Raw genomic sequence first — 911,065 nt, 5'->3', positions numbered from 1 at the left:
CGGCACGTCATTCGCGGACAACCGTGTGAGGATCCGCGGCCCGTCACCGCGGCTTGACAGCGAGTACGCCATCCGTGAGGTGGCGTAGATCTGGGCGTTATACGCGGACAGCAGTGCAACTACAACAACGAATTCCATGAAACCCGCGACGCCGGGTATGTTCGCGAGGCTGAGCACGGAAACGAAGGGACTTTGCGCGAGGCTTTCCGAGTTCCACGGCAACAGGAACACCATGACCGCGACAGAGCCTATGTAGAAGACGCTGATCCGCCAGATCACGCTGCGCACCGCGATTCCGATGCTGCGCTCCGGGTCGCGGGATTCGGCTGCCGCGATCGTCACGATCTCGATCCCGCCGAATGCGAAAGCGACGATGAGCAGGCCGGCAGCAATGCCTGCGATGCCGTTGGGCAGGAAACCGTCATGGCCGAGCACGTTCGTCAAGCCAACGGGATCGGTGCCGGGCATAAGGCCGAAGATCAGCAGCACTCCGAGAATGAGGAAGCCGATAATAACTGCGACCTTGATGAGCGCGAACCAGAACTCGAACTCGCCGAAGTTCGCGACACGGGCGAGGTTCACCGCGGCGAAGAAACCGACGATGACCAGCGCGATGACCCACTGGGGGACTGCAGGAAGCCAGCTGTGCATGATCGCGGATGCGCCGGTGATCTCCGCGCCGATGACCATGATGAGCAGCGCCCAGTACAGCCAGCCCATGACGAAACCCGCCCAAGGGCCAATTCCGATCCGCGCGTAGTGCGAGAACGATCCGCTGGCGGGGATTGCTGAGCCCATCTCGCCCAGCATGCGCATCACGAGGACAACAACTATCCCTGCGATGCAGTAAGAAATGAGGATTGCGGGGCCCGCGGTGGCGATTCCCGCTCCGGTGCCAAGAAATAGCCCGGCACCGATAGCTGATCCAAGTCCCATCATGGTGAGATGGCGGACCCTGAGGCCATGCCCGAGGTGTGCGGGCCGTGGCGTCTGAGTAGATGTTGTTGTCAATTTCTCTCTTTGTCAGTCGTTCGCGTGCAGTGCGGCGTTGAGTTCGATTCCGGTGCCTTCCCGTGAAACGACTTCCACAGCGCCGGTCTGTGAATTGCGCCGGAATAGGAGGCCGCTGGCGCCGCTGAGTTCACGCGCTTTGACCGTCTGAGTCTCGTCCGGCATGATGACCGTTACCTTGGTTCCTGCGGTGACGTACAGTCCGGCTTCAACAACACAGTCGTCGCCCAGAGATATTCCCACGCCGGCGTTGGCGCCGAGAAGACAGCGCTTGCCGACCGAAATCACTTCTCTGCCGCCACCAGAGAGCGTGCCCATGATCGATGCGCCGCCACCAACGTCTGAACCGTCATCGATGACGACGCCGGCCGAGATCCGGCCCTCCACCATCGACGCGCCAAGCGTCCCTGCGTTGAAGTTCACGAAACCCTCATGCATGACGGTGGTTCCAGAAGCAAGATGAGCGCCGAGTCGTACCCGGTCGGCGTCGGCGATGCGAACGCCGGACGGAATGACGTAGTCGACCAGGCGTGGGAACTTGTCGATGCTGTAAACGGTCACAGGGCCATGCCTGCGCAGCAGGGCGCGCACCTTCTCGAAGCCCTCGACAGCGCACGGACCGTAGTTGGTCCACACCACGTTGGACAGTTTGCCGAAGACACCGTCAAGGTTGAGTCCGTGCGGCTGAACCAGGCGGTGCGAGACCAGATGCAGACGCAAGTATGCGTCGTGAGCATCGACAGGAGGCTCATCGAGGGACGAGATGGTCGTTCTGACGGCGACTTTCTGGACGCCGCGCTCATCGTCATTCCCGATCAGACTGATCAGGTCTGAGGGCGTGTCCGCCATGTTCAGTGTTTCTGTTCCGGCCGCCCCGAACGTTCCGAGTTCCGGTTCCGGATACCACGTGTCGAGGACGATGCCGTCGGTCGTGATGTTGGCGATGCCGATCGCTTGTGCGCCCGTTGCGGCAGTACTGTTTGTGCTCACGGGCAGACAGGTTACCGCCCCGGCCTGACACGTGGGGAAATCTGCCGCAAGGAGTGAGCGCGGCAACCCTGTGGCCCCAGTGGACCGCGGCGGCGGATAGCCTGGGATCTGTGACTCTTGACCTTCGTGCAGACCCCATCGCGCTCACCGCGGCGCTCGTCGACATCCCGAGCGTCTCTCACGATGAGGCGTTGATCGCTGGCGAAGTTGAAGCAGCGTTGCGCGCGCAGACCACCGGATACGAGATCGTCCGCAACGGAAACGCCGTGCTCGCGCGGACGAACGGGGGAATGTCGAGGCGGGTGATACTCGCTGGACATCTGGACACAGTGCCGATCGCGGACAATGTTCCGTCGAGGCGTGACGGCGACATCCTTCACGGTTGTGGCACGGTGGACATGAAGTCAGGGGACGCGGTTTTCCTCCACCTCGCCGCCACTCTGGAGAATCCGCGCTTCGACGTCACGTTGATCTTCTACGACTGTGAGGAAATCGCGGCTGTTCACAACGGTCTGGGCCGCATTGAACGTGAATTGCCGGAGTGGCTTGACGCCGACGTTGCCATTCTCGGGGAACCCACGGCCGGCGTGATCGAGGCGGGCTGTCAGGGCACGCTCCGCGCCCGGCTGAGCGCGAACGGCGTACGGTCCCACTCTGCGCGATCATGGATGGGCGAGAACGCAATCCATAAGCTCGGTCCGGCGTTACGTCGTCTCGCTGAGTACACCCCACGCTCAGTAGACATTGATGGGTGTGTCTATCGGGAAGGCCTGTCCGCAGTGAATATTCGCGGAGGAGTTGCGGGCAACGTCGTCCCCGATGACGCATCGGTAGATGTCAACTTCCGGTTCGCTCCCGATCGGTCCGTGGATGAGGCGGTGGCGCACGTTACCGGTATCTTTGATGGCCTCAGCCTGAACTTCGAGATCACAGACAGCTCGCCCGGCGCTCTGCCAGGCTTGTCCAATCCGGCAGCTGCCGAGCTGGTCACCGCAGCCGGAGCGGTGCGCGCGAAATACGGCTGGACCGACGTGTCGCGTTTCGCTGCCCGCGGCGTCCCGGCGGTGAACCTGGGACCAGGTGATCCGAATCTGGCTCACCGCCGTGACGAGCACCTACCTGTTGAGCAGATCACCTCGGTGACGGCACTGCTGCGGTCTTATCTGGCGAACTGACGGCTTCTCTCGAGAGGCTTCCTGGCCACCAGATCATCGGTCCCGCTTCACGTACCACTGCGGGGACGATGAGCGAACGCATGATGAGGGCGTCGAGTAACACGCCGAAGGCGACGATAAACGCGATCTGCACCATGAAGATCAGCGGTATCACCGAGAGTGCAGCGAAGGTCGCCGCGAGGACGATCCCCGCCGACGTGATCACACCGCCAGTGACGACCAAGGAGCGCAGAACCCCGTCTCGCGTGCCAATCTGGAGCGCCTCCTCTCTCGCTCGTGTCATCAGGAAGATGTTGTAGTCGATGCCGAGCGCAACCAGGAACACGAAAGCGAACAGTGGAATCACCGGATCAGCGCCGGGGAACCCCAGGGCGTAATTGAACACAAGTGCGCTCACGCCCAGAGTTGCGGCGAAGGATATGACCACGGTGCCAATCAGGAAAAGCGGTGCCACCAGGGCGCGAAGGAGAACAGCGAGAATTGCGAAGACGACTAGCAGCACCAGTGGCATGATGAGCGCGCGGTCGCGCTTGGAGGTGTCGTTGGTGTCGATCTGGACGGCCGTAGGGCCGCCCACTTTGGCCTCTGCGCCCTCAACTCCGGCCACGGCGCTGCGCAGTTCTCGCAGAACATCTTCGGCTTCAGCCGAATCGGCTGGCGCTGCGAAGGTGGCTTCGATCTGTACCAGACCGTCCCTAACGAGCGGTTCGCCACTCGCGCCGTCCCGTAGGAGTACCGCGTCGGCAACCCCTTCGATCTGCGCAGCAGCGAGGACCTCATCGCCGGCGGTCTCGTTGGCGATGATGATGGCCGGCGATCCGGCGCCCGCGTCGAAATGCCGTTCGAGAGCTTGCTGGCCCTCCTGCGACTCAACTTGGAGCAGGAATATTTCGGATTGTGCGACACCGTCGGCACGCAGCAATGGCAGGCACGCAGCGAACGCAAGAACCACAATGAGTGGCACGGTCCAGTATCTGCGCGGATGCGCCTCGATTCGCTTGGCCAGCGCCGCCCAGAAGCGGTAGTTTCGGAAGGTTTCGCTGTCCGCATTCGGTGAGAAGCGCGGGCGTGAGGGCCAGTAGGCGCTGCGCCCGAGCAGGGTGAGGATCGCTGCCAGAAAAGTCATGGTCGCGATGAATGACGCGGTGATGCCGATGGCCGCGATAGGCCCGAGACTCCGGTTGGAGTTCAGGTCGGAGAGAAGGAGGCATAGCACGCCCGCAACGACCGTCCCGGCGGAAGCGGCGATAGGAGGCAGAGCGGCACGCCATGCGCGCAGCATTGCACTGAACCGGTCAGTGGAGGTCCGTAGCTCTTCCCTGAACCGTGCGACCAGCAACAGTGCATAGTCGGTTGCTGCCCCGAAGACGAGGATGAAGAGAATGCCCTGGCTTTGGCCGTTGAGAGTTACCGTCCCCGCATCCGCGAGCAGGTAGACAACGAGGCTGGCCAGTGCGAGGGCGAGGATAGCGCTCAGAACGACGATGAAGGGCAGCAGTGGGCTGCGATAGACGATGACCAGGATGACGATCACGACCACTGCGGCAACGATCAGGAGCAGACCATCGATACCGGCGAAAGCCGCTCCAAGGTCGGCGCTTGACCCGGCTGGGCCCGTCACGAACACGTTGAGACCGTCGGGGGCGCCGACGAATCCGTCGCGCAGTTCATCGACGGCATCGGCGACGGACCCGTTGGCGTCGACAGGCACGATGATCTGGATGGCTTGACCGTCGCTGGACGGTATCGGCGGCGAGGGGGGTCCTGCGAATCGCTCGCCCTGCACGGCGTCTTCGACCGTGTCGGCGAGGAAGGCAAAGTCAGCATCCTCGGTGCCGCCCTCCCGCTCGGCGATTACGATCGCAGGGATGGCGGTGGTGTCTGAGAACAGGCGTTGCAAATCCTGTACCTCAGTCGACTCAGCCGATTGAGGCAAGAAAGCGGCAGCGTCGTTGACCTGTACTTCGCCCAGCTTGCCGGCGAAGGGTCCAGCAACTCCTCCGAGCACGAGCCACGCGACGAGGAGCAGTGCGGGCAGGAGCCAGCGAATGTTTCGGGTACCGGTGTTCATGATGCAGCCAATTATTCAGCAAGCTGAACATTTTGCAACTGGGTGGGGTAAATGAGCAGAGAAATCAGCGATGAACTCTCAGCCTGGCCGACTGGCCGGCTCCTGTCAGCCGCGGCACGAAAACTCGAGCACGCGTGGGAGCGGATTCTGCACGAACGTGGGCTGACCCACGCGGGGCTGGTTGCCCTGCATTGCGTCGCCCGAGGTGCTCGGTACCAGCGGGAGATCGCCAAGCAGTGCCGAGTGACGGACCAGACGATGAGCCGGACCGTCGAGCGGCTGTGTCAGCTCGGATACATCACCAAGTCCCGCGACGGTCGTGATGCGCGCCGGAGCACGATCAAGATCACCGAGAGCGGGTACCGGATCTACCGGGAACTGCACGCCCTCGAACGCGACGACCCACGGCTGGTGGCGGGCCTACCGGAACACGGTGAGCTGCGCAGGCTCCTTCTCCAACTGCTCGCACATCTAGACAATCTCGCTACCGGGGAGGCTGGGGCGGCGCAGATTCGATAGTCTTCGCCGCATGGCGTCAGAGAAGATCCCATCGCAGAGTCCCGATGATTCGATGGGTAAATGGTGGGATCAATATTGTGGTCCGGTTGTCCAACGGCGGGACGGCACATCAGCTGTGACGACGATGGATCAGCAACTGCTTGATGGCCGCGGGCCGAGTGACTGGGTACATACGGACCCGTGGCGCGTCCTGCGGATCCAGGCAGAGTTCGTGGAAGGCTTCGGCGCGCTCGCTGAGGTACCCCGGGCGGTGTCCGTATTCGGGTCCGCCCGCCTGAAACCAGGGAGCGAGGATTACGAAGCTGCGCGAAACATCGGCGCAGCACTTGTGCGCGCAGGGTACGCCGTCATCACTGGCGGAGGCCCAGGGGCCATGGAGGCTGCCAATCGAGGGGCTCGCGAGTCCGGAGGCTACTCCATCGGGCTCGGTATCGAACTGCCGTTCGAGCAGGGACTCAACGAGTGGGTGGACCTCGGTGTCAATTTTCGGTACTTCTTCGTTCGCAAGACCATGTTCGTGAAGTATGCCCAGGCTTTCGTGTGTGTCCCAGGAGGGTTCGGCACCCTGGACGAACTCTTCGAAGCGCTGACCCTGGTTCAGACGAACAAGATCACGAGGTTTCCCATAATCCTCTTCGGCTCGTCTTTCTGGGGCGGCCTGGTGGACTGGATCCGCGAGCAACTCGCCGGGACTGAGAAGATCGGCGTAACCGACGTTGGGCTCATCCACGTCACAGACAGCGTGGACGAAGTGGTCGAACTCATCGACGCCGCCCAACAGTTGCTCCACCAGCAAGTTCCGGCAGATAGGCAGTGACTGCAATGAAACGGCGAGGCCAGCTCATGGTGGCCGTGTACTGTGCCTCTGGGCCTGTCCCAGCGGAATACCTCGAACTCGCAGCCGAAGTGGGCGAGGCAATCGGTGATCGGGGGTGGGGCCTCGTATCGGGCGGCGGCAACATCTCGATGATGGGTGCGGTTGCCACTGCAGCGCGCTCAGCCGGCGCCTGGACTGTCGGTGTGATCCCCAAGGCGCTCGTACACCGTGAGGTCGCCGATACCGACTCGGACGAACTGATCGTCACCGACACCATGCGTCAGCGGAAGAAGCACATGGAGGAACGCGCGGACGCGTTCCTGACGTTGCCTGGCGGGATCGGAACGCTGGAGGAGTTTACCGAGGCGTGGACCGCCGGGTACATCGGTATGCATCGAAAACCGCTGGTCGTACTCGACCCGATGGACCATTTCGCCGGATTCTTCGACTGGATCAAGTCGCTCGTGCCGAGTGGGTTTGTGAGTCAGCATTCGCTCGACCGGATCCAGATAGCGACGTCAGTCGGGGCGGCGCTTGACCTGTGCGCCACGGACTCTGGTGCAGGAGCCGCCTAATCCAGTCGCCGCTGGATAAGGTCAAGGGATGGATTGGGCGATTACTGCAGTCGGTGCTCTGCTGGTAAGCACGGTGCTTTGGGACATATTCCACACCTTGTGGCACACGAGCGGCCAGGGCCGGATTGCACACGTGGTGCTGCTCGCGGTCTGGAAGGCCACCGCGGCGCTGGGCGGTCGAGGGCGCAGGCTGAGCGGACCGCTGGCCATGTTCGGTGTCATCGGTACCTGGGGCGCGCTAGTGGTGCTCGGCTGGGCGCTTATCTACTACCCGCATATGCCGGACAGCTTCAGCTATGAGGTGGGACTGGATCCAGACCGTCCCGCTCAGGTTCTCGACGCCTTGTACATGTCTCTCGTGACTCTCGCGACACTCGGATATGGCGACATCGTTCCGACCGCGGAATGGCTGCGCATAGTAACCCCGATCCAGGCACTTGTAGGCTTCGCGCTGCTTACCGCGGCTGTCTCGTGGGTGCTGCAGGTTTACCCCGCACTCTCGCGGCGGCGTGTGCTTGCGCTGCGGTTGGAGATGCTTGCTGCGGGAGGTCTCGCGGACAGTCTCAATGAGATGCATGCCTGTACGGCAGCGCGGGTGCTCGATGAGATCGCGGGCGGTCTCGCACAGGTCCGGATTGATCTCGATCAGTATGCCGAGACGTACTACTTCCGCGATGGCGGCGCACAATCGACCCTTGCCACGAAGCTCGACTTCGTCGCGTCACTCGCGCGTGAGGCGCAACGGGCGGAACTGGCTGACGTGCGCATCTCGGGCCGTGTCCTCGAAGACGCGCTAGACAGGCTGGCTGATCTCATTGATCACCGATTCGTCCAGTCCGGGGCTGACACTGCCGCGGTCCTCGACATCTACGCAGCGCAGCAGCGGGTCTGACGTCACCGCCGTGACACGATGGGAGTATGCGCTCCCGATGCCCCGCATTCTCGCCAACACTGTGTGGCAAACCTGTGCCCGTGAATCGGGCACTCGTGATGGCCATTGTCAACCGCACTCCGGACTCGTTTTATGACCGCGGCTCTACGTTCAGGGACGACGCAGCCATGGAAGCGGTCCGTCGGTCGGTCAATGAGGGAGCCGATGTCATCGACATTGGCGGAGTGAAGGCAGGTCCCGGACAGGACGTCGACGAAGCGGAGGAAATGCGGCGCGTAGTGCCGTTCGTCGCTGCGGTCAGGAACACCTTCCCAGACGTCATCATCAGCATCGATACCTGGCGCGCGAACGTAGCCCGCAGGGCATGCGCGGAGGGCGCGGATCTGATTAACGACACGTGGGCGGGTGCTGATCCCGAACTTGCGGTCGTTGCTGCTGAGCTTGGTGCGGGAATAGTGTGCTCGCACACGGGAGGCGCCGAACCGCGCACGAGACCCCACCGCGTGCGCTATGCCGACATTGCCGCGGAAGTAGCTGACGAAGTGACCCGCGCTGCCGATCGAGCGCTATCAGCTGGCGTCCGTGAAGACGGTATCCTGATCGATCCGACACACGATTTCGGCAAAAACACTTTCCACGGCCTCGATTTGTTGCGGCGATTGGACGTTCTTGTGAATTCCGGATGGCCAGTCTTGATGGCGCTGAGCAATAAGGATTTCATCGGGGAGACTCTAGATGTGGGTCTGACCGAAAGATTGGAGGGCACCTTGGCAGCAACAGCTGTAGCAGCCTGGTCTGGTGCGCGAATGTTCCGGGTGCATGAGGTGGCCCAAACTCGGCGTGTTCTCGACATGGTGGCTGCAATAGCAGGAACACGTCCACCCGCCCGAACAGTGAGGGGTCTCGCATGACAATCACACCGCTGCGCCATGATTGGATGCAGACCAACAGCTGGACTGAGCCGGAGTGGACAGTAGCGGAACTTGTCGCCGCGAAACGCGGCCGGACGGTTTCTGTGGTGCTGCCTGCCCTCAATGAGGAGGACTCAGTCGCAGGTGTGCTCGATACCATCCGCCCGCTGACCGACGGTCTCGTCGACGAACTCATCGTCCTTGATTCTGGGTCGACCGATGACACGGCGGAAGTAGCCCGCGCCGCAGGTGCCACCGTGTTCTCACGGGAGGAGGCGTTGCCCGATCTTGATCCGCTTCCGGGCAAAGGTGAAGCGCTGTGGCGCGGTGTGGCTGCAAGCACCGGTGACATCATCGTGTTCATCGACTCTGACCTCATCGACCCGGACCCGATGTTCGTACCGCGACTGTTAGGACCGCTGCTGACGACTCGCGGAATACACCTTGTGAAAGGCTTCTACCGGCGGCCACTGCTCGATGGCGATGCAGAGCATTTTCACGGTGGCGGCCGCGTTACCGAGCTTGTTGCACGACCGATGCTCACCGCGCTGCGCCCGGAGCTTTCGGCGGTATTCCAGCCTCTAGGCGGTGAGTACGCCGGTACACGCGAACTGCTCGAGTCGGTGCCCTTCGCCCCCGGTTACGGTGTGGAAATTGGGCTCCTGCTTGACACCTATCATCAATGGGGAATCGATGCGATAGCTCAGGTGAACCTAGGTGTCCGGAAGCATCGCAATCGGCCGCTAACCGATCTGGGCTTTATGAGCCGCCAGATACTGGCGACGATGCTCGAGCGGGTTGGTGTCACGGATTCAGGAGTTGGGCTCACCCAGTACCTGCCGGCCGGAGAGTCATTCTCTTCAGTGACCTCGACTGTGGACCTCGAGGACAGGCCCCCTCTCGTACGCCTTGCGCATGAACTCCATGATCGGGGCAAGATGAGAGCGTGACAACCGCTCTGCTTTATGTCCTGATCCTCGCCGGTGTGGCGGGTGTGTTCTTCTTGCTCGCCGCGCTCGTCTTCGGGCGCGGCGAAGCGCTGCCACCGCTACCACCGGGCACTACACCTACAGCGCTCCCGTTGACCGAAATTCACGGAGATGACGTCCGCGAGCTGACGTTTCAGCAAGTACTACGCGGCTACAAGGCATCGGAGGTGGACTGGGCGCTCGACCGTCTGGCGGCGGAGATCGATAACCTGCGCGCCGAGCTCGACGAGGCGCGGGGGTCGCGATGTCGCTGAACGGCGGGCAGATCCCCATGCAGCGTTGCTCTTGGGCCCAAGGAGATCCGCTCTATGAGCAGTACCACGATGAGGAATGGGGCAGGCCGCTGCATGGGCGGGACGCGCTCTTCGAGCGGCTTTGCCTCGAAGCGTTCCAGTCGGGACTGTCCTGGATCACCATCCTCCGAAAACGTGAGGCCTTTCGCGTGGCATTCGCTCAGTTTCATGTCGAGACAGTTGCGCAATTCGGACCGAATGACATCGAACGCTTGCTCGATGACTCCGGCATTGTCAGGAACAAACGAAAAATTGCCGCTTGCGTAAATAATGCTTCCCGTGTTCTTGACCTGGATTGCGATCTAGACGAGTTGCTGTGGTCATTTGCGCCACCACCGCGGCCGCGCCGTTTACGTGAAATCGCGGAAATTCCCGCTGTAACGGCTGAATCGACGGCAATGGCAAAAACTCTCAAGAGCCGTGGCTTCACATTCATTGGGCCGACTACTGCCTACGCACTTATGCAAGCTACCGGAATGGTCGACGACCACCTGGAAACCTGCCCGGTACGACTGAATAGCCCTCCCTGAGTGATGCAGATCGGCCGGATGTGCGGTGTCGTGCTGCGCGGAACTAAGCTGTTCAGGGGAGAATGAGGAGCGTACAGCGCCAGCGCCAGGGCGGGACAGGTTCCCGGGCTCGGCGGCGGCACGATTAGACTAAGTGTCTGACTCGGCTATTCCGCCGTCAGCGGAATGTGCACAGATTTTGGAGGGAGCAGAGATGGCGGCGATGAAGCCCCGGACTGGTGACGGTCCTCTCGAGGCAACCAAGGAGGGGCGCGGGATCGTAATGCGTGTGCCGCTTGAGGGTGGTGGGCGACTAGTCGTCGAGCTAACGCCAGACGAAGCCGCTAATCTGGGAGAGGCGCTGAAGACTGTGACCAGCTGAATTGCTGATCGCCAGCCCCGATCATCTGGGCCCTGTGTTCCGCTGGTTCACCCAATGGTTCACGGGGCCCTGGCATGCGAGGTGAAATGACCGAAGGACCCGCAATTCCGACTCCGCTCGCTACGGTGACGTGGATATCGGCGGCCGAATCCAAGGAAAGTGCACCGGCGGAAATAGTCGTCGAGTTCGTGGCGCCCGCTTCGAATCGCCCTGACGTCGAGATCCCAGGGGACCCGCGTGGCCGCTGGCAGTTGTGTGTCGACCGGCACGCCGGAGACGCCCGCTCTGGTGACGGCATCGCGGACCCAGGCAAGCCGTGGCGTGCTGCGGGCGCCACGCTGATACACGCCCTGGTTGAGCACGCCGCTCGGCGCTCCGCAGACGGAGTTGACATCGTGCTCCCGGCTGACGTGGACGACCCGTCCGCTGAGGCGCTGGTGATTGGGCTTGTTGCGGGTTCACATGAGTTGCGCCTCAGCGGGAGTGCTGAGGAAAGGCACCTTCCTCACGTGCGGCTCGTCAGTGAACGTGATGTCAGCAGCGCTGTGCGTCGCGGCAACGTATTGGGCCGCGCCACAGCGTTCGCGCGCGACCTCGCGAACCTTCCCTCAAATCTGAAGAGCCCCCGCGGACTTGCCGAATACGCGCGCAGCGCCCTCACATCCGTGAGCCTCGACATTCGCGTCAGGGATGAAGGCTGGCTGTCAGACCGCGGCTTCGGTGGAGTGCTCGCGGTGGGGGGCGGCTCATGTGAGCCGCCGAGACTCATCGAGATCTCCTGGGCACCGCCGGAATCGGAGAGCGAACAGCTCCCGCATGTCGTTCTTGTGGGCAAAGGGATCACATTCGACACCGGCGGAATATCGGTGAAACCGGCCGCGAACATGCACCTGATGAAGACCGACATGGCCGGGGGCGCGGCGGTTCTCGCCGCAGTTAGCGCGATAGCTGACCTCGCACCGCGCGTACGTGTTACCGCGCTGGTCCCCAGCGCGGAGAACATGCTCTCCGGGAGTGCGTACCGGCCGGGAGATGTGGTGACGCATTACGGCGGACTGACGACTGAGGTGTCAAACACCGACGCGGAGGGCCGCATGGTGCTCGCCGACGCGCTCGCCTACGCGGTAGAGGAACTGGCCCCTGACGTCCTGATCGATATCGCAACACTGACCGGGGCCATGAAAGTTGCACTCGGCATGCGGACGGGTGCCGTCTTCACAGCCGACACCGCACTCGACTCGGCGATTCGCAACAGCGGCAGCGCAGTTGGTGAGCGGTGGTGGCGACTACCACTCTCGGAAGAGCATGCCGACGCCGTGCAGTCGACGATCGCCGACCTCCGTCAGGCGCCAGGCGGTCCGGGGGCGATCACCGCTGCGCTGTTCCTGAAGGAGTTCGCTGGCGACTCGCGCTGGGTACACCTCGACATCGCCGGTCCAGCGCGGGCTGAGGACGCGTACGACGAAGTGAATCCAGTTGCGAGCGGATTCGGGGCACGAACCCTCACAACTTTCGTAGAGTGGTGTGCGCAAAACGTAAAACCTTCGCGAATGTTGCCTAGTCAGCCGTGAGACACCGTGCTTGATACTGCGGTCAAATGCCTGATGTGCCCGCACTGCGGCGGACCGTTGCAGAAGTCTGAACGCCAGCTGAAGTGCCCCGTCGGCCATTCGTTCGATATCGCGCGCCAGGGTTATGTCACGCTGCTCAAGGAGCCGCTGCACGGCATAGCTGGTGATACCAGTGAGATGCTCGCGGCTCGACATGAGTTTCTGAGCGGGGGTTATTACCAGCCAATACAGGATCACGTTGCCCACGTGGTCACAGCCCGACACTGTCAAGGTTCATCCTCACCACTCACAGGGTCGCCAACTGTGGTGGACGTCGGTGCCGGTGCAGGAGATTATCTTTCGGCCGTCCTTGCCGCCTGTCCCGGCGCCCAGGGGATAGGGCTCGACGTCTCGAAGTTCGCCGCACGCCGTCTCGCACGCCACCACGTGAGAAGCTGCGGGATCGTTGCGGACACATGGCGACAGATCCCGCTGCGTGATGGAACTGCCAGCGTCGTCTTGTCAATTTTCGCGCCGCGCAACGTGTCGGAGATCGCGCGGGTCTTGCAGGAATCGGGCACCTGGATCGTTGTCACACCAACGCCACAACATCTGCGCGAACTGACTGCCGTCCCTGGAGTCGTGAGCGTGCACGAAGACAAGGCCGGCAAGCTCGTCAGCGTGGTCGCGCCGAGATTTGCGCTGGAAGTGCGGCGCCGCATCGAATTCCAGTGCCCGCTTACGACCGCTGCGGCTGAACTGCTGCTCGCAATGGGTCCGACAGCACACCATCTCAACGTCGACGAGCGGCACCGCGTCATTATGGCGGCAGCCGAGACGGCGAACGGGGATCAGGACGCGGATGCGGTGTTCTCCGTGACAGTTTCGGTTGACGTGTCCGTATTCACGCAGACGTGACCTAGCCTTGCCGTGGCGAAGGTTGGCAAGCTCAGCACGCGACGATAGGTTGAGAAGCGTGAGGAGTCAGCCGCACGTTCTCGGGATCGTTCTCGCTGGCGGTGAAGGCAAGCGCCTCTATCCGCTTACCGCAGACAGGGCCAAACCTGCCGTACCTTTCGGCGGTGCGTACAGGCTCATCGATTTTGTGCTTAGCAACCTCGTCAACGCTGGCTATCTGAAGATCTGCGTCCTTACGCAGTACAAGTCCCACTCACTCGATCGCCACATTTCGCAGAACTGGCGCCTGTCAGGGCTGGCGGGCGAATACATCACTCCCGTCCCTGCCCAGCAGCGGCTCGGTCCCCGCTGGTACACGGGAAGTGCGGATGCGATCTTTCAGTCGATGAACCTCGTCGTCGATGAAGACCCGGAGTACATCGTGGTGTTCGGCGCGGACCACGTGTACCGCATGGACCCGGAACAGATGGTGGCGCAGCACATCGAATCTGGCGCCGGAGTCACCGTCGCGGGCATTCGCGTGCCGCGAGCCGAAGCGCGGGCTTTCGGCTGTATCGAGGCGGACAGTGCAGGCCAGATCACCCAGTTTCTCGAGAAGCCGGCTGACCCGCCAGGTACACCGGATGACCCCAGCGTCACCTTCGCCTCAATGGGCAATTACGTCTTCAGTACGAAGGCGCTCGTCGACGCGCTGCGTAGCGACGCGGAAGATTCGGACTCCGACCATGACATGGGGGGCGACATCATCCCGATGCTCGTGTCACGGGGCGAAGCCGCGGTTTACGACTTCAATGACAACCACGTGCCAGGTGCGACAGAACGCGACCGTGGGTACTGGCGAGACGTCGGCACCATCGATGCCTTTTATGACGCTCATATGGATCTGGTATCGCCGCAGCCAGTATTCAACCTTTACAACCGTCGCTGGCCCATTCGCGGCGCAGCCGAGAACCTCGCTCCCGCTAAGTTCGTGGAGGGCGGGATCGCCCAGGAGTCCGTTGTTGGCGCGGGAAGCGTGATTTCCGCATCGGTGGTGCGTCAATCAGTGGTGAGCTCCAATGTCATCGTTGACGCGGGAGCAACCGTCGAAGGCAGCGTGCTCATGCCGGGTGTGAGAATCGGTCGTGGCGCGATCGTGCGCCACGCGATACTCGACAAGAACGTTGTGGTGGGCGAGGGCGCAATCATTGGAGTGGACCAAGACAAGGACCGCGAACGGTTTGCCGTCAGCCAAGGTGGCGTCGTCGCAGTTGGAAAAGGTGTCTGGGTCTAACGCCTGAGACGCCGTTTCGTTGATCGCGCGGGCCCAATTACTTCCGTGCCGCGCAGAGCAACCCCTCGCCGAGCGGGATGAGGACACTGGTCAGCGTCTCATCGTCCGCGATCAACTGTGCGGCCTCCCGGGCGCTGAGTGCCGCCGCGTCCTGCTGGCTGGGATCTCCCACACGTCCACCGAGCATGGAGGCGTTGACGACGAGCGCCCCGCCCGGCCGGAGCAGCCTCGTGCTTGCCGCAACATACTGAGGCTGGTCGACGACATTTGCGTCGATGAAGACAAGATCGTACGACGCGTCCGCGAGCCGTGGGAGCACGTCGAGTGCCCGGCCGTTGATCAGACGCGTCCGCGTGGACGCAATGCCCGCTTCCTGGAAAGCGCGCCGGGCCGCCCGGAGATGCTCCGTGTCCGTGTCGATCGTGGTCAGAATGCCGTCGGCGCGCATGCCGCGCATCAGGCACAGGCCACTCACGCCGGCGCCGGTGCCGATTTCGACGACAGCACGAGCATCTGACAGTCGCGCAAGAAGGGCAAGCGTCGCACCGATCGCCGGCGTGACCGCGCGTGCACCGAGATCGTCGGCTCGCTCGCGTACCGCGCGGAGGATGTCGTCCTCGATCGTTGACGATTCGGCGTGGGAGAGCATGAGGTCGGCATTTGCAAGCACGGCTTCGAGGTTATCGCCAGATCTGCAGCTAATTGTGGCAGGCGCGCGGAAAAAGGTTTCTCAGGCTGTACTCAGGGCACTCATAGTAGGTGCACATTCGGGCCGGCGAGAGTGACAGATCAAAGTAGTACCGGTGCGACTGCACAACGCGATGCGCAGACGTTCAGGCGACTGGACGTTTCCGGCATCGTCCGAGCGGGAATAATCTCGGCGAAGCTGGAGGTTGACACTGACAATGATGTCGCGTGACAGTGGTCTTGACGGGGAGGCGGCACAAAGCTTGATGCGCGTACTGGGCTCGGGAGCGAGCAAAAAGAGAGCCTCATCGACGGGTGAGGAAGCCGAAGTTCACAACAGTGACATAGATCCGGACCTATCAGGCACCGGTGCATTCGACGCGTCCGACGGGCAGGTCCCCTTGCCGAGTTGGGATGAACTCGTCCGTGAACATGCCGACCGCGTGTATCGGCTCGCCTACCGGCTTTCCGGAAATGCTCACGACGCTGAAGACTTGACCCAAGAGACTTTCATTCGGGTTTTCCGGTCATTGTCGAGTTATCAGCCGGGCACATTTGAAGGCTGGCTGCATCGAATCACCACTAACTTGTTCCTCGATATGGTGCGCAGGCGAACCCGGATCCGGATGGAAGCGTTGCCCGAAGACTACGAACGCGTGCCCTCGGGCGGTCCTGATCCCGAGCAGATCTACCACGACTCGCGACTCGACCCGCATCTGCAGCGCGCGCTTGACGGGCTCGCTCCGGACTACCGTGCCGCAGTGGTTCTGTGCGACATCGAAGGGCTGTCCTATGAGGAGATCGCCGCAACGCTGGGTGTGAAGCTCGGAACTGTCCGTAGCCGGATTCACCGCGGACGCCAGGCGTTGCGTGAAAACCTCAGGCAGATGGGTGTCTTGGGCACTCAGGGGCTCGCACCCACGTCTGTGTGACCGGATGGTCGGCGCGACTTTCGGTACTGTGGAGAGGCGCGCGAGCAAGTATTCTGGCGTACCTTGGATAGAGCAGAAGCGATCGAGGAGGTGTGATGGTGTCACCAGGCGGCGTGCCGCGCCGGATGTTTGGCTGGAGGCTTCCGTCCTTCTCCGTTTGGAGTGCAGGTTCGGCATTTCCGGTGACTATGTCTCCGATTTCCCCAGCATCGATGCAGCGAGCTCCACGTCAGCGTGCGTTCCGGGCTACCGAGCACCTTGCTCACGAAGCGATCGCCGCGTACGTCGACGGGGAACTTCCGATGTCTGCCTATCTCAGAGCGGGCGCGCACCTGTCGATGTGTGACGAGTGCCGCGATCAGGTGAGCGCGCAGATACAAGCCCGGTCCGCGTTGCGGCAGTCCGGGCCCGTGGGTGTCCCCGAATCTTTGCTGAGTGCCCTCTCGCAGATCCCTGCCAGTGCTGCACTGAGGCGCGAATTCCCCGTGGCGTCACCCACCGACTCTGCGCAAGCTCGGCGGAAGCGCCGATAAGGGTGCTAGCGCCAGTGAGAGTGGCAGCACTCGCGGTTGCTTGCCACGCCAAATGTGCTGCAGCGCCGTCAGTGGGTCGTGGCGAAAGACCGAGAAGACTGGGTGGCTAGTGGACGACGGTGATATCGGGCGGTCCCGCGATCGCAGCGATCGCCCCCGGCTTGAGTCCCGCCCGATCTCGAGTCCGGAGGTAGACCCCCAAACGCAGCGGGTGTTCCGCAGGCCGGACGGGGTGTCTGGTTCGTTCACTCCTGCGAACGCTCGCGACCGTGAGTCACCTGAGATTCAGATTCAACCGGCGGATCCGGTGCTCGCCGAAGCTTTCGGCCGCCCGCCTGACACTTCTGAGCAGTTGCAGCGCCCACCGGACCAATACGCATGGTCACACGAGGAGCCGACTCAGGAAGATCCCTGGCGGGATCCAGAGTCCGCGATGCAACTGGGGTCGCCGGCACGCGAGACGGTGGAGACGGATCCAGCTGATCAGCCTCCAGCGCCACGGCTCACCGCCCGTGATGTTCTCTTCGGTCGCCGGGTATCAGTGCGCGGACTCGCTCTCCTCGGCGCGATCGCCTTGGTGATCGGCCTGTCCGGCGGGTTGCTCGGCCGGTTAACGGCTGAAGTCTACGAAGCGCGGACGAGTTCCCGCGTGACGATATCGCAGCAATCCCCCGACGGGGACAATCCGCTGGGGCCGATCTCTGCGGTTGCACGGGCTGTCACGCCAGCGGTGGTCTCTATCCGTGTTCGGGCGGGCAATCAGTCAGCCACAGGCTCGGGTGTCGTGATTGACGGCGACGGGTACATCGTCACGAACAACCACGTGATTTCGATGGCTGCGCGCGGTGGTGACACCGAAATCGAAGTCCTCTTCTTCGATGGCAGCAGGGCACCGGCGGACATCGTTGGCCGTGACACTCGCACAGATCTTGCGGTGATCCGGACCTCGGCGGACAACCTCACTGTCGCTGACTTTGGCACGTCCGAGTCCGTGCAGGTGGGGGAAGAGGTTCTCGCGATAGGTGCACCGCTCGGGCTTGATCGCACAGTGACCAGGGGAATTGTCAGCGCACTCAACCGCCCAGTTCCGCTTATTGGGGAGGGGACCGACACGGACGGGGTTATCGACGCCATTCAGACGGACGCCTCGATCAACCCCGGCAACTCTGGCGGGCCGCTCGTCGACCTGGATGGGCGAGTGATCGGAATCAACACTGCCATCCGATCCGCGACTGGCGGTTCGATTGGTTTGGGCTTCGCGATTCCGTCTGACATCGTGGTCGCCGTGAGTGAGCAGCTCATCCGCGACGGTCGGGCAGAACACCCGAGCATTGGCGTTACCGCTCGAACTGTGGCAAATGAGGCAGCGACGGGAGCCGAGATCGCCAATGTCAACAGCAACAGCCCCGCCGAACGCGCCGGTATCCGGGAAGGCGATGTCATTGTCCGGGTCGGGGACCGCGAAGTATTCAGCGCCGACGAGCTTTCAGTTGCAGTGAACAGTCTCGCGATTGGTGAAACTGTCACAGTGCAGCTGATCAGAACCGGCAGGCTGATCGATGTGGAGATCACACCCGAGGCTTTGCCGTGAGGAGTGGGCAAGCTCCCGCTTGGCGTTCGTTCTTCTTGCGAAGCAAGTAAGCTAGCAACGTGTTCAGCAACATCGGTTGGGGCGAGATCTTCATTCTCATGGTCGCCGCCCTTGTCATCCTGGGACCTGAGCGGCTCCCTGGCGCCATGACTTGGACCGCTCGCGCGTTGCGTCAGGCACGCGACTATGTCGCCGGTGCAAGCAAACAGATCCGTGACGAGATGGGTACCGATTTCGACGATTTCCGTGAGCCTCTCAACGAGTTGCGGAACCTTCGCAACATGTCGCCGCGGGCAGCAGTAACGAAGCATTTGCTCGACGGTGATGACTCGATTTTCACCGGAAACTTCGACTCCCCAAGTCAGGCACCCTCTGGTTCGTCGGGCGGGAAACCGGGCGGCAGCAAGCCTGAGATGAATCCAGAGAAATCACCTCTCAGCATGAATGAAAAACCACCCATCGACACGGATGCGACGTGATATGCAGAACAACCGGTTGCTTATGGTGTGGGCTGTGCTCGTGTCACTCGTGGTAGTGCTGTCTGTCCTATCGTTCCTGGTGAACAATTGACCTGACAAAGGCTGCGGTTTCGTCGACCGCGTGCTGAGCCTCGGGCACCAAGTACACCATGGCTGGAAAAGCATGGAGCTGCTGAATCCATGCATGAACCTCGACGCGCACCCCGCGGCGGTGCAGTTCACGGCCGAACTCGTAGATGTCCGTGGCAAGGAGTTCATTGTGCGCGGCGGTGAGGAACACCGGCGAGGTGATGAGGTCTGAAGCGTGCAGCGGGGACAGGACGCCCTCGACGGGCACATCTCCGGACAGCCAATGCCGCCGGACGCGTACGACCCGCCTGGCTGGAAGGTACGCGTCCTTCGCTGGCCGGGCCACGTGGTAGCGCTCGGGGAACATCGACAGCAGCGGAGAAAACCCGATGAGCCCGTCCGGAACGTGCAGGTTCCGCCGAGCGGCGAGTTCCCCTACCTTCATCGTGAGGTAGCCGCCCGCGGAGTCGCCCGCCACAAAGATCTTGCGCGTCGGCCGCGCCGTCTGGTTGAGCTCCTCGTACGCTTTGATGGCGTCGGCGACCGATGTGCCCACACCGCCGTCCGGCAGTTGCCGGTACGCGACTGACACCACATCGGCATCAACCGCCAGAGCCAGCGCGGTGCAGATCGGGCGGTGCGTCCCCAGGCCGCCGAAATAGAACCCGCCGCCGTGCAGGTACAGGATGACCGGACGGTTCGCTGTGAGTCGCGAGTTCCGGGGTGACACCCATTCCGCAGGGCAGCCGCCCAGTTCAGCTGGCGTGTATGTGCACCGTGATGATTTACCGCGCGCGGTCAAACGACGGTCAACGCGTCCCGACAGCGCGACGATCAGCGAGAAGCCGAGCACCCCTAGCGGCCACAGCAGGAAGAGGGGCCTCACAAACAACCACGTACACCACCAGATCAGCCGCGAGCGCGCACTCGGTGGACCATGGTGCACGGTGAAAGCGCGGCCCTCCGCATCCGCAGCAGGCGCAGCCTCCGAAGGATCGTCATAGGGGATTCTTTCGGCCTGCACCGTGACCCTCCCTTCCTGGCTGCCCCGCGGTGTTTGGTCAGCGCAGATGTCGCGTGGTGTCGATGCCCAGTGACATCCCTGCGAGCCCGCGCTCGCGTACGGCGAGTTTCTCGGCGATGGCGAGTAGAGCCTCACCGGCCGCAGAGTCGGGATGGCTCAGCACGATCGGCATTCCGGCGTCGCCGCCTTCCCGGATCGCGGGATCGAGGGGCACCTGGCCGAGTAGCGGCACGTTCGCACCGATGGATTGCGTCAGCCGGTCCGCCACTACTTGGCCGCCGCCGGAACCGAACACATCCATACGCGTGCCGTCAGCTAGTTCGAGCCACGACATGTTCTCGATGACACCAGCGACGCGTTGCCGCGTCTGCAAAGCGATGGCGCCCGCGCGTTCCGCCACTTCTGCAGCTGCCTGCTGCGGGGTAGTGACAACGAGGATTTCAGCGCCAGGGATCAGTTGTGCGACAGAAATCGCAATGTCCCCGGTGCCGGGCGGCAAGTCGAGCAAGAGGACGTCCAGATCACCCCAGAATACGTCGGCAAGAAACTGCTGCAATGCACGATGCAGCATTGGCCCCCGCCACACCACTGGAACGTTGCCAGTGGTGAACTGAGCGATCGAGATGAGCTTCACCTCATGCGAGATGGGCGGCAGGATCATCCGCTCAACTTGTGTTGGTTTCGCGTCAGTCCCAAGCATGCGCGGGATCGAATGTCCGTAAATATCGGCGTCTAGCACGCCCACTGACAGTCCCCGTGCCGCCAGCGCTGCGGCGAGGTTGACGGTGACGCTGGACTTTCCGACGCCACCCTTTCCGGAGGCGACCGCGTACACGCGCGTAAGTGAGTTCGGCTGAGCGAAAGGAATGACCGGCTCCGCGGAGTCACCGCGGAGCTTCTTTCGCAGCTCGCTGCGCTGCTCGTCGTCCATGACGTCGAGCGTGACGCTCACATCGCGCACTCCCGGAACATCCGCTGCAGCCGATGACACGCGGTTCTCGATTTCAGAACGCATCGGGCACCCGGACACCGTGAGGTATATGCCAATCGCGACATCACCCTCATCGGTGATGTCGATGCTTTTCACCATGCCAAGTTCAGTTATGGGCTTGCGGATCTCGGGGTCTTGCACCCGGGCAAGCGCTGACCGGATGGCCGATTCAGTAAGTTGGGACATCACCATCGATCATAGGCGCCGCCCCCAGCATGCGACGACTTGCGTGTCAGCTGGGGGCGGATTCCTATCACGGGAACGGGAGCCGGAGGTCCGGGAGACCGGGAATCTCAGGCAGCGAGGGTGGCGGTGGAGGCGGTGCACCCTCGTCGCCCTGATCCGGCCCGGGCTGCGGCGCGCAGAAGATCACGCATGGGACCTGAGGCGGCGGCGGAAGCATCTCGGCCAGCTCGTCGAGTGGGTTTCGTGGGCGGTCCTCATCGCGGGCCTCGTCCTCGTCCCTGTCGTCGAGCTCGCCATCCTCACCGCGTCGCAACTCGTCGATCAGCGAGGACATCGGGTCTGCAGCTGCCTCCGCTGAAGGATCTGGCAACTCCCAGGGGAGCGCCCCGGCTGGCGGCAGGTCGGTCGGGGTGGGAAGTACACCCGTCGCGTAGGCGGTTGCCCAGTTCCGCACGTTATTCAGGTAGCTGCGCGATGCGTTGTAACGCAGGATGGCTCGCTCCTGGTTGCCGGCCACGGTGAGATCCCCGCCGGCGTCGCACAGGTACTTCGCTGCCGCGACTGTCGCGTCGTAGACATTGTGAGGATCTGCCTGGCCGTCACCGTTGCCGTCGGTGGCGTACATCCGCCACGTGCTCGGTATGAACTGCATCGGTCCCACAGCGCGGTCGAACTGGCTGTCGCCGTCCAGTTCGCCGCCGTCGGTATCACGGATCACGGCAGTGTTCGGTGTGGTCCCATCCAGCCGCGGACCCAGGATCGGACGCAGTGTCCGCCCGTTTACGTCAACCGCGCCCCCAGATGCGTGCCCCGACTCAACGTGGCCGATACCTGCAAGGAGGGTCCAGGAGATGCCGCACGATGGGCGCAGCGCCTCCATCTGAGCCGCAGCCTTCTTGTAGGCCTCGAGCATCACGGCGGGAATCGCGAACGCCCCGAGATTGACGGTCACATTGTTCAGCGCCTCACCCACGGCGAGATTGAGGCCCTCAAGAAGTTCCTCCCCTGCCTGCTGGGCAATCGCGTCCGCTGCGACCGTCTGTTGGCTGCGCAACACTGTCGGGTTTCGCAGCACGGGCGTCACCATGCCAACAGTCGAGTCGTTGTAGGCAGCTGCTGCCGCGTGGCTGATCTCGACCTCATGTACAGCCTGGGCGGCCGAATCGGACGATTCTAGGTCGGATGCTGCTGCAACCCCGAACAGCCCGGCTGGGAGCAGTCCGGCCATCGCGAGAACGCTGCTGCGGCGGTTGCGTGACGTGTCGCGGCGCTTCTTCGTCGGCACTGGCGAATTCCTCACCTTCGTTGTCAAAACGTGACTAACTTTACATACACGTTGCCGAGTTGTGCGCACCGATTGACCAAGTTGATCCGCGGAGCGATCAACTCTCAGGAACTACCCCGTACCATTGGTCTTGATCTGACGGTTTTGCGCCGAAGATCCGGATGTCACGCGTGGGATTAGAGTCACAGTTGAGCACTGTCCGGCACTTACCGCGTGCGCTGTGCGTTATAGGGAAGAAGCAACTATTCGGGACGGCAGGCCGTGCTGTGCAGGCAGGCCGAAAACCTCATCACCCTCGAGGAGAGTGACGATGACGAGTCCGCTGAGCGGGGCGAAGAAGTTTGGGTTGCCCACCCCGCCAACTGGATGGCCAATCGGGGCGTACCCGACCTACGCTGAGGCCCAACGTGCGGTTGACTATCTGTCTGACCAGCAGTTCCCAGTGCAGGACGTCACCATTGTCGGAGTCGACCTCATGCAGGTCGAGCGGGTCACCGGTCGGCTGAACTGGCCCCGCGTGATCGGTGGTGCCGTGGTCACCGGCGCCTGGATCGGTGTTTTTATTGGTTTGCTCATCGGAATATTCACCGGGCAGTTGCTTGAGCCGCTCGTCACCGGAATATTCTTCGGCGTTCTCTTTTGGGTCGTCATGCAGGCAGTCCAATATGCCGCCTCGCGGGGGCAGCGCGATTTTCAGTCGACGATGCAACTCGTAGCCGGCCGCTACGACGTGTTGTGCAATCCGGCGAATGCGGAGCGCGGGCGTGACTTGCTCGCGCGGCTCGCGGAGGGCCACTGAGCCATGTCCGCGCGTGATCTGCCAGCCCGAGTGCGGGCTCACATCACAACTGAACTCGCGATCGGCGAACCCGCGGGCGCGTCGGTGACGTTCCTGGGCGTAGAACCAATCGAAGTGTTGCGCTTCGGTCCCGCGCCAAGCGGTCTCGTTTACTACGCGACGTGTGGCTGCAGCCAGCAACCTATGGGCGATCCTGCGGACCTTATGGCGGACCCGGTGCGTGGCCCTCGCGCGGAGGTTGTCATGCGGCTGCGCGGCGGGGCCGACCAGGTCCTTCGCCCGCTCGCCGTGATTGCCGCTTCGCCCGGCGTGGAAGGACTGATCCTCGCGGAAGATTCGCTCATCGACCTGGGTGAGCCGTTGTGGCCCGGTTCCGCGTTCACCGCAGTGGTCCTGGGACGCAGTGAGGTGCAACCGCTCACGCTGTCGGAGCCCATGTCACCTATCGAGTTCTTCGATGCGGTTCCGATTACTCCGACGGAGGCGGCGTGGCTGCGCCTGCGCGGCGTGTCGGCGCTGCGGGAAGCCTGGGCAGAGGCATCGATCGACACGACTGACCCCGCTCGATCTGCAGTTCGGATGACGTGACGGTGCGGAATGGGATGATGCGGAGATGACGCGCATCGATCTGCACACCCATACGACAGCGTCGGATGGCACAGACTCCCCGTCGCAGCTAATCGAGAATGCTGCTGCTGCCGGAATCGACGTGCTCGCACTGACTGACCACGACACGACGTCTGGCTGGGAAGAGGCTGTCGCAGCCTTGCCAGTTGGAATGGTACTGATCAGGGGCATGGAGATGTCGTGCGTCGGCAGGGGAGAAGACGGATATCCCGTATCTGTCCATTTGCTGGCATATCTATTCGACCCGGACCATCCTTCGCTTGCTGCCGAGCGGAAGCGGCTCCGCGAAGCGCGGCGTGCACGTATCGCAACGATGGCGGAACGGATGCAGGCGGACGGACTCCCCATCGACGCCGAACGGATTCTCTCGGAAGCGGGACCAGCGATTGGGCGGCCACACCTGGCCAGGGCACTCACCGAAGCGGGCGTCGTCTCATCGGTGCAGGAGTCCTTTCAGCACTTGCTTTCCCCCCGCGGTCCTTACTACGTGCCGATGCGGAACACCGATCTCGGCTCTGCGGTCGCCATGGTGCGAGAAGCTGGTGGAGTACCCGTCCTCGCCCACGCCCGCGCAAGTGCGCGGGGCCGACTGGTCGACCTTGAGCACATCGAAAAGCTCGCGGCGAGCGGCGCGCTCGCCGGGCTCGAGATCGATCACCCAGATCACTCGGCGCCTGATCGCGAGCTTCTGCTAAACATCGCGCACCGCTACTCGCTGATCACGACCGGCTCGTCCGACTATCACGGTGCGAACAAGCACGTTAGGCTAGGCGCCTTCATGACGGCTCCCGCTCAACTCGATGCCATTGTCTCCGCGGGCACCGGCGTAGAGGTCGTAGTGGGAGAGTGAAAGTTCGTGTACGAGAACACGCAGAATTTGCACAGGTACGACCATCCGGGTGCGGTCGCCGCGCGCGACGGGATGGTCGTCCGCGCGCTCCGTGGCCTGTCCGGGGCTCTTGCCGCGGGGCTCGCGGTACTAACGATAGTGGTGGTCGTAGTGAGCCATTATGCGCCTGAGCGCGGCCTCGCCGGACCGGGATCAGCGTCGGTCTTCTGGCACGTTACTGGCGGGGTGGTTGCTGTGGCCGCGCAAATTGTCGCTGACCGGAGCCGCGGTCTGCTCGCTTTCCTCTGGAGCGTGATCGTTATCACTACAGTGGGTGTCGTTCTCTTCGCGCAGTGGTGGAGCTGACAGCGTTCCCCTGTTCAGCGCATGCTCACCGGTGACGGGGTGTGGCTGTGAGGCGCGCAACGTGCCGCACCGGCGAAGTTGCCAGGTTGATCCGGTGGCGGCGGCGGTGGCAGACTATGAATGCTTGCGCCACAGCTACCGCCGTGGTGAAGCGGCAGACACGTAGAGTGGCGGCCCGGGGTTGATCCCTCATCTGGCACGTCGTCGCTCGCCGAGGCCGGTCCTTATTTGTCCTGTGCCGCGACTCGTCTAGGCCTCGCTAGGGCCGGCGAAGACTCAGTGAAGAGGCAGCGAGAACAGCCATCGGGCAGGCCAGTGCACACCCGTGAAGTAACGCGGGTAGTGTCAAATGATCGCAATATGCCGTAAACCGGTCTGCCGGTTTGGGTTGGAGAGACCACTAACCGCTGCGGTTGTGCTGGTCGTAATTGTGCAGGAGTAGCTGACGTGTCCACCGTTTCGGAAGCGGACCGCCCCCGCGGTGGTGATGCGGGTAACCAGGGAGCAACTGGCCCGGGCCCGATCACCGAACAGGAGATCTTTTCGAGCCACGAGGGGGGCAAGCTTTCAGTAGAAATCACAGCGCCTCTCGATAGCCAGCGTGCGCTGTCTATCGCATACACGCCCGGCGTGGCACAGGTTTCCCGCGCAATCGCCGCCGACGAGACTCTGGCTGCTCGGTACACGTGGACCAGTCGGCTCGTCGTGGTTGTCAGCGATGGCAGCGCTGTGCTTGGTCTCGGCGACATCGGGCCCAAAGCGTCTTTGCCGGTCATGGAAGGCAAAGCGGCGCTATTCAAGTCATTTGCAGGACTCAACTCGATTCCGCTTGTTCTCGACACGAAGGATCCCGACGAAATCGTCGAAACGCTGGTCCGTTTGCGCCCCTCGTTCGGCGCGGTCAACCTCGAGGACATCTCAGCGCCACGATGCTTCGAGATCGAGCAGCGGGTGATCGAGGCGCTCGATTGCCCGGTCATGCACGATGACCAGCATGGAACCGCCATTGTCGTGCTTGCCGCGCTGACGGGCGCGGCGCGAGCACTCGGCCGTGAACTTGCACCCATGCGGATCGTCATCGCGGGCGCGGGAGCAGCCGGCGTCGCATGCGCGAACATCCTGCTCGCAGCCGGAATCACCGACGTTATCGTGGTGGACTCAAAAGGCATCGTCGAGCCGGGGCGTTCAGACCTCAACGGGGTGAAACAGGATCTCGCGGCGCGGACGAATCCAACTGGCCGCCGCGGCGGAGTCGCAGAAGCACTTGATGGTGCAGATGTGTTCCTCGGTGTGTCAGCCGGAAAGGTTCCAGAGGCGATTATCGCGACTATGGCACCGAATTCCATTGTCTTCGCGCTGTCGAACCCCGATCCGGAGATTCACCCCGAAACCGCTCGAAAGTACGCGGCCGTTGTTGCAACTGGACGCAGCGACTACCCGAACCAGATCAACAACGTGCTCGCATTCCCGGGCGTGTTCAAGGGTGCACTCGACGCAGGTGCGCGGCGAATCACCGAAAAGATGAAAATCGCTGCGGCAGAGGCGATTCTGTCAGTTCTCGGTGATGAACTCTCGGCGGAGAAGATCGTGCCGAGCCCACTTGATCCCCGTGTGGCTCCAGCGGTAGCAGAGGCTGTCGCGCGTGTGGCCAAAGAAGAGGGCGTCGCTTAGCAGACGAAAGAATCGTGGAGCTTTTTCCCTCGTACTGAGGGAAAAAGCTCCACGATTTGTTTGTGCTGACCGTCAGACTGTGGACTGTCCGGCCTTCTTCATTACGCGGCCAGCCGTTGCGGCGAAGATCCGCTGGTAGCCCGAGCCGGTAGCCCGCTGGAAAAGATCCAGTGCGCGTGCATCAAGCCCGATGAGGCAGCGTGCACGATTGCGGCGAACGTCGGTGAGGATTCGCTGGGCCGCCGCTTCCGGACTAGTGCGGGCGAGGTGCTTGTCGAAGAACTCGCCGAGAGATGAGGCGTCCGTACCTTCCGCAGCCGTCGCGGTACGTGCGATTGCGGTCTTGATGCCGCCGGGGTGGACGCACGTCACCCTGACGGGATGACCGTTGGTGATCATTTCCATCCGCAGCGCTTCAGTGAAACCACGCACCGCGAACTTCGCGGCGTTGTACGCCGACTGCGACGGAATGGCCACTAGGCCAAACAAACTCGAGATGTTCACGACATGGCCGTCGCCCGACGCGATCAGGTGGGGGAGGAAGGCCTTCGTGCCATTCACCACGCCCCAGAAGTCGACGTCCATGATGCGCTCGATGTCTTTGAACTCGCTGACTTCCACGTCGCCGGTGAACGCAATACCCGCATTGTTGAAGATCAGATTGACCTTGCCGAAATGCGCAGCTACTTCGTCCGCGTATGCGAGGACCGCTTCGCGCTCAGCTACGTTGAGGGCCGCGGTGTGCACGTCGGCACCGAGCGTGCGCGCAGCTTGTGCAGTCTCGTCGAGGCCGATCGTGTTGACGTCGGAGAGTGCGAGCTTTGCGCCCTCCTTGGCAAGCTGCAGCGCGAGCGCGCGTCCGATACCTGATCCGGCGCCTGTGATGACGGCGACCTTTCCTTGGAACTTGGTCATCGGCGGGCCTTCTTTCCGGTAGAGGTGGCTTCGACAGGCTCGCTGTCAGCAGGGGCGGCGGTGGGGTCGGGATTTTCAGCCATGACTGTGATGCCGTAGTTTTCCGCATCAAACTTCTTCAGCATGTTGCGGAATGAGAACGTGAAACCTGGCCAGAGCGTGGTGTTGTTCCCGTGCTTGTCGAGGTACCAGCTCGCGCAACCGCCGGTCATCCACACAGTGGGCGCCAGCTGCGCCTGCAACTCATCATTGAATGCGGCTTGAGCTTCCTCGCGGACCTCGAATGTCGCGATGTTGTCGCGTTCGATTGTCTTGAGTGCGTCGACAACGTAGTTGAGCTGCGATTCGATCATGAACACCATGGAGGTGTGACCGAGGCCCGTGTTCGGCCCGACTAGGAAGAAAAGGTTCGGGAAGCCCGATACGGTAGTGCCCTTGTATCCCTGCATGCCGGACTCGTCAAAGACCTCGGCAAGGGAGCGGCCCTCACGGCCGTAAATGCCTTTGAAGGTTGGTGAGTCGGTGACGTGGAAACCAGTGGCGATGATCAGCGCATCGATTTCCCGCTCGGTTCCATCTGCGGTCACGATGGAGTTCTCACGGACCTCTGTGATCCCGTCGGTGACCAGATCAACGTTGTCCCGGTCGAGAGCAGGGTAGTAGGCGTTCGAGATCAGCATCCGCTTGCAGCCGATGCGGAAGTCGGGCGTGACCTTCTTGCGTAGCTCAGGGTCACGGATCTGCGCGAAGATCATGCCTTGCGCGAGAGCCTGGAGCCCGGCCATCAGCTTCGGCGCCTTTGCGAGACCCACAACCTGGGTTTCGCGCGCAGCGTAGACACCGGCGCGGGCGAGGCGCTGCAGTCCTGGAATATTGCGGAATGCCCACCGCTCGATCCCGAAATATGGCCGGTCGAAACGGGGCAGCACCCAGGGCGCTGTCCGCTGATAGACATCGAGCTGCGCGACCTCGGGCGCGATGGAAGGCACGATCTGGATTGAGGAAGCGCCGGTGCCGATGATTGCAACGCGCTTGCCCTTGAGATCAGCCGAATGATCCCAGCGCGCAGAGTGGAACATCTGCCCTGCGAAGGATCCAATACCCGGGATGGCAGGAAGGGCCGGTTCACACAAGGCTCCAACGCCGGAAACCAAGAACCGCGCGGTGACGCGCCCCGCTGAGGTTTCGATAACCCACTGGCCAGATGCGGTGTCCCAGCGTGCCTCTTGTACCTCACAGCCGAACAGGTGGTTCTCGACGACGCCAGCGTCCTCGGCAACCTTGCGGAGGTATGCCTGGATCTCGGGCTGACGGGAGAACGAGCGGGACCAGTCGCCCAGCGCGAATGAGTAGGAGTACAGCTGCGAGGGGACGTCGCATGCGGCGCCAGGGTAGGTGTTGTCACGCCACGTGCCGCCGACTTCGTGGCCGCGTTCCAGAACGATAAAGGAGTGGGTGCCGAGCTCCTTCAGTTTGATTGCTGCGCCAAGGCCGGAGAAGCCGCTGCCGATCACGGCAACGTCGACATGGCGCGCAGCGGTTTTTGTACCCGAATCTTCAGACCTCACTGTCATGCCAATGACCATAGCCCGCTACTGAGTGCGAGTCAATAGGCTTGCTGAATTCCAGTCAATAACTACAATGGGACTATGGCAGGTTCAAAACGCACACGACTATCGCCTGAGCAACGGCGCGCACAGCTCATTGAGCTGGGCATGGACCTGCTGGCACGTAAGCCGATCGAGGAGATTTCGGTCGAAGACATAGCCGACGAGGCGGGTGTGTCCAAGGGGTTGCTCTTCCACTACTTCGGATCGAAGCTCGAGTTCCAGGCTGCACTTGTCCGAAACGCCGGAGAACAGCTCGTTGCCGCGACCGCGCCGGACCTCTCACTAGCTCCCGTTGATGCTCTGCGCGGTTCGCTGAACCGGTACATCGACTTTGTCGAGCAAGCTCCCAACCTCTATGTCTCAATGTTGCGTGGTGCGTTGAGCGACGTCCCGGGAATGTCAGGGGCAGTCGAAAAGTCCCGCGGCCAGATTGCGGGCCGGATACTCACCATCATGCCCGCGCTGGGGGTTGAGCACAGCCCGCTGCTCGACTTCGCGGTCCGCGGCTGGATCGCGCTCGTCGAGGAAACGGTCATCCGATGGTTGCACGAGCGCACCGTCAACCGTGAAGAGATTCTGGAGCTGCTCACTGGCGCACTCCCTGGCGTCGTACTTGCGCCGATGCTGGGCAGCCACGATGTGCTGGAACAGTTCTTCCCGGGGTTCTCCGGCACGATAGAGCCACCAGTTCCGGACGCTGCCGCCGGATAACCCACCGCGCCACTGCTACGTCAAGGCCGGGCGATCACATCGCCCGGCCTTCACGTTCTGCCGACTACTCGAACGCAGTATCGATCAGGTGCTGCTGCTCCACTGCGTGAACCTTGCTCGAACCCGATGACGGCGCAGACATCGAGCGACGCGAGACCCTTCTGAGCTTCGGGAAAACATCGGGAAGAACCTCGGGCAGATTGAGACCAAAGAATGGCCACGCGCCCTGGTTCGCCGGTTCTTCCTGGACCCACCGGAACTCTTTCACGTTGGGGTAATTGGCGATCGCCTCACGCAAACGGTGCCGCGGAACCGGGTAGAGCTGCTCGATCCGGATCACCGCGACATCCTCACGGTTTTCCTTCTTCTGATGGGCGGCAAGCTCGTAGTACAGCTTTCCGCTGCACAGCAGGATCTTGGATACCTTCGATCGCCGCTCTTCTGACTCACCGGCCAGTGTGGGATCGTCGATCACACTGCGGAACTTCCCTGTCGTGAAGTCCTCGACGGGGCTCACAACAGCCTTGTTGCGCAACATCGACTTCGGTGTGAACACCACGAGCGGACGATGTACGCCAGCCTTAGCGTGGCGACGCAACAGGTGGAAGTAGTTCGCTGGGGTAGAGGGCACCGAAACCGTCATCGAGCCTTCGGCGCACAACTGCAAGAATCGCTCGATTCGGCCGGAAGTGTGGTCCGGTCCCTGACCTTCGTGGCCATGCGGCAGGAGTAGAACGACGTTTGAGAGCTGCCCCCACTTTGCTTCACCAGACGAAATGAACTCATCGATGATCGTCTGCGCGCCATTGACGAAGTCGCCGAACTGGCCTTCCCACAGGACAAGTGCCTGTGGGTTTCCGACGGAGTAGCCGTACTCGAAGCCGAGACCCGCGAACTCGGTTAGCGCCGAGTCATACACCATAAACTTGCCCTCACCGTCATCGGCGAGCGTTGTAATTGGGCAATACTCAGCTTCGGTCTTGCGGTCGATGATCACGGAGTGGCGCTGAGTGAACGTTCCGCGCCGAGTGTCCTGTCCCGTCAGGCGCACAGTCCGCCCTTCGGCGACGAGCGATCCGAACGCGATCAGCTCGCCGAACGCCCAGTCGATGTTGCCCTTTCGGGTCATCTCGTGGCGTCGCTCGTACACGGGCTTGACGCGAGGGTGCGGTGTGAACCCCTCAGGCATGTTCAGGTGAGCATCGCCGATCCGCTCGACGACCTCCTCGTCAACGGAGGTCTGCACGTTCGTGGGCAGCACCTGGTCCTCTTCGACCGAGGGACTGGGTGCCGGCGGGTATTTCTCGAGCTCTCGAACCTCATTGAAGACGCGTTCAAGTTGGCCCTGGTAGTCGCGCAGCGCATCCTCGGCCTCTTTGAGCGAGATGTCGCCACGTCCGATGAGAGCCTCTGTGTACGTTTTGCGCACACTGCGCTTCGTGTCGATGAGGTCGTACATTCTCGGCTGCGTCATTGACGGGTCATCGCCCTCGTTGTGACCGCGACGGCGGTAGCAGATGAGATCGATAACGACGTCCTTGTTGAACTTCTGGCGGAAGTCCACTGCGAGCTGTGCCACCCACACGCATGCCTCAGGATCATCGCCGTTGACATGGAAGATCGGCGCACCGATCATCTTCGCCACGTCGGTGCAGTATTCGCTGGATCGCGAGTGCTCGGGCCTTGTGGTGAAGCCAACCTGGTTGTTGACGACAATGTGGACGGTTCCGCCGGTACGGTAGCCCCGCAGCATCGCAAGGTTGAGCGTCTCCGCAACGACGCCCTGACCAGCGAAGGCAGCATCGCCGTGCAGCAGGAGCGGCACGACGGAGAAGCCTTCCTCGCCCTTGTCGATCAGATCCTGCTTTGCCCGGACGAGGCCCTCAAGGACCGGGTTGACGGCTTCGAGGTGAGAAGGATTCGCCGTTAGCGACACGGTGATGTCGTTGTCGCCAAACATCTGGATGTAGGTGCCACTCGCGCCGAGGTGGTACTTGACGTCTCCTGAACCGTGCGCCTGCGACGGATTCATGTTGCCTTCGAACTCGGTGAAGATCTTCGAGTACGGCTTTCCGACGATGTTCGCCAGCACGTTGAGGCGACCGCGGTGTGGCATGCCGACGACGACTTCGTCGAGCGCATAGTCAGCGGAGCGATCGATGACTGCGTCCATCATCGGGATGACCGACTCAGCGCCCTCCAGTGAGAATCGCTTCTGGCCTACATATTTGGTCTGCAGGAATGTTTCGAACGCTTCGGCCGCGTTGAGCTTTGACAGAATGTACTTCTGTTCGGCGACTGGTGGCTTCTGGTGCTTCACCTCGACGCGCTCCTGCAGCCACTGGAGCTGCTCGGGCTCGAGGATGTGCATGTACTCGACGCCGATCTTGCGGCAGTACGAATCGCGCAGCACACCAAGCACATCCCGCAGCTTCATCCGCTCGCGGCCCGCGAACCCGCCCACTGTGAACTCTCGGTCGAGGTCCCACAGGGTCAGTCCGTGCGTCTTGACGTTCAGGTCTGGGTGGCTCGCTAGCGACTCGACGTTGTAGCGCAGGGGATCGGTGTCCGCCATCAGGTGGCCGCGGTGCCTATATGCAGCAATGAGCTGAAGAACGCGGGTGTTCTTGTCAATCGCACCAGGCGGGATATCCCGGCTCCAGCGGATCGGCTCGTAGGGAATCCCAAGCGCTGTGAAGATCTCGTCGTAAAACTCGTCCGACAGGATCAGTGTATGAATCTTGCGCAGGAACTCGCCGGATTCAGCACCCTGGATGATGCGGTGATCGTAGGTCGATGTCAGTGTCATCAGCTTGCCGACACCAAACTCAGCGATCTTTTCCTCGCTAGCGCCCTGGAATTCGGCGGGATACTCCATCGCGCCCGCGCCAACGATCGTTCCCTGGCCCTGCATGAGCCGCGGCACAGAGTGAACGGTGCCGATCGTGCCGGGGTTCGTGAGGGAGATCGTCACTCCCTGGAAGTCCTCAGCAGTGAGCTTGCCATCGCGTGCGCGACGGACGAGATCCTCGTATGCGTGCCAGAACTGCAGGAAGTTCATGGACTCGCACTTCTTGATGGCCGCGACCACAAGCGTGCGACTCCCGTCCTTGCCGGGCAGATCGATCGCTAGACCGAGGTTAGTGTGTGGCGGGGTGACAAGATTCGGTTTCCCGTCGACCTCTGCGTAGTGGCGGTTGAGGCTCGGGTAGTTCTTGATCGCTTGAACGATCGCGTACCCGAGGAGATGGGTGAACGAGATCTTGCCGCCGCGGGTGCGGGCGAGATGGTTGTTGATTACCAGGCGGTTGTCGATCATTGCCTTGGCAGGTACAGCACGCACACTCGTGGCGGTGGGGACGGTGAGCGACGTATTCATGTTTCGCGCAACCGTCGCGGCAACGCCGCGCAGCACCTTGGACTCTTCGGTCTTCGGTTCTGGGGACGAAGTTTGAGAACCCGACTTGGACGCAGGCTTTGAGGCAGCAGGCTTTGAGTCGGCGGGCTTTGAGTCGGCGGACTTGCTTGACTTGCCTTTTCCGTCGTCAGGCTTGCTGGCGGGCTTGGCGGGGGCGGTTTTCGTTGCTGCTTTGCTTGTGGCGGCAGCTGATTGTGAACTCGACGAAGTCGTCGTCTTCTTTGATTGCGAGCTATTCTCTCCGGGCTTGTAGTCCTTGAGGATGTCGTGCCATGCGGGATCCACGGACGAGGGGTCGTCCTTGTATCGCTGGTACATCTCTTCGACCAACCACTCGTTCTGTCCGAACTGTGAAAGTGAACTGCTGGTCACGGCCGTTCTCGCCTCGTTTCCCTCTCGATCACCGACTTGGCGCCTCCCATGTAGAGGCTAGTCCCTCGCCGGAGTGTGTACCTGTTTGGCACGCTAGTCCCTCAGTGCTACGGGATGGTTACCGACTCCCCGATCGCATTGTCGTCTGACGGTGAGGCCTCCGGGGCGCGATTGAGCGGATTCCCACAGATTGGCATAGGTTCCTCCGCACCTCCGCAGTTCCTCATGTGTGCCAGCTTCGACGATTGCGCCGTGGTCAACTACAAGTATGCGGTCTGCACGCGCGGCGGTTTCGAGCCGGTGCGCAACAACGACCGATGTCCGGGTTGACAAAAGCCGTTCGCTTGCCCGCAATACAAGATTCTCTGTCGCAGGATCGAGTGAAGCGGTGGCTTCATCGAGGAGCATGAGATCGGGTGCGGCGAGCGCCGCCCGCGCGAGCGCGATGAGTTGGCGCTCGCCGGAGGAGAGCCCACGGCCGCCTTCGCCAATAGGTTCATGCATGCCATACGGCAATCGCGAAATCATCTCGATCGCACCCACCTCTGCGGCTGCGTGCTCGATGGCACCTGGGGGTGCGTCGGGCCGGGCGAATGCAATATTGCTTGCGACATCACCAGTAAAAAGGTGTGGCTCCTGCGGAACAATTCCAATCTTGCCCCGATATTCGCTAAGAGCGAACTCTCGGATGTCCTGTCCGTCGGCCCGGACCGCGCCAGCAGTTGGGTCGTAAAACCGGGCAAGCAGCTTTACCAGCGTGGATTTCCCCGCCCCAGTAGGGCCAACCAGTGCGGTCGTAGATCCTGCGGGGAGATTGACGCTGACGCCACGCAGGACAGGTTCGCCTGCGCCGCCGTAGGTAAACGCAACGTCTTCGAAAGAGAAGTCGCCCTGCGTGCTTGTTCCGATGGCGCGACCACGCCCGACTGGTGCGGCGCTGACCGACTCCTGCGTCCGGAGTAGGTCCGAGATGCGACGTAAACCTACTCGGGCCTGCTGGTATCCATCAAAGACCTGGGAGAGCTGCTGAATAGGGGAGAATAAAAGCCCCAGGTAGAGCACGAACGCAACCAGAACTCCCGGTGATGTCGTGCCCTCGGCGATCCGGTAAGCCCCCACGAACAGCACCACAGCTAGGGCGAGATCGCTGAGGAGCGCGATGCCGGGAAAGTACACCGCAATTGCGCGTTGCGCCCGCATACGGCTGCGGCGGTACCGTTCGGCCCGGTGCGAGAAGCGCTGCGCAGCGTGTTCCTCGCGGTTGTACGCCTGAGAGGTGCGCAGCCCCGCGATGTTTTCCTGGAAGTCCGCATTCACAACGGAGATCCGCTCGCGAGCCTGGGTGTATGCGGCGCTAGAGATTCGCCGGAAGACAACAGTGGCGGCAATGAGCAGCGGAAGCATAACGAGCGCGATGCCAGCAAGTGTGAGATCTGTCACAAGCAGGGCTGTTGTGACACCGAACAGCATGAGCACGCTGACAACCGCTGTGGCGAGGCCTGTTTGCAAAAAGGACGACAATGCATCGATATCTGTCGTCATGCGCGTCATGATGCGGCCAGACTGCTCGCGCTCGTAATAGTCCATGCCGAGCCGCTGCAAGTGCGAATAGGTACGCACTCGAAGGTTGTACAGCACTCGTTCGCCGGCGCGGGCAGTGACAAGAATCATAATGCTCGCAGCGATCCAGCCCGTCGCGACGAGTGCGACTCCGGCGCCGACCGACCACCAGATCATTTCCGGACGGTCGTTCAGCACGCCGTTGTCGATCGCGATGCGGGCGGCCGTGGGAAGGAGCATCGTCGTTGCGGCGTCGACGGCGAGGAGCCCCACCGCGAGCGCGAGTAAGGCCCGCACCGGACGCAGAGTGCGCGTGAGACGAAATTCGCGGTCTGGCTCGGTTCCTTCTCGTTCATCGGGGGGCGGCGCATCACACACGTCGGGCAGCCCCGCGAGCGCGTCCACGAGTTCAGGTCTGGATGCAGGGGTATTGAGGTACACCGACTCGGGTTTGCGCGTCCACAGAGACGCAGGCTGAGGCACTTGAGCAGGTGTATCTGTCGGCTGGAGTGCGGGGCGTGCAGCGATGCTCTCTTTCTCGGAGAGCTCGGTGTCCATCAGAGTCCGGAAGAGCTCGCACCGGGCGATCAACTCATCCTCTGTGCCAACATCGACAATACGACCTGCATCGAGCACCGCAATCCGGTCCGCGACGCGCAACGAGGACTTTCGATGTGCCACGGTAATCGTGGTCCGAGGCTCTACTCCATTCCGGAGCCTCTCGAGAATCTTTGATTCAGTGACTGAATCGACTGCGCTCGTTGCGTCATCGAGTACGAGTAGCCGGGGCCGGGCATACAGCGCCCGAGCGAGAGCGATGCGCTGCCTCTGACCACCGGACAGGGTGAGCCCCCGCTCGCCCACATGCGTGTCATATCCATCAGGCAGCGTGTCGATGAACTCACTTGCCTGCGCATGTTCGGCGGCCTCGCGGATGGATTCGACCGTAGCGTCAGGCTCGCTCAGCGCGATATTCGACGCGATCGTGTCAGAGAAGAGGAACGGCTCGTCAAACGCCAGGGCGACGTGCTGGCGCAATTCAGCTGTTCGGACGTCCTCCACGCTCACACGGCCTGAGTCGTTGTAGAGCTCGATCGAACCGCTCTCAGGTGCGTAGAAACGCGGAATGAGCTGAGCCAAGGCGGATTTGCCCGAGCCCGGGCGTCCTACGATGGCTAGACACTCGCCAGGCTGAACGCGCAGCGACAACCCGGACAACACGCGGGCCTCAGGGCTGAACCCGAAGTTCACGTCCCGGAACTCGATCCCGAGTGCACCCGCCGGGACCTCACGGGGGTGGTGCGGGTCGGCGAGGTGAGGCTCAGTGTCGATCAAGTCGAAGACTCGCTCAACTGCTGCGCGCGACAGCTGCGCGGTGACGATCAGTCCGGACAACAGGCGGGCAATCCCGGTCATTGCGGTGAGGTAGGCGGCGAAGGCGAGGAACGTGCCGATCGTGATGGTGCCGCGGAAAGCCAGGACACCGCCGGCGGCGATGACACATACCAGACCAAGTTGAGGGATGGTGGACATCGTGGGGGTGAAGCGAGCATTGATTCGTGCCGCGCGCATGCGTTCCCCATACAGCTTCCGGCCGAGGGTGCGCAGTACCTGAACCATGCGCTGTTCTTGACCGAAACCTTTGACGATCCGGACCCCGGTGACGGTTTCCTCAACGTGCTGGGCGACGTCGGCGCCGCTCTGCTGCGCCGCCCATGTCGCTGCGTACAGCCGCTGGCGGTAGTGCCGCACAGTCAGCCAGATTGCCGGTGCCACTGCGACGACTGCCAGGGTGAGCGGAATCGACAAATAGGCCATCGCGCCGAGAGAAAGCAGGAACTGCAAAACGGCGCCCGCGGACAACGGTGCCATCGCCAGCAGCCCCTGGAGCTGCTGGAGATCGCTGATAGATCGGGAAACAACCTGACCGGTGCTGAGCTCATCTTGTTTCTTGCCATCCAGCCGCTGCAGCGTTGCAAGCAGTTCGAGTCGCAAATCGTGCTGGACGTCGAGCGATAACTTCCCTGCAAGCATCCGTCGCAGGAACTGTCCACCGAATCGAACGACGGCCATGGCAGCGAGTGCCGCTGCCGCGATGCCGACAACTGCTGTGTTTCCGGCCATCGCCTCATCGACAACCAGTTTCGTGATGAGTGGGACCGCAACTTCGATAGCCGTGGCGATGAACGTAGCCCCGAGCGCACCTGCGACCAGCCGGGGATGCCGCAAGCACTGAGCGATGAGACGCCGCAGCCACCCCGTCGGTGCTGGTGGACTCGATAGTTCGTGCATTGTCGTTCGACGCTACTCGGCGCTACTGACAAAAACGCAATCGTCAGGTGACTGCAGGCGGTGTCTCATCCGGGCGGACCGGAGGTGGAGCGGTGCCATCGCCGAAGGGTCTGCCACCGAGTTCCTCTCGGTGGTGGGCGGTGGACAATGAGTGCAGTGCCGGGCCCTGAGGCACGATTTTCGTGGGATTGATGTCTGTGTGAACGATGTAGTAGTGGTCCTTGATTTGGCCGAAGTCGATGGTGTCACCGAAACCGGGCGTCTGGTAAAGGTCTCGGGTATACGCCCAGAGCGCCGGATACTCGGTGAGCTTCTTTTCGTTGCATTTGAAGTGACCGTGATACACCGCGTCGAAGCGAATGAGGGTGGTGAACAGCCGTACGTCTGCCTCTGTGATGGTCTCGCCGACCAGAAAGCGCTGGCCAGCCAGTCGGGACTCGAGCCAGTCCAGACGGTCGAACAACCGGGCGTATGCCTTGTCGTACGACTCTTGACTTCCGGCGAAGCCACACCGGTACACACCGTTATTGACGTCCCGGAAGACAAGTTCCATCACCTCATCGATCTCGTCACGGTGAGACTCGGGGTAGAGGTCAGGGGCACCAGGGCGGTGATGTGCCCGCCATTCACTCGAGAAGTCAATCGTCATCTGAGGGAAATCATTCGTGACGACTTGGCCCGTTGGTACGTCCACAACCGCGGGAACCGTGATCCCGCGGTCGTACTCAGGAAACCTGGCGAAGTAAGCGTCCTGCAGACGCGGGATGCCGAGGACAGGGTCGACGCCACCAGGATCGAGGTCGAACGTCCAGCTCCGCGCATCATGTACGGGCCCGCAAAGGCCCAGCGAGATGGCGTCTTCTAGCCCAAGAAGGCGCCGCACGATAACCGCGCGGTTTGCCCACGGGCACGCACGAGCAGCCACGAGGCGGTAGCGGTCAGGCTCCACGGGGAAGCCGTCACGACCGTCCTCGGTAATGCGCGTGGCGATATAGCGCATGTCACGGGTGAATTCCTTGCCGGTCTCGACGTAACTTCCGAGGCGGTCGTTCTCGCTCATCCCATCCCTCAATTGTTGACGACTAAACCACTTACACTGTACTCGCGCGGTTCGTGCTGCCCCCGAACACCGCGCGAATTCGGCTATGGATTCCAGGTTCGTTCAACGCGGTGACGAATTGGTGGCCGGACTCCGGGGGCACCGCCCGTCGTCCCCAGAGCGCGGGTCTTGGCTGCGAAGTGACATACGGGACGCCGACAGCACTTCTCCGTATAACTGAAGGCTCCGCGAGGATCGCTGCCGCGACGCCATCATGAGCGGTGAATATCGGTTCCCTGCTGCCGTAGTACTCGCTGCAGTACCGGACGTACTTTCCGTGGATCGCGCGGAGTAGCTCAGGTACCGGCTCCGGGGTCCCATCCGCGGATCCGCGGGAGAAGAACTCCGAGGCAGAAAACCGAAACAGCCCGGTGACGTTCATTCCTGCCCAAACGAAGACGCCGGGCGCGGCAGCCACCCGAGCTGCGGCCTGGGGGGCGATGAACGTGTTGGTGTCTCCTTTGTCGACGAATTGCGGGTAACGGACTCTGACGGCGGCAACCTCGTCGTCAAGTCCCATCCCACCGGAAACGACGACGCTGCGGAAGTTGCGCAGTGCATTGCGGTCGAGTTCCAGAGCGCCCGCCAGGTTACTCAGCGGTCCGAGCGCGAGTAGTGAGACTTCGCCTGGCCGGCTTGCGCCAATTCGAGCGATGAACGCACCAGCGTCACCGTCGCCACCGTGAGAAACAAGGGAAGCGCTGGAGGCTGACGGCATTCTGGATCGCAGGTCGCCAAACCCATCTCGACCGTGCGGGGAGGGGGGAAGGTCATGCGGCCCCTGCCGTCCGACCGCGATGGGAATGTCGCGGACCCCCGCGCATTCAAGGACCCGCCCGACATTCATTGCGGCCTGCTCCGCTGAGCAGTTTCCCTGCGTTGTACTTATGCCGACAATCTCAATCTGCGGATCAGAAAGCAACAACGCCAGTGCTACCGCGTCGTCTACCCCGGCGTCAGTGTCGACGAGCACAGCGCGGCGTTCCACAGGCGGGGTGTGGCGTCAGCCGAACGACACAGTCGCAAGCACGCCGATCCGATGGAAACCCAACGCTTCCGCTAGGTGCCAGGCGCTGGTGTTGGTGCGATGTGCCCTCCATTGCGGCACGAGGCCCTCGTCTAGTGCGACGTTTGTGGCGATGAGAGCGACCGTCTTCGCGTAGCCCTGCCTACGGGCATCCGCAACGGTGAGCGCAGTCATGTTGGCCACAAATCCCTGCCATTCCCGGTAGGCCGCACAGGCAACGGGGTCCATAGTTTCTTCCAGGAGTGTGAACCAGTGGGTCTGTTCATCGAGATCGGCGGCGGCGACATCGTCAGGCGGGCATAGGCGTTCGAGCCGCTCAGCCATTTCACGCTCACGTGAGATAAGCGGAGCTTGACTTGGGTGCATCGACGGTGGGGGCAGGTAATCGGGTGTGAAGAGAATTGTCTCCGCACGCGCCCGGTGAGCAGCTCGGTCTTTCGCGACTTCGAGTAGCCCGCGCTCGCTGCCCAGTGCCTCGTTCGACAACTTTGCGGCCCTCTCCACCGCCCACTCCGGGCCAAGAAACACGCTCGCTCCGAAGAGATTGAGAAAAGTCATTTCCCGCGTGATTTCAGGTATCAAGACGTGCGTTCGTTCTGCCGCGATGTCGCGGTCACCTATTCCAAGCGAGCGAGCCCAGGCGACCTTGAGGATCGAGGCGGCGTGTTCTGTAGCGGCGTCCATCACGAGTTGTCCTTATAGCCCTAGGTCGCGGCCGATGAGTTCCTTCATTATCTCGTCGGTTCCCGCCCAGATCCGCGTCACCCGTGCGTCCATCCACGCGCGCGCAACGCGATACTCCCGCATGAAGCCGTATCCGCCGTAGAGCTGTACACAATGATCGAGGACTTCATTTTGTATCGCGGCCGACCACCACTTTGCTTTCGCAGCGTCAACAGGAGTGAGTTCGCGTCGCGTGTGGGCGTCTACACATTGATCGATGTACGCTTGCGTCACTTCGAGCTTCGTGAGAATCTCCGCAAGCAGGAATTTGTTGTGCTGGAACTTGCCAATCGGCTGTCCGAACGCCTTTCGTTCCTTGGTGTATTCGAGCGTCTCCTCGTAGATCGCGACGGCGTGCGCGGTGCTCGCTACACTCGCGCTGAGGCGTTCCTGGGGGAGCATCTGCATCATGTGGATGAAGCCATTATCGGTCTCGCCGATGATGTTCGCCTGTGGCACCCGAACAGCGTCAAAGAACAGTTCGGCAGTGTCCGACTCGGGCTGGCCAACCTTGTCGAGTTTCCGCCCCCGTTCGAAGCCAGCCATTCCCGATTCCACGCCGAAAAGCGTGATTCCGCGAGCTTTCTTCGCAGGATCTGTACGCGCCGCAACGATCACTAGGTCGGCACTGTACCCGTTGGTGATGAACGTCTTCGAGCCGTTGAGGATCCAGTCTGATCCGTCCCGAACTGCTGTGGTCTTGAGCGCGGCGAGGTCAGAACCTCCCGACGGCTCAGTCATACCGATCGCAGTGACAATTTCACCCGAACAGAAGCCTGGCAGCCACCGCTGCTTCTGCTCGTCCGTAGTCAATTCGACGAGATAAGGCGCGCAGATATCGGTGTGAATGCCGAAACACGATGCCAGCGCGGCGCTGTGGCGAGCGAGTTCCTCTGCAAAGACCGCATTGAACCGAAAGTCTCCAGCTTCACTGCCTCCGTAGGCCTCAGGTATCTCGAGACCTAGGAGGCCAGATTCCCCCGCAGCAAGCCAGATATCGCGCGGAAGAGCCTTGTCCTCGATGAGTTCTTCACTGCGCGGCGCTACGTACCTGTGCACGAACTCCCGGGCAGATTCACGAAAGGCCTGGTGGTCGGGGCCGAAGAGGGTGCGGTTCATCATTCCTCCGTGCACAGGGCTGCTGCCTATTTGCTACCGAGTAGGACGCTACCGTGATCGTGATCTTCGCGGGGCCACACTGGCACGACTCAGACAATCTTGCCGTAAACACGGCGGTCCTGTCGCCTGTCGGCTCGCCAGAATGCCCCGTGCGTGGCAGTCTGCTTCTGTGGGAGATGACAGTCGCGGCATAGACGGCAAAGAGAGCGTCGTTGTTCATTTGACCTCAGAGTTCACTGCTAGCGGTGCGCGATTCGCCGTAGTCACCATCGACAATCCGCCGCTGAACTTGTTCAGCCGGCCGGTGTTCGCGCAGATGATCGAGCACCTTGAGTCCTTGCGGGCGGATCCACCTCGCGCTGTACTCATCGAGGCTGCCGGAAAGGTCGTCTCGGGCGGGGTTGACGTGCAAGTGTTTGAGGGACTTGACGCGACTGCCGGATCGGAGCTTTGGGAAGAACTGTTTGGCAGAATCATTCATCCCATCGAGGAGCTTCCCTGCCCGGTTGTTTTCGCAGCTCACGGTCTTACCTTGACGGCCGCCTTCGAGATCGCTCTTGCTTGCGACCTCATCGTCGCGTCGCCCGGCGCGAAGTTCGGTCTAGTTGAGACGGTGGTAGGACTCACGCCGTCGATGGGCGGTCCCCAGCGACTCGCGGAGCGTGCCGGATCGGGCCGGGCGCGTGAACTCGTCATGACGGCCGACTTGTACCCCGCGGATACGTTGCTGGCCTGGGGAGTTGTCAACAAGGTCGAAGACGACGTGGCCACTGCGGCGCGCACACTCGCTGAAAAACTCGCTGACGGTCCAACGCGCGCTCACCGCGCGACCAAACGGATCGTGGCGGCGTGGCGCTCTGGCGGTGTTCAGCATGCCGACGCGCTAACACCAGATATCTCGGGTGAGCTGTTTGAGACTGAGGACCTCCGGGCTGCGGTTCAGAGTTTTCTGACCCAGGGACCAGGTAAGGCATCATTCTCCGGGCGGTAGCTCCAGCGGGCCTTCGCTCCCGGACGTGTCGTGGATCACCGTTAGCCAGCGTCGTGGGGGCAGCCCGAAAGCGCGATGGGCATTGATGACCATGGCCTTGCCCAGCGTGCGGTTGCTCGCGGCCCCGATAGCCGCGCCGACTCCGAACGGAACGATGCGGCCAAGTGTCATGAAGCCCCGAGTTTGGGCCATGCGGATCAGCATCCGTCTGGCGAGCGCCGCGTTCAGCTTTCCCAAAGAGGGCGCGGGCAGATAGTTCGCGACCGAATCAGCCAGGCTCTTTCCTCTTCTGAGGGCCGTCTTTTCAGCGAGGAGAGAGCCAGAGCCTCCAAGTGCGATGCTCATCACGAGCGCCCGGCGCCGCTCAATGTCATCGAGTGGCAGTCCGTAGACCTCAGCCAGCGCAAGCGTGTAGAAAGCGCTAGTCGCAACGAAGACGGCGGTCTCGCCGCCCGCCGCGGCAAGTGCTGCGACGGTACCGACTCCAGGAACTGCTGCGGTCGCGCCAACGGCAGCCCCGCTCGCGGTGACTGTGTTGAGAAAGAAGCTGTCGATGCGGCCGACGATCTGAGCGGGGGTTTCGTCAGGGTGCTTCGTTCGTAGGTTCTGCACGAAGCTAGCGATAACCGGTCCGGGGATGTGTACGCCCCGGTCGAGCATTCGCATCACGATGCGTCCCGCGAACCCCGGATTATCGTCGGGGACCGCGAGCTCGGTCTTTTCAGACGGAAACTCTTCGCCGTCACGGCCTCTGCGGAGCTGCACGGTTTCTTTCTACCGCACCTTGCTGCTTAAATCCGGGTTGTGGCTGGCTTCCTCATCGGCTGACCGCCGAAGGATCAACTCGTTGATGTCGTCCATGACGGCTTCGGTAGCGTCTCGACCAGCCTGAATGAGCGCGGGGACGCCGCTCGCAGACCAGCGGGAATGTTTGGTTGTATCCGGGGTGATCAAGATGTCAGGCGTCTCATCATCGAACCCGCCCATGGCCTGCCGTAACAGCGCCATTGGGCGCATCGTGCGCTCTGGAGTCAGCCGGACTGTGATGACGCGGTCGGCGCCGAGGAGTCGGGCACCCCAAGTGGGAACGTTCGAGCTGAACGCACCATCGATCAGCAACGCGTCACCGATGCGGACAGGGGGGAACAGTCCCGGAACCGCGATCGTCGCCAGCAGTGCGGTGGGCACCGGGCCAGAATCGAGCAAGGTGGGTGCGAGCGTGCGAAGGTCTGTCGCGACCGCTGCGAAACGGCGTGGTAGAGCTTCGATTTCGCGCTCCCCAACGAACCGTTCTATAGTGCCAGCCAGCGCAGCCGGATCGAGCACGCCAAGTTTGCGCGGAACTGTCAAACGTCCGAAGTCGCGCCACTCGGCGCTTCTGATGATCTTGTCGAGCAGCCGGACCGACATTCCAGAGGCATAGCCGGCACCGATAAGGGCGCCTGCGCTGGTTCCCACCACAACACCGATCTTGACGCCAGCGTCCTCAAGCGCCGACAAGACTCCCACATGAGCCGCGCCCAGAGCCGCGCCACCGCCGAGGGCAAGCCCGACGACGAGGTCGCTGCTATCCCGTACTGCGGGCACCGGTGCATGTCGCCGTTGTGCCCGGCCGGCTGCGCCGAACGGCCCTGGCCAGGCGTCGAATTGATCACTCATTGTGCCTGCTGTCAGTGTATTCACGGTGTTACTTACGCTACCCGAAGCGCGGGGTGGATCAGGCCCGGTTAGCGGTGAGCACGGAGAATCTCTATCACCTCTGCATCCGGCACCTGGTGGAAGTCCTGAAACCACAATCCCACCGCGCCAAGGTCGGGGGTTATGAGGGGGCACACGACAGCGTCACAATGATCGTGCAGACGCTCTATGGCCTGGCTGGCGGCCACTGGAGCAGCGAGCACAACCTTTCGCGCATTGTGGGCCCGGGCGACGTCACACGCCGCGGCGGCTGTCGCGCCCGTCGCGATGCCATCATCCACGATGATCGCGATTCTTCCTTGCAGCGGAATTGGGGGAGATCCTTCCCGGAACTCCTCGGCCCGCCTGGAGAGTTCTTTGAGTTCGCGGTTCTCCGTGATTGAGATGTCGCGCGGATTTACGCGGGCGGAAGAGATCACGTCATCGTTGAGTATCTCCACCCCGCCTTCGCCGATCGCGCCCATCGCAAGCTCGCGATGATGTGGCACGCCTAGTTTGCGCACCACGATGATGTCCAGATCGGCGTGCAACGCGTCTGCGATCGCGGCCGCAACGGGCACACCACCGCGCGGCAGCCCCAGGACGACGGGTGAGTCGTCAATAAACTGGCGCAGTTCGCTGGCGAGAACCGCGCCTGCTTGCTGTCGGTTCGTGTACGTCATGGCACTCACCGGTCCTTCGCAGCCATTATCTCAGGCCTGCTGCTTCTGGCGCACAAGGGTTGGGAGCGAGGTTTCGAGTTCCCGCAGGGGAAGGCAAGGTGACTACACCGCAGTGGTGCGCAGCGGCTGTTCGGGAATGGTTGCCGTGTCTGACAAATACCATCTTAGAATCGTAAATCGAAGCGTACCGACCGGTACCCCTAACGCCTCGGCGGTATTCGTCACGCTATCGAACGCAGATGTCGCTGCGGATGGGCTTGCTGTGAGCTCAAGCAATGCCATTACAGCGCTGGCCTCGAGAGCCGGATCGATTGGGCCAGTCAGGGCCAGCAGATGTCGCCACGAGCGGTCGCCTGGATCGCCTAGGCCATTTCTCCACCCTTGCTCTATCACGGCTCGGCGGCTTCTGTCCGCCAGCGCTTTTGTGAGGTCGAGTGCAGAGTTCACGCCAGCGCGGTAGAAGGCGTCAGCAACGTGAAAGATCCCGGCCGCGCAGACGGCTGGGCCGTCACCCGTGTAACGCCGCCTGAAATTCCCGACTTTGCCCGCCCAGATCGCTGGCCCACCTACGTCATCGAAAGTCTCGAGCAGATCCCGCAGTCCGTCCTTATTGCCGAGATACCCGCGGGTGGCGCGATAGGCCTGGTAGCGATCGATCACATTGCTCACGGCGATGAAGTCTGAGCATGTTGCCTGGGCGGCTTCGATCGTGCACAGAGCGAGGCTTTGAGCGAGCGCGCTGCGGGCAAGCCAGCCAGAACGGGGACCGAGGGCGTTCTGGCAGATTGCCGCGACGCCTGCAACGTAGTTTGGAGCACTTGGAGCGAGGGCGCCGTTCAGCGACGTTTCTGAGGCGTTGTGCGGCTGCCTGCTTTCGGTACGTCGCGCCGACGACGTTGCTAAAGCACTCACGATCCCTCCCGGTGCTCCGCGCTGGTCCGGCTGGTTAGCCAAAGACCTTCCTGGGTGATGTATCGCACGCTCTAGCCTGAGTGTTGCACCTATCACGAAAGAATCACGGAACCGACGCGCCGGTGGTTTTTCTCAATGGGGGACACGCGGTAATAATGCTGCTCACGAGGCAGTAGACTGAGTAGCTAATGAGTAACAGTGAACCCGACCAGGCTTCGTTCGCCGGTCTTGGAATCGACGATCGAGTGCTACGGGCACTGGGAGACGTCGGCTATGAAACCCCGTCGCCCATTCAGTTGGCGACCATCCCGCACCTCGTCGCGGGTCGTGACGTCGTTGGTCTTGCCCAAACGGGAACCGGAAAGACTGCGGCGTTCGCAACCCCGATCCTGACGAGAATTGACGAAGAGCACGCACGGCCTCAGGCACTGGTCCTCACGCCTACTCGTGAGCTCGCCATTCAGGTCGCGGAAGCGTTCGGCCGGTACTCGGTGCACCTGCCCGGCATCCGTGTGCTCCCTATCTATGGTGGTCAGAGCTACGGTGTCCAGTTGTCCGGCCTGCGCCGCGGCGCCCACATCATTGTTGGCACTCCTGGCCGGGTCATCGACCATCTGACACGCGGCACCCTCGACATCTCGCAGCTGAGATTCTTGGTCTTGGATGAAGCCGACGAAATGTTGAAGATGGGTTTCCAGGAGGATGTCGAGCGCATCCTCGCGATGGCCCCCGAGGGGCGTCAGTCCGCGCTGTTCTCGGCCACGATGCCGCGCGCGATCCGCGAGATCTCCCGCACGTACTTGCGTGATCCCGCAGAAGTCACGATCAAGTCCACAACGAAGACCTCAGACACGATCAATCAGCGCTGGGTTCTGGTTTCGCACGCACGTAAACTCGACGCCCTCACCAGGTTCCTCGAGGTCGAGCCGTTCGATGCGATGCTCATCTTCGTGCGGACAAAGCAGGCTACTGACGAGCTTGCGGAGAAACTGCGAGCACGCGGGTTCGCGTCGACGTCCTTGAACGGTGACATTCCGCAGCCTGTGCGAGAACGAATTGTCGGGGAACTCCGCGCGGGGAAGATCGACATTCTGGTGGCCACAGATGTGGTGGCGCGCGGACTTGATGTCGAACGCATCTCCCACGTTGTCAACTTTGATATTCCTACCGACAACGACTCCTACGTTCACCGCATCGGTCGAACCGGACGTGCCGGCCGCAGCGGAGAAGCGTTGCTGTTCGTCACACCCCGTGAGCGGCGATTGTTGCGTTCCATCGAGCGCTCAACCGGCCAGCCATTGGAAGAGATTCAGGTTCCCACCGTCGAGGACGTGAACGCGCAGCGCGTGTCGCGATTCGAGGACGCGATTACGGAAAACCTATCGAATCCGGACCTCGCGCTCTTCCGTCGCCTGATCGAAGGATACGAGCGTGAGCATGACGTTTGCATGGCGGATATCGCCGCCGCGCTCGCAGTGCAGTCAACAGACGGCGATACCTTCTTCCTGAAGCCAGACCCCCCGGAGCGTCCGCGCAGCGAGCGTCCTGGGCGGGAAGGCCGCGAAAAATCCGGTAGCAAGTTCTCAGATAAGCCGGCCGGTGGTCGCCGCAGGGTAGCTGGCGATCGCCGAATGGCGACGTACCGAATCAACGTCGGGAAGAAGAACAAGGTCGCTCCGGGTGCGATCGTTGGTGCTCTCGCGAATGAAGGCGGACTGAATCGCGACGACTTCGGATACATCGATATCCGGTCGGACTACAGCCTCGTGGAGCTTCCCGCAGAGTTGCCTGGCGAGGTCTTCGACGCGTTGCGTGCGACCCGGATCGGCGGGGTGCGTATCGGCCTGCGCAAGGACGACGGTGCTCCCCGCGGGAACGACCGCAGCGCTGACAGGAATCGTCCCGCGAAATCTGATGAACGGCCGCGAAAGTCATTTCGGGACCGAAGCTAGCAGGGGCAAGCCAGCAGTTCGGGTGAGAGCGTCGAGCATTCCGGCTGCGGACGCTCCCCAGCCGAACTGTTCGGCACGCTCGCGAGCCGCAGCGCGGACAGCATCGCGCGGTTGCTGCACGATATGCATAACAGCGTCGGCGAACGCGCCATCCGTGTCGGCGGCTACCGCTCCGCAACCCGGCCTGATGATCTCGTGCAACGCGGACGAGTGAGAGGCCACGACCGGCGTCCCTGATGCCAGTGACTCGAGCGCTGAAAGACAAAAGGTCTCGTGTGGTCCCGGCGCAAGGGAGACATCTGCTGTCGCGAGCAGTCTGGCCAGCTGCTGCTGATCGTCGATGAATCCAGCGAATGTCACTGGAAGTCCGCGGGCTCTCCGTTCGAGTCGATCGCGCCGGGGCCCGTCGCCAGCGATGACCAAATGAACGCAATACCCGGCGTCGCGCAGCGCCCGGGTGGCATCAATGCTGCGCTCAACGTGCTTTTCCACCGAAAGTCTGCCGCTGTGAACGAGGAGGACGCCCCCGTTCGGCATCAGGCTGAGATGCATTTCCTCGCTTCGCTGGGCCGGATGGTAGCGGTGCATGTCAACGCCCAGTGGCACCCGGCGAACGTTGGTGGCATCGATCGACCGAAATTCTGCCGCAGCGAACTCTGTCGTACACACCACGGTGTCGTAGTCCCGTGCCATGTGTGCGTTGGCGATGTTTGCGAGTCGCTGTGCTGCCGGCACTGGCATGATCTGGCCGAGCAGCCTGTCCAAACGCTCATGCGAAACGACGACGCTCGGAATCCCCCGCTGGCGTGCCCAGCGGCCGAAACCACGCAGGGTCAACCTGTCAGAGACCTCTATCGCGTCTGGGCCGACTCCACGCAGCACGTCGGCGACCCGCCGGGGATCTGCCACTCGGTACCCGCCTGTACGCGGCAGCAGCAGGGAAGCGAGGACTATCCGGCGTACGCCAGAGGGGAGCACCTCTTCTCGATCTCGGGGGCCTGGCACGACAACGGTGACCTCATGGCCGACCGCTGCGTAGGCAGCCCCCCAGTTGTTCAGCGCAGTGCGCAGGCCGCCGGAGCGGGGTCCGTAGAAGTTAGCCAACTGCACGATCCGCATCAGTGGATGATCGGCGCGCGACACCTACGCCGGGTTGTACCGGGATGGTCGATGCGTGAATACGCGATGAACAGCAACTTCGGTATCGCGGCTGCACGCCAGATCCCGGACTAATATTGAATCCCTATGAAAAGCGAAGATCGCGCACCGTCGGCGAAACGTCGGTCGGCGGCGGACGCTGAGCCGCATTACACGCGGCTCAGTCGCAATATGACCGATCTACTCAGCGAACTGCGCGTGGCTCAAGCGTCGGTTCAGATTCTGTTCGGCTTTCTTCTGGCAGTCGCATTTACTGAGCGCTTCCGTGAGGCTTCGACCTTCGAAAAGAGTCTGCACCTCATCGCGGTTCTCCTCACTGCCCTCTCAACGGCATGCCTTGTTGGACCGGTGGTCTGGCACCGAATGCTGTTCGGAGAGGGTCTACGCAGGGAAGTGGTGACGGCAGGAAATCGTGCTGCTCTAATCGGCACCACAGCGCTTTTTGGGGCGATCGCCGTGGTCATAGCCCTCATCGTCAAGGTGACATTTGGACCCGTCCCCACAGCAATCGTGGCGCTCGGGATTGTCGCGATGTTCATATCAATGTGGTTCGTATTGCCACTGCGTATCAGGGCGGTTGCGCGTAAGAGGGACGCTAATTGACCGCGATCGGATCTTCCAGTTCGGTGAAAGCGGTATTTGCGAGCGTCGGCTCGAGCAAGACGCGGTGAGAGGCGTTCCATCTGCGGATCGACACGACCAGGTCAACATTGGCGACGTCTAGTCGCTGGGCGACCGCATGCACAACGGAGCCCAATTCCTCGGCATCGCCAGTCACGCTGGGGAGGTCGAGCACCGTGCGCATGAATGGTAAGCAGCTTTCCATAGACCACGTGGACTCAACGGGAATGACGCCCGCGATTGTCAGCAAATAGTCCCAGTTCGCAGCGAAGCCATGGCTCACAACTGAGCGCCAGGCCCGCACTAGAAGGGCTCGCGTTTCGGGATGTCTCTGAAGAGCAGCGAGGTCAGCGGTCGAGTCCACACGCAGACCGTAGAACGCGTCGGCTGCTTTACCGATCGATCGGGCCTTTACTCGTTGTGCTGGGCTGGAGTCCCGGCGCTTGTAAGTAGCGACTTTACCGGCCCAGGCATGAGCCGAGCCGGATTCCTCGAATGTTCGCAGCAACGCACGGATCCCATCGTCGTGTTCGAGGACCCCTTGAGCGGACCTGTATGCGCAGTAACGACTTGCGACTGACAGTGCGGTGGGATAGTGACCCGCTGTCGCCTGGATCGCGTCGATCACGCAGAGACCGAGACTCCGGCGGTACCACTCTGCTGCTGGCCACACCTCAGGCGAGCCCAGGTAGCGGCGACACCCAGCAGCGACACGATCGAGCACATGCGCTGACAAATCCACGCCAGGCCTCCGTCCGTTGAGCTCCTAGCAGCCTTTAATCCAGAGTACGAGAACTTTCCGGGACTAGGTGGTGAGCCGCGAGCCTCCTAACTGGTTCTCAGGTTTTCCAAGAGTGCCCGTGGTTCTGCAAACGAAACTTGTCATACCCCGTCCGTAGTGTGCGGCCATGATCATCGTGAGCACCGCAGTAGCGAGTTCCGCGGCAGAGGACGCAGGTCCTGAAGGTCCACGGTTTGTGTGGTCCTGGGTGGACCATACGGGCGCCAGTGGAACGGGGGACTCGTACGGAAGTGCAGATAATGCGCAGTTACGTGCGGTACTTGATTCGATCAAGCGTCACCCAGGTACCGAACCCTTAATGGTCGAGTCGGGTTCGGCAGCTCTGGCTGAGCAATGGAACGTGGGGCGTGAATCCGGCCGTTTGGCTGCGAAGATCGCCGGCCTCGATGACTGCCTCCTGGCTGAGCTGGACGACTTGGTTGCCAACCGGAGGGGGCCGGTGAAGGTCCGATGGGCGCGTGGTGACGTTCTCAGTCATTACCAGGCAAAAGCGGCACAGCTAGCCGCGTGTTCGACCACGGTTCGGCGAGGAATCCGGGGTACCTTGGCAGCGTGCTGATGCCGAAGTAGGGGGAGTTCTTGTGCGTGGTCGGGTAAAGGGGCTAGTAGTTGCCGCAGTATGTGTCGTGGGCGTCTCTCTGTCCCCAGGGTGCGCCATTCCAGGCCGGGCCGGGGATAATGCCCCAGCGCAAGTGAACGAGCACGTCCCGAAGGAAACTGACTCCGAAACGGGTCAGCCGGTCCCGGAGGTAGTGGGCGATGGTGACGGCGGTATCGCGCTTTCTGCCTCGCAGCAGTTCTTCGGCAGGGCTCCGTTCGTCGTCCTCGCGCCTGAGGACGACCACGATGCGATAGTGCGAGGTGCGTCGCTCGCGGTGGCGACATCCGTGCCGCTTCTCGTTGTCGGCCCCGCCGATGAAGCGTCGATCGCGCAGGAGCTCGGTCGCCTCAATGCGGACACTGCCGTGGCAGTTGGTAGTGTTCCGGCGATTGATGGTGCAGACATTCTTGCCATCGATGGGAGCCCAGAGCAGCTCAGCGAACTCACCGGACTCACCTTCAGGCCAGAGGAACTCTCGGACATCTCCGAAGCGGGGGCTGCGCTTGCTGCACTCGACTCGAGCGAGCACGTACTGCTGACCATTCCGTCGGCCGTGGTGGAGCCGAGCGAGAACACCGGTGACGGCTCCGTGGCGGCCACCGATGCCACCCTGCCCAGCTTCGGGCGCGGCAGTCAGGACACGCAGGTGGTCGTTTTCACCTCACCGAACGGTGTTCCCGAGCCTGGTGAGCGGGCAGACCACGTCGCGGCGACTGCTGTGGCCAAAGCAGCGGGAGCGCAGGTCGTGGTACTGCCCGTGCCAGATCCGCGGGTCAACCGGGAGTCCGTCGATGCGGTGAGAGAAAACGCGGACGCGACCATTCTCGCACTGGGAAGCCATTTCGGAACTTCTGCGCAGATACGGGAGCGAATCGACAGCGCACTTAATGTGGCGGAGCTTCCCGGCGGGGGCCAGCTGATTTACCCCGGCAGGCGAATGATTGCCCTGTACGGGCACCCAGGTGTGCCGGCAATGGGCGTCCTCGGTGAGCAGGGGCCGGAGGATGCGATCGCCCGCGCACGTGAGCTGGCAGGGCTCTATGAGGATTATTCAGGTGAAGCGGTGATACCGGCTCTCGAGGTCATCGTGACGGTCGCGTCGGTGTCTCCGGGGGCGGACAACCAGTACTCGAACGTCTCGCGGGTCGAGGATATCCGCCCGTGGGTCGATGCCGCGCGTGATGAGGGCACGTACATTGTTCTCGATCTGCAGCCCGGCCGCACAGATTTCTTGACGCAGGCCAAACTATTCGAGGAGCTCCTCGCGGAACCGCACGTTGGTCTCGCGCTAGACCCGGAGTGGCGCCTTCGCCCAGACCAGGTTCATCTCCGACAGGTCGGGCAGGTTGATGCGAGCGAGGTCAACGAGGTCATCGAGTGGCTAGCCGATCTGACCGCGGAGCACAACCTCCCTCAGAAGCTTCTGGTCCTGCACCAGTTCCAGACAAGGATGATCACCAACCGGGACCAGCTCGATACGAGCCGGGAGGAAGTCTCCCTCCTGATCCATGCCGATGGGCACGGGGTACCGGCTCAGAAGATGGACACGTGGAACGTCCTGAAACAGGACCTGTCCGACGACATTTGGCTTGGCTGGAAGAACTTCTACGACGAGGACTCGCCCACGTTCACACCAGCCGAAACCATGTACGTTGAGCCAGCGCCGTGGTTTGTCTCGTACCAGTGACCTGCGACCATTCCGGTTGTTGGCTCCTCAGCCAGTCACGATTGTGAGGACCTCGCTGTCGCGCAGGGTGCGAAAATCGACGCCCTCGCGCGTGTAGCTATGGACGAGTTCGTCAACACGTTCAGGGTGTTCGTGGCCTTCCGACTGATAATGCGGAACGATCTGGAAAGTCACGATGCCCAGACCCTCCCAAATCGGGGTGGCCGCGCACACAAGGGGCACCTCCGCGGGGTCGTCGAACAGTTCTAGGCCGCGGAGAGACGGTGACAGGATGCAGGCTCCGGCGCTGTACCCGCCGTACGCGACCGCGCCCGTGCCAACGAGTTCCTGCAATGCGGCGTCCGCGCCGCTTTGTGCCATGCGGGCCCGAAGGACAAAGGTGTTGCCACCGCGAACCCATATCAGCGGATACGTTCGAAGGTGTTCCACCGTCTCGTTCGGTGCGCCAATGAAAGCACGCAGGTCGATCTCTTCGGGCTCGTACCCGAGCGGTCGCAGCATTGTGAATTCGCTCGTGACGGCCCAGTCACGTGCCGCAGACGGCCAGCCGTCTGCGGCATTCGCGATGACACCCACTCTGCAGGGCGGGGCGCAGAGACGAGTCAGTGCACCCGAGTCTGTACCCAGCCGGTACGAGGCAAGAAAGAGGCGCATCCGCCAGACTGACTAGTCCGCCACATCGATGACTACACGCGTCGGGTTCTGCAATGTGCTGACCCGATACGGCTTGTCGTTGTCGCGAACTCCGACGAAGATCTGTGCTACTCCCTCGTAGAAGCTGCCGAGCTGGACTTGAGCGACAGAACCTGAGGCGGGCCCACCCATGGTGCGAGGCCCAGCATATGGATCAACGCCGGTGTCGAACGGGTAGCCCCATCCACTGATGTTCACCTGCAGAATGGTGGCTCCTGCTACCGGAAGGAGATTGCCCGAACCCGCTTCGTATGCTGCGTCGACGTAGCGTGCGTCGTAGCCAGGCTGGTTCCCCTGCCCATCCATGTCGATCACTATTCGGGTATACCCATCGTGCTGACCGGTGCGTACCCCTGTGACACTGAGGAACGTCCCGTCGCCCTGGGCTTGCGACTGTGGCCCTGCGTGCCCGTCGAAATTGGTTACCGCAGGGGGCGCTGGCGCCGCCTGAGCGGGCGGTGCGGCCGGCGCGGGAGGCTGCTCTTCTGGGGCGTCAGCGTGAGTTGGCGATGGTTCCGGCGTGAGATCCGTCCCGGTCGCCGCATCTTGTGGCGAATGGGTTGGCGTTACCGTCGTGTCGGGTGCCGCAGGCGTATCAGTGTCTGGTGACGAGCAGCCACCCGCGACGATAACCGCTGCAATAGCAGCCAGGGTGACTGTCCGACGCGCAAAGCGCTGATTCAAGGCCCGATGCTTCATGGCTCGATCGTATGAAACTCGCCGCTGAGTGGGTCGCGTTGCGATAACAGTTTGGCGAGGATCTAGCGGCGGCGCGCAACTAACCTCACCGCAAGATAGATGATGCCCCCTCCGAGGAGGAAGAACCCGAGCCATGGAAGTGAAAGTCCGGCACCGATTATCGCTGCGCGGACTGCCGAAAGTAACGCTTCCCACCCCTGTTGGACTCCGCCCCAGAACCCAGCGGCAGGATTCTGTTCGGCTGCGGGACGCTGCTCGAGCGAGAGGGTGATCGTCGAAAGCGAGACCTGGTCGGCTAGATAGGTGCGGCGCGCCTGGAGGCTCTCCAACTCGGCCTGCCGCTGAGAGAGTGCGTTCTCGCCGGCGATGAGATCCTCAGCTGACGTCGCGTCGGAAATTATCTCCTGGAGCCGCTCTATTGAACGCGTCAGAGAGTCGATTCGCGCGTCGATATCGATTACTTCGGTTGTGACGTCGCGCGCGGAGACGGTGACTTCCTCAACAGTGCCCAATTCGCGGAATTCATCTATGACGCTGTCGAGTTCGCTCGCAGGCACTCGGATGGTGAGCCGTGCTGACCCCGTGGAGTGCGCTGTTTCGGGGCGCTCAGTCCGATCGTCAACTCGCCCCTCGACAGACTCTGCGATTCGTGTAGCTTCGGCCGCACTCGCGGCAGCATCGTCTACGCGGATCATCATGTGCGCGGTCTGGATAATCTGACGCCGCATTGCATCCACGTCATCGGGGGCTGCCGGACTCGACTCAGGAAAAGCGCCATCGCCGCGAAAATCCTCGGACATGCCCGGGAGATCCCGGGCGGGGGCGCTGTAAGAATCATCGCCGTCGCTACAACCTGCAACCATGAACAGGAACGCAGCGAGAATGAGAGCTGCGGTGCGCGTGACACGGGATGTGAGGCGCCGCGGCTGACCAGCCTTCGTGTGAGCCATATCTTGAAGGTACGCGCCGACGCTGACGACTGTGGGCACACTCTTTCTGTCGGTGTGCCCGACTAGGATTGGGCCGATCACGAAGCCGGGCCATACGTGGCGCGGGTGAGGCCAAGGCGCTGGATGAGCAGAGGAGGTGGGCGTTGTCGCGCAAGTCCATCCCGGTGCTGGTGATAGCGGGATTTCTAGGGTCAGGAAAGACGACCCTGCTGAACTACTTGCTCAGGCACAATCGCGACACACGCATCGGTGTCATGGTCAATGATTTCGGTGCGATCAATATTGACGCGCTGCTGGTCGCCGGCCAGGTCGACGCTATGGTTTCACTCAGCAATGGCTGCATTTGTTGTGAAGTCGACACCGAAGACATCACGGACATGCTCGGGAAGCTCGCGAGTGCCAAGCCGAGCGTGGACGTAATTGCGGTGGAAGCGAGTGGCGTTGCAGAACCGGGCGCACTGGCAAGGCTGGTGCTTTCCGCAGATGATCCTCGCTTTCATTTCGCGGGGCTCGTCCTTGTCGTCGATGCCGAAGCGTCCGTGCACGCGCAGCACCCGGAGCTCGCTCAGCACGTTCGTGTAGCGGACCTGGTGCTGCTGAACAAATCTGATCGCATCGCCGTCGATCAGCTTGCTGAGCTGCGTAAGCAGGTGGCGCTGCCGAATCCGAAGGCGCCCGTTGTCGCCACGGCGTTCTGTCGCGTCGATCCCGAGCTTCTGTTCGACCCCGTGTCGCGTCCGCGGCGCTCGCGCCACGCTGAGCAACTCTCTTTTGATCAGCTGCTCGAGCACGATGATCATGACCACCACCACCATCATCCGTCGTATCAGTCTGTCGCGTGGTCGTCAGAACGCCCTCTACACCCGCGCAGATTCGTGTCCTTTCTCGAAGAACGCCCGCCCGGCCTATACCGGGCGAAGGGGGTGCTCGACCTCGGTGATTACGGTGACGGGTCGCGGCTTGTCTTGCAGCTTGTCGGCAGATCGCTCCGAGTCGAACGGGGGACGTGGGGGACTGCGGAGCGCCCGTGTACCCGCCTTGTATTCATCGGGCTGGACATCGATGAGGCCACACTTGCTGCAGGCCTTGACGCGTGCGTTGTCACTGATGACGACTGCCCTGACGAGTACGCGGCGCTCTCTGTTTTGCGGTACGTGCAGAGCGACGACATATTTCACGACGAAGTAATGTTCCAGTGAGGGCAGATTTCGGTGGCCGGGTACCCACACACGTCCTGTCGGCCGCTGAGATCCGGAACGACGTGGTCGTGACAATCCCGGACATCGCACCGTTTATGGAGTTTGGCGGCGGCGAATGCGTTACCCATCTGTACCTCCGGCGGGGAACACTAGCGAGCTTTGCCCCGGGAGACATCGTCGGTGTTGTCACCAGCCACGCTGGCGCTGAAATTCTTCGCGTAGACCGCGACGAATTAACTCGTCCTCGCGCTGACCTGCGTACCCGGGTACGCCGCTTCGTGAGGGATCGGGAAGGAGCTCCGGCCGGGCTCCACTCACTGGTGGCCTACCTCTGCCGCGATGATCCGGAGTTCTGCCGCGCGCCGTCGCTGCCCCTCAGTGAACTTTTAGCACGCTATCGCGTTTCGTGGGACGGCGACCGTGTGGGCCTGGACCAGTTCGACTTCGAGAAGTACCGCAACGACGAGCGGATCGAGTTCCTTGTGGCGGCGCACGGTATGGATGTGGACGAAGCAGCTGCCGTCGCCACTATGCACAATCGGGTACGTGGTGCCCTCGGCGGCCTTGGCACTGCCGACCTGCACAGCGATGTCATTCGATGTGCCGCCAAGGTCGAGAGTGCAGGCGCTGCGTACGGCATGATCGCCCCCTGGCTGCATGACGAGGCGCAACGGTCGCGGATTCTCGATCTGCTGACTGTCAGCGTCGCTCAGGCGCCGCACGGTCAGGCCGCAGGCGTCCTTGCCTGGGTCTGCGGCGCGATAGCAGCGGCCGAGGGAATGACGGCTGACGTCATCGCGTTCGCGCAACGATGCATTCGTGAGTTGCCTGAGTGGGGTCCTGGCGTTGAGTTCGCCGCCGAAGTCGCGGTTGATCGTGGGGAGTTCGACGAGGCCCAACGAATACTCACTGGACTGCCACGACGCAAGCGGAAGGACTGCTTGCCGCACTCCGTACTCGGGGCTCTGATGCGTGAATTGGAGCTCGCGCCGCCTATATCGGAGATCGACACAGCGAAGGGGCTATACAGCAAGCTTCTCCGATTCACCAGATCCGACCCGAGCGCCCGGATGGCGCTGATCGAGGTCGCACAGGCGCTGCGGCAGGACTCGGATCAAGTTCCCCTACCCGATGACAGCGAGTTGTCAGGCCTTATTGCTGACCCTTTGGTCGTCTCATGTGTCGTGGTCGAGGGCGGAATGTTGCATCATTTCTTGCGAACGCGGGGCGGTCTCCTGCCCAGCAATGAACGCGCATTGCTCGAGCGATGGGCGGGAGTGCGTCGTCGCATCTTCGTCGTCGATGCGGTGGGCACTAGCGACAACCTGCTGGCGCTTACCAGCCTGGATGGTGACGTGACGCGGTGCTACGTGGCCGCTGAACTACGCGGGAAAGTCGTTCAAGGCGGAAGCGTCCTCGCATGGTCTGTGCCGCTGCTGCGCGGCGCCAGTGCCGTATTCTCGCTCTGCGCTGTTCCCGCGCCGGCTGCGGCGGTATTTGACGAACTGGCTCGTTCCTCGCCGACTCCACGCGAGCTTCTCGCTGCGCTGCAACTGGCTCAGGGCGAGGCTGGAGTGCTCGTGCACGACTCTGTCGCAATATCTGTTCCGTGAACGCCGCGCAGAATCAGTACGGGCGTTTCACAATCATAGATTCCTCAGAAATCCGTGATGTTTGTGTAGGTGTCCTGTGACCCAATTGTTTCCAGTAGTCACACGTGTCGCAACGATCCCAAAGTGGGCAGCTAAGGAGTCATCCGTCTGACTGACAGGTGAAAGTGGACGGTCATTCGCCAGCAGTGCCTGTCAGACCCCGAAGGGCCGACTGCTCCAAGGGGGTGAATCTGCAGCTCAGGACGCTAAAGCGGGGAGGTCTCCGCTCCTGACCTAGTACTCGAGATCGCTCTGACTTGTGCAATATTTGTGCAAACCTTAAAGATTCTCTGCGGCCGTTATCCTCCTGTGATAAGGGTTTCAGTCATGTTATCTGTGCGTTTTGTAAACATCACCAAACGGTGGTGTTCAATGGGCTTAAGTGCGGCTACCATAAAAATTGTCCAGGCCGGTGAAAGCGCTGGCCTCATGGGCTGTCTACCCGATTAGCTCCTGTCTGCCTGGCTGGAGCGGAACCAAGAGGGAGGTCGCGGAGGCGACTGCGCAATCTGAGCCCATCCGAGGTCGGGGTCGGTCGGGCTTGGTGGAGAGTTGGAGAGATGATGACGGTGACCTCTGGTACCCGCGAGCTCGTTCGCGCGATCCTCGCATACGAGTGCGCTGATGGCCTTGCTGATCGCCAGTCCATTGAAGCGATACGCAACGGCGATATCGAATATTGGATGAGCGCCATAGAGTCCTCTGCGTTGTTTGCGCCTGGCGAACTTCGCCGGATGAGGTTTGTTTTTGAATCAGATCCGGAACAGTTGATAGCGGTCATGCTTGAGGGCGCAGATGAGTTGCGCGAGCGGCGTTCGAGCTCTCATCAGCGAAGCTCGCCTTGGGTTTCGGAAATTGCGTCTCGCTCACACTCGCCAGGTTCGAGAGCGACGGGCTAGCGGCAGGAGGCGACAGGCTGCCGTGAGATATCTAGTCCTGCGTCCCCGCGGCCTCATTGATCGCCGCGCGCAATAGTGCCGCTGTCTCGGGCAGTGCTGACGCGCGCCGGGTAAGTAGGCCCCCCGCGAGCCGCATTTTGTCGCCGTGGCGCCGCGGAATCACGTGGATATGCGTGTGCGGGACGGTTTGGAAGGCTGCTTCGCCGTCGTTGATCACGATATTGGCGCCCTCGGCCCCAATTCTCTCGTCGCGGACGGCCCGCGCGATAATCTGTGCGGCCGAGAATACTTGCGCACCTAATTGTTGTGGCAGTTCGCTCAGGTCCTGTGCGTGAGTTCGAGGGATGACCAGGGTGTGGCCGCGCTTGATCGGTCGAATGTCAAGAAAAGCGACAACATTCTCATCTTCGTACACGACGTGGGCGGGGCCGGACCCCGCCACGATGCTGCAGAAGATGCACTCTTGCTGATCCATCACACAAGTGTGACGGATTACACCGCGTCTACACCGGGTACTCCCAGATGTCCGCCTTGCCTCGCGGCTTCCTCGCGCCCCGCAACGAGGACACTCTATTTCCACGCTTCAGGAGCGGCGGACACGAGTAGAGAATTGAAGGCGCTGTAGCGGATCCCGAGTCCGCACCATAGGCTCTGCCACGATGGGCAGGTTCATTCGCCGCCGAAGGTCGGCGCCAGCGTCAGGTAGCCACCAGCACACCATGCGGCAGATATGGGTGCTGGTCGCCGCTGCATTTGTCATTGCGCTCGGCTTCGGCCTCATAGCTCCAGTGCTTCCCGAGTTCGCGAGAAGCTTCAACGTGGGAATCACGGCGGCTTCCGCGATCGTGAGTGTGTTCGCGCTGACGCGCCTGATATTCGCGCCTGCGAGCGGGCAGTTGGTACAAAAACTCGGGGAACGTCCGGTGTACCTCGGGGGACTTGCCATAGTCGCCGTGTCCACCGCGGCGTGTGCCGCCGCCCAGAACTACTGGCAGCTCATGATTTTTCGCGGGCTAGGTGGCGTCGGTTCCACGATGTTCACGATTTCAGCGATGGCGCTTCTGATCCGGCTGGCGCCCCCGGATATGCGCGGTCGCGTCAACAGCTTGTACAGTTCGGCGTTCCTGCTTGGCTCGATCGGGGGGCCGCTGATCGGCGGATTGCTCGGCGGCCTAGGGCTACGTGTTCCGTTCATCGTCTATGCCGCGGCCTTGGTTGTGGCAATCATTGTGGTCCAGACCCAGTTGAGTCACACCGGACCAGGGGAGAGCGGAGCGCAATCGAGGCGCGAGGAGTTCCTCGTTCGGGACGCGATAAGGGACCCTTCGTACCGGGCGGCCTTGCTCACCAACCTGGCCCACGGCTGGGCGACGTTCGGTGTCCGCGTAGCTGTTATTCCGCTATTCGCCGTAGCAGCGCTGACGGCCGGTCCTCGTCTGGCAGGCATGGCCCTCGCTGCCTTTTCCGCAGGAATGGCACTTGTTTTGATTACCGGTGGGCGGCTGTCTGATCGTTATGGGCGAAAGCCGCCAACGGTCCTTGGGTTGCTAGTCGCCGGTGGCGCGACGATTGCACTGGGTTTGTCTGACGTCACGTGGGTGTTCATTGTGCTGTGCGTGATCGGTGGCATGGGGACCGGCTTGTTCGTTCCAGGGCAGCAGGCGGCCGTGGCCGACATTATCGGATCAGACCGCAACGGCGGCCGGGCGCTTGCAACCTTCCAGATGACGTCCGACTTCGGTGCCATCGTCGGACCGATCCTCGCTGGTCTGATTGCGGAGCAAGTGTCGTTCGGAGCTGCATTCGCACTAACGGGCGCGATGCTGATCGCCGCGGCGATCTACTGGCTTTTCGCACCCGAGACGATCGTCCGCGCCGCGCGTGAGGCGCGCACCGAATCATCGGATCACGACCGTGTTGATCCCAGGAAGCGGCCCGACGAAGGGTGACACTGAACGCTATGACCCGTCACCGTGTGATCGCTTTGTTGGTTGCGCTAGCAGTTCCGCTTGCCGGGGGCTGCACAATTGGCGACGTCAGCGACCCTGCGGACGACGCGGAGCAACCAACTGCCTTTCCCGCGACAGTCGAGAGCTGTGGCGAAGAGGTCACCGTGCGCGCAGTTCCCCAGCGCGTGGTCGTCAACGATCCGGCGGTCTTTGAGCTTCTGCTCGAACTGGGGCTCCACGACCATCTGGCGGGGTATGCGGGCGCGGGTGATCAGCGGAACATCCCCGAACAGTACGCGGAACAGTATGCGAACATCCCCGAGCTCAGTTCGGCCGACTTCACGCTTGAGGACATCCTCGAAGCCGAAGCGGACCTTGTGATCGCGGGATGGATGCAGGGATTCTCGCAGCAGACGGGATTAACTCCCGAAGCGCTGCGGGAAGCGGGGATCCCGAGCTACGCACTTTCTGAAACCTGCCGTCGCGTGATCGATAACTTGCCGCCCGCTTCAGTCGACGAGTACTTCGACGATGTTCGGAATATCGGTGTGCTTTTCGGTGTCAGCGATCGGGCAGAGCAATTGGTAACCGAGTGGCAGCGGAAGATTCTCGACGTTCAAGCGTGCGTCAGCGACAGCCCGCGGCCCCCAGCCCGAACCGTGACAATCAGCGGGGGCGACGCTGAGATCGCGGAAACCGCACCGGGGCTGACCTTTGCTAGCTTCCTCGATCGTCTCGCTGGTGGCGAGAACATCTTTAGCGACGTGCCCCGGTTGTGGGGGGCGATGTCGTGGTCAGCCGTTGCTGAGCGTGATCCTGAGGTCATTGTCGTAGTGGACAACGCAACAGGACCTTCACCCGAGGAGACCTTATCCCTGATCCGGTCGAGGCCTGAACTGAATACCGTCGACGCGATTGTCAGCGACCGTGTGCTGGTGCTGCGCCGCAGCGAAGTCTATGCGGGCCCATTGCTTGGCGAGGGCGTTGCAGCGCGCGCATCGGTGATGCACCCCGACACGTGCGGTTAGGGACCGGCACGCTAGGTGGTTCCGGGTTGTCCTGAGATTTACCGGCGCGACCTGAAATATCCATTGAAATGTCCAATCTGACGGTTTTCCGTTGATCAGATGGACGCCGCAGCAGCCAGAATGGTTCCGGTCGGATTCTTTAAGTGCCCTCGGCAGGACACACAAGACATGGGCAGCCGGAAAACGCCTGGTCATCGCGGATTCCTATCCGATCTAGCGATGCCGGTGCGCTGGTACCGAACCATCTAGGTCCCGTTGGGGATCATGGCCCGCTCGGGGCTCATCCGTCGAGGAAACGCAGCAGTTCCGAGGTGATGACTGAGGGTTCTCCTCGATGAGCCAGTGTCCTGCGTTCGGCACGTCCACTGCCTGCACGATATTGGTCCTCCGTGGGGCCGCGGTCGCCCGGTCCGGGTCGAGCTGGCCCTGGGCGGCCATCAGCAGCGTGGGCACTTGTGTGGGTGCTGTTGCCACGGCAATGCGGTGATCATGTGTTCCTGTCCCGGGGGGTCAGCGCCCGGTGGCGCCGTCGATCAATTCGCGGAGGATGTCGGCGTGGCCTGCGTGGCGGCCGGTCTCCTCGATCCGCCTAGAGAGCTCATCCCAGCAATCGAAAAACACACACCGGCCCCCGTCGGCCGGGGCGTAACACAACACGCGCGGCGGATCACTTCAGGCTCCGGGATTACCTCGGGCCGGACCCCTCGGCTTGCAAGCCATTCTTGCCTTGCACAGCGACGAAGGTCACTCGTCCAGTAGGAACTCGCAGGGTTAGTGCCGACCACCACGCTGCCCTGGCTCAGCGGTCCAGCTCTGCGGGCAGTTCGTCCAGCAGCCCCCTGTTGTCGGTCGCGACGGTGTCCTTGGTTCAGCCTTGCAGCAGTGAGGCCGCGTCGCGCCGGGCGGTCCGCACCTTCGCTGTCAGCGGGCAGTCCACGCTCGCCACCTAGGCGACGACCGGCGTGTTATTGGCCGGGCCGAAGGCATCGGCCTGGCGCTGCAGTAGAGTAATTCGCCTCTACGGCTGCCCGGGCGCGTGTGGGTCATAGTTCGATGAGTTTGGCGAAATTCCAGCTGGTGAGCTTGTCCGGGGTGATCCGCAGCCAGGCGTGCTTGTAGTCGGCGGGGATCTGGTCGGTGTCGAAGTACTTGCGCGCGAACAATGATTCCGGCTCGCTCAGGATCGGGTCGGGGGTGTCAGTGCGCGGTACCTCGCCGACCACAACTGCTCGACCGAGGATTTCGACGCCGCGCAGTTCGAAGTAGTCTTTGCCGGCGTCGATGACGATCGCGATGTCCGGGTTACGGGTGAGGTCGGTCCACCGCTGGCTTTTCACGATCGAGTACAGCCACAGGCTTTCGCCGTCCCACACGAACCAGAGTGGCGCGACGTGAGGGTGTCCGGATGCGGTGAGGGTGGCGACGCGGCAGGTGCGCTCCTCGGCGAGGAAGGCGTCGATTTCATCGGGGGTCATGGCGATCTTGCGGCCGCGTCGTTGCTGTTTCATCGATGCTTCTTTCGGTCTGTGGTCAGTTCGGCAGGGCTGAGCAGTTGCCGGTCGTCGGAACGTCGGCGAACCGAGCCAGCAGCCAGTCGGTCATCGCCGACAAATACGGGAGCATGCCGATCCCATGTCCGACCCCGAGGCCGTTGAACCACGGGGGAATTCGATCGAACTTGTTCAGTTCCACGGTCGTGCCCTCGCGCGAGCTCCGGAACATGTTGCGCAGCAACAGATCCGGCACGCACGAGGTGGCGACCTCTCGTTTTCCGCTGTCGTTGGTGATGCGGTCGCGCCCACAAAGCTGCCGCGCAGGTCGAGTTCGGGTGCGAAGCCGGGCTGCATCTCCGCGGCCGAGGCTGCCGCACCACCACCTTGGGAGTAGCCCGCGATCGCGAGCGGTGAGGCCGCGCCCAGGGAGGTGCCGGGTAGTTTCCGAGCCGCCCTGGCCGCGGCCAGCACGGCGTGACCTTGGGACTCACGGTTCATCCAGTCGTGCACCGCGGGGGTGCCGAGTCCGGCGTACTCGGTCATGACGTCGAACGGGAAGTTGTAGTTGAGCAGTTTTCCGAACAGCTTCGACGGTGCGCAGTCGTCGCCTTGGCCCTGGGTGCCCGCCGCCATGGTGACCAGCGGTCGATCGCCGGGCCCGGTCCAGGGTTGGCTGGGCTCGAAGTAGGTGCCCGTCACCGCGATCGGCTCGTCGTGGGCGTCGTTGCTGCGGTACATGATCCGTTGCGCGGTCGCCGGGATCGTGACGTCGTTCAGCCGGAGCGACAACGGGAGCGGGAACGGTTGGGTGCGAATGACGTCACCGGCTGCCGATCCGGGGAGCGGGTCGGGAGGAAGGTAAAAGGCATCGACGGCGGCATCGCTCGAGCCCGTGGGCGGCGCTGCTGCGGGGACCCCGCCGAGCGCGAGCGCCATCACCGTGACGACGGTCAGACACCGCATTGTGTCCGCGAATTTCATGAGTGTCCTGGGTTCTATAGCGGGCGAGGCGCGATGAGGAATTCGCGCAGCAGCGCGGCGACCTCGTCGGGGGTCTCCACATTGGGGGTGTGGCCGGCGTTTTCGATGACTCGCACGGTCGCACCCGCGGCGCGGTAGCGCGTGATGCTTGCCTCGCAGTCGAAGAACTGGTCGTGACGGCCGTGGATCGCGAGCACGGGTTTGTCGATGCCGTAGACCCGGGCATCGAGCGGTTCCGCCCGCAACTCGAGATCGCGAGTTTGCGCCACGGCGCGGTACATACCGCGCGACATCACCGCGCGGTCGTGCAGCGGCTGGCGCGGATCATCGAAACCGGATCCGATGTCGAAGCCGGGCCGGAATCCGCCGCGTAACACCCGCCACACCACCCAATCCGGTGTCAGATGGTGCACCAGTTGCGGCACCATCGGCAAACCGACCAGCGAATGGCCGCGAGGCAACTTGGCGAGGCTGTAGTCCGGCGATTGGCTCATGATCACGATCTCACTGACACGAGCCGAGATCGCTCCGACGCCCAAGGCCGTATCGGTGCCATAGGAATGCCCGACCACCATCGCGTCGGTGAGGTCGAGCTCATCGAGAACCGCTGCCAGGGAATGGGTCTGGTCCTGCGGATCGAGGCCCTGATCGCCACCGGTAAGCCCGTGGCCGTTGAGATCAACTCGAATGACCCGGTAGTCGTCGGCCAGTCGCGGCACGACGCGGTCGTACCAGTGCAACGAGCAGGCGAACCCGTGCACGAGCACGATCGGTTTGCCCTGTGGGTTGCCGTCTTCGCGGAAGTACATCTGGGTCACCGTCCCGTCCAGCCCGGGGCGCGCTTGTCCGCGAACGCGAGGATCCCCTCGCGGCAGTCTTCGGAGGCGAGCACGGTCTCGATCGCCCTTTGTGTGACGGCCCAACCGGTTTCGTCGGAGGCAGCGTGGTAGCTATCGAGCGCGCGCAGGGTTTCCCGGATGGATACCGGCCCGTTGACACGCAGCCGACCGGCCAGCTCGAGCGCCGACTCGACAGCCTTGCCCGGCTCGGTCAACACATTGACCAGCCCGAGCGCGTGCGCGCGTTCAGCAGCGAGGGGCTCACCGGTGAGCAGCAGTTCGGTGGCGATATTGCGCGGCAACGCCCGGGCGGTACGGAACAGCGCCCCGCACGCCGCGATTACCCCGCGCCGCACTTCGGGCAGGCTGAACGACGCGGCCGTGGAGGCCACCACCAGATCACACGCCAGCACCAGTTCGAACCCGCCGCCCAGGGCGGGGCCGTCGACCGCCGCGATGAGCGGTTTGACGCGGTGACGGCGCACCAGGCCGTATTCCCCACCGCGTGCGGTCGGTGCGCCCGAGCCGCGCTTGAGATCGGTGCCCGCGCTGAATACCGCACCCGCGCCGGTCAACACACCGGCGCGCAGCTCGGGATTGTCGTCCAGCTCGTTCAGCGCCGCGTCCAGAGCCGCGGTCAGCTCGGCGTCGATCGCGTTGCGCTGGCGCTCGCGCTGCATGGTGAGCACCAGGGTGTCGTCGACGCGAGTGCATTCCAGAATGTCCGCGGTGCTGGTCACCACTACGACACCTGCCTTTCCGATTCGTTCCAAAACTGTTTGCGCAGTGCGCGTTTGAGGATCTTTCCCGCTCCCGACAGCGGCAGGGACTCGGTGATCTCGATGCTGCGCGGCACCTTGTACCCGGCGATGAGCGCCTTGGTGTGCTCGCGGATCTCCTCGAAGGTGACCGTTCGACCGGCACGGCAGACGATCACCGCGTGTACCCGCTCACCCCACGTCGGATCGGGTATACCGATGACCGCGCACAACGCGACCGCCGGATGGGCGGAGATCGCGTTCTCCACTTCGGCGGAGTACACGTTCTCCCCGCCGGTGATGATCATGTCCTTGAGCCGGTCGACCACATGGACGTAGCCGGCGTCGTCCATGAATCCGCCGTCGCCGGTGTGCATCCAGCCGTCTCGCAGGACCGCCGCGGTCTCCTCCGGCTTGTTCAGATAGCCGAGCATGACATGGCCGCCGCACACCACGATCTCGCCGACCGTGCCGCGCGGCACCTCGAGGTCCTCGGCATCGACGATGCGCACCTCGCTGTGCGGCAACGCGCGCCCGGCCGTACCCAGCAGGGTGTCGGTGTGATCGCCGGGGGTGAGCATGGTGGCGATGGCGGCGACCTCGGTCATCCCGTACGCCTGCACGAACCGCGCGTGCGGGAAGGCCGCGACCGCCCGGTCCAGCACGGCCCGCGAGATCGGCGCGCCGCCATAGAACAGGTGCCGCATCGACGAGAGATCATGCTCGGCCGCCGCCGGATGATCGGCCAGCAACTGAATCATGATGGGGATCAGAACGGTTTCGGTGACCCGATGCTCCTGGATCGCCGCCAGCACCGCCGGCGGATCGAAGGCCGGGACGATCACGTGCGTACCACCCAGGCTTACCCCGCACGCCCACAGAAAATGATCGGCGAGGTGAAACATAGGGGTGGCGTGCAGGATTCGGGAGTCTTTGTCGAAGAGCCCGGTGGCCAGCCCGCCCAGTATCGAAGTCTGCAGATTCGCGTGGCTGAGCAGTACCCCCTTCGGGAATCCCGTGGTGCCGCCGGTGTAGAACACTCCCGCGACCGCGTGACCGCCGCGGCGGGCGTCGGGAATCGGGTCGGAGGCCGCGACAAGTTCCTCGTAGTCGAGCATGCTCTCCGGCACGAGGCCCTCGCCGCAGTACACCACGGTGCGTAAACACTCGCTCTGCTCCCGGATGGCCGCCACCATCGGCGCGAAAGCCTCGTCGACGAACAGCACCCGACTGTCGGAATCGGTGAGTGAGTAAGCGATTTCGGCGGGACTCCACCGGATATTGACCGGATTGATCACCGCGTTCGCCCACGGCACCGCCAGCAGGAACTCGCTGTAGCGATCCGAATTCAGCGACAGGATCGCCACCGGCTCGTCGTCGCCGACGCCCAACCCACGCAGCGCTCCCGCCAATGCGGCAATGCGCTGGGCCGCTTCGGCATACGTCCGCCGACGGTCCCGATAGATCGTCATCACCCGCTCGGGGTGCTGTTGCACCGCGCGATGCAACCCCTGTGTCAGATACATCCCTTGCCCTTGTCGTCGAGTACGGCAGTCCGCCCGTGTCGAGTATTCGGGCAGCGGCGTAGGTCACACCATGGATCCGATGCCAACGCGATCACGACGATTTTGTTGCTCATTCCAATGGGTCGCCATACTCTCGACAACACCATGGGAGCCACCGCCGAACCACCACAGGCCGCGCAGCTACGACGCCTCCTGACTCAGCTCATGGAACAAAAAGAGCAGCTCATCGATGCCATGACACATCGATCGCAGGCCGCCGCGGCTGGCTACTCCGCGATCTCGGCAGCGACCGTCGCCCGCACGTCGCCGGTGTTGTTCGATCGCATGATCGACGCCCTGGGCCGACAGAGTCCGTTGAACGAAGACGACCTGCAAGTCTTCCGCGATTACGGGAAAATACGCGCTCAGCAAGGGGTTTCACTGCCAGACATCCAGCACAGCTGGCGGGTGACCATTCAGGACGTATTGTTCGCGATAACAAAAGCGGGTCGCGACCTTGAGATTCCCGACGCGCTGCTCCTCGACACCACCCATCAGTTGCTCGCACTGGTCGACCAGGCAACCACTGCCTACGCGGCAGCCCACCGCGAAGTCGAGCTGGAACTGTCCCGACGCGACCTGCATATGCGAGCCGATTTCACCCGTGCGCTGCTGCTCGGTACGCTCGGCGCCGCCGCCGTACGGCAACAAGCCGATCGATACGGCCTCGATCCGGACGTCGAATACCGCGCATTCCGAACCCGGCTCACCGACCCCGACACCACCGACGCATCGCCCTGGTCGATGCGCGCCGCGGCCTCGTACGGGTTGACGACCGTCGTCGACGGCGACCTTGCCGGTGTGCTCGAATCGGCCAGAACCCTCTACACCACATCCACCATCGGCATCGGCCCGCCCGTCCCACTTGCCGATCTGCCACGATCCTTCGGCCTGGCGGGCCGAGCGCTGGCCACCGCCGAAACCTTCGGCCGACCGGGGCCGAACACCCTGGAATCCCTGGGTGTACTACCCGCCGTCATCGCCGACCACGACCTCGGGGCCGAACTCCTCCGCCGGCTCCTCCTTCCCCTCGGCACCGACGCACAGGCACAGCTCCTCATCGACACCGTCGACCGCTACATCGACACCGGTATGCGCGCCGACCTCACCGCAGCACAACTCGTCGTACACCCCAACACCGTCCGCTACCGCATCGCCAGATTCGAAGGCCTCACCGGCACCGACCTCCGCAAACCCCATGCCACCCTGCAAGTCTGGTGGGCCATCCGATACCGGGAAACCACCCGCCGGGGCATATGATCCGGGCCCGACCGCAGCCAACGAAGTGACGACCGCACCGCCGACTGTCGCGACCCGAACAGCGGCTCCGCGTGGGTGTGACTACCTGGTACTCGCGCAGGTCATGCGCGGCATTGAGCATTCCGAATACGGGACGACCTTGATGTCCAGCGATCCTACGCCGGACCTCCGACGTCGACTCTGTCTTGATCACTGGACCTGACGGGGTCAGCGCGCCGAGCGAGTACTCCGGGTCCGTCCGCTCTTCAAGGGGACCGAGGAGTGTCAGTTTTTCGTGCCCGAACGCCCGGAATTGGCAACGGATTGGCAACCGGGCACGGCGAAATACGGTGGGCCGGGTGGCATGAGGCGGGACAGGACGGACGAGCGAAACCCCGTTGACCAGAACAGAACGAATCCGCCGAATGTGGAGGGACGGCCTGGGATGGGTCCTCGTTGGCTCATAACCCAGCGATCGCAGCTCAACGTGCCACCTCGGCTGTCGGACAGAGTCCCGGATGTACCGGCGGATGGTCGACAGGGCGGAACCGGTGGGATGTGGTGGGAATCGCAGTGCCATTTTGAGTGCCAGTTTTGCGGCCGAAATGGTGGGAATCCAGGGGGTTCGGTAGGAAGTGATGGGATGTGTTGAGGCAAGGAAATGCCAGTTCAGAATAGGTAATAATCCCAAGACCGCCCGGTCGGTGAACGGTTCTTGGGGTTCTGACGACGATGGAGATGACCATCCTGCTGTTGCTGGCCGAAGGACTCACCAACACCCAGATCGCGAATCGGATGTTCTTCACCGACAACACCGTCCGCGCGCTATGTCGCTCGGCTCATGCGCAACTCGGCATCGACAGCCCCGACCAAGCCAGCGACTACGCCGCGTACCTGCGGGATGTGTGAGCATGCCGGTGGCGAGAACACAGACAAACAGTGAATCATGTTTTCGCCCTGCGCTGTACAGCGTCAGCAAGGATGTTGGGCGACATCGCTTGCTGTCGTATCCACGACCTCCAGCGCCACGGACTGTAGGCAAGTACTGCCTGTTCCACGCCAGAACCGTGGATCCCGCCGGGATTGCATCAAACGCACTATCGCCCTGGTGTGCCCGGCCGGGCGGCCGCGCAGGCAAAGAGCTAGGAAGTCGCCACCCTGGACCTGTCCGGCGTGCCGTGCCTGTCGCTCGACCTTGTGGTGCAGGCGGCGCTGCCCGGGTACGACCAGGCGGGCGCACAGCCGGATGGCCATCTTGACGACCCGAGCGTCCTTCGATAATGTCGATTATTGAATAATGACCATTATCTAGATCGGGAGGCAAACGTCATGGGCGGTTTCGATCTGGTGATCCGAGGCGGATACTTCTTCGACGGAACCGGTGCTCAACCCGCGATGCGTGATGTAGGAATACGTGCGGGACGGGTGACGGCGATCAGCGCTGAACCCTTGGTGACCGAGGGAGCGGAGGTCGTCGACGCTGACGGCCTGTGGGTGATGCCGGGCCTTATCGATGTCCACACGCACTACGACGCTGAGGTGTTGGTTGCCCCCGGGCTCTCGGAATCGGTGCGCCACGGCGTTACGACCGTGGTCTTCGGGAACTGCTCCCTTTCCACTGTGTACGCCTCCCCCGACGACTGCGCGGACCTGTTCTCGCGCGTCGAAGCCCTGCCGTGGGAGGCCGTGCACTCAGCGGTCAAGGAACACCAGACCTGGGCAAATCCACACCGCTACGTGGAGGCACTCGAGTCTCGCCCGCTGGGACCTAACGTCGCGGCGTTCATCGGCCACTCCGACATCCGCGCGGCGGTCATGGGCTTGGACCGGGCCACCGATCCAGGCGAGCGCCCGACTCCCGCGGAGTTGGGCCGGATGCGCGCGATGTTAGGCGATGCGCTAGACGCCGGGTTCGTGGGACTGTCGACCATCAGAAGTTCATTCTCGAAGCTGGACGGCGTGCGCTACCCGGCGCGTCAACTTCCCTCCACCTACGCGACCTGGCGAGAGTACCGCGCACTGAACCGCGTGCTCCGCGACCGCGGGCGCGTGCACCAGTGCACACCCAACGCTGCCCGTAAGGCCGAGGTCGGCAAGTTCTTCGCCCAGAGCGCTGGTCGAGGCAGAGCGCCCTTGAAGACCACGATGCTCACGGCGGCAGATCTCAAGGCAGACCCGAAGCTGATCTGGTTGCTGACCAAGGCGACGGCGTTGCTGAACCGGGTGGCCGCCTCGGACTTGCGCTGGCAGCACCTGCCGGTGCCGTTCGAGGTGTACGCCGATGGAATCGACCTGGTCGTCTTCGAGGAGTTCGGCTCGGGTGCCGCGGCATTGAACGTGCGCGACGTGCTCAAGCGCGGCAAGCTCGTGGACACCGAGGCTTACCGCCGCCAGTTCCGCAAGGACTTGGAGCGCCGGTTCGGTCCACAGCTATGGCACCGCGACCTGTTCGACGCCGACATCGTCAGCTGCCCTGACGCCGAGGTGATCGGCAAGTCGTTCGGCCGCGTCGCCCAAGAGCGGGGCATTCACCCCGCTGATGCCTTCCTTGACCTGGTGGTCGCCCATGGCGCCGCCTTGCGCTGGCGTACGACAATCGCTAACCACCGGCCCGACGTGCTCGACAAGATCGCGGACAACCCTCAGATCCAGATGGGTTTCGCCGACTCCGGCGCCCACCTGCGCAACATGGCGTTCTACAACGCCGGCCTTCGCCTACTGAGACGAGTCAAGGAGGCTGCCGAGGACGGCCACGAGTTCCTCAGCCTCGAACGCGCTGTACACCGGCTCACCGGCGAACTCGGCGACTGGTACGGCCTGGACGCCGGCACCCTCCGCCTGGGGGACCGCGCCGACATCGCCGTCATCGACCCCGCCGGGCTCTCGGAGGCCTCGGCCGACTACGCCGAAGCCACCCTCGACGGACTCGGGGGCGTCTCCCGAATGGTCAACCGCAACGACAATGCCGTGGCCGCAACCATCGTCGGCGGTCAGGTCGTCTACCGCTACGGCACCTTCGCCGACGGATTCGGCACGACGCGACGCTCGGGGACTTTCCTGCGGGCAGGGAAGGCACAGTAATGAACTTTGTCCCAGTCCCGATCAACCGCCGGACACCCCGCGCCGAGGTCCGCGACCGGCTCCTGCAAGCGGCCTCCACTGTGTTCGCCGAACGCGGCTTCGCCGGAGCCACCATGCAACAGGTCGCGGCCACCGCCGGGTTCACCACCGGTGCGCTCTACTCCAACTTCACGAACAAGGACGACCTGTTCTTCGAGCTCTTCGACCGGGAGGTGACAGGCCGCATCGCGGCAGTACGGGCAATCCTCGGCCAGGCCGATCTCACCGTCATCAACGAAGCGACCGCACTCGCAGCCGGTCAGCAGCTGACCGCCGCGATGCAGCAGAGCCGCGAATGGCAGCTGCTGTTCACCGAGTTCTGGCTTCGTGCCGTCCGCGACGACCAGCTACGCGAGCGATGGGTCGAGAAGCGCCGCGACTACCACCAGCAACTGACCGAGTTAGCCGACGAAGCGCTCACCGGCTGGGGCGCAGGCGCAGCCGTCTCCGCGCGCACGCTCATGTTCACCATCCTGGCATTGAACAACGGCCTCGCCATCGAAGAGCTCGCCGATCCGGGCAGCGTTCCAACCGACACGATCGGGACCGTCCTGGTCCGCCTGCTGGGTCTCAGGAGAAGTGCATGACCACCAAGAACATATCGTCACCCGGGCGTTGGCGTGTCGGCAGCTTGACCGGTCGCACCAGCGCCGAGCCGGCGACAGGCGGTGCAGGAAGGGTTATGTCGGTCGATGGCGTCGGCCTGCACGTCCGAGCGGACGGCCCGGTCGACGGACCCGCACTCCTGATGCTGCACGGCTTCGGTGCGTCCATGGCATGGTTCGACCAGGTCGTTGCCCGCCTGCCGGAATGCCGGATCATCCGGGTCGACCTCCTCGGGCACGGCGGTTCTGCACGACCGACGTCCGGCTATGACCCCGACAGCCAAGGTCGGCTCTATGCGCGTCTGCTCTCCGATTTGGACCTGAACGACGTCACGGTTGTCGGCCACTCGATGGGCAGCCTCTTCGGCGTGGCTACCGCCGAGCACACCACCCGCATCACCCGGCTTGTGCTGATGGGCGAAGGGCCCGACACGAGCACCGGAACGCTGCCATCCGGCGAGTGGATGATTCACATCCCATGGATCGGCCCGATATTGCAGCACCATGGTCCCGCGTTCGTCACCAAACGCGTGGTGCGCCGAGCATTCGCGAAGGGCTTCGACATGGCCACAGCATTCGGTAACCCCGCTCAGGGGCTCGAGGACGCCCGCAGCCTGAACCACCCCGCCTTCACCGAATCCATTAGGCGGCGGCAGGCGTGGACCGGACGGCTTGGCCTGGACGCACGGCTGGACAAACTCGCATTGCCGGCGCTCGTCATCTTCGGCCGAGAGGACCGCTTCTACAACGTGGATGCCTCGCTGGCACGCTACCGGGCAGTGCGAACAATCATGATCGCAGTGCTCGAGCATGTGGGGCACACACCGATGATCGAGGCGCCCGACCGCGTCGCTGAGCTGATCCGCGAGTTCCTCTCTTCTGGCGAGAAGCCGGAAACTCCATTGGAATCCGCCGACCCGAGAATGAAGCAGCCATGACCGACGAACTCCAGGAGGCCTGGCTTCCTCACCGGCGCCACCGGTGGCCGCGGCCACGCGACCGCCCGGCCCTCGCGCACCAGGTGCCGAGGTGGTCCGCACCGGACGATGCGTTGTCGTGCTCGCTCCATGGGCCGAAGAGCTGGGGCCACCACCAGCCCACCGGCTGTGCCAGCTACCGGACCCAGCAGCCTTGACCAACTGTCGCTCAGACAGATAAGCCCCTCGCCTGGTCGTGTGCGGGAGATTCAGCCGCCACCCACGAGATCCGGGCCGACCCGCCGTGCCCGCTGCCGACACTGTGTGCGCGCCAGATCCAGACCGCCATCGACGCGGCCAACGCCAAGCTGGCTCGCGTCGAGCAGATCAAGTGCTTCGGAATCGTTCCCGGCTTCCGGCTGCCCGGAGGCGACGAACTGACTCCGACCATGCGGCGCGAACGCAGGCCCATCGCCACCAGGTATTCCGCTCCGATCGACGCCCTCTACCAAGCTCAGCGCTGACGAAGGACCAACATGTCTATCCTCTCCCGCTTCCTGACCTGCGCAATGCTCGTGGCGCTGGTCGTGTTCGGCTTCGTCCCCGTGGCAGCCGGCGATCCGGTGTACACGCACCCCGACACGCCGGGCCCGGCCCTGTCCCCCTCCCCGGAGGAGCTAGCTGCTGCGGTCACCTGCTCGGGCAACTTCGCGAACGGTAAGCAGGCAGTGCTGCTCGTTCCCGGGACCGCGCAGACAAGTGCCTCACATTTCTCGTGGAACTGGAAACCAGCTCTGACCCGTGCGGACATCCCGTGGTGCGCGGTCAGTCCGCCGTCCAACTCACTGGGCGACATGGCGATCGCCGGGGAGTACGACGTGTACGCGATCCGCAAGACATTCGCCCTCAGCGGGCGCAAGATCGCTGTGGTCGGGCACAGTCAGGGCGCGATGCGCCCGCGCTGGGCGTTGCGCTTCTTCCCCGACACCCGCGCGATGGTGGCCGACTTCGTCGGCATCGCACCGCCCAATCGCGGATTGAGCCTGCACCTTCCCGCCGAGCCTTTGATCACCACCGCGTGCGACCTGGCTGCCTGTCCGGCCGCTGCCTGGCAGCTACGCGTGGGGTCCCAGTACATGCAGGCACTCAACTCCGGCCAAGAGACGTTCCCGGGCATCGACTACAGCGTGATCTACAGTCGCTTTGACGGCGGCGTCGCCCCCATCGACACCCCGCTCGACCCGGCGCCCGGGATCGTCTACCGACATGTCGCTATCCAGGACAAGTGCCCGCTGCGGATCGCCGATCACATCAGCAACGGAACGGTCGACGCTGCCGCCTGGGCCATGATCATCGACGCGATCACCCACCCGGGCCCCGTAGATCTGTCCCGCATCGATCCCAGTGTCTGCGGCCAGCCCTACATCCCCGGCCTGGACCCGCTGACCGCCGTCCAGGGTGGCATCACCGCACTCGGGCACATCACCAACGCGGCCGCTACCATGCCGCGAGTTCTATCCGAACCCGGACTGCCCTGCTACGTGTTCGCCAGCGGATGCAACTGACCACTCCATTCGAGGTTGTCCAGGCTGCCGTGGGTGTCGCTGCGGCATGCCGCGACATCGCGACGAACTATGGCTGGCATCGACCTGCTGTGGTGTACCCGCTGTGGCGATCGTCGTCGCATACCGGCGACCGGTAGGGCACGGAGGATGAGTAATCGGAAGGCGACTGGTCGTCGGGGATTTCTATGTGGTCTGAAGCTCTTGGACAAGTCGTCCGACGGCTGTGTGCCCAGCGCGGCGATCTCTTCGGCGCGGCCCTGGCCGACATCGACTCCACGGTGTGCGAGGCGAATTCGCGCATCTGTGGTTCGCCGAATGCGCTCGCGCAATCCGGGGCGTGAGATGTCGAGACGGCGATCACGGTCGGCCCGCGGAGATGGGGAGAACATCGAATGACCGGTCGACGCCGGTTCCCTATGCTGGGCTGATGACGCGATCGACGGTCCCCCCGGCGCCTCGCCGCACGCAGGAGCAGCGCAGCCAGGAAATGCGCACCCGGCTCCAGGACGCCACGATCGACTGCCTGGTCGAATTCGGCTACGCCGGTGCCACGACACCGCGGATCGCCGAGCGCCCGGCGTAACCCGTAGTGCGCAGGTTCACCACTTCGGCTCCAAGGCTGAGTTGATGACTGCGGCCATCAGCCGTCTCGCGCAACGGCGCATCGAGGCGGCCATGCAGGAGCTCGGCCGGATGGAGGTTCCGGGGGACCCTGTCACCGCGGTGCTGGACTTCTTGTGGGAGCTGCATGTTGTTGATCGAACGTACGGTCCTGTCTGCGGGTGCGGTGACGCGGTGCGGGAATTGATCCGGTGCGCGTGCCGGGCTATCTGGCTCTAGTCAGCCAGTTTCGCCAGTGCCCTGGTGGCTTGCTTGCGCGTGTAGGGGTCGGGGTCATCGAGATAGGACTCGATGACGGTTCGGGCGCCGGGCGCTTTCATCTGTCCGAGGGCCTCGATCGTGAAGTCCTCGCGCGTGGGCCGTCCGATTCTCACGGCACCGATCTCAACGGTGTCCTGCGCCGCGGCGATACCCCGACTCCCAAACAGCAACGCCAGATCAACGACCTCAACAACGAGCTGGCGAAGCTGCCCAACCACGAGGGCCCGGTGGTCCGGCATGTCAACATGACCCCGGGAAGAACTCGCCGGTCTCGAACCGGGCAAGACGTGGGCCGAACCCGGGTTCATGTCCACCTCGAACAAGCCCGATGGTGTCTCCGATGTCTTCGCGAACAATCGGAACGTGGAGATGCAGATCGTCCGCGTTCGAGGAAATGCGCGCTGGTGTCCGTCGGCGGGCGCTGGATCCCACCGCCTTCCGCAATGTCACGCACATCAAGGACGACAGCTGGTCCGGCACCGATCGGGAGAATTGGACGGTTCACCCGATGGGCACGAATGGCGCGACGAGAACGGCGCGCTGGTCTACCTCCGCGGCGGTGAAGGCTTCTGGCTCGCCCCCGACGGGCGCCGCGTGTTCGACCCCGTCGGCAACCCGATCGAGTAGTCGGCATCCTGGACCTGGAAGATTGGCGAGATTCGTGACCGGGTGGACGTGGCGTCGAAGCCGGGTGGTCAGCCGCGAGCGACTGATGCACGATTCGCTCGACGGACTGTCGGTGGGCGATGCGCTGGGCGCGCAGTTCTTCATCATGGGCCGTTCGCTGCCCGGTCTGCGTGCGGGCAATCCGCCACCGGGACCTTGGGACTGGACCGATGACACCGAGATGGCGTGCAGCGTGGTCGCCGAACTCCGCCGCCACCAGCGCATCGAGACCGCCGCGACCGCATTCGACGGCCAGGGGTCCTGTGGCAACGGCGCGGCCATGCGGGTCGCGCCGTTGGGCGCCGAACCCGGAACCCGCCCACCCCGACCGAGTTCCTCACCGTCGTCGCGGACCCGCTGGAACCCGGCCGGACGACATTCGGTGTCCAACGTGCTCGTGACATGCTCGGTGCAACCCTTGCCGAGGCCGTCCATGAGCTGGGTAATGGATCCAGGGTGACCGCTCAGGACACGGTGCCGTTCGCGTTGTGGGCCGCGGCGACGCATTTCGATGACTATCCGGCCGCGATCGCCGCCTGTATCGAGGCAGACGGTGACATCGACACGACCAGCGCGATCGTAGGGGGAGCGGCTCACACCGGGACCGCGTCAAGGACCGGGGTACCCGAAGCTTGGCTTACCGCCCGCGAACCGCTACCGCACTGGCTCAGCTGACCGTGCTCTCAACGAGCTGCAACCGGCAACCATGCCGGTTGCAGCTGTGGGTCGCAGGTTCGTGCCCTCGGCAGGATTCGAACCTGCGACACCTGCCTCCGGAGGGCAGTGCTCTATCCCCTGAGCTACGAGGGCCTGCAGCTGTCCGTGAGGTCATCACGGCGGCTGCTAGCGTAGCGCATTCCATTAGGAATTGCTGAATCGCCAGTTTGCGGCGTGTTAGCCAATTCAGTTCATCGGCAGCGGTTCGGCACCCCGCTGATCCAGCATCGCTGTGATCAGTCCGATCTCTTTGGTTTGACCCTCCAGCATGGAACTCGCGATGTTACGGACCACCGGCACATCTGCATGCTCTATCGCGTACTCCATCATGGGGATTCCACCGTCATGATGGCGCAACATCAACTGCAGGAAGAGCACATCTCGTTCTGTCCCTTGTGCGGCCCGGAGTTCTGCCATTTCGGCGGGGGATGCCATACCTGGCATCTGGGCCATTGGTCCGCTGTGCTCCATGTGGCCGGCGTGGTCCCCCGCCTCCATCCAGCCCATGAAACCGTTGAGGGGCAGCAACGGCTCATCCCAGATCTGAAGCCAGCCGTGCATCTGACCAATCTGGTTCTCTTGGCCGGTGAGGATGTCGAAAGCGAGGTTTCGCACCTCGGCGTCCTCAGTGGTGGTCAGTATCGCGGCGGACATTTCGATCGCCTGGTGATGGTGCACGGACATGTCCTGCAAGAAGCCAGTATCAACTGCGCTCGGTGCCGTTTGGGAGTCGGCAGTCCCGCCGACGCGCTCGGAGACCACTCCGAGCGCGAAACCGACGGCTACAAGAAGGGCGCCAGCGATAACCGCCACCAGTCGACCCATGGCACGGCGAGGCCCATTTGCGTTCCCCGCAGAACTCACTGGTTGCCGTCCTCGCCAGCATCAGGGTCTTCAGGTACGACGTCATCGATCTCTCCCTCGGGAACGTCGAGATCAAGGTCGGAGAAGAGGTCTTCCATCGTGTCGGCATCGTCTGCGGCGCCAGATCCGTCCATTCGAACAGCATCCGGTCCGGGCGGATCAGCTTCGAAGGGGCGCGGATTCTCAGGGTCGAAGCTGCCTGGGATAGTCGCGCAGCTAGCGCCGACCTCGGGGCTCGTGTACGGGTTGAGCCGCAGCGCGCCTATGAAGTGTGTGATGCGCTCATCCTCGGCGTTGTCGAGCTGAAGCTGCCTGCCCCACGATTGCAGCGAGATGGGGGAATCCTGGCCAGGATAGGGCGACATGAAGAGATAGCTCTGGCCTTCGACCCGGCTGCGCAGCCGGTCAACGTCGTCGGCATCGGCGAGTTCAGGTTCGTAGGTGATCCATACTGCGCCGTGCTCGAGTGAGTGAACTGCATTTTCGTTGCGTATCGCTTCGTCATAGACGATGCCATTACAGGTTGCCCAGGCCGCGTCATGAGGCCCACCGATTGGTGGCGCTTGATCATATGCGACGCGCTGGTCCGGGTTCACGTGCACGTTACTGAGTTCTTCCACCGTGACCACGCCTTCGATGTCCTGTGCAGGATCGGGGTTCTCAGCGGTAGGGGCCCACCGTTCGGCCTCCATCGTTTCCATATACCTAGGCCAGAGATTCCAGGCAATGACTGCAACAAGAGCGATGACGCTGAGCACCGCGCCCACAGTCATCCACGGGATGTTGATGCCGGAACTCGCGATCCCCGAGCGCGAGGACTTCCCGCCCGCCTTCTTCCGGGCAGCCTTGATCGCCTTGGCGGACTTCGCCGCGTCTTTACTGCTATCGCCGCTTGCCATCCTCTGTACTTTCCTCACTGACGTGTATTCGACCGCAGTCAATATTTTTGCGGCTTCCAGGCCGGCTTGTCTCGACCAAGTCGATCGTGCCACGCCGGCATCGTGTAGCTGCCCAGATAGGGGCGCCACCACTCTACGTTTCGTTTCGCTGGCATGCAGTTGCCGGCGTACCGGATGGCGCATTTAGCAGTTGTCAGGGTGTCGCCATAGGATGGTTCCCTGTGACTCCCGCTGATCTCGCCGAGCTTCTCCGCAGTACCGCCGCCCGTGTAATCACCGACCGCGGGCTCGACGTGCATGTGCTGCCTGAGCGTCTCACGCTGGAACGCCCGCGCAACCCTGAGCATGGGGATTACGCGACCAATGTGGCGATGCAGGTAGCGAAGCGGATCGGTACTTCGCCGAGAGAGCTGGCCGGCTGGATCGCGGAGGCGCTGTCTGATTCCGCCGATATCAGTACCGTGGAGGTCGCCGGACCGGGATTCCTCAACATTCGCCTCGAGCCAAACGCGCAGGGCAAGATAGTCGCAGCGATTCTCCAGGCAGGCAGCCACTACGGCTCCGGGAATGAGTACAGCGACCGAACGGTGAACCTCGAATTCGTTTCAGCTAACCCGACGGGCCCGATTCACCTCGGGGGAACCCGATGGGCAGCTGCAGGTGATTCGCTGGGCAGGCTGCTGGAGGCGCAAGGCGCGAAGGTGACGCGCGAGTACTACTTCAACGACCACGGCGCGCAGATCGACCGCTTCGCGCGTTCGCTCGAGGCGGCGGCGGTCGGCGCCCCGACGCCGGACGACGGTTACGCCGGTGAGTACATCATGGAAATCGCCGGGTCGATACTGGCAGAGCGGCCGGAAGTGCTGGAGCTGCCCGCGGAGGAACGTCACGAGATATTCCGCTCCTTCGGTGTGGGGATGATGTTTGAGCACATCAAACGCACGCTGCACGAGTTCGGTACTGACTTCGACGTCTACTTCCACGAGAACTCACTGTTCGCGTCGGGCGCTGTTGAGCGTGCGGTCGCTGATCTCAAAGAGAACGGCAACCTGTACGAGAATGAGGGCGCGTGGTGGCTGCGCAGCACCGCATATGGCGATGACAAGGACCGTGTGGTCATCAAATCCGATGGCAATGCAGCCTACATCGCCGGGGACATCGCATATTTGCGCGACAAACATGAGCGTGGTTTCGGACTGTGCATCTATATGCTCGGCGCTGACCACCATGGGTATATCGCGCGTCTCAAGGCAGCCGCAGCGGCTCTCGGGTATGACCCCGATTCAGTAGAGGTGCTCATCGGGCAGATGGTCAACCTTGTACGCGACGGAAAGCCCATCCGAATGAGCAAGCGGGCCGGCACGGTCATCACCCTTGACGACTTGGTTGAGGCGATTGGCGTTGACGCAGCGAGGTACGCGCTCACGCGCACTTCGTTTGACAGCGGCCTAGACATAGATCTTGAACTGTGGGCGAGCGCCTCGAATGAGAACCCCGTCTACTATGTCCAATACGCCCATGCTCGGCTCTGCTCCATCGCGCGCAATGCGGCTGACCTGGGTGTTGTGGCTGCTTCGCCAGAGTTCGGCTTGCTCACGCACGATCGTGAGGGCGACCTGATCCGGACACTCGGTGAGTTCCCGGCAGTCGTGAAGAGTGCCGCGCTGCTGCGGGAGCCACACCGCGTGGCCCGCTATCTCGAGGACCTCGCGGGCGCGTACCACCGGTTCTATGACAAGTGCCGGGTGCTGCCGCAGGGTGACGAGTCGCCCGCTGGAATTCACAGCGCGCGCCTCGCGTTGTGCCACGCGACCCGGCAAGTTCTGTCCAATGGCCTGGCATTGCTGGGCGTTTCTGCACCGGAGCGAATGTGAGCGCACACCCAGCGGGCCCAAAGCATGCCGAATTTGCGCATGCCCCGGGCATCTCAGAGCGGCCAGACACCCCCGAAGCGCTATCGGCGCTCCCCGGGATCGTCTGGCCACGTAATGCGGTCCGGGATGAATCCGGCGTTGTCGCGATCGCGGGCGTACGCATAACAGACCTGGCAAAGCAGTACGGGACACCGCTCTTCGTCGTCGACGAAGACGATTTTCGCTCGCGGTGCCGCGAAATCGCCAGCGCGTTTGGCGCTCCGGAGCGTGTGCACTACGCGTCTAAAGCATTCCTCAGCAGCCATGTCGCACGATGGGTCGCTGAGGAAGGATTGTCCATTGACGTGTGCTCTGGCGGCGAACTTGCTGTCGCGCTTCACGGCGGATTCCCGCCGGAGCGAATCGCTTTGCATGGGAACAATAAATCAGTTGCGGAACTCGAATATGCAGTGCGCTCAGGCGTCGGTCACGTCGTCCTCGACTCCGCTATCGAGATCGACCGGCTCGATCGAATCGCCGCTGGAGAGGGTGTTGTTCAGGATGTGCTAATCCGCATCACGGTCGGTGTCGAGGCACACACACACGAATTCATCGCTACCGCGCACGAAGACCAGAAGTTTGGCTTTTCGCTCGCCGGTGGGGCTGCGCTTGACGCGGTGCGCAGGGTGTTCGCGACCGACAACCTCCGCCTTGTTGGTCTGCACAGTCACATCGGCTCGCAGATTTTCGATGTCGATGGTTTCGAACTCGCTGCCCACCGAGTGATCGGTCTGCTGCGGGAAGTTGTATCCGAGTTTGGGGTTGAGAAGACACAACAGATCAGCATGATCGATCTCGGGGGTGGTCTGGGCATCGCCTATTTGCCGAGTGACGATCCACCCCCAGTCGATGAGCTTGCCGCGAGCCTGTTGAGAATCGTGGAATCTGAAAGCGAGCGCGTGGGGCTCTCCGCTCCGGTGCTGACCGTCGAACCTGGGCGCGCGATTGCGGGGCCGGGCACCGTCACAGTTTATGAAGTCGGGACAGTGAAAGACGTAAAACTCGGCGCTCACGCCCAGCGTCGTTACCTCAGCGTTGACGGCGGAATGAGCGACAACATCCGTACGTCACTTTATGGAGCCGAATACGATGTACGTTTGGTGTCGCGGCGCAGCGAAGCCCATCCTGTAGTGGCACGTATTGTGGGTAAGCATTGTGAAACGGGGGACATCGTCATCCGGGACACGTGGATGCCCGACGACGTGGGGCCAGGGGATTTGCTGGCGGTGGCTGCCACTGGCGCGTACTGCTATTCAATGTCGAGTCGCTACAACATGCTCGGTCGTCCTGCGGTAGTGGCGGTACGTGATGGAAAAGCCCGGCTCATGCTGCGCCGGGAGAGTGTAGATGATCTGCTCAGCTTGGAGGTCGAATGAGTAGCGAACAGGCCAGCGGCTTGGTACCAGAGCGGACGCTGGGTATCGCCGTCCTCGGCCTCGGGAACGTCGGGAGTGAAGTGGTGCGCCTACTCACCGCGCACGCTGACGAATTGCAGGCACGGGTCGGCGCCCGGCTCGAGATCAAGGGCATAGCAGTGCGGAACGTCAGTCCTGACCGGGGCGTGCCCGTCGAACTGCTGACTGACGACCCCGCTGCCCTCGTTTCCCGCGACGATGTCGATATTGTCGTCGAGGTTTTCGGAGGGATCGAACCGGTTCGCACTCTGATTCTCAATGCTCTGAACAGCGGCAAGTCTGTCGTGACGGCAAATAAGGCGTTGCTCGCTGACTACACCGGTGAACTCGCAGCCGTAGCGGACGCAGCTGACCTCGACCTGTATTTCGAAGCCGCAGTCGCAGGTGCGATCCCGGTGGTGCGTCCTCTTATGCAGTCTCTGGCCGGGGACCGTGTGAAGCGCGTTGTCGGAATCGTGAACGGCACAACGAACTTCATCCTGTCCGCGATGGGGGAGACTGGTGCGGACTACGCCGAGACGCTCGCTGAGGCAAGCCGCCTCGGCTATGCGGAGGCTGACCCGACAGCGGATGTCGAAGGATTTGATGCGGCGGCCAAGGCGGCGATTCTTGCCTCGATCGCATTCCATACCCGGGTGACCGCCTCGGATGTTTATCGGGAAGGCATCTCGGAGATATCGGCTGAGGATCTCGCATCCGCAGCCGACCTCGATTGCACAATTAAACTCCTCGCAATCTGTGAGCGGGTCACGGATGACACTGGTCGCGAACGGGTTTCGGCACGTGTCTATCCGGCGCTGCTCCCGAATGTTCACCCGTTGTCCGCAGTCAACGGTGCTTTCAACGCCGTGGTGGTCGAAGCCGAGGCTGCTGGCCGACTGATGTTCTACGGGCAGGGCGCGGGCGGTGCGCCAACCGCTTCCGCTGTACTCGGCGACCTTGTGAGTGCGGCTCGCAACAAGGTGCACGGTGGTAAGGGACCCGACGAGTCCACATACGCGAAGCTTCCGGTGATGTCGATCGGTGACACACCCACCCGCTATTACGTCCGCATGGAGGTGGCAGATCGTACCGGCGTGCTCGCGGCTGTGGCTCAAGAATTCGCGAATCACGGCGTAAGTATCTCCACCGTCAGACAGTCCGGACTCGCTGACGCCGCAACGCTGGTGGTCGTCACTCATCGAGCGCCTGACGATGCGCTGTCGAAGACTGTCGCAGCCCTCACTAGCAGGGATTTCGTTAATACGGTGACAAGCGTGATCCGACTGGAAGGTACCTCGGAGGAATGACAGGATCGACTGCGATGCCCCGCCAGAACCCAGTGCACCGCGCGTGGCCAGGGCTCATCGAGGCTTACCGGGACCGGCTCGCTGTCGGCGGGGACTGGACCCCGGTTACCTTGCAGGAGGGGGCAACCCCCCTGATACCGGCCGAGTATCTCTCAGAGCTGACTGGCTGTGAGGTGTACTTGAAGGTCGAGGGGCTGAATCCGACCGGCTCATTCAAGGACCGGGGCATGACGATGGCGGTAACGGACGCGGTCGCGCGCGGTCAGCGCGCGGTGCTCTGCGCCTCGACCGGGAACACCTCTGCTTCGGCAGCGGCATACGCCGCAAAGGCGGGGATTACCTGCGCTGTATTGATTCCGGCGGGGAAAATAGCGATGGGGAAGCTCGCCCAGTCAGTGATCTACGGGGCAAAAATCATTCAGGTCAACGGCAACTTCGACGATTGCCTGGAACTCGCGCGAAAAGCGACGGCTGAGTTTCCGCAGATCGCTCTGGTCAACTCAGTCAATCCTGCCCGCATTGAAGGTCAGAAGACGGCCGCGTTCGAGGTGTGCGACGTCCTGGGACGAGCGCCCGATGTGCATGCGCTGCCGGTGGGCAACGCGGGCAACATCACTGCTTACTGGCGTGGGTACTCTGAGTACTTTTCCGACGGCATCACCGCCTCCAAGCCCAGGATGCTGGGTGTGCAGGCAGCTGGAGCCGCCCCGCTCGTCAAGGGTGAACCGGTTAAGAATCCCGAAACTATTGCAACAGCCATCCGCATCGGTGCGCCAGCCTCATGGGAAGGGGCTATGACCGCCCGGAACGAATCCGGTGGGCAGTTCCGGGCCGCAACAGATGACGAGATTCTGGACGCATACCGGCTGCTGGCCTCTCGCGAAGGAGTTTTCGTTGAGCCAGCCTCCGCTGCGAGCGTGGCAGGTTTGCTGGCGGCGCACGCCGAAGGCTGGGTTGAAGCGGGATCGACTGTGGTCTGCACTGTCACGGGAAATGGTCTGAAAGACCCCGACACGGCTTTGCACGGGATTCCGGAGGTTGAAGCGATCCCAGTTGATCCAGTATCAGTAGCGCGCGCTCTCGGTCTGGCAGAATGACTGATCTCATGTCTCACGAGGAGATGGCGACCGTCCTGCCGGACGGGCTGACGGCGACCGCTGAGGTTCCCGCGTCCAGCGCGAATCTCGGGCCGGGATTCGACTCTCTCGGTATCGCGCTTGGCCTGAACGACACGATCGGCGTCACCACTGCCCCAGCGGGACTCGAGATAAGCGTCGAGGGTGCCGGTGCGGGCGAGGTGCCGCTCGACGATTCGCATCTCGTCGCCAAAGCTGTTTTTCGTGGTCTGGGGGCAGCGGGAGTTACGCCAAAGGGGCTTCGCATCACCTGTAAGAACACAATTCCGCATTCGCGCGGTCTTGGTTCCTCTGCGTCTGCAGCGGTAGGTGGCCTGGTTGCGGCGAACGGTCTTGTGGCTCAGTTCGCCCCAGATCGCGTGCTCACTGATGACCAGCTGGTTCAGCTGGCTTCAGAGTTCGAGGGGCATCCCGACAACGCCTCCGCGAGCGTGCTTGGCGGGGCTGTGGTCTCGTGGACGCAGGCGGCAGATGACTCGAGTCCTATAGCGGGCTGCACTGCCGAGTGCTCCTATTTCGCGACCCGCCTCGAGGTTCACCCAGATATCCGGGCGGTCGTTCTCGTCCCGGAAACGCGTTCGTCCACGTCACAGACGCGCGGAATTCTGCCGACTCACGTGACACACCGTGATGCGGTGTTCAACGTCAGTCGGGCCGCCCTTGCTGTGGTTGCTTTGACGACACGCCCGGAGTTGCTGTTAGCTGCGACCGAAGACCGGCTCCACCAAGCGCAGCGCGCCCCGGCAATTCCGCTCACAACTAGGTGGGTGTCGCTTCTGCGGGGAGCAGGTATTCCGGCGACTGTGTCCGGCGCTGGCCCCGCGGTTCTCGCGCTGACGGTGCGCGATATTCCAGCAGCGCTGGTGCGGCGAGCGGGTGCTGAGGGACTCGCGGTGCATGAACTCACCATCGCCGATGGTGCTCGCTTGATATGAAATAAATGAGAGAGGTTTCGGCCTGCGTGTCAAACCTGATATTCTTGGCAGCGGATTCAGCCACAATTACGCTGTCTCACAGTCCGCACGTTGTGCTCCTCGCATTAAGACTCTCAACTTGAGCTGTCAATCCAGGGGATGCTTAGGACGTTCGAGTGAACTTCAGTTTGCTGGGTGCACGGACGGCGCTCGATTAAGTCAACCAAAAAGGCACCTCTCGATGTTCGAGCATGAGGCGGACCGCTTAACCGCGGGAAAGCGCACATGGTAGACGTGCGGCAACTCGGAGCCCAGATCAGACGCTGGGCTGCGAGACAATCCCCCAATTCGGCGATACGCGAATCGGGGAAGGAAAGGATCTCCGTGACGGAAACGGATGTGATGACGAGTCCAGACGCTGAGGCTGCTGTTGCTGCTGCCACGAAGCGTGCACAAGCCCGAAAGAGTGCCGGCCTCGCAGGCATGGTGCTTACAGAATTGCGTGCTCTCGCAGGAAGCCTCGGGATTCGCGGCACGTCAGGCATGCGTAAGAGCGAACTGATCGCGGCGATTCAGGAACGCCAGCGCGCTGCTAGCTCAGAAAGCGCTGACAAGCCTGAACCAAAGCCAGCGGACGCAACCGAAAAACCTGCTGAGGACGCTGAAGCGAGCGCTCCGGCTCCTGCACGGGGTCGTCGGCGCGCCTCCAGGCAGGCCACTGACACTGGCGCGGACGGGGCGAACAAGGCCGCGGAGCCAGCAGCACAGGCACAGGCACCAGCAGCGAAACAGCCGACCGAATCGACAGCGGCCGCCGCTCCAAGCGCGCCCGCTGACCAGCCGGCTCCAGACGCTGACTCAGAAGCCGAAGGCCCGCGCCGACGTCAGCGACGAGGTGGCACTCGCAAAGCCGCTGGTGAGACGGAAGCGGCACAGGCGCCAAAAGAGGACGACGCACCTCGCGAAACGCGTGAACGCGGACGCCCAGCCCCCGCGCGAGAGGCACAGGGCTCGAAGGACGTCGGCGAATCCGGCGAACGCGGTGACGATCGGCGCAGGTCGCAGGAAACCGAGCAGGAGACGCGTTCGGGCGGCGACGGGCAGCGGTCTGGGCCACGCGATCAGTCGGATGATGACGAGTCGGGCCGAGGGCGTCGCGGCCGCAGGTTCCGGGAGCGTCGGCGCAACCGTGATCGCGGTGGCAGCGATACCACGGACACCGACGTCCGTGAGGATGATGTTTTGCAGCCTGTTGCGGGCATCCTCGATGTCCTCGACAACTACGCTTTCGTTCGGACCTCCGGATATCTCGCCGGTCCGAACGATGTTTACGTGTCGATGAACATGGTCCGCAAGAATGGTTTACGTCGCGGCGACGCAATTACTGGTGCGGTGCGTGTGCCGAAAGAAGGCGAGCAGACCAATCAGCGACAGAAGTTCAACCCGCTGGTTCGTCTCGACACAATTAACGGTATGGCGCCCGAGCAGGCGCGCAAACGACCGGACTTCGGGAAGCTCACACCGCTCTATCCGAATGAGCGGTTGCGTCTGGAGACCACTCCGAATGTGCTCACCACGCGGGTGATCGACCTGATCATGCCGATCGGTAAGGGGCAGCGCGCTCTGATCGTCAGTCCGCCCAAGGCCGGTAAGACGACGATTCTGCAGGATGTTTCCAACGCAATTGCAGTGAACAATCCCGAGTGCTACCTGATGGTGGTTCTTGTTGACGAGCGACCTGAAGAAGTCACGGACATGCAGCGATCCGTCCGTGGCGAGGTCATCTCGTCGACGTTTGACCGTCCGCCATCAGACCACACATCGGTCGCTGAGCTTGCGATTGAACGCGCAAAGCGACTCGTCGAGATTGGCAAGGACGTCGTTGTACTCCTTGACTCGATCACTCGCCTAGGCCGCGCGTACAACAACTCTTCCCCGGCATCCGGGCGCATCCTGTCCGGCGGTGTCGATTCGACGGCGCTTTATCCGCCCAAGAGGTTCCTTGGCGCTGCCCGGAACATCGAGGAAGGCGGGTCTCTGACAATCATCGCCACGGCGATGGTGGAAACGGGCTCACAGGGCGATACGGTCATCTTCGAAGAATTCAAGGGCACCGGCAACGCTGAGCTCAAACTCGATCGGCGGATTGCTGAGCGGCGCGTCTTCCCCGCGGTCGACGTCATTCCGTCGGGTACCCGACGAGATGATCTGCTGTTGAACCCCGATGAGTTCGCTGTGCTGCACAAACTGCGGCGGGTGCTCTCCGGGCTCGACTCCCACCAGGCGATTGATCTGCTCATCGACCGGTTGAAGAAGTCGAAGAACAACCTCGAATTCCTGATGCAGGTCGCAAAGACGGCGCCGGGCGCAATGGGCGAGGACTAAGAGCGGTGACCTACGCTGCCCCGGGAATAGCGCGGGGCAGCGTGGAGTTGCGGTAAAGCATGCTGCTTCTGGCATACTTGAGCGGCTACCGAGGTACCGGTTCACGTCCATCGTGGGATGGGCGACCCGGCGACCAGCAAAGGAAGAGGACATGAAGAAGGACATTCACCCCGATTACGTCGCTACGACAGTGGTCTGCGGCTGCGGCAATTCGTTTGAAACGCGCAGCGCTGCGGCGAACGGTCGCATCAGCGTCGAGGTTTGCTCGCAGTGCCACCCGTTCTATACGGGCAAGCAGAAGATTCTCGACACCGGTGGCCGCGTAGCACGGTTCGAGGCCCGGTATGGCAAGCGTCAGCGCAAGGGTGCTGCCGCGCAGTAGCTTGAGAGTGAACGCCCGTTCTGTACGTCAGGTGCAGGCCGGGCGTTTTCTTTATTCACATTGTCGAGGGAGAAGACCACCATGGACAGTCCGTCCGCAATTGACGATCTACTTGCGGAGTACTCGGGCTTAGAGCAGCAACTCGCGGATCCCGAACTGCATGCGGATCCCGCGGCTGCGCGCAAAGCCGGTAAACGGTTCGCGCAGCTTTCCCCGATAATGGCGACGTACCGGAAGCTGAAGACCGCGCGCGAAGACCTTGTGGTCGCCAAAGAGCTTGCGGAAGATGATGCCTCGTTCGCCGGCGACGTTGCCGCGCTGGAGACCGAGGTATCGGAGCTGAACCTTACCCTGACGGACCTCCTGGCCCCACGCGATCCGCACGACGGCGACGACGTGGTCCTCGAGGTTAAGTCTGGTGAGGGTGGCGAAGAGTCCGCACTATTCGCCGCTGATCTGGCGCGCATGTACCTGCGGTACGCGGAACGCCGTGGCTGGAAGGCGGAGGTACTGGATTCTGTGATCTCCGACCTGGGCGGTTACAAGGACGCGACGATCTCGCTCAAATCGCGTGAAGATGGCCCTGACGGCGTGTGGGCCCGCCTGAAGTTCGAAGGGGGAGTGCATCGCGTGCAGCGCGTCCCAGTGACCGAATCGCAGGGCCGCATCCATACTTCGGCTGCTGGCGTTTACGTCTTCCCCGAATCCGAGGAAGCTGAAGAAGTTCAGATCGACGACAACGATTTGAGAATTGACGTGTTTCGGTCCTCAGGAAAAGGTGGTCAAGGGGTTAACACCACCGACTCTGCGGTGCGGATTACGCACTTGCCGACCGGGATCGTCGTGAGCTGTCAGAACGAGCGTTCGCAATTGCAGAACAAGGCGCGCGCGATGCAGGTCCTCGCTGCCAGACTGCAGGCAATCGCTGAGGACGAAGCGGAAGCGGAAGCGTCGGCGGGCCGGAGAAGTCAGGTCAGAACGGTGGACCGGTCGGAGCGGATCAGAACGTACAACTTCCCAGAGAACCGGATTGCTGATCACAGGATCGGTTTCAAAGCGCATAACCTCGATGCCGTTCTCGGCGGCGAGCTTGACGCAATGCTCGACGCGCTCGCCGAAGCTGATCGGCAAGCGCGTCTGGAAGCAGAATGAAGTCTCCGGAACAACGCTTGGCTTTCGCATTGTCCTGGTGTGGTTGACCCGCATGCGTGGCACGTTGTAGATGTGCCGTGTGGCCGGACCGCGATGACCCGCGCTCCTGCTTGATCTGCTTTATAGATGATCAGGGTGTGGATTTGTGTCCAGCCCTGAGCGAGGATCGACCGGTTAAGCCCGGCCTTGTGCTTGACGTTCACACCGGGTTCTTCGACGGTGCCTTTCGCTGAACGTGTCATGTTCGCTACCCGCAGGTCTTCGATCATCACTGCCGCGACACCGGTATTGGCCAGGGCGGTCGTGGTTTGGTGGGCGAAGTCGTACCGGCGTCGCGCTTGCCGTGCTTTCAGCCCGCCGATGTGGGCATAGGTGCGTTGGAGTCGCCGGCTCGGCTTGTGCCCGCGCGGCTTATTGCTGCGTTGCCGGACAGCTGTGCATTCGAGTCGGTACAAGCGCTTCGCCTCACCGGCGGCACTATCCACCGAAGGTGGCGCTCCCGAAACTGGTGAACAGTCTCAACGGCGTCACCGCACGTCGCCTCCGGCAGGAATACGCACCCCACGTGCGCAAACACCTGTGGGGCGGGCATTTCTGGTCCGGGTCCTACTTCGCCGGGTCCTGCGGCGGAGCACCCCTGACCGTGGTCAAGCAGTACATCGAGAACCAGCAAGGCCCGTCTAACCGACCAGCGGCCCCGCTACGCGAGCCCAAAGGACGGGATACGCTTCACCCCCGGCATGAACACCGGAACACTGCGCAAGACTAGAAGTAGAGCTGAGATTTCTGGGGTCAGAGTGAGGGCCGAGAGGCTCCCCGCAGCAGTTATGGCGCCGTTTGGGCGGCAGGTGCCGAGGGAACCTGGTCCGTTGTGACGCCCGGGAGCAGCAGGCATAGCTCACCGCGCGCGTTCTCGTAGAGACCGTACATAGCGGATACAACTGTCCCCGCCCCCGTCTCTACCAGTGTGATGGGGCGCACGAAATCTTCGTCGAGTTCTGTAGGCTCGAGATTCTCGGTGCCGAACAGCAGATTTCCTGTCTCCAGCTGGCTGAGATTCAGCCAGGAAACCATAGCTCCTGGGCCGCCCCGCTCGTTGATGACGTACGCGATGAGTTCCGGCGGCAAGTTGTTGTCGTCAGCTTGTACGTAGCTGTGTGGCGCGGCGATTCCGCCGGAGCAGAACACCGGGTTTGGCGGTGTGTCGAAAGGCTTTGCCTGCGCCGCTATGGGGGCGGCTACGGCGAGTGCCCCTGCAGCCGCGATGGCGATTGCTGGGCGTACCGCTGGTCTGCGGATAGTGGTGCGTTTCATGGTGATTCCTCCAGGGAGTGCGACAGATTCAGGCTAGTCGAAGCGGACATTTGCGGGCAGAGTCACGCAGTTCCGTTATCGACCCGATTCTCATGGGAACCTATTGGGGTGACTCGACAGTCTTTGCGCGCATCGCTGCATGATGCGACTCAGGTTCTGAAAGATGCGGCTGTACCGAGCCCGGCTGTGGATGCCGAGCTCATCGCCGCGCATGTGCTCGGTGTTCAGAGAACGAGACTTGGGCTAACCCCCTTCTTCTCAGATGGCCAGGCCGAGGATTTCGATACCTTGATCGCACGCAGGGCTAAACGTGAGCCGCTCCAATACATCACCGGAGTCGCCGCGATGGGGGAGATCGACGTGGCCGTGGGCCCTGGTGTCTTCATTCCGCGGCCCGAGACCGAACTTCTGCTGGGCTGGGCTCTTGCATCACTCGAGGCGTGTGGGGCCCATCCGCCCCTGGTAATGGACCTCTGCAGCGGCACGGGTGCGCTCGCTCTCGCGATAGCTCACGCAAGGCCAGACGCTGACGTCCACGCAATCGAGATTGACCCGGCAGCGCTGGAGTGGCTGCAACGCAATCGGCAGTTACGGGAAGCCGCGGGTGACAGCACCATTACCGTTTATAGAGGTGATGTCACTGATCTGTCGCTTTTAAGCGAGTTCACGGGTGCTATCGATGTGATCGTGGCGAATCCGCCGTACGTGCCGTCTGCGGCGAATGTAACCGCTGAGGTTGCGGATTTCGAGCCGCCAGCTGCGGTTTTTGCAGGGCAGGACGGATTGGACGTGATCAGGCCTATGGTCGCCAATGTTGCCCGGCTGTTGCGGAGTGGGGGAGCAGTCGGTATCGAACACGACGATTCGAATGGTGCGGGCGTATGCGCGATCCTCGAAGGGCACGGCGGCTTCTCGGACGTTGTCGAGCACTGCGACCTCGCTGGGAAGCCGCGTTTCGTGACCGCCAATCGGATATGAGCGCAGGCGAAGTTCTGGCCAGGTACCTGACACGACCCGGGGCGCGCGAACGACTGACGCTTAGCGATGACAGGATTGAAGCGTGAGCACAGTTTATGACTGCACTAGCAGTGAATCGAGGGAAACTGGTATCGCTGCCGCCGTTCAGGCTGTCAGAGCAGGAAGGCTGGTCGTGCTCCCCACGGACACTGTGTACGGCATCGGTTGCGACGCGTTCGATTCGCACGCCGTTGGTGCACTTCTGGCCGCGAAGGGCCGAGGCCGCGAGATGCCGGTACCTGTCCTGGTGGGATCCTGGACGACCATCGACGGGCTCGTGCTCTCTGTACCGACGCGAACCCGTGCGTTGGTGGAGGCCTTCTGGCCCGGGGGGCTTAGCATCGTCGTTGAGCACGCGCCATCGCTGTCCTGGGATCTCGGGTATACCCGAGGAACTGTGATGCTCCGAATGCCGCTCCATCCAATCGCGCTGGAGGTTCTGCGTGAAGTTGGACCCATGGGCGTTTCGAGCGCGAACAAATCGGGACACCGGCCCGCGACTAGCGCGGCGGACGCCGAAGGTCAGCTCGGCGATTCTGTTGCGGTTTATCTTGACGGCGGTGAAAGCCAGTTTGGAGTCGCTTCCACCATCGTCGACTTGACGGGCGAAACGCCGCGAGTGCTCCGGGAAGGAGCCGTTCAGCTGGGCGCGATAGCCGAGGTCCTCGGCATGCAACCAGACGAACTGCTCCCGCCTGCCTCCTGAGCGATGAAAGGAACGTGGCTGTGAATACACCCTTCTGGGGCCCGGACTGGGAGTCGCTGGAGCAAGCCGACCCTGCGATAGCTGACATCCTTCTCGGAGAACTCGGCCGCTTGCGCGATGGCCTGCAATTGATCGCGAGTGAGAACTTCACAAGCCCGGCAGTCCTGGCTGCCCTGGGCTCAACCTTGGCGAACAAGTACGCGGAGGGTTATCCCGGGCGGCGTTTCTACCCGGGCTGCGAATTTGTGGACCAGGCGGAGAATCTCGCAGCCGAGAGGGCAAAAGATCTTTTCGGCGCCGAGCATGTCAACGTTCAGTCGCATTCTGGCAGCAGCGCTAATCTTGCGACATACGCAGCGTTCGCACAGCCCGATGACCCGGTGATGGCGCTCAGTTTGTCGCACGGGGGGCACCTGACACACGGGTCTCGCGTGAACTTTTCCGGGAGGTGGTTCACTCCGATTCCGTACCGCGTGCGCAGGGACACAGAACTCATCGACTACGACGAAGTCCGAGACCTAGCACGCCTGCACAGGCCCCGGATCATTCTGTGTGGTGGCACAGCATACTCGAGACTGATCGACTACCGGATCTTCCGTGAGATCGCGGACGAGATCGACGCGATTCTCTGGGTTGACGCGGCACACTTCATGGGGCTGGTAGCAGGCCAGGCGATTCCCTCTCCGCTCCCGTATGCGGACGTGGTGACGGCGACTACCCACAAGACGCTCCGAGGTCCTCGTGGCGGGATGATTCTGTGCAGGGATGAGCACGCTAAAGCAATCGATCGCGCCGTGTTCCCTTTCAGCCAGGGCGGCCCGATGATGCATTCGATTGCTGCCAAAGCAGTGGCTTTCAAAGAGGCCGCTTCAGAGGAGTTTGCGGAGTACGCCCGGCGAACCGTCAGTAATGCGGGAGCGCTGGCCAAGGCTCTGGAAGAGACCGGTATGCGTGCGGTGACGGGTGGCACCGATACCCACGTGGCCGTGCTGGATCTGACTCCGACCGGCGTCAACGGCGCCGATGCCGAGCGTCGCTGCGCTGCCGCCCGGATACTGCTTACCAAAAACGCGATCCCGTTCGACACGATGCCGCCGCGGACTCCATCCGGAATTCGAGTCGGAACTGCGGCGATCGCCACCCAAGGCTTCGGCCCTGGTGAGATGGACCGCATCGGCAGGCTCATCGCGCGTGCTGTAACAGCGGAACGCGGCACGAAACGCGGAAACGCCGTCCTTGCCGATATTGCCGATGAGGTGGGGGAGGTTGTCGCAGCCAAGCCCGCTTACGCCCGTGGCGAGGCATGGTCTCCTGACGCTTCACGGTAGCGTCAGTGAACGTGAGCGCCACTGATCCCGTGATTGACATCCTTGCGCAGCCCGGTGGTGGCGCTGGCGTGCCCATCCGCGAGCTCATGCTGATCTGCTTGACCGCCGCGATCGTGACCTTCCTGGGTACGGGTCTCGTGCGGGTGCTCGCCACGCGAGGTGGAGCGGTCGCTTACCCTCGGGATCGTGACGTGCATGTCGCACCTACGCCGCGTATGGGCGGGGTGGGCATGTTTCTCGGCATCGTCGCGGCGATGTACCTCGCCCAGCAATTGCCGGCTTTGACGCGCGGCTTCGAATACACCACCGACATTCAGGCGGCCGTAATCGCTGGTGGGGTGATCGTGGTTGTCGGGATGATCGATGACCGCTGGGGCCTCGATGCTCTAACGAAATTCATGGGCCAAGTCACCGCGGGTGGTGTTCTCGTCATCTTTGGCGTTTCCTGGTACGTGCTGTATTTGCCGTTCGGAGATGGTACGACCGTCATTCTGGACCAGCTCCAAGCTGCTGGCCTCACTGTTTTCCTTACAGTACTGATGGTCAACGCAATGAACTTCGTGGACGGTTTGGACGGACTCGCGGCGGGGCTCGGGCTGATCGCAGCCCTCGCGATATGCGCCTTCTCTGTTGGGATGCTGTTCGATCAGGGCGGCGATGTCAGTGTGTACCCGCCCGCGATGCTCGCGGCGGCGTTAGCGGGTGCTTGTCTGGGTTTTTTGCCGCACAATTTTCAGCCGGCACGGATCTTCATGGGCGATTCGGGATCGATGCTGATCGGGCTTATGCTCGCGGCGGTATCGACCAGCGCATCCGGCAAGATCAGCCTCGATCTTTATGGTCCGCGCGATTTGCTTGGGCTGCTAGCCCCCATACTCGTAGTAGTGGCGGTCATGTTCATTCCGCTGCTTGATCTTTTGCTCGCGGTGATACGCCGGACTCGTGCCGGGCGAAGCCCTTTCAGTCCGGACAAGATGCACCTGCACCACCGTCTGCTCGAGATCGGACATTCCCATAGGCGAGTCGTACTGGTGATCTATGGGTGGGTAGCGCTACTCGCTTTCGGAGCCGTCGGAGGCTCGCTCATCGATCGCCGCATCGTACTGCCGGTGTTCATTGCCGGCGCCGTCTTTGCTTTGATCATCACCATGGTCCCGCGTTTCAGCCGGTCAGGGCGACGGTTCTGAATTTGTCGGTGTTGCCCGTTAGGCTGGTTCACCGTGAGCACCCCGACAAACGGTTCAGGCAATTCCACCTTCTCGGAACCAGAAGAGGCGAGCGGGATGAAGGATGACGCTCCTGCACGATTGCGGCTGGCCCCGCCAGATGATCCTGTAGCGCCCCTGCGGGCCGCAGTGCGTTACGGCGTAATCGGCCTGATCACGCTGGCGATCGTCGGTTCCGTGGTCTCGTACCTCCTCGCCGGCCTTCCAGGGCTCTGGGGAGCACTCATCGGCTCCGCGGTGGGGGGTGGCTTCATTCTGTTCACGGCGCTGAGCGTGCTCTTCTCGGCGCGCTTCAACGCGATGACGGCGGGCGCTGTCATTCTCGGTGGGTGGGCGCTGAAGATGCTGCTCGCGCTGATAGTTTTCGCCTCGCTGGCGAATATGACGTTTTATAGCCAGCCAGCGCTTGCTGTTGTTGTCATCGCTGCGCTGCTGCTGGTGCTTGGAGCAGAGACGTACGGGGTCCTCAAGCAGCGCGTTCCTTACGTTAGCCCGGTCCCGGAAGATGTGACTTCACCCACAAATAACGACGAGAAGTAGTACTACAACCTGTAGTTTATCGATACAGACTTCCCCCTGCCTACACAATGTCGTAGAGAAGTTGATATCGTCACCGACTAGCAAGACCGGCTACACGGCGGAAACAGACATGCCGCCCGATCGCCGTGTCCTGCAGGCGTCGAGCACGACGGTTGGCCCACAGGCCTACTTCGTGTGAGACGCCGGGCCCAGTGGTGTGCTGAGTAGATGCACCCCGGGGCTTGCGAGATCGTTCGTGCCCGATCATGCCGCGGGTTTTCTGCGGCCGAACAACGGAAGAGACCGCTGAGCGTCATGAATCTGGCTGCCGGTACTTTCAGCCCACCGTCGCTGAAAGACTTCTTTCCGCCCGCCCTGCTTTTCGAGGGCACACCTTTCGAACTCGACCGTTTGATGCTGATCCGGATCGTTGTGGCGACGCTCCTCGCGCTGTTCTTCGCGATGGCGCTGCGCAACCCTCAGGTTGTTCCCCGCGGTGTCCAGAACGTAGCGGAGGTCTTCCTCGATTTCGTGCGCATCCATATCGCGGAAGAGATCCTCGGCAAGACGCAGGGACGGCGATTTTTCCCGCTGATTGCCACAATCTTCTTCCTCGTCCTGGGACTGAACCTGACGGGTGTTATTCCGTTCCTTAACATCTCGTCGAACGCCCGCATCGGTATGCCGATCGTCTTGGCGGCCCTTGCCTACATCGTTTTCAACTACGTAGGAATCTCGAAATACGGGTTCTTCCGTTACGTCAAGGCCAGCATCGTTGTCCCAGGCGTTCCGAAGGCACTCCACATTCTTCTGATTCCGATCGAGTTCGTCTCGACGTTCGTTCTGCGGCCTTTCACGCTCACCGTCCGTTTGATGGTCGCGATGCTCGCAGGCCACATCATGCTGGTGCTCTTCTTCAGTGCGACATGGTGGTTCTTCACCGCAACGGGCCCCGGAGCTCCTGAGCTCTGGTTGCGTCCGTTCGGACTAGCATCCCTAATCGGGGGCGTCGCCTTCACGTTCTTTGAACTGCTCGTCATGTTCCTCCAGGCGTACATCTTCGCGATGCTGACATGCGTTTACATCGACTTGGCGCTGCACGCGGAGGAGCACTAGCTCTGCAGGCGAAACACGGCGACTTGACCCACTGAAACAACACGAACTACCACCACCCATCTGATACACAAAGACCTGACCCGGCCGATTACCCGGAACGGGCCAACAGAAAGGGAACGAAACACATGAGCAGCATCGCGATCCTGGCGCAGGAAGCGCAAGAGGTCACCGGCTCCGGCTATGGTGCGATCGGCTACGGTCTTGCGGCTATCGGCCCAGGCATCGGCGTGGGCATCGTCGTCGGCAAGGCAATTGAGGGCATCGCTCGTCAGCCCGAGATGGCCGGCCAGCTGCGCACGCTGATGTTCCTCGGTATCGCCTTTACTGAGGCCCTGGCGCTCATCGGTCTCGTCGCCGGCTTCATCTTCTGATCATGGACGCATCGATCGCCATTCTCGCCGCAGAGGAACAGAATCCTCTCGTTCCTGCGGTGTACGACATTGTCTGGTCGATTGTTGCGCTGTCGATCGTCGGCCTTGTCTTCTGGAAGTTCGTAATCCCGAAGTTCAGGGACGTCCTTGAACGGCGCACAGAAGAGATCGAGGGCGGTATCAAGCGGGCGGAGGAGCTGCAAGCTGAAGCCAAGCACGCGCTTGAGCAGTACCGCGCGCAGCTCGCGGAATCTCGTGCTGAAGCCGCAAAGATCCGCGAGGAAGCTCGCAACCAGGGCCAGCAGATCATCGACGAGATGAAGGTTCAGGCTCAAACTGAATCGGAACGGATCGTCGCTAATGGTCAGACGCAGCTGGAGGCGCACCGGCAGCACATCGTTGCTGATCTTCGGACGGACCTGGGGCGCACAGCGGTGGACCTCGCCGAGAAGATCATCGGTGACTCTGTTGCCGATGACGCTAAGCGCGCCGCGACAGTGGACCGTTTCCTCAGCGAACTCGACGCAATCGGCGCAGACTCAGCAACAGGAAAGTGAGCACCATGTACGCAGCGAGTCGTGAGGCGCTCGCAAAGACTCAGGCGGAGCTAGTCGACGCACTGAGCCAAGCGGGCTCGGCTGATGCAGCGGCCGAGGCGGGGGCAGATTTGTTCTCCGTGGTGAATCTGCTCGATGAGAACCGCACCGTTCGGATGGCCTTCGCGGATGCCTCCGCGTCCGGATCGAGGCGTTCCGCGCTCGCTGATGAACTCTTCTCCGGCAAAGTCTCTGCGCCAGCACTCGCCACACTGAAGACTGCGGTCGCGCAAAACTGGTCCGCTCCTTCCGATCTGGTGAACTCCTTGGTTCACGTCGGCCGTATCGCGTACCTGCGTGCGGCGGCCGACCAGGATCAGCTGGAGATGGTGGAGGACGAGACTTTCCGGCTGAGCCGGATCACAGCGGCTAGCCCAGAACTCGAGCAGGCACTGTCGGACCGTTCACGGCCCGCGTCAGCCACCGCCGAGCTTTTGAAGAAGCTGCTTTATGGGAAGGCTACGGCGATCACTGAGGCCCTCGCGGTTCAAGCGGTTGCCCGCGCACGTCGTGCACCTGCCGATGAGTTCGCCGCGGTAGCTTCGCTGGCTGCGGAACAGCGCGAGCGTGCTGTCGCCTATGTGCGCAGTGCAGTTGCTCTCTCGGATAGTCAGAAGGAGCGGCTCGCCACGGCGCTGGACCGGATCTACGGGAAATCAATCGCTGTGCATGTGGAGGTCGATCCTGAATTGCTGAGCGGTCTCGTGGTACGCGTAGGTGACGAAGTGATTGACGGTAGTGCATCCGGCCGTTTGGCGGAACTACGCAAGGCCCTCAAGTAGCAGCAGACAATGCCGAGATAGCGCCGGGACAGCTTGGCGCAGCTGAAGAACCTAGTGAACAACGGTTACCGTGGTCGGTAACCCACAGACTACCGAGAGCAGGAAGAACATGGCGGAGCTGACGATCTCCTCCGACGAGATCCGTAGCGCGATCGAGAATTACACCGCGAGCTATACACCGGAGTCCTCTCGCGAGGAGGTTGGACTTGTCGTTGACGCGAGCGACGGCATTGCTCACGTCTCCGGACTTCCGTCGGCGATGTCAAACGAGCTCCTGGAGTTTGCGGGCGGCGTCCTGGGTGTGGCCCTTAACCTTGAAGACCGTGAAATCGGTGCGGTGATTCTCGGTGACTTCGAGAAAATCCAGGAGGGCCAGGAAGTCAAGCGGACCGGAGACGTTCTCTCGGTTCCCGTTGGTGACGGCTTCCTCGGACGCGTGGTTGACCCCCTCGGTGCGCCGATTGATGGCCTAGGTGACATCGAATCATCAGAGACTCGCGCGCTTGAGCTGCAGGCCGCTTCGGTACTGGAGCGTCAGCCTGTCCATGAGCCGCTCCAGACAGGTCTCAAGGCTGTCGACGCGATGACCCCTATCGGTCGTGGACAGCGTCAGCTCATCATTGGTGACCGTAAAACGGGCAAGACCGCGGTCTGCGTTGACGCCATCCTGAACCAGAAGGCCAACTGGGAGTCAGGCGACGAGACCAAGCAGGTGCGCTGCATCTATGTCGCGATTGGTCAGAAGGGATCGACTATCGCGGGCATCAAAACCGCCCTCGACGAGCACGGCGCGATGGAATACACCACGATCGTCGCCGCACCTGCGTCCGACTCCGCTGGTTACAAATGGCTCGCGCCGTACACCGGTTCCGCCATCGGGCAGCACTGGATGTATGAAGGCAAGCACGTTCTGATCGTATTCGACGATCTCACTAAGCAGGCTGAGGCCTATCGCGCCATCTCGCTTCTCCTCCGTCGCCCGCCGGGTCGCGAAGCCTACCCAGGCGACGTGTTCTACCTGCACTCGCGCCTTCTCGAGCGCTGCGCCAAACTCTCGGATGAACTGGGCGCTGGTTCGATGACGGGCCTGCCAATCATCGAAACCAAGGCGAACGATGTGTCGGCGTACATCCCGACCAACGTCATCTCGATTACTGACGGCCAGGTGTTCCTCGAGTCAGACTTGTTCAACAAGGGCATCCGCCCGGCTATCAACGTGGGTATCTCGGTGTCCCGAGTTGGTGGTGCCGCGCAGACCAAGGGCATGAAGAAAGTCTCCGGTACATTGCGGCTCGAACTCGCTCAGTACCGCGAGCTTGAGTCGTTCGCCGCATTCGCCTCCGATCTCGATGCGGCGTCCCGATCCCAGCTCGAGCGCGGCCAGCGCCTCGTGGAGCTGTTGAAGCAGGATCAATTCGCTCCTGTCTCCGTTGAAGATCAGATCGTCACGATCTACCTCGCTGGACAGGGCGTGTACGACAGCGTGCCCGTTGGCGACATTCGCCGATTCGACTCGGAAATGCTCGAGGATCTGCACCGCAACGCCAAGAGCGCATTCGAGTCAATCGAGGGCGGCACGGCTCTATCCGATGAGGCATCGGAGACCCTTCTCGAGGCAGTCGAGAAGTTCAAGCAGGGGTTCATCGCGTCCGACGGTAGCCGTGTAGTCAACGAGCCTGAGGCTGAAGCACTCGAAGAAAGCGAAGTTGACCAGGAGCAGCTCAAGGTCAAGCGCAAGGTTCGCCGGTGAGTGTCGTTATCGGCGTAATTGAGAGCTACGAAGGGGCGTGACTGACCAATGGGAAGCTTGAGGGAACTGCGCTCGCGCATCAAGACCGTCAACTCGACTAAGAAGATCACCAAAGCGCAGGAGCTGATTGCGACTTCACGGATTGTGAAGGCTCAGGCTCGAGTTGAACAGCACACGCCCTATGCTGAGGAAATCACCAAGGTAATCGGTGAGCTCACCACGGCCTCTCGCTCATTGGATCACCCGCTCCTGAGTGAGCGGGAGGATCCAAAGCGCGCCGGTGTACTTGTGGTCACGAGCGATCGTGGAATGTGCGGCGCGTACAACTCCAACGTTCTCCGCGAGGCAGAAGAGCTGATTCAGCTTCTCCACAGTAAGAAGCGTGATGTAGTGCTCTATGTCTTGGGAAACAAGGGATTGATCTACTACACATTCCGGGGGCGCGACGTTGCGGGCTCCTGGACGGGCTTTTCGCAGCAGCCGAGCTATTCGGATGCGTCACCGGCGAGCAAGCATCTGGTCGATCTCTTCATGGCCGGGTCGGGCAACCATGTCGACGCACCAAACGGTGAAGGCACGGTCGAGGGTGTCGACGAGTTGCACATCGTATTCACCAAGTTCCAGTCGATGCTGAGCCAGAAGCCGCTAGTCCGCCGGATGGCGCCGATTGAAATCGACATCGAGGAAGAGGAACTCAAACTCGGTGAGGACATGCTCAGCAGCGCTCCGGATGCAGATGCGCCGCTAGCTGCGTGGAGCTTCGAGCCGGATGCAGACTCACTTCTTGCTGAGATCCTGCCGAAGTATGTCAGCACGCGCATTTATGCGGCCCTTCTCGAGGCTGCTGCGTCAGAGTCCGCAGCCCGCCGCACCGCGATGAAGTCGGCCACGGATAACGCGAACGAACTCGCGAACTCTTTGACCCGGCAAATGAACCAGGCCCGACAGGCCATGATTACCCAGGAAATCAGCGAAATCGTCGGCGGCGCGAACGCGTTGGCCTCGAGTGCAGGAAGTGACTGATCCAGATGACCGCCGCAGTAACTGAAACCTCACAGAATGGTTCGTCGACCAGTAATGGCCGCGTCGTTCGCGTCATCGGCCCCGTTGTCGACGTTGAATTCCCACGTGGATCGGTTCCCGAGCTCTTTAACGCGCTCCACGCCGAAATCACGCTGAAAGCAGTAGCGAAGACCCTGACCCTTGAGGTTGCGCAGCACCTCGGTGACAACCTTGTGCGCACCATCTCGATGCAACCCACCGACGGTCTCGTCCGTGGCACGCCAGTCGAGGACACGGGCAAACCCATTTCCGTTCCCGTCGGTGACGTCGTGAAGGGTCACGTCTTCAACGCACTTGGTGACTGCCTCGACGCGCCGGGTACGGGACGTGACGGGGAGCAGTGGGGCATCCACCGCAAGGCGCCCGCTTTCGACACTCTTGAAGGTAAGACCGAGATCCTAGAAACCGGTATCAAGGTCATCGACCTTCTGACGCCGTACGTGAAGGGTGGAAAGATCGGTCTGTTCGGTGGTGCCGGTGTCGGCAAAACCGTGCTCATCCAGGAGATGATCACCCGTATCGCGCGGGAGTTCTCGGGCACCTCTGTGTTCGCAGGGGTTGGGGAGCGCACCCGTGAGGGAACCGACCTTCACCTCGAGATGGAGGAAATGGGCGTTCTGCAGGACACCGCGCTTGTGTTCGGTCAGATGGACGAGCCGCCCGGAACGCGTATGCGTGTCGCGCTGTCCGCGCTGACGATGGCTGAGTACTTCCGTGATGTTCAGAAGCAGGACGTGCTCCTCTTCATCGACAACATCTTCCGCTTCACTCAGGCTGGCTCGGAGGTGTCCACACTTCTCGGACGTATGCCTTCCGCGGTGGGTTACCAGCCGACGCTCGCCGACGAGATGGGTGAGCTTCAGGAACGTATTACGTCGACTCGTGGGCGATCGATCACATCGATGCAGGCAATTTACGTGCCCGCTGACGACTACACCGACCCTGCACCTGCGACTACATTCGCGCACCTCGATGCGACGACCGAGCTTTCGCGACCAATCTCGCAGATGGGTATTTACCCAGCTGTGGATCCGCTGACCTCGACCTCTCGTATCCTCGAGCCGACGATCGTCGGAGCCGAGCACTTCCGTGTTGCGAACGAAGTCAAGCAGATCCTTCAGAAGTACAAGGAACTGCAGGACATCATCGCCATCCTCGGCATGGACGAACTCTCAGAAGAAGACAAGATCGTCGTCGGGCGTGCACGCCGCCTGCAGAAGTTCCTCGGCCAGAACTTCATCGTTGCTGAGAAGTTCACCGGCGAGCCCGGATCTGTTGTGCCTCTCTCTGACACCATCGAGGCGTTCGACCGCGTCTGCAAGGGCGAATTCGACCACCTTCCCGAGCAGGCGTTCAGCAGCTGCGGTGGCCTCGATGACGTCGAGAAGGCAGCGAACAAGCTAGCTGGGAAGTGATCTGCTGTGGCTGAGATGGCAGTTGAACTCGTTGCTGTCGAAGAGCGACTATGGTCCGGCACCGCCACAATGGTGGTCGCGCAGACAACTGAAGGTGAGATCGGCGTCATGCCTGGCCACGAGCCTGTGCTTGGTCAGCTCATCGAAGGCGGTGTCGTAGCGATCACGACGTCGGATGGCGAGCGTATGGTCGCGGCAGTTGATGGAGGGTTCATCTCTATCACCGCACGCTCAGTAACCGTCCTGGCTGAGTCAGCCGAGTGGGCAAAGGATATCGATGTCGATGCCGCTAGGCGGACACTCGATGAAGCAGGAGATGACGAGGAGGCTGCAGCACGTGCACGTGGCCGCCTCCGAGCTGTCGAGCGCCAGTAGCGTATAGATGGGCCGCTCGAGATAACCAAGTAAAACCGCGAGTGAGGATGTTCGTCTAGTGGACGGTGGAATGATTCTCCTGATCATTCTGCTTGTCCTGCTAGCCGCCTTCACCGCGGTTTTCCTTATCCGCATCGTTGAATTGCGAAGCGGAGGAACATCCGCGGTCGTCCGGGTCCTCCCTTCACCGAAGTCGGAGGGCTGGCGGCACGGAGTAATCCGTTACCGCGATGAGTCACTCGACTTCTACCGGCTTTCGCGGTTGATCCCTGGCCCTAGCGTGCGCCTGAACCGTCAGACGGCGGAGATCGAATCGCGGCGCCGACCGGACGGCGGAGAGTTGGACCTGATGGACTCCTCCGTAACGATTGTCGGGGTCCAGGCGGGCGGGACTCACTATGAGTTCGGTTTCGAGCGGGGAGCGCTTACTGCGTTTCTCGCCTGGATTGAATCCCGACCACCACGCCGCGCTCGGCGGCGCAGTCGCTGGAATTTATGATTCAGAGTCGCTTTTCTCCGTAGACTCAGTCGATCGGTCACCGGCCGGGCGCCAGAGCACGTCGCCGCTTGTGTTTGTGACGCGGCTGAGAATAAAGAGCAGGTCTGAGAGCCGATTCAGGTATTTCGCTGGTAGCGGCGCTACGGCTTCACCCTCCGACTCAATCAGCAACCATGAGGAACGCTCCGCTCGACGGGCAACGGTTCGCGCTACATGCAGGAGCGCTGATAACGGTGAGCCTCCCGGCAGAACGAACGACGTCAGCGGAGACAGCGACTCGTTGAAACGATCACACCATCCCTCAAGCCGGGTCACGTACTCCGCAGTTATCCGCAACGGCGGATACTTCGGATTCTCTGACTTCGGAGTCGAGAGATCTGCACCCAGATCGAAAAGATCGTTCTGAATGACCTCAAGGACCTCACGAATCTCCTGAGGCGGGTTGCCCAGTGCGATGGCGACTCCAATTGCGGCATTTGTTTCATCCGTATCCGCATATGCTGTTATGCGCGGCGCGGTTTTTGGAACGCGGCTGAAGTCACTTAGGCCGGTAGTTCCGTCATCCCCGGTTCGCGTATAGATTCGCGTTAGATGTACTCCCATATCTGCACCGTACCGGCGCAACAGCTGCCGGACCGATAAGCTAGGTGACCGTGAGTGATCGATTTCTCGTGACCGGCGGTGGCCGCCTCGCGGGCGAGGTAGTTGTTGGCGGCGCGAAGAACAGTGTTCTGAAGCTGATGGCGGCCGCGCTACTCGCTGAGGGCACCACGACAATTACCAATTGTCCTGACATCTTGGATGTTCCTCTCATGGCGGAGGTGCTCCGAGGGCTCGGTTGCGAAGTCACGATTGAGGGCGACGTAGTCAGGATCATGACTCCACCAGAGCCGAAGTATCAGGCTGACTTTCCTGCGGTACGTCAGTTCCGCGCCTCAGTGTGTGTGCTTGGTCCCCTCGTCGCTCGTTGCCACCGGGCGGTCGTCGCTCTGCCCGGCGGGGATGCGATCGGGTCACGGCCGCTCGATATGCACCAGGCTGGGCTGCGACTGTTGGGGGCAACAAGCACAATCGAGCATGGGTGTGTTGTCGCTGAGGCTCAAGAGTTGCGCGGCGCGGACATCCGACTCGCATTCCCGTCTGTCGGAGCGACAGAGAACATCCTCATGGCGGCGGTCCTCTCTAAGGGCCAGACGACACTGGACAACGCGGCACGCGAACCCGAAATCGTTGACCTCTGCATGATGCTGAACCAGATGGGAGCCCAGGTCTCGGGAGCGGGCACGAGCACGCTGACGATCAGGGGTGTCGACAGACTGAAGCCAGTGACTCACCGCGTCATCGGGGACCGGATTGTGGCGGCAACCTGGGGGGTAGCAGCCGCAATGACACGCGGAGACGTCACCGTCCGTGGTTCCGCGCCCAGTCACATGCAGCTGGTGCTGAACAAGTTGAGTGAGGCGGGGGCCGAGATCACCCACGGTCCGCGCTGGTTCCGTGTGGTCCAGCGGGACCGTCCCAAGGCCGTCAACTTCGCGACACTGCCGTATCCAGGCTTTCCGACCGACCTTCAGCCGATGGCTATCGGCCTGGCGGCAGTGGCTGACGGAACTTCCATGATCACGGAGAACGTGTTCGAAGCGCGCTTCAGGTTCGTCGAGGAGATGGTCCGGCTCGGAGCCGACGCACGTACGGACGGTCACCACGCAGTCATCCGTGGCGTCGAGCAGCTGTCTAGTGCGCCCGTCTGGTCTTCCGACATTCGTGCCGGTGCTGGCTTGGTCCTTGCGGGACTTGTTGCAGATGGGGAGACAGAGGTCCACGACGTCTATCACATAGACCGTGGCTATCCGCGGTTTATCGAGGACATGCAGCAGCTCGGGGGCGATGTCCGACGCGCGTCACCGTGATCGTGCTGCTCGCTCAACTGGCAGTTTGCGTTCGGTGCAATGGGTGTGTAACTTAGCTGTTCGTCGCCAGCGAGCGCCAGGGCCCGACGAGGGCCACGAGCTCGCGAAACTCCTTAAGTCGCAAGCAGGAATCCGGTTTGACCTCCTGCGTTAACCGAGTTAAGATTGGTGGCTGTGCCCTGAGGGGGTCTGGACTGTTTTGGTTTGGGTCTTGGGGTGTGTTGTTTGAGAACTCAACAGTGTTTTGGTTTTTGTTTGATGGTGCCGGGATTGATGACAGTCCTTTGGTGCTGTTGTTTGGATGCCTGATTCAGATCCCTAGTCGGGGTTGGGTGTCTGTTTTTTGTTTTTTTTTGCCAGTTTTTGGCTCTGTTTTTCTGATCGTGCTCTGGTGCCTTTTGGGGTGTTGGGGTGTGTTTGGTTTTTAACGGAGAGTTTGATCCTGGCTCAGGACGAACGCTGGCGGCGTGCTTAACACATGCAAGTCGAACGGTAAGGCCTTTCGGGGTACACGAGTGGCGAACGGGTGAGTAACACGTGGGTGATCTGTCTTGCACTCTGGGATAAGCCCGGGAAACTGGGTCTAATACCGGATAGGACCTGCTCCTGCATGGGGGTGGGTGGAAAGCGCTATGTAGCGGTGTGAGGTGGGCCCGCGGCCTATCAGCTTGTTGGTGGGGTAATGGCCTACCAAGGCGGTGACGGGTAGCCGGCCTGAGAGGGCGACCGGCCACACTGGGACTGAGACACGGCCCAGACTCCTACGGGAGGCAGCAGTGGGGAATATTGCACAATGGGCGCAAGCCTGATGCAGCGACGCCGCGTGGGGGATGACGGCCTTCGGGTTGTAAACCTCTTTCAGCGCCGACGAAGCGAGAGTGACGGTAGGCGCAGAAGAAGCACCGGCCAACTACGTGCCAGCAGCCGCGGTAATACGTAGGGTGCGAGCGTTGTCCGGAATTACTGGGCGTAAAGAGCTCGTAGGTGGTTTGTCGCGTTGTCTGTGAAAACCTACTGCTTAACAGTGGGCGTGCAGGCGATACGGGCAGGCTGGAGTACTGCAGGGGAGACTGGAATTCCTGGTGTAGCGGTGAAATGCGCAGATATCAGGAGGAACACCGGTGGCGAAGGCGGGTCTCTGGGCAGTAACTGACGCTGAGGAGCGAAAGCGTGGGGAGCGAACAGGATTAGATACCCTGGTAGTCCACGCCGTAAACGGTGGGTACTAGGTGTGGGTTCCTTCCACGGGATCCGTGCCGTAGCTAACGCATTAAGTACCCCGCCTGGGGAGTACGGCCGCAAGGCTAAAACTCAAAGGAATTGACGGGGGCCCGCACAAGCGGCGGAGCATGTGGATTAATTCGATGCAACGCGAAGAACCTTACCTGGGTTTGACATGCACTAGACGCGTCCAGAGATGGGCGTTCCCTTGTGGCTGGTGTGCAGGTGGTGCATGGCTGTCGTCAGCTCGTGTCGTGAGATGTTGGGTTAAGTCCCGCAACGAGCGCAACCCTTGTCTCATGTTGCCAGCACGTAATGGTGGGGACTCGTGAGAGACTGCCGGGGTCAACTCGGAGGAAGGTGGGGATGACGTCAAGTCATCATGCCCCTTATGTCCAGGGCTTCACACATGCTACAATGGCTGGTACAGAGGGCTGCGATGCCGTGAGGTGGAGCGAATCCCTTAAAGCCGGTCTCAGTTCGGATCGGGGTCTGCAACTCGGCCCCGTGAAGTCGGAGTCGCTAGTAATCGCAGATCAGCAACGCTGCGGTGAATACGTTCCCGGGCCTTGTACACACCGCCCGTCACGTCATGAAAGTCGGTAACACCCGAAGCCCATGGCCCAACCCCCTTTGTGGGGAGGGAGTGGTCGAAGGTGGGATCGGCGATTGGGACGAAGTCGTAACAAGGTAGCCGTACCGGAAGGTGCGGCTGGATCACCTCCTTTCTAAGGAGCTTTGCTCTTAGAGATAATTATGGCGGCCTGGCTGGCGTGACCGTTCGTGTCACGGGCTGTGGGCCGTGCCGGGTGGACATCATCAAACAATTTCTCCGCTGTGTGCGGGGTGCTGGAACACTGTTGGGGTTCTGAGGCAGCATGCCTGGTCTCTCCTGTTGGGGGGATCGTGGGGTGTGGTGTTTTCAGGGGCATGGCTGATGTGTCCTGGCTGGGTGCTGGGGGTGTTGGTTGTGTGTGTTGTTTGAGAGCTGGATAGTGGTGTGACGAGTGTTTATTGCTTGTGATTGATTTTTTGTGTTGTAAGTGTTTAAGGGCGCATGGTGGATGCCTTGGCATCAGGAGCCGATGAAGGACGTGGGAGGCCGCGATAGGCCTCGGGGAGCTGTCAGCCGAGCTGTGATCCGAGGGTGTCCGAATGGGGAAACCCAGCACGAGTGATGTCGTGTTACCTGCCGTTGAATGTATAGACGGTGTGGAGGGAACGCGGGGAAGTGAAACATCTCAGTACCTGCAGGAAGAGAAAACAATTGAGTGATTCCGTGAGTAGTGGCGAGCGAAAGCGGATGGTGGCTAAACCTTGTGCGTGTGATACCCGGCGGGGGTTGCGTATGAGGGGTTGTGGGGCAGTGTTGTTCTGTTACCGCCGTGACAGTCAGATCCAGTGTGTGTGTTAGCGGAAGCCGCTTGGGATGGTGTGCCGGAGAGGGTGAGAGTCCCGTACGCGAAAATGTATGCCTGGTCTGTGACGTTGTACCCGAGTAGCAGCGGGCCCGTGAAATCTGCTGTGAATCTGCCGGGACCACCCGGTAAGCCTGAATACTCCCTGATGACCGATAGTGGATAAGTACCGTGAGGGAATGGTGAAAAGTACCCCGGGAGGGGAGTGAAATAGTACCTGAAACCATGCGCTTACAATCCGTCAGAGCCTTCCCTTCGGGGTGGGGTGATGGCGTGCCTTTTGAAGAATGAGCCTGCGAGTTAGTGGCATGTCGCGAGGTTAACCCGTGAGGGGCAGCCGTAGCGAAAGCGAGTCTGAATAGGGCGTCGCAGTGGCATGTTCTAGGCCCGAAGCGGAGTGATCTACCCATGGCCAGGGTGAAGCGTCGGTAAGACGTCGTGGAGGCCCGAACCCACTTAGGTTGAAAACTGAGGGGATGAGTTGTGGGTAGGGGTGAAAGGCCAATCAAACTCCGTGATAGCTGGTTCTCCCCGAAATGCATTTAGGTGCAGCGTCACGTGTTTCTTGCCGGAGGTAGAGCTACTGGATGGCCGATGGGCCTCACCAGGTTACTGACGTCAGCCAAACTCCGAATGCCGGTAAGTGAGAGCGTGGCAGTGAGACTGCGGGCGATAAGGTTCGCTGGTCGAGAGGGAAACAGCCCAGATCGCCGGCTAAGGCCCCTAAGCGTGTGCTAAGTGGAAAAGGATGTGGGACCGCTCAGACAGCCAGGAGGTTGGCTTAGAAGCAGCCACCCTTGAAAGAGTGCGTAATAGCTCACTGGTCTAGTGGTCCTGCGCCGATAATGTAGCGGGGCTCAAGCACACCGCCGAAGCCGCGGCACTCCAGCATGTCATCCGCACACCCCTTTTTGGGGTGTGTGCAGTGGCTGGGGTGGGTAGGGGAGCGTCCTGCATCCAGGGAAGCAGCCGTGTGAACGAGTTGTGGAGGGTGTGGGAGTGAGAATGCAGGCATGAGTAGCGAAAGCAGAGTGAGAAACTCTGCCGCCGGATGACCAAGGGTTCCTGGGGCAGGTTAATCCGCCCAGGGTGAGTCGGGACCTAAGGCGAGGCCGACAGGCGTAGTCGATGGATAACGGGTTGATATTCCCGTACCCGTGTGGGCGCGTCCGTGGTGAATCGGTGATACTAACCACCCAGAAGCCCTCTGTCCCGCTTCGGCGGGTGTGAGGGTGGATGCGTGGGACCTGATCCGGTAGTAGCCAAGCGATGGGGTGACGCAGGAAGGTAGTGGGGCCAGTCAGTGGTAATACTGGTGTAAACCTGTAGCCCGGTGGATAGGTAAATCCGTCTGCCATTGAAGGGTGAGAGGTGATGCGACCCCGTTGAGGGGGATTCCATGATCCTATGCTGCCGAGAAAAGCCTCTAGCGAGTTCCCGCATGGCCCGTACCCCAAACCGACACAGGTGGTCAGGTAGAGAATACTAAGGCGCTCGAGTTAACTGTGGTTAAGGAACTCGGCAAAATGCCCCCGTAACTTCGGGAGAAGGGGGACCACGCCCGGTGAGCCACCATTGCGTGGGGAGCTGGGGGTGGTCGCAGAGACCAGAGAGAAGCGACTGTTTACTAAAAACACAGGTCCGTGCGAAGCCGCAAGGCGAGGTATACGGACTGACGCCTGCCCGGTGCTGGAAGGTTAAGAGGACCGGTTAGCCCGTAAGGGCGAAGCTGAGAATTTAAGCCCCAGTAAACGGCGGTGGTAACTATAACCATCCTAAGGTAGCGAAATTCCTTGTCGGGTAAGTTCCGACCTGCACGAATGGCGTAACGACTTCTCTGCTGTCTCAACCACAGGCTCGGTGAAATTGCATTACGAGTAAAGATGCTCGTTACGCGCGGCAGGACGAAAAGACCCCGGGACCTTTACTGCAGCTTGGTATTGGTGTCTGGTTCGGTTTGTGTAGGATAGGTGGGAGACTGTGAAACCCTCACGCCAGTGGGGGCGGAGTCGTTGTTGAAATACCACTCTGACCGGATTGGGCATCTAACCTCGGACCCTGAACGGGTTCAGGGACAGTGCCTGGTGGGTAGTTTAACTGGGGCGGTTGCCTCCTAAAAAGTAACGGAGGCGCCCAAAGGTTCCCTCAGCCTGGTTGGCAATCAGGTGTTGAGTGCAAGTGCACAAGGGAGCTTGACTGTGAGACGTACATGTCGAGCAGGGACGAAAGTCGGGACTAGTGATCCGGCACCCCCGAGTGGAAGGGGTGTCGCTCAACGGATAAAAGGTACCCCGGGGATAACAGGCTGATCTTCCCCAAGAGTCCATATCGACGGGATGGTTTGGCACCTCGATGTCGGCTCGTCGCATCCTGGGGCTGGAGTAGGTCCCAAGGGTTGGGCTGTTCGCCCATTAAAGCGGCACGCGAGCTGGGTTTAGAACGTCGTGAGACAGTTCGGTCTCTATCCGCCGCGCGCGTTAAGAAACTTGAGGAAACCTGTCCCTAGTACGAGAGGACCGGGACGGACGGACCTCTGGTATGCCAGTTGTCCCACCAGGGGCACGGCTGGTTAGCCACGTCCGGAAGGGATAACCGCTGAAAGCATCTAAGCGGGAAGCCCGTTCCAAGATGAGGTTTCTCACCAACACGATTGGGTAAGGCCCCCCGACCAGACCATGGGGTTGATAGGCCAGAACTGGAAGCACGGCAACGTGTGCAGGTGACTGGTACTAACCGGCCGAGGACTTACACACAAACCCAACACAACACAAACACGCGCACACCACTACCCAGCATCTGAAACAACACACCACCCCAGCCACAACAACAACAAAAGACTTGTCACGGCGGCCATAGCGGAGCGGGAAACGCCCGGACCCATCCCGAACCCGGAAGCTAAGCCCTCCAGCGCCGATGGTACTGCACACGCGAGAGTGCGGGAGAGTAGGACACCGCCGGACATTATCCCGAAAAGACGGGGCGAGTAATCTCGCCCCGTCTTTTCAATTTGTGCTCACCCGCGGTGAGCCAGCCATCAGACTGTTCGGACTATTCACAGTCGTGGTGTCATCGTTCGCAGTGGACTTCTTTGCGTACCCGCTCAGATCGGTCAACGGCGCACCTGATAACGCAGGTGAAGCACCCGGTTGCCCTGAATCACCACGTCAGGATCCTCCAACAGGTGCTGCGCGTGGACCGACCCGAAGTAGCGCTTGCCGGACCCGAACACGACGGGCACGACGTCCATTCGCACCTCGTCGATCAGGCCTGCGGCAAGCACCTGGCCACCGACGTCGCCAGCAGCGATCTCGACTATGCGGTCACCACCCGCAAGCTCCTGCGCCTTGGCCACGGCCGCGTCGACGCCGTCGACGAAGTGGAACGGCGCCTCGGGGTCCCAGCCCTCGGGCTTCGGTCGGTGCGTCACGACGACCACGTGGTCGACCCCGCCCGGAGGCTTCCCCTCCCAGCCGTCCGTCATGTCGAAGACGTGGCGGCCGACGACAGTCGCCCCGATCTGGTCCCAGTACGGCCGGGTGTAGTCGTAGGACGTTTGCGACACCTTCAACGCGCCGCTCTCGTCCAATGGCACGTCACCGCTGAGCAACCAGTCGAACAGGGGTCCGGGCTGGTCGTTTTCGTCCGCGATGAAGCCGTCTACAGACACCGTGCTGTACATGACTACTTTGCCCATGGGCGCTCCTCTGCTTGGGATGTCCCGTACCGGGTCGGCATGAGCCTGGTGAAGGCGCGGAACTCGTGACCGAAATGGGCCTGGTCGAAGTAGCCTGCGCGACCGGCGAGGTCGCCCCAGTCGATCGGTTCGGCGGGGTTGATCGCGAGCACGGTGGCGGCGATGCGGTAGGTGCGGCTTTCTGAAGAGCCACTATTCGGCCTAACTCGATGGTGCGGTTGCTTTGCTTTTGAGGAATGCCTGGGGAACCACTAATTCAGTTTCACGGTTTCTGCCGCGCAGTGTGACCCGGTCATAAGATGCCCACTTTTTCGCTTCGGACTTCTTCGCGGCATCAATTGTTTCGCGTGACGCTACGGTGCAGCCGGGGACCTTCTTCGAAAGGTCGGATAGTCGCGCCGCCTCATTAACAGGATCACCTATAACGGTGTATTCGAAACGTTCGTGGGCCCCCACATTTCCCGCAACAGCACGCCCATAAGCAATTCCGATTCCCGCCTCGCAATCAGGGACCTCACGCTTCAGTCGGTTCATAATCTGACGTGCAGCTGCGAGGGCTGAACCGGCCGGATCGTCAAGTTCAGTAGGGGCCCCGAATATTGCGAGGGCTGCGTCGCCTTCGAACTTGTTGATGAACCCACCATGGGAGTCGACCTCCTCGACGATCACAGCGAAGAATCTGTTCAAAAGAGCGACAACTTCTTTCGGTGGATTGTTTGCGGCGAGCGTCGTAGAACCGATGACATCAATAAAGAAAACAGCCACGCTACGTTCTTCGCCGCCCAGTTCAGCGCGATCGGTAAGTGCCTTTTCCGCCACAGCGCGCCCCACGTGGCGCCCGAAGATGTCCCGCATGCGTTCGCGTTCCCGGAGCCCGTCGGCCATACGGTTGAATCCGACCTGGAGGTCTCCCAGTTCGGTTCCGTCGAAAACGACAACCTTCGCGTCTAGGTCACCCTCTTCTACGCGGTGCATGGCTGCCCGCACGAGCCGGATCGGTGCGACCGTACGTAGTGCTGTCAGGATTTCCATGAGCAGCCCAAAGCAGAGCACAATCGCTCCGAGCGCCAGGATCGCAATGATGAGTTGCGTGATGGCGACATCGTCCCGAATTGCTGCTGCGATCGCAATGATCATCAGCCCTGCTACGGGGACTCCGGTCCCGAGGCACCAGCCCGCCAGCGAGCGCCCGACCGTTCCGACTCTACGGCGGGGTCTGTCACCGGCGGCGAGTGCTTCCGCTGCGATAGGCCGCAGCGCGAATTCGCTGAGAAGGTAAGAAATCGCGCACACCACGATTCCAGCGGCAGCGACGGTGAACGCGATCTTGGCAATGGCGTCCGGTTCGATCACTCCGTAGAGAATGGTGAACAACACGGTCGCGAATCCCCACAACACGAATTGAATCACCGTAAGTCGCCACGGTGTTGCGAGGGCGGTGCGTTGTTGTTTCGGGGTCGGTGCCTGACCTTCGCGTGACCAGCGCAGGTCCTTGAGTGCGCGTTTGGTGCCCCACAGAATGCCGATCAGCAGCGCTAGTCCGACGTAGGTGGGGACAACGACGAAGTTGGGGATGAGGAACTGACTGTCGCCGAGGACGTCAGGTCCCGGTACGACGAAGGCAACCAGCGCTAAGAGGATCGTAATGCCGATGACGTTTGCGCTCACGATAAATACCGTGAGCAGCACCTGGATCCGGACGCGCCGCTTGAACCTGCCCTCGCGCTCGCCGCCGAGTATCCACGAGCCCATAGGGGAGTCCAACGAGGGTAGTAGGCGCATAGTCTGAGACTAGGCGAGTGGCCGCGATGATTTGCGGCATTGCCGAGTGGTGGATACGCGTTGGCGTTCGGCGAGGCCGTTATGCCGAGCATGTCGTGCGCCCGTATGGTGAACGGGTGCGTTTAGTGATCGCTCATTGCCAAGTTGACTACGTAGGCCGATTGACGGCGCATCTGCCGATGGCGAAGCGCCTGCTCATGGTGAAGTCGGACGGCTCAGTCCTCGTGCATTCGGATGGCGGTTCGTATAAGCCACTGAACTGGATGTCACCTCCTTGCTGGCTGGCAGAAGAGCCGGACAAGTGGGTGGTGCGCAATAAAGCTGGGGAAGAGTTAATCATCTCGATTACCGAAGTCCTGCACGATTCTAGCCACGAACTGGGCGTAGACCCCGGTTTGGTGAAGGACGGTGTCGAAGCGCACCTGCAGAAGCTGTTGGCCGAACATGTGACGACTCTGGGTGACGGCTGGACTTTGGTGCGCCGCGAGTTCCCGACAGCGATCGGTCCCGTGGACCTAATGTGCCGGGATGCTTCCGGCGCGTCTGTGGCCGTTGAAATCAAACGCCGCGGCGAAATCGACGGTGTCGAGCAGCTCACCCGGTACATCGAACTACTCAACCGAGACCCGCTCCTTGCTCCTGTTCGTGGGGTGTACGCGGCTCAGCAGATCAAGCCGCAAGCACGCACCCTCGCTGAGGATCGCGGTATCCGGTGCGTTGTGCTCGACTACGACGCTCTGCGCGGCGCCGAGTCAGCTGACTTACGGCTCTTCTAGAGGAAGCGGTGCGCGCTAGCGCCGTAGATATTCGGATTTCTCGCCCAGATTTATGCCGGTACCGGTGACGTTGTCCCTACGCTAGGGGTGCGGGTGTGCTCAAGCGAAGACTGGGGAGTGATCGTGGTCGCAACAGAATCTGCAGAAGCGCTCGACGAGTTATGCGTGAACACCATCCGGACATTGTCCATTGACGCAGTTCAGGCCGCCAATTCTGGACACCCAGGTACACCGATGGCGATGGCGCCAGTGGCGTACACCCTGTGGCAGCAATTCCTGAGGTACGACCCTGCCGCGCCGATTTGGCCGGACCGGGACCGATTCGTGCTGTCCGTCGGTCACGCATCGGCTCTGCTCTACTCGATGCTTCATTTGTCTGGTGTTCGCTCCGTCAACCCCGACTATGAGACTCTCGGCGAGCCGGCGGTCAGCATCGATGATCTTCGCAACTTCAGGCAGCTGGATTCCAAATGCCCGGGACACCCCGAATACCGCTGGACGGCAGGTGTCGAAGCGACCACCGGCCCACTCGGAACGGGACTTGCCACCAGTGTCGGCATGGCTATCGCGGCCAGATGGCTCGCAGCGTATTTCAATCGGCCCGGATTTGAGCTATTCACCTACAACACCTACGCCCTGTGCGGTGATGGTGACCTGATGGAAGGGGTCGCCGCGGAGGCAGCATCGCTTGCGGGACACCTTGAATTATCGAACCTGTGCTGGATCTACGACAGCAACGAGATCAGTATCGAAGGCAGCACGGAACTTGCGTTCACCGAAGATGTGGCCACCCGCTTCATCGGTCACCGCTGGCGTGTGTTGCGTGTGCGCGATGCCAATGACGCGAAAACCCTGGCTGCGGCGGTGAGTGATTTCCAGGGTGAGACCGAACGGCCCACTCTGATCATTGTTGACAGCCAGATCGGATACGGAGCGCCAACGAAACAGGGAACGGCATCGGCGCACGGTGAACCGTTGGGGGAGTCCGAGGCTGCGGCGGCAAAGCGCTTCTATGGCTGGCCGGAAGATGAGCAATTCCTTGTCCCCGACGGTGTGTATGAGCATTTCGCCGACGGCATCGGTGCCCGTGGACAGCAATTGCGGAACGAGTGGGAGATTCTCTTTGACCGGTACCGCACTGAGTACCCGGAACTTGCTGGCCATCTGGACGCGATGCTGCGCAGGCAACTGCCCGACGGCTGGGACGCGGAGATACCCGAGTACGCAGCCGACGTGAAGGGCATTGCCACACGCAGTTCCTCGGGCGAGGTGCTCAATGCGGTAGCGACAAAGTTGCCATGGCTGCTGGGTGGCTCCGCCGACCTGGCACCGTCGACGAAGACCCGCCTTACGTTCGACGGCGCCGGCGATTTCAGTTCCGGCGACCTCGGGGGCCGGAATCTCCATTTTGGGGTGCGGGAGTTCGCGTCGGCGGCGGTGGCGAACGGGCTTGCGCTCGCGAAAATCCGCGCGTATTGGTCGACGTTCCTCATTTTTTCTGATTTTGCACGGGGTGCGATACGGCTATCCGCGCTGATGGAACTGCCCGTCATCCACATCTTTACGCATGACTCGATCGGGGTAGGTGAAGACGGCCCGACCCATCAGCCTGTGGAGCACCTTGCCTCGCTGCGTGCGATCCCCGGGCTCGATGTGTTCCGGCCGTGCGACGCCAATGAGGTGGCTGAAACATGGCGCACGGTGATGCCGCTGCAGCATGAGCCGGCTGCCATTGTGCTCACCAGGCAGAACCTCCCCACCCTGGACCGTCAGCGATACGGGGCTGCCGCTGGCGTCGCGCGCGGCGCCTACATACTCGCGGACCCTCCAGGTGGCGAAGCCCCTGACGTCATTGTCATCGCGACGGGCAGCGAAGTGCATATCGCTGTCGCTGCGTACGAGCAGCTCACAACCGAAGGAGCGCGAGTCCGAGTGGTGAGCATGCCTTGCCAGGAACTTTTCGATCGGCAGCCCGCTGAATACCGGCGAATGGTCCTTCCGCCTCATATCACCGCGCGTGTCGCGATTGAGAAGGCATCGACGTTCGGCTGGGACCGCTACACAGGATTTGAGGGAACGATAGTCGGCATGCATACCTTCGGGGCCTCTGCTCCCTTGAAGGAGCTGCAGACGAGGTTCGGCTTCACCCCCGATAACCTCACAGAAAGGATTCGCGGATACCTCGAGCCGACGGTGTGACCGTCCCTCCCGCTACCATCGTTGTCGTGCCACGCCGGAACCAATCACGTCGGCGGGAGCGCGGCGGATCGTCTGCGCGCCCGCCATTGTCGTATACCGGTGTCTTCAGCACCAGGATCGAACGCGGCGATGGCTTTGATCCCGGAGCTGAATACTCAGTTCGTGACGTGCCTGGAGCGGCAGCGACAAAAATCTACCGCTGCCCGGGGTGTGACCAGACAATTCCTGCGGGCCTGCCGCACGTCGTCGCCTGGCGCACTATGCCTGGCGGCGAGGAGGACCGTCGGCACTGGCATAAGGGGTGCTGGAACGCCAGACGGACCCGGACCGTCACTCGTCGATGGTCCTAGGGTCCGTCTGCCGTGCGGGGCGCAGTCCTGTCAGGAGTGCTGCGACTCCGAGCTAGACCGCGGGGCCTGCTCGGGGTTCTTTCGCCCGTTGTTCTGCAGAGAAGCGATCTCACGCTTGTTCGCGGAGGTCGTACGCGCCGAATCATCCAGCAGGTCGCGCTCCTCATCAGTCTGGTTCAGAAGACTGGGGAAGCTATCGAACTGCTCGCGCACCTTGATGATTTGCGACAGCAGGTGGTCACGCGCGGCGCCGAGATCCTCTGCGAGCTTCGATGCGTAGGAAATCCGGTCGTTCGCCTGCTGGCTGGCGGTACGGACCCGATTATCTGCATCGGCCTGTGCTTCCTTGACAATTCGTTCAGCGTCCTTGCGTGCCCGGTCGCGAAGTTCCTCGATCTCGCGCAGCGCGTTCGTCCGCTTTTCCGCCATCGTCGTGTTGAAGTCGTCCTGTTCCTGACGCTGCTGAGCGGCTGTCTCCGCCTCGATCTGGCGACGTTTGGCTTCCGCACCCTCAACGATGCGTTCTGCCTCCGTCCGCGCCCGCGCGAGTGTTTCCTTCTGCTCAGCCTCTAGGCGCGCACGGCGCTGGGTCCACTCCTCGTACTCGCGGTTCTGGCGAGTCTCGAGTTCGTTGGCGTTCTGCTCGGCCACCGAGACAATTTCGGCCGCTTCCGCCTGTGCATCAGCGCGTGTCTCGGCGGCTTCATCAGCTGCGAGCCGCAGCATTCTGGCGATACGGTCGCTGACGTCGGCGGCGGACGTTGGCGTGGTGACAAGCTGGTCCACCTCCTCGCGTAGCGCCTGTATGTCAGCGCGTGCCTCATCGAGTTGGTCGGCTAGGTCGTTTGCCTGCGCGGCGATCGCGTCGCGGTCAGCTGCAGTGACGCGGATTTCCGCGTCAAGCCTGCTGAGCTGCTCGTGAACTTCGGCGCGGTCGTAACCGCGCATTGCGATGCTGAACATCGTGCTTTGTGGTGTCACGTCGGTCAATCGCGCCATCTGAATCAGCCTTATCGTGCGGGTGAGCTGGGTGTTGAGCTGGGGCGGTCCGATGACCACTCGGCTCTGATGGGACCAGTGTGCACTTAGTCACCATGATTAATGGTTCGGCGCGCCGTGCGCGGGTTCGACTAGTTCGACCAGAACTCCGCCAGCGTCCTTGGGATGCAGGAAATTGATACGTGAGTCAGCTGTACCGCGGCGCGGCTCGTCGTAAAGCAGCCGGATGCCCTTCGCCCGGAAATGTTCGGCAGCGGCATCCAGGTCGGTGACGCGGTAGGCGAGCTGCTGCATACCTGGGCCGTTGCGATCGAGGAAGCGTCTGATGGTGGATTCGTCGGTTAGCGGGGAGAGAAGCTGAAGGGCTGTCGAGGTGGCTGCGCCTTGCGCCGAGTTCGCTGGCACGAGCATCGCTTCCTCAACGCCCTGGGATTCATTGGTTTCCCGGTGTGAAACAACCAGGCCGAACGAAGCCCCGTACCAGTCGATGGCTGCATCGAGGTCGGCAACAGCGATGCCGACGTGGTCGATCTGCGTGATGAGCTCAGAGATTTCAGCGGTGGACATAGAAGCAAAGGTATCGCCCGGCGGTGCACGGGCGCACGGCAGGAGGACGCTCGGGCGGTCAGAGCGGCTAGTAGCCTGGTCGTGATGCGCTCAGTGTGCAGGATCTGGGTGCCGGAAGTCCCGTCCTTATGGAGGTTCACATGACGTCGTCGGTCATCGTATCGGGTGCGCGTACACCAATTGGCCGTCTGCTTGGTTCGCTCAAGGGGCTCTCTGCAGCGGAACTCGGCGGTGTCGCGATCAAAGGCGCGCTGGAAAAGTCGGGTGTGACACCGGAGTCCGTGCAGTACGTGATTCTCGGTCACGTACTGCAGGCAGGTGCGGGACAGCTTCCGGCACGGCAGGCAGCTGCGGCGGCAGGAATCCCGATGACAATCCCCTCCGTCAACGTGAACAAGGTGTGCCTGTCAGGTCTCAACGCCATCGCGGTCGCCGACCAGATGATCCGCGCTGGCGAGGCTGACATCATCGTCGCGGGTGGCATGGAGTCGATGAGCAATGCGCCCCACCTGCTTCTGAACAGCAGGGAGGGCACCAAATACGGGGATTCCGCACTCATCGACCACATGGCCTTCGACGGACTGCGCGACGTATTTACCAAGGAAGCAATGGGTGCGCTGACCGAGAAGCGCAACGACAGCGACGCGGTCAGTCGCGAGGAGCAGGACGAGTTTGCCGCGACTTCGCATCAGCGTGCGGCGCGGGCGTGGAAAGACGGCCTGTACGACAATGAGGTCGTGCCCGTTCCGGTCCCGCAGCGCAAGGGCGACCCTGTCGAGTTCCGGGCTGATGAGGGCGTGCGTGGCGACACGACTGCGGAATCACTCGGAAGGCTGCGCCCCGCGTTCCGCAAGGACGGCACAGTGACCGCGGGGAACGCCTCGCAAATCTCTGACGGCGCTGCTGCGGTGGTGGCCATGAGCCGGGCGAAGGCCGAGTCGCTGGGACTTGAGTGGCTCGCGGAGATCGGCCCGCACGGGATGTCTGCTGGGCCTGACTCCACGCTGCAGTCGCAGCCTTCGATGTCGATCCGGAACGCCTGTGAGAAGGCGGGTCTTACCGCATCAGAGCTGGATCTGATCGAGATCAACGAAGCCTTCGCGGCGGTCGGAATCGTCTCTGGGCGCGAACTGGGTGTCACATCCGAACGGATCAACGTCAACGGCGGTGCGATTTCGCTGGGCCATCCGCTGGGCATGTCGGGTACGAGGATTGTCCTGCACCTAGCGCTCGAACTGCAGCGCCGAGGTGGGGGTGTGGGTGCCGCCGGTCTCTGCGGCGGCGGCGGCCAGGGCGACGCGCTCATCGTCCGCGTCCCCAAGCGTTAATACGACGGCATGTAGTACTTGTCCGCGGTGATGAGGCAGAATGTCAGTCATGCGTGAATTCTTCAACCTCAGCACCTCCGCCAAGCGTTTCCGATTCATCGCCGTTACTGAGGCGCTGACCTGGGTAGGCTTGCTTGTCGGCATGTTCTTCAAGCACGTCAGCCAGACGACCGAGATCGGCGTCAAGATCTTCGGCCCGATTCACGGGCTTGCGTTCGCGCTCTTCGTAGTGATCGCGCTGGCGACCGCACGCGAGCTGCGTTGGTCATGGCAAGTGACTGGGCTGGCTCTGCTCTCGAGCATTCCGCCCGTAGGGACTGTCGTTTTCGAATGGTGGGCGGTCCGTAAGGGGCATCTCGCGGAACTGTCTGAGCGCTACCTGGGGTCGAAAACCCAGACGGAGAGTGTGCCCGTTCCGTAGCGCGGCCCCGAGAGCTAAGGAGGACGGTTCATGCTGCTCGCATTTAGTGTCAGCCCCGCGGCGGGGGACGACTCCGGCAGTGTGAGTGCGGCAGTGGCTGCGGCTATCCGCGTCGTACGTGAAAGCGGCCTGCCGCATGAGACCACCGCCATGTTCACCACGATCGAAGGAGAATGGGACGAGGTAATGGCGGTGGTGAAGCGTGCTTGCGATGCCGTCGGCCAGTATTCGTCCCGCACTAGCCTGGTGCTCAAAGCCGATATCCGCCCGGGCTTTACTGGTCAACTGCAGGCAAAAGTTGAGCGCGTGGAGTCCCTCCTCTCAGATTCGCCTGACCAGTAGCGGACCGCCTTCGTGACGTAACAGTCACGGAGCCGCTTCGTGGCTGAGCGCGATTTCATGCCACACTGGTTGCGTGACTCGACCTGGACCTCAGTCGGCGTCGGCCGCGAGCCGCGCTGGATCCTTCCCAAGTTCACTCGCCGGGGCCGTAGATCTTGCCGCCCTGAAGGAGCGCGCTGCTCAGAAGGCTTCGCCGACACAGCAGAATTCCGCCCGCCCGGCGCCCGGTGACGGCCCCTCGCTGATTACCGACGTCACCGAGCAGACGTTCGAATCCGAAGTGATCGAGCGCTCAAACCGGGTACTCGTCGTCGTCGACTTGTGGGCCACGTGGGCTGAACCGTGCAAAGAGCTTTCACCAATCCTGGAGCAGCTCGCGAGCGAGGCCAACGGCAAGTGGGTGCTCGCGCGGATTGACGTTGATGCGAACCCGCGCATAGCTCAGGCATTCGGTGTGCAGTCGGTACCGACCGTGGTTGCGATCGCTGGCGGGCAGCCGGTGCACGCGTTCGCAGGAATGCAGTCGGAGCCGCAGATCAGGCAGTGGCTCGGTGAGTTGCTGAAGGCAGTCGAAGGCAAGCTGCCAGGGGAGGCGCGGCAAGACGCCGATGCTGTCGCTGAGCCTCCGCGTGACCCGCGGATCGAAGCCGCGGAAGATGCGCTTCAGAATGGTGACTTCGCGGCAGCTGAAGCTGCCTACGCGCAGATCCTGAATGATGAGCCGCGAAACACCGAGGCCAAGGCCGGCGCGAACCATGCACGTTTCCTCGCAAGGGTGCAGAATCTTTCGCCCGAGGCCGCCAAGATCGCGGATACGAATCCGGACGACATCGACGCTCAGCTCGACGCTGCCGATTTTGAGGTAGTCAACCGCGAGCCAGAAGCGGCATTTGGACGGCTGATCGGCCTCATCAGGTCCACAGCTGGTGATGACCGGTCACGCGTGCGGGAACGTCTGATCTCGCTGCTTGATCTGTTCGATCCCGCTGATCCGCTGGTTCTCGCTGCGCGGCGAGACCTCGCTGCCGCCCTCTACTGACTCGAGCACGAGTCCGGTCCATCCATGATGCCGCTGCGGAAGGCTTCCACACGGGCGAACCCACTGGCCGTCGCTGAGCCCTCCACATCGCTGGCGATGAGGTCGTGTGTCAGCAGTTCACTGAGCGCTTCGTCGAGATCGCCGGGGGAGAGATAGATCCGCCCCACGGAAGCGTGGGCGGCCTGCCCAGCCCAGGCCCCAGTCATACATGCGGCTGCGAGCGCGGCGCTCGGGCCCTGGATTGGCAGGCCACGCTCGTGCAGGCTGGCGACCGCCAGCCGGGAGGCAACGATGCTGAACGCAGTGAAATCGCCGCGGATAGCGGTGGGGAACGGGCCAGGCGCCAACGCCGGCTGGCCCCGTGCGCTGAGGGCGTCCAGATCGATTTCGACACTACGGTGTGCAGGGCAGTAGTTGACGGGATAGGTCCCTTCGGAGCATCCGCGAGTCTCCTGATCAAACGTGAGCGCGGGCGGCGCGTCAGCGGGGAAAAGTTCGAGAAACGAATCAGCGACGAGCCGGACAGTGCCCTCTGTTACCGGCAGATCTCCCGTGTCGTGTGGGCCAGCGAATTCGTGCGGCAGCATTGTCCGCCGCTGCTCGAGTTCATCCGCACCGATGAGATTGCACCGCTCAGCCCCCTCGGTGAAACCGAGCTGAAGTGCGGTAACCCGATCGAAACCGGACCCGTGCCCAGTATCCGGTGCGGTGAGGTCGTGGTCCCGGATCGCGACCATCGCTGCGAGCACCGTGCTCAGCCCCTCTCCAGTGTTGAGCGTGAACCAGCGGGAGGTCCCGTCCGTCACATGGCGAAGGTAAACCCCTGCATAGCAATCAGCTTGCTGTTCCCATACGAGCAGCGGGTAGCCGCGTAGTTCCCGGTTGTCGTCGAGAAAGCCCGTCTGTGCCGAAATCGCGTGGCCGAACTCATGAGCCATGATGGTGGCGACCCCGAGCTGACCGAAATGCTGCTCAACATAAGGCAGCAGGACCCCGCGGTCCCAGCCGATTGAATTGTCGATTGGACAGTACGCGGCATTCTCGAGGCCAGAGGTGGTGATTTCGCAGAAGATCCCACTGTCTGGCATCGCAGCGGCAGCGTCCCACGACAGGAAGAGCGTCAACGGTGTGAAGGGACGCGGGGAGACCGATCTGAATTCTCCGGTCCAGAATTCGTTCAGGTCACTCAGTGCGCTCATCGCGATCAGGTCAGTGTCAGTCTGTGCGCCACCGAAAGCTCTGACGGAGGGTGGCGGAGCTCCATCCCGAAGCCCGTTCGGTCCGTCGGTGCTGCCGCCCGCGCCGACATCAGCTCGCTGGGAGCATGCTGCGACTAGTGCGAGCACAACGACGAGGAACGCGAGTGTCCCCGACGCATGTTTTCGGTGGGTTCTCACAGCGGCCTGAACCACATGGCAGTCAGTGGCGGCAGCGACAGCACAACGGAGGCTTGCCGCCCATTCCAGGGCTCAGGTTCTGCCGTGACGTAACCGGGGTTCACGTGTCCTGAGCCCCCGAACTGTTCAGCGTCGGTGTTCAGGATTTCTCGCCACCTTCCGGCAGCAGGGAGCCCAACACGGTAGCCGCTTCTCATCTGCGGGGAGAAATTGACGATGCAGGCGATGACACGGCCGCCCGAGGCGTGCCGGAGATAGGACACCACACTGTTGCTGTTGTCGCTCGAGTCGATCCAGGAGAATCCGTCAGCCGTTCCGTCACGTTCCCACAGTGCGGGGTGAGTCCGGTACAGCCGGTTGAGTTCGCGGACGAGTTCGGCGATGCCAGTGTGCGGGCCAACGGCGGTGCGGTCATCACGGCTTTCGAACCAGTCAAGCCCGCGCGCTTCGCTCCATTCCGCCGACTGACCGAACTCCTGTCCCATGAAAAGAAGCTTCTTACCCGGATGCGCCCACATGTGACCGAGGAGCGCGCGCACGCCCGCCGCTTTAGCCGTGTCCTTTCCGGGCATACGTGACCACAACGTTCCCTTGCCGTGAACGACCTCGTCGTGGCTGAGCGGCAGAACGTAGTTCTCCGACCAGGCGTACATCAGCGCGGAAGTGACGTCGCTGTGGTGCGGCGGCCGGTCGGCGTATGGCCTTGCGACGAAGTGCAGAATGTCATTCATCCAGCGCATATTCCATTTGAACGTGAAACCTAGCCCGCCCAGCGCCACCTGCCGCGTCACCTTGGGCCAGGTAGTCGAGTCCTCGGCGATCATGATCGCACCCGGCGCATGCTGCTCGACCGCACAGTTAAGTTGCTGCAGGAAACTGACCGCCTCGAGGTTTTCGCGGCCACCAATTTCGTTGGGTTCCCAAGCGCCGGGAGGCCGCGAGTAGTCGAGATACAGCATTGAGGCAACAGCGTCGACACGAAGGCCATCCACGTGGAACTCGGTCAGCCAGTACAGCGCGTTGGCGATCAGGAAACTGCGAACCTCGGGTTTGCCCCAGTCGAAGATGTAGGTGCCCCATTCCGGGTGCTCACCGCGCAGCGGATTGGCGTGCTCGTAGAGGGCGGTTGAGTCGAAACGAGCCAGCGCCCAGTCATCGCGCGGGAAGTGCGCGGGAACCCAGTCAAAGATGACGCCGATTCCGGCACGGTGGAGCTGGTCGATCAGGAATCTCAGGTCGTCGGGAGTGCCATGACGCGCGGTGGGAGCGTAGTAGGAACTCACCTGGTATCCCCAGGACCCGCCGAAGGGGTGTTCGGTCAACGGCAGAAACTCAACGTGGGTGAAACCCGCATCGCTGACATAAGGAATCAGCTCCGCGGCAATCTCGCGGTAGGTGAGGCAACTGCCGTCACTGTGTTTGCGCCAGGACCCAGCGTGCAGTTCGTACACGCTGAGTGGCCGTTGCGGTGCGGTTGACTGTCCCGCCTGTTCTTTGCGTGCCCGCATCCAGATCGAGTCGGCCCAGAGATAGCGGGAGGCGGTGATGCGTGACGCGTTGGCCGGCGGGATCTCCGTGGCGAACGCCATCGGGTCGGCTTTTTCGATGACGCGGCCGTCGGGAGTGTGGACGCGGAACTTGTACAGTTGCCCGATCTCTGCTCCTGGAACGAGGACTTCCCAGACCCCGGCGTCAAGCAGCCGCATCGGGAATGTGCGGCCGGACCAGCGGTCGAAATCACCGGTGACCGTGACGCCTTCCGCGTGCGGTGCCCACACTGAAAATCGCACTCCGGCGGGAGATCCGGAATCCGTACCGTCCACAGGCTGCGCGCCCAATAGGCGCCACAGCTGATAGTGGATCCCTTCAGCGAACGCTGCGAGGTCCGCGTGATTGAGGGTGGGCGCACGGCGGTAGCCGTCGCGGCCGCGGTGGCGTTCGCGCGCATACGTGGCGGTAAGCCAATATTCGCCGATCTCGTCTACGGGGAGCAGCGCGCCGAAGAGCCCGTCTCCTAAAGCGTCGAGCCGGGTTTGATCCCAGGGGTCTCCGGGAGCTTCGAGAGTCACACCCGATGCGTATGGCCTCAGTGCGCGGATGAGGAGCCCGCGTGCGGTGCGGTGTACACCGAGCAGTGAGTGCGGATCACTATGTCGGCCAGCCATGAGCCGTTCGAGTTCCTCAGGCGGCGGCGCGGCGGGATGCTCTGAACCGCTCACCTCGCTGTCGCACATAGCTGAATCCTGCCACCTCGTTGCGGGCTCGACGGGGCAGGGGCTCGTTGCGACGCGCCGTGTTCGTGATTGTGGTGCAGGGACATTACCGACACACGTGCCCCTCGGCGCGACGCGCGACGGTTCGTAAGCCAAGATGGAGGGCGTGCAAGAACCTGATCCGGATCTGCTAATCGAATTTGACAATGTTGCGCTGCGACGTGGCCGAAACACCCTAGTTGGCCCGCTGAGCTGGCACGTAGGGCCTGGAGAGCGCTGGGTCATCCTCGGCCCGAACGGGGCGGGGAAGACCTCCTTGCTGCGGATCGCGGCGGCGGAGTTGCACCCCACCTCAGGGAGTGCTCATATTCTCGGCGAGACACTGGGCCGTACCGATGTGAGTGAGCTGCGCCCGCGCATCGGTCTCTCGTCGGCGGCTATCGCGCAGCGTGTTCCCAGCGGGGAACGTGTGGCGGATCTCGTGGTGTCTGCGGGGTACGCCGTTCTGGGACGCTGGCGCGAGCAGTACGACGACATTGACCACGACCGTGCACGTGAGATGCTCGCCGCGATTGGTGCCGATCACCTTGTCGACCGGCAGTACGGAACTTTGTCGGAAGGCGAGCGCAAACGCGTCCTGATCGCGCGGTCGCTGATGACTGACCCAGAACTGCTCCTGCTCGACGAGCCAGCTGCAGGTCTTGATCTCGGTGGCCGGGAAGATCTGGTGGCTCGCCTCGCGGACCTCGCGGGAGACGACATGGCTCCGGGAATCGTGCTCATCACCCATCACGTGGAGGAAGTTCCACAGGGCTTCACACACGTACTGATGCTGCGCGACGGGACGGATGTCGCTCAGGGCCCTCTCAGTGAGGTCATGACAGCCGAGAATCTCTCGGAAACCTTCGCGCAGCCCATCGTCCTCTCTGCCGAGGACGGGCGTTACTTCGCACGTCGGGACCGGCGGTAGAGTCGGCGTCTTCGTTTCTGTCAGCGGAACCGGGTAGCCTGCCTTGCATGGCTGAATTTGTCACCCTTGACGTGTCCGATGGCATCGGGACGATCCGCTTGAACCGGCCGCCGATGAATGCGCTGAACCGGCAGGTTCAAAGCGAACTGCTCGATGTGTCGCGTGAGGCCACGCGCAGGGCGGATGTCAAAGCCGTCATTGTTTTCGGCGGTGAGAAGGTGTTCGCCGCTGGCGCGGATGTAAAAGAAATGGCCGACATGTCGTTTCAGGAGATGTCGGAGGCCATCGCGGGGCTTCAAGCTGGGCTGAGCGCGATTGCGTCGATTCCGAAGCCCACCGTCGCGGCGATCACCGGTTACGCGCTCGGTGGCGGGCTTGAGGTCGCGCTCGGCGCGGACCGTCGTATCGCTGGTGACAACGCGAAGCTGGGGGTTCCGGAGATCCTGCTCGGCGTGATCCCAGGAGGCGGTGGAACGCAGCGTCTCGCGCGCCTGGTCGGTCCCTCACGCGCGAAAGACATGGTTTATACCGGTCGTTTCGTCAAGGCCGACGAAGCGCTGTCGATCGGCCTCGTGGACGAGGTCGTGGCCCCGGACGAGGTTTACAACGCAGCTCGCGCTTGGGCTTCTCAGTTCTCAGGGGGTGCGTCCCGGGCGCTCGCCGCTGCGAAAGCAGCGATTGATCAAGGTCTCGATACGGACCTCGACACGGGCCTCGCGATCGAGCGCCATTTGTTCGCAGGTTTGTTCGCGACTGACGATCGTTCCATCGGCATGAAATCATTTATCGAAAATGGCCCCGGCAAGGCCGAGTTCACCGGCCAGTAGGCCCGTGCTCACTCTGATCCACGACGTACTGACAGGACCAGCAGACTACTATGACGACGATGTCTAGCGACGCAGACCCGACCACAGCAGCACAGGGGCCCACAAACAATGGCCACCCACCGGTGGACCCCGCTCCGCGACCCCGCGCGACCGCCGAGGAAGTGGCCGCAGCATTTGAGGACACCAAGCTGGCTCAGGTGCTTTACCACGACTGGGAAGCGGAAACATACGACGAGAAGTGGTCGATTTCGTACGACGAACGCTGCATCGACTATGCCAAGGGCCGGTTTGAAGCGATCGCGGGTGACGAGCCGCTGCCGTATGGGCGGGCGCTCGAACTCGGTTGCGGAACGGGCTTCTTCCTGTTGAACCTCATGCAAGCCGGTGTTGCCGAAACAGGTTCGGTGACGGACCTCTCGCCTGGCATGGTCAAAGTTGCGCTGCGCAATGCGGAGCATCTCGGCCTCACCGTGGACGGACGAGTGGCGGACGCGGAGGGAATCCCCTACGACGATGCCACGTTCGATCTTGTGGTGGGCCACGCTGTTCTGCATCACATTCCCGACGTCGAGAAGGCACTTACTGAGGTGCTCCGCGTCTTGAAGCCGGGCGGCCGCTTCCTTTTTGCGGGCGAACCGACGACCGTCGGGAACCTGTACGCCCGCAAGCTTGGCCAGGCAACGTGGTACGCGACGACCAACATTACGAAGCTGCCAATGCTCCGCACCTGGCGGCGTCCGCAGCAGGAACTCGATGAATCATCGCGGGCGGCGGCTCTGGAAGCGGTCGTCGACCTGCACACCTTCGACCCTGCGGAACTCGAGAGGATCGCAGCGTCGGCAGGCGCTGACGACGTCCGTGTACGCACAGAAGAGTTTGCGGCTGCGCTACTTGGCTGGCCGATCCGGACGTTCGAGGCGGCTGTTCCGGAAGAGAAGCTGACCGTCACTTGGCGACTGTTCGCTTACCACGCGTGGAAAAAGCTCAGCTGGCTCGACGAGACGGTGCTCCGCCACATCGTGCCGAGGGGTTACTTCTACAATGCGATGATCACTGGCGTGAAGCCTTCTCGCTAGCAGAGTCGCGCGACTACGGTGGGATACCGTTTCAGCCTCGCCGACATCAGGTTTCTTCGCTCAGATCAGGGTGTGGAAGCTCTCGCGTCGGCGGCTGAACTGGAACTGAGCGAACGCAGCCTCATCGCGGATGCAGGCCAGCTACGGCGGCGGTGGCCGGAGTATGCGGCTGCGCTCGCTGAGACAGTGCGATTGCGCCGCAAAGCCCGAACCAAGCTGCGCGATGCGGAGGATTGGCTCTTTACCCAGGACGCGCTCCAGCAGGCAACACCCACCGCTGTGGCCCGGCACCGCGCTGTCCGGCTCGCTGGCAGGGCGGTGCACGATGTGACCTGTTCGATCGGTGCGGATCTGCGAGAGTTGTGTCGCGAATCGCGTGTGGTGATCGGCAGTGACGTCGATTCCGTCAGGTTGGCGATGGCGACGGTAAACGTGCCAGATGCGCTGCTGGTCCGGGCTGATGCCCTGAAACCCTGCTCGCGGGACGCTGTGATCGTCGCGGACCCGGCACGCAGAACCGGTGCGGGCCGCACGTTTGACCCGTCAGCACTGCAACCGCCGCTGCCAGCTTTGATGGACGCCTGCGCGGACCGTGACGTCGTCGTCAAATGTGCCCCCGGTCTCGACTACCTGAAGCTGGAGTGGAGCGGCGAGGTGGAGATCGTTTCCCTCGACGGCGCGGTCCGCGAATGCGCGCTCTGGTCTCCTGGGCTGACTGAACGCCCAAATCAGACTCGCGCGACGCTGCTGTCCAGCACCGGTGCATCCTTCACGCTGACCGGCGGTGAGCCGGATGATGTTCCCGCTCGCGCGCCGGGAGAGTGGATCGTGGATCCGGACGGTGCGGTTGTGCGTGCGGGGCTGGTGCGCCAGTACGCGGCACGGTTTGGGCTCTGGCAGCTGGATCCGCGCATCGCGTACCTCACCGGAGACATTGTGCCCCCGGGTGCGCGCGGCCATCGTGTCCTGACCAGCGTGCCACTGAGGGAAAAACAGGTGCGCCGCGAGCTATCCGCCCGCGATTGTGGCAGCCTCGAGATCCTCGTCAGAGGCGTTGATGTTGATCCCGATGCGCTGCGCAAGCGGCTGAAACCACGTGGCTCGCGCGCACTGAGCCTCGTGATCACGCGCGTCGGCAGCCGGGCGGAGGTCTTCATCTGCGAACCTGTGGCGGCACATCAATCCACGAGCTAGGCCATCCACCTGAATCTTTGACTCAAGTAGCGTGCAAGGCGCGCGTCGGCGTGCAACGCTCGGAACTGGAGACGAAGGGAGGCCTGGATGCGAATTGGAGTCCCTCGGGAAACCAAAAGTGGAGAGAATCGCGTGGCGCTGACGCCCGCGGCGGTGCTTGACCTTTGCGCGGCAGGTCATGACGTATTTGTCGAGGCGGGGGCAGGAGCGGGATCCTCTTTCGCGGATTCGGACTTCGGTTCCGCTGGCGCGCAGATCGTCGGTACAGAGGATGCCTGGGCGGGCTGTGAACTTGTGGTCAAAGTCAAGGAACCGCAGCCGGATGAATACAGGCACCTGCGACCAGATCTCACGCTCTTCACATACCTGCATCTGGCGGCATCGAAAGAGTGCACGGAAGCGCTCGTTTCGAGCGGTGTCACGGCGCTGGGATACGAGACGGTAGAACTCGCCGATGGTTCATTGCCGTTGCTGACGCCTATGAGTGAAATCGCCGGCCGGCTCGCGACCCAGGTAGGCGCGTGGGCGCTGCAATCAGCGAGTGGAGGGCGGGGCGTCTTGCTCGGCGGGATCGCCGGTGTCGCGCCGGCGAGCATCGTCGTCATAGGTGCGGGTAGTGCTGGTACGCAGGCGATCGACGTCGCGGCTGGGATGGGCGCCGATGTTACCGCCTTCGATAAGAACCCTGCGCGGCTGCGCAACTTGATGGAGCGGTACGGCAACCGGGTCCGGACGCTCATGGCGACGTCGTCGATGGTGGAGGACGCAGTTCTCCAGGCGGACCTGATTGTTGGTGCCGTGCTCGTTCCGGGGGCACGCGCACCAAAGCTGGTCACGAACGAGCAGGTCAGCCGGATGAAGCGGGGAAGCGTACTGGTGGACATCGCGATCGATCAGGGTGGTTGCTTCGAGGATTCCAGACCGACGACGCATGCGGAACCCACCTATCAGGTTCACGGCTCCTCGTTCTACGCCGTGACGAACATGCCTGCCGCGGTTCCGCACACCTCGACGTCGGCGCTTGTTCACGCGACACTGCCTTACATTCAGCACCTTGCCCGGGATGGGTGGAAAGCAGCTATTCGTGCTGATAAGGCGCTGGCTCTGGGAGTGAATGTCGCGGCGGGATCGATCACGGAGGAGCCTGTCGCAGTAGCTCACGGGCTTCCGTATACGCCACTCGACGAGACAATCTCGTAGGCTAACTCCCCATGACGAGTATGTGGGGTTCGCCGTACCGCTCGCGGTGGCGTGCGCGGAAGCAGAACGACGGCCAGGCGCGGTTTCTTTCGGTGTCATCGCTTCGCTGGGTGATCCGGAATAAGGCGTATACGCCGTGGTATCTGATCCGCTACTACCGGCTTCTGAAGTTCCGCATCTCGAATCCGCACGTCATCCTCCGTGGAATGGTGTTCCTCGGCAAGAACGTCGAGATTCACGCCACGCCCGGTCTCGGCCGACTTGAAATCGGGCGCTGGGTACACATCGGTGACGGGAACGCCATCCGCTGCCACGAGGGATCGCTGCGGATAGGCGACAAGGTTGTGTTCGGTCGGCAGAACGTGGTCAACACCTACCTCGATATCGAGTTCGGCGATGCGGCGCTGATCGCTGACTGGTGCTACATCTGTGATTTCGACCATGTCATCGAAGACATCACCATGCCGATCAAGGATCAAGGCATCGTCAAGGGGCCGACGCGGATCGGAGCCGATACCTGGATTGCCACTAAAGTGACGGTGCTGCGTAACACCGCGGTGGGCCGTGGCTGCGTCCTCGGAGCCCATGCCGTGGTGAAAGGGGTGATTCCGGACTTCAGCATCGCGGTAGGCGCGCCCGCGAAGGTTGTCAAGAACCGAAAAGACACGTGGGAGAAGTCAGCGGAGGAGCGGCGCAAGCACGCAGAAGCACTGGCAGACATCGAGCGAAAGAAACTGGGTGACGTGCGCGATGCCGGTTAAGCCCACCCAGCCCGCCTAAGACGGAAGGTTTAGTGCGCGCGCCCTGGTGATTTCCAGAGCGCGCGCACTAAGCCGAATGCTCGGCAGGGAGCCTATTTACTCGGCACTTTCTTTCGATTCGCGGCCCTTGAATTCCTCCATGCTGTGATAAACACCGAGGACACGTCCAGCCAGGAAATCCCATGCCTTCGTAGGCAGCACGCCCTTGAGGCCCTTCGACAGCAGGACCGTCTTCGGCAGGAAGATCAGCGGAGTGCCGTTCTTCATGCCTTCCCAGCTCTTATCAACGACTTCCTGTGGCTTCAGGATGGGAGCCAGCAGTGGGCCCTTCGCACCTTCGAACATGCCGGTGTCGATGTAGCTCGGGCACACGGTGGTCACCTTGACGTGCTTGTGGCCCTCCTGCTCGAGTTCGAGACGAACGGAGTCGCTCCAGCCCAGCGCAGCCCACTTCGAGCCGGCGTATACCGACATCTTCGGGTTCGCAACGGTGCCAGCCGCGCTGGCGAGGTTGATGATGCGTGACTCGTCCTTACGCTCGAGCATCCCGTTGATGAATGCGCGCGTGATGTACATCGGTGCGAGCACGTTGATGTCGATCGTGAACTTGGTGTCACGGAGGTTGTCGTGGTCCCAGAAGTGCTTGCCGCGAACGACTCCTGCGTTGTTGATCAGTACGTGCGGCGCACCGTACTGCTCGTTGACTTCCTGAGCGGCCTTCTCGATCTGGTCGAGATCGGCGACATCGACCACCTGAGCGTGGACTTTGCCGCCGGCTTCTTCGAGAGCTGCGGCTGTCTTCTCAAGCTCCGGTGCGTTGATGTCCCAGATAATGACGTAATCGGCGCCGTCTTTGATTGCCTTCTCGGCAAACAGACGCCCCATTCCCATGGCCGCACCCGTGACTAGCACGGTCTTACCCTTCACTGAAAAACCCATAACGGTCAGCCTATCCCTTGTGATCGAAGTATGGTGAACCGCTCCGCAGGGTGGGGGAGCCGCTCAGCGTCCTGGCAATGGGCGCTCGACGATAGTGGGGCGCGCCAGGGTCCGGTGTGGACGTTTGCTCGTCGTCTTGTATACCTCAGATGTAGCAAATGAAACCGAGGACCAGTCGAATTCCCGGGTGAGACGTCTGCGCGCGGCCTCGGCCATATGCTGAGTTAGTTCGGGCTCATCGAGTGCATTCCGGATGCAGCTTGTCAGCGCTGCTGTATCGCCCGGAGCGAACGTCCGGCCGGTCACCCCGTCGATCACCGCCTCTCCGAGGCCGCCAGCGGTCGAGGTGATGAGCGGTGCCCCGGTGGCTGCCGCCTCCAGAGCGACAATGCCGAACGGCTCGTAACGGCTGGGCAGCAGGATCGCATCGGCTGTGTAGAGCCAGTCCAGAAGCCCGTCATGATCAAGAGGTCCGGCGAATTTGACGGCTCGGGCCACGCGCGCCTCGCGGGCGCATTGCATGAGCCACTCGAGTTGCGTCCCGGAGCCCGCGATCGTCAGGGTCGTGCCGGGGTGAGTTTTCCGGACCTCCCGCAAGGCCTTGATCGCGTCCTGAACGCCTTTCTCGTATTCCAGCCTGCCTGCATAAAACAAGCGAGCGGGGCCGCCGTGCGGTACCCGCGGCTGATAAGCCCATGTAGCCGTGTCTATGCCGTTGTGGATGACGGTCACGGGCGAGAGAGCGGGCCCGAACAGCGCACACACTTCGTCTCGCATCGACGTCGAGCACGTGATAAGCGCATCTGCAGCGTTCGCCAGCCACCACTCGACCGAATGGACTTGCCTGTTGATTCGGCCCGACACCCAGCCGCTGTGCCGTCCTGCCTCTGTTGCGTGGATCGTCGCGACGAGTGGAACGTCGAGGTGTTCACTCAGCGCGACCGACGCGTGTGCGACGAGCCAGTCGTGCGCGTGGATCACGTCGGGTTGCCAATCTTCGCTCAGCTGCAGGCCCGCACGGACCATCGCGTGCCCCATGGCGAGGGTCCAGGCGATCATGTCTTCGCCAAAGACCAGATGGGGCGGGTCTTCGGCGACCGCGACGACCCGGACACCTTCGGTGCTCGTGTCGGAAGTGGGGTGCGTTGACGCGTCAGTTCCGGAAGGCTGGCGCGACAGCACGACGACGTCATGACCGGCTTCGGCAAGGTGAACCGCCAGGTTATGGACATGCCGTCCGAGGCCGCCCACGACGACGGGCGGATACTCCCAGGAGATGATGAGGATTTTCATCGAGCTACCCCACTTCCTGCCGTGAGCACCCGGCTATCGAGTGCCGGGAAGAGGCCGTCAGCATGCTGCCACCCAGCGGCGAGTGCGCGGGCGCGGGCCTCGTCGCCACTCAGCGCGGCGGCCGCGATCTCCCGCGCGGCGTGTGCGTGTTTGTGCGCGCGGTCGCGTGCATAGTCCACCGCTGAGTCCTTGGTGACCATAAAGGCCCAGTCACTAGCGAGGCAGAGCAGTGCCTCCCGGATGATTTGATCCGAAACGGTGTCCCGGGTGCTTCGGGGCAGATGTTCGGCCCGCTTCTTTACCGCCGTAAGCGCGAGTTCCGCGACCTCAGCGTTGAGCTGAACGAGGTCCTGGACGTCGTCACCGGCCCACACCCGCCAGTCCTTGCCGGACCCCCAAGATGAGTCCGGAAGCTGCACTGGGGCGCCAACGTAACCGCCGTCCATCGCGTCCTGCAAGGTCCCAACCTGGATACCCGCCTCGGGCAGCCGCCGCAGCACAAGCTCAAGCCATTCGGGTCCTTCATGCCACCAGTGGCCGAAGAGTTCGGTGTCGAAGGCGGCAACGACGAGCGCCGGTCGCCCGATGCGCGCCGACTCGTCAGCGAGCCGCCGCCGGACTGTTTCGACGAAGTCATCGGCGTGCTCGTCGAGCGCGGTGGCAGCGCGGTGCGGATCGTAGGGAGCCTTGCGCTCGGCAGGCGTGTTCTTGCTCGTCACGCGCGCCGGTTTGAGTCCAGTGGGGTGGTGATAACTGTGGAAGTCCCGGTAGTCACGGTGCCCCGGGTACCCGGACTTCGGCGACCATACGCGGTAGCTGACATGCAGATCGCGGCCGAAAGCGACTACTCCAGATGTTCCCACGGGACGTCCGAGACTGGTGTCACCGCGCAGGCTCGGTCCGTCAACGAGGAAGTGTGACACTCCGCTGCGCTGGTACAGCGATTCCAGACCCTGCGTGTATGCGCACTCCGGAGCCCAAATACCCGTGGGTTGGGTGCCGAAGCGCTGTCGAGCGTCTCGAAGCCCCTGCTGAAGGGCGAACGACCTGAGTTCTGGGTCCAATAGCGGCTGGAACGGGTGCGTGAGGGGCCCGCCGAGCAGCTCAATAGCACCTGCGTCGGTAAGAGAGCGGATGAGGCCTGCTCCGCCGTGGCGCCAGTTCTGTTCGAAGTCTTCGACGGCTGCGGCCGAGGCGCGATGCTCGCGCCCGCCTAGCCGCCGCAGAGACGCCGGTGATACGGCGCCGCTACCGCATTCGCGGGCAGTGGCGAGTGCTGCTTCGTGGCTGCGCAGCTGCCAGTTGCCGAGCCAGTCGTACATGCCTGCGAGGGTGTACGGGTCGTCGAGCTGGGCGGCGAGCACAGGGGTGACGCCGAGGCTGACCAGCCGGGAGCGGCCTTCGTCTGCGAGGCGACGGAGAACGCGGAAGACCGGCTGATATGTCGCCGCCCACGATTGATAGAGCCATTCTTCGCCCACGGGCCAGCGGCCGTGGTGCGCGAGCCATGGCAAATGGCTATGCAGAACCAGGCAGAACATGCCTGGCACGCTGCCCCCGCTGTGATTCTTCGCGGTACTCGGGTGCACGGTTGCGGATGTCACCCTTTCACCGCGATAGCGACGAGATCGAGGCTGGCGTCAATGTCGGCTTCCGAGAGCACGAAATCGTCGGCGGTCACCCCCGCTACGTCCGCGCTCAGTGCTTCCGGCCACGGCGTTCCAGCGAGGGCGTACCTGAGTTGCTCGTCGATGAGGGAACCGCCGTAACGGGCGTCGAGTTCTTTGAGGCGGCCGCCATGGTGAACGCCGGTCATTGTCTTGATCCCGAAACCCCCGTCGGACAGCAGTTCCGTTAGCTCGGACGCGGACAATTCGCGTGTGTGGAACGGGTTGAGCGGGGTTTCGCGACCGGGGGAGAAGGTGATGCGGTTTGGTGTTGAAATAAGAAGCTCACCGCCTGGGCGAAGGACCCGGTGGCATTCCTTGATGAACTGCAGCTGATCCCAAAGATGTTCGATCACTTGAAAATTCACGACGACGTCGACGGAATCATCCGCGAGCGGGAGCGCCGCGAGGTTCGAGCGCACGGGGGTGATCGCTGGGTATCGTCGGCCCGCGTGCTCCGCGGCCTGCTGGTCGTAGTCGAGGCCGATTACGCGGTCCGCGGCGTCAGCGAGCAGAGCCGCGCCATATCCTTCGCCGAAACCCGCGTCGACCACGACCCTGCCGGCACACCGAGCTAGAAGGTCGAGGTAGACGATCTCGTGACGCCTGAACCAGTAGTTTTCTTCAGCGATACCGGGCACGGTCCGCTCACCGGTGAGGGGGAGGTGCCCGGGGGGTGCGGGATCGCGTGCGGGGAGATCAGTAGTTGCGCCGGTGAAATCAGTCACCCACGCAGACTACGACCACTGCGGTGTATCTCTCGAATCTCTCCGGCACCCGCTACTGCCATTCTCACGATCAATAGAGTATGTTCACGTTGGTACTTGCACATAAGTTACTCGCCGGTAACATAGGTGTGGGTAGTGGTCATCGCAAGACGCGACGACTGAAGAGTTACCGGAGCCTGAATTTTCCACCACTCGCAGGAGGTCAAGTAAGACCCATGACAAATGTAGTCGTCTTGATCAAGCAGGTCCCCGACACATGGTCTGAGCGCAAACTGAGGGAAGATGATTACACCCTCGACCGTGACGCTGCTGACCCTGTGCTCGACGAGATCAATGAGCGTGCAGTTGAAGAAGCGCTCCTCATCAAGGAAAAGCATGGCGGCGAGGTGACTGTGCTTTGCGCCGGACCTGATCGTGCAACCGACGCCATCCGCAAGGCCCTGTCAATGGGCGCGGACAAGGCGATCCACGTCAACGATGAGTCACTCCACGGAAGCGACGCAATCCAGACGGCGTACGTTCTCGCCGCGGCTCTCGGCACCGTTGAAGGCACCGAGATTGTCATCACGGGTAACGAGGCCACAGATGGCCGGGTCGGTTCGATTCCCGCGATGATTTCCTACTACCTCGGCATTCCGCAGCTTACGCACCTGCGCAAGCTGGATATCGAGGGTGACAAGGCCACCGGCGAGCGCGAGACTGACGAAGGTGTGTTCACCCTCGAAGCGTCACTCCCTGCGATCGTGAGCGTCAACGAGAAGATCAACGAGCCGCGCTTCCCGTCCTTCAAAGGCATCATGGCTGCGAAGAAGAAGCCGATCGAGACCCTGTCGCTGGCAGACCTGGGTGTTGAGGCTGATGTCGCGGGCGTCGCGAATGCAGCGACGACGGTGACGGGTGCGACACCGAAGCCACCGCGTGCTGCAGGTGAGAAGGTCGCCGACGAGGGTGACGGCGGCAACGCAGTCGCGAAGTACCTCATCGGCCAGAAGATCATCTGATCCTCGCCCCTCAAACACCAGACAGCGCAAACAAGGAGTCGTATCAATGGCAGAAGTACTTGTGCTCGTTGAGCACTTTGAGGGTGCTCTGAAAAAGGTCACCAGCGAACTGATCACCGCTGCCCGCAACATCGGTGAGCCGTCGGCGGTCGTCGCTGGCGCGCCAGGGACCGCAGCCGCACTCGCGGATGACCTCAAAGCCGCCGGTGCGGAGAAGATCTACGTCGCCGAATCTGACGAGGTCGAAACCGTCCTCATCACGCCGAAGGTTGACGTGCTCGCCGCGCTCGTCGAGCAGGTGACCCCAGCTGCAGTGATCACCGCAGCCACCATCGAAGGCAAGGAAGTTTCCGGGCGTCTCGCCGCGGCGATCGACGGCGCGCTTCTCGTCGACGTCACCGAGGTCCGCTCCGATGGTTCGGCGAACCACTCCATCTTCGGTGGCGCGTGGAACGTCGACGCCAAGGCATCAGGTGACCGTATCCCGGTCATCAGCGTGCGCCCCGGCGCAGTGGAAGCCGAGCCGCAGGCAGGCGCGGGTGAACAGGTCACCGTCGAGGTGCCCGCCCAGGAAGAAGGCATCACCCGTATCACCAAGCGCGACCCTGTCGTTGCTGGTGATCGTCCAGAGCTCACTGAAGCCACCATCGTTGTTTCCGGTGGACGCGGTGTGGGCAGCGCCGAGAAGTTCTCAGTTGTCGAGGAACTCGCCGACGCTCTCGGCGCAGCAGTCGGTGCTTCCCGCGCCGCTGTCGACTCGGGTTACTACCCAGGCCAGTTCCAGGTCGGCCAGACCGGTAAGACGGTTTCGCCGAACCTGTACGTCGCGCTGGGAATCTCGGGTGCCATCCAGCACCGTGCGGGTATGCAGACGTCCAAGACCATTATCGCGGTCAACAAGGACGAGGAAGCCCCGATCTTCGAGATCGCGGACTACGGCATCATCGGCGACCTCTTCAATGTGGCTCCGCAGCTCACCGAAGCAGTGAAGAAGCACAAAGGCTGAGATCGTCAGACAGTCAGTCAGAGCCCCGGCCTAGGCCGGGGCTCTCGCTGTCTCGGGACCAATTTCTGTTGAGTTCACGTGCTCTTTTCGCTCCGGTCGCACACTGCTCCACAGTGCGTCATCTCGGACGAAACGTTCACCGGCACGGCGCGACACTGTCACCTTCGCGTCGCCCCTGCGCCCAACTGCCTCGGTAGACACCGAGGCATGACCACTTCCTCGGTGCTGATACCGGCCCCGGCCGTGCGACGCGACTGCGCGCCGCACGGGCACAAGGGGCCGCGCTACTCACTGGTGCTCTCCACGGATCGCGCCGATGTTCGCGCAGTGCAGGCGTTGCGCTACGAGATATTCCGGTCAGAACCGGGATTCAGCGATTCGATAGGTGAGGACGGTCGCGATGCCGATCGCTTCGACGAGTTCTGCGACCACCTCCTCGTGCGGGACGAGGCGAACGGCGAAATCATCGGCTGCTACCGGATGCTGCCGCCAGAGGCCGCGAATGCTGCTGGCGGCTACTACACCTCGACCGAATTCAGACTTACTGGTTTCGACGGCATCATGTCGTCGACAGTCGAAATGGGCCGCGCATGCGTCCACCCCGACCACCGGAACGGAGCTGTCCTCAGCCTGATGTGGGCGGGGATCCTGCAGTACCTGACCCTGACTCGAAACGAATGGGTCCTCGGCTGTGTCTCGGTGCCAGTACAGTTCAGCCCCGGTGATGTACCCGGCGCGAACGTACGTGCGGTACGTGACGCCCTTCATACGCGGCACCGTTGTCCACCACCAATGGACGCGCACCCTTTCCGGCCGGTGGTGCTCGACGGGCGGGGACTGGACGACATCGCTGCTCCGGAGCGGGTGCGAATGCCCCCACTGCTGCGTGGGTACCTGCGACTTGGAGCCCGTATCTGCGGGGAGCCGGCTTACGATCCCGACTTTGGTGTGGCTGATTTCGTCACTGTGCTCGGGGTGCGGCAGGCAAACCAGCGCTATCTCGAACGCCTTCGCTCCGCAGCCACGAGTTCGTCAGCACCAGAGGAAAACCGATGAGCCTTCCGCAAGGTTTTCACGTCACCACCACGCACGCGTGGATGCCAGTGAGCCCGTGCGGGGCGGGATGCATCCCGCCCGATCGACCGGGTGCTGGTCGCTGGATTGCGGCAACGCGACTCGTCCGCACCGCTGGGGTGCTCGCGGCGGCGCCTGCGCTCTTCACGGTCCAGCCGCTGATTCCTGTAGCTCCACGAGTGCGTCTGCAGTGCGCGTTCTCACGGCTGCTGCTCGCAAGTCTTGGGCTGCGCATTGTCGTGGTGGACAAGACCGGTGGTGTGCACCCACAGCAACGGGGCGTGCTGATCGTCGCCAACCACATTTCGTGGCTTGATCCCGTGGTGATATCAGCGATCGCGCCGAGTTCCTTCGTGGCACGTTCGGACATGCTCACCTGGCCGGTGATCGGCCACCTAGCGCGATGCGCCAGGACGATCCCGATTGCGCGTGAGAACCTGCGGGCACTGCCCGGAACGCTGCACGAGGTGACGCGGAGGCTGCGGGCCGGGCATCGTGTTGCCGTCTTCCCTGAGGGCACTACCTGGTGCGGCAGGTCGTGGGGCACGTTTCGTCCGGCGTTCTTCCAGGCGGCTTTCGATTCGGCAGTGAGTGTCGCTCCCGTCCATATTCGCTACACCGACGCGGCCGGTAAGTTGAGGACGGAGCCGTGCTTCGTCGGCGACGATGGATTTGTCCAGGCATTTCTGCGTATCCTCCGACTCCGCGACACCACGGTGGAGATCACACTTCTGCAGCACGAACCGCCTATCGGGGACAGGAAGACGCTTGCGGCACGGTGCGAGGCGCACCTCCGGCAGGCCGACTTCGCACAGTTGACCTTTGACGGAACTTTCTCGCCGGATCCCATCGTGGCCTGATTCGGGGCCTGAGAGACCGAGCGAGAGTGTGCTCTCCCGCGGTATTCGTTTCTCGAGGGGGTCCGGGACTATCCTGGCTATCGCCATGACTTCGCCAGGACATTCGGTATACCTCGATCACGCCGCTGCGACACCACTGCTGCCTGAGGCGCTCGAGGCGATGACCGCTGCCTATCGCCACGCCGGAAATGCAGCCTCCCTGCATGGCTCCGGGCGCGCCGCGCGCCGGCTCGTGGAGGAATCTCGTGAGTCGATCGCGGAATCGCTCGGCGCGCGCCCCTCCGAAGTGGTCTTCACCTCCGGTGGAACGGAAAGCGACAACCTCGGGATCAAGGGCATCTTCTGGGCGCAGCGTGCTGCGGATCCTCGCCGCAAGCGCATCATCGCGAGCTGTGTCGAGCATCATGCGGTCCTTGACGCCGTCGAATGGCTGGCGACCGACCAGGGCGCCGAGGTTACGTGGCTGCCCGTTACCCATGAGGGCGCGGTGGAGCCTGCAGCCCTGAGTGCTGCGCTCGCGCAGGAACCCGAAAACGCTGCACTGGTGACGGTCATGTGGGCCAACAACGAGGTCGGAACAGTCAATCCGGTTACTGACCTCGCCCGAATTGCCCGTGCCGCAGGTGTGCCGATGCACAGCGATGCGGTACAGGCCGCAGGGCCGCTGCCAGCGCGCTTCTCGGAGAGTGGACTGTCAGCGATGAGCATCGCCGCCCACAAGTTCGGTGGGCCGCACGGTATCGGCGCCCTGCTGCTTGGCCGCGACGTGGCTTGCGCGCCGCTGTTGCACGGGGGCGGCCATGAGCGTGATGTCCGTTCGGGAACGCCGGATGCGCCAGCGGCGGCAGGTATGGCAGCTGCCCTCCGTGTCGCTGCTGAACGCCGCGAACGTGCGACTGCTCACTCGGAGCGGCTCCGTGACCGGCTCATCGACGGAATTATGGCGATCGCGCCCGACGCGCACATCAACGGTACGACGTCACGCGCCCGGCTGCCCGGTCTCGTCAACGTGACCTTCCCCGGGTGTGAGGGTGACTCCCTTCTGATGCTTCTCGACGCGCAGGGGATTGAGTGTTCCACCGGCTCGGCCTGCACGGCTGGCGTCGCACGAGCGAGCCATGTTCTGATCGCGATGGGTCTCGATCCGGTTGTGGCGCGGGGGTCACTACGTTTCTCGTTCGGGCATACCTCCGTCGACAGCGACGTTGATCGTGTACTGGCGGCATTGCCGCATGTGCTTGACCGGGCCCGTGCTGCGGGGTTTGCCAGCGCTGGTGCCAGTAGCACCTCGGAGAGGGGGTTGTAATGCGTGTTTTAGCTGCAATGAGTGGCGGTGTTGATTCCGCGGTGGCCGCCGCACGCGCCGTGGCTGCAGGTCACGATGTTGTAGGGGTCCATCTCGCGCTCTCCACCGCGCCCGGCGCACTGCGAACGGGGTCACGTGGGTGCTGTTCGCGCGAAGATGCCGGAGATGCGCGGCGAGCGGCCGACATCCTCGGTATCCCGTTTTATGTCTGGGACTTTGCTGACAAGTTCAAGGAGGATGTGATTGATGACTTCGTTGCGTCCTACGCGGCCGGCGAAACCCCTAACCCCTGCTTGCGCTGCAACGAGAAGATCAAATTCTCGGCTTTAGCCGAACGTGCGTACGCGCTGGGCTTCGACGCGGTGGTGACGGGGCACTACGCCCAGTTGCGGGACGGTGTGCTGCGCCGCGCGGTCGATGCCGAGAAGGACCAGTCGTATGTGCTGGCGGTTCTCACAGCCGAGCAGCTGGCGCGCGCGATGTTCCCGGTGGGTGATACTCCGAAGCCCGAGATCAGAAACGAAGCGGCACGGCTGGGACTTTCCGTCGCGAACAAACCAGACAGCCATGACATTTGCTTCATTCCGACAGGTAACACACAGGCTTTCCTTGGTGCACGGATCGGTGTGCGGCCTGGCAAGGTCGTGGACAGCGAGTCCGGTGCAGTCCTGGCTGAGCATGAGGGCGTCCACGGTTTCACCGTCGGGCAGCGTAAGGGACTGGGTTTGCCGGGGCCAGCCGCGGACGGTAAGCCCCGGTATGTGACGGGAATTGATCCAGAGACCTCGACGGTGACGGTGGGGTCCGCCGCTGATCTGGAGGTGTGGACGATCACCGCCCGGGACGTGATCTGGACGTCCGGCGCGGCACCTGAGGGTGCTGTTGACTGTGTCGTCCAAGTTCGTGCGCACGGCGGAACTGCTGCCGCAACAGCGGAACCTGAAGGAAGTGGCATGCGGATTACGCTTGCCAGCCCGCTTACCGGCGTGGCACGGGGCCAGGCCGCGGTGCTGTACCGCGAGGATCCTGCTGGGGACATCGTGCTGGGCAGCGGCACTATCGCAGGCACGAGCGCGCAACGCTCTGGACGTGTCGCGGCCCACGCAGGCAGCACTGAATCTCAGTGAACGTATTCGCAACCGCCACCGGCGCGGGGTCATGGCCGGGCACCGAGCCCCATGAGGCTGCACGAGTCATTCTCGGCGAACTGTCCGGCGCGGGATCGCTGCCGTATCTGCCTGAACTTCCAGCGCGCGGCGTCGGTGCGGACATGATCGGACGTGCGGCGGGATTGTTGATTGATGTCCCCGTTGACGCCTCGCCATCGGGGTACCGGCTGAGCGCAAAGCCTGGGGCACTGTGGCGGCGTGCGCGCGAGTTTCTGCTGCGCGATGTTGATGCGTTCGAAGAGCAATGGGAACGGGGAGCGCACGGAAGCGATGTGGGTGCGGTCAAGATCCAGGTGTCGGGGCCAGTCACGCTCGCAGCGAACCTGGAACTACGCAACGGCCATCCGGCGCTCGACGATGCGGGTGCCACCCGGGACATTGCGGAATCGCTGGCCGAAGGAGTGGCACAGCACGCGGCGGATGTGGGTCGCAGGCTCGGAGTACCAATCGTGTACCAGATCGACGAGCCGCAGCTCGCGGATGCGCTGGAAGGACGAATCCGTGGAGTGAGCGTGCTCCAGCCGGTGCGCTCCCTCAGTAGTTCTGAGGCGGAAGCATTGCTGCAGAAAGTCATTCGTGTTCCGGAGGCGACTATGGTGCACACGTGTTCGTCGTCGGTGCCGTGGGGCGTGCTGTCGCGACTGAAAATCGCCGCGGCGGGACTTCCTGTGGACGCGGAAAGCTCACACCTGTCGGGGGCTGAGATCGACAGTGTTGGTGCTTTCCTCGACAGCGGCCGGACTCTCGTGTTCGGCGTAGTGCCCACCGGTTCGGGGGCAGCCCGGTCAGCGGAGGAACTTGCGCAGCGTGTCATGAGTCTGGGGTCCGCTGCGGGCTTCGCGCAGAAAGTTCTGGTGCGGCAGGCTGGAGTGTCTCCGCAATGTGGCCTCGCTGGCGTGTCCGCAGCGGCCGCGAAACGCGCGACCGGTCTCGCGCGCGACGTCATGAAGCAACTCGCTGCCAGCTGATGGCTCGCCTCCGCCGTCCCGGTTTCGAGACCCGCTATATCGTGGCAACTGTTACCGGATCGCGCAGCGGACGACCGGTCCCGCCGAGGATGTCGGCGTCGATGTCAGTGCCCTGCGTTAATCTGCCGTGGTGGCTGATGTGACAGCGAATCAAGGTCCAGCGCCCGATGAGGCGCGCGAAGAATGGCAGCGGCTTGCGGAGGACGTACGCGGGCACCAGTTCCGCTACTACGTGAAAGACGCGCCGATCATCAGCGACGGCGAGTTCGATGAGTTGCTGAAGCGGCTCCAGGTGCTTGAGGACAAGTACTCGGATCTGCGGACTCCGGATTCGCCCACGCAACTCATTGGCGGCGGCTTTGCGACAGAGTTCGCGCCGATCGACCACCTCGAGCGGATGCTCAGCCTCGACAACGTCTTCAGTGAAGACGAGCTTCGTGAGTGGACGCACCGTGTGGAGGCTGAGGCCGGCACAGGCCTGCATTACTTGTGCGAGCTCAAGATCGACGGTGTCGCGCTGAGTCTGGTGTATGAAAAAGGCAGGCTAGTTCGGGCAGCGACCAGGGGGGATGGCCGGACGGGTGAGGAAGTTACGCTCAACGCCCGCACGATCGACGATGTGCCCGAGAGGCTGAGTACAACCACCGATTTCCCGATCCCTGATCTGCTCGAAGTGCGTGGGGAGGTGTTCTTCAGACTCGAGGACTTCGCTGCGCTGAACGCGGCCCTGACAGGGGAGGGAAAACCACCGTTCGCGAACCCGCGCAATTCAGCAGCAGGTTCACTGCGGCAGAAGAACCCGGCCGTCACGGCGCGACGGAAGCTGAGGATGATCTGCCATGGAATCGGTAAGCGCGAAGGATTCACACCCCAATCGCAGTACGAGGCCTATCAGGCGCTGAAAGCCTGGGGGCTGCCTGTTTCAGAGCACACCGTGCGGGTTCGCGGTGCGGATGAGATCGTCGCTCAGGTTCAGCTGTGGGAGGAACGGCGCCACGAGATCGAGCACGAGGTGGATGGGCTCGTCGTGAAGGTCGACGAGGTGACGTTGCAGCGGCGCCTCGGTTCGACGTCCCGCGCGCCGCGATGGGCGACTGCGTACAAGTACCCACCCGAGGAGGCAACGACCAAGCTGCTCGATATCCGGGTCAACGTCGGGCGCACCGGCCGGGTCACGCCGTTCGCGTACATGGAGCCGGTGACGGTCGCGGGTTCAACCGTGTCGCTCGCCACGCTGCACAACGGCGATGAGGTGAAACGCAAAGGTGTGCTCATTGGCGACACTGTCGTCATTCGTAAGGCAGGAGAAGTGATCCCGGAGGTTCTTGGGCCTGTGGTTGACCTCCGCGACGGTACAGAGCGCGAATTTGCGATGCCGTCGGTATGTCCGGAATGCGGTGCCGTGCTTGCGCCGTCCAAGGAGGGTGACGTCGATATTCGCTGCCCAAATCAGCGAACATGCCCGGCGCAACTGCGGGAACGCGTCTTCTACATTGGCAGCCGTGGCGCGCTGGACATTGAGGGTCTGGGTTATGAAGCGGCCACCGCACTGCTGGCGCACCAGGTGATCACCGATGAAGGCGACTTGTTCACGCTCACCAGTGACGATCTTCTGAAAACAGAACTGTTCCGCACCAAGGCGGGCGCGTTGTCCGCAAACGGCAAACGCTTACTCGAGCACCTCGAGAAAACGAAGTCACAACCGCTCTGGCGGGTCATCGTGAGTCTGTCCATACGGCACGTCGGCCCCACAGCCGCGCGCGCCTTGGCTACCGAGTTCGGCAGCCTCGACGCGGTCGCGGCGGCATCCCTGGAAGAACTCGCCGCGGTCGATGGCGTCGGGCCCACAATTGCGCAGGCCGTCACTGAGTGGTTCGACGTGGATTGGCACCGCGATATCGTGCGGAAGTGGGCTGACGCGGGGGTGCGGATGGCCGACGAACGCGACGCCTCGATCGCCCGGACGCTCGAGGGGCTCTCCATCGTCGTGACTGGGTCACTTGACGGGTTCTCGCGAGACGAGGCGAAAGAAGCAATCCTGACACGAGGCGGAAAAGCAGCAGGCTCAGTGTCAAAGAAGACCGCGTTCGTCGTGGTGGGTGACGCGCCCGGCTCGAAGTACGACAAGGCGGTTGACCTCGGCGTCCCTGTCCTCGACGAAGACGGATTCCGGAAGCTGCTTGCGGACGGCCCCGATGCCGTGAGCCCATTGGGCCCCCCGTGATGGCCTCGCCGCCGCACTTGGTCATCAGATCGATAGAGGCGCGCGACTTCGCCGCGGTGTCGCTCATTACCGTCGAGTCTTACCGACCCTTCATCCGCCCGGATGACGACTATTTCGCGTTACTCGCGGATACTGAACGGCGCGCGAGTGCCTCGGAAATCGTCGTAGCTGAAGTATTAGGGCAGGTTGTGGGCTCGCTGACCATGGTCGAATGTGGGAGTCCGTATGCCGATGTCGCGCAACAGGATGAGCTCGAATTCCGCATGATCGCAGTGAATCCTCGGGCGCGCGGTCACGGGGTGGGAACGGCCCTCGTCGAACACGGTATGCGCGTCGCGCGGGCACGCGGACGAAGCCGGGTGGTGCTTTCCACCATGGACGTGATGGTCGAAGCACGGAGGATCTACGATCGCCTCGGCTTCGCCGAAGCACCCGACCGGCGTTGGCACCCTGCGATCAGCGTGCTGACGTTCCCACTCCACCGAGGGGAAACCGGATAGCGGTCACAGCAGAATAGTGCCGATGATCCCCGCGAGGTAACCGAGTCGGGCGACCTCTGACGGTCTGAAGTCCGGTCCGCCGGGGCGGCCGAGGACCAGCGCCATCTCCTTTTGCCCAAGTGGCGCGGCCACCAGTGACGTCGCCATGTCTTTCCACGGCCCGGGAACCCACTCGGCCTCCTGATCGAGCATGAGCGGTTTCTTCAGGGGCATCCAGGGCAGTTCTTTCGGCCGGGTTTCCGGCGCGCCGGAACTGGTTGCAACCAGATAGGTGCCGTGTGGTCCCTCAGCGACCACTGCCGCCCAGCCGACCCTGAGCACACTTGGTGCGCCGTCGACCAGGACCTGGATCCGGTCGCTGCTTGCCATCGCGACCTGATCGATCAGCTCGAGCTCGCGGTGCGTGTCCAGCATGTCCGCATAGGGGCGGATCGAATCGACGCTTACGCCCTCGAGCCGCTCAGCAGCGGTGATGAGCGTGTCCGGCAGCGAGCCGGGAGCCATCTCGACGACAAGATCGTCCACTGCGTAGTCCGAATACCGTTCGACCACGTCGAGGGAAATAATGTCGGCTCCGACGGAACCGAGCGCGAGCGCCAGCGCTCCCAGGCTGCCCGGACGATCCGGCAGCTGGACCCGCAGCAGATACGACATTGGTGACGCCCCTCTCAAGCTTGCTGTGTAGCTCTAGTCATCGTCGCACCTTTGCGTCCCAATGTCCGACTCCACACTCGGGTTGGAAACCTCCCCGACCTTATTGACGAAACTTGTGATGCCGTGTTCACGCAGGGCTAACCAGCGGACACCTCAAGCACACTCCTGGCGCCCCCTAAGGTGGGTGCGGCACCGCGAGCCGGGGTGGCTCAAACGGATACTTCCCGGGTGAACGGCATTAGACGAACAGGTAGTCCGTCTTTCGGGTAAGGGAGTGAAGTGTACGAGAGAGGGGCGCGGTAGTTCGGATCGATGTGCCAGCGTCGCGTGCGCAGCAGGTGTGTCATGAGCGAGAGCACTTCGGCCTTGGCGAAAAACATGCCCAGACACTTGTGCACGCCACCGCCGAACGGGTCCCATGCGTGTCGGTGGTGGGTGTCTTCCCGGCGAGGTTCAGCGAATCGGTCGGGGTCGAATTTTGATGGCTCCGTCCACAGCTCAGTCTGGTGGTGGTTGAGGTGGAGCGCGACCACCACGAACCGGCCCGCGGGCACACGGACACCCAGAACCTGGGTGTCCTTCACCGTGTATCGCGCGACAACCGGAACCGGTGGCACGAGTCGCAGCGCTTCTCTCATAGCGAGGTCGAGATCGATGGCTGTGTCGAGGTCGTCGAGGGTCGGGTTATCGGGCAGCCGGAGTGCCTCTGCCCGGCAACGTTCTTGCCAGTCCGGGTGCTGGCCGAGGAGCTGGATCATGGTCGTTGCGGTGCTCGTCGAGGTGTCGTGTGCTGCCATCAGCAGGAAAATCATGTGATTCACGACATCTGTGTCGCTGAAAGCTTCGCCATCATCGTCACGTAGATGGCAGAGCACCGAGAACAGATCGTCGCCTTCGACCGCGCGGCGTCGTGCGACGTGGCGGCGCAGAAAATCTTCTAACAGGCGACGGCCCTTGAGCGCTCGACGCCATTTGGTGCCGGGGATGTCGCGGCGAACGAGCGCTGTCGCGGCCTGAACACAGTCGGTGAAGGCGTTGTTGACGCGAGCCAGCTCGGCTGGGCCCGCCAGATCCGCACCGCCCATGAACACCTGGGTTGCGATGTCCAGCGTCGCGGATTTGATGGCCGGATAAATTTCGAACCGTTCCGCTTGAGGCCACGCTTCCACGGTACGGCGGATCGGCCCTTGTAAGGCCCCGGTGTAGCCGCGCAAGCGGTCGCGTGTGAAGGCCCCCTGCATGATTCGGCGATGCTGGTGGTGCTCGGCGAAGTCGAGAAGCATGAGACCACGGTCGAAGAAGGGGCCGACGAGTTCACCCCATCCGGGACCGTTCGCGAATGCCTTGTCAGCGTTGCGGAACGCAACCTCGCAGGCCTGCGGGCCGATCAGCGCTGTCCAGCGCTTGCCCAGGAACGTCATCTCGCTGACCGGTCCATGCCGCTTCAGCGTGCGCTGCATGAAGTCCAATGGGTCACGCGTATAGGCGAGTGTCTGGCCGATCCAGGGAAGACCGGATTGATACGAAGCGGATGTGCCTCTGTCCGAAGAAAACGTCGATGTATTCCTGGTCACATCCCAATGCTTATTTGAGAAGGCCGTCCTGTCAATATGTTCTGACAGATAGATCTGTCAGAATGTAGCCATGGCGGTGAAGAACGGCACCTATCGCGGACGCAGCGCCGAGGAACGCCGAGCGGAGCGCCGGGCCAGACTCCTCGATGCGGGGCTAGAAGTGTGGTCGAACGACCCGTCGGTAACCATGACGAAGATCTGCGTACACGCCGGACTATCGGAGCGATACTTCTACGAGCACTTCGCCAACCTCGATGACGCGCTGATGGCGGTGATCGATTCTGTCGCAATAGAAATTGCGGTAGCGGCGACGACGGCCCTCGAGACGACAGGCGGAACAGCTGACGAGAGAATCCGGGCCGCGCTGATGGCGTTTGCTCAAGTTCTCATCGATGACCCCCGTAAGGGCCGTGTGGCGATGATCGAGTCGTACGCTGTCGCCTCTACCCGCCACCGCCGGAGCCAGCTGATCCAGCAGTTCGTCACCCTCGTTGAGCACGAGTCGCAGGCGATCCTCGTGCGGCCCGACCCGCCCGAGGCCGAGACCCGCATTGCGGCTACCGCATTCGTTGGCGGATTGAGCCAGCTAGTCACCGATTGGCTCGGCGGCGAGCTGGACATCGAACCTGATGCCCTGGTGGATACGGCCGTCGTTCTGTGGCGAGCAATGATGGGCACGGTGGATAAACAGGAGGCTGAGCCTCCAGCTTCAGACGAGTGTTGTTACGGCTAGGCTAGGCGGGTCCACCTTCGCGATTTCTCCGGAAAGGGGCCACAGCAGTGCCTGCCATCTCCCGCGACGAGGTTGCACACCTCGCCCGGTTGTCCCGGCTTGCGCTGACCGACGCGGAACTCGACGAGTTCGCTGGCCAGCTCGACTCGATTCTCAACCACGTCAAGGCTGTCTCCGAGGTAGCTGCTGACGATGTTCCCGCGACAGCGCATCCCGCAGCGACCGCCAACGTCTGGCGTGACGACGTCATCCAGCCAGGTTTGACGCAGGAGCAGGCGCTATCCGGCGCTCCCGAGGTCGACGAAAGTCGCTTTGCTGTGCCTCAGATCCTGGGGGAAGAACAGTGACGGACGATCTGACACGGCTCTCGGCGGCGGAACTCGCGGACAAGATCCATTCCCGCGAGGTGTCTGCCGTGGAGGCCACGCAAGCCCACCTGGACCGTATTCGTGCGGTCGACGGGCAGTACAACGCCTTCCTGCACATTGCGGATGACGAAGCGCTCTCGGCGGCCCAGGCTGTGGATGAGGCGCTAGCACGTGGCGATGAAATGCTCTCCCCGCTCGCTGGTGTGCCGCTCGCGCTCAAAGACGTTTTCACGACCTCCGACATGCCCACGACGTGCGCATCGAAGATTCTCGAGGGGTGGGTGCCTCCCTATGACGCCACTCTGACGACGCGACTGCGGCAGGCCGGAATCCCCATCCTCGGTAAAACGAACATGGACGAATTCGCGATGGGGTCATCCACCGAAAACTCGGCGTATGGGCCCACCCTCAACCCCTGGGGTGAGAACCGCATTCCGGGCGGTTCAGGAGGCGGCTCAGCCGCAGCGCTCGCCGCGTTCGAAGCGCCATTGGCGATCGGAACTGACACCGGCGGCTCGATCCGCCAGCCCGCCGCGATGACGTCCACCGTGGGCGTGAAACCCACTTACGGAACTGTCTCGCGCTTCGGGCTGGTCGCCTGCGCGTCGTCTCTGGATCAGGGTGGGCCGTGTGCACGCACTGTCCTCGACACTGCGCTGCTGCACGAGGTGATTGCCGGGCACGACCCGCGTGACTCCACGTCGATCGACACGCCCGTCCGCCCTGTCGTCCAGGCCGCGAAGGAAGGTGCGGAGGGCAGCCTCAGCGGCGTCCGCGTCGGTGTGGTCAAGGAACTGCACTCGGACTCGTACCAGCCCGGTGTCATCAGCACCTTCGACAAGGCTGTGGAGGCGCTGCGAGGTCTCGGCGCCGAAGTCGTCGAAGTGTCGTGCCCACATTTCACCTATGCACTTGCTGCCTACTATCTGATCCTGCCGAGCGAAGTGTCCTCGAACCTCGCACGGTTTGATGCGATGCGGTACGGACTACGGGTGGGCAATGACGGGACCAGAAGCGCTGAGCAAGTGATGGCGGAGACTCGTTCCGCGGGATTTGGCAAAGAGGTCAAGCGACGGATCATGATCGGTACCTACGCGCTCTCCGCGGGGTATTACGACGCGTATTACGGCCAGGCGCTCAAGGTGCGGACCTTGATCGCACGGGACTTCGATGCAGCGTACGAGCAGGTCGACGTCCTTGTCGCGCCTACCAGCCCCTTCACCGCGTGGCAGCTCGGCGAGAAGGTTGACGATCCGATCGCGATGTACCTCTCCGACCTCTGCACCCTGCCCACAAACCTTGCTGGTCATTGCGCAATGTCAGTTCCAGCTGGTTTGTCCCCCGACGACGGACTGCCTGTAGGGCTGCAGATCATGGCGCCTGCACTCGCGGACGAGCGCCTATACCGGATAGGTGCGGCATATGAAGCTGCGCGGGGGCCGCTTCCTGCGGCTGTGTGAGTTCGGTCAGCGGCGGCGCCACCGGAAGATCATTTCCGGGCGCCCCTGGCTGCCGTAGCGGGGAGCGCGATCAGCGACACCCTGCTCGACGAGGTGTTCAAGATAGCGGCGGGTGGTCACGCGCGCCATGCCAAGTTCGTCGGCGAGGTCACTCGCCGAGATGCCTGTCTCGGGATGCATTCGCAGAGCGTCGACTACAGCCGTCAAGGTCGTCTCGCTCATCCCCTTGGGGGGTGGTGCACTGTGTCCACCGCGCAGCGCGCCAAGTGCTCGGTCAACATCTTGCTGGGCGGTATCGGTGCCGGACTGGGTGAGCTGATCCCGGAACTCGCGGTAGCTCTCGAGCTTCGCCTTGAAGGCCGCGAAGGTAAACGGTTTCAGCAGGTAGTGAACGACGCCGTAGGCGACGACCGAGCGGACGATCTGCACATCGCGAGCCGACGTGATTGCGATGATGTCCACGAGGTGACCGCGGGCCCGGATCCCGCGGCATACATCGAGGCCCGTCATGTCGGGCAGATAGAAATCGAGCAGGATGAGGTCGACGTCGTGCGCCCCGAGGAACTCCCATGCCCGGGCCCCGCTGCTCACAACGCCTGCGACGGTGAACCCGCTCACACGCCCGACGTATTGAGCATGCGCGTCGGCGATACGCGCGTCATCTTCGACTATGAGCGTCTTGATCAACGGTCACCCCTACTGGCAGGGAGACGAACAGTGAACACGGTTCCCCCATTAACTTCCACATCAATGGTGCCGCTGTACTTGGCGAGTATCTGCTTGACGAGGGCTAACCCGAGCCCGCGCCCATGCGGCGCTTCCGCGGTTTTCGTGGACCAGCCGCGTGTGAAGATGTCGTCGATATGCTGAGAATCGACGCCTCGGCCGGTGTCCGTGACAGTCAGCACGAAGGCGTCTTCACCGGTAATCGCTGATACAGACACCCGGCGTGGCGGTGGGGCGGCGACAGCGGCATCGATAGCGTTATCGACGAGGTTGCCCACGATCGTGACCAGGTCTCTAGGGGAGACGTCCTGGACGGTGACGGCTGTGTCTTCCGAGATGACGAGTTCGACACCCTTTTCGTGCGCCTGCGCTGCCTTGCTGAGAAGCAGTGCGGCCAATGCTGGTTCGTCCACCGCCCCGAGGACGCGATCTGTCAGTTGCTGAGCAGCCTGAAGTTCAACGGTCGCGAACTCGACGGCCTTCTCCGGCTGACCCAGCTCGATCATGGTCACAACGGTGTGCAGGCGGTTCGCAGATTCGTGAGCCTGTGCGCGCAGCGCCTCGGCGAAGCCGCGGGCCGAGTCGAGCTCACCGGTGAGAGTCTCGAGTTCAGTATGGTCACGCAGGGTCGTGACGGTGCCGAGCGTCCGTGAGTCTTTCCGCGCAATTTCTGTGTTGACTACTAGTACGCGATCGTGGAAGACGATGAGCCGGTCAGAGACAGGCTCTCCACTGGTCAGCAGCAGTGTCATCGGTTCATCGAGCCCGAGCTCGCTAACCGGGCGGTTTTCCGCCGAGCCGGGCAGTCCGAGAAGACGCTGCGCCTCGTCATTGGCGAGAATGAGCCGGCCCCGGATATCGACGATGAGAAGCCCTTCGCGGACGGCGTGCAACACAGCGTCATGCTGTTCGTACATCCGCGTGATCTCGGCTGGGCCTAGTCCGAGTGTCTGGCGGCTGAGCCGCCGACTGATGAGTAATGTGCCGCCAGCGGCGATGAGGAGTGCTCCGCCCGCAGTGCCGAGTAGTACGGGAACTCGCTCTCGGACCTCTCGTCCGAGCTGCTGCTGAAGTATGCCGATCGACACAAGCGCAGTGATCTCGGCGCTGCCTTCAGTGGCGGGGCGGATGGGAACGACTGCGCGGACTGACGGGCCGAGTGTGCCCTCGTACTTTTCGGTGACGACCCCGCCCGCCAGTGCAGCGTCGATAGAACCGATGTATGGCTGCCCGATGAGTGCCTCGTCGGGGTGCGAAAAGCGAGTGCGGTCCGGCGCCATGAACACGATGAAGTCGCTCCCGGTTGCTGCTACGAGGGTTGATGCGAGTGGCTGAAGCTGGGCTGCCGGGTCGTCGCTTGCTAGCGCGTCGCGTACTTCCGCAAGTTCGGCGAGGGCCGACGCGAGCACGAGAACGCGCCGCTCGGCAGCAGCTTCGCTGATCCGTTTGGAGTCGAAGTACGCGAGAAGTGACCCGGCGATCACGAGAAGAGCGATGACCGCCAGCTGCAGAGCAAAGAGTTGCTGTGCCAGGCTGAGCGGTCGTCGCATCGTCCAAGTGTTCCAGATCTCGGCTGAACCCGGGGTGGGCTCAGAGGCTGATACCCATTCCCCAACTGCCCAGGAGGAGGACTGCGCCGGTGATCAGGAAGACGCCGATTATGTTCAGCCACACACCGGCGCGGATCATCTGGCCCATGGTGACGTATCCGGAGCCGAATACGATCGCGTTCGGCGGGGTGCCGACGGGGAGCATGAAGCTGCATGTCGCGGCGAATGCCGCAGGAACGAGGAGCAGCATCGGGTCGATCCCGAGACCGAGCGCGACTCCGCCGAGGACGGGCAGGAAGGTCGCCGCGGTGGCTGTGTTACTCGTCAGTTCAGTGAGGCCGAGGATCAGTAAGCACACGGCCGCGATCATCAGGACCGTAGGCAGCACGCCGAAGCCATCGACTTTGGTTCCGATGTAGGTGCTGAGACCCGTTTCCTGGACAGCCTTCGCGAGGCTCAGACCACCTCCGAAGAGCAGCAGCACACCCCAGGGGATGCCGGCCTGCGCGGTTTTCCAGTCCATCGCCATTGCGGCCCGGCCATTCTTGACAGCGGCGGGGATCATGAACAGGGCGATCGCCGCGGCGATACCGATGGTGGCGTCATCGAGGTTGGTGATGAACGGCAGCCGCGAGGTCAGTGCGTCCCACTCCGTCAGCGGAGTGCGGAAAACCCAGAGTGACGCTGTGGTCGCGAAGACCAGCAGAACCACCCATTCACCGCGTGACATCGGACCGAGTTTGTCGAGTTCGCGCTGGATGATTTCTTTCCCGCCAACGACGTTGGTCAGCTTCGTCGGGTAGATGACGCGGGTGAGCAGCAGCCAGGCGATCAAGAGGAAGACCACGGCCAGAGGTACACCGACCTTCATCCAGTCGGCGAAGGTGATAGTGATGTCTGAGTAGGTTTCCTCGATGAAGCCCGCGAGGATCAGGTTCGGGGGGCTGCCGATCAGAGTGGCAAGGCCACCGATGGTCGCGGCGAACGCGATCGCCAGCATGAGACTCGTGGCGAAGTTCTTTGTGTCTTTGTCAGCGAAGATATCGGATACTGGCCCGTTGCCTTCGGCCGCCGAATCGATGCCCTTCTTCGCGGCGACAAGAGCCAGGACACTGATGCCGATAGGGAGCATCATGAGGGTTGTCGCTGTGTTGCTCACCCACATCGACAGGAACGCGGTGGCAATCATGACACCGAGGATGAGTTGTCGCGGTTTCGTTCCCACAGCGCGCATCACAAGAAGTGCGATCCGTTTGTGCAGATTCCACTTTTGCATCGCGAGCGCGATGATGAAGCCACCCATGAACAAGAAGACCGTTGGTGAGGCGTAAGGAGCGGTGGCCTCGGAGAGTTCGAGCACCCCGAGGGTGGGGAACGCCACGATTGGCACAAGCGATGTCACGGACAGCGGCAGCGCTTCGGTCATCCACCACACTGCGATGACGATCGCCACGGCCGCAGTGATACGTGCGGCGCTCGAAAGCGCGTCGTCGGCAGGGATGAGCAAGTAGGCAGCGAGGCCAAGCGCAGGCCCGAGCAGTCGGCCGAACCAGAGTCTTCCTTGCGGAAGCAGGGCCTCGTCTGCCCCCGGGCGAGGACCGGCAGAGCCTCTGGCCCGTTCCTCCGCATCCTCTAGTGTTGTGGTGGTCATAGGTGACACCTCCGAAACGTGACTTCGCTTACGTTGTGAACTGAATGTGTCAGCTCTCACCACGGCTGTCGCTGTTGTGGTCTTAATGGTCGCGAACAGCGATTCGTCCGATTCACGTCACGGCCCGGGTTCGACAGCGTCACTGTCCCGTCCGGATTCCCGTAAGGTCAGTACCTGATTGTCCGACTGATTGCTTGCTTGCGTGATAACCGGAGGGTGGCATGCGGATAGGGATTCTCACAGGTGGCGGCGATTGCCCTGGGCTGAACGCAGTCATCCGGGCGATTGTCCGCACGAGCGAGAACCGTTATGGCAGTTCTGTCGTCGGGTTTCGGGATGGGTGGCGCGGCCTGCTCGAGGACCGGAAAGAGCGGCTTCGATTCGACGACCGAGTTGACTCGATACTCGCGCGCGGTGGCACCATTCTCGGTACCGCCCGGGTGAACCCAGAAATCCTTCGTTCGGGGCTGGACCGCATCCAGCAAACACTCGACGACAACGGGATTGATGTGCTCATCCCGATCGGCGGAGAAGGCACACTGACGGCGGCGCACTGGCTATCCGAATCGGGTGTCCCGGTCGTCGGAGTGCCGAAAACGATCGATAACGACATCGCGTGCACCGACTACACGTTCGGTTTCAACACCGCGCTCGCGATCGCGACGGAAGCGATCGACCGGCTGCACACCACGGCGGAGTCGCATCAGCGCGTCATGCTGGTCGAAGTGATGGGACGCCACGCTGGCTGGATCGCACTGCACTCCGGGCTCGCCGCCGGTGCGCACCTCACCCTCATTCCAGAGCAGCCTTTCGATGTCGAAGAGGTGTGCGCGATGGTCAAACGCCGGTTCCAGCGCGGCGACAGCCATTTCATCTGTGTGGTCGCCGAGGGCGCTGAACCGAAACCTGACTCAATGACGCTGCGTGAGGGCGGTGTCGACGAATTCGGCCATAAGCGGTTCACGGGGGTGGCGCAGCAACTCGGCGCGGAGATTGAGCGGCGCATCGGCAAGGAAGTTCGCACCACGGTGCTCGGTCACGTCCAGCGTGGCGGTACACCCACAGCGTACGACCGGGTTCTCGCGACGCGGTTCGGTATCAACGCGACTGACGCGGCGCACGCGGGAGAACACGGCAAGATGGTCGCGCTCCGGGGAAGCGAGATCGAGCTCGTTTCACTCGGTGAAGCCGTCGATCACCTGAAGGTGGTCCCGCAGAATAGCTACGACGAGGCCGCGGCATTCTTCGGCTGAAACTCGAATAGACTGCTCAGTCATGACTGCGAGCCCCCGGATCGACGCTCCCCGAAACGGACAGACTGTGGAACCGCTTGAATACGACGAGGTCCTCGAAATCTACGAGCCTGTGCTCGGTATGGAGGTCCATGTTGAGCTGCACACCGCTACCAAGATGTTCTGTCCGTGCCCGACCACTTTCGGTGCCGAACCGAACACCCAGGTGTGCCCTGTGTGCCTGGGGCTCCCTGGTGCACTCCCAGTTGTCAACAAAGCCGCAGTCGAATCGGCGATCCGGATCGGTCTCGCGCTGAACTGCTCGATCGCGCCATGGAGCCAGTTCGCGCGCAAGAACTATTTCTACCCAGATCAGCCCAAGAACTATCAGATCTCGCAGTACGAAGAACCGATTGCCTCCGACGGCTACCTCGATGTGGTGCTTGATGACGGCGAGACGTTCCGCGTCGGCGTTGAACGCGCCCACATGGAAGAAGACACCGGCAAGCTGCTTCACGTGGGGGGTGCGACCGGCCGGATCGAAGGCGCGACCCATTCACTGCTCGACTACAACCGTGCCGGTGTGCCGCTGATCGAAATCGTCAGCAAGCCAATAGAGGGAGCCGGGGCGCGGGCGCCGGAGGTGGCGCGTGCCTATGTGGGTGCGCTGCGAGACCTGCTGAAAGCGCTCGACGTGTCCGACGTTCGAATGGACCAGGGCTCGCTGCGCTGTGACGCGAACGTGTCGCTCAAGCCAATCGGGGCGAAAGAGTTCGGTACCCGCACCGAGACGAAAAACGTTAACTCGCTGAAGAGTGTTGAAGTAGCGGTGCGTTACGAAATGCGCCGTCAAGCAGCGGTTCTGCAGGCGGGCGGCGAGATCATTCTGGAGACGCGGCACTTCCAGGAAGCCGGCGGGACCACCAGCGCGGGACGACCGAAAGAAACCGCCGACGACTACAGGTACTTCCCAGACCCCGATCTGCAGCCTGTCGAGCCTGCTGCTGAATGGATCGAGGAACTACGCGGTACCCTCCCGGAGCTCCCCTGGATCCGCCGTGCGCGGATTCAGGCAGACTGGGGCGTGTCCGCCGAGGTGATGCGCGACATCATTAATGCCGGCGCCCTTGACCTGATCATTGCAACCGTGGATGCGGGCGCACCTGCCGAGGCCGCGCGCTCCTGGTGGGTCTCGTATTTGACACAGAAAGCCAACGTCGAAGGGGTTGGATTAGAAGAACTGCCGATCACCCCCGCGCACGTCGCTGCCGTCGCCGAGCTTGTCAGCAGCGGCAAGCTGACCAACAAACTCGCGCGTGAGGTTGTAGACGGTGTTCTCGCTGGTGAGGGTGACCCGGAGACTGTGATGAAGTCGCGCGGCCTCGAGATCGTGCGTGACGACTCGGTGCTGCAGAAAGCTGTCGACGATGCGATCGCCGCCAACCCGGGAATCGTCGAGAAGATTCGCAGCGGCAAGGTGCAGGCGGCAGGCGCGATTGTCGGTGCTGTCATGAAGGCAACCAAGGGTCAGGCCGACCCCGCACGAGTCAAGGAACTCGTCATCGAAGCGTGTGGGCAGTCCTGAGTAGCTTTTAGTCGGGGCTGATTCCGCCGCCCCCGTCCGGCGGAATAATGAATACCCGGTCATCGCTGTCGACGGGGTCCCCAGAGGCCTTGTTCACCGTCCCAGCCCACACTTCGCCCTCAGGCCCCCGGGCGGCACCGTAAACCTGACCGTATCGGCCTTCCACCGCGAAGACTGGGTCGCCGGTGACAATGCCTGTCTCATCGCTGATTTCGACGAAACTCACGGCTTCGCCGCCAACGAGCGCCACGGCGATCTCGTTATCCAGTGCCGCGCACTGCGAGGTTCCGGGTGAGTCGCTCCACACCCACAGGGGTTCGAGCGAGCCGGCGTCGCCCACGCGGACGAGGCGATCACCGCCGGGCGTGCGGTCGGTCGCGTATAGCGTGCCGGTGACGGGGTCTGTGCACGCGCCGCCCGTACCGGTGAGGCCGATCGCGACGATCTGAGGGTCGCCCGGGTTTGCAGGGGACGGCGACGCGAGCCGCAGTATCTTCCCCGCGAGTGATCCAGGATTTGCCGCCGCGGCGGGATCTCCCGCATCGCCGGTGCGGATGACCAGGCCGCCGGCAGCGTCGAACGAGATAGACCCACCATTGCCGGTACTGCCCTTGGGGATGCCGGTAAGGACGGGACGGGGAGTGTCGCCCGGAGCGACACGCACGACCCGGTTATCGGAAGGCGTCGAGATATAGGCGAAAAGCAGCCGATCCTCAAAGAACGTAGGGGACAGGGCGACATCGAGGAGCCCGCCATCCCCGCTGCCGTCGACGTCGATCTGAGTGAACTCGTCCGGTTCGGTTTCCGGCGCGACAGTGAGGACCCTTCCCGTCGTCCGCTCGGATACGAGGGCGGCACCGCCCCCCGGCAGCACCGTGAGGCCTGCCGTCGGTTCAAGGCAGGTGGCTACCACGGCCGGGTCGGGATCAACGCAGGGACCTTCTTCTTCCGGAGCCTCGTCTTCAGTGGTCGGCGTCTGGTTGGGGTCGGGCGGAACGAGTTCCGCGAAACCGCCGGCGGTGGGTTCGGGTTCAAATGGCGATGCGAGCGAGTCGTCAAACCTCGCGCACCCGCTGAGTGCAACGAAACCGAGCAGGCCTGCTGTGACCGCCATGGTCGCCGCCGGACGTGCCCGATGCGCATGTGACATGCCACCAACGTAACCGAAAACACGCCGTCCTTCCGTGGCACGCCACATGCCTACCGGACTCAGCCCCCCTTTCGGACCTACGCTGGTGACCATGACCGACAAGCGTGATGACGCCAGCGATCCGCAGCCGTATGACGCCCCAGCGACCGCCCCTAGTCCCTTCGATCAGAACACCGAGGAGATTCCGGCGAAGGGTGCTGCTGACGCGGATTCTGGGCCGGCGACGGAAGCGATACCCAGCGTCCAGCCTGATGACCAGAGTGGGGGTTTTGGCCGTGCCGCAGGCGACAGTGACACGGCACCTGGCTTTGCCTGGTCGCGTCCAGGGACAGATACGGGGGCGGCAACCGCACCCGTGGCCACGCCGGGCCAATACAGCGCTCAGGTGACGCGCGGGCGCCCGCCACGCCCTTCAGCCACGGCTGGCTACACTCCGCTGGTTGATGACGATGACCTTGGTCTTCGCGAGTCTGAAGCGACTGAGCAAATCCCAGTTCAGGACCCGGCCCCGCCGCAGGCATACAGCAGCGCTCACACCGAGATCCTAGAGAGGCCTGAAGAGATGTCGTATGTTCCGGGCGGTCCGGGTGCTGCGACCGGCCCGTTCGCGCCCCAGCAGCCCTATGGAGAGCAGGATCTGTGGGGGGCCGGGGCGGCTGGGGCGCAGGCTGCCTATAGCCCCACGCAGGACGACATGCAGCGAGAACCAGTCGCGGTCCCGCCAGCTCAGGTAGTCCCAGAGGGGCGCGGCACCCTCGAATTCGGTTTGTTCATTTTGCGCCTGCTGGTAGGCGGTGCGCTGATTGCTGATGGTGTAAGGCACCTGCTCGGGCAGTCTGGTGGACTCGGCATGGGTGGCCTTGAAACGTTGTTCACCGACGCGGGTTATCAGTCCGCGAGCATCGTCGCGATCGCGGTGATGAGCGCCCAGATAGGCGGCGGCTTGCTCCTGCTCCTCGGACTGGCGACACCAGTGGGTGCAGCGGTGTCGGTCGCAGCCCTGATGAACGTGTGGCTGGCTCACCAAACTGCAGAGCCGGGCCTGCAGGGCATCGGCACACCCGAACTAGAAGTGGCGCTCGTGCTCGCCGTCGCCGCAGGCGCGCTCGCCCTCACCGGTCCCGGACGCATCAGCATGGAACGCAGCGCAGGATGGTCGACACGGCCACGCTGGGGGTCGAGTGTTCTCCTGTTCCTCGGCATTGTCGGCGGCGCGTGCGCGTGGATCTTCCTCAGCGGACAAGTCTGAGCCATCCGCTGAGAATCGGGAAGGATTTTCCCTCGCCACGAGGGTAAATCCTTCCCGATTGTGTTTCCAGGTCAGCGGACCTCGCGCACCGCACCCCGGTCGGCCGAGGTGGCCAGCGCGGCATAGGCGCGCAGCGCCGTGGTAACCGGACGCTGCCGCTCGCGCGGATGCCAAGGACGTTCTGCGGCCTCCATTTTGGCGCGCCGCTCCGCGAGCACATCCTCGTTGATGAGCAGCGCGAGTGTGCGGCTGCGGATATCGATCAGGATCTGGTCTCCATCCTCGACGAGGCCGATTGCGCCACCTGCGGCCGCTTCTGGCGACATGTGTCCGACCGAAATGCCTGAGGTCCCGCCAGAGAAGCGTCCGTCGGTGATGAGCGCACATTTCGCGCCCAGCCCGGCACCCTTGAGGAATGCCGTGGGGTGCAGCATTTCCTGCATTCCCGGCCCGCCTGCGGGGCCCTCGTACCGGACGACGAGGATGTCCCCGGGCTGGATCTCGCGCCGGAGGATGACGCTGACTGCTTCTTCCTGGCTCTCGACCACGCGCGCGGGCCCCTGGAAACGCCACAGCGCCTCGTCGATCCCGGCTGTTTTGATCACGGCGCCATTCGGTGCGAGGTTCCCGCGGAGCACAGCAAGCCCGCCGTCCTTCGTGTACGCGTGTTCCACGTCCCGAATACATCCGCCTTCTGCGTCGATATCGGGGGAGGCCCAGACGTTCGACGTGGAGAAGGGTTCGGTGGTTCGGACTCCGCCAGGTGCGGCAAGAAATAGTGCCCGTGCTTCCTCGCTCGCGTGCGGTGAGCGGATGTCCCAAGCGTCGAGCCATTCACCCATCGACGGGGTGTGCACGGTGCTGAGAGAGTCGTCGAGCAGACCGCCGCGCCGCAGCTCACCCAGAATGGCGGGGATCCCGCCAGCGCGATGCACATCCTCCATGTGGTAGTCGGAGTTCGGTGAGACCTTCGCGAGGCAGGGCACCTTGCGGCTGATCGCATCGATGTCTTCGAGGGTGAAATCGATCTCGCCTTCTTCAGCGGCGGCGAGGATGTGCAGAACAGTATTCGTGGACCCGCCCATTGCCACGTCGAGCGCCATCGCGTTACCGAAAGCGGCCTTGGTTGCGATGTTGCGCGGAAGGACTGACTCGTCGTCGTCACGGTAGTACCGGGTTGCTGCGTCGACGATGACTTTTCCGGCGCGGGTGAATAGCTCGCGACGGTATGCATGCGTCGCGAGCGTCGAGCCGTTGCCGGGCAACGCGAGGCCAAGCGCCTCAGTGAGGCAATTCATGGAGTTGGCGGTGAACATCCCGGAACAGGAGCCGCAGGTCGGGCAGGCGGACCGCTCGACTTCATCGAGCCCAGCATCGTCTACCGCGGGGTTGGCACTCGCGGAGATCGCCGTCACGAGGTCCGTGGGCGCGTGTGCCACGCCGTCGACGACGACTGCTTTGCCTGCTTCCATCGGCCCGCCGGAGACGAAAACGGTGGGTATGTTGAGGCGCATCGCTGCGTTGAGCATTCCCGGTGTGATCTTGTCGCAGTTCGAGATGCACACCAGCGCATCGGCGGTGTGTGCGTTGACCATGTACTCGACTGAGTCGGCGATGATTTCCCGGCTCGGCAGTGAATAGAGCATGCCGCCGTGGCCCATGGCAATGCCGTCGTCGACGGCGATGGTGTGGAACTCGCGCGCGACTCCGCCCGCTTCGCGGATCGCCTCAGCAACGATCTCGCCGAGATTCTTGAGGTGCACATGGCCTGGTACGAACTGGGTGTACGAGTTGGCGATGGCTACGATCGGCTTCCCGAAATCGGTGTCGGTCATACCGGTCGCGCGCCATAGAGCGCGGGCGCCGGCTGCGTTTCGGCCGACGGTTGTTGTGCGGGATCTCAAGGGCGGCATGGTGCTGAGTACCTCGTTGTCGGAAAAGTGGGGGAACCGATCACTCTAGGCAGTGTCAGTTCCGGACTCGATTTATTTTTGGGCGGACGCGTGCAGGTCGGGGATCCGGCCACCGCTCAGCGGCGTGATCTTCGGCAGATCATTGAACGTCACAGCAGGCAGCGGGACTGAACTTCCGTCGTGGAGGACTGCGCGGGCTGACTTGTACTTGGGGAAGGTGAGCCCTTTGATGTCGCTCCAGGAAATGTGACGTGTGCCGCGCAAGGTTCGTATATCAATGGCGCTCTCAGATACCCTTGTACGGACTCGCAAAATCCAGATTGCGAGAACAATCGGGATTGCGCCGAGCCATCCGAACAGGACGGGCTGGGCACTCGCCGGGACAGCTACACACACAGCGAGGAGGAGGACTCCCAGCAACGTCAGTCGCGAGATGCGGATGGTTTCCACTTGCCGTTCTCGCTGCGGCAGCGGGACTTGTGGTTCTGCTGGCTTTACTGAGTCTGCGTCGGGCACCCCTCCATACTTGCATCCCGGTCCAAACACCCCCGTCCAGGCATCCCAAAATGTGGGATGCAGGGATGAACCAGATTGACGCCAGGAGCAGGTCTTCATTAGCGTCGGTCGCGTGAACATAACTGCGGTACTCGTAATCGGCTTGCGCGTCGTCGCCTGAGTCGTTTTCGAACGTATCCGCCAGCACGACGCGCACCCTCGTTCCGCAGAGACCTGCGAGCGGGGGTTTTTTCGTGCCCGCAGTAGCATGTGGAGTGATCCAGATCACGGCACGAACCGAGGATTGCCGGAACCAACAAGAGGAACTTGCAGTGAGTGCACCGACAGCACGGCCAACGCCAGGCCCGCAGCCAGGACATTCCGCCGCGGGACACGCTTCCGCGCGGCAGAGTGACGCCAGCGGTGCCCAGAGTGGGCAGCGCACCGACACAGGAGTGGGGGCGACGCCGGCTAGTTTGCCGACGACCCGTCCCGGAGCGCCTGAACGAATGACGGGAGCCCACGCGGTCGTACGATCGCTTGAAGAGCTCCACGCGGACATCGTGTTCGGTATTCCCGGCGGCGCGATCCTCCCGGTATACGACCCGATGCTCGATTCCAAGAAGGTGCGCCATGTGCTTGTGAGGCATGAGCAGGGTGCCGGTCACGCCGCGACTGGCTACGCCCAGGCCACCGGCAAGGTCGGTGTGTGTATGGCGACGTCAGGGCCCGGCGCCACCAACCTCGTCACACCACTCGCGGACGCCTACATGGACTCGGTGCCGATGGTGGCAATCACAGGCCAGGTCGGCCGCCCGCTTATCGGTACGGACGGCTTCCAGGAAGCCGACATCGCCGGTATCACAATGCCGGTGACGAAACACAACTTCCTCGTCACGGAAGGCGACGACATCCCGCGGGTGATCGCAGAAGCCTTCTACCTTGCGTCAAGCGGACGTCCCGGACCGGTTCTCGTCGACATTCCCAAGGACGTGTTGCAGGGCGACATGAACTTCGTCTGGCCGCCAGAGATGCGCCTGCCCGGGTACCGCCCGGTGACCAAACCGCATGGCAAGCAGGTGCGTGAGGCGTCCCGCCTGATCGCTGCGGCGAAGAAGCCGGTGCTGTACGTCGGCGGCGGTGTTATGAAGGCAGAAGCCTCGGAACAGCTGCTGAAGCTCGCGGAACTGAGCGGCATCCCCGTCGTCACCACGCTGATGGCACGCGGCGCCTTCCCTGACAGCCACGACCTGAACCTCGGCATGCCCGGCATGCACGGCACCGTCGCGGCGGTTGCGGCGCTGCAGCGGAGTGACCTCCTGATCACGCTCGGTGCGCGGTTCGACGACCGTGTCACAGGTAAGCTGTCGACCTTTGCGCCAGATGCGAAGATCATCCACGCTGACATCGACCCGGCCGAAATCGGGAAGAACCGCCACGCGGATGTGCCCATCGTGGGTGACTGCAAGGAAGTTATCGTCGAGCTCACCGACGCGATCGCGTCGGACCGCCAAACCGGCCGTGTCCCAGACATTTCCGAGTGGTGGGCGTACCTGAGCGGTGTGCGGGAAACGTACCCGCTGAGCTACGGCCCGCAGAGTGATGGTTCGCTGTCACCGGAGTACGTCATTGAGCAGCTCGGGAAGCTCGCCGGTCCGGAGGCCGTATACGTGGCCGGAGTGGGCCAGCATCAGATGTGGGCAGCGCAGTTCATCCGGTACGAGAAGCCGCGCACGTGGCTGAACTCGGGTGGTCTCGGGACGATGGGGTACGCCGTTCCTGCTGCGATGGGCGCCAAAATGGGCGTGCCGGACACTGAAGTGTGGGCGATCGACGGTGATGGCTGCTTCCAGATGACCAACCAGGAGCTCGCCACCTGCGCGATTGAAGGTGTGCCGATCAAGGTTGCGCTCATCAACAACGGCAACCTCGGCATGGTGCGCCAGTGGCAGAACCTCTTCTACGAGGAGCGCTACTCCAGCACCGATCTCTCAACCCACTCCCTGCGCATCCCGGATTTCGTCAAGCTGGCCGAGGCCCTCGGCTGCGTGGGCATTCGTGTCGACAAGGAAGAAGACGTCATCCCCGCCATCAAGAAGGCGCAAGAGATCAACGACCGACCCGTCGTTATCGACTTCATTGTCGGTGCTGACGCTCAGGTGTGGCCGATGGTCGCAGCGGGCACCAGCAATACGGAAATCATGGCTGCCCGCGGCATCCGGCCGCTGTTCGACGAAGATGAGTCCGCCGGAGAGTCGCCGGCAAAGCTCCACAGCGTCATTCAGACTGAAGACCAGGCTGTCGCATACCGGGAGCAGCAGCGCAAACAAAGTGCAGAAGGGGACGACACCAAGTGAGAACTACGCACACGCTCAGCGTTCTCGTCGAGGACAAACCAGGCGTGCTAGCACGAGTGGCGTCCCTGTTCTCCCGCCGGGGGTTCAACATCGAGTCCCTCGCGGTGGGGCCGACCGAAATCAAGGGAATGTCACGGATGACCATTGTCGTCATCGTCGATGAACAACCCCTTGAGCAGGTCACCAAGCAGTTGAACAAGCTCATCAACGTCCTGAAGATTGTCGAACAGGACTCCGAGAACTCGGTGGCTCGTGAGCTGGTTCTGATCAAGGTCCGGGCGGACACCGCTTCACGCGCGCAGGTGATCGAGGCTGCACAGCTCTTCCGGGCGAAAATCGTCGACGTCTCGCCAGAATCGCTCACCATCGAAGCTACTGGCACCCCGGTGAAGCTCGAAGCACTCCTCAAGGTGCTCGAACCTTTCGGAATCCGGGAGCTCGTCCAGTCAGGCGTCGTCGCTTTGGGGCGCGGTCCCAAGTCCATCAGCGCGACCCGCTAGCCTCATCCGGGGTGTCGCCTCACGATAATCGGTACTCAAGGCGGCGCTCCGGATACATCGTTTAACCGTGTGCGGCGCGATCGCCCGTACCTCACTAATGTAGAAGGGAATCCACACGTGGCCGTCGAGATTTTCTATGACGACGATGCCGACCTGTCGATCATCCAGGGTCGCAAGGTGGCCGTTATTGGATACGGTAGCCAGGGACACGCGCACTCGCTGAGCCTTCGGGACTCAGGTGTCGATGTGCGCGTCGGCCTCAAGGAAGGTTCGAAGTCCCGGGCAAAGGCGGAGGAGCAGGGTCTGCAGGTCCTCACCCCGGCAGAAGCTGCCGAGTGGGCTGACGTGATCATGATCCTGGCGCCGGACACCGCCCAGGCTTCGATCTACACGAACGACATCGAGCCGAACCTCAAGGACGGTGACGCGCTCTTCTTCGGTCACGGTCTGAACATCCGCTTCGGGCTGATCAAACCGCCCGCTGAGGTCACTGTTGCGATGGTCGCGCCGAAGGGCCCGGGCCACCTCGTTCGCCGTCAGTTCGAAGACGGCAAGGGTGTTCCCGCGCTCGTTGCAATTGAGCAGGATCCCAAGGGCGAGGGTCTCGCACTAGGCCTGTCGTATGCGAAGGGTATCGGCGGAACCCGTGCGGGTGTCATCAAGACCACGTTCGCTGAGGAGACCGAAACCGACCTGTTCGGTGAGCAGGCTGTGCTCTGCGGTGGCACGGAAAGGCTGGTTCAGACCGGCTTCGAGGTGCTGATCGAAGCTGGCTATGCGCCTGAAATCGCCTACTTCGAGTGCCTTCATGAGCTCAAGCTCATCGTTGACCTCATGTACGAGGGCGGAATCGGACGGATGAACTACTCCGTTTCTGACACAGCTGAGTTTGGCGGGTACCTCTCCGGGCCCCGGGTCATCGATGCGGACACCAAGTCACGCATGCAGGACATCTTGGCTGACATCACGTCAGGCAAGTTCGTTGAGCGTCTCGTGGCGAACGTCGAAAACGGCAACAAGGAACTCGAGCAGCTGCGCAAAGAGAATGCGGAGCATCCGATCGAGGTCGTGGGCGCAAAGCTTCGTGGTCTGATGAGCTGGGTTGACCGGCCGATCACCGAAACCGCCTGATCAAGCACGACACAAGCAACGGGGCGTCACTCGCTGAGAGTGACGCCCCGTTTGTCGTGTCAGCATGGACGGACTAGATCGGGCGGAAGCCCGCTCCCGGTCCACCTGCGACAAATGCATCCGCAAGAACGGCTTCCATGTTGATGCTGATCTTCGGTCCGACGCACGGGACCAGGAAGTAGGCGCTGACTAGACCGATCAGCTGCGTGCCTCGAGTGACTGGGCCGCCGGAGTCTCCCTCAGACACGCACACCAGCCCCCAGGTCTCGTTGTAGACAGGATCAACGAACACTGAGATCCCGCAGGTGTGGCCAGTCGAGCGGCCTTGCTTGCAGACCAATTCCGGGAAGTGTGCAGGCCCGCCGGTACCCGTGATTGTGGTGGGCCCAACCGTGCGGACGGGGTTCACACGGGCTGGGTCGAACACGATCACCGCGTAGTCGAGGACGCCGTTGGTGCGGGCAATGTTGCCCACAACACCGGCCCCTGGTGTCGCTTCCGCGGTGACAGGGGCGCCCGGTCCGCCGCAGTGGCCCGCGGTGAAGCCAACAAGCCGGCCGCCGTTGTCGTAACCGATGGTGGTCAGGGTGCACAGGAAGTCGCCTCCGACGACAATCCCGGAGCCGCCGCCGAGGGTGGCTCGTGCCTGCTGCGCCTGGGCAGCGGGGAGGCTTACGAAAAGCGCCGCGAAGACGGCGATACTCACGATGAGGAACCGTTTCATCCAGCCACCCCTTGTCTCATGCCTGGCCGCAGCGAATATTTGTCCGCTTTCAAGCGACGTGTCAACTATCACAGGCTGAGAGTACGTGACCGGATCGATATGCAGTTGTAATTGGTTGGCCTAAGTACTTGGTACGGATCCGTCCGGCCCCGCACGCTTCCGCTATGTGAGATCGGGGGCTGCGGTGTGGAATGTGGTAGGGCCGCAGACTAGGCTATCTGCGGTCAGCGTGAACGCCGAGTGCACCTTACCTAGTGCGGGGCAGCCCGGCGCACGCAATTAACGAGTCTTTTGAGCACTGAATGAGGAGAGTTCGCACGTGACACCATCTGGCCGTCCGGTAGTTCTGATCGCGGACAAGCTCGCACCGTCCACCGTCGACGCGCTTGGTGGTGATGTAGAGGTCCGTTGGGTTGATGGTCCGAACAAGCCGGCCCTGCTCGAAGCCGTTGCCGACGCTGACGCGCTGCTCGTGCGGTCCGCGACGACGGTGGATGAGGCAGTTCTCGCCGCAGCGCCCAAGCTGAAGATCGTGGCACGCGCCGGTGTCGGTCTCGACAACGTCGACGTTCCCGCAGCCACCGCACGCGGTGTCATGGTGGTGAATGCTCCAACGTCGAACATCCACAGCGCTGCCGAGCATGCATTCGCGTTGCTGATGGCCACTGCGCGCCAAATCCCCGCCGCCGACCTCACGCTGCGTGGCCGTGAGTGGAAGCGCAGCAGCTTCAACGGAACCGAAATCTTCGGAAAGACCGTGGGTGTGGTCGGTCTTGGGCGTATCGGTCAGCTCTTTGCACAGCGGGTCGCTGCGTTCGAAACGAACGTCATCGCCTATGACCCGTACGTTTCCCCTGCTCGCGCCGGTCAGCTAGGCATTGAACTCGTCACTCTCGCCGAGCTTCTCGAGCGCGCCGACATGATCTCGATCCACCTTCCTAAGACGCCGGAAACCAAGGGCCTGATCGGCGCGGCGGAACTTGCGCGCACTAAGAAGGGCGTCATCATCGTCAACGCCGCGCGCGGTGGGCTGATTGATGAGACCGCGCTGGCCGACGCCGTCAAGAGCGGCCAGGTGAAAGCCGCCGGCATCGACGTGTTCGCCACCGAACCGTGCACGGATAGCCCGCTGTATGACCTGCCCCAGGTTGTCGTGACGCCCCACCTTGGAGCCTCGACGTCCGAGGCCCAGGATCGTGCGGGAACAGATGTGGCAAAAAGCGTTCAGCTCGCACTAGCGGGTGAGTTCGTGCCGGACGCGGTGAACGTCGCGGGCGGGCCGGTAGCCGAGGAAGTTGCGCCGTGGCTCGAGATTGTGCGGAAGCTCGGGGTGCTCGCCGGGGTGCTGTCACCTGAGCGGCCGGCGAGCGTTCTGGTGGATGTGCGGGGCGAGTTGGCGAGCGAAGATGTCGACATTCTGAAGCTGTCGGTTCTGCGTGGCCTGTTCTCCGCGGTCATCGATGATTCGGTGACGTTCGTGAACGCTCCCGCGATCGCCGAGGAGCGCGGTGTCAAAGCTGAGGTCACTACGACAGCGGAGAGCCCCAATCACCGCAGCGTGGTGGATGTGAAGCTCGTGCTCAGTGACGGTGACATCATCAACGTCGCAGGCACCCTGACCGGACCTGCCCGTGTCGAGAAAATCGTCAACATCAACGGCCGCAACTTTGACATGCGCGCGGAGGGCATCAACCTCCTCATCCACTATGACGACCAGCCTGGTGCTCTCGGCAAGATCGGCACCCGCCTGGGCGAGGCCGGTATCAATGTTCTCGCCGCTCAGCTCAGCCAGGACACGGACGGTCCTCGCGCCACGATCCTGCTTCGTATCGACCGTGACGTTCCGCAGGAGGTCCGGGATTCGATCGCTGCTGGAGTCGCTGCGTCGAGCATCGACGTCATCGTGCTGGACTGATCGGGGACCACGAAATGAAACTCGCAGTCATCCCCGGCGACGGAATCGGGCAGGAAGTCATCGCCGAAGCTCTCAAGGTGCTCAAAGTCGTTGCTCCTGATGCGGAAACAGCGGAGTTCGACCTCGGGGCGCGCCTCTACAACCGGACCGGTGAGATTCTGCCGGAGTCGGTCCTTGAGGAAGTCCGCGAACACGACGCCATCCTGCTCGGCGCGATCGGTGACCCTTCGGTCCCGCCAGGAGTGCTCGAGCGCGGCTTACTGCTGAAGCTCCGCTTCGCGCTCGACCACCATGTGAATCTCCGTCCGTCGAAGCTTTACAGCGGGGTGGTCGGGCCGCTCGCCGGTAACAAGCCTGTCGACGTGGTTGTCGTGCGCGAGGGCACTGAAGGCCCTTACATCGGAAACGGTGGCGCCCTGCGGCCCGGTACGCCCAACGAGGTCGCGACCGAAGTCAGTGTCAACACTCGTTTCGGGATCGAGCGGGTCGTCCGGTACGCGTTTGATCTCGCGATGACGCGGCGCAAGCACCTCACCCTCGTACATAAGACGAACGTGCTGTCCTTTGCCGGGGCATTGTGGTCGCGGACGGTTGACGCGGTCGCGAAGGAATACCCCGAGGTAGAAGTGGGGTACCAGCACATCGATGCAGCGACGATCCACCTCGTGACCGACCCTGGCCGATTCGACGTGATCGTCACCGACAACTTGTTCGGCGATATCATCACCGATCTTGCCGCAGCGGTGACGGGAGGCATCGGTCTGGCAGCGAGCGGCAACATCGATGCGAGCCGGGCGAACCCAAGCATGTTCGAGCCGGTCCATGGCAGCGCGCCTGACATTGCAGGCCAGCAGAAAGCGGATCCCACGGCCGCGATTCTGTCGGTAGGCCTGCTGATGTCGCATCTGGGTGACTCCACCGCAGCGGAGCGCATCGATGCTGCGGTCGCGGCGGATCTGGCGGCACGTGAATCCGGAACAGGTGGTGCGTCGACGAGCGAGATCGGCGACCGGATCGCGGCGGCCATCTAGTTAGACAGAATCACGAAAAACGGGACATACTCACACGAAACAACCTGCGAGTATGTCCCGTTTTTCCTGAGACTGTGGATGTTTACGTTCGGGCTCCAATTGCGGACGGCACCACGGGCGCGGCGAGCAGCGCGAAGACGGCCGCGAGCGCGAATGTGGCGGGAAAACCTACAGCGGTGATGGTCGCACCGAACGCGGGCGGCACAGCGGCAGCGACGGCGTTTTGTGCCGTGTTGTGAATGCTGAGTACTCGACCGCCCCAGAATGGACCTGCGATCTCTGCTGCCGCAGTGAACGCGACACCGTTGTCGGCGACGGTGATGACGCCAGCGGCCACGAGGAGCACGATGGCGATCGACATGCCACGCAGATCGGTGAATGCGAGCGCACCCATGGTGACGGCGGCGGTGACAGCGATGATCCGGATTGGTGTGGTGCGGCTGCCGATGCGATCAGACCAGGCGCCGGCCGCGACGCGGCCACCAGCGCCAGCGAGCTGGATGGCGCCCACAAGCAACCCTGCGGTGAACGCGGACCATTCGCGTTCCGTCATCAGCCAGACGAGCGCGAAGCTCCAGATCGTGAACTGCGGAATCACCAGCAGCACAGCACTGGCATGAATGCGGAGCAGGCCGGTATGCCGTGCATACGGATGTTTGCGCAGCTCACTGAAATTGGGTGACGTGCGGGACGGCCGCTGTGGATCTGTCACCCAGAGCGCTGTGGCTGCAGCGGCGAGAAGCGATAGCAGAGCGGGAATCGCTAGCGCCACGGCGACACCGTGGAGCGCTGCGACGGTCGGTATGGACACTGCCGCGGTGGCGACACCGAGGGGCTGCGCCATCTGGCGGATACCCATCGCTGTGCCACGCCGGTGTACTGGGAACCATCCGATGACGAGGCGCCCGCTTGCCGCGTTCGCGCTGCCCGCCGCCATGCCGCCGGCCAGCAGGATGCCAGCGAGTGCCACTGGGCCGGATGCCTCGATACCTTCGCCCCGAACCACTTGGTGCAGTAAGGGTGCGGACATTGCGGCTGCGCCCGCGCTCAGCCCGATCATCAGAGTTACGCGTTCACCGGCCCGGTCGACCAGAAGGCCCCACAACACGAGGGTGAGCATGAGTCCCGCTGTCGTCATTGCGGCGACAGTTCCCGCTGCTGCGAGCGTCAGTTGATATCCGCCGTTGGGGTCGTTAAGGGCCGGGATGAGAAATGCGCCACTGGCGATGATCACTGATGACGCTGATTGGGCGGCCGTGCTGATCGCGAGGATGATCCAGGCTCGCCCGTTTCGCATACCTGTTTCGCTCATCGCACACCTCAAATCCCGAATAATGGGACACATTTCCCGAAATATGGATGGTGCCAACTGTACCTGAAGTGCAGGGACGGACGGCTGCACGGCACCCGCTAGGCTCGTCACCATGCGTCTTGGTCGAATTGCGAGCCCTGATGGCGTTGCCTTTGTCGCGGTTGACGGCGACGAAGCTGATGCCACCGTCCGTGAGATTGCCGAGCACCCATTCGGCACCCCAACCTTCACAGGGAGAGTCTGGAAGCTAGCAGACGTGCGGTTGCTTGCCCCGATCCTGTCGAGCAAGGTTGTCTGCATAGGAAAGAACTACGCCGCCCACGCTGCCGAAATGGGTGGCGAGGCCCCGGAACAACCGGTGATCTTCATGAAACCGTCGACGTCGATCACCGGACCCGGTGCGCCCATTCAATTGCCATCCTCGTCTGAGGAAGTGCACTACGAGGGGGAACTGGCCGTTGTCATCGGTCGCCCGTGCAAAGACGTGCCGGCGGCCCGCGCGCGGGACGTCATTCTCGGCTACACCATTGCCAATGACGTCACGGCGCGCGATTTGCAGCGTAAGGACGGCCAATGGACACGGGCGAAGGGTTTCGACACCTTCTGTCCGCTCGGCCCCTGGATTGAGACTCAGATCGATCCGGGCGATCTCCGCATCACCACCGAACTTGACGGTACGACCGTGCAAGACAGCCGGACATCCTTGCAGATCCACAAGATCCCGGAACTGGTCGAATGGATCTCGCGTGTCATGACGCTGCTGCCGGGTGACGTCATCCTCACCGGCACGCCGGAAGGCGTCGGACAGGTGCGTGCCGGTCAGACCGTTTCCGTGACAGTCGAGGGAATCGGTACGCTTTCCAACCCGGCGGTTCTTCGCGAATCCTGATTGGCACTCCCGAACACGAAGTGAGCTATGACTACAGCTGAAACCCCTGTCCGCGTCCGTTTCTGCCCCTCACCTACGGGTGCACCGCACGTCGGTTTGATCCGCACCGCTCTCTTCAACTGGGCGTTCGCACGGCACCACGGCGGAACCTTTGTTTTCCGCATCGAGGACACTGATGCTGAGCGCGACAGCGAAGAGTCGTATAACGCGCTCCTAGACGCGCTCCGATGGCTTGGTCTCACGTGGGACGAGGGGCCGGAGGTGGGTGGACCTTTCGCGCCCTACCGCCAGTCCCAGCGTCGCGATCTGCACCTTGAGGTAGTGGAGAAGCTTCTTGCGGCAGGGGAGGCGTACGAGTCGTTTTCCACGCCCGAGGAGGTTGAGGCCAGGCATCGTGCGGCCGGGCGAGATCCTAAGCTCGGGTACGACAACTTCGATCGTGACCTCACCGAGAGCCAGCGAGCAGCATTTAAGGCAGAGGGACGCCGACCGGTGGTGCGGCTGCGTATGCCGGATCACGACCTCACGTGGCACGATCTCGTGCGCGGCGAGATCACTTTCAAGTCGGGTACGGTGCCGGATTTCGCGCTGACACGCGGTAGCGGAGATCCGCTGTACACACTCGTGAATCCGGTCGATGATGCCACGATGAAAATCACTCACGTGCTGCGTGGTGAAGATCTGCTGTCATCAACGCCGCGTCAGATCGCGCTGTATGAGGCGCTAGAAAGGGTCGGTGTCGCGGACCAGGTGCCCCGCTTCGGTCACCTGCCGTACGTGATGGGGGACGGCAACAAGAAGCTGTCCAAACGCGATCCTCAGGCGAATCTGTTCTTGCATCGCCAGCGCGGCTTTATCCCGGAAGGTCTTCTGAATTACCTTGCGCTTCTCGGGTGGGGGATCTCCGGGGACCGGGACATTTTCGCGCTGCCGGAAATGGTCGAGTCTTTCGAGATCGGTGACGTCTCGGCCAACCCGGCCCGCTTCGACCAGAAGAAGGCCGATGCGATCAACGCTGAGCACATCCGCCTGCTTGCGCCTGCTGATTTCGCGGCGCGGCTCCGGGCATACCTGGCGCAGCACCACGACCTGCCTGCAGGCATCGACGAAGCTGATTTCGCTGCCGCCGCTGACTTGGTGCAGACGCGAATCGTGGTTCTCGGTGACGCCTGGGCGCTGATGAAGTTCCTGTATGTGTCCGAGACCGACTTTTCCGTTGACCCAGCAGCAGCGGCGAAGAACCTCAAGCCGGAGTCCGCGGTGGTGCTCGATGCGGCGATTTCTGCGTTGAGTGAGCTTGAGGAGTGGTCAGCCTCACAGATTGAGGCGACACTGAAATCGGCGCTCATCGACAGTCTCGAACTCAAGCCGCGGCTGGCTTTCGGGCCGGTCCGGGTCGCCGTGACCGGCTCCCACATCAGTCCGCCGCTATTCGAGTCTCTCGAACTGCTGGGGCGGGACAAGTCGCTCTCCAGGCTCCAGCTGGCCCGAAAAACTCTGACTTAAGCTGCACGTTTGGAAATTCGGGGACTGGGTTTGCTAACCTGTTCTCCGGCCTGGGGCGGTAATGCTTCGCTTGCGATGAGAAACCGCTCCAGGGCATTGGGGTATGGTGTAATTGGCAACACAGCTGATTCTGGTTCAGCCATTCTAGGTTCGAGTCCTGGTACCCCAGCAGCAGGGTGACAAGCGATTTTGCAGGCGCGCCCTGGCCAGTTATGCTGGCTGAGCCTTCTGGCTCTTGGGTGAAGTTGTGATGACTTCCTCTGTCCTGGCCCCGTCGTCTAGCGGCCTAGGACGCCGCCCTCTCAAGGCGGTAGCGCGGGTTCAAATCCCGTCGGGGCTACAAGAAGACCCTCACCTCGGTTCTCGAGGTGAGGGTCTTTGCTTTTTCTGAGGGCTTTATGGTTATAGGCGTTTTTGTATCGCATCGGCGGCCGCGAGCAAATCTGCAGCCCACCGAGCACCGGGCTTCCGGCCCATCCGGTCGATGGGTCCGGATACAGAAATCGCCGCTATGACGGTGCCCGTCGCGTCTCTAATTGGGGCGGCCACGCTCGCAACGCCCGACTCCCGTTCGGCGATGCTCTGTGCCCACCCGCGGCGGCGTACCTCAATCAGAACACGCTCGGTGAACTGCGCCTCAGGCAGGACTGCTCGCTGTGTGGTGATATCCGCCCAGGCGAGGAGGACTTTCGCGCCCGATCCGGCAGTCATAGGCAGCCGGGCCCCGACAAGTACCGTGTCCCGCAGTCCGGTCGGCGGCTCCATCGCGGCGACGCACACCCGTTCTATACCTTCACGGCGATAGATCTGAACGCTTTCACCAGTGATTTCCCGTAACCTGGGCAGTACGAAGGATGCGGCGTCGATCAACGTGTCACCTGCCGTGGCCGCAAGTTCGGCAAGCGCCGCGCCCGGAACCCATTGGCCCTTCGTGTCGCGGGCAAGTAGCCGGTGCACCTCGAGGCCGACTGCGAGTCGATGTGCCGTGGCTCGGGGCAGTCCAGTCCGCTCGCACAGAGTGCTGAGGGAACAGGGCTCCTCCGCGACTGCGTGGAGTACGGCCACCGCTTTGTCCAAAACGCCAATACCGCTATGCTGTCTCACAAGACGATATTAACGTTCCGAATGCTGAGATTCTAGTGGTGGCGGAGAAGTTCCCCACCCGGGACAATGAGATCGGTGGATCCGCGGACCGGCCAGCCCATGAATTCCGGTCCATCGGGGTCCTCTGGGATGAGGGTGAGAAATGGTAAGCGAATCTCCCGTGGGCGGTGTAGCAGCGGAGCGCCGCCCCCGCACCATGGCTGAAAAGGTTTGGGAAGAGCACGTCGTCGTCCGAGGCTCTGGTGAAGGCGAGTCCCGCGAACCAGACCTGATCTACATCGACCTTCACCTCGTGCACGAGGTGACTAGCCCACAGGCATTTGACGGCCTCCGTCTCGCTGACCGTCCAGTTCGCCGCCCTGACCTCACGATTGCGACGGAGGATCACAACGTACCGACTGTGGGCATCGACAAGCCCATTGCGGACCTCGTCTCGCGTACGCAGGTGGAAACCCTGCGCAAGAACTGCGAAGAGTTCGGCGTCCGCCTGCACCCGATGGGTGATATCGAGCAGGGCATCGTCCATGTAGTCGGGCCGCAGCTAGGGCTGACACAACCGGGCATGACTATCGTCTGCGGTGACAGCCACACCTCGACACATGGCGCTTTCGGCTCCATCGCCATGGGTATCGGCACGTCTGAGGTCGAGCATGTGCTCGCGACACAAACGCTGCCGCTGCGCCCGTTCAAGACGATGGCGATCAACGTCGATGGGCAGTTGCCTCCTGGTGTCACGAGCAAGGACATCATTCTTGCGGTGATCGCCAAGATCGGAACGGGCGGGGGACAGGGGTACGTCCTCGAGTACCGAGGCGACGCAATCCGCTCGCTCTCGATGGAAGCCCGGATGACGATCTGCAACATGTCCATCGAAGCTGGCGCTCGCGCGGGCCTTATCGCTCCCGATCAGATCACATACGACTTCATCAAGGGACGTCCGCACGCCCCGCAGGGCGCCGACTGGGATACCGCGGTCGCCGCGTGGGAGCAGTTGACGACCGATGAGGGCGCGCAGTTCGACCAAGAGGTATACATCGACGCGACGGCACTGACTCCATTCGTGACGTGGGGCACCAATCCCGGCCAGGGAGTGCCGCTCGGGGAGTCAGTGCCCGATCCGGAGTTGTATGGCGACGAGGGTGCCAAGCAATCCGCGTACAAGGCCCTCGAATACATGGACCTGACCCCGGGTACCCCTATCCGTGACATCGCTGTGGACGCCGTGTTCATCGGTTCGTGCACGAATGGCCGGATCGAGGATCTTCGCGCGGCAGCGGACGTCCTGAAAGGTCGCACGATAGCTCCGGGTGTTCGGATGCTCGTCGTGCCCGGCTCAATGCGCGTGCGCGCGCAGGCCGAAGCTGAGGGGCTTGGCGCGATTTTCGAAGCAGCGGGCGCCGAGTGGCGCAGCGCAGGCTGCTCGATGTGTCTCGGTATGAACCCAGATCAGCTCGCACCTGGTGAGCGATGTGCGTCGACCTCGAACCGAAATTTCGAGGGACGACAGGGCAAAGGCGGTCGCACGCATCTCGTTTCCCCGCTCGTCGCCGCTGCAACCGCCGTCAAGGGCACGTTCGCTGCGCCTACAGACCTGGACTGACTTCTTCTCGAACCTGAGGACAACTGATGGAAGCTTTTTCGACCCACACAGGGATCGGCGTGCCGTTGCGCCGCTCAAATGTCGACACCGACCAAATCATTCCTGCGGTCTATCTCAAGCGGGTAACACGAACAGGGTTCGAGGATGGTTTGTTCGCCGCATGGCGAAATGACCCGTCGTTCATTCTGAACGTGCCCCCATATCAGCAGGGCTCAGTGCTCGTGGCCGGACCGGATTTCGGAACCGGCTCGTCCCGGGAACACGCGGTCTGGGCGCTGTCAGATTTTGGGTTCCGGGTCGTGATCTCCTCGAGATTCGCCGACATTTTCCGCGGCAACTCCGGCAAGCAGGGGTTGCTTGCGGCTCAAGTCGAGCAATCTGACGTAGAGCTCCTGTGGAAGGCCCTCGAGGAACAGCCTGGTCTAGAGGTGACCGTGGACCTCGAGTCAAAGACGGTCAGTGCGGGAACTCTCGTGGTGCCCTTTGATATTGACGACTACACGCGGTGGCGGTTGCTCGAAGGGCTCGACGATATTGGCCTTACGCTGCGTCATGCTGATGCGATCGCCGATTTCGAGAGTCAGCGTCCAGCGTGGAAACCAAAAACCCTTCCGGCGCGCGCGGAAAATTAATTCGCGCATTAGGGACTAATTTCTGCCAACTCCGCACACGAGATTTGCCGTGGCACATAGACTCTTGAGGAACACGGGTAAACCGTGAGACTTTGGCCGGTCCGAATGGGGCCACATTGTGCGGAGGCTATCCATGAACAAAGCGGATCTCGTCGATGCCCTCACCCAAAAACTGGGGACAGATCGGCGCAGCGCATCGCAGGCGGTTGAGACGTTCGTCGACTTGATCGTGCGAGCAGTACATGCGGGAAAAAGCGTGACAATCACCGGATTTGGTGTGTTCGAACAGCGGAAGCGTGCCGCCCGTGTGGCACGAAATCCGCGAACCGGAGACACTGTCCGTGTTGAACCGACGAGTGTGCCGTCCTTCCGGCCGGGTGCTCAGTTCAAGGCGCTGGTGTCCGGTACCGCGGAATTGCCAGCCGAGGGGCCGGCGGTAAAGCGGGGAGCGGGAGCGTCGGCGGACGAGGGAAAGGCGCCGCTGCCGCGGGCCGCCCGGAGCACCGTCGCGAAGGCGCCGCGTCGTGCGGCGTCGGCAAAGGCGGTGAGCGCCAAGGCTGAATCGTCAGGCGCAGCGGCAAAGGCTCCCGCGAAGAAGGCTGCAGCCAAGAAGACCACCGCCGCGAAGTCGACGGCGGCGAAGTCGACTGCAGCGAAGTCAACGGCGGCGAAGTCGACCACGGCGGCGAAGAAGACTACGGCAGCGAAGTCGACCACGCCCGCGAAGTCCACGGCAGCGAAGTCGACGGCGGCGAAGAAGACTACTGCTGCGAAGTCGACGGCGGCGAAGAAGACTACTGCTGCGAAGTCGACGGCGGCGAAGAAGACTACTGCTGCGAAGTCGACCACGCCCGCGAAGTCCACGGCAGCGAAGTCGACGGCGGCGAAGAAGACTACTGCTGCGAAGTCGACCACGCCCGCGAAGTCCACTGCAGCCAAGTCGGCTGCGGCGAAGAAAACGACGCCGGCCAAGAAGACCACCGCCAAGAAAACGACAGCGGCCAAGAAATCGACCGCAGCTAAGTCGACGCGCGCCCGCAAGAGTTCAGCGCCGAGTGAAGGCGCCGGTTCGGAGACGTAGTCGTCGACCGGGTTTGCAGGGCCAGGCCAGAGCGAGCACGGGTTACGGGTGGCGCGCTACGTCAGCGCGTCATCCCGCGGCCCGTGCTTTTTCGCGTGTACTGGTAGCTGGCACCACTCAACCGGAAGCTATGCCCCGAGTGGAGAGTCCAGGTAGTCGGCGCTCAGCAACCGTCCATCGAGCATGGTGAGCGCCCAGAGGCTCCCTTTGCGGTTCTTCGCGGGCGGCAGGGTTATGGAACTCCGCTTGGCAAGCCAATCGAGTAGCCCGGGAATGACTCCACCCTGACTGCACACCGCGTGTACGCCTGGGAGACGTGAGATCTCGAGCAGCCGCTCATTGCTGGCCTTCGGTTTACGAACGTATTCCTCTTCCGACATGGTTGGCTCGACGACAACCGCGTTGCCAAGCTCATCTGCGGTAGGAGCCACAGTCTGGATGCAGCGCGTTCGGTCTGCAGAATGAACGTCAGTGACACCGTAGGCCAGAAGATGAGGCACGAGAGCTTCAGCTTGTGCCCGGCCGGTGGCGTCGAGAGGACGGAGGTTGTCATCCTCGGGAAAGTCACCGCGACGACCTGCCTTGCCGTGACGGATCACGAGCAGGGTAGTGACGTCAGCGGACAACTCAGCGAACTTCTTGAGAACCCGCCGGTCCAGGTTGTACGTCACGGTTGCGGGAGCCTTCGCCAAGGGCACCCAGATGAGTTCGTCAACCTCCCCGTTGGGAGTGAATTCACCCGAGAGCGCCTCGGCCGACCAGTAATCAACCTCTTTGCGGCGCGCATCCGTCAGCGGATACGACACTCGGATGAGGTGTCTGCCAAGCCTCGGGATGAAGCCTGTTTCCTCCGCGATTTCGCGCGCCGCGGCGACAACCGGCGTTTCGCCGGCATCGAGTTTTCCTTTTGGCAGCGACCAATCGTCGTATCTCGGCCGGTGGATTACCGCGACTTCAACGCCCCCGCGCGCCTTGGGATTGCGCCGCCACAGGACGGCCCCAGCGGCGAGGACACTCGACTTGCTGCGCTTCGTGGACACTACGCTCATCGGGGGACGCGACCTCACTGCGCCTTATGGCGACGAATGAGTTCGTCTTGATGGTCCCGGACTTGTTCACCGTCAGCAGGCGCCGCGATCCAGTTGCTGTCCGCCTGCAGAATCCAGCAGCGTGTTGTGGGATCGAGGGCGGATTCGAACAGCTCGTCAAGTTGCGTAGTGCTCTTAGGGTCGCGAACCCGCACGAGCACTTCTACCCGCCGGTCAAGGTTGCGGTGCATCATGTCAGCGCTGCCAATCCAGAATTCGTCGCAACCCTGGAAATGCATGATGCGCGAGTGCTCGAGGAAACGCCCAATTATCGAACGCACGTGGATGGTTTCGCTTAAGCCAGGTACACCAGGTTTAAGCGCACAGATGCCGCGGACCACGATCTCTACCGGCACACCAGCCTGAGACGCCTTATAGAGGCCGTCGATGATTTGTTCATCAACGAGAGCGTTCGCTTTGAGCCGGATCCGTGCTGGACGCCCGGCGCGGTGGTGCGCGATCTCATCATCGATCCGCTGAAGAATGCCAGATCGGACGCCTGTCGGCGCGACCAGCAAGTTGCGGTACTGCTCAACCCGGGAATACCCGGTGAGTGAGTTGAACAGATCGGTCAGGTCGGCGCCGATGTCAGGCGCTGCCGTCAACAGGCCCACGTCCTCGTAGAGACGAGCAGTCTTGGGGTTGTAGTTGCCTGTGCCAATGTGGCAGTAGCGGCGGATTGTCGAGCCTTCACGACGGACCACGAGGCACGTCTTGCAGTGCGTCTTCAGGCCCACCAGTCCGTAGACGACGTGCACGCCTGCCTGCTCTAGTTTGCGTGCCCACTTGATGTTCGCCTGCTCGTCGAATCGTGCTTTGATCTCGACGAGCGCGACGACCTGTTTGCCCGCTTCCGCGGCATCGATAAGCGCGTTGATGATCGGGGAGTCGCCCGATGTGCGGTATAGCGTCTGCTTGATCGCGAGAACGTTGGGATCCGCAGCAGCCTGCTCGACAAAACGCTGAACGCTGGTAGAAAACGAGTCATACGGGTGATGAACGAGAACGTCGCCCTCCCGCAGCGTGGAGAACACACTTTTCGGAGTTTCGCGTTCGCCGAACGCGGGGTGAGTGGCGGGCACGAACGGCTTGTCTTTCAGGCTCGCCCGGTCCACGCCATACACCTGCCACAGACTTGACAGGTCGAGTAGGCCTGGGACATGGACGACGTCCGCGGGATCCACGTCGAGTTCGCGGAGGAGGAGGTCCAGCATGTGCTCGGTCATGTCGTCGGAGACCTCGAGGCGCACTGGCGACCCGAAACGGCGCCGGGCAAGTTCCCGTTCGAGTGCCTGCAGCAGGTCTTCGTCGCGATCCTCTTCGACTTCGAAATCAGCGTTACGTGTGATGCGGAACGCGTGATGTTCGACGACCTCCATGCCGTGGAACAACACGTCAAGGTGCGCGGCGATCAGTTCCTCGAGAGGGAGGAACGCGACCCCCTCACGATCCTCGAGGCTCACTTTCACGAAACGGGCGACGTTATCGGGCACCTTCACGCGCGCGAAGTGTGTGCCAGCTGCGCTGTCCCGCACCGTGACGGCCAGGTTCAGGCTGAGGCCGCTGATGTAAGGGAAGGGATGTGCCGGGTCGACAGCGAGTGGGGTCAGGACCGGAAAGACATGCTCGTGAAAGTACTTTGAGAGATGGTCGCGGTCGCGTTCTCCGAGGTCTGACCACGCGATGATGGAGATCCCGTTGTCGGCGAGCACGGGACGGACCTGATCGAGAAAGACGCGGGCGTGCTTCTCTGCGAGTTCTTGCGTGCGCTTGGCTACGAGCGAAAGTTGCTCACGGGGAGAGAGCCCGTCAGCGGACCGTACCGACAGCCCTGTCTCATCGCGACGCTTCAGTCCCGCGACTCGGACCATGTAGAACTCGTCGAGGTTAGATGCAAAGATCGCGAGGAACTTCGCCCGCTCGAGTAGCGGAATGGAACTGTCCTCAGCGAGGCTGAGGACGCGCGAGTTGAAGTCTAGCCAGCTCAACTCACGGTTGAGGTACCTGTCGGCTGGCAGAGCTTCCGCGGCGGCCTCATCGGACGTCGCAGCAGGGGGAGCTGAAGGGATGACGTGGACGGGCTCTCCGGCGCCTCCGGTGCCATTGCCCGTAACCTCAACAGCCTCTGAGGCGAACGAACCCGCGGACGCGGAATCGGGTTCCTGGGACGTATTTGTCACTGCCACGGAGCCGCTTTTCGGCTCGGCGGTTCGTTCGCTATGGTTCACTCTTCGATCATTCCAAATTGTGGCAGGACAGCAAGCCGGAGCGGAAACTCCGTCCTAAACTTTTCGTGTCTCGCAGGTAAAGGTTCCGGTGCACAGCGCGCGTGTTACTGCCGCGCGTGTCCACTTTCCAGCGCCAGCCTCGAGCGCTGCTTCGAGGTCCTCTGGGGTGTCAACGTCGCAGCGCAGCCCGGTTAGTTCGCCGGCTGCAGCGACAGCCCCCGCCTGCAAGTGGCGCAATGCGGAACTCTCTCCGAACTGTGGGGCGAAAATCACACCCTGTGGCATAAAGAGTCCCGTGGTGCCGTAGCCGTGTCGGTCCGCAACGAAGATCGGAGACGGAGACCGACGCATGTCGCCGATGACTGCCGTGATATCGGCGGCAGCGAGCGCGGGCAGATCCGCGTGCAGCACGCCGATCGCGTGATTCGCTGCTTTCTTGCGAATGGTGTCGGCGGCGCCGGCGATGACCGCGTTGAGCCGGGGATCGGCGAAGGTGCCAGTGCGGATCCGCATTGGTGCGCTGCCCAGGAGCTCCGCGTCATCGAGCACTGAGACGCCGTATTCGCGAGCGATTTCGGCTATTCCGGACCGGTGGCCGATGAGCGTCACTCCGTTGACGTCGGGGCATGACCGCACCGCCGACAGGGTGTCACGCAACATCGCCTCAGCGATGCGGCTGCGGTCTTCCGGGCCGACGGCAGAACTGAGGCGCGACTTGGCATGGGCGAAGGGCTTCACCGGGATGAGGATCCATGTGGCGCTCACAGCACCACCTTAAGCGCTAGCCCGCAGCACCGGTGTCTGACTTACCCCGCGATGCGGGCGGTCGACTGGCAGAATGCGTGAGCAGAAGTGAAACAACCCCAGAGTGACATGCCGCGGGCAGCCACGAACATCGGAGGTAGATCACGTGACTAAAGCAGCAGTGATGGGTTCGGGCTCATGGGGGACCGCGTATGCGAAGGTCCTCGCTGATGCAGGTACCGATGTCATGATGTGGGCCCGTCGCGCGGAACTCGCCCAATGCATCGAGGAACGCAACGAGAATCGTGACTACCTCCGCGGGATCATCCTGCCGGAACGTCTGCACGCCACCGCTGACCCTGCTGCTGCTCTAGAAGACGCCGACATCGTCGTGCTCGCCGTGCCATCCCAGACGCTGCGCACCAATCTCGGGGCCTGGAAGGAAATGCTCCCGCCGGACGCGACGCTGATGAGCCTCGCGAAAGGTATCGAGATGGACACTCTGCTGCGGATGAGCCAGGTCATCACGCAGGTCACCAAAGCTGATCAGTCACGGGTCGCGGTGCTTTCCGGCCCCAACCTTGCCCGTGAGATTGCCGAAAGCCAGCCGGCCGCGACCGTGATCGCCTGCCCCGATTCGTCACGGGCAATCTCGCTGCAGAAGGCCTGCCACACAATGTATTTCCGGCCGTACACGAACGCGGATGTCATCGGATGCGAAATTGGTGGGGCATGCAAGAACGTGATTGCCCTCGCATGCGGCATGGCAGCGGGTGTGGGCCTCGGCGTGAACACGATCGCATCGATCATCACCAGGGGCCTCGCGGAGATAACGCGGCTCGGTGTCGCGCTCGGCGCCAATCCGGCGACGCTGGCGGGCCTCGCGGGTGTCGGCGATCTGGTCGCCACCTGTACATCATCGCTTTCCCGCAACCGGAGTTTCGGGGAGGCGCTCGGCCGCGGCGGATCGATGGCGGAGGCGCAGGCTGCGACGCATGGACAGGTAGCTGAGGGCGTGAAATCGTGCACCTCGGTGCAGGCGCTGGCGAACAGTTACGGCGTCGAAATGCCATTGACGAATGCGGTGCACCAGGTGTGCCACGAGGAACAAGCGGTGCTCGATGCGGTCCAGCAACTCCTTGGGCGCAGAATGAAGCCTGAGTAACACCTTGCCGGTGCGCGCACGCAGTAAAGGCAGTCCCAGGTAGCGTCTCAAGAGTGACGAGTGAACGAATCCGCGTAGCCGTAGTGTTCGGTGGCCGCAGCAGTGAGCATTCCGTTTCTTGTGTATCAGCGGGAAGTGTTTTGCGCCATATCGATCGGGATCGTTTCGATGTTGTTCCAATCGGAATCACTCCGGACGGCGCCTGGGTGAACGGCGGCACCGACCCTGACGAACTCGTCATCACAGCGGGCTCGCTGCCCGAGGTTTCCGCGGATGGCGGCGAGCTTGCGTTGTCGGCGTCGCCGGCCCGGCGCGGAGCGGTCATCTCGCTCGACGGAGACCAGGCTGGTGGTGAGTTCGCTGCGGTTGACGTGGTTTTCCCGGTCCTGCACGGTCCTTACGGCGAGGACGGCACTATTCAGGGTTTGCTGGAGCTAGCGGGCGTCCCCTACGTGGGGGCGGGCGTTCTCGCGAGCGCGGGCGGGATGGACAAGGAATTCACCAAGAAGCTCCTTGCTGCCGAAGGCCTTCCGGTAGGGCGCCAGGTCGTATTGCGACCAGGGGTCAAGACGCTCACCGATGAACAGCGTGGCTACTTGGGCCTGCCAGCTTTCGTCAAGCCCGCGCGCGGTGGTTCGTCCATCGGCATCTCGCGAATCACGACGTGGGACGATCTCGACGCTGCCGTAGATGAGGCGCGCCGCTACGACCCCAAGGTGATCATCGAGGCGGGCGTCGTCGGGCGAGAAGTCGAATGTGGAGTGCTCGAGTTCCCGGATGGCAGGGTCGAAGCAAGCGTCGTCGCGGAGATCAGACTGCCCGACACCCACGGTGGTGACGCTGCTGGCGGGGCGTTCTATGACTTCGAAACGAAGTACATCAACGACGTCACCGAATTCGACGTTCCAGCGAATCTCGACGACGCGATGACCAGGGAGATCCAGCGCCTCAGCGTTGCTGCATTCACCGCTCTTGACTGTCAGGGCATTGCGCGTGTCGATTTCTTCATCACCGATGACGGTCCGCTCATCAACGAAGTCAACACGATGCCCGGGTTTACGTCGATCTCGCTTTACCCGCGTGTCTGGGCAGTATCAGGTATCGAGTACCAGGAGCTGATTTCAACCCTGATCGACACCGCGATTGCCCGGGGTATTGGTCTGCGATAGCAGTCAGCCGATCGGTGCGGGGTCGAGTTCCTGCTGGGGGAGATGCTCGCTGATGACCTCTGAAATGATCTGAACAGGCGTCGGGCCAGTACCGGTCGGCAGCGTCAGAGCGACGTACTCGCCCCGGTCGACGGCGTACCAGGTGCTTGAATCGAGCCCCATTTCCGCACCGGACACCTCGAACCACTGCACTTCATTCACGAGCTGCAGCGCCGCGGCCTGGTCAAACTCCAAGGGACGCTCAAGGCCACAGCGCAGGACAACAGGGTCGTCGAGCAAGCCTGGCTCCCGCCAGGCCGCCGTAGCGGCCGGTGCTGGATCGACGATCTCCGCGCGCTCCAGACTTCCGAGTTCATCTGGCAGCTGATCGAGCAGCGTGACGCACTCGTCCGAATCGGCACCAGGCGCGGGGAACTCGGCGAGGATTGCCGGCTCCGCTTCAAGGTCGCGCTGCATCACAACTGCAGCGACGATGAGTCCGGTGATCAAAGCTAGCGGCAGGGCAATCGCGGTCGCGATAAGAGCAGGGGAACGGCGTTCCGGCTTGGTCTCGCTCACAACACCTCATCACGGGGTCAGCACGTCAGTTCGGCTGTCACCGTACTCTAGTCGGGTGATTGCTGAGTCGCGTGAGGATCTCCCTGCTCCGCCAGACGGCGCTCGAGCCGAAGACGCAACTGTCCGTGACACCGGGGAGTTCGGCGTCATCCGGCGCATCACCGCAGGCAGGGAACAGCCAGCGGCCACACTTATCGGCCCCGGCGATGATGCCGCCGTGGTGTCTCTCACACACGGCACTGTGGTCGCATCAGTGGACATGCTCGTTGAAGGGCGGCATTTCCGGACCGACTGGTCCTCGCCCCATGACATTGGACGCAAATCAATAGCGCAAAACGCCGCCGACATGGCCGCGATGGGTGCGCGCCCTCTCACGTTCCTCGTTGGTCTTGGTTGTCCCGCGGACACCCCGCTGGCAGTGACCGACGCGCTGAACGAAGGGCTGTGGGAGGAGGCGTCCGCGGCGGGCGCGGGAATCGGCGGGGGAGATCTCGTTCAATCGCCGCACATCACAGTATCCGTGACTGCCCTCGGTGATCTGGACGGCCGCAGGGCGGTTCTGCGCAGTGGCGCGCGTCCCGGCGATCTCATTGCCATGGCTGGGGAGACTGGCTATTCGGCTGCTGGCCTTGAACTCCTGACTCGCGGGATCGCCCCCGCCGATGCGGCGACACGCGAGTGCGTCGCGATCCACCGAGTACCGCGGCCGCCCTACCGCGAGGGCGTCTCTGCCGCCGAGGCAGGTGCTCACGCAATGATCGATACCTCAGACGGCCTACTGTCAGATCTGGGCCATATCGCGCGGGCTTCGGGTGTGCGGATCAATATTGACACTGCGGCGCTGGGATGTCCGGAACCGGTGCGTGCCGTCGCCGCAATATGCGGAACTGACGCGATGTCCTGGGTACTGGACGGTGGCGAAGATCATGCTCTCGTCGCAGCCTTCGCACCGGAAAGTGCGGTACCCAAGAATTGGCGCCTCATTGGGTCGGTATCCGAGGGGAAAGGTGTCACAGTGGACCACACCTCGCGTTCAGCCGGCGGTTGGACGAGTTGGTAGGGGGTTACCGTTCCCTTCCGCCGACGTGTCCGACGCAGTGGCGCCGAGATGCGAGTAAAGTTACGGAGAGGGGCACGAGAGCGGTAGCTGACGGCTCTTCGCCCTCGCATCGCACTGGCGCTTTGCGGAAATTTTGATGCAGCTGCCAGGGCTGCGTTGCGAAGGGATGTTATGGCTATCAAAGAACTCGCTGAGTATTCACATCTCAGCGACGCGGATATCGAGTCGCTCGGCCGCGAACTCGACATCATCCGCCGCGACATCGAGGAATCGCTCGGTTCCCGTGACGCGCGCTATATTCTCCGGACTATCGCTGCGCAGCGGATACTCGATGCTGCGGGCCGGTACATGATTTTCGCGAGTCGCGGCAAAGCTGGCTGGCTCGCGGGGACAGCAGCCCTCGCGGTGGCGAAGGTCATCGAAAATATGGAGATCAGCCACAACGTGCTGCACGGACAGTGGGACTGGATGAACGATCCAGAAATCCACTCCACCACCTGGGAATGGGACATGCCAGGGCCGTCAGTCCAGTGGAAATACGCGCATAACGTCGTTCACCACAAGTACACGAACATCGTCGGCATGGACGAGGACGTGGGATTCGGCATCATCCGGGTCACCCGTGATCAGGAGTGGAAACCGATCCACCTTCTCCAGCCGTTCCAGAATTTCCTTCTGGCTGCGGGGTTCGAGTGGGGCATTGCCTTGCACGATCTGCAGTTTGACGGTCGGAAACCGTCGCCCGAAGACATCGCTACCTTCCGCCGGAAAATAGTGCGCCAAGTGGGAAAGGATTATGTGTTCTTCCCAGCGCTGAGTGGCCGTCGCTGGAAGCACACTCTCGCCGCCAACGCGACCGCGAACCTCGCCCGGAATGTCTGGGCGCACCTAGTGATCTCCTGCGGCCATTTCCCTGACGGAGCGGAAAAATTCGTCCTCTCGGATCTAGAGAACGAGACGCAGGCGGAGTGGTATCTCCGGCAGATGCTAGGAAGCGCGAACTTCGACGCTGGTCCCGCGATGGCGTTCATGAGCGGGAACCTCTGTTATCAGATCGAGCACCACCTTTTTCCTGATCTTCCTAGTAACAGGGCGGCAGAGATCGCCGTACGAGTGCGGCAGCTGTGTGAAAAATACGACCTGCCTTACACGACAGGCTCGCTGATGAAGCAGGCGCTGCTGGTTCAGCGGACCGTCTTCAAACTCGCGCTCCCCGACAGCCTGCTGCGCGCCACGTCCGACGATGCGCCAGAGACCGCGTCGGAACTGAGGTTCAAGGCAATTCAGGCTCTCGAATGGGTTGCGACAGACCCAGCGACAGGCCGCCGCCGGGGGCTGCGCACCGCGATCGCGGAGTTGAAAGAGCAGCGTAAACGCATGATGGCGGAACTCAAAGCGCAGCGTGCGCGCATCAAGCGAGAAAGGCGTCAGCGGAAAGCGGGAACTCCCGTCACCGCCTGACCGATCGCTCTCCTTCCCTCAAATCCAGCTGCGGAGGTCAACGGAAACGTGCAAAAACGCGCGGTTCTGTTGACCTCCGCAGCTGGATTCAGGAGGGGACATCAGCGCAGAAGCGACCGGGCCATGACGACGCGCTGGATCTGATTGGTGCCCTCGTAGATCTGGGTGATCTTGGCGTCGCGCATCATGCGTTCCACCGGGAAGTCACGGGTGTAGCCCGCACCACCGAAGAGCTGCACTGCATCGGTAGTGACCTCCATGGCGACGTCGGAGGCAAAGCATTTCGCCGCGCTGGCAATGAATGCGAGACCCTTCTCGCCGCGTTCGGCGCGTGCAGCCGAGTGATACACCATCAAACGCGCGGCCTCTATTTTCATGGCCATCTCGGCGAGCATAAATTGCACACCCTGGAACTGGCTGACCGATTTACCAAACTGTTTGCGGTCCTTGGTGTAGTCGATTGCCGCGTCCAGGGCACCCTGTGCGATGCCCACCGCCTGTGCGCCGATCGTGGGGCGGGTGTGGTCGAGCGTTTCCAGAGCGGTCTTGAAACCCGTGCCTGGTTCCCCGATGATGCGGTCGCCAGGAATCCTGCAGCTCTCGAAGTACAGTTCCGCAGTTGGTGAGCCCTTGATGCCGAGCTTCTTCTCCGTCGGGCCGACGGTGAAGCCCTCGTCATCCTTGTGCACCATAAACGCAGAAGTGCCGTTCGCGCCCTTATCCGCGTCGGTGACGGCCATGACCGTGTACCAGGTCGACTGGCCACCGTTGGTGATCCAGCATTTCGAACCGTTCAGAATCCAGTCCTCGCCATCTGCCTTGGCCCGCGTGCGCATCGATGCTGGATCAGATCCAGCCTCACGCTCGGACAGTGCGTATGACGCCATCGCCTCACCTGAAGCGATGGCCGGCAGAACCTGCTTCTTCAGTTCCTCGCTTCCGTTCAGGATCAGCCCCATCGTGCCAAGTTTGTTCACGCCGGGGATCAACGATGAAGAGGCGCAAACGCGAGCCACTTCCTCGACGACAATGCACGCCGCCACCGAATCGGCTCCCTGGCCGTCGTATTCGTCCGGAACATGAACTGCGTTGAAGCCAGATCCAGTCAAGGCCTTCAGTGCCTCTGCCGGATAGCGCTCGTGCTCATCGACATCCGCTGCGTACGGAGCGATTTCTTTCTCGCACAGGGACCGGATCGCGGCGCGGAGTTCATTGTGTTCGTCGGCGAGCTGGAACAGGTCGAAGTCAGGGTTACTCGTCATCGTGGGTGTCTTTCTGAGTGAGGAATTGTTCGATGCGACCACCGATGTCGTCGCTTCGCAGGAGGGGATCGATGTGGCCACCAGGAAAGACGGACAGCTGAGCGTGGGGAATCAGCCGTTGCATTGCCTTCGCGTTGACCAGAGGGATAATCGGATCGTTGTCGCCCGCGAGGATGAGGACGGGCTGCCGGATACCGGGCAGGAACGGCAGACTCGCCCACAATGACCCCGCGAGGAGTTGATAGACGTAGCCGCGCCGGCTTGCGGTGGTTTCGACTTTGCCAAACACCGCCCTGACTCCCTCGGGATCGGTCCGCGCCGCGCCGCCGTAGATGGTGGGAGCGACCTGAGCCGCGTATGCGGGATCGCGGTAGCGCCGTGGCGTTGCCATGTGCCACAACACCTGGGGCTTTGCTGGCACCATCATCACGCCTGTCCCTGTACACATCAGGACCACTCGACGGCACCGGCGCGGGAACTGAAACGCTAGCTGCTGCGCTAACGCACCACCCCACGAAAACCCGAGCACGTCAAAGCGGAGATGGCCCAGCTGAGTGAGCATTCTGGTGACAGCGGCGGCGAGTAGGGCGAAGCTGTACGGCATGCGTGGTGCCGGTGAAAGCCCGGCGCCTGGAACATCGAAACTGATGACGGTACGTTCGGGGTCGAGTCCTTCAACGAGGGAGTCGAACGTTTCGAGGCTCGCGCCGATTCCGTTGCACAGCACTAAGGGCACGTCTTGTTCGTCACCGCGTCCCTGCCGGACGTCTACCCGGATCCGATAGCCGCACACGCGAATCCACGTGCCACGCACGAGGCTAAGTCCTGCGCTCATGACTCGAACACGTACTGGCCGGGTGCACGAACACCTGCTGGGTACTGCTCGGAACCGAGTTCGCGCGGTGCGGGCACATTTCCCTCGTTGCGGTCCGCGAGCCACTGCGCGTAGTCCGGCCACCAGGAGCCGTGGACCTTCTTGCTGCCGCCGAGCCAATCCTCGGCGTTCGCGCGCATTTCCGGATTCACACGGAAGGACGCCTTGGGGTTGCTGGGCGGATTGACCATACACGCGATGTGCCCACTCGTTGACAGTACGAAGCGGGTGTCACCACCGAGTAGGAGCGCGCTGCGGTACGACGCCTGCCATGGACTGATGTGGTCTGCCACGCCAGCGACCACATACGAGTCGGCTTTCACGCCCGACAGGTCGATTGCCGTACCAAGCAGAGTGGCTGTGCCAGCCTTGGCGAGCTTGTTGTCCAGGAACAGTTCGATGAAGTCGCGGTGCAGAGCAGCGGTCATCCGGGTGGTGTCTGCGTTCCAGAACAGTACGTCGAACGGCGCTGGATCTTTGCCCTGAAGGTAGTTGTTGACCCAATAGCTCCACACGAGATCGTTGGGCCGCATCCACGCGAACATCTCCGCTAGAGCTCCACCGTCGAGGTAGCCCTTCGACGCGGAGTACTTGATGGCGGCCTTCGCGGACTTCTTGCCCGCAAGCGCTGCCTGCAAACCGGCCTGCGACTGGTCGAGAACGTTGACGCCAAGGCTCACGCTTGCGATACGGTCACCTTGCCCAATCGCCGACAGGTGCGCGGCCACCATCGACATCAGGGCACCGCCGGAGCAGAGGCTCAGGGTGTGCGCCCGCTCAGTACCCGCGATCTCTTGGACGGCGTCGAAGGCTCGTATCACTGCTTTCGCGTATTCGTCGACCCCCCAGTCTCGTTGCTCTGCTGTTGGGTTGCGCCACGAGAGGGTGAAGACCTGCTGTCCTTGCGAGATGAGATATTCGACGAGGCTGCGGCCCGGCGCAAGGTCGACCACGTAGTACTTGTTGATGAGCGGTGGAACGATCAGCAAGGGCAACTTGCCGACCGCTTCGGTGACCGGATGGTAGTGGATCAGCTCAAAGCTGGGTGTGCTCAGCACGACCGCGCCATCTGTAGCAGCGATGTTGACACCGACTGTGAAGCCTGACGTGTCAACCATCGCCGGAACCCGGGGGGCTTTCGCGAAGTCGCGCAACAAGTTTCGTACTCCACGGACTGCGCTGAACCCGCCTGTGTCGATGAGTGCCTTAAGCGAGAGTGGGTTGATGCCAGGGATGTTGCTGGGCGAAACAGCGTCCAGTATGTTCTCGAGAGCGAACTCGACGCGCTCCCGGTCACGCCAGTCGAGTTCGAGTTCCCCGATGACGCTGCGCGCGGATTGGTCGATCGCTAAGTAGCCCTGCAAGATGGCACGGAGCCACGGGTTCGAGAGCCATGCGGCGTCATTGAACCTGCGGTCGCGTTTGTTCGGGGTGATCTCTGAATTGCCGGTGCCGACACGGGCGAGTTCGCGGACCAGGCCGACTACTTCGTCTGCAACGACGCTCGGCCGATCCGCGATCGCTGCGCCGAGCTTCAGCGTGGAGGCGCCGGGGAGGAAGCGCCGCCATTGTCCGCGTGCCGCGTTCGTCAGCAGCATGTCAATGGGTGCTGACGCTTCCGCGAGGGTGTCGTCGAGTCTTTGAGTGCTGATGGTGACCATGACGCGAGATTCCTTAGTTGTTTCGAGTGGTTTCAGCGTGCGTTAACGGGTGGCTGGACCTCGCGGCGCAGGATCTTGCCGGTAGGTCCTTTGGGAAGTTCGTCGACTGCCCACACCTGGCGCGGGTACTTGTACGCGGCGAGCCTGGCTTTCACGTATGCGCTGATATCAGCGGGGTCGAGGGTTGTACCTTGACGTACCGTGATAGCTGCTCCGACTTCTTCGCCGAGGGTTGGATGCGGGATCCCGATCACTGCCGCCTCGACGATGTCTGGGTGCTCGTACAGCACCTCCTCGACTTCGCGCGGATAGACGTTGTAGCCACCGCGGATGATGAGCGACTTCTTGCGGTCGACGATGTAGAAGTAGCCGTCATCGTCGGTTTTGCCGATGTCACCGGTGCGGAACCAGCCGTCGATGAATGCCTCGGCGGTGGCTGAGGGGCGGCCGAGGTAGCCCTTCATGACATTCTCACCGCGGACGCATATCTCGCCTAGTTCGCCGGGTGGCAGCGTCTCGCCGTCGTCAGTGATGACGCGCATCTCCACACCTTCGAGGGGAAGTCCGACGGACCCGATTTTCCGCCTTCCCTCCGGCGGGTTGAAGCAGCACACGGGGGACGTTTCGGAGAGTCCGTACCCTTCGATGATCACCGCGTGGAACTTGTCCTCAAATGACGTGAGCGTGTCGAGAGGCAGGGCCGCGCCGCCTGAACAGCACAACCGCAGGGTTGACGCGTCGGCGGTGTCGCTGCCTGGCGCCTCGATCATCGCCGAGTACATGGTGGGAACGCCCGCGAATATCGTGACTTTCTCCTTCTCGATCGCCTCGAGTGCGAGATCGCCGGTGAAGCGGGTGAGCAGAACTAGCGTCGCGCCGCTGAACAACGTGCAGTTCATCGACACGGTCTGCCCGAACGTGTGGAACAGCGGCAGGCACCCCAGGACGACGTCATCTGCGGTCAGCTTCAGCCAGTCCTGCGCGAAGCGATCAGCATTGTTGCGCAGGTTGAAGTGCGTGAGTTCCGCGCCCTTGGGGTGCCCGGTGGTGCCGGAGGTATACAGGATGACGGCGGTGTCATCGTCGGCGCGGTCGATGACGCCTGCAAGTGGCAATGCCGAGATGCTCCCCAAGAACGACTCGTCGACCTCCACGACGCTGGAGTGGGCTTCCAGGGCCCCAGCCACTGCTTCCTGAGCAACCGAATGCCAGACGAACACGAGTTTCGCGCCGGAATCGCCGAGGTAGTATGCGACTTCCCGGTTCTTGAGCAGTGGGTTCATTGGAACGGCGACACCGCCCGCGAGGAGGATTCCGTAGTAAAGAGCCGGAAACGCCGCAACATTGGGAAGCATGATTGCAACGGTGTCGCCAGGCTTGATGCCGCGCTGAATCAGGAGGCTCGCGACGCGACGTGCCGCGGTGTGAAGTTCGGAGTAGGTCTGTTTCTGATCGTCAGACTGCACCGCAGTGGCGGTGGGTGTGGCGTTCGCCGTGCTGACGAACCCGGTTGCGACGTTAGTCATGGAGCAGGCCCCTCGAGGTGGTGGGCTGTGATGGGGACATGAATGTGCGGCGAATCATGTGTGCGCCTCCCTGGCGTTCTGATGCTCGGGCGGTTCAGCATCATCGGGTGGCGGATTGTTTCTGCGTAGCAACGAGGTCCGCTCCACCAGAATGTGCAGGACGATGCCTGCGACGATGCCCCAGGCTGCACCCTGGGTGGCCAGCACGACGCCGGTGACGCCCGCGACGGCGTACTGCTCGGTGTTGCTCACTTGCTGCATGCCGACGACCATGCACAGGTAGCCGGTCACAAGGAGGGTGAGCGACAGCGCGATCGGTAGAACGGGCTGGAAAAGCGTGACCAGTGGCATCGCGAACAGGGCGAAGAATGCGATGAGGTAAAAGGTGCCCACCCCGCTGTACACGGATTCCATTGCGCGTCGACCGAACTCGTACCGGGTCGCGATGCTCGCTGTCAGTGCGGTGAAGATAGGCCCGCCCTGGCCCGGTTGCGGAATGAAGAGTGCGTGCAGCGCATTCCGGATTCCGGTGATGACGTGCAGGCGATCGTTGTCTACCTCGATAACCTCGTCCGGCCGGGCTTTGTCGGCTCGTGCAATGACTGAGTCGCCGACCACGATGTCTCCGTACGCGATGACGTAGGAGATGATCGCAACGGGGATCGCGGTCAGGAACATCTCGAGTGTGGGCCAGCCGATGGTGAAGGGCAGTAGCTGCCACAGTTCGTTGATCGCGAGGGACGTGATTCCCCATTCGATTTGTGGCAGTGGGTATTCGCCGACGGCCCAGCCCACCCCGATCGCGAGGAGAAGCCCGGGGACGAGGCCATAATTGGCGATCATCACGCCGAGCTTGCTGCGGTTGCAGAGCAGCCTGAACGAGGCGGAGAACAGGGTGAATGCGATGACGAGCGCGCCGACGCCGATCGAGAGCGGTGTGGCCAGGAAGCGTCCGCCTTCACCGATTTCACCCATCAGTGCCGCGATTCCGGCGCCCAGCAGGATGCCGCCTTTGACGGAGACCGGGATGCTGGAGATGAGCTTGCTCGCGACTTTCGTGACGCCGAGAACGAGGAAGATTATTGCGACGACGATGTGGAGGGCCACCATAGCTTTGATCGCCTCAGTGCCGGGTTCGTAAGCGCTGAGATACACCACCACAAGTGGAACGGCGGGTGTGATGAAGCCAGGAGCCAGCGGAGCACCAAGCAGTGCAGGCAGCAACAGAGTCGCCATGAAGAGGATCGTGACTGTGAGCGCGACCTCGAACGACATGCCGAGATAGGTCTGAAGCAGAGGGATCGTTGCCATGCCCACCACGAACATGATCGCGGCCTGCACGGCCTCCGCGAGTTCAAGCGGATAGTGGATGAAGGGCAAACGGATCTTGAACATACCCAGGCGCCAGTACGGCTGCTCCTGGCCATATTCTCGTTTCAGGAGGTAGCGCGATCGCATGCGAAGCCTTTCTAGAGGCAGGGGAAGGTGGACTTCCACGAGGTGTGTGATCCCGCACTAGAGTGCAGCGCGATCTGCGTCACCCTGTAGGGGCGAGGTGACAGCGTTTTTGTGGTCCAGTGATAAATCGGCGCAGTAGTCTTTGATCCGGTACCAGCAGGACTCCGTCCAGTGAAGGGATCACGTGAATGCCCTCTGAAGGTGAGTTTTCCGGGGAAGCGGAGCGACGCCGCCTCGCGGAATTGATCGGACGCGAACTCCCGAGGATCGCGAATGCGGCAACAGATCAGATTCTCAGTGACGTGGCGGGTTACCGGGAGAGCGCCGTTCCCAACCTGCGCAGGGAAGTCTTGACCCACGTCCTGGACGTTTTTGACATCTTTGTTCGAGCTCTTAAGGAAGGGCTCGAACCGCGGGCCGACCGGTTTCGCGTCACGGCGGATCAAGCGATGCGGCGCGTGACGCAGGGCATCTCAATGCCTGACTTTCTGCGGGCCTTCCGTGTTGCGCAGATCACCTTGTGGGAGTCGATCAGACAACTCACGGCGGAACAGCCAGACCTGCGTTTCGCTGCGTCGGAAGCCGTGAGCGCGATTATGGAGGTGATTGAGGTCGGGACAACCGCAGCTGCTGAGGCATACCTCGAAGCTGAGCGGTTTCTGGTCGCGGATGCCACGAGTGCTGCACGTGATCTCATCGATGATTTGCTCGCTGGCCAGCAGCCCGTGACCGGGCCTCGCCAGGCAGCGTTGCGCACCGCGGGACTCAGCGCAGGAAGCGTGATCGTGGTTGTCGCGGGACGCGTCGTCGGGTACAGCGGTGAGCGGAACACGCTGGTGCGTGTGCTCGGGAAAGCTGCCACAACCTATCCGCACGGACTGCTTGCTATGCGACGCAACGAGATCGTCGGTGTCTTGCCGGCCCCAATACAGCGGGGTATAGGTGGGGTTCTGCGTGACCTTCGCCGCGTCGCGGATAAGGCGCGCGCAGGCGGCGTCGAACTTGCCCTGGGCGTAAGCACGCCGCTGACTGGCCTGGACGCAGCACCTCCCGGCTACTGTGAGGCAAAGTTCGCGCTGGGGGCACTGCACGGGAGGCCGGGGATTCAGGCGCTCGGCGAACTCACCACCTTCGACTATCTTGTCTCCCGCGATGACCCGATCGCACGTCGGCTTATTTCACCGCAGGTCCGGGGATTCGTCGAGAAGGATCTAGCCGGCGACCGCATGTACATCGATACGCTGCTGGCGTACGTCGAGGCGAACCTGAACGCGAAAGCAGCTGCGGACGCGCTCTACGTTCACAGCAACACCGCCTACTACCGCCTCGAACGCATCGCGGAACGAACCGGCAAGGACTTGCGCGCCTTTAGCGAGGTACTCGACCTTCTCGTCGCGATCAAACTTCTCGCCCCGGCCTAGTGAACCAATCACAGCAAGAGTGTCACCGCTCCTCTAACACAATCGCGCGTTCTGGGCGCACCGTAGTGGTGTCCAATCCGCCGATCCCGGAGAAGCCATGTACCTCACGACGCCCGCAGCCCTGAAGGACCACATCGGAGCCAGCCTCGGCACAAGCAGCTGGACCACAGTCACCCAGGACCAGATTGATCAATTCGCCGAGGCTACCGGTGACACCCAATGGATCCACACCGATCCTGAGCGAGCCAAGTCAGGTCCGTTCGGCACGACGATCGCGCATGGATACCTGACGCTGTCGCTGATCCCCGGGGTTCTGTACGAAGTACTGGAATTCGAGGAGCTTGGTGCTGCCCTGAACTACGGGCTCAACCGGGTACGCTTCCCGGCCCCTGTTCCGGTGGGCAGCGAGATCAGGTCCGACGTCTCGGTCGTCGGAGTGAAAACTCGGGGAGGAATGATCGAGGCGGTGCTTGCGATCATAATGAAACGGCGGGGACACGACACCCCCGTGTGCGTCGCTGAAGCAGTGGTTCTGTATTCCTGAAAGGTAGGGGCCATGAGCGCCACCAGCCTTAGACACTTCCATGAGGTGCAGCGGTTTCCCCTGTGGATCACCTCGATTCCGCTGCTCACCGTGGCTGGTCTGGGCGCTTTGATCGTGGCGTTCGTTGCCGTAGGGGAGTTCGCGGGTGCGCTCTTCTGCGGCGTTCTGCTCGCGGCGGTATTTCTCCCATTGGCGGTGCTGCACCTCCGGATGAGACTGGTTACCTCGGTTGACTCAACCGGGCTTCACTTGCGGATCCACCCCGCCCGGTTCAGTTTGCTCCCGCGCCGGATGACGTACAAGGATGTTTCGCTCGGTGAGATCTCCCGCTGCGAGGTGAGCGTCTACAACTCTCTCATGAGTCGAGAGTTCTGGGGATGGCATATATGGGGACTGAGCGCAGCCAAGGGTGGGCGCTACCTGTACGTGATGCGGCCAGGCTTAGTGCGGGCGCAGGGCGTGCGAGTGGAACTTACTCGTGGTGAAACTTTGTTCATCGGTTCCGCCAATCCCGCGAAGTTGGCCGCTGCGATCGCCCGCGCGATTGAGAAGCGCGGGTCTGCTTGAGCGTTGCTACGCGTGACGGAGCGTAGTATCGGAACGCACTCAACTGCCGGAACGAGGAGTTTCACAGCCCAATGGCGCCACGACCGTTGCACGAAGTAGTGGAAGCAGGGTGGGCTGACGCACTCGCCCCGGTCACGCAGAATATTGCCGACATCGGGGAGTTCTTACGCGCCGAGAACGCTGCTGGCCGCGGATATCTTCCGAGCGGACAGAATGTGCTGCGCGCGTTCCAGCAGCCGTTCGCAGAGGTGAGGGTGCTGATCGTGGGGCAGGATCCATATCCGACCCCCGGCCATGCAATCGGGTTGAGCTTCTCTGTGGCGCCGGAAGTGCGCCCGCTTCCAAAAAGCCTCACAAACATTTACAAGGAGTATTGCGCCGACCTGGGTTACCCTCCACCCACCTCAGGCGATCTCACCCCCTGGTCGAAAAGTGGCGTGCTGCTGTTGAACAGAGTGCTGACGGTCCGTCCGGGCGATCCTGCTTCACATCGGGGAAAAGGCTGGGAAGCGGTGACTGAGCAAGCGATCCGTGCACTCGTTGACCGCCATGAGCCCATGGTGGCTATCTTGTGGGGCCGCGATGCGATGAGCCTGAAGCCGATGCTCGAGGATGTGCCCACTATCGAATCGGCGCATCCGTCCCCGCTGTCCGCCTCACGGGGGTTCTTCGGCTCGAAGCCCTTCAGCCGCGCGAACGAGGAACTTCTCGATCTAGGCGCGGAGCCAATCGACTGGCGTTTGCCGTAGCCACACCAGCAACCGGACATCCGCACGGGACACGACTGGTGCGGATGTCCCGTTGCTGGTGTGGGCTGAAGTACTCATTCAAAACGCAAAAATCCCCGAAAGGTCATGTGACATTCCGGGGATTTGTGGTCTAGAAAGTGCGTATTAGGCGCGAACGACCTTACCTGCCTTGATGCACGAGGTGCAGGCGTTGATCCGCTTCCGGTTGCCGGGGGCAACTTCGGCGCGAACGGTCTGGATGTTCGGGTCCCAGCGACGGCTGGTACGCACGTGCGAGTGTGAGACTGACTTACCGAAGCCAGGTCCCTTGCCACAGACATCGCAAACGGCAGCCATGGTCGTCGAACTCCTCGTTAGTGGTGACACGTGTCTTTTTGCCAAGCCGGCTGAGCACACAAATCAGCACCGCCCTGCTTAGGCAACCGTGCAAGCGTACCGGGTTTATCGCGTATTGACCAAACCGGCGCGAAACGGCGTTACCTGCTGTCGTCCACTCGTCAGGATAGTCTCTCAGCAGGCGTGCCAACGAATCTGTGAAGGGGAGGGCGGGACGCGGTGGCAGATGAGCTCACAACACTCGATGCGCACGCGTTGCTGCGCTGGGCGGCGGCGTGTGTGAGTGGACTGGAACGTCGCCGGGATGAGATCAACGTGCTCAATGTCTTCCCGATCGCCGATTCAGATACCGGCACAAATCTGCATTTCACCATGGCCGCGGCGCTGCGCGCTGCGGAGCAGGCCAACGGGGGCGCTGAACCGACAGTCCAGGATCTCGCTACCGCCCTGGCGCGGGGCGCTGTGGCCGGCGCGCGCGGGAACTCGGGAGTGATTCTTTCCCAAGTCCTGAGGGGTGTAGCTGAGGCCTCCTCGGAACGCTCCATCGACGGCAACGTCTTGAAGGATGCATTGGAGGCAGCTCTCGATCTCGTGAGCAAGTCGCTGTTCAACGTGGTGGAGGGGACTGTCGTTACGGTGCTGCGGGGTGCCGCGCAGGCGGCACGTGCGAGTGACGAGTGCGCACTCGCTGACGTCACGCGGGCGGCAGCGGATGGTGCGGCATCCGCGCTGGAACAGACTCCAGGCCAGCTGTCGGTCCTCAGTCAGGCCGGTGTAGTTGACGCAGGCGGACTCGGACTGGTGGTCATCCTCGATGCGCTCGTCGGAGTCGTGACAGGCGACGAACCGCAGCGGCCTCGTTTCACTGTTCGGGCGACGGTCGGGGACACCACACCCTCCGCATCCGCGATCGCTCCTGCGACTGACGCACGACCGGTCGAGCACATCCACGAGTACGCCACTGGAGACGCGGAGTACGAGGTCATGTACCTGCTCGACGGAAGTTCGGACCCCGCCGCCGATGCGTTGCGTGAGAAATTGTCAGACCTAGGTGATTCAGTAGTCGTCGTGGGTGACGGGTCCGGTGTCTGGTCGGTACATGTGCATAGCGCTGATCCGGGCGCAGCGATAGAGGTGGGGCTCGCTGCGGGAAAGCCGCGCGACATCCGGATCACCGCGTTCGCGCCCGATCAGCAAGTGTCGTTTGCTGCGACACCTACTAGGCCGCTGGTCCGCATGGTCCTGGCGCTGGTGACGGGAGGTGACGCCGCGGAACTTTTCGAAAGCGAGGGCGCCACCGTCTTGCGCACCGGAGGGATGGCATCGCCACAGGAACTGCTCGATGCGATCCTCGCTCTGCGTGCCGATGAGGTCTTTGTGCTGCCGAACGGTCTGATCAAGGCCGAGGAACTCGTGGCGGTAAGTACGCAGGCACGTCAGTTAGGCCACCCAGCAGTGCTGCTTCCGACCTCCAGCATGGTGCAGGGCCTCGCCGCGCTCGCGGTACACGACCCCTCGCGGGTGGCTTCCGATGATTCTTATGCCATGGCTGCCGCTGCAGCAGCAACGCGGTGGGGCTCGGTGCGCAGAGCGGACACTCGCGCACTGACGATGGCCGGCGTCTGCGAACCAGGAGATTGTCTCGGTCTCGTAGGTCACGAAGTGCTGGTCATCAACGAAGATCTGGCCGTCGCGACCGCACAACTCGCAGATCTCATGCTTGCGGCGGGCGGCGAGCTTGTCACCGTGCTTGCGGGCCAGGATGGGGCTAGAACATACCTTGCAGATTCGCTGGAGAAGCACATCAAAAAAGTGCACCCCGGTATCGACCTCATGGTTTATCCCGGCGGCCAAGATGATGACATCCTGCAGATCGGTGTGGAGTAGCTGATCGTGGAGGCAGCAGTATCTCTCACGGACCGGCTGGACGGGCTGCTCGGACGCGGGGTATCGGCCAAACTCGAGAACGAGTTCGGGATCACTAGCGTTGCCCACCTTCTCCAGCACTATCCGCGCCGCTACGCGCGCGGCGGCATGCCCCTCGGCGAAGACGAAGCACAAGCGGGCGACCACATCACGGTGGTCGCGACGATCGCTCGCGTGGACGAGATCCGCATGAAACCTCCCAAGAAGGGCAGCTTCTTGAAGGTGACGCTGCACGCTGACACACAGCAACTCGAAGCGACGTTCTTCAACCCCAAGGTTCTCAGGCACGTCATGAAGCCCGGGAAGAAGATGATGTTCTCCGGCACCGTCGGCTTCTTTCGCAAAAACATGCAGCTCACCCATCCGAGTTACCTCGAGCTGCGAGAGACCGCAGACGCTGAGAGCGTGCGCGGTAGCGGCCAGCTTGCTGAGCTGGCCAGGGCAGCACAGAAAGCGGACAGCGACATCGAATCCGATCTGTTGCGGGACATAATCCCCATCTACCCCTCGACGAAGAACATTCAGAGCTGGGAGATCTGGAGCTGCGTCCGAATCGTGCTGGACCAGCTTGCGCCCCTTCCCGAAATGCTCCCCGAAGGGGTTGTCACTCAGAATCAGCTGCTTTCGTACGACCAGGCGATCCGGCTGATCCACCTCCCTGACTCGGAAGCGGACTTCCGAAATGCGCAGGACCGCCTGCGTTTCGACGAAGCATTGCTGATGCAGCTGATTCTGGCCCAGCAGCGGGTCACGGAATCCCGGCGATCCGCGCCTCCGATGACCGCAAAAGCGGAGGGAATCGCCGCGCGTTTCGACACGAACCTCCCCTTCACGCTTACCGGAGGGCAGCGGGCGGCGGGTGAAACCATCGCGGAGAGAATCGCGCAGCCCGCACCGATGAACGTGCTGCTGCAGGGTGAGGTGGGTTCAGGTAAGACGATCGTCGCGTTGCGTGCGATGCTCCAGGCGATTGATGCTGGCTATCAGTGTGCGCTCTTGGCGCCCACCGAAGTGCTTGCCACCCAGCATTATCGCTCGTTACGGTCGATGCTTGGCGCGCTTGGGCAGGGCGGGGAACTAGGCGCGGATGACTACGCGACGGGTGTCGTCCTGCTGACCGGGTCCATGACCGTTTCGCAGCGTAAGACCGCGCTGCTGAAGATCGTCACGGGCGACGCGGGCCTCGTCATCGGCACCCACGCTCTCATTCAGGACACTGTCGAGTTCTTCAACCTGGGGCTGGTGGTGATTGATGAACAGCACCGGTTCGGCGTGGAGCAGCGGGACCATCTGCGCGGGAAAGCCCAGGCCGGGAAGACACCGCACATGCTGGTGATGACGGCAACGCCTATTCCGCGGACGATCGCGATGACAGTGTTCGGAGCACTGGAGGTCATCACCTTGCGTGAGCTTCCCCGCGGCCGCAGCCCAATCAGTACCAAGGTGCTGGCGTTGTCAGCGTCACGCAAATGGCTCCCGCGAGTGTGGGAGCGGATTGTGGAAGAAGCCGCGCAAGGCAGACAAGCCTATGTGGTGTGTTCCCGCATTGGTGACGACGAGAGCGGGTCTGCGGGAAACGGCAGCGAGGCCCCGTCGACCACAGCTGTTGTCGACATGTTCGGCTATCTGCGTTCGGGTCCGCTCGCGGAGTTGCGTGTCGGGCTTCTGCATGGGCGTCTGCCCGCAGATGAAAAGGACCGCGTGATGCGTGATTTCTCAGCAGGTGAGATCGATGTCCTAGTGTGTACAACGGTGATCGAGGTGGGGGTGGATGTGCCGAACGCCACAGTCATGGCTATTGTGGACGCAGACCGGTTCGGCGTCAGTCAGCTGCACCAGCTGCGTGGCAGGGTTGGCCGTGGTGCGCACGCGGGATTGTGCATTCTGATGAGTGAGGCGGCGGAGGGATCCTCTGCTTTGCATCGATTGAGTGCCGTGGCGGCTACTACCGACGGCTTCCGGCTCGCGGAACTGGACCTTCAGCAGCGACGCGAAGGTGATGTTCTGGGGTCTGCTCAGTCCGGTACGCGGAGCAGCCTCAAACTGCTTTCTCTTCTCGACCACGGGGCTGTGATCGAGAAGGCTCGCGACATCGCAGATGCAATGGTCACGGACGACCCCGAGCTTGCTCGAGCACCGCAGCTCGCCGCGATGGTCAACGCGATAGGCGACGGTGCTGGAATCGACTATCTCGACATGACCTGAGGCCCGGCGCCGTGCCCATCCTTGAATATCAGACGGAATAGCGCCTTACGGTGGTGCGGTTGCGGCCTAGTATCGTGCCGGAGTCCACAATTGAAAAAGTGCAGTGAGTCAGCGGGCGCCAGAGTCACCTCCCGCAACGGAAAGAGGCGAAAGAATGTTTTCGAAAGTGCTCGTCGCTAACCGGGGCGAGATCGCAATCAGGGCCTTCAGGGCTTCCTACGAACTCGGCGCAGGCACCGTCGCCGTCTTTCCGTATGAGGACCGCAACTCTGTGCACCGGCTCAAGGCGGACGAAAGTTACCAGATCGGTGAGCCAGGCCATCCGGTGCGGGCCTACCTTTCAGTCGACGAAATCATCCAGGCCGCGAAGCACGCTGGTGCCGACGCGATCTACCCCGGTTATGGCTTCCTCTCAGAGAATCCTGACCTTGCGACTGCGTGTGCTGAAGAAGGCATCAAGTTTGTCGGCCCGCCGGTTGAGGTGCTTGAACTTGCCGGGAACAAAGCGCGCGCGATCGCAGCTGCCCGAGCTGCTGGTCTACCGGTGCTGGCATCCTCGGAACCCGGAAGTGATATCGACACCCTGCTTGCCGCGGCAGACGACATGGAGTTTCCAATCTTCGTGAAAGCTGTGGCGGGTGGTGGCGGACGTGGCATGCGGCGGGTTGACTCCCGGCCGCAGCTCAGGGAAGCCATCGAACAGGCGCAGCGTGAAGCTGAGTCGGCTTTCGGTGACGCTACGGTCTTCCTCGAGCAGGCTGTAGTCAATCCCCGCCACATCGAGGTTCAGATCCTCGCGGACGAGGCGGGGAACGTCATCCACCTGTTCGAGCGTGACTGTTCGGTACAGCGCCGCCATCAGAAGGTCGTCGAACTGGCCCCGGCACCGAACCTGCCTGCTGAACTTCGGGACCAGATCTGCGCGGACGCGGTGGCGTTCGCGAAGGAGATTGGCTACTCCTGCGCGGGCACTGTTGAGTTCCTGCTGGACGAGCGCGGCAAGCACGTTTTCATCGAGATGAACCCGCGCATCCAGGTCGAGCACACTGTGACTGAAGAAGTGACCGACGTCGATCTGGTGCAGTCGCAGCTGCGCATCGCGAGCGGCGAGACCCTCGCGGACCTGGGCCTCTCCCAGGATTCGGTGGTGCTGCGCGGCGCGGCCATGCAATGCCGGATCACGACCGAGGACCCAGCGAATGGTTTCCGGCCCGATACTGGCCGCGTCACGGGATACCGGACCCCAGGCGGTGCCGGTGTCCGCCTTGATGGGGGAACGATGCTCGGCGCCGAGGTTGGCGCCTACTTCGACTCGATGCTCGTCAAGCTCACCTGCCGGGGACGTGATTTTGGGACTGCTGTACGCCGCGCGCGACGTGCGCTAGCGGAGTTCCGCATCCGTGGTGTCGCCACGAACATCCCGTTCCTTCAGGGACTGCTCGACGACCCAGACTTCCGGGCGGGCAATGTGACCACCTCGTTCATCGAGGAACGTCCGCACCTGTTGACTCTTCACACCCCCGCCGACCGCGGTACGCGAATGCTGCGCTATCTCGCCGACGTAACGGTGAACAAGCCACACGGTGAACGCCCGGTCCGGATCGACCCGCGCACCAAACTGCCGGAGCTCGACAGAGAAACCGCGATCCCGGATGGATCCCGGCAGCGGCTTCTGCACCTCGGTCCAGAGGGTTTCGCGACCGCGCTGCGCGAGCAGAAAGCGCTCGCGGTTACGGAGACAACATTCCGCGACGCACATCAGTCGTTGCTCGCCACCCGTATCCGGACGCGTGACCTGCTTGGGGTCGCTGACCACGTCGCGCGGCTGACACCTGAGCTGTTCAGCATCGAGGCGTGGGGCGGAGCCACATACGACGTCGCGCTGCGCTTCCTGCACGAAGATCCGTGGGAACGGCTGGCGAAGCTACGGGAGGCGATTCCGAACATCTGCATCCAGATGCTGCTGCGTGGGCGCAACACGGTCGGTTACACGCCGTATCCCGAGTCAGTGACACGCTCATTCGTCGACGAGGCGACGCGAACAGGGATCGACATCTTCCGAATCTTCGACGCGCTCAACAACGTTGACCAGATGCGTCCCGCGATCGACGCGGTGCGTGAAACAGGCACGGCGATCGCGGAAGTCGCGCTCAGCTACACCGGGGACCTTGCTGACCCGGGCGAGAATCTCTACACGCTCGACTACTACCTGCGTCTTGCGGAAGAGGCGGTAGAAGCAGGGGCCCACATCATCGCGATCAAAGACATGGCCGGTCTGCTTCGAGCTCCTGCTGCGGAGAAGCTCGTTTCGGCATTGCGGTCAAACTTCGATCTGCCCGTTCACGTTCACACCCATGACACTCCCGGCGGCCAGCTCGCTACCTATCTGGCTGCGTGGCAGGCCGGTGCGGACGCTGTCGACGGGGCCGCTGCGTCCCTCGCGGGCACCACCAGTCAGCCGGCTCTCTCCGCGATCGTCGCGGCGGCGCGCAACACCGAGCGTGACACGGGTATCGATCTGGATGCTGTCTGCGATCTCGAACCGTACTGGGAGGCCGTCCGCAAGGTCTACAAGCCCTTCGAGTCTGGCCTCCCGTCACCGACGGGCCGCGTGTATAAGCACGAGATTCCCGGTGGTCAGCTGTCGAACTTGCGGCAGCAGGCAATCGCACTGGGCCTCGGTGACCGGTTCGAACAGATCGAGGAGGCGTACGCGGCGGCTGACCGGCTCCTAGGCCGCCTCGTCAAGGTGACTCCATCGTCGAAAGTCGTTGGAGACCTGGCGCTGCACCTCGTGGGCGCGGATGTATCGATCGACCAGTTCAAGAATGATCCCGGCTCCTTCGACGTCCCCGACTCGGTTATCGGGTTCCTGAGGGGTGAGCTGGGCGATCCGCCCGGCGGGTGGCCCGAGCCGTTCCGTACGAAGGCGCTGGAAGGGCGATCTCCCGCGAAGCCCGCGCCTGAGCTGTCGTCCGAGGATGAAGCGCTGCTGCATGGCGATGACGCCAAGGCTCGTCGCGCCACGCTGAACCGGCTGCTCTTCCCAGTGCCAGCACGCGAGTTCCGTGAGCATCGCGACGAATACGGCGACACCTCCTTGCTGTCGAGTGGGCAGTTCTTCTATGGCCTGCGTCATGGCGAGGAAAACCAGGTCAGCCTCGAGCCCGGTGTCACACTGCTTTTCGGGCTCGAAGCGATCTCCGAACCTGATGAGCGCGGCATGCGCACGGTGATGTGCACCATCAACGGACAGTTGCGTCCAGTCAAGGTGCGCGACCTGTCGGTAGCGAGTGAAGTGCCGTCATCGGAGAAAGCTGACAAGAACAACCCTGATCACCTTCCCGCCCCGTTCGCCGGCGTCGTCACTGTGTCGGTATCCGAAGGGGAGTCGGTAAAGGCGGGCCACACCATCGCGACCATCGAGGCGATGAAGATGGAAGCTTCGATCACCGCGCAGAAGTCGGGCACCGTCAAGCGTGTGGCGATTAGTCCTGTTCAGCAAGTGGAAGGTGGAGATCTGATCGCGGTCATTGAGTCCGCAAAGTCAGAGTGACACGAATTATCGCGGGCGGAGCCGGTGGTATCCGGCTCCGCGTGCCGCCGAAAGGAACGCGGCCAACGACCGATCGGGTGCGCGAGGCGCTGTTCAGCGCACTTTCCTCACGCATCGATTTTGGCGGCCTCCGCGTCCTGGACCTGTATGCGGGCTCAGGCGCGCTCGGTCTCGAATCACTGTCCCGCGGCGCTGCTGTCGCGGTATTCGTGGAATCCGGCGCACGTGCCGTAGGCGTGATCAAGGACAATATCCAGACGGTACGGCTGCCCGGCGCTGAAGTGATCAAGGGGGACGTCACTGCGACCCTAGGCAGAGAGCCAGCGCACCGCTTCTCGCTAGTATTTGCCGATCCGCCCTACACGGTCGACGACGGCGCAGTAGCGCACATGTTGACGCTTCTGGTACGGAAACAGTGGCTTGCGCCGGACGCTCTGGTCGTCATAGAACGGTCATCACGCTCACCGCTGACGACGTGGCCGGAGGACTTCGAGGCGATCACGTCGCGAAAATACGGCGAAACCCGCATCGACATCGCGCAGTACCAGTAAGTCGGCCATTCCGGGCGAGCACAGGACCCGGGCGCCTGTTAACGTCAGCACCATGAGCGGAGCGATCTGCCCGGGCTCGTTCGACCCGGTCACCAATGGTCACCTTGACGTGATTGAGCGCGCCTCAGCCCACTTTGACCGGGTTGTCGTGGCAGTCCTCGTCAATCCAAACAAGCGGGGGATGTTCACGGTGGAGGAGCGGCTGGATCTGCTCCGAGAGGTGACATCTCACCTGCCCAACGTCACGGTGGACTCGTGGCAGGGCCTGTTGGTCGACTATGCGAAGAACAATGACCTGAACGCAATCGTCAAGGGCCTGCGGGCTGTCAGCGACTTCGAGTACGAGCTGCAGATGGCACAAATGAACAAAGAGCTCTCCGGGGTGGACACGTTCTTCACAGCCACCAATCCGCTGTACAGCTTCTTGTCGAGTTCGCTGGCGAAGGAAGTCGCCACCTACGGTGGCGACGTGTCCCATTTGCTCCCTCCAGTCGTCTATCGACGACTGACGGAGCGGATTGCCGAACGGAAAAGGGAGAGCGGAAATCCCTGACCTCGATGTCCGGCAAGGATGTGCCTCCAGGTATGTCATGGGCGAGGCGCGCGGCGACACACCGTGCGAGTAGATGCGGTAGACGGGATAGCCAGGCAAACTGGCTGCGGAACACATTTTGAGGATATGGGGTAGCGGTGTATCGGGTATTCGGCGCTCTTGATGAGCTAGTAGCGATCGTCGAAGAGGCGCGCGGCGTGCCGATGACCGCTGGCTGTATTGTGCCGCGCGGCGACGTTCTTGACCTCCTGGACGACATCCGCGAGGCGATACCGAGTGAACTCGATGACGCCCAGGATGTGCTGGACCACCGCGACAAGCTGATCAACGACGCGCGGGACAGCGCGGAGCACACTGTCGGTGCAGCGTCCTCCGAGGCGGAAACCACCATCACCAATGCTCGCGAAGATGCTGACCGGATGCTTCGCGACGCGAAGGCGCAGGCGGACAGGATGGTCGCGGAAGCCAAAGCGCACGCGGAACAGGTGGTCACTGAAGCGCAGGCTGAGGCAGATCGCACGATCACCGGCGGCCAGCGGGAGTTCGAGGCCATGACGGCGCGTGCTCGCACCGAAGCCAACCGGTTGATCGAATCCGGGAATGCCGCGTACGAGCGAGCAGTCAGTGAGGGCGTGGCCGAGCAGCAGCGGCTCGTGTCGGAGTCTGAGGTTGTGCATGCGTCGCAGGCTGAAGCGAATCGGGTGGTTGATGCCGCACACGCAGAGTCGGAACGGCTTCGCGGCGAATGCGACCAGTATGTCGACGCGAAACTAGCTGAGTTCGAGGAGTTCCTCAACGGGACTATCCGCTCCGTTCACCGCGGTCGCCAGCGTCTGCGCGATGCTGGTCCGCCGCCGCAGTTCGCCCCTGAGGAGCGCCCCGCGAGGCGTCGCTGAGCTCTGGTCGCAGCAAGGGTGGCCTCCAACAGCCCTGGTGATTGGCACTCCACATTGGCGGTAGACTGATAGGTCGTTTAACCCGCAGCATCAATCGGAGTGTGATCACGTGAAGACTTCCCGGCATGGTTCGGCGCGCCCAATGCGGGATTCGCCGTTTGTGCTGGATGTCCGGACGCTCGGCCGGAGTCCTGGCACGATGCGTGAGGAACACCGCAGCGTCGCATTGAAGACCCGCGTGGGGCTCGAGATGATCGGCATCCCGGCAGGTGAGCTCCTTGAGATGGATCTTCGTCTCGAGGCCGTCTCGGAAGGTGTGCTCGTTTCCGGGACCATCGACGGGACTGCTACGGGCGAGTGTGTGCGGTGCCTCGAAGATTTCGAAGAACCGGTAGAGGTTTCGATCACGGAACTGTTCGCTTACCCGGGCAGCGCCACCTCGGAGACCACGGATGAGGATGAGATCTACCGGATCGAAGATGAACTCATCGACCTTGAACCCGTCGTCACGGATACGATCGGATTGTCTCTTCCGTTGCAGCCAGTGTGCGACGAAGACTGCCCCGGGCTGTGCTCGGAATGCGGCGTTCCCCTCGCGATTGCGGATTCTGGGCACAGTCATGCGATACTAGATCCTCGCTGGGCTGCTTTGGCGGACAAGTTTCCTGCCGCCGAGCGTCCAGAAGCATAGTTCCGCCAGGCAGCTGGGGAGCACCACTGCTTCTACCAGCATGTATGCAGCTACCGATCGATTGCCAAGGAGAGTTAGTCGTGGCCGTTCCCAAGCGCCGGATGTCGCGATCCAACACGAGGTCGCGCCGCAGCCAGTGGAAAGCCACTGCGCCTGCGCTCATCACCTGCCCGAACCGCGCGTGCGGGCAGAAGACACTGCCTCACACCGCATGCCCGTCGTGCGGCACGTACCGGGGACGTCAGGTTACGGCTGCTTCGGTTTGATCGTGGCTGACGGTGCTGCACTGACTAGCGAGCAGAGCCGCGAGTCTCTGCTCGCTGCGCTCGGTGTCAGACTGGGCGAGGATTTGCTTACGCTCGCTCTCACTCACCGTTCCTACGCCTACGAGAACGGTGGCCTGCCCACCAACGAGCGGCTCGAGTTCCTCGGGGATTCTGTCCTGGGTCTCACGATCACCGAACACCTGTACCGGACTCACCCCGATAAGCCGGAGGGTGAGCTCGCGAAGATTCGGTCAAGCGTGGTGAATATGCATGCCCTCGCTGAGGTCGCACGTGGCTTAGGGCACGGTGGGCTCGGCGAGTATTTCTTGCTTGGTAAGGGCGAGGAAATGACGGGCGGCCGGGACAAAGCGAGCATCCTCGCTGACGGTATGGAGTCGCTGCTCGGGGCTGTGTATCTCGAGCACGGACTCGATGTCGCGCGCGGCGTTGTGCTCACTTTGTTCAAAGGTCTCCTCGAACGTGGTCCCCGTCTGGGGGCCGGGCTGGACTGGAAGACGAGCCTGCAGGAACTCACGGCCGAGCGTGGCCTGGGTGTCCCCGCGTACGAGGTTGCCGCCAAGGGCCCCGATCATGACAAAGAGTTCACGGCGACTGTGATAGTCGCGGGTGAGGACCTGGGCTCCGGTACTGGGCGCACCAAAAAGGAAGCGGAACAGAAGGCTGCGGGCGCGGCCTGGCGTCACCTTTCCTCTGACTCTTGATCGCGGACGCTGACTCCGATGCCTGAACTCCCCGAAGTCGAGGTCGTTCGCCGCGGACTGGAATCGCACGCGCTCAGGCAGCAGATCGAATCCGTTGAGGTCCGCCATCCACGGGCGGTCCGCCGTCACGCTGCGGGGCCTGCGGATTTAGCGGGCCGCTTGGCGGGACGCGCCTTCAGTGGAGCGTTCCGGCGCGGCAAGTATCTGTGGCTCACGCTTGCTGAAAAAAATCCGGACGAAGCTGCTGATTCAGTACTGGTGCACCTCGGTATGAGTGGTCAGATGCTGGTACAGGCTGCGGACGCGCCGATGGAGCCGCACGCGCGAATTGTCGTCACTCTTGATGGCGGAACCCATCTGCGCTTCGTCGACCAGCGAACATTCGGGGGGTGGCTGGTCGCTCCTCTGGTGCCAGCAGTACCTGATTCCGCCGGGGAATTGCTGCCTCAACCGATCGTCCACATCGCGCGGGATCCGCTGGACCCGCTGTTCGATGAGCGGGCGGTAATAGAGGTAATCCGGCGCAAGCCGAGTGAAATCAAGCGGATTCTGCTCGACCAGTCGGTGATTTCCGGGGTGGGCAATATTTACGCCGATGAGGCCCTCTGGCGTGCGGGTATCCACGGCAACCGGTCAGCTCGTTCGCTCTCACGCGCGAAAATCAGAACGATTCTGTTCGCCGCGCGAGAGGTCATGATCGAGGCGCTCGCACAAGGGGGGACGTCGTTTGACGCGTTGTACGTCAACGTCAATGGTCAGTCGGGATTTTTTGACCGGAGTCTGAGAGTCTATGGGCTTGAGGGCCATCCGTGTGAGCGCTGCGGCACCCCGATCGTACGGGAAAAGTTCACGAACCGCTCAAGCCATTTTTGCCCGATCTGCCAGCGAAAACGCTAGTGGTAGGCGGTGCCCGTGGAGACTGAGAAAGGCAATCAGGCTGAGCTCCCGGAGGTGCTGCTTCGACCCGCTGTACGTCTATGCGTACCCGGTGGCGGGGTGTCCCGGATGCCGCTGCCGTCGGCTGACCGCAGCGGCCTCCCGCACGGGTTCGGCTACCTGCCGCCGGCCAGCTGAGGATAGACGGCCTCGAGCGGTGCCGAGAGCCCGGCCTTGGCCTGGACGGACGTGTCGTCGGCGAGGACCTCGTGCTCGCCGGCCTCGATCGCATCGAACACCTTGCTGACGAGGACGGCGGGGTCGAGCTTCGGGTCGGTGGTGCCGGCGGCCATCGGTGTGTCGACCCAGCCGACATGCACGCCGACGACCTGCACGCCTGCCGGCTGGAGTTCGAGTCGCAGGGAGTTCGTCGCGGACCACAGCGCCGCCTTGGTGGCCGAGTAGATCCCCGCGACCGCGTACCAGGAGAGGGCCGAGTGGATGTCGATGATCGCCGTGTTCCCGCCCTTGGCCGACAGGATCGGCGCATAGGCGCGGCCGAGGAACAACGGGCCGAGGAAGTTAGTCTCGACGTTGCGGCGGATCTCCTCGTCGGTGTGGGCGAGGATGCCCGAGCTGGACACGGACGCGCCGGCGTTGTTGATCAGCACCGTCACGTCCGGGGCGGCGTCGACCGCCGCCTGGATGGAGGCGGCGTCGGTGACGTCGAGAGTGAGTGGCACGATGCGCTCGTCGTCCCAGTCGCGAGGATTGCGTGCGGTGGCGTACACCTTCGCGGCACCGCGGGCGACGGCTTCGCGGACGAAGTGGGTGCCGATGCCTCCGTTCGCACCAGTGACGAGGACGACGGCTCCGCTGAATGAGGTCATGTGTATGTTCCTTCTTCTGGATCTGTGGCCGCGCTCCGTCGTGGGAGTATGAGCCGAGGCGAATCCGAACCCACGCGACAGTGACTATACTCAGAACTGAGACTAGTCATAGTTTATTCCAGAAGGAGACCGATGTCAGTGGCGTCACAGCCGCTCGGGCGGCGCGAGAGGAACAAGCAGGCCAAGCTCGAGCGCATCACCGCGGCCGCGAGCGAGCTGTTCGCACAGCACGGGGTGGACGAGGTCACGACGCAGCAGATCGCCGACGCGGCAGACATTGGCACCGGCACCCTGTTCCTGTATGCGAAGACCAAGGGTGAGCTGCTGCTCCTGGTGCAGAACACTCACTACACCGCCGCGCTCGAGCGCGGCCAGGCGGCGGCAGTTGATGCGACGACCGCGCTGGACGGGGTGATGGTGCTGGTCGAGCAGATCACGCAGTGCAACCGCGTGCAGGTCGACAACGGTCGCACCTATCTCCGCGAGATAGTCTTCGGAGACCCGAGCGAGCCGCACCACGCCGAGGCGCTGTCGATCGTCGGGCGGACCGAGGAGGTCGTCGCTGGCATCCTGGCCGACAAGGCGCATCTCTCCGCCGTCGAGGCCTCCACGCTGGCGGGGGTGGTCGTGGCGATCATGTTCCTGGTCCTGGCTGCCAGTGTGAATGCGGAATTGAGCATCCCCGAGCTTCTCGCGAGCATTCGCGCCCAGGTTGCGGCGATCCTTCCCCGCTGACCCCGCCCCGGCGCTCTCAGGGGGATACGGTCGCGGCGTTCATTCGGACGAAGGCTACGTCTCTCTGAGACAGTTTCGCCGTGGGGGTCGACAGGACTGGCGCGAACACGCTCGCCGGTGTCGACGGTGAGGGGCCGTACGCGAGGACACTGAGTCTGGGGGACGTGTGCTTCGCTCCACTGCTGCATGGCGATCATGACGACCTTCAGCTCCTCGCCGGCCGCGGTGAGCTCACCTCGTCCTCGAATGCCAGCGCGGTCTATGCGCGGCCGGCCGGCGTTGTTCTCGGCGAGGTGGATCTGGCGGCACTCGAACAGGCCCCGGGGTCGCGGAGATGATGCCCGAGTACGGTCCCTTCCACCAGTGCATGCCCGCCTACCGGGGCTTGTCAGTGCTGGTCGAACGTGTTCACTTGACGGGTCTGCGCGATGGCGTCGACGATGCGCGGGTCCCAGTTGTCCACCGTCGCGGCCAGGTGCACGAAGAAGACCACGGGGATCCCGCCCTGGGGGCCGAGCTCGCGGTAGGCGTACGAGACGCCTCCCGCGGTGAGGGTCTTCGTGGGGGCTTTCGCGTACGAGGTGGTGACGGGTTCGTCGATAGTGCTTTAGTTGGTGGTTCCTTCGGTCGTTCGTCGAAATGGCTGAGGTGGAGTCAGGGGCCGGTGATGACGGCCTTGCCGCGGAGACCTCCCTTGGCCAGGGCGTCGAGCGCCTGCGGGGTCTGGTCGAACGAGAACGTCTTTCCGACCACCGGGCGAAGGATGCCGTTGTCGACGAGGGCGGCGATCTGCCGCAGCTGGTCGCCGCTGGCGGTCATGAAGAGGAACTCGTAGCCCACGCCGAGCTTCTTCGCTCGTCGGCGGATCTTCGCGCTCATCGCGGTGACCGCCAGGCGCAGTACCGGGTTCAGGCCCGCCGCCTTCGCGAAGGCCGGGTCGGGCGGGCCGGAGATCCCGATCGCCTTGCCGCCCGGGCGCAGGACGCGCAGGGATTTGGCGAGGTTCTCGCCTCCGAGGCTGTCCAGGACCAGGTCGTATCCGGAGAGCTCGGTCTCGAAGTCGTGGGTGCGGTAGTCGATCACGACGTCCGCCCCGAGGTCGCGGACGAAGTCGGCGTTCTTCCCCGAGGCCGTGGTCGCCACCTGAGCGCCGAGGTGCTTGGCGAGCTGGATCGTGATCGACCCGACGCCGCCGGCCCCGGCGTGGATGAGGACCTTCTGGCCGGGCTGCACGTCGCCCTTGACGACGAGCGCCTGCCAGGCGGTCAACGCCACCAGCGGCAGGGATGCCGCCTCGACGGGGCTGATCGTGGCGGGGGCGAGGGCGAGGTCGGCTTCATCGATCGCGATGCGTTCGGCGATCGTCCCGATCCGGCCGTCCCGGGGCCGGGCGAACACCTGGTCGCCTGGCTTGAACTCGGTGACGCTCGCACCGGTGCGGATGACGGTGCCGGCGACGTCATGCCCGAGGACGAGGGGGGTCTTGTAGGGCAGGATTGCCTTGAACTCTCCGTCTCGGATCTTCTCGTCCAGTGGGTTCACTCCCGCAGCCGCGACGCGCACGAGCACGTCGCGGTCGCCCACGGTAGGTTCGGGCACCTCCGTCTCGCGGAGTGGATGCTTGTACTTGTCGAACACGAACGCTTGCATGATTGCTCTGTCTCCTATGGATCTGTCTATGGAGGCGATTGCGAAACCGGCTGCTTCACATCTTTTTGATGAGTATACTCACAAATGAGGAAACTCAGAAATCGCGTCAAGACAGGACGTATGGAGGCGCACCCCGGCGCGATGGGTCAGCGAGAGCGCGGCGTGGCCTGCGGTGCGATGGTGATCGAGTCCTACTCTGGGCAGCTGGAGAGAACTGGAGCACGCATGATGCCCGAAGATGAGTGGATCGACGGCGCCGCGGCGGAACGTCACCGCTGCAGTACCCAGACGGTTTGACGGCGAATCCGGCAGGGAAGGTGAACCGTGTTTGAGATGCGGCGCACCGATTCGCCGTGAGTCGTTCATGAACAGGTCGTCGTACTCATGTCCTCGGTGCCAGCCGCGTCCACGGGCGTTCCGCCGCCCACACCTCTAATCAAGTGAGACACTGTGTCTCGGGTGCGCAGCCGCTGCGCGAACGGGACACAGGAGGATCGGTATGTCGGACCCCGAAGAGTTTCGGGTGGTAGTGGTCGGTGCGGGGCTCGCCGGTATCGCGGCGGCGATCAAACTGGAAAGAGCGGGAATCGACGACGTTGTCGTTCTCGAGAAAGCCGACCGGGTCGGTGGAACGTGGCGTGACAACACGTATCCCGGCTGTGGGTGTGACATCCCATCGAACGTGTACTCCTTTACGTTCAATCCGAACCCGCGCTGGACTTCAACATTTGCGCTGCAACCCGACATTCTGGATTACATCGAAGAGACAGCGGAGAAGTTCGGTGTCTACCGCAAGATCCGGTTCAGTACGGAAATGAAGGAAGCGGTATGGCATGCGGACCGGCGGCGCTGGGTGTTCAACACGTCGAACGGACAGTTCGTTTCCCAGTTCGCGGTCTTCGCGGCAGGACCGATCACCGAGCCGAAACTCCCGACTGTGCCCGGTTTATCTGACTTCGCTGGCGAGGTGTTTCATTCGGCACGCTGGAATCACGACCTTGATCTTGCGGGCAAGCGCGTTGCCGTTATCGGGACAGGGGCCTCGGCGGTCCAATTCGTGCCGGAGATCCAGCCAGACGTAGCCCAGCTGCACCTCTTTCAGCGCACGGCATCATGGGTGGTTCCACGACTTGACATGCCCGTTCCCGCCGCTTTGAAGGCCCTCTTCGGCAAAGTGCCGAAAACCCAGCAGGGACTGCGCACAGGACTGGACGGCGTTCTCCGGTTGCTCACGCTCGCGATGCGGCACGAGTCCGCTGCACGGCGGCTGAACGTAATCGGGAGAGCGATGCTCCGCGCACAAGTGAAGGACCCAGAGCTGCGGCGGGTACTCACACCTGACTTCACGCTGGGCTGCAAGCGACTTCTGCTTTCGAACGAGTTCTATCCCGCGCTGGAAAAGCCGAATGTTGAAGTTATCCCGCACGCCCTCAGCGAGGTGGGGCCGAGTACGGTCACCGGCGCGGATGGGACGAAGCGTGAAGTTGACGTCATCATTTTCGGGACCGGTTTTGACGTCAGCCACCCTCCGATCGCGCGGCGCGTACGTGGCTCCGATGGCCACATGCTGTCCGAGTTCTGGAACGCGAGCCCCGAAGCGTATCTCGGCACAACGACGCGGAACGTACCAAATGGATTCGTACTGCTAGGCCCGAACTTGCTCGTTTACAACTCTTTCCTGGGTATCGCCGAAGACCAAATGAACTACGTCGTCGACGCGATCAAGAAAGCGGACAGCAATGGAGTCGAGGTGCTGAGCCTCAAGGAGTCGACGTTGCGGCAGTTCAACGACGAAATCCAGGAGGCGCTGCAGCATACGGTTTTCAATCACGGTGGATGCGCGAGTTATTACCTCGACGAAAATGGCAAGAACTTCGCCGCGTGGCCATGGTCAACAACCCTCATGCGTAAGCGTCTCAGCCGGTTCGACATGGAGAACTACGACACCATCCCCTACGCGAACTAGGAATACAGCGGCCGTCGGTGGGATTATTACGGCTATGACGTTCGAGCAGACGGCTCACCCCTTTGACGAGGCAGCCCTTCACGAGACAGAGAAGACGAACCCGAACCCTGGTGACACGCGCCTGTGGGTGGAACGCACCGGCGTCCGCCGCTACACCGGCCGTAGTTCGCGTGGAGCGCAAGTGCAGGTCGGCTCCGTTTCTGACGAGGGCGCTTTTACCCCCGGGGAGCTGCTGAAGATCGCGCTAGCCGCGTGTTCGGGCCTCGCGTCAGACCAGCCGCTGTCACGCCGTCTTGGCGAAACCTACGATGCGAAGTTCTACGTTTCAGGGGCGCCTGACCGGGAAAACGAGGTGTATCCAGTTCTCGACGAGGTCCTCGAGCTCGACTTGAGTGAACTCGACGCTAATGCACAGGAGCGGCTCATGCTTGTGGTGGAGCGTGCGATCGATCGCACCTGCACGGTGGGCCGCACGCTTAAAGCTGGAACACAGGTGCGGCTTGTTATCGAGGGAGAGTCGTGATGGGAGCAGGCAAGCTCGGTCGGGATTCTCAGCGGAGGTCCCGGAAGCCCAGTTCCCGGCGGACGGATGCCTTCCGTCCCCGGGAGTTACGCACGTCAATCGGTGAGCTGGGCAACCGGAGCGCGGCGCGGATTCGCGGGGCGGGGCAGCGGGCTGCGAGCCAGCCAGCTTTCACCAAGCGTGTGACGACGAAACGGGTGACGGCACGACATTTCACGACCCCTGAGGTTCGAACCCCTGCCGTGGACTTCACCGGTGTGCGAATCCCGGGCGTGAGCGTGCCGCCCATCAAGACCGAGCCAGTGCGCGTGTCAGGGTTCCGCATTCCCTCCGTTCGCATCTCGCCGATTCGCATCTCGACGGTGCGGTTCGAGGAGTTGAACTTTCCGTCCTTTACCATCCCGGAGTCGCGAATCGGGAAGGTGCGTCTGCCTGAGGTGCGCGTTCCCAGCGTGACGATCAAAGCTGGCGGTTTGACGCCGCTGCGCCTCCCGCGAATTATCGTCGACAAGGATGAGTAGTTCTGCAGATCCAGGCGTAGCTCGCGAGCTCGATGAGGTCCGGGTGTCACGGCTGCGGGTCTGTGCCATCTTCGCGGTGAATGGTCTGTTCATCGGTGTGTGGGCAGGCCTGTTGCCGTCACTTCGCGATCATTTCCGCACCGATGCGCGCGGGATTGCCGTGCTGCTGATGGTTGCGGGCATCTGCGCGGTGATCGCGATGCAGATCGCTGGCCGCTGGGCGGACCGTCGGGGTGCTAAGAAGATCACTCTTGCGGCCGTCCCCGTGATGGCGATCGGGATGTGTGCGGTGGCGGCCGCGCCGTCATACGGTGTTCTGGTTGCGGCCGCAGCCGTTTTCGGCGTCGGCAACGGGATGATGGACGTCGCCATGAACGCAGTCGGCGTGCATGTGGAGGCACGGCACAAGCGCCCTACGATGAGCCTTTTTCACGCGTTCTTCTCGATCGGGGCGCTGGCTGGAGCGGGCATCGTCCTTGCCTCTGCGGTGCTCACCGGCGGCCTGCGAGCGGTCATCGTTGTTTCGAGCCTCGCCAGCGTCGTCATCGCGGTTGCAGGAACGATGGCTGTCGCGAAACGTCTTCCACAGTCTCAGGTGACCACCGCATCGATGAGCGGCCCACGGCGGATCCCGGCGGCTGCCTGGCTGCTCGGCATCATTGCCCTGTGTTTTGGGATGACCGAGGGGACCGCGATGGACTGGTCCTCGATACACGTCACCGACGTCACCAACGTGTCACCAGGTATCGGCGCACTCGGAGTTGTGTGCGTAAGTGGAGCGATGATCATAGTCCGGCTGTCCGGTGACCCCCTGTGCGCGCGATTCGGCCGCACGGCCATTGTGCGGGGCGGCGCGATAGTCGCAGCTGCAGGTTTCACCGTGACGGTCATCAGTGACGACCTGCCTGTGGTGCTGGCCGCCTGGCTGGTTGTCGGCCTGGGTGTCGGCATCATCAACCCGCAGATCTATGCGGTGGCTGGGCACCTCGGTGGCGGTCGCACCCTCGCTGTGGTCGTAGGGTTTGGCTACACGGCTTTCCTCATCGGACCTGCGATCATCGGGTCGCTCATCGCGGTAGTTGGCATTCAGAACGCGATGCTGCTGCCCGTCGGTCTCGCTGTGGTCGTGGTCATTCTCGCGCTGTGGATGCCCACCGCAGGTCCCGCAAAGGGGGGCCAACGGAAGCGAGACGTACACGGCCGCGAGCAACACGCCCCAATATCTCGCTGAATTCCCGGTGAACCGCGTGATACTGAAGGCGTGGTTCGACTGACAGCGTGGGTGCACGGCACGGTGCAGGGCGTGGGTTTCCGATGGTGGACCCGGTCCCGCGCACTGGAACTAGGCCTTTCGGGGCACGCCACGAATCATCGTGATGGACGGGTGCATGTTGTCGCAGAGGGGCCGCGAGACCAATGCGAGAAACTGCTTGCACTGCTGAACTCTGGTGAGACGCCCGGCAAGGTGACGCTCGTGGTGGAAAGCTGGGAAGACGCGCGCGGTGAACTTTCAGGGTTCGAGGAGCGGTAGCGCGGGTGCACCTCAAATCGCTCACACTCAAGGGGTTCAAGTCATTCGCTTCCGCCACAACGCTGAAGTTCGAGCCGGGCATTACATGCGTCGTCGGACCCAACGGCTCTGGGAAGTCTAATGTGGTCGATGCCCTCGCATGGGTGATGGGTGAGCAGGGCGCGAAAGCACTGCGCGGCGGCAAGATGGACGACGTCATCTTCGCGGGCACAGTCGGACGGCAGGCGCTCGGCCGCGCGGAAGTCACGCTCACGATCGACAACACGGATGGCGCACTGCCAATCGACTACACGGAAGTCTCCGTCACCCGCCGTGTCTTCCGGGATGGCGCAAGCGAGTACGAGATCAACGGGTCGAGCTGCCGCCTGATGGATATTCAGGAGTTGCTGAGCGACTCCGGCATCGGGCGCGAAATGCACGTCATTGTGGGCCAGGGTCAGCTCGCGCAAATCCTCGAATCGCGTCCCGACGATCTCCGCGCCTACGTGGAAGAGGCAGCGGGGGTGCTGAAGCACCGGCGCCGCAAGGAGAAGGCGCTCCGTAAGCTCGACGCGATGCAGGCAAACCTCGCGCGCCTCAGCGACCTCACGACTGAACTGCGCCGACAGCTCAAGCCACTTGCCCGCCAGGCCGATGTCGCCCGCCGCGCCCAGGTGATCCAGGCGGAGTTACGCGACGCGAAGCTGCGCCTCGCTGCCAACGATCTCGTCCAGCGGCGATCTGAGCTGCATGATCAGCAACTCAATGAACAACGTGCGCGTGAGCAGGCCGAGAGGGTGCGTGCAGAACTCGATGCGGTCCGGCGGGAAGAACGCTCACTAACCGCAGGCGCGGAAACTCTCGGACCGCAAGCCGACGAGGCATCTCAGGTGTGGTTCCGGCTGTCGGCGACCGCGGAACGCGTCAGCGCGACGACACAGGTCGCGCGCGAACGTGCGCGTCACCTCGAAACAGCGGCAGTCGAGCATCGCGGTCAGGATCCCGATGCGCTTGAGTCGCAAGCCGAGAGGATCGCGGCGCAGGAGGCGGAACTGGCCGAGGCTGTGGAGATGGCTGCAGCCGCCCTCGAAACCGTGCGCGACGAACTCGCTCACTGCGAAAGTGAGGCGACGGACGCGGAACGCGAGCATCTCGCCGCCGTTCGTGCCGTCGCAGACCGGCGGGAAGGTCTGGCTCGTCTCGCAGGCAAGGTCGAGAATCTCCGGACGCGTGCGGAATCCTTCGACAGCGAGATTGCGCGACTCGACGACCGGATCGCGTCTGCGGTCGAGCGTCAGCAGGAAGTAGAAGCTGCGCACGAGGCGGCTCAGAGCAAACTGGCTGACCTCGAGCAGACAGAGGCGAAACTCGACCAGCAGTATGAGCGCGCTGCTGCGGCGCTCGACAAAGCGAATCGGCGCGTGACCGAACTGCGGGAGGCTGAACGCGCCGCCGGCCACGATGTCGTATCACTCCAGGCGCGTATCGATACGCTCTCGGCTGGGCTGAACCGCAGTGACGGGGCGGAGTTCCTACTGCAGCAACCCGGAATCAGCGGGCGCATCAGCGATCTCATCCGGCCCGCCGAGGGCTGCGAAGCTGCGATCGCCGCAGCGCTGGGGCTTGCCGCTGACGGTGTGATCAGCGACTCCGGTGAGGCGGCGGAATCCGCCATCGAGGCGCTCCGTCAGGAGGGCGGCGCACGCACGGTCGTCGCGGTCGCAGGACCGGATGAAGCTGACAACACCGGCGCGGCGGACATTGAGCGTCCAGTTCTGCCCGCAGGCGTGGTCTGGGCCGAAGACCGTCTCGAGGCAGATGCACGGATCCGTACCGCGGTCCGCAGTCGGCTTCGGGGCGTGGCGATCGCCACTGACCTCAGCGTCGCTACCGCCGCGGCGACGGCCATGCCCTCGGTTCGGTTCGTGACCATCGACGGTGAGCTGGTCGGAGCAGGGTGGATCGAGGGCGGTACTGGGCGTGGCCCCTCAGCTCTTGAAGTGCAGGCCGAGATCGAAACACTGACGTCCCGTCTGATCGCGTCTCGGCATACCGCCGAGGAACTCGGTGCCGCTCTCGCTGGTGCCGTCGACGAGCATGATGCCCGTCGGACCGCGGCGACGGAGACGTTTTCGTCGCTCACCACCTCCGACGCCGAGATAGCGCAGGTCCAGGAAGAGCTGGCGCGCTACGGCCACGAGGTGCGAGTGATGGCCGCCAAGCATGAGAATCTGACACAGCAGCGTGTGCGGACGGAATCAGAACACGCGGAGCTGCTGGCCGCGCTGACTGACCATGAGTCGCGGTTGCGGCGCGCGCAAAGCGAGGGGGACGAGCAGCCGACCGAGGATGGAACGAGTGAGCGGCGCGAGGGCGCAGCACGTTCGCTCGCTGCGGCCCGTTCAGCTGAGGTTGAGGCACGGCTTGCGGTACGTACGGCGGAGGAGAGAGCTGGCGCAGTTCGCGGTAAAGCGGACAGTTTGCGCCGCGCCGCTAAGGCTGAACGTGACGCGCGGGCCCGCGCGGAGTCCGCCCAGCGCGCGCGCCGCGCGGCGGCCCAAGTCGCTGCAGCGGTCGCGGAGTCGGGTGAGCTCGTTGCGGCCCGCCTGACCAGCGCGGTGGCGCAGGCGGCAGCGAAGCGTGACATGCTCGCGCGCGCCCGGGACGAACACGTCGCCGCCCTGCACTCAGTTCGTGGCCGCGTACAGAACTTGTCGTCCGAACTGGCGCGGCTGACAGATGCCGTACACCGCGACGAAGTGGCACGCGCGGAAGCAGCACTGCGGATGGAACAACTTGAAGAGGCGGCGCTCGAGCAGTTCGGCGTCGCTGCGGAAAACCTGATCGATGAGTATGGCCCGCACGTCGCGCTCCCGCCGTCCCCGCTCGAAATGCAGGAGTACGAACAAGCGAGAGACCGCGGAGAGCAGGTCAGCGCGCCACAGCCGATGCCCTTTGATCGTGCCGCTCAGCAGCGGCGTCTCAAGGCAGCGGAACGGGATCTCGCAACTCTCGGTAAGGTCAATCCGCTCGCGCTTGAGGAATTCGCCGCGCTCGAAGAGCGGTACAACTTTCTTTCCACCCAGCTCGAGGATGTGCGGTCGGCGCGCAGGGACTTACTTGGAGTTGTCGCAGACGTCGACAATCGCATTTTGCAGCTCTTCACCGAGGCGTATGAGGACGTGGAGCGCGAGTTCCGCACCGTGTTCGCAACACTCTTCCCTGGCGGTGACGGGCGTCTGGTCCTGACAGCTCCCGAGGACATGCTGACCACCGGTATCGAAGTTGAAGCGCGCCCGCCCGGCAAGAAGGTGAAGCGGCTGTCACTCCTCTCAGGGGGTGAAAAGTCACTAACCGCGGTCGCGATGCTCGTCGCGATTTTCCGGGCCCGCCCGTCGCCGTTCTATGTGATGGACGAAGTCGAAGCTGCCCTGGACGACACCAACCTGCGGCGTCTGATCAAGCTCTTCGAAGAGTTGCGCGCGACGTCACAGCTGATCGTCATCACACACCAGAAACCAACGATGGAAGTCGCCGACGCTCTCTACGGAGTGAGCATGCGCGGCGACGGTATCACTGCGGTGATCTCGCAACGATTGCGTGGACAGAATCTCGGGGGCAGCCAGAACCTCGACGCCGTTCCGGCCGCAGCTGCTGGGTAGACCATGCGCGGTCACGACACAATTCGGCGGCGGCCCTGCCCTACGGATGATATCTGTGGCAAGGTATGCCAGAGTTGCGTGCATGAGGACGCCGGAATCAGGTTCTCGTCCGCCGTCTCCTGACGGTGACGAGAGCGAACGACCGCCTGAGGGCAGCGATCGGTTCGCCGAATGGCGCACCCGCAGCCTCGCTCGGGCACGGGAGATGGACAAATTCGCAGCTGAACCGCCGGTCAACACCGACCGGTTCTTGACAGTTCCGAATATGCTCAGCCTGCTGCGACTCGCGGCGGTCCCGTTGTTCCTGGTTCTTCTGCTCGTGTATGAGGCGGATGGCTGGGCGCTCATCGTGCTCGTCGTCAGCGGTATTAGTGACTGGCTTGATGGGAAGCTCGCTCGGCTGCTCAACCAGGTGTCCCGGTACGGAGCCCTGCTCGACCCGATCGCGGACCGGTTGTTCATGGTCGTTATCCCGATAGCTTTCGCGATGCGTGACTTCATCCCATGGTGGGTTGTGCTGCTCCTTGTCGGCCGCGACCTCGTCCTCACCGTGATGGTGCCAGTCGTCCGGTCCCGAGGTGTGGAGGCGTTGCCCGTCACCTATCTCGGCAAAGCGGCGACTTTTGCCCTCATGTACGCCTTTCCAGTAATCCTTGCGGCGCAGGGTGACTGGACGCTCGCGCAGATCATGGAACCGACCGGCATCGCTATGCTCATCTGGGGAATGTTCCTGTACATGTGGACAATGGTGCTCTACCTGATCCAGGTGGGTCTCGTCGTCCGGAACCTGCCGAAGGTCTGAGGGCAGCGCACACAGATCGCGCACACAAACGGGAGCCAGGGTGACACAGCCAGGGAGCCGCGACCGGGTTCCGTCGCTTCTACGGTCGCTGCTTTACGACCATCTTGACCCCGGCTACGCGGCTGCTGCTCGCAAGCGCGTCGATGCCGGCACACCCTCCCCACGCGCACGCAGGATCGCCGTGGTGTGGCTGGTCGTCGGCACACTGCTGGTCGGCATGTCATTGGGTCTTGCTCGTGGTTTCGCTGAAGAACGCGCGCCGGACGCGGACCAAGTACGCGCAAGCTTGCAGGCAGAAATCCGGTCAGCGCAGGCGAGGTCACGCGAGCTTGCACTTCAGCGCGACGCGCTCGCAGCAGAGTCTGCCGCTGCTCGATCTCAGGCACTCGATCTCGATGCACCGGGACAAGAACTTTTGTCGACGCTGCACCGCGCGGAGCACGCCGCGGGCGCGGTGCCCGTCAGCGGACCCGGGCTGGTGGTGATGATCACGGAGCCGCCGGGTCAGCGCGACCTGTCCGGCGCGTCCAGGCCAACGGGGCAGCGGAACACCATTCTCGACCGCGATCTGCAGATCGTCGTGAATGCTCTATGGCAGGCAGGGGCGGAAGCGGTCGCAGTAGGTGATGTGCGCGTCGGGCCCGGGGTGGCGATCCGTCAGGCGGGCAGCGCCATCCTGGTTGACAACCGAGTCGCGGCCGATTCGTCCGGCACCTACGTCATCTCTGCGGTCGGCGATCGGCGCGCGATGCAATCGAGGTTCATCGCGAGTGGCGCGTACATCCGGATGTCGGGGATCAGCCAGCTTTACGGCGCGGCTTTCACTGTCCGGGAGGAACCCGAAATTACGTTGCCTGCAGCGCCGGCACGAGAAGTCCGGTCCGCCGTGCGACTGGGTACCGAGGGCAGTGGTACTGACGAAGAGGGGGAACCGTGATCGGTATTGTTGCCTTGCTCGCTGGAGTGGTGCTCGGCGTGTATTTGAGCCCCGACATTCCGGTGTATTTGCAGCCGTATCTGCCAATCGCTGTGGTCGCGGCGCTCGATGCGCTTTTCGGTGGTTTGCGCGCATATTTCGAGGGTATTTTCGACTCGAAGGTGTTCGTCGTGTCGTTCATCTTCAATGTCACTGTCGCGTCATTGCTCGTTTTCCTCGGCGATCTGCTCGGGGTGGGAACGCAGTTGTCCACTGCTGTGCTTGTGGTTCTCGGCATTCGCATCTTTGGCAACGCTGCCGCGATCAGGCGGGGGGTGTTCGGTGCCTGACAAACCGCAGCGGGCGGACGCGCCGCGGCACGGTGCCCGAGCCTTGATCTTTACCGTGCTTGTCGCGGCGCTGTGCGGTCTTCTCGGGCTGGCAATCGCGACCCAAGTCCGGACGACGACCTCTGACGATGTCCTCGGTGGGCTGCGGTCACCTGAACTGCTCGCACTACTCGAACAGCTGAACGCCAGGGAAGCGGCGATGCGGAATGAGGTCGAGACGCTTGAGGACACGCTAGCGGGGATTCTCGCGTCAGGAACTGACAATCAGGCAGCGATCGCTGAGGCACAGGCCCAGCTCGACGTCCTCGCGATCCAGATCGGATCCGTGGCCGCACGTGGGCCAGGTGTGGTACTCACGGTGCGGGATCCGAACCGCGCAATAGGTCCCGAAGTGCTGCTCGACCAGGTGCAGGAGCTTCGCTCCGCCGGCGCTGAAGCTATACAGGTCGGAGGAAGCGGGGAGTCTTCGGGCGGGCCCATCCGGATCGGTGTAGATTCCTGGTTCGGTGGAACCGGTGGTGCAATTGTCGCCGACGGCGAAACTCTGGCAGGGCCGTATGTGATTACAGCTATTGGTGATCCGCCAACTTTGGAGGCTGCGCTGAACATTCCCGGCGGAGCAATTGATACCGTTGCCCGAAGTGGTGGACGTTTGACCATCCAGAAGTTCGACGAAGTAGAAGTGACTGCCTTGCGGGAGTTGCGTGACCCTCAATACGCTCAGCCGGGTGGTTAGCTCTCCGCGACGAAACGCAGAGACACAATGAAGACGATACGAACGTTGTGGTTGTGGACGGAAGGAAAACTCAGTGAGTGAGGCGGCTATCCCTGACGATCTGCGCTATACCCGGGAACACGAATGGGTGCAGCGGACAGGGGACACCCGAGTGCGGATCGGGATCACTGACTACGCGCAGAAGCAGCTTGACGACGTTGTCTTTGTCCAGCTGCCTGAGTCGGGCGCGGCGGTCACGGCTGGCGAGCCACTCGGCGAGGTCGAGTCGACGAAAAGCGTTTCGGATATCTTCTCGCCGATCAGTGGTCGAGTCATTGCGGTGAACGAGCAGCTCAGCAACCGTCCAGAGCTGGTAAATGCGTCGCCTTACCGTGAGGGATGGCTGGTCGAGCTGGAGGTGGCCGATAGCGCTCACCTCGAATCCGCTCTTGGCGAAACGCTCGACGCGGCCGGATACCGCGAGATCATCACGGACTAGCCGTCAGCCCCAGTATTGTTGGAGTTGGGTTGCTGCCCGGACGGTGAAAGATCAGCCAAGAGACCCGACACGCTGTGCCTGAGAGGGTACGGTCGGTTGTAGCGTTGGCGGGTCACTGAATCGGGACATCAATACCGGCTTGGACGGGTCAGCTAACGGTCGGGGAAAGATTGCGACTGTGTCGGCGGAATTGATATCCGCTGCCACAGAGCAGATAGAAAGAGGAGATACGGTGAGCGAGAACCAGGACAATCCGGCGTTCGAAGGAGCGTCGGCGGAAACCACATCGGTGTTCCGCGCGGATTTTCTGCGCGAGCTCGATGCGGCGAGCCAGGCACCTGAGCCTCAGGTTTCGGGGATCGAAAGCCTGCCTGCAGGTTCCGCGCTGCTCGTCGTCAAGCGTGGGCCCAATGCTGGCTCGCGTTTCCTCCTAGACGAGGCTACGACGTCGGCCGGCCGTCATCCTGATAGTGACATTTTTCTTGATGATGTGACCGTGAGTCGTCGGCACGCCGAGTTCCGGCGCGAGAACGGCGTCTTCCAGGTCGTCGATGTCGGGAGTCTCAACGGCACGTACGTCAACCGTGAGCCAGTTGACTCAGCGGTGCTGGCCAATGGTGACGAGGTGCAGATCGGCAAGTTCCGGCTCGTTTTCCTCGCGGGGCCGAAGTCTGTTGGGCAGGACGAGCACGCGGCAGGTGCAGGTAGCCAGTGACAGCAGCAGGGCACCCGCTGTCGGGGGGGAGCATGTCGATCGGGTCTGTACTCGATCAGCTTCGCCCCGATTTCCCTGATGTGACGATCTCCAAGATCCGTTTTCTCGAAGCTGAGGGCCTGATCAGTCCGCAGCGGACACCGTCGGGGTATCGCCGGTTCTCGTCAGCTGACTGCGATCGGTTGCGGTTCGTGCTGACGGCACAGCGTGATCACTACTTGCCGCTGAAGGTTATTCGTGAACAGTTGGATGCCATAGACCATGGCTCAACGCACGAGGGCCCGGTCGTCAAGCTGCCGAGGACCTTCGCCTCGACGAGCGATGCCTTCGCGAACGACAACTCGACGGGGCGGATAAGCCGGGAAGCGCTCTGTGAGCGGAGCGGTGTCGACGATCAGTTCGTCGGTGATCTTGTCTCCGCGGGCTTCGTGGTTCCCGGTAATGCCGGTTATTTCGATGTTGACGCGGTGCTGCTTGTGAAGACTGCGTGGGCGCTGTCGGAGTTCGGTTTAGATGTCCGGCACCTTCGGTCACTCCGCATGGCAGCGGACCGCCAGGCGGCGCTGCTGGCCCAGATTGCGGGGCCCGTCGCTAAAGGGCGAGAAGCCGGCGCCCGGGACCGCGCCGAGGAACTAGTGCGTGAGCTCGGTTCCCTCATCGTTACAGCGCATGGTGCGTTGCTGAAAGCCTCGGTACGTGAAGAGCTCAAAACATAGGCTGGCTATGGCAGGCCGGTGTGTGGGACGTGCAGAGATCGATATGTCGGACAAGCGGTGTTCTCAGTGATTCCCATAGACTGGAAGTGCACACTCCGTTCCTTTCAGCGGTCGCAGTCGAGAGGCGGTCACCATGGGTGAGGTTCGTGTGGTCGGGATACGTGTGGAACAACCGCAGAACCAGCCAGTACTCCTTCTCCGGGAGGTGGATGGCGACCGGTACCTGCCGATCTGGATCGGCCAGGCAGAGGCCACCTCAATCGCACTGGAGCAGCAAGGTGTGGTACCCGCCCGTCCGCTCACACACGACCTGTTTCGCGATGTACTTGCCGCGCTAGGGCATGCGCTGAAGGAAGTCCGGATTGTGGATCTCCAAGAAGGTACGTTCTACGCTGAGATGCTCTTCGACGGTGAGATCCGTGTTTCTGCCCGTCCTTCTGATTCGGTTGCGATCGCTTTACGTATTGGTGTGCCGATTTACGCTGAAGAATCAGTTCTGGAGGAGGCCGGGCTGGTCATTCCCGATGAGAAAGAAGACGAGGTCGAGAAGTTCAAGGAGTTCCTGGACTCAGTTTCGCCAGACGATTTCAAGTCCACGGAGGGCTGACCTCCCGTCCTTGTGCACCAATTCGTCACGAAACAATCTCAACCTTGGGTCGAGAGTTATAAATTTCGGAGTGTTATGTGACGAAATTGTGGGCGGACTCATAGCGTTCGGATTGGCGAGGCGCGAACGTGGGCCGCGCCTCAGGGCGGTATCCTGAACAGGACCACCCTGATGGAGCCCAAACGGGTTTCACGGTTTCCGCTCCGTGGTCGCTGCGAACAGTAGCGATCTGTGGTGTGGAACGGGCGAAAGGGAGATTTCCGTGGCCGAAGAACAGCAGGGGCAGGGGAGCAGCGACGCTTCCTCAGCAGGCGGTCCCGTGGCGGTTGAAGTGTCGCCGGGCGTCATCCAGCCGGGTCTTTTCCCGGACGATTCCGTGCCTGACGACCTCGAAGGCTATCGAGTGCCTATCGCATGTCAGGTGGCCGGTATCACCTACCGTCAACTCGACTACTGGGCGCGCACCGGGCTGGTGCAGCCGACGATAAGGAATGCGGCCGGTTCGGGCAGTCAGCGACTGTACTCATTCAAGGACATTCTTGTTCTGAAGATCGTGAAACGACTTCTCGATACGGGGATTTCGCTGCAGAACATTCGGGTAGCGGTTGATCACCTCCGCAAGCGTGGCGTGGAGGACCTTGCGAACATCACCCTGTTCTCAGACGGCGCAACGGTTTACGAGTGCACGTCAGCTGAGGAAGTCGTTGATTTACTGCAGGGCGGGCAAGGTGTTTTCGGTATCGCGGTGAGCGGTGCAATGCGTGAACTCACTGGCAAGATCGCCGAGTTCCCTGCGGAACGCGCCGATGAGGCCGAGGCGGTGCCGTTGCACGACGAACTTGCTACCCGGCGCCGCAACCGGACCCGGAAGATCGGCTAGTACTGCTAGCTCCAGTTCGCACGGCAGCAGGGACCGGGCTAGACTCGTGATGCGCCGATGCCGTGCGGGAGAGTCCCATCATCAACTGATGGGCGCCGAAGGAGCAACACCTCTCCGACAATCTCTCAGGCACAAGGACCGTACGTGCTGCGGCGCCTCTGGAAAGTGGTGGTGAGCCACCCGCCCACGGGGAAAAGCCCAGCGAGACATCCAGTCGTCGCCGCCGAATCTCTCAGGCGCCCATTGTGGCAGCGACAGAGGGGGAGGACCGACAGCGGATGCGCGCTTGAGATTTGAGCGTCCACCGCCCGGCCTGAGGGGTGCTCCATGATCGACTCCACTGATCGAGGTTTCGCTGACCGCCACATCGGCATCGACGATGAGGCGCTGAACCACATCTTGCATGTCATCGGTGTTTCTTCCCTCGACGAACTCGCGGCGCGCGCAGTGCCCGAGGCGATCCTCGACTCGGCCGTAGACGCCAACGGCGAAATTTTTCGCGGAGCAAGCGAATACGAGGTGCATAGCGAACTCCGCACGCTGGCCGCGCAGAACACGCTCACGACGTCGATGATCGGGCTCGGTTACTACAGCACACTCACGCCGCCGGTTCTAGTGCGCAATATCTTAGAGAATCCTGCCTGGTACACCGCGTACACGCCCTACCAGCCCGAAATCAGCCAGGGGCGTCTCGAGGCTCTGCTGAACTTCCAGACCATGGTCGCTGACCTCACCGGGATGGACATTGCCAACGCGTCCCTCCTCGACGAAGCGACCGCGGCAGCCGAAGCGATGACCATGTTGCGCCGGGCCTCGAAGTCGAAATCTCCGCGGTTCGTTGTGGACAGTGATGTGTTCCCGCAGACAATGGCAATCCTGCATACACGTGCCGAGCCGCTGGGTATCCAACTGCTCACCCATGACCTGTCCGGCGGACTTCCCGAAGGAGACTTCTACGGCGTCCTGGTACAGCAGCCGGGCGCGAGTGGACGAATCGCAGACTGGACCGGTTTGTTTGCCGACGCACACGACCGCGGCGCGCTGGTCGCGGCTGGCACTGATCTGCTCGCCGCGACACTGGTTACCCCTCCAGGCGAGATGGGGGCCGACGTGGTTTTCGGTACCTCCCAGCGTTTCGGTGTGCCCATGGGCTTCGGGGGGCCCCATGCCGGTTTCCTCGCCGCCCGTGCAGCTTTCGCGCGCCAGCTTCCCGGACGGCTAGTCGGGGTGTCCAAGGACGCGGACGGCAACATCGCCTACCGGCTCGCGCTGCAAACCCGTGAACAGCACATCCGTCGTGAAAGAGCCACATCTAACATTTGCACCGCTCAGGTTCTGCTCGCTGTGATGGCCGCGATGTACGCGTCGTACCACGGCCCGGAAGGTTTGAAGCGGATCGCATCTCGGGTTGCCGGGCACGCGCAGGCGCTGGCCACGGAGCTCGGCAATGTCGGGATAGACGTGGTCCACGGCGCGTTCTTCGACACCGTTCTTGTTCGCGTGCCGGGCCGCGCGCACGAGATCTGGGAGAACGCCCGGTCCCGGGGCCTCACACTGTGGGTGGCCGACGCCGACCATGTCAGCATCGCGTGTGACGAAGCGACCACCACCGATCACATAGCCCGTGTACTCGCTGCCTTTGGCGTGTCGGTGCCTGCGGGACGTGGGAGGCCCCGTTCCGCGATCCCGGGCGAATTACAGCGCACCAGCAGCTATCTCAGCCATCCCGCGTTTCACCGATATCGCACCGAAACCGCGATGCTCCGTTACCTGCGTGCACTTGCAGACAAAGATATCGCGCTTGACCGCAGCATGATTCCGCTGGGCTCGTGCACGATGAAGCTCAACGCTACCGCCGAGATGGAGCCGATCACCTGGCCTGAGTTCTCTGGCCTGCACCCCTTCGCGCCGAACGACGATTCCGTGGGAAGCCGAAAGCTGATCAGCGACCTCGAACAGTGGCTCGCCGACATGACAGGTTACGACCGCGTCAGCTTGCAGCCCAACGCGGGGAGCCAGGGAGAACTCGCCGGTCTCCTCGCCATTCGCGGCTATCACCGCAGCCGCGGTGATAGTCAGCGCGACGTCTGCCTCATCCCGTCGAGCGCGCACGGCACGAACGCGGCCTCTGCGGTGATGGCCGGGATGCGCGTTGTCGTCGTGACATGCCGCGACAACGGGGACGTCGACCTTGACGATTTGCGCGCCAAGGTCAGTGAGCATGCTGAGCGGCTCGCGGCCATCATGATCACGTACCCCTCGACGCACGGGGTGTACGAACACGACATTGTCGAGCTCTGCGATGCGGTGCACGAGGCAGGAGGCCAGGTTTACGTCGACGGCGCAAACCTCAACGCGCTTGTCGGTGTCGCTCGGCCAGGCAGCTTCGGTGGCGACGTCAGTCACCTCAACTTGCACAAGACCTTCTGCATTCCGCATGGCGGCGGGGGACCAGGTGTGGGCCCGGTGGCGGTGCGCGCACACCTCGCGGAATTTCTCCCCGGGCATCCGCTCGCACCTGAACTCGGGGATGGCCCGGTGATTTCCGCGGCCCCGTATGGCTCCGCCTCGATCCTGCCGATTACGTGGGCGTACATCAGGATGATGGGGACGCGGGGACTGCGCCGGGCGACGCTGACGGCGATCGCCTCGGCGAACTACCTCGCTCGACGCCTCGACGAGTACTTCCCGGTCCTCTACACCGGCGAGAACGGCATGGTCGCACACGAATGCATCATCGATGTCCGTCAGCTCACCAAGACCACCGGCGTGACAATTGACGACGTGGCGAAGCGTCTCGCTGACTACGGCTTCCACGCGCCCACGATGAGCTTCCCCGTGCCGGGCACTCTGATGGTGGAACCCACCGAAAGTGAAAGCATCGAAGAACTGGATGCGTTCTGTGCCGCGATGATCGCGATCCGCAGGGAGATTGATCGTGTAGGTGCTGGTGAGTGGCCAGTGGAGGACAATCCGCTGCGCGGCGCCCCGCACACCGCCGAATGTCTGGTCGGCGAGTGGCCTCATCCGTATTCGCGCGAGATCGCCGTCTACCCGGCCGGTATCGGCGCTCGGCACAAAGTGTGGCCTGCGGTGCGGCGCATCGACGGTGCGTACGGTGACCGGAACCTCGTCTGCTCGTGCCCGCCCCTTGAGGCCTACAGCTGAGCTGGCCTCGATTTGGTAAGCAAAGACGCGCCAGACGCGGTTTTGGTTACCAAATCGGTCGCCAGTGTCAGGGGGTCCGCCGCAACTCCAGTATCGGAATCTCTGGTGGGGCGCCCACGCGAACTGGCGGTCCCCACGCTCCCGCCCCGCTCGTCGTGTAAACGGTGGTCACCCCGACCCGGTCGAGGCCCACGAGCGCAGTGTCGTGCACAGCCTGCACGGCGTAGTGAAATGGCCAGATCTGGCCGCCATGCGTATGTCCGGAAATCTGGAAGTTGACTCCGCGGTCGGCGGCCTCGCCAGAGTGCAGCGGCTGGTGTGCCACCAGCATCACGAAACCAGTAGGATCGCGACCCTCCAGGGCCGCCGCCATGTCCGCGGAGTGTGGCTCGGGAGCGTCGTAGTCGTGCACCCCCGCGACGTCGATTTCCTCGTCACCAAGCGAAATCGTCGCATGTTCGTTGCGCAGGACGGTAAGTCCCAGGGACTCCCAGTAGTCCAGCCACGCGTTAACGTCGTCCGAGTAGTACTCGTGATTTCCGCTCACCGCGAAGATGCCAAGCGGAGCCTCGAGTTCCGCTAGCGAAGCAATATCGGCACCTACTTTGTCGACCGTCCCATCAATGAGGTCACCGGTCATGACAATAAGGTCGGGGTCCTGTTCGTTGATCAGGTCGACGACTTTCTGCGTGAACCCTGCACCGAGCGAAGGTCCAACGTGAAGGTCAGCGACGACAGCGACGCGGATGCCATCGAACTCGGCGGGCAACCCTTCGAGATCGACGACAGTTGTGGTGACACGAGGATTCAGAGCAGCGACAGCACCATAGGTGGTGGCCGCGACCGCTCCTACGACCATCACGATCCCGGTGACCCGCACGAAGTTGCGCCGCCGCACGTCGCCGGGGCTGGCAGCTTGAATCCGAAAGATGCGGCCGGTGAGCAGCACGACGGCGACGAGAACAGTTCCGAGCACGAGATAGAAAACGACAGCAAGCCACGTCATGCCGACGTAGCCGAGCGGGCGCGCCCAGGACGTCGCGAAGTATGTGCCACTGCCGAAACCAATAACTGCGAGAAGCCAGCCCGCCGTCAGGACGACCCCCGCCAGCGTGGCGCCGCGGGGCCCAGTCTCACTTGCCCTGACCAGCCGCCGGTAAAGCCAGAAGTGCACAAGACCGAGGAACACGCCAACCACACTGACGAAGATCAGCAAAGCACACTCCTAAGGAACACGGTCGACGCGAAAGGGTGGGCGCGGAGGACCGCACCCACCCTTTCACAGCCTCAGCCTCGGTCAGGCGAGCCTATCGGCACGAACTATTTGTTCGCAGCCTTGAACTCGCGGCGGCGGCGGTGCAGGATCGGCTCGGTGTAGCCGCTGGGCTGCTTTCCGCCTTCGATGATCAGCTCAGTGGCTGCTTCGAAGGCGATGTTGCCCTCGAAGTTCGGTGCCATTGGCGTGTACGCCGGATCGCCTGCATTCTGGCGGTCCACGACCTCAGCCATGCGCTTAAGCGACTCCATTACCTGGTCCTTGGTGATGATGTCGTGGCGCAGCCAGTTCGCCAGCGTCTGGCTTGCGATGCGCAGGGTCGCCCGGTCCTCCATGAGCGCAACATCGTTGATGTCAGGCACCTTGGAGCAGCCGACACCGTGGTCGATCCAGCGAACCACGTAACCGAGGATTGACTGGCAGTTGTTGTCCACTTCACGCTGCACTGTCTGCGGTTCCCAGGACGCCGCATCCGCAGCGACAGGGATGGTCAGCAGATCATCGATGCTGGCTGGGGTGCGCTCCTTGAGCTCAGCCTGACGCGCGAAGACATCCACCTGGTGGTAGTGCATCGCATGCAGTGTCGCTGCGGTGGGCGAGGGCACCCACGCGGTGCTCGCACCGGCCTTCGGCTGACCGATCTTTTGCTCGACCATGGCTGCCATCAGCTCAGTCATCGCCCACATGCCCTTACCGATCTGGGCGTGGCCGGGTAAACCAGTGGCCAGACCCACGTCGACGTTCGCATCCTCGTAGGCGTTGAACCATTTTTGCGACTTCTGATCAGCCTTAGGCACGAACGGACCCGCCTCCATCGAGGTGTGGATCTCGTCGCCGGTGCGGTCGAGGAAGCCGGTGTTAATGAACACCACACGTTCCTGAGCAGCCTCGATGCATGCCTTGAGGTTCACCGTGGTCCGGCGTTCCTCGTCCATGATGCCGACCTTCAGCGTGTTCTCCGGCAGGTCGAGGATCTGCTCGACGCGGCGGAAGAGTTCGACGGTGAACGCGACCTCTTCGGGGCCGTGCATCTTGGGCTTCACGATGTACAGGGAGCCCGTCCGGCTGTTCTTGAGCGGGTAGGCGCCGCGGAGGCTGTGCAGGCCGACCAGCGACGTGATGAGAGCGTCAAGGATCCCCTCAGGCACCTCGTTGCCGTCAGCATCGAGGATTGCGTCGGACGTCATCAGGTGACCGACGTTACGCACGAACAGCAGGGAGCGCCCGGGCAGCGTCAGGGTGCGGCCATCGGGGGTGGTGTACTCGCGGTCCGGATTCATCGTCCGGGTGAAGGTCTTACCGCCCTTGCTGACCTCCTCCGAGAGGTCGCCCTTCATCAAGCCCAGCCAGTTCGTGTACCCGATGACCTTGTCGTCAGCATCGACGGCGGCGACAGAGTCTTCGAAGTCCATGATCGTGGTGATTGCGGATTCGAGGACAACGTCTTTCACTCCGGCCGGATCGGTCTTGCCGACCGGGCTTTCGGGGTCGATTTGAATCTCGGCGTGCAGACCATGATGCTTGACCAGAATCGCCGACGGCGCGTCGACGTCCCCCTGGTAGCCCGACAGCGTCGCACCCGCAGCCAGCCCGGTCGTGGAGCCATCAGCGAGCGTGACCTGCAGGTGGTTGTTGGCGATCGCATACTTTGTGCTGCCCGTGTGGGAACCCTGGGCGAGAGGTGCCGCGTCGTCGAGAACGTTGCGCGCGTACGCGATCACCTTGTCGCCGCGCACCTTGTTGTAGCTGGTGCCCTTCTCGGCGCCGCCATCCTCGGGGATGACGTCGGTGCCATACAGCGCGTCGTAGAGCGAGCCCCAGCGAGCGTTCGCGGCGTTGATCGCGAAGCGCGCGTTCAGAACCGGCACGACGAGCTGCGGGCCGGCCATCTCCGCGATCTCCTCGTCAACCCCAGAAGTAGTGGCGTGGAAATCGGCAGGCTCGGGCTGCAGGTATCCGATATCAGACAGGAACGACTTGTAGGCGGCTAGATCGAAGTCGCCGCCGTTCTCGCCGTGCCATGCATCGATCTTTCCCTGAAGCTCGTCACGCTTGGCGAGGAGTTCCTTGTTCGTGGGGATGAGATCGGTGAATACGGATTCTGCTCCGGCCCAGAACGCTTCGGCATCAACGCCGGTGCCGGGTATGGCCTCGTTCACCACGAAGTCGTACAGAACCTTGGCAACCTGCAGGTTGCCGACGGTCACGCGCTCAGTCATTCATCGCCTCACTTCTATGAAATTCGTTCCACGCACACCAACGGCACTGCGAGTGCCGTGGCGCGCAGGGCTGCCCGAAGCACCACCAAGGGTACCTGCAGGGGTTCCTGCGTCACTGATCAGCCTTGGGGGTGGTCTCGAGGTCAGATAGTACGTTCCGGCAGCGCTGAAGCAGCCGCGTCCGGAGTGGTTGTGCTGCCTTACTTAGCGCTATTTGCCCCCGCACATATTCCGCGCGGCCGGCTGGGGTCTCAATCTGTACGGGAGGGTACCCGAACTCAGTCAAATCATAAGGGCTTGCGCGCATGTCTAGCGCACGCGCTGTCAAGGCGAGTTCAAAACAATCCATCAGCAGTTCAGAATCAGTGATAGGCAGCAGCTTGTAGCACCACTTATAGAGGTCCATAGTGGCGTGGACGCAGCCAGGCTGTTCTCGCTCGATCTGATCATCGCGCGTAAGCGGCAGCACGTTCTTCGGTGCTGCCGCGGGAGTGAAGAAGCGGAACGCGTCGTAGTGGGTGCACTTGAGTTGCTGCGCTTCGACGACCTCGTTCGTGCCGACGTGGCCGAGCCGCAGCGGCACTCCCGCATGCCGGATGTCCTCCGGTGTGCTCCGGTACACCATCGCCCATTCGTGCAGCCCGAAACACCCGAGCGCGGGCTCCTTGCTCTCAGTGTTCGCCATGAGGCGTGCGACAAAGGTCAGGGTGCTCACCCGGCGCGCCACGTGTTCCGGGGAAACCAACGCGCCCTCAGACGTGCGGTGGTAGCCGCGCAGCGCAGCGTATTCCGCCGCGTCGCGCAGCGCGACGCCGTGTCCTGGATGCCAGCGCCGGAGTTGCGCGGGCCGCAGGCTGTAATACGTGAACAGGAAGTCCATGACCGGATGCCGCTCGCCTCGCGCCTGCCGCTCGATGTGCGGTGTGAGAAGTGCGTCCGCGCGTGCGTGATGCGCTGCCTGGCGCGGTCGCCACTGCTGCGGTGTCAGACTCGTCATTATCTCCGGTGGGTGCTGTCGCGGACACGGCCAACGAATTCCTCGAGAAGGTCCTCAAGCGCGACGATACCGACCGTGCGGCCGGTTGACGTCACCACCTTGCCGAGGTGACTGCTGTCGAGGCGGAGCACGGCGAGCGCCTCATCGAGTGGTGTGTTGCCCGGCATCGCTGGCAGCGGCCGGATCAGGTCCCGCGGGATCACCGTCGCCGGTCCGGCTGATTCGTCGATCACCGCGTCGAGAGCGTCTTTCAGATGCAGATACCCGACATACTCGCCCGCCTCATCGGCGATCGGGTACCGCGAGAACCCTGTATCTGCGACTGCCTTCTCGATCGCACCGAGTGTCGTTCCACCGTCCTGCAGAGGGAGGCCGCGGACACGGCTCACCGGGATGAGGACATCCGCGACAGTGCGGCCAGCGGTCCGCAGCGTCCGGGCGAGTCTGCGGTGCTCGTCTTCATCCAGCAAACCCTCTGACCGCGACTCGCGGATCATGTCGGCGAGTTCACGGACGGAAACCGCGGAGTCGAGTTCATCGCGAGGCTCCACGCCGAAGAGCCGCAGCGTCGCGTTGGCGAGGTAGTTATACAGCGTGATGAGAGGGCTCATCAGTCGTGTGGCGAACACATGCGCCGGAACCAGCAGCATTGCGGTCCGTTCCGGCCCGGCGATGGCGATGTTCTTCGGCACCATTTCACCCACGAGGATATGCAGGACCACCACTATGGCCAGGGCAATCGTGAAAGCGATGGGGTGCAACAGGGCGCCAGGCACGCCGACCGCCTCGAGCGGTGTCTCGATGAGATGCGCTATCGCCGGCTCAGCGACCCGGCCCAAGAGGATGGAGCAGATCGTGATGCCGAGTTGTGCGCCTGCGAGCATCCGGGACAATTGCTCACCGGCACGGATGACAGTCTGAGCACGTTTGTGGCCCTGTTCGTCGAGAGCTTCGAGCCGGTCGCGGCGTGCGGAAATCAGAGCGAACTCAGCTCCGACGAAAAACCCGTTGCCAAGCAGCAGGAGAACCATCAGGCCGATGGCGAGCAGATCACCCATGGCTCATCTCCCCACTGTTCGCGGAGTGGTGTGATTGCGGGATGCGGCTGATGGTGACACGGTCGATCCGGCGGCCCTCCATCCGGAGAACGATCGCTTCCCACAGCTCCGGGGCATCGTCGAAACCGTCGCTGGAGCGACCCCGGTCTGACGCGGGAAGGATGACGTGGTCGCCTTCGTCCGGGATCCGGCCGAGAGCGGTCAGCACGAGACCACCGAGTGTTTCGTAGTCACCATCGGGTGCGTTGTAGCCGGTAGCGGCTTCGACCTCATCGACCCGGAGCAGCCCGGAAAGATCCCATCCTGCGCTTGTCTCCGCGATTTCGGCTTCAGTGTCATCGTGCTCGTCGCGTACGTCACCGAAGATTTCCTCGATCAGGTCTTCCATGGTGACCACACCGGCGGTGCCGCCGTACTCGTCGACGACGAGAGCGATCTGCAGCCCATGCGAGCGGATTCTGTCCATGAGCGCGTCCCCGTCGAGAGACGAGGGCACCACCGGGACCTTCTGCAGAAGCCGCCACACCGGAGTTGCCGTCCGGTCCGCAGGAGCCACCGTGAACGCCTCCTTGACGTGGACGACTCCGATCGTGTCATCAAGGTCACCACCGGTCACCGGGAAACGGGAATGGCCAGTGCGCCGTGCAGCACTCAACAGATCCGCGACGGTGTCCGTTCGGGCAAGTGACTCGATTTTGACCCGCGGTGTCATCAGGTCTTCGGCGGTGAGTTCACCGAACTTGAGGGAACGGTCGACGAGTGTCGCGGTGGCCTCGTCGAGTGAGCCATGAACAGCTGAGTTCCGTACTAGTGCGATCAGCTCTTCGGGCGACCGTGCCGATCGAAGCTCATCTGCGGGCTCGATTCCCAGGCGGCGCACCATCGTGTTCGCCGCACCGTTCAGGCCGGTGATTGCGGCCTTAAACAGAAACGAGAAACCCGCCTGGAATCCGGCCGTCGCCCGGGCGGTGGGCAGCGGCCGAGAGATGGCGAGGTTCTTCGGAACCAGCTCACCGAACACCATCGACAGCGACGTCGCCAGAATGAGCGCGATGGCGAGCGAGAGCCCGCCGACGGCAGATTCGGGAACGCCGATGAGGTTGAGGACGGGCAGCACGAACTGCGCGAGTACAGGTTCTGCAAGATAGCCGGTGATGAGGGTGGTCAGCGTGATACCGAGTTGCGCGCCGGAAAGCTGGAACGAGAGTGTCCGGTGAGCATGCTGCACCTGGCGGGCGCGCAAGTCTCCCTCGCGAGCGTGCGCATCGACAACGGTGCGTTCAAGTGCGGTGAGCGAGAATTCGGCTGCGACGAACATCGCGGTACCCGCGGTCAGTGCCATGAACCCGAGCAGGCTGGCGACGGGAATCAGAACAGAAAGCAGAACGTCCACTACGCGGCGCCTGAAGTCGGAGCCGTTGTAAAGGGGAGGGGTACAGAAGTGCAGGCGGAATGGCGTGGGGATAGGCCGGGTTTGAGACCCGGCTTCCTAGAGGACCCCGGGCCGGGATCGTCTTGTGAGCCTTCGCCGCTATGTGCGGCGGTTTCGGCGCTCGCGAGCGGTTGAGCGGGTGCCTCGGGCACCGTCGTCCTTTCTGTCGGACACGCGCGTGCTCGGGAAGAGCCACCGTGCCATTTCCTGAAAATGGAGGTGCGATTACTTTACCGGCGAAACGGCTGAAATGGGGACTCTGGAGCGTGCCGCTGAGAGCGAACGCACACTACCGAGGCAGAGGGCAAAGGTGCCAGCGCGCCGCATTCCAGATCGGGAATACTTGCGCAGTGGTGGCTTCGGGATGGTCGCGCTGAGTGAAGTCGACCAGTTCATTGACGGTGTTGTCCGACGTTTGCGTCAGCACGCACGCCTTGAGAGCGATCTTTCCGGTCTCAGTGAAGCCGATATCATCCGCGAACGAGCCCATCCGCTGCTCCTCGGTGATGAAGCCGTCGAGGTCCGCGGCCCAGCGATTGAACCCGTCCTGGGTTTCGAAGTCGCAGGTCTCGCCGAAGAACTCGGCGCAATTTTGCTGGCGTCCATCGATGGCGTACGTGGGGTTCTCCTGGGGCCGATCCGTAGTTTCCGAACGATCGACGAAGATGAAGAAAAGTACAGCTCCAATAACAACAGCAACAATCGCCGCGACGACACCGGCCAGCAAACCCTTCATGCCCCTCACCTTAAACAGTCAAATAGGGTGACCGGACAGTTTTCGTGATCAAATACGTCACCATCCACCTGGGCGGGGACGGCCCTCCGCGAAGCCAGCAGGGGATTGCACTCCCAGCACCGCACGATCGGTGAACTCCTCGAGTGTGCGCGCGCCCGCGTAGGTGCACGCGCTGCGCAGACCGGAACAAATCTGGTCGATGAGGTCTTCCACGCCTGGCCGTTCCGGATCTACCCGCATCCGTGACGACGAAATGCCCTCTTCGAACAGTGCCTTTCGCGCACGGTCAAACGGCTCGTCCGCTGAGGTGCGTGCGGCGACGGCGCGCTTGGACGCCATCCCGAAACTCTCCTTGTAAGCGAAGCCACTCTCGTCCACCCGCAAGTCGCCGGGCGATTCGTAGGTGCCTGCGAACCATGAGCCAATCATGACGTTCGATGCGCCCGCCGCGAGTGCGAGCGCAACGTCGCGGGGATGGCGAACACCGCCATCGGCCCACACGTGGGCGCCGCGCGACCTGGCCGCCGTAGCGCACTCGGCAACCGCGGAGAATTGGGGGCGACCGACCCCCGTCATCATGCGAGTCGTGCACATGGCTCCGGGACCGACACCCACTTTGATGATGTCGGCGCCCGCCTCGATCAGGTCGAACGTCCCCTCAGCGGTGACGACGTTGCCCGCAACCAGTGGCACGCCCAACTCGCGATCCCGCACTGCCGATATGACTTCGAGCATCTTCTCCTGGTGTCCGTGTGCGGTGTCAACGACGATCAGGTCTGCGCCTGCATCGACGAGCGCAGCGGCTTTCGCGGCGACGTCGCCGTTGATGCCGACCGCTGCCGCGACGCGCAAGGCGCCCCGCGTATCGAGGTTGGGACGGTACAGGCCGGTGCGAAGTGCACCTGTCTTAGTGAGGACGCCTGCCAGTGAGCCATCACCGTGGGTGAGGACCGCGATAGGCTCGTGGTGTGCCTCGAGAAGGTCGAACACTTTCCGCGGGACGGTGTCGGCGTCGACGGTGACGAAGTCGGTGATCATCACGTCCTGCACCCGGGTGTACCGGTCAACGTCGGCACATGCGCGCGGCGTCAGCAGGCCGCGTGGCTGATCGTTCTCGACCACGACTGCCGCACCGTGCGCACGGCGGTTCATCAGCGTGAGGGCCTCATAGACCGCCCGGTCCGGTGTCAGGGTGACTGGCGTGTCCGCCACGAGATGACGGCTTTTGACGAAACCGATTGTGTCCGCCGCTGCCCCTGGAGGGAGGTCCTGGGGCAGAACGACAATCCCCCCGCGCCGCGCGACGGTTTCTGCCATGCGGCGCCCCGCGACTGCCGTCATGTTGGAGATCACCAACGGTATGGTTGCTCCTGATCCGTCCCGCGTTGCAAGGTCGACGTCGAACCGCGACGTCACACTCGTCCGGCGCGGGACAAGGAAGACGTCGTCATAGGTCAGTTCGAACTGTGACCCCTTCTGCGGCAGAGCTGAGTTCTCGAGGAAGCGCACGCTGGAGGCCCCTTTGTCAGTTGCTGATCTCGCTTCGGTCCCCGCTCCACTGTGTGTGGAAGTGGCCAGGCTTGTCGACCCGCTCGTAAGTGTGCGCGCCAAAGTAGTCCCGCAGACCCTGAATGAGGGCGGCCGGCAGACGTTTCGCGCGCACGCTGTCGTAGTACGCCAGCGCCGAGCTGAAGCCGGGCGCGGGGACACCGAGCTGGGCCGCGACGGTGACGACACGCCGCCAGCTCGCTGCCGCGGATTCGACGGCGTCGCGGAAGTAGGGGTCGAGCAGCAGGCTTGGCAGTTGTGGGTTGGCCGCGTAGGCGTCGCTGATCCGGCCGAGGAACTGGGCGCGGATGATGCAGCCGCCGCGCCAGATCCTGGCGAGGTCGCCCAGCTTCAGGTCCCACCCGTACTCCCGGCTCCCGGCGGCAAGCTGGTCGAAGCCCTGTGCGTAGGCGACCACTTTGGAAGCGTAAAGCGCGGAATGAATATCAGCGACGAACGATTCAACGTCGGTGCCGGGGAAGATTTCCGTGAGTGACGTTGCGAGCTCCGCACCGGCCAGACCTTGTGATGCGGCGCGAAGTTCACGGGAACCAGAGACTGCGCGCGCGAACACCGCTTCTGCGATGCCAGTCACCGGCACGCCGAGATCAAGCGCTGATTTCACGGTCCACCGGCCGGTACCTTTCTGCCCCGCCGCGTCGACAATGACGTCGACAAGTGGTTTACCCGTCTCAGCGTCGGTGTGCCCGAGAACTTCTGAGGTGATTTCGATCAGATAACTCTCGAGGACACCGCTGTTCCACTCCGCGAAGACCTCCGCCGCTTCATTGGCGGAGAGCCCCGCTGCGCTCGTCATAAGCTGATAGGCCTCGCCGATCAGCTGCATATCGGCATATTCGATCCCGTTGTGGACCATCTTCACGTAATGCCCAGAACCATCGGTGCCGATGTAGGTGCAGCACGGAGCGCCTTCGACCACCGCCGCGACGGACTCGAGCAGCGGTCCCACATACTCATACGATTCGGCGGATCCGCCCGGCATAATCGACGGCCCATTGAGTGCGCCCTCTTCGCCACCGGAGATCCCCGCACCGACGAAGTGGAGGCCGCGTTCGCGCAGCGCCTTCTCCCGCCGCTGAGTGTCCGTGTACAACGCATTGCCGCCGTCGATGATGATGTCGCCCGGCTCCATGGCGTCCGCGAGTTGCTCTATCACCGCGTCTGTTGCCGCACCTGCCTGAACCATGATGAGGGCACGGCGGGGGCGTTTCAGCGACGCGACGAACTCAGTGATGCTGGCCGAGGGGATGAAATTTCCCTCGCTTCCGTGCTTTGTCATGAGTTCGTCTACGCGGCTGGCGCTGCGATTGTGCAGCGCAACGGTGTGCCCGTGACGGGCGAGGTTGCGTGCGATATTTGCACCCATCACAGCCAGTCCGGTGACACCAATATCGGCAAGGGCGGATGTCGAATCAGATGAAGTCATATGCGATTTCCTAGCCGGCTAAGCATTCGCCCTGGCGGCCACCGGGGCGAGTTCAGGATATCGGCTATGGTCCGCGAGAAGGTGTCAGCGTGGCGCCAGGCCGAAAAGGCGGGACAATTCGACCAGCCAGGGGACCGCGACGGCGATCGTCGGACCCACCATGATCAGCGCCGCGACGGAATACGCGGCTACCGATATTCGGCCGTCATACGTTCCCTCGGCGAGCCGCCGGACGCGCACGACGGTGGAGGGGCCGCCTGCAGCCATCGCGCCTTCGGGAGTTTTGCTCGACGCACATGTCACCAGGGCGTGGGCGAGGGGCCGGGGACCTGTTGTACGCAGTGCGGCGTCGTCCGCGAGAAGTTCGATGAGCAATCGCACCGACCCGAGGGCTGTCTTGCTCCGGACGAACCGTGGGAACGCTTCATGTACCGCGGTGAACGCTTCGAGGACGAGGTCATGACGTGCCCGCAAGTGTGCGCGCTCGTGCGCGAGGATCGCGTCGAGTTCGTCGGGCTCGAGCTGATCGAGGGTGCCTTCACTCACCACGACCCGCTGCTTCAGCCCGGGGAGGCAGTACGCCATAGGTTCTTGATGTTGCAAGACCCGCAGGTCGGCTTTGCTCAGCCCGGTTAGCCGCGGATCGCGCTGATCGAGCAAGTCGACGAGCATGCGGTGGTGCGCCCGTCTGCGCCTTGTCTTGATGGCCACGCGGGCTGTGCTGTACAGCAACCGGGCACCGATCAGGACGGTGAGAGCGAATACTGAAACTGACAGCATCCACAGAGGCAGTCCGAGCGCCGAGATTTCGTCTGTCGGCGAGGTCGTGGGCCTGCCATCGGGCCCGGGTACGAGCAGCATGCTGGCGATGGCGAGACCGGAACTGAAGGCGGACAGCACGGCCGCGAGAGCGATGGACTGCCACAGGACGAGCGCGGCACGCGGTGCCCGAAGCGGCCATCGCGCACGACTGAGCAGCGCGGGAACGGGACCTGCGAGCAGCACAGCGAGCGCCGCGAATAGAGCAGCGGTCGTTCCTGTCATGATGCTCCCTCGTGCCTGGCACCGTCAGCGGTCTTTCGTCCGTTTCTAGTGTGCCTGTTGAGGGCGCGAATTAGCGAGTCCCGTTACAGCAATCACCCTCAGCGGTCGCGCCTACGGCCACGCGGAGCATCGTCACGAAGGTCGAGTGAGGCTAGCGCGTCGCGCAGGGCGGCAGCTTCACTGGGGTCAACCCGCTCGACGAAGTGCACCAGCGCGGCCGCGCGCCCGCCGGACTCTTCTGCCTGCTTGAGCGCGTCGACCATGAGTTCTGCGACGAGTTCTTCACGGGCGTTTACAGGCGTGTAGCGGTAGGCGCGTTCCCCACGTTCCTGGGCGACGAGCTTCTTTTTCGCGAGCCGCTGCAGCACCGTCATCACCGTGGTGTACGCGAGGGTGCGGTGCTCAGAAAGGGCCTCATGCACCTGGCGTACGGTCTGCGGTTCGGGCGCGGACCAGAGATGGTCCATCACTGCCCGCTCGAGTTCTCCTAGACCTGCCATTTCTCCTATTCTACGGAGTCTTCGACACATGTGCGTACTACGGGTAGTCGTAGCTACCCGTTCAGGGCGTGATATTTGTCACCGGAAGGAGGTTGGAGTGCACATGGCGTGTGCCGATGGGGACGACGAGAGGTGCGTCTGATGCGGGGTCGTCGATTACGGTGGCGCGCAGCCCGAACGCTTCTTCGAGGAGATCCGCGGTGATCACGTTGCGTGGTGTGCCCTGCGTGATGATCTTTCCGTTTTTCATCACGACCAGATGATCGCTGTAACGAATCGCGAGGTTGAGGTCGTGCAGGACCATGACGACCGTTCGCCCCATGCCGTCGTGCAACTGATCGATCAGGTCGAGTACGTCGACGGCATGAGAAAGGTCAAGGTAGGTCGTGGGCTCATCGAGCAGCAGAATGTCCGTGCCCTGGGCCAGCGCCATGGATATCCAGACACGCTGGCGCTGCCCGCCGGAAAGCTCGTTGATCGGCCGGTCCGCGAGGTCTGCGATACCGGTCAGTTCGAGCGCAGCTGACACCTCCTGCTCATCGTCTCCTGACCATTGGCGCAGCCATGACTGGTGTGGGTGCCTTCCACGAGAAACCAGATCGGCAACTGTCAGGCCTTCAGGAGCGATAGGGGCTTGGGGGAGCATGCCGAGGACACGCGCTACCTCTTTTGTCCGCATCGACGTGATGAGCTTCCCGTCGAGGATGACGGACCCTTCGCGGGGTTTCAGCAAACGGCCCAGTGCGCGCAGGAGTGTCGACTTGCCGCAGCCGTTGGGGCCAATGATCGTCGTGATACCGCCGGTCGGGATCGCGAGGTTCAAGTCCTCGATGACGATCCGGTCGCCGTAGCTCAGGGTGATCGATTCAGCGTGCAGCCGGGAACGGGGCTGCGACGCGGTGATCCCATTCGTCGGTGTCATGCCGATACCTTTCGGTTGGTGCGGATCAGCAGATACAGCAGAAACGGGCCGCCGAGCGCGGCCGTGACAATGCCCGCGGGGAGTTCAACAGGAAGCAAGGTGCGCGCCACGATGTCAGCGAGGAGAACCAGACAACCGCCGGTGAGCCCGGAAGCAATGATTGGTGGCCCCGCAGAGCGGACAAGCCGTAGCGCGACTTGCGGGGCCATGAGGCCGACGAAGCCGATGGGACCGGCCGCGGCAACGCTTGCGGCGGTGAGTCCAACAGCGCTGAGAAGCAACGTGGTCTGGGCCAGTTGGAGACGCGTGCCCAGCGCGCGCGCCGAGTCCTCACCGAGGCGGAGCGTGCCGAGCTGGAAAGCGGCGATGACCGCGATGGTCCCGCAGATCAGCACGACTGTGAGCATCGGATACACGTTGCGCCAGTCGCGTCCGTTCAGCGACCCGACCAGCCACGCTTGCGCGCGCGCGACGTCATGGATATCGGAAATGATGAGCATCCAGTACACGAGCGCCTGTCCGATCGCGGTGATGGCGATGCCGATGAGGATGATGCGAAATCCATCGACGCCGCCCTTCCACGACAGAAGAAAGAGAGCGACCGCAGCCGTGAGGCCGCCGAGCAGCGCTGCCAGCGGAAGTCCGAAGATCCCGAGGAAGCTCGCGATGGAACCGCCGGTGAGAACGATCAGGGCAACTGCCGCGACACTGGCCCCGATGCTGATGCCGAGGATGTCGGGACTGGCGAGTGGGTTGCGGGTGATGGATTGCGTGATCGCGCCAGCCACGCCAAGAGCCACACCGACGAGGACGCCTACCAGAGATCGCGGCAGCCGCAGGTCGGCGATGATGAAGCGCTCGGCGCTAGTTCCGCCACCGAGCAGAACCTCCATCACCTGGCTCAGTGCGATCGGGTAGTCGCCGCGGCCCACGTTGATACAGACGAGGAGGAACAGTAACCCTGCAAGTCCGGCTGTGATGGCTGTCATTCGTGGGCGCCACACGACGGATACCGGACCTAGGCGCACAGCGGGGCGTGTGGGGACTGTCCCGGGCGCGTCCGGCGCGTATGCGCGGATGGAGCCGGAGTTTGTGGCAGTCACAGGGTCACCAGCTTCCGGCGCCGCACGAGTGCGATGAAGAACGGCCCGCCGACGAGAGCCAGGACAATCCCAATCTGCAGCTCGCCGGGGCGGATGACGACGCGGCCGAGTACGTCAGCGGTTAGCAGCATGATGGCGCCGCACAGTCCCGCGAACGGGACGAGCCAGCGGTAATCAGGGCCCGTTATCGCCCGCGCGATGTGGGGGACGACGAGGCCAAGGAAGGCGATCATCCCGCACGCCGCGGTCGCCGCGCCGGTCAGCAGGGTGATCGCGAGGATGCCGAGCGTCCGGTTTAAAGCGATGTTTGTCCCGAGTGAGCGGGCGACGTCTTCACCGAGGCTGAGCAGGTTCAGCCCTGGAGTGCTGGCGAGCGCAAGCACGAGCCCGAGCGCGATGAAGGGCAGTACCTGGATGAGTACGTCGAGGCCGCGCCCGGCGACGGACCCCACATTCCAGAACCGGTACGCATCGAGCGATGCACGGTCGAGCAGCACTATCGCGTTTGTCATCGCCATGAGAAACGCTCCGACCGCGACACCGGCGAGAGGGAGCGTCAATGGACTCGCGCGTCCTCCGCCGACCGAGGCGAAAGCGAAAACCGCGACGCTGGCGAGAAATGCGCCGAGGAATGCGAACCAGATGAACTGAAGCGGCGACGACAGGCCCAGAAGGAAGACAGAAAGAACAACAGCGAAGGCTGCGCCCGCGCTGACGCCGAGAATCCCTGGATCGGCGAGTGGGTTGCGCGTGTGCCCCTGGATGAGTGCGCCAGCGACACCGATTGCGATGCCCACCACGATCGCGAGAAGGGTGCGTGGCACCCGGAGCGTGCGCACCACGATGTCGGTATCGATGCCGCTGGGAGTAATGAGGGCGTGGTAGATCTCGGCGAGAGTGAGTGGCCGCGCGCCAATGGCAACACTCGCGAGGGTGACGGCCACGAGGATCATCGAAAGGACTAGGAGGCCGAGCAGTCGCGAGCGGCGCAGGGCCCGGACGCTGATGTCACGCTCGTACGAGGTGAATCCGTCTGCGGTCGCAGTGGACAGGAGGACAGTTTCCGAGGCGCGGGTGAGCCCGGGAGTGAGAGCCGCCCTGAAGCCGACAGCCTGCCCCGTCCGCGAACTCCGCAGGACGAGGCCGGTCCACTTCTTCCCTAGGCTCTGGCCAGTGCGTCCGCCGAGATGGCCGATGTTCCAGCCAGTCACCGCCAAAGCGATTGTGACCGCGAAGGCCCCGAAAACGACGCGATCGGCTTGTCCGCCGCCGTACTGGTCGCTGAGGGCATTGACGATAAGAGCACCCACAGCTAGCGGTGCAGCGCAGAGGGCAGCGTCGATAACCCCGGCGCAAGCGCGCCGGGGCAGTGGCGCGGATCCGGCGGGAACCTGCTCGTACCCCCGGTGCTCCGGTAGTTTGTGCGCTCCCGCGTTATCGTCGCGCAGGTGTGTCATGGTCACAGCTGATTAGGTTACGCGAACCTAAGTATGACGCGAAACCCGAGATCACTTATGCGTCGTGCCTCTATTTTTGATGTGGTTCCATAGGCTATCCATAGTAAGTGTAGGCTTACCTCTACTTGACGACGGATAGGGTGGTGACAATGGGTGGCATAGCGCGTGCCAGCAGGGCAGTTGGGGATCGGGACACCGCACCCTTAGTGCTCAATCATCAGGATCCACAAGCGGACCTCTGCGTCCCGTTGCTTGCCAGCGCTGACCGGATGCGCGCGCTGGATCCTGAGTATCCACGCATCTACGCGGTTGCCTGGATGGCTCGTGAGCCTCGTCGGCGCTGGTGGCCGCTCGCTGCCGCGCTCTCCGAAGATCGCCTGGAACAGATGTACGCCCGGATGATGAGGGATCTCGGCAAACCTGACCTCGCTTCCGCCCAGGTCGCAAATGTCGTGATCCACGCGGTCGTGAGTCGCGTGCTGGCACTCATCGCCCTCGAAGGGCGCGCATGGGACCCCGGGATCGACAATCTGTGGCTCCACTACGACTCGGACGGCGGGGTCGACTGGGCCGGTGTGGTTGACCCAGCATTGCGTGTGCTGCACGGCGATCCGGTTGCGCGGACGAGGCGCGCGGTGGAGATGCCGTGCGAAGAAGCGCTGGTGGTGTGGGCGGCACACAGGTGCGAGACGACATTGGGTCCGTTGTTCGCGCGGATTTCCGAGTTCACCGGGGCCGATACGGAGCGCCTGTGGTCGATGGTCGGGGAGGCAGTGATAGGGACGGCAACATACGCCCCGCAGCTTGCCGGGTGCGACGATGCCGCATCGCTGCGGCGCGGACGCGGCTTCCTCGATGCACTCGCGCGGTCAGGATTGCCTGTGCGCACCCAAGCTTCACATGTCCGGTTGCGCTGGCGCGGAACGGATCCGGGTGCTGTGCTGCCGACTATTCCCGCTTCAGCATGAATGTGACAGCAATCACACCATGGAAACGAGGTCGCGGGTTGCTAATTAGGAAAGCCTCACCTAATGTTTTGGCAGAAGGTTCCGCTGGAGCCGACGACAGACCGATACAGGACCGAGCGGTGTACTGAGGGCTGCAGATACATCCGGTCCATGCCATGGTGGGCCCTGTGCGATATCACGCGCAGGGCCCACCTCTTTGTCTTCACCCGGTTTTCGTGTGGTCTGTGACAGGATGCGTCCTAGGGTGGTCCCGTGACCGGCACCCAGACACACGACGCCATCTCGACAAGGGAGGCCTGATGACCCCATCTGGCGAGGAAATAACGGAAACTGCCGTAACGGACCCGGAGTTCTACGAGCGCCTCGAGGAGGTACTCAGCCGCGGGATGGGCGAGTACCTTGGTCTCCGCTTCACAGAGATCACCCCCGACTCAGTGCGCGCGCACTGGCGGATCCGTCCTGATATGCATCAGCCCGCAGGTCTGGTCCACGGTGGCGTGTATTGCGCTGTAGTCGAAACCGTTGCGAGCCTCGCGGGTAGTGCATGGCTGGGCGACCGCGGTCACGTCGTCGGCGTCAACAACAACACCGACTTCCTTCGAGCCGTCCGTGAGGGCACTCTGCATGCACATGCGATTCCGATGCATCGCGGCCGCCTGCAGCAGTTGTGGCTCGTGAATATCACTGACGACCAGCACAAATTGATCGCACGCGGTCACGTCCGCCTGCAGAACGTCACCGACGCCGCGCGGCTCGGGGCGAGCTGAGAGCGCTGCCCTGGCCACAGGCAGTCCCGGGGCCAGGGGAGGCGGAACCCTCGGGGAGCGGTTAGCTCGCCGCGCGCTTGTCGGCCGCGGTCTTATCCTTGTCCGCCGACTTTTTTGCCTCGATCTCCTCAAGATGATCGATCGCAAGCCGGGCGGTCATCCACTGCTCGGTCACCGTGAGCTGCGCGCGTGAGTTCGTCAGGAACGTCACGGTCCACGAAAAGAGCGTCGCCGCACGGCTCTTGAAGCCGACGATGTAGACGAGGTGCACGGCGAGCCACATCAGCCACCCAAGGAAGCCGCTGATGTTGATTCTTCCGACCTGGGCGACCGCGCTGTACTTCGACACCGCAGCCATATTGCCCTTGTTGAAGTACTTGAACGGCTTCCGCTCCGGTGCTGGTTCGCCCTTCTTCTCCGCCTTCAGCTCCTGCTTGATGGTCTTAGCGGCATAACGGCCACCCTGAATCGCGACCTGCGCGACACCGGGAAGCTTGTCGAGCGACATCATGTCGCCCACGACGAAGATGTTCGGGTTCCCCTCGATGCTGAGGTCAGGTTTCACCATCACACGACCGGCGCGGTCGATCTCAGTACCCGTCTGATCGGAGAGGATCTTCCCCAGCGGGCTCGCCGCGACACCTGCGGCCCACAGTTTGCAGTACGCCGTTATGCGCTGTTGGTTGCCCTCGGCGTCCTTGATGACGATGCCGTTCTCGTCGACATCGGTGACAAAAGTGTTGAGCATGATCTCGACGCCGAGCTTCTCGAGCCGCCGGTGCGCCTTGGAACCGAGCTTTTCCCCGAACGGCGGCAGTACCTGCGGAGCTGCGTCGAGCAAGATGATCCGTGCCTCACCTGGATCAATGTGCCGGAAGGTTCCGACGAGCGTGTCGCGCGCCAGTTCGGCAATCTGTCCGGCCATCTCGACACCGGTCGGGCCTGCGCCGACGACGACGAATGTCAGTAGCTTCTCGTGCTCGGCGGGATCAGTCGAGAGTTCCGCAAGCTCGAACGCGCTGAGGATCTTGCCCCGCAACTCAAGCGCGTGATCGACCGTTTTCATGCCCGGTGCGAACTTCGCGAAGTGGTCATTCCCGAAATACGACTGCTCAGCACCAGCCGCGACGATCAAGCTGTCGAAGCCGGTCACAGTGGTGCGGCCGAACTGCTCTGAGGTGACCGTCTGGTTCTTCACATCGATGTCGATCACTTCGCCCATCAGGACCTGCGCATTACGCTGTTTGCGCAGAACGACGCGGGTGGGTGCGGCGATCTCACCGACGGACAGAATTCCGGTGGCCACTTGATAAAGCAGCGGCTGGAAAAGGTGATGCGTGGTGCGGGCAATAAGCGTCACTTCGACATCGGCCCGCTTCAGCTTCTGGGTCGCGAACAAGCCACCAAAGCCGGACCCGATGACGACGACGCGGTGCCGCTGAGTGGTGTCGGGCTGGTTACCCATTGCTGGCTCCTTCGTTCGCACTTCGGACCTACCAAGCGTAGTGAGGTCCGAACAGTGCAGCGAACCCGGACCCACATTTGGCAGCATCCCTCTCCCTCAAATTTCCCTCATTACTGAGGAAAGTTCCCTCGAATGTGTCGTGTTCCGGCGCGCGCTCCGAATGTGCTGACCGACACACTGCCCAAGCCGCAGCGGTTTCTGGCCCGAATGATGGGTATGACCGCAACCGTTCTCGTCCTCCCCGGCGGGAAGCCGAATAGTCTGCAGCGCGCACGACCCTGGCATCTGTCGTCCGTGCGGATGCGGCCTTTCACGTCCGCGATACGGGAAGCGGGAGCCGACTCAGGCATCCACGTCGTTCAGGTCCAGTACCAGGTACGCGGATGGAATCGCGGGGGTTCATCGGCGATCACGGACGTTCGCCGCGTGATGGCCGATGTACGCAGGGAAAGGCCCGGTGCGCCAATCGTCTTGGTCGGGCACTCGATGGGCGGGCGGGTTGCTGCTCACCTTGCGGCGGAGCCCGACGTCCTGGGTGTTGTCGCACTCGCACCATGGTGGCCCGGCGGTGAAGGCTACCTATTCCGGTCGGCGCAGCACCTCGCTGTCCTGCATGGGACAGCCGACAGGTGGACCAGTCCCGACGCATCCCGCAGGGAAGTTGTCGCAGCCTCGCGCCGTGGAGTGCGCGCCTCGTGGACCCCGGTCGAAAACGCCGGACATTTCATGCTGCGGCACCCAGCCCGATGGCACGCATGGGTGTGCGAGGAAGCACTGCGGATCGCCTCGCTCGCACCGTCGCAGTGATCACCGAGAACAGGACAGATCGCGATTGGCCCATCCGTTGTCGTGACTGCTCCGAATAACGCGGTAGAAGACGCGCCGAGGTTTGTCTCAGGAGGAAGTGCAGTGTCGGAACCAGTTGATCCACGCCGCCGCATCGCGGTTGTCGGGAGTGGCGTTGCGGGTCTGACAGCAGCGTGGGTGCTGCAGAAGAACGCCCGCGTGACGCTGTACGAAGTTGACGACCGTCTCGGCGGCCACGCCGACACACACGAGGTTGCCGCCGCGGGACGGACAATTCCGATTGACACCGGGTTCATCGTCCATAACGATCGCACTTACCCGACTCTGCTCCGCTTGTTCGGTGAACTGGGCATCACAACGCAACCCACCGACATGAGCATGTCCGTGCGATGCGACGGGTGCGGACTCGAGTATGCGGGCGGCAAGAAAGCCGGCGGCCTGTTCCCCGGGATGCGCATGGCAGCTCGTGGACGCTATTTGCGAATGCTGCTGGAGGTGAAGCGCTTCCACCGCGCTGCCCAGGAGGTGCTCGACAGCGCAGACGACGACACGCCTGACGTCACCCTCGGTGCTTTTCTCGAAACCGGACAGTTCTCCCCGTATTTCGTGAATCACTTCATGACGCCGCTGGTGTCAGCGGTGTGGTCATGTAACCCCGACACTGCTTTGCAGTACCCGGCACGCTACCTTTTCACCTTCCTTGACCACCACGGGATGCTCAGCGTCAGTGGCTCGCCCGCGTGGCGAACCGTCACGGGCGGCTCGCGCGAATACGTATCGAGAGTCGCCGCGGCGCTGAGCGAGGTCCGCACCGGCTGTGGCGTCCGCACGGTCCACGAGACTGAGGCCGGGGTAGAGATCCGCGATGACGCGGACGGCGCCGAGACGTATGACGCGGTCGTGATCGCCACCCACCCAGCCGATGCCCTCGCGATGCTGAAGGAACCTTCCGCGGCTCACGGTGAGGTTCTCGGCGCGATCTCGTACACGCCGAACCTTGCACGCCTGCACACTGATGAATCGGTGCTGCCGACGCTCCCACGGGCGCGTGCGTCCTGGAACTACCGCATCCCCACGTGCGACGCGCGTCCCGAGAATGTGCTCGTCAGCTACGACATGACGCGTTTGCAGCGGCTGGGCAGTCTCGACGGCAGACGCTACATGGTCACCCTCGGGGGTGAGGACCTCATTCGCGATGAGTCGGTCATCGACCAGATGGAGTACGAGCACCCCCAGTACACACCGCGTTCCCTCGCAGCACAGCAGCGGCTGCCGAAGCTGAATTCGGGTCGTGTGGCGTTCGCGGGTGCGTATCACGGTTGGGGTTTCCACGAGGATGGTGCCGCATCAGGTCTGCGAGCCGCCGAGCATCTTGGCGGTGTGTGGTGACGACTGCCCCCATCGAGACCCGCGCTGCACGCCCTGCGCGGCAGCGCAGCGGGCCACGCCGGTACCCCGGAGCCTTGTACCGCACGGAAATTCGCCACGTACGCTCGACGCCGCTAGCCAATGAGTTCATCTACCGAAGCTGCTGGTGGCTCGTGGATCTCGATCGGCTTCCCGCTCTTCCCTGGTGGCTGCGCCCGTTCGCGCGGTTCTCGTCAGCGGATCATTTCGGTGATCCAGCACGCACGCTCAGAGAGAACGTGAACAGTCTGCTACTCGACCGCGGAATCGACGTTCGCGGCGGCCAGGTGTGGATGCTCGCGAACGCCCGTGTGCTGGGCGTCAACTTCAATCCGCTGTCGGTTTTCTGGTGTTACGGGCGTGACGGTGAACTTCGGTGCGTGATCGCCGAAGTGCACAACACCTACGGCGGGCGGCACTGTTACGTCCTCGGGCCTGAAGCTGCAGGTCCGAGCGGTACCGTCGCGCCGAAAGAGTTCTACGTCTCCCCGTTCAACGACGTGTCGGGCCAGTACCGCTTGCGTCTGCCGTTCCCAGATCGTGAATTGTCCGCCCACATCGTGTTGCTCCGGTCCGGTGAAGCGCCCTTCGTCGCGTCAGTGCGTGGCACACGGGAAGACATCACACGCCGGTCGGTGCTTCGTGTGCAGCGGGAGCTGCCAGTGGCACCCCTTCGCGTCATTCTGCAGATCCGCTGGCAAGGCATCCGCCTCTGGGCCCGCGGCCTGCAAATTCAGCCCAGAAATGGCACCCCGTCCCCTCAGGAAGGTGTTTAAGTGAGCGTCGAATTTCAGGATGAGCGCTGCGCTCGCGCAGACAGCACCACTACCGTCATCGACCCGCACCGGTGGCCGGGTGTCGCGTCGGTTCCGCGACGGTGGGCACAGGGTGTGCGGTCAAGGGCGGCTCGCAGTCTGTTCACCCGGGCGGTGTCGCGCCTCCCGTTGCGTGTCGAATTCCCCGATGGCCGCATAGCGGGCCAGGGGAGCGGTACGGATTCACTGCCGCGAATGATCATTCATGATGCGGACGCGTTGTTCGCGCGGCTGGGCTCGGGCGGACTCATCGGGTTCGGTGAGTCGTACATGGCGGGCGAGTGGGACGCGTCCGACTTGGAGCGTGTCCTCGAGGTATTCGCCGCGAGCGTCGCGGACCTGGTCCCGAAATCTCTGCAATCGCTGCGCGCCGTGACGGTTCGGCGTCAGCCCCGGCGTGAACGCAACACCGCCGAGAACACTCGATCCAACATTTCGCGCCACTACGATTTGTCGAACGCGTTTTTCCGGTTGTTCCTCGATGAGACGATGACGTACTCGGCGGGGTTGTTCACCAATCCGGAAACCGCGTCGTGGGAGGAGCTAGCCGACGCTCAGCACCGCAAGATCGACCGGCTGCTGGACCAGGCCGGTGTGGGTGAAGGCACCAGAGTTCTCGAAATCGGTACCGGCTGGGGTGAACTTGCCATTCGCGCCGCCCAGCGCGGGGCGAATGTCCGTTCTGTCACGTTGTCAGTAGCGCAAAAAGAACTCGCAGACCAGCGCATCAAGTCTCTAGGGTTGAATAATCAAGTTCAAGTCCAGATCCTTGACTACCGAGCTGTTGAGGGTGAGTTCGACGCGATTCTCTCCGTCGAGATGATCGAAGCAGTTGGCTATCAATACTGGCCGACATACTTCCGCAAAATCGATGAACTGCTTGCGCCCGGCGGCACTGCTGCAATTCAGGCAATCACCATGCCGCACCACCGGATGCTGGCCACGCGGAACACGTACACCTGGATTCATAAGTACATTTTCCCGGGCGGGCTCATCCCGTCCGTAGAGGCGATCCGCCACACAACCGAGCGCGAGACGAACCTCCGGATCCGCGATCAGTTCTCGATGGGGCCGCATTATGCCCGCACGCTCCGCCTGTGGGAAGAGCGTTTCAGCGCACGCTTCGACGAGGCCCGTGCGCTCGGTTTCGATGAGGTTTTCCGCCGCATGTGGAAGTTCTACCTCTGCTACTCAGAGGCCGGTTTCGCGTCCGGCTACCTCGATGTGGAACAACTCGTGTTCAGCCGCCCCGGCGGCCCCGCAGTCCCCGCGCCAACGAAGGAGAACTGACAATGGCGGATCTCGCAGCTCCGGCAGCTCCGCTGCCAGCACGGCCGGCCGCTGAGATCATCGCAGGGGTCCTCGAACCGTTGACCGGCAGTCCATTGCCGGTGCGTATCGAAGCCTGGGATGGCAGCACCGCGGGTCCCAGCGGTGTCCCCGTAGTGGAACTCGCGTCCCCGGATGCGATCCTGCGGATGCTGTGGCATCCAGGGGAACTGGGCGCCGCCCAGGCGTACGTCACCGGTGAGCTCGACGTGCAAGGCGACCTTGGTGCCGCGCTGGACCATGTCTGGCGAGTGGTGCGTGAGCGCAACCTCCGCGCTGTCCGGCCGCACCCGCGCAACCTTGCTCGCATTGCCCGCGCAGCGCGGGAACTCGGAGTACTGCGCACAGCTCCCGAACCTCCCCGCTCGCAGGCCCGAATCCGCGGACGGCTCCACAGCCTCCGGCGTGACAAGAGGGCGATCAGCCACCACTACGACCTCTCCAACGACTTCTATTCGAAAATTCTCGACCCTCACATGGCGTACTCGTGCGGATACTGGATGTCCGGCGACCCGTCCTACACCGTGGAGGATGCGCAGCGCGACAAACTGGACCTCGTGTGCCGCAAGCTTGGGTTACGCGAAGGCATGCGCGTTCTTGATATCGGTTGCGGGTGGGGCAGTCTCAGCATCCACGCTGCCGACAAGTATGGAGTAGACGTAGTCGGGGTCACGCTGTCACGGGAACAGAAAGCGTTCGCGGACAAACGTATCGCCGAGATCGGACTCACGGACCGCGTCGATATCAGGCTCCAGGACTATCGTGAGATTCCGGATGGCCCCTTCGACGCGGTTGCGTCTTTGGAGATGGGGGAGCACGTTGGGCAGCGGAACTATCCGCGCTATGCCCAGGCTTTGTTCGAAAACGTGAAACCCACTGGCCGAGTGCTCATTCAGCAGATGTCGCGCCGCGGACGTCACCCGGGCGGCGGTCCGTTCATCGAATCCTTCATCGCTCCGGACATGCACATGCGACCTGTCGGGGAAACGATCGGCATGCTCGAAGAGGCAGGTCTTGAGCTGCGTGACGTCCACGCGCTCCGGGAACATTACGTGCGCACCGTCGACGCGTGGCATGAACAATTCGAGGCGAACTGGGATGAGCTCTGCGCCATGGTCGGTGAGGAGGTCGCCCGCGTGTGGCGGCTCTACCTCGTTGGCGGTGGTCGTGCATTCCGGGACGGGCGCATGGGAGTCGACCAGTTACTGCTGGTCCGCCCCGATAGCACTGGCGGCAGCCACATGCCCGCGGTGCGGGGACCCGCTCATGGGTGATTTCCTCGTAGTCAGCGCTGCCTCGCTCGCCGCGATCGCTGTCCTGATCGCAGTCACGGCGGTGGCAGGATTCCGGGTGGGACGTCACAACGTGGTCGACGTGTCGTGGGGGCTGGCGTTCGTGTCAGTCGCGGCGGCCGCGGCCGCCGCGGGGAGTGGCGAGCCAGCCCGCAGGCTCGTCGTCCTGGTCCTGGTCACAGTGTGGGGGGTGCGGCTGGCGTGGCACATGTTCATCCGTACCCGCGGGCACGGTGAAGATCCGCGCTATACAGAAATGCTGCAGCGCGGCAGCGGCAACCCCACGTGGCTGGCCATTCGCAAGATCTATCTAACGCAGGCGCTCGCGGCGTGGTTCGTCTCCCTGCCGATCCAGGTGGCCGCGGTCTCTGATGGTCCACTAGGGTGGATCGCCTTTGCGGGCATTTTGCTGTGGATCATGGGGCTGACGTTCGAGGCAGTTGGGGACTATCAGCTGCGGAAGTTCAAGGCCGATCCGGCGAACCGCGGCAAAGTGATGGACCGCGGACTCTGGTCCTGGACGCGGCATCCGAACTATTTCGGTGATGCGTGCGTCTGGTGGGGCATCTTCCTCATCGCCGCCGACGTGTGGCCCGGCGTCCTGACAATTCTGTCACCCGTTCTGATGACGTACTTCCTTGCCTTCGCCACCGGCGGAAAGCTACTGGAAAAACACATGTCCGAGCGTCCTGGTTACCGCGACTATCAGGCGCGGGTGAGCTTTTTCGTTCCGCTTCCGCCCAAGCGGAAGAATCGCGAACGGGCCTGACTTCAGTTTTTGGCGAGGATGACAACCGGGATCGGGCGGCTCGTCATTCTCTGATATGCCGTGTAGCGATTCTTATTAACTCGATTGACAGCTGCCCAGGCGTCGTCGTATTCGTTGTCGCCAGGACGCACGACTCGTGCGACGGCGGGGAAGACATCGCGGCCTACCTGCACCTTGACCTGCGGCTGGGCAGTGAGGTTATGCAGCCAGCCAGGGTTCTTGCTAGCGCCTCCGTTGGAGGCGACGACGGCGTAGCCGCCGGTAACGGGGGCGTAGGTCAGTGCGCTGACGCGTTCCTTGCCAGTTTTGCGTCCCTTCGTCGTCACGAGCAGCGTCGGCACACCGAGAAGCTTGTGGCCGATCCGTCCGCCACTCCGCTCGTAAAGTGCCTGGTGCGCCTTCAGCGTATTCACGAAGATGGTGCCGGCAATGCTCATTGATCCCCCTTGATCAGTCCGTTCGCCTTCAGGCTACCTGGGGAACGTCAAGGTTCTAGGCTTGAGTATAACGAGTAAAGCCTAGAACCTTGCCCGCGACGTGGGGCGACAATCCGGTTGGATTTGCCGCGCATACCGCGTGAAATCCAACCGGATCGTACCTCGGGAGCGCGTTAGGAAATGCGCGCGCCTTCTTGCGCGCCTTCCCAGCATTCGACCCCCGCAAGATCTGGCATGTCTCGCTTGGCGAAAGTTGGGTTGATGCCGCGGCGCCGTTGGTCGAGATAGTGATCGAGCAGGCGGAACGCGATCACCGATAGTGGCGCGATGACCAGAAGGTTGATCAGCACCATCACACCCATGGTGAGGTCAGCCACGTTCCACACCAGCGCGAGTGATCCGACGGACCCGAGGAACACGCATGTAATCACCGCGACCCGGAACGAATTGAGCGCGATGCGCGAATGGGTCAGGAACTGGACGTTGGCCTGGCCGATGTAGTAGTTGCCAAGGACCGAACTGAACGCGAGAAAGAAGATGACAACGGCGAGGTAGTGAATGGCCCAGTCGCCGAACTGAAGGGCGAGAGCATTCTGTGTCAGTCCGGCACCTTCCCGCTGCCCGAAATCGGGATCGGAAAGCAGGATGATGAATGCGGTCATTGAGCAGATGACCAACGTGTCGAAGTAAACGCCCAGCGATTGCACGAGGCCCTGTTTCACGGGGTGTGAAACGGCAGCAGTGGCACTGATATTCGGGACTGACCCCATCCCGGCTTCGTTTGAATAGAGGCCACGACGGATGCCGTGCATGATCGCGGCGCCGATCCCGCCGCCGACAATCTCCCGGAGTCCAAAAGCGTTCTCGAAGATCAGCACGAACATGCCGGGCACTGCATCGATGTTCATGGCAATGACCACAAGACCGAGGCCGATGTAGGACAACGCAAGGGCCGGCACTATGACCTGGCACACCCACGAAATTCGGCGGACACCGCCGAAGATCACCAGTGCCGTGAGCGCAGCGAGGGCTAACCCAAGCCCGAAAGTCACGAAAGTGGATGACGTGCCGGCAGAGTTGCTGACGACATCAGCGATCGTGTTGGCTTGCACACTGTTGAAAACGAGGGGGTAGGTGACGATGGTGACAACCGCGAATACGGCCGCAATGCGGTGCTTCCCGAGGCCACGGCTGATGTAATAGGCCGGTCCACCGCGATAGCTGTCATGGTCTTTGACCTTATAGAGCTGCCCGAGAGTTGATTCGACGAATGAAGTCGCCGCGCCGATCAGTGCCGTCACCCACATCCAGAAGACGGCACCTGGGCCTCCAACGGTAATCGCGATGGCGACACCGGCGACATTCCCGGTGCCCACCCTGGCGGCGGCCGAAATGGTGAACGACTGGAACGATGAAAGACCTTTCCGTCCGTTCTCCATGGTCAGCGATGGCTCAGAGATCAGCCGGACCATCTCGCGCCCAAGCCGGAACTGAGCGAACCTGGACCGGATCGTGTAGTAGATGCCCGAAGCCAGAAGAAGGGCGATAATCAGATACCAATAACGGTCATTGATGTCGGTAATGAAGCTGTTTAGCTGATCCACGGGACCACCTTTAGTGAAAAAGGAATAAGCTGCCCTTCGGGCATCGGAATTAAGGTACGTTACTTTCGGTGCAGCACGGCGTTGGAGCGTTTTGTTACCAGGATTTAAATGCGCTGCTGAACGGACCTTTCCGAGGATGGTGGTGTCCGGTGTATCCGTATTACGGTTTACGCATTATTCACAGGTAGCTCGCCGTCTTGAACAAGCGCGAGAAATTCGGCGTAGTCAGTCTCCACCTGGGCGGCGTAGGACGTGGCGTGGGCGGCGATGGCGCGGTCGAAGTGCTTCCCTCTCGCGAGGTACGCCCAGAGCGTGCGCGAGTCGATTGTCCGGCAGTGGGCGCGGGCAAGCAGCGCGCCGGTCAGGCGGCCGTAGTCGTCGAGATTCTTTGCGGTCAGGCGTGCCGGATCGATGTCCGCCTTGTGATTGCGGAATTGCCGCACCATGTAGTCACGGTCACCAATGTTCGTCCACCCAAGCCATGAGTCGCTGTCCGCTTGCATGATGCGGATGCCCTCGACGATGCGCTGCCCATTGTGGGTGGGCGCGGTCTCAGGAACATACGGCGCCAGCAGTGAGCGCTGCGCCTGTTTCAGTTGGAGGACGAGCGCCTCACTCCCATTCCCCTGAAGGAGAACAAGGTAACTCCGCAGCCCCACACTCCCCGTGCCCACGATCCGGTGAACGACGTCGTGAGCGCGATATCGTGCGCTGAGCGGACGTTTCGCAGGCGGCAACGTCGCGGTGTAGCGGCGCAGCGCATCGACGACGTCGGTCTCGTCTTCCGGTGAGATCCGCGTGCGAATCGGTGGGTCTTCAGTGAATGTCCATTGGCCGTCGTCGCGCGCGGTCCATCGGTCGGCGACGCGTTCGGAGGTGTTCCGCGCCGCTTTGCGCAGCGCGCGTGCGTAGTCGTCAGCTAGTGCGTCGGCCTTGGTGCGCGAGATCACTGATTCGTCGGCGAAATTGCGCCAAGCTTCGAGAAACGGTGTGGCGGAGACGCGACGAACGGCACGCCGGTACGCGCGCGCAGCGTGGCGGGCCGCGCGAGCGCATGTCCTGTCGTCGATGTCGTTCTGTCGGCCAGCGAGGATCAGGCTCGCGGCGAGGCGTTTGACGTCCCACTCCCAGGGGCCCCGGACGGTCTCATCGAAATCGTTGACGTCGATGACGATGGACCCGAGCCGTCCGCCAAAGAGCCCGAAGTTGGATGCGTGGGCATCGCCGCATAGTTGCGCGTGCAGACCCGTGACGGGTTCATGGGACAGGTCATACGCCATCAGTCCCGCGGTGCCGCGGAAGAAAGCGAAGGGGGACTGGCGCATCCGTTCAATCCGGATGGGCAGCAGGTGTTCGTCACGCCCCTCATTTGTGGCTTCCATGTAGTCCCTGACCGTCGGGCGATCGGTCTGGACCGTGAAGTAGGTATGCGCTTCGTGGGGAATGTAGTCGCGGAGATCCCGGCCCTTGTCGCGCGCCTCGGCCGCGTCGGTCCAGGAGTCGGCACCGTCTCCTGTGAACAGCGTTTTCTGGGTCCGCTCGTCCATAAGCACCACCTTGCCTCATCGGAGACTCGCGGCATCAAGTTGAGTGGAATACACTCAATTATGCGGGTGTTATGTCAAGCGAAGGTGGCTAACCGCCTCCGAGCAGACAACCAGACCAGATTGAAGGAGTGCGAAATGGCAGTACCAGCCCGCCGAGATCCTCGCCGATGGGATCCGTTCCGTGACTTCGAGGAACTGTATGACCGCCTCGGCCGATGGTTCGAAGAAGGAACGGGGGAAGCCAGCACGTGGGCGCCGTCCGTTGATATTGAGGAGACGGACCTGGCGTTCAAGGTCGACGCGGAACTCCCAGGTGTGCAGAAGGACGACATCACCGTGGAGTACCGCGACGGCATCCTGCAGATCGCAGGCGAATCCAAGGAGAAGGAACGCGTCGGCATCGTCCACCGGCGTACCCGCCGCACTGGGCGGTTCAGTTACCAGGTGACAGTGCCGACAGAAGTCGACGCCTCGAAAATCGACGCGAGTCTCTCGGATGGCGTCCTGACGGTCACACTTCCGAAGTCTGAGGCGGAGAAGTCCGTCCGAAAAATCGAAGTTCGCGGCTAGTCCACGACAGCGGCCCAGGGGTCTCCCGGGCCGCTGTCGTGCGATTCGCGCTACGGTTGTCGCGATGGATGCTGAACTTTCCGAGACACTGCCGCGCGGCGTCGTCGAGTCGATCGCGCGGCGACGGTCCTACTTGACGCTGACGAGTGATGCTCCGAGCGACTCTGACATCAGGGACCTCATCCAGGCGTGCACCTCGGTCGCCGACCACAAAGCGTTGCGGCCGTGGCGGATCATCACCCTGCGAGGTGCCGCGCGTGAACGGTTCGGGGCGGCCATAGTTGAGCACGAGTACGGCGATGCTTCGTTGCTGACAGACCCCGATAAGATCGCCGATGCGCGCAAACTCGCTGGTAAGCCATTGCGGGCGCCACTGCTGATCGCGATCGTGCACAGGTTTGTCGGCCACCCCAGTGTCCCCGAGTGGGAGCAGGTCGCCAGCGCTGCAGGCCTAGGGCACTTGCTTTCGCTCGCATTGTTCGACCAGGGCTGGGGCGTCGTATGGCGCACCGGGCCGTTCGTAAATATGCCGCGGGTAGCCGAAATGCACGGGCTGAAAGAGGGCGAGCGGCTGCTTGGATGGCTGTACGTTGGCGGGATCGACCCATCCGACGTCAAGCCGCGCAACCGCCGGATCGACGCCGCGCAACTGATCACCCGCCTGGAGTGAGCCGCTATGCGTAACTTCATCAAGCGACACGCGCAGCACCCAGATTTCTATCATGCCGAACACGCTGGTCTCGAATGGCTGCGCGCCGCTGGTCTGCCTGTAGTCGGGGTCATCGCGTTCGATGACGACTTCATCGAACTCGAGCGCCTCCAGTCCACGGCGCCCAGCCCTGTCGCGGCGCGAACCTTCGGTGAACGGCTCGCGAAGGCTCATGGAGTCGGGGCGCGTGGTTTCGGTGCACCGCCCGAGGGTTACGACGGCCAGATGTTCATCGGCACGCAGCCGATGCCGTCGGGTCCGGACGCAGTCCACACCTCATGGGGTGAGTTCTATGCGGCCGAGCGGGTCCTGCCATTCCTGCCTCGTGCACGCCAGCTCGGAATGATCACTGCGGCTGCGGTTTGGGTGGTTGAGAAGGCCTGCGACCTGGCCGCGTCAGGTGTGTTCGATAATGGAGCGGAACCGGCCCGCATACACGGCGATCTGTGGTCGGGCAACGTCATGTGGACCGTCGATGGTGCCATCGCGATCGATCCCGCCGCACACGGTGGGCACCGTGAAACCGACCTCGCGATGCTGGAGTTGTTCGGCTGCCCATTCCTCGACGAGATTATGGGCGGCTATCAGTCAGTCTGCGAACTGGAAGCGGGCTGGCAAGAGCGGATTCCGCTGCATCAGATGCATCCGCTGGCGGTCCATGCGGCGGGGCAGGGGGCCTATTATGGTCACGAACTGGAGCGCGCTGCGCGCGCCGTACTGAAGCTGGCGTGAATTCAGCGTGCGGCCGGCTAGCGTCCCGTCAGTGGCGGCACGGTAAGCCAGACGGGGCTGGCTTCACTGTGAGCCTCAAGCTCCGCGGACTGGCGTTCTGACCACGTTCGTAGCCCATCCACGTCGATCGTGAAGGGTTTCGTGGCCTCAAACGGCTCCAAATGCTCTGCTGCGCGAGTCAACAGTCGGGATGCGCCGCTGAGATTGCCGCGAGCCGCATGCGTAACGCCTACAGCAAGCTGCGCGAGACCTTTCCACAGTCCGCGCCACTGCTCGGGCGCGGACTTCCAGGCGTCTTCGAAGACTTCGTGAGCGTGAAACGGCAGTCGTTGATCGAGCAGTGCAGCCGCCTCGGCGAGGGTCTCTTCGGGCGTACGTACGCGCCCTTCTTCGAGGCGGGGAACTCCCGGAGAACCGTAGGGCAGCGGTCTGCCCAGCGCGTCTCGCGGGCGTGCATTGCGTGCGCGGCCTGACTCATCTCTATCCCGAGCCTCATCCATGCCTGTCAATTGAGTCTCCGGGTCCTCTTCTGATCCGCGTTGCATCACGACTCCATGGTTCCAGGCGCTGCCCATCCATTCGAGCCCCAAAGAGACCGCGTTAACCAGTTTTCGTCAGCCAGTCTTCAGTCGCGCAGGAACAGTCGGGCTGGAGCGCATCGCAATCAAGCACCCAGACATGCCGGTGCCGGGCAGGTGCGATGCACTCATCGCTGGTGCATTCGCGGGAACCCCCAGTGTGAATGATGAGCGTCCCGTGGCAGTGGTCTAGCTCTGCAGTGCAGTCAGCACAGTCCGTTGTCAGCCGCATGTCCTACTTCTATCAGGGCACACCGACAAAATTTGGCGCCGACACGGGTCTAGGTGTGACTGGGAGCACAGAGTGCCCTCGCCGGCATGCAATTGCACCCCGGGATGTCTACAGTGCTCTGGGTACGTGGTTGTGCTCCGCGCAGCGGGGCAGTGAGGAGTCAGCACCTCCGATGGGTGAACGAGTTGTCACGGTCATCGAGAACCACCCAAGCTGCCCGCTCGATCTGCTCGAACAATCTATGGCGATGGTCAGCCTCGAGGTCGTGCGCCCCTACTATGGCGACACCTTGCCTACCAGTGACGACGTCAGAGGCGGTCTGATCGTTCTCGGTGGCTATCAGAGCGCAATCTCCGACGACGATTGTCCATGGCTGCCCAAGGTTCGCGCCCTGCTTCGTGACTGTGTGGATGCATCGATTCCCACCCTGGGCATCTGCCTCGGCGCACAACTCCTCGCGCTCGCGTGCGGCGGATCGGTGAGCATCGATGCTGAAGCTGGTCTGGAAGGTGGGGTAGCTGAGATACGGTGGCTTCCCGAAGCGAACAGGGATGAGCTTTTCGGCCGGATCTCGGTGTGCTGCAACCCGATGCGGTCGCCCAGCATGCACTTTGATGTCGTGGAGACACTTCCCGCGGGCGCCACCCTGCTCGGATCATCCGCAATGTACCCCAACCAGATCTTCCGGATCGGACACCGAGCGTGGGGGCTGCAATGCCACCCTGAAGCGTCGTTCGGTACGTTCCGGGCGTGGGCAACCGACGCGGCAACTCAGGAGTCCATGAGTCCGAGCAGCTTCCTGCGGGCGTACCAGGATCGGGAACCGGAGATCGTCGCGACGGCCCAAATGGTCGGCAGGTCATTCGCCCGCATCGTTGCGGGTTCCCGCCACTGACGGGCAACTGCCCCTATTCGGGCTCCTTCTCCCAATCCTCTTCTTCCCAGTCGTCGTCCCACTCTTCACCGTCCGGTGGACGCCCCTTGCGGGCGGTGTAGATCAGGGCGGCGATGATCGCGAGCGGCCCGAGGAGCATGAGCGCTTCATCCCAGCCGCCCTGATGCATGAGGACGATCTCAACCTCAGACACTGGACACCAGCACGATTCCAATCACCGTATAACCCACCATGAGCGCGAGCGCGGGGTATTGTCCAGTTTTCTTGTAATCGGGCCGGATGATCTGCAGTGCGCGATCGTGGGCCGAGACGACGGCGACGATGTGCCCCACGATGATGGCGCCGACCTGCACGAGGGCAATCAGGCCCGTGGAGAGCACTGCGTAGTTGATGCCGGTTCCGGCCGTGCCAAACAGGTCCCATCCCTGCCCGAAGGGATCGGTAGCGAGCAGGAAACCGGCCTGGCCCTGAAAGATCGCGAAAGAAAAGTAATGCGCGATCGTATAGCCCAGCGCAAGCGGAATGAGGGAATGAGCGAAGGCGCCATACAGGTCGACGGGCGGCTCACCGCGGCGGGGCTTTCGCAGATACGGCCGTGTCAGCCACATCGCTCCCACATACATCGCGGAGAGGAAACCGACGGTCGCGGCAAGCGCAATAGTTCCGGCAACCGCTGTCCAGAACGGAGTCAAGGGATCCACGAAGTCCGGCCACATCGGGATGCGAGTGACGCCATCGAACGTCGTCGAGCCGAGAATCAGCAACAGGACCGGGGTGAGGCCGTGGGATGGCCCGTCAAGTAGTCCATTGAGGGGGCTGCGGACCACTATCCGGCCGTCGTTCCGCCGACCGAAGGGACTCAGCCGCGCAATAAGCGTGAAGTAGACCTCGAACCCGTCGCCACGTTCGAACCACTTCGGGCCGTAGTAGGCGCCAGCAACAGCCATCGTCAGTGCGTAGAGCGTGACGAAAACGGCGATCGCACGGGGAGAATCTGACGCGGGGTACACGAGTTCGAGCCAGAGAAATCCAGCGAGCCCAGCGATCGCTGGCCAGAAGGCGAGTTTATCGAGCGATGCCTCGCGCCCCGGCCGGTAGAGCAACGGCGCAAGCCCCCGAGCGAGGATCCGCAGCGGATTCGCGACCCGGTAGATTCGCCCGAAGACAAGCGATAACGCAATGACACCAAGCCAGAACCACACATAGAACCACGTGCTCGCCGGGTTGGTGAACGAGCTGTTCGTACCAGCCCAGGCTGCCGCGAGCAGCAGCACGAAGAACACTAACCCCGCCGCCTGGAGCCCGAAACGAAGTGCGCGGCTGTCGACGAAGCGCTCTACGAGCGCCGGTAGAGGGCGGCCAGCATCGGCTCCGGCGAGTCGCGGCTTGGTCCACATGAAGGCCAGCACCACGAACGACACCAGCACTGCTGCCGCGCCCGTGTAGAGCGCAAGCCAGAGCGGGACGGGCAGGTCGGAGCGACCGTGCAGCCCGTGCGCAAGGATCACCCGTCCACCCGCAGCTGCGTCAGCACAGCGTTCGCGTTGTGCAGTTCAACCTCGAAGATTCCGGGCAGGTCCGCGGTGAACTCGAGCCGTGCCGCCTCGCCGGACTGGATGTCGGCGTAAAGGTCGTAACCGTGGACGTGGAGCTCTTCGGCGGTGTTTGACGTGACCTCGATAACCACGGTGCGGCCAACTTCAGTAGTGATCCGGGCGTCACCGTCGACCCGGCGACCGTCTTCCGCCACGAAGCTGAATACGTCCGTGTCAGCCACGTCCTCCGCATCGTCAGTGGACTCGGCAGCGGTTGTGCCTTCACGAGCCCCGCCGTACGGTCCGGGTGCTGCGCTCTCGTCGCCGCACCCGGTGAGTGCTAGTGCGAGCGCGGCAGCGGTGGCGAAGCCCGCGAGCGGACGGCGCGACACTAGAGCCGAGGAAGACATCGTTGACTCCTAGGGTGTTCTGCGTTTGTCCAACTGTATCGAGCACATGATCTCATTTGCCGTCCGAAATGCGTGAAAAAACGTGGGGTGAAGCACTCGCCTGTCCGGAGTATGATCAGAACCGTCTTATTTCACACCGCTTGAAAAATACTCTCAGCAGGGGTGTAACAACTTCGGCTCGCCAGCGATGTATATGGCAGAGAGTCTGAGCGTGTGAGCCAGGGTGATGCCTGGATCCGCTCGGTGACGCGGGGAAGGACAACGCAGAACATGAACATCGACGAAATGGCACGCGGGCTGTTTGACTCAGTCGCAGCAGATGACGTTGTGCTGGCCGCATTCTCAGTGGAAGCAGCGGCGTTCCGTGCGCATAAGAGCGACTACATCGAGTCGCGTCCGCGACCCCTCAGCTAACGCGCCGCCGGCGCCGTCCGGTCGCCCGTACTATCACATGCAGTGATCAGTGATAGGAGTTCGGGAGGCAATCGGATGGAGCGGGTGAAGGTTGCTGAATATGCCGCCATGTTCTGGAAGGGCGGCGACCTTATCTGGGACGATTACCTTCATCATCGACAGTTTGCCCTCACCGCAGAAAGCGAAAGCATTTTGCGGTGGTTTTCGTCATGGCGGATTCTTTCGACTATCGGCGCGCCAGGCGAGATTCAGCGCGCGATCGCAGACCGGTTAATCGACGAGAAGGTGCTCATTCGGGAAGGGTCCGCGGAGCACTACGAGGAAACTCGTCTCCTCGACGAATGGGGCTCGTGGGGAGCCGGGACTCGGTACCACCATTTCGCGTCGCGGACCGATGAGACGGTGACGTACCTAGACCCCGCATCGGACCACATGGCATTCGCCGACAAAGCAAAAATCGAGCCACCACCGTCGCCAGTCAAAACCTTTCCCGAGCGGCCGATCACAGTGACCGCTCCGGAGGTTCACGACCTTTCGCGCTGGCCGCGCCCCGCACTGGTCGACGCGTTGTTTTCGCGGCGGTCGGTGCGTCACTACAGCCGGGCCGCGATTCCTCTCGACACACTCGGGACACTGGTCGATATCGCGGCCGGGCCGATCGACGTCATCGATAATGAGGAAACCGGTTCAGTCGTGCGCAAAACTAGTCCTTCCGCGGGGGCGCGGAGTCCCATTGAACTTTACGTCCACGTCAACCGTGTTCACGGGCTACAGCCCGCCGTCTACCACTACGCTTCAGCGCGTGGCGGCCTTGAACGCATCCGGCCCGCAGCACGGCCCGCGACCTTGCGCCGCGCAGTGGGAGACCAGCCGTGGCTTGCTGAGGCGCCGGTATTGCTGATCTACACGGCTGTCCTGCAACGGACACGGTGGCGTTTCGAGTCCCGGCGTGCTTACCGTGACATTCTGCTCGAGGCAGGCCACATCAGCCAGACCGTGCTGTTGACGGCGACTGCCATGGGACTGGGCTCTGTAACGGCCACGGCTCTCTGTGACTCTGTCATCGAACAGATACTCGGAGTCGACCCCATCAGCGAACCCCTGCTCGCCGTCACCGCACTCGGCTTTCCTGCCACCTAACGCCCAGTGAGCGGGCCAGAGGAGTTCCCTCGGACCCGCTCACTTCACGTTCAGTGTGCCGTTATGCGGTGGCTGGTTGTGGCTTTGACTTCGCGTCATCGGGACGCTTGTTCTTGCCATGCGCTGCTGTTGCATAGCACCAACCGTAGAACGCGATCAGTCCGTACCAGAAGATCTGGACGATGGCGTACGCGACCGTCCATAGCCAGGCTGGAACATCGTCGCTGACTTCGCGCTGCAAGAACTCGTGTTCGGTGATGAGTTCCTTGGTTTCGCCTGCTGCGGTGGTCACCTGGCGGCCCTTGTCGCTGAGGATCTCAGGGTCGTCCGGGGCGTACACCGGGTACGCGATGTGAACGGTCGGTGGCAGGTGGACTCGAATTAGCGTCTTCCATGAGCCGTACATAGGCAGTGGACGTTCCGACTGGAACTCACCAGGATTCCCTGTCTCCACCATCGGGACACGGACGACACCTTCAGCGCCCCCGGCCTGAGGGTCACGCGGGATGTTCGGAGCGCTACGGTCTTCACGGCCCTGCCAGCCGAGGGCATACAGCCAGATAGCGTCCTGAACATCGGCCGGATTGCTGAACTGCACCGTCATGATGGCTTCACAACGTCGTTCACCATCACACTCCGTGTCCCCTGTGTTCACAGGCAAAGGTTCGCCCTGCTCGTTGAAGTAGGTGACGTCGGTGAAGCTGGCGGTCGCTTCGACACCCTGGCGATCCGTCGGAGGTGCGTAAACCGCCATCAGACCGATGAACGTCAGAATGCCGACAAGTCCAGCTGTGTGAGCCTTCCAGAACGCCGGTGTACGTGGCGAGAGGCCGATGACCTTCTCCGCGTCCTCCCGTGTGAAGGAGCTGCGAGCTTCAACAAGATCGAGCTTCTGCGTATGCCACGCTGCAAGAAGACCGCCGCCGACACCGGCAATGGTTCCGACGGTCAGCATGAACGGCAGCGCGGACGCGGGCAGCGGCTGTGGCAGCGGCATGAAGAGGTGGCTCCAGCCCCATTCCGCGAACATTCCGAGCGAGCCCACGAGCAGGCCTGCAACCACGCCGAAGCGCACCTTGTTAGCCGGGTCGATGACGGCCGCCACCAGTTCGATGATCAGCGCAGCCGGGAGGAAGAGCAGGAATCCCGCGATGAGCACGCCCGGGAGTACCGCAACCGTGACCATCAGGAAAAGGTGCGCGACGATGTAGACGGCCCACGCGAAGATAGCGCCGCCGGGGCCGAACCGCATTCTGACTGCGGTGAACACCCAGCCAGTCAGGAAGGCCGCGATTATGAACTGTGTCGCCGCGGGGAACTGCGGCACGCCGAGGTCGAATTCCATAAGGAACGCGAAGGGGACGATGCAAAGGCTGAGGATGACAGCCTCGCGGAGCCTGCCGAAACTGGAATCAGCGCCCGGAGCGCCAATCTGCTTTGCCTCAGCATGCAGCAGGACGACACCCAGGATGCAGGTGACGGCACCGCCGATCATCATGATGTGAGTCGGTCCCCACTCGGTGACGTCCGGGCCGAACAGCCGGTGCCACAGGTCGTCCGCGGGGAAGCCAGTAAGGGCGATGAGCCCCGCCGCGGTCATGATGAGCGCGCCGAGGGGGCTGCGCCAGCCAGGTGCGATGCGGATAGTGCGGGCCGGAAGCTTGCTGCGGTGGCCGAGAATGATGCTCAGCACACCTGCGCTGAAGAAACCGAGGATGCCGAAGAAGATCGGCCAATGAGACGGATTCGACAACGCCCCGTCGTCGCGACCGTCCTGCATATGCAACGCCACATCCCACCACACACCGAAACCTGCAGCGAGGATGCTGACGATCGTGAGGTACGCAGGCAGACTGAACCAGCGAGGCATTCCGTCTCGCTCGGCCAGCCAGTCGGCGAATCGCCCGATTGTCGACGATTTTCCTGCGCGCTCGCGCAACATGAACCAGGCGACTGGCGCGGACACCACTGCTGTGATGATCAGCGCGATCACAATATCCCGGACGTCTGCACCGCCTACGGGGGCGACGTCAGGTGGCTGTGCGACAAACATTGTCGAATTGCCCTCTCACAGTATGCGGATGCACTGGTTGACAGTCGCATCGTTGCGACATCCAGACGAATCCGATTTCTGAGACAAAACGATACACACAGTATCGTCGCTGGTATAGAGCGTCTCGGGTTCTGTGAGAGACGCTCATACCAGGGATGAATTGTGATGTCCGTCGCTTTTCGTTTGCCCTGCTACAAAGTGCAGAGGGGCCTTATCTCCTCAAGTCCTCCGGCTGTAGGCGAGGTAAGGAAGAAGCAGGAATCCCAGCCGCGGGACTCGATTGTTGAGCGCACTAACTGCCATTGTTCGGTCGAAATGCTGGATGTCCTCGAGAGAACGAATCCCGACGTCCGAGCCGGATCGCCCACGATGGCCAACGAATAGTCGTCGTCGACATAGGTGACGACGTAATTGGGAATCTCTTCAGCGATTTCGAATGGCACCGTAGGGAAGCGGACCCGCAACGCGGCGTTGGTCACGGGATCGGTTACCCGTGCCGTCCCGTCGATCTGGGACTGCTCGCCGGTCCACGTCGTGCAGGTATTGCGGACGGAAATCTCACCAGGCCCGATAATTCCGTACTCTGCCCGAGTATCGCGAGCGCATTGCAGGCTGAAGGGCTGCGGTATCGCGGCTATTTGCTGCCACGTTCCTCCGTAGCGTTCGACGTCGAGCGACGGTACTGGCGGCAATGGCTCGGGGAGCATAGATCCCGGTGCCGCGGTCGCGGTGCTAGGCAGTGCCACGAGGGCGGCGGCGGCAAGGGCGGCTGGCAGGGCGCGATGTGTGAGACTCACGAAAACAGTCTGTCAGAAATGCGCCACGTTGGTGGCAGTTGTCACAAGAGTTTGAGTTCGGCGGGCGTGTGTGGTGAAGATATCCGCGTGAAAGAAGTGATCGACCGTTTGATAGGTGCCGCACCGTACGCTGGCGGCTCCCTGCTTGCTGTAATCGTTTTTCGCTTCTTTACCGGCAGTGACGCGGATGTAGCGATCCTCGATTCGCTCGGCGGAGGCGCGTTCGCTTGGGGCGCTATGGCGCTGCTCGGAGTGGGTCTGCATCCTAAGGCAGCACTGCGGCCCGCACCCCGTCCGGTGGCTGACGCTTAACGCACCGTCGGCAGCGGGGGTGTGAACTCCAGATTCACGTATGGCTGCGCGCCGCCGATGGCATCGGCCGGCCACTCCGCTGTCGCTTCATGTACTTCGTCGTCGAGTTGCAGCCGCACCTCGTAGCGGTGCGGTGGCTGACCGTCCTCCAGGGGGTCGGCGGTCTCTTCGGTGAAGAAGCGCAATGACCCTTCTGGGCATCCGGTCGGGGTCGCATCGGAGTCAATGGTCTGCGTCACGCCGTCAGCAGAGGTAATGGTGATTTCAACCGAAGCCTGCTGTGGGTCCGCACGCAGATCGGTAATCGTGAGGTCGGGGAAGGACATCGACAAGGGGGCGAATTCCGACGCAATCGCAAGCGCGGCCTGCGGTTCAGGCACTGCGCCGTCCTCTGGGGTATCCCAGCGGAACATGACTGCAGCGTCACCTTCCGGCGCTCGGGCGACGAGGAGGACGTCGTATTCACCAGCGAGTCCCACCGGTTCTAACGTGAACGTGCCGTCCGGATTCTCTTGAAGGTCAGTTTCGTAATTTCGGCCGCACTCATCGCTTCCAGCCTCGCGGAAATTCGCGACGAATTCCGCTGCCTCGCCGGCGAAATCGACGGTGACGCTGTCCGGGCTTCCGATGTTCAGTGGGTCTTCCGGCTCCTCGCCGTCCACGCACCGATCGATCCAGCAATATGTCCAGGGTTCAAGTTCGGAATCGACATCGCCTGCCCGGATCCGGATGGGCGGGGGCGCTTGCCCATCCGCTGCGGCTTCGGTAGTCGGATCTGCGGTGCCGGGAGCGGGAGGTTCATCGTCGGTGTCGGTGCCGCACGCGGCAATACCAGCTATCAGGACAGCGCAGCTGACCAAAGCGGCCGCGGATCGAGCCACGACAACACCCCGCTCTCAATCGCGATGGAATTCGTTTCCCGCGATGCTACCCGTACAGGTGCAGGGGGCAGTCCCGGCGGAGTACCCCCTGCGTCGACGGGGCAGGGGGTACTGCTCGATGGGTTACTGCTTGATGGCCTCGATCTCGAGAATGATGGTCACTTTGTCGCCGACAACCGCGCCACCGTTCTCCAGCGGAGCATCGAAGTTGACGCCGAAGTCCTTGCGGTTGATGACTGTCGTGGCTTCGAAGCCCGCAACCTCGCCCTGTCCCATGCCCGGGTTGACGCCGTTGAACTCGAGGCTCAGCGTCACCGGCTTGGTGACTCCACGGAGCGTGAACTCACCGTCGACGAACACTTCGCTGCCCTCTGAACGTACGCCGGTGGACCGGAAGGTGGCAGTGGGGTGGTTCGCCGCGTCGAAGAAGTCGGTGCTGTGCAGGTGCTCGTCGCGCTGCTTGTTTTTGGTCGTCACTGAACCGACGGCGATGTCAGCGGCTACTGATGCGGACCCGTCGTTCTCGATGGTGACCTGGCCTGAGAATTCGGTGAACTCGCCACGGACCTTGCTCACCATGAGATGGCGGACGCTGAAGGTGACTGCGGAGTGGACGGGGTCGATCGTCCAGGTGCCTGCGGTGAGGCCGGGAAGGGCGGTGATGACAGCAGCGGTCATGGTGAACTCCTTAGTGCCGATGTTCAGAAGTAATTGCTCAAGCAACTACATATAGTAGAACATTCAACCAGTTGGGTTCATTCCGATAGTGTCCAGCGTCACATCACTAGCGTGCGGGAACGAGTTCCGCGTCAACTTCGACAGCTACATCGTCAGCAAGCCGGAGGGCCCCAAAGAAGGCAGAAAAAGGGGTGATTCCCCAACGGCTCTGCGTCACAGTTGCGGAGGCACGCAGCCGTCCACTGGAACTCACGGTGCCACTGACAGTTAATGGCTGCGTGTTGCCAACCAGTGTCAATGCACCCGGGGCCGTCACAGCATCGCCCGTCTGGCCGGTAGAGTCAGCCACGAACGTGATCATCGGATACTTGCCAGGCTGCAGCACCTTGACCATGTTTTTCTCGGTCATTTTGCGATCTGACGATGTCATCGGTTTGAGGCCGCCCAGCGCGTCCCTAATCGTGAGCGACCCCGCATTCACCTCGACGTGCACACGGGCGGATCCGTCCGGTCCAACCACTGCAGTCCCAGTCCACTCGGCCGCTTCGATAACCAGGTCATGCCCAGCCCGGGCGCCGAGGCCGCTGCGGCTGGTTTTCACCAGCAAGTGCCCCGAATCTGGTCCGAGCCGAAACGTTCCTTCGCCCACCATGACCCAAGCGTAACTGCAGCGCATTCAACATCAGCCGCCTCCCGCCCGGCCACGCCGGCATGACAACTGTCACGTCAAACTCGTGACATCTGATCCGGGGCCGCGAGTTCCCCCGCGGCGAATGTGGAAGCATGACCAACCAATCACCCGCAATCGAAATACGCGGCCTGCACAAGAGTTTCCGGCAACGGAGCGGCACGCCGGTCAGGGCGGTTCAGGGTATCGACCTGACAATCCAGCGTGGTGAAGTCGTCGCGCTGCTCGGACCCAACGGTGCGGGCAAGACCACCACGCTCGACCTCGTGCTGGGGTTTGCCGCTGCAGACCAGGGCGAAGTCCGCGTCTTCGGGGGAACACCCCGCGCCGCAATCGAGGACGGGGCAGTGTCAGCGGTCCTGCAGACTGGCGGGCTGCTCGCCGACCTCACCGTTCAGGAAACGCTCAAGGTGGTGGCGTCCCTGATGCCCCGGCCACTCTCAATAGGTGAGGTCCTCGACCGTGCTGGGCTCACCACTGTTGCCCGGCACATGGTGGCGAAGTGTTCCGGTGGCCAGCAGCAGCGCCTGAAGTTCGGTCTGGCGCTGCTCGCGGACCCAGAATTGCTGATCCTTGACGAGCCCACAGCCGGGATGGACGTCCGTGCCCGCCGCGAGTTCTGGGACACCATGCACGCTGAAGCACGCCAGGGACGAACGATCGTGTTCGCGACGCACTACCTCGAAGAAGCGGATGCATTCGCCAACCGAGTCGTTTTGATGTCGCGCGGCAAGATAGTTGCCGACGGCTCCACCTCGGAAATTCGTGCCCGGGCAACGGGCCGCACCGTCAGCGCCCGAGTGTCGACCGAGACGGCGGAATCTGTGCGGGAGTCCGTTCTCGCGATCGACGGCGTCCAGGACGTCACCGTGCGCGGAGGGCGAATGTCGATCGCATGCCGTGACTCCGACTCGGTCGCCAAGTACCTGTTTGACCGCGCCCTCGGCTATGACCTCGAGATCACCTCCGCGAACCTCGAGGAAGCGTTCATCACCCTGACCGCCGACAGCCTCGATGACAGGAAAGGGGTGTCAGCATGAGCACCACCTACGTCACCACCGAGTTCCAGCGCACTGTCCGCAACTTCCCCAACATGTTCTTCATCGCGCTGCTGCCCGGTGCGTTCTATCTCGTGTTTGGTGCACTCATGGAGTTCGGGGCCGAACCCGCCGGCTCGGGCAACGTCGCCGCTGTGATTATGACGTCAATGGCCTGCTACGGCGCCGCGATGGCGACGCTGTCTATCGGCGGCTCCGTCGCTGTCGAACAATTTCAGGGATGGGGACGTCAACTCGCGCTCACACCGCTGACGTCGTCGGGGTTCGTCACCATCAAGGCCATTGTGGCTCTCGGCGTGGCCGCGATGCCCATCCTCGTGGTGTACTCACTCGGCTTCTTCTTCGGCGCACAAGCCCCACCGAACGTGTGGATCCTTTCCGCGCTACTGTGCTGGCTAGGCTCGGCAATCTTTGCGCTCTTCGGACTCGCCGTCGGATTCGCTTTCCGCACCGAAGCAGCATTGAGTGCAGCGGGAGGACTCCTCGTCATTCTCGCGTTCTTAGGCAACGTATTTATCCCCCTGACCGGGACAATGCTGACAATCGCGAAGTTCACACCGATGTACGGGATGGTGGCGCTCGCTCGCTACCCGCAAACGCAAGGCACCTACGCGGGAATGACGGGCGAATCGTTATGGATTCCTGTGGTAAACGTCATGGCATGGGCGATCATCTTCGGGGCAGCGGCGGCGATCATGTCGCGCCGGGCTCTGGCAAGGCGATGACCGAAGAGCAGGACCACAGCTGGCTATTCGGAGCGGTGTGGCTAGTCTTCCTCGTCTTTCCCGCGCGAGAACTCTTCACGTCGGATCAATCATTTGTCGGTCTGACGATCGGCGTGGCGCTACTAGTCGTCTTCGCCGCAGTCTTTGTATACGGCCTGGTTACCCTGCGCTGCATCGGCGACGACGACCTCCAGGCCAACCTGGTCGTCCTCGGCATGGTCGCGATCACATCGCTAATGGCAATCCTCATCGGATTAGGCGCGATGGGAATGACGGCGTTCATCATCAGCTATGTCTTCTTTGCCTGGCCCATACGTCGAGCAGTTGGCCTAGCCATTGCCACCATCGTGCTAGTTCTGGTGGGGCCCGGTCTCATTGGTACCGGCCAGTTCGGCGAATATTGGGTATTCCTCCTCTTCCTAGTACCAGTGAGTTTTGTATCCGCACTGTCACGCATCATGATCGAAAAGGAAGAATCTCGCCGCGAACTCCAAGACGAACTGTCCAAGGTCGCTGAGCGAGACCGTATCGCCAGGGACGTCCATGACATCCTCGGCCACGGACTCACCGTGATCTCGGTGAAGGCTGAACTGGCCGCGCGCCTCATCGACTCTGACCCAGCCCGCGCAAGGCGGGAACTCGCTGAACTGCACACACTCGCTCGCGGGGCACTCGCGGAGGTGCGGTCGGCGGTGACGAGAATGCGGTCCCGTAGCCTCGATGAGGAGCTGCGCACCGCCCGGACCGCGCTGACGGCCGCAGGGATTGAAGCTGCCCTGCCCGCGTCCGCACCGGAAGTACGGGACGGTGCCGAGGAGGTATTCGCCTGGGCGGTTCGTGAAGCTGTCACCAACATCATTCGGCACAGCGGAGCGAGTCGATGCGTGATCACACTGAAGGCTGACTCCGTCACGATTGCCGATGACGGGCGGCGAAACGGCCCGCTGCACGAAGGCCAGGGGTTGCGCGGATTGCGCGAACGGGCGGCCACGGCGGGTGCCCGGGTGGAAATTGGGGCCGTCCACGGGGGAGGAACGAGCGTGGAGGTGGCCGTGCCGTGATCAAGATCCTGCTCGCCGATGACCAGGCGCTGGTCAGGGGCGCGTTAGCTGCGTTGCTCGAGCTCGAACCAGATCTGTCTGTTGTAGCGGAAGTAGGCCGTGGAGATGCTGTCCTACCGGCAGTGCTGGACCTTCAGCCCGACATCTGCCTGCTCGACATCGAGATGCCCGGGTTAGACGGAATCGCCGCAACCGCCGCGGTGCGGGAGCGATTCCCGGCTACGCGCGTACTAATCGTCACAACGTTTGGCCGGGCGGGTTATTTGCGCCGCGCGATCGATGCGGGGGCGAGTGGCTTCATTGTCAAGGACACTCCGGCGCGCGAACTCGCGGATGCAGTGCGCCGTGTGCACGCTGGCCTGCGCGTCATTGACCCAGCCCTCGCCTCGGAAACCCTGGTCGATGGAATCAACCCGCTTACCGAACGGGAACGGCAGGTGCTGCTACACGCACTCACCGGCGCCACCGTCGCCGCTATCGCACGGCATGTGCATTTATCCCAGGGGACTGTTCGCAACTATTTGTCGTCCGCGATTGGTAAGACTGGCGCGGTCACGCGCGGTGAGGCTGCCCAGATCGCCCAATCACGCGGCTGGTTGTGACGTCAGGGCTGCCAGTGCGGACTACGCCCTGACAGCCCGATCGCGCGATCCAGTGCGGGAGCATCGCTGGGCACATCAATAACTGGTCCAAACAAGCCTTCACGCTCCGCTTCCTCACCGGGAGCCGCCGACATTTCAGTGAACGACAGGCAGGCCGCAGTGCTCGCGTCGTCGCAGTAGAACTCCTGGCCGGTCGCCCGGGCCAGGTCCCAGCCGTGGAGCACGAGCTCATCGAGCGCGACAAGTCCCGTGATTTCCGCGGGCATCGTGACGCCGCCGATGGTGGTTTCACCGTCCCAGGCAGATGGGTTGCGCCACGTCTCGGCGAGAGCGCGGAGGCGCGCGGGGATGGTGACTCGCCACTCAGCGGGAAGGTCGTCCGCCGAGGGCGCGGGCGGGCTTTTCAGTAGCGCCACGGCTTCAGGGCTTTTCGGCGTCACCGGCGCAGCCAGGTGGAACGCGTACGCAAGGCCGTCAATGTGCGCGAGCAATGTCGCGACGGAGTAGTCCTCGCAGGGTGTAGGGCGAGCAAGGTCGGCATCGGAGATAGCCGGCAGGAGCCGTTCAATCTCTTGAGCGGCAGCGGTGAGGTCATAGCGCATGTAAGTAGTGACCGGCGATGCTAGCGAAAATCATCGCGCGCAAAATAGTCGATCTTCATGACGTGCATGTTAGAAACTCACAGTCTGATAGCTGATCTGGTGACCTTCTTGAAACTCAGTGCCAACATCTCGGAAACGAGGCGTCCATAACGTGGTCGTTGCCTTGCAAGGGTGACATGTAGTTCCGGCAACAGAAATGAAAGGACTGCCAAACATGGGTCTGGTAGCTGGTCTTATCGCAATCGTTGGCGATCTGCTTCACCTTCTGCTCGGGGGGCTGTGAGTCACTGATCCGCTGAGTTAGCTGCAAACTGGCCCTGTCATCGCTGATGGCAGGGCCAGTTTCAGTTGTGGGCGCGGAATCTCAGGCCGTGGCCCGCGTCGGTGGTGACGGTGAGGATATCGGCGTCGATTGAGGCGGTCACGGTGGTCGACGACAGAGTGGCGAGTACAGCCCGTTCGATGTCATCCCGGTCAGGCAGGCACGCCATTCGTGTCGTCGCGAGCGGGCTGAAAGTGATCTGATCGCCGTCGATCTCGGCGGTGCCATGGAAATTGTTGCAGCCAGTTGTGCCCGTTGCCCGACCGTCTTGGTCGATCGTCAGGGTCGGCCGCGCTTCCTCTAGCGCTGCTGACGTGCTGATGGCCTCCTGTTCGATGATCGAGTCAACCACCCACTCCGTCCCGCTGAGCGGCAGGTCAGGTTCGGCCGCCTTTCGGTCGAGCAACCGTACTGTCCCAGTATCTGTGCGCAGCGTCAGTGTGGCGCCGTCTAGCGTCCATTCGGGTTCCGCGGCGAATAGTGCGCCCACCCAATCATCGGCTCCAGCGACGTCGGGCGGACAACCGATGAGCGTCATCGCGAGCTCACCGGTGATGATGCGTCCGCTTTCGAGGCGCGCGGTGCCCGCTGCAGTGTTGCACCCCGCGTTCGCGATGAGGCGGGAGTCTTCAGCGAACTCCAGGCGCAGAGGACCACCACCGGGGATCTGCGGTCCTTCCACCTCCGTATAGAGAAATGTCCGGCCGGACAGGTCATTCATGGCTGCCTCAACTTCATTTCCGCTGCAGGCGGCCGACATCGCGCCGCAACCCAGCGCGAGGAGCGCGATAAGCGTCTTCCGCATCAATGGCCTGCTTCCAGTGGTGGGGTTCGAGACCAAGTATTCCCCGTTCTGCGACTGTCGCAGCGGCCACATAGAGTCCTTTTATGACACACCGTCAGCGGCTGCTGCTCTGGGCGCGCACATTCCATCCGGTTGGGCTCGCCTTCGCGCTCGTCTTCTATGTATGGTCCATGTCTCCGTCACTGCTGCCCAGGCCTTGGTTCCTCCAGGCAGTAGCGACCGCGATCAGTTTGGCTATCGGGTACGGTCTCGGGTGCCTGGCGGCCTGGATTGTGCGCAAGTGCGGGCTCCAGCCACAGTGGTCTGATCGCGTCCGGCACATGGGGTGGGTGCTTCTGGGTGTCAGTGCCCTGATCCTCATCCCGGCCTTTGCGATTCTGGGTTCCTGGTGGCAGGAATCGATACGCGACATCGTTGGCGTGCCGAGAGAGGGGCGCCCGGTGTATACCGTGCTGCTCATTGCCGCGTTCGCGCTCGGGCTTCTGCTCGTTGTGTTCGGTCGGCTGATCGGCCGCGCCACACGTGCCATCGCGCACTTGCTCGGCCGCTTTGTGCCGGTACCGGTCGCGCGACTCGCGGCGGTTGTCGTCGTCGTTGTGGTTGGTGTGCTGGTTATCGATGGGACCGTGCAGCGGGGTGTTCTCGGAGTCGCGGAACGGTCTGCGGCCGTCGCGGACGAGTCCACCGCACCGCAAGTGGTGCAACCAGAGGAACCTGAGCGTTCTGGTTCGCCCAGCTCTCTGCAGCAATGGGACACCCTTGGCCGCGAGGGTAGAACTTTCGTTGCTGGCGGGCCTCGGGCGCAAGACATCACAGCCGTGACGGGACGCCCCGCGGTGACACCGATCCGCGTCTATGCGGGCCGTCTCTCCGCCGACGGGGTTGACGAAACCGCGAAGCTCGTTGTGGAAGAACTGGACCGTACAGGCGGTTTCGACCGTTCAGTGCTCGCCGTCGCGACCACCACGGGACGTGGCTGGGTCAACGCGAACGTCGCGTCGTCGCTGGAATATCTCAGCGACGGCGACAGTGCCATAGCGTCAATGCAATACTCATTCCTCCCAAGTGCGCTGTCGTTTGTCGCGGACAGGGAAACGCCGCAGCTCGCAGGCCGCGCGCTGTTCGAAGCCGTGTACGAACGGTGGCTGGGCCTCCCCGAGGACGACCGTCCGAAACTGGTCGTCTTCGGTGAAAGTCTCGGTTCGTTCGGCGGCCAGGCGGCGTTCTCCGGCGGGTACGACATGATGGCGCGCACCGACGGCGCATTGTGGGTGGGCACTCCTAACTTCTCCGAACAGTGGGCCGAGATCACTGCCAGCCGCGATGACGGATCACCCGAGGTACTACCGGTGATCGCGCAGGGCGAGCACATCCGCTTCGCGTCGGACCCTGCCGACCTGAACGGCGCACATCTCAGTTCCGAATGGGAAGCACCGCGCATCGTGTACTGGCAGCACGCCTCGGACCCAATTGTGTGGTGGAGCTTTGATCTGGTGCTCAATCGGCCCGACTGGCTGCGCGAGCCGCTGTCACCCCGACTTGAGCCAGGCGTGCGATGGATACCTTTCGTGACGTTTTGGCAGGTGACCCTGGATATGGTGTTCTCGGTCGATGTACCGTCCGGGCACGGGCATACGCACGGCTCGGAGGCAACTGACCTGTGGGCTGCCATATTGCGCGCGGCGCCCGACGGCACCCAATGGACACCTGAGGAGATCGCGGAGATCCGCGACGCTCTGGCAGCGTAGGAGAACCGAGTGAGCGAATTCCAGTACTGTCCGCAGTGTGCAACTCCGCTGCAAGACGCGCACATCGGCGGCGAAGCCCGGAAGTCATGCCCCGAGTCCGAATGCGGGTTCATCCACTGGGGCAACCCTGTGCCCGTTGTCGCCGCGATCGTGGAGCACGAGGGCCACATCATCCTCGCGCACAACAAAACGTGGCCGCCCACGTGGTTTGGCCTCATCACGGGTTTCCTCGAGCGTGGTGAAACCCCAGAATCAGGCGTCCAGCGCGAGGTGGAAGAAGAACTCGCCCTCACTCCGCACGAAGTGACATTCGTCGGCCATTACCCGTTCGAGCAGATGAACCAGATCATCATTGCCTACCACGTCGCAGCGACAGGCACCGTCGTGCTGAACGAGGAACTCGACGAGTTCAAACATGTCCCTCCCGACAAACTCACACCGTGGCCGTTCGGCACGGGGTATGCGGTCGCGGACTGGCTGCAACAGCGCAACGCGGCGGGAACGTAGCCGGAGCGCACAACAGCGTCATACGAAAGTTGACGGTGGCAGCCGGCCTAAGACGATTCCCGGGCAGGCGGCGCAACCCTACCGTGAGGCTATGAACATGAAGGCGTCCGCGCACGGACCGGAAACAGAACTCGGGTTGTCCTTCCCGATCCGGCTGCTGCTGTTCATCGGATCCCCGCTGGCCGGTGCGGCGGTCGGCTACAGTTTGCCGCGCGTCGCGGAGTGGGCGCTGAACCTGCCCTGGATTCCGATGCGTGGTCCGCTCGAACTCGTGTCCTCCTTCGATCAACGCTGGTCGATCCTGGCCTTTCTGGTTGCCGGCTTTCTGCTCGGTGTCGTGTTCGCCGTGATCGCAGTGGTCGGCTGTCTGACCATCACGGTGAACAACCACGACGTGACTCTGGCGAAAGATGGCGATTCTCGCACGATCAGCAGAAGTGACATCAGCGCCGCCTTTGTGGACGGCAGAAACCTCGTGCTGCTGGACCGCGAGTCACGGCAGGTGTGTCGCGATCCTCACGAGTCGACGGTGGCCGAACTCGCGGATGCGTTCCGCAAGCACGGATACCCTTGGTGCGACCAGGACCCGCACGCAGACCTGTACCGCCGGTGGATCCCCGCTGCACCTGAGTTACCTGCCGGGGTGAACGCGCTGCTGAAAGCGCGTGAGGAAGCGCTGCGCAAGAAGGTCGCAGAGGATGTCACCGAGTTGCGTGGCGAAGTCGAAAGACTCGGCTATACCGTTCGGGAAGAGGGCACCAAGCAGTACTGGCGCCCGCTGGTCGGCTCATGACGGAGAGCCGCCGATCCGCTCGGGACATCACCGCTGACGTCATCGTTGTCGGTGTTTCACTGTTCATTGTGCTGCTCGCCGCGCTGGACGCACATGCGTCCGGACTGGCGATCGATGCACGGTTCATTTTCGCAGTGGTGATATCGGTGCTCGGCTGTCTTGCGCTGTTATGGCGCAGGACGTGGCCGGTGCACATTGCGGTGGGTCTCATTCCGGTCGCGCTGGTCACGGACTTCGCGGGAATGGCTACGGTCTTCGCGGTCTTCGCGGTGGCAGCACGGCGTTCGATTCGCGCTACAGCATGGGTCACCGCAGTGCATGTAGCCGTCGTGGTGACCTACTACCTGCGTGCGGACATCGTGCAGGAAGAGCAGATCGCCTACATCGTTTTCAGTGTCATCGTCATCCTCCTCGTCGCCGGGTGGGGCCGGTGGGTGCACAACCGGCGGCGGCATCTCGCTGAGCTTCGCGAACAGGCCCGGCACACCACCGAGCTTGCTGCGAGTGAAGCGGAACGTGTCCGCAGTCTGGAACGCGAACGGATCGCGCGGGAAATGCATGATTCTCTCGCACACCGGATTTCAATGGTCGGACTGCATGCCGGTGCACTGGAGGTTCGTCCGGACGCGTCCCCCGAGGAGGTGACCAAAGCGGCAGCGATTATCAGAACAAGCGCGCGGCAGGCGCTTGATGATCTGCGTGAGATCCTGGGGGTTCTCCGGGACAACGGGGAGGACACACAGCGCCCACAGCCAGAAATTGCTGAGCTGACGCGGCTCGTCGACGATTCACGATCCGCCGGTCACCAGGTCCTCTATTCCGAGCGGATCGGCAACTCTGACGCGGTTCCAGAATCGCTGGGCCGGACGGTGTACCGCGTCGTACAAGAGGGGCTGACGAATGCTCGCAAACATGCGCCTCGCGAAACGGTCACTGTCACGCTCGAACGGGACGGGGATGACGTCCATGTCCACATTCACAATCCGCTCCCAGCCGGACCAGCCGCCGGTGCGGCGCCCGGAACCCGGCAAGGGCTGATCGGGATGGAAGAACGCGTCGGACTTGCGGGAGGCACCGTGCGCAGCGGGATCCGGCGCGGCGCCAGCGGAGATCCCGAGTTCCATCTGGAAGTGTGGATCCCGTGGCGGCAATGATCCGGGTCTTACTCGTCGACGATGACGCTCTCGTGCGATCAGGCCTCGCTCTGATGCTCGGTGCCGATCCGTCTATCGAGATCGCCGGTCAATCCCCAGACGGTGCGCATGCGGTGCAGGCTGTCGCTGAGTGCCGCCCCGACGTGGTGCTGATGGATATTCGTATGCCAGTCATGGATGGGCTCACCGCTATCGAACAGCTCCGGAAGAATGGTCCTGACCCGGCGATCATTGTGCTCACGACGTTCGATACGGACGCTCATGTGCTGCGTGCGCTGCGGCTGGGAGCGGACGGCTTTCTCCTCAAGGACACACCGCCGCGCGACATCCTCGATGCGATACGGCGCGCGGCGCAGGGCGAGCCGGTGCTGTCACCAGCGGTGACGCGACGGCTGGTCGACCACGTCACTCGTTCGGAGGAAATCCCCGAGTACGAGCGGCGCAGCCAGACCGCACGGCAGGCCCTCGACACTCTCACTGAAAGGGAGCGGGAAGTTGCGCTCGCGGTCGCTGCGGGCATGTCGAACTCCGAGGCCGGAAACGCGCTCCACTTGAGCATCCCCACCGTTAAAACGTATATGTCGCGGGTGCTGGCGAAGCTCCACTGTGAGAACCGCGTGCAGGTCGCGATCCTCGTTCATGACGCCGGGCTCGCGCCGTAAGCCACGCAGGTGAGCACACACACCGGTACTTCGGTTATGTTCGTCCGGTGAGCACGCCACAGGATCCCTGGAATCCTTGGAACAACGACGAGTCGTCCCGCCGGGACGACCCGCCGCCCTACGGGCAGCAGTATCCACCCGGACACGGCTGGGATCCGAGCATGCCGCCGCCCCCACTGCCGCCCAGTTACGGCAGCCCGCCGGGCTACCAGCAGCCAGGGTTGCCCCAGCAACCGCCGCCCCCGAGGACGAATGGGCTGGCAGTCGGGTCTCTCGTGGTGTCGCTGGTGTCGACTTTCGCGTGCTGCGGCGCCATCGGATTCGTGGGCGCCCTCATGGGGCATGTCGCGCGCGGCCAGATCCGGGCGACCGGTGAACAGGGTGACGGTCTCGCGCTGGCCGGGATCATCATCGGCTGGATCACGACACTGCTACTCGTGGCCGGTGTGCTGGTGTGGATCGGCTTAATTGGTGTCGCTGCGGCGGGTTACTGAATGAAAACTGACCCAGACGTAGCGGTCATCGGAGCGGGCCAGGCAGGCCTTTCCGGGGCCTATTATCTTCACAAGGCGGGCCTCGCCCCAGGCACGGACTTCGTCGTTCTCGACGGAGGCCCCAACCCTGGTGGTGCGTGGCAGTTCCGCTGGCCATCTTTGACACTGATGACGGTGAACGGGATCAGCGATCTTCCGGGCATGCGGTTCTCCGAAACGCTCGACGAAGGGACCGCGGAGGTGCGCGCCTCCGAGGCGGTTCCGCGCTATTACGCTGAATACGAGCGCCGCTTCGGACTCGCCGTGGAGCGTCCGGTACGAGTTCGGGTCGTGTGTGACCGCACTGATGACGGTCGGCTCAATGTGGAAACATCCGCGGGTACGCTCTCGGTTCGGGGACTGATCAACGCGACTGGAACGTGGGAGCGTCCCTTCATCCCGTTCTATCCCGGCGCGGACACATTCACGGGATGGCAGCTGCACACCAGGGATTATCAGACCGCAGCCGAGTTCGCGGGCAAGCACACGATCGTCGTGGGCGGCGGCATCTCGGCGGTTCAGCTGATCGACGAGGTCTCGCGCGTCACCACCACCACGTGGGTCACGCGGTCCGAGCCGGTATTCCGGGACGAGCCGTTCACCGCGGAGATCGGCCGCAGAGCTGTCGCGCTGGTGGAGGACCGCGTGCGCAGGGGTCTCCCACCGGGATCAGTGGTTTCGGTGACGGGCATTCCGGTCACGCCCGAAGTGCGCGACGCGCAACGGCGTGGAGTGCTGGACCGTCGTCCAATGTTCGAACGCATCGAATCGGATGGCGTGCGCTACGCCGACGGCACGTTCGAGCGTGCCGATATCATCTTCTGGTGCACCGGATTTCGTTCGTCACTTGACCATCTTGCGCCGCTCTCGCTGCGGGGCCCTGGTGGGGGAATAACGATGACTGGCCAGCTCGCCACGCGGGTCGCTCAGGATCCGCGCATCCACTTGATCGGATATGGACCCTCAGCATCCACTATCGGTGCGAACAGGGCAGGGCGCGCGGCCGTGCGAGAATTACTCGAAGCAATCAGGAGGTAATTTCCAGGTGACGATCACGGTCGATGCGGGTGTCGCACATGTTCTCGTAGCTATCCCGGAGAAGGGGCAGAGCCTCGACATCCCTGGCCTTGATGAGGCCGCAGCTCTTATCCGCTCTGATTCCTCCATCCGGGCGGTTCTCCTCACCGGGGGTGACGGCCCGAACTTCTGCAACGGGGGAGACGTCAAAGCCTTCGGCGCTGCAGCGAACCCGGGGCAGTATGTGCGAAGCATCGCGGAGCCGTTTCACCGGTGCGTGCAAGCCCTCATCGAGACGGACGTCCCGGTGGTCGCGGCCGTGCGCGGGTTCGCGGCAGGCGGCGGCATGAGTTTGTCGTGTGCGGCGGACATTGTGGTCGGCGGGCCTTCGACGACTTTCCTGCCGGCCTACCCGGGTATCGGTTATTCGACAGATGGCGGGCTGACGTGGAGCCTGCCGCGAATCGTGGGGCGACGCAGGGCCGCGGAGATCTTGTTCACGAACCGGCGGATCGGGAGTGCTGAGGCGTTTGAACTGGGCCTGATCACTCACATGGCCGACTCCGATGAGGCGGTTGTCGCGCAAGCGCAGGCCTTGGCGGCGAGCATCGCACGAGCGTCACGGAGCGCGCTAGGGTCGATCAAGCGGCTCCTCACCGAGTCTGGTGCGCGCTCGTTGGCCGACCAGCTGGCCGCCGAGACTGACGCAATCGAACGTGCCGCGGACTCGGCGGACGGCCGTGAGGGTGTCGCCGCGTTCCTGGAGAAGCGCAAACCTGCGTTCGGGATCTGACACAGCACGTTGTGTGCACGAACTCGCACCTTTGGGCTGCGCGGAGTGCGATTGTGTGCACACGACAGGGCGGGCTGGTGTTACCCGCGAAGCTGATCGAATGCGGCAGGCATCGTTTCTCCGCTGCATAGCTTGTTCAATATCTCGTGGAGATCGCCGCGCTGCCCGCCGGTGAGTTCAACGAGCAGTGTGTCGTTGAGTTCCGTGAGGGCGGAATCGGCCCTTCCGATGAGGTCACGCCCTTTGTCAGTGATCGAGACGAGCACGCGACGACGGTCACGGGGGTCGCGGTTGCGTTCCGCGCAGGAAAGCGATTCGAGGTCATCGACCACCGAGACCATGGTGGCCGGATCGATGCGCAGCTTGGTGCCGAGTGCGTGCTGACCGTCGGGCCCAGAAGCGGCGAGCGCTTTGAGAACGGTGTAGTGGCGGGTGCGGAGGCCGAAAGGGGCAAGTACGTCCTCTGTCAGCTTGTATGTGACCTGTCCGAGCCGGAGCAGCAGGCATGTCGTGTGGTCGGCGATTTCGGCCGGAACGAGTGCGTGTGCCACTGCAAGCTCCTTTACAGATTTGCGATTTGTGTCTAGAAAGTATGCGTATTGTCTGATACTGTAACAGTCATTCGCGTGCCGAATGATTAGCATCGCATACGTTTGATCGGAGTTTACGTGAGTGACGCTGTGAACACTTCAGAGCCGAAGCGCACACCGATACTCAGCGAACCGGAATCGCGCGCTGTCCGGCGCGGCGTGCCGGACCCTGGTATCGCCCTGCCGTACGTCTCGATCCCCACTCTCGCGTTGTGGGTCGCCTCGCTCGCACTGTGGGTGTTCGCGACCTGGCTCGTGCTCGGTGCTGGCGTAACGGCGTGGATCACGGTGCCATTGCATGCCGTGGTCACATTCACGATGTTCACGGTGCTGCACGAGACCACACACCATGCTGCGGGTCGCGAAACCTGGGTGAATGAGGTGCTTGGTCGTCTTTCAGTGCCATTTGTCGCGGCGTACGGGGCGTTCCCGCTGATCCGCTTCATCCACATCGAACATCACCGCAACACCAACGAGGAGATCACCAGCGATCCCGATGCCTGGACAAGCCACGGGCCCGCGGCGCAACTTCCGTTCCGGTGGGCGACTATCGACATCTGGTACATGGCGTTCTACCTGCGCAAATCGTTTGACTGGAAAGCCCTCGGCCGGTGGGCCCGCAGCGGGTTCCGTGAACGGGATGGGCAGATCGTGCACCGGCCGCGCCGGGAAGTCGTCGAGTCCGTCGCCGTCCTCACCGGAACACTCGCGGTGTTCGCGGGGCTCGTCGCGGCAGGCCTGGGCTGGTATTTGCTGGTCATCTATCTGATCCCGCAGCGCATCGGCCTGACGGTGCTCGCCTGGTGGTTTGACTGGCTTCCGCACCATGGCCTGGCCGCAACAGCAGCAGAGAACCGGTTTCACGCCACCCGCGTCCGTGTGGGCTGGGAGTGGCTACTCACCCCTCTCATGCTGTACCAGAACTACCATCTGGTGCATCACCTCCACCCAGCTATTCCCTTCTACCGGTACGTTTCCGCGTGGAGGAACAACGAACAGGCCTACCTCGAGCAAGACGTTCCGATCGCCAGCGCGTGGGGCCGGGAGCTCACCACCTCCGAGTACCGGGCGTGGCGCCGGCTTTCCGACTCGTTGCAGTCAGGCCGCAGCGGGGCAGGCAGCCAGGACTTCCATCAGCTCACTGTCAGCGAGGTACGGAAGCTGACACCGGATGCCGTCTCCATCGCGTTCGACGTCCCGGATGAACTGCGCGACACGTTCCGCTTCACCCCCGGTCAGCATCTGACGCTCGAGCTGACTGTGGACGGCACGCGTCATCGCCGCACCTATTCGATGTGCACGTCAGCGACGTCGGACCTCGTCCGGATTGCGGTGAAGCAGATCCCTGACGGTGTCGTCTCCAACTATCTGAACAACGAGCTGAAGCCGGGCACCGTCCTTGATGTCATGCCCCCATCGGGGCGTTTCACCCTCGACCACAAGCCCGGCACCCGGTCGCATTATGTGGGCATCGCCGCGGGTAGTGGAATCACACCCATCATTTCGATGCTCGCCACCGCGCTCACCGTCGACGAAGACGCGCGCTTCACCCTTCTCTACGGAAACCGGACCAGCGAGAGCACCATGTTCGCCGACGAACTCTCCATGCTCGCCCGCCAGTTCGAAGGACGTCTCCGGATCGTCCACTACCGCACCGGCGATGCCAACGAAACAGCAGGCAGCGCCTACGAGCGCATTGAGCGCGGCCGCATCGAAGCAGAGGCGCTGCAGGAGATTGCGCACGATGACGTCACCGCCTGGTACCTATGCGGGCCGCAGGAACTCATCGACGCGGTGCGCTCGGAGCTGAATGACGTTGGTGTGCCGGATGATCGAGTGCACCTCGAGCTGTTTTACGCAGAGGCGACGACCGGGCATGGCGTTGCGTCCTCCATCACCGCGCACATCGGGGGTAAGGCTTACTCGAACGTCAGCTCGGGGGAGGAAACCGTCCTCGAATCTCTGCTTCAGGTCGGCGCGAACGCCCCTTACGCGTGCATGGGCGGAGCCTGCGGGACGTGCCGGGCGAAACTCCTCACCGGACATGTTGAGATGGACACCAGCTATGCGCTCTCGAACGAGGAAAAGGAGGAGGGGTACGTTCTAACGTGTCAGGCACGCCCAACAACACATCAGGTGGACGTCGACTACGACGCTTGACGCGCTGACCAGAAAGGTTCACATCACGTGGCATCTCTCGAATCGAAGACGATCATCATGTCTGGTGGCTCGCGCGGGATCGGGCTAGCGATCGCGCTGCGCGCGGCGAAAGACGGCGCGAACGTCGCTATCGTCGCGAAGACCGATCAGCCGCACCCGAAGCTTCCGGGCACCATTCATACTGCTGCCGAGGAGATCGAAGCGGCAGGGGGCAAGGCACTGCCGATTCTCGGTGACGTGCGCTCAGATGAATCCGTCGCCGAAGCTGTCCAGAAAACCGTCGATGCGTTCGGTGGAATCGACATCGTCGTGAATAACGCCAGTGCGATCGACCTTTCCAACACGTCGGACCTCGCGATGAAGAAGTACGACCTGATGCAGGACATCAACTGCCGCGGGTCGTTCCTGCTGTCGAAAACGTGCTTGCCGCACCTCAGGGAGTCAGCGAAAGCGGGACGTAATCCGCACATTCTGACGCTGTCACCGCCGCTGAACCTCAACCCGAAGTGGGCCGGTGCGCACCTCGGCTACACGATCGCGAAGTATGGGATGTCGCTGACGACGCTTGGCCTCGCTGAGGAACTGAAGGACGATGGCATCGCCGTCAACTCGCTGTGGCCGCGCACCACCATTGCGACCGCCGCGGTGAAGAACATCCTCGGCGGTACCGAAATGGTCGACAATTCGCGCACACCCGAGATCGTGTCCGATTCGGCGCATCTCGTTCTCACCTCGACGGGTGCGTCCGGCAACTTCTACATCGACGACGAGGTCCTCGCTGACCACGGCATCACCGACCTCGACAAGTACCGCGTCACCCCAGGCGATGGCCCGCTGATGCAGGACATCTTCCTCGACTGAAACCCCGCCCTCCCGCAAATCGAGCCCTCCCGCAAATCCAGCGGCGGAGGTCCATGGAACTGGCCTTTTTCAGGCGTTTTCGGTGACCTCCGCCGCTGGATTCGGCTTAGCGTTTATCGACCCACCAACGGGGTGGCAGGATGATGCCCGACGGATGCTTGCTGGGCCAGTCGCTGGGCTCGGGGTCGACGGGGCCGAGTACGGGATCGTGCTTCCACCAGCGGATGGGTTCGTCACGGACCGGGTTAGCGTCGAGCATCTGCGCGAACCTAAGAGTGAGTTCGTCGAGGCGGCCAAACGCGATCTTCCAGCCGAATCGGCACAGGTCGAGCGTCAGCCTGCGCAGGACCCATTCTCTCTCTTGCTGATTCGCGATAACGTCTGCCGCGTCGGGCCGGTTGTTGTATTTGACCGCGCCGTCCGCCTCAAACCCCGCCCAGTGCCATGGCCACAGCCCGTCGAGCCGGAACATCGGCTTTCCGTTTCCCACCCAGGCATTGGGGATGGGAAGTGGCAAGTAGCCCGCGTAGGCGGCGAACCTGCCAACGGATTCCAGCGGTGATTCTGCAGACGGTGTCGCGTGTTCCGCCACCCATCTGGCCCGGGCAATCCCACTGCGTCCCCGCATGTCTCGGACCGCGTTTTTAAGGTTCGCTCCACGCCTTAAAGCGCGATCGCCGATAGCGAGCGCGATGGGCAGCGACGAGGCGAGCGCAATCGTGCTGGCGGTGTAGCCAACACCAGTCGCGGGGATCCCGCCATAATCGCGGAGATGTTGCCCGGGAATGCATTCACGGCGGGTGCGGCCGTACTGATTACGCTGGTTTCCCTCCGATTTCGGACCTGTGCGTGCCGCCTCGGGTAGCTGCGGCGGCTGGCCCAGCAACGGCAGCCCATTTTGCGTCGCTGCGGACCACCCGCGGAGATATGTGTCCTCCCCGCACGACCGCACGTAGGCGCGCGATGCTAGCGCGTACTGGTCCCAGTTGCTCAGGCCAGCCCAGAACACGGGGTCGGTGTACTGGCCATGCGCCAGTTTCATAAGCAAACCCTGCTTGTACAGGGTGTGAAGGTACTGGCGTGCTTTCGGTCTGTCTGCGCTGATCACTCCTTTCCCAACTGAGATCGCCGTTTGTATCGAGTGCGGGAGTTGCGTCCTTCTGGGTCGTGCCATGTGTGATCAGCTTCGCGGCACGCGCCTGGATTGCGAAACATTTCTCGGCGAGCCCTGTGGATAACGCCATCCTGTGGATAACCCCGCGCCCACCCCGTCGTCCGCCACTAGGCCTCCCGAATCCAGCAGCGGGTGTCGTCGAAAACGGCTGAATTTCGACTGTTTCCGTTGACGTGCGCCGATGGATTCGGAGGGGAGGACGGGGCGCGGTCTATGGTCAACCTATGTTCGACGTTGAATCCTCGGACGGCACCCGTCTCGCTGTCTGGCATGAAGGGAGTGGACCGCCGCTCGTCATGGTGCACGGGTCACTGTGCGACCACACGCGATTCGATCCACTGGTGGCTGTGCTGAAAGACCACCTCACGGTGTACGCGATGGACCGCCGGGGTTTCGGCGCGAGTGGTGACAGCCCGCAATATTCGATTGAACGGGAGTTCGAGGACGTCGCTGCCGTGGTCGACGCGGTTTCGGCCCGGCACGGGGAGCCCGTCACGCTGTGGGGGCATAGCTACGGGGCGAACTGCGCGATGGGCGGCGGCACCCTCACCAGAAATGTCACCGGCCTGATCTTGTACGAACCCAGTTTCGGGCTCGTGTACCCGCGCGGTTCCGTCGCAGCGGTCGAGACGGCGCTCGCCTCAGGTGACAGGGAGGCCGCAATCCGCTTGGTGGCTGTCGGGATTCTGGAGATGACCGACGCTGAGGTACGTGCGATGAGGGAGAGTCCATTGTGGCCAAAGCGACTCGCGGCCGCACCGACGGTCCCCCGGGAATGCCGTGCCGAGGAAGACTGGGTGTATCGGAGCCGCCAGTTCGCCGAACTCACCGCCAGAACTCTCATCCTCACCGGCACTGAAACTCCTGAGACGGTCCGGATAACAACGGCACGCGCGGCCGCTGCGCTCCCGAATGCGCATGTCCGCACGCTCGAAGGACACGGACATTTCGCTTTCCAGACGGATCCAGATCTGGTCGCGTCGATCATCATGGACTTCGCCGACGAAACGCCGAGCAGCTAGTCACCCTCTCGCGAATCCATCGCCGGAAGTCAACAAACCCAGGGATTTCCGGGGGTTATGTTGACATGCGCCGCTGGATTCCGGCGCCGAGGACTGGCATCGATATGAGCACGGCGGAAGAGGGTGATCGCGCTCTCACCCTGGGGTGGCTATCGATAATGCGCAGGTGGCAGCACGATCAGAACGCACCGTCCACCTATTGAGGAGTCACCATGGCATTTGAGGAACTGAAGAGGAAACAGAGCGTCATGTGGGGTACCGGCCCGTACGAGCGCCTTCCCGAGCATTACGCACCGCTGCTCGAACACCTCGCGACCGCCGCGGCGCCCCGCCCGGGCGAACATGTTCTGGATGTTGCGACGGGAACCGGTGCTCTCGCGACGCGGCTTGCACGGACAGGCGCGAAAGTCACCGGCATCGACCTTGCGCCGGCACTGATCGAGACGGCGAAACGTCTCGCCAAGGAAGACGGCCTGTCTATCGACTTCGAGGTCGGTGATGCGGAGAACCTTCCCTACGCCGACGGCACGTTCGACCTGGTGGTGTCGAATGTGGGAGCGATATTCGCGCCCGACCACAAGGCCGTCGCGAAGGAACTCGCACGGGTGACGCGCCCTGGCGGACGCCTGGGTCTCGGCAATTGGAGTCCGGAAAGCGGCGTCGTCGACATGTTCAAGGTGATGGCGAAGTACATGCCGCCTCCACCGGCCGGGGCCGGGTCCGCCTTCACCTGGGGCGATCGCGAGTACGTCGAGGAAATGCTGGGCGACGCGTTCGACCTGACTTTCGAAACGGGTGATGCGCCGCAGAAGGGTTCCTCAGGTGAGGAGGTCTGGGAGTTGTTCGCCACGGTGTACGGGCCGACGCGGACGCTCGCGGCGAACCTGGAGCCCGAACGCCGCGCGCAATTGCGCCAGGATTTTGCGGACTTCTTCGAGGGGTATCGCACCGCTGAGGGGATTCATCAGCCGCGGCCGTACCTCATCGTGCTCGGGACGAGGCGCTGACGCGAGGCCGCCCCTCCCGAATCCATCTGCGCAGGTCGCCTTAACGGCCCAGTTTTCCGGGGTTGTGTTGACCTGCGCCGCTGGATTCCGGGGGAGTAGGGGGCAGGGCATCGAGGATGAGGGACAGGCCGAATTCGAACTCGTCGTCGGTGTCGTACCCCTGCCCTGAAGCCCGGTCGGCGATGATCGCCGTGAGATGCGGGTACGTGTCGTCCGGCAGGTCGCGCAGAATGTCTCCGGCGACCTCGTCGAGTTCGGCGGCGCTCGTGAACGGCAGGCTGAGTTCCTGGAGGGCGAACCCGTAGATGTAACTGTCGATCACTGAGATGGCACGCCCGGCCATTTCGATGGCGAAACCGCCCCCGAGCAGTGCGCCGAGGACGGCGTCGTGGTGCCGCAACGTCTCCGGTCCGGGCTGGCTGCGCGAGTCCATCAGGCCAACGGCCCAGGGGTGACGGAGGAGCGCCGCGCGCGACGAATGGGCCCGCTCGCGCATGGCGGTTTTCCAGTCGCTCCCCGCCGCTGGCAGTTCGATCTCGCTGAATACCGCGTCGACCATTCCGTCGAGAAGGTTCTCCCGGCCTGTGACGTGGTTGTACAGCGACATCGCTTCGACACTGAGCCGCGCAGCGACGGCTCGCATGGTGACCCCTGTTTCGCCCTTTTCATCGGCCAGCGCAATTGCCGCGGTGACGATTCGCTCCCGGCTGAGCGGCGCTCGCTCCGCTTTCCCTAATCGACCCCTGCTGCGCTCGCTCAAAGCTCCTGCCCCTGATTCCCGTTGACCTACTTACACCGTAAGCGTAGCGTGACTTACAACGTAAGTTAAGCAATCGACACAGAAAGCAATGGGATATGAGCACCACCAAGAAGGTGTGCATCGTCGGCGCTTCGGGGAAACTCGGGCGATACATGGTTCAGCACGCGCTGGACCGCGGATACGAAGTCGTCGGCGTGTGCCGCGAACGCAGCGTCGGAAAGCTCGCCGATTTCGCAGACCGGATCACGATCGTTCCCGGGCCCACCAATGACCGAGACGTCATCCGGAAGGCGGTCACCGGGTGCGACGGTGTACTGACCGTCCTGGCGCCGTGGGGCGTCCAGCAGTATTCGTCGGGAACTGCACAGGCAGTGCTCGATTACGCCGAACCCGATGCACGGCTGATCTTTTCGTGCGGCTGGCACATCGCCCGCGATGGCAAGGACACGTACTCCTGGCGATTCCGGGCAACCGTAAAACTCATCACCTGGCTGGCGCGCGCCGTGCGCGCCGTCGAGATCGATGACCAGGTGGAGGCGTGCCGACGGATATTCGCCAGTGACCGGAAATGGACCGTTGTCCGCGGCAGCGACCTGGAGGAAGGCGAGAGCCAGGGATTGCCTGTGTGGAGTCGTCACGTCGGCGATCCAGTCCTCGAAAGCAATCTGACGCGACGCGTGGATTTCGCGCTGTTCATGGTGGAGGCGCTCACCGACGACACCCTCGTCCGGGAGGCTCCGGCGATCGTTGGTCGTCTCGCGCCCAGCGCCGTAAATCGTTAGACGCCGAAGAAGGCCACTTGTAACGTTAGCTCCAGGCTCAGCAATCCTAGGGAGGCGTGATGAGCCGTGACTCTCGCCGCATTGTCGGCTCCTTGCTGCTCTTGTCGATAGCCACGTCGCGGTACGTCGGTGACGTACCAGCCCGAATGCGCTGATCACGTGGCGACGAACTGAGCACTTTCGGACAAGCAAGGCCGAGACAACCTGTGAAATATTCGGTTTACTCGATGAGTTTTTCTCCATAGGACTGTCTGTACATCAAAGAACAAAGATCGAGCGCGCCACAGGGGCGGGCATGTAAAGGGGAGCGCGATGACAGAGTCAGAACTGTCACAACACGCGTCGGCGCCAGCGATTGAGACACGGGGGCTGGTCAAACGGTTCGGGCAGACAGTCGCCGTCAACGGCGTCGACCTCACCGTGCCGCGTGGCGGTGTCTACGGGGTTCTCGGGCCGAACGGCGCGGGCAAGACAACAGTGATCCGGATGCTTGCGACGTTGCTGCCGATCGACGGCGGCAGCGCGCGAGTGCTCGGGCACGACGTGATCGCGGAGGCGGAGGCGGTGCGGCAGAAAGTGTCGCTGACCGGGCAATTCGCGTCACTCGATGAAGACTTGACGGGCACTGAGAACCTGGTGCTGCTAGGCAGGCTGTACGGGTATTCACGGTCGGCGGCCCGGGATCGCGCCGCTCAGCTGCTAGACGCATTCGGGCTGACGGAAGCAGCGAAACGTCAGGTCAAGAACTACTCGGGCGGTATGCGGCGACGTCTCGATATCGCGGCCAGCATCATCGTGACACCCGAGTTGATTTTCCTTGACGAACCGACCACGGGCCTGGACCCGCGCAGCCGCAACCAGGTGTGGGAAATCGTCCGCGCGCTCGTCAAAGGCGGCACCACTGTGCTGCTGACGACGCAGTACCTCGACGAGGCAGATCAGCTCGCTGACCGCATCGCGGTGATCGACCACGGGAAGGTCATCGCGGAAGGAACAACCGGCGAGTTGAAAGCATCGGTCGGTTCGGGTGCGCTGCACGTGCGGGTCGCGGACCCGGCGCAGCGAGCGGACGCAGCGAGCGTGCTAGAGCGAGTATTGGGCGTCGACATCGTCCTCGAGTCGGATCCTTCGGCGATGACCGCGCGGGTGAACGACCCGACGACGGTGGGTGCGGCGCTACCAGCTCTGCATGACGCTGGCATCAACGTCACGACGTTTGCGCTCGGCCAGCCGAGCCTTGATGAAGTGTTCCTCGCGCTGACTGGCAAACCCGCTGAACCGGAGACGAATGGCAGCGGCACCAGCGAAGGATTCGAGAACATAGCGGCCCAGGAGGCACTCCGATGACAACAAGCGCAGAGCGTATTGATTACGCGGCGGCGACGCCGAAGGTCATCGCGGATGTCCTGAACGCTCCGGGACCGCGGCCTTCGCGGGCGAGTTCAGTGTCGACGTCACTGACGTTCGGGCATCGCGCACTGCTGAAGATCAAGCATGTGCCGGAACAACTGTTTGACGTGACGATGTTCCCGATCATGTTTATCCTCATGTTCACCTACCTGTTCGGTGGTGCACTCGCGGGTTCTCCACGTGAGTACGTGCAGTTCTTGCTGCCGGGCATTCTCGTGCAAACGGTCGTCATGATCACCATGTACACCGGGTTGACGATCAACAAGGACATCGAGAAGGGTGTGTTCGACCGGTTCCGGTCGCTGCCGATCTGGCGGCCCTCGCCGCTGGTGGGGGCGCTGCTCGGTGATGTGGTGCGCTACACGCTGGCATCGATCATCGTGATGCTCGTGGGCATGGCGATCGGGTTCCGGCCGAGCGGCGGCATTATTGGTGTCACGCTCTCGATTGTGCTATTGCTGGCGTTCTCGTTCAGTTTGTCGTGGATCTGGACGATGCTTGCGATGCTGCTGCGCACGGAGCAGGCAGTAATGGGCGTGTCGATGTTCATCCTGTTTCCGCTGACATTTGCGAGCAACATTTTCGTTGATCCAGCGACAATGCCGGGCTGGCTGCAGGCATTCGTCAATGCGAACCCGATCAGTCACCTTGTGACGGCGATCAGGGGCCTCATGGGTGGTTCACTCGAATTCGCTGACCTCGCTGCAGTGGGAATCTGGTGCGCAGTGTTCATCGCAATATTCGGGCCACTATCGATGCGGCTCTACAACCGGAAATCGTAGTCCGGACACAACAAATCCGGGGAGGCGGTTAGGGGACCTCCCCGGATTTGCAATTTGTGCAACGATATGAATACGAATCAGTGATTCGACTATCACATCGCTACGTTTTTTGGTTTGTAGCTATCTCAGCCACCGATCAGGTCGTTGAGGAATGCGAGCGGGTCATCGCCGCCGCCAGGGTTGCTGCCCGGGTTCCACGGAATGATCGGCTGGCTGTGAGTCTGGTCAACGTTGACCCAGTTCTCGCCATCCCATTCCTGGTAGACCTCGTGGCCGCCGGTCACGACATCGAGCACGGCGGCCTGGCCTGCGTTGTAATCTCCGATGCCCGAAAGGAGGTCCGCTAAGTGCGATAGATAGGGGCCATTTCCAATAAGCACGGTGAGGATTGCGCCGAGGATGCCGGGTTGTGGCGCCGAAAGTAGATCAGGGTCCATGGTTCCACTCCTTGTGGTGCGATTAGTAGGCGCGGGTGCATTCACGCCCCGGTAGTGATTTAACCGACCCTGAGAGCAAGCTATGAAGGCATCCTCACAGATTTGATCACGTCGTTACCAATTGGTGCTGATTCCGCTACAATTGCTATTTTCGCATGAAAAGCATCGGACCTCGAAGAATTCACGTTTTTGTTACTCCGGCGTTGCCCGAATATGTCCGCTTTAGGAAGTTTTGGCGTCAGAGTGGTAACAATACCCGCTAAAATCTGGGTCTATTCCGCGTGTAAAGCTAAAGGGGACCGCGTTATCGATTGAGCGTTCCAAACGCACAGTCGCTTCACGTGCGCCCTCCTGTTTCATTCGCCCGCCGTACTCAGAAACACCCTGTTACTCTCGTCACATTCTCAGACTTCCGCTTGGGGTTCTCCACGAGGCAGGTGCCGTCATGCAACCAACCCATACGACCGCGCACTCTTCAAAGCGTCCGTTGCGCCGCGCCGCTTTCGGCGTCGGCAGCGTCGGTGTCCTCACCTCCGCGGCGATCGCGTTTCCCGGTGCAGCGGCCGCGCAGCTGCCTGCTGAATGCACTCAGGCCGGTGATCAGGTGACGTGTGTGTACGACACTGCTGGCCAGCACGAGTTTGTCATTCCCGACGGTGTGGACACGCTGAATGTCACCGCGATCGGGGGGCGCGGCGGACGGACTATTAACACTTTCTCCAGCTTGGGTGGGACCGCGGAAAGCACTCTGAGCGGCCTCACCGGAACCTTGTACGTCCTTGTTGGTGGTGACGGCGCAACGGGCGGGGACGGCGGTGCGGGCGGCTTCAACGGCGGCGGTTCGGGCGGTTTTAACTCCGGAGGTGGTGGGGGCGGTGCGTCCGATGTGCGCACCGACCCAGATGACGTGTCCTCCCGCCTCGTCATCGCCGCTGGCGGTGGCGGAACGGGGGGAGGCGGTGGGGGCGGAAATGGCGGCAACGCCGGTCTGCCTGGTAGCGACGGCACAGTTGGCTCTGTCGGCGGCGGGGGCGGCGCGGGAACCGGCGCAGCAGGTGGCGCTGGGGGAGATCCTGGAGGAGGCAGTGCGGGAACCCTTGGAGCCGGTGGAGCGGGCGGTTTTGTAGTGGGCTTCGGCGGCGGCGGTGGAGGAGGCGGCCTCTACGGTGGCGGAGGCGGGGGTGGCAACCCGGAGACTGGCGGAAACGGCGGTGGCGGCGGAGGCGGTTCCTCGCTCGGCGACGTCACAGGCGTCGCGTCAGCCAGCGACATAGCGAGTGTCACCATCGTCTACACCGCGCTGGAAGAGCCTCCTGTCGACCCGGGCTGTACGGGCTCGTTGTGCATCGACTTCGGGAGCCTTTTCGCGTTGAGCTAATCTCGCCGCCAGCGGGCGACTAGTTCTCGATCACGACGTCGGTGCGGAGGTCCTCGGCGAGCAAGATGCGTTCGAGTTCGTCGAGGAACGCGATCATTTTGCCCCACGCGGCGCCGACGGTTGTGGCGCCGTCGATGACGTAGGCCTGCCCCGCTTTTGTCGCAGCGAGTTCGGCGAAGACAGGTGAGTTGTACAGCGGGTTGTCCGCCCGCTGCCCCTCATCGTCGGAGTAGTCGAACACGAGCACCACGTCGGCATCATGCTGGCCTAGGGTCTCGATGCTGTAATCCTCGAAGTCGCCGGGACCCTGCTGGGGGGCGGGTCGCAGCAGGTCGAGTGCTTGCATGACGGTTCCGGTTGCCTGGCCAATATCGACTCGGTTGAACTGGCCGGGCTCGTACTGGCTGATAAGTGAGATGGACAGTGTGTCCTTGCGGTCGCCGAGCTTGTCGAGGAAGTCGTCAACCCGGGCGCGGAAGTCGGCTTGCATCTCTTCAGCCCGGTCCGTCTCTCCGGCGAGATCGGCGAAGTCGAGTAGCGCATCGTCGAGAGGGCGATCGAAGACCTGAATGAGCACGGTGGGGGCGATCGCGGACAGGTCGTCATACATGTCGCTGTCGTACTCGTATCCAACGATCACATCGGGGTTGAGAGCGGCTATTTTCTCCAGGTTAGGAGCGCCGTAGGGGCCTACGGGCTCGACCGAGGTGGTGTCGTAACCGTCGGTGCGGCGGAAGCGGATCTGCCCGCCGTCGAGTTCGATCCCGGCGCTGCCAACTGGGGTGATCCCCAGTTCGAGCAGTGGCAGCAGAGCGTTCTGATCGGTTGTCGTGACGATCCGCTGCGGTTCGACGGGTATCTCGGTCACGCCCTGCGAATGGGTGAATGCACGGGTTTCGGCGTCCCCTGTGTCGTTGAACGAATTCCCGCATGATGCGGCGAGAAGGGCGACGAAGGGGAGAGCGGCAGCGGCTGTGAACTTTCTGGCAGGGCAGAAGGCAGGCCGAGTCGGCGGGATCATGGGGGCGCTCCTGGGCAGCGGGAAACAGTCGGCATGAAGCTACTGCACGAAAAGTCGGTGTGGTGAAGTACGTGCGCTGCCTTGGGTTTTCTACTACGCGGCCAACGGGATCGATTTTGTGAGGGGCGAAGAACGTCCTCGACGCAGCAGTTCGCCAGCCGTCCACCACGGAATCGAACTAGTGTTCGATTTTGTGTTATGCTCGGGCTGGCGGCCGGGCGGGGGAAGCGTCCGGCCGCCAGCCACAAACCAGGGGGTGTCAGATGTCTTGTGGCGGTTAATCGTGAAGGTTCGTGCTCATCGCCTGCGTCAGCGAAGCGATCGAGCTGATGCCCGGGGGGCGCGGGACCTGCCTTGAGGAGCACCCGCAGCGTCAGCCGTCTGTCCAGGAGCGGGCACCGACCCGTCTACGCAGTCCACGTCGTTCTGCACGCATTCGGAGACGCTGCGTCGGCTCCGGCTTGCGCCCAGAGCCGACGATCTGTCGCGCCCAATGACGGGGTCTCCTCGCCCCAGTCCTCGTCGAGACTGCTGTATGTCCTCGGCGGCCGTCTCAGACGATGGTCACTTGGCGACGTACGCGACCAGCGGCGGCTCGACGCCATGGCGCTGCATGACCTCGGCCATCTCTGCCGGTGGCGAGGCGAGGGAGGCGAGGAAGCCCTCGACGTCGTCGACGTCGGCACTGACGGCAACGGACTTGCTGCCGTCGACGGCCACGTGGTCAGCGACGTTGGTTCCACCGATCTCGGTGATCGCCTCGGCGCGCTCCGCCTTGAACGAAAGCCACGCGTCCACATCCGCGACGTTGTGGGTAATGATGAGTCTGGGCATGTCGGTTTCTCCTTGGTCAGGTGGTGAGTTTCTTGAGGTGGTTCTGGAGGCGTCCGAGCATGCGGATCAGCCGTTCGCGCTCGTCCTCGCTGAAGATGCCCATCAGTTCCTCATCGCTTCGGCAGATCACGGCGCTGGCATCGGAGACGACGTCACGGCCGCTCGGGGTGATCGACACCAGGACGCGCCGTCGATCGTTCGGATCGGGAGCGCGCTCGGCATAGCCGCGCCGCACCAGTGTGTTGACGAGACCGGTGATCGTGGCGCCGCGAGCGACGATTCGCTCACCGATCTGCGTCGGCGTGATGGGTCCCTCCGCTCCGGCCAGCACCATCAGCAGGTTGTAACCGCCCTTGCGCAACCCGAGCGGAGCCAACAGGGACTCCATGCGGCTCGAAGCGAGTTCGGAAACGGCCATGAAGTTGATCGATACCTCCACTGCCGATGCGTCGACGTCAGGGTTGTCGGCGATGAACTCGTTGCTGACCCGGAATCCGATCCGCAGGTCGCGCGTCGTCATGCAGCGCGGACCGCCAACGGCTGGAAGCCGATGAGGCCGAGGACACGATCGGCGACCGGGGCCGACTCAGGGACGGGCACGACCGGCCCGAAGGCACCGTGCTCGCGGAAGGCCTCGAGCGGCAGGGAGTTGTAGAAGTCCCACAGCAGCGCCGCCACTCCCGAGTCGATCGACGCGTCCTGCCCGGTGGACTTTGCGACGTCCCATGCGTGGACAGCGATCTCACCCACGTTGATCAACAGCGCCCTCGGGGCTGGGAACGAGCCGAACGGGTAGGTCCGATCGCCGTCGAACGCCCCGTCGATCTTCCACGCCGCGATGTTGGCGGCCGCGACCTCACGGCAGGCCAGCGCAGGATCGGTGCCGACAACGTCACCGGAGTCCTCCCCGAGTGCCTGGCCCTGGTTCACGAGCGTGAACATCCAGCCGACACCGAAGACGTGGTTCAGCAACGTCTTGACGTCCCACCCGTCGCATTGCGACGGTGCCGTCATCTGGGCGGGTCCCAGATCGGCCGTCGCGTTTCTCATCGACTCATACGCACGCTCGAGAGCGGTGACCGAATCCATCTTCTACCCCTCGCCTCTGGGGACCCACTAATTAGGAACCTTATAATTAGGATCCTAAGGGATGTGACCCCGCTGGTCAAGCACTTCGTCGTCGATGCCGTCGACGGCCACGTGGTCAGCGACGTTGGTTCCACCGATCTCGGTGATCGCCTCGGCGCGCTCCGCCTTGAACGAAGCCACGCGTCCACATCCGCGCTCAACACCTTCGCCGCATCCGAACTCAGGAAGAGATACCCACCACCGTCAGAGCCTGGGAATCGACATGGGAACGATTCATCCCGTTTTTGGGCTTCTCGGCCGCGGTCCGCAAGATCATTCACACCACGAATGCGATCGAATCGCTTAATTACTAGCTCCGAAAGGTCATCAAAACCCGCGGTCACTTTCCCAGCGATCAGGCTGCCGTCCAGCTGCTCTGGCTTGCAATATGCAACATCGAAGGCCTAACGCCTCACTGGTCTCGCTACCGCACCGACCGCTGCCAGCGCGACGGCCAGCAGTACTGCCGCGGTAATCGCCTGACCGCGACTCGCTCCTGCAGTGGTTGCTGCAGGGGGCGTCACAGTAGCGCTCGTCCCGATGAACGACGGTGCCGGCTCGGGCGCGGACGGGTCGGCGTCCGCCCAGTGATAGCTCGATCCGCCCTCACATCGTTGAGAGGTGGGGAACAGGAACACCTCTCCGGGTGCGCCCGTGATGTGCGCGGTGAGCACAAACTCGGCACGGTCACCGTCTGTGATTGGTGGGCCCGACCACGTGATGACGTCACCGTGGATGTGTGCATGCCAACCATCCGGTTCGTCGGTCGACCGCGGTTCGACGCCACCGGGCACGGTGAGTTCAAGCGCGACGGTCGGGTCACCCTCGCACCCGTGCTCGAAGGCAAAAACCACCGACGTCTCTCCGCCGCCAACGGGTTCTACCCGGTCGACCAGGACGTGTGCTGCAGCCGGCGCACCCGCGATCACCCCAGACAACACCACCGCTGCCGCCATTGTGACGCTGCGCCGAATCGAACTGGTCATTCCGCCACCTCCACGGTGACTGTCGCAACGGGATTATCGAACCGGGAAAGCCGGGCGCTGACCGTGATTTCCCATTCGCCAGGCAACGGTAAGTCGAGTACTGCCTCGTACTGTCCCAGCCCCGTCTGGGTCACGGAGGGGGAGAGCGGGCCGATACCAGGATCGGGCATGAACACCCGTAAATCGGGTTCGCTCACTGCATCGATGGCCTGTCCGTCCTCGTCCCGCATGGTGAACTCGAACGCGTTGATTCCCACCCGCAAGGGCGACACGTGTGCGTCAAGGGTCGCCTCGCCGAGCGAGACTGAGTACTGCCCCGTCTCGTCACGTGGCACCGTGGTTGGGCTTTGGGAGACGAGAAACGCGGTAACTGACGCAACGCCGAGGAGCAGCACCGCTTCAGCGCCCACGATCCGGCGGAGCCTGCGCAACGAATCCGGCCGGGAACCCACCGTCGGAACGAGCTTCCACCTGTTCCACGCCGCCAGAAGGACCACAACAGCTACAGCACCGGCCTTCACCATCAGAGTGACGCCGTACCGTGTACCGGTCAGAGCCTGCAGCGAGTCCAGAATTAGCCACGCCATCACAATCCCGGTGATCGCGGAAGCCGCCAGCACCGCCGCTGCGATGCTGGAGAAACGCACCACAGCCGCTGCGGCGCCGCGCTCACCCGTTCGGAGCACCAGGGCGAGACCGATGAGGCCGCCCAGCCACAGCGCAGCCGCCGTGACGTGCACCGCGTCGCTGGTCAGCAACACAACCGGCGGACCGAACGTTCGCGTATGCCCCGTCAGCACCAGTGAACCCAAAGCAAGCCCAGCGCCGCCGCACGCTATCGCCGCCAGAACTCGCCCTGGGCTGCGAGAGGCCACGCTCGTCGCAGTGACGGCACCGGCAAAACCGAGAATCCCCAGCATGGCCGCGATCGAGGCCGCTGAGAAGGATCCCGCAGTGTGGAAGCTGTCCCGAATCGCATCCCACGTAAAGACCGAAGTAAGCCCAAGGCCGTTCTGCCACACATACGCGGCGGGAACATAGGCGATCATTCCGCACGCGGCAGCGACAGCAGCCCATCGCATGGTCCGCATACCGCCGCGCGTCAGCGCGGTCACGAAGAAATGAAAGAACACGAGACCTGCAGCGGTGAGACCACCGAGATACATCACAGCCTGCGTGCCTACCGTGAGTGCTTCGGTGCCCGGTGCCGCAGCGGGTGGCGCCACGTCAGCGACAGTGTCACTCGGTGCACCGACACTGAACGTGAAAGCGCCACTGATGGGGTGACTGTCTGCCGAGATGACACGCCAGTTGACGATGTAGGTGCCATCGCTGAGGCCGCTTTCGAAAGTGACAGCAACCGATGCGTCAATCGAGATGGCGTTGCTTTGCACTGCGTCGCCAGTCGCGTCGAGGACGGTCACCCCATTTGGAGGTACGGCGACGTTCTCGTTGAACGTGAGTGTGACTGTGTCCGGCGGGGAGTCGAGAACCGCGCCGTCACCTGGGTCGGTTCCAAGCAGGACAGCGTGGGCCGCAGCCGGGAGCGCTGCGAAAATGAATGCTGCGAACGTGAGCAGCAGCGCCCCGGCTACGGCTTTCACTGCCCCGGACACGGTCCGCGAAGGGGACAGCATCACGGGCCTCACACTAGGTGCGGCGGGTGCGAACGAGTGCGGCGCCACCGAGAACGACTGCGACTGCCGAGAGCCCTAGCGCGGCGACGGAAAGCCCCGAAACGCCCGCCGAATCGGTGTCGGCAGCGGTGGTGTCTCCGTCATCGTCCGCCGACGCCGCAGTTAGCGTCACGGCTGGTGCGGGGTAGTCGAAGTCGCTTGCATCCTGACCTTCGGCGGCGATCTGTGTCCACGCTACCTCGCCCTCTTCACACTCCTGGATGGCAGGGAAGTACAGGGTCTCGCCGGGAGTCTCGGGCAGGCGGACCGACAGCTCGAACGTGTCCCGCAGGTCGTCGGGGAGTGGCGTGTTCGCCGTGTATACGACCTCGGCTACCCGCTCAGTGCGCTCGCCGCCGTGGCCGTCCTCCACGGGAGGATCGAGCCGCTCCATGACCTTCTCCACTTCCCAGTTGGGGTTCACGGTCGGTGTCACGTTCGTGAACACCTCAGGGATCTGAATCGCGACCGAGGTTGTCGATGCGCCATCGCACCCGTGCGGGATACCGACTGTAAGCACCGAATATTGACCGGCTTCGGTGGTGTTTGCGGAAACCGTGACGTGGGCTGCGGCAGTTGCCGGTGCCAGGAAAGCGAGAGCGACAGCAGCGGATCCGGCCGCGGCCGCGCGCGCAAGGATAGACGTATTCACAGGAGTTGCCTTTCAGAGGAGAGCGAACCCCTCGCACGTCGAAACCGCGCGCGAGGAGCGTCGAGTGACACCCGCAGCGAACTGCCACGGGCGTTAAGTCTGATTAGACGAACACGTGTGGAGGGCCACGGCGGGTCGCGCGGCTCGCTTGCGCGGCGAGCTGGCGCAGGTCCAGCGGGCTGTAAACGATGTCGGCTGCCGTCGGTGCCCAATACGGAGCGGGAACGACGAGGCTGAAGAGCCACAGGCCGACGAGCCATGACCACACTGACCGCAGGAGTCTGTCGCCATGCACCACGATGGCTGCGCAGATTGCTGTCGCGAGAACGTGGGCAGCGATCATTATTGGCGACAGGGTCGCGACCGCGGCGTGGCCGGTGTGCGACGGTCCATGACCAGACGTTGCGGTGAGGTCGAAGAAGCCGTGAAAGCCCGCTTGTGCGGTACCAAACAACAACACCGCACGGCCGAATGTCATCGGCGCGCGCGACAGCCGGTACGCACCGAGCGCGGTGAGAACGATGAGGATCGCCACTGCGAGAAGATCGGACGAATGCCCGCCAGCCGCGCTGTGCAGCACGAGTGACAGCACGACAGTGACCGACGCGAGCACAAATGCCCGCACCGCACACACAATTCTGTCAGTGGGCGCTGCCACGCGAGAAGGATACTTCAGTGACCGTCGGCAGTTACACGGGCTGCGGCAGAGGGCGTGATGCGTCGGCGCCGCGATGACCGGCGGTTCACCCTGGCTCAATCACCCCGGTATCCGTCACGGAACCAATCAACCGTTCGCGAACACTAGGTCGAGTGCCGTATTGATTTCCGCGATCGCGTGCTCCCGTGCTTCTTCACTGCGGTCGGTGACGGTCTGCAGCGTGGCGCCATCCGCGACGGCGAGGAGGGTGCGGGCGAGGGTTTCGGCAGGGAGGTGGGTGACGGCCATGCCGGAGTCCTGTGCGACCTGGACAAGGCGAGTGAGCACGGCGCGGAGCTGATCGAGGCCCTCGTGGTAGACGCGTGCCAGCTCTGGGGTGACGATCGAGCGCGCGGCGAACGCGATGAACATCCGGGTTTCGGTGCTGCGGGCGTCATCGAGCGGCAGTAGTTGGAAAAGTAGTCGACGGATAGTGTCGTGCGGGCTCCCGGACCGGTCCATCGATCGGATCCGGTCGGTGAGTGCATCGGCGTAGTGCCGGAACGCGGCGAGCAGCATCGCGTCTTTCGTGCGGAAATGGTGCTGCACTGCGCCGATGGAGAGGCCTGCGGCCGCGGCCACTTCACGAACGCTCACGTGATCGAGGCCCTGTTCGGCGGCGATACGCACGACGATGCCCGCGAGCTGTGCGCGCCTGTCGATCTGTCCCATCACGCCACCCATACAAATGTATTGCCGCCTCCGCCGTACGACTGTATGGTAGTACGAAACTGCCGCCAATACAGTCGTATGGTTAACCTGGGGAGGGGTCCTGGCAATGGAGGTAGCTGGAACTACCACCGCGTCACGCGAGGTGAGATCGACGCGGAACGCGCTGCTTGATGTCGCACGCGGGGTGGCGATCCTTGGCACGCTCGCCACCAACATCTGGATCTTTGCCAACCCCGCAGGAATTATCGGGTTGCTCGAACAGCCCGTCCTGCCTCTCGACGACGCCGCGTCGTGGGCCGAAGCGGTATTCCGGTCGCTCGCCAACGGAAAGTTTCTGGCGCTGCTCACGATCCTCTTCGGTGTGGGTATCGAAATACAGCGTCGCTCAGCGGAACGACGCGGCCAGCGCTGGCCCGGCCGCTACCTATGGCGGGCGGCGATACTCCTGCTCGACGGAATTCTGCACTACCTGCTCGTCGTCGAGTTCGACATTCTGATGGGGTACGCCGTCACCTCGATGATCGTCGCCTACCTCGTCCTGACGAGCGACACGGCGCAGCGCCGCTGGATGATCACCGCGGGCACCGTTCACGTCCTGCTCGTCAGCCTCGTGACGGTCGCGCTACTCGCTGATCCGCTGCCGACCGCCCCTGACCCGGCAGTGCTTGCCGAAGGTGTGCGCCTGTTTGCCGACGGAACTTGGTGGGAGCAGGTGCAGTTCAGGGTGGAGCATGCCGGCATGCTCCGCGCTGAAGCGATCTTCGTGATTCCCTACAGCGTCATGCTCTTCCTGGCTGGCGCGAAGCTTTACCGTGCGGGCGCATTCGACGCCAGCAGTCGCGGCAGGCAGCTGCGCACGCGGATGCTGATTATCGGCTCCGTTGCGCTTCCCGCCAACATGGCGGTCGGGCTCGCGGGCGGATCGTCGCTCCTCATGGTCGACCGCTACATACTGCCGCCACTTGTGGCCCTGTTCTACATCGCGCTCACCGCGATAGTCGTCGACCGTCTGCGGGCGGGATCACCGCTGATCGCCGGGGTATCGAACGTCGGACGTATGGCGCTGTCCTGCTACATCGGGCAGAACATTGTCGGCTCAATCCTCTTCTACGGCTGGGGATTCGGCCTCGCTGCCACACTGGAACCGCACGGCCCCTGGCCGGTATTCGCGATCTACCTCGCGCTGTGCGCGGCTCTGATCGTGTTCAGCACAGTCTGGCTGCGATTCTTTCAGCAGGGCCCGTTCGAAGCGGCGTGGCGGTACGTCTACGAGCTTCCGTGACAGAGGCGACATTCGTGACAATCGACTCGGGCGTCACAGCCCCTTAACTGTCTGCCCACCTCGCAGCGACAGCCCTGACAGTTGTCGCTTCGAGGTGGGCGGCCAGTGTCAGGTCTCGCGACCCCGGTGGGGTGGGAGGGAGGGTAATCTGCGACAGCGGTACGAAAGCAGGAAGGTGACGTGGACACTCCAGGCGGCAAGTACGGTGGTGAAACTGCGGCGCAGCGCAAAGCGCAACGGCGTGGCCGGCTCATCAGCGCGGCACTCGACATCGTCGCAGACGGGGGAGCGGGCAGGCTCACCGTGCGCGGCGTATGCGGCACGGCACGCCTCAACGACCGCTACTTCTACGAGAACTTCAGCGACTGTGACCAGCTTCTCCTCGAGGCGCTCGAACAGGAAATGGCCCAGGGTGTCGAACACCTGCTGGGCGCCGTCGGTGCCGCCCCAGCTGAGATCCGGGCGAAAGTCCGTGCGGCAGTGGAGGCAGCGTTCGACTTCGTCGTCGCCGACGAGAGGCGCGGGAAACTACTGATCGCGGCGCAAACCTCTGAAGCGCTGCGGCCACGGCGCGACGAACTGATCCGGTCGCTCGCTCAGATCATGTCCATCCAGTCGATGGAACTGCTAGATTCGCGCCACCTCTCCGAGTCTGACGCTGAACTAGCAGGGCTCAGTCTGGTCAGCGGAGGCCTCGAAGTCGCGACGATGTGGCTGCGCGGCGAATTGTCGGCAAGCAAGAAGCACCTGGTCAACTTCATCGTTGCGCTGATCCTGACTACAGCGGAAATGTCGACTGCGCTAGAACGGGAACTTACCGACTGAAGCCCGGTGCGCTCCACGGTGGTCACAGGCGCGAAGGTAGTCGTCGTAGTCTTTGCAGGCCGCCAACGGGGGAGTCCACGTCAGCAAATATCGGTGCACGAGTGTGCACTAACACTAAGGGCGGTATCCTTACTGAAATCGGAAAGTGTGACGTGAACATAGTGTTTCCATTGAAGTAAGTCTGGAAGTCGCGCAGCAACTCTCAGTGCACGTGTGTACTCTTGAGCCCATGCGGAGTTTCCGCAGGTTCGACAAGTAGTACTTGAGGTGCACGCATGGTGCAATTCACCCCCCAGGCGATAACCTCGTCACGATTCGCACGCAGCGTTCTCAGTTCGAAGGCGATGGCGGTGGCCACCACACCGCACGGGATTGACCGTTTCGTCGAACTCCTCGACCCGCTGTGGTCGTCGACCGACGTGCGTGCCGCCGTCACCGCCGTCGAGCACACGACCCCCGACAGCGTCACCCTCACGCTCCGCCCGAACACCAACTGGCGCGGGTTCACCGCGGGACAATTCGTCCGGCTGTCCGTCGTCGTCGACGGGGTGCGAAGGACCCGCTGCTACTCGCCCGCGAACTCGCAGTTCCGCGGTGACGGGCAGATCGAGCTCACCGTCAAGGTCGACCCGAACGGGCTCGTCTCCCAGCACCTGCGCGACAACGCCCGCCCGGGCACCGTCGTGCACCTCTCGCAGGCGCTGGGTGAATTCACGCTCCCGCTGCCGCACCCGCGCCGCATTCTGCTGATCAGCGGTGGCTCGGGCATCACCCCGGTGATGTCGATGTTGCGCACCCTGTGCGACAAGGCCTACAACGGCCGCATCACCTTCCTGCACTACGCCAACGCCGCCGACGACCTGATCTACCGCGCCGAGCTCGACGCGCTGCAGGCCACGTACCCCTCGGTGCGGATCGTCCGGGCGTTCACCGACAACCCCGAAAGCGGACAGCTCAGCGGGTTCTTCAGCCGACAGCACCTGCTCGCCGCCGACCCGCACTATGCGAGGCTGAGACCTTCGTCTGCGGCCCCCTGCCGTTGATGGACAGCGTCCGGGAACTGTGGGCGTCCGAAGGACTCGGCGGTGCACTGCACGTCGAGCAGTTCACCGCCCCTGTGCGGACAGTCGGCACGCAGGACGCCGAAGGCCGGGTCACCTTCACAGCGACGAACACTTCGGTGCCCAACAGTGGACGGACTCTGTTGGAGCAGGCCGAGGACGCCGGACTCGCTCCCGAGTACGGATGCCGTATGGGGATCTGTTTCTCCTGCACCCGCCGCAAAGACGCGGGCACCACGCGCAACATGCTGACCGGAGCGGCCTGCTCCGAGTCCGGCAAGACCATCCAGATCTGCGTCGCCACACCTGTCGGCGACGTCAGCATCGACCTCTAGGCAGTCAGTTAGGACCCATCATGTCCACCACGCTCAACACCGCCCCCAAGCTCACGCCAGACCAGATCGAGGCCTTCGGCCACGAGATGGACGGCATCCGCCAGCGCGTCGTCGCCGACCTCGGGCAACGCGACGCCGACTACATCCACAAGCTGATCGCCGTGCAGCGCGGGCTCGAAGTGGCCGGGCGCGGCCTGCTGTTCTTCGGGTTCCTCCCCCCGGCCTGGCTCGGGGGCGTCGCCGCGCTGTCGGTGGCAAAGATCCTCGACAACATGGAGATCGGCCACAACATCATGCACGGCCAGTACGACTGGATGCAGGAGCCAGCGCTGACCTCGAAGAACTTCGAGTGGGACAACACCATCGCCTCCGACAGCTGGCGCTACACCCACAACTACGTGCACCACACCTACACCAACGTCGTGGGCAAGGACCTCGACGTCAACGGGTTCGGTGTGATGCGCATGAACGAGCAGCAGCCGTGGCACCCCGTCTGGCTTGGCAACCCCCTCTACGCGGTGCTCGTTATGGTGCTCTTCGAGTGGGGTACCGCGTTCCAGGAACTCGAGATCGAACGTGTCGTCAAAAGCGAGAAGACCCTCAAGCAGGTGTACGCCCAGAGCGGGCGCGGAGTCCGCAAGGTGGGGCGGCAGGCGCTCAAGGACTACGTCGTGTTCCCGGCGCTATCGGGCCCCTTCGCGCCGTTGACCTTCGCCGGGAACCTCACCGCCAACGTGGCGCGCAACCTCTGGGCATCCTCGATCATCTTCTGCGGTCACTTCCCCGACGGGGTGGAGATCTTCTCCGAGGAAGAGACGGCCGACGAGACCCGGGGCGGCTGGTACTACCGGCAGGCCCTCGGCGCGGCCAATTTCACCGGCGGCAAGCTGCTGCACATCATGTCGGGCAACTTGAGCTTCCAGATCGAGCACCACCTGTTCCCCGACCTGCCCGCGCACCGCTACGCGGAGATCTCCATCGAGGTCCAGGAGCTGCTCGCGCGGTACGGGTTGCCGTACCACACGGGATCGCTCGCCAAGCAGATCGGCACCGTGTGGCGCAAGATCTTCACCCTGGCCCTGCCCAACCGCCGCAAGGACAGCGAGGGCCGCGGCGAAGTCGCCGCCGCCACGCCACGGAAAGAACTCGTCACGGTCGGCTGACCGCAGGCGTTAGGGGCGCATCGCGTACGCGCCGGACAGCCCTGTTATGGCCTCCCAAATGGGACTGTCATCGCCTGCAGCAGGCCGTCGGATCGCACTGATCATCCGCTTCTGCTGCTCATCCGTTGCGAGTGGCTTCGAATAAAGATCGAGCGCACCGGAGGAGAAATCGCGGACCAGGGTGCTGAAGATCTGGTTCACGACCACGTCGTCGATGCCCTTGATCTTCGCCTGCTCGAGGATGAGGTGCCCGTACACGAGGAAGGTGAACAGCTGACCGACGGCCAGCATGAAGTCCATGTCCCCGATCTGCTCTTTGGTGGGCGTCGATTCCGTCAGCATCGACGCGAACGTGTCGATCTGCTCCTGGAACACCGCGACGTTCGGGATGTGTGCGGCCGCCTTGTAGGTGGGACGCCAATCGTGGAAGCGGACCTTCCCGAGACCGCGTGCGGGTCCCTGGCGGAACAGGAAGTCGTCGTTTGCGGCTTCGAGTCGCGTCGGCACCTCGTCGAGATCAGCTGGTGAGAACAGGTACGCCGGCATGAACTTGTTGATCAATGCGAGGTTCACCGCAACCGTGCCCTCGAGCTTCGGCAGTCCGCGCACATCGTTGACGGCGATGGTGAAGTAGTTGTCCTTCTCGAACCCCTTCGCCGCGACGATGTCGGCGAGTCCGCCGATTACGGCCTCCGCCTCCGTGGTGACCTTCATCTTGGTAACCGCGTTGTACAACAGGTAGCGGCGATCGTCCGCGCTTGCGGTGCGGAAATAGTCGATCGCGCGGTCGGAGAAAAGGCGCATGCCCAGCAGCCGTGCGTATGAATCAATGAATTGCGTGCGGACGTGCGGCATCGTGGTCACCGCGCTGCCGTACAGCACACGGTTGCTGGCGTGCGTGATTGCTTCGTAAAACGCGTGCGTGCACAGCCCGACCCCACCGAAACACAGGTTGAACTTGCCGACATTGACTGTATTCATCGCGGCGGAGAAGGCATCATCACCGCGGTGCAAAATGTCGTCCTCGGTGACCGGGTAGTCGTTCAGCCGGAATTCGGCGACGTACATCTGCGACGGGACGACGTTCTTGATCAACTCGAAGGCAGGGTGCGTGGAGTCGGCACGGAAGAAAACGTATTCGTGGTCGTTCTCATGGTCGATGCGCCCGAAGACCGATACGGTGCGAGCGCAGTTGCCGTTACCGATGTAGTACTTGCCGCCGTTGGCGACGTAACCCTCATCGGTGGGGGTCAGGCGCATGCTCGTCGAGTACACGTCCGCGCCGTGTTCCTTCTCGGAGAGGCCGAACGCGGCGACTTCGCCTTCCGCCAGTGAGAGTGCGGTCGTCTTCCGCGCGGCCGGGTTGTCGCTCTGCCAGACAGGACCGAGACCGAGTACCGCGACCTGCCACGGATACCAGTAGTTCAGGCCGTAGAAACCAAGGATCTCCGATAGCGCCGCGACGCGGGCGGTATCCCAGCGCGCACCCTCGACCGCCCCAGGCTGTCCCTCCGGCGTGAGGAATTTAGCGAACAGCTGCTTCTCCGCGACGAAGTCAAGAAACTCCTGGTAGAAGACTTTTCTGTGAAAGTCTTCAGTGAGCCTCCTCAGGCCCCGCGTCTCGAACCATTCGATCGTCGACGCGAGTAGTTCGCGTGTCTCATCGTCGAAGTGACCGGGGTTGTAAGTGGTCGGGTTGAACAGGAGGGACGCGGAGTTCACGGGACAACCTGCCTCAGATAGGTGATATGGCATAACGCGGCTTGCGGGCTCGATGGTAGGCGCAACCACACAACTTCGCGGGATCTCTTAGAAATGCGCGTCTACGGCGCCGTAGGAAGCCGGATTCCTCACCGGAACGCCGTCGCGCGGTGCAGCAGAAGTCATGAGTCCGAAACATTCCTAAAAACTCCCGGCAGCTTCCGCAGGGGATCATCGGGACCATGAACAGTCAAGCAACCGGAGATGTGACCGTCAGTGGCAAGTCCACTGGGCAGTCCACAGCCGTCTGCTCATACTGTGGCGTGGGATGCGGAATCAAACTCGACACCGCGATCGACCCCTCGAATAAACAGCTAACGATCACCAAAGTGTCGGGTGACAAGAACCACCCGGCAAACGTCGGCCGCCTATGTACGAAAGGTTCCACGCACGCCGACATGATGGCCGCGCCGGGACGGATGACGTCGGCCTACCTGCGCCCGGGCCGGGGCGAGTCACTTGTCCCCACCGCACTCGATGCCGCGATCAATGAGGCTGCCACGCGGCTGCGCGAACTGATCGACACGCACGGTCCCGACGCGGTCGCGCTGTACGTCTCAGGGCAGATGTCCATCGAGGCGCAGTACCTGGCGAACAAGCTCGCCAAAGGATACTTGCGAACCGTGCAGATCGAGTCGAACTCGCGGCTCTGCATGGCCAGCGCCGGTACCGGGTACAAGCAGTCGCTCGGCGCGGATGGGCCGCCCGGTTCCTATGACGACTTCGACCACGCTGATCTGTTCTTTGCTATTGGCGCGAACATGGCGGACTGCCATCCGATTTTGTTCCTGCGCATGGCGGACCGACTCAAACGCGGGGCGAAACTGATCGTCGCGGACCCCCGCAGAACCGCTACCGCGCAGAAAGCGGACCTGTTCCTGCAGCTGAAGCCAGGTACTGACCTTGCGCTACTCAACGGGCTGCTGCATCTGCTCGTAGAGAACGGTGACATCGACGAAGAGTTCATCGCCGAGCACACCGACGGCTGGGACGCGATGCCCGAGTTTCTCGCCGACTACACGCCGGATACGGTGTCAGAGATCACCGGCCTCGACGAAGCCGACATCCGCACCGCCGCGACCTGGATCGGCGAAGCCAACAACTGGATGACGCTGTGGACCATGGGGCTGAACCAGTCCACGCACGGCACCTGGAACACCAACGCGATCTGCAATCTCCATCTCGCGACCGGCGCAATCTGCAAGCCCGGCAGCGGCCCCTTCAGCCTCACCGGCCAGCCCAACGCGATGGGCGGCCGCGAAATGGGGTACATGGGGCCCGGACTCCCCGGGCAGCGCGCGGTGTTCAGCGCGGACGACCGCACGTTCGTCGAAAAGCAGTGGGGGCTCGAGCCCGGCACCATCCGAGACGAAAGCGGAACCGGAACCATCGACATGTTCCGTCACATGGCAGACGGAACGATCAAAGCAGTGTGGATCATCTGCACCAACCCGGTCGCGTCGATCGCGAACCGCAAAACCGTCATCGCCGGTCTGGAGAAAGCCGAACTCGTCATCGCCCAGGATGTGTTCACCGAGAACGCGACCAACGCGTACGCCGACATTCTTCTGCCCGCCGCGCTCTGGGTGGAATCGGACGGGGTGATGGTGAACTCGGAACGCAACCTCACGCTCGTCCAGAAAGCTGTCGACGCGCCCGGCGACGCCCTGCCGGACTGGCAGCTGATCTGCCGCGTCGCACAGGCAATGGGCTTCACCGACGGGTTCCGCTACGCGTCTAGCGAAGACGTCTTCAACGAGATTCGGCAGTTCTCGAACCCGCAAACCGGCTACGACCTGCGCGGGGCCACCTATGAACGGTTGCGCAAAACCACGCTGCAATGGCCGTGCCCACCAGCGGATGGGCACGGGGAAGCGTCCCCCCGCAACCCGATCCGCTACCTCAACGACGGAGTGAGCCAGCACCTGCACACCACGAAGGATGGGCAGCAGCCTCGCCTCGCGTTTGCGACAGCCTCACGAAAAGCGAACTTTTTCCCGCGTCCGCACATGGATCCAGCCGAAATGCCTGACGACGATTTCCCCTGGATCCTCAATACGGGCCGCTTACAGCATCAATGGCACACCATGACGAAGACCGGCAAGGTCGCCAAGCTGAACAAACTTAACCCGTCACCGTTCATCGAAATTCACCCGGACGACGCCAAAGCCCACGGCATCGCCAGCGGTGACAAAGTGGAGGCTACGTCGCGTCGCGGACGCGTCGTTCTGCCCGCCGTCGTCACCGATCGTGTGCGCCCCGGCACTAGCTTCGCGCCGTTCCACTGGAACGATGAACACGGCGAATACGTGACCGTCAACGCGCTCACCAGCGACGCGGTCGATAGCGCGTCACTGCAGCCAGAGCTGAAGTTCTGTGCCGTGAACTTGCGCCGCGTCAGCGAGGCCGGGCAGGACGCGCCCGCGGCGGAAACGCAGGACGGCAGCGACAGCGGCCGCCCAGCCAGCAGCCTCGCTGATGCCGCGGGCATCGGATCCTTCAGTCCGCCGGCACTGAGCACGGCGGAGCAGACCTATCTCGCGGGGTTCTTCGCCGCGCTCAGCGCCGCGCCCGTCGAGTCCGCCACAGTTCCCGTCCTGCCATCCACCGCGCCAGTTTCGCCCACCGTCCGGTTGTGGATCGACGGATTGCTCGCGGGCACGTACTCACGTGTTCCCGGCGCAGCTGCGGGCGGTCACGTGCAGCCCACCGCTGAGGTTGCCGATGACGCCGTCACCATTTTGTGGGCCTCCCAGACCGGGAATGCCGAGGACTTCGCGGCGCAGTGTGCCGCTGAACTCGAAAAGAACGGCCACCATGCGCGGACGGTCAGCATGGACGACTTCAGCTCAGCTGACCTTGCGAACGTCAGCAAGCTCCTCGTCATCACCAGCACTTTCGGTGACGGCGAGCCCCCCGACAACGGCTCGGCCTTCTGGGAAGAACTCCAGTCCGATGACGCGCCAGCGCTTGAGGGGCTGCAGTACGCGGTTCTCGCCATGGGGGACTCGAACTACGACAACTTTTGCGGCCACGGCCGCAACATCGATGCCCGGCTGAACCAGCTTGGCGCGGCCCCGCTCGTGACGCGCGTGGACTGCGAGCCCGAGTACCACGAAACCGCACAGCAATGGCTACAGAACATCCTGGCATCGCTCAATGACGCTGCTGGACCGGACCTGGATGCGCCGGTGCAAGCACCGAAACAAGCCACGAATTCTGCTGTTGTGCGTGCCGAGCCGTTCACACGCGACAAGCCCACACCCGCGCCGCTCGTCACAAACACGCTGCTGAGCCGAACTGGATCAGAGAAGGAAGTCCGCCAGTTCGGGTTCAGCCTTGCCGACGCTGCCGTGACCTATCGAGCAGGCGACGCGCTCGGAGTCGTCAGCCGCAACAGCAATGCGCTCATCGGTGAGTGGCTCGAGGCAACCGGCCTGAAATCCGGTCACACCGTCACGATCGATGACAAGGAGATGCCTCTCCACGATGCGCTGCGCAAGCATCTCGACATCAGCCGCGTCACTCCGGCGTTGCTGAAGTTCCTGCACGAACGCAGTGGTGATAAGACCCTCGCCAAGGTGACGCGCCCCGGTAACCGGATCGAACTCGACCGGTTCCTCTGGGGCAAGCAGGCCGTCGACGTGATCCGGGAATTCCCGGTGAGCGCCGATGTCATCGAATGGCTCGATGTGCTGAAGCGGCTTCAGCCGCGGCTGTACTCGATTTCATCAAGCCCGAAGGTCAGCCCCGACGAGGTGCAGCTCACCGTGTCCGTCGTACGTTACGAGAACGAGTTCGGCCGTGAGCGTGGCGGCGTCTGCTCCACGTTCCTCGCGGACCGCTGCTCCGACACGACAGTGCCGCTGTACCTGCAGCGGTCCGCACATTTCCGGCCACCGAATGATCCAGACACGCCCATGATCATGATTGGTCCTGGAACCGGCATCGCGCCGTTCCGCGCCTTCCTGCAGGACCGTCGCGCTGACGGCCACAGCGGAAAAAACTGGCTGTTCTTCGGCGAGCAGAAGTCCGCGACCGACTTTTACTACCAGGACGAACTTGAAGACATGTTCCGCGACGGCTTTCTTACCAGGCTTGAACTGGCGTTCTCCCGAGACCAGCGGCAGAAGATTTACGTGCAGGACCGGATGCTCGAACACGGGGCGGAATTGTGGCGCTGGATCAACGAGGGCGCCCACATCTACGTGTGCGGTGACGCGTCGCGCATGGCGAAGGACGTGGATGACACCCTCACGACGATCGCGCGCAGCCACGGCAACCTGACTGAAGCGGACGCGTTAGCGTTCAAGAAGCGGCTGTCGACGGAGAAGCGGTACGTGCGCGACGTGTACTGATCAGGAGCCTTCTGCGTCCGCCTGTCCTACTGCCCCTCCCATCTGGGAAAGTGCCTGCCGCAGGGTCTCGGGCGAACATGCGAAATTCAGCCGTACATGTCCTGCACCGCCGGTCCCGAAGACGTGTCCAGAGCTGAGTGCGACCCGCCCTTTATCGAGGAACATTGCAGCCGGACCACCCACCTCGCTGAAAACCCGTGGCCCAGAGGAGGAGCGTTCGCTGGTGAATCCGAGGGGGCGACAGTCGAGCCACGCCAGGTAGGTGCCCTCTGGCTGCCGGTACCGGACCGTGGGGAGGTGCTCATGAAGCAGTTCGCCAAGGAGCATCCGGTTGGAGTTGAGCCCAGCGAGGAGATCGTCGAGCCATACCTCGCCGTGATTGAACGCGGCCGCGTGCGCGATGATGCCCACGTGGGACGGCCCGTGGCTCACCTCCTCAGGCATCCGCTGAAGATCCGGCACGGCGTCTTCTCCGGCGATCGCCAGTGCTGCCTTCAAGCCAGCAAGATTCCAGCCTTTCGACGCTGACATGAGTGAAAACGCATCGCCGGAACCGGGCACACTGAGGTAGGGCACGAACTGTGCGCCGTCGAGGATGAGCGGGGCGTGAATCTCATCCGCGATCACCCGGACGCCGTACCGGTGGGCGAGCTCAGCGACCTGCTCGAGTTCGGCTCTCGTATGCACTACCCCGGTTGGGTTGTGCGGATTGCAGAGCACGAACGCCGATCGTCTCGTGTGCATAGCGGCGCTCTGAAATGCACTCTCCAGATTTGTCATATCGATCCGGAGATCCGGGCCAAGGGGAGCTTCGAGCACGGAGCGGCCGCTGTGCTCGATAAATGCGTAAAACGGCGCGTAAACCGGACTGTTCACGACTACCGAGTCGCCCGGTTCCGTGACCAGGCGCAGTACCTCGACGATCCCCAGCATCACATCTGGCACGATGGCGCAGCGGTCGGCTGCGACGCCGTTCCATTGCCAGCGGCGGCGGGCGAAGCCATCGAGCGCTTCGCCGTATACATTGCCCGCCGGGTAACCAGTGTCGCCGATATCGACCGCATCGCGGATCGCCTGCGCTACAGGAGGCGCCAGCGGGGTATCCATTTCGGCGACCCACAGCGGCAGAACATCGGACGGGTGAGTGCGCCACTTGACGCTGGTGCGCGCACGCAGTTCATCAAGTGAGAGTTCTGTGAGCGGGGTCCTCTGGGGCACTGTCAGAGATCGAACTCGGCGCGTCGCTCTTCTGGCACCATCGCGACGTAGTCAGGGTTTTTGGCCAGGAATTTCTGCACTGCTGGGCAGTAGGGCAGAAGCCTCTGACCCTCATTACGCGTCGCATCGAGGGCTTCGCGGATCACCTGCATCGCGAATCCACGGCCACCGAACTTGTCCTGGATTTCGGTGTGGACGAAGGCGCGCAACTCAGGCCGCGGTCGGTATTCGGTGAACCCAGCCATCTCGTCGCCCACCCAGATTTCGAAGCGAGTCTGCTCGGCGTTGTGCTTGACCGTGACCTCTGCGGTCTCGTTGTCGCTGGCCATCGTTTTCCTTTCCGGCGCTCTCAGAAGTGCGCGTGCATCTCCCAGATGAGAATCTCAGAATCTTCCCGTGCTGTCAGGGTTTGTCCGCCTCCGTTGGTGATCCGGGCGGAATCACCATGGCTGAGGTCCCCAGCGCTATCCATGTGCACCTCGCCCTCGGCGACGAAGACGTGAACGAACGGCCCGGTCGGGGTCGTCACCGACTGACCGGCTGGGATGCGGGCCGCATACAGTGCCGCGTATTTGTTGCTGATGCCAATTCCTGGCTCGTCAGCGTGTTTCGCGAGGCCGGATGCAACGATGAACAGTTCACCAGAGTTGATTTGTGCGGTGAAGTCGGCCTGGTCATAGTGCGGCGTGAGCCCGTTCGTGTCCGGAGCAGCCCACATTTGCACCACGTGAACTTTTTCGCCGTTGCGGGCAACGCTCCGCTCAGCATGGCGGATGCCCGTACCTGCGGTCATGCGCTGTGCGGACCCTGCTGGAATCCGGATGGTGTTGCCGGTTGAATCTTCATGCACGACTTCACCGCTCATCACCCACGTGACGATCTCCATGTCCTTGTGCTGATGCATGTCGAAGCTTTCACCCGGGGACATGACGTCCTCGTTGTTGACGAGCAGCACGCCGTGACCGTTGCGGTGGAGATCGAAGTTCCCGGCGAACGGGAAAGTGTGTTTGCTGACGAGCCAGCCCAAGTTGAGGGTTGTGCGCTCGTCAGCGCGCTTGATCTGAACATCCATCGGGGTCACCGTCCGCGATACGGGCGCAGCCCATCTGTGGGGATCTGGCCGAAGGCACCGGACTGGAAATCCTGCATGGCTTCGATGATTTCCTGTTTGGTGTTCATGACGAACGGGCCGTACTGGAAGATGGGTTCGCGTAGTGGCTTCCCTCCGAGCAGCAGCACTTCCAGTGCAGGCCGGTGGCTTTCCTGTGCGCTCGCCGCCGCGACAGTAATGCGGTCTCCGCGGCCGAGAACAGCGAGTTGTCCCTGCTTGATGGGCCGGCCTTCAGCGCCTACCGTGCCACTGCCGGAAAGGACGTAGACCAGCGCGTTGAAGGCCGGGTTCCACGGCGTCGAAAGTTGCGCGCCAGGCTGAATCGTGGCGTGCGCGAACGTGATCGGCGTGAACGTTGCGCCGGGGCCTTCGTGGCCCGCGATGTCACCGGCGATCAGGCGTACCAGCGCGCCCCCGTCTGCCGAGGACAGCAGCTTCACTTGCGCGCCTTCGAGGTTCTGGTAGCGCGGGTTGAGGAATTTGTCTTTGCGGGGCAGGTTGACCCACAGTTGCACGCCGTGGAATGTGCCGCCGGATTCGACGAGTTCAGCCGGTGGCGTCTCGATGTGGAGAATTCCTGAACCGGCGGTCATCCACTGTGTCGCGCCGTTCTCGATGACCCCACCGCCACCATGCGAATCCTGGTGCTGAAAGCGGCCGTCGATCATGTAGGTGACGGTTTCAAAGCCGCGGTGCGGGTGCCAGTCGGTGCCGCGCGGCTCACCTGGTGCGTACTCGACTTCACCGAGTTGATCCATGTGGATGAACGGATCCAGGTCGGCGGCGGGAACGCCGGCGAACGCACGGGTGACGGGGAAGCCTTCGCCTTCGTAGCCGCGGGGGCCGGTGGTGACTGCTTTAACGGTACGTTCCGTCTCGGCAGCCTGTGGGCCCGCGATCCGGGGGAGGGTCAGCGTATCGGCGGTTACAGCAGGCATTGGATGCTCCTCTCGTGGCTTTCACCCTACCTCAACTGATTGAAAATTAAATCTATTCCAGATGTGTGGCCGCGCGCGCCAATCGTGAAGGATCTTCCCTCCTGGCGAGGGGAAATCCTTCACGATCCGCTCAGCTCAAGTCGAGATGTCGCGCCTCGACCAGGCTGACATCCCGGCCCCGGTGAGCACCACCACCGTCGCGCTCAGCACCAGAATCGGAGCGAGCGCGAACGGCTCAGCAGTAAGCAGCGGAACCCAGCCGAACGGCGATAGCCGTCCCGCCCAAGAGGGCAGGCCGAGGAGATCACCAAACGTGCTGACAATCCCCGCGTACGCCACCATCAGCCACACCAGCGTGCTCAGCCGCGGCAACGCGCCGATCAACGAGACTGCGAGCGCGGCGATAAGCCACACCGCAGGGGCATACACGAGACCCGCGACGACTAGCCGGGGAAACAAAGTGAGGTCCCCAGTCCCCAGTGCGGCGGTCAGCCCGAGTCCGCCCGCGGAGAGGACGAGCAGCGCAGCGCTGGCAGCCATCGTCACGAGGAGATGAGTTCCCAGCCAGCGGTTGCGCGATACACCCGTCGCAAGTATTTGCTCCAGCCCGCCCGAAGTCTCATCGGACCTGACCCGCCGGATCGACAGCACCGCAAACGCCGACACAATGATGGCGAGCATCATCACGATCACGGACAGGAATGAGTCGATCATCGCTTGCCCGCCCACCGCGCCGATCCAGTCCTCCAAGGTGGTGAGCCCTTCGATGAAGTCCTCCAGTTCCCCAGCCAGCGTCCCGTAGAAGAGACCGAACGCCGTCAAGCCGAACGCCCACCACAGGATGCTCGTCCGCTGCATCCGCCACACGAAACCCAGCGGTGTCGCCAGCAACTTCGACGCTGCGGGCCGGCCCTTCTTCGGCCGACGCAAACCAGCCGCTACGTCACGCCTGGTGCTGAGCCAGAACGCCGACACCAGCAAAAGCGCGGTTAGCGACGCTGACAGCAGCAGCGGCCACCAACGATCATCGACATACACGCGCGTCTGCTGCGCCCAGCCGATAGGAGAGAGCCACGAGAGAGCGTTACCGCCCACCTGGCTCATATCGCCGGCCGCGCGAACCAGATAGCTCGCCGCGAACACGGCCCCCGCGAGTCCGGAAGCAGCCCGCGCATTCTCTGACACCTGTGCCGTTACCGCCGCCACTGCCGCGAAGACAACACCGGTTGACGCCAGCGCGAACCCGAAGAGCAGCGAACCACTCCACGAGACACCATTGAGTCCCAGTGCTCCCAGACCCAGCGCGATGAGTAAACCGATCACCAGGTTTGCGCCGGCCGTGACCAGAAGCGCGGCGACGAGCGGCGCGTGACGGCCCATGACCGTTGCGCGAAGCAGTTCCGCGGTGCCGTTTTCTTCCTCGGCACGTGTGTGGCGCACCACCATGAGAATGCTCATGATGACGAGGAATATTGCCGTCCAGCTGAGGAATTCAAGAGCCAGCATCGCGCCGAACGTGTAGTTGTCGAGACCATATCCAGGTCCGGTCATCGCGCGTGTGCCGGGATTACCGATCAGCGATGCCCGGAGTTGCTGCTCCTCGAAGCCGGCGTACACACCCGGCAGCATTGCCGCGGTTCCCACCACAAATGTCACGAGTGAGGCGATCCAGATAGGAAGACGTACGCGATCCCGGCGCAACATGAAGCGTGCCAGGAGCAGCGTGCCTGTCAGCGGGCTCTGCTCCACAGAACTGTGCGGCGGGTGCAACGTCGCGGGCCTCTCTCCGGCCAGGGTGCTCATGCGGGGACTCCCTGGGGCTCGGAGCTGCCGTTGAGGGAATCGTCGTAGTGACGCAACAGAAGTTGCTCCAGAGTCGGCGGGTGGGCTTGTAGCGAACGCAACCCGAGGTCAGTCAGGTAGCGCACCGTGGGCTGCAGATACTCGCGCTCCACTTCGAACTGGATCCGGCCGTCGACGGCACGCACATCGAAAACCCCGGGCAACCCTGTGACGTCCGCCGCTGGTTTTTCCGTTCGAGCGAGCACCGTGGTGCGCGTGAGATGACGCATGTCGGTGAGCGTGCCCGTCTCGACGACGCGGCCCTGACGGATGATCGACATTCGGTCGGCCAGTACCTCCACCTGCGCAAGGATGTGACTTGAGAGCAAAATGGTCTTTCCTTCTGCGCGGAGTTCGCGTACGTAGTCCTGGAACACGGCTTCCATAAGTGGGTCTAAGCCGCTTGTCGGCTCGTCCAGGAGGAGTAGTTCGGCGTCGCTTGCGAGCGCGGAGACGAGTGCGACCTTCTGCCGGTTGCCTTTCGAGTACGCCCGCGCTTTTTTGGTGGGGTCCAGTCCGAATCGCTGACACAATTCATCCCGGCGCTTGCGGTCGGTGTCACCGCGGAACCGCGACAGCACGTCGATGATTTCGCCGCCAGTGAGGTTCGGCCACAGGGTGACGTCGCCAGGGACGTATGCGAGGCGCCGGTGCAGTTCGACTGCATCGCTCCACGGGTCGAGTCCAAGCACGTTCGCCGAACCGCTGTCCGCGCGCAGCAAGCCCAAGAGGATGCGTAGCGTGGTTGACTTGCCAGCGCCGTTGGGGCCGAGGAAGCCATGCACTTCACCCGCCCGGACCTCTAGGTCAAGGGCGTCGAGCGCGCGGACCTGTCCGAACGTCTTAGTGAGACCGGAAAGAAGGATTGCTGGGGCCATAGGAAGGAATCTACGATTTGGCACTACTTCCCTGTAGGGACCTAAGTCCCCGCGATGTCGCGCGGAATACCCCGATCTCCGGCTTCGGGTCTTTCGTTCCGGCATACGAGCACAAAGACTCTGTTCGCCGCCGACGGATACCGCCACGATGAGGCCATGGGAAGTCTTCACAACGGAAGCCTGCAGTGGCCAATTTCCGTGCAGCTCGACACAATCGCCGCGATGCTGAATTTCGAGATCCACAACCACCCCGTGTATCAAGGCATCGAAATCCAGTACTTTGACGACGCGAAACACGGCACAGGCGTCCTTGTGATGATGAGCCGCACCGCCGACAAAAAGGTTGACGTCTACCAGCAGGCCGGGCTGACGGTCGACCGAACCGGATACGGGATCGGTGCAGGCCTCGGCGAATGGACGGTTGCAGATATCGAACCGGCCGTGCTCGAAGTGTCGGATGCGGGAGTCCATGCGGACATCGCACTGCGGGACACGATGGGTAGGTTGGTCGAAATTTTCGTCGACGACCGTGACGGCACACCACGGCGCCCGGCGGAGTTCCTGGCTCCCGTTGGCGCAGGCGTTGAGCAACCGACGGCGTTGATGCTCGTATGGATGCGGAAGTTCGATCTCGTCCGCCGCACCACTGTCGACCCGGTCGTGCGTATCGCGGGCACAGCCGCCACGATCGGCCGGCTTCCCGGGGCCCGGCTGCACCACCGTCACTTGATCAAGTACGCGGCTGACCTGTGGATCGTCAATGTGAATCCGCCTGACGGTGACGGACGGCTTGCCGCGGGGAACCCAGATGATGCGCAGGCACACCTCCACTTATCGCCGGAGCCTCCCGGACCCGGGTTGCTAGTACCGGGGGAGATGCGTCAAGGAACGTGGTCCGTGTCGATAGGTGACCGTGCTGACGTCATCGCCGGTGAATGGACGTGCACGGGAGCCGAGGTCTCAACACTGACGTTCACGGTGACGCGAGGCTGGCGTCCGCGGCGGCTACCGCCGTTGATACGTGTGGTCACGACGCTGTTGCCGGTGTTCCGGCGCTGGCCGACGACCTACTTATGGGAAGCGCGGGCGGACCTTCGCGGCGTTCCAGCGGTACACGCAAAATGGCGGCGGACGACTAGCTCCGGCGACAGTCTCTACTCCAGAGTCACCAGCTAGCTCCGGAAACGTTGATCGACAAGTACGCTGGCGGCCATGCGCTCGCCGATTCCCGATTATTTGCAGGAAGTGCTCGACGATTGCCGCAACGCCGATGGCGGTGCTGTCGCGGATTACATTCCAGAACTTGCCAGTGCGGATCCCGATCGCATTGCGCTCGCCCTCACCACACCTGATGGCACGACTTACTGCTCTGGTGACGCGGACGTTGAGTTCTCAATTCAGTCGATCTCGAAGCCATTCGCGTATGGAATCGCGTTGCTCGACAGCGGGTTCGAGAATGTGCTGGCCAAGATCGGGGTTGAGCCGTCGGGGGAGGCGTTTAACGAGATCTCACTGGAGGAGAACTCTGGCCGCCCACGGAATCCGATGATCAATGCGGGCGCGATCGCGGCCCACTCGTTCATGGATGGTAAGAATGCGGACGAGCGTGCCGAACGGTTTCGCGAACGCATGAGCATGGCTGCTGGCCGGGAACTCAGTTATGACGAGTCCGTTTTCACCTCCGAACTCGATACCGCGTACCGGAATATCGCAATCGGTTACATGTTGCGCACGCACAACATCCTGGAGACCGACCCGGACGATGTGGTGCGCGGCTACATCCGGCAGTGTTCGCTCAGCGTCACCACCAGGGACCTGTCGATGATGGCTGCGACTCTCGCGAACGGTGGTGTGCAGCCGGTGACGGGCCGCAGGCTGTCCGGCGACCGGGCTGTTCGGCAGGTTCTCAGCGTGATGATGACCTGCGGCATGTACGACGCCGCGGGTGACTGGATGACCACGGTCGGTATTCCCGCAAAATCTGGAGTGGCAGGCGGCATTCTGGGCGTACTGCCCGGACAGGTGGGCATTGCGGTGTTCTCGCCAAGGCTCGATTCGCACGGCAACTCCACGCGTGGTGTCAAATTGTTTGAGCGTCTCACTGAGGACATGGGCTTGCACCTGATGGAAGTTCCTCCTGTCGGTCGTTCGGTGTTGCGCGGACACAGCCCTCATGGCGCGGCGCACGTTTTTGGTCTGCAGGGGTCGATCCGCTTCGCGGGTGCGGAGGCCGTGGTCCGGCAGGTCGCCGAAGCTGACCTGAGCGGCGATGACGTCATCTTCGACCTCTCGCGTGTCCACGGCGTCAGCGATGTCGCGCGACGCATGTTCCTGGAAGTGGTGCGCCGCCTGACTCTCGAAGATCGGAAGCGGGTGATCCTTCTCGATCCCGACGGCATCGTCGACGAGCCTGACGCGGGTGACGGCATACGCCCGGTAGTCATTTCGAGTCTCGATGACTACAGCCCTGCCCGCTAGTGTTCAGCCAGGCAGATCCCATTCTTTTCGATCACATTGTGGCATAATCTGCATCAGTAATGTGCAGCGCGTGGACCTGCACATTCTCGGCACCAGCGGGAGGGCTGCAGAATCGGGATAAGAGGCGTACTAAACCTATAGCGCGTCGTGTGGGCGCATTTCACCACACCTGTTTCGGCAGCGGGGTCATGCCGTCGCAATGCTTGCCACGGCCTTTGCGCCTCAGCACAGCGCTAGTGCCGGCCAGTAGCTAAGTACGGTATTGCGGGGCCCAACGTAGCTGGCGCCCAACATCGTTCTTGCTTGTTGACGCGCGATCAAAGGCAACGTCGCTTCGCGCCGTCAGGCATTCGCAAGGCTCAAAGAAACTAGCCGTAGTGGCTTTCCGAAAGGATCGGGAATTGGAAACCTTCTGGGATTTTTTCAGGCTCATCGTGGTGAGCTTTGTGTTCATCGCATACCTGATCATGCTCTTCTCGATAATTACAGACCTGATTCGCGATCGTGAAACCTCAGGGTGGGTTAAGGCGATCTGGGCGCTTTTCCTTATCTTCCTGCCATTCCTCACCGCGCTGGCGTACCTCATATTCCGAGGCGACGGCATGAACCGCCGTTCGCACGAGGTTGCCACGCGTCTGCAGGAGGCGCAGAACGCCTACATCCAAGGCGTCGCTGGCACGTCGCCCGCTCAGCAAATCGCTGACGCTAAGTCTCTGCTCGAATCCGGAACCATCACGGAAGACGAGTTCCGGCAGTTGAAGTCACGCGCACTCAGTTAAAGCGGTCGCCTCGCTCCCTTCGTGCGTAAGGCGAGCGGAGGGAGCAGTACTGCCAACGTTCAAAAGCCGATACCCCTATCTGGGGGTATCGGCTTTCGCGTTCGGGTTGGACGATGGGGGACTAGCTGACTGCCGACTCTTGACCTCAGAGGAGAGGACCGATCGCATGAGCTCCGAGAGCACCGCACGTACTGATCAGGCGACACGGGTACAGGCCTTGCTGGACCGCTACGACCTCCCTGATGCGTGTGCTGCGCAACTTTTGTGCGACGACCACCCGGCGGAGGCTGTCGCGTTCACAGTGATCGAGGCTGACCTCAGTTCGACGGACCTCACTTTCGGCGACCTGCGCGACCAGTCCACTCGTTTCGCGGCGGCCCTGGCTGATCTGGGTGTCGAGCCTGGCGATTACGTTGCCACGTTGATGGGCAAGTCCGCTGACCTGGTGGTAGCCCTCCTTGGGATCTGGCGACGCGGCGCCGTGCACGTACCGCTGTTTACTGCGTTCGCGCCTCCAGCTATTGGGTTCCGGCTTCAGGCAAGCGGAGCGAAGGTCGTGGTTGCTGACGCTGACCAGGTTGCCAAACTCGCTCCGGGCGAAGACATTCCGGCTGATGCGTCGTGGCAGGTTGTCGTCGCCGGCGGTGATACGGCAGCGGGGCTGAACTTCAACGAGTTGCTCACCGCGCACACCCCGGACGATCCGCGCGGTGACGCTGTCGCTGTCGGGGCGAATGGTGTTCTCGTGCAGCTCTTCACCTCGGGCACGACGGGCACGCCCAAAGGTGTGCCGGTGCCGGTGCGGGCTCTCGCGTCGTTCCACGCGTACCTCGAGTTCGGCCTGGACGTGCGTGACGACGACGTCTTCTGGAACGCTGCGGACCCAGGGTGGGCGTACGGGCTTTACTACGCGCTGTTAGCGCCAATGGCCGCTGGGGTGCGCAGTCTGCTACTCCACGCAGGGTTCTCCGCGCCACTCACGTGGCAGGTGATGGAGCAGTTCGGTGTCACCAATTTCGCGGCCGCGCCGACCGTGTACCGCAGCCTCCGTGCTGACACAACGCCGGTGCCGCAATCGATTTCGCTGCGCCGCGCTTCCTCCGCCGGTGAACCACTCACGCCGGACGTGGTGGCCTGGTCGGAGCAAACTCTCGGCGCCGTAGTTCGCGACCAGTATGGGCAAACTGAACACGGGATGTTCATCGTCAACGCGTGGGCGGATGGGCTGCGCGAGGACGTCCCGGCCGGGTCGATGGGCAAGCCGCTGCCTGGCTGGTCGTGCGCAGTGCTTTCCGAGGACTCGGACGTGCTCGCTGCGCCTGGCGTACCAGGCCGCGTAGCCATCGACACCCATGCCAGCCCGCTGATGTGGTTCACCGGCTATGTCGATGCCCCGGAGAAAACCGCTCAGCGATTCACGGAGGACGGCCGCTGGTACCTGACTGGCGACGCTGGCCAGGTTGACGAGGACGGGTTCTTCTTCTTTTCCGCCCGCGATGACGACGTAATCATCATGGCCGGTTACCGCATCGGCCCGTTCGACGTTGAAAGCGTCCTGGTCATGCATGACGATGTCGTCGAGGCCGCCGTTGTGGGGATGCCCGATGAGCTGCGGGGCGAAGTGCTTGAAGCCTTCGTTGTGCTGCGCGAAGGCGCCGAGGCCACGGACGGACTCGCGACCGAGCTGCAGCAGCTAGTCAAACGTAAGTTCGCTGCGCATGCGTACCCGCGTACGGTGCATTTCGTGCAACAACTGCCGAAAACACCTAGTGGCAAGGTTCAGCGGTACGTCCTGCGGCAGGGTTAGCACGTCACGCATACTTTGAGCATTCCGAGTGCGGTATAGGACCCGACCCGAGGAGTGTTGTGAAGTCGCATCACGTGCGCACCCGTGGCTCTGCCGAGGGGTTCCCTCGTGAGGAACACCTCGCGTGGAAGATCGCAGAAGTTGCCACCGATCCCGTCGAGGTTCCCGCCGAAACGGAAGAAATGGTGATCAACCGGATCATTGACAATGCGGCGGTCGCCGCGGCGTCACTGACACGACGGCCCGTAGCGAACGCCCGCGCTCAGGCACTCGCGCATCCCTATGATCCAGGCGCCGCAGTTTTCGGTGTGCGCGGCACATACTCGCCGGAATGGGCGGCGTGGGCAAACGGCGTCGCGGTGCGGGAACTCGACTTTCACGACACGTTCCTTGCCGCGGAGTACTCGCACCCCGGTGACAACATTCCGCCGATCCTCGCTGTCGCCCAGCACTCGCGACGCTCGGGCGCGGACCTGATCCGGGGCCTTGCAACGGGCTACGAAATCCAGATCGACTTGGTGCGCGGTATCTGTCTGCACGAACACAAGATTGACCACGTCGCGCACCTCGGGCCGTCCGCCGCCGCTGGCATCGGCACGCTGCTCAGCCTCGATACGGAGACGGTCTACCAGGCGGTCGGGCAGGCGCTGCACACCACGACCGCGACGAGGCAGTCCCGCAAGGGCGAGATCTCCAGCTGGAAGGCGTACGCGCCCGCCTTCGCGGGAAAGATGGCGGTCGAGGCCGTTGACCGGGCGATGCGCGGCGAAGGCGCGCCGTCACCGATCTGGGAGGGAGAGGACGGCGTGATCGCGTGGCTGCTCGGTGGCCCCAACGCGGAATACCAAGTGCCGCTGCCTAGCCCCGGTGAAGCGAAGCGTGCCATTCTCGACAGCTACACGAAGGAACATTCGGCCGAGTACCAGAGCCAGGCCGTCATCGACCTCGCGCGCAGTATGCGGACCAAGATCGACGACTTTTCGCAGATCGAAAGCATCGTCCTGCACACCAGCCACCACACGCATTACGTGATCGGCACAGGCTCGAACGATCCGCAGAAGTTCGATCCCAAAGCCAGCCGCGAAACCCTGGACCACTCAGTGATGTACATCTTCGCCGTAGCCCTTCAGGACGGTACGTGGCATCACGAGCACTCGTATGCGCCGGAGCGCGCGCAGCGGCCCGATACGGTCGAACTATGGCACACAATCAGCACTGCAGAAGATCCAGAGTGGACCCGCCGCTACCACGCGTCAGATCCGAGTAAAAAAGCCTTCGGTGCCCGAGCAGTCATTACGCTCGCGAACGGGGAGGTCATCGAAGACGAACTTGCCGTCGCGGACGCGCATCCGCTCGGTGCCCGTCCATTCGTGCGCGAGCAGTACATCAACAAGTTCCGCATGCTCGCCGAAGGCGTCATCGACAGCAAGGAGCAGGACCGTTTTCTCGACGCCGTGCAGCGCACGCGTGAGCTGTGTGGGGGTGAACTCGGCCAGTTGAACTTCACGGTGTCCGAAGATGTCCTTGGCCGCGCACCGAAGACCCCGAAGGGGCTCTTCTGACGAGTGTCAGCATTCGGGCACGTTTCCTCGGCAGTGCTTATCATCGGTACAGGTCTGCAGCGGACAAGAGACGGAGCGCGATTTGGATCGAAAGACAGAGAAATCGCCAAAAGTACCGCCACGCTGGTTCATTCGCAGCGCGTGGGTGGTGCACCGCGCACTCTATCGGTTCAGTCGGGGGAGGCTCGGGCTCCGGCGTCCGCGGCCGAACCGGTGGGGGATGATGCGCCTGACTACGACCGGCCGCCGAACGGGCAAAGAGCGTCACGTCATCCTCGCCTACTTCGAAGACGGTCCGAACCTCATCACGATGGCGATGAACGGGTGGGCAGACGGTGAGCCCGCATGGTGGCTCAATCTGCAGGCGCGTCCAGATGCCATAGCCAAACTGCCCGGGCGACGATGCGCCGTGAGTGCACGTGCGGCGAAAGGTGAGGAGCGCGAACGCCTTTGGGCGCGATGGCGGGAGGTCGGTGACGACGTCGACGGGTACGCGAAACTCCGGCCGAACGAGACGGCGGTTGTCGTCCTCGAACCGCGCCCAGAATTGTCCGGAAAGGACGTCATCTAGCCCTGCGGGACGCCTTGGCTCAAACCCGGGCGGAGGTCCGTGACCGGCAAGCCGTACACGCCGCGCAGCCGCTCAGCCACGAGCGAGCGGTGGCACGCCTCCGGATCGCGCTCGACGCAGAAAAGAGCGCTCGCAACGTCGCTCGGAAGCTCCGCTACGAGCGCGCCGAGGTCGAACTCGTCGAGGATCTCACGGGTGTAGCGCTCGGCGTACTCGGGTGCCAGTGCGACACGGTTGCGTTTGCCTACGCCCTGGCGGGCGTCCTCGCGGTACTGGACGTGGCGCAGCTCGGTTGTCGGAGCAAGCTGCTTCACGTGCCAGTAGCGAATGCTCGCCGCGGCAAGGGCGCGCTGGAGCCGGGCCGAGTTCGCCCAGGAGTAGTCGGGGCCCCGAACGCCGCGACGCTGGCGGAGGTCGAGCAGCAACCCCACGCCAGCATCGGTGAGCTTCTCGAGAAAGGCTCTGGCCGTGAAGCCGTAGACGCCAATCGTCGCTATGCGCCTGACTCGAAAGTTCTCCGCCGGGATATGGGTCCCGATCCGGCGGATCTTGGCGTCCACGTCGTCCATCATGGCGAGTCAGGGCCGGGCAGCGAGGGCCTCGACCTCGAACAGCACGTCGGGTGCAGCCAGGCTCGCGACACCGATGAGGGTTTGCGTGGGCGGTTTCGCCCCCCAGCCTTCCTGCACGGCTCCGGCGATCGGCCCAAGCTTGCTGACGTCGTGGTTCACCACGTACGTCCGCAGCTGAACGACGTGGCTGTGGTCGAGCCCATGGGCGGCAAGCGCGATGCTGATGTTGCGGAACGTCTGCTTCACTTGCTCGGCGAAGTCGGAAGAGACAACTGCGCCGTCCGGGCCCGATCCGTACTGCCCCGCGATTAAGACCAGTTCTGTAGCTGCGGGAACGGTGGCAGTGTGGCTGTAGCCGTATGGGACTGGGTCGTGCAAACCGTCTGGATTGACGATGGCGTGTGCCATATGGGTCACCTCTCGTGGGCGATGGGTGTTTGTCATGGCAAGCCTTCCAGGAATACACGACACCCTGTGTCATGTATTTCTGTAAAGTTTTCGCATGCGCGCTGACCGGTTGGTATCGCTGGTACTGCTGCTGCGCCAGCGCGGTCAGCTGTCCGCTGCCACGCTGGCCCGCGAGCTGGAGGTATCCACCCGCACTGTGCTGCGTGACATCGAGGCGCTATCCGCCGCGGGCGTCCCGGTCTACGCCGAACGCGGTCGGCACGGCGGGTTCGCCTTGCTGCCCGGTTTCCAGACGGAGCTCACCGGACTGAACCACGACGAGGCGCTCGCGCTGCTGGTCGCCGGATCACGGCGCGGGGCGCAGGCATTTGGTCTCGGCCCGGCGCTCGTCTCCGCCATGCACAAGGTGGTTGATGCACTACCTGAAAGCTATCGGGATATCGCGTCCGGCGCGGCCCAGCGATTGCTGATCGACCCAGAGACTGACCTCCTCTCGCGTCGGCTGGTCGCGGAGGAAGTGCCTGAGACCGTAGTGACCGAAGTCCGGCGCGCGGTGTTCGCCGGACGCAAGCTGCGTATCCATTACGCGGCTGTGGACGAGGCGCCGAAGTGGCGCACGGTGGACCCGATAGGCCTGGTGACAGTACGTGGCCAGGGCTACTTGCTGGCCACGAGGTCCGGTGCGGACCGCACCTACCGGTTGTCCCGGGTCTTGGCTGCCGAGGTACTCCCCGAACCTGCGCAGCGCCCAGACCAGGTCGATCTGGGCCGGGCCTGGAACGAACGCAGCACGCGGTTTCGGGCCGGTGGTGACCAAGTCAGTGTGCTCGTACGGGTGAGTCCCACGCGGCGGGACGAGCTGGTGGGCACCGCGCTGACGGTCGGCTCTGAAGAAGCCGACGCAGACGGCTGGCTGCGGCTGCAGGTGACCTTCCAAGATCCGAGACACGCCGAATGGGCCCTGTGGCAGCTCGCGACGAACGCGGAAGTTCTGGTCCCGGAGTGGTTGCGGACCTCCCTGCGGAACCGCGCCGCCGCGATCGCCACCCTCTACGCGGTGGGGTGAGCGGAGCGGTAGCGTGCTGCTTTGGCCTGGTTCCCGCAGGTCTTCATGCTGCACCATCGGCGCCGCCGGCTGCGGGACGTGTCGAGGTAGAACCAGCCGCAGCGGTCGCATGCGCGGACTGGCTGCGGCGGTGGGCTCAGAACCAGCCGGATTCCTTGCAGCGCAAGGACGGTGAGCCCACCGTGAACGGTAAACGGCGTCATGGCACCGTCTGGGCCGATGGCGACGTCACTGACGAGGCCACGGCACGCCTGATCGAAAAGACCGGCGAGCGCGTCCGTTGGCATGTCACGGCCGTCTATCTGCGCATCGAAGATCACCCAGAACAGCTGACGTAGGTGACGCGCCTCGGCCAGCGCGGCCGCAGAGTCATCGACGCTGCCTCGGCCCGCCTCCGGCGGCGGCAGCAGCTTTGCGTGATGCAGCCATGCAGTCAGAGAACCGGCGCTGTTGAGAAGGTCCGCACCGAGCTCGGGCGTGCGACGGTAGACGGTGTTCGCGAAGTCGAGCGCGGCGTCACCAGCGATGAAATGGTCATCGGTCCAGACGGTTTCGGCGCTCACGCGGGGAGACCTGCGCGGGTGAACACGTCGTCGACAAAGGTGACGAGCAGTTTCGCAACTTCGGAAGCGTGCGTCTCCAGCAAGAAATGGCCGGCGTCGTAAATGTGAGCGTCGAACGTGCTCATGTCCTGGTGGTAGGCCATGACCTCGGCGATGTCGTAGAACGGGTCGTGCCGGCCCCAGAGTACGAGGCACGGGGGCTGATGCTTCTGGTGGTAGGCGGCGATATCCGCGAAACGTGCGACGTGTTTGCGGTAGTCGTAGAAGAGCTGGAACTGGATGTCGATGTTGCCTGGCCGGGAAAGCCGCTCCCAGTCGAGACGCCACGACTCTCGCTGGTGCAGGTCCTGCAGTTCGGACCGCAGTCCGCCGAGGTATTGCTCGCGGGTTCCGGCGAAGTTCAGCCACTCTGGGATCGCCGACTTGTTCTCCTCAGTCGGCTCCGCCCAGTACTTGCGCGGCGCATCCCACGCCTCGTTCAGCCCTGCTTCGTGTGTGTTTCCGTTCTGCACGACCAGGCCGAGCACTCGCTGCGGTTGACGCATCGCCATGAAGTACCCGACGGGGGTTCCGAAATCCGTCACATAAAGCACGTATCGCTCCACCCCGAGGTCATCGATCAGGGCCTCGATCACGTGCGACAAGTGCTCGAAGGTGTACTCGTACTCGTCGAGTGGTGGTGCATCGGAGAAGCCGAAACCGGGTATGTCCGGAGCGATTACGTACACGTGCTCACCGAGAACGGGGAGAACGTCGCGGAACGAATACGACGAACTAGGAAAGCCGTGGAGAAGCAGGACAGCTGTGGAAGACGGCACCCCCGCCTCGCGGTAGTGCAGGGTTGTCCCAGCCAGTTCACGGGAGAGATGCCTCGTTTTGGCTACGCGTTTCATAGGAGACTCCCTTCACCGTCAAGCCTTCGAACTGAGTAACCGTTAAAAGCAATTATAACAGTTACGACCACCGTACCTCGTGCACGGCCTGAAGCCCAGGGCTCGCAGATAGATCGCCCCGTTTACGGTGCTAGCCAGTGGTGGATACGCAGGTCTATGCTTTGTTTGGCGGAGTATCCCGGGCCCTCGAGCATCTTCCCCGGACTCGTGATGCCGTCTCTTTAACACAGGCGGTCGGGGTTAACCGAGGAGGAACGGTGCCAATCAAGCGCTGGACAATTGCTGTGGCGGCAATATGTGCACTAGGTGCAGCGAGCTGCACGTCGGATGACACGACCACTGACGAGCCAGAACTCACCGAAGTCCAGGCAGATGCCTGTGAGGCACTCATCGAATTCGGGCTGTGGGAGCCGCCGGAAGGCGACCCCACGGAGGCGGATCTCGTGGAGTTCCGGTCCTTTTTTGAACGCATCCAAGCCGGCTCAGACGGGGAAGGTGCAGAGGCTGCCTCATCGGCGATTGAGCTGACCAATGAGGTGATCGAAACAGAGAACTTCGAGCTGCTTGAAGGGCCTGAAATCGGGCAGGCAATGGGCACCGTAGGTGTGGTCGGCCGTGACGTCTGCGGATACGAGGAGATCGACCTTGGCGTCGAGGAAACTCCTGAGGAAGAGGGATCACCTGCGACGCATGAGTTTGTCGGCGTACCAGATACTCTCACGCCGGGCCGATACAGCATTCAGCTCGACAATGACCAAGAGAACTTTCACCTGGTGATTGTCGCGAAAGTTCCCGACGACTACGAGGGCACTGTCGACGACTTCGCGCAACTGGACGAAGATGACGCCATTGCAACGGTCGAGTGGTACGCGGCGGGTGCGTTCGCGGAGCCGGAGCAGACCGCGTACCTCACCGCTGATCTCTCCGAACCCGGCCGGTACTTCATTCTGTGCCCAGTAACTAGCGAAGACGAAGAGATTCCGCACCACGCCCAGGGAATGATCAAGGAAGTGACAGTCAGCTAAACCTGCATGAGTGGCCCTGCGGAATCCTCCCGCCGACAATTCTTGCGAATGCTCGTCGGCGCCGCCTTCGCGGGACCATTCGTCGCAGGATGTTCGGTGACTGGTGGGGATCAGGGAATCCTTGGCCGGAAAGTGCCCGGACAAACCGGGTTGATGGTGCTCGGTGCGTCCGTCCCGGAATCTTTCACAGTGCCGCTCGCGCTACCGTCCATGCTGCGCCCCGTACGGACTGTGGGGAGCACTGATCATTACGAGCTCACTGTGCGCCCGGCGCTGCAAGAAATCGTTTCGGGCGTGGAGACCCCAATCTGGGGTTACAACGGAGAGTTTCCCGGCCCGCTGATTGAGTCCCAGCGCGGGCGGCGCGTCGTCGTCCACACACGCAACGAGCTTCCCGCGCCGGTGAGCACACACCTCCACGGTGGCCGTACGCCCGCGGCGGACGACGGCTACCCCACGGACCTGCTTTTGCCGGCTCGGGGCTGGGAACATGGGCATGAACATTCCGGTGCAATCAGCCACGGCGAGCGGGACTATACGTACCCACTCGATCAGCGGGCAGCGCTGCTCTGGTACCACGACCACCGCATGGACTTCACCGGACCGCAAGTGTGGCGCGGCTTAGCGGGCATGCACCTTCACCGTGATGATGAAGAAGCCGCGCTCGGCCTGCCCACCGGTGAGTACGAGCTTCCCTTGATGGTCACCGACAGGTCTTTCGGTCGCGACGGAAGATTCTTGTACCCGTCTCGCGATCCTGAACTGGTGTCACCGCCTGGGGTTCTGCCCGATTTCGCGAATGGCGTGCTGGGGGATGTGTTGCTGGTCAACGGCGTTCCTGCGCCGTTTCACCCGGTTTCGCGCGGCGTTTACCGACTGCGAATCGTGAATGCCAGTAATGCACGGCATTACAGATTCGAACTCGTTCCTGGTCCGCCGGGCCGTGAGCCATTTCTGCTAATCGGCTCAGACGGTGGACTGCTCGCCGCGCCAGTCGAGTTGCGGAGTTTCGCACTGGCTCCCTCTGAGCGGGCTGACGTGCTCGTCGATTTCTCGTCCTTCAGCCCGGGGGAGAACGTCGTCCTGCGGAACCGCTACGGTGACGAGCACTGCAGCGACGTCCTGCTGTTCCGTGTCGGTTCTGAGTGGGGGCCGTCCTACTCGGCGCCCGCTGTCCTGTCGCATGTTGAGCGTCTCGACGAGTCGCAGGCTGTACGTACGCGCACGTTTCACTTTGCGCGGCGCAACCAGCACGACGGTGCGCTGTGGCCGATAGGAGGGCATTTGTTCGACCCGGACCACATCGCGGCCGCACCAGCTCTCGGAGATACCGAAATCTGGCAGCTGAGCAGCGACCTGCGGCATCCTTTCCATATCCACCACGTCCCGTTCCAGGTTCTCGACAATCCTGGAGTTGATAAGTATGGCTGGAAAGATACCCTCGCCTTGGGTCTTCGAGGGAGTGCACGAGTGATCATCCGTTTCGACGGTTATCGCGGCAAATATACTTTTCACTGCCACACCTATGAACATGAAGACATGGGGATGATGGCGAACTACGCGATCACCTAACCTGTTGGTCCCAACGTAAGGCGCGCGGCTCCACGAACTCGCCGACCAGACGGCTGAACTGCCCAATTGCGCAGCGGAAAGGAGCCGGGCTCGGCGCGCAGCACCATTGATGCGCACTGAGCCCGGCTCCTCCTATCGCCGGGATTATCCGGCGAGCTTTCTGGCAGTCTCGACGACCCGCGTGGCGAGGTGTTCAAGCGCTGCTTCGGTATCGCTCGTGAGTTCGTCAGTGTTGTCTGGCCCCGTCACGTGGCTTACGCCGTAGGGATTGCCGTCACTGAACTTGAGTTCGCTGGTGTATCCGGGCGGCACAATGACGCCACCGAAATGCATCAGCGACGTGTAGAGGTTGATGAGAGTTGTCTCTTGGCCACCATGCGCAGACTTGCTGGATGTGAACCCTGCATACACCTTGTCTGCGAGCTTGCCCTCTGCCCATAGGCCGCCGAGTGAGTCGACGAAACTCTGGAACTGCGCGGACGTGGCGCCGAATCGGGTGGGGGAGCCGAAGATGATGGCGTCAGCCCAGACGATGTCGTCACCCGTGGCTTCAGGGAGGTCCTTGGTTGCCTCGTAATTCGCCTTCCAGGCGGGGTTGTCGGCGAACGTGGAGGGGTCGGCGGTCTCGGCAATGTGACGGACGCGCGCTTCTGCACCAACGTTTTCGGCTGCTTTTGCGATGCGGTGTGCCATGGTCGTTCCATGGCCGGTTGCGGAGTAGTAGATAACTGCGAGCTTCATGTGATCCTCCAGCACTATCGGGGGCGGATCGGTCTATGGGTCCTGGTTAAGGTTGAACCTTCAACTGGGTGGACTCTAAAGCGTTATGTTTGATGCGTCAACAACCTAGCGGGAGAAAGTTCATGGTTCGTCCATCGCTCGACAAGCATCACCCCGAAGTCTTCAAGTCCTACCTCGCCACGGCCCGCACGGTGCGGTCCGCAGCACATGACGCCGGGCTCGATCGGCGCCTCTTAGAACTGGTTAACCTGAGAGCGTCCCAAATAAACGCCTGCGCGTATTGTCTCGACGTCCACGCGAAGGCGGCGCTCGACAACGGGGAGACATATCGGCGGATCACTCTGCTGCCCGCGTGGAGGGAATCCAACCTGTTTGACGCACGCGAAAAGGCAGCGCTAGCACTGGCTGAGGCGGTCACGCTGATCACCGATGAGACCAGACGTGACGAGGCGTTCAACTGGGCTGCCAGCCATTTCACGAAAGATCAGATATCGGCACTCAACTGGACTGTGATCACAATCAACGCGTTCAACCGCGTGTCAGTTCTCAGCCAGCACAAGGTCCGGCACGACGATTAGCCGATGAGTAAACCAGCCCTTGTTCTCCTGCACGGCGTCACCATGTCGGGCCGGGTGTGGGACCGTGTTGTCCCGCTGCTGACCGATCAATACGACGTACGCACCCCAACTGCGCTGGGCCACAAAGGGGGTCCGCCTGCGCTGCAACGGCCGGCACTCATCAGGCACCTCGTTGACGCCGCCGAGCGGATGCTCGACGAGTCGGAACTCGAGCGTCCGCATCTTGCCGGCAACTCGCTGGGCGGCTGGATGGCGATTGAACTGGCCCGGCGCGGCCGTGCGGCGTCAGTGTGCGCACTCTCGCCAGCTGGGTTCTGGGACGCAGGCAGCCACAGTCAAGCAGACGGTGTGGCACGGCTGCGCCGGGAAGTAGCGCTGAGTCGCTTCACGCGGCCGGTAGCACCATTGTTTCTGAAGTCAGCCAAGGTCCGACGCCTCGCGATGCGCGACATCGCCGAGCGCGCAGACAGGTTGACTGCCGACGAGGCGCTTGCCGCGGTCGATGACCTGCTCGGGTGTGCAGTCACGACAGACCTGCTGGGCACCCGTGAATCAGTCGCCCCGCTCGATCCGCTGCCGTGCCCCGTCACACTCGCGTGGGCTGAGCATGATGCGATATTTCCCCCTGCGGTCAACGGTGCTATCGCCCGGGAACGACTGCCCGGCGCGACATTTCACGTCCTGCCAGTGGTAGGGCATGTGCCGATGATCGACGATCCCAAACTAGTAGCGAAGACCATCGCGGCGGCGACACGCAGTGCCTAACCGTCCACCTCTGCCCGAACGGCCGGAATGATGTCCTCGGCGAACCACCTCAGCGTCGCTTCGTCATCGGGCCCGCCGAGAATGAAGGTACCGATCCGTTGATCGCGAGCTAGCCCGCTGAGGAGATCGATCCACTCGTTGCGCTCGAACTCACCCCAGATGTTGTAGACGCGGCGGATTGCGGCCGGATCGCGATTCGCTGCCACCGCAGCATCATCGATGCGAGCCTGCATACCGGGGAGCTTCTCTGGAGGAACGAAACTCATTGACGGCACCCAGCCGTCCGCATGGGAGCCAAGAAGTGCGAGCGCGCGCGGCCCGGTCACGCCGAGCCAGATTTCGATTGCATGCGCTGGGGCAGGCCCGGGGTGAATTCCGTTGAGCTGGTAAATCTCCCCGCCGTAGGACACTGAGCGCTGATCCGACCACAGTAGGCGCATGACGTCGATTGCCTCACGCAAGGCTTGCAGTGCTTCGCTAGGCGAGCGGCGGGGGCCGCCCATGCCCTCGATAGCGTCCCAGAAAGCGCCTGCGCCGAGCCCGACCTCGACTCGGCCGCCACTCAGCACATCAAGCGAAGCAGCACTTTTCGCGAGAATGGCTGGTGGTCTCAGCGGCAGGCTAGCTACGTCCGGGAAGAACCGGATGTTTTGCGTGTGCGCTGCCAGGTAGCTGATCAACGTCCATGTGTCGAGGAACCGGCGCTGGTACGGGTGGTCCTGAATCCCCGCAAAGTCGTAACCAAGTTCGTCGAGCAGCCTGGCAGTAGAGACCAGGCTGCTCGCGTCACTCGCGTTGGGAGTCAGGAAGAAACCGAACTGAGGGTGCATTTCTTGCTAGCTGAGTTCCCCGAGTGAACCGATCGAACCGAAATCCAGGATGTCCAGCGGCAGATCAGGAAGCACGAACGGCACGGTGGGCAGTGGGCTCACTCCGCTGTTGAGGTAACGGTAACCGGGTTCGAGCATGCGGATTTTCTGTACATACGGCCGGGTTTCGGTCGTATAGGCCCCACCGGAGGGCATGCCCCCAGCGCGGGTGATAGCGCCTAAACCAGCGTTGTAGGCAGCGATCGCGAGATCGAGCGGGTCGCCGCGGAGTTGTCCGGATCGGACACCGCTAGTTGTTCGGTCGAGCAAGTGGCACATGAAACGCCCCTGCGACATCACAGCGTCGGGAATGCTGAAGGGATCTGCCCTTCCATCCCCATCGGCGTCCACGCCCCAAATAGCCCAGGTGCTAGGAATGAATTGTGCCGGTCCTTGCGCATTGGACCTGCTAACGGCATTCTTCCGGAAGTCGCTTTCTGCGTGAATCTGCGCGGCAAGAAGCGACGCGGTGATTCCGGAACATTGCGTTGCGGATTTCTGAAGCCACGGCACATACTCCGTGGGCGCGGTATTAGCCGACGCGGGCGCGGCAAGCGCGAGCGTCGACCCGAGCGCGACAATGAGGGAACCGAGAGCGGTCAGCATTCTTTTCATGGCAAAAAGAAGCTTCGCATGCAGACCGCGTTTATGAATCGGTTTTGACACGATTGGGTAACAGAGACTTTCTGATCGCGTGTTTGAGTTGTGTGCCGCCCACGGATCGTACTAGTAAGCGCTGGGTCTTGGGTGGGCTGAAAGTGGTTGCCCGGGTGAAGGGCTCGCCGGTAACACACTGTTAACTGCCACCGTGGGAATTACACGGTAAAACTGCACGTAAATACCCAAATTGCTACGTCGAAGAATGACTTTGAAGCCGCTAGATCGAGGCCCGAAAGCGTCCCGTTTGAACCTTGCACTAGTTGCACAAGCGGCCAGTGAAGATAGGGGCGTGCAAATTCGTGTCGTTGTCGCTAGCGTGCACAGGGGTGAGAGTCAACGCAGTTCCAGGCTGGCTACTGGTGCTTCTTGGCGCGGGCCTCTGGGGCACCGCGGGCACCGCCCAGGCGTTTCTGCCCAGCGAGGTGACTCCATCACAAACCGCCACCGTTCGTCTCGTCATTGGTGGCGTACTGCTCGGCTTTTTCGTCCTCCTCTTGCGCCCGAGAACGGTCGCGCCGTCCTCGGTCACGATGAAACGCGGGCTCATCGCGCTGCTGATCACCGCGTCCGCCGTCTCGATCGTCCTGTTTCAGGTGTGCTTCTTCTCCGGCGTCCGCGCCACAGGCGTTGCGGTCGGAACGCTGGTGGCCATCGGCTCTGGCCCCGTCTTCACTGGACTTCTCGGACTTCTGCTGCGTGAACGAATTACGTCCCGATGGATGACCGCGACGGGGATCGTTCTGACGGGCCTGGTGCTGCTGCTCGCGCCCTGGTCGGGCGACCCCGTCGATTGGCATGGCGTGCTTTTCGCGCTCGGCGCCGGTCTCGCCTACGCGTGCTACACGGTCCTCGCGCGCCTGCTCCTCCTCAACGGTGTGCCCGGCGAAACCATTGTCGCGTCGTTGTTCGTGATTGCCGCTGCGCTGCTGGTGCTCACTCAATTGGGGGAGGACTTCTCGTGGGTGTTCACCAGCGACGCACTCGTTGCGGCCTTATGGCTCGGAGTCGCGGCGACGGCGATTCCCTATTTTCTGTGGATCAAGGGACTCGCAAGCGTCACAGCGGCGTCTGCGGCGACAGTGACGCTCGCGGAACCACTTGTCGCAGCACTGCTCGCCGTGACCCTGCTTGCTGAGCCACTCACGGTGCTTGGCGCGGCGGGGGTGGCAGCCATCATCGCGGGCATGGTGCTCATCGCGCGATCGCCGGGTAAATGAACGCCCCTCATAACACCTGAAGCAAACTGTGCATACTGTAGGATGTTGACAATAGTAGGGGCTGACCGGTAGCAATACTGGCGCGGTGTCAGGCGCCGCGGTCCGGTTATTCAGGGGGAGTTGCACTGTGACGGGGATAAACGCGCCCACTCGGATCCCGCGGGCCACCTATGCGTCGTTGGTGGGGGAGCGGATCCGCTCCAGCATCATGGATGGCAGACTCCGGCCGGGCCAGCAACTCAACGAGTCGGAGTTGGCTGCGAGTTTCGGCGTCAGCAGAGGGCCAGTGCGGGAGGCGCTTCAGCGTTTGATTCAGGAGGGCTTGCTGCGTAGCGAGCCACACCGAGGAGTCTTCGTTCCAGTTCTCAGTTCTGCGGACGTCGACGACATTTACCTTGCTCGCGTCGCCCTAGAGACGGCCGCAGTGCGGAGGATCACTGAAACATCGCGGGCAGAGTTGGCGTACAAAGTTCTCGATCCGATCGTTCGCACGATGTGCGACGCGCGGGACACGGGTGACCGGACGGAAGTCGCCGACCGCGATCTCGACTTCCACACCACGCTTGTCGCCGCTGCGGGCAGTCCCAGGCTGGAACGCATGTTCACAACAGTGATCTCTGAGACCCGACTCTGCGTAAGTGTGTTAACAGCCGCGTACGGCGCCCGCGACGATCTTGTCGACGAGCATCGCACGATAAGTGAGATGATCCGCGACGAGAACGCCGAGGGTGCCGTGGCGGTGCTGACCAAGCACTTCGTCGAAGCGAGGGTCACGTTGAAACGGCAACTCGAGGTCGACAGCGACCGAGTGCGGGCTGGTTGAGCTCAGCGCAAACTCCACACTTTGCGGATCGTCTCCTTTACGTCCCACCGGCCCGACCAGCCCTTCGGCTGCACTATGACATCGCCGGCAGAGATCTCAAATGTGCGGCCGGAAGCACCGTCGGTGACTATGGCGCGCCCGCTCAGGATGTAGCAGGTTTCGGTGTCTGCGCGGCTCTCCACAGGCCAGCCGCCAGGCTCGCATTCCCAAACTCCGGCCCTGACAGCTTCCCGTGTCTGGAAGCGGAGAATGCCTAGCTGCGGATCTCCGGAGTCTGCTCCCGGACGCTGTCCGATTGATTCGAGCGGTCCCGTGATTGAGGCAGCGGGTACATGGACGAACGTGCTCATCTGGTGTCTCCATTCTGTGTGAGCGCTGGTTTGATGTCGCGAGAGTCGGCTCGCCGGCTGAAGGAGCAATCAGCCAGAGCGTTGTAAGACGGGACACCACCGCCGGGGTGGCCTTTGGTGGGTGCATTGCCGCTAGCGCTGCCTCCGTGTGGGTGACGGCTCGCGGAACAATGCCGATGGCGCCGTCCCAGGTGTGCTGCGGGGAGGGCGCGCCGTGGGCTTATCTGACGTTTGGTCTCTGCCCACCGTCCGAGTGCCAGTCCTTGCTCTCGCTTGTCAACAGTCTACAGTATGCGGCAATAACTACAAGGTTATCCGGCGATAGACCGTCGACTGCAGGTTGTTGACAATACCCAACGGCCATGGTTCGCTAGTAGTTTGGAAGACGAATCCGCATCTCGACGCCGTTTTTCGAGCCCGCGCTGGGAGCCAGCCTCCAGACACGGACAGGGTTGAGTGTCAGTGGAGAATAGACAGGTGCGCAGCGGGCGGACGAGTCGCACCAAGGCCGCGCCAGTGCCAAGGAAGTCGATAACGAGGGAGAAACTGAGTGAGTTCCGAACCCGTAAATTCGGTCCGCGTCCCCCGGGCGACTTTCGCCTCCATGGTGACCGAGCGTCTTCGGGACAGCATCATCAGTGGCACTTTGGTCCCCGGCTCACAGCTCAGTGAGGTCGAGCTCGCCACCACCTACGGCGTCAGCCGCGGCCCGGTGCGGGAGGCGCTCCAGCGGCTTATCCAAGAAGGCCTTCTGCGTAGCGAGCCGCACCGGGGTGTCACGGTTCCGGTACTCAGCGAGGAAGACGTGGTCGATATCTACCTTGCCCGGCAGGCGCTGGAGTCTGCAGCGGTGCAGCAAATCATCGCCGCGTCAAAGTCGGACCGGGCATATAAGGAGCTGGACCGGTGCGTCAGGGCGATGGAGGAGTATGAGGCGGCCGGAGACTGGGAGAGAGTCGGTGAATTCGACCTCGAGTTCCACAACGTCCTGGTTGCAGCGTCCGGGAGCCCCCGGCTCCAGCGCATGTTCAGCACGGTGATCTCCGAAACCCGATTGTGTCTCGGCGTGCTGACAGCGGCGGAGGCTCGTCGATGGGATCTGGTGGCGGAGCACCGCAAGATTTGCGAATTGGTCGGTGAAGGTGACACCACGAAGGCGCTCGCGGTGCTGAAAAAGCATTTCGATGACGCGATCATCACCCTGCGCCTCAGGCGCGAAGAAGAGGCCGAGTCCGCGGCGCCCTGAGAGCCGCGAAGAGCGTTGCATGAGGGCTAAAGTCCCGGTCCGGCCAGCGAGGATCAGGTGACGTCATGGGTTTGGAACACGGACAAACACCTGAGCGTGGCCATGGGCAGGTTGCCGAGACCGCTGCGGATGCAGCAGCCGATTCCCGCCAGCATTTGCTGAGTTCGGTGGATTTAGGCCCTAGAGAGCCTGAGGAACTCGCCGAGCGGGCCCGGATAGCCGGAAAAGCTGTGGTGTCCTGGAGCGCGGACGACACGTCCACGACGTGCGTTGTGGGCTGGCCTGGAAAGCGGCCCCGGCTCGTCGAAGTGTTGCCTCTCTTCGAGCACCTGGGGCTGGAGCTAGCCGATCACAGACCGGGCAGTGGCCGAGATCCGGTCGGAGATATCTTCACCTTCCAGGAGCTGGTGGCTCCCGACATCGCTGAAATCTTGCCGCTTCTAGGAGAGGCGTTTCTGCTCGCCTGGGAACGCAGCGTGGATCGGGACGACTTTTCGATGCTCGTGCGGACTGCCCGACTCCGTGCACGCCAGGTGCAGCTTCTGCGTGCGGTCTTTCAGTACCTTCGGCTCGCGCACATCGGCGCGAGCCGCGCCTATGTGCGCAACATTCTGGTCGCAAACCCGGCTTTCGTGCGGCACTGGATAGAGTTGTTCGAGGCACGATTCGATCCGTCCCGGCCAGAGGTCCCAGAGGACCAGCTCGGCAAGTATGTCGAGGCCGCCGTAACGCGTGATGAGTTCCGCGTTCTGCAGTGGTACGCGGGCGTTGCAGCGGCCATCGTTCGGACCAGCTATTTCCGTACCGACGGGCAGGGTCGTCCCAGCGAAACCATCGTGCTGAAGCTCGACCCGTCGCGGCTTCCCTTTCCCAGCGGCCCGGCTGTCAGGGTTGAAACCTTTGTGCACCACCCCGACGTAGGTGGTTTGCATATCCGCTGCGGTGCCGCCGCTCGTGGCGGCCTCCGCTGGTCGGATCGGATCGAGGATTACCGGGACGAAGTCATCGCACTCGCCGGTGCGCAACAAGTGAAGAACTCCCTGATCGTGCCTGCCGGAGCCAAGGGCGCGTTCGTTGTGAAAGTCCCGCTTGCTGGCCTGGAGGCTGCAGCCGCGACGATACAGGTGCAGCGGTGCTACAGGCTCTTCGTCCGCGGCTTGCTCGATATCACCGACAACCTTGTGGACGGCGCCGTGAACCATCCGCCCGACACCGTCGTCCTGGACGATTCTGATCCCTACTTGGTCGTCGCGGCCGACAAGGGCACTGCGCAGTTCTCTGACCTTGCAAATGCCGAGGCTCAGGAAACAGGTTTTTGGCTCGACGATGGTTTCGCGTCCGGTGGTTCCTCAGGCTTCGACCACAAAGGGCTTGGGGTCACCGCACGCGGTGCGTGGGTTGCAGTACGTCGGCATTTCGCTGAGCTGGGCATCGACCCAGCCCAGGATGAGTTCACCGTGGTGGGCATTGGGGACATGTCAGGGGACGTGTTCGGCAACGGCATGCTGCTATCGGACCGGATCCGCCTGGTGGCAGCATTCGACCACCGGCACATCTTCGTCGACCCGGACCCTGATCCGCGGCTCTCCTTCGCCGAGCGGGTCAGGCTGGCCGGGGTGCCGGCCTCATCCTGGGATGACTACAATGCGGACCTGATATCCCCTGGTGGCGGTGTGTTTGCGCGGTCGGCGCGGACAGTGCGGCTCTCGCCGCAGGCCAGGCAGCGTCTGGGAGTGGACGAGGGGGAGTTTTCACCCGACGAAGTAGTGCAGGCGATTCTGCGGGCACCCACTGATCTGTTGTGGAACGGCGGCGTTGGAACGTTTGTACGGGCTTCAAACGAGTCCGACTCCCAGGTTTCTGACCGCAGCAACAACCGTGTCAGGATCACTGCCTCAGAGCTGCGCTGCCGTGTGATCGGTGAGGGGGGCAATCTCGGGCTGACTCAGGCGGCCAGGGTCGAGTACGCCCTGCAAGGGGGCTGCATCAACGCCGACTTCATCGATAATGCGGCAGGCGTCAACACCTCCGATCGGGAGGTCAATCTCAAGATACTGCTGGGCTCGGCTGTCTCCGCCGGTCTTATCGATCGGGCTGAACGAGACCACCTGCTGCGAACCTGTGCCGCCCATGTGGTGGAGCAGGTGCTGCGGGACAACGAGGAGCAAACGTGGGCTATCAGCGTCGCCGAGGCGTATGGGCCCACGTTATTAGACCGGCACGAACAGGTCATGACTGATCTAGCTGAGTCAGGCCTCGACCCGATTCGCGAGCACCTCCCGGATACCGCTGAGATCGCGGCGCGGCGGGCGGCCGGCCGGGGCCTGACCCGTCCCGAGATCGCGGTCCTTCTGGCATACGCGAAGAACGCGGTACACGCGCTCCTGCTCAAGAGTTCGCTACCTGACGCCGATAGCGTCCACAACACTTTGGTGGAGTACTTCCCAGAGCCAGTCTCGGGCCGCTTTGCCGAGCAAATCCGCACCCATCGGCTTGCACGTGACATTGTGGCTACCCGGCTGAGCAGCGACGTGATCAATAGGGTGGGTCCAGGGTTCCTCTACCGAGTTGAGGACCAGACTGGGGCGCCAACTGAACAGGTCGTTCGCGCTTTTCTGATTATCCGAGATTTGTTTGGTCTCGAGGAACTCTGGAGGGGACTGCGCAACTACCCCGTAGCAGCAACCATCCCCGCGCTCCATGCGCTCGAACGCGTGCTTGAGTACAACGTGTGCTGGCTTACTCGGCGCCACAGCAAACTTGCTGACCCCGAACACGAATGTCGCCTTCTGGAGAGGGCGGTCCACCAACTTCGAGACACGGTACCGGTGCAGCACGGGGCGGAATCGGACTCTGTCCTCGAACGATGCCTTGCGGAACTTGCGGTTCTCGGAGCACCTGCGGAGCTGACTACCCGCTGCCGTGTTGTTTCCCAGCTGCAGCCCGCTCTGGCGCTCGCGGCCGCTGCCGACGAATATGGCTTCGATGTCACTGAGCTGGCCAACCATCATAAACTGGTCAGCGCCCAGTTGCGCCTGTCATGGCTCACTGAGTCGATGGCCTCACACCCGGCTGACACTCACTGGACGCAACTCGCTAAGGCCGCACTCTACGATCAGCTCATTTCTGTGTCGGTCACGATCGCCATCGATGTGCTCCGTAGTGGCGGGTTGTCGCAGTGGACTGCGCGCAACGCGGCGGCCCTCGAACGAGCTAGATCCTCCTACGCGGGCCTGGCGACCACCGCGAACGCCGACATCGCGATGCTCACGGTGGGTGTCCAGGCGCTTCGGGACCTCAGGCATGCGACCGGGGTGCTCAGGTAGCCGAAACTCCTTCTGTCACACCGTCTGTGGCGTTCTGCATCAGATCCTCGACGGCTCCATGCATGTGACGACTGATTGCACTCTGAAGCCCCTCAGCATCGCGCGCCTCCAGCAGGTTGAGCAGCTTTTGATGTTCCTGTACCAGCACGCCGAGCCGTGGGTAGGAACATTCGAGACTGAGCATGCACATTCTCGATTCAGCCACCAGCGTCTCGTAGATACGGCTCAATCGCGAATTCCCGGCCCCGGCGACGAAGAGGACGTGAAACTGCATATCCATTTTCGTACATGCGCGCCAGTCGGATGCGGCAACGTGCCTTCCCATTTCACTGATGGTTTCTTGCAGCGCCTGCCTGGTTTCCCGGAGTTGGTCCTCATCCTTAACAATAAGCGATTTTGCCGACGCTGATTCTACCGCTTCTCGAACTGAGTAAATCTCTTTTATGTCATCGAGGGAAAGCTCTGGCACGAAGACGCCACGGTTACGCATACTGACCAGAATGCCCTCCTGGGATAGCCGTTGCAGCGCCTCTCGCAGCGGCCCCCGTGACGTCCGAAGCCGCCCTGCTAGTACAGATTCGTTGAGTTGCTGCCCGGGGCGGAACACGCCTTCGACGATTTGTTCCCGCAGGTGGTCGGCGATCAGTTGCGCGGTGGGCCTTTCCTCAAATAGAAGCATTCCATCCGGCGCTGCCATCAGAATTTCCTCCCGGTGTCGTGGGAAAAGCAGGTCAAGTTGCAATCGCGGTGTATTTGTATTCGAGGAACTCATCGATACCCATCTTTCCGCCTTCGCGTCCGAGTCCGGATTGTTTGACGCCGCCGAACGGTGCTGCGGGATTCGAGACGAGGCCGGTATTGAGGCCGACCATTCCCACTTCCAGCGCGGAAGAGAACCGCATGGCCTTGTCGACATTTTCGGTGAATACATATCCGACAAGTCCCCATACGGTGTCGTTCGCCAGGCGCACAACTTCATCCTCGCTGTCGAACGGCGTGATCGCTGCCACTGGACCGAAGATCTCGGTTGACATCAGTTTCGCGTCCAGGGGGACGTCCGTGAGGACAGTGGGACTGTAAAAGTATCCGGGGCCTTCTGGGCGGAACCCGCCTGTGACAACGCGAGCCCCCCGGGCGACGGCGTCGGCTACCAGACCCTCGACCTTGTCTAGTCCGGCTTGCTCGATGAGGGGACCGACCTCGGTTCCCGCTATTGCACCGTTCCCGACCTTGAGTTCAGACATTCTCTTGGCGAGTTTCTCCTCGAATTCTGCGACGAGAGTTCGGTGCACGAAGAAGCGGTTCGCTGCAGTGCATGCTTCGCCCATGTTGCGCATCTTGGCCATCATGGCGCCCTCTACAGCCCGCTCTACGTCTGCGTCGGCCAGGACAATAAAGGGGGCGTTGCCGCCCAATTCCATCGAGGAGCGCATGACGTTCTCCGCAGCTTGGCTCAGCAGTATTTTGCCGACGCCGGTAGACCCGGTGAAGCTCACCTTCCGTGCGATGCCGCTGTTCATCCACGATCCCACCACATCGGCAGGCGCGGACGTGGTGACGACGTTGAGGACGCCGTCAGGCAGTCCCGCTTGCTGGAAGATGTCCACCAGCGCGAGCGCTGTCAGCGGAGTCAACTCCGCCGGCTTGAAAACCATCGTGCACCCGGCCGCTATCGCCGGGGCGATCTTTCGGGTGCCCATTGCCAGTGGGAAGTTCCATGGCGTTACGAGTACGCATGGCCCAACGGGTTCCTTGCTGATCAGAATGCGAGTGTTGCCGTCGGCGGACGTGGTGAGATCGCCGCCGATACGAAGAGCCTCCTCTGAAAACCAGCGAAGGAACTCAGCGCCATACGCCACTTCGCCCTTGGCTTCGGCGAGTGGCTTTCCCATCTCGGCGGTCATGATTGCCGCAAGCCGATCGGTGTTGGCGACGACGAGGTCGAAGGCGCGTCGCAGGATATCGGCGCGCGCGCGTGGAGTGGATGTGGCCCACTGCGCCTGTGCACGGCCAGCGGCGCGGATGGCGAGGAGGGCATCTCCGGGCCCGCCGTCGGCCACCTCGGCGATGACTTCCTGGGTCGCCGGGTTTTCCACGGTGAACGTGGCGGCCCCGGCGGCCTTCCGCCACACGCCATCGATGAACAGGTCCTTGCGAAGACTGTTGGGGTCGAACGAGGGATTCATGTGATTTCCTAGTCGAGGAGCGGGAATGGGCCGCTGGCTGAGAGTGTGCAGGTGCTAAGTGGTCGCCGTCTTGAGGGCCTGCCTGAACCTGGAAAGGCCGCTTTGGATTTCGTCGCTGGTGACATTGAGAGGCGGAATGATGCGAATCACGTTGCCGTAGGGGCCGCACGTGAGAAGCAGGAGTTCAGCACCGACTGCGGCCTGCTGAACGGCGAGCGCGGTGGCACTGTCAGGGGTGCCCGCCGCAGTGGTGAATTCGACGCCCTGCATCAGGCCGCGGCCGCGGACGTTTCCGATGACGGCGAAGTCGGGCTGGAGGTTCTCTAACCCTGCGCGCAGCTCTTTGCCCTTATCGCGCGCATTGGACACGAGGTTTTCACGGTCGATCACCTCCAGCGTTGCGACACCGGCGGCGGCGGCGACAGCATTTCCGCCGTACGTGCCACCCTGGGAGCCTGGCCATGCCTTGGCCATGAGTGCCGTAGGTGCCGCGATGGCGGAGATGGGGTACCCGCTGGCCAGTCCCTTCGCGGTGATGACGATGTCCGGCCGGACATCCGCCCAGTCGTGTCCCCAGAACTTGCCTGTGCGGCCCACGCCTGCCTGCACTTCGTCCACGATGAAGACGATCCCGTGCCGGTCGGCGCGTTCCCGCAACCCCTCCAGGAAGGCGGGAGGGGTGGGTATATATCCACCGTCTCCGAGGACGGGTTCGATGATGAACCCGGCCGTATCGGCGGGGGTGCTGATGGTCTGCAGGAGGTGATCGAGTTCCTTCAGGGCGAAGGCGACAGCGGTGTCTTCGTCCCAGCCGTACCGGTAGGCGTGCGGGAAGGGCGAGATATTCACTCCGCCCATGATTGGGGCGAATCCGGAGCGGAACTTGGTGCCGGCGGTTGTGAGCGAGGCGGCACCGACTGTTCTGCCGTGGAAGCCGCCGTGGAACGAGATGATGTTGGGCCGCCCGGTCGCCATTCGGGCTAGGCGGATCGAGGCTTCGACCGCTTCGGCACCGGTGGTGGCGTAAAAGACGCTGTCGAGCCCCGCGGGGAGGAACTCCCCGAGCTTCTCGGTGAGCTGGAGCAGCGGCTTGTGCATCACCGTCGTGTACTGGGCGTGAACGATCTTGCCGACCTGTTCGCGAGCCGCGGCGACGACGTCGGGGTGACAGTGCCCGGTGCTGGTGACGCCGATCCCGGTGGTGAAATCGAGGTACTTCTTACCGTCGGTCGCGTAGATCCAGCTGCCGGCCGCGCGGTCAACGACGACGGGCGTAGCCTGCTTGAGGATGGGGCTGAGGGTTGCCATGCGGTAGCTTTCCTTCAATGTAAAGTGTCGAATGTAGACAATGATGGTGTAGAAGTGTGGAAGATAAGCGCGGTTGTCATGCCAATGTGCGTGCCCCGGCAGATTCCCCGGCAGCAATGTCGGACGGTGGGCTACGCGCCGTGAGTCCTGCTGTGGGCCTCGCTGCCAGTGCGGGCACTAACGCTTGTGCGAACTGGCATGAACCGCTGGGGGCGCAGGAATTCAAGCCCTTCAAAAGCGTGAGCGCCGAGGGCCTCGCTCGCCGCGATCTCACCGATTCCGGAGGCGATTTTAAAGCCGGCGCCGGAGAATCCGGTGGCGCAGTAGATTCTGCTGTTTTCCCGCAGTTGGCCGAGAAGCGGGTGCTGGTCCGCGGTATAGAGGTCAGGAAAGGCATCGGAGCGGACGATGGTGGCGACGAGGCCGGGGAAGAACTCGGTGATGGTCTCAGTGGTTTCCGCGATCTCCGCTGCCGTGAGGTCCCGCGGTACTGTATCAGCATGGGGTGTGGGGGCTGAGCGGCCATCGAGGGTCGCCTTTACGGTCACCCCGTCGACTGTGGGGGCCCCATACAGGGAGCGTTCTCCGGAGATGCGGATGAAGATGGGGAATCGGTCCGGTGAGAACTCGGTAGCGTCCCGCGCGACGAACCACGTGAGGTAGATCCGCCTGGTTTCAGTGACGGCCTTGAGGTAGTCGGGCATGAGTTGCTGAGACCAGCTGCCGGACGAGACGATGACGTTTTCGAATGTCCAGGAGTTGTCGCCGGAGGTGATGACGACGCCGTGGCCGGTTTCCCGGATGCCGTCGATCGGAGTGTTGGTCAGTACCGTTGCCCCGTTCGACTGCGCGGCGGCAACTGCCGAAGTGATCGCGCGGTCGGTCCGCAGGACACCGCCGTGCGGGTCGTACACGGCTTGGTCATCCGGCCGCAGATTGTGTTGAGGGTACCGCTCGGCCATCGCCTCGCGGCTAAGTATCTCGTGGTCGGCGCCGTTCAACCGCGTTGTTTCGAGCAGGTGCGGGAGATAGGGGCCGTCCACCGTCCCGATCGAAAGCCCACCGCAGCGGGTCAGAATTTCCTGGCCCGTGTCGGCTTCGAGTTCGGCCCAGAGGCGCTGGGAGCGCTCGAGGATGGGGTAGTAGCTCGGTGTTCCCCGGTACAGCATGCGGAACAGGCGGGTGTCCCCGCCGGCGGCGCTGCGGCCGTGGCCCGGAGACTGCGCCTCGAAACCGGCCACCGAGCCCGACGAGCGGGAAGCCTGCCACAGTGCCATGCTTCCGACGCTGCCGAGGCCGATGATTGCAAGCTTTCCGTCCATTGTGTTCAGAGCACCCTTTCCAGGAAGGCCTGGGTCCGTCGTTCCTTCGGGTTGGCGAGGACCTCGCGGGCATCGCCGCGTTCGACGATGCAGCCTTCGTCCATGAAGAGCAGGGAATCGGCAACTTCCCGTGCGAAACCCATCTCGTGGGTAACGACAAGCATGGTCATGCCCTTCCGCGCTAGGTCCTTCATGACGGCGAGGACTTCGCCGACCTTTTCGGGGTCCAGGGCGCTGGTCGGCTCGTCGAAAAGCATGATGTCCGGGTCCATCGCGAGGGAGCGTGCGATGGCCACGCGCTGTTGCTGGCCTCCGGACAGCTGTGCGGGGTATTGGCCGCCGAAGCCGCTCAAACCGACACTCGCTAGTAGCTGCTGCGCCTTCTTGGCTGCTTCCTGCTTCTTGTGGCCCTTGACGAGAACGGGGCCCGCCATCACGTTTTCCTGGGCGGTCATGTTGGGAAACAGGTTGAACTGCTGAAAGACCATGCCGATCTTGGTGCGCTGTTCGGCGAGACGCTTGCGACTGACGGCTTGAAAAGCGTGGTCAGTCTCGTAGTACCCGAAGTGATCTCCGTTGACTTTGAGCACTCCTAGATCAATGGTCTCCAGACCATTGACGCACCGCAACAACGTTGATTTGCCCGAGCCGCTAGGGCCGATGACGCAGCAGACCTCACCGCTCGAGATATCGAGGTTGATGTTTGTCAGAACCGTCTTCGCACCGAATGATTTGCGGATCCCACGGCCATGGATCGTACCGTCACAATTCATCGTGCAACACCTTCCGTGTCCGTTAGTACAGCTGTCTTCGCTTTTCGAGGGATCCTGGAGCTTGCGTGTGCGTACCTTTGCTCGAGCTTGGATTGCGGGTAGCTCAGGAGCAGAGTCATCAGGAGGTACCACAGGCTGGCGACGATGAGGAGCGGGATGGTTTCGTAGGTGCGTGCGTAGATCAGTTGGGCGCTTTGGAGCAGTTCCGCGACGCCTAGCACGCTGACGAGGGACGTTCCCTTGAACATGCCGATCACCTGGTTTCCCGTTGCGGGGATGATCGAGGGCATGGCCTGAGGGATGATCACCTTGCGCATTTTGGTTGCGCCGCTCATACCCAGCGAATCGGCGGCCTCGATCTGGCCTTTGCCTACCGAGGAGAACCCACCGCGGATGATCTCCGCCATGTAGGCCGCTTCATTGAGCGTCAGACCGATGATCGCCGCGGCTATCGGAGTGATAATCGCGTTGACGTCAATCGCCGTGTTGACGTCAGTGAATGGGATTCCGATCGACATATTCGGGTAGAGCGCGGCGATGTTGAACCAGAAGATGAGCTGTACCAGCACGGGAGTGCCCCGGAAGAACGTGATGTACACGCCTGCGGTGGCCGCTACCGGCTTGATGCTAGAGGACCTCATGATCGCGAGGACAAGACCCAGCAGTGTCCCAACGACCATGCTCACCACAGTCAGCACGATCGTCAGCATCAGGCCGCGGAGGATCGATTCATGGGTGAAGTACCTGGCTACCACATCCCACCGGAAGTTGGGGTTGGTTGACACCGAAGTCAGGATGCCCACGGCGAGTAGGGTGCACAGCGCCCAGGCGGCGTACTCGAATACGCTGCGCCGCCGGAGCCTCGGCTTCAGAGCAGGGTCCATGCCATTCATCGGAGCGCTACTTTCTCGGGTAGTCAGTTGCACCATGATGTCGTCTCCCTAGTTGAGCTTCGCTTCGGCAATGCGGCCATCGGTGAGACCCCAGTACTCGAGGGACGACAGGTATTCCGGGCTGTCAAGGACCGATTGAACAGCCGCCTGCAGCGCGGGCGTGAGCGGTGACCCCTTTTTGAGGGCGACGGTGACGATGTGATCGGAGCGTGTGTCGACCTGAGGAGTGAGGATGGTAAATGTGTTGGGCTGCTGCTCATCTGCCCATACCAGAGCAGGGGTGTCGTAGAAGACGCCGTCAACCCTCTTGGCTGCCAGCTGTGTTAATGCGTCCTGGACGTTGGGGAGGACAACGCTCTTGATCGCGGGTTTGTCCTGCGACTCACATGTCCACTCGGACACGTTTGGCAAATGCCGCAGCTGGGCGTTCGAGCCCTTCGTCACAGCAATGTTTCTGCCGCATAGATCGTCATTGGCCATGTTGAGCGGATTCCCGGCCGCAACAGCCACGGACACACCGGCGTCGAAGTAGTCAATCATGTCCAGCACTTCGAGCCGCTCAGAAGTCGGTGACATCGAGGTAGCGGTGAAGTCGTATCGTCCACCCGCGATGCCGGGGATGATGGTGTCGAAGCTGGTGTTGACGAACTTCAGTTCCAATCCCAGCTTCTTGGCCACGAGCCGTGCGACGTCCGGGTTGAGGCCGATCGGGGTGGTGTTGTCCTCGGCGAGAAAGGTGGTCGGCGGGTAGAAGAGGTCCATCGCCACGGTGATTGAGCCCTTGTCCTTATACGAGTCGGGCAGCAGCGCGACCGCGGCCGGATCAGGCTGGACGCCTTCCGAAATATCGCTGGTCTTCGATGTCTTCGACGCGGAGCCGTCTGTCGATGCGCTCTCGCCAGCGCCGCACGCGCTTAAAGTCATGAGCAGTGCGACGCCGGCCGCTGCCGCCTGGACTTTGGTTGGTCTCTTCATGGGTTTCCTTCGAATGAATGTCAGCTGAGGCTGAACCGATGGGCTGAGGGAACGTACTTGCGTACTTAATCGATTCGCGTTTCTGTTACCGCAGGTCACAGGGCGCTTCGCTGGGTTCCTGTGTTTTCGAATAGTCACCATCAAACCACCTTCTGCACCGATTGTCGACAGTTTACAGCCAAAAAATTGGGACCAATTTCACAGTCGAACCTGTCGGGTGTACTGGGTCACATTACGCCTCCAGAAAACTGTTGACAATCGACAATCGCAGACCTTAGGGTCGTGTAAGCAGGCAGCGAAGTCCTGCTGGAGAGTTCGGAAACGCCTTCTCTCGGCAGTCCCGGCGAACGGCAGTGTCGTCCGCACAAGACGCTGCCCCCCACATCAAACGAACGGATGACCATGGCAAACACCAATTTCCGGCCGAAGTACGTCTCCTTCGACTGCTACGGCACGCTCATCAACTTCGACATCGATCCCACCACCCGCCGGCTGCTCGCGGGCCGTCTTCCTGAAGAGCAGTGGCCCGCGTTCAAGAAGGTATTCCGCGGGTACCGGTTCGACGAGGTCTGCGGCGACTACAAGCCCTACGAGCAGATCCTTCAGGATTCCTTTGACCGGGTGTGCAAGCGGTGGGGCATTGGGCCGACCGAAGGCGCCGGTGCAGAGTTCGCTGAGGCTGTACGCGGCTGGGTTGCCCACGAGGACGTTCCGGCTCCGCTCAAGCTCATGGGCGAGAACTACAAGATGGTGATTCTGTCCAACGCAGACGACAGCTTCCTGGACATCAGCGTTCCGAAGCTCGGTGCCGACTTCCACGCCGTCCACACAGCCGAGCAGGCCCAGGCCTACAAGCCGCGCTACCAGGCGTTCGAGTACATGCTGGACACCCTGAACGCCGAGCCGGAGGACTTCCTCCACGTCTCCTCGCACACCCGGTACGACATGATGCCAATGCACGACATGGGCTTCCGGAACCTGGTGCTGCTGGACCGTGGCTACGACCCCATCACCGCGGGCTACGACTACACCACCGTCAATTCTCTCGACGAGCTCAACAAACTCCTCGGTCTCTGAACCGCGCGCAGCCGAAAGGTAATTGGTCATCGTGAAACTCACCCCATACTGGCTGGATACTGCCGAACCCTCCGGCGACTACCGCCGTACCCCTGTGCCCGAGAAGGTCGACGTCGCCATCATCGGCGCCGGATTTACCGGACTTTCGGCTGCGCTCGAGTTCGCAAAGCAAGGCACCACCGTCGCTGTTCTCGACCGGCACACAGTGGGATGGGGAGCATCAGGCCGCAACGGGGGAATGGCGACAACCGGGCTGGCGATCAGCTTCAACACAGCGGTCAAACGGTACGGGGACGCTCGTGCCGTGGACATGTTCCGCGAGTACAACGACGCGATCGACACCATCGAGAAACTGGTGCGGGACAACGGCATCAACTGCGACTTCCAGCGCTTCGGGAAGCTCTCACTGGCCTTCCATCCCTCCCACTATGAAGGGATGCTCAAATCGCAAGAGCAGCTGGCTGACCTCGCGGACTACAAGGTCACCACCATCCCCAAATCTGAAATCCACAGCGAAATCGGCTCTGACTTCTATCAAGGAGCGATGCTCGATCCGCTCGGCGCCGGACTGCACGTGGGGAAATTCGTGCATGGCCTCGCCGGGGCAGCAGCTGATGCAGGAGCCATAATCTGCGAAAATGCGGCTGTAACCGAATTGCGCAAGGTTTCAGGCACTGCGCACGATGTGCACACCACTCGGGGCGTCATCCGGGCGAGTCAAGTGCTGGTGGCCACCAGTGGCTACACAGGCGCTGTCACACCGTGGCTGCAGCGGCGCGTAATCCCGGTGGGGAGTTTCATCATCGTGACTGAGCCGCTGCCAGAGGACGTTGTCAATCGCATCCTGCCAAACCGGCGGCAGGCATCGGACAGTAAGTTGCTCACCTACTACTTCCGCATCACTCCTGACAACAGGCTCTTGTTCGGTGGCCGCGCCCGGTTCGCGCTTTCCAGCCCGGACTCGGACGTCAAGAGCGGCAAGATCTTGCGTAAGGCCATGCTTGAGCTGTTCCCCTACCTTTCGAATGTCAAGGTGGACTACACGTGGGGTGGGCTAGTCGATATCTCTATGGACCAGATGGTCCATGCAGGCGTTCATGACGGAGTGTTCTATTCCCTCTGCTACAGCGGCCACGGCGTCCAGATGGCGGCCCACATGGGCAAAAACATGGTCCGCTACATGGGCGGTGACAAGTCCGCGAACGTCTGGGAAGACCTGAAGAACCCGCCCGTACCGGGACATTTTGGCCCACCTTGGTTCCTGCCGTTCATCGGTGGAGCCGCGAAGATCATCGATCGCATCAAATAGCTAGGAAGGGAAGGCAATCTCATGGTTCCATCAATCAGTTTCGTTGACACGCTCCCGGAAACAGTCGTCAGCCGGTCAGAGATTGCCGACCTCCCTGGAGGCGCCTTCTTCGAAGGCAAATGGCAATCCGCTGACATGACGCTGGAGGTGCGGGATCCCGAGGATGGTTTCCTGGTAGGGCGCGTATGCACCTCAACGCCTCAGGACGTTCGGCGCGCGATCACCCACATTCAGCGGCATCTGGAACTCGACCGTTGGCCGCTGCGCGCGCGCCGTCAGGCCCTGGAGAAGGCAACTCGGCTCCTCGCCGAACAGCATGTACGCTTCGCCAACATCATTGCGGCGGAAAGCAGCAAGACCATCACGGAAGCCGAGCGGGAGGTCTGTCGATGCATCGAAACGCTTCGACTCTCAGCTGCCGCCTCCAGCGAACTCACCGGTTCAACGCTGAATTTCGAAGACAGTCTGGCCACCGGGAACAAGATCGGCTGGTACAGCCGCAAGCCGGTGGGGATTGTCGCGGCCATCACCCCGTTCAACGATCCACTCAACCTGGTGGCGCACAAACTGGGCCCGGCCCTGATCGCAGGCAACGGCGTCATCTTGAAACCCTCAGTGCGGACGCCGCTGAGCGGTCTGGCCCTGGTTCAGCTGCTCGTCGAAGCTGGAGTTCCGTCGGGACGCATTGCTGCGATCGTCGGTGGCCCGGGCGTTGCTGAAGCCGTGGTGACCGATGACAACATCGACCTGATCTCATTCACAGGCGGTCCGCAGACCGCTGAGCGCATCGCTGCCGCCGCTGGCGCCAAGAAGATCCTCTCCGAACTCGGCGGGAACAATGCCACGATAGTCTGCGCCGACGCGGATGCGGCCCACGCAGCCGATGCGATCGTTGCTGGAGCTTTCGGCGTTGCTGGACAAAACTGCCTCTCGGTGCAGCGAGTGTATGTACACACCTCCCTCTACGAGAAGGTTGTGGATCGCGTTGTCCGTGGCACGCAGGCGCTCAAGGCAGGTCCGAAGTTCGACCGTAGCACCGATGTGGGGCCGCTCATTTCCGACGAGGAAGCCCGCCGTGTCGAGGAGTGGGTTGACGAGGCCGCCGCGGCTGGTGCCTCGATCCACACCGGTGGGCGCCGGCGAGGCTCCTTCTTCGAACCCACCGTTCTGACCGGCGTTCCAGCGAAGTGCCGAGTCATTCGTGATGAGGTTTTCGGTCCGGTTGTGAGCATCATTCCGTTCGTTGATATTTCCGATGCCGTTCGCGCAGCCAACAATTCCGAGTACGGGCTTCAGGCAGGCGTATTCACCCAATCCGTGGATCTCGCCCTGGGCATTGCCGACAAACTGCACGTGGGTGCGGTGGTGATCAACGAAACTAGCGACATTCGAATCGATTCCATGCCGTTCGGCGGGTTCAAGAAATCCGGTGTAGGCCGGGAAGGGGTGCGGTACGCCGTACACGAAATGACCGAACCCAAAAACACTATCGTCAACCTCGCAGAGTCGTCCTCACACTGGCCGTTCCTCGGCGATCTGTCGGATCGGGCAACATCATGACCACGCAGAGAATCGCAGTAATCGCCGGTGACGGCATCGGGAAAGAAGTGGTCCCCGCGGCGATCGCATGCTTGGAGCGAATCGCAGAACTTCATACTCTGGACTTGAGGTTCACGTATTTCGACTGGGGCTCCGAGTACTACCTTCAGCATGGCCGGATGATGCCCGTCGACGGGCTGGAGCAGCTCGCCGCACACCAGGCGATCTTTCTGGGGGCAGTTGGCTCACCAGAAGTGCCGGACGCAGAATCACTCTGGGGCTTGCTGATCCCCATCCGTCGGGAATTCCAGCAGTACATCAACCTTCGTCCCGTGAAAACTCTCGCTGGGGTCGCGTCGCCTCTTAAGGCTGCGCAGCCCATCGACCTCCTGATCGTCAGGGAGAACAACGAAGGGGAGTACTCGGAGGTCGGCGGTCGAATGTACCGTGGGCTGCCGCAGGAGACGGCAGTCCAAGAGACCATATTCACCCGACTCGGAGTCTCTCGGGTAGCGCGCTACGCTGCCTCTCTGGCGGCGTCCCGTTCGGGGCGGCTGACGTCAGCCACCAAGAGCAACGGAATTATCCACACCATGCCGTTCTGGGACGAGATCGTAGCCGAGACTGCCCGGCTGTATCCCGAGGTGAGTGTCACCAGTGAGCTCGTGGACGCCTTGGCGGCACATTTAGTCCTCAAACCCTGGACTTTCGATGTCATTGTTGCGTCTAATCTGCTGGGGGACATTCTTTCTGATCTTGGAAGCTCCGTCACCGGCTCCATCGGGTTGGCGCCCAGCGCCAACCTGAATCCGGAGGGCGAATTCCCGTCGCTGTTCGAGCCGGTGCACGGATCGGCTCCGGATATCGCGGGGAAGGGCCTGGCAAACCCGGTCGGACAGATCTGGTCAGGAGCGATGATGCTCGAACACCTCGGCCACATTGAGGCAGCGACCCACCTTCAGTCAGCGTTCGAGTCGGCCCTGCGAGACGGCCTCGGCACCCGTGACGTCGGAGGGCCATCGTCGACCGCGGAGTTCACGTCAGGTGTGCTGTCCGCCATCGATACCCTCGCCGCGAGCCAGGCGTACCCCACGCCATCACCGGTGTCATGACCACGGCAGCGGAACGCACCCGCCCGATCGTCGCCGTCCTCTACCGGGAGGCCCTGCCGCCCCGGCTGGCGGAGATCGAGGAGCTATCCGACGTTCGGCTGACCACAGCCGACGGCCTCGCCAAGGCCCTCGACGGCGCGGATGTGTTGTACCAATGGCACTCATTCTCGCCTGCCTTGCGGGAAAACTGGGATGCGGCCGCGTCCCTGCGCTGGGTTCATGTTTCGGCGGCGGGTGTCAGCCAACTCCTGTTCGACGAACTGATCCGCAGCGACATCGCCTACACCAACTCCCGGGGCGTCCTGAGTCGGGCCATCGCCGAATTCGCGCTCGGATTCGTCCTGGACATGGCCAAGGATGCGCAGACCTCGTTCCGGCTGCAGCAGCAACACCGCTGGCGGCACCGCACAACTCGGAAGCTTCAGGGGCAGTCCGCACTGGTGGTCGGCACCGGATCTATCGGCCGCGAAATCGCGCGCCTATTCGAGGCTGTGGGCATCGAGGTCAGCGGCGCCGGCCGGTCTAGCAGGAGTGGTGATGGCGATTTCCGTCAGATTCATAGCTCCAGAGATCTGGCCAGCGTTGTCCGCGACTATGACTACCTCGTGCTTGCAGCCCCGCTGACTCCCGAAACGCGTGGTTTAGTCAGCGCCCAAGTCCTAGCATCCATGAAACCGACCGCGAGCCTCATCAATGTAGGACGCGGAGAACTGGTGGATACGGATGCTCTGACGGGAGCATTGGCGTCCGCCGGGATCGCGGGGGCCGCCCTCGACGTCGTGCATCCCGAGCCATTACCCGAAGGACACGCGCTCTGGGGCATGGACAACGTCATCATCACCCCACATATGAGTGGGGACACCGACGACTACCTCGATGATCTCGGGCAGCTGTTTGTCGACAATTTGCGGCGGTATTGCAATGGCGCACCTCTGCAGAACGTCGTGGACAAGGCCCTCGGGTTTGTCTCCGCGTGAGTTCCCGTCCCACGACATCGCTTTACCCAATCATCACCCTCGCGAACTGAGAGCAATGGCAATGGCACACATGACCGCTTCGTCCCTCTTGGAAACCATCGGCGCCAGAACCGAAACCGACTTCATGGGTGCCCGGAAGATCCCAGCTGCCGCGTACTGGGGTATCCAGACACTCCGCGCGGTAGAAAACTTTTCGATCACTGGTACGACGATTTCCGTGTATCCGCTGCTCATTCGGGCGCTAGCGCAGATTAAACACGCGGCCGTCCTGGCGAACTTCGAGTTGGGCTTGATCGATCAAACGAAAAAGGATGCAATCCAGCAGGCCTGCGAAAACATCGAACAGGGCCAACTACTGGACCAATTCGTTGTGGACGTCATCCAGGGTGGCGCCGGAACCTCGACGAACATGAACGCTAACGAGGTCATCGCCAACCGCGCGCTGGAGATTCTCGGGCTCGATAGGGGCGAGTACTCCACGATTCACCCCAATGGGGACGTCAATATGGGTCAGTCGACGAATGACGTTTATCCCACCGCGATACGGATCGCTACCATCCAGGGCACCCAGAGTTTGCTGTCAGCAATGGCGCACCTCCGCCGCGCGCTGGAGCGCAAGGCCGCCGAGTTCGATGATGTAGTGAAGATGGGCAGAACCCAGCTGCAGGACGCGGTGCCAATGACCCTAGGTCAGGAGTTCAGCACCTACGCGGTGATGGTGGATGAGGACGAACGCCGGATCCGCGAAGGGCTGGTTCACCTGCACGAAATCAACCTTGGTGCGACCGCGATCGGCACGGGTATCAACACCCATCGTGAGTACGCAGCGAATGTCTGCGCCCACCTGCGGCGAATTACCGGTTTGCCCTTGGTGACGTCGAGCAATCTCGTCGAAGCAACCCAGGACTGCGGGGCTTTCGTGCTGTTCTCCGGAATGCTCAAGCGGGTCGCAGTCAAGCTCTCGAAAGTCTGCAACGATTTGCGCCTGTTGGCGTCCGGGCCCAGAGCCGGTTTCGCCGAAATCAATCTTCCCCCACGGCAGGCGGGATCGAGCATCATGCCCGGAAAGGTGAACCCGGTGATTCCGGAAGTAGTCAACCAGGTTGCCTTCGACGTTATCGGTAATGACCTCACTATTACGATGGCGGCCGAGGCAGGACAGTTGCAGCTGAACGCCTTTGAACCGATCATCGCGCGATCACTCTTCGCCAGTTTGACTTCACTCACTTCGGCATGCACCAGCCTGGCTGATCTCTGCATCGACGGAATCACCGCCAACAAGGAGTATCTGCGCACCCAGGTCGAAGCAAGCATCGGGGTCGTCACCGTCCTCAACCCGCTCATTGGTTACGACGCGGCCACCACAATTGCCCGGCAGGCTCTCGCCAGCGGCCGCAGCGTCACCTCACTGGTGCTCGAGAGTGGACTGCTGACCGCACACGAACTTGACGAAGTCTTGCGGCCCGAACGTCTGGCAAACCCGCAATCCGACTCTGGCGAGCGCGCTCTAGCGTAAAGCTCAGTCAAAATAACAGGGTGCAGGGAACTGGGTCAGCGGGGTACTCGTAGGCTCGGAGGGTGCTGCTTCCACTACTGAGAACGTACCTAGCAGCGCATCGGAGGGCACTCGCGGGAATTGTCGTGCTGCAGTTCGTCGGCGCCTTCGCTGCGCTGTTTCTGCCCCGGCTGAATGCAGACATCATCGACTTCGGAGTCACCCGCGGTGACATCCCGTACATCGTGCGGGTTGGTGGCGTGATGCTCGCCGTGGCTGCAGTGCAGATCGTCTGTCTGATTGGTGCGGTGTATCTGTCGGCGAAGACAGCGACCGCAGTCGGGGCTGCGGTGCGGCGGGATGTGTTCCGCCGCGTCAGCGGGTTCTCCGCCCGCGAGATGGGGCTCTTCGGGGCGCCGTCGCTCATCACCCGCAACACCAACGATGTCCTTCAGGTGCAGACCCTGATCATGATGGTGCTGACCATGCTCGTTCTGGCTCCAGTGATGTGTGTTGGCGGCATCATCATGGCTGTGCGGGAGGAAATCCGGCTGTCGTGGCTGATCGCCGTGAGCGTGCCCGCACTCGCGTTCACGATGGGTTTCATCATCGCGAAGATGATCCCGGCCTATCAGGTCATGCAGTCGCGAATCGACACCGTGAACCGGGTGCTGCGCGAACAGATCACCGGGGTGCGGGTCGTGCGTGCTTTCGTACGTGAACCCTGGGAGATGAAGCGGTTCGCCCACGCCAACAACGAACTCACCGACACTGCGCTCCGTGTGGGCCGCCTACTGGCGATCGCGTTTCCCGCCGTCATGCTGATATTGAACGTGACATTTGTCGGCGTGATCTGGTTCGGTGGCATCGAGATCAGTGCTGGACGAATGCAGGTCGGTTCACTGACAGCAATGATCAACTACTTGATGCTGATCCTGATGTCCATCATGTTCGTCACATTCATGGCGTCACAGGTACCGCGCGCGGCTGTCTGCGCGGACCGCATCATGGAAGTGCTGAGCACGCCCTCGTCAATTACCTACCCGGCTGACCCTGTCACGGCAATGCCGACTCCTGGCACGGTTGAATTCCGCGACACCACCTTCTGTTACCCCGGCGCGGAAAAGCCAGTCATCGAGAACATTTCGTTCACGGTCACGCCCGGCACGACGACGGCCCTCATCGGCGCGACCGGATCCGGGAAATCTACCGTAATGCACCTCATCCCGCGCCTGATAGACGCGACGAACGGTGCCGTGGTCGTCGGCGGGGTCGATGTCCGGGACCTCGACCCCTCGGTTCTACGATCATCGTTGGGATACATTCCGCAGCGGGCCTTCCTGTTCTCGGGCACTATCGCGTCGAACCTGCGCTACGGAAAGCCCGATGCCACAGACAGCGAACTCTGGGAAGCGCTGGAGATCGCGCAGGCGGCAGGCTTCGTTCAGGCGATGCCCGATGGCCTCGACACTGCCGTGGCGCAGGGTGGCACGACAGTGTCAGGCGGGCAGCGCCAGCGGCTCGCGATCGCCCGTGCGCTAGTCCGGAAACCCAGCGTCTACCTCTTCGACGACTCGTTCTCAGCGCTCGACGTCGCCACCGACGCGCGATTGCGCGCCGCGCTCGAACCGCACACGCGCAACTCTGCCGTCCTGATCGTCGGCCAGCGCATCGCCACCATCAAAAACGCCGACCAGATCCTCGTCCTCGAAGGCGGACGCATCGTCGGCCTCGGTACACATGACCAGCTTGTTCAAACCTGCGCCGAGTATCGGGAGACCGTCGAGTCACAGCTGGTGGTCCAATGATAGGAGCGCGATGACCAGGCCCATGGCGCCCGCCACCACACCGGGCAACCCGAACGACCGCGCCAGCCAGTTCGTGCCCACCGTGCGGCGCTTGTTTCGCCGGCTAGTGCCGCGCAAGATCGCCCTGATCGCTGTACTCGCCTGCACCGTCACGTCTGTCGCGCTGAACGCAATCGGCCCCCGCATCCTCGGCTGGGGCACCGACATCATCTTCAACGGTGTGATCGGACGCGATCTGCCCGCCGGGCTCACCCGTGACGAAGCGGTGGCGCAACTCCGCGCCGAGGGACGCGACACATTCGCGGACATGGTGTCCGGAATGACTCTTGTCCCCGGTGCAGGTGTCGACTTCAGCGCGCTGGCGCGGGTGCTGTACCTCGCGCTCGCGATCTACCTAGTGGCGTCGCTATGCGCCTGGGCATCCGGGTACATCCTGAACATCGTGGTGCAGAGCGTCATCCGCCAGTTGCGGACAGATGTGGAGGCGAAGGTGCATCGGCTGCCGCTGGTGTACTTTGACCGGCACCAGCGTGGCGACATGTTGAGCCGTGTCACCAACGACATCGACAATCTCTCACAGAGCTTGCAGCAGACGATCAGCCAGATGTTGAACTCGCTGCTCACAGTAGTCGCAGTGCTGGCGATGATGGTGTGGATATCACCCTTGCTCGCCGTGATCGCTCTATTAACGGTGCCAGCCGCGCTAGTAGTGACAGCAATCATCATGCGGCGGGCGCAGCCTCATTACGCGGGGCAGTGGCGTCACACCGGCAAACTCAACGGGCACGTTGAAGAGACGCATACGGGCCACGAACTCGTTCTCGCATACGGGCGGGAGGATGACGCACAGCAGGTGTTCGATGCGCGCAACGAGCAACTGCAGGCAGCGGCCTTCAAAGCGCAGTTCCTGTCCGGGCTTGTCATGCCGATGATCCAGTTCCTGGGAAACCTCAACTATGTTCTCGTCGCAGTGCTCGGCGGCATGCGTGTGGCCAGCGGGACGATGAGCCTCGGCGAGGTCCAGGCCTTCATCCAGTACTCACGGCAGTTCACGCAGCCGCTGTCGCAACTCGCGTCTATGGTGAGCGTCCTGCAGTCCGGCGTCGCCTCGGCTGAGCGGGTGTTCGAACTGCTCGACGCCGAAGAGGAAACCGCTGACCCGGTCGATGAGCAGATAGTCGCCGACCCGCGTGGACACGTCGAGTTCGACCGCGTGTCATTCCGGTACCTGCCCGGACAGCCGCTCATCGACGACCTGTCGCTGACAGTGGAGCCAGGGCAGATGGTCGCTATCGTCGGCCCTACCGGCGCGGGAAAGACGACGCTGGTGAACCTGTTGATGCGCTTCTACGACATCGATTCAGGATCGATCCGCATCGACGGTATCGACACCCGCCGAATGAGTCGCGCCGAATTGCGTTCCCGCATCGGAATGGTCCTGCAAGACACGTGGCTCCTCGGTGCGTCCATCAGAGACAACATCCGGTACGGAGCGGACATCATCGATGACGCTGCGGTGATCGCTGCGGCGAAAGACAGTTACGTTGACCGGTTCACACGCACACTGCCCGACGGGTACGACACGGTGCTCGATGAAGAGTCCGGAAACGTCAGCGTGGGGGAGCAGCAGCTCATCACGATCGCGCGGGCGTTCGTCTCAGAGCCGCAGATCCTGATCCTCGACGAGGCGACGTCGTCCGTGGATACCCGGACGGAACTGCTGATCCAGCAAGCGATGGCGCGGCTTCGCGCCGACCGCACAGCATTTGTGATCGCCCATCGGCTGTCCACCATTCGAGACGCTGACGTCATTCTCGTCATGGAGGACGGGCGCATCGTCGAACAAGGCTCCCACGACGACTTGATCGCAGCACGCGGCGCCTACCACCGGCTGTACATGAGTCAGTTCGCCGCGGCAGTCACGGAATAAACCACTTGCGTGCGGCCTGAACCGCAGGCACACTCGACGACATGAAGAGCTGACACCTGTCGTTCCCGCTGTGCGCATCACCTGCCCGGCGGGTTGTCCGTACCTACGGATGGGTGTCTATGCCTCACGAAATTCTGCGCGCAATTGATCTTGTCAAGATTTATGATGGACGCCGCGTCCTCGATGGACTGAGCCTCACTGCTTCGCCAGGTGAGCGCATCGGACTGGTCGGTGAGAACGGCGCGGGGAAGTCAACGCTCCTCAGGCTGCTCGCGGGGGTTGAAGAGCCTGACGGCGGCACCCTCGAGCGCCCGGTGGATTCGGGGTTTCTCGCTCAGGAACTGCCGTACTCGCCGGCGACGACCCTCCAGGAAGCAATCGACGACGCGCTGGCGCTCACGCTGCAGCTCTCTGCCGAACTTTCCCGCACATCAGCTGAACTCGCAGCGAAACCGGATGATCCCGTAGTGCTCGCGCGCTACGGTGACCTTCTCTCCCGCGCCGAAGCGGCCGGGTTGTGGGACGCTGAGAGCAGAGCTGAGAAGGTCCTCGATCGGCTCGGTCTCAGCGGGATCGCCCGGACGACGTCCCTTCAGGCTATCTCTGGCGGGCAACGGTCCCGACTCGCGCTCGCGGTGCTGCTGATCCGGCAGCCACGTGCGCTCCTGCTCGACGAGCCGACAAACCACCTGGACGATGCAGCCACCGTATTCGTCGAGGAGCATTTGCGCACGCTGCCCGGCACAGTAGTGCTCGCGTCCCACGACCGTGCCTTCCTCGATGCGGTGTGCACGACGGTGATTGACCTCGATCCGTCACGCGGCGGCGTGACCCGCTATGGCGGCAGCTATTCGCACTATCTGTCCGAGAAGCAGAAGGAACGCGTCAGGTGGGAGCAGCAGTATGCGGCCGAACAAGCGGAACTGCACGATCTGGAACACTCGGTCACCGTCACTGCGCGCGAGGTCAGTCACGGCCGCCCGATGCGCGACAACAACAAACTCGGCTACGACCGCCTAGGCGGGCGGGTCGAGAAACAAGTATCCCGACGGGTGCGCAATGCGCAGCGCCGTCGTGACGAACTGGAACGTGACCAGGTTGCGGCACCGTCGCAGCTCCTCACATTCCGCGCGTCCCTGACAAGCGCCACTGTCATCGAGGAGCCGGCGCTGACGGCGACCGATATTGTGGTGCCGCGAAGGCTGACGATCGAGTCGCTCGAGATCACCAGTTCGGAACGTCTGCTGGTGACCGGTCCGAACGGAGCGGGGAAGTCGACGCTGCTGAGTGTGCTCGCGGGCACCCTGCACCCCACGTCCGGATCAGTGGAGGTGGCTGACGGGGTGACCCGAAAAATGCTGCTTCAAGACGTCTCGTTCGCCCGGGCGCAGCGCAGCGCGTCAAGCGTCTATCGGGAGCACGCTGGAGACGACGTGCCGAGCCTCATGGAACTGGGCCTACTGAGCGAGACTCAAGCACGATCACCCGTGGCGCATTTGTCGGTTGGGCAACGGCGCAGACTCGCACTCGCGATCCTGCTCGCCAGCCCGCCCGACGTCTTGCTGCTCGACGAACCGAGCAATCACCTGTCCCTGCGGCTGGTGGAGGAACTCGAAGATGCTTTCGATGCCGCTCCCGGCGCGCTGATTGTCGCTACACACGACAGATGGCTGCGAAAACGGTGGGACGGCCGCGAGGTCCGCCTGCTGAACGGCGCCGCTAAGGAGTTCGTTCCGCTGTCTGCGTGATGTTCCTCGCCATGCCCTGGAAAATGATCCCGTGGAAGGGCAGGATCGAAAACCAATACAGGCGCCCAAAAAGGCCGCGCGGAAAGAACACTGCACGCTGCAGCAGCTCGGAGCCGTCGTCGCGTGGCTCTACTCGCATCTCCAGCCAGGCACCGCCGGGCACCTTCATTTCTGCTCGCAGTCGCAAAAGTGAACCGTGCTCGATTTCTTCGACCCGCCAGAAGTCGAGCGCCTCACCCTTGTAGAGCCGGTGGGGGTCGCGGCGCCCGCGGCGCAAACCCACGCCCCCGACGACCCGGTCCATCCAGCCGCGAATCGTCCAGGCCAACGGGAACGAATACCAGCCATTCTCACCGCCGATACCCTCGATCACCGCCCACAGCTTTTCAGGGGACGCCGAGGACGATTGGGTGCGGAGATCGGTGTAGGCGGTTTCGCCCGCCCAGTCGGGATCAGACGGCAGCAAATCCGACGGTGTGTCGGGCACTGCCGCGTTGGACCAGCGGGTCTCGACCTTGCCGTCCTCGATCCTTTGTAGCGCGAGGTAGACGGAGCGGCGGTACGGAGTGAGTCCGCCTTCCGGCTGCGGAACGTAGCCGTCAATGTCGTTCTCGTGCGCGACAGCTTCACATTGCAGTGACTCGATCAGGGGCATCGCGAGGGCTTTGGGCACCGGGGTCACCAAGTTGATCCAATGGCCCGCGAGCCGCGGCGTCAGCACTGGGACCACCAGCATGCGCCGTTTCGGGAGGCCTGCGACATCGCCGTACGTGCGCATCATCTCGCCGTACTCCATCACGTCCGGACCGCCGATATCGAAGGACCGATTTACTCCTTCGGCGACGGTGAGGTCCGCGAACGAAAGCAGGTAGTACAGCGCGTCACGAACAGCGATCGGCTGAATGCGATTCTTCACCCACTTGGGTGTCACCATGACGGGCAACCGGTCGGTGAGGTGACGGATCATCTCGAACGACGCGGAACCTGAACCGATAACGACGCCGGCTTGCAGCACCACCGTAGGGATCGACGAGGCGAGGAGGATGTCGCCGACTTCGGCACGCGAACGCAGATGCGGTGAGAGATCACCATCCGTGGGGTGCAGACCACCGAGATAGACGATTCTTTTGACGCCAGCCGCTTCAGCCGCGGCGACGAAGTTGCGCGCCGAGTCCCGTTCAAGGTCGGCGAACTTGCCGGCGCCACCCATTGAATGCACGAGGTAGTACACGACGTCGATGCCGTCACATGCGGCGCGCAAACTGTCAGCGTCAGTGAGGTCACCTTGCACGATCTCAGCGTCGGGAGACCAGGGCACGTCACGAAGCTTGTCGGGTGTGCGCGCGAGTACGCGCACCTTGTGACCAGCTTCGATCAAGCGCGGGGCGAGCCGGCCGCCGATGTAGCCCGTCGCGCCAGTAACAAGGCACGAACTCGTCGTTTCGGGGATGGGCACAGGATCAGGTAGCTGATCATCCGTCATGACGCCAAGCTACCAGCGCTAGACCCGGCGCGCTTCAGGGACGAAGCGGTCTGCCGTGTTCGTCGCGGCCACCATTGATGAGAATGAGGATGCCGTCAATCAAGCTCCAGATCCAGCCGATGCCGCACGTCACGATCGCAACAAGCAACTGAGCGATACCGAGACCGATCTGGCCGGCATACATTCGGCCAACTCCCGCGACCAGGATATTGAGCAGTCCCGCGCCCAGCCGGCTCTTCGGCGAGAACGGTACTCCGGTCGCGGGGTCGTAGCCGAATGGAGCGCCAGGCTGCGAGAAGTACGGTGGGTACTGCGGTGGCTCCCACGCACCAGAATCGGGCCCGGTCGCGCCGAACGGGGGTGGGGGCTGAGTAGCGTCCCACCCATTCTCTTGCTCGTCGCGTCTCGGTCCTTGATCTGTCACGAGTGACAAAGCTACGTCAGAAGTTTCTGACTGTGGACCCTAAGGTGACAAACCCCACCCGCATTTGCCTCGCTACCTTCGCGGGCGGATGTATCGATTCTCACTCGGAAACCAATACATCCGCCCGCGAAGTCTCCACACGCCCCGGAGATTTAGCGCGGGAGGGTCGCCATGAATTCCCGCACCTGCCGCGCCGAGGCGCGCAATTCCGGATCATGCTGCAGATAGTGTTTCGTTTCCCGCGCGATGAGCCCAGATAGCAGCAGCAGTCCGATCAGGTTGGGCAACGCCATGAGGCCATTGAGAATGTCCGCGATCGTCCAGACAATCGTCAGCTGCGAAACCGCGCCGACGAAAACCACGCAGGTGAAGAAGACGCGGTAGGGGGCCACCCCGCGCCGCCCCACAAGTCGCTCGACGCAGCGTTCGCCATAGTAAGACCAGCCGAGGATCGTGGAGAACGCGAAAAACATCACGCTGAACGACACGATGTAGTGGCCCCACTCACCGGGCAAGCCGATGGTGAACGCGTTGGCTGTCATCGTGCCTGACGCTGCACGGTCAACGTCCCAGACTCCGGTGGTGATGAGTACGAGACCGGTGAATGACACCACGATGATCGTGTCGATAAACGTCTGCGTCATCGACACCAGGCCCTGACGCACAGGATGAGTCGTTCTCGCGGCGGCCGCGGCAATTGCTGCCGACCCCATGCCGGACTCATTGGAGAAAATGCCGCGGGCGACACCCATCTGCAGCGCGTAGAGGAATGCAGAGCCGAGCAGGCCGCCTGCTGCCGACTGCCCGGTGAATGCCTCGGAAAAAATCAGTCCAAATGCACTCGGAATCGCCGCTGCATTCGCGATGAGGATGTAGGTGCCACCGAGCAGGTACACGGTGATCATGAATGGCACGAGCGCCGCGGTCACCCGCCCAATGGCTTTGATTCCGCCGATGAGCACCAGTCCGGTCAAGGTGAAAAGGATGAGGCCTGTGACGAACGGGCTGATCCCGAAAGTGTTCTCCATCTGTGCGGCGACCGCGTTGCTTTGCGTCATGTTGCCGATGCCGAAACTGGCGAGCACAGCGAAGACGGCGAACAGGATGCTGAGAAGGAGCCCCAGATTGTTCTGGATACCGCGATACAGGTAGTACTGCGGGCCGCCGGACTGCTCACCCTTCGCGTCGGTCACCCGGAAGCGCACGCCGAGGAAGGCTTCCGAGTATTTGCTGGCCATACCGACCAGCGCGGTGACCCACATCCAGAAAAGCGCACCCGGACCGCCAAGGCCAATTGCCGCTGCGACACCAACGATGTTGCCGACACCCACAGTGGCGGCCAATGCGGTGGTCAGCGCCTGGTATTGGGTGATGTCACCCGTACCGCCGTCGTCCCGCCGCTCGATGAGGGCAAGGCGCAGCGCGGGGACAAGTTTGCGGAACTGCAGGCCCCCAAGTCGAATGGTCAGATATAAGCCCGTTCCCAGCAACAGCGGGATAAGCAGCCACGGGCCCCAGACGAATGAACTGATGTCACCCAGAGTGTCTTCAACGTTCGGCATTGGAGAAATGTATATTGACGCCGCCGATCACGTGATTCGAGAATCGGACATTGAGCGAAACTGCCGCAGATGTCCGCTTTCCTTGAGCGAGCTGTCAGCCGGTGCAGGCACACTGGCATCATGACGTCGCATCCCTATCTCGCGTCGCCCGCACCCCGGGCGTTCGCTCACCGTGGCTGGCACTCAGGTGAGTTTCACGGCCTGGAGAACACGCTGGCTGCGTTGACCGAAGCTGCGCGCAGAGGATTTGAGTACCTCGAGATCGACGTCCGTGTCTCCTCCGACGGCGTGGTGGTGGTTCATCACGATGCGACGCTGGATCGGGTTTCCAATATGCAGGGACACATTGGTGATTTGCCGTGGTCAGCGCTGGCGGAGGCGCGAGTTGATGGTCGTGAACCGCTGAGCCGCCTCTCTGATGTGCTCGAAGCGCTTCCCGATACCAAGTTCAATATTGATGTGAAGTGCGATGCGGCGGTGAAGCCCTTCGTCGATCTCATACAGCGCACCGCCACCTTCGATCGGGTGGCGATGGCCGCTTTCTCGACCCGGCGCCTGAACTTGATGCGCAGGCTGTTCGGTGCAAGCGGTGGTGTCGTGCCGATCGCTGCGATGACGCCCGCGGCGGTGATGACTCTATGGTCGTCGAGTCGCGTTGGTGCGCTGGGCTCCCAGGGTGTGCTCCCGAAAGCGATCCTCCGCCGAGTGGCGTGGGGCGGGATGGCACAGGTTCCGAAGGCATATGCGGGGCGCACACTGGTGGACCCGAAGTTTATTCGGGCCGTCCATGCCCTGGGCGCAGAGGTGCACGTGTGGGTGGTGGATTCCGAAGCGGAAATGCATGAACTGCTCAGTCTTGGGGTGGATGGGCTCGTCACTGACCAGCCTGAGACGTTGCAGCGCGTGCTCAGCGAACGAAACGATTCGTGAGCTACTCGGGGTCACGGCCCACGGAGTCGAAGAGCAGGGTGAGACCGCTGATCAGCTCGGCTGGGCTCGGGGTGTTGTCGGCATCGATCAGCCATTGCATGGCGAACCCGTCACATACCGCGATCATGAAGCTCGCGATCGCCGTAGTGCGGGGATCTTCTGCGGAAAGCCCGTTGACAGCTTCAGCGACGTAACCCGCTACGCGGCCGCGGATCGCGCGGTACTGCTCGGCGAACTGGGTGCGCAGTTCGGGGGTTCTTTCCGCCTGTGCGAGCGCTTCGGCGAGGGCGACTAGCATCGGTTGCTGATCGCGGAAGCCGTCCAGCATCGCCGCCCACGTGATCACGGCTCGCTCGTGCGGTGAGTTGACCTGCGCTGTCATTGCGGTGTTCGCGAGGTAGGTCGTCCAGTCGCTGAACGCCTCGAAGATGGCCGCATTGAGCAGTGCCTCTTTGGAACCGAAGTGGTAGCCGATCGAAGCCAGGTTGGTGCCCGACTCCGCGACGAGGTCCCTGGCAGTGATGCGCGCGTAGCCCTTCTCGCTGATGAGCTTTCCCGCTGCAGCGAGGAGGTCTTCCCGATGGCCCATAGAGGAGAGTTTAAGACTTCGATCTATACGTTTGTTCTATACGTATGTGTAAATAAGGAGAAACAATGCGAGTGACCTCAACGGAGAGGGACGAAGATGACACAGACCATGCGCCTGGACGTCCCGCCAGGACCGCGCCTTCCACTTGCCATTCAGACGTGGCGCTTTGCGCGCTCCCGGCACGAATGGATTCCTGAGCTGCGCAAACGTTACGGAGACGTGTTCAGCCTGAGCGTGTACCCTCAGCGCCACCTCGTGCAGCTCGCACACCCGGATGACATCCGCGCGGTGTTCGGTGGGCCACCGGATCTCTTTCATGCCGGCGAGGGCAACATGATCCTCACGCCGATCGTGGGGGAGCAATCAGTGCTGACGACCGATGAAGACCAGCACCGGCGGCTTCGTGGCTTACTGATGCCACCGTTCCACGGACAGGCGCTTCGTGGCTATCGGAACATGGTTGCCGCACTCGCCATCGACGATGCTTCGAGATGGCCAGTCGGCAGGCCGTTCGCCACCCATTCGCGGATGCAGGCGCTCACTCTCGAGATCATCATGCGAGTGGTGTTCGGTGTCGCCGAGGGGCCCCGGCTCGACGCGTTGCGCGATCTGCTCGGCCGCCTCGTCTCCCTGAACTTGCTGTCTCTCTTCGGTGTCCACGATCCGCGGCTGCGCCGGTTCGGGCCCTGGCGGCGGACGGTGGGAATGCAGCGTGAGATCGACGCGCTTCTCGGCAGCGAGATCAGTGAGCGTCGCCGCGCTACCGACCTCGCTGACCGCCCCGACGTGCTCTCGCAGCTCATCGCTGGCTCGTCAGCCGCCGCCGGGACCGCGAGTGACGGGCTCACCGACGCTGAGCTGCGTGACCAGCTGATCACTCTGCTGCTCGCCGGTCACGAAACGACCGCAACCGCGCTCGCATGGGCGTTCCACGAGCTTGCCCGTGACCCCGAGCGGCAGCGCCTTGGCCGGGAAGCTGCGCTCAACGGGGATGACAAGTATCTGGAGGCGATTTTCAAGGAAGCACTGCGCCTGCGGCCAGTTATTTACGAAGTGGCGCGGACCCTCACCGAGGACATCGAGATCCGCGGCTTCCGTATCCCGGCGGGCTATACCGTGATGCCGATGATCGGTGTCGTCCAGTCTGACCCGGAACATCACGAAGACCCGGAGCTCTTCAGGCCGGAACGTTTCCTCAACGGCAGTCCAGCCCCGAACACCTGGATCCCATTCGGCGGCGGAGTCCGGCGCTGTCTCGGAGCGGGGTTCGCGCAAATGGAGGGCACCGAGGTGCTTCGCGCTGTTCTGAGCCGGTACACCTTCATGCCCGACAGGGTGGCACCCGAACGGGCTGTGCCCCGGAACATCACGCTCACACCCCGCCGGGGCGGGCGAATCGTCGCATGGCCGGTCTAATGTTGAGGTGTGAGAGATCGCGCAGACAACACGCAGCTCGCCGTTGAAAGGGTGTTCGTGGGGACGCCTACGGTGCTGGGGGATTTTGGCCGCGAGCGAGTTCTCAGCGCGATCGCAAAGCACGAGGTGCGCGGCACACACATCACGCTGCAGCCCACCAATCTCGACGGTGACCGGCAGGCTGACCTCGACAACCACGGCGGCATCGACAAGGCGATTTACCTGTATCCCGCAGAGCATTACAGCGCCTGGAACACCAGCCAGTACGCGCTCGCCGCAGGAGCGTTCGGGGAGAACGTATCTGTACGCGGCGCGCTCGAACCGGACGTGCGGGTCGGCGATGTGTGGCAGTGGGGGGATGCGCTCATCCAGGTCTCGCAACCAAGGCAACCCTGTTACAAACTAGGCATGCATGTGGGAAACAAGGCGATCATCGCGGACATGGTGCGGTCAGGGCGCTGCGGCTGGTACGCCCGTGTCCTTCAGGCCGGCGACGTACCCGTGCGTGGCGCGATGGTGCTGCAGGACCGTGACAGCGATAGCCCCACCGTGGCTGAAGCCTTCGCCCTGATCTTCGAATCGCCGCGCCGCGCCTAGCGGATAGTCAGCCGTTGCATTTGAGTGATCTTTAGTGATCATCGCTATGCAGCCTCACTTTTGGGTGAGGCGCTTCCATCGCTGGATTCAGGTTTCATAGCCACCAGCGCCGCCGAAGCGGTCGTCTTACGGTCGGCTCCACCATTATCGAAGCAGGCACTCTGCTCCGCCCGCGCATAGCGCGCGAGGTTGATAGCGGCGTTGAGGTCCCGGTCGATACCGGTGATGTTCAACCCGCAGTCTTCGTTGTCGCAGACGTGCAAGCGGTCTGACAAGCTCAGTTTGGCTTTCACTGAACCGCAACCAGAACACGTCTTCGAGCTGGGATACCACCGGTCCGCCTTGACTAGTGCCGAGCTGTACCAGGTGGTTTTGTAGTCGAGCTGGCGGGAGAACTCACCCAGACCCGCGTCAGCGATCGAACGATTCAAGCCTTTCTTGCGGGCACCACCGGCGGCCATCATGTTCTTCACCGCGAGCGTCTCGGTGCCGATCACGTCGAACGACTGCGCCAGCAGCGTGGTCAGTTTGTGGAGGCGGTCCTGGCGCAGGTTCGCCACCCGCACATGCTGGTCCGCGATCGCCTGCTGTGTGCGTTGCCAGGCGTTCGACGGCTCCCGCCTGGTTTCGGTTACCGCGTCCCACGGGCCTTGCTGGCGCGCTGCTTTACGTTGCAACGCCCGCAGTTTCCGGGACGCGTGTGTGAACTCTTTCGGAGCCTGCACACGTAGAACCTCCCGCCCGTCGGGGGTGGCCGCGACGATCAGGTCTTTCACACCAACATCGACCCCGACCACCGGTGCCAGGCGTTTGACGTGCCCTGGACGGCTGGCGGCACGCTCAACCACACAGGTGAAACTCACCAGCCACCTGCCACGTTCGAACCGAACCGTCGCTTTCAAGATCCGGGCTGTGCGGTGTTCGAGGCGGCGGGCGAGTTTACGGGTCGACTCGTGCACCCGCAGCGTCCCGAGCCTCGGCAGTGTTACGTGATGCCGGTCCGGTTCGACGCGGATCGTGCCGGTGGTGAACGCGAAAGCCCTGGTCGAACGCTTCGACTTGAAGGACGGGAACCCAACCCTCGGGCCTTTACGGGTGCCTTTGCGTGAGTCGCTCCAGTTCTTCAACGCCTCCGCGAGGTTCTTGCATGCGTTGGCGTACGCCTCTTTCGAGTTCTCTGCCCACCACGGTGTGCCGTCCTCGCGGACCGCTACCTGGTGTTTGCGTGTGTTGAAGTCGTTGCGCAGCGATTGGAACGACCAGACCATGCTCGGGGTCAGATCAGCGTCGGTGATCCCGTACGACTTCTCCGCCTCGCGTTGGGACAGGTTCGCTTTCACTGCTCGCAACATCGTGTTCCACGCAAACCTGGCCCCACCCGCGTGCGACTCCAACGCAACGGCCTGCGCATCGGTCGGGTCGAGCGCGTACTGATACGCCTGCAACACCCACCCGCCAGGAACCTCGAACTTCTCCGCCATCACGCCACCCGGCCGGAAGTGTCATCAGCAGTCGCCGCTACCGCTCGCTTGGCGCGGTGAACGGCAGCGCGTTTGCCATACAACCGCGCACACATCGACGTCAGAATTTCGGTCATATCCCGCACAAGGTCGTCGTCCACCTCGCACGAATCGACCACGACCAGCGCGCCGCCGTTCGCTGCGAGCGCGGCCTGGACGTACTCCGATCCGAACCGGCAGAACCGGTCACGGTGTTCGACCACGATCCGTGTGACAATCGGGTCTCGCAGCAAGGCGAGGAACTTTCCACGGTGCCCGTTCAGCGCTGATCCGACCTCAGTGACGACCTTGCCGACGCCGATCCGCTCACTCGCGGCCCACGCTGTAACTCGTGCGACCTGACGATCGAGGCCGGCCTTTTGATCCGCTGACGACACCCCCGCATACACCGCTGTCCGGCCATGCGATTGCGTGTTAGTGGTGGGATCGCCGACCAGGATCAGGCCGCCGGCCTTGCGGGCCGGGACCGGGAGCGAGCCAGAGCGAAACCAGCGATACGCGGTCACACGCGCAACGCCGTTGCGCTGTGCCCACGTCGCTAAGTTCATGTGTTCGGTTGTACCGCACACCACTGACAAGTTTGATCGCTCAAACGCGTTAAAGACCACTAACGACCACTCGACCCGCAACAGTTAGCAACCCTCGCCGAGATCGGCATCGTCAACGTTGAGGTCAAGTGCTTGGGCACAATACCGCCATAACCGGATGACGTCCTCTGCGGACTGATGCGTGCCGGGCAGTCGGTGCGCTGCGCGTGAACGCCGGTCATGCCAGAACCGTCCCGGCGGAGGCGGAGGCTGTGACGCAGCGAGCCACACAATGGTGTCCGCGGCCGACTCAGCGTCACGCAGCAACGGCTTCATGACCTTGTGGAACCCGGGCAGCGCGTCGACGACGCCCGGCGTGTCTGCCCAGCCGGGATGCATCGAATGAACGTCAGTACCCTCCGGGCCCCAGCGTTGCGCCAGCAGAGGAGTAAGCGCAACTTGCATGCGCTTGGTGCGAGCGTAGGCGGTGGCGCCTTTGTAAGTCCCTGACAGATACTCAGGATCCTCAACAGGCAGGCGCTGCGTATACATCCCGCCCGATGACACGAAGATGACCCGGCCTTTTCCGGACGCCCGGAGCGCGGGTCTGGCTACCTCGGTGAGCAGGATCGGACCCAGCACGTGCGTCGCGAGAGTGATTTCGTGGCCGTCTGCGCTTTCTTCACGGTGTGACGGCAGCACCCCAGCGTTGTGCACAACAACATCGAGGCGCGGTTCCTGGGAGATGATGTCCCGGCCGGCTTTGCGTACCGACGCGAGGTCGGACACGTCGCAGATAACGGTGGCTATGTTCGCGCCCGGCAGTTCAGCACGGATCGCTTGTTCCGCGGCGTCGCCCTTTTCCTGTGACCTGACGCAAAGCAGCACGCGCGCACCCAATTTGGCGAGCCCCAGCGCGGTCGCAGCACCGATACCGGATCCCGCTCCGGTAACGAGCGCTGTCCGGTCGCGCAGCGCGCCTGACTGGGGGTCGTCCGGCCACGCCGGAAGCAGCCTGCGGGCCGCGAAACCAATCCGCGAAAAACCGCCTACCACGCTGCCCTCTAACACCGCATCCGCGGTTCGGGCAAATAAACGCGCACTTCGGGGGCCAATCGACGCCGTCATACAGTCACCTGAATACCTCGTTGTAACTCAGCTTGCACGCTGGACCCAAGCGGGGATAACCCCGTTAGTGGCCTGGATAGTAAGGCTACTGAACACCGGCGGATGGCGCGGACAGTTCAGCTACGAGGGGACGAACCTGACTCGGCAACGTCCTCGGCCTCGCCAGGCCCTACATCATCTGGCCCTACATCGTCATCAGTACCTTGGAGGTGCCTAGTCTCGTCCGCGGTCTTCTCGTCGAGAACCTCACCGACGTAACGGACGGCCACTGCGACCATCGCGGCGACGGGGACTGCGAGGAACGCCCCGACGATGCCGAACAGCCGAGCGCCCGCGGTGACGGACAGGAGCACCACAACCGGATGCAAATTCATCGAGCGGCTCTGCAAAATTGGCTGCAGGATGTTGCTCTCGAGTTGCTGAACCGCGACGATGATGCCGAGCACGATGAGGGCGTTAACGAGTCCATTCGCGACAAGCGCGACCAGCACCGCCAGTGCACCAGCGACGAACGCACCAACAATAGGTACGAACCCCGCGATGAAGGTGATGATCGCGAGGGCGTTCGCGAGTGGAACCCCCATCACAATCAGGCCGATCCAGATGAAGAACGCATCGACGAAGCTGACGATCGCTTGAGCCCGAATGAAGCCGGCGAGTGTTTTCCACTGACGCCGGAGGACCTCAGCGACGTGGTGTGCGCCCGGCCCGCCGGTTGAACGCAGGAACCAGGGGAGAAAGCGCAGCCCATCCTTGAGGAAGAAGAAAGTCAGCACCAGGGAGAGCACAAGGGTGATGAGAATCGACGTGGCGGCCCCGAGACCGACGAAGACGCCGGAGGCGATGCGGTCTGAGCTTTCTTGCAGCACACCCGCGACGGCCTGCACGTATTCGTTGAGCTGCTCGGGCTCGATATTCAGCGGCGGACCTGAGATCCATTCCTGAATACTGAGGATGCCCTCTTCGGCTTGCTCAGCGAGCGCTGGCGCATCGTCGACGATCGACGGCACGATCGAGGCAATCAGGCCGCCAAAAACCCCGAACGCGACGAGCAGGCTGATCATCGACGCGAGCGCCGCGGGAACGTGGTGCCGGTACAGCCAGCCGGCGATCGGCCACAGCACAGTCGACACGATGACGGCCAGCGCAACCGGCAGCGCGATCACCCACATTCGTCCGACAACCCAGCCCACGATGTACGCGGCGGCAGCGAACAGGATCAGCCGTAAGCTCCAGGTTGCGACCCAGCGGCCGCCTTCGCCGATGAAGTCGCCGCGGTGGCGTGCCCGTCGTGGGGCGCTCGTCCGTTGCAGGTCGACCACGCCCGCAGCCTCGGCCACTTCCGGAACTGGTGAGGATCTCTGATCAGGCACAGGGAGCCCCGCTTCGTCGCTGGTGACGTGACATGGTGTGATCTTGGCATTCACGTTGCTGGTACACAACGTTTTCCGCATGTGAGTCCGGCATCGTTAACCCAGCGTTTCGGTCTGTGTCCGCAAAGTCCGGTAGGTCAGCTTCCCCCGTCCTCGCCCGACTATGCGAAGGTAGAAGGAGCATCCTGCTCATGATCGAAGGGCTTAGATGGACCTGCACGACTTCTCACTCATCGCAGCCGTGCTCGCTATTGCCGCGGTCGTCGCGCTTTTTGCTGTGCGCCTCAAGCAGCCCCTCATCGTCGCGTTCATCGGTGTCGGCATCCTGGTCGGGCCCGTCGGTCTCGGATGGGTGACTTCCGACGGGACGGTGGAACTGCTTGCGCATCTCGGTATCGCCATTCTGCTGTTTCTCGTCGGGCTGAAACTCGATCTGCACCTGATTAGGACTACCGGCCCAATCGCGCTTGCCACGGGGCTTGGGCAGGTCGCATTCACGTCGGTGGTCGGCTATTTCATCGCGATCGCGCTGGGCATGGACACCGTCACCGCGATCTATGTCGCTGTGGCTCTGACATTCTCGTCCACGATCATCATCGTCAAGCTGCTCTCGGACAAGCGGGAACTCGAGCAGCTCCATGGCCGCATCGCAGTCGGGTTCCTGATTGTGCAGGACATTGTTGTCGTCCTCGTCATGATCGGGTTGACAGCGTTCGGTCAGGAAGGCACCGACAATCTCGCGCTGGGTGTCGGCGAGGTCCTGGCGAAGGGGCTTGGTCTCCTCATCGGCATTGCTCTGCTGATGAAGTTCGTGATCCCCACGCTGATCAGAAGCATCGCCCAGTCACAGGAACTTCTCGTGCTGTTCGGTGTGGCGTACGCAGTGGCAGTTGCGGCGTTCAGCGACTGGCTCGGCTTCAGTTCAGAAGTGGGTGCATTCCTCGCCGGCGTATCTCTCGCGTCTACGCCATACCGTGACGCGCTTGGCGCGCGGCTCGTCAGCCTGCGCGATTTCCTGCTTCTGTTTTTCTTCCTCGCGCTGGGATCGCAGCTCGAGTTCACCGACGCGAGATCGCAGCTCACCGGAGCCGCCATTTTCTCGCTGTTCGTGCTGATCGGAAACCCACTGATAGTCATCATCATCATGTCGCTGATGAGATATCCCGTCAGGGTCGGCTTCCTCGCGGGACTCACCGTTGCCCAGATTTCCGAGTTCTCGCTTATTCTCGCCGCTTTAGGCCTCAGCCTTGGCCATATCTCTAACGCGACGGTCAGCCTCATCACCGTCGTCGGGCTCATCACGATCGGTGGCTCGACGTACTTGATCCTGTACTCCCATCAGATCTACGCCAAGATCGGTCCGTGGCTCGAGAAAGTGTTCGACCGGACTCAGGGGAGGACAGTGGCGCTCGCCGACCCGCCGTCGGACACGGACGTCATCCTGTACGGGCTCGGACGCTTCGGCGGGCACGTAGCGGACCGGCTCGGCCAATCCGGATGGCGGGTCCTCGCGGTCGACTTCGACCCGTACCGGGTCGAGAAGAACGAACGGCCGAACGTGACAGCCGTGTTCGGGAGTGCCGAAGACATACACTTCCTCGAGACCCTTCCATTGAGCCGGGCGAAATGTGTGGTCAGCAGTGTCCCGCTGCTGGACACCAACAAAGCGCTACTGCACGGACTGCGCCACCACGATTACCGCGGCTGTGTCGCACTGACCGCGCACACCATGCGCGACGCGATGGAGTTACAGCGCTCAGGCGCGGATATCGTGCTCGAGCCTTTCGACTTCGCGGCGACGACCACCGCGAACTCACTGGCAGAAATGATCGTGGAGCTCGAGCGGCGGCGAGACGATGAGGATGGTGCTGCGGGTCCCGTCACCCGATAGTCGTGCCGAAGCCAAGGCCGAGCAGGTAGGTGGCCCCGGCGGCGCCATATCCAATGGCGAGCTGCCGCAGTGCGCGCTTTACCGGGGGGCCGCCTGAGAGCAGCCCCACGATCACACCCGTCGTGAGTAGCGCGAGACCGACGAGGATGCACGCAGTGACGATCGCGGCGAGACCCTGCAGCCCAAGCAGGTACGGCAGCACGGGGATCACGGCACCTGACGCGAAGAAGCCGAAGCTCGCCGCGGCTGCCCGGATACCTGTACCCACGGCCTCATGAGTGTCGCTGGAACTGCGCGCGGCCGCGCTGTCATCGTAATTGTGGCTGCGCAGAACCTCTGCGGCCTGAGCTTCCGCGTCCTCCGCGGACATCCCACGCGCCCGGTACACCAATGCGAGCTCGTTCTCTTGGACGTCGAGCTTCGGCACAGCATCGCGGGTTTCTGTGCTGGGGGTCGACGCGTCGAGAAGCTCACGCTGCGAACGCACGGAAATGTATTCGCCGGCACCCATCGACAGTGCCCCGGCGAGCAAACCTGCGAGACCTGCGAGCAGGACGACCTCGTTGTCGACACCGCTGCCGGCAAAGCCGAGAATGAGCGCGAGGTTGCTGACGAGCCCGTCATTAGCACCGAACACAGCCGCACGGAAGGTCCCGGACAGCCGGTTCCGCCCGCGTGTGGCCAGCGCGCGGACTACCTCTTCGTGGATATGTTCGTCAGCCATCATCGCGTCGGTCGCGTCGATGTCCGACGCATAAGGTGACCGTTTCTCGGCGCGCTGCATGAGCGCGAGCACGAACACCGAGCCGAACCTTCGCGCGAACAGTCCGAGCATCCGGGTGCGGAGGTCGCCGCGCTTCGGCATACCGACGTGGTCACCAAGCAGGTTGCGCCAGTGTGCTTCGTGCCGTCCCTCGGCGTGTGCGAGGGCGAGCAGGATCTCGCGTTCCTCACCAGTGCGGCGGTCCGCTAAGTCGAGGTAGACCGCGGCCTCAGCGCGCTCGTTCGCGAGGTGGCGCCGCCAGCGCTGGATGTCTTTGGTGGTAGGGGGATTCGCTGCGTCACGGCGAACGACAGGATCAGGCGTGTCGCTCGGCATGCGGCCCCTCCTCCTCGATCAGATCTGTTCCCTAGGAGAGGTTACCGTGAGGGGCGTATTGCTTCGGTGCACGCCATAGCGGCACCCCAGGTGGCAGCGTGCCGTAGATGCCGCGCGCGGCATTGACCGTGCGGGTTTTCAGCACAGGGAGGCCGGTCAGATCGGCTATCGACGATAGGTCCCCCGCCGGTCTGGTGACAGCCCGGTCTACGTGCACGCGAACGGGAAGCATGGCGGACTTGTCGAGATTGCAGGCAGCGTCGACTAGGACGAGATTCGCGACTCCGTCGATCGGAACTTTCGACCAGGGGAGTACATGATCGATATGAACTTCGGCGGGGAGCATTCTGTCGCAGTAGAAGCAGCGCCCATCCTGAAGCTCCCGGAGCGGGTTACGCAGCGAAAGCAAGTGCGAGCGCTCGCTGCCGAAGAGGAACCCTGCGATGTCGTCGTGCTCGAGCGCCTGACGGTTGCACGCGACAACATCTCCGACCCAGACCATCTCGATCATCGGTTTGAGCAGGGGCGCGAAGTCGCGAAGAGCCTCTGCTACTCCCGGACGGAGCACGAGCGGGCCATGTTGCTCCAGTTCGCGCCGGGTGACGTTGTTGTGGAATGCACTCGCGTCGTAAATAAAATCGTTGCGCAAGTGCGCGAGCTGGCGGGTCGGGGTCTGCAGATGGGTCAACGGGTACTTAGCGAGGATGAGTTCCACGCTCCGAACCATTCTCAGGTAGTCGGGATCTTCCGCTTCCCGGGCCGCTTCGGGGGTGCGTACACCCCGGTCGAGCAGAAGCTCGCGCGCGTCACCCACTAACTTGAGGATCACTGGCGGTGCGCTTTTGCTTTGGCGGAGCGGACCGTACTCGGCGAACGGGCGTACTTGCGGCCAGTAATACGCGACAACGCGATGCGCGAGTTCCTGCACCGGGATGGCAAGCGTCCCGTCGGGGCGTGGCTGGTTCTCAACGCACACATCCATGATGGCCATCATGGTCGCGAGCTTGTAGGTGGACTGCCGTCGTCCCGTTTCCACCAGTGCGACGAGTCGTTGAGCGAACTCCATCGCTGATCCGCCGCTTGCCACAAGGACAGCCTAGCCGTCAGGTCACGAGGTCAGCGCCGATAGCAATCAGGGTCGCCACGCCCACCGCGACAATAGCGACGGTGATGATTGCGAGCGTGCGCGGGCCCGGCATCTCTTCCTCACCGCTTTCGAGGGCCTTCGCGACTTGCCGCCATCGCCGGAACCCTTCGGCAGCAGCCAGACAGGAGAGTGAAACCATCGCCAGGCCGATGACGGTGCGGACGGTCTGGGTGCTGAATGTCGGCACCACGTGGATAACCGCGATCCCTGCGACCATCAGTCCGAGCGACGTGCGCATCCAGGCGAGGAAGGTGCGTTCGCTGGCGAGCGTGAAACGTTCGTCAGGCCGGAGTGGTGCACTCATGAGGCGTCAGTATGCCACCAAAGCCGGCGTGGGCTTGCTCTTGCGTTCGCACTTGTACAGGCGAAGGATTGACGGTGCAGTGGCCGCGATCGTATGGCTGACCGGAGTTGCCCGGCAGTGGACTGCGACGGGACGGCCACCGCACGCACACGCGGCGGGCAAGGCACTCCCGCGTGAGGAGGGATCGATGTTTCTCCAGGTATTTCAGGGCAAAGTAGCTGATGAGGACGGTCTTCGCCGCTGCATGGATCGCTGGTCAGAGGAATTGCGTCCAGGTGCAGATGGCTATCTGGGCAGCACGTGCGGCCTCAGTGACGATGGCACGTTCTTGTGCATGGTCAGATTTGAATCCGAGGACGCCGCACGGCGCAACAGTTCCCGCCCGGAACAAGGTGAGTGGTGGGCGGAATGCGAGCGGTGCTTCGAGGGGCCCGTCACGTTCATGGACTGTCCCGACGTCACGATGTGGCTTGACGGCGGTTCCGACGATGCGGGATTTGTACAGGTCCTCGAGGGGCACACAACGGATGCACATCGAATGCGCGAACTACTCACCCAGAATGGATCTCGCCTACACGAAGTGAGGCCCGAGATCATCGGCGGGACTTTTGGCACGTACGGCGAGGACGGCTACATCGAGGCAGTTTACTTCCGGTCCGAGGCGGAAGCGCGCGAGCACGAAAAGATGGAGGTACCCGACGACCTGCGCGAACTGATGCAGGAAGAAGAACGGATCATGGGCAAGGTCACCTACTATGACCTGCACAATCCCATGATGATTTCGGCAGGAACCTCAGGGATGGGCGAATCCCGCTGACCACGTGGGCGCGCTCGATGCCGCAGTACGCGGGCATCGGGCGCGACTACGTTCGCGGTCAGCCCATCGTTTTCGAGCCGTCGAGGGACTCGCGAAGGATGTCGGCGTGCCCGGAATGATGTGCGGTTTCCGCAAGGATGTGCGCAAGGACGCGCCGAGCTGACCAGCGAACTCCGGGCGGGAACCACGGTGCGTCCGGAAGCGGATGTGACACATCAAGAGTGGGAAGTTCCGCCACAATCTGTGCTGTCCGCTGCGCGACCTCGTCGTACTCGGCGAGCACACCGTCGAGGGTTTCGTTCTCGAGCAACCGGAATTCATTCTCGCGGGCCTCGTAGTCGATATCCTCCATGTTGCCGAGGGCGGACGGGCCATTGAGCACGAAGTTCATCCAGCCCCGTTCCGATGCGGTGACGTGCTTGATGAGCCCGGCAAGGCAAAGCTCGCTGACCGTCGTGCGCTGCCGTGCCTGCTCGTCTGTCAGATGCTGGACCGTATAGCGGAGAAATCCGCGTTGCGTGGCGAGAGCTTCGAGCAATTCTGCACGCTCGCTTGAGAGGTCGGAGTTGACGGGGGCGGGCTGAGTCGCGGGCATGAGGCTCACCTTTCATCTGTGCTGGTGAGACCACTGTATGACTTATTGCGGCCACTTCCTGACCGCAATGAGTCGTACTGACGGACTTTTTTTACGGTGCGACCAGTTCGGCTTCGTGCTGCTGCTCGGTCAGGAACCTGTCGATATGCACCCATGTCGTGTCTTTGGCACCAGGGCCCGCGAGCACGCCGAGATGACTGCCGGGTTCCGTTTCGAACCTGACTAGAGGCGCACCTGTCAGCACCTGCAGCAAGTGACGTGCGGCTGGGACGGAGGTGATGGCATCGCCGACTCCCGCAACCGCGAGCACCGGAACCCTGAGGTTCTCAAACCGAATCTCCCGATCACCAAGCTTCAGTCCGCCTCGTGCGAGGTCATTCCCAAGCATGATCCGTTTCCAGAGCTGCACATACAGTCGGCCCGGATATCCCGGCATTTGTCCCATGAAACGCTCGATAGCCTCCATGCGTGCAAGGCTTTCGGTGTTCGCCAGGTTCTTAGCGATGAACACTGGTTTCTTCAGCTCGCGCTCGATCGCGGTCGCCCGGAAAGTGAGGCGGACAATCGGTGCGGGCATCCCGCCCATCAGCTTCGTCCCGAGCGTGGTGATGCGGCCTCCGGTAATACGCGCGAGCGCACGCAGCGGATACAGATTCGGAAGCTTGGAGTAGTCGATCGGTGTAGCAACCGTAGTGATCGACCGGATTGGCAGGTCGGGGTGCGCGGATGCAGTCAGCAGTGTGAGCGTGCCACCCAGGCACCAGCAAACCACGTCGATCGGCTTACCGCCGTGTTCTTCCGACACTCGCCGGATGGCGGTGGGAAGGATGTCATCGATCCACTCCTCGAACCCGAGGTCGCGGTCGGCGTAACTGATCGTCCCGTAGTCGATCACATAGGGCGTACGGCCAGTATCCACAAGGTGGCGCGCAAGGCTCTGGCCTGGCCGAAGGTCGAAGCAACTCGCCGAAACCGCGAGCGGCGGGACCAGGAGGACCGGCACATCGACGGCGGGTGTTTCTGTTCCAGTCGGGCGTTCAAAGCGACGCAGGGTTCGATGCGGCTCGTCGTATATCACCGTCGACGGGGCTGGCTGAGGCTGTTCGAGCCCGCCGCCAAAGGTCATTCCCCACGCGTTGCGTGCGGCCGTGGGGACGTTCTTGCGGACGCTCACCTTGTACTCCCTTGCTCAAGCTGTGAGTGGGATTGTCTCACATAAAAGATGCCACATGCTGTCAGTCGTGTGGGAGAACACAGCAGTTTCAGACAGCGCACACTCAGAGTCGTAGCGTTTCGACTCGGACTGTCTCGGCTATCTGCTGGGCCTGGCGGGCAAACGCACCCCAGTATCGGAGGTGGGCTGTGCTGACATCGACGACCACGACACCTGCAGGTGCGGGAAGCAGAAACTGGACGCCACGTGTCACGACTGACGTGGCATCCAGAGCACCGGGGCCAGAGTCCGGAAGTGAAAGCTCCGTTTCCCGGACGCTCCGTACGGCCGCGCCAACAGGGAGATTGATCACCTCGACTACCGCCCTCGGATGCCGGGCCCGGTGCATTTCGGCAAGAACGCTAGCGTCAGAGCCAGTTATTTTGGCGTGCTGCCATTGGCTGACGGTGAGGAACGCCGAGACCTCCGGCCCCGCCTCTACGGCTGTAAGAATGCCTGCGAGCGCGATCCCGGACGCGCGCAGATCGGCACCGAGCATCGCCAGTCCGTCCCTCGCGGCGTGACAAGTCCTGCCGCCTGAGTCGAGCACCTCCGCCGCGCAGGCGCGACGCTGCTCCGCGTCACCCTGCAGCGGAACAAGAACGCACCCTGGTGGGAGTGAGATCCTCAGCACAGCACCTCATTTCCCCGGCGCGAGTTCAGCTGCACGACGCATCGTGTACTCGGCTGGCTGGAAAAAGGCGAGCGCCGCTTCGTCTGCGTCCCGGGGGTTCCAGTGCCCTGCCCACAGATTTCCGTCCAGGGAGAGGAGGTAGTTCTGGCGGATATCCACCAGGCCGCCAGCCTGCTTGTGGAAGGTGTCAGGTGCGGTGGAGAAGCGAGCCAGTCCCTCGGCCGCCAGCCGTCCCGCGGGTATCGTGCCCAGCCCGTCGAGAGCAAGGGTCTTCCATGTCACGTTCTCTGCCCCCGCGCGCATCGCGACGGCATGGCCGGCGAATGCAGCGGCACTCAGCGCAACAGAGGTGACTCCCAGCGCCCCTGCTAATGGCTGTGTGCCGGGAATCAGAGCGAAGGCGCCCGACGCGATTCCGAGGGCGGTGCTCAGATCGGATGCGGTGTCCGAGATGAACGCGATTGTGTCAGCATTCTCCCGAATGAATTCCCATGCGAACTGCGGTGCCTTTAGCAGAGTGTCCAGTATCCGCCCGAATTCCGCTCCGACTCGTTCGAACAGGCCGGGTGCATCCGGAGCCAGCGCTGCGGCCCTATCTAGCTCCGTCGCCGCGACTGCGGCTTCACGGCTGTGCTCCACCTCAAGCTGGCGGGCTAGCCAGCGGAGGTGTTCGAGTTCATCGAGCGCGCTGCGCAACTCACGCTGCGCAAGTAGCGTGCGCAACTGGCTGTCGTTCTCCCCTGCAACGGGCACGAGAGGACTCAAGTAGGGGTTCGTCTGGGCGGCGCTGACCCGCTCCATCGCAGTGCGCGCGGCAGTCTCGAGCCACCCTGCGCGATGTTGCAGGTGGGCGAGCGCACGGGCCCACTTACGCAGCGTTTCAGCGGAGTCTGACATCGCGGTCGCGGCATCGCGAACAAGTGGGACCGTTGACGCGACACAGTCGGTGAACTGGTGAGCAGCATCACCGGCCCAGCTCTGATCGCCCTGCACAATCGAGGTCAAACTGTCTGCTGCCTCACCCAGCAGCCGCGCGGAGGCGCCGAATCGCGCTCCGTGTGCTTCGACGCCGGAAACGTCGCCGGGCGTGGGGTCGAAACCGAGGGCCACGAAATCGATGCGGCTCACCGGCCACCACCGAAGGACCTTGTGTTGAACTCCTCTGCAGCCGCGTAGAGGTCGGCTGCACTCGAGAGGCCGATACTCATCTGTTCTGTGGCATCGCCAAGTTTCCCGACGCCGAACTCCCACTGCGCGTGCAGATTGCGCGCCGATTCCGTCAGCCTGGGAGATCCGAGATGGGCCAGGTCAGCGTCGCGCAGTTCCTGTGTGGCGGCGCGCATTCCTTCCGCTACGCAGGCGAGCACGCCAGAGATGTGCCGCAGGCGCGCGGGTTCAACTCCTAGGTCCCTCAATGTTCCACTCGCCCTTCCGGCTGGATGTGTCGTTCTGCTGATGTCGAATATGGACGCACAGGCTGTGATCTCGGTTCCATCACGGATCGGAAAAGTATGGTGATCGATCTCAAACTCGGTGCTATTAGCTCGTGAGGAACTGTCGCTCTTCGGTTTAGGCGCAGAACTTTTCGGAATATGCTCCGCGTCGCGCGGATCTCCGTAAGATTGCGAATCAGTGACCGTATTACCCACCCATTTGTCGGTTGGATGAATGACGCCGGAAATGAGGTCCCGTGATTGGCGGATACCGAGCATCACGAACCGGGTTATATGGTGTGATCTGCCTGGCGTGGGGCTGGAAGGGGAACGGTGGAGGTGCGGGGTGGGTGAAACCCATCCCTGGGGTGTCTGTCTCCGAATGACCACAAGTACGACAGTGGTAACTATCAGGCTGTAACGGTCGAGGGGTGAAGATGGATGTACCTAGCGTGAACCGATTTGATGGAGACTCTGGACGGTCTGGCGTGCGTACTCCGCTGACGTCTGCTCAGGTCGCGATCTGGTTCTCGCAGCGTCTGCACCCAGAGGTTCCTGACAACCTGGTCCACTACGTCGACTTGAGCGGCGACGTCGACGAGGTCCGACTCGCGCACGCCATCCGTGGCGCCGCCCGCGAAACAGGCATTTCGACGGTGGGCTTCATCGAAAGCGACGGATGGCCATATCAAGTGGCCCGGCCGTCATCCGAGGTTGAAGTTCAGATCGTTGACCTGCGCAAGCTGCCGGACCCGTACGTCGCCGCCCAGCGCTGGATGAATGCAGACCGGACTCGGCTCGTGGATATCGTTCGCGACGATCTCGTCACTGCGGCGGTCCTGCGTATTGGGGACGATCGTGTTCTTTGGTATTCACGCGTTCATCACCTGGTCGCCGACCCATTTGTCGTCGCCGCGTTGCTGCGCCGCGCCTCAGAGATCTACTCAGCGGACAACCGCGACGAAGCTCCGATCCCGTCGGCGTGGTCGGCTGCACATAGCGCCGTAGACGCGGAATATGACTACTGCGGTTCAGCCGCCTACAAACGCGACTCCGAATACTGGACTGAGCAACTGCATGACGTGGCCGAGCCAGTCAGTCTGGCTGGGCGAAGCGCAGAGCCGAGCCTCGACACGGTCCGTATCCAGGGAGCGGTGCCTGCCTCGATTAATGCCCGAATCGCGTACCGTTCCGAGCAGCTCGGTACCACTATTGCGATTGTTGTCGCGGCCGCTTTCACCGCGTATCAGGTGCGTGCGACTACGAGTGACGACCCCCTCGTCTCCCTGCAGGTCGCCGCGCGGCCGACCATGCTGCTTCGTCGCTCGCCGGGTGTGCTGTCCAATGTCATTCCGCTGCGCAGCAGGATCACCGCCTCCACCCCTGTCCGAAGCGCGATCCGCGCCGTGGCGGAAGCCACTATTGGCGCGCTGAGTCATCAGCGATACCGCCGCGACGACATCATCCGCGAGCTGGGGATCGTGAGTGATTCAGCAGGAGACTTCGGTCCTGTGCTGAACTTTGCACTCAACGAATCTACAGTCGATGTCGGGGGCACTCGGTTCGATGTGCATGAACTCGCTGGCGGTCTGGTGAACGACCTCAAAGTCACACTGCGATCGGACGCCAACGACAATCTGATCATTGAATTCGAGGCGAACCCGCACTTGTATTCGGTTGCTGAGGTCGAGTCGCACCACGCGAGATTCTGCGCGTTCCTCGAGCAGTTCATTACAGCTGCAGATTTCACCCACATCGGTGCACTACGGGGATTCGGCCCGAACCTACAGCTCGTACGCTGACCGGCCCTCGGTCTGTGAGACACGACACAACTGAGAAATTGTTTCGCGCGGAACCAAGAGCTCCCCGAATACGTCAGACATTGACGGAGCGAGGGGAGAACCGATCGTGCACGCGAAATCATGGAATATGACAGGCCTTGAGCTGTCGCTCCTAATATTCAGTGCGGGACGCGACCGTTTGCCGTATCCGCTGCAGCACCCGCTGCCGGGTTCAGATAACGGTGCAACGCGCGAAGAACTCGCCACCGCGAAACGTCGCCTCGAACGACAATTGTCACACGACCTTGAGGAGGCCGCGCTTTGTCTCCTCGAACCCGAAAAGTACGCCCAATCGGTGAGCTTTGTCCGCGACGGCGCAACCACCAAGAAACATCGGGCGATCGTCGCGGCACGGGGTGGCCATGCAGGAGTCGCTGTTCAAGAACCAGGCGCATCAGAACGCCACGGCGGTGACGTAGTACTGCGCCTCGTGCCACGTGCGGCGGCCGCGCAGTACTTGGTGGCGTCGCTGCCAGACACCCCCGCGGGACTTTCGCGCAGTGTGACGGGCCGTATGTCTGTCGCGAAGGCTGCGGAGACGACGATGCCGAAGCGGCTTCCGACGCACCGCGACGGTGTCACCCCCGAAACGCTGTTTTCCCGCCGCCGCACGGCCGCAGGCGAAGTAGTCGTGGGTTCGGGACCCACGTACAGCACGCGTGTCAACGAGACCGACACCGCACTCAGTTGGATCGACATTGACGGCGATGGCCGCTACCTGGTGCGATCGTCAGGCAACCCTGACCGTCTTCGCGTTTTTCCTGCTGACGGCGCCCGTCTCACTCATGAGATCCGGAAGTTCGTCGCCTAGCACGGCACGTTCAGCGACCGCCACCGCCTCCGCCGCCACCCCCACCGCCGGAGAAGCCGCCACTGCTGGAGAACCCGCTACTGCCACTCGGACCGGCCGGTGAACTTACGAAACCGCTCATCGACTCGCTGAAGTGGGCAGTACTGAAAGGCTGAGTGCCGTAATACCAGAAGGGCACAATGTGGCGCTCCTCGTACTTCTCGGAAAGCTCGTTGACCCATTTCTTTTCGTGACCGAAGAGCACGGCGTACGGCAGTGTGCGTTCGTAAAGCTGAACCATCTGATCCGAGCTGAATGCACTTATCTGGATGGTCGGTGCGGTCCCGGGTCCCTGCATCGCGGCGATGCGGTCATTTTCATTCATGCCCACGTACTTTTTCAGCCCGTCCAGGTGATCCACGACCGCACGGCCGCGGGGGGTCAAGGGACGAATGTCGACCGCGGCGATAATCGCGATGAGTGCGGCGACAAAGGTTGCCGCTAGCAGTCCATATCGCCAGTCCGCGGGCTGGTTGCTCAGAATAATCGCTGCTATAGCACTGACGGCGATGGCAGCCCCAGCGATCACAAAGACCTTCCATCCCGCTTTCACCCGATTCCGGTAGCCGTGCTCGATGGCGTCCTTTCGTGCGGTCGACTGCAATTCCTGCAGTTTCTGTGCCACGTCGGTGTCTTTGTCGCCGAAGTTGTGCCGCGCGCCGGCTTCGCCGGAGGGGAAGAAGATTTCGATCAACTGACGCTCGTACGGATTTAGCCCATCGGTGTGCACGAGTTCTACCGCGTACTTGTTCGACGACGTGAACGCGCTCTTCTTCTCCACTTCAACGATGCGCACAAAGCCCCGGACGGCAAGGTCAAGGATCTGCGCCGGAATGGTATTCGCGACGCTGCCCTGGATGCCCGCAGCCTCGATAATCGAAAGCCCTTGAGGGGGAGCGTACTGCAGCGAGACGGGCCCATTGCGCGGCGCGCTCCGTCCGATCGTCGTGCGGATTCGAGTGACGAATCCCAGCACTCCGAGGGCCGCGAGCATGGCTCCGATCATCGAGTAGCGTGCTGCAGCCCCGATGGGTCCCTGATCGTACGGTGCGAAGGTGCCTGGCTCGAACATGGCGACCAGAGTGACGTTCTCGCCTGCGTCCAGCGGCCGGTTCGCTGTGAAAGTCAGCGTCTGGCCATCGCTTGTCGCATCACACTCTTCGGTTGCGCCGAACTCACCCGCGATACACCGGATCGCGCCCGTGAAGTTGTCCCTCACTGATTCGTCGAGATGCACGCGCGCAGTAAGCGCCTCGAAGGGCTGACGCCACCCGACGCCGTTCGTATTCCAGTAGAACTCTTGGTGTTCGCCATCGTCCAGGATGACGTCGCGCATCGTGTAGATGAACTCGTACACCTGGGTTCCGTTGACGTAATCATCGGTGCCGGTCTCGATGACAGTGTGCTCGCCACTCGAGTACTCGTCGTAGATCGGCTCCTCAGCGCCGTTGCGCGTCACAGATTCCACGGAGAGGCTGACTGTGTGCCCGTCGTAGTGGCGGGGGATCTCACGCACCAGACCCTTGTTCTGGTCGAAGTCCGGAAACTCCGCCGTCAGCGTCTCGACAACGCGCAGAGATGCTCGGCCCTCGTCATCGCGCGAGAGGTAATAGTCGGCGTCGAAACTGCTGAACGTGAAATCTTCAGTCGACTGCGCGATCGCGGCGGGTACAGGAACGAGAAGCGCGAATGCCGCGCACAGCAACAGCAGGGCCGGTCGTCTCATGCCAGGCACGCTAGCACCGGTAGCTGACATCGTCGCGCCAAAGCGTTCTGCACCCTCGGCTAAGCGCTGTAGACGACGCATAGGCCCACGTGAGACATATTTTCGCGATTTCTCCCAACCGCACACAAAAGGCGCGCAGAATTACCGTTACTACCTAGTTGCGGAGATTCGCGGTGAAGATTCGCACTGAAGAAGAGAGGGCGATTATGAGGTCACGCACACGGAGGCTCACCAGTGCTGCGGCCGCGACCGGACTTGCCTTGGCGCTGGTGACAGGCTGCGGTACTGACACCGATGACGAAGGCCTCGGTGACGCCACACCCGACGCGACGACACCGGAAGCGACGACAGAAGTAACCGAAGAGGAGATGGAACCGCCCGAGGGCATGTTCTTCGGGTCCGAAGTCGAAGTGGGAGAGGGATCTGCACGCACATTCGTGCTCCTTGACGACGACGGCGCACCGACTGAAGTGGGGATTAGGCTTTCTGAAGGAGCGCTTGAGGCACTGCCGGACGCGCCTGAGGGCCCGCCCGAATTCTGGGAGATGGAACTGCCCGATGAGGCTGAGGACACAGTATTCCAGTTCGTGTCACTCGACTGGGCCAGCCACGGTCACGAGCCCCCCGGCCTGTTCGACGTGCCGCATTTCGACATCCACTTCTACATGATCGAAGCTGATGAGGTCATGGCGATCGATCCGGAGGACCCAGAGTTCGCGGAGAAGGCCGAGAACGTGCCTGAGCCGCAGTACATGCCGCAGGACTTCATCACCCTCCCGGGTGCGCCAGTGGCAGAAACCGCCGTGCCTGCTATGGGCGTGCACTGGATCGACTCCGAAGGTGGCCTCGTCCCCGGCGAGTACGAATTCGAGGTGGTCTTCATCAACGGGTCGTGGGACGGCGAATACACGTTCATGGAGCCGATGGTCACGCTGGAATTCCTGCAGTCGCGCGAGTCGTTCGAGGCCGAGATTAAGCAGCCTGAGGCGTACCAGCGGAGCGGATACTATCCGACCATGTACAGCGTGACTTTCGACGAGGCAACGGGTGAGCACGTCATCACGCTCGGCGGAATGGAGATGCGCGAGGAGAGCTGAGATTTCCTCGAGGTTGCAGATTTCCTAGAGTAACTATGAATCTCCTCAAGATTTTTCTTGAGGAGATTCATAGTTTCCTGAGGCAATCCGGAGACTAGTCGGTAAGCGCCCGCAGTTGCTCGATCAGGCGCACGCGGGCGTCGGTTTCGAACGCCATCGGCGTGACGTTGAGGGTGGTGACACCCGCTTCGCGGAACGCCGCGATCCGTTCCTTCACGAACCCCGCAGGGCCAATCAGCGACGTGGCGCGCACCAGTTCGGTCGGCACGTGTTCCGCTGCCTCGTCTTTCTTGCCCTCGAGGTAGAGCTCTTGAATGCGGTCCGCCTCGGCACCATATCCGTACTGGGTGGCCAGACTGTGATAAAAATTCTTACCTTTCGCGCCCATACCGCCGATGTACAGCGCCATAAAGGGCTTGACGAGGTCGAGAAGTGGTTCGACGTCGTCGCCAATGGCAAGCGGCGGACCGGCGTAGATGTCGAGCTCACCCAATGCGGGGTCGCGCTTTTCGAAACCTTTCGCCAGTGCCTCGCCCCAGACATCCTTCGCCTTTTCCGGATGAAAGAATATCGGCTGCCAGCCCTCGGCTAGCTCGGCCGTCATCTGCACGTTCTTAGGTCCAAGCGCGGCCAGCAAGATCGGGATGCGTTCCCGAACAGGGTGGTTGATCAACTTCAGTGGCTTCCCGAGGCCGGTGCCCTGCCCTTCAGGGAGCGGCAACTGGTAGTAGCGGCCGTCGTATTCGAGTTTCTCCCGCCGCCATACTTTGCGGCAGATTTCGATGATCTCGCGCGTGCGCCCGATCGGCGCATCGTAGGGAACGCCGTGGAAGCCTTCGATAACCTGCGGCCCCGAGGCGCCGAGACCCAATACGAAGCGTCCGCCGGACACGTAGTCCAGGCCGGCTGCGGTCATTGCGGTTAACGTCGGTGTACGCGTGAATACCTGCAATATGCCCGAGGCCAGCTGAATACGCGACGTCTTCGCGGCGAGATAACCGAGCGCGCTTACCGCATCGAAGCTGTACGCTTCGGCGACGAACACGATGTCGAGTCCCGCTCGCTCGAGGTCAGCGATCTCAGCCGCCGCATCCGCGAACTCGCCTGAGTAGTTGATAGACAGCCCGATTCGCATCCGGATCCCCTTTCGTCGGCACGCTCGACCATACTCCGCGTTAACTTCCGGGCTCATACAGGTCACTCGCTCGCAGTGGTTAGAGTGCATGAATGACTGAATTGAAAGCATTCACCGTCGAGAAGCGTGATCACATTGCCGAGGTCACAATGATTGGCCCCGGCAAAGGCAACGCGATGGGCCCGGACTTCTTCGCGGAGCTTCCCCGGATTTTTGCTGACCTGGACGCCGATCCGGAGGTCAGGGCGGTGGTGCTGGCGGCCTCCGGCAAGCATTTCAGTTTCGGTCTGGACCTGCTTGCGATGGCACCCCTGTTTGGCCCGCTGATGGAGCCTGGCGCGCTTGCTGCACCGCGAACCGACTTCCACCGCGAGGTCCGCCGCCTGCAGGATGCCCTCACATCGGTTGCCGAGTGCCGCAAACCTGTGGTCGCGGCAGTGCAGGGATGGTGCATAGGAGGTGGAGTCGACCTGATCTCGGCTGTCGACATCCGGTACGCGAGCGCTGACGCGAAATTCAGTATCCGCGAAGCAAAGGTAGCGATCGTGGCGGACATCGGGTCGCTGCACCGGCTGCCGCCGATCATCGGAGAGGCGCACCTCCGCGAACTTGCCTTGACGGCGAAGGACATCGATGCGCAGCGCGCCGAGAAGATCGGCCTCGTCACCGATGTACTTGCCGATCCCGGCGCGGCTCTGGACGCAGCGCGCGCGACTGCGCGGGAGATCGCAGCGAATCCGCCGCTCGTCGTGCAGGGGGTAAAGGACGTGCTGGGCCGCGAGCGCGCCGCTGCGGTTGACGACGGACTGCGCTACGTCGCGGCCTGGAATGCGGCATTTCTTCCCTCGCACGATCTGACTGAAGCGATGAGCGCGGTCTTCGAAAAACGGACACCGGAGTTTAAAGGCAGATAATTAGCAGGGATGCAACGGTGCTGCAACGTTGCATTCTTAGTGTTTCAGCTCACAGCTATTCCTACTTTCGAAGGATGTCCCTGATGAGCTATCGGAGCAGTGGTCCTCTGTGGAAGCGGATAGAGGACCCGCATGTCTGACAAACGCGCGCCTGTGGCGCCGGTGACCCAGGCACACCACGACGGCGCTGAATTCCACACTGAGAGCCAGGACTACCTGGCGCGACGCTCACTCCGCGGCGGGACCGCCGGCTGGATACTCCTCGCCGGCCTCGGTGTGAGCTTCGTGATCTCGGGTGACTACGCGGGCTGGAATTACGGCCTCGGCGAAGGCGGATTCGGCGGCTTGCTCATCGCCGCGGTCATCGTCGCCGGAATGTACCTCGCGATGGTACTGGGCATGGCAGAACTTTCCTCCGCGCTGCCCGCTGCGGGAGGAGGCTACACGTTCGCGCGGCGCGCGATGGGACCCTGGGGTGGCTTCGCTACGGGGACAGCGATTCTCATCGAGTACGCCATCGCACCGGCCGCAATTGCTACGTTCATCGGTGCGTATGTCGAGTCGCTGAATCTGTTCGGCATCACTGACGGCTGGTGGGTGTACCTGGCGGTGTATGCCTTCTTCATTGGTATCCACCTCAGTGGCGCCGGCGAAGCACTGAAGACCATGTTCGTCATCACCGCGATCGCTCTAGTCGGCCTGATCGTGTTCGCGATCGCGGCGATCAGCCGTTTCGACGCGGCGAACCTCACGGACATTCCTGTTTCCGAAACCGCGGCGGGAGCATCGGAGTTCCTCCCATTCGGGGCGCTCGGCATCTGGGCCGCGATTCCTTTCGCCATCTGGTTCTTCCTCGCCATCGAAGGCGTACCGCTCGCGGCCGAAGAAGCGTCGCAGCCTGAGAAGAACGTGCCGCGCGGAATCATCGCGAGCATGCTCGTTCTGCTCGTCACCTGCGCGACCGTGTTGTTCCTCGCCACGGGCGCGATTGGTGCCGAATCGCTCGCGGACTCAGACAACCCGCTTGTGCATGCCCTCGGGGACGGCACGATCGCGAGGGTCGTCAACTACATCGGGCTGGCGGGCCTGATCGCGAGCTTCTTCGCGATCATCTACGCGTACTCGCGCCAGACGTTCGCGCTATCACGGGCCGGCTACCTGCCCACTAGTTTGTCGGTGACGAACAAGCGCAAAGCTCCCGTTCTGGCGCTCATCATTCCCGGTGTGATCGGGTTCGCGCTGTCGCTAACCGGCGAGGGTGCGACTTTGCTGAACGTCGCCGTCTTCGGTGCCGCCCTGAGCTACGTTCTGATGATGGTGAGCCACATCGTCCTGCGGGTCCGTGAACCGCAGATGCCCAGGCCCTACCGGACCCCGGGCGGCATCGCCACCACATCGTTCGCGCTGGTCATCGCGGTGTGCGCGGTGATTGCCACCTTCTTGGTCGACCCGCTCGCGGCCTTCCTGGCTCTACTCGTATTCGGCGGGTTCATGGCCTACTTCGGGTTGTACAGCCGCCACCGGCTCGTCGCGAATTCACCGGACGAAGAGTTCGCCGCGCTCGCAAACGCGGAGGCTGAACTGCGATGACGATCTACACCCAGCAGCTCGGTGGCACTGCCTACCAGTTCGGTGGACTGGTCGACCTGCTCGCTAAGGCCACGCCGCTGCGTTCGGGCGACGAACTGGCTGGGTGTGCGGCGCATTCTGATGAGGAACGTGCCGCTGCCCAGTGGGCGCTTTCTGATGTTCCGCTCTCGACGTTCCTGAACGACCTCGTCGTGCCGTACGAGACGGATGAGGTCACGCGCCTCATTGTTGACTCGCACGACCGCAGCGCGTTCGGTCCGGTTTCGCACCTGACAGTGGGGGGCCTGCGCGACTGGCTGCTCGAGACGATCACGAAAGATGACGCTGCGGCACAGTTGCGCTCTGTGTCACCAGGCTTGACCCCGGAGATGGTCGCGGCGGTCAGCAAACTGATGCGGAACCAGGACCTGATCGCCGTGTCGAAAGCGATTGAGGTCACTGCGGGTTTCCGGACAACCATTGGACTGTCGGGACGGCTCGCCACCCGCTTGCAGCCCAACCATCCCACTGACAATCCCCGGGGTATCGCCGCGGCGACTCTCGATGGGCTGCTCATGGGGTGCGGTGACGCAGTCATCGGCATCAACCCTGCGACGGACTCACCGCAAGCGACAGCCGATCTTCTGCACCTGCTCGATGATCTGCGTCAGAGATTCGGGATTCCGATGCAGTCCTGCGTACTGTCCCATGTCACCACGACGCTCGGCTTGATCGAGGCGGAAGCTCCGGTGGACCTTGTTTTCCAGTCGATAGCCGGAACGGAGGGCGCGAACAAAGGTTTCGGCGTGACGCTGAACCTGCTGGACGAAGCAAACAGCGCGGGCCGCTCGCTCGGTCGCGGAACGGTCGGCAACAACGTCATGTACCTCGAGACGGGGCAAGGTTCAGCGCTAAGTGCGGGCGCGCACATCGGCACCGGAAACCGGGCGGTTGACCAGCAGACACTCGAAACCCGCGCGTACGCAGTCGCCCGGCACCTCGAACCCCTACTGGTGAACACCGTGGTCGGCTTCATCGGGCCCGAGTACCTTTACGACGGCAAACAGATCATCCGGGCCGGGCTGGAGGACCACTTCTGCGGCAAACTGCTTGGCCTGCCGATGGGTGTGGACGTGTGCTACACGAATCACGCCGAAGCCGACCAGGACGACATGGATAACCTCCTCACGCTCCTCGGCGCGGCGGGAGTCGCGTTCGTGATCACCGTGCCCGGCGCGGACGACGTGATGCTCGGCTACCAGAGCCTGTCGTTTCACGATGCCCTGTTCATCCGCCGCGCTCTGGGATTGCGTGCGGCGCCCGAATTCGAGGAGTGGCTGACAGGTTTGGGAATGGCCGACGGTACGGGCCGGATTCTGCCGGTCGACCCCGCGAGGTCGCCGCTGCGTGCGCTTGCGGGGGGAGTGGCATGACTGATTTTTGGGCGCCTCTACGGACCTCGACGCAGGCCCGTATCGGTCTCGGCCGTGCGGGGGACGGGCTCCCGACGCGCAGTGTTCTCGAGTTCCGCGCCGCTCACGCCGCTGCGCGTGACGCGGTGCACCAGCCACTCGACGTGGAGGTGTTCGCCAAGGAGGTCGAGTCGCTCGGTCTTGGTGCACCGGCTGTGGTGCGCAGCCAGGTTGCGGATCGCGGCGAGTATTTGCGGCGCCCCGACTTGGGGCGAGTTCCCGCCAGCCTCGAGGATGTGGCGAAAGCTGACGCTGACGTGGGCGTAGTTCTCGCTGACGGTCTGTCACCGCGGGCGCTGCATGACCATGGTGCCGCTCTTCTCGGCGCCGTGGCCCAGGCCGTTAAGGGGGTGTACACAATCGCACCGCCAGTCATTGCGACGTCAGCGCGTGTCGCGTTGGGCGACCATATTGGCGCGGCCCTCGGCGCGGAAATTCTCATTGTCCTTATCGGGGAGCGGCCGGGACTGTCCGTCGCTGACAGTCTGGGCATCTACCTGACGTACCAGCCTCGGCCTGGCCGTGCCGATTCGGAACGGAACTGTATTTCCAACATTCACCCGCCGGACGGGCTCGGCTACACGGAAGCAGCGAGGATCGTGAAAGGCCTGATCGGTGGGGCCCGGGAACTCGGACGTTCCGGTGTCGACCTCAAAGACACGTCGCGCCTGGAGCTGACTGGGACTACCGCGGTGGAACGAGGTTAGCGAGCTGACTCACATGCTCCGGGTCGTGGCACGTGACCAGCAGCATCGTCACTCCGGAGTCCTCCCAGCGTTTGACGTCGTCGCGAACCTGCGCGGCGTCCCCGATGATCATCGTCTCGGTCACCATCTCATCGGGAATCGCCGCGGCGGCGGCATCCTTCTGCCCCGACCGGAAAAGAGCCGTCACCTCGTCCACAACGTCGCCGTAGCCCATCCGCCGGTACACCTGCGCATGAAAGTTCAGTTCGGGAGCACCCATACCTCCGACATACAGAGCAGTCACCGGTTTGAGCCGGGCGATTTCTCCCGCGCGGTCTTCGGTGACGACCACCTGGCATGTCGCCGCGACTTCGAAGTCGGCGCGGCTACGTCGAGCTCCCGCACGCGCGAACCCTTCATCGAGCCACTCGTTGTACATCGGTGCCAGGCGCGGCGAGTAATAGATCGCGAGCCAGCCGTCCGCGATTTCCGCAGTAAGTGCGATATTTTTGGGCCCTTCCGCGCCGAGCCAGACCGGGATGCCGGCGCGGAGCGGGTGGGTGATCGGCTTGAGGGGCTTGCCCAGCCCGGTCGCGTTGCCGCCCGCGTACGGGAGTGGATAGTGCGGGCCGTCGCTGGTCACAGGAGCCTGGCGGGCGAGAACCTGCCGCACGATCGACACGTACTCACGGGTGCGGGCGAGTGGCTTCGCGAACGGCTGGCCGTACCAGCCCTCGACTACTTGCGGCCCGGAAACGCCAAGCCCCAGGATGGTGCGGCCCCCGTTGAGATGGTCGAGTGTGAGGGCATGCATCGCACAGCTTGTCGGGGTGCGCGCCGAGATCTGCGCGACGGAGGTTCCGAGCCGGACTCGTTGCGTCGCCGACCCCCACCAGGCGAGCGGGGTGAACGCGTCTGACCCCCACGACTCCGCCGCAAAGACAGCGTCGAAGCCTTCTGCTTCTGCCGCGGCAATAAGTTCCCGCGCATTGGCTGGCGGCTGCGCGCCCCAGTATCCGAGCTGCAATCCGAGCTTCATTAGAACAGGTTATCGTGAAAGCTCCAGCAGTTTCCGCACCGTATTGATGTTCCGCGCGGTCCCCGGAACGCCAAGTGCGCGGCCGATGGAGGCGTCTTTCATTTCGGGCCGCCCTGCGCCATCGACATACCTGATGTGCATTTCACGACCGATGACGTCCCAGCAGTCCTTCCCAGTCTCATACGTCCGCGCTTTTTCCACGGCCGTAGCAGCTGGCTCACGCAGCAAGAACGTCACGTACGAGAACTTCGGATTCACGATTGCGAACGGATGGGCGTCGAGGGCAGCCTGCACTTCATCCGGGGAACGTGAGATCACCTCGCGAAAGAAGCCGAACTGGGCTTGGATCGCTTCTTCGAGGGCGCGGTCGAACGCATCAGGGTCTCCCGGAGGCTCACACAGGAGATTTCCGGACGCTATGTAGGTGCGCACGTCAGAAGCTCCCAGTGCTGCGGCGATGGCCCGTAGCTCTGCCATCGGCAGTTTCGCGCCGCCCACATTGATGGCGCGGACGAGATGGATGCGGGAACCCATTCGGTGCGCAGAGCTACTCGTCGACGAAGATCTCGTCGTCCTTCACCACGACGCGGCCCCGCCGGAGAGGCAAGGCTCGCGTGAGGGCTTTGAATGTGGGTCCAAGACCGGGGATCTTCGCGAAGATGCCCTGCGGGCCCAGGATCATGCGCCCAGTTTTCACGTCATACTTTGCGCCGTGCCACGGGCAGACTAGGCATCCATCGGCATCGATGCTCCCCTGGGCAAGGTTCGCACCGAAATGACGGCAGGTTCGCCCCACGGCGAAATACTCACCGTTGTTTCCGACAGCGAACTTGCCTGCCTGAGTAACCTTGCCCTTGGGTAAATCACTCTTGGAACCGACTCGGAACATGGTGGTATTCCTTTCCTCTGCTCCCGTCCTACCACGAAGCCGCAGCCACCGGGCGTGAATGCTGTGAGCTGGCAAACAGACGACAGTGCGCAAGGCTGCTAATGTCAGCGCACGCACGGGCGGGGATGACTCAGCGCGATCAATTCAGAGGAGAATGCAGTGGTCGGAACAGTGGAGACTGGCAAGGACACGGTCCAGCACCTGGTCGAGTCCGCGATCAACCACGTTGGTCAGATCTTCGTCATCACGACCGGCATGATCACTGACGTCATTCGGGAGATTGGCGACTTCATTGGTGAGACTCTTGACGTTCTCCAGAAACTCATTGAGTCAGCCGTCAGCCATGTTGGTCAGATCGCAGTGCTTATCACACGGGCAATCGCTGGAGTCATCCACGAAATCGGTGAGCTTATCTCCGAGGGTTTCGAAATGATCGAAGCATCGAAAGCCGCCTACAGCGATCGCGCGCTCTCCAGCCGGAACGAATACGTCGAGGCTGAGTTCGCTCTGTCCTGATCCAGTTCCCGCTAGCATATACAAACTGTCGATCAAATCCTCCTCAATTGCGCCGTTCTGGCAGGACGCGCGCGCGTGTGAAGACAGCCACACTGTATGTGGCGCATGAGTCTCACCACTAAGTTACTAACGACCTCCGCGCCGAATTTACGGATATCCCTCAAATTCAAGGAGTGTTGGATGAGTAGCAGCGGTGGGGCGGGCCTGGTTCGGGTCCTGGGGCGGTGGGATGTGCTCGCGGTCGCGTTCGGCGCGATGATCGGCTTCGGCTGGATCGTCCTGACTGGCGGGTTTCTCGAGGATGCGGGGACACTCGGTGCGGCGCTGGCATTCGTTATCGGCGGCGTCATCGTTTCGCTGGTGGGACTGACCTACGCCGAACTCGTGTCGGCGATGCCCGAGGCCGGCGGGGAGCACAACTATGTGCTCCGCGGTCTGGGGTCGTGGCCAGCGTTCCTTACGTCGTGGACACTCGTGCTGGGGTACATCGCGGTGTGCGCGTTCGAAGCGGTCGCGCTGCCGCACAGCCTGAAATATCTGGTGCCGCAACTCGATACGGGATACTTGTGGACGATCGCGGACAACGAGGTCTATGCCGTGTGGGCGGCCGTCGGTATCGGCGGCGGACTCGCGATGGCAATCCTGAACTATGTCGGCGTGCGCCCCGCCGCGATCTTCCAGACGATTGCGGTGGTCTTCCTGCTCGCGGTCGGTGCGACACTGCTTGTCGGTTCCTTCACCGGCGGCGAGACCGAGCACATGCAGCCACTATTCGCGACCGGGTTCTCCGGCATCCTGGTGGTACTGATCGCGGTACCGTTCCTCTTCGTCGGCTTCGACATCATCCCGCAGTCCGCCGGGGAGATCCGCCTGCCCTTCAAACTGATCGGTATCCTGCTGATCATCTCCGTGGCACTCGCCGCCGCCTGGTACATCCTGATCATCCTCACCGTCGGCTCCTCGATGCCCGCAGACGTCCTCGCGGACGCAGACCTCGCAGCGGCTGATGGCATGACCGCGCTGTGGAACAGCCAGACCATGGGCAACCTTCTGGTCCTCGGCGGTATCGCGGGCATCCTGACCAGCTGGAACGGGTTCCTCATCGGCGGCAGCCGCCTCATCTACGCCATGGCCGAATCCGGCATGCTGCCCCGCTGGTTCGCCAAAGTCCACCCGCGGTTCCACACACCGACCAACGCGATCATCTTCATCACCGCCCTGACAGTCATCGCACCGCTATTCGGGCGCCAGACCCTGATCTGGCTCGTCGGTGCCGGTGGTTTCGCGATCGTCGTCGCCTACATCATGGTGGCGATCACCTTCCTGGTGCTGCGCCGCCGCGAACCCGGCATGGAACGCCCGTTCCGCGTCGGCCCCGCCCGCACCGTGGGTGTCCTCGCCGTCGCACTCGCGATCGGACTGCTGGTGCTCTTCCTGCCCGGCATGCCAGGCGGACTCTCGGTACCGGAGTGGGTCATCCTCGCCATCTGGGGCGTCCTCGGACTCATACTGCTGACACGCGTCCCCCGCATCACACACGGCCCCGACGCCGAAGAACGCATCAGAGCCGCAACGAACCACGCATCCACCATCACGAGCTGAGCGCTGTACCACGGGGCGGGGTGCGGCGCGCCTACACGAGCGTCCGCCGCAGCCCGCTGGCCCTTTGTACCTGCCGGGCGACACCCGCCGCGACAGAGACGTCGGTACCGATGATCCGGACGTGGTGCCGTGCCCGAGTGATGGCGGTGTACAGGAGTTCGCGCGTCAGCAGCGCGGACGCGTCGTCAGGCAGAAGGACGCTGACAGTGTCGTACTGGCTGCCCTGACTGCGGTGAATTGTCATTGCGTACACCGTCTGTACCGCTGCAAGCTGGTTGGGGTGCAACAGAATCGGGTTCTCTCCGCGCTGGAACGCCGCCACCACCCCCTCGCCGTGCGCAACCACCACCCCGGTATCGCCGTTGTATACCTTCGCGTCATGATCGTTCTCCGTGACCAGCAGGGGCTGCCCTGGGTACCAGCGGAAGGGGTCGAGCCGTTCACCCGTGTCTGCACTGATCCAGTCCATGGCCTGCTGAGCCCATTGCCGGACACCGAACGGCCCATCACGGTGCGCACACAGCAGCCGATGCGATTCGAGTGTCTTCAATGCGCCGGGCACATCACCAGCCGTGGCGCGCGCGGTCAGCGCTGCGGAGGCGGCGACGATGTCATGACGGAGCGACGTGAGTTCACCAGGCGGGCAGAATGACACGTCGTCGAAGCTGGTGTGCAGAATTTCGAGAACGTCGTCAGCGCGGCCATCTCGCACCGCTGTTGCGAGTACGGAGATGTTGCCGCCAAACCTCCGGCCGCGGCTGAGCCGGATGACGCCCCGGTGCAAGCGCTGCTTCTCGAACGGGCTGAGAGCGGCTTCGTCAGGATCGTCGGTGGCGTCGAGGTCAGCGCGGATCAGCGGCTCGAGTTGCGGGCTGGGTGACGCGCCTGAGCTGGCTGGCCGGGCAACAAGGTCAGCAAGAACGGCCCCGGCTTCGACGGACGTCAACTGGTCGGGGTCGCCCACGAGCAGCAAGCGGGCGTCCGGCCGGACCGCTTCGAGGAGGCGGCACATCATCGTCAGCGACACCATCGACGTTTCGTCGAGCACCACCACGTCGTAAGGCAGCCGGTTGTACTCATCGTGCCGGAAGCGGTGCCGACTGCCGGGCCGCCAGCCGAGCAGCCGGTGCAAAGTCATCGCGGAGAGCCCTGCGGGGAGCCCGAGCGGAGCAGCCTGCTGATTGATCGATTCTTCAAGGCGCGCAGCAGCTTTGCCGGTCGGGGCGGCAAGTCCGACGCGCAGGCCTTCACCGTGCAGCGCATGCAGCACGGCGAGAATACGTGCGACGGTGTGGGTTTTACCCGTGCCGGGGCCTCCCGCTACGACGGTGGTCCAGTGTGTCGCCGCTAGTGCCGCGGCGATGCGCTGCCGGTCCGGCGGTGCAGTGGCGACGCCCTCCTCGGTGCGGAACAACCCGCCCAGGATGTTGGTGACCTGCGCGGCGTCAACCGTGGGATGGCTCAGCGCGCGCTGGTCAAGGATGCGGCGGATGGTTTGCTCTTGCTGGTAGTACCGCTCGAGATAGAGAAGTTCCCCTTCGGTTGTCGCGACGAGCCGCAGCGGCTGAAGTGGATACTCGGCGCTCCCGAGGAGGGGGCTTCGTTTCAGGGCTGCGCCAACGTCGGCGCTGTCCGGCCACGGCAGTCCGTCTAGATCAATTTCGGACTCGACAGTGACTTCCGAGAGCCGATTGAGGTCGACACACACGGAGCCGAGCCGCACCGCGCGCGTGGCGAGAGCTGCAGCGAGGAGCACGATCTCGGATGATTCGCCACCAAGCTTCTGCAGCCGCTGGGCGACGTGCACGTCCGCCGGAGCGAGGATGCCTGCCTCATTGAAGACGTGGAGTAAGCCCTGGGCGTTGAGAACGGTACTGACTGTCATGACCATGCCGCCGTGCCGGAGCGTTGTCGTGCCATTGCGAGCACCCGCGACGCGTGACCGGATGGTCCCCACGAATCTCGCGTATGTTCCAGTGCCTTGACACGCTGGGGCCTGTCCCAGGTGTGCTCGTCAAGGACAACAGCGGCCAGTTCCCGCACATCAGTGAGGGCGCGCACGCAGTGGAAATAGAGCATCCGCTCACGGTCAGCACCCGAGTCGGTCCCCGAGTCAGCCCCGGATTCGCCACGGTCCCGGTCATCTCGATCGGCCCAGTATCCCCGGTAAAACGACGCTTGCTGCTCCTCGGTGACGGGAGCGGAAGCGAGAACACCCCCGTGATCTATGAACATGAGGTCACGTTCTGGCGGCGTGAGTTCCGCGTCATCCCAGTCGAGGAGATACACCCCGTGCTCGTTCCAGACGATATTGCCCGCGTGAGCATCTGTGTGGCACAACACAGCCGGCGCCGCTCTGTCCTGCAGGCGGGCTCCGAGCATTTCTGAAATCGACGCTAGGTAGGCGATATCGCCGGCGTGTGTGGCCCATATAGCTGCGAGCGGTGTGACGAGCGAGTCCGTGACCGGACGCGCGAGGGCGGACCGCACGTCCGCGAGTTCGTCAAGGAGGCTGTGCGGTGTGAATGACACGGCGCGCAAACTCGCGCCGAGTTGTTCCGGTACGTGGGAGGAGTGGACGCGAGCGAGCAGACGACCGAACGCGCACCAGTGTTCCGTCGTCATCTCGGAGCCCGGTCGTCCCTCGATCCAGGGGATCACGCTCAACCGCTTACCCGACCGGATCGACCAGATTGACCCAGACCGCGTGAGGAGAGGGGCAGGTACGCCGTGGACGTTGTGCCGCGCAAGGTGTGCCTGGGCACTTAAGCCTGCCGTTGCGCCGCGACTCAGCTTGATGGCGTACCGTTCGCCGTCGTCGGCCGTGCCGCGCCAGGTCTGAGCGGTCGCGTCAGCACCTTCGGTGATGGCGGTGACTGCGTGCAGAGCCATGCCGAAGTCGTCCTCCACCCAGCTGCGGATAGTTGGCTCAGACATCCGTTTCAGCTCCTAAATCGCTCGCGGCCAGCATGTCTGAGAGTTGCACGACGAGCCTCGCAGGCGGCTTCCATTCGAAGACACCGTGGCCGGGTGGCGTGTCGGGTCCGATCATCCCGCGCACGAAGAGGTACTGAACAGTCCCTAGGTGAACTTCGGGTTCGTAGTGCGGCTGCCGCCAGCGCAGATAACGGTGCAGGGCAACGCAATACAGCAGGGCTTGGAGAGGATAGTGCGCGTGCAACATTTCCGCTGCCATGGCCTCGGGCGTGTAATGCCCGACTGTAAGGTCTCCTCTCCCAAGGCGGTTCGTTTTGTAATCCGCGACGATGTAGCGGGGCCCGGGGACGCGCAGGACCGCGTCAATACTGCCGGTGAGAAATCCCCGGAGCGGGGGAGCCTTCACAGTCGTCAGCACGCGGTGATACGAAGCGAGGGGATCGTCAGCAGGCACGTGGTTGTGCAGCAGGCGCGCGATCCGCTGCAGCGTGACCCGATCAGACACGGGTGTGTCCCCGCCGGCTAGCGGAAACTCGAAACTGAGTTCGGGAAGAAGGTCTCCCGGCCGGATGTCGGCGAGCGTTCCGTATCCGAGTGGTGTGGTCATCACCGCATGCAGCGCCGTCGCGAGAGCCGCAGGTTCGACCTCAGAATGCCGCCTGCGGATGGCGTCGCGACATCGATTGTGTAGTTCTGCGGGCAAGTCACCAGTAGACGTGTCGACCGTTTCGAGGATTTCGTGGACGAGGGTGCCGAATACTGCGCCCGACGGCAGGTCGTTCATCAGTGAGGGAGCACCACCACGGTCAGAAACCAGGTGCGGCTCTGCGTCAGGCTCATCGGAAATGACGGGTTCCTCTGGCTCGCTGCTCACCCCAGCTGGATCATGGGCTGTCGCAATCAAAGCCGAATACGAGGTGCGCCGCCATTTCGCGTCGAGCGACCGGTGAAACTCCGCCGCAGCGAGTTCCCGCACCGGCTCCGGTGCCGGCTCCCACGAGAGTGCAGGCCCGCCGCCCTTGCCTGCAGCTTCGACCGAAATATATTGCGCCGCAGCCCCGCCCCAATCCTCGAGGATCTGAGCGGCGATGTGATCTTCGGGCACTTTGGCTGGCAGTGCGGGCTCGGTACTATCTGAGCTCCGTCCCATCAGCAAGCGCTGTAGTGGCGCCGTCTCCGTTCCGTATGCTGGCGCCCACCAGAGCACGGCCTGGCACTGTGCGCGGGTCAGCGCGACATAGAGCAGGCGCAGTTCCTCGCCCGCATCTTCCCTGTTGCACCGTGTTCGGTGCCGAAAGAAGTCGGGGCTCTCCTTGCCGCCGATGTCGAGGATGCGGCGTCCGTCATCATCGTGCAGGAGAAGTGAAGACGGGTACGGGTCCTTCGCGCCGTCCCAGCCGTACGGCACGTAGACGATAGGAAACTGCAATCCTTTACTGCCGTGGATGGTGACGATCTGCACCGCGGCAGCCTCACTGTCGAGGCGCTGACTGCGGTCAGATCCGCCACCTGAGTTCGGGTCCTGAATGCGGCGAGTCAGCCATCGCGTCAGCGCTGACAGGCCGTACGAGTTTTCGAGCGCGGCCTCGTTCAGCAGTTGCGCGATGTGGCGGAGGTCGGTCAGATCACGCTCGCCTGATTCGTGGCTGAGCAGGCGGGCATCGAACCCCGTGTGAGCGGCGATCCGCTCGGAAACGGCGGCGAACCCGGCCGTGCTGAATAGTTCGGCCCACGCGCGGAGATGACCGCTCAGCCCCGCCATCGCTTCGTCGTCGAGTTGTTCCGGCCGGTAGCCCAGCAACGGGGTGAGCGCGGCTAGCCGCACGCGGCCGGGCCGGTGTGGCTGCTCCAGCGCATGCAGCAGCCACAGCCACTGCGTCGCGCTGGGTGTGGTGAACACGCTCGCTCCGCCAGCGAGAACGGAAGGGACCGCCAATCTGTCCAGCTCGTCGCGAATGTAGGGAATATGTGCCCATTTCCGGACGAGGATGGCGATGTCATTGGGAGCCACCGGCCGGTCTTCCGGCCCAAGCGACACTCGGCGGCCACTTCTGAGCAGACGCGCAACGTCCGCGGCGAGATCCCGCGCGACCCGGGCGCGTAGCCTGCCTATCGGTGGGAACCCGGTTCTGCCGAGCGGGCCAGACCCGGTCCTGGGCAGGTAGCGCAACCGCAGCGGAACGGTCTCCTCGATGCGGGACTTGGTGTGATGGGCAGTGACAGAACCGACGACGATATCCGCATGCCCGAGCGCGGCACGACCATAGAGGTGGTCGAGGGCGGCGATAAGTCCAGCATCGCTGCGCCAGTTCACACCGAGCTGCCGATGGTTGCTGGCCTGCCGTGCGGCGTCGAGGTAACTCAAGACTTCAGCGCCGCGGAAGGCGTAAATGGCCTGTTTAGGGTCACCCACGAGAATGAGCGTGGAGTGCCCGTGAAAAGCGCGCGAAAGAATCTCCCACTGGACGGGGTCGGTGTCCTGGAACTCATCGACGAGCACCAGCCGGTACTGTCGCCGGACGCGCTCGCAGGCAGTGTCACCGTGGACTTGGTCCGCCAACGTGTCGCGCAGCAGTATGAGCAGGTCATCGAAGGTCCGTATGCCCGCTATCCGCTTGCGGCGCTCGATCTCCCCCCGGGCGGCTTCGGCGAATGCAACGAGATGCCACGGCGCGCTTCCGTCGTCGGCGTTGAACGGTGCGAGGCGCGCCTGGCGGTCCCGTATCGCGGCGAGCGCGGCTGCGCGTGCGGCGGCAAGGGAAATCGGTGGGGCGGACTGACCTGCGTAGTGCTTCAGATAGAGGTCATCAATCACCTCGGCGGCGAGGTCATCGATGGATTCGGTGAACGTCACGTGCGGCTCATGCTCACCGGCAAGTCCGAGGCTGTCGAGCATGCGCTGGCAGAAGCTGTGTGTGGTGGCGATCGTCGCCGCGTCGAAGTCGGAGAGGGCGTGCGTCAGCCGGTCGCGGCGCTCACGAACATCCTCCAATGTCCCGGTGGCGAGATGCCGGATCAGTGGGTCGTCATGCGCTGCTGCCGCGTGCGCGTCAGCGAGCGCGTATGCGGTTTCGGTCAGACGTTCCCGTGTGCGTTCGCGGAGTTCCTGTGTGGCCGCGCGGCTGAATGTCACGAGGAGCAATTCGGAAAGGCTGGCGCGGCCCTCAGCGACATACCGGGCGGCGAGTCCGACAATGGCGTAGGTCTTCCCCGTGCCCGCGCTGGCCTCAAGAACCGTCGTGCCGTCTGGGAGTGGGCCTGTGAGGTCGAACATCAGGGCGCCACCTGTGATTCATGATCAAGCAGCGGGAACCACAAGCGGCAGGCCAGCACTCCGAATCGGGTGGGATCGTCAGACCACGGTGCCTCATCAGTTTCTGGCGCCGCACTAGCAAGTGAGGCAAGCTGCGCTCCCGGCCCGTAGACGAACGAGTAGTGCTCGTCGGTGCCGTCGCCGAACCTACCGTCGAAAGCTTTGCTTGCTGCTTCGAGTGCCTCGTCAGGTGAACGGCCTGAGTGCCGCCGGTTTGCGTATTCCGCCGACGCGTTCTGCGCGATGGGCAGCGGTGCAGTGAGTCCGCGTTCGCGGAGCTCAACGAGTTTGCGCATCACAGAAATGGGATCCTCAGGTGCGCAGATCACCGACCGCCATGCGGGGCGCTGCCCCTGGCCGCGGCCTGTCGTAACAGCACGCCAGTCGCCTCGCTGCATACACGACAGGGCGACGAGCTGTACCCATGCGTGCAGACGATGTTTGGGACCGAGCTTGGAATAAATTGTGCGCGCCAGGGTTTCGCCGTGTACGCCGGAGACACTGCCGGTGACACGGCGCCCCTGTCCAAGATCGATGTCGATGTCAAAGGTCTGTGGCTGGCCTGAATGAAAACTGTGGGACGCCGCCGAGAGGATGTCGACGGTTGTGCTGATGTCGTCAAGTATCTGGGTGCCTAGGGCGAATGGCGGCAGTGTGCCTCGACGTAGCTCCGCGTTCCGGAAGTCGTCAATCGAGTGCCCGGACAGCACTGCATTGAGCATTCTGTCACCAATATTCCACTTCACCAGGTTGTCGAGTTCCGCACTGAACGCGTCGTCGATCTCATCCTCCGCGGAGGGCAGAACGACGCCGAGGCGCTGACGAAGAAATGCTTGTACCGGATGCGCCATGAAGTTGACGAGGTCGGAGAGATCTGTGATCGCGGTGTTCTCCGCTGCGCGGGGCAGTGGGCTGTCAAGGAACGGGCGGGCAGGCTTTGGCGGTTGCTGGCTGGCGCGAGCACCGGCGAGCGCATTCACGTCATAGCTGTGCGGCTCGGCGGGATCAAAGTTGCGAACATCGAAGGGTTGCAGGGGATGAGTGGTGACCGGGTTACTTCCCGCTAGAGCGGTAACCGCGTCTACGACCTCGCCGAGGGGGACAGCGGGTGGCCGTCGGTTGCCGGTCACTGGGTCGCAACCAGTGAAGAACAAAAGCAGCCGTTCCTGCGCGGCCATGAGTGCGTCGAGAAGGAGTTGGCGATCCTCACTGCGCGCGTCACGCTCGCCGATGCACGGCTCCCGGCTCAAAACATCGTCGCCATCGATTCCTGCGCCACGCGGGAACATGTCGTCGTCTAGCCCGAGAAGGATCACGACCCGGTGCGGTACCGATCGCATTGGCACCATCGTGCACACGGTGAGCTCCCCGGTGCGGAAGTTCGCGCGGGTGGGCCGCCCCGCGAGCAGACGCTCCAGCAGTACCCGGACGTCGGGCAAACGAAGTTCGGCTGAGCCGCTGTGTTGCGTCGCATCGCCCAGCGCGCTGCGTGCTTCACCCAGCTGCCACGCTTCCCCGGCCGGTACCTCGGTCAGGATATCGAGCGCATCGACAAGATCATGTGTCCACTGCCGGGCAGATTTCAGGCCCTGTAGCGACCGCAGCACGGTGTCGAGCCGGTCAGTCAGTTCAGCGAACCTGCCAGCGAGATCGATGTCACCGCTACCGATATCGTCGAGCGGAAGCGCCTTGTCAATCCAGGCAAGGCCGGACTCGTCCGCAGCTACACCCAAGAGGATCCGGTCGAGCCCCGTCGCGAACGTGTTCTGCGGGAACCCGCCAAGACGGAACCGGGCGCGCTGCTGGTCACCGAGTCCCCACCGGGCGCCAGATGCCACCGTCCATTCGCGAAGACGCTCGATATCCTCGTCCTTGAAACCGAAGGCGCGACGGACCGGACCGTTTGCGGCGAAATCGAGCATTTCGGATGCGGTGACGCGGCTAGCAGCAAGTTCGAGAAGTGCGGCTACCACATTGAGAAGGGGGTTGGTCTGCCGGAGGTTCCGGTCCGCGAGCCGCACACGTAACTGCTGCCCAGGGTGGGTCGCGATATCTTGCCCGAAGACAGCTCGGATGTGCGGCGCGAAGGTCTCCACATCGGGGCACATGACGAGAACGTCCCGGGGTTCGAGATCGGGCATATCCGAGAACAGGTGCAGCAGACATTCACGCAGAACTTCGACTTGCCGCGCGACACCGTGGCAGGAGTGGATTTCGATTGACGGGTCCACGTGTGCGAGTGGAGCGGGCGGCTCATCATCCTGAATCCCGGCCTGCAGGCGGCGCAGCGTGGTGCCGGGTGCACCGCTGTCCTCGTAATGCGCAACCTCGTCGCATAAAGGTTCAATGCGAAGCTGCAATTCGCGCACATCTCGAGAAAGACTGGCGAGCAGTGGATTCCGTATGCCAAGCACGCTGGTGTCAGTGGCACGCCTGGCACGCTGGGGTGCACCTCGAAGATGTTTCCACAGCGCGGGGCTGGGATGCGGTATCCAGACGTGTACGGCTCGGCCAGCGGAAAGCGCTTTGATGATGCGCAACTGTTCAGTTGTTAGGCGGGTGGGACCGAAGAAGGACAACCGTTCGGGCAGTGGTACACATTCCGGCGTATCGCGGATGCGTGCACACACCTCCGCAAGCCGTTCCGCTGGGCTCGGGTGACCGATATGCTTCCGCAGCTCCTGCCAAAGTTGAGGCTGCCAGTCGAGGTCGGCGTCGATGGGGGAACCGGCGCCATCGGTGCGGCGACCGACTGCCCAGTCGACGATCATGTCCGGCCGTTCTGTGCTGTACCGCCGGAACAAACCGGTCAGATGTGCTGCGGTCGCGTACCTGCGGCCAACTCGGAAGTCGTGGCGGCCGTCGGGGTGGTGGCCGAAGTGTCGCGCCAGGACCGTGCACCAAGGCTGGCCGACTGACGCGTCGAGGACATCGAGCAGGTGCCACACGACTCGCTCGTTCGCCCAGGGGTCATCGTCCGCCATCACACCGCTCGCCGCGGCGATAGCCTCATCGACGACTCGTGCAGGTGCGGGAAATTCGATGTTCGCGGCGATGCCGTCTGCACGATCAGGACCCCCGCCCGCCCCGAGAACCGTGGAAAGCCGCTGGCATAGCCAGCGCTCAACACCTTTCGCGGGGACCGAGATCACCTCGGCAGCGAACGGATCTGCGAGTGGCCGCCCAAGATGGCGCGCGAGTTCGGTCGCCAGCTGGGCTGCAGACCCAGCACGGTGGAGCTTCAGCACAGCGCCGACACTCCTTTCCACTTATCCTGCAAGCACAACCGTAACCACTGTGCGCCGCATCGTGTGTGTAGTTACGCCGTGTCGGCCGCACCATCTCCCGTGAGGAGTTGCTGGAGGTATTCGAGGTTGTTCCGGGTCCAGATCTGCTCGTATAGCTTGAGGATGCGTTCCCCGGATTGGTCCAGGACGTACATCCGCATGCCGTTCTTATCGGTGTGCCTCCCCGCAGAGTGCCACGCTGTCAGTCCCTTCGCGCGGTAGTGGTGATATTGCACCGCGCCTACCGCCGCGCGTGGAAGCCACCGCGGTGTGCGCCCGAAGCGAGCCACACCGAAGAAGTGTTCCGTTACGACGATCCTGGAGGTGAGCGCGTATATCCAGCACAAGGGAATGACAGTGACGAAAAATAGCCCGAGCGCCAGCATGAGCCAGTGGAGCCAGGTCATACGCGCACCGGCGAGCAGCGGCGCTAGCGGGGAGAAGAAGAACGGAACCGCGAGGAACAGCACTGGTATCGCGGCCAGCGCGTACTGTCCGTGCGCGGCTTTAAGCTCGATGGTGCTTGCCGGTGTGACGGCGGAAGGGGGAGGGGGCTGCATGCATTCTCCTTGGGTGGGTTACTGGATTAGATGCGCCGCACGCCCCTCCGGTTCCATCAGCCTCGTGATTGCCCGACACATCCAATGCTGGCGACCGTCTATCTGAGAAGTCGATCAAGGGGTATTCTTGTGATCTAGATCACTTGCTAACGCCGAGGTCGCAGGGTCCCAGCCAAGATTCGGAGGTGGCGAATGGCGCCAGGACCAGTTGCAGCGCACGATGTCGTGATCGTGGGAGGCGGCGGTGCTGGCTTGCGCGCGGCCATAGCAATCGCGGAATCTGATCCCAGCCTGAGCATCGCGATCGTGTCGAAGGTGTACCCCATGCGGAGTCACACGGTGTCGGCGGAAGGCGGTGCCGCCGCGGTCGCAGGTGACGATGACACGTTCGACGAACACGCGTACGACACCGTCTCAGGCAGCGACTGGCTCTGTGACCAGGATGCAGTGGAAGCGTTCGTGGTCGAAGCACGGCGTGAAATGCTGCAACTCGAGCACTGGGGGTGTCCGTGGAGCCGTCGCGACGATGGCCGGATAGCGGTGCGCGCTTTCGGCGGCATGAAGAAGAAGCGCACCTGGTTTGCGGCCGATAAAACCGGATTCCATCTGCTGCACACACTGTTTCAGACAGCGCTGTCCTACTCAGAGCTTGTGCGGTACGACGAATGGTTCGCGACGAAACTCCTCGTCGATGACGGCAAGGTCCGGGGGGTCGTCGCGATCGAACTCGCCACCGGCCGTACCGAAACGATTCTCGCGAAATCCGTCATTGTGTGTACCGGCGGGTGTGGCAGGGTGTTCCCCTTTACGACGAACGCAGCCATCAAAACAGGGGACGGAATGGCGCTCGCCTATCGGGCCGGGGCAGCGCTGAAGGACATGGAGTTCGTGCAGTACCACCCGACTGGCCTGCCGTTCACCGGGATTCTCATCACCGAAGCGACCCGCGCGGAAGGTGGATGGCTACTGAACAAGGACGGCTACCGGTACCTCCAGGATTATGACTTGGGGAAACCGACGCAGGAGCCCGTACTTCGCAGCATGGAACTCGGGCCGCGGGACAGGCTTTCCCAGGCGTTCGTTCATGAATTGGAGAAAGGCCGGACGGTCGAGACGCCCTCCGGTCCGGTTGTGCACTTGGACCTGCGGCACCTTGGCGAAGATCTGATCAATCTCAAACTCCCGTTCGTGCGCGAGTTGTGCACCAATTATCAGAACATCGATCCGGTGCATGAACTCATCCCGGTGCGCCCTGTCGTGCACTACATGATGGGCGGCATCCATACCGACATCAATGGCTACACGGGAATGCCTGGCCTATATGCGGCGGGTGAAGTCGCATGCGTCAGCATCAACGGCGCCAACCGGCTCGGCTCGAACTCGCTGCCTGAACTGCTGGTGTTCGGCGCGCGCGCGGGGGCCGCCGCAGCGGAATATGTCCACACGCAGGGGAGCAGCGGACCGGGGAGCGCGACAGCGGCGGTAGAGGCCCAGGGGCGTGATGAGCAGCAGCGCCTTGAGCGTGAACTCGCTGCACGTCAGGAGCCGAGCAAGTACCGGATCGCGGATATCCGCGTTGCCATGCAGGACACGATGGAGGCGGGCGCAGGGATTTACCGCGACGAAGCATCGATGCGCACGGCGGCGGACAGACTGAAAGAACTGCGTGAGCAGTTCGGGCACGCGGGCATCGACGACCATAGCCGCACCTTCAACACGGACCTCATCGCCAGCCTCGAACTCGATGGGATGCTTGACGTCGCGGAGTGCATCGTTGCGTCGGCGCTGCGCAGGGAGGAGTCCCGCGGCGCTCATCAGCGAACGGACTATCCGAAGCGTGATGACGAGCGCTACCTCGCGCATTCGGTCGTCAATCTCGACAGTGACGGCCCACGTGTGTCTTACCAGCCGGTGACGATCACCCGTTGGCCACCAGCGGAACGGGTGTATGGGAGGTGATGAACCGTGGCGGACACCATCACGGTGGAGGTCTTCCGCTTTCGGCCTGAGCAGGAGCCTGCCCCGGTTTTTGACAGTTACGATGTGCCGCTGCGCAAAGAGTGGGCGGTGCTCGACGCACTGAATCACATCAAAGACCAGATCGACGGCACACTGTCCTACCGATGGTCGTGCCGGATGGGTATCTGCGGCAGTTGCGGTATGACCGTCAACGGTGAACCGAAACTGTCATGCTCCGCGTTTCTCGTGGACTATGCGCCCGGTCCGGTTCGTGTCGAACCCCTGCAGAACTTCCCGGTAATCCGGGACTTAGTGGTCAACATCGACGATTTCATGGAGAAACTTCCCACCGTCAAGCCGTGGCTGGTGCGGAAGGCCGGGGAGTCACCGGAGGAGATCGAGGACACTGAGTTTCTGCAGACCCCCGAACAACTCGAGGACTACAAGAAATACAGCATGTGCATTAACTGCATGCTCTGCTATTCAGCGTGCCCGGTCTACGCGCTGGAACCCGAGTTTCTCGGGCCCGCCGTGATCGCACTGGGGCAACGGTACAACCTCGACTCGCGTGACGAAGGAGCCGAGGACCGCCGGGATGTTCTCGCCTCGGCCCAGGGTGCGTGGGCGTGCACTCTGGTCGGCGAGTGCAGCGTCGCATGCCCCAAGGGGGTTGACCCGGCCGGTGCAATCCAGCGCTACAAACTGACGGCCGCCTCGCAGGCCGTAAAAGATCTGCTGATGCCGTGGGGGAAGAAATGACTGCCCCGCAGGCGAGCAGTCAGTACCGGCCGTCGCTGCCGCTGCTGTGGTGGACGAAACGACGGACGTATTTCGTTTTCGCGATGCGTGAGCTGTCGTGCGTGTTCGTCGCGTGGTTCGTGGCGTTCATGGTGATGCTCATCCATGCGGTGGGGCAGGGGCCCGCCAGGTACGAGGATTTCCTCGACCTGGCGGGACGCCCCTGGGTGGTGGTGATCAACATCCTCGCCCTGGCGTTCCTCATCGTGCACGCGGTCACGTGGTTTCAGCTGGCCCCGAAGGCGATGGTCGTGAAAGCGGGACGGCAACAGGTGCCGCCTGCGGCGATCATGGGCGCCCATTTCGCGGGCTGGCTGATCATTTCGCTCATCGTTATGTGGGTGGTCCTGCGATGACTCTGCCAGTAGAGAATCGGCGTGCACGGTGGGAACCCATAGCGTGGCTGTTGTTCAGCGCGGGGGGCATGTCGGCTGCCCTCTTTCTTCCGGTGCTGGTGCTTCTGTTTGGCGTGCTGGCACCGCTCGGTGTCGTCTCACCTAGTCATGAACACCTGTACTCGGTGCTGAGCAACCCGCTGACGATGCTGGTGCTCTTTGGCGTTCTCTCGCTTTCTGCGTTCCATTGGGCCCACCGGTTCCGGCACATCATGAGTGACGGTTTCCGGTTGCGTCCGTTGGCAGGTGTCATCAGCATTGCCTGTTATGGAGTCGCCGCACTCGGAACGGTCGTGATAGGTGCCGTAATTTTGCAAGTGTGATTCGCGGCGCGCAGCAGGGTGCCCGAGGCGGTGGTAGTGGTTTCTGTCGGCGTTTCGAGGGCAGCGGATGCTCAGTGGGCCCGCATCGGCAACCTGTCGAGCACCTCCAACTACTCGGCAGCGAAGGCAGGCCTGCAGGGCTTCACGAGGTCAGTGGTCGCAAATTCCAGTCGCACGCACCGGGGAGCCGGAAGATGTCGCCGGTGGTCCCACCAACTGAAATCAGGAGTAACGATGAAGGTTTTTAACGGCGTTGCCGAACTCGAAGCAGCGGTGGGCACGCACCTCGGCTACAGCGACTGGCACACGATTACGCAAGAGCAAATCAATCTGTTCGCCGATGCGACAGGTGATCATCAGTGGATCCACGTCGACGCTGAAAGAGCTGCGCAAGGGCCATTCGGGTCGACGATCGCGCACGGGTATCTCACGTTGTCTCTCATCCCGAAACTGGTGTGGCAGGTCTACACCGTCGAGGGTGTCAAGATGGGAATCAACTATGGCGCCAACAAGGTTCGATTTCCCTCGTCGGTACCGGTCAACAGTAGAGTGCGCGCGGGCGTTGAGCTTCTCGGACTCACGAAGACGAGTATTGGCGTCCAGGTCAGTGCACGGGTCACGATCGAGATCAGCGGCGCTGACAAGCCCGCGTGCGTTGCCGAAACCTTGTCGGTAGTAGTGCCATGACCTCGCAGCGAGAGCGACCCACGTAAAGGCACCTGGGGACCCGCGGCCACTCGCCGCCCGCGAACACGAGTGAAAGACAGGGAAACAATGACTGACGATGTGCGGGGCGAACTGTCCGCTCGTGTAGAGAAGCTGATCTCCGACGCACCCCCTGACACGGTGGGTGAGGTGGAACACCTACGAGCCCGTTTCGACGCCGGGCTCGCCTGGGTGCACTTTCCCGAAAATCTAGGTGGACTGGGGATCCCGCGCTCCCACCAGCAGTTTGTTGACGACCTGCTCCGTGATCATGGCGCGAGCAGCGACCCCTCCCGGAACCCGATCGGCCTCGGGATGGCGGCTCCCACAATCCTCGCCTACGGTACCGATGAGCAGAAGCAACGTTTTCTGCGTCCGTTGTGGACTGGCGAGGAAATCTGGTGTCAGCTGTTCAGCGAGCCAGGCGCGGGCTCTGACCTAGCAGGAGTCGCCACTCGTGCGGTACGTGACGGCGCCGATTGGGTTGTGAATGGGCAGAAAGTGTGGACATCGAGTGCGCACGTCGCCCAGTGGGCGATTCTCGTCGCGCGCACCGACCCCTCGGTACCGAAACATTCTGGACTGACCTACTTTCTGTGCGACATGACGGATCCGGGTGTCGAGGTGCGACCACTCCGCCAGATCACCGGTGAAGCAGAGTTCAACGAGGTTTTCCTCACGAACGTCCGGATCCCGGATGCACATCGTCTCGGAAACGTCGGCCAGGGCTGGGAAGTGGCGAACGCGACGCTGATGAACGAACGTGTCGCGATCGGCGGAAACGCGAGGCCGCGTGAGGGTGGCATGATCGGAATCGTCTCGGAGCTGTGGCGCGCTCGCCCTGAGCTGCGGACACCGGACACACATGAGCAGCTCCTGCGGCTCTGGGTCGACGCGGAAGTGGCACGGCTCGCAGGGAATCGTCTGCGGCAAAAGCTGATAGCTGGTCAGCCCGGGCCCGAAGGGTCCGCGATGAAACTCACCTTCGCCCGCCTCAACCAGCAACTCAGCGGGCTCGAGGTCGAACTCCTCGGCGAAGGAGGGCTGCGCTACGACGATTGGACGATGCGCCGCCCTACGCACGTGAGCATGACCGGGCGCGACGCCGGCTACCGGTACCTTCGCGCGAAAGGCAACTCGATCGAGGGCGGAACGTCAGAAGTGTTGCGCAACATCGTTGCCGAACGTGTCCTCAAGTTGCCTTCGGAGCCGCGCTCGGACAAGAACATCCCCTGGAAGGAGCTGCCGCGATGAGCGCGGAACTCGATCTGCTCTACTCCGACGTTGAGGAAGCGCTGCGCGCGAGTGTTCGCAGCGCGTTGACCAAGCGGTGCGCACCCGACCAAGTCGCCGCGATATATGACACGGGCAGCACCACAGACACCGTGCTCTGGCATGTCCTCGCGTCAGATTTGGGTCTCGCGGCGCTTCTCATCGATGAGAAACACGGCGGTGCGGGTGCGAGTGCTCGTGAAGCCGCGGTGGTACTCGAAGAACTCGGTCGAGCGGTCGCGCCGGTACCGTTCCTGACCAGTTCGGTTATCACAACCACCGTGCTCGGGACGCTCGGTGCGGCGGACCTTCTCGAGAAGCTTGCATATGGGGAGATGACTGCGGCGCTGGTGCTGCCGTTCACCGCGCGGCCGGGCCGAATCACGACACCTGTTACGGCGTCAGACGCGGGCGAGCTTTCCGGGACTGTCACTAGCGTTGCGGGTGCGCTTGCGGCTGACGTTCTGATCGTCCCTGCTGCGGGGCCGGCAGGTCTGGAACTCTTCGAAGTGCCTGCTGATGCCGCGCGCATTACCGCTGTGACATCGCTGGACATGACCCGGCAGATCGCCGATGTTGAACTGACCGGGGTGACCGGGACACGACTCGCGGGCGGCGCTGAAGCGTCAAATTCGGTGCACGCGGGGCTGGAAACCGGTGCGGCGCTGCTAGCGTCCGAGCAACTCGGTATCGCTCAATGGTGCCTGGACGCCACAGTCGAGTACTTGAAGGTGCGTAAGCAGTTCGGGCGGGTGGTCGGCGGATTCCAGGCGCTGAAGCACCGTCTGGCGGATCTATATGTCATGGTCGAATCTGCCCGCGCGGCAGCACGGTACGCGGCAGCGGCCGCGGCCGCTGGACACCCGGATCGCGCCGTGGCAGCGTCACTGGCGCAAGCCTACTGTTCGGACGTCGCGGTGTTCGCTGCGGAGGAGTGCGTCCAGCTCCACGGTGGTATCGGCATGACGTGGGAGCATCCCGCGCACCTGTACCTTAAACGGGCTAAGGCCAGCCAGATCGGTTTGGGCACTCCGGGGATGCATCGCCAGCGGCTCGCTGAGCTTGTCGATCTGCCTACGGTTTAGGGGGAGTGCCCGGCAGGGAACGATCAGAATCTGAGCGGACCTCCGCCGGGTTTCGCCCGCGGTACCCGAGCATCCGCAACGCCAGGTCCCGGTAATGTGCCGCGATATTTCCCGGCGGATCGCGGCGATTTCACTGAGGTGCTCAGGGCTCAATGCGGCGAGTTCATAGCGCCTCACATTGGGCGGCCTACTCCTCCAGATCCTGCTCCAGATCCTGTTGTACGCGGTATTTCGCGTGTTGCCTTTCCCGGATGGGTCGCCCGGTGACGACATGATCTTCCCTGAGGGCTTTCACAAGGTTGAACATCGTGAAAAAGCCGATCAGGAAGAACGGCAACCCGATTACAGTGATCACCTGTTGTAACGCTGTTAGCCCGTCGGTGCCCGCAGCTGCAGCGAGGAGCGTCGCCGCCACAAGACCTTCAACGGAGGCCCAAAACACTCGCTGCCGGGTCGGACCCATACCGACATCACCTGTGCAGAGCATGTCAACGACAAGCGACGCAGAGTCTGACGACGTCGTAAAGAAGATCACCACGATGATGACTGAGATCGCGGCCACGAAGGTTGTGGCGGGGAAGTTCTCGAGGAAACTGAACAACGCCCCGGGAATGTCACCTTCGTCGACCACCTCCTGAACGAGGTTGCCGTCGCGGTTGCGCTCGATGTCAAAGGAGGACAGGCCGAACACGCTGAACCAGATGATGGTGAACGCGGTGGGGAGGCCGAGCACGCCACCGACAAATTGGCGGATTGTGCGGCCCCGCGAGATGCGCGCAATGAAGATGCCGACGAATGGCGCCCACGTGATGGTCCAGGCCCAGTAGAAGACCGTCCAGCTTCCCTGCCAGCCAGGGTTGACGTCGGCGGCGTCAGTCCAGAACGCGAGCGGCACGATCCATTTGAGGTAGGTGCCGGTGGTTTCGATGATGCCTTTGAGGAGGTACAGCGTGGACCCGGCGAAGAGGATGAATACCAGCAGTCCGACTGCCATGGTGATGTTGATGTTCGATAGCCGTTTGATGCCCTTGTCGAGGCCAGCGACAACAGAAGCGATGGCGATCAACGTGATCACGGTGATCAAGATGACTTGAACGAGTTTGCTTTCCGGGATCCCGAAAAGCGAGTTCAGTCCGGCATTGATTTGCAGAGTTCCCAGACCGATGGATGTCGCGACACCAAACAAAGTTCCCAGTACAGCGAGAATGTCGATGCTCTTCCCGATGGGCCCGTGGATCTTGTCTCCGAGCATCGGGTGAAAGATCGAACTGACGCGCATCGGCAGCCCGCGTTTATACACGAAATAGGCGAAGGCGAGCGCCGGCAAACAGAAGATCGTCCACGTGTGCAGCCCGAAGTGGTACAGCGTGAACGCCATTGCCTCTTCTTCGGCTGCGAGCGATTCGGGAACAACGTCCGCACGCGGGGGGTTCGCGTAGTGGCTGATCGGTTCCGCGACGCCCCAGAACATGAGAATCGTGCCGATGCCGGCTGCGAACAGCATCGCGAACCATGTGGCCGTGTTGTATTCGGGTTGTTCCTCATCGCCGCCGAGCTTGACGTGCCCGTATCTGCTAATCGCGATCCAGATCAGAAACAGCAGAAAGGACGTCACACCAAGGATGTAGAACCAGCCGAGGTTGGCGAGGATCCAGTCCTTCACGTTCTCGAAAACAGTGTCGACGGTGCTGGTGAACAAGATGGCGACGAGAACGAAACCAACCGTGATGGCTCCGGACACAAAGAAGATGATCGGATCTGTTCGCAGACCGAAGAGGTCGTGAAACTTCTTTAACATGATGCTTCTCCTGCCGTGACGTTCGGGAAGCTATCTCCGTGATCTTGCCACTCCCGGACCAGGCACGCGCGCTGAATGGCAGGGATCCGCTATTTTTTACGTCCGGTTTTGTGCGTATAAGGTCAGCGAACAGTGCCGTGCACGGAATCTGAACCGGGTGCCCTCCGCGAGCGGATCGCCATCAAGCGCCAGCGGAACGTCATCACCAATGATCGTGACGTTGAGCCGCGCGACACGGTCGCGGCGGTGCACGGGACTTTTGCCCAGCGTCCCGGTCAGGACAGCGTAGAGCGCGCGAAGATAGGACAGGCGCAGATCCGCGCGTATCCGTCGGACGTCGAGTTTGCCTTCAGCCAGGCTGGTGCGCCCGACGGGGATCCGGTCCGCGGGAGCATAACCGCCGTTACCGACGAACAGCAGCCGCAGCGTCGTCTTTCTGCCGTTGACGGTTGCTCGTAGAGGCGGCGACGTGGCGATTTCGCGGACCATCGCGGCGACCAGCGGAATCCATTTCCCGGCAATACGCTGCCACTTCTTACGAGTCTGGAGGGCCGACGGATAACCACCGATGCTCGCCGTATTGACGAATGTGATGGGTGTTCCGCCATCGACGGAGACGTCGGCGGTGTCAATGCAGTACGCGGAGCCGTCCTCAACGGCCGCGGCGACGACGTCGACGTCGATTGCGCCGGTGTCGAGGGCAAAGTGGTTCAGCGTCCCGCCGGGAAACACCGCAAGAGGCAGTCCGGTTTCCAGCGCAGCCGCGGTCACGGTGCGCACTGTTCCGTCGCCGCCGCACACGCCGAGCGCTTTCGGATCAGCGGACTGGATCAGCGTAACGAGCTCCGCCTGCGTCTCGGGAAGTGAATCACGAAGAGGTATTTCGCTGAACTTGGCGTCCGGCAGACGTTCGCGCAAAATCTCGAGCAGAGGCGACGCTCCTCGCCCAGACTCTGGGTTGTACAGAACGATCAGCCCGTCGCCTCTGGGGAGCGCGGGTGCGGGCGCGGTCTCCGCGGGAAGTGCCGGGTCATCGCTGGCGCTCGCCCACCAGCGCCGGGTTGCGAGTGCCGTCGCGCTGCCGACCGCGACCCCTGCAAGGACGTCGGTGGGCCAGTGCACGCCGGTGTGCACCCTCGAGTACGCGACGGCGGCCGCGATCGGGGCTACGACTAAGCCCGCCGACTTTGACTCGAGGAGTACGCCCGTGGCGTACGCGGCGGCCAGCGCGGAATGGCCGGACGGAAAGGACGATGAGCGCGGCACGTCGAAGGTTCGTCGGGCAAGCGGAACCGCGTCCGCAGGCGGACGATGGCGCGGGAAAGTCCACTTCAAAGCGGCATTCGCGAGAAGGCTGCTGAGCGAGACGGACACGAGCCCACGCACCGCGGCACGCCGGTAAGCACCGCCCGCACCGTAGAGGATCACGGATGTGCCTACCCACAGCATTCCCCGGTTGGCGGACCGGCTCAGCCCCGCCATCACAACGTCGACTGAAGAGGGCCCCCAGCGCGCGGTGCGCTTGACGAGATAGCGGTCTGCCGCTGTGACATGGAAGGCGGGCTGCATCTTCATAGGGTAGGCGTGAATAGAAACTTTGGTCAGCGGGTAACCCCATAAGGGACTTACGGAGGCGCAATGAGTTTTGATCTATCCCTGACCGGTGCACAGCAAGACCTCGTGGAACGCACCCACGCGTTCGCGGAAGACGTCATCCGGCCCGTCGCGGCCAAATATGACAAGGAACAGGCGTTCCCTTGGCCGGTTCTGGAGAAGGCTGCGGAAGCGGGCTTTTACGGTCCTCTCTTCTACCGGGACCTAATCGGCGATCCAACTGGGCTTTCGCTGCCCTTGTTCATGGAGGAACTGTTCTGGGGGTGCGCGGGAATCGGACTCGCGGTCGTGATGCCTGCCCTCGCCCTCTCGTCGATCGGGCAGGCGGCGACCCCCGAGCAGATGCTGCGGTGGGCGCCGGAGTGTTTCGGCACCCCAGGTGACCTGAAGCTGGCGGCGCTGTGCGTCTCTGAGCCTGAAGGTGGCAGCGACGTTCGCAACCTGCGCACGACCGCGAAGCGGGATGGCGACCACTGGATTATCGACGGGCACAAGATGTGGATCGGCAACGGCGGGATCGCAAACGTGCATGTCGTGAATGCGACCGTCGACCCTGATCTGGGGCACCGCGGTCAGGCACTCTTCATCGTGCCGGGTGACACGCCTGGCATCGAACTCGTCCGTAAACTCGACAAACTCGGCTGCCGCGCATCGCATACTGCGGAGCTGCGCTTTCACGGCTGCCGCATCCCGGCGGATCACCTGCTCGGGGGCGACGAGAAGCTGAACAAGAAGCTCGAACGCGCGCGGGCGGATGCCGAATCGCAGTCCGGCAAGCGGAAGTCGTCGACCCTCGGCACGTTTGAGCAGACTCGTCCAATGGTCGCTGCGCAGGCGCTCGGCATCGCGCGGGCGGCGCTGGAATTCGCGACGGAGTACGCGAATCGGCGGGAAGCCTTTGGCGCGCCGATCATCGACAACCAAGGCGTCTCCTTCCCGCTCGCTGATATTGCGACGCAACTTGATGCTGCGCGATTGCTGACGTGGCGAGCATCGTGGATGGGCGCCAACGGTGTGCCGTTCCAGCATGCGGAGGGCTCGATGTCGAAGCTCGCCGCGAGCGAAATCGCTGTCCGTGCGACGGAACAGGCGATTCAGACGTGCGGTGGCTGGGGCTATATCACCGACAACCCGGTGGAGAAGTGGTACCGGGACGCGAAGCTGTACACCATTTTCGAGGGAACCAGCGAGATCCAGCGCATGGTGATCGGCAAGTCGTTAGGGGCGGCGGACGGCGCCCCGCCTTTGCACTTCGACCTGCCGGTCGACGGTGGACAGCTGAATCGGCAGTTCGGCCGTGGCACGCCGCTACGCACGCGACTGGGACAAGCAGCGCTGTCCGCTAAGGATCGCGTTCCCGCTCCTGCGCTGCGTGCCGCGATGAAGTTCCTAACCCCGCCCAACAGGTGACGGCTATAGTCCTGCCGCGTGCTCGAGCGCGGTGAGGGATTCGTCAAGATAGCGCAAGAGGTGCTGGAGGTGCGGCACCGATTGACGGCACCCAAGAATGCCGAAATCGAGGGTGTCTCCGTTGCTTGTTAGCGTGATGTTCAGGGCGAGCCCGTCCATGACGATTGAAGCTGGGTAGATCCCGTCGAGTCGGGCGCCGTTCCAGTACAGGGGTTTCTTGGGGCCGGGGACGTTCGAGATGATGACGTTGAAGGTCGGCGGGGTGATGCTTGACAGCCCCGAGACGCTGCTCAGCGCGAAAGGACCGGCGAGGGTGGCGCCCAGCGCGATCGCCTGAAGAGGGGAAAGCCCAGACACCATCTCCTTTGCCTGCCCCATCGACCGTCTGATTGCTTTCATTCGCGCCAGCGGATCATCTTCGTTGGTGCCCAGACTAGCCATCACAAGGGAGACGGCGTTGCCTCCATCCGAGTCGCCAGTAAGAGCATGAAGCGACACTGGTACGAACGCGATAAGTGGTTTGTCAGGGAGGGCGTTCTGAGCGATCAGGTACTCGCGTAGCGCGCCGCCGCACATTCCCAGAACCACGTCGTTCAGTGTGCACCCGAGCGAGGACGCCACACCTTTCAGTCGGGCGATGGGCCACGACTGCGCGGCAAAACGCCGGGCACCACCGATCGGCACGTTGAACATCGATCGGGGGGCACGCAGGGGCAGGGGGATATCGCGTTCACGCATGATCTGGCGCCCGATGCGGTACGCGGCGGGAACTGAACCTGCTACATCACCCGTCAGACCGAGTCCGGTTTTAGCGAGGGAGAGCGGGTTCATACTGCGGCCTGGCTTCGAGCGTTTGGATGTTCGCGGCGCAAAGGGTGCGGCGAGGTGCTCGTCAGAAGGATCGTCAGACAGGCTCTTCTGCAACAGCCGCAGCGCCGAGACGCCGTCAACCAGCGAGTGATGAATTTTGGTGTAAACCGCGAGACGCCCGTCCGAGAGACCCTCGACGATGTTCATCTCCCAGAGTGGGCGATGCCGGTCAAGAAGTGCGGAGTGCCACAGTGAGGTGGCTTCGAACAGTTCCCTGATACGGCCCGGCCGGGGGAGCGCGGAGAGGCGGACGTGGTACTCGAGATCTACGTCTGCGTCCTCGATCCATGTCAGGTTTCGCAGCGTATTGAGCGGAGTCCCGGGCCGGCGGCGGAACGTCGGCGCGATTTCGGGTGTGCTGATGAGCTCGGTGTGAATCTGACGCGCGAAGTCTTCCCCCGCACCGTCGGGGAGGGTGAACAGCTCGAGCCCTCCGACATGCATGGGATGTTCCCGGGATTCGAGCCCAAGGAAGATGAAGTCGTTCGGTGCCATGAGCCGCATGGTCAGAGTGTAAGCCGGATCACAGAGCCATCGTGGTTAAAGGCAGCCAACTCCATAAGTGCAACTAGATGGTTGCGCCTAATGCGATAGTGTGCAACCATCTAGTTGCAGCAACCAATCGCATCGGAGGAAAGATGAACACTGACCTTGACCGCATCGAACGTCAGATTGATATCGCGGCCCCGGCCAGCCGTGTCTGGACGCTGATTTCAGAACCCGGCTGGTTCATCAACGACGGCGTCATTGTCGAGCATCAAATCGACCAGAACGGCGACGTGAGCGTCGTCCACGACCCGGTTCATGGGGCATTCTCGTTTCAGACCGTAGAGCTTGTAGAGCCCAGATATGCCGCGTTCCGGTGGCTCGGCGGGGACGCTGGCTCGACGCTCGTCGAGTTCTGGATCGACGAGCGCAACGACGGAAGCGTGTCGCTTCGCGTGGCCGAAAGCGGCTTCTCCACACTCACGGTCTCTGAAGAGGAGCGTCGCAGGAAGATCGACGACAACACAGAAGGCTGGGAAACTGAACTCGCCGCTGCGCGTTCGTACCTGACTCCTTCGGTGCGGGAACCAGCAACCGCAGAACGAGCAGCCGGGCGGGGATGAGCGGATGCCGTCGTCAACCTTCGCACCGGCGTTCGCGGCGCTGGGCGATGAGACCAGGTGGAACATCCTGGTACGCCTCGGCGAGGCGCCAGCATCCGCATCCACGCTAGCCGGTGAGTTCCCCATCAGCCGCCAGGCGATCGTCAAGCATCTCGAAATTCTGCGCACGGCTGGGCTCGCCGAAGCCGAGAAGCGCGGGCGCGAGATGATATACAGCCCGTTGGGATCTCGGATCAGTACGCTGGGCCGGGATCTCCAGCGGATCGCCGACAGCTGGGATCAGCGACTCGCGCGGATCAAGTCGATCGCGGAATCCGGAGACCGCCCGGAGTGACGCATTGGTTCCACGGCACACCGTCTCTCCTGACCAGGTCCCCGATGCAGCGGGTGTGTGGTCGGGCGAACGGGTGTGTGGTGAGATGAGAGCCGTTGCCGTCTAGACTCATCGCGATGCTGTATTCGCTGGCCAGCGGTGACCGACCTCGCGTCGAGACTGAAATCAAGCGTTCCAGATTCATCGCCGAGTTACGCCGCGCGGACGATGTAGACGCCGCGATGCGCCTGGTGTCGGATGCGCGCGCTGAGCACTCCAGCGCGCGGCATCACTGCTTCGCCTGCATCATCGGCGATGACGGGGAGTATCGAGTCGAGCGATCCAGCGACGATGGGGAGCCGGGTGGCACGGCGGGTATCCCCATGTTGCAGGTTCTCAAAGCACGCGACCTGGTTAATGTCGCAGCCGTGGTGAGCAGGTATTTCGGTGGAGTGAAGCTGGGGGCGGGCGGACTGGTCCGGGCCTACTCTGGTGCCGTGGCCGCCGCAGTCGACGCCGCCAATCTCGTACCAAGGACTCGGTACGAGACGTTCTTGCTCGTCATCGAGCATGCCCAAGCCGGCCGGCTGGAAGCAGAGCTGCGTGGCCGCGGGATCGATGTGTCCCACGTCGACTACGCGGAACAAGCGACCCTCACTCTCACGTCCGACGAGCCGGAACAACTCGCGTCGATAGTCGCCGAGCTCACCGGGGGACGCGGCGAGCTGGCCCCTGCTGGACATATCTGGAAATAGGTTCACGCGTGGTTTGAGTATGGCGATTGCGCTGCGGCAGTGGCCCTCTCCTTCCACTAACCGCAGCGTTCTCGCCTCCCCTTGACGCCCTTACGTCCGGCGCCCACCTATAGATGACGCTGCTTACCGCCGATCGGTTCCAGTGAAATCAGGTCTTTTCGGATCTATTGCGCAGTAAGGACTTCCGAGCGTGCGGATCGCCTTTGCACCCGATAAGGTCCCCATAGCAACGACGAGTAATTAAATGGGGGTTGGATCGTGGGTGCGGTGCGGGCTGGAACTACGGCGGTTGCTACTGCGAGTCTGCTAGCGGGTACGGCGCTGTTGCTTCCCGGCCATGCGGTCGCGGAACCAGCCGACCTGGACTGGGGGCCGTGTCCTGAAGGAAGCTACGTCGAGACCGCGCAATGTGCAGAAGTCGAAGTGCCGCGCGACTACGCGAATCCAGACGGGCCAACGATTGAACTGACTGTGAGCAAGCTTCCCGCACAGGGCCCGAAACGAGGGGTCCTGTTCGGCAACCCCGGCGGACCCGGTGGCAGTGCGCTCCCGATGTTCGAAGACAACCAACTGTTTAGCTGGCCGCAAGAACTGCGCAATGAATGGGACCTGATCGGGGTGCAACCCCGGGGGCTTCCGTTCGCCACGGCCCTTGAATGCACTCCGCCGCTCGACATCACGACGGCCACGATCAATTATGGCGGTGCCACACGCGCGATGTGCGACGCGCAAGACCCCGGATACACAGCCACCATCACCACCGAAACAACCGCGCGTGACTGGGAAGAGGTGCGCCGCAAACTCGGCGACGAGCGGATCAGCATTTTCGGACTGTCGTACGGCACGTTCCTGGGTTCGACGTACGCCACGCTATTCCCGCAGCACGTCGACCGTCTGGTCCTCGATTCCGCGATGGACCCCGACTGGGCGTGGAACGAAGTTCTGTGGCAGCAGAACGACGGCTACAAGCAGCGCGTTTACGCGATGATGCAGTGGATCGCCGACAATGACGAGACCTACGGTCTGGGGGATACCCCGATGCAGGTGTACCAGCGCTGGTCAGAGGTCGTCGCCGCGGAAGCGGGTGCGTCACCCACGCTGGCACCGCCCGCCGCGCAGATCGGGGATGTACCGCCCGCGCTCACCGACTTCGCGGAGCAGTACATCGCGGGCATCAACCTCACCGAAGGTGCGCGAACCCAGTTCGAAGGCTGGCTGTCGAACATCATCACGCCGTCGCAGCTGATGTCGACGGTATACGGGCTGACTCGTGAGGCTGCACCCCAGCGCGACATGTGGCCACTCGTTGCGCAGTCGATCCGCAACGGTGGCGCGGACCCTGCGGCGTTCGAGATGGACGATGTCATCATCAACGAGCTTCTCCAGTTCCAGGCGATGCAGAACGTCATCATGTGTAACGAGAACCAGGTCGCCGCGCGCCCATGGGACTACCCGGCGTTCCTCGCACACAACTTCCTCAGCGGCGACATGTTCGAGCTCATCGGTTACACGTTCAGCTCCGGGGCGGCGTGCGCTGGTGCTCCTCCCGTCACTGTCCCGGTCGACGTCACAAACCAGGGCTTGGCCGTCCAGCCGCTGCAGCTGCAGTCGCGCCAGGATCCGCAAACTCCCTACACCGGCGGCCTGAGCATGTCGGAGCGGATGGGATCGCATTTGATCAGTGTCGATGGCGGTGATCATGGCGCGTTCGCCAAAGGTAATGCGGTCGTCGATGCGGCTGTCGTCGAATACCTTCGCACCGGCACCACCGACGTTGTTACGGCGCCTGAAGCTCCGATCCGCACGCCGCTGCTGTAAGGGGAGCCTGCATAGACGTGGCGATGTTGAGTAATCTCGTCCGATGACAGATGTTCACCGGCGAAGGGACGAGGTATGGAGTACACGTTCCTTGAAGGACGGTCGGTGGTCGTCGTTTACTTCGCGCTGCTCGGCATCGTTTTTCTGCGGGCTCAGGCCACCTACTGGATAGGCCGGGGACTCGGTGCGGGTGTTCACCGCTCCAGGCTGGGTGATCGGCTCGGCGACAAACTGGAGCGGGCTGAAGCGGCGATCAACCGGTACGGTCCGCCCGCAGTGACGGTTTCGTTCCTCACGATCGGTGTGCAAACGGCGATCAACCTGACCGCCGGGGCGATGCGCATGCGCTTTGTCCGCTACTTGATCGCAATGTTCGCGGGCTGCCTGATGTGGGCGGCGATCTACACTTTCGGGGGTCTCGCAGTGATGGCAGCCTGGGTGTCGGTGTTTACGCAGTCGCCGCTGCTTGCCGTCGGTGCGCTCGCCGCCATCGCGGGCCTGATCGGGATTATCGTCTGGCGCCGCAAGCAGCGTGCCGTAGCGCCTCACGAGGTGTAGGAGGAGCAAATGCTGCACTTGATGCCGCTGGCAGCGTGGCGTGCCCACTCCGGCGCCTGGATCCGCCCCGGCTCCCTCGCGACCGAGGGCTTCATACACTGCACCAGCGACGAAGCGACGCTTACTGCGGTAGCGAATCATTTCTATCGCGGTCACCCGGGTGACTTCGTGGTGCTTGTCATCGATCCGGAAGCGGTGTCAGCGGAGATCCGGTATGAGGCTGCCGCGCCCGCGCCGCCGCCAGGAGTCGCGAGCGACGTGTTGTTCCCGCACGTGTACGGCCCGATCGAGAACAGCGCGGTGGTTTCGGCGATGTATGCACGCCGGGATCTGACTGGCGAGTTTGTGGGATTCGAGGCGCGGCCGCCGCTCGATGAAACACACCACCTTGCGGATCGCGCCGCCGATTCTGAAATGGAGTGAGTGTTGGCCACTTTCTTGCTACTGACCGGCGCGGGTTCGGATTCGTGGTATTGGCACCGGGTTGCCCCCCTCCTTGAGGCGCGCGGCCACAGCATCGTAGCTCCTGACCTGCCCGTGGACGATGATTCTGCGGGGTTTCCGGAGTACACCGACGTTGCCGCGCGCGCCGTTGCTGATGCACCGGGACGGCCGCTCATCATTGTCGGCCAGTCGATGGGTGCGTTCACCGCTGTCATGACCGCGGAACGCGTGCCCACTTCGATGCTAGTTCTCGTTGGCGCCATGATCCCGGCGCCAGGTGAGACTGGTGGCGCGTGGTGGGGTAACACGGGGCAGGAAGCGGCACAGACGGCTTACGCAGTCGAGGAAGGCCGTGATCCCGACGCTGCCTTCGATCCGTTCGAGCTGTTTCTTCATGACGTGCCCGCCGAGGTCGTGAAAGCCAGTGCTGAGCACATGCGGAATCAGTCGGAAACGCCGTTCACGACCGCCTGGGTGGGGCCGGAGTGGCCGAGCATTCCCACCAAAGTCATTGCGGCGCGCTATGACCGGCTGTTCCCGCTCCCGTTCATGCAGAAGATCAGCCGGGACAGGCTGGGAATCGAGCCGGAGATAATCGACTCAGGCCACCTGTCAGCGCTGGCCAAGCCACACGATCTGGCTGCGAGGCTGCTGAGCTACGCGAGTGAACTCGACAGTCCGCCCCGCTGAATCCCGCGGCTGCGTCGCACACGTAACTCTGGAAACGTCAGCTAGGGGTAGGGCGCTGCCTGACCCCTGTACCAAACGTGCAACTCCCATCCCGTTTCGTACGTTCGGTACATGGTGGAAAAACGCAATACTGTCCGGCGAGTCTCATCACGGGAGTAGCGTTATCGCATGGCAGCCCCTGGGCGGGAGGATGCGCTGATCGCGCGGCTCGACCGCATTCCTGTCTGGCCTTATGGCAACCGGCTACTGATCGTGATCGGTGCTGGATACTTCTTCGCCTACTTCGACGTCGTAACGATCGGGCTCGCTCTGCCCGTCATCAGTGAGCAGTTCGGCGTCTCCAGCAGAGTTGCTGCCCTCGCAGTCACCAGCAGTCTCATTGGCTACATTCTCGGCGCTTTCATCGACAGCCGCATCGCGGACACCCGCGGTCGGCGCGCCAGCATGATGATCTCGGTGTGCCTATTCACGTTCGGCACGCTCGCTGCTGCCGCGAGTCCCGGGATCGCGTGGCTGATTGCTTTCCGATTCATCGCCGGTATGGGTATTGGGGCGGAGATCGCGGCCGTCACCACCTACGTGGGTGAGCTCGCCCCCGAGAAGCTGCGCGGACGCGTGACGTGCATCGTTGGCGTGATGGCGTTCGCGGGCTTCGCCCTGGTCCCAGTGATCGGACGATTCTTGATCCCCGCGTTCGACGCAGGCTGGCGGGTGCTTTTCGTCATCGGTGCGGCAGGGGGCCTGACGATCGCGGTGCTGCGCCGGGAGATGCCGGCGTCCGCGCGCTGGCTGCTGGTGCGCGGCCGCGTCGATGAAGCTGAGCAGGCCATCGCGCGGGCCGAGGAACGGGCCCGGGCTGTTACGGGGCGGGACCTGCCGGAACCGCTCCCGGCCACCGTAGTGAAAGAAGAGCGAGCAGGGTTGCTGCGCCCGCCCTACGTGTGGCTGATGGTTCTGTTCACGGTGATCTGGGCGGTGTACTACGTCGGCAATTATGGATGGCTCACCCTCGCGCCCACACTGCTAACCAACCACGGTTTCAGCCTGACGTCGAGTCTCACTTTCCTGATCGTCACCGGAACCGGTTTCGTGGCGGGGGCGCTGCTCGCGACTGGCCTCGCGGACCGGTTCGATCGGCGTATGACCACCGCTGTGGGCGCGGCGGCGTGGGCGGCCGCGCTGCTTGCTATCGGCCTCATCCACGGCGCCGCGTCGGTGATGTTCTTCGGGTTCGTCGCCTCTGCGACTATCGGCTTCCTGGTCCCACTCCTCTACACCTACACGGCCGAACAGTTCCCGCCTCAGTTCCGCGCTACCGGGGTGGCGGTGACTGATGGTGTGGGGCACCTGGGTGGTGCGGCGGCGCCATTGGTGGTGCTGACTGCCTCCGAACTATGGGGCTTCACGGGGGCCTTCATCGTCATGGCGGCCACGGGGGTTGTCACGGCGGTGTTGCTACTCGTGGTCTCGAGTTGGCGCCGGGAGCGGCAGATGGCCTACCGAGCGGGCCGTGGCTGAAGACAGTGACCTGATAGCGCTTCCTCCGGAAGATCGCCCGCACAGAGCAATTCGCCCCACATAATGGAGGTGGTGCCCGCGCCGATAAGGAGGTATTTGTGGACCTAGCTGCAGTGCGATGGTTCCCTCCTGTTCGAGTCGTGCGGGCTGTCGAGCTTGTCCGGAGTGCGCTGACAAAGCTCACCCAGCTCATCGCACCTTCGCCGGTAAATGTCCTTGAACTGGCGACCGGAAGTTGGGTCACGCAGGCGGTGTACACCGCTACCAAACTCGGTATCCCGGACGCACTTGCGGGCGGACCGCTCACCGCTGAAGAGATTGCGGAGAAGGTCGGCGCTGACTCCGATGGAACGCACCGACTGTTGCGCGCGCTTGCCGCGAAGTCGGTCTTCCGCGAGGGCGGCGACGGCCGTTTTGAACTGACCGCGATGGGACAGTCGCTGCGCTCCGATGCAGCGGATTCGGTTCGTCCGCTTGTTCTCATGATTGGGCATCCTGCGCACTGGGAACACTGGGGTGGCCTGTTGTATTCGGTGCAGACGGGAAAGTCGAGTCTCGAGCAGCTCAGAGGACTGAGCGCATTCGACTTCTTCGAGGAGAATGAGGAAGTCGCGCAGGTCTTCAACGACGCGATGACGGTCACGTCCGAAATGGTGATCGGACCTGTCCTCGCTGCCTACGACTTCACGAAATATCGCACGATCGTTGATGTGGGCGGAGGTCATGGACGTCTGCTTGCCGCGATTTTGCAGCAGTCGCCAGACTCGCGGGGGGTTCTCTTCGAGCTGCCACCGGTGCTGCCAGGCGCATGTGACTTGTTCGTCGACGCAGGTGTCGCCGACCGCACGGAGGCTGTCGGAGGCTCGTTCTTCGAGTCGGTTCCTGCTGACGGTGATGCGTACGTTCTGAAGAACATCGTGCATGACTGGCCGGAAGAACAGGCCATTGAGATCCTGCGCAATGTGCGCGCCGCGATGCCCGACGAGGGGCGGGTTCTGCTGATCGAAGCTGTCATTCCAGAAGGAAACGGTGAGCACGTCAGCAAGTGGCTGAACCTCGAAATGCTCATCCAGACAGGCGGACGAGAACGAACCGTCGGCCAGTATTCCGATCTGCTCGAACACGCCGGGCTCAAACTGAGCCGGGTAGTTCCCACGATCGGACCCGCGTCACTGATCGAGGCGATTGCGCGATGAGCTGAAAGTCAAGTAGAGACTTCCGGCGTGATAGCTGTCACACTGCAAAAGGCGGATCATAGACAGTGTGAGCCGTTATACAACTATGCGCGATCGCAGCCACAAGCACGCGATCGTCCAGACAAAATGGAGGCACTACAGTGACTCGAGGTGTGTTCGAACGCCAGACCGGTCATGAGCAGGTCATTTTCTGTAATGACGCGGAATCCGGTTTGAAGGCGATCATCGCGATTTACTCCACGGCGCTCGGTCCCGCGCTCGGCGGTACGCGGTTCTACCCGTACTCGTCTGAAGACGACGCGCTGACCGACGTACTGAATCTGTCGAAGGGCATGGCCTACAAGAACGCGCTCGCTGGGCTTCCGCTCGGCGGCGGCAAGGCTGTGATCATCGGCGACCCGCAGCGGCACAAAACTGAGACGTTGCTCCGTGCGTACGGGCGGTTCGTGGAATCACTTGGGGGACGGTACATCACCGCGTGTGATGTGGGCACCTACGTTCAGGATATGGACATCATCGGCGAGCAAACCCGTTTTGTGACGGGCCGCTCGCCTCAGCACGGTGGATCCGGGGATTCGTCGGTCATGACATCGTATGGCGTCTACCAGGGTATGCGCGCGAGCGCGGAATACCTGTGGGGTAACGCTTCGCTTGCTGGGCGCCGCGTCGGAGTGGCGGGCGTGGGCAAGGTCGGGCGTCTGCTCGTTGACTACCTCCTGCATGAGAAAGCGAAAGTCATCATCACCGACGTCAGTCCCGCGGCAATCGACCGCGTCAAGCAGGCGCACCCTGAGGTGTCTGTCGCCGACGACACCGCTGCCCTCATCACGTCCGGCCTGGATATTTATGCGCCGTGCGCGCTGGGTGGTGCGCTCAACGACGACACTGTGACCGTCTTGACCGCGAAGATCGTGTGTGGGGCCGCGAACAATCAGCTTGCGCATGCGGGGATTGAAGATGTACTCGCGGCACGGGGCATCCTCTATGCACCCGACTACCTCGTGAACGCGGGGGGTGTCGTGATGGTGGAAGATGAGCTGCACGGATTCGATTTCGACCGGGCAAAGCGCAAGGTAAGCACGATCTTCCACACTACGAAGGAAGTTTTCACCTTGGCCGCCGCAGAGGGTGTTCCGGCAGCGACGGCTGCGGACCAGATCGCTGAGCGACGGATGATGCACGCGGCAGGCGCTGGTTACTGGCCCCGGGCAGCGGAACTCGCCGCTCACTAGGCGACCGTACGATCGAGGCATGGCTGCCTCCGACGAACCGGACTGGCCGCGCCGTGCGGAAAGCGCGGGCACACTGCGCGCCGTCGACGACGTGGTCGTACGATGTCGCGCGTGCCCGCGGCTGGTGGAATGGCGCGAGAAGGTCGGCCGCGACAAGCGTAAGAGTTTCACGGACTGGACATACTGGTCGCGTGCGGTCCCCAGCTTCGGCGACTCGGAGGCCGCTGTGATCGTTGTCGGGCTCGCCCCGGCAGCGCACGGCGGCAACCGGACCGGGCGCATGTTCACCGGTGATCAGAGCGGCGATGTGCTTTACGCCGCTCTGCACCGGACCGGGTTCGCCAATCAGCCCTCGTCAACCCACTCGGGTGATGGGATGGTGCTGACAGGAGTGCGTCTCGTCGCGCCAGTCCACTGTGCGCCGCCGGAGAACAAACCCACACCAGAGGAGCGGAATCGCTGCGCTCCATTTCTCGCGCGGGAAGTGGACCTCCTGGCACCAACTCTGCGGGTCGCGGTGGTGCTGGGTGGTTTCGGGTGGCAGGCACTGCTCGCGAATCTGGCGGGAACGGGCTGGCAGATTCCCCGCCCGCGGCCCCGGTTCGGTCATGGCGCCGACGCGCAAGTTGCCCACCCAGATGGACGCCGACTCACTCTTGTTGGCTGCTACCACCCCAGCCAGCACAACACGTTCACTGGGCGTTTGACGCCGGACATGATTGACACCGTCCTGCGGCGCGCTAGGAGGCTGGCTGAAATCGATTAGCGGTGCCCAGAAGGCCCAGACAGGGGAGTCATCCCACGCTATCGTGGTTGTGAGCTAGATCACAAACTATCGACGTGGGGGTTCCCGATGCCGGTTCCTGGTCCTGGATACTCGATAACTGTTCGGCTTGAATCACCCCCATCGGTCAGTGCCGCAGGTGATCTCACCACAGTGGTCGGCGGAGCCGGCGGGGTGCTCACCGCGTTCGACATCGTCGATTCGACCGCTGACGCGATCGTCGTCGACATCACTGTGAACGTGTTGTCCTCAGACCATGCTGAAGATGTCACCGCGGCGCTGGATTCGCTGCCCGATGTCCAGGTGCGAAAAGTCTCCGACCGAACCTTCCTTGTGCACCTCGGCGGCAAACTCGAAGTCACACCGAAGGTCAGTCTGCGTAACCGTGACGATCTGTCCCGCGCCTACACGCCAGGTGTGGCGCGTGTCTGCCAGGCGATCGCGAAGAATCCTGAGGATGCACGGCGGCTCACCATCAAACGCAACACGGTCGCTGTCGTGACGGACGGTTCCGCGGTGCTCGGGCTAGGAAATATCGGTCCGGCCGCTGCGCTTCCAGTGATGGAAGGAAAAGCCGCGCTCTTCAAGAAGTTCGCGGGCGTAGATGCATGGCCAGTGTGCCTCGACACCCAAGACACGGAGGAGATCATCCGCGTTGTGCAGGTGCTGGCACCCGTCTATGCGGGAATTAACCTCGAAGACATCGCCGCTCCGCGCTGCTTCGAAATCGAATCGCGGCTGCGTCAGATGCTCGACATCCCGGTGTTCCACGACGACCAGCATGGCACCGCGATTTGTGTCACGGCGGCGCTCCGCAACGCCCTGCGGGTGGTCGACAAGAAGATGACGGATTGCAGGATTGTCGTCAGTGGTGCGGGCGCTGCAGGATCGGCCATCATGCGGTTGCTTCTGCTGCAAGAACCGGCTGACATCATCGCGGTGGATATCGACGGCATCGTTCACCCCGCCCGCGATAACAAGGACGACAATCTGCGCTGGCTCGCTGACAACACCAACAAACACCACATGACGGGAACCTTGCACGATGCGCTAGTCGGGGCGGACGTCTTCATCGGCGTCTCTGCGCCGAATCTGTTTGGTGCAGAACAGGTAGCGACCATGGCGGACAATGCGATCGTGTTCGCCCTCGCGAACCCCGACCCCGAAATCGATCCGGTAGATGCGCACCAGCACGCCGCTGTGGTGGCGACCGGACGCAGCGATTACCCGAACCAGATCAACAACGTCCTCGCCTTCCCGGGCGTCTTCCGCGGCCTCCTGGATGCGCACGCCACGGATATCGACGAACCCATGATGCTGGCCGCCGCTGAGGCCATCGCCGACGTCGTAGGCGACCGCCTTAACCCTTCCTACATCGTCCCCAGCGTTTTCGATACCGCTGTGGCACCGGCTGTGGCCGACGCGGTGAAAACGGCGGCCCAAAAACAGGGACAGTGAGGGGCTGCATGATTCCTCTCAGCGACGCGCTGCGCTCAGCAGCAGACGGCATTTGGCAAGCCCAGCACAATCACCCCTTTGTTCGAGGTCTCGGCGACGGCTCTTTGGACGCGGCTGCCTTTCGCCTCTGGATCCGTCAGGACTACTTGTTCCTCATCGAATATTCGCGTTTGTGCGCACTCGCAGCTGCACGGGCCCCTGATCTCGAGACGATGAGACGCTTCGCGGAATTGCTTCACGAGACCTTGAACGTCGAAATGGACCTGCACCGCTCCTACTGCACGGAACTCGGTATCACTGAGGCAGAACTGGAACGTGAGGAAAGGGCTCCAACTACACAGGGCTACACAGATTTCCTGCTTCGCAGCGCGGCCGTGGGTGATTTCGCTGAGCTTCTCGCTGCTCTGCTGCCGTGCATGTGGGGTTTCAGCGAAATCGGGACTCGGCTGGCGGAGACCGGTTTGCCGCAGAACCAAGGGTATGCGAAGTGGATCAGCATGTATTCGTCCCGCGAGTTCACCGACCTTGTGGCGTGGCTTCGTGAATTGACCAATGAGATTGGTGCAGAGCTTTCGGGCGCGGCGAGGGAACGGGTCAGAAATGCCTTCATGATCAGCAGTCGTTACGAACTGGCGTTCTGGGAAATGGCCTGGACCCGCCAGGAGTGGCCCGCCCACTAGGGGAAACGGGGTTTCAGGTGGTGAGCTCCGTTGGGACGGCAATCACGTCCACCATTGCGTCGCCACGCAGGACGGTAACGGGTAACGCGAGACCAATTGCCTCACCGAACAACTGTCGCTGAATGTCCTGCGCGCTGCTGACGGGCTCACGCGCGACTGTGAGCAGCAGGTCACCACGCTTCAGACCGGCGGTGTCCGCGGGGCCGCCGGACAGTACTTCGACGAGCCGCAGCGCTTTACTGCGGCCAATGCGTTCCGCGAGTGGCGAAGGGACGGGTGTCGGTGAGCCAATGATCCCGAGGTAGGCGCGACGCACCCTGCCCTCACCAAGAAGGGTGCTGATGATGCGCTGTGTCGTTGAATTGATCGGCACAGCCATACCAAGGCCGATGCCGGCGACAGCGGTATTGATGCCGACCACCTCACCCGCCGCGTTCGCTAGTGCACCTCCGGAGTTGCCAGGGTTGAGCGCGGCATCGGTCTGGATCACATCTTCGATAACGCGCGTAGCGCGCCCGTCGCGAGCGGGGAGGGACCGGCCGAGCGCGCTGACGACGCCTGCCGTGACGGAACCGGAGAGGCCGAGCGGACTGCCCACAGCGACGACCAGTTCACCGACAACCAGTGCGTCGGCATCTCCCAGCACCGCTGCGGGCGGGCCAGCGCCACGCGTCCGAATGACGGCCAGGTCGGAAAGTCTGTCAGCGCCGACGACGTCGAATTGCTGCTCTGTGCCATCCGCGGAGACTGCTTTGCCACGCGACTCCCGTCCGATGACGTGCGCATTGGTGAGCAGGAAACCGTCGTCAGTGAACGCGACCGCGGATCCTCCGCCGTGACGGAGACTAATGCTTGCGACATGGGGCGTGAGCGTGCGCGCGACGGCCACGACGATCTGCGAATACGCGTCCAGTGGGCGCTGGCTGGGCCCAGAACGCTGTGGGAGGGGATCGAATGGCATGACGACCTCGCGCGCTGCTGAATTCACATCTGATACCCAACAGTGCGCTCGGTCCGGCGATTTCGCCACAATAATCGCCATGGGCGAAACCAGTGTGCAGTGCTGAGCGCGCGGGTCGCATGCCCTCTACTACTTGACTTCTGATTCTTCGCTGACCGGCTCGTCACCGGCTGCTTGTGACTTCGTTGCGGGAGCCTCTGCGGGAGCGTCTTCTGCGACGACAGCGACCCCTAGCCGCTCCTCAACGGTGTCCGCAGCTTGATGGATTTTCTCGCTGTACTTGCCGCCAGTCGTCTTGTCGACTGTCTCCTCGACACGCTCGATGACCGTCCGGACCCTCTCTGGGTTCTTCTGAACGAGTCCCTTGGCTTTGTTGAACAAGTCTGTCAGTACCATTGCTACCTCCTCGAGGGGTGCAGTGCGCGCCGGAAATGGCTTCCGGACTGACCCGAAGCCCACGGTACTTACGGATTGTTGCTCGGGCTGAGCTCGGCCGTTACGGCAAAATTAGCAGTTGATGAAGTGGTTGCGCCCATTTGGTGACAGCGCGTATTTCGCCGTTAACCAACGGTTCCGCGGAGATTTCTAACAACATTTCGCATTTACATGACATTCAATTTTGTCAAGCGTAGATTGGTGTCAGCGTTAGACAGGCGTCTAAGTCTCAACGGGGAGGCCAGCGATGAGTACGCTCGTGAATCCGAAGAACATCAAACATGCTGTTGCCCGCCACAAGCCCACGATCGCGACGCTTCCAGGCACGCGCCTCATTGCGGACACGCTGGAACATCACCATCGGCGCGCCGAGCCATTCGCGACGCCACCCGCAGACAGCGGACTGAAACCCGTTCTCGGCGATGCAGGGCTTCCGGTGCTAGGGCACACGTTTGAACTCATGCGCCTCGGCCCTGAGTACCAAATGCGCCGATATAACCAGCTCGGTCCCGTTTCGTGGGCGAACGTCTTCGGACGCCGTGGGGTCGCCATCGCCGGCCCTGAAGCGACACAAGCGGTCCTGGTGAACCGCGACAACACCTACACGCAGGGTGGCTGGCGGTACCTGATCGACGCCTTCTTCCATAGAGGCTTGATGCTTCTCGACGCGGACGAGCACCGGTATCACCGCCGCATCATGCAAGCGGCGTTCACGAAGGAAAGGCTCGAAGGCTATGTTGCCGTCGCCGACGAGGTCGTCGACGCGCAGGTATGGAAATTCACGCGCGGCGGTGACGTCGAGCTCTATCCGACGCTCAAACAGCTCACACTCGAAGTGGCGACGCGCGTCTTCATGGACGCGGGAAAACAAAGTGACGACGTCGTCACGAAACTGAACGACGCATTCATCGCCTGTGTCAGGGGCGGCACCGCGATCGTGCGGTACCCCGTGCCAGGCGGACGCTGGGCACGCGGTCTGCGCGGGCGCCGCACACTCGAAAGCTACTTCCGCGAACACCTGCCCGCAAAACGGCGTGAGAACTCACGCGATTTATTCGCGGCGCTCTGCCACGCGACGTCGGAAGACGGCGAGACTTTCAGCGACGACGACATCGTCAACCACATGATCTTCCTGATGATGGCTGCGCATGACACCGCCACCATCACCGCCACAGCGACGGCTTACCACCTCGCGAAGCACCCGGAGTGGCAAGAGAAAGTCCGTGCGGAGGTGGCCGCCCACGATGGTCCAGTATCTCCGTCCTACCTCGACGGACTCATGACTCTCGACAACGTGATCTCCGAATCACTGCGGCTCGTGGCGCCAGTGCCAGCGTTCATGCGCGAAACCACAAAAGACACTGAAATACTCGGGTTCTACATCCCCAAGGGGACGTTCCTGCTCGTCGATCCGTGGGTGAATCATTTGCTTCCGGAATACTGGACGGAGCCAACGCGCTTCGACCCCGAGCGTTTTGCCCCGCATCGTCGTGAAGACAAGCAGCATCCCTTCTTGTTCGTGCCATTCGGTGGGGGAGCGCACCGTTGCATCGGCATGAAGTTCGGAATGCTCGAAGTGAAAACGATCCTGCACTACCTGTTGCGCACGTACCGGCTGGAATTGAAGCCAGGATACGACGTTCACTGGGACACAAGCTCATTGCCATTCCCGACAGACGGACTGCCGATCACTCTGACCAGGATCTAGCCGAGGCCGGTCACGGCCAGGGCAGGGGCTCGGCACCGCGGGCACGGAGGAGTTGCTCCATGACCGCGGTTTCCTGGCTCTGCTCTTTGATCATGCTGGTGGCCAGGCGCTGAACGACCGGGACCGAAGCATGCTGCGCGGCGTACCCAGCCATGTCGATGCCGCCCTGGTGGTGGCGAATCATCAACTGCAGGAACAGCACTTCCGCGTCCGCACCGCCGGACTGCCGCAACGCGTCGACTTCCAGCCAACTCGCCATACCCGGCATGGGAGGCTCCGCCGCGTCACGACTCCCGCCGTGGTCCGGATGCTCGTGCTCGCTGTCGTGGTGCATCCACGCCATCGGTTCGCTCGAAGCCAGTGGCTGATCGAGGAGTTCCAGCCAGCCGGTCATCATCCCGATTTCCTGCGTCTGGCTGGTCCGGATCTGCGTGCATAGTGAGACCAGCATCGGGTCGATATCGTCGCCGAGTGCGTTGCACAGTTCTACTGCCTGCAGGTGGTGAATCGCCATGTCCTGGGAGAACCCAACTTCCACGGGCCCGAACGCGTGCGGCACTGCACTGTCTGCGGCGGGTTCCGCCCCTGGTTCCATTCGGGGCCAGAAGAATCCCGCGGCGAAACCACCCGCAAGCAAGACGAGTGCCACGATGAGCACCAAAGCGCGTGACCTCATGAGATCGGATACACGCCGTTCTCGAACTGCAGCGCCATGAAGCCGTTGTCCATGCACGTCACCCACAGTTGATTCCCATGGAACGCTGGAGGTGACATGCACCAGTCTGCGGACATATCGATGCCCAGCAACCGCGCCCGTGGGCTCTCGATATCCTGCAGTTCAACGTCACCGTCAGCGATGGCACGCGCCACCGCGATAGACCCGATGAGCGGCAGGCCGACTATCGCGCCGAGCGTCGCGTGCGTGGAATTCACGAGCTGACCGGCTTTCCCCACCTGCGCTGGGGGGTTGAAATACGCGATCTCCTTGACGTTGTTCAGATCTCGGACGTCGAAGACGCGGATACCTGATTGAACCCACCCGCATGCGAGGGCCGTCGGGTCAACCTTCCGGTCTACCGTGCAGTAGTGCGCGTCGTATCCGAACGCACCATTACCTGCATTGTCGCGCGCCCACGATCCGAGATTCTCAGGAAGATTAACTTCCAGCTTGATTGTGTTGATGAGTTTCAGATTCTGGTCGTCACGCGAATCAATGATCTTCACCCCGCCCGATCCACCTTCGTCGACAGTGAAGAGGACTGGAGCGCCGTCCACTGTGACGGGGATTGTGTGCTGGGTGAGTTGCCCATCAGACCAGAACAGGCGGCCCACGTGGGGTACCACGGGGAACGGGTCGCGTCGCTGCACTGAGCTGACGTCGAGCACTGTAATACCCGCGAGCGTTGATATGTACATGCGGTTGCCGTCGGCTGTGATGCCGAAGCCGTGGTTCGAGATCCCTGTGATACCCGTCCAGATCACGCGTGGGTTGGCAGGGTCACTCACATCGATCGCGGACAGCTGCCCCCCGACAGTGCCTGCTGCCCAGTAGGTTTGACCGTCAGGGGAGAAAGCGCCCTCGTGGGTGGTGATCGGTAGTGGCATCGAAAGTTGGGTGCCGTCGCGATGGTTGAGAAGGCGTGGATTGGCGCAGTCCTCCGACACGTCGTAGATCGAGAAACCACCCGCCCCGACGAGGATTCCGACACCCGTGCCCGCGAGCAGGCCGCGGCCTTCGTGAACGTCGAGCGACTCCCACGTGCCCGCAAGCATGGGCGGCTCTTGCAGTGATCGCACATGCCGGGGATTGGCGGGATCAGAAGCGTCGATGACCTGCACGCCGGTGCCGGGGCTGCCCACCTCTTCGGGGATGGGGATGTTCGATCCCGTGTACGAGCAGTGATCGTATGTGACACTGACGATTCCCGCGCCCGGGCCCTGATGCTGGCCGACCAGGCTCAGATTGCAGTTATAGCCTTGCGCACTGCGGCCGCTATCGCGGTCCGGTCCGGGCACCTGGCCTTGCAAGCCTGGCTCCGGGTCTGACCCCGGCCCACAGTCCGCGCGTTCGACGGCGGTCCGGTGCAGCTCAAGGAAATCGTCAACCGGGTCGGCGCTGGCCGGAGCGCCGGCCACGATCAGTGCGAGAGCGCAGGCCGAGGCCCCAGCGCGCAGGACAGAGCGTGATTGTGACCGTGTTGGTTCCCCCATTCCCGAAAATTATCACGAGGGCGTAACGTCCGGCGGCCGTTTACGAACTTTCATTAACTTCTATATTGGTCACTGTGTTACGGATAAGAATCTAGGTGCGGTGACCGTCAACAGTGGAGTCGACAGCCCAAGCCTCATCGTTCATCTTGCTGTTGAGTCAGGTGGCGCCAAACGGTGCCACCTGACTCAACAGTCGAGGCCTCAGGTATTACTTTTCGGGCTGGTCAGTCTTGTTTTCGACGCCCTGCTGCGGCGCTGTGCCGGTGCCCGGCTCAGGTGACTTCTCCGCGTCCTTGGCTGCCTCGGCGATGCCGAGATTCTGCTCCACAGTGTCACCGCCCTTGCGGATCTGGTCCCCGTACTTCCCGCCGGTCTTGCTGTCGAGGGTGTCTTCCACGCGGTCGATAGCCTCACGCGCCTTGTCGGGGCTCTTCTGTGCGAGGTTCTTCGCCTTGTTGACGATGTCGCCGAATCCCATTCAGACCTCCTGAGTTGTTGAAATACGTTCGGTCTGTGGACACCCTACTGACCGCACGCGCCTCGCGCTCAATGTGCAGGCTGGGGCGTAATGTAGGGCGCACTATGGCTGAATTGAAAGCGAAACTGCGCGCAGATCTGACCGCGGCGATGAAGGCGAAGGATTCCGCGACCACCGCGACGCTGCGAATGCTGATTGCGGCGATCCGCACGGAAGAAGTATCGGGAACGGAGGCGAAAGAGCTCACCGACGCGGACATCATCAAAGTTCTCACAAAAGAGGCGAAAAAGCGGGCTGAGTCAGCCACGGTATTTTCGGACGCAGGCCGCGAAGAACTGGCGTCCAAGGAGCGCGCGGAAGGTGACATCATCGCGCGGTACCTGCCCAAGCAGCTCTCTGACGAAGAACTCGATGCCGTCGTGACGAAAGCGCTTGCCGCAGTGGAACAGGAGACCGGGGAACGCCCGGGGATGCGACAGATGGGTCAGGTCATGAAGGTCGCATCAGCGGAGGTGGCTGGACGGGCGGATGGCTCCCGCGTAGCCGCAATGGTGAAGCAGAAACTCGGTTAACTCAGGAGACGCTGGAAACTGCGTCGCCCCAACTGATGTTCTGGGCGATCTCTCTGCGCAGCTTCATGACTCGTCTGCGTTCGTTCAGGCCGAGAGCGCCGACGAGCCTGCTGTTCTGCCGGTAGAGGGCGAGGAAACAGTCTGAGTCGATGCTTCCGCTGGCAACATGAATTTCGTCGGCTTCGGGGATCCCGACGAACTGCAGGCGGTTGCCGTACCAGTCTGACCAGAAATACGGAACCGTCTGGAACGGCTTGGCGTTCTCCGGGTCGAGGGCGTTTACGGCGGCGGCCTTGCCCTGTTCTGTGGCGTTAGTCCAGTGCTCGAGGCGCATCACCTTTTCGAACACCGAGTTGGGCCAGCGGGCGACATCACCGGCGGCGTACACACCCGGCGCGCCTGCGAACAATGTCTCGTCGCAGATCACTCCGTTGTCGACCTTCACTTCTGATCCCTCGAGCCACTGTGTTGCCGGAGCCGCGCCGATCCCTGCGATAACCAGGTCGGCAGGCAGCGCCGAGCCGTCGGTGAGGCGGACCTGGCGCACCCGGTCGTCACCTTCGATGCCGCCGACGCCGACGCCGCAGCGCAATTCGGTGCCATTGCGCCTGTGCAAATGAGCGCATGCGATACCCATCTCCTCGCCGATAGCATGAGCGAGGGGGACTGGGGCGTGTTCGATGATGATTGGTTTCAGCCCGCGTCTGTGCATCGCGGAAGCTGCTTCGGAACCTATGAACCCCGCGCCGATGATCACAATGTCCTGCGCGCCGTTGTCAAGGTCGGCGCGGATGCGCCGCGCATCGTCGACAGTGCGCAGCGTGTAGACACCGGGCAACGGGTCCCCCCATGGTGTGGGTCGCGCAGCCGATCCAGTCGCGATGATCAGCGCTGTGTAGTCAAGTGCACCGTGATCGGTGTGCACCTGTTGTGCAGCGCAATTCAGCCCCGTAGCGCGCACACCGAGTTTCAGATCGGCGCCGAAATCGTCGTGCAGTGACTGCGCCGACCGCAGTTCCGGTGCGCCGCTCTCAGCATTCGGCGCGAGATACTCCTTCGACAAGGGTGGACGGTCGTAGGGTGCCTGCGACTCGGCTCCGATCATCGTTACTCCGCCCTTGTAACCAGACCGCCGGGCAGCCTCAACGGCCCGCAAGCCCGCAAGTGCAGCGCCCACTATGACGAGGTGCTCCGGCATGTCGCTGTGCCTCCCTAGACAAGATGCCGCGTGCTAGACGCCCGGCTGTGAAGTCGGTTAGTCGCCGAAGCTCAGGGCCTGGGTGGGACACTCGTCGATCGCGTCCTGAATGTCGGGCCGCAAATCGTCCGGTGGGTCCTCGTCGACGAGATGGACTACCTCGTCGTCGCCAACTTCGAAGACCGAGGGGGCGATGGTTTCACAAATCCCATGCCCCGTGCAGCGGGTGTAGTCGACACAGATCCGCATGAGAATCCTCCTTACAACGGAGCACGAGATGGGCTGAATGCTCGCGTCAATTGAGGGGCAGCGGCCTGGGCCGCCACCGGCCTGAAGCGCTGCGGTGCGCTAACCTTCCAGGCGCCGAAACGGCCGCCGAGAAACTCACTTTCCCATCTTGGCACAGCCATCAACTGCCTGGATATGGTTCCGACATCGCGGGCAAATTTGGCGCGGAACCGCAGTCCTGACATACATGCAAAAGCCGGAGGTTGTCGATCGAGTTCTGCATCATCTGGACCTGAAAACCGTCATCCTCGAGTAGTCACGTGATTGTTACCAACTCGGCGTGGGTTGCGGTCGCTGGGAGTAAGGTCACTCGTACCGTCTCATACGCCTAGCCATCGTGCGGGAGAGCGCTATGAAAGTCTTAGTCAGCGCCGTCAGAATGCCTTTTTCACTTGCTGTCATCCGGTGCGTCGGCGAAGCGGGGCATGAAGTCGTCGCAACCGATTCGATCCCCTATGCACCAGGAATGCACAGCCATTACGTCATTGCTGATGAGGTGACCGTCGCGCCCCGTGACGAGCCGCTGCGCTACATCGAGGAAATCAAGAAGATCTACGAGAAGCACAAGATCGACTTACACGTACCGACGTTCGAAGAAAGCTTCTACCTGTCACGGCACAAGGACGAACTCGAAAAGCAGGTTCCGGTCTTCGTCGCCGATTTCGAACCGTTGCGGACGCTACATTCGAAGCAGGCCTTCATCGAGTTGTGTGAGCGGATCGGTGTCAAGGCTCCGAAGACGATCATCGCGCGAGACCAGGATGAGCTACGTGAAGCTGCCGCGGAGATCTCCGAATACTGTGCGCGGCCCTCCTTCTCACGCGGCGCCCTGCAACTCCTCACCAACACCGGTCCGAGAGCGGGGAACCTGCTGATCGACGACTGCGAACCGACGGCAGAAAACCCGTGGCTCGTGCAGGAATACATTGAAGGTGAAGATCTCTGCTCCTATTCAGTGGCCAAGAACGGCAAGGTGGGAGCGCACCTGACGTACGAGATCCCGATCAAACTCGACCACGCCGAGGGCGTCCGGTTCATTACCGCAGAGGTACCTGAGACTTTGCGATCCGCACAAAAGATCGCTGCTGAACTCGGCTACTCAGGGCACCTGTCCTTCGACTGGAAACGGCTCGATGACGGGAGTCTGTGCGTCATCGAATGCAACCCGCGGGCAACTAACGGCGCCAGCATGATGGACGCAAACGCGATGGTCAGCACGATCGTCGACGGTGCTGGTGACGAACCGACGGTCATGCCGCCGGGCCGTATCGCCCAGTCTGACCTGGGCATCGTCGTCGAGATCCTCACCCATCAGATCAGCTGGGGGCGAGGATTAAAGGCACTGCTCAAGGTGCGCGACCTGTATGCGGAGCGCGGAGACCTCATCCCCGAGCTATATCAATTCCTCCAGTTCGGCCACAACGCGCGAATCGCACACGACAAGAAGGTCGGGATGATGGAGGCGATGCAAGGCGACACCTGCTGGGACGGCGTGCCGATCCCATGAGGCTGTTTCGGTACACATAGTGGCGCGCTGCTCGACGGTGCCGAACAGCGGGATGTTGCCTGGATTGGACAGGAGACTCGGTCATAGACGTACGTGAAATTGACGTTGCAGTGATCGGCGCGGGTGTGAGCGGCCTGTACGCTGCGTGGGGCTTGCGAACCCGCGGCGCCAGTTCAGCCCTGGGGCGTGAGCCGACCGTTGAGGTGTTTGAACAGTCCGGCAGACTTGGCGGGCGCTTGTACTCAGTCGTGCCGCCGCGCGCGCCTCATCTGCGTGCCGAGCTTGGCGGCATGCGGTACCTGCCGTCGCAGACTATCGTTTCCAGTCTGATTGACACGCTCGGGCTTGCGACCCGGCCGTTCCCGATTACGAGTGAGAAGAATCTGGTGCATCTGCGCGGGACAACGATGCGTGTATCAGAACTGTCCGATCCTGGTCGCAGCCTGCCGTACCAGCTACGCGAAGGGGAGCGGGGCGCTGGACCCACCGAGCTGATCGGACGTGCGATCATCGAGCACATTCCCGACTGCCTGGAGTTCTCCCGTTCGGACTGGCCTGCAGTCAAAGCGTCCAGGGAAGTGATGGGACGGCCCCTCACCGACCTGAGTTTGCGGTCGCTGCTTGACGACACACTCTCACCTGACGCGGTTCAGCTCGCCGCGATGGGGGAGGGTTATGAGACGTTCTTGCGCGACTACAACGCTGCGGACGCGATCCAGATCCTGCTATCGCTAGTGACCCAGGACTACCGGACCCCAGTCGACGGTTATCAGGCGTTGCCGCTCGCCCTCGCCGAGGCATTCACCAAGTCCGGCGGAACAGTCACTACAGGTACCCGGCTAATCACGCTCGAGCGGGCATCCGGACGCCGCACGCGCTGCATCCTCGACACTGGAGGAGAGATCTCGGCTGTCGATGCGCAAGCAGTGATCCTGGCTATTCCGCGGGCGGCGATCGAAGCGCTCGACCAGACTTCATTCCTTTTCGACTCGCGCGAAACGAGAGCCGACATCAGCGCCGTAGCGCCCGTACCTGCCAGCAAACTGTTCCTCGCGTTCGACGAGCCGTGGTGGGAAGAGATTGCCGGCGACCACGGCAACCTGGCGACCGATCTGCCGTTGCGTCAAGTGGTCTACTTCGGTCACGAAGGTGACGGCGGTCCTGGCTTGCTGTTGGCCTCGTACAACAACTCCTTCTCGACGTGGTACTGGGAAGCGGAGGCGGACCGGGGCGGGCCGTACTTCGCCGGGCCTGCGGCGCCGGATTCCGAGGCGCTCGCGCCCATTGAGATGGTCGCTGACGCGCGGAACAAGCTTCAACAGGCGTACGGGCGCCCGGTGCCGGAGCCGTATTGGGCTGCGTTCCGGGACTGGAATCGACCACCATACGGTGGAGGCTGGAGTCAGTGGCGGGTTGGTGCGCGCTCCTACGAGATCATGCCGCGGATCCGTGCGCCTCTGCCTGGACGCCGTGTGTACATCTGCGGTGATACATGGTCTGACATGCAGGGCTGGGTCGATGGTGCACTGTCGACGGCCGAGCGAGTGCTCCAGGATCATCTTGGTGTGCCCGCGCCAGAATGGCTGCCGACCGGTACCCAGCTGGGCCCGTAACTACGCGTCTTCCTTTTCTGCCACCGATCCGGGGATCGTGCGCCACGCATAGATCGCACAGATGACGATCAACGCGGAACCGATGGCGAGCGCCGTACCGATCCCTGAGGCGGCACTCTCGGTGATGAGCTGGATGACCTGGTTGCGATCATCTGCGGGAATTGATTCGAGGACGGCATCCTGATCGCCGACCACTTTCACCCCGGCGAGCGTTTCGGCTACTGACGGTGGCAGTCCCGCGTCCGCCACCGCGGAATGCAGCGATCGATCACCGAAGGTGACGACGAGAATGCCCATGACCGCCAAACCCAGTGTCCCCACCACTTCCCGGGAGGTCTTCATGATCGAGATCGCAAGACCAGCGCGAGCTTTCTCGACGGCGTCGAGCGCTAGGTTGGATAGCGGCGGGAACGCGAGACCCACACCGATACCGATCAGCAACTGCGCGATCGCCAGCCAGACGATCGCCGTCATCGGGGTGATACCGGCATACATCGCCAGCCCGGCCGCGGCAATGAGCAAGCCTGCCGAAACCACCGTTCGAGGCGCGACGTGCTTCAAGAGCGTGCCAGTGAACGGTGCCAGAACGACGATCATCACCGTCGTTGGCAGATACAGCAACCCGGTCTCGATCGCGGAGAGACCGCGCACGCTCTGGTAGTAGATCGAAATGAACAGGAAAACAGAGATCAGACCGAAGCTGAGGATCGCACCGACAACGATGGGGCTGCGAAATGCAGGGTTGCGGAACAATGCGAGATCCAGCAGTGGCTCAGATGACCGTAACTCGTGACGGAGAAAAGCGATCGCGCAGACTGTGCCGAGAACGAGTGAAGCGATGACCTCGGCGGCTTGCCAGCCCGCCTGACTTTGCTGGATCAGACCAAATATGATTCCGACCAGAGCCACCGTCAGCAACACGGTCCCGGTGAAGTCGTAGGATTCTCGCTGCTGTTTCTCGGTCTCGCCCACGAACATCAGGCCCAAACCTATTGCGATGATCCCGACCGGAACCGAGACCCAGAAGATCGCGCGCCACGTGAACAGTTCGATGAGCGCACCGCCGATCACGGGACCGACCGCGAGTCCGGCACTGGCGGCAGCGACGGTGATCCCGATAGCCGTCGGACGGCGGTCTACCGGGAACGCCGCGTTGACGACAGCGATTCCCGCTGGGGCCTGAGCTGCCGCCCCAATGCCGGACAGAACGCGCGCGACAATCAGCATCGGCACCGAGTCCGATGTTGCCGCGAGCACGGAGCCAAAAACGAACAGTGCAACACCGCCAATGAACAAGCGCCGGTGACCAATTGAATCGCCGAGGGTGCCGAACGTGACAAGCAGCGCAGCGAAGGCCAGCGAGTAACCGTTGACGATCCACAGGACTTCTGACAGATCAGCTGCAACATCGTGAGAGATTTGTGGTGCTGCCACGTTCAGCACCGTCCCGTCGAGGCCTGCCATCATCGCGGTGAGTGAGCACGCGAGGAGCACCATCGGCGCACTGGTTTTCGCAGCGGGATGGGGGAAACGCGTGAAAACGTGGTGAGCTCTGGCATGGCTCACCACGAGCACGTGGTGGATGCTCACGAGGAAGTCAAAGTGACCGGTACTCGCTGCGGACGGCAGATCATCATCGCATCGCGCATGGGCACCTCATCGAGGTCGAGGTCGGTAGCCATGGTCTCGAACTTCTGCGCGAGTTTGGTGAAGGTCACCTCGACCTCCATCCGTGACAGGACCCCGCCGGTGCAGAAATGAATACCGAAACCGGAGGCGAAGTTGTGTTTCCCGCGGCGCGTGAGGTCAAGCTGGTCTGGATTCTCGAACCAGGCCGGGTCGCGGTTCGCTGCGGCGAGCAACACGAGAACGAGGTCGCCTTCCGGCACCGAGTAATCACCGATTGCGGCGCCTGCCTTTGTCGCGCGATGCGTCAGCCGGACCGGGCCGTCGTACCGGAACAGCTCTTCGACGGCATGGCGGCCGAGCTGCAGATTGTCCCGCCAGAGCTGCCACTGATCTGGGTGTCGCAGAAAAGCCAGTGTTCCGTTTCCGATCATCCCGACGGTGGTCTCGTGCCCGGCGCCGAGCAACAGCACGCACGTCGCGATGAGTTCGTCTTCCGTCAGCTTGGCGCCTTCCTCTTCGGCGTGGACGAGGCCACTGAGCAAATCATCACCGGGGTTCTCGCGGCGGACCGCGAACGTCCGCTTCAGATAATCGGCGTACTCGAGCAGGACTTCGTCAGCTCGTCGGCGCTGCTCAAGGTCCGTGGCCGCGAGATTGTCGAGCTGATGCGAGAGCACATCAGCCCACACGTGCACCTTTGGCCGGTCAGCCTCGTCGATACCCATCAGCTCGCAGATCACTGTTACTGGGAGCGGGAGCGCAAGATCCTCGATCACCTCCATTGAGCCGCGGGCAGCCGCGGAATCAAGCAACTCGTCGACGAGTTTTTCCACGGCCGGGCGAATCTTGTTGATGGCACGCGGACCGAACGCCTGGTGGACGAGTGCGCGCAGCCTGTCATGCGCGGGCGGATCCGAAAATATCATCATGTGCTTTGAGTACTGTGAGATCGGATCCGGCGCCTCGTCGGTTGCCGTGGGAAAGACAGCCGTCGCGTTGCGGAGATCGCTGGAGAACGTGTTCGGCTGATTCAGCACAGCCTCCACGTAGTCAGCGGAGGACACGATCCAGATGTCCTCCATCGCGCGGGCGACGGGTGCGGCAGCGCGAAGCTCCGCGAAGGCGGGATACGGGTTCTGGCGAACCTCAGGTGAAGCGAGCTTTCCGATCAGGGACGGGTCAACGGGTGGCGCGTCAGACATCGGGCATCAGACTCCTCTCGGCAGCCTCCACGACGCCGACAGCTTCACGGAGACATTCGTCAAATGGGGCAAGGGCATGATCCGGTTGTGGGCTCCGGATCGTCGCGAAGAAGAGTCGGTCCTCTAGCGAGAGGACCCCGACTGCCAGAGAGTGGTGCGGTCCGAGTGGAATGACCGGGTAGAGCTCTGTCACCCTGGCGCCGCGCAAGTAGATGGGGAAGTTGGGGCCGCGGACGTTGGACAGTGTGAGATTCGCCGACGCCGGTGACTGCACGACACGCTGGGCAAGCCGGTAAAGCAGGTCAGAGTCGCGCCCCAGGGTGACCATCAGGTGGTCGAGATGTTCGGGGATGCCGCGTTCAACGTGATCGCTCGTTTGCGCCGCAACCTTGCGAACCCGCTCACTGAACTCCATCGTTCCGAGCGGGAGCACGACATTCATGAAGGCGACGTGCTCGCCAGCTGGAGCGGTACCCGTCTCATCTCCACGGGGTTCATAGGAGATCGGAATGAGCAACTTCAGATGCTTCGGCGGCCGCCGACCGACCTTCGCATAGAAGCGGTCGAGTGCTTCCGCTATAACGGCGACGGCGACGTCGTTGAGCTTGGCGCCGTAAGTGTGGGCGATCGACTTGAGAGTGCTCATCGACGTCCGGACCGTCTCGAGCGCGCGCTCGGCGCCCGGCTGGCGATTGAAGACCGTGCGGCTGCCAAACGGTGCAACCTCGTCACGGGCGGCCGTCGCGGTCAATTTCACACTATCCCAGGCCTGCTTCCAGGCCGCTGTCTCCCGGAAGTGGTGCTTCCTCTTCTCATCGGGGTTCAGTGCGCGGCGGGTCGTGTGGTCGACACCGCTGCGCAGCAACTGCCAGCGCGACGGCTCTGGCCGCGGCTGCCAGGGTTCTGGCGGGCCAGGGGTGGTCGGTTCCGCCGCCACGTCCCCGAACATCGCGACGAACGACAGCATGTTCGCGCCATCGAGCATGCAGTGATGGCCGCGGATGACAAAGCCTGTAGTCCCGTCGGCAAGCTGTGGCGCGAGGTGGCAATCCCAGGGCGAATGGGTCATGTCGATCGGCGCGCTGGCCAGGTACGCGCAAAAGTCGAGGAAGTCCTGCCGGGTGGCAGACTCGGGCAGCCCAGCATCGCGGACATGGTCCGCGATCGTAAAATCCGCGTCATCAACCCAGGCAGGTGGTGCGACACCAAGAGGAGTTGGGACGACCTTCTGCCGGAATCTGGGTGGAGCGAAATGGATCCGGGACGCGGCCAGGCGCCGGAGATCTTCAAGTTCAGGGTGCGGGCCGTCTGTCGGCGACGCTGCGAAACCACAGACGATCGAGTACCAACGCACACCCTTGGGAGTCATCTGCAGAAACAGCCACTCCTGGGGGTTCAGCCGCTCCACGTGCTCCATGGCTTGCTCCTATGACTCCACGGTCGGAGTGCAAAAATCATGAGCTGTGAGAATTCTCTAGTTCGATTTAACACCGTCGAGCATTCGCCGCGAAGTGATTCGACCAGATCGATCGAACGCCTAGAATCTGTCCATGCGAGAACCGGATGACGACATCTACGGCCTCGCAGACGACGGCGCGGACTTCGACCCTCACGCGGACGGAGTTCGGTACCCCCATCATCATGAGCATCCGGCTGCGTCCGATCCCGTCCTCCGGCTGAGGCGCCTCGAACGAACGCTGTTAGAGCACTCGAGGTCCGCTCCCGAGGCGGTATCCCCGCGGGACGTCCGCCGCCTCCGATACCTGCTTGGCTTCGCCCGGTTGCGCCGCTTCCAGCCTGGCGCTGCGTTTCGGGGAGCACGCCTCAAGCGTCGTAGGGAGGTAGACCTGTGGGACGAGATGGAAGGCTTCCGCACGCATGTGCTGGACGTTGCAGAGCGGGCGCTCGGGGTCCAGGATCCAGCTGAGGCACTCAGGGCGGGCCGCGCGATTCTCGACGAAGTTGCCCTGACTGCGACGCGTGAACGTCTTATCGAACACCACTCCAGTCAGCTCGCCCCAGACGAGCTCGATGCGGAGGCCGGACGGCGCAGCCTGGCGATCGTTGCCGGGGGCGGGGGCGGTTCCGGCTTCCCGTACATCGGCGCGTGGCAGTCGCTGGACGCACTGCGTCTCTACCCTCGATACCTGCTGGGCAACTCGATTGGCTCGATCCTCGGGGCGTTCCGGACACGCCTGCGTGAGCCCCAATGGGATCGCTACGAGGAAATCGGCCACAGTCTGCGGCGCGAGCAAATGATCCACCACACCGAAATTGCTCACAAGTTCGGCCTGCCGGGTCTGGTCTCGTTGCGTTTCACGGACCCGCTCGACCGGATCTTCCGCAACGAACAGGGCGAGCGGCTGGTGCTCGGTGACACCGAGATACCGTTCGAGGTGCTCGTCGGCGGGGTGCGCAAATCTGCGCAGCGGCACCTGCCCGCGCGGTTTCATGACCACGATGCTGCCCGGGAGCACCGTCGGCTGGGATTCTTGAACACCGCACATTGCTTCTGGGAGTTGCTGGCCTTCTTCGACCAGCGGATCGTGAAAGCGGTGCTGCTCGGGGCGGATGAGCTCAGTGCAGGATTCGAGGTACGCGACGCCGTCGGCTTCTCAGCCGCGGTACCCGGGATCCTCCACTACGACATCCATGACGACGCGCGCATGGATGAGCTTTGCTCGCGGATTTGCGCGGAGCGCGGGATCTTCGCGATGGTCGACGGCGGCGTCGTAGCAAACGTTCCCATCGAACTCGCATTTCGGCGCCTGAGGGACGGTGTGATCGGGACCCGCAATGCCCTGATCGTCGCGTTCGATTGCTTTCGCCCCACGTTTGATGCGGCGCATCTGTGGATGCAACCGCTGGCGCAAGCACTGCACCCGCAGGTCACACGTAATCGGCCGTTCGCGGATCTCGTAGTGCCCATGACTCCCGTGCCGTCACCGCTCAACCTTGTTCCCACTCCGGCGCATATGAGTGAGACTTTCGATTGGGGGCGCGCCTCGATCGGCCCGCACCTGGAACACATCATGAGTTCGCTCGAGCCGGTAGACCACCTTGGCCAGGTTGTCCGCAAACCGGCGGTGTCGGCTCGCTGAACTTCACAGCGGGGCGATGCGCGGCGACTTACGATCGGTGTGTGCAGCTACCTGTGATGCCGCCGGTGCGGCCCATGCTGGCCAAAGCCGCGGCCGAACTGCCACGCGCCGACGGTTTGTGCTACGAACCTAAATGGGATGGATTCCGGTGCATAGTCTTTCGCGACGGTGACGACATCGAACTGGGCTCACGCAACGACCGGCCGCTCACCCGCTACTTTCCGGAACTCGTTGATGTGCTGCGTCATGCGGTGCCGCAGCGATGCGTCATCGACGGGGAGATCGTGATCGTGACGGACCGCGGACTCGACTTCGATCTGCTGCAACTCCGGCTCCACCCCGCCGCGTCTCGGGTGACGAAGCTCGCGGGAGAGACGCCATCAAGCTTTGTTGCGTTCGACATGCTTGCGCTCGGTGACGACGACCTGACGACGCAGCCGTTCGATACGCGGCGCCGTCACCTCGCCGCCGCAGTCACGACCGGACCTCACATCCACCTGACGCCAATGACTTCAGACGTCGCAGTAGCGCAAGACTGGTTTACTCGGTTCGAAGGCGCAGGATTCGACGGTGTCATGGTGAAAAGTGCGTCGCTGCCGTATGAACAGAACAAGCGCACGATGATCAAGGTCAAGCATGAGCGTTCCGCTGACTGCGTGGTAGCAGGGTTCCGCTGGCACAAGGACGGCGAGGGAGTGGGGTCGCTTCTCCTCGGACTGTTTGATGATGCAGGGACGCTGCACCATGTCGGCGTCGCTAGTAGTTTCACCGCGGTGCGGCGACGCTCTCTCGTGGACGAGTTGGCGCCGCTGCGCGAAGGCGCCCTCGAAAACCATCCGTGGCGTGAGTGGGCCGACGCGCAAGCCGCCGCTACAGGACGCATGCCAGGTGGTCAGAGCAGGTGGAGTGCTGGGAAGGATCTTTCCTGGGAACCGTTGCGCACCGAACTCGTCGCGGAAGTGAGATACGAGCATGTACAAAGCGGCCGTTTCCGCCACGGCGGGCGTCTCGTCCGGTTCCGTTCAGATCGGACACCCGAGTCGTGCACCTACGCTCAGCTGGACGAAGTAGCGCCAGCCGAGCTCGCAGAGATTTTCGCTGTGCCGTCATGATCATCGACGCTGCCGGTGTCGAGGTCACGCTGTCGAATCCGGACAAGGTGTACTTCCCCAAGCACGGCTGGACCAAGCGGGACGTCGCGCTGTATTACGAAAGTGTCGCCGGACCGCTGCTCGTGGCACTGGGTGGCCGGCCGTTGCTGATGGAACGGTATCCGGACGGTGCGGGCGGTAAGTCGTTCTTTCAGAAGCGAGTTCCGAAGAACGCTCCGAGCTGGCTCGAGACCACTGTCGTCTCGACACCCAACGGGACGACGTCCGACGCGCTTGTCGCGAAAGACCTCGCTCACATCCTGTGGGGAGTCAATCTGGGCTGCATCGGGTTTCATGTCTGGCCGTATCAAGCCGATACTCCCGAGGTGACCGACGAGCTGCGCATCGACCTCGACCCTTCGCCGGGCGTGACGTTCGCGAACGTGCGAGAGGCAGCGGTCTGTACGCGTGAACTCCTGGCGGAGATGGGAATCCAGTCCTACATCAAGACGTCCGGCTCGCGTGGGTTACATATCTATGTGCACGTCGAGCCCCGATGGGACGGCTATCAGGTGCGTGCCGCTGCGGTCGCGCTTGCGCGGGAGCTTGAGCGGCGCCACGCCGATCTCATCACCGCACAGTGGTGGAAGGAAGAACGCGGCTCACGGGTGTTCGTCGACTTCAACCAGAATGCCCCGCACAAGACTGTTTTCGGTGCGTGGTGCGTGCGTCCCAGGGTTGGGGCGCAAGTGTCAACACCGATCAGCTGGGCAGAACTGGACGCTGTCGAACCGGATGTCTTGACGTTGGCTACTGTCCCTGAACTTGTTGCAGCACATGGTGACCCGTGGGTGGGCAAGCCGAATGCCCCGCAATCCCTTGAACCGCTGCTCGAAATGTCAGAACGAGACATGGCCGATGGCCTTATGGATGCGCCGTGGCCGCCGGTTTACCCGAAGATGCCGAATGAGCCGCCGCGGGTCGCGCCGAGCCGCGCTAAACGCGACCCCACCTGAGCCAAATCCAGCAGCGCAAGTCACGGAAACTGGGTGATTTTCGCGTGTTTAGATGACCTCCGCAGATGGATTCGGTTTGGGCGGTTGCTCTCTGGGTGGGCGGTAACCACCCCTGAGGTCACTGTCCGCCGGGCCCCACCACGCCCATTATTAGAGGACGAAAGAGAGCAACTGGCCACCGAAGAAACCTCAGGAGAACCCTGCTGATGCCTGCACCCACCATCAAACGCGCTACCGCTGCGAGTGTCGCCGCTGCCGCGAGCATCGCCATCCTCGCGGGCGGCACCGCAGCGAACGCCGACATAATTTCCGGCAACGCAGCCGCAACGGTAGATGGCCATTACATCACCATCTACTTCACCGACGTTGTCAGCGACTACCAATATGCAACCGAAATCACCTGCCAGGTATTCGTCAATCCCTCGAATGGCAGCCCGTTCAGCCAACTCGTCGACATCGACATCCCTAGCAAGAGCGGCAGCACCGTCATTCAAGGTCAGCCCGGTTACACCTACTACTTCACGGCCTCGTGCACAGACACGTATGACTTCCTCACGATCCCGGTATATCCGAATCCGGTGACCATTCCCGAGTACCACGAAGAGAATTACGACACGGACTATGAGGAATACCAGGAGGAGCACACCGAAGAAGAGAAGAAGCACCACAACCGCAGGAACTGGATGAGCAACCGCGAAGGCTCCTCCTACGCTCGCACTGTTCTCGACCGTATCTTCGGCTGACCCCCTACGCCAAATCCATCTGCGCACGTCAACGAAACCCCCGAAAATCACCCAGTTTTGTTGACCTGCGCTGATGGATTCTCGGTGGTGGCGGCGGCGGGGCGGGTGCGCAAATGGGCGCGCTCGCCTTGCTTGCCGAAGAGGCTGAGGATTTCAACCGGTTCTTTCCCGGCCGCGCCGAACCAGTGCGGCACTCGCGTGTCGAATTCTGCAGCCTCGCCGGGTGACATCACAACGTCATGCTCACCGAGCAGCACACGCAGCCGTCCGTTGAGCACGTACATCCACTCATAACCCTCATGGGTTTGCATTACGGGCTCCGCGCCCTCATCTGGAGGGATCACCAGCTTGTACGCCTGAATGCCGCCCGCTCGACGCGTCAGCGGAATCATCGTCTTGCCGTGATGGGTGATGGGGCGCATGTGGATTCGAGGGTCTCCTGTTGTGGGAGCGTCGACCAGTTCGTCCAGAGTGACGCCATATGCCCGCGCGAGCGGTAACAGCAGTTCCAGAGTCGGCCGCCGTGTCCCAGATTCGAGCCGGGACAGCGTGCTCACCGAGATTCCCGTTGCCTCCGACAGGTCGGCCAGCGTTGTCTCCCGCTGTTGTCGCAGCGAACGCAAGTGGGGCCCGACACGGTCGAGTGCGTTACCAAGATCCATGTCCCACAGTTTGCCATATCAGCAATTATCCTTGCCATTATCGTTACGCGCCCCGCAGAATTTCTACGTAACCAATTCGGGGAGGTAGTGATGGCTGATCAGTTGCTGGACCGCTACGACGCGGCAATCATCGGTGGTGGAGCTGCCGGACTTAACGGCGCGCTCATGCTCGCGCGGGCACGGCGTTCCGTTGTGGTTTTCGACGCGGGGGAGCCGCGTAATGCGCCAGCTGACGGCGTCCATGGACTGCTGGGGCGTGAAGGAATGCCGCCCGCTGACCTGCTGACGCGAGGCCGCGCGGAAGTGCAGCAGTATGGAGGTGCCGTCGTCACGGCCTCGGTTTCAAATGTTGCGCGCAACCAGGACGACTTCGTTGTCGAGCTATTAGACGGCAGGTCAGTCCGCGCCAGTCGCGTCCTCGTGACGACAGGGCTGATCGATGAACTTCCTGACGTCCCCGGATTGCGTGAGCGCTGGGGCCGGGACGTCATCCATTGCCCGTACTGCCACGGCTGGGAAGTGCGGGATCAAGCGATCGGTATTCTCGCGACAGGTCCGATGTCGATGCACCAGGCGCTGCTTTTCCGTCAACTGAGCGACGACGTAACCTTCTTCCTCAACGGTACGAAACTGCCCGACGACCAGGCCGAGCAGCTCGCCGCCCGCGGCATCGCGACGGTTCCAGAAAACGTCAGCGGACTCGAGATTATCGACGACACGCTAACGGGTGTACGTATCGAAGAGGGCACAGTCATCAAGCGTCAGGTCGTCGTGGTCGCGACGCGCATGGTGGCGCGGGCGGGCTTCCTCGACTCGCTGGGTCTGCGGCCGCAAGAACACCCGTCCGGCGTAGGCGAGTACATCCCGGCTGACGCGACAGGCCGCACTGAGGTGCCGGGGGTGTGGGTCGCTGGCAACGTCACTGACCTTGCGGCTCAGGTCGGTGCGGCTGCGGCTGCGGGGGCAGCGGCAGCCGCACAGATCAACGCCGACCTCGTTTACTCAGAGACGGAACAAGCGGTCGCCGAATACAGAAACCGCTAGAACCGCTTCGTCAGGCGCATCTTGAACGGACGGCCGTCTGGGTCCACCACATTGCGGTAGATCGGCGACGCCATCACGCGCTGCCAGCTAGGTGACGAGTCGACCGAGTGTGGCCGCAGCCTGCCCGGTGGGCGCGGCCCACGCTGGCCGCCCCTGTGCCAGTCCTCGAGCTTCTGGGCGCTCGTCTGGAAAGCTGTGAAAAATTCAGCGGGGTCAAACAGGTCAGCGACGTCAGCTTCGTCCCGGTCCAAGTGTTCCCGCGCTAGCGAAAGGCGCAGATTCCGGGCAAACATGCGGGCGCCGTCGCCGAGGCCAGCGGGATCAATCGGCGCACGATCGTCACGCTGAGTGTCGAGAATCGCCGCGGTCAGCTCCGAATCGTGCGTCCATGAGCGGCGATTGAAGTTGTCGCTGCCGACTGTCGCCCACACGTCATCAATGATGCACACCTTAGCGTGCACATAAACCGGTACAGCAGAGCGGTTTTCGATATTGTACACCGCAACGCGGTCGGGTCCGGCGGAGCGCAACTCCTCAAGCGCCTCGGCATGGCCGAGCAGCGCGGACGGGATCGTGAGCACACCTTCTTCGTCGAGGTATCGCGGCACAACCACCATCATGCGCAGCGTGGGATGCTCTCGGAGCGCGTGCGCGAAAACGCGCGCAACGTCGAGCGACCACAAGTACTGATCCTCGATGTAAATCAGCGAACGCGCGCGATGTAAAGCCTTCGCATACGCCCGTGCGACGCTGCGTTCCCCCTGCGGCGCGAACGGATACGCCGGCTTCCGTCGCGGATAGGTGCGCAGCAGCTGAACGTCACAGGTACCGCGGCGCGGCGAGGAATCCGGAAACGACGGGATCACGGACGGCTCGCGCGGTACTCGCGGCCGGACGATGTCCGGAATCGCCTGCCACGGCAGCCGGGACAGCGCGGCGGGATCGTCCCAGCGTTCCCGGAAGATCGTCTCAACGTCGACGACCGCTGGACCACGAAGCTCGACCTGCACGTCGTGCCACGGCGGGGTATCGCCGTATTCGGCGGGGAACGGGCGGGAGATAGGGTCCCCGTGGTGGTCGGCGTCGTCGCGGCGGCTGCGAGCAAGGTCAATCCCGCCAACGAACGCGACATCATCAAGTTCGGGCGAACAGTATCTGATCACCACGAATTTCTGGTGATGACTGCCGAACGCGAGCACACGCTGATCGAGGACCACTTCACCGCCTGCGGCGTTGACCTTCTCGACGAGTTCGCGGTTCTGCGGGCCGTGGAATCCCATGCTGTCCATGTGCGAGCGCCACATGAGACCGCGGACGATCGCTCCGCGATGTGCGGCGCCAACGAGCGCGTCGACGATGGTGAGGCCGTCGTCGGTAAGGAGTTGCTCGGGATCTCCGCGCCAGTCCGTGAAAAGCACAAGATCGCCGACACGGACAGCATCTAAAGCGTGCGCGAGACGTTCGAAATACGTGTGCCCGTGGGGCAGAGGGAGCACCGCGTTCCCGGATGTCCACGAAGTGAGGGTGGTCGCCGGGTTGTCGCGTTCTCGATCCGTCAGGAACCACGGGTGCGTGCTGTCGAATCCGCCGCGCGGTGACTCGAGGTTATCGAGGGACCGGCTCACGAGGTTGCGCACTGCTTGTGCAGCAGAGCGGAGAGCGTCTAGCAACGGTCGCTTCTTTCCCGAGTTGTTCTGCTAAGCCCGGCGGTCGTCGTCGCGACGGCGTTGTTCATCGTAGACAGCCCGGTAGATGCGTGCCTTGAGCCCTTCCGGGTCCGGAACGTGCCGCAACGTCATCTTGCCCTGTTCGGAAGCCGACTGAATGGTCAGCGTGCCGTACCGCATGATGCGCTCCCACAACGACGCTTTGAACGATACGTCGTTCACGCGAATTAGCGGAATGCTGCGGCCAGATTTGGTGAGAAATCCGCTGCGCTTGTAGATGCGTTTCGTATAGAGCACAGCGCCTCCGCGTATCAATGGCGGCAGTGCTGGATTCTCAGTACTGTGCTTCCGTCAGGTCTACAACGAACGGGGGACGGGGCGATGCAGAGTTCGCAGCACGTGCCGTGGTCGGTGGAGCACAACCGCAGAGCGCTGGTGCCCATCGCTGTCATCGTCATCATGGCGGTGGTCGCGGTCGGCCTTGTCGCAGTGTTTTCGCTGAGCACCGGGATCGCTATTGGACTTGTTGCGACGCTCCTCGCGTTTGCACCGGTGATTCCCATCGCGATGCTGTTCTTGTGGATCGACCGCTGGGAGCCAGAGCCCGGAAGGCTGCTGCTCGCCGCGTTCCTCTGGGGCGCGAGCATCGCGGTCGTCACCGCCTTAATCGGCAGTCTCGTCCTGAACATCACGTGGTCGCGGCTACTCGCCACGGAGAACACGCATGCGCTGGGGCTGGCTGTGACGGCACCGGTGGTGGAGGAAATCTGCAAAGGCCTGTTCCTGCTGTGGCTGTTCTGGTTCCGGAGGCGTGAGATAGACGGCGTAGTGGACGGGATTGTGTACGCCGGACTGGTGGGTCTGGGTTTTGCCTTCATGGAGAACATTTTCTATCTCGGCGCGGCACTCGAAGAAGGTGGCCTCGCCGGTGGGCTCTTCGTGTTCGTTCTGCGGTGCCTGATCAGCCCGTTTGCCCATCCGCTGTTCACGATCATGTTCGGCGTGGGACTGGGGCTCGCGGTGCAAAGCTCCAGGCCGCTGGTCAAAGCCCTCGCGCCGGCATGCGGCCTGGCGCTCGCGATAGCGATGCACGGCTTGTGGAACGGGTCCATCCTGGTGCTCGACGGTGCCGGATTCCTCATCGTGTACGCCCTCATCATGGTGCCCGTGTTTATCGGCGCGATCGTGATCGTGACCTGGCAGCGGAAGCGTCTGCAGCGCGTTGTTGCGCAACAACTGCCACGCATGGTGTCCACTGGGCTCATCCATCCCGGGGAAGTGGCTCCACTTGCCTGCCTGACCAGCCGGGGCCGCTGGCGCGCTGCGGTCCAGCAGCGTCAGGGCGCGGACGCTGCGAAAGGCGTGAAGGACTATCACGCCGTCATCACCGAACTGGCGATCCTCTACGACCGTCAGTCCCGCGGGGCGATCGGCGACGACTACGCCAAACTCGAACGAGAACTCGTCGCCGGTCTGTATGACGCCCGTGCTCGCGCGCACAGCCACCCAGCCGCGCTTACGGTCGCATCACAGGCTGTCGGGCAGCAGAACCCGTATTTGCGGGCTTGATCACTCGCCGGTTCCACGCGACCACCCCATACGCGGCGAAGAGCGTCACGGCGACTCCGGTGAGAGTAGCGCCGTAGAAAGCCTCTGAGGTGGAGAACGGAATCGCGTAAACAGCCCAGAGGATTCCGAATGCGGCCGGGCCGGCAGCGAGGCCAAGGTGGATCACCCGCCATTCTGCCGCGCCGAGGAGGTCGCCGTCGCGTAAAGCCTGCCGTCGCATTGCGGCGACGACTACCAGCGCGATGAGGTACGCGACGAGATGCGCAGCCAGGAGTCGATCGATTCCGCCGATGTAGACACTCACTGCCGCACCGAGTGAGATGAGCGCAACCGCTGAGGTCGCGTAGATGGTGCGGCTGACCCACGGAGGCACGACGATTGGCTGGTTGACAATTGACACTCGGCGCGTGTCGGCGGCCCGGATCGCGAAAACAGCGCCGAGGAAAAGGACAATCGGTACAACTTCGCCGCTCGCGACGTTGATGACGGAGTGCGTCATGTCTGGCCACGCGAGCCCGAAGAGCAAGTATCCAATACGCAGCAGCGGCGCCGACAGCAGGAGCGCGAAGTTGACAGCCATGAGCGCTTGATGTGTCCGCACATGCCCGCGAACGATCGCAACGACCGCGAGAATGGACGTCGCGAGCGTAGCAAGTGCCAAAGCCCATAGCTGCAGATAGAACGCTGGTCCGGAGAATGTACCTTCAGGCCCGGTCCGAACCAGATAGCCGATCGCACCGATCATAGAAATGATCACGATCGTCACCTGCGCTCGCCCGATTCTCCGGTGAATCCGCAGGTACCGCGTACGAAATCGTTGGGAGAACTGGGTGATGCCGAGCAGGATAGCGAGGCCGCCCAACACTGTGTGGACGAGTAACCAGCCAAGGCTGTTCTCGTAGGCAGCGTGCTGATCAGTGTGAATAGACCCCTCGCCGTAGACGATCCTATCGCCCACGACCGCCGCGAAAGTGCCGTCCCACAACGACGGCGCGCTCGGGAAGAAGAAGCGCATCATGTATTCGATCGCCATCGGGCCGTACACCACGCAGAGGACTGCAAGCCCGATCCACGCCGCTGTGCGGACCTGTTTGTTCTTCACGTATCGCTCCTGCCGACGCTGGCGTGCCCGTCCGGTCTCACGTTCGCGGGGGCATCCTGATGCCAATTTATAGGTAGATTCAAGAATGAATTTAGTTCATTCTTGCCGATCGTGGAAGGGCGGTGTGACCTATTACGCTGTTGTCTATGGCGAGACCGGCTGATACGGCGGACGAAGACGTGACTGCGCGTGAAGGTTCGCGCGTCAGTCGACGGCGCGCGCGCAACCGCGAGGCCATGCTGGATGTCGCAGAGCAGATGTTCACCGCAGACGGATACGACACGGTGCGGATCGAACAGATCGCGGAGGCCGCGGACGTCTCAGTGGGGTCTGTCTACACGCACTTCGGCAACAAGGACGGTCTGGTTCTCGCCACTGCGGAACGTGTATTCGACAGGATCCACGACTATCTCGAGGTGGCCTACTCGGCGAGCGACGTGCCGATTGAACAGGTAGTCGCGACAGGGAGCGCGTATCTGAATCTGCTGCTCGATTACCCGTTTCTTGTGCGCTTCATGACGTCAGGCTTCCCGATGCCGAGCCAGGATGACGTTGCGCTGCGGATGAAGCAGCGTATCGAAGAACTACTGAGCTACCTGGAGAACCGCATCGAGGCGGCAATCGATGCGGGGCAGGCCAAGCGTGTGGACAGTGCATACTTCGCACGGTTTCTGCTGGGATCCTGGAACGGAGTGGTGGCGCTGAGCCTTCTGGGCGATGCGTTTCGGCTCCCGCGTGACGAAGTCGCGGACTGCCTCTATCAGGCCCGGCAGATCATCATTGACGGACTGTGCACACCCGCGTATCTCGACCACGAAGGGCATGCCACTTTTGCGCTCCCACGTGTGCCGCGCCCGCCGTCAGAATCAGAGTGACAGCGGGGCGGGCAGCACCGATCAAGCGGGTGAGAAGCTGGGCTCGACTGGGGCGGGCGGAAGCTTCACAACCTGCCCGGCGTAACTCAGGCCAGCACCAAAGCCGAGCAGCAGCGCAATCTGCCCGCCCTGCGCCTTGCCGCTCACGAGCATTTCTTCGATCGCGAGCGGGATCGAAGCGGCCGACGTGTTGCCGGTGTTCTCGATATCGTTCGCGACCGGCACGTTCTCAGCGAGGCCCAGGTTCTTCTTCATCAGGTCGTTGATGCGTGAATTCGCCTGGTGCGGAATGAACACGTCGATGTCGTCGGTCGAGACACCCGACTGCTCGAGAACGCTCGACAGCGCCTTCGGCAACGTGATAGCAGCCCAGCGGAAAACACGCGGGCCCTCCATCCTGATTGCCAGGCGTCCGACCTGCTCTACCTCCGGATCGGTGCCCTGGAGAGAGTTCGCCCGATCCATATATTCAACGAGGTCGTACTGCTGTGCGATCGCGCTCGCGTTCTCGCCATCGCTGCCCCACACCGTCGGCGAGATACCGTTCTCCTCGCTCGGGCCCACGATGACGGCGCCAGCGCCGTCACCGAAGATGAACGCGGTGCCGCGGTCTGTGGGATCGAGTCCCAGTGACATCGTTTCCAGGCCGATCACGAGAACGTACTTCGCGGAACCTGCGCGAACCTGGTCCGCCGCTACCGAAAGTGCGTAGCCGAAGCCGGCGCAACCAGCACACACATCGAATGCCGCGACACCATTGATGCCTAGGTCGTACGCAACCGTCGGAGCGCCGTGCGGGGTGAGGGTTTTCCACGTCGATGTGGCGAGGATGACTGCGCCAATCTCGGCCCTGTCGATTCCGCTGCTCGTGATCGCGCGGTCGGCTGCTGCGACAGCCATAGAACGCGGCGTCTCATCGCCGCTGACGAAGCGACGGTTGCGAATGCCGCTGCGTTCGAAGATCCATTCGTCGGAGGAGTCGAGGACCTCACACACCTCGTCGTTACTGACGAGTCTCTGCGGACGGTACGCACCGATGCCGAGCATCGACACATTCTGGTAGCCCTTAGTGGAGGCAATGCTGACCATGGATCTCGGCTCCTTCGCCTTGCGTGCAGATATCCAACATATCTTGTGGATGGTGCTAGACAGTTGTTCTGGGGGTCTCTGGGAGAGAAATATACTGGTACTCGTGATCCCGGGTAATCCTGAGCTGGATCTCGTGGTGCGCGAGCCGCCATTGGCGTTGCGCGGACTCATAGATGGTTACCTCGGTTACCGGATGTCAGGATTCGCTCCGGCACTGCATCGTGGCCTGCCCTCGAGTCACATGACCTTCATTGTCAGCATTGGTTCGCCGATCGTTGTGGTGGAGCAGACCAGTCCCGTTCAGCGGCCGGACCGTTACCGGTGTGTCCTTAGCGGTTTGCAGGCTTCATCTGCGGTTATCTCGCATGACGGCCGCCAGGAGGGTGTGGCGATCGAACTGACGCCGCTCGGCTGCCGCGCGTTGTTCGGGATGCCCGCCCGGGAACTGTGGGATCTCTCATTCGAGTTCGGTGATGTCGTCGGCCGGCGCGGCGAAGAGCTGTGGGATCGGCTGCAGTACGCCCCAACCTGGAGTGACCGTTTTCACGTTTGCGATGACGTCCTTACCCGGATGATGACGGCTCGGCACGTCGCGCCGGAACTGGCGGCGTGCTGGCGCGGCATCGTCGGGTCCGCGGGGCAGGTGCGGGTCGCCGCGCTCGCTGAGCACACGGGGTATTCACGCCAGCACCTTACGAGGCTGTTTCGTTCGGAGTTCGGCCTGGGGCCGAAGCTCGCCAGCCGTGTTGTCCGATTCGATGCGGCACAACGCGAATTGCGGTCGCAGCCAGGAACACCTCTCGCCGACATCGCGCAACACGCTGGTTTTGCCGACCAGGCGCACTTCACCCGCGAATGTCTGGAACTCGCGGGGTGCACGCCGCGTGAGCCGAGGGCGGAGTCGGTTCCAAAGGTTCAAGAATCCGTCACCGCCAACGAGTGATCCTTAAGAAATGGACGACACATCAGAGCACGCTGAGTTTCACGACCTTCTCGACCGCTGGGCCGCAGCGATCGTTGCGAACGATGCCGACGCGATCGCGTCGTTCGCGGAACCTGACTGGGTGATTGTGGGCCCCGAAGGCGGACCGTCACGCCTCTCGGATTTTCTCGCGGTCGTGCGGTCCGGCGAACTGACCCATTCGGAGATGACATTCGAGATCCTCGACGTCCGACGGTTCGGCGACATCGCGCTCGTCCTTGCGCACGGCACGAACAAAGGCGAATGGCAGGGTGAACCCTTCAGCGCCGACGAATGGGTCAGCGAAGCCTTCGTTCGGCGTGCGGACGGGTGGCGCTGTGTACAGTCAGCGCTGACACCGAACTATGCCGCCGCAACTCCACCGACGGCTCGGTAACTTTCGGAGGCGTAGACACCGGGTGTGGCGATTCCGCGATCCTGGCATCAAAACCTGGACAATATCCGCAAACAGCGGGAAGTAGGTTGAATGCCACCTCAGATCAGAGCCATTAATGGCGCGGCTCATACACGAATACTTGGGCTGGGCGTGTACCGTCCGCAGCGCGTGGTGCCCAACGCTGACATCGTCGGCGCGATCGACTCGTCAGATGAATGGATCCAGACGCGGTCCGGGATCCGCAACCGCCGGTTCGCAGGCGAAGACGAAACAGTGATCTCCATGTCCGTCGCCGCCGCGGAGCAGGCGATCCGCTCGAGTGGGATCGAAGCGGGCGATGTCGACTGCGTTATCGTCGCGACCTCCACATACCTGTATCAGACACCGGCCGCGGCGCCACAGATCGCCTACCAGCTGGGGATGAGGGGGGCAGCGGGCTTCGATGTGTCGGCGGGCTGTGCCGGGTTCTGCCACGCCCTGTCCCTCGCGTCAGACATGGTGCGCGCGGGAAGCGCCGGGCATGTCCTCGTCGTCGGTGTGGAGAAACTCAGTGAAAACATGGACCCCACGGATAGATCTACGGCGTTCATTTTCGCTGACGGCGCGGGCGCGGTGATCGTAGGACCCTCGGAAACCACAGGCATCGGTCCCGTCGTGTGGGGCTCGGATGGATCGCAGTATCAGGCGATTCGGCAGGAGCCAAGCTGGGGTGAGTTCCGCGCAGACTCCTCGATACCGCGTCCTGTTGTGAAGATGGAGGGCACTGCCGTGTTCCGGTGGGCTCCGTTCACTATGGCCCCGGTTGCGCGGAAAGCGCTCGAAAAGGCGGGCGTCACGATTGACGACCTTGATGCGTTCATCCCGCACCAGGCGAACATGCGGATCACCGAAACGATGTCGCGGAGCCTGAAGATCCCTGAACATGTGGCGATTGCCCGCGACATCGTCGATTCCGGCAACACCTCCGCCGCGTCGGTGCCCCTCGCGATGGAAACTCTGCTGAAGGACGGCGAGGTCGGTGAGGGATCGCTCGCATTACTCATCGCGTTCGGGGCGGGGCTGTCCTTCGCGGCGCAAGTCGTGACAATGCCGGGACTCGCTGCTAACTGACGCCAGACGAGGGTTACTTCCCGCCCACCTCTGCGCGACAGTTCCGAAAGTTGTCGCGCCAAGGTGGGCGGTCAGAAATCGGCCCGCGAGGCCCGTGACCGGTTCACGTCGTAGAGTCAGGGAGATGCGATTCGAAGAGCTGGCGCACAAGCAAACGGCTATTGGTGAGGTCAGCCTGCGGCGGCGGTGGGACCCGGCCGTGCAGAAGGACGTCTATGAGGTGAAGCTCGACGACGACTATCTGATGTCCAGTTTGTTCACCGTCGCTGAGGAAGATCTCGCCCGGATCGCGCTCACACATCTGGACGGCGCGCACCTGCACGTCGCGGTCGGCGGGCTGGGGCTCGGCTACACCGCGCTCACAGTGCTCGACGACCCACGAGTCGACTCACTTATCGTGATTGATGCACTCGCGGAAGTGATTTCGTGGCACGAAGAAGGCTTGATCCCCGCAGGCCGCACACTGATGGCCGACTCGCGCTGCCGATTCGTGTGCGCCGACTTTTTCGAACTGAACGGAACCAGTTCGCTGGATCCGCAGCGGCCGGACCAGCGATTCGATGCGGTCATCGTTGATATCGACCATTCGCCGAAGCATGTGCTGCACCCGAAGAATGCCGCGTTCTATTCGGTGGACGGGCTGCGTCAGCTCGCCACCCACATACAGCCCGGCGGGGTCTTCGCCCTGTGGTCCAACGACGCCCCCGATGATCGGTTCATCACGCGCCTCAGCGCAGTGTTCGCAAGTGCTGACGCTCGTGTCGTCGAGTTCCCCAACCCACTTCAGGGCGGCCAGTCAGCAAACACCGTCTACCTCGCCATCACTGCGGACGCGAATAGCAGAACGCATACGTCCGGTACGGCAACGTGAAGGTCGCTCGGTCTCGAAGCGTCGCGTCGTCGGCGAGGAGCCGTTCCAGCGCTTCATCAACCCGGCGTCGCTCCGCCGGAGACGCGGTCAGATAGGGGCTGCGGCTGCGCGCCAGTTCGCGCAACGTCTCAGGTGTGAGCGGCCGTTCCCAATCCCACGTCTCAAGCCGGTCGAGCTGGAACGGGGCGGCGACCTCCGGTTCGGATGTGAGGATCAATTCTTCCGCCGGGCTGTGCCCGATGATCGCCGTCAGCTTGCGTACCCACTCGACGTCCTCGTTTCGGATATTCCAGATCAGAATCAGGAGGCCGTCTGGTGCGAGGACACGGTCCGCTTCTTGTGACGCGGCCACAGGGTCGACCCAGTGCCACGCCTGCCCGAATAACAGTGCGCGCGCGGCGGAATCGGGAAGAGGCATCGACTCACCGGTCCCCTGAAAAGCAGGGAGACCTGGAGATTCGGCCCGAAGTCGCTGCAGCATAAGAGCATCGGGATCGACAGCGGCGACATCGTGACCGAGTTCGATGAGAGCTCGTGTGAGCAACCCCGTCCCCGCGCCGCAGTCGATAACGCGGCCCCCGGTCGTGGGCAGCACCCGAGCGAGGAGTTCCAGCGGATAAGTAGGCCGTGCACGGTCGTATTCTGCTGCTGCCTGGCCGAAACTCGTCGCGCGGTCTGGCGAATTGGAGGTCATTCGATACTCCTAGCTGCGGATTCTCCACATGTTTTGCATGTCAACAACTATCATCCGCTTATGGAGACCGGCAGGCCGAGATGCCAAGCACCGTGCGGCGCGCGGCCTTGTAGCGTGGAGCCAACCCGGTGAGGCGCAGGAAGCCTGAGCCCGCACCCGACCCGCATGCGTTCGGGCGTGAGGCCGCAGCCCGCGCAATCGACAAGGCATTCGAACCGGTCCGCCGGGCTGCTGAGAACGCCGCAGCAGACGCAGTTTCCGCAACCGCGTCGAGCATCGCTGAAGAAGTCGCGAGCATGGTGATCGACAGCCCAGTCTTCTCTACCTCGGTGCGGGCATCGGCCATCACTGTCGCGAGTCCAGTGGGCCGCGCGGCCACGAAGGCGACCTACTTCGCGTCGGGGACGCCGATGGGCAGCTTGGTAAGAGACGTAGCTGGGCTTGCGGCAGCGAGTCCTGTCACGCGGCGCGTCGATAGGGCGGCGAAGGAAACAATAGGTGCCGCGCTCGTCAATGACGCAACCCACGCGGCCCTCAGTGTGGTTGTTGACGCCGCGCTCGACGCGGCTGTGGACGTGGCGATCCCAATGCTCGTCGAAGCGGGCGTGAATGCAGCGTTCGAGGTCGTGAAAGCCGGTGCGCTCCACGGTGCCACCACCGTGGGCGGAGGGCACGAGAGTATTACTGACGCAGTAACATTCGCTACCGGTAACCCGGTGACCACCGGCGCACAGCGCTTCTTCGTCAAAGCGGTTTCCCTGACGGCGAGGCGGGCCGCGGCAATCGTCGTCGCGCCAATCCTGGGGCGGGCCGCAGAGCAGGCTCGCGGCGAAATCGTCCGGACGGTCACAGGCGATGTCATTGTCGACATCCCCGTCGCGATGAGCAACTCCGTGGTGACCACCATCGGTGACATCATCGAAGCGAACGGCAAGTCCCGCGCCGAAATTGAGGAGCTTTTGAGCGAGGCGGCAGCGCATGCAGTTGCCGACGTGGTGCGCAGCGGTGTGCGTCCGGTCGCCGGGATGGTTGCGCGCGACGTCCTCACTGGCTCCGTCGTCGCGACGGCGGTCAAAGCTGCCGTGCGCGAGGCGGTCGAAGCGATCAAGTCGACCACGCACGCCGCGAGCGGGGCCCCAGGCCGGTTCCGTCAATGGTTGGCCAGACGGAACGACGACTGACCTCGCGTCGTGAGCACAAACTCGCGGGCCGCGTGGCAGATTTCGAGACTCGCTCACCGTTCAAGCCTGCCCGTCGCGCCGTCCCGATCTACGCCGCTGGCCGGAAGTACCGGCGATTGCTCGACGGCGTGTATGTCGACAGATCGGTGCTGGTGACTCCCGCAGTGAAAGCGCGCGCGGCCTGGGTGTGGTCGGACGGGAACTGCATCCTGTCGGGTATTTCGGCCGCAGCGATTTGGCGTGTCAAATGGCTTCCCGAGGCTAACGCGGTCATCTTGATGGATGCGCTTTACCAGGCCACTGGGCTTTCCCCAGATAGCCTGCGTGAATGGGCTGACATGCGGCCCGGTTACAAGGGGATCCGGAAGCTGCGACGTGTGATGGAGTTGTCAGATGCCGGTGCGGAGTCGCCGCGCGAGACTCTTTTGAGGCTGCTGGTTCTCGATGCTGGACTGCCCCGACCAGTCACACAGTATGTGGTCCGTGATCGTGGGGGCAGGTTCATTGGGCGTGCTGATCTGGCGTCGCCAGAGTGGAAAGTCGCCCTCGAATACGAGGGTGCACATCATTTCAATGATCCGGTGCAGGCACGGCGGGACGCGCTGCGCGCGAGCGCTTATATGCAGGCGGACTGGCGGACAATCCGTGTGCTCAGTGAGCTGAGCCGTGAGCCGGAAGCGTTGCTGAACCAGATCATCAGCACTCTGCGCGCGGCCGGTGCTCCAATCTGACTCAGTCGTGTGCACAAACTCGCGGTCCGCGCGACAGATTTCTGCGAGTTTGTGCACACGACGCGGTGACAGCTGATGGAACCACAGCGCGCTTCGCTGCGTCAGTTCTAGTTATGCGTTGGTGCGAGATAACTTGGCGGCGGCTTCGGAGGGTGAGCATCGGAGCCGGAGTATTCGTCGGCACCGCTCTTGGTGTGTGGCTTGTCGCGACGGGTGGCGAATGGCCCGGCTACAGCACCCCAGGGCTGCCGGGCGAGGGCAGTCCGAGTGAGGTGACTGTCATCGAGTCCTTTCGGGACGCGAGGTGAGTCAGCTCTCGACGAGGTCAGCGCCCTTGATGACGGGCCCAGTGCCGAGCAGTTCAGAGGGCGCTGCCATGAGTGGATTGAGCAGCTGTCCAACCACCGGCCCGATCCGCGGCAGCGCGGTTTTCGCGCTTTCTTCCTTATCCCACAGATTGACGGTGGCTTGTTTGCCGTCACCGAGATCAACGATGAGGCTGCCGATGAACCCGGGCTGCTCGGCGTGGATTCGGTCGAATTCCGCGACGTCGGTGGAGTGGGCGGTGAGTTTCTCGGTGTCGAAATGATTGAGTCGCACCACGGCATACATGTGACGGCCTCCTTCGAAAGTGGGGTGATCTCACGTTACTAACCACAGGCGGGCACGCAGCTAAACTTGCGGTGTGCAGACGATGCCAGGGGATCAGAATGAACATGCTGCACGTCGTCCGCGCCGAAACCGTGTCGCAATGCTCCTGGTGGCATCTCTCGTGTTCATCATCGGCCTGGTCTGGGTGGTTGCTGCCTACTTTGACCTGTGGCACATGGTGCGTCCCCGCACGTTCCCCGCTGTCGAGGTCACTGAACTCGACGAACGGCAGGCCGCGGTGATCGAGGTGCTTCGTACGGAGTTCGCAGAGAATCCGCCGGGGGAGAAGTACTCAGAAGGCGCGGACGAGGCCTGGTGCGCGAACTTCGTGAGCTGGGTGATGCGCGAAGCTGGGATGCCGCTGGCGAACCCGAACTCTGGGTGGTGGCGAATCCCTGGCGTGTACACGCTCGAGGAGTATTACCGGGCGGAAGGCCGCTTCGAGTCGCGCGAGTCAGGTTACGAGCCGAAAGCTGGTGATGTGGTCCTGTATGCCCCAGGGAGCAAGTTCACCCAGCACACCAGCATCGTCGTCCGCAACGACGATGGGGCTTTGACCACCGTCGGCGGCAACGAGTTCATTCACGGAGAGGTCGCCGCGCGTAATGTCAGCACGGGCCACTCGGGGATCATCGGCTACGGGGTGCTGTAACAGCTAAAGCCCCAGGAATGTGGCTCCGCCGAGGCCGAGCATCTCGATGAGCGCGTACATGATGCCGAAGATCGAGTCGAAGATTTCCTCGCGGGGCATACCGAGCTGGTCTTCGCCGAGCGTGGAAAAGTCGAGAACGGAGAACGGGGGCATGGTCTTGTCCTTTGCCGGGAGGGGATGTTCCTCAGGAGCGTACGTTGGCTGGAGCGGCTGCGTTGCGGCAGTGGCTGTTTCGTAACCTTCGGCTTCGTTTCCCCAGTTTCAGAGGGGCCGTTGTAGCGCGGCGCGCGCGAACTGGACGCCGCCGGGGGTGATGTGGTCCAGTTCCCAGCCTTCCCGCGATAAAGCGCCGACCAGGCACAGGTCGTGGTACAGCGGCTGCGTCAAGTCCAGCACGTCGATCGCATCGAGTGGCTCGTCATCCATGCGCCACCCGATTTCTGTCATCAATTCTGCTGTCGGGGTGAGTGCCGAATCGTCGGCGAAACCGGCGATCGTCAGCAGCAGCAGTACCAAGGCGTGCGACTCGCACGGGTCCGCCGCGATGACGGGGGCAGTTCTCGCGAGGTGGTGCCACAGTGCCAGTGGGTCGTGGGCCAGGCGACGACCGAGCTTAGTGAGGACGAGCGTCCCCTTCTTTGTTCGTAGTAAGCCCTTGTCTTGTGCTGACCTGCGCAGTCGGAGCAGCGGCCCAACGCTGACTTCCCGATTCACCTGGAAGATCGTGGGCTCCAGTTCGAGCGCCTGTATGCCTTCCTGAACCACGTTGGGCGGCAGGTATCCGGCCTGGGTGAGTCGGATACCGTCGCTATCGGCGCGCCGCAGCAGCCAGGCATAGCGGGACACCATGGAAGCCGCGTTCGCCTCCGTGATCACAGGGGCGGCAGTGAGGTTCGCGCCCGTAATCAGCCGTAGGACTGGGCGCGTGCAGGTACTTGGCAGCGAGTCAGTGAACTGTTGCACGAACGGTGGCATTTCCACGTCGGCGAACATCGCGTGGAGGGTTTCATTGATATCTCGGGCGCGGAATGGAATGAGCGGATGTTCGAGCTGTGAGCGCTGGGGGTCCTGAACGGCGAGCTCATATGCCCGCACGCCGCCGCAGTCTTCGGGCGGCCCCGGACGCCGCCCGCCCGTGCACCGGGCGGCCGGTTCTTCGCCACTGCGAGGCTGCACCTTTTCCAGCTTCACGGAGTGCATCCAGTTATCGCCGTAGTCGTAGACGTAGTGGAGGACATCTCCGGGTTCGGAAAGGACTTCGTCGAGCCGGACCTCTTCTTCGGGGACGCCTTCGTCTTCACCTGCATCCGCGTCGAAGGGGCAGAGGTAAAGTTCAGCGCCGCTGTCGAAGGGGCCACCGCCGCTCGAAAAGCGGTGCAAATGACGATCTTGCCAGCCGAAACTGACTTGCAGCACATCGTGGACCTCGTTGAGGAGCAGATCCGACGCTAGCTCGAGGCGTCGCCACAGCGGAGGTTCGGCTCCGTTGATATCGACTCGCACGACGAACGTGACGACATCTTCGCGCCGGGGGAGCCGGTTGTCGGGCCGTGCGGCGGCGTAGCGATCGGAGACTGCCGGCCCGGCTACGAGAATCGAACCGAGCGCCTCGTGAAGCTCGGACGGCGTCATCGTCTCGAGGCGCTGTTTGAACTGATCCAGCAGCTGTTGCTGATCCGCAGGCAGTTCGTCGGGAGCGTTCGAGGGAGCCACAAAGGAACTCTAATGGAATGGAGGGATCCGCGAAGCGCGGATTCCATTTGTTGGAATTCTCTGGCAGGCACGAAGAATGCATGAAATGTCCAAATATTAGCGCCATGTTAAGGGTATGAAGGACGTCTTTACGGGTATCCACATCACGTTAGGCGCGATGCACGGGCCGCTGTAGCGGCACCACCGTGCAACGCCACGCGAGGTGAGGAACCACAATGGACACCACAACGATCGTCACAATCGTCATCATCATCGTCGCAGTTCTCGTAGTCGCTGCGATCATCGCCATGGTTATGCGCGGCCGGACCGAACACCGGCGGCGCAAGGCGCAAGAAATACGTCGTAGTGCCGTGGCCCACCAGCATGAGGTCGCCGAGCAGGAAGCCGAGGCGGAAGCGGCTGCTGCGAGGGCGCGCGAGACGAAAGCGCGGGCGGAGGCCAAGGCCGCGGAGGCAGAACAAATGCGGTATCGCGCCGCTGAACAGCGCACCGAGGCGACCGGCGCGCGTGCGAAGGTGGACCAAGAATTCGAACGAGCCGCGAAGCTCGATCCGGACGCGCCAGGAACGGGTCCGGGGTCGACGAATTCGCCGCGTGGCGCAACCCACCGGGGCGACGTCCCTCCTGGTGAGGCACCTCCGCGGGGCAGCACACGGAGGCCGCGTCCCTGAACTCAGTGTTAGGGTGTGCCCATGACTGGCACGCAGCGGCGCAGGGCCGTCGTCACGGGGGCGAATTCGGGCATCGGTTATTTCACTGCGGCAGAACTCGCCCGCGCCGGCGATAGCGTCGTACTCGCATGCCGGAACGAGCAGAAGGCTGCCGCCGCTGCCGAAGAGATCCGGGCGGAGATCCCGAATGCGGACGTCGAATCCGCGAAACTGGATCTCGCGAGTCTCGATTCGGTGCGCGAATTCGCAGACAGCCAGTCAGGTTCCCTTGACCTCCTGATCAACAATGCAGGTGTCATGATGCCCCCGCGCCGTCTCGAAACCGCCGACGGTTTCGAATTGCAGTTCGGGACAAATCACCTCGGCCATTTCGCGCTGACGGCGCTACTGATGCCCCGGCTGCTCGAAGCCGCTGAGCCCCGCGTGGTGACGGTGTCGTCGCTCGCACACCGTCAGCGGCGGCAGCTGGATTTCGACGATCCGCAGGAGGACCGGAGTTACGATCCGCACCGCGCGTATGCACGCTCTAAGCTCGCCAACTTGATGTTCGCGCTGGAACTGGACCGGCGTGCGCGCGCGGCCGGTTCGCCACTTGTCAGTAATGCGGCTCACCCGGGTTTCTCAGCAACGGGCTTGTACGGCAGTGACGACGGACTTGGCAGCAACCCGGTTCTGCGCAAGCTCGCGCCGCTCGGTGCCCGGGTGGTCAGTCAGTCCGCAAAGGCTGGGGCACTTCCCACGCTGTACGCGGCGAACAATGGGGGCCCCGGTAGCTATACCGGACCGCGCGCGCTGATGGAGACGCGCGGCAAGCCGGGTGCGGCGAAAATCTCTCGAGTGGCGCAGAATCAAAAGCTCGCTGCGGAATTGTGGGACATGAGCGAAGAATTGACCGGAGTAACGTTCACGTTCAATTGAGCAGGACGCCCAGGACATGGCAGCGTCAGGAGTGCTCGGTGGTGAAGATCCGCATGACGGCGCTGACAAGGTCGCGCTGGGTGGTGAGCGTCTGTTCGGAATCCTTCATTTGCGAGAGCCAGATTGACGCATTGTTGATGATGCCGTGCAGGCATTGCAGAGCAACATCGATGTTCGCGCAATCGAGTTCGCCTGCCTCGAGTCCTGCGACGACGACCTGACGGAAGACCGCATCGTGTCTGCGGCGCATCGACTTCCGGGCCTCGTCATGCATGTCCGGCCAGGACGTCTGCCACGCGAAAATCGTGCCGACCTCCGGATACTCCTCCGTCATAATCCGGATCTGTTCGTTGACCAGAGCGCGCAGCCGGTCTCGGTGTGCATCGCCGGGAGCATCGTCGAGTACGGCGATCAGTCGGTTCAGGACATTGTTCGATAACGTCTCCAACGCCGCGGAAACCAGTTCGTCCTTGCTGGAAAAGTAGTGGTAGAGAGTGGGTTTCGCGATATCGGCGCCGTCGGCCACATCGTCTAGCCCCATCCCTTGGTAACCGCTGGTTGCCAGCAAGGAGATCGCGACACGCACGATTTCGGCCTTGCGGCGCTCACGGCGCCGGGAGAGCCGGGTCGGTGTTTCCCCAGTCTCCACGGTTTCCACGGCTGTGCTCCTCACTCGCGAACGGATCTGCGCAAAAATACCACAATTCAACCAATAGGGCGTTTAGTCGACTCTAGGGTTGAAAAACCACCTTCGCGGTCGTAACGTCGGTTGTGTGCGTGACGAACCTGACTGCTATTTCACCCGGATCGACGAGCATCGTTACCGGCCCACAGAGCGGACCGGCGGTGCATGGTCGCCGACGGAGCAGCACATCAGCCCAGTCGTCGGACTGATGATCCACGCGGTGGAACGGTTCATCGCCAAGCGTGAACCGGACAACCTGGCGATCACGCGAATCAGCGTCGACATTCTCGGCGTCCTGAGCATCGATGACTTCGACATTCGTGTCGACGTCATCCGGCCGGGAAAGACCATTGAACTGCTCGAGGCGACCGTCACTGCCGGTGGGCGCCACGCTGTCCGTGCGCGCGTGTGGCGACTATCAGTGGAGGACACCAGCGCGGTGGCCGGCGGCGTGCACGCACAGCTCGCGCCACCCGAGGCCATGGACTCATGGGACATGTCGCAACTGTGGCCCGGTGGCTACATCGCCTCCCTTGATGTGCGCACGGCTAACCCGCCGCAGCCGGGCCGCACCACCGCATGGGTGAGTACAGACGTCACGCTTGTGGGCAACGAGCCCGCGAGCGCCCTGGCTCACTTTGTCGGCCTCATCGACACCGCCAATGGAATTGCCGTACGACAGTCACCGAGTGAATGGATGTTCCCCAACCTCGATCTGACGATCCATCTCTTCCGTCAGCCACACGGAAGGTGGGTGGGCCTCGACACGACAGTCGTTTTCGGAACCGGGGGACAAGGGACCACGACTACGACCCTCCATGACAAGGATGGCCAGGTGGGGTACGCAAGTCAGATACTCACCGTACGCAGTATGGGCCGTGTGGCAGCCCGCGTGAGCGCATGAAATTTCGCGATCCAGTCCGGCGGTGATCGGAAACACTAGCCTTCCTGGGAACACCCCTCGCAGACAGATCGTTGCCTAAGTAAGTAGTTCACGAATCTGCCTGAAAGGAGGGTCTGTTATGTGCACGGTACTTTCTGCTGGTCCAGGGCGCTTAGACCCTCGCTCGGCGCCTCAGGGTAACTATGTGGCGCACCACCAAGGGCGCGAGATCCCGGTGTATGGTCCGCACAGCGTGTATCCCTCTGGCCTGCCCTACTTCACCGTGTTAGATGGCGCTGCCGGGAAGTACATTCTGGCCGGTGACCTGGACTGGGTGAAGAAGCCGTCCCTCCGCGACCGTCTCACACGATCCGCGATCCGTAAGAGCCCTGGCTGGGTGGCTGCGCAAGAACCCTGGGCGGCCTGAAGGCTAATGCACCTTCACAATCCTTAATTCGACGCCTGCGTCCCTGATGGCGCGCTGTTCTCCTAGCGGCAGCCCGTCATCTGAGATGACGAGGTCGAACTCATTGAGTGACGTGAGCGCGTACAGTCCTTCGCGGCGGAACTTGGTGTGATCGACCAGCAGAATCCGCCGTGATGATGCCTGGAGCATGCCCCTTTTGACCTGCACAGTTTCCTGCGATTGGTGATAGCACCGCCCGCGAGAGATCGCGGTTGTCGACATGAATAGAGTGTCAGCGCGAACCTTGGCGACACCTTCGGCCGTGTACAGGCCCAGGAATGCTTCGTAAGCCGGAAAATACTCGCCACCGAGCGCGATCAGTGTGATCCCCGGCGTGGCGGCGTGCATCGCGATGAGCGGCTGAAAGTTCGTGATCAGTGTCAGTGGCGTCCGGTCAGGCAGGTACTGCGCCAAGTGCAGGCACGTCGTGCTCTCGTCGATCATGATGGTCTGACCCGGTACGACGAGTTCCAGTGCAGCTTTCGCGAGCGCCTGCTTGATGTCGGACTTCGCTGCCATCCGCTCGTTCACGTTTCCGTGGAAGACCGCGGAAGGGACGGAGGTCGCGCCGCCGCGTACCTTCCGCAACCAGCCCTGAGCCTGCAGGACGTCAAGGTCACGGTGAATCGTCATGAGACTGACGCTGAACTCGTCGGCGAACTCCCGGGCTCGGGCGAAACCTTCGCTGGTGACGCGTTCCCGAATGCGGTTTCGCCGTTCCTCCTGGGTCGTGCTGGGTTCGATTCCGGTCATTTCAGCTCCTGTGTAGCCAGTGTTATCTTAACGCGAAAATCACATCTCTCATCGAGAACCGCAGCTGTGTGCCCTACATGGGAGCGACAACTTCACATGCGGGGAAGCAAACATCACGTTTGCTTCCCCAATCTTGTTGTCTGAGTCACAGTCGAAGCTGTCTCCTATCAGTAGCTCCTCCACCTCGGAAAACCCACCGAATGGAGGCAAGGAACGGAGAGAGACATGACGACTTCATTAGGTCTCCCGCAGCAGGGCATCGAGCCCAAGCGGTCGTGGGCAGACCGGTTCGGAATGCCACGAGCCCTGCTGTGGGGCTACGTTGGCCTCTTAATCTTCATGATCGGTGACGGCGTCGAGGCCGGCTATCTGTCGCCATTCATGATGGACCGCGGCCTGTCGGGCGAACAGATCGCGCTCATGTGGACGTTGTACGGAGTCACCGTCGGTATCGCCGCGTGGCTGTCTGGAGCACTCTCAGATCTATGGGGGCCTCGCAAGGTCATGTGGCTTGGGCTTGGGATCTGGGCTGCACTGCAAGTGCTGCTGCTCGCGATCGCGATCCCCTCGATGAACTTCACCCTCATCCTCATCGCGTTTGGTTTGCGCGGCTTTGGCTATCCGCTCTTCGCGTATGGCTTCCTTGTCTGGATCGCCGCAGCCACACCGCAGCGGCGCCTCGGTACCGCCGTTGGGTGGTTCTGGTTCGCATTCACCGGCGGACTGCCGACGCTGGGAGCGCTCGTCGCCGCCGGGATGATTCCCCTTATCGGAGAGTACGAGACGCTCTGGTTCGCGCTGATACTCATCATTCTTGGTGGTCTGCTCGCGCTCCTCGCTGTCAAAGAACGCACCGGTTATCATCGGCTCGCACCGGAAGGCGAGCATCCAGTCAAAACGCTGCTGGGCAGCGTGTCCATCCTGTGGCGAAACCCAAGGATCGGGGCTGGTGCCATCGTCCGGACCATCAACACCGCGCCGCAGTTCGGCTTCCTGGTGTTCATGCCGACGTTCTTCACGGAGACAATCGGATTCACGCTCAGCGAGTGGCTGCGTCTGCTTACTGTGATGTTCGCGGTCAACATCGTGTTCAATCTGATCTTTGGCGTCGTGGGTGACAAGGTCGGCTGGCGCACCACGGTCTGCTGGTTCGGTGGAATCGGTTCTGCGGTCAGCATCCTGCTGCTTTACTACGTGCCAGTCGCGGCCGGTGCCAACTATGCACTGGCACTGCTAGTCGCTGGGCTCTACGGCGCGACACTTGCTGGGTACGTGCCCCTATCTGCCCTGATGCCTTCGCTCGCACCGGAACACAAGGGGCAGGCGATGGCAGCGCTGAACCTTGGAGCGGGCGCCAGCGTGATGGTTGGTCCCGCGATCGCCGGGATCTTCCTCGGGCCGCTCGGAGTTCAGGGCGTGATGATCATCTTCGCGGGAATGTACGTCTTCAGTGCGGTTCTGGTGCTGTTCCTCAAGCTGCCCGGCGAGGCAGAAGCACGCCCTGAAGCCGAGGGAAGCGCCGTGGGCCATTTGGCAGCCATGGCTGGAGGCAGCGTACTTGGGCACCCGATCATGCTGCGCAAGCCCAGTCCGGAAGACCGTGTCGACGCGATCTTCTTCGACGTCGGCGGCACCATTTACGACGACGATTGCTTCGCACAGGCGCTCCTCAAAGCGGTGCACGAGCTGAACCCTGCCGTCACGGATCCCGAGTTCTGGGCCGTGTACGACGCGCACGGCAATATGCGAAAGGGTCGCTGCGCACGACCATCGCTGAGCGGTTCGCGGCTGGGCGCCGCGCTGAACTCGACGGACGTGCACGGGCCCACTGGGACTATCCGCAGTCCTCGCTGTATACCGATGTGCGACCGGTGCTTTCAGCACTCGCCCAGCAGTATCAGCTCGGCATCATCGCGAACTCGCGGGAGAACGTTCTTGACGCGCTGGAACGCGATGGGCTGCGGGACCTTTTCACCGTCACCACGCTCGCGGATCACGTGGGTGCCGTGAAACCGGACCGCAGGATCTTCCAGCACGCGCTGCGCGAGGCGGGTATCCGCGCTGACCGGACAGTCTATGTCGGCAACAGGCTGGATACGGACATCCGGCCGGCACAGTCGCTCGGCATGCGGGCAGTATGGATGCTGCGCGGAGAAGCCCCGCCAGCGCCGACCGAACGTCAGCTTTCGGAACCAGACGCGGTGATCAGCTCGCTCACAGGGTTGCCACTCGTACTCGAGCGTTTCGCAGGCAGGGAACCCACGCCACCCTCGGCAGTCCGGGTCCACTCAGCAGCGAAGGTCGAGGCGCCACGATGACTGCCCTTGCTGTAGACGTCGGCACGTCCATGATCAAGACGGTGCTGTTCAGCGACAACGGTGACGAAGTTACCGTGTCGCGGCAGGCCACCGAGGTTCAGCGCCCCCAGCCAGGGTGGGCCGAGCAAGACATGATGGCGGTGTGGAACGCGGTGCTGTTCACGATCCGCAGCGTCCTCCCTCAGGCGGCCACGCCTGTCCAGTTCCTTTCGATCACCGCGCAAGGCGACGGTTGCTGGCTTGTCGATGAGGATGGCGCACCTACAGGTCCCGCGATCCTCTGGTCCGACGGGCGCGCCGCTGACATAGTCGACACCTGGCGTGATGAAGGACTGCTCGAGAAGGCCTTCCGGTGCAACGGATCGCTGACGTTCCCCGGCCTCCCGAACGCGATCCTCACGTGGCTTGCCAGCCACGACCCGGGGCGTCTTGAACGCTCCGCGGTGTCACTTTATGCGGGAGGATGGCTGTACCTTCGCTTCACGGGCCGATGCGCCGTCGACGAGTCCGATGCGTCGGCTCCGTTCCTCGATCTGCGCTCACGAACCTACGCACCGGAGATCAGGTCGATGTTCGGAATGGAGTGGGCCGAACGATTGATGCCTGATGTCTGTTCAGATGATCAGCGTGCCGGCAAGCTCAGCCCGCAGGCAGCCGCGGAACTCGGCCTTCCAGAGGGGTTGCCCGTTGTCCTCGCTCCCTATGACATCGTATCGACCTCGATCGGTGCGGGCGCCACGTCACCCGGGCAGGCCTGCACGATTCTCGGGACAACGCTCTGCACTGAAGTGGTCCGCGATACGGTCGACACAGACGGAGAACCTGCCGGCCTCACTATCGCGCTTGACTCGCATGGAAAAGTGCTGCGTGCGTTCCCGACTCTCGCTGGGGCAGAAGTTCTGGTGTGGGCGGCGGAACTGCTCAGTGTCTCGCATCCGCGCGACCTGGTGACCCTCTCAGAGCAGTCAGTGCCCGGTGCGCGGGGACTGGTGTTCCTCCCGTATTTATCCCCAGCGGGGGAGCGCGCACCCTTTCTTGACACGCATGCGCGAGGGACGTTCTGGGGGCTCAGTCTTGAACACGGTCGCGCTGACATCGCCCGGGCCGTGCTCGAAGGCCTGACCCTGGTGATCCGGGATTGCCTCGAAGCGTCCGGCGCCCGCACAGAAGAACTGCGAGTTTGCGGTGGAGGTGCGGCAAACATGCTGTGGTGCAAGCTCATCGCCGATGTCGTGGGTGTGCGGGTGGTGCGGTCTGCCGACAGTGAGTCGGGAGCGAAAGGTGCGTTCCTGGCAGGACTCGTCGCAACGGGTGCGGCACCCGATCTGGAGGCCGCGGCGATCAGGTATGTGCGCACACACACGAGTTGTGACCCGGACCCAGACCGCGCCGCGTTCTACACCTCGCTTTACCGCGAGTTCCGCCAGTTGCGTGACGTGGCCCGGCGCGGCTGGGAAATTCAGGCCCAGCCGAAGGGCACGCCAGAGGGAGTAACTCATGTCTGACGAGGTCTGGCTTGGCATCGATGTTGGTACTCAGAGCGTGCGGTGCGTCGCGGTCACCGCAGATGGCCGGGTCGCGGGCTCCGGTGCACACCCGCTGACGAGTTACCGGAGCGGAGATCGGCATGAACAAAAACCTGAATCATGGTGGGAAGCGCTCGCAACCGCTAGCCGGGCAGCACTAGCACAGGCGGATGTCACCGTCCGTGGCGTCGCGCTCGACGCCACGTCGGGGACGATCGTGCTGACTGATCGCGCTGGCAGGCCGGTCACACCCGGCCTCATGTACGACGACGCACGTGCGGCGGGCGAGGCTGTCACGGTGCAAGAAGCGGGAGAGGATCTCTGGCGGTCACTGGGCTACAGGCCGCAAGCGTCCTGGGCACTGCCGAAACTGTTGTGGCTGTACCGGCACGCAGACCTTCCCGAGCACGCGGTGCTGCAGCACCAGGCTGACTACCTAACGAGCCTCCTCACGGGACACCCCACCGCGGCGGATTCGAGCCATGCTCTGAAAACCGGGTACGACCTCGAAAACGAGAAATGGCCTGTAGACGTGTTCGACGCAATCGGTGTTCCCGCATCGATGCTGCCCGACGTGGTCCGGCCGGGAACGGAACTCGGCGTGGTCGGTGCGGCCGCTGCCGACGCGACGGGCATCCCCGCGGGAACGCCCGTCAAAGCTGGTATGACAGATGGCTGCGCGGCACTGCTCGGCTCCGGAGCACTGGGGGTGGGTTCGTGGAACGCTGTTCTGGGCACAACGCTGGTGCTGAAAGGCGTGACGGACACGCGGCTGCGCGATCCGCTCGGTGTTGTCTACAGCCACCGCGCGCCTGACGGCAATTGGCTGCCGGGTGGTGCGTCCAGTGCAGGCGCAGGTGTGCTGTCCGCCGAGTTTCCTGGCGCGAACCTCGATGCGATGAATTCGAAAGCTGCGGAGCGAGGTGGCACTGCAATTACGTATCCCATTGTGTCGCAGGGGGAGCGGTTCCCGTTCGTGGCGCCCGAACTGCGGCGTTTCACCATCGGTGAAGTAGCCGACGACATCGACTATTACGCGTCATTGCTGCGCGGTGTCGCGTATGTGGAGCGGCTGTGTTTCGACTATCTCGACCTGCTCGGCGCGCCGACACATGGCACGCTCAGCGTCACCGGTGGCGGTGCGCGAAGCAGCTATTGGAATCAATTGCGAGCCGACGTTTTACAGCGGAGCATCGTCGTACCCGAACATGCCGACGCGGCAATGGGTATGGCGATTCTGGCTCGTGCGGGTACCGGCCCGCTGGCCGACGGCGCTCATGGATTCAGCCGTCGGGCAACGAAATTCGAACCCCGCAGTGACCAGACGACGATGCACGACGACAGCTATCTGACGCTGATCGATGAGCTACACAAGCGAGGCTGGCTGCCGGACTCGGTGGCCCGTCACGCGCGGAGGAGGAGAAACCGGTGACTGACCTGACTTTGGTGCGCCATGGAGAAACCGTCTGGCATGCGGATAATCGCTACACCGGAAGCACCGATATCGCACTGACAGAACGGGGTCGTCAACAAGCTGACCAGCTTGCGAGCTGGGCGGAACAAGCCCATTTGAACGCGATCTGGGTGTCACCGCTGGGGCGGGCACGTGACACGGCAGCCCCTTGCGAGCGTGCCACCGGCCTCACCGCATCCGTGGACAAGCGGCTCGCCGAACTTGACTTCGGCGCAGGCGAAGGACTGACCAGCGGGGAGATGCTCGCACAGTTCCCAGACGCGCGGCGCGCGTTCGAACGGGACCCCGTTGCGGGGCACTTGCCAGGCAGTGAAGATCCGCGCCGAGCAACGGACCGGGCGATCGACTGTCTGAAAGACATTGCCCACGAGCATCCGTCGGGCCGGGTTCTGGTAGTTGGCCACGGGACAGTGAAACGTCTGGTGCTCTGCCATCTGCTTGGTATCCCGCTGCGCCATTACCGAGACATGTTCCCGAATGTCCGTAACTGCGGCGTCACCACAATCCGTTGGGACGGAACGGGGCACGCCGCATTGATCGAATACAACACCCCCATCGACTTCCCCGCATACGACCCAGGAAAGGACATGACCCCATGACTGTCCGCATTCTCGCCGCAGGTGACCAGTTCGTCCGTCCCGGCCTGCTCGTGCACGCCCTGCACCAGGAACTCGGCAACACGGTCGACGTGTCGACGCTGGAACTGCCCTGGCCGGTCGAACCGTTCAGGCGAATCGCAGAAGTGGACGAAGCGTCGGGCAGTGAAGAACAGATGATAGAGGCGCTGCGAGGCGTGCGTATCTGTGTGACCCAGATGGCGCCGCTCACCGAACGGATTCTCCAGGCGTGCCCCAGTCTGGAACTGTTCGCGGTGGGCCGTGGCGGACCGGTAAACGCGAACGTCGATGCTGCCGCCCGTCATGGCGTAACAGTTACCTGCGCGCCGGGCCGGAACGCGGTCGCGACGTCTGAGCACACCGTCGCGATGATGATGGCAGCTGCCCGGCGCATCCCGCATACTCACGGCGAGCTGATGGGCGGTGTGTGGCGTGGCGACTACTACCAGTACGACCAGGTTGGTGTCGAACTCGAAGGCTCCTGCGTCGGGCTCGTCGGTTACGGAGCCATCGGCAAGCGCGTCGCCCGTATCCTCAAGGGCTTCGGTGCGACGGTGCTGGTGTACGACCCGTACATACGGTCCGATGCCGTGACTGATGTTGATGAGCTTGTTGGTCTCGATGAGCTGCTGAACCGGTCGCAGGTTGTCTCACTGCATGCCAGGCTCACCAAAGACAACGCGGGCATGATCGGGGCGAAAGAGATCGCCGCGATGCCGAACGGAAGCATCATCGTCAACTGTGCGCGCGGGGGGCTGCTCGACTACGACGCTGTATGTGACGCGCTGGAGAGCGGTCACCTTTTCGGGGCAGCGTTCGACGTGTTTCCCGAGGAGCCGATTCCCGTGGGTTCGCGACTGCTAGCCACACCCGGGATCGTCATGACACCGCACCTCGCGGGAGCCAGCAAACAGACCGCGCACAACGCGGCAAAGATAGTTGCTGCGGAAACCGGCCGGTTCCTGCGCGGTGAGGCGCTCGAGAACGCCGTCGCCCCGAACGTCAGACGCGCGGGGTGAGGTGGGGGAGCCCATCTCCGCTGAGGTGCGAAAGTGTGGCACGACGTCCGCCGAGCACCATCAGCAATGCGCTGATCGGGCCGTGCACGTCTGAGCCGCGTCCTGCACTCCAGGCGGTGTCGGTCGCGGTGAAGCGGACTCCGCGGTAGCGCCGTTTCGCCCACATCGGCCAGATCATCTCCCAGAGCCGGTCGGCGCTGTCGCGCGCGAGTTCGACTGGCATGTGATGATCGCGGCTGAGGGGGAGAGCGATGTCCTGAGCGTGGATGAGTGTGTCGGCGAGAATGTTTCGCTGATTGGTTATCGGCGGAAGTTTGCGTGACGCCGCATGCTTGCGAAGCGCCGCGACGATCTGGTCCACTGGGCGACTGCCATAGGCGATTCCGAGCGCCTGGTTCATTTTGTTGAAGCGGCCGTAGGTGCGTATGGCTTCTCGTGCGGCGGCGCGGAGCGGCGGGTTAGCGCCCAGCGCGACATGCGCCGCGACGTCGCGTACGCGCCATCCCTCGCACAGTGAGGGAGCATCCCATTCATGGGGGGTAAGTGACTCGAGCATGTCAGCGAGATGTAGCCGTTCCTGCTCGATTGCATACCACCTAGCTTCGTGATCCATGAGGTTGCTGTCACCCGATAGCCGACTGGGGGCTTGTCCCAACGGAAACACCATGTCGGTGCGCGATCTCAGCCATGACTGACATCGTTTCATCCATTGTGCGATCCCGGGGCAGTCGTGCGATGTCGGCAAAGAATGATCCCGCGCCGTCCCCGGTTGTGAACGCCAGTATGCGGGCACCTGGCGCGGCAGCGTTCCATGTATAGGGAGTGCCTGGCGTGATTGTGATGCTCGCGCCTCGCGTGAGCGTGTGCTGCACGGTTTCCGAGACGAAGGTGATCGTGCCTTCGAGCACGTAGGCCGTCGCTCCCCAGGGCGAGGTGTGAAGAGGAACGAGCGGTCCGGGCCGCACGTCGACCTCGAATAGTTCGTATGCGCCGCCAGTCGTCGCGGCGCTCGCCTTGACGACGTGAATGCCATCGAATGTGTCGAGAGCGATACCGTCGCCGGGTGCGCTGTAGTGGCTGTTCATGGTTGTCTCCACGATTTCCAAAAAGTTCGATACACTCACCAATGTAGTCAGATTAACTGACTAATTCAAGAGGTGTGAGGGAAATGGCGAACGACGAATTGCCCGTTGGGCTGCTGATGTTCATTTCGTTCCGGTACCTCGAAGGCCGCGTGCATGAGGCACTTGAGGCCGCAGGGTACGGAGACGTGAGCATCGCGCAAGGCCGAGTCGCAGCCAGGATTGCGCCGGGGGGCAGCCGCCTCACCGACCTCGCCGAGCAGGCGCAAATCACCAAACAAACAGCAGGCTTCCTCGTCGACCAGCTGGAGAAATCGGGCCTCGTGGAACGAGTGCCCGACCCGATGGATAAGCGGGCACGGCTCGTCCGGTTTACCGAACACGGGAAGAGGCTCTCGGCCGCCGCCAATGCCGCCGTCGCGGAAGTCGAGGCCGAATGGGAAGCGCATTTGGGGAAACGACATATGGATCAGTTGCGCCGCGCGCTGTTCGAACTGCGGGAAGTCACTGACCCGTACATGTGACGATCGGTACTGACCCCAGACAGGACGCAAGCGCCCAAACGGGGAATTGGGCGCTCACGTTCAAGAGTCAGGCTGGGGCAATTCGTCCTACCATGCTGGCCGGCATGGTCAACTTCTTGCCGAAGTCTCTAGCGGCTCTTCACTTTTGCGGGTGTCTTACGCATCCGTGTTTTCAACCGCGCCTTCCTGCGCATCCAGTCCCCCGGGGTCGCTGTTTTCCGGATCCAGCGGCCGGGCTGTATGGATATGTGAGTCCCTCTGCAGTAGAACTCACCGCATTCCAGTCGGTCCATCAATATTACGCCTCTGCGCTGCACGTCAGCAAGACGTTCGTTGCCCACGATGCTCGGGAGCATGGGACCATGACGGCAATGTACCCACACCGGCGTCGTCGAGGAAGATACTGAAACGCATGATGAACCACCGCGTCCTGGCCGATGCAGATAGCCGCGCCTACGGCTCGATGCGGGATCAGCCGGTATCGCGCGACGAACGGTACAAGGTGGGTCAGGAGTTGCGGCACAGTGTGCCCCGGTCATCTTTGGCCGAGTGGAAAAAACCGAATGACCGTGCCGATCCGGTCGAGCAAGTGAACGTATCGCATCAAGGGCGGCTGGACTGGCTGGTCCCGGTGCGGGTCGGACGCATGATCGCGTCACCCTACGGCTTTCTGCGTGGCACCGCGGGACTGATGGCTACTGATGTTGCGACGCTCCCCGCGACCGGAATCATGCCTGTGATCTGCGGAGACTCGCATATGGGTAACTTCGGTTTCTACGCGTCACCGGAACGTGAACTCGTTTTCGATCTGAACGACTTCGACGAAGCACATCCCGGGGGCTGGGAATGGGACCTGCGGCGGCTCGTTGCCAGCATCTGGGTAGCGGGACGGCAGAACGGTGCCTCCGAAGGTCAGTGCGGGGAAGCCACACATTCGTGCGTGGAGGCGTACCGAGGCCAGTTGCGCCGCCTCGCGGAGATGCCTCTGCTGCAGCGTCATTTCGAACGCCTTGACGTCGATAGGCTGCGCGCCACCGCCAACGACAGCAGCTTGCGCCACCAGATAGAGCGGTCCGCCAAACGGGCCCGCAAACGCACCAGTGACCGTGCACTGCCACGGTTCACCGAAGAGCGCGACGGGCAGCGCCGCATTGTCGAAGAACCACCGCTGATCACCAGCCTCGGCGAGAAGGAAGCCACCCGGCTAGCTGAGGCGCTCGATCAGTACCTCGAATCCGTGCCGTCGCAGTGGCGGCGCGTACTCGCCGGCTACACGGTGCGCGACGTCGCCCACAAGGTGGTTGGTGTGGGGAGCGTCGGTCTGCGCGCCTACGTGGTGCTATGTGAAGGCAGCAGTCCCGACGACGTCCTCTTCTTGCAGTTGAAGCAGGCCCGACGATCCGTCATTGCGCGGTTCGTCCACGGCGATGACGCGTGGCATGCGCACCAGGGTCAGCGCGTCGTCGAATATCAGCACGCACTGCAAACGGCGAGTGACCCACTGCTCGGCTGGACGTCCTTCGACGGCCGGCAGTTCTATGTCCGCCAGTTCCGGAACATGAAGGGCGCGATCGACATCGACGACATTGACACCGAGGCGCTCGCGGACTATGCCCGCATTTGCGGCCACCTCCTCGCGAAAGGACATGCGCGGACCAGTGGCGCGTCAATGATCGCTGGGTATCTGGGGAAAAGCGACAAGGTCGCGGAGTCGCTCAGCAAGTTCGCCAAGGCGTACGCCGACCAGACCGAGGAAGACCATCAGGCGCTGGTCGATGCGGTGAAGAACGGGAAGATACCGGCGGAATAGACGCGGGCGAAGTTTGAAGGGTTGGGAATCGCCGCATACTGTCGTGGCCGATCCCGAAGCACGATCCAGCGGGAGAGAGGGAGAGGACTGGAATGCGGACACTGATCAAACTTCTCATCGGTCTCGTGGTGGTCGTTGTGGCTGCCGCAGCTGTGGGAGAGGCGCTCGCGCGCTACTTTGTCGGCCGGGAAGTCAGTGAGCCGCTGAGTGACACGTGGCAGACCAGCGTTTCCACCTCGTTCGGGACTCAACCGCTGATACCTGGCCTCCTCAATGACCGGGTCGGTGAGATGACCATCGAATCTGACACCATCACGAGGGGCAGCCTGAGCGGTTCGTCGGTGCTCATCAAGCTGGACGGCACCGATATCAGTGACCGCGCCAACCCGGTTGCCGAGCAGGTGAACATCACGGCGCGTGTCACCACTCAGACGATCCTCGAGGCGATCGAGGCCCAAGGTGGGGGCGGCGTCCAGCTCCCACTAGGCGTTGTGGTGACGATCGATGACGTGGTGGCCCGTCCGGACCGTAACGCGATCGAAGTGGTTCTCGCTGAAGGTGCCGCGTCGGTGTTCGTCACACCGCTCGTCCAGAATGGCGAGATCGTCACCGAGACAGACGGTGGCTCGATTCTCGGCTTCCCGATCCCGGACCAAATCTTCTCCGCCATCCGGAGCGGTACACAGGAATCAGTCGCCGTGCTGCCCGACGGATTGGTGGCGGAACGCGTCGAGGTGACCGCGGACGGTGTCGACGTTTATCTCGCCGGGCAATCATTGGCACTGAGCGAGCTGAACAACGCGCAACCTTGACGTTCGGCGGGGCAGTGGGCGTGCCCCTCACATGTGCCGAGAAATGGTCGTGCCACGTCGCGTTTCGCGGTGCGTTATTCAGCACGTGTGGCCTCGCCGGGCGGTTCGCGAACTGTCGCGGCGAGGGCGTCGAGCATCGGCCGCTGTCCCGCGACGAGAAGTGGGCGGGCTTCCGCCACCGGAACCCAGCGGGCGTCGTCAATCTCGGGGAATGCCCGTCGGCGGCCCGAACGTGGCGGCCACTCGAGCTCGAACGTGTTGCTGCTGACCGCATCGACCTCAAATAGAGCCGCCTCGCCAGCGAAAACGTGCACTACCTTGCCCGATGCATAACGAAACGACCCGAGCTTGAAGTACGCAACATCGGGCGCTGCGGAGCCGATCTCTTCGGCGAACTCACGGTGAGCGGTCGCGAGCGCGTCCTCACCGGGCATGCACTCGCCCTTCGGGATCGTCCAGGCGCCCTCGGTCCTGCGCGCCCAGAAGGGACCGCCCATGTGTGCGAGGAACACTTCTAGCGAGCTGCTCATCCGGTACAGCAGAATGCCCGCGCTTTCAGCCACGCCCGCAGCATAGCTGGCCGTGGAATCCGGGAGTAAAATTCGATCCAGCGCCCGGCAGGAGGGCTGCTGAAGGGAGCGTCGGCCATGTCTGAGTTTCCGCCATTAGGTCACGTGGCTCTCACTGTGAAGAGCTGCGACGTCAGCCGCCCCTGGTACCAAGCTTTGTTCGGCACCCAGCCCGTCATCGACGAAGACACCGGCCCCTGGTATCACGTCGTGTGGGCATTGCCCGGCGGCGGCTTGCTCGGAATCCATGAACATCCAGGCACCCCGAAAGAAGACACATTCGATGAAGTTCGCATCGGGCTTGACCATGTGTCCTTCCACTGCGGGAGCCGCAGCGAGCTCGAAGCATGGAAGGTGAAACTGGATGAGTTGGGGGTCAAGAATGGAGGGATCAAGGACGCCCCGTATGGCTCCGGGCTCTCCTTCCGCGACCCCGACGGAAACGCGCTGGAGTTCTTCGCGGCGCCCGCAAACTAAATTCAGAGTGCGTGAGTCACATGTGTGGACGTGTCACCGATCTTTGGATCGTGCGGCGGGATCTGGGTGGGCGGGCGCAGCACTCGTCGCAGCATGCGCGGGCTGAAGAGCCGCGAGGGCGGCTCCATGAACGCCGATACCCTCAGGAACGTACGCGCGACGAAGGGATCGGTTTCGGCGGCGGCCTGAATCCGCGAGACGTACCGTTCCGCCAGGCGGGTGGCGAGTGTCCGCTCACCCTCAACTTCCGGCAGCGCCAGATCCCCGCCGATCGCGGTCTGCCACGCGACGCCGATTGGTTTGGCCGCGGCACGGAAATACCTGCGGGCGAGGGTGCGATGGTTCCCAGCCAGGCTCTTTCGCAGCGCCATCGCCTGAAGCGCAGCGACCGACATGCCCTGGGCGTACAGCGGATTGAAGCTGCACGCTGCGTCGCCGATCACGAGCAGCCCCGTGGGGAAGTCGGTGAGCTTCTCATAGTGGCGGCGCAGATTCGACGGGAATCCGTGACCGACCGGCGCGTCCAGCGCCTCCGCCTGCTGGATCGCGCGCAACACCTCAGGCGGCGCGACATGCGCAACGAATTCCCTATGCCGCAATGGATCGGCTGAGGGGCGGTGTGTTCCGTACCCGAAGACAAGCAGCTTCCAGTGATCGTTTTCTTGCCTGATCAGCACCATCCCTCTGGGGTTGCCCGGTACCGGGCCGTGTAAATAGAGCTGCAACTCGCCGAGGGCACCTTCCTGCAACCGTAGCGTCTGGCTCACGTACTTCAGGTCGACCCGAAGCTCGCTCTTCGCTGGAGGCGTGCACCCGAGTGCGCTGATCCACTCGGGTACCCGGCTGCGGCGTCCGGTTGCGTCGACAACGAGGTCCGCCGCACGTACCTCGGCCGCGCTGCCGGACCGCCGCTGCACGACGTTCACCCCGGTCACGCGAGGTATGCGTCCGTTCGGTGTGGTGTGCAATCCGACGACGTCGCAGCGATCGATCAGGGCCACGTTCGGTAGACGCTCTAGCCGGGCGCGGAGCTGACGCTCTAGCAGTGGCCGGGACGGCTGATAGGTCGGGTCCTCGATGACGCCTTCCTGACTCAACGTGTGGCCGCCAACGATGAATTTGATCTCGCGGCAGGTGCGGAGCACAGGGACATTCATCGCCTTGAGATCGGACAGGAAGCCAGGGAACAGTGACTCGATGACCTGAGCGCCACCCGGCAGCAGCAGATGAGCTTGCCGGCTTTGCGGAACCCCGAGACGCGGTTCCGCTGCGGTGGGCAGGGCGTCGCGTTCGAGAATCGTCACCCGTTCAAAGGTCTCCGACAGCACACGCGCAGCAAGCAGTCCTGCCATGCTGGCGCCGAGAACAATGGCGTGTTCGTGGCTGGTGGTGGACAGTGACATCGCTGCCTCCTCAAATCGGGATAGAGTGACGATACCGCCGGGAACTGTTCACTATCCAGGCCATTTATTGCTCGATCTGGCGCCTAACCGTAGAGCTCGCGGTGCCAGAGATCAGCGGCGATCCGCTCCACACCGCGCGTCAAGTGACGGCGATAGGTCGAGAACGGAAGGCCGAGCACTTCCGCGGCTTTCTCCTGCGTCACTGCCGGGTGGAGGTACGTGCGGTTGATCACGCGATAGAGCTTCTCGCTGCGCGGGTCTTCACCCAGGCTTTCGGCGGCCGCGGTGATCTGCCGCTGGAGCTCGGCAACCGGGTGTGCTGCTCCGCGGGTGAGGCGCGACGTTGCCAGCGGGTTGCGGGCAAGGCGCGCCGGATCGCGGAAATGTTTCAGCGCATCGCGCACTGCGTGCTCGAAGTCGGGCTGCGACAGGGCAACTTCCGGTACCGGAGCAGTGGGTGGCGTGATGTCCTCTCCAACCTCACGTCTGCCCATCATGTCTAGCCAGTCGCTGATGTTCTTGCGGCGCCAGTCGTGCGCAAACACGGAGTAATGGGCGCCGCCTACGTCGTACTCAGCGGCGGTTGCACGGTGGAAGTCCAGGTAGTCGAAGAGCGGCGCCCAGCGCTCGCCGTCGGCATAGGCACCGATGAGATCCCATGCTGGCGACGTCGCGCGGAGGAGTTCCTGGGTGTGTCGCACACTGATGAGGTTCTGCGACATTGATGGTTCCTGATTGTGGATGGCATCTATCAGGAACCTCGCCGCGTAGACGGTTTCACCGGGCAGCGGAGGCGCGGTCTGCACCACGTAGCGCCACATCGCGCGGGTGCCGGGGTCCGCATCACGTTCAGCTGGGTCCATTCCGTGCAGTTCGAGGCGGCAGGCGAAGCCGATAGGTCCGGGCTCGCCGGCGCGAAACACTATGAACGCGGAAGGCTGATGTTCGAGCCAGAACCGCACATAGTCAGCCTGTTCTGGCCCCTGATGCTGTTCGGTCATCGCGATGATGGCCGCGTGGTCGGAGGGGGACAGTTCGTCGGTGTACGCCTGGCCGAATGTCGCCCAATCCCAGAAGCCGCTTACTGCACGGTTGCGCCGGTGCAGGTATGCCAGCGCATGAACATGTCGCAGCTGGGTGCGGCCCGTGGTCGCGGCGATTGTTCGCAGGACGTGCTCACGAACTTTATCGTGCAGCTCGACGTATCTGTTTTCGTCACGCCAGCGAAGGTCCGCGTCGAGCGCGTCACGTGCTGCGTCGTGCGGGAAAACGCCCCACGGTCCTTCTTCGACGAACGACACCGCACGCAGCCAGGTGAACAGGTCGGGCACGTCATCACCGGGAAGGACATCGCGCAGCAAAGCCTCCGTCGTGTACTGCGCGAGGGAACACACTTCCACTGCGGACCTGTGAAGCAGGGAGGGCACCGCATCCACAAATCGGTGCAGCAGCGCGGCGACGATGTTCGGTGCTAGCGCGAGGTCACTGTCCGCTAAGTGCTCAGCCCGCAGCACCTCAGTCATCAGCGCGAGAGACAGTGGATGGCCATGGGTGAGCTGGAGTGCGACGTCATGGCGTGCCGCAGCAACACCTGCTGCAGCAAGGAACGTGCGTGTGTCTTCTGGCGCGAGATTGCGGAGCGACACCACGCGCAGAAGGTCCTGCCATCCAGGGTCAGCAAGCCACTCTGGGGAGGGTGGATTCCGGCCCGCTATCACCACGGTGACGTCGCTCGGCAGCGAGGGCAGGAACTCGCCGCGCAGCCACACATCCAAAGGTGCGAGCACCTCGTATGTGTCGAGCAGCAGGACGGCTGGCTCGGAGGGAAGTTCACCGCCAAGAGCATCAAGGAAGGCGGCCGGCGACGGATCGAGATTGCGGGCATCGAGAGCGATGACGCGGCGCCGGTACGACAGCGAGATTTCCTGGAATTGATCGAGCAGCGCCGATTTGCCGATACCGCCTGGGCCGTAGAGGTACAGGACCGCAAACGGCGGTGAATCGGAGTCGAGCGCTGCCCGGAACAATTCGAGCTCACCGCGCCGGCCGACGAATCGGGCGCGGCGCGCCGCTCGCAGCCGATCCGCGATGGTCGCGGCCTCAGAAGGGTGTGCGGTCACGCTGTCAATTGTGCGACGTTATCTCTTCCGAGGCGAGACTACGTAGCAGCGCTTGCCTTGCGCAGGCCGTCTGCGCTGTCCCAGATCGCGATCACAGCGACGACGAGAATGATGAGCCACGGGTTGACGGTGGGTACGGAGTCCCATTGCGCGCGTTCCGCGATCGTCGCCAGGAGGGTCGGGTTGATCAACTCGTCGGCGATAGCCAGCCACCCGACGACCGCGAGGAACGCCAGGTTCACCGCTGTGTTCGCGATGGCGATGGGGTAGTTCCAGTGGCCGCGAACGTATTTCGCTACCTCAATCGCGAGTGACAAGACGAGGATGGCAATGATGACCTGCATCCAGCCGTTCCACAGCTCGGGGTTGAGGAGGGGTACGCGCGCGTCGTCGAGCGTGGAAACGGGTGAGCGCAGATGCTGCCAGAACAGGAACCCGATAGCGATTACGACGAACACCATCCCGGTGACTGTTTCACCCTTGGATATCGTCGTTGCGCCGGTGCCTGCTGGCAGGGAATCAGGGTCCCATTCTTCGTGCGCTACGACGTCCTTCTGGTTTCCGGATCGTTCAATGATCGCGAAGACCAGCGTCACCCAGAACACGAGGTGGATCGCGACCTCGATGGTAACGCCGATCGCTGAACCCAGCGCACCGCCGATCGGTTCATCCTCGACCAGTTTGACCGCAAGTATCACGACGGCAATTACGGGTAGGACGATCGAGGTGAGCAGCTGGATCAGTCTTAGATAGTCAGGGAAGATCTCGGGCCCGATCAAGTACTGCGGCCGGTCACGGTATCTGCCGGCGAGGGCGCGTGGTTCGCCGAGTTCGATCAGCACCGCGCGCTCAGCGTCAGTACGCGGCTGGCCGGCGTCCGTGCGTGCGTCCACCATGTCAGTGATCGTCACGGTGAGTTCTGCGGCGATGTCTCCGCGCTGCTTTTCCGGAAGGCGCCGTGCGACGTCCCACACGTAGCGTTCGGTCAAGGTGGTCATTCTGTTCCTCCCCGTGAAAGTGATTCGATCGATGTGTTGAGGGTCCGCCACTCGTCGATCAGGTCGTTGAGGATGGCCGTGCCCAGTGCGCTGACGCGATAGAACTTGCGTGGCCGCGGCTCGTCGGTGTTCCACTCGCTTTCGAGCAGACCCTGCTTCTCGAGGCGTCGCAGCAGCGGGTAGAGAGTGTTGCCATCGACACTGAAGCCTGCTGAGCTCAGCGATTCGAGCAGTGCGTAGCCGTAGCGCGGCTCTGAAAGCGTTGCCAAGCAAGCTAGTACGACGGTGCCTCGGCGTAACTCTTGTATGTGCCCCGGTAGCACTTCGTCCCTCGTCATGCCTAACACAATACTGTGTGTCACACATTATTGTCTAGCATCATGTGTTCGGCACGTGCAGAGAAGCGCACGCCCGAATCGCCAGATCCTGTGATTTTCTCTGCACATGTGATCCGCACCGCCGTGCCGTGCGTCTGGTTAGGCGTGCACCCATTCACACCAGCGCAGCGTGGACTCACACGCGGCCAGTTGCGCGGATACCAGCGTGTTGTGCGAGGCGTCTACATCGAGCGCGCCGCCGAGTTGACGCCACTCGTGAAAGCGCGTGCAGCATGGGTGTGGGCGGCAGGGGAGTGTGTCCTTTCCGGTGTTTCCGCAGCTGCTGTGCACAACGTCAGATATCTGCCCGACCAGTCGGCTGAAATCGTCACCCGGAAGGCTGCGCAGGTCCGCGGCCTGGTCATCCACCGTGACCGGCTCGAGGAGCACGAGGTGATGAGCAAACATGGGATGCGGCTCACCACACCGGCGCGCACGGCATTCGATATCGCGCGGCGCCGCGAACCCGATCATGCTGTGGCGCTGATTGATGCGCTGTACCAGGCCACACCACTCACTCCTGGCATGCTCGCTGAGTACGCGGAACGCAAGCGCGGCAGCCGTGGAATCACTGCGCTGCGTGAAGTTCTGCTACTCGCGGATCCCGGTGCAGAGTCTCCCCGCGAGACACGCCTCCGCCTTCTGATCGTCCGGGCAGGCCTGCCACGGCCGGTAAGTCAGCACACTGTGCGTGACGCGGCGGGGCGGTTCATCGCGCGTGCTGACCTGGCCTGGCCGCAATGGAAGGTCGCTGTCGAATACGACGGGGCACATCACTTCGAGGACCCGAAACAGGCCCGCAAAGATGTCCTGCGCGCGAATGCCTACCTGCGCGCAGGGTGGCGTGTCATACGAGTTGTCAATGAGCACCTGCGAAGGCCAGAGCTGCTGATTCGCCACATCGAAGAGACGTTGCACGACGCGTCCCGCGTAGATGCCGCCTGAAATGTGCCTACTGGAATCGCCTGCCTTCGTCACGCTGATAGCCCCATACCGCTGCAACCGCGAGCACGGCCGTCCAGAAGGCGAGCATCGCCAGGGCCAGCGGGCTCGGTGAATAGTCTGTCAGCGCGCCGACAACAAGATCGGTCGCGCCACGCGTTGGGACATACGGCGCGATCGTCTCAACTAGCGCTGGAGTGTCGTTGGCGTCGAAGAACATTCCGCCCGCCACAGCGAGAGGGATGAAAATGATGCTGTTCGTGATCATCGTGGCCCGCGCGGACAGGTTGTAGCCGATCGCAATGCCCATGATCGTGAACGACACAATCACAGGCAGCAGTGCGAGGGTTGCGAGAAGAACGCGGCTCAACGGTGCCGTGGCCTCCGTGAAAAGGGCTGCCACGAGGACGATAGGAATGACCCCTGCGAGCACGACGGCGAGTCCGGTGAGAATGTTGCTCATGAACTGAGGGCCGAGTCCGCCCGGCAATGTGCGCATGTAGGCGCCCCACGGCGATTCGCGGAGTGCGGACACGGTGAACGAGAAGTGCCCGACGCAGCCGAGCAGCACAGCGAACACCACCATCGTCGCGGTCGCACCCGTCATGGCCGCGGGGTCGTCGGACAGAAACGGGACGATGAAGAACACCATCACAGCGATCGGTGTCAGCGTGATTGCGAGGAATGAGACGGGTGTCCGCGCGGTTTCGATGAGTTGGCGCTTGGTGTACAGGGCAGTGAGAGACATCTCGGGGCCTTCCGCGGTCAGGCGACGTGCTTGCTGGTGATCGAGAGGAACGCGTCTTCGAGTGACGCAGAACGAATCTCGAGTTCGGAGAACGACGCTCCGGAGGTGACAAGCTCGCGCACGAAGTGGTCCGCATCATTCGTCAGGACGGTGGTGTTGCCGCGGTCGTTGTGTTCGACGCGCGCGACACCAGGGATCGAGGGCAGCTCGGGACAGATCAGCGAAACCCGTTTCAGGCTGACAAGGCCCCGAACGTCGCGGACACTTCCGTCCGCGATGACACGACCGCGGTCGACCACGGCGACCCTTTGCGCGAGTGCCTCGACCTCTTCGAGGTAGTGGCTCGTGAGCAACACCGTTCCGCCTTCGTCGTGGAACGCGCGGATTCCGGTCCAGAGTTGCCGTCGCGCCTCGACATCAAGGCCTGTTGACGGTTCGTCGAGGAAAACTACTCGCGGGTTCCCCGCGAACGCCAGCGCCACCGCGACGCGACGCTGCTGGCCGCCCGACAACCCACCGATCTGGCGGGAACACAAGTCCTGCAGGTCGAAGCGTGCGAGCAGGTCATCGCGATTCGTCGGGTTCGGATAATGCGCGGCGATGAAGTCGATGAGTTCGCCGACGCGCCACGCCTCCGGAAGCGCTGTTTGTTGCGGGGTGACCCCGATGGCCTGGCGTGTTGCCTCATCGCGCGGGTTGCCGCCACACAACTCGACCGTGCCGGAGTCCGGGCGGCGTAACCCAACAAGAAGGTTGATCAGCGTCGTCTTGCCGGCCCCGTTCGGGCCGAGCAGTCCGACGAGTTCTCCCGGTGCGATGTCGAGGGACACGCCGTCCACTGCGACGACGTCGCCGTAACGGCGGGTCACGTCGCGCACGCGCATGATGGGGCTGGTCATGACATCACCTCGGTGTGGTTGGTCATCAACTCCGGCGGTTCCGGAAAGGCGAACGGAGCCGGAAGCTGATGGGGGAGAACAGGCCACGCCTGACCAGTGCTCTCGCTAGCGAGAATCGCGTGCTCTGTTGTGAAGCTCGATCATGTCTCCGGAACCTCCTCAGATGGGTGCTGGGCGCCGGTGGCGCGTTCGAACATGGTGATGATTTGCTGCTTGTACATCTCCAGGTCGAGCTGCGGATCGGAGAGGTGAGGTGACACCCCATCAATGACGTTCCGAAGCGCTTGTGCCATGAACCGCGGGTTGAAGTCGGCGAACTGCCCCAGCTGCTGTCCGCGCTCGAAGACCTCGACGACGGGTGCGAGCGACTGTTCTTCGCCTTCGCTCGCGTCGATGCCGGGGAGGTTCGCGAGTGCTCCGCTCGAGAAGATCTCGACGAGAGCGATGATTCCCTTGGGATGAACCGCCATGTAGTCGAGGTTGGACGCGATGTACTCGCGCAGCTGTCCGGCCGGTGTCGATTCGGTGCTGACACGGGCCCCCATGTATTCACCCGCGTCGGTGTAGACCTTGATCACCAGTTGCGCGATCAGTTCGTCCTTGTTCGCGAAGTGGTACGAAATCAAACCCCTGCTGATGCCAGCGGTTTTCGCGATCTGCGCCATCGAAGCGCTGGAATAGCCAGAATCCGCGATCGTCGTGATGGCGGCGTCGATGATCTGCGCACGGCGAGCTTGCTCGATGAAGGACCGCGCGCTTTGGCTATCTGCTTTAGAATCTGGCTGCACAGCCAAAAAATAGCACAGACGGCCAGTGGGTGTCGAGGGAGTAGTTTTCATGCTCTCGACGCGTGCAGAGAAACGCACGCGGATCAGCGAGCGGGACGGTGCGTTTCCCCGCACTAGTGGGACGTTCCCTGCGCGACCTAGCGTGGCTCGCTCGACTGGATGTCCTGAACCAGTCGAGGCGTGCGCCGCTGGCCAACTCTGGACAGCCAGGACCCGACTGGGTAGGACAGTCGCACGACGAAGTAATTGACGTACTCGACGACCCCGAATGCCCACACCGCGAGAACGAGGATCGCAGCGCCCATGGTGCTGGGCATCCAGACCAGGACGCCGACCAGTCCAGCGGCGAGGAGCGCGACGTTGAATACGCGAAACCCTCTGTAAACAGCGGCGATTCGGGCTGGCATCGGTCGGGAATGAACCCAGCTGCGTGCGGCGAGCCAGTAGAGGCCGGCCTGCACGAGGATTGCCAGCAACGGGACGAGCGCACACCACATCGCCGCGGTGTTCTCAGCGGAGGTCAGGCGCGGCAGGACGACAGCGAAGACCCCTGCAGCTACAAGTTCTCCCACGCCAAGACTCAGATACTTGCGCCGCAAAGCTTCTCGTCTGTCGTGGGGCACGCCGTCGATCGTAGCGGCGGCGCGGAACATGCTGAGCAACGCGGAGGTAACGAGCGCAACTCGACAAGATCACAAACGGCAATAAGACGTAACGGACTCTCTCCAGCCCTCGATTGACCGGAACGTACGCGTTCAATAATGGGAAGGCTATCTGTGAGTCACAAGAGTTGGGTTGCGGCCGCTGCCGTACTGCCGGTGTTTTTTCTGACGGCATGCGGTGCAGACACCGAAATCACGTCTGCCACAGCAACAGGGGCTACACCGGCAACTAGCGAAGCCGCGACAACGACCGTCCCGGTAAATGAGGCTGACAACGCGGGCGGGAATGCGCCCGTATCGCCAGCGGCTCAAGAACCCTCGAGTCCCACCGAGCCAGTAGATTCAGGCAGCGCAGAAGGTAACGACGCGACTGGTACCGGTACTTTCATCATCTCGGCGGCCACCGAATCGGGTGTGCCAATCCCTGGCGTATCCGTCACCGTGACCGGTTCAAACCACTGTGAATCCGTGGAACCCACAGACTTCCAGCTGCCAACGGCAGGTATGCCGACAACTGGCGGCGATGGCACAGCAATACTGAGCGACCTGCCCGCAGGGTGCTACGGGTTCGGGCTCGTCGAACTTCCCATCGAAGCCAACCCACTGCCGACAAGCTACCTGGGAACGCAATTGGTTGCCGGACAGGAGAAAACAGTCGACCTGCTATTCCTCGATGACAGTCCAGCGATCACCGGAACTTTCCGGCTCGTCGATTCAGAAACAGGTGACCCTGTCGCTGGCCGCGAGCTCACGGTGTCCCGCTGCACCGGCGGATCCGGTGTCTTCTACACCGGGGCGACCGCAGCCGACGGCAGCGTTGCGGTGACTTCATCGCTCGACTGCGTCCAGGTGGAAGGGATACGCGGGCGCACCTCGCCCTGCACGATTGACGAGTACGGCCAGCACAGGATGCTCCGGGACGGGTTCGACGAAACACTCCACGTCACTCAGGCGGGCGCCGCAGGGAGCTGCTGACGGCTTCAATCGAACCCACCTGAGGAGCTTCAGGTAACGCTCCTTGCGCGCGATTCGAATAGCCGCTGCCTACTCCGCTACTCGTGCTTCGGACGACGCGCAACCGCCTCCAACTCGGCGGCATCGACGAGTTTTACTCGAGGTCGCCCGGCTCGATGACCCGCGGATCGCTCGTGCTGATCGATCCGCGACCATCCGTCTGCGTCGATGAGGTGAGCGCCGCGGGTCTTGAGGAGATCCATGACGTCGCCGCGCGGGATCTCGGGTGAGCGAAGTTGACCGGAAGCGAGGTCGGCGAGGATTGTGCGGGCGGTTTCCCGGCCGCAGATTCGGTTCATCCCGATACCGCCGGTGGGGCCTCGTTTGATCCACCCCGCAACGTAATGTCCTCGGGTCTGCGATACTCGGCCTTCGTCATTTGGCACAACGCAACGTCCTGAGTCGAAGGGTAAACCCGGGATAGGGCTGCCGCGATAGCCGGCGGCGCGGATGACTAGACCAGTGTCGGTCGTGAAACGCAGGGAGGTCGCGGTGACTTTCGAGTCTTCGGCGTAGACGTTGTGGACGCACGAAATCCCAGCTACGGTGCTTTCTCCAATGATCGATTCGGGGGCGACAAGGTAGCGCATCACGATGCGCCGGTTGCCGGGCGTGATCGGCTGGGCGGAAAACCTTTGGGCGATACGGATTTTCGCGGCGAGCATCGAGTCGAGCGTGCCATCGGCGAGGGCCGCCGCCGTTGCTGCGGGGAGCCGCAGGTCATCGGGATCGATCACGATGTCGACTCCTCGTAGGTTGCCCAGCGCAGCGAACTCACCGATGGTGTGGGCGGCGTCAGCAATCCCTCGCCGACCCAGTACCACCACCTCGCGCACTTTCGAACGTCGCAGCGCCGCGAGGGCGTGATCAGCGATATCGGTGGGCGCCAGGGACTCCGGATCACTGACGAGGATCCGGGCCACGTCGAGGGCGACGTTGCCATTTCCGACGATAACCGCAGTCTCACCGGATAGATCGAACTGCTCGTGGGCGAAGTCGGGATGGCCGTTATACCAGGCGACGAATCGGGTCGCGGAGACTGAGCCGTGCAAATCCTCCCCGTCGATACCAAGCCGTCGATCATGTGCGGCACCGCTGGCGTGTAGCACAGCGTCGTAACGCGTGGTCAACTCGTCGAGAGTGATGTCACGCCCGACTTCGACGTTGAGGAAGTAGCGGAACAACCTCCTTGCAGCGGTGGCGGCGAACATCCGCGTGACCGCTTTCGTGGACTGGTGATCGGGCGCGACCCCAGCCCGCACCAGTCCATACGGGGTGGGCAGGCGCTCGAACATATCGACCGACACTCCAGGCTGTGAAAGCAGTTGCTCTGCAGCATAGAACGCCGACGGGCCGCTGCCGATGACAGCAATGTGCGCGCGCCGAGGCGGCGACGGCAGTGGCAGCGCGACTGGCTTACGCCGAATCGGCTGGTGGTCGGTGTAGTACGCGGCATTGAGGTCGATGAAGTGGCGATTGGTCTCGTCGAGTTTGTCGTCGGGTTTGATCGCTGAGACGGGGCATTCGTCGACGCACGCGCCGCAATCGATACAGCCGGCCGGATCGATGTAGAGCATCTCGGCGGTCGCGAAGCCGGGTTCGTCAGGGCTGGGATGAATGCAGTCGACGGGGCAGACCGACAGACAGCTGGCGTCGTTGCAGCAGGCCTGCGTAATGACGTGTGCCATCGAATTCCTTGTGTATCAGTTGAATCGGGCGGTGAACGAGGCGAAGCCCTGGAGGGTGTTGTTCAGTACAGGTACTGGATCGCTGACGGTGATCGTGTCGACCCGCGGGAGCATGGCGTGCAGGAGGGTCTGCATCTCGAGTTTCGACAGTTGCATGCCGACGCAGGTGTGGATGCCGTGACCCCAGCCGAGGTTGCTTCCGCGCCGGTTCAACGTGAATCTTTCGGGCTGGTCGAAGTGGCGTTCGTCCATGTTGCCCGCGGCGTAGAGCAGGACCACTCGCTCTCCCCGGTCGAGTCGGATGCCGTGCAGTTCGGTGTTCTGCGCGACCATTCGAGTGAACCCGCGAATTGGAGATGCCAGTCGAACGGCCTCCACGACCGCTGTCGGGACGAGGCTGGGATCTTCGCGCAACTGCCGCCAGACACCGGGCACTGTTCCCAAACTCCAGAGCAGCTGTGCTGTAGCAAGAATCGTGGTGTCCAGGCTGGGTGCCACGAAGTCGATGATCATGTTCTTGGCTTCGATCGTGGAGATTTCGCCGCGATCGGCTGCGTCGAAGATCGAGGACGCCCAGCTGCCAGGCTTCACGGCCGCACGGTTCAGACGCAGCGTGTACAGGTACAGAGCGAGCGAGCGATGAAAGGTTGACAGTGACCGCAGGTTAGCCGGACCGAGCCCGTCAAAAGTTGCCCCGGCCCATCGCAGCATATGGTGCGGAGTGACCTTGACGCCGACAAGTTCCGCGACCGCCTGCACAGGGAGCCGGGCGGAGAAGTCTGCGACGCCGTCGAAAGAGTCCTGCTCGAGTAACCGTTCGACCGTCTCCACGGCTTCAGCCGCGAACACGTCCGCGGACGGTGAAAGCGCCCGCGATGTCAGCGACCGCATCAGGATCATGCGGCGCGTCAGGTGGGTTGAACTGTCACTGGAGAGTGTGGTGTATCGCCCGAGCGCGTTGGCAATCGGGTTGGCCGCGACACCTTGTTTACTGAGGTAGGTCGTATCGTCGCGCAACGCTTCGCGCACATCGTCGAACCGGCCCATCGCCCACATTCGATGCCGGGGCAGCCACACGAGTGGACCAGTGTCGCGTATCTGCCGGTAGACGGGCTGCGGATTCTTCAGCGTGGCATTGCTGTACAGGTCGATGTCAACCGAAGGGACACTGAGACTCTTCATCGGACCAATCCATCGAGGCGTGCCTGCATCGCCTGCTCCACCCGGGCGGCGAAGTCTTCAGGCCTTTCACCCGCTTCGGGGTGCATCGCCGGAAGCACCGCTGTGGTGATCTTCACGGGCAGTGGCAGGTACGGGAGGATCGTGGTGATTCCGATCGTCAACCCCCAGGGAATCGACAGTGTCACCGGCAGCGTTTTCACGCGCAGGAGGCGGGGGAGGGAGAGTGCCTTCGCCAGTTTCTGCCCGTCGGACAGCACGAACAAGGAGTTGCCAGCACCGGCCGTGACCACGGGTACGACCGGGACCTCGTGTTTCATCGCGAGCCGCGCGTAGCCGCTTCGTCCACCGAACTTGATGCGATGGCGCTCCTGGTACGGTTTGGCCGCATCGACGTCACCGCCGGGAAAGACGGCGACATACTGTCGGGCAGCGAAGGCTTCGTCGGCCGACTCTTTGCTGGCCGGTCGGCATCCCAGTCGCTCGGCGATCCTGCCAAAGCCCAGTGTCCAGGCAATCTGGTGGGTCAGGAAGACGACGCTGTCGCTAACACCTAGTTCGTCGAGTGTGGCGCCGAGGGCGCAGACGTTGAGGTCGGTGATTCCCCCGTGTCCGTGGTTGCTCACCAGCAGTGCCGGTGCGGATGGCAACGGCGAGTCGACGTGCAACTCATGCTGGTTGTGGCGGCGAACGATCGCCAATCCGGCCCGGCGGACAAGGTTAGCCGCGGCGCTGTGTGTGGTCGTCATGCGCGTTTTCCTGAGTAGATGTCGTCGATGAGCGAGGCGTAGTTACGCATGACCACGGGACGCTTCACCTTCAGGCTCGGCGTCAGTTCACCGCTTTCGACAGTGAGTTCGCGGGGGAGGATGCGGTATTGCTTGACCGTCTCCCACTTGTTCAGTCCCGCGTTGACCTTCTTGAGTGCACCGGTGATCGTTGCCTCGGCGTCCGCGGCCTGGCCGATGGCGTCGGGGTCGAGGGTCAGCAGCACACTCGCGAAGTTGCGGCCGTCGGCGACGACTATTGCGTTCGAGATCATCGGGCATTCGGCCTTGATCGCAGATTCGATCGCCGTTGGCGCGATGTACTTGCCGCCGCTGGTTTTAAACAGGTCCTTCTTGCGGTCGGTGATCGCGAGGAAATTCTCATCATCGAGTTCGCCGATGTCACCGGTGGCGAACCAGCCGTCGCTGTCGATCACCTCGGCGGTCTTATCGGGGAGATTGTGGTAGCCGCGCATGACGCCCGGGCCGCGCAGCAGTATCTCGCCATCATCGGCGATACGTACTTCAGTACCCGGGAATGGTTGCCCGACTGTGCCGATCTTGACGTTGCCGGGCCGGTTGACGAAGGAAGCGCCTGTGGTTTCGGTGAGTCCGTAACCTTCCAGAATCGGCAGACCCGCGGCCGCGAACCACTCGGCGATCCGCGGCGGAAGAGCGGCGCTCCCCGAAACGAGGTATTCGAGGTTGCCGCCAAAGCGTGCGCGAATCTTGCTGAACACCAGGCGATCAGCGATGGCCAGTTGCGCGGCCCGCCACGGCGGGACGACTTTGCCCGCAGCCTTGCGACGCACCGCGTCGATGCCGACCTTGAACGCCCACGCGAAGATCTTGGCCTTGAGTCCGCCCTCGCTCTCGGTGGTGGAGACGACGCGGCTGTAGATCTTCTCGAAGACGCGCGGCGCAGCGGCCATGAAGGACGGCTGGATGAGTCCGATGTTGTCCACGATGCGGTCGATGCGGCCGTCGATGGCGGTGATGAAACCGACCTCATACTGCGCGGCGAGCAGTAGCTTGCCGAACACGTGGGACAGCGGCAGCCACAGGAACTGCACGTGATCGTGCCGGATGACGTTCTCCGAGGCGACCGCCGCCCCGAGGTAGAGCCAGTTGCGGTGCGTGAGTTCAACGCCTTTGGGACGTCCGGTGGTGCCGGAGGTGTAGACAATCGTCGCGAGGCTGTCGGGCGTGATCCCGGCGACTGCCTGGTCGACGAGGTCTGGGTGTTCGCTGAGGTGATCGCGGCCGAGTTCCGCGAGTTGGCCGAGCGACAGCACCCTGTCACCATCGCCGGCGCCGTCGAACAGCACGACGTGCGTGACGTCGCCGACGAACTTGCGGCCGCTGCGCAACTTCGCTAGCTGTGTCTCGTCTTCAGCGAACACAACGACGGCTCCGCAGTCACGGAGAATGTAGTCGACATCGTCGGCGTTGGTGCTCGGATAGACGGTGGTGGTTGCGGCGGCGGCCAGTGCCACCGCCACATCGGCCAGCACCCATTCGAGCCTGGTTGTCGCAGCGATCGCTGCCCGCTGCTCGCGCTGAACACCGAGAGCGAGGAGCCCAGCGGCGAGTTCCCGCGCCCGCAATTCTGTATCGGCCCATGTGAGCGAACGCCACTTGCCGTCTTCTGCGGGAGTGCGAAATGCCTCACGGTCGGCCGAACGGTGACACTGTTCGAGAAACAGTGCGGCGGTTGATGAGTGGGCCAGGGGCGGTGCTTGAGTCGTCATCGGAATTCCTTGACGGTCGTCGGGTTGATGCCGGCCGCGGCGAGCTGCCGCTGCCACGTTCGCAGGTCGGGGGAGCCAGCGGCGGCCGCGACGATGCGGTCCGGGCGAATCAGCACGGCATCGGCGCGGTAGAAGTCGAGTAGTGCCTGTGCTTCAGTGTCGTCAGCACCGACTCGAACAACTGACAGGCCCAGTGATTCGAAGAAACTACGGGTCTCGGCGTCGAAGGCGGCCGTGCGGTCCGCGCCGCGATAGATGATCGCCCAATTCAGTCCGATCAGTGCATCGAGGCGTTGACCGCCGATGACTGGCTGAGCGAAGACATCGCCGGTCCGTTTGCCTCGGCCGCCATGGTGAACGAGTGGGCCCTTGCCAAAGGTGGGCCACAGCGCGGCGACGAACTCGTCCTCGCCGCCGGTTAGCCGAGTGACCGCGCGGATCGCGCCGTTGCGTGCCGAGTTGAATTGCGCCGGACCGCCGGTCATCGCGGCGCCGACGACGATCGCCAGTTGTACAACGCGGCGGGCGTACGGTCGGCGTTCCGCCTCGTAGGTGCCGAGAATCCGATCGTCAGCCGTGCCGTCCAGTACGAGGGCGAGCTTCCAGACGAGGTTCGCAACGTCGCGTATACCGGCGCACAGGCCTTGACCGATAAAGGGCGGGGTCTGATGTGCCGCGTCTCCGAGCAAGAACACCCGGCCTCGCTGCCACTTGTCGGCGACGACACCGCGGAACGTGTAGCAGGTCTGGCGCAGGAAGGTGACCTTCTCCAAGTCGATGCCTTCGAGCCAATGCCGGGTCAGTTGTAGCACCCGATCATGGGTGAAATCCTCCGGGCGCTCGCCTGCCTTGAGTCGGAACTCCCAACGGTAGCGCTCGGGAGTTATCGGCATGAATGTTGCCGCGCGGTCACTGTCGCATACCTGCTGGACTCCGTCGTAGACATCGAGCGGTTCCGTGGTGGCAATGTCGACGACCAGCCATTGCTGCTGAAAGCGGAAGTTCTCCATCTTGGCGCCGACCACACCGCGAGTCAGGCTGTTTGCGCCATCGCAGCCGAGTACTGCATCGGTCCAGACCTCATGTTCGGTGTCGCCTTCGCGGTACCGAACGCGCACGGCCCCAGGGCCCCCGGGTGCTTGTACGACTGCGAAGACCTCAACGCCGCCGCGGAACTCGACCGAGGGGTACTTGTCGAGCGCTTTGCGCAGCACACCTTCGAGGTCGGGTTGATCGAACATGTTTGCTTGGGGGTAACCATGAATCTGACGCTCGCGGCGAAGATCGGTAAGAACGCGATGCCGGGCGTCCGTGAGGCGCATACCAGGCGCTGGCCGGGAGATCGCATTCACGTCATCTTCGAGGTCCATCGCGGCGAAGATCCGGAAGATCTCGTCGTCGAAGTGGACGGCGCGGGGGAGGGGGTAAACCTCCGGCCAGCGTTCGAGTACCAGTGTCTGAATGTTGCGCTGGCCGAGCATGATCGCGGCGCTAGCACCGGTGGGGCCGGCCCCAATCACCACGGCTGGGATGTACAGCATGTCGTTTACCGAACCGTGTTGTGCTGAGTTCCGAGGTCGAGCGCGCCATCGTCGGTGCGGATCGAAGTTACGACCCGGTCGCCGGGCTTGAGATACGCGCTGCGTTTGGCTTGTCCTTTGATGAAGATCTGCCATTTGGTGTCTTCAGGGAGCAGTCCACCGACCTTCTGCGCGATTGCTTTCGGCGGCTGCAGGGCGACACCACCCGGCGTGCCGGTGAGGATCAGGTCACCTATCTCGAAGTTCTCAAGCTGGGAGAATTCGGTGAGGGTTGCTGCGGGCTTGAACACCATGTCGTCGGCGAGCGCGTCCTGCCGCTTGGTGCCGTTGACTGACAGCGTGAGCCGCAGTTCCGCCCAGCGGGCGACCTCGTCAGCGTTCTCCGGTACACACAGGTAGGGTCCGACCGGGCAGAAGGTGCGGTAACTCTTGCCCTTGTACCACTGGCCTTGCGGCAACTGGATGTCCCTGGCGCTGACATCGTTCGCGACCACGAAGGCGCCGACGTATTCGGCTAGGTTCTGCGGCGTCACGGTTACCGGTTCCGTGATCGGCTTACCAACAACGATCCCGAGTTCGACTTCGTAGTCGAGCAATTGCACATGCGGCGGGCGGACGATGTCGTCTTCGGCGCCGCACATCGAGGCGGTTGATTTGGTGAACAGCATGTTGAACGCCCGGTTCGGATCCATGCCGGACTCAATCATGTGCGACCGGTAGTTCGCGCCCTGGCAATGCACCCGTGCGCCAGGCAGGGGATTCAACGGTGTGACGTCCGCGAGTGGAATTCCTTTGGCTTTAGGGTTGGCCAGCACCTCGCGGGCGGCCTTGACCCCCTCGCTGAGAACCTCTGCAGTGGTCTCGTAGGTGCTTGGCAGCGGGAGTATGTCGGTGCCGCGGACGACACCCCAGCCGTCGCTGTACCGGATCAGGTTGTTGCTCATTTCAGGGCTACTTTCGCAAGGCCCAGCAGGCGCCGGGCGGTGAATTCGTTGTCGCGGTCGGCGAGTGCCGACGCGATCTGCTTGATGAAGTGCGGAGACGGGTTGGCTTCGAGGAAGTCACGGGTGACGGCCGGACCCCACTGCGAGAGTCTGCTGGCTGACATCTCGGCCCAGCCCGGTTCGACGGTGTTGTCGAACATGTCGCCGTCAGTGAAGTGTTCGACGAGGAAGCCGTCCGGATCGCGCCAGTAGTCGAATAGTTGGCTGCCTTCGATGTGGCGCCCGATGCCCCACGAGTGCTTGTAGCGGTTTTCCTTCAAGTACTCACTGCCCGCGGCGAGTGCATCGAGATCGGCGACCTGGAACGCGGAGTGGATGTACTTGCGGCCGGGTCCGAGCGTCATCGCGAGGGTGTGGTGGTCGGCCGGGGTGCTGCCGCGGTCGCAGCGGATGAACGCCATCGTGGGCCCTTGGTCACGCTGACCGGGGAAGTAGAGAAAGTCGCTGACGATCAGGCCGAGTTTCTGCTGGTACCAGTCGAGTGCCTTGTTGAAGTTCGTGGATTCGAGCACGACGTGGCCCAGTCGCTCGACCCGCGCCGGTTCACGCGGCGGCCGCTGAGTGGCGTTGACGCGGTTCAGCTCACCGTTGGTGTTGAAGATGAGCTTCCGCTGGAGGATCGGAAGCTCGGGGAGTTCCTCGACGCCGGCGACAACGCGGAGCGGGATCCCGGACGGATCGAGGAGATCGACGCCGACACCACCACCTGGACTCGGCAGCGTGTAGGCCGATGTATTCGCCGCCCGGGCAAGTCTGTGCACGTCAGCGATGTCGGCCGCCTTGAAGGCCGGGCCGACGAAGCGCGACTTCTCGCCCTGGCGGATGACGACGCAGTGTGTTCCGGCGAGCGCGCCGCGCAGATAGAGCGTGTCCGCGGTGCGGGCGGCGGTGATGAAGCCGAAGTCGTGCGCGAAGCGTTCAGCCGCGTCGAGGTCGGGCTTCTCGAACTCTAGCCACGCGAGATCTTCGACTTTGATTACCGGGTTTTTGGCCTTGTGCACGCGGTCTCCACGCACGGCGCCCTGCTCGCTGTGCAGCCCCTCGTGAACGTCCTTGGTTGGTATGGTCATATCCGATTCCTTCCGCGGTACTGATGACAGCATCAGTTACGGGAGGCTAGTTGTCAACAACTCTCAAGACTGATGAAAGAATCAGTTTTGTGTTAGCGTGGAGTGCATGACTGAGCCAGTTGCCGTGAATCGACTCGAGCGGCGCAAGGCGCGGACGCGAGCCGCTCTGATCGCGGCCGCGCGCACACTACTCGCCCGCGACGGCGGGACGGAAGCGAGCATCCAGGAGATCACTGACCTCGCTGACGTCGGTTTCGGATCCTTCTACAATCACTTCACCACGAAGGCAGAATTGTTCGATGCCGCAGTGGCGGAAACGCTCGAAGAGCACGGCGCGTTGGTCGACCAGGTCACCCAAGGCATCGAAGACCCAGCTGAAGTGTTCGCCGCGGGTGTCCGGCTCACTGTCCGGCTCTTTCGCACACATCAGCAGCTCGCGCAAATCATCACCAACACAGGGCCTGCCTACCTGAAGTCAAGCACTGGATTGGCGCCGCGGGCGCTCCGCGACATTCAGCACGCCCTAGACGCCGACCGCTTCGACGTCGAAGATCCGGTGGTCGCACTGGCCTGCACCGGTGGCGCGATCCTCGGTGCCCTGCACATCATGGAAGGCCGCTCGGGCATGGAAATCGACCAGACTGCCGACGAAGTGGCCAGAAACATGCTGCGCATGTTCGGTCTTTCCAGCGAGGAGGCGCGGGAGATCGTGTCGCGGCCCTTGCCTGACTGTGGAACTCGGTGACGTAATCGCCAAAATCCAGGTGTTGCAAGGACCCACCGAAACCGAGGCCGTTTCGATGGTGCGCTTCTCGGCACGTGTCAATCACACAGTTCGAACTGCTCCGCGCCCTCGACGTACTGGTCCCACTCATCGGCACTGATCGGGGTGCCGCGCTGGCGGCAGATATCGGCCGCGGCGGCCTCAGGGTCGGTGCTCCATACCTTGACGTGGTACGACCAGCCCGAGGCCGCGAGGCGGCTTCCATCGCCAATGAACACGGCGTCATTCACCCGGCCCTCATAGGCGGCCGGAGTGCCGATCAACGACACGTCAGCAGGGTCGGTGACGTCCCAGAGCCAGATGTTCTCTCCCGCTGTCGCGGACAGAGCGCGCCCATCAGGACTGAAGTCGAGGGACGTGACCTCAGAGCGCGGACCTGTGAGAGTCGCGAGAATGGTGACGTCATCTGGGTCCTCTACGCCGTACAGCCGGATGATGTTGTCGCCACCCCCGCCCGCTACGGCGAGCATGGTGCTGTCGTGGTTGAACTTCACAGCGGGCACTGATCCGCTGAACGTTCCGAAGTCGCCCCGTGCGGGCTCAAAGTTGGTTGTGTCGATGACACGCCACAGTTTGAACTCACTGGCAGACGAGCCTGCGGCGAGGAGTTTCCCATTCGGGCTGAAGTCGATCATTTCGCCGTGGCCACCGCCCAGGTCGAGGTCAGGAAGTTCCTGGGGAGCTTCGGGGTCACGGACATCCCAGACGAAGACGTACGCGCCGGCGTATGACGGTGCGGCGACCAGTGACTTATCCGGGGCAACGGCGAGCGAAGGGATGAGTGAGTCGCCGTTGTTACTGAGCTGGCCGACCTGCCGGGGTGTGTGCCCATCTCCCAGGTCGAACAGCAGGATGTCACCCTCGAGGGTGCCCGCCGCGAGGAACTCGCCGTCGGCGGAAACGTCGCCTGCGGCGCTGTGCTCGTCGACTTCGACCCGGCTGAGCCGCGCTGGCTTCGCGGGATCCTGGACGTCGAAGACGTGCACCGCGCGATCACCGCGCCCCGCGGTGACGATTATCCTGTCCCGCTCGTTGTTGTAGCGCATCTGGAAGACCACGCCGGTGATTCCTTCAACCACTGGCCCGGGTACTTGCCAGAGCCGTGCGATGCCGTCGCTCGCACCTGCGATGAGTGTCTGCTCATCGGGTGTGAAGGCAACTGACGTGACCAGGCCGGGGGTCTGGAAACTCGAGACGATAGCGCCGTCGCTCCAGTCACGTATCTGCGCGGTCTGGTCCGAACTCCCGACCGCAAGATGACGGCCGTCGCGAGTGAACGCAACGTCGTTCACCCAGCTGTCGAAACCCGAAAAGGACTCGAGCACGAGAGGTGCGTCAAGGTTGCTGATGTCCCATCGCTGGACATCGGTGGCGCTTGTCGCTGCTGCGAGAAACCGTCCGTCCGGGCTGAACGCTAGGCCCATAGCGACGATAGCGCCGTCACCGTCAAGGGGAACGCTCGCGACTTCGCTCGGTTCCGATGCTGGATCGCTGACATCCCACAGCTTCACTTGACTGTCGGCAGCGGACGTCGCCATAAACTGGCCGTCGTCCGTAAAGGCGATCGCCGAAGCCGCTATCGAGAGCGGGGCGTCGACGTCAACGGGTGGGAGGCTGACAGGCTGCTGCAGGTTGGTGATGTCCCAGCGAAGCACTCCGCCGTCGGGTGTGCCCGCCGCGAGCATCTGGCCGTCCGGGCTGACCGCGACAGCGTGGATGGAGTCGCCGTCGGTGTCCAGCGCTGTGACGAATTCGGGCGCAGACCCGTCGACTCCCCACAGCTCGACGCCGTCACTCCCGCCCAGCGCCACGAGGGAACTGTCAGGGGTGAAGGCAACAGCGAACGAGACATGTCGTTCAGCCTCGGAAGCGAACTCCGCGGTCAGCACAGGCGCGCCTTCAGCGGTCAGTTGGTAGATCCGTGCGATCCCGTCTGCCGTCGACGTCACCAGCATCGAACCGTCAGGACTGATTGCCACGCCCATCGATCCGGGGCTGTGCACCAGTCGCGTGGGGGTCCCCACCGCTGTCGCGTCCATCAGCGCCGTGGTCGCCTCCGTCGTTGGGAAGATGCGATACGCGGCCAGAGCTAGTTGGGCGGCGAGCTCGGGGGAGTCAGCACGCATGAGCCGGGACTCGAGAGCTACTTGGCGGGAGAGCGCCTCGTTGCGGCTGAGCTCGGCGGACTGGCGCTGGTTGTTGGCGTACACGCCGGCGCCGACAGCCCCGAGTGCGGCCACCACGGCGATGACGGCGATGACGGCGAGAGTGACGTTGAGCCGATGGAGCTTGCGGCGGCGCTGGCGTTCCGCTTCGGCAAGCTCGTGATGGTGTGCCGCGCTGGCGGCCAGGTATTCGCGTTCCAGATTGTTGAGGTCGCGTTCGTGGTCGTCGGTGCGGGCCCACTGCCCGAACACTTCGAGCCGTCCGGCGCCCAGCAGAGCGCTTCTATCGCGGTCCGAATCGACCCACACCTGTGCGGCGGACGTGAGACGGCGATGCACGACGAGGCCGTCCTTGTTGTCCTGGATCCACCCCTGCAGCCGGGGCCATTCGCGCAGCAGAACCTCGTGCGTTACTTCGACACTGTCTTGCGTCACGGTGAGCATGCGCTGATCGGTGAAGGCTTCGATCACCTCCCGCACGTCGTCCGGGCGCTCGACGTCAAGGACCTCGGTGAGGGGTGCTCGACGTCGCGTTTCCGTCGTACCGTCGGTGCTGACGAGCCGCTGAAATACGCGCCGCGCCGCGGTCTGCTGCGCGGGTGTCAGACCGTCGAATACCCGGTCGGCGGTCTGCTGGACGGCTTCCTTAATGCCGCCCGTCGCGTAGTAATCGGCGACCGTCATACGTTTCCGCTTCGACAACGCACAGGTGCTCAGCAATGCGTGTGAAAGTAGCGGGAGTGCGCCCGCGTCGTGCGTTGCAGGAGAGTCGCGGGGCGCGAGGTCATCGGTCAGCACGCGGACAAGTTCGTCATCGATGATGTACCCGGCGACGTGCGCGGGTTCGGTGATCGCAGCGCGCAATTCTTCCGCCGACAGGGTCCCGACGACGAGTGAATTTTCGTTCAGGGCCCGGACGAGCAAGGGTTCGGCCACCGCGTGACTGTAGAAATCCGCGCGGAGACCGATAACCAGCCGAACCTCCGGCGGATACGATAAGAGTTTCTTCAGGAACTGCCTACGCTCGTGAGCGTCATTGCACTGGGACCAGACTTCTTCAAACTGGTCGATGCAAAGAATTGCGTTCCTATTGTCCTTCGAAATACCTACATCATTTAGCGTGGCATAAGGATGCTGCCCCGGAGTGATCACATGCAACACCGCACCGTTAATCCCGGCTTTGCCGCTTTGAATCGTCGCTGCGATCCCCGCACGAATCAGCGACGATTTACCAGAGCCGGACGGCCCAATAATGACAAGCGGAACGTGCGGTCTCGAAACGAGTTGTTCAATAGCGGAGGAAACAAGAGCGTTGCGTCCGAAGTACCACTGCGCATCGGCCTCAGTGAAGCTGTCGAGACCTTTGTAAGGGACGGTGATTTCTTTGCTGCCGCGCCCGGGAGTGCGGCGCGCCCGTGCCACGGCGTCCCACCACGTGCGTCTGGACGCTGAGTCGGTGACGCCAAGCGTGTTGAGCACACCAAAGAACCCGTCCTGCATCGCTTTAGTTGGGACATGCTGTCCAGAAAACCAGCCTGACGTCGTCCCGTACGGAACGCGGGATTTGTCGGCGACCTCACGAACGGTGAGCCCGGCTTCCTCGCGCAGCGCGGTCAGGGCCGCGCCTAGATCGAGCCGGTTCTCAACAGTTGATGGATCGGTGGCATCGGCCTTCACGACGAATACGCTAAACGACTTTCATCCCCTTTACACGTAAAGGGAAATTTATGGCAATCAGAGTTCTTCTATATCCACGATGCCGTCTTGGAGAGCCCGGGCAACGAGTGACGCTTTCGTCGGTGCAGCGCGACCGACCGCACTGTACTTCGCCCGTATACGCCCGAGGTGCGTGTTGATCGTCCCGAGGGAGACGTGGAGCCGAACACCCACTTCGGACTTCGAGTCGCACGCAAACCACGTCCGCAGAACCTCCACTTCGCGTCGAGACAGCGACGGTCGCGGCAGCGGCGGAGGATGGTGGTATCGGTGCACGGTAGACATCATCATGAGCAACTCCTAGTTGAGGGGACCCGGAAGGCCCTGCCGGGTGTCGTCGGAATAACGACATCGGAATGAAGACATCGTCGAACAAAAAACCTGCAGGCAGCAATGCGATTCGGGAAGTCCATCCAAAGTCCATCCACGTTTGCAGGGAACCGGACATTGCTCTCAACCTGCGCTTTCTTAGAGACTGTCATACGGGCGGCGCCGTTGCCGTGACGCAGGTGGGCCAAACCCAGGGCTCGCGCGCTAATGTCGTCACACTCCATGAGCACGGACTGAATGTGCTGGTGCTGACTTCCGGTGACGATCGCTACCTGATCCGGTCGGCGGCCAAAGGAGGAGTGCTCGGAGTCGTCCTCAAATCCGAACCGCCCGCGGTCGCCCTCGATGCGATTCGTGAAGCCGCAGCAGGACGACCAGTCGTGACCATCGATTGGGCTGCAGCCATCGACAGCGACCCCGAACTCCACGACGTTCAATTGACAGACCGGCAACGGGAAGTGCTTGCGCTGTACGCGTCGGGCGAGAAGGCGGCAAGCGTGGCACGGAGAACCAACCTCTCCGTCGAGACCGTCAACGACTATCTCGGCCGGATACGACGCAAATACGCCGAAGTCGGCAGGCCGGCCCCGACGAAGATGGACCTCTATAAACGTGCTCTCGAAGATGGGTGGTTGCCGCTGCCGCGAAAACGCCGCACGCGCTCCCATGACGGAGGCTAAACGTGCAAGGAGATGCCGAGCGGGGCTCAGCTGAGAAACTAGCGCGGAGCTTTGCGCAGTTCATCGGATGGGGTGCGGTGTTCTACGCCGCAACGATGGTTCCGCTCGTGATGTCGCAGGTTTCACTTAATCCGTGGTGGTGGACTCCGCTGTTTGTGGTTTTGATGTTCGGCACCTCGATCGCACTGATTCCTGTCAGTAGGTGGGGCAGCTACAGAGCACTGAAGCGCACCATCAATCTGTACGCGGTGATCAACGTGCTGGCCTCTGTGAGCTGGCTGCTGACGTGGACAGGGGAGCGGCTGCCAACCGAGACGGGCACGTGGATTAGCTACTTCCCGGGCCTCGCGGCGGTGGCGGGGGCAATCATCTGGCGCTTGAGTTCGGTCCTCGTGTATGTGGCGCTGGTGACCCCGCTAGGAACATACACCGGTTACACGGCGCGCTGGCAGGAGGGAGACGAGCCGCTTGCCTCGGTTCTCGTCGGCGGAGTGCTGTTTTCCCTCCTGTTTGCTGCAGCCGTGTTCGCGCTCGTTCGGTCTGGGCGCTTGCTCGATGCGACGGCGCGTGCCGCGCGAGTTCAGGCGGTTCAGACTTCGGTAACCGAAGCCCGGACCGCAGAGCGGAGGCGCGTCAACGCGTTAATACATGACGGCGTCATGGCGACGCTGATCGCTGCGGCAAGGACACAGAACTGCGCTGAGCTCGCGCGCCAAGCGTCGTCATCGCTCGGGGAACTCAAACGAGCTCGGGAGGACGACGGGCATATAGAGGCGATGAGTCCACACCAATTCCTCACCAGCTTGCGCGCCACGGTGTCGGAAATCGAGGATAGCGCGCGGCTAGTCGTGACAACTGAGCCGCAGGGCCACATGGTTCAGATTCCGGCGCATGTCACCCAGGCGTTCTCGGCGGGCGTCGCGGAATCTCTACGGAACGTGCAGCGTCACGCTGGACTGGGAGCGAACTGTGAGGTTCGCGCGCTGGTCGGGCCCGGAATCAGAGTCGACGTCGTCGATGATGGGGCTGGCTTTGAGACGAAATCGGTGCCTGCGCACAGACTGGGCTTGCGGGGAAGCATCAGGGATCGCTTCGCCCAACTGGAGGGCGGCAGCTCGTACGTTGAGTCGGCACGAGGGCGCGGAACACTGGTGTCGATGAGGTGGAACATCGCATGACTGCTCAACGGAGCACCCTCGCTGCTGGACGCAGGTGGGATGTCAGGGACGCCACCGGGATGCGCACTACTTTCGGTCGGATGCTGGCAGTTGTATTCTGCGCAGTTCAGTTGGCCCAGGCGCTGAACAGCACCGACGGGATCCGGCACGTATGGATCATCGTCGTGGCGTGGGTTCTCCTCAGCGGTGCGGTCGCTGGAGTCATGCTACTGCCCGGAGACCCACTTCCCCTCCAATCTGCGATCGCATTGGCATTCACTGCGCCGATAGCGTCAGTACTCGTTCTCAGTCAGCTGCCAGTCCCCGTTGCCCATGCGGGCCAGTTATGGTTCCACCCCTTCCTGGTTGCCTACTTGGTGTTCATGTGTGTCCGTGGCGCTGTCGGCTGCGCATGGGCTGGCATGCTCATTCAGACGTTGACCGTCATTGCGTGGGCATCTATGACGGGACAGGGCGTCGTGGTGGGCTTCGCATTGACGGCGATGAACCTTGTTCCACTTTTGATGGCCACATTCTTTGCCTACAAGGTCCGTCCCGTCGCGCGCGCGATCGTCGTCCTTTGTGACGAGGCCAACCAGCGTGCCGCGCAGCAAGCGGCGGCGCTCGCGGCCAGCGATGAACGAGACCGTGGCCTTGCAGAAGTTGACCGCTTGGTGCGTCCGATTATGGAACGCATTGCCTCCGGAGCCGAGTTGACGCTCGAGGAACAAGCTGAGTGCCTGCTCCTCGATGCTCAGCTTCGCGACCGGATCCGGGGCAGCGCCCTTGTGGATGAGCGAGTTATCGAACTTGCCCGAGCGGCGCGCCAACGCGGTGTCACGGTGACACTTCTTGACGACGGGGGCGCAGAAGCGCAACCGGAACACTACATACAGACGGTCCGCGCTCAGCTGTGCGCCGCGCTCGAGCGGGCGCGTTCGGGGAGCATTACCGCCCGAGTTCACCCACCTGGACGAGAAGTGCTTGCGACCGTGTTAGTGCAAGACACCGAAGGGGAGCGGCTGATCGAAGTTGATCCGCAGGGCCGGGTCGGGGCGAGCGAGGGAGTGGTGGAGCCCGCTGAGGCTGGAGCTTAGGGGGAGCCCCAGCGGGTCCGCACAGTCCCGTCTACCAGGGAAGGAGCTGGGGAATTGTGGTGATCGCGTCCCTCGCAATACCTGCGCCCTCTCCGATCGCCAAACCTCCAAGGTCGAACACCTGCGGCACGTACCCATATCCGTAGCCCCAGTAGTACGGGGAATACCCGTAATACGGGAGGTTCGACATCAACTCGATGCTGCCGATTGACAGCGTTGACGAGAGATCTTGAGCGTTCGCCAGCGGACCTGTCAGCAGTATCGATGACGCGAGTATTGCAGATACGGCGCTGGTACGAATGAGCGTTTTCATGGGTGTTCCTTTGATAAGAAGTTCCGGAGATGCGGTCGCGCGGTTCGGGACTGAAAGCTGTTGAGCGCCCTGCAACGTCGCTCCTGAGGTGCTTCCGCGTGACTGCTACGGGAAACGCTAGAGCTACTTGGGTCTGACAGGAATCCACAAGTTTGACGCCCCCAGCGCTGGGGTCCACATTTTGCGGGCTCAATGTCGGCTGTTTGAGAGATTGTGGGCGCATACCCGGTGCCGTAGGTTCGCCGTCATGCTGTCGGGAAATGGACCGACGCCGGATCCTCAGGACCGGGATCATCCGGCGAGACCGTCCTGGCCTGCACCTCCGCCACCCACCGCCCCATGGCCACGAATGCCGTGGCTTTTGCTGGCGCTCAGCGTGGTTGCAGTTGTGCTGAGCGCAGGCGCGATTGTCGTCGTGCGGGACGGTCTCGGAAGCGGGACGGACGAGTATGCGGCAGCGCAGCTGCGCGGCACCTACCCGACGGAGCCTACGCGGGCTTGGACGGTGCGGTCGGACGATCTCGAACCCGGGGTGAGCTTGGGCGGACTGGGGATGATGACTGGCCCCGAGGTGCGCGATCTCGATGGCACGCTACTCGTTTCTTTGCAGGATCCCGAGTTCCGCTCCAACGCCTTAGTGGCGATCGACGCGGCAACTGGCGCTGTTCGGTGGCGCGTCGATGATGTCAGCTTTCTGGTGCAGGAGTGCGCGACCACATCGATCGACGGACTAGTTCCGTGCGTCGCGCCAGCGCGGGCGCCCGGGGAGGGGCCGGACGTATCGGAGGTCCGATTCTATCGCTTGTCTGACGGGCAAGTCGTGCGCACCCAGCGTGTTCCGGACGCGCGATACGTCGATGTCTACAACGCCGCCGTATTCGTCGCTGGTTCGACGACAGAGACGATGTGGATCGCGAAGGGGGAGGTCGCTGATGTCACCGAAGACTGGCGGCAAGAGTTCCGGATGGGAAAGTGTCGCCCAGGCGGTGGCAGTGGTTTCACGGTAGCGGGGGGCATTGCCCGGCTGTGGGGTGGTCACCACGGCGCATCGGTGGCGGTAGAAACGGGCGAGGCGCTGACTCCTCAGGTACTCGACGATCCTTACCTCTACCCCCACCAAGGCGTCGTGGGAACCGAATGTCAGTGGGATCAGGGGATCTTCGATCCGCGCATGCACACCGTCGCGAGTACCGGTGGCCACACGAACGTCGTGTTCGGCCCAGGGCAGCGGCCTGCGTCCGTTCTTGTGCCGGACCGCGCTGGTGGTGGCCCGTTGGTACTCGGCAACAACGCATACGATTTCGCTACCGGTGAGCTTGTCTGGTCGGTAGACAGCGGCGTCACCCTCCACACCGTTGTCGGTGATCTTGTGCTTGGGAGCCGGGACTCAGTCGGCATCGCCGATCACATGTTTGGCTACTCACTCCACACCGGGGAGTTGTTGTGGAGGACTGGCGTTTCGCGATTGTTCGTGCCGGTCGCGTCCGATGGTGAACGCGTCATCGGTTATGAGCCGACCAGCGCCTCGTCGGGCATCTACTCGGCGTACAACTTGCGGACCGGTGTGCAGGAGTGGCAGACGCGGAGCGTCGAAGGATGGGCAGTTCTCAAGCCAGCGGGCATGGGTTTCGTCATCGTGAACGAGCACGAACTCGTGTTTTATCCGCCAACGGGCGGGCCCGCGCGTCCGCCCCAGAACGCTGGAGTCGGGCTGGAAGAGCGAGCCTCCAGCTCGCAGCCCGACCAGCTGGTGGTCACCCGATGCGACCAGGCGCCGGAGATGACTCCGCTCGACTTCCGCACCAACGGCAACGAGCTGATCGTGACCATGCAGGTCGTCTCGGCGTGCGGTAGCGGCGACATCGTTTCGACGGATGCGCTGCGCGTTTCGGTGTTCGATGAGGGCGCTGCGGTGGCGTCTGGAATGTTCGACTTCTCTGGGGCGCCGTTGTATCTGCCGCCGCGCAATGGGTCCTCGGGCAGGGCTGGAGCAGCATCGGACGCGCACGTCGTCAGGGAGTTCGCCTTCCCAATTCGGTCGTTCTGGCGGCTGCCGATCATGGTGGGTGATTCCACCGGTGTTGATTCGTCGCGAGCCACGTTCAGGCAGTCCGTCGAGTGTCTCGATGAGGGGACGAGTCACGGTCCAGTGTCCGGCGAAGTCACGACGGAAACCACCGGCGACGCGCTGAAGTTGTCAGCCGCTCGCGCTGCGGAACCGCCAGGCATCGACAGCGAACAGGCTGCGATCGATGCGTTGCGCGCGCTGGCCAACGCGGACCGGCCATTCGTCGCGGAGAGTCTGGAAGGGAAATGGGTGCCGCAGGTTTCCTCGAAGCGGTACGGGCTCGACGCGACGGACATCGACGGCACGATGGTGCATTGGAGCGCACAGGAGATTCTCCGGCAGCACCTTGAACTGCGCATCCTGTATCCCGAGGTGCGGCTTCTGTACACCGACGAGTGGCCTGTGTTCGACCTCAAAGGGTGGTGGGTGACGGTCGCGGGGCTCACATTCGAGGACTCCGGACCGGCGATCGGATGGTGTCACGATCGCGGAATCGAAATGGAACATTGCTACGCCAAACTGATCAGCGCGCACCGCGGATCGGCTGGCACCACGCGTTATCGCTGACAAGGCCGAAAGAGGGCTGAATAATGGCTTCGCGTTACGTTCCCGCGTCGCAGCCGAGTGGAGCGACGGCGATCGCTGCGGCGGTGCTGGCGATACTCGGCGGGGGGGTCGCCGCGCTCGGCGTGGGAGCGTTCCTCGACCTCGTTGCGGATATCGGTTGGGAAGCAGCTCTGGCAATCTCAGGTTTTGGGCTCGGCGGGCTTGACTGGTGGCAAGCGGCGGTTGTCGTCGGGCAGGTGTCCAATGTGCTCACCGCTGTACTCCTGCTGGTAGGCGCAGCTGCGCTGCTTCAGAAGAAGCGATCTGGCCGGACGATGATCATCTACGGGTGCGTTGTCGTGCTCGTCAACCATGCCGTGACTCTTTTGGCTTCGTTTCAACTCGCGCGGAGCTTCCGCGCGGCGTTCAGCGATGCCCCAGGATTCGACGAAGTGTTCGGGATCGCGATCGCGTACGTGGGATGGCTTACCCTACTCGCGGTGGCCTTCCCGATCGTCACCCTGTTTCTCGCGGCTTCGCAGAAGACCGTGAAGTGGTGCGACTCGCGGTCGGCCGGGCGTCGCGCCGGTGACCTGGATATCGCCGAAGTGTCAGCACATTGGCTGCCTCCCTCACCGGACTCCCGTGTTGACGATCGCGACACTGGTTCCTACCGGCATATCGAGCAGTCCCGGCTGCCCCTCGATCGGCCGTCGGAATCGGCAGACCAGCCCTCGCCGTGGCCGGACCTCGAAACGCTCCGCGCGCGAGCGGGGACAGTCGGTTCCGAGGTGGCGCGTGCACCGCGCGCACACGTGCTGTGCGACGGTGCCGCGATCGTCCTGATGCTAACCGCGCTGTTGTTGCCGTGGAACCAAGAACTGGCGAGGGTCCGGCTCAGCGTTGCGCCGGACCTCGCCGCCGTCATCTGGCTCACCACCCTGCTGGCGATCACTGGGGTGGCGTGGCCATACCTGGCGCAGGCAGGTGTGGATGCCGCTTCACCGCGTCGCAGCGCTCACTCGATGTTTAGAACGATGGGGGTTGCCGCGTACTTGCTGACAGCGACCGCGGTTCTCGTTGTCGACGTTGTTCGTGCGCTGCTCGTGCTGGTCGACGCCTCTGTCTGGAGCAAGGGGGTCGGGCCGGGAGTGTGGTTCGCGCTGGCTGGCGGAACGCTCGCCATCTATTGGCGTCACCCGCAGGGCGTTCCGTCGCGAAACATCAACGGGCCCTTAGCTCCAATGCAGACTGTGATGACGTGTGCTCTCGTGCTGTGCGGGTTGTCAGCGCTGCTCGCGGTGACGTCCGTCGTGCTCAACTCGAGCGCCGGAATGACGGCGGCCAGTTCGTTTGCTGCGGACTCGCTGTACGCGATCGTCGGCGTCGCGGCCGTCTCCCTTCCCGGAATCATCCTCGCGATGATGGCGGTGATCGGTATGCGGTGGGATCCGGCGCCGTGGTGTGTGGCCTTAGCGTGCGTTTCCGGCGCCGTGTTGTTCGCGGGGCTTCTGCGCGCGTCATCGGGATCGAAGGGGATCGAATATTTCCTGAGCAGCTCGTATTACGCGATGCCGCTATGGGCGGTTGCGGGAGCTATGGCCGTCGCAGTTCTGGTGAGGTCGCCGAGCGTCATTGGGGAGGGGCATCGCGGTTATGTGTGGCTGGTGGCGTGCCGATATATGTTCGCGCTCGTCGCGGTGTGGAGCTTCGGAAGGGGAACCCTCTTCGTCCTGCTCGAACTATTGGACGTTGGATACCTATTGGGACCTGGTGTTCTGACTCTGCCGCAGTCAACGGTTCTGGCGGCCTTCGGATTTGCGACAGGTCTACTCGCAGTCGCCGGGATGGCCAGCCTAAAGGCTCGGTACGGCGTGGGAGCGGATCCGCGTCCGCAGCGTCACGTCGCATTTGTTTGTGCGGCGGGAGCACTCCTGATGGCTTTGGGCAGGATTGTTGCTGCGGACGCGGTAGGCGGCGCTGGACGCCTCGTGACGATGGATTACGCGATGATCGGTCTCATGGTCATGGTCGCGGTCGTGATTCTGTTCGCACCTCCGATCCGTGACCTGTATGCGGGCATGGCTTTGTTTCCAAGCTCCAGATCGACGGCACTCGCCGCTGCCGAGCCGGATGCGGCCGAGCCGGATGCTGAGCGTGCCGCAGCGTCCGACCCGCACACGTCCAGGCGGGAACTCACGAGGATCGCGCGAGCACGCCCCGACCTGCGTCCCACAGTGGCGGCGAACCCATCCGCCTACCACGAGCTGATTGCTTGGCTACGAAGTCTCGGTGACCCCGAAATCGACGAGGCGCTGACCTCGCGCCCACACGCTGAAGGAGCAGGCAAGTAGCGGGTTCGGTGGTCTGCGCCCCCAGCTTTGGGGGCACGAAAGATGCGGATTCTGCTAGGTCGCCAATCGTCGTAGATTGAGGCCAAAGGCGATGTAGGAGCCGGTATCTCACAGTCCTTACGCGCGACAAATATTGGAGCGAAGGGGAGTGGCGGTGTCTGCATCCAACTCAGCTCGCCCCGGCTGGTACCCGGATCCATCCGGTCAGCAAGGCGTTGAACGATTCTGGAATGGTGCGGCGTGGACGGCGCAAGTGCGTACGTCGCGATCTGCTAAGCCTGCAAACTCTGTGCCGGATGCAGCATCGCCGGGTGCAGATCACGCAAAACTGTGGCTCGCGTCGGGTCTGCCATCGGCGGGGCCTGGCGAGATCATTCCGCCGCGGCCCTTGCGGCTTGAAGACATTATCGCTGGGGCAGCGCGCCTCATGAAGGCGCAGCCAGGGTGGCTTATCGGATTCCCGGCCGCGGTTTCGGCTGTGATGACGCTGTTGTGGTTTGGCGCCACAGCGGCACTCGGCATACGGATAATCAGCAGCATCGATGTGAGCGCGGGGAGTTTCTTCTCGCTGATCGTGTTGCTGTTTCTGCTGATTTTCGCCATCGAGCTCGCAGCGTTCGCGGTGATAGCCACCGCCGTGGTTGTCGTTTCTGCGCCTGCGATCCGCGGGAAGGCCATCGCCACGCGATCAACGCGCGACACAATCATCGCGTCGGCCCCGCGTCTGGCCGGGTTCATGGTGGTCTATGGCGTTCTTACGCTGGCGCCTTATGTCGTCGGCGGTGTGGTCCTCGTGACGGTTCCGATTCTTCTTCTGTTTGTTCCAGTGGGCTGGGCTTTTACGGTGTGGCTGGTGGTGCGGTATTCGCTGGCGATCCCGATCATTCTGCTGGAGGGCGCGACGACGCTGAACGCAATGCGCCGCTCAGACCAGCTAATTCAGGGGTCGTGGTGGCGGTCCCTGGGCATTCAGGTAGTGGCCTTAGCCCTGATGTGGTGCGCATTCATCGTCGGCTACGCCGTGACGTTCGGCCTCGGCTTGTTCTTGATTGGAGCTGGCTGGGCGTTCTACGTCGCTGTGGTTTTGCTGCTGTATTACGACCTCACATTGCGCAGGGAAGGCGCCACGCCAGTGTTGACGCGGGAGGGTTCAGATGACTAGGACGGCATGGCTTCTCGTAGCAACGGTCGTTGTGGGGATCGGTCTGATCGTCATGCTGTTCCGAGTCGCTGACGACGACGCCGACCGGGCGCAAGCGCAGCAGGTGGGGCCGGAGACCGTCCCGGAACTCGTGCCGCCCATCACGACCGCGGCGCCACCTGCCGTTGTGCCTGAGGAAACACGCGTCCCTATCGTCGTGCCTGAGGTGACGCGCGTCGCCGTCGTGCTGCCAGATGTGACAGCGTCACCAGTCGTCGTACCCGAAGTAACCGGGTCGCCGGTGGTTATCACCGAGGAGACGCGGGTCGCTGTCGTGGTCCCCGAGGTCACGGTCGTGCCTGACGTGACACGTGTGCCCGTCGTTGTCACCGAAGTGACCCGTGTGCCCGTCGTCGTGCCCGATCGAGTGCAACCGCGGAACGTGGCGCCAGCGCCGATTCAAAACCCCCTACCCGAGGCGGCCGCTCCGCCCGTCGCCGAGTACACCAGCGAACCTGTTCCGCCGACAACACAACCAGTCATAAAGCCTCCGGCGCCAGCGGTCTCGAGAGTTGTCATCACGACAGTGCGTGCGGGCAAAGGCCACACGATCGGGCCAGACATGTACCAGGCAACCACCTACGGGACGGCATCAGTGGTGTTCCGCTGGGAATCGTCAGGTGCATCCGGCAAAGTCACGGGCGAAAAATGCATGGTGATCACCGAAGTCACCGGTCCCGGCGGATACTCGCACATCGACCGCAGCGCATCATGCACCGGGCGAATGCGCGGGGAACTCACGCTGAGTACGCCCGGCACCTACACCATCACGACGACGGTCACCGGGCCCGACTGGATCCAGGCGACGGGGTCGTTGCCGTTTGAGATTGTGGCTGGGTGAGGGGCTTGAGGTTCTAGGCTGGCCGCGCTGGGACAGAGTGTCTCAAAGTTTCAAGACAGCTATTGTTAAATCTTCGGCATGGTGCGAGGATAGTAGAGGGACACTAGCCCCAGGTTGAGCCCGGATTCCGGGAAACCGCCTCGCTCGCTGAAGGACTCGCCATGTGCGCCTTGCGGTACGGCAGAACGCGAACTTGCACGCTGGTGGAATCGTCCTGTGGCCATGGCCTTCTCACGGCCACCCTCATCGCCTATTTCGTTCCCTAAGCGCTCTTCTACTGTTGTGCCCGGGAGAAACCCTCATGATTGACACGCATCCCCGAGAGTCAGAGTCTCTATTAGCGGAGACAAGCGCGACCTCATCGCGCAGCCGCGTGCACCGGATAGGTTTGGTCGAAGATCAGCAGATATACGCCATCGGGCTGTCAGTTCTGTTCTCGAACGAGTCCGACCTGAACCTCGTCGCGATAGCCCCCACGGTGTCATCGCTGCTCAAAACGAACTACGCACTCGACCTCGTCATCGTGGATCTGCGCTTCGCGGACGGACCCGCAATGCGGTCAGACTTCGGTGCACTGCAGCAACGTTCGATCAAAATAGTGCTCTTGACATCCGGGGATGACCGGTACCTGATCAGATCGGCGGCAAGGTGGGGCGCGTTCGGAGTGATCCTGAAGTCCGACACCCCAGAGGTGGCGCTTGATGCTATTCGGTTGGCGGCTGCGGACAAGCCGCTCATGAGTGTCGATGCGGAATGGACCGCATCACTCGACGCTGAAGGTGGCGAAACTGAAGTGCGGCTCCCGGAACGCCAGCAACAAGTACTCGCGCTGTATGCCGCCGGCGAGAAAGCGGCAACAGTCGCGCGGCGAATGAATCTCTCGGTCGACACCGTCAACGACTACATCACGAGGATTCGCCGGAAGTACGCGGAGATCGGGAGACCTGCGCCCACGAAAATGGATCTGTATAAGCGGGCGCTCGAGGATGGCTGGCTGCCGGTACCCCGTCGGCGTCGGGGGAGCACGAGCGAGGCGCGGTGACGCCGTCATCTTCGGGCCCGCCGAACCCGCTCAGCACATCCAGGCGAAAGCGCATGAGCGGTTCTGAGGTGCGCGATGCGATGCTCGGTACGGCTTTGGAAATGGTGTACGTGCATGGACTCACGGTCAGCCTCGACCACATATCGATGGACGCGATCGTCGCTGCGTCTGGTGTAGCTCGCAGCGCTGCATACCGCGTGTGGCCGCGCCGTGAGGAGTTCATAAACGATCTGCTGCTGCAGCTGGCTGCAAGCCCGCAAGCATCTCCAGTCGTCTACGACCCGCCCACTTTGCAGATGGCTCTCAATGCGTTGATTGAGCTGCGTGACGGTCTGACGACGCCGGAGAGCAGGCGCAAGATCCTCATCGAGGTCTGCCGAATCGGTGCCATCACAAACTTCGAGGATATTCGGCAACGGAATACATGGCAGACCCATATGGCGTTGTCCGCAACAGTGCTTTCGTACCCAGAGGAGTATCGAAAGGAACTCCAGGACGCGATCAACCAGGCCAGCTCGTCCTACGTCGATGGCATGGCGCAGTTCTACGAGGCAATGGGGCTCGCACTGGGATTTGAAACGATCCCCGGGACTGACTTCCGGTACCTCGCAGCGGTGAGCTCGGCGCTTATGGAAGGTATGGTGCTGCGAAGCCTGACTGTTTATGACGGACGCGCCGGGCTTCCAGACCTCATCCGCACCTTTCCAGCGGATCCATTTAGCACAGGCGAGGAGCGCGATTGGAACGCGGCGGCTATCTCGTTCACCTCCAATCTCCTCGCCCTGGCCCGGCCATCGGGAGACATCACCTCCGACGAACTCGACGAAAGACTCGAGAGAGTTAGGCAGGCGATCGCGCGCATCGAGGCCGAAGCGGAGGAATCCAAGGAGTGGGTGACCCGGTGAGCGTAGGTGAGGTGAGTTCCTACCCTCATTGCTCACGGCCTCGCTGATTTGCGGAATTGATTGTCCCTCCATGCGAAAAGCACTGGTTTTCGGATTCCTTCCTTGTGGACACAATCTGCGGAGGCCCCCAGTGCTAGGGGCACGCAATTTGTGGATTCCCAGCAAACCGGCGACGCCATAAAGTGAATGAAATAGGGACCGTGAAGTACTGGTCCCGGAAGCGAATCCCAAGGATCTTTCCCTGGTGTGCCATCCCAGCTAAATGCACGCTATCGGGGATCTGCTTGACTCTATTACTCCCTGTTTCGAAGCAAAGGTAAGCCGATGGAAACCCTTATCGCAGTCGGTGTGCTTCTCGCCCTTTTCGTTTTCGGGTGGTTTTGGAATGTCCTCACCGCTTCCGCTGAGGACAAAGCACTCGATCTTGCTGATAAAGCCATCTACGGTCGAGAACGCCAGGCCACCACGGATCTCGGTGCAGTCGCGCTGCGGATCCGCACCAGCGTGAACTCGGCCGAACTCTGGAACGAGATCAGCTTTCGACTGCCATTGCCCTACGGCAAGCCAAAGTTTCAGGAGTCGCTCTATATAGCTGGCGAGCTGGAGAGCACCCAGGAAGGCAGCTACGGGCTGCGCATCAACTGGGACGAATGCATTCAGTCAGCGATCGTCGTGATACGGGAGAGCGACAAGCAGACAGTGTGCGAGCACGCCATGCTGCAGTGGGCAGAAAGCGGCATGGCAATGCGTAAAGCAGTCAGCCACTTCAATGCTTTGCGGGAGAATCTCGTCGCCCTCGTCCAGGGCATGGATCCGCAAGCACGAGTGACCTTGGTCGACGAACACGAACGGGAGAAGCCGTTCACCGCATCCAAATCGCTCAACTAGATGAAATCAGGTGACTCGCAATGGACGGAGTGGTTTTACTCATCGTCTTTCTCGTGCTGGTATTCGCTGCCCTCTGGATTGTCGACCTGGTGATGGGCGGCGTCGTCCTAGGGCTGTCGAAGTTGATTTCGGCTCCCTTCAGGGCCGCAGGCAGGGCCCGCGAGAAGACCAAGATGGAGGGCTACGTCAACGGACTGGAATTTCACACCACAGCCTCAGTTGATCGGCTCCACAAGGTGCTGGCCGATCACATCAACGCTGGCGAATTCCACCCCGCTAACAAAGTCATTCCAGAGAAGGATGAACCGGGCCGATTCATCGTCGGAATCGCCTGGCATGAGCAGACGGAGCTTCAGTTCGAAGGCGGTGGAAGCGCAAAAGGATCCGGCCTGCCGATCGTTGTCGCCGAGGTCACCTATCGGGCGGGCGGGCGCGGATCTACCGGTGTTATCCGGCTAACCCGCTTTCCGAGCGAGACCGGCTGGGCTGAGGAAGCAGTAATGGAGAACGTGTACCCCTGGCTGCTGACCCCGATTCTCGACCTCGATCCAACGGCCGAGGTGCTGAAGCGGGAAAAGGCTGCTGGGCGGGTTTGACATCCGGGATTCGGAGTCGCCGATACTCCGCGTAGCTGGCAATGACTTCGAGGTTAGTTGTCACGGCGGACGGGCGACCACAACGAAGGCACTTGTTCCGGACGAAGCTGTTGGTCCTGCGGGAACTCACGGCTCGACATTTGCGGAGAAATACACCATGATCCGCCGTCGTAGGGGTGCGTTCTTCGGCACGTGTCGAGCACTCTTCCCACAGCTCGAACTGCCGTGCACACTCGAGGGTCGATTTGGATCGCGCAGGAATCCCCAACGGTCCCGGTTCCGTGAGTCCCTGGTATCCAAAAACAGAGCGGAATGACTATTGCTGCCGCGGCTGCTACACAGAAGAGTGCGGGGCGCTCGTTCGCCGCAACGACAGCTCGCACCTCATCAGGCCACAGTCGTGCGCACCGATATCCGCGCTGAAGGATCGTGAGGCGACGAATTCGTGGGCAAGCTCGTGCGAGACAAGATTCCTGAACTGATCCGCGCGAGTGGGCGAATGCCGACTGTTCGCGTGCTGAACGACAACGAGTTCGCCGAAGCGCTGCACGACAAGCTCATCGAGGAAGTCGCGGAACTCCGCGAAGCCGCTACCAGTATCGACTGCCTAGCGGAGGCAAGCGATGTACTCGAAGTTCTGAAGGCCGTCGTCGGTTTACATGGGTTCGACATCGATGACGTCGTGCGAGCAGCCGCACAGAAAGCCACCGACCGAGGGTCTTTCGCAGATCGCCTCTACCTAGACGGATCGAGTCATACGCGCGGCCACTGTGGAGGCTGACTCCAGTCAGTGGGCGGCCGGTGCGGGTATGGCGGAGGTGGCGGCGGATAGTTCATGTATTCCGGCGCGGGTCGATGAGTCGGCGGAGCTGCGGGCGGCGGGGGAGGCGGAGCCGTGCGTGCGGGTCCACCGTGAGGCGCGGCTAATCCCGGACCCCTAGGCCCACTAGCGTTGGGCGGGAAGACCGGGGTGCGCTGACTGTTCGTCGAGACTGCTCTTTTGCGCCGAGGCCCACGAAGTGCAATCCCGGTCGCAACGATGACGAGGCCGAAGAGTACTGAGCCGATGTGGTCTCTCACAGAGTCACCTGGCGTGGTGATCATAACGAGGGTGGTCAGCAGGCCGAAGCCCAGCGTCACGATCGCGGCGACGTTCCATGTTCGGCCTGATTTTCCGGTTTCCGGTACTGCTGGCTGAGGTTTGCTGCGATGCTTCATGCGAATCGCGTACGCCCCGCCCACGCATGCCCCGGCAATGGCCAGTCCCACGAAGAACTCACCGACTGACGAGTCGGCAACCATCACTGCGAGGAAGAAGCCACCGAGCATGTTGAGGAGGACTGCCGGAATCGGCCATGGGCTTTTCGGGTTGGGCAAGGTTACCGGGGGCGACGGCTCGGGCATCGCCGACGGAAGATCCTGGGTGAGCGCGTCAATCTCGTGCTGAAACTTCGCAACTGCACAGTCCCCGGAGCGTTGGGTGTATTCGTCCACGTCCAGATAACCGAGAGACATCGCGCGGGTCAGCAGATCTAACCCGCGCTGACGTTCAGCGTCACCAATGCGTCGCTCATTGCCTGGTCCGTTAACAGCGTCCACAGCTCATCCCTCCCTTACGACGAGGCTACCGGCGGGCGACGGTCACAATAATCCAGATGGGCAACCAGAGGCCGAACGTCAGGATCGTCAGAATGAAATGAAGAAGGTGGTTGACGGGCCGCTGGTAGTTGACCATGACAGGCGAACTCGATGATGCCATGTTGTTGATGTAGATCGGCGGGGGACTGTATGGCGGGTAGTAGCCTGCCGCTGGCTGAGCGACAAGGGGAGCGATGTGAGCTGTCCACCCCTGCCCGTCCCACCAGCGCTGAATCGTCCGATCCCTGGCATCCGGATACCACCCAGCCGGCGCCGAGGTTGGCCGGTGATCAGGGGTATGAGCAAAACCAGATCCCGCGGCATGCGGAGCCATACCTGGCGGCTGCGCATGCGGAAATTGTTCCGTGGGCGTGGCTGACTGCGCTAGCCAGTAATCATCTTGATGCCCGTAATTATTGCTCACACCACCAAGTTATACGCATACGTTTGGGTTGCACTAGTGGCGGCCTCGCGACGTATGGACTGCGGCGGAACTTGACGCACCTAACGCTGTTAGGAATACTGAACAGCGTTAGGGGGTTCGATGGAAACTGTTCGGGAACGACGCCGGTTGCAGACTCGTGAGGAGATTCTTGCTGCGGCATGGACGGTGGCACGGGAGGACGGGCTTGCGCGCCTGTCGTTGCGAGATCTCGCTAGGCGGGTCGGAATGCGCGCGCCGAGCCTGTATAGCTACTTCCCGTCGAAAGAGGCGATCTATGACGCGATGTTCGCGCACGGACAGCAGGAGTTCGCGGACCAGGTCGCTGAGACGCCGAGAATGGGCAGCTCGCGAGAAGTATTTCGCCGTGCCGCCCACAGTTTCTTCGACTTCTGTGTCAAGGATCCTGTCCGGTACCTGCTGTTGTTCCAGCGGACCATCCCCGATTTCGAGCCATCGCCCGAGTCCTACAGGCTCGCCGAAGAGAATCTCGGCAAATTCGCCCAGTTCATGAAGGACTGCGGCGTCACCGACACGCGTGCCGTCGACATGTGGACGGCGATGCTCACCGGGCTGGTCAGTCAGCAGCTGTCCAACGAACCCGGCGGTGACCGCTGGGCCCGCCTCCTCGACGAACTCGTCGACCTGTACTGCGATCACATCGGACTTTAAATCGGAGGAATCATGACCATGTCGGCAACCCCAGTGACCGCTTCGACGGTCCCGCCCATCAGCCACAGCGAAGCGCATGACCTCGCCCGCGAGGCATACGAGCGATTCGCGGCGGTGCTGCGGCAGGTGCAGCCAGACCAGTGGAGCAATCAGACAGATTGTGCCGCGTGGACCGTGCGTGACCTCGCCGGGCACCTCGCGGGTGCGATGCAGTCTGCGGCGTCCGTGCGCCAGATGATCCGGGAACAGTGGGAAGTGAAGCGCCGCGCTAAGACACTCGGTGGCGACGAGGTCGACCACATGACCGCCGTCCAGGTCGAACGCACAGCCCACCTGTCGACGGCCGAGCTTGTCTCGCTCTGCGCAGAACTCGCACCCAAGGCCGCGCGGGGGCGCTCCCGGATACCCGCAGCAGCGCGGCGGTTCGCGCGATTCCCGGTGACCATCGGCGATCAGATTGACGAAACGTGGTCGCTCGGATACCTCGTGGACGTCATCCTCACCCGGGATACCTGGTTGCATCGAATCGACCTCTGCCGTGCGATCGGCGTGAATCCCGTGCTCGATGCCAAGCATGACGGGCGGATCATCGCCGACATTGTTGCCGAATGGGCTAGGCGGCACGGGAAGCCGTTTGACCTGACACTGACCGGGCCAGCCTTTGGAGTGTACGAAAATCCCGGCGCGGACGCGGAAAAGATCACGATCGATGCCGTCGAGTACTGCCGGATCCTCTCCGGCAGAACCAGTGGCGATGGGCTGCTCGGTGTAGCGGTGCCCTTCTGACCGGGCGTCCGCTACAGGACCTGTAGGTGCCGGGATGGAGGCCGGTCGCAGCCGTGGAAGACCCACCCGCCATGCCACAATTCCAGCGCCCGGTGCTACAGCGAGGCACTCGTCGGGGACTACCGGAACTTCGTGACGTTTGCACCCGCATTCCGGGTGCAAACGTCACGAAGTTTGATGATGGGGTCGACGGCACTGGTTCCCTATCTCGCAGCAGAGCGCCATGAGTGAAGCTGAACGGGCCAACTAGTATCACTCGCCGCCAAGCAGGTAATTCGTGATTGCCTGATCTGTCTCCGGCAGGTCGTGGATCGCTACACCGTGGTCGCCTCCGTCGACCGTTATCATCCGTGCGCCGAATGTGGCAGCTAGTGCCTGGCCTCCGGCGTAGGGTGCGGCGGCGTCTCCTGTCTGGTGCAGGACGAGTGGTGGGTGCCGCAGCTTCTCGCCTGACCATGGCACGGGTTGCGTGACTGGTGCCCATCCTGCGCAGAGCAAGCCGGATCCGAAGACATCCGCTTCCGCGACGATCCGGTTCCCGCCGGTCAGGTAGTTCCAGGCGGTGTTCGGAATGGTGTGGGCGGCAGGAGGGTTAGCGTTTTCGTTGCAAGTGATCGCGGTGATGACGTATTGCATGGACAGCGGCACGGGGTCGGTGCGGGTGTCGGGTGTGCCGTGGCGTATGGCGTCGGCGATTTCCGGCCATGATGCACTGCGGTACAGACCGACGAAAACGGTGAAGTCGTAGAGGCGTGAAGGCCGTGCACCGGGATAGGCGTATTGGGTAGTGCGCCATATGGGTTCGGTCAGTGCGTCGTCGATGGCGAGGTATTCATCCCTCCAGGGAGAAAGTTGCGGCGGTGTGTCACCGGGTCGCGCTGGTGGTGGGGGAACGGGTGCGGGTGCGCCGCTTTCCTGCTTAATCCGGTCTGACCACCGCTGGTACACCGCGCGGGGTGTTGCGCCTAAACCGTAGATGTCGTTGCGCTGCGCGATCCAGGCGAACAGATCGTGCAGGCGCTGCATGCGTGCGGGTACGCGGTCGGTGTATAGATTCAGCCAGCGTGAATCGGGGGCGACACCGGAATCGAGCACCATCTTGTCGACGTGGTGGGGAAACAGCGTCGCATAGTCAGCCATCAATGCTGCGCCGTAGGACAGGCCATAGAGGTGGACGGTGTCCTCGCTCAGGGCTTGCCGGACGACTTCGAGGTCGCGTGCGGTGTTTTCCGTGGTGATCGTGTCGGCATACGCAGGGTCACATGCTTGCCGCAATAGAGCGCCGACCGCGAATGCACCGGCAGTGGTGTCACATTCCAGTGGGGTCGACCAGCGCAGTCCGCGGGGCTGCATCGCCACGAGGTCAAAATGCTCACGCAGCGCCGGCGGGAACGCCACGCCGCGTTCGGCAGAGAACATGCCCAGTGCATCCGTACCAGGGCCGCCGGGGTTGCCGAAGAGCACACCACGGCGCTCACCAGTAGCGCGAATGCGCGACACCGAGATTGTGATTGAGCTGCGCTCAGGCGCGTTGTGGTCAAGGGGGACGCTGACCTCAGCGCACTCGGCGTCCGGTGCCCGCGCCTCGGTGGGACAGGGCCCCCACGTGAGCGGTGTGCTGGCATGCGCGACTGGAGGCAGCAGCGTAGCGACCACCAACAGTGCGGTGAGTAAACCTAGCCTGAACATCTGTGAGTCATTGTGCCGTGGGAATGCGCGGTATGGGCAAAGTATGGAGCCCGCGTCTCGGACTATTCGCCCGACCCCCGCAGAGCTGCAGCGATCGCTTCGGCCCGCGAGGAGACCCCGAGCTTCCGGAAGATGCTACTGATGTGGTGTTCGACAGTGCGTTTGCTGAGGAAGAGGCGGTCTGCAATCTCATCGTTTGTGAAACCTTCCGAGACGAGGTGCAGCACCTCGTTCTCGCGATTAGTCAGCGGCCCTGGGGTTCTTGGAGAGCGGCGCCCTGGCTGGCCGAGTTGCCGGAGCAGGCTGGCAGTTTGATCGGCTTCGAACCGTGCCGCTAGTGTTTCGAAGACACGGAGTGCGGTCTGTGCTTCACTTGCCGCGGTCTTCGGGTCGGTTGTCGCTGTGAGGCGAGCGATCGCGAGACGGGTCCGCGCTGCTTCGAGTGGCAGCGCAGCTTCGCTGAAATGCTTCAATGAGTGATCGTAGGCCGTCAGAGCATCGCCATTTTTGCCCGCAGCTTCGCGGACTAGTCCGCAAGCGTATTCGGAGTACGCGAGGATGCTGGGGAGTTCGCATCGTCGTGCGAGCTGGGTGAGGCGTGACTCCGCGTCGATGGCCGTCGGCATGTCGTCGGTGGCGACGGCGATTTCGGTGAGCAGCGCCCAATGCGGGGCGTTCATCGGTGTGCATTCGGCGGTGAGAACGCGGCCGAGGACGCGCCGCGCCATGCCCAGGTCGCCGCGGGCAAAGTGCAATCGCGCGAGCGGACGCACGGCGAAGGAATCGAATTCGAAACCAGCCAGCATTCGCGCCGCCTCGTCGAACCGCCCCTGGCGTACCCGCAGGTCCGCGAGGCGAACCATCGCAGACGAGCGCAGTGCCTCGTAGCTCGCGTCGTACAGTCTCAGCGCACTGGAGAGTTGCTCTTCAGCATCGGTTAAACGCCCAGCCGCAGTGAGGATCCCGCCGAAGTGAGTCCGGCAGATCGCTGGGATCCAGTCCGCGTGCGAGCGTGCTCCATACTCTGTGGCGGCCGTCAGCCACCGCTGCGCGCGCACCACATCTTGCGCAGCTTCACAGCTGAACAGCATGTGGCAGAAGATCTCTCCAGCCACAAGGTAATCGGTGACCTCACCACTGATCACCGCGGTCGCGGACGCGTCCAGAAGGCGAATCCCTTCGACGATCTGGCCGCGCAGCACCCGCGAGACACCGGCGTGGGCCATCGCGGCGAACCGGAGATTCACATCCCCGGTCATCTCTGTGATGGCTTCAGCCCGCGCGATATGGCGGTCTTTCGTATCCGGATCGTCGGTCATCAACGCGGCAGCGAGTTCCACCCATCCGGCCTCCGTGCAATCGCCGATATCGTGCGCCAGATCGAGCGCCCGCTGGAGCCACCCCTCGGCCACTGGGGCGTTGCCGTACACAGCGGCATGCAGGAAACTCAGTTCACGTCCGGCGATGAACGCGGCATCCCGGAACCGGCGTTTCTCGCAGTACCCGGTGAAGGCACGCTCGTAGTACTTGACTGCATCACGGTAATCGCCAGCCCATTCGGCTGCACGGGCATAGTGAAACTTGACGTCCGGGTCATCGGTACCGGACACCGCGCGGCCAAGGAGCTCCCGCGCGGTCTCCCAGTCTCCGTTCGCGAGCGCCCGCTTGCCCTGCTCGAGCTGCTCCGCAGTCTCTGCGTGCACAGTTCCTTCCTACCAGGTCGGTCTGCCCGGAATATGCAGTCCGTGTAGGTGCCCAGATAGGTGCGTGCACCGATGTATGAGCTAATGCGTGACGACACCCTGGATGTATGACTGCAATAGAGAAGTTCCAAGTATCCCTTGAGGCCGCCGAAGCCTACGAGGACTTATTCGTTCCGGGCATCTTCGCCGAATGGGCGCCGCTGATCGTCGAGGCCACCGGAGTCTCACCAGGGCAGGCCGTACTGGACGTGGCCTGCGGAACCGGAATCGCTGCGAGGACAGCGGCCGACGTCCTCGGCGGCAGCGGCACGGTTGTAGGCACCGACCTCAACGAGTCGATGCTCACCGTGGCGCGGCGCGTGCGTCCCGACCTCACATGGCAGCAGGCCGACGCGCAGCACCTGCCGTACCCCGACCGCTCGTTCGACGTGGTGCTCTGCCAAATGGGTCTGATGTTCTTCGACGACCGGGTCGCAGCATTGTCGGAAATGGCGAGGGTAGTGACCAGCGATGGGAAAATGGGCTTGGTCGTGCCCTCAAAGATCGAAAACCAGCCTGCGTACTCCAGACTCACCGAGATCGTCGCGGACGAGGCAGGGCCCGAAGGTGCCGCATTGCTCAGCACCTACTGGTCATGCGGGGACGCTGACGAACTGACGTCGATGCTCAACGCCGCCGGACTCAGGGTCGTCACGCTGTACGAGCATCCAGGGACCGCGTCGTTCGCCTCCGTTGATGACCTCGTGAAGACCGAGATTGAGGGCTCGCCGCTCTACTCACGGATCACCGAACAGACCTACCAGCGAATCCGCGAGCGGGCGCGGAGCGCTTTGGGTGAGTGGGAAACGAACGGGCGGTTGGATGCGCCGCTGCGGGGGCTTGTGGTGTGCGCGGGGAGGTAGAGGTCGGGAGTTACCAACATGTCGGTCGGACCTTCTTTCTGTGTATTTGTGCGGACGGGCGCGAAGAGTGACGTGGACGTCGGCGAAGGATGATTGGTCGAAGATCGTGTTATAGAACGACAGTGATGCGTGAGACCCGCGTGGTAAATGTGGAGGCATTCGGCGGGATTTGCTGTTGGGCCTCGCTTTAGCTGCGTCGACAAGCGGTGGTGAGATGTAATCGGAGGTAGGAATGACTGCAATCTGGGCGGAGGGCGACAATAGTTCTGGTCCCTGGTCAACCCGCTCTCCGGGAGTCCCCCTCTAGCTGTGTTGGGAAGAGAAGTTCTGCTCGGGAGCGGATACGCCGATGTGCTGGCGAAGCGTCGGGACGTCCTGTCGTGCTCGAGGTAACGTAGCGCAACAATTCGGAACCGCGTCGGGCCATAGTTGCGCAGGTGCTGGCGTACGGAAGCGCACGTGGGCGGGTGTGATTCAGACGGGTGACGCCGACTAACGAAAGCCTCGCTCCGCTGCGCTAGTAGACATCCAAAGTGCTGGCGGCGAGGTGGCGACCACGTATCCTTATGTACCCAAGTCACCGATCACAGCTTCATCCTAATTGGTCGTCGATAATGTTGAGTCCGAAGGCTCAAGTTGGTGCCACACGGTGATGCATCAGGCCCGAATGCTGCGGAAGGCCGAGCGCAATACTACCGGGGGATGCGCTAACCGAAGAAAAGCGGGTTCGCACGAGCACCTGAACCGCATGGACAAAGCGAGCACAAGAACCAGGGACAGACAGCGATACATTCGCCCTACCAGTGGTTCTGCGGATAAAGTATACGAAGTGAGTTGCGAATCCTAGCCGATCGCTATCCTAGTGCCATCGCGACGCGTTGCTACTGTTTGCGGAGTCGTTTCTGAGTAACACCGGACAAACAGTAAAGCGTCGTGCACCCAAACTGAAACCGGACATCAATTGGGTGGTATCGCAACATCGTTCCAGGTGATCCGTCTCATCGTTCCGTAGTATGGGCCTCGCGCGCGGTGTGAGTAGCTGTTCGATTGGCAACGAGCTCTCGAACGTTCCGCTGTTGAGCAGCTACGCATTCTGCCGCCTGTACCGGCACGTGAGATAAATGATCAGACTAACCTGTCGGTACACCACGGTGCATGCGATACAGTCGAAGTTACTGTAAGTACGAACAGCCTCGGGGGACCTATGGTCGAGATCAAAGAGATATTTGACGCTGCACCGCTTTCGGTTTCACAATTTTTGAGCGATCCAGGCCAGGGTCTCTATATCCCTCCCTACCAGCGACCATACAGCTGGGATCGGGAGAACGTTCGTCGGTTACTCGACGATATAGGGCACGGTGCGGATCAGCTGAGGGATGTGCCCGATTCGATAACCTTCCTTGGAACCGTAATTGCAATCCGGGACATCAACTACGTGACGGTCGAGCCGGTCGTACGATCAGAAGTACCCGCCCGGGTTACTACAATAATTGATGGCCAGCAACGGATAACAACTTTACTTATCCTCCTCACGGTCCTTCATGAAGAAATCCGCGTTCTAGCGGGAGCGCTAGATGCCGCTAAGCCCACGCACAGCTGGTGTAGGAATCAGGCGACTGATGTTGCTGCGCGACTCGCGGCAACGTTTCAGGAAAATATGCATTTCGGCTCGGGCGACTACCAGTACTACCCACGTATGATTCGAGCTTACGTCGACGTATGGTCCCGAGATTCGGAGCAGGCTAGCTACACGTCGGCAATCGCAAGCTACCTCTTTTCCTACGCGCGCCACGCGCGCAAGGAGGATTCGGACAGTGATTACGAGTTCCCTTCCGTCCCGGAATCTGTAGAGGCCGCAGGTCACGGTGAGCCATACAAGCATTTACAAAATATTAGAAAATTTATACAAAAATCATTACGGGATGCATATAAACAGGTAACGCTTAATAAGCGCAGTGAAACGTTCTTGGTGACTCCAGCGCAAATTAAAAGCTCGTACGCGCTGCAGGAGGCACTCTTTAATGCCGCGCTTCCCGATCTTATTTCAACCGAGATCGAGAAGGATCTACAGCTAGGGAAATTACTAAGTCTGATTGTTTGGGCGAATTACGCGTTGAAGCGGGTTACAGTTGCTGTAGTCACGGCGAAGCGGGAAGACTATGGCTTCGACATGTTCGAGGCGTTGAATACGACCGGTGAGCCACTAACCGCCCTTGAAACGTTCAAGCCTCGTGTAATAAGGGAGTTGGGGCTCGCCACCTGGCGGAAATCTAATTCAAAGCAGTCTTTCGACAAGGTGGAGAGCTACCTCGAATGGCATGCCGGCGCCTCGCCGCAGAAGAGGCAGACGGAGACTCAGAACCTTTTAATATCTTTTGCGTTAATGCAATCAGGCGATAAATTGGGGAAGCGGCTTAGTGAGCAACGCAATTATTTGCGAAAACATTTCGACGAGGAAGGGAGCTCAACTGGGCGGGAGGCGTATGTAAACGCCCTCGTGCAGCTAGTGAACTTCCTCCAGGGGCCGTGGGCTGAGCCTCAATCAGTAAACTCTCAAGGATCGGCTATCGAAGATGAGGCAGCCTTCGCCCTGGCCGTGCTCCGCGAGGGAAAGCACGAGATCGTCATCCCGATACTTGCTCGATACTATGCGGCGTACAGGCTAGCTGAGAGTGATCGCGCGGACGCCGCCCATGAGGAGTTCTTATCAGCTTGCCGTGCGTGTTTGGCATTCTATGCTTTATGGCGCGGCGCTCATCGAGGGACTGCCCAGATCGATAACATTTATCGTAGTATAATGCGACCGTCCTCGGATGGAGGTATACATTGGGCGCGTGGAGCTGATGGAGTATTGGAAGATGTGCCGCCCGCTGCGGAGCTGAAAAGTCGACTGTGGGCTGAACTTGGAGCAGCGGGCATAAAAGAACCCGAGCGTTGGGCGCAAAATGTCGCGCGCAATCCAATTGGATCGTCGGCGAAGGTCTTGACACGACTTCTTCTCCTCGCGGCATCGCAAGATTCTGTTCCAGATAGGTCAGTACCGGGCCTCACTGTTCGCGGCAGAGCTGGAGTCTTGAAGATGATGACTCTAAGCATGTGGCACGATGCTTCTTTAAAGACCATTGAGCACACCGCGCCTCAAAAGGTGACTGCTCAAGGATGGCACGCTTCCCTGCTTGACAATAACGACATCATTAATACACTCGGGAATTTGACGCTCTTGCCCGCTCGGGAAAATTCTTCGGCTGGGAATAGGTCCTGGAATTTAAAACGCCTGTTCTATCAGGTGCTGTCTGCCTCAACGGTAGATGCTGCAGAAGAACTGCTAGCTCAGGCTGCTCATGTGGGCCTGGAGTTGAACTCTGGTGCGCAGCAGATTGTACGTCAGGCGCCATACCTTCCTTTGGTTGCAGCGGTGGCAGGCAGGAGTGGCGATTGGGATGCTGATTTTGTCCTTGTCCGTAGTCATCGGCTCTCACTACTGGCGTGGGATGCGTTAGTGCCATGGCTTCATCCCAGTGAACTCGATTGAGCTCTTGTCGTCGAGGTCGATTTCTAGCCATAAATTTGCACTTCCGGCATTTGTCAGGCGTGGGCGGCACACCTGCATTTTCGGTGTGACATGCAAGGGCTCGGGTTTGTCCGCGGCATTGATTCTCCGGTCAGGTTGGCTATCGCAGCCCGCCCGGTCGACGGCGGGGTCCAGGATGGTGTCGGATTGGCGTAATGGCAGACGATCCGAAACCAGTCTGCGTTCGGCGGTCGGAATGATCGATAAGACTGATTCGGTCTTGAGTCTCACTGCCAGAGCATGGTTGAGTTCGTACCAATCGCAATAGGCAACAGACCGGTCATTCTGCTAGTGGCGTCCCGGCGGTGTGGGGACGCTGTAACTAGTTGGTGTCTACATCGCGACACCAGCCGTAGACGACCAGCGCCGACCGCGGCCAGCGCCCCGGGGACCTAAGCAGAGGTCTCTGCTTAGGGCAAAATGGCCGTGCGGAGGTAGGTCCAGGGGGACCTATGGCAGGAGTCGCAACCTGCCTGTTGGTGCAACGGTTCCTGCGCGCTGCAGATCGTGGTGCCACATTCAGGACGTCCTTGGCACGTCATTCTTGGCGCTCCGGACGTTGAGGTCGGCCGACGGCGGGCACGTCCCGAGCCGTGTTCGTGATGCCAAGTCGATCAGCAGTAGCGTCCTACTCGCCGCGACCTACCCGTTGCCCCGCTAGGGGTGTGCTTTACGGGTGGCATCGTCCTCAACACGAACAGCGACACGTTCGACGCCGGCAACATGAAGCAAGTAAAAGTGCATCTACGTTCCCAAGCGCGGCAGGACGTCCTGGCTGACCCTAGTGCGGGTTGAGCTTTGGAAGGGAGGGCTCGGGCGCTGGAAAGTGACATTTGCAGGCGTTCCCGAGCCCTGACAGACATATGGTGGGTGCGAGGTTTTGTCACCCCTTATCGATACAGTCTTTAGTGTGCAAGTTTACCTCGATCACAACGCCACAACCCCGGCTTCGCCTGAGGTGATCCACGCCGTGTTCGACGCGATGTCGGGCGGTTTTGGGAATGCGGCATCGAGTCACGTACCTGGTAGGAAGGCTGCGGCTCTTGTTGAGCGCGCGCGCGAACAGGTTGCCGAACTCGTGAACGTCGCAGCTACGCGACTCGTTTGGACGTCAGGTTCGACTGAAGCGTTGAACACAGCCATGATGGCTGCGACTCGATCGCACCCGCACCTTCTTCTTGCGAGAACTGAGCACAAGGCTGTTCTTGATACCGCCGAGCACCTAGCTGATCAAGGCGTTCCCCTGACATGGATCGACTCGGACGAAGCAGGTCGTGTAACTCCCGAGCGCTTGACCGCGGCACTACCAGCAGGCCCCTTCGTGCTCGCGGTAATGGCCGCGAACAACGAAACGGGAGTTGTTAACGACATTGCGCGACTGACTCGAATAGCTCATGGAGCGGGAGGGCTGGTGGTATGCGACGCTACGCAACAGGTCGGCAAGCTACCAGTGGACCTTGACGCTTGGGGAGTCGATTACGCCTCCGCTTCGGCACACAAACTCAACGGACCCCAGGGCGTCGGCGTCCTCGTGACGCCTCGAGGGCAGGAGGCGCTGCCGCTAATACGTGGCGGACGGCATCAGAATGGATGGCGTTCAGGCACCCTGAACGTCGCGGGCGTTGTGGGGTTCGGAGTTGCAGCTCAATTGGCCCTTAAGCACCTGCCCGACGGCGATCGTGTGCGTGAGTTCCGTGATAGGCTCCATCGCCTACTGGAGTCTGAACTGGGTGCACTTCCGATAAACGGCGACATTGCAGAAAGGCTCCCGAACACGCTGAATATCAGAATTCCGGGAGCTGATGCGGACGCCATGATCGTGAACTGCCCAGAGGTGGCCTTTTCATCTGGGTCAGCCTGTACCGCGGCCGTGCCAACTCCGTCTCATGTGCTGCTCGCGATGGGACTGGACGCTGTGCACGCGGAGGAGTCGGTTCGCTTGTCCTTGGGCGCCGAAACTACCACCGATGACGTAGAACTAGCTGCCGCCAGGCTTGCCGAGGCGGCCCGCCGAGTTCGGCGCCTGAATAATTGGGAGCGGTGAGATGGCGATCAGCATCAAGGATTCGATTGACGGAGCGTTCGGTCGACACGAAACCTTCACAATTCGATACGGCTGGCTCAAGCGGGGGTTCGACCACGCCGTGGCTGACCCGTCGCTATTCTACAGTGATGACGCGCACCACCGTCTGGGTGTGGGCAAAAATATGGCGAAATCGATCCGGTTCTGGTTGTCCGCAGCCCGCCTAATGGAAGAAGTTCCAGCCGTCGATAACAGCCGCAGAACCGTGATGGTGCCGACCTACTTTGGCTTGGCACTCCTCAACGGCAGGGCAACGGTTGACACCACGAGGTATGAGCTCGGCCTTTCTCAGGTGGCGCCTGCATTTGTCGGGGTTGAGGGCTTCGACCCATTCTTAGAGCGGTTAGAATCCTGGTGGCTTATCCATTGGATGATGCTGTCGCCGCATTCGAGGCTTCCAGTTTGGTGGACGGCATTCAATACATTTGGAGCAGTATCGTTCACACCCGAAGTGCTGCTTGACCATGTGCTTGCCCAAATTGAGGCGACTGCGGCGTGGAACTCTCCTCGGCCGCCATCGCAGTCGACAGTGAAGAAGGACGTCCTAGCTCTCTTGCGGGCATACGCTGGCACCTTGGGTTCGCGAAAAGCCGACAAACTCGATGACACTATCGATGCGCCGATGGTTCCCCTTTCTCTAGTGCGTGCGGCTGGATCCGGCTTCCGGTTTGCAGTCGGTCGTAAACCGGGAATGAGTCCGGCGGTCGTGGCGTTCGCTTGTCTCGACTTCCTCGACCGCACCGGATTCACAGCGCGATCGGCCCTGATCTCCAGCCTTGCGAATGAAGTTGGGGGGCCGGGGAAAGCCTTCAAGTTGGCGGAACGCGACCTTGTGGAGATGCTGCAGGAGGCTGCCGCTGAACAGCCGAATTTGATCGCGGTGTCATCAACCGCATCTTCGCCGACCCTCGTGACAGTTTCTGAGGGTGGTCTCAGAACTGTCGCGTCAAAACTTCTTGCTCGACACTATGGAAGTCCAACGTACACGGACGAAACCGTGACAGAGTTGAATGCGACCGTAAGCTCTGACATTGTTCCTGCGCTTGATGGAGGCCAGAATGGGAGTACCGACCAGGGTAAAGGGTCGGTTCGCGCGGTCAGTCAGACTAGGCTCTTCTGAGTCGTCAGCGCTCGACGGATATCTTCCGACAGCTCGCGCTCTCGATGTCGTTCGGCGGGTCGTCCGCGGCATGGAGTCTCGGGACGGATCGAGAGCATTCTCCATAACCGGACCCTACGGTTCTGGAAAGTCATCTCTAGCTGTCTTCTTAGACGCCCTGTGTGCACCAGCAGATTCCCCATCATTCGACCAGGCGATGCGGCTCCTGAGTGAGCACGACAGCGAAACGGCTGATGCGCTGCCGCGCGCTCGAACGGCGATGGGCGGCGATACCCGAGGCTTCGCCCGAGCGATAGTTACCGCGCCGCAGCGTGAGGCTGTCGCCACTACCGTGCTTCGCGCCCTAAAGAACGCTTGCCCTAGCGCGGGAGTTGGCGCGGAAGTATCGAGAAGGGTTGAGGCAGCCCTTTCCAGGGCACTTGATCGAAAGCTCGCAACGCCCTCGTACCACGAGATTCAAGATCTTGTTCGGGAGATGGTGAAGGAGCGGCCACTCCTGCTTGTGATCGATGAGTTTGGTAAGAACCTTGAGGCTTACAGCGCGTCAGGTGCTGACGGGGATATGTATCTCCTGCAGGAGCTCGCCGAATGGGCGACAGACACGCAGAATGATCTGCCACTTATCGTGGTGACAATCCAGCATCTAGCGTTTGAAAGCTACGCTGCGTCGGCAAGTACAGCCCAGCGTCGTGAATGGGCAAAGGTACAGGGGCGCTTCGAGGACATTCCCTACGCAGATTCAGCGAGTGCCACAAGGAATCTCATTGCTAGTGCCCTAGACCATGGTTCCGATGAGGCCTTCGGCAAGACGCGTCTTGCGGCCGCGATGATGGCGGCTGACGGAGCAGCTGAGGTCGGCCTCCCTGAAGTCTCATCGACCCAACTCCTCTGTGACTGCTGGCCGCTACATCCGGTAACACTGCTCGCGCTTCCTGAGCTCTGTGCGCGGTATGGACAGAACGAACGGACTCTTTTTTCATTCCTGGCCTCCTCTGAGCCGCTATCCGTCACGACGTGGCTCAGGAAGATTTCTAATCCGAATGATTTGGGCTGGATCCGGCTGGACCGGGTTTACGACTACTTTGTCGAATCAGCAGGCAACTTCCTTGCGATCTCCCAGGACGCTGGCCGCTGGACCGAGGTTGCTACTGCTATCCGGGACGCCACCGGTCTCACTGATGCGCAGCGGCGCGTACTGAAAACTGTCGGTGTTTTGAATCTGGTGGCCGCGGCTGGAATGCTGCGAGCATCGTCCGACCTGGTGGCCTTGGCCGCCGCCGATGGACGCGATGGCACTGAGGCCAAAGCAGACGTTCACGCGCGCCTCGACGAGCTTCAGCAAATGAGCCTCTTGACTTACCGCGACTATGCGCAGGAGTTTCGAATCTGGCGAGGCTCCGACTTCGATATCAATCGTGCACTGGGTGCCGCCCGAAGGCTCTCGCGCACACGTTCGATGGCCGACATGCTCTCGGAAGTACGCCCCATGCAGCCAGTGGTCGCGGCTCGGCACTCAACTGAGACAGGGACTGTGCGGGCGTTCGACGCAGTTTACGCCGACAGCGGTAGGACTACGATTGCGACACCTCTTCCAGCGAGCGTTTGTGACGGCGTTCTTGTTTATCGGCTAGAAGGTTGCGACCTCACGATCAGCGGTGACGAAACAGTCCCGGTCGTTGTCGTTGATCCTGAAGATCTGACCGTCGCGACTGAGGCTGCTGTGGAGTTGGGTGCGCTACTTGAGGTCGCGCAGGACCCGGGACTTTCTCGTGACGACTCGGCTGCGCAGCGAGAACTAGCGGAACGGATCGCCTACGCGCGCGTCCAGCTGGACCATTCGTTGTCTCGAGCATTTGACGAAGGTGCGCGGTGGACGTGGGTCAATCCGCCAGCGGGAGAGTCGCAGGAACTGGTTGACGGTGTGGCCACGGCGCGACTTTCCAAAGTGCTCGACGAGGCCTACAGCAAAGGCCCGAAAGTTGTTGCGTACGAGGCGATTAACCGCGCAGAACTTACCAGTGCAGGTGCACGCGCACGTCGGATATTGCTCGAAGCGCTAGTTGATTCGAGTACCCACGGTAAGCCGCAGTTCGGGTTTAAGGGTGAAGGCCCTGAAGTGGCAATGTACCGTGCCGTTATCTCTGATGCCGGTGCGCATGACCACAGGCGGGCAAAGCTGCAGAAGCCGACTGAGCCTGGTTGGTCTGCCCCCTGGGCTGCGGTGGTTGATGAACTCAAGTCGGTCGACGACGCCGTCAATGCGCAGCATCTGTTCGCTGTGATGATGTCCCCACCCTACGGTCTGCGAGAGGGGACGGCGTCATTGCTGTTGACCGCACTGCTAGTCGTCCATGCCCCTACGATCGCAATCTACGAGCACGGCACATTTGTCCCACGCATGAACGCCCCGCTTATCGAGCGTCTCGTGCGTAACCCAAGGAACTTCGCGATCAAGCACATCGGAACGACCAAGCTCGGTGGCCGGTGGCAGTACCTACGCGCCTTAAACCATGCATTCGACGACTTCGACTTGGGCGAGACGCAGCAGGAGTTAACCCTGCTATCGACGGTTCAGCGAATAGCGGGGATCTTCCGGCAGGGTAGCTCGCGATATGCATTGAAAAGTCGGTCATTCGTCGGCCTCGATGACTTGAGCGAGACGCAGATCGAGCGGACAGTCGCGGTCCGGAAAGCGATTAGCGAGGCACGGGAGCCTGACGTACTCGTTTTCGACTTGATCCCCCAGGCGCTGGGACTGACGCCAATAAAGGCGGGCAACAGCAAGCTCGATCCCAAAGATGTTGCGACTGCGGTAGAACAGATCGCTGACAGTTTGCGAATTTTCAAGGAAGCCAATAAGCGCCTTTGCGAGGCGATCTTCGACAAGGTAGCTGAGTCGGCCGTTCCGCTCAGAGCAGATGGCCAACGGCTCGATCGGCGAGCTGCAATGAGAGCAATGGAAGGGGCGGCAGCATCAGTTGCCACCGTGCGCACTGTGCCTCAAAATGTTCGTGCCTTCATTCAGGCGTGCCTGATGAATCCGTCAACCCCCGAGGAATTGGGAACACAGATCGCCACGACAGTCATAGGTGTATCCCCCCAGGACTGGGACGACCACGTCGCTTACCGTCACCTCACCGAGTTAGCCTCCACTGCAAGGTCATTCAGGCGCGTTACAGATCTGGCCAAGGCACGAGCGTCGTACGAAAGAGGGGACGGCAGCTTTGAGGCTTTCGCCATCACACTGACGGGAGCCAACGGCGACACAGTGGATCGTACGGTTACGCTAGATGTCGAGCAGCGCAAAGTTGTCAGTGCCGTGCTGCATACTGCGATCGACAGGCTTAAAGAGCACGGCATAGCGCCTACTGATGCGCTACTCGCGGCACTCGCGGCGGAATCTCTTGCCCGAGAGCAGACCGACCTAAAGCCTCAAAACGACAGCAGAGGAGAGGCACATGGCTGACAAGACTCGACACATATGCGGCATCTCGGGTGGAAAAGACTCGTCAGCGCTAGCTGTCTATCTCAAACAGTCGCGGCCCCAGCTTGATATCGAATACTTCTTTTGCGATACGGGAGCGGAGCTGCCCGAAACATACGAGTACCTAAACAAGCTCGAGGGAGTTCTCGGCAAGCCGATCGCTCGCCTCAACGCCGAACGAGGGTTTGACCACTGGTTCGAGGTCTTCCGAGGAGCACTCCCTTCGCCGCAGATGCGATGGTGCACGAAGAACATGAAGATCAAACCGCTCGAGGAATGGATCGGTGATGATGAGGCTGTTTCTTATGTAGCTATTCGCGCGGACGAAGCGAACCGTAAAGGCTACATTTCAACGAAGCCAAACATCCAAACCGTTTTCCCATTCCTCGAGGCCGACATCGACCTCGACGGTGTTAACGCGATCCTAGACGACGCTGGAATCGGACTGCCCGAATACTATGAATGGCGAACTCGCTCAGGTTGCTACTTTTGCTTCTACCAGCGGAAGGCTGAATGGGTCGGGCTCGCGGAGCGTCATCCTGAACTATTTGAAAAGGCGCGACGCATTGAGCAGAAGGTGCTGACAGACGCTGGGGTGGACGGTGACTCGTCTTACGAGGACTTCGCGATGCAAGGGCGCGCATATACCTGGTCGCAAGGAGAGACCTTGGACGAGTTGATCGCGCGCAAGGAAGAGATCGTCAAGCATCACGAAGAGGCTCTCGCGCGCGCCAAGAAATCACGGAGAAACTTGCCGCTTGTCGCAGTACTTGGGGCCGCACTCGACGAGGAGGATGACACCACTCCCTGTGCTGTGTGTGCGCTATAGCGAGACTCGTGAGTCAACACTGAGGCAACACGTCGAAGTACCGGTCTACGCCTGCCAAGGCGAATAGAGGTGAGCGATGCTCTTCGAGGACTTGATCGTACGCGCAGCGGAACCCACGCTTCATAGGATCGTGGGCAAGTCGTCGGTACGGCTACTCTCAAAACTCGAACCTGAGCTGCTCCAGCCGAGCGCATTGTCTGAAGTTGCAGTGGACCTGACACCCCCGGTCGAGCTCCTTCTCAATCCAGACACTAGGGCGGAGCTGATGCCGCTTCTGCGGACACACGAGGCAACTGAGCTTGCGGAGGTACTGGGTTTAGACGTTCGGGACCCGTATTCGAGTTTGGAAGATCTTAGGATCCGGCGGGGATCCAAGCGAGCAAGTAAACTCCTCGATTTCTTCACGTTAGCCGATTCATCGCAGGAAGACGCCGCGACTCCGGCTACCATTGAATCGATCGGTCCAATGCACGGGCTTTTCGACCATCAGCGCGCTGCCGCAAGGAAGGTAATTGGTGCTTTATCAGTAGATCCCGGTCGGGTGTTACTACACATGCCGACAGGATCGGGCAAGACACGGACGGCGATGAATATCATCGCACAGTGGCTGACCACCCACGAACCATGCCTAGTTGTGTGGCTTGCACATTCAGAAGAGTTGTGCGAACAGGCAGTTCAAGAGTTCTGCAAGACCTGGGAAGTTCTGGGAAATCGCGAGGTCAAAGTCGCACGCTGGTGGGGGGAGCATTCTTTAGAAGACGACATCATTGACGGTGTCGTAGTTGCGGGACTTCCCAAGGTTTATAGCGCCGCACGTTCATCGTTTGCCACGGTCGGAAATCTCGCTGGGCGCGTCCAACTCATCGTTATGGATGAAGCTCACCAGGCCATCGCACCCACGTACGAATTCATTCTGGGGCTGCTATCGCAGGCAGGAGTCCCAACTCCTTTACTCGGACTCACTGCAACACCCGGACGCACCTGGAACGATATTGATGAAGACGAGCGGTTGGCTGATTTCTTCTTTCGGCGGCGCGTCCAGCTCGAGGTTAAGAACTTCGACAATGCCATCGACTACCTCGTCAGCGAGGGCTACCTCGCGAAGGCGAGTTTCTCTTCGCTCCACTACTCATCCGGAGCAGAGCTGACCCCACGTGACCTGGATGAGCTCTCTGACGCCCTGGATATACCGGAACGCATAGTACGAATGCTCGCAGACGACGAACAGCGCAATCTTGTCATCGTCCACAGAGTCGAGCAGATGGTACAGGAACATCGCCGGATCATTGTTTTCGCCGCGACTGTTCAACACGCTCGTTTGCTCGCCACAGTTTTGCGCGCGAGAGGCATCTGGGCACGTTCGATCACAGGCGTGACGCCCATTCAGGAACGACGTCGCCTGATTAGCGAATTCCGCAGCGAAGCGAACGATGCTCGCGTAGTAGTGAACTACGGCGTACTCACAACAGGTTTTGACGCGCCAAATACGAGTGGTGCACTAATCGCTCGTCCAACGAAGAGTCTGGTGCTATATAGCCAGATGGTGGGCCGAGCTACACGGGGTCCGCGTGCTGGCGGAAACGAACGTGCTGAAGTAGTGACTGTAGTCGATACTGCGCTACCCGGCTTCGCATCAATGGCCGATGCGTTTCACAATTGGGAGGACATCTGGTGACTGTTACTACCTCGGCTAGCCACGACATAGTTCCGACGTCTCTCGCAGTCAAGGCGATGCGCGACAACGGGTACAAGAATGCGGCGTATGCAATCGCTGAACTAATGGACAATTCAATTCAGGCCGAAGCTACTGTCGTAGAACTTCTTTGCGCCGATCTAGATACGACGATAGACCAACGAACTCGTCGCAGACTAAACGAAGTGGCAGTTCTAGATAACGGCTGTGGCATGAGCAGGGAGACACTCCAGATAGCGCTCCAATTCGGGAATGGAACGCGCCTCGGTTCAGGTACCGCCGGTGGAATGGGCCGCTTCGGAATGGGTTTACCTAGTGCATCTGTCTCACAGTGTCGGCGAGTTGATGTCTGGAGCTGGCAGAATGGTCATGGAAGCGCGTTACGCACTTATCTCGATCTCGACGAGATTGAATCAGGAAATCTCCGTTCGGTACCAAGTCCGAAAAAGGACCCTATACCGGAAAAATGGCAGCGAGCTGCGGACGATCGATCATTTGCGAGAACCGGGACTCTAATCGTGTGGAGCAAGATCGACCGGCTCTTGTGGAGAACCTCCAAGGCGTTAGCCGAGAACTCTGCTGAACTAATTGGCCGAATGTATCGGGAGTGGATTCATGATGAGCGGGTAGAGATCCGTTTGAAGAGTTTCCTTGGAAATTACCCGAGTAAGCTCATAGCGGATCAGAAGGCGAAGCCTAATGACCCGCTTTACTTGATGAGTAACACTACGTGTCCGGAACCTTTTTCGACCAAACCGATGTTTCAGCCTTTTCCAAACCCCGATTCGTATGAAATTCGTCCGAAGATCCGGTTCCGGGGAGAGGAACACGAGGTGGTAGTGCGGTTGTCGCTTGCTACCGACGAAGCGAGAGCTGGTGACAGTTCAGGCAGCAGGCCGCACGGGCGGCACGCAGCGCGGAATGTCGGCGTATCGGTGGTTCGTGCCGGTCGCGAGCTAGAACTCGACCCATCGTGGACGACATCATATGATCCGCGGGAACGTTGGTGGGGAGTAGAGGTCCGATTCGATCCCGGTCTAGACGAGCTGTTTGGAGTATCAAACAACAAGCAGTTTGCTAGGAATTTTTCAGAGGCTGCGAAACTTGATACTGCATCGTTAATCAAGGAGTACGGCGGATCGATCAGCAAAGCGCGGGAAGCGTTGGCGGAAGAAGAGGACCCAGTAGAACCTCTCCTCGAATTAGTGCACCGTATTCAAACTAATATCCGGGAAATGCGAAAAGTGATTGGTGCACAGGCGGAAGGGAGGCGAACACGTAAACGTTATGGCGACAGGGATAGTACGGAGAAGACTGCGACCGATGTAACTCGTCAGCGTCAGAAGAAAGGTTTCAAGGGCCGAAGCGACGCGGATGAAGCGAAGCCAGCTGAAGAGCGCAAGGCCGAACTTTCTGCGCAATTCGAGCGGTCAGGTCACTCGCCTGAGCAGGCTCAAGAATTGGCTGCAGCGACGATTGATAAGGGAATGAAATATCAGATCGACGTTGCCTCTCTTGAGGGTGGTGCGTTTTTTTCTGTGCAACCGCGTGGAGGTGTTCTACTTGTGACGTTGAATCTTGATCATCCCGCCTACCCCTTGTTGTTAGGCGCCCGCGACCCGGATGCGCTGCCTGACGATGTTGATCTACTGAAAGAGAAACTAGCAGCTGCGCAGGGCGGTCTCGAAATGATGTTGTTCGCGTGGGCGAGATATGAAGATGAGCAGATCGTCCCGGAACAGAAGCGTGCTGCCCAGAACGTTAGGCATGACTGGGGACGCATGGCAGAAGGCTTCTTAGGTGCGTAGCGCGAATGGATGATCTATCGAGAATTACCGATGTTCTCGCAACCGCGGAGAATCCCTTGTCGATTCCGGAGATTGTCGAGCTGACTGGGTTCGACGTTGCGAAGGTCGACGCACTAGTCTGGAACAATCCTGATCGGTTCGTATGGCAGCCAGGACATCGATGGGCGTTGACTCCAGAAAAAGGCCGCGGTCCTCAGGGGTTATGCAGTGATGTCGATGATTTTCGAATCAGACCGATGGTTCCTTCCGCTTCCCACGAGTTGCGCGCATTCACGCTCTCAAGTGGGCTGTTTGTTCGGGTCACTGAGCAACCCATCGATAGTTCTGCCTTCTTTACCGTTAACTCCGTTGGTAGCACTTTAGAAATCGCTTTCAATTCAACTCACGAATTGTTCGATAACCTGCCGATACCCTTTAGTGAGAGAGGAAACGGGACGCTTCATTCCAAACTTCTTGAGGTCCTGATTGCCGCCTGGGCGTTGCACGAGGAGAGCATACCCTCGGGCCCCATGCGGCGCGAGCTTCAGGAAATCCGGCAGCTCTGGGGGCGTCGTGCAATTGAGGTTCTTAGAGATCGTGAATAATGAAAACCTTGGTCGTGAGGTCACTCAGCTCGCAGAGGGTGCAGCGATAGAACTTGTCCTTTGTGCCCCATTCATCAAACTCCACGTGATTGAGCGCTTGATGAAATCAACGAAGGAAGGCGTTTGTGTCGCTGTAATTACTCGTTGGCGGCCAGAAGAGATTGCGGCTGGGGTGAGTGATCCAGAGATCCTTAGCGTAATAGAAGACCGCGGGGGCAAGGTCCTACTTCATGACCGATTGCATGCAAAGTTCTACAGGAATGAGGCGAAGGTCCTCGTCGGGTCAGCGAACCTTACAGGCGCGGCTCTCGGCTGGTCCAACCCGTCCAACGTCGAACTTCTCACTTCGGTTTCGGCTGAAGTGGTGGCGGACCTTGAATGCCGACTTCAGGCTGAATCTGTGCGCGCCACCCCGCAGATAGCAACGGCGGTGTCTGAGGCGGCTGCCCAACTGAAACCACTTTCCGCAGCCGTCGCCCCCGCAGTGGGCGAAGCATGGGCTGAGTGGCTTCCGAGACTTCGTCAGCCCTCTGATCTTTTCACGGCATATTCTCTTGGTGCTGAACGGTTGTCAACCGCCTCAGCGTCTGCGGCCAAAATGGACCTAGCGATGCTAGACCTTCCGCCTGGACTTGATCGCCAAACTTTCACGTTAATTGTAGGGAGTAGGCTGCTACAAGCTCCGAGCGTCATGGCGGTCGACGAGTATCTATTGACTCCGCGTCGATTTGGCGCGGTAGTTGATTGGATTGCGCGGCGTCATTCTCTGGATCGTGATTGCGCGAGTAACACTTGGCAGACCCTGATGAGATGGCTGCTTGAGTTCCTGCCTGATAGGTACGGCCGCAACGTCCCTGGCCACAGTGAAATCATTGATCGGAAGGGAAGTCGTTAAAGATGTCGCACGAACGTTTACGGCGTCAAGTCGAGGCGATTCTGGACTCGAATGGCATGTCCTGGGTGGCACATGAATCAGGGTATTCATTGCGATTTGCGAGCGCGATCGTTCACGTCCTCGTAACTGAATGGGGGCGTCAAACGGTCATTCAGATTCGGTCGGACGTACTTCGGGATGTTGCGGCAGAGCCCTCTGTTGTGGTCGATGAAGTGAATGAACTGAATTGCGAGACTACCTTCGGTCGGTGGGCTTACTATCGGAATGACAGATTGATTGTGCTCGAGTACGACCTCCTGGCCGATCATTTGCAGGAAGCGGAACTGATGGTCGCCTTAGTTCGCCTCGCTCGGTGGGCCGATAGCAAGGATGACGCACTTGCGGAGAAACTTGGTGGTAAGCGCGCAATCGAGTGATCCGCAGATGCGATGCCTTCGATTAACCCCCGTGAGCGCGCACCAATCGGTGACCTCTTAGTTCCCAGCCGAGCTCGTCTAGTCGCTCTTGCCACCCCCGCCTAGTGCCGATCCTTCGGGAGTCCTCGAGTAAGCCGTGCCGCTCTTCCTGAGTGCTGAGCCTCTTGAATAACTCGTAGCGGGGGTGTTCTGGGGAAACGAACAGTTCCTTGCGGTGCAGTACTGGTGGGTTTTCGCGGCTGCGGTAGTCGTTCGGCCGCACATCGAGGGCGCGGAAGTCGACGACCCAGGATTCTGCAAGGGCCGGATGTGGGTCAGTATCGAACTTCGGATAGACAAGCCAAGAAACACGCGGTTTATCGATATGAATTTTGATTAGCGTCGCATCGGGCACGTCGCCGATCAACGTTTCTGCGGCACCCACGAAGACCTTTAGCTGAGCGGGCAGCGTGTCCACTGCATCGACATGAACGTACAGCGCATCTGGTGTCCGCTTGCCGATCCGGGCTTCCGTTGCGGCACTACGAACTTCCTCAGATTTACCGAGCGAGAATAGGAGTTCTTCCGCAGCTTCTGTCGCCCTCTTGTACGACCCGAAGTGTGCCTTCACGTCAGCGCGTACATCCGGAGGAAGAGCACTGAACTTTGGTAACTTGCGCAGGCGTTGCAATGCAAAACGCACGAGAAGTTCTTGTCGTCTGTCTGCGGCTGCATCCTCCCACCAGGGTTCGTCAGCCTCATGCCGGATGACCTGAAAAGCCTTCGGGAGCGTGCCAAACAACTCATTGAGCTCGATTTCCCATGGAACTTCGTTGGTAATGGGAAGCCGACCCCGCAAGGCGAGAAATTCTTCAAGCAGCCGGAGGATCTCGCGGTTCTCCCGATAAGCTTTGCTTCGGATTGACAGCCGAGGCTCCACGATCCGGCGTAGTCGACGAACGCGTCGGTTGAGGGCGGCACGGTTTTCGAGCCAGTCTTGCTCCGCAGATTCGTCTCGGAAGACCACGAAAATTCCTGGTCCGAGGGGAATTGACTGAGCCGACAGTGTTTCGTCGAGAAACTCCCGAGCTTCTGCTTGTGCAAAGAAGCGTTGGAAAGTATCAGTGCCGGTGAGCACGCCGTCTGAGTACTCGGACGCAGTGCTCAGAATCTTGGCCTCGTGGACGGTTCTGACGGCAACGATCAGTGCGCGGTGTGCGAGGTCGAATGCACGCTTAAGGGCTTCGATCCTTTCTAGTGGCTCTTCGATTACGTTGAGCACAAAGCCTAGATTGACGATGGAGGCTTTCCGCAGCGCCCCGTCAGGACGATGGTTGGGGTCCCAGCCGTCTGCAGTGTGGCCCATTTCGCGGAGGAACTCAACGTCGTGCCCGTGCCCGCAGCCGTAGTCGAATATGGAATCGCCTCCACGAATGAGTCCCGTCTCGAGGCCAATTCGAATAGGGCGGGAGAGCTCGACGCGCCGCATCGCTGTCATCGCCGAACGACTTAGGGCACTAACCGTCACGCCTGCTGATGATACGGTGACTCTCTGCTGACCACGGCACATATGGGTCGTGTTCGCCTTTCGTTCGGAGTATTCGGGATATGTCCCGCCGAGCATGATGCCCCCGGCACTAGCAGCGGTCGATGTTGTGGGCTGTGGGCCTTTGCCGGGTATGTCGCACCAGTGCGGGCAGCTCCGCGGTGAGCCCCTGTAGCCTCTCCTTGGTAAGTAATTGTCGCGGCCCGACGGACACCGAGCTTGCCTCGCATGTTGTCCCCACCCGCGCGCTAATGCAGCGTGCGCAGATGGGGGTGCAGGCGAGTGGCACTCGTCCGCCAGTCCGTTGCCGACCTTCTTGTGGAGGCCAGGGACGGCAGGTTGGTTTCCGCTTTGGAGGAGAGGGCTCGATATGTCCTTGGATACAACGTCAGCCCAGGGGAGTCTCGATCGTGGCGCGGCAGCCTGACTCCGCTTCTGACGGACCTCGCTGACGCAGGGTTCGGCGGCATCGAGGTACTCGTCGAGTACCGGCTGCCGCACAGCCCTAAACGTGTGGACGTGGTTTTATGCGGCACGCATCCTAAGACCGGTACGGCGAGCTACGTACTCGTCGAATTGAAGCAGTGGACGCGCGCTGAAACGGTGGACGATGAACTCGTCTATCTGGATGCGTATGCGAACCCCGTGCTGCATCCAGCTGAACAGGTGCGGCGGTACTGCGAATACCTGGTTGACTCGACTCCAGCGCTCGCGGCAGAGCCAGCGACGGTTTCCGGTGTGGCGTACCTGCACAACGCTTCTCACAAGGGCGTTGAGTCGCTCCTGCGCTACTCACCAACAGGTTACGGCCAGCTCTTTACGAAGGATGACAAGTCCGCCCTGTTCAAGCGACTGCGCAGCCTGCTCGACCCGTCTGGTGAGCGAGAAACTGCCGTCAAGGCCGGTGACGATTTTCTTCAGTTCCGTCACGCGCCATCCAAGCCGCTGCTCACAGTTGCGGCGAAGGAGATCCAAGATCGTGAACAGTTCGTCCTGCTCGACGAGCAACAAGTGGCGTACGAACTCGTCCAGCGAGCGGTGGAGCGAGCCCGAGCGAACAGCACGCGGACAGTTGTGGTTGTGCTGGGCGGCCCCGGGTCCGGGAAGAGTGTCATCGCATTGAGCCTTTTGGGCGATCTCGCGCGTCGTGGTTACGGAGTGCATCACGCGACCGGGTCCTCCGCGTTTACCAACACTATGCGCAAGGTAGCTGGCCATCGAAACAAGCGCGTCCAGACCCTGTTCAAGTACTTCAACGATTACATCGCGTCGGAACCGCGAGAACTCGACGTGATCTTCTGCGACGAGGCGCACCGTATCCGGGAAACGAGTGTGAACCGATACACCAGGAGCGAGGTCCGCAAGAAGGCCGGACGACAGATCAACGAACTCATCCGCGTCGCTTCGGTGCCTGTATTCCTGCTCGATGAAAACCAAGTAGTGCGCCCAGGGGAGATGGGTTCACTCGAGGAAATCACCGCTGCGGCAGAGGCGATGGACTGCAAACTCGAAGTGGTCCGTCTCGAAGGGCAGTATCGATGTGGGGGTTCTGCCGCCTACGACGAATGGGTAGCGCGACTCCTCGGCTTGGTTCCTGAGAAGCCGATTTCGTGGAGCACGCTCGCGACATCGCCTGACGAGAGATTCACCGTTAACGCCGCGGACAGCCCCACGGGCATGGAGTCATGGATTTCAGCGATGGCTACTTCGCGAGGAGGTACGGCCCGGCTGAGCGCTGGCTACTGCTGGATGTGGAGTGACCCGGTGCTCACACCGCACGGCAAGGCACTGGTCAACGATGTCAAGATCGGTGACTGGGAACGGCCGTGGAACGTGAAACCCGAGAAGCGGGTACCGGATGCGCCGCAGTCGTACTACTGGGCATCCGATCCGCGTGGTTTCGGCCAAGTGGGCTGCATTTACACCGCTCAGGGCTTCGAGTACGACTGGGCGGGAGTGATCTTCGGCCCCGATTTCGTTCGCCGCGATGGACAATGGGTTGCGCAGAAGAAACACTCACACGACCCTGCCGCGAAAAAGGCAACCGAGGAAGAGTATGCGGCGTTGGTGCGAAACACGTACAAGGTGTTGCTGACTCGTGGGTTGCAGGGCGTCAGCGTGTACTCGACTGATCCTGAGACGCAGGAGTTCTTGCGGGAGATGGGGCGGTAGGTGGCGGAGGGTCTATAGTTCGGACGCAAGATGCGACAGCAGGCGATGGAGCCCTTGTCATTGCTGTCGCTAGACGAGGACCTGAATTCGTACTTAACGGACCCAGCCAGCGTGCTAAACAAGGCTGCTTACCCACTGCCAGGTAGCACGCAGCAGGTAATGGTCGCGACGGTTGTCATGGACGAAGTCGATCAAGCGGCGGGAGAAGCGCGCGGGCATTTGAGAAAGTGGCGGACGCGCTTCTTGTCCACTACACCATGCGGCCTGAGGGAACGCGGAACGCGGCGAACCGCCTCCGCCAGGTGCGATTGCAGCCCGGCCGGAGCTAGTCCGAGTCAGGGCCGCAGCGTACCCAGTAGCCGAGCGCTCCACGCAACGACTTGCCCTGGACTAACCCTGCGTGCAGCGGGCAGCGGCCCAGATGACTGCAGATAGCGGAAGATTACCCGGTTTCACGATGGAAAGAGGCTTCTGCGCTCTGGATACGAGACTTCATGCCCTCGGCCAGGGAAGGAGGTTACGGATACTTCGAGAATCGATGCCTGATAGGCACAGAGGCAGCTGGCTGCATGGACGCTACGAGGCGCGGGTTGGTTCGTTCAATTGAGGAAGCTAAATGTCTATTGGGACGGATGATGAAACTCCCTCCACGCAAGCGAATCCGCGAGAATCACCCATTCAATCTAATGCCGGGGATTTGGTAATTGGGAAGACTGTGCTACTCCCCGGAGAGACGACTTAAATCCTTCGATGTTTCAGAGCGAAGCTGTCCTAGGCGGCTAGCAAGCAGTTTCCTGATGCTCGCGACGTCGGAAATCCCCCCGAACTGATCCTTCATATCAGGGAAATACAGACTGGCACGAGCGGGTAAGGATGTTTCCTTCATATAGGTATCAATCGGACGTGCGGAGATCTTTCGATTCGATTCCTTCAGGATATACGCTCGGTTCAGGGGGCTATTAAGCAACCGCGCTATCTCACTCGACCCCTTGCGGATAACTGAGGATGACTGTCCAATCGATGAGGCGCTGCCGAGTGGTATTAAGTGATGGTCTTCAATTTCGTCAACTTGCACATCTATCAGCCGGTCCTTTAGCAAATCGCGGCCACCTTTAGCTAGAACGTATTGCAGCAAATAGTCACCGACGTCGGCTCTTACCGAAGACTCTTCGCCGCTCCTCAGGAGTGTTTCGTCGTCAGAGTACCCGGGATCTTTTAATACTCTTGCCTGGCGTGTGGTGAATGGGTTGCCAGTGGAGGGATCTCGCAACCACCTGGATAGATCACTAGCATCTTGAATTGCGTGTTCATTCTGTCGCGCGGTGTAGGTACCCGTGAGCACAGAGCACCAATACCAGTATTCAATTTTGTCATAGAGGTCTCTTGATTTGGGGAGTTCCGGGTTGCTCAGCGCCACGGCGATTGGTAATGAGAGCAGCTTGTTGCGTAGCGCTCCTTCATTTTTGACTCCACAACGAAGCTGAAGGAACCGCCATGTTTCAAGGAATGCGCTACTAGCCGCGGTCCAGCCACGGTCGATGTCCTCCGCTTTAAGTGCCAATGCTTGGCGTTGTTTCAGTTCATCCACAGTGAAGGAGCATTCATTTCCACGAGCCAGAAGCAAATTATGCATAACGATTAGCGTCAAGAATTGGGTCTTGAAATTATTGGTTAATGAATCTTTGACGTAACCAATATTGTCGACAGCAGTCCAAGATTTTTGGCTCGCGTGTCGACGGAGTTCAGCTGGAACATCTTGATCGAAGCTTGCGATGTATTCTTGAATCATCTCTGGAAGTGATTTTTGAGACTCGCCACGAGCGTAGCGTGCGGTAATCAGATCGAAAGAAGTGAGAGGAGTGCCCCCACGATTGATCGCTTCGAAGATGGCTATGGCCTTTGGTAACTCGTCGTCAGTTAATTCTATTATCGAAAGTTCAGCTTTCCGCAAGTCAGTGATTAAATCATGGACATCCTTTGCCCAATCAGATTGGCGATCTCTAAGTCGTTCGCTGATTTGTTCGCCGGTTAGTTCAGAGGCGGCTTCACCAGGTTGAACCAAGTCATGCAAAATATCTTCGGGTAGTTGGTTATCCTCTAGTGCTGCTTGCAACTCCTTTCGGCGAGATTCAGCTATCTCACGAAGAGCGCGCTTTGTGTACGAATCGTGCACGGAATTGTCGTACTTTGCCGAGCCGCAGAGCCCCCAGATAGGCACTTGTCCATCCTGTGCCGCTGCCACGCCAATCTTTAAGGCCCGCTGGGCTTCTTCAAGGTTAGACATGAAGGCTGGATGGGACCAGTGATCTAGCTTGGTAGTCTTGAACACATCGTATTGGACAAAGACTTCTTTAAGAATCTCGGGCTCTTCAGGCAATTTGCCGAGTCGCAGAGAGGTCCACCCAAATACGTCGGGCTGATCTTTCTCCGGCCGGATCTGTAAAGCCCAGCGTGATTTAAGTTGCCGGAAGATCTGGTCGTGGACGCCTTTCCAGTCGCGACTGAAAATATCGGCGAACAGCCCAAATAGTGTCGATACTCTTTGTTGGCCATCGAGAAGGAACTCTACAGACTGGCTGTTATCTGTGGGCGCTGTCTCCGAGCTCATGTAACCCACTCGTCGCGATGAAAACTGGCTTGACTTACCTTTGACGACAAGGAGGGACCCGCAGGGAATCCTGAGAAGCATTGAGGCAGCAAGTGCCCGATGATTCTCGATGCTCCAAACAAACTGGCGCTGGAAATTCGGCAGGAGGTATTCACCTCGCTCAGCCTTTACGATTATGTCCTCCAAAGTCGTACTTGCATATTTGACGGTCAATTTCGTCTCCTGCTGGTTGTCTGTTTCAAGTTGTCGCAAGGCTGATATGATAACAAAGTGTGCAAACTGCGCACAACAGTCTGCGAATGCTTCTATTAGAAGGGGGCACACAACGCGAAGGTCACTGATGTTTGAGATCTGAATTCGCTGCTGTGTATAGGCGCCCCGGGCCACGTGAAGTGTTAGTAAGTTATCGGACGCGGCTTCGTCGCTGTTTCCTTCCGCCGTCGCTTCTCCGATGGGGCACTGAGGGTGTTAATGGGAGGTCAGCCGATTATGCCCCTCTCTGCTGATAAACCCGTGCTTCTTGACTCCGTGTGGGCAGTATGTAGGATTTGGCGGATGCTCGGCGCTGTTCGGCGAAAAGTGTCACTGTTCGATCATTCCTATGGGACTCCTAAACGTGACGTTGGCTGGCAGTCGGAAACCATGGTCGCCCACTCTCAGAAACTATGCGGGAGTGCCGCAAGATGTGAGAGCTTGAGAGCTTCCGGAAGGCCCGGGTGCGGTGGTCAATAGCGCGAGAGTGAATGTCGTCTCTCGATGATCTTGCACGTACGTAGTCTCGCACGGACAGTCGTGGCTACTCGAGTTCTAACCTCCGCTGGAGTGTAGGTATAAATGAGGCACCCTCGAACTGACGAGCGTACGTACCTGTTCTCGTGCGATAAGCTCCGCAGGGGCGTGAGATTGGCTGCGGTCGTGCCTACGGTCGCGTCCCAGGCTGTCGCGACGATGTCTTACCCCTGGTCTCCAGCCGCGCGTGACTTGTGGGAGCAGTACGAGGGAAGGCGACCACCGGGCGGTTGGGGCCTGGTCCTGGAGCAAATGACACCGCGCAAGTTGCTTCTCTTGATCTGTTTGAGCAAGCATCACAGCTGACACCCGCCACGCTGCGCGACCTGCTTTTCGCGAAGCTCGCGGGTGCTGTGGTGACCAAGGAAGGCGATCGGGTTCTGAGCGGTGGTGGGTTTGGTGCATCGCTCCTAGTGGGCACTCTGAGTGGTGACAACTGTGGGGGTACTGGGCAGCAGGGCTTCGACCCGATGACCTTCGAGCCGCTCCCGATCGATTCATCGACACTTAACTTGTCGTATTCGTACGAATCCCTTGCCCCCTTCTCCTACGATGGCACTTACCGGCGAGAAGTTTCGAGGTGGAGAACGTGTCAGATCCCCACGCGGACCAGCAACTGGTGGGTGTCGTCCTGGAAATGGCCGACGCTGACGACAAGCTGGACGAGGAAACCAAGCTGCTGATCCTCGCAGCGTTGGAGGGCTCTGACCAGCTACGCGCGGCGCTTGCGACGGACACTACGGGTATTCCACAGCAGCTCCGACACCCACATGTGGCGCCTCGTGAAACTGAACCTGTTGGCGCGTTCCTCGATTCGGTTTCCGTGGCGGGTTTCCGCGGGATCGGCAGGAAGGCTGTGCTGCCGCTGCATCCAGCGCCGGGGTTGACGGTGGTGAGTGGCCGGAACGGCTCGGGTAAGTCGAGCTTCTCGGAGGCACTTGAATACGCGGTCAGCGGCAACAGTTACCGATGGAAGAACAAACGCAACGCGACAGTGTGGGAATCGAGTTGGCGAAACCTGCATCGTCCGTCGCCGTGTGAGATACGGATTGGTCTCGCAGTGGAGGGTGCCGGTGTCACCACGGTGGGCGTGGATTGGCCTACCGATGCCGCGTTGCATGAACCGATAACCTGGGTGCAGCGGCTGGGGGAGAAGCGCAGCGAAGGCACAGAGTCGCTTGGCTGGCAGGCGGCGGTCGAGTTGTATCGTCCGATTCTCTCGTATGACGAACTCGGCGGGTTGTTCGATGAGGGACCGTCCGTACTTTATGACGCCCTCGCGAAGGTTCTGGGGCTGGAACAGATCGCTGACGCGGACAAGCGCCTAGCTGATGAACTGAAGCTTTGCAAGGAGCCACGCACTGAGGCAAGCGGACTGATAAGGAATCTGAAGGTCGCGCTCGCGCAGTCCAATGACGAACGCGCAGCCGCTGCCTTAACGCGCGTCAAGAAGCGCACAGCAGACCTCGACGCGGTAACACAGCTAGCGATTGGTGCGCGCACGAGCGCTGCGGATGGGGTTTTATACGACCTGCGCCGTATTGCCGCCCTGTCCATCCCGAGCCCCGAGGCCGTGCAGTCCGCTGTCGTGGTCCTGCGAGCGAAGGTCGCAGAAGTCGCTGATTCCTCAGACGACGCTCTGCAAGCTTCCGAGCGGAAAGCACACCTACTGGAATTGGCACTCGACTATCAGCGTGACCACAGGGGTGTCGAATGCCCGTTGTGTGGTGTCGGGTCACTGGACGATGACTGGCGCGACCGCGTCCAGTCGGAGCTTGACGCGGCGAGCGCACGGATCAAGAAGTACCGGTTGGTGCAGACTGAATTGCGCACGGCCCGGGCAACTCTGATCGACCTCATAAACAAAGTGAGCGACGCAAGCCCAATACCGACAGTCACGCTGGAGTCGCTGCAGACCTACCGCGATGCAGTGGAGGCGTGGATTAACGTCCCCGGCAACGGCGGGCAGCTAGCTGACCATGTGGAGCACAACTACTCTGCGCTCGCTGATGCGCTCGGGAAACTGAGGCAAGAAGCCGAAAGTGAACTCGCGGACCGTGAGGACAAGTGGGCGCCACTCGCCGCCAGCCTCATTGCATGGGTCTCGAAAGAACGCGAAGCACGACACGCTGACCCGTTCGTGAAATCACTCGAGACGGCACGCAAGTGGATGAAGAGCAACGCCGCGATGCTGCGCAATCAGCGTTTGCAGCCGATCGCATCGCATGCCGCGCATATCTGGGGTGCCCTGCGGCAGGAAAGCAACGTCGACCTTGGTGCCATCAAGCTCGATGGCACCGGCACCCAGCGACGCGTCGTCCTCGAAGCGGAAGTGGATGGTGCACCCGCGGGTGCGCTCGGAGTGATGAGCCAGGGAGAACTTCACGGGCTCGCGCTTGCCCTGTTTTTGCCTCGCGCCGCGTCGGCGGACAGTCCATTTCGGTTCATCGTCCTCGACGACCCGATCCAGGCCATGGACCCGTCGAAAGTTGATGGCTTCGTGCGCGTCATCGAGGAACTCGCACAGACCCGACAGGTGATTGTCTTCTCCCACGACGATCGGCTCGCGTCTTCGATCCGTCAGCTTGGAGTGGAGGCACGCATTCTCGAAGTGACGCGCGGAGCCGCATCCACCGTTACCGTCGCGGATGCGGTGAACCCTGCGCAGCGTTTCGTTCACGACGCATTCGCGATAGCGAAAGACCCGAACGTCCCCGATGCCATGAAGCGCCGAGTACTACCGGGGCTATGTCGCCTTGCGATCGAAGCGGCAGCGCGACAGGTGTTTTACGCTAAACGCCACCGAACGGGTGCGCGGCGGGAACATACCGAAGAACTCTGGAGCCAAGCGCGCACCGTCCCAGCCAGTGTTGCGCTTGCCCTCCGCGGCGATCCGTCAGCGGATATATCTAGCTGGCGCAGCCAGTCGCCGTCACGCAGAGCAGCGATGGGTATCGCAGGGGGAGGTGTCCACGACGGTCTTCGCGGTGACGCGCTCGATGCCGCGCACGACTTGAAACGGACCGTAGCTGATCTGCTGGACGCGAAATGAACGTCAGCGCACCAGTCTTCCTGCACTTCGCGCAGCAGATACTCGACGGTTCCGTGCAGGTTGAGCATTCTCAAACTGCGAGGGCTGCCGCCTTCCTCGCGCGGCAGGCCCTTGAGGAACTTGTCGATGAGCGGTGTGCACAGATCGGCCCGAACTTAGATCGCGCGACGATGACCTCGAAGTTGATTATTCTCCGCGTCCTCGGTGACGAGCCGGACGCGGAAGCAGCCGCCTCAGCGTGGCACGGCTTGAGCCACGCCTGCCACCATCACGCCTACGAACTCGCACCGACAGCTGAGGAAGTCCGGCACTTGTGCAGGCAGGTAGCGGGATTATTGGGGTAGCGCGTCAGTCCCCGTCCGATGGTCGAGTGGCCTCAGACCCCTCAGGCTTCGGGGCTTCCTGAGCCAGCATTCTGGGTGTCATGCCCTTCTCAATCATGAACGTCATCAGGCGTGAGACGATCACCCACGCTTCTTTCAGTTTCGTGAGTTGCGCGGCTTTGGGGTCACAGAAAGCCTCGAGTCTGTTGATTTTCGCAGCGAACTGAGTCTCCGCGTGGGAGAGGGCATACCACAGGGTTTCGTCATAGGACAGGTCGAGCAGCTTGCGTGCGTACTCGGTGGCGACGCGAAGGATCAGCGACGTCGCGTCTGTAACGGGAGCGGAGCCGCCCATTCCGTGCGTTGCCGCCGCGGTCGTGAGTGCCGCGCCGGTTCCTGCGAGCCCGCCCAGCATGGCGAGTCCACCGACCATGCCGCCCGGGCCGAACGCGGCGAGACCCCCAGTGATTGCGGCCGCCCCAAACACGGAGGCTGGTGCAGCGACCATTAGCCCGACCGGACCCGCTGCGAGAATGCCCAGGCCGACTGCTGCGGTGAGGTAACGCCCCCATGGTGCGCCACCGCGTCTGCTAATGCTTCGTTGAACCTCTTCGATCGCCGTTGCGATCTTGACCCCGGGATCCCGCCGAAACCCCATCGCGACCGCAACATCCGGGAGAGCGTCCCGAGATGCCCTACCAGTGTCGATCTCAAACGGGTCGACGATGTTGGTCACAGCAAGGACGACTAGTTCCTGGACCGCCTCATGGAGTTCCCACCGGTGGGGGAGAGTCGGAAGTCTGCCCGACACCAGTTCACGCAGTTCCGGCGCGAGGGGCTGGCCACTGGCGCGGGCTGAACTTTCGATCTGCCCCACAAGGTCGTCCCGGAGGACGTTGAGTGCATGCTCGTAGCGTTCAAGAACGCCTTTGTCCTTGATGTGCCGTCGCACCGCCTCGGCATAGTGAAGCATGAGCAGTACGGATACCTCGTTGTCGCTCATCCGGACAGCAATGTTGCTCGAAGCGAGGACCATTTCCTTTGTGGGATAGACCATTTGTGCGACGAGGCGAGCGACAGCACTGTGCCCGAGATAGGCGCTGGCACTGTGGGAAGCACCGTTGTCAATGATGAAGTCTTGAGCGCCGGGGAACGTGCCTGCCAGTCCTCTTCCGCCGGTGACGATGTCGCGAGTGTCGAGGAAGTTCGACCAGTCATCGACGCGGCCGTAGGGGAACTTCTTCAGAAGGCGTTCACTACCTTCATGCAGGGCGCGGGAATGGGCGGGACTACCGATGGTGATGAATCGACGAATGTTCAGATTGTCGGAGAGGTGATCGAGGAGGTCGATCGAGATGACGCTCCCCAGGCTGTGCCCGATCAGCACGACATCACCATATGACGGAAGGTGGTCGAGGATTCTTTCGAGAATGGCGCCTCGCAGCCCGTCATTTTTGACGTACCGCCGGACCTGGTCAAAATCGTAGAAGGATGATTTGTTGACAGCGAGACTCGTCAGTTGCTGCATGGGGCGTTCTGGGACGTAATGAAAACCAAAGGACTGGACGCCCGCGTCTTTGCCGATCTTGCGCTGCACAGCCGCTTGGCGGCGCTCGAAGCCACGCCGTCGATTCAGCTCATCATTCGGCTTGTATGTCACAGGCGGCATTTTCGCTGAGATGCCGTCTGTCTTGAGGAGCGAACTGTAGCGGGGAGCAATCACTCGATTCTCGTCGAGAGGCTGGTGGCCGAGTTGCACCAACCCGCGGTTGAGACCGTCGAGCCAGCCTGCACTAGGGTCACCGTCACCGATGCCGTGCAGGAACACGATCTTCACTGAAGCCTCCTTCGTCGGTCGAGACGGATGAATCCCTCGGAGCCGGGCGGAGTTCGTACGCGTGTTGCGGACACGACGATAGTTCGCACACCCAGGTCGCATCTGGAATGCCCGATTATTCGGCATTTATTAGTGGGCATACATCCCCAGGTGCATGCATCCGATATCGAGCGCGATTTCGAGAAGAACGTCGGCGCCAGCTTTTTGTCAGTACCGCTCTCTATAACATCAGGATGGAGTACGCAGGGGGCGTTCGCGTCGTGAGGAGTTACTGTGACAGCCGCACCGGAGCCACCGCAGCGCTCGCATATTGTGATCCCGGACCACTTGCTTACAGTGGCCGAATACGCGGAGCTAGGCGAACTCGAGCCAGGCTACAGCGAGCTTGTTGGTGGGCCGGGTCGTGATGTCGCCAAGCCCAGTTCCCCGGCACAACAAGGCGTCACTGATGCTGGCGGCCCAATTGCTCGACCAGGTACATCGCAAGCTACCGACGCGCTTCGGCTCCCCACTTCAAAAGGACGCAAACCCGTGCGTCCGTCTCGCCAGACTCCCGTCTGTATGTGACGTAAAGCCCCTGCGATTAACGCCGGAGGCGCCGCCACATCGGGAAGGACGAGCATGACCATCATCGACACGACCTCACAGGCCGACCGGGCTTTGAAGGCTAAACACCGAGCTATCTGGGCTTCAGGCAACTATCCGAAGGTGGCAGCCGAGTTGATCCCCGAACTGGGGCCGGTGGCTGTCCATGCCGCCGGTATCACCGGCGGTCAGCGGGTCCTCGATATCGCGGCGGGTTCCGGCAACGCCGCAATCCCGGCCGCCCTAACGGGGGCAAAAATCGTTGCGTCTGACCTGACGCCCGAGCTTTTCGACGCTGGCCGTGCCGCCGCCAGAGAGCGCGGTGTCAGCGTCGAATGGGTGGAGGCAGATGCTGAGGCACTGCCGTTCGCGGACAACGAGTTCGACGCCGTCATCTCAGTGGTCGGCGCGATGTTCGCGCCGCACCACCAACAGACGGCGGACGAGATGGTCCGCGTGTGCAAGCCGGGCGGAGTAATTGCCATGATCAACTGGACGCCGCAAGGGCTGATCGGGCAACTCTTCGCGACGATGCGTGCGTACGCACCTCCGCCTCCGCCTGGTGCATCACCAGCGCCGTTGTGGGGCAGCGAATCTCATGTCCGGCAACTCTTTGAAGGCAGCGTCACCGAGCTGGTGTTCGAGCGCCGCACGCTCACTACTCCGGCGCAGATCGCCACACCGCAGGAGTTCCGCGAGTTCTTCAAAACGAACTACGGCCCCGCGATAGCCGTCTACAGTTCGCTCACGCACGATCAGCAGGCTGCCCTCGATGGAGACTTTGAACGGTTCCTGACCAACACAAGCGCACGGATTTCCGACTCACCAGCCAGGTGGAACATGGAGTACCTGCTGGTCACCGCTCGCAAAGCCTGACGCTCTGCCAAGCCTCGTGACTGTTCGTCTACCGTGTCCAAAACGCACATTTGGCGGTGCAGTTTGTACAAAACGTACACGGTAGACGAACAGCCACTGTCATCTCCGCCGCGTGGTTAAGCGCTGTTGGCTTCTTTCGAGCCCTGTATCCCCTCAAGCGTTGCAGCCGCCGCCACAGCCAGACTCGCCACCGCATCCCTCAGCAGGCGTGTAATCGATCGGCATCCCGCGCGTGTCGAGCGTCAGCGCACAGCACCGGTCGTAGAGTTCGGCGAGCTGTTTACGTGCCCGCTGGACGCGCGATTTCATCCCAGAGACCGTGATGCCCTCAAGTTCGGCCGCAGCGACTTGGGTGACGCCGTCGAGGTAGGTGAGTTCGAGCGCGCGCCGATAGTCCGGGGCTAGGCCGCTGAGCATGGGCCGCACACAATTGGCTAGCTCGCGCTGCACGTCGTCACTGTCAGCTGGCACGTCAACCGGGGTCGCGAGCCGCTCGCCGGGCGCGGAGTCGAGGATCTCGCGGGCCGTTGCAGCACGGCGGTACTCGTCGGTGATGGCGTTGCGGGCAATGCGGAAAAGCCACGCCGCTAAACGCTCCGGATCATCCAGTGATCCTAGGTTGCGGTGCACTTTCAGGAGAATATCCGCGACAAGGTCGTCCGCGCGGTGCGGATCAGACACCCGGCGTCCTACGAACGATCGGATCTCTGCGCCGAACTGCCGCCACACATCCTCAACGTTCGGCGTGCTGTCTGTTGTCACCACGTTCGGTGTCATAACCGACTCCTCGAAAGGTCTCGTCGCGGAGCTGTCACCTGTACAGACGGCGCTGGTGGCAAAAGGACGCAATTCAAGAATGCACCCGGCACCAATCCGCGTCCATCTCTGCGCCCACCCGTCAGAACATGTGAAACCCGAACTAGGAGGAAAACCATGTCAAACGAACTTCCCGTCGCTGTTCTCGGTGCGGGCCCGGTCGGTCTCGCGGCGGCCGCGCATCTCGCCGAACGCAACATTCCGTTCGTCATATTCGAGGCGGGGGAGCACGCCGGTGCGAGCATCCAGCGCTGGGGTCACGTGCGGTTGTTCTCGCCGTGGCGGTACAACATGGATCCCGCGGCGCAGCGCCTGTTGCAGAGTGACGGGTGGAGCCCGCCAGAGCTGGCCGCGTACCCCACGGGCGCCGACATCGTCGAGCAGTACCTCGCACCGCTCGCCGCGCTGGACGTCATCGCACCACACATGCGGCTCGGTCACCGCGTCACCGGTGTCACCCGGCACGGCGTCGACAAGCTGCGTGACGACCACCGCGCCGACCGGCCGTTCGTCGTCACCACAAGCAGCGACGACGGTGTCACCCGGACCCTCGCGCGGGCGGTAATCGACGCGACCGGAACGTGGCTAACACCGAACCCCGTCGGCACCGAAGGAATCCCAGCCATCGGGGAAGACACCGCTGCGCGACAGATCACTTACGGGATACCTGACGTGCTGCCTACCGACCGCTACGCCGGGAAGCGAGTTGCGGTGGTGGGCAGCGGCCATTCGGCTAAACACGTTCTCCGGGAACTCGCAGAAGGCGCACCTGCCACGACTGTCACGTGGATCATGCGCAGGGGCGAGAACCTGTTCGGTGACGAAGTGGATGCCCGGCTGCCGGAGCGGGGGCGGCTCGGCGCGGACGCGCACGAACTGGTCTCATCCGGCCGGGTGCAGCTGGAGACCGGATTCGGTGTCGAACGCATCGACGTCGTGGGCAGAGCGATTGTGCTTCTGTCCGCCGACGGACGTAAGGCGGGCCCATTTGACGAGGTGATCGCAGCGACAGGGTTCCGGCCTGACTTCAGCTTCCTGCGTGAGCTGCGTCTGGATCTGGATCCGTGGGTGGAGAGCACGCGCACGCTGGCTCCGCTGATCGATCCGAATGTGCATTCGTGCGGGTCAGTCCCTCCGCACGGTGCGGCCGAACTGGCTCATCCGGAGCGCGGATTCTATGCGATCGGCGCGAAAAGCTATGGCCGCGCGCCGAACCTTCTGCTCGCGACCGGGTATGAGCAAGCACGCTCCGTCGTCGCTGAGCTGGCAGGGGATCACGACGCTGCCGCGCGGGTCGAGCTGATCCTTCCCGCATCGGGATCCGCGTGCGGTGCGAAGAAGCCACGTGAGGCGGCGGAAAGTGCCTGCTGCGGTTGACACGCTGCGGTCCGGCCCGCCTGAGCTGCGGCGGGCCGTGGTCGCCCTGTCCCTCACACAGCTCGTCTCGTGGGGAGTGCTGTACTACGCGTTCGCCGTCGTTGCGCCAGCGATGGCGCGTGAGCCGGGCTGGAGCATCACGACGGTCGGTGCAGCGTTCTCGCTGGGAGTGCTTGTGTCCGGGCTTTCCGCACCGGCCGTCGCCACGTTGCTGGGGCGGTTCGGGCCCCGCGCGGTGATGACCGCTGGCGCGGTGCTGACGATCGTAGCGACGACGCTGTGGGCGTCGGCCCCGTCGCTGCTGATGCTGTATCTCGCGTGGGCGCTGATTGGCGCTGCGATGGCAGCCACCCTGTATGAACCAGCGATAGTTGTTCTGACACTGCTGGATTCGGTTCGGATGCGCCGGGCGATCGCGTATGTCACCGTGGCGGGTGGCCTAGCGAGCACCGTGTTCGTCCCGCTCACCAGCGCGCTAGTGGCAGCGTTTGGCTGGCGAGTCGCGGTGGCGGTGCTTGGGGGCGGCGGTGCCGTGATCACCGGGATGTTGTATGTGTGGTGCCTGCCGCAGCGCGTGGGGGAGCAGACCAGTAAGCCAAGCTCGCAACCGACGACGTCCACGCGTCGTCTGCGCCTCCCGTACATGCTGGAGCAAGCCAGCGGTGTCGCGGTGACTGCCCTGGTCGTGACGATGCTGATCGCCCGCGGTGTCGATCCATACGTGGCGGGTCTCGTACTCGCAGCGAGCGGCGTGGGGAAGGTGGTGGGGCGGCTGTTGATCAGCGGACGTGTCGGCCGCGCGTCACCGGAAATGCTCGCATCAGTGGCTGCGGTATCGCAGGCTCTCGCTGTGACGGCGATGCTCGTAACAGCTTCGGCACCCTGGTTGCTGATCGCTGGATTCGCCTCGGGTGCCGCGGCAGGGACGGTCAGCGTGCTGCGCCCAGTGATCCTCTCGGGATATGTTCCGCTGCATGCGTTCGCGTCTGCGAGCGCGCGCATGCAGATGTGGACGACATTCGCACGAGCTGCGGGACCGCTGGTTGTCGCGGGAACCGCATCGTATGCCGGGTGGGTGTGGGCGTGGACGGTAGTCGCGGGCGGGCTCGTGGCTGCCGCCGTTGCCTACGCTGCCCTCAAATCCATTTACGGATGTCGCGCTTAAGACCCCTTCATCAGCTCGCTGAGCGAACTTTCCGTATCTGCTAGCCGACTCCGATCTATCGGCAGGCGATCCTTGATGACCCGGCGGGCGAACATGAATTCCTTTGGCCGATTGACGCAATCCGCCGCTATCATTTCCCCGTCCTTGAAATAAAAGCAGGCGAAGCTGCGCCCGTTATCTGGATCACCGCGAAGCTCCACGCTGTCGTAGCCGTCGTTGAGTCCGGCGATCTGCAGTTTGAGGTCGTACTGGTCGGACCAGAACCAGGGCAGGGCCGAAATTGCCTTGGTTTTCCCGCACATTGTCGCGGCAGCCACCTTCGCCTGTTCGCCAGCACTGGGCACTGATTCCAGCCGATGCTGGCGAGCGTAGCGGGTGATGAAGTAGCTGGCGCAGTCTCCGGCGGCGACGATGTTGGGGTCACTGGTCAGGCTGCTGCTATCAATCAAGATGCCGTCGTCCACGGAAAGCCCGGCGGCCTCGGCCAGTTCGGTGTTGGGTACGACGCCAATGCCCACGATGACGAGATCGGCTTCGACGAGTTCACCGTCAGCGAGACGCACGCCGCGTACATGCTCGTCCCCTTCGATGGCCGCAACGGTGACTCCGGTGCGCAGTTCGACGCCTTCCTCGCGATGAACGCGGGCGTAGAACGCTGACAGTTCCTCTGCGGTGACCCGCTGCAGCACGCGTTCGGCGGTTTCCAGAACCGTCACTTCGACGCCGCCGAGTGTGCGGAGCGAGGCTGCGGTCTCCAAGCCGATGTAGCCGGCGCCGATGATGACGACACGCCTGGCGTTGCCGAGTCCGGCGCGGATGGCCTCGATGTCGTCGGCATCGCGCAGATAGTGCACGCCAGGCAGCTCGGTACCTTCAACTGAGAGGAGACGCGGGCGGGCGCCCAGGCACAGCGCGAGCTTGTCGTAGCCGATTTCTTCACCGTCGTTTACCGTGACGGTCCGCGCTTGGCGGTTAATCGTCGTGACGCGGGCATGCCGGAAGGTGATGGTGTGCTTCTCGTAGAAGCTCAGCGGACGAATGAGCAATTCATCGAGGCTGGATTTGCCCGAGAGGTAGGTCTTGGACAGCGGCGGGCGGTGGTATGGCAGCGATGACTCGTCGCCGATGACCAGAATCTCTCCTTCCCAGCCTTCCTGGCGCAGGCTGGCGCAGAGTTGCGCACCGGCATGGCTGGCACCGATGATGATCGCCCGACCGCTTTCCATCAGGCCGACTGCTTCTTCGTGAGCTTGACCATCATCTTCGAGTAGCCCCGCACGAAGTTGGACTGCACGATCTCCGGATCCTGGAGGACCTCAATGTCGTCGAAACGCTCGAGCAGCTCCTCCCACAGGATCCGCAACTGCATCTCAGCGAGCCGGTTACCCATGCATCGGTGCACACCGTAGCCGAACGCAATATGGCTGCGCGCGTTGGCGCGGTCGATGATGAGCTCGTCCGGACGCTCGAACTGCCGCTCGTCGCGATTCCCGGACGCGTACCACATGACGATCCTGTCGCCTTTGCGTATGAACTGCCCGTTGATCATCGTGTCTTCTTTGGCGACGCGGCACATGTACGCCAGCGGTGTTTGCCACCGGATGATTTCGGACACCATGGTGGGGATCAGCTTTGGATTGGCTTTGAGCTTTGCGAACTCGTCCGGGTATTGGTTCAGGGCGAAGACGCCGCCGGTCATCGAGTTGCGGGTGGTGTCGTTACCGCCTACAACCAGCAGCGTGAGGTTGCCGATGAACTCCATCGGTCGATTGATCAGGTCCTTGGTGCTGTCATGCGATTGGAGCAGGCTGATCAGGTCGTAACCTGGTTCCTCACCCGCATCGGTTCGTGCCTTCTTGTCACGCCATAGATTGGCGAATTGCTGGGACATTTCGACCGCAGCGTCGAATGTCTCGTCAAGTTCGTACACGCTTCCCGTGGCACCCGAGTTGCCGGCGGCAAGGTCAGACAATTCCGCGAGCCTGCGTCGCTGGTCGTACGGGAAGTCCAGCAGGGTCGCCAGCATGCGCGAGGTCAGCTCGATCGAGACTTTGTCGACCCAGTCGAAAGGCTCGTCGATCGGCAGGCCATCGAGCACCTCCTGCACACGGACGCGGATCAGTTGTTCCAATTCCTTGAGGTTTTTGGGTGCGACCACATCCTGGACGGCTTGGCGCTGAGAATCATGCTTCGGCGGGTCCATCGCGATGAACATCTCGACATCCAGGCCCTCCGGCGGAGAGCCCAGCACGATGTACGGCTCGGCCGAGAACAGGTGGTGGTTCTTGTCGACGGCGAGAATGTCTTTGTAGCGCGTCAACGACCAGAAGGGACCGAAGGCGCTTTTCGGCTGGTAATGCACCGGCGCTTCGTCCCGCAGGCGCTTGAAGTAGGACTTCCACTGTCCCTGTCGGTACATGAAGGGGTTGCTCATGTCGATTTCCGTCAGCGGTACGTCCGCGACGTCGGGAATCGGTGATTCGGTGAAGACCGGTGGCCGGGCGCTCTCCAATACGGCTCGCTTTGCCCTGCTGTACAGATGCGCGCCGCGGATCTGTACGTGGAGCGGAATGGTTGCCTGCGCCTTGTTGATGACCTGATCGAGAACGCTCATGAATTAGCCTGCCTTGCCCTGGCTCGAAGAAATGTCTGGCCTACATCTGGTATTCAGGGAGATGAACCGTCATGCCGTCCATCTCTTCCGAGACTTTGATTTGACACGATAGGCGTGAGGTTGTCTCACGTTCGGGCGTCAAGTCGAGCATTTCTTCTTCGTCCTCGCCCTGCTTGCCTACCTTGCTCACCCAATCGCTGTCGACAATGACGTGACAGGTGCCGCAGGCGCATTCGCCGCCGCAGTCGCCGTCGATGCCCGGGATCCCATTGCTGGTAGCGATCTGCATCAGCGATTGCCCCTCGGCGATCGGGGCCTCGTGCGATTCGCCGTCATGCGAGATGAAAGTAATTTTTCCCATGTCCTACTTCCCGTTGGAGGGTGCACATTGCCTACCAACTCCCGCGTGGCCGTACCGCCTGAGAACATCGATCCAACCTAGGAACTGGGCAGTTCCTATTTAATGTATTGCGTGCCAACATAGTGTGTCAAGATTGAACAGTGACCGATCCAGTCGCCGTGGTCCGGCAATTCCGAGGCGTCAGTGCAGCTGATCGTGTGCGGCAGCGGCGTGACGCACTACTCGACGCGGGGCTCAAAGCGCTAGCGGAAGGAAACCTTGCGTCGATCACCGTCGACGACATCAGTGCACGGGCAGGTCTCTCAAAGCGTTACTTTTACGAGCACTTTCGCACCCGGAATGACCTGTTCGTCACCCTGGTCGAACGACTAATTGAGCAGCTAACTGCAGCCGTCACTGCACCCTCGAAGGCGCCTGACCTTGGCACGTACGGTCGGCTACAAGAAGCGGTAATGGGCGTCGTGTCAGTTTTGATCGACAACCCGGGCAATACACGGCTGTTCGTGGACACCATCGGCGGCGACCAACTCAGAGATACCGTTCGACGCACTGAGCACGCGATAGCCGCCTTGGTCATTGATGTGACAATCGGGGACACGCAGGTGACGGAAAGAGAACGCACACGCCTGGATATGGCAGCGCTCATCCTCGTCGCCGGGGCCGCGCAAGCTGTGAGCGACTGGCTGGACGGCGACATCGATTTGTCTCGGACCGAACTGATCGAGGAATTCGTTCGCGTGGGCGCGGCGGCATTCCACACCATCCTTCCCGATCTGTGAACTATCCCGGGGTTGACGGAGGCGCTCACTAGACCCTCACGGTTCCATCCCAGTCACCGGCCGTTTCTGCAGTACCCCGTCTAAATACACGTCGACGCTCTCGCTGTAGAAAGACGCGAGTCCCGCGACTTTCTGGCTTTCAGGGAGCGGCGCCCGGTACATCCAGACGAGGTCGCGGTGCACGGTGTCACCGATGACGACCGACCAATAGTTGGCGGTGCCTTTGTAGGGGCATTGGCTGGTGGTGTCGGACCTGCGGAGGAGGTCCATCCGGATGTCTGTCAGTGGCAGGTAGTAGCGCGGCGGCAGGCCGGTTTCAAAGAGGATGCGGGCGTGCCGAGAGTCAGCGACCACCACCCCGTCGAGCATGATCTGGATGTGCCGGCTGCTGGCGAGGATGTCGATGCGCGCATAGGGATCCCGAGCGTGCGTGTACACGGGCTCGTCTTCTTCGAGCCACTCATCCATCGCTGTCCACGACAACCTGACGCGACCGCGGAGTTCTTCGAGGGGCGAGTCGACGTATCGGCGCGCGGCGCGGGAAGCGACGGACCCGTCGACCGCGAGATCGTACAGTGCCGCGACTCCGAGATTCGTGGGGTCGGCGGTGTCGTCGAGCTCGATGAGTTCAGCCTGGATGTCGTCGGTGGGAAAGTAGTACGTGGGGAAGTGCGGCCACTCCCACACGTACAGGGCGCGCGTCGTATCGACGACGACGTGACCGGCGAGATACGCGCGGATTCGTTTCGCACACGGTTCGAACCGGACCGCGCTGGCGCTGGTGTCGTTCATGATGACATCCTCCTCGCCGTCTCACGTCCGTGCTACCTCTGACGCGACGGCATGACGGGAAAGTACACATCGGAAATGGGTAATTCGTCCGATGGCGATGGGATGCGTCACTCCTAACGTGGCGGTATCTAGAACACCGCCAGGAGGCAACCCATGAATACTCAGCACATAGAGACACTGATCATCGGCGCAGGTCAGTGCGGCCTGTCAACCGGATATCACTTGCAGCGCCGGAACCGTCCCTTCTTGATCGTCGACAGCAACGAGCGGATCGGCGACAACTGGCGCAAGCACTATGACTCGCTGCGCCTGTATACGCCAGCGAAGTACACGGATCTGCCGGGAATGCCGTACCCGGACCCGGAGCGCTGGAACTATCCGTCACGAGATGAGGTGGCCGAATATCTGGAAAGCTACGCTGTGCGGTTCGATCTGCCGGTCCGCCTGAACACGTCGATCGACAAACTGACGGCCCGCCCGGAAGGCGGATACTCGGCGATCATCGGTGGCGAGATGATCACGTGCGACAACGTCGTCATCGCAACGGGAACGTTCGGCCGCACGCCGATGATCCCCGAGTTCGCCCGCGAACTCGACCCGTCGATCAAACAGCTGCATTCCAGCGAATACAAACGCCCGTCCCAGCTGCTGCCCGGCTCGGTGCTCGTTGTCGGCGCATCCCACTCTGGCACCGACATCGCGTACGAACTTGCGGAGACGCATGAGACGACGCTGTCCGGACGGGATTGCGGGCAGCTGCCGATGCGATGGGACACGCCGCTGTTCCGGGCAGGCTTGCCTGTGCTCGTATTTATCGCCCGGCATGTCATGACAAGACGTACACCGGTGGGACGCAAGCTGATGGGGGAGATCCGCACCCATGGCGGTCCGATGTTACGCATCAAACGGGAGGACCTCGCGGCACGTGGGGTCATTCGCAACACGTCACGTGTGACGGGTGTGCGTAGCGGGCGTCCACTGCTGGATGACGGTACGGTCGCCGACGTGCAGAACGTGGTGTGGTGCACGGGGTTCCGGCAAGTTTTCGATTGGATCGATCTTCCTGTCATCGGGGATGACGGGTGGCCGACGGAATATCGCGGGGTTGTGCGCGACGCTCCCGGCTTGTTCTTCTGCGGCCTGAGCTTCCAATTCGCTTTCAGCTCGATGGTGTTTCCCGGCGTCGGTCGAGACACCGCGTATGTGGCACGGAGGATCGCAGCACGGAAAGCGAGTTCCGCGCCCGCCCGTCAAGCAGCCTGAGTGGGCGTATTCTCCCAATTGAGGGAGATGCGATGAGTGTGGTGGAGAGCCTCCTGGAGGCGCGCGCGGCGTTCGAGCGCCGCGAATGGGTGGCCGCCTACGAGGGGCTGTCCGCCATGAGCCCAGCCGAACTCACCGGGCAGGACTTCGCGAATCTTGCCACTGCAGCGGCCCTCACTGGCCGGAGGAACGACTGCATCCAGGCTCTGCAGCGCGCCTACCAGCTGCTCCACAAGTCGGGTGACGTTCTGGCGGCGGTCCGCTGCGCGTGCTCGCTGGCACAAGTGCTGACTAAGGCGGGGGAGACCGCTGTCGCGGGCGGGTGGATCGCCCGAGCGAGCCGCTTACTCGACGATCTCGGCGGTGACGTCGCCGAGCGTGGATATGTGCAGCTACTCGTAATGTTCCGGCACATATTCGCTGGTGAGTTCCCGCAGGCGGCTGTGTGCGCGAGCGCTGTCACCGACTACGGGAAGCGGTTCTCGGATCCCGACCTGCTCGCGATGGGGCTTTGCTCGCAGGGCCGGATGGCCATGTATGAGGGCCGGGTGCAGGAGGGCATCGCGCTTCTCGACGAGGCAATGGTGGGCATTTCGACGGGTGAGGTGTCGCCGCTATTCGCAGGCCGGGTGTACTGCACGATGATCGAAGGGTGCCAAGAGGTTTCCGACTACGGTCGGGTGATCGAATGGACGATGGCGCTGACGCGTTGGTGCGATGACCAACCGGGGCTGGTGGTGTTCACTGGGCAATGCGCGGTGCATCGTGGGCAGATCATGCGGATACGCGGCGCCTACCGCGAAGCCCTCCGCGAATACGCCGGTGCCGTCGACCGCTACATTGCCGCCGGGACGGAAGACGCCGTGGGCCTTGCGATGGCGGAGAAAGGCGAAGTGCTGCGGATCCTAGGCAAGTACAAGGAAGCGGAGCAGGCGTACTCCGCCGCGACAGCGTACGGCCACGACCCTCAGCCAGGTCTCGCGCTCGTATGGCTTGCGTGTGGGCAAACCCGAGCGGCCGCGGCGGCGGTTCGCCGAATACTGGAAGAAGCCCAGAACCCAGTACACCGGTCAAGGGTGCTTCCCGCCTCGATCGAGGTTCTCCTCGCGGTGGGTGATATGGATGCAGCGTCAGCCGCGAGTGCTGAACTCGACCGGATTGCGACGGCATTCGGCTGCACCGCGCTGCTGGCGTCCGCGAACTACGCGGGCGGCCAAGTGCTGCTCGCGAAAGGGGAAGCGGGCGACGCGACCCCGCGGTTCCGGTCAGCGGCGCATGACTGGGCCTTGCTTGGCTGTCAATACGAGTCGGCACGCTGCGCGGTCGCGCTCGGACGTGGCCTGAGTACGCTTGGAGACACGGAATCTGCTGCAGTGCAATGGGTTCAAGCGCGCGGAATCTTCAGAGACCTCGGCGCCACCCCGGCGCAGCGTGAGGTCGACGACCTGTTGGTTCCGTCAGTGCCCGCCGGCCTCACCACACGGGAGGTGGAAGTGCTGCGTCTCGTCGCGGCCGGGAATTCGAACGCCGACATCGCTACGGCGCTTTTCCTGAGTGAGAAGACCGTCGCCCGCCACACGTCGAACATTTTCGGGAAGATTGGCGTGAACACGCGAACTGCGGCCGCGAAGTTCGCGTTCGAGCATCGCCTCGCGTGAAGTAGTCACGAGTTCTGAAGACGTTCGCTTAGTCCCATCGCGTCGAAAGGAGCGCGGGCTTTGACGTCGTTGTCGAAATAGACGAAAGCGTCTTTGCCCCACCCGCGGATCTTGGTTGCCCACTCGTCGAGCGCCTCAGGTGTGTATCCGCTGACGTACAGTTCCTCGGCACCGTGGAGGCGGACGTACACGAAATCAGCGGTGACGTCTTCGAAGTACGGGTACCGGCCGGCGCTGTCCGCGATGACCAGCGCCACCCCTTTGTCGCGGAGCAGATGCGGAACAGCAGGGTCGTCGAAACTCGGGTGGCGGACTTCTATCGCGTGCCGGAGCTGGCGGTTCTCATCGGTCGTGGTGTATGCCCGTCCGGCGACTTTGTCGTCGTGCTGCGTGGCGAGTTCCGCCGCAGCCGCCGTGGACGTGGGGAGCTTAGCCAGGAACTCAGCGAGTACGCGCTCATCGAACCGAAGGTTCGGCGGCAACTGCCACAGCACCGGCCCGAGCCGAGCCTCTAGTGCGAGCACACCTGACGCAAAGAAGTTCGCCAGCGGTGCATCGACGTCGACGAGGCGCTTCATATGCGTGATGAACCGTGGCGCTTTGACCGCGAAAACGAAGTCGTCCGGTGTTTCCGCTGCCCACTTCTGATAGCTCTCGGGCCGCTGGAGCGCATAGAACGAGCCGTTGATCTCCACGGAATTCAGACACTGAGCCATGTATTCGAGTTCGCGGCGCTGGACAAGTCCCTTGGGGTAGAAGGTCCCGCGCCATCGTGGATACACCCAGCCGGAAGTGCCGATGCGGATCATGACGGGGAAAGGTCCTCCTTGTGCGTCGGAACCATTCTGACACTCGCCTTACTGTTGGCCCACCTCGGAGCGACAACTGACCTGCCACACGTGCAGAGAAAAGTACCCTCATCGGGGCGGGTGATGGTGCGCCGCTCTGCACGTGTGTGGGGTGCCCGGACCAAGCCCCGGACTCAGCCGCGGCGTCCACGACGACTGCGTCAACGAGTTCGCGGTTGTCGCTGCGAGGTGGGCGAACAGGTATCCGCCTCACTCCTCTTCACGTTGAGCGTCGGCTATCTGCCACGCATACCGAGCGTGTCACGGCTGGCGGAGGTGGTCGGCGATCGCGAGGGCGGTGGCTTCCATGCCCGCTGCGTTGGGATGAAACGGTGGGTGGCGGATAAGGTCCGTGAGTTTGTCGGGCATGCCCACAACCCACGGGTCCTCCGAGCCGAGCGCATGAGCCGCGCTGATCTCGCTCATCGGGACAACGTCCGCACCGGAGAGGGAGGCAGCTTCCGCAAAGACCCTCACCAGGCTGTCGGCCACAAGCCGGAACTCTGAGAGCTGCGCCTGGGTGAGCGGAACGTCTCGGGTGAGGGGAACCGTATCGGGTCCGACGACGGTCAGATACTCAACAAGCACGATCCGCGCGTTCGGCGCCTCATCTCGTACGGCGGAAACGATTCGCGCGATCGCTTCCGCGACGTTCGCAACGTCGGATTCCGTGACGGCTACAGGGCTCCCATGCCGCAGGAGTCGGGCAACGGGACGCAACAATGGGTTCGTCAGGCGGCCTGCACATGCCAGTTTGATCATGCCGCCGATGTACCCGAGGTCGTTCCCGCCCGCGGTGAGCGTAACAAGGTCCGCGTCCGAGGGAAATCGATCCAACTGTGGGCTTCTGGTCGTGAGACCGGTGCGCTGGCGCTGGCGCGAAATGTGGGCGGTTGTCACACCAGATGAACTGCGGTCCGTCAGCTTCGCGCCGAGAAGGTCCGCCAGAATCGATGGATAGTTGAGCTTTGAGCGCCAGGCAGTCTTGTCCGCGTACGGCGCGATCCCAGGCCCGGACGCGAAACTGCTTCCTAGCGCGACGATGTGTTGGTACGCAGGAGGTGGCATAGGCAGTAAGTATCCCCGTTAGCCGCTACCTAGCGCCGCAACGTGCGCAGAATGCGTCTCAGCGTATCGCTGACGGGCAGCCACGAATGTCTCCTTGATGCGTTCTGCGACTTCGATGTATTCGCCCAGGACGGTTGCCATTTCGAGGCGCTTGTCGGCGAAGTGGCGGCCGATTGCCTGGCCGGAAGGAAGATTGCCGAAGCCGTGGTTTTCGTCCGTGTTGACGAACGTCCTGCGCAACCGCGCCATCGCGTTGATGTAGGCGTCGCAGCATGCAATTGCCTGCCCGATTGCCTCAGAGCTGAGCTTGAGCTCCCCGCTTGCGAGGCCGCCACTCAATGCGTTGAGCAGATGTATTTGTTCGGTCGGTGTGGTCATGTGGATTCCGGTGTCTTCAGAGCTGTGGGAGATGTGGATCGAGGTCAGCCGCGTGCTGTGCGGCGAGCGCGCAGAAGGTGGATCCGGGCGGCATACGGTTGGCCAACACAAGTGAAGTCCGGACGAAGGTCATTCCCATTGCTGCAGGGAACGCGATTGTGCATGCTTCAGGGTCTCTGATCACGTGGAATTCGACTCCCTCGCGCCCGTTGATGGTGACGTCGCGGAACTGGTGATACATCGGGTGTGTATAAAGCTCGTCGAGAGTCCGAACCATCGTGTACACGGAGAGCGCGTAGCCGGTGCCGTCCCACGAACAAATCCTCCAGCCTGGCGAGGGCACTTCCGAGGTGTCGGCGAATGCTGTCTCGGGGTCGACACCGGTTGCGATTAGCGCATCGTCGGGTATCTCAATGCACGGGTGGTACGGCTCTTGGTAGGGGTCGTTCTCGTAGTAGGGGAAGCCGTGGCGTTCGGAGTACTCTCTTGCTTCCTCGGCCTCGAGTGACGCGGCGGGGTCATCGGTGTCTGACACGCAGCCTGCTGTAAGCATCAGCGCCGCAGTGAGCGCTATGGCCATTCGGCGCACTGACGTACCTTTCCCTCGGGCTCGTGTTGCTGGGGTTAGACGCGGCCCAGCTTCCGGCGGTTCCGAGGTGAGGCGATGACGTGCGTCACAGGGCACGGCATGCAGCGAGGCGGGCCCACCCTGCAAATCCAGCTGCGAGAGTCAACGAAACCACGCGATTTGGGGCCGTTTAGTTGACCTGTGCAGCTGGATTTGCCCTGGGTGGGCCTGCCTGGTGGAGCGTCAGGACGCTAGTGAGCCTGAATCAACCTGCGCCGTAGTGACGTCGGGTACAAGCAGAGCCCCTGGCACGCAGGTCACAAGAATTGAATCTAAGAGCACGGTGTCGCTCAGCAGAATCATGAACGCGTTGCCGTCGGCGTCAGCAGTTCCACCGAAAATTTGTGGGGGAACGGTCACACACTCTGCGTCCGGCTGGGCGCCTGAGACGGTGACAATCGTGATCGGACCTATCTCCATCGCCGATGCATCGATGTCATCGAGGCCAGCTGATGCGACACCGGACCCGAATATTGCGAGGGGGAGAACGGCAGCTGAAACGAACAGGCCGCGCGTGATTCTGCGCATGTTGAATACCTTCCGCAAGGGTGTGAAGTAGCGGAAACTACTTCCCCCGTGATTGTTCAAGATTTTTTGGCGAAGCGGACGAAAATCGCAATTCGCGGGCTGGGGCGCTGTCCCGACGACACGTGTGGAGAACCGCACCTCAAATTCGCCCCGACCGTGTGCGCTTCTCGGCACGTGTGAGTCTGTGCCCAGCTATCAGCGACAACGAAAGTCGCTACGAGGCGGGCAAACGGCACAGCACTTCGCGGCGAACAGCCCCAACAAAAGGTCAGGCAGCTCGTCCGATGTGCGCCGCTGATGCACCGATTTTGGCGTCCCCGGCGATGATGGTTTTCATGAATGCGGCATGTTCCCGCTGACCTCGGGAGGCCACTCGTTCGAGGCCGCCGGGGAGGTGCATTGCGGCCGTCCGCGCTACGTTGAGGGGTATGCGCACTAGTGGGTACCAGGGGAGCACGAACCTCGGCAGGCCCATGGTGCGCATCGCATGCGGGCCGAGGAAAGCCGCGGTCAGCGATAGGTGCTGTGCGCGGGCGAGGCGGCGACGCAGGCTTGGCAGCCGTTCGTAGTTCCAGTACATCGGGTCGTCGGCCATGGGCATCGCGAGCAGTTTCGTGGAATCGTCGGGGACCGAAAGTGCGCAGGACGTGTGGTACAGCACGCGCACGGCGTCACGGAAACTCCGGGGCAGCCAGTAGTCGTCTACACCCATCAGCCAGCCAACGTAGCGGGTCAGGTGCGCGACAGCGTCGAGATCGGCGGGTTTGTGGAGTAGCCCCATTCCGAGTGCACCAACAGCAGGGGCAATCAGCGCGCCTACCAGCGTGGCGGCCATATCGGTCTGGTTGATTGGCAGACCCCACTCGTCCTCGCGCCAGTCCGGCATCGCGGCGACGTGCCGTCGCACGAAAGCGTGAATGAGGCGCACCCGGACGGTCGACTGATAACCCACACCGAGCGGAACGAGGCCGCCTGGCGCTATAACATCCATCGCCCACTGCATTGTTTCGGCGAAGCGCTGGTTCGAGCCCTTCTCGAGTGCGCCGGTACGCAACAGTGTTTTGTTGAATCCGGAGAACATGTAGCCGCCCTGCAGCGACACGTCACGCGCGATGTACATGCCGTCGGCGCCGGAGCTGCGCATCACCGCGGAACCGCGGGCAATTTTGTCCCAATCCACCCAGTGCGGCACCCGCTCAACCTTGGTGAAGAACCGCCGCAAGGGTTCCGGCGCGTCGGGAACGCTATCGATGCCTTCGTCGAGCGCACGGTTGAAGAGGGCGCGCATCTCTTTCATTCCGGCTGAGGACATCCATTCGACAAGCTGATCCATCGGCTCGTCACCGACAGCGAGTTCCTCTCCGAGGCGTTGCCACTGAACGGCATTGGGTTTTGGCAGACCGAGCAGCTTGGCGAACGCTGTGATCCCTGCGGGGACGCTAAGGGGTCGGCTGGGATGGCGCGCGGGAACGGCCGTCATCGATGCTCCTCGTTGAGTCGACGAAATTGGATAACGCTCGTTGTCAAATGTAGGCGAGCGGTAAAGTGGCGTCAATGGGGCGCGCAGAGGTAATGCGGGACTACGGCGGTATCAGTGCTGAGGACCGTCGCGCAGAACGGCGCCGCAAGCTGCTCGAAGCTGGCCGGCAGATGTGGGGTGAATCGGGCCTGGCCGACGTGACGGTGCGAGGCATCTGCGCCTCATCCGGACTCACGCCACGCTACTTCTACGAGCACTTTCCCAACCGTGAGGCGCTGGTTGTCGCGGTTGCTGACGAGCTTTACGACGAACTTTTCGAGGTGTTGGTGAGTGCCAGCCTCGCTGAATCGGGTGAACTCGAGGACAAACTGCGCGCCGCCCTGAAAGCGCTGCTGGATGCGATTGGCGATGATCCGCAGATCCACCGCATTCTGACTAGCGACTGGAACGGGGTGCCCGGCCTCGTTAAACGGCGCACCAAAACCCTCGATGTGATCACCGACCTCGTGCTCCAGTACGGCGCGGAACTGCTGGACTTCGAACCGGAAAGCGCAGAAACCATGCGCCGCGGCGCCCTGTTCGTGGTCGGCGGGGTCAACCAACTCATCGAGGAGTGGCTTCGTGATCCGAAGGAATCGACAGCCGAGCTAGCCGAAATCTGCACATGGCTGTGCCTCACAGTCGTCAAAGCTGGACAGGCCGAGGCGGCGCGCGACACGGCACGCTGACCGGTTCGTTCGGATAAATGATGACAACAGGTATTGTTCTGTTTGAGAATCTAGGTTAACTTGCATTCGTTGATCAGCGTGAGGTTGTAATCAGCGAGCCTGTCGCTGGGCTTTTCGCGCCCCGCGGTGCACGCCCCGACGTGCGCAAACGCAAAGGAGCGTTAACAATGAGTGCTGAACCAAGCGAGTACCGCTTTATCGTCGGAGACGCTCAACTCAGCGTTGACCACGGCGCCCCACGTGCCGAAGATGATGTGACGGCCGAGGAACTCCGGTTGCTCAACAGCAGGTTCGACGGGGTATCGGCAGCGCTCGCTGGTGCCGCGAACGTGGTGATGCAGCTGAGCTGGCCCGAGATCGGCTACGGCGTCATGGATAGTCCAGTGGACAGCGGCAACCTGTTCAAGCGCCCGGTCAAACGGGCCCGCACAACCCTCGCTTACATCTCCATCGCACTGTTCGGCACAGTGGAAGAGCGGAAGGCATACGGGGCAGCGGTCAACACGTCACATCGGCAAGTCCGCTCGGGGCCGCAGAGCCCCATCAAATACAACGCGTTCAACCGTGAACTTCAGTTGTGGGTGGCGAGCTGCCTCTACTACGGGGTCCGCGACACGTTTATCCGGATGCACGGGCCACTCAGCGAGCGCGAAGAGTTAGTACTGCTGCGCGCCTGCGGACGGCTGGGCACGACGCTGCAAATGCATCGGGACCAGTGGTTCACCACCTTGGACGAGTTCAACGAGTACTGGGAATCGGGACTGCAGCGCGTCCATATCGATCAGCGGACCGCCCGATACTTTGACGATGTGCTGCGCGCGAACTTCCTTCCCAGGCCGCTGAGCTTCGTGATCGGCCCGTTCCTCTACTGGGCGAACGTCGGCTTCCTGCCACCGTTGTTCCGGGAGCAACTCGGTGTCACGTGGAGTCAGCGTGATCAGGCACGGCACGATCGCATGATGCGGATTCTGGGTGTGAGCACGCGACGATTGCCGGTCGTGGTGCGGCAGTTCCCGAACAATGCGATGCACGCCAGCACCAGCGCCCTTCGCAAACTGGGGCGCCCGCTGGTGTAGCGCGACTACGCCTCGACCAACTCTCCTAGGTCGCCAACAACGATGTCCGCCCCGTGCTGCTGCAGCGTCTCACTCCCGGCTCCGCGGTCCACGCCGACAACCCAGAAGTTCCCGGCTCGCCCCGCCGCAACGCCGGAAACCGCATCTTCGATGATGGCGGTCCGTTCCGGTGCAGCGCCAAGCAGTTTGGCGCCATATTCGTAGGTGTCCGGTGCGGGTTTGCTGGGCAGATCGTGTTCGGCTGCGACCGTCCCGTCGACGACCGTGACGAAGCGATCAAGCAAACCCGCTGCTTCCAGCACCGCGGGCGCGTTGCGGGAGCTGGAGACAACGGCGACGGGTATGCCGTGCTGCTGGATCCAGTCGAGGAACCGCACCGAACCTGGAAACACTTGTACGCCTTCAGCACTGAGCGCCTGCCGGAACGCCGCGTTTTTCCGGGCCCCCAGCTCCGTGACGCTTTCCGCCGGAAGGTCGATGCCGCGTGACGCGAGGAGCGACTGGATTCCCTTCTGCCGCTGCTTACCGTCAAGGTGGGTGTAGTAGTCCGCAACCGAATAGGGCTCGACGCCGCCGTACGAGTCGAGGAACTCGCTCATCACCTGCGCCCAGGCACGTTCATGCACGGCGGCGGTATCAGTGAGTACACCGTCGAGGTCGAACAGAACGGCCTCAGCTTCCAACAGGTGCACGCTCCGGCCTTCCCGACAAGTCCAGTTCCACCGTCTGCGGCGTCCCGGCGGTCAAATGAATCGGCGTGTTGTTCACACTGACGGTTTCAGTCGTGCCGGTGTCACCGTCAAGCTGCAACGTCATGTCGCTGTGCCGTACCGACACACTGAGACGATTGCCCCGCCACCGGAGGCGGAAGCGTATCTCGTCCCACTCTGGCGGCAGCCACGGGCTGAACGCGGGCTGCCCGTTCCGGACGCGGAAACCGCCGAACCCGGCGACGAACGCCTGCCACGTGCCACCGGCAGACGCGGCGTGGATGCCTTCGTGCGTGTTGCCCTGGTTGTCCGCCAGATCAACGAACGCGGATCGCGTGAAGTACTGGACCGCCCGGGTGTGGTCGCCCACCTCAATGCCCATGATGGCGTGAATGGCGGGGCTCAAAGACGATTTGTGGAGGGTACGCGCCTCGTAATAGTCGAAATTGGCACGTTTTGCCTCCTGCGTGAACTGATCGGGGAGGAGATACATCAGCATCACGACATCCGGCTGTTTCAGCAGATCGGTGTCTTCACAGTTGAAGTGGTGGTAGCCCTCGGGGTATCGGGGCATGTTGTTGTCGTCCCACACGGTGATGGGGACGTGTGTGCGGTCGAAGTAGCCGTCGAACTGCTCGATGACGCCTGATTCGTTCGTGCGGGTTGTGGCGATCTGCGGCGCGATCTCCTCCCACCGTTCCACTTCCCGCGCCGTGAGTGTGATCTTTTCTGCGATCGCGGCGAGCGTCGCGGGGTCTTGTGTCTGGAGCTCGCGGTAGATGCGGACAACCTGTTCGAGTTGCCACCGCACCAGCACGTTGGTGAACGCGTTGTTGTCGACGTGGCTGTGGAACTCGTCCGGTCCGATCACCGAGTTGAGTTCGTAGACGCCTTTCGAGCGGTCCCAGGTGAGGCAGTCAGCCCAGTATCGGCTGGTTTCGAACAGGATTTCCGCGCCGAATTCGGCGAGGAAGTCGGCGTCACCCGTGGCGGCGACGTAGGTGAGCACACCGTAGGCGACGTCCGCGGTGATGTGCAGTTCTTCGTCACCCATCCAGAGACGTTCGAGACCGTCAGCGGTCCATTGCGGGCATTCCTCGCGACCGGAATCGGCGGATTCCCACGCGTAGCGCGCTCCTCGGAAGCCGCCCTTACTCGCGAGGATCCGCGCCCCGTCGAGCGTGTGGTAGCGGTACCGCAGCAGCGCCTTGGCCGCGTCGGGCTGGGTGTAGATGAAGAACGGCAGCATCAGTATCTCGGTGTCCCAGAAGATGTGCCCCCGGTACCCTTCGCCGGATAAGGATTTCGCGCCGATGCTGACAGTCGGGTCCTCTTCATTGACGGCGATGAGCAGCTGGTACGCGTTGAACCGCATGGCTTGCGTCGCTGCCGGATCGCCGAGGATTTCGGTGTCGCAGTCTTCCCATTTCCGGTCCCACGCCGCGTGGCTGTCTACCAGGCTTGAGTCGAACCCCGCGGTCCGGTGCTGTGCGAGTGCTTCCTGGCAGGTGTCGTACACGGATGCATCGTCGCGTGACGTCGCAATGGTGACGAACTTGTCGACGCGAATCGTCGAACCGGCGGACGGAGTGAACGTGAGGACCTCGGCGATGCGCGCGTGCTGCTCACGAACAGAGCGGGACTGTGGTGTGACGCTGGTGGTGACGGCGGCACTGTAGCCGATGTCGATCCCGCTCGAAATGGTCTGCATCCCCAGGTGAATTGAATTGTCCGCCGCGGCCCGTGAGGTCTCGGTCAGGTGGTTCGTTTTGGCCCACTTTTCCCATTTGATTTCCGGCGGGAATTTCGTGCCGGGTGGGTAGGCCGGTTTCCGTTCCAGATTGCGGCGGCGCCCTTCGATGGACGATTCGACGACGATCTCTGCGTCATGGTTCACGGCGGTGATCTCGGCGCGCAGCGCACACAACCGCCGGTCGGCCATGCTCGCGAACCGGACCGACTCCAGTGTCGTCTCACGACCCTGCGTGTCGCGGAATGTCGTTGTACGCCCAAGAATTCCGTGCCGAATATCCAGAGCGCGTGTATGCGTGACGACGGTGCACGTGTCCACATCGAGCCGAACTCCGCCGACGGTGATGACGAGGCCAAGCCAGTCGGGCGCGTTGACCAGATCGATGACGGGGGAATCGTGACTGTCGTACACACCGGCGAGGAACGTTCCGGAAAGCTCGCCCTGGTGGCCCTCCTCGAGCGAACCGCGTGTTCCGAGCCGCCCGTTGCCGATGGTGAATACCGTCTCGTAGTAGTTCGCGCGTGCACGGGAGAAGCGTGACTCGGTGATCAGCCAGTCATCTGTGCTGAGGTAGCTGTGCAGCATGGTGCGTCACCGTTCCTGGGACATTGCGGGCGTTCCGGCGGAACCGCCAATGGTGCCGTAGATGCCTTCGATTTGGCGTTTGGTTTCCTCGAGCGACTTGTAGATCGCGAGTTCGGAGCCTGCGCAGCGCTGCGCACCCATCGCGTTGCCGTAACGCGCAGCCTCGATGAAATCACCGTGCTCGAGGTACCCGAACGCCATACCGGCGGCGAACGAGTCGCCGCAGCCAGTGGTGTCGACGACATGCTCGACAGGGATGCGTCCCACGAGTTCTTCACGGAACGACCCGTCACGGTCACGGTAGTACACCACGCATCCTTCCTCGTCGAGGGTGACGCACAGCGCGCGAAGCCCGTGTTCGAGGCAGTGCCGCGCGAAGTGCGGTAGCTCGTCCCGGGACAGCTCTGCACCGATGGAAGGGCCGTCATCCCGTTCCGGGAACCAGCTGCAGCCTGCTTCTTCGAGGTTCATTTTGAGGATGTCGATGTAGGGCAGCCACGTGTCGCGTTCGACCCACAGCCTGTTGAACCGCTCGCCGCCGCGGGTGAGGGTGACGGTGGGGCCGTGCCCGTCGAAGAGGATAACGCCCGCGCTGTGCGTTTTGATGTACGCCAGGGTTGCCGGGCCGACCTCGTAGTCGGTGATGGGCACACACACGAAAGCGTCGGCATCGATGGCGAACTCGACGTCTTCCGGCAGGATCGGCGCCATGAACCCGGTTTGCCGTTCGATGCGGGTGTTCTGGTCGACGTACTCCAGTTCGACGATGTCGCCCTGATTGGTGATCGACCGTACGCCCGTCACATCGACGTTGCCGAAACGTGAGAGGGCTTCTTTGATTGGTGCTTCGTCCTCCCGTCGCACGTGGACGATCGGGCAGATCACGTCGTCCGGTCCCATCAGGGCGGACAGGGCTGCTGCCGTGTAAAGGGTGCAGCCGAACTTCTCGAACACCTCCCCTCGGTGCGTGGTGATCCGGTCGTGCGGGATCGGTCCGAGCACAGCGACTTTGCGTGGCGTGAGGCTTACAGCCATGTGTGTACCTGACTCTCTTACAAGAGGCGCGAAGCTGGGGGAGCGTGGCGATCAACCCCAGAATGTGATGGATGCCACAGTTAACCATGCGGAGACGATGCTGTTCAAGACTTGAACAATATTCGGTGCGATTTGACCGATATAGACGATTCTTAATGCGGAGTGTTGGGTTCAGCTCACGCTGGGAATGTGCTGGAGCGCGAATGCGATCGCCCCCAGCACCTGCGCCTGTGCGCCCAGTTCGGCGGGAACCACCTCAAGACGCTTCGCCGCGGTCGGGATACCGGATCGCTGCACCACACTGCGGATCGGTGCGAGGACAAGTTCTCCCGCACCGCCGAGGTCGCCGCCGATGATGATGCGCTCTGGGTTGAACAGGTTGCACAGGTTCGCTGCAGCCACACCCACTTGGCGGCCGGTGTCGGTGAGGACCCGTGAACAGGCCACATCGCCTTCGCTGGCTTTGCGGATCACGTCGGCGATGGTCAGTGGTCCGCGGCTAGGTTCGAGCAGCTGAACGACTGCGCGCGAGGCGACGAGGGTTTCGAGGCACCCGCGATTCCCGCAACGGCACACCGCACCGAATTCGTCCATGCTGGTGTGCCCGATTTCCCCGGCGGTGCCATCGGGCCCGCGGTAGAGCTCCCCGTTGATGACCAGGCCACATCCGACACCTTGGGAGAGCTTGAGGTAGGCGACATTGACAGCGCCGCGCCCCGCGCCCCACGCGTGCTCAGCCAGGACTCCCAGGTTCGCGTCGTTGTCGACGTAGACAGGGAACCCGACCTTTTCCGACATCGCCTGGTTGGCTTTGATGCCGACCCAGCCGGGCAGGATTGACGGTGCGCCGACGATGCCGGTGCTGCCCTCGATCGGCGCGGGCAGCCCCATCCCCGCGGCGAGGATCGCGGTGCGCTCGTGGCCGGTTTCCGTCACAGCTTCATCAAGAAGCCTGGCCGCGCAATCCATGCTGCTTTCAGCGGAAATGTCGGTGTCGAGTGCGGCTTTCCGGATGGCGAGGATCTGATGTGCCCGGTCCGTGATGGCGACAGTGACGTGGGTGTGGCCGAAGTCGATCCCGGCGACGAGGCCAGCGGAGCCGGACAGCCGCAGAACGCGACGGCGTCCGGTGCCCTCACTTGCAGCGAGCACGCCCTCGCTGGTGAGTTCGCGGGCAATGTTCGACACGGTGGCGGGCGAGAGCCCCGTCTGCCGCGAGATGTCGGCTTGGGTCAGCTCCCCGGTCGACTGCAGGAGGTGGAGCACTCTGCGTCTGTTCGCTTCGCGCAGCGAACTTTGCGATCCGGGCCCTCCGATCCCCGCTGTGTCGTCCATGGGTTCCTCGTGGTCTTCCATTCAGATTCTGAGCGTGACGCTTTCAGTATGGCAGCTGGCACTTTTCGTGCCCGTACGCGCGACTGTGACGAACTGGTTCAGGATATTAACAACCATCCGGGCATATACGGGCATCACTGTTCACTTCTTGACAATGGTTGTGTTCTGGATCACACTCTACGAGGCTGTGGTGAGCGGTGTCGAACGTCAACGCTGGGTTGGCGGCCCGCGCCCCGATGTCATAAGGAGGCTGTAGTGTCGACGACACCAAGCGCGGATCTTGGTCGCGGGCAACCGGACCCCGACGGTCCCCGAACTATCCGAACTGTCATCGTTGCTGCAACAGCTGCCCTTGCCGGGTTCCTGTTCGGCTTCGACACCGCCGTGATTAACGGTGCTGTGAGGGCGATCGGCGAGCAATTCGAAGCATCGTCACTTGTCCTTGGTTTCTCCGTCGCGTCCGCACTGATCGGTTGCGCGATTGGCGCCTGGAACGCAGGGCGGATCGCGGACCGTTACGGCCGTATCCGTGTAATGCTCATCGCCTCATCGCTTTTCGTGATCAGCGCGCTTGGCTGCGGCCTGGCGTTCTCTCTGTATGACTTGGTGCTCTGGAGAGTCGTCGGTGGTCTCGGTGTCGGTGCGGCTTCAGTGATCGCGCCCGCCTACATCGCCGAGATCGCACCCGCACGCCTGCGCGGCAGGCTCGGCTCCCTGCAGCAGATGGCCATCGTCACCGGCATCTTCGTAGCGCTCCTCAGCAACTATGCGCTGGTGTCGTTCTCCGGAGGTGCCTCTAACGTGATGTTCGGTCTGGAGACCTGGCGGTGGATGTTCCTGGCCGAACTCGTGCCCGCACTGCTCTATGGCGTGCTCGCGCTAACCATTCCGGAATCGCCGCGTTTCCTGGTCGCGAAGCAGGACTTCAAACAAGCGGCCGACGTGCTGCGGAGGTTCGTGGGCGGCGACGTCAACGCGAAGATCGAACAAATCCGAAAAACTCTTGTGGGTAAACCGGACCGGCCAAGTTTCAAGATGATCCGCGGCGCCGCAGTGGGTCTTGCGCCGATCGTCTGGGTCGGTATCTTCCTCTCGGTCTTCCAGCAGTTCACCGGCATCAACGTGATCTTCTACTATTCGACAGTCCTCTGGCAGGCAGTTGGATTCACGGAACAGAATGCGCTCGCTATTACCGTGATTACGTCAGTGACCAACATTCTGACGACCATTGCAGCGATCATGCTGATCGATAAGATTGGCCGAAAGCCACTGCTGTTGATTGGTGCGTCGGGGCAGTTCCTATGCCTCGGAACACTTGCGGTGCTCTTCGGGATCGCCCCCGTCGTCGACGGCGTGCCTGAACTCGGTTCGACCGCGCCGATCGCACTGGTTGCCGCGAACCTTTTCGTCGTGTTCTTCGGTATCTCCTGGGGTCCGGTCGTGTGGGTGATGCTCGGCGAAATGTTCGACAACAGGATCCGCGCGATGGCAATTTCTGTCGCCGCCGCCGCGCAATGGGCCGCGAACTTCTTCATCTCCGTGACGTTCCCCGCGCTGGCCGACATTGGGCTCGCCGTCGCGTACGGCTTCTACACCGCGTGCGCATTCCTGGCGATCTTCTTCGTCCTGAAATTTATCCGCGAAACAAAGGGCATCGAACTGGAGGACATGGACAAGCTCGAAGCGACCTACGCGCACTCCAAAGGCTGAGTTGGGACGCGTTGCGGCCAAACCACTCCGCTGCCCGCCCAGCTACGAGCGACAGCTTTCCATGTTGTCGCTCGTAGCCGGGCGAACGGATTATCGCTACGGAAAAGGAGATCAACAAGTGCTCGTGGGAATGGTCGGATTGGAGTGCTGCAGACCGATCTATTCGACGAAACGGCGTGCAGGGAAACGTCCATGCCGAATCGATAATTAGACGTAGCAAACCGCATTCTTCCGTGCCCGCCGGGCCGTCCACCACCCCGGTGGGCACGGATCTCCACACCAGACCCCCGTAAGGACACGCGATGACCACCGCACGCGTCGCGCCGCTCAAAGGCGTTGCCGAGATCCGGCACTACTTCCGCACCAATACAACGCCCGTGTTTTTCTTCGGCGCGACGCCGTTTAACCTTCTGGGTCTTGATCGTTGGGTACGTGCATTCGAGTACGTCACCTATTACGACGGTTTTGATGGGGGGCATGGGCGTGTGTTCACGCCAGTCGATAAGCCCTACATCGAGTTCGAATCCGGTGAAGAGATCAACAATTACCTGTTGCGTCACCCCGAGGTGATCGCGCATATCGCTGCGGTCACCCCTGATGGTGATCGGCCCAAGGTCGCGATGGTGTTCTTCGACGAAGAGACCGAAGAGATTTGCCGCGAACTCGGCTACGACCTGGTTCTCCCGCCCGCTGAACTGCGCGAGCGCCTGGACTCGAAGATCGTGACGACACGTCTCGCGCATGAAGCTGGGGTACCCAGCGTTCCCAACGTGCTGACCACCGTCGAGTCGTGGACTGAGCTGCAGAAGGCTGCGCGTGAAGCGAAGCTCGGCACCAAACTTGTCGTGCAGACCCCGTACGGGGATAGCGGTAAGACGACGTTCTTCATCTCGTCGAAGGTCGATTTTGAGCGGCATAAAGAACAGATCATCGGTGAAGAGATCAAGGTAATGAAGTACATCCGGCATCGTGCTCTCGCGGTGGAGGCGGTGCTGACCCGGCACGGCACGATCGTGGGTCCGTTCATGACGGAATTGACTGGTCACAAAGAGCTGACGCCGTATAAGGGCGGCTGGTGCGGGAACGAAATGTTCCCGGATGTGCTGACACCGCGGTTGCGGGCGACGGCGACGGAGATGGTGAAGAACCTGGGCGAGCGGCTCGTAGTTGAAGGCTATCGAGGCTTCTTCGAGGTCGATATTCTTCTCGACCTTGATGCGGACGCTGTGTACCTAGGCGAACTGAACCCGCGAATCAGCGGCGCTTCCTCGATCACGAATGTCACCGCGGGAGCGTACACGGACGTCCCGCTGTTCCTGTTCCACCTGCTGGAATACATGGGGGTGGAGTATGAGCTCGACACCGCGGAGATCAACGCGCGGTGGGAGCGGCTCGCGTCGGAGGATTTGTGGAGCCAGATGATCATCAAGGAAACCGCTGACGTGGTGGAGACGATTACGGAAGCCCCGGCGACCGGCGATTACGTGCTGAAAAAAGGTGAGCTGGAGTTCAACCGCTCCGCAGCGGACTGGCATCAGATTTACCGCGAAAACGAGTGTTTTTTCCTGCGGATTTACGGGCCGGGGGAGTATCGGTGGAAAGGGGCTGATCTGGGCGTGTTGTTCGTCAAGGGGCGGGTGCAGAAGGGCCGCGGCGGGTCGGGTTATGTGCTGACCGAACGTGCCGTGGAACTGATCGATGCCGTCCGGAAACATTTTGCGGGCGTCGCGGTGACTCCAGGTGCAGAGTCGGCAGCAGTCGCTGCTGGTGTGGCGGGGGTGAAATGACGCACCCGGTAACGCTGGCGAATTGGCAACTTCCACCGAACAATGCACGGACGTTTCATCGGCTCCGTGAGGTCGTGCCCACAGCCCGGGTGGCGGGGTCGCTCACCCCCGCGCCGCTCCCGCCCGGCGCGGGACTGGACCTCGATCTGCCGGTTCCGCTGCATGACGGGCTGACTGGCACCGTGCGCAGTGTGCTGGAGGGCACCAACACGGACGGGTTTATGGTGCTCCACGACGGGCAGGTGCGCGCCGAACTGTACTTCGGTGACTATCACGCGGGTCAGCCGCACATGCTGTTTTCGGTGAGCAAATCTGTGGTCAGTTGCGTGGCCGGAGTGCTCGTCGAGCAGGGTGTGCTCAGCCCCAAATCGCTGGTCACCGAATACGTCCCGGAGTTGGCTGGTTCCGGGTATGACGGCGCCACCGTGCGCGACATCCTCGATATGCGTTCGGGGGTTGTGTTCTCCGAGAACTATCTTGACCCAAGCGCAGAGGTGCGGCTACTCGAGCAAGTAATTGGATGGGCGCCGCGCACCGACCCGTCGTTGTCGGCCTCGATGTACGAGTATCTGACGACGCTGCGTGCATCGCGCCCGCACGGCGGAGTGTTCGAATACCGGTCGTGCGAGACGAACGTGCTCGGATGGGTATGTGAACGCGCGGCCGGGGAACGGATGCCGGAGTTGATCTCGCGGGTGTTGTGGTCACGGTTCGCCGGAACCGACATGGACGCTGGGGTGGATCTAGCGGGGGCGGTCATGCATGACGGTGGACTGGCCGCGACGCTGCGCGACACGGCCCGGTTCGGGGAGCTTCTGTTGCGCGGCGGGCAGATCGCGGGTGAGCAGCTCGTACCTGGCTGGTGGATCGAGGACGCGCTGACCGGCGCTCCTGATTCCCGCGACGTGTTCGCGGCCTCACCCACGGATACGCGCCTGCCAGGCGGAATGTATCGCAACCAGTTCTGGGTGCCCTATCCCGACCGGCGGGTCCTGCTATGCCTCGGCATTCACGGGCAGATGATCTTCATCGACTACGACCACAACACCGTCGTGGTGAAACTGTCCGCCTGGCCCTACCCGCAAGACGCCGCGATGCTGCTCAACACCCTGTCCGCAGCCAGCACGATCGGGCCCGCGCTCCAGACAGGGAGCTAGCCCGCAGCACACGTGCCGAGAAGCGCACGCTCCGGTTCACGGATCGGGGTGCGTTTCTCGGCACGTGTGCTGTCTCCGGAGTAAGTCCCGAAGGTCGCGGATGAGGCAAGTCAGACCATATCCAAGCCTGCCGACGGCGACTAACATTGGGTTCGCAGTACAAATCAGCGGGCGGTCGGTGGCTACTCAAGGTTGGCGAGCCGTAGTTGCCGCACCTCGAACATGCCGAGGTTAACCATGAATCGCAGGCGTCATTTTAGGCTTCGAGGTCGAGTTGTCGGAACAGCCGTGGCGGTCAGCGTCGCGTCGCTGGCCATGAGCGGTGTCGGCAGCATAGCGGCCGCGTCGCCCCTAACTTGGCTCGACTCCACACCGATCACTATCACCGGGATCGATACCGGCTCATCCTCACCGCTGACTGGTGGTGATTCCCTTCGCCTCCCAGTGAACGTGCCGAGGCTCTTTGGCGACGGAGCCCATGGTGGCCCGTGCGAGAACGGGCATCCCGGTGGCCTGATCCAAGGCAACGGCGGCAACGGCGGACACTGTGCCGAGGGGCATGGTGGTCACGGCGGAACGGGCGGCGCGCTCGTCGGCCACGGTGGGCATGGAGGCAACGGCGGCGCGGGATTCGCAGGCGGTCACGGCGGATCGGCTGGCCTGTTGTTCGGCAACGGCGGCAACGGAGGCAACGGTGGAGCCGGAGGCGTCGGTGGCGAAGGCGGTACTGGCGGTCAATTGATCGGCACTAGTGGGACTGGCGGGGTAGGCGCAACTGGACCCGCAGGTGAAGGCAACATGGGGAGCGGCAATACCGGTTACGACGGCGCTGGCGGCTAAGCCTGGGCCGAACGAGCCGAGGTCGTCAGGAAGTTGCAGGTAGGGCGTCCACGTGCCCGTCGGTTATGAGAGGTGGCGCGTATGGTCGAGCGCGACCCGGCCGCCGACCTCTGCAGTGCCTCCGCAGCCAGCACGATCGGGCCCGCGCTCCAGAGAGGGAGCTAGCCCGCAGCACACGTGCCGAGAAGCGCACGCTCCGGTTCACGGATCGGGGTGCGTTTCTCGGCACGTGTGCTGTCCGGAGTCAGTCCTGAACAGTGGCAGCCGTTCCGCGGGTATTCGTCCTGCGAGAAGGTAAATCGCGCATTGCCGTTTCCATTTCGGAGAATTCGCGATCGATGCCTTCGTCACTGCGGGCCGTGGCAAGTGACACCACGATGGCGACGACAGCACACGCGATAAACCCAGGAACAATCTCGTACATTGCGCTGGCGAGCGCTTCGGTCTGGCCCCAGATGCCCACTACGACAGCGCCGCTGATCATGCCTGCGATCGCACCCTTGGACGTCAGTTTGCGCCAGAAGAGCGACAGGATGATGATCGGGCCGAACGCGGCACCGAAGCCCGCCCAGGCGAATCCAACAAGGTCGAGAATCGTGCCCCGCGGGTTTAGTGCGATCAGAATCGCGACAACCGCGACCGTCAGCACGCCGAGCCGCCCGTACATCACGAGTTTCTTCGGGCTGGCCTTCTTGCCGAACGCATGATAGATGTCTTCGACCAGTGCGGATGAGCAGACGATCAGCTGCGATGAAATGGTCGACATGATGGCGGCAAGCACAGCGGCGAGCACAAGTCCGGCCACGAAGGGGTGGAACATGATCTGCGAGAGCCGCAGGAACACGGTTTCCGGATTGTCCAGTGTGACGCCAGCGTTGAAGAAGTAAGCCAGCCCGGCGAAACCGGTGACGATTGCGCCGAGGGAGCTGAGCACCATCCAGCTGATTCCGATTCGGCGACCTGCCTTCGCATCGGCCGCAGACCGCAATGCCATGAACCGGACGATGATGTGCGGCTGTCCGAAGTAGCCGAGTCCCCACGCGGCCGCAGACAGAATAGCCAATATGCTGCCGCCGAAGAACAGTGAGGTGCGGTGGAGTTCGTCGTCAGGATTGGCGAGATTGTGAGCCAAGTCTGCAGCGTTAATCGCGTTCATAACCTCGCCCGGACCACCCACGGCGATGATAGTGACGGTGGGAACCACGATGAGCGTGGCGAACATTAATAGTCCCTGTGCGACGTCGGTGAGCGTTGCGCCGAGGAATCCCCCGAACAGTGTGTAGCTGAGGGTGACTCCGGCTACAAGGAGCATTCCTAGCATGTAGGTCGAGCCGAATGTGGATTCGAAGAACACTCCGCCCGCGACCATCCCGGAAGAGACGTAGAAGGTGAAGAAGACGAGAATGATCAATCCAGCCACGATCCGGAGAACATGGGAATGGTCACGAAGGCGGTTCTCGAAGAAGCTGGGGACGGTGATCGAGTTGTTGGAAATCGCCGTGTACGAGCGCAGTCGAGGGGCGACGAAGCGCCAGTTGAGGTACGCGCCGATCACAAGACCGATGACAATCCAGGTTTCCCCGAGTCCTGCGGCGTAGATGGCACCCGGGACGCCGAGGAGCAGCCAGCCCGACATGTCGGAGGCGCCGGCCGACAGTGCGGCGACACCGGGATGGAGCTTCCGGCCACCTAGCATGTAGTCGTCGAGGTCGCTTGTCTGGCGGTAGGCGTAATACCCAATCGCGATCATCGCGGCGAAGTAAATTCCGATCGCCACCATTTGAAACGTTGAGGCGGTCATGACTGTCCTTTCATGCCCTGGATTGTGGCCCTGCGGATGTTAGGAGGTTCCCCACCAGGGGGAGCACCGTGCTGGGCGAGCACGGCCATGTCACGACGCATCGTTGCGTATCTCACGAGAGCGTCCTGTGTGAAGACGGACAATCCGAGGTCCCGGTTGTAACCGTGGATTTCTTTGACGTCGAGCTGGGCGAGGAAGTAGAGAATCTCCTTCGACACCACCTGGCCGGGAACGAGAATGGGAAAGCCAGGGGGGTACGGCACCACGAAAGTTGTGGAGACGAGGGGAATGCCCTCGGCAATGCGGCGAGCGGCCGCACCGAGAAGCAGGTACTCCTTGTCGTTCTCCTCATAACCGGCGTAGAAGGCGGAGCGCATGTCGCCGTGGTCGCTCACTCCGTCAGGCCGGAATGCGCTGTCGAACTCGCTGAAGTCCGGCAGCGGCGGCAGGTCTTCGGTGATCTCCTGAATCTGGCGTTGCTGCAAAGCCAGATCCGCTTTGCTGGACGCTGCCACCGCGCGGTCGAGGCTGATAGCGACACGGCGCAAAGCGTCGAGCAGGTAGTGCACGCTCGACCAGGTAACTCCGATCGTGAAGATCAAAAGCACACTATTAATGGAGGTTTTGTTGATCTGGATACCGAAGCGCTCCATAAGCACCTTCTCGCGGAAATCGTATCCATTCATACCGGTGCTGCCGATGTAGAGCGTGACGCGGGTGGGGTCGAGGACAAACTCGTCTGATCGCCACGCCTCATTCCACCCCTCCAGTATCCCGTCGCTGTCCTGGCGGTAGGCACTGACTCGCGAGGGCCGGAAACCTTCGGGGACGAGGTCAGACTCTTCGAGTATACGAAACCACTTGCTGATCAGGTGGTCTTTTTGCACACGCTGACGGAAAGCGAGCGCCATGTTGTAGGCCGACCGCACCATCTGGAAGCCCTCGATGTCGACTTGGCGGCGAGCAAGGTCAAGTGAGGCGAGCAGCTGCTGGTTCGGTGAGGTTGAGGTGTGAGTCAAAAACGCTTCACCGAATGAGTCCCGTGCATTTGCGTTGAAGTTCTCGTCCCGGATGTGAATCATCGACGCCTGGCGCAGCGCGGACAGTGACTTGTGGGTCGAGTGGGTGGCGTAGACCCGCACCCGTGCCCGTTGGGGATCGGGGAAAAGCCTCCGTTCGGACCACTCGGAGCGGTCGGTCCCCTCCATTTCGGCGGCCCAGCGTTCGTACTCCTCGGCGTAAGCCGGAGACGACAGCATGGTTTCGAGCTGCTCGGCGGCAGCCATCGCGGTGCGCTGACGGGCCCATGGCACTGCGGTGGCGAATGCGTACCAAGCCTCGTCCCACAAGAAACAGATATCGGGCTTGATGGCTAACACTTCCTCCATCACCCGACGAGGGTTATAGACAATGCCATCGAAAGTGCAGTTGGTCAGCGAGAGCATGCGCACCCGGTGCAGCTGTCCCGCAGCTTCGAGGTCGAGGAGCGCCTTCTTGATCGTGCGCAGAGAGACAGCTCCGTAGATGGCATAAGGTTCAAGAGGGTACGCATCGAGATACATCGGATTCGCGCCAGCCAGGACGAGCCCGTAGTGGTGAGACTTGTGGCAGTTCCGGTCGATGAGAACGATGTCGCCGGGACGCGTCAGCGTCTGCACGACAATCTTGTTTGCCGTCGACGTGCCATTCGTGGCGAAATACGTTCGGTGGGCACCCCATGTGATGGCCGCCTTGTCCATTGCTTCCCGAATCGTGCCATGCGGGTCGAGCAATGAGTCGAGTCCTCCGGATGTCGATGATGTCTCCGCCATGAAGATGTTGCGGCCGTAGAACTCACCCATGTCGTGCAGGGACTTCGAGTTGAAAATACTCGATCCGCGCGCCACCGGAAGTGCGTGGAACTGGCCGATGGGCGCGGCCGCGTATTCGCGTAAAGCATCGAAAAATGGGGTCGAGAAACGTTTGCGGATTCCCGCCAGGATCGTGCTGTTCAAGTCGGTGGCGTCATTGAGCCGATAGAACGTGCGCTCGTAGATGTCGGGCTCTTCTTCTGTCACTGCGGCAATCGACTGGTCAGTGAGCAGGTAGAGGTCAATGTGGGGGCGCAGTTCGCGTATCCACTCGCCGCATTCAACCCAGTCGTGCGTGCGGTCGGTGGCAACGGCGTGTTCGCTCACTCCCAGCAGGTTGGTCATCAGGGGTAGGCGCTCCTGCGAGCGCAGAGGCAGATCGTGACGGATGATCGCGGCCTGGATCTCACCATTGAGCGCTACTGCACAGATCGCGTCTTCTACGCTGGAGACCACGAGCAGTTCGAACTGCACATCATCGGACGGATTACGCAGGGCGCGAAGGCTTTCAGCCAGACCCTCCGATGCGGTTGACGGTGAATCATCGGCGAGCAGCACAGTGTAGAACTGCTGGTGCTTTGCGCGTGCCACGAGTTCCTGATCAGGCAGCGGAATTGAGCTGTCGAACAGTGCGGTGCGGTCGCCGTACTCCGAGAGCAGCCGAACAGTCAGCGACACCTGTTCTGCGAGCCGTTCCGTCTCCATGCCGTCGAGTTGCCGGCGGAATTCGGCGAGGTTCGCTGCACCTGGGTAGAGCCAGTAACGCTCGTAAGCACCGAGGCGGTCAAGCAGGCGACGCACCCGCGCATGTTCGTGCTGCGTGGCGAGCCCTCCTTGGTGCACCGCGGCGAGTTGACGGCAGGCGTCATCGAGCTGGTTCCACGTGTCTTCGCGCTGGTACGAGGGATTTGCCACGGCGGCGAGTGCAGAGACCCGCAGTCGGCGCGGCCGCCAGGTTGTTCGATTCATGCTTCTTCTGCGTCCCTTACTGAAGCCTGTTGATGGCGACGAGGCCGTGCTAACTGTGTGAACCAGTTAACAGGGGGCGGGGCGCGAAGTATTGAGCGTATCGTTCGAAATGTGTGCGGGGATTTTGTCCTACTGGACAAGTCCGGTCGAGCTAGTCGACCTTCCCTTGCTGTCGTAACAGCGCAAGTTGCAGTTCGAAGAGCAGACGGTCAGCGGCGTCGGTTAGGTCGATGCCGGCGATATCCTCAAGTCTGCGGAGCCGGTAACGCAGGGTATTCGGGTGCACTTGAAGGGTTTTCGCTGCGCTGCGGACCTCGCCATGCGCGGCGAGGTAGGCCACCGCGCTCTCACACAAGGCCGACGCATGTTTAGCGTCGTAATCAAGAAGCGCCCCCAGTCGTGGGTCGCGCAGGCTTGGTTGTTGAGCAATGAGATCAAGTATCTCGCCAAGTAACACCGCTGTTCGCGATTGGGCAAGGGTGGTGACCCGCAATTCGGGGAATGCATCAGCGGTTGCGTTCAGCACGCGGTCGACTTCCTGACGTGCTTGGGCCGCGTGCGCAATGCTCGGGATAGGGATCGCGATCGCGGCGCGCAGAGTGATAGAGCGCTTCGCTTCGAACTGCTCTACTACCTGCCTGGTCCACGCGGAAACGCTGGAAACTGATTGGTAGCCAGGGAACAGCACATACGCACGGTCTCCGATGATGGCAGCGACGGAATCGTGGCGAAAGGAACTCGCGTGCAACTGGAGCATTGTGTTCAGGCGGGGGACCTCTGTCGCCGGGATCGTGGCGCCGCTACCGGTGAGAGCGAATCCAATGACGGCCGCAGGACCTGTCATCGGAAGATTGAGGGCGCTCGCAAGGGTGGCGATATCGTCGCCACCTCCGCGTGCGGCGAACAACCGCTGGATTAGTCGCTCCTCGTTCGAAGGCGCGCTCAGAATCTGCGAAATGACCCGGCCAGCGATTACGGCTGCGCCGCGCAGCACATCGGGTGCTTCGGGAGCGAAGGGAGTGTTGCCTCGCTGAACCCAGATCGTCCCGGCTAGGGCACCTGGCGCCGATCTGTCCTCTGAAGTCCGCCGGATACCGATGACGAGGCGGGGCTGAATGCCAAGTTTGTCGTAGGCGGGCACTTCAATGACGTCGTCGTATTTGCGGAGCCGACCGAAAACGTCCAGCTCCTGCAGTGTCTGGAGGTAATCGCGAGGGCATTCCCTTTCAAGAATTGAGAGAGTACGAACCTGATCTGCGACGTCACTTGTGGGGGAGTAAGCCAGGACGTGCGATTGGGCGTCCTCGATCGACACAATACCGCCGGTGTGGTGCGCGATATCCAGGGCTAGATCGAACAGGTCGCCGGGATTAGCCAGCGTATCTTCGGGTGCGGTCACGTGGCTATGGGGCCTGTCGAGAATTCTCTCGATGAGCGGGAACACCTGATCCCACCGGGCTTTCGGATGGACGGCGATGAGGGCGACACCAGCTATGCGGGCGGCGGTCTGAAGATCGCTCGATTTCGTGGCTGCCTTGGACATGACGGCCTTCGGGCGGATTTCGGGACGCTGGCGGGAGACCCTCGCGAGCCAGCGCACCGCGTCGCGTGCGTTGACACCCACGTGGAGATACAAATCCGGCATCGGGGAATTCGGATCGATCTCCTCCGATAGGTCATCGCTCTCGACTAATGCCGCGGAGGAGATCATCACCGCGTCGCCGACCGGCGCGTCAACCAGTTCAGCTAGTCCAAGATCAAAGGCACTGAGGAGCTCTCGCAGAGTGACAGGCTCACCGACGTAGGCCGCGCTCGAATGGCTTCGCTGTGTATTCGGCACGAGGCCGCCTCCTAAGTGGGCCGCATGTCTGATTGGCCAACTGTACAACTTCTCGTTTCAAAGTTCGTTTGTCTGACCGATCAATCGCGTTCCCGACTCCGATTGACTGCTTGTACCCGAAGTGTTGCCCTCACCATCGAGGACCAGCCAATCTCGTCACCTGGCGTATGGAACCGATTCGAGTATCGGTCCCTCGAAGGGTTCGTCTACGCGGTCACCCCTTTCAACTTCACTGCCATCGCCGGAAACCTGCCCACCGCCCCCGCCCTGATGGGTAACACTGTGGTGTGGAAGCCATCTCCCACTCAGGCGGTCGCGGCCTACTGGACGATGAAGCTCCTCGAGGCCGCTGGTCTTCCCCCGGGCGTCATCAACCTCGTAAATGGCAACGGCCCTGAGGTATCTGACGTCGTACTGAACGACCCTCGGCTGGCTGGAATCCACTTCACCGGATCGACAGCGACGTTCCAGCACCTTTGGCGCGAGGTCGCGAACAACATCGGTGGCTACAACTCGTATCCCCGGCTTGTTGGTGAAACTGGCGGTAAGGACTTCATCACGGCCCACAGCTCCGCCAACCCCGACATCCTCACCACCGCCCTCATCCGTGGTGCCTTCGACTACCAGGGCCAGAAGTGCTCCGCGGCATCGCGCGCCTTCGTCCCAGCCTCCGTCTGGGCGAAAATGGGCAACGACTTCATCGACAAAGTTTCAGCGCTGAAATACGGTGACGTCACCGACTTCTCCAACTTCGGCGGCGCGGTCATCGATCAGCGTTCCTTCGACAAGAACGCCGCCGCCATCGAGCGTGCGAAAGCCACCACAGGTCTCACAATCGCCGCGGGCGGGCACGCCGACGACAGCGAAGGCTACTTTGTCGAACCCACCGTGGTACTCGGAGACGACCCTGCCGACGAAATCTTCCGCACCGAATACTTCGGCCCCATTCTCGCCGTGCATGTGTACGACGACTCGGCGCCCGGATCGTTCGACAACATCCTCAACGTCGTGGACGCGGGATCGAAGTATGGGCTGACCGGATCGATCATTTCCGATGACCGCGGCGCAATCGCCAAGGCCACCGACGGATTGCGTTTCGCCGCCGGAAACTTCTACATCAACGACAAGTGCACTGGCGCGGTCGTTGGTCAGCAGCCATTCGGCGGTGCTCGCGCCTCGGGCACAAACGACAAGGCTGGGTCACTGCAGAACCTGCTGCGCTGGACGTCCGCGCGCACAATCAAAGAGACGTTCGTTCCGCCCACGCACCACCTGTACCCGCATCAGCTCGATTCCCAGGAGATCTAATGGGGTTCGCCGGATTACTCCGGCCCGTCCTGCTCGCTGCCTCCCGCTCTACGCGGATGGAGCGTGGCATGGGCAAGATGCGTACGGTATCCGCGATGCTGAGCAACTGCGCTTGGTCGGTGATGGCGAGCACGTACGGGTGTACTCGCCGTACGGGGAGCAGTGGTGCGGCTACTTCATGCGCCGACTCGCGGAGCGCTAGCCCACAGCACGTGCCGAGAAGCGCACGCTCCGGTTCACGGATCGGGGTGCGTTTCCCCGCACGTGTGGATGACTTCGTTAACTGGGTCTGATAAAGCGTTAACTAGGGGCGCATGCACCCCCGTGATCGCGACACCGAGTACGGCACTCTTCGGCCTCTCGTAACTCGCGCAACAGTGCCGTGCTTGGGTCACCCGGTGTGCGCGAACCTGGGGTCTCAAGAATGAACGGAACACCGTCCAGCGCGGGGTGGGCGAACAGTTCGCTGAACGCGCCGGTCCCGATGTGTCCTTCACCGATCTTCTGGTGGCGGTCTCTGCGCGCGCCTCGAACGTCCATCGAGTCGTTCGCGTGGATAAGTTGCAGGCGCTCAGCCCCACCGATCTCGATGACCCGGTCAAGGGTGCGAGTGGCGCCACCGGGTTCGTCGAGGGGCTCGCCAGCAGCGAAGAAGTGGCAGGTGTCGAAGCAGATCCCAGCGCGTGGATGGTGATCGAGCGCATCGAGATAGGGTTCTAGCTCGTCCGCGCGGGAACAGAGACTTTGCCCTTGTCCGGCCGTGGGTTCGAGCAGCAGCGATGGCCCGTGGTCTCCGAGTGCGTCGAGCATTGGCATGAGGCCAGCGCGAACCTGCCGCATTGCCGCATCGTAGAGTCCGGGGTTCACCGAGGAACCGGTGTGTACGACGACGCCCTCAGCGCCGATCTGCACCGCGCGCTTCACGTTGTGCGCGACGAGCGCAACCGACCGCTCATAGGTCGCGGGATCAGGCGAACCGAGATTCACTAGGTACGGCGTGTGAATGAAAACGCGCATGCCCGCTTCGGCGCATACCTGGCGGAAGTGGGCATCGCCGCTGGGGTCTCCGTCGGTGAGCGCCCAGCCGCGCGGGTTACCGCAAAACACCTGGATCGTCTCGGCGCCGACTTTCAGCGCGTTCTGGTATGCGCCGGCCGTGAGGCCTTTGCCTACGAGGACGTGCGTCCCAATGGGGTTTCGTGCGTCTACCATGCCTTATCCCTAAACGGGCACCACCTCTGGCTCACGCTGCTCGCGCAGCTCTTCTCGAAGCTGCTCATCTCCGGTCTGGGTGCGCAGCACGGTTTCCCGGATGAACCCGATCGCAATGAGACTGCCCAGTGCGAGCACTGCCGAAATGAGGAAGATCCTGGCCGTACCGTCACCGTAGGCTGCGCGAACGACTTCGGCGATGGGTTCGGGGAGTTCGTTGAGACTTCCGATTCCGGCGTTGACACCGGCGGGAAGGTCGATTCCGAGTGCGCGCAGACCGGAGTCGGTCAGGTTGACGATGTGGGTGGAGAGCACAGCGCCGAGAACCGAGACGCCCGCGGCGCCACCGAGTGACCGGAAGAACGTGACGGTCGCACTGGCCGCGCCGAGATCTCTGGGGTTCACGGTGTTCTGGACCGCGAGCACCAGGTTTTGCATCGTCATTCCCATGCCGATGCCGAGGATGAATAGGTACACCCCGGCGAGGCGGATGTCGGTGGTGTGATCGAGAGTGGAGAGCAGCATGAACCCGACGGTCATTGTGGCGGCGCCCGTTACGAGGTATCGCTTCCATTTTCCGGTCCGTGTGATGAGCTGACCGGAAATGATCGCCGAGATCATCGAGCCGACCATCATCGGCATGGTGAGCAGCCCGGCAGTTGTGGGGGAGTATCCGCGCGCGATCTGGAAGTACTGCCCGAGGAAGACTGACGCGCCGAACAACGCGATACCCACGGCGATGCTGGCGAGCGTCGCGAGTGTGATGGTGCGCTCACGGAATACGCGCAGCGGGATGATCGGGTCGGGGCTCCGCATCTCCACAACCAGGGCGAGGGCGAGGACGACAACGCCTGCCGCGGCCAGAGCGTATGAGGTCGTTGAGCCCCACGCGAATTGTTTACCGGCGAGCGTCACCCAGATGAGGAGTGCGGAGACGCCAGCGGCGATGAGGGCGGCCCCCAGGTAGTCCACGTGCGTGTCAGGTTTGCGGATGACGGGCAGGTTGAGGGTGCGCTGCACGACTACCACCGCGATCAGGGCGAGTGGCACACCGAGGAAGAACGTCCAGCGCCAGCCGAGCCACGGGGTGTCGACGACGATGCCGCCGATGAGCGGCCCCGAGATTGTCGCGACTGACATCACGACCGCCATGGGGCCCTGGTAGCGGCCGCGTTCGCGTGGGCTGAACATCGCTGCGATGACGATGATGGCGAGTGCCTGGATCCCCCCGAGGCCCAGGCCCTGGACCGCGCGGGCACCAATGAGTTGAGGAACAGTCTGGGAAAGTCCGGCGAGAACAGATCCGAGAGTGAAGATGACGAGGGACAGCTGGACGAGCAGTTTCTTGCTGGTGCGGTCGGCGAGCTTGCCCCAGATCGGTGTGGTGGCGGTTGCTGCGAGCAGAGTGGCGACGACGATCCAGGTGTACTGGTCCTGACTACCGTGCAGGTCGCGGATGATGGTCGGGAGAGCGTTCGAGACGATCGTCGATGACAGGAAAGCGACGAACATGCCGAGCATGATTGCGGCGAAGGCTTCGAGGCGCTCTCGATGCGTCATGGTTGGTGCCATTGGTGTCCTTAGAGCAGATCAACCTCGGTAAGGTTGCATGTATCAACTATATTTCTCTAAGGATATCCAGAAAGTTGTTGGTTGCAACTATTCTTCGGGGTGCGATGCGTCACGCACCGAACGGCTCAGCAGCTCGGTCAGGTGCTCGATGTCGTCGACGGGCCAGTTCGCGAATCTCGCGCGCCAGCGCTCGGCGTTGCGCTCTCGCTGCCTGTCGAACAATCGGAGCCCCTCCGAAGTGAGGGTGACGAGACGGGCACGCGAATCCCGCGGATCCGCCATCCGCTCAACGAGTCCGAGCCGCTCCAGCGCCGCGATCTGCCGTGACAGAGTCGACTTTTCCACACCAAGTTCGGCGAGCAGTTCCGCCGTCGGTACCGCCTCGGATGCGCGGAGGATCGCCATCAACTGGTAACCGGAAAGCTCGAGCCGCGGATGGACCTCACGCGCGCTGTGCCGCATGTCCGCCCGGGTGCGGCGCCATAACCGGATGAACTCCTGCCGGAGCGCCTCGATCGGATCGTCTCCAGAGTGTGCTTCCACGGCAGTTACGCCCCCTTGCATCGCGTGGCTCTATAGACCCTTTTTGCGACCATGTGTAAAACGTACAGTCTCACCCCAGATCTGTACGTTTTGCACCTGCCCATCAAACGGCATCCACTCTGGCCCGCGTCAGTCGGTACGGTATGTACATGGCGCGCCACGTCCATGCACAGTCAGTTCATGACGAGGTGCTGCCAACAAACTCGGATTGCGAACTGTTCATCGGGGGATTCTGGGGCCAGCCTGTCAATACCGCAACGAGTTTCGCGTTCGTGGTTGTCGGCGCCATCATCCTGGCTCGTTCAGCGGGCAGCCGCCGGGTACTCATCTTCGGTCTTCTCGCGATCGGGACCGGTGTCGGATCAGTGATATCGCACGGACCCGCTCCAGCGTGGGGCGAAATCGTCCACGATGCACCGCTCGTCGGAATCCTCGCGTTCGTCGCTGTCGACGCGATATCCGACCTCAGCAAGCGTGAGCTGACGTGGGTCTGGTGGGTCATCCCAACGGTTCTGGCCCTCGCCGTCAGCGAGATTGGAGAACCAGCCCGGATCGCGGCACAAACCTCAATCACCGTCCTCGCGATTGGTGCGTCGCTGCTGCGATTCGTGAAACGTCCAGCGACACGACGCACCATCCTCACCGCCGGACTGCTCCTCGGTGCCGGCGCGCTGATCGGCACGCTCTCCAGGTCGGGGATGCCGCTGTGCAATCCGGACTCACTGCTGCAGGGCCATGCGATCTGGCACGTCATGGCCGCGGCGGCGATCTGGCGACTCACGCCGGTTGTTGGGACGCGCGGTGCTATTGCAGCGCTGCCACTGAGGCGACAAGCGCGAGATTGATGCCGTTGTGGAGGAGAATCGCCGGCCAGATGCTGGCAGTGTGGACACGCACCCAGCCGAGGATCGCTCCCGTCACACCAGTGAAGAAGATCGCGCCAGGCTCCACCACCACAGTGAAAGCGTGATCGACGCTCACCCCATGGGCGATCCCGAAAAGCAAACTCGTGGCAGCCACGACCAATACTGTCTGCGGGCTCCACGTGTCGCGCGCCGCGCTAACCGCCAGCATCAATAACCCGAAGAGCACCCCACGGAAGAGCAGTTCCTCATCAAGGCCGGGGACGATTGCCTGGAAAAGGAACGTTTCGGTCGTCACCGGAACCACTGCCACAGGTCCGACAAGCAGGTGAAGTCCAAACGCGCCCAGCGTGATCGCCGCGACGGGGAACCACCAGTAGGGCGTCGGGCGGTTAAACCCCACAGCAGTGCGCACCCGGGGCCAGACACTGACAAGCGCGCACAACAGGCCGAACAGCAAGATTTTGTTCTGCCAATTCCAGATCAGTCCTGCGAAGAAGCCCACTCGGGGCAGGTGGAGAACCACGATGCTGACAAGGTAGATGAGTGCCGCACTGGCGAGCAGTCTCCCCGCATCCGGGGCCAGGGCAGGCTTGTGGCTGATACGCGCGGCCAGCCACAAGAACGGCGCAACGATCACCGCCACCGCGCACACGTGCAGCACGCCCGTCGCGACCGCCGCGAGCAGATCGTCACCCATGCTTGAGACCTCCTGGATGATGATCAACTTATCTGGCGGTTAGGGTCCGCGATCTGTTCGGGTTCACAACTGACGGTTAGGCTTGATACTCATGGCGAAGCTGCTGTACTCGGCGACGATGTCCCTCGACGGTTTCATCGCTGGCCCCGACGGTGACATGTCGTGGCTGACCGAGTACTTAGGACCGAATCCGACGATTGACGAACTCATGCCGCAAGTCGGTGCGCTCCTGGTGGGTCAGCGCACGTTCGGCGGCGACGACCCGTACAAAGGCACCGAAGCGGAAGGTGAGGCGTTCGGCGGCGGCTGGCGGGGGCCCTCCATCGTTCTTACCCACTGGCCGCCTAAAGATGATCTGCCGGAGACGATCTTTGCCAGCAGCCTCAAGGAGGCTATTCGGCTGGCGAAAGACGCAGCGGGGGACAAGTACGTCAACGTCCTCGGCGCCTCCGTGGCGAAGCAATGCCTTGCTGCGGGCGAGTTAGACGAGATCCTTGTGTGTATCGCGCCCGTCATGCTAGGGGACGGAGTCCGCCTCTACGACCTCCCAGGAGGCGGGGCCAGGGTTCGCCTCGAACGGAAAGATGTCTCCCACGCCGAGCACGCTACTAACCTGTGGTTCCGTGTGCTGAAGAGGTAGCACGGAACCGCACAACTTATTCCGAAAAACTGCACAGACTCGCCCGCGCGGGAGGATACTTTTCAACAGGCTCTGAAGAATTGAGGCGCTATGTGGTCCTTCCGTCCCGCGATAGCTGGAATAGCAGCGTTGAGTCTGGTCACTGTCGGCTGTACTGCCCAAGAAAATGGCGATGACGACGGCGCGACCGCGACCGCGACCGTACAAACGACAACGCCGAACGGTGAAACAACCGAGGCCACCGGTGAGGCGCTCCCGGAAGATCTGGGGGCCGCGCTCACGCCCGGTATCGAATCAACGATGAGCGACATGCTGATACCCGGGACGGTCGTGCTGGTCCGGGATCCTGACACCGAGTGGCTAGAAGCGTTCGGTACGCGGGCGGTCGGTGAGGACGAGCCGGTCGATACCGGCGATCATTTCCGCGTCGGATCGAACACGAAAACGATGACGGGCACAGTGATGTTGCAGCTTGTCGACGAAGGACTAATCGGCCTCGACGATCCCGTTTCGGACTACCGTCCAGACGTTCCCAACGGGGAAAACATCACCATCCGCCAGATGCTCGACATGACGAGCGGCCTCTACAACTATTCGGAACTCGAGTCGTTCAATCAGGTGCTCGACGATGACCCGGCACGCGTGTGGGAGCCTGACGAGCTTGTGGCACTCGCACTGGAGGAAGAGCCGTACTTCGAGCCGGGCGACGGGTTCCACTACTCCAACACCAACACAGTTCTCGCTGGCTTGATAATCGAGGATCTCACCGGTCAACCGCTTGAGGACGTCTTCCAGGAACGTATCTACGGCGAACTCGATATGGGCAACACTTTCTTCCCGGCGCGCGAGGATGCGAGCATCCCCGACCCGCACGCGCGGGGCTATATGTTCGGGACGAACGTGTCGACGCTTGAGAGCCCTCGGTTGCCTGACGACGAGATTGCCGCCGCCGAAGCTGGCGAGTTGCTACCCAATGACGTGACCGACATGAACCCGTCGTGGGGCTGGTCCGCAGGTGCCGCGATCTCCACGGCGGAAGACCTCGCCGACTATGTGGAAGCGCTTATCGCTGGGGAGACGCTTCTGCCGTCGTCGCTGCAGCAGGAACGTCTCGACAGCGTGACACCGATCAATCCGGATGACCCCGCGAGCCCCGGGTACGGCCTTGCGCTCGCCCAGTTCGGTCCGATGCTCGGTCATGACGGGTCGTTGCCGGGCTACCAGTCCTTCATGGGGTACGACCCTGACCGTGAACTCACCTTGATCGTGCTCTGCAATCTTCAGGATGGTCCCGAAGGGCAGGGCGGGTCAGCCAATCAGATCGCTCGCGAAATCATGAGTGTGCTGTACCCGACTGGGTAGGACGTCACCGAATCAGCCGACCCACCGTCTCATCGCGATGCTTCTTCAGGTACGGCAGAAACGGTGTGCTGCCGGTGCCGATTGTGGTGGGGTTCGCGGGGCTGGTTTGTGCCTGTTTGAAAACGTAGGTAGCCGCATATTCGAGGTGCTTTGTGCGGAACCGTTCCAGCCAGTTGAGGCACGCGTTGTACGCCTCGCGGAGCCCTTCATGGTCCCGATGTTTCTCGATGTAGGTGGCGACGGACGGGCCAGCTTCGATCTCGGTGATGAAACTGCGATGCTCCCGAGGCATGTAGTTGCGCATGTCAAGCAGGTACGGACGGAGCGGATCGTCTCCGTGGGCAACACCAAGCGCAGCGTCCAAGGCCGGGATGATTGCGCTTTGGGCACCGGTTTCGCCAGCGAACTGCTGGGGCCGTCCCGCATACATGTCGACGCCGTCATAGATGAGCCCGTCGGGCAGCGCGGGGTTGTTCTTCCAGCCATGAATGTACGGCCGCACCCGATGGTAGTAGATGTACGGATCGCAGTGTTCCGGCATTCGGTTGAGCGTCCGGTACATCCCTTCAAGCGCTGACGCGATCGCAACGAGCGCACGTTCAAGGCGGTCGGCACGATCTTCGTGGACAGCTCTTAGCGCATCAGGAATTGCGGCGAGCGCCCCACCGGCCCGCGCTTCGATGTCGACGTGGACGAGCACGAACCATTCCTCATCAATGCCTCCATGAAAGTTCTGCAGCAACACGATATTTCCGAGTGCGACCGGACCATCAGGGTCGATGCGCCGCCAGTTGTGCAAAGCGTACGACGCATACGACAGCACGGGTGGACGGCCAAGCTTCGCCGCAACGGAGTACCAGGGCCCCGCCAAAGATGCGGGCAGTCGGTACGCCGGCTGGGCGTCACCCCAGACGTACGCGTGACCGAGGAACGACAGAAGGAGCATTGCGCGTTCGAGTTCCGCGGGCGTGCGGAGCGCGCTTGCAGCGAACGGCTGAGCGGGATCGAGGAACGTCTGGACCCGCGTGGTCGCAAGAAGCTTGGGCAGTTCGCGGGCGATCTCCTCCCACGGTGTGAACTCCTCCGGCAGCCTCGTCAGGGGGTCGACGGGCGGGAGGAATCCGCGCTCGGCCGTCACACATGAGCTATCCCGGTGCTTAATAGCCTCATTCATGGTGTGCCCCCTAGCCTTGATGGCCGATGGACGTGTCCCCGCATTATCCCGCGTGATGTGCGGTACAGGTACCGTCATCTCATGGCCCGCGGTGATGGAGTACCGAGCTACACGATGCGGCAGCTTGCCGCATTTGTGGCGGTCGCGGAGACGGGCACCATCGCGGCGGCAGCGGAACGCATGCATCTATCGCAGTCGGCGCTGTCAACGTCGATCACTGATCTGGAACGGGCGCTGAACTCTCAGCTTTGCGTTCGGCGACGCGCGCACGGCGTCACTCTGACACCGACGGGGCAAGCAGTGCTGAGGCGCGCGCGAGTGCTTCTGCAGCACGCGAACGAGATTCAGGAAGACGCGGCTGGGGAGAGCGGCGGCGTTGTGGGGCCGGTCATTGTCGGGTGCTACCCCTCGCTCGGTCCGACGGTGCTGCCTTCACTGCTGCACGGGTTCACGCACCGTCACCCGCGCGCGACGGTGGAATTCCGCGAAGACAATCAGGATCGATTGCGCACTCAGATCGAGGGCGGTGAAATCGATGTTTGCATCGTATACGACCTTGGCCTCTCCCCGGAGTGGCGCACTGAGGTCCTGATGCGCCGCACACCGAGCGTCGTTCTGCCGGAAAATCATCCCCTCGCGAGCCGCACGACCCTCCGGCTCGCTGATCTCGCGGACGAGCCAATGGTTTTACTCGACGCTCCACCGAGTTCGAGCCATGCAATGGACATGTGCCGGAAGGCCGGGTTCGCACCGCGGGTCGCGTACCGGACGCGTAACTATGAAACGGCGCGCGCGTTCGTTGGGCGCGGACTTGGCTGGACACTTCTCGTCCAGCGCCCCGCGTTGGACGTCACGTACGAGGGGCTCGAGGTTGCCGTCAAAAAGGTTACGGAACCGGAGATGGAACCGGTCGCGATTGTGGTGGCGTGGCATCCCCAGTCTCTCCCGAGCCGGGTCACGCGGGCGTTCATCGAGTTCGCCCTTAAAACATATTCTTCGGCATAACCGAATTAGTTACCCGGAAACTTCCGCTTTTCAGGGGTTGTGAGCCAGCACATACTCAAAGACAGAGCTCGATGAGCTATTCACTGTCTGAAAGGCAACCCCACGATGACAACCCTTGATCGGCGCCCGCGCGTCGCCAGTACGAAAGATCCCAGGGTCGCACGCAAGGCCGCCCTCGGCAGCTTCGTCGGCACCGCGATCGAATGGTACGACTTTTTTATCTATGGCACAGCAGCGGCACTCGTGCTCGGCCCGCTGTTCTTCCCGAGCAACTCTGACGTCGCGAGCACACTCGCCGCGTTCGCCACCCTCGCGGTGGGGTTCATTGCACGCCCCATCGGCGGCATCGTCATGGGACACTTCGGGGACAAAATCGGGCGCAAATCAATGCTCGTCGTGTCACTGCTTCTGATGGGATTCGCGACCGTCGCGATCGGCCTCCTGCCCAGTTACGCGACGATCGGTGTCGCCGCCCCGATCCTCCTAGTGACCCTGCGTTTCATCCAGGGCCTCGGAGTTGGCGGTGAGTGGGGCGGTGCCGTCCTCGTTGCCACCGAGAACGCGCCAGAAGGGAAACGCGGACTCTATGGCGCGGCCCCGCAACTCGGCGTTCCCGCTGGTGTTCTCGCCGCGAACCTAGTTTTCCTCGTGCTCGCTTTCACCCTCGACGATGCTGCGTTCGAATCGTGGGGCTGGCGCGTGCCGTTCCTGTTCAGTGCGGTGCTCGTCGCCGTCGCGATGTGGATCCGGCTGAGCCTAGAAGAAAGCCCCGACTTCAAGGCCGTCAAGAACTCGGATCGTGAAGCACGCCTGCCGCTGGCTGAGGTGCTGTCGAACCACTGGCGCACCGTCCTGCTCGCGGGTGGAACCTTCATCGCCACGAACGGCATCGCCTACGCCTACATGGTGTACATCCTGCGCTACGGCGACGCCGTGCTCGGCTTCCACCGCACGACGATGCTGTTCCTTCTCATCGCTTCGTGCCCGTTCTGGATGGCTGGCATGGCGTTCAGCGCCCACAAGTCAGACCAGTACGGCCGCCGCTTCGTCTACATCCGCGCATCGATCGCACTTGTGGTGATCGCTGGGCTGTTCTTCCCCCTCATCAACACAGGTTCCATCCCTATTATGGCGTTCGCGATGATCGCAATGGGGTTCATCCTGGGTTGCTGCGCAGGCCCGCAATCGGCGCTCTTCTCGGAGCTTTTTCCCGCCCATATCCGGTACAGCGGTGCGTCCCTCGGCTACCAGGTAGGCGCGATTCTCGGTGGCGGGCTCGCTCCCATCACCGCCACGTGGCTGTACGCGCATTTCAACACGTCAGCAGCGATCACTGTGTACTTCGTCTTCCTCGCAGCGGTGAGCCTGACAAGCATTCTGCTCCTTCGCAGCCCACACGACGCACGTCTCTCCGCAGAGAAGGAAGCCTAAGCAATGTCGACCTACTATCAGCCCCGTAAGTATCCGCCGTCCAACTTCTCCTCCATGCCGGTGACCGGCCAGCCGATACCCGTCCTAGTTGTGGGTGCGGGCCCGGTGGGGATGGCAGCGGCGCTCGGCCTCGCGCAGCGCGGAATCCCCGTTACCCTCATCGAAGCCGCTGACCAGGTTTCGTTTGGTTCTCGCGCGATCTGCGTTTCGAGGCACAGCCTGGAAGTCGCGGAACGTCTCGGCTTCGGTGACGCACTGGAGCGGATCGTGCTGCCATGGGTGGGTGGGCGCAGCTTTTACCGTGATCGGGAAGTGCTGCGGTTCCAGATGCCACACCGTGACCACGATGTGCGCCCGCCAATGGTCAACGTGTCACAGTCGGAGTTCGAGCAACTCATGGTCGACGCGATCGAACAGAATCCGCTGATCACCCTTCACTGGCAGACGAGCATCGCCGGGTTCAATCAGGATTCGGATGCCGTCACGGTCCACCTCGATACCGCTTTTGGACCTCGTGGACTGCGTGCCCAGTGGGTGATCGCAGCGGACGGAGGGCGCAGCAAGACACGGGAACTCGCGGACCTGAAGCTGCAGGGCACCAGTTACACCGGTCGTTACGTGATCGCGGACATTCACTGGAAGTCGGGTCTGCCAGCTGAGCGGATGGTGTGGTTCGACGCGCCCAGCAACCCCGGGTCGACGATCATCATGCACCAGCAGCCCAATGACATTTGGCGCATCGATTACCAGCTGGATCCGAGCGAGGACGTGGACACCGAGACGCAGGAGGAACGGATCCGCGAGCGCATTGCGCGTCATCTGGCCTGGCTTGGCAACGATTCGCCGTGGACCTTGGAGTGGCACGGTTTTTACGGTGCGCGTGCCCTCGCGCTCGATAGTTTCGTGCACGGACGCGTGATATTTGCCGGTGATGCCGCGCATCTAGTGCCGATTTTTGGGGTACGCGGACTGAATTCGGGCATGGAGGATGCGGAAACGCTGTCGTGGCAACTGGCCGCTGTCGTCAATGGCACAGCGGAGCCTTCGTTGCTGGCGGCATACTCGGCTGAGCGGCGTGCTGCCTGGGAGCAGAACATCGACAACGCAGGGAAGTCGACTCTCATCATGTCGCCGGGAAGCCCTGGCTACCGCGCGACCCGTGACGCAGTTCTCGAACTCGCTACCGCGCGGCCCGAGTTCGCGCACCTCATCAATCCGCGTCAATCAAGCGCCACTCATGCGCGTCTGTCACCGTTGACCTGGCCTGTACAGGCGGGCACAGTCGGTGTGCTGCCCGGTGACCCGCTGGAGGACCGGAAGATCGGGCGCACGTCGCTGAACGAGTTGCGCGGCAACGGCTTTACGTTGCTTGGCATCGGAATCGATGATGTCGCCGCCGCTTCCCTCGCCTCATTCGCGACGGTCCTGGCCCAGCAGCTGAAACCTGAGCCTGTCACCGCGGTCGCCGTCGGTACGGAGGACCAGGGACTTAGTGAGGCTCTTGGTGCTCGGCCAGGGGAGGTTTTTGTGATCCGTCCGGATGGCCTTGTGCTCGCACGTGTGTCGTCAATGGTGCAGCTCAGCAGGATCGCTGAGCATCTGCGGGTAGGTACCGCACCGATCGGGGGTCAGGTACTGGTACACATGAGTTCAGTGCTCGCACCTGAAGAGCGGCTCCGGGAAAACGTGTGGGCAGGCCTCTCCGATGCGCTAGACCAGGTCGACGATCGCGAAGGCTTCCTCACCCGGCTTGCCATGCTGCTCGGTTCGCAAACAGGCCAGCGTGAATTCCAGGAGGCGCTGGCGATCGCTGCCGAACCGAACCCAGTAGGCGTCGACGCCGATGAACTCGTTGGCGCGGAACGGGAAGTGGGACTTGAAGCCTAGATTTACCCCGGAGGAAGATGTGTAGAGCGGTATGACTTTTTCCGGTGACGGTCAAAACGTGCAGAACACCGACGGTGTATGTACATTTTGTCCGTGCCGACAATGCGCTATGTAGGGCCGAAGGATCCCAACTGAAACGGTGCTGAGTTTGCTGCTTCGGTCGCGAGGTAGGAATCTCGCGTCGACACGAAGAACGCTTCCATTCGCTCAACAATGGCGATGTGCTGATCGAGGACGCTGACCATCTCGGCCTCCTTGTCCGCGAAGTGCTGCGCGATCGCGCGGCCCGACGGAAGCTGCCCCCAGCCGGAATTCAAGCGTTCTTGCCGGATGAACTTCTCACGTAGATTGCGCAGTTCGTCCGTGAACGCCTGGCAGTTCTGTGCGAGCTTGCCGAGCGATTCTGCCGTGCAGTGGAGTTCGCCCGCTTCAATGGAACCGATCAGGGTGCCGAAGTAGGGAATCGGACCAGTGCCGGTTGGTGTGTCACTCACTGAGGTCTCCGTGACCGAAAGCGGCGGGTAGGTAAGGTTCGAAATCGCTGAGGTAATGGGTGGCCATGCTGCACGACGTCTGGCCAGCAGGTGGTTTGTTCCGAGACGAGCCTGTGCTGAACGTCATCATGGCCATACCCGGTGCTGCGGGAATGGCGATATGGCAGCTGTCGGCTGTGTCTTTGGCCCAGCGCGCCTGCAACGCGGGACGTTCATGGATCGTTGAGGTTTCGAATTCGTGATACTCGGCATTGGCACGCCAATCCGCGAGTGTGTAAGAAGTCGATGCGATTGAAACCGAGAACCACGGATCTCGATTTGTCCACGTGCACGTTCGCCATCCTGCGTTTGGTCGCCCGAGAGTGTCCCGTTCACCACTAGCCGGATCGTGGCCAAGCGCCTCGATGACGTCGGGGGGTATCTCGACGCAGGGATGGTACGGATATTGGTACGGGTCGGTGTCGTAGTAGGGGATGCCATGCCGTTCGGAATAGGCCCGCGATGCTTCGGGCTGATACGCGGCGTCGCTCTGCTCGGAGCCCGCAGCGGGCGCAACGCACCCCGCGACCAGCACGAAGAAGGTTGCACTCAGGACAGAGAGCAGTCGGAAACGTCGCATACCTATGACCGACGCACGCGCCCCTCCCACGGTTCCAGGGAAACACCATGGTCTGGGTCACTCCGACCCGTTCCACCTGTCTCCGGTATATAGTTAGTGAGTGAATTACTTTGTGGAGGGTGGGTAAATGTCATCAGCGGATGCGCAGGAGCTCGATTTCTGGTCATACATTGAGCTTGCGAAGCGTCGCCTGGGGGAGGAGTTCGGCTTTCCGCATCCTCAGGCTACCGAGTTGCTGATGACGCTCAACCGGGCGTCGAGCGTAGTGACCTACGATCTCGAATCGGTGACGCACCGGCCACGCGGCCGCTCCTGGGCGGCCTTCCGGCTGATGCTCACGATCTGGATCGTTGGCCCTGCCGAGCCGCGTCGAATCGCTGCTTTGTCCGGTATGACCAGGGCTGCTGTGTCGAATCTGGTGAAAGCGCTCGTAGCGGAGGGGGTGGTGGACCGCTCGCGCGGCGAGGGTGACGGACGCTCGGCCCTGCTTTCACTGACGGACGCGGGTGAGCGCGAGATGCGCGATGTTTTCTCGGAGCACAACGAACGGGAGGCGGCGTGGACGGACGCATTGACGGAGGTGGAGCAGCGCCTCCTGGTGATGCTTCTCAACAAGCTCATCGCGGGTAGCCACGGGTTCGACGCCCGGGACAAGAGCTGATGGTCGGCCTCTTCCCAATGGTTCATGTGTGAGCTATCCTCTAACCATAATGATTCATGTATGAACTACTTTTGGAATCTGCTAGGAGACGAACATGGCGTTCTATCGCTCACTCGGCACCATCCCGCCGAAGCGGCACACGCAGCACCGCAACGAACAGGGCGCGCTGTACTACGAGGAGTTGATGGGCGAGGAAGGTTTCTCCTCAGATTCGTCGTTGCTGTACCACCGCAACATCCCCTCAGCCATAATCGACGCGACCGTTTGGGACCTGCCGGACCAGACAACTACGCCGAACCATCCACTTAAGCCGCGCCACCTCAAGCTCCACGACCTGTTCCCCGAAGAGGTCTGGAGCTCAACTGACGTGGTGACCGGGCGTCGCCTCATTCTGGGCAACGCGGATGTCCGCATCTCGTACGTTGTTTCCGCCACGCCGTCACCGCTCTACCGCAACGTCGTTGGCGACGAAATGGTGTATGTCGAATCCGGCAGCGCCACAGCGGAAACCGTGTTCGGAGCGCTGGAAGCGAAGGCTGGCGACTATGTCTTACTGCCGATGGCCACTACGCATCGCTGGGTGCCCAACGGCGACGAACCGCTGCGCGCGTACACGATGGAGGCCAACAGCCATATCGTGCCGCCGAAGCGTTACCTCTCTCGCTTCGGACAGTTCCTGGAGAATGCGCCCTTCTGCGAGCGGGACCTGCACGGCCCCACAGCCCCGCTAGAAGCTGAGGGAGAAGATGTTGAAGTTCTCGTGAAGCACCGCACCTCGAAAGGGATCGTGGGAACACGGTATGTAGTCCCAACCCACCCCTTCGACGTCGTCGGATGGGACGGCTGCCTGTACCCCTACACATTCAGCATCCACGACTTCGAACCCCTCACCGGCCGCATCCACCAGCCGCCGCCAGTACACCAAGCGTTCGAGGGGCATAACTTCGTGATCTGCAACTTCGTGCCCCGCAAGGTTGACTACCACCCTGACTCGATTCCCGTGCCGTACTACCACTCGAACGTCGACTCCGACGAGATCATGTTCTACTGCGGCGGCGACTACGAGGCACGGAAAGGTTCGGGCATCGCCCAAGGATCAATCTCGGTACATCCGGGCGGTCACGCACACGGGCCGCAACCTGGCGCCGTCGAACGCAGCATTGGCGTTGACTACTTCGACGAACTCGCCGTCATGGTCGACACCTTCCGTCCGCTCGAACTCGGTGAAGGCGCGCTCGCATGTGAAGACCCGGAATACGCGTGGAGCTGGGGAAGGGGACTAAAGAAGTGACTCAAAAATTCATGATTCCCGAGATCCTCAAAGGTCTGTGCGACAACGCCGCGATCTTCCCCCCGGGGTTGATGCCACTCGATGAAGCCATCCCGGCGCACAGCGACCACGAACGTGCCCCATACTCGGCACTCGTCGGACCCTTCATCATCGGCGCCGATGCGATGCCACGTCTCGGTTCGCTGCTCGCTAGTCGCAAGACCGCTCTGCCCGTCGCCGCTACAGCACCGAAAGGGCCCGGCCAGATACCGGCGATCCTGCGCGACGCTGCTGCTCTCCCTGTGGTGCTCAAAGCGATCGAGGTTGTTGCGCCCGGTTCGGTCGACGAGTTCCTAATCGACCTCTCGACAGCCCTGGCTGACTCAAATATCGATGTGTTCGTTGAGATTCCGCGCGACGATCGTCGCGAACCAATGCTCGAAGCGCTGCGCACTACACCGTATCGAGCGAAGTTCCGCACCGGCGGCATCAAACCGGAGATGCATCCCGACTCGCAAGAATTTGCTGAGGCGATCATCGCAACGGTCACAGCTGGCATCGCCTTTAAAGCCACAGCTGGGCTGCATCACGCTATCCGCAACACCGCGCACGACACGGGCTTCGAACAGCACGGGTTTCTCAACGTCCTCCTCGCTGTTGATACGGCGCTGCGCGGCGGTAGCGTCCGCCAGGTAGCCGCTGATCTCGAGCAGCGCGACGGCAGCGTCGTGGCGGTCAGGATCGCCAACCTCGACGCGCATCGAGCTGCGGCGGTTCGCGCAACGTTCGTCTCGTTCGGAACGTGCAGCATCATTGAGCCGCTCGAAGACCTCGTTGCGCTCGGCCTCGTACCCGCATCCGCTCTGACACAAGGAACTTCAGCATGACCCGCATCGCCATTCCCGCCGATTCGTTCTTCGGCAGTGAGAACCTTCCATACGGATCGTTCTCTACGAAGGACAACCCCTTGCCGAGAGTGGGTGTCCGCGTCGCGGATTCCGTCGTCGACCTTTCCGTCGCTCTCGGTGACGACGTGTTCGCCCAGCCGACGCTGAACCCCTTCATGGCCCAAGGCAGGGCCGCATGGGACAAGACACGATCCCGGATCAAAGAACTCATCGCCGAAGACATTCCCGACGCTGCCGTCCATGCGGTGAGCGACGTGACGCTGCACCTGCCCATCGAAGTAGCGGATTACGTCGACTTCTACGCATCCGAACATCACGCGTCGAACCTGGGCCGCCTGTTCCGGCCCAACGCGGAGCCGCTAATGCCGAACTGGAAGCACCTTCCGGTCGGCTATCACGGACGCTCATCCACCGTCGTGGTAACTGGGACGGACATCATCCGTCCACAGGGGCAGCGCAAAGGCCCCAACGACCCGGCACCCGTATTCGGCCCCTCCGTCCGTCTCGACATTGAAGTGGAACTCGGGTTCATCGTGGGTGTCGGATCGCGAATGGGCGAGTCGATTTCGCCAGACGAGTTCGCGGAGCACTGCTTCGGTGCCGTGATCCTCAACGACTGGTCGGCACGTGACATTCAGGCCTGGGAGTACGTGCCGCTCGGCCCGAACCTCGGGAAGAGCTTCGCGACAACTATTTCCGCTTGGGTGGTCCCTCTGGCGGCGCTCGAAGCAGCCCGTGTACCCACGCCCGTGCAAGATCCCGAACCGCTGCCGTACCTGCGGGGTAAAGAAAACTGGGGGCTCGACGTCGACCTCGAAGTGCACTGGAACGGTGACACCATCTCGCGTCCGCCCTACGCGCCGATGTACTGGTCGCCTGCACAGATGCTCGCCCACACCACAGTGAATGGTGCCTCGACCCGCACCGGTGACCTTTTCGGTTCAGGCACCATCTCCGGACCCGAGAAGAATCAAAGGGGCGCGTTCATCGAGCTGACCTGGGGCGGGGCTGAACCCGTACTCGTCAACGGTGAAGAGAGAACATTCCTGGAAGACGGAGATGAGGTCGTCATCACCGCCACCGCGCCCGGTCTGGCCGGAACTCGCATCGGATTTGGTGAGGTCGCAGGACGGATTCTGCCGTCGCGTGGAGGCGCACAATGAGCAAACTCTACCCAGATGCCGTATCCGCGGTCGCGGACATCGAGTCCGGGTCCACGCTCGCAGTCGGCGGTTTCGGACTGTGCGGGATACCTGACGCGCTGATCGAAGCGATCGCGGCAGGGGACAGCACCGAATTCGAGGTGTACTCCAACAACTGTGGTGTGGACGATTTCGGTTTAGGCATCCTCTTGAGCGCAAAGCGAATTAAACGGGTGACGGCCTCCTACGTCGGGGAAAACAAAGAATTCGCCCGGCAATACCTGGCGGGCGAACTGGAAGTCGAACTTACCCCGCAGGGCACACTCGCCGAACGGATGCGTGCGGGCGGCACCGGCATCCCCGCTTTCTACACCCCGGCGGGCGTGGGTACGCCCGTCGGGAACGGTGGAATGCCGTGGCGTTACGCGCCGGACGGCTCCATCGCGGTCGCGTCCCGCCCGAAAGAAGTCCGCGAGTTCAATGGGCGTCGCTACCTCCTTGAAGAGGCGATCAGCGCTGACTACTCGCTAGTGCACGCTGAAATCGGGGACACCTACGGCAACCTCGTGTTCAACAAGTCCGCGATGAATTTCAACCCGCTCGCCGCGATGGCAGGAAAGGTTTGCATCGCCCAGGTCGAAAATCTTGTCGATGTCGGCGAGATCGATCCGGCCACAGTGCATCTACCGGGGATCTTCGTTGACCGCCTCGTCCACGCGGGGCCTCAGACCAAACGCATCGAGAAGCGCACCATCACGCAGGAGGCTCCCGTATGACCGCTGTAGTTGCGGAGAAACTCGGCTGGACCCGCCACGAAATGGCGCAGCGTGCCGCACAAGAACTTAGCCCAGGGGAGTACGTCAACCTCGGCATCGGGCTGCCCACCTTGATCCCGAACTACCTTCCCGATGGCGTACGAGTCATCTTGCATTCGGAAAACGGCATCCTCGGGACAGGGCCGTACCCGCAAGATTCCGCTGTCGACGCAGACTTGATCAACGCGGGCAAAGAAACCGTCACCGTGAACCCGGGCGGCGCTTTCTTCGATTCGTCTCTGTCGTTCGGCATGATCCGCGGCGGCCATATCGGGACCGCTGTGCTCGGCGGCATGCAAGTGTCCGCATCCGGTGATCTCGCGAACTGGATGGTGCCAGGTGCGATGGTCAAAGGCATGGGCGGGGCGATGGACCTTGTCCACGGCGCACGCAACGTCATAGTGCTGATGGAACACGTCACCAAGAAAGGTGAGCCGAAAATCCTGCCCTCGTGCACTCTGCCGCTGACTGGGGAACGAGTCGTCAACCGGGTAATCACGGACCTCGCGGTCCTCGACGTCACTCCGTCAGGCTTGACACTCGTGGAGACTGCGCCCGGAGTGACGGCCGAACGTGTCCTCCAACTGACAGCCGCGGAAGTGAAAATGCCCTGACACCGAACTGTTTCGCCACCGTCTCCGCGCCCGCACGGTACCTTGGGCAACGAACGAGTGCCTGAGGAGAAGATATGCCTGACAGTGAGCGCCGAATGCCTCCAGCGCGACTCGTCCGGGTCGTGAACAGCGTGCGAGGAACTTTGCAGAAAGCGGCGCAGCGCATGGTGCCCGCGCCCGTTACGCTGCTAGAACTCATTACCGGCGGATGGACAGCCCAAGCACTGTACGTCGCCGCTAAGTTCGATATTGCGAGTGTCGTGGCCGATGGTCCGCGCACCGCCGACGAGATCGCGGAACGCGTGGGAACGAATCCCGACGCGACGTACCGGCTGATGCGTGCCCTCGCTACACACCGAATCTTCACCGAAGACGCACAAGGCAGGTTCGCACTGGGGCCAGCGGGAGATCCGCTGCGGAAGGACTCACCTGACACGGTGCGCGATCTCATTCTGATGTTCGGGCATCCAATCCATTGGGAGCACTGGGCGAGCCTCGACTATTCCGTGGAAACGGGCAAGCCCGCGCTCGAGAAGCTGCGCGGGATGCCGCTCTTCGAATTCACGGAGAACAACGAAGAGTTCGGGACCGTTTTCAACCGTGCGATGACGTCGACGTCGAAAATGGTCACCGCCCCGCTGCTCGCCGCGTACGACTTCTCACAGTTCGGTGTGATCGCCGATGTGGGCGGCGGCCACGGACAACTGCTGGCGGCCATCCTCAAACAGGCGCCCAACAGCCGCGGGATCCTGTTCGACCTGGAACCGGTCGTAGCGGGGGCAGACGCTGTGCTGCGCGAAGCGGGCGTCGCCGACCGCTGCACCATCGCCGGGGGATCGTTCTTCGAGGGTGTACCTGAAAACGCGGACGCCTACGTCATGAAGAACATCATTCACGACTGGGAAGACGAGAAAGCGAAACAAATCCTGAAGCATATCCGAGACGCCATGAACCCAGCCGGCAAAGTGTTGCTCATGGAATCTGTTGTGCCCAAAGGGAATGCTCCACACTTCAGTAAATGGCTTGACCTCGAAATGCTGGTCCAAGCCACCGGAAAGGAACGCACCGAGGAGCAGTACCGCACACTCCTCGCCAGCGCGGGCCTGACACTCACGCGCGTCGTCCCGACTGTCGGCCCAGGGTCGATCGTCGAGGCCGAGCGGGCCTGACTCGGCTATTCCGGAACCTTCACCGCGAGTACCGGGACCGGCGCCTCCAGAAGGACTCGGTGACTGACGTTGCCGAGCGTTGCTTTACCCACAGGGCTGCGCCTGTGCACCCCAAGGATCAGCCTCGTCACGCCCTCATGCTCGTGGATCTGACTCAAAATGACCTGCGCATGATCCCGATCCTCCGGGCCATTCCTGGTGACAATATCCACCGGCACGTCCGACGGAATCGATGAGGTGTCGACCCGGCGCGCCGCAAGGTTCAAGATCACCAGATTAGTGTGCAACTCGCGTGCTTCCCGAATTGCGGTGGCTAGCGCGTAGGCGCCCTCGTCGGTATCGGTCACTGCAACCATAATCGCCATAAAGAAACCTGCCTTATCGCGGAATTCACGAGCACGGTCGACAATACCGAAGAAATTTCTCCGGCTGTGATTCAGTGCACAATCCAGGTCATCGAGACCGCGGTTCAGTTGGAAACAGCAGAGCTTCTCCCGTGACGGGCGAGTGTTCTTCGCGGTGAGCTGACACGCAGCGGACTGCATTTGGTCTGCCCACCTCAGAGCGACAGCAATGCCAGTTGTCGCTCAGAGGCGGGCAGGCCGTATAGCCGCCCGAGAACCCCGTTCCTGCAACCCTTCCCGCGCAGCAAAGTTAGAAGTTGCCGCGTGCGGCTTGTTCCCGCTCGATCGCCTCGAAAAGGGCCTTGAAGTTGCCGATGCCAAAGCCGAGTGAACCATGGCGTTCAATGAGTTCGAAGAACACGGTCGGCCGGTCGACGAGCGGTTTGGTGAAGATCTGCAGCAGATAACCGTCCTCGTCACGGTCGACGAGGATGCCACGCTTCTGCAGCTCCTCGATCGGGACCCGTACCTCGCCGATTCGTGCGCGCAGTTCCGGGTCCTCGTAGTAGCTGTCCGGCGTGGCGAGAAACTCGATGCCCTCCGCGCGCAGCGTGTCCACAGCGGTCAGGATGTCGTTGGTGGCGAGAGCGAGGTGCTGAGCACCGGGCCCACCGTAATAGTCGAGGTATTCATCGATCTGGGAGCGCTTCTTCGCGATCGCGGGCTCATTGAGCGGGAACTTGACCCGGTGGTTGCCGTTCGACACCACCTTGCTCATCAGCGCGGAATAGTCGGTGGCGATGTCTTCTCCGACGAACTCAGCCATATTCGTGAAACCCATCACCCGGTTGTAGAAGGAGACCCACTCGTCCATTCTGCCGAGCTCAACGTTGCCGACCACGTGGTCGAGGGCCTGGAAGATTCGTTTAGGAGCACCTTCGCGCTTGGTGAAAGTCGAGGTGCGCTCCGCGTAACCGGGCAGATAGGGCCCGTTGTAGCGGGAACGGTCGACGAGGGTGTGGCGGGTGTCGCCGTAGGTGGCGATCGCGGCGAGACGGACCGTGCCGTGCTCATCTGACACATCGTGCGGTTCGGCGAGAACCGTCGCGCCCTGGGCGCGTGCATGCGCGATACAACGGTCAACATCCGGGACGGTGAGCGCGATGTCGACGACACCATCACCGTGGCGGCGGTGGTGGTCGGCGATCGGACTTGCCGGATCCACAGCTCCAGTGATGACGAATCGGACCGCTCCACTGCGCAGCACGAACGCGTGATGGTCACGGTTACCGGTCGTCGGACCTGAGTAAGCGATCAGTTCCATGCCGAAGGCGGACTGGAAGAAATGCGACGTCTGGGTGGCGTTGCCGACGGCCCACACGATCGCGTCCCAGCCGCTGACGGGAAACGGGTCGCTGCTGCCGTCGTACTCCACAAGCCCGACGAGCGTCTTGAGCTGAGCGAGGTCGAGGTCCGCAAGCTTCTCCGCGTCGGTGAGAGTCTGTTCGAGTGTCATCGGGATTGCCTTCCTTAGGCGCTGTTGCGTACGTCACTACGAAAACTGATGCGCTGAGATCTGGCAATATCGCCATAATTAGCTGGTCAGTGCGCCGACTTCTGCGCCGCGAGGACACCTTTTGATATACATTTTGACTAGCAGTCCGGCGCGGTGAAGGGAAAGTCATGAGCGCGTTCGTGAAGCTCGACGAGGTGGATTTCGCGCTGATCGACGCCTTGCACGAATACCCGCAAGCCGGGGTGCTCGAGACCTCGCGGCGGATCAGAGTCGCGCGGGCGACCGTGCAGGCGCGGCTTCGCAAGCTCGAAGAAGCAGGCGTCATCGCCAGTTACGAACCGCACCTCGATATCGCAGCCGCAGGTTTCGAGGTTCAGGCCTTCGCGGTCCTCGAAACCGCGCAGGGTGCCCTGGAGGAAGTCGCCGAGGAGTTGCGTGCCGTCCCGGGGGTGCTCGAAGCGTTCGCGACGACAGGGACGGGTGACGTGCTGTGCCGCATCGCGGCGGCGTCCCACAAAGGCCTGCAGCGCACCCTGATCGATATCGCGAAGTCCCCATTCGTTGTGCGGTCGACCAGCCTGATGGTGCTGTCGGTCATCGTCCCGTACCGGTCATTGCCACTGCTGCACACACTCGACCCTTCGCGATCAACGAAGGCCCCCGCATACCGGAAATGAACTAGTCAATCTGACTAGGAACTCGGGGGAAATCCGGCACCGTGCTGCGCAGGGTGAGAACCCCCAACGGGCGAGGTTGCGGGAGCATCGTGACCCCCGACACAGTGATGGCGCTAACAGCTAGCGCCACCTGATGGCGCACCTCACACCTCAACCCGAAGGTAGCCATGAAGCACCTGCTCACACGGTTCGAAGAGAAACCACCGGAAATCGTCTTCGAATGGCATGACACGGAAACATCCGCACGGGGCTGGACCGTGATCAACTCGCTCCGCGGAGGTGCGGCCGGCGGTGGCACCAGAATGCGCAGAGGCCTCGACCGCCGTGAGGTCGAGTCGCTCGCGAAAACCATGGAAGTGAAGTTCACCGTCGCAGGGCCTGCGATCGGCGGAGCGAAGTCCGGAATCGATTTCGATCCCACCGACCCACGCAAAGACGGCGTGCTGCGCCGCTGGTTCAAAGCGGTTGCGCCGCTGCTGAAGGCGTACTACGGGACCGGCGGCGACCTGAACGTCGACGAAAAAAACGAGGTCGTGCCCATCACCGAGAGCTACGGGTTGTGGCACCCACAGGAGGGTGTGGTCAACGGCCATTTTGCCGCTGACGACCGGGAGCGCGTCCAGCGCGTCGGACAGTTGCGCCTCGGTGTCGCCAAAGTGGTCGAGGACGCGCGCTACACGCCGGACCACAGCGCGAAGTACACCGTCGCTAATCTGATCACCGGTTGGGGTGTCGCCGAGTCTGTCCGGCACTACTACCGCGTGTATGGCGGTGACGTCACTGGCAAGCGCGTCATCGTGCAGGGCTGGGGCAATGTCGGTGCTGCCGCCGCCTACTATCTCGCGAGTGCTGGCGCGAAGATCGTCGGCATCATCGACCGTGCGGGCGGACTCCTCAAGCCGGAGGGATTCGACTTCCCCGAGATCCGCGACCTCTATCTAGCCAAGAACGGCAACCAGCTCAACGCTGCCAATGTCATCCCGTTCGAGGAGATCAATCAGCAGGTGTGGTCCATCGGTGCTGACGTGTTCTTGCCGTGCGCCGCCTCGCGTCTCGTCACACGAGACCAGCTTGATGCGCTGATCCACGCGGGACTCGAAGTTGTTTCCAGCGGTGCCAATGTGCCATTCGCGGATCCAGAGATCTTCTACGGCCCCACCTACGAGTACGCAGACAAGAGCGTCGCCGTAGTGCCGGACTTCATCGCGAACAGCGGCATGGCACGCGCGTTCGCTCTGCTCATGCAGGGTGGCATTGAAGTGTCAGACGAAGCCATCTTCGGCGACGTGTCGCGGGTGATCGGCGCCGCGCTGGAACGGTGCCACACGCGTTCCGCGCTGCCCACCGAGATCGCGGCCACAGCATTCGAAATCGCACTCGATCAGCTCGTCTGACCAGGAGAGAATACGTTGAGCACAGTAGAAACACTCAGATCACCGGCGCCGCACGGTAAACCGGCTGGCGGCCCCGTTCTGCGCCAGGCGATGAAGCCGCGTCAACTGGTCATGATGAGCCTCGGCGGCGCCATCGGCGCTGGCCTTTTCGTCGGGTCGGGCGCGGGAATCGGTGTCGCGGGACCGGCAATCCTCGTGTCGTTCATCATCGCTGGTTTCCTCGTCGTCCTTGTGATGCGGATGATGGGCGAACTTGTCGCCGCTAACCCGTCGAGCGGCGCGTTTTCCGTACACGCGGAACGCGCGATCGGGCCGGTGGCTGGCCGCACGATCGGCTGGCTGTATTGGGTGCAGGTGGTGGCCGTCATCGCGGCGGAAGCCACCGCAGCGGCAGCGATCACCACCGCGACGTTCCCCAGCATTCCTCAATGGTCTGCGGCATTCGTCTTCATGAGCGTGTTCACCGTGGTCAACCTGCTTGGAGTCGCCCGGTTCGGCGCGTTCGAGTTCTGGTTCTCCACATTGAAAATTGCTGCCGTCATCGGCTTCCTTGTGATCGGCGCGGCGCTCCTGCTGGGGTGGCTGCCGAACGTCAGTTCCCCGGGGCTCACCAACCTGATCGGGGGTGACGGATTCGCGCCCAACGGCATCACCGGCATCGCAGCAGGCCTCCTGATCGTCGTGTTCGCGTTCGGCGGCACCGAGATCATCGCCATCGCAGCGGCCGAAACATCGAACCCGCGCAGGAACATTGCCCGTGCGGTCCGCACCCTCGTGTGGCGAATTCTAGTGTTCTACGTCGGCTCAGTGTTCATCATCGTCGCTGTCATGCCATGGGATTCACCAGCGCTGTCGAGCGGTCCGTTCGTTGCGGTCCTCGAGGTGGCGAAGGTGCCCGGTGCTGCTGCGCTCATGGCCTTCGTGATCGTGGTCGCGCTGCTGTCGTCTTTGAACGCGATGCTGTTCAGTGCGTCCCGCATGATTTATTCGCTCGCGGAACGGGGTGGGGCACCTTCCGCGTTCGCTGCTGTGACGCGCAACGGTGTGCCCCGCAACGCCGTACTCGCCTCGGTGGCCTTCGGCTTTGTGACAGTTTTCTTGAACTATGTTGCCCCGGATAAGGTTCTGCCGCTGCTGCTGAACGCTGTCGGCTCCACCATCCTTGTTCTGTGGACGTACGTGACGGTGTCTCAGATCCGGTTGCGCCGCAAAGCGGAGCGCAACGGAACGGCGTCGCAGCTGCCGCTGAAGATGTGGGCGTTCCCGTACCTCTCGTACTTCACACTGGCGATGCTCGGCTCGGTGGCCGTTCTCGCATTGTTCGACCCCGCTGCCCGCAACCAGCTGATGGCGACCGCGGTGCTGACGAGCGCGATCGCCGTGTGGTGTTGGCTTTCCCTCAAACGGGAGCAGAACCAGCTGCTGGAGGTCTAGCAGTATAGGTGGGTCCGCGATGAGGTTTCGTGTCCCGGATGGTCAATACGAGTGGAAGCGATTCTGCACACCAAAGGAGACGAACTCATGGGAACACCGAAGCTCGACAGCATGCTGCTCGCGAGCAGCGAACCAGCGCGGCTGCGTGACTTCTATGCGAAGGCGTTCGGAGTCACCGCCGAAACCTCACCGGACGGGGGCTACCAGGTCCTGAATTTCGGCGGGTTCTACGTGCTGATCGACTCACGCGATGACGTGGGGGAGAAGAACCTCGAACCGGGCCGGATGATCCTCAATTTCGATGTGGAGGATGCACAGGCCGTCGCTGACCAGCTGACCGCGGCAGGCGCGCAGTGGCTGGCTGAACTGGAGGACCGCGAGGGCAGCTTCTTCGGCACCGCGATCGATCCCGACGGCAACTATGTGCAGATTATTCAGCTGAGTGAGGCGGATAGGGCTGCGATGAGCTGAGGGGGATGAGCTGACTGGGAGCCCTACCCTTCATTGATGAGCATGTGCAAAACGTACAGACCCGGCGACGGACTGTACGTTTTGCCCGCTCTCACAAACCACTACACCACCCCGGAGCGCCCCCGCGCTTTCATTGCCTCAGTGACCATGGGGATCTGAAGTGGCAGCCTGGCAACAACACCAACTTTGCCTGCCGTGGGGATCTTGTCGCTGCGCAGCCAATCGATCGCCATCTGGACGTTCGCGGGAAACACCGCGATAAAAAGCAGAAGCGCGAGTGTCGCGCCTGTCCTTCGCGTTCGCGGATCGAGCAGTGACGCACCGATAGCAAGTTCCGCGACACCAGAGGCGTAGGTGTAGCCACGCGCGTCACCTGGCAAATACTTGGGCACGATCGCGTCGAACAGCTTGGGCGTGACGAAATGCATCGTGCCTGCACCGAGGAGCAGAACTGCGAGCCGCAGAGCTGCCGCTCGACTGCGAGGCGTAGCAGCTGAGGAACCTGGAGGCGTCATGCCTACACAATGCCATCAGGCTGGGTGTCCGCGTCGGGTACGTTTGAAGCAACAAACCGGACATCCGGAGGGTTGCTGTGTTCGATCAAGTCTTTGACCTGCCGCTGCACCCGCTCGTGGTGCACGCCGCCGTCGTCTTCATTCCGCTCGCTGGCCTTCTCGGTGTCCTCCTCGTGGTACCGCGCACTCGATCGTGGGCCCGGCTGCCGCTGCTGCTAGTTTCCCTCGCTGCCGCAGCGTCCGCGTTCGTCGCGCGGGAAAGCGGCCAAAGCCTCCTCATCGCGATCAGCGCCACGGCGCCCCCAGAAGAGTTGCGAGTCGCCGCCGAGCACGAGCAAGACGGTGACCGGCTGTTCTACATCACCGTCGCTTACGCATTGGTAGCGGTGATCGCGTACATCGTTTCGGCGCCGGGCAAGACGCTGTACCGCGGGGCGCTGGGGATCGTGCTTTCGGTGTTGCTCGTGTTGGGTGCGGGGGCACTGATCGTGCAGTCTGTCATCGCAGGTCACAGCGGCGCGACAGCAGTGTGGAACCACGACGGGACAATTGACTACAGCACGTGACGGGATAGAGTCCCCCTTCATGCCGATGTTCCAGGGAAGAGCGCGGGAATCCACCGCGGTGGACCGTACGACGGTTGTGCTGGGTCTCGCGCTCGGCATCGCGGGTATCGCGTTCATCGGTATCGAATACCCGTCGGTGCTCAGCCAGTGGTCAGACAATCCGCTGTGGTGGCTCATCCCTGCCGTGTTCGTCGTGCCCGGTATGTACTGCGCGATGATCGTGGCGGCGTTACGACGCTCCGCGCGCGGCGTGCGGGCCCTGTGCGCCGTGTACCCGTTGTGCTTCCTCCCGATCGCGCTCACCATCCCGATCGCGTTCGAGTATCGGGAACTCGCACCGATGCACAATCCGTGGCCGCTGCTCGTCGGATCAGGAACGATCATCGCGGCGTCGTTCGTCATCCCGATGCGCGGCATTATTGCGCTGGCCGCCTGCTACTCGGGCATCCACTCGGTTGCGACATATTGGGCGCAATACGACGTCACATACGGGTGGGCGCTGCGCGAAGGCGTGTCGATCGCGATGATAGGGGTCATTTTCGCGGCAGTCGTGAGAAGCGTCGTGAACAACGCGCGGACCATCGATCATGCGACGCTTGAACTGCGTGAAGCAGCGCTGCGCCGCGCCAGGACATCGGCGATATGGCAAGAACGCGAACGCGTCGATGCACTCATTCACGACACAGTGGTGTCGACGTTCGTTTCTGCGTGCAACCACGCGCCGCTCGAGTCCGTCAAGGAATCGGCGCGCCAGAGCCGAGACACTCTGGATGGCCTCGCATTCGTCGACGACACGGAAAGGTCTGTCGATGCCCTAGAGTTCACCGCCCGCCTCCGCCAGGTCGTCACCGACATCAGCGACGACATTTCCACCGAACACCACAACCACGCAGGCGACGCCACCTATCCGATCGAGGTCGCACGGATGTTCCAGGAAGTGATCGCCGAAGCAGCCCGCAACAGCGTCAGGCACGCCGGTCTCCACGCGCAGCGCGCCCTCAGGAAAGAACTGTTCCCCGATTCGATTCGAGTAACGATGGCGGACGACGGCTCGGGTTTTGATCCCGAGACAGTGCCGCCGCTCCGGCTTGGCCTCAACACTGGCATGCGTGCGCGGGTGGCACATGTGCCGGGCGCGTCCATCACCATCGACAGTGAAGTCGGGCGGGGCACCACCGTGACAGTGAGGTGGCAGCGCGATGAGTGACCGTCGCACCGGCGCCCGTCCGTTCGCTGACACACCGACTCTGGTAGGGCTGCGCACTCGCGGCGCGATCATCATCGCTGTCGCGTGGACGATCACCGAGGCGTTGCGCGCGACCGTCACAGATGCGGCCGGACGCGAGCCTGGCTGGTGGGGGGTATCCATCGCTGTCATCGCCGTCGCCACCGGATTGCTGCTGCGCGCGTCACGCGATCCGGTGCCGCTGCGGGCATCGCTCGCGATCGCGATTCTCCCTGCTGTCGCGGCGGTCGCGAACATCGCGATGATGGGCCAGCCCAGCGGGTTCGGTCTCTACGCTGCGTGGACGTGGCCGACGGGAACCATCATCATGTGTTTCCTTGTCCTGCGCGGGCGGCCCATACTCGCGTGGGTAGGTGAGGTGCTGCTCAGTTCGGTGATCTTGTGGTGGTGGAACCAGGCACCCGTGGCGTCCAACGTCACCGAAGCGTGGCAGGAATGCTGGTGGAATATCAGCTTTCTCGGCACCTGCACGGTGCTCGGAGTGGCAATGCGGTATCAGGTGGGAATCATCAACGAACTCCGTGACACCACCGCGTCAGTGGGCGTGGACCAGGCGCTCGCGGAAGCCCGCACCGCGGAACGGGACCGGCAGCTCGTGTATCTCAACGCGACCGCGCGGCCCCTTCTGGAGAAGATCCTGCAGGCGGAGACGCTCAGCGACGCTGACCTCACCGAGATCGCTCTCGTCGAGGCGCAACTACGCGACCGCATCCGGGCACGTGGTCTCGCGTCCGAGTCCTTGCTCGACGCGGCTCGGGACGCGCGCGCCCGTGGGGCTACCGTCGTACTCCTCGACGATGGCGCGCTGGACGGCCTTTCGGAGCCGGATCGTGAAGCCGCTCAATCGAGGATCGCGAAGGCGCTGCACACCGAACTTGATCGGGCAACCGCGGACTCGACCGTCACCGCCCGGATTCTGCCGCCCGGCCGTCCAACGCTCGCGACGGTGCTGAGGTTGTCGGCGCATGGCGTTCGGCGACACGAAATCGGTGCGGAGCGATAGAATCCTAGAGCCATCGACGAATGGAGCAGCTAATGCGTCGAATCATCACGCGTTGCGTGCTAGCTGGGGCTTTGGCGGTGTCCGTGACAACGGCCGCCATAGTCGGTGCAGCTCCAGTGCTCGCACAACCCAGTTTCGGCCCGGCGTGCACGATCAATGCCGGTAATCCCGCAGCCACCGTGAACGATCTGAGGTTCGGATGCAGTGACGCGCAATATGAAGCGCTGTTCCGTTCGCTCTCACCGGGTTCGGTCCCCGCGAACGTGACCGCGCAAGGCTACGTGCGAAACAACCCGGCTGCGGAACTGGTGTGGCAGGGCAAAGTGTTCGGCAGTGGGACAGTGCAGAATCGGGTGCTGGGCCAGCAGGTCTTCCCAGCGTCAGTGTATGTGGGGCCGTCGTATACGGATGGCGCCCCGGCAGTGATCATCGACTATGCGGGCGGGCCGCTAGGGTTCATCCGCGATGAGATCCGTGAGGTCCAGCCCGGCGTGTACGCAGGCTACGTGTATGAGCACTCCGGGACGCCGCAGCGAGTCGCTGCTTTTGTTCTCGCGCTGTGAGAACCGGCTGGCGAAGCCGGTCGTGTGCACAAACTAGCCGAATCCGGCGAGCACAGCTGCGAGTTTGTGCACACGAGCTACGGGCTTCGCCATGACAAGGCGTGACGGCCTGCGTCCGACGCCCGGGATCCACCCCATCGACACGGGTACGTGTGAACTGGTGAAGAACCCGGACCGGGCGGACAGCTGGATGCTGCTTATCAACGGGGTGCCAAGTTCAAGCATCGATGTTCACGATGCGGCGCGACTCGACTTTGGGTACATGCAATGGATCGCGACGCTGGCGGAAGCCCGGTGGGAAAGCAGTGAGCCGCTGAAAATGCTGCATCTCGGTGCTGGCGCGTGTTCGCTGCCCCGGTACCTCGCCACCAGGTTCACGAATGCCCGCCAGGTCGCTGTGGACATCGACGCGACCCTCGCGAAACTGGTGCGTGAATGGTTCGACCTGCCGAAAGCGCCGCTTTTGAAGATTCGCACGGGCGACGCTCGTGCGGTGGTGGAGAGCCTGCACCCGTCGAGCCGGGACTTCATCGTGCGTGACGTCTTCGCGGGCGACACGACGCCGTACCCGCTGACCACTGTCGAGTTCGCCGAACACGTCCGGCGAGTACTCAGACCCGGCGGTGTGTACGCGGTGAACTCGGGCAGCATTGGCGATGCGGCGGCGTGGCGTCACGAGGCGGCCACACTGTCCGGGTGTTTTCGGCACGTGATGCTGACAGGCGAGGCGGCGGCATTGCGGGGGCGCCGGCACGGAAATGTCGTCATCGCTGCGAGCGACAGTCCGCTGCCGCATGACGAGTTCACCCGCCGGATCCGCAGGAACCCGGTGCCGATGGTGGTGTACGCGGGACCTGAGGTGAAAGCGCTGGGTGCCCGGCCGAGGCGAGACGGATGAGGCGGCCTCATTCAACTGCGCGGGTGATGCTCACTTCGAGCCGGTCGTTCAGCACGATCTCAACGAGCGCACGTCCCTCAGCGTCAGCGGCCAGTTCTGGCGATAGCGCTCCGGTGACGGTGTAGGCATGCCCTGGAGTGAGGCGCTCTATCGCGAGAGTTGTGCGGACGGGCCCGTTGCCGGGACGTAAGACGAGGTCAAGGCTGGTGCCGTCGCTCACGGCCTTAGCGACGAGAACCTCCGGATAGGCGGCGTCGGCAAGTACTGGGCCGCGTCGCCACGCGTCGGGGATGCCCTCCTGGATGAAGCCGCGGAAGCCGTCTTCCCGGCTGAAGCGCGCCAGGGCGAGCCACAAGTTTCCCCACACGGAGAGGCGTTTGTAGCGCCGGGCGCCGTCCTTCTCGACGATCCGATGGGCCAGTGACTGTTCCATTTGCTGAGCGTGGAATTCGTCGCCGTACTCGCGCGCGTTCGCTGCGAGGCTGGCGCGCACGAAACGGTCAGTATTGATGCCGTAGTTACCGGGGTCTATGAGATTCCACGAACGGTGCTTAGGCCCCTTGCCTTCCGCGCCGAGATGATTCTTGCCCATGAGCCACCAGGTGCGGCGGCCGATTTCCGGCACGATCGGGTTGAGGAAGTAGGTGGTGATGGTGTCGCCCATGTTGCCGACCATGGGGTGGCGGAATCCGAAGTACTCAGAGCGAGCGGCGGTGAGTCGGCCGTCCGGCTCGCAGAAATCACCGTTGTCGTAACTTTCACGAACCTGCGCGACGACGGGTTCCGCATGGTTCGTTCCTTCGAGGCGGTCGTACACAAGCAGCGAATTGATGCCGAACGTATTGCACATGGGGTAAATCCAGTTCGGCTCGCATGGAAACTGCCCAAGGCGTGCGCGGCTGAAATTGTCGACGAGCGCCGCAGTGATCGTGTCGGCGTCGTGCCGGTAGATGGTGGTGTCATTCCACCGCAGTTCGAGGCAGCCGGGTTCGTGGTACCGGCGATCTCCAGTCATTGTTTCGTACATGCCGAGCATCAACCCGAGGTAGCCGGAGTACATGACGTTGTCGTCGATGATGGGATCGGGATTCCAGCGGAGGTTGCCCCACAGATGCTCGAGTGACCAGTAGCTCCACACTGGTTTCTGGAGCATCTTGTCGATCATGTTGCGTTGGGCCTCAGCAGCGTAACCGGTGAAGGCTGGCGCACAGGTGTACTGATACATCGCCGCTGTATAAGAAACGAAGTTGAGCTGGTAGCGGACCGCGCCCTCACGGAACTGTTCCGGGCGGACGAAGAAAAAGCCGTCCCACGAGTCGGCCGGCTGCAGCCCAAGGTCCATCACGTAGCGAAGGGTTTTCAGGTCCTCCTCGCCGGCTTCGCGCACCGTTGGCGTGGGAGCAGCGACGGGGAGGACGGGCTGCTCGGCAGCGATCTGCGCATTGAAGCGGCGGCCCCGAGCGCTCTGGATGCGAAAGCGAATCTGCAGGTATGCCACGGTGAGGACGATCGCCGCCACCAGAATCACCGGGACCCCCCAGCGTGCCCAGTCCTGTGTCTCGTTTGCGCCCAATCCAGCGCCGGCAAGGATCGCCGCGCCGAGCCAAACGGCAGGCGGTAGCGGGACAATCCCGATGAGCCACCAGATCCCGAGCGCCAGCGGGAACGCAACCACGGCAATACCGGCGAGGAGGATGTTCCCGGTGTAGAGGAATCCGCCACCAGGTACGAGCAGCCCGAGCCCGAACGCCGTCAGTCCGTCGGACAGGTCCAGCGCGGCGAGTGCGAGGCCTACAGCCCAGAACGCGGCTAAGTAGAGCAGCGTGCGGCGAACCAGGAACCGTGTGCCGGGCCCGTGTACCCGATCGAACGCGGGGATTGGAGGCACCGGCGAGTATTCGGCGGTCTCCCGGTTGGATGGGTCGACAACTTTAGACGCCACGGAGGCTCCCTTCGAGTGGCGCATGTTGAGAGCGGCGCGCGGGTTCGGGTGAATAAGACAGGATGAGCGCTGCTCCGGTGAGGGCAATGCCGACTCCATGGAATACGAGGTCCCAGGCCAGTGAGCCGTGGGCGATGTCGATGAGCCTAAGCATGTGCATGTCCACGTAGCTGAGGATCCACCAGGCGATACCCGACCCGGCAAGCGCGCTTACGAGGAGATCGCCGGAGCGGGCGCCTTTCCAGTGGCGGCCGATCCAGGCGGCGGCGACCGCAATCAGAAGGAACACGACCGTGCGTGTACCCCATCCGATGGTGCCGTCCGGTAGTCGCTGTGCGGCATCCAGCGCGAACAACAGTTGCAAACTGAGGAGATAGATGACCGAGCCCACCGCGAAACCCGTCGCGACCAGTCGGAGCCGAGGTGCTCGCCCGGAGGTTCGGGGAACGCGGGGGCGTGTGGGTGGCGTAGTAGCAGGGCTGGTGGGGACGCTGGTCCTGGGCCGGGGCTCGCCAGGTGCGGGCCGGTACGCGCGGGGTGCGAAGCCCGGTTCTTCTGGGCGTGTGGTGCCGGGCAGCCGGAACCAAGCCTCACGGAACAGGCCCATCACGAAGATCAGTGCAGCGCAGCACAGCATCGGACAGCCCTTTCTGCCTCGGTTCCGCGTCATTGAAAAATGACAATGCTTGATGTCAGAATAGAAAGTGACACCGTATGATGTCAATGGTGAGGAGCCACACATCATCATTAAGCGAACGGAGGAGTCATGCGAGCGGAACTGATGCGACAGCGTCAGGAGGCGCGACGTGAAGCGCTGCTCGACGCTGGCATCGAACTGCTCGGACACCCAGAGGGCCCCGCGGTGACGCTGCGTGCCGTGTGCAGTGCGGCAGGACTCACTCAGCGCTATTTCTACGAGTCCTTCGCAGACCGCGACGCCTATGTCGGAGCCGTGTTCGACCACGTCGCCAGCCAGGCGATCGGGGTCATCCTGAAGGCCTACACCTACGCTGAGGGCGATCTCAACTCGCGTGCCCACGCCGTGATCGAAGCATTTACCGAAATGATCGTCGACCACCCCGCCGCTGGGCGAGTGCTTGTGCTCGCCCCGTTCATTGAACCCGCACTCGGACGGGCAGGGCTTGCACGCGTCCCCGAATTTGTCGACCTGGTCGCCGACGGTTTCGATGCTTACGCGGAGGTGGACGACAGGCGGACTGCTGCGGTCGCGGCCATCGGCGCCCTATCGAGTCTCTACGCTTCGTACCTCGACGGCACTCTGACGATCAGCCGCGACAAACTCGTTGCGGGGTGCGTCAAATCCGTACTCGACGCGGGAAGGCCGTGAAGCCACGTCGGTGAACGGATACGGTCAATAGGTGCTCCTGACTCAGGTCCTCGCCGTGTCGCGAACAGTTGCCGCGACGAGGTCCCGGCGCGAGAAAGTACGTGCGCTCAGTGAGCTGCTCGCCGTGGCAGACACTCACGACGTCGAAACCGTCGTCGCATGGCTCTCCGGGGAACTCTCCTCGGGGCGAATCGGCGTGGGCTGGCGCACGATCGAAGACACGCGTACCGCCGCGGCCGCCACACCGACCCTAACAGTCGCCGGCGTTGCCCGGATCCTTGATGAAATCGCTGCCGAGTCGGGGCCCGGTTCGGTGGCGCGCCGCCGCGAACTCCTCACTGAGTTATTCGCGGCGGCGACCGAGAGTGAGCAGCGATTCATTGTGCAGCTCATCTCGGGTGACCTTCGACAGGGTGCATTAGAAGGCGTCATGACGGAAGCGATCGCTGCCGCGGCGCACGTTCCCCACGACGTGGTCCGAAGGGCCTTCATGGTTGTCGGCCGGTTGCCCGTGACCGCTGCCGTAGCGCTGCGCAGTGGCGCACCTGGCCTCGAGGCGTTGCGCATGGAAGTGGGAACGCCGGTGCGTCCGATGCTGGCGTCGCCGGCTAAATCGCTCGACGATGCGATGCGGGAGCTTGGTCCAGATGTCACCGTCGAATACAAGTTCGACGGTGCGCGCATCCAGGTGCACCGGGCTGGAAGCGAGGTGCGGATCTTCACCCGCAGCTTGCGTGAGATCACTGGGTCCGTACCGGAGCTGGTGTCGGCCGTGCGTGAGTTACGGTGCAGCAGTGTTGTTCTCGATGGCGAAACTCTCGCGCTGAGAGACGACGGACGGCCACGGCCATTTCAGGAGACAATGAGCCGGTTTGGCGCCGACGCAGGGGAGTTGTTGCTGCAGCCGTTTTTCTTCGACTGTCTGCACGTAGACGGTCAGGACTTGCTCGATTCCAGCCTGGAAGAACGTCTTGATGCGCTGGAACGGGTAGCACCGGACAACCGAATCCCAGCGGTGATCCGGCCCGGCGAAACGGGTGCGCACGCGCTGCTTGCTGACGCGCTCGATAGCGGTCACGAAGGTGTGATGGTGAAATCGCTAACGTCGCCGTACGCTGCCGGTCGTCGCGGAAGCGCGTGGCGGAAAGTAAAGCCCGTGCACACTCTGGATCTGATCGTCCTTGGCGCCGAGTGGGGTTATGGCCGCAGGACCGGCTATCTCTCGAACCTGCACCTGGGTGCGCGCGATCCGCACGGCGGACCACCGATCATGCTGGGCAAGACATTCAAAGGTCTGACTGACGCGCTGCTCGAATGGCAGACCACCGAGTTCCCCCGCCACGAACGTACCCGCGACGAACACACTGTGTACCTGCATCCGGCGCTCGTTGTCGAGATCGCCGTCGACGGCGTGCAGGTAAGCAGCCGGTATCCCGGAGAGGTGACGCTGCGGTTTGCGCGAGTGGTGCGCTACCGGCCCGACAAGTCCGTGGAGGAGGCGGACACAATTGATGCGGTGCGGGCAATGCTCGTGCGCTGAATGTCACTCAGCCACAACTCGTCTGCTCACCTACGAGCGACACGACGGCGAATCGGGCCTGTTGGGACGCGGCACCGCACCACCGCAGAATTCGCGCACCAGCCGAGTGAACTCGCTGTGGCATTCCAGGTTGCTCACGTGTCCACATCGAGGGATGACGGCAAGCGTTGCCCCCGGAATCGCTCGTTCGAATTGCCGTCCGACCTGTTCGAGTGGTGAGCGTGCATCGTTGTCGCCCCAGATGAGAAGCGTGGGTACGGCGATGGTGGGGAGAATGTCGCGCTGATCTGTATCAGCCATGAGCATCAGGGCGTGGGCCATGCTGTGCGGACGGACATCACGTGCGATGTCCGCGAGAAGCGATGTGAATTCAGCCGGAGGCCCGGCGGCAAACAATCCGGGGAGTGTCGGATCGAACGGGCTACCAACGTCTGTCAGCATCGACTGCACCCCGGCAACGCGGGCCTGCACTTCTTCCCCCGAGAGCGAACCTTTCCAGCCCGCGTACGTGTCGGCGAGCACGAGTCTTCGGACGACGTCCGGATGGTGCCGGTACAGTTCGAGCGCCAGCGTGCCACCCCAGGACAGACCGACAACACACGCTGGACCGGCCGCGTGCGTCGCGATCACGGTGGCGAGGCAGTGCGCATAGTCAGCGAGCACGAAGCTGTCGGGCACATCGCCGGATTGCCCAGCGCCCGGTTCATCCCAGGCAATCACGGTGAACTCATCGGCTAGCGCACGGAGTTGCGGTGCCCAGTCGCGGTGGTCACCGGCAGCGCCATGGACGAAAACAAGCGGCGGACCGTGACCCGCGCTCACGTAGGCGATGTCGATGCCGTGCGCACGCACAACCTCCATTGAAAAAGCGTACGCCGCTGACTGTGGATGACCTTGGCGTCTTTCGAGTTTTCGCCAACTGTGCGAGTATTCGAAACTGGGGCTTCTCAGGTAGTAGGGATGTGAGCTGTGGCGATCACTGTCCGCCATCTGACACAGCGGCCTGAGCTCGGGTTGACGCTGGTTGCTGGCCTTGACGGTGCTGATCGCGTGATCGCGTGGGCGCACGCGATCGAACTCGCAGACCCCGCACCGTGGCTGTCTGGCGGTGAACTCGTCATGACTACCGGGCTCAATATCGGGGAAACCGAAGAAGAACAGTTCCAGTATGTGTCGTCGCTAGCCCATGCGGGGACGGTCGCGCTGGCCGTCGATACCGGAACGACGTTCGTATCGGTGCCCGCAGGTATCCGTGCGGCGGGGGATGCGCTTGGGTTCCCCATCCTTGCCGTGCCGGCCGAAACGCCGTTCATCGCCATCACGCGGGCCGTTATCGACGAGTTGACCGCCGATCAAGTGCGGGCCGTGCAGCGTGTTGTTGATCTGCAAGAAGGTCTTGTACGCGCGACCTTGCGCGGCGGGATTCCGTCCGTGGTGTCGGCACTTTCGCGCGCACTCTCCGCATCAGTCGTGCTTGTGGACAACGACAGCCGGGAGCTCGCCGCAACCGGTTCGGACGTCGCGCGGCTCACCGAGCTGACTCGAAGCGCACTTATCGGCCAGAGAAACAAGAAGCGGCAACGGATGAGCCGGGTGCGGGAGGACGCCGATGGTGTCTGCACCATTCAGAGTGTCGCTGCGCAGCAACACTATGGATACCTCAGCGTGTACACCGCCGCGCAACTGAATCCACACGAGCGGCTGCTCACCGCGCACGCGGTGTCCCTGATCGCCATCGAGCTAGGAAAGCCCGCGGCGGTTGCGGACGCGGAACAGCGGCTGCGTCACACGGTGATGCATGCACTGGTGACCGCACCCACACAGGTGAGTGATGACGTACTGCGGTACTTCGGGTTCGAGCGCACTGACCGTGTTGGCGCGGTCGCGTTCAGTGAGGTGGGCCCGATGCTCGCGGCGCTCAGCCAAACTAGGCGGGCCGTTGAAGCGGAGTCGGTGCCCTACCTGATGGCCACCATGGATTCGGAGGTCGTCCTCATCCTGCCCGCGGACATGTTCACCGCAGCGGGACCACGTCTGCGGAATCACATCAGCGCCCAGCTTGAACGCGAAATCAGCGGGGGATCGGGGCTCGCGGTTCCCATCGCGGACGCGGCGGTGTCGGTTCGGCAAGCGATCGCCGCAACACGAACGGGGCGGATCCAGCCGGGCAGATTCGTCGATTGCGCGCAGTCCAGCACATTCAGTCTGCTGCTCGGCAGCCGTAGCGCCTCCGAACTCGAAGCGCTCGCCACCGCTGCGCTTGGCCCCCTGCACGCATACGACCGTGACCATCGGACGGCACTCGTCGACACGCTGGCGTCGTATCTGGAAAACAACGGGCAGACGGAAGTGGCAGCGGCCGCGCTCGGTGTCCATCGGCACACCATGCGCAACCGCCTCCAGAAGATCACGGAGCTGATTGGCCGCGACCCGGATTCCGCTCCTGTGCGCGCGGACTTGTGGATCGCGATTCAGGCCAGCCGGATGCTGTCAGCTCTTGACGGTGGGTGAGCGGTGGCGTCCGCCCGTTGCGGCTCTGATGCGTTCTTCGGCGTCGGGGCCGTGTGTGATGCGGGGGACGCGTGTCAGCAGTATGAGTCCGAGGACGCCCCAGATGGCGAGGATGACCCACTCCGGTACCGAGAGTCCGCCTGGCATGCCGGGCAGGAAGAGCACCAGCAGTCCGATCGCGAGTGCGACGGCGAGGACACCCACGGTGCGGGCGGGGCCGACGCGGAACGGGCGTTCCATGCCGGGTTCGCGGCGGCGCAGCACCAGGAAGGTGATCGCCACCATGATGTAGGCGACGACGATCGCGAAACCACCGGCACCGACGAGCCAGATCAGGGTCTGGCGCCCGAATAGCGGTGCGATGACTGTCAGGGCGGTGATGAAGATGATCGCGTTGGTCGGTGTGTGGAACCGCGGGTGGACTTTGGCGAACCAGCGGGGCAGCATGCCGGATTCGGCCATGGCGTAGATGAGGCGGCTGCCGCCGATGAGGAACCCGTTCCAGCTGGTCAGGATGCCCGCGATACCGCCGAGGACCAGAAGGTTGCCCATGGTCTGGCTGTTCCACAGCGCGGTCATGCCATCAGCCGCTGCGAGGTCTGCGTCCGCGAGGACGTCTGCGGGCATCGAGGAGCCGACGGTGAGGATGATCAGGATGTACCAGGCGGCGGCGAGTGCCACGGAGATGATCAGCAGGATACCGATCAGTTTGAAGGGCAGGCGGATCTCCCCGGCGGACTGCGGGATGATGTCGAAGCCGACGAAGAGGAACGGTACCGCGATCAGTACCACCAGGATGCCGGAGAACCCGGTCGCGAATAGTGGCTGCATGTGCTCGGTCTCGCCGCCGGTGAAGGAACCGACAAGCAGTGTCGCACCGACCGCGAGCAGGAAGACCACCGCAATCGTCTGGAAGATCGCGGCGGGGCGCACGCCGACATAGTTCAGGATTGCCATCGCGAGTCCGCCGCCGATACCGACGGCCGCCCACACGGCATAGACCTCGTTGTCCGCGATCGTCCACAAGTATCCCGTATCGAGTTGCGGCACCAGATATTTCAGGCTGTGCGGCAGCGCGACCGCTTCGAACGCGCACACCGCGATGTACCCCAGCACGAGTGTCCACGACGTAAGGAACGCTGGCCACGACCCCAGACCGCGGAGCACATAGTTGTGCTCCCCGCCGGCCTCGGGCATCGCCGACACGAGTTCGGCGTAGGTCAGTCCCACCAGCGAAACGATGACACCGCCGATAACGAAAGCCAGCGCCGCACCGAGTGTCCCCGCATCCTCGAGAAACCCACCAGTCAGGACGATCCAGCCGAAGCCGATCATCGCGCCAAACGCGACCGCGAGCACATCCCACCGCCCCAGGACCCGAACCAGGCCCGCCCCACCGCTGCTACTCATGTGAATCCTCCTCGATGGTGATGGATGCTCGTGCGCTTCGGATCCTGGCTGTGCGAACAATCGGGCGCTCGTTGCAAGAGCATGCGGGATCTGGATTGGGGTCGACGAAAATGTGCCGGTGATCGAAGGCCGCGACGAGCTTCAGCGAGCGGGAAAGCAACATCCCGTTGCCGAACACATCACCGGACATATCACCAATGCCCACAACACGAATTGTGTCACGTGCAGCGTCGATTCCGAGTGTTTTCAAGTGTTCTTGTACGCAGACCCCATGCGCCGCGCGTCGCGGACGCCCCGCACGAGTTCGCATGCGCGGAGTCAGGGATGGCAGTGGAGTAGGCGTACTGTCCGAGACGTCTAATCCGTAGTACGAAGTTGTACAGAGTGGATATCTCACTTCAGTCGCGTTGCGCCATAGGGTTCTAGTATCCGGACTGGAGGGACAACACTATGACTGCTGTGCAGACACTGGCAGGGGGCCCGCACCTCGAGCAGATACGCCGACTCGTCACCGAGGTGCCCGGGCCGCGTTCGCGGGAACTCGCGGCCCGCAGGAGTGCCGCGCTGCCTGCCGGGCTCGCGAGTGCCGCTCCGGTGTACGCAGCGGCCGCTGGCGGCGGTGTGCTCGTCGACGTCGACGGGAACTCGTTTATCGATCTCGGCAGCGGCATCGCCGTGACCACCGTGGGCAATTCTGCACCCCGAGTGGTCGAGCGAGCGTCACGCCAGCTCGAAAAGTTCACGCATACCTGCTTTCTCGCGACCCCGTACGAGCCGTACATCGAAGTAGCGGAAGCGTTGAACCGGCTCACTCCAGGTGACCACGAGAAGCGAACGGCCCTGTTTAACACGGGAAGTGAGGCGCTCGAAAACGCGGTGAAATATGCCCGCGCGGCAACCGGGCGCCCTGCGGTGGTGACCTTCGATCACGCGTTCCATGGCCGCACATTGCTCACGATGTCGATGACGGCGAAAAACCAGCCCTACAAGAGCACATTCGGTCCCTTCGCGCCGGAGGTGTACCGAGCGCCGATGGCCTACCCCTACCGCTGGCCAAGTGGGGCTGAGCACGCCACCAACGAAGCATTTGCACAGTTCGAGTTGCTTGTCGATTCGCAGGTTGGGGCCGACAACGTCGCATGCGTCGTGGTGGAACCGATCCAGGGGGAAGGCGGCTTCATCGTCCCCGCGGACGGGTTCCTGCGGAAGGTCGCCGATTTCTGCCGTGCCCGGGGGATTCTCGTCGTGGCAGACGAAGTCCAGACAGGGATCGCGCGCACCGGGGCGTGGTTTGCCTGCGAGCACGAAGGACTCGTTCCGGACCTGATTACCAGTGCGAAGGGACTCGCGGGCGGCCTGCCGCTGGCGGCCGTCACCGGACGGGCGGACGTGATGGACGCCGCCCACGCTGGCGGCATCGGCGGCACGTACAGCGGCAACCCCGCTTCGTGTGAAGCAGCACTTGGCGTTCTCGAGACGATCGAGGCAGAAGGGCTGCTCACGCGGGCGCAGCTGATCGGCGACTTCATGGTGCGCGAGCTTCGCGATATCGCCGCCCAGACGCCGGTGATCGGTGAGGTGCGCGGGCGCGGAGCAATGATCGCTGCGGAACTCGTCATCCCCGGTTCGCGCACACCGAACCGCGAGGCCGTCGCGCAGATCACCCGTTTCTGTCAGCTGCACGGGGTTCTCACGCTGAGCGCCGGTACGTACGGCAATGTCCTTCGCTTTTTGCCACCGCTGTCCATCTCGGACGCGCTGCTCGCTGACGCCTTCGCTGTGTTGCGCGACGCGTTCGCTGCCCTCTGATACTCACTTCTTCCGAAAGGATTGCCATGACGACCCTCTCTGCGCCCCCGGTGACCGAACCGCTGCGGCCGCTCGAACTGTTCGGTACAGATCAGCTTCTCAGCGAGGACGAACGCGACATCGCTGCGACCGTGCGCAAGTTCGTGGACACCCGGCTGAAACCACATGTTTCGGACTGGTTCGAATCAGCTGCGCTGCCAAAGGAACTGGCAAAAGAGTTCGGTAAGCTCGGCCTTCTTGGCATGCATCTCGATGGCTATGGCTGCGCCGGGACCAACGCCGTGAGTTATGGACTGGCGTGTCTGGAACTTGAGGCTGGCGACAGTGGCTTCCGGAGCTTCGTGTCGGTTCAGGGCTCGCTCTCGATGTTCTCGATCTACCGGTTCGGGTCCGAGGAGCAGAAGCAGGAGTGGCTGCCTCGGCTCGCTGCGGGCGAGGCGATCGGCTGCTTCGGCCTGACCGAGCCAGATTTCGGATCCAACCCCGGCGGAATGCGCACACGGGCACGGCGTGACGGCAATGACTGGGTGCTCAACGGCACCAAAATGTGGATCACGAACGGTGGCCTCGCGGACGTTGCGACAGTGTGGGCGCAGACTGATGAAGGTGTCCGTGGCTTCGTCGTTCCGACGGACACTCCTGGTTTCACCGCCAACAACATTCACAAGAAGCTGTCGCTGCGTGCCTCCGTGACGTCCGAGCTTGTACTGGACAACGTGCGCCTGCCCGCGTCGGCGGAGTTGCCACTCGCGCGCGGCCTGAGCGCGCCCTTGTCCTGCCTCAACGAAGCACGTTTCGGCATTGTCTTCGGGGCGCTCGGCGCGGCGCGCGATAGCCTCGAGACCACGCTCGATTACGCGCAGACCCGTGAGGTGTTCGATCGGCCCCTGTCGAGTTTCCAGCTGACGCAGGAGAAGCTGGCGAACATGACGCTCGAACTCGGCAAAGGCATGCTGCTCGCCCTTCATCTCGGTCGCTTGAAGGATGGGGGTGGTGTGCGCCCGGAGCAGGTGAGCCTCGGCAAGCTGAACAACGTCCGGGAAGCGCTGGCGATCGCCCGCGAATGCCGGACCATCCTCGGCGGCAGCGGCATCACACTGGAGTATTCGCCGCTGCGTCACGCCAACAACCTCGAATCCGTCCTCACCTACGAGGGAACAAGCGAGATGCACCTGCTGTCCATTGGCAAGGCGCTCACGGGCCAAGCAGCGTTCCGCTGAGGTCTGAAGAAAGTGGAGGTGGCGACATGAGCAACCCGGTAGAGCTGCGCAACAATATTGGCGGCCAATGGGTCCCCGGAGTGGGTGACGAGATCGTCAGTACGAGCCCAGCGGAACCGGACGTCGTGGTCGCGCGTGGCCGCCAGGCAGACCTCGCGCAAGCTGACGCGGCCATCGAGGCCGCCCAGCATGCGAAGCAGGCCTGGGCAGCGACCCCGGCGCACGAGCGGGGAGCGATCCTCGTTCGTGCCGCAACGATCGTCGAAGCGTCCGCCACCGAGTGGGGATCTGAACTGGCGCGCGAAGAAGGGAAGACCAGAGCCGAGGGCATCGGCGAAGTACAGCGTGCAGCTCAGATCCTGCGGTACTACGGCAACGATGCGGATCGTGAAGCGGGAGAGATGTATTCATCGCCGCGACGGGGGGAACGCATTATTGTCACCCGTAAACCGATCGGCGTCGTTGCGGTCGTCACGCCCTTCAACTTTCCCATCGCGATCCCTGCCTGGAAGATCGCTCCGGCGCTGACGTACGGCAACACCGTGGTGTGGAAACCGGCGAGCACGGTGCCGCTTCTCGCGATGCGATTCGCGGAAGCGCTGATTCAGGCGGGCCTGCCCGATGGTGTGCTTAACCTCCTGATGGGTGGCAGCGCCATCGGCAATGCGATGGTGTCGCACAACGGGGTTGATGCGATCACCTTTACTGGCTCGACGGGGGTGGGCCGCAAGCTTGCCGTAGCCGCCGCTGCCAGGGGTGTCCCCATCCAGGCTGAGATGGGCGGAAAGAACGCGGCAATCGTATTGGGCGATGCCGACCTTGACCTCGCGGCGGAGCAGGTGCTGCTCGGCGCATTCCGGTCGACTGGGCAGAAATGCACGGCCACGTCACGGTTGATTGTTACGTCCGACATCGCGGACGATTTCATTGCTGAACTGGCGAAACGCGCATCGGCGCTCAGGGTGGGAAATCCAGTGGAGGATGGCGTTGAGATGGGCCCGGTCGTGGACGGCGCCGCGCGTGATTCCATCAATGCCGGAATTGAGCAGGCAATTGCTCAGGGAGCCGAACGCATCAGCGGTGAGACGTACACATCGGGTGCTCTCGCGGCGGGATACTACGTTGCGCCGACCATACTTGCGTTGTCATCGGGGGAGCCTGACATTTGGCGGGACGAGTTGTTCGGCCCGGTACTCGCCGCACGGAAGGCCAGCACGGTCGAGGAAGCTTTCGCACTCGCCAACGACAGCGAGTTCGGACTTTCTGCCGCGATCTTCACCCAGGATCTCACGCGGACACTGGAGGCCATGGCCGCGCTTGATGTCGGAATGCTGCATGTCAACTCCGAAACGGCGGGAGCAGACCCCCATGTGCCGTTCGGCGGCGCGAAGAAGAGCGGTTATGGTCCAAAGGAGCAAGGACAGGCGGCGCGCGAGTTTTTCACGCACACGACCACCGTGTACCTGCGCGGAGGAGAGGCGAGAACATGAGTACAGGCGCGCTTGACGGCGTGATTGTCGCAGATTTCAGCCGAGTCCTCGCGGGACCGTACGCGACAATGCTGCTCGGTGATCTCGGTGCCGAGGTCATCAAGATCGAACGGCCAGGGAGCGGTGACGACACCCGTGCCTGGGGGCCACCATTCGATCAGGAGGGTACCGCGACCTACTTCAATTCGGTGAACCGCAACAAGAAGTCCGTCGTGCTCGATCTTTCGACTGACGAGGGCCGCTCGCGAGCGCGGGAGATCGTGGCGGGGGCCGACGTTGTCGTCGAGAACTTCAGAGCCGGGACGATGGAACGGCTGGGGCTCGGCTACGAGGAGTTATGTCAGGTGAAACCTGACGTGATCTACTGTGCGATCACTGGTTTCGGGCGGGACGAAGGTGCGGCACTGGCCGGATATGACTTGCTCGTTCAGGCCGTAGGCGGGCTGATGAGCATTACGGGCCCCGAGCCTGGATCGCCCACCAAAGTGGGGGTCGCGGTCGTTGATGTCCTGACCGGGCTGCACGCGCTCGCGGGAATTCAGGCGGCGCTGTTCCACCGTCAGCGCACCGGCGAGGGGCAGCGCATCGACATCAATCTCCTGTCGTCGCTGTTGTCGTCATTGGTGAACCAGGCATCCGGTTATCTCGGCGCCGATGTAGTGCCGTCCATTATGGGGAACCGGCACCCGTCGATCGTTCCCTACGAAGTGTTCCCCACCGCTGATCGCCCGCTAGCGATCGCTGTCGGGAACGACAAGCAGTTCGCCGCGCTCTGCCGGGCGCTGGGGATGCCTGAGGTGGCTGAGGACCCCGAGTTCAGTTCCAACCAGCAGCGGGTGAAACATCGCGATGAGCTGTTCGCGCTGCTCAGCGACGGACTAGCGCCGCAAGGCGCGGACTACTGGTTCAAGACGCTCACCGCGGCGGGCGTGCCCGCGGGACCGATCAACAACGTCGCTGAGGCGATCCGATTCGCTGAGTCCCTCGGGCTCGCGCCTACTGTGACTGTGCCAGGAACGCAGACACCACAGGTGGCAAACCCGATCCAGATGTCCGGGACGCCGCCGCAATACCGGAGTGGACCGCCACGGATGTGAGGTAGACCGCCGGTGATGGGCCTACCGCGATTGCGAAGTATTAGGTTAGCCTATCCACATGGCTAGACGCGTAACGACACTTCACGTCACTAGAACTGAACAACTGACGCCACACCTTGTGCGGGTACATCTCGGTGATCCGGATTTCGGCGAGTTCCAGCCCAGCGAGTTCACCGATTCCTACGTCAAACTGCATTTCGGGGCCGAACACGACCCCACCCTGCGCACATACACCGTTCGGTCCGTCGACCCGGTGAATCGCGAGATCGCCATCGACTTCGTGGTGCACGGTGACGAAGGCATCGCAGGTCCATGGGCAGCGAGTGCCGAACCTGGCACACGTGTGCGCATGTATGGGCCAGGCGGAGCGTACAAGCCGCGTTCTGACGCCGATTGGCATCTTCTCGCGGGTGATGAATCGGCGATCCCGGCGATCGGTGCAGCGGTCGAAGCTCTGCCAGCGGGCGCAAAAGCCTTCGCGATCATCGAGGTGGCGGACAGTGATGACGAGATCGAGTTGCCCACAGCAGCCGATCTGGCTGTCCAATGGGTGCACCGCGGCGCCGCCTCGAATCAGGTTGCCGATGGCGCAGCGGGTGACAATGCGCCGCTCATCGAAGCGGTTCGTGCTCTGCCGTGGCTACCGGGAAACGCACATGTGTTTATCCACGGCGAGGCGCAGGCGGTGATGCACAACCTCCGGCGGTATGTCCGCAAAGAACGCGGGGTGACGGCCGAGTGGGCGTCGATCTCGGGTTACTGGCGCCGCGGCCGCAATGAAGAAGCGTTTCGGGTGTGGCGGAAGGAACTCGCCGAGGTGGAGGCAAAAGGCTGAGCGAGCCACGCCCCGAATCCATCTGCGCAGGTCACCAGAAACGACCAGAATCAGACCGATTAATTGACCTGCGCCGATGGATTTTCGGTCGTGCTGGACGAGCGTTGTTACCTGGCCCGCCGGTCGAAGCGTTCCCGTGCTAGGCGGTGAGCAGTTTCGATAAGCTCCTTCACAATCTCGGCGGTCGCCGGGCCCGGGTTGACGACCGAAAGCCAGTTCTGTCTGCCATAAACCGGATGCGGCGTGAGAGTGTCAGCAGCGCTTGGATCCGCGGCAGAGGCACCCGCTTCTCCTGCATGATGCCCCGTCCACTTGCGGAACTCGGCTGCTCCAGCGGCGATATTCACACGGAAGGCGCCGGGGCGGTTCAGGTGAGACGTGGCGTCGTCGGGGTAGTCCTTGGTCACGATGGTCGCGAATGGCTGTGCCTTCGGGACGACGCCGTCGGGTGCGTAAAAGAAAAACACGTCCCCCCAAGCGATCTCTGGGTGTGGGTCACCCTCTTGCGGCGTGATGACTAGGACACCGTCCATGGCGCCAACGTAGTCGACAATGTCGTGAATCCTCATAGGCTTCAGCGTTACATTGAAGTCCATATGAAGCCTTTTACCACCGTTAGCACTGATACCCAACGCAAAAGCCTACAGTTGGGTTTGCGGCCGGTGGACGTTGCCCGGTTAGCGGGATACTCAGTGCAGCAGATCAGAGTGCTGGAACACCACGGGGTGCTCCCGCCTGCGGTGCGTACGGTTTCCGGTTACCGGAAATTTTCCGGGGTCCACGTGCAGGCGGCACTTGCGTACCGCGCGCTGGCCTTGGCAGCCGGCCCCGTCGAAGCGAAGCGGATTATGCGCGCAGCTCACGCCTCGACAACGTCGGCGGTCCTGGCGCTCATCGATGTTGTTCATGCTCGCCTCGCTGCCGAGCGTGAGGGGTTACGCCTTGCGCAGCAGGCAGCTTCGGCAATCAGTGAAGAGCCGCTTGAGGACCCGCGACCCGCCGACGCGATGAGTATCTCCGAACTGGCGGAAGCAATCGGAGTGCGGGCGTCGACCCTGCGTCATTGGGAGTCCGAGGGCCTCGTCACGCCTACACGCACACGCCAGCGAGCGCGGACGTACAGGCCCGCGGATGTGCGGGATGCGCGAATTGTTCATCAACTGCGCGAGGGCGGGTTTCGCATCCCTGTTCTGAAAACCTTGATGCCACAGTTACGTCACCATCGGGGGTGGGATCAGGTGAGCGGGGCACTCGCCGCACGAGAAGCCACCCTGACATCCCGGTCGCGGCACCTCATGCGGGCGAGTGCTGTGCTGGACGGACTCTTGGAGCCCTCCTAGGCGACGCTCGCTGCCAGCACTTCCTGCTCGAGGCGCTGGTAGCTGGTTTCCATGCCGTCGGTCATGCCCGTCGCGAGGATCATGTCACGCACCTCGGCGCTGGGGTAGGTGACGACGAGCGTGAGCAGAGTGCCGCCGTCGACGGGGGTGAGGGTCATCTCGTTGATGGTGCCTTCACCTTCCATCCCGATCATGCGTTCGGTCGTCACGGCGCGATAGGGCGCGGTGGATTCGAGGAGTTCACCTTCGAAGCCGAATCTGCCTTCACCGCCGGCCTGCTCCCATTCGTACCGGTAGGTGTCGCCCGCGTTGGTGGCGACCTCGCACACCGGCATGGTCCATCCGTCGGGTCCGAGAAGCCAGCGCCGCAGCAGGTCGGCATCGTTGTGAGCGCGCCAGACGTCCTCGGCGCTTCCACGGATCACGCGGCTGATCCTGACCTGGGTGTCGCTGAGGATCTGGGTCGAGGTGGGCAGTTCACGGGCGAAGGAGGCGAGGTCGGCGAGGACGGCGTCCATCTGGCCCATCGCTTCCTTCAGCCCTTCTTCCATGCCCATTTCGAGGAGCTTCTCGAGTTCGTCGATGGACTGGAAATGGGTGACTGTAGTAACGCGCGAGCCCGTCTCGGTTGATTCGAACGTATAGACCATGCGCATGGCCGGCATGTCGGGGTTGGGCGTGCCATCTGCGAATGCGAAACCGTCGCGGACCTCGAAACTTTCACGCGAGGTGACCGAGAGCCACTCCCAGAACCCATGGTGGGTGTCGCCATCGGGCCCGGTCATCGAGTACACGGATCGGCCGCCGGGCGCCGCGTCGTGCCGGGTGAATTGGGCGGGGTAGGTGGGTGGACCCCAGAATCGTTCGAGTTTGCGCGGATCGAGGTATGCGTCCCATAAGCGCTGGACTGGGGCCGCAAAGTCAGCGACCACGGTCATGGTGAGGTTGTCAATGTCGCGGGTGACGGTGGTGACAGGCATTGGAGTGTTCCCTTCTGATGATTTAGTGGCCGTCCTCGGCGAGGAGCGAATCGAGCCGGTCGATGCGGCCCCGCCATATCTGCTCGTAGCGGTCGAGTAATGCTTGTGCTCGCCGGATCATTTCGGGATTGCCCCGAACCTGACGTTCACGACCGTGTGGATGTTTCGTCACGAGCCCGGCTCCTTCCAGCACGGCGACGTGCTTTTGCACTGCCGCGAAGGACATGTCATACAGGGCGGCCAGTTGGGAGACCGATGTGTCGCTCGTGAGAGTGCGGCGCAGGATGTCCCGGCGGGTCGTGTCGGCGAGGGCCCGGAAGATCCGGTCCACCTCGTCATCGGAGAGCGCAGTAGCGCGTGGATCATGATGTACAACCATTTGGTTGTATGTTATCCGGTTGGGGGTGAAAGTCAAGAGGTCCGCATGCGGTAGTTTCAACGCGCGGCCTGCCCGATAATCTGACGGACGGACCGCCCGCAGAAGAGGCTGCGGCTGGCTAGAAATACCGAACTAAGTGGGGTTGTAGATGACGCGGCAGGCGACCGCCATCGCGGCGAGCGCGCTTGCGCTCGCCCTCGGCTTCTCTGTCGACGGTGCGATTGGCTGGTTGCTGGTCGCATCGGGTCTCGCCGCGGCCATGGCGTGTGCCTTCGCTTCCCAAGCGCTGGCGCCCGGGGTTCGTGCACCGTGGCAGCTGCTTGCGCTGGGCCAGTTGCTCAATGGCCTCGGCAACATGGTCATCGCTTTTGACGCTCAGCGGTGGGTTGACTCGCCGGACTGGGTGTCGGCGGTGTCCTTCAACTTCGCCACCATCTTCACCGTTCTGGGTGTGGCCGGATTGGCGTTGAAGCCCGTCGCATCTCAACTCGTGCCGGCAGGTGTGGACCTGTTTGCGATCACCGGGTGTGCGCTCGCGCTTGGGGTAATGTGGAACGTTGACGAGTTCCTCGGTGACGCCGACGGGGAAGTGGATTCGCTGCTCGATCTCATGGGCTTCCTGGCTGTTGTAGTCCAGTTCGCAGGCCTGGCGTTCGCCCCGATTGTCTGGTTTGCGCAGGCGAAGGGGCGGCGCACTGCGAACCGGCTGGTGGTTCTCGCGCTGGTGGCTGCCACGTTCGGGGACACGGAAATGATGATCGAGTTCTTCGATCTTTCCTTTACGGTCGTCGCATCAATGTGGCTCTCGTCGTCGTTGCTGCTCCTGATCGCCGCAACGTTCATCGGGGACGCCAGCCCACCGGTCCGGTGGGTGAGCGGTCAGCTGTTAGCGCGCTTAACACTTGCGTTCGCTATCGCGACGCTCGCTTCGCTGCCGTTCCGGCCGATGCCGGGCGGAATTGTCGGGGTGGTAATTGTCGTCGCCTTGGCGGCAGTGCTCATTGGCCGCTTGCTTGTCGCGGCAGTCAGATCAGATACCGAGCACGAAGTTTCCTGAACGCGCATCGTGCGGTGTCGATGTCATCTATCACCGCACGTTGTGCGGCCGGAACTGCACACTGATGCGGGGCCCGACCGCGCGTGTGGTCTTGGGAATGCAGTGCTCCCACGTGCGCTGGCAGGAGCCACCCATGACGAGGAGATCGCCGTGGCCGACCGTGAACCGTAGTGAGCGTCCTCCGCTGCGTGGACGCAACAACAAATGCCTGGCCTCGCCGAGCGACAAGATTGCGACCATGGTGTCTTCAGTGCTGCTGCGGCCGATCCGGTCGCCGTGCCACGCCACGCTGTCCGAGCCGTCACGGTAGTAGCACATGCCAGCGGTAACGAACGGTTCACCGAGTTCGGTTTCATAGTGGCGATCCAGTGCCTCCCGAGCTTGTATAAGTACGGAATTGGGCAGTGGCGCACCTTCGTCATAGAAGTAGACGAGCCGTGGGACATCGACAACCCTGTCGTACATCTTCCTGCGTTCGGCATGCCACGGAACGTGCTCGATCAGGTCGGCGAATAGGGCTTCGGAACCGGAAATCCAGTTCGGGCACGTATCGACCCAGGCGCCCTCGGTCAATTCGGTCCGCTGCATCCCCGCGAGACCGCCGATGCGGGGGCCGCCTGTGCCGATATCGAAGAGCGACACCTGATGCGATGGGAACACATGTTCGATTCTAAGCCATGTCTGTCACGATTGGCGGCACCGTGTTGCTCGAACGGTAATTTGTCGGCTTTGGGTGGGCTGGGACGAAACACGTTGACGGCAACCTAATGTTCAGAATTTGCCCGTAGAACATACCCATTTTGTAACGTACTCTTGGCTAAGCTGTTTGTCGTTCGAGTCACTACGGGAAACATCTGCTGTTCACAGGGTGTGTTGCGAACACCATTCCGGCGTGCAGATCCGACGACCCTGAAGGCCATGTATGCATACTGCCGACGCTGTTCGCGACCTTGTGATCGCGATAGGCCCGCTCGGGTACCCGAACGCCACGGCGGTCGCGGCCGCATCGCACAGTGGTGCGCACGGAGTCCTCGATCTCGGTGAGGGTCGCTCCGCCGCGCGTCGTGAACTCGCGATCGCAGCGCGCATGGTCCCTGGCGGTTTCGGGGTCCGCATCTCGGCTGACTGTGTGCTCGGTGCGCGCGAGCTGCCTGACGAAGTCGCGTGTGTTGTTCTGACCCGCGACGCCCTAGCTCGCGCGGACGAGTTTCGCGGTCGGCGGCTTCTCGCGGAAGTGACGTCCCCGACTGAGGCGAGAAGGGCCCGTGAGGCAGGCGTCCACGGCGTGATCGCCCGTGGTTGTGAAACTGGCGGGCTCGTTGGTGAGGTCAGCAGCTTCGTCCTCCTGCAGCAATTGACGGCCGACGACTCCTGCACCCTGCCCGTGTGGCTGGCGGGGGGAATTGGCCCTGACACCGCCGCCGCAGCGGTCGTAGGGGGAGCGCGTGGCGTCGTCCTAGACATACAACTCGCGCTACTCGGCGAGTCGAATATTCCCGCCGACGTCCGAGCGGTCCTCGCTGGAATTGACGGCTCTGAGTCAGTTGTCGAGAACGGGCAACGAACGGTTCGCCGCATGAGTCGCGGCGGCAGCGTCGTGCTGCCGGTTGGCGAGGACGGCTACCTCGCGCGAACGTTCGAATCCCGGTTCGGCACCGTGGCGGCTTCCGTTCGGGCTGTCCGCGAGGCGATAACCGCCGCCGTCGTCTGTGCTAGTGACGCCGCGAGCATGCTCGCCCCGGCCTCCCCGCTCGCCCGGGATCTTGGCACAGCGCTGCCCCTCGCACAAGGGCCGATGACACGGGTGAGTGACCAGCCGCAGTTCGCGGAGGCAGTCGCCGCTGGCGGTGCGGTTCCCTTCATCGCGCTCGCCGTGAACTCTGGGGCGCGCTCGCGGGAAATTCTCGGTGCCACCAAGGCGTTAGTCGGAGACTGTCCTTGGGGTGTCGGGATTCTCGGTTTCGCCGACGCAAAACTGCGCGAGGATCAGATCGAGGCAGTACTCGCCACGAAGCCCACGCACGCCATCATTGCCGGGGGGCGGCCAGCACAGGCATTGCGTCTTGAAAGCGAGGGGATCAGCACGTTCTTGCACGTTCCCTCCCCGGGGCTGCTGCGGCAGTACTTAGGAGCAGGAGCGCGCAAGTTCATTTTCGAAGGGGCTGAGTGTGGCGGACATGTCGGTCCGCGGCACAGTTTCCCGCTGTGGCAGGCGCAACTCGAGGAACTGCGGTTGTTCCTCGCCGACAACCCAGCGGCAATGCCCGAAGTACAGGTTTTCTTCGCCGGCGGTATTCACGACGAACGCTCAGCAGCCATGGTGGCCGCACTAGCGCATCCGCTCACGGCCGCTGGAATGAAGGCTGGACTGCTCGCTGGTACGGCGTACCTCTTCACCGAGGAGGCTGTCCACTGCGGTGCGGTCGTTTCAGGCTTCCAGCAGCACGTAATCTCCGCGACGCGCACTATGTTGCTGGAAACCGCGCCAGGTCACGCGACACGCTGCGTAGAGAGCCAGTTCGCGCAGCAGTTCGCGCGCGTGCGCGAGGAACTGAAGGCGAATGGTGTTCCTGACCGGGAGTTGTGGGAAAAACTCGAACAGCTCAATATCGGCCGCCTTCGCGTGGCCAGCAAGGGAGTCGACCGCGACGGCGACGCGCTCGTCTCAGTGAGCCCAGACCGTCAATTGCGCGACGGCATGTTCATGGCCGGTGACGTCGCGCTGCTGCGGGACCGCATTGTTTCCATTGAGGACGTGCACACGTCAATGACGACCAGCGCGGCTCGGTGGTACCAAGCCCGAAGCTCCGTCCTGGCGGGGGAACTCGGTGTGCGCTCCACCCCGGAACCGCAAACCGCGCCGCTCGACATCGCGATCGTGGGAATGGCGGCGTTTTTCCCGCAGGCACCGACGCTGTCGGCATTCTGGTCCAACATCCTTGCAGGCGTCGACGCGGTCACCGAAGTCCCCTCCGGCAGGTGGGACCCCGAACTGTACTTCAGCCCCGAAGGCGGGGACGGAAAAACACCGTCCAGGTGGGGCGGGTTCCTCCCACCAATCCCGTTCGATCCGTTACGTTTCGGCATCCCGCCCGCCTCACTCCCGAGCATCGAACCCACACAGTTGCTCGCTCTGGAAGTTGCGGACCGAGCCCTGCGTGACGCCGGGTATGACGACCGCCCATTCGACCGGCAGCGCACCGCCGTGATCTTCGGTGCCGAGTCCGGCAGCGACCTTTCCAGCGCCGGAGTTCTGCGCAACGTGCTGCCGTCGTACCTCGGTGAACTGCCCGCTGAACTCGACGCGCAACTACCGAAGCTCACCGAAGATTCCTTCCCGGGAGTGCTGGCGAACGTCATCAGTGGACGCATCGCGAACCGGCTTGACCTGGGCGGAGCCAACTACACGGTTGATGCGGCATGCGCCTCGTCGCTGGCTGCACTCGACGCCTCCTGCAAAGAGCTAGTCTCCGGGTCCGCTGAGACAGTGTTGTGTGGCGGCATCGACCTGCATAACAGCATCAACGACTATCTGATGTTCGCGTCGGTTCACGCACTGTCAGCTACCGGGAGGTCCGCGACGTTCGATAGTTCCGCGGATGGCATAGCGCTCGGGGAAGGGGCCGGTTGTGTTGTCCTGAAACGACTTGCCGACGCAGAGCGTGACGGCGACCGGATCTACGCCGTCATCAAGGGAGTCGGCAGTGCCAGCGACGGACGGTCCTTGGGGCTGACAGCGCCGAGGCCGGAAGGGCAGCGCGCCGCACTAGAACGCGCGTATCGCAGCGCTAGCATTTCGCCCGCCGAAGTGGGCCTCGTGGAAGCACACGGTACCGGCACAGTCGTGGGGGACCGGACCGAACTCACGACACTGACCGCACTCTTCTCTGATGCTGGGGCTGAAGCCGGCCAGGTCACCCTCGGCTCGGTCAAATCGCAGATTGGCCACACGAAGTGCGCCGCCGGAGTCGCGGGGCTCATCAAAGTCGCGCTGTCGATCTATACCGGTGTCAAGCCACCGACACTGCATGTACGCGAACCCAATCCGGCCTGGCAGGAAGACCGCAATCCGTTTGTTTTCACAGCGGAACCGCTACCGTGGGAGAAGATGCCCGCTGAGCGGATCGCAGGTGTGAGCGCGTTCGGTTTCGGCGGCACAAACTTCCACGCAGTTCTCTGTGGCCACCACGCGACTATTGCGCCGCCGCACGCATATAACGACTGGCCAGCAGAGCTTTTCACCTTCCGCGGCGCGACCGAAAACGCGGCGATCGGCGAGGCGCGCGAGTTTCTGAGCAGAGTTGACCTGACCGCAAGTTCTGCTGGGGCCGAGTGGGTCCTGCGGGACTGGGCGTTTGCGGCTGCTTGCGCATCCGACATGGCCGCGAGCCGTGGCGAACCGGTGTGGATCGCGTTTGTCGCCACGAACGTCGGTGAGCTTCGGCATCTTCTCGCGTCTGTCACCTCCGATACCCCCGACAGGGTCCGAGGCGTCTTCGTTCGGGACGGTGAGGTCACGGCCGACGGCAAGGTTGCGTTCCTCTTCCCAGGGCAGGGCAGCCAGCGACCGCGGATGGGCGCCGGTGTGCTGGTCGCATTTCCACACCTGCAGCACCATCTGCAGCGTGGCGCGTCGTACGCACGCGCGATCTATCCGCCCACTGCGTTCACCAAGGACACGGCCGATCGTCACCGCGCCGCGATAACCGATACCAGAGTTGCCCAGCCCGCGCTCGGAATAGTTGAGATGGCGCTCCATGATCTGCTGCGCACCGCGGGTGTGGTCCCGGACATGGTGGGCGGGCACAGTTATGGTGAACTCTCCGCGTTCGCCGCTGCTGGGGTGCTAGATCCAGACACCCTGCTGGAACTGAGTGCCGAACGAGCTGACGCGATACTGCACGCTGCCGGTGAGATGGCCGATCGTGGGACCATGGCGGCGGTCTCCGGAACTGCGCAAGAGGTGAACGACGCGCTCAGTGCCGCGGGTCTCGATACTGATGTCGTTATCGCCAACGACAATGCGCCGAAGCAGAATGTGATATCCGGATCGTCCCCCTCGATCGGCGCCGCGACGGATGCGCTCAAAGCCGCGGGCTTGTCGGTCAGCCGAATCAACGTTTCCTGCGCGTTCCACAGTCCGCTCGTCGCCTCCGCCAGCGACCGCTTCGCGCAGCGGCTCGCAACCACCCAGTTGTATCCGGCAGAGATGCCGGTTTATTCGAACACCACCGCCGCGGTATACCCCAACGACAGCGCAGCGGTGCGGAAGGGACTCGCGGCGCAGATCAGTGCCCCGGTTCGCTTCCGCGAGCAGATCGGCGCCATGTACGAGGCTGGCGCACGCGTCTTCATCGAAGTCGGGCCAGGCCATGTGCTCACCAAGCTCACGAGGTCGATTCTGGGTGACAAGTCCCACACGGTGATCCCGCTCGACGACGGCACCTCGACGGGACTGACTGCGCTGCTGACAGCATTCGCCAAAATGGCTGCGGCGGGTGTCGATCTGCGCACCGGATGGCTGTTCGATGGTCGCGACGCGATAGCTCCCGACCCGAATGTCACGATCAAGCGGCCCGGCTGGACGGTTGACGGCCATCTGGTCCGGACCGCTGATGGATCCATCCCCCAGGGCGCGCTTGCGCCTGCGACCAGAGTGAGATTGACGCCTGTTATGAGTACAACCCCTCAAGAGTCGTCCGGCGCGGAGGCATTGATCAGCGAGTTTCTGCGAAACAGCCGCGAGATGGTTGCCGCTCAACGCGACGTCCTCCTCGGCTACCTTGGTGCGGGAGCGAACATACCGGCCCCGTCGCCGATCACCTACGCGCCCCAGCAATCAGCAGCTTTTGTGAACCCGGCGGAGGCAGTCGCGGCGCCCGCCGCGGATCGTCCCATCGAGACGGCTCCGAGCGTTGAGCATGCTGCCCACTCTCAACAGTCGGTGCTTTCACTGGTGTTCGAAGTGATCGGTCGTCGCACCGGATACCCGGTCGAGATGATCGAACCCGATCTCGATCTCGAAGCGGACCTCAGTGTCGACTCGATCAAACGTGCCGAGATCGCAGGCGAGCTGGCCGCTGAACTGGGTCTGCACCCTGGTGATGACAGCGAGATGGAAGAAGTTGCCAAAGCTCGCACCGCCGCAGCGATCGCGGAACTGCTCGCTAACAAACTCGGTGGGTTTCCCGAGCAGAGCGAGGAGCGAGTGACCGCCCCCGACAACGGTGACGGCGCGGCGACCGTTATTGCGCCGAAGCGCCTCATCATGCGCCGCATTCCGCTCCCGCCCGTGGGATCAGCACCCCAACTGGCTGGGCTGCGAGTGCTGGTCATCGGAAGTGGACCGCTCGCCGAGGCGCTGAAGAGCGAACTGCACGCCCACGACGCGATGCCGGTTGTCACGTCCGCGAGCTTCACCGCCATCCGTGAAGCAATGGATGTACCCATCGGCGGTGTGTTTTACCTGGGCAACCAGGATCGGGATGATGCGCCTTCGCTGCCTGACGCATTCCCTGTTCTGCGTGAGCTGATCACTGCGGCGCCGCGCTGGCTGCTCGCCGCTGGGCCAGGAGAGGGACTGCGTGGATTCTTCCGGACCGTGAGCCGCGAGTACCCGAATTTGCACTCCAGCGTCGTCGAATCGAACGAGTCCGACGTTCATCGATTTGCCGCTGAACTCGTGGCGGAAACCGCAGCGCCACCCGGAGAACCGCTCGTACTGTGTGACAACGGTGTACGCAGGAGGCTGGCACTCGAGCCGACAGACCTGGGTGCTGTGGCTGTTGCGGGCGCGGGACCGAACGGTGTCGGGGCGGCTGAGGCCGCCGCCCTTGGGCTCGACCAGGATTCTGTAGTGCTGATCGTCGGTGGCGCGCGAGGCATCACCGCGCGCTTCGCCGCGACACTCGCCGCTGCGAGCCGGTGCCACATCGAACTCGTTGGGCGCACCACACTGTCGCAGATGCCGGAGGACCCGAAAGTTGCGGCCGCATCGACGGCCCAAGAACTCCGGGCGGTGATGATTGAATCTGGTCTGCGCTCGCCTGCCGAGATCGAAACTGCCGTCAGCCGCACTCTGGCTGAGCGTGAAGTCAGGTTCACGCTGCACCGCCTGCGTGAACTCGGCGCGACCGTGCAATACCGATCGGCGGATGTGCGTGACCCCGAAGCCGTGACGAGCCTAGTGAGCAGTATTCACGCCGAATACGGGCGCCTCGACGGCATCGTGTACGCCGCTGGAATCATCGAAGACAAACTCATCGCGGAGAAACCGGCAGCGTCGTTCACGCGGGTATTTACGACGAAGGTCACCGGTGCGCGTCTGCTGATCACCGCTGCGGAAGAACTGTCGAACGGGCCGCGCTTCATGGTGTTCTTCGGCAGTATCGCAGCTGTCCTCGGTAACCGCGGGCAAGCCGACTACGCGGCCGCGAACGACGAGCTCGAGGCCCTGGGCAGGAACTGGACCGTTGCGGGGCAGCGTCGCGGGCTCACCGTTCATTGGGGACCGTGGGCGCCCACAGGGGAGAACAACGGGATGGTGACCCCCGAACTGATGCGGTCGTACGCGAAGCGAGGAGTCTCCCTGATTGACCCCGAAGAAGGAACCGCTAGCCTTCTGCGTGAACTCGCATGGGGTGATGAGTCGGTCAACTCGGTTGTCTACACCGCCTCAGGATGGTGACTTCGCCTGTGGCGCGCGGTGACCGCACCCGGGGCAAGGTCGCGATCGTGGGGATGGGGGCGTTGTTCCCAGGCGCGAACAACCTGACGGAGTACTGGAGAAACCTCTCAACGGGAGTCGACAGCGTCACTGACGTGCCTGCAGACCGGTGGGATGGAGATTTCTACGATCCCGCCGCCCGCAACGGTGAGCGGGCCGACAAGTTTTACTGCCGACGCGGCGGATTCGTCGAGGCAGACATCGATCCGGCACTTTTCGGGATCATGCCCAACTCAGTGGGGGATATCGACCCGGATCAATTGATCGCGCTGAGAGTTGCGGCGGAAGCGATTGACGACGCAGGCGGTTCGGGGACGCTGCCCGCGGACCGCTCACGAGTGGGCGTTGTGCTCGGGCGGGGCGGATATCTGACGCCTGGGCTGGCTCGCCTCGACCAGCAGGTGCGCACCGCCAATCAGCTGGTTCGCACCCTCGCGGAAGTAATGCCCGGCATAGCGCCAGGCGACCTAGAACGAGTGAAGGATGCCTTCCAGGCCCAGTTGCGGCCGCCCACATCAGATGGCGCTATTGGTCTCGTCCCGAACCTATCGGCGTCCCGGATAGCGAACAGGCTGGATTTGCGTGGCCCCGCGTACACGGTCGACGCGGCGTGCGCGTCCTCGCTCGTCGCGGTCGATCAGGCGGTGTCCGCGCTGATCAGTGGTCGTTGTGACGTGATGCTCGCCGGTGGGGTGCACCACTGTCACGATGTGACGCTCTGGAGCGTTTTCAGTCAGCTCGGCGCCTTGTCCGCGTCCCAGCAGATCCGGCCGTTCGATCGTCGTGCGGACGGTGTTCTGATCGGGGAGGGCACGGGCATCGTCGTTCTGAAGAGGATCGAGGACGCACAGCGTGACGGTGACCGCATCTACGCGGTGATCGCGGGATGTGGCGTTGCGAGTGACGGTCGTACCGCCAGCTTGTTCAGTCCCGACCCCTCGGGTCAGGTTCAGGCAGTGACACAAGCGTGGGCGTCGGCCGGCCTTGATCCGCGCGAGCCGGGCGTGATTGGTCTCCTCGAAGCGCACGGCACCGGCACCGTCGCGGGGGATGGTGCTGAGCTGCACACCCTTCGAGAAGTATTCGGGCAGGGCGATGCCGACGAGGCACAACCGGTGATCGGAACAGTCAAATCGATGATCGGCCACGCGATGCCCGCGGCCGGGGCAGCGGGATTAATTAAGGCGGCACTCGCCGTCTTTCACCGAACACTACTGCCGACACTGCACTGCGATGACCCGCATCCGACGCTGCGCGAATCCCGGTTCGCTCCGATTGCCTCCGCGCAACCATGGCTACTTCCGAACGGTCAGGACGCGCGGCGCGCAGGGGTCAACGCGTTCGGTTTCGGTGGCATCAACGCTCACGTGATCATCGAAGAACCGCCAGCGCACCAGGCCGCACTCACTGTGAATGAGCCCGAAATGCCAATGCGTTTCGCTGCCCGGACCGTCGCTGAACTGGCGGAGATCCTGGGGCGGCCAGATACGGAGCTCCGGCATCGTGAGATCGGCAGTGGCCCCGCGCGCGTCGCGATCGCGGACCCGACCCCGAAGCGGCTAAACCTGGCGCGCAAGGCAATTGCGCGTGGCGTGCCGTGGCGCGGCCGATCGAACGTGTGGTTCACGCCGTCGCCGTTGCTCGGCCCAGGCGGCGGCAAGGTGGCGATGGTCTTTCCTGGTCTCGAAGCCGAATTCGCTCCGGACGTCGGCGCGCTCGCAACGGAGCTCGGGATCGCAGGTAGTGGCGATTTCGCGGCCAGCGTCGGCCAGGTGGGCAGTCACGGTGCGGCGGTTTTCCAGCTTGGCCGGATCTTGCACCGCGCCCTGTCCCGGCTGGGCGTGACAGCCGACGGGCTTGCCGGACACAGTGTCGGTGAGTGGTCCGCGATGGCACAAGGCGGGATCTTCAGTCACACCGAAATTGACGCGTTCCTCGACGCCTTTGACCCCAGCTCCGTGACCGTTCCAGGCGTGGAGTTCGCGGTCATTGGTGCGTCAGCATCACGTGTGGCACAGGCGATCCCTCAATGGGCGGAGGTGGTCCTGTCTCATGACAACGCACCAAATCAGTCGATTGTGTGCGGCCCGGGGGAGGCCATTGCATCCGTGGTCGAACGTTTCCGTGCCGAGGGCGTGATCAGTCAAGTCCTGCCCTTCCAGTCTGGATTCCACACGCCCATGCTCACCCCATATCTTGGTCCTATCGTGCGGAACTTCGAAACGCTCAGCATCAACCCGGCGGAGATTCCCGTGTGGTCAGCGACCACGACGCACCCGTTCCCCTCGGATCCTGGACAGGTCAGGAAGATCTACATCCAGCATCTCGTGGAAACCGTGCGGTTCCGGGAACTGATCACGAACATGCGCGACGCTGGCTTCGTGGCGTTCATCCAGATGGGGACTGGGCAGATCAGCGCGCTGATCGGTGACATCTTGCATGGCCGTGACCACCTCGCGATCCCGGCGCATGCCCCTAAAGCGGGGGCTGCAGAACAGTTGATCCGAGTCCTCGCGGCGCTGTGGGTCGAGGGCTATGAGACACCCGATGTGGCGCGAAAGTCTGCGCCCGTGACGAATTCGGGGCGCCGTATACGGCTCAACCTGGGTGGGGCGCTCGTCAGCATCCCCGAGCAGGAGCGCGTTAACTTAAAAGGCGTTACAGCGCAGTCAGTTCCGGATATGCCCCGTACCGCGTGGGGTGCGGAGTTCACCGCGCTCATCGACGACACGCAGCGTGCGGCCCGCGAGCTGATGGCAGCGGCAACCGCACCGCCGGTTGTCACGCTCGCTCCGGTCAGGCCGGTGAGTGCCGCGCTCGAAGTGTCGCTGAAGACGATGCCGTATCTGATTGACCACAGCTTCTTCAAACTGCCACCGGACTGGCCAGATGATGAGGACCGCTGGCCGGTGGTACCGGCGACTACGCTCGTGGATCACATGGCCGAGTTCGCGCGCCGCGCCGCCCCCGGCCGCGTCGCGGTAGCACTCAACGATGTGCGCTTCGAGAAATGGCTGCCAGTCATTCCTGCAGTCGCAGTTGCTGTGACGGCGATGCCGGGTGACCGCACTGACGTGGTGACGGTCGCGATCGACGGGCATGCTCGCGCGCGAATCGACGTCGCCCCCAGATATCCGGCTCGTCGGCCTCGCCTGTGGAGTTTCGATCCGGCGCAGGAACACGCACCGAAGGATCACGCTCACGAATTGTATTCTCGCCGATGGATGTTCCACGGACCCCAGTTCCAGGGCGTCACCGAACTCACCGCTATTGGTGACCGGCACGTCCGCGGTGTATTGAAGACCCCGGCAGCGCCTGGCGCATTGCTGGACAACGCGGGACAGTTGCTCGGCTACTGGGTGCAATCGTCCGTGACCGACCGGTCGACAGTTTTCCCGGTGGGCATGGGCCGGATCGAGTTCTTCGGGAAACACCCCGCACCCGGCACAGCCGTCGAATGCACCATAATCATCCGCCAGCTGGACAGCCAGTTCATCACCGCGGACGTCCAGCTTGCCGTCCACGGCGAGGTGTGGACACAGATCATCGGCTGGCAGGACCGCCGCTTTGATTCGAACCCCGTCATCAGAGCCACCGACTGCGCACCGGAAGACCACACACTGTCAACGCTTCGGACTGACGGCTGGGCAGAGGTAGCCGAGATGTGGCCGGATCTCGCGACCCGCGAGCTGGTAGCCAGGAAAATGCTCGGCAGTCGTGAACGCGAACAGTACGCCACGGTTGCGCCGAGGCGCCGACGACAATGGCTGTTGGGCCGAATTGCTGCGAAAGATGCAGTGCGCCAACTGCTCTGGCGTTCAGATCCGCACGGCATCTACCCGCAGGAAATCGAGATCGCCAACCATGCGACGGGTGCGCCGTTGGTGTCGGGACGGCACGGCAGAGTGCTCTCGACTATCACCGTGTCGATCGCTCACTGCGCGGAAATTGGTGTGGCGATCGCGCGCCACGGGGCATGCGGAATCGACATCGAGGAGATCCGCGAACGCGACGGCGCAGCGGAGATTGCAGCACTGACCAACGCTGAACACGACCTGCTCGCTGAGCTTCCCGGCGAACGCGCGTTGTGGTTCACGCGGCTATGGAGTGCGAAAGAGGCGGTCGCCAAGCGGCTCGGAACAGGGCTGCAAGGCGCGCCGGCCCGGTTTGAAGTCGTTGCGGTCGAGCAGAGGCCCGACGGCGGTGTGCGCATGTCTGTGGCAGTCGCGGGGGACCAGTTCGAGGTCTTCACGACCGTCACCGAGAATCCCGCTCCGCTGCCGTCACGCAGGTATGTTGTGGCCTGGACAGGCCACCCCGAAGAGGAGACAGAAAACTGATGAGCGAAAACCCGGTGGTGCGTGACGTGGATACCGTCAACGAATCCGAGGTATTCGACGGGATCGTGTCGATGCTGGCCGAAATGCTCGCCGAATTCGATGTCGATCCAAGCGAAATAGGCCGCGACACCGAATTTCACGACGACCTGGAAATGGAAAGCATCGACCTGGTCGCGCTGTCGGGCTTGCTCCGCGAGCGGTGGGGGGACCAGGTGAACTTCGCTCAGTTCATCGCGGGGATGGAACTCGAGCAGATCATGCATGTCACCGTTGGGCAGCTTGTGCGATTCGTCGTCGATAGCGTGAACAACCCGAGCCCGGGTGGCGAGGACCAACCATGACCAAGATCAAGGCTGGCGACATCGACGTCCACGTGCAGCGCATGGGGCCAGCTGATGCGCCGATGACGGTGGTGCTGTTGCATGGCTTGTTGTACGACAGCCTCGCGAGCTATTACTTCACTGTAGGTCCAGCTCTCGCCGAACTCGGCATCGACGTCGTCATGTACGACCTTCGTGGTCACGGACGGAGTTCACGCCCCGCTAGTGGTTACAAGCTTGAGCATTTCGTCGATGACCTGCGTGGACTGCTCGACGAACTGGGCATCGACCACCCGGTGCATCTGGTGGGGAACTCGTTCGGTGGAACGATTGCTTTCGGGTTCGCGGCCGCCTATCCGGAGCGGACCGCAAGCATTTTGTTCATGGAAGCTGAACCGCCAGTTCGCCAGTGGGCCATTCATATACGTGAAGGTCTCACCGATGCCGTGCACCGTCTCGGGAAGCCGGACGCCTTCGATTACATCGCCGACACATACGGGTCGCATCCCGCGCGACTCTCGAAAGCGGCGTACAAGATCCTGCAATCGACGACGATTGTCGACGATATCCCGAATAGCGCCCTGATCAGTGAAGACCTCTCCGAGGTTACGTGTCCCGTGCTCGGAGTTTTCGGCACCCAGACTGGGCTGGCCTACCAGGTTGACCTTCTTCGTCAGAAGCTCACGGCGTTCGACGTGCAGATCCTCGATGGCATGGGACATTCCGTGCTGGTCGAGAAGCCTGCACTCACCCGAACAATGGTGGCTGACTGGCTGTTCGGCGGCCATCAAGCAACGCTCAGTGCTGCGGGCAAGGTCGGCGCCTGAGTGAGCAAGTTCCTTTTCGTCGTCCCGCCGCTCGTCGGGCACATCAACCCCACGGTTGCCGTCGCCGCTGAACTCACGCGACGCGGGCACGAGGTCGCCTGGTCAGGCTCCGAACGCGTCATCCGGACACTCGGGGGTGAGCAGGCACGCGTCTTTGACTGTTACGCGGAACCCTTCGGCGAGCGCGGCGACCTAACTGGGCCGGCCGCGCTGCAATTCCTCGTAGAACGTTTCTTGGCCCCACTCGCACGGACGATGGAACCCCATGTCACGGAGGCGGTCAGAAACTTCACCCCTGACGTCGTCGTCGCAGACCAGCAAGCATTCGCTGGCGCGCTCGTAGCCGAACGGGAGGGGATCCCGTGGGTCACGTCCGCCACCACATCAACAGAGTTGTCGGATCCGCTGGCCGGAATGCCCAAGGTCCAAGCCTGGCTCCAGTCGATTCTTACGGAACTCCGGGAAGACGTCGGAGACCCTGCCGCCGACAGCGATCCACGCTTCTCACCACACGGCATTCTCGCGTTCACCACTGAGGAACTCGCGGGGCGTCCAGCCGTCGCGGCTGACCGTGTCTGGATGGTGGGGCCCGCACTGCGCGACGGTGCGGCCCACGTCGGAACATGGGATTTCCCGTGGGACTTTCTCGGTACAGAGGTGGCGACGGTGCTCATCAGCATGGGGACGGTCAACGGCAAAACGGGTGCGGCCTTTCTCCGCGGAGCGGCCGCCGCGATCGGTGCGAACGCTCACCGATTCCGCGCCGTGCTCGTCGACCCGGACGGTGTTGTGGACGAAGTGCCAGACAATGTGGTCGTCCGTCCCTTCGTTCCGCAACGTGAGCTCTTACCTCTCGTCGACGCGGTAGTGTGCCACGCCGGGCACAACACCGTGTGTGAGGCGCTGTGGCACGGCGTGCCGCTAGTAACTGCACCTATACGTGACGATCAGCCGGTCGTCGCACAGCAGGTCGTCGACGCGGGTGCTGGGGTGCGGCTGCGGTTTCGTCGTGCAACCGAACAACACATCATCGACGGACTCGACGCTGTTCTCGACCCGGATGCAGGCTACCTGGCAGCAGCTGTCCGCGTCGGACGGTCCTTTCGCGACGCTGGAGGTGCACACAGGGCTGCCGATCTGCTGGGAGAACTCGTCACTGGCCTACAGCAGCCTCGACGGTCGGCCACGCCGAGCGAATCGCGTCCTGCCAGTACGGCCACGAATGTGTCCCCGATGAGCGGAAATCCACGGTCGGCGTGATCCCTCCGGCACCGAGTCTTGCCGCGAAGTCCGCTGAGCACGTCAGGGCTGCCGCCTCGATTGGGCCGCCAACGACGATCGTTGCCTGCGTATCGTCATCGAACTGCTGCTCGTACCGCCCGGGCGTACCGTTCCCGGCGTACAGGTAAAGCGGCTTGTCGCGCAATGCGCCGAGATTCTGCGCCGGGTCGTGTTCAAACCATGCTGGCGCGTTCCTTGGACCCCACATGTTCGTTGCGTCGCCCCCGCGATACGCGATGCCAGCTCGCACGGTGTCTTGGTACGGCTGGGGGGCTACGAGCGGGCACGCGCTGATCGCGACAACACCGCGGTAAAGGCCAGGGTGACGTGACGTGAGCGTAAAAGCTGCTTGACCACCCATCGAGATACCGCCGATGGCATTTCGGCCATTGCCGTTGAAATAGCTGTCGATGATCGGAGGCAGTTCCTCGGTGAGAAATGTTTCCCACATGTACACGCCGAACTCAGGATCGGGCTGCTGCCAGTCGGTGTAATAGCTTCCCTCGCCACCCGCCGGAAGTACGACATTGACATTTTTGGACGCAGCAAAGTCGACAATGTCCGTTTTAGTGATCCAGTCGCTTTGCTCGAAAGTCGCCTCGTTGCCATCCAGTAGGTAGAACGTCGGACGCGGCGACGAGTGCGCTGGATGCAGGACGTGCACACGAATCGTGCGTTGCATCGCCGGGGAATCGACGTAGATGTCAGTCCGCGTGACAGAAATTTCGTCTACGCGCGTGACTGGCGCCGCCGTCGCGAAGCTAGCGGCAAATAACGTGACGAGCGAAACCACAAACACCATCGAAAGAACCGTTGCCGACCGCGAAAAGGCCGTGGCCCTCGACCACCAAGTCACGTGGACCTCACTTATCAACAGCCTGTGATTTGAGACTCACACAGTGTAGCCACACGACTTTCTGACCGCACAGCCGCAGGGACCCTGTGAACCGTCCGTGCGGTGTGCTTGGATGTGATTGTTGCCGTGCGAAGGGGGCCTCAGTGGAGCGAATCGACGGTGTGGGAGCCATGCTGTACTACCTCTTCGAGGAGCCGCATCGCAGGGCAGTGGTGGCGATGTACGCGTTTGACACGCGCTCCGCTCGTGCAGTTCCGGCGACCGTCGATGAGCTGACCGACTACGTAATGACACAGATCGGAGACCAGCCGCTACTTTACCGGAGGCTCGTTCCGACACCGCTGAACCTCGACAACCCGGTGTGGGTGGCCGACGCAGCCAAGCCCGGTCGTGGCCGGGTCTCCGCCCGCACTGTGCGGGGGGCAGGAACGTGGGATGACACTGTCGCCACGCTGGCCGCGATCGCGTCAGAACCCGACGCGTGCGAGGTGCCGTTGGAAGTCATCCTGCTTGACGGGGTGAATGCGCATCCGCAACTGCCTGAAGGCGCAGTTGTCGTGGCGTTGCGCACGGACCATGCGGCGATGGACGGTACCGCCCGCGCGGCACTTGAGCGGCAGCTTTTCACGCCCGAACCGGCGCGGTGGCAAACTCAGCCTCCCGTCGCGTACACCGACGAGACAGGAATACCGTCCCGTTTGCTGATCTTCCTCACGGCGCTGATGCTGATGCTGGCGCGCATCGTGGCATTCGTTCGGCTCGCGGGCGAAGCACGCCGCATCGGAAAGGAAACGGAGAAGGCGCCACCGGACACGTGGGTGTCCTCAGCCCTGGACACGGGCCCGGACGAACCCAACCGCGTCAACGAGTTCTTCACCGTCTCGCTCACAACGGTCAAGAAAGCCCGCGCTGCGGTACCAGGGGCGACAGTGAACGACGTCGTGACGGCGGCGGTTGCCACAGCCGTGCGGTACTACCTCGAGGAAATCGGGGAACTTCCCGAAGAACCTCTGCGGTGCTTCATTCCGATCGCGGTACCCGCGGCATCCGGCCGGACCGAAGGCAACCACATCACCCGTGGCACAGTCCCGCTCTGGACCTCGATCGACGACGATGCTGAACGGCTGCGCTGCACGCACGATTCCATCGCGGCCGTGAAAGCGAGAGTCGCGAGCGGTCCGCAGATCGCAACCGAGCGGGCTGCTCTCACACTGTTCGCGCCACTCGCCGCGCGCGGCCACCGGCGTGACACGGTAGAAGGACGCGGCGCGAACACGGTCGTCACCAACGTTTTCCGCGGCCCGCAACCGCTGTACCTAGGAGACGCCCGCTGCGTACGGACCCATATCGTGTCGGCGCTCAACAAAGGCGCGCCACTCTCACATCAAGTCACCAACCTCGAAGGGGAGCTCATGGTTTCCCTGTCTGGCGGAGCGGGAGCGCTGCGCCACCCGCAGCGCTATCGTGAGCTGCTCGAGAGGGCATTCAGCGATCTCGCCGGGCTAACTGACCTTGTGCGCAGGCCCGCTTAGTTTCCGGGTGGAGCCCAGCGAACGGCGTGCACGAACTGTGGGTGCGGGTCGCGCACGTCCATCCGCGACCCGTCGATGCGGAGTTCGGCGTTGAACAGCGTCCTCGCGCTCACTGAACGCAGTGACACCACTGCACCCACCACGCAGATGAGTCCGCCGAGGAACGGAATGATGAAGCCGATGGGCGTGTGCGGGAGGCCTGCGGCAACCCAGAACACGAACAGTGAAACGATGCCGAACAGCGCAATCAAGGTCGCACGCCACAACCGGAACGTCCGCTGGCGCAAGCACGTCTCGCACAGTGGAAAATCAGCGTGGAGCCATGCTTTGCCACGCTGCCGTTCAGCGATCCGGTTCAGGACGTTGCGTGGTCGATGCTCCAACAGCGTGAACTTCACTTTGGGCCGTGACTCGACGATGAACTCGCAGCGCCGGGCTTGTGGCTGCCCGTGCGGAATGCAGACGTCCGGAAGTTCACCGACGAGTTCGTAAGAACCAGGTGCGATGTCAGGATGCCGCGAGTAGCGAAAGCTGCGATCCTCCTCGGTCAGCTGTATCGGCTCAAGCGGCCGCAACGGATACTGCAACTGCTTGGTGGCCGCATCCCATTGCACCCACGAAGCCGTCCACAAATCGATCTCCCCCATGGAGGCAGTATCGGGCGACCGGACGAAAAGAGCAAAGCGGACTCCCGTTTGTCCGATTGACACCGTGACGCGGCTCGGACAGAATTCACCTGCCGCTGGGGGAGGCGGCGACTCACAACACAATGGGGGAATCAATGGCAGAACTCGCCGTCGATTCAGCAGAGATCGAAAAGTTCGCACGTGGCGTGGCTGACCTCGCCGCTGAGGCGGATGGTGCTGTCGACTACGTGCACACTTGGGTCCAGATCCGTTCTGGCCAGGCAGGCTACATCTTCCGTCACATACTGGGCACGGTCAGCGACACGCGGGGCGTTCTGACATCGAACCACGAGAAGATCGCTCGCCTGAGTCGTGAATCGGCTACCGGACTGGAATGCACGGCGCAGCACTATGCTGCGGCGGAGGCGGAATCACGGGCGAGAATCATCCATGCCGGCGCTCCACTCGCCCCGCTGACTGGCGCTGGGCGATGAGCGCCCGTCCGTTAGACGCGCTGGCACCTCCCGTCGCTGTGGACCCGATCCCCGACATCCTCGAGAATGCCCTCGGATTCACTCAATATGTGAGCCCCGCGTACTGGCTTGGTATCGCGGTCGATACTGTGTTCGACTTCGATCCATGGCAGCAGATTGCGGAAGCAATCGCGGGGGACTGGGAATCGCTGCAGCGAGCGGGTCTCTCGCTCGCGAACATCGCAGAGTTCAACTCTCGCTTCGAGAACGTTTTGAACGACGGTTCTGGCGTGCTGGCCAAATCGTGGGCAGGCGAAGCGTCCGATGCTGCGCGGCATTACTTTGCTGATCTCGCGCAGTCGGTCGGGGGTCAGTCGGCCGCAATCGCGAGCATCGGTCGACAGTTGCAGACACTCGCCGTCGGAATGTACGAAATGTCGCAGGTGATCAGCAGCCTGGCGCGCGCCCTGGTGGACTACCTGATAATGCTCGGCATCGAATTAGCGGCAACGGCAGGCCTGACCATGACGGGTGCTGGAGTGCCTGCCGCCGCAATCGTCGGCGCCGCCGCCTACTACCAGATCTACAACATCCTCCACATGTGGCAGAAGATCGCGAACTGCATCGACAGTGCGTGGAACCTGGCGCAAACAACAGTGGGTTTGACCGCCGGGCACTTAGGCGCGGTAAAGAGCTATCCGCTCAAAGAGCTGCCCCAAGCACCGTACGGGGGAGCCGAGAGATGACGAGCGACCCATACGAACCGCTCGATATCGCAGGCGGCAACGTCGGACTATCACTGCATCTCGAAAGCTCGCTGCGCCGGATCGCGGCATCTGCAGCTGACGAGAACGTGAAACGGCTCATCGCAGAGGTTCTCGCCCGCCGGATGAGCGTTCGTGAGCTCGCTGTCACCGACGCGTTTAACACGCTCATGATGCCTGTCATGCGGACATTCGCGCAGAACTACAAGCAACCCGACAGCGAGACACTGCGGCAGCATGCCGCAGACATGGAGCTGCGCCTAGCTGAAGGTGGATAACCCTGCTAACGGGAATCCATCAGCGTGCGTCAACAAAACCCCTGGTTTTTCGTGGGTTCTGTTGACCTGTGCTGATGAATTTGGGTGGGGGTGCGTCCTCTTCGCTCGAGCCCCGTCCGTATGCGCCACCGCCCCCTCCCGGAGTGTCGCCGCCGCCCTTGTGGGGCAGAGAATCTCACCTCCGCGAGCTTTTCGGCGCTGGGATAACGGAGCCGACGTTCGAGCGACGAACCCTCGCCACGCCCGCGCAGATCACCACACCGGCCGCATTCCGCGAGTTCTTTAAGTCGAACTACGGCCCGACTATCGCCGTGTACAACTCGCTCGGCGCCGAACCAGGCCAGCAATTCGCGCTCGACCAGGATCTCGAACGATTCCTCACCAACTCGGCCGCCCGCATCTCGGACACGCCTGCACGGTGGGAAATGGAATACACGCTGTTCACGGCCGTAAGACGTAAACCGTGTCTCCACCTGCGGCTAGTGACATCCGCAGGTGGAGTCGGTCTTTCCGGGCGACCCGCAGTTCGCTGCGGGCGTGTAGTCCATCGGCATTCCTCGCGCTCGGGATTTCATGCCCGACACTGTGATCCCTTCCCGCTCAGCGGCCACGACCTGAGTGACACCGTCGAGGTAGATGAGTTCTAGCGCTCGCCGGGTTGCAGGTGATAGTCCGCTGAGCATGGGCCGCAGACAGTTGGCGAGTTCGCGCTTCACGTCATCGTCGGCCCGGTGCGGGTCGGAAATCCGGCGCCCCACGAATGCGTGTACTTCTGCGCCGAAGCGCCACCTGGTCAGAAGGAAAGGCTAGCGGTGCCTGGTTCGAGCCCTTCCGAGCCGAAAATGCCAGAGTCGTCCATCACTGCGCCCGGAACCAGGTCGGATTGCGCGAGGCCGAGCGTCTCCGCGCAGAGGGGGCACACGATCACGGTTCCACCTTTCTCGATGAACTCGCTGAACTGGTGTTTGAGCGGAGGTTCGGAAGCGAAGTTCAACGACTCGGGCAGGTCAGTCCGAGCGAGGTTTGGGCCATGGACGTCGAGGAACAGCGTGACCGGTCTGTTCGCGGCAAGTGCGCGGTTGGCCATGCTGATGGCTAGGTTGGCACGCCAGAGATCTTCTTCGTCGTAGGCCGTTCCTTCGCCTGGCCCGGGTCCGGCGCTCAGCTGGATGAAAACGCGGTCCGACAGTTCAGGGGCGTTTGCCGAGGTCACCGAGGTGCACCCCGTGACACTCAGGGTGGCAGCGATCAATATGAGTAGTAGCCAGCGCGGCGTGGTGACTGTTGGCACGAGTGGCTCCTCAGGATTGTGTGGCTAGACACATTGTCCCCTCCGAATCCATCTGCGGAGGTCAATAGAAAAGCCTGGTTTTAGGCAGTTTCCGTTGACCTGTGCAGATGGATTCGGAAGGGGGAGGAGGAGGGGGTGGTCATCCCTCGATGTAGGCCATCACATGCTTGACGCGGGTGTAGTCCTCGAACCCGTAGCCGGAGAGGTCCTTACCGTAACCAGAGGATTTGAAGCCACCGTGCGGCATTTCGGCGACGAGCGGGATGTGGGTGTTGATCCAGACGCAGCCGAAGTCGAGGTCGCGGGAGAGACGCAGAGCGAGGGAAATGTCTTTCGTCCAGACGGAGGAGGCGAGCGCGTATTCGGTGCCGTTGGCGTTTGCGAGCACCTCAGCTTCGTCGTCGAATGACTGGACGGTGATGACGGGGCCGAAGACTTCGTTCTGGACGAGGTAGTCGTCCTGCTTCAGTCCCGTGATAACGGTGGGCTCGATGTAGAAGCCACGGTCACCCTGGCGTTTGCCGCCGGTAGCGATTGTGGCGTGTTCCGGTGTCGTACCGATCATTTCGAGGACACGGTTGAACTGGTTCACGTTGTTGAGCGGCGGAACGAGAGCGTCGTCGTCGAAACGGCCCTTCTCATATGAGGTCCGGATCGACTCTGCCTGCTTCACAAGGAGGGCCACGAATTGATCGTGCACACTGGAGTGCACGATGACGCGGGTGGCGGCGGTGCAGTCCTGTCCGGCGTTGAAGTATCCCGCGACGGCGATGCCTTCGGCCGCTGCGTCGAGATCTGCGTCAGGGAACACGAGCACGGGTGCTTTGCCCCCGAGTTCGAGATGTACACGTTTCAGTGACTCGGACGCTGCTGCCGCGACGTTCTTGCCTGCCGCGACGGATCCGGTGATTGAGACCATCTGCGCGGTGGGATGTTTGACGACCAGTTCACCTGTCGTGCGGTCACCGCACACGATGTTCAGTACGCCAGGTCCGAAATGTTTGGCGGCGAACTCCGCAAGCATGACTGCGGTGACGGGTGTGGTGTCGCTGGGTTTGAGGACGACGGTGTTCCCGGCGGCGATGGCAGGGGCGAGTTTCCAGATCGCCATCATCATCGGATAGTTCCACGGTGCCACCTGGCCGATCACGCCGATCGGTTCGCGGCGGATGAACGAGGTGTGCCCGGCCATGTATTCGCCGGCGGACCGTCCTTCGAGGTTGCGGGCTGCGCCAGCGAAGAACCGGATCTGGTCGACCATCGCTGGAAGCTCCTCGGAGAGCGTCACCGCGACGACCTTGCCGGTGTTGCGGCTCTCCGCTTCGGCGAGTTCCTGGGTGTGTGCCTCGACCTCGTCAGCGAAACCGAGCAGCGCCTTCTGGCGCTCACCGGGAGTGGTGAGCCGCCAGCGCACGAAGGCTTCAGCGGCAGATGCGTAGGCTCGATCGACGTCGGCTTTGCCCGAGTTTGGTGCTTCACCGTACTTTTCGCCGGTGGAGGGGTCGATGATGTCCAGAACACGGCCGTCGGTGCTGTCGGTCTTTTCGCCGTGGATGAAGTTGGTGACCTTCACGAAGTCGTTCATGGTTGTTCCTCAGGATTGCAGGGTCGGGATGATCTGCTGGGCGGTGCGGGTGCCGATGCGGACGGCACCGTCGACGTGCTGGAATCCAGCGCCAGCAATGTCGGACGACGCGAAATACAGGGGCCCGACGGGGTCGTTCTGGTCGGGGCCGTACCGGTGCAGGCCGCCGAGGTCGTAGCTGGTGGCGTACGCGCCACGGGTCCATTCTTCTGTGCCCCAGTCGGATTCGTAGTACACGACGGGGTGCAGTGCTTTCTCGCCAAGCGCGTCCGCGATCGATTCGAGGATCGCCTGTCGCCGCTCATCCGCGCTCAGGGTAAATGCCTGGTCTGCCTTCACGTCAGGCACGAAGCCGACGAGGGTGCCGCGGGTGTCGCCGTGGTTGGTGTTGTCGTACACCTCCTGCACGAGGCCCTTGGGGTTGAAGCAGGTTCCGGAGAGACTGTCTTCACGCCAGAACGGGGTGTCGTAGACGGCGTGCACCTTGATGACGAGCCCCATGGACTGGTGCTGGTGCATCTGGTGCTGACGGCGGGGCAGTGGCGGGTTGTACGAGATGCGGCTGTACAGGTTGGGCGGTACGGCGACGATCACACGTTTTCCGGTGACGGTGACGCGATCTGATTCGACGGTGATCGGCGCGTCCGGGTGGTCGAGTCCACCCCAGGTGATGCTGCGAACGGGGCTATCGAGGATGACATCGTTTCCGAGTTCTTCGGCCATCCGCAGGGACACGGACTGCATTCCTGTGACGACACGCTTGTCGAGGATGAAGTCTTCATCGAAGAGGTGGGCGAAACTTCCCGCGGAGGCGCCCATGAAGGCGGCCTGCAATGCCGAGAACGCGTGGGCGGGTTTGGTGAGCATGCCGCCGGCAAGGAAGAGTGCGACGGTTTCGCAGGCCGCTTCGTCGCCGGAATGCTGGGCGAGCCAGGAGGACAGTGAGACGGAGTCCAGTTCAGCGGCGCGCGGGTGCTGCCAGGGAGCTTCGGGATCGATCTCTTTCGACAGTTCGTCGATGAGTGCGACGAGCCGGTTGACCTCGGCGGTCGTGGCTTCACCTGCGGGAATATCGTCACCGGAGAAGCGGACGCGCTCGCCATCGGGGCGGACGAAGATGTTTTCACCCTCCCGGTAGCGGGAAAACGTTTCGAGGCCGAGCTCGCCGACGAGATCCAGGAGAGCGGTTTGATCAGGTGAGATCCATTGGCCGCCAACCTCGAGCGTCGCACCGTCGATGTCGGCGGTCCAGGTACGGCCGCCGACGCGGTCACGGGCCTCGATCACGGTGACGGAGGCCCCAGCCTTCTTGAGTGTGCGGGCTGCGCTGAGACCGGTTGCCCCGGCGCCGATGATGATGACGTCGGATTCTCTACGGGGTACTGTCATGATTCCTCACTAAATGAATGCTGTTCATTAAACGGTAGCGTGTGTGGCCGTGGTAATACAAGGGGGAGTTTGTGTTCAGTGCCATATTTATGTGAAACGGGGGTGATTCCGTCGGACAGCGACAACGGGCGGACGTCGCGACGCTCTTCCGGGAGACGTGCGGGACGGCCAGCTACGAAAGTGCTGACGCCCGAGAAGATTGTTGCGGCAGCGCTCGACGTGATCGAGGTTTCGGGGGATAGGGGCCTGACAATCAGCGCGCTGGCCAAGCGTTTGGGTGTTGCGCCTTCCGCGCTCTACAACCACGTTTCGTCGAAGCGGGACCTGCTGATCCTGGTGCAGGACGACGTCATCGAGCGAATCGACTATGGGTGTTTCGAGACGCTTCCGTGGGCCGACGCGGTTCGTCAGTGGGCCCGGTCCTCCCGGGACGTGTTCGCTACGCACGGTCATCTCATCCCGATCTACGCGGTGATTCCCGTGACAAATTCGAGAGCGATTCTGCGGATGTACGAAACCGTCGCCAAGGGCTTTCTGGCGGCGGGGTGGCACGAGGGTGACATCGTTCATGCGATCGTGTCGATTGAGTCGTTCGTGCTGGGATCGGCAATGGACGCCAACGCGCCGGAAGACATGTATGACATCGGTGATCTCAGTACGGAGTTCCCGGTGTTCTCTTCGGTTGTTGCTGGTACCCGGGAAGACGCCTCGGGCCGAGCGGACGTCGCGTTCGAAATCGGCCTCGAGGGTCTGATCGCCGGACTAGAGGTGTGGCGATCCCGGCAACAATGACTGCCCGGCAGTCGTGGCATTTAGCCGGCCATCGGTGAAGTCTCAGCAACAGGCTCGGCAGCGATGGACCTGGGAAGTGTCTCGCCGCGGAAGAAGTCCGGGTGACGCTGCTTCATGATGACCATGAGCACTCCGCCGAACGCGAGGACCCCGAAGCCGAGGAAGAAGACCAGGCCGATCCCGCCGATCGAGGCACCGCTGCCGATCTCCGGGTCGAAGCTTTCGATGACGGAAATGACGAACACGATCAGCAGCATGGCTCCGCCGACTAGCGGGAATAGGAACTTGAACGCGATGTTGCGGGCGCTGGTGAACAGTTGCTTGCGGAAGTACCAGACGCAAGCGAACGCCGTGATGCCGTAGTACCAGCAGATCATGATGCCGAGTGCGGCGATCATGTCGAATAGCACCCGCTCCGAGAGAGTCGAGACCACGGTGTAGAAGACCCCGGCAATGATGGCGGCAACGGCGGTGGCGAAGGACGGAACCTTGTACTTCGGGTGCACGGTGGCGAGCTTCGCGGGAAACGCACGGTAGGAGCCCATTGCAAGCATGGCGCGTGAGGCTGGCAGGAAGGTCGCTTGCAGGCTGGCGCACGACGAGATAAAGATCGCGAGGAACAGCAGGAGGCCGCCCCAATGGCCGAGCACTGGCTCTGCAATCGCGCCGAAGACGTTTTCCGAGTTGACGGGGTTACCCAGGCCGAGGCCGGTGGTGCCGACGCCGGCGAACATCATCGCGGCAGTCGCGACTAGGAGGTATGTGACGAGGACGGACAGGATGCACAGCAGGCCCGCGCGGCCGGGGGTGCGCTTCGGGTCCTTGGACTCTTCACCGAGTGTCAGTGCCGTGTCCCAGCCCCAGAATGCGAACACCGAACCCATGAGGCCGATGACGAACGCCCCAACAGCCAGGCCAGTGAAAGGGTTGAACCAGTCCAGGCTGAAATCGAGACTCACCGGGGCAGTCCCGGCTGACACGTGACGCAGTGCGGCGACCGCGAAGATCAGCAGGACCACCATCTGGAAGCCGACGAGGATGTACTGCACGCGTTCGCTGGTCGTGATGCCGCGGCTCGAGATCCAGGCTGCGATCGCGATGAACATCAGGGTGGTAGCGATGTTGACCGGCCGATTTCCTGCCAGGTCCATCAAAAACACGGAATTCGTCAGTCTTCCGAGGAAGAGATACAGGAATTCGACCGCGATCGCCGCCAGATTCGCCAGGACGATGATCACCGAAATCACTGCGCCCCAGCCGCACATCCAGCCAACGTAGGGTCCGAACGCCTTCGTCGACCAGGTGAACGACGCGCCGCAGTCAGGGGTGTCGGAGTTCAGTTCCCGGTAGGCGTAGGCCGCGAGGAACATGGGGATGAATCCGGCGATGATGAGCGCCGGCATTTTCAGACCCACCGCGGCGACGATAAGCCCGATGCTGGCGGTGAGTGCATACGCGGGAGCGACGGAGGCAGTGCTGAGGACAGCACCAGCGAGGGTCCCGACCTTGTTGGTGGCGAGGCCCTTCGGATGTGGGACGGAGTCGCCCGGAGGTATCAGGTTCTGCATGAGCACGGTGTGTTCCTAGTGTGACGTGTCGGCGGCGCCGACGGGCGGTAACGCGGGGCGTCTTTGCCGCGCTTTGGCGGGGACGGTGCTAGACCAAATGAATACCGTTCATTTAAAGGTAGCGATGTGACTGCGGTAACACAAGAGGGAAAAAGAAAGCTGGCACACTTCGGGGCACTGCACGAGCGCAGCCGGCCCGTATAGTCCGTTGCAACGCGAAGGGGATCCGAGGTCAAACCCCCGTGAAGTTGCTGCGCTCATTGGGGGGGCGAGATGCGCAAACGCAGGTACGGTATTCGAGCGCTGGCCGCGGCGCTCGCGTTTTCAGCCTTATCGGCTGCCGGGTGTTCCCGGAACACGGAAACTGACCCCGTCAACGACTGGGTTTCGGCACCGATCGGTCAGCCGGCTCCACACGACGAAGCAGCGGTCGCCGAGCCTGGCGAGCCGCGACGGATCGCCTTCGCGCGCCCGGACGGTGAAACGTACTTCGCGAGCGACATCTACCCCGACCCGGTGTACCGGGGAGGCCCGGACGGCACGGAACTCAACCCTGATACAGAACTTCCGGTCCGCTGGGCAGAGGCAGGCCTTCCCGGCGCCGAAACCGGCGAAACCGTTGTTGTCGTTGGACACAACTACACCGACCGTATTGCACCGTTCCATCACCTGCGGGATGTCTCGATCGACGACGGCATCATCCTCGATCTCGGCCATGCGGTGCTCACTTACCGGGTGGAGGCTGTGCACGCGATCGAGAAGGGTACCATGCTGGGCGAGCACCATCTGCGCCAGCACACGGCTGGACGGCTGGTGCTCGCCAACTGCGACGTACTCGACGGGTCCGGTACGGGCGACAACTACTTGGTTGTCGCGCAGCTCGAAATGTAGGCGTCCGAGTGCGACGCGCTAGTGCCATCGGAGCGGCACTGCCCTTCCTTCCGGTCTAGTGACTCTCTTCTTTGGGTGGCAGGCCCGCTTCGATTCGTGAGCGGTACTTCTCAGCGGTCCGCTTCCGGCCAGGCAGGGCGTATGGTGCTCGGCGCCGAATGTCCTCCATCACCCGATTGGCGAACTCGGTGGCTGACTCATCTGGCTTGAACTGCCCCTGCTCGGGCTCGAACAGTTCGATCCGGATCTTGGGCCGCTTGGGGAACCGGACAATGTCCACGCTGCCGGTGATTGTGGCAAGCACGACCTTCGTCTCTGGGACTGCCTGCGCCAGTCGGCCTACACCGCTGCGCGCACGCAGCGGAGCGCCGCGTGAGATTGTCCCCTCCGGAAAAATACCGATGCACGCGCCGTTTTTGAGCTCAGCAATCGCCGAGTCCAGGGCGCCAGCATCACCCTTGTTGCGTTCGATAGGGATCTGTCCCATCCGGTCAACCACCCAGGCGACGGGCCGGTACTTCCACAGAGTTGACTTGGCGAGCGCGCAAACCTGCCGACGGCCCATCAGCCCGGTCCCAAAAGCAACTGGATCCCAATAGCTGTCATGGTTGCCGATGAGCAGAACCGGTCCGTCAAGCGGCAGGTGCTCCTCGCCGACGACTTCAAGTCGGCCCCAGTGCTTCACCACAGGAGAGGCAATGCGCATAACCGAGCGGTAAACAGGTGCAACGTCAGGATTCTTCACACGAACAAGCATTCCACCATTGCCGCGACTATGCGCCCACTGCGATTCGGGCGCGCCTACGGTGCTATTTCTCACCGTGCGATCTGCGGTGTGTGGCCGAACCGGTGGAGCTTTTCCGGGTTCCGCAGCAGATACAGGGTGTGGATAACGCCTTCCGCAACCTCCACAAGCAACACCAGGCTGAGGCGTCCGTCTTCGCGCACCAGTAGAGCGGGGAGTCCGTTGCAACTTGCGAAATCCATGGTGACCTCGGCTGGCGCCCGGTTCGCCTTGCTGGTGAGTCCCGCGAGGAACCGAGCAACTCGATCGGCTCCATGCACGGGCCGCCGTGCGGCGGAGACGACTCCACCCCCATCAGAAATGGCGACTACATCGGGTGCGAGCATGTCGACAAGTGCGGCGATATCTCCCTGATGCGCGGCGAGCAGGAATGCCCCAGTGACTTCGGTGGCGCGCTGTGTGTCCGAGGTGAAGCGCTGCCGTCGCGCCTGCACATGTTCGCGAGCGCGGTGTGCGATCTGCCGCACCGCGGCTGTGCTTTTGCCGACGACATTCGCGATGTCGTCGTAGGGAAAGTCGAAGACTTCCCGCAGGACGAATACCGCGCGTTCGACGGGGCTAAGAGTTTCGAGTACCAGCAGCATGGCCATGGACACGTATTCCACGAGTTCCGCATCCGCGTCCCCATCTGTCGCGATTGGTTCGGGCAGCCATGGGCCCACGTAACTCTCACGGCGCCGCTGCTGGGTGCGGAGCACATCGAGCGCGCGCCGGGTCACGATGCGGACGAGGAATGCGCGTGGGTCACGCACCTCGCTCAGATTCACGGACGCCCACGAAGGGTACGAGTCTTGCACGGCGTCTTCCGCGTCAGCTGCGGTTCCGAGGATCTCGTAGGCAATCGTGAACAGCAAGCTCCGATGCTGCTCGAAGTGCTCCGCATGTCTCATCCGGCATGCACCTTCCGTGAAATCTCTGCTGTCGCCCGCGGCCCCTCAGGCCATTTGTATGAGCCAGGTTTCTGGATTTCTCGCGCCAGCCACCTCAGTGTGCCGCGGCAGATCTGTTCTTTCACGAATGCCCCCGTTCGTCCTGCGATTGCGAGGTCGCGCGGCTGGTCGTCCGGTGCGACGTGCTGTACAACACCACGCCGGCGGCCCAGGCTCAGGCACTGGATTACGAATCCGGATGAGACCGGTCCAGGTTCGTTTCCAGCCGCGAGGTCGTTGACGGTTCTCGCTGCAAGTGCCCCGAGTGGGAGTGCGGCAGCGCAGCTCATGCGAATGTGATGCGCCACGTCGGCTGGGGGACCGGCGGCATCTCCCGCAGCGATGATGCGAGGATCAGACGAGCGGAGAGCATGGTCGGTGACGAGGCGACCGAGCATGTCGGTGGTGAGCCCGCTTTCCGCAGCGAGAGACCCTGCGCGCAGTCCCGTCGCGACGATCGTGACGTCGCTGGGCACGGTTTCACGGTCTGTGACCACTTTGGTCTGCTCGATCCGTCGCACACGGGAATTTTCGTACACGCTGACACCGAGCCTGGTCAGGGCTCGGAGAACGGCGCGGCGGCCGCGTGGTGAGAATCCAGGAGCTACAACGGAAGCGGTGACAAGGCTGACGTGTGATTCCGGCCTGGCTTCCGCGAGCTCAGCGGCTGTTTCGATGCCGGTGAGTCCGCCACCGACCACCGTTACGGTTTGCGGTGCGCACTTGAGCGCGTCACGCAGCCGTTGCGCGGATTCCCAGTCGGCGAGACTGTACGCGAATTCGCTGCCAGGCAGAGTGGGCAGCTCGGCTCGGCTGCCCACGGCATACACGAGGTAGTCGTAAGCCACTGCCGGTGCGTTGTCGAGGAGGATGTGGCGCGCGCCAGCGTCGATTCGCTGCGCCTGTGCGACGATCACCTGGACGTCGGGATTCAGGACCTCAGCGAGCGGCACCTGAGCGGGATGCCCACCAACAACGAACTGATGCAGCCGGATGCGTTCAACGAAGTATGGCCGGGCGTTGATGAGGGTGACGTTGTGACCTGCCGCGAGCTGGTTCGCGGCCATAACACCTGCGTAACCAGCACCGAGGACGACTATGTTGTGTGTTTTCATGCCCATACGTCGCCGGAAGCCCTATGAAATGTGACAGATTATAATAGTTCTTTCGCGAGCTCCCGTTCGAGTCCGTCGAGGATCAGCTCTAAACCGAAGGTGAACTCCTTCCCGAACGAGTACCCGGGCTGCATCACATGCTCTACCGCCATCTCGGTGAGGTACGGGAACTCCTCGGCCGGCATCTGTGCCAGAAGGTTCCCGGCGACCTCCTCGAAACCTTCAGCACCCTGAAGTGGCAGATTCTGCTCTTGCAGAACGAAACCGTAAATGTAGCTATCCATCAGCGCGAAAGCGTGCGCCGCCAGCTGCACAGAAAACCCCGCGGACCTCAGGCACCGAACCACCGCCTCGTGGTGGCGCAATGTCGCGTGCCCGGGGTTGCTCCGCGAGTCAACGAGACCAACCGCCCACGGATGACGTGTCATCACCGCGCGTGCAGTGAGGGCACGCTCACGCATCGCTGCCTTCCAGTCGGGCCCGAAGGGCACCTCCATTTCGCTGAACACGGCATCGACCATGCCGTCGAGTATCTGGTCTTTACCTGCGAAGTGGTGATAGAGCGACATCGCTTCTACCTGTAGGCGTTCCGCAAGTTTTCGCATACTGAACGATGCTGCGCCGTCTTCGTCGGCAAGTGCCACAGCAGCTTCCACTATGCGGTCCCTAGAAAGCCGCGTGCGCCTAGCCGGTGCGGAACTTCTACGCGGAGACATGCACGCTCCTTCCATAGAAGATGTGGCTCCACTTGTGGCTACTGACCAATGACCTTACACTGTAAGACTACCGGCCTTACAAAGTAAGGCGTCGCAATCTCGGCCCAAGTCACAAGGAGTGTCGCCGATGAAGGCTGCCGTTTACGATCGTTATGGCCCGCCCGAAGTCATGCGCATAACGGATGTGGACAAGCCCACGCCCAGGGACGACGAAATCCTGGTGAAGGTGTATTCGACAACTGTGACTGCGGGGGACTATCGCGTCCGGACTCTCGACACCCCAGCGGGGTTCAGGCTTATGTCGCGAATCGTGTTCGGTGTTTCCACACCACGAAAGCCCATTCTGGGGTCCGAGCTTGCTGGTGATGTCGCCTCCGTGGGCAAAGATGTTCGTTCCTTCGCAGTCGGTGACGCGGTGGTCGCCTTCACGGACGCGGGGCTGGGCTGTCACGCCGAATACCGGTGCGTACCGGAAAGCGGGATCGTTGTCCGCAAACCTCAGAACCTGACGTACGAGCAATCCGCCGCGCTGTGCTTCGGTGGCACCACGGCATTGCATTTCCTTCGGAAGGCGAAGCTCAAAGCCGGGGAAAGAGTGCTGGTCAACGGTGCATCCGGAGCAGTTGGCACCGCGTGTGTTCAGCTTGCGCACCATCTCGGCGCAGAGGTAACTGGTGTCTGCAGCACAGCGAACATCGAGCTCGTGCGGTCTCTGGGCGCCACCCACGTCGTCGACTACACGAGGGAAGACTTCGTGCACTCGGGCCAGACGTATGACGTCATTATCGACGTGGCCGACACGGCACGGTTCGCGCTCAGCAAGAGAGCGCTTACGGAAAATGGGCGGCTGTTGCTGGTCAGTGCACCCCTTGCTGAACTTCTCAAAGCACCGTTCTCCTCGCTGTTACGGAGGCAAAAGGTGATCGGGGGTGTAGCGCTGGGCCGTCTGGATGATGTGCAGCAGCTTGTCCGACTTGCAGAAGAGGGCGTGTACACGCCAGTTATAGACCGCACTTACGCGTTCGCGGACATCGTTGAAGCGCACCGGTACGTCGCGACCCGCCGAAAGAAGGGGAACGTTGTACTCGTGCTTGACCAGTAATGAGCCGGAGACTGCTCAGTCCACCTCTGCGCGTGCCTCGACTTCGCCGCTAGGGATGATCAGGAACTCCCTGTCGGCCTCGGTGAGGATCTTGAGGAATCCGGGACTGGTTTCCATGACGTAGCCGCGGATTGTCTCATCGGTAAGCGTGATTTCTTCGAGCGGCACCCACGGCGTGGTGACGAGCGCTGCTAACGCGAGCAGGAAAGCGCCTGTTACCAGACCGATCCGGTGGAGTAGGAAGACCCCCGCTTCGTGGAGGCGATCATGGTGGCGCATCAGTTCCAGGAGCGCCACCACAAAGCCGATGGCAATTGCGACTGCCACGAGCCACCATAGGTGGTGCGTCGCGATCAGAGATACGAATGCGGTCACTAGGACAGCGAGGAGGACCAGTCCGCTGACGCGGTTGTGTCCCGCCATCGGCCAGAGCAGACGCAAGAGCGCGAGGGGGAGGAGCACGGCGAGCGCAATTCCGGTGAACGTGGGCTCCGCCATTAGTGTGCCGATGAGGATGGCGAAACCCTCATTGAGATCGACGGTGTGGATGACTGCGAACGCTATGTGCCAGTCGTAACCACTCACGGCAAGCAGTCGGAGTAGCAGAAAAAGGAAAAGGACCCCTGTTCCTGTCAGAACTACGCCCGAATTGGACGATTCTTTGTGCGCGTGGCCGGACATGAGTGAGGAGTGTACTCACGCTGAGGCACCGCAACCGTGTGCTCCAGGCCGACGTACACCCGTCACGCCGACGGTGCGTCCTTTCTCCGTCCAGGTATGAGATTCACCATCTGGCCGATACGGTCGAAGGCGCCGTCGATCGGAGTGAACACACCGAAACCGTTCAGGACGGGATCAAACCGCATGAGTAGCGGGACTGCGTCGCTGAGATGCCCGTTCAGGGTGTTAATTTCAGGCAGCGCACCTTCGAGATGATCGTTCAGCTGGACGATGAGCGGGAGTCCCGTGTCGAGGTGATGCACCACTTCTCGAAGGAGGGAGATGCCCTCACCGATGTGCGGCGTGACCTGGCGTGCGAGCTGAGCGAATGCGTGAACGTCGTCGAGGAGCCGCACGATCAGCGCGACGGGCGGGATCGCGGCGATAGTTGCGGGCAGGAGGGTTGGCCTCGACATCAGGGACTCCACGGGACGGTGCGAAGGGGGCAAGATCGACGCCGAGCGTACCAAGGAAGATGGTCCAGCCGCGCAGCGACATTCCAGGGTCCTTTTACCCAATCGATACCTTCTACACGGCGCCTGACACGAATTGCGGTAGTTCCACCGGACGCCAGAAGCTCGGTCGCGGTGAGACAGCTGTTCTCATCGCGACCGAGCCTTGCACAACCGGGTGGACCGCCGAAATCGAGGTTGCGATCCCAGAAGACGGCCTCGTCGCGGATACCTACACGTCAGTGATTACCCACTCGGTCGCCTAGCAGGAGTACCTCAGGCGTCCCTGCGCTGGACGGCAATCCAGCCGATGATGAGCACGATTGCGACTTCGGCAGCGAAGACACCGAAACCTGTCCATGGGCCGAGCGCATCAGCGTTGAAGTTCACCGGCATGGCGATTGCCGAACCCGCGTTGCCGGGCATGAGTTTGGCGACCCATGCGCCCCACTCCCCGGGAAGGAAGAATGCCATGTTCCCGACGACAAATATCAGTCCCAGCACGATGGAAAGCGCCGCCGCAGTGTGCCGGACGAGGACTCCGACCGCGAAGGTGAAAAGGCCCAGAGCTGCGAGGTAGAGGCCGTTGCCGAACAGTGCGCGGACGACCCCGTCACCATCGATGGGTACTCCGACTCCCACGTCGGTGAGGAACCAGTTGCCGGCTAGGTAGCCGGCGAACGCGGTGGCTGTCCCTGCGACTAGAAGTACGGCGGTCAGCACAGTCGCCTTAGCGAGAAGTACCCGGCCGCGTCGCGGCATCGCAGCGAACGTGTTTCGAATCATCCCGGTGCCGTATTCCGAGGTGACGATGAGTCCCCCGAGAACGACAGCGGTGATTTGTGCGAACATCATCCCCCACGTCACGAACGAGGCGGGAGACTCGTCAGCTTCGGCGGAAGCGAGCCAGTCAGCGCTGAGCGCGCACACCATGGCGGTCAGTCCTACCCCAAGCACAACGAGTGCCACAAGTGACCATTTCGTGCTGCGGACGCTGCGGAACTTAATCCACTCGGCGTGCAGGGCGTCACCGAAGTGCTGGGGCCGGATGTTGGCTGGAGGTGGTGTGGGAGTCGCTGACTGGGCTGTCTGAGCAGCAGGCGGTGAAGTCACGGTGTTCATGCGGGAACTCCAAGTTCAGTGTGGGCGGAGTACTCGACGCTGTCGGCAGTGAGCGCCATAAAGGCATCCTCGAGTGACGAGCTGATGGAGGTGAGTTCGTGCACAGGCACACCGCGGCTGTGGAAGATTTCGCCGATTCCGGGCGCGTCCATGCCCTGGATGCGCAGTTCGCCGTCGACATTGCTGACGTCCAGTCCACGGCCAGAAAGTATGTGCGAAGCCAGCGTCACTTCGGGAGTGCGGACCCTGATGTATGACGTCGCGTGGTTGGCAATGAAATCCGACATGGAACAATCGGCGAGAATCCGGCCTTTGCCGATCACCAGCAGGTGGTCTGCGGTCAGTGCCATCTCCGACATGAGGTGACTGGAGACCATGACGGTGCGGCCCTCAGTGGCAAGGTTGCGCGCCAGATTGCGCACCCAGCGGATGCCTTCGGGATCGAGACCATTGACAGGTTCATCGAGGACGACGACCGGTGGGTCTCCGAGTAGTGCCGCCGCAATACCAAGCCGCTGGCCCATGCCGAGCGAGAAACGGCCGGCGCGTTGCCGGGCGACGCTTCCGAGCCCCACGACTTCGAGTACCTCGTCGACGCGCCACATGGGAATGGCGTTGCTTGCTGCGAGCCAGCGCAGGTGGTCACGGGCTGACCGGCCGGGATGGATCGCATGCGCTTCGAGAAGCGCGCCGACCTCGCGCAGCGGAGCAGGGGAGGCCGCATACGCGTGCCCATTGACATGGACGCTTCCGGACGTGGGCCGGTCGAGTCCCAGAATCATGCGCATGGTGGTGGACTTGCCGGCGCCGTTGGGCCCGAGAAAACCTGTCACTATGCCTGGACGAATGGTGAAATCGATCCCGTCGACGGCAGTTTTGTCGCCGAAGTTCTTGGTGAGTGCGTGTGCCTCGATCATGGTGGTGACGATTCCACGGCAGGTCATACCGGCACATCAGGGAGCTGCCCTGACTGAGCCCTGATCTCTGCGAGCGGACATCAGGGCGGACTGGTGGCCTAGTGCCGCGGCCGAGGTAATACTGTCGAGGGGACACTGAGTCGTCGATCCGCGGACGGAGGAGCATCCAGTGAATTCCTCGCTGGGACTCGCGGCAGAACTGACGGATGCTGTGGCAAGGCTTGGTGCTCCCGAAACGGTCCCAGCTAAGGCGCGGTTCTTTCAGGCGCTGCCGGGCGGATACGCTGCCGGAGACAAATTCCTGGGTGTCCGGGTGCCGCAGCTCCGCGGACTTGCTCGGCGCTATCGTTCCCAGGTTACGGTCGATGACGCGGAGGAACTGCTGCTGAGCGAGTGGCATGAGGTGCGGCTCCTCGGTGCGATTCTGCTCGTCGAGATGTTCAGTCGCGCTGACGCACTGGCTCAGCGCCGCATCGCCACTCTAATGCTCAAACGGATCGAACGCCTTAACAACTGGGATCTGATCGATTCGTCGATTCCTTACACTCTCGGTCCGTGGCTCTATCGCAACCCTGCGGAGCGGCATGTGCTCATCGAACTGGCGGATGACGACCTGCTGTGGCGGCGCCGCGCCGCGGTCATGGCCACCTTCGCGTTCATCCGGGCGGGGGAATTCGGCGAGACTCTCGATCTGGCAGCGAAACTTCTCGGCGACCCGCACGATCTCATCCACAAAGCCGTCGGGTGGATGCTCCGCGAGGTCGGCGCACGAGACCGTCAGGTGCTCGACACCTTCCTCGACGAGCATGCCCCGTCGATGCCGCGCACCATGCTTCGGTACGCGATTGAGAAGCACTCGCCGGCCGAACGTCACGAAATTTTGATGCGCAAGAGGAAATGAGTGCGGGTCGTACACATCCGAGGTCCGGCGTTGATAGTGTGCTGCGTGCGAGTGTGACGGCGATCTCTTCGAGAGTGGGGCAGCGTGGCTGGCAGCGGCAAGATTTCGGAACCCGACAAGGCACACATCGATGCAGCGCTGCGCGAGCTCGGCGACGGGGTAAAGCTGTGGTCGGCTACACCTCTTGTGCGGCGCCGGGAGCTGCTCGGCCAGGTGCATCAGCTGGCGGGCAAACACGCGCAGGAATGGGTGGACGCCGCATCGACGCTGAAAGGCCTGAAACCCGATTCACCGCTCGTCGGTGAAGAGTGGATCTCCGGCCCGTACCCGGTGCTTGCGTGGACGACCGCGGCCGCTGAGACACTGGCAGCGCTCGAAGCTGGGAAGAGCCCCTTAGACACTGCGAAAGTAGTGGACGGCCCAGGCGGGCGACTGGCCGTGAACGTACTGCCATTCGGGGTCTTTGATGCGTTGTTGCTCAACGGATTCAGTGCGCAAGTGTGGCTCGAACCCGGTGTCGACAGAGCAACCGCGGCGAGGACGGCTGGGCTGGCGCAACTCGCTCCGACGAAGACCAATGGTATCGGCGCCGTGCTCGGCGCTGGGAACATCACCTCGATCGCGCCACTCGACGTTCTTTACGAGATCTACGCGCACAACCGGGTCGTGATCCTGAAACTCAACCCGATCATGGACGGCATGTTCCCGGTCTTCTCAAAAGTCTTCCGGCCGCTGATCGACATGGGCATCGTGCGCATCGTGCAGGGTGGCGCAGAAGCAGGGTCGTACCTTGTCAACCATGATGACGTCGCGCACGTTCACATCACAGGCAGCGCGCTCACCCACGATGCGATCGTTTTCGGGGCTGGAGACGACGCAGCGAAACGCAAGGCGGCCAGCGATCCGCTGCTCACGAAACCGATCACGAGTGAATTAGGTGGAGTGTCGCCGGTAATCGTGATTCCGGGCAAGTGGAGTGGCTCAGATCTGCGCTTCCAGGCGGAACATATCGCGACGCAGCGCCTCCACAATGGCGGCTACAACTGCATCGCCGCGCAGGTCGTCGTTCTCAGCGAGAACTGGGCGCAGAAAGACGAGTTCCTGCAAGTGCTGCGCGAAGTTCTCCACGGAGCACCAGCGCGTCAGCCTTATTACCCAGGCAGCGGCGACCGCCTACAGGCCGCGCTTGACGCGCATCCCGGCGCGGAGCGCATCAGCAGCGAAAATGATCGCGTCTTCATCACTGGAATCGAACCGGACAGCCCGGTGCTGGGCACGGAGTACTTTTCGCCGGTGCTCGCCGTCGCGACGCTCCCCGGCGAAGGAGAGGCGTTCTTCCGCTCAGCAGTTGACTTTGCGAACACGAAATGCGCGGGAACGCTCGGCGCCAACATCATCGCGCACCCCGCGACCCTCAAGGAGCTGGGTTCCGGGTTTGACAGCGCTCTCGAAGAACTTCGCTACGGGACAATCGCTGTGAACGCATGGACCGGCGTCGGATATCTGACAGCCCGGGCGACCTGGGGTGCGTTCCCGGGCCACACTCTCGAGGATGTACAGAGCGGAATCGGTGTCGTCCACAACGCGATGCTGCTCGACCGTACCGAACGCACCGTCGTACATGGCCCATTCCGGCCAGCTCCGCGGTCCCTGATCAAGGGTGAACTCGCGTTGTCACCGCGGCCACCATGGTTCGTGACGAGCCCGACAGCGGCAACGACGGGGCGCAGACTAACGGAGTTCACCGCGAACCAGTCATGGATCAAAATTCCAGGGATTTTCGCTTCCGCGTTGCGCGGCTAATTCGACCCGGAAGGGGATCGGTGTGAGTACACCCACCAGTGCTGATTATGTAGTCGTGGGCTCGGGGTCTTCGGGCGCCGTCATCGCCGCGCGGCTCAGCGAGACACCGAACGTGACTGTCGCGGTGCTCGAAGCTGGTCCGCCAGACAAGAACCAGTTCATTCAGGTCCCGGCGGCGTTCTCAAAGCTGTTTCGCACCGAATACGACTGGGATTACTCGACTGAGCCCCAGCCGTCTCTTGCTGGCCGAAAAGTCTATTGGCCGCGGGCAAAAACTCTAGGCGGCTGTTCATCGATGAACGCGATGATGTGGGTGCGAGGCTACGCAGCCGACTACGACGAGTGGGCTCGCCAGGCCGGGCACGACTGGTCGTTCCAGAAAGTGCTTCCCTATTTCAGGCGCATCGAGAAGGTGGAGGGTGGCGCTAACCCCGGCGACGGGACCGATGGTGCGCTGGTGATTTCACGGCAGCGGAGCCCGCGGCCATTGACTGCTGCCTTCCTGCGTGCAGTGCAGGAGCGCGGCTACACCGTTGAACGGGCCAACACACCGCAGCCCGGCGGGTTCACGCAAACGATGGTGAACCAGAAACGTGGAGCACGCTGGAGCACGGCAGACGCATACCTCCGTCCCGCGATGACGCGGCCCAACCTGACGGTCGTTACGGGTGCGCATGCCACCGCCGTGACATTCGAGGGGACGCGCGCCACTGGCGTCGAGTTCCAGCGGAATGGCCGGAAGGAGACCATCACCGCGAATCGTGAGGTCATTCTTTCAGGTGGCGCGGTGAACACCCCCCAGTTGCTGATGCTGTCGGGGATTGGCGATGCGGAACAGTTGAAGCAACACGGGATCCCAGTGCGGCACCACATCCCCGAAGTGGGGCGCAACCTGCGTGACCATCTTGTTTCGATCCTCGCGTACCGGGCTAAAAGCGGAACCCTATTCGCCGCGGAGCGAGTCGCGGAACTTGCGAGCTACCTCGCGTTGCGACGGGGCATGCTGACGTCGAATGTGGCCGAGGCGTATGGGTTCATCCGGAGCCGCCCGGAGTTGGAGTTGCCCGATCTGGAGTTGCTGTTCGGTCCAGCTCCGTTCATCAGAGAAGGCCTGGTGCAGGCGGACAGCCATGGCGTATCCGTCGCGACCGTGCTGCTGAAACCGGAAAGCACGGGGGAGATCTGGTTAAATTCGGCCGATCCGTTCGACAAGCCGAAAATTGACCCGCGCTATCTCAGTGACAGTGCTGGTGCGGACCGGACGGCGATGCTCGCAGGCATGAGAGCCTGCGCGGGAATCATGGATGTGCCGGAGCTACGATCGCAGGTCACTGACTATTTGCAGCCACCCGCGCCCGCCGGCACCCCACTCGACGACGTCCTCGACACTTGCCTTACGCAGTATGCGCACACGCTGTACCACCCGGTCGGTACGTGCCGGATGGGAAGCGACGAGCAGAGCGTCGTCGACCCGAAGCTGCGGGTTCGCGGTGTCGACGGACTGCGCGTGGCGGACGCGTCGATCATGCCGTCCATCATCCGTGGTCACACCCACGCCCCGAGTGTGGTGATCGGGGAGAAAGCAGCTGATCTGATCGCCGGCTAATAACGGCGCCGGCCGGACGATGACTTGCTGTAGCGGTCAACCTTGTCCATAGCGTCAGAGATTAGTTTCGCGAGGACGCCTATTACGCCGACGACGAGGAACAAAACACCTAACGGGGCAAGGAACTTAAGGTTGTCGACGGTCGCCTGCGTGACGAATGCTGCCATGCCTGACCACAAGACCAGCGCGCATCCCCGCCAGTAGACAGCGCTGTGGAGCGACGCAAAGGACATGACCGTCGCCGTTGCCAGCGCCCCTAACGCGAGCACAATTATGGCGAACATGGCATTCTCCAATCGCTGGACCGGCCAGCGGTGTTTGACCTCATTATTCCAGAGTTCCGACACGTTGCGCTGCGCGCTTCCTGCCTGCCTGCTTAACATTTTGCCTGCGGTCGTTCAAGCTGCGTGCTGGGCGTGATGCCGTTGCGGATAAACGGTCATTGATCTAACGAGCATCGTCAGTGACGCGTAACACACAACAATTCGGCGTGCGTGGGAACCGCTCACGGCGCCAGCCCGTCTAATCCGGTTGCTAATGATGTGCGCAGCGCGGTGCGCTCGGGGACGGAGAGGTGCGGGTCTGATGTATACGCCGTTGACCATTGCAATCGATCTCATCACGGACGGTCCGCTGCGCAGGGCAATGCGTGCAGCTGGCAACTTCACGTACGACAGGGCGACCGGAACAGAGCGACCGGACTGGAATTCTCTCGCTGGAGTCCAGGCTGCGGGTCAAGAACGGCGGATGGTCAACGCGGAGCACGTCCAGAAATATGATGGCGAGTTCGACTGGCCATACGTCACCTCGATGGAACAATTCGCGCTGATGGCGCACGAAACGATTTACAGCGAGGTCAAAGTGATGTCGGCGCAGAATGTCGACGCGTCCGTCGCGCTATGGCGGTCCGCCGCGGAAACAGTGCGACGCGAAGGAGAAGCGTTCATCGACGGCCTGAGGAACATCATTGGTACGGACTGGGACGGGCCTGCTGCGCGTGCGGCCGAGGAAGGCGCCCAGCGGTTCATCGATTCCGTTCATTCACTGTCTCGCACAGCAGAGTTCGTGGCCCGCAGTGCCGATACGGGCTCGGAAGGCATACACGAGACCACAGCAAGAATTCCAGAACCGCAGACACCCTCCTTCACTGAGCGCGCACTGTCGATGACGCCTTATCCGGGCCTCTTTAAAGCGGCGCAGCAGCGCGCCGATGAGGCGGAGGATTACGCGCGGGATGTCATGTCGACGATCTATGCTCCCGCGGTGACGGACTCCGATGCGATTGTGCCAGTGCTCGCCCGCCCGCATGATCCGACTGCGGGCAGCGACGGGAATGGTCCCGGTCAGACGGTGCTTCGTTCAGAACCTGGGCGGCCGCACGCCGGCAGCGGCAGCACTGGCAGCACCGGCAGCACAGCGGTGCCTATAGGGATACCTGGAGCCAGTGAATCGGTCACTCCCGCAATGGTCCAGCCGGGCCAGCTGCCGAACGCGCACGAACTGAGCCCTGCGGCACGCGTTGATCCCGCGGCCGCACCTAGCGGCTCAACGGGTGTGAGCGGTAGCGGTGCCGGTCAGCCGGGCAGTCTTCGGGCCTCAGAACCGGGTGTGCAGGGCGGGGTGGCAGTCAGCCCTGGCGGACGCAGCGCTGCGCGGGGTGGACCAAGCGGCGGAATCACCAGTCCGCTCGCGGGCCGCGGATCTCTGGGCGCGGCGCGGCCGGCCCCCGAAGGTGTGTCGCAGCGCGGAATCAGTGCCGGTACCTCAGCGAGCACGCCGAACGCGGGCGCGCGATCCGGCATGGGAGCCTTCGCGCCCATGGCAGGAGCGGCCGGACAGACCGGCGAGAAAGATCATCAGACCCCGAAGTACCTATACAGTCGGCGAAACGGCGAAGACATCATCGGCCCGCTCCGCAAGGTCACACCACCGGTCATAGGCGGTGACTGACAGGAATCGGGGGCCGTCACCGATCCCGCTTCTTGAAGGCCCGGTCGATCCGCGTGACGGCGTCACCGCGACGAGCATGCGCAACATAGGCAACTCCAATGAGGACGCCGATGATCACTACGACTACCACCGGTTCGGCCCGGTAGAAGTTCAGCAGTGTCAACAGCGGACCGAGCATCAGCGCACCTATTAGCACCCACGTGATCAGGGGCCGCCACGTTTTCCGCGGTGGTTCATCGTCATACTCGCGGTCCCAGGGCGCCTGGTAATCGTCAGCGAAGACATGTTCATCAGCGCCGCCGGAGTAGCCGGATCCGTGGTCGTCGAATCCGTCAGGATCGCGCCAAGACGGGTGGTTCGGTTCCGGGCTCATGCCTTGCAAATGTACCCGCAAATGACTGGACTGGCTGAGGCGCCCCGCTACCGGGCCGGGTCTATGACGTCAAGGAAATTGCTCAGAATCCGATGTGTCAGTCCCCAGATGATCAGCGAATCCAGCGGTGGTACGTCCCCCGTTTGGTAGTCCCACGCTGGCCACGGGCCAATTTTGCGGTGCGGGTGACGCGTGCGCCGCTTGGGATCCTCTAGCAGTGACAACGGGACCCAGTGGGCGGCAGCGACCTCACGTGGGTCGGGGTGCAGCGGCTGGGCGCGCGAAATCTGAAAAACGACTGGTGTGACCACACCTTTGTGGAATCGGCCGCCGATGTCGTCGAGCTGGCCGACGGGTTCGCCGACGATCAGTCCGATCTCCTCGTGTGTCTCGCGGCGTGCGGTCGCGGCAGCGTCGACGTCCGATTTGTCGCAACGGCCACCAGGTAGCGCGGCATGCCCAGACCAGGGATCACCGTGCCTCGTCGCCCGCCGGATCACCACGAACAGCGGTTCCGGTTCCGCGCAGAGCACCAGCGCCGTCGCGGCCCGCATTCCGTCCGGCGGGAGACTTCGAGGCTGATATGCGGCGACTCGCTGGACGACCTCATCCATAGACACAGGCATGCTTCACCATAATGCAGTCTCAGGGGCAGAAGCCCACCCCTAGGGTGTCTACGGAATCGCGGATGCAACGCACATCCTTGAATGACACCGCCCGGACAAGTCGGGCGGATTTCTCAGGAGAACACTCAATGACCCGCTTCCGCTCTGCTGCCGCCAAGGCCTTTCTCATCGCTGCCCCGATTGCGCTTCTAGTGGGCGGTGCGCCTTTCGCGTCGGCCGTGCCCAACACATCGGGGCCGACCGGCTACCCAGGTTACTGCGCCGTTGAGGAAGAAGACGCGGAGGGCAACGTGCGTATCAAGTACGTTCCAACAGGTACGCGCTCAGGGCCACTAGTCTGCGGCGCGGACGGTGAATGGGAAATCGTGTGGAAGACCGGTAACACGGGATCACGGTACGACATGAACAGCACCGGCGGCGTCTACCTCGCACGGTAGGCGTTTGAGGCGGCTAGGCGCGGGCGAATATCCTTTCCCGAAGGGCTTCTCGAGAAGGGTGTTCCATGTCCACTAACCGTTTCGGTCCCGCATCGCGCACCGGTAGGCGCCGCCGAAGGCTGTCCGGTCTTGTGCTGGCGGCAGCTCCTCTAGCAGCCATCTCGTGCTCGGCTGGAGGCGGTGACGCCACCGACGATGCAGAACCCACGAGCCCAGGAGCGGCGACGGCAGAACATGATGCCGGCACGAGGGAAGTGAGTGAGTTCGATGTGCAGGTGGGTGACTGCCTCCTCGGCCCTGAGGAAGCGTCAACGCCAGGAACCGTCGCCGTCGTGCCGTGCGACGAGCCGCATCAGCAGGAGATCTTCGCGATCTACCAACTCGACGGAACGGAATTTCCCGGCGACAACGAGGTCCAAGAGACAGCCCGAGACGGGTGCCGCGACGAATTCCAGGCGTTTACGGGGACCGAAGAGGAGTCGTCCAAGTACGTCCTTAACTTCCTTTATCCCACTGAGGTGACCTGGGCTGGGGGAGATCGCGAGGTCGTCTGCATGATTCTTGACCCCGATGGGCCAGTAAGCGGGAGCCTGCGAGACGTCGGTGAATAGCCGCGAACTACTTCAGGGCCCCGGAGGGAGATGCTTTTTTGTGAGCAGGCGCAAAACGTACATTTCAGCGCTGTAGCCTGCGGAGTATTGGATGCTCTGGAATCAGCGTTCAGAACGTCTGGAGGCTTGCATCCGGGAGGAGGCTAACGCTGAATGCGCTAGCTACTGAGCTCACGTTCAAGAGGTGTGCGGAATGACGGGATGACAACGGTCCCGTCGAGTCTGGGCGTGAGCTCCTCCACAGCAGTGGCGACAGCGGAGCTCGCGGCGGCACCACGGTCACTCAACAGCCTGGTCGCGATACTGCCATCGTTACGGATCGCCCAGCCGCCGATGATCTCGCCCTCCCACCAGACGGTGGGGCCAATATTGCCGTTGCGGTCAAACAGCGGGGCCGGGTCTTCGGGGAGATACCAGGCGCGCTCCTTCCAGCCCATCGGCGTGGGATCGAGCGCTGGAAGCAGAGTCGCACAACCGTCGACCGCGCTGCCTTGAACTTTGACGTCGTCCGCCAGCATCAGTGCACTGCCGCTGCCCGCCTCGACAGTCACGGTGTCAAGTGCGGCGAGCGCCTTCCTCGTCACACCAAGCGGCCACCCCGTCCACCAAGCGACGTCCGCCTCAGTGACGGGCCCGAAGCGGTGGATGTACGCGGCCGCGAGTTCCTGACGCGCATTGGCCGTCTCGAGTTCCTCGATGCCATTTGGCCACCAAGAATGGCCGGGTTCCCAGGTGTGGTGCCGCGACGTCCACGTGCCGCGGGGCTCACACCGAACTATCCGTCCTTCCGCACCCATCATCGTGAGGACTTGAGAGGTGATCGTGCGCCGGACGTCCCACGCGCGCTCCGTCGTGGGAAGAAGCGCGGTGCGCAGGCGGGGCTCTTCGACAGCGAGTTCAGTCCCAGTTGCGGTGCCGCGACGCATTAACGCCGACTCCACCCCTTTCTCGACCTTCTCGAGCCACGCAGGCAGGTCGTCGGGCAGTTCCGGTTCAGTGGGAACGGTCGCGAGCTGCTTGAGAAGGTGCTTCCGGATGCGCGCCGCGACATCGGTTGAGGCCCCATGATGAACAATCGCGACGAAGTCCGCCGGAACCACGAACATTGTGCGGCGCATGGCGAGCATCCGGACCAGCGCCCGATCGTCGTACATGGTTTTCGCGATGTCACTTAGTGATGCGGAGGCGCACCGGGCCAGAGCGGAAAGGTACACGGTGGCAGGATCAGTCGCATGCAGAACAACCACGTCGCGTGCAGCCTGCAGCGGCGAGGACGCGTCACCTCTGAGGTGGTGGAATTCGACAAGCCGCGCCCGGCGCTCGGCATCGGTTATGCGCATGTCGTGAGCCTCTCACATGTGTCCCTAGAATTGGGTTGTGACCGCACCGGTGATGGAGTTCGCACGGGGAAGCATGCGCATCCCTGGGATCGCCGCGGCCTACGGCTACCGTTCGGAGGGGCTCAGTCCCGGAGTCCATCGTGGTTTGCCCTCGCAGTACGTGACGTTCATCATCAGCCTCGACGACCCGATCGAGACAGCTGCTTCAGCTGAGGATCTTGCCGCCGGTGTGACGTTGCGCAACGAGGTGGTCATCAGTGGTTTGCACACCTCGCCCGCGTATGTGCGGCAGCCGGAACACCAAGCTGGAGTTCAGCTTGCGGTGCACCCTTTGCTGGCACGCCAACTGTTCGGCGTGCCAGTTGGTGAGCTATCTGAGCTGACCTATGAGGGCGCGGGTCTGCTTGGCCGCGGAATCGGCCTGCTGCGCGAAGAATTGCACGAGCTGCCGACATGGCAGCAGCGATTCGATACGCTGCGCGACTACCTGCACCGACGGCTGGATGCGACGGCGAAGTCGCCGCGGCGGGAGCTTTTCGGCGCGTGGAATCATCTTGCTGCCACAGGAGGTGCGGCGACCGCCGGCCAGGTCGCCGATGTCGTGAATCTCAGTTCGCGCCGTCTTACGGACTTGTTCCGCAACGAAACGGGAATTTCGCCAAAGGACGCGGGGAGGCTGATCCGGTTCGACAGAGCGATCACGCTCGTTGGCGCTAGTCTGCGGGGTGGTCATACGCCGGTGTTTGCCGATGTAGCCGCCGAATGCGGTTTCTACGACCACGCTCACCTGGTGCGGGAGTTCCGGCGATTCACGGGGACGACGCCCACCCGATGGCTGGCAGAAGAGTTCCAGAATTTACAAGCCGGTGGCCACGACCGACGCGAAAAATAGACTCCATGAAAGCATCTGCACCTGCACCAACAGTTTGGCCGACGCTGCAGGCACGCAGCGCGAAGGAACTTATTGATTGGCTCACCACGGTTCTCGGCTTTGAGGCGACCGCCGTCTACACCGAGGGCGACACCGTCGTGCACGCTCAACTTGATTGGCCTGAAGGCGGCGGAGTCATGCTCGGCGACAACAGTCCGAAGGAATTCTCCCGCGAGCCGGGGACAGGTCTGTGCTATGTCGTTACCGACCATGTCGACGCGCTATTCGAGAAAGCCAAAGCAGCCGGGGCAAAGATCATTCACGAGCCAGTTGACCAGGATTACGGCAACCGCGAATTCCTGGTTGCCGACCCTGAAGGGAATCTGTGGTCGTTTGGTGCTTACCGCGGTGAACCGCGTAAGTAACCCGCCTTTACAGGCCCCTGGGGAGAGTTCCGTTTGCCCACCTCTGAGCGACACCGCGGCCTCGCCCGCTCGATTGTCGCTCAAAGGTGGGCGAATCGAATTCGCCGCTGGCGCACAGGCATGGCCTATCGGGACTGGGGGAGCTTCACTCCTGATGTCTTCGCCTGCCGCGACGACGGGGGCGGGACGAGCGGCCCGATGTCGCCGTCTGGCGCAGCGTCGAGGTCGACGATGACCGGAGCGTGGTCGCTGGGACCTTTTCCTTTGCGCGCATGGCGGTCAACCCACGCCGCACGCACTCGTTCGCTGACGGGTTCGCTGCCGAGAATCAGGTCGATTCGCATGCCAAGGTCTTTGTGAAACATTCCCGCGCGGTAATCCCAGTAAGTGAAGACGCGCTCGTCGGGCCAGCGTTCGCGCAGAAGATCCCGCAAACCTAGGGCATGCAATTGCGCGAGAGCGTCGCGCTCCGGTTTGGTGACGTGCGTGTGGCCAACATACGCGGCGGGGTCGAACACGTCGGCATCAGCGGGGGCGATGTTCATATCACCGCAGACAAGTGAATCCCCCGGACGGTCTGCCACCATATCCCGCAGTGCTGCGAGCCATTCGAGCTTGTAGCGGTAGTGATCGGAGTCTGGCTCTCGGCCATTGGGCACGTACAGCGAGTACACCCTGATGCCGTCGCACACCGCTGAGACGGCGCGCGCTTCGGGGTGCGGAAATCCGGGTGCGCCCGTGATGCCCACTACTGGATCGTCGAGTCCTGCGCGCGAAAGCAAAGCCACCCCGTTCCACTGGACCTCACCGCTGACGGCCCACTGGTAGCCGCGGCTTTCGAGTTCGGCGCCAAGCAGGTCGGCGAACGCATCGTCAGTGAGTTTCAGTTCCTGCAGACACACCACGTCAGGCTGGCGGTCATCGAGCCACGGAAGTAACCGGGGCACGCGCTGCTTCACAGAGTTGACGTTCCACGTAGCGACTCTCACGAAGTCAACCCTACGGAATAACGCAAACCGCTACCCGAGGGTGTACGACGCCATGGAAATCGACCCTGCCTCGTGACCGTCGACCAATGGTTTAAGTGGTTCGTCCTGGGCAAGACCGGCTATGTATAGCAGTGGAAGGTAGTGGTCAGGCGTAGGAACGGCCAGCGCGAAGTCTGCGTGCCCATCGAGGGCAGTCACCTCAGCGGGCGAGGTGGTGAGGATGTCGCGAGCGGCGTCATCGAATCTCCGAGCCCAATCGAACCCGAATCCTGCCTTACTGAAATCGACGGCGCGAAGGTTGTGAACGATATTGCCGCTGCCGATGATAAGCACCCCGCTGTCGCGCAGCGCCCCGAGCTTCCGCCCTAGTTCAAGGTGGTGATCGAAGCTTTTGAATGCGTTCAGCGAGAGCTGCACGACGGGTATGCGGGCTTCGGGGAACGCGTGGAGCAGGATTGACCAGGTCCCGTGGTCGATACCCCAGCTGTCGACGTCGCAGCCGACCCACGTGGGACTGACGGCATCGGCAACCTCGGTGGCGAGTTCCGGCATACCTGGTGCGGGGTATTCGACGTCGAAGAGTTCCTGGGGGAACCCATAGAAGTCGTGAATCGTGCGTGGCGCGGACATGCCCGTAACGACGGTGGCGTTGGTGTACCAGTGTGCCGAGATCACGAGGATCGCTCGCGGGGCCGGAACTGATTCACCGAAGCTGCGCCAGGCCTCGGTGTAGCGGTTGCGTTCGAGCGCGTTCATGGGGTTGCCATGTCCGAGGAACGCCGCGGGCATGCGTTGTGCGGTTGTCATGGGACACGCCTCCGGCTAGTGATGCAAAGTAGTTGCGTACGCAAGTATACGGCATGTCGGATTTGGTGCCGGACATAACAGTGTGCGCGATCCCGAAACCATCAGTTACCCGCACCTGACGATTGCGAAACAATCGTCCGTGAGACTCCCTCTATGGAGTGGGAGCAGATCTTCGACGAGGGACATACGTGGCGGGTGCGAGCTCAGCTCGCTGACCGGCCAGGCTCACTAGCGCAGGTGGCGGCGCGCCTCTCGGAACGCCGGTGCAACCTGCTGTCCGTGACGGTCCTCCCGGTCTCAGCATGGGCGGAAGCCGGCAGCGTGATGGACGAGTTCGTCCTCCGTGCACCCGTCGACCTCGATGCGACGGACATCGCCGCACTGATCACTGGGGACGGCGTGGAATGCGTCGGCATCACCACTGCATCCGTCAACGGTCTCGTCGACAGCGAGACGGCTGTTTTGCGGGCGGGCCTTGCGGCACTGACCGGAAAGGTACCCGTGTCCGACGCGATCACCCGACTGCTCGGCGCGGATTCAGTGTCACTCGAGACGATGCCGGACGGACCGCTCGACGGTGTCGTGCTGAGCGAGAACGGCCATGTCGCCCACATACCACTCGATTCGCGCCACTGCATTGTTGCCATGCGTGAATGGGCTCCGTTCGCAGACGGTGAAGTGGCTCGGGTGGGTGCGCTGCTCGATCTCGTGAGTGAGCCCGAACCGGCGCTGCCTGAATCGCCGCGGAGTGCGGCGCGGGTACCCGAGGCGGCGCGCACCACACGGCAGCTCAGCTCGCTCGACGTACAGTTCCTCAATGCAGAGAACGACACTACGTTCCTGCATGTAGGGGGACTGACACTGCTTGACCCGTCCGCCCTGCCCAGCGGAAAGCTCACCGTCGATGCGGTGCGGAACGTAATCAGGAGCCGACTCCACCTGATTGGCCCGCTGCGATGGCGGCTGCGCAAGGTCCCGCTTGGCCTCGACTTTCCCTACTGGGATGACACGATCGACCCTGACCTCGGCTACCACATCCGGTCCGTCTCCGTGCCCGCACCCGGCACGGAAACGCAGCTTTGCGACCTCGTTGCCGAACTTTCGGCGCGGCAACTCGACCGATCGCGGCCCCTGTGGGAGTTCTACCTGATCTCAGGCTTGGCGGACGGTAAACAGGCCCTGTACTCCAAGGTGCACCACGCGGTAATCGACGGAGTGTCCGGCGCCGAGGTCATGGCTGCGGTCATGGACCTCACCCCGGAGCCTTTCCATGTCCCCCCAGCGTGCGGAGCCGTCACGCAGCACGCCGCACCGAGCATGATGAACATGCTCAAGGCGGGCGCTATGAAGTCGGTCCTGCGTCCGGTTGCCTCGGTACGCCAGGTTCAGCGCGTGCTCCCACACCTGCTTGATATACCGGGTGTGGGCGCGTTACCTGGTGCGGCACGCGCTGGAAGGGAGGCGAAGCGGTTGCTGCGGCGGAACGCGGAGAGCATTCCGCGGCCTGGCACGCCTCCGAAAGTGGTCTTCAATGAGCGGATTACTGCGGCACGTTCGTTCGCGTATGCGTCAGTTCCGCTTTCGGATGTGAAATCCATCAAGAATGCGCTCGGCTTCACCGTCAATGACGTCGTGATGGCGCTGTGTACCACGGCGCTGCGGCAGTGGCTGCTCGATCACGACGCGCTGCCTGACGCGCCGATCGTCGTGGGAATGCCGGTGTCTGTCCGCACACCGGAGCAGCATGGCACCGCGGGCAACCAGATCTCCTTCATGCCCACCACGCTGCCCACACACGAGCCGGACCCGGGACGTCGGCTGGAGCTGATCCGCCCAGTTCTTGACGCTGCTAAAACCCGCTTTTCGAGAGCGCCCGCATCGCTGCTCCACGACGTGACCGCGATGATCCCGCAGTTGCTCGACGGCATTATCACCCGAACGGTTTTCCGGGCCGCGACCTCCGTAACAATGCCATTTAACTTGCTGATCTCGAATGTCCCCGGGCCACAGTTGCCGCTCTACGTCGCAGGTGCACGAGTGCTGGCGAACTATCCTGTGTCCGTCATCTCCGATATCAGTGGCGCGATCAACATCACCGTGATGTCGTACGACGGACACCTCGATTTCGGGATCCTCGCATGTCCGTCCATTATCCCAGACGTCGAATCATTCACACACTATCTGGAGCAGGCCCTCAAAGAACTGCGCGTCCTCGCGGAGGTCGACGACCTCTCGGTGAGGTAGCCAGGATGCGGCTTCAGGTGGCACGCAGCACTTGTGTGCCGTTGGCGAGTTGATCATGCAGCCCCTGTTTGTGTGAGTTCGCGCTGATCGTCAAGGCGATGACGGTGGCCGCTGAAAGCCAGAGCACGATGCCAGCGACAGGGATCAGTCCCAGGAGCATAAACGCGTTGCGGATCGTGGCTTCGATCAGCGTGGGCCGGAACTCCGACCCCGTGCCCTCAACGAGGAGACCGAAGAGCCGCTTGCCGGGAGTTGAACCAGTCGTGACTTCGAAGAGGACGAAGTACAGGAAAGCGAACAGCGCGGAAGGGGCGGCGGCGACAGCGTCGGGCACACCGGCGAGGGAGAGCACGAGGTAGGTGGCCGCGCCAAGAGCGAGGGAAAAGCCACAGTCGATGATGCGGGCTGCGAACCGCACCTTCAGTCCGGCAGGCTCGAGTGCGATCCCATAGTTGCGCATCCCGCCCGCGGTAGCCACGTGAAGTCACCTCGCAGTCCGTCGGTCTCTAGAGTCCATTATGAATCACGTACGGCGCGACCTGAGGTCTCAGCGTATCCCGCGGCGTGCTGTCAGGAAGTTGTCAGGGTTGCTCTGTATCGTTGCGGCCGGATCGCATTTGGGCGAACTGCGAACGTGAGGGGGTGGCACAGTGAGATCAGCGCGTACCGGCATGGCGAGTGTTGTCTCAGTGCTCGCTATGGTCCTCATGCTTCTCGCTCCGGCTCAGGCTGCGGCCTTGGAACGGCCCGCTGACAAGATCTTTTACGATGAGCAGGAGGGCGGCGCCGACGCGCCCGGCGGGCTGTACGTGATCGGGGACAGCATCTCAGTGGACGTACCGTACCTGGAAGTCGGAGAGGAACAGGGCCTCCGTGTATGGGTGCGCTATCAGGCGGGCTGGTCAGCGTTCGCCCACCGCACAAGCAAATGGTGCAGCCCCGAGCCGTTTTGCCAGCCACAAACGTCCGTCTCGGCGGCAGCGCAGAGTGACGCATCGACGGTTTTCGTGCAGCTGGGCACCAATGATATTCGCTGCCTGCGACCGGACCCGCTGTGCGCCCCGTACCTCCCGCCGCTCAGTCCGGAGCAGCGTGATGCGGAACGGAGCCTGATCGCCGCTGAAACACTTGCGGTGGCCAAAACGCTGATCGATGCGGGTAAGTGTGTGGTCTGGGCGGGGCCCCGCGAGGTCGCGGGTGACACGTGGTTAGCGGATGACGCCGCCGCAATGAACGGGTGGCTGCGCGCGCTCGAAAAGGTGTTTCCGGGGAACTTCTACTACGCCGACTACCACGCACTGAGCTTCGCAGACGAAGCGCTGCTCACGAGTCTCGACAATCCGTGGGCGCACCCAGACGCGGACCGTGTGCATCCGCGTTCTGTGGAGGGCAGGCAGGCGATCGCAGAGTTTGCGGTGAGTACCGCTGTAAGTCAATGTGGCGCGGGCCTGGCGCGCTAGGTCCTCAGGGGCCGCGGGCGACTAGTATCTCGACGCATGGGAAGTGTTGTGCGGGTAAGCCGGGTCATTCACGCTGCGGCGCCACAGGTGTGGGAGGTGATCACGGACCTCGAGCACGCGGCGGACGTTCTCAGTGGCGTTGTGGGTGTGGAGGTCTTGACCGCCGGAGCCTACCGGGAAGGAACGCGCTGGCGCGAAACCCGCAAGATCATGGGCAAAGAAGCGACTGAAGAGATGTGGGTTTCCGACGTTGACGCGCCCCACCGGACGGTCGTGAGCGCGGCAAGCGCCGGAGTTGTCTACACCACGGTCATCACTCTCGCCGAGGCGGGCGAAGCCACTGAACTCACGATGGAGTTCAGCTCTGAAGCTCCCCCGCAGAACGGTCTAAGAAAGGCTCTTCACGCAGTAATGGCGCCACTTGGTTCCGCGGTGACCAAAAAGATGCTCGAAAAGGATCTCGACGACATCGCTCGTGCTGCCGAGCGCAGCTAATTGTGGAAGACGATCCGGAATACACTCTCGAGATCGCGAATCTTCTCGACGTACGGCTGCGTCTGTGTGGTGTACTCGCCGCCCGACGGCATCCCAGCGAACTGCTGGACGGCGCCAAGCCCCGCGTTGTACGCGGCGAGTGCAAGATCAACAGGGTCACCGCTCATGGAGCCTGACCGCACCCCCACTTCCGTGTCCGTCAGGTTGTGGCACATGAGGCGGGCTTGGCTGACAGTTGCGTCCGCGATGCTGAAGGGGTCGGCATAGCCGTTCCCGTCCGCGTCGACGCCCCATTCCTCCCAGGTCTCGGGCATAAATTGGCTCGGGCCCTGCGCGCCCGCGGGACTGACTGCGCTGGCGATGAAGCTGCTCTCCGCGGCGATCTGCGCCGCTAGCAGTTCCGGGGTGACAGCCGCGCATTCACTGCTCGCGCGTTCGATCCAGGTGACGAATTCGTTGGGGACGGAAGCAGCTGAGGCGGTGGCTGGAGCGGCAGCGAAGGTGAGCCCCACCAATCCCGCGCACGCGGTTCCCGCTTTCAGGGCGGAGGTGAAAGTTTGTCTCATAGCAACCGAGAGGCTGCCAGGACGTACACGTGCGACGCCAACTGGGAACGGTATTTCCTAACGAACTCTTAGCGTATTGCCATTCTTTTGTGGTTTATGTCGTTTACATGCAGTTTTTGTCTCTCATGCTGCGGAATTGCTAATGCGAGCGCTACGGTGAGCTATGCCAGATCGCAACGTGCTAGGCGGGGATCTCGAAGAATGCGGCACGGACCCTCTCACCGGTTTCTACCGGGACGGTTGCTGTACGTCAGGTGATGAAGACCTAGGTAGCCACACTATTTGTGCTGTCGTCACCAGTGATTTTCTGGAGCATCAGCGCTCAATTGGGAACAACCTGATTACTCCGATGCCGGCGTACCGATTCCCGGGTCTGAAGCCGGGTGACAGATGGTGCGTGACGGCGCGAAACTGGCTGCGGGCCTACCAAGATGGAGCGGCAGCCCCTGTCGTGCTCGGTTCGACGAACGAGCGTGCGCTGGAGATAGTTCCTCTTGAACTCCTGCGGGAACACGCCGTCGACGTGCCGCCCGACCTGAGCGGACTCAAGGAGTAGCGCCCTCAGCAATAATTCACGTGTGACGACTGGACCCCCACCACAGGCGCGCTGGGTGCTGCATCTGGACATGGATGCGTTCTTCGCCGCTGTCGAGCAACTCACACGTCCGACACTCCGGGGCCGTCCCGTTCTCGTCGGCGGTACGGGGTCACGAGGTGTGGTCGCAGGAGCGAGTTACGAGGCTCGTCCGTTCGGCGCACGCTCGGCGATGCCCATGCACATGGCGCGGAGGCTGATAGGCGTCACCGCAGTCGTGGTGCCGCCCCGAGGCGTGGTCTACCGTGCTGCGAGTAAACGCGTGTTCGCGGTCGTCAGGGACATGATCCCCGTGATCGAACAGCTGTCGCTCGATGAAGCCTTCGGCGAACCCGCTCAGTTGGCGGGCGCGACCGCCCCCGTTGTCGAGGAGTTCTGCACCGAGCTGCGCGCTCGCGTTTTCGCCGTCACTGGACTCGACGCGTCCGTCGGCGCGGGTTCAGGTAAACAGGTTGCGAAGATCGCGTCAGGCCTCGCGAAACCGCGCGGACAGCGCATTGTGAGCCGCAACGATCAGAAAGCGCTGCTGGCGCCGCTGCCGGTGCGCAAACTGTGGGGAATCGGGCCAGTCGCAGAGCAGCGCCTTCGCAGTATGGGGGTCGAGACGATCGGCGATCTGGCCCGGCTTTCCGCTTCGGAAGCGAATGCACTTCTTGGCAGTATGGGGCCGGCGCTTCGGGCCCTTGCTCAAGGTATCGACGATCGGCCCGTCAAAGAAGGCGCCGCAGCAAAGCAAGTGAGCGCGGAAACCACATTTCCGCGAGACCTCATGTCCAAACCGGAAGTTCGCTCAGCGGTCCAGACGGTCGGGGAATCCGCACACCGGCGTCTCGCCAGTGACGGACGCGGTGCGCGGACGGTGACAGTGAAACTCCGCAAAGCTGATATGTCGATCCTGACGCGTTCTGCGACACTGCCGTTCGCCACAGCGAGCCGTGACGCACTGATCGGTGCGGCACAGAAGCTCGCGATGGACCCAGTTGAAATCGGCCCGATCCGGCTGGTCGGCGTGAGCTATTCAGGGCTGTCATCGGCTCAGCAGGAGGTCCTGTTCCCAGAAATCGGCACCACGGCCAACGAAATGGATCAGGTCACAGAGACACCGCATGCCTCCTCTGACGCACCGGCCACCGAGGGCGACCAGTTCCCTCCGGGCGCCGACGTGCATCATCCGAAGTTCGGGCACGGCTGGGTGCAGGGCAGCGGCCACGGTGTCGTCACGGTGCGTTTCGAAACCCGCACGTCGGGGCCTGGACCAGTCAAGACCTTCCCCATGCCAGCAGAAGACCTGACACACGCTGATCCGCTGGTGAGTCTTGACTGGCCAGACGTTTGAGGTGTTACTCGTCCGAGGTTGTCGCTTCGTCGACCGTTTCTTCCTCGTCGGGAACGTCGATCTCAGAGCGGTCAGGGCAGACCTTCCACGCTTCCTCGTCGAGAACCAGCTCCACAGTTTCAGTGGTTGGCTCGCGCTCATCCAACTGCGTGGTCACCGTTGCGGTCGCGTTGTCGCCCTCGACGACGATGTCAGTGATATCCAATATCTCGATCTGAGGCGCGTCCTCGCCACGTACCTCCTGCGCGCGGTCCCAGACGGCCTCTAGGTCGGCACCGTTCATCAGCTTCCCGATGAGTTCGTTCATGAACTCGACCTCGGGCTCGCAGGTGGCAGCGACGAAGCCCTCGTAGTCGAAGGAGTTGGCGGCGTCGAGGTAGCTGCTGAGCGCTTCCGTGATTTCCTGATCGGTGGCGTCTTCTTCGGTGGTGTCAGCCCCGGCTAGACCGCTGCCAGCAAGGCCGATTGATCCAGCGATCAGAGCAGAGGCCGCAACACCCGCCCCGATCCTGCGTGCGGGGGCGGAGAAACGTGAGCGCATGGTCATGCTGCCCTTCCTGTTGGCTGTCGTGACGCTCGGAGCATATGGCGGGCAGCTTGTTTCACATAAGGGAGGTAATCGAGTTGTTAGACGAGCGATACGCGATCTCAGCGCAAGTAACGGGCCTAGTGGTGTTGACTAGTCGTCCCAATTGGTGCGACAACTGGAGTGCTTCCACAGAGGTTGTCGCTCAAAGGCGGGCGAACAGGGCAAACACCTAGCGGCATACGACAATCGGCTGCGGCTCGTAGACGACCGTGCGTGTATGGCGGGAGATCTCGGCACCTGTCGCGGCATTGCGGATCACTCGGGTATCGCTCGTTGTGAATCCCGGCGCGCCACTGGAGGGCGCGCAGTCCGGGCCAGCGGGAAGCGTGAGGCGCTGCGGTTCGGTCTGGTTCCAGCGTCCGCCGTTGATGGATTCGACGTCGACAGTCTTCGTTCCCCAGAGCCGCACCGTGACATTAGAGTCGTCGCCGAACGACTGGATGAGAACCCCAGTGGGGTGAGGGTTGCGGAACTTGACGTCAATGGCACCTTCCCACACCGTGGCCTCGCGACCGGCTGGATAGCGGGAAATGTAGTAGCTGTGTTCCTGGTGCTCGACGTCGTCCATCCCGGCGAAATAACCTGCGTTGTACAAGGTTGTCGCAAACTGGCTCACTCCGCCGCCAATCGCTTCGTCAGGACGGCCCTCGTAGATCACGCCAGAACGGATGTACCCCTGAGCAAGACCACGTGGACCGGTGTGCCCGTTGAGCGAGAACGTTTCGCCTGGCTTAACCACCGCACCGTTGACTTGCTGCGCGGCCCGGCGAATGTTGTGCCCAGAATTGGCAGTGAAGCCACCCGTCGTGAACTCCGCGACCACTTCGTTGATGCCAAGACCGTCGGCGTCGGCGGTCGTGAACTCGGCCGGGATCTCCTCATACACTGCGTCACGTGTGCGCCCCTCAGTCTCGAGCATGAGATCTGCGAAGCCATCGAGGGTTTCGTCCCAATCAATTTCGCGGCCTGCCTCGTCACGGACGACGTAAGGTCCGAGGTTCCCGAGGACGACCGTCGCATCGCGTGGACCGCGTTCAGTTTCCGCAAGCTGCGGTACGAGGATCTCCCGCGCGGCTTCCTCATCGAATTCATGGTCGAGGCCACCCTGGCCGTCAGGCTCGAAAGTGAGTACTTCGCCGACCTGATCGCGCGCCAGCCGCGCGGTTGCTCCGTCCACACCCTCGATGACAAGCTCCTCGGCAACCGCGGGCCGCGCGACTTTGTCCATGGCGGCGTCGACCGCTGTGCGGGTCACGCTGACAGGTGCGACCGTGACGGGCAGAGTCAGCGTCGCACCGGAATACCAGCCGCTGAGCAGGCTCTTCCGGGCCTGGACAACGTTGAGTTCCTGCCCTTCCTCCGGATATATCGCCTCCGGTTCCGGCCCGCGGAACTCGATGCCACCCTCGCGGGGCGCACGGTTGACGTCCTCGGTGAGTTGCGTGACCGTCGCGTTGAATGTGTCCTCGTCGACGGCCTGCTCTGGTGGGATGGGGCGTTCACGGACCCAGGTGAGTACGCGGGTCACGGGGTTAAGGCTCTGCGCCTGCGCAGTCGACACCGTCGCCTGCCAGTCAAAGTCGAGACCCGCATCGATCGGGGTGATCTCTGTGGTGACGTCGCCCGCCTCAACCGCGACTCGTGTACTCGCGAGGGCTCCGAGTTCATTCGCGAGCCGTGATTCGGCACGGGCGGGATCGAGACCGCCAATATGTATGCCAAGCACCGTCACGTCCCGGGCGACCTTGCCTTGCGCGGCGTAGAGATCAACGCCGTACACGACTCCGGCAAGCACGAAGATCGCCGCGGCGACCAGCACGGTTGTATGGCGGCGCCGCGGGGTGCCGTCACTTCCCTGGGAGCCGGCCGAGTCGTCAGGGGCCGGTTGCTCAGGTGCTGGCTGATCAGGTTCGTCGTCTGTCACGCGCTCTCCGCCTCGGGAAGTTCTCCCCGAGATCGTAGCGAACAGCGCGGCCGCCTATCACACAGTCGTCCTGTGCTGCTGTGCCAGCAGCGCACTGAGCACACTGGGCGTGGTGAGACCGTCGGTGACGAATGGGATGGCGGTGCCCCGCTGAGTCGCGTGCACCATGGCCGTCCATGCGTGCAGTGCGTCCGCAACCTCTTGTGGTGATTGTTCTAACAAGGTCAACTCCCTCGGGCCAGTGGCTGTGATGCCAGAATCTCCCGGCGGCACCGCGCTGACCAGGCACCCGAGGGGTGGGGAACCCGCCACCTAGCCGTTGTCACCGCGCGCTTCGGCCGCTTCTGGTCCGCCGCGATCCGCGCGAGATGTGGCTAACGTGGGAGGTGTGTCGCACCTGGTGTCCGGAGAGGCCGTCGAACTGGAGCTTCGTCATGCGCAGTTCGCGAGCCGCTGCGTGGCACTGCTCATCGATGTGGCCCTGCAACTGATTGCGCTATCGGTGCTGCTTGGTGTGCTTTTCTCCGCGATGCCGAATCTGGACGATGCGATGTACGCGGCGATCAGTCTGCTGATTATCGTCCTCGTGATGATCGGTTACCCGGTCGCTTTCGAAACGCTGACGCGGGGACGGACTCTCGGCAAGCTCGTTATGGGTCTGCGCGTCACCAGGGATGACGGGGGCCCAGTCCGGTTCAGGCATGCTCTGATCCGTGGGCTCACGGGGTTCTTCCTGGACTTCTGGATCCTCGGCCTCTTCGGAACCGTCGCGGTGGTCGTCTCACTCACGTCAAAGCAGAGTAAGCGCGTGGGTGACTACCTGGCGGGCACGATCGTCATCCGGGAACGGTTGCCCAGCACGCCGACCGGGATGAACAGTCCGGGTGCGCAGCGCATGGCGTGGACGTCGACGCTGGATTTCAGCGCGCTGCCTGCTGATCTGCTCATCGCCGTCCGCCAGTACCTGACACGGTACGAGACGTTCAGCCCCGCGGCGCGTATCGAACTCGGACGGAGTCTGGCCGAGCGTGTCGCTGAGCGTGTGCGCATGCCACCGCCCGACGGCATGCCTGACTGGCAGTACCTGGATGCGATTCTGGCGGAACGCCGCGCGCGCGAGGAGAGATCCACGCGTGGCGGAGATTTCCCTCGCCAAATGACCCAGCCGCCCGCCGCCGTGGACGCAAGGAATCCCGACGGCGTGACGCACAACAACCCGTTCACGCCGCCGCGGTGAGTATCACCAGTGACTGTCGGAGTGACCTCAGCGCGAACCTGGCAGACTGACGACACTTGATCAACAAGGATGACGAGGGGGGAAGATGACGAATCAGGGGGACCAGTGGCAGCGCCCAGGCGATGAGGGAGACTGGGACACGCCGCCGCCCATCGGGCAAGCGTATCCTTCGGGCCAGCCGGGGGGCCGTCCCGAACCTGGCCGGTGGGATGCGCCACGACCTGGGGTCATCCCGCTCCGTCCCATCGGATTGTCGGAGATCATCGACGGTGCGATCTCGACCATCAGGCGTTATCCGGCGCTGATGCTCGGTCTGACCGCGATAATCGTCACGATCAGCGAGGTCGTGTCGCTGATTGCGACGCTGCCGATGCTCTCGTGGGACCTTGATCCGTTCGCGACCGACCCGCAAGTCATCGATGATGCCGCGTTCGCGAGCGCCATGGGTGGGCAGGCTATCGCCGGGTTGCTGACGGGGCTCGCGGGCTTGTTGCTGACCGGTGTGCTCACCGCGGTAGTCGGCAAAGCAGTGATTGGGCAGGACACCTCGTTCAGCGAAGTGTGGGCGGCGGTGAAACCGTCATTGCTGCGGCTGGTTGCACTCGCGGTCTTGTTCCTGCTGGCGCTCGCCGCGATTGTCGTCATCGTTGTCGGGATGTTCTTTATCCACCCCGCGGCAGGCGTGCTGTCGATGCTGGCGGCGCTGTTCGTGGTGGTATGGCTGGGCGTGAAGCTCTACCTGGCCGTCCCCGCGCTCGTTCTCGAACGTGCCACGATAATGCGGTCACTGCAACGGTCATACATGCTGGTCACCGGCTCGTGGTGGCGGGTATTCGGCATCCTTATCGTCATCGGACTCGTCGTGCTGGTTCTCACGATGATTCTGCAGATCCCGTTCTTCCTGCTGGCAACCTTTGCCGGAGCGGTGACGGAGTCTCTCTTGCTGGCTGCGGTGATCGGATCGGTCGGTGCGATTCTTGCCAGCCTGCTCATATACCCGTTCGGAGCCGCGACGGTGGCGCTGCTGTACACAGATCTGCGCATGCGCAAAGAAGGCCTCGACATCGAACTTGCCCGCCGTGCGGGACCCGGGTCCGGCGGCGCACCCCCTGGTGCACCTTAGGTGACCGTCGTGTGGCGCGGATCCGTCCCCGTCGAGATCGATCGTGACTCGGCGCGAGAGGTCGCGCGTACGGAACTCTCCCGCAGCATGTACACCGAGGCGCAGCCGACATTGCTCGAACGCGTGATGATGTGGCTCCTTGACCGCGTACAGGATGCGATCGACGCGATATTCGATGGTGCGAACGCGCTCGCGCCGGGCGGTCCAGGCAGTCTCGTCATTTTGCTCGCGATCATGATTACTGCGGCGATCATCATCCGGCTCCGCATGGGACGTGTGGCGCGCAGTACACGGATGCGCCGAGCCATCTTCTCTGAAACGCGCCGCTCCGCCGCTGAACATCGGCGTCTCGCTGACGCCGCGGCGGCAGTGGGCGATCTTGACGAGGCGGTGCACGAGCGATTTCGCGCGATCGTGCGCGCTCTCGAGGAACGCGGTGTCGTCGATGATGCGGCTGGGCAGACAGCTACGGAGGTCGCGGTGCGCGCCGGGGAAGAATTAATCGGGTGCGCGGAGCCGTTGCGCTCCGCGGCGCGCACGTTTGACGACGTGTACTACGGCCACCGGTCCGCTGCACGAGGGGTATACGACGATTTGGTGCGCACCGACGCACTCGTACAGTCAGCGCCACTCATCGACTCGGAAAAGCAGGGTGCGGTGTGAGTACGGGAAGCACGGCGGTGGGCTCTGACGCGGGGCGAATCTGGCGCGCGGCACGCATGCCCCTGGCTATCGCGTTCGTAGTCGTCATGCTCGGCGTGGTGACCGCGCTGGTGCGCGGCGGGGAAGACGCGGATGCACTCGACCCGCAGTCGCCCGCGCCGAACGGCACTCGTGCGCTCGCCCAGATTCTGGCCGTCGAGGGCGTCCGCTCGGAACTGCTGTACGGCTTCGATGACGCGCTCGCGGCCAGCACCGGTGCCACGGTCATCGTTTCCGCGCCGTCGATAGCCGGCGCTGAGCGCATCGCGGACCTGGCTGCGAGCGCCCAGAGGATTGTTCTCATTGCGCCCTCCGACGAAGTGCTCACGGCGGTCGATGCTGGCGTTGTCACCGCGGGGTACGACCGTGTGGACGCGCGCGAACCGGCTTGTGAGAACGCTGACGCGGGTGTGGCGCAGCGGGCCGTCACCGGCGGCTATCTCTTCGAACCCGACGAGCCTGAGCGTCGCGTCGACGTGTGTTACGAGGGGAGCCTGGTAGTCGTCGACGGTGACACCGTGATTCTCGGTATGGGTGATCCGCTGATGAACCGTAACCTCGGCGAGCACGGCAATGCTGCGCTGGCAATGCGGCTGCTCGGCTCCACAGAAAGCCTCGTGTGGTACTTGCCCAGCACGAGCGATGCCGCGCTGAGCGACGGAGATCAAAGCCTTTTCGCGCTGATTCCGGACGGCTGGAAGTTCGGTGCGGTGCAACTCGGGATCGCAGCGGTGTTCCTCGCCGTGTGGCGCGCACGGCGTCTCGGTCCTGTCGTTATCGAGCCGCTGCCTGTGGTTGTCCATGCCGCGGAAACCACGGAAGGACGGGCGCGCCTCTATCGTCGGACAAGCGATCGGGCACACGCGGCAGACGCACTGCGGTCCGCGGCGCGGGCACGGATCGCCCGAGCGCTCGCCGTACCTGGCGCGGCGCCCGAGGGCAACGGCGACGCGCTCGTCGACGCTGCCGCCAAGAACGCAAGAATCGGTTCCGGGGCGGTGCGCGCAGCACTGTTTGGTGCGGCGCCACAGTCCGACGGTGAACTGGTACAGCTTGCAGAGGACCTGGACGATCTGGAAAAGCGCATCACGAAGCGCCATCAGGAAGGAAACACCACATGACCGACGCGGCAGCTGATCTGCAGGTGCGCGGCGAACAAGCAAGAGAGGCGCTAGTCGCGCTCCGCCGCGAACTCGGCAAGGCAATCGTCGGTCAGGACGCGGCCGTCAGCGGACTCATCGTCGCGCTGTTATGTCGCGGGCACGTACTCATCGAAGGTGTTCCCGGCGTCGCGAAAACACTGCTGGTCCGCAGCCTTGCGGCAGCACTGCACCTCGACACGGCGCGGATACAGTTCACACCCGATCTTATGCCAGGCGACGTCACGGGCTCGCTGGTGTATGACAACCGCACCGCGGAGTTCTCGTTCCGCGAAGGTCCGCTTTTCACCAACCTTCTGCTCGCGGACGAGATCAACCGGACACCGCCGAAAACCCAGTCATCGTTACTCGAAGCGATGGAAGAACGACAGGTCTCCGTCGACGGGTCACCGCGCCCCTTACCGGACCCGTTCGTGGTGGTCGCGACGCAGAACCCCGTGGAGTATGAGGGCACGTATCCGCTCCCCGAGGCGCAACTCGACCGTTTTCTGCTGAAATTGACGATGGCGCTGCCAAGCAGGGACGACGAGGTCGCCATCGTGAGTCGCCACATGTCGGGCTTCGACCCGCGTGACCTCGCGGCCGCCGGTGTCCGTGCCGTCGCCGGTCCGGAGGATCTAGCGGCAGCCCGCGCCGCGACAGCGAAGGTCAACATCAGCGACGAGATCATCAGTTACATCGTGGACATTTGCCGGGCAACCCGGGAATCGCCTGCGGTGCAGCTAGGCGTTTCGCCGCGCGGCGCGACCGCGCTGATGCATGCGACCAGGGCGTGGGCGTGGCTTTCGGGCCGGGACTACGTCACACCGGACGACGTGAAATCGATTGCCAGGCCTGCGTTGCGTCACCGCATCGGGCTGCGTCCCGAAGCCGAACTCGAGGGGTCAACGCCTGACGGAGTGCTCGAGCACGTGCTCGCGACGGTCGCTGTACCGCGTTAGGGACGGTAGGGGACTGCGATGGTGCTGACAGGCAGAGCGGGCTTCCTCGCCGCGGCGGGCGCACTTGTGGTGGGTGTGTTCATGCCCAGCGCGGCTGGGGTGGTGCTCGTGACAGGCCTTGTTGTGCTTCTGGTTGGTGCCGATTTCCTCCTCGCGGGCAACGTCCGGAATCTGCGGATGGAGCGCATGGGAGACACAGCTGTACGTCTCGGTGGGACAGCAACAATCCGGCTTACGGTGACCAACCTGGGCTCGAGGCGGATGCGGGGGGTTCTGCGCGACGCGTGGCCACCGAGCGCCGGAGCGGTCCCGGACCGCTTCGAAGTGGAACTTCCACCTGATGCCCGATCGACGTTCACGGTCGTGGTCACTCCTACACGACGTGGCGACCGCTCAGCGGTGAAGGTCACGGTCCGCGCGATTGGTCCGCTCCGGTGCGCTGGCAGGCAAGGGCACCACCGTGTCCCGTGGACTGTGCGCGCGTTGCCACCGTTCAGTAGCCGCAAGCATCTGCCGTCGCGACTTGCGCGCCTGCGGGAACTCGATGGTCGTCAGGCAGTGCTGGTTCGCGGCGAAGGCACCGAGTTCGATTCTTTGCGCGAATACGTCATCGGTGACGACGTACGGTCTATCGACTGGCGTGCCACAGCTCGCGCGTCCGACGTTATGGTGCGCACGTGGCGTCCGGAACGTGACCGCAGGATCATCATCATCCTCGATACGGGACGCACCTCAGCAGGCCGAGTCGGTGACGCGCCCCGGCTCGATGCTGCGATGGACGCGTCGCTTCTCCTCGCTGCCCTGGCGTCGCGTGCAGGTGATCGCGTCGATTTTGCTGCGTACGATCGGCGTCTGCGCGCATCGGTCACGGGGGTGAGCGGTGCAGGGCTGCTGTCGGCGATGGTCAACGCGATGGCGCCGCTCAGCGCGGAACTTGTGGAGACCGACGCGGCCGGTATGGTTTCCGAAGTGCTTCACCGGGCTCGTCAGCGGGCGCTCGTGGTTGTGGTGTCGCCAATGGAGCCCGCGTCGGTGGAGGCCGGTTTTGTGCCCGCAATGCGTTCGTTGACAGCGCGGCACCGCGTGATCTTCGCGTCCGTTGCAGACCCGAGCGTTCAGGTGATGTCACGTGCACGCGGGTCCAGTGACGATGTCTATACCGCCGCAGCCGCTGAACGCACTATCGCTGACCGTCGTCGCGTTGCTGGACTACTGACGAAACTTGGCGTCACTGTGATCGATGAGTCGCCCGAGGATCTGCCACCAGCGCTCGCTGACACATACATTGCACTCAAAGCAGCAGGAAAGCTGTAGCGGCGCCGCGGACCGAAGCTGTTTGCCCACCTCTGAGCGACATTGAGACCGGGAAGGGCACCTAGTCGCTCAGAGGTGGGCAAACCGAAGTTGCATGTCAGGCTGCTACCGGTGCCACGTCACCCGCGCTGCGTGCGTCGATGTCACCAGTCTCTCCCGCCAGCGCCGCACGACGTCCGTATACGAACACGTACACGAGGAAGACAAGTTCAGCGGCTACGCCAATTCCCACGCGCGCGGCGGTACTCATGCCGCTCGGTGTGACGAACGCTTCGATGACACCGGAGATGAGCAGCACCACGGCGAGACCGAGAGCCATACCGGCGACAGTGCGTCCTTCCTCAGCGAGCGCCCTGGCTCGTGGACGCGGACCAGGATCAATCAGCGTCCACCCCAGCCGCATACCGGCTCCCGCTGCGACGAACACGGCAGTAAGTTCGAGCAGGCCGTGTGGGGTGATCAACCCGAAGAAAACATCGAGCCGGCCAGCATCGGCCATCAGACCGGCGGCCACTCCGACGTTCATTGCGTTGACGAACAGGATGAACACGACCGGCAGGATAAGGAGCCCTACGACAAGGGAGGCGGCGGCGATGTATGCATTGTTGGTCCACACCTGCGCGGCGAATGACGCGGCAGGCTCTGATGAGTAATACGTTTCGAAGTCACCGCCAGGGCGCGTGAGCTCGGCGATCGAGTCCGGTGTCGCGATGGCGCTCTGCACGGCAGGGCTATTGGCGACCCACGCCGCGATCACACCCGACACCAGCAGAAACAGGGCAGCTGTGGGCACCCACCAGTGCCGCGCCCTATACACCGCTGCGGGGAATCGCTGCGCGAAGAACATGCCCGCATCGCGCCACCCGGGGGCCGATGTTCCAGTGGTGGCGGCCCTGGCTTGAGAAACGAGCATTGTCAGCCTGTCGACCAGGACCGGATCAGGCGCGGCGGAACGGACAATCGACAGGTGCGTCGCCGCACGCTGGTAGAGCGTGATGAGTTCGTCGGCTTCCGCGCCGCTGAGACGGCCGCTGCGTCGCGTGAGGACACGCAGGCGGTCCCACTCATCGCGGTGTTTCTCGACGAACAGGTCGACGTCCATGCTCACCTTCCCGAATCGTTCATGCCACACTCTGTAACGAAGAGGGGACCGGTCCACGATAGCCGGGTGAGACGCAACGGTGGCCTGGTGGTCTGGGTGGCTTAAGCCGTTGTACTCGAAACCCCCGCGGCGCCAGCGCCCGCGCCCTCCGGCTGCACCATGGTGCTACGGCCGGTTACGGTGCATCCCGATTGGGCGCTGCCGCCGCGAAAGCCTTAGTACGCCTCCGCGAGGTCGACGACCAGCAGCGAATAGTTGTCGCGTGTGCGGTGCGCGATCGCAGTATCGATGAGCTTCTCAGCGACGTCTTTGCCGTCGGTGTGATGGCACGCTGCCTCAATATCGCTCGCGGTGAGGACACCGTGAATCCCGTCGCTGCACACGATATAGCGCCCCGCCGCCAGCGGGATTTCCGCGAGGTGCGGTTGTGGCGTTTCGCCGGAACCTCCGAGGCACTGGGTAATGATGTGGGTGGGCTGCCCGTCCTCGTCAGGAACGACGTCATCGGTGGAGAGCTGGTCCACACCGTCAGCGGTCACTCGGTACACGCGGCTGTCCCCGACGTTGAACGAGAGTATCGACGTCGAACCGAATGCGAGGCCCGCGATAGTTGTTGCCATGCCTTGCTGGCCGATCCGCTCCGCGATGGATTCGATCTGCGTGCTGATCGCGGCGAGCCCGTCAGAGATCGCTTTCGTCGATGTCCAGCCCTTGTGCGCCGCGACGAGTTCAAGCAGCGCGATACGACTAGCGACGTCACCGGCGGCATTCCCGCCGACACCGTCGGCCACCGCCACCAGGGTCGGCCTTTCGAGTGGAAACGCGATGCACGTCAGGGTCCCCGTCTGGGTCTGGCTGAACCAGCCATCAACGACGATCGCATCTTGGTTCGAAGCGCGGAAAAGACCGCGATCAGTAACCGCGTGGACACTGAGAGTGAACGCCACAGTTACGAGCTTAAGCGCAGCACGCCCGGATATCGTGGAGGCTGCGGAAATTACTGCGGTTTGCGGCGGCGGGCGGCTGCCTGAGCGGAGTCTGCGATCTCGCCGATGAGGCGTTCGACCACGTCTTCAAGCATCGCGGCGCCGAGTGCATGTCCCTCCTCGTCCGTCACGATAGCGACATGTGATCCCCTCGTCTGCATTCCTTCGAGAGCATCATCGAGCAGCGTGTTCGACGTGAAACGGGGGAGGGTCCGGATCGGCATGCCGGCGATCGCGTCGTCCGGGGAGACTGCTTCGCCGAGTAGGTCCTTCACGTGAACATATCCGGTGAAGTCGCCACCGGCTGCGACGATGGGGAAACGCGAAAAACCCGTCCTGATGCACGCGGCGTGCGCCTGCGCAATTGTCGCGGTGTCATCGAGGCTGACGACGCGGTCACGCGGCACCATGATGGACTGGAGGGTCTCGCGGCTCATTGTCAGCGCGCCGGTGAGGAGACGGTGTTCCTCCTCGTCGAGCAGACCCTCAGCCTTGGACTGCCGCACGAACCCGGCGACCTCATCGGCGGTGAACGCGGTGGCCACTTTGTCCTTCGGCTCCACGCGCAGAATGCGGAGCACCGTGTTGGCGAGCCAATTCACGAGGAGCAAAAGCGGTTTCAGAACCTGCACCAGGAGGTAGAGCATCGGACCGAGAACCAGCGCGGTCCGCTCGGGGCCCGCGATCGCCAGGTTCTTCGGAACCATTTCGCCGATCGTCATATGCAGGGAGAGCACGATCGTCAGCGCGATGGCCACAGCAATGGGATGGAGCATCACCGACGGGACGCCGAGCGCTTCGAGCGGCACCTCGAGCGCGTATGCAACAGCCGGTTCAGCTACCGCTCCGAGCCCGAGTGAGCACAGGGTGATACCAAACTGAGCTCCCGCCATCATGAGGGACACATTGTCGAGAGCACGTAGAGTGATACGGGCCGCGCCGCTGCCCTCTTCGGCGCGGGGCTCGATCTTTGTCCGACGGGTGGACACGAGCGCGAACTCGGCGCCGACGAAGAACGCGTTGCCGAAAAGCAGAAGGATTCCGACAATCATTCCAGTGACGTTGATCATCAGCTCTCGTCCTTTCGCCCATCGGAGGAGTCGTCGTCTGCGCGCGATGATGGCTCGGCGAGGCCGAGCCGAAGGCGTGCGACGCGATGGCCGTCGACCTGGGTGACCGTGAGCGAGACGAGAGTTTCTGTAGGTATGCCATCGGCATCGAGTTGAGCGAGATTCTTCGCAGGCAGAACTACGGAGTCGCCGGGGTTGGCCAGCCGCCCGAGATGTTCGATCACGAGCCCGCCAGAAGTGTCGGAATGTTCTCCCTCAGGGAGGTCGATGCCGGTGAGGTCAGCGATCTCGTCGGGCCGCATAAGCCCGGGCAGCGTCCACGTGCCGTTCGTGAGTAGCCGCGGCCGGCCAGCCGGCCGGTCATGCTCGTCATCGATTTCGCCAAGAATCTCCTCGACGAGGTCTTCCAGGGTGACTACGCCGGCGGTGCCGCCGTACTCGTCGATCACGACCGCGAGCTGTAACCCACTGCGCAGCTCTCGCAGGACCCCAGCGAGTGGCAAGGTAGACGGAATCGCACGGACGGGGCTCATGATGTCGGCAGCCGTTCTCTCGGCCCGTTCCTGTTCCGGGACCGCTAGCGCGGATTTGAAGTGCACGACGCCCACCACGTCGTCGATCGATGTTCCTTCGACCGGGAAGCGGGCGTGCCCCGTCGAGGCGACAAGGCTCAAGATGTCCCGGACCGGCGTGTCACTGTTGACGAACGTCACTCGGGTGCGCGGCGTCATGACATCCGCTGCAGTCTGCTCACCGAACTCGGCAGCCTGGGTGAGGCGGTCCGCGATGTCTTTCTCGAGCAGGCCCTCGGTCGCGGAGCGGGTAGCGATCGCACCCAATTCCTGCGCGGACCGGGCCGAAGCGAGCTCTTCGCGCGGTTCGACGCCGAGTGCGCGGACCATCGCGTTGGAGGCACCGTTGAGCACGACGATCAGTGGTCTGCTTGCCGCAGTGAAGGCCCGTTGCGGCCCTGCGACCGCCCTCGAGACGCGCACGGGCTCCGAGATTGCCCAGTTCTTCGGGACGAGTTCGCCGAAAATCATCTGTGTCACGGTCGCTATGAGAAGGCCCGCGCCGAGTGCCACCGCCAGGCTCGACGCCTCGGGGAGACCTGCGAATTCCAGCGGCCCGCGCAGGAGAGTCGCAATCGACGGCTCGGCGATGAACCCGATGATGAGACTGGTGACCGTGATACCGAGCTGCGCACCGGAGAGCTGAGTGGAGAGCCTTTTCAGCGCCTTCTGCACGGATCGGGCGCGCCGATCACCCGCCTCAGCTGCCTCAGAAATGGTGGCTCTATCCACAGTCACCAGAGCAAACTCAGCGGCCACGAACAACGCGTTCGCGGCAATGAGCACCAGCGCCAGCCCGAGCAGCAGCCACGCCTCTGTCACGATTCGTCCACCTCATCCGCACCTGGTCCTGAGCTGAAATCTAGCGCAGCAAAGGCTATTCCACACAGAACCGTTACAAGCGGGGGTCGACCGGTTCGGTTTCGAGCGCGAGAACACCGAAAACACACTCATGGACACGCCACAGTGGCTCGCCCTCGACGAGCCGGTCGATGGCCTCGAGGCCGAGCGCGTACTCGCGAAGCGCAAGTGACCTTTTACGGCCGAGGCTGCGCTGGCGCAACCGCTCGAGGTTGTCGGCGAGTGTGTAGTCCGGTCCGTAGACGAGGCGGAGATACTCGCGTCCCCGGACCTTGATCGCGGGCTGGATCCGCGTGTTGGGCCGCGTCCGGTTGGCTGCGGGTTTGACGACCATCCCCTCGAAACCGGATTCCGTGAGCGTGGTCCACCATGACGTGGCGCGGTGCTCGGAGTCCGGGTCGCTGAGGTCAACTGCCATCCCACGGGTCGTCAGGAACAGGCTCGGGTCGGCGTCGCTCAGCTTCGCGGCAGTGGCGGTATGCCAGGGGTGGGGCCGGCCAGCGAATGCCGCACCTTCCGCCGCGAGGAGTTGAAAGGGCGCGAGTTTGATGTCGGATAAGCCACTCGTCGGCCAGCAGAATGTGCGGTACATCGCCCGATAAGCGTCGAGGTTGCCTGCCCTGCGCATACTGCGGGCGCGCAGGTCGGCGACGTCGAGGCCACGGCTTTCCGCTTTCGCCACAAGGTCCACCGCAGCGGGAAGCACGGCCGCGCCAGCGGCTCCGACCGCTCCGTACTGGTCGCGGATGAGACCGTCGGCCTTCGCGTTCCACGGAAGAACCTCGGTGTCGAGCAGCAACCAGTCACTCGCGATGTCATTCCAGATCCCGGCATCGTCGAATCCCGCGCGTATGCGCGAAAGGAGCGCGTCCTCTCGGTCGTCCTGGAAGAACGAACGCCCGGTGCGGGTGAATACCGCGCCGGCGCCACGGATGCCGAATCGCCGCTCCGCAGTGTGGTCGTCGCGGCACACGAGGATCACGGCGCGCGATCCCATGTGTTTCTCCTGGCACACGACGTCGTCCACACCCGCTTTTCGGTACTCCGCGAATGCCTCCGCTGGGTGTTCCAGGTAATCGTCCCGGGTGCTCGTCGCGCAGGGTGCCATCGTCGGCGGCAGATACATGAGCCACCGCGGATCGATGGTGAAACGGCTCATCACTTCGAGCGCTGCCGACGCGTTCTCCGCGGGAATCGTGACCCGCCCATGGTGCCGCGTCTCGATTGCTCGTTTGCCGAGTACATCGTCGAGCTGGAGCGAATACCGGTCACGCTCGGCCGCCGTTTTCGGTGCCGGCGCGAGTGGGCGCGGTGATGCATGCCATTGCTGGTGCGCTGGCACGGAAACAAGGTCACGTTCGGGGTACCGGAGCGCGGTCAGGCGGCCACCGAAAACGCAGCCCGTGTCGAGGCACATTGTGCGGTTAATCCACTCGGGTTCACTGATGGGCGTGTGACCGTACAGCACCGTCGCGGCTCCGCGGTAGTCAGTTGCCCACGGGTACCGGACTGGGAGGCCGTAATCGTCAGTCTCCCCGGTGGTTTGCCCATAGAGGGCAAATGCACGCACCCTGCCCGAAGCACGGCCATGGAACTGCGCGGGGAGGCCCGCATGTGCGACGACAAGCCGCCCATGGTCGAGGACATAGTGGGAGACGAGGCCATCGAGGAACAGCCGAGCGGTGTGTGTGAATTCGTCGCCTTCCGCCGCGAGCTGTTCGAGAGATTCTGCGATGCCGTGTTTGAGCTGAACCTTCTGCCCCCGCAACGCGCGGGCGAGCTTCTGCTCGTGGTTCCCGCTCACACACAGCGCTGCACCGCTGTTCGTCATGCCCATCACGAGGCGCAGCACCCCGGGTGTGTCCGGTCCGCGGTCGACGAGGTCGCCGACGAAGACGGCGGTGCGACCGTCGGGGTGGCACGCATCAATGGCGCGACCGGCGCTGTCGAACGTGACTTTCCAGCCGAGTTCGGCGAGGAGCTCCTCGAGTTCCGCCCGGCAGCCGTGCACGTCACCGATGACATCGAATGGGCCGGTATGGGCACGGAGGTCGTTGAGGAGTGGTTCTACCTCGAACGCTGCACCGCTGATTTCCGCGGGGGTGCGCAGATGGTGAACGCGCCGGAAGCCCTCACGGTCGAGGTTCTTCAGGGAACGGCGGAGTTCCCGGTGCTGGCGACTGACAACGTGCGCGCCGAACTGCCGGTCCGGACGTTCTTCGTTGCGCGCTATGCACACTGATTCGGGGACGTCGAGCACGATGGCGACCGGCAGAACGTCGTGCTCGCGGGCGAGGCGCACGAGCTGCGCCCGCGCTGGCCGCTGCACGTTCGTCGCGTCGATCACGGTAACCCGGCCCGCTGCGAGCCGTTGTCCGGCAATGTAATGCAGCGCGTCGAAGGCCGCCGCCGTGGCGGACTGATCGTTCGCGTCGTCGGCGACCATGCCCCGGAAGGCGTCACTGGACAAGATCTGCGTGGCAGCAAAGTGGCGGTGCGCGAAGGTCGTCTTCCCCGCGCCCGACGTGCCAATCATCACGACGAGGGACATGTCGGGAATTGCTAGCCTCATGTCACGCCCCCTGCCGTGAAAATCGCCATCTGGGTCGGTGCACCGCGATCAGGGTGCACGGGCCCTACCGGCAATAGCTCGGTCGAGTAGTCGTAGGTTGCGGCGGTGGCTTCAGCCCAGTGCTGGAATTCGGTGCGCGACCACTCGAATCGATGGTCGGCATGGCGGAACTCACCTGCCGCCAGGCCCGGGAAGAGCGCGTTGTATTCGGCGTTCGGTGTAGTGACGATGACGGTGCGCGGACGCGCGGCCCCGAAGACGCTGTGGGTGGCTGCAGGCAGCCGGTCTGGGTCGATGTGTTCAATGACCTCCATCAGGACGGCGGCGTCGAAGCCGCGAAGGGCCGGGTCGGTGTACATCAGCGACGACTGCCGCAGCCGCACTGTGGAGCGGGCCGCATCAGCCCTGTCGAGGTGCAGTTTCCGCTCCGCTTGTCGCAGCGCATAGGCCGATACGTCAGTTCCGACGATTTCACTGAACGTGTTGTCATGTCGCAGCTCATCGAGGAGCGCACCGGGGCCGCATCCCAGATCGAGGATGCGTTTCGCGTCCGCGCGGCGGAGTTGTTCGAGCACGGCGCGGCGCCGTAGCGTCGCGAGCGGAACATTGTGCTGGGGATCTGCAGTGATGTCGGCTGGCGCGTCCGCCTCGATCGCAGCTGGTCCGTCGGCGATGCGGTGAAACATGTCGAGTTGCTCGTTCACGCTCTCGACGAGGGGGCGCGACCTCGCCAGATAGACGTTGGTGATCAGGTCACGTTCGGGATGGGTGCTGAGCCAAGCTTCACCTGAACGGAGAAGTTTGCTGACTTCCGCTTCAGTCACCCAGAAGTGGTGTCCGCCGTCCAGGACAGGCAACAAAACGTAGAGATGACTCAGGGCGTCCGCGAGGCGGAAGGTTCCCTCCAGTCGGGTGTCCGCATAGGGTGCGACGCCCCAGTGCGGAATCGTAGCGTCGACCGGCTGCGCGGTAGCGGTCACTGTCCAGCCTAGGGGGCTGAACAGGCGCGAGACGAGGTCCACGCCACCCCCGCCCCTGCAGCCGTCGCTGCCGGAATGGACTGGCAGCGAAGGAACATGAATGCTCAAGGGAATTGATGTCTGCGCCAAGTGGGGATGGGACTCGCAACGACCCCGAAGCGCGGTGGCGAAGGCAGCACGCAGCGCCACAGCCAATTGCGATCCTGCCGCGTAGGGCCGGTCATTGATGTACTGAGCCAGCGGGCCACTCTGTTTCCGGGAGCGGCCGCGAACAAGCGCGACAGGGTCCACCTCCACGAACAGTGCGGCGGTGCACTGGTCTGGTGTCGCTTCCGGGTAGAAAACGTGGGCCACGCCGTGCGAAACCGTAATTTGCTGCGCACGGTCCGGGTGCTTGTGGAGAAGAAAACCGAGGTCAGTCGCTGGATGATGGGTTGTTGTGATCGTGAGCAGCACGTCGCGAAGTATGCCGCAGTCCTCGCTCGCGCGCAGTCCAATTACGCTGGCTATAGGAAATCACTGGTGGCGGTGATCTGGCAGATGGGGCTTGGCAAGGGATGGCAATGCGTATTGCGGTATTGAGTGCCGCTGTCATTGCGCTCGCTGGTTTTCTCGCAGGGGCTGGGCACGTGGGCAACTCCTCGGTGGCCGCTGCTGCCGATGGCGTATTCGGGAGCCCCACTCTGGTGTCACCGCATTCTCCCGCTTTCGGTATCTGGGCGGTGATCTACCTGGGCATCTTCGGGTATGCGGTGTGGCAGGCGCTGCCAGCACAAGCGGATTCGGCTCGACTGAGGTATGTCCGTCCCCTTACCGTTGCGGCGATTCTGCTGAATGCGACTTGGCTCGCAGTCGTTCTCATGGGGCACGTGCTGCTGAGCGTGCTCGTAGTTGCTGCGCTTTTCACCGTTCTCGTCGCGCTGACTGTTCGGCTCGCGGAGCTGTGCCCGGAGACCCGGACCGAACGGGTGCTCGTTGATGGCACCTTTGGCCTCTATCTGGGATGGATCTGCCTCACTGTATTTGCGAACGTCGCAGTGTGGCTGTCCTCAATGGGGGTTAGTGCGGGCGCGACGGCGTGGTCGGTGATCGTGCTCACCGCAGCGGGAGCAGCAGGCGTGGCGCTGATACTTCTGACCGGAAGCCGGATCGCCGTCGCCTTCGGTCTCATCTGGGCGCTCAGCTGGATCGCCTACGGGCGTATGGCAGGGGAGGCGCCAAACACGGCCAGCGCTATCGCTGCAGCTTGTGCTGCATTCGTCGTTATGGGCGCCGGTTTCCTGAAGGTGGTTCCGGGGCACAGCTACCCTCGGCTTAGAATGTGGTCAGCCGGGCGAGGAGGGCATGATGTCGCATCACAGCGCTGAGCACCAAGAAGACCCCTCCGGGAGCCACCGCGAGGAGATCGCACGTGACCTTTTGCGTGAGCATCCCGAGTTCGATGAACCGCATCTGCTCGAGCAAGACGAGACCGTTCCCCCTCGCCCCGAAGAGGAAATTGCGGACGCGGACAGCTAGAAAGGCTCGCAATCATCATGGATTTCTCGCAGGTTCGTGTCATTCCCGTTCCTGGACAAGGACCCGAAGACATCCTGATCGATGACCGTGAGCGCATCTATACGGGTCTCCTCGACGGCCGTATTGTGCGCATCGATGAGCATGCTGGTGGCGTCGAAACGATTGCCTCTTTGCCGGGCCGCCCGTTGGGTATCGAATTCCACGGGGAAGACGAACTCGTGGTGTGCGCGTCAGACAAAGGCCTTCTCAAGGTCGACATTGCCACAGGCAACTACACCGCGCTGACGGAGTCGGTTGACGGTCGGAATGTGCGCGCGTGCAATAACGCGGCAGTCGCGAGTGACGGCACGATCTATTTCAGCGATTCCTCCACAGATTTCGACGTTCCCAGCTGGCGACGGGAAATGATCCTCAAACTCGGAAGTGGGCGTCTGATTCGCCGAGACCCCGATGGCTCTGCCCAGGTCATAGCGGATGGATTACAGTTTGCCAATGGTGTCGCACTGTGCGTCGATGAGTCGGCGGTGTTCGTTGCTGAAACGACGACGCGGTCGCTGCGGAAGGTGAGTCTCACGGGCGCCGATGCGGGAGCTGTCACTACTGTGTGCCGCGATCTGCCAGGCTATCCGGACAACTGCTCCACCGGTTCGGACGGCCTGATCTGGATTGCTCTCCCCAACCCCGAAAAGCGGGTGCTCGGTTTTGTGCATCAGGCTCCGGTCATCGCGCGCAAACTGGTCTCGCGGCTACCGGAATACCTGATGCCGCGTCCCGCGGACACCGTTGCTGCGGTCGCCCTCAACGACTCAGGAGAGATCGTGCGCCGATACGAGGGAGTTATCCGTGACTTCCCGATGCTCACGTCGGTGCGGGAGTATGACGGTCGGCTCTGGTTCGGCTCACTGGAGGCGTATGGGGTAGCGACAGCGCCACGCTGAATTTTTGTGACGCAGAACACAGTAACCCCCTGTTTGTGATCCTGTTGTTACTGGGTAGTAATCAATGACCTATTGTGGTGCGCGTTGCTTTCCGTGGGGTGTAAGGGGGGTCGGCCGATGTGCCGTCGTGTTTCGGGCTTGCTTGCTGCCGTGACCAGTTTGCTCATGCTTGCGGGAATCGTCTGGGGTGGTGTGGCTTCCGCGCGTCCGGCGTATCCGATTCCTGATCCAGACCCCTTCTACAGTGAACCTGCCGATCTCGCGGCTCTGTCGCCGGGTGACGTCGTACGGGTGCAGCGGGTCGATACACGCGCGTATGCGGATTCCGAGGGGTGGCAGATCGCGTTCCGTTCGACGAACTCACACGGTGCCCCGATCCTCGGTGTGACGACCGTCCTCGTGCCGCGCGGTGTATCGCAACCGCCGATCCTCTCTTACCAGGCGATTGTGAACGCGCTCGGCTCGCGATGTGCGCCTTCGCGTGGGTTGTTCAACCTCGAGCAGGTAGAAGCGCCGGGGCTACTGATCCCGTTGTCTCGTGGGTGGGCGGTGTCGGTTCCTGACCACCTGGGGCCCGAGGGGGCCTATGGAGCCGCTCGGCTTGGAGGAATGATCACCCTCGACAGTATTCGTGCGGTCAAGCAGGCGGCAGAGCTGGGTCTCGCGGACGCGCCGGTGGCTCTCGCCGGGTATTCCGGAGGCGGTATGGCCAGCGCATGGGCTGCCGCGATGGCGCCCGAGTACGCCCCTGAACTTGCGATCGCCGGCGTTGTCCAGGGCGGCATTCCTGCTGATCTGGAACAGATGGCGAACATAATCGGGTCGGACGCGCATCCCGGCTTCGGCCTTGGCTTTGCCGCAGCCATCGGTCTCGAACGCGAGTATCCAGATCGCTTTCAGATGGAGCGAGAACTCAACCCACAGGGCCGGTGGCTCCGCGACTTCATCAGCAATGAGTGCCGACGCTTCATTCTCTTTCACGGCGCGTTCCGCAGCGCGCGCGACCTGACCAACTCCCCGGGCTGGATGTCAAACGGCGAGGCACGCGAGGTTCTCCGTGAGAACAGCCTGCGATATTTCGCTGGCGTGCCCAACATGCCGATATACATGTGGCACGGTCGCCTTGATCCCCTCACGCCATACGACGGGATCGAGGAGATCGCGCAGAGGTACTGCGCACAAGGCGTGCAGCTACAGTTCGTCACACATGACATCGCTGAGCACCTCATCCCGGCAGCGCTCGGATTCGAGGAAGCATACGAGTACCTGGCGGCCCGGTTCCGGGGAGAAGCGGCTCCGTCGAACTGCTAGTTCCGGGGCATCACTCGGGGAGGTGAAAATCGCCTGCATTGACGCGGAACTCTGCGAGCACGGCGACGAGTTGAGCGATGTGCTCTTCGGATATGCCAGGATCAGCGAAAACGTATTCGTTGAGATCTTTCGTCGCACGCTCAGCGACGTCGCGACCAGTGTCGGTGATCCGGACGAGGGTGGTTCTCCGGTCGTCGGGGTGAGGGATCCGCTCCACTAGTCCTGCCGCCTCAAGGCGGTCGACGGCGTTGGTGATGCTCGTCGGGTGTACTTGGAGCCGCGTGCTGGCCTTACTCATCGGGAGTTCGCCGCGCTGGGTGAAGGTCAGGAGTGTCAGGACCTCATACCGGGAGAAAGTGAGGCTGTGCGGGCGGAGAACGCTTTCGACTCGGGCGAGCATCAGTTGGTGGGCTCGCATCACTGAAGTCACCGCGGCCATGCCGGACGCTGCATCTGCCCAGCCGTGCTCCTCCCAATGGCGTCGCGCTTCGGCGATTGGATCGAACGGCAGTCCTTGCTGTTGGCTCACTCCACCATCCTCGCAGGCCCTCGTGTGGGATGTCTCTCATGGGCAAAGTTACTTACGGGTACTGCGTGACAACAAACACTTGGACGTCCTACTATAGGAGTGTCAGGTACTTCCTTGGGGGGTATCCAAGGGTTTCCGGTTCTGGAGAAAGTGATCAATTAGCATGGCTATACGTGAACTCACGCACTTCATTGGTGGCAAGAACACCCCGTCAGCGTCTGGGCGGTTTGGTGATGTGTTCGACCCCAACACCGGCGAAGTGCAGGCGCGTGTGCCGCTCGCTGACGCTGCCGAAGTGGAGGCCGCGGTCGCCGATTCCGTCCAGGCCCAGCGGGAATGGGCCGCCTGGAACCCGCAGCGGCGCGCCCGTGTGCTGCAGAAGTTCCTCCAGCTCATCGACGACGAAAAGGAAGACCTTGCGCGGCTGCTGTCATCAGAGCACGGCAAGACTGTCCCAGATGCGCTCGGCGACATTCAGCGCGGCGTCGAGGTTGTCGAATTTGCCTGTGGCATTCCACATCTGCTGAAGGGTGAGTACACCACGGGTGCGGGCGCTGGTATCGACGTCTACTCGATGCGTCAGCCGCTCGGTGTCGTCGCCGGAATTACGCCGTTTAACTTCCCGGCCATGATCCCGCTGTGGAAGGCGGCGCCCGCGATCGCTTGCGGAAATGCGTTTATCCTCAAGCCTTCTGAGCGTGACCCCTCCGTGCCGCTGCGTCTCGCGGAGCTCTTCCTCGAAGCGGGCTTGCCGCCCGGCGTCTTCAATGTCGTCAATGGCGACAAGCAGGCCGTCGATGCGCTGCTCAACCACCCCCAGGTCGAAGCCTTGGGCTTCGTCGGATCGACGCCTATCGCGCAGTACATCTACTCAACCGCCACCGCGAACGGGAAGCGCGCGCAGTGCTTTGGTGGCGCCAAGAACCACGCCATCATCATGCCCGACGCTGACCTCGATCAGGTCGCTGACGCACTCGTCGGCGCAGGCTACGGTTCTGCGGGTGAGCGCTGTATGGCGATCTCCGTCGCTGTGCCAGTCGGCAAGGAGACTGGCGACGCGCTCATCGAAAAGCTCAAGGATCGCATCGGCAAACTCACCGTCGGGACCTCGGACAACAGTGCAGCCGATTTCGGTCCGCTCGTGTCGGCGGATGCGGTGCGACGCGTCAAGGACTACATCCAGATCGGTATCGACGACGGTGCCGAACTCGTGGTCGACGGCCGGGGCTTTGGGCTCGATGGGCATGAATCCGGTTTCTTCACTGGCCCGACACTTCTCGACAACGTGCCCACGACCTCGCGCGCTTACCTCGAAGAGATCTTCGGTCCCGTGCTCACTGTGGTGCGAGCAGACAGCTACGAAGACGCATTGCGGCTGCCATCTGAGCACGAGTATGGCAATGGCGTCTCGATCTTCACCCGTGACGGCGACACTGCGCGTGACTTCACCACTCGCGTCAATACCGGAATGGTGGGAGTCAACGTCCCCATCCCGGTACCGATCGCCTACCACACGTTCGGTGGCTGGAAGCGGTCGATGTTCGGTGATCTGAACCAGCATGGTCCCGACTCGGTGCGCTTCTACACCAAGACCAAGACGGTGACGCAGCGGTGGCCATCTGGCATCAAGGACAACGAAGGCCACTTCGTCATACCAACGATGAAGTGAGAGAACGACAGTGACATTCACCCTTACTGTCGAGGAACGAGCAATCCTTGACACGGTTTCCGAGTTTGCGGCTGAGGAGTTCGCGCCGCACGCGGTGGAGTGGGATCAGACGAAACACTTCCCGGTCGACGTTCTGCGCAAGGCAGCCGCGATGGGAATGGGTGCTGTGTACGTGCGGGAAGACGTCGGCGGCAGCGGCCTGCGGCGTGTCGACGCCGTGCGCATCTTCGAGCGACTCGCGTCGGGATGCCCCTCCATGGCGGCGTACCTGTCGATTCACAACATGGTCGCGTGGATGATTGACACCTACGGTACCGACGAGCAACGGCACCAGTGGCTTCCTGATCTCGCGACGATGGAGCACCTTGGCAGCTACTGTCTCACAGAGCCAGGAGCGGGGTCGGATGCGGCGGCGCTCACGACCCGCGCCGTTCGGGATGGCGACGAACTCGTACTCACCGGGGTGAAGCAATTCATTTCCGGTGCGGGCTCCAGCGACGTCTACGTTGTGATGGCGCGCACTGGCGAACCCGGCCCGGCGGGCATCACCGCTGTGATTGTGCCGGGAGATGCGGATGGCCTCTCATTTGGTGCCAATGAACAGAAAATGGGCTGGAACGCGATGCCCACCCGACAGGTGATTCTCGACGGTGTGCGCGTCCCGGTAGCGAATGTCCTCGGCGGTTTCGGGAACGGCTTCCGCATCGCCATGAATGGATTGAATGGCGGCCGCCTCAACATTGCAGCGTGCTCACTCGGCGGGGCCCAAACGGCCCTCGATAAGTCCCTGACATATGTGGCTGAGCGCTCGGCTTTCGGAGCACCGCTCAGCGAACGGGAGACCATTCAGCACACCGTGGCCGAGATGCGGATTCAGATCGAGGCGGCGCGGGCGTTCCTGTGGCGTGCGGCGGAAGCCCTCGACGAGGATGCTCCTGACAAGATCATGCTGTGTGCCGCGGCGAAACGATTCGTCACTGAAACTGGCTACCAGGTTGTGGATACGGCGCTGCAGCTGCATGGCGGATACGGGTATCTGACTGAGTACGGGATCGAGAAAATCCTCCGCGATCTCCGCGTTCACCGCATCCTGGAGGGAACGAACGAGATCATGCGGATGGTAGTTGCACGTTCGATGATCAAGTCGGCATGACATACCAGAGAGGGGTCCCTGCGGGATGAGTACACCAGTGGTTGGTTTCATCGGTCTTGGTCACATGGGCGGGCCGATGGCCGCAAATCTCGTCAAGGCGGGATACACAGTTATTGGGTTCGATGTTGTGCCGGCAGCGATAGAGGCGGCAACAGCGAGCGGCGTGCAAATGGCAGCGTCGGCGAGTGAGGCGGTAAAGGAAGCCCCCATCGTCATCACGATGCTTCCCAGTGGCCGTCACGTACATTCAGTTCTGGACGAAGTCCTCGGAGCAGCGGCTCCGAGCACGCTTTTCCTGGAGTGTTCCACCATTGACGTTGACGATGCCAAGGCAGCCCACGCGAAAGCCAGAGCTGCTGGACACCGCTGTGTGGACGCGCCGGTATCGGGTGGAGTCGGCGGAGCGACCGCGGGGACACTCACGTTCATGGTCGGCGGACCTGCCGACGATGTCGCTACCGCGCACCCACTCCTCGACGTGATGGGCAAGCGAATCGTTCATTGCGGAGACGCCGGTGCGGGGCAGGCGGCGAAAATCTGCAACAACATGATCCTCGGCATCACCATGATCGGTATCAGCGAAGCCTTCGTGCTCGGAGAAAAGCTCGGCCTGACGAACGAGGCGCTGTTTGAGGTGGCGGCAAACGCGTCAGGGCAATGCTGGGCGCTGACGTCGTACTGCCCAGTGCCAGGGCCCGTGCCCGCATCGCCAGCGAACAACAACTATGAGCCAGGGTTCGCGGTTGAATTGATGAGCAAGGACCTTGGTCTTGCAGCGAGTGCTCTGCGAAACGCTGGCGTCGCCGGCGACCTTGGTCTCCACGCGTCGGAGATCTACGAGCGCTACCTAGAAGAAGGCGGGAAGGGTCGTGACTTCTCCGCGATCGTCACCGATATTCGCCGCCGTTCAGAAGGATGAAACTGGCAGCACCTCAGATTCAGTGAGGATCTCGCCAGTAACGTCGAGGGCCTGAACCCGCACGAATCTCGGTTCGCCGTCAATCGTGGTTTCCGTTTCGAACCCATCGCGCGGTACCGCCTTGATGACATCGAGTGCGTCGGGTTCAGCCCCGGCAAGGACCCGCCAGCGAACGACTTCAGTGGCGCCGTTCCAGCTCATCGCGACACTGACCGTGCCTGACTGACGAATAGTCGCGCTGACGGCCGGCGGATACTCAGGGGTACCCACCCAGTCGCCGAGCAGCGCACGGTACGAAAACATGTTCGATGGGAAAACCATGTGCCGCTTGACTTTTCCGTCGGGACCGAATTCGGTGAGGCTTGGACGTGACCCCCAGCCCACGAAGCTGTGCCCGTTCGGGAGGACCTGGTGGTTGGCCTGAGTCGAACTGATAACCTCGTCCGGGTTCGTCATCTCGGCGACAAGGTCGACGTGCATCGTTTCCTCGTCGAGTTGAAGGATGAGGGCACGTGAGGCGCCGTCGTCATCGGCTTCCGCGGACACGTTGTCCAGCAGGCTGATACGGCCGTCCGGCAGCCAGCGAGCGTCGTGCTGGTAGCGGAACTCGACACCCGAGCCAAGAGTGAAATCGCTGTTCTTCCCGCCAAGTGTCCACATGATCTCGCCCGTCTCGCGGTCAATCTTGTAGAGGGCGTGGGTATGACGCGCGGAGATCAGCAAATTGCCGTCCGCATCCTCATCAACGGAGTTGATGTGGAAGTAGTCCCACGCGCGCTCCTCGTCCTCTGGCAGCGGATGGTCTGACTCATCAGTGTCGACATGATCGAGTGCATCCCAGGCGAACAACACCTCACCAGTCTCAATATCGACTTCCTGCACGGCTGACGACCGGATAGGCGGATCCCCTTCAGTACGTGGGTACGCCATCATCAACGCGGTGTCACGCGGCGTGATGATGAGATCGTGGAAGTCCGCGTTCAGTCCGTCACCCATGGAAACGCGCGCGACCTCCTCGTACCGGCCATTGAGAATGATGTACTCACCCTCGCCCCATCCAGGTTCGAACGACTCGCCCTGCCAATAGGTGAGCACAGGCTCTCCGCGGAAAGTTTGGAGGGTGAGATCGTTCGCGTAGATATCGCCATCGAAGCGTCGTGTCCACACTGGTTCACCGGCGGTGTCAATGATGAGGAGTCCGCTATGCGGATCGCCCTCCTCGCGATCACCGCGCACGCGGGGCACTAACAGAATGTATCCGTCAGTCGCGCTTTCCATGGAAAACACAGTCGCTACTTCTGGCGGCACTAGGCCGGGTTCCGTCACAAAACTATGGACACCCGGCTCTACCCTGGGGAACTCGGGCTCGGTTTCACCGCGCATGCAGCCCGCGGTGAGCGCCAAGACAAGCGCTGGCAGGGCACACCGTTTGAAGGCAGGACACACAACCATGATCGTTGCACGCGGCGCGACCGTAATCCACAACCGGGGACACTAAGCGGGTCTTCGGGTGGTGACCTTTGTGCTCGTATGTATTAAACGTACGTTTATCGCCCCGAAGGGTACGTTCTGCCCGTGCATAGGAAAAAGAACCCCGGGGAGCCGGAAGGTGCGGGACGGGGGTTACGTCTGGGAAAGTGGTGGGGAAGGCAGCGAGGAGGCATCATGGCCAGCGACGACAGTCAGTCCACCGGTATTCCTCACACCGTAGCTGAGCGTCGCGCCCGCATGACGGATAACGTGCGCGAGTGGTGCCGTGTCCGCCAGGTTCCCAACCAGAGTGGCGATCTTTCCGACCAGGCGGCCCTGCTGATAGCGACGGGGTATGTCGATGAGGAGACGCGTGAGATTGTGCTGAACCGGCGCCGTGAAGGCCGCGCTTTCCCGTCAGCGGGGGGATTTTCCAGCGTGCGGCGCCTCGCTGATGACCACGCGAGGCTTGTCCGGAAACTCGATGAGTCCCGGTCGGGGCCAGCGCAGTTGATTGTGCGTTTCCGGATGGGCGAGGCGGAAAGAAAGCTCAGCGACGTGCGGTCGGCATTCGTGTTGTCACGTACACATTATGCGAGCGGCGTCCTCGCCATACGGCGGGACCGGAAGGCCGGTCTGCATCTCGACCTCGAGCAGCGCAGTGCATTATTCCGGGCTCTCCAGCGGACTCCTGTACCGCTGGACAGGCGATCAACGCCCGCTGATCAGTTGCGCAGCGCCGCGCGGGACGCCGCGATCGAAGGGATGCGCCGACTGTCGGACAAATCTCGCCTCGCTGGATTCGCGCGTGCCGCGAGTGAGCGAATCGCGCTGGGCCCGAATGAATATTCGGAATTCGACGACCAGTACGAAACGCTTCTCTATCTGGCGGGAACACTGTTTGACCGGATCCACGGATCGCTTTCCTGGCATTCCGGATATTTCATGGTGCAACGGGCCCAACTTGATCTCGCGAGTGAACTCGTCCAGATTGCCGTCGACACCGTTGCGCTGCGGGGCATTTCGCGAGAACTCGAAGACGCACTCGTCTCGGCTCGGGATGCGGCCTCGCGCCAGCAGATCCGCGCGCGTCAGGGTGCTCTGGAAAGCGTGTGGAACGAGCTCGTCAATCGCGTGGCAGCGCTGATGCGCATCGACGACGCATTGTCAGAGGTCGAGGAACGCCTGCGATCGTTCGCGGCCGTCCAGCGGGCCGAGAATCTGGATCATCGCATCGACGACCTGCTGTCCCGCTCGGGCACGCGGGAAATGTCAGCTGAGAACATCCACCATGTATCCGAGCAGGTCGCGGGTGTCGATGAGGTGATCGCCGGCTACCAGGAACTTCTTTACGGCGATATCGCTGAACTCACGGGGCGAGACAACGACAGTCGATGATCAGTTTGTCATCAGCGTGAAAGCGCCTCGCGCGAGCGACATCATTTCAGTGATACGGGCCTCTGACTCTTCCATTTCCGGAACATCCGTGTCGGGAGCGTTGGTCAGCACCACGACCACGTACGTCTCGTCCGCATCGTTCTCTGCGAGATAACCAAGTGCGGTCACGCCGGGCTCGGAGCCACCCTTGTACCAGACTGAAGTCCACTCCGCGCCCAGGGCGACGCCACCGTCGTTGTCAGACATCGCGGCCGCGACATTTTCATCGCCGATTTCGTGGAGAGACCCGAATGCGGCGCACATGTCGCTCGCTGAGCCGAACCAGCCTATCGAGTCGATGTGACGTGACGATGTCCAGGGCTCGGCTGCGGCGAGCTCGGGCAACGGTGTGTCGGCAACCGTCGTGTTGAGCAGGCTCCGGCGTTCCGCTTCTCCGCCGCCGCTGAACTGGTCCGCGAGCTGCGGATAGTCCACGATCTTAAGCTTGAACATCTCTTGCGTGGTCAGCATCGGGCGGTTGGCGTCCGCGTTCGCTGAGGTCTCCGCGACGACCTCTTCGACCGCTTCGCGGCCGACGGCTTCAAGGAGCATGTCGCTTGCGGTGTTATCGCTGAACGAGATCATCAGACCCGCGGCCTCCGCCACCGTGACTTCGGTCCCCGGCTCTTCATCCTGCAGGAAACCGGTCGGCCAGCTGCGGTTGTCTTCGGTGACAGCGATGGTGCTTTCCCACGTCAAGTCTCCGGCGTCGATTGCACGTTGCACGGCTTCGAGCACATACACCTTGAACATGGACGCGATAGGCATGACATCGTCAGCCCGCACGTCGTGAGCAGATTCGCACGCACCGTCGTCGTTAAGGCGGGCAGCGATGAAGCTGGCCTCAGGTGCCAGCGACTCGAGGCGTTCAGTGAGGCTTCCCCACGATTCCGGCGCGTCAGGGATATTCAGTGCCGGAGCGAGATTCAGCGTGTCAATCATTCCGTCGTCATTTACCCGGAGTGTCAGCGTCAGCTGCCCGTCAGCACTGTTGATGCTGACGACGATCGCGTCGTCAGTAGCGGACTGCACTTCGGTGGGCTCGAGCGGGCCAACCGCCATGAGCACCTCATTGATGACCTCGGGGGAGATCTCAGCCAGGAACTCGGGGGACATGCGTTCGGTGAATTCGTCCGGAGGTATCGGCGGCTGGCTTGATGCTTCGAGGAACCACGACACTTGTTGCCCGGCAGGGGTCTCAGGCAAGCTGATCCCAGCGGCGCTGACGGTTTCATCGCCGCCTTCCGGCGCTTCTGTATCCGATCCGCACCCCGCAACCATCGAACCAGCGAGCAGTGTTGCGGCAATGGCGGTGAGTGCTCGCTGAGTGCCCGAGCGGCAGCGCTGCATACGTGCTTACCTGCTTTCCATCTCTTCGTGGGTGAGGAGCCACGTTTTGGTGTCGAGGCCCCATCGGAATCCGCCGAGAGCGCCTCCCGTACGCACGACGCGGTGACAGGGCACAAAAAGTGCGGCGGCATTACGGGCACAGGCTGACGCCGCGGCACGGAACGCGCGAGGATTTCCGCTGCGCCGCGCAAGGTCACCGTACGTTACGGGCGCGCCGGGAGCGACGTCGCGAAGCACCTTCCACGTCTGGGTGAGGAAATCTCCGGAGTGTTGTTCAACCGGCACAGCGCTGACCGAGTCCAACTCCCCGTCGTAGTAGGCGGTGACAGCGTCCGCGATCGGCTGTACGGCGGAAGCGGGCACTTCCTCAACTGTGGTGGGACGCAATTGGGGGTGGATGAGCCCGGTGAGTGCGGACGGGTAACCCGTCCAGCCAGATGCGAGCACCGAATCGATCTCGGAGACTACAACTGTGAACGGGCCGTTTGGTGTCGTGAGGGTCGCTGACCGCCCGCTGATGACTCCAGTCATGACGCTGCCGTCTCCTTTCGGGTCGCGGTATCGCGCACATAATGCCACCACAAGTGCATCGTTGCGTAGGAACGCCACGGTGCCCAATGTTGCGCATCGGCGGCAGTTAGCGAAAGGTCGCTCAGCGATTTCGCAACAACATGGTCTCCATGCAGGAAAATGTCCGGGTGCCGGGTTACGCGCATCGCGACGTAGGATGCCGTCCACGGCCCAAAACCATCACACGTGAGCAGCGTGTCGTGGAGTTCAGCCGGGTCAGCGCCAGGGTGGACACGCAGCGTCCCCGCGTCGAGTGCCTGGGCGGCGGCAATGATCGAACGAATACGGCGAATCGGGCCGGAAAGCACCGTCCGGCCGTGCTCCGCGATCGCTGCCGCTGACGGAAACACTTTGGGCGGCGTCTCGCTTCGGTCGATGGGAGGCGCCTCTTCGCCGAGCTGCGCCACCAGTCTGGACGTAAGGGTGATAGCGGCGCGCCTGGAAACCTGTTGTCCGAGCAGCGCCCGGATCACCGTCTCGGTGGGGTCTGCGCACCCAGGGACACGGATGCCAGGACTTCCCGAAACCAGGGGACGCAAGGATGGGTGCAGGCTGAGTGCGCGATCAACTGCAACGGGATCGGCATCGAGGTCAAGCAGGTGGCGAATACGCGCTACAGCGGGCATGAGGTCGCGAAGATCGGTCAGTGCGAGGGTCGCCTTCACGTGGTCATCGGCGAGGCGCAGGCGCACGGAGGCGAGACCTCGAGGCAGCCGCAGTCCGCGAGTGAATGAGTCACTGCGCGCGGTTTCCATGCCGGGCACTGCGTGACCCGCCAGGAACCACTGCACCCAGGAGGCGTTGAGAGGGCCACGGAAGGGCAGCTGCAAAGTCAGCGCGCCACCACCGGACTGGTCCGCAGTATCTTCCCGGCGCAGTTGCGATGGCGTGAGGCCGTAGATGCGTGCGATGGTGTCGTTGAACTGCCGCACGCTGGAGAATCCGGAAGCGAACGCGGTGTCCGCGATCGGCATAGCGGTCGACTGCAGCAACGCACGCGCTGTGCGCGCGCGAAACGATCGCGCCAACGCGAGTGGGCCCGCACCGAGCTCCGCGACGAGGATCCGGTTAACGTGGCGGGTGGAGTAGCCGAGTTTAGCCGCGAGGCCCGCGACGCCACTGCGTTCGATGACCCCCTCAGCGATCAGCGTCAGAGCGCGTGTCGCCAGTTCGGAGGTGACGTTCCAGCCTGGAGTGCCTGGCGCGGCATCAGGGCTGCAACGTCGGCACGCGCGGAAACCGGCCTGCTGGGCGCCGGCCGGGGTGGGGTAGAAGTCAACGTTCTCGGGGTGCGGTGTCTGCGCTGGGCACGAGGGCCGACAGTAAATACCCGTGGTGCGCACTGCGGTCACAAACTGACCATCGAATCGCTGGTCACGTGCAGTGACAGCCCGATAGCACAGCTCGCGATTCTGTACCAGTGCGGACACTGGCGGCACAGACGAGTGATCATTGGGCACTACTCGATCGTGACACTCTGAATGAAAGTGTGCTAGCGGGAATCAGACATCGCCGTATTTCTTAATGGTCTTACACGAGGCGTCGTCCGCGCCGTTGACGCAACCGCATGTCCCACAAACAGAGTCGGAGCAACCGTGTGGCCGTCGTGTTCAGTCGATGAGCAGCGCCGCCCGCATGAGACGGCTGAGGAACGCCCGAACACCCGGGGACTTCTCGAAGTTCACCAGCCGTCCGATATCCAGTGCCAGCGCGAGTGACGCGTGCACCAGAAAACGGAGTTCGATGAGCTGGCGGCCGGGCAGCACCTGCTCAAGGAGGGTTGCCCACTCCTCGACATAGAGCCGCTGCGCAGTATTGAGTTCGCGGCGCTGTTCTGCTGGCAGACTCCCAACTTCGGTGAAGTACACCGACATGAGATCCTGCTGTCCGGACGACAGGCTGACGTAAAGATCGACGAGCCTGCGCAAGCCGTCGAGTGGCGAGGTGGACTCCGCCAGCACCGCAGTCGTGTCCGCGGTCAGCCGTTCGCTGGCACGAGCGAATGCGGCAGCAAGGAGGTCGCTCTTGCTTTCGAAGTAGCGGTATACCCCGGACGCGTTGAGGTCTGCGGCAGCGCCAATTTCTTCGATGCTCACGTCGTGGTAGCCACGCTCGAAAAATAGCTGAATAGCGGCTTTGAGGAGTTGTTCTCGCTTGGATTGCGGTGTGAGTCCAGCCTGGCGCGGCGGCGAGGGAGGCTGTGGGACGATGTGTGCATCGACCCACAACGCGGACTGGGCGGCTTCCAGGATGACGCGCTGAATTCGTTTCTCAGAGAGTGGTGTTCGATGGGCGGTAATGCTGCCGATGACGCTGAGCGCAGCGCCGCTGAGTAGCGTGTACTCCCGGTCCGAGAGCCCAGGGCGCAGTCGCTTCACCTGAATGCTGACGTTCCGGTTGACAGTCTTGATCCGGTCGCGCACCGCGCGCCGGTCAGCTGGATTGAGGTAGCGATCCTCCCACCGATACAGCCCGCCGGTTTTACGGTGCTCGATGGTGACTCTGATCAGCGACAGCAATACCGCTTGGAGGTCCCCCTCCGCATTCGAGCTTTGTAAACCGCTGTTCTGCGGCGTGCTGGCCTCCACGAGCACGTCAGCGAGGGTTAGTGCGACATGCCGGAAGAGTGCGTACTTGTTGGGAAAATGGCGGTACAGGGCGGGACCGGAGACGCCCACTTCGCGCGCGATGTCGTCAATTCCGACCTGGTTGTAACCCTGGGTGCTGAACATCTCGGCGGCGATCCGGGCGATCTGCGCTTTGCGATCTTTCGGGCGTCGGCGTGGGGTGGGTGCAGGCGGTCGCGTGCCTGCAGCGATCGTGCCCCGACGGGCTCCCGCAGATTCCGGCACCGTAACTCCCTGTGGTGTTCGTGTAAACGTCTGTTGGTGAACAGCCCGTCGAGTCGTATCGGCAATTGTTGCACAAACTTCGTGGTTGCGTCGCTTGACTTTCGTCGAATCTCGCGCAAAAGTTAACGACAATTCCGTACAGGATGGACGAGTGGCGGCTGCCTCCAGCGGTAGCTCCAACACATACGAAACTGCGAAGGACACCGATGGGACACTCTGAAGCGCTCATCTATGACGCGATCCGTACACCGCGAGGAAAAGGTAAAGCCTCGGGGGCCCTGCATTCCGTGAAGCCAATCGACCTCGTCACTGGTCTGATCGACGCGCTCATCGCCCGTAACCCCGCCGCGGACCCAACGACCATCGATGACGTCGTACTGGGCATCGTGTCGCCGGTCGGAGACCAGGGTGCCGTGTTGCCCCGAACAGCCGCATTGTTATCCGGCCTTTCGGACTCGGTGGCTGGGGTGCAAACCAACAGGTTCTGCGCGTCGGGCCTTGAGGCCGTCAACCTCGCTGCACAGAAAGTGCGTTCAGGCTGGGAAGACTTGGTACTCGCGGGAGGCGTGGAATCCATGTCGCGGGTGAAGATGGGGTCAGACGGTGGTGCGTGGCCGATGGACCCTCACAGCAATTACGTCACATCGTTCGTCCCCCAGGGGATTGGTGCGGACCTCATCGCGACGATGGAGGGGTTCAGCCGCACACAGGTGGATGAATTCGCCGTGCGCTCACAGGAACGTGCCGCGAAGGCCTGGTCCGACGGCAGGTTCGCGAACTCAGTCATCCCCGTCGTGGATATGCACGGTATGCCTGTACTCGATCGGGACGAGCACATGCGCCCCGACGCGACTGTGGAATCGCTCGCGGCGCTGCAGCCCTCTTTCACGGTGATCGGTGACCAGGGCGGGTTCGACGCAGTTGCGCTCCAGAAGTACCACTGGGTGGAGAAGATCGAGCACGTCCACCACGCTGGCAATTCGTCGGGAATTGTCGATGGTGCCTCCCTGGTGCTGATCGGCAGCGAAGCCGCGGGTGTGCGGAATGGCCTCACCCCGCGCGGCCGCGTCGTGTCAACAGCTGTGGTTGGTACCGAACCCACAATCATGCTGACTGGACCGGCACCTGCCGCGCAGAAAGCGCTGGACAAGGCGGGGCTCACCTTTGATGACATCGACCTGTTTGAAGTCAATGAGGCGTTCGCGTCCGTGGTCCTGAAGTTCATCGGCGACACCGGAGTCGATATCGACAGGATCAACGTGAATGGTGGCTCGATCGCGATGGGGCACCCCCTTGGCGCCACTGGGGCAATGATTCTCGGCACTTTGCTCGACGAACTGGAACGCCGCGGTGACCGCTACGGCCTCGCCACGCTATGCGTCGGCGCAGGTATGGGCATCGCCACCGTCATCGAACGCCTCTGAACCACATTCTTCTCCAGGGAGACCACGACAATGAGCACAATCCGTTACGAGCGTGACGAAACTGGCGTCGTCACACTGATTATCGACGACCCTTCGCAGTCCGCCAACACCATGAACGAAGCGTTCATGGCATCGATCCGCGAGGTCACCGACCGCCTGCACGATGAACGTGATGACATTCGCGGCGTGATCATCACCTCCGCGAAGAAGACCTTCTTCGCGGGCGGGGATCTGAAAGACATCCTTCGTACCGGCCCGGCTGACATCCCCGCGGTCAGTGAGAACGTTCGCAGCCTCACAGGTGCGCTGCGCCGACTCGAAACGCTTGGCAAGCCAGTCGTCGCCGCAATCGGTGGCGCCGCGTTAGGCGGCGGACTCGAGATCGCCCTCGCGTGTCACCACCGAATCGCCGTCAACCACGCATCCGTCCAGATCGGGCTTCCGGAGGTCACGCTCGGCCTTCTGCCCGGAGCCGGTGGCATCACCCGAACAGTTCGCATGCTCGGCGTCGTCGGCGCCCTCACTCAGGTCCTGCTAAAAGGCCAGCGGTTCCGGCCCGCACAAGCATTAGAAGCCGGTCTCATCAGCGAACTCGTTGAGACACCGGCACAGCTCGAGCCTGCCGCGCGTGCATGGATCGATGCGAACCCGGAGGTGCAGCAGCCGTGGGATCGCAAGGGCTACCGCATGCCTGGCGGGACACCGGCAACACCCTCTCTAGCGCAGATTCTGCCGAGCATCCCGGCAAACCTCAGAAAGCAGCTCAAGGGCGCGCCATACCCGGCACCGCTCGCAATCATGAGTGCCGCGGTTGAAGGCGCACAGGTCGATTTCGACACTGCACAGAAGATCGAAACTCGTTACTTCGCAGGTCTTTCCACGGGCCAGACGGCGAAGAACATGATCCGTGCGTTCTTCTTCGACATGCAGTCCGCCAACGGCCTCGCGCGCGAATACGGCGGCGATGACCGTGCACCAGTGAGCAAGGTTGTCGTTCTCGGTGCCGGGATGATGGGCGCTGCGATTACCTACGTCTGCGCTAACGCAGGAATGACGGTCGTGCTGAAGGACGTTTCCCCGGACGCGGCGGAGCGCGGAAAAGCATATTCAGCAAAGCTTTTGGAGAAGGCAGTCGCGCGCGGCCGCAAATCGCAAGCCGCAGCAGATGAAATTCTTGCGCGAATCACCCCCACGGTCTCCGCTGAAGACGCCGCAGGTGCCGAAGCGGTGATCGAGGCGGTATTTGAGGACCCTGACGTGAAGGGGAAAGTATTCGGCGAGATCGAACCGTACCTCGCTCCCGGCGCGCTGCTGTGCTCAAACACCTCGACGCTGCCGATCACGCTGCTCGGCGAGAAAGTCGCACGGCCGGAGGACTTCATCGGTCTGCACTTCTTCTCGCCGGTCGACAAGATGCCGTTGGTCGAGATCATCAAAGGAGAGAAAACCAGCGCGGACACGGTGGGCCGTGCGCTCGCCATCGTTCAGCAGATCAAGAAAACTCCCATCCTGGTGAACGATTCCCGCGGGTTCTTCACCAGCAGAGTCATCGGCACCTTCACCAGCGAAGGCATGGCGATGCTCGGGGAGGGCATACCCGCCGCCACCATCGAGCAGGCATCCACCCAGGCGGGATACCCGGCGCCAGTTCTCGCGCTCATGGATGAGCTCACCCTGACCTTGCCGCGGAAGATTCGCGACGAAACCAAAGCAGGTGTCATCGCGGAAGGCAAGCAGTGGACACCACACCCCGCAGACGCGGTGCTCGACCGCGTCATAGACGAGTTCGGCCGGAAAGGACGCTCGTCGGGCGCAGGCTTCTATGACTATGTGGACGGCAAGCGGACCGGCCTCTGGCCGGGGCTGAAGACCGCATTCGGCGGGGACACGGAAATCCCGTTCGTGGATATCAAGGAACGCATGCTTTTCATCGAGGCCATCGAGACCGTGCGCTGTATGGAGGAAGGCGTGCTCGACAGTGCCACCGACGCCAACGTCGGCTCGATCCTGGGTATTGGGTATCCGGCCTGGACTGGCGGCGTGATGCGCTTCATCGACCAGTACCAGGGCGGGGCCGCAGGATTCGTCGAACGCGCATTAGTGCTCGCCGACAAATACGGAGACCGGTTCTCACCACCACAGATGTTGCTTGATACAGCCGCATCAGGTGGCAGCTTCGAGGAGGTTAACTGACGTGCTATCGACACGATTTACTCGCGCATTCGGCGTTGAACACCCGATCGTCCAGGGTGGCATGATGTGGGTTGGCCGGGCAGAACTTGTTGCTGCAGTAGCGAACTCCGGTGCGCTCGGCTTCATCACCGCGCTTACGCAGCCGACTCCTGAAGATCTGGTCAAGGAGGTACAGCGGTGTCGCTCGCTGACTGACAAACCATTCGGCGTGAACTTGACGATTCTCCCGTCGATCAACCCGCCGCCCTATGCCGAGTATCGGCAGGCGATCGTCGAATCCGGAGTCAAGATCGTCGAAACCGCGGGGTTCAATCCTGCCGACCACCTGCCCTTCTTCAAGGATGCCGGGATCAAGGTGATCCACAAGTGCACCAGCGTTCGGCACGCGATCAAGGCCGAGCGTATTGGTGTCGACGCGGTCAGTATCGACGGATTCGAATGCGCTGGTCATCCGGGTGAGGACGATGTACCCGCGCTCATTCTCATCCCCGCCGCGGTCAATCACCTCACGATTCCTGTCCTCGCCTCGGGCGGGATCGCCGATGCGCGGGGACTCGTTGCAGCCCTGGCGCTTGGGGCCGACGGCGTGAACATGGGGACCCGCTTCATGTGTACGGCGGAATCACCCGTCGCGCAGCAAGTGAAGGAGCAAATCGTCGCGAACACAGAACGCGACACGGAACTCATCTTCCGGTCCCTTCGGAACACAGCGCGAGTGGCCCGCAACGAGGTCAGTCGCGAAGTGGTTGCGAAAGAAAGAGAAGGCTGCGACTTCACCGAAATCGCACACCTTGTCGCAGGGGCCCGCGGCCGCAAAGTGTTCGAAGACGGTGACCTTGATGCAGGAATCTGGACCACTGGGCAGTGCCAGGGGCTTATCAACGATATCCCGACCGTCGATGAACTCGTTTCCCGTATGGTCAGCGAGGCTGAGTCCCTCATTTCGCGGCGTCTCGCAGACATGGTTGCGGAACCCGTTGGCGCCGGGGTGCCACGATGACCGCATCGGGTAGAGATGCAATTGACCTCATGCTGACTGACGGAATCCTGCGCGTCACCATCAACCGCCCGGCGCGGCGAAATGCGGTGGATTTCGCCACGCTCGACGCGCTTGGTGAAGTCTTGGTTACCGAGGCACGAGCAGACGAGGTCCGCGTGGTGGTGCTGAGTGGCGCGGACGGTTCCTTCTGTTCCGGTGCGGATCTTGCGGCCGCAGCAGAAGGCCCGCTTCACACGCCCGAAGAAACCATGGACAAGGCGAATCGGGCGGTTCGCGCCATCGTCACCCTTGATGTGCCCGTCATAGCGGAGGTGGCGGGCGCAGCGGTCGGGTACGGTGTCGCTCTCGCCCTTGCGTCTGACTTCGTGGTCGCATCGGACGACGCATACTTCTTGCTGGCATTCACGAAGAACGGACTCATGCCGGATGGGGGAGCGACGCTAATGGTGCCCGCAATTCTGGGTCGCGCCAAGGCGAACGCCCTGCTCCTGCTGGGTGAACGCCTGCCCGCCGGGGATGCGCTGCGTGAAGGACTGGTCTCTGCCGTCCATCCGCGGAATTCGCTGGAACGCCACACGAAGGAACTGGCCGTGCGGCTCGCATCGGGACCCAGGCGCGCGCAGGCACTCACCAAAAGGGCGGTGACAGTTCCGCTGGTTGCCCAACTCGACGAAGCTCTTGCACGGGAGAAGGCGGGGCAGTGCGAACTGCTGGCTGGCGCCGAGTTCGCCGAAGCGCTCACCGCGCGCTTCGAGAAGCGCGCGCCAGTGTTCGGATGAACCGCGATTAACTTTCTATGCCCGATTCGGCCCCGGCGCACGCTTGGGAGCGATTTAATGGCGACCATCGGCGTGAAGTCAATGGGAAGGGACTGAGGACTGATGACCCCAGCGGACGACAATCAAGAACGGCAACCCGGGAAGGTGCGGCGGCTCACCCACGTGGTGCTGAGTCTGGATGAGACGATGGATCAGGCCAACGGCCTGATGAAGCAGGCAGACACCCTGCTGCCGGAGCTGGTGTATCAGCTGCAGTATCTGAATGACACGCTCACCAATATCAACACCACACTGGAGCGTGCTAATGGGCTCCTGGACAATGCCGACTGGATGCTGAGCCCCGCGCAGAGTATCCGGAAACGTCTGACGCCCCGGCCGAGCCGGAGCACAGCGAAGAGCAGCAGAAGGACAGCTTCTCAGGAGGAGAACGTGTCCGAAGACGCAGAGCCAGTATCTGAGGAATAGTTGGCGAATCGCAGACGTCCTGTCCAGGCCCGCTCACACGACACTGTGCAGCGGATCCTGGACGCGGCGCATGATGTGTTAGCCGAGCGTGGGTATCCCGATTGTTCGACGAATCGCATAGCCGATGCGGCCGGCATCAGTAAAGGGTCGTTGTACCAGTACTTTTCGGACAAGGATGACGTTCTCGTCCGTCTCGCCGACCGCATCGCGGAGGACATCACCGCACAGATCAGCCAGCAGATTGACAGGAATCTAGGGCCAGACTGGCAGGTGTTAGCCTCAGCGGTTCTGGACGCTGTTTTCGACGCGGTTGACCGGCACAGCCCGGTGCTGCGCACGATGCTGACCGATGCTCCACAATTGCGTGTACTCGAACGCATGGAGAGCATTACGGCGAGAGCGGTCGACGTCGGCAGGACATACATCGCCCTGAACAGAACGCAGTTCCGTGAGGAACTCGACGTCGACGCGACGCTGGCCGTCCTCGTCGCTGGACTGCGGGCAATCATGAGTGACTACGTGCAGGGAACTTCGCCTATCGAACAGTGCAGGCTGAAAAAGGCGCTGCGGCAATTGACGTTCAACGCCCTAGTCGTTGATCGGCATCAGTAGCGCCCCTGGCGCACCTTAGGTGACGATTTTCGCTGCGGCTTCGATATGGACGCTGGTGGAATTGAGCCCGCCGTTGCCGGTGAAGGTATCGCCGACCTCAGGATCGTGGAGCAGGTTGACATTGGCGCCTGGGTGCTGGGCGGCGACTGACCACGTTGCACCTTCATGATGTCCCCAGCCATGAGGAATCGCGACTGTGCCGCGAACGATATCGGAACTGACCTCGACGGGCACCGTGATGGTGCCAACCGGTGACGTCACGTCGACGCGCTGGCCAGCGGTCAAGTTCCGGGTCGCCGCGTCGGCCGGGTGCATCAGCACGGTGCAGCGATCGCGGCCCTTGACCATGGTGGGAACGTTGTGCAGCCAGGAGTTGTTGCTTCGCAGGTGGCGGCGGCCTATGAGGCGGAGATCGAACTTCGTAGAGCGTGGTGAAGGAGCATTGACGACGTGCCGAGCCTCGGCAATCAGGTCGGGCGGCGCTAGCTGTACCCGGCGATCCTTGGTCCGGATCAGCTTCGCGAGCCGCGGCTGAAGTGGGCCAAGATCGATTCCGCCGGGAGTGTCCTTGATCTTTTTGATCGTGATGCCGCGGGTTCCGCGCCGGAGCAGTCCGTGCGGGCCCAGGGCGACTCCAACCGCTGCGATACGAAGCGGGCTCACACGCGAGAAGACCCCGTTCAGAAGTTCACCGGTGAACCGCCGTAGCGGGAGGGGTGTGACTTCGGTCACGAGCCGTGCGAGGATCTCCCAGTCTTCCAGGCCTTCGTCGGGAGTGTCGAAGACACGCGCGTTGTACCGGGCGTTGTTACGGACACTGAATATGGGGAACAAGACATCGAACTCTTCTCGTTCGAGCGGCGATACGGGCGGGAGGATGATGTCGGCGTGCCGGGTTGTTTCTGTGACATACATGTCTACAGCCACATAGAAATCGAGCGACGTGAGTGCCTCAGCGAGCTTGCCTCGCTGCGGGGTGGAAAGGACTGGATTCCCGGCGTAGGTGATCATCGCCCGGATGCGGCCAGGTCCTTCATTGATAATGTCTTGCGCTAACCCGCTGACGGGCAGTTCGAAGCGGAAGGCCTTGCGTGTCCCGCTGCGGTCGGTCCAGTTTCCGTAGGGGATTGGCAACCACCGCAGCCAGCGCATCGCATCGACAGGCGGGGTGGTGTACATCTGACCGCCTGGTCGATCGACATTGCCGGTCACAGCGTTGATGACGTTCACCAGCCAGTGGGTGATTGTGCCGGTGGTGTGCTGACAGACTCCGATCCGCGCGTACACCACAGCTGAAGACGCGGCGGCGTGTTCACGGGCGAGCCGACGGATCACCTCAGCATCGACTCCGCAGCGAGCCGCGGCGAACTCCGGGGTGACCTCACTGGTCAGTCGGCACAACTCGTCCCATCCGGAAAGGTTCCGCTCCACGACCTCTGAGTCGACGAGTTTCTCTTCGTTGAGCACGTGCAGCATTGCGAGGAGCAAATATGGATCGCCACCCGGGTCGATTGCGACATGTTCGTCTGCGATGCGCGCGGTTTCGGTGCGTCGTGGATCGATGACAACGACTTTCCCGCCGCGTCGCCGTACATCGCGTATCCGCTTCTTGGCGTTCGGCATCGTCGTCACAGAACCATTCGAGACGGCGGGGTTGGCGCCAAGAATAACGAGCCTTTGTGTGCGATCGATATCAGCCACCGGCATGAGGAAACTCGAGCCGAACATACGCCATGCTGCGAACTCTTGCGGGAATTGATCAACCGATGAAGCGGAGTAGAAATTCCGCGTCAGCAAGGCTGCCCGCAGCAGCAGTCCGTACATCACCGACGGACTGTGGGCCGCAGGATTTCCGAGATACATGGCTATCGAACTTGGGCCGTGCTGTTTCCGGGTGGCTCGTAGGCGCTGCCCGATTTCTGCGAAAGCGGCGTCCCAGGTGATCGGTTCGAATGTGTCGCCGTTTCGGCGCATCGGCGTGCGGAGCCGGTCTGGATCGTGGTGAAGGCCAGCGAGCGCGGTCGCTTTAGGGCAGATGTATCCCCGAGACATCACATCTGCGGGGTCGCCCTCGATGAAGGTGACCCGCTGACCTTCCGTCGTCACCTGAATGCCGCAATGCGCTTCACAAAGGGTGCATTGGCGATTGACCGTTCTCTGATCGGGCACTAGCTCTCCTCGTGGTCCCACATTCCGATTTCGTCCAGATGCTGGATAAGCCGATCCGCACCGTCGCTGAATTGCGCGTGAACCAGATGCCGAACCGCGTCTAAATCCTTTCCACGCATCGCCGCAACAAGTTGCTCATGGCTGCTGACAGCCTGTTTGCCCCAGTCCGCACTTGATGCGTAGAGCCGGTACGGCGTATAGCGGAGCGCATTCTGGAGAAACCACGCAAGCTTTGTGCCGCCTGAGATGTGGTTTATCGAGCGGTGGAATTCGAAGACGCTGGCTGCCACGTCGTCGCTGTCGCCGTTGGCGACCGCTTCCGCCATTTCGGTGAGCAGTCCTTCGAGCCGTTTGAGGGAGTCCGCGGTGATGCGTTGTGCGGCGCGCACGGCGAGTTCAACCGCTATCTGTCCTTGTAGCCAGAAGATATCCGTGATATCTGTGCGGCTCAATGGTGACACGGCATATCCACGGTGCGGTTCGAGGTGGACGAGTCCTTCGCCACGTAACGTGAGCAGCGCCTCCCGGACTGGCGTGATGCTCACTCCAAGTGCCGCGGCTGTTTCATCAAGTCTGATGAACTCACCGGGTTTCACCTGACCCGACATGATTAAACCGCGGACATGGTCGGCCACGTCATCGGAGAGCTGAGATCGCCGCCGTAGTGGCGGTACCTTGCCTGCCGCAGTCGCGGGGCGCTTGCTAGCCGTCGGCATTCGTCTTATCCTCCTGTGGCGCTTCCGCCTCCGCTGCGGAATTGTCTCTCTGGACCCGGCGCTACTCTATGTCTAATCTGATCAAATATAACCCTTAGCTGCGAGTGTACGGGTGAATGGCGCGGCTTGCGAGTGATCCCGTCGTCCCGCACTGGCCTTGAGTCGATGATTCACGTTATATTTGATCAAATATCAACACACTGAGAGGTCTCACATGTCTTCATCTCTTGACCTCGGTTTCACCGCCGAGCAACGCGATTTCGCCCAGGCAGTCGCCGATTTCTGCCGCCGCGAATGTGGCACGCGGGAACAGCGAGATGCGCTAACGCACCACGGGCAGCACAATCACAACCAGGCGCTATATGAAAAGATGGCGGAGCTGGGCTGGATCGGCGTGATGGTTCCCGAAGAGTACGGGGGTGCCGCGGGAAGCATGGTCGACACGTGCATCCTGCTCGAGGAAGCCAGCAGAGGCATGGCGCCAATCGGCGGCATAGGCCCGACCTTCATAACGGGTGCTGCGTATGCGAAATTCGGCACCGAGGCACAAAAGCAAGAAGTACTCGGCGGCATTGTCCGCGGCGCCTCTGAGTCGATCTCGATGTCCGAACCGGAAGCCGGGTCCGATGTCGCCAACCTGAGTTGCCGTGCCGAGAAGACCTCGGACGGCTGGTTGATCAATGGGCAAAAGACGTGGTGCTCGAACGCGCATTTCGCGGAGAACATCTTGCTTGTCGCGCGGACATCACGTACTGGTGCCAAGCATGAGGGCCTGACGATGTTCCACGTCCCAGTAGGCGTCGACGGACTCAAGATCAGCGGCATCGACACAATGGGCGGCAAAGAAGTCAACGACCTCTACTTCACGGACTGCCTGCTGCCGGAAGACGCGGTGATCGGTGAGGTCGACAACGGCTGGATGCAACTGATGACCGGCCTGAACATCGAGCGCCTCATCCTCGCGGCGATGATGCTCGGCGTCGCTGAGCGCGCTTTCGCTGACACGCTGAAATTCGTCACTGAACGTAAACAGTTCGGTCGGCCGGTGGGGAGTTTCCAGGCAATGCGCCATCGGCTTGCTGACCTCGCGACTGAAATCGAGTGTTCTAGGCTGCTCGTCTACAGCGTCGCACGGCTTGTTGACGAGAACCCAACGAAGCTCTTCCCGCGCGAAGCGTCGATGGCCAAGCTGAAGCTGACTGAGACGGCGAAGAAGGTTGCCCTCGAAGGCATGCAGATGATGGGAGGGTACGGGTACGCCACGGAGTTCGACATGGAACAACATGTCCGTACCACGCTCGTGTCGTCGATCTATGGCGGCACGAATGAGATTCAGCGCGACATCATCGGCAAGTCCTACGGCCTCTGATAGCCGGAGTGCAATCAAAACAGGACCCCGCTTAGCGGGGTCCTGTTTTGCATCTCTCAAGCGCGGCGGCTAGCGGTACAGCGCCTCGATTTCGCCGCTGTACTTCTTGGCGATGGGCTTGCGCTTCAGCTTCATCGTGGGGGTGAGTTCCTCGCTTCCAGGCTCCCAGAAGGTTGGCAAGATTGTGAACTTCTTGATCTGTTCCACACGGGAAAGCCGTTCATTCGCCGCGTCGATACCGGCCTGGACTGCGGCGACAAGATCGGGGTGAACACTGAGTTCGGCGGGGTCCACGTTCGATATCCCGTGCGCTTCGGCGAATGCAGCCGCGGCGTCCGGATCGAGGGTAATGAGGGCGACGATGTATTTCTGGTTGTCGCCGACGGCGACCACCGAACCCGCTAGTGGGCACGACACCTTGACTGTCCCTTCGATATTCGAGGGGGCCATGTTCTTGCCGGCCGCATTGATGATGATTTCTTTCTTGCGGTCGATGATTGTGAGGTAGCCGTCGCTGTCTAGCTGTCCGAGATCCCCGGTGTGCAGCCAGCCGTCGCTATCGATGGCCTCCGCCGTCTTCTCCGGATCTCCGCGGTAGCCACGCATGATCTGGGGACCCTTGACCAGGACTTCACCGTCCTCCGCGAGCGCCACCCGCATGCCGCGGATCGTGGTACCCACAGTTCCGATACGTGGTGAACTGAGCGGGTTGTAGGTCACGATCAAGGCAGTCTCCGACATGCCCCAGACCTCGCTCACCGGAAGACCGAGTCCGAGTACGAACGCCATCACATCCGGGGCGATGGGGGCTGCACCCGAGAGGGCGACGCGCAGATTGTCCATTCCCAGACGCTCACGGAACTTGCTGAGCACCAGCTTGTCGGCGACCCGGTGCTGTACTGCGAGCAGCGGCGGAATCGACTTGCCGTCAGATTTGAGCGTCGCCACTTTTGTGCCAGTGGCCAGCGCCCACAACGCGAGGGATTTCTTGGCCCCGGTTTCTGCTGCGAGTGCGGCGTCGAGCCGGGCCTTCAGCTTGTACCAGATCGCGGGTACAGCACCGAAGATTGTCGGCCGAAGTGAAACGAGTGCCTCGATGACCTTCTTCGGATCGTCAACCGTGATGACCTGAGTTCCGGTCGCCACGCTCCGGTAGTGCGCCGCGATCCGGTTCGCTGCATGCGCGTCGGGAAGGTAGGAGATGACCGTGTCGTCGTCCTCCGGAGTAATGAGTGTTTCGACGGCGGTGATTTGTGTCATCAGGTTGGCGTGCGTGAGTTCAACACCCTTCGGTGGACCCGTTGTGCCAGAGGTGTAAATGATCGTCGCGAGGTCCGAAGGCTGCACCGCGCGCCATGTGGCACCGAAATCGAAGGTGGGATCCCCGAGTTCGTCGAGCGCGGCCAAACTCATAGTTCCAGCAGGGGCAGTGTCTTCGCTGTCGACGCACACGATGTGCTCGACGGCCGTACCTTCGCTTGCTTGCCGAACCGTATCGAGGAACTGCGGTTCACAAATAACGACACGGTTATCTGCGTTCCGGAAGATGTACTGGATTTGTTCGGCAGGGGACGAGTTGTAAACCGAGAACGCGCCCGCACCCAGGTGCAGAATCGCGGTGTCTGCAATGTGGAACTCGGGACGGTTCGTCAGCATCATTCCGACTGTGTCGCCATGCTTGACACCCAGTGCGGCGAGGCCAGCGGCCATGCGCTGTACGCGCCTCCCGTAATCCTGCCACGTCAGGCTGACTGATCCGTCAGCCGTCCGAACTGCAGTTTTGCCCGGAATGCGCGCCACCTGCGCCTGGAACGCGGCGCAGAGTGTCTCTGAATTGGTTGTGCCCATCTGTTAGGTTCCTTCGATCATGGTTGCGGTGGCCGCGGTGGTAACAGGAATGCCGTGTGTGCGAACTCACGTTAACTTATTGGGGGTCTAGAAGCTAGAGATACCGTCAAACCGGACTGCTCCGGAGTGTTGTTACATCGGGCGATGCTCGAGCATGCCGACGAGCTTCGAGCGCTCCCGTGCTGCTTTGCGTGCTTGATAAGCGATAGGGAAGTAGCGAAGGCGCTCAGGCAGTGCACTTACCCCGTAGCTGACGGCGAAACCGAATGCCCGGAGTAGCTGCTCATCGCGGGTGGTCCACTTCAGGCCGAGTTTCTCACGCGCCTTCTCAGGCATCGTGCCGACCGTAACGAAGTACAGGAGTTCGCCAGGGAGGAGCGTGAGGACGCGCCAAAGAGGGTGCAGTGCGGTTGGCAACTCGACGGGAGGGGGCACCCGGCGCACCGTCTCCAGGAACTCGTAGGCCGTGGGGTGTGCCACCAGTACCTCATCGATGATCTTGTCGAATACCTCGACGTATTCCGCATACGTCTTCGGGATCTCACGTTCCTGCACGTGTAGGTTGCGCATGAGCTGAACTACTTCGGCGTAGACCTCTTCCTGGTGTTCTTCGGAACTCGGTTTAGTTGAGAAGTACTTGTCAGCCGTGGCGAAGCCGTGCGGGGCGGTCAGCATGATCCAGGCCCACGGGCCTGCCGACAGTGCGTGATGCGTATTTCCGTATTCGTCGCGGGAAATGAGAGGCTTGTGCATTTGGCGGAGGCGGTCCGCCTCCGCCAGGGCTTCCTCGCCGCCATATACCCATGTCAGTACAGAGGCGATGCTGCGTTTCGCTCGGCCCAGCGCATCGGTCCGGAATGTCGAGTGCTCACCCACGACTACGCCGACGGTGGGGTGCATTGTCTGTAGCGCGAATGCCGAACTGTTCGTCAGCGCGAAGGTAATAAGCCCGGCGCCATCCCACAGTTTGCTTTCTTCTGTGAAGGGGACGCGCGGGACGCGGGGCGTGCGCTGCGGTGCGGGAGCATGAAGCGAGGTCGTCATTGATCCTCCAATGCAGGGACTGCTAATACGTAACGTCAGCAAAGCCCCCCATGAAGGACAGGTTCAAGTCGCGTTCTTACATTTCTTTAATGTTCGTCAATAAGGTGGTTTGGCTAGGGAGAATGGAGGGCCGCCGGGCTTGTGTTCGGGCTATGAGCGACTAGTTTTCTCGCAATAGTCAGGTTTTGCCTCCGGGCTCAACGGCGACACCAAGCCATCTGGCTGCGGCGGGGAGCGTAGGACCCTGGATCAGGGTGAAAATGACGACTAGCACGAGAACGATGTCAAAGAGGTTCTCGGTGCCTGGAATCCCTTGTGCCTGGGGGATTGTTGCCAGGACGATGGGGACCGCGCCGCGCAGTCCGGCCCAGGAGAGAAAAGCCTGCTCACGCAATGGTAGTTGCCATTGCAGCGTGCGTCTTCTGCTCGACGGCGTCTGGCCGTCCGCTCCTGAAGGACGCACACTGATCATCGCGGCGGAGGTCACCAGCACTGATGCGGGACGGGCGAGCAGCAAGAGCGCGCCGCCGATGATCAGTGCCGGTGCGACTGCTGCAGGGAGATCTCGCGGGGTGGCGAGCAGTCCGAGCATGACGAATAGCGTGATCTGGGCGACCCATGCGACGCCATGTGCGAAGTTCAGGGTGTGACGCCGGTGCGGGAGTTGCGCGTTGCACAGGAGCAGGCCAGCGACGTATGCCGCGAGAAAGCCGCTCGCACCGAGCGCCCCTGCTGCTCCGAACGCGAGCAAGGGCAAACCGAACATCGCTGCCGGGTAGAGGCCTGGTTCGGGCACCGCGATACGCCGCAGCAGCCACCCGCCGAGTGTTGCAATCACGAGTGCGACCAATGCGCCTGCAATCAGCTGGTACGTGAACATCGCTACGGACCCCACAAGTCCGGTATCCGCCCATGCACCAGACACAACGATGACAACGAGAATGACCACCGGTGGATCATTCAGGCCGGACTCCGCTTCGAGCGCGGACCGAACGCGTGCATGCAGGGGGAAACGCCGCAAGATTGAGAACACGGCGGCGGCGTCGGTCGACGAAACGATGGCGCCGATGAGGACTGCGACCTGCCAATCGACTCCGAGCGCGAATCGAATCACCACGGCGACGACTGCAACGCTGATGCCAACGCCGACCGTAGAAAGGAGAAGTGCGAACGGCAACGCTGGACGAATCTCTGACCACCTGGTGGAGAGACCGCCCTCGGCCAGGATTACGGCCAGGGCGAGAAATCCGAGGACCTGAGCGAGATTCTTGTCGTCGAATTCGATGCCCAGACCGTCTTCCCCGATGATGAGTCCGAGACCGAGAAATGCGAGGAGCGCGGGGAGCCCGATTCGTGTCGCAAACGTCACCGCCACCGCGCCGATCAGCAGAATCAGCATTGCGCCTAGGAGGGCGATGTTGAGCTGATCCGTTGTCACCGTGTCCGTCCCCTTCCTCAGTCGCGCGCGGCTCTTATCAGGCTTCTGGCGGTCCGTCGTTCATCAGTTGATCGGCTGCGGCGTCGAGTCGCCGGGGCAGATCCGACGACGGGATTCTGGCGGAGTGGGGGATCCGTGAACTTATTGCTGTCCCGTAGCCTGCCATCCGGATCGCATCCTCGACGATGGCATCGGGGGTATCCGGCCAGGGAAAGTCGGGTTGCGCGATGAGTAGTGACACGCAGCCGTGCAGCGCTGCCCAAAGGGACAGCGCAAGACGTTCGGAATCGCCTTGCAGGATGCCGGATTCGACGCACTGCGTGACTGTGTCGGCATGGAACTGGTAGCAAGCCTGAGCGGCCTCAGATACTCCGCGAGTCATCGAGGGGCGCATCATGAGCACCCGGTACTGGATCGGGTGCGCCAGGGCGAACTGCGCGAATGTACGCCCTTGCTCGGCGAGGGCCGAGAACGGGTTGCTGCGTGTCTTTCCGCGTTCTCGCACCTTGGCCCCGAGTTGTGACCAGACCCGTAGGCACACGGCTTCGAGAAGTGCTTCTTTGTCCGCGAAATGGAGGTAGACCGCAGGGGTGGTCACGCCAGTCTTCGCGGCGACCGCGCGCATTGTGAGCGCTTCCTCGGTTCCACTCTCCTCGAGGAGTGCTTCGGCTGCGTCCAGAATGTCGTCACGCAGCCGGGCGCCCTCTCCTGGCCGGGCCCGGCTGCGTGTACGTGTCATAGATTCAATCTTCCCAGGCGGAGGTTGACACTGTCAACCTGACGGCGTTAACTTAGTGTTGCCAAGCAGTAGCGGTGACCACCGCGATACCTAGATGGAGCCCGTCATGAGCGAGTTCGCGCGCGCGACACATCCCAAACGGAACGATGTGGATCGCTACGGAGTCACCCTCGACGACCAGTGGTCGATTGGGGACAAACTGCACGGTGGATATCTGCTCGCCGTGGTGGCGCGCGCTGCCGCGGCCCGTGCCGATGAGGCGAAACCGGACGCGCACCCAGATGTGTCCGCGATCAGCGCGACGTACGTGCAGCCACCGGAACCGGGTGCCGCCGAAGTTATCACCGAACTGCTCCGGAGTGGGCGCAGCGCGACGCAGGTCCAGGCGCGACTTGTGCAGGACGGGGCCACGTGTGTGTCCGCGCTCATGACATTCGGCGCGCTCGGTGCTGACGATCCGTACTGGACCTCAAGTGCCCCAGTGGATCTCCCGCCGAGGGAGCGCTGTGTTCGCATTCCCGTGGAGTCGCCAGGTGTTGATGCCCGGCTTTCGCTGATGGGGATGATTGAACAGCACATCGACCCCGCCGCACTAGGATTCGCCATCGGTGAGCCATCGCGACGCGGCTTCGTTGGAACGTGGGTGAGTCTGGCTGACGGCACCGCCTGGGACCCCTTCAGCATGCTCATTGCACTCGACCCGTCCCCACCTGTGTCCCTCGAGATGGGCATCCCGGGGTGGGCGCCGACCCTGCAGCTGACGGCATTTGTTCGGCGTCACCCCGCTCCGGGGCCGCTGCAGGTGCACACCAGCTCCGCGGAAATTAGTGACGACCGCATGGACGAAACGACGACCGTGTGGGACAGCGAGGGGCGTGTCGTGGGGCAGGCAGTCCAACTTGCTGGTGTGCGCATTCCGGTGCCCGCCAAGCAGCGCCACTAGGCCGCAGGAGCGATTCGCCGGTGTGACACTGGCGTGTTGCACTAGCGCGGGCACCGTGGATGTGTTCTACTTGAGTCCGGTCGTAGTTTTCGGTGTTCGTTTCGTACGTGCTCGAGATCGATGTTGCGGTCGCAGGGCGCTCGGACCCGGGACACCCTGGCAGGATTGTCAGGAAACCCCCTCGTGTGCCCCCGACCTCAACCGGCTGGATGGGCTGGAACGTCTACCCATCATCTACCGGTAAGAGAAAGAAGTATCATGGCGCAGGGCACAGTCAAGTGGTTCAACTCGGAAAAAGGCTTCGGCTTTATTGCTCCCGAGGATGGCTCCGCTGACGTTTTCGTCCACTACTCGGAAATCCAGTCAAGCGGTTTCCGCTCGCTCGAAGAGAACCAGCGAGTTGAGTTCGAGATCGGGCAGAGCCCGAAGGGCCAGCAGGCCATCGCGGTTCGCCCCATCTGAGGTAAACCGGTCTGAGGTTTTCCCTCGACTTTAGTTCTATGCCCCCGTATCGCTCGTCGATGCGGGGGCATAGGCATTTCCTGGCGAGGTTCGATGCGCTAGCGTAAATCCATGCCGTTTGGTCATCAAGATTTGAACTCATATGCACTAGTAATTGGTGAATCGCTCATCGATATCGTCAGCCGCCCCGGCGAGGATGTTTCCGCTGCGGAACACGTGGGGGGCAGCCCGTGCAACGTCGCCGTCGGACTGTCGCGGCTCGGGCGGCAGGTTGAATTTGCCACACAATTCGCCGCTGATCGCCACGGTGAGATGATTCGCAGCCACCTCGAAGCCTCAGGGGTGGGAACAACTTTCGTCACTCCGGCTGCCCGGACTTCCACGGCGAAGGCCCTTCTCGATGAGAACGGTGCCGCGCGCTACGAATTCGATATCCACTGGGATATTGCTGCGATAGCAACTCCGCACCTGCCTGCCCTCATTCACACCGGCTCGATTGCCACGTTTCTGGAGCCAGGAGCAGAGGCGGTAGCCGCCACGCTTGCGGGGGCGAGTTCGGTCATCAGTTTCGACCCCAACGTCCGGCCCGGCTTGATCACCGACTCTGGCCGTGCACGCGATCGCATCGACCATTTCGTGTCATCGGCTGATGTTGTGAAGGCGAGTGACGAAGATCTCGAATGGTATGCACCCGGAGTGCCGCCAGAGGAAGTGGTACGTGACTGGCTCTCTCGCGGGCCCTCTGTCGTCGTGGTGACGAAAGGCAAGGAGGGCGCATTCGGTGCGTGCCGTGACGGAGAAATCGAAATCGCCCCGCACAAGGTCGACGTCATCGACACGGTCGGCGCGGGTGATGCATTCATGACTGGGATACTCGACTCGCTCTGGTCACGCGACATGCTCGACGGGCGGCTCGCAGCGATCACCTGCGATGAACTTGCCGGAGTGCTGAACGATGCGGCAGCGGTCTCTGCACTCACGGTGGCCAGGGCTGGCGCTGATCTCCCAACGCGCGCGGCCCGCGACGCCTACGTCGCCGCACGAGCCTAACTCGAATACCTGCAGCCTGATCTTGACCCACCGCACCACGGAGTTACGATAAACATCTGAACATCTGTACAGATGAGAGGGTGACCTGTGAGTGTGAGTACGCCCGCCCGTGCCGCAGGAGCCGCAACCTGCGCACTCACAGTCGTTCTCACTGGATGCGGGACACCAGCAGCTGAATCCGCCTCCCACACAATTGTTCTCGCCGATGGCCACGCACTTGGCGGCTACAACCCAGTTGCGGGCTATGGGCCAGCAGGGGAAGCGAAGATGTACGACGGACTGCTGCGACTCAGCGGTGGGGAAGGGTTGCCAGATTTCGAGCCTGCGCTCGCCGTCGAACTCCCCGAACCAAACAGCGACGCCACATCGTGGACTGTCACCCTTCGCGAGGGCGTGAGTTTTCACGACGGCTCCGCTTTCGATGCCGAGGATGTCGTCGCAACCTACACGTCGATCCTCGATCCCGCCTCAGCGTCTGAAGCGCGCTCCTCGTTCGACATGATCGAGGCGGTCGAAGCGCTGGACGAAACGACCGTACGCTTCACCCTCGCGCATTCGTACGCCGCTTTCCCGACGAAACTGCTCATCGGGATTGTGCCGTCGGAATCGGTCGCGGAACCGGGGCTTGCCGCTGAATCACCCCTCAACAGCAATCCGATCGGAACGGGTCCTTACCGGCTGACTGGGCTGTCTCCAGATCGAGCCGTGCTCGAGGCCAACGAGGACTACTGGGGCGGTACTCCGGAGGTGGAACGGATCACGCTCCTGTACGTACCCGACGACAACACTCGTGCCCAGCGGATGGCCACCGGGGAGTTCGACGGAACGAGCCTGCCGCCCCACTTGGCCGCGACATTCGCGGACCGCGTGGGCATGTCCGTCCAAGCGAGCACGTCTGCTGACTGGCGGGGCATATCGATGCCGACGGGCAACCCCGTCACCGGCGATCCTGTCCTGCGCCGGGCCTTGAATCACACGGTGAACCGGACCATGATGATCGACAACATCTTGGCAGGTCACGGTCGCGCCGCGCATACACCGTTCCCAGAGGTGTACGGGGACGCGCACAACCCTGAGGCCACGTTTTCCCATGACCCGGACCTGGCGGGGAGATTGCTTGATGAGGCGGGCTGGGAATTAGGACCGGACAACATACGGGTGAAAGACGGTCAGCGAGCCGCGTTCACGCTGATGTACAACTCTGCTGACACAGTCAGGCGGGATCTTTCCCAGGCCTTCGCATCAGACGCGCTCGCGATCGGTGTGGAAGTCAGCCTCGAAGCCCTTTCCTGGGACAGGATTACGCCCCGCATCGACACTGATTCGATTCTGATCGGCGGCGGAGATGAACCCTACGACCCTGACACGCAGGCCTACAAGACTCTTCACTCGGCATACCTCGATCCTGATGCAGGGAGTGTCTACGACAACGCAAGCCGCCACGCGAACGCGGCGGTCGACGAAGAACTTGACCGGGCTCGGCGCAGCACTGATCCTGACGAACGCGCCGCCGCGTACCGCGTTGTGCAGGACGTCTACATCGATGACCCCAGCTACGTGTTTCTTGCTTTCCTCGATCACGTGTACATTTCCAGGGACTCGGACTGGGTAAAGTCACCTCCCGTTCTCGAACCGCACTCACATGGCGTCACATGGGGACCGTGGTGGTCGGTCCATACCTGGACACGATCGCCATGACCGCCCTTGCCGTCCGTGCACACGAGCCACGTCACCCCCGGAGGAGCCGGTACCGCAACCGGGGCCTGAAGGCGATGATCATGTACCGGCTGCTGCTGTTCGTCCCTGTACTCGGCGGCGTCTCCGCGGGACTATTCGCTGCCGCAGCTGTGTCTCCGTTCGATCCTCTGGCTGGCTACCTGGGTAACCGGTACATGACGACCAGTGAAGCGGACAAGGCGCTGATCGCTGACGAGTTGGGCCTTCACACGCCCTGGTACGAACTGTATTTCTCGTGGCTGCATGCCGTATTGACGGGTGACCTGGGCATGTCGCGAAGCTTCAGTCAGCCAGTGGCGCAGGTGCTCACGGAACGGATCCCGTGGACGATTCTGCTGGTTTCCGTGGGGATGACAGGGTCGATTCTCATCGCGCTGGCTGTCGGTGTATGGGCGGGTATGCACCGCGGCGGTCTCATCGATCGGGCGGTCGCTGCAGCCTGCATTGTCATTCAGGGACTGCCGCCGTTCGTCCTTGCGCTCGCGGCGATCGGTATCTTCGCAGTAGGGCTGGGGTGGCTGCCGCCAGCTGGCTTGACGGACGCTGGTGCGGACCCGACATTCGGGCAGGTCGCACGACACCTAGTCTTGCCCGCCGCTGTCCTGGCGGTCTCGCAGCTTCCCTGGGCTCTTCTTGCAGTGCGCGAATCAGTATCGGCCAACCGCGGCGAGGACTACGTGGCGGGAGCGGTCGCCCGCGGCGTGGACATGCGGACAATCACACGTCGCCACATCCTGCCGACGTCGCTGGCTCCGTTCGTGACCATTATCGGGGTTCGATTGCCGGAGGTCGTCGTCGGCGCGGTGCTCGTCGAGGAGATTTTCTCCTGGCCTGGTGCTGCGGGGGCGCTCGTCCAGTCCGCCCGCGATCTGGACATGCCGCTACTCGCGATCCTCACGGTAGGCACGACCTGCGCGGTCCTGGTTGGCTCGTTGCTCGCCGACATCGCCTACGTCCTCCTAGATCCGAGGGTGAAGGCCGATGGCTAAACGACGCCTCTCCATCTGCCTTGTCATCCTTGGGCTGGTCATCGCGTACGCCGTTGTCGTGCCGTGGTTCAGCGACGTGAACGATCGGGTGACGAACTTCGCGGCCGCGAGACAAGCACCGTCAGTGGAGTTCTGGTTCGGCACGGATTCAGCGGGACGGGATCTTTTCGTGCGCATCGCTTCCGCGATCCGTACGTCACTGCTGGTGGCGCTCGCATCCGCATTACTGGCCACCCTGATCGGCGTGCTCGTCGGGACACTGTCCGCGCTGGCCGGCGGCTGGATCGATCGGATCGTCATGCGCCTGGCTGATGCAGCAAATGCGCTACCGCACTTGCTTCTCGGCATCGTGATCGTTGCGCTCTTTCGCGGGAACGTCGTCGCGATCGTGCTGTCGATCGCGCTAACACACTGGGTGCAGGTCGCCCGCATTGTGCGTTCCGAAGCGCTGAGTCTCCGAGAGCGTGAATACATCAGTGCGGCGGTACTGGCGGGGGCATCCAAGCTGCACGTGTTGCGGACGCATATTCTGCCAGCGGTCGCTCCGCAAGCGCTGATCGCGATTGTTCTGCTGCTCCCGCACGCGGTCTGGCACGAGTCGACACTGTCCTTCCTGGGCTTCGGGTTGCCCCCACACGAGCCGAGTCTGGGAACCCTGCTGGAGGAGGCGCGTAGTTCGCTGCTGCTGGGTGGCTGGTGGACGCTCGTGTTCCCGGCGGGAGTTCTCGTCATCACGACTGTGTCGGTCGCGGTCGCGGGGTCGGCGCTGCGCACGCTCACTATCCCACCGAAACCGTCGAAGGTGCCGCTATGACCCTCACAGATGTTTCAGTTCAGGTCGAGAGCGGTCTGATTGTCCAGGACCTCACCGTCCGCATTCCGCTTTCGCGGAACACCACCGTTCACGCGGCAACCGGCGTGAGTCTCAACGTCGCGAGCGGCAGAATCACTGGGTTGGCTGGCGAATCAGGATGTGGCAAATCAGTTGTCGCGAGCGCGGTGATGCGAATGCTGCCGCGCCACGCTGTCGTCTCGGGGAATGTGATGGTGCGCATCCACGGCGAGGCAGTAGACGTGCTGACAGGGACCCGCGCTCACCGCGGCCGCCACGTCGCATTGGTGCCGCAATCGCCGTCGACACATTTCACGCCGGTTCGAACCATTAGGTCGCAACTCGACGAGACGATAGCGACGCTCGAATCGCCCTACGGCATAGAGGAACTTGCTCAGCGCGTCGGGCTCCCAACTGAATTGCTGGATTCGTACCCGCACGAACTTTCCGGCGGGCTGGTGCAGCGGGCGGCAATCGCCGCAGCGCTGGCGGGTGAACCCGCCGTGATCGTTGCGGACGAACCCACCGCGAGCCTCGACCGGCGCCGAACCGATCAGGTCCTCGATCTGCTGCGCGAGTGCGCGGACGCGGGTGCCGCAGTGTTGCTGATCACCCACGATCTCGGTGCCCTGCTGCGAAAGGATGTGGCGGACACGCTGGCGATCATGTACGCGTCACGCATCGTCGAGGTGGGGCCCGCCCGCGATGTCCTCGCCGACCCGTGGCACGAATACACCAGCGCTCTGCTCGCAGCGCTGCCGGAACGCGGACTGAAACCCCTTCCACGTGTGACGCCTGCACTCACAGACCTGCCGCCTGACGTCTGTGCTTACACCGGGGCACCAACAACACTTGTCACCCGTGGTGATCGCACGCTCAGGGAGCGGAGCATCTGATGCTCGCCGCAATGGCGGTGACAGCAGGCTACGAGCGGGCGGCTCCCGTTCTTAACGATGTCGACTTCACGCTCGAACGAGGTGAGGTGGTGGGCCTCGCGGGTGAGTCAGGTTCGGGTAAGACGACGCTCGCGCGTGTGTTGTCAGGGCTATTGCGGCCGGCCTCGGGCACAGTGACGCTCGATGGGCAACCGTTGGGCCGGCAGCGCGGGGACGTCGCGATGGTTTTCCAGTCCCCCCGAGTAGCCACGAACCCGCGGTTCACTCTTGCACAGATCATCGCGGAACCAGCTGTGATCGCAAGACGGCGCGTGGACGTGGCCGAGCTTGCTTTCAGCGTGGGTCTCACCCAGGACTTGCTGAGCCGCAAGCCCCACGAGGTTAGTGATGGGCAGCTGCAGCGCGCGTGTGTCGGACGGGCGCTCGCGCAGCAGCCTGCGTACCTGCTGTGTGACGAAGCAACATCCATGCTCGATGCCGCGACGACCGCACGGATTGCGCGAACACTGGTGAACTACGCCGGGGACAGTTCGGCAGGCGTGCTCCTCATCAGTCATGACGAGGAACTGCTCACGGTGTGCTGCACTCGGGTCGAACGTCTCGGCGATTCACACCCCTGACAGTGGTGATCGCTACTGTCCGATGCGCTGGAACGGCTCCGTCGAGAAAACGACCTCTACGGGCACACCGAAGAACGCAGCGATGCGGAGAGCAAGGTGAAGGCTCGGACTGTACTCGCCTCGTTCGAGGTATCCAATGGTCTGATAATGGACACCAAGAGCCTCGGAGAGTTCACGCCGGGAGATGCCGCGCTCCACACGGAGCACGGCAATCCGGTTGTAGATGGTGTCGCTCACGGCGGTAATCGTCGGCCCCTTACTGGTACATCTGCATTGCGCGCTGCTTGCCTGCCTCTACAGCTGAACCTGATTGTCTCCGGGCGACTCGGCGAAGCACTATCGGGGTCAACAGCAGCCCGATGACAGCCCAGAGACCGAGAACGCCGATCATTTCGATAGTGCGCCACGATTCGCCGATCTCGAGGGCGACAGCGTCACCGGGGAGCAGCGCCGAACGCATACCGAGACCGAGCCAGTACATCGGCAGGAACTGGGCGACAACCTGAACCCAGCCCCATAATGCTTGGAGCGGGAAGAAGATCCCGGAGATACCGAACATGATGATCATGGGGAGCATGCCCCATGTGCCGATCTTGTTGGGGCTTTTGATCAATGAACCGACCACAATGCCAATTGGAAGCACCGCGAGCAGCCCAAGCACGATCAGTCCGAGAACAGCCAGCCAGGACCCGACACCCTGCGCGGCGAAGCCGTCGAACAGGAACAGCCCCGGAATAATGAGGATCGCGAGCATCGGTATCGCACTCACGGATTGGAACAGCACCTGCCCGCTGACGTATCCGGTCATCCCGTGTGGCGTCGCTTTCGCGCGTAGCAGCGTTCCGTCCTCGCGTTCGACCGCGAGAGCGTACATCGGACCGATGTATGCTCCGAACGCGATAAGCGCACCCAGGATGCTCGGCAGCGCAACCGCAGGGTAAAGAAGGTCGGTGCCCTCGACCGCGGAGTTGCGGTTGAAGTACAGGTAGACGAGGACGCCCGCTCCGAAGAACAGGTAATACCCCAGGTCCTGGGGGCTTCGGAGGCTGTTAAGGAACTCTATCCATCCGCGGCCTAGTCCCGCGCGGACGGCATGAAGGTGCGGGTTCACAAAGCCTCCTCGGCTATCGGCATGAAGTCGGTTTTCGCGGTTGGTGCGCCGGATTCGTAGCGCTGCACCATCGTCAGGTAGGTGTCTTCGAGGTTCGTGCGCCGGATTTCAAGATCATCGATGTCGTCGCCCCACTGGGAAAAGAGCTCGCGTGCGAAACGTGTCGGTTCCGACGTTGCGTGCAGGAAATGCTCGCCCCCACGCGTCCACCGCACTTCCGCGTCACGAGCGACCGATCGAGCGAGTTGTTCGGGTGTCCCGTCCGCCACGATCCGTCCTCCGGCGAGGATGAGCACTCTGTCCGCGAGCTTCTCAGCCTCAGCAAGATCGTGTGTTGTGAGCAGAATCGTGGTGTCTTCGAAGTCCGTGAGTCGGTGGATCAAGTCGTGGAACTCGCGCCGCGCCTGCGGGTCAAATCCGGCCGTTGGTTCGTCGAGGAAGAGCACTTCGGGGCGTCCGACGATGCCGATTGCAACATCGAGGCGCCGACGCTGACCACCGGAAAGCGTGCCGATTTTTTTGTTCGCGTGCTCGGTGAGTCCGACCATCTCGAGGAGCTCGTCAACCTGGTACGGACGTGCCTTTCCTGGGGTGGAGTACGGCTCGTAAAAGCGTCCGAGATTCTCCAGCAGCGCACGGACCCGCCACCGTGCGTGGTCGCGCCAGGATTGCAGCACGACACCCGTGCGGGCGCGCCAGTCTTCATCACCTGAAGCGGGGTCGGTACCCAAGACAATGGCGTCGCCAGCTGACCGGATGCGGAATCCTTCGAGGATCTCAATCGTGGTTGTCTTTCCTGCCCCGTTTGGGCCCAGAAGTGCAACAACTTCTCCCCGGTAAGCGGAGAAGGTTACACCGTCAAGAACGTCAACTGTCCCGTACCGCATCCGCAGATCGCGGACCTCCAGGACTGGTGCAAGCTCGGGTACCCGGTTCGGCATGGAGCCTCTCTCATAGTTGAACTGCTCAAAATGATAGTAGATATACTATCTAAAGTAGCGAGACTCGTACAGTCTGAGTTCTTTGATGCTTGAGACGGGGGTAACCGAGGTATACCGGACTAAGCGCGTCAAACATCCGAGGAAGGAAACCGGCATGGCACCTACACCCACCGGGCGGCTCGTGAGGGCAGCTGACCGCACGGAACTCGTCATCAAGCGGACATTTCCCGCTCCGATCAGTGACGTTTGGTCGAGCATCACAGAGAGCGATCGGACCGAGCGATGGTACGGCCCGTGGAAGACCAGCGACGGTGACAAGCCGGATGCCGGATCGTCTATCAGCGTGCAGATGCTCTTCGAGGAGGGGCAGCCGTGGTGCGATGCGCGGATCGTGCGGTGCGAGCCTCCGAGCAGGCTGGATTTGGTACTTCTCACGAGTGAGGACGAATCTACCGCGTGGCGAATCAGCCTCACCCTGGGGGAGGAGGCGGGCTTCACGACTCTTGCGCTAGCTCATCACATCGTCCCGGGCGTTGACGTGGGGGATGTCGGAGCAGGCTGGGAGTATTACCTCGACATGCTGGTTTCAGCACGCGAAGGGTCTCCCCAGCCGAAGTTTGAGGACTACTACCCCGCGCAGCGCGAGCACTTCAGCAGTCAGGAGATCGCCGAAGACTGACTGTCCACGAATTGTCGCGGTGTGAGGCCAACGGTCGCGGCGAAATCGCGTGAGAAGTGAGCTCTCCCGCACTGCAGCAACTGCGGTGGTCCCGCCAGCGGGCAACGAAATCACCGCTTCGCCGAAGTCCGCTGCGATCGCCCGGTGGTCCAGCTTGACCGGCCCGCGGCTTTGTGGTGCGTTCACGGGAAAAAAAGTGACCTATGTTTGCCCGCCTACGCGCGACAATCACATTGTGAGACAGCCTGCCGTGTCGCTGGAAGGCGGGCAAACAGCAATCCTCGTGTCCCACATCCAGTCCCGCATCTGTCGCAGATCTTCAAGCGCCACCACTGAACTCGCCAATATTGTCGCTCGTATGAGCGAGCAAATGAAAGCAGCAAAACGGCCAGTACACAACGCGATCGACTTCTAGACCGCGGTGTTCGGCGCGAGGGTTCTCAGCCGCCTCGATCCTTTTGACAAGGTGACCGCCCAGCTAGGTCACTGGAACAGACTCGTGTTTCGGCGCGCCCACTCCGCAAATGTCATCGCTGGTCTGCCCGTGAGTTCTTCGACGAGCTGATTTGCCTGCTGGGGTGCGTCGATGAGTTCCGCGTGGATATCGACGTACCACTCAGCCTGGTCGCCCATCGCGGGGATGAGGTTCGCGATTGCTTCCTCGCGGGATACTTCGATGAACGGAATCTCCCGGCCGAGTGCCTCGCCGATCTGTCGCACCATCTCGCGTCTCGTGAGTGTTTCAGGTCCGGTCAGCTCGTAGGCCCTGCCGATGTGGCCGCCTTCGGTCAGTGTGCGGGCGGCCACATCGGCGATGTCCTCCACGGCGATCGGTGCGTTCGCGGCTTCGGGGAACGCGTCGCGAACCGCGCCGGTGGTCTTGATCTGATCAGCCCAGATCTCGGTGTTCCACATGAATTCGCCCGGACCGAGGTGCGTCCATGGCACGCCCGAATTTTCCACGGCTTCCTCGACTGGACGCCACCAGCCACCGCCAGCTAGGTCGACGATGTGTTCCACACCTGCCTCCCGCGCCATCGCCGTAACGGCACCGGCAGTCTCGACCACTGGCGCGAGATACATCCGTTCCACACCAGCTAGCGCCCGTGTGAGCGTTTCGGGGCGGCCCACGTAGCCCTCCACGACGTCGACGCACTCGGGTAGTTGAGCTTTCGCTGGATTCGCGGTTAGTGCGCGGATATCAGTCGCGCCAAGCTCGAGGAGTTCATCGACGACGAGCCGCCCGATGTTCGCTGTGGCGCCTGTAACCAGGATGGTCATAAAGGTTATCGCTTTCTCGTATGACGTACGGAAGGCCTTTTATCGTATGGTATACGAAAATGGAGCGAAGGAGTACCCACCGTGACCATCTACAGCGGCTCAGCGGACCCCGATCGTGTGCTTCCCCTGCTCTGGCGTCATACGGCGGGTGCCGCTGCAACTGCGCCAACTGCAGGGCGCAAGCCGGGGCTCACGATTGATGCCGTGGTTGCGGCAGGGATAGGTGTGGCCGATGCCCTCGGGCTCGACGCGCTATCGATGAGCCGTGTAGCGGGACAGCTCGGAGTCGGGACAATGACGCTGTACACGTACGTACCGTCGAAAGGGGAACTTCTCGACTTGATGGTCGACAGCGTGCTCTTCTCGGCAGACTGGCCATCCGCAGAAGGGTCGTGGCGAATCCAGGTAACGAGGTATGCAGATGTGGTGCGTGGCATGTACCGGCGGCACGTGTGGCTTGGCCAGGTGTCCACCGTGCGCCCGCCAATCGGCCCGGGAATGCTCGGCGAGAGTGAATATGTCTTGTCGGCCCTCGCTGACGTGAATCTCCCACCGCGGCAGCGAACTGCAGCTGCGCACGCCATCACGATGCTCGCCCACGCCATCGGGCGCGAGGAGGCTGAGGCTGCGTATTTGGAACGAGTGACCGGGCAAAGCAACGATGCATGGTGGGGTGACCGGATGGAGTTGTGGGAAAAGTACTTCGAGCCTGCGCGCCACCCTGCAATGACGGCAGCGTGGGAGGGCGGTGGCTACGACGAGACAACCACAAGCCAGACGTCGCACGCCGCCGAGTTCGCGCTGAAGTGCTTGTTGGACGGGATTGGCGCGAGCTAGTGGCCGTGCGAAAGCGGTGACCTCATCGGATTAACGTTCAGGGTGGGGAAGTACCACCCCTGCGGTGTGTTCAGCAGCTCGCCCTTAGCAGCGACGATCGAAGCATGTCCGGAGTTCCGGGTATGAACGGGTGAGTGAGAGGTCGTCATGTCGGTCGGGTTGCTTGCAGACATTCAGATTGAATTCGAAATAGAAACACCGCGTCGCAATATTGACGTCGCCTTGTTTGCTTTCCGTCCTTGGCGGAATGAATACTTGGAACTCGATTCCCGCCCAATCTCTTGATCAAATGTGATGTGAATCACATACAATGTTTGTATGGCTACCTAACTAGGGAGCCATCACTTTGATTGGGAACGGGCTGGGCGCTCGTGTCGCGCACGACGCGCGGCCCGGGAGGAGGCGTCATGAAATCCGCGATCAAGAGGGTCGCGGCGGGCCTGTTCGCTGCTGCTTTCGTTACGGCAGCCACGGTTGTCGGCGGGACAGCAACCGTGCAGGCTAATCCAGTTCCGGTGGCACATGAAACGTGCAACGCGAACCCGGTATTTGGAACTGCCGCGTACTCACAATGTTTCACCCCCAACGTGACGCATCGCGTCAGGGTGACGTGCTGGGCATGGTGGGCGCCGTGGACCACCTACGATCGGCACGGCCCCCATGTGTGGGGCTTCCAGCAGTCGTGGACGAGTTGTGATGTGCCATTCACGCTGCGGAGCTGGCACGTTGAAGTAACGCATTGAGCGTTCTATGAGGTAGTGCGGTAGGCGGCGCGGCGCAGGTCGGGGTGGCGGTCAAGATACTGCGCAAACGTCACTTCGCCTAACGCATTGCCAGGGCTCAGATGGTAACCCTCCGAGTATCCGCGGAAGATAGCGCCCGGAAGTGAAAAGGGCACTATTCGGCGTTTTCTGCCAGCGGCAGCCACGTACGCGTGTGCGAGATCCGTAGCCGACTCGACTTGCGGCCCGCCGATTTCGATTTCCCCTTCCGCTGGGCTTGATGCGGCGATAAACGCCAGGCGTGCAGCAACGTCACCCGCATCAATTGGCTGAAACCGAATGTTCGGTACGACCATTACAGGGGACTTTGCCGACGCTGCGAAAATCGCACGCACCAGGTCATGAAACTGTGTTGCGCGAACGATTGTCACGGGCAAACCGGAACTTCTGAAGACCTCTTCGGCCCGTAGCTTCTGTTTGTAGTAGGGCAGCGGAATTCGGTCCACGCCGACTATCGACACGTAGACGACGTGTGAAACCGACGTTCGCTGAGCTGCTTCGGTGATCGTGTGAGCGAGCTTTTCCTCAGTGTGGCGGCCGAAACCTGTCGCGCAGTGAACCACCGTTCCCACGCCTTCCATCGCGCTGTCCAGGCCGGCTCCGGTACGCAAATCCCCCTGGATCCACGCAAAGTCTTTTTGCTGCGAAGACCTGGACTTCCGGCTGACGCCCCGAACACTGTGCCCCCGGGCAAGGAGCCGGGCGACAACTTCGCGCCCGAGCATCCCTGAAGCACCGGTGACGAGTACGTCCATCAGAGGTACACCATCTCGGCTTTACCGTGCGTCAACGGACGCGTCCCGTTTTCCTCGATCACGAATGTCTGGCTCAGGCCGACACCTCCAAGTCCGATGGAGCGGAAAGACCCCGGCATGTGGAAAACCATTCCGGCTTCTAATGGCTCGGGGTTGTCGATCGTGATGTTGAACGGGGCTCCGTCCATCCAGTGGGGTGGATGAGCAAGGCCAACGGGGTAGCCGTACAGCTCGTGGAACACCACGCCGTCGGGGAGCGGGCCGAGCGCCTTCGTCACCTGCTCAGCGACGTCTCTGCACGCCACGCCCGCGCGCGCAGTCTCCAGTACTGCGGCGACACACGTTTCGGATAGATTAGCCAGGGTTTTCACCAGGGCGGAGGGCTCGCCACGGCAGACTGACCGCATGATCGGGGCGTGGTACCGGTGGTGAGTTCCCGCGAACTCGAGGAATGTTGAACCATCGACAAGCGGAAGATTGCGCCACGTCGAGTGCGGGATACCGGCCCGCTTACCCGTCGCTACGACAACTTGCCATGCGGAACGCGAGGTGGCCCGCTCGACAAGACCGGCGCTGATCGCTGCGGCAACCTGCGCGTCCGTGGCGCCGGGCGCCGCGGCGGCCGCGATGCCGGCCTCGACGCCCCGCTGTGTGGATTCCGCTGCGGTCTCCACCGCGCTGATCTCGGCTGGTGACATCACGAGCCGTACTGTGTCGGTGATGTCTGCTCCCGTCGCTACTGAAACAGAGGCGGCACGAAGGCCGTCAACGACAGCGATCGGAGTGCGGGAGTCCGTTCCTATCCGCGCGGAAGTACCGACCTGATGGGCGACGTGATCCCCGACATTCGCGTACGCGAGATGGGCGACGGCGTACCTGAAGTACCGCACCTCTGGAGCGTACGAGCTTGCGACAGCCCGGCCGACTTCGAAATCGGGAACGAACAGCACGAGGTCCGAGCCTGTCACGAGGACTGGCTGCGGAATCGTCTCAGCGGAAAAGTAGCCGCACAGGTATTCCACCGCGGCGGGCCGTGACACAACCAGCGCGTCAAGCCCCGCGCCGGCCATCGCAGCACGTACTCGGCTGAGGCGCTGCTCGTACTCGGCCGCCGGGAAGGAAGGTTCCTCCGCACCGGACACAGCGGACAAACGGTCGGGATCGGATAGCCAAGGGGGAGTCGCACACTCACCCAGGGGCAGCAGGTTGGGAACTGGGCTCATGCCCCGACCCTACGCGCACTCAGCCCGCCTGGTTAGCTAACTCTAGACGCGCGAGAGGAGTCATTAATGTCCCAGCCTGATCAGCGCACCGTCACCGAGGCGCTCTTCGAACAGTGGTCCACACTCGACGCCCTGCTCAGCGAACTCACTGAGGATCAGTGGCACACACCGACCGCCCTTCCTGGCTGGACGGTTCACGATGTTGTTTCACACATCATTGGTACGGAGTCGCTGCTACTCGGCGAACGGGCGCCAAAGACGGACACGGACGTCAAGGAACTCGAGCACGTCCACAATGACATCGGTGCGTTCAACGAAAGATGGGTGCTACACCTGCGCGCGCATAGCCCGACGGAGATGCTGCAGATATTCCGGGAGGTCACTGGACGTCGACGCGAGTTTCTCTCCAGCCTGACCGACGCGCAGTGGACCGAAGAGACGATAGGTCCGGCAGGTCCCACGACTGTGGGTGGGTTCATGCTCATCCGCTTGTTTGACTGCTGGGTGCATGAGCTCGATATTCGCGACGCAGTCGGCATGCCCGGCGACGAAGGCGGGGTGCGAGGCGACCTATCGATGGAGGTGATATCCAGGGCGATCGGCTTCGCTGTCGGGAAGCGGGCACAAGCACCCGCCGGATCCAGGATCGTGCTTGAGCTGACAGGTGCGCTCGCCCGGACGTTCAACGTGGCAGTAGAGGGACGCGCACGACTCATCGAATCGTTAGACGCGGATCCAACGGTGCATCTGCGGCTTGATTCTGGCCTGTACGTACGGCTTGCGTGCGGGCGTGTTAATCCTCAAGACAAGTGGGATGACATCGAGTCAGCGGGAGACGCCGAACTCGGACGCCGTATCGCGGAGAACCTCAAGTTCACGATATGAGCCGCTAGCGCCGAGCCCGGGTGCTTTTGTGCGGGTACGTCCAAAGGGTACGTCTTCGAAGAGATTCTGTACGTTCTGCACCTGCTCGTCTAAAAGCAGCTCCGGCTGAAGAGCCGGAAGGAGCCAGAATGACTAAGCAAGCGGAGGTGCAGCGCCGGACACTGCTCGTCCTGGTCATTGCCCAGGTGCTAAGTGGGGCTGGCCTCGCTGCCGGGATCACCGTGGGTGCGCTGCTCGCGGAAGATGTTCTGGGCTCGACGAGTCTCGCGGGTGTTCCGGCTGCACTATTCACTGTGGGCGCCGCCGGAGCTGCCTACGCGGTTGGGCAGATCTCGCAGCGCTGGGGCCGCCGAGCTGGTCTCGCAAGCGGTTATGCGGCGGGTGCGCTCGGTAGCGGCGGTGTCGTCATCGCGGCGGTGGCTGAATCCCTGCCGCTACTCACAATTTCCCTGCTGATCTACGGCTCCGGCCTCGCTACCAATCTGCAGGCGCGGTACGCGGGCGCTGACCTCGCTGAACCAGCGCGGCGGGGGAGCGCGATCAGCATTGTGATGGTCGCGACCACGGCAGGCGCGGTGGCCGGGCCGAACACAGTTACGGTATCGGGCGACATCGCGTCACATTGGGGGATACCCCCGCTTGCGGGTCCGTTCATGCTCGCCACACTGGCGTACGGGCTCGCGTCACTTGTGCTCTACGCGGGGTTGCGCCCCGACCCGCTGCTTCTTGCCCGTGAAATAGCTGCTGCTGCGTCTGAGAGTGCAGAAACAGGCGCGGTGCGCGCGCCGCGCCTGCTCGCTTCAGGTGCGGCGGTGATGACGATGACGCAACTCGTCATGATCGCCATCATGACCATGACGCCGATCCACATGCTCCATCACGGCCACAGCCTTGGAGCTGCGGGGGTAGTGATCGCGGTTCATGTCGCGGCGATGTACCTGCCGTCGCCTGTCTCGGGAATGCTTGTGGACCGGTTCGGAGCTCGCCTCGTTGCCGTGGCTGCGGGGGTCACCCTGATCGCGGCCGGCGGGGCTGCTGCCACGAGCGACTCGGTTGCGGGATTGATCGTCGCACTTGCGCTGCTCGGGCTGGGCTGGAATCTCGGACTCATCAGCGGCACCACAATGATCACAAACGCGGCGCCGATTCAGCAGCGCGCCCGCATCCAAGGTGGCGTGGACCTCGGAATTGCACTAGCGGGAGCAGGCGGGGGATTTGCTTCCGGATTCATAGTCGCATCCACGTCGTATTCGGTGCTTGCCCTCGGGGGCGCGATTATCGCCGCATGCATCGTTCCACTACTGGCATTTCGTTCAGTTGCAGACAAGAATCACAGTGAACGAAAAGTGACTAATAGGCACAAGTAGGTCCGCCTGACAGGAGCTGGAAAAATGTCTGTAGTACACACAGAACGTCGCGGCCGCGTCCTCACCGTCACGCTGACAAATCCACCGCTGAATTTTCTGAACGGATCGATTATGGACGAGCTCTACGAGCTTTTCCTTTCGCTAGATAAAGATCACTCCGTTGGCGCGGTGGTGCTGACGAGCGGAGTCAAGGATGTATTCATTTCGCATTACGATGTCGGGGAAATTCTGCACGGAGTTGAAGCCGCAGGCGTGGAATTACCGGCGGCAGTAGCCGGGAGTGTGCTCCGCGCGCAGTCAGCGATCGAGCACGTTCCAGGAGCACGGCAGTTGATGGGCCGCACACCGGCGCATGGCACGCAGTCGTTGCTGCGCTATCACCAGACATGCGCGCTGATGCAGCGGCTCAACAAGGTGTTCATCGCCGCGATCAACGGCCGTGCGCTTGGCGGCGGCTCCGAACTCGCACTTGCCTGCGACATCCGCATTATGGCTGACGGCCCATACCAGATCGGGCAGCCCGAAATCTGTGTCGGAATCATCCCCGGCGGCGGTGGCACTCAGCGTCTCCCACGGGCAGTGGGGCACGCACGGGCTCTCGAAATCATGCTCGAAGGCCGTCCGCTCAGCCCTGACGAGGCCCGGGAGATCGGATATGTCCACCACCTCGTCGACCCGGAAAACCTCCTTGAATTCGCTGCCGAGACAGCCGAACGCCTGGCCCGCCGGTCACCGGCAGCAGTGAAGGCAATCAAACATGCCGTGTACGGGGATCCCTCGCTGGCGAGCGGATTACACCGTGAGCGTGCGGAATTCGTTGCAGCCGGGTCGACGAAGGAAGCGCGCGCGGCCATGCGCGCCTATCTCGAGTTCCTCGACCAACTCGAGGAACGCGGCGAAGACATGAGCGAAGAAAACTTTGCCCCCTGGATTGAAGGAACTGCCTTCGACTTCACGGGGTGACGGCATGACCACCCCTTGGGTGGGTATTTTGTGGCGCAGATCTCTCAGAGGATAGCGGTGGGTCCAGAAAGGGCCCACCACACCGGAAGAGGGAGAACACCATGAGCATCGAAGTTATGGCGCGGTCGTTGATCGAAGCGACAGATACGGACGTAATGGAGCGCGCAATCGTGGAGGACGCGGCCTTCGAGTCGTTCGCCAGCGAGTACGCGATGATGTCGTCGCGACCGCTGTACGGCTGCAAGGGATGCCACGGCGGCTGAGTGTTCTTAAGACGTACCGAGAGTACTGAGGAACCACACCGATGACGCTCCCCGCTATGCCGCTTCTGCTCCGCGCGAAGCGCCCTGTCACAGAACTGCACCCACACTCCCTGGACTTCCAGGTGCGTGTGGGCCACCCACAGCGACAGCCCTCCCACGCTGGCCACCCGCCAGCATGCGTGCTCACTCTGACGCGAACAGCGGACCAGGAAGTAGACGCCTTGTCCCTCCAGCTTGCTGCCCAGGGGGTCCCACTGATCCGCATTGACGCGGACCGGTGCCCCCAGGCAGAAACGCTCTGGGACCCGGTCACGGGCACGCTGCACTGGGAGGGGACCACGTTTCGGCCTGTTGTGTGCTGGCGCAGATACTTTGACGCGCAGGCAATGAGGCTGCAGGGCACCGGCAGGCATAGCGCGGGACGTCTCGAAACGCACTACATGCGCGACCAATGGTCCGCATGGGGTCACGCGATGGCGTCGAGCGTGGTGCGACGCATCAATCATTCAGCGGGGTCCTTTCCGCCCGATAGGATCAGTCAGCTCCGGGCAGCACGCTCAGCCGGACTTCGTATACCCGCTACTGTCGTGACATCGGTGCCCGCCAGCGCTCTCAAAGCGATTGCTGGTGAGGGCGATCTCCTAGTCAAGAGTCTGGGACACCACGCGGTCGAGTCCGCGCCAGGGCAGCTGCACGGCGTATATCCGGAACGGGTCCGCCGCGACGAGATCCGCGGGTACAACTCGCCGGAGTCGGCGCCGCTCCTGGTTCAGGAATTCGTCGAAGCCGACAGCGAACTGCGTGTGTACATCATCGGGGCTCAGATGGTCGCGTACAAGGTGACCCGACCGGCACCAGAGGCGCTGTGGACCACCCCGGATTCCATTTTCGTCGAGGAGTGCGCTGTTCCGGCCGGTATCGAGGTCGCATTGTGGCGAGTGGCTGACCAGTTCGGTCTCGAGATGGCAGCGTTCGACCTGCTCGACGCTCCAGGCGGACCCGTCTTTCTTGAAGTCAACACACACTCAGATTGGCTCTGGGCGGAGCGAAAAGCGAAGTCTGATGCCGTATCCCGCGCTGTCCACACGATGATCAAAGACCTCTTCGAGGCACACGACAGCGGGCCCGAGGGGAGCACGACACATGCCTGAGATCAAAACCGCGGACCACGCCGTGATGTTCACCCAGGAAGGAAAAATCGTCTGGGACGACTACGTCAACCACCGACAGTTCGCGCTCACGGACGAAAGCTTGCGGATCGTCCGCTGGTTTGGAGTGTGGCGTGACCTCGAATCGATCGGTGCGCGCGGCTCGCTCGATCATGCGATAGCGTCACGTCTCCTCGAGGAAGGTGTGCTGGTCGAGTACGGTTCAGAGCAGCACGTTCGCGAGGAGCAGCTGACCAGGGAATGGGGCCGCTGGGGCAGAGGGCCCGAATACCAGCATTTCTCCGCGCGCACGACGACGGATGCACGCTTCTACAGCGTGATCGAAGACGAGATGATGTCTGTGAACCGGGCGCTGAGCGATCCACCGCCCTCGCCCTGGCGCACCTTCGACGATGCGCCAGTAGTCCCGGTGTCGCAGAGCCGCCCGGATGATTCAGCCTGGATACGGCCCCGTTTGGTCGATGCGCTACACGGTCGGCGTTCGGTGCGCCAATTCACGCAAGATGCGGTACCGCTGGAGCAACTCGGCATCATTGCGCAATTGGCTGTGGGCGCCGTCGAGGTGATTGACCACCCCGCTTTGGGCCAAGTCGCGCTGAAAACCAGCCCATCGGCTGGCGCTCGAAGCCCGATCGAGCTTTACGTCTACAGCCGCAACGTCGAAGGACTTGAGGAGGGGCTCTACCACTTCGCTGCGCACCGGGGCGGCTTCGAACGCATTGGCGCACAAGTGCCTGCCAGCGAAATGCGGGCGGCTGTGGGAGACCAGCCTTGGCTCAGCGAGTGTGCCGCTCTGCTCGTCTACACTGCTGTGCTGGAGCGGACATCATGGCGGTACGCGTCGGCGCGCGCATACCGCGACATACTTATCGAAGTCGGTCACGTCAGTCAGACGGTGCTTGTATCCGCATCCGCACTAGGGCTCGGGGCGGTGACCGCCACCGCAGTCCGGGACGAGCTGCTCGAGCGGATGATCGGGGCTGAACCTGCCGCCGAACCAGTCCTCGGCGTCACCGCATTGGGAATTCCCTTGGGCAGTCCTGTCCCAGGCATTTCCGCTGAGAGTGGGTGACTGTGGCCACGCAGACGGGTACGCGCCAGGGTTCGCGACGAGACTTCACCCTGTTGTGGACGGGCCAGGCGGTTTCCGAACTCGGGAGTCGTGGTTACGGGATCGCGATCATGCTGTGGGTGCTCGCTGTAACGGGATCACCAGCGATCGTGGGAATGACGGCAACTGTCACGATGGCCTCGTTCGCGCTGTTCAATGTGCCCGCGGGCTGGATCGTTGACCACCTCGACCGTAAACGCACGATGGTGGGCGCTGACCTGGTTGGGGCAGGGGCTGCGACGACGCTTGCCGCCGCTGTTTCCGCCGGCGCTTTCGTGCTCGCCCACATTCTCACCGTCGGCGCCGTACTTGGCGCCGCGTGGTGTGTTCGCGGTCTTGCAGAGGAAGCTGCCCTCCCACACGTTGTCGGTGACGGCGAACTCACGCGCGCTGTCAGTCTGGTGGAGGGCCGCGGCTACGCGGCGGGGCTGGCCGGTCCGCCACTCGCCACCGCGCTGTACGCGATCGCGCCGGTGCTGCCGTTCGCCGCGCATGCCGTCTCATTCGTGACTGCTGCGTCTACGGCGTCAGCGGTGAAATCTCCACTGCGAACGACACGCTTAGGAGACTCCCACGCTGACGCATCGCTCGGCGACGGGTTCAGGTTCGTGTGGCGAGATCCTTTTCTCCGGCCCGCCGCTTTGATCGGCGCGCTCTCCGTATTGGTCACGAACGGCGCCGGCCTCGTCCTGATCGTCATGCTGACAAATACTGGCGCGGCTGTGGTCGCGGTGGGGTTCGCTCTTGCCGTGGCCTACGGTGCCGGGATCGGTGGCAGCTTGATAGTGCCGCGGCTGCAGCGGCACCATTCGGCTCACGTACTGCTCAGTGTCTCGCTTCTCGCTGGTGCCATCGCCCTTTCGATGATGGTGATGGGTAATCCTGTTGCGGCAACCGTGGGCTACTCGCTCCTGCTGGCCGCCCAGCCACTGTGGCAGGTGACCGTCTCCGCAACAATGCTCGACATAACTCCGGATGAGCTTCGCGGCCGCGCTGGCGGTGCGCTCGGCCTCGTCGCCACCGTACCTGCGGTATTCGCACCACTATGTGCGGGCATATTGACGGTATCGCTGGGCGTCGCGACTACTGTCGCGCTTCTGACTGTCGCACTGCTCACCGGCTTCCTCTTCACCTTGCGGGCCCGAGGCTTGCGCGCGGCACCGAGCTACTTGCTGGGCCGGGACCGCAGTTCATTCAGCACCAGACCGTAAAGGAGATGATCGGCAGCGAGCGCCGCCCGTTCGGGTGGCGGGCGCTTCCGGCGTAATCGGATTCCGAAAATCGGTTCGAGTATCACCTCGAATGCTGCCCACAGCACTAAACCGTAAGCCGGGCCCATCCACCGGGACTGTCGGATCGGCGGAGGCAGGGCACCGAAGAATGCACCGCCAGCGGCACCGTATCCCCAGTGCGCTAACACGAGCAGCGAGTCGGCCGCCGGGTCGGGCAGCCGGTCCACCAGGTGCGGAACCTCCTGGTCGGCGATCATTTCCGGTGGAGTTTCCTTGACGATCCCCGCCTTGGTGCTGAGTGCCCGCATCCCGGTCATACTCATAGCCGCGACTACCCCTCGTACGGCCGCGTGTACGGAATCGGTGCGGTGGAAGGTAAGAACCCGCATGAGAATGCGGTACCCAGCAACCCGGCGGGCAAACGTGATTAGCTACGCGCTCGAGGCTGGCATTCGGGCGCGATACCGGGAAGCTTCACTCAGGCGCGCCGGTGGCTTCTCGTCTTCGGTGCGCTTGTACGGACCGGGCTTGGAGCGGGGCTTCCCGCCCGGGAAGGCGAGCCGGAAGATAGTGCGATGTACAGTGCCCCACTGGTGCCCGAAGCGTCCGGTGTTGTAGGGGAGTTCGTAGCGTTCGCAGATCTCTTTGACCTTCGGTGCGATCTCGGCGTATCGCGTGCTCGGCATGTCCGGGTACAGATGGTGCTCGACCTGGTATCCGAGGTTGCCACTCATCACATGAAATAGCGGAGTGCCTTCGATGTTGGCGGCGCCCACCAGCTGGCGCAGATACCACTCGCCGCGGCTTTCGTTCTCCGTTTCTTCTTGAGTGAATGTGTATGTCTGGTCAGGGAAGTGACCGCAGAAGATGATCGCGTGAGTCCACACGTTGCGAATCAGGTTTGCTGTCGCATTGGCAGCCAGAGTGGAGACAAACGCGCGCTTGGCCACAGGGAGGACCGCGTCGGCTGCGCCGATTAGCCTGCTCAGTGTGCGGCGCTTCGCGGAACCGGGCAGCAGCTGCCGGATCGGTTCGCTCCTGGGCTTCACCATGCGCCCCTGCGAAGCGGTCTGCGCTGCGCCGACGGCGAGTGCGGATACCAGCGGCCAGCCAACGTAGTCCTTGATGATCTGTGCGCGTGCTTTGCCGGAGATTCCTTTGAGGTCCTCCCACACATCGCTCAGGGGCTTTTCACGCCTCCGTATGGCGTCGATGTCCATGTCATGCACGGCCACGCCCCACTCGAACAGTGCCATCAATGCGAGGTTGTACAGCGGCTGCAGCAGGTACCTCGGATGCCACGTCTGTTTCGGGTCGATCCGCATGATCTCATAACCGAGATCCTTGTCCACTCCGAGGATGTTCGTATACGTGTGGTGGATGTAATTGTGGGAGTGCTTCCAGGCGTGGGCAGTGGAGGCGGTGTCCCAGTCCCACGTCGACGAGTGGATGTCTGGATCGTTCATCCAGTCCCACTGACCGTGCATCACGTTGTGCCCGATCTCCATGTTTTCGAGGATCTTCGCGGTCCCCAGGCACGCCGTCCCCGCGATCCAGCTGGTGCGGCTGAGCGAGGCCAGAAGGAGAACCCGACCGGCCACAGCGAGCTGGCGCTGAGCTGAGATGACGCTTTTAATGTAGCGGCGGTCGCGTTCACCGAGGTCGTTGTAGACCTCTTCATGGATCCGGTCGAACTCCTTTTCCAGTTCCAGGATCTGTTCTTCAGTGAGATGGGCGAATGGTGATTTCTTCTGCATGTTCTTGTTCATGTCGGTAACTCCTATCGGGTGCTTCACAGGCCTATGGCGATGTCGCCCTCTGCGGTGTTGACGCACGTGCGGATCGTGTCGCCTTTGCTGCCGCCGACCTCCCCGCTCCGCAGGTCACGGATCTGACCGGACAGCAGTGTGCCGACGCAGGTATGGCACACCCCGATGCGGCAGCCGTATGGCATTTTCACTCCGGCTTCCTCGCCGACCTCCAGGATGGGAGTGTCGCCGTCGCATTCGGCGGTCACTTTGCTGTGTGTGAGGTGAACCTTCCCGCCTGCCCCTCCCTTGCCTTGGCCTCCAATAACCGGCTGAAAGCGCTCGTAGTGAATGTGGTCTGAGAGTCCATTTTCTTCGAAGTGATCGAGAAAGGAGTCCGTCATTTCCCCTGGTCCTGAACAGAAGGCTTCCCGTTCGCGCCAATCAGGGCAGACGTCGTCCAGCTGGTCGACGGTGAAGAGGCTGTCGTGTTCCGTTATCCGAAGGTGAAGTCTGAAGCCTGGATAGCGATCATCGAGATCTTTCAGCACATCTCCGAACATCACTTCGTCCGCTTTGTGCGCCGAATGGACGATCACGACGTCATTGACCTCCTGCCGATGATCGAGGCTGCGCAGCATGCTGATGATGGGCGTAATTCCACTGCCAGCACTGATGAACAGCATCTTCTCGGGCAGGGGATCCGGCAGGGTGAATACGCCCTCGATCTCGCCGAGTCGCACAATCGTTCCGGGTGTGATCCGGTGGACGAGATACGGAGATACCGTGCCCGATTCCACGACTTTCGGGGACAGGCTAATCAACCCATCTTCCGGCTCCGGATCGGACGTCAGGGAGTAGGCCCTCCAGTGGAACCGGCCATTAATGAGCACGCCAAGCCTGATGTACTGGCCTGGCTTATGCCCCGGCCAATTAAAGCCTGGCATGATTGAAACAGTAACTGCCTGGCTGCCCTGCCATTCGATTTTTTCTACGCGGCCCCGGAGCTCTTTCGTCGTCCACAGGGGGTTGATCAGTTCGAGATAGTCGTCGGGCAAAAGGGGACTAAAGAGGTGCCGTACCGCGCGGAGTGCGCGACGGCGGACAGGATGCACTTCGGGTTCTGCGCCTCGCTCAGCCATTGCCACAGCATAAGATCCGGCAATGTTACAAACAACACATTTCGAGAATCTGTGAGTAATTCTCAGGAAAACCAAGAATGGTTACACTTCGCCTAATAACGAATAGTACCCATTTGTGCAATCGGCTAAACATGCAATCTCAAGATCTTTTCAGAGCGTCAATTCCGTAGGTTTCCACACACGTGAGCGCGAGTTCGACCTCCAGACGACGCCGCACAAGAGAATCCCCGAGAACGGCCTGCGCCTGCTCCACTCGGTAGCGAACGGTGTTCTTGTGCACCTGCAACTGGCGCGCTGCCCGCGCGGGACTGCTGCCCGAAACGAAATAGGCGAGCAGAGTCTCGCGTAAACGAGCCGCAGAGTCATCATCCGAAGCGAGTTCGCCCAGCTCCCGCTGGACGAAGGTTCGCAAGGCGTCCCGGTCTAGGCCCATGAGGTAGGGAATCTGCACCTCGTCGTAACGGGTGAACCGTGGGCTCCCGGAACGTGCGGTCGCGACCCGATTCGCCGCGATCGCCTCACGGTGGCTGGCAACGAACCCCGCGACGCCTCGAATTGGGGTTCCTACTGCCCCGCCAAGGTGTGCGGGCCACGCACTGATCAGCGCCAGCTCATCCAGGTCAGGTAACTCGATAGTCGCGATCCACGCCCATAATCCGCGAGCTCCGGATGCCACAGTCAACGCCCGAGATGCACCCAGAGCGCGGGCGACCACCTGCGCTGCGGTCTCTAGTTGCGGGAGAATGTCAGTTCCAGGTTCCTCCTGGTCCGTCCAGAGCACCACTGCTGTGTGGTAGCGGCGCAACGGATAGTCGAGCTGGGCGGAGGCGTCGTCGACGGGCAGCTTCTCACCGCGCAACAGGCTGTGGACAGTTTCGGCGCGACGTGCGAGCGCGCCGCGCATCAGTGCTTCGCGCTCAGTCGTGTATGTCGAGAGCAGCACGTCAGTGGACAGCTCAAGCCAGCGCATCGCCAGACCCCACAAGTCGACGATGGCGGCGAGCTTCAGCTCGGGATCGACGGGGATCTCTTGCACGATTTCGTTGAGAAGTGTGAGCGCGGTGGTGCGGCCCGTGCCGTATATCTTCAGCAGAATCTGCACGTCCATACCGCGCCGGGCCACAGTCCGGGCTAACGCGACAGCTTCAGGAGGCGGCTGATACTCGGCACTCGGTGTGGTCGCCGTCGCCATGAACGTCCTCAGCTGGGCTACAGTGCTGGCGTGCAAATCGCGGCGAAACTCGTCGTCGTCAGCGAGTTCGGGCAACCGCCGCATGATCTCATCGTTGACGCGCTGCGTGAAGTACTCGAGCATGGTTGGCTGCATGGCATCGGCGGTCACCCGAGCGATCCACTGGTCGATCTCGCCATCGCGTTCGGCCATTGCCCTCACCATCTCATGCCACGACCACCCCTGTTTGTATTCAGAGTACAAAACTCACTCGAAAGTCCGGCCTCCCAACCCGAGATTCTGGACGCTCTGAAGAGCACACTGGAAGAAACCGCGTCTCGCGGTGCCGCAGCACGCTGTACGACCTGGGAGAGAGTTCATGAGCACACCACTGGCAGGCCGGGTAGTTGTCATCACTGGAGGCGCGCGCGGGATCGGTTACGCGACCGCGAAACACTTGATCTCGCAGGGCGCGAAGGTCGCGATTGGCGATATCGACGAAGCCCAGCTGAAGACTGCAGCGGATGATCTCGGTACTGTCGCCCATAAGCGTCTTGACGTCACCGACGCGGACTCGTTCAAGGAGTTCTTCGACTTCGTCGAAACGCAGGCTGGTCCTGTGGATGTGCTGATCAACAACGCCGGAATCATGCCCGTTGGCTTGGTGATTGACGAGGACGAAACAATCGTTCGCCGGATGTTCGAAATTAACGTCTTCGGGGTGATCACCGGAACCAAGATCGCACTTCGAAGCATGCTGCCGCGGGGAGCCGGTCAGATCATCAACATTGCTTCCCTTGCTGGCGAAATGACATTTCCGGGCCTCGCGTCCTACTGCGGCACCAAACACGCCGTCCTCGGCTTCAGCGACTCCGTCCGCAAAGAAGTGCGCAGCTCCGGGGTGACAGTTTCGTGCATCTTGCCGACGATCACCAACACTCAACTCGCGTCGGGCGCAAAGGGGATCCGTGGCATCAGGACGGCAGAGCCGGAGGAGATCGCCGCAGCGATCGCTCGTGTCATCGAGAAGCCGGTCCCGCGTACCAGGGTGACTGGGCTCGCTGGTTCGCTTGTACGAGCGCAGCACTTCTTTCCGCATGGACTATACGAACGCATTGGCCGTTTCCTAGGCGCCGACACCCAATTCGTGACGGACCTCGACGTCACAGCACGTCGCGACTATGAAGACCGCGCCCGCCACAGCTGAACGCCACAATTTTCACCAAACGACGGCGGTCTCCGTCGCCAGTACAAGGGAGTACACCCGGAATGCCAGCACCAGCCCCACAGACATTCGAACGTCTCGCTGATCTCGCTGCGATCCCAGCGGGCAGTGAGCGCGAGACACGTCCGGTCGTCGAAGTCTTCACCGGCCAGACAATGGCGAAAGTCGCCGTCGCCACCGCGGCTGACGCCCGCGAGGCGATCGACAACGCTCGCGCGGCGCAGTCCGCGTGGGCACAGCGATCCGTCAAGGAACGGGCCGAGATTTTTCACCGCTACTACAAGCTCGTTCTCGACAACCGTGAATCACTCATGGACATGTCCCAGGCAGAGACGGGTAAAGCCCGAGTCTCCGCGCTCGAGGAAGTTCTCGACATTGCGCTCAACGCGCGCTATTACGCGCGCACGGCACGGAAGCTGCTCGAACCGCGCGCGGCCCAAGGCATGCTCCCCGGACTGACAAAGACAGTTGTCCGGCAGCAGCCGAAGGGCGTCGTCGGCGTGATTTCGCCGTGGAATTATCCGATGACACTCGCAGTGTCGGACGCGATTCCTGCGCTGATCGCGGGCAACGCTGTAGTAGTCAAGCCGGACAGCAACACCCCGTACTGCGCTCTGGCATGCGCGGAACTCCTCTACAAAGCGGGTCTTCCGCGCGAACTCTTCGCGGTTGTCCCAGGTCCAGGCTCCGTGGTGGGAACAGAGATCATCGAGCACACTGACTACATCATGTTCACCGGCTCTACCGCGACCGGCCAGGCGCTGGCCAAGAAGGCAGCGGCACGCCTCGTCGGCTTCTCCGCTGAACTCGGCGGCAAGAACGCCATGATTGTCGCTGAGGGCGCGGACCTGCTCAAAGTTGCGGAAGGTGCTACCCGCGCATGCTTCTCCAACTCGGGCCAGTTGTGCGTGTCGATCGAGCGGATCTACGTCGAGAAGTCAATTGCGGCAGATTTCATCGCGGTTTTCCGGGACAAAGTTGCGGCTATGGATATCGGCGCCGGATACAAGTTCGGCCCCGCAATGGGCAGTCTTGTTTCACCGGATCAGCTCGAAACCGTCAAGGCGCACGTGGACGATGCCGTCGCGAAGGGCGCGACAGTAGTAGCTGGCGGGAAGCCGCGGCCCGACCTGGGACCGTGCTTCTTCGAGCCTACGGTCCTCACCGATGTGACAGCCGATATGCGATGCGCTCAGGAGGAAACCTTCGGGCCTCTGGTCTCGATCTATGCAGTCGACTCTGTGGATGAAGCGATCGTGCGTGCTAACGACACCGAGTACGGGCTCAACGCCAGCGTATGGGCAGCCACGACCGCCGAGGGCGAGGCGATTGCTGCTCGTGTGCGTGCAGGGACCGTGAACGTGAACGAGGGGTATGGTCCGGCATTCGGCAGCACGGATGCCCCTATGGGAGGCATGGGCGCATCAGGGATGGGACGTCGGCACGGCGCAGAAGGCCTGCTGAAGTACACCGAACCGCAAACCATTGCGACTCAGCGTGTGCTCAATCTCGGTGGTCCGTCCTTCCTGCCGCTGAAGGTTTGGGCACCGATTCTGCCCTACGGAATCAAGGCGCTGAAGTTCCTGCCAGGCAGGTAACAGCACACCGCGGGCCACCAGTGACGACAGCCATTACCAAATGGCGAATCACGTCGTCACTGGTGGTCTTGCTTTTAGTCCACCTTGTGCAGCGCGAAGAACCCGATCTTCATGTACTTGCCGGCTACACGGAAGAGAATTTTCCCGAGGAAGACACCCGGCGCCAGTTCGACGAGTTCGTCCCGAATGCTGCGAATCAGCAGTCGCGGATTGGTTTCGATCGACTTGTAGTCAATGACCAGTACTTTCTGATCCTCGGCATCCTTGTCGCGGCTTTCCTCCACGTGTGTCTTGAACTCGAATGCGAGCGTGCCGTCCTCGGTTTGCGTCATCGAGTACAACGGCCACAGCAACCGCAACGGTGTCGATGCGCGTGAGGAAATCCGGTTGGAGCCACCCTCGGGGGCAAAGCGCTTGCCCTCCCAGGGCATCCAGAGGTCGGTGACAGCCGTGACGGTACGGTCCAGAATGGGTAGCGTCGTGGTCATCACAAGCATGCCTTCGGTTTGACCGTGAAGCTCAGCTGGAGGGCGACCTGCCCGAAAGAGCGCCTCGAGTTCGCGGGCCGCACGGTCATAATCGCGAAGGTCGCTGTCGCGGAGCTGACGCAGCCACGCCCACACCTCACCGCATGCCGCTGCACGGTCAGACTTGGCGCGTTCTCGCAGGTCCGTCAGGCGCTGTACCGGATCTCCGGAGATAGCGGCTGAGTCGGAACCGTTGTCGTCAGCAGGTGACATCACAAACCCCATCCATAGTGTCGAACGTGATGGTCAGTCTACGGCCGGCAGCGGGGATCGTGGTGAAGTTCACACCGCCTGTCACCACCAGGGAATGGGCCAGCGTGAGAAGCACAGTCGTGATAGCAGGACGTCTTCCTCCAGCGCGATGATTTCCATCGAATGAATACCCGTGTGATGAAAGGCGAGTTCTTCCGGGATGCCAGCACCGACTGTCATGGTTTTGCCGAGCAGAACGTGACCGGCGAAGTTCAGCACTGCGACATTCGCGGGCCGGCCGTGGTGCGTCAGCCGGACCTTGACGTGCTGCATCGTGGAGCCGAAACGAATGTTGGTCGTTCGGCCGACGTCGAGGCCGGTGACAGTGCCTGCCGTGCGCACATGCGTCTCACGCAGGGGCACGGCGTCGTGCGCGAGAACCTCGAGCGTGAACCCGGGGCCTGTCCGCGGATTGCGTCCGGAGTCATCCGGTGAAAAATTGACTGTCTGGCCACGCAAGTATGAGAGAGGCCGCGCTATCGATAGGGGGGACACGGTGACTCCTCCTCATGATCTTCTCCTGCACATTGTGCGCGCCTGCGTGCGTCTGTGAGGCCGGTTTGCGGGACCAGTTCGGATTTGCGACCCACCGCGTAGTGCGCGGAGCTGTCTTACCGGTGCGAGAACACCGGTTTCCGCTTCTCGATGAACGCCGCCATGCCTTCCTTCTGATCATCCGTCGCAAACGTCGAGTGGAACACCCGCCGCTCGAACCTCACGCCTTCGCTCAGAGTCGTCTCGAATGATCGGTTAACAGCTTCCTTTGCCATCATCGCGATGGGCAGTGACATGTCAGCAATCGTCTTCGCCACTTCGAGCGCGACGTCGCGCAACTGATCGACCGGAACCACTCGTGACACGAGCCCCGCACGCTCTGCTTCGTCCACGTCCATGAACCGGCCTGTGAGGCAGAGGTCCATCGCTTTCGCCTTGCCGACTGCACGGGTCAGACGCTGCGAGCCACCGATGCCGGGAATGACACCAAGTTTGATTTCGGGCTGTCCAAACTTCGCGGTATCGGACGCAATCAGGATGTCGCACAGCATCGCGAGTTCACACCCGCCGCCGAGCGCGTATCCAGAAACTGCCGCAATCGTGGGTGTGCGCAGGTGTGCGAGCTGATCCCACGCGGCAAACCAGTCCTCGAGGAATACGTCCGCGAAGGTTTTCGGAGCCATCTCCTTGATGTCGGCGCCCGCGGCGAACGCCTTCTCGGAACCGGTGATGACAATGGCGCCGACGCTGGGGTCCCGGTCGAGATCCGTCAGAGCTGCGACCGCTTCCTGCATCACTGCCAGGTTGAGCGCATTGAGAGCCTTGGGACGATTCAGCGTCAGGAGCGCGACGCGTCCGGACCGCTCCACCATGATTGAAGCCATTGTTTCCTCTCTTGTCGACTCCTCCCGCTAGGGGTCAGAACAAGGGTGGGCTAGATTGCAGATCCAGTGAAGAGGAACTTTTGTAAGCCAGCTTTGCATTTCTGCACAGGCGTGGAACAGAATCGGGTGATCAGATGCGTGCCGACGATCTTGTGGTTCTCCTGGAGATAGCTCGGTGCGGTTCACTTGTCGGAGCGGCGTCGGCGCTCGGGCTCAATCATGCGACAGTGTCACGGCGCATCTCCGCGCTCGAAGCCGAGTTGCGCACACCCGTGCTGGTCAGAGGCACACACGGTTGTGAGTTGACCGAAGTTGGTGAACGGCTTCTCGTATCGTGCGAACAGATCGAGACAGCCTTGACCGACGTTCGTGACCTCGTCAATACGATTCCGCGGGACCGCGCGCTCTCCGGCCTGGTGCGCATCGCCACGACGGAAGCGTTCGGTGCCTACTTCATTTCGCCGCTCATGGCAGATCTGCACAGGATAAATCCCGACCTGACGGTGGAGATCATCACACAAACGCGGCTCAGTGCCTATGGAATCGGCGCTGACATCGAGATCGGCGTAGGTGAGCCGGTGGTGAGCAGACCGGGCGCTGAGAAGCTCACTGACTATCAGTTGGGCCTTTATGCTTCCGCTGAGTATGAGGAGGAGCGGGGACTGCCGGCCACAACGACTGACTTGCGGGCACATTCGCTCATCTACTACATCGAGGGTCTGCTTCGTGTAGAGGATCTGGACGTTCTGAGCCGCCTCATCGGCAGCCGTGCGGTGACGTTCGGGTCGACGAGTGTGCAGGTGCAGACAGCCGCGACGCTCGCGGGGGCAGGGATCGGTTTGTTGCCCGCGTTTGTTGCTGAGCGAGAGCCGACTCTGCGCCGTGTTCTACCGGAGCATGTGTCGATCACGCTGGAGTTCACAGGCTGCCTGGCACCCCGGCGACTGCGCAGACCAGCGTCAGTGACCGTGATGCAGGCGATCAGGGAAATGGTGGCGGAACGGCGAGCAGACCTGCTGCCAGCGTAGGCTGGCGCTATGGTTGCCGTAAATTCAGCGATGATCCCGCTGGGGACCGAGGCGCCACATTTCGCGCTTCCAGACCCTGGGGGAACTCTTTGGGCGCTCGACGATGTCGCCGGCGAAAAGGGGACGCTTGTCGCGTTTCTCTGTAATCACTGTCCGTTCGTCAAACACATCGCGCAGCCGTTCGGTGAGGCTGCGGCGCGGTGGTCCGATGCGGGCATCGGCGTTGTCGGGATAAACAGCAACGACCCTAATGCGTATCCCGACGAAGTGCCCGAACGTATGGCCGAACAGTCCCGGGCGTGGGGGTGGAAGTTCCCATACCTTAGTGACGCCGAGCAGTCGGCAGCGCTGGCGTATCACGCCGCGTGTACACCGGATTTGTACCTCTTCGACGCCGACCGGCGCCTCGTCTATCGTGGTCGTTTCGATGGATCGACCCCAGGCAACAATGAGGCTGTGACCGGCGAAAGTCTCTCGGCCGCAGTTGATGCCGTCCTCAGTGGACGGCCAGTGCCCGGCGACCAGATCCCGAGTATCGGCTGCAACGTCAAGTGGAAACCGGGCAATGAGCCGTCCTGGTACCGCTAACCGCAAGGAGCGCGCTCGCGAGTAGTGTCGTCGGCATGATCATTCAGCTCGGCGAGCACGTACCGCAGATCGACAGTACAGCGTGGATTGCACCGAACGCTGCAGTAATCGGACGGGTGACGATCGCCGCGGACGCCAGCATCTGGTACAACGCGGTGCTGCGCGGTGACCTGGAAACCATTTCCGTTGGTGCACAAACAAACATCCAGGATGGTTGCGTGTTGCACGCTGACCCAGGCATGCCGCTCCAGGTCGGCTCAGGTGTGTCCGTCGGACACAACGCGATTCTGCACGGGTGCACCGTGGAGGACGACGTGCTGGTCGGTATGGGCGCGACTGTGCTGAACGGGGCGAAGATCGGCGCGGGCACGCTGATCGCCGCCAACGCGCTGATTCCTGAGGGCGCGCAGATCCCGCCGGGGTCGCTCGTCGCGGGCGTTCCCGGCAAGGTGCGGCGCGAACTGGGGGAGCAGGAAAAGGAGCGCATCAAGCTCAATGCCGCCGTTTACTTGCACAATAAATCGCTGCATGTGGATGCACGGGAGATCTGAGGTTCAGAACGAGGACGACGTTGCGTCGAGTACTGTCCGATCCCGTTTCTCCAGGAGGTCGAACTGGGGTGCGGTTCGGGGGAGTTCCCAGTAGAAAAAGAACCGGGCCGCGTTCCGCTTCCCGTCGTAGAAGTCGCCGGCCTTTCCGTGTGCCGTCAGCGCCTGCTCCAGCCAGATCCACGCGAGGACGACATGCCCGGCCGCCTCGAGGTAGACGCTCGCGTTGGCAAGGGCCACAGTGGCATCGCCGTCTGCCCACACTGCGGCCGTGACAGTGGTCAGGCGCTCCGCGGCTCGACGTAACCGTGTCGCGAAGTCGTGCAGTTCAACGTCCCCAGTCTGGTCGGCCCGGTCAGCTGATTCGCACATTGTCTGGACTAGTGCTGCCAGCGAAGCACCGCCACCAGCAATCGCGCGGCGACCCAGCAGGTCGAGAGCCTGAATTCCATGCGTGCCCTCGTGAATAGGGTTGAGGCGGTTGTCGCGGTAATGCTGCTCGACGTCGTAGTCGCGCGTATACCCGGCGCCGCCGTGCACCTGGATGGCGAGATCGTTCGCAACCAGGCACCACTGGCTTGGCCAGCTTTTTGCGATCGGCGTGAGCACGTCCAGCAGAATCTGCGCACGGCTTCGTGCTTCGTCGTCTGGCGCGGTCTTGACCTCGTCCACGAGTCTGCCGCAGAAAAGCTCCAGACCGAGAGCGCCCTCGACGTACGCCTTCTGGGCCAGCAGCATACGTCGCACGTCGGGGTGTTCGATGAGCGGGACCTGGGCGCCTTCGCCGCGGTTGGTGACGGGACGGCCTTGCGGGCGAGACCGTGCATATTCAAGCGACTTGAGGTACCCCGTGTAGCCGATCGCAGTCGCACCCAGGCCTACGCCGATACGTGCTTCGTTCATCATGTGAAACATGTACGCGAGGCCGCGATGTGGTTCGCCCACCAGGTATCCGACAGCGCCTGGCGCATTGCCAGGTGTGAACGCGCCATCACCGAACACGGGTGCGGTGTTGACGGTGCCGCGGAATCCCATCTTGTGGTTGATGCCCGCGAGGATGACATCGTTCCGTTCGCCTGGCTGCCCATCATCGCCGAGGAGGAATTTCGGGACGATGAACAGGGAGATTCCTTTCGTGCCGGACGGTGCTCCTGGGATGCGCGCGAGGACAAGGTGAATAATGTTGTCGGAGAGTTCGTGATCACCCCCGGAGATCCACATTTTCCGCCCGAAGATGCGGTACGTGCCATCGCCCTGCAGGACTGCCTTCGTCGTGATGTCCGCAAGACTTGACCCTGCTTGAGGCTCCGAGAGTGCCATAGTGCCGAGGAATCGGCCCGCAACCATGGGTTTCACGTAGCTAGCGACCTGTTCCGGAGAGCCGTGCGCAAGGAGAAGATTCGCAGCACCGACGGTGAGGAGCTGGTATCCCGTGGTGCTGACGTTGGCGGCGTAAAACCACGCCATGCAGGCCTGAAAGACCACGTGCGGAAGCTGGGTGCCGCCGAGTTCGTAATCCATCGCGGCCCCGACGAGGTCAGCTTTAGCGAACGCGTCGAGGGCGGTCTTCACCTCGGGGATCACATGCACAGAGGTGCCGTCAAACTCAGGTTCGTCGAGGTCGCTCTTGCGGAAATGCGGAGCGAAGTACTCAGCAGCGAGGTCCGCGCTCAAGCGCAGCACATCGTCAAATGAGGCGCGTGAGTGGTCGGCGTACCGGCTTCTCGCAGTCAGTGCCTCGACGTCGAGCCACTCGTACAAGAGAAACTCGATATCGCGTGCTGACATGATGTGGGATCGCATGACACTCCTTCACGTGCTCGATGCAATCGTATGCGTAACCGTCGACGTCGCTCCGTTCCAGCCGAATTGACGCTCCGTGAGTTCGATCGATCCGTCAGCACGTATACGCAGGACTGTGCTTGCCCGTGTGCCGTAGCTGCCCATTCGGATGAATCGGCTCGAGAGCAGTTTTTCGAAGAGCCGCGGGACGCCCGTGCTCGGCAAAGACCGGCTGGGCGCTTTCGTCGTGTCGGCGAGAACGGCAAGGTACTCTTCCGGATCGGCTGAGCCGTCGTCGGCTGTTGCCACTTCGGCGAATTCGGCCTTGCCGTCGACGACCTTTGGCCATGGGGTGTCAAGAAGTGCATTCGAGAGTCCGTGAATCCCGGGCTGCACGATGCTGGGGCCGGTATCGCTGCGGTTTGAGATCCACCAGAGCTCGGAGCCATCGCTCGCAAACAGACTGAATCCTCCAAACTCGCTGCCCCGGGCAGCGACTGCATCGCAGTACTCCCGCGCGGACAGATCACTGAGCAAGAAGTCCTTCGGCAAGTCACCGCGTGACAGGGTTCCCGCAGCTGGTGTGCCCTGGCGGAAGTTCGTCACCGCTGCGAAACGCTGACCCGCTGTGACACCCATCCACGTGCCACCTGACAGTTCGTCGCGGCCTGCAAGTACATCGGGGTCGGTACCCCACCAGTGCGCTCCTGTCGTGGGACGACGGAAGAACTCATCGCGATTCGCGGCGACGACAAGCGGCACATCGGGATTGTCCTGCCACGCCAGAAGGATTAAGCACACCCCACGACCGTACGTTGCGCGCTAGATATCGAGCCACTAGCGCACGCCTGTCATCAGCGCCATGACGTGACGCCGGGCGGCGAGGAGTATCGACCCGAGCACAATAGCGATCGTCCCAAGAGCGAGGAAGTAGGGCGTTTGATCGTCAGAAGTGTAGAACTCTGCGAGTTCCCCGGAAATCGCGGTACCCAAGGCGATCGATAAGAAGAACAAGGCGACCATCTGGGTCTTGTACGCCACAGGTGCGAGCTTGGTAGCGACGGATAGGCCCACCGGTGAAAGCAGAAGCTCGGCCACGGTGAATACGAACAGAATTCCCACAATAGCGAGCAATGGGGTTGCATTCGGCCCGTCGTGAGCGAACGGAAGAAACAACAGGAACGCAGCACCCATGACGATTGTTCCCAGGGCGAACTTAACCACCGTTGGTGGTTGACGAGTTCCGAGTTTCGTCCAGATCGCGGCAAATACACCAGAAAGGACGATAATGAACACGGGATTGATCGACTGAACCCACGACACAGGCATTTCCCAGCCGAATAGATCCCGGTTGAGCTGCTTGTCTGAATAGATCGTGAGAACTGTGAACTGCTGCTGGTAGAGCGACCAGAAGGCGACGCTCGCGACGAACAGTGGCAGGAAACCCAGGACACGAGACCGTTCTATCGCCGAGACTCGTTTGCTGGTGAGCAAAAGGGCGAAGTACCCGGACGCGGCGACTGCGGTGAGCACGATCACCACGAGGGCGAGATTGGTTGGGGTGATTACACCGGCCAGAACCGCAGCGACAACGAGAATAACGGCACCAGCAGCGATTCCGGCCACGCGGGGACGCTGCTCATGCGGGAGCGGATTCGGTACGGTGCGTGAGGCGGCGGGAAGCTCGCGACGGCCAAACGAGTATTGGAGAAGGCCAAGCGCCATTCCTACAGCGGCGAGCCCGAAGCCCCAATGGAACCCGATTCGGGACTGCAACAGGCCCGTGAGGAGTGGACCCATTAGGGCACCGAGATTGATACCGAGATAAAACAGCGAGAAACCCGCGTCGCGACGGGGGTCGTCCTGCCGGTAGAGCGTGCCGACGACGCTTGTCGCGTTGGCTTTTAATCCTCCAGAGCCTAGTGCAATCAGGATAAGGCCGACCGCGACGCCATGAAATCCCTGCAAAGCTGCCAGCGCGATGTGACCGATCATGATCATGACCGCGCTGTAAAACAGAACGCGTTCGGAACCGAGCAGACGATCCGCTATCCAGGCCCCGAGGACCGTCGAAAGATACACCGCTCCGCCATACGCACCGACGATTCCTGCAGCGGTGGTCTCAGCCATACCGAGACCCCCGGCGCTGCTCGAGTAGTAAAGGTAGATGAGCAGGATGCCCTGCATTCCGTAGAAGCTGAACCGCTCCCACATTTCCACCCCGAAAATGTGGGCGAGCACCCGGGGTTGCCCGAAGAACCCGCGATCTGCTCGCGAGACTTCAAGTTTTTCTGTCACTCGCAGATTTTACGTCCCGTGTAGGTGGGCAGGGAATATCGCGGTGCGGGCAAAAAGGCGCTGCGAAGGGTGCTCATTTGGGGGTTGGCGCGTCGTTGTGCGGCGTAAAGTTCGGAGCGAGCAGTCTGTCGCCGACCGCTCATGAGGAGATTTCCATGGGGCTGATAGTCAGTCGCCGCATGGCGCTGAGACTTGGTTTCGGGGCGGTACTAGGCACGTTCTTTGGTGGCTCGGCCGTCGGTTGCGCGTCGATACGACACGAGGCGAGCGGGGATAGCGCAGATCCGGATGAGTTTCACGTTCCGGAGGTAGTCCGCAGCGCTGGCGGTGTGCTCGCGGTGTCGCTGACTAGTGTTGTTGCGTCAGTCGACATGGGCGCCGAGAAGCCAGTGACGACCTATACCTATGACGGCATGGTGCCCGGGCGAACGTGGGAGGTTCAGGCAGGGGACACCCTCCGCATAGATCTGATCAATGATCTGCCGGAACTCCATGCTTCGCATGAGGACATGGGGCCGTTTGACATGTCGCGTCCCCATGAATGGACGACGACGAATATTCACACTCATGGCTTGCACGTTTCCCCGGAAGGGAACGGGGACAACGTTTTCCTTAGCATCGCTCCGGGCGGAAGACAGCGCTATGAGATCCCAATACCTGCCCATCACCCCGGAGGAATTCATTGGTACCACCCGCACCGTCACGGGGCCGTATGTCAGCAGGTAAGGGCTGGGATGGCTGGGATGATCATCGTGCGCGGCGAGATCGACCGGGTGCCCGAGGTGCAGGCCGCGAAAGAACAGGTGATGGTGCTGCAGGCCATCGAACTCGACGACGACTTCCAGTTGGCCGAGCCCATCCCGTACCCCACCACCGAGCAGTCATTCTTCCCTCGCACACAAATCCTCTATACCGTCAACGGCCGTCTGACGCCGAAAATTACGATGTATCCGGGTGAGGTGCAGCGCTGGCGGCTCGTCAACGCTGCTGAGGGTAAATATATGTCGCTGGCCCTAGAAGGTCATGAGCTGAATGTCCTGGCTTGGGACGGACTGACACTTGCGGAACCGGAGCCCAACGACGTCGCGCTGCTCTCAGCCGGGAACCGGGTCGAACTACTCGTGAAAGCGGGTGCACCGGGCACGTACAACCTGGTGCTTACTCCCGGGTCTAGCCAGCATCCAGATATTCCGGGCATGCCGCACAGTCCCAATGACCCTGGGGGTTCGAGCGAGGACCATTCCCCGCATGAACCGTCACCAATGAGCACCGGAGAACTCGAGGTTCGGCCGATCCTCACTCTTGAGGTGGTCGGCGAGGGGCCTGAAATGGATTTGCCGTCGACGCTACCTGCGTATGATCCGCCGATGCCGCCGATCGCGCGTACGCGCGAGGTCCGCTACACGGTTGAACGTGAACCCGACAACGAGTTCGATACGTTCGGCATCAACGGGCTGCCGTATAGCCCCGAACGTGAGCCATATCAGCCGCGGCTCGGAACGGCGGAAGAGTGGACGATCATCAACGCGACTGACCCGAAGCTAGCGCGTCACGCCCATGTTCTGCATATTCACGTCAACCCGTTCAAGATCACGAAGATAAACGGGGAAACACTCGACAAACCCTTGTGGCGCGACACATGGGTTCTTACCGGTGGCACGGGTGACTCCTTCACCTTCGAAACCCATTTCGAGGACTTCACCGGTCAGTTCGTGCAGCACTGCCACATCCTCTCCCACGAGGATCTCGGAATGATGGAAGCGGTGGAGGTCATCGAATGAGCGCACACCTCTCGCGGCGCGAGGCACTTCGCGCAGGAGCGATTCTTCTCGGAGCAAGTATGACCGCGACGTTCATCGGGTGTTCGGCGAATGGCGCCGGCCCACCAGCCGCGGCGCAGGTGGGAACGAGCGCGCTCGACGAACTTGCTGCGCGGCTGCGCGGCACGCTGCTACGGCCCGGTGACGCCGAATACGAAGCACGCAGTGCTTCGGCGAACGGCCGGTACCTCGGCACCAGACCCATCGCGGTAGCGCAGGTCGCTGACGAGGGGGACGTAGCGACGTGCGTGGAGTGGTCCGTTCAGAATGGCGTGCAACCAGTGGCCCGTGGGGGCGGGCACAGCTACGCCGGATTCTCGACAACTACTGGGCTGCTGATCGACATTTCTGTCCTGGATTCGGTGCAGATCAACGACAGTGACGGCACAGTGGTGCTCGGTGGCGCGGCGAGCAACAGAGCGATGCTCGCGGCCAGCGCCGACGGTCCATTCTTCCTCCCGGGCGGGACGTGCCTTGCTGTGTGCTACGGCGGCCTCGCACTGGGTGGGGGCATCGGTTTCAACACCCACTGGGCGGGGCTCGCGAGTGATCGCATGACCGCGACCCGCATGGTCACCGCCGGGGGGAACGTCCTGGATGCCAGCAACTCTCAGCACGAGGATGTGTTCTGGGCGTGTCGCGGAGGTGCGGGCGGGAATTTCGGGATCAATACGGCCTTCACGTTCGCGCTGGCGGAAGTCCCTCGGCACCCCATCACCCACTTCGACATTAATTGGAGCGGCGCGGATGCGGCGGGCGCGATGCTCAATGCCTTCAACATTCTCAGCGCCACAGCACCCGCGGCGTTCAACGCTGACGCCTACGCTCAGGCCACCGAAATCGGAAGCGGTGGGCCCGAGGCGGCGATCCAGGTCAATACACACGGCCAGTACATCGGGCCTGCGGACGAGTTGCGCGACCTCCTGGCCCCTGTCATCGCCGCGGCGGGACAGCCAGACAGTCAGAACATCACAGAAATGGGGTTCTGGGATGCGCAGCGGATCTTCGCCACCGACGAACAACCGTCCCATTCCTGGGGTGACATCTCGAGGTACGCCTCGGAGCCGATTCCCGAGAGTGCCGTCGGGGAACTGGTCGACCTCTTGGTCGCGTGCCCGAGCAGATCGGACGATGCGAATGGATCAATCTGGTCGCTTGGGTGGGTCGGGGGAGATGTGGTCAACGCGTTCGGGCGAACCGAAACCGCGTACGTCCATCGAGGCATGTCGACGCTACTGCGACCGACAACAGTCTGGCCTAATGACGCTCCAGCGTCGGTGGGAAATGACCTCAACCAGTGGACTGACGCTGTCATTGCCGCGATCGCACCCCACACCCCGGACGAAAGTTACCAGAACTTCCCTAATCGCGCACTCACCAACTGGGAGCAGCAGTACTACGCCGAGAACTTCGATCGACTCGTCGATGTGAAGACGTCCTACGACCCGAACGATGTGTTCCGCAATGAACAGAGCATCCCGGTTCGACGGTAGACGCGATGTGACAATGCCGATGAATCTGCTGGTTCCGGAAGGTCAGTAAAATATGAGTCCCATTGCTGACAGGTACCGCAAGCACGCCGACGCGTTCGAAGCGAAAGTCGCGGGCACCGCCCCCGACGACTGGGAGCGCCCATCCCCGTGCGAGGGATGGACCGCCCGCGATGTAGTCCGCCACATCGTCGACATGCACGCCGTGATGGTGCGTCCATTGGGCCGTCAACTCAGCCCGGCCCCTTCAGTCGACGAAGACCCACTTTCCGCTTTCCGGGCGGCCCGGGGCGACGTGGAGGGCCTCCTCGATAACAACGAGGTAGCGGTCAGTGAGATCACGAGCCCCGCGGGTTCAATGACTGTCGAGAATCATGTCGATCGGGTCGTTAGTGACGACATGGTGCTTCACGGCTGGGACCTCGCGCGGGCAACAAATCAGGACGACACGATGGATCAAGACGATGTCGAGCGGATCTGGGCAGGCACGTCTGCGTTGCCGCCACAGATGCTCGAGCAGATGCGAACCCCCGGCGCATTCGGGCCAGGCGTCGTCGTCTTCGGGCCTGAAGTGAAGGTATCCAGCGAAGCGCCCCTGCAAGAGCGCCTACTTGGCATGATCGGGCGCGACCCTCACTGGAGGCCGGGGTCATGATAAAGCGCTAACTTTCAACTTCCGGATCGACCACATGCACCGCGGCTTCTTCAGCTGACGCAGCCCCACCGTCGATTCCTACATCTTCTGCGGAGGGAACGCGCTGACCCTCATTGTCGGGGTCCTGCTCCGGCGCGACTAAGCGACCAGAACGTGGATCTTCGACGCCTCCGTCCGACGGATCACTGCCCGTTTCTGGGACTTCGCGGGCAAGTCGGTCATCGAGAGATTCGTCAGGATCGTCGTCGAGAGCGAGTGGCTTTTCCGGCGGCGAATAACCCTCGTCCAGGGCGTCGTCCACCCCTCGGTCGATAAGTGAGTCCTCGGGCTGGAGCTGGTCTTCAGGTTCGGAATCGGCTTCGTGGCCGTATGGGTCAGTCATGCTCGTCTCCTTCGGCCGCGCGTAGAGGTGTGCGCGTGCTTACCGGAAGTGTTCCCGATGTGCCGGTGTGTCAAACCCGGGTGGGGACGAGTCTGTGAGACGCAACTCGCTTGTGTGCACGGTTGAGCACCAAATCAATGGCTGCAGTGCACGTTTGTGCACACGACCGACTACTGAGGCTGCTGCGCGTTCGACATGATCAACTCGTAGAGCTTGTAAACAGTGTCGTCGATGCAAAGGCCGGGGCACGTCGCGGGGTCGGAGCCTATCTGCTCATCGACGCTATAGCTAATGACGACGCTCGGTGCTGCCTCGGGTTCCGCCAGGTCCTGATCGTCGCCGAGCGAAGATTCGGCCCCGTCGCCACCAGCCGCAATAACAATCCGGGTGTCGGTGTCATCAAGGTCAGTCGCCACTTCAGCTGCGCCGCCCTCGCCCGTGAGTGGCACCGAGATATACAGCGTCGCGAAGAGATCAGTCACCTCACTTGTGACCGTCTCGGCGAGACTATCGGGCGTCTCGTCGTTTGGTGCGGCCAGATGCGCGCCGGTCGCGCTGACCGTTATGGATTCAACTCCGTCAGGAACATCGAAAACGTGCTCTCCCGGGGCATCGAACGTGCAAGTAAAGACAGAATCGGACACTTCGCATTCGGGCGATGTCGTATCGGCCACGGCATAAGCGGGCACAACAAGAAGACTTGCGGCGGCAAGTGCTGCTAGGGCTGAGGTGCGCTTCGTTGTCATCGGTTGCCAAGTCCCAACGCACCCTTGGGTGCCGTCGACCAACAGAATGATGTAGACGCTAATAACAGCGCTATCGGATGAGAAGCGCAGTTACGCAACCGCGACGGTTTCGCAAATCACCTGTCATGCACTCGCGTTCAGCATGTGCGCGCGGATGGCTTCAGCAATCCGCCCGGACGCTGTGCGCGCACCCGGGTCGACCAGCATGCTGAGAAATCCGTGCGGCATGTTGGGGAACTGCTGCACGGTCGCCGGTACGCCCGCAGCCTTCAACTCGCTCCCGAACCTCTCACCCTGGTCGCGCAGCACATCCATTCCCGCGGTAGCGATGTACGTCGGCGGCATAGTTGAGATTTTGTCAGCCCCAACGATACTGAAACGCGGGTCAGTGCGATTGTGCTGCTCGGGCACATACCAATCGAATGCCCGGTCGACCGACGCCCGGCTAAGCGGGGTGGTGAAGAGATCGCTCGACGGGTACCGGTCGAGGCGCGCATCCAGCGCTGGATAAACGAGCGCAACAAGATCTGGCCGGTAGTTCTCGTCTGTCGAAAGTGCGTAGGCGATGGCGGCCGCGAGATTGCCGCCTGCGCTGTCCCCGGCGATGACGATCGGACCGCTGACGTCCCAGCGCGCTGCCTGCTCGACGGCGTATTTGTACCCAGCAAGCGCGTCGAGGAATGCCGCAGGGAAAGGATGTTCCGGTGCGAGCCGGTAGTCGAGGGAGAACACGCGGGTGTTGATGCGGGAAGACAAGAAGGTCGCGACTGCGTCATAACCCGCGGCGCTGCCCAAATGCCAGCCACCGCCGTGGATATAGACGAGGAGACCTCGCGGAGTTGCTGCTTCTGGCTCGTATAGACGGCACGCAACCGTCCCGCCAGGGGTAGCGACGGTCGACTCGGTCACGCGCACTGAGAACTTTTCGGGGGAGGCACTCAGCTGGGCGAGCTTCTCCATTCGCCATCGTGCCTGCTCAGTCGGTGGCGTGCGAGCAGCGAGCTGGGGCGCAAGGACTCTGGAGAAAGTCGCGAGCCGCGCGCTCATCCGCTGCCCGTCCACCGTTGGGCGTGGGCCTGCAATCGGTGCCCACCACAGGTCAGGTGTCATTCCCACGAGCGTTGACGCCGCCCGCGCTGCGTGCTGCGCGGCAAATGCGGCAATACGGGGTTGCATCAGGTCTTTCTATCAGAGAATTGCTTTCCGGCATCTCCCACTAGCCGTGGCGATCGTCTGAGTGCGGTCAGCCGCGCTGGCGTCCCAGATGATCACCTGCGAGACTGGGTTGGAAGGAGGCCGATCACTGATGCTCGATACCGCCGCGCTTATTGTCCTCGCGTTCGCAACCTTCCTGACCGGACTGAGCGCGGGGCTTTTCTTCGCCTACGCTTGTTCAGTAATGCTCGCGCTGCGGTCGATGCCGGACCGTGTCTTCATCGATGCGATGCAACGGATCAATAGTGCGATCGTCAATCCCTGGTTCCTCAGCGTGTATATCGGTTCCGCATTCTTCATTGTTGTGGCTGTCGCTTTGGTTGCGATCTCCGGGGCAGTCGGACCAGCCGTGGCTGCTGGGGTGGCTTTGCTGATGTACGCCACCACGATGGTCATCACCGGGCGGGTGAACATTCCGCTGAACGTGGAACTCGAAGCGGCGGACCCGGAAGATAACGCTGCACACCTGCGGTCTGCGAGAGCACATTTCGAGCCGCGGTGGGTTCGCTTCAACCTGGTGCGGACTGCCACGGCATGTGCGGCCGCAGCAGCACTGTGCCTCGCCCTAGCCCTCGCCTGACTCCAAAAGGGCTGTGTGGCGGAGGGATCGGACATTGCGGACCGCCTCTGGTAGCCTCCATGAAAAGGCTGTGACATTGCGCACATAATGGGCTGCGCTGCGTCTTAGAAGGGGGCTACATGGCGTCATTGTCGACGAAGCTGCGTCATATCGGGGAGGTCGCGAAGGCGGCCGTGGTGCTCCAGCAGCGGGGAATCGTTGATCTTTCGAAACTCGGTGTGAGCCTCGAGGCCGCAAAGAACTCGAAGGTTTATGGTCCTCAAGCCACCATGGCGATCCAGGGTGGTCGCAAATATGCCAATCTGCCCGCGGTCGCGGATGAGCGTGGCGAGCTCACGTATGGCGAGCTCGACAAGCAGTCGACAGCGCTTGCGCGGGCGATGAAGGAGCTTGGTCTCAGCGAAGGATCGGCGGTGGGCATCCTCGCGCGTGACCATCGAGGTCTGCTCCTGTCGATGTGCGCGGCTGGCAAAGCAGGTATCCGGCTTGTGCTCATGAATACGGGCTTCGCCAAGCCGCAGTTCGCTGAGGTGTGCAAACGCGAGCAGGTGAAGGCGATCCTGCACGACAGCGAATTCCTTGGCTTGCTCGACGCCCTGCCTCCCGAACTGCCTCGCATCCTCACCTGGGTTGACGAAGACGATGACGTGCCAGAGGATGCCGCGTCGATCGACGCACTTATCGCTAGTCGCTCTACTGACCCACTGCCAGCACCGAAGAAGCCAGCGGGCTTCGTAATTCTGACAAGCGGCACGACGGGACTACCTAAGGGGGCACCCCGTGACAAGGTGACGCCCCTGGCAACTGCTCAAGTGGTCGATCGCATCCCCTTCCCCAGACAAGGCAGCGTCGTCATTGTCTCCCCGATTTTCCACAGCACCGGTCTCGCGACCTGGCTGATCAGTGCGGCGCTCGGCAACAAGGTCGTCACGATGCGCCGCTTCAAAGCGGAAGCCGCACTCAAAGCGATCGCGGATCACAAAGCGGAAATGCTCGTCGCAGTGCCGACGATGCTCCACCGTATGGTCGAACTTGACGCGAAAACACGGGCGAAGTACGACACGTCCTCGCTGAAAGCAATCGTGCTAGCAGGCTCCGCGCTCACTCCTGAACTAGCAACGCGGGCGCAGGACACATTCGGGGATGTCCTCTACAACCTCTACGGTTCGACCGAGTGCGCGATCGCCACTGTCGCGAATCCCAGTGAACTGCGCCGCGCGCCCGGCACTGTCGGGCGATCACCGATCACCTGTGAAGTAGTTCTGTTCGATGAGAATGATCAGCGCATCACCGGCAGTAACAAGCGCGGGCGGATCTTCATTCGCAGCGGAGCGCCGTTCGAGGGATACACGGACGGTCGGCACAAGCAGATCATTGATGGGTTCATGTCGAGCGGCGACATGGGTCACTTCGACGAGGACGGACTGCTCTTCGTCGATGGGCGTGACGACGATATGGTCGTTTCCGGTGGTGAGAATGTGTTCCCGCAGGAAGTCGAGAACCTGCTGGTAGAACGTGACGATATCTCTGACGCTGCGGTAGTGGGTGTCGATGATGTGGAGTTCGGCAAGCGCCTGCGGGCCTTCGTGGTGCCAGAGGCGAACTCGGCGAAGGACCCAGAGGAGATCAAGCAGTACGTCAAGAGCAACCTCGCGCGTTACAAGGTGCCGCGGGATGTGGTTTTCCTCGACGAGCTTCCCCGCAATGCAACAGGCAAACTACTTCGCCGCGTGCTCGTAGAGATGGAAGTCGACACGTAACTGCACCCGGTATCGTGGCTGTCAAAGGCGGCGCGGGTGAAGGGGCGAATGTTCAGTGGGTACCGCGGTACGCGACGCAGCGACAGTGATCCTCGTTCGTGATGGCGATCGTCGAACGGATGGGCTTCTCGAGGTGTTCCTGCAGCGCAGGACGAAGTCCATGGCATTCGCGGCGGGGATGACGGTGTTTCCGGGCGGGAGCGTCGAAGAGAGTGATTTCGACACGAGCGTGCCGTGGTTCGGCGGAGATACAGGGTCATGGAGGCCGGACGACTTCGCCAGATGCCTTGACGTGCCAGTACCCACCGCGAAAGCGCTTGTCTGCGCGGCTGTTCGTGAGACCTTCGAAGAATGCGGCGCGTTATTGGCGTGCCGCAGCGACGGCACAGAACTGTCGGCCAGTGAGGTAGCTGACGGGGCAGCGCAGCATCGCGGCGAACTGGTAGCCGGGACGATGAGCATCGCGGAGATCCTGCGCAAGTATGGGCTCGCCCTTCGGGCCGACCTGTTGCTTCCGGTTGACAACTGGATCACGCCGGAACCTAGCCCGCGCCGCTACGACACACGCTTCTTTCTCGCTGTCCTACCGGAAGGCCAAGACGCCGATGGGGAGACATCAGAGGCCGATGAGTGCACCTGGATGGCCCCCTCAGCTGCTATAGCAGAGTGGCGCCTCGGCAACAGTGTGCTCATGCCGCCGACATGGTGTCAGCTGACACGGTTGCTTGATATTCAGTCGACGCAGGAGGTGTCGGCGCTGCGGGACGACGCGCGTGCCGGAGAGCCACTCCCGGCGATCCAGCCGATTATGGAGCGTCATGACGGCCAGCTGCGAACAATCTTTCCCAATTGCGAGGCCTACTATCTGCAGCAGGCAGACCGTCCGAACGCGACAACATAGTCGAGTTACCCCGTCGTGAAATTCGCAGCTGGAACGGCAATCCATGTTGCCTCAGCAACGGCGAGTACGTCGCCGTTGTAGTCAAATATCGCAGTCCCCGAGGTGCGCTTGCGACCCTCAATGCCGAGCGGCCAGCCAATGACACGCAGCGACGCGCTGATGTGTACGGGCTTGTCGATCCGCACCGCGAGCTCGCCGAGTACGACGGCAACTTCGGGATCGTCGGGCCACACAGCGAAACCGCCAGGACAGTCAAGGGCCGCCCAAATGAAAGCGTCCTTAACGAGACCGTGTTCGCCCACATCAGGTTCCGGCACCCACGGAGCCGCAACTAGATCCTGGCCTTCGACCGGGCCAGGAAAAATCCGCAGCCCGTCGCCAGGCGCGCGTTCCGGACCACACACAAAACACCGGGGAAAACGGTGGTCGGTATTCCCACGGAACCCCTGTGTCGCGGCGATCGCCTTAGGCATCGATGGCGCGCTGGGTGGGACGACCTGCACGTTCGCGGAGGTGGCAGTGGCGACGACCTGATCGTCGTCGCGCAGGCGTGCGCCCTCAGCGGTAACGTCCACGGTGAGCGGCTTGTTCAGCGGTGGCGGCATTTTCAAGCGAACCCGCGCGGGCCCCTCCACATACGCCGCGAGCAATCCGCTGACGTAACCGCCATTGCCAGAATCGGATGGTCCGCAGTACCGCGGATCAATCCGGATGACGTCCGCTGTCATGGTGATCTCCTGGCCCGAGCCCGTGCGGGGCCCTGTCTCTGCCGCCTAGTCATCAAGCCTAGGCCTGTGTCATGGGATGCCCGCAATTTCTGTTTTAAGTCCACAGACGCGCGTGCAAATAAGTGTAATCTGGATCACATAAAGATACTCGCGAGTAACAACCGTCCCTTCTGGAGGACATCCCATGACCGTTGACGAGAAAGTTCATGCGACTGAGGCGGATTCACGCGAACTCGCTGAAGAGGCGCGCGAATCAGGGTGGGCAAAACCGTCGTTCGCGAAGGAAATCTTCCTTGGCCGGTTCCCACTTGAGCTGATCCACCCGTTCCCGCGGCAGCCACATGAGGTCGCCGTGCGCACGGAGGAATTCCTCACTGAGCTCGAGCGTGTGTGCGCGCAAATGGACAGCTCAGTCATCGAGCGCGACAACCGTGTTCCGGACGAGTATGTCGCCGAACTTGCGAAGCTAGGGTGCTTTGGTCTGAAGATCTCGACGCAGTACGGCGGGAAGGGGCTCTCGCAGATCGCGTACAACCGCGCGCTGATGCTCGTCGGGTCTGTGCATCCGAGCCTTGGTGCGCTGCTTTCAGCGCACCAGTCAATCGGCGTTCCAGAGCCGCTAAAACTTGCAGGCACTCCCGAGCAGAAGGCACGGTTCCTCCCGCGGTGCGCGAAAGGCGCTATCAGCGCTTTCTTGCTGACAGAGCCAGATGTGGGGTCCGACCCGGCACGGATGGCGTCGAGCGCTACCCCTATCGAGGACGGCGAAGCCTACGAACTGAATGGCGTGAAGCTCTGGACTACAAACGGGGTCGTCGCGGAACTTTTGGTGGTGATGGCCCGCGTGCCAAAGGGTGACGGTCGGCGTGGCGGTATCTCGGCGTTCGTCGTCGAAGCCGATTCTCCTGGTATCACAGTGGAACGCCGCAACGAGTTCATGGGCTTGCGGGGCCTGGAGAATGGGGTGACCCGCCTGAACAAAGTTCGCGTGCCGAAGGAAAACCTGATCGGGCGAGAGGGCGATGGCCTGAAGATCGCTTTGACCACCCTCAATGCGGGTCGTCTTGCAATCCCGGCGATGTGCACGGGAGCTGCAAAATGGTCACTGAAGATCGCTCGGGAGTGGTCTGCGGAGCGCGTCCAGTGGGGCAGGCCCGTCGGCAAGCATGGCGCGGTCGCCTCGAAGATCTCCTTCATCGCCGCCACCGGGTTCGCGCTCGAGTCAGTGGTCGAACTTACCTCCCAGATGGCAGACGAAGGCCGCAACGACATCCGTATCGAAGCCGCGCTCGCCAAACTGTGGTCCAGCGAGATGGCCTGCGTGGTCGCCGATGAGCTCATTCAGATTCGCGGTGGGCGCGGTTACGAAACAGCGGCGTCACTGAAAGCGCGCGGTGAGCGGGCAGTGGCTGCTGAACAGCTTTTCCGCGATCTGCGAATCAACCGGATCTTCGAGGGCTCGAGCGAGATCATGCGGCTTATCGTTGCTCGTGAAGCGTCCGACGCTCACCTGACAGCCGCCGGAGAGCTTGTCAATCCGAAGGCCGACATAAAAACTAAGGCGAAGTCAGCGATGAGCGCCGGTGGTTTTTACGCTCGGTGGATGCCGCACCTCGTCGCTGGCAAAGGGCAAGTTCCGACGTCGTATGCCGAGTTCGGTGACCTTGCTCAGCACATGCGCTTCGTGGAGCGGCGGTCACGCAAGCTCGCGCGCGCCATGGTGTACGGCATGGCACGCTGGCAAGCGAAACTCGAATACCGGCAAGGCTTCCTTGGCCGGATCGTCGACATCGGTGCGGAACTATTCGCAATGGCTGCCTCGTGCGTCCGGGCCGAGCAGGAGAGGGCTGACGATCCGGAACGCGGGGCCGCGGCGCACGAGCTTGCCGACGCGTACTGCCAGCAGGCGCGTCTGCGGGTAAACCGCTTGTTCGACGCCCTCTGGGACAACACCGACGACACCGACCACGACATCGCGAATGGGGTGCTCGACGGCCGGTACACCTGGCTCGAAGCAGGGGTCCTCGACGCGAGCGAAGGTACCGGGCCCTGGATCTCTGACTGGAAAGCGGAGGCGAGTACTGAGGAAAACCTGCGGCGGCCCTACCTGCCGTCAACCAAGGAGTAACGGCACACTGGAAGGGTGAGGGTCGCACTTCTCGGCGACACAATGCTGGGCCGCGGCGTTGCGGACCGTCTGCGGCAAGACGGTCCGTACACGCTCTTCTCGCCTGCGCTCCGGGAAGTGGTGGCCGACGCTGACTGCGTCATCGCAAACCTCGAATGCTGCATATCTGATCGGGGTGAAAAGTGGGATCCGGCGTTCAAGCCCTTCCACTTCCGTGCACCACCTTCTGCGGTCGAGGTGCTGAACTGGCTGAACGTCGACTGCGTAAATCTCGCAAACAACCATGCCCTTGACTACGGGTACAGCGCATTCCACGACACGCTGCGTTACCTCCGCGAGGCGGGAATCGGCGCTGTCGGGGCAGGTGGCTCCGTTGCCGAAGCACGGCGTGGGGCTGTGCTTGTGAAGCACGGATTCCGCCTTGCGGTTGTGGGTTTCGCTGATCACCCATCGGATTTCGCTGCAACGAACGTCCGCGCTGGCACCGCGTACGCGGATGTGCGCAACGGAACTCCAGGGTGGCTCACCAGCAGCGTCCACGACCTCGCGCGCGTGGCGGACGCGGTCCTGGTCACCCCGCACTGGGGACCGAACATGACCACCGAACCGCTGCCGGAATTCAAGCGGTGTGCGCGTACGCTGGTGCAATCCGGAGCCACCCTGATTGCCGGTCATTCGGCACATGTTTTCCACGGCTGCGCACCCCATGTCTTCTACGATCTCGGGGACGTCATCGACGATTACATGCGCTACCGCGATGTGCGGAACGATCTTGGCATCATCGGGTTCGCGGAGATTGGCAGACCACGTCTCGAGGTCCTGCCGATCCATCTGTCGTTCGCCTACACCGACATTGCAAGTGGACGCGACCGCAAGTGGATCGCAGCGCGACTTTCCGCCGCCTGTGCCGAACTAGGTACAGAGGTGCGGCAGGCAGATGGGGCCGACGGCATGCTGACTGTGCGCTGGTGAATCAGTGGTTAGCGGGGTTCGGTGGCGTCGATGAATGTTTCTTGGGCATTGCTGGCGCGGTAGGCATCCGTGCCGAGCACTGCCATGGCGGGGGCTGTCTGTGTGTGCATCGCCGCGAGCGCGGTGATCTTCTGATCGAGACGCTCCCCATCCAGGGTGAGATGAACAGCAAGTTTCTCAACGGGCACTCCCACTGGGCGATCTGCCGTCATGAATACGCCCCACCGCTCGTACGCATCGCCCCACTCTGCAAGGTGAGTGTCGGTGAGGCACGCGTGGAGGAGGCGGCCCGGCCGCCCGGATCTGTTCCACGCCTCGCCAACCCATTGAGAGACGGTTTGATGATCAGGATGGAAGGTGCCGCCGTCGGGGCCGAACGTCAGGATCGTGTCGGGCCGGACTTCGTCGAGTATTTCCGCGATTCGTGCGACAGGCTCTTCGGGGTCGATTCCAGCAAGTCCACCGTCGGGATAGTCAAGCCAGCGATGATCCTTAACGCCGAGCACGGCCATTGCTGCGGACGCTTCCCATCGGCGAACACGTCCAAGTCGGTCTGGTGGCCACCCCACCGGATCCTCCGTGCCCAGTTCGCCGCACGTCGCGGATACGCAGGTAACTCGCTGTCCGTTTGCCGCAGCTGCAGCCATGATGCCGCCACACACATATGTCTCGTCGTCGGGATGAGCCCAGAGGGAAGCAATCGTTCCGAGTTCGGCTATCGCCGGATAGGTCATCACCAGTTGCCTTTCAGCGTATGAAGTCTCTACTGCAGTTTCCTGGACGCGCTTGGCGACCGATTGGTGCCTCCGAAGGTTCAGCTTATCCCGGACGTTTTACGCGACGGAGCCGTCCGTCGCCCGTACGAAGAGAGCGGCGGTGTCGCGGAGGTAGTGGATGAGCGCTGTGGGGGTCCTGACGCGAAACTCCGCACCCGCGGCCGCGAGGATGAGCGCTGGCCATCCGAGGTCGTCGACGGTCATCGTCATCACGCAGCTGGTTTCTCCCGCAGGCGTGATTGTTGCCCAATGACCTGCTACACGCCGGATCTGTTCCGCTGGTGCCTGAATCTCCACTTCGATTCGGTGCTGTTGTGACAGCGTGGAAAGCCCGCGCTGAACAAACTCCGCGGCGTCGGCGGCGGGGAGTTCACGCGACCGGAAGCGCACGCCAGTAGGTGCGGGCCCAGTAACGCGGTCTACGCGGAAGCTGCGCCAATCACATCGGTCCAAGTCCCATGCCACCAGGTACCAGCGCTGGCCCAGCGACACCAGGCGGTGCGGTTCGACGCGACGCTCAGCCGATTCGCCGCCAGTCTTGGTGTGTGTGAAAGTGAGTCGCTCGCTGTCACGGCAGCACTGCGCGATGATCGTCAGGGCCACCGCATCCACAGGGGTGACGTGTCTGGCTGAGACCGGAACCGTGTAATCCTGCAGCGCAGCCACACGTTTGCGCAGTCGGGGCGGCATGACCTGGACAATTTTCGTCAGGGCACGGATCGTCACCTGGTCGCCCGTCTCTCCGATGCTTCCGGCGGCCGCACTTCGAAGTCCGACTGCGATTGCGACCGCCTCATCGTCGTCGAGAAGCAGTGGCGGAAGAGCGGACCCTGACCGCAATTGGTAACCTCCCGCCACACCCCGGGTGGCATCGACGGGGTAGCCGAGTTCGCGCAGCCGGTCAATGTCACGGCGCAGAGTCCGCGAACTCACCTCTAACCGCCCTGAAAGCTCTTCTCCAGGCCAGAAGCGGTGATTTTGCAGCAGGGACAGTAGCCGCAGCATTCGTCCACTCGTATTCGCCATGCCAGTATCGTGCCACTGAATCCGGACAGAATACGTCCTAATTCGGCAAGCACGAGAGCGGGTGTGCGGGCGGCGGTGTACTGGTCAAGCGTAGCGAGAGGGAAATTCCCGATCATTGTCCCGGCCGCCTGCCGGATCCGGCGGCGTCGTGGTGTCCTGGGACGTGATTGTGTCCTCGAGGCGGACCGCTGGGGGCAGGTGGCGGAAACGGTCGGAATCTTGGCGATCAGGCATGCGAACCCTTCCCGAGGATGGTGAGTCGATAGTACCCGTCGGTCGTGTGCACAAACTCGCAGATTGCCCTGCTCGCTGGTGCGAGAATGTGCACACGATGAGTTCTGATCACGGGGCGGGTCAGTATGGGGAAGCCCAATTGACGAAGGATGACGACATGAGTGCTCCGCCCGCTTTAGCCCGTCCAGAATCGCACCTTGACCCTCGGTACAGTGAGCCCGCCGCAGCGCCAGCTGAGTGGGTCGACGTGCAGAGTGCCCTCGAACGCGCTGAACTGTACTGGCTCTCGACCGTGCGCAACTCGGGTCAGCCGCACGTCACCCCGCTTATCGGCGTCTGGTCTAGTGGGGCGTTCTGGTTCTGCACGGGTGCGCATGAGCAGAAGGCGCGCAACGTGGCGGCGAACCCGCGCGCGACCGCGGTGACGGGCGTGAACTCGCTCCGAACCGGCATCGACATAGCAGTTGAAGGCAGCGCGCAGCCAGTCCACGACGAGCTGCAGCTGCGCGCCATTGCTGCGGCGTACCTGGCGAAGTACGGCCAGGAGTGGACGTTCGAGGTCCGCGACGGACACTTCGAGCACCCAGATGGGGGACGCGCTGTCGTGTACAGACTGACGCCGACGACGGCTTACGCCTACACAAAGGGCACCTACAGCCAGACGCGCTTCACGTTCGAGGCTGACGTCCGGAGGCAGGTTTCCGCAGTGTCAGACGCGTGACCGTGCCATCACCGCGCTCAGCGCGATCAGGGCCAGCACCGACCCGCTCGTCATGGTGATTGCCATGGCGCGTGCGTCGTTGCCGAGAACGCCGACGACCGGCGCCACGAGGGCGCCGAGACCGAATTGGGCTGCCCCGAGCAGTGCGGCAGCGGTCCCCGCCGCCTCACCATGGCGGGAAAGCGCGAGTGCTGGAGCGTTCGGAAGGACGAAACCCACGGCCGCGAGCACGAACAGCAAGGGAACGATGAAGCCAAGCAGCCCGCCGGTTTGCGTGACCGCGAGCGTGAGCATCACAGCGCCGGAAAGCGAGGCGCCAGCAAGCCCGGCGAGGACGATTTGCCGCGGCGCGAACCGGCCGAGCAAAGGCACATTTATCTGGGACGCCCCGATGAGTGAAACTGCACCGACGGCGAAGACGAGCGCAAATTGCTGTTCGCTGAGTCCGTAGCCCTCCTGAAGCACGAATGAAGCGCCGGCGATGTAGGAGAACAGCGCTGACATTCCCGCAGCCGCGACGAAGGCGAGCACGAGGAATTGTTTGTCGCGCAGAAGGATTTTATAGGTCTGCAGGACGGGAACAAGGCGCGCTGGCCGTCGGCGCTCAGGCGGAAGTGTCTCTTTGAGGGCGACGATCGCCAGGATGAGAAGCAGGAAGCCGAGAACGGCGAGTGCAGCGAAAACCCACCGCCATGACCCCGCCACGAGCACAGCGCTGCCGAGCGCGGGGGCGAAGATCGGTGCCGCACCCATCACGAGCATCAGTCGGGAAAGCACGGTTGCTGCAGCGGTCCCGGTGAAGAGGTCACGCACAATCGCCAGTGCCACGACCATCGTCGCGGCGGCCCCGAAGCCCTGCAAAGTGCGCAGCGCGCCGAGCACCGCGATATTGGGAGCGATGATGCACAGCAGCGACGCAGCGATATGAACGATGGTGCCTGCGATCAGGGGCACGCGCCGTCCCAGCGCGTCAGATAGCGGACCAATGATGAGTTGCCCCACACCGAGACCGATCAGCGTTCCCGTTAGGGTCAGCTGCACCATTGCTGACGAGGTGAGTAAATCCGCTGTGATCGCCGGAAATGCGGGCAGATACATGTCGATAGTCAGCGGGCCAAGCGCCACGAGCGCACCAAGGACGAGAATCAGGCGAAGCCGGTCGCGGCGCGCGGGCGCGTCGGCCTCGACGTGAGCAGAATCGCTCAGGACAGCTGAGGTAGTCATGGCGCCTTCTCAAGGAGAATTAATAAAGAGGAGATAGGTGAGGCCACCGGCCACCTAGTACACGACATTGTTATCCAGGCAATTATTCCGATATCGGTGACGGTGTGATGACCGCCACTCATGTGGCGCCAGATATGCCTGGTTTGACGCTCGCACTGGGCAATGACGGCGCGGGGGCGCTACCCTTGCCGTCGAACCGATTGAAGGATCTTGACTGTGAGTTCTGACAGTGCGAAAGCGTCAAAGAGGACCAGGGGCAGCGCCGTTGCACCCCCGGCCCGGAAGAAGCGTTCCGGGTGGCGGCATGTTCGCCGTGGATTCGTCCTCATTGTCCTGCTTTTGGTTCTTGTGCCAGCGGGCATGTTCGCCTACGGGTACTACAACGCGGAGGTGCCGCACCCTGTTGACCTGCGTAACAACCAGATCGCGACAATCTACGCGGCGGACGAAAGTAGTGTCCTAGCACGCGTGGTGCCACCTGAGGGCAACCGGACGAACATCACGCTAGATCAGGTACCGGATCACGTACGCGATGCGGTGCTCGCTGCTGAGGATCGCAGTTTCTACCAGAACCCAGGGTTCTCGGTTCGCGGGTTTATGCGTGCCGCTCGAGATAATATTCGCGGCGATGAGGACGCTGGCGGTGGATCGACGATCACCCAGCAGTTCGTGAAAAGTACCGTTGTGGGGCCTGAGCGCAGTATTGAACGCAAATGGCGTGAACTCGTACTGTCAGCTCGAATGGCGCGCGAATGGAGCAAAGACGACGTCCTGACCGCTTATCTGAATACCATTTACTTCGGTCGCGGCGCCTACGGAATTGCGACGGCGGCACAAGTGTATTTCGGGAAGCCGCTTGCCGACCTGTCCGTCGCTGAAGCTGCCGTACTGGCAGCAGTGATCAACCGTCCGTCGAGCCTGGATTTCCAGACCTCCACCGATCCGCTTCAGGCTCGCTGGCGCTATGTGCTCGACGGCATGGTCGAGATGAACGTGCTGACGCCGAGCGAGCGGAGTGCGATCGAGTTCCCGGAAGTCATTCCTGTCGAGCAAGTTCCCGACCCCAATGAGGCACGCGGCCCTGAGGGCCTGATCCGCGCGCAAGTGCTTCGCGAACTCGAACGCATTGGCGTGAGCCAGGAAGACCTCGACACGCGCGGCGTTCAGATCATCACGACGATTGATCCGAAGACCCAGGAAGCGGCCGTGAATGCGGCGCGGGGTGTGCTCGACGGCGAACCCGAGGATCTCCGGACCGCTGTCGTTTCCATCGATCCCCGAAGTGGTGCGGTCAAAGGTTATTACGGTGGCGAGCAAGGCCAGGGGTACGACTTCGCACAAGCTCCGCTGCAAACGGGTTCGTCTTTTAAGGTTTTCGCTTTGGTGGCCGCACTGACGCAAGGAATACCGCTTTCCGCGACATATGACAGTTCACCGGTGACGATAGGGAACCTGCAGATCTCGAACGTCGGTGGCGAGTCGTGCGGCCGGTGCAACATCGCTGAAGCTCTCAAACGATCGCTGAACACCAGCTACTACCGGCTGACGTTGTCGATGTCGAATGGTGCGCAGAAGGTCGCTGACGCCGCGCACGCCGCTGGCATTCCCGAGGAGATCCCGAATCTCCCTGGCAAGAGCCTGAGCCAGGATGGGGGGCCGCCTGAAACGGGCATCGTGCTCGGCCAGTACCAGGTGCGCCCGATCGATATGGCGTCGTCCTATGCCACGCTGGGAGCTTCGGGTGTCTTCCACGAGCCCCATTTTGTGCAGAAAGTAGTCGCGGCGGACGGTGAGGTCCTTTACGAACGGCAGCCATCCGAGGGCGAACAACGGATCGAAAAACCGGTCGCCGACAATGCCACCCAGGCCATGATGCCGATTGCGGCGTATTCGCGCGGGAACTCGCTCGCTGGTGGCCGCCCTTCGGCTGCCAAGACCGGGACCACTCAGCTCGGAAACACGGGTATGAACAAAGACGCGTGGATGGTCGGTTACACCCCATCCTTGTCGACAGCCGTGTGGGTGGGGACGGAGCAAGCGCAGGCTCTGACGGACCGATGGGGTGCGAGCGTATACGGTTCGACGCTTCCGTCACGGATCTGGAAGCGCACAATGGATTCCGCGCTCGACGGCACTCCCGTTGAATCATTCCCGTGGCCCGCGCCGATTGGCGGCCAGGCGGGTGTCCCTGTGTACACGCCGCCAGCTCCGCCGCAAGCGGTCACGCGGTCACCTGGGCCCGCTCCGGCGCCGCCGCCCCAAGTTGAGCTGCCGCCCCTGCCGCAGATACCGCAGTTGCGTGAGGTGGAAATCTTCCCCGGGATCCGGATCCCGCTGCCCGGGTAGGTGTAACACGGCACCGATTTGGGCAACTCGTCCACGGGCGGCGGATACCTCGTCGACACTTGGACTATGGCGAAGCGCGGAGACCAGGATGAGCTGCCACTTCCCCTCGGGTTTGATCCCGAGTCGGTCGAGGACATTGCGGAAGCGCCGGAAGACGTCAGCCTTCCGAGCCGAAATCCGATCCTCGCGCTGCAGCACATGGAAGGCGCGCTGACACGCGCCGACCTGGAACACCCCGAGGTGCTGACGCGCAGTGAATTCCGTCGACTGCGATACCTGATCAGTTTCGCGCGCCTCACCGTATTCGAACCCGGTGCGGCGGGTCCCTACGGCAGGCGCGGCCGCGGCGACGTTGACATTGCTGATGAAGTGGCCGAGTTCCGGTCCCTCGTTATCGACAGACTGCATGACCCGCTTCGTGCGGAGCTTGATACCGAAAAGCGCCTCACCGCAGCGAAGGCCCTCCTCCCTGAGCTCGGCGAGGAACTGCAACGCCACCGAAAAACTGTCGCTGAGCGTCATGCGAGTGATTTCTCGCTCGCTGAACTTGATCGCGAAGTTGGGTACAAGGCACTCGTATGCATTCTCGGTGGGGGAGGCGGCGCGGGATACGTGTATCTCGGCGGCATGCAGCGCCTCATCGCTAGTGGCATCACCCCGTCATATCTCCTGACAACGTCGTTCGGCGCGATCGTTGGAAGCGTGATGTCCCGGAGTTTGCCTGTTCCGATGAGCGAATACGTGGACTGGGCGAAGACAGTGACGTATCGCGGCATTCTGGGCCCCTCACGCGTGCGCCGCCGTCACGGATTGACAGGACTGTTCTCGCTGAACTTCGATGCGTTCGCTGACGAACTATTCCGCCGGGAGGACGGCGCACCATTGCAGATGCGAGATCTGGCGATGCCGTTTGAAACTGTCGTTGCGGGTGTGCGCCGACAATCGTTCGACCGCCTGCCCGCACGCTTTCGGCGCACCGAGTTGGAGGCATTGCGGACCCGCACACTGCCCCGCACGCGGATCGGAGTCCGGCACTCTGTGGCGGCCCGGATGTGGCAGGCCGCGGCTTTCATCGACACCCGGGTCGTGAAGCCCATCGTGCTCGGTGGAGACGACCTTACCGCCGAACTCAACGTCGTCGATGCCGCGAGTTTTTCCTCCGCGATACCGGGGGTGCTCCACCATGAGACGCGAGACCCCCGGATGGTGCCGATCCTTGACGAGGTGCTGCAACAGAAAGATGTGGGTGCGCTCATCGACGGGTTCGCGGCCAGCAATGTGCCTGTGGAACTCGCGTGGAAACGGATTCAGGACGGCCGTCTGGGGACACGGAATGCGTGCTACTACGCCTGGGATTGTTTTCACCCGCAGTGGAATCCGAAACACCTGTGGTTGCAGCCCATCACGCAGGCTGTTCAGGTGCAAATGGTGCGCAACGCCCCGTATGCGGACAGGATTATCCGTTTCCGTCCCACGCTGTCGGCGTTGACGCTCGCTGCTCCCACCGAGGCGATGGATCGCGCAATTCAATGGGGCACTGCGTCAGTGGAGCAGTCGCTGCCAGTGATTCAGCACATGCTCGACCCAGTGTGGTGGGACGGTAAGCAACCGCCGGCACCTGAGGGCACCGTAGAAGTCACCGAAGCGGGCCGGCCGAAAGCGAAACCGATGAGCGCGATCCTTGACGCCGCACGCGCGGCAGCAGCCGCCCTCGGTGACAAGGCCCGGCGGAACCGCACTGATCTCCTCGCCAAGAGGCCGAAGAGCGCGCCGGCACCGTTACCCTAGCCACATGGCCAGCATTGTCACTCTGACACTGAACCCGGCACTTGACGTCGACACGACAACAAAGGAAGTGCGCCCGACCAGCAAGCTACGCTGCGGGCCCGCGAGATATGACGCCGGCGGGGGCGGCATAAATGTCGCTCGTGTCGCACACACTCTCGGTGAATCGGCGTGCGCTGTTTACCCAGCTGGCGGACCCGTCGGCAACGCGCTTCAAGAGATCCTCGCCGGGGCGGGCATTGGAACGAGGTGCATCAACATTCAGGGCGCGACGAGGGAAGGCATTACGGTCAACGAGACATCAACCGGCAAGCAGTACCGTTTCGTACTGCCAGGCCCCGAGCTGGCGATCACTGAACAGGATGAGTGTCTGGCGGCTGTTGCCGAGGAATGCGAGCAGGCCGATTTCGTAGTCGCGAGCGGCAGTTTGCCGCCAGGCGTGGATTCGGAGTACTACTCGCGGGTGGTGGCCGTTGCGCGCGATGCGGGGGCCCAGGTCATCCTCGACACGTCTGGTGATGCCCTGCGTGACGCCGCAGGAGTTTTTCTGGTGAAGCCCAATCTCGGTGAACTGGCGCGACTCACGGGGCGTTCCCTGGAAGACGAGGAGGGCCGCGCCGCCGCCGCCCGCAGCCTTATTGAGAGCGGACGAGCCGAGAACGTCGTGATTTCGCTCGGCGCCGAGGGTGCAATGCTGGTCACCGCCGACGACGTGGCGGTGCTGCCACCTATTGAGGTGCCGATCCGAAGCGCGGTGGGAGCGGGAGACACGATGGTTGCGGGTATCACTGTGGGGCTGTCGCGCGGATGGGAGATGGTGCGCGCCGTGCAGCTCGGGGTTGCCGCGGCGTCGGCTACGTTGATCACCGAAGGCACCGGCCTCTGCCGTCGCGCAGATGTTGATCGGCTGTTCGGTGAATACACCGATTGACGCACTACTCATGCGTGATGCGCACCGAACGGGTGCGCGTATTCAGCTGAACGTCGAGGCGGTCGTCGTCTGCTTCGGCTTCGAACTCAACGGCCTGGCGGGTTTCCGGGTTGGTGAGTTCGATATCCACTGTGCGGTCACGTCCGCGATCTTCTCCGCGCACTTCCCAGTCATCACGGACATCGAGGTTCTGCACACGCACAGCATCGTCGTCGACCTCGACCGTGATGGTGCCTGCTCCTCCGAGGCGGAACATGAACTCACCGTTCTGGGCGGGGATGTCGATTGAGACGTCGGTGTCGAATCGTCTGTTGTTGACTGTCACATCGATATCTATCGATCCGTCATCACTGACGAGCTCGAGTTCAAGTTCGTCGCGGTCCTCTTCCAGATTCTCCTGACGCCAGCCGGGTTCGAGCTGGATATCACTGAGAGTCACGGCAGCGTCGGAACCATTCTGGACGGTGACGGTAACCATCCCTGCAGGTCCCACATCGATAGGGTAGTCGCCCTCGAAGATGACTTCATCGAGCGCAGGCTCGCCTGGTTCGGTCTCGTCGAATTCTGCGGGGGTGGGAAGCGGGATCTCAGTGGTGCGGGCAGGGGGAGTTGTCACCGGCGAAGGGTCAGGATCCTGCGGAGCCCCGCACGCCACTAGTGCACCGGCACACGTCAGGGCGAGGGCGAACTGGCGTTTCGGTGTGCGCGGCATGGGCTCCCTTAGTCAGTGCATTGTCGGTGCTCGTCCATTCTGACCTGCGAATCGGTGAGAGCCGAGCAGACACGTGCGGGTGTGTTGTCAGGGCAAACCCCGATACGAAATGGGTCGTGCGCACGGATGGCATGGCGGCGCGGAAGCTCGACGATGGTACCCATGACTTTTCGTCGCACCCGTCGCCTGCTGGCCGCCCTGCTCACCGGCTTGCTGCTGGTCGGCATTGGAGGTGTGGTGGCGCTAATGGCCGCCTGGAACGGAGCCCGGCATGACACCACAGGTGTTATCGAGTTCGAAAACGCGCTCGACATCCCTCCGCTCGCCGATTCGCGGACTGACGCCGACGGGACCCGGGTCTTCGACCTGACGATGCAGCGCGGCACCACCGATCTCGGTCATGGCCCTGCTACCGAGACTTGGGGTGTCAACGGCAGCTATCTCGGTCCCACGGTGCGTGCCGACCGGGGTGGGCGGGTGCGCCTTAACGTCTCGAATGAACTCAGTGTTGCGAGCACCCTGCACTGGCATGGCATGCACCTGCCGGCGGCGATGGATGGCGGTCCACACCAGATGATCGAGCCCGGTGAGACCTGGTCACCGGAGTGGACGATCGACCAGGCAGCGGCTTCGCTGTGGTATCACCCGCACCTGCACGGTGCGACAGCTGAACATGTGTACCGCGGAATCGCCGGTATGTTCCTGATTGATGATGCTGAAACGCCGGAGCTGCCCTCGTCCTACGGAGTCGACGACGTGCCCCTCATCGTCCAGGACAAGCGTTTCCGGGACGGGCAGCTCGACCTGCGGCCAGGCATGTTCACTGAGGCGGGCATCATCGGTTCCGACATCCTCGTCAATGGCACGCCCGCTCCGTTCTTCGATGTCACGACTGAGCGCGTTCGGCTGCGACTGCTCAACGCGTCGAATGCGCGGACCTACAACTTCACATTCACCGAAGGTGTCACGTTCGACTTGATCGCTACTGACGGCGGTCTGCTCGCAGCGCCCGTGCGGTTGAGCCACCTCATGCTGTCGCCGGGCGAACGTGCAGAAATCGTCGTGTCAGTACCTGCGGGTTCATCGACCGTGCTGCGCAGCGTCACCCAGCCGCTTGGGCTGGACATGTGGACGAACCGATTCTCGGGTGGTGACGATTCGCTCGACATCCTTGAGCTCCGTGCGGGCCCTTCCCTCACACCGAACACCGCGGTTCCTGACGAACTGGTGGCCCAGCGTGACTTGGGGGAGCCGACGGTGACCCGAACCTTCAGCATTTCCGGTTCGAACGAGATCAACGATCAGACTATGGACATGGGCCGAATCGACGAAGTCGTCGAAGTCAATACGACGGAGATGTGGGAGGTGCGCAACGGAACGGGCGCACCGCACAATTTCCACGTCCATGATGTCCAGTTCCAGATTCTCGACTCACGAGATCCCGCGTTGGCGGGCCCCAAGGACACCGTGTACATCCCGCCCGGGGAAACCGTCCGGCTACTGATGCGATTTGAGCACTACACGGATCCCGAGGTGCCCTACATGTATCACTGCCACATACTCGCGCATGAGGATCGTGGGCTGATGGGCCAGTTCGTGGTTATCGACGCCAGTGCGCATCAGGATCGGGTACCGCAGCGGTTGCCTCAGGCTGGGCACCATCATTAGCCGTGGACTGTTCGGCTGAACGTTCGGCGTACACCCGTGCGTAACGGGTACCGGCGACAAGGAGCAGCACACCCACCGCGAGGAATGTGAGTACACGAGAGAAACCGTCGAGTGCCGCGAGATCGAAGAAGAGGAGCTTCAGCACTGCCATCGCAGCGAGAATGAGACCAGCCCCGACCATTGCGGTGCGTGCCCGCTGACGCAGGCCGAAAAGCAAGAGCGCGATCGCGGTCAGCATCCACAAGACGGTCGCAGCGGCGTGGCCACCCCGGAACCCGGCTTCAGAGCCCGCGGCAAGGACACCGCTGAGGACGGCTCCAGCGCTCACTGCGTAGAGTCCGACGACCCCAGCGAGCGCCCAGATTGTTTCCGCCTGATCCCGGTCCCCAGGGGTCGTGGCAGCCGCGACACCCGCAACGAGGGCCAGCAGCACGCTTGCGGTGATCACAGCGAGACTTGCCGACTCGATTGCCCGCTGCGAGTCGAACAGCACCTCGGGCTCCGCGCTGGTGAGATACAGGAGCGCGCCGACGACCGCGTACCCGTAGCCAGACAACCGCATTACCGCAGCACCGGTTTGGTGCGCGGCGACCAGTGCGGTCAGCGCGATTGCGAGTACAACGACGGGGCGCAGGCTTTCTGTCGATGCGGCGAGCACAGCGCACAGCACCGCGAGCGCCGACACCGCGGCTAGCACGGTGCGTGAGGCGACGGGAAAGGCGCGCAAGGCCCACGCCGCACCTCCTGCAGCGAGAGCGAGTCCCGCCATCAGGATCACATACGTTCCCCGCGTCGTCAGTGCGCCCGTAAAGAGCAGAGGCACCACCGATGTGGCGAGCAGGGCCGGCGCCACCGTGTCGGTGGGGTAGCGCCGTATGACCAGCAATGTTCCGCCCGCAGCAACTGTTGCGAAGACAACTGCGAGGATAACGAGATTCACTGCATCGGACGGGGTACCAAGAGTGATGGCGAGGAGCAACGCGCCCGCGACCGGAATTGTCCGCGCCGCGTGTAGCCCTGGCCAGTTTCGCTGATACTGCGCGGGGAAGCTCGCAGCGAGCAAGACAATCAAAAATGCGAGCAGCAGTGGGCTCAGCCCGTCGGTGATGACGGGCGCGAGCACGACGGTCCCAATCACAACGATGAGGGCCAGTAGTTGTGAATCCCAGCGCAAGGCGAGGCTCAGGCCGGCCGCTGCGACAAGCAGCGCCGTGATCAGCCCAGCTATGGGTGGCACCCATTCGTAGAAGGACGTGATGGCGAGGACATCGAGGTAAAGACCAGCCACACCGGTGGCCGCCAGGGTGACGGCGCCAACGCGGCCGCCAGGACGTTCCGCGACGCGCCAGGCGACCGCAATCAGGGCGAGTGAGAAGACTGCACCGGCAATCACCCTCGCAAGTGGCCCGAAGTAGCCTGCTTGGGCTGCCAGCACGAGAAGCAGCACCACGCCGATGAGTGTGAGCGCGGCCCCGGACACCGCGAGCACCCGGCTCACGACTCCCTCGCGGTCCCACCACCGCTGTCGAGCCGGGACAGGGCCCACTGCTCGCTGAGGTTCTAGATTTGGCTGCGAATACGGCGAGTAGGGCACTGACGCAGGGGCGGGCGGCTGCACCTGCGCTGCGGGCTGAACCGGCGCAGGCAGCCGAGCCTCGTTGGTATCGCGCTGTTCGATCCGGTGCTGCAATTCGCTGAGTTCAGCTCGCGCATAGTGCAGTTGCGAGCTGACCTCGTTGAGGCGAGTGGCGAGACGCGCAGCGAGCTCGCGATCGTTGGTGTGCGGATTCACTCAAGCATTCTGCACTGCGCACGGCTCAAATGCAGTGCTTCACCTGGCGGGCGAGCCTACGGGAGCAAGGTAGTCAGGAGATCGGGGTCCAGACCGCCGAACGTGTTGAGCAGGAATTCGATCGCTGCGGGACCGCCGAGGCCGCCAGCGATGCCGAGGAAGATGCCACCGAGCCCGAGAGCGGTGCCGCCGAGGCTTCCGCCGAGAACATTGAGCAGAATGTCTTGAATCATCGGATTCCCCCTAGGGTCATGTACTGCACGCGCGATATCTACGGTGCTCAGCTAATTCAAACACGGCGCCAGCTTGGGGATTCACAAAATCGCTGGCTAGGCTGACACTCACGGTGGCAGACTCACTGCATACCTTACGGTGAGGGAGGTCACTCATGAGCGAGCATCATCAAGTTCCTGACGAGCAGAAGCGGCAGTTCAAGGAAGCGCTTGCGCAGAAGAACGCCCACGATCACGACCCGCATAACAACCATGCGCATGGGCAGGGCAAGGCCCACGACGCCCACGGTGCCGAGGGGAACAGGAAAATGTTCCGCCGCAAGAGCGGCTAACCAGGCGTTCGCAGGGATTCTAGGAGCAGCGTCAGGCTAGAGATCGTATCGCTGAGGTCGCGCACCCGATCGCCGGAGTGCGCGAGCCACAGCGCGGCTTCGTTCATCGCGCCCGAGAGCAGATGGGCGATTGGAGCGACGGGCTGCGAGGCGATGACGCCGGTATCCATCAGTTCCGCGAGTGCTGTTTCGAGCTGTCGCATCGATGTGGCGGCATCGTGTCCCCGCCACGCGTGCCATCCAATCACTGACGGCGCATCGATCAGCATGATCTGTGCCAGGCCGGGTTCGGTGCTCGCGGTCAGGAACGCCTGACATCCAGCGACGAGCTGGGTCCACGCGTCGGCGTCTGGTGCGGCCGATTCGATTTGTGCGGCGACCTCTAAGTGGCATTCGTGCACTACTGCCTCAAAGAGCGCTTCTTTTCCTGAAAAGTGGTGGTAGAGGCCACCTTTGGTGACACCGGCGGCGGATGCAATCTCATTGAGGCTGACGTGCGCGTAGCCGCGCTCTGCAAAGAGTTGCCGCGCGTGGCCGAGCAGTGCGCGGGCTGTCTTGTCACGTTGTTGTGCCTTGGTGCGTTGGGGCATGGCTAACTTTAGCAGTTGACCTACCGACGGTCGGTATCTTATCGTTGAACAATACCGACCGTCGGTAGGTGAATGGGGTCATGATGAAAATCTCAAGCTTTTATCCAGTAATCTGCACCACGAAGCTCGATGAGTCGCGTGCCTTCTACCTGCAACATTTCGGTTTCGAGGTTGCCTTTGAGGCTGAGTGGTACGTCAGCCTGCGCAGGGAAGGGTCACACGGACAGACGTACGAGCTCGCCCTGCTCGACGCCACCCACCCCACACTCCCTGACGGGTTCCGGAACCCAGTTCAGGGCCTGCTGCTGAACTTTGAGGTCGACGATGTGGATGCCGAGTATCAGCGACTGAGCGGTGCGGGTGTCGATATCGAGTTGACTTTGCGCAGTGAAGATTTCGGTCAGCGCCACTTCATCGTCAGCGATCCTTCTGGTGTGCTCATTGATGTCATTACCGAGATTCCGCCATCGGAGGAGTTCGCGGCCATGTTCGCAGAGCCGGGCGGGCAGTAGCACACTTGGCGCATCGCCTTGCCGGGCTAGGCCACTCCGCGCTATGGCCTGATCGCGAACGCCTCAGTTGCTGACCGTGCACCCTCGCGTGCGTGGTACACAATTCGGTATGTTCCTGCGCACGTGTCCTCAGGCACTGTCCACTCCGCGCGGGCAATGAGCTGTCGGCGTCGCCGTGCGAACGTTACGCGTGTTTCCCAGTCGCCGTCATCAGCGATGTGTACCCAGCTGCCATCGCGGTGGTGTTCGACGTCAATGTAGTTCGGGCACATCGCATCCGCGGGATGAGCGGCAACAAACTCAGCGACAACGGTCGCACCGGGCCGGTACGAAGGCGAGGGCGCGGTAAGAACCCGGCCATATGTCCCGTTTTCGCGCCGCCGCACGGTGCGTGCTCGCAGGACATTCCGCGGTGCACCACGGTCCTGCGACTTCGGGAGCGCGGCGCGGCTGGTGAGGTCGCGAGCGAGCCGCACAAATTCCTGCTGGTACGCACACAGGGAGTAGCGGCCGAACAGCGTCGATCCGCCCTCATACTGCTGGGAGTCGTATTCCTCTGGAGTGGTGACATATTGGGAGTACGCATTGGAATAGCCAACGAGCAGGACGTCTTCGACGTTCACGCGCAGTTCCGCCGCGACGGAAGTGCGAATCCGAAGTCCCGCGACGATCGTGAACTCTGCCGGTCCCGCGACGAGGTGCAGCGTTCCGAGGCGCATGATTTGCAGCGGCAGGATGTTCGGTGTCCAGCCAAGTCGTCCTGACGGCAGCACCACGATACGGCGATCGTGGGATGCGAACGGCTTCCTCAGCCCCTCGGGGATGCCGATTCCAGGTCCATCTTCGACGCTCCCCGCCAGAGTGGGCAGTCCGATCGCACTGCTCCTAGTACGGTGCGGCTTGCCGTCAGGAGTGTAGGTTGAGTCAATTGCGACGTCAGACATGTCGACGTACTGCAGTCGCGAATCCACGCCGCCCCTCAGGGGCCGGGCGCCGTTGAATGCACCCAGTGCAGCACGGAACTGCCGGCCTCCAATCATCTGGGTGTTCGTGAACTCGTCTCGGGTGGGCCCAGTACCTGGCTTCAGCTCAAGATTCGGCGACATGTCGCCCGCGTTTGTCTGCGGGAATGCAGCGACGAAGGGCCTGGTGTCGGCGCGATAGCGAACCCCGGCATGATCGTGTTCCCACTGGTACGCCGCGTAACCCTTGTTGTCGCCACTGATCAGCCGATTCGTGTTCGTCATCGAGGTTCCGTGGGTGGCAAAAAAGCTGATCGCACCCACATCCGTGCTGCCCTGGCGGAACCGCAGAACCGTCATAGCGGGATCGATCGCGCGCGGAAATTCACGCTGATCTTCGAGGGGGTTGAGGTCGAAGGCGGGCCGTGATCTATTCACACTCGCATCCCACAACTCGGTTTGCCCGACTGCGAGGGAGCCAGGGGCCATGGCGTCGTGAGCATTGCTGACCGCGGCCACGATCCCCGTGACAACTGCACCGAATGTCTTCTCGTGGAATCCCAGGGGTGCAAGGTTATACAGCAGATGGTGTGAAAATCCACCTGGACCGGCATGCGTGTGTGTCGCGGTAAGCAGCACATTCTGCTCCCCATACAGGCTGCCGAACTTTCCACCGAGTTCCACTAGCACAGCCTGGCGGACGGCGTCGAAAATCATGCCGAGATCCGCGCAGACAAACACGACCCGTGTGGTGCCGTCGTCGACAATGAATGCGCGTGCCCGCAACCGCAGATGGATACCCCCTGTGCGTTGCTGAGGCATCGAGTACCCCATCATCCCGTTGCCGTACGCCACACCAGTGACATCGGCGATCCCGCACCCGACGCTCGTCCCTGTCACTCGGTTGAGCGTAGAGAATTTCGGCTCTCAGCGGAGCATCTAGGCGGGAGCGACAGCGACGAATGTCTGCCCGGCGACATTCTCGACGCGAACCTCAGCGACGTCGTCGGGTGCTACCAGCGCTGATCCGCTGAGGGTGGTTCCCTCCGCTTCACCGGTTTCGGAAACGAGCCAGCCACCTGCGATCTCTCGATTTCCTTCCCCATCGACCACGATCAGGTAGCACGGTTCCCCCGCAGGGATGCCAGTGACGGTTGCTGTGAGCCGGATCCAGCCAGCAGCGGGCGTTAGTTCAGCAATGAGTGTCGCACCTGTGGCGGGATCAGATCCGCTGATCGCAACCGGGGCCGGGCCGTCGAGTTCGGTACTTGACGTGCCTATTTGGTACCCGATGACAACGGCGACGCCGATGAGCGCCACCATAGCGGCGGCAGTCGCGCCCAACGCGATCGACATCGTTCTGGAGACACGACCAGGACGTTCGGATCTGGCCTGCCGGACGGCACGGGCGAGGACGAGGTCGGCATCCTCAGGTGCACCGTCGAGGAAGAACTCGTGCGGGATGTCGCCCAGTTCGTCCTCGAGCGCGCGCAGGGTCTCGACCTCCGCACGCCAGTCAGGGTGCTCCGCGAGATACTGTTCTGCGGCGTCCCGTTCCTCCTGTGACATCTGGCCGAACAGGTACTGTTCGATGTCGAAGTCCTTATCCTTCATTCGATTGCACCTCCTTCCTGAACGTGCTCTCTCTTAGTGTTCGTAAAGCGTGATGGGCGCGCGATTTGACGGTGCCGGGGGGAACGCCCAACTTCTCCGCGGTTTCATTGACGGTGTGCCCGAGCACGTAGACGCATTCGAGAACGTCGCGGTGGTGCGCGGGCAAGCGTTCCAGAGCGCCCATCAGTTCGAGGCGCTGCGTCACGCGGTCAGCATGATCGGGCTCGACTGGCTCGTGTGCCGGTGACTCGCGGACCTCGGCCGGCCGGGACTGTCGTGCACGCGACCGATCGATGACGATGTTGCGAACCACCGTGAGGAGCCAGCCCCGAACTGATCCCTTGCCATTGACCAGCGCGTCGGGATTGCGCCAGGCGCGCACCAATGCTTCCTGTACGACGTCTTCGGCGGCGGAACGGTCGTTGGTCAGCGATGTCGCGTAGCCGAGCATCGCCCGTCCGTGTTCAGTGAACAGCGCACGGATGATCGCTTCGTCAGCGTCGTTGCGCTGTCGGCGTGTGCGTGACGGCACCATCGTGGCCACCACCCGGCCTCTCCGTTGTTGTTCGTGCAGCCTACTTTTAACACGAACAGATCGGTCAAAACGCTCAAGATCGTGGGATAGTAAAAAAAGTAAATTTAAGGCCTTGCGGTGAACTTTAGTGGCCGGGCGTACGTGTGAATAGTTACCGGGCGGATGAGCCATCCGGGAACAGCACAGAAAGGCCTCACCATGTACCTTCGCTCAATGTCTCGCCTCGCCGCGGTTGCTCTGGCAGCGGTTCTTCTCAGCGGCTGCAGCGGTAGTGAGGACACCGGCACCGTGACCGGCGCAGACAGGACGGCCACCCCCGCGGTTACCGAGGCAACGCTCCTCGCCGAAGAGGAGCCAACGGAAGCAGCGGAAACCGGAGAAGCCGAAGACGCAGGCGAGGCCAGGCAAGCAGGGCAAGCGGGTACTTCCGCACCGGTACTCGCAAAGACTGAAGGCCCCCTACAGGTTTTCGAAGGGACAGCCCCGCCTGGAGTGGAGAACGCGGTCTCGCTCGTCGCCACCCCGAACGGGCAAGTTGGCACGTACCTGTCCGATGAGGAGGGCTTCACCCTCTACCGGTTCGACAACGATACGACGAATCCTCCTGCCTCGAACTGTGCGGGGGAGTGCGCCGAGACGTGGCCGCGCGTCCTGTTGAACTGGCCGGCCTCGGTGTATGTGGAGGGCGTCGACCCGGAGCTCGTCAGCTATATCGAACTGGAGAACGGTGACTGCCAGCTCACCCTCAACAACTGGCCTGTGTACTACTTCGCCAACGACCGGGAACCCGGAGACGTCAACGGACATGGAGTCGGTGACGTGTGGTTCGCCATCGCACCTGGCGGCGGCAAAGCGCAAGCGAGCTAGGAGCTTTCCATGAAATCGAGAGGACCGATTCTCACCCTCGTCGCCGTGCTGGCGCTGGGGGTGGGCATCCTCATTGTGAATATGACGCTGTTCTCACGCTCGGAGTCACCAGATCCCCCCGCAGCCGCGGAAACGGAAACGGCCCAACCAACCGCGGAGACGGTGGAGACAACGCCCGCTGAAGCGCCCCCCGAGCCTGAGGAGGACGCCCCGGGGTTTCCCGCCGAAGGCATGTACGTGATCGAAATGCCCTCAGAACAGGGGCCAATGGTCCTCGGCATCGCAGTCGAGGACGATACTGCGATCGCGTATGCCTGCGATGGGGCCGACGTGGAGATCTGGCTGCAGGGTGAAGTTACAGGCGACACGCTCGAGCTGACTGGACGCGATAACTCTTCGGTGACGGGCAGCTACTTCAATGGCGCCGTCGACGGTGTTTTCGCGCTCGCTGACCAGGAGTGGGACTTCATCGCCGAGGCGCAATCACCGCCTGCCGCGCTGTATGCGTTTGGTACCGACACTCGGGTCAGCTGGATTGTGCAGCAGGACGGTTCGGTGACGGGCGTACAGCGCAACCCCGATGGGTCAACTGAGCCTGCACCAGCGCTCGACCCCGATGGAACAGCCATCATCAACGGCCAGACCGTCCAGGCCAGCCTCATCACTGGCGCCGATGAGATCCCGTAAGGACAGGTGAATGAGTACTCAAGCCCCCGCAACCCGGGGATCAGCCGGCCTCATCGTTCCCCTCATTGCTGGTTTGCTGGTTGCGCTGACGCTGGGGGTGTACGGCAGATTCCACGAACCGACATACTTTTCCGTCAATGTCGCGGGCTTCTCCAGTCCCACGGCAGTGAAAGCGTGGCTCGCGACGATAGCCATTGCGTTTGCCGTTTTTCAGCTAGTTTCGGCATTCGTGATGTACGGCAAAGTCCCGTCAGTGCGGACGCCTGCGTGGATTGGCACCGCACACAGGTGGTCAGGCCGGGTCGCGGTGCTGGCGAGCGTCCCGGTCGCGGTACATTGCCTCTACGCGCTGGGTTTCCAGGATTACAGCACGCGGGTGCTGGCGCATTCGCTTTTCGGCTGCTTCTTTTATGGGGTGTTCGTGACGAAGATGCTCATCCTCACCAAGAAGGGACTTCCCGCCTGGGCGCTTCCGGTATTCGGTGGTCTTGTTTTCACTGGGCTCACGGGACTGTGGCTGACCTCGTCACTGTGGTTCTTCAGCAATAACGGCCTGACGTTCTAGACAGAAAGGTACCCACGTGGATTTTCAGTGTGTTGACCGCCGTACCGCCCTCAAGGTCGCAGGTCTGACGTGCGCGGGCGCCACGGTTGCCGGATGTGCGACCTACGGAGCGCAGGACAATGAGCCCGCCGAACCAGTAGCGCCCGTCACAGTCGATCCGAATGCGGAGGCCGACCCTGCCGAGGCCGCTGACGCGCTCGCAAGTATCGATGATATTCCGGTAGGTGGCGGCGAGGTCTTCGCCTCGGAACAAGTCGTGGTCACTCAGCCTGCCAGCGGCACGTTTCAGGCATTTTCCGCGGTGTGCACGCACGAGGGCTGCATCGTCGCGAACGTTTCCGACGGGACGATCAATTGCTCCTGCCACGGAAGCCGTTTCAATCTTGACGGCTCTGTGGCGAACGGACCTGCCGCCAGTGCCCTTCCACCACGACAGATTTCGATCGCGGGACGGTCCATCATTCTCGGCTAATGCTCCTTCGGTCGCTACATCGCTGGTTTCGAGGCGAGGTAGTAGCTGTTGAGAATGTCCTGGTCGACATGTTTGATCTCGATGTCAGTGAAGCCAGCCTCTGTCAGCATTTCGGTTGCCTTCTGCTCGCCCCAGGCGGTGCCGAGTCCCTCGCCGCCGAGGGCGAGTGACACCGTCATACAGTGGGCCGTCGACACTGTGTAGAGCATGACTCCGAGAGGATGGTCCAGGTTGTCCTCGAGCCTGGATGAGGCGCGGATATCGACCATGACGAAGGTGCCGCCCGGTTTGAGTGCGGTGAAGATCTGATTCAGCACACGTGCCGGGTGGGCCTGGTCGTGTATCGCGTCAAAAGCGAAAACGACGTCAAAGCGGTCCTCTTCCCCTAGCTCACTGACATCCCTCACGATGAAAACGGTGTTCGGGAGGCCCATCTGGTGCGCTTCACGCTTCGCGGCGCTGATGGCCTCCTCAGCGAAGTCGAAGCCAGTGAATGTACTGCGAGGGTATTCACGGCCAAGGAGGTTGAGGGCATGACCGCTGCCACATCCGATGTCGGCGACGCTGATACCGTCGGTCAACCGTTCGTGGAAGCCCGGAACGAGAGGAACGATGACTGGCAGCAGTGCGGCATCGTTGGTTGCTGCACTGAGTTCAGCCATGAGTTCGTGGAAACGGGTGTACTCGCTGTACGGGACGCCTCCTCCTGCGCGGAATGACTGCAGCACCTGCTGCTCGACTGTGCTCAACAGCGGCAGCATTTGCGCCAGGGTTGCAAGGTTGTCAGGCCCGGCAGCTCTACTGAGCAGGGCCCCATGTTCCTCAGGCAGCACATACGTTTGGGCGGACGGGTCATACCTGACGATCCCGCCGACCGCCATCGCGCCCAGCCACTCGCGGACGTACCGCTCGTTGAGCCCTGCTGCCTGCGCGATCTCCTCGCTGGTAGCTGCCGGCCGGTCATTCAAGGTGTCGAATAGACGTGCCTGGTGACCGATGCTGATCATCAAAGTGAGATAACCGTGGTTGAGGATGGTGAGCAGATTACCTGCCGCGACCTCGATAGATGTCATGTTCTTATGCTGCGCCTGAGTTGGAGCACTAGTCATTGGGAGTTCGCCACAACACCAACATTCGCAGATGGTTGCTCAGTGACGATCTGCGAGCGATCACTTTCGGTGTTGCGTCCCAGATAGCGGAGGACAAAGTAGAGAGGAAGGACGAATGGGGAGAGCAGTATCGCCAAGAAGAGGACTGGTGCCATCAGCCATGGCGAAATCCGGCGATCTCTGCTGTCGAGGTAGATCCACCGTCCGATCATGAGGTCCCACGCGATGACTTGAGCCCACAAGCCGGCCAGCGCCTCCGGCCGGGCGACGTACTGCTGAAGGCTCGTGAGGTCGGGTGCGACGACGAGCGCCCAGAATTCTGGGAAGAGCGGAACGATGAGAAACAGGCAGACACTGAGACTGGGCACGACGATGAACGGCGAGGCGATTATCCGCCGCGTCGCCGACCATCTCGGCGCCAGGATCATCATGGCCCAGAACGGAGCGGCGAATAGGAACGACAGGGTGAATAGCAGCTCGGTCATACGGATGCTTCCTTCTTTGAGATCGCGGCTTCTCGGCGTTTCGTGCTGGAAGTGAGGACTGCGCTGGCGCTCGCGACCGTGGCGGTAAGTAGAAGCGCCAGCGCGGCGAGCGTGAGTGAATCCGGATGGATCAGCGGTTGCCCACGAAGGGCCTGCCAGGTGACGAGCGCGACGAACCCCGCGTAGCTCACCGCTAGGACGCTGATCAGGCGCGTTCTCGTGATTTCGTGCCGCAGGACTGGTATCCGCGGGGCCAGGAAGATCAGTACCAGCGCCGCGAGCGGGATGAGCTGAAGGGCGTGCATTCCGACGAAGTGCGGGATGCGGAGGTCGCCACCTTCGGTGCTCCAGCCAAGCAGGGGGAGTCCAGGGCCTCCGTCGGCAACACCAACGCTGTGGGCTCCCACCATCGTGGGAGTTTGGGCAGCGAGTTGGTCGCGCTGGTCAGGTGTCGGCATGACCATCAGGTACGCGAGACCCATCCCGATTACTGACAATGCGACGCCATAACGGATCGCGAGTGTCACTGACCTGTCGCCGAGGTTCTGCCGCCAGAGCAAGACTGCCCACACCAGGTTGGCGAGGAAGAGGACGACGATCGTTGCGCCCATGATGGACCACAGCGTGGTGTCAAGCGCGGTCAGGGTGTTGAAGTGGCTCTGCCGGCCCCGCATGACCTGGCCGGTGATGACGAGCATTTCACCGAATGCGGCCACTGTTATCACTGTTCCCAGCCACCAGCCGAATCGGCGCCACCTGCGTTGATACGACATCAGCCACGCCCACATGAGACCGTACGCAAGAAAGGAGACGGCGAACTTGAAGGGTTTCGCCCAGATTGGGGCGCCACCGATTACACGATCATCGACAGCGAGGCCAAGGATGGAAACTACGGTCAGCACAGCCATGGTGGCGGCAAGAATCATAAGCGGGCGGTGCGCCTGCCAGAGCGTTCGGACGAGTGTCATAATGATCTCCAGGAGCCAGATAGATAGTAGATACTTCTACTATCGATAGTGTAGCTATCTAAATGGAGGTAGTGCAATGGCGCATTTGATGCGGATGGCCGAACTCAGCGCTCAATCCGGCGTCCCGGTCGCAAGTATCAAGCTCTACCTGCGTGAGGGCGTGCTGCCACCGGGCGAACGGACAAGCCCGAACCAAGCGCTCTACGGCGAGACTCATGTCCGGCGGCTGCGTCTGATTCGCGCGCTTCGCGAGGTAGGGGATGTGCCACTCGCCGCCATCAAAACGATAGTGGGCGCGCTGGACGCCCAAACCGGATCTACCCACGAGATCCTCGGAATGGTCCAGCAGGCAATCACAGCGCCGGTCGACGATTCAGCGAAGGACGAAGTTGTGGAAAAAATGGTCGATGAAATCATTGCGGAGCAAGGCTGGTTCACACACCGAAACCCGGCCCGTGACATGGTCGTTGCGGCGTTGTCCCGGGTAATCGAACTCGGCGGAGACCCCGCCCAGTATCGCGAATTGCTTTCCGCGTACGCACGCGCAGCAGAGATCGCGGCACGCGCCGACATTGCTGGGATCGCGCAGGAACTCGAGTCAGACACCATTGTCGAGGAAGCAGTGACATGGACTGTACTCGGCGACACAGTGTTGTCGGGGTTGCGGCGGATCGCACAAGAAAACGGCTCCGCGAAGTTGTTTCGCCCAGAGGTGAGCGAGTGAGCGCGGCAGGAACGGCGCGGCGGGCAATCGTCGTAGGAGGAGGCATCGGCGGGCTCGCTTCGGCGGTGGCGCTGACGCACAAGGGCTGGGACGTTACTGTGCTTGAACGGGCGCCGCAGTTCCAGGAGATTGGCGCAGGCGTGACGTTGTTCCCGAACGCCATCCGAGCGCTCGATTACCTGGGCTTCGAATCGAAACTGTTTGTCGGACAGGGAATGCGTGCAGGCGGCCTGCGAAGCAACACCGGTCGCTGGCTGATGCGTCAGGAGGTTTCGCAGTCAGACGTCGCTCCCGTGCACCGTGCGTATCTGCATGACATCCTGCGGAGTGCGGTTCCGGGCGAGTCTCTCATCGCTGATTCCCGCGTCACTGCGGTCACGCTCACCGGTGAGGTCGAGTACTGCAAGGACGGAGAGACGCGAACGGTCCACGGTGACCTGATCGTCGCGGCAGACGGAATTTCCAGTGGAATACGCGCGCAGCACTGGCCGGAACTTCCGCCCCCGCAATACGTCGGTGTCACGGCGTGGCGCGCGATCGCGGAGGTTAGAAATCCCCACGATTTCGGCTTGACGCAAACCTGGGCACCGGGTGCGGAACTTGGGATCGTTCCGCTTATCGACGGCCGGATCTATTGGTATGCGGCGCTTCTCGCGCCCCAGGGCGAGCGCTTTGCGGACAATCACGCGTACGTTCTAGAACGATTTGGCGCCTGGCATGACCCCATACCTGAACTAGTTGCTGCCACCGAGCCGGGTGCCTTACTCCATCACGACCTGTTCCACGCCTCCCGGCAGCCAAAAACGCTCGTTCGCGGCAAAATTGTGCTTCTCGGTGATGCGGCGCATGCGATACCGCCATTCCTGGGGCAAGGCGCATGCCAGGCGCTCGAGGACGCGGCGACGCTCGGCGCGTATATAGACACGCGGGACGGGCTGGATCGCTACGACCGCGTCCGTCGCGAGCGTGCACATGCCGTCGCGAAAGCGACCAGAATGACGGGGCGCATGGGGATATTCGTGCGCAACCCGGCTCTCGCTGTAGCGCGCAACGCTATCGTGCGAGCTACACCCGGAAACATCGCGAGGCGCGCGATGGACCGCGTCACGCGATGGGAAGTTCCGGCCACGTAAGGGAGGCGTCGTGCTGCTGCCAGGCCACGTCGCCCGCGGTGTCGCCGCGGGGACAATAGATCTCGCTTTCCGTAGATGGACGTCGCTGAGGATCACGGTCGGTTCGGTGTTTACCACGAGTGCGGGCCTCGTGCGGATTGACGAAATTCAGCAGGTAAAGCCTGAATCGATTACCGAAGAGGACGCGCGACGCGCGGGTTTTTCATCCGTGGCCGAGGTGCGCGCCGCACTGCGCGGTTCACCGGACCTGCCTACCTACCGTATTGCCGTCTCGTGGGCTGGGAAAGATCCGCAAATAGAACTGGCTGAACGCACTGATCTCGGCGCCCTGGAGGTCGCAGACATTGATGCGTCGCTCGCGCGCCTTGATGGCGCGAGCAAACGTGGCGCATGGACGCACGCGGCGTTAAGGGTGATTGGCGAGAATCCCGCTGTGCGGGCAAGTGATCTCGCCGCCCGACTCGGCTACCCCGACGTGCCTGCACTCAAGCGGGACGTCCGGAGACTCAAACAGCGCGGACTGACTCAGAGCCTCCCGGTTGGCTATCAATTATCACCAAGGGGCCGAAAGTATCTGGCTCTCCGCGATGATCATTCGAGGACACAGTTTGATGGCGAAAGCTAACGATCGATGCGCTTCGCCGCGCGCCTGTGACATCTGATCGCTTACAGTTGCCCCGGTAGTGCACCCGAAAAGGAGGCGGAATGGATTCGCTGGGTCCCGAGTTTGCAATGATCACCCCAATGCTGGACATGATGGGATTCGTCCTGCCGATCTGGCTCGAGCAATTCACACAGCAGCAGGTTGACCTCATCAACTACTTGCTGGTGCCGTACGGCATGGAGGCACTGCCCGCTGTCGATTTCGGTCTTGACTACGACATCAACGAAATCGAAAGCGCGAGCATCAGCTGAATCAGCGGCATACAACCTGGTTTGGGGTATCGCCAAGCGTGATACCCCAAACCAGGTTGTGCCCAAAGTTCGCCTACTTTGGATGTGTGAGAGCACCAGATCTTGGGAAGCCTCCTGTTGCACGACGAGTTCGCAACATTGAAGGGATGGAAGCCGATGATCCTGGTGCTGACCGCGCAAACCGGCGTGGAGCGGGACGAACTACTCGTTCCTCTGAAGCATTTCCGTGAGGCAGGAGTTAAAGCCGTACACGCTGCTCCCGAAGCTGACGCGGTGCAAACGTTTCTTCACGACACCGATAAGGACGCGGTAGTCACTGCAGATGTAGCGCTTTCAGACGTGAACGCCGCAGAATACGATGCGATCATCATCCCTGGTGGCACCGTCAATGCAGACAAACTCCGCGGCAACGATGACGCCGTACAGCTTGTCAAGAACTTCGCTGAGGCGGGAAAACCGATCGCTTCAATCTGTCACGGCCCGTGGATCCTCGTTGAAGCGAATCTGCTCCGTGGCAAGAAGGCAACCTCATACAAGACACTGCGCACTGACATCACCAATGCCGGCGGCGAGTGGGTCGATGAGCCAGTGGTCCGCTCAACTGAGGGCGGCTGGACGCTGATCACGTCGCGCAATCCAGGTGACCTGGAGGACTTCTGTGCCGCGATCGACGAGGCACTGAGCTGATCAGCGCATGAGTGCCGCGAGATACGGAGTCGTGTCAGTCAGGGATGCTGCCATCGTGCTGTCATGGTCCTCAGCAGGGTAGTAACGCACTGTGGCAGGCTCGTTGTGTGCTCGTAGCTGTGACGCCAGAAGTTCAGTTAGCGGGGCCCACACGGTCAAGTCAACGCCGCCCTGCGCGATGAAAAAGGGGCGCTCGTAGCCGATGGTGGGTACTTCCATCGCATCGCGAATCACGGCGAAGAAGGACGCGTCGGTCAGCTGGCGGGAAAACAGCTGACCGATACCGATCCCGGTAACGCGTTCGCGCTGGTCCCAGTAGCAGAGCCTTTCAGCATCGCTGACGACACGTTTGCCGAGTTCGGTGAGGTACGAATCAATTTCGGCATCCGGGTAGGTGGCGCGCAGGCTGGCCATGATGTACGACACGAAGACCGTCAGCCCGGGCTGGCTGACGTCGGGGAGCCACGGGCCTGCAGCGGAAATCAGATACTCCAGATGTGACGGCACACCGGTGCCGACGCCGCCACGGAAGTCGAGTTCGGGGGCGTACGCCGGAGCGAGCCGCGTGGTGAAGAGTGTCGCGTGGCCGCCTTGTGACTGGCCTATTGCTGCCCATGTTGCGGAGAGGTCGGCGTCGACCGCACGACCCGCTCGAACCATATCGATGACGCTGTAGGCCGCTGCTTCTCCGACCAGGTAGGGATGAACGCCGGGCGTTCCGAGCCCCGAATAGTCTGTCGCGGCGATTGCGTAGCCTTGCGCAAGCCAGTGCCGGAGATAGGTGACATCGCGCTCGGACCGTCCGGCGACCGAGGGTGCGCAATCATCACCGAGCCCAACCGTGCCGTGCGCCCAGGAAAGGACTGGCCATCCTCCGGCTGGAGGTGTGCCCTCGGGCACGAAGACCGCGCCTGTCACCGGTGTGAGATCACCTGAAGCACTGGTCGACCAGTAGGTGAGACGGTGAGCGCGAGCGGTGCCAGGCAACCACAGATGGGCTGGAAGCGGTGCCGAGTTAAGGACAGTACCGGGGAGCGCGTTTGGGGATGCAGGTTCAGCGGACGCAGCTGGGAGTGCAAAAACGCTGGCCGAGAACAGAACGAGCGAGAGCACGGACGACGTGACAGTGCGACGCATCCTCTGACCTTATTCGCTTCCCTTGCTCGTGAGACACTTATCGCGTGCGTGAGGTTGAGATTCGCGATGAGAGCATCCGGCTCGGTCAGTTCCTGAAGCTCGCAGGATTTATTGATTCCGGAGCGGATGCGAAAGCAACTATTGCCGATGGTCATGTGAGCGTCAACCGCGAAACTGAGGTCAGGCGGGGCCGGCAGTTGCGTGATGGCGACGTCGTCACGATTGGCGGTGACTCTGTCCGCGTGGTGAGTGCGACGGCTTCCAATGACTGAGAAACACGCTTTTAACCACACCGCATAATGGACGGCAACTTCTGCCGCTAGTGTTTGCAGCCATGCCGCGCCGGTTGCCTTCCCCGCTGATTCCACGCTTGCTGGGGCATCATGACGCGGGTGAGCGCGTCGCGATCATCGACGAACTGCGATCCGTGATCTTGTCGGGTGATGTGCCCGCTGGCACTGTGATTCCGCTGCGGGAAGTTGCAGACGCGTTCGGAGTAAGTCAGATCCCGGTGCGTGAAGCACTCAAAACGCTGATGGGTGAAGGCATCATCGCGCATCGCCGGAACGTCGGATACCGCGTCACGCAGTTGACTCGCGCTGAACTGCGCGAAATCTACCTGATCAGAGGGGGGCTGGAGAGCGCGGCGCTGACCGCGGCTGTGGCCGCGGCATCCGAGCGCGACTTTGAGCGAGCCCGCTCAGTCCACCGTCAATGTGCCTCGGCGTCAGCTGCCAGAAACGGCCGCGAGTACAACCGTCACAGCCGTGAATTTCATGAGGCGCTGACCGTTCCCTGCGGGATGCAGCGGCTGATGCATATGCTGCAATCCGCGTGGAATCTGACGGAACCAGTTCAGCCCATGGCGCATATCGGCAATGCGGACCGCGCCGCTCTGAATGAAGATCATGGGCGCATGCTCGCGGCGTTCACAGCACGTGACAGTGCGGGCCTCCTGGCAGCAGCCAACGAGCACAACGAGAGACTGGCGCTCGTGGTGGCCGGTCTCGGTCGTGCTGCTGGGCTCACCGACGACGCCGTTTGAGATCCTTCGTCGCGTGTGCCAGTTCGGCACCCCAGTCGCGAGCACGATCCAGTTCCCCCGGAACCAGCGGGCCCTGCATCCCTTCGACGTGGAACACCACTGGTTTCGCGGCGAGACCAATGTGCCTGTGCTTCAATGCACGGGCGGCGCTATGTGCCGCGGAACCAGGCAGCCAGCGCGGGGCAGCCGCCTTCGTACAGAACACCGCAACATCTACGACTGCCTCACGGTCCGCAAGCGTGGGCAACCAGTCTCGCAGTGATACGCGCTGGGTGACGAGATAGGGCTGACGGTTCGCGGCGTCGAGCCGCGTCTGGGGGCGTGACATGCCGAAGGTATGGGTTGGCCCGCCCGCGACCACAAGGTCCACGTCAGCGAGCGCCCCTTCTGTGATGTCGTCAAGGTTGAGAACCGTGACGTCCGAATGCTCCGCGACTCCCTCACCGATTGCTTCGGCGATGGCGCGGGTGTTGCCGAACATCGATTCATAGACGATGACGGTCCGCATCATCGATCCTCTGCGGAGTATGGGCAGCGGCGTGATCCGGCGCGAACCCAGTCGGTGTTAGTGCCATCAGCCCCGTTGTTCACTGCGTCGGTCAGCCGGTATTGGGCGAGGCGCTCGCTCATCTCGGGCAGGCCGTATAGCGAGCCGCCGGCGAGGTCCGCGAGACAGCCGCCGAGGACGGCGCCGATCACTCGCGGCGTGAACGCGTGCCCGAACTGCAGGTGGAGGCGCGCCGTGGTATCCCAGCAGGCAGTGCATGCGGGTGTGGGCGGAACTTCCTGCGCGGTGGGGGACACCTGGCCAAGGATGCTGCACATAGACAACGGGTTTTCCTTCTCGCTGGGGGTCAACGGGCCGCTAGTGGGGTACTGCCATCACACCGCGTATCGACGGTGGGGTGTAGGGCCGTTAGGGGGTGACCTCATGGGACTTTCGGCCCTTGGGAGGTCGGCGGGTTCTCACTGTGTGGATCTGGTGTCGCGGATCACCCCATAGTTCGCTAACACTTGAGGGATGGCAGATTCGACCACCGCACCCCGGGAACTGACTGAACCGCTTCGTGAGGACATCCGCCTGCTTGGCGGAATTCTCGGTGAGATCGTGCGGGAGCAGGCGGGCGAGCGAATTTTCCAGTTGGTCGAAACCGCGCGCACGGAGTCATTCCGGCTGCGTAGATCCGAAATCCACCGCAGTGAACTTGCTGCCCTGTTCGATGGCATCGACACGGCGGATGCAATTCCGGTAATCAGAGCATTCAGTCACTTCTCGCTCCTGGCGAATCTGGCAGAGGACTTGCACCGCGAGCGGCGCCGCGCGGCGCACCGAAAGGCGGGCGAAGCGCCGCAGAACAGCAGTCTTGCCGCCACATACCGCAAACTCGATAGCGCCGATCTGCCAGCGGGGCGCGTCGCGGAACTGCTCAAAGACGCGCAGGTTTCGCCTGTGATCACCGCGCACCCGACGGAAACTCGCCGCCGTACTGTCTTCGAGGTCATCAAAAGGATCACCGCGTTGATGCGCGAACGGGCACGCCCGGATCTGGAGCCCGAAGATATTGAGCGAATCGACCTCAACCTGCGCCGCCAGATCCTCACACTGTGGCAGACGGCCGTGATTCGGCTCAGCCGACCGCAACTCGAGACTGAGATCGACGAAGGCCTCCGTTACTACACCATGTCGCTGTTTGAGGTCATCCCGGCGCTCAACGCGGAAATGCGCACCGAACTGCGACGGCGCTGGCCCGCGACAGACGTGCTGACCCATCCGCTGGTCCGGCCAGGCTCGTGGATCGGTGGTGATCGCGACGGCAACCCGTACGTGACAGCTGACGTCGTGCGCACGGCCACTCGCCGCGCTTCGATGCTCGCTCTGGAGCATTACCTCAATGAGCTCGAAGCTCTCGAGCAGGAGCTGTCCATGTCAGACCGGCTCGTCACCGTCACGCCGGAGCTGGCTGCGCTCGCTGAAGCCTCGGGAGATGACGGGCCCTCACGCGCCGATGAACCGTACCGTCGTGCATTGCGCGGTATTCGTGGGCGACTCAGTGCGACGGCAGGTGACGTTCTCGATGAGTTGCCTCATCACTGGCTTGAGTCGTCTCTTACTCCGTACGGCCGCCCTGAGGAACTCCTCGCGGACCTTGAGACGATCGACACCTCGCTGCGGAAACACAGCGACGGGATCCTTGCTGATCAACGCCTTGCAGCGCTCCACGAGGCGGTCCTGACATTTGGGTTTCACCTGTGCGGGCTGGACATGCGCCAGAACTCCGAAACACACGAGCAAGTCGTCGCTGAACTTCTTGCCTGGGCAGGTGTCCATCGCGACTACAGCTCGCTCCCAGAATCTGAGCGGGTCGATGTGCTGGTCACCGAATTGCGCACACGCCGACCACTGATCAGGCCGGACGCGAAGCTGAGCGATCTCGCCCACGGAGAGCTCGCGATTGTGAGAGCGGCCGCGGCGGCTATCCGCGATCTTGGACCTGACGCCGTTCCGCACTACATCATCAGTATGTGCTCATCGGTCAGCGATATGCTCGAGGCGGCAATTTTGCTGAAGGAAGCGGGCATTTTTGATCCTGGCAACAGTGATGACGGCCCGTCCTGCAGCGTGCGCCTCATACCGCTCTTCGAGACCATCGACGACTTGCGAGCCGGAGCGAGCATCCTTCGGTCGACGCTCGACGTCCCGCTCTACCGGGATGTGGTCCGCGGTCAGGGGAACCTGCAGGAAGTGATGCTCGGGTATTCAGACTCGAACAAGGATGGCGGCTACGTCACTGCTAACTGGGCGCTCTACCGGGCCGAACTCGATCTGGTGGAAGCCGCTCGTGATGTGGGAATCCGGTTGCGTTTGTTCCATGGCCGCGGGGGCACGGTTGGCCGCGGTGGTGGACCCAGTTACGAGGCGATCCTTGCGCAGCCGCCGGGAGCGGTCACCGGTTCACTGCGCATCACCGAGCAAGGGGAGGTGATTGCCGCTAAGTACGCGGAACCGCTGATGGCCCGCCGGAATCTTGAAAGCCTTGTCTCTGCCACGCTGGAATCGACGTTGTTAGATGTGGAGGGGCTGGGCGACGATGCCGAAGCGGCGTACACGATCCTTGATGAGCTCGCTGAACTCGCCCGCGACGCCTACACCGACTTGACGCAACGCACCCCAGGCTTCATCGAGTACTTCAGAACATCCACGCCACTCGCGGAGATCGGTTCGCTCAACATCGGGAGCCGCCCAGCGAGCCGGAAGCCGACTAAGTCTCACCAGGATTTACGCGCGATACCGTGGGTTTTGTCGTGGACACAATCACGCATCATGCTTCCGGGGTGGTACGGCGCCGGCAGTGCATTCACAGCCTGGGTGGGCGACGATCAGTCCCGGCTGAAACAACTGACGGACCTGTACAAGCGGTGGCCGTTCTTTCATTCGGTGATGTCGAACATGGCGATGGTGCTGGCGAAGTCTGATATTGGACTTGCGGCACGCTATGCCGAACTCGTTCCGGACAGTTCAGTGCGGGATCTGGTGTTCGGCAAGATTCGGGAGGAACACTCCCGGACGGTGGACATGTATAAAGCGATCACCGGCTATGACGACCTGACGGGCGACAACCCTGCGCTGCACCGCTCAATTCACAACAGGTTCCCGTACCTTGAACCGCTCAACCATTTGCAGGTCGAACTGCTGAAGCGTTACCGGTCTGGCGATGACAGTCCGTACGTGCGGCGCGCTATCCACATGACCATGAATGGGCTAGCGACAGCGCTGCGTAATAGCGGATAGTCACCAGCGTTCGGTGATGACGTCGACGACCGCGTCGGGTGTTTCCCAGGGGGGAAGGTGCCCCGCGTGCCCGATCGTGGTGATCGTGACGTTGGACATTCCCCGGTACACCTCGAGGGAACGTGGGTCGACACGGCGGTCTTCCAGGCCAAACACGACATCAGTGCCGATTCCGAGAGCGCGGAGCCGCGACGCGAGCGGCTCCTCACCCAGATAGGCGTCGATCGCCTTCGACGAGCCGGTGGTGCCGCGGGGGCCTGCTCGCTGCAGGTCATCAAACACGAAATCAGGCACTGTGCCGCCAGGCCCTACGATCGACTGCAGGCCGGCCCGGATCTGGGATTCTGGTGCCAGGCGCCAGACGAGCGGGCCGATGACCGGCAGCCTGATGATCCTTTCGCTCAGAGATCTGGCGCCGGACCGGCTTGCGAGAGTGGGCGACGTGCTGATGAGGATGAGGCGTTCCACCAGCTCGGGGGCCTGCTCGGCCAGCGCGGTTGCGACGAGTCCGCCCATGGAGTGACCGACGATGATCGCTGGTTTGATCGCAGCGTCCCGCAACACATGGGCGACATGTGATGCTTCTGCGGATATCGACACACCACCGATGAGCGCCACGGCGCATGCTGGGACTGATACCCGGTCCAGTCCGTCCTCGACCTTGTCCCAGATGTGCGGTGAACCACCGAGCCCATGGAGCAGCACAACTTCGCGGTCGCCATCCTCAGTCATGCCCATAACGTACTCGGCAATTCCTCACAGGGTGTCGATCAACCCACCCTAAGGTGGCTGGGTCACACACCGCAGTTCCCGCACACTTGATACGTGGTTATTGCTCTCGTCAGCGCTCTAGTGTGCGCTGCTCTCGCTGCAGCGCTCGCGGTGCAATCGCACAGAACGCTGTCGCGGCTTCGTTCTGAAGCGGATGCCGCGTTCACGGACCTCGCCGCTGAATTGCGTTCACGGCACGAACTGGTGCCGCACGTTCTCGCTAGCACCCAGCGATATCTCGGCTCAGCGCGATACGAAGCGTCGAATGTGGCAACTGCCCGCCACGCTGCGCGGACAGCGACGATCGGCCGGCGAGGCTTGCTGAGACAGGCACGAGCGGAAAATGCACTCTCCCAAGCCCTCGCGGATATCTTCAGACTGGTATCCGAGGATCCAGCTGGTGCGACCGACCCAACGGTCACGTTTGTGCGCGCGCAAGTCGTTGACCTTGCGGATAGGGTTGACTCCTCTGTCCTGCGTTACAACACGGCCGCATCGCGGTACATGGCGAAACGGGGACGACCCCCGTTTGCACTGATGACGGGTATTTTCGGATTCGCGCCCCGCGAGGAATTTGTGCTGGAGGCATAGCTATGGACACCATCAACGTGGCGCTCGTCGTCGGTGCTGTCATCGTAGGGTTCGCCCTCTGGGCAGGCCTTGTCACAGCGCTCGCCGTGTCAACACGCTCCGCGCCCATTCGGCCCGGTGCGGCCACCTACGATCTGTCGGGAGAGCCACCCGCACTGGTCGCGTTCCTCACCGCACGCTTCCGCGCGGGGGAGACGGCTGCACCGGCGACGGTGCTCGATCTTGCTGCTCGTGGCGTCCTCAGCCTCGAGCACATTGGACCCGAATTGTCGCTCATACGTTTAAGGCGCCAGTCCAGCCGCGATGGGCTGAACCGGTATGAGCGCCTCGTATACGACCGGATTGTGAGTCTTGCGACAGCTGATGGTGTTGTCGCGACGGGAGCACTGGCGGAGGGATCCCGGCAGCTGAATTCGTGGCGCAAAAAGTTCGACAACGCAGTCCGTGACGCATCGCGTGACGCGGGTTTATCGGAGGCACGCTGGCATCGATCACATCACGTGATCCTTGCCGCGGCCGCGGTACTGCCCGCGTTCACGAGCGGAATCGCGTGGGCGGTGCTGATGCCCGTCACCGAGGGGGAGGAGACTGATCCGATTGGCGGGTTCATCGCTAGCGCCGCGATTGTGTACGCGGTGCTGATGTTGATCGCCGAGCGACTCAACTCCGAGCGTGGAACACCAGAGGGAGCGCGGGCTGCCGGGCACTGGCTCGGTGTGCGGGCTCAATACAAAACGTTGAGCTTTCAGGACAAGCCAGCGGCATCGGTGACGATTTGGGGCCGCGAGCTCGCGTACGCGGCCGCGCTGGGCCTCGCGGACCGGGCAGTCGTGAGTCTTCCCATCGCTGTGCCCGCAGACTGCGGACAGGCCTGGTCCGACTTTGGCGGACTCTGGCACCTCGTACAAGTGCGCTACCGCGGAGATGGCCCTCACGGACGGGTCATCTGGGGCCGGTCACCGCGCGACGCTGCGGGTGTGGCGTTGCTGACAGCTGTGATCACGATGCCGGTAGTGGTCATCGCCACCGCTCTGCTTTCAGCTTTCGCCGGTCTGCCGGGCGACCCCGTGTCTCTGGGCTTGCTGCTGAGCGCGCTGATTGCGGTCGCCGGCCTCGCTCTCGCAGCCAGCGATTCGGCTTCGCAAAGCACCATCAACGGGCAAGTCGTCAGGCTGCGACGGCGGGCGGTCAAGCGTTCAGGTGACTCGGTGACCTACCGTTATTGGGTTGCGATCGATGACGGCACGTCGCGGCGGGTCAACGCGCTGGGCATCGACGAGCCTGCCTGGTCGTCTCTGACTGAGGGTGACGTCGTCGAAGCGCGCGCAGGCCACAGGCTGGGCTGGGTGTATGGAATCCGCGTGGTTCAGTCGTCCCGGTTTCGTGACGGGACACTCGCATGACGTAACACCAGCGCAGTTGCCGAAAGTCCCTCGGGCGCGCGGCCTTAGGCCCTAGCCGGTAGGTTCGCAACAGTAGAGTCTCGGGAGTGGGTGTGTACTCAAGGAGGCGAACATGACGCAGGCTGCGATCGTTGCCGGTGTTGATGGATCTGCAGGATCGGAACGTGCGGTGCGGTGGGCGGCGCGGGAGGCAGTGCTTCGGCGTGCCCCGCTTCAGCTTGTTACCGCCATGGTCACCTCGCGTGCCGCGTGGATGCCGCCCGCGTTCTTCACACTCGTCGAAGCCGAAGCAGCAAAGAAAGTCGATGCGGCGCGGCTCATTGCAGAGGACGAATGCGGGGCCGGTTCTGGCGTGCAGATCACGACGTCGGTACTGCACGAGTCCGCGCGTCCCGGACTGATCAAAGCGTCGAAAGATGCTGCGATGCTGGTGCTCGGGTCGTCCGGCGAGGGGGAGTCCGGCGTAGCGCAGCTGCTCGGCTCGACGGCGATTGCACTGGCGGCGCACGCCTTCTGTCCTGTCGCGGTGATCAGGAAGCACTCCCGCAGCGTGCAATCACGCGCACGCGTCGTTGTCGGGGTTGACGGTACGAAGAACAGCGAGGCTGCGATCGCGGAGGCCTTCCGTGCGGCTGCGCTTCGGGGCGCTGAACTTGTCGCGCTGCACGCGTGGAGTGACTTCCGGATGTCTACGGCTTTCACGGACGTCGACTTGTCATGGGAAACGGTTTCTGCGGCAGAAGAAGCAGTGCTCGCCGAACGCCTCGCTGGGTACGCCGCTGACTACCCGGATGTTCCGGTCAGCCGCGCCGTGGTCCGCGATTCACCGCTGCCCCATCTGATTGCGCACTCTCGCCAGGCGGACCTCATCGTGGCAGGTAGCCATGGGCGGGGCGGCTTCACTGGAATGCTCCTCGGCTCGACCAGCGCGGCGCTCATCGAGCACGCACATTGCCCGGTACTCGTTGTTCGCAGCAGGAAATAGTGGGAGAGCCATGGACTACGCGCAATACCGGAAGTATGACGCTGTAGGACTCGCGTCCTTGGTCGCAGCGGGTGACGTGACGCCGGGGGAACTGCTCGAAGCCGCTATCGAGCGATGCGAGGCAGTGAACCGGCCGCTCAATGCAGTGACCACGCCGATGTATGGCATTGCCGCCCGGCGTGCACGAGAAAAACTTTCTGGGGCCCTCGCGGGTGTCCCTTTCCTCATCAAAGATCTGATGCAGGACTACAAGGGGCTTCCGACCGGCAGCGGTTCGAAAGCGCTGCGTCACGTCCGGGCCACTGCGCACAGCACCGTCGTTCAGAGGTGGCTTGATGCGGGCCTCGTGATCTTCGGGAAAACGAACACCCCGGAGTTCGGGCTGAAAGGCATCACCGAACCACAGGCCGGTGGAGTCACACGGAACCCGTGGAATCTCTCGCACACCGCGGGCGGCTCATCAGGCGGTGCGGCTGCCGCGGTAGTCGCGGGTATCGTCCCTGTCGCAGGTGCGAGCGATGGCGGTGGCTCAATTCGTATCCCGGCCGCGTGCTGCGGAGTGTTTGGCCTCAAGCCGGGCCGCGGGGTCGTATCGTGTGGGCCGCATCATGCGGAGTATCTGCACGGCGCGGCAACCGAGGGGGTCATCTCGCGGACGGTGCGCGACAGCGCAGTCATGCTCGACGTGCTGACAGCGAAACCTGACATGGGTGGGCCGTATCTCGTCGCGCGCCCTGAACAGTCATATGCCGCGCTCGCAGCACAAGACCCAGGCCGTCTCCGGATCGGCTACTCAACCCGTTCCCCGCTGGAAACGGACGTGCATGCCGAAGCCGTCGCGGCGGTCAGCGACGCCGCTGCGCTCCTCGCGCATCTGGGTCACGAAGTCGAGCCGGCCGAGCCTGCGATCGATGGCCGTCAGCTTGCTAGTGATTTCATTATCATGTGGTGCACGCAGGTTGCAGTAACCGTCGATGAAGTGCAGAAACAGACTGGAGCGAGCGCGGACGATTTCGAACTCGACACGCAGGCACTCGCCGCGGTCGGGCGTGCAGTAAGCGCGACGGAGTACTACACGGCCCACGAACGCTGGAACAGCTACAGTCGCCAACTCGGCGCCTTCCACGAGAAGTATGACGTCCTGCTGACCCCTACCATCGCGCGGCCTCCGGTCCGGATCGGGCAGCTCGATACTCCACCGGTCCTTAACGCTCTGCTGAGGCCAGTGCTGCGTCTCGGCATTGCGGATAAGTTCGCGTCCACGAGTGTCTGGAAGAACACGGTCCTCGCGAATCTCGCTACGGTCCCGTTCACTCAACTGGCGAACATCACCGGGCGGCCCGCAATGAGTGTGCCCACGTACCGGACCGCTGCGGGGCTGCCCCTGGGCGTACAGTTCGTTGGCGGCCTCGCATCGGAGGGCCTGTTGTTGAGCCTCGCGAATCAGATTGAGGCAGAGCGCCCCTGGGCTCATTTGGAACCTGTGTGAGAGATCGATGCCAATAGGGTGCGCGACGGGCCCGCACTTGCCACACTGGAAATGATGACGGCAGAGAAGATCACCAGCGCGGACGATTCGGCGCTCGCACGCGACCTGACCGAAGCGATGCGCGGTGAGGTTGATTTTTCAGCCCGCAGACGCGCCGAATATAGCTCCGACGGTTCGAACTACCGGTGCGTACCGGCAGGAATCGTGTTCCCGCTTGATGATGCGGATGCTGAAGCTGCGGTTGCGGTCTGCCGGAGACACGATGTACCGATAACGACGCGCGGTGGCGGTACCTCTATCGCTGGTAACGCTGTGGGGGATGGCGTGATCCTGGAGTTGTCGCGGCACATGAACCGCATCTTGAGCATCGACGCGGAAGCCCGCACGGCGGTGGTCCAGGCAGGTGTCATCCCCGATGTGCTGAACGCTGCGGTGGCCGAATATGGCCTTAGATTTGGTCCGGATCCTTCCACGCATGCGCGCTGCACAATCGGTGGAATGATCGGCAACGACGCGTGCGGCTCACACTCTGTGCGGTGGGGGCGTACGTCAGACAATGTGGTCGATCTCGACGTTCTCTGTTACGACGGCACCCGCATGCGAACGAGTGCTCCGCCGGAGCCGATCCGCGAAGCCCTGCGCGGTCTGGCCGGTCGCCATCGTGCCGAGCTGCGTACTGAACTCGGCAGATTCTCGCGGCAAGTGTCGGGTTACGGTCTGCACCATTTGCTGAATGAGAACGGCTTTGACGTGGGCCGCGCGCTCGTGGGATCAGAAGGTACGTGCGTTGTGGTGCTGACTGCGACGGTGAAGCTCGTGGAACTGCCGAAACAGCAGCGACTCGTGATCGCTGGGTTCACCGATTCCATTGCGGCTGCCGACGCAGTGCCGACGATCCTGCAGCACAATCCGCTGACGTGTGAGGGGATGGATGACCGCATCCTGGACGTCCTGCGTTCACGCCGGAAGAACGCGGTGCCAGATGAGACGCTTCCGCGCGGCTCGGCATGGCTGCTGATCGATGTCGAGGGCGACGATTCCGCCGCTTCGGCTCTCACTGATGCGATTGCGGACTCCGCGGGTCTCGAAGGCATTTCCACCGTCAATGATCCGGCGATCCGGCGTGCGGTGTTCAAAATCCGTGAAGATGGGTCCGGGCTCGCCACGCGCGCACTTGATGGAACGATGTCGTGGCCGGGCTGGGAGGACGCGGCAGTTCCGCCCGCGAAGCTGGGCAGCTATTTGCGTGACTTCGATGCGCTTGTCAAAGAGTACGGACTGACCGGCGTCGTCTACGGACATTTTGGTGAGGGCTGCCTGCACGTGCGTCTCGATTTTGACTTCGCCAGCCACGAGGGAATCGGCAAGTTCGAAGAGTTTATGGAGCGTGCCGCCGACCTTGTGGCCGGCCATGGGGGAGCGAACTCGGGGGAGCATGGCGACGGTCGGGCCCGATCAGCGGTTCTGAGCCGGATGTATAGCCCAGGCATGCTTCAGGCCTTCGCCGAGTTCAAGCGGATCTGGGATCCGGGAGGGAAACTGAACCCGGGGATCATCGTCGACCCGGCCGGTGTGGCGGATGACTTACGTCATTCGCCTGATAACCAATGGCGCAGCCTGCCCGTGAGCTTGGCGTTCCACGAGGACCGGGGTGACATCGGCAAGGCTGTCCACCGCTGCATCGGAGTGGGGAAGTGCCGCACCCTTTCCGGTGGTGTGATGTGCCCAAGTTATCGGGCCACCCTTGACGAGAAGGACAGCACGCGCGGACGTGCGCGCGTCCTGCAGGAAATGATCCTCGGTGAAACCATCACCGAGGGGTGGCAGTCCGAGGAGGTCGGTGAGGCGCTCGACCTGTGCCTGTCGTGCAAAGGCTGTAGCAGTGACTGCCCGGTCGGAGTCGACATGGCAAGTTACAAATCCGAATATCTGCACCAGCGCTATCACGGGAAAGTCAGGCCGCTGTCGCATTATTCGATGGGCTGGCTACCGTTGACGGCGCGGCTCGCCTCGAAGACTCCTCGCCTGGCCAACGCGGTAATGGGATCAGGGCTCAGCAGCCTGATTAAGCGGACGGGAGGGATCGACCCCGCTCGTGAGCTTCCGGCGTTCGCCCCTGGCACCTTCTTGAGGTGGTATTCGGTGCGCGGACGGAAGAAACACGGCAAGCCCGTTCTGCTGTGGGCCGACACGTTCACAAATTTCTTCTCGCCCTACGTTGGAGCGGCCGCAGTTGAGGTGCTCGAGGATGCGGGCTTCTCGGTGCATGTTCTCGACAAGCCGTACTGTTGCGGGCTTACGTGGGTCAGCACGGGGCAGCTCGATGATGCGCGGCGAGAGCTGCGGCGGGCACTCGGAGCGGCAGCCCCGCTCGTCGAGTCCGGCATCCCCATGGTGGTGCTCGAGCCCAGCTGCGCAGCGCTGTTTCGTTCGGATGGCGTTGAACTCCTTCCCGGGCGGGAGGCGGAGACAGTCGCCGGGGGAACCTACACGCTGGCGGAGTTTCTGCGGGAGCACGCCCCTGATTGGCAGATACCTGACGTTGTCGGCAAAGCTGCGCTTCAGGTGCATTGTCATCAGCACGCGGTAATTGGCGGCGCGTGCGACGCCGCGGTGCTTTCCGAGACGGGTTCCACCACGACTGTGCTCGATGCTGGTTGCTGCGGGCTCGCGGGGAACTTCGGTTTTGAAGACGGACACTTTGAGACGTCACGGAAGGTGGCGGAGACGGGCATACTTCCGGCGCTCGAGAAGCTGCCGGATTCCGTTGTCGTGGCCGATGGCTTCAGTTGCAGGACGCAGCTCGACCAGCTAGCTGGCATCCACGCGGTCCACCTGGCGGAGTATCTGAGGGCCGGGCTGGACTACGAAATATAACGCGCGGTTCACGCTGAGCCTCTCGGGGACTGCACAACTTGAGTGAACACGTGTACACTAAACTTCGTGTGGCGTTCAATGGCGTCGCACGCAGTAAGGTGTGCAAGCTCCGGAATTTCGGTATACGGCCGTTCTAGTCCGGGCTTAGAGAGTCAGCTCAGAGCTTTCCCGAGGAGCGGTATATGTCGAATCATCACTTGCGGGCTGCGGTTTTCCACGGTGACGCGTTGCGGTACGTCGATGTGGGCGAAGGCCCACCCGTAGTGCTTGTCCATGGCTTGCTTGGTTCACATGCGTCGTGGGGCAGCCAGATCGACAAGCTTTCGAAAGACTTCCGCGTGATCGCCGTAGACCTGTACGGATGCGGCGCGTCGGACAAGTTCAAGGGCGATTATTCGCTCAGCGCCCATGCGGCGAGCTTGCGAGACCTGATGCAGCACCTCGACATCGAGAAGGCTGCATTCGTCGGACATTCGTACGGCGGTGGTGTCAGCATGCAAATGTTGTACCTGTTCCCGGAGCGTGTGGAGCGCCTCTGCCTAGTGAGCAGTGGCGGGCTGGGGCCCGAGGTAAGTGCCCTGCTACGTGCGGCGAGCCTCCCCGGTAGCGAGCTTGTTCTGCCAATTGTTGCGTCCCCGGTTGTCCGCGGACTGGTCGGTGTCGTCGCCGCAGGAATGTCGCTGGTCGGTGCGCCGCTGCGTGCGCCCGCGAGCGTCGCAGAGGTGTGGCGCAGCCTGGGGACAGTCGCTGACCCCGCAACCCGCAGCGCATTTCTGTGTATCACCCGAGGTGTCCTAGGCCCGTTCGGGCAAACCGTCTGTGCCCTGAAGTATTTCCCTGACTACGAGGACCTGCCTGCGATGGTGATCTGGGGCCGTCAAGACAAGATGATTCCGGTCCATCAGGCTGAACGGCACCGCGAGGTCATGCCCCACGCGGAGGCTGTTGTTCTCGAGACGGCCGGTCACTTTCCGCATCTCGACGAACCTGATGCTTTTCACGAGGCGCTCGTGCCGTTCCTCGCCGCCGGTGCGAGCGAAGGCGGCCTCAAACTCCAGACCGGCTGACCGTCACCCTTCCTGCACCGTCCAGCCGGTATAGTCGACGGCTGGAGGTGGAGTGGTGACGGGAAGCGAAGCAGTACTGATACTCGGGGTTTTTATCGGCGGTGCCGCTCCCTGGCTCGAGGCGATTGTGGTGATCCCGGCAGGTATTTTGGCCGGACTGCATCCCGCGACCGCCCTGGTTGCGGGTGTTACCGGCAACCTGCTGACCGTCGCGCTCGCAGCCTGGTTTGGAGGGCGGATTCGACAGTGGTGGCTGGCCCGCAAGGAGCGAAAGGCAGTGACCGACGGCCCGACGATGCATAAGTCTCGGCGCCGAGGGTGGATCGAGGCATCGATGAAGCGCTGGGGGCTGCCTGCCCTTGCGATACTGGGACCGATCGGGCTGGGCACTCAGGTTTCCGCAGCGGTTGCGGTCGGCATGGGTACGGGGCCGCGCGCAGCGTTCGTCTGGGTGGGTGCGGGCACGGTCGGGTGGGCAATCGTCGCCGCTGCGCTGACCCTCGGAGGAGTCTCCGTCGCTGGCATTGGCAATTAACTCTCGACTTATATAAGTGTTCGCTGTATCGTCGTGGTGTGCACGCTTTTGATGTTCTCGGTGACCCAGTTCGGAGGCGCATACTCGAACTGCTTGCTGAGGGGGAAGAAGTCACGTCCGGAACGATCTCCGCGATCGTGCAACGCGAGTATGGAATTACTCAGCCCGCGGTGTCGCAGCATCTGAGAGTCTTGCGTGACAACGGGTTTGCCGCGGTGCGCAAGGATGGCTCGCGCCGGATGTACTCAGTGAGTACGGCTCCGTTGCAGGAGGTCGACGAGTGGCTGGACCGATTCCGCGCGTACTGGCAGCCCCATTTCGATGCTCTTGCTACTGAGATCGCTCGTGGTAAGCGTGCCCGCCGAACCAGCGATGAAAAGAGGCAAAATGATTGATGTCATGCACCAGATCAACGCAGTCACCCGCTCGGTCGAGTCGCGAACTTTAGAAGCAGGCGATGCGCGGGTCGTCACGGCGAGCCAGGTTTATCACACCGACGTGAAGGACCTCTGGGATGCGGTCACGAGCCCCGAACGCCTACCACGATGGTTTTCAGCGGTCTCGGGTGATTTGCGCGAAGGCGGCTCCTTCCAGATCGAGGGAAACGCTGGTGGCACGATCACGGCATGCGATCCGCCGCACGGATTTAGCGCAACCTGGGAATACGGTGAATCAGTAAGCTGGATCTCGGTGCGTATCAGCCCGGCAGAGGGCGGTGGTCGTGCACAGCTCGAACTTGAACACACCATGCTGGCCGATGACCATTGGACGCAATACGGCCCGGGCGCTACTGGGGTTGGCTGGGACTCGGCGCTTCTGGGTCTCACCCTGCATTTGCGCAGCGGTGAAGCTGTGGACCGGACGGCAGCGGAGAAGTGGATGATGTCCGAGGACGGAATCGCATTCATGACCGGTTGCGGCAATCGATGGGGCGCCGCGCATGTCGAGGCGGGTGCAGATGCAGCTGCTGCTGAGGCTGCGGCACAGCGGACGATTGCGTTCTACACCACCGTCCCGGGATAGGCTCGGCGTCAGGCCGCGTCGTCGAGGAACTCGTATATATCGAGCCGAAGGCGATCTGAAGCGCCCTGAGCTGCGAACAATGCGCGCGTCGATTGGTCGTTCGCGCGCAGGACCCCGAGCAGGATGTGTTCCGGACGGATTCTGCGATCTTTCCGTGCTAGGGCCTCACGCAGCGCGAGTTCGAGTGCGTTTTTCGCTCCGTCGGCAAATGCGAGGTGCTGCCCGAGGAGACTTCCGAGCCAACCGCGCCTTGGCGCGGGGGTATCCAGGATGTCGCGACCGAACTTATTGCGAATGTCGCGGCGTACGGCATCGAGGTCGATACCGATGGCGGAGAGGGCTTCGGAGTCCATATCGCCGAGTTCTCCCGCCGACTCCAGCGAACGTGTGACGGTCTCGGGCGTGACGCCATACTTGTGCAGCGTCTCCCGGAGGTGGTCGGGTGCTGTCCGCGAGAGCGAGAGAACCAGATGTCCTGCGCTGATGGTAGGGGAGCCGAGGTCCCTAGCGCAGTTCTGCGCGCCGACGACAATCTCACGAGAGGCACGGGTAAATCGTTCGAACATCACAACCTCCGGTTGTACTTCTGATGGACCGCCTGACGGCTGACCTCGAGTGAATCGGCGATTGCCTGCCATGACCAGCCCTGGCGCCGTGCGTTTTCCACCTGGATTGCCTCCAGTCGTTCGAGCAGGCGGCGGAGGGCGAGGACCGCGCGCAGGCCGGTGGCTGGATCTCCACTTGTCGCTGAAGCTGCGAGTTCCGTCGCTTCCGTCATTGTGTCAATCTATATTGACAAAGCGTGCGCGTCAACTAAGGTTGACGAGTGGCGGCGAGACGGCCGCCGAGTAAAGGCCCGTCCAATTCCCAGCAGGCACAAGGTAAACGCACCATGTACGTTCGACCCTATGTCGCTTGTCGAGCTTGAGGAGTCCGGACCGCAAGACGCACAGACAGCATGGCCTGGATTACTGCGTGTCCAGCCACGATCGATCCTGGCGCTCACTGTCGCCGCTTTGGGGCTGGCGTGGCTCGCTGTTTCGCTTATCGACGTCGCGGGCCTCATCGATATCAGTGGTGATGTACCGCTCTGGTTGTCGCTCTTCAATGAGGGAATTGTCGAAGTTGTCCAGTGGATACTGAACGCCCTGGCGGTGGTTGCGGCGGGCTATATCGCTGGACGCCTAGCTGGGGGGAGGTACGCGGGTGGCGCGTCGTTCTTTTTCGTCCTGAGTATCGGCCTTGCGCTGATTCTCATCGAAGAGGCTGGGAATGTCCGGCTTGCCCTCGCTGAATACCTCGGCGCGATGTTCGGCGGCGAAATACTCGGAATGCATCCACATGTGGTGGGGGCCGCTCCGGTCTACGCGGTTCTGGCGTTCTTTCCCGTCTATGCGTTGCTGCGCTATGGGAAGTACGTGTGGCGCGCACCGACAGCGCGCTGGTATCTCGTGCTTACCTACTGCCTCTACGCGGGTTCCCAGCTGGCTGCTCTCACTTCGCACCTAGCCGGAGTCTGGTACGCCAAAGCCGGCAATGCCGTAAACGAGCTGATATTCGGTGGCGGTCTTCCGCCACTGCCCAACGTGAGCCAAGGTGTGACCGACTACTTCATCGTGGATTCGCTGGTCGAGGAAACTATCGAACTCCTCGCGGTGGCCACGATGCTGGCAATGATTCTTGCGTACATCCACGACGTTCGACGAGGCGCCGTCCCAGTGCCTCGGAGCCCAGATCGCGACCAGGCGAGCACTTAGAGCCGTGTCAGTGGGGCACATCACCCTGGCGCAGGAGTCACCCACGTGGTCCAATTATGTATATCAACATACATAGAGGAGGGCGCATGACCGCGTATCCCGACATCGCGAAGATGAGTGGACTGGAGCTGTTGCGGGCGATGGTCACGATGCCAGATCAACCGCCCAATATTGGCCGGCTGATCGGCATGGAACCCGGAGTGATCGAGTTCGGGAAGGTGCAGTTCAAGGTGACTACACGGCCGGACTACGCCAACCCTCTCGGTACCGTCCACGGCGGGATCTGCGCCACACTCCTGGACTCGGTAATGGGGACTGCCGTGCATTCGACGCTCGAGGCTGGCGTCGGCTACGGCACCCTCGAGCTCAAGGTCAACTATATTCGTACTGTTCCCACGTCAGGTATTGAGCTCACTGCCACCGGCACTACGATCCACGTCGGCCGCACAACCGCGACGGCCGAGGGACAGGTTCACGACGGCCAGGGCCGTCTTGTCGCGCACGGGACGACCACGTGCCTTATCTACCGGTAACGGCAACTCACCCCAACGGGAACCCCGGCGGGAGCATGAAGGTGAAGTCCCCCCACGGCGTGTGGCAAAGCACCGTGGTCGGAGGTGGTGGATAGATGAGGATCATCGGGAGGACTTCGCAATAGGGGACCGGCACCGCATGCGCGGGCTGCACGCCAGGTGTGTCTGCGCCGGCGATAGCGGGAGCACCCACAATCGCTGCGGCTGAGAGCATGCCCGCCGCCGCGACGCGCATGAGCTTTGGTCGCTGTGTCATAGTTACCTAGCTTACGTCTCGGATTTCCGCTGCGGGCAGTGCAAGTGAGCGAGCAGCATCGCGTAACCGGCTGACACCCGTACACGGCGAAAGGTGCGCACAGTGGCCACAATCAGCACCCATGTTCTCGATACTGTCAAGGGCCTGCCCGCCACCGGGCTCACCGTGGTCCTGCAGGCGCAGGACGGCGCCGAGATCGCCTCAGTCGTCACCGATGGTGACGGGCGCGTCAGCGACGTCGCTGGAGATGACCTCCCCACCGGCGTGCTGCGTCTGGTCTTCGGCACCGGGGCGTACTTTGCGGCGCGAGGCGTGCAGGCTTTCCACCCGGAAGTGGTGGTGTCGATCTCATTGACCGAACACCGCCACTACCATGTGCCACTCCTGATTTCGCCGTTCTCGTATACGACGTACCGGGGAACCTGATCAGAGATGCTGCGTTAGCCGTTCGGCAAGCAAACGAGTGAAACGCGCAGGATCCCGCAGTTCGCCGCCTTCCGACAGCACAGCCATCCCGTAAAGCAGTTCGGCGGTCTGGGAAAGAGCCGGGTCGTCAGCACGCTCACCATGCGCGTCACGGAGACTCGTCACGAGTGGATGCGCTGGATTCAGTTCAAGGATGCGCTTCACCTTCGGAAGCGGCTGACCTGACGCGCGATACAGCTTCTCCAGCGTCGGCGTCATGTCGAACGTGTCACCAACCAGGCACGCGGGCGAGGTAGTGAGCCGCGAGGAGAGCCGCGCGTCCTTGATGTCATCGCCAAGCGTTGTCTTGAGCCAATCGAGAACGTCAGCGAACTCCTTGTCCCGTTCTTCCTGCTTGGATTTGTCCTCCTCGCTCGGTTCGTCCTCGAGGTCGACGTCGCCCTTGGCGATCGACTTCAGAGGCTTGCCGTCATACTCGCCGACCGCGTCCACCCACATCTCGTCGACGGGATCGGTGAGAACGAGCACCTCGACGCCCTTCGCCCGGAAGGCCTCCATATGGGGTGAGTTCTCAATGAGTTCGCGCGTCTCGCCAGTCATGTAGTAGATCGCATCCTGCTTCTCGCCCATGCGCTCCACGTATGCCTTGAGTGTCGTAACTTGTTCCTCAGATGACTCCTCGCTGGTGGTTCGTGTCGACGCGAACGATGCGATTTCGAGCAGCGTCTCCCGGTTTTCCGTGTCGGAGAGCAGGCCCTCCTTCAGAACGCGGCCGAACTGCGACCAGAACGTGCGGTACTTGTCCGCGTCAAGGTCCTTGATTGCGCCAAGAACCTTCTTGACGAGCCGCTTCTGGATCCGTTTGATCTGGCGGTCCTGCTGCAGAATTTCCCGCGAAACGTTGAGTGACAGATCCTGAGCGTCGACAACGCCCTTGACGAAGCGCAGATACTGGGGCATCAACTCTTCGCAGTTGTCCATGATGAACACGCGTTTGACGTAGAGCTGCACGCCGCGAGCGTGTTCCCGGGTGAAGAGATCGAAGGGCGCCTGCGACGGGATGAAGAGCAGTGCCTGATACTCGAACGTGCCCTCGGCCCTCATCGCGATGGTCTCGAGTGGCTCATCCCAGGCGTGGCTGACGTGCTTGTAGAACTCGTTGTACTCGTCAGCGCTGACTTCGTCCTTGGGGCGTGCCCACAGCGCCTTCATCGAGTTCAGCGTGACGGTTTCAATCGTGGTTTCGTCATCGGTGGTGCGTTCGATGTCCATCCTGATCGGCCAGGAGATGAAATCGGAGTACCGCTTGACGATCTCCCTGATCTTCCATTCCTTCGTATAGTCGAAGAGATGATGATCGGAGTCTTCGGGCTTGAGGTGCAGCGTGATTTCTGTGCCCTGCGGAGCGGTGTCGATGGTTTCGATCGTGTAGGTGCCCGTGCCCTGGGATTCCCACCGCGTGGCGGTGTCCTCCCCAGCACGTCGCGTCACCATGGTGACGTTGTCGGCAACCATGAATGTCGAGTAAAAACCGATGCCGAACTGGCCGATAAGGTCAGCTGGGGCTTCAGCATCCTTCGCTTCGGCGAGCGCGCGGCGCAACTCGCCCGTGCCCGATTTCGCTAGCGTTCCAATAAGTTCGACAACCTCGTCGCGTGACATGCCGATACCGTTGTCCCGCACCGTGAGCGTGCGTTTATCCGGATCCGGCGCGATCTCGATGTGCAGGTCGCTCGTGTCGATCTGCAGATCCTTGTCGCGAAACGCCTCGATCCGCGCTTTGTCGAGCGCATCCGAGGCGTTGGAGATCAGTTCACGCAGAAACGTGTCCTTATTGGAGTACACCGAATGAATCATCAGCTCAAGGAGCTGACGTGCCTCCGCCTGGAATGTGCGTTCCTCGACCTGAGTGCTCACTGACTATTCCTCCCGTTTCGTACTGGCGTGACAGCCGACGAAATAGTACTCGGATTCGGGGTAGGCCGACCACCACCGGGAGGGCAAGGGAGTTCGGCAGAGCGGCCGATTCACACGGTTGCTCTGCTCGGATCGTCAGGGAGCTACCAGGGGCGCGAGAAGGTGAGGTCTCCGAACCAGGTGTGACAGATGATCACTGGCCCGAAGAAGGGGAACTGCGCCTCTTCGCAATAGGGGAAGAGCACGGTGTGCGCTGGCTGGACGCCGGGTCGCTCCGGTGTCTCAGCGACCGCGGCCGCTGGCGCCGCGAGCGCGAGGCCTAGGGCCAGCGCGGCTCCGCACATTGCGTGTGATTTTTTACGCGAACGGGCCATTTCTGCCTCCTCGGAATCATTCGAGATCCACGTGATCAAGCATGACACGAAGGAGGGCGCGAACGGCAGGGTCTGTGGGCTATTTGAGCCCCGAACCGCGACGCCAGCTAGGAGGTCGCGGTGAACCGGTCAGCCGGTTCACCCCGCAACCGGCCTGCGGGCAGTTTCCTGCCGCAGATGACGAGCAGGATGTCCTGGGCGAGACCTTCCACGGTGGCACCGGTGCCGAATGTGAAGTCGAGGTCCGTGGCGGCATTGCGCTCTGCGCCTGGCAGAGTGAGTCCCGGGGCAGTCCCGTGAACCGAGGAGGCAACCATGATCGACCGGAGTTCTGAAATCCCGGTTCTCGAAGCTAGGTCGCTGCGACTTGTATCGCCCTCGCTGGCAGCGGCGCTGGGCGTGCCGGACTTCGCGAATGAACTTGGGTTGGAACCCGCTCGATCTGCTGGTGTCCTGCTCCTTGACGGGCTCGGTGCCGAACTTCTTTCTCAGCACGCTGATGACGCGCCTGTTCTGTCCAGGCTTGCGTCCCGCCATCGGAATCTCAGTGCGGGCTTCCCTGCCACCACGTCGACCAGCGTGACGGCGCTTGGTACTGGCCTCCACGCTGGTGAGCACGGAATCATCGGCTACACGTTCCGTGCGGGGACGAGCGACGCTCCCGTCCTCAATACGTTGCGGTGGTGTGCGCACGCCACCAAGGGACACCCAGATCTGCGTGATGTCATCGTCCCCGAAACTGTGCAGCCCCGCCCAACTGTTTTCGAGCGAGTCGCGGCGCACGGCGTCGCGGTGTACAGGATTGTGCCCTCCGACCATCATGGTTCAGGCCTGAGCCGTGCGGTACTGCGGGGAGCGGGCCACGATCTCGCTGCGGACAGTCTCACCCAGCTTGCTGACGGCATCAAAACCGCGACGAACACACCTGGCCGTTCGCTGACGTATGGATACTACGGCGGGATTGACCTGGCAGGACATATCTTTGGCCCGGGCTCGCCGGAGTGGCGCGCGCAACTTCGCGAGGTCGACGCCACTGTCGCCCGTATCGCCGAAGAGCTGGGTACGGACACCCTCCTCACGATTGTCGCGGATCACGGCATGATCGATACTGGCGACGATCGCATCGATATCGATACGGAGCCTGACCTGGCGGCTCAGTTAGTCGAGATCGGTGGCGAGCCACGCGTTCGCCACCTCCACACAGTCGCCGGATCCGCAGGGGATGTTCTCGACACCTGGCGCGCGGTTGCAGGGGAACGGGCATGGATTGTGTCGCGTGAGGAAGCGATCTCCGCGGGCTGGTTCGGGCCGACGATGAGCGAGCCGTTCCGCCAGCGCCTTGGCGACGTGATCGTCGCGGCACGCGACAACTGGACCTTCGTTCGTTCCGTTGCAGAACCGATGGAAACCGCACTACGAGGGCACCACGGGTCATGGACTCCCAGGGAACAACTGGTGCCCCTCATCCAGATTCGGGCATGAGGTCGTTACGGGGACGGCGTTTCCACCGAAGGGATAGCGATGGGGCACAATTCCACGTCATTCGCTGGCGTGTACCGGGAACACGTAACGCCGATCTGGCGCTACGTCCGTACCCGGGTGCCCTCAGACTCTGACGCCGAGGACGTGACAAGCGAGGTGTTCGCAGCGGCCATCCGATCGTGGGGAGATTTCGACCCCCAGCGCGGCGCAGTTGGAGCCTGGCTGACAGGCATCGCCCGGCATGCTGTCGCGGACTGGTGGCGCAGACGGGTTCGCGAGGTACCTTCCGACGGATTTGGGCAGCATGGCGCCAGCGCGGAAGGACCCGAGGGCGAGGTGGTGCGGCGCGACAGCGCTGATGACCTGCGCCGTGTTCTGTGGATCCTCACCGAACGGGAGAGGGAGGCTGTGGCGCTGCGATTCGGCACCGAGCTCACGTCAGAGGAGATCGGCGCCCACCTCGGAATCTCAGCGGCAGCAGCCCGGATGCTCGTCTACCGCGCCATCGGAAAACTCCGGGAGGTGATAACCGATGAACGATGAACTTTTCGCCGCGAACGCACTGGACAAGGAAATCACCGAAACACTGCAGGGGCATCCCCCAACGGGTACTGACCCGCGCGTGCTGTGGCTTGCCGCTTCGATACGAACAAACCCGCCAGCGGCGCTCGAGCGCCGCGTCGCACGGATAGCCGCGCAACAAGCGCGTCACCGCTGGCGCAGCTTTCAGATCGTCGCCGCTTCACTTGCGGCGCTGTTCATTCTCCACGGGCTCAGTGGCTTCTTCGCCGGTGAATGGATCGCATCGAATCTGCGTGAGCCGTTCAGCCGGCACGCCGCGTTCGAAGCCGGACTCGCCTTTGTCGCTGCCGGTGCTGCCGTCGGTGCAGGTGCGATTCGGCGGCGCTGGGCGCCGGTTTCCGTAGCTGCGGGCACACCGCTGGGTGTCCTGCTTGCGACGCACGGGGTCCGGGAACTCGCGGTCTTCCCCTACGGCGCGGCGCTGCACCTCACCGAAGGCGCACTTGCCATCGCGCTTTTTGTGATCTGGATCAGAAATCACCGTTACACGAAGGCTGGACGGCACGAAGAGAAGTCATGACCACGACAGTTCGCTTGCGAGCACCGATGTGGACGCGAATTGTGCTCGCGGTTCTAGCAGTGCCACAACTGGTCACTGGATTGTGGGCAGTCATCAATCCCCGTCACTGGTACGACACGTTTCCGGGGCTCGGCCCGCTTTTAGTTGCCGCCGAGCCGCCCTTCAACGCCCATCTGGCGACCGACGCCGGTGCGGGGTTCCTCGCGGTCGGTGTGGTGGCTGGGGTTGCTGCGCTGTGGGGCGAACGCCGCGTTGTCCTTGTTGGCGGGCTCGGTTTTGCAGCTTTTGCAGTGCCGCACGTCCTGTATCACGCCGCCAACCCAGCTCCGGGCCTGAACGCGACAGCCAACACGATCAACGTCATTATCCTGAGCACTGCTGCGCTGCTGCCGCTGGCGGTTGTCGCGGCGTCACTGAAAGGACGCGATACATGAGGGCTTTGCGCAGAATCTGGAACTATCTGGCGGTGTTGCGGCTCGCGCGGCGCAACCAATCTGATTTGGCGCGGTGGATGATCCGGCGCCCGCAGGTACTGGCAGCGACCGGACTGTATGAGACGAGCCTGCTGTTGAGCAATCGGGTTGACCCGGCGTTAAAGGAACTTGCTGAGTTGAAGGTGGCGACACTCGTGACATGCGAGTTTTGCCTCGATATCGGTTCTGCGCTAGCGCTGAAGTCGGGTTTGACGGAACAGCAGATCACGGAGCTCACTCGCTACAAATCGAGCCCCGCCTACACCGAGCTCGAGAAGCTCGTCATCGAGTACGCGGAGGTGCTGACGGCAACACCGGTGGTCGACCAGGAGGAACTCCGCAAGCGTCTGCTGCAGCACCTGTCGCGCGCACAACTTGCCGAGCTCGCGGCCACCATCGCATGGGAGAATCAGCGCGCCCGCCTCAACCAGGGCCTCGGTGTGCGGGCCACCGGCATGTCCGATGGGGCTGCGTGCGCGCTGCCCGACCGGTAGTTGACGATACGGAAGAGTTTGCCGCGGTATCCGCGGGTTTCGCTACTGGATCGTCAACGGGGGAGCGGGCCGCCATCGGTACGATCGCGCTGACTCGCGAGAAACGCACGCTCAGCATGGTTTTCGGTGAGTTCGATCGCGGTCGTGTAGGCAGTTGCCGCCTCCGCGCGGCGTCCGAGTTTGCTGAGGAGGTCTGCGCGCACAGCATAAAAGGCGTAGTAGTTGGTCAGGTGCGTCTTGTCGACGGCGTCGAGGGCTTCTTGCGCGCCCTCGACCTGTGCGACTGCGACGGCGCGATTGAGCGCGACAACCGGGCTCGGGGCTACGGTCGTCAATTGGTCGTATAGCGCGAGGATCTGGGCCCAATCGGTATCAGCCGCAGCGTATGCGTCCGTGTGGACTGCATTGATCGCTGCCTGAATCTGATACGGCCCCGGCCGATTACGCCGCAAACACGCTTGGACTAGCTGCTGACCTTCATCGATGAGCTCCCGGTCCCAGAGTGCCCGGTCCTGATCATCAAGGAGGACCAGAGCGCCCTCGGCGCTGCACCGGGCCTTGTTCCGGGAAGCTATAAGCAACATGAGAGCAAGAAGTCCTTGCGCCTCCGGTTCGTCGGGCATGAGTTCGGTGATGACCCGGCCAAGACGAATTGCCTCGGCACACAGATCTTCCCGGACGAGCGTGGCGCCCGTACTAGCCTTGTACCCCTCATTGAAAATGAGATAGACGACTGCGAGTACCGCGGAAAGCCGAACTGGCAGGTCGGCTTCCGTCGGAACACGGTAGGGGATTGCGGCGTCACGGATCTTCCGTTTTGCGCGGACGATTCGTTGTGCCATCGTTGGCTCAGGTACCAGGAACGCTCTCGCGATCTCCTCGGTCGTCAGGCCGCCGAGGAGCCGTAAGGTCAGTGCTACCTGCGCCGCACGTGCTAGCGCAGGATGGCAGCAGGTGAAGATGAGGCGGAGCCGGTCGTCGAGCACCACACTTTCCTCCTCGGTCGCTTCCGCCTGCCGCAAGAGCAGTGCTGCCTCGTGGCGCTGCTGACGGGATGCGTCCTTCCGGAACCGGTCGACTGCCCGGTTCTTCGCAGTGGTGATAATCCAGCCGGCTGGGCTGGGGGGAAGCCCGGACTGCGGCCAGCGGCTTACCGCCGCTGCGAAAGCATCTTGCACAGCTTCTTCCGCAACGTCGATGTCGCCGAATGCCCCGATCAGCACCGAAACAGCTCGGCCATATTCTTCACGGAAGATACGATCGATCGTTGTGGGGCTGGGTGGGATGGACATTATTCGGATGTGCCCTGGAACGGCCGGACCTCGATGGGCAGAGTCGTCGCACGGGCTGCCTTGCGGCCCCATTCGAGCGCGGCGTCGAGGTCTGGAGCTCTGACGATGACCAGGCCACCGAGGCATTCCTTCGACTCTGTGTACGGACCGTCGGTGACGAGCGCGCCGTCGCCGTTCTGCCGCACGACTGTCGCCGTGTCGGGCGGAAATAGCCCGCCTGCGAAAACCCATGCGCCGGCGGCTTTCAGCTCCTCGTGGAATGATTCGATGTTGCGCATGATGGGTTCGAGGGTGTCGGGCGGGGGTGGATCCCCGACGGGCTGAATGACGCTGAGAAGGTAGTTGTTCATGGTGTGCTCCCTTGCCTGTATGGTCCTCACTCTCTATACGATCGGCACGCGATTAGATCGACACCTCGAAGACCTCCGTTGTCGCGCCTGAATCGTCGAGGAGGTGTTTATGCGCGGTGCGGCGGTAGTCGCTGCGATACTCCTCAAACGCCTCCGGGGACGGGAACCAGAGCACATGAACTTCCCTAAGTCCGTCAGGACTGCGGAGGCGTTGTTCGAGGTGCCCGCCGTGCTCAGTGAGCAGTGGCAGCACGATCTCCTCGTAGCGCACGAAGCTTTCGATTCCGTCTCGGGACAGCCGGGCCACCATCACATATCTGACGCCAACCGGTGGACCAGAGCTAGCAGCAGAAGCATCCATCGGGCACCTCCTTTTCCGAAATGCTACGCGTCCTCATGGATGACGAGCGGTGCCACGGTAACCCGCTCTGGGGGCCGCCATCGCGACGGCGATAAACAGATAAGGAAGTGCGAAAAGTACGAATACCCACGCGTGTCCTGAGAAGGAGAACAGTCCCGCGTAGGCGAGAAACGCCGCCACGGTAAGTAACCCGGTTCCGAGGCCCGCGACTGAAGTCACTGTCGCCCGGCTCGGTCCGGTGATTCGATGCTGCAGGCGGGCATCAGCCACCACACTCGTCATCTGGAAAACACCGAATGCCGCGCCGAGCGCGATCCAGCCGAATGGCGAGCCTGCGAGCGCGCCAAGCGCCATCAGCCCAGCTCCGGCCGCAACGAGCACCGCAAGGCTGCGATTGTGGAGGCGCGCGCCTGCGCCAGCGCAGAGTCCCCCGGCCGCGACACCGATCCAGATGACAAGGACAACCCACGGCACCAACTCCACGCGCACGCCATCTTCGACGGCAAGAAGAGGGACGTACTCTTCCAGCGATTCCCACAGGGCAGGTACCACTGCGGCAAGAGCAACGGCCGCCAGCACTGGCCGACTTTGGCGGATCTCGCGCAGGCCTTCACTCAGCGTGCGGAAATACGCGGGTTCCGTCTCGATATCGCTCGTTGCGGCGGTACGCGTTTCGGGCAAAAGCAGGGCTGATGCCGCGCACATGAGGCAAACCAGGACACTGGCGGCGCCGATGGCAGCGTAGCCGCCGAGGGCCATGACTGGTACAGCGATGACAGTCGAAACGCCCACAGCAACGACGCCGCATGATCGTGCGACACCCATGATCCGCGCGTACTGCTGAGCAGCGCCGCGGGTGTCGAGTTCGGTGTATACGAGCGCTTCGAGCGCGCCCGAAGACAGTGTGCCGCCTGCGCCCCACAGCACAAAGCCGAATGCGAACGACCAGTACGAGGGGAAGATCAGCCAAAGCGCGAAAGCGGTAGCGGCGAAGATCGGTGCACACGCCAGCAGTAGCCGCCGCGAAACTATGTCAGCCAAAGCGCCGGAGGGAACCTCCAGCACTATCGCCGTCGCAGACCAAATGACGAACAACGACGTTATCTGTGCGACCGACAAACCTGTGTCGGCGAACAGCACAGCGTAAAAGGGGTACAGAAGTACGAACTCTTCAAGAGTGGCGTACGCGTAAAGCGGTCGGGACACCCTGCGGGCAGGGGTACGCGCGACACGGGTCGGCAAGGTGAACATTGAGGCCTTCTGGGTTGTACGGGGTGAGGACTACGTGATGCCGGCCCCCTCCTGGAGGGGCACGAGTCCTGACCGCACAACGGCCTCGGCGTGAGGATCAATGTCGGTGACGCATAATCGGAAGTATATCGCGGCGCGACCCTATCGGCACTGCCGTGTGTGAAGCAGTTCTGGCGGACCATAATGAGCGTGACGGATGTATCGGAAGGCGGGACGGTGCGATGACGCAGGCGAAGGTCACGTGGAACAGCGCGGCAACTGCGCGTGACGAAGACGGCCCGGACGCGGTCGACCTGATCATCCGACAGTGGGCCAGAGCTCGGCCGGAACTCGACGTATCAGCGATGGCGATTTTTGGGCGCTTGCACCGTGCTTTCCTGTTGTACCGCACGCAGACTCATGAGTTGTTCGAACGGTATGGCACGAACGAGGCCGGTTTCGACGTGCTGGCGACGTTGCGCCGTTCCGGCCCTGAGCACCGGTTGACGGCGGGGCAGCTGGCGAAGCAGTGCCTAGTCACAACTGGTGGTGTCGCTCTGCGCGTCAATCGGCTCGACACGGCGGGGCTCGTGTCGCGTGAACGTGACGCTGAGGACGCGCGTGTGGTGTACGTAAGTCTGACGGACAAGGGGCGCCAACTCGTCGACGACGTTGCTGACGCGCATTTCCGGAACGAGGCGCACATGCTAGATGGGTTGCCGCCCGAGAAGCAGGCGATTCTCGCAGAGCTTTTGAGGGATCTGGAGCGGGCGCTGCGCAGTGTCGAGCCACCGTCAGAGGACGGCGAAACCGCCGCGCTGTAGTTGTAAAGACAAAGTTCCCGCGACACCAAAACCTTGCGTTTCCGTTGACTATCTTAGCGCTAAGAGATACAACTGAAAGGGAGTGGTCTACCTCACAGCCCTGAGGCGGCACTCACATCACACGACGCAAGCTTTTGCGAGGAGACAAATATGAGCCGATTCCGACTGGCGGCCATGGCGACCCTAGCTTCCGTCCTCAGTGCAGCGCTGACTCTCACTGGATGCGGGGCGATCGCCGGTGCGCCACAGGACCCGGACGGCGAACTGGAAAAGACTGAATTAACGGTGGGTGTGCTTCCGCTCGCGGACTACGCGGCAGTGTACTGGGCTCGCGACCATGGCTTTTTCGAAGCCGAAGGCCTAACTGTCGAGCTCGAGCCGCTGCAGGGTGGCCCGATCGGTGTGCAGAAGGTGATTACCCGGGAAGTGGACTTCAGCTTCTCGAACGTCATCTCGTCATCTATCGCCGCCTCACGCGGTGCGCCGATCCAGACAGTGGTCGTCACGAGCAGTCTCGGGCCCGGCGGGCTAGGAATTTTCGTGAACCCAGATTCGCCCATCCGCGAAATGAGCGACCTTGACGGCAGAACCGTCAGTATCAACACCACCAACAGTATTGGTGATGTCGCATTCCGAAACCTCGCCGACTCGGTGGGGGAGGCTGCACAGCCGAACTGGGTTGAGGTGCCGTTCAACGAGGTCATCCGCGGCGTTCAGGCAAACTCGATCGATGCGGGCTATCTGCCGGAACCGTTCGCGTCGGCCGCGCGGGAGGCGGGACTGCGCGAAGTTGTCGCGTTAGCGGAGGGCCCGAACATCGGACTTCCCGTCTCGAATTTCATCGCGAGTAAGCCGTTCCTCGCGCAGAACCCCGACACCACTGCAGCCTTTGTGCGCGCTATGTACGCCGCCGGCATTGACATCAGCGAGAACATCGATGAGTTTCGCGCCTGGCTCCCTGGAGTAGCAGGCGTGGCGCCCGACGTCGCCGAACATATGGCACTCCCGATCTTCGAAGAAACACTTGATCTCGAGCGCCTGCAGTCCCTCGGTGACACGCTTGTTGGACAGGGCCTTCTCGACGAATTCGACGCACACGAGTTCGTCTTCCTACCCGCGGAAGTTCAATCATGAAACTTATCCGAGAACCTCTCAGTATCAAACAGCAGATCGCGTACGGCGTTGCAGGAACCATCGGGATAAGCGCCCTCGCCGAGGGTCTGCTACGCAGCCCGGTGATCGATAAGCCGGGGCTGCCCATTCCGAGTGCGGTTCTATCTGAATCTATTGCCTTGCTCGGGAATTCAGCTTTCATGACCGAAGTGTGGTTCACCATGCGTCAATGGGCGCTCGGTCTCCTCATCGCCGCGATTGCCGGAGTTGTCCTCGGTGGGCTGATGGGTGCGTTCCGCAAGGTATTCATCGCATTCGAACTCCCCGTCGAATTCTTCCGTCCGCTGCCCTCCATCGCTATCGGGCCGATCCTCGTGCTCGTCCTCGGTGCTGGCATGCTTCCGCTCTCCCTCACAGTCGCAATCGCCTGCATGTGGCCGATCCTGCTCAACACTATGTATGGCGTGCGCGGAACCGACCTTGTCGCGGTGCAGACAGCACGCACCTTCGGTGAGTCCGCCCTCGGGGTGTTTGCGCGCATCAAGCTTCCAAGCGCGCTTCCCTTCGCCTTCACTGGCATGCGGGTGGCCGCATCGATCGGCCTGATCGTCGCGGTCAGCGCGGAACTGCTGATCGGCAGCGGCGACGGTATCGGCGGATTCATTCTTCTGCACGGATCGGTGTCCACCGACATGGATCCGATTTACGCGGCAACCCTCATCGCTGGTGTGATCGGCGTGCTGGTCAGCCTGCTCTTCGTCGTTATTGACTCCACCCTGTTCCGCTGGAAGAAGGGACTTGCCCAGTGAGTATCGCCCCCTCGGCTAATTCAACAATTGAAGGGCAGGTGAAAGCGATGAACTCCAGGAGCGCCGCGGCAGCGCCCGCACAGAAGCAAGGCGTTTCGGTTCACCGCCATGCCGTGCCCCCAGCTCGCAACGTGTGGGTGTCGCGCGCGGGCCGCATCGGATTGCGCCTCATCGTGCCCCTCCTCCTCCTCGCTGCGTGGTGGGCGATGTCGAGAACACCGATCAACGGACTCTTCATCGCGGATCCCGCTGCTGCGTTTGCCCGAGTCTTCCAGGACTACCTGAGTGCAAACCCGAGGGACTTTTTCCTCGGCCCAGTCGCGCAGGAGCATTTCCTGCCAAGTATCACCCGCGCACTTGCCGGCCTTGCTCTCGCCATACTTGTTGGCGTGTCCCTCGGGGTAGCGCTGGGCGTCGTTCCCGTGCTTGCGGCACTCTTTCAGCCGCTGATTCACCTCGGTCGTTCGTTGCCGAGCCCCGCACTCCTCGGGGTGTTCTTCTTCCTGTTCGGCACGGGGGACAGCCCGAAAATCTTCCTCATCGCATTCAGTGTCGTGTGGCCAATTCTGTTCAACACGATTCACGGTGTGGAATCAATTGGCGCGAACCGTGCTCAAGCCGCGGCAGTGTTCAAGATCCGCTCGCGTGACGTGTTGTTCCGCATCCTGCTCCCGGGCGCTTCACCCAAGATCTTCGCCGGTATCCGGACCGCGCTGGCGCTCTCACTCATCGTCATGATCATTTCTGAGCTGCAGCGGTCGGAGAACGGACTCGGATACTTGCTGCTCTCCACTCAGCGCGACTTCGACTACACGGGCTTCTGGGCGGTCCTCATTGTCCTCGCCCTCGTCGGGGTGACTTTCAACTTCGTCTTCACCATCATCGAACGCCGGGCTCTGGCCTGGCACAGAGGAGCCACTGATCAACATGACTGAAGCACAGCACCTCCGGGACCGCGGCGATGCCGACAGCCCAGCCGAGCTCGACCTCGACGGAGTCTCGAAAGCGTACGGTGACACCCTCGCTGTCCGAGATATCACAGCGTATGTACCGGCGGGCAAGGTCAGCGTCATCGTGGGGCCCTCCGGCTGCGGGAAATCGACGCTGCTGCGAATCATCAGTGGCCTTGACTCACCCTCCGATGGGAGCGTCAGTTTCAACGGCGTCGTCGTCGACGGTGTGCCCGACGGGCTCGCCATGGTCTTTCAGGACTACTCGCGGTCGCTGTTCCCCTGGATGCGAGTCGATTCGAATATCGCGTTCCCGCTTAAACGAGTGCCACGTGAGGAACGTGCTGCCAGGGTGCAGGAAGCAATAGACGCGGTCGGGCTCAACGGGAAGGAAAAGCTGTACCCGTGGCAGATGTCCGGCGGGATGCAGCAACGAGTTGCTATTGCGCGCGCGCTGGCGTGCCACCCGAAGTTGCTGCTCATGGATGAGCCCTACGCGTCGGTCGATGCACAAACTCGCGCGGAACTAGAAGATCTGCTGCTCAAGATCCAGGCGGAGAAGAACATTACGGTTCTTGTGGTCACGCATGACATTGACGAAAGTGTGTACCTCGCGGATCACATCATCGTGCTTTCGAAACCACCGAGTGTGGTCGCGGAAACGATCGAGGTGGATCTGGCCCGGCCGCGCGATCATGTCGTCACCAAGACTGATCCGCGTTTCGTCGAGATCCGTGGGCACGTAACGAGGATGCTGCGCGGAGCGTCTGTTTCCGCATGACCACACAAACCGTCGCGTTGACAGCTCCACGTGCACCATCAGTCTGAGCATCTAGCGCTCACAACGTAAGCACAGCCGAAAGATGTCACAAAGTGTCTTGACACTAAACATCTTAGCGCTAAACTAAATATGTGACGTAGCGAACACGTCCAACCCAGGGAAGGCCTCACATGACACTCAGCAGCGCAGCACCAGTTGGCACCGCGGCTGTGTCCACACAGCTCCGTGCACCCAGCACGCGCGACGAGATCTATGTCGCCGGCCAATGGCGCCGGGGAAGCGGAGCTGTCATCGAATCAGTCGATCCCGCAACGGGTGACGTGTTCGCCACGCTGCATAGCGCCACCCCGGGAGATGTCGGCGCCGCCGTCGAGGGCGGCCTCGCCGCAGCGGCACAGAGCCAGTGGGCCGACCAGTTGCCGCACGAACGCGCGGCCGTTCTGTACCGCATCGGCAACGCAATCGACGCTCACGCGACCGAGATTTCGGCGCTGCAGACCCGGAATACCGGAAAGACACTCACCGAAACCCGTGCTCTGGCCTCCAGTGCAGCTGCCACGTTCCGCTACATCGCGGCTGCACTGGAAACGATGGAGGACGAAATCACCCCCGCACGCGGAAACTACCTCTCGATGTCGATCCACGAACCAATCGGCGTCATCGGCGCCATCACGCCCTGGAACTCGCCCATCGCCAGCGAAGCCCAGAAGGTAGCTCCCGCCCTCGCGGCGGGGAACGCCGTTGTCTCGAAACCGCCAGTCTGGGCCCCATGGATCTCGCTGTACCTCGCTAGGCTTTGTGACGAAGCCGGACTCCCACGAGGACTGTTCTCAGTCCTGCCCGGGCCGGGCCGCACCGTCGGTGATGCGCTCGCGCGGCACCCCAAAGTCGGGAAGATCACCTTCACCGGTGGCACCTCGACAGGGCGCACGCTCGGGCACGTCGCTGCCGACAAGATCATCCCGGTCACGCTCGAACTGGGCGGCAAGTCCCCGACGATCGTCTTCGCCGACGCGGACATGGATCAGGCGCTGGCCGGGGTGCTCTACGGCATCTTCTCGTCAAGCGGGCAGAGCTGCATCGCCGGGTCACGAGTCTTTATCGAACGCGCCGTGTACAACGAGTTCGTCAACCGACTGGTCTCGGCTGCTAACGAGTTGCGCGTGGGGCCCGGCACGGATCCGGGCACGCAGGTCGCGCCACTGATCACGCACTCCCACCGTGACCACGTTGCAAGCATGGTGGACGACGCGCGGAGCGAAGGAGCGGTGGTGCTCGCAGGCGGGTATGCACCCGGCGGCGACCTGGCGGATGGCGCCTACTATCGTCCGACAATTCTTGCCGGAGTATCCAACTCCGCGCGGATCTGCCAAGAAGAGGTCTTCGGCCCCGTCGCAGTAGTCCTGCCGTTCGAGGACGAAGAAGATCTGGCGCGACAGGCGAACGACAGCGCATTCGGACTGGCGGCGGGCATCTGGACGCCCGATTACCGGAAGGCCTGGCGCACCGCGCGCCGCATCGACGCCGGCACTGTCTGGATCAACACCTACAAGCAATTCAGCATCTCGACGCCCTTCTCCGGCACGAAAGAAAGCGGGCTGGGAACCGAGAAGGGCCGCGACGGTATCCGGTCGTACATGCGCCAGAAGAGCATCTACCTGGATTTATCCGGACAGCCCATTCCCTGGTCCCGCTAACCCACCACAAAAAGGACAATCATGAGTGACCACCCCTACAGCCCCGCATTCGCGAAAGCCGGATTCGGCTTCGTCTCCGGCGCACTGTCCGTCGACACCGCCGGAATCGCAGTCGCCGGGCGCGCGGAAGCGCTCGACGCGGCAATTGCCCGTCTCACCGAGCGGCTCGCCACCATCGGGATGGACCTGAAAGACGTCATCAAGACGACGTACTTCGTCACAGACGTCACCATGCGCGACGAAGCGAACACCCACTACGAACAACTCTTCGCAGAGCCGCGCCCCGCGCGCTCGTTCGTTGAGGTCGCCGCCCTCCCGTACGGCGCGACCGTCGAGATCGAAGCAATCGCCTACAAGTAATCCCACAGAAAAGGATCGCAGCAATGACGAACGTCGAACAGCGCACCAGCACCACCGAGCTCGACACCCTCATCGACTCCTGCATCGCGTCACGCGAAACACGGGACGAAGACTGGGCGGCACTCGGTTTCCAGGCACAAGCTGGGGGCGACAGGTTCAAGCGGGCCCAGATCCGCTACATCGGCTCCGGCGCGACCGGAAACCATGAGGACGACAACCGGATTCTTCCTGCCGATCATTTCACCTTCTCCAACATGCGGCTCCCGGTAGGTGCGGTAGGCCCTGAACACACCCATCACGACGTTGAAGAGGTGTTCTTCGTCCTCGAAGGTGAACTCGAAGTGGCTGTGCACGATGTCGAAGATGGCCACAAGAAGGCGGTGCGCCGCCTCGGCTACCGCGACCTGATCCGGGTGCCTGCCGGTGTCCCGCGGAGTCTCGCAAATGTTGGCGACACGGACGCGCTCTTCTGCGTCATCATCGGCACCCCAAAGCCACAGCTCCCCACTTACCCACCCTCGTCAGAAATGCACGGCGTCACCCGCTGACGCACACCAGGACGAACGAAGGATCAGCAATGAACGAGCCCGTTGAGTCCGCGTCGGTACGGCACACTCTGCGCGTCAAGCAGAAGACATGGGAGGCCGACGGCGTGATCAGTCTCTCCCTGGTCGATCCCTCCGGTAGGCCACTGCCTACCTGGGAACCCGGCGCCCACGTCAGCCTCCGCCTGCCCAACGGACTTGTTCGCGAGTACTCGCTCTGCTCAAGCCCGCACGATCCGTTCGTCTGGACAGTTGCGGTGCTGCGAACCCCCGATTCACGTGGTGGCAGTAGCTATGTTCACGAAACACTCTCCGTGGGTGAACTAGTCGAGGTGGAGGGGCCACGCAACGCGTTCCACCTAGAAGAAGCGCGCCGCCACGTCCTCATCGCAGGTGGGATCGGTATCACGCCGATCTTGGCAATGGCGCGCAGGCTCGAAGAAAGCGGCGCCGAGTGGACCATGCTCTACACCGGCCGGGCACGCTCGACCATGGCATTCGCCGACGAAGTGAAGTCCTTCGGCTCGGAGAAGGTCACCATTCACGCCGACGACGAGGCTGGCGGCGCGTATCCCGACATCCGCGGGATGCTCCACGCGCTCGATCCCACCTCTCTGGTGTACTGCTGCGGACCAGAGCCACTGCTGCAAGCAGTGAGCGACGCGATGACCAACGCGTCATTGCTGCGGGTTGAACGCTTCAAAGCTCCGGAGCGTACCGCGGCGGACGATGAATCCAGTACCAGCTTCGACATCCTCTGCGAGCGGAGCGGTACACGCGTCCCAGTGGCGGAGAACGAATCCGTGCTCGACGCGCTCACCGGTGCCGGTGTGGAGGTTGAGTCTTCGTGCACCGAAGGGATCTGCGGGACATGCGAGGTGCGGGTCCTCCGCGGCGACGTCGACCATCGCGACTTCCTCATGTCACCCGAAGAGCACGAGGCGGAAGGAACGATGTTCGTCTGCGTTTCCCGGTGCCGCTCCAAAGAACTGGTCCTTGACCTCTAGATCTCTCACCAACCCACCGAAGAAAGGACCGGCACCCGATGTACAACACCAGCGCTCCCATCTGCCGGCTGCGCGCGCTCCGCTCGGTTTCCCTCAAGGTCCCCAACCCCGCCGCCTCAAAAGACTTCTACGACGAGGTATGGGGTCTGGCCACCGTAGAGGCTGACCAAGACCGGTTCTGGTTGCGGGGCACCGGAACTCAGCATCACGTGCTGCGCCTCGAGCAAGCCGAGAACAACGCGCTGGGCGGCATCTCTTTCGCTCTTGCCACTCCGCGGGAGGTGGACGACGCCGCTCGCCAGCTCGAGAAGCTCGGCATCCCGCTGCTCCGTGCACCGGGTCCGCTTGACGACGCGGGCGGAGGATACGGCCTGCAGCTCATCGACCCAGAAGGACGGATGATCGAACTTTCCGCCGACACGTTCGCGGTCTCAAATCAGGAGCCAGCTGGGCGACGCGCCGTGCCGCGCAAGATAGCGCACGTGGTGCTGAACACCACCGACATTGACCGTGCCACCGCTTTTTACACCGAGGTCCTGGGGATGCGTATCTCCGACTGGTCAGAACACAAAATGGCGTTCCTGCGGTGCAACAGCGACCATCATTCCATCGCGTTCAATCAGGCCGACTGGACCTCGGTCAACCACGTCGCGTACGAGATGGAAAGCGTCGACCATTTCATGCGCGGGATCGGCAGCCTCAAGTCTCACGGCATCAGCCCCAAATGGGGCCCCGGCCGCCATGGCCCCGGCGACAACACGTTCTCGTACTTCACCGACCCCGCAAATCTGGTGTGCGAATACACCTCCGAAGTCGCCCAGATAGATGAGGACAGCTGGTTGTGCCGCACATGGAAGCGAACAGCGGAATTGTCGGACCAGTGGGGCACGGCAGGTCCACCCACCGCAGCGGTCCGCAGTGCAATGGCCGGTGTCTCTGACACGGGGTACCGCGATGCGGTTCCAGCAGGAATCGACAACTACTACTTCGGTGGCAACTGAAATGAGCAGCTCCGTCACCACCAGTGGCATCAACGTCGTCGTCAGGGGAGAGGGCCCACCTGTCTTCCTGATGCACGGAATCGGCGGGAGTGCACAATCGTGTGAATCCCTCGCAGGGATCCTGGCCGACAACGGGTACCGCACCCTGTGCTGGGACGCGCCCGGCTACGGTCACTCCGCTGATCCGGTGAGCACCGAAGACTTCGACCATGTCGAGGCTGTCGCAGAGATGCTGCATTTCCACGACGCTGCACCGGCGCACATCTTCGGCACCTCGTGGGGCGGTGTCCTCGCGATGTGCCTCGCGGACCGCTATCCCGAGCTCGTTCGGACACTGACGATCGCGGACAGTACACGGGGCTCCGCTGTGACATCGGAACGGGCGCAAGCGATGCGCACTCGCATCAGTGAACTCGCTGCGGAGGGCCCGCGGGCGTTCGCCGCAGCCCGTGCCCCGCGCCTCGTCTCGCCGGACGCTGACTACAAGGTCGCGGCAGCAGTCGAAGCGGGCATGGCGCGGGTCCGGCTGTCCGGTTACCGCGCCGCCGCGGAAATGATGGCACGGACGAACACAGCGTCAGTCCTGCACTCCCTCACGCACCCAGCGCTCGTGCTCGTGGGAGACGGCGATTCCGTGACCGGCGTCAGTGAATCCCGCCTCCTCGCCGACAGCATTCCAGGTGCGCGGTTCGGCCTGATTCTGGGGGCCGGACACGCGGCCTGCCAGGAGCGTCCGGATCGGGTCGCGGCCCACATGCTGCGATTCCTCGAAAGGAACGAAAAATGAGCCGACTGACAGTCGTGACTGGTGCGGGCCGCGGTCTCGGTTATGCAATAGCCGAACGCCTCGCCGCGGCGGGTGACCACGTCGTCATCGCCGAACGCAACTCTGAGAACGCTGTACTCGCGGAGAAGCGGCTGCGCGCGAAGGGCTATCAGGTCACGAGTGTTCTCACCGACATCTCCGATCGGGAATCGGTGCGCGAACTCGCATCGATAACTGAGGAGCTCGGTGGCGTGGATGCTCTGGTCAACAACGCGGCACTCGCGGACGGTGTGGGCGGCGACGCGTTCTGGGAACTCGACGAAGATTTCTTCGAGCGTGTCCTGCGTGTCAACACCTTCGGGACCTGGCTCGTGTCGAAACACCTGTACCCGCAACTCGCGGCCCGGGCTCGCGGTGCGATCGTGAACGTCGCCTCGGACGCCGCCCTCTACGGTTCTCCCCGCCTCGTGCACTACACCGCATCCAAAGGCGCGGTGATATCAATGACCCGGACCATGGCACGCGACGCTGGACCGCACAACGTGCGTGTCAACGCCGTCGCGCCCGGTCTGATCCGCGTCGAGGCCACCGAATCAGTACCCGCGGACCGCTTCCAGCTTTACTCCGATAACCACGTCCTTCCCCGCGAGCAGACCCCGGAGGACGTCGCAGGCGCTGTCGAGTACCTGCTTTCCGAATCAGCCGGGTTCATCACCGGCCAGACACTCGTCGTCGACGGCGGCTTCGTGATGGGCAACTAGGGAGCACATATGGACCTCAACCTCAGCGGCCGGACGATAATCGTGACGGGTGCAAGCTCCGGTGTAGGACTGGCGACGACGCGGCTGTTACTCGCCGAAGGCGCCCAGGTGGCGGCGTGTGCGCGAGATGGTGAGCGACTGCGCTCCGTCCTCAGCGATCTGCCCGGGGCGTCGCCCCACCGGCTATTCACCGCAAGCTGTGATGTCACCGACCGTGATTCCGCGCAACGCTTCACCGACGCGGTCCTTGGCGAGTTCGGCTCGATCGACGGGCTGGTGTGCAATGCAGGGCGGTCGCTTATGGCAACGCTTGACGATACTGACGATCAGGCGTTCCGCGATGAATTTGAACTGAAGATTTTCGGATCCTGGAACATGGTTCGAGCCGCGCGGAAAGCACTCGCAGAGTCTGGCGCTGGCTCGGTGGTGAACGTGAACGCGATCCTGTCCCGGCAGCCTGAGAGTCGGCTTGCGGCAACGTCCGCTGCCCGTGCGGCGCTGCTGAATCTGACGCACACGCTGGCCGAAACCCTCGCGGAAGACGGCACGCGAGTCAACTCGGTTCTGCTCGGGCTGATCGATACCGGGCAGTGGCGGCGACGGTTCGAAAGCTCAGGCACCACTCTCAGCTACGACGAGTGGAGCGCGGAGATCGCGGCGAACCGCGGAATCGCGCTTGGTCGTTTCGGCAACGCCGATGAAGTTGCGTTCCATATTGTCACCCTCCTCTCGCCGCGCAGCAGCTACACCACCGCAGCCACGATCGACGTCGGCGGCGGCGTCGCCCGGTACGTCTGAAAGCGAATCAACATGACAGAACAACGCGAACCCACCGGTGGCGACGTCCTTGTCCGAGTGATGAAACGTCACGGCATCGACACCGCCTTCGGTGTAATCAGCATTCACAACCTTCCCCTCGTGGAGGCAGTCGACCGTGAGCTCACTTTCGTCGCTGTCCGGCACGAGGCGGCTGCGGTCAATGCCGCCGACGCATACGCTCGGGCCAGCGGGAAAGTGGGGGTTGCGCTTACCTCGACGGGAACAGGCGCTGGCAATGCCGCCGGATCCATGATCGAGGCACTCACGGCTGGCTCCCGGGTCCTGCATGTCACGGGCCAGATTGACAGTGAATTTCTCGGCAGCAATCGCGGCGTGATCCACGAGGTGCCCCGTCAGCTTCAGATGCTCGACGCAATTTCTGGATACGCAAGCACCATCGTCGACGCACGTGACGCCGAGCAGGAACTGGAAAGGGCGATCGAATACATCACCACCGCGCCGTCCGCGCCGGCCAGCGTCGAATGGCCAAGCGACCTTCAGTACCTGGCACATCCCGAAGATCAGCATCCGGTAAACCGACCGGCTCCGGTCCCGCTGGCCAGCGCCGACGACGAGAACGTGGGTGACGCGCTCCGGCTGCTGGCCTCTGCTGAACGCCCTCTGATCTGGGCAGGTGGGGGTGCCGCAGGTGCAGGCGAGGAACTCGCAGAACTGCTCCATCGCGTGGGCGCCGGTCTGCTGACCAGCAACTCAGGGCGCGGAATTGTGCCCGAGAGCAACGAACTCGTCATCGGGAACTTCGCATCGGCTCCTGGCGCTGCTGGTCTCATTGCGGACGCGGATCTGTTGCTGAGCATCGGCACCCACTTCCGTTCGAACGAAACAAAGAGCTACCATCTGCAGCTCCCGAAACCGCACATTCAGATCGATATCGATCCTCTGGCGGTGGGCCGGGTCTATCCCGCAGACGTGTCACTGACCGGGGATGCTCGCGCTGTGCTGCGTCAGCTGCTTTCCGGGCTGGCAGCGGGTGAGGTGAATACCGCATGGACACAGCGGGTCTCACAAACCCGGGAGGCTGTCCGTTCCGAGCTGACCGCCCAGATCGGTGGTTATGCCGAAATCTGCGACTCGCTGCGCGAGCAGTTGCCAGCTGAGTCTGTCGTGGCACGCGATGTGACGATTCCGTCAAGCCAGTGGGGCAACCGGCTGCTGCCGTTCTTCGAGCGCGGCACGAACATCTTCCCGCTCGGCGGAGGTATCGGTCAGGGCCTCGCTATGGGTATCGGCGCGGCCTTCGCCCGGCCCGACGTGCCTACGGTGGTTCTCGCCGGTGACGGCGGTCTGGCTGTACACCTCGGCGAACTTGCGACCCTGGCTGGTTCTCAGGCCTGGTGCGTGGTGCTGATCTTCAACGACGGAGGTTACGGCGTACTGCGGAACATGCAGCGGGCGAATGGCTTCGCGCGCAGCGGCGTCGACCTGTACACCCCCGATTTCGGCCTGCTAGCGCAATCACTGAACATTCCATACACACTCGTGCGCGGTGCCGGTGTCTTCCCAGACGCCCTGCACAGTGCCCTCGAGCGCAGGGGGCCCACGATCATCGAGGTCGACGTTGAGGCCCTCGACCCCGCACCGCAGGAATTCACGCCACCTGTTCACATTCCCGTCGCGAAGGGACGGTCATGACAATTGTCTGCCTGCATTCCGGTCCGGGGGCTGCGGAATTGTTCGCGAGCCAACTCGGTGCGTTTGATGGGTCCGCTTGGGAAACGCCCGCGGAACTGACGCTGCGGCCCGCTGTCGACTCGAGTGTCGAAGAGTGGGTCACTGCAGCGGCCCAAGTCATTGCGGAGACCGACGACGGCCAGCGTCATGTCCTTGCCACCGGGGAGGCCGCGTACGGGGCGATCATGCTCGCTGCCGAGCACCCCGGTCTTGTGACGAGTCTTGTCCTTGGGGATCCCGTCGTCGATGAATCCGATGACAACTATTGGCGTCAGATGAAACGCGTCCAATGTCCTGCCCTGGTGGTGGCGTCCGCGCCGGACCGTGCGACTGACGTCGCGCAGGCGCAGTCAGTGGCCGGAGGCATCGCGAATGGGGTGTTCGTGATCATCGACGGATGTGAAGCACCCGCACACAAGAACCGGGACAGCTCGTTCAACGAGTGGCTCGTCTCGTTCTTTGCGATCGCTGAGGGACTGCGGTCGCTCTCAGACCCCAGTGAACCGAACCAGCCTGCAATGGAGGAAGTATGAGCACCCAGTATCTCGAAGTTCACCAGACGCGGAGCGGTGACCTCAGTCCGTACGAGGAAAAGCTAGCGGGGTCACTGATGGAGATTTTCAGCCGCGGAACCCACGACTTGGCTGGTGTCGTTGACGGCCTCAACCGTCTCGGCCTCACCGCACCTGATGGAAATACCTGGACAGAGGCGAACTTCCGCGCCGAAATGAAACGACTGGGAGAATGACATGAAGGTCAAGAAAGTTGTCGGCACCCGCAAAACACTCGACGCCGCCGAGCTCGCGGCAACAGGGCTCCGCGACCGCTGGTACCCGATCTACCCGTCCAGGTTCGTCAAACCCGGAGGCATGACGAAGGTGACGCGTCTCGGCGTCGACTGGCTGCTGTTCCGTGACGCGCGCGGCAAGCTCTACATGATCGAAGACCGCTGCCCGCACCGGAGCGCGCCGCTCTCGGTCGGCCAGCATCTCGGCGATCGCATCGCGTGCCGGTACCACGGTGTTCAGGTCGATGGCACCGGCACCGTAGTGTCAGTCCCCGGAATGCCCGGCTGCGCGCTGGAAGGCAAGAAGGCCACTGTTTCACTCGAGGTAGCTGAGGCCGCAGACACCATTTTCGCCTTCATTCCGCTTACCGAAGACTCAAAACCAACGCCTTTTGTCCTGCCGGAGCGGCTCGCCGATGAGGCGAACTCCTGGTTCCTGAACTACGCCGAATGGGCCGGACCATGGCGCTTCTACATGGACAACGTGCTCGACCCGATGCACGGTGCCTTCCTTCACCGCGATTCGCATTCGATGTTCGGTGGCGACGTCTCCGCACGCTTCCGGATCCGGGAAACCGAGCGCGGCTTCTTCTTTGAGAAGACTGACCAGCGGGGCGTGAACTTCGACTGGGTGGAATTCTGCCGGGGCGCAATGGATTACGTGGACCTGGAAATTCCCTATGCGGCGTCAGCCGGCCCGGGAGGGGTTTTCGGAATCGTTGGAATGGCGACGCCGATCGATGAGAACAACTCTGCGATCTTCCATTGGCGGACCCGTCGCGTGAGCGATTGGGAACGCGACGTGTGGCGTTTCTTGTTCCGCGCGAAACTCGAGGAGAACCATTGGCAGGTGCTTGAGCAGGACCGAATGGTGCTCGAGGCTCTGGCCGCCGATGCGGACGTCGACGAGCATCTATACCAGCACGACCTTGGGGTCTCCCGGATTCGCCGACTGTACCGCTCGGATGCGAAGCAACAGGCCGCCGCACTGGCTGGGGAGTGAACCCACGTGCACGACCCCTCGGACACCCAACCGCTGATGATGCTGACGGTCTTTCTGCGGCACGATCAGACTCAGAACCTTGAGCAACTGCAAGGCAAGCTAGAAGATGCGGACTGGTGGCACGGTTTCCCGCCGGAGGGATGTGAAATCGTGTCCTGGGTCGTCGCGATGGGTATCGGCCAGATCGTCACGCTGCGTCTTCCAGCGAGCGATCTGGGGAGAGTGAATGTCGAGCTGGAGCGACGCGCATGGGGAGTGTTCAGGACGGACTTCTATCCGACGTATGACTTTCTCCCCGTCCGCGAACGACTGACTCGGGAATCTGATCTGAGGAAGGCAACATGAGTCGAGTCTCAGCACCCTCGGTGCCCGAACCGCCGCGTCCTGGAATGTTCAGCAACGCTCGTGTGCACGGCCAGCATTTCGTCATTTCCGGTATGCACGCGGGCTCGGCTGACGGACCCATCGGCGGCGGTGACACGTACCTTCAGGCCCGTGAGGCTTTCCGCCGGATTGTCGCGCTCACTGAAGCGTGCGGAGCAACACCGGGCGACATACTGGCATTGCGCCTGTACCTGACCGATATCGACGATAAGGCGGCGGTCGGGAAGGCACGTGCTGAAGTTTTCAGTGGCGATTTTCCGTGTTCGACGCTCGTTGAGGTGACGAGACTGGTCGATCCTGATCTGAAGGTGGAGATCGAAGCGCAAGGCGTCATCGGTGCGGCGGCGCACGGTCAGAAATAGCCACGGCTCAGTTGCTCGTCAGGATCACGAGTTGCTGAGTTGCGCGGGTCATCGCGACGTAGGTATCGACAGCTCCTTCGATGCCTGTTCCGAACTCATTTGGGTCGATCAGGATGACGAGGTCGAACTCGAGGCCTTTCGACAGTTCTGGGGTTAGCAACCGGACGCGTGAAAGTGTGCCAGCCCCGCCAATGTCGATGTTTCGCGTACTGATGATGCAGGCGACTCCGTCAGTGTGCTTGGTAAGCCAGGTATCGAGGATCGAGCCGAGGTCCGTAACGGATCCGCGGATGACAGGCATGCCGCTGGAGCGGACGGAGCTGGGCACGTTGGCGTCGGGGAGCGCGGCCCGGATGACGGGCTCGGCTTCACTCATGACTTCGTCCGGTGTCCGGTAGTTGATGCTGAGCGAGGCGAAGTTGATGGTGTGGAACCCAGCCCGCTGGAGCCGCTGCTGCCACGTTTCAGTGAACCCGTGCCGGGCTTGAGCGCGATCGCCGACGATGGTGAAGCTGCGAGAGGGGCAGCGGCGCAACAGCATGTGCCACTCTGCGTCGGTGAGTTCCTGCGCCTCATCGACGACGATGTGCGCGAACGGGCCCGCGAGCCGGTCCCGTTCGACGCTCGGCAGCGCGGTTTCGTCGACGAGTGCAGCACGCAAATCTTGTCCGTGCAGCATCGTCATCAGGCCCTCGCCGTCGTCATATTCGTGTGATGCGATGAGCTCGTCGACGACCCTGTCCATGTTCGCCTGCTCGGCGGCGAGGACGGCCTGCCTATGACGCTTTCGTCGTGACTCTTCCGCATCGCCGAGCCGCTGCCGTGCCGCGTCGAGCAGTGGAAGGTCTGCCACGGTCCACGCCTGGGCGTTCGGGCGCTGCAATTTCTCCACTTCCTCGGGGGTGAGCCAGGGCGCGCACATGCGCAGGTAGGCGGGTACCGACCACAAGTCGCCAACGAGTTCAGCTGCGTCGAGCAGTGGCCAGGCCTTGCTGAAAGTACTGGTCAGTTCCTCATTCTGCGCCAGTTCGCGGCGCAAAAGTGCTGCTGGCACGTCACCGTCACCGTGCTTATCGATCAGGATGGACAGCAGCGCCTCCCAGACCTCGTAGCGAGCGTCGTTATGTGGGGTGCCGAGTTCCGCCGCGTCGAACGCTTCCGCCCAGTCTGCGGCGCTGAGCCAGATATCAGCCCAGTAGGTTTCGATCAGCAGCCCCTCTGACGGTGGCGTCTCGTAGAACCTGACGGCCGTCTCGATTGCCTTCACCATCGCCGCAGAGGACTTCAGCAGCGCAACGGCCAGGTCGTTCTCGATCGTCGCGGCAGCACCTTCAGCGACGAGTTCCCGCACTGTGCAGGTCCGTACGCCCTCCTCACCGAGGCTGGGGAGGACGTCGGCGATATAGGCCAGGTAGGGCTGGTGCGGGCCCACGAACAGTACTCCGCCGCGGTGGTGACCGAGCCGGGGGTCAGCGTAGAGGAGATACGCGGAGCGGTGGAGCGCGACTACGGTCTTTCCCGTGCCCGGACCGCCGTCGACGACCAGTGCACCACGCGATCCCGCACGAATGATGGCGTCCTGGTCGGCGGCGATAGTACCTAGCACGTCCCGCATCCGGGGAGACCTGCTGCTGCCGAGACTTGCAATGAACGCTGATTGATCGTCAAGCGCGGCATGTCCTTCGAACCCCTCTGGGGTAAATACCTCATCCCAGTAGTCGCTGACGCGGCCCTGGGTCCAGCGATATCTGCGGCGGCTGACCAGGCCCATTGGGCTGGCGTGTGTTGCTGCGAAGAAGGGTTCCGCCGCTGGGGTGCGCCAGTCGACCAACAGAGCGTTGCCGACACTGTCGGTAAGTCCAATCCGGCCGATGTACAGCGGCCGGGATCCGTCCGCGCGGACGATGCGCCCAAGACACAGATCGAGCCGGAAGCGCTGCAGAACACGCAAGCGAGCGGTAAGCCGGCGGACCTCGAAGTCGCGGTCCATCGCATCGCGCCCGGTACCCCCGGGCGCCTTACGCTGAGCGTCGAGCTGGTCGGACAGGTCGGTGAACTGCTGCTCGAAGCTCTCCGAGATAGCCGCGAAATGCTGATCGTCGCTTGCAATCAGTGCCGGATCGGATTTGGGAGCGAGATGCATGGGGAGGCTGAACGCGGTGGTGGTCACCGGGAGATTCTGCGCGCGCACCCGGGTCTTGCGGCAAGCCCCCGGGTCCGCTATAGATTGAAAGGGGCAGGGAGTTCCTCGGTGCGGCAGCGAGTTTCCGCCATTTCCCTCAGGCGTGCCGAGCGTTCTTTCATTTCACTTCAGTTTGTTGGATCACGTTCACGAGATCTCACCTAGCGGACGACGTAAAGTCGGATGTGTCTTAGCGACTTTGATGGAGTAAGAGTTAAAGAAAATGGCGCGTGATACCGGCTTCCCTGCAACTGATGCAGAGTTCGATTTCGCACGGCAGCGACGCCGCGCTAGCTTGTCCAAGCTTTCCAAGTGGATGCTGGGACAGTCTGCCGACGTGAACAGCATTTTGCCCTTCGACGAGGTGGTGTCGGCACTTGGGCGACGTGAAGAGCGGCAGGTCGGTCTTCGTGTGATCGATGTCGACGACATCGTCGGGTCAGTTGATCGCACGAGGGACTTTGACCACAGATTCCGTCCGACCACATCGCGGACGCGGGAACGGTGGGAACGCCTGGCCGTTGCTCAGCGTCGAGGGGAGGCGATCCCGCCAATCGACGTTTATCAGGTCGGCAACATGTACTTCGTGGTCGACGGCCACCACCGTGTGTCCATTGCGCGTGCCGTGGGCATGAAAAACATAGAAGCGTATGTCACGGAAATTCGGACAAAGCTGTCGCCTGAGGGTGTGCACCGCCGCGGTGACATCGTCAAAAAGGACCTGCGCCGCTTGTTCGTCGAGCGTGTTCCACTTGCCCAGCCGGATCGCGGCAAAGTGAAAGTGACGGACCCGTGGGACTACCCGAAACTAGCCGAAGCGGTAGAGGCGTGGGGTTTCCGCTACATGCAGCAGCAGCACGCGTTTTTCGACCGGCAGACGATCGCGAAGCGGTGGTTTGACGAGGAGTACACGCAGATTGTCGAAATGGGCCGTGATTGCGGCGTTCATATGGATAAAACGGACGCTGAACTGTATATGTGGCTGACGAACGAGCGGTATCGAATGATCCGGTCGCACCGTTGGGACGAGAACGTCGCGCGGGAACTTGTCGCGAAGTCGATGGGCCGGAAGACGAAAGTGGCACCCGGCGCGCAGCGCCGGCGCAGGAGTTAGCCGCCTCACCAGCACGGGTGGGTCATGAATGGACTACGTCATATCATCCGATGATTGTGTTCTGCGACACAGAATTCCGTATCATAGTCGTATGGTAAGGATATTAGTCGTTGCAGATGAAATAGTTCCAAGTTTGTATAGTCCAAGTGTCCACACAATCAAGCCTGATTTGATCATCGCTGCAGGGGACTTGCCGTGGGATTATCTCGATTTTCTTGAATCATCACTTAATGTCCCGCTCGTTTTTGTCCCGGGTAATCACGATCCCGAAGTAGAGAAGAAGGATCGTTCGGGTCTATGTCTGCGCGATGGTATGCCGTGTAGCTCGGCGCAGCCATATGGTGGCATCAACGTGGACGGGACGGTGGTGGAGGTTGCTGGATTGCGCATCGCCGGGCTTGGTGGATGTGTACGCTACCGCCCCGGCCCGAATCAGTACTCACAGCGACAGTACGCATGGAAAGGGCGGCGGCTCGTGCGCAAGGCACGGCGCGCTTTTGGCAGGGACGCCGGTCTCGACATTCTGCTCACGCACGCACCGCCATTCGGGCTCGGGGACGAACAGGACCGGCCACACGTAGGGGTTCATGCGTTGCATCGCGTGCTCGCTGAATTGCAGCCGCGCTGGCATTTGCATGGCCATATTCATCCCTACGGGGTTGCGCGGCCCGATCGGCAGGTCGGACGAACAACCATCCGCAATGTGGTTCCGTGGAAGATCATGGAAATCGAACCCGCCTCCACGATCTCCACAGAATCCCGCACTGTGTTGTCGGGGTGAGCACGAAGCCAACCATGGCAGTGTGCATAACTGAACGGCAAGGTCCCCTAGGGCCAGGGGCTCACCTTGGGGTGCTTCGGGGCGATGCGGCTTATTGTTGGCCCTTCTCTGAGCGACACTAACGATTGGTGTCGCTCAGAGGTGGGCAGTAGGGGATGTGGGTGAAGTCGCCGGGGTTATTCTTCGGTGAGGTTTTTGCCTGTTTCTGTGTCGAAGATGTGGATTTTTTCGGGGTTGAGCCAGAGTTGTGCTTTTTTTCCGGTTTGGACTTGTGAGGCGGCGTCGAGGCGGGCGGTGATTTGGGTGCCGAGTTCCATGTCTTGTCCCATGTCGCGGGCGAGGTCGTCGAGGTCGCGGGAGTGGGCGGTTTCGCCGTGGACGCGGAAGTAGGCGTAAATGTCGGAGCCCATGGATTCGACGAGGTCGATGGTGGTGGTGAATGTGTGGCCGGGGGTGTTGCCGGTGAGGGTGGCGTCTTCGAAGTGTTCGGGGCGGGCGCCGATGATGACGTTGCGGTTGGTGCCGGTGGTTTCGAGGGTGCGGCGGATGCGGTCGGGCATTTCGATGGTGCCGAGGTTGCTTTTGAGTGTGTTGTTTTCGATGGTGGCGGGGAGGAAGTTCATGGAGGGGCTGCCGATGAATCCGGCGACGAAGAGGTTGGCGGGGTGGTGGTAGAGCTGGGTGGGGGAGCCGACTTGCTGGACGATGCCGCCGCGCATGACGACGACGCGGTCGCCGAGGGTCATGGCTTCGGTTTGGTCGTGGGTGACGTAGAGGGTGGTGGTGCCGAGTGTTTTCTGGATTTGGGCGACTTGGGTGCGCATTTGGACGCGGAGTTTCGCGTCGAGGTTGGACAGTGGTTCGTCCATGAGGAAGGCTTTGGGTTTGCGGACGATGGCGCGTCCCATGGCGACGCGCTGGCGCTGGCCGCCGGAGAGGTTTGAGGGTTTGCGGTCGAGGTGCTGGGTGAGTTCGAGCATGGTGGCGACGTCGTCGACTTTTTGTTTGATGGTGGTTTTGTCGACGCCGGCGAGGACGAGGGGGAAGGCGATGTTCTCGGCGACGGTCATGTGGGGGTAGAGGGCGTAGGACTGGAAGACCATGGCGATGTCGCGGTCTTTGGGTGCTTTGTTGTTGACGATGTCGCCGTCGATGCGGAGTTCGCCTTCGGTGATGTCTTCGAGTCCGGCGACCATGTTGAGGGTGGTGGATTTGCCGCAGCCGGAGGGGCCGACGAGGATGATGAATTCGCCGTCGGCGATGTGGAGGTTGAAGTCGTCGACTGCGAGTGCCCCGTCGGGGTAGCGCTTGATGATGTGGTCTAGGACGATCTCGGCCACGGGGGGCTCCTTCGCTGTGTGTGGTGCGGTGGCGGTGCCGGGGGCGGGGTGTTTAGCCTTTGACGGCGCCGGAGGTCAGGCCAGCGACGATGCGGCGCTGGAAGAAGAGGACGAAGATGACGATGGGGATGGTGATGATGACCGCGGCGGCGGCGATGGCGGCGGTGGGGCGTTCGTAGGTGGTGGCGCCGGTGAAGTACGAGAGTGCGGCGGGCACGGTGCGTGACGCGCTGGTGGTGGTGAAGGAGATCGCGAAGAGGAAGTCGTTCCAGCAGGCGATGAACACGAGGATCGCGGTGGTGAACACGCCGGGCATGGCGAGGGGGGTGATGACTTTGCGGAATGCCTGGTAGGGGGTGGCGCCGTCCATTTTGGCGGCTTTTTCGAGTTCCCAGGGGATTTCGCGGAAGAACGCGGACAGGGTGTAGATCGCTAGCGGCAGCGCGAAGGTGACGTAGGGGATGATCAGGCCGAGCCAGGTGTCGAAGGTGCCGATGGCGGTCTGGATCTGGAACAGGGGGGTGACGAGCGCGATCTGGGGGAACATCGCGATGAGCAGGGACACCGCGACGATGGTTTTTTTGCCGGGGAAGTCCAGTCGGGCGATGGCGTAGGCGGCCATGGTGCCGAAGACCAGGGCGATGAAGGTGGAGATCACGCAGATGCCGATGGAGTTGATCAGTGCGCGGATGAATTCGTAGTCGGTGAAGATCTGCTGGTAGGACTCCGCGGAGGGGGAGCGGGGCAGGAAGTTGCCGTCGTTGAGGGTGCCGGCGTCTTTGAAGGACAGTGACACGATCCAGATGACGGGGATGAACGCATAGAGCAGGACGAGGACGTTGACGCCGGCCCACATGGCTTTGCGCTGGGTGGTTTCTTGCTGGTAGCTCATCTGCGATCGTCTCCTGCGCCTGGTGCTGCGGCCCCGAAGAGCTTGATGTATATGAACGCGATTATCGCGATGCTGATGAAGATCAGCACCGACATGGTGGAGCCGATGCCGAGGTTGAGTCCGCGTATGAGGTTGTTGTACGCGAGGATGGACACCGATGCGGTGTCGTTGGCGCCGCTGGTGAGTACGAAGATGTTGTCGAAGATGCGGAACGAGTCCAGGGTGCGGAACAGCAGCGCGACCAGGATGGCGGGTTTGATGATGGGGACGGTGACCCGCCAGAACCGCTGCCATGCGTTCGCGCCGTCCATGGAGGCGGCTTTGAGCAGGTCTTCGGGCACGAGCGCGAGTCCGGCCATGAGCAGCAGCGCCATGAACGGGACGGTTTTCCACACCTCGGACAGGATGATGATCCATAGCGAGGACCACCGGTCGGTCAGCGGTGCCGATTCCCCGGCCAGCCAGCCCAGGTTCTGGGTCCACGCGAAGCGCCACGAGAACGCGGCCACCACGGTCACGATCGCGTAGGGCACCAGCGCGGAGGTGCGGACCAGGCCGCGGCCGATGATGGTGCGGTGCATGACGATCGCGAGGAGCATGCCCAGCACGAGCTGGAAGAACGTGCCGATCACGGTGATGAACATCGTCACCCCGAACGCGTTCCACCAGATCGGGCTCGACAGCACGGTGATGTAGTTACCGAGCCCGATGAATTCCTGATCGTCGGGGGTACGCAGATCCGCGCGGAAAAACGACAGCCACACCGCGTAGATGAGCGGGTACGCCGCGACCGCGAGCATCACGATGATCGCAGGCGCGCACAGCAGCAGACCGAGACGCCGTTCGGCGCGTTTGCCTTCGCTGTGACGCTGTTTCGCGATCGCGGTGCCCGCGTCCGCGCCGAGCGCGGCCGGGCCAGCGGAGCTAGTGGTCATGGCAGGATGCCCCTTCCTTCGAGGGTGTCCTGAATGCGATCCCGCAATTCATCGGCTGTCGCCTCAGGATCGATCGCCGCAGGCGGCGACAACGTGGACGACACGATCGTGGAAATGTTCTGGTAAAACGGTGTCTTCGGGCGCGGTACCGCGATCTCGAGCTGCTCGAGCAGGATCTCGTACATCGGATACGCGTCCTGGAACTCCGGATCGTCATACACGGTGACGTTCGCGGGCACATCCCCCGCATCCAGCGCCGCCCACAACTGATGCTCCGGGCTGCGCAGACACATCGCCGCGTCGAACGCCTCCTCCGGATGCTCACTGAACGTGCTGATCGCGTAATTCATCCCGCCGAGCGTGACCCGCGCCGGTTCCCCGGGCACCACCTCGGGATACTGCGCGAACGCCATATCCTCATACACCGACCGGCTCTGCGCGTCCGTTTCCGCCGCCGCGCGCATCGCGCTGAGCACATACGGCCAGTTCAGGCTGAACGCTGAGCGGCCCTGCTGGAACTCCGCGAACACCTCCGGCTCCTGCGCATTCGACAGTGACGCGCTCGCCAGCCCCGACGTCGCGAACCGGCTCATCAACTCCAGCGCCTGCAACGTGTTCTCATCAATCGTGGCTTCGGTGCTGTCCTCGTTCACCAGATCACCACCAAACGAGTTCAGCAGCGTGTTGAACCCCACCACATACCCCTCATACCGCGCCCCGGTAAACCCGATCTGGTAAATCTCACCACGATCACGCAGCTCAGCGGCCATCTCCAGCATCTCATCCCACGTCCGCGGCGGCTGCGGGGTCAGCGACGGCCGATACCACAACAACTGCACATTCGTGTGCTTCGGAATCCCATACAACCGGTCCTGCCACGTCGCGGTATCAATCGGGGGCTGCAGAATATCCGCGGTCGCCAGCTCCGCCTGCTCCGCAGTGAGCTCACGAATCCAGCCCGCCTCCGCGAACTCCGCCGTCCACGTCACATCCATCCCCAGCAAATCCATACCCGAATCCCGCGACGCAAGCCGCCGCACAAACTGCTCACGCTGACTATCCGCATCCGCAGGCAACAAATTCCCCTGAATCCGGTACCGGCCCTCCGCCGCCTCATTACACGACGCGATGATCCGGTCAAACCCAGCAGCAGCCGTCCCCCCATACACATTGACAACCACCGTGTCATCAGACGCACACGACACCAAACCAAAGGCCAACGCCCCCACCGCTGCCGCGGCGGTGGTTTGTTTCCACCTGTGCGAGCGCACACGCTGGAACGATTGCTCCATGCTTCGCTCCTAGGAGTTAAGTCCACTATCGGGTGATGTACATCACAACGGTGCTCCTCGGCTCCCGTAGTTAAATAGCGCTTTATCGCACCTGTTACCGGATCGTTATGATCTTGACGCGGTATATCGCGGCTGTCCCTTGAAAGGGTTTACAGTTCTTGTGCCGCCGTCTAATTCAGTTCATGAGCGCGTCGCGTGGAGTCGGTGTCATACGGTAGGTAGGCGCAGCGTCAGGATCAACCCACAGATCAGGGAAACGGTCCGGACGGGCGGCCGCTGAAAGTGGCCGCCACAACAATGCAAGCCCCGCGAGGGCATAAAGCCCGATCGCGATAAAGGGCGCGAGGTGCCCAAAATCGTTATAGCCGATGACGGGGTGAATGCCGATTGCGGGCACGAGCGCTGCCGCCAAGGCGGCGCCGACAGCGACGGCCAGCGACCGCGCTCCTGGCCGCAACCCGCACCACACCGTGGGCAGTACCGCGATACCGGCGGCGAGCAGCATCGCTCCAAACGCAAGCCGATCGGCGGCAATGAAAGCGCTGAGTTGGTCGCTTACCAGGCTCAGATCCTCAGCTCGCACCCCCAGGTATTTCACATCCTGGGGGACGAGTACAGCACTATGTCCGACCGTGGTAATCAGCAACCCCCCGACCACGAGTCCAAGCCCCGAAAGGGCAAGGAGTGCGCGCCCGCGGCCTGCCGGGCTCCATAGCCAGGCAGTCGCTCCTGGCTTCGCGAGCGTGCCAATCCCGCGCTGTTCCTTAGGCAGACTCCTGAAGCACAGAATCAATGACACAAAGAAGAGGATCGAGGCTGCCACTATTGCTGCCGTCTTGTCAGTGCGCTGTGGAAGCGTAGCCAAGTGTGCGCTCAGGAGACCTGCAGTGGCGGCGGATCCCGAGAGAAGCAGCGTCCACCACGCCCACGGTTTCCCCTCACGCAGGGGGCTTAGCGCAAGCCATGCCCAGAGGAGTCCCAGGCAGACCATTGCCCCCGCAAGATTCACGCGGTTATGAACGATGAATGCCGCCAGCGGTCCATCAGCCTTCTCCACTGCAGCGGCTGAAATATTGGCTGCCCCAAGTTCACTCGCTAGCCATCGACGTGGTGCGGTCAGGCTCGACAACAAGCCTGCCAGCCCGACAAGTGTCAGCAGTCCGGCAACGATTCCAAGGCCGGCCAATGCGGGACGGTGCGGGCCCCGGGACACATCTGCGGGTGGCGGCGCGGGAAGCACGACTGATTGCGGCGTGCGGGAAGCACGAATAGCGGTGTTGATGCGACGGGGCAGCCCTGGCCCGGCGAAGATCAGACCTTCAAAAAGTGCCAGTAAGTCTGCACCGTTCTTGAGGGCGGCCCTGGCGTCATCGGGTGTCATGATCCCGGGCCCAGCCACTACTGCCAAGTTTTTCCCAAAATGGCTGCGCAACAATCGAGTGAGCGCTGCGGCGCGCTCACGTAAGAACGGGCCGTGCTCGATGCCCCCGGGGAGCAGATGCGTGCGCGCACCGCTGAGAACAAGCCCAGCGCAACCAGCGGCGAGCGCATGTTCACCTAGGCGTAAAGCTTCATCGGGCGACAGGTCTACCGGCAGCCGTACCAAAACCGGTCGATCCGTCACAGTGGCCCAGTCAGCCAAGATCTCTCGCGAATCGGCGTTCGGGACGATGTAGGCATCTGCCCGAGAACCGAGTTTCGCCAGTACGGCGGTGACATCGGGCCCGGTGGCCGAAACGAAAACTGGCCCGTTTCGCGATAGCCCGTCTTCGAGTTGGGGAATAACGTCGTCCACGTATGCGGCATCTGCGACGCTGGTCAGGATCCCGCACAGCGAATGCATCATCCGGGTTGAGGAGGCACCCTTGGGGCGTTGTTCACTCGACACCGGGCCGACCACGGTGAAGCCTGCACCAAGGTGACGCCACATACGGAGGCCGCTGCCGTCGAGGTCCACATGGGGGCCGACACCTGCGGGCGAAGCGAACCGCAGACCCATCACGGTCCGCGCGACACCTGGAGACGGCCGAGCTGACGCCATGAACTCGAAAAGCCTTCGCCCCCAGACGAAATTACCCTGAAAGCTCACTGCATTCACCGTGAGCTTGCGAGCTAGTGTGGCCGAGAGAAGTCGTGTGACGATGGGACGGTAGACCACGTAGGTGTAGTCAGGCATTGGAACCCCCAGGGAGCCTGCTCGGAGCGAATACTTCGATGCTCCCGCGCAACGGAGGTGACGCCTAGAGACCCTAGGGGGAGGGTGTGACCCACCCGCGCTCAGTGCGCGCGGTGATCGGTAACAGGTGTTCGCGGACCGAATTTTGGCTTGAAGGCCAGACCGCTCGACTCGAGCAACAGGACAGCTCGGTACCTGTGCGGCCGAAGCGGTTCCATGTATTCGAGCATGCCGTCGTCATCGAGCGGTCTGCCGAGCAGGGTCCAGCCGATCATCGCGGCGAGATGAAAATCTCCGACGGACAGAGCGTCTGCGTCACCTAGCGCGCGCTGAGCGACCTCAGCCGACGTCCACACGCCGACCCCAGGCAGCGTCTGGAGATGCTGTCTGGCAACCGCGGGCGCAAGTTTGGCGATACGCTCGAGCTGCTCACCAGCGCCAGCCGCGCTCACAATTGTTTTCGCGCGTCGCGGATCCACGCCAGCTTTGTGGAATTCCCACGACGGGACGCGGCGCCACACGTTAGCCGACGGCGGAACCCACATGGGCCGGGGTGCTGGTCCTGGAGCCGGCGTACCGAACTTACGAACCAGGCGGCGCCATGACGCACGTGCCGCGATCCCGTGGACACGCTGTTCGAGGATGGCAGGCACCAGCGCTTCGAGGAGTCTGCCAGAGCGGCAGATTCGCACACCGGGACTGCGATGCTGCGCCTCAGCGAGCGTCGCATGCTGAGGCGCGAAGCTTTCCGGTTCGTCGGCAGCGCCGAGGAGCGCAGGCACTGTCGTCGTGAACTCTTCTGCGCCGTCCCCCCACGCGGCGACTGAAACGGTGCCTGCGTCAAGCTGGCTGATTCGACAGGTAGCAGGCCCGGACGGCATCAGCGTCGCACGCCAGATTGCGCCGTCCGGCGCGTGAAAGTGGCACGGATCCCCAGCGCCGCGGGCCAGCGGGCGCAGCGTCGCCGCGACATTGGTCGGCTGGGCGACCGACAAGGTCAGCACGCCTAACGATAACCGCTCCGGAATCGCGCCAGTGCGTGACTGAATCGACCGCCCTTCCAATACATGGACGTCCAACTATAGGATGTTGGTGAGTTTCTTGGCAGAAGTACCGACCGTCTCGCCTATGTGGTCGCTACCGGGCTGCTTGCGCAGACGCAAGGCAGTCCGGTAGCGCCCCGGCGGAGGAGAGAAATATGAGTGATGTGCTGATCGAGAAGTCCGGCAGACTCGGTCTGATTACGCTGAATCGTCCTGCGGCGATAAATTCCCTGAACCACGACATGGTCCGGGACCTCGCGGCCGCGCTTGCGTCGTGGGAGCACGACGACTCGGTGCGTGCAGTGGCGATAACTGGAGCTGGTGAGCGCGGCCTCTGCGCGGGCGGCGATATCGTCGCCATTCATCGGGATGCCCAGGGCGACGGCAGTCAGACGAAGAGCTTCTGGCGTGACGAGTACATCCTCAACGAGCAAATCTCCACGTACGCGAAGCCGTATGTCGCCTTGATGGATGGCATCGTCATGGGCGGGGGAGTTGGTGTCTCCGCGCACGGCAGCGTCAGAATTGTGACTGAGCGTTCGAGAATCGGTATGCCCGAGGTCGGGATCGGTTTCGTTCCTGACGTCGGGGGTACCTACCTGCTCGCGCGGGCGCCAGGCGAACTCGGCACACACATTGCTTTGACCACGGCGCGACTCACCGCCGGCGACGCGGTCGTGTGTGGCTTCGCGGATCATTTTGTACCGAGTGCGGAGTTAGGCGCGCTGCTCGAGGCGCTGTCAGAAGAAGCGCCGGATGAGGTTATCGCGCGATTCGCGCAGCCTGCACCTGAGTCCGAATTGCATGCGCAGCGGGAGTGGATTGACAGCTGCTACAGCGCGGAGACCGTCGAAGAGATCGTGGCGAGGCTGGAGCGCAATGCCACGCCTGAAGCGGGCAAGGCGGCGCAGCAGATCCTCTCGAAGTCACCCACCGCCCTCAAGGTGGCGCTGCGGTCATTGCGGAGTGCCCGTCGGTCTCCGAGTCTGGCGGTGACACTCAACGAGGAATATCGCGTGTCACTGGCATGCCTACGGTCCCCAGACCTGGTGGAGGGCATCCGCGCGCAGGTCATCGACAAAGACCGCAACCCCCAATGGTCGCCAGCTCGGCTCGAGGACGTGTCGGACGATCGTGTAGCAACGTTCTTTCGTGACCTCGGCGACGAGGAACTCGGACTCAGCTAGCCTTCAGCGTGTCAGTGCGGCACGCGGGTTACGCGGCAGCGTAACGTCTCCTCGCGTGATTACGGTGAGTACAGATGGTTCCTGCCTGAAGAACCCTGGCGGTGCGATCGGCTGGGCTTGGGTTAACCATGACGGTCCGAGCGCGTCCGGGGGCGCCGGCTCTGGAACCAATCAGATCGCAGAGCTCACTGCTCTGCTCGAAGCGATAATCGCGCATCCGGGCGTGGAGCCGCTCGTCATCGAATCTGACTCGCAGTACGCGATCAAATGCGCCTCCGAATGGCTGCCTGGCTGGAAACGCAAGAGCTGGACTACAGCGTCAGGCAGCCCGGTCAAGAATCTTGGCCTCGTGCAGGCGATCGACCGCGCAATACAGGAGCGTCCAGGTGCCGTCACTTTCACGTGGGTTCGCGGCCACACTGGCAACCACCATAATGAGATCGCTGATGACCTCGCAGGCAAGGCAGCACGGTTAGCAGCGGGACAGCTAACCGTGTGACAGCACTCCGTCACTGTGTGGTGCCGGAGTGAGGGCCGTTGCCGTGTGGGACAGAATGCGCCCGAAAACGTCCTTATCGAGCGCGGGATCGGCCGCGCGCTGAATCCCGATGCCGAGTGCGAGTCCGACCGCTGCGATCGCAAGCGTTTCCTTATCCATAGGAAGCCGCAGGCCTGCCTCAGATTCAAGCCGGTCAAGCAGTGCCGCTACATGCTGGCGAATCCTGGCATATCGCGCGGCGTTCGCCGTGCGAAGGGTGCCGTCATGCGCGCTAAACGCATTGATCTCAATCTCGAGCCTGGCTATTGAGATGTCGCCCAGTACGGAGGCGCTCCAGTCGCTGAGACTGGTGATCCAGGCATCCGGCGACTCGGTAACCGCGTCCGCGACGCGCGCGATGGCGCGATCGGTTTCACGCTCGTAGATCGCGTCTACGGCGGCGATCCCAAGTTCCGTCTTATTGGCGAAGTTCGAGTAGACCGCTCCCGTCGTGAAGCCGGCCTCGGTCGCGACGTGGCCGAGGGAGGTCGCACGGAAACCATCCCGGAGGAACAGTTCGACGGCAGCCGCGATGATCTGGCAACGGGTGCGTTCCTGGCTTTCCGTGCGGTTGAGTCGCGGCATGCGCACGATGATAGTGCAGCTTGACAAGCCGGAGCCAGGATTTAGGATAATGCCATTATCTGGATAATTGGAAGATCTCTGGAGGGCTGTCAATGGTGACGCACACGCCAGTTCCCGACCACGACGTTATCGTCGTCGGCGCCGGCTTCTCCGGCATCGGCGCCGCGATCAAGCTCGGCCAGGAAGGTTTCGACTACCTCGTCGTTGAGGCCTCTGACGGCGTCGGGGGCACCTGGCACCTGAACACGTACCCGGGCGTCGCGGTCGACATTCCGTCCTTCAGTTATGCGTTCTCCTTTGAACAGGGGCAGCGGTGGTCGCGGACGTACGCGCCCGGAGCGGAACTGAAGGAGTATGCGGAGCGGTGCGTCACCAAGTACGGGCTGCGGCCCAACATCCGTCTCAGCACCAAAATAGCGAGAGCCGAATTCGACGAACCCGCCGATCTGTGGCGGCTGTTCACTGATGCTGGTGAAGAGATGACCAGCCGTTTTGTGATCTACGCCGTCGGCCCTTTCAGCGAGCCCCAGACTCCAGACATACCAGGAATCGACTCCTATGCGGGAACCGTCATGCACACAGCCCGGTGGGATCATCGCCAGGACCTGAGTGGCCGCAGAGTAGGCATCATCGGTACTGGTGCGTCCGCGGTGCAGGTTATCCCGGCTATTGCGCCGCAGGTCGAACGCCTCACAGTCTTTCAGCGGACCCCGATCTGGGTGCTTCCGCGTGTGGATTTGCCGTTATCAAGGGCAGCGCACATCGCACTCGATAAGCTTCCGCTCGTCCGGCGCGCAGCGCGCCTGGCAAGTCAAGCCGTCGTCGAAGCCACATTTGTTGTCGCGGCCCAATACAACCGCACCCTGCCGATGCTCGCGGGCAGCGGTTCACACGCGGGCCGCCGTTTTCTGCGGCGCGAGGTGAAGGATCCTGTCCTGCGGAAGAAGCTCACACCGAACTATCCCCTCGGGTGCAAGCGGCCCAGCTTCTCGAACACCTATCTGGCGGCGTTCAACCGTCCGAATGTCGTCCTGGAAACCGATCCGATCGCCCAGGTCACTCCGCGTGGAATTGTCACTGCGGACGGCACGGAGCACGAATTCGACACGCTGATCCTTGCAACAGGCTTCAAGCTCTTCGGGACGGGCGGGATGCCCTCCTTCAGGATCGCGGGTAAGGGTGGCGCCGACCTCGCCGCGTGGTGGGCAGAGAATCGCTACCAGGCATACCAAGGTGCCAGTGTCCCCGGATTTCCCAACGTCTTCACGATCCTGGGGCCCTACGCCTACAACGGGTCGTCGTACTTCGAACTGATCGAGAATCAGCTGCGGCATATCATCCGGTGCCTCACAACAGCGGAGGAGCGCGGTGCGACCCGGGTGGAGATCAGTGAAGAAGCCAATACCGAGTATTTCGAGTCGATGATCGACCGCCGCGATCGGCAGATCTTCTTCAATCAGGACTGTTCCAACGCCAACAGCTACTATTTCGACCCGAATGGTGATGTTCCGTTCCGGTCCGCCACTACCCTGCATTCACGCTGGGCGAGTGAGCATTTCAGCATCGACGATTATGAATTCACCCATCGCGCCCTCGCCAGCGTGACATGCTGGAGCACATGAGCGACAACGCAGGCTCCCTGCGAGCCGACGTCGACCCAGTTCTGGCCTTTCAGGAAGCTCATCGGCTCCCCGGCCTGGTAGACGTGCATACCCATTTCATGCCGAAACGGGTGATGGACAAAGTGTGGGCGTATTTCGATTCCGCGGGCCCGCTGACGGCTATGGAGTGGCCAATTGCCTACAAGCTCGAGGAGGACGTGCGCCTGCAGCGCCTCCGTAGTTACGGGGTCGTGGCGTTCACATCGCTGGTCTACCCCCACAGGGCGGGCATGGCGGAGTGGCTGAATCAGTGGGCAGCCGATTTCGCGGACCACACCCCGGACTGTCTTCACACAGCAACGTTCTACCCGGAGGACGGTGTCGAAAAGTACGTTACTTCCGCGTTAGAGGCCGGCGCCCGGGTGTTCAAGTCGCACATTCAGGTAGGCGATTACGACCCTCTGGATCCGTTGCTCGACGGCGTGTGGGGGGCTCTCGCAGACAGCAGCACTCCGGTCGTGATCCACTGCGGGTCAGGACCTGCACCCGGACGCTACACAGGTGCACCCCCGATAGCGAAGCTCATGAAGCGGCATCCGCGCCTTCGGCTGATCATCGCGCATATGGGTATGCCTGAGTACTCCGATTTCCTTTCGCTCGCTGAGGCGCACGAGACCGTGTTGCTCGATACAACGATGGCGTTTACCGACTTCCTGAGCGACCTGGCGCCATTGGATCGGCGCGATCTGCCCCGTCTGCGCGCGCTCGGTGATCGCATCCTCTTCGGCAGCGATTTCCCGAACATCCCCTATCCATATGTGCACGCCCTCGAGATCCTGGCGAATCTCGAACTCGGGGATGACTGGATAAGGGCAGTCTGCTACGACAACGGGGTGCGCGTCTTCAGCCTCGCTGTGTGATGCTGCTTCGTATTCAGTCCCGTGCGCGATCGCGCCCCGGATCCGCGGCCTTCTGGAAGATGCCTTCGGAAGCGAAGAGGCTAAGTGGCTCGCGACGCGGCAGCACCACGCCGAGCACACCGCGTAGCAGTGCACCGCTCATGTTCGCGTAGTCAAAGTAGTCACGCCAGACAGCAATCTTTCCCTCCCGGAACTCGAACGTTCCGCATACCCAAAATTCGGTGCGCAGCCGACCCAGGCTCAGAGCATCGGTGCGCTCCGTCAGCACCGCTCGATCGTCGCCGCTGATGTTGCGGAACTGGACATCAAACCGGATGGCAAGTTTGTCCATCATCACGAACGCCTGCCTAAGGCGCGATTTGCCACGAACCTTAGGCAGAGAAACGTTGTGCCACACGACATCGTCCGCTACAAAGCTCAATGCCTGCTCATAATTGCGATCGCGGAGGGCGGCAAGAAACTCAACCACCGTGCCCGTGTTGGTACTGGTCATGTGACGTCCTCTCATTCGAGATCCTGGCGCCTACGAATTCTCCCACGTTCTGTGGCGGGCCTGAAATGTCGCGGCAAGTTTTTGCGACACTCCGCGAGAATCTTCCGGCTGGTCTACGCTCCCGATATGCCCCTGTCACAGCCTTCCGGCGGGCACCACTCTCACCGGCGTAGCGTCAGCGTCAACCCCATCTTCACGCGAGAACCACTCGAGATCCCGCACGATCGGTTTCCCCGTGACCAGCTTGATCCTGATACCGCGTACCAGATCGTTCACGACGAACTGATGCTTGACGGTAATGCCCGTCTCAACCTCGCGACGTTCGTGTCGACATGGATGGAACCGCAGGCCAGGACGCTCATGGCCGAATGTTTCGACAAGAACATGATCGACAAGGACGAGTACCCGGGCACAGCCGAACTCGAACAACGATGCGTGCGCATGCTCGCGAACTTGTGGCACGCCCCGCCAGCTGACGCGCCAACAGGCTGCTCGACAACTGGGTCCAGTGAGGCATGCATGCTGGCTGGCCTTGCGCTTAAACGGAGGTGGCAGCAAGCAGGCGGAGAAAAGCGCGGCCGACCCAATCTGGTTATGGGCGTCAACGTCCAGATTTGCTGGGACAAGTTCGCCACCTACTGGGACGTTGAACCGCGGCTCGTGCCGATGGAGGGTGACAGGTACCACCTCACCGCGGACGAAGCTGTGAAGTACTGCGACGAGAACACCATCGGCGTCGTTGCAATCCTCGGCTCGACGTACGACGGGAGTTATGAACCCGTCGCCGACATCTGTCGTGCGCTCGACGACCTGCAATCCCGCACCGGCTGGAACATTCCCGTTCACGTCGACGGCGCTTCGGGCGCCATGATCGCACCCTTCTGCGATCCAGACCTGGAGTGGGACTTCCGCCTCGACCGCGTCGCATCGATCAACACCTCGGGACACAAGTACGGTCTCGTTTATCCGGGTGTCGGATGGGTGGTGTGGCGGGATGCGGAAGCATTACCCGATGAGCTCGTGTTCCGGGTGAACTACCTGGGCGGTGAGATGCCCACCTTCGCGCTGAATTTCTCACGGCCGGGAGCTCATGTTGCCGCGCAGTACTACAACTTCATTCGCCTCGGGTTCGACGGATATCGGCGGGTCCAGCGCACCTGCCGGGACGTGGCGATGCACCTCTCCAGTGCCATCGCCGAACTTGGTCCCTTTGAACTTGTCACCGATGGCAGCGAGCTGCCAGTGTTCGCCTTCACGGTGCGCAACGACGTCACTGGCTATTCGGCGTTTGATGTGTCCGCGGCGCTGCGTGAATCAGGCTGGCTCGTACCTGCTTACACCTTCCCCGCCAATCGGGAGGATCTCGCCGCATTGCGCGTCGTCGTGCGAAACGGATTCAGCCACGACCTCGCTGAGCGTTTCCTCGACGAAGTCAAGCGTGTGCTGCCGAGATTGCACCGACAGGACAGTCCGCAACGCGGCAGCGAAGCGGCATCTTTCTCGCACAGCGCGAAGCGGACGTAGCTTTGTTGCATGCACATGATGTTCACGCGGCGCCGCCGCACCGGGCGTGTAGCGGTATGCGCAGCAGCTGCGCTTGCACTGGCGGCTTGCGGTGGCCCGACTGAAGAACCGCCACGGCCCACGCCCACCCGAACGACGCCCGCACCGGAGCCGCCGCCTCCGCCGCCACCCGACCCGGCAACGGCAGTGAAGATCGACAATGTGCGCCAGGCACGCCCCCAGACCGGCCTGAGCCTCGCCGACATTGTCTACGTCGAACCCGTGGAATATGGGCTTACCCGGTTGCTTGCCGTGTACAGCACGGAGGTCCCCGACGCCATCGGTCCCGTGCGGAGCGCACGAATCACCGACATCGAGATACTTGCCCAGTTCGGCGAACCCGTATTTGCCTACTCTGGGGCAGCGCCGCACGTCCTGGACGCCCTGAATGAGGCCCCGATCATCTCCGCTACAGAGGCGGGAGCGAGGGGAGCTTTTTATCGGGAGCCGAGCCGCGGCGCGCCCCATAACCTCTACCTTCGCCCGGCGCAGCTGCCCCCACCGGGCCAGGCGCCGGAAGCTCCCGTGATGGTCACCGGACCCGGCCCTGAGGACGGCGCGCCAGCGGCCGAATACCGGGCCCAATACGAAACAGCCACCTATGACTTCACTTGGTCAGAGGAAAACCAGCAGTGGATGATCAGCGTCGACGGCGCGCTGATGGAGACGACCGACGCGGGGCAAGCATCGACGCCGAATGTGGTTATTCAGGAGGTTGACGTCCGGATTGAGGCAGCTGGGTCCCCGGTGGCCGCGACGGTCGGTGAGGGTGCCGTCACAGTCTTGCGCGACGGACTGCGACACGAGGGACGCTGGACGCGCCCGTCACCGAGCGAGCCCACCCGCTACGTAAGCTACGAAGGCGAAGAGCTGCCCGTCGGTGAGGGCGCAGTCTGGGTGCTACTGGTTCCCGCTCAGTAGCGCCGGAGCAATGCTGCGAGGGCCTGCCCGCCACCGATGCACATAGTGACGATGCCGAGTTCGAGGTCGCGGCGGACGAGATCCTTCGCGACTCGCAGCGACAGAATCGCTCCGGTCGCGCCGACTGGGTGGCCGAGCGCGATCGCCCCGCCGTACGGGTTGGTTTTCGCAGGGTCGAGCTTCGCGTCCCGGATGACTGCGAGCGCCTGGGACGCGAACGCCTCGTTCAGCTCAATGGTGTCGATGTCGCCTGGGGACGTGCCCGTCATTTCGAAAAGCTTCTGAAGCGCGAGGACCGGGGCGTACCCCATCAACTCGGGTTCCATTGCCGCTGTGGTGACTGCCTCGACGGTAACCAGCCCTGTAAGTTCACGTTGCTTCACCACGGACTCGCTTGCGAGCACGACCGCCGCACCGCCGTCGTTGATGCCTGACGCGTTACCCGCGGTCACCGTCCCATCCTTCTCAAACGCTGCGCGGAGCTTGCTGAGCCCTTCGATTGTCGTCTCGGGTTTCGGATGCTCATCCGTGGTGACGGTTCGAGCGTGACGCCCGGCGATTTCGACGGGAACAATCTCTTCGGAAAAGGCGCCCTGCGCTTTCACCGCCGCGGCGCGCTGCTGTGACTGGAGGGCGAACTCATCTTGTTCCTGGCGGGAGACGCCGTACCGCGTGGCGACATTCTCAGCTGTGACCCCCATATGGATGCTATGGAAGGGGTCGGTCAGCATCATCACGGTGCCGTCAACGAGTTTGCGGTCGCCGAGCCGGTATCCGGCCCGGGCGTTGAAGTCGTAGAACGGCATGCGCGACATGGACTCGTCCCCACCCGCGAGGGCGATATCGGCGCCACCCCAGCGGATCTGCATCGCGGCCGACCAGATCGCCTGCAAGCCCGACCCACAAAGCCGGTTCACTGTATAGGCAGGAACATTTTTCGGTAGGCCCGCTGCGACCGCAACCCGCCGCGCGTTGTACGCGTCTGGCCCGACCTGTCCGATGCAGCCCATCACTACTTCATCAACATCGGCGGCGTCGATGTTCGCCCGGAAGAGCGCTTCCTTCGCTGCCGCTGCGCCGAGTTCGTGAGCCGGAACATCCTTGAACACGCCGCCGAAGCTGCCGATAGGTGTACGCGCACCGTCCACAATGACAATCTTGTCGTTATTCGTCATTGTGCCGATAGTAGGGCATACGGTGTTCGCCGCCGCGAAAGCACGAACTGTCAAGCATTTTCCCGGTCGCACGTCCGATACTTGAGTCATGACTGAGTTGCCTCGTGACCGGGTGCGTGAACTCCTCGACGCTGTTCTCGACGACGAGGCGAGCGATCGTGATGACATGGCGAGGCGTGTTTACATCTCGCCCTTTCATTTCAGCCGTCAGTTCCGGCTCGGTACCTATGAGTCTCCGGTCGCGCTGCGGCGGCGAGTCATCCTGGAGCGCGCCGCGTGGCGGCTTCGCCGCGGGGACAGCGTCACCGATGTCGCGTTAAGCGAGGGCTACGAGTCCGTCGAAGGGTTCTCGCGGGCATTCTCGAGGGCGTTCGGTTTCCCGCCGAGCGCGGCGGAGCGCACCAGCACCCACTGGCTGCCCGCGCCGAACGGTATCCACTTTCACCCGCCAACCTCGTTGTGGGTGGATTCGGCAGAAGCGCCGCGGAGCAGCATGGACCCCACGACGCAGATGGTGCACCATGACATCGACGACACGCGCTACCTGCTCGAACTCGCGGGGAAAGTCGCAGTCCGGGACTACGACAGGCCACTGCTGCCACGGCATGTCGTGCTCGGGTGGGATGGTCCTGAAGAATCCATCGCAGCGGTTCTGGAACATCTCATCTGGTCGAAAGAAGTGTGGCTCGCATCTATCGATGGCGCGGATGTCCCCGCCCGCGGGGGCCGGGATATCGGGGCGCTCGCAGCGAGGCATGAGACCGCTGCGCCGCGCTTTATCTCTGCGGTACAGCGCATCGCAGCGGAAGACCGGTGGGGAGATGTGCTGATCGATGCGCTGTGCGACCCGCCCGAGAGCTTCGTGCTCGGCAGTGTGATCAGTCATGTCCTGACCTTCTCCGCATACCGTCGCCAGGTAGTGCGGCAGATGCTCCGCAACGTCGGCGTGGAAGCAGACCAAGGCGACCCCATTATGTGGCTGCGTACACGCCACCAGCCCTCACACGAAAGGTAAGACAGTTGAGCCGAACTGTGTTCTACACCGCTACGAGTCTGGACGGGTTCATCGCCACTTCCGACGATTCACTAGCTTGGCTGCTGACTCGCGCCCAGGACGAGGACGGACCGCTGAACTACACCGAGTTCTTCCGCGACGTAGGGGCCATGGCGATGGGTTCCACCACCTACGAGTGGGTGATCAATCATGAGTTCAAAGACAAGGACCCAGCGGACTGGGTGTGGCCCTATTCCATTCCTGGGTGGGTGTTCACACACAGAGAACTGCCAGTAATTCCAAACTCCACCATCACTTTTGTGCGTGATGAGGTCGGCCCTGTTCATCAGCAGATGGTCGAGGCTGCAGCGGGGCAAAATGTCTGGATAGTCGGCGGGGGTGACCTGGCGGGACAGTTCGCAGACGCGGGGCTGCTCGATGAGCTCATCGTGTACCTCGCACCGGTCACCTTAGGGGCGGGCAAGCCGCTAATGCCGCGGCATCTTGAACTCAAGGTTGAGGAGGTCGGGCGCAACGGTGAGTTCGCCTGCGCCCGATACTCTGTGGTCCGCTAGCTCGTCGCGGCGATAGCGAAGGGAAGTACCGCTGCGGCGCCTGCGCGCCGCAGCGCGTATGACGCCATGGTGAAGGTCCAGCCGCTGTCGGTGACGGCGTCAATCAGCAGTATGGGTCCAGCGGGAAGGCTCGCTGGAACTTGCCACGCCTCGTAGAGACCCGCCACACGGTACGCCGAGTTCTGTGCCGAAACGCCGACATGATCGTGCCGTATAGGCAGAACGCCAAGGTTGGTGAGCTTGCCGATGTCAGCAAGATTCGCGGCGAGGGATTCCACGAGTAGGGGATGAGTCTGCGATTGCAGCGCAAGCACCGACTGGGGCCGGTCCTTCCACTGCCAGGCCTTGAGCACCGAAATGCTCGCCCGCACAACTTCATCGGGTGCGGGACAGTCAGGCTGGTCTAGAAGCGCGCGCAAACGCTGACCCCAGCCGAGATCGGTGAGCCGACCGATGGCGCGCCCGGGTTCTGGCCCTTCACTGATTTTTCCGGAAAGCGGCACGCCCAGTTTCGCCATACCCGACGGCCATTGCCGCCGCGGCGCAACGTCAACGCCCGGGCGCGATAGGCGCTCCGCGGTCGCATCCGCTGTCGACGAATCAACCTCGGCGCTGAACCGTACGCCTGCACAATTGTCACAGCGGCCGCACGGAACCGGAGCAGGACCGAGTTCAGGATCGTCGAGCTGGCGGCGAAGAAACTCCATCCGGCACATCTGCGTGGTGGCGTACTCCGTCATCGCATGCTGCTCCGCCAACCGAGCCTCGTCGAGGCGCGAGTAACGTTCACGGTCGTACGACCAGGTTTCGCCCGTCCCCGTCCAGCCACCCTTGACGCGCCGCACTGCGCCGTCGACATCGAGTACCTTGAGCACCATTTCCAGGCGGCTGCGTCCAAGGTCAACAAGAGGCTCGAGGGCCTGCGTTGACTGCGGCCGTTGGGGATCGAGCGCGCTGAGAACCTTCCGGACGACGGACTCCGCGGGAAAAGCCACCGACGCGAAGTACCGCCAGATGTCTTTGTCTTCGGGCCCCGGCAGCAGAAGGACTTCCGCCCGGCTCGCCGCGCGGCCAGCGCGGCCCACCTGCTGGTAATACGCGATCGGTGAGGACGGTGCGCCCATGTGAACCACGAAACCAAGATCCGGCTTGTCAAAGCCCATTCCGAGTGCCGACGTGGCGATGAGGGCTTTCACTTTGTTGCCAAGCAGTTCTCCTTCGAGCACTTCACGTTCCGCGGCGTCCGTCCTTCCGGTGTATGCCGCAACTTCGTAACCATGCTCCTTAAGGAGCGCAGCGAGATCCTCCGCTGCTGACACAGTGAGGGTGTAGATGATCCCGCTGCCCGGGAGCTCCCTTAAGTGTTCCGCCAGCCAGGCCGCGCGCTTGCTGCCCGCACCAAGATTGAGGACGGTCAGGTGCAAAGATTCTCGGTCGAGACCGCCACGAAGCACCAGTGTCGCTCCATCCGCGCCCACACCCAACTGCTCCGCAATGTCGGTGACGACCCGGTTGTTGGCTGTCGCGGTGGTCGCCAGAACCGGCGTTCCCGGTCGAAGGTCACCCAGGAGACTACGGATGCGACGGTAATCGGGGCGGAAGTCGTGCCCCCAGTCGGAGACACAGTGCGCCTCGTCGACCACAACCATTCCCGCGTCGCCAGCAAGATGGGGGAGCACTTGATCCCGAAAGTCAGGGTTGTTCAGCCGCTCCGGACTCACTAGGAGCACGTCGAGTTCGCCCGCGGCCACCTGGGCATGAATGCCCTCCCACTCCGTCACGTTGCCCGAGTTAATCGTGGCGGCAACTACGCCGGCACGTTCGGCGGCGGAAACCTGGTTGCGCATCAGCGCGAGCAACGGCGACACAATCACGGTCGGTCCCTTGCCTTCAGCACGGAGCAGCTTCGCGGCGATGAAATACACCGCTGACTTCCCCCAGCCTGTCCGCTGAACCACGAGGGCACGGCGCTGCTGGGCGACGAGCGCCTCGATCGCGGTCCATTGATCATCGCGCAGTACGGCACCTGTACCAGCGAGCTCGCTGAGCAGATTCTGCGCGCGTGATCTCAGGTCGGGGGCAAGCACATCAGACATCACCCCATACTGCCTGACGCCTGTGACAAGTTCGGTCCCCTTATTCAGCCCAGCGGGGTTCTGCCGTAAACGAGGCGGAGAGCCACAGATCGTAGCCAAGATCAGCGAGCTCGTCGGTGATCTCCTGACGGATTCCGTCCAGCGCTTCGACACTCCGAGCGGGAGTGTCAGGACCCACCACGAAATCGACCTCGATCACGAGTTGACCACCCACCTTCGCGCTCCGCAGAAACGTGTCCGCAAAGCCGTGCCGTCGTTCTAGCGAGTCGACGCACTCGCGTACCCGCGTCTCCAGTTCCGCGGGAGGCGGCATCAGAAGGACCTCGCGGAAACCTTGGATGAGCAGCCGGACCGGCATCGCGAGAAACAGCAGGCAGACCATAGCGACCATCGCGGGATCGACATAGGCGGCGACAGCATCGTTGCCTTGACGCTGGAGCACAAACGCAACGATGAAGCCGATAAGCACGCCGGCGCTGAGCACGGTGTCCATCAGCCATTGGGTTGTTTCGGCGCGCACCAAGTCGGATCGTACGGTGCGCTGCTTGCGATGGAGATACGCGGTTATCAGGCCGCAGCCAACGGTTGCTGCCGCGGCGTAGACGACGGCCCATCCTGCGTCTACCTCCCGGCCACCGCTGAGCAGATCCATCACGGCAACGGTGAGCGCGTAAACGCACAGCGCGCCGATAGCGACCGCTTTGACGATGATGGTCAGCGGCTCCAGGACATCGCGGCCGAACGGAAAGTGTTTGCTTTCGCCCTTGCGGATGATCCGGTGCGCCAGCAGCGAGAGAAGTGACAGCAAGACGCTGATAAATGAGTAGAGCCCATCGAATACGATCATCTGGGACTGGACCGCGAGGCCCCAGCCGATGGCGAGGACCGCCCAGAACAGTGCAGCCCAGACTGACAGCAGGATCAAACGGCCGACGGTGCGCGAGTTATTCATCGCCGCTCAGATTAGCCGCGCGCGACCGCAGACCGGAAACGCTCCTCAATAACTCGATGCCGGGGGAGGCCTCTCGGGGGTACGGTCGACGCAAGGTCACGTCAGGTTCACTTGGAGGTACTCGCAGATGGCGCACGCACTGGTGCTCGGTGGCGGATTTGGCGGGATTGCTGCAGCGCATGAGCTGCGCCGCCGGCTTCCCGCCGCCGATGAGGTGACACTCATCGCCGCGAGCGACACTTTCTTTGTGGGTTTCGCCAAGCTGTGGGAGCTCGGAGGGATCCGTCCACTCGCTGATGGCACTCGACGTCTAGCAGAACTTGATTCACACGGAATCCGGTTCGTGCAGGCGGAAGTTACGTCGCTCGACGCGGGTTCGCGGACAGCCGAAACCAGTGTGGGTACCTTCACGGCAGACGGCCTCATTGTTGCGCTCGGGGCCAGCTTCCCGCCGAAACATAGACGATTCTTCGATGTGGGCGTACACAACCTCTATAGCGCGAATTCGCTCCCCGCGATCAAAGCCGCGCTTGAGGAGATGAGAAGCGGAACGATTGTCGTGAGCATCCTCGGCGCTCCCTATCTGTGTCCGCCGGCTCCTTTCGAAGCCGCCTTGATCGTCGACGAGTGGCTGCGCGAACGTGGCCGACGTGACGACATCGAGGTTGTCGTGACAACCCCGCAACCCATCACCCTTCCAGTCGCGGGACCGGACGCCAGCCATTTCCTTGCTGAGCAGCTCGGGGCACGGAACGTTACCGTGCTCACTGAACACAAAGTCGACGATGTCGACGCGGACGGCACCATAATATTCTCGAACGGAAGAACGGTCCGCTCCGATCTCACGCTCGGTGTGCCTGCGGCCTCACCGCCGGGAGTGGTCTCTCAGAGTTCTCTAGCCGGCGCGTCCGGCTACGCTGAACCAGACCGCGAGACATTCGTGACGAATGCCGACCGCGTGTACGCGGTCGGGGACTGCACCATGGTGCCCACGGCCACCGCGCAATTGCCGAAGGCGGGGGTATTCGCTGAGGCGGAAGGAAAAGTCGCGGCTGCGAACCTTGCTGCAGACCTCCATGGCGGCGAACGTGCGCGTTTCGACGGGCATGGCTATTGCTACCTCGAACTGCCCGGACGCAAGGTTGCCCGGGTTCAGGGCAACTTTTACGCCGAGCCGCGCCCTGATGTTGAGCTCAGCGCACCCGATGACGCGTCTTTTGCGGCGAAGCAGCAGTGGGAGTCCGACCGGCTCACGCAGTGGTTCGGCTAACGCATTAGTCGGGCAGCAGCGGCACGGAAATGCCCGGATCGCGTCCGAGCAGTGCGCCCCGCGTCAGCGCTGCCTTACCGAATTTGTCCCAGATGCTGTCGACCGCGCTATCGAGCTGGCCTGGCGACGGTGAGGTAACCGCACCGAACGGAAGGGCCAGCTGAGTGCCGGCCTCGTCGGCGAGGTTGCCAACTGCGACGCCGATGAGCGTGACGCCCCGCTCGGCAATAAGCTGCTGTGCCTCCGCGAGCAGTGACCGCGCCACAGCGAGCAGGACCGCTGTCTCGGATGTTGGCAGCGAAACAGTGTGAGAACGGGTGGCACGTGTGTAGTCGCCGAAACGAAGCCGCAAGACGATGGTTCGCCCAGTTCGGTGCGCGGCCCGCATCCGGCGGGCGACCCGATCGACGAGTGTAAGCAGCGCGGCATCGATGTCCTCTCGCGCGTGCTGTCCGCGTCCGATTGCCCGTTGTGCACCGATGGAACGCCTTCTGCGCCCTGTCTGGACCCGCCGCGGGTCACGTGCATGCGCTAACGCGTTCAAGTGCCGGGCACTGGCTCGGCCGAGTATCGTCGCGAGTTCCGCCTCACCCGCCCTCGCGATGTCGCCGACTGTCGTCAGACCGAACTTTCGGAGCTTGCGGGATGTCACCGCGCCGACGCCCCATAACCGCTCGATCGGCAGTGGGTGGAGGAAAGCGATTTCGGCACCGAACGGCACAACGAGGAGCCCGTCGGGTTTGGCTACGGCGCTCGCAACCTTTGCGAGAAACTTGCTCCCAGCGACACCGACGCTAATCGGTAAGCCAGCCTGTTGCCGCACATCAGTGCGCAGCCGTTCGGCGATTTCGCGGGGCGTTCCTGAGACCTTGCGGAGCCCACCCACATCGAGGAACGCCTCGTCGATGGAAATACCCTCAACGAGGGGAGTGGTATCGCGGAAGATCTGGAAAACCACACGACTGGCGTCGGCGTACGCAGACATCCGGGGAGGGACGACGATCGCCTGAGGGCACAGTCTCCGTGCCTGAGCGCCACTCATTGCCGTGCGGACCCCGAACGCTTTCGCCTCATAGCTCGCTGCGAGGACAACACCCCCACCCACGATCACGGGGAGACCGCGCAGCCGGTGGTTGTCGCGCTGCTCGACCGAGGCGTAGAACGAATCGAGGTCAGCGTGAAGAATAGTCGGATCCCCACTGGACACGAACATATGTTCGCATGGGGGTATGACAGATTCTGCGCTTCCGCACTACACGAGATCCAGATTTGCGAGTAGGTACAAAACGAACATTCCACACTGAGGCCTGTCCATTTTGTACATGCTGACTAACTTATTTCCGGGCCCTCAGAGGTCGAGGTGGACCCTTAGTGCCCGTTCGATCTCGCTGAGCACCCGCTTTGGGACCGTGCCCGTGCGCTCTCCGACCCGTGTCACCGAAATGGATCGGACTTGGTCACAGTGAGCCTTGAAGTCCCGCGGGAACCCCGCGTCCCCGGCCGGAATCAGCACGTGGAACGAATCGAAACGCCGTACGTCCCCTGAGATGGGCACGACTGTCACGAGCCCCCGCTCCAGCCTTTCCGCGGCGCGGTTGGCCCGGTCATTGCTCACGATGATGGCTGACCTGGTCAGGTCCTTCGCGCCACCTGGCGTACTGAAGTCCACGTCGTGCACCTCACCGCGCCTCACTTTGACAGTCCATCCGCGATCGCCAGTTCCCATACGGCTGCGTCGCTGGCGTCCGACCAACTCTCCAGCGCAACTCGGTACGCGTCCTCGAGCCGGTTATCGCGCAGTGCCTGGATCGCAGCACGCAAGCCGTCGTTCCGCGATTCCAGCCCAGTTCGGCGCACATAATCATCAAGGGTTCTGACATCCTCCCGAGGGAGCGTCACGAGAAACTTCATAGGGCCCAATGCTACGAGGAAAATTCGTAGACTCAATTCATGGTGGATCCAGCTCTGCGCCAGATTCCCGACGGGATGGTCGACATCACTGCACCGCGGGAGATCGACGGATTGTCATACATAGATCCGGACGACCCGGCTATGCCAATGTATCGAGTCATCGCGAACAACCGGCAGCCAGTCGCGCTGCGGGACATGATGATCAGGCCTGTCCGAACTGGTTACATCGGCACTGGTGCGCCGAAGCCAGACCCAGAACTCGTGCCGCCCACAGGAGAGGAAGCAGTCCCGGGCGTCGACGTTTCCGAGGTCTACATCCCAATCGAAGGAGGCGTGGCTCGCTGTCAGCTTTACCGGCCAGAGAGCGCGCCGCCAGACGCCACCCTCCCGGTAATCGTGTACTACCACGGCGGCGGTTTCACAGTCGGTTCCTCAGAGGACACCGACTTCATCGCGCGGAAGCTCTCCTACAGCAACGATGCGCTGGTGGTCTCTGCGAACTACAGGCTGGCCCCCGAATTCCCCTTCCCGGCACCGTTCGACGATGCGATGGGGGTGTACAACTGGGTGGCCGACAACGCCGCGCGGCTCGGAGGTGACGCGCGACGGATCGCGGTGGGCGGTGACTCAGCAGGGTCGAATTTCGCCGCCGCGGTACCACTGCGGGCGCGCGACGAAGGGGTCCGGGTTCCCGATGCTGTGATTTTGCTCGGGGCGTTCACCGATTTCCACGGCGAGCGGTGGGAGTCATTCATGCGCATGGCGCCGCGCGGCATCGTCTACGACTCTGCGTTCTTCGGATTCATACGGGGCGCGTACCTACCGAACACGGCGTGGTCCCACCCCTGGGCTAGCCCGATCGAAGGCGACCTCACCGGCTACCCGCTTGCGATCGTCGCTACTGGGACGCATGACCCGATCGTCGACTCGGCGCGCGCCTTCGGCGACCGCATCCGCTCGCACGGCGGGCGGGTGGTGGAGTATTACCCCGAAGGTATGCCCCACGGTTTCTACTTCTTCCCCGGTGTGCACGCGGAAGAAGCAGTCGCATTCCGCATTGTTGCGGAAACTCTGCGGCCCCTGCTCTGGGATGAGGAGACGTAACCCTCACCAGCCTCAGCAGCCGTACCAGCCGCGCAGCTATCCGCGCGGGAACTTCGGGTACAGCACACCGGTTATGTGCTGCACGACGCGCACAACCTGGCTGGAGTAACCGAATTCGTTGTCGTACCAGAGGTACACGACGGCATGGTTTCCATTGACGATCGTTGCCTCGGCGTCGACGACGCACGCTGCTCGTGAGCCTACGAAGTCAGTCGACACCGTTTCAGGTGACGCGATGAAATCGATCTGGCGCTGCAGCGGCGACGTCAGAGAAACCTCACGCAGGTGAGTCACGAGCTCGTCGCGGGTCGTTTCCTTGTCCAGTGTCAAGTTGAGGATCGCGATCGAGACGTCGGGCGTAGGCACCCGAATCGATGAGCCGGTGAGCTTTCCGCCAAGTTCGGGGAGGGCCTTGGCGACGGCGGAGGCGGCACCAGTCTCGGTGAGCACCATGTTGAGCGGTGCCGAACGGCCACGCCGGTTGCCTTTGTGAAAGTTGTCGAGGAGATTCTGGTCGTTCGTGAACGAGTGGACGGTCTCGACATGGCAATAGTTAACGCCGTATTCGTCGTTGATCACCTTGAGTGCAGGCGCAATGGCGTTGGTGGTGCAGCTCGCGCAGGAGATGATCTGATCGCTGTCCTCGATCACGTTGTGGTTCACACCGTGGACGATGTTCTTCACATCGCCCTTTCCTGGCGCGGTCAGGACGACTTTGGCCACGCCCGGGCGCAGGTGTTGCGACAGGCCAGCGCGGTCCCGCCACTTACCAGTGTTGTCGATAAGGACAGCATCGTTGATGCCGTAGGTGGTGTAGTCGATGGTGGTGGGATCGTCGCTGTAGATGACCTTGATTTCGTTGCCGTTCGCGACGATTGTTTCGTTGGCTTCATCGACGTGGATGGAGCCGTTGAAGTGCCCGTGCACCGAGTCTCGCCGCAACAGAGAGGCGCGCTTGACCAGGTCGTTGGCGCCACCTTTGCGGATGACGATTGCTTTCAGGCGGAGGCCGTTCCCGGATCCCGACTTCTCGATCAGAAGCCGCGCAAGCAGCCGTCCGATACGGCCGAAGCCGTAGAGAACGACATCTTGTGGCGAACCGTCGTGGACATTCTCGGAAGCGAGCGCACCTGCGACTGCCTGTCGGGTGAACTCATCAATGGACAGGCCTTTAGGGTCCTTCTTGTACGACATCGCGAGGTGACCGATGTCGATGCGTGACGGTCCAAGATCAAGTTCAGCGATCGTCTTCAGAATAGGGAAGCTGTCTTCGATGGCTAGTTCGGCATCTTCGATCTGACGAACGAAACGGTGTGTTTTGAGAATGCCGACAGCGGACTTGTTCACCAGGGACCGGCTATGCACGAGGATGGTGACGTCCTTGCGCCGATACAGCTGGCCAATGATGGGGATCATTGCTTCAGCGAGCTCTTCGCGGTGCTGCCAGACTCCGAATGCATCGTCAGTCACTAGTGGTCCTCCATCGTGAACGTCCATACACCGGCGCGATGACCGGCGCACACTCCGGAGAAGAGCGTACTTGAGCGGAATAGACGGACGTATCAGCGGATGTCCGATTTGTAACTGCGGTCACACGGCGCTGTCGCTGGACCCCGTCAGGGCCCGCCGGATCAGCGCTTCGACACTCTCCCGGGTGGGCGCTTCGTCGGAGAGCACGACCTGCATCAACAGTCCGCACAGCAGCACACCAAGCATGTGGCCCGCGACTGGGTCAGTTCGGCGGGACAGGACCTCTGCAAGTGCATTGTCCCAGGCCACTGCCGCCGCACGCAGATGTGGGCGGTGTAGTGCGAGTGCGTAGAGATTGTATTCAGCCATTGTGTCGCTGCGTGTTTCACTGACGGATCGCACGACGAACTCGGACAACGCGTGCGCGATGTCGGCATCCGGGTCCAGTGATTCCTCCCACGCGCGGAGCGCTGCGACGCTGCGCTCAGCCGCTTTTGTCAGGGCGGCGGCGAGCAAGTCATCGAGGGTGGCGAAGTGATAGGTAGTCGAGCCTAGAGGCACTTCGGCGGCCGCGGCGACGCGGCGGTGTGTGAGCGCGCTGACACCCTGCTCGGTGAGCACGACGATCGCCGCCTCGACGATCCGGTCCCGTCGGTCAGGATCCGTGGGTCCGCGCTGCCTCCGCGCGGGTACGGGTCTCACTCGCTGCACATTCCTAAAGTATCTCGGGAAGAGTATGGACGCCAGTACACAAAAGCGTGTACGTTTGTCCACATCGGGTGTGATGCACGTCACCATGGGAAAGGGTCTCGCCATATGAACGACCTCTATATCGAAGGACGCTGGGTTTCTCCCGCGCAGACCTCGCGTGGCCGAACAATCATTAACCCCGCAGACGGCAGCGAGCTCACCACAGTAGATGAAGCCGCGCCCGACGACGTCGATCGCGCGGTGCGCGCCGCGCGGAAGGCCTTCGACGACGGCTCCTGGCGAGAAACTCCCGCGCGCGAACGTGGCGAGATTGTGAGAACAGTAGCGACCCTGCTCGAGCGGGACAAGGAAAAAATCGCACACACTGAAAGCCTGGATACCGGCAAAACCGTTCCGGAAGCACGCATCGACATCGACGACGTAGCGGCAGTCTTCCGCTACTACGCCAACCTGGCAGACACCGACGGTGGGCGCATTGTCGACGCAGGCAGCAGCGAGGTCGTAAGCCGGGTGGTGTACGAGCCGGTTGGAGTGTGTTCGCTGATCGCGCCGTGGAACTACCCGCTGCTGCAGATGTCCTGGAAGCTTGCCCCGGCACTGGTTGCGGGAAACACCACCGTGATCAAGCCGAGCGAGGTAACGCCACTTTCCACGATCCACCTCGTCAAGCTGCTCGACGAAGCTGGCGTTCCCGGCGGCGTCGTGAATCTGGTACTCGGAGGCGGCCCAGAGGTCGGTGCAGCCATGGTGAGTCACCCCGGTGTTGATCTCGTCTCGTTCACGGGCGGGCTCGCCACCGGCAAGCGAATCATGGCCGCGGCAGCCGAAGGCGTGAAGAAAGTGGCACTCGAACTCGGCGGTAAGAACCCCAACGTCGTCTTCGCCGACGTCGATCTCGACACCGCTGTCGACTACGCACTTGCCGCGGCGTTCTTCCACTCCGGTCAGGTGTGTTCGGCAGGATCACGGCTGATTGTCGAAGATGCCATCCATGACGAATTCGTGGCCGAGCTTGGGCGACGGGCCGATCTGATCCGTCTCGGCGATGGTCTCGACCCCGAAAGTGAATGCGGACCACTCGTGTCCGCGGAGCACCGGGACAAAGTCGAGGCCTACATTGCAACGGCGAAATCCGAGGGCGCACGGCTCGTCGCGGGAGGTTCCCGCCCCACAGATGCGGGACTCCAGGACGGCTATTTTCTCCGTCCCACAGTGTTCGCCGACTGCACCCGGGACATGACAATCGTCCGCGAAGAAGTATTTGGGCCCGTCGTGAGTGTCGAGCGCTTCGCCACTGAGGCCGAAGCGGTCCGCCTCGCGAACGATACTGAATACGGCCTCGCCGGAGCCGTGTGGACGAATGATGCGTCGCGTGCCCAGCGCGTCGCCGCAGCCCTCCGCCACGGCACAGTGTGGATCAACGACTACCACCCGTACGTACCGCAAGCCGAGTGGGGCGGATTCGGCAAGTCCGGGATCGGACGTGAACTCGGCCCGAGCGGCCTCGACGAATACCGCGAATCGAAGCACATTTATCACAACATCGCCCCGGCACCGATGCGCTGGTTCAAGGGCGGCACAGGAGGTAACCCGTGACCAGCAAGCGCTACGACTACATCATCGTCGGGGGAGGCTCCGCTGGGTGTGTCCTTGCAAACAGGCTTTCCGAGGATCCTTCGAACGAGGTCCTTGTGCTTGAAGCGGGCCGCCGGGACTGGAGCTGGGACCTCTTCATCCACATGCCAGCCGCTCTGACCATGGTGATCGGCAACCGAATGTACGACTGGTGCTACGAGTCTGAGCCCGAGCCGCACATGGGTGGAAGGCGCGTTTCGCACGGGCGCGGCAAAGTGCTTGGCGGATCGAGCTCTATCAACGGCATGATCTTTCAGCGGGGCAACCCGATGGACCTGGAACGCTGGGCATCAGACCCCGGAATGGAAAACTGGGACTACGCGCACTGCCTTCCCTACTTCAAGCGTATGGAACACTGCGCCGCGGGTGCCGACGAGTGGCGTGGCCAGGGCGGACCATTGTGGCTTGAACGCGGCCCCGCGAAGAACCCGCTCTTCAGCGCGTTCCTCGAAGCCGCCCAGGAAGCGGGGTACCCACTGACGTCCGATGTGAACGGATTCCGTCAAGAAGGGTTCGCGCGATTCGACCGCAATATCAAGAACGGCCGCCGCTGGTCCTCAGCCCGCGCCTACTACCACCCGGTGAAGTCACGTCCGAATCTGACGCTGCGCACGCTCTCCCAAGTTAATCGGGTGCTGTTCGACGGTAAGCGCGCCGTGGGTGTGGAATACAAGCGGGCAGGCGGCCCGCGCCGGGCCGCCTATGGCGGGGAAGTCATTCTGTCAGGCGGCGCAATCAATACGCCGCAACTGTTGCAGCTATCTGGTGTCGGCAACCCTCAAGACATCGAGTCGCACGGCATCACGATGGTGCACAACCTGCCTGGTGTGGGAGAAAATCTGCAGGATCATCTTGAGGTGTACGTTCAGCACGCCTGTACAAAACCCATCTCGTTCAACCCAGTTCTCAAGGTCCGGAGTCGGCCCAAGGTCGGGGCGCAGTGGATGTTTGGGAAGAAGGGCCCCGCCGCAACGAACCATTTCGAAGCGGGTGGCTTCGTCCGCGGCAACGATGTCGTCGATTACCCGAACCTCATGTTCCATTTCTTGCCGATCGCCGTGCGCTACGACGGGACGGCCGTCAACGCGGAGCATGGGTACCAGGTACACATCGGGCCAATGTATTCCGATGTGCGGGGCAGCGTGAAGATCAAATCTGCTGATCCCAAACAACATCCCG

General features: G+C 62.4%; 851 protein-coding genes, 3 tRNA genes, 3 rRNA genes, 12 pseudogenes and 1 riboswitch (2 of these 870 cut by a window edge). Of the genes and pseudogenes, 507 read left to right on the top strand and 362 right to left on the bottom strand.

Annotated features, from left to right (window positions below; genetic code table 11):
* Window positions 1-1,011 carry the 5' portion of an amino acid permease gene (locus tag AS9A_RS16120; RefSeq protein ID WP_041451151.1) on the bottom strand. The gene continues 396 nt to the left of window position 1, outside the view, so 1,011 of the gene's 1,407 nt are visible here — the first part of the coding sequence; it begins with the start codon at window positions 1,009-1,011; the stop codon falls past the left edge of the window.
* Window positions 1,012-1,023: 12 nt separating this feature from the next.
* Entirely contained in the window at window positions 1,024-2,001 is a 978-nt protein-coding gene (gene dapD / locus AS9A_RS16115; RefSeq protein WP_013808150.1) for a 2,3,4,5-tetrahydropyridine-2,6-dicarboxylate N-succinyltransferase, read from the bottom strand.
* 110 nt (window positions 2,002-2,111) lie between these two features.
* Between dapD and dapE the strand changes: the two genes are divergently transcribed.
* A complete protein-coding gene (dapE, locus tag AS9A_RS16110) occupies window positions 2,112-3,176 on the top strand; it encodes a succinyl-diaminopimelate desuccinylase (protein WP_013808149.1) in 1,065 nt (354 codons plus the stop codon).
* Here dapE and AS9A_RS16105 read toward each other — a convergent pair.
* Entirely contained in the window at window positions 3,133-5,247 is a 2,115-nt protein-coding gene (locus tag AS9A_RS16105; RefSeq protein WP_013808148.1) for an MMPL family transporter, read from the bottom strand. The two genes, dapE and AS9A_RS16105, sit on opposite strands and share 44 nt — an antisense overlap.
* Window positions 5,248-5,298: 51 nt before the next feature.
* On the opposite strand from AS9A_RS16105, the gene AS9A_RS16100 reads away from it, so the two are divergent.
* From AS9A_RS16100 to glgC, 12 genes are all read left to right on the top strand, one after another.
* Window positions 5,299-5,766 (top strand): MarR family winged helix-turn-helix transcriptional regulator, encoded by a 468-nt coding sequence (locus AS9A_RS16100; RefSeq protein ID WP_013808147.1) that lies wholly within the window; start codon window positions 5,299-5,301, stop codon window positions 5,764-5,766.
* Window positions 5,767-5,818: 52 nt separating this feature from the next.
* On the top strand, window positions 5,819-6,583 hold the full coding sequence (locus AS9A_RS16095) for an LOG family protein (RefSeq protein WP_041452079.1): 765 nt from the start codon (window positions 5,819-5,821) through the stop codon (window positions 6,581-6,583).
* A 5-nt stretch (window positions 6,584-6,588) separates the two neighbouring features.
* The gene (locus AS9A_RS16090) at window positions 6,589-7,158 is read left to right on the top strand and encodes an LOG family protein (RefSeq protein ID WP_013808145.1); all 570 of its coding nucleotides are present in this window, start codon (window positions 6,589-6,591) and stop codon (window positions 7,156-7,158) included.
* A gap of 28 nt (window positions 7,159-7,186) precedes the next feature.
* Window positions 7,187-8,050, top strand: coding sequence for a potassium channel family protein (locus AS9A_RS16085; RefSeq protein WP_013808144.1), 864 nt, complete (start codon window positions 7,187-7,189; stop codon window positions 8,048-8,050).
* Window positions 8,051-8,076: 26 nt separating this feature from the next.
* The gene (gene folP, locus AS9A_RS16080) at window positions 8,077-8,961 is read left to right on the top strand and encodes a dihydropteroate synthase (protein ID WP_041451150.1); all 885 of its coding nucleotides are present in this window, start codon (window positions 8,077-8,079) and stop codon (window positions 8,959-8,961) included.
* Complete coding sequence (locus tag AS9A_RS16075; protein ID WP_013808142.1) at window positions 8,958-9,911, top strand: glucosyl-3-phosphoglycerate synthase; 954 nt, start codon at window positions 8,958-8,960, stop codon at window positions 9,909-9,911. Before folP ends, AS9A_RS16075 begins: the two co-directional genes overlap by 4 nt.
* Window positions 9,908-10,204, top strand: a complete 297-nt coding sequence (locus AS9A_RS16070) for a DivIVA domain-containing protein (protein WP_013808141.1) — start codon at window positions 9,908-9,910, stop codon at window positions 10,202-10,204. The genes AS9A_RS16075 and AS9A_RS16070 overlap by 4 nt, the downstream gene beginning before the upstream one ends.
* Complete coding sequence (locus AS9A_RS16065) at window positions 10,195-10,773, top strand: DNA-3-methyladenine glycosylase I (protein ID WP_013808140.1); 579 nt, start codon at window positions 10,195-10,197, stop codon at window positions 10,771-10,773. The genes AS9A_RS16070 and AS9A_RS16065 overlap by 10 nt, the downstream gene beginning before the upstream one ends.
* Window positions 10,774-10,966: 193 nt before the next feature.
* On the top strand, window positions 10,967-11,134 hold the full coding sequence (locus tag AS9A_RS23400) for a DUF3117 domain-containing protein (RefSeq protein WP_013808139.1): 168 nt from the start codon (window positions 10,967-10,969) through the stop codon (window positions 11,132-11,134).
* Window positions 11,135-11,220: 86 nt separating this feature from the next.
* Entirely contained in the window at window positions 11,221-12,705 is a 1,485-nt protein-coding gene (locus AS9A_RS16060; protein ID WP_148262489.1) for a leucyl aminopeptidase family protein, read from the top strand.
* A gap of 6 nt (window positions 12,706-12,711) precedes the next feature.
* Window positions 12,712-13,602 (top strand): putative RNA methyltransferase, encoded by an 891-nt coding sequence (locus tag AS9A_RS16055; RefSeq protein WP_013808137.1) that lies wholly within the window; start codon window positions 12,712-12,714, stop codon window positions 13,600-13,602.
* A 58-nt stretch (window positions 13,603-13,660) separates the two neighbouring features.
* Complete coding sequence (glgC, locus tag AS9A_RS16050) at window positions 13,661-14,875, top strand: glucose-1-phosphate adenylyltransferase (RefSeq protein WP_013808136.1); 1,215 nt, start codon at window positions 13,661-13,663, stop codon at window positions 14,873-14,875.
* Window positions 14,876-14,912: 37 nt separating this feature from the next.
* Here the strand turns inward: glgC and AS9A_RS16045 are convergent, their stop codons facing one another.
* Window positions 14,913-15,545, bottom strand: a complete 633-nt coding sequence (locus AS9A_RS16045) for an O-methyltransferase (protein ID WP_013808135.1) — start codon at window positions 15,543-15,545, stop codon at window positions 14,913-14,915.
* A gap of 235 nt (window positions 15,546-15,780) precedes the next feature.
* Here AS9A_RS16045 and sigE point away from each other — a divergent pair, with 235 nt between their 5' ends.
* The 4 genes from sigE (at window position 15,781) to tatB (ending at window position 19,097) form a co-directional block, all read left to right on the top strand.
* Window positions 15,781-16,494: an RNA polymerase sigma factor SigE gene (sigE, locus tag AS9A_RS16040; protein WP_013808134.1), complete on the top strand. Its 714-nt coding sequence runs from the start codon at window positions 15,781-15,783 to the stop codon at window positions 16,492-16,494.
* Between the two features lie 95 nt (window positions 16,495-16,589).
* Window positions 16,590-17,027, top strand: coding sequence for a zf-HC2 domain-containing protein (locus tag AS9A_RS16035; protein WP_041451149.1), 438 nt, complete (start codon window positions 16,590-16,592; stop codon window positions 17,025-17,027).
* A gap of 52 nt (window positions 17,028-17,079) precedes the next feature.
* On the top strand, window positions 17,080-18,618 hold the full coding sequence (locus tag AS9A_RS16030; RefSeq protein ID WP_083826573.1) for a S1C family serine protease: 1,539 nt from the start codon (window positions 17,080-17,082) through the stop codon (window positions 18,616-18,618).
* 59 nt (window positions 18,619-18,677) lie between these two features.
* Window positions 18,678-19,097, top strand: coding sequence for a Sec-independent protein translocase protein TatB (gene tatB, locus AS9A_RS16025; protein WP_013808132.1), 420 nt, complete (start codon window positions 18,678-18,680; stop codon window positions 19,095-19,097).
* 67 nt (window positions 19,098-19,164) lie between these two features.
* On the opposite strand, the gene AS9A_RS16020 is transcribed toward tatB, so the two are convergent.
* The 3 genes from AS9A_RS16020 to AS9A_RS22840 all read right to left on the bottom strand — a co-directional run bounded on the left by AS9A_RS16020 (window position 19,165) and on the right by AS9A_RS22840 (window position 22,652).
* The gene (locus AS9A_RS16020) at window positions 19,165-20,190 is read right to left on the bottom strand and encodes an alpha/beta hydrolase (protein WP_013808131.1); all 1,026 of its coding nucleotides are present in this window, start codon (window positions 20,188-20,190) and stop codon (window positions 19,165-19,167) included.
* Between the two features lie 37 nt (window positions 20,191-20,227).
* Window positions 20,228-21,367 carry an Mrp/NBP35 family ATP-binding protein gene (locus AS9A_RS16015; RefSeq protein WP_013808130.1) on the bottom strand — a complete coding sequence of 380 codons (1,140 nt, stop codon included), beginning with the start codon at window positions 21,365-21,367 and terminating at the stop codon, window positions 20,228-20,230.
* A 67-nt stretch (window positions 21,368-21,434) separates the two neighbouring features.
* Entirely contained in the window at window positions 21,435-22,652 is a 1,218-nt protein-coding gene (locus AS9A_RS22840) for a lytic transglycosylase domain-containing protein (protein WP_013808129.1), read from the bottom strand.
* Window positions 22,653-22,962: 310 nt separating this feature from the next.
* Between AS9A_RS22840 and AS9A_RS16005 the strand changes: the two genes are divergently transcribed.
* The 5 genes from AS9A_RS16005 to AS9A_RS15985 all read left to right on the top strand — a co-directional run bounded on the left by AS9A_RS16005 (window position 22,963) and on the right by AS9A_RS15985 (window position 26,944).
* Entirely contained in the window at window positions 22,963-23,451 is a 489-nt protein-coding gene (locus AS9A_RS16005; RefSeq protein ID WP_013808127.1) for a general stress protein, read from the top strand.
* Window positions 23,452-23,454: 3 nt separating this feature from the next.
* Window positions 23,455-24,039: a suppressor of fused domain protein gene (locus AS9A_RS16000; RefSeq protein ID WP_013808126.1), complete on the top strand. Its 585-nt coding sequence runs from the start codon at window positions 23,455-23,457 to the stop codon at window positions 24,037-24,039.
* 25 nt (window positions 24,040-24,064) lie between these two features.
* Entirely contained in the window at window positions 24,065-24,928 is an 864-nt protein-coding gene (locus AS9A_RS15995; protein ID WP_013808125.1) for a PHP domain-containing protein, read from the top strand.
* Window positions 24,929-24,934: 6 nt separating this feature from the next.
* A complete protein-coding gene (locus tag AS9A_RS15990; RefSeq protein ID WP_013808124.1) occupies window positions 24,935-25,273 on the top strand; it encodes a hypothetical protein in 339 nt (112 codons plus the stop codon).
* 522 nt (window positions 25,274-25,795) lie between these two features.
* Entirely contained in the window at window positions 25,796-26,944 is a 1,149-nt protein-coding gene (locus tag AS9A_RS15985; protein ID WP_049793926.1) for an NAD(P)-dependent malic enzyme, read from the top strand.
* Between the two features lie 72 nt (window positions 26,945-27,016).
* Here the strand turns inward: AS9A_RS15985 and AS9A_RS15980 are convergent, their stop codons facing one another.
* Both AS9A_RS15980 and AS9A_RS15975 read right to left on the bottom strand, forming a co-directional pair.
* Entirely contained in the window at window positions 27,017-27,859 is an 843-nt protein-coding gene (locus AS9A_RS15980) for an SDR family NAD(P)-dependent oxidoreductase (RefSeq protein ID WP_013808120.1), read from the bottom strand.
* On the bottom strand, window positions 27,856-29,433 hold the full coding sequence (locus AS9A_RS15975; protein ID WP_049793925.1) for a flavin-containing monooxygenase: 1,578 nt from the start codon (window positions 29,431-29,433) through the stop codon (window positions 27,856-27,858). Before AS9A_RS15975 ends, AS9A_RS15980 begins: the two co-directional genes overlap by 4 nt.
* Before the next feature lie 75 nt (window positions 29,434-29,508).
* Here AS9A_RS15975 and AS9A_RS15970 point away from each other — a divergent pair, with 75 nt between their 5' ends.
* The gene (locus tag AS9A_RS15970; protein WP_148262488.1) at window positions 29,509-30,180 is read left to right on the top strand and encodes a TetR/AcrR family transcriptional regulator; all 672 of its coding nucleotides are present in this window, start codon (window positions 29,509-29,511) and stop codon (window positions 30,178-30,180) included.
* A gap of 64 nt (window positions 30,181-30,244) precedes the next feature.
* Here AS9A_RS15970 and AS9A_RS15965 read toward each other — a convergent pair whose 3' ends face one another.
* From AS9A_RS15965 to AS9A_RS15940, 6 genes are all read right to left on the bottom strand, one after another.
* The gene (locus AS9A_RS15965; RefSeq protein WP_013808117.1) at window positions 30,245-33,970 is read right to left on the bottom strand and encodes a multifunctional oxoglutarate decarboxylase/oxoglutarate dehydrogenase thiamine pyrophosphate-binding subunit/dihydrolipoyllysine-residue succinyltransferase subunit; all 3,726 of its coding nucleotides are present in this window, start codon (window positions 33,968-33,970) and stop codon (window positions 30,245-30,247) included.
* Window positions 33,971-34,063: 93 nt separating this feature from the next.
* On the bottom strand, window positions 34,064-37,822 hold the full coding sequence (locus AS9A_RS15960; RefSeq protein ID WP_013808116.1) for an ABC transporter ATP-binding protein: 3,759 nt from the start codon (window positions 37,820-37,822) through the stop codon (window positions 34,064-34,066).
* Window positions 37,823-37,865: 43 nt separating this feature from the next.
* Window positions 37,866-38,882: a glutathione S-transferase family protein gene (locus tag AS9A_RS15955; RefSeq protein ID WP_013808115.1), complete on the bottom strand. Its 1,017-nt coding sequence runs from the start codon at window positions 38,880-38,882 to the stop codon at window positions 37,866-37,868.
* 31 nt (window positions 38,883-38,913) lie between these two features.
* Window positions 38,914-39,909, bottom strand: a complete 996-nt coding sequence (locus tag AS9A_RS15950) for a nucleoside hydrolase (RefSeq protein ID WP_083826571.1) — start codon at window positions 39,907-39,909, stop codon at window positions 38,914-38,916.
* 15 nt (window positions 39,910-39,924) lie between these two features.
* Window positions 39,925-40,632: a GNAT family N-acetyltransferase gene (locus AS9A_RS15945; RefSeq protein ID WP_013808113.1), complete on the bottom strand. Its 708-nt coding sequence runs from the start codon at window positions 40,630-40,632 to the stop codon at window positions 39,925-39,927.
* 12 nt (window positions 40,633-40,644) lie between these two features.
* Window positions 40,645-41,790, bottom strand: coding sequence for an acyl-CoA dehydrogenase family protein (locus AS9A_RS15940; protein WP_041452066.1), 1,146 nt, complete (start codon window positions 41,788-41,790; stop codon window positions 40,645-40,647).
* A 190-nt stretch (window positions 41,791-41,980) separates the two neighbouring features.
* Here AS9A_RS15940 and AS9A_RS15935 point away from each other — a divergent pair, with 190 nt between their 5' ends.
* On the top strand, window positions 41,981-42,781 hold the full coding sequence (locus tag AS9A_RS15935) for an enoyl-CoA hydratase/isomerase family protein (protein WP_049793923.1): 801 nt from the start codon (window positions 41,981-41,983) through the stop codon (window positions 42,779-42,781).
* On the opposite strand, the gene AS9A_RS15930 is transcribed toward AS9A_RS15935, so the two are convergent.
* The 4 genes from AS9A_RS15930 to AS9A_RS22830 all read right to left on the bottom strand — a co-directional run bounded on the left by AS9A_RS15930 (window position 42,764) and on the right by AS9A_RS22830 (window position 46,053).
* A complete protein-coding gene (locus AS9A_RS15930; protein WP_013808109.1) occupies window positions 42,764-43,546 on the bottom strand; it encodes a hypothetical protein in 783 nt (260 codons plus the stop codon). The two genes, AS9A_RS15935 and AS9A_RS15930, sit on opposite strands and share 18 nt — an antisense overlap.
* Window positions 43,547-43,555: 9 nt before the next feature.
* Window positions 43,556-44,440, bottom strand: a complete 885-nt coding sequence (locus AS9A_RS22835; protein WP_013808108.1) for a patatin-like phospholipase family protein — start codon at window positions 44,438-44,440, stop codon at window positions 43,556-43,558.
* A gap of 68 nt (window positions 44,441-44,508) precedes the next feature.
* Window positions 44,509-45,141 carry a phosphoribosyltransferase gene (locus AS9A_RS15920; protein WP_013808107.1) on the bottom strand — a complete coding sequence of 211 codons (633 nt, stop codon included), beginning with the start codon at window positions 45,139-45,141 and terminating at the stop codon, window positions 44,509-44,511.
* Between the two features lie 102 nt (window positions 45,142-45,243).
* On the bottom strand, window positions 45,244-46,053 hold the full coding sequence (locus AS9A_RS22830; protein ID WP_013808106.1) for a PLP-dependent aminotransferase family protein: 810 nt from the start codon (window positions 46,051-46,053) through the stop codon (window positions 45,244-45,246).
* A gap of 188 nt (window positions 46,054-46,241) precedes the next feature.
* Between AS9A_RS22830 and AS9A_RS15910 the strand changes: the two genes are divergently transcribed.
* Complete coding sequence (locus tag AS9A_RS15910) at window positions 46,242-48,005, top strand: DEAD/DEAH box helicase (RefSeq protein WP_013808105.1); 1,764 nt, start codon at window positions 46,242-46,244, stop codon at window positions 48,003-48,005.
* Here the strand turns inward: AS9A_RS15910 and AS9A_RS15905 are convergent.
* Window positions 47,985-49,124: a glycosyltransferase gene (locus AS9A_RS15905; RefSeq protein WP_049793758.1), complete on the bottom strand. Its 1,140-nt coding sequence runs from the start codon at window positions 49,122-49,124 to the stop codon at window positions 47,985-47,987. The genes AS9A_RS15910 and AS9A_RS15905 overlap by 21 nt on opposite strands.
* Before the next feature lie 126 nt (window positions 49,125-49,250).
* Here AS9A_RS15905 and AS9A_RS15900 point away from each other — a divergent pair, with 126 nt between their 5' ends.
* Window positions 49,251-49,766: a DUF6328 family protein gene (locus AS9A_RS15900; protein WP_013808102.1), complete on the top strand. Its 516-nt coding sequence runs from the start codon at window positions 49,251-49,253 to the stop codon at window positions 49,764-49,766.
* Here the strand turns inward: AS9A_RS15900 and AS9A_RS22825 are convergent.
* On the bottom strand, window positions 49,759-50,526 hold the full coding sequence (locus tag AS9A_RS22825; RefSeq protein WP_013808101.1) for a hypothetical protein: 768 nt from the start codon (window positions 50,524-50,526) through the stop codon (window positions 49,759-49,761). The two genes, AS9A_RS15900 and AS9A_RS22825, sit on opposite strands and share 8 nt — an antisense overlap.
* A gap of 166 nt (window positions 50,527-50,692) precedes the next feature.
* Between AS9A_RS22825 and AS9A_RS15890 the strand changes: the two genes are divergently transcribed.
* Together AS9A_RS15890 and AS9A_RS15885 are read left to right on the top strand one after the other, a co-directional pair.
* Window positions 50,693-51,145, top strand: a complete 453-nt coding sequence (locus tag AS9A_RS15890) for a hypothetical protein (protein WP_049793757.1) — start codon at window positions 50,693-50,695, stop codon at window positions 51,143-51,145.
* Window positions 51,146-51,167: 22 nt separating this feature from the next.
* Window positions 51,168-52,874 (top strand): cell wall-binding repeat-containing protein, encoded by a 1,707-nt coding sequence (locus AS9A_RS15885; RefSeq protein ID WP_148262487.1) that lies wholly within the window; start codon window positions 51,168-51,170, stop codon window positions 52,872-52,874.
* Between the two features lie 27 nt (window positions 52,875-52,901).
* Here AS9A_RS15885 and AS9A_RS15880 read toward each other — a convergent pair whose 3' ends face one another.
* The 3 genes from AS9A_RS15880 to AS9A_RS15870 all read right to left on the bottom strand — a co-directional run bounded on the left by AS9A_RS15880 (window position 52,902) and on the right by AS9A_RS15870 (window position 55,216).
* Complete coding sequence (locus AS9A_RS15880; protein ID WP_041451148.1) at window positions 52,902-53,528, bottom strand: Type 1 glutamine amidotransferase-like domain-containing protein; 627 nt, start codon at window positions 53,526-53,528, stop codon at window positions 52,902-52,904.
* A 12-nt stretch (window positions 53,529-53,540) separates the two neighbouring features.
* Window positions 53,541-54,266 carry an AMIN-like domain-containing (lipo)protein gene (locus AS9A_RS15875; protein ID WP_049793756.1) on the bottom strand — a complete coding sequence of 242 codons (726 nt, stop codon included), beginning with the start codon at window positions 54,264-54,266 and terminating at the stop codon, window positions 53,541-53,543.
* A gap of 62 nt (window positions 54,267-54,328) precedes the next feature.
* A complete protein-coding gene (locus AS9A_RS15870) occupies window positions 54,329-55,216 on the bottom strand; it encodes a DUF4349 domain-containing protein (RefSeq protein ID WP_148262486.1) in 888 nt (295 codons plus the stop codon).
* 143 nt (window positions 55,217-55,359) lie between these two features.
* On the opposite strand from AS9A_RS15870, the gene AS9A_RS15865 reads away from it, so the two are divergent.
* Together AS9A_RS15865 and AS9A_RS15860 are read left to right on the top strand one after the other, a co-directional pair.
* On the top strand, window positions 55,360-56,415 hold the full coding sequence (locus AS9A_RS15865; protein WP_013808094.1) for a CobW family GTP-binding protein: 1,056 nt from the start codon (window positions 55,360-55,362) through the stop codon (window positions 56,413-56,415).
* Window positions 56,412-58,028 carry a hypothetical protein gene (locus AS9A_RS15860; RefSeq protein WP_013808093.1) on the top strand — a complete coding sequence of 539 codons (1,617 nt, stop codon included), beginning with the start codon at window positions 56,412-56,414 and terminating at the stop codon, window positions 58,026-58,028. Before AS9A_RS15865 ends, AS9A_RS15860 begins: the two co-directional genes overlap by 4 nt.
* A gap of 969 nt (window positions 58,029-58,997) precedes the next feature.
* Here AS9A_RS15860 and AS9A_RS15850 read toward each other — a convergent pair.
* Window positions 58,998-59,441: an HIT family protein gene (locus AS9A_RS15850; protein ID WP_013808091.1), complete on the bottom strand. Its 444-nt coding sequence runs from the start codon at window positions 59,439-59,441 to the stop codon at window positions 58,998-59,000.
* A 244-nt stretch (window positions 59,442-59,685) separates the two neighbouring features.
* Between AS9A_RS15850 and AS9A_RS15845 the strand changes: the two genes are divergently transcribed.
* Window positions 59,686-60,915: an MFS transporter gene (locus tag AS9A_RS15845; protein ID WP_013808090.1), complete on the top strand. Its 1,230-nt coding sequence runs from the start codon at window positions 59,686-59,688 to the stop codon at window positions 60,913-60,915.
* A gap of 11 nt (window positions 60,916-60,926) precedes the next feature.
* A complete protein-coding gene (locus tag AS9A_RS15840) occupies window positions 60,927-61,943 on the top strand; it encodes an ABC transporter substrate-binding protein (protein WP_013808089.1) in 1,017 nt (338 codons plus the stop codon).
* Between the two features lie 510 nt (window positions 61,944-62,453).
* Here AS9A_RS15840 and AS9A_RS23390 read toward each other — a convergent pair.
* From AS9A_RS23390 to AS9A_RS15815, 7 genes and pseudogenes are all read right to left on the bottom strand, one after another.
* A pseudogene (locus tag AS9A_RS23390) lies at window positions 62,454-62,540 on the bottom strand (mycothiol transferase); the annotation flags it as partial.
* 446 nt (window positions 62,541-62,986) lie between these two features.
* On the bottom strand, window positions 62,987-63,451 hold the full coding sequence (locus tag AS9A_RS15835; RefSeq protein ID WP_013808087.1) for a pyridoxamine 5'-phosphate oxidase family protein: 465 nt from the start codon (window positions 63,449-63,451) through the stop codon (window positions 62,987-62,989).
* Window positions 63,452-63,473: 22 nt separating this feature from the next.
* Entirely contained in the window at window positions 63,474-63,635 is a 162-nt protein-coding gene (locus tag AS9A_RS24190; protein ID WP_013808086.1) for a hypothetical protein, read from the bottom strand.
* Entirely contained in the window at window positions 63,626-64,417 is a 792-nt protein-coding gene (locus tag AS9A_RS15830) for a triacylglycerol lipase (RefSeq protein ID WP_013808085.1), read from the bottom strand. The genes AS9A_RS24190 and AS9A_RS15830 overlap by 10 nt, the downstream gene beginning before the upstream one ends.
* 14 nt (window positions 64,418-64,431) lie before the next feature.
* Window positions 64,432-65,226 (bottom strand): alpha/beta fold hydrolase, encoded by a 795-nt coding sequence (locus AS9A_RS15825; RefSeq protein WP_013808084.1) that lies wholly within the window; start codon window positions 65,224-65,226, stop codon window positions 64,432-64,434.
* 5 nt (window positions 65,227-65,231) lie between these two features.
* Window positions 65,232-65,996 carry an enoyl-CoA hydratase-related protein gene (locus AS9A_RS15820; protein WP_013808083.1) on the bottom strand — a complete coding sequence of 255 codons (765 nt, stop codon included), beginning with the start codon at window positions 65,994-65,996 and terminating at the stop codon, window positions 65,232-65,234.
* Between the two features lie 2 nt (window positions 65,997-65,998).
* On the bottom strand, window positions 65,999-67,540 hold the full coding sequence (locus AS9A_RS15815; protein WP_013808082.1) for an acyl-CoA synthetase: 1,542 nt from the start codon (window positions 67,538-67,540) through the stop codon (window positions 65,999-66,001).
* Window positions 67,541-67,657: 117 nt separating this feature from the next.
* Here AS9A_RS15815 and AS9A_RS22820 point away from each other — a divergent pair, with 117 nt between their 5' ends.
* The 5 genes from AS9A_RS22820 to AS9A_RS15795 all read left to right on the top strand — a co-directional run bounded on the left by AS9A_RS22820 (window position 67,658) and on the right by AS9A_RS15795 (window position 73,481).
* Window positions 67,658-68,839, top strand: coding sequence for a PucR family transcriptional regulator (locus AS9A_RS22820; protein ID WP_013808081.1), 1,182 nt, complete (start codon window positions 67,658-67,660; stop codon window positions 68,837-68,839).
* Between the two features lie 711 nt (window positions 68,840-69,550).
* Window positions 69,551-69,727, top strand: coding sequence for a LuxR C-terminal-related transcriptional regulator (locus tag AS9A_RS23385; RefSeq protein WP_013808080.1), 177 nt, complete (start codon window positions 69,551-69,553; stop codon window positions 69,725-69,727).
* Between the two features lie 420 nt (window positions 69,728-70,147).
* A complete protein-coding gene (locus tag AS9A_RS15805) occupies window positions 70,148-71,899 on the top strand; it encodes an N-acyl-D-amino-acid deacylase family protein (RefSeq protein WP_013808078.1) in 1,752 nt (583 codons plus the stop codon).
* On the top strand, window positions 71,899-72,525 hold the full coding sequence (locus AS9A_RS15800) for a TetR/AcrR family transcriptional regulator (protein WP_013808077.1): 627 nt from the start codon (window positions 71,899-71,901) through the stop codon (window positions 72,523-72,525). Before AS9A_RS15805 ends, AS9A_RS15800 begins: the two co-directional genes overlap by 1 nt.
* Complete coding sequence (locus tag AS9A_RS15795; RefSeq protein ID WP_049793754.1) at window positions 72,522-73,481, top strand: alpha/beta fold hydrolase; 960 nt, start codon at window positions 72,522-72,524, stop codon at window positions 73,479-73,481. The genes AS9A_RS15800 and AS9A_RS15795 overlap by 4 nt, the downstream gene beginning before the upstream one ends.
* Before the next feature lie 248 nt (window positions 73,482-73,729).
* Here AS9A_RS15795 and AS9A_RS15790 read toward each other — a convergent pair whose 3' ends face one another.
* Window positions 73,730-73,972: a hypothetical protein gene (locus AS9A_RS15790; protein ID WP_041451145.1), complete on the bottom strand. Its 243-nt coding sequence runs from the start codon at window positions 73,970-73,972 to the stop codon at window positions 73,730-73,732.
* Between the two features lie 24 nt (window positions 73,973-73,996).
* Between AS9A_RS15790 and AS9A_RS15785 the strand changes: the two genes are divergently transcribed.
* The 4 genes and pseudogenes from AS9A_RS15785 to AS9A_RS23380 form a co-directional block, all read left to right on the top strand.
* Window positions 73,997-75,025 (top strand): lipase family alpha/beta hydrolase, encoded by a 1,029-nt coding sequence (locus AS9A_RS15785; RefSeq protein WP_013808075.1) that lies wholly within the window; start codon window positions 73,997-73,999, stop codon window positions 75,023-75,025.
* Window positions 75,016-75,162 (top strand): hypothetical protein, encoded by a 147-nt coding sequence (locus tag AS9A_RS24185; protein WP_013808074.1) that lies wholly within the window; start codon window positions 75,016-75,018, stop codon window positions 75,160-75,162. Before AS9A_RS15785 ends, AS9A_RS24185 begins: the two co-directional genes overlap by 10 nt.
* A gap of 48 nt (window positions 75,163-75,210) precedes the next feature.
* Window positions 75,211-75,366 (top strand): hypothetical protein, encoded by a 156-nt coding sequence (locus AS9A_RS24180; RefSeq protein ID WP_158307377.1) that lies wholly within the window; start codon window positions 75,211-75,213, stop codon window positions 75,364-75,366.
* 86 nt (window positions 75,367-75,452) lie between these two features.
* Window positions 75,453-75,775 (top strand): annotated as a pseudogene (locus tag AS9A_RS23380) (TetR/AcrR family transcriptional regulator); the annotation flags it as partial.
* An 86-nt stretch (window positions 75,776-75,861) separates the two neighbouring features.
* Here the strand turns inward: AS9A_RS23380 and AS9A_RS15775 are convergent.
* Window positions 75,862-76,146: a HEAT repeat domain-containing protein gene (locus tag AS9A_RS15775; RefSeq protein ID WP_041451144.1), complete on the bottom strand. Its 285-nt coding sequence runs from the start codon at window positions 76,144-76,146 to the stop codon at window positions 75,862-75,864.
* A gap of 67 nt (window positions 76,147-76,213) precedes the next feature.
* Between AS9A_RS15775 and AS9A_RS15770 the strand changes: the two genes are divergently transcribed.
* The 3 genes from AS9A_RS15770 to AS9A_RS24675 are packed head-to-tail and all read left to right on the top strand — an operon-like array spanning window position 76,214 to window position 77,248.
* Window positions 76,214-76,534: a hypothetical protein gene (locus tag AS9A_RS15770; RefSeq protein WP_041451143.1), complete on the top strand. Its 321-nt coding sequence runs from the start codon at window positions 76,214-76,216 to the stop codon at window positions 76,532-76,534.
* Between the two features lie 34 nt (window positions 76,535-76,568).
* Window positions 76,569-77,033 carry an ADP-ribosylglycohydrolase family protein gene (locus AS9A_RS24680; RefSeq protein ID WP_237707826.1) on the top strand — a complete coding sequence of 155 codons (465 nt, stop codon included), beginning with the start codon at window positions 76,569-76,571 and terminating at the stop codon, window positions 77,031-77,033.
* On the top strand, window positions 76,976-77,248 hold the full coding sequence (locus AS9A_RS24675) for an ADP-ribosylglycohydrolase family protein (protein ID WP_407636550.1): 273 nt from the start codon (window positions 76,976-76,978) through the stop codon (window positions 77,246-77,248). The genes AS9A_RS24680 and AS9A_RS24675 overlap by 58 nt, the downstream gene beginning before the upstream one ends.
* 62 nt (window positions 77,249-77,310) lie before the next feature.
* Here AS9A_RS24675 and AS9A_RS15760 read toward each other — a convergent pair.
* The 3 genes from AS9A_RS15760 to AS9A_RS15750 form a co-directional block, all read right to left on the bottom strand.
* Window positions 77,311-77,383: transfer RNA gene (locus AS9A_RS15760), tRNA-Arg, on the bottom strand.
* 93 nt (window positions 77,384-77,476) lie between these two features.
* Window positions 77,477-78,115, bottom strand: a complete 639-nt coding sequence (locus tag AS9A_RS15755; protein WP_049793750.1) for a DUF305 domain-containing protein — start codon at window positions 78,113-78,115, stop codon at window positions 77,477-77,479.
* A gap of 35 nt (window positions 78,116-78,150) precedes the next feature.
* Entirely contained in the window at window positions 78,151-79,053 is a 903-nt protein-coding gene (locus AS9A_RS15750) for a DUF3105 domain-containing protein (protein WP_013808067.1), read from the bottom strand.
* Window positions 79,054-79,274: 221 nt separating this feature from the next.
* Here AS9A_RS15750 and argS point away from each other — a divergent pair, with 221 nt between their 5' ends.
* The 8 genes from argS to prfA all read left to right on the top strand — a co-directional run bounded on the left by argS (window position 79,275) and on the right by prfA (window position 89,639).
* Window positions 79,275-80,927: an arginine--tRNA ligase gene (gene argS / locus AS9A_RS15745; RefSeq protein WP_013808066.1), complete on the top strand. Its 1,653-nt coding sequence runs from the start codon at window positions 79,275-79,277 to the stop codon at window positions 80,925-80,927.
* Window positions 80,924-82,342, top strand: a complete 1,419-nt coding sequence (gene lysA, locus AS9A_RS15740; protein WP_013808065.1) for a diaminopimelate decarboxylase — start codon at window positions 80,924-80,926, stop codon at window positions 82,340-82,342. Before argS ends, lysA begins: the two co-directional genes overlap by 4 nt.
* Window positions 82,339-83,670 carry a homoserine dehydrogenase gene (locus AS9A_RS15735; protein ID WP_013808064.1) on the top strand — a complete coding sequence of 444 codons (1,332 nt, stop codon included), beginning with the start codon at window positions 82,339-82,341 and terminating at the stop codon, window positions 83,668-83,670. Before lysA ends, AS9A_RS15735 begins: the two co-directional genes overlap by 4 nt.
* 14 nt (window positions 83,671-83,684) lie before the next feature.
* A complete protein-coding gene (gene thrC / locus AS9A_RS15730; RefSeq protein ID WP_013808063.1) occupies window positions 83,685-84,767 on the top strand; it encodes a threonine synthase in 1,083 nt (360 codons plus the stop codon).
* Window positions 84,768-84,790: 23 nt separating this feature from the next.
* Window positions 84,791-85,741, top strand: a complete 951-nt coding sequence (gene thrB, locus AS9A_RS15725; RefSeq protein ID WP_041451140.1) for a homoserine kinase — start codon at window positions 84,791-84,793, stop codon at window positions 85,739-85,741.
* Window positions 85,742-86,122: 381 nt separating this feature from the next.
* Complete coding sequence (gene rho / locus AS9A_RS15720; RefSeq protein WP_148262612.1) at window positions 86,123-88,105, top strand: transcription termination factor Rho; 1,983 nt, start codon at window positions 86,123-86,125, stop codon at window positions 88,103-88,105.
* 151 nt (window positions 88,106-88,256) lie between these two features.
* On the top strand, window positions 88,257-88,487 hold the full coding sequence (gene rpmE, locus AS9A_RS15715) for a 50S ribosomal protein L31 (RefSeq protein ID WP_013808060.1): 231 nt from the start codon (window positions 88,257-88,259) through the stop codon (window positions 88,485-88,487).
* An 81-nt stretch (window positions 88,488-88,568) separates the two neighbouring features.
* Window positions 88,569-89,639 carry a peptide chain release factor 1 gene (gene prfA, locus AS9A_RS15710; RefSeq protein ID WP_013808059.1) on the top strand — a complete coding sequence of 357 codons (1,071 nt, stop codon included), beginning with the start codon at window positions 88,569-88,571 and terminating at the stop codon, window positions 89,637-89,639.
* Here the strand turns inward: prfA and AS9A_RS24990 are convergent.
* Complete coding sequence (locus AS9A_RS24990) at window positions 89,525-89,881, bottom strand: zinc ribbon domain-containing protein (RefSeq protein ID WP_158307376.1); 357 nt, start codon at window positions 89,879-89,881, stop codon at window positions 89,525-89,527. The two genes, prfA and AS9A_RS24990, sit on opposite strands and share 115 nt — an antisense overlap.
* Before the next feature lie 236 nt (window positions 89,882-90,117).
* On the opposite strand from AS9A_RS24990, the pseudogene tnpA reads away from it, so the two are divergent.
* Window positions 90,118-90,408, top strand: a pseudogene (gene tnpA, locus AS9A_RS23365) (IS200/IS605 family transposase); the annotation flags it as partial.
* 56 nt (window positions 90,409-90,464) lie between these two features.
* Here the strand turns inward: tnpA and AS9A_RS15705 are convergent.
* Window positions 90,465-90,953, bottom strand: a complete 489-nt coding sequence (locus AS9A_RS15705; protein WP_013808057.1) for a hypothetical protein — start codon at window positions 90,951-90,953, stop codon at window positions 90,465-90,467.
* A 108-nt stretch (window positions 90,954-91,061) separates the two neighbouring features.
* Between AS9A_RS15705 and prmC the strand changes: the two genes are divergently transcribed.
* The 14 genes from prmC (at window position 91,062) to AS9A_RS15635 (ending at window position 103,715) form a co-directional block, all read left to right on the top strand.
* Window positions 91,062-91,931, top strand: a complete 870-nt coding sequence (prmC, locus tag AS9A_RS15700) for a peptide chain release factor N(5)-glutamine methyltransferase (protein ID WP_041451139.1) — start codon at window positions 91,062-91,064, stop codon at window positions 91,929-91,931.
* Window positions 91,932-92,013: 82 nt separating this feature from the next.
* Window positions 92,014-92,676, top strand: coding sequence for an L-threonylcarbamoyladenylate synthase (locus tag AS9A_RS15695; RefSeq protein ID WP_013808054.1), 663 nt, complete (start codon window positions 92,014-92,016; stop codon window positions 92,674-92,676).
* Window positions 92,677-92,696: 20 nt separating this feature from the next.
* Window positions 92,697-94,004, top strand: a complete 1,308-nt coding sequence (locus AS9A_RS15690) for a serine hydroxymethyltransferase (RefSeq protein ID WP_013808053.1) — start codon at window positions 92,697-92,699, stop codon at window positions 94,002-94,004.
* Window positions 94,005-94,090: 86 nt separating this feature from the next.
* Window positions 94,091-95,191: a glycosyltransferase family 4 protein gene (locus AS9A_RS15685; RefSeq protein WP_083826702.1), complete on the top strand. Its 1,101-nt coding sequence runs from the start codon at window positions 94,091-94,093 to the stop codon at window positions 95,189-95,191.
* A gap of 96 nt (window positions 95,192-95,287) precedes the next feature.
* Window positions 95,288-95,770 carry a membrane protein gene (locus AS9A_RS15680; RefSeq protein WP_013808051.1) on the top strand — a complete coding sequence of 161 codons (483 nt, stop codon included), beginning with the start codon at window positions 95,288-95,290 and terminating at the stop codon, window positions 95,768-95,770.
* Window positions 95,771-96,064: 294 nt separating this feature from the next.
* Entirely contained in the window at window positions 96,065-96,865 is an 801-nt protein-coding gene (atpB, locus tag AS9A_RS15675) for a F0F1 ATP synthase subunit A (RefSeq protein WP_148262484.1), read from the top strand.
* A gap of 125 nt (window positions 96,866-96,990) precedes the next feature.
* Window positions 96,991-97,236: an ATP synthase F0 subunit C gene (locus tag AS9A_RS15670; protein ID WP_013808049.1), complete on the top strand. Its 246-nt coding sequence runs from the start codon at window positions 96,991-96,993 to the stop codon at window positions 97,234-97,236.
* A 2-nt stretch (window positions 97,237-97,238) separates the two neighbouring features.
* Window positions 97,239-97,793, top strand: coding sequence for a F0F1 ATP synthase subunit B (locus AS9A_RS15665; protein WP_013808048.1), 555 nt, complete (start codon window positions 97,239-97,241; stop codon window positions 97,791-97,793).
* A gap of 5 nt (window positions 97,794-97,798) precedes the next feature.
* Window positions 97,799-98,614: a F0F1 ATP synthase subunit delta gene (locus tag AS9A_RS15660; RefSeq protein ID WP_013808047.1), complete on the top strand. Its 816-nt coding sequence runs from the start codon at window positions 97,799-97,801 to the stop codon at window positions 98,612-98,614.
* 109 nt (window positions 98,615-98,723) lie between these two features.
* On the top strand, window positions 98,724-100,364 hold the full coding sequence (gene atpA, locus AS9A_RS15655) for a F0F1 ATP synthase subunit alpha (protein WP_013808046.1): 1,641 nt from the start codon (window positions 98,724-98,726) through the stop codon (window positions 100,362-100,364).
* Window positions 100,365-100,412: 48 nt separating this feature from the next.
* Window positions 100,413-101,387, top strand: coding sequence for a F0F1 ATP synthase subunit gamma (locus tag AS9A_RS15650; RefSeq protein WP_013808045.1), 975 nt, complete (start codon window positions 100,413-100,415; stop codon window positions 101,385-101,387).
* Between the two features lie 5 nt (window positions 101,388-101,392).
* The gene (gene atpD, locus AS9A_RS15645; protein ID WP_013808044.1) at window positions 101,393-102,841 is read left to right on the top strand and encodes a F0F1 ATP synthase subunit beta; all 1,449 of its coding nucleotides are present in this window, start codon (window positions 101,393-101,395) and stop codon (window positions 102,839-102,841) included.
* Window positions 102,842-102,847: 6 nt separating this feature from the next.
* The gene (locus AS9A_RS15640) at window positions 102,848-103,216 is read left to right on the top strand and encodes a F0F1 ATP synthase subunit epsilon (protein ID WP_013808043.1); all 369 of its coding nucleotides are present in this window, start codon (window positions 102,848-102,850) and stop codon (window positions 103,214-103,216) included.
* Between the two features lie 70 nt (window positions 103,217-103,286).
* The gene (locus AS9A_RS15635; protein ID WP_041452041.1) at window positions 103,287-103,715 is read left to right on the top strand and encodes a DUF2550 domain-containing protein; all 429 of its coding nucleotides are present in this window, start codon (window positions 103,287-103,289) and stop codon (window positions 103,713-103,715) included.
* Here AS9A_RS15635 and AS9A_RS15630 read toward each other — a convergent pair.
* Window positions 103,710-104,318: a cob(I)yrinic acid a,c-diamide adenosyltransferase gene (locus AS9A_RS15630; protein WP_013808041.1), complete on the bottom strand. Its 609-nt coding sequence runs from the start codon at window positions 104,316-104,318 to the stop codon at window positions 103,710-103,712. The two genes, AS9A_RS15635 and AS9A_RS15630, sit on opposite strands and share 6 nt — an antisense overlap.
* A 50-nt stretch (window positions 104,319-104,368) precedes the next feature.
* Here AS9A_RS15630 and murA point away from each other — a divergent pair, with 50 nt between their 5' ends.
* The 4 genes from murA to rrf all read left to right on the top strand — a co-directional run bounded on the left by murA (window position 104,369) and on the right by rrf (window position 111,224).
* Window positions 104,369-105,625, top strand: a complete 1,257-nt coding sequence (gene murA / locus AS9A_RS15625; protein WP_041452040.1) for a UDP-N-acetylglucosamine 1-carboxyvinyltransferase — start codon at window positions 104,369-104,371, stop codon at window positions 105,623-105,625.
* A gap of 424 nt (window positions 105,626-106,049) precedes the next feature.
* A 16S ribosomal RNA gene (locus AS9A_RS15620) occupies window positions 106,050-107,574 on the top strand.
* Between the two features lie 309 nt (window positions 107,575-107,883).
* Window positions 107,884-111,017, top strand: a 23S ribosomal RNA gene (locus AS9A_RS15615).
* Window positions 111,018-111,106: 89 nt separating this feature from the next.
* Window positions 111,107-111,224 (top strand): 5S ribosomal RNA (gene rrf / locus AS9A_RS15610).
* Together the 16S, 23S and 5S rRNA genes form the textbook arrangement of a ribosomal RNA operon.
* Before the next feature lie 149 nt (window positions 111,225-111,373).
* On the opposite strand, the gene AS9A_RS15605 is transcribed toward rrf, so the two are convergent.
* Both AS9A_RS15605 and AS9A_RS15600 read right to left on the bottom strand, forming a co-directional pair.
* Window positions 111,374-111,958: a dihydrofolate reductase family protein gene (locus AS9A_RS15605; protein ID WP_013808039.1), complete on the bottom strand. Its 585-nt coding sequence runs from the start codon at window positions 111,956-111,958 to the stop codon at window positions 111,374-111,376.
* Window positions 111,959-112,159: 201 nt separating this feature from the next.
* Window positions 112,160-113,740 (bottom strand): adenylate/guanylate cyclase domain-containing protein, encoded by a 1,581-nt coding sequence (locus AS9A_RS15600; protein WP_041451138.1) that lies wholly within the window; start codon window positions 113,738-113,740, stop codon window positions 112,160-112,162.
* 116 nt (window positions 113,741-113,856) lie between these two features.
* Between AS9A_RS15600 and nucS the strand changes: the two genes are divergently transcribed.
* The 3 genes from nucS (at window position 113,857) to AS9A_RS23355 (ending at window position 117,065) form a co-directional block, all read left to right on the top strand.
* Window positions 113,857-114,516, top strand: coding sequence for an endonuclease NucS (gene nucS / locus AS9A_RS15595; RefSeq protein WP_041452039.1), 660 nt, complete (start codon window positions 113,857-113,859; stop codon window positions 114,514-114,516).
* A 123-nt stretch (window positions 114,517-114,639) separates the two neighbouring features.
* Window positions 114,640-116,715, top strand: a complete 2,076-nt coding sequence (gene tkt / locus AS9A_RS15590) for a transketolase (RefSeq protein WP_013808035.1) — start codon at window positions 114,640-114,642, stop codon at window positions 116,713-116,715.
* Window positions 116,716-116,741: 26 nt separating this feature from the next.
* Window positions 116,742-117,065 (top strand): hypothetical protein, encoded by a 324-nt coding sequence (locus AS9A_RS23355; protein WP_083826701.1) that lies wholly within the window; start codon window positions 116,742-116,744, stop codon window positions 117,063-117,065.
* Between the two features lie 30 nt (window positions 117,066-117,095).
* On the opposite strand, the gene AS9A_RS15585 is transcribed toward AS9A_RS23355, so the two are convergent.
* A complete protein-coding gene (locus AS9A_RS15585; RefSeq protein WP_148262483.1) occupies window positions 117,096-118,064 on the bottom strand; it encodes a coiled-coil domain-containing protein in 969 nt (322 codons plus the stop codon).
* Window positions 118,065-118,163: 99 nt separating this feature from the next.
* Window positions 118,164-118,631: a methylmalonyl-CoA epimerase gene (gene mce, locus AS9A_RS15580; protein ID WP_013808033.1), complete on the bottom strand. Its 468-nt coding sequence runs from the start codon at window positions 118,629-118,631 to the stop codon at window positions 118,164-118,166.
* Between the two features lie 140 nt (window positions 118,632-118,771).
* On the opposite strand from mce, the gene AS9A_RS15575 reads away from it, so the two are divergent.
* The 4 genes from AS9A_RS15575 (at window position 118,772) to AS9A_RS15560 (ending at window position 121,761) form a co-directional block, all read left to right on the top strand.
* The gene (locus AS9A_RS15575) at window positions 118,772-119,959 is read left to right on the top strand and encodes an acetyl-CoA C-acetyltransferase (RefSeq protein ID WP_041451137.1); all 1,188 of its coding nucleotides are present in this window, start codon (window positions 118,772-118,774) and stop codon (window positions 119,957-119,959) included.
* Window positions 119,960-119,999: 40 nt separating this feature from the next.
* The gene (locus tag AS9A_RS15570; protein WP_013808031.1) at window positions 120,000-120,380 is read left to right on the top strand and encodes a DUF3817 domain-containing protein; all 381 of its coding nucleotides are present in this window, start codon (window positions 120,000-120,002) and stop codon (window positions 120,378-120,380) included.
* Between the two features lie 30 nt (window positions 120,381-120,410).
* A complete protein-coding gene (locus AS9A_RS15565) occupies window positions 120,411-120,722 on the top strand; it encodes an MTH1187 family thiamine-binding protein (RefSeq protein ID WP_013808030.1) in 312 nt (103 codons plus the stop codon).
* Window positions 120,723-120,795: 73 nt separating this feature from the next.
* Window positions 120,796-121,761 carry a tetratricopeptide repeat protein gene (locus AS9A_RS15560; RefSeq protein WP_013808029.1) on the top strand — a complete coding sequence of 322 codons (966 nt, stop codon included), beginning with the start codon at window positions 120,796-120,798 and terminating at the stop codon, window positions 121,759-121,761.
* On the opposite strand, the gene AS9A_RS15555 is transcribed toward AS9A_RS15560, so the two are convergent.
* Together AS9A_RS15555 and glgB are read right to left on the bottom strand one after the other, a co-directional pair.
* Window positions 121,755-123,158 carry a neutral zinc metallopeptidase gene (locus AS9A_RS15555; protein WP_013808028.1) on the bottom strand — a complete coding sequence of 468 codons (1,404 nt, stop codon included), beginning with the start codon at window positions 123,156-123,158 and terminating at the stop codon, window positions 121,755-121,757. The two genes, AS9A_RS15560 and AS9A_RS15555, sit on opposite strands and share 7 nt — an antisense overlap.
* On the bottom strand, window positions 123,155-125,392 hold the full coding sequence (gene glgB / locus AS9A_RS15550) for a 1,4-alpha-glucan branching protein GlgB (protein ID WP_013808027.1): 2,238 nt from the start codon (window positions 125,390-125,392) through the stop codon (window positions 123,155-123,157). Before glgB ends, AS9A_RS15555 begins: the two co-directional genes overlap by 4 nt.
* A 136-nt stretch (window positions 125,393-125,528) precedes the next feature.
* Here glgB and AS9A_RS15545 point away from each other — a divergent pair, with 136 nt between their 5' ends.
* The 6 genes from AS9A_RS15545 (at window position 125,529) to AS9A_RS15520 (ending at window position 131,399) form a co-directional block, all read left to right on the top strand.
* Window positions 125,529-126,341, top strand: a complete 813-nt coding sequence (locus tag AS9A_RS15545; protein ID WP_013808026.1) for an ABC transporter ATP-binding protein — start codon at window positions 125,529-125,531, stop codon at window positions 126,339-126,341.
* Between the two features lie 47 nt (window positions 126,342-126,388).
* On the top strand, window positions 126,389-127,168 hold the full coding sequence (locus AS9A_RS15540; protein WP_013808025.1) for an enoyl-CoA hydratase/isomerase family protein: 780 nt from the start codon (window positions 126,389-126,391) through the stop codon (window positions 127,166-127,168).
* Window positions 127,169-127,227: 59 nt separating this feature from the next.
* The gene (locus tag AS9A_RS15535) at window positions 127,228-128,244 is read left to right on the top strand and encodes a class I SAM-dependent methyltransferase (RefSeq protein ID WP_085930648.1); all 1,017 of its coding nucleotides are present in this window, start codon (window positions 127,228-127,230) and stop codon (window positions 128,242-128,244) included.
* 18 nt (window positions 128,245-128,262) lie between these two features.
* The gene (locus AS9A_RS15530; RefSeq protein WP_013808023.1) at window positions 128,263-129,438 is read left to right on the top strand and encodes a THUMP-like domain-containing protein; all 1,176 of its coding nucleotides are present in this window, start codon (window positions 128,263-128,265) and stop codon (window positions 129,436-129,438) included.
* Between the two features lie 87 nt (window positions 129,439-129,525).
* The gene (gene ald, locus AS9A_RS15525; protein ID WP_041451136.1) at window positions 129,526-130,638 is read left to right on the top strand and encodes an alanine dehydrogenase; all 1,113 of its coding nucleotides are present in this window, start codon (window positions 129,526-129,528) and stop codon (window positions 130,636-130,638) included.
* An 11-nt stretch (window positions 130,639-130,649) separates the two neighbouring features.
* Window positions 130,650-131,399, top strand: a complete 750-nt coding sequence (locus tag AS9A_RS15520) for an acyltransferase (protein ID WP_013808021.1) — start codon at window positions 130,650-130,652, stop codon at window positions 131,397-131,399.
* A 96-nt stretch (window positions 131,400-131,495) separates the two neighbouring features.
* On the opposite strand, the gene AS9A_RS15515 is transcribed toward AS9A_RS15520, so the two are convergent.
* The 4 genes from AS9A_RS15515 to AS9A_RS15500 all read right to left on the bottom strand — a co-directional run bounded on the left by AS9A_RS15515 (window position 131,496) and on the right by AS9A_RS15500 (window position 136,026).
* A complete protein-coding gene (locus tag AS9A_RS15515) occupies window positions 131,496-132,338 on the bottom strand; it encodes an SDR family oxidoreductase (protein WP_013808020.1) in 843 nt (280 codons plus the stop codon).
* Between the two features lie 63 nt (window positions 132,339-132,401).
* Entirely contained in the window at window positions 132,402-133,631 is a 1,230-nt protein-coding gene (locus AS9A_RS15510) for a glycosyltransferase family 4 protein (RefSeq protein ID WP_013808019.1), read from the bottom strand.
* A complete protein-coding gene (locus AS9A_RS15505) occupies window positions 133,628-135,172 on the bottom strand; it encodes a 1,4-alpha-glucan branching protein domain-containing protein (RefSeq protein ID WP_041452033.1) in 1,545 nt (514 codons plus the stop codon). The genes AS9A_RS15510 and AS9A_RS15505 overlap by 4 nt, the downstream gene beginning before the upstream one ends.
* Window positions 135,173-135,231: 59 nt before the next feature.
* Window positions 135,232-136,026 carry a class I SAM-dependent methyltransferase gene (locus tag AS9A_RS15500; RefSeq protein WP_013808017.1) on the bottom strand — a complete coding sequence of 265 codons (795 nt, stop codon included), beginning with the start codon at window positions 136,024-136,026 and terminating at the stop codon, window positions 135,232-135,234.
* A 215-nt stretch (window positions 136,027-136,241) separates the two neighbouring features.
* On the opposite strand from AS9A_RS15500, the gene AS9A_RS15495 reads away from it, so the two are divergent.
* The 9 genes from AS9A_RS15495 to AS9A_RS15455 all read left to right on the top strand — a co-directional run bounded on the left by AS9A_RS15495 (window position 136,242) and on the right by AS9A_RS15455 (window position 146,134).
* The gene (locus AS9A_RS15495) at window positions 136,242-137,027 is read left to right on the top strand and encodes an electron transfer flavoprotein subunit beta/FixA family protein (RefSeq protein ID WP_013808016.1); all 786 of its coding nucleotides are present in this window, start codon (window positions 136,242-136,244) and stop codon (window positions 137,025-137,027) included.
* Window positions 137,028-137,073: 46 nt separating this feature from the next.
* A complete protein-coding gene (locus AS9A_RS15490; protein ID WP_013808015.1) occupies window positions 137,074-138,033 on the top strand; it encodes an electron transfer flavoprotein subunit alpha/FixB family protein in 960 nt (319 codons plus the stop codon).
* 207 nt (window positions 138,034-138,240) lie between these two features.
* Window positions 138,241-139,089 (top strand): GNAT family N-acetyltransferase, encoded by an 849-nt coding sequence (locus tag AS9A_RS15485; RefSeq protein ID WP_013808013.1) that lies wholly within the window; start codon window positions 138,241-138,243, stop codon window positions 139,087-139,089.
* A complete protein-coding gene (locus AS9A_RS15480) occupies window positions 139,086-139,967 on the top strand; it encodes a lysophospholipid acyltransferase family protein (RefSeq protein WP_013808012.1) in 882 nt (293 codons plus the stop codon). Before AS9A_RS15485 ends, AS9A_RS15480 begins: the two co-directional genes overlap by 4 nt.
* Window positions 139,968-140,052: 85 nt before the next feature.
* The gene (locus tag AS9A_RS15475) at window positions 140,053-141,273 is read left to right on the top strand and encodes a cysteine desulfurase family protein (protein WP_013808011.1); all 1,221 of its coding nucleotides are present in this window, start codon (window positions 140,053-140,055) and stop codon (window positions 141,271-141,273) included.
* Entirely contained in the window at window positions 141,273-142,400 is a 1,128-nt protein-coding gene (gene mnmA / locus AS9A_RS15470; protein ID WP_013808010.1) for a tRNA 2-thiouridine(34) synthase MnmA, read from the top strand. Before AS9A_RS15475 ends, mnmA begins: the two co-directional genes overlap by 1 nt.
* Complete coding sequence (locus AS9A_RS15465; RefSeq protein WP_013808009.1) at window positions 142,397-143,410, top strand: uroporphyrinogen decarboxylase/cobalamine-independent methonine synthase family protein; 1,014 nt, start codon at window positions 142,397-142,399, stop codon at window positions 143,408-143,410. Before mnmA ends, AS9A_RS15465 begins: the two co-directional genes overlap by 4 nt.
* A gap of 139 nt (window positions 143,411-143,549) precedes the next feature.
* Window positions 143,550-145,634 (top strand): NAD-dependent DNA ligase LigA, encoded by a 2,085-nt coding sequence (ligA, locus tag AS9A_RS15460; protein ID WP_013808007.1) that lies wholly within the window; start codon window positions 143,550-143,552, stop codon window positions 145,632-145,634.
* On the top strand, window positions 145,634-146,134 hold the full coding sequence (locus AS9A_RS15455) for a GNAT family N-acetyltransferase (protein WP_041451135.1): 501 nt from the start codon (window positions 145,634-145,636) through the stop codon (window positions 146,132-146,134). Before ligA ends, AS9A_RS15455 begins: the two co-directional genes overlap by 1 nt.
* A gap of 3 nt (window positions 146,135-146,137) precedes the next feature.
* Here the strand turns inward: AS9A_RS15455 and AS9A_RS15450 are convergent, their stop codons facing one another.
* Entirely contained in the window at window positions 146,138-146,788 is a 651-nt protein-coding gene (locus AS9A_RS15450; protein WP_013808005.1) for an ACT domain-containing protein, read from the bottom strand.
* Window positions 146,789-146,997: 209 nt separating this feature from the next.
* Window positions 146,998-148,362, bottom strand: a complete 1,365-nt coding sequence (locus tag AS9A_RS15445; RefSeq protein WP_049793748.1) for a cytochrome P450 — start codon at window positions 148,360-148,362, stop codon at window positions 146,998-147,000.
* Window positions 148,363-148,432: 70 nt separating this feature from the next.
* Here AS9A_RS15445 and AS9A_RS15440 point away from each other — a divergent pair, with 70 nt between their 5' ends.
* From AS9A_RS15440 to gatA, 3 genes are read left to right on the top strand one after another with little or no spacing between them, the layout of a single operon-like run.
* Window positions 148,433-149,095, top strand: a complete 663-nt coding sequence (locus AS9A_RS15440) for a TetR/AcrR family transcriptional regulator (RefSeq protein ID WP_013808003.1) — start codon at window positions 148,433-148,435, stop codon at window positions 149,093-149,095.
* A gap of 47 nt (window positions 149,096-149,142) precedes the next feature.
* Window positions 149,143-149,442 (top strand): Asp-tRNA(Asn)/Glu-tRNA(Gln) amidotransferase subunit GatC, encoded by a 300-nt coding sequence (gene gatC, locus AS9A_RS15435; RefSeq protein ID WP_013808002.1) that lies wholly within the window; start codon window positions 149,143-149,145, stop codon window positions 149,440-149,442.
* Window positions 149,439-150,923, top strand: a complete 1,485-nt coding sequence (gene gatA, locus AS9A_RS15430; protein ID WP_013808001.1) for an Asp-tRNA(Asn)/Glu-tRNA(Gln) amidotransferase subunit GatA — start codon at window positions 149,439-149,441, stop codon at window positions 150,921-150,923. Before gatC ends, gatA begins: the two co-directional genes overlap by 4 nt.
* Window positions 150,924-150,929: 6 nt before the next feature.
* On the opposite strand, the gene AS9A_RS15425 is transcribed toward gatA, so the two are convergent.
* Genes AS9A_RS15425 through AS9A_RS15415 form a run of 3 tightly spaced genes read right to left on the bottom strand, consistent with a single transcriptional unit; the run spans window position 150,930 to window position 154,850 of the window.
* Entirely contained in the window at window positions 150,930-151,610 is a 681-nt protein-coding gene (locus AS9A_RS15425; protein WP_013808000.1) for a response regulator, read from the bottom strand.
* Entirely contained in the window at window positions 151,607-153,199 is a 1,593-nt protein-coding gene (locus AS9A_RS15420; protein WP_013807999.1) for a sensor histidine kinase, read from the bottom strand. The genes AS9A_RS15425 and AS9A_RS15420 overlap by 4 nt, the downstream gene beginning before the upstream one ends.
* A 40-nt stretch (window positions 153,200-153,239) precedes the next feature.
* Window positions 153,240-154,850, bottom strand: a complete 1,611-nt coding sequence (locus AS9A_RS15415) for an SLC13 family permease (RefSeq protein WP_013807998.1) — start codon at window positions 154,848-154,850, stop codon at window positions 153,240-153,242.
* Window positions 154,851-155,071: 221 nt separating this feature from the next.
* Here AS9A_RS15415 and AS9A_RS15410 point away from each other — a divergent pair, with 221 nt between their 5' ends.
* On the top strand, window positions 155,072-156,103 hold the full coding sequence (locus tag AS9A_RS15410) for an ATP-dependent 6-phosphofructokinase (RefSeq protein ID WP_013807996.1): 1,032 nt from the start codon (window positions 155,072-155,074) through the stop codon (window positions 156,101-156,103).
* A 22-nt stretch (window positions 156,104-156,125) separates the two neighbouring features.
* Window positions 156,126-157,667, top strand: coding sequence for an Asp-tRNA(Asn)/Glu-tRNA(Gln) amidotransferase subunit GatB (gene gatB / locus AS9A_RS15405; protein WP_049793747.1), 1,542 nt, complete (start codon window positions 156,126-156,128; stop codon window positions 157,665-157,667).
* Window positions 157,668-157,674: 7 nt separating this feature from the next.
* On the opposite strand, the gene AS9A_RS15400 is transcribed toward gatB, so the two are convergent.
* Window positions 157,675-158,817, bottom strand: coding sequence for a PQQ-dependent sugar dehydrogenase (locus tag AS9A_RS15400; RefSeq protein WP_041452028.1), 1,143 nt, complete (start codon window positions 158,815-158,817; stop codon window positions 157,675-157,677).
* A 91-nt stretch (window positions 158,818-158,908) separates the two neighbouring features.
* Between AS9A_RS15400 and AS9A_RS22805 the strand changes: the two genes are divergently transcribed.
* Complete coding sequence (locus tag AS9A_RS22805; RefSeq protein ID WP_049793746.1) at window positions 158,909-160,066, top strand: DoxX family membrane protein; 1,158 nt, start codon at window positions 158,909-158,911, stop codon at window positions 160,064-160,066.
* 71 nt (window positions 160,067-160,137) lie between these two features.
* Here the strand turns inward: AS9A_RS22805 and ilvD are convergent, their stop codons facing one another.
* Together ilvD and AS9A_RS24170 are read right to left on the bottom strand one after the other, a co-directional pair.
* Window positions 160,138-161,979, bottom strand: a complete 1,842-nt coding sequence (gene ilvD / locus AS9A_RS15390; RefSeq protein WP_041451133.1) for a dihydroxy-acid dehydratase — start codon at window positions 161,977-161,979, stop codon at window positions 160,138-160,140.
* A 72-nt stretch (window positions 161,980-162,051) separates the two neighbouring features.
* On the bottom strand, window positions 162,052-162,495 hold the full coding sequence (locus AS9A_RS24170; RefSeq protein ID WP_049793745.1) for a PH domain-containing protein: 444 nt from the start codon (window positions 162,493-162,495) through the stop codon (window positions 162,052-162,054).
* Between the two features lie 311 nt (window positions 162,496-162,806).
* Here AS9A_RS24170 and AS9A_RS15380 point away from each other — a divergent pair, with 311 nt between their 5' ends.
* The 3 genes from AS9A_RS15380 (at window position 162,807) to ilvC (ending at window position 166,462) form a co-directional block, all read left to right on the top strand.
* The gene (locus AS9A_RS15380; protein ID WP_041451132.1) at window positions 162,807-164,831 is read left to right on the top strand and encodes an acetolactate synthase large subunit; all 2,025 of its coding nucleotides are present in this window, start codon (window positions 162,807-162,809) and stop codon (window positions 164,829-164,831) included.
* Complete coding sequence (gene ilvN / locus AS9A_RS15375; protein WP_041451131.1) at window positions 164,828-165,331, top strand: acetolactate synthase small subunit; 504 nt, start codon at window positions 164,828-164,830, stop codon at window positions 165,329-165,331. Before AS9A_RS15380 ends, ilvN begins: the two co-directional genes overlap by 4 nt.
* A 117-nt stretch (window positions 165,332-165,448) precedes the next feature.
* Window positions 165,449-166,462: a ketol-acid reductoisomerase gene (gene ilvC / locus AS9A_RS15370; protein ID WP_013807988.1), complete on the top strand. Its 1,014-nt coding sequence runs from the start codon at window positions 165,449-165,451 to the stop codon at window positions 166,460-166,462.
* Window positions 166,463-166,535: 73 nt separating this feature from the next.
* On the opposite strand, the gene AS9A_RS15365 is transcribed toward ilvC, so the two are convergent.
* On the bottom strand, window positions 166,536-167,186 hold the full coding sequence (locus AS9A_RS15365; protein ID WP_041451130.1) for a chymotrypsin family serine protease: 651 nt from the start codon (window positions 167,184-167,186) through the stop codon (window positions 166,536-166,538).
* A gap of 319 nt (window positions 167,187-167,505) precedes the next feature.
* On the opposite strand from AS9A_RS15365, the gene serA reads away from it, so the two are divergent.
* Both serA and AS9A_RS15355 read left to right on the top strand, forming a co-directional pair.
* The gene (serA, locus tag AS9A_RS15360; RefSeq protein ID WP_013807986.1) at window positions 167,506-169,101 is read left to right on the top strand and encodes a phosphoglycerate dehydrogenase; all 1,596 of its coding nucleotides are present in this window, start codon (window positions 167,506-167,508) and stop codon (window positions 169,099-169,101) included.
* Between the two features lie 14 nt (window positions 169,102-169,115).
* On the top strand, window positions 169,116-170,132 hold the full coding sequence (locus AS9A_RS15355) for a 3-isopropylmalate dehydrogenase (RefSeq protein WP_013807985.1): 1,017 nt from the start codon (window positions 169,116-169,118) through the stop codon (window positions 170,130-170,132).
* 82 nt (window positions 170,133-170,214) lie between these two features.
* On the opposite strand, the gene AS9A_RS15350 is transcribed toward AS9A_RS15355, so the two are convergent.
* Complete coding sequence (locus AS9A_RS15350) at window positions 170,215-171,444, bottom strand: MFS transporter (RefSeq protein ID WP_013807984.1); 1,230 nt, start codon at window positions 171,442-171,444, stop codon at window positions 170,215-170,217.
* A gap of 112 nt (window positions 171,445-171,556) precedes the next feature.
* Between AS9A_RS15350 and AS9A_RS15345 the strand changes: the two genes are divergently transcribed.
* The 4 genes from AS9A_RS15345 (at window position 171,557) to AS9A_RS15330 (ending at window position 174,179) form a co-directional block, all read left to right on the top strand.
* Entirely contained in the window at window positions 171,557-172,333 is a 777-nt protein-coding gene (locus AS9A_RS15345; protein ID WP_013807983.1) for a fumarylacetoacetate hydrolase family protein, read from the top strand.
* A gap of 27 nt (window positions 172,334-172,360) precedes the next feature.
* Window positions 172,361-173,839, top strand: a complete 1,479-nt coding sequence (gene gltX / locus AS9A_RS15340) for a glutamate--tRNA ligase (protein WP_013807982.1) — start codon at window positions 172,361-172,363, stop codon at window positions 173,837-173,839.
* Window positions 173,840-173,936: 97 nt separating this feature from the next.
* Window positions 173,937-174,008, top strand: a tRNA-Gln gene (locus AS9A_RS15335).
* Between the two features lie 98 nt (window positions 174,009-174,106).
* Window positions 174,107-174,179, top strand: a tRNA-Glu gene (locus AS9A_RS15330).
* A 62-nt stretch (window positions 174,180-174,241) separates the two neighbouring features.
* On the opposite strand, the gene AS9A_RS15325 is transcribed toward AS9A_RS15330, so the two are convergent.
* Entirely contained in the window at window positions 174,242-174,943 is a 702-nt protein-coding gene (locus AS9A_RS15325; RefSeq protein ID WP_041451129.1) for an IclR family transcriptional regulator, read from the bottom strand.
* 142 nt (window positions 174,944-175,085) lie between these two features.
* Between AS9A_RS15325 and leuC the strand changes: the two genes are divergently transcribed.
* The 3 genes and pseudogenes from leuC to AS9A_RS23345 all read left to right on the top strand — a co-directional run.
* On the top strand, window positions 175,086-176,543 hold the full coding sequence (leuC, locus tag AS9A_RS15320) for a 3-isopropylmalate dehydratase large subunit (protein ID WP_013807979.1): 1,458 nt from the start codon (window positions 175,086-175,088) through the stop codon (window positions 176,541-176,543).
* Between the two features lie 26 nt (window positions 176,544-176,569).
* Window positions 176,570-177,175, top strand: a complete 606-nt coding sequence (gene leuD / locus AS9A_RS15315; protein WP_013807978.1) for a 3-isopropylmalate dehydratase small subunit — start codon at window positions 176,570-176,572, stop codon at window positions 177,173-177,175.
* 133 nt (window positions 177,176-177,308) lie between these two features.
* Window positions 177,309-178,049 (top strand): annotated as a pseudogene (locus AS9A_RS23345) (HU family DNA-binding protein); the annotation flags it as partial.
* Between the two features lie 335 nt (window positions 178,050-178,384).
* Here the strand turns inward: AS9A_RS23345 and AS9A_RS15300 are convergent.
* The 3 genes from AS9A_RS15300 to cofC form a co-directional block, all read right to left on the bottom strand.
* Window positions 178,385-179,305 carry an NUDIX hydrolase gene (locus AS9A_RS15300; protein WP_041451127.1) on the bottom strand — a complete coding sequence of 307 codons (921 nt, stop codon included), beginning with the start codon at window positions 179,303-179,305 and terminating at the stop codon, window positions 178,385-178,387.
* Between the two features lie 14 nt (window positions 179,306-179,319).
* Window positions 179,320-181,524, bottom strand: coding sequence for an RNA degradosome polyphosphate kinase (locus tag AS9A_RS15295; RefSeq protein WP_083826700.1), 2,205 nt, complete (start codon window positions 181,522-181,524; stop codon window positions 179,320-179,322).
* A gap of 102 nt (window positions 181,525-181,626) precedes the next feature.
* Window positions 181,627-182,337 carry a 2-phospho-L-lactate guanylyltransferase gene (cofC, locus tag AS9A_RS15290; RefSeq protein WP_013807974.1) on the bottom strand — a complete coding sequence of 237 codons (711 nt, stop codon included), beginning with the start codon at window positions 182,335-182,337 and terminating at the stop codon, window positions 181,627-181,629.
* A gap of 145 nt (window positions 182,338-182,482) precedes the next feature.
* On the opposite strand from cofC, the gene AS9A_RS15285 reads away from it, so the two are divergent.
* Together AS9A_RS15285 and AS9A_RS15280 are read left to right on the top strand one after the other, a co-directional pair.
* On the top strand, window positions 182,483-183,481 hold the full coding sequence (locus tag AS9A_RS15285; RefSeq protein WP_013807973.1) for an NAD(P)H-dependent glycerol-3-phosphate dehydrogenase: 999 nt from the start codon (window positions 182,483-182,485) through the stop codon (window positions 183,479-183,481).
* 53 nt (window positions 183,482-183,534) lie between these two features.
* Window positions 183,535-184,650, top strand: coding sequence for a D-alanine--D-alanine ligase family protein (locus tag AS9A_RS15280; protein ID WP_013807972.1), 1,116 nt, complete (start codon window positions 183,535-183,537; stop codon window positions 184,648-184,650).
* Window positions 184,651-184,653: 3 nt separating this feature from the next.
* Here the strand turns inward: AS9A_RS15280 and AS9A_RS15275 are convergent, their stop codons facing one another.
* Complete coding sequence (locus AS9A_RS15275) at window positions 184,654-185,208, bottom strand: DUF3515 domain-containing protein (RefSeq protein ID WP_013807971.1); 555 nt, start codon at window positions 185,206-185,208, stop codon at window positions 184,654-184,656.
* A 55-nt stretch (window positions 185,209-185,263) separates the two neighbouring features.
* Here AS9A_RS15275 and AS9A_RS15270 point away from each other — a divergent pair, with 55 nt between their 5' ends.
* Together AS9A_RS15270 and AS9A_RS15265 are read left to right on the top strand one after the other, a co-directional pair.
* The gene (locus AS9A_RS15270) at window positions 185,264-186,268 is read left to right on the top strand and encodes a thiamine-phosphate kinase (RefSeq protein WP_013807970.1); all 1,005 of its coding nucleotides are present in this window, start codon (window positions 185,264-185,266) and stop codon (window positions 186,266-186,268) included.
* 171 nt (window positions 186,269-186,439) lie between these two features.
* Window positions 186,440-187,729, top strand: coding sequence for a fatty acid desaturase family protein (locus tag AS9A_RS15265; RefSeq protein WP_013807969.1), 1,290 nt, complete (start codon window positions 186,440-186,442; stop codon window positions 187,727-187,729).
* 101 nt (window positions 187,730-187,830) lie between these two features.
* Here AS9A_RS15265 and AS9A_RS15260 read toward each other — a convergent pair whose 3' ends face one another.
* The 5 genes from AS9A_RS15260 to AS9A_RS15240 are packed head-to-tail and all read right to left on the bottom strand — an operon-like array spanning window position 187,831 to window position 194,510.
* Window positions 187,831-188,991 (bottom strand): acyl-CoA dehydrogenase, encoded by a 1,161-nt coding sequence (locus tag AS9A_RS15260; protein WP_013807968.1) that lies wholly within the window; start codon window positions 188,989-188,991, stop codon window positions 187,831-187,833.
* Window positions 188,981-189,826, bottom strand: a complete 846-nt coding sequence (phaZ, locus tag AS9A_RS15255; RefSeq protein WP_049793744.1) for a poly(3-hydroxyalkanoate) depolymerase — start codon at window positions 189,824-189,826, stop codon at window positions 188,981-188,983. Before phaZ ends, AS9A_RS15260 begins: the two co-directional genes overlap by 11 nt.
* Window positions 189,823-191,526 carry a PHA/PHB synthase family protein gene (locus AS9A_RS15250; RefSeq protein ID WP_013807966.1) on the bottom strand — a complete coding sequence of 568 codons (1,704 nt, stop codon included), beginning with the start codon at window positions 191,524-191,526 and terminating at the stop codon, window positions 189,823-189,825. The genes phaZ and AS9A_RS15250 overlap by 4 nt, the downstream gene beginning before the upstream one ends.
* 32 nt (window positions 191,527-191,558) lie before the next feature.
* The gene (locus AS9A_RS15245; RefSeq protein ID WP_013807965.1) at window positions 191,559-193,052 is read right to left on the bottom strand and encodes a long-chain-fatty-acid--CoA ligase; all 1,494 of its coding nucleotides are present in this window, start codon (window positions 193,050-193,052) and stop codon (window positions 191,559-191,561) included.
* A 54-nt stretch (window positions 193,053-193,106) separates the two neighbouring features.
* Window positions 193,107-194,510, bottom strand: coding sequence for a solute carrier family 23 protein (locus tag AS9A_RS15240; RefSeq protein ID WP_041451126.1), 1,404 nt, complete (start codon window positions 194,508-194,510; stop codon window positions 193,107-193,109).
* Between the two features lie 188 nt (window positions 194,511-194,698).
* Between AS9A_RS15240 and AS9A_RS15235 the strand changes: the two genes are divergently transcribed.
* From AS9A_RS15235 to AS9A_RS15220, 4 genes are all read left to right on the top strand, one after another.
* Window positions 194,699-195,931 carry a PucR family transcriptional regulator gene (locus tag AS9A_RS15235; protein ID WP_013807963.1) on the top strand — a complete coding sequence of 411 codons (1,233 nt, stop codon included), beginning with the start codon at window positions 194,699-194,701 and terminating at the stop codon, window positions 195,929-195,931.
* Window positions 195,932-196,028: 97 nt separating this feature from the next.
* Entirely contained in the window at window positions 196,029-196,475 is a 447-nt protein-coding gene (locus AS9A_RS15230; RefSeq protein ID WP_013807962.1) for a MaoC family dehydratase, read from the top strand.
* Between the two features lie 12 nt (window positions 196,476-196,487).
* Window positions 196,488-197,042 carry a hypothetical protein gene (locus AS9A_RS15225; RefSeq protein ID WP_013807961.1) on the top strand — a complete coding sequence of 185 codons (555 nt, stop codon included), beginning with the start codon at window positions 196,488-196,490 and terminating at the stop codon, window positions 197,040-197,042.
* A 71-nt stretch (window positions 197,043-197,113) separates the two neighbouring features.
* Window positions 197,114-197,791, top strand: a complete 678-nt coding sequence (locus tag AS9A_RS15220; RefSeq protein ID WP_013807960.1) for a uracil-DNA glycosylase — start codon at window positions 197,114-197,116, stop codon at window positions 197,789-197,791.
* Between the two features lie 144 nt (window positions 197,792-197,935).
* Here AS9A_RS15220 and rpmB read toward each other — a convergent pair whose 3' ends face one another.
* Window positions 197,936-198,127: a 50S ribosomal protein L28 gene (gene rpmB / locus AS9A_RS15215; RefSeq protein WP_013807959.1), complete on the bottom strand. Its 192-nt coding sequence runs from the start codon at window positions 198,125-198,127 to the stop codon at window positions 197,936-197,938.
* A gap of 219 nt (window positions 198,128-198,346) precedes the next feature.
* On the opposite strand from rpmB, the gene AS9A_RS15210 reads away from it, so the two are divergent.
* The 10 genes from AS9A_RS15210 (at window position 198,347) to mutM (ending at window position 210,390) form a co-directional block, all read left to right on the top strand.
* The gene (locus tag AS9A_RS15210) at window positions 198,347-200,014 is read left to right on the top strand and encodes a DAK2 domain-containing protein (RefSeq protein ID WP_013807958.1); all 1,668 of its coding nucleotides are present in this window, start codon (window positions 198,347-198,349) and stop codon (window positions 200,012-200,014) included.
* Window positions 200,015-200,020: 6 nt separating this feature from the next.
* Window positions 200,021-202,258: an ATP-dependent DNA helicase RecG gene (recG, locus tag AS9A_RS15205; protein ID WP_013807957.1), complete on the top strand. Its 2,238-nt coding sequence runs from the start codon at window positions 200,021-200,023 to the stop codon at window positions 202,256-202,258.
* A 154-nt stretch (window positions 202,259-202,412) separates the two neighbouring features.
* The gene (locus tag AS9A_RS15200) at window positions 202,413-205,814 is read left to right on the top strand and encodes a pyruvate carboxylase (RefSeq protein ID WP_013807956.1); all 3,402 of its coding nucleotides are present in this window, start codon (window positions 202,413-202,415) and stop codon (window positions 205,812-205,814) included.
* Entirely contained in the window at window positions 205,811-206,365 is a 555-nt protein-coding gene (rsmD, locus tag AS9A_RS15195; RefSeq protein ID WP_013807955.1) for a 16S rRNA (guanine(966)-N(2))-methyltransferase RsmD, read from the top strand. The genes AS9A_RS15200 and rsmD overlap by 4 nt, the downstream gene beginning before the upstream one ends.
* A gap of 52 nt (window positions 206,366-206,417) precedes the next feature.
* Window positions 206,418-206,918 (top strand): pantetheine-phosphate adenylyltransferase, encoded by a 501-nt coding sequence (gene coaD, locus AS9A_RS15190; protein WP_013807954.1) that lies wholly within the window; start codon window positions 206,418-206,420, stop codon window positions 206,916-206,918.
* A gap of 137 nt (window positions 206,919-207,055) precedes the next feature.
* Window positions 207,056-207,814, top strand: a complete 759-nt coding sequence (locus tag AS9A_RS15185) for a DivIVA domain-containing protein (RefSeq protein WP_013807953.1) — start codon at window positions 207,056-207,058, stop codon at window positions 207,812-207,814.
* 109 nt (window positions 207,815-207,923) lie between these two features.
* Window positions 207,924-208,505: a YceD family protein gene (locus tag AS9A_RS15180; protein WP_085930622.1), complete on the top strand. Its 582-nt coding sequence runs from the start codon at window positions 207,924-207,926 to the stop codon at window positions 208,503-208,505.
* A gap of 80 nt (window positions 208,506-208,585) precedes the next feature.
* Window positions 208,586-208,771, top strand: a complete 186-nt coding sequence (gene rpmF, locus AS9A_RS23340) for a 50S ribosomal protein L32 (protein WP_074390847.1) — start codon at window positions 208,586-208,588, stop codon at window positions 208,769-208,771.
* A gap of 2 nt (window positions 208,772-208,773) precedes the next feature.
* Complete coding sequence (gene rnc, locus AS9A_RS15175; RefSeq protein ID WP_237707825.1) at window positions 208,774-209,493, top strand: ribonuclease III; 720 nt, start codon at window positions 208,774-208,776, stop codon at window positions 209,491-209,493.
* An 18-nt stretch (window positions 209,494-209,511) separates the two neighbouring features.
* Complete coding sequence (gene mutM / locus AS9A_RS15170) at window positions 209,512-210,390, top strand: bifunctional DNA-formamidopyrimidine glycosylase/DNA-(apurinic or apyrimidinic site) lyase (protein WP_013807950.1); 879 nt, start codon at window positions 209,512-209,514, stop codon at window positions 210,388-210,390.
* Between the two features lie 155 nt (window positions 210,391-210,545).
* On the opposite strand, the gene AS9A_RS15165 is transcribed toward mutM, so the two are convergent.
* Window positions 210,546-211,259 carry an SDR family oxidoreductase gene (locus AS9A_RS15165; RefSeq protein WP_013807949.1) on the bottom strand — a complete coding sequence of 238 codons (714 nt, stop codon included), beginning with the start codon at window positions 211,257-211,259 and terminating at the stop codon, window positions 210,546-210,548.
* A gap of 132 nt (window positions 211,260-211,391) precedes the next feature.
* On the opposite strand from AS9A_RS15165, the gene AS9A_RS15160 reads away from it, so the two are divergent.
* Together AS9A_RS15160 and AS9A_RS15155 are read left to right on the top strand one after the other, a co-directional pair.
* The gene (locus AS9A_RS15160; protein ID WP_041451124.1) at window positions 211,392-211,994 is read left to right on the top strand and encodes a TetR/AcrR family transcriptional regulator; all 603 of its coding nucleotides are present in this window, start codon (window positions 211,392-211,394) and stop codon (window positions 211,992-211,994) included.
* A gap of 80 nt (window positions 211,995-212,074) precedes the next feature.
* Entirely contained in the window at window positions 212,075-212,332 is a 258-nt protein-coding gene (locus AS9A_RS15155) for a hypothetical protein (protein WP_013807947.1), read from the top strand.
* A gap of 59 nt (window positions 212,333-212,391) precedes the next feature.
* Here the strand turns inward: AS9A_RS15155 and AS9A_RS23335 are convergent.
* Together AS9A_RS23335 and AS9A_RS15150 are read right to left on the bottom strand one after the other, a co-directional pair.
* Window positions 212,392-212,595, bottom strand: a pseudogene (locus AS9A_RS23335) (alpha/beta fold hydrolase); the annotation flags it as partial.
* A gap of 53 nt (window positions 212,596-212,648) precedes the next feature.
* Entirely contained in the window at window positions 212,649-213,644 is a 996-nt protein-coding gene (locus AS9A_RS15150; RefSeq protein WP_013807946.1) for an NADP-dependent oxidoreductase, read from the bottom strand.
* An 84-nt stretch (window positions 213,645-213,728) separates the two neighbouring features.
* Between AS9A_RS15150 and AS9A_RS24365 the strand changes: the two genes are divergently transcribed.
* From AS9A_RS24365 to gcvP, 18 genes and pseudogenes are all read left to right on the top strand, one after another.
* Complete coding sequence (locus AS9A_RS24365; RefSeq protein WP_192808212.1) at window positions 213,729-213,941, top strand: hypothetical protein; 213 nt, start codon at window positions 213,729-213,731, stop codon at window positions 213,939-213,941.
* 10 nt (window positions 213,942-213,951) lie between these two features.
* A pseudogene (locus AS9A_RS23330) lies at window positions 213,952-214,080 on the top strand (zinc finger domain-containing protein); the annotation flags it as partial.
* A 63-nt stretch (window positions 214,081-214,143) separates the two neighbouring features.
* A complete protein-coding gene (locus AS9A_RS15145; protein WP_013807944.1) occupies window positions 214,144-215,610 on the top strand; it encodes a flavin-containing monooxygenase in 1,467 nt (488 codons plus the stop codon).
* Between the two features lie 34 nt (window positions 215,611-215,644).
* Window positions 215,645-216,133 carry an OsmC family protein gene (locus tag AS9A_RS15140; protein ID WP_013807943.1) on the top strand — a complete coding sequence of 163 codons (489 nt, stop codon included), beginning with the start codon at window positions 215,645-215,647 and terminating at the stop codon, window positions 216,131-216,133.
* Window positions 216,133-216,654, top strand: a complete 522-nt coding sequence (locus tag AS9A_RS15135) for a hypothetical protein (protein ID WP_041451123.1) — start codon at window positions 216,133-216,135, stop codon at window positions 216,652-216,654. Before AS9A_RS15140 ends, AS9A_RS15135 begins: the two co-directional genes overlap by 1 nt.
* A complete protein-coding gene (locus AS9A_RS15130) occupies window positions 216,647-217,885 on the top strand; it encodes an MFS transporter (RefSeq protein WP_148262481.1) in 1,239 nt (412 codons plus the stop codon). Before AS9A_RS15135 ends, AS9A_RS15130 begins: the two co-directional genes overlap by 8 nt.
* Before the next feature lie 30 nt (window positions 217,886-217,915).
* Entirely contained in the window at window positions 217,916-218,185 is a 270-nt protein-coding gene (locus AS9A_RS15125; RefSeq protein ID WP_013807940.1) for an acylphosphatase, read from the top strand.
* Between the two features lie 5 nt (window positions 218,186-218,190).
* Entirely contained in the window at window positions 218,191-221,826 is a 3,636-nt protein-coding gene (smc, locus tag AS9A_RS15120) for a chromosome segregation protein SMC (protein ID WP_013807939.1), read from the top strand.
* Window positions 221,827-222,031: 205 nt separating this feature from the next.
* Complete coding sequence (locus AS9A_RS15115; protein ID WP_041452017.1) at window positions 222,032-222,628, top strand: CDP-alcohol phosphatidyltransferase family protein; 597 nt, start codon at window positions 222,032-222,034, stop codon at window positions 222,626-222,628.
* A gap of 40 nt (window positions 222,629-222,668) precedes the next feature.
* The gene (locus tag AS9A_RS15110; RefSeq protein ID WP_013807937.1) at window positions 222,669-223,565 is read left to right on the top strand and encodes a DUF881 domain-containing protein; all 897 of its coding nucleotides are present in this window, start codon (window positions 222,669-222,671) and stop codon (window positions 223,563-223,565) included.
* The gene (locus tag AS9A_RS15105; RefSeq protein WP_013807936.1) at window positions 223,562-223,894 is read left to right on the top strand and encodes a small basic family protein; all 333 of its coding nucleotides are present in this window, start codon (window positions 223,562-223,564) and stop codon (window positions 223,892-223,894) included. The genes AS9A_RS15110 and AS9A_RS15105 overlap by 4 nt, the downstream gene beginning before the upstream one ends.
* Window positions 223,887-224,630 (top strand): DUF881 domain-containing protein, encoded by a 744-nt coding sequence (locus AS9A_RS15100; RefSeq protein WP_013807935.1) that lies wholly within the window; start codon window positions 223,887-223,889, stop codon window positions 224,628-224,630. Before AS9A_RS15105 ends, AS9A_RS15100 begins: the two co-directional genes overlap by 8 nt.
* A gap of 73 nt (window positions 224,631-224,703) precedes the next feature.
* Entirely contained in the window at window positions 224,704-225,108 is a 405-nt protein-coding gene (gene gcvH / locus AS9A_RS15095) for a glycine cleavage system protein GcvH (RefSeq protein ID WP_013807934.1), read from the top strand.
* 232 nt (window positions 225,109-225,340) lie between these two features.
* Window positions 225,341-225,823 (top strand): oxoglutarate dehydrogenase inhibitor Odhl, encoded by a 483-nt coding sequence (gene odhI, locus AS9A_RS15090; protein ID WP_013807933.1) that lies wholly within the window; start codon window positions 225,341-225,343, stop codon window positions 225,821-225,823.
* A gap of 32 nt (window positions 225,824-225,855) precedes the next feature.
* Window positions 225,856-226,539: a transcriptional regulator FtsR gene (gene ftsR / locus AS9A_RS15085; protein WP_049793743.1), complete on the top strand. Its 684-nt coding sequence runs from the start codon at window positions 225,856-225,858 to the stop codon at window positions 226,537-226,539.
* Between the two features lie 133 nt (window positions 226,540-226,672).
* Entirely contained in the window at window positions 226,673-227,146 is a 474-nt protein-coding gene (locus AS9A_RS15080) for a bifunctional nuclease family protein (protein ID WP_013807931.1), read from the top strand.
* 319 nt (window positions 227,147-227,465) lie between these two features.
* Entirely contained in the window at window positions 227,466-228,026 is a 561-nt protein-coding gene (locus AS9A_RS15075) for a MerR family transcriptional regulator (protein WP_049793917.1), read from the top strand.
* Between the two features lie 55 nt (window positions 228,027-228,081).
* A riboswitch (glycine riboswitch) is annotated at window positions 228,082-228,177 on the top strand.
* 176 nt (window positions 228,178-228,353) lie between these two features.
* On the top strand, window positions 228,354-231,194 hold the full coding sequence (gcvP, locus tag AS9A_RS15070; protein WP_013807929.1) for an aminomethyl-transferring glycine dehydrogenase: 2,841 nt from the start codon (window positions 228,354-228,356) through the stop codon (window positions 231,192-231,194).
* Between the two features lie 67 nt (window positions 231,195-231,261).
* On the opposite strand, the gene AS9A_RS15065 is transcribed toward gcvP, so the two are convergent.
* From AS9A_RS15065 to AS9A_RS15005, 13 genes are all read right to left on the bottom strand, one after another.
* A complete protein-coding gene (locus tag AS9A_RS15065; RefSeq protein WP_041452016.1) occupies window positions 231,262-232,407 on the bottom strand; it encodes a metallophosphoesterase in 1,146 nt (381 codons plus the stop codon).
* A gap of 107 nt (window positions 232,408-232,514) precedes the next feature.
* Window positions 232,515-234,689: a malate synthase G gene (locus tag AS9A_RS15060; protein WP_013807927.1), complete on the bottom strand. Its 2,175-nt coding sequence runs from the start codon at window positions 234,687-234,689 to the stop codon at window positions 232,515-232,517.
* Between the two features lie 112 nt (window positions 234,690-234,801).
* Window positions 234,802-235,686 (bottom strand): hypothetical protein, encoded by an 885-nt coding sequence (locus AS9A_RS15055; protein ID WP_013807926.1) that lies wholly within the window; start codon window positions 235,684-235,686, stop codon window positions 234,802-234,804.
* Entirely contained in the window at window positions 235,686-236,744 is a 1,059-nt protein-coding gene (locus AS9A_RS15050) for a hemolysin family protein (RefSeq protein WP_013807925.1), read from the bottom strand. Before AS9A_RS15050 ends, AS9A_RS15055 begins: the two co-directional genes overlap by 1 nt.
* The gene (locus AS9A_RS15045) at window positions 236,737-238,086 is read right to left on the bottom strand and encodes a hemolysin family protein (protein WP_049793916.1); all 1,350 of its coding nucleotides are present in this window, start codon (window positions 238,084-238,086) and stop codon (window positions 236,737-236,739) included. The genes AS9A_RS15050 and AS9A_RS15045 overlap by 8 nt, the downstream gene beginning before the upstream one ends.
* A 379-nt stretch (window positions 238,087-238,465) precedes the next feature.
* On the bottom strand, window positions 238,466-238,912 hold the full coding sequence (locus AS9A_RS15040) for a hypothetical protein (protein ID WP_013807922.1): 447 nt from the start codon (window positions 238,910-238,912) through the stop codon (window positions 238,466-238,468).
* Window positions 238,913-238,969: 57 nt separating this feature from the next.
* Complete coding sequence (locus AS9A_RS15035) at window positions 238,970-240,421, bottom strand: GuaB1 family IMP dehydrogenase-related protein (protein ID WP_013807921.1); 1,452 nt, start codon at window positions 240,419-240,421, stop codon at window positions 238,970-238,972.
* Window positions 240,422-240,437: 16 nt separating this feature from the next.
* Complete coding sequence (gene gndA / locus AS9A_RS15030; RefSeq protein WP_013807920.1) at window positions 240,438-241,907, bottom strand: NADP-dependent phosphogluconate dehydrogenase; 1,470 nt, start codon at window positions 241,905-241,907, stop codon at window positions 240,438-240,440.
* A gap of 84 nt (window positions 241,908-241,991) precedes the next feature.
* Window positions 241,992-242,951, bottom strand: coding sequence for a M56 family metallopeptidase (locus tag AS9A_RS15025; RefSeq protein WP_013807919.1), 960 nt, complete (start codon window positions 242,949-242,951; stop codon window positions 241,992-241,994).
* A 98-nt stretch (window positions 242,952-243,049) separates the two neighbouring features.
* Window positions 243,050-243,451, bottom strand: a complete 402-nt coding sequence (locus AS9A_RS15020) for a BlaI/MecI/CopY family transcriptional regulator (protein WP_013807918.1) — start codon at window positions 243,449-243,451, stop codon at window positions 243,050-243,052.
* A 61-nt stretch (window positions 243,452-243,512) separates the two neighbouring features.
* Complete coding sequence (locus AS9A_RS15015; protein ID WP_013807917.1) at window positions 243,513-244,373, bottom strand: ABC transporter ATP-binding protein; 861 nt, start codon at window positions 244,371-244,373, stop codon at window positions 243,513-243,515.
* On the bottom strand, window positions 244,370-245,362 hold the full coding sequence (locus tag AS9A_RS15010) for a FecCD family ABC transporter permease (RefSeq protein WP_013807916.1): 993 nt from the start codon (window positions 245,360-245,362) through the stop codon (window positions 244,370-244,372). The genes AS9A_RS15015 and AS9A_RS15010 overlap by 4 nt, the downstream gene beginning before the upstream one ends.
* Window positions 245,363-245,472: 110 nt before the next feature.
* Window positions 245,473-246,933 (bottom strand): iron ABC transporter permease, encoded by a 1,461-nt coding sequence (locus AS9A_RS15005; protein ID WP_013807915.1) that lies wholly within the window; start codon window positions 246,931-246,933, stop codon window positions 245,473-245,475.
* A 149-nt stretch (window positions 246,934-247,082) separates the two neighbouring features.
* Between AS9A_RS15005 and AS9A_RS15000 the strand changes: the two genes are divergently transcribed.
* The gene (locus tag AS9A_RS15000) at window positions 247,083-247,901 is read left to right on the top strand and encodes a hypothetical protein (protein ID WP_192808157.1); all 819 of its coding nucleotides are present in this window, start codon (window positions 247,083-247,085) and stop codon (window positions 247,899-247,901) included.
* 386 nt (window positions 247,902-248,287) lie between these two features.
* Window positions 248,288-248,668 carry a PaaI family thioesterase gene (locus AS9A_RS14995; RefSeq protein WP_237707959.1) on the top strand — a complete coding sequence of 127 codons (381 nt, stop codon included), beginning with the start codon at window positions 248,288-248,290 and terminating at the stop codon, window positions 248,666-248,668.
* Window positions 248,669-248,729: 61 nt separating this feature from the next.
* Here the strand turns inward: AS9A_RS14995 and AS9A_RS14990 are convergent, their stop codons facing one another.
* Window positions 248,730-250,133, bottom strand: coding sequence for an NAD(P)/FAD-dependent oxidoreductase (locus AS9A_RS14990; protein ID WP_013807912.1), 1,404 nt, complete (start codon window positions 250,131-250,133; stop codon window positions 248,730-248,732).
* Window positions 250,134-250,265: 132 nt separating this feature from the next.
* Here AS9A_RS14990 and AS9A_RS14985 point away from each other — a divergent pair, with 132 nt between their 5' ends.
* From AS9A_RS14985 to AS9A_RS14960, 6 genes are all read left to right on the top strand, one after another.
* Window positions 250,266-250,940 carry an alpha/beta hydrolase gene (locus AS9A_RS14985; RefSeq protein WP_013807911.1) on the top strand — a complete coding sequence of 225 codons (675 nt, stop codon included), beginning with the start codon at window positions 250,266-250,268 and terminating at the stop codon, window positions 250,938-250,940.
* Between the two features lie 102 nt (window positions 250,941-251,042).
* A complete protein-coding gene (locus tag AS9A_RS14980) occupies window positions 251,043-252,329 on the top strand; it encodes an NAD(P)/FAD-dependent oxidoreductase (RefSeq protein ID WP_013807910.1) in 1,287 nt (428 codons plus the stop codon).
* Between the two features lie 11 nt (window positions 252,330-252,340).
* The gene (locus AS9A_RS14975) at window positions 252,341-253,123 is read left to right on the top strand and encodes a DUF1365 domain-containing protein (protein ID WP_049793914.1); all 783 of its coding nucleotides are present in this window, start codon (window positions 252,341-252,343) and stop codon (window positions 253,121-253,123) included.
* Window positions 253,124-254,452, top strand: coding sequence for an SAM-dependent methyltransferase (locus tag AS9A_RS14970; RefSeq protein ID WP_013807908.1), 1,329 nt, complete (start codon window positions 253,124-253,126; stop codon window positions 254,450-254,452). It begins immediately after the preceding gene.
* A 2-nt stretch (window positions 254,453-254,454) separates the two neighbouring features.
* On the top strand, window positions 254,455-255,765 hold the full coding sequence (locus tag AS9A_RS14965) for a class I SAM-dependent methyltransferase (protein WP_013807907.1): 1,311 nt from the start codon (window positions 254,455-254,457) through the stop codon (window positions 255,763-255,765).
* On the top strand, window positions 255,758-256,552 hold the full coding sequence (locus AS9A_RS14960) for a DUF1295 domain-containing protein (RefSeq protein WP_013807906.1): 795 nt from the start codon (window positions 255,758-255,760) through the stop codon (window positions 256,550-256,552). The genes AS9A_RS14965 and AS9A_RS14960 overlap by 8 nt, the downstream gene beginning before the upstream one ends.
* A gap of 2 nt (window positions 256,553-256,554) precedes the next feature.
* On the opposite strand, the gene AS9A_RS14955 is transcribed toward AS9A_RS14960, so the two are convergent.
* The 3 genes from AS9A_RS14955 to AS9A_RS14945 all read right to left on the bottom strand — a co-directional run bounded on the left by AS9A_RS14955 (window position 256,555) and on the right by AS9A_RS14945 (window position 260,140).
* A complete protein-coding gene (locus AS9A_RS14955) occupies window positions 256,555-256,989 on the bottom strand; it encodes a nitroreductase family deazaflavin-dependent oxidoreductase (RefSeq protein WP_013807905.1) in 435 nt (144 codons plus the stop codon).
* A 173-nt stretch (window positions 256,990-257,162) separates the two neighbouring features.
* Entirely contained in the window at window positions 257,163-258,593 is a 1,431-nt protein-coding gene (locus tag AS9A_RS14950) for an alanine/glycine:cation symporter family protein (protein WP_013807904.1), read from the bottom strand.
* 167 nt (window positions 258,594-258,760) lie between these two features.
* The gene (locus tag AS9A_RS14945; RefSeq protein ID WP_013807903.1) at window positions 258,761-260,140 is read right to left on the bottom strand and encodes a DUF2252 domain-containing protein; all 1,380 of its coding nucleotides are present in this window, start codon (window positions 260,138-260,140) and stop codon (window positions 258,761-258,763) included.
* A gap of 135 nt (window positions 260,141-260,275) precedes the next feature.
* On the opposite strand from AS9A_RS14945, the gene AS9A_RS14940 reads away from it, so the two are divergent.
* The 3 genes from AS9A_RS14940 (at window position 260,276) to AS9A_RS14930 (ending at window position 262,151) form a co-directional block, all read left to right on the top strand.
* Entirely contained in the window at window positions 260,276-260,710 is a 435-nt protein-coding gene (locus AS9A_RS14940; RefSeq protein ID WP_013807902.1) for an Hsp20/alpha crystallin family protein, read from the top strand.
* A 64-nt stretch (window positions 260,711-260,774) separates the two neighbouring features.
* Window positions 260,775-261,380: a nitroreductase family protein gene (locus AS9A_RS14935; RefSeq protein ID WP_013807901.1), complete on the top strand. Its 606-nt coding sequence runs from the start codon at window positions 260,775-260,777 to the stop codon at window positions 261,378-261,380.
* Between the two features lie 6 nt (window positions 261,381-261,386).
* Window positions 261,387-262,151 (top strand): fructosamine kinase family protein, encoded by a 765-nt coding sequence (locus AS9A_RS14930; RefSeq protein ID WP_013807900.1) that lies wholly within the window; start codon window positions 261,387-261,389, stop codon window positions 262,149-262,151.
* A 17-nt stretch (window positions 262,152-262,168) separates the two neighbouring features.
* Here the strand turns inward: AS9A_RS14930 and AS9A_RS14925 are convergent, their stop codons facing one another.
* On the bottom strand, window positions 262,169-262,696 hold the full coding sequence (locus tag AS9A_RS14925) for a DUF309 domain-containing protein (RefSeq protein ID WP_013807899.1): 528 nt from the start codon (window positions 262,694-262,696) through the stop codon (window positions 262,169-262,171).
* 437 nt (window positions 262,697-263,133) lie between these two features.
* On the opposite strand from AS9A_RS14925, the gene AS9A_RS14920 reads away from it, so the two are divergent.
* Window positions 263,134-263,856: a type 1 glutamine amidotransferase gene (locus AS9A_RS14920; protein WP_013807897.1), complete on the top strand. Its 723-nt coding sequence runs from the start codon at window positions 263,134-263,136 to the stop codon at window positions 263,854-263,856.
* Between the two features lie 13 nt (window positions 263,857-263,869).
* Here the strand turns inward: AS9A_RS14920 and AS9A_RS14915 are convergent, their stop codons facing one another.
* From AS9A_RS14915 to AS9A_RS22800, 3 genes are read right to left on the bottom strand one after another with little or no spacing between them, the layout of a single operon-like run.
* Window positions 263,870-264,049 carry a hypothetical protein gene (locus tag AS9A_RS14915; protein ID WP_013807896.1) on the bottom strand — a complete coding sequence of 60 codons (180 nt, stop codon included), beginning with the start codon at window positions 264,047-264,049 and terminating at the stop codon, window positions 263,870-263,872.
* Window positions 264,042-265,364, bottom strand: a complete 1,323-nt coding sequence (locus AS9A_RS14910) for a hypothetical protein (protein ID WP_013807895.1) — start codon at window positions 265,362-265,364, stop codon at window positions 264,042-264,044. Before AS9A_RS14910 ends, AS9A_RS14915 begins: the two co-directional genes overlap by 8 nt.
* Entirely contained in the window at window positions 265,361-265,801 is a 441-nt protein-coding gene (locus AS9A_RS22800) for a cupredoxin domain-containing protein (RefSeq protein WP_013807894.1), read from the bottom strand. The genes AS9A_RS14910 and AS9A_RS22800 overlap by 4 nt, the downstream gene beginning before the upstream one ends.
* Window positions 265,802-266,071: 270 nt before the next feature.
* Between AS9A_RS22800 and AS9A_RS23890 the strand changes: the two genes are divergently transcribed.
* Entirely contained in the window at window positions 266,072-266,215 is a 144-nt protein-coding gene (locus AS9A_RS23890) for a hypothetical protein (protein ID WP_013807893.1), read from the top strand.
* 75 nt (window positions 266,216-266,290) lie between these two features.
* Window positions 266,291-267,355, top strand: coding sequence for a SagB family peptide dehydrogenase (locus tag AS9A_RS14900; RefSeq protein WP_013807892.1), 1,065 nt, complete (start codon window positions 266,291-266,293; stop codon window positions 267,353-267,355).
* A gap of 61 nt (window positions 267,356-267,416) precedes the next feature.
* On the opposite strand, the gene AS9A_RS14895 is transcribed toward AS9A_RS14900, so the two are convergent.
* Both AS9A_RS14895 and AS9A_RS14890 read right to left on the bottom strand, forming a co-directional pair.
* The gene (locus tag AS9A_RS14895; RefSeq protein WP_013807891.1) at window positions 267,417-269,408 is read right to left on the bottom strand and encodes an ECF transporter S component family protein; all 1,992 of its coding nucleotides are present in this window, start codon (window positions 269,406-269,408) and stop codon (window positions 267,417-267,419) included.
* A 191-nt stretch (window positions 269,409-269,599) separates the two neighbouring features.
* Window positions 269,600-270,115 carry a lipocalin family protein gene (locus AS9A_RS14890; protein ID WP_013807890.1) on the bottom strand — a complete coding sequence of 172 codons (516 nt, stop codon included), beginning with the start codon at window positions 270,113-270,115 and terminating at the stop codon, window positions 269,600-269,602.
* A 177-nt stretch (window positions 270,116-270,292) separates the two neighbouring features.
* On the opposite strand from AS9A_RS14890, the gene AS9A_RS14885 reads away from it, so the two are divergent.
* Window positions 270,293-270,517 carry a hypothetical protein gene (locus AS9A_RS14885; RefSeq protein WP_148262479.1) on the top strand — a complete coding sequence of 75 codons (225 nt, stop codon included), beginning with the start codon at window positions 270,293-270,295 and terminating at the stop codon, window positions 270,515-270,517.
* Here the strand turns inward: AS9A_RS14885 and AS9A_RS14880 are convergent.
* From AS9A_RS14880 to AS9A_RS14870, 3 genes are all read right to left on the bottom strand, one after another.
* Entirely contained in the window at window positions 270,514-271,398 is an 885-nt protein-coding gene (locus AS9A_RS14880; RefSeq protein WP_013807888.1) for a hypothetical protein, read from the bottom strand. The genes AS9A_RS14885 and AS9A_RS14880 overlap by 4 nt on opposite strands.
* A 123-nt stretch (window positions 271,399-271,521) precedes the next feature.
* Window positions 271,522-272,076 (bottom strand): YceI family protein, encoded by a 555-nt coding sequence (locus AS9A_RS14875; protein WP_013807887.1) that lies wholly within the window; start codon window positions 272,074-272,076, stop codon window positions 271,522-271,524.
* Window positions 272,077-272,182: 106 nt separating this feature from the next.
* Window positions 272,183-272,728 (bottom strand): YceI family protein, encoded by a 546-nt coding sequence (locus AS9A_RS14870; protein ID WP_041451121.1) that lies wholly within the window; start codon window positions 272,726-272,728, stop codon window positions 272,183-272,185.
* Window positions 272,729-272,859: 131 nt separating this feature from the next.
* Here AS9A_RS14870 and AS9A_RS14865 point away from each other — a divergent pair, with 131 nt between their 5' ends.
* The 4 genes from AS9A_RS14865 to AS9A_RS14850 are packed head-to-tail and all read left to right on the top strand — an operon-like array spanning window position 272,860 to window position 276,210.
* Entirely contained in the window at window positions 272,860-273,804 is a 945-nt protein-coding gene (locus AS9A_RS14865; RefSeq protein ID WP_013807885.1) for an ABC transporter ATP-binding protein, read from the top strand.
* A complete protein-coding gene (locus AS9A_RS14860; protein WP_013807884.1) occupies window positions 273,801-274,547 on the top strand; it encodes an ABC transporter permease in 747 nt (248 codons plus the stop codon). Before AS9A_RS14865 ends, AS9A_RS14860 begins: the two co-directional genes overlap by 4 nt.
* Window positions 274,484-275,608: a sensor histidine kinase gene (locus AS9A_RS14855; RefSeq protein WP_049793741.1), complete on the top strand. Its 1,125-nt coding sequence runs from the start codon at window positions 274,484-274,486 to the stop codon at window positions 275,606-275,608. Before AS9A_RS14860 ends, AS9A_RS14855 begins: the two co-directional genes overlap by 64 nt.
* Complete coding sequence (locus tag AS9A_RS14850) at window positions 275,605-276,210, top strand: response regulator transcription factor (protein ID WP_013807882.1); 606 nt, start codon at window positions 275,605-275,607, stop codon at window positions 276,208-276,210. The genes AS9A_RS14855 and AS9A_RS14850 overlap by 4 nt, the downstream gene beginning before the upstream one ends.
* A gap of 2 nt (window positions 276,211-276,212) precedes the next feature.
* Here the strand turns inward: AS9A_RS14850 and AS9A_RS14845 are convergent, their stop codons facing one another.
* Together AS9A_RS14845 and AS9A_RS14840 are read right to left on the bottom strand one after the other, a co-directional pair.
* Window positions 276,213-276,812 (bottom strand): TIGR03086 family metal-binding protein, encoded by a 600-nt coding sequence (locus tag AS9A_RS14845; RefSeq protein ID WP_013807881.1) that lies wholly within the window; start codon window positions 276,810-276,812, stop codon window positions 276,213-276,215.
* 344 nt (window positions 276,813-277,156) lie between these two features.
* Window positions 277,157-277,939, bottom strand: a complete 783-nt coding sequence (locus tag AS9A_RS14840) for an META domain-containing protein (protein WP_013807880.1) — start codon at window positions 277,937-277,939, stop codon at window positions 277,157-277,159.
* An 83-nt stretch (window positions 277,940-278,022) separates the two neighbouring features.
* Between AS9A_RS14840 and AS9A_RS14835 the strand changes: the two genes are divergently transcribed.
* From AS9A_RS14835 to AS9A_RS14800, 8 genes are all read left to right on the top strand, one after another.
* Window positions 278,023-279,687, top strand: coding sequence for an alpha/beta hydrolase (locus AS9A_RS14835; RefSeq protein ID WP_192808156.1), 1,665 nt, complete (start codon window positions 278,023-278,025; stop codon window positions 279,685-279,687).
* Window positions 279,688-279,696: 9 nt separating this feature from the next.
* Window positions 279,697-280,194 (top strand): NUDIX domain-containing protein, encoded by a 498-nt coding sequence (locus tag AS9A_RS14830; protein ID WP_013807878.1) that lies wholly within the window; start codon window positions 279,697-279,699, stop codon window positions 280,192-280,194.
* A 91-nt stretch (window positions 280,195-280,285) separates the two neighbouring features.
* Window positions 280,286-280,987 (top strand): YqeB family protein, encoded by a 702-nt coding sequence (locus AS9A_RS14825; RefSeq protein WP_013807877.1) that lies wholly within the window; start codon window positions 280,286-280,288, stop codon window positions 280,985-280,987.
* Window positions 280,984-282,141, top strand: a complete 1,158-nt coding sequence (locus tag AS9A_RS14820) for a sensor histidine kinase (RefSeq protein ID WP_013807876.1) — start codon at window positions 280,984-280,986, stop codon at window positions 282,139-282,141. Before AS9A_RS14825 ends, AS9A_RS14820 begins: the two co-directional genes overlap by 4 nt.
* On the top strand, window positions 282,138-282,803 hold the full coding sequence (locus tag AS9A_RS14815; RefSeq protein WP_192808190.1) for a response regulator: 666 nt from the start codon (window positions 282,138-282,140) through the stop codon (window positions 282,801-282,803). The genes AS9A_RS14820 and AS9A_RS14815 overlap by 4 nt, the downstream gene beginning before the upstream one ends.
* Before the next feature lie 47 nt (window positions 282,804-282,850).
* Window positions 282,851-283,297 carry a DUF4190 domain-containing protein gene (locus AS9A_RS14810; RefSeq protein WP_192808155.1) on the top strand — a complete coding sequence of 149 codons (447 nt, stop codon included), beginning with the start codon at window positions 282,851-282,853 and terminating at the stop codon, window positions 283,295-283,297.
* Window positions 283,298-284,374, top strand: coding sequence for an NAD(P)-binding domain-containing protein (locus tag AS9A_RS14805; RefSeq protein WP_013807873.1), 1,077 nt, complete (start codon window positions 283,298-283,300; stop codon window positions 284,372-284,374). It begins immediately after the preceding gene.
* Window positions 284,375-284,381: 7 nt separating this feature from the next.
* Window positions 284,382-285,146, top strand: a complete 765-nt coding sequence (locus tag AS9A_RS14800) for an enoyl-CoA hydratase/isomerase family protein (RefSeq protein WP_013807872.1) — start codon at window positions 284,382-284,384, stop codon at window positions 285,144-285,146.
* Window positions 285,147-285,226: 80 nt separating this feature from the next.
* On the opposite strand, the gene AS9A_RS14795 is transcribed toward AS9A_RS14800, so the two are convergent.
* The gene (locus tag AS9A_RS14795) at window positions 285,227-285,697 is read right to left on the bottom strand and encodes a MarR family winged helix-turn-helix transcriptional regulator (protein ID WP_013807871.1); all 471 of its coding nucleotides are present in this window, start codon (window positions 285,695-285,697) and stop codon (window positions 285,227-285,229) included.
* A gap of 117 nt (window positions 285,698-285,814) precedes the next feature.
* On the opposite strand from AS9A_RS14795, the gene AS9A_RS14790 reads away from it, so the two are divergent.
* Together AS9A_RS14790 and AS9A_RS14785 are read left to right on the top strand one after the other, a co-directional pair.
* On the top strand, window positions 285,815-287,896 hold the full coding sequence (locus AS9A_RS14790; protein ID WP_013807870.1) for a fatty acid desaturase: 2,082 nt from the start codon (window positions 285,815-285,817) through the stop codon (window positions 287,894-287,896).
* Between the two features lie 27 nt (window positions 287,897-287,923).
* Window positions 287,924-288,757, top strand: a complete 834-nt coding sequence (locus AS9A_RS14785; RefSeq protein ID WP_013807869.1) for an SDR family oxidoreductase — start codon at window positions 287,924-287,926, stop codon at window positions 288,755-288,757.
* Between the two features lie 106 nt (window positions 288,758-288,863).
* On the opposite strand, the gene AS9A_RS14780 is transcribed toward AS9A_RS14785, so the two are convergent.
* Window positions 288,864-289,799, bottom strand: a complete 936-nt coding sequence (locus AS9A_RS14780; protein ID WP_148262478.1) for a hypothetical protein — start codon at window positions 289,797-289,799, stop codon at window positions 288,864-288,866.
* Window positions 289,800-290,155: 356 nt separating this feature from the next.
* Here AS9A_RS14780 and AS9A_RS14775 point away from each other — a divergent pair, with 356 nt between their 5' ends.
* Together AS9A_RS14775 and AS9A_RS14770 are read left to right on the top strand one after the other, a co-directional pair.
* Entirely contained in the window at window positions 290,156-290,953 is a 798-nt protein-coding gene (locus AS9A_RS14775) for an alpha/beta fold hydrolase (protein WP_013807866.1), read from the top strand.
* Between the two features lie 212 nt (window positions 290,954-291,165).
* Window positions 291,166-291,960 carry a class I SAM-dependent methyltransferase gene (locus tag AS9A_RS14770; protein WP_013807864.1) on the top strand — a complete coding sequence of 265 codons (795 nt, stop codon included), beginning with the start codon at window positions 291,166-291,168 and terminating at the stop codon, window positions 291,958-291,960.
* 40 nt (window positions 291,961-292,000) lie between these two features.
* Here the strand turns inward: AS9A_RS14770 and AS9A_RS14765 are convergent, their stop codons facing one another.
* Window positions 292,001-292,720, bottom strand: coding sequence for a TetR/AcrR family transcriptional regulator (locus AS9A_RS14765; protein WP_013807863.1), 720 nt, complete (start codon window positions 292,718-292,720; stop codon window positions 292,001-292,003).
* A 95-nt stretch (window positions 292,721-292,815) separates the two neighbouring features.
* Here AS9A_RS14765 and AS9A_RS14760 point away from each other — a divergent pair, with 95 nt between their 5' ends.
* From AS9A_RS14760 to AS9A_RS14750, 3 genes are all read left to right on the top strand, one after another.
* Entirely contained in the window at window positions 292,816-293,502 is a 687-nt protein-coding gene (locus tag AS9A_RS14760; RefSeq protein ID WP_013807862.1) for an NAD(P)-dependent oxidoreductase, read from the top strand.
* Between the two features lie 312 nt (window positions 293,503-293,814).
* Window positions 293,815-294,849: a daunorubicin/doxorubicin resistance ABC transporter ATP-binding protein DrrA gene (locus AS9A_RS14755; protein WP_013807860.1), complete on the top strand. Its 1,035-nt coding sequence runs from the start codon at window positions 293,815-293,817 to the stop codon at window positions 294,847-294,849.
* Window positions 294,846-295,694: an ABC transporter permease gene (locus AS9A_RS14750; protein WP_013807859.1), complete on the top strand. Its 849-nt coding sequence runs from the start codon at window positions 294,846-294,848 to the stop codon at window positions 295,692-295,694. The genes AS9A_RS14755 and AS9A_RS14750 overlap by 4 nt, the downstream gene beginning before the upstream one ends.
* A 125-nt stretch (window positions 295,695-295,819) precedes the next feature.
* Here AS9A_RS14750 and AS9A_RS14745 read toward each other — a convergent pair whose 3' ends face one another.
* Window positions 295,820-296,131: a hypothetical protein gene (locus AS9A_RS14745; RefSeq protein WP_013807858.1), complete on the bottom strand. Its 312-nt coding sequence runs from the start codon at window positions 296,129-296,131 to the stop codon at window positions 295,820-295,822.
* Between the two features lie 445 nt (window positions 296,132-296,576).
* Here AS9A_RS14745 and AS9A_RS24360 point away from each other — a divergent pair, with 445 nt between their 5' ends.
* Complete coding sequence (locus tag AS9A_RS24360) at window positions 296,577-297,509, top strand: hypothetical protein (RefSeq protein WP_013807857.1); 933 nt, start codon at window positions 296,577-296,579, stop codon at window positions 297,507-297,509.
* Window positions 297,510-297,528: 19 nt separating this feature from the next.
* Here the strand turns inward: AS9A_RS24360 and AS9A_RS14735 are convergent, their stop codons facing one another.
* The 5 genes from AS9A_RS14735 to AS9A_RS24800 all read right to left on the bottom strand — a co-directional run bounded on the left by AS9A_RS14735 (window position 297,529) and on the right by AS9A_RS24800 (window position 300,633).
* Complete coding sequence (locus tag AS9A_RS14735) at window positions 297,529-298,530, bottom strand: ABC transporter substrate-binding protein (protein WP_013807856.1); 1,002 nt, start codon at window positions 298,528-298,530, stop codon at window positions 297,529-297,531.
* 564 nt (window positions 298,531-299,094) lie between these two features.
* Entirely contained in the window at window positions 299,095-299,364 is a 270-nt protein-coding gene (locus tag AS9A_RS14730) for a hypothetical protein (protein ID WP_013807855.1), read from the bottom strand.
* A gap of 16 nt (window positions 299,365-299,380) precedes the next feature.
* A complete protein-coding gene (locus tag AS9A_RS14725) occupies window positions 299,381-299,884 on the bottom strand; it encodes a MarR family winged helix-turn-helix transcriptional regulator (RefSeq protein ID WP_013807854.1) in 504 nt (167 codons plus the stop codon).
* Window positions 299,881-300,453 (bottom strand): TIGR03086 family metal-binding protein, encoded by a 573-nt coding sequence (locus AS9A_RS14720; protein ID WP_013807853.1) that lies wholly within the window; start codon window positions 300,451-300,453, stop codon window positions 299,881-299,883. The genes AS9A_RS14725 and AS9A_RS14720 overlap by 4 nt, the downstream gene beginning before the upstream one ends.
* Before the next feature lie 54 nt (window positions 300,454-300,507).
* The gene (locus AS9A_RS24800; RefSeq protein ID WP_013807852.1) at window positions 300,508-300,633 is read right to left on the bottom strand and encodes a hypothetical protein; all 126 of its coding nucleotides are present in this window, start codon (window positions 300,631-300,633) and stop codon (window positions 300,508-300,510) included.
* An 89-nt stretch (window positions 300,634-300,722) separates the two neighbouring features.
* On the opposite strand from AS9A_RS24800, the pseudogene AS9A_RS23750 reads away from it, so the two are divergent.
* Window positions 300,723-300,893, top strand: a pseudogene (locus tag AS9A_RS23750) (transposase); the annotation flags it as partial.
* 3 nt (window positions 300,894-300,896) lie between these two features.
* Here the strand turns inward: AS9A_RS23750 and AS9A_RS22795 are convergent.
* The 5 genes from AS9A_RS22795 to AS9A_RS23885 all read right to left on the bottom strand — a co-directional run bounded on the left by AS9A_RS22795 (window position 300,897) and on the right by AS9A_RS23885 (window position 305,175).
* Window positions 300,897-301,478: a DUF1775 domain-containing protein gene (locus AS9A_RS22795; protein ID WP_013807851.1), complete on the bottom strand. Its 582-nt coding sequence runs from the start codon at window positions 301,476-301,478 to the stop codon at window positions 300,897-300,899.
* Window positions 301,475-303,115, bottom strand: a complete 1,641-nt coding sequence (locus AS9A_RS14710) for a copper resistance protein CopC (RefSeq protein WP_013807850.1) — start codon at window positions 303,113-303,115, stop codon at window positions 301,475-301,477. Before AS9A_RS14710 ends, AS9A_RS22795 begins: the two co-directional genes overlap by 4 nt.
* Window positions 303,116-303,128: 13 nt before the next feature.
* Entirely contained in the window at window positions 303,129-303,806 is a 678-nt protein-coding gene (locus AS9A_RS14705; protein ID WP_013807849.1) for a YcnI family protein, read from the bottom strand.
* A 103-nt stretch (window positions 303,807-303,909) separates the two neighbouring features.
* Window positions 303,910-304,464 (bottom strand): hypothetical protein, encoded by a 555-nt coding sequence (locus AS9A_RS14700; RefSeq protein ID WP_013807848.1) that lies wholly within the window; start codon window positions 304,462-304,464, stop codon window positions 303,910-303,912.
* Window positions 304,465-304,590: 126 nt separating this feature from the next.
* A complete protein-coding gene (locus tag AS9A_RS23885) occupies window positions 304,591-305,175 on the bottom strand; it encodes a TetR/AcrR family transcriptional regulator (RefSeq protein ID WP_158307373.1) in 585 nt (194 codons plus the stop codon).
* A 106-nt stretch (window positions 305,176-305,281) separates the two neighbouring features.
* On the opposite strand from AS9A_RS23885, the gene AS9A_RS14690 reads away from it, so the two are divergent.
* From AS9A_RS14690 to AS9A_RS14675, 5 genes are all read left to right on the top strand, one after another.
* Complete coding sequence (locus AS9A_RS14690; RefSeq protein WP_013807846.1) at window positions 305,282-306,457, top strand: DUF418 domain-containing protein; 1,176 nt, start codon at window positions 305,282-305,284, stop codon at window positions 306,455-306,457.
* A 180-nt stretch (window positions 306,458-306,637) separates the two neighbouring features.
* Window positions 306,638-307,282, top strand: coding sequence for a TetR/AcrR family transcriptional regulator (locus AS9A_RS14685; protein ID WP_013807845.1), 645 nt, complete (start codon window positions 306,638-306,640; stop codon window positions 307,280-307,282).
* A gap of 275 nt (window positions 307,283-307,557) precedes the next feature.
* Window positions 307,558-308,325 carry a ferredoxin reductase gene (locus AS9A_RS14680; RefSeq protein ID WP_237707823.1) on the top strand — a complete coding sequence of 256 codons (768 nt, stop codon included), beginning with the start codon at window positions 307,558-307,560 and terminating at the stop codon, window positions 308,323-308,325.
* Window positions 308,325-308,678 (top strand): 2Fe-2S iron-sulfur cluster-binding protein, encoded by a 354-nt coding sequence (locus AS9A_RS24670; RefSeq protein ID WP_237707822.1) that lies wholly within the window; start codon window positions 308,325-308,327, stop codon window positions 308,676-308,678. The genes AS9A_RS14680 and AS9A_RS24670 overlap by 1 nt, the downstream gene beginning before the upstream one ends.
* A 20-nt stretch (window positions 308,679-308,698) precedes the next feature.
* On the top strand, window positions 308,699-309,841 hold the full coding sequence (locus AS9A_RS14675; protein ID WP_013807844.1) for a fatty acid desaturase family protein: 1,143 nt from the start codon (window positions 308,699-308,701) through the stop codon (window positions 309,839-309,841).
* Between the two features lie 9 nt (window positions 309,842-309,850).
* On the opposite strand, the gene AS9A_RS14670 is transcribed toward AS9A_RS14675, so the two are convergent.
* Complete coding sequence (locus AS9A_RS14670) at window positions 309,851-311,596, bottom strand: acyl-CoA dehydrogenase family protein (protein ID WP_049793740.1); 1,746 nt, start codon at window positions 311,594-311,596, stop codon at window positions 309,851-309,853.
* A 188-nt stretch (window positions 311,597-311,784) separates the two neighbouring features.
* Here AS9A_RS14670 and AS9A_RS14665 point away from each other — a divergent pair, with 188 nt between their 5' ends.
* Entirely contained in the window at window positions 311,785-315,960 is a 4,176-nt protein-coding gene (locus AS9A_RS14665; protein WP_013807842.1) for a bifunctional nitrate reductase/sulfite reductase flavoprotein subunit alpha, read from the top strand.
* Here AS9A_RS14665 and AS9A_RS14660 read toward each other — a convergent pair whose 3' ends face one another.
* The 6 genes from AS9A_RS14660 to AS9A_RS14635 all read right to left on the bottom strand — a co-directional run bounded on the left by AS9A_RS14660 (window position 315,961) and on the right by AS9A_RS14635 (window position 321,947).
* On the bottom strand, window positions 315,961-317,178 hold the full coding sequence (locus AS9A_RS14660; protein WP_013807841.1) for a MalY/PatB family protein: 1,218 nt from the start codon (window positions 317,176-317,178) through the stop codon (window positions 315,961-315,963).
* A gap of 2 nt (window positions 317,179-317,180) precedes the next feature.
* A complete protein-coding gene (locus AS9A_RS14655; protein WP_013807840.1) occupies window positions 317,181-317,507 on the bottom strand; it encodes a GNAT family N-acetyltransferase in 327 nt (108 codons plus the stop codon).
* Between the two features lie 20 nt (window positions 317,508-317,527).
* Window positions 317,528-318,250, bottom strand: a complete 723-nt coding sequence (locus tag AS9A_RS14650) for a pirin family protein (RefSeq protein ID WP_013807839.1) — start codon at window positions 318,248-318,250, stop codon at window positions 317,528-317,530.
* Window positions 318,251-318,255: 5 nt separating this feature from the next.
* Window positions 318,256-319,227, bottom strand: a complete 972-nt coding sequence (locus AS9A_RS14645; RefSeq protein WP_013807838.1) for a pirin family protein — start codon at window positions 319,225-319,227, stop codon at window positions 318,256-318,258.
* Window positions 319,228-319,362: 135 nt separating this feature from the next.
* Window positions 319,363-321,030 carry an ABC transporter permease gene (locus AS9A_RS14640; RefSeq protein ID WP_013807837.1) on the bottom strand — a complete coding sequence of 556 codons (1,668 nt, stop codon included), beginning with the start codon at window positions 321,028-321,030 and terminating at the stop codon, window positions 319,363-319,365.
* Window positions 321,027-321,947 (bottom strand): ABC transporter ATP-binding protein, encoded by a 921-nt coding sequence (locus AS9A_RS14635; protein ID WP_013807836.1) that lies wholly within the window; start codon window positions 321,945-321,947, stop codon window positions 321,027-321,029. The genes AS9A_RS14640 and AS9A_RS14635 overlap by 4 nt, the downstream gene beginning before the upstream one ends.
* A 156-nt stretch (window positions 321,948-322,103) precedes the next feature.
* Here AS9A_RS14635 and AS9A_RS14630 point away from each other — a divergent pair, with 156 nt between their 5' ends.
* The 6 genes from AS9A_RS14630 (at window position 322,104) to AS9A_RS14605 (ending at window position 329,144) form a co-directional block, all read left to right on the top strand.
* Window positions 322,104-323,123: a hypothetical protein gene (locus AS9A_RS14630; RefSeq protein WP_041451118.1), complete on the top strand. Its 1,020-nt coding sequence runs from the start codon at window positions 322,104-322,106 to the stop codon at window positions 323,121-323,123.
* 36 nt (window positions 323,124-323,159) lie between these two features.
* Complete coding sequence (locus AS9A_RS14625) at window positions 323,160-324,425, top strand: glutaminase (protein WP_013807834.1); 1,266 nt, start codon at window positions 323,160-323,162, stop codon at window positions 324,423-324,425.
* Between the two features lie 401 nt (window positions 324,426-324,826).
* Complete coding sequence (locus tag AS9A_RS14620; RefSeq protein ID WP_013807833.1) at window positions 324,827-325,204, top strand: SHOCT domain-containing protein; 378 nt, start codon at window positions 324,827-324,829, stop codon at window positions 325,202-325,204.
* A gap of 166 nt (window positions 325,205-325,370) precedes the next feature.
* The gene (locus AS9A_RS14615; RefSeq protein WP_013807832.1) at window positions 325,371-327,011 is read left to right on the top strand and encodes an AMP-binding protein; all 1,641 of its coding nucleotides are present in this window, start codon (window positions 325,371-325,373) and stop codon (window positions 327,009-327,011) included.
* A 59-nt stretch (window positions 327,012-327,070) separates the two neighbouring features.
* The gene (gene prpD / locus AS9A_RS14610) at window positions 327,071-328,573 is read left to right on the top strand and encodes a 2-methylcitrate dehydratase PrpD (protein ID WP_013807831.1); all 1,503 of its coding nucleotides are present in this window, start codon (window positions 327,071-327,073) and stop codon (window positions 328,571-328,573) included.
* Window positions 328,530-329,144 carry a nitroreductase/quinone reductase family protein gene (locus AS9A_RS14605; protein ID WP_083826557.1) on the top strand — a complete coding sequence of 205 codons (615 nt, stop codon included), beginning with the start codon at window positions 328,530-328,532 and terminating at the stop codon, window positions 329,142-329,144. The genes prpD and AS9A_RS14605 overlap by 44 nt, the downstream gene beginning before the upstream one ends.
* Here the strand turns inward: AS9A_RS14605 and AS9A_RS14600 are convergent.
* Both AS9A_RS14600 and AS9A_RS14595 read right to left on the bottom strand, forming a co-directional pair.
* Complete coding sequence (locus AS9A_RS14600) at window positions 329,141-329,713, bottom strand: DUF488 domain-containing protein (protein WP_148262475.1); 573 nt, start codon at window positions 329,711-329,713, stop codon at window positions 329,141-329,143. The genes AS9A_RS14605 and AS9A_RS14600 overlap by 4 nt on opposite strands.
* A gap of 9 nt (window positions 329,714-329,722) precedes the next feature.
* Entirely contained in the window at window positions 329,723-330,124 is a 402-nt protein-coding gene (locus AS9A_RS14595; RefSeq protein WP_013807828.1) for a RidA family protein, read from the bottom strand.
* Window positions 330,125-330,218: 94 nt separating this feature from the next.
* Here AS9A_RS14595 and AS9A_RS14590 point away from each other — a divergent pair, with 94 nt between their 5' ends.
* Entirely contained in the window at window positions 330,219-331,190 is a 972-nt protein-coding gene (locus AS9A_RS14590) for a helix-turn-helix transcriptional regulator (RefSeq protein WP_013807827.1), read from the top strand.
* On the opposite strand, the gene AS9A_RS14585 is transcribed toward AS9A_RS14590, so the two are convergent.
* Together AS9A_RS14585 and AS9A_RS14580 are read right to left on the bottom strand one after the other, a co-directional pair.
* Window positions 331,175-331,753, bottom strand: a complete 579-nt coding sequence (locus tag AS9A_RS14585) for a CGNR zinc finger domain-containing protein (protein ID WP_013807826.1) — start codon at window positions 331,751-331,753, stop codon at window positions 331,175-331,177. The two genes, AS9A_RS14590 and AS9A_RS14585, sit on opposite strands and share 16 nt — an antisense overlap.
* Window positions 331,750-332,646, bottom strand: a complete 897-nt coding sequence (locus tag AS9A_RS14580) for an alpha/beta fold hydrolase (protein WP_013807825.1) — start codon at window positions 332,644-332,646, stop codon at window positions 331,750-331,752. The genes AS9A_RS14585 and AS9A_RS14580 overlap by 4 nt, the downstream gene beginning before the upstream one ends.
* Before the next feature lie 257 nt (window positions 332,647-332,903).
* On the opposite strand from AS9A_RS14580, the gene AS9A_RS14575 reads away from it, so the two are divergent.
* Both AS9A_RS14575 and AS9A_RS14570 read left to right on the top strand, forming a co-directional pair.
* Window positions 332,904-333,671, top strand: a complete 768-nt coding sequence (locus tag AS9A_RS14575) for a hypothetical protein (protein WP_013807824.1) — start codon at window positions 332,904-332,906, stop codon at window positions 333,669-333,671.
* Between the two features lie 6 nt (window positions 333,672-333,677).
* The gene (locus AS9A_RS14570) at window positions 333,678-335,243 is read left to right on the top strand and encodes a multicopper oxidase family protein (protein ID WP_148262474.1); all 1,566 of its coding nucleotides are present in this window, start codon (window positions 333,678-333,680) and stop codon (window positions 335,241-335,243) included.
* Window positions 335,244-335,387: 144 nt separating this feature from the next.
* Here the strand turns inward: AS9A_RS14570 and wrbA are convergent, their stop codons facing one another.
* Complete coding sequence (gene wrbA / locus AS9A_RS14565) at window positions 335,388-335,984, bottom strand: NAD(P)H:quinone oxidoreductase (RefSeq protein WP_013807822.1); 597 nt, start codon at window positions 335,982-335,984, stop codon at window positions 335,388-335,390.
* A gap of 122 nt (window positions 335,985-336,106) precedes the next feature.
* On the opposite strand from wrbA, the gene AS9A_RS14560 reads away from it, so the two are divergent.
* Window positions 336,107-336,562: a carboxymuconolactone decarboxylase family protein gene (locus AS9A_RS14560; RefSeq protein WP_013807821.1), complete on the top strand. Its 456-nt coding sequence runs from the start codon at window positions 336,107-336,109 to the stop codon at window positions 336,560-336,562.
* Between the two features lie 3 nt (window positions 336,563-336,565).
* On the top strand, window positions 336,566-337,327 hold the full coding sequence (locus AS9A_RS14555; RefSeq protein WP_013807820.1) for an alpha/beta fold hydrolase: 762 nt from the start codon (window positions 336,566-336,568) through the stop codon (window positions 337,325-337,327).
* Here AS9A_RS14555 and AS9A_RS14550 read toward each other — a convergent pair.
* Window positions 337,324-338,157, bottom strand: coding sequence for an LLM class flavin-dependent oxidoreductase (locus AS9A_RS14550; RefSeq protein ID WP_013807819.1), 834 nt, complete (start codon window positions 338,155-338,157; stop codon window positions 337,324-337,326). The two genes, AS9A_RS14555 and AS9A_RS14550, sit on opposite strands and share 4 nt — an antisense overlap.
* Before the next feature lie 6 nt (window positions 338,158-338,163).
* Window positions 338,164-338,802: a lytic transglycosylase domain-containing protein gene (locus AS9A_RS14545; RefSeq protein ID WP_237707820.1), complete on the bottom strand. Its 639-nt coding sequence runs from the start codon at window positions 338,800-338,802 to the stop codon at window positions 338,164-338,166.
* Between the two features lie 380 nt (window positions 338,803-339,182).
* On the opposite strand from AS9A_RS14545, the gene AS9A_RS14540 reads away from it, so the two are divergent.
* Complete coding sequence (locus AS9A_RS14540; RefSeq protein ID WP_041451116.1) at window positions 339,183-340,073, top strand: DMT family transporter; 891 nt, start codon at window positions 339,183-339,185, stop codon at window positions 340,071-340,073.
* A gap of 127 nt (window positions 340,074-340,200) precedes the next feature.
* Window positions 340,201-340,896: a GntR family transcriptional regulator gene (locus AS9A_RS14535; protein WP_013807816.1), complete on the top strand. Its 696-nt coding sequence runs from the start codon at window positions 340,201-340,203 to the stop codon at window positions 340,894-340,896.
* Between the two features lie 2 nt (window positions 340,897-340,898).
* On the opposite strand, the gene AS9A_RS14530 is transcribed toward AS9A_RS14535, so the two are convergent.
* Window positions 340,899-341,246 carry a cupin domain-containing protein gene (locus AS9A_RS14530; RefSeq protein ID WP_013807815.1) on the bottom strand — a complete coding sequence of 116 codons (348 nt, stop codon included), beginning with the start codon at window positions 341,244-341,246 and terminating at the stop codon, window positions 340,899-340,901.
* A gap of 550 nt (window positions 341,247-341,796) precedes the next feature.
* Between AS9A_RS14530 and AS9A_RS14525 the strand changes: the two genes are divergently transcribed.
* The gene (locus tag AS9A_RS14525; protein WP_013807814.1) at window positions 341,797-342,492 is read left to right on the top strand and encodes a GntR family transcriptional regulator; all 696 of its coding nucleotides are present in this window, start codon (window positions 341,797-341,799) and stop codon (window positions 342,490-342,492) included.
* 65 nt (window positions 342,493-342,557) lie between these two features.
* Window positions 342,558-345,818, top strand: a complete 3,261-nt coding sequence (locus AS9A_RS14520) for an NAD-glutamate dehydrogenase domain-containing protein (RefSeq protein WP_013807813.1) — start codon at window positions 342,558-342,560, stop codon at window positions 345,816-345,818.
* Here the strand turns inward: AS9A_RS14520 and AS9A_RS14515 are convergent.
* The 7 genes from AS9A_RS14515 to AS9A_RS14485 all read right to left on the bottom strand — a co-directional run bounded on the left by AS9A_RS14515 (window position 345,811) and on the right by AS9A_RS14485 (window position 353,275).
* Complete coding sequence (locus AS9A_RS14515) at window positions 345,811-346,515, bottom strand: GntR family transcriptional regulator (RefSeq protein ID WP_013807812.1); 705 nt, start codon at window positions 346,513-346,515, stop codon at window positions 345,811-345,813. The genes AS9A_RS14520 and AS9A_RS14515 overlap by 8 nt on opposite strands.
* A 34-nt stretch (window positions 346,516-346,549) precedes the next feature.
* Window positions 346,550-348,004 carry an NAD-dependent succinate-semialdehyde dehydrogenase gene (locus tag AS9A_RS14510; protein ID WP_013807811.1) on the bottom strand — a complete coding sequence of 485 codons (1,455 nt, stop codon included), beginning with the start codon at window positions 348,002-348,004 and terminating at the stop codon, window positions 346,550-346,552.
* A 54-nt stretch (window positions 348,005-348,058) separates the two neighbouring features.
* Window positions 348,059-349,312: an aspartate aminotransferase family protein gene (locus AS9A_RS14505; RefSeq protein ID WP_013807810.1), complete on the bottom strand. Its 1,254-nt coding sequence runs from the start codon at window positions 349,310-349,312 to the stop codon at window positions 348,059-348,061.
* Between the two features lie 131 nt (window positions 349,313-349,443).
* Window positions 349,444-350,634 (bottom strand): N-methyl-L-tryptophan oxidase, encoded by a 1,191-nt coding sequence (solA, locus tag AS9A_RS14500; RefSeq protein WP_013807809.1) that lies wholly within the window; start codon window positions 350,632-350,634, stop codon window positions 349,444-349,446.
* A gap of 5 nt (window positions 350,635-350,639) precedes the next feature.
* Window positions 350,640-351,407: an amino acid ABC transporter ATP-binding protein gene (locus AS9A_RS14495; RefSeq protein ID WP_013807808.1), complete on the bottom strand. Its 768-nt coding sequence runs from the start codon at window positions 351,405-351,407 to the stop codon at window positions 350,640-350,642.
* Window positions 351,404-352,336 carry an amino acid ABC transporter permease gene (locus tag AS9A_RS14490; protein ID WP_237707819.1) on the bottom strand — a complete coding sequence of 311 codons (933 nt, stop codon included), beginning with the start codon at window positions 352,334-352,336 and terminating at the stop codon, window positions 351,404-351,406. The genes AS9A_RS14495 and AS9A_RS14490 overlap by 4 nt, the downstream gene beginning before the upstream one ends.
* 12 nt (window positions 352,337-352,348) lie before the next feature.
* Window positions 352,349-353,275 (bottom strand): ABC transporter substrate-binding protein, encoded by a 927-nt coding sequence (locus tag AS9A_RS14485; RefSeq protein ID WP_013807806.1) that lies wholly within the window; start codon window positions 353,273-353,275, stop codon window positions 352,349-352,351.
* 402 nt (window positions 353,276-353,677) lie between these two features.
* Between AS9A_RS14485 and AS9A_RS14480 the strand changes: the two genes are divergently transcribed.
* From AS9A_RS14480 to AS9A_RS14440, 9 genes are all read left to right on the top strand, one after another.
* Window positions 353,678-354,352, top strand: a complete 675-nt coding sequence (locus AS9A_RS14480; protein ID WP_013807805.1) for a haloacid dehalogenase type II — start codon at window positions 353,678-353,680, stop codon at window positions 354,350-354,352.
* 31 nt (window positions 354,353-354,383) lie between these two features.
* A complete protein-coding gene (locus AS9A_RS14475) occupies window positions 354,384-355,661 on the top strand; it encodes an NAD(P)/FAD-dependent oxidoreductase (RefSeq protein ID WP_013807804.1) in 1,278 nt (425 codons plus the stop codon).
* Window positions 355,662-355,682: 21 nt separating this feature from the next.
* A complete protein-coding gene (locus AS9A_RS14470) occupies window positions 355,683-357,221 on the top strand; it encodes an aldehyde dehydrogenase family protein (protein ID WP_013807803.1) in 1,539 nt (512 codons plus the stop codon).
* A complete protein-coding gene (locus AS9A_RS14465) occupies window positions 357,218-358,312 on the top strand; it encodes a tartrate dehydrogenase (RefSeq protein ID WP_013807802.1) in 1,095 nt (364 codons plus the stop codon). Before AS9A_RS14470 ends, AS9A_RS14465 begins: the two co-directional genes overlap by 4 nt.
* Complete coding sequence (locus AS9A_RS14460) at window positions 358,309-359,289, top strand: D-2-hydroxyacid dehydrogenase (RefSeq protein ID WP_013807801.1); 981 nt, start codon at window positions 358,309-358,311, stop codon at window positions 359,287-359,289. The genes AS9A_RS14465 and AS9A_RS14460 overlap by 4 nt, the downstream gene beginning before the upstream one ends.
* Before the next feature lie 61 nt (window positions 359,290-359,350).
* Entirely contained in the window at window positions 359,351-360,805 is a 1,455-nt protein-coding gene (gene aspA / locus AS9A_RS14455) for an aspartate ammonia-lyase (protein WP_013807800.1), read from the top strand.
* A 62-nt stretch (window positions 360,806-360,867) separates the two neighbouring features.
* Window positions 360,868-362,592 carry an ABC transporter ATP-binding protein gene (locus AS9A_RS14450; RefSeq protein ID WP_041451113.1) on the top strand — a complete coding sequence of 575 codons (1,725 nt, stop codon included), beginning with the start codon at window positions 360,868-360,870 and terminating at the stop codon, window positions 362,590-362,592.
* A gap of 10 nt (window positions 362,593-362,602) precedes the next feature.
* Window positions 362,603-364,522, top strand: coding sequence for an ABC transporter ATP-binding protein (locus AS9A_RS14445; protein ID WP_013807798.1), 1,920 nt, complete (start codon window positions 362,603-362,605; stop codon window positions 364,520-364,522).
* A 119-nt stretch (window positions 364,523-364,641) separates the two neighbouring features.
* Window positions 364,642-366,270: an ABC-F family ATP-binding cassette domain-containing protein gene (locus AS9A_RS14440; RefSeq protein ID WP_013807797.1), complete on the top strand. Its 1,629-nt coding sequence runs from the start codon at window positions 364,642-364,644 to the stop codon at window positions 366,268-366,270.
* Here the strand turns inward: AS9A_RS14440 and AS9A_RS14435 are convergent.
* The 3 genes from AS9A_RS14435 to AS9A_RS14425 form a co-directional block, all read right to left on the bottom strand.
* Complete coding sequence (locus AS9A_RS14435; RefSeq protein WP_013807796.1) at window positions 366,242-367,753, bottom strand: SDR family oxidoreductase; 1,512 nt, start codon at window positions 367,751-367,753, stop codon at window positions 366,242-366,244. The genes AS9A_RS14440 and AS9A_RS14435 overlap by 29 nt on opposite strands.
* Before the next feature lie 34 nt (window positions 367,754-367,787).
* A complete protein-coding gene (locus tag AS9A_RS14430) occupies window positions 367,788-368,177 on the bottom strand; it encodes a TM2 domain-containing protein (RefSeq protein ID WP_049793739.1) in 390 nt (129 codons plus the stop codon).
* 152 nt (window positions 368,178-368,329) lie between these two features.
* Window positions 368,330-369,739 (bottom strand): alanine/glycine:cation symporter family protein, encoded by a 1,410-nt coding sequence (locus AS9A_RS14425; RefSeq protein WP_013807794.1) that lies wholly within the window; start codon window positions 369,737-369,739, stop codon window positions 368,330-368,332.
* 120 nt (window positions 369,740-369,859) lie between these two features.
* On the opposite strand from AS9A_RS14425, the gene AS9A_RS14420 reads away from it, so the two are divergent.
* Window positions 369,860-370,669, top strand: a complete 810-nt coding sequence (locus AS9A_RS14420) for a glycerophosphodiester phosphodiesterase family protein (RefSeq protein WP_041451981.1) — start codon at window positions 369,860-369,862, stop codon at window positions 370,667-370,669.
* A 1-nt stretch (window position 370,670) separates the two neighbouring features.
* Here the strand turns inward: AS9A_RS14420 and AS9A_RS14415 are convergent, their stop codons facing one another.
* Complete coding sequence (locus AS9A_RS14415; protein WP_013807792.1) at window positions 370,671-371,258, bottom strand: TetR/AcrR family transcriptional regulator; 588 nt, start codon at window positions 371,256-371,258, stop codon at window positions 370,671-370,673.
* A gap of 96 nt (window positions 371,259-371,354) precedes the next feature.
* On the opposite strand from AS9A_RS14415, the gene AS9A_RS14410 reads away from it, so the two are divergent.
* Together AS9A_RS14410 and AS9A_RS14405 are read left to right on the top strand one after the other, a co-directional pair.
* Window positions 371,355-372,674: a cytochrome P450 gene (locus AS9A_RS14410; protein WP_013807791.1), complete on the top strand. Its 1,320-nt coding sequence runs from the start codon at window positions 371,355-371,357 to the stop codon at window positions 372,672-372,674.
* A 9-nt stretch (window positions 372,675-372,683) separates the two neighbouring features.
* Window positions 372,684-373,271 carry an MOSC domain-containing protein gene (locus AS9A_RS14405; RefSeq protein ID WP_049793738.1) on the top strand — a complete coding sequence of 196 codons (588 nt, stop codon included), beginning with the start codon at window positions 372,684-372,686 and terminating at the stop codon, window positions 373,269-373,271.
* A 44-nt stretch (window positions 373,272-373,315) separates the two neighbouring features.
* Here AS9A_RS14405 and tnpB read toward each other — a convergent pair whose 3' ends face one another.
* The 4 genes from tnpB to AS9A_RS14385 form a co-directional block, all read right to left on the bottom strand.
* Complete coding sequence (gene tnpB, locus AS9A_RS14400) at window positions 373,316-374,752, bottom strand: IS607 family element RNA-guided endonuclease TnpB (RefSeq protein ID WP_013807789.1); 1,437 nt, start codon at window positions 374,750-374,752, stop codon at window positions 373,316-373,318.
* Window positions 374,752-375,339 (bottom strand): IS607 family transposase, encoded by a 588-nt coding sequence (locus AS9A_RS14395; RefSeq protein WP_041451111.1) that lies wholly within the window; start codon window positions 375,337-375,339, stop codon window positions 374,752-374,754. The genes tnpB and AS9A_RS14395 overlap by 1 nt, the downstream gene beginning before the upstream one ends.
* 84 nt (window positions 375,340-375,423) lie before the next feature.
* Complete coding sequence (locus tag AS9A_RS14390; RefSeq protein ID WP_041451110.1) at window positions 375,424-376,446, bottom strand: SDR family NAD(P)-dependent oxidoreductase; 1,023 nt, start codon at window positions 376,444-376,446, stop codon at window positions 375,424-375,426.
* Between the two features lie 116 nt (window positions 376,447-376,562).
* Window positions 376,563-377,873: an AI-2E family transporter gene (locus tag AS9A_RS14385; protein ID WP_013807786.1), complete on the bottom strand. Its 1,311-nt coding sequence runs from the start codon at window positions 377,871-377,873 to the stop codon at window positions 376,563-376,565.
* A gap of 154 nt (window positions 377,874-378,027) precedes the next feature.
* On the opposite strand from AS9A_RS14385, the gene AS9A_RS14380 reads away from it, so the two are divergent.
* Complete coding sequence (locus AS9A_RS14380) at window positions 378,028-379,710, top strand: cation:proton antiporter (protein WP_013807785.1); 1,683 nt, start codon at window positions 378,028-378,030, stop codon at window positions 379,708-379,710.
* Here AS9A_RS14380 and AS9A_RS14375 read toward each other — a convergent pair.
* Genes AS9A_RS14375 through AS9A_RS14365 form a run of 3 tightly spaced genes read right to left on the bottom strand, consistent with a single transcriptional unit; the run spans window position 379,700 to window position 382,260 of the window.
* Window positions 379,700-380,809, bottom strand: a complete 1,110-nt coding sequence (locus AS9A_RS14375) for a VIT1/CCC1 transporter family protein (protein WP_013807784.1) — start codon at window positions 380,807-380,809, stop codon at window positions 379,700-379,702. The genes AS9A_RS14380 and AS9A_RS14375 overlap by 11 nt on opposite strands.
* Before the next feature lie 31 nt (window positions 380,810-380,840).
* Entirely contained in the window at window positions 380,841-381,896 is a 1,056-nt protein-coding gene (locus AS9A_RS14370) for an HNH endonuclease domain-containing protein (RefSeq protein ID WP_237707817.1), read from the bottom strand.
* Between the two features lie 16 nt (window positions 381,897-381,912).
* Complete coding sequence (locus tag AS9A_RS14365) at window positions 381,913-382,260, bottom strand: YidH family protein (protein ID WP_013807782.1); 348 nt, start codon at window positions 382,258-382,260, stop codon at window positions 381,913-381,915.
* 187 nt (window positions 382,261-382,447) lie between these two features.
* Here AS9A_RS14365 and AS9A_RS14360 point away from each other — a divergent pair, with 187 nt between their 5' ends.
* Window positions 382,448-383,077: a hypothetical protein gene (locus AS9A_RS14360; RefSeq protein WP_041451977.1), complete on the top strand. Its 630-nt coding sequence runs from the start codon at window positions 382,448-382,450 to the stop codon at window positions 383,075-383,077.
* A gap of 58 nt (window positions 383,078-383,135) precedes the next feature.
* Here the strand turns inward: AS9A_RS14360 and AS9A_RS14355 are convergent, their stop codons facing one another.
* The 5 genes from AS9A_RS14355 to AS9A_RS23880 all read right to left on the bottom strand — a co-directional run bounded on the left by AS9A_RS14355 (window position 383,136) and on the right by AS9A_RS23880 (window position 386,934).
* Window positions 383,136-383,672: a DinB family protein gene (locus AS9A_RS14355; protein WP_013807780.1), complete on the bottom strand. Its 537-nt coding sequence runs from the start codon at window positions 383,670-383,672 to the stop codon at window positions 383,136-383,138.
* 91 nt (window positions 383,673-383,763) lie between these two features.
* Window positions 383,764-384,846, bottom strand: a complete 1,083-nt coding sequence (locus AS9A_RS14350; protein WP_013807779.1) for an alpha/beta fold hydrolase — start codon at window positions 384,844-384,846, stop codon at window positions 383,764-383,766.
* A gap of 103 nt (window positions 384,847-384,949) precedes the next feature.
* Window positions 384,950-385,519 carry a hypothetical protein gene (locus tag AS9A_RS14345; protein ID WP_041451109.1) on the bottom strand — a complete coding sequence of 190 codons (570 nt, stop codon included), beginning with the start codon at window positions 385,517-385,519 and terminating at the stop codon, window positions 384,950-384,952.
* A 6-nt stretch (window positions 385,520-385,525) separates the two neighbouring features.
* A complete protein-coding gene (locus AS9A_RS14340; RefSeq protein ID WP_013807777.1) occupies window positions 385,526-386,647 on the bottom strand; it encodes a hypothetical protein in 1,122 nt (373 codons plus the stop codon).
* The gene (locus tag AS9A_RS23880) at window positions 386,644-386,934 is read right to left on the bottom strand and encodes a WXG100 family type VII secretion target (protein ID WP_148262472.1); all 291 of its coding nucleotides are present in this window, start codon (window positions 386,932-386,934) and stop codon (window positions 386,644-386,646) included. Before AS9A_RS23880 ends, AS9A_RS14340 begins: the two co-directional genes overlap by 4 nt.
* 470 nt (window positions 386,935-387,404) lie before the next feature.
* On the opposite strand from AS9A_RS23880, the gene AS9A_RS14330 reads away from it, so the two are divergent.
* Window positions 387,405-388,754, top strand: a complete 1,350-nt coding sequence (locus AS9A_RS14330; RefSeq protein ID WP_013807775.1) for a condensation domain-containing protein — start codon at window positions 387,405-387,407, stop codon at window positions 388,752-388,754.
* Between the two features lie 106 nt (window positions 388,755-388,860).
* Window positions 388,861-389,604 (top strand): ESX secretion-associated protein EspG, encoded by a 744-nt coding sequence (locus AS9A_RS14325; protein ID WP_013807774.1) that lies wholly within the window; start codon window positions 388,861-388,863, stop codon window positions 389,602-389,604.
* Window positions 389,605-389,614: 10 nt separating this feature from the next.
* Here AS9A_RS14325 and AS9A_RS14320 read toward each other — a convergent pair whose 3' ends face one another.
* Complete coding sequence (locus tag AS9A_RS14320; protein WP_041451105.1) at window positions 389,615-391,369, bottom strand: DUF2207 domain-containing protein; 1,755 nt, start codon at window positions 391,367-391,369, stop codon at window positions 389,615-389,617.
* 206 nt (window positions 391,370-391,575) lie between these two features.
* On the opposite strand from AS9A_RS14320, the gene AS9A_RS14315 reads away from it, so the two are divergent.
* Window positions 391,576-392,466: a DUF5602 domain-containing protein gene (locus tag AS9A_RS14315; RefSeq protein ID WP_041451976.1), complete on the top strand. Its 891-nt coding sequence runs from the start codon at window positions 391,576-391,578 to the stop codon at window positions 392,464-392,466.
* A gap of 94 nt (window positions 392,467-392,560) precedes the next feature.
* Here AS9A_RS14315 and AS9A_RS14310 read toward each other — a convergent pair whose 3' ends face one another.
* Entirely contained in the window at window positions 392,561-393,601 is a 1,041-nt protein-coding gene (locus tag AS9A_RS14310) for an LLM class F420-dependent oxidoreductase (RefSeq protein ID WP_013807771.1), read from the bottom strand.
* Window positions 393,602-393,693: 92 nt separating this feature from the next.
* Here AS9A_RS14310 and AS9A_RS14305 point away from each other — a divergent pair, with 92 nt between their 5' ends.
* From AS9A_RS14305 to eutC, 4 genes are all read left to right on the top strand, one after another.
* On the top strand, window positions 393,694-394,515 hold the full coding sequence (locus AS9A_RS14305) for a crotonase/enoyl-CoA hydratase family protein (protein WP_013807770.1): 822 nt from the start codon (window positions 393,694-393,696) through the stop codon (window positions 394,513-394,515).
* 132 nt (window positions 394,516-394,647) lie between these two features.
* The gene (eat, locus tag AS9A_RS14300) at window positions 394,648-396,105 is read left to right on the top strand and encodes an ethanolamine permease (RefSeq protein ID WP_013807769.1); all 1,458 of its coding nucleotides are present in this window, start codon (window positions 394,648-394,650) and stop codon (window positions 396,103-396,105) included.
* The gene (locus AS9A_RS14295) at window positions 396,102-397,517 is read left to right on the top strand and encodes an ethanolamine ammonia-lyase subunit EutB (RefSeq protein WP_013807768.1); all 1,416 of its coding nucleotides are present in this window, start codon (window positions 396,102-396,104) and stop codon (window positions 397,515-397,517) included. Before eat ends, AS9A_RS14295 begins: the two co-directional genes overlap by 4 nt.
* Entirely contained in the window at window positions 397,514-398,263 is a 750-nt protein-coding gene (gene eutC, locus AS9A_RS14290; RefSeq protein WP_013807767.1) for an ethanolamine ammonia-lyase subunit EutC, read from the top strand. Before AS9A_RS14295 ends, eutC begins: the two co-directional genes overlap by 4 nt.
* On the opposite strand, the gene AS9A_RS14285 is transcribed toward eutC, so the two are convergent.
* The 3 genes from AS9A_RS14285 to AS9A_RS14275 are packed head-to-tail and all read right to left on the bottom strand — an operon-like array spanning window position 398,241 to window position 400,170.
* A complete protein-coding gene (locus AS9A_RS14285) occupies window positions 398,241-399,281 on the bottom strand; it encodes an LLM class F420-dependent oxidoreductase (protein WP_013807766.1) in 1,041 nt (346 codons plus the stop codon). The genes eutC and AS9A_RS14285 overlap by 23 nt on opposite strands.
* A gap of 9 nt (window positions 399,282-399,290) precedes the next feature.
* The gene (locus AS9A_RS14280; RefSeq protein WP_013807765.1) at window positions 399,291-399,815 is read right to left on the bottom strand and encodes a DUF1697 domain-containing protein; all 525 of its coding nucleotides are present in this window, start codon (window positions 399,813-399,815) and stop codon (window positions 399,291-399,293) included.
* 13 nt (window positions 399,816-399,828) lie between these two features.
* Window positions 399,829-400,170, bottom strand: a complete 342-nt coding sequence (locus tag AS9A_RS14275; protein ID WP_013807764.1) for a Rieske (2Fe-2S) protein — start codon at window positions 400,168-400,170, stop codon at window positions 399,829-399,831.
* Window positions 400,171-400,329: 159 nt separating this feature from the next.
* On the opposite strand from AS9A_RS14275, the gene AS9A_RS23875 reads away from it, so the two are divergent.
* Window positions 400,330-400,686, top strand: a complete 357-nt coding sequence (locus tag AS9A_RS23875; protein WP_013807763.1) for a hypothetical protein — start codon at window positions 400,330-400,332, stop codon at window positions 400,684-400,686.
* Window positions 400,687-400,866: 180 nt separating this feature from the next.
* Window positions 400,867-402,288: an APC family permease gene (locus tag AS9A_RS14265; RefSeq protein WP_013807762.1), complete on the top strand. Its 1,422-nt coding sequence runs from the start codon at window positions 400,867-400,869 to the stop codon at window positions 402,286-402,288.
* A gap of 31 nt (window positions 402,289-402,319) precedes the next feature.
* On the opposite strand, the gene recD is transcribed toward AS9A_RS14265, so the two are convergent.
* From recD to AS9A_RS14240, 5 genes are all read right to left on the bottom strand, one after another.
* Window positions 402,320-404,173, bottom strand: coding sequence for an exodeoxyribonuclease V subunit alpha (gene recD / locus AS9A_RS14260; RefSeq protein ID WP_013807761.1), 1,854 nt, complete (start codon window positions 404,171-404,173; stop codon window positions 402,320-402,322).
* A complete protein-coding gene (locus AS9A_RS14255; protein WP_013807760.1) occupies window positions 404,170-405,225 on the bottom strand; it encodes a phosphotransferase enzyme family protein in 1,056 nt (351 codons plus the stop codon). The genes recD and AS9A_RS14255 overlap by 4 nt, the downstream gene beginning before the upstream one ends.
* Window positions 405,218-408,499 carry a UvrD-helicase domain-containing protein gene (locus tag AS9A_RS14250; protein WP_013807759.1) on the bottom strand — a complete coding sequence of 1,094 codons (3,282 nt, stop codon included), beginning with the start codon at window positions 408,497-408,499 and terminating at the stop codon, window positions 405,218-405,220. The genes AS9A_RS14255 and AS9A_RS14250 overlap by 8 nt, the downstream gene beginning before the upstream one ends.
* Entirely contained in the window at window positions 408,499-411,786 is a 3,288-nt protein-coding gene (gene recC, locus AS9A_RS14245; RefSeq protein ID WP_013807758.1) for an exodeoxyribonuclease V subunit gamma, read from the bottom strand. The genes AS9A_RS14250 and recC overlap by 1 nt, the downstream gene beginning before the upstream one ends.
* 71 nt (window positions 411,787-411,857) lie before the next feature.
* Window positions 411,858-412,385 carry a hypothetical protein gene (locus AS9A_RS14240; protein ID WP_013807757.1) on the bottom strand — a complete coding sequence of 176 codons (528 nt, stop codon included), beginning with the start codon at window positions 412,383-412,385 and terminating at the stop codon, window positions 411,858-411,860.
* A gap of 192 nt (window positions 412,386-412,577) precedes the next feature.
* Between AS9A_RS14240 and frdA the strand changes: the two genes are divergently transcribed.
* The 7 genes from frdA (at window position 412,578) to AS9A_RS14205 (ending at window position 418,922) form a co-directional block, all read left to right on the top strand.
* Window positions 412,578-414,344, top strand: coding sequence for a fumarate reductase (quinol) flavoprotein subunit (gene frdA / locus AS9A_RS14235; RefSeq protein ID WP_013807756.1), 1,767 nt, complete (start codon window positions 412,578-412,580; stop codon window positions 414,342-414,344).
* A gap of 6 nt (window positions 414,345-414,350) precedes the next feature.
* Window positions 414,351-415,103 carry a succinate dehydrogenase iron-sulfur subunit gene (sdhB, locus tag AS9A_RS14230; protein ID WP_013807755.1) on the top strand — a complete coding sequence of 251 codons (753 nt, stop codon included), beginning with the start codon at window positions 414,351-414,353 and terminating at the stop codon, window positions 415,101-415,103.
* Complete coding sequence (locus AS9A_RS14225; RefSeq protein ID WP_013807754.1) at window positions 415,100-415,498, top strand: hypothetical protein; 399 nt, start codon at window positions 415,100-415,102, stop codon at window positions 415,496-415,498. Before sdhB ends, AS9A_RS14225 begins: the two co-directional genes overlap by 4 nt.
* Window positions 415,495-415,860, top strand: coding sequence for a fumarate reductase subunit FrdD (gene frdD, locus AS9A_RS14220; protein WP_013807753.1), 366 nt, complete (start codon window positions 415,495-415,497; stop codon window positions 415,858-415,860). Before AS9A_RS14225 ends, frdD begins: the two co-directional genes overlap by 4 nt.
* Window positions 415,861-416,094: 234 nt before the next feature.
* Window positions 416,095-416,547 (top strand): MaoC family dehydratase, encoded by a 453-nt coding sequence (locus AS9A_RS14215; protein ID WP_041451103.1) that lies wholly within the window; start codon window positions 416,095-416,097, stop codon window positions 416,545-416,547.
* An 87-nt stretch (window positions 416,548-416,634) separates the two neighbouring features.
* Window positions 416,635-417,819: an acyl-CoA dehydrogenase family protein gene (locus tag AS9A_RS14210; RefSeq protein WP_013807751.1), complete on the top strand. Its 1,185-nt coding sequence runs from the start codon at window positions 416,635-416,637 to the stop codon at window positions 417,817-417,819.
* Window positions 417,816-418,922 (top strand): acyl-CoA dehydrogenase family protein, encoded by a 1,107-nt coding sequence (locus AS9A_RS14205; RefSeq protein WP_013807750.1) that lies wholly within the window; start codon window positions 417,816-417,818, stop codon window positions 418,920-418,922. The genes AS9A_RS14210 and AS9A_RS14205 overlap by 4 nt, the downstream gene beginning before the upstream one ends.
* Before the next feature lie 187 nt (window positions 418,923-419,109).
* On the opposite strand, the gene AS9A_RS14200 is transcribed toward AS9A_RS14205, so the two are convergent.
* The gene (locus tag AS9A_RS14200; protein WP_013807749.1) at window positions 419,110-420,720 is read right to left on the bottom strand and encodes a BCCT family transporter; all 1,611 of its coding nucleotides are present in this window, start codon (window positions 420,718-420,720) and stop codon (window positions 419,110-419,112) included.
* 96 nt (window positions 420,721-420,816) lie between these two features.
* Window positions 420,817-422,289, bottom strand: coding sequence for a bifunctional phosphatase PAP2/diacylglycerol kinase family protein (locus AS9A_RS14195; RefSeq protein ID WP_148262604.1), 1,473 nt, complete (start codon window positions 422,287-422,289; stop codon window positions 420,817-420,819).
* A gap of 69 nt (window positions 422,290-422,358) precedes the next feature.
* On the opposite strand from AS9A_RS14195, the gene AS9A_RS14190 reads away from it, so the two are divergent.
* Complete coding sequence (locus AS9A_RS14190) at window positions 422,359-423,744, top strand: acyl-CoA dehydrogenase family protein (RefSeq protein ID WP_013807747.1); 1,386 nt, start codon at window positions 422,359-422,361, stop codon at window positions 423,742-423,744.
* 3 nt (window positions 423,745-423,747) lie between these two features.
* Here AS9A_RS14190 and AS9A_RS14185 read toward each other — a convergent pair whose 3' ends face one another.
* Window positions 423,748-425,118 carry a WS/DGAT/MGAT family O-acyltransferase gene (locus AS9A_RS14185; protein WP_041451102.1) on the bottom strand — a complete coding sequence of 457 codons (1,371 nt, stop codon included), beginning with the start codon at window positions 425,116-425,118 and terminating at the stop codon, window positions 423,748-423,750.
* A gap of 134 nt (window positions 425,119-425,252) precedes the next feature.
* Between AS9A_RS14185 and AS9A_RS14180 the strand changes: the two genes are divergently transcribed.
* The 13 genes from AS9A_RS14180 (at window position 425,253) to tenA (ending at window position 437,169) form a co-directional block, all read left to right on the top strand.
* Entirely contained in the window at window positions 425,253-425,723 is a 471-nt protein-coding gene (locus AS9A_RS14180; RefSeq protein WP_013807745.1) for an SRPBCC family protein, read from the top strand.
* 4 nt (window positions 425,724-425,727) lie between these two features.
* Window positions 425,728-426,057 carry an ArsR/SmtB family transcription factor gene (locus tag AS9A_RS14175; RefSeq protein WP_013807744.1) on the top strand — a complete coding sequence of 110 codons (330 nt, stop codon included), beginning with the start codon at window positions 425,728-425,730 and terminating at the stop codon, window positions 426,055-426,057.
* 116 nt (window positions 426,058-426,173) lie between these two features.
* Window positions 426,174-426,791, top strand: coding sequence for an IMPACT family protein (locus AS9A_RS14170; protein WP_041451101.1), 618 nt, complete (start codon window positions 426,174-426,176; stop codon window positions 426,789-426,791).
* Window positions 426,792-427,049: 258 nt separating this feature from the next.
* Window positions 427,050-428,609, top strand: a complete 1,560-nt coding sequence (locus AS9A_RS14165; protein WP_013807742.1) for an alpha/beta hydrolase — start codon at window positions 427,050-427,052, stop codon at window positions 428,607-428,609.
* A gap of 75 nt (window positions 428,610-428,684) precedes the next feature.
* Window positions 428,685-429,167: a DedA family protein gene (locus tag AS9A_RS14160; RefSeq protein ID WP_013807741.1), complete on the top strand. Its 483-nt coding sequence runs from the start codon at window positions 428,685-428,687 to the stop codon at window positions 429,165-429,167.
* A 9-nt stretch (window positions 429,168-429,176) separates the two neighbouring features.
* Window positions 429,177-429,590, top strand: a complete 414-nt coding sequence (locus tag AS9A_RS14155; RefSeq protein WP_013807740.1) for a DUF952 domain-containing protein — start codon at window positions 429,177-429,179, stop codon at window positions 429,588-429,590.
* Complete coding sequence (locus AS9A_RS14150; protein WP_041451100.1) at window positions 429,591-430,301, top strand: alpha/beta fold hydrolase; 711 nt, start codon at window positions 429,591-429,593, stop codon at window positions 430,299-430,301.
* Window positions 430,302-430,469: 168 nt separating this feature from the next.
* On the top strand, window positions 430,470-431,819 hold the full coding sequence (locus AS9A_RS14145) for an MFS transporter (protein ID WP_013807738.1): 1,350 nt from the start codon (window positions 430,470-430,472) through the stop codon (window positions 431,817-431,819).
* A gap of 98 nt (window positions 431,820-431,917) precedes the next feature.
* On the top strand, window positions 431,918-433,015 hold the full coding sequence (locus AS9A_RS14140) for a methyltransferase (protein WP_013807737.1): 1,098 nt from the start codon (window positions 431,918-431,920) through the stop codon (window positions 433,013-433,015).
* Between the two features lie 140 nt (window positions 433,016-433,155).
* Window positions 433,156-434,247, top strand: coding sequence for a Glu/Leu/Phe/Val family dehydrogenase (locus tag AS9A_RS14135; protein ID WP_013807736.1), 1,092 nt, complete (start codon window positions 433,156-433,158; stop codon window positions 434,245-434,247).
* Window positions 434,248-434,266: 19 nt separating this feature from the next.
* A complete protein-coding gene (locus AS9A_RS14130; RefSeq protein ID WP_013807735.1) occupies window positions 434,267-435,013 on the top strand; it encodes a uracil-DNA glycosylase in 747 nt (248 codons plus the stop codon).
* 87 nt (window positions 435,014-435,100) lie between these two features.
* Window positions 435,101-436,489 (top strand): NAD-dependent malic enzyme, encoded by a 1,389-nt coding sequence (locus AS9A_RS14125; RefSeq protein ID WP_013807734.1) that lies wholly within the window; start codon window positions 435,101-435,103, stop codon window positions 436,487-436,489.
* Between the two features lie 8 nt (window positions 436,490-436,497).
* On the top strand, window positions 436,498-437,169 hold the full coding sequence (gene tenA / locus AS9A_RS14120; RefSeq protein ID WP_013807733.1) for a thiaminase II: 672 nt from the start codon (window positions 436,498-436,500) through the stop codon (window positions 437,167-437,169).
* Between the two features lie 13 nt (window positions 437,170-437,182).
* On the opposite strand, the gene AS9A_RS14115 is transcribed toward tenA, so the two are convergent.
* Both AS9A_RS14115 and AS9A_RS14110 read right to left on the bottom strand, forming a co-directional pair.
* Window positions 437,183-438,157, bottom strand: a complete 975-nt coding sequence (locus AS9A_RS14115) for a S1C family serine protease (RefSeq protein ID WP_013807732.1) — start codon at window positions 438,155-438,157, stop codon at window positions 437,183-437,185.
* 102 nt (window positions 438,158-438,259) lie between these two features.
* Window positions 438,260-438,526 carry an antitoxin gene (locus AS9A_RS14110; protein ID WP_013807731.1) on the bottom strand — a complete coding sequence of 89 codons (267 nt, stop codon included), beginning with the start codon at window positions 438,524-438,526 and terminating at the stop codon, window positions 438,260-438,262.
* 286 nt (window positions 438,527-438,812) lie between these two features.
* Here AS9A_RS14110 and AS9A_RS14105 point away from each other — a divergent pair, with 286 nt between their 5' ends.
* The gene (locus AS9A_RS14105) at window positions 438,813-440,273 is read left to right on the top strand and encodes a cytochrome P450 (protein ID WP_013807730.1); all 1,461 of its coding nucleotides are present in this window, start codon (window positions 438,813-438,815) and stop codon (window positions 440,271-440,273) included.
* A 10-nt stretch (window positions 440,274-440,283) separates the two neighbouring features.
* Here AS9A_RS14105 and AS9A_RS14100 read toward each other — a convergent pair whose 3' ends face one another.
* The 3 genes from AS9A_RS14100 to AS9A_RS14090 all read right to left on the bottom strand — a co-directional run bounded on the left by AS9A_RS14100 (window position 440,284) and on the right by AS9A_RS14090 (window position 442,962).
* Window positions 440,284-440,949, bottom strand: a complete 666-nt coding sequence (locus tag AS9A_RS14100) for a DUF305 domain-containing protein (protein WP_041451099.1) — start codon at window positions 440,947-440,949, stop codon at window positions 440,284-440,286.
* A complete protein-coding gene (locus AS9A_RS14095; protein ID WP_013807728.1) occupies window positions 440,946-442,484 on the bottom strand; it encodes an LVIVD repeat-containing protein in 1,539 nt (512 codons plus the stop codon). Before AS9A_RS14095 ends, AS9A_RS14100 begins: the two co-directional genes overlap by 4 nt.
* Before the next feature lie 208 nt (window positions 442,485-442,692).
* Window positions 442,693-442,962: an antitoxin gene (locus AS9A_RS14090; protein ID WP_013807727.1), complete on the bottom strand. Its 270-nt coding sequence runs from the start codon at window positions 442,960-442,962 to the stop codon at window positions 442,693-442,695.
* Between the two features lie 104 nt (window positions 442,963-443,066).
* Here AS9A_RS14090 and AS9A_RS14085 point away from each other — a divergent pair, with 104 nt between their 5' ends.
* Window positions 443,067-443,534, top strand: coding sequence for a GatB/YqeY domain-containing protein (locus AS9A_RS14085; protein WP_013807726.1), 468 nt, complete (start codon window positions 443,067-443,069; stop codon window positions 443,532-443,534).
* Between the two features lies 1 nt (window position 443,535).
* On the opposite strand, the gene AS9A_RS14080 is transcribed toward AS9A_RS14085, so the two are convergent.
* Together AS9A_RS14080 and AS9A_RS14075 are read right to left on the bottom strand one after the other, a co-directional pair.
* On the bottom strand, window positions 443,536-444,732 hold the full coding sequence (locus tag AS9A_RS14080; RefSeq protein ID WP_013807725.1) for an NAD(P)/FAD-dependent oxidoreductase: 1,197 nt from the start codon (window positions 444,730-444,732) through the stop codon (window positions 443,536-443,538).
* Between the two features lie 57 nt (window positions 444,733-444,789).
* A complete protein-coding gene (locus tag AS9A_RS14075) occupies window positions 444,790-444,981 on the bottom strand; it encodes a ferredoxin (protein WP_013807724.1) in 192 nt (63 codons plus the stop codon).
* A gap of 391 nt (window positions 444,982-445,372) precedes the next feature.
* Here AS9A_RS14075 and AS9A_RS14070 point away from each other — a divergent pair, with 391 nt between their 5' ends.
* Window positions 445,373-446,527, top strand: coding sequence for an ATP-grasp domain-containing protein (locus tag AS9A_RS14070; protein WP_013807721.1), 1,155 nt, complete (start codon window positions 445,373-445,375; stop codon window positions 446,525-446,527).
* A 110-nt stretch (window positions 446,528-446,637) separates the two neighbouring features.
* Window positions 446,638-448,140, top strand: coding sequence for a flavin monoamine oxidase family protein (locus tag AS9A_RS14065; RefSeq protein WP_013807720.1), 1,503 nt, complete (start codon window positions 446,638-446,640; stop codon window positions 448,138-448,140).
* Here the strand turns inward: AS9A_RS14065 and AS9A_RS14060 are convergent, their stop codons facing one another.
* The 3 genes from AS9A_RS14060 to AS9A_RS14050 are packed head-to-tail and all read right to left on the bottom strand — an operon-like array spanning window position 448,141 to window position 452,388.
* Window positions 448,141-449,730 (bottom strand): DHA2 family efflux MFS transporter permease subunit, encoded by a 1,590-nt coding sequence (locus AS9A_RS14060; RefSeq protein WP_041451098.1) that lies wholly within the window; start codon window positions 449,728-449,730, stop codon window positions 448,141-448,143.
* Window positions 449,727-450,971: a cytochrome P450 gene (locus AS9A_RS14055; RefSeq protein WP_013807718.1), complete on the bottom strand. Its 1,245-nt coding sequence runs from the start codon at window positions 450,969-450,971 to the stop codon at window positions 449,727-449,729. The genes AS9A_RS14060 and AS9A_RS14055 overlap by 4 nt, the downstream gene beginning before the upstream one ends.
* The gene (locus AS9A_RS14050; protein WP_013807717.1) at window positions 450,964-452,388 is read right to left on the bottom strand and encodes a wax ester/triacylglycerol synthase domain-containing protein; all 1,425 of its coding nucleotides are present in this window, start codon (window positions 452,386-452,388) and stop codon (window positions 450,964-450,966) included. Before AS9A_RS14050 ends, AS9A_RS14055 begins: the two co-directional genes overlap by 8 nt.
* A 133-nt stretch (window positions 452,389-452,521) precedes the next feature.
* Here AS9A_RS14050 and AS9A_RS14045 point away from each other — a divergent pair, with 133 nt between their 5' ends.
* The 4 genes from AS9A_RS14045 (at window position 452,522) to AS9A_RS14030 (ending at window position 456,922) form a co-directional block, all read left to right on the top strand.
* Window positions 452,522-454,072 (top strand): patatin-like phospholipase family protein, encoded by a 1,551-nt coding sequence (locus AS9A_RS14045; protein ID WP_049793737.1) that lies wholly within the window; start codon window positions 452,522-452,524, stop codon window positions 454,070-454,072.
* 41 nt (window positions 454,073-454,113) lie between these two features.
* Window positions 454,114-455,184: an ATP-dependent DNA ligase gene (locus AS9A_RS14040; RefSeq protein WP_202798171.1), complete on the top strand. Its 1,071-nt coding sequence runs from the start codon at window positions 454,114-454,116 to the stop codon at window positions 455,182-455,184.
* Complete coding sequence (ligD, locus tag AS9A_RS14035) at window positions 455,181-456,179, top strand: non-homologous end-joining DNA ligase (RefSeq protein WP_013807712.1); 999 nt, start codon at window positions 455,181-455,183, stop codon at window positions 456,177-456,179. The genes AS9A_RS14040 and ligD overlap by 4 nt, the downstream gene beginning before the upstream one ends.
* Window positions 456,180-456,385: 206 nt before the next feature.
* Entirely contained in the window at window positions 456,386-456,922 is a 537-nt protein-coding gene (locus AS9A_RS14030; protein WP_013807711.1) for a hypothetical protein, read from the top strand.
* Between the two features lie 47 nt (window positions 456,923-456,969).
* Here AS9A_RS14030 and AS9A_RS14025 read toward each other — a convergent pair whose 3' ends face one another.
* On the bottom strand, window positions 456,970-457,584 hold the full coding sequence (locus AS9A_RS14025; RefSeq protein WP_013807710.1) for a helix-turn-helix domain-containing protein: 615 nt from the start codon (window positions 457,582-457,584) through the stop codon (window positions 456,970-456,972).
* 90 nt (window positions 457,585-457,674) lie between these two features.
* On the opposite strand from AS9A_RS14025, the gene AS9A_RS14020 reads away from it, so the two are divergent.
* The gene (locus tag AS9A_RS14020) at window positions 457,675-458,628 is read left to right on the top strand and encodes an NAD(P)/FAD-dependent oxidoreductase (RefSeq protein ID WP_013807709.1); all 954 of its coding nucleotides are present in this window, start codon (window positions 457,675-457,677) and stop codon (window positions 458,626-458,628) included.
* On the opposite strand, the gene AS9A_RS14015 is transcribed toward AS9A_RS14020, so the two are convergent.
* Both AS9A_RS14015 and AS9A_RS14010 read right to left on the bottom strand, forming a co-directional pair.
* Complete coding sequence (locus tag AS9A_RS14015; protein ID WP_013807708.1) at window positions 458,625-460,298, bottom strand: phospholipase D family protein; 1,674 nt, start codon at window positions 460,296-460,298, stop codon at window positions 458,625-458,627. The genes AS9A_RS14020 and AS9A_RS14015 overlap by 4 nt on opposite strands.
* A 27-nt stretch (window positions 460,299-460,325) precedes the next feature.
* Window positions 460,326-460,592: a PH domain-containing protein gene (locus AS9A_RS14010; RefSeq protein ID WP_013807707.1), complete on the bottom strand. Its 267-nt coding sequence runs from the start codon at window positions 460,590-460,592 to the stop codon at window positions 460,326-460,328.
* Window positions 460,593-460,676: 84 nt separating this feature from the next.
* On the opposite strand from AS9A_RS14010, the gene AS9A_RS14005 reads away from it, so the two are divergent.
* Window positions 460,677-461,864 carry a PrsW family intramembrane metalloprotease gene (locus tag AS9A_RS14005; RefSeq protein WP_013807706.1) on the top strand — a complete coding sequence of 396 codons (1,188 nt, stop codon included), beginning with the start codon at window positions 460,677-460,679 and terminating at the stop codon, window positions 461,862-461,864.
* Here the strand turns inward: AS9A_RS14005 and AS9A_RS22790 are convergent.
* On the bottom strand, window positions 461,812-462,966 hold the full coding sequence (locus AS9A_RS22790) for a DUF2306 domain-containing protein (RefSeq protein ID WP_049793736.1): 1,155 nt from the start codon (window positions 462,964-462,966) through the stop codon (window positions 461,812-461,814). The two genes, AS9A_RS14005 and AS9A_RS22790, sit on opposite strands and share 53 nt — an antisense overlap.
* A gap of 146 nt (window positions 462,967-463,112) precedes the next feature.
* Here AS9A_RS22790 and AS9A_RS13995 point away from each other — a divergent pair, with 146 nt between their 5' ends.
* Window positions 463,113-463,841: a TetR/AcrR family transcriptional regulator gene (locus tag AS9A_RS13995; protein ID WP_049793735.1), complete on the top strand. Its 729-nt coding sequence runs from the start codon at window positions 463,113-463,115 to the stop codon at window positions 463,839-463,841.
* Between the two features lie 21 nt (window positions 463,842-463,862).
* On the opposite strand, the gene AS9A_RS13990 is transcribed toward AS9A_RS13995, so the two are convergent.
* Window positions 463,863-464,930, bottom strand: coding sequence for a beta-ketoacyl-ACP synthase III (locus AS9A_RS13990; RefSeq protein WP_013807704.1), 1,068 nt, complete (start codon window positions 464,928-464,930; stop codon window positions 463,863-463,865).
* Window positions 464,931-465,033: 103 nt separating this feature from the next.
* On the opposite strand from AS9A_RS13990, the gene AS9A_RS13985 reads away from it, so the two are divergent.
* The 4 genes from AS9A_RS13985 (at window position 465,034) to AS9A_RS13970 (ending at window position 468,269) form a co-directional block, all read left to right on the top strand.
* Window positions 465,034-465,873 carry a helix-turn-helix transcriptional regulator gene (locus tag AS9A_RS13985; protein WP_013807703.1) on the top strand — a complete coding sequence of 280 codons (840 nt, stop codon included), beginning with the start codon at window positions 465,034-465,036 and terminating at the stop codon, window positions 465,871-465,873.
* A gap of 10 nt (window positions 465,874-465,883) precedes the next feature.
* A complete protein-coding gene (locus tag AS9A_RS13980; RefSeq protein ID WP_013807702.1) occupies window positions 465,884-466,288 on the top strand; it encodes a nuclear transport factor 2 family protein in 405 nt (134 codons plus the stop codon).
* Window positions 466,289-466,378: 90 nt separating this feature from the next.
* Window positions 466,379-467,398 (top strand): beta-ketoacyl-ACP synthase III, encoded by a 1,020-nt coding sequence (locus AS9A_RS13975; protein ID WP_013807701.1) that lies wholly within the window; start codon window positions 466,379-466,381, stop codon window positions 467,396-467,398.
* Between the two features lie 124 nt (window positions 467,399-467,522).
* Window positions 467,523-468,269 (top strand): spermidine synthase family protein, encoded by a 747-nt coding sequence (locus AS9A_RS13970; protein WP_013807700.1) that lies wholly within the window; start codon window positions 467,523-467,525, stop codon window positions 468,267-468,269.
* Here the strand turns inward: AS9A_RS13970 and AS9A_RS13965 are convergent.
* Window positions 468,220-468,963, bottom strand: coding sequence for a class I SAM-dependent methyltransferase (locus AS9A_RS13965; RefSeq protein ID WP_013807699.1), 744 nt, complete (start codon window positions 468,961-468,963; stop codon window positions 468,220-468,222). The genes AS9A_RS13970 and AS9A_RS13965 overlap by 50 nt on opposite strands.
* A gap of 128 nt (window positions 468,964-469,091) precedes the next feature.
* Here AS9A_RS13965 and AS9A_RS13960 point away from each other — a divergent pair, with 128 nt between their 5' ends.
* From AS9A_RS13960 to AS9A_RS24155, 3 genes are all read left to right on the top strand, one after another.
* Window positions 469,092-470,144: a hypothetical protein gene (locus tag AS9A_RS13960; RefSeq protein ID WP_013807697.1), complete on the top strand. Its 1,053-nt coding sequence runs from the start codon at window positions 469,092-469,094 to the stop codon at window positions 470,142-470,144.
* Complete coding sequence (locus tag AS9A_RS13955) at window positions 470,117-470,875, top strand: hypothetical protein (protein WP_013807696.1); 759 nt, start codon at window positions 470,117-470,119, stop codon at window positions 470,873-470,875. Before AS9A_RS13960 ends, AS9A_RS13955 begins: the two co-directional genes overlap by 28 nt.
* 152 nt (window positions 470,876-471,027) lie before the next feature.
* On the top strand, window positions 471,028-471,183 hold the full coding sequence (locus AS9A_RS24155; protein WP_013807695.1) for a hypothetical protein: 156 nt from the start codon (window positions 471,028-471,030) through the stop codon (window positions 471,181-471,183).
* Between the two features lies 1 nt (window position 471,184).
* On the opposite strand, the gene AS9A_RS13950 is transcribed toward AS9A_RS24155, so the two are convergent.
* Window positions 471,185-471,487: a hypothetical protein gene (locus AS9A_RS13950; protein ID WP_013807694.1), complete on the bottom strand. Its 303-nt coding sequence runs from the start codon at window positions 471,485-471,487 to the stop codon at window positions 471,185-471,187.
* Between the two features lie 82 nt (window positions 471,488-471,569).
* On the opposite strand from AS9A_RS13950, the gene AS9A_RS13945 reads away from it, so the two are divergent.
* On the top strand, window positions 471,570-472,178 hold the full coding sequence (locus AS9A_RS13945; protein WP_013807693.1) for a CHAP domain-containing protein: 609 nt from the start codon (window positions 471,570-471,572) through the stop codon (window positions 472,176-472,178).
* Window positions 472,179-472,181: 3 nt separating this feature from the next.
* On the opposite strand, the gene AS9A_RS24150 is transcribed toward AS9A_RS13945, so the two are convergent.
* Window positions 472,182-472,331 (bottom strand): hypothetical protein, encoded by a 150-nt coding sequence (locus AS9A_RS24150; protein ID WP_013807692.1) that lies wholly within the window; start codon window positions 472,329-472,331, stop codon window positions 472,182-472,184.
* A gap of 108 nt (window positions 472,332-472,439) precedes the next feature.
* Entirely contained in the window at window positions 472,440-473,891 is a 1,452-nt protein-coding gene (locus tag AS9A_RS13940) for a plasmid pRiA4b ORF-3 family protein (RefSeq protein ID WP_013807691.1), read from the bottom strand.
* Between the two features lie 215 nt (window positions 473,892-474,106).
* On the opposite strand from AS9A_RS13940, the gene AS9A_RS13935 reads away from it, so the two are divergent.
* Both AS9A_RS13935 and AS9A_RS13930 read left to right on the top strand, forming a co-directional pair.
* Entirely contained in the window at window positions 474,107-474,562 is a 456-nt protein-coding gene (locus AS9A_RS13935; protein WP_013807690.1) for a hypothetical protein, read from the top strand.
* 21 nt (window positions 474,563-474,583) lie between these two features.
* A complete protein-coding gene (locus AS9A_RS13930; RefSeq protein ID WP_013807689.1) occupies window positions 474,584-475,480 on the top strand; it encodes an oxidoreductase in 897 nt (298 codons plus the stop codon).
* A 25-nt stretch (window positions 475,481-475,505) separates the two neighbouring features.
* Here AS9A_RS13930 and AS9A_RS13925 read toward each other — a convergent pair whose 3' ends face one another.
* Window positions 475,506-476,138 carry a TetR/AcrR family transcriptional regulator gene (locus tag AS9A_RS13925; RefSeq protein WP_013807688.1) on the bottom strand — a complete coding sequence of 211 codons (633 nt, stop codon included), beginning with the start codon at window positions 476,136-476,138 and terminating at the stop codon, window positions 475,506-475,508.
* Between the two features lie 115 nt (window positions 476,139-476,253).
* On the opposite strand from AS9A_RS13925, the gene AS9A_RS13920 reads away from it, so the two are divergent.
* Both AS9A_RS13920 and AS9A_RS13915 read left to right on the top strand, forming a co-directional pair.
* A complete protein-coding gene (locus AS9A_RS13920; protein ID WP_013807687.1) occupies window positions 476,254-477,069 on the top strand; it encodes a thioesterase family protein in 816 nt (271 codons plus the stop codon).
* Window positions 477,070-477,253: 184 nt separating this feature from the next.
* Complete coding sequence (locus tag AS9A_RS13915; protein ID WP_013807686.1) at window positions 477,254-477,475, top strand: hypothetical protein; 222 nt, start codon at window positions 477,254-477,256, stop codon at window positions 477,473-477,475.
* A 3-nt stretch (window positions 477,476-477,478) separates the two neighbouring features.
* On the opposite strand, the gene AS9A_RS13910 is transcribed toward AS9A_RS13915, so the two are convergent.
* Window positions 477,479-478,267 carry a DeoR/GlpR family DNA-binding transcription regulator gene (locus tag AS9A_RS13910; protein WP_013807685.1) on the bottom strand — a complete coding sequence of 263 codons (789 nt, stop codon included), beginning with the start codon at window positions 478,265-478,267 and terminating at the stop codon, window positions 477,479-477,481.
* A gap of 225 nt (window positions 478,268-478,492) precedes the next feature.
* Here AS9A_RS13910 and AS9A_RS24665 point away from each other — a divergent pair.
* The 6 genes and pseudogenes from AS9A_RS24665 to AS9A_RS13880 form a co-directional block, all read left to right on the top strand.
* Window positions 478,493-479,782, top strand: a pseudogene (locus tag AS9A_RS24665) (MFS transporter); the annotation flags it as partial.
* A 134-nt stretch (window positions 479,783-479,916) separates the two neighbouring features.
* A complete protein-coding gene (locus tag AS9A_RS23310; RefSeq protein WP_085930620.1) occupies window positions 479,917-480,585 on the top strand; it encodes an HAD family hydrolase in 669 nt (222 codons plus the stop codon).
* Entirely contained in the window at window positions 480,582-482,090 is a 1,509-nt protein-coding gene (locus tag AS9A_RS13895; RefSeq protein WP_013807682.1) for an FGGY-family carbohydrate kinase, read from the top strand. The genes AS9A_RS23310 and AS9A_RS13895 overlap by 4 nt, the downstream gene beginning before the upstream one ends.
* Window positions 482,083-483,543 carry an FGGY-family carbohydrate kinase gene (locus AS9A_RS13890; protein ID WP_013807681.1) on the top strand — a complete coding sequence of 487 codons (1,461 nt, stop codon included), beginning with the start codon at window positions 482,083-482,085 and terminating at the stop codon, window positions 483,541-483,543. The genes AS9A_RS13895 and AS9A_RS13890 overlap by 8 nt, the downstream gene beginning before the upstream one ends.
* Entirely contained in the window at window positions 483,540-484,184 is a 645-nt protein-coding gene (locus AS9A_RS13885; RefSeq protein WP_013807680.1) for a histidine phosphatase family protein, read from the top strand. The genes AS9A_RS13890 and AS9A_RS13885 overlap by 4 nt, the downstream gene beginning before the upstream one ends.
* The gene (locus AS9A_RS13880; protein ID WP_013807679.1) at window positions 484,181-485,221 is read left to right on the top strand and encodes a 2-hydroxyacid dehydrogenase; all 1,041 of its coding nucleotides are present in this window, start codon (window positions 484,181-484,183) and stop codon (window positions 485,219-485,221) included. The genes AS9A_RS13885 and AS9A_RS13880 overlap by 4 nt, the downstream gene beginning before the upstream one ends.
* On the opposite strand, the gene AS9A_RS23305 is transcribed toward AS9A_RS13880, so the two are convergent.
* Entirely contained in the window at window positions 485,205-485,834 is a 630-nt protein-coding gene (locus tag AS9A_RS23305) for a maleylpyruvate isomerase family mycothiol-dependent enzyme (protein ID WP_013807678.1), read from the bottom strand. The two genes, AS9A_RS13880 and AS9A_RS23305, sit on opposite strands and share 17 nt — an antisense overlap.
* Before the next feature lie 10 nt (window positions 485,835-485,844).
* Window positions 485,845-486,306 (bottom strand): cupin domain-containing protein, encoded by a 462-nt coding sequence (locus tag AS9A_RS23870; RefSeq protein ID WP_013807677.1) that lies wholly within the window; start codon window positions 486,304-486,306, stop codon window positions 485,845-485,847.
* 83 nt (window positions 486,307-486,389) lie between these two features.
* On the opposite strand from AS9A_RS23870, the gene AS9A_RS13865 reads away from it, so the two are divergent.
* The 3 genes from AS9A_RS13865 (at window position 486,390) to AS9A_RS13855 (ending at window position 489,449) form a co-directional block, all read left to right on the top strand.
* Window positions 486,390-486,827 carry a MarR family winged helix-turn-helix transcriptional regulator gene (locus tag AS9A_RS13865; protein WP_013807676.1) on the top strand — a complete coding sequence of 146 codons (438 nt, stop codon included), beginning with the start codon at window positions 486,390-486,392 and terminating at the stop codon, window positions 486,825-486,827.
* Window positions 486,828-487,239: 412 nt separating this feature from the next.
* On the top strand, window positions 487,240-488,637 hold the full coding sequence (locus tag AS9A_RS13860; RefSeq protein ID WP_013807675.1) for a DUF2252 domain-containing protein: 1,398 nt from the start codon (window positions 487,240-487,242) through the stop codon (window positions 488,635-488,637).
* 92 nt (window positions 488,638-488,729) lie between these two features.
* Window positions 488,730-489,449, top strand: a complete 720-nt coding sequence (locus AS9A_RS13855; protein ID WP_013807674.1) for a hypothetical protein — start codon at window positions 488,730-488,732, stop codon at window positions 489,447-489,449.
* Between the two features lie 74 nt (window positions 489,450-489,523).
* Here the strand turns inward: AS9A_RS13855 and AS9A_RS13850 are convergent, their stop codons facing one another.
* Window positions 489,524-490,012, bottom strand: coding sequence for an NUDIX domain-containing protein (locus AS9A_RS13850; RefSeq protein WP_013807673.1), 489 nt, complete (start codon window positions 490,010-490,012; stop codon window positions 489,524-489,526).
* Between the two features lie 84 nt (window positions 490,013-490,096).
* Between AS9A_RS13850 and AS9A_RS13845 the strand changes: the two genes are divergently transcribed.
* On the top strand, window positions 490,097-490,495 hold the full coding sequence (locus AS9A_RS13845) for a VOC family protein (RefSeq protein WP_013807672.1): 399 nt from the start codon (window positions 490,097-490,099) through the stop codon (window positions 490,493-490,495).
* 2 nt (window positions 490,496-490,497) lie between these two features.
* On the opposite strand, the gene AS9A_RS13840 is transcribed toward AS9A_RS13845, so the two are convergent.
* The 4 genes from AS9A_RS13840 to AS9A_RS13825 all read right to left on the bottom strand — a co-directional run bounded on the left by AS9A_RS13840 (window position 490,498) and on the right by AS9A_RS13825 (window position 495,354).
* Window positions 490,498-491,898: an NAD(P)/FAD-dependent oxidoreductase gene (locus AS9A_RS13840; RefSeq protein ID WP_013807671.1), complete on the bottom strand. Its 1,401-nt coding sequence runs from the start codon at window positions 491,896-491,898 to the stop codon at window positions 490,498-490,500.
* A gap of 83 nt (window positions 491,899-491,981) precedes the next feature.
* Window positions 491,982-494,018: a P-loop NTPase family protein gene (locus tag AS9A_RS13835; RefSeq protein WP_013807670.1), complete on the bottom strand. Its 2,037-nt coding sequence runs from the start codon at window positions 494,016-494,018 to the stop codon at window positions 491,982-491,984.
* A gap of 38 nt (window positions 494,019-494,056) precedes the next feature.
* Entirely contained in the window at window positions 494,057-495,016 is a 960-nt protein-coding gene (locus AS9A_RS13830; RefSeq protein ID WP_013807669.1) for a permease prefix domain 1-containing protein, read from the bottom strand.
* Window positions 495,013-495,354 carry a PadR family transcriptional regulator gene (locus AS9A_RS13825; protein WP_041451096.1) on the bottom strand — a complete coding sequence of 114 codons (342 nt, stop codon included), beginning with the start codon at window positions 495,352-495,354 and terminating at the stop codon, window positions 495,013-495,015. Before AS9A_RS13825 ends, AS9A_RS13830 begins: the two co-directional genes overlap by 4 nt.
* 42 nt (window positions 495,355-495,396) lie before the next feature.
* On the opposite strand from AS9A_RS13825, the gene AS9A_RS24660 reads away from it, so the two are divergent.
* Window positions 495,397-496,338 carry a DUF559 domain-containing protein gene (locus AS9A_RS24660; protein ID WP_013807667.1) on the top strand — a complete coding sequence of 314 codons (942 nt, stop codon included), beginning with the start codon at window positions 495,397-495,399 and terminating at the stop codon, window positions 496,336-496,338.
* Window positions 496,339-496,345: 7 nt separating this feature from the next.
* Here the strand turns inward: AS9A_RS24660 and AS9A_RS13815 are convergent, their stop codons facing one another.
* The 4 genes from AS9A_RS13815 to AS9A_RS13800 all read right to left on the bottom strand — a co-directional run bounded on the left by AS9A_RS13815 (window position 496,346) and on the right by AS9A_RS13800 (window position 499,393).
* On the bottom strand, window positions 496,346-497,083 hold the full coding sequence (locus tag AS9A_RS13815) for an ABC transporter permease (protein ID WP_013807666.1): 738 nt from the start codon (window positions 497,081-497,083) through the stop codon (window positions 496,346-496,348).
* A 17-nt stretch (window positions 497,084-497,100) separates the two neighbouring features.
* Window positions 497,101-497,982 carry an ABC transporter ATP-binding protein gene (locus tag AS9A_RS13810; RefSeq protein WP_013807665.1) on the bottom strand — a complete coding sequence of 294 codons (882 nt, stop codon included), beginning with the start codon at window positions 497,980-497,982 and terminating at the stop codon, window positions 497,101-497,103.
* Between the two features lie 140 nt (window positions 497,983-498,122).
* Entirely contained in the window at window positions 498,123-498,770 is a 648-nt protein-coding gene (locus tag AS9A_RS13805; RefSeq protein ID WP_013807664.1) for a TetR/AcrR family transcriptional regulator, read from the bottom strand.
* A 137-nt stretch (window positions 498,771-498,907) separates the two neighbouring features.
* Window positions 498,908-499,393 carry a hypothetical protein gene (locus tag AS9A_RS13800; RefSeq protein WP_041451950.1) on the bottom strand — a complete coding sequence of 162 codons (486 nt, stop codon included), beginning with the start codon at window positions 499,391-499,393 and terminating at the stop codon, window positions 498,908-498,910.
* 153 nt (window positions 499,394-499,546) lie between these two features.
* Between AS9A_RS13800 and AS9A_RS13795 the strand changes: the two genes are divergently transcribed.
* A complete protein-coding gene (locus AS9A_RS13795; RefSeq protein ID WP_013807662.1) occupies window positions 499,547-500,407 on the top strand; it encodes a collagen binding domain-containing protein in 861 nt (286 codons plus the stop codon).
* Between the two features lie 77 nt (window positions 500,408-500,484).
* On the opposite strand, the gene AS9A_RS13790 is transcribed toward AS9A_RS13795, so the two are convergent.
* The 7 genes from AS9A_RS13790 to AS9A_RS13760 are packed head-to-tail and all read right to left on the bottom strand — an operon-like array spanning window position 500,485 to window position 509,446.
* Complete coding sequence (locus AS9A_RS13790; RefSeq protein WP_013807661.1) at window positions 500,485-502,134, bottom strand: FAD-dependent oxidoreductase; 1,650 nt, start codon at window positions 502,132-502,134, stop codon at window positions 500,485-500,487.
* Window positions 502,135-502,149: 15 nt separating this feature from the next.
* On the bottom strand, window positions 502,150-503,316 hold the full coding sequence (locus AS9A_RS13785) for a cytochrome P450 (protein WP_013807660.1): 1,167 nt from the start codon (window positions 503,314-503,316) through the stop codon (window positions 502,150-502,152).
* Window positions 503,313-504,062 carry a 1-acyl-sn-glycerol-3-phosphate acyltransferase gene (locus tag AS9A_RS13780; protein ID WP_013807659.1) on the bottom strand — a complete coding sequence of 250 codons (750 nt, stop codon included), beginning with the start codon at window positions 504,060-504,062 and terminating at the stop codon, window positions 503,313-503,315. Before AS9A_RS13780 ends, AS9A_RS13785 begins: the two co-directional genes overlap by 4 nt.
* The gene (locus AS9A_RS13775) at window positions 504,059-505,831 is read right to left on the bottom strand and encodes an AMP-dependent synthetase/ligase (RefSeq protein WP_013807658.1); all 1,773 of its coding nucleotides are present in this window, start codon (window positions 505,829-505,831) and stop codon (window positions 504,059-504,061) included. The genes AS9A_RS13780 and AS9A_RS13775 overlap by 4 nt, the downstream gene beginning before the upstream one ends.
* Window positions 505,828-507,372, bottom strand: coding sequence for a bifunctional 3-(3-hydroxy-phenyl)propionate/3-hydroxycinnamic acid hydroxylase MhpA (mhpA, locus tag AS9A_RS13770; protein ID WP_013807657.1), 1,545 nt, complete (start codon window positions 507,370-507,372; stop codon window positions 505,828-505,830). The genes AS9A_RS13775 and mhpA overlap by 4 nt, the downstream gene beginning before the upstream one ends.
* Window positions 507,373-507,377: 5 nt before the next feature.
* Window positions 507,378-508,316 (bottom strand): fumarylacetoacetate hydrolase family protein, encoded by a 939-nt coding sequence (locus AS9A_RS13765; protein ID WP_013807656.1) that lies wholly within the window; start codon window positions 508,314-508,316, stop codon window positions 507,378-507,380.
* On the bottom strand, window positions 508,313-509,446 hold the full coding sequence (locus AS9A_RS13760; protein WP_013807655.1) for a VOC family protein: 1,134 nt from the start codon (window positions 509,444-509,446) through the stop codon (window positions 508,313-508,315). Before AS9A_RS13760 ends, AS9A_RS13765 begins: the two co-directional genes overlap by 4 nt.
* A gap of 106 nt (window positions 509,447-509,552) precedes the next feature.
* Here AS9A_RS13760 and AS9A_RS13755 point away from each other — a divergent pair, with 106 nt between their 5' ends.
* Window positions 509,553-510,191: a TetR/AcrR family transcriptional regulator gene (locus AS9A_RS13755; protein WP_013807654.1), complete on the top strand. Its 639-nt coding sequence runs from the start codon at window positions 509,553-509,555 to the stop codon at window positions 510,189-510,191.
* A gap of 77 nt (window positions 510,192-510,268) precedes the next feature.
* Here the strand turns inward: AS9A_RS13755 and AS9A_RS13750 are convergent, their stop codons facing one another.
* Together AS9A_RS13750 and AS9A_RS13745 are read right to left on the bottom strand one after the other, a co-directional pair.
* Entirely contained in the window at window positions 510,269-514,072 is a 3,804-nt protein-coding gene (locus tag AS9A_RS13750) for an nSTAND1 domain-containing NTPase (protein WP_013807653.1), read from the bottom strand.
* A gap of 57 nt (window positions 514,073-514,129) precedes the next feature.
* Window positions 514,130-514,402, bottom strand: a complete 273-nt coding sequence (locus AS9A_RS13745) for a LuxR C-terminal-related transcriptional regulator (protein WP_013807652.1) — start codon at window positions 514,400-514,402, stop codon at window positions 514,130-514,132.
* A gap of 65 nt (window positions 514,403-514,467) precedes the next feature.
* Here AS9A_RS13745 and AS9A_RS13740 point away from each other — a divergent pair, with 65 nt between their 5' ends.
* The 3 genes from AS9A_RS13740 to AS9A_RS13730 are packed head-to-tail and all read left to right on the top strand — an operon-like array spanning window position 514,468 to window position 517,375.
* Window positions 514,468-515,121, top strand: coding sequence for a response regulator transcription factor (locus tag AS9A_RS13740; RefSeq protein ID WP_013807651.1), 654 nt, complete (start codon window positions 514,468-514,470; stop codon window positions 515,119-515,121).
* 2 nt (window positions 515,122-515,123) lie between these two features.
* Window positions 515,124-516,299, top strand: a complete 1,176-nt coding sequence (locus tag AS9A_RS13735) for a sensor histidine kinase (RefSeq protein WP_013807650.1) — start codon at window positions 515,124-515,126, stop codon at window positions 516,297-516,299.
* Window positions 516,296-517,375, top strand: a complete 1,080-nt coding sequence (locus tag AS9A_RS13730; RefSeq protein ID WP_013807649.1) for a hypothetical protein — start codon at window positions 516,296-516,298, stop codon at window positions 517,373-517,375. Before AS9A_RS13735 ends, AS9A_RS13730 begins: the two co-directional genes overlap by 4 nt.
* A gap of 31 nt (window positions 517,376-517,406) precedes the next feature.
* Here the strand turns inward: AS9A_RS13730 and AS9A_RS13725 are convergent, their stop codons facing one another.
* The gene (locus AS9A_RS13725) at window positions 517,407-517,688 is read right to left on the bottom strand and encodes a hypothetical protein (protein ID WP_013807648.1); all 282 of its coding nucleotides are present in this window, start codon (window positions 517,686-517,688) and stop codon (window positions 517,407-517,409) included.
* 247 nt (window positions 517,689-517,935) lie between these two features.
* Here AS9A_RS13725 and AS9A_RS13720 point away from each other — a divergent pair, with 247 nt between their 5' ends.
* From AS9A_RS13720 to AS9A_RS13675, 9 genes are all read left to right on the top strand, one after another.
* The gene (locus AS9A_RS13720) at window positions 517,936-520,323 is read left to right on the top strand and encodes an outer membrane protein assembly factor BamB family protein (RefSeq protein WP_083826551.1); all 2,388 of its coding nucleotides are present in this window, start codon (window positions 517,936-517,938) and stop codon (window positions 520,321-520,323) included.
* Between the two features lie 23 nt (window positions 520,324-520,346).
* Window positions 520,347-522,656 (top strand): DUF7937 domain-containing protein, encoded by a 2,310-nt coding sequence (locus tag AS9A_RS13715; RefSeq protein ID WP_013807646.1) that lies wholly within the window; start codon window positions 520,347-520,349, stop codon window positions 522,654-522,656.
* A 154-nt stretch (window positions 522,657-522,810) separates the two neighbouring features.
* Complete coding sequence (locus AS9A_RS13710) at window positions 522,811-523,818, top strand: DUF2510 domain-containing protein (RefSeq protein WP_158307370.1); 1,008 nt, start codon at window positions 522,811-522,813, stop codon at window positions 523,816-523,818.
* A complete protein-coding gene (locus AS9A_RS13705) occupies window positions 523,811-524,698 on the top strand; it encodes a hypothetical protein (protein ID WP_013807644.1) in 888 nt (295 codons plus the stop codon). The genes AS9A_RS13710 and AS9A_RS13705 overlap by 8 nt, the downstream gene beginning before the upstream one ends.
* A gap of 301 nt (window positions 524,699-524,999) precedes the next feature.
* Entirely contained in the window at window positions 525,000-525,740 is a 741-nt protein-coding gene (locus AS9A_RS13700; RefSeq protein WP_013807643.1) for a response regulator transcription factor, read from the top strand.
* Between the two features lie 53 nt (window positions 525,741-525,793).
* Entirely contained in the window at window positions 525,794-526,645 is an 852-nt protein-coding gene (locus tag AS9A_RS22780; RefSeq protein WP_013807642.1) for a hypothetical protein, read from the top strand.
* 324 nt (window positions 526,646-526,969) lie between these two features.
* Window positions 526,970-527,533: a hypothetical protein gene (locus tag AS9A_RS13685; protein ID WP_013807641.1), complete on the top strand. Its 564-nt coding sequence runs from the start codon at window positions 526,970-526,972 to the stop codon at window positions 527,531-527,533.
* 20 nt (window positions 527,534-527,553) lie between these two features.
* Entirely contained in the window at window positions 527,554-528,129 is a 576-nt protein-coding gene (locus AS9A_RS13680; protein WP_013807640.1) for a hypothetical protein, read from the top strand.
* Window positions 528,130-528,574: 445 nt separating this feature from the next.
* Window positions 528,575-528,910, top strand: coding sequence for a nucleoside triphosphate pyrophosphohydrolase (locus tag AS9A_RS13675; RefSeq protein WP_013807639.1), 336 nt, complete (start codon window positions 528,575-528,577; stop codon window positions 528,908-528,910).
* Here the strand turns inward: AS9A_RS13675 and AS9A_RS22775 are convergent.
* Window positions 528,883-529,728 carry a DUF1707 SHOCT-like domain-containing protein gene (locus AS9A_RS22775; protein ID WP_013807638.1) on the bottom strand — a complete coding sequence of 282 codons (846 nt, stop codon included), beginning with the start codon at window positions 529,726-529,728 and terminating at the stop codon, window positions 528,883-528,885. The two genes, AS9A_RS13675 and AS9A_RS22775, sit on opposite strands and share 28 nt — an antisense overlap.
* 25 nt (window positions 529,729-529,753) lie before the next feature.
* On the bottom strand, window positions 529,754-530,191 hold the full coding sequence (locus AS9A_RS13665; RefSeq protein WP_202798170.1) for a DUF2510 domain-containing protein: 438 nt from the start codon (window positions 530,189-530,191) through the stop codon (window positions 529,754-529,756).
* A gap of 120 nt (window positions 530,192-530,311) precedes the next feature.
* On the opposite strand from AS9A_RS13665, the gene AS9A_RS13660 reads away from it, so the two are divergent.
* Window positions 530,312-530,881, top strand: coding sequence for a TetR/AcrR family transcriptional regulator (locus AS9A_RS13660; RefSeq protein WP_013807636.1), 570 nt, complete (start codon window positions 530,312-530,314; stop codon window positions 530,879-530,881).
* A 12-nt stretch (window positions 530,882-530,893) separates the two neighbouring features.
* A complete protein-coding gene (locus AS9A_RS23300) occupies window positions 530,894-531,667 on the top strand; it encodes a maleylpyruvate isomerase family mycothiol-dependent enzyme (RefSeq protein ID WP_041451091.1) in 774 nt (257 codons plus the stop codon).
* Window positions 531,668-531,919: 252 nt separating this feature from the next.
* Here AS9A_RS23300 and AS9A_RS13650 read toward each other — a convergent pair whose 3' ends face one another.
* Together AS9A_RS13650 and AS9A_RS13645 are read right to left on the bottom strand one after the other, a co-directional pair.
* Complete coding sequence (locus tag AS9A_RS13650; RefSeq protein WP_041451943.1) at window positions 531,920-533,356, bottom strand: alpha/beta fold hydrolase; 1,437 nt, start codon at window positions 533,354-533,356, stop codon at window positions 531,920-531,922.
* Window positions 533,357-533,418: 62 nt separating this feature from the next.
* The gene (locus tag AS9A_RS13645; protein WP_013807633.1) at window positions 533,419-535,059 is read right to left on the bottom strand and encodes a LuxR C-terminal-related transcriptional regulator; all 1,641 of its coding nucleotides are present in this window, start codon (window positions 535,057-535,059) and stop codon (window positions 533,419-533,421) included.
* Between the two features lie 107 nt (window positions 535,060-535,166).
* Here AS9A_RS13645 and AS9A_RS13640 point away from each other — a divergent pair, with 107 nt between their 5' ends.
* From AS9A_RS13640 to AS9A_RS13590, 10 genes are all read left to right on the top strand, one after another.
* Complete coding sequence (locus tag AS9A_RS13640; protein ID WP_013807632.1) at window positions 535,167-535,961, top strand: class I SAM-dependent methyltransferase; 795 nt, start codon at window positions 535,167-535,169, stop codon at window positions 535,959-535,961.
* A gap of 1,204 nt (window positions 535,962-537,165) precedes the next feature.
* Window positions 537,166-539,493 carry a DUF262 domain-containing protein gene (locus AS9A_RS13635; protein WP_013807631.1) on the top strand — a complete coding sequence of 776 codons (2,328 nt, stop codon included), beginning with the start codon at window positions 537,166-537,168 and terminating at the stop codon, window positions 539,491-539,493.
* Window positions 539,494-540,442: 949 nt separating this feature from the next.
* Entirely contained in the window at window positions 540,443-541,576 is a 1,134-nt protein-coding gene (locus tag AS9A_RS13630; protein ID WP_013807629.1) for a cysteine desulfurase family protein, read from the top strand.
* A gap of 1 nt (window position 541,577) precedes the next feature.
* Window positions 541,578-542,735: a DUF4007 family protein gene (locus AS9A_RS13625; RefSeq protein ID WP_013807628.1), complete on the top strand. Its 1,158-nt coding sequence runs from the start codon at window positions 541,578-541,580 to the stop codon at window positions 542,733-542,735.
* A 196-nt stretch (window positions 542,736-542,931) separates the two neighbouring features.
* On the top strand, window positions 542,932-546,201 hold the full coding sequence (locus AS9A_RS13620) for a hypothetical protein (protein WP_148262468.1): 3,270 nt from the start codon (window positions 542,932-542,934) through the stop codon (window positions 546,199-546,201).
* A complete protein-coding gene (locus AS9A_RS13615) occupies window positions 546,194-547,048 on the top strand; it encodes a phosphoadenosine phosphosulfate reductase family protein (RefSeq protein WP_013807626.1) in 855 nt (284 codons plus the stop codon). Before AS9A_RS13620 ends, AS9A_RS13615 begins: the two co-directional genes overlap by 8 nt.
* A 76-nt stretch (window positions 547,049-547,124) precedes the next feature.
* Window positions 547,125-548,723 (top strand): DEAD/DEAH box helicase, encoded by a 1,599-nt coding sequence (locus tag AS9A_RS13610; RefSeq protein WP_013807625.1) that lies wholly within the window; start codon window positions 547,125-547,127, stop codon window positions 548,721-548,723.
* Complete coding sequence (locus tag AS9A_RS13605) at window positions 548,720-550,549, top strand: ATP-binding protein (RefSeq protein ID WP_013807624.1); 1,830 nt, start codon at window positions 548,720-548,722, stop codon at window positions 550,547-550,549. The genes AS9A_RS13610 and AS9A_RS13605 overlap by 4 nt, the downstream gene beginning before the upstream one ends.
* A gap of 5 nt (window positions 550,550-550,554) precedes the next feature.
* The gene (locus tag AS9A_RS13600) at window positions 550,555-551,133 is read left to right on the top strand and encodes a hypothetical protein (protein WP_013807623.1); all 579 of its coding nucleotides are present in this window, start codon (window positions 550,555-550,557) and stop codon (window positions 551,131-551,133) included.
* Window positions 551,134-552,030: 897 nt separating this feature from the next.
* The gene (locus AS9A_RS13590) at window positions 552,031-552,444 is read left to right on the top strand and encodes a T3SS (YopN, CesT) and YbjN peptide-binding chaperone 1 (protein WP_013807621.1); all 414 of its coding nucleotides are present in this window, start codon (window positions 552,031-552,033) and stop codon (window positions 552,442-552,444) included.
* A gap of 22 nt (window positions 552,445-552,466) precedes the next feature.
* Here AS9A_RS13590 and AS9A_RS13585 read toward each other — a convergent pair whose 3' ends face one another.
* The gene (locus AS9A_RS13585) at window positions 552,467-553,951 is read right to left on the bottom strand and encodes a DNA phosphorothioation-associated putative methyltransferase (protein ID WP_158307369.1); all 1,485 of its coding nucleotides are present in this window, start codon (window positions 553,949-553,951) and stop codon (window positions 552,467-552,469) included.
* Window positions 553,952-554,251: 300 nt separating this feature from the next.
* Here AS9A_RS13585 and AS9A_RS13580 point away from each other — a divergent pair, with 300 nt between their 5' ends.
* On the top strand, window positions 554,252-556,141 hold the full coding sequence (locus AS9A_RS13580) for a DUF2075 domain-containing protein (protein WP_041451088.1): 1,890 nt from the start codon (window positions 554,252-554,254) through the stop codon (window positions 556,139-556,141).
* A 718-nt stretch (window positions 556,142-556,859) separates the two neighbouring features.
* On the opposite strand, the gene AS9A_RS13575 is transcribed toward AS9A_RS13580, so the two are convergent.
* Complete coding sequence (locus AS9A_RS13575) at window positions 556,860-559,001, bottom strand: DUF262 domain-containing protein (protein ID WP_158307368.1); 2,142 nt, start codon at window positions 558,999-559,001, stop codon at window positions 556,860-556,862.
* Window positions 559,002-560,127: 1,126 nt separating this feature from the next.
* Here AS9A_RS13575 and AS9A_RS13565 point away from each other — a divergent pair.
* Together AS9A_RS13565 and AS9A_RS13560 are read left to right on the top strand one after the other, a co-directional pair.
* Window positions 560,128-562,590 (top strand): AAA family ATPase, encoded by a 2,463-nt coding sequence (locus AS9A_RS13565; protein ID WP_041451086.1) that lies wholly within the window; start codon window positions 560,128-560,130, stop codon window positions 562,588-562,590.
* Window positions 562,587-562,934, top strand: coding sequence for a hypothetical protein (locus tag AS9A_RS13560; protein ID WP_013807616.1), 348 nt, complete (start codon window positions 562,587-562,589; stop codon window positions 562,932-562,934). Before AS9A_RS13565 ends, AS9A_RS13560 begins: the two co-directional genes overlap by 4 nt.
* Before the next feature lie 4 nt (window positions 562,935-562,938).
* On the opposite strand, the gene AS9A_RS13555 is transcribed toward AS9A_RS13560, so the two are convergent.
* Window positions 562,939-564,750, bottom strand: coding sequence for a lipase family protein (locus AS9A_RS13555; protein ID WP_013807615.1), 1,812 nt, complete (start codon window positions 564,748-564,750; stop codon window positions 562,939-562,941).
* A 273-nt stretch (window positions 564,751-565,023) separates the two neighbouring features.
* Between AS9A_RS13555 and AS9A_RS23860 the strand changes: the two genes are divergently transcribed.
* Window positions 565,024-565,317: a hypothetical protein gene (locus AS9A_RS23860; RefSeq protein WP_148262467.1), complete on the top strand. Its 294-nt coding sequence runs from the start codon at window positions 565,024-565,026 to the stop codon at window positions 565,315-565,317.
* A gap of 54 nt (window positions 565,318-565,371) precedes the next feature.
* Complete coding sequence (locus AS9A_RS13550) at window positions 565,372-566,211, top strand: class I SAM-dependent methyltransferase (RefSeq protein ID WP_013807614.1); 840 nt, start codon at window positions 565,372-565,374, stop codon at window positions 566,209-566,211.
* A 153-nt stretch (window positions 566,212-566,364) separates the two neighbouring features.
* Here AS9A_RS13550 and AS9A_RS13545 read toward each other — a convergent pair whose 3' ends face one another.
* Window positions 566,365-566,988, bottom strand: a complete 624-nt coding sequence (locus AS9A_RS13545; protein ID WP_013807613.1) for a sigma-70 family RNA polymerase sigma factor — start codon at window positions 566,986-566,988, stop codon at window positions 566,365-566,367.
* 156 nt (window positions 566,989-567,144) lie between these two features.
* Here AS9A_RS13545 and AS9A_RS13540 point away from each other — a divergent pair, with 156 nt between their 5' ends.
* Window positions 567,145-568,404 (top strand): NAD(P)-binding domain-containing protein, encoded by a 1,260-nt coding sequence (locus AS9A_RS13540; protein WP_013807612.1) that lies wholly within the window; start codon window positions 567,145-567,147, stop codon window positions 568,402-568,404.
* Window positions 568,388-569,569 (top strand): MFS transporter, encoded by a 1,182-nt coding sequence (locus AS9A_RS13535; RefSeq protein ID WP_041451085.1) that lies wholly within the window; start codon window positions 568,388-568,390, stop codon window positions 569,567-569,569. Before AS9A_RS13540 ends, AS9A_RS13535 begins: the two co-directional genes overlap by 17 nt.
* Here AS9A_RS13535 and AS9A_RS13530 read toward each other — a convergent pair.
* From AS9A_RS13530 to AS9A_RS13520, 3 genes are read right to left on the bottom strand one after another with little or no spacing between them, the layout of a single operon-like run.
* Window positions 569,566-570,795, bottom strand: coding sequence for an NAD(P)/FAD-dependent oxidoreductase (locus AS9A_RS13530; RefSeq protein ID WP_013807610.1), 1,230 nt, complete (start codon window positions 570,793-570,795; stop codon window positions 569,566-569,568). The genes AS9A_RS13535 and AS9A_RS13530 overlap by 4 nt on opposite strands.
* Window positions 570,795-572,183, bottom strand: a complete 1,389-nt coding sequence (locus AS9A_RS13525; protein WP_013807609.1) for a cytochrome P450 — start codon at window positions 572,181-572,183, stop codon at window positions 570,795-570,797. The genes AS9A_RS13530 and AS9A_RS13525 overlap by 1 nt, the downstream gene beginning before the upstream one ends.
* A gap of 40 nt (window positions 572,184-572,223) precedes the next feature.
* Window positions 572,224-572,544 carry a 2Fe-2S iron-sulfur cluster-binding protein gene (locus AS9A_RS13520; RefSeq protein ID WP_013807608.1) on the bottom strand — a complete coding sequence of 107 codons (321 nt, stop codon included), beginning with the start codon at window positions 572,542-572,544 and terminating at the stop codon, window positions 572,224-572,226.
* 140 nt (window positions 572,545-572,684) lie between these two features.
* Between AS9A_RS13520 and AS9A_RS13515 the strand changes: the two genes are divergently transcribed.
* On the top strand, window positions 572,685-573,323 hold the full coding sequence (locus AS9A_RS13515; RefSeq protein ID WP_013807607.1) for a TetR/AcrR family transcriptional regulator: 639 nt from the start codon (window positions 572,685-572,687) through the stop codon (window positions 573,321-573,323).
* 36 nt (window positions 573,324-573,359) lie between these two features.
* On the opposite strand, the gene AS9A_RS13510 is transcribed toward AS9A_RS13515, so the two are convergent.
* Entirely contained in the window at window positions 573,360-574,115 is a 756-nt protein-coding gene (locus tag AS9A_RS13510; protein ID WP_013807606.1) for a DUF427 domain-containing protein, read from the bottom strand.
* Between the two features lie 153 nt (window positions 574,116-574,268).
* Between AS9A_RS13510 and AS9A_RS13505 the strand changes: the two genes are divergently transcribed.
* Both AS9A_RS13505 and AS9A_RS13500 read left to right on the top strand, forming a co-directional pair.
* Complete coding sequence (locus AS9A_RS13505) at window positions 574,269-575,378, top strand: flavin-containing monooxygenase (RefSeq protein WP_013807605.1); 1,110 nt, start codon at window positions 574,269-574,271, stop codon at window positions 575,376-575,378.
* Window positions 575,379-575,410: 32 nt separating this feature from the next.
* Entirely contained in the window at window positions 575,411-577,036 is a 1,626-nt protein-coding gene (locus AS9A_RS13500; RefSeq protein WP_013807604.1) for a helix-turn-helix transcriptional regulator, read from the top strand.
* Window positions 577,037-577,041: 5 nt separating this feature from the next.
* On the opposite strand, the gene AS9A_RS13495 is transcribed toward AS9A_RS13500, so the two are convergent.
* The 6 genes from AS9A_RS13495 to AS9A_RS13470 form a co-directional block, all read right to left on the bottom strand.
* Window positions 577,042-577,845 (bottom strand): DUF72 domain-containing protein, encoded by an 804-nt coding sequence (locus AS9A_RS13495; protein ID WP_013807603.1) that lies wholly within the window; start codon window positions 577,843-577,845, stop codon window positions 577,042-577,044.
* 300 nt (window positions 577,846-578,145) lie between these two features.
* The gene (locus AS9A_RS13490; protein WP_013807602.1) at window positions 578,146-578,952 is read right to left on the bottom strand and encodes an SGNH/GDSL hydrolase family protein; all 807 of its coding nucleotides are present in this window, start codon (window positions 578,950-578,952) and stop codon (window positions 578,146-578,148) included.
* 18 nt (window positions 578,953-578,970) lie between these two features.
* Entirely contained in the window at window positions 578,971-579,330 is a 360-nt protein-coding gene (locus AS9A_RS13485) for a hypothetical protein (protein WP_013807601.1), read from the bottom strand.
* Between the two features lie 16 nt (window positions 579,331-579,346).
* The gene (locus tag AS9A_RS22765) at window positions 579,347-579,910 is read right to left on the bottom strand and encodes a DUF3558 domain-containing protein (RefSeq protein WP_049793731.1); all 564 of its coding nucleotides are present in this window, start codon (window positions 579,908-579,910) and stop codon (window positions 579,347-579,349) included.
* Window positions 579,911-580,141: 231 nt separating this feature from the next.
* Window positions 580,142-580,486 carry a hypothetical protein gene (locus AS9A_RS13475; protein WP_013807599.1) on the bottom strand — a complete coding sequence of 115 codons (345 nt, stop codon included), beginning with the start codon at window positions 580,484-580,486 and terminating at the stop codon, window positions 580,142-580,144.
* Between the two features lie 268 nt (window positions 580,487-580,754).
* Window positions 580,755-581,966, bottom strand: a complete 1,212-nt coding sequence (locus AS9A_RS13470) for an oxygenase MpaB family protein (RefSeq protein WP_013807598.1) — start codon at window positions 581,964-581,966, stop codon at window positions 580,755-580,757.
* A gap of 74 nt (window positions 581,967-582,040) precedes the next feature.
* On the opposite strand from AS9A_RS13470, the gene AS9A_RS13465 reads away from it, so the two are divergent.
* The gene (locus AS9A_RS13465; RefSeq protein WP_041451084.1) at window positions 582,041-582,694 is read left to right on the top strand and encodes a TetR/AcrR family transcriptional regulator; all 654 of its coding nucleotides are present in this window, start codon (window positions 582,041-582,043) and stop codon (window positions 582,692-582,694) included.
* Window positions 582,695-582,861: 167 nt separating this feature from the next.
* On the top strand, window positions 582,862-583,770 hold the full coding sequence (locus AS9A_RS13460) for an oxygenase MpaB family protein (protein WP_013807596.1): 909 nt from the start codon (window positions 582,862-582,864) through the stop codon (window positions 583,768-583,770).
* A gap of 5 nt (window positions 583,771-583,775) precedes the next feature.
* On the opposite strand, the gene AS9A_RS13455 is transcribed toward AS9A_RS13460, so the two are convergent.
* From AS9A_RS13455 to AS9A_RS13440, 4 genes are all read right to left on the bottom strand, one after another.
* The gene (locus AS9A_RS13455; protein WP_013807595.1) at window positions 583,776-584,462 is read right to left on the bottom strand and encodes an HAD family hydrolase; all 687 of its coding nucleotides are present in this window, start codon (window positions 584,460-584,462) and stop codon (window positions 583,776-583,778) included.
* Entirely contained in the window at window positions 584,443-586,818 is a 2,376-nt protein-coding gene (locus AS9A_RS13450) for a glycoside hydrolase family 65 protein (RefSeq protein ID WP_013807594.1), read from the bottom strand. Before AS9A_RS13450 ends, AS9A_RS13455 begins: the two co-directional genes overlap by 20 nt.
* Window positions 586,819-586,824: 6 nt before the next feature.
* A complete protein-coding gene (locus AS9A_RS13445) occupies window positions 586,825-587,853 on the bottom strand; it encodes a carbohydrate kinase family protein (protein ID WP_013807593.1) in 1,029 nt (342 codons plus the stop codon).
* Window positions 587,854-588,024: 171 nt separating this feature from the next.
* On the bottom strand, window positions 588,025-589,188 hold the full coding sequence (locus tag AS9A_RS13440) for an ROK family transcriptional regulator (protein WP_013807592.1): 1,164 nt from the start codon (window positions 589,186-589,188) through the stop codon (window positions 588,025-588,027).
* 255 nt (window positions 589,189-589,443) lie between these two features.
* Here AS9A_RS13440 and AS9A_RS13430 point away from each other — a divergent pair, with 255 nt between their 5' ends.
* The 4 genes from AS9A_RS13430 (at window position 589,444) to AS9A_RS24795 (ending at window position 594,682) form a co-directional block, all read left to right on the top strand.
* Complete coding sequence (locus AS9A_RS13430) at window positions 589,444-590,898, top strand: sugar porter family MFS transporter (protein WP_013807590.1); 1,455 nt, start codon at window positions 589,444-589,446, stop codon at window positions 590,896-590,898.
* A gap of 302 nt (window positions 590,899-591,200) precedes the next feature.
* On the top strand, window positions 591,201-592,685 hold the full coding sequence (locus tag AS9A_RS13425; protein ID WP_013807588.1) for a biotin carboxylase: 1,485 nt from the start codon (window positions 591,201-591,203) through the stop codon (window positions 592,683-592,685).
* Window positions 592,682-593,842 carry a serine hydrolase domain-containing protein gene (locus AS9A_RS13420; protein ID WP_013807587.1) on the top strand — a complete coding sequence of 387 codons (1,161 nt, stop codon included), beginning with the start codon at window positions 592,682-592,684 and terminating at the stop codon, window positions 593,840-593,842. The genes AS9A_RS13425 and AS9A_RS13420 overlap by 4 nt, the downstream gene beginning before the upstream one ends.
* 288 nt (window positions 593,843-594,130) lie before the next feature.
* A complete protein-coding gene (locus AS9A_RS24795) occupies window positions 594,131-594,682 on the top strand; it encodes a hypothetical protein (RefSeq protein ID WP_013807586.1) in 552 nt (183 codons plus the stop codon).
* 244 nt (window positions 594,683-594,926) lie between these two features.
* Here AS9A_RS24795 and putP read toward each other — a convergent pair whose 3' ends face one another.
* From putP to AS9A_RS13400, 3 genes are all read right to left on the bottom strand, one after another.
* On the bottom strand, window positions 594,927-596,483 hold the full coding sequence (gene putP, locus AS9A_RS13410; RefSeq protein ID WP_013807585.1) for a sodium/proline symporter PutP: 1,557 nt from the start codon (window positions 596,481-596,483) through the stop codon (window positions 594,927-594,929).
* Complete coding sequence (locus AS9A_RS13405) at window positions 596,480-599,302, bottom strand: aminotransferase class I/II-fold pyridoxal phosphate-dependent enzyme (protein ID WP_013807584.1); 2,823 nt, start codon at window positions 599,300-599,302, stop codon at window positions 596,480-596,482. Before AS9A_RS13405 ends, putP begins: the two co-directional genes overlap by 4 nt.
* A 151-nt stretch (window positions 599,303-599,453) precedes the next feature.
* Entirely contained in the window at window positions 599,454-601,142 is a 1,689-nt protein-coding gene (locus AS9A_RS13400; RefSeq protein ID WP_013807583.1) for a PucR family transcriptional regulator, read from the bottom strand.
* 135 nt (window positions 601,143-601,277) lie between these two features.
* On the opposite strand from AS9A_RS13400, the pseudogene pruA reads away from it, so the two are divergent.
* Window positions 601,278-602,450, top strand: a pseudogene (gene pruA, locus AS9A_RS13395) (L-glutamate gamma-semialdehyde dehydrogenase); the annotation flags it as partial.
* A gap of 73 nt (window positions 602,451-602,523) precedes the next feature.
* Window positions 602,524-602,652 (top strand): annotated as a pseudogene (locus AS9A_RS24650) (proline dehydrogenase); the annotation flags it as partial.
* Between the two features lie 98 nt (window positions 602,653-602,750).
* Here AS9A_RS24650 and AS9A_RS13390 read toward each other — a convergent pair.
* The 3 genes from AS9A_RS13390 to AS9A_RS13380 form a co-directional block, all read right to left on the bottom strand.
* Complete coding sequence (locus AS9A_RS13390; RefSeq protein WP_013807581.1) at window positions 602,751-603,662, bottom strand: deoxyribonuclease IV; 912 nt, start codon at window positions 603,660-603,662, stop codon at window positions 602,751-602,753.
* Between the two features lie 9 nt (window positions 603,663-603,671).
* Window positions 603,672-605,234, bottom strand: a complete 1,563-nt coding sequence (locus AS9A_RS13385) for an MDR family MFS transporter (RefSeq protein WP_013807580.1) — start codon at window positions 605,232-605,234, stop codon at window positions 603,672-603,674.
* Between the two features lie 87 nt (window positions 605,235-605,321).
* Entirely contained in the window at window positions 605,322-605,777 is a 456-nt protein-coding gene (locus AS9A_RS13380) for a MarR family winged helix-turn-helix transcriptional regulator (protein WP_013807579.1), read from the bottom strand.
* A gap of 149 nt (window positions 605,778-605,926) precedes the next feature.
* On the opposite strand from AS9A_RS13380, the gene AS9A_RS13375 reads away from it, so the two are divergent.
* Window positions 605,927-606,622 carry a hypothetical protein gene (locus tag AS9A_RS13375; protein ID WP_049793729.1) on the top strand — a complete coding sequence of 232 codons (696 nt, stop codon included), beginning with the start codon at window positions 605,927-605,929 and terminating at the stop codon, window positions 606,620-606,622.
* Here the strand turns inward: AS9A_RS13375 and AS9A_RS22755 are convergent.
* Complete coding sequence (locus tag AS9A_RS22755) at window positions 606,582-607,340, bottom strand: CPBP family intramembrane glutamic endopeptidase (RefSeq protein ID WP_013807577.1); 759 nt, start codon at window positions 607,338-607,340, stop codon at window positions 606,582-606,584. The genes AS9A_RS13375 and AS9A_RS22755 overlap by 41 nt on opposite strands.
* 91 nt (window positions 607,341-607,431) lie before the next feature.
* On the opposite strand from AS9A_RS22755, the gene AS9A_RS13365 reads away from it, so the two are divergent.
* Together AS9A_RS13365 and AS9A_RS13360 are read left to right on the top strand one after the other, a co-directional pair.
* Window positions 607,432-607,980, top strand: a complete 549-nt coding sequence (locus AS9A_RS13365; protein ID WP_013807576.1) for a dihydrofolate reductase family protein — start codon at window positions 607,432-607,434, stop codon at window positions 607,978-607,980.
* A 90-nt stretch (window positions 607,981-608,070) separates the two neighbouring features.
* The gene (locus AS9A_RS13360; RefSeq protein WP_013807575.1) at window positions 608,071-609,342 is read left to right on the top strand and encodes a serine hydrolase domain-containing protein; all 1,272 of its coding nucleotides are present in this window, start codon (window positions 608,071-608,073) and stop codon (window positions 609,340-609,342) included.
* A 4-nt stretch (window positions 609,343-609,346) separates the two neighbouring features.
* Here the strand turns inward: AS9A_RS13360 and AS9A_RS13355 are convergent, their stop codons facing one another.
* On the bottom strand, window positions 609,347-610,516 hold the full coding sequence (locus tag AS9A_RS13355; RefSeq protein ID WP_041451083.1) for a PrnB family protein: 1,170 nt from the start codon (window positions 610,514-610,516) through the stop codon (window positions 609,347-609,349).
* Window positions 610,517-610,597: 81 nt separating this feature from the next.
* Here AS9A_RS13355 and AS9A_RS13350 point away from each other — a divergent pair, with 81 nt between their 5' ends.
* The 3 genes from AS9A_RS13350 to AS9A_RS13340 all read left to right on the top strand — a co-directional run bounded on the left by AS9A_RS13350 (window position 610,598) and on the right by AS9A_RS13340 (window position 614,839).
* Entirely contained in the window at window positions 610,598-611,521 is a 924-nt protein-coding gene (locus tag AS9A_RS13350; RefSeq protein WP_013807573.1) for a LysR substrate-binding domain-containing protein, read from the top strand.
* Window positions 611,522-611,626: 105 nt separating this feature from the next.
* Window positions 611,627-612,952, top strand: a complete 1,326-nt coding sequence (locus AS9A_RS13345; protein WP_013807572.1) for an MFS transporter — start codon at window positions 611,627-611,629, stop codon at window positions 612,950-612,952.
* A gap of 3 nt (window positions 612,953-612,955) precedes the next feature.
* Window positions 612,956-614,839: an FAD-dependent monooxygenase gene (locus AS9A_RS13340; protein WP_013807571.1), complete on the top strand. Its 1,884-nt coding sequence runs from the start codon at window positions 612,956-612,958 to the stop codon at window positions 614,837-614,839.
* A 107-nt stretch (window positions 614,840-614,946) separates the two neighbouring features.
* Here AS9A_RS13340 and AS9A_RS13335 read toward each other — a convergent pair whose 3' ends face one another.
* Window positions 614,947-615,333 (bottom strand): hypothetical protein, encoded by a 387-nt coding sequence (locus AS9A_RS13335; RefSeq protein WP_013807570.1) that lies wholly within the window; start codon window positions 615,331-615,333, stop codon window positions 614,947-614,949.
* A complete protein-coding gene (locus AS9A_RS22750) occupies window positions 615,326-615,952 on the bottom strand; it encodes a DUF3558 domain-containing protein (RefSeq protein WP_013807569.1) in 627 nt (208 codons plus the stop codon). Before AS9A_RS22750 ends, AS9A_RS13335 begins: the two co-directional genes overlap by 8 nt.
* A 127-nt stretch (window positions 615,953-616,079) precedes the next feature.
* Between AS9A_RS22750 and AS9A_RS13325 the strand changes: the two genes are divergently transcribed.
* The 7 genes from AS9A_RS13325 (at window position 616,080) to AS9A_RS13295 (ending at window position 622,531) form a co-directional block, all read left to right on the top strand.
* Window positions 616,080-616,613 (top strand): MarR family winged helix-turn-helix transcriptional regulator, encoded by a 534-nt coding sequence (locus tag AS9A_RS13325; protein ID WP_013807568.1) that lies wholly within the window; start codon window positions 616,080-616,082, stop codon window positions 616,611-616,613.
* Window positions 616,614-616,707: 94 nt separating this feature from the next.
* Window positions 616,708-617,904 (top strand): homogentisate 1,2-dioxygenase, encoded by a 1,197-nt coding sequence (locus AS9A_RS13320; protein WP_013807567.1) that lies wholly within the window; start codon window positions 616,708-616,710, stop codon window positions 617,902-617,904.
* The gene (locus AS9A_RS13315; RefSeq protein ID WP_322786492.1) at window positions 617,901-618,770 is read left to right on the top strand and encodes a hypothetical protein; all 870 of its coding nucleotides are present in this window, start codon (window positions 617,901-617,903) and stop codon (window positions 618,768-618,770) included. Before AS9A_RS13320 ends, AS9A_RS13315 begins: the two co-directional genes overlap by 4 nt.
* Window positions 618,767-619,954: a fumarylacetoacetase gene (gene fahA, locus AS9A_RS13310; RefSeq protein WP_013807565.1), complete on the top strand. Its 1,188-nt coding sequence runs from the start codon at window positions 618,767-618,769 to the stop codon at window positions 619,952-619,954. The genes AS9A_RS13315 and fahA overlap by 4 nt, the downstream gene beginning before the upstream one ends.
* Entirely contained in the window at window positions 619,951-620,709 is a 759-nt protein-coding gene (locus AS9A_RS13305) for a CoA transferase subunit A (protein WP_013807564.1), read from the top strand. Before fahA ends, AS9A_RS13305 begins: the two co-directional genes overlap by 4 nt.
* A complete protein-coding gene (locus AS9A_RS13300) occupies window positions 620,706-621,362 on the top strand; it encodes a CoA transferase subunit B (RefSeq protein ID WP_013807563.1) in 657 nt (218 codons plus the stop codon). Before AS9A_RS13305 ends, AS9A_RS13300 begins: the two co-directional genes overlap by 4 nt.
* Window positions 621,363-621,436: 74 nt before the next feature.
* Window positions 621,437-622,531 (top strand): methyltransferase, encoded by a 1,095-nt coding sequence (locus AS9A_RS13295; protein WP_013807562.1) that lies wholly within the window; start codon window positions 621,437-621,439, stop codon window positions 622,529-622,531.
* Window positions 622,532-622,536: 5 nt separating this feature from the next.
* Here AS9A_RS13295 and AS9A_RS13290 read toward each other — a convergent pair whose 3' ends face one another.
* The gene (locus AS9A_RS13290) at window positions 622,537-623,076 is read right to left on the bottom strand and encodes a universal stress protein (RefSeq protein WP_013807561.1); all 540 of its coding nucleotides are present in this window, start codon (window positions 623,074-623,076) and stop codon (window positions 622,537-622,539) included.
* Window positions 623,077-623,185: 109 nt separating this feature from the next.
* Window positions 623,186-624,391 carry a 4-hydroxyphenylpyruvate dioxygenase gene (gene hppD, locus AS9A_RS13285; RefSeq protein WP_013807560.1) on the bottom strand — a complete coding sequence of 402 codons (1,206 nt, stop codon included), beginning with the start codon at window positions 624,389-624,391 and terminating at the stop codon, window positions 623,186-623,188.
* A 167-nt stretch (window positions 624,392-624,558) separates the two neighbouring features.
* Between hppD and AS9A_RS13280 the strand changes: the two genes are divergently transcribed.
* The 4 genes from AS9A_RS13280 (at window position 624,559) to AS9A_RS13265 (ending at window position 628,367) form a co-directional block, all read left to right on the top strand.
* Window positions 624,559-625,068 carry an Lrp/AsnC family transcriptional regulator gene (locus tag AS9A_RS13280; protein WP_013807558.1) on the top strand — a complete coding sequence of 170 codons (510 nt, stop codon included), beginning with the start codon at window positions 624,559-624,561 and terminating at the stop codon, window positions 625,066-625,068.
* A 167-nt stretch (window positions 625,069-625,235) separates the two neighbouring features.
* Window positions 625,236-626,462, top strand: coding sequence for a Glu/Leu/Phe/Val dehydrogenase dimerization domain-containing protein (locus tag AS9A_RS13275; RefSeq protein WP_013807557.1), 1,227 nt, complete (start codon window positions 625,236-625,238; stop codon window positions 626,460-626,462).
* A 90-nt stretch (window positions 626,463-626,552) separates the two neighbouring features.
* Window positions 626,553-627,896 carry an amino acid permease gene (locus AS9A_RS13270; RefSeq protein ID WP_049793900.1) on the top strand — a complete coding sequence of 448 codons (1,344 nt, stop codon included), beginning with the start codon at window positions 626,553-626,555 and terminating at the stop codon, window positions 627,894-627,896.
* Between the two features lie 87 nt (window positions 627,897-627,983).
* Entirely contained in the window at window positions 627,984-628,367 is a 384-nt protein-coding gene (locus AS9A_RS13265) for a VOC family protein (protein ID WP_041451924.1), read from the top strand.
* A gap of 101 nt (window positions 628,368-628,468) precedes the next feature.
* On the opposite strand, the gene AS9A_RS13260 is transcribed toward AS9A_RS13265, so the two are convergent.
* A complete protein-coding gene (locus AS9A_RS13260) occupies window positions 628,469-628,882 on the bottom strand; it encodes a DoxX family protein (RefSeq protein WP_013807554.1) in 414 nt (137 codons plus the stop codon).
* Window positions 628,883-628,959: 77 nt separating this feature from the next.
* Between AS9A_RS13260 and AS9A_RS22745 the strand changes: the two genes are divergently transcribed.
* From AS9A_RS22745 to AS9A_RS13240, 5 genes are all read left to right on the top strand, one after another.
* On the top strand, window positions 628,960-629,448 hold the full coding sequence (locus tag AS9A_RS22745; RefSeq protein ID WP_013807553.1) for a DUF2231 domain-containing protein: 489 nt from the start codon (window positions 628,960-628,962) through the stop codon (window positions 629,446-629,448).
* Between the two features lie 19 nt (window positions 629,449-629,467).
* Window positions 629,468-630,655 (top strand): sensor histidine kinase, encoded by a 1,188-nt coding sequence (locus AS9A_RS13255; RefSeq protein WP_041451082.1) that lies wholly within the window; start codon window positions 629,468-629,470, stop codon window positions 630,653-630,655.
* A complete protein-coding gene (locus tag AS9A_RS13250) occupies window positions 630,648-631,697 on the top strand; it encodes a hypothetical protein (protein WP_013807551.1) in 1,050 nt (349 codons plus the stop codon). Before AS9A_RS13255 ends, AS9A_RS13250 begins: the two co-directional genes overlap by 8 nt.
* A gap of 32 nt (window positions 631,698-631,729) precedes the next feature.
* Window positions 631,730-632,260 carry a hypothetical protein gene (locus AS9A_RS13245; RefSeq protein WP_049793728.1) on the top strand — a complete coding sequence of 177 codons (531 nt, stop codon included), beginning with the start codon at window positions 631,730-631,732 and terminating at the stop codon, window positions 632,258-632,260.
* A 91-nt stretch (window positions 632,261-632,351) separates the two neighbouring features.
* Window positions 632,352-633,158, top strand: coding sequence for a spermidine synthase (locus tag AS9A_RS13240; RefSeq protein WP_041451081.1), 807 nt, complete (start codon window positions 632,352-632,354; stop codon window positions 633,156-633,158).
* 7 nt (window positions 633,159-633,165) lie between these two features.
* Here AS9A_RS13240 and AS9A_RS13235 read toward each other — a convergent pair whose 3' ends face one another.
* Complete coding sequence (locus AS9A_RS13235) at window positions 633,166-635,100, bottom strand: linalool dehydratase/isomerase domain-containing protein (RefSeq protein WP_013807547.1); 1,935 nt, start codon at window positions 635,098-635,100, stop codon at window positions 633,166-633,168.
* A complete protein-coding gene (locus AS9A_RS13230; protein WP_148262465.1) occupies window positions 635,090-635,770 on the bottom strand; it encodes a hypothetical protein in 681 nt (226 codons plus the stop codon). Before AS9A_RS13230 ends, AS9A_RS13235 begins: the two co-directional genes overlap by 11 nt.
* Before the next feature lie 96 nt (window positions 635,771-635,866).
* Here AS9A_RS13230 and AS9A_RS13225 point away from each other — a divergent pair, with 96 nt between their 5' ends.
* Together AS9A_RS13225 and AS9A_RS13220 are read left to right on the top strand one after the other, a co-directional pair.
* Window positions 635,867-636,448, top strand: coding sequence for a TetR/AcrR family transcriptional regulator (locus AS9A_RS13225; protein ID WP_013807545.1), 582 nt, complete (start codon window positions 635,867-635,869; stop codon window positions 636,446-636,448).
* 31 nt (window positions 636,449-636,479) lie between these two features.
* Window positions 636,480-637,988, top strand: coding sequence for an ATP-dependent DNA ligase (locus AS9A_RS13220; RefSeq protein WP_013807544.1), 1,509 nt, complete (start codon window positions 636,480-636,482; stop codon window positions 637,986-637,988).
* Between the two features lie 30 nt (window positions 637,989-638,018).
* Here AS9A_RS13220 and AS9A_RS13215 read toward each other — a convergent pair whose 3' ends face one another.
* Complete coding sequence (locus AS9A_RS13215) at window positions 638,019-638,849, bottom strand: alpha/beta fold hydrolase (RefSeq protein ID WP_013807543.1); 831 nt, start codon at window positions 638,847-638,849, stop codon at window positions 638,019-638,021.
* A gap of 108 nt (window positions 638,850-638,957) precedes the next feature.
* Between AS9A_RS13215 and AS9A_RS13210 the strand changes: the two genes are divergently transcribed.
* Window positions 638,958-640,499: a PucR family transcriptional regulator gene (locus tag AS9A_RS13210; protein WP_013807542.1), complete on the top strand. Its 1,542-nt coding sequence runs from the start codon at window positions 638,958-638,960 to the stop codon at window positions 640,497-640,499.
* Here AS9A_RS13210 and AS9A_RS13205 read toward each other — a convergent pair.
* Both AS9A_RS13205 and AS9A_RS24985 read right to left on the bottom strand, forming a co-directional pair.
* On the bottom strand, window positions 640,479-641,909 hold the full coding sequence (locus AS9A_RS13205; RefSeq protein WP_013807541.1) for an APC family permease: 1,431 nt from the start codon (window positions 641,907-641,909) through the stop codon (window positions 640,479-640,481). The two genes, AS9A_RS13210 and AS9A_RS13205, sit on opposite strands and share 21 nt — an antisense overlap.
* Window positions 641,910-641,973: 64 nt before the next feature.
* Window positions 641,974-642,120 (bottom strand): annotated as a pseudogene (locus AS9A_RS24985) (NAD-glutamate dehydrogenase domain-containing protein); the annotation flags it as partial.
* 239 nt (window positions 642,121-642,359) lie between these two features.
* On the opposite strand from AS9A_RS24985, the gene gabT reads away from it, so the two are divergent.
* Genes gabT through AS9A_RS13175 form a run of 5 tightly spaced genes read left to right on the top strand, consistent with a single transcriptional unit; the run spans window position 642,360 to window position 648,360 of the window.
* Window positions 642,360-643,718 carry a 4-aminobutyrate--2-oxoglutarate transaminase gene (gene gabT / locus AS9A_RS13195; RefSeq protein WP_013807539.1) on the top strand — a complete coding sequence of 453 codons (1,359 nt, stop codon included), beginning with the start codon at window positions 642,360-642,362 and terminating at the stop codon, window positions 643,716-643,718.
* A gap of 26 nt (window positions 643,719-643,744) precedes the next feature.
* The gene (locus tag AS9A_RS13190) at window positions 643,745-644,938 is read left to right on the top strand and encodes an acyl-CoA dehydrogenase family protein (RefSeq protein ID WP_013807538.1); all 1,194 of its coding nucleotides are present in this window, start codon (window positions 643,745-643,747) and stop codon (window positions 644,936-644,938) included.
* 26 nt (window positions 644,939-644,964) lie between these two features.
* Window positions 644,965-646,428 carry an aldehyde dehydrogenase family protein gene (locus AS9A_RS13185; RefSeq protein ID WP_013807537.1) on the top strand — a complete coding sequence of 488 codons (1,464 nt, stop codon included), beginning with the start codon at window positions 644,965-644,967 and terminating at the stop codon, window positions 646,426-646,428.
* Window positions 646,425-647,525: a CaiB/BaiF CoA transferase family protein gene (locus tag AS9A_RS13180; RefSeq protein ID WP_013807536.1), complete on the top strand. Its 1,101-nt coding sequence runs from the start codon at window positions 646,425-646,427 to the stop codon at window positions 647,523-647,525. Before AS9A_RS13185 ends, AS9A_RS13180 begins: the two co-directional genes overlap by 4 nt.
* A gap of 58 nt (window positions 647,526-647,583) precedes the next feature.
* A complete protein-coding gene (locus AS9A_RS13175) occupies window positions 647,584-648,360 on the top strand; it encodes a siderophore-interacting protein (protein ID WP_013807535.1) in 777 nt (258 codons plus the stop codon).
* A gap of 107 nt (window positions 648,361-648,467) precedes the next feature.
* Here AS9A_RS13175 and AS9A_RS13170 read toward each other — a convergent pair whose 3' ends face one another.
* The gene (locus AS9A_RS13170) at window positions 648,468-648,929 is read right to left on the bottom strand and encodes a DUF6194 family protein (protein ID WP_013807534.1); all 462 of its coding nucleotides are present in this window, start codon (window positions 648,927-648,929) and stop codon (window positions 648,468-648,470) included.
* 27 nt (window positions 648,930-648,956) lie between these two features.
* On the opposite strand from AS9A_RS13170, the gene AS9A_RS13165 reads away from it, so the two are divergent.
* On the top strand, window positions 648,957-649,700 hold the full coding sequence (locus AS9A_RS13165) for a MerR family transcriptional regulator (protein WP_083826544.1): 744 nt from the start codon (window positions 648,957-648,959) through the stop codon (window positions 649,698-649,700).
* Here the strand turns inward: AS9A_RS13165 and AS9A_RS13160 are convergent.
* Both AS9A_RS13160 and AS9A_RS13155 read right to left on the bottom strand, forming a co-directional pair.
* The gene (locus tag AS9A_RS13160; protein WP_013807532.1) at window positions 649,697-650,680 is read right to left on the bottom strand and encodes an SRPBCC family protein; all 984 of its coding nucleotides are present in this window, start codon (window positions 650,678-650,680) and stop codon (window positions 649,697-649,699) included. The genes AS9A_RS13165 and AS9A_RS13160 overlap by 4 nt on opposite strands.
* A gap of 22 nt (window positions 650,681-650,702) precedes the next feature.
* A complete protein-coding gene (locus AS9A_RS13155; protein ID WP_013807531.1) occupies window positions 650,703-651,059 on the bottom strand; it encodes an ArsR/SmtB family transcription factor in 357 nt (118 codons plus the stop codon).
* 148 nt (window positions 651,060-651,207) lie between these two features.
* Between AS9A_RS13155 and AS9A_RS13150 the strand changes: the two genes are divergently transcribed.
* Window positions 651,208-652,116, top strand: coding sequence for a hypothetical protein (locus AS9A_RS13150; RefSeq protein WP_013807530.1), 909 nt, complete (start codon window positions 651,208-651,210; stop codon window positions 652,114-652,116).
* A gap of 30 nt (window positions 652,117-652,146) precedes the next feature.
* On the opposite strand, the gene AS9A_RS13145 is transcribed toward AS9A_RS13150, so the two are convergent.
* Window positions 652,147-652,704, bottom strand: a complete 558-nt coding sequence (locus tag AS9A_RS13145; protein WP_083826695.1) for an alpha-ketoglutarate-dependent dioxygenase AlkB — start codon at window positions 652,702-652,704, stop codon at window positions 652,147-652,149.
* A 334-nt stretch (window positions 652,705-653,038) separates the two neighbouring features.
* Here AS9A_RS13145 and AS9A_RS13140 point away from each other — a divergent pair, with 334 nt between their 5' ends.
* From AS9A_RS13140 to AS9A_RS13120, 5 genes are read left to right on the top strand one after another with little or no spacing between them, the layout of a single operon-like run.
* Window positions 653,039-659,803, top strand: coding sequence for a type I polyketide synthase (locus AS9A_RS13140; protein ID WP_013807528.1), 6,765 nt, complete (start codon window positions 653,039-653,041; stop codon window positions 659,801-659,803).
* Complete coding sequence (locus AS9A_RS13135; RefSeq protein WP_083826543.1) at window positions 659,797-664,182, top strand: type I polyketide synthase; 4,386 nt, start codon at window positions 659,797-659,799, stop codon at window positions 664,180-664,182. Before AS9A_RS13140 ends, AS9A_RS13135 begins: the two co-directional genes overlap by 7 nt.
* Window positions 664,182-664,523, top strand: a complete 342-nt coding sequence (locus tag AS9A_RS13130; RefSeq protein WP_013807526.1) for an acyl carrier protein — start codon at window positions 664,182-664,184, stop codon at window positions 664,521-664,523. The genes AS9A_RS13135 and AS9A_RS13130 overlap by 1 nt, the downstream gene beginning before the upstream one ends.
* A complete protein-coding gene (locus tag AS9A_RS13125) occupies window positions 664,520-665,329 on the top strand; it encodes an alpha/beta fold hydrolase (RefSeq protein WP_013807525.1) in 810 nt (269 codons plus the stop codon). Before AS9A_RS13130 ends, AS9A_RS13125 begins: the two co-directional genes overlap by 4 nt.
* Complete coding sequence (locus AS9A_RS13120; RefSeq protein WP_013807524.1) at window positions 665,330-666,589, top strand: glycosyltransferase; 1,260 nt, start codon at window positions 665,330-665,332, stop codon at window positions 666,587-666,589.
* Here the strand turns inward: AS9A_RS13120 and AS9A_RS13115 are convergent.
* Window positions 666,483-667,412 carry an alpha/beta hydrolase gene (locus AS9A_RS13115; RefSeq protein ID WP_041451078.1) on the bottom strand — a complete coding sequence of 310 codons (930 nt, stop codon included), beginning with the start codon at window positions 667,410-667,412 and terminating at the stop codon, window positions 666,483-666,485. The two genes, AS9A_RS13120 and AS9A_RS13115, sit on opposite strands and share 107 nt — an antisense overlap.
* A gap of 197 nt (window positions 667,413-667,609) precedes the next feature.
* Here AS9A_RS13115 and AS9A_RS13110 point away from each other — a divergent pair, with 197 nt between their 5' ends.
* Window positions 667,610-668,998 carry a wax ester/triacylglycerol synthase domain-containing protein gene (locus AS9A_RS13110; protein WP_013807522.1) on the top strand — a complete coding sequence of 463 codons (1,389 nt, stop codon included), beginning with the start codon at window positions 667,610-667,612 and terminating at the stop codon, window positions 668,996-668,998.
* Here AS9A_RS13110 and AS9A_RS13105 read toward each other — a convergent pair.
* Complete coding sequence (locus AS9A_RS13105; protein WP_013807521.1) at window positions 668,995-669,645, bottom strand: hypothetical protein; 651 nt, start codon at window positions 669,643-669,645, stop codon at window positions 668,995-668,997. The genes AS9A_RS13110 and AS9A_RS13105 overlap by 4 nt on opposite strands.
* Before the next feature lie 134 nt (window positions 669,646-669,779).
* Here AS9A_RS13105 and AS9A_RS13100 point away from each other — a divergent pair, with 134 nt between their 5' ends.
* The 3 genes from AS9A_RS13100 to AS9A_RS13090 are packed head-to-tail and all read left to right on the top strand — an operon-like array spanning window position 669,780 to window position 671,139.
* On the top strand, window positions 669,780-670,118 hold the full coding sequence (locus AS9A_RS13100) for a type VII secretion target (protein ID WP_013807520.1): 339 nt from the start codon (window positions 669,780-669,782) through the stop codon (window positions 670,116-670,118).
* Entirely contained in the window at window positions 670,115-670,843 is a 729-nt protein-coding gene (locus AS9A_RS13095; protein WP_049793727.1) for a hypothetical protein, read from the top strand. The genes AS9A_RS13100 and AS9A_RS13095 overlap by 4 nt, the downstream gene beginning before the upstream one ends.
* Entirely contained in the window at window positions 670,840-671,139 is a 300-nt protein-coding gene (locus AS9A_RS13090) for a hypothetical protein (protein ID WP_013807518.1), read from the top strand. The genes AS9A_RS13095 and AS9A_RS13090 overlap by 4 nt, the downstream gene beginning before the upstream one ends.
* 479 nt (window positions 671,140-671,618) lie before the next feature.
* Here AS9A_RS13090 and AS9A_RS24645 read toward each other — a convergent pair whose 3' ends face one another.
* From AS9A_RS24645 to AS9A_RS13070, 4 genes are all read right to left on the bottom strand, one after another.
* Window positions 671,619-671,822: a sigma factor-like helix-turn-helix DNA-binding protein gene (locus tag AS9A_RS24645; protein WP_237707955.1), complete on the bottom strand. Its 204-nt coding sequence runs from the start codon at window positions 671,820-671,822 to the stop codon at window positions 671,619-671,621.
* 110 nt (window positions 671,823-671,932) lie between these two features.
* The gene (locus AS9A_RS13080) at window positions 671,933-672,430 is read right to left on the bottom strand and encodes a DsrE family protein (protein WP_041451077.1); all 498 of its coding nucleotides are present in this window, start codon (window positions 672,428-672,430) and stop codon (window positions 671,933-671,935) included.
* A gap of 139 nt (window positions 672,431-672,569) precedes the next feature.
* Window positions 672,570-674,015, bottom strand: a complete 1,446-nt coding sequence (locus tag AS9A_RS13075) for a gamma-aminobutyraldehyde dehydrogenase (RefSeq protein WP_013807514.1) — start codon at window positions 674,013-674,015, stop codon at window positions 672,570-672,572.
* A 9-nt stretch (window positions 674,016-674,024) separates the two neighbouring features.
* Complete coding sequence (locus tag AS9A_RS13070) at window positions 674,025-675,404, bottom strand: flavin monoamine oxidase family protein (RefSeq protein WP_013807513.1); 1,380 nt, start codon at window positions 675,402-675,404, stop codon at window positions 674,025-674,027.
* Between the two features lie 102 nt (window positions 675,405-675,506).
* Between AS9A_RS13070 and AS9A_RS13065 the strand changes: the two genes are divergently transcribed.
* A complete protein-coding gene (locus AS9A_RS13065; RefSeq protein ID WP_237707815.1) occupies window positions 675,507-676,196 on the top strand; it encodes a TetR/AcrR family transcriptional regulator in 690 nt (229 codons plus the stop codon).
* 20 nt (window positions 676,197-676,216) lie between these two features.
* Here AS9A_RS13065 and AS9A_RS13060 read toward each other — a convergent pair whose 3' ends face one another.
* On the bottom strand, window positions 676,217-677,764 hold the full coding sequence (locus AS9A_RS13060; protein WP_049793898.1) for an APC family permease: 1,548 nt from the start codon (window positions 677,762-677,764) through the stop codon (window positions 676,217-676,219).
* A 273-nt stretch (window positions 677,765-678,037) separates the two neighbouring features.
* On the opposite strand from AS9A_RS13060, the gene AS9A_RS13055 reads away from it, so the two are divergent.
* A complete protein-coding gene (locus AS9A_RS13055; protein ID WP_013807510.1) occupies window positions 678,038-678,655 on the top strand; it encodes a sortase family protein in 618 nt (205 codons plus the stop codon).
* A 55-nt stretch (window positions 678,656-678,710) separates the two neighbouring features.
* Here AS9A_RS13055 and AS9A_RS13050 read toward each other — a convergent pair whose 3' ends face one another.
* From AS9A_RS13050 to AS9A_RS13035, 4 genes are all read right to left on the bottom strand, one after another.
* Window positions 678,711-679,400, bottom strand: coding sequence for a lysophospholipid acyltransferase family protein (locus tag AS9A_RS13050; RefSeq protein WP_013807509.1), 690 nt, complete (start codon window positions 679,398-679,400; stop codon window positions 678,711-678,713).
* Between the two features lie 71 nt (window positions 679,401-679,471).
* Window positions 679,472-680,350: an RNA polymerase sigma-70 factor gene (locus AS9A_RS13045; protein WP_013807508.1), complete on the bottom strand. Its 879-nt coding sequence runs from the start codon at window positions 680,348-680,350 to the stop codon at window positions 679,472-679,474.
* Window positions 680,347-681,504, bottom strand: a complete 1,158-nt coding sequence (locus AS9A_RS13040) for an NAD(P)/FAD-dependent oxidoreductase (protein WP_049793726.1) — start codon at window positions 681,502-681,504, stop codon at window positions 680,347-680,349. The genes AS9A_RS13045 and AS9A_RS13040 overlap by 4 nt, the downstream gene beginning before the upstream one ends.
* 38 nt (window positions 681,505-681,542) lie before the next feature.
* Window positions 681,543-682,160 (bottom strand): TetR/AcrR family transcriptional regulator, encoded by a 618-nt coding sequence (locus AS9A_RS13035; RefSeq protein WP_013807506.1) that lies wholly within the window; start codon window positions 682,158-682,160, stop codon window positions 681,543-681,545.
* A 187-nt stretch (window positions 682,161-682,347) separates the two neighbouring features.
* Between AS9A_RS13035 and AS9A_RS13030 the strand changes: the two genes are divergently transcribed.
* A complete protein-coding gene (locus tag AS9A_RS13030; protein ID WP_013807505.1) occupies window positions 682,348-683,322 on the top strand; it encodes an NAD(P)-dependent alcohol dehydrogenase in 975 nt (324 codons plus the stop codon).
* A gap of 15 nt (window positions 683,323-683,337) precedes the next feature.
* Here the strand turns inward: AS9A_RS13030 and AS9A_RS13025 are convergent, their stop codons facing one another.
* Together AS9A_RS13025 and AS9A_RS13020 are read right to left on the bottom strand one after the other, a co-directional pair.
* Window positions 683,338-684,003 (bottom strand): hypothetical protein, encoded by a 666-nt coding sequence (locus AS9A_RS13025; protein ID WP_013807504.1) that lies wholly within the window; start codon window positions 684,001-684,003, stop codon window positions 683,338-683,340.
* Between the two features lie 62 nt (window positions 684,004-684,065).
* A complete protein-coding gene (locus tag AS9A_RS13020) occupies window positions 684,066-684,458 on the bottom strand; it encodes a hypothetical protein (RefSeq protein ID WP_013807503.1) in 393 nt (130 codons plus the stop codon).
* Between the two features lie 59 nt (window positions 684,459-684,517).
* On the opposite strand from AS9A_RS13020, the gene AS9A_RS13015 reads away from it, so the two are divergent.
* A complete protein-coding gene (locus tag AS9A_RS13015; RefSeq protein ID WP_013807502.1) occupies window positions 684,518-684,760 on the top strand; it encodes a hypothetical protein in 243 nt (80 codons plus the stop codon).
* A 10-nt stretch (window positions 684,761-684,770) separates the two neighbouring features.
* On the opposite strand, the gene AS9A_RS13010 is transcribed toward AS9A_RS13015, so the two are convergent.
* Together AS9A_RS13010 and AS9A_RS13005 are read right to left on the bottom strand one after the other, a co-directional pair.
* Window positions 684,771-685,616 (bottom strand): ABC transporter permease subunit, encoded by an 846-nt coding sequence (locus AS9A_RS13010; protein WP_013807501.1) that lies wholly within the window; start codon window positions 685,614-685,616, stop codon window positions 684,771-684,773.
* Window positions 685,613-686,560 carry an ABC transporter ATP-binding protein gene (locus AS9A_RS13005; protein WP_013807500.1) on the bottom strand — a complete coding sequence of 316 codons (948 nt, stop codon included), beginning with the start codon at window positions 686,558-686,560 and terminating at the stop codon, window positions 685,613-685,615. Before AS9A_RS13005 ends, AS9A_RS13010 begins: the two co-directional genes overlap by 4 nt.
* Before the next feature lie 142 nt (window positions 686,561-686,702).
* On the opposite strand from AS9A_RS13005, the gene AS9A_RS13000 reads away from it, so the two are divergent.
* The 3 genes from AS9A_RS13000 (at window position 686,703) to AS9A_RS12990 (ending at window position 690,843) form a co-directional block, all read left to right on the top strand.
* Entirely contained in the window at window positions 686,703-687,434 is a 732-nt protein-coding gene (locus AS9A_RS13000; RefSeq protein WP_013807499.1) for a DNA alkylation repair protein, read from the top strand.
* A gap of 84 nt (window positions 687,435-687,518) precedes the next feature.
* Window positions 687,519-689,237, top strand: a complete 1,719-nt coding sequence (locus AS9A_RS12995) for an aldehyde dehydrogenase family protein (RefSeq protein WP_013807498.1) — start codon at window positions 687,519-687,521, stop codon at window positions 689,235-689,237.
* Between the two features lie 22 nt (window positions 689,238-689,259).
* Complete coding sequence (locus AS9A_RS12990; RefSeq protein ID WP_013807497.1) at window positions 689,260-690,843, top strand: GMC family oxidoreductase; 1,584 nt, start codon at window positions 689,260-689,262, stop codon at window positions 690,841-690,843.
* Here AS9A_RS12990 and AS9A_RS12985 read toward each other — a convergent pair.
* Window positions 690,840-691,226, bottom strand: a complete 387-nt coding sequence (locus AS9A_RS12985) for a hypothetical protein (RefSeq protein WP_237707814.1) — start codon at window positions 691,224-691,226, stop codon at window positions 690,840-690,842. The genes AS9A_RS12990 and AS9A_RS12985 overlap by 4 nt on opposite strands.
* Before the next feature lie 202 nt (window positions 691,227-691,428).
* On the opposite strand from AS9A_RS12985, the gene AS9A_RS12980 reads away from it, so the two are divergent.
* Window positions 691,429-692,793, top strand: coding sequence for a hypothetical protein (locus AS9A_RS12980; protein ID WP_013807495.1), 1,365 nt, complete (start codon window positions 691,429-691,431; stop codon window positions 692,791-692,793).
* A 16-nt stretch (window positions 692,794-692,809) separates the two neighbouring features.
* Here the strand turns inward: AS9A_RS12980 and AS9A_RS12975 are convergent, their stop codons facing one another.
* The gene (locus tag AS9A_RS12975) at window positions 692,810-693,166 is read right to left on the bottom strand and encodes a hypothetical protein (protein WP_013807494.1); all 357 of its coding nucleotides are present in this window, start codon (window positions 693,164-693,166) and stop codon (window positions 692,810-692,812) included.
* Between the two features lie 47 nt (window positions 693,167-693,213).
* Window positions 693,214-693,792 (bottom strand): NUDIX hydrolase, encoded by a 579-nt coding sequence (locus tag AS9A_RS12970; RefSeq protein ID WP_148262463.1) that lies wholly within the window; start codon window positions 693,790-693,792, stop codon window positions 693,214-693,216.
* Window positions 693,793-693,920: 128 nt separating this feature from the next.
* Here AS9A_RS12970 and AS9A_RS22735 point away from each other — a divergent pair, with 128 nt between their 5' ends.
* Window positions 693,921-694,229 (top strand): hypothetical protein, encoded by a 309-nt coding sequence (locus tag AS9A_RS22735; protein WP_013807492.1) that lies wholly within the window; start codon window positions 693,921-693,923, stop codon window positions 694,227-694,229.
* 65 nt (window positions 694,230-694,294) lie between these two features.
* Entirely contained in the window at window positions 694,295-694,840 is a 546-nt protein-coding gene (locus AS9A_RS12960) for a septum formation family protein (RefSeq protein ID WP_083826541.1), read from the top strand.
* Window positions 694,841-694,998: 158 nt separating this feature from the next.
* Here AS9A_RS12960 and AS9A_RS12955 read toward each other — a convergent pair whose 3' ends face one another.
* Entirely contained in the window at window positions 694,999-696,180 is a 1,182-nt protein-coding gene (locus tag AS9A_RS12955; RefSeq protein ID WP_013807490.1) for a winged helix DNA-binding domain-containing protein, read from the bottom strand.
* Between the two features lie 37 nt (window positions 696,181-696,217).
* Between AS9A_RS12955 and AS9A_RS12950 the strand changes: the two genes are divergently transcribed.
* Window positions 696,218-697,072: a helix-turn-helix domain-containing protein gene (locus AS9A_RS12950; RefSeq protein WP_013807489.1), complete on the top strand. Its 855-nt coding sequence runs from the start codon at window positions 696,218-696,220 to the stop codon at window positions 697,070-697,072.
* 5 nt (window positions 697,073-697,077) lie between these two features.
* Window positions 697,078-697,476 (top strand): VOC family protein, encoded by a 399-nt coding sequence (locus AS9A_RS12945; protein ID WP_013807488.1) that lies wholly within the window; start codon window positions 697,078-697,080, stop codon window positions 697,474-697,476.
* A gap of 125 nt (window positions 697,477-697,601) precedes the next feature.
* Here AS9A_RS12945 and AS9A_RS12940 read toward each other — a convergent pair whose 3' ends face one another.
* A complete protein-coding gene (locus AS9A_RS12940) occupies window positions 697,602-698,465 on the bottom strand; it encodes an exodeoxyribonuclease III (RefSeq protein WP_041451074.1) in 864 nt (287 codons plus the stop codon).
* Window positions 698,466-698,495: 30 nt separating this feature from the next.
* Window positions 698,496-699,254, bottom strand: a complete 759-nt coding sequence (gene ygiD, locus AS9A_RS12935; protein ID WP_456077553.1) for a 4,5-DOPA-extradiol-dioxygenase — start codon at window positions 699,252-699,254, stop codon at window positions 698,496-698,498.
* A 171-nt stretch (window positions 699,255-699,425) separates the two neighbouring features.
* On the opposite strand from ygiD, the gene AS9A_RS12930 reads away from it, so the two are divergent.
* Entirely contained in the window at window positions 699,426-701,516 is a 2,091-nt protein-coding gene (locus AS9A_RS12930; RefSeq protein WP_013807485.1) for a wax ester/triacylglycerol synthase family O-acyltransferase, read from the top strand.
* 13 nt (window positions 701,517-701,529) lie between these two features.
* Here AS9A_RS12930 and AS9A_RS12925 read toward each other — a convergent pair whose 3' ends face one another.
* Window positions 701,530-701,994 (bottom strand): RDD family protein, encoded by a 465-nt coding sequence (locus tag AS9A_RS12925; RefSeq protein WP_013807484.1) that lies wholly within the window; start codon window positions 701,992-701,994, stop codon window positions 701,530-701,532.
* Between the two features lie 172 nt (window positions 701,995-702,166).
* Here AS9A_RS12925 and AS9A_RS12920 point away from each other — a divergent pair, with 172 nt between their 5' ends.
* Entirely contained in the window at window positions 702,167-702,976 is an 810-nt protein-coding gene (locus tag AS9A_RS12920) for a hypothetical protein (RefSeq protein WP_013807483.1), read from the top strand.
* Window positions 702,977-703,012: 36 nt separating this feature from the next.
* The gene (locus tag AS9A_RS12915) at window positions 703,013-703,471 is read left to right on the top strand and encodes an SRPBCC family protein (protein WP_041451072.1); all 459 of its coding nucleotides are present in this window, start codon (window positions 703,013-703,015) and stop codon (window positions 703,469-703,471) included.
* On the opposite strand, the gene AS9A_RS12910 is transcribed toward AS9A_RS12915, so the two are convergent.
* Window positions 703,468-704,037, bottom strand: coding sequence for a lytic transglycosylase domain-containing protein (locus tag AS9A_RS12910; RefSeq protein ID WP_013807481.1), 570 nt, complete (start codon window positions 704,035-704,037; stop codon window positions 703,468-703,470). The genes AS9A_RS12915 and AS9A_RS12910 overlap by 4 nt on opposite strands.
* Window positions 704,038-704,200: 163 nt before the next feature.
* Between AS9A_RS12910 and AS9A_RS12905 the strand changes: the two genes are divergently transcribed.
* Window positions 704,201-704,593: a DUF2237 family protein gene (locus AS9A_RS12905; RefSeq protein ID WP_041451071.1), complete on the top strand. Its 393-nt coding sequence runs from the start codon at window positions 704,201-704,203 to the stop codon at window positions 704,591-704,593.
* Window positions 704,594-704,615: 22 nt separating this feature from the next.
* Window positions 704,616-705,968, top strand: coding sequence for a DNA polymerase IV (locus AS9A_RS12900; RefSeq protein WP_272942020.1), 1,353 nt, complete (start codon window positions 704,616-704,618; stop codon window positions 705,966-705,968).
* Between the two features lie 4 nt (window positions 705,969-705,972).
* Here the strand turns inward: AS9A_RS12900 and AS9A_RS12895 are convergent, their stop codons facing one another.
* The 3 genes from AS9A_RS12895 to AS9A_RS24140 form a co-directional block, all read right to left on the bottom strand.
* On the bottom strand, window positions 705,973-706,515 hold the full coding sequence (locus AS9A_RS12895) for an Rv0361 family membrane protein (RefSeq protein ID WP_013807478.1): 543 nt from the start codon (window positions 706,513-706,515) through the stop codon (window positions 705,973-705,975).
* 211 nt (window positions 706,516-706,726) lie between these two features.
* Window positions 706,727-708,481: a VanW family protein gene (locus AS9A_RS12890; protein ID WP_013807477.1), complete on the bottom strand. Its 1,755-nt coding sequence runs from the start codon at window positions 708,479-708,481 to the stop codon at window positions 706,727-706,729.
* A 57-nt stretch (window positions 708,482-708,538) separates the two neighbouring features.
* Window positions 708,539-708,703, bottom strand: coding sequence for a hypothetical protein (locus AS9A_RS24140; protein ID WP_013807476.1), 165 nt, complete (start codon window positions 708,701-708,703; stop codon window positions 708,539-708,541).
* A 166-nt stretch (window positions 708,704-708,869) separates the two neighbouring features.
* Between AS9A_RS24140 and AS9A_RS12885 the strand changes: the two genes are divergently transcribed.
* The 6 genes from AS9A_RS12885 (at window position 708,870) to AS9A_RS12860 (ending at window position 714,958) form a co-directional block, all read left to right on the top strand.
* Window positions 708,870-709,718 carry an RDD family protein gene (locus AS9A_RS12885; RefSeq protein WP_158307366.1) on the top strand — a complete coding sequence of 283 codons (849 nt, stop codon included), beginning with the start codon at window positions 708,870-708,872 and terminating at the stop codon, window positions 709,716-709,718.
* An 85-nt stretch (window positions 709,719-709,803) separates the two neighbouring features.
* Complete coding sequence (locus tag AS9A_RS12880) at window positions 709,804-710,841, top strand: glycerophosphoryl diester phosphodiesterase membrane domain-containing protein (protein ID WP_013807474.1); 1,038 nt, start codon at window positions 709,804-709,806, stop codon at window positions 710,839-710,841.
* A gap of 9 nt (window positions 710,842-710,850) precedes the next feature.
* Complete coding sequence (locus AS9A_RS12875; protein ID WP_148262461.1) at window positions 710,851-711,504, top strand: DUF4129 domain-containing protein; 654 nt, start codon at window positions 710,851-710,853, stop codon at window positions 711,502-711,504.
* Entirely contained in the window at window positions 711,501-712,664 is a 1,164-nt protein-coding gene (locus AS9A_RS12870; protein WP_041451070.1) for a DUF4350 domain-containing protein, read from the top strand. Before AS9A_RS12875 ends, AS9A_RS12870 begins: the two co-directional genes overlap by 4 nt.
* A complete protein-coding gene (locus AS9A_RS12865) occupies window positions 712,661-713,644 on the top strand; it encodes an AAA family ATPase (RefSeq protein ID WP_013807471.1) in 984 nt (327 codons plus the stop codon). The genes AS9A_RS12870 and AS9A_RS12865 overlap by 4 nt, the downstream gene beginning before the upstream one ends.
* 18 nt (window positions 713,645-713,662) lie before the next feature.
* Window positions 713,663-714,958, top strand: coding sequence for a DUF58 domain-containing protein (locus AS9A_RS12860; RefSeq protein ID WP_013807470.1), 1,296 nt, complete (start codon window positions 713,663-713,665; stop codon window positions 714,956-714,958).
* A gap of 97 nt (window positions 714,959-715,055) precedes the next feature.
* Here the strand turns inward: AS9A_RS12860 and AS9A_RS12855 are convergent, their stop codons facing one another.
* The 6 genes from AS9A_RS12855 to AS9A_RS12830 form a co-directional block, all read right to left on the bottom strand.
* On the bottom strand, window positions 715,056-716,060 hold the full coding sequence (locus tag AS9A_RS12855) for a stage II sporulation protein M (RefSeq protein ID WP_013807469.1): 1,005 nt from the start codon (window positions 716,058-716,060) through the stop codon (window positions 715,056-715,058).
* Window positions 716,061-716,275: 215 nt separating this feature from the next.
* The gene (locus AS9A_RS12850; protein ID WP_013807468.1) at window positions 716,276-717,007 is read right to left on the bottom strand and encodes a PP2C family protein-serine/threonine phosphatase; all 732 of its coding nucleotides are present in this window, start codon (window positions 717,005-717,007) and stop codon (window positions 716,276-716,278) included.
* Window positions 717,008-717,057: 50 nt separating this feature from the next.
* Window positions 717,058-718,116 carry a hemolysin family protein gene (locus tag AS9A_RS12845; protein WP_013807467.1) on the bottom strand — a complete coding sequence of 353 codons (1,059 nt, stop codon included), beginning with the start codon at window positions 718,114-718,116 and terminating at the stop codon, window positions 717,058-717,060.
* Entirely contained in the window at window positions 718,116-719,510 is a 1,395-nt protein-coding gene (locus tag AS9A_RS12840; RefSeq protein WP_013807466.1) for a hemolysin family protein, read from the bottom strand. The genes AS9A_RS12845 and AS9A_RS12840 overlap by 1 nt, the downstream gene beginning before the upstream one ends.
* Before the next feature lie 73 nt (window positions 719,511-719,583).
* Window positions 719,584-722,121: a polynucleotide kinase-phosphatase gene (locus AS9A_RS12835; RefSeq protein ID WP_041451069.1), complete on the bottom strand. Its 2,538-nt coding sequence runs from the start codon at window positions 722,119-722,121 to the stop codon at window positions 719,584-719,586.
* Entirely contained in the window at window positions 722,118-723,557 is a 1,440-nt protein-coding gene (locus AS9A_RS12830; RefSeq protein ID WP_041451068.1) for a 3' terminal RNA ribose 2'-O-methyltransferase Hen1, read from the bottom strand. The genes AS9A_RS12835 and AS9A_RS12830 overlap by 4 nt, the downstream gene beginning before the upstream one ends.
* A 101-nt stretch (window positions 723,558-723,658) precedes the next feature.
* Between AS9A_RS12830 and AS9A_RS12825 the strand changes: the two genes are divergently transcribed.
* From AS9A_RS12825 to AS9A_RS12815, 4 genes are all read left to right on the top strand, one after another.
* The gene (locus AS9A_RS12825) at window positions 723,659-724,468 is read left to right on the top strand and encodes a tryptophan-rich sensory protein (protein WP_148262459.1); all 810 of its coding nucleotides are present in this window, start codon (window positions 723,659-723,661) and stop codon (window positions 724,466-724,468) included.
* A complete protein-coding gene (locus AS9A_RS24135; protein WP_013807461.1) occupies window positions 724,449-724,619 on the top strand; it encodes a hypothetical protein in 171 nt (56 codons plus the stop codon). The genes AS9A_RS12825 and AS9A_RS24135 overlap by 20 nt, the downstream gene beginning before the upstream one ends.
* A gap of 17 nt (window positions 724,620-724,636) precedes the next feature.
* On the top strand, window positions 724,637-725,557 hold the full coding sequence (locus tag AS9A_RS12820) for an SMP-30/gluconolactonase/LRE family protein (protein ID WP_013807460.1): 921 nt from the start codon (window positions 724,637-724,639) through the stop codon (window positions 725,555-725,557).
* A gap of 117 nt (window positions 725,558-725,674) precedes the next feature.
* Window positions 725,675-726,868: an alpha/beta fold hydrolase gene (locus tag AS9A_RS12815; RefSeq protein ID WP_013807459.1), complete on the top strand. Its 1,194-nt coding sequence runs from the start codon at window positions 725,675-725,677 to the stop codon at window positions 726,866-726,868.
* 10 nt (window positions 726,869-726,878) lie between these two features.
* Here the strand turns inward: AS9A_RS12815 and AS9A_RS12810 are convergent, their stop codons facing one another.
* Window positions 726,879-727,397: a MarR family winged helix-turn-helix transcriptional regulator gene (locus tag AS9A_RS12810; protein WP_013807458.1), complete on the bottom strand. Its 519-nt coding sequence runs from the start codon at window positions 727,395-727,397 to the stop codon at window positions 726,879-726,881.
* A gap of 163 nt (window positions 727,398-727,560) precedes the next feature.
* Between AS9A_RS12810 and AS9A_RS12805 the strand changes: the two genes are divergently transcribed.
* From AS9A_RS12805 to mmsB, 3 genes are read left to right on the top strand one after another with little or no spacing between them, the layout of a single operon-like run.
* Window positions 727,561-729,066, top strand: a complete 1,506-nt coding sequence (locus AS9A_RS12805) for a CoA-acylating methylmalonate-semialdehyde dehydrogenase (protein WP_013807457.1) — start codon at window positions 727,561-727,563, stop codon at window positions 729,064-729,066.
* Between the two features lie 10 nt (window positions 729,067-729,076).
* Window positions 729,077-730,219: an acyl-CoA dehydrogenase family protein gene (locus AS9A_RS12800; protein WP_013807456.1), complete on the top strand. Its 1,143-nt coding sequence runs from the start codon at window positions 729,077-729,079 to the stop codon at window positions 730,217-730,219.
* Between the two features lie 25 nt (window positions 730,220-730,244).
* The gene (gene mmsB, locus AS9A_RS12795) at window positions 730,245-731,138 is read left to right on the top strand and encodes a 3-hydroxyisobutyrate dehydrogenase (RefSeq protein ID WP_041451067.1); all 894 of its coding nucleotides are present in this window, start codon (window positions 730,245-730,247) and stop codon (window positions 731,136-731,138) included.
* On the opposite strand, the gene AS9A_RS12790 is transcribed toward mmsB, so the two are convergent.
* Complete coding sequence (locus AS9A_RS12790) at window positions 731,127-732,416, bottom strand: arylsulfotransferase family protein (RefSeq protein ID WP_158307365.1); 1,290 nt, start codon at window positions 732,414-732,416, stop codon at window positions 731,127-731,129. The genes mmsB and AS9A_RS12790 overlap by 12 nt on opposite strands.
* A 387-nt stretch (window positions 732,417-732,803) precedes the next feature.
* Between AS9A_RS12790 and AS9A_RS12785 the strand changes: the two genes are divergently transcribed.
* Window positions 732,804-734,006 carry a hypothetical protein gene (locus AS9A_RS12785; protein WP_013807452.1) on the top strand — a complete coding sequence of 401 codons (1,203 nt, stop codon included), beginning with the start codon at window positions 732,804-732,806 and terminating at the stop codon, window positions 734,004-734,006.
* Here the strand turns inward: AS9A_RS12785 and AS9A_RS12780 are convergent, their stop codons facing one another.
* From AS9A_RS12780 to AS9A_RS12765, 4 genes are all read right to left on the bottom strand, one after another.
* Entirely contained in the window at window positions 734,007-735,395 is a 1,389-nt protein-coding gene (locus tag AS9A_RS12780) for a serine hydrolase (RefSeq protein WP_013807451.1), read from the bottom strand. It lies immediately after the preceding gene.
* 6 nt (window positions 735,396-735,401) lie between these two features.
* Entirely contained in the window at window positions 735,402-735,926 is a 525-nt protein-coding gene (locus AS9A_RS12775) for a methylated-DNA--[protein]-cysteine S-methyltransferase (protein ID WP_013807450.1), read from the bottom strand.
* Window positions 735,923-737,425 (bottom strand): AlkA N-terminal domain-containing protein, encoded by a 1,503-nt coding sequence (locus AS9A_RS12770; RefSeq protein WP_237707813.1) that lies wholly within the window; start codon window positions 737,423-737,425, stop codon window positions 735,923-735,925. Before AS9A_RS12770 ends, AS9A_RS12775 begins: the two co-directional genes overlap by 4 nt.
* Window positions 737,426-737,575: 150 nt before the next feature.
* Window positions 737,576-738,817 (bottom strand): TetR/AcrR family transcriptional regulator, encoded by a 1,242-nt coding sequence (locus AS9A_RS12765; RefSeq protein ID WP_013807448.1) that lies wholly within the window; start codon window positions 738,815-738,817, stop codon window positions 737,576-737,578.
* Between the two features lie 206 nt (window positions 738,818-739,023).
* Here AS9A_RS12765 and AS9A_RS12760 point away from each other — a divergent pair, with 206 nt between their 5' ends.
* The 6 genes from AS9A_RS12760 (at window position 739,024) to AS9A_RS22730 (ending at window position 745,290) form a co-directional block, all read left to right on the top strand.
* The gene (locus AS9A_RS12760) at window positions 739,024-740,241 is read left to right on the top strand and encodes an acetyl-CoA C-acetyltransferase (protein ID WP_013807447.1); all 1,218 of its coding nucleotides are present in this window, start codon (window positions 739,024-739,026) and stop codon (window positions 740,239-740,241) included.
* Between the two features lie 30 nt (window positions 740,242-740,271).
* The gene (locus AS9A_RS12755) at window positions 740,272-742,434 is read left to right on the top strand and encodes a 3-hydroxyacyl-CoA dehydrogenase NAD-binding domain-containing protein (protein WP_013807446.1); all 2,163 of its coding nucleotides are present in this window, start codon (window positions 740,272-740,274) and stop codon (window positions 742,432-742,434) included.
* A gap of 1 nt (window position 742,435) precedes the next feature.
* A complete protein-coding gene (locus tag AS9A_RS12750; RefSeq protein ID WP_013807445.1) occupies window positions 742,436-743,434 on the top strand; it encodes an NAD(P)H-dependent flavin oxidoreductase in 999 nt (332 codons plus the stop codon).
* Window positions 743,431-744,213 carry an enoyl-CoA hydratase gene (locus AS9A_RS12745; RefSeq protein ID WP_013807444.1) on the top strand — a complete coding sequence of 261 codons (783 nt, stop codon included), beginning with the start codon at window positions 743,431-743,433 and terminating at the stop codon, window positions 744,211-744,213. Before AS9A_RS12750 ends, AS9A_RS12745 begins: the two co-directional genes overlap by 4 nt.
* A 102-nt stretch (window positions 744,214-744,315) precedes the next feature.
* The gene (locus AS9A_RS12740) at window positions 744,316-744,678 is read left to right on the top strand and encodes a hypothetical protein (RefSeq protein ID WP_013807443.1); all 363 of its coding nucleotides are present in this window, start codon (window positions 744,316-744,318) and stop codon (window positions 744,676-744,678) included.
* On the top strand, window positions 744,679-745,290 hold the full coding sequence (locus tag AS9A_RS22730) for a TetR/AcrR family transcriptional regulator (protein WP_049793724.1): 612 nt from the start codon (window positions 744,679-744,681) through the stop codon (window positions 745,288-745,290).
* 15 nt (window positions 745,291-745,305) lie between these two features.
* Here AS9A_RS22730 and AS9A_RS12730 read toward each other — a convergent pair whose 3' ends face one another.
* Entirely contained in the window at window positions 745,306-747,459 is a 2,154-nt protein-coding gene (locus AS9A_RS12730; protein ID WP_013807441.1) for a molybdopterin-dependent oxidoreductase, read from the bottom strand.
* Window positions 747,459-748,175, bottom strand: a complete 717-nt coding sequence (locus tag AS9A_RS12725) for a GntR family transcriptional regulator (RefSeq protein WP_013807440.1) — start codon at window positions 748,173-748,175, stop codon at window positions 747,459-747,461. The genes AS9A_RS12730 and AS9A_RS12725 overlap by 1 nt, the downstream gene beginning before the upstream one ends.
* Window positions 748,176-748,389: 214 nt before the next feature.
* Here AS9A_RS12725 and AS9A_RS12720 point away from each other — a divergent pair, with 214 nt between their 5' ends.
* Window positions 748,390-749,544 carry an acyl-CoA dehydrogenase family protein gene (locus AS9A_RS12720; protein ID WP_013807439.1) on the top strand — a complete coding sequence of 385 codons (1,155 nt, stop codon included), beginning with the start codon at window positions 748,390-748,392 and terminating at the stop codon, window positions 749,542-749,544.
* Window positions 749,545-749,613: 69 nt separating this feature from the next.
* Here the strand turns inward: AS9A_RS12720 and AS9A_RS12715 are convergent, their stop codons facing one another.
* The 4 genes from AS9A_RS12715 to AS9A_RS12700 form a co-directional block, all read right to left on the bottom strand.
* Entirely contained in the window at window positions 749,614-751,392 is a 1,779-nt protein-coding gene (locus tag AS9A_RS12715) for an AMP-dependent synthetase/ligase (protein WP_013807438.1), read from the bottom strand.
* A gap of 132 nt (window positions 751,393-751,524) precedes the next feature.
* The gene (locus AS9A_RS12710; RefSeq protein WP_013807437.1) at window positions 751,525-752,436 is read right to left on the bottom strand and encodes an oxygenase MpaB family protein; all 912 of its coding nucleotides are present in this window, start codon (window positions 752,434-752,436) and stop codon (window positions 751,525-751,527) included.
* Between the two features lie 178 nt (window positions 752,437-752,614).
* Window positions 752,615-753,874, bottom strand: a complete 1,260-nt coding sequence (locus tag AS9A_RS12705; RefSeq protein WP_013807436.1) for a potassium/proton antiporter — start codon at window positions 753,872-753,874, stop codon at window positions 752,615-752,617.
* 37 nt (window positions 753,875-753,911) lie between these two features.
* On the bottom strand, window positions 753,912-754,613 hold the full coding sequence (locus tag AS9A_RS12700) for a TetR/AcrR family transcriptional regulator (protein WP_013807435.1): 702 nt from the start codon (window positions 754,611-754,613) through the stop codon (window positions 753,912-753,914).
* A 106-nt stretch (window positions 754,614-754,719) separates the two neighbouring features.
* Here AS9A_RS12700 and AS9A_RS12695 point away from each other — a divergent pair, with 106 nt between their 5' ends.
* The 8 genes from AS9A_RS12695 (at window position 754,720) to AS9A_RS12660 (ending at window position 762,142) form a co-directional block, all read left to right on the top strand.
* Window positions 754,720-755,556, top strand: coding sequence for a thioesterase family protein (locus AS9A_RS12695; RefSeq protein WP_013807434.1), 837 nt, complete (start codon window positions 754,720-754,722; stop codon window positions 755,554-755,556).
* Between the two features lie 258 nt (window positions 755,557-755,814).
* Entirely contained in the window at window positions 755,815-756,018 is a 204-nt protein-coding gene (locus AS9A_RS12690) for a cold-shock protein (RefSeq protein ID WP_013807433.1), read from the top strand.
* Window positions 756,019-756,129: 111 nt separating this feature from the next.
* Complete coding sequence (locus tag AS9A_RS12685; RefSeq protein WP_013807432.1) at window positions 756,130-757,068, top strand: carbohydrate kinase family protein; 939 nt, start codon at window positions 756,130-756,132, stop codon at window positions 757,066-757,068.
* Window positions 757,069-757,155: 87 nt separating this feature from the next.
* On the top strand, window positions 757,156-758,766 hold the full coding sequence (locus AS9A_RS12680; protein ID WP_013807431.1) for an ABC transporter substrate-binding protein: 1,611 nt from the start codon (window positions 757,156-757,158) through the stop codon (window positions 758,764-758,766).
* The gene (locus tag AS9A_RS12675) at window positions 758,721-759,794 is read left to right on the top strand and encodes an ABC transporter permease (protein WP_041451065.1); all 1,074 of its coding nucleotides are present in this window, start codon (window positions 758,721-758,723) and stop codon (window positions 759,792-759,794) included. The genes AS9A_RS12680 and AS9A_RS12675 overlap by 46 nt, the downstream gene beginning before the upstream one ends.
* Window positions 759,787-760,608, top strand: coding sequence for an ABC transporter permease (locus AS9A_RS12670; protein ID WP_013807429.1), 822 nt, complete (start codon window positions 759,787-759,789; stop codon window positions 760,606-760,608). The genes AS9A_RS12675 and AS9A_RS12670 overlap by 8 nt, the downstream gene beginning before the upstream one ends.
* Complete coding sequence (locus AS9A_RS12665) at window positions 760,605-761,522, top strand: ATP-binding cassette domain-containing protein (protein WP_013807428.1); 918 nt, start codon at window positions 760,605-760,607, stop codon at window positions 761,520-761,522. The genes AS9A_RS12670 and AS9A_RS12665 overlap by 4 nt, the downstream gene beginning before the upstream one ends.
* On the top strand, window positions 761,522-762,142 hold the full coding sequence (locus tag AS9A_RS12660; RefSeq protein WP_013807427.1) for an ABC transporter ATP-binding protein: 621 nt from the start codon (window positions 761,522-761,524) through the stop codon (window positions 762,140-762,142). Before AS9A_RS12665 ends, AS9A_RS12660 begins: the two co-directional genes overlap by 1 nt.
* A gap of 12 nt (window positions 762,143-762,154) precedes the next feature.
* On the opposite strand, the gene AS9A_RS12655 is transcribed toward AS9A_RS12660, so the two are convergent.
* From AS9A_RS12655 to AS9A_RS12645, 3 genes are read right to left on the bottom strand one after another with little or no spacing between them, the layout of a single operon-like run.
* On the bottom strand, window positions 762,155-762,379 hold the full coding sequence (locus AS9A_RS12655) for a helix-turn-helix transcriptional regulator (RefSeq protein ID WP_013807426.1): 225 nt from the start codon (window positions 762,377-762,379) through the stop codon (window positions 762,155-762,157).
* 19 nt (window positions 762,380-762,398) lie between these two features.
* Window positions 762,399-763,253, bottom strand: a complete 855-nt coding sequence (locus tag AS9A_RS12650; RefSeq protein ID WP_013807425.1) for an ABC transporter permease — start codon at window positions 763,251-763,253, stop codon at window positions 762,399-762,401.
* Window positions 763,250-764,194, bottom strand: coding sequence for an ABC transporter ATP-binding protein (locus tag AS9A_RS12645; RefSeq protein ID WP_013807424.1), 945 nt, complete (start codon window positions 764,192-764,194; stop codon window positions 763,250-763,252). The genes AS9A_RS12650 and AS9A_RS12645 overlap by 4 nt, the downstream gene beginning before the upstream one ends.
* 154 nt (window positions 764,195-764,348) lie before the next feature.
* On the opposite strand from AS9A_RS12645, the gene AS9A_RS12640 reads away from it, so the two are divergent.
* Window positions 764,349-764,873: an SRPBCC family protein gene (locus tag AS9A_RS12640; RefSeq protein WP_013807423.1), complete on the top strand. Its 525-nt coding sequence runs from the start codon at window positions 764,349-764,351 to the stop codon at window positions 764,871-764,873.
* Window positions 764,874-765,356: 483 nt separating this feature from the next.
* On the opposite strand, the gene AS9A_RS12630 is transcribed toward AS9A_RS12640, so the two are convergent.
* Window positions 765,357-766,154 (bottom strand): NAD(P)H-binding protein, encoded by a 798-nt coding sequence (locus AS9A_RS12630; protein ID WP_013807421.1) that lies wholly within the window; start codon window positions 766,152-766,154, stop codon window positions 765,357-765,359.
* A gap of 81 nt (window positions 766,155-766,235) precedes the next feature.
* On the opposite strand from AS9A_RS12630, the gene AS9A_RS12625 reads away from it, so the two are divergent.
* Together AS9A_RS12625 and AS9A_RS12620 are read left to right on the top strand one after the other, a co-directional pair.
* Window positions 766,236-766,991 (top strand): TetR/AcrR family transcriptional regulator C-terminal domain-containing protein, encoded by a 756-nt coding sequence (locus AS9A_RS12625; RefSeq protein WP_013807420.1) that lies wholly within the window; start codon window positions 766,236-766,238, stop codon window positions 766,989-766,991.
* Between the two features lie 407 nt (window positions 766,992-767,398).
* Window positions 767,399-767,734 carry a hypothetical protein gene (locus AS9A_RS12620; RefSeq protein ID WP_013807418.1) on the top strand — a complete coding sequence of 112 codons (336 nt, stop codon included), beginning with the start codon at window positions 767,399-767,401 and terminating at the stop codon, window positions 767,732-767,734.
* Between the two features lie 5 nt (window positions 767,735-767,739).
* Here AS9A_RS12620 and AS9A_RS12615 read toward each other — a convergent pair whose 3' ends face one another.
* On the bottom strand, window positions 767,740-768,528 hold the full coding sequence (locus AS9A_RS12615; protein ID WP_013807417.1) for an SDR family oxidoreductase: 789 nt from the start codon (window positions 768,526-768,528) through the stop codon (window positions 767,740-767,742).
* A complete protein-coding gene (locus tag AS9A_RS12610; RefSeq protein ID WP_083826539.1) occupies window positions 768,528-769,751 on the bottom strand; it encodes a M24 family metallopeptidase in 1,224 nt (407 codons plus the stop codon). The genes AS9A_RS12615 and AS9A_RS12610 overlap by 1 nt, the downstream gene beginning before the upstream one ends.
* 66 nt (window positions 769,752-769,817) lie before the next feature.
* Here AS9A_RS12610 and AS9A_RS12605 point away from each other — a divergent pair, with 66 nt between their 5' ends.
* From AS9A_RS12605 to AS9A_RS12580, 7 genes are all read left to right on the top strand, one after another.
* Window positions 769,818-770,636: a maleylpyruvate isomerase family mycothiol-dependent enzyme gene (locus AS9A_RS12605; RefSeq protein WP_013807415.1), complete on the top strand. Its 819-nt coding sequence runs from the start codon at window positions 769,818-769,820 to the stop codon at window positions 770,634-770,636.
* Window positions 770,637-770,764: 128 nt separating this feature from the next.
* Entirely contained in the window at window positions 770,765-772,003 is a 1,239-nt protein-coding gene (locus AS9A_RS12600; RefSeq protein ID WP_013807414.1) for an MFS transporter, read from the top strand.
* Between the two features lie 24 nt (window positions 772,004-772,027).
* On the top strand, window positions 772,028-772,966 hold the full coding sequence (locus AS9A_RS12595) for an enoyl-CoA hydratase/isomerase family protein (protein ID WP_013807413.1): 939 nt from the start codon (window positions 772,028-772,030) through the stop codon (window positions 772,964-772,966).
* Window positions 772,967-773,067: 101 nt separating this feature from the next.
* Entirely contained in the window at window positions 773,068-773,229 is a 162-nt protein-coding gene (locus tag AS9A_RS24130) for a hypothetical protein (RefSeq protein WP_013807412.1), read from the top strand.
* Window positions 773,230-773,270: 41 nt separating this feature from the next.
* The gene (locus tag AS9A_RS12590; RefSeq protein WP_013807411.1) at window positions 773,271-774,380 is read left to right on the top strand and encodes an ATP-grasp domain-containing protein; all 1,110 of its coding nucleotides are present in this window, start codon (window positions 773,271-773,273) and stop codon (window positions 774,378-774,380) included.
* Window positions 774,373-775,470: a SagB/ThcOx family dehydrogenase gene (locus tag AS9A_RS12585; protein ID WP_013807410.1), complete on the top strand. Its 1,098-nt coding sequence runs from the start codon at window positions 774,373-774,375 to the stop codon at window positions 775,468-775,470. Before AS9A_RS12590 ends, AS9A_RS12585 begins: the two co-directional genes overlap by 8 nt.
* Window positions 775,471-775,472: 2 nt before the next feature.
* The gene (locus tag AS9A_RS12580) at window positions 775,473-776,720 is read left to right on the top strand and encodes an MFS transporter (RefSeq protein ID WP_158307364.1); all 1,248 of its coding nucleotides are present in this window, start codon (window positions 775,473-775,475) and stop codon (window positions 776,718-776,720) included.
* Here AS9A_RS12580 and AS9A_RS12575 read toward each other — a convergent pair.
* The 4 genes from AS9A_RS12575 to AS9A_RS12560 form a co-directional block, all read right to left on the bottom strand.
* Window positions 776,675-777,130, bottom strand: coding sequence for a hypothetical protein (locus AS9A_RS12575; RefSeq protein ID WP_158307363.1), 456 nt, complete (start codon window positions 777,128-777,130; stop codon window positions 776,675-776,677). The genes AS9A_RS12580 and AS9A_RS12575 overlap by 46 nt on opposite strands.
* Before the next feature lie 42 nt (window positions 777,131-777,172).
* A complete protein-coding gene (locus AS9A_RS12570) occupies window positions 777,173-778,510 on the bottom strand; it encodes a fatty acid desaturase family protein (protein WP_013807407.1) in 1,338 nt (445 codons plus the stop codon).
* 23 nt (window positions 778,511-778,533) lie between these two features.
* Window positions 778,534-779,631, bottom strand: a complete 1,098-nt coding sequence (locus AS9A_RS12565) for a ferredoxin reductase (RefSeq protein ID WP_041451062.1) — start codon at window positions 779,629-779,631, stop codon at window positions 778,534-778,536.
* 139 nt (window positions 779,632-779,770) lie between these two features.
* Window positions 779,771-781,015: a PucR family transcriptional regulator gene (locus AS9A_RS12560; protein ID WP_013807405.1), complete on the bottom strand. Its 1,245-nt coding sequence runs from the start codon at window positions 781,013-781,015 to the stop codon at window positions 779,771-779,773.
* A gap of 166 nt (window positions 781,016-781,181) precedes the next feature.
* Here AS9A_RS12560 and AS9A_RS12555 point away from each other — a divergent pair, with 166 nt between their 5' ends.
* A complete protein-coding gene (locus AS9A_RS12555) occupies window positions 781,182-782,009 on the top strand; it encodes an SDR family oxidoreductase (RefSeq protein WP_013807404.1) in 828 nt (275 codons plus the stop codon).
* A gap of 62 nt (window positions 782,010-782,071) precedes the next feature.
* Window positions 782,072-783,625 carry a succinic semialdehyde dehydrogenase gene (locus AS9A_RS12550; protein WP_013807403.1) on the top strand — a complete coding sequence of 518 codons (1,554 nt, stop codon included), beginning with the start codon at window positions 782,072-782,074 and terminating at the stop codon, window positions 783,623-783,625.
* A gap of 74 nt (window positions 783,626-783,699) precedes the next feature.
* Here AS9A_RS12550 and AS9A_RS12545 read toward each other — a convergent pair whose 3' ends face one another.
* The 3 genes from AS9A_RS12545 to AS9A_RS12535 all read right to left on the bottom strand — a co-directional run bounded on the left by AS9A_RS12545 (window position 783,700) and on the right by AS9A_RS12535 (window position 785,783).
* Window positions 783,700-784,365, bottom strand: a complete 666-nt coding sequence (locus tag AS9A_RS12545; protein WP_013807402.1) for a hypothetical protein — start codon at window positions 784,363-784,365, stop codon at window positions 783,700-783,702.
* 81 nt (window positions 784,366-784,446) lie between these two features.
* Complete coding sequence (locus tag AS9A_RS12540; RefSeq protein ID WP_013807400.1) at window positions 784,447-784,899, bottom strand: hypothetical protein; 453 nt, start codon at window positions 784,897-784,899, stop codon at window positions 784,447-784,449.
* 116 nt (window positions 784,900-785,015) lie between these two features.
* Entirely contained in the window at window positions 785,016-785,783 is a 768-nt protein-coding gene (locus AS9A_RS12535) for an enoyl-CoA hydratase (RefSeq protein WP_013807399.1), read from the bottom strand.
* A gap of 134 nt (window positions 785,784-785,917) precedes the next feature.
* Here AS9A_RS12535 and AS9A_RS12530 point away from each other — a divergent pair, with 134 nt between their 5' ends.
* The 3 genes from AS9A_RS12530 to AS9A_RS12520 are packed head-to-tail and all read left to right on the top strand — an operon-like array spanning window position 785,918 to window position 787,950.
* Window positions 785,918-786,811 (top strand): LysR family transcriptional regulator, encoded by an 894-nt coding sequence (locus AS9A_RS12530; RefSeq protein ID WP_013807398.1) that lies wholly within the window; start codon window positions 785,918-785,920, stop codon window positions 786,809-786,811.
* 9 nt (window positions 786,812-786,820) lie between these two features.
* Window positions 786,821-787,399, top strand: a complete 579-nt coding sequence (locus AS9A_RS12525) for a thioredoxin family protein (protein WP_013807397.1) — start codon at window positions 786,821-786,823, stop codon at window positions 787,397-787,399.
* Between the two features lie 35 nt (window positions 787,400-787,434).
* Window positions 787,435-787,950, top strand: a complete 516-nt coding sequence (locus AS9A_RS12520) for a gamma carbonic anhydrase family protein (protein ID WP_013807396.1) — start codon at window positions 787,435-787,437, stop codon at window positions 787,948-787,950.
* A 3-nt stretch (window positions 787,951-787,953) separates the two neighbouring features.
* On the opposite strand, the gene AS9A_RS12515 is transcribed toward AS9A_RS12520, so the two are convergent.
* Genes AS9A_RS12515 through AS9A_RS12505 form a run of 3 tightly spaced genes read right to left on the bottom strand, consistent with a single transcriptional unit; the run spans window position 787,954 to window position 792,027 of the window.
* Window positions 787,954-789,750: an acyl-CoA dehydrogenase gene (locus tag AS9A_RS12515; RefSeq protein ID WP_013807395.1), complete on the bottom strand. Its 1,797-nt coding sequence runs from the start codon at window positions 789,748-789,750 to the stop codon at window positions 787,954-787,956.
* Window positions 789,751-789,759: 9 nt separating this feature from the next.
* Window positions 789,760-790,530: an NRDE family protein gene (locus tag AS9A_RS12510; RefSeq protein ID WP_041451061.1), complete on the bottom strand. Its 771-nt coding sequence runs from the start codon at window positions 790,528-790,530 to the stop codon at window positions 789,760-789,762.
* A 36-nt stretch (window positions 790,531-790,566) separates the two neighbouring features.
* Window positions 790,567-792,027, bottom strand: a complete 1,461-nt coding sequence (locus AS9A_RS12505; RefSeq protein ID WP_013807393.1) for a peptide MFS transporter — start codon at window positions 792,025-792,027, stop codon at window positions 790,567-790,569.
* 155 nt (window positions 792,028-792,182) lie between these two features.
* Here AS9A_RS12505 and AS9A_RS12500 point away from each other — a divergent pair, with 155 nt between their 5' ends.
* From AS9A_RS12500 to AS9A_RS12490, 3 genes are read left to right on the top strand one after another with little or no spacing between them, the layout of a single operon-like run.
* The gene (locus tag AS9A_RS12500) at window positions 792,183-793,808 is read left to right on the top strand and encodes a multicopper oxidase family protein (RefSeq protein WP_013807392.1); all 1,626 of its coding nucleotides are present in this window, start codon (window positions 792,183-792,185) and stop codon (window positions 793,806-793,808) included.
* Complete coding sequence (locus AS9A_RS12495; RefSeq protein WP_013807391.1) at window positions 793,805-795,340, top strand: FAD-binding oxidoreductase; 1,536 nt, start codon at window positions 793,805-793,807, stop codon at window positions 795,338-795,340. The genes AS9A_RS12500 and AS9A_RS12495 overlap by 4 nt, the downstream gene beginning before the upstream one ends.
* A 52-nt stretch (window positions 795,341-795,392) precedes the next feature.
* Entirely contained in the window at window positions 795,393-795,992 is a 600-nt protein-coding gene (locus AS9A_RS12490) for a TIGR03086 family metal-binding protein (protein WP_013807390.1), read from the top strand.
* Window positions 795,993-795,999: 7 nt separating this feature from the next.
* Here the strand turns inward: AS9A_RS12490 and AS9A_RS12485 are convergent, their stop codons facing one another.
* The 3 genes from AS9A_RS12485 to AS9A_RS22725 form a co-directional block, all read right to left on the bottom strand.
* Entirely contained in the window at window positions 796,000-796,374 is a 375-nt protein-coding gene (locus tag AS9A_RS12485) for a DUF5709 domain-containing protein (protein ID WP_013807389.1), read from the bottom strand.
* A gap of 170 nt (window positions 796,375-796,544) precedes the next feature.
* Window positions 796,545-797,120, bottom strand: coding sequence for a hypothetical protein (locus AS9A_RS12480; protein WP_013807388.1), 576 nt, complete (start codon window positions 797,118-797,120; stop codon window positions 796,545-796,547).
* Window positions 797,121-797,243: 123 nt separating this feature from the next.
* On the bottom strand, window positions 797,244-798,296 hold the full coding sequence (locus AS9A_RS22725) for an alpha/beta hydrolase (RefSeq protein WP_013807387.1): 1,053 nt from the start codon (window positions 798,294-798,296) through the stop codon (window positions 797,244-797,246).
* Between the two features lie 130 nt (window positions 798,297-798,426).
* On the opposite strand from AS9A_RS22725, the gene AS9A_RS12470 reads away from it, so the two are divergent.
* From AS9A_RS12470 to AS9A_RS12460, 3 genes are all read left to right on the top strand, one after another.
* Window positions 798,427-798,915 carry an anthrone oxygenase family protein gene (locus tag AS9A_RS12470; RefSeq protein ID WP_013807386.1) on the top strand — a complete coding sequence of 163 codons (489 nt, stop codon included), beginning with the start codon at window positions 798,427-798,429 and terminating at the stop codon, window positions 798,913-798,915.
* Window positions 798,916-799,034: 119 nt separating this feature from the next.
* A complete protein-coding gene (locus tag AS9A_RS12465; protein WP_013807385.1) occupies window positions 799,035-800,675 on the top strand; it encodes an acyl-CoA synthetase in 1,641 nt (546 codons plus the stop codon).
* A gap of 55 nt (window positions 800,676-800,730) precedes the next feature.
* Entirely contained in the window at window positions 800,731-801,576 is an 846-nt protein-coding gene (locus tag AS9A_RS12460; RefSeq protein ID WP_013807384.1) for an NUDIX hydrolase, read from the top strand.
* A gap of 5 nt (window positions 801,577-801,581) precedes the next feature.
* On the opposite strand, the gene AS9A_RS12455 is transcribed toward AS9A_RS12460, so the two are convergent.
* On the bottom strand, window positions 801,582-802,304 hold the full coding sequence (locus tag AS9A_RS12455) for a hotdog family protein (RefSeq protein WP_013807383.1): 723 nt from the start codon (window positions 802,302-802,304) through the stop codon (window positions 801,582-801,584).
* A gap of 184 nt (window positions 802,305-802,488) precedes the next feature.
* Here AS9A_RS12455 and AS9A_RS12450 point away from each other — a divergent pair, with 184 nt between their 5' ends.
* Window positions 802,489-804,432 carry an acyl-CoA dehydrogenase family protein gene (locus AS9A_RS12450; RefSeq protein WP_013807382.1) on the top strand — a complete coding sequence of 648 codons (1,944 nt, stop codon included), beginning with the start codon at window positions 802,489-802,491 and terminating at the stop codon, window positions 804,430-804,432.
* 15 nt (window positions 804,433-804,447) lie between these two features.
* Entirely contained in the window at window positions 804,448-805,404 is a 957-nt protein-coding gene (locus AS9A_RS12445; RefSeq protein ID WP_013807381.1) for a CapA family protein, read from the top strand.
* Between the two features lie 8 nt (window positions 805,405-805,412).
* On the opposite strand, the gene AS9A_RS12440 is transcribed toward AS9A_RS12445, so the two are convergent.
* From AS9A_RS12440 to AS9A_RS24350, 3 genes are all read right to left on the bottom strand, one after another.
* Window positions 805,413-806,138, bottom strand: a complete 726-nt coding sequence (locus AS9A_RS12440; RefSeq protein ID WP_013807380.1) for a PIG-L deacetylase family protein — start codon at window positions 806,136-806,138, stop codon at window positions 805,413-805,415.
* A gap of 99 nt (window positions 806,139-806,237) precedes the next feature.
* The gene (locus tag AS9A_RS12435; protein WP_013807379.1) at window positions 806,238-807,206 is read right to left on the bottom strand and encodes a helix-turn-helix transcriptional regulator; all 969 of its coding nucleotides are present in this window, start codon (window positions 807,204-807,206) and stop codon (window positions 806,238-806,240) included.
* 84 nt (window positions 807,207-807,290) lie between these two features.
* Entirely contained in the window at window positions 807,291-807,440 is a 150-nt protein-coding gene (locus AS9A_RS24350; RefSeq protein ID WP_013807378.1) for a hypothetical protein, read from the bottom strand.
* A 97-nt stretch (window positions 807,441-807,537) separates the two neighbouring features.
* On the opposite strand from AS9A_RS24350, the gene AS9A_RS12430 reads away from it, so the two are divergent.
* Window positions 807,538-808,161, top strand: a complete 624-nt coding sequence (locus tag AS9A_RS12430) for a pyridoxamine 5'-phosphate oxidase family protein (protein ID WP_202798169.1) — start codon at window positions 807,538-807,540, stop codon at window positions 808,159-808,161.
* Here the strand turns inward: AS9A_RS12430 and AS9A_RS12425 are convergent.
* Window positions 808,150-809,385 (bottom strand): multidrug effflux MFS transporter, encoded by a 1,236-nt coding sequence (locus tag AS9A_RS12425; RefSeq protein ID WP_013807375.1) that lies wholly within the window; start codon window positions 809,383-809,385, stop codon window positions 808,150-808,152. The genes AS9A_RS12430 and AS9A_RS12425 overlap by 12 nt on opposite strands.
* A gap of 216 nt (window positions 809,386-809,601) precedes the next feature.
* Here AS9A_RS12425 and AS9A_RS12420 point away from each other — a divergent pair, with 216 nt between their 5' ends.
* From AS9A_RS12420 to AS9A_RS12410, 3 genes are all read left to right on the top strand, one after another.
* Window positions 809,602-811,731 carry a transglycosylase domain-containing protein gene (locus tag AS9A_RS12420; RefSeq protein WP_041451059.1) on the top strand — a complete coding sequence of 710 codons (2,130 nt, stop codon included), beginning with the start codon at window positions 809,602-809,604 and terminating at the stop codon, window positions 811,729-811,731.
* 66 nt (window positions 811,732-811,797) lie between these two features.
* Entirely contained in the window at window positions 811,798-813,519 is a 1,722-nt protein-coding gene (locus tag AS9A_RS12415; protein ID WP_013807372.1) for a patatin-like phospholipase family protein, read from the top strand.
* Window positions 813,520-813,523: 4 nt separating this feature from the next.
* Window positions 813,524-814,447, top strand: coding sequence for a 1-phosphofructokinase family hexose kinase (locus AS9A_RS12410; RefSeq protein WP_013807371.1), 924 nt, complete (start codon window positions 813,524-813,526; stop codon window positions 814,445-814,447).
* Between the two features lie 4 nt (window positions 814,448-814,451).
* On the opposite strand, the gene AS9A_RS12405 is transcribed toward AS9A_RS12410, so the two are convergent.
* Entirely contained in the window at window positions 814,452-815,159 is a 708-nt protein-coding gene (locus tag AS9A_RS12405; protein ID WP_013807370.1) for a hypothetical protein, read from the bottom strand.
* A 153-nt stretch (window positions 815,160-815,312) separates the two neighbouring features.
* Between AS9A_RS12405 and AS9A_RS12400 the strand changes: the two genes are divergently transcribed.
* On the top strand, window positions 815,313-816,827 hold the full coding sequence (locus AS9A_RS12400; RefSeq protein ID WP_013807369.1) for a multicopper oxidase family protein: 1,515 nt from the start codon (window positions 815,313-815,315) through the stop codon (window positions 816,825-816,827).
* On the opposite strand, the gene AS9A_RS12395 is transcribed toward AS9A_RS12400, so the two are convergent.
* The gene (locus AS9A_RS12395) at window positions 816,760-818,619 is read right to left on the bottom strand and encodes a DUF2339 domain-containing protein (protein ID WP_041451058.1); all 1,860 of its coding nucleotides are present in this window, start codon (window positions 818,617-818,619) and stop codon (window positions 816,760-816,762) included. The two genes, AS9A_RS12400 and AS9A_RS12395, sit on opposite strands and share 68 nt — an antisense overlap.
* A gap of 56 nt (window positions 818,620-818,675) precedes the next feature.
* On the bottom strand, window positions 818,676-818,852 hold the full coding sequence (locus AS9A_RS24125; RefSeq protein ID WP_013807367.1) for a hypothetical protein: 177 nt from the start codon (window positions 818,850-818,852) through the stop codon (window positions 818,676-818,678).
* Window positions 818,853-819,007: 155 nt separating this feature from the next.
* Between AS9A_RS24125 and AS9A_RS24120 the strand changes: the two genes are divergently transcribed.
* Window positions 819,008-819,184 carry a DUF5302 domain-containing protein gene (locus tag AS9A_RS24120; RefSeq protein ID WP_158307362.1) on the top strand — a complete coding sequence of 59 codons (177 nt, stop codon included), beginning with the start codon at window positions 819,008-819,010 and terminating at the stop codon, window positions 819,182-819,184.
* Here the strand turns inward: AS9A_RS24120 and AS9A_RS24790 are convergent.
* Window positions 819,181-819,774: a TetR/AcrR family transcriptional regulator gene (locus AS9A_RS24790; RefSeq protein WP_013807365.1), complete on the bottom strand. Its 594-nt coding sequence runs from the start codon at window positions 819,772-819,774 to the stop codon at window positions 819,181-819,183. The two genes, AS9A_RS24120 and AS9A_RS24790, sit on opposite strands and share 4 nt — an antisense overlap.
* 83 nt (window positions 819,775-819,857) lie before the next feature.
* Here AS9A_RS24790 and AS9A_RS12385 point away from each other — a divergent pair, with 83 nt between their 5' ends.
* Window positions 819,858-820,286 (top strand): VOC family protein, encoded by a 429-nt coding sequence (locus AS9A_RS12385; RefSeq protein ID WP_041451889.1) that lies wholly within the window; start codon window positions 819,858-819,860, stop codon window positions 820,284-820,286.
* A gap of 41 nt (window positions 820,287-820,327) precedes the next feature.
* Here the strand turns inward: AS9A_RS12385 and AS9A_RS12380 are convergent, their stop codons facing one another.
* The 3 genes from AS9A_RS12380 to AS9A_RS12370 are packed head-to-tail and all read right to left on the bottom strand — an operon-like array spanning window position 820,328 to window position 823,397.
* A complete protein-coding gene (locus AS9A_RS12380) occupies window positions 820,328-822,148 on the bottom strand; it encodes a neutral/alkaline non-lysosomal ceramidase N-terminal domain-containing protein (protein WP_013807363.1) in 1,821 nt (606 codons plus the stop codon).
* 39 nt (window positions 822,149-822,187) lie between these two features.
* Complete coding sequence (locus AS9A_RS12375) at window positions 822,188-822,862, bottom strand: anti-sigma factor family protein (protein ID WP_013807362.1); 675 nt, start codon at window positions 822,860-822,862, stop codon at window positions 822,188-822,190.
* Window positions 822,852-823,397 carry a sigma-70 family RNA polymerase sigma factor gene (locus AS9A_RS12370; RefSeq protein WP_041451888.1) on the bottom strand — a complete coding sequence of 182 codons (546 nt, stop codon included), beginning with the start codon at window positions 823,395-823,397 and terminating at the stop codon, window positions 822,852-822,854. Before AS9A_RS12370 ends, AS9A_RS12375 begins: the two co-directional genes overlap by 11 nt.
* A 213-nt stretch (window positions 823,398-823,610) precedes the next feature.
* Between AS9A_RS12370 and AS9A_RS22720 the strand changes: the two genes are divergently transcribed.
* The 4 genes from AS9A_RS22720 to AS9A_RS12350 are packed head-to-tail and all read left to right on the top strand — an operon-like array spanning window position 823,611 to window position 825,988.
* Window positions 823,611-824,264, top strand: a complete 654-nt coding sequence (locus AS9A_RS22720) for a COG4315 family predicted lipoprotein (RefSeq protein ID WP_158307361.1) — start codon at window positions 823,611-823,613, stop codon at window positions 824,262-824,264.
* A gap of 9 nt (window positions 824,265-824,273) precedes the next feature.
* The gene (locus AS9A_RS12360) at window positions 824,274-824,951 is read left to right on the top strand and encodes a hypothetical protein (protein WP_013807359.1); all 678 of its coding nucleotides are present in this window, start codon (window positions 824,274-824,276) and stop codon (window positions 824,949-824,951) included.
* A 10-nt stretch (window positions 824,952-824,961) separates the two neighbouring features.
* The gene (locus AS9A_RS12355) at window positions 824,962-825,516 is read left to right on the top strand and encodes a DUF6529 family protein (protein ID WP_013807358.1); all 555 of its coding nucleotides are present in this window, start codon (window positions 824,962-824,964) and stop codon (window positions 825,514-825,516) included.
* A gap of 16 nt (window positions 825,517-825,532) precedes the next feature.
* Window positions 825,533-825,988 (top strand): QcrA and Rieske domain-containing protein, encoded by a 456-nt coding sequence (locus tag AS9A_RS12350; RefSeq protein ID WP_013807357.1) that lies wholly within the window; start codon window positions 825,533-825,535, stop codon window positions 825,986-825,988.
* A gap of 14 nt (window positions 825,989-826,002) precedes the next feature.
* Here the strand turns inward: AS9A_RS12350 and AS9A_RS12345 are convergent, their stop codons facing one another.
* Genes AS9A_RS12345 through AS9A_RS12335 form a run of 3 tightly spaced genes read right to left on the bottom strand, consistent with a single transcriptional unit; the run spans window position 826,003 to window position 828,550 of the window.
* The gene (locus AS9A_RS12345) at window positions 826,003-827,061 is read right to left on the bottom strand and encodes a class I SAM-dependent methyltransferase (protein ID WP_013807356.1); all 1,059 of its coding nucleotides are present in this window, start codon (window positions 827,059-827,061) and stop codon (window positions 826,003-826,005) included.
* Window positions 827,062-827,093: 32 nt separating this feature from the next.
* Window positions 827,094-827,582, bottom strand: a complete 489-nt coding sequence (locus tag AS9A_RS12340) for an ABA4-like family protein (RefSeq protein ID WP_013807355.1) — start codon at window positions 827,580-827,582, stop codon at window positions 827,094-827,096.
* Window positions 827,579-828,550 carry an LTA synthase family protein gene (locus AS9A_RS12335; protein WP_013807354.1) on the bottom strand — a complete coding sequence of 324 codons (972 nt, stop codon included), beginning with the start codon at window positions 828,548-828,550 and terminating at the stop codon, window positions 827,579-827,581. The genes AS9A_RS12340 and AS9A_RS12335 overlap by 4 nt, the downstream gene beginning before the upstream one ends.
* A gap of 76 nt (window positions 828,551-828,626) precedes the next feature.
* Here AS9A_RS12335 and AS9A_RS12330 point away from each other — a divergent pair, with 76 nt between their 5' ends.
* From AS9A_RS12330 to AS9A_RS12310, 5 genes are all read left to right on the top strand, one after another.
* Window positions 828,627-829,274, top strand: a complete 648-nt coding sequence (locus tag AS9A_RS12330) for a MerR family transcriptional regulator (protein WP_013807353.1) — start codon at window positions 828,627-828,629, stop codon at window positions 829,272-829,274.
* On the top strand, window positions 829,271-830,407 hold the full coding sequence (locus AS9A_RS12325) for an FAD-dependent oxidoreductase (protein WP_013807352.1): 1,137 nt from the start codon (window positions 829,271-829,273) through the stop codon (window positions 830,405-830,407). The genes AS9A_RS12330 and AS9A_RS12325 overlap by 4 nt, the downstream gene beginning before the upstream one ends.
* Window positions 830,408-830,417: 10 nt before the next feature.
* Entirely contained in the window at window positions 830,418-831,032 is a 615-nt protein-coding gene (locus AS9A_RS12320) for a hypothetical protein (RefSeq protein WP_013807351.1), read from the top strand.
* An 80-nt stretch (window positions 831,033-831,112) separates the two neighbouring features.
* Entirely contained in the window at window positions 831,113-831,322 is a 210-nt protein-coding gene (locus AS9A_RS12315) for a hypothetical protein (RefSeq protein ID WP_013807350.1), read from the top strand.
* Window positions 831,323-831,478: 156 nt separating this feature from the next.
* The gene (locus AS9A_RS12310; RefSeq protein ID WP_041451057.1) at window positions 831,479-832,009 is read left to right on the top strand and encodes a type 1 glutamine amidotransferase domain-containing protein; all 531 of its coding nucleotides are present in this window, start codon (window positions 831,479-831,481) and stop codon (window positions 832,007-832,009) included.
* Here the strand turns inward: AS9A_RS12310 and AS9A_RS12305 are convergent, their stop codons facing one another.
* Window positions 832,010-833,146: a lipase family protein gene (locus AS9A_RS12305; protein ID WP_013807348.1), complete on the bottom strand. Its 1,137-nt coding sequence runs from the start codon at window positions 833,144-833,146 to the stop codon at window positions 832,010-832,012.
* Window positions 833,147-833,190: 44 nt separating this feature from the next.
* On the opposite strand from AS9A_RS12305, the gene AS9A_RS12300 reads away from it, so the two are divergent.
* The gene (locus AS9A_RS12300) at window positions 833,191-833,418 is read left to right on the top strand and encodes an RNA-binding S4 domain-containing protein (protein ID WP_013807347.1); all 228 of its coding nucleotides are present in this window, start codon (window positions 833,191-833,193) and stop codon (window positions 833,416-833,418) included.
* Window positions 833,419-833,480: 62 nt separating this feature from the next.
* A complete protein-coding gene (locus AS9A_RS12295; RefSeq protein WP_041451056.1) occupies window positions 833,481-834,191 on the top strand; it encodes a GntR family transcriptional regulator in 711 nt (236 codons plus the stop codon).
* Here the strand turns inward: AS9A_RS12295 and AS9A_RS12290 are convergent.
* Entirely contained in the window at window positions 834,172-834,702 is a 531-nt protein-coding gene (locus AS9A_RS12290) for a flavodoxin family protein (RefSeq protein ID WP_237707811.1), read from the bottom strand. The two genes, AS9A_RS12295 and AS9A_RS12290, sit on opposite strands and share 20 nt — an antisense overlap.
* Window positions 834,699-835,016, bottom strand: a complete 318-nt coding sequence (locus tag AS9A_RS22715) for a hypothetical protein (RefSeq protein ID WP_013807344.1) — start codon at window positions 835,014-835,016, stop codon at window positions 834,699-834,701. Before AS9A_RS22715 ends, AS9A_RS12290 begins: the two co-directional genes overlap by 4 nt.
* A gap of 196 nt (window positions 835,017-835,212) precedes the next feature.
* On the opposite strand from AS9A_RS22715, the gene ppc reads away from it, so the two are divergent.
* Window positions 835,213-837,981: a phosphoenolpyruvate carboxylase gene (ppc, locus tag AS9A_RS12280; RefSeq protein WP_013807343.1), complete on the top strand. Its 2,769-nt coding sequence runs from the start codon at window positions 835,213-835,215 to the stop codon at window positions 837,979-837,981.
* Here the strand turns inward: ppc and AS9A_RS12275 are convergent, their stop codons facing one another.
* On the bottom strand, window positions 837,982-838,713 hold the full coding sequence (locus tag AS9A_RS12275) for an alpha/beta fold hydrolase (protein WP_041451883.1): 732 nt from the start codon (window positions 838,711-838,713) through the stop codon (window positions 837,982-837,984).
* 93 nt (window positions 838,714-838,806) lie between these two features.
* Here AS9A_RS12275 and AS9A_RS12270 point away from each other — a divergent pair, with 93 nt between their 5' ends.
* From AS9A_RS12270 to AS9A_RS12230, 9 genes are all read left to right on the top strand, one after another.
* Complete coding sequence (locus tag AS9A_RS12270; protein WP_013807341.1) at window positions 838,807-839,343, top strand: LemA family protein; 537 nt, start codon at window positions 838,807-838,809, stop codon at window positions 839,341-839,343.
* Window positions 839,344-839,345: 2 nt separating this feature from the next.
* A complete protein-coding gene (locus AS9A_RS12265; RefSeq protein WP_013807340.1) occupies window positions 839,346-840,746 on the top strand; it encodes a DUF2207 family protein in 1,401 nt (466 codons plus the stop codon).
* 112 nt (window positions 840,747-840,858) lie between these two features.
* Window positions 840,859-841,731 carry a universal stress protein gene (locus tag AS9A_RS12260; RefSeq protein ID WP_013807339.1) on the top strand — a complete coding sequence of 291 codons (873 nt, stop codon included), beginning with the start codon at window positions 840,859-840,861 and terminating at the stop codon, window positions 841,729-841,731.
* Between the two features lie 10 nt (window positions 841,732-841,741).
* Window positions 841,742-843,220: an amidase gene (locus AS9A_RS12255; RefSeq protein WP_013807338.1), complete on the top strand. Its 1,479-nt coding sequence runs from the start codon at window positions 841,742-841,744 to the stop codon at window positions 843,218-843,220.
* Window positions 843,221-843,274: 54 nt separating this feature from the next.
* Window positions 843,275-846,097: an FAD-binding and (Fe-S)-binding domain-containing protein gene (locus AS9A_RS12250; RefSeq protein ID WP_237707810.1), complete on the top strand. Its 2,823-nt coding sequence runs from the start codon at window positions 843,275-843,277 to the stop codon at window positions 846,095-846,097.
* 182 nt (window positions 846,098-846,279) lie between these two features.
* Window positions 846,280-847,164 (top strand): alpha/beta fold hydrolase, encoded by an 885-nt coding sequence (locus tag AS9A_RS12245; protein ID WP_013807336.1) that lies wholly within the window; start codon window positions 846,280-846,282, stop codon window positions 847,162-847,164.
* Between the two features lie 55 nt (window positions 847,165-847,219).
* Window positions 847,220-847,699, top strand: a complete 480-nt coding sequence (locus AS9A_RS12240; RefSeq protein WP_148262455.1) for a small multi-drug export protein — start codon at window positions 847,220-847,222, stop codon at window positions 847,697-847,699.
* A 38-nt stretch (window positions 847,700-847,737) separates the two neighbouring features.
* Window positions 847,738-848,094 carry an ArsR/SmtB family transcription factor gene (locus AS9A_RS12235; RefSeq protein WP_013807334.1) on the top strand — a complete coding sequence of 119 codons (357 nt, stop codon included), beginning with the start codon at window positions 847,738-847,740 and terminating at the stop codon, window positions 848,092-848,094.
* Window positions 848,087-848,722: an SRPBCC family protein gene (locus tag AS9A_RS12230; protein ID WP_013807333.1), complete on the top strand. Its 636-nt coding sequence runs from the start codon at window positions 848,087-848,089 to the stop codon at window positions 848,720-848,722. The genes AS9A_RS12235 and AS9A_RS12230 overlap by 8 nt, the downstream gene beginning before the upstream one ends.
* An 8-nt stretch (window positions 848,723-848,730) precedes the next feature.
* On the opposite strand, the gene AS9A_RS12225 is transcribed toward AS9A_RS12230, so the two are convergent.
* Complete coding sequence (locus AS9A_RS12225; protein WP_013807332.1) at window positions 848,731-849,288, bottom strand: Clp protease N-terminal domain-containing protein; 558 nt, start codon at window positions 849,286-849,288, stop codon at window positions 848,731-848,733.
* Window positions 849,288-849,500, bottom strand: a complete 213-nt coding sequence (locus tag AS9A_RS12220) for a hypothetical protein (protein WP_013807331.1) — start codon at window positions 849,498-849,500, stop codon at window positions 849,288-849,290. Before AS9A_RS12220 ends, AS9A_RS12225 begins: the two co-directional genes overlap by 1 nt.
* A gap of 130 nt (window positions 849,501-849,630) precedes the next feature.
* On the opposite strand from AS9A_RS12220, the gene AS9A_RS12215 reads away from it, so the two are divergent.
* The gene (locus AS9A_RS12215) at window positions 849,631-850,479 is read left to right on the top strand and encodes a hypothetical protein (protein ID WP_013807330.1); all 849 of its coding nucleotides are present in this window, start codon (window positions 849,631-849,633) and stop codon (window positions 850,477-850,479) included.
* Between the two features lie 86 nt (window positions 850,480-850,565).
* The gene (locus AS9A_RS12210) at window positions 850,566-851,012 is read left to right on the top strand and encodes a PaaI family thioesterase (RefSeq protein ID WP_013807329.1); all 447 of its coding nucleotides are present in this window, start codon (window positions 850,566-850,568) and stop codon (window positions 851,010-851,012) included.
* A gap of 7 nt (window positions 851,013-851,019) precedes the next feature.
* On the opposite strand, the gene AS9A_RS12205 is transcribed toward AS9A_RS12210, so the two are convergent.
* Window positions 851,020-851,268: a hypothetical protein gene (locus tag AS9A_RS12205; RefSeq protein WP_013807328.1), complete on the bottom strand. Its 249-nt coding sequence runs from the start codon at window positions 851,266-851,268 to the stop codon at window positions 851,020-851,022.
* A gap of 102 nt (window positions 851,269-851,370) precedes the next feature.
* On the opposite strand from AS9A_RS12205, the gene uraH reads away from it, so the two are divergent.
* Entirely contained in the window at window positions 851,371-851,694 is a 324-nt protein-coding gene (uraH, locus tag AS9A_RS12200) for a hydroxyisourate hydrolase (RefSeq protein WP_013807327.1), read from the top strand.
* On the opposite strand, the gene htpG is transcribed toward uraH, so the two are convergent.
* From htpG to AS9A_RS12185, 3 genes are all read right to left on the bottom strand, one after another.
* Window positions 851,695-853,611 (bottom strand): molecular chaperone HtpG, encoded by a 1,917-nt coding sequence (htpG, locus tag AS9A_RS12195; RefSeq protein WP_013807326.1) that lies wholly within the window; start codon window positions 853,609-853,611, stop codon window positions 851,695-851,697. It lies immediately after the preceding gene.
* A gap of 143 nt (window positions 853,612-853,754) precedes the next feature.
* On the bottom strand, window positions 853,755-853,985 hold the full coding sequence (locus AS9A_RS12190) for a hypothetical protein (RefSeq protein WP_013807325.1): 231 nt from the start codon (window positions 853,983-853,985) through the stop codon (window positions 853,755-853,757).
* A gap of 107 nt (window positions 853,986-854,092) precedes the next feature.
* Window positions 854,093-854,302, bottom strand: coding sequence for a hypothetical protein (locus AS9A_RS12185; RefSeq protein ID WP_013807324.1), 210 nt, complete (start codon window positions 854,300-854,302; stop codon window positions 854,093-854,095).
* Here AS9A_RS12185 and AS9A_RS12180 point away from each other — a divergent pair.
* From AS9A_RS12180 to AS9A_RS12160, 5 genes are read left to right on the top strand one after another with little or no spacing between them, the layout of a single operon-like run.
* Window positions 854,301-855,467 (top strand): alkaline phosphatase family protein, encoded by a 1,167-nt coding sequence (locus AS9A_RS12180; RefSeq protein WP_013807323.1) that lies wholly within the window; start codon window positions 854,301-854,303, stop codon window positions 855,465-855,467. The genes AS9A_RS12185 and AS9A_RS12180 overlap by 2 nt on opposite strands.
* A gap of 39 nt (window positions 855,468-855,506) precedes the next feature.
* On the top strand, window positions 855,507-856,010 hold the full coding sequence (locus AS9A_RS12175; protein ID WP_013807322.1) for an RNA polymerase sigma factor: 504 nt from the start codon (window positions 855,507-855,509) through the stop codon (window positions 856,008-856,010).
* Window positions 856,000-856,569 (top strand): hypothetical protein, encoded by a 570-nt coding sequence (locus tag AS9A_RS12170; RefSeq protein WP_013807321.1) that lies wholly within the window; start codon window positions 856,000-856,002, stop codon window positions 856,567-856,569. The genes AS9A_RS12175 and AS9A_RS12170 overlap by 11 nt, the downstream gene beginning before the upstream one ends.
* On the top strand, window positions 856,566-857,003 hold the full coding sequence (locus tag AS9A_RS12165; RefSeq protein ID WP_013807320.1) for a hypothetical protein: 438 nt from the start codon (window positions 856,566-856,568) through the stop codon (window positions 857,001-857,003). The genes AS9A_RS12170 and AS9A_RS12165 overlap by 4 nt, the downstream gene beginning before the upstream one ends.
* Window positions 857,000-857,536 carry a carboxymuconolactone decarboxylase family protein gene (locus tag AS9A_RS12160; protein WP_013807319.1) on the top strand — a complete coding sequence of 179 codons (537 nt, stop codon included), beginning with the start codon at window positions 857,000-857,002 and terminating at the stop codon, window positions 857,534-857,536. The genes AS9A_RS12165 and AS9A_RS12160 overlap by 4 nt, the downstream gene beginning before the upstream one ends.
* Window positions 857,537-857,589: 53 nt before the next feature.
* On the opposite strand, the gene AS9A_RS12155 is transcribed toward AS9A_RS12160, so the two are convergent.
* From AS9A_RS12155 to AS9A_RS12140, 4 genes are read right to left on the bottom strand one after another with little or no spacing between them, the layout of a single operon-like run.
* A complete protein-coding gene (locus tag AS9A_RS12155; protein WP_013807318.1) occupies window positions 857,590-858,828 on the bottom strand; it encodes an RNA polymerase sigma factor in 1,239 nt (412 codons plus the stop codon).
* The gene (locus AS9A_RS12150; protein ID WP_013807317.1) at window positions 858,828-859,178 is read right to left on the bottom strand and encodes a YciI family protein; all 351 of its coding nucleotides are present in this window, start codon (window positions 859,176-859,178) and stop codon (window positions 858,828-858,830) included. Before AS9A_RS12150 ends, AS9A_RS12155 begins: the two co-directional genes overlap by 1 nt.
* 52 nt (window positions 859,179-859,230) lie before the next feature.
* The gene (locus AS9A_RS12145; RefSeq protein ID WP_013807316.1) at window positions 859,231-859,539 is read right to left on the bottom strand and encodes a hypothetical protein; all 309 of its coding nucleotides are present in this window, start codon (window positions 859,537-859,539) and stop codon (window positions 859,231-859,233) included.
* Window positions 859,540-859,572: 33 nt separating this feature from the next.
* A complete protein-coding gene (locus AS9A_RS12140; RefSeq protein ID WP_013807315.1) occupies window positions 859,573-860,790 on the bottom strand; it encodes an MFS transporter in 1,218 nt (405 codons plus the stop codon).
* Window positions 860,791-861,011: 221 nt separating this feature from the next.
* On the opposite strand from AS9A_RS12140, the gene AS9A_RS12135 reads away from it, so the two are divergent.
* From AS9A_RS12135 to AS9A_RS12045, 19 genes are all read left to right on the top strand, one after another.
* Window positions 861,012-861,593 carry a MarR family winged helix-turn-helix transcriptional regulator gene (locus AS9A_RS12135; RefSeq protein WP_013807314.1) on the top strand — a complete coding sequence of 194 codons (582 nt, stop codon included), beginning with the start codon at window positions 861,012-861,014 and terminating at the stop codon, window positions 861,591-861,593.
* Between the two features lie 150 nt (window positions 861,594-861,743).
* Window positions 861,744-862,727, top strand: a complete 984-nt coding sequence (locus tag AS9A_RS12130) for an ABC transporter substrate-binding protein (RefSeq protein WP_013807313.1) — start codon at window positions 861,744-861,746, stop codon at window positions 862,725-862,727.
* Window positions 862,724-863,515 (top strand): ABC transporter permease, encoded by a 792-nt coding sequence (locus tag AS9A_RS12125; protein ID WP_013807312.1) that lies wholly within the window; start codon window positions 862,724-862,726, stop codon window positions 863,513-863,515. The genes AS9A_RS12130 and AS9A_RS12125 overlap by 4 nt, the downstream gene beginning before the upstream one ends.
* A gap of 47 nt (window positions 863,516-863,562) precedes the next feature.
* The gene (locus tag AS9A_RS12120) at window positions 863,563-864,450 is read left to right on the top strand and encodes an ABC transporter permease (protein WP_013807311.1); all 888 of its coding nucleotides are present in this window, start codon (window positions 863,563-863,565) and stop codon (window positions 864,448-864,450) included.
* Window positions 864,443-865,246 (top strand): ABC transporter ATP-binding protein, encoded by an 804-nt coding sequence (locus AS9A_RS12115; protein WP_013807310.1) that lies wholly within the window; start codon window positions 864,443-864,445, stop codon window positions 865,244-865,246. Before AS9A_RS12120 ends, AS9A_RS12115 begins: the two co-directional genes overlap by 8 nt.
* Before the next feature lie 170 nt (window positions 865,247-865,416).
* Complete coding sequence (locus AS9A_RS12110) at window positions 865,417-866,943, top strand: aldehyde dehydrogenase (protein WP_013807309.1); 1,527 nt, start codon at window positions 865,417-865,419, stop codon at window positions 866,941-866,943.
* Between the two features lie 21 nt (window positions 866,944-866,964).
* Window positions 866,965-867,303 (top strand): RidA family protein, encoded by a 339-nt coding sequence (locus AS9A_RS12105; protein ID WP_013807308.1) that lies wholly within the window; start codon window positions 866,965-866,967, stop codon window positions 867,301-867,303.
* A 23-nt stretch (window positions 867,304-867,326) separates the two neighbouring features.
* Window positions 867,327-867,851: a cupin domain-containing protein gene (locus tag AS9A_RS12100; protein ID WP_013807307.1), complete on the top strand. Its 525-nt coding sequence runs from the start codon at window positions 867,327-867,329 to the stop codon at window positions 867,849-867,851.
* Between the two features lie 29 nt (window positions 867,852-867,880).
* Window positions 867,881-868,855 carry a PDR/VanB family oxidoreductase gene (locus AS9A_RS12095; RefSeq protein WP_013807306.1) on the top strand — a complete coding sequence of 325 codons (975 nt, stop codon included), beginning with the start codon at window positions 867,881-867,883 and terminating at the stop codon, window positions 868,853-868,855.
* Between the two features lie 38 nt (window positions 868,856-868,893).
* Window positions 868,894-869,856: a VOC family protein gene (locus AS9A_RS12090; protein ID WP_013807305.1), complete on the top strand. Its 963-nt coding sequence runs from the start codon at window positions 868,894-868,896 to the stop codon at window positions 869,854-869,856.
* 1 nt (window position 869,857) lies between these two features.
* On the top strand, window positions 869,858-870,643 hold the full coding sequence (locus AS9A_RS12085; RefSeq protein ID WP_013807304.1) for an alpha/beta fold hydrolase: 786 nt from the start codon (window positions 869,858-869,860) through the stop codon (window positions 870,641-870,643).
* Window positions 870,640-871,383 carry a 3-oxoacyl-ACP reductase family protein gene (locus AS9A_RS12080; RefSeq protein ID WP_013807303.1) on the top strand — a complete coding sequence of 248 codons (744 nt, stop codon included), beginning with the start codon at window positions 870,640-870,642 and terminating at the stop codon, window positions 871,381-871,383. Before AS9A_RS12085 ends, AS9A_RS12080 begins: the two co-directional genes overlap by 4 nt.
* A gap of 9 nt (window positions 871,384-871,392) precedes the next feature.
* Entirely contained in the window at window positions 871,393-872,181 is a 789-nt protein-coding gene (locus AS9A_RS12075) for an SDR family oxidoreductase (protein WP_013807302.1), read from the top strand.
* A gap of 12 nt (window positions 872,182-872,193) precedes the next feature.
* The gene (locus AS9A_RS12070) at window positions 872,194-873,855 is read left to right on the top strand and encodes a thiamine pyrophosphate-binding protein (protein ID WP_013807301.1); all 1,662 of its coding nucleotides are present in this window, start codon (window positions 872,194-872,196) and stop codon (window positions 873,853-873,855) included.
* Window positions 873,852-874,427, top strand: a complete 576-nt coding sequence (locus AS9A_RS12065) for an alpha/beta fold hydrolase (RefSeq protein WP_013807300.1) — start codon at window positions 873,852-873,854, stop codon at window positions 874,425-874,427. The genes AS9A_RS12070 and AS9A_RS12065 overlap by 4 nt, the downstream gene beginning before the upstream one ends.
* Window positions 874,424-874,642 (top strand): recombinase-like helix-turn-helix domain-containing protein, encoded by a 219-nt coding sequence (locus AS9A_RS12060; RefSeq protein ID WP_013807299.1) that lies wholly within the window; start codon window positions 874,424-874,426, stop codon window positions 874,640-874,642. Before AS9A_RS12065 ends, AS9A_RS12060 begins: the two co-directional genes overlap by 4 nt.
* Before the next feature lies 1 nt (window position 874,643).
* Window positions 874,644-875,684, top strand: a complete 1,041-nt coding sequence (locus AS9A_RS12055) for a Rieske 2Fe-2S domain-containing protein (RefSeq protein WP_013807298.1) — start codon at window positions 874,644-874,646, stop codon at window positions 875,682-875,684.
* Between the two features lie 36 nt (window positions 875,685-875,720).
* Window positions 875,721-876,029: a hypothetical protein gene (locus tag AS9A_RS12050; protein ID WP_041451873.1), complete on the top strand. Its 309-nt coding sequence runs from the start codon at window positions 875,721-875,723 to the stop codon at window positions 876,027-876,029.
* Window positions 876,026-876,430, top strand: coding sequence for a RidA family protein (locus tag AS9A_RS12045; protein WP_013807296.1), 405 nt, complete (start codon window positions 876,026-876,028; stop codon window positions 876,428-876,430). The genes AS9A_RS12050 and AS9A_RS12045 overlap by 4 nt, the downstream gene beginning before the upstream one ends.
* Window positions 876,431-876,437: 7 nt before the next feature.
* Here AS9A_RS12045 and helR read toward each other — a convergent pair whose 3' ends face one another.
* On the bottom strand, window positions 876,438-878,573 hold the full coding sequence (gene helR / locus AS9A_RS12040; RefSeq protein ID WP_049793893.1) for an RNA polymerase recycling motor ATPase HelR: 2,136 nt from the start codon (window positions 878,571-878,573) through the stop codon (window positions 876,438-876,440).
* A gap of 262 nt (window positions 878,574-878,835) precedes the next feature.
* On the opposite strand from helR, the gene AS9A_RS12035 reads away from it, so the two are divergent.
* On the top strand, window positions 878,836-879,726 hold the full coding sequence (locus tag AS9A_RS12035; protein ID WP_013807294.1) for a ParB/RepB/Spo0J family partition protein: 891 nt from the start codon (window positions 878,836-878,838) through the stop codon (window positions 879,724-879,726).
* Window positions 879,727-879,754: 28 nt separating this feature from the next.
* The gene (locus AS9A_RS12030; RefSeq protein ID WP_322786490.1) at window positions 879,755-880,507 is read left to right on the top strand and encodes a metallophosphoesterase family protein; all 753 of its coding nucleotides are present in this window, start codon (window positions 879,755-879,757) and stop codon (window positions 880,505-880,507) included.
* Window positions 880,508-880,683: 176 nt separating this feature from the next.
* Here the strand turns inward: AS9A_RS12030 and AS9A_RS12025 are convergent, their stop codons facing one another.
* From AS9A_RS12025 to AS9A_RS12000, 6 genes are all read right to left on the bottom strand, one after another.
* Window positions 880,684-881,847: an ABC transporter ATP-binding protein gene (locus AS9A_RS12025; protein ID WP_013807292.1), complete on the bottom strand. Its 1,164-nt coding sequence runs from the start codon at window positions 881,845-881,847 to the stop codon at window positions 880,684-880,686.
* A 52-nt stretch (window positions 881,848-881,899) separates the two neighbouring features.
* On the bottom strand, window positions 881,900-882,739 hold the full coding sequence (locus AS9A_RS12020) for a carbohydrate ABC transporter permease (RefSeq protein ID WP_013807291.1): 840 nt from the start codon (window positions 882,737-882,739) through the stop codon (window positions 881,900-881,902).
* Window positions 882,736-883,674 carry a carbohydrate ABC transporter permease gene (locus tag AS9A_RS12015; protein WP_013807290.1) on the bottom strand — a complete coding sequence of 313 codons (939 nt, stop codon included), beginning with the start codon at window positions 883,672-883,674 and terminating at the stop codon, window positions 882,736-882,738. Before AS9A_RS12015 ends, AS9A_RS12020 begins: the two co-directional genes overlap by 4 nt.
* Window positions 883,671-884,966 carry an ABC transporter substrate-binding protein gene (locus tag AS9A_RS12010; RefSeq protein WP_013807289.1) on the bottom strand — a complete coding sequence of 432 codons (1,296 nt, stop codon included), beginning with the start codon at window positions 884,964-884,966 and terminating at the stop codon, window positions 883,671-883,673. Before AS9A_RS12010 ends, AS9A_RS12015 begins: the two co-directional genes overlap by 4 nt.
* A gap of 175 nt (window positions 884,967-885,141) precedes the next feature.
* Window positions 885,142-887,142: a beta/alpha barrel domain-containing protein gene (locus AS9A_RS12005; RefSeq protein WP_013807288.1), complete on the bottom strand. Its 2,001-nt coding sequence runs from the start codon at window positions 887,140-887,142 to the stop codon at window positions 885,142-885,144.
* 101 nt (window positions 887,143-887,243) lie between these two features.
* On the bottom strand, window positions 887,244-888,146 hold the full coding sequence (locus tag AS9A_RS12000) for a DNA-3-methyladenine glycosylase family protein (RefSeq protein ID WP_237707809.1): 903 nt from the start codon (window positions 888,144-888,146) through the stop codon (window positions 887,244-887,246).
* Between the two features lie 194 nt (window positions 888,147-888,340).
* On the opposite strand from AS9A_RS12000, the gene AS9A_RS11995 reads away from it, so the two are divergent.
* Together AS9A_RS11995 and AS9A_RS11990 are read left to right on the top strand one after the other, a co-directional pair.
* Entirely contained in the window at window positions 888,341-889,372 is a 1,032-nt protein-coding gene (locus AS9A_RS11995; RefSeq protein WP_013807286.1) for an enoyl-CoA hydratase/isomerase family protein, read from the top strand.
* A 55-nt stretch (window positions 889,373-889,427) separates the two neighbouring features.
* A pseudogene (locus tag AS9A_RS11990) lies at window positions 889,428-889,853 on the top strand (ribonuclease H family protein); the annotation flags it as partial.
* Window positions 889,854-889,859: 6 nt separating this feature from the next.
* On the opposite strand, the gene AS9A_RS11985 reads toward AS9A_RS11990, so the two are convergent.
* Window positions 889,860-890,495, bottom strand: coding sequence for a TetR/AcrR family transcriptional regulator (locus AS9A_RS11985; protein WP_049793717.1), 636 nt, complete (start codon window positions 890,493-890,495; stop codon window positions 889,860-889,862).
* Between the two features lie 92 nt (window positions 890,496-890,587).
* Here AS9A_RS11985 and AS9A_RS11980 point away from each other — a divergent pair, with 92 nt between their 5' ends.
* Both AS9A_RS11980 and AS9A_RS11975 read left to right on the top strand, forming a co-directional pair.
* On the top strand, window positions 890,588-892,117 hold the full coding sequence (locus AS9A_RS11980) for a flavin-containing monooxygenase (protein WP_013807283.1): 1,530 nt from the start codon (window positions 890,588-890,590) through the stop codon (window positions 892,115-892,117).
* Complete coding sequence (locus AS9A_RS11975; protein WP_013807282.1) at window positions 892,114-893,016, top strand: amidohydrolase family protein; 903 nt, start codon at window positions 892,114-892,116, stop codon at window positions 893,014-893,016. Before AS9A_RS11980 ends, AS9A_RS11975 begins: the two co-directional genes overlap by 4 nt.
* 13 nt (window positions 893,017-893,029) lie before the next feature.
* Here AS9A_RS11975 and AS9A_RS11970 read toward each other — a convergent pair whose 3' ends face one another.
* On the bottom strand, window positions 893,030-893,509 hold the full coding sequence (locus tag AS9A_RS11970) for a limonene-1,2-epoxide hydrolase family protein (protein WP_013807281.1): 480 nt from the start codon (window positions 893,507-893,509) through the stop codon (window positions 893,030-893,032).
* A 126-nt stretch (window positions 893,510-893,635) separates the two neighbouring features.
* Here AS9A_RS11970 and AS9A_RS11965 point away from each other — a divergent pair, with 126 nt between their 5' ends.
* Both AS9A_RS11965 and AS9A_RS11960 read left to right on the top strand, forming a co-directional pair.
* Window positions 893,636-895,033: a glutamate decarboxylase gene (locus AS9A_RS11965; protein ID WP_041451054.1), complete on the top strand. Its 1,398-nt coding sequence runs from the start codon at window positions 893,636-893,638 to the stop codon at window positions 895,031-895,033.
* Between the two features lie 9 nt (window positions 895,034-895,042).
* Window positions 895,043-895,993 carry a DUF3048 domain-containing protein gene (locus AS9A_RS11960; RefSeq protein ID WP_013807279.1) on the top strand — a complete coding sequence of 317 codons (951 nt, stop codon included), beginning with the start codon at window positions 895,043-895,045 and terminating at the stop codon, window positions 895,991-895,993.
* On the opposite strand, the gene AS9A_RS11955 is transcribed toward AS9A_RS11960, so the two are convergent.
* On the bottom strand, window positions 895,987-897,168 hold the full coding sequence (locus AS9A_RS11955; protein WP_041451866.1) for a thiolase family protein: 1,182 nt from the start codon (window positions 897,166-897,168) through the stop codon (window positions 895,987-895,989). The genes AS9A_RS11960 and AS9A_RS11955 overlap by 7 nt on opposite strands.
* 88 nt (window positions 897,169-897,256) lie before the next feature.
* On the opposite strand from AS9A_RS11955, the gene AS9A_RS11950 reads away from it, so the two are divergent.
* Both AS9A_RS11950 and AS9A_RS11945 read left to right on the top strand, forming a co-directional pair.
* Entirely contained in the window at window positions 897,257-898,183 is a 927-nt protein-coding gene (locus tag AS9A_RS11950; protein ID WP_013807277.1) for a helix-turn-helix domain-containing protein, read from the top strand.
* Window positions 898,184-898,188: 5 nt separating this feature from the next.
* Window positions 898,189-898,737, top strand: coding sequence for a dihydrofolate reductase family protein (locus AS9A_RS11945; protein WP_041451053.1), 549 nt, complete (start codon window positions 898,189-898,191; stop codon window positions 898,735-898,737).
* Here the strand turns inward: AS9A_RS11945 and AS9A_RS11940 are convergent.
* Window positions 898,734-900,833 carry a RecQ family ATP-dependent DNA helicase gene (locus AS9A_RS11940; protein WP_041451052.1) on the bottom strand — a complete coding sequence of 700 codons (2,100 nt, stop codon included), beginning with the start codon at window positions 900,831-900,833 and terminating at the stop codon, window positions 898,734-898,736. The two genes, AS9A_RS11945 and AS9A_RS11940, sit on opposite strands and share 4 nt — an antisense overlap.
* A gap of 40 nt (window positions 900,834-900,873) precedes the next feature.
* Window positions 900,874-901,785, bottom strand: coding sequence for a cation diffusion facilitator family transporter (locus AS9A_RS11935; protein ID WP_013807274.1), 912 nt, complete (start codon window positions 901,783-901,785; stop codon window positions 900,874-900,876).
* 127 nt (window positions 901,786-901,912) lie between these two features.
* Between AS9A_RS11935 and AS9A_RS11930 the strand changes: the two genes are divergently transcribed.
* Window positions 901,913-903,055, top strand: coding sequence for an NAD(P)/FAD-dependent oxidoreductase (locus AS9A_RS11930; protein WP_013807273.1), 1,143 nt, complete (start codon window positions 901,913-901,915; stop codon window positions 903,053-903,055).
* Window positions 903,056-903,059: 4 nt separating this feature from the next.
* Here the strand turns inward: AS9A_RS11930 and dinB are convergent, their stop codons facing one another.
* From dinB to AS9A_RS11915, 3 genes are all read right to left on the bottom strand, one after another.
* Window positions 903,060-904,268: a DNA polymerase IV gene (gene dinB, locus AS9A_RS11925; RefSeq protein ID WP_013807272.1), complete on the bottom strand. Its 1,209-nt coding sequence runs from the start codon at window positions 904,266-904,268 to the stop codon at window positions 903,060-903,062.
* 135 nt (window positions 904,269-904,403) lie between these two features.
* On the bottom strand, window positions 904,404-904,781 hold the full coding sequence (locus tag AS9A_RS11920; protein ID WP_083826534.1) for a type II toxin-antitoxin system PemK/MazF family toxin: 378 nt from the start codon (window positions 904,779-904,781) through the stop codon (window positions 904,404-904,406).
* Window positions 904,745-904,966: a ribbon-helix-helix domain-containing protein gene (locus tag AS9A_RS11915; RefSeq protein ID WP_041451050.1), complete on the bottom strand. Its 222-nt coding sequence runs from the start codon at window positions 904,964-904,966 to the stop codon at window positions 904,745-904,747. Before AS9A_RS11915 ends, AS9A_RS11920 begins: the two co-directional genes overlap by 37 nt.
* A 39-nt stretch (window positions 904,967-905,005) precedes the next feature.
* Here AS9A_RS11915 and AS9A_RS11910 point away from each other — a divergent pair, with 39 nt between their 5' ends.
* Window positions 905,006-906,070 (top strand): alpha/beta hydrolase, encoded by a 1,065-nt coding sequence (locus tag AS9A_RS11910; RefSeq protein ID WP_013807269.1) that lies wholly within the window; start codon window positions 905,006-905,008, stop codon window positions 906,068-906,070.
* Window positions 906,071-906,106: 36 nt separating this feature from the next.
* Here the strand turns inward: AS9A_RS11910 and AS9A_RS11905 are convergent, their stop codons facing one another.
* A complete protein-coding gene (locus tag AS9A_RS11905) occupies window positions 906,107-907,567 on the bottom strand; it encodes a glyceraldehyde-3-phosphate dehydrogenase (protein ID WP_041451049.1) in 1,461 nt (486 codons plus the stop codon).
* Window positions 907,568-907,660: 93 nt separating this feature from the next.
* Window positions 907,661-908,242 (bottom strand): TetR/AcrR family transcriptional regulator, encoded by a 582-nt coding sequence (locus AS9A_RS11900; RefSeq protein WP_013807267.1) that lies wholly within the window; start codon window positions 908,240-908,242, stop codon window positions 907,661-907,663.
* A 114-nt stretch (window positions 908,243-908,356) separates the two neighbouring features.
* Between AS9A_RS11900 and AS9A_RS11895 the strand changes: the two genes are divergently transcribed.
* Both AS9A_RS11895 and betA read left to right on the top strand, forming a co-directional pair.
* Window positions 908,357-909,847: an aldehyde dehydrogenase family protein gene (locus AS9A_RS11895; RefSeq protein ID WP_013807266.1), complete on the top strand. Its 1,491-nt coding sequence runs from the start codon at window positions 908,357-908,359 to the stop codon at window positions 909,845-909,847.
* A protein-coding gene (betA, locus tag AS9A_RS11890) for a choline dehydrogenase (protein WP_013807265.1) crosses the window boundary here: on the top strand, window positions 909,844-911,065 show its 5' portion. The gene runs 437 nt beyond the window's last position; the window shows 1,222 of its 1,659 coding nt (coding positions 1-1,222); it begins with the start codon at window positions 909,844-909,846; its stop codon lies beyond the right edge, outside the window. The genes AS9A_RS11895 and betA overlap by 4 nt, the downstream gene beginning before the upstream one ends.

This window comes from Hoyosella subflava DQS3-9A1, from assembly GCF_000214175.1.
In the GTDB taxonomy this organism is placed as follows: Bacteria; Actinomycetota; Actinomycetes; order Mycobacteriales; family Mycobacteriaceae; genus Hoyosella; species Hoyosella subflava.
The sequence above is the reverse complement of the archived record's forward strand: the minus strand, read 5'-3'. Positions and strand labels throughout refer to the sequence as shown.

What these genes read in the sequence shown, in the direction of transcription:
- AS9A_RS16105 (WP_013808148.1), bottom strand. Translation starts at nt 5,247, where the DNA reads ATGAACACCGGTACCCGAAACATTCGCTGGCTCCTGCCCGCACTGCTC.
- AS9A_RS16100 (WP_013808147.1), top strand. Translation starts at nt 5,299, where the DNA reads ATGAGCAGAGAAATCAGCGATGAACTCTCAGCCTGGCCGACTGGCCGG.
- AS9A_RS16095 (WP_041452079.1), top strand. Translation starts at nt 5,819, where the DNA reads ATGGGTAAATGGTGGGATCAATATTGTGGTCCGGTTGTCCAACGGCGG.
- AS9A_RS16090 (WP_013808145.1), top strand. Translation starts at nt 6,589, where the DNA reads ATGAAACGGCGAGGCCAGCTCATGGTGGCCGTGTACTGTGCCTCTGGG.
- AS9A_RS16085 (WP_013808144.1), top strand. Translation starts at nt 7,187, where the DNA reads ATGGATTGGGCGATTACTGCAGTCGGTGCTCTGCTGGTAAGCACGGTG.
- folP (WP_041451150.1), top strand. Translation starts at nt 8,077, where the DNA reads ATGCGCTCCCGATGCCCCGCATTCTCGCCAACACTGTGTGGCAAACCT.
- AS9A_RS16075 (WP_013808142.1), top strand. Translation starts at nt 8,958, where the DNA reads ATGACAATCACACCGCTGCGCCATGATTGGATGCAGACCAACAGCTGG.
- AS9A_RS16065 (WP_013808140.1), top strand. Translation starts at nt 10,195, where the DNA reads ATGTCGCTGAACGGCGGGCAGATCCCCATGCAGCGTTGCTCTTGGGCC.
- AS9A_RS23400 (WP_013808139.1), top strand. Translation starts at nt 10,967, where the DNA reads ATGGCGGCGATGAAGCCCCGGACTGGTGACGGTCCTCTCGAGGCAACC.
- AS9A_RS16060 (WP_148262489.1), top strand. Translation starts at nt 11,221, where the DNA reads ATGACCGAAGGACCCGCAATTCCGACTCCGCTCGCTACGGTGACGTGG.
- sigE (WP_013808134.1), top strand. Translation starts at nt 15,781, where the DNA reads ATGATGTCGCGTGACAGTGGTCTTGACGGGGAGGCGGCACAAAGCTTG.
- AS9A_RS16035 (WP_041451149.1), top strand. Translation starts at nt 16,590, where the DNA reads ATGGTGTCACCAGGCGGCGTGCCGCGCCGGATGTTTGGCTGGAGGCTT.
- AS9A_RS16030 (WP_083826573.1), top strand. Translation starts at nt 17,080, where the DNA reads ATGTGCTGCAGCGCCGTCAGTGGGTCGTGGCGAAAGACCGAGAAGACT.
- AS9A_RS16015 (WP_013808130.1), bottom strand. Translation starts at nt 21,367, where the DNA reads ATGTCCCAACTTACTGAATCGGCCATCCGGTCAGCGCTTGCCCGGGTG.
- AS9A_RS16005 (WP_013808127.1), top strand. Translation starts at nt 22,963, where the DNA reads ATGACGAGTCCGCTGAGCGGGGCGAAGAAGTTTGGGTTGCCCACCCCG.
- AS9A_RS16000 (WP_013808126.1), top strand. Translation starts at nt 23,455, where the DNA reads ATGTCCGCGCGTGATCTGCCAGCCCGAGTGCGGGCTCACATCACAACT.
- AS9A_RS15995 (WP_013808125.1), top strand. Translation starts at nt 24,065, where the DNA reads ATGACGCGCATCGATCTGCACACCCATACGACAGCGTCGGATGGCACA.
- AS9A_RS15980 (WP_013808120.1), bottom strand. Translation starts at nt 27,859, where the DNA reads ATGACCAAGTTCCAAGGAAAGGTCGCCGTCATCACAGGCGCCGGATCA.
- AS9A_RS15975 (WP_049793925.1), bottom strand. Translation starts at nt 29,433, where the DNA reads ATGACAGTGAGGTCTGAAGATTCGGGTACAAAAACCGCTGCGCGCCAT.
- AS9A_RS15970 (WP_148262488.1), top strand. Translation starts at nt 29,509, where the DNA reads ATGGCAGGTTCAAAACGCACACGACTATCGCCTGAGCAACGGCGCGCA.
- AS9A_RS15960 (WP_013808116.1), bottom strand. Translation starts at nt 37,822, where the DNA reads ATGCACGAACTATCGAGTCCACCAGCACCGACGGGGTGGCTGCGGCGT.
- AS9A_RS15955 (WP_013808115.1), bottom strand. Translation starts at nt 38,882, where the DNA reads ATGAGCGAGAACGACCGCCTCGGAAGTTACGTCGAGACCGGCAAGGAA.
- AS9A_RS15945 (WP_013808113.1), bottom strand. Translation starts at nt 40,632, where the DNA reads ATGGACGCCGCTACAGAACACGCCGCCTCGATCCTCAAGGTCGCCTGG.
- AS9A_RS15940 (WP_041452066.1), bottom strand. Translation starts at nt 41,790, where the DNA reads ATGAACCGCACCCTCTTCGGCCCCGACCACCAGGCCTTTCGTGAATCT.
- AS9A_RS22835 (WP_013808108.1), bottom strand. Translation starts at nt 44,440, where the DNA reads ATGAGTGATCAATTCGACGCCTGGCCAGGGCCGTTCGGCGCAGCCGGC.
- AS9A_RS15920 (WP_013808107.1), bottom strand. Translation starts at nt 45,141, where the DNA reads ATGACGTACACGAACCGACAGCAAGCAGGCGCGGTTCTCGCCAGCGAA.
- AS9A_RS15910 (WP_013808105.1), top strand. Translation starts at nt 46,242, where the DNA reads ATGAGTAACAGTGAACCCGACCAGGCTTCGTTCGCCGGTCTTGGAATC.
- AS9A_RS15905 (WP_049793758.1), bottom strand. Translation starts at nt 49,124, where the DNA reads ATGCGGATCGTGCAGTTGGCTAACTTCTACGGACCCCGCTCCGGCGGC.
- AS9A_RS15900 (WP_013808102.1), top strand. Translation starts at nt 49,251, where the DNA reads ATGAAAAGCGAAGATCGCGCACCGTCGGCGAAACGTCGGTCGGCGGCG.
- AS9A_RS15890 (WP_049793757.1), top strand. Translation starts at nt 50,693, where the DNA reads ATGATCATCGTGAGCACCGCAGTAGCGAGTTCCGCGGCAGAGGACGCA.
- AS9A_RS15880 (WP_041451148.1), bottom strand. Translation starts at nt 53,528, where the DNA reads ATGCGCCTCTTTCTTGCCTCGTACCGGCTGGGTACAGACTCGGGTGCA.
- AS9A_RS15875 (WP_049793756.1), bottom strand. Translation starts at nt 54,266, where the DNA reads ATGAAGCATCGGGCCTTGAATCAGCGCTTTGCGCGTCGGACAGTCACC.
- AS9A_RS15870 (WP_148262486.1), bottom strand. Translation starts at nt 55,216, where the DNA reads ATGGCTCACACGAAGGCTGGTCAGCCGCGGCGCCTCACATCCCGTGTC.
- AS9A_RS15850 (WP_013808091.1), bottom strand. Translation starts at nt 59,441, where the DNA reads ATGGATCAGCAAGAGTGCATCTTCTGCAGCATCGTGGCGGGGTCCGGC.
- AS9A_RS15845 (WP_013808090.1), top strand. Translation starts at nt 59,686, where the DNA reads ATGCGGCAGATATGGGTGCTGGTCGCCGCTGCATTTGTCATTGCGCTC.
- AS9A_RS15840 (WP_013808089.1), top strand. Translation starts at nt 60,927, where the DNA reads ATGACCCGTCACCGTGTGATCGCTTTGTTGGTTGCGCTAGCAGTTCCG.
- AS9A_RS15835 (WP_013808087.1), bottom strand. Translation starts at nt 63,451, where the DNA reads ATGAAACAGCAACGACGCGGCCGCAAGATCGCCATGACCCCCGATGAA.
- AS9A_RS15830 (WP_013808085.1), bottom strand. Translation starts at nt 64,417, where the DNA reads ATGAAATTCGCGGACACAATGCGGTGTCTGACCGTCGTCACGGTGATG.
- AS9A_RS15825 (WP_013808084.1), bottom strand. Translation starts at nt 65,226, where the DNA reads ATGTACTTCCGCGAAGACGGCAACCCACAGGGCAAACCGATCGTGCTC.
- AS9A_RS15815 (WP_013808082.1), bottom strand. Translation starts at nt 67,540, where the DNA reads ATGTATCTGACACAGGGGTTGCATCGCGCGGTGCAACAGCACCCCGAG.
- AS9A_RS22820 (WP_013808081.1), top strand. Translation starts at nt 67,658, where the DNA reads ATGGGTCGCCATACTCTCGACAACACCATGGGAGCCACCGCCGAACCA.
- AS9A_RS23385 (WP_013808080.1), top strand. Translation starts at nt 69,551, where the DNA reads ATGGAGATGACCATCCTGCTGTTGCTGGCCGAAGGACTCACCAACACC.
- AS9A_RS15805 (WP_013808078.1), top strand. Translation starts at nt 70,148, where the DNA reads ATGGGCGGTTTCGATCTGGTGATCCGAGGCGGATACTTCTTCGACGGA.
- AS9A_RS15800 (WP_013808077.1), top strand. Translation starts at nt 71,899, where the DNA reads ATGAACTTTGTCCCAGTCCCGATCAACCGCCGGACACCCCGCGCCGAG.
- AS9A_RS15795 (WP_049793754.1), top strand. Translation starts at nt 72,522, where the DNA reads ATGACCACCAAGAACATATCGTCACCCGGGCGTTGGCGTGTCGGCAGC.
- AS9A_RS15785 (WP_013808075.1), top strand. Translation starts at nt 73,997, where the DNA reads ATGTCTATCCTCTCCCGCTTCCTGACCTGCGCAATGCTCGTGGCGCTG.
- AS9A_RS24185 (WP_013808074.1), top strand. Translation starts at nt 75,016, where the DNA reads ATGCAACTGACCACTCCATTCGAGGTTGTCCAGGCTGCCGTGGGTGTC.
- AS9A_RS24180 (WP_158307377.1), top strand. Translation starts at nt 75,211, where the DNA reads ATGTGGTCTGAAGCTCTTGGACAAGTCGTCCGACGGCTGTGTGCCCAG.
- AS9A_RS15775 (WP_041451144.1), bottom strand. Translation starts at nt 76,146, where the DNA reads ATGCCGGACCACCGGGCCCTCGTGGTTGGGCAGCTTCGCCAGCTCGTT.
- AS9A_RS15770 (WP_041451143.1), top strand. Translation starts at nt 76,214, where the DNA reads ATGTCCACCTCGAACAAGCCCGATGGTGTCTCCGATGTCTTCGCGAAC.
- AS9A_RS24675 (WP_407636550.1), top strand. Translation starts at nt 76,976, where the DNA reads ATGCTCGGTGCAACCCTTGCCGAGGCCGTCCATGAGCTGGGTAATGGA.
- AS9A_RS15755 (WP_049793750.1), bottom strand. Translation starts at nt 78,115, where the DNA reads ATGGGTCGACTGGTGGCGGTTATCGCTGGCGCCCTTCTTGTAGCCGTC.
- AS9A_RS15750 (WP_013808067.1), bottom strand. Translation starts at nt 79,053, where the DNA reads ATGGCAAGCGGCGATAGCAGTAAAGACGCGGCGAAGTCCGCCAAGGCG.
- AS9A_RS15735 (WP_013808064.1), top strand. Translation starts at nt 82,339, where the DNA reads ATGAGTAGCGAACAGGCCAGCGGCTTGGTACCAGAGCGGACGCTGGGT.
- thrC (WP_013808063.1), top strand. Translation starts at nt 83,685, where the DNA reads ATGCCCCGCCAGAACCCAGTGCACCGCGCGTGGCCAGGGCTCATCGAG.
- thrB (WP_041451140.1), top strand. Translation starts at nt 84,791, where the DNA reads ATGGCGACCGTCCTGCCGGACGGGCTGACGGCGACCGCTGAGGTTCCC.
- rho (WP_148262612.1), top strand. Translation starts at nt 86,123, where the DNA reads ATGACGAGTCCAGACGCTGAGGCTGCTGTTGCTGCTGCCACGAAGCGT.
- rpmE (WP_013808060.1), top strand. Translation starts at nt 88,257, where the DNA reads ATGAAGAAGGACATTCACCCCGATTACGTCGCTACGACAGTGGTCTGC.
- prfA (WP_013808059.1), top strand. Translation starts at nt 88,569, where the DNA reads ATGGACAGTCCGTCCGCAATTGACGATCTACTTGCGGAGTACTCGGGC.
- AS9A_RS24990 (WP_158307376.1), bottom strand. Translation starts at nt 89,881, where the DNA reads ATGACACGTTCAGCGAAAGGCACCGTCGAAGAACCCGGTGTGAACGTC.
- AS9A_RS15705 (WP_013808057.1), bottom strand. Translation starts at nt 90,953, where the DNA reads ATGAAACGCACCACTATCCGCAGACCAGCGGTACGCCCAGCAATCGCC.
- AS9A_RS15685 (WP_083826702.1), top strand. Translation starts at nt 94,091, where the DNA reads ATGCTGATCTGCTTGACCGCCGCGATCGTGACCTTCCTGGGTACGGGT.
- AS9A_RS15680 (WP_013808051.1), top strand. Translation starts at nt 95,288, where the DNA reads ATGAAGGATGACGCTCCTGCACGATTGCGGCTGGCCCCGCCAGATGAT.
- atpB (WP_148262484.1), top strand. Translation starts at nt 96,065, where the DNA reads ATGAATCTGGCTGCCGGTACTTTCAGCCCACCGTCGCTGAAAGACTTC.
- AS9A_RS15670 (WP_013808049.1), top strand. Translation starts at nt 96,991, where the DNA reads ATGAGCAGCATCGCGATCCTGGCGCAGGAAGCGCAAGAGGTCACCGGC.
- AS9A_RS15665 (WP_013808048.1), top strand. Translation starts at nt 97,239, where the DNA reads ATGGACGCATCGATCGCCATTCTCGCCGCAGAGGAACAGAATCCTCTC.
- AS9A_RS15660 (WP_013808047.1), top strand. Translation starts at nt 97,799, where the DNA reads ATGTACGCAGCGAGTCGTGAGGCGCTCGCAAAGACTCAGGCGGAGCTA.
- atpA (WP_013808046.1), top strand. Translation starts at nt 98,724, where the DNA reads ATGGCGGAGCTGACGATCTCCTCCGACGAGATCCGTAGCGCGATCGAG.
- AS9A_RS15650 (WP_013808045.1), top strand. Translation starts at nt 100,413, where the DNA reads ATGGGAAGCTTGAGGGAACTGCGCTCGCGCATCAAGACCGTCAACTCG.
- atpD (WP_013808044.1), top strand. Translation starts at nt 101,393, where the DNA reads ATGACCGCCGCAGTAACTGAAACCTCACAGAATGGTTCGTCGACCAGT.
- AS9A_RS15635 (WP_041452041.1), top strand. Translation starts at nt 103,287, where the DNA reads ATGATTCTCCTGATCATTCTGCTTGTCCTGCTAGCCGCCTTCACCGCG.
- AS9A_RS15630 (WP_013808041.1), bottom strand. Translation starts at nt 104,318, where the DNA reads ATGGGAGTACATCTAACGCGAATCTATACGCGAACCGGGGATGACGGA.
- AS9A_RS15605 (WP_013808039.1), bottom strand. Translation starts at nt 111,958, where the DNA reads ATGGGCAAAGTAGTCATGTACAGCACGGTGTCTGTAGACGGCTTCATC.
- AS9A_RS15600 (WP_041451138.1), bottom strand. Translation starts at nt 113,740, where the DNA reads ATGCGCCTACTACCCTCGTTGGACTCCCCTATGGGCTCGTGGATACTC.
- AS9A_RS15585 (WP_148262483.1), bottom strand. Translation starts at nt 118,064, where the DNA reads ATGGCGCGATTGACCGACGTGACACCACAAAGCACGATGTTCAGCATC.
- mce (WP_013808033.1), bottom strand. Translation starts at nt 118,631, where the DNA reads ATGTCCACCGCTGAAATCTCTGAGCTCATCACGCAGATCGACCACGTC.
- AS9A_RS15575 (WP_041451137.1), top strand. Translation starts at nt 118,772, where the DNA reads ATGACGTCGTCGGTCATCGTATCGGGTGCGCGTACACCAATTGGCCGT.
- AS9A_RS15570 (WP_013808031.1), top strand. Translation starts at nt 120,000, where the DNA reads ATGTCAGTCATGCGTGAATTCTTCAACCTCAGCACCTCCGCCAAGCGT.
- AS9A_RS15565 (WP_013808030.1), top strand. Translation starts at nt 120,411, where the DNA reads ATGCTGCTCGCATTTAGTGTCAGCCCCGCGGCGGGGGACGACTCCGGC.
- glgB (WP_013808027.1), bottom strand. Translation starts at nt 125,392, where the DNA reads ATGTGCGACAGCGAGGTGAGCGGTTCAGAGCATCCCGCCGCGCCGCCG.
- AS9A_RS15545 (WP_013808026.1), top strand. Translation starts at nt 125,529, where the DNA reads ATGGAGGGCGTGCAAGAACCTGATCCGGATCTGCTAATCGAATTTGAC.
- AS9A_RS15540 (WP_013808025.1), top strand. Translation starts at nt 126,389, where the DNA reads ATGGCTGAATTTGTCACCCTTGACGTGTCCGATGGCATCGGGACGATC.
- AS9A_RS15535 (WP_085930648.1), top strand. Translation starts at nt 127,228, where the DNA reads ATGTCTAGCGACGCAGACCCGACCACAGCAGCACAGGGGCCCACAAAC.
- ald (WP_041451136.1), top strand. Translation starts at nt 129,526, where the DNA reads ATGCGAATTGGAGTCCCTCGGGAAACCAAAAGTGGAGAGAATCGCGTG.
- AS9A_RS15520 (WP_013808021.1), top strand. Translation starts at nt 130,650, where the DNA reads ATGACGAGTATGTGGGGTTCGCCGTACCGCTCGCGGTGGCGTGCGCGG.
- AS9A_RS15515 (WP_013808020.1), bottom strand. Translation starts at nt 132,338, where the DNA reads ATGGGTTTTTCAGTGAAGGGTAAGACCGTGCTAGTCACGGGTGCGGCC.
- AS9A_RS15510 (WP_013808019.1), bottom strand. Translation starts at nt 133,631, where the DNA reads ATGAAAATCCTCATCATCTCCTGGGAGTATCCGCCCGTCGTCGTGGGC.
- AS9A_RS15505 (WP_041452033.1), bottom strand. Translation starts at nt 135,172, where the DNA reads ATGTTCTGCCTGGTTCTGCATAGCCATTTGCCATGGCTCGCGCACCAC.
- AS9A_RS15495 (WP_013808016.1), top strand. Translation starts at nt 136,242, where the DNA reads ATGACAAATGTAGTCGTCTTGATCAAGCAGGTCCCCGACACATGGTCT.
- AS9A_RS15490 (WP_013808015.1), top strand. Translation starts at nt 137,074, where the DNA reads ATGGCAGAAGTACTTGTGCTCGTTGAGCACTTTGAGGGTGCTCTGAAA.
- AS9A_RS15485 (WP_013808013.1), top strand. Translation starts at nt 138,241, where the DNA reads ATGACCACTTCCTCGGTGCTGATACCGGCCCCGGCCGTGCGACGCGAC.
- AS9A_RS15480 (WP_013808012.1), top strand. Translation starts at nt 139,086, where the DNA reads ATGAGCCTTCCGCAAGGTTTTCACGTCACCACCACGCACGCGTGGATG.
- AS9A_RS15475 (WP_013808011.1), top strand. Translation starts at nt 140,053, where the DNA reads ATGACTTCGCCAGGACATTCGGTATACCTCGATCACGCCGCTGCGACA.
- mnmA (WP_013808010.1), top strand. Translation starts at nt 141,273, where the DNA reads ATGCGTGTTTTAGCTGCAATGAGTGGCGGTGTTGATTCCGCGGTGGCC.
- AS9A_RS15455 (WP_041451135.1), top strand. Translation starts at nt 145,634, where the DNA reads ATGGCCTCGCCGCCGCACTTGGTCATCAGATCGATAGAGGCGCGCGAC.
- AS9A_RS15450 (WP_013808005.1), bottom strand. Translation starts at nt 146,788, where the DNA reads ATGTCGTATCTGCTGCGGGTCCAGCTGCCGGATCGTCCGGGCAGCCTG.
- AS9A_RS15440 (WP_013808003.1), top strand. Translation starts at nt 148,433, where the DNA reads ATGGCGGTGAAGAACGGCACCTATCGCGGACGCAGCGCCGAGGAACGC.
- AS9A_RS15420 (WP_013807999.1), bottom strand. Translation starts at nt 153,199, where the DNA reads ATGCGACGACCGCTCAGCCTGGCACAGCAACTCTTTGCTCTGCAGCTG.
- AS9A_RS15415 (WP_013807998.1), bottom strand. Translation starts at nt 154,850, where the DNA reads ATGACCACCACAACACTAGAGGATGCGGAGGAACGGGCCAGAGGCTCT.
- AS9A_RS15410 (WP_013807996.1), top strand. Translation starts at nt 155,072, where the DNA reads ATGCGGATAGGGATTCTCACAGGTGGCGGCGATTGCCCTGGGCTGAAC.
- gatB (WP_049793747.1), top strand. Translation starts at nt 156,126, where the DNA reads ATGACTGCGAGCCCCCGGATCGACGCTCCCCGAAACGGACAGACTGTG.
- AS9A_RS15400 (WP_041452028.1), bottom strand. Translation starts at nt 158,817, where the DNA reads ATGTCACATGCGCATCGGGCACGTCCGGCGGCGACCATGGCGGTCACA.
- AS9A_RS22805 (WP_049793746.1), top strand. Translation starts at nt 158,909, where the DNA reads ATGACCGACAAGCGTGATGACGCCAGCGATCCGCAGCCGTATGACGCC.
- ilvD (WP_041451133.1), bottom strand. Translation starts at nt 161,979, where the DNA reads ATGCCGCCCTTGAGATCCCGCACAACAACCGTCGGCCGAAACGCAGCC.
- AS9A_RS15365 (WP_041451130.1), bottom strand. Translation starts at nt 167,186, where the DNA reads ATGAAACGGTTCCTCATCGTGAGTATCGCCGTCTTCGCGGCGCTTTTC.
- AS9A_RS15355 (WP_013807985.1), top strand. Translation starts at nt 169,116, where the DNA reads ATGAAACTCGCAGTCATCCCCGGCGACGGAATCGGGCAGGAAGTCATC.
- AS9A_RS15350 (WP_013807984.1), bottom strand. Translation starts at nt 171,444, where the DNA reads ATGAGCGAAACAGGTATGCGAAACGGGCGAGCCTGGATCATCCTCGCG.
- AS9A_RS15345 (WP_013807983.1), top strand. Translation starts at nt 171,557, where the DNA reads ATGCGTCTTGGTCGAATTGCGAGCCCTGATGGCGTTGCCTTTGTCGCG.
- gltX (WP_013807982.1), top strand. Translation starts at nt 172,361, where the DNA reads ATGACTACAGCTGAAACCCCTGTCCGCGTCCGTTTCTGCCCCTCACCT.
- leuC (WP_013807979.1), top strand. Translation starts at nt 175,086, where the DNA reads ATGGTAAGCGAATCTCCCGTGGGCGGTGTAGCAGCGGAGCGCCGCCCC.
- leuD (WP_013807978.1), top strand. Translation starts at nt 176,570, where the DNA reads ATGGAAGCTTTTTCGACCCACACAGGGATCGGCGTGCCGTTGCGCCGC.
- AS9A_RS15300 (WP_041451127.1), bottom strand. Translation starts at nt 179,305, where the DNA reads ATGAGCGTAGTGTCCACGAAGCGCAGCAAGTCGAGTGTCCTCGCCGCT.
- AS9A_RS15265 (WP_013807969.1), top strand. Translation starts at nt 186,440, where the DNA reads ATGGCTATCAAAGAACTCGCTGAGTATTCACATCTCAGCGACGCGGAT.
- AS9A_RS15260 (WP_013807968.1), bottom strand. Translation starts at nt 188,991, where the DNA reads ATGACGAGTAACCCTGACTTCGACCTGTTCCAGCTCGCCGACGAACAC.
- phaZ (WP_049793744.1), bottom strand. Translation starts at nt 189,826, where the DNA reads ATGAGCGCAGGACTTAGCCTCGTGCGTGGCACGTGGATTCGCGTGTGC.
- AS9A_RS15250 (WP_013807966.1), bottom strand. Translation starts at nt 191,526, where the DNA reads ATGGTCACCATCAGCACTCAAAGACTCGACGACACCCTCGCGGAAGCG.
- AS9A_RS15245 (WP_013807965.1), bottom strand. Translation starts at nt 193,052, where the DNA reads ATGACTAACGTCGCAACCGGGTTCGTCAGCACGGCGAACGCCACACCC.
- AS9A_RS15240 (WP_041451126.1), bottom strand. Translation starts at nt 194,510, where the DNA reads ATGCGATCGCGCTACCTCCTGAAACGAGAATATGGCCAGGAGCAGCCG.
- AS9A_RS15235 (WP_013807963.1), top strand. Translation starts at nt 194,699, where the DNA reads ATGCCCTCTGAAGGTGAGTTTTCCGGGGAAGCGGAGCGACGCCGCCTC.
- AS9A_RS15230 (WP_013807962.1), top strand. Translation starts at nt 196,029, where the DNA reads ATGTACCTCACGACGCCCGCAGCCCTGAAGGACCACATCGGAGCCAGC.
- AS9A_RS15225 (WP_013807961.1), top strand. Translation starts at nt 196,488, where the DNA reads ATGAGCGCCACCAGCCTTAGACACTTCCATGAGGTGCAGCGGTTTCCC.
- AS9A_RS15220 (WP_013807960.1), top strand. Translation starts at nt 197,114, where the DNA reads ATGGCGCCACGACCGTTGCACGAAGTAGTGGAAGCAGGGTGGGCTGAC.
- rpmB (WP_013807959.1), bottom strand. Translation starts at nt 198,127, where the DNA reads ATGGCTGCCGTTTGCGATGTCTGTGGCAAGGGACCTGGCTTCGGTAAG.
- AS9A_RS15200 (WP_013807956.1), top strand. Translation starts at nt 202,413, where the DNA reads ATGTTTTCGAAAGTGCTCGTCGCTAACCGGGGCGAGATCGCAATCAGG.
- coaD (WP_013807954.1), top strand. Translation starts at nt 206,418, where the DNA reads ATGAGCGGAGCGATCTGCCCGGGCTCGTTCGACCCGGTCACCAATGGT.
- mutM (WP_013807950.1), top strand. Translation starts at nt 209,512, where the DNA reads ATGCCTGAACTCCCCGAAGTCGAGGTCGTTCGCCGCGGACTGGAATCG.
- AS9A_RS15165 (WP_013807949.1), bottom strand. Translation starts at nt 211,259, where the DNA reads ATGACCTCATTCAGCGGAGCCGTCGTCCTCGTCACTGGTGCGAACGGA.
- AS9A_RS15160 (WP_041451124.1), top strand. Translation starts at nt 211,392, where the DNA reads ATGTCAGTGGCGTCACAGCCGCTCGGGCGGCGCGAGAGGAACAAGCAG.
- AS9A_RS15150 (WP_013807946.1), bottom strand. Translation starts at nt 213,644, where the DNA reads ATGCAAGCGTTCGTGTTCGACAAGTACAAGCATCCACTCCGCGAGACG.
- AS9A_RS24365 (WP_192808212.1), top strand. Translation starts at nt 213,729, where the DNA reads ATGAGGAAACTCAGAAATCGCGTCAAGACAGGACGTATGGAGGCGCAC.
- AS9A_RS15145 (WP_013807944.1), top strand. Translation starts at nt 214,144, where the DNA reads ATGTCGGACCCCGAAGAGTTTCGGGTGGTAGTGGTCGGTGCGGGGCTC.
- AS9A_RS15140 (WP_013807943.1), top strand. Translation starts at nt 215,645, where the DNA reads ATGACGTTCGAGCAGACGGCTCACCCCTTTGACGAGGCAGCCCTTCAC.
- AS9A_RS15135 (WP_041451123.1), top strand. Translation starts at nt 216,133, where the DNA reads ATGGGAGCAGGCAAGCTCGGTCGGGATTCTCAGCGGAGGTCCCGGAAG.
- AS9A_RS15130 (WP_148262481.1), top strand. Translation starts at nt 216,647, where the DNA reads ATGAGTAGTTCTGCAGATCCAGGCGTAGCTCGCGAGCTCGATGAGGTC.
- AS9A_RS15115 (WP_041452017.1), top strand. Translation starts at nt 222,032, where the DNA reads ATGGACAAATTCGCAGCTGAACCGCCGGTCAACACCGACCGGTTCTTG.
- ftsR (WP_049793743.1), top strand. Translation starts at nt 225,856, where the DNA reads ATGTCGATCGGGTCTGTACTCGATCAGCTTCGCCCCGATTTCCCTGAT.
- AS9A_RS15080 (WP_013807931.1), top strand. Translation starts at nt 226,673, where the DNA reads ATGGGTGAGGTTCGTGTGGTCGGGATACGTGTGGAACAACCGCAGAAC.
- gcvP (WP_013807929.1), top strand. Translation starts at nt 228,354, where the DNA reads ATGATCGACTCCACTGATCGAGGTTTCGCTGACCGCCACATCGGCATC.
- AS9A_RS15060 (WP_013807927.1), bottom strand. Translation starts at nt 234,689, where the DNA reads ATGACTGAGCGCGTGACCGTCGGCAACCTGCAGGTTGCCAAGGTTCTG.
- AS9A_RS15055 (WP_013807926.1), bottom strand. Translation starts at nt 235,686, where the DNA reads ATGACGAGTCTGACACCGCAGCAGTGGCGACCGCGCCAGGCAGCGCAT.
- AS9A_RS15050 (WP_013807925.1), bottom strand. Translation starts at nt 236,744, where the DNA reads ATGGGTGATCTGCTCGCCATCGGCCTGATGGTTCTCCTGCTGCTTGGC.
- AS9A_RS15045 (WP_049793916.1), bottom strand. Translation starts at nt 238,086, where the DNA reads ATGGCACTGACCGCGGGTACCGCGATGTTCGTCGCAGCCGAATTCTCG.
- AS9A_RS15040 (WP_013807922.1), bottom strand. Translation starts at nt 238,912, where the DNA reads ATGAAGGGTTTGCTGGCCGGTGTCGTCGCGGCGATTGTTGCTGTTGTT.
- gndA (WP_013807920.1), bottom strand. Translation starts at nt 241,907, where the DNA reads ATGACTTCATCTGATTCGACATCCGCCCTTGCCGATATTGGTGTCACC.
- AS9A_RS15025 (WP_013807919.1), bottom strand. Translation starts at nt 242,951, where the DNA reads ATGACAGGAACGACCGCTGCTCTATTCGCGGCGCTCGCTGTGCTGCTC.
- AS9A_RS15020 (WP_013807918.1), bottom strand. Translation starts at nt 243,451, where the DNA reads ATGGCAGGTCTAGGAGAACTCGAGCGGGCAGTGATGGACCATCTCTGG.
- AS9A_RS15015 (WP_013807917.1), bottom strand. Translation starts at nt 244,373, where the DNA reads ATGACACCGACGAATGGGATCACCGCGTCGCAGCCCCGTTCCCGGCTG.
- AS9A_RS15010 (WP_013807916.1), bottom strand. Translation starts at nt 245,362, where the DNA reads ATGACAGCCATCACAGCCGGACTTGCAGGGTTACTGTTCCTCCTCGTC.
- AS9A_RS15005 (WP_013807915.1), bottom strand. Translation starts at nt 246,933, where the DNA reads ATGACACACCTGCGCGACGATAACGCGGGAGCGCACAAACTACCGGAG.
- AS9A_RS15000 (WP_192808157.1), top strand. Translation starts at nt 247,083, where the DNA reads ATGGGTGGCATAGCGCGTGCCAGCAGGGCAGTTGGGGATCGGGACACC.
- AS9A_RS14995 (WP_237707959.1), top strand. Translation starts at nt 248,288, where the DNA reads ATGGGCGAGTACCTTGGTCTCCGCTTCACAGAGATCACCCCCGACTCA.
- AS9A_RS14990 (WP_013807912.1), bottom strand. Translation starts at nt 250,133, where the DNA reads ATGGGTAACCAGCCCGACACCACTCAGCGGCACCGCGTCGTCGTCATC.
- AS9A_RS14985 (WP_013807911.1), top strand. Translation starts at nt 250,266, where the DNA reads ATGTGTCGTGTTCCGGCGCGCGCTCCGAATGTGCTGACCGACACACTG.
- AS9A_RS14965 (WP_013807907.1), top strand. Translation starts at nt 254,455, where the DNA reads ATGGCGGATCTCGCAGCTCCGGCAGCTCCGCTGCCAGCACGGCCGGCC.
- AS9A_RS14960 (WP_013807906.1), top strand. Translation starts at nt 255,758, where the DNA reads ATGGGTGATTTCCTCGTAGTCAGCGCTGCCTCGCTCGCCGCGATCGCT.
- AS9A_RS14955 (WP_013807905.1), bottom strand. Translation starts at nt 256,989, where the DNA reads ATGAGCATTGCCGGCACCATCTTCGTGAATACGCTGAAGGCGCACCAG.
- AS9A_RS14945 (WP_013807903.1), bottom strand. Translation starts at nt 260,140, where the DNA reads ATGGACGAGCGGACCCAGAAAACGCTGTTCACAGGAGACGGTGCCGAC.
- AS9A_RS14940 (WP_013807902.1), top strand. Translation starts at nt 260,276, where the DNA reads ATGGCAGTACCAGCCCGCCGAGATCCTCGCCGATGGGATCCGTTCCGT.
- AS9A_RS14935 (WP_013807901.1), top strand. Translation starts at nt 260,775, where the DNA reads ATGGATGCTGAACTTTCCGAGACACTGCCGCGCGGCGTCGTCGAGTCG.
- AS9A_RS14930 (WP_013807900.1), top strand. Translation starts at nt 261,387, where the DNA reads ATGCGTAACTTCATCAAGCGACACGCGCAGCACCCAGATTTCTATCAT.
- AS9A_RS14925 (WP_013807899.1), bottom strand. Translation starts at nt 262,696, where the DNA reads ATGCAACGCGGATCAGAAGAGGACCCGGAGACTCAATTGACAGGCATG.
- AS9A_RS14920 (WP_013807897.1), top strand. Translation starts at nt 263,134, where the DNA reads ATGGGTGAACGAGTTGTCACGGTCATCGAGAACCACCCAAGCTGCCCG.
- AS9A_RS22800 (WP_013807894.1), bottom strand. Translation starts at nt 265,801, where the DNA reads ATGTCTTCCTCGGCTCTAGTGTCGCGCCGTCCGCTCGCGGGCTTCGCC.
- AS9A_RS23890 (WP_013807893.1), top strand. Translation starts at nt 266,072, where the DNA reads ATGAACATCGACGAAATGGCACGCGGGCTGTTTGACTCAGTCGCAGCA.
- AS9A_RS14900 (WP_013807892.1), top strand. Translation starts at nt 266,291, where the DNA reads ATGGAGCGGGTGAAGGTTGCTGAATATGCCGCCATGTTCTGGAAGGGC.
- AS9A_RS14895 (WP_013807891.1), bottom strand. Translation starts at nt 269,408, where the DNA reads ATGTTTGTCGCACAGCCACCTGACGTCGCCCCCGTAGGCGGTGCAGAC.
- AS9A_RS14890 (WP_013807890.1), bottom strand. Translation starts at nt 270,115, where the DNA reads ATGCTCCCCGAGCCATTGCCGCCAGTACCGTCGCTCGACGTCGAACGC.
- AS9A_RS14875 (WP_013807887.1), bottom strand. Translation starts at nt 272,076, where the DNA reads ATGACCGCTGCTGTCATCACCGCCCTTCCCGGCCTCACCGCAGGCACC.
- AS9A_RS14870 (WP_041451121.1), bottom strand. Translation starts at nt 272,728, where the DNA reads ATGGTGGGCGAAGGAACGTTTCGGCTCGGACCAGATTCGGGGCACTTG.
- AS9A_RS14865 (WP_013807885.1), top strand. Translation starts at nt 272,860, where the DNA reads ATGACCAACCAATCACCCGCAATCGAAATACGCGGCCTGCACAAGAGT.
- AS9A_RS14860 (WP_013807884.1), top strand. Translation starts at nt 273,801, where the DNA reads ATGAGCACCACCTACGTCACCACCGAGTTCCAGCGCACTGTCCGCAAC.
- AS9A_RS14855 (WP_049793741.1), top strand. Translation starts at nt 274,484, where the DNA reads ATGGGCGATCATCTTCGGGGCAGCGGCGGCGATCATGTCGCGCCGGGC.
- AS9A_RS14845 (WP_013807881.1), bottom strand. Translation starts at nt 276,812, where the DNA reads ATGCGCTATGACCTCACCGCTGCCGCTCAAGAGATTGAACGGCTCCTG.
- AS9A_RS14840 (WP_013807880.1), bottom strand. Translation starts at nt 277,939, where the DNA reads ATGCGGAAGACGCTTATCGCGCTCCTCGCGCTGGGTTGCGGCGCGATG.
- AS9A_RS14835 (WP_192808156.1), top strand. Translation starts at nt 278,023, where the DNA reads ATGACACACCGTCAGCGGCTGCTGCTCTGGGCGCGCACATTCCATCCG.
- AS9A_RS14825 (WP_013807877.1), top strand. Translation starts at nt 280,286, where the DNA reads ATGAACATGAAGGCGTCCGCGCACGGACCGGAAACAGAACTCGGGTTG.
- AS9A_RS14820 (WP_013807876.1), top strand. Translation starts at nt 280,984, where the DNA reads ATGACGGAGAGCCGCCGATCCGCTCGGGACATCACCGCTGACGTCATC.
- AS9A_RS14815 (WP_192808190.1), top strand. Translation starts at nt 282,138, where the DNA reads ATGATCCGGGTCTTACTCGTCGACGATGACGCTCTCGTGCGATCAGGC.
- AS9A_RS14805 (WP_013807873.1), top strand. Translation starts at nt 283,298, where the DNA reads ATGAAAACTGACCCAGACGTAGCGGTCATCGGAGCGGGCCAGGCAGGC.
- AS9A_RS14780 (WP_148262478.1), bottom strand. Translation starts at nt 289,799, where the DNA reads ATGAAACTGGCGCATGGCCAGTACACCGACCCCGTGTTCTGGGCTGGC.
- AS9A_RS14775 (WP_013807866.1), top strand. Translation starts at nt 290,156, where the DNA reads ATGTTCGACGTTGAATCCTCGGACGGCACCCGTCTCGCTGTCTGGCAT.
- AS9A_RS14770 (WP_013807864.1), top strand. Translation starts at nt 291,166, where the DNA reads ATGGCATTTGAGGAACTGAAGAGGAAACAGAGCGTCATGTGGGGTACC.
- AS9A_RS14760 (WP_013807862.1), top strand. Translation starts at nt 292,816, where the DNA reads ATGAGCACCACCAAGAAGGTGTGCATCGTCGGCGCTTCGGGGAAACTC.
- AS9A_RS14755 (WP_013807860.1), top strand. Translation starts at nt 293,815, where the DNA reads ATGACAGAGTCAGAACTGTCACAACACGCGTCGGCGCCAGCGATTGAG.
- AS9A_RS14750 (WP_013807859.1), top strand. Translation starts at nt 294,846, where the DNA reads ATGACAACAAGCGCAGAGCGTATTGATTACGCGGCGGCGACGCCGAAG.
- AS9A_RS14745 (WP_013807858.1), bottom strand. Translation starts at nt 296,131, where the DNA reads ATGGACCCTGATCTACTTTCGGCGCCACAACCCGGCATCCTCGGCGCA.
- AS9A_RS24360 (WP_013807857.1), top strand. Translation starts at nt 296,577, where the DNA reads ATGCAACCAACCCATACGACCGCGCACTCTTCAAAGCGTCCGTTGCGC.
- AS9A_RS14735 (WP_013807856.1), bottom strand. Translation starts at nt 298,530, where the DNA reads ATGATCCCGCCGACTCGGCCTGCCTTCTGCCCTGCCAGAAAGTTCACA.
- AS9A_RS14730 (WP_013807855.1), bottom strand. Translation starts at nt 299,364, where the DNA reads ATGCCCAGACTCATCATTACCCACAACGTCGCGGATGTGGACGCGTGG.
- AS9A_RS14725 (WP_013807854.1), bottom strand. Translation starts at nt 299,884, where the DNA reads ATGACGACGCGCGACCTGCGGATCGGATTCCGGGTCAGCAACGAGTTC.
- AS9A_RS14720 (WP_013807853.1), bottom strand. Translation starts at nt 300,453, where the DNA reads ATGGATTCGGTCACCGCTCTCGAGCGTGCGTATGAGTCGATGAGAAAC.
- AS9A_RS22795 (WP_013807851.1), bottom strand. Translation starts at nt 301,478, where the DNA reads ATGACCAGTTCGATTCGGCGCAGCGTCACAATGGCGGCAGCGGTGGTG.
- AS9A_RS14710 (WP_013807850.1), bottom strand. Translation starts at nt 303,115, where the DNA reads ATGCTGTCCCCTTCGCGGACCGTGTCCGGGGCAGTGAAAGCCGTAGCC.
- AS9A_RS23885 (WP_158307373.1), bottom strand. Translation starts at nt 305,175, where the DNA reads ATGGGACAGATCGACAGGCGCGCACAGCTCGCGGGCATCGTCGTGCGT.
- AS9A_RS14690 (WP_013807846.1), top strand. Translation starts at nt 305,282, where the DNA reads ATGGAGGTAGCTGGAACTACCACCGCGTCACGCGAGGTGAGATCGACG.
- AS9A_RS14680 (WP_237707823.1), top strand. Translation starts at nt 307,558, where the DNA reads ATGGTGCAATTCACCCCCCAGGCGATAACCTCGTCACGATTCGCACGC.
- AS9A_RS24670 (WP_237707822.1), top strand. Translation starts at nt 308,325, where the DNA reads ATGGACAGCGTCCGGGAACTGTGGGCGTCCGAAGGACTCGGCGGTGCA.
- AS9A_RS14675 (WP_013807844.1), top strand. Translation starts at nt 308,699, where the DNA reads ATGTCCACCACGCTCAACACCGCCCCCAAGCTCACGCCAGACCAGATC.
- AS9A_RS14670 (WP_049793740.1), bottom strand. Translation starts at nt 311,596, where the DNA reads ATGCCATATCACCTATCTGAGGCAGGTTGTCCCGTGAACTCCGCGTCC.
- AS9A_RS14665 (WP_013807842.1), top strand. Translation starts at nt 311,785, where the DNA reads ATGAACAGTCAAGCAACCGGAGATGTGACCGTCAGTGGCAAGTCCACT.
- AS9A_RS14655 (WP_013807840.1), bottom strand. Translation starts at nt 317,507, where the DNA reads ATGGCCAGCGACAACGAGACCGCAGAGGTCACGGTCAAGCACAACGCC.
- AS9A_RS14650 (WP_013807839.1), bottom strand. Translation starts at nt 318,250, where the DNA reads ATGGATGTTCAGATCAAGCGCGCTGACGAGCGCACAACCCTCAACTTG.
- AS9A_RS14645 (WP_013807838.1), bottom strand. Translation starts at nt 319,227, where the DNA reads ATGCCTGCTGTAACCGCCGATACGCTGACCCTCCCCCGGATCGCGGGC.
- AS9A_RS14640 (WP_013807837.1), bottom strand. Translation starts at nt 321,030, where the DNA reads ATGAGCACCCTGGCCGGAGAGAGGCCCGCGACGTTGCACCCGCCGCAC.
- AS9A_RS14635 (WP_013807836.1), bottom strand. Translation starts at nt 321,947, where the DNA reads ATGGCCCCAGCAATCCTTCTTTCCGGTCTCACTAAGACGTTCGGACAG.
- AS9A_RS14630 (WP_041451118.1), top strand. Translation starts at nt 322,104, where the DNA reads ATGGGAAGTCTTCACAACGGAAGCCTGCAGTGGCCAATTTCCGTGCAG.
- AS9A_RS14625 (WP_013807834.1), top strand. Translation starts at nt 323,160, where the DNA reads ATGCGCTCGCCGATTCCCGATTATTTGCAGGAAGTGCTCGACGATTGC.
- AS9A_RS14615 (WP_013807832.1), top strand. Translation starts at nt 325,371, where the DNA reads ATGAGCTCCGAGAGCACCGCACGTACTGATCAGGCGACACGGGTACAG.
- AS9A_RS14605 (WP_083826557.1), top strand. Translation starts at nt 328,530, where the DNA reads ATGTCCTTGGCCGCGCACCGAAGACCCCGAAGGGGCTCTTCTGACGAG.
- AS9A_RS14600 (WP_148262475.1), bottom strand. Translation starts at nt 329,713, where the DNA reads ATGGACGACGTGGACGCCAAGATCCGCCGGATCGGGACCCATATCCCG.
- AS9A_RS14595 (WP_013807828.1), bottom strand. Translation starts at nt 330,124, where the DNA reads ATGGCACACGCCATCGTCAATCCAGACGGTTTGCACGACCCAGTCCCA.
- AS9A_RS14590 (WP_013807827.1), top strand. Translation starts at nt 330,219, where the DNA reads ATGCGCGCTGACCGGTTGGTATCGCTGGTACTGCTGCTGCGCCAGCGC.
- AS9A_RS14580 (WP_013807825.1), bottom strand. Translation starts at nt 332,646, where the DNA reads ATGAAACGCGTAGCCAAAACGAGGCATCTCTCCCGTGAACTGGCTGGG.
- AS9A_RS14570 (WP_148262474.1), top strand. Translation starts at nt 333,678, where the DNA reads ATGAGTGGCCCTGCGGAATCCTCCCGCCGACAATTCTTGCGAATGCTC.
- wrbA (WP_013807822.1), bottom strand. Translation starts at nt 335,984, where the DNA reads ATGAAGCTCGCAGTTATCTACTACTCCGCAACCGGCCATGGAACGACC.
- AS9A_RS14560 (WP_013807821.1), top strand. Translation starts at nt 336,107, where the DNA reads ATGGTTCGTCCATCGCTCGACAAGCATCACCCCGAAGTCTTCAAGTCC.
- AS9A_RS14555 (WP_013807820.1), top strand. Translation starts at nt 336,566, where the DNA reads ATGAGTAAACCAGCCCTTGTTCTCCTGCACGGCGTCACCATGTCGGGC.
- AS9A_RS14550 (WP_013807819.1), bottom strand. Translation starts at nt 338,157, where the DNA reads ATGCACCCTCAGTTCGGTTTCTTCCTGACTCCCAACGCGAGTGACGCG.
- AS9A_RS14545 (WP_237707820.1), bottom strand. Translation starts at nt 338,802, where the DNA reads ATGCTGACCGCTCTCGGTTCCCTCATTGTCGCGCTCGGGTCGACGCTC.
- AS9A_RS14530 (WP_013807815.1), bottom strand. Translation starts at nt 341,246, where the DNA reads ATGAGCACGTTCGTCCATGTACCCGCTGCCTCAATCACGGGACCGCTC.
- AS9A_RS14520 (WP_013807813.1), top strand. Translation starts at nt 342,558, where the DNA reads ATGGGTTTGGAACACGGACAAACACCTGAGCGTGGCCATGGGCAGGTT.
- AS9A_RS14515 (WP_013807812.1), bottom strand. Translation starts at nt 346,515, where the DNA reads ATGGCAGCGCCGGATGGAATGCTTCTATTTGAGGAAAGGCCCACCGCG.
- AS9A_RS14510 (WP_013807811.1), bottom strand. Translation starts at nt 348,004, where the DNA reads ATGAATCCCTCGTTCGACCCCAACAGTCTTCGCAAGGACCTGTTCATC.
- AS9A_RS14505 (WP_013807810.1), bottom strand. Translation starts at nt 349,312, where the DNA reads ATGGCAACCCTCAGCCCCATCCTCAAGCAGGCTACGCCCGTCGTCGTT.
- solA (WP_013807809.1), bottom strand. Translation starts at nt 350,634, where the DNA reads ATGGACGGAAAGCTTGCAATCATCGGCCTCGGCAGCGTCGGAAGCATG.
- AS9A_RS14495 (WP_013807808.1), bottom strand. Translation starts at nt 351,407, where the DNA reads ATGAATTGTGACGGTACGATCCATGGCCGTGGGATCCGCAAATCATTC.
- AS9A_RS14490 (WP_237707819.1), bottom strand. Translation starts at nt 352,336, where the DNA reads ATGGTGCAACTGACTACCCGAGAAAGTAGCGCTCCGATGAATGGCATG.
- AS9A_RS14485 (WP_013807806.1), bottom strand. Translation starts at nt 353,275, where the DNA reads ATGAAGAGACCAACCAAAGTCCAGGCGGCAGCGGCCGGCGTCGCACTG.
- AS9A_RS14480 (WP_013807805.1), top strand. Translation starts at nt 353,678, where the DNA reads ATGGCAAACACCAATTTCCGGCCGAAGTACGTCTCCTTCGACTGCTAC.
- AS9A_RS14470 (WP_013807803.1), top strand. Translation starts at nt 355,683, where the DNA reads ATGGTTCCATCAATCAGTTTCGTTGACACGCTCCCGGAAACAGTCGTC.
- AS9A_RS14465 (WP_013807802.1), top strand. Translation starts at nt 357,218, where the DNA reads ATGACCACGCAGAGAATCGCAGTAATCGCCGGTGACGGCATCGGGAAA.
- AS9A_RS14460 (WP_013807801.1), top strand. Translation starts at nt 358,309, where the DNA reads ATGACCACGGCAGCGGAACGCACCCGCCCGATCGTCGCCGTCCTCTAC.
- aspA (WP_013807800.1), top strand. Translation starts at nt 359,351, where the DNA reads ATGGCACACATGACCGCTTCGTCCCTCTTGGAAACCATCGGCGCCAGA.
- AS9A_RS14445 (WP_013807798.1), top strand. Translation starts at nt 362,603, where the DNA reads ATGACCAGGCCCATGGCGCCCGCCACCACACCGGGCAACCCGAACGAC.
- AS9A_RS14440 (WP_013807797.1), top strand. Translation starts at nt 364,642, where the DNA reads ATGCCTCACGAAATTCTGCGCGCAATTGATCTTGTCAAGATTTATGAT.
- AS9A_RS14435 (WP_013807796.1), bottom strand. Translation starts at nt 367,753, where the DNA reads ATGACGGATGATCAGCTACCTGATCCTGTGCCCATCCCCGAAACGACG.
- AS9A_RS14425 (WP_013807794.1), bottom strand. Translation starts at nt 369,739, where the DNA reads ATGCCGAACGTTGAAGACACTCTGGGTGACATCAGTTCATTCGTCTGG.
- AS9A_RS14420 (WP_041451981.1), top strand. Translation starts at nt 369,860, where the DNA reads ATGACGTCGCATCCCTATCTCGCGTCGCCCGCACCCCGGGCGTTCGCT.
- AS9A_RS14415 (WP_013807792.1), bottom strand. Translation starts at nt 371,258, where the DNA reads ATGGGCCATCGGGAAGACCTCCTCGCTGCAGCGGGAAAGCTCATCAGC.
- AS9A_RS14410 (WP_013807791.1), top strand. Translation starts at nt 371,355, where the DNA reads ATGACACAGACCATGCGCCTGGACGTCCCGCCAGGACCGCGCCTTCCA.
- tnpB (WP_013807789.1), bottom strand. Translation starts at nt 374,752, where the DNA reads ATGGCGGAGAAGTTCGAGGTTCCTGGCGGGTGGGTGTTGCAGGCGTAT.
- AS9A_RS14395 (WP_041451111.1), bottom strand. Translation starts at nt 375,339, where the DNA reads ATGAACTTAGCGACGTGGGCACAGCGCAACGGCGTTGCGCGTGTGACC.
- AS9A_RS14390 (WP_041451110.1), bottom strand. Translation starts at nt 376,446, where the DNA reads ATGACGGCGTCGATTGGCCCCCGAAGTGCGCGTTTATTTGCCCGAACC.
- AS9A_RS14380 (WP_013807785.1), top strand. Translation starts at nt 378,028, where the DNA reads ATGGACCTGCACGACTTCTCACTCATCGCAGCCGTGCTCGCTATTGCC.
- AS9A_RS14375 (WP_013807784.1), bottom strand. Translation starts at nt 380,809, where the DNA reads ATGCCGAGCGACACGCCTGATCCTGTCGTTCGCCGTGACGCAGCGAAT.
- AS9A_RS14365 (WP_013807782.1), bottom strand. Translation starts at nt 382,260, where the DNA reads ATGAGTGCACCACTCCGGCCTGACGAACGTTTCACGCTCGCCAGCGAA.
- AS9A_RS14360 (WP_041451977.1), top strand. Translation starts at nt 382,448, where the DNA reads ATGTTTCTCCAGGTATTTCAGGGCAAAGTAGCTGATGAGGACGGTCTT.
- AS9A_RS14355 (WP_013807780.1), bottom strand. Translation starts at nt 383,672, where the DNA reads ATGCCCGCGACTCAGCCCGCCCCCGTCAACTCCGACCTCTCAAGCGAG.
- AS9A_RS14320 (WP_041451105.1), bottom strand. Translation starts at nt 391,369, where the DNA reads ATGAGACGACCGGCCCTGCTGTTGCTGTGCGCGGCATTCGCGCTTCTC.
- AS9A_RS14315 (WP_041451976.1), top strand. Translation starts at nt 391,576, where the DNA reads ATGAGGTCACGCACACGGAGGCTCACCAGTGCTGCGGCCGCGACCGGA.
- AS9A_RS14310 (WP_013807771.1), bottom strand. Translation starts at nt 393,601, where the DNA reads ATGCGAATCGGGCTGTCTATCAACTACTCAGGCGAGTTCGCGGATGCG.
- AS9A_RS14305 (WP_013807770.1), top strand. Translation starts at nt 393,694, where the DNA reads ATGACTGAATTGAAAGCATTCACCGTCGAGAAGCGTGATCACATTGCC.
- eat (WP_013807769.1), top strand. Translation starts at nt 394,648, where the DNA reads ATGTCTGACAAACGCGCGCCTGTGGCGCCGGTGACCCAGGCACACCAC.
- AS9A_RS14295 (WP_013807768.1), top strand. Translation starts at nt 396,102, where the DNA reads ATGACGATCTACACCCAGCAGCTCGGTGGCACTGCCTACCAGTTCGGT.
- eutC (WP_013807767.1), top strand. Translation starts at nt 397,514, where the DNA reads ATGACTGATTTTTGGGCGCCTCTACGGACCTCGACGCAGGCCCGTATC.
- AS9A_RS14285 (WP_013807766.1), bottom strand. Translation starts at nt 399,281, where the DNA reads ATGAAGCTCGGATTGCAGCTCGGATACTGGGGCGCGCAGCCGCCAGCC.
- AS9A_RS14280 (WP_013807765.1), bottom strand. Translation starts at nt 399,815, where the DNA reads ATGGGTTCCCGCATCCATCTCGTCCGCGCCATCAATGTGGGCGGCGCG.
- AS9A_RS14275 (WP_013807764.1), bottom strand. Translation starts at nt 400,170, where the DNA reads ATGTTCCGAGTCGGTTCCAAGAGTGATTTACCCAAGGGCAAGGTTACT.
- AS9A_RS14265 (WP_013807762.1), top strand. Translation starts at nt 400,867, where the DNA reads ATGAGTAGCAGCGGTGGGGCGGGCCTGGTTCGGGTCCTGGGGCGGTGG.
- recD (WP_013807761.1), bottom strand. Translation starts at nt 404,173, where the DNA reads ATGACAGTCAGTACCGTTCTCAACGCCCAGGGCTTACTCCACGTCTTC.
- AS9A_RS14255 (WP_013807760.1), bottom strand. Translation starts at nt 405,225, where the DNA reads ATGTCTGAGCCAACTATCCGCAGCTGGGTGGAGGACGACTTCGGCATG.
- AS9A_RS14250 (WP_013807759.1), bottom strand. Translation starts at nt 408,499, where the DNA reads ATGTTCGACCTCACAGGCCCACTCCCAGACGGCACGACGGTTCTTGAG.
- AS9A_RS14240 (WP_013807757.1), bottom strand. Translation starts at nt 412,385, where the DNA reads ATGCAGCCCCCTCCCCCTTCCGCCGTCACACCGGCAAGCACCATCGAG.
- frdA (WP_013807756.1), top strand. Translation starts at nt 412,578, where the DNA reads ATGGCGCCAGGACCAGTTGCAGCGCACGATGTCGTGATCGTGGGAGGC.
- AS9A_RS14225 (WP_013807754.1), top strand. Translation starts at nt 415,100, where the DNA reads ATGACTGCCCCGCAGGCGAGCAGTCAGTACCGGCCGTCGCTGCCGCTG.
- frdD (WP_013807753.1), top strand. Translation starts at nt 415,495, where the DNA reads ATGACTCTGCCAGTAGAGAATCGGCGTGCACGGTGGGAACCCATAGCG.
- AS9A_RS14215 (WP_041451103.1), top strand. Translation starts at nt 416,095, where the DNA reads ATGAAGGTTTTTAACGGCGTTGCCGAACTCGAAGCAGCGGTGGGCACG.
- AS9A_RS14210 (WP_013807751.1), top strand. Translation starts at nt 416,635, where the DNA reads ATGACTGACGATGTGCGGGGCGAACTGTCCGCTCGTGTAGAGAAGCTG.
- AS9A_RS14205 (WP_013807750.1), top strand. Translation starts at nt 417,816, where the DNA reads ATGAGCGCGGAACTCGATCTGCTCTACTCCGACGTTGAGGAAGCGCTG.
- AS9A_RS14200 (WP_013807749.1), bottom strand. Translation starts at nt 420,720, where the DNA reads ATGTTAAAGAAGTTTCACGACCTCTTCGGTCTGCGAACAGATCCGATC.
- AS9A_RS14195 (WP_148262604.1), bottom strand. Translation starts at nt 422,289, where the DNA reads ATGCAGCCCGCCTTCCATGTCACAGCGGCAGACCGCTATCTCGTCAAG.
- AS9A_RS14190 (WP_013807747.1), top strand. Translation starts at nt 422,359, where the DNA reads ATGAGTTTTGATCTATCCCTGACCGGTGCACAGCAAGACCTCGTGGAA.
- AS9A_RS14185 (WP_041451102.1), bottom strand. Translation starts at nt 425,118, where the DNA reads ATGCGGCTCATGGCACCGAACGACTTCATCTTCCTTGGGCTCGAATCC.
- AS9A_RS14180 (WP_013807745.1), top strand. Translation starts at nt 425,253, where the DNA reads ATGAACACTGACCTTGACCGCATCGAACGTCAGATTGATATCGCGGCC.
- AS9A_RS14175 (WP_013807744.1), top strand. Translation starts at nt 425,728, where the DNA reads ATGCCGTCGTCAACCTTCGCACCGGCGTTCGCGGCGCTGGGCGATGAG.
- AS9A_RS14170 (WP_041451101.1), top strand. Translation starts at nt 426,174, where the DNA reads ATGCTGTATTCGCTGGCCAGCGGTGACCGACCTCGCGTCGAGACTGAA.
- AS9A_RS14160 (WP_013807741.1), top strand. Translation starts at nt 428,685, where the DNA reads ATGGAGTACACGTTCCTTGAAGGACGGTCGGTGGTCGTCGTTTACTTC.
- AS9A_RS14155 (WP_013807740.1), top strand. Translation starts at nt 429,177, where the DNA reads ATGCTGCACTTGATGCCGCTGGCAGCGTGGCGTGCCCACTCCGGCGCC.
- AS9A_RS14145 (WP_013807738.1), top strand. Translation starts at nt 430,470, where the DNA reads ATGGCAGCCCCTGGGCGGGAGGATGCGCTGATCGCGCGGCTCGACCGC.
- AS9A_RS14130 (WP_013807735.1), top strand. Translation starts at nt 434,267, where the DNA reads ATGGCTGCCTCCGACGAACCGGACTGGCCGCGCCGTGCGGAAAGCGCG.
- AS9A_RS14125 (WP_013807734.1), top strand. Translation starts at nt 435,101, where the DNA reads ATGCCGGTTCCTGGTCCTGGATACTCGATAACTGTTCGGCTTGAATCA.
- tenA (WP_013807733.1), top strand. Translation starts at nt 436,498, where the DNA reads ATGATTCCTCTCAGCGACGCGCTGCGCTCAGCAGCAGACGGCATTTGG.
- AS9A_RS14110 (WP_013807731.1), bottom strand. Translation starts at nt 438,526, where the DNA reads ATGGTACTGACAGACTTGTTCAACAAAGCCAAGGGACTCGTTCAGAAG.
- AS9A_RS14105 (WP_013807730.1), top strand. Translation starts at nt 438,813, where the DNA reads ATGAGTACGCTCGTGAATCCGAAGAACATCAAACATGCTGTTGCCCGC.
- AS9A_RS14100 (WP_041451099.1), bottom strand. Translation starts at nt 440,949, where the DNA reads ATGAGGTCACGCGCTTTGGTGCTCATCGTGGCACTCGTCTTGCTTGCG.
- AS9A_RS14095 (WP_013807728.1), bottom strand. Translation starts at nt 442,484, where the DNA reads ATGGGGGAACCAACACGGTCACAATCACGCTCTGTCCTGCGCGCTGGG.
- AS9A_RS14090 (WP_013807727.1), bottom strand. Translation starts at nt 442,962, where the DNA reads ATGGGATTCGGCGACATCGTCAACAAGGCGAAGAACCTCGCACAGAAG.
- AS9A_RS14085 (WP_013807726.1), top strand. Translation starts at nt 443,067, where the DNA reads ATGGCTGAATTGAAAGCGAAACTGCGCGCAGATCTGACCGCGGCGATG.
- AS9A_RS14080 (WP_013807725.1), bottom strand. Translation starts at nt 444,732, where the DNA reads ATGCCGGAGCACCTCGTCATAGTGGGCGCTGCACTTGCGGGCTTGCGG.
- AS9A_RS14075 (WP_013807724.1), bottom strand. Translation starts at nt 444,981, where the DNA reads ATGCGGATCTGTGTCGACTACACCCGCTGCACGGGGCATGGGATTTGT.
- AS9A_RS14070 (WP_013807721.1), top strand. Translation starts at nt 445,373, where the DNA reads ATGAAAGTCTTAGTCAGCGCCGTCAGAATGCCTTTTTCACTTGCTGTC.
- AS9A_RS14055 (WP_013807718.1), bottom strand. Translation starts at nt 450,971, where the DNA reads ATGTCTGACGCGCCACCCGTTGACCCGTCCCTGATCGGAAAGCTCGCT.
- AS9A_RS14050 (WP_013807717.1), bottom strand. Translation starts at nt 452,388, where the DNA reads ATGGAGCACGTGGAGCGGCTGAACCCCCAGGAGTGGCTGTTTCTGCAG.
- AS9A_RS14045 (WP_049793737.1), top strand. Translation starts at nt 452,522, where the DNA reads ATGCGAGAACCGGATGACGACATCTACGGCCTCGCAGACGACGGCGCG.
- ligD (WP_013807712.1), top strand. Translation starts at nt 455,181, where the DNA reads ATGATCATCGACGCTGCCGGTGTCGAGGTCACGCTGTCGAATCCGGAC.
- AS9A_RS14030 (WP_013807711.1), top strand. Translation starts at nt 456,386, where the DNA reads ATGCCTGCACCCACCATCAAACGCGCTACCGCTGCGAGTGTCGCCGCT.
- AS9A_RS14025 (WP_013807710.1), bottom strand. Translation starts at nt 457,584, where the DNA reads ATGGATCTTGGTAACGCACTCGACCGTGTCGGGCCCCACTTGCGTTCG.
- AS9A_RS14020 (WP_013807709.1), top strand. Translation starts at nt 457,675, where the DNA reads ATGGCTGATCAGTTGCTGGACCGCTACGACGCGGCAATCATCGGTGGT.
- AS9A_RS14005 (WP_013807706.1), top strand. Translation starts at nt 460,677, where the DNA reads ATGCAGAGTTCGCAGCACGTGCCGTGGTCGGTGGAGCACAACCGCAGA.
- AS9A_RS13995 (WP_049793735.1), top strand. Translation starts at nt 463,113, where the DNA reads ATGGCGAGACCGGCTGATACGGCGGACGAAGACGTGACTGCGCGTGAA.
- AS9A_RS13990 (WP_013807704.1), bottom strand. Translation starts at nt 464,930, where the DNA reads ATGGTCAGCATTGCCTCCACTAAGGGCTACCAGAATGTGTCGATGCTC.
- AS9A_RS13980 (WP_013807702.1), top strand. Translation starts at nt 465,884, where the DNA reads ATGGACGACACATCAGAGCACGCTGAGTTTCACGACCTTCTCGACCGC.
- AS9A_RS13975 (WP_013807701.1), top strand. Translation starts at nt 466,379, where the DNA reads ATGCCACCTCAGATCAGAGCCATTAATGGCGCGGCTCATACACGAATA.
- AS9A_RS13970 (WP_013807700.1), top strand. Translation starts at nt 467,523, where the DNA reads ATGCGATTCGAAGAGCTGGCGCACAAGCAAACGGCTATTGGTGAGGTC.
- AS9A_RS13965 (WP_013807699.1), bottom strand. Translation starts at nt 468,963, where the DNA reads ATGACCTCCAATTCGCCAGACCGCGCGACGAGTTTCGGCCAGGCAGCA.
- AS9A_RS13955 (WP_013807696.1), top strand. Translation starts at nt 470,117, where the DNA reads ATGGTTGGCCAGACGGAACGACGACTGACCTCGCGTCGTGAGCACAAA.
- AS9A_RS13950 (WP_013807694.1), bottom strand. Translation starts at nt 471,487, where the DNA reads ATGTATGCCGTGGTGCGACTCAATCATTTCGACACCGAGAAACTCACC.
- AS9A_RS13945 (WP_013807693.1), top strand. Translation starts at nt 471,570, where the DNA reads ATGCCAGGGGATCAGAATGAACATGCTGCACGTCGTCCGCGCCGAAAC.
- AS9A_RS24150 (WP_013807692.1), bottom strand. Translation starts at nt 472,331, where the DNA reads ATGCCCCCGTTCTCCGTTCTCGACTTTTCCACGCTCGGCGAAGACCAG.
- AS9A_RS13935 (WP_013807690.1), top strand. Translation starts at nt 474,107, where the DNA reads ATGGACACCACAACGATCGTCACAATCGTCATCATCATCGTCGCAGTT.
- AS9A_RS13930 (WP_013807689.1), top strand. Translation starts at nt 474,584, where the DNA reads ATGACTGGCACGCAGCGGCGCAGGGCCGTCGTCACGGGGGCGAATTCG.
- AS9A_RS13910 (WP_013807685.1), bottom strand. Translation starts at nt 478,267, where the DNA reads ATGACCGGAATCGAACCCAGCACGACCCAGGAGGAACGGCGAAACCGC.
- AS9A_RS13895 (WP_013807682.1), top strand. Translation starts at nt 480,582, where the DNA reads ATGACTGCCCTTGCTGTAGACGTCGGCACGTCCATGATCAAGACGGTG.
- AS9A_RS13890 (WP_013807681.1), top strand. Translation starts at nt 482,083, where the DNA reads ATGTCTGACGAGGTCTGGCTTGGCATCGATGTTGGTACTCAGAGCGTG.
- AS9A_RS13880 (WP_013807679.1), top strand. Translation starts at nt 484,181, where the DNA reads ATGACTGTCCGCATTCTCGCCGCAGGTGACCAGTTCGTCCGTCCCGGC.
- AS9A_RS23305 (WP_013807678.1), bottom strand. Translation starts at nt 485,834, where the DNA reads ATGGATCACGAAGCTAGGTGGTATGCAATCGAGCAGGAACGGCTACAT.
- AS9A_RS23870 (WP_013807677.1), bottom strand. Translation starts at nt 486,306, where the DNA reads ATGAACAGCCACTACAGCGCACCCGGCGACGGTATCGCTCTCGACACA.
- AS9A_RS13865 (WP_013807676.1), top strand. Translation starts at nt 486,390, where the DNA reads ATGGCGAACGACGAATTGCCCGTTGGGCTGCTGATGTTCATTTCGTTC.
- AS9A_RS13860 (WP_013807675.1), top strand. Translation starts at nt 487,240, where the DNA reads ATGATGAACCACCGCGTCCTGGCCGATGCAGATAGCCGCGCCTACGGC.
- AS9A_RS13855 (WP_013807674.1), top strand. Translation starts at nt 488,730, where the DNA reads ATGCGGACACTGATCAAACTTCTCATCGGTCTCGTGGTGGTCGTTGTG.
- AS9A_RS13845 (WP_013807672.1), top strand. Translation starts at nt 490,097, where the DNA reads ATGTCTGAGTTTCCGCCATTAGGTCACGTGGCTCTCACTGTGAAGAGC.
- AS9A_RS13840 (WP_013807671.1), bottom strand. Translation starts at nt 491,898, where the DNA reads ATGTCACTGTCCACCACCAGCCACGAACACGCCATTGTTCTCGGCGCC.
- AS9A_RS13830 (WP_013807669.1), bottom strand. Translation starts at nt 495,016, where the DNA reads ATGACCACCTTGACCGAACGCTACGTGTGGGACGTCGCACGGCGCCTT.
- AS9A_RS13825 (WP_041451096.1), bottom strand. Translation starts at nt 495,354, where the DNA reads ATGACGAGGGACGAAGTGCTACCGGGGCACATACAAGAGTTACGCCGA.
- AS9A_RS24660 (WP_013807667.1), top strand. Translation starts at nt 495,397, where the DNA reads ATGTGTTCGGCACGTGCAGAGAAGCGCACGCCCGAATCGCCAGATCCT.
- AS9A_RS13815 (WP_013807666.1), bottom strand. Translation starts at nt 497,083, where the DNA reads ATGTCTCTCACTGCCCTGTACACCAAGCGCCAACTCATCGAAACCGCG.
- AS9A_RS13810 (WP_013807665.1), bottom strand. Translation starts at nt 497,982, where the DNA reads ATGACCAGCCCCATCATGCGCGTGCGCGACGTGACCCGCCGTTACGGC.
- AS9A_RS13790 (WP_013807661.1), bottom strand. Translation starts at nt 502,134, where the DNA reads ATGGCACACGTCATTACGCAGGCCTGCTGCAACGACGCCAGCTGTCTG.
- AS9A_RS13785 (WP_013807660.1), bottom strand. Translation starts at nt 503,316, where the DNA reads ATGAAGAGTCTCAGTGTCCCTTCGGTTGACATCGACCTGTACAGCAAT.
- AS9A_RS13780 (WP_013807659.1), bottom strand. Translation starts at nt 504,062, where the DNA reads ATGACGACCACACACAGCGCCGCGGCTAACCTTGTCCGCCGGGCCGGA.
- AS9A_RS13775 (WP_013807658.1), bottom strand. Translation starts at nt 505,831, where the DNA reads ATGACGACTCAAGCACCGCCCCTGGCCCACTCATCAACCGCCGCACTG.
- mhpA (WP_013807657.1), bottom strand. Translation starts at nt 507,372, where the DNA reads ATGCTGTACATCCCAGCCGTGGTGATTGGGGCCGGCCCCACCGGTGCT.
- AS9A_RS13765 (WP_013807656.1), bottom strand. Translation starts at nt 508,316, where the DNA reads ATGAGCAACAACCTGATCCGGTACAGCGACGGCTGGGGTGTCGTCCGC.
- AS9A_RS13760 (WP_013807655.1), bottom strand. Translation starts at nt 509,446, where the DNA reads ATGACCATACCAACCAAGGACGTTCACGAGGGGCTGCACAGCGAGCAG.
- AS9A_RS13755 (WP_013807654.1), top strand. Translation starts at nt 509,553, where the DNA reads ATGACTGAGCCAGTTGCCGTGAATCGACTCGAGCGGCGCAAGGCGCGG.
- AS9A_RS13745 (WP_013807652.1), bottom strand. Translation starts at nt 514,402, where the DNA reads ATGATGATGTCTACCGTGCACCGATACCACCATCCTCCGCCGCTGCCG.
- AS9A_RS13740 (WP_013807651.1), top strand. Translation starts at nt 514,468, where the DNA reads ATGAAGACATCGTCGAACAAAAAACCTGCAGGCAGCAATGCGATTCGG.
- AS9A_RS13730 (WP_013807649.1), top strand. Translation starts at nt 516,296, where the DNA reads ATGACTGCTCAACGGAGCACCCTCGCTGCTGGACGCAGGTGGGATGTC.
- AS9A_RS13725 (WP_013807648.1), bottom strand. Translation starts at nt 517,688, where the DNA reads ATGAAAACGCTCATTCGTACCAGCGCCGTATCTGCAATACTCGCGTCA.
- AS9A_RS13720 (WP_083826551.1), top strand. Translation starts at nt 517,936, where the DNA reads ATGCTGTCGGGAAATGGACCGACGCCGGATCCTCAGGACCGGGATCAT.
- AS9A_RS13715 (WP_013807646.1), top strand. Translation starts at nt 520,347, where the DNA reads ATGGCTTCGCGTTACGTTCCCGCGTCGCAGCCGAGTGGAGCGACGGCG.
- AS9A_RS13705 (WP_013807644.1), top strand. Translation starts at nt 523,811, where the DNA reads ATGACTAGGACGGCATGGCTTCTCGTAGCAACGGTCGTTGTGGGGATC.
- AS9A_RS13700 (WP_013807643.1), top strand. Translation starts at nt 525,000, where the DNA reads ATGATTGACACGCATCCCCGAGAGTCAGAGTCTCTATTAGCGGAGACA.
- AS9A_RS22780 (WP_013807642.1), top strand. Translation starts at nt 525,794, where the DNA reads ATGAGCGGTTCTGAGGTGCGCGATGCGATGCTCGGTACGGCTTTGGAA.
- AS9A_RS13685 (WP_013807641.1), top strand. Translation starts at nt 526,970, where the DNA reads ATGGAAACCCTTATCGCAGTCGGTGTGCTTCTCGCCCTTTTCGTTTTC.
- AS9A_RS13680 (WP_013807640.1), top strand. Translation starts at nt 527,554, where the DNA reads ATGGACGGAGTGGTTTTACTCATCGTCTTTCTCGTGCTGGTATTCGCT.
- AS9A_RS13660 (WP_013807636.1), top strand. Translation starts at nt 530,312, where the DNA reads ATGGAAACTGTTCGGGAACGACGCCGGTTGCAGACTCGTGAGGAGATT.
- AS9A_RS23300 (WP_041451091.1), top strand. Translation starts at nt 530,894, where the DNA reads ATGACCATGTCGGCAACCCCAGTGACCGCTTCGACGGTCCCGCCCATC.
- AS9A_RS13650 (WP_041451943.1), bottom strand. Translation starts at nt 533,356, where the DNA reads ATGTTCAGGCTAGGTTTACTCACCGCACTGTTGGTGGTCGCTACGCTG.
- AS9A_RS13640 (WP_013807632.1), top strand. Translation starts at nt 535,167, where the DNA reads ATGACTGCAATAGAGAAGTTCCAAGTATCCCTTGAGGCCGCCGAAGCC.
- AS9A_RS13635 (WP_013807631.1), top strand. Translation starts at nt 537,166, where the DNA reads ATGGTCGAGATCAAAGAGATATTTGACGCTGCACCGCTTTCGGTTTCA.
- AS9A_RS13625 (WP_013807628.1), top strand. Translation starts at nt 541,578, where the DNA reads ATGGCGATCAGCATCAAGGATTCGATTGACGGAGCGTTCGGTCGACAC.
- AS9A_RS13620 (WP_148262468.1), top strand. Translation starts at nt 542,932, where the DNA reads ATGCGGCTCCTGAGTGAGCACGACAGCGAAACGGCTGATGCGCTGCCG.
- AS9A_RS13615 (WP_013807626.1), top strand. Translation starts at nt 546,194, where the DNA reads ATGGCTGACAAGACTCGACACATATGCGGCATCTCGGGTGGAAAAGAC.
- AS9A_RS13610 (WP_013807625.1), top strand. Translation starts at nt 547,125, where the DNA reads ATGCTCTTCGAGGACTTGATCGTACGCGCAGCGGAACCCACGCTTCAT.
- AS9A_RS13600 (WP_013807623.1), top strand. Translation starts at nt 550,555, where the DNA reads ATGGATGATCTATCGAGAATTACCGATGTTCTCGCAACCGCGGAGAAT.
- AS9A_RS13590 (WP_013807621.1), top strand. Translation starts at nt 552,031, where the DNA reads ATGTCGCACGAACGTTTACGGCGTCAAGTCGAGGCGATTCTGGACTCG.
- AS9A_RS13560 (WP_013807616.1), top strand. Translation starts at nt 562,587, where the DNA reads ATGAACGTCAGCGCACCAGTCTTCCTGCACTTCGCGCAGCAGATACTC.
- AS9A_RS13550 (WP_013807614.1), top strand. Translation starts at nt 565,372, where the DNA reads ATGACCATCATCGACACGACCTCACAGGCCGACCGGGCTTTGAAGGCT.
- AS9A_RS13545 (WP_013807613.1), bottom strand. Translation starts at nt 566,988, where the DNA reads ATGACACCGAACGTGGTGACAACAGACAGCACGCCGAACGTTGAGGAT.
- AS9A_RS13540 (WP_013807612.1), top strand. Translation starts at nt 567,145, where the DNA reads ATGTCAAACGAACTTCCCGTCGCTGTTCTCGGTGCGGGCCCGGTCGGT.
- AS9A_RS13530 (WP_013807610.1), bottom strand. Translation starts at nt 570,795, where the DNA reads ATGGAAAGCGGTCGGGCGATCATCATCGGTGCCAGCCATGCCGGTGCG.
- AS9A_RS13525 (WP_013807609.1), bottom strand. Translation starts at nt 572,183, where the DNA reads ATGAGCGTTCTCGATCAGGTCATCAACAAGGCGCAGGCAACCATTCCG.
- AS9A_RS13520 (WP_013807608.1), bottom strand. Translation starts at nt 572,544, where the DNA reads ATGGGAAAAATTACTTTCATCTCGCATGACGGCGAATCGCACGAGGCC.
- AS9A_RS13510 (WP_013807606.1), bottom strand. Translation starts at nt 574,115, where the DNA reads ATGAACGACACCAGCGCCAGCGCGGTCCGGTTCGAACCGTGTGCGAAA.
- AS9A_RS13505 (WP_013807605.1), top strand. Translation starts at nt 574,269, where the DNA reads ATGAATACTCAGCACATAGAGACACTGATCATCGGCGCAGGTCAGTGC.
- AS9A_RS13500 (WP_013807604.1), top strand. Translation starts at nt 575,411, where the DNA reads ATGAGTGTGGTGGAGAGCCTCCTGGAGGCGCGCGCGGCGTTCGAGCGC.
- AS9A_RS13495 (WP_013807603.1), bottom strand. Translation starts at nt 577,845, where the DNA reads ATGATCCGCATCGGCACTTCCGGCTGGGTGTATCCACGATGGCGCGGG.
- AS9A_RS13490 (WP_013807602.1), bottom strand. Translation starts at nt 578,952, where the DNA reads ATGCCACCTCCTGCGTACCAACACATCGTCGCGCTAGGAAGCAGTTTC.
- AS9A_RS13485 (WP_013807601.1), bottom strand. Translation starts at nt 579,330, where the DNA reads ATGACCACACCGACCGAACAAATACATCTGCTCAACGCATTGAGTGGC.
- AS9A_RS22765 (WP_049793731.1), bottom strand. Translation starts at nt 579,910, where the DNA reads ATGGCCATAGCGCTCACTGCGGCGCTGATGCTTACAGCAGGCTGCGTG.
- AS9A_RS13475 (WP_013807599.1), bottom strand. Translation starts at nt 580,486, where the DNA reads ATGCGCAGAATCACGCGCGGCCTGTTCGTTTCAGCTGCCGTTCTCCCC.
- AS9A_RS13470 (WP_013807598.1), bottom strand. Translation starts at nt 581,966, where the DNA reads ATGACGGCCGTTCCCGCGCGCCATCCCAGCCGACCCCTTAGCGTCCCC.
- AS9A_RS13465 (WP_041451084.1), top strand. Translation starts at nt 582,041, where the DNA reads ATGGGGCGCGCAGAGGTAATGCGGGACTACGGCGGTATCAGTGCTGAG.
- AS9A_RS13460 (WP_013807596.1), top strand. Translation starts at nt 582,862, where the DNA reads ATGAGTGCTGAACCAAGCGAGTACCGCTTTATCGTCGGAGACGCTCAA.
- AS9A_RS13450 (WP_013807594.1), bottom strand. Translation starts at nt 586,818, where the DNA reads ATGCTGCACAGCTACCTCAGCACAGATGACTGGCTGATCACCGAGTCA.
- AS9A_RS13445 (WP_013807593.1), bottom strand. Translation starts at nt 587,853, where the DNA reads ATGGCTGTAAGCCTCACGCCACGCAAAGTCGCTGTGCTCGGACCGATC.
- AS9A_RS13440 (WP_013807592.1), bottom strand. Translation starts at nt 589,188, where the DNA reads ATGGACGACACAGCGGGGATCGGAGGGCCCGGATCGCAAAGTTCGCTG.
- AS9A_RS13425 (WP_013807588.1), top strand. Translation starts at nt 591,201, where the DNA reads ATGACCACCGCACGCGTCGCGCCGCTCAAAGGCGTTGCCGAGATCCGG.
- AS9A_RS13420 (WP_013807587.1), top strand. Translation starts at nt 592,682, where the DNA reads ATGACGCACCCGGTAACGCTGGCGAATTGGCAACTTCCACCGAACAAT.
- putP (WP_013807585.1), bottom strand. Translation starts at nt 596,483, where the DNA reads ATGACCGCCTCAACGTTTCAAATGGTGGCGATCGGAATTTACTTCGCC.
- AS9A_RS13405 (WP_013807584.1), bottom strand. Translation starts at nt 599,302, where the DNA reads ATGAATCGAACAACCTGGCGGCCGCGCCGACTGCGGGTCTCTGCACTC.
- AS9A_RS13390 (WP_013807581.1), bottom strand. Translation starts at nt 603,662, where the DNA reads ATGGTAGACGCACGAAACCCCATTGGGACGCACGTCCTCGTAGGCAAA.
- AS9A_RS13385 (WP_013807580.1), bottom strand. Translation starts at nt 605,234, where the DNA reads ATGGCACCAACCATGACGCATCGAGAGCGCCTCGAAGCCTTCGCCGCA.
- AS9A_RS13375 (WP_049793729.1), top strand. Translation starts at nt 605,927, where the DNA reads ATGGCGCGCCACGTCCATGCACAGTCAGTTCATGACGAGGTGCTGCCA.
- AS9A_RS22755 (WP_013807577.1), bottom strand. Translation starts at nt 607,340, where the DNA reads ATGGGTGACGATCTGCTCGCGGCGGTCGCGACGGGCGTGCTGCACGTG.
- AS9A_RS13365 (WP_013807576.1), top strand. Translation starts at nt 607,432, where the DNA reads ATGGCGAAGCTGCTGTACTCGGCGACGATGTCCCTCGACGGTTTCATC.
- AS9A_RS13360 (WP_013807575.1), top strand. Translation starts at nt 608,071, where the DNA reads ATGTGGTCCTTCCGTCCCGCGATAGCTGGAATAGCAGCGTTGAGTCTG.
- AS9A_RS13355 (WP_041451083.1), bottom strand. Translation starts at nt 610,516, where the DNA reads ATGAATGAGGCTATTAAGCACCGGGATAGCTCATGTGTGACGGCCGAG.
- AS9A_RS13350 (WP_013807573.1), top strand. Translation starts at nt 610,598, where the DNA reads ATGGCCCGCGGTGATGGAGTACCGAGCTACACGATGCGGCAGCTTGCC.
- AS9A_RS13345 (WP_013807572.1), top strand. Translation starts at nt 611,627, where the DNA reads ATGACAACCCTTGATCGGCGCCCGCGCGTCGCCAGTACGAAAGATCCC.
- AS9A_RS13340 (WP_013807571.1), top strand. Translation starts at nt 612,956, where the DNA reads ATGTCGACCTACTATCAGCCCCGTAAGTATCCGCCGTCCAACTTCTCC.
- AS9A_RS22750 (WP_013807569.1), bottom strand. Translation starts at nt 615,952, where the DNA reads ATGCGACGTTTCCGACTGCTCTCTGTCCTGAGTGCAACCTTCTTCGTG.
- AS9A_RS13325 (WP_013807568.1), top strand. Translation starts at nt 616,080, where the DNA reads ATGTCATCAGCGGATGCGCAGGAGCTCGATTTCTGGTCATACATTGAG.
- AS9A_RS13320 (WP_013807567.1), top strand. Translation starts at nt 616,708, where the DNA reads ATGGCGTTCTATCGCTCACTCGGCACCATCCCGCCGAAGCGGCACACG.
- fahA (WP_013807565.1), top strand. Translation starts at nt 618,767, where the DNA reads ATGACCCGCATCGCCATTCCCGCCGATTCGTTCTTCGGCAGTGAGAAC.
- AS9A_RS13305 (WP_013807564.1), top strand. Translation starts at nt 619,951, where the DNA reads ATGAGCAAACTCTACCCAGATGCCGTATCCGCGGTCGCGGACATCGAG.
- AS9A_RS13300 (WP_013807563.1), top strand. Translation starts at nt 620,706, where the DNA reads ATGACCGCTGTAGTTGCGGAGAAACTCGGCTGGACCCGCCACGAAATG.
- AS9A_RS13295 (WP_013807562.1), top strand. Translation starts at nt 621,437, where the DNA reads ATGCCTGACAGTGAGCGCCGAATGCCTCCAGCGCGACTCGTCCGGGTC.
- AS9A_RS13290 (WP_013807561.1), bottom strand. Translation starts at nt 623,076, where the DNA reads ATGCAGTCCGCTGCGTGTCAGCTCACCGCGAAGAACACTCGCCCGTCA.
- hppD (WP_013807560.1), bottom strand. Translation starts at nt 624,391, where the DNA reads ATGACACTCGAACAGACTCTCACCGACGCGGAGAAGCTTGCGGACCTC.
- AS9A_RS13280 (WP_013807558.1), top strand. Translation starts at nt 624,559, where the DNA reads ATGAGCGCGTTCGTGAAGCTCGACGAGGTGGATTTCGCGCTGATCGAC.
- AS9A_RS13275 (WP_013807557.1), top strand. Translation starts at nt 625,236, where the DNA reads ATGAAGCACCTGCTCACACGGTTCGAAGAGAAACCACCGGAAATCGTC.
- AS9A_RS13270 (WP_049793900.1), top strand. Translation starts at nt 626,553, where the DNA reads ATGAAGCCGCGTCAACTGGTCATGATGAGCCTCGGCGGCGCCATCGGC.
- AS9A_RS13265 (WP_041451924.1), top strand. Translation starts at nt 627,984, where the DNA reads ATGGGAACACCGAAGCTCGACAGCATGCTGCTCGCGAGCAGCGAACCA.
- AS9A_RS13260 (WP_013807554.1), bottom strand. Translation starts at nt 628,882, where the DNA reads ATGACGCCTCCAGGTTCCTCAGCTGCTACGCCTCGCAGTCGAGCGGCA.
- AS9A_RS13255 (WP_041451082.1), top strand. Translation starts at nt 629,468, where the DNA reads ATGCCGATGTTCCAGGGAAGAGCGCGGGAATCCACCGCGGTGGACCGT.
- AS9A_RS13250 (WP_013807551.1), top strand. Translation starts at nt 630,648, where the DNA reads ATGAGTGACCGTCGCACCGGCGCCCGTCCGTTCGCTGACACACCGACT.
- AS9A_RS13245 (WP_049793728.1), top strand. Translation starts at nt 631,730, where the DNA reads ATGCGTCGAATCATCACGCGTTGCGTGCTAGCTGGGGCTTTGGCGGTG.
- AS9A_RS13240 (WP_041451081.1), top strand. Translation starts at nt 632,352, where the DNA reads ATGACAAGGCGTGACGGCCTGCGTCCGACGCCCGGGATCCACCCCATC.
- AS9A_RS13230 (WP_148262465.1), bottom strand. Translation starts at nt 635,770, where the DNA reads ATGACGCGGAACCGAGGCAGAAAGGGCTGTCCGATGCTGTGCTGCGCT.
- AS9A_RS13225 (WP_013807545.1), top strand. Translation starts at nt 635,867, where the DNA reads ATGCGAGCGGAACTGATGCGACAGCGTCAGGAGGCGCGACGTGAAGCG.
- AS9A_RS13215 (WP_013807543.1), bottom strand. Translation starts at nt 638,849, where the DNA reads ATGGAGGTTGTGCGTGCGCACGGCATCGACATCGCCTACGTGAGCGCG.
- AS9A_RS13205 (WP_013807541.1), bottom strand. Translation starts at nt 641,909, where the DNA reads ATGAGTAGCAGCGGTGGGGCGGGCCTGGTTCGGGTCCTGGGGCGGTGG.
- gabT (WP_013807539.1), top strand. Translation starts at nt 642,360, where the DNA reads ATGACTGCTGTGCAGACACTGGCAGGGGGCCCGCACCTCGAGCAGATA.
- AS9A_RS13190 (WP_013807538.1), top strand. Translation starts at nt 643,745, where the DNA reads ATGACGACCCTCTCTGCGCCCCCGGTGACCGAACCGCTGCGGCCGCTC.
- AS9A_RS13185 (WP_013807537.1), top strand. Translation starts at nt 644,965, where the DNA reads ATGAGCAACCCGGTAGAGCTGCGCAACAATATTGGCGGCCAATGGGTC.
- AS9A_RS13180 (WP_013807536.1), top strand. Translation starts at nt 646,425, where the DNA reads ATGAGTACAGGCGCGCTTGACGGCGTGATTGTCGCAGATTTCAGCCGA.
- AS9A_RS13175 (WP_013807535.1), top strand. Translation starts at nt 647,584, where the DNA reads ATGGCTAGACGCGTAACGACACTTCACGTCACTAGAACTGAACAACTG.
- AS9A_RS13170 (WP_013807534.1), bottom strand. Translation starts at nt 648,929, where the DNA reads ATGAGGATTCACGACATTGTCGACTACGTTGGCGCCATGGACGGTGTC.
- AS9A_RS13165 (WP_083826544.1), top strand. Translation starts at nt 648,957, where the DNA reads ATGAAGCCTTTTACCACCGTTAGCACTGATACCCAACGCAAAAGCCTA.
- AS9A_RS13160 (WP_013807532.1), bottom strand. Translation starts at nt 650,680, where the DNA reads ATGCCTGTCACCACCGTCACCCGCGACATTGACAACCTCACCATGACC.
- AS9A_RS13155 (WP_013807531.1), bottom strand. Translation starts at nt 651,059, where the DNA reads ATGGTTGTACATCATGATCCACGCGCTACTGCGCTCTCCGATGACGAG.
- AS9A_RS13150 (WP_013807530.1), top strand. Translation starts at nt 651,208, where the DNA reads ATGACGCGGCAGGCGACCGCCATCGCGGCGAGCGCGCTTGCGCTCGCC.
- AS9A_RS13145 (WP_083826695.1), bottom strand. Translation starts at nt 652,704, where the DNA reads ATGCAGCGGACCGAATTGACCGAGGGCGCCTGGGTCGATACGTGCCCG.
- AS9A_RS13140 (WP_013807528.1), top strand. Translation starts at nt 653,039, where the DNA reads ATGCATACTGCCGACGCTGTTCGCGACCTTGTGATCGCGATAGGCCCG.
- AS9A_RS13135 (WP_083826543.1), top strand. Translation starts at nt 659,797, where the DNA reads ATGGTGACTTCGCCTGTGGCGCGCGGTGACCGCACCCGGGGCAAGGTC.
- AS9A_RS13130 (WP_013807526.1), top strand. Translation starts at nt 664,182, where the DNA reads ATGAGCGAAAACCCGGTGGTGCGTGACGTGGATACCGTCAACGAATCC.
- AS9A_RS13125 (WP_013807525.1), top strand. Translation starts at nt 664,520, where the DNA reads ATGACCAAGATCAAGGCTGGCGACATCGACGTCCACGTGCAGCGCATG.
- AS9A_RS13115 (WP_041451078.1), bottom strand. Translation starts at nt 667,412, where the DNA reads ATGGTGTTTGTGGTTTCGCTCGTCACGTTATTTGCCGCTAGCTTCGCG.
- AS9A_RS13105 (WP_013807521.1), bottom strand. Translation starts at nt 669,645, where the DNA reads ATGGGGGAGATCGATTTGTGGACGGCTTCGTGGGTGCAATGGGATGCG.
- AS9A_RS13100 (WP_013807520.1), top strand. Translation starts at nt 669,780, where the DNA reads ATGGCAGAACTCGCCGTCGATTCAGCAGAGATCGAAAAGTTCGCACGT.
- AS9A_RS13095 (WP_049793727.1), top strand. Translation starts at nt 670,115, where the DNA reads ATGAGCGCCCGTCCGTTAGACGCGCTGGCACCTCCCGTCGCTGTGGAC.
- AS9A_RS13090 (WP_013807518.1), top strand. Translation starts at nt 670,840, where the DNA reads ATGACGAGCGACCCATACGAACCGCTCGATATCGCAGGCGGCAACGTC.
- AS9A_RS24645 (WP_237707955.1), bottom strand. Translation starts at nt 671,822, where the DNA reads ATGCTCAGCGGACTATCACCTGCAACCCGGCGAGCGCTAGAACTCATC.
- AS9A_RS13075 (WP_013807514.1), bottom strand. Translation starts at nt 674,015, where the DNA reads ATGAACGACTTCGTGAAGGTCACCAACTTCATCCACGGCGAAAAGACC.
- AS9A_RS13070 (WP_013807513.1), bottom strand. Translation starts at nt 675,404, where the DNA reads ATGACAGTACCCCGTAGAGAATCCGACGTCATCATCATCGGCGCCGGG.
- AS9A_RS13060 (WP_049793898.1), bottom strand. Translation starts at nt 677,764, where the DNA reads ATGCAGAACCTGATACCTCCGGGCGACTCCGTCCCACATCCGAAGGGC.
- AS9A_RS13055 (WP_013807510.1), top strand. Translation starts at nt 678,038, where the DNA reads ATGCGCAAACGCAGGTACGGTATTCGAGCGCTGGCCGCGGCGCTCGCG.
- AS9A_RS13045 (WP_013807508.1), bottom strand. Translation starts at nt 680,350, where the DNA reads ATGAGACATGCGGAGCACTTCGAGCAGCATCGGAGCTTGCTGTTCACG.
- AS9A_RS13040 (WP_049793726.1), bottom strand. Translation starts at nt 681,504, where the DNA reads ATGAAAACACACAACATAGTCGTCCTCGGTGCTGGTTACGCAGGTGTT.
- AS9A_RS13030 (WP_013807505.1), top strand. Translation starts at nt 682,348, where the DNA reads ATGAAGGCTGCCGTTTACGATCGTTATGGCCCGCCCGAAGTCATGCGC.
- AS9A_RS13025 (WP_013807504.1), bottom strand. Translation starts at nt 684,003, where the DNA reads ATGTCCGGCCACGCGCACAAAGAATCGTCCAATTCGGGCGTAGTTCTG.
- AS9A_RS13020 (WP_013807503.1), bottom strand. Translation starts at nt 684,458, where the DNA reads ATGTCGAGGCCAACCCTCCTGCCCGCAACTATCGCCGCGATCCCGCCC.
- AS9A_RS13015 (WP_013807502.1), top strand. Translation starts at nt 684,518, where the DNA reads ATGGTCCAGCCGCGCAGCGACATTCCAGGGTCCTTTTACCCAATCGAT.
- AS9A_RS13010 (WP_013807501.1), bottom strand. Translation starts at nt 685,616, where the DNA reads ATGAACACCGTGACTTCACCGCCTGCTGCTCAGACAGCCCAGTCAGCG.
- AS9A_RS13005 (WP_013807500.1), bottom strand. Translation starts at nt 686,560, where the DNA reads ATGACCTGCCGTGGAATCGTCACCACCATGATCGAGGCACACGCACTC.
- AS9A_RS12985 (WP_237707814.1), bottom strand. Translation starts at nt 691,226, where the DNA reads ATGTTAAGCAGGCAGGCAGGAAGCGCGCAGCGCAACGTGTCGGAACTC.
- AS9A_RS12980 (WP_013807495.1), top strand. Translation starts at nt 691,429, where the DNA reads ATGTATACGCCGTTGACCATTGCAATCGATCTCATCACGGACGGTCCG.
- AS9A_RS12975 (WP_013807494.1), bottom strand. Translation starts at nt 693,166, where the DNA reads ATGAGCCCGGAACCGAACCACCCGTCTTGGCGCGATCCTGACGGATTC.
- AS9A_RS12970 (WP_148262463.1), bottom strand. Translation starts at nt 693,792, where the DNA reads ATGCCTGTGTCTATGGATGAGGTCGTCCAGCGAGTCGCCGCATATCAG.
- AS9A_RS22735 (WP_013807492.1), top strand. Translation starts at nt 693,921, where the DNA reads ATGACCCGCTTCCGCTCTGCTGCCGCCAAGGCCTTTCTCATCGCTGCC.
- AS9A_RS12960 (WP_083826541.1), top strand. Translation starts at nt 694,295, where the DNA reads ATGTCCACTAACCGTTTCGGTCCCGCATCGCGCACCGGTAGGCGCCGC.
- AS9A_RS12955 (WP_013807490.1), bottom strand. Translation starts at nt 696,180, where the DNA reads ATGCGCATAACCGATGCCGAGCGCCGGGCGCGGCTTGTCGAATTCCAC.
- AS9A_RS12945 (WP_013807488.1), top strand. Translation starts at nt 697,078, where the DNA reads ATGAAAGCATCTGCACCTGCACCAACAGTTTGGCCGACGCTGCAGGCA.
- ygiD (WP_456077553.1), bottom strand. Translation starts at nt 699,254, where the DNA reads ATGCCCGCGGCGTTCCTCGGACATGGCAACCCCATGAACGCGCTCGAA.
- AS9A_RS12930 (WP_013807485.1), top strand. Translation starts at nt 699,426, where the DNA reads ATGGAGTGGGAGCAGATCTTCGACGAGGGACATACGTGGCGGGTGCGA.
- AS9A_RS12915 (WP_041451072.1), top strand. Translation starts at nt 703,013, where the DNA reads ATGGGAAGTGTTGTGCGGGTAAGCCGGGTCATTCACGCTGCGGCGCCA.
- AS9A_RS12910 (WP_013807481.1), bottom strand. Translation starts at nt 704,037, where the DNA reads ATGAGACAAACTTTCACCTCCGCCCTGAAAGCGGGAACCGCGTGCGCG.
- AS9A_RS12905 (WP_041451071.1), top strand. Translation starts at nt 704,201, where the DNA reads ATGCCAGATCGCAACGTGCTAGGCGGGGATCTCGAAGAATGCGGCACG.
- AS9A_RS12895 (WP_013807478.1), bottom strand. Translation starts at nt 706,515, where the DNA reads ATGACCATGCGCTCACGTTTCTCCGCCCCCGCACGCAGGATCGGGGCG.
- AS9A_RS12880 (WP_013807474.1), top strand. Translation starts at nt 709,804, where the DNA reads ATGACGAATCAGGGGGACCAGTGGCAGCGCCCAGGCGATGAGGGAGAC.
- AS9A_RS12865 (WP_013807471.1), top strand. Translation starts at nt 712,661, where the DNA reads ATGACCGACGCGGCAGCTGATCTGCAGGTGCGCGGCGAACAAGCAAGA.
- AS9A_RS12860 (WP_013807470.1), top strand. Translation starts at nt 713,663, where the DNA reads ATGGTGCTGACAGGCAGAGCGGGCTTCCTCGCCGCGGCGGGCGCACTT.
- AS9A_RS12855 (WP_013807469.1), bottom strand. Translation starts at nt 716,060, where the DNA reads ATGGACGTCGACCTGTTCGTCGAGAAACACCGCGATGAGTGGGACCGC.
- AS9A_RS12845 (WP_013807467.1), bottom strand. Translation starts at nt 718,116, where the DNA reads ATGATCAACGTCACTGGAATGATTGTCGGAATCCTTCTGCTTTTCGGC.
- AS9A_RS12835 (WP_041451069.1), bottom strand. Translation starts at nt 722,121, where the DNA reads ATGAGGCTAGCAATTCCCGACATGTCCCTCGTCGTGATGATTGGCACG.
- AS9A_RS12825 (WP_148262459.1), top strand. Translation starts at nt 723,659, where the DNA reads ATGGCAATGCGTATTGCGGTATTGAGTGCCGCTGTCATTGCGCTCGCT.
- AS9A_RS24135 (WP_013807461.1), top strand. Translation starts at nt 724,449, where the DNA reads ATGTCGCATCACAGCGCTGAGCACCAAGAAGACCCCTCCGGGAGCCAC.
- AS9A_RS12820 (WP_013807460.1), top strand. Translation starts at nt 724,637, where the DNA reads ATGGATTTCTCGCAGGTTCGTGTCATTCCCGTTCCTGGACAAGGACCC.
- AS9A_RS12815 (WP_013807459.1), top strand. Translation starts at nt 725,675, where the DNA reads ATGTGCCGTCGTGTTTCGGGCTTGCTTGCTGCCGTGACCAGTTTGCTC.
- AS9A_RS12805 (WP_013807457.1), top strand. Translation starts at nt 727,561, where the DNA reads ATGGCTATACGTGAACTCACGCACTTCATTGGTGGCAAGAACACCCCG.
- mmsB (WP_041451067.1), top strand. Translation starts at nt 730,245, where the DNA reads ATGAGTACACCAGTGGTTGGTTTCATCGGTCTTGGTCACATGGGCGGG.
- AS9A_RS12790 (WP_158307365.1), bottom strand. Translation starts at nt 732,416, where the DNA reads ATGGAAAGCGCGACTGACGGATACATTCTGTTAGTGCCCCGCGTGCGC.
- AS9A_RS12785 (WP_013807452.1), top strand. Translation starts at nt 732,804, where the DNA reads ATGGCCAGCGACGACAGTCAGTCCACCGGTATTCCTCACACCGTAGCT.
- AS9A_RS12780 (WP_013807451.1), bottom strand. Translation starts at nt 735,395, where the DNA reads ATGCAGCGCTGCCGCTCGGGCACTCAGCGAGCACTCACCGCCATTGCC.
- AS9A_RS12775 (WP_013807450.1), bottom strand. Translation starts at nt 735,926, where the DNA reads ATGACTGGAGTCATCAGCGGGCGGTCAGCGACCCTCACGACACCAAAC.
- AS9A_RS12760 (WP_013807447.1), top strand. Translation starts at nt 739,024, where the DNA reads ATGGGACACTCTGAAGCGCTCATCTATGACGCGATCCGTACACCGCGA.
- AS9A_RS12755 (WP_013807446.1), top strand. Translation starts at nt 740,272, where the DNA reads ATGAGCACAATCCGTTACGAGCGTGACGAAACTGGCGTCGTCACACTG.
- AS9A_RS12745 (WP_013807444.1), top strand. Translation starts at nt 743,431, where the DNA reads ATGACCGCATCGGGTAGAGATGCAATTGACCTCATGCTGACTGACGGA.
- AS9A_RS12740 (WP_013807443.1), top strand. Translation starts at nt 744,316, where the DNA reads ATGACCCCAGCGGACGACAATCAAGAACGGCAACCCGGGAAGGTGCGG.
- AS9A_RS12725 (WP_013807440.1), bottom strand. Translation starts at nt 748,175, where the DNA reads ATGCCGACGGCTAGCAAGCGCCCCGCGACTGCGGCAGGCAAGGTACCG.
- AS9A_RS12720 (WP_013807439.1), top strand. Translation starts at nt 748,390, where the DNA reads ATGTCTTCATCTCTTGACCTCGGTTTCACCGCCGAGCAACGCGATTTC.
- AS9A_RS12715 (WP_013807438.1), bottom strand. Translation starts at nt 751,392, where the DNA reads ATGGGCACAACCAATTCAGAGACACTCTGCGCCGCGTTCCAGGCGCAG.
- AS9A_RS12710 (WP_013807437.1), bottom strand. Translation starts at nt 752,436, where the DNA reads ATGACGACCTCGCTTCATGCTCCCGCACCGCAGCGCACGCCCCGCGTC.
- AS9A_RS12700 (WP_013807435.1), bottom strand. Translation starts at nt 754,613, where the DNA reads ATGACACGTACACGCAGCCGGGCCCGGCCAGGAGAGGGCGCCCGGCTG.
- AS9A_RS12695 (WP_013807434.1), top strand. Translation starts at nt 754,720, where the DNA reads ATGAGCGAGTTCGCGCGCGCGACACATCCCAAACGGAACGATGTGGAT.
- AS9A_RS12690 (WP_013807433.1), top strand. Translation starts at nt 755,815, where the DNA reads ATGGCGCAGGGCACAGTCAAGTGGTTCAACTCGGAAAAAGGCTTCGGC.
- AS9A_RS12685 (WP_013807432.1), top strand. Translation starts at nt 756,130, where the DNA reads ATGCCGTTTGGTCATCAAGATTTGAACTCATATGCACTAGTAATTGGT.
- AS9A_RS12675 (WP_041451065.1), top strand. Translation starts at nt 758,721, where the DNA reads ATGGGGACCGTGGTGGTCGGTCCATACCTGGACACGATCGCCATGACC.
- AS9A_RS12670 (WP_013807429.1), top strand. Translation starts at nt 759,787, where the DNA reads ATGGCTAAACGACGCCTCTCCATCTGCCTTGTCATCCTTGGGCTGGTC.
- AS9A_RS12665 (WP_013807428.1), top strand. Translation starts at nt 760,605, where the DNA reads ATGACCCTCACAGATGTTTCAGTTCAGGTCGAGAGCGGTCTGATTGTC.
- AS9A_RS12660 (WP_013807427.1), top strand. Translation starts at nt 761,522, where the DNA reads ATGCTCGCCGCAATGGCGGTGACAGCAGGCTACGAGCGGGCGGCTCCC.
- AS9A_RS12645 (WP_013807424.1), bottom strand. Translation starts at nt 764,194, where the DNA reads ATGCCGAACCGGGTACCCGAGCTTGCACCAGTCCTGGAGGTCCGCGAT.
- AS9A_RS12640 (WP_013807423.1), top strand. Translation starts at nt 764,349, where the DNA reads ATGGCACCTACACCCACCGGGCGGCTCGTGAGGGCAGCTGACCGCACG.
- AS9A_RS12630 (WP_013807421.1), bottom strand. Translation starts at nt 766,154, where the DNA reads ATGACCATCCTGGTTACAGGCGCCACAGCGAACATCGGGCGGCTCGTC.
- AS9A_RS12620 (WP_013807418.1), top strand. Translation starts at nt 767,399, where the DNA reads ATGAAATCCGCGATCAAGAGGGTCGCGGCGGGCCTGTTCGCTGCTGCT.
- AS9A_RS12615 (WP_013807417.1), bottom strand. Translation starts at nt 768,528, where the DNA reads ATGGACGTACTCGTCACCGGTGCTTCAGGGATGCTCGGGCGCGAAGTT.
- AS9A_RS12610 (WP_083826539.1), bottom strand. Translation starts at nt 769,751, where the DNA reads ATGAGCCCAGTTCCCAACCTGCTGCCCCTGGGTGAGTGTGCGACTCCC.
- AS9A_RS12605 (WP_013807415.1), top strand. Translation starts at nt 769,818, where the DNA reads ATGTCCCAGCCTGATCAGCGCACCGTCACCGAGGCGCTCTTCGAACAG.
- AS9A_RS12600 (WP_013807414.1), top strand. Translation starts at nt 770,765, where the DNA reads ATGACTAAGCAAGCGGAGGTGCAGCGCCGGACACTGCTCGTCCTGGTC.
- AS9A_RS12595 (WP_013807413.1), top strand. Translation starts at nt 772,028, where the DNA reads ATGTCTGTAGTACACACAGAACGTCGCGGCCGCGTCCTCACCGTCACG.
- AS9A_RS24130 (WP_013807412.1), top strand. Translation starts at nt 773,068, where the DNA reads ATGAGCATCGAAGTTATGGCGCGGTCGTTGATCGAAGCGACAGATACG.
- AS9A_RS12590 (WP_013807411.1), top strand. Translation starts at nt 773,271, where the DNA reads ATGACGCTCCCCGCTATGCCGCTTCTGCTCCGCGCGAAGCGCCCTGTC.
- AS9A_RS12585 (WP_013807410.1), top strand. Translation starts at nt 774,373, where the DNA reads ATGCCTGAGATCAAAACCGCGGACCACGCCGTGATGTTCACCCAGGAA.
- AS9A_RS12575 (WP_158307363.1), bottom strand. Translation starts at nt 777,130, where the DNA reads ATGCGGGTTCTTACCTTCCACCGCACCGATTCCGTACACGCGGCCGTA.
- AS9A_RS12570 (WP_013807407.1), bottom strand. Translation starts at nt 778,510, where the DNA reads ATGAACAAGAACATGCAGAAGAAATCACCATTCGCCCATCTCACTGAA.
- AS9A_RS12565 (WP_041451062.1), bottom strand. Translation starts at nt 779,631, where the DNA reads ATGGCTGAGCGAGGCGCAGAACCCGAAGTGCATCCTGTCCGCCGTCGC.
- AS9A_RS12560 (WP_013807405.1), bottom strand. Translation starts at nt 781,015, where the DNA reads ATGGCCGAACGCGATGGCGAGATCGACCAGTGGATCGCTCGGGTGACC.
- AS9A_RS12555 (WP_013807404.1), top strand. Translation starts at nt 781,182, where the DNA reads ATGAGCACACCACTGGCAGGCCGGGTAGTTGTCATCACTGGAGGCGCG.
- AS9A_RS12550 (WP_013807403.1), top strand. Translation starts at nt 782,072, where the DNA reads ATGCCAGCACCAGCCCCACAGACATTCGAACGTCTCGCTGATCTCGCT.
- AS9A_RS12545 (WP_013807402.1), bottom strand. Translation starts at nt 784,365, where the DNA reads ATGTCACCTGCTGACGACAACGGTTCCGACTCAGCCGCTATCTCCGGA.
- AS9A_RS12535 (WP_013807399.1), bottom strand. Translation starts at nt 785,783, where the DNA reads ATGGCTTCAATCATGGTGGAGCGGTCCGGACGCGTCGCGCTCCTGACG.
- AS9A_RS12530 (WP_013807398.1), top strand. Translation starts at nt 785,918, where the DNA reads ATGCGTGCCGACGATCTTGTGGTTCTCCTGGAGATAGCTCGGTGCGGT.
- AS9A_RS12525 (WP_013807397.1), top strand. Translation starts at nt 786,821, where the DNA reads ATGGTTGCCGTAAATTCAGCGATGATCCCGCTGGGGACCGAGGCGCCA.
- AS9A_RS12520 (WP_013807396.1), top strand. Translation starts at nt 787,435, where the DNA reads ATGATCATTCAGCTCGGCGAGCACGTACCGCAGATCGACAGTACAGCG.
- AS9A_RS12515 (WP_013807395.1), bottom strand. Translation starts at nt 789,750, where the DNA reads ATGCGATCCCACATCATGTCAGCACGCGATATCGAGTTTCTCTTGTAC.
- AS9A_RS12500 (WP_013807392.1), top strand. Translation starts at nt 792,183, where the DNA reads ATGGGGCTGATAGTCAGTCGCCGCATGGCGCTGAGACTTGGTTTCGGG.
- AS9A_RS12495 (WP_013807391.1), top strand. Translation starts at nt 793,805, where the DNA reads ATGAGCGCACACCTCTCGCGGCGCGAGGCACTTCGCGCAGGAGCGATT.
- AS9A_RS12490 (WP_013807390.1), top strand. Translation starts at nt 795,393, where the DNA reads ATGAGTCCCATTGCTGACAGGTACCGCAAGCACGCCGACGCGTTCGAA.
- AS9A_RS12485 (WP_013807389.1), bottom strand. Translation starts at nt 796,374, where the DNA reads ATGACTGACCCATACGGCCACGAAGCCGATTCCGAACCTGAAGACCAG.
- AS9A_RS12480 (WP_013807388.1), bottom strand. Translation starts at nt 797,120, where the DNA reads ATGACAACGAAGCGCACCTCAGCCCTAGCAGCACTTGCCGCCGCAAGT.
- AS9A_RS22725 (WP_013807387.1), bottom strand. Translation starts at nt 798,296, where the DNA reads ATGCAACCCCGTATTGCCGCATTTGCCGCGCAGCACGCAGCGCGGGCG.
- AS9A_RS12470 (WP_013807386.1), top strand. Translation starts at nt 798,427, where the DNA reads ATGCTCGATACCGCCGCGCTTATTGTCCTCGCGTTCGCAACCTTCCTG.
- AS9A_RS12465 (WP_013807385.1), top strand. Translation starts at nt 799,035, where the DNA reads ATGGCGTCATTGTCGACGAAGCTGCGTCATATCGGGGAGGTCGCGAAG.
- AS9A_RS12455 (WP_013807383.1), bottom strand. Translation starts at nt 802,304, where the DNA reads ATGACAGCGGACGTCATCCGGATTGATCCGCGGTACTGCGGACCATCC.
- AS9A_RS12450 (WP_013807382.1), top strand. Translation starts at nt 802,489, where the DNA reads ATGACCGTTGACGAGAAAGTTCATGCGACTGAGGCGGATTCACGCGAA.
- AS9A_RS12440 (WP_013807380.1), bottom strand. Translation starts at nt 806,138, where the DNA reads ATGACCTATCCGGCGATAGCCGAACTCGGAACGATTGCTTCCCTCTGG.
- AS9A_RS12435 (WP_013807379.1), bottom strand. Translation starts at nt 807,206, where the DNA reads ATGGCGAATACGAGTGGACGAATGCTGCGGCTACTGTCCCTGCTGCAA.
- AS9A_RS24350 (WP_013807378.1), bottom strand. Translation starts at nt 807,440, where the DNA reads ATGCCTGATCGCCAAGATTCCGACCGTTTCCGCCACCTGCCCCCAGCG.
- AS9A_RS12430 (WP_202798169.1), top strand. Translation starts at nt 807,538, where the DNA reads ATGAGTTCTGATCACGGGGCGGGTCAGTATGGGGAAGCCCAATTGACG.
- AS9A_RS12425 (WP_013807375.1), bottom strand. Translation starts at nt 809,385, where the DNA reads ATGACTACCTCAGCTGTCCTGAGCGATTCTGCTCACGTCGAGGCCGAC.
- AS9A_RS12415 (WP_013807372.1), top strand. Translation starts at nt 811,798, where the DNA reads ATGGCGAAGCGCGGAGACCAGGATGAGCTGCCACTTCCCCTCGGGTTT.
- AS9A_RS12410 (WP_013807371.1), top strand. Translation starts at nt 813,524, where the DNA reads ATGGCCAGCATTGTCACTCTGACACTGAACCCGGCACTTGACGTCGAC.
- AS9A_RS12405 (WP_013807370.1), bottom strand. Translation starts at nt 815,159, where the DNA reads ATGCCGCGCACACCGAAACGCCAGTTCGCCCTCGCCCTGACGTGTGCC.
- AS9A_RS12400 (WP_013807369.1), top strand. Translation starts at nt 815,313, where the DNA reads ATGGTACCCATGACTTTTCGTCGCACCCGTCGCCTGCTGGCCGCCCTG.
- AS9A_RS24125 (WP_013807367.1), bottom strand. Translation starts at nt 818,852, where the DNA reads ATGATTCAAGACATTCTGCTCAATGTTCTCGGCGGAAGCCTCGGCGGC.
- AS9A_RS24120 (WP_158307362.1), top strand. Translation starts at nt 819,008, where the DNA reads ATGAGCGAGCATCATCAAGTTCCTGACGAGCAGAAGCGGCAGTTCAAG.
- AS9A_RS24790 (WP_013807365.1), bottom strand. Translation starts at nt 819,774, where the DNA reads ATGCCCCAACGCACCAAGGCACAACAACGTGACAAGACAGCCCGCGCA.
- AS9A_RS12385 (WP_041451889.1), top strand. Translation starts at nt 819,858, where the DNA reads ATGAAAATCTCAAGCTTTTATCCAGTAATCTGCACCACGAAGCTCGAT.
- AS9A_RS12375 (WP_013807362.1), bottom strand. Translation starts at nt 822,862, where the DNA reads ATGAAGGATAAGGACTTCGACATCGAACAGTACCTGTTCGGCCAGATG.
- AS9A_RS12370 (WP_041451888.1), bottom strand. Translation starts at nt 823,397, where the DNA reads ATGGTGCCGTCACGCACACGCCGACAGCGCAACGACGCTGACGAAGCG.
- AS9A_RS22720 (WP_158307361.1), top strand. Translation starts at nt 823,611, where the DNA reads ATGTCTCGCCTCGCCGCGGTTGCTCTGGCAGCGGTTCTTCTCAGCGGC.
- AS9A_RS12360 (WP_013807359.1), top strand. Translation starts at nt 824,274, where the DNA reads ATGAAATCGAGAGGACCGATTCTCACCCTCGTCGCCGTGCTGGCGCTG.
- AS9A_RS12355 (WP_013807358.1), top strand. Translation starts at nt 824,962, where the DNA reads ATGAGTACTCAAGCCCCCGCAACCCGGGGATCAGCCGGCCTCATCGTT.
- AS9A_RS12345 (WP_013807356.1), bottom strand. Translation starts at nt 827,061, where the DNA reads ATGACATCTATCGAGGTCGCGGCAGGTAATCTGCTCACCATCCTCAAC.
- AS9A_RS12340 (WP_013807355.1), bottom strand. Translation starts at nt 827,582, where the DNA reads ATGACCGAGCTGCTATTCACCCTGTCGTTCCTATTCGCCGCTCCGTTC.
- AS9A_RS12335 (WP_013807354.1), bottom strand. Translation starts at nt 828,550, where the DNA reads ATGACACTCGTCCGAACGCTCTGGCAGGCGCACCGCCCGCTTATGATT.
- AS9A_RS12330 (WP_013807353.1), top strand. Translation starts at nt 828,627, where the DNA reads ATGGCGCATTTGATGCGGATGGCCGAACTCAGCGCTCAATCCGGCGTC.
- AS9A_RS12315 (WP_013807350.1), top strand. Translation starts at nt 831,113, where the DNA reads ATGGATTCGCTGGGTCCCGAGTTTGCAATGATCACCCCAATGCTGGAC.
- AS9A_RS12310 (WP_041451057.1), top strand. Translation starts at nt 831,479, where the DNA reads ATGATCCTGGTGCTGACCGCGCAAACCGGCGTGGAGCGGGACGAACTA.
- AS9A_RS12305 (WP_013807348.1), bottom strand. Translation starts at nt 833,146, where the DNA reads ATGCGTCGCACTGTCACGTCGTCCGTGCTCTCGCTCGTTCTGTTCTCG.
- AS9A_RS12295 (WP_041451056.1), top strand. Translation starts at nt 833,481, where the DNA reads ATGCCGCGCCGGTTGCCTTCCCCGCTGATTCCACGCTTGCTGGGGCAT.
- AS9A_RS12290 (WP_237707811.1), bottom strand. Translation starts at nt 834,702, where the DNA reads ATGATGCGGACCGTCATCGTCTATGAATCGATGTTCGGCAACACCCGC.
- AS9A_RS22715 (WP_013807344.1), bottom strand. Translation starts at nt 835,016, where the DNA reads ATGTGCAGCATCCTTGGCCAGGTGTCCCCCACCGCGCAGGAAGTTCCG.
- ppc (WP_013807343.1), top strand. Translation starts at nt 835,213, where the DNA reads ATGGCAGATTCGACCACCGCACCCCGGGAACTGACTGAACCGCTTCGT.
- AS9A_RS12275 (WP_041451883.1), bottom strand. Translation starts at nt 838,713, where the DNA reads ATGACTGAGGATGGCGACCGCGAAGTTGTGCTGCTCCATGGGCTCGGT.
- AS9A_RS12265 (WP_013807340.1), top strand. Translation starts at nt 839,346, where the DNA reads ATGGACACCATCAACGTGGCGCTCGTCGTCGGTGCTGTCATCGTAGGG.
- AS9A_RS12260 (WP_013807339.1), top strand. Translation starts at nt 840,859, where the DNA reads ATGACGCAGGCTGCGATCGTTGCCGGTGTTGATGGATCTGCAGGATCG.
- AS9A_RS12255 (WP_013807338.1), top strand. Translation starts at nt 841,742, where the DNA reads ATGGACTACGCGCAATACCGGAAGTATGACGCTGTAGGACTCGCGTCC.
- AS9A_RS12250 (WP_237707810.1), top strand. Translation starts at nt 843,275, where the DNA reads ATGACGGCAGAGAAGATCACCAGCGCGGACGATTCGGCGCTCGCACGC.
- AS9A_RS12245 (WP_013807336.1), top strand. Translation starts at nt 846,280, where the DNA reads ATGTCGAATCATCACTTGCGGGCTGCGGTTTTCCACGGTGACGCGTTG.
- AS9A_RS12230 (WP_013807333.1), top strand. Translation starts at nt 848,087, where the DNA reads ATGATTGATGTCATGCACCAGATCAACGCAGTCACCCGCTCGGTCGAG.
- AS9A_RS12225 (WP_013807332.1), bottom strand. Translation starts at nt 849,288, where the DNA reads ATGTTCGAACGATTTACCCGTGCCTCTCGTGAGATTGTCGTCGGCGCG.
- AS9A_RS12220 (WP_013807331.1), bottom strand. Translation starts at nt 849,500, where the DNA reads ATGACGGAAGCGACGGAACTCGCAGCTTCAGCGACAAGTGGAGATCCA.
- AS9A_RS12215 (WP_013807330.1), top strand. Translation starts at nt 849,631, where the DNA reads ATGTCGCTTGTCGAGCTTGAGGAGTCCGGACCGCAAGACGCACAGACA.
- AS9A_RS12210 (WP_013807329.1), top strand. Translation starts at nt 850,566, where the DNA reads ATGACCGCGTATCCCGACATCGCGAAGATGAGTGGACTGGAGCTGTTG.
- AS9A_RS12205 (WP_013807328.1), bottom strand. Translation starts at nt 851,268, where the DNA reads ATGACACAGCGACCAAAGCTCATGCGCGTCGCGGCGGCGGGCATGCTC.
- AS9A_RS12190 (WP_013807325.1), bottom strand. Translation starts at nt 853,985, where the DNA reads ATGGCCCGTTCGCGTAAAAAATCACACGCAATGTGCGGAGCCGCGCTG.
- AS9A_RS12180 (WP_013807323.1), top strand. Translation starts at nt 854,301, where the DNA reads ATGATCGACCGGAGTTCTGAAATCCCGGTTCTCGAAGCTAGGTCGCTG.
- AS9A_RS12185 (WP_013807324.1), bottom strand. Translation starts at nt 854,302, where the DNA reads ATGGTTGCCTCCTCGGTTCACGGGACTGCCCCGGGACTCACTCTGCCA.
- AS9A_RS12175 (WP_013807322.1), top strand. Translation starts at nt 855,507, where the DNA reads ATGGGGCACAATTCCACGTCATTCGCTGGCGTGTACCGGGAACACGTA.
- AS9A_RS12170 (WP_013807321.1), top strand. Translation starts at nt 856,000, where the DNA reads ATGAACGATGAACTTTTCGCCGCGAACGCACTGGACAAGGAAATCACC.
- AS9A_RS12165 (WP_013807320.1), top strand. Translation starts at nt 856,566, where the DNA reads ATGACCACGACAGTTCGCTTGCGAGCACCGATGTGGACGCGAATTGTG.
- AS9A_RS12160 (WP_013807319.1), top strand. Translation starts at nt 857,000, where the DNA reads ATGAGGGCTTTGCGCAGAATCTGGAACTATCTGGCGGTGTTGCGGCTC.
- AS9A_RS12155 (WP_013807318.1), bottom strand. Translation starts at nt 858,828, where the DNA reads ATGTCCATCCCACCCAGCCCCACAACGATCGATCGTATCTTCCGTGAA.
- AS9A_RS12150 (WP_013807317.1), bottom strand. Translation starts at nt 859,178, where the DNA reads ATGAACAACTACCTTCTCAGCGTCATTCAGCCCGTCGGGGATCCACCC.
- AS9A_RS12145 (WP_013807316.1), bottom strand. Translation starts at nt 859,539, where the DNA reads ATGGATGCTTCTGCTGCTAGCTCTGGTCCACCGGTTGGCGTCAGATAT.
- AS9A_RS12140 (WP_013807315.1), bottom strand. Translation starts at nt 860,790, where the DNA reads ATGTTCACCTTGCCGACCCGTGTCGCGCGTACCCCTGCCCGCAGGGTG.
- AS9A_RS12135 (WP_013807314.1), top strand. Translation starts at nt 861,012, where the DNA reads ATGACGCAGGCGAAGGTCACGTGGAACAGCGCGGCAACTGCGCGTGAC.
- AS9A_RS12130 (WP_013807313.1), top strand. Translation starts at nt 861,744, where the DNA reads ATGAGCCGATTCCGACTGGCGGCCATGGCGACCCTAGCTTCCGTCCTC.
- AS9A_RS12125 (WP_013807312.1), top strand. Translation starts at nt 862,724, where the DNA reads ATGAAACTTATCCGAGAACCTCTCAGTATCAAACAGCAGATCGCGTAC.
- AS9A_RS12120 (WP_013807311.1), top strand. Translation starts at nt 863,563, where the DNA reads ATGAACTCCAGGAGCGCCGCGGCAGCGCCCGCACAGAAGCAAGGCGTT.
- AS9A_RS12115 (WP_013807310.1), top strand. Translation starts at nt 864,443, where the DNA reads ATGACTGAAGCACAGCACCTCCGGGACCGCGGCGATGCCGACAGCCCA.
- AS9A_RS12110 (WP_013807309.1), top strand. Translation starts at nt 865,417, where the DNA reads ATGACACTCAGCAGCGCAGCACCAGTTGGCACCGCGGCTGTGTCCACA.
- AS9A_RS12105 (WP_013807308.1), top strand. Translation starts at nt 866,965, where the DNA reads ATGAGTGACCACCCCTACAGCCCCGCATTCGCGAAAGCCGGATTCGGC.
- AS9A_RS12100 (WP_013807307.1), top strand. Translation starts at nt 867,327, where the DNA reads ATGACGAACGTCGAACAGCGCACCAGCACCACCGAGCTCGACACCCTC.
- AS9A_RS12095 (WP_013807306.1), top strand. Translation starts at nt 867,881, where the DNA reads ATGAACGAGCCCGTTGAGTCCGCGTCGGTACGGCACACTCTGCGCGTC.
- AS9A_RS12090 (WP_013807305.1), top strand. Translation starts at nt 868,894, where the DNA reads ATGTACAACACCAGCGCTCCCATCTGCCGGCTGCGCGCGCTCCGCTCG.
- AS9A_RS12085 (WP_013807304.1), top strand. Translation starts at nt 869,858, where the DNA reads ATGAGCAGCTCCGTCACCACCAGTGGCATCAACGTCGTCGTCAGGGGA.
- AS9A_RS12080 (WP_013807303.1), top strand. Translation starts at nt 870,640, where the DNA reads ATGAGCCGACTGACAGTCGTGACTGGTGCGGGCCGCGGTCTCGGTTAT.
- AS9A_RS12075 (WP_013807302.1), top strand. Translation starts at nt 871,393, where the DNA reads ATGGACCTCAACCTCAGCGGCCGGACGATAATCGTGACGGGTGCAAGC.
- AS9A_RS12070 (WP_013807301.1), top strand. Translation starts at nt 872,194, where the DNA reads ATGACAGAACAACGCGAACCCACCGGTGGCGACGTCCTTGTCCGAGTG.
- AS9A_RS12065 (WP_013807300.1), top strand. Translation starts at nt 873,852, where the DNA reads ATGACAATTGTCTGCCTGCATTCCGGTCCGGGGGCTGCGGAATTGTTC.
- AS9A_RS12060 (WP_013807299.1), top strand. Translation starts at nt 874,424, where the DNA reads ATGAGCACCCAGTATCTCGAAGTTCACCAGACGCGGAGCGGTGACCTC.
- AS9A_RS12055 (WP_013807298.1), top strand. Translation starts at nt 874,644, where the DNA reads ATGAAGGTCAAGAAAGTTGTCGGCACCCGCAAAACACTCGACGCCGCC.
- AS9A_RS12050 (WP_041451873.1), top strand. Translation starts at nt 875,721, where the DNA reads ATGATGCTGACGGTCTTTCTGCGGCACGATCAGACTCAGAACCTTGAG.
- AS9A_RS12045 (WP_013807296.1), top strand. Translation starts at nt 876,026, where the DNA reads ATGAGTCGAGTCTCAGCACCCTCGGTGCCCGAACCGCCGCGTCCTGGA.
- helR (WP_049793893.1), bottom strand. Translation starts at nt 878,573, where the DNA reads ATGCATCTCGCTCCCAAATCCGATCCGGCACTGATTGCAAGCGACGAT.
- AS9A_RS12035 (WP_013807294.1), top strand. Translation starts at nt 878,836, where the DNA reads ATGGCGCGTGATACCGGCTTCCCTGCAACTGATGCAGAGTTCGATTTC.
- AS9A_RS12030 (WP_322786490.1), top strand. Translation starts at nt 879,755, where the DNA reads ATGGACTACGTCATATCATCCGATGATTGTGTTCTGCGACACAGAATT.
- AS9A_RS12020 (WP_013807291.1), bottom strand. Translation starts at nt 882,739, where the DNA reads ATGAGCTACCAGCAAGAAACCACCCAGCGCAAAGCCATGTGGGCCGGC.
- AS9A_RS12015 (WP_013807290.1), bottom strand. Translation starts at nt 883,674, where the DNA reads ATGACCACTAGCTCCGCTGGCCCGGCCGCGCTCGGCGCGGACGCGGGC.
- AS9A_RS12010 (WP_013807289.1), bottom strand. Translation starts at nt 884,966, where the DNA reads ATGGAGCAATCGTTCCAGCGTGTGCGCTCGCACAGGTGGAAACAAACC.
- AS9A_RS12005 (WP_013807288.1), bottom strand. Translation starts at nt 887,142, where the DNA reads ATGCCTGACTACACCTACGTGGTCTACCGTCCCATCGTCACACGACTT.
- AS9A_RS11995 (WP_013807286.1), top strand. Translation starts at nt 888,341, where the DNA reads ATGAGTGATGTGCTGATCGAGAAGTCCGGCAGACTCGGTCTGATTACG.
- AS9A_RS11985 (WP_049793717.1), bottom strand. Translation starts at nt 890,495, where the DNA reads ATGCCGCGACTCAACCGCACGGAAAGCCAGGAACGCACCCGTTGCCAG.
- AS9A_RS11980 (WP_013807283.1), top strand. Translation starts at nt 890,588, where the DNA reads ATGGTGACGCACACGCCAGTTCCCGACCACGACGTTATCGTCGTCGGC.
- AS9A_RS11975 (WP_013807282.1), top strand. Translation starts at nt 892,114, where the DNA reads ATGAGCGACAACGCAGGCTCCCTGCGAGCCGACGTCGACCCAGTTCTG.
- AS9A_RS11970 (WP_013807281.1), bottom strand. Translation starts at nt 893,509, where the DNA reads ATGACCAGTACCAACACGGGCACGGTGGTTGAGTTTCTTGCCGCCCTC.
- AS9A_RS11965 (WP_041451054.1), top strand. Translation starts at nt 893,636, where the DNA reads ATGCCCCTGTCACAGCCTTCCGGCGGGCACCACTCTCACCGGCGTAGC.
- AS9A_RS11960 (WP_013807279.1), top strand. Translation starts at nt 895,043, where the DNA reads ATGCACATGATGTTCACGCGGCGCCGCCGCACCGGGCGTGTAGCGGTA.
- AS9A_RS11955 (WP_041451866.1), bottom strand. Translation starts at nt 897,168, where the DNA reads ATGACGAATAACGACAAGATTGTCATTGTGGACGGTGCGCGTACACCT.
- AS9A_RS11950 (WP_013807277.1), top strand. Translation starts at nt 897,257, where the DNA reads ATGACTGAGTTGCCTCGTGACCGGGTGCGTGAACTCCTCGACGCTGTT.
- AS9A_RS11940 (WP_041451052.1), bottom strand. Translation starts at nt 900,833, where the DNA reads ATGTCTGATGTGCTTGCCCCCGACCTGAGATCACGCGCGCAGAATCTG.
- AS9A_RS11935 (WP_013807274.1), bottom strand. Translation starts at nt 901,785, where the DNA reads ATGAATAACTCGCGCACCGTCGGCCGTTTGATCCTGCTGTCAGTCTGG.
- AS9A_RS11930 (WP_013807273.1), top strand. Translation starts at nt 901,913, where the DNA reads ATGGCGCACGCACTGGTGCTCGGTGGCGGATTTGGCGGGATTGCTGCA.
- dinB (WP_013807272.1), bottom strand. Translation starts at nt 904,268, where the DNA reads ATGTTCGTGTCCAGTGGGGATCCGACTATTCTTCACGCTGACCTCGAT.
- AS9A_RS11920 (WP_083826534.1), bottom strand. Translation starts at nt 904,781, where the DNA reads ATGGGAACTGGCGATCGCGGATGGACTGTCAAAGTGAGGCGCGGTGAG.
- AS9A_RS11915 (WP_041451050.1), bottom strand. Translation starts at nt 904,966, where the DNA reads ATGAAGTTTCTCGTGACGCTCCCTCGGGAGGATGTCAGAACCCTTGAT.
- AS9A_RS11910 (WP_013807269.1), top strand. Translation starts at nt 905,006, where the DNA reads ATGGTGGATCCAGCTCTGCGCCAGATTCCCGACGGGATGGTCGACATC.
- AS9A_RS11905 (WP_041451049.1), bottom strand. Translation starts at nt 907,567, where the DNA reads ATGGACGTTCACGATGGAGGACCACTAGTGACTGACGATGCATTCGGA.
- AS9A_RS11895 (WP_013807266.1), top strand. Translation starts at nt 908,357, where the DNA reads ATGAACGACCTCTATATCGAAGGACGCTGGGTTTCTCCCGCGCAGACC.